The organism is cyanobacterium endosymbiont of Rhopalodia gibberula, from assembly GCF_003574135.1.
GTDB lineage: Bacteria > Cyanobacteriota > Cyanobacteriia > Cyanobacteriales > Microcystaceae > Rippkaea.
Window position 1 is genome coordinate 922,743 of the sequence record NZ_AP018341.1, and the last position, 922,746, is coordinate 1,845,488.

At 33.6% G+C, this 922,746-nt stretch carries 594 protein-coding genes, 13 tRNA genes, 3 rRNA genes, 1 other RNA gene and 20 pseudogenes (2 of these 631 running past the window's edge); 308 read left to right on the plus strand and 323 right to left on the minus strand.

Going from position 1 to position 922,746, the window contains the following annotated elements; all coding sequences use genetic code 11:
* The 3 genes from RGRSB_RS02970 to RGRSB_RS02980 all read left to right on the plus strand — a co-directional run.
* Nucleotides 1–347, plus strand: the end of a protein-coding gene (locus tag RGRSB_RS02970) for an APC family permease (RefSeq protein ID WP_119259776.1). Its footprint begins 1,897 nt before the window's first position; the window shows 347 of its 2,244 coding nt (coding positions 1,898–2,244); the start codon falls outside the window, past its left edge; it ends in the stop codon at nt 345–347.
* A gap of 866 nt (nt 348–1,213) precedes the next feature.
* Nucleotides 1,214–1,954: a cytochrome c biogenesis protein CcdA gene (locus RGRSB_RS02975; protein ID WP_119259777.1), complete on the plus strand. Its 741-nt coding sequence runs from the start codon at nt 1,214–1,216 to the stop codon at nt 1,952–1,954.
* A gap of 83 nt (nt 1,955–2,037) precedes the next feature.
* Complete coding sequence (locus RGRSB_RS02980; RefSeq protein WP_119259778.1) at nt 2,038–3,414, plus strand: cytochrome c biogenesis protein; 1,377 nt, start codon at nt 2,038–2,040, stop codon at nt 3,412–3,414.
* A 21-nt stretch (nt 3,415–3,435) separates the two neighbouring features.
* Here the strand turns inward: RGRSB_RS02980 and RGRSB_RS02985 are convergent, their stop codons facing one another.
* From RGRSB_RS02985 to RGRSB_RS03005, 5 genes are all read right to left on the minus strand, one after another.
* Nucleotides 3,436–3,762 (minus strand): DUF3082 domain-containing protein, encoded by a 327-nt coding sequence (locus RGRSB_RS02985; RefSeq protein WP_119259779.1) that lies wholly within the window; start codon nt 3,760–3,762, stop codon nt 3,436–3,438.
* 39 nt (nt 3,763–3,801) lie between these two features.
* The gene (locus RGRSB_RS02990) at nt 3,802–6,537 is read right to left on the minus strand and encodes a valine--tRNA ligase (protein ID WP_119260927.1); all 2,736 of its coding nucleotides are present in this window, start codon (nt 6,535–6,537) and stop codon (nt 3,802–3,804) included.
* Nucleotides 6,538–7,784: 1,247 nt separating this feature from the next.
* Nucleotides 7,785–8,696 (minus strand): alpha/beta hydrolase, encoded by a 912-nt coding sequence (locus RGRSB_RS02995; RefSeq protein ID WP_119259780.1) that lies wholly within the window; start codon nt 8,694–8,696, stop codon nt 7,785–7,787.
* 12 nt (nt 8,697–8,708) lie between these two features.
* Nucleotides 8,709–9,362 (minus strand): phosphoribosylglycinamide formyltransferase, encoded by a 654-nt coding sequence (gene purN / locus RGRSB_RS03000; protein WP_119259781.1) that lies wholly within the window; start codon nt 9,360–9,362, stop codon nt 8,709–8,711.
* 43 nt (nt 9,363–9,405) lie between these two features.
* Nucleotides 9,406–10,479 carry an aromatic ring-hydroxylating dioxygenase subunit alpha gene (locus tag RGRSB_RS03005; protein ID WP_119259782.1) on the minus strand — a complete coding sequence of 358 codons (1,074 nt, stop codon included), beginning with the start codon at nt 10,477–10,479 and terminating at the stop codon, nt 9,406–9,408.
* Between the two features lie 494 nt (nt 10,480–10,973).
* Between RGRSB_RS03005 and scpB the strand changes: the two genes are divergently transcribed.
* The 3 genes from scpB (at nt 10,974) to RGRSB_RS10445 (ending at nt 12,171) form a co-directional block, all read left to right on the plus strand.
* Nucleotides 10,974–11,447 carry an SMC-Scp complex subunit ScpB gene (gene scpB / locus RGRSB_RS03010; RefSeq protein WP_119259783.1) on the plus strand — a complete coding sequence of 158 codons (474 nt, stop codon included), beginning with the start codon at nt 10,974–10,976 and terminating at the stop codon, nt 11,445–11,447.
* Nucleotides 11,448–11,617: 170 nt separating this feature from the next.
* Nucleotides 11,618–11,992 (plus strand): c-type cytochrome, encoded by a 375-nt coding sequence (locus RGRSB_RS03015; RefSeq protein WP_119259784.1) that lies wholly within the window; start codon nt 11,618–11,620, stop codon nt 11,990–11,992.
* Between the two features lie 35 nt (nt 11,993–12,027).
* Complete coding sequence (locus RGRSB_RS10445) at nt 12,028–12,171, plus strand: hypothetical protein (RefSeq protein WP_232014560.1); 144 nt, start codon at nt 12,028–12,030, stop codon at nt 12,169–12,171.
* 1,043 nt (nt 12,172–13,214) lie between these two features.
* Here the strand turns inward: RGRSB_RS10445 and RGRSB_RS03025 are convergent.
* A complete protein-coding gene (locus RGRSB_RS03025; protein WP_119259785.1) occupies nt 13,215–14,648 on the minus strand; it encodes a glycosyltransferase family 2 protein in 1,434 nt (477 codons plus the stop codon).
* Nucleotides 14,649–14,922: 274 nt separating this feature from the next.
* Between RGRSB_RS03025 and RGRSB_RS03030 the strand changes: the two genes are divergently transcribed.
* The 4 genes from RGRSB_RS03030 to RGRSB_RS03045 all read left to right on the plus strand — a co-directional run bounded on the left by RGRSB_RS03030 (nt 14,923) and on the right by RGRSB_RS03045 (nt 18,505).
* Nucleotides 14,923–16,152 (plus strand): bifunctional sterol desaturase/short chain dehydrogenase, encoded by a 1,230-nt coding sequence (locus RGRSB_RS03030; protein WP_119259786.1) that lies wholly within the window; start codon nt 14,923–14,925, stop codon nt 16,150–16,152.
* 823 nt (nt 16,153–16,975) lie between these two features.
* Nucleotides 16,976–17,647, plus strand: coding sequence for an ABC transporter ATP-binding protein (locus RGRSB_RS03035; RefSeq protein WP_119259787.1), 672 nt, complete (start codon nt 16,976–16,978; stop codon nt 17,645–17,647).
* A 77-nt stretch (nt 17,648–17,724) separates the two neighbouring features.
* Nucleotides 17,725–18,270 (plus strand): YacP-like NYN domain-containing protein, encoded by a 546-nt coding sequence (locus tag RGRSB_RS03040; protein ID WP_119259788.1) that lies wholly within the window; start codon nt 17,725–17,727, stop codon nt 18,268–18,270.
* 162 nt (nt 18,271–18,432) lie between these two features.
* Nucleotides 18,433–18,505 (plus strand) — tRNA-Glu (locus RGRSB_RS03045).
* 145 nt (nt 18,506–18,650) lie between these two features.
* Here RGRSB_RS03045 and RGRSB_RS03050 read toward each other — a convergent pair.
* Nucleotides 18,651–19,934, minus strand: a complete 1,284-nt coding sequence (locus RGRSB_RS03050) for a serpin family protein (RefSeq protein ID WP_119259789.1) — start codon at nt 19,932–19,934, stop codon at nt 18,651–18,653.
* Between the two features lie 274 nt (nt 19,935–20,208).
* On the opposite strand from RGRSB_RS03050, the gene RGRSB_RS03055 reads away from it, so the two are divergent.
* The gene (locus RGRSB_RS03055; protein WP_172582112.1) at nt 20,209–20,853 is read left to right on the plus strand and encodes a MotA/TolQ/ExbB proton channel family protein; all 645 of its coding nucleotides are present in this window, start codon (nt 20,209–20,211) and stop codon (nt 20,851–20,853) included.
* Nucleotides 20,854–20,879: 26 nt separating this feature from the next.
* Nucleotides 20,880–21,530: an ExbD/TolR family protein gene (locus tag RGRSB_RS03060; protein WP_119259791.1), complete on the plus strand. Its 651-nt coding sequence runs from the start codon at nt 20,880–20,882 to the stop codon at nt 21,528–21,530.
* Nucleotides 21,531–21,600: 70 nt separating this feature from the next.
* Here RGRSB_RS03060 and RGRSB_RS03065 read toward each other — a convergent pair whose 3' ends face one another.
* Nucleotides 21,601–22,038 (minus strand): hypothetical protein, encoded by a 438-nt coding sequence (locus RGRSB_RS03065; RefSeq protein WP_232014561.1) that lies wholly within the window; start codon nt 22,036–22,038, stop codon nt 21,601–21,603.
* Nucleotides 22,039–22,219: 181 nt separating this feature from the next.
* Here RGRSB_RS03065 and RGRSB_RS03070 point away from each other — a divergent pair, with 181 nt between their 5' ends.
* Nucleotides 22,220–23,398 carry an extracellular solute-binding protein gene (locus RGRSB_RS03070; RefSeq protein ID WP_119259792.1) on the plus strand — a complete coding sequence of 393 codons (1,179 nt, stop codon included), beginning with the start codon at nt 22,220–22,222 and terminating at the stop codon, nt 23,396–23,398.
* A 16-nt stretch (nt 23,399–23,414) separates the two neighbouring features.
* Nucleotides 23,415–23,651 (plus strand): membrane protein insertion efficiency factor YidD, encoded by a 237-nt coding sequence (gene yidD, locus RGRSB_RS03075; RefSeq protein WP_119260929.1) that lies wholly within the window; start codon nt 23,415–23,417, stop codon nt 23,649–23,651.
* Nucleotides 23,652–23,748: 97 nt separating this feature from the next.
* On the opposite strand, the gene RGRSB_RS03080 is transcribed toward yidD, so the two are convergent.
* The 3 genes from RGRSB_RS03080 to RGRSB_RS03090 form a co-directional block, all read right to left on the minus strand.
* Nucleotides 23,749–24,195: a cupin domain-containing protein gene (locus RGRSB_RS03080; protein WP_232014562.1), complete on the minus strand. Its 447-nt coding sequence runs from the start codon at nt 24,193–24,195 to the stop codon at nt 23,749–23,751.
* A 2,308-nt stretch (nt 24,196–26,503) separates the two neighbouring features.
* Nucleotides 26,504–26,641, minus strand: coding sequence for a pentapeptide repeat-containing protein (locus tag RGRSB_RS11025; RefSeq protein WP_119260931.1), 138 nt, complete (start codon nt 26,639–26,641; stop codon nt 26,504–26,506).
* Between the two features lie 120 nt (nt 26,642–26,761).
* Nucleotides 26,762–28,675, minus strand: a complete 1,914-nt coding sequence (locus RGRSB_RS03090; protein WP_119259793.1) for an NAD(P)/FAD-dependent oxidoreductase — start codon at nt 28,673–28,675, stop codon at nt 26,762–26,764.
* 159 nt (nt 28,676–28,834) lie between these two features.
* On the opposite strand from RGRSB_RS03090, the gene RGRSB_RS03095 reads away from it, so the two are divergent.
* A complete protein-coding gene (locus RGRSB_RS03095; protein ID WP_119259794.1) occupies nt 28,835–29,068 on the plus strand; it encodes a hypothetical protein in 234 nt (77 codons plus the stop codon).
* Nucleotides 29,069–29,092: 24 nt separating this feature from the next.
* Nucleotides 29,093–30,622, plus strand: a complete 1,530-nt coding sequence (gene cobA, locus RGRSB_RS03100; protein ID WP_119259795.1) for a uroporphyrinogen-III C-methyltransferase — start codon at nt 29,093–29,095, stop codon at nt 30,620–30,622.
* Nucleotides 30,623–32,185: 1,563 nt separating this feature from the next.
* Here cobA and gcvP read toward each other — a convergent pair.
* Nucleotides 32,186–35,140 carry an aminomethyl-transferring glycine dehydrogenase gene (gene gcvP, locus RGRSB_RS03105; protein WP_119259796.1) on the minus strand — a complete coding sequence of 985 codons (2,955 nt, stop codon included), beginning with the start codon at nt 35,138–35,140 and terminating at the stop codon, nt 32,186–32,188.
* 1,082 nt (nt 35,141–36,222) lie between these two features.
* On the minus strand, nt 36,223–36,348 hold the full coding sequence (locus RGRSB_RS10695) for a hypothetical protein (protein ID WP_269460794.1): 126 nt from the start codon (nt 36,346–36,348) through the stop codon (nt 36,223–36,225).
* 380 nt (nt 36,349–36,728) lie between these two features.
* On the opposite strand from RGRSB_RS10695, the gene uvrB reads away from it, so the two are divergent.
* Nucleotides 36,729–38,738: an excinuclease ABC subunit UvrB gene (gene uvrB, locus RGRSB_RS03110; RefSeq protein ID WP_119259797.1), complete on the plus strand. Its 2,010-nt coding sequence runs from the start codon at nt 36,729–36,731 to the stop codon at nt 38,736–38,738.
* A 214-nt stretch (nt 38,739–38,952) separates the two neighbouring features.
* Here uvrB and RGRSB_RS03115 read toward each other — a convergent pair whose 3' ends face one another.
* The 3 genes from RGRSB_RS03115 to RGRSB_RS03125 form a co-directional block, all read right to left on the minus strand.
* On the minus strand, nt 38,953–40,125 hold the full coding sequence (locus RGRSB_RS03115) for a nucleotidyltransferase family protein (protein ID WP_119259798.1): 1,173 nt from the start codon (nt 40,123–40,125) through the stop codon (nt 38,953–38,955).
* 84 nt (nt 40,126–40,209) lie between these two features.
* On the minus strand, nt 40,210–40,992 hold the full coding sequence (locus RGRSB_RS03120) for a segregation/condensation protein A (protein ID WP_119259799.1): 783 nt from the start codon (nt 40,990–40,992) through the stop codon (nt 40,210–40,212).
* A 163-nt stretch (nt 40,993–41,155) separates the two neighbouring features.
* On the minus strand, nt 41,156–42,352 hold the full coding sequence (locus tag RGRSB_RS03125; protein ID WP_119259800.1) for an aminotransferase class V-fold PLP-dependent enzyme: 1,197 nt from the start codon (nt 42,350–42,352) through the stop codon (nt 41,156–41,158).
* Between the two features lie 244 nt (nt 42,353–42,596).
* Between RGRSB_RS03125 and RGRSB_RS03130 the strand changes: the two genes are divergently transcribed.
* Together RGRSB_RS03130 and RGRSB_RS03135 are read left to right on the plus strand one after the other, a co-directional pair.
* Nucleotides 42,597–44,084, plus strand: a complete 1,488-nt coding sequence (locus tag RGRSB_RS03130; protein WP_119259801.1) for a TM0106 family RecB-like putative nuclease — start codon at nt 42,597–42,599, stop codon at nt 44,082–44,084.
* 281 nt (nt 44,085–44,365) lie between these two features.
* Nucleotides 44,366–44,602: a hypothetical protein gene (locus tag RGRSB_RS03135; RefSeq protein ID WP_119259802.1), complete on the plus strand. Its 237-nt coding sequence runs from the start codon at nt 44,366–44,368 to the stop codon at nt 44,600–44,602.
* A 90-nt stretch (nt 44,603–44,692) separates the two neighbouring features.
* Here RGRSB_RS03135 and RGRSB_RS09995 read toward each other — a convergent pair whose 3' ends face one another.
* From RGRSB_RS09995 to RGRSB_RS03145, 3 genes are all read right to left on the minus strand, one after another.
* A complete protein-coding gene (locus RGRSB_RS09995; protein ID WP_172582022.1) occupies nt 44,693–44,857 on the minus strand; it encodes a hypothetical protein in 165 nt (54 codons plus the stop codon).
* An 844-nt stretch (nt 44,858–45,701) separates the two neighbouring features.
* The gene (locus RGRSB_RS03140) at nt 45,702–46,370 is read right to left on the minus strand and encodes an HAS-barrel domain-containing protein (protein ID WP_119259803.1); all 669 of its coding nucleotides are present in this window, start codon (nt 46,368–46,370) and stop codon (nt 45,702–45,704) included.
* A gap of 89 nt (nt 46,371–46,459) precedes the next feature.
* Entirely contained in the window at nt 46,460–46,654 is a 195-nt protein-coding gene (locus RGRSB_RS03145; RefSeq protein WP_232014600.1) for an NAD(P)H dehydrogenase subunit NdhS, read from the minus strand.
* Nucleotides 46,655–48,803: 2,149 nt separating this feature from the next.
* On the opposite strand from RGRSB_RS03145, the gene alaS reads away from it, so the two are divergent.
* The 11 genes from alaS to RGRSB_RS11030 all read left to right on the plus strand — a co-directional run bounded on the left by alaS (nt 48,804) and on the right by RGRSB_RS11030 (nt 60,874).
* Nucleotides 48,804–51,452, plus strand: coding sequence for an alanine--tRNA ligase (gene alaS, locus RGRSB_RS03150; RefSeq protein ID WP_172582023.1), 2,649 nt, complete (start codon nt 48,804–48,806; stop codon nt 51,450–51,452).
* A 562-nt stretch (nt 51,453–52,014) separates the two neighbouring features.
* Nucleotides 52,015–52,116 carry a cytochrome P450 gene (locus RGRSB_RS10450; protein WP_232014563.1) on the plus strand — a complete coding sequence of 34 codons (102 nt, stop codon included), beginning with the start codon at nt 52,015–52,017 and terminating at the stop codon, nt 52,114–52,116.
* Nucleotides 52,113–52,280 (plus strand): hypothetical protein, encoded by a 168-nt coding sequence (locus RGRSB_RS10000; protein ID WP_172582024.1) that lies wholly within the window; start codon nt 52,113–52,115, stop codon nt 52,278–52,280. The genes RGRSB_RS10450 and RGRSB_RS10000 overlap by 4 nt, the downstream gene beginning before the upstream one ends.
* A gap of 54 nt (nt 52,281–52,334) precedes the next feature.
* Nucleotides 52,335–52,589, plus strand: a complete 255-nt coding sequence (locus RGRSB_RS03155) for a cytochrome P450 (RefSeq protein ID WP_145961878.1) — start codon at nt 52,335–52,337, stop codon at nt 52,587–52,589.
* 139 nt (nt 52,590–52,728) lie between these two features.
* Nucleotides 52,729–55,743, plus strand: coding sequence for a UPF0182 family protein (locus RGRSB_RS03160; RefSeq protein WP_119259806.1), 3,015 nt, complete (start codon nt 52,729–52,731; stop codon nt 55,741–55,743).
* Nucleotides 55,740–56,501, plus strand: a complete 762-nt coding sequence (locus tag RGRSB_RS03165) for an SDR family NAD(P)-dependent oxidoreductase (protein WP_119259807.1) — start codon at nt 55,740–55,742, stop codon at nt 56,499–56,501. The genes RGRSB_RS03160 and RGRSB_RS03165 overlap by 4 nt, the downstream gene beginning before the upstream one ends.
* 1,012 nt (nt 56,502–57,513) lie before the next feature.
* Nucleotides 57,514–57,894, plus strand: a complete 381-nt coding sequence (locus RGRSB_RS03170; RefSeq protein ID WP_119259808.1) for a hypothetical protein — start codon at nt 57,514–57,516, stop codon at nt 57,892–57,894.
* A 340-nt stretch (nt 57,895–58,234) separates the two neighbouring features.
* Nucleotides 58,235–58,360: a hypothetical protein gene (locus RGRSB_RS03175; protein ID WP_420823001.1), complete on the plus strand. Its 126-nt coding sequence runs from the start codon at nt 58,235–58,237 to the stop codon at nt 58,358–58,360.
* A 985-nt stretch (nt 58,361–59,345) separates the two neighbouring features.
* Complete coding sequence (locus RGRSB_RS03180; RefSeq protein ID WP_119259809.1) at nt 59,346–60,056, plus strand: DUF1997 domain-containing protein; 711 nt, start codon at nt 59,346–59,348, stop codon at nt 60,054–60,056.
* A 463-nt stretch (nt 60,057–60,519) separates the two neighbouring features.
* Nucleotides 60,520–60,633 carry a P-loop domain-containing protein gene (locus RGRSB_RS03185; protein ID WP_119259810.1) on the plus strand — a complete coding sequence of 38 codons (114 nt, stop codon included), beginning with the start codon at nt 60,520–60,522 and terminating at the stop codon, nt 60,631–60,633.
* Between the two features lie 136 nt (nt 60,634–60,769).
* Entirely contained in the window at nt 60,770–60,874 is a 105-nt protein-coding gene (locus tag RGRSB_RS11030) for a P-loop domain-containing protein (RefSeq protein WP_119260933.1), read from the plus strand.
* A 2,243-nt stretch (nt 60,875–63,117) separates the two neighbouring features.
* Here the strand turns inward: RGRSB_RS11030 and RGRSB_RS03195 are convergent.
* The 5 genes from RGRSB_RS03195 to RGRSB_RS03205 all read right to left on the minus strand — a co-directional run bounded on the left by RGRSB_RS03195 (nt 63,118) and on the right by RGRSB_RS03205 (nt 68,837).
* Nucleotides 63,118–63,909 (minus strand): MlaE family lipid ABC transporter permease subunit, encoded by a 792-nt coding sequence (locus tag RGRSB_RS03195; protein ID WP_119259811.1) that lies wholly within the window; start codon nt 63,907–63,909, stop codon nt 63,118–63,120.
* Between the two features lie 2,157 nt (nt 63,910–66,066).
* A complete protein-coding gene (locus tag RGRSB_RS10005; RefSeq protein WP_172582025.1) occupies nt 66,067–66,216 on the minus strand; it encodes a hypothetical protein in 150 nt (49 codons plus the stop codon).
* Between the two features lie 157 nt (nt 66,217–66,373).
* Nucleotides 66,374–66,535 carry a DUF5989 family protein gene (locus tag RGRSB_RS10455; RefSeq protein WP_232014564.1) on the minus strand — a complete coding sequence of 54 codons (162 nt, stop codon included), beginning with the start codon at nt 66,533–66,535 and terminating at the stop codon, nt 66,374–66,376.
* Complete coding sequence (locus RGRSB_RS03200; protein WP_119259812.1) at nt 66,535–66,942, minus strand: SxtJ family membrane protein; 408 nt, start codon at nt 66,940–66,942, stop codon at nt 66,535–66,537. The genes RGRSB_RS10455 and RGRSB_RS03200 overlap by 1 nt, the downstream gene beginning before the upstream one ends.
* Before the next feature lie 44 nt (nt 66,943–66,986).
* Nucleotides 66,987–68,837 carry a carbamoyltransferase family protein gene (locus RGRSB_RS03205; RefSeq protein ID WP_119259813.1) on the minus strand — a complete coding sequence of 617 codons (1,851 nt, stop codon included), beginning with the start codon at nt 68,835–68,837 and terminating at the stop codon, nt 66,987–66,989.
* An 840-nt stretch (nt 68,838–69,677) separates the two neighbouring features.
* Here RGRSB_RS03205 and RGRSB_RS03210 point away from each other — a divergent pair.
* Nucleotides 69,678–69,830 carry a chlorophyll A-B binding protein gene (locus tag RGRSB_RS03210; protein ID WP_420823002.1) on the plus strand — a complete coding sequence of 51 codons (153 nt, stop codon included), beginning with the start codon at nt 69,678–69,680 and terminating at the stop codon, nt 69,828–69,830.
* 123 nt (nt 69,831–69,953) lie between these two features.
* Here the strand turns inward: RGRSB_RS03210 and rpoD are convergent, their stop codons facing one another.
* From rpoD to RGRSB_RS03235, 5 genes are all read right to left on the minus strand, one after another.
* The gene (gene rpoD, locus RGRSB_RS03215) at nt 69,954–71,093 is read right to left on the minus strand and encodes an RNA polymerase sigma factor RpoD (protein WP_119259815.1); all 1,140 of its coding nucleotides are present in this window, start codon (nt 71,091–71,093) and stop codon (nt 69,954–69,956) included.
* A 1,020-nt stretch (nt 71,094–72,113) separates the two neighbouring features.
* Complete coding sequence (locus tag RGRSB_RS03225) at nt 72,114–72,569, minus strand: divergent PAP2 family protein (protein ID WP_119259817.1); 456 nt, start codon at nt 72,567–72,569, stop codon at nt 72,114–72,116.
* A 20-nt stretch (nt 72,570–72,589) separates the two neighbouring features.
* Nucleotides 72,590–73,519, minus strand: coding sequence for a geranylgeranyl diphosphate synthase CrtE (gene crtE, locus RGRSB_RS03230; protein ID WP_119259818.1), 930 nt, complete (start codon nt 73,517–73,519; stop codon nt 72,590–72,592).
* Nucleotides 73,520–74,438: 919 nt separating this feature from the next.
* Nucleotides 74,439–74,588 (minus strand): hypothetical protein, encoded by a 150-nt coding sequence (locus tag RGRSB_RS10010; protein WP_172582026.1) that lies wholly within the window; start codon nt 74,586–74,588, stop codon nt 74,439–74,441.
* Nucleotides 74,589–74,864: 276 nt separating this feature from the next.
* Nucleotides 74,865–75,047, minus strand: coding sequence for a hypothetical protein (locus tag RGRSB_RS03235; RefSeq protein WP_119259819.1), 183 nt, complete (start codon nt 75,045–75,047; stop codon nt 74,865–74,867).
* 762 nt (nt 75,048–75,809) lie between these two features.
* Here RGRSB_RS03235 and RGRSB_RS03240 point away from each other — a divergent pair.
* Nucleotides 75,810–76,946, plus strand: a complete 1,137-nt coding sequence (locus RGRSB_RS03240) for a tetratricopeptide repeat protein (RefSeq protein WP_197715884.1) — start codon at nt 75,810–75,812, stop codon at nt 76,944–76,946.
* 541 nt (nt 76,947–77,487) lie between these two features.
* Here RGRSB_RS03240 and RGRSB_RS11255 read toward each other — a convergent pair.
* Nucleotides 77,488–77,838, minus strand: a complete 351-nt coding sequence (locus RGRSB_RS11255) for a hypothetical protein (protein ID WP_476723611.1) — start codon at nt 77,836–77,838, stop codon at nt 77,488–77,490.
* Between the two features lie 4,836 nt (nt 77,839–82,674).
* Here RGRSB_RS11255 and RGRSB_RS03250 point away from each other — a divergent pair.
* Entirely contained in the window at nt 82,675–83,601 is a 927-nt protein-coding gene (locus RGRSB_RS03250) for a UDP-glucuronic acid decarboxylase family protein (RefSeq protein WP_119259820.1), read from the plus strand.
* Between the two features lie 44 nt (nt 83,602–83,645).
* A complete protein-coding gene (locus tag RGRSB_RS03255) occupies nt 83,646–84,992 on the plus strand; it encodes a UDP-glucose dehydrogenase family protein (protein WP_119259821.1) in 1,347 nt (448 codons plus the stop codon).
* A gap of 92 nt (nt 84,993–85,084) precedes the next feature.
* Here the strand turns inward: RGRSB_RS03255 and RGRSB_RS03260 are convergent, their stop codons facing one another.
* Complete coding sequence (locus tag RGRSB_RS03260) at nt 85,085–85,765, minus strand: HAD-IA family hydrolase (protein WP_119259822.1); 681 nt, start codon at nt 85,763–85,765, stop codon at nt 85,085–85,087.
* A gap of 202 nt (nt 85,766–85,967) precedes the next feature.
* Here RGRSB_RS03260 and RGRSB_RS03265 point away from each other — a divergent pair, with 202 nt between their 5' ends.
* Nucleotides 85,968–87,350, plus strand: coding sequence for a M23 family metallopeptidase (locus tag RGRSB_RS03265; protein WP_119260934.1), 1,383 nt, complete (start codon nt 85,968–85,970; stop codon nt 87,348–87,350).
* A 1,884-nt stretch (nt 87,351–89,234) separates the two neighbouring features.
* Here the strand turns inward: RGRSB_RS03265 and RGRSB_RS03270 are convergent.
* The 4 genes from RGRSB_RS03270 to RGRSB_RS03285 form a co-directional block, all read right to left on the minus strand.
* Nucleotides 89,235–89,399 carry a YqaE/Pmp3 family membrane protein gene (locus RGRSB_RS03270; RefSeq protein ID WP_119259823.1) on the minus strand — a complete coding sequence of 55 codons (165 nt, stop codon included), beginning with the start codon at nt 89,397–89,399 and terminating at the stop codon, nt 89,235–89,237.
* Between the two features lie 217 nt (nt 89,400–89,616).
* Entirely contained in the window at nt 89,617–91,389 is a 1,773-nt protein-coding gene (locus RGRSB_RS03275; RefSeq protein WP_119259824.1) for a ribonuclease J, read from the minus strand.
* Between the two features lie 177 nt (nt 91,390–91,566).
* On the minus strand, nt 91,567–92,457 hold the full coding sequence (dapA, locus tag RGRSB_RS03280; protein WP_119259825.1) for a 4-hydroxy-tetrahydrodipicolinate synthase: 891 nt from the start codon (nt 92,455–92,457) through the stop codon (nt 91,567–91,569).
* 58 nt (nt 92,458–92,515) lie between these two features.
* Nucleotides 92,516–93,562 (minus strand): aspartate-semialdehyde dehydrogenase, encoded by a 1,047-nt coding sequence (locus tag RGRSB_RS03285; RefSeq protein ID WP_119259826.1) that lies wholly within the window; start codon nt 93,560–93,562, stop codon nt 92,516–92,518.
* A gap of 460 nt (nt 93,563–94,022) precedes the next feature.
* Here RGRSB_RS03285 and tig point away from each other — a divergent pair, with 460 nt between their 5' ends.
* From tig to RGRSB_RS11260, 5 genes are all read left to right on the plus strand, one after another.
* Nucleotides 94,023–95,417 (plus strand): trigger factor, encoded by a 1,395-nt coding sequence (gene tig / locus RGRSB_RS03290; protein WP_119259827.1) that lies wholly within the window; start codon nt 94,023–94,025, stop codon nt 95,415–95,417.
* A 259-nt stretch (nt 95,418–95,676) separates the two neighbouring features.
* Nucleotides 95,677–96,294 carry an ATP-dependent Clp endopeptidase proteolytic subunit ClpP gene (clpP, locus tag RGRSB_RS03295; protein WP_119260935.1) on the plus strand — a complete coding sequence of 206 codons (618 nt, stop codon included), beginning with the start codon at nt 95,677–95,679 and terminating at the stop codon, nt 96,292–96,294.
* A gap of 21 nt (nt 96,295–96,315) precedes the next feature.
* Entirely contained in the window at nt 96,316–97,659 is a 1,344-nt protein-coding gene (clpX, locus tag RGRSB_RS03300; protein WP_119259828.1) for an ATP-dependent protease ATP-binding subunit ClpX, read from the plus strand.
* Nucleotides 97,660–98,516: 857 nt separating this feature from the next.
* Nucleotides 98,517–99,089: a 5-formyltetrahydrofolate cyclo-ligase gene (locus RGRSB_RS03305; RefSeq protein WP_119259829.1), complete on the plus strand. Its 573-nt coding sequence runs from the start codon at nt 98,517–98,519 to the stop codon at nt 99,087–99,089.
* A 556-nt stretch (nt 99,090–99,645) separates the two neighbouring features.
* On the plus strand, nt 99,646–99,756 hold the full coding sequence (locus tag RGRSB_RS11260) for a hypothetical protein (protein WP_476723610.1): 111 nt from the start codon (nt 99,646–99,648) through the stop codon (nt 99,754–99,756).
* A gap of 1,363 nt (nt 99,757–101,119) precedes the next feature.
* Here RGRSB_RS11260 and holA read toward each other — a convergent pair.
* A complete protein-coding gene (gene holA / locus RGRSB_RS03320) occupies nt 101,120–102,103 on the minus strand; it encodes a DNA polymerase III subunit delta (protein ID WP_119259830.1) in 984 nt (327 codons plus the stop codon).
* A gap of 66 nt (nt 102,104–102,169) precedes the next feature.
* Between holA and RGRSB_RS03325 the strand changes: the two genes are divergently transcribed.
* Nucleotides 102,170–102,943 (plus strand): DUF1868 domain-containing protein, encoded by a 774-nt coding sequence (locus RGRSB_RS03325; RefSeq protein WP_119259831.1) that lies wholly within the window; start codon nt 102,170–102,172, stop codon nt 102,941–102,943.
* 2,256 nt (nt 102,944–105,199) lie between these two features.
* Here the strand turns inward: RGRSB_RS03325 and RGRSB_RS03330 are convergent.
* The 4 genes from RGRSB_RS03330 to ctpA all read right to left on the minus strand — a co-directional run bounded on the left by RGRSB_RS03330 (nt 105,200) and on the right by ctpA (nt 109,639).
* Entirely contained in the window at nt 105,200–105,517 is a 318-nt protein-coding gene (locus tag RGRSB_RS03330) for a hypothetical protein (RefSeq protein ID WP_119259832.1), read from the minus strand.
* A gap of 497 nt (nt 105,518–106,014) precedes the next feature.
* Nucleotides 106,015–107,307 carry a DNA cytosine methyltransferase gene (locus RGRSB_RS03335; RefSeq protein WP_119260936.1) on the minus strand — a complete coding sequence of 431 codons (1,293 nt, stop codon included), beginning with the start codon at nt 107,305–107,307 and terminating at the stop codon, nt 106,015–106,017.
* Between the two features lie 20 nt (nt 107,308–107,327).
* Nucleotides 107,328–108,116: an exodeoxyribonuclease III gene (gene xth, locus RGRSB_RS03340; protein WP_119259833.1), complete on the minus strand. Its 789-nt coding sequence runs from the start codon at nt 108,114–108,116 to the stop codon at nt 107,328–107,330.
* A gap of 281 nt (nt 108,117–108,397) precedes the next feature.
* Complete coding sequence (gene ctpA / locus RGRSB_RS03345; protein ID WP_119260937.1) at nt 108,398–109,639, minus strand: carboxyl-terminal processing protease CtpA; 1,242 nt, start codon at nt 109,637–109,639, stop codon at nt 108,398–108,400.
* Nucleotides 109,640–111,402: 1,763 nt separating this feature from the next.
* Here ctpA and RGRSB_RS03350 point away from each other — a divergent pair.
* From RGRSB_RS03350 to ispE, 8 genes are all read left to right on the plus strand, one after another.
* Nucleotides 111,403–113,127 (plus strand): ArnT family glycosyltransferase, encoded by a 1,725-nt coding sequence (locus tag RGRSB_RS03350; protein WP_232014565.1) that lies wholly within the window; start codon nt 111,403–111,405, stop codon nt 113,125–113,127.
* A 1,702-nt stretch (nt 113,128–114,829) separates the two neighbouring features.
* The gene (gene pds / locus RGRSB_RS03355; RefSeq protein WP_119259834.1) at nt 114,830–116,224 is read left to right on the plus strand and encodes a 15-cis-phytoene desaturase; all 1,395 of its coding nucleotides are present in this window, start codon (nt 114,830–114,832) and stop codon (nt 116,222–116,224) included.
* A gap of 178 nt (nt 116,225–116,402) precedes the next feature.
* Nucleotides 116,403–117,335: a 15-cis-phytoene synthase CrtB gene (gene crtB / locus RGRSB_RS03360; protein WP_119259835.1), complete on the plus strand. Its 933-nt coding sequence runs from the start codon at nt 116,403–116,405 to the stop codon at nt 117,333–117,335.
* A 1,313-nt stretch (nt 117,336–118,648) separates the two neighbouring features.
* A complete protein-coding gene (locus RGRSB_RS10460) occupies nt 118,649–118,846 on the plus strand; it encodes a hypothetical protein (protein ID WP_232014566.1) in 198 nt (65 codons plus the stop codon).
* A gap of 183 nt (nt 118,847–119,029) precedes the next feature.
* Complete coding sequence (locus tag RGRSB_RS10465; protein WP_232014567.1) at nt 119,030–119,266, plus strand: hypothetical protein; 237 nt, start codon at nt 119,030–119,032, stop codon at nt 119,264–119,266.
* On the plus strand, nt 119,238–119,564 hold the full coding sequence (locus tag RGRSB_RS10470; protein WP_232014568.1) for a peptidase M16 family protein: 327 nt from the start codon (nt 119,238–119,240) through the stop codon (nt 119,562–119,564). The genes RGRSB_RS10465 and RGRSB_RS10470 overlap by 29 nt, the downstream gene beginning before the upstream one ends.
* A gap of 113 nt (nt 119,565–119,677) precedes the next feature.
* Nucleotides 119,678–120,958 (plus strand): M16 family metallopeptidase, encoded by a 1,281-nt coding sequence (locus RGRSB_RS03370; RefSeq protein WP_119259836.1) that lies wholly within the window; start codon nt 119,678–119,680, stop codon nt 120,956–120,958.
* A 385-nt stretch (nt 120,959–121,343) separates the two neighbouring features.
* Nucleotides 121,344–122,285, plus strand: coding sequence for a 4-(cytidine 5'-diphospho)-2-C-methyl-D-erythritol kinase (gene ispE, locus RGRSB_RS03375; protein WP_119259837.1), 942 nt, complete (start codon nt 121,344–121,346; stop codon nt 122,283–122,285).
* Between the two features lie 538 nt (nt 122,286–122,823).
* On the opposite strand, the gene RGRSB_RS03380 is transcribed toward ispE, so the two are convergent.
* The 5 genes from RGRSB_RS03380 to RGRSB_RS10700 all read right to left on the minus strand — a co-directional run bounded on the left by RGRSB_RS03380 (nt 122,824) and on the right by RGRSB_RS10700 (nt 124,509).
* Nucleotides 122,824–123,039 carry a hypothetical protein gene (locus RGRSB_RS03380; RefSeq protein WP_119259838.1) on the minus strand — a complete coding sequence of 72 codons (216 nt, stop codon included), beginning with the start codon at nt 123,037–123,039 and terminating at the stop codon, nt 122,824–122,826.
* A 434-nt stretch (nt 123,040–123,473) separates the two neighbouring features.
* On the minus strand, nt 123,474–123,671 hold the full coding sequence (locus tag RGRSB_RS09860; RefSeq protein ID WP_145961880.1) for a glycosyltransferase family A protein: 198 nt from the start codon (nt 123,669–123,671) through the stop codon (nt 123,474–123,476).
* 173 nt (nt 123,672–123,844) lie between these two features.
* Nucleotides 123,845–124,093: a hypothetical protein gene (locus RGRSB_RS09865; RefSeq protein ID WP_145961881.1), complete on the minus strand. Its 249-nt coding sequence runs from the start codon at nt 124,091–124,093 to the stop codon at nt 123,845–123,847.
* A 157-nt stretch (nt 124,094–124,250) separates the two neighbouring features.
* Nucleotides 124,251–124,328 (minus strand): hypothetical protein, encoded by a 78-nt coding sequence (locus RGRSB_RS11035; protein WP_420823004.1) that lies wholly within the window; start codon nt 124,326–124,328, stop codon nt 124,251–124,253.
* A 13-nt stretch (nt 124,329–124,341) separates the two neighbouring features.
* Nucleotides 124,342–124,509, minus strand: a complete 168-nt coding sequence (locus RGRSB_RS10700) for a carotenoid biosynthesis protein (RefSeq protein WP_119259839.1) — start codon at nt 124,507–124,509, stop codon at nt 124,342–124,344.
* A gap of 433 nt (nt 124,510–124,942) precedes the next feature.
* On the opposite strand from RGRSB_RS10700, the gene RGRSB_RS03390 reads away from it, so the two are divergent.
* Entirely contained in the window at nt 124,943–126,196 is a 1,254-nt protein-coding gene (locus tag RGRSB_RS03390) for a GNAT family N-acetyltransferase (RefSeq protein WP_119259840.1), read from the plus strand.
* Nucleotides 126,197–126,297: 101 nt separating this feature from the next.
* On the plus strand, nt 126,298–126,747 hold the full coding sequence (gene ruvX, locus RGRSB_RS03395; protein WP_119259841.1) for a Holliday junction resolvase RuvX: 450 nt from the start codon (nt 126,298–126,300) through the stop codon (nt 126,745–126,747).
* Between the two features lie 1,899 nt (nt 126,748–128,646).
* Here the strand turns inward: ruvX (RGRSB_RS03395) and RGRSB_RS03400 are convergent.
* From RGRSB_RS03400 to RGRSB_RS03415, 4 genes are all read right to left on the minus strand, one after another.
* Nucleotides 128,647–129,966 carry an aminopeptidase P N-terminal domain-containing protein gene (locus RGRSB_RS03400; protein WP_119259842.1) on the minus strand — a complete coding sequence of 440 codons (1,320 nt, stop codon included), beginning with the start codon at nt 129,964–129,966 and terminating at the stop codon, nt 128,647–128,649.
* 1,055 nt (nt 129,967–131,021) lie between these two features.
* Nucleotides 131,022–131,114: a DUF2973 domain-containing protein gene (locus tag RGRSB_RS11040; protein ID WP_269460807.1), complete on the minus strand. Its 93-nt coding sequence runs from the start codon at nt 131,112–131,114 to the stop codon at nt 131,022–131,024.
* A gap of 318 nt (nt 131,115–131,432) precedes the next feature.
* A complete protein-coding gene (locus tag RGRSB_RS03410; protein WP_119259843.1) occupies nt 131,433–131,756 on the minus strand; it encodes a DUF2605 domain-containing protein in 324 nt (107 codons plus the stop codon).
* A gap of 220 nt (nt 131,757–131,976) precedes the next feature.
* Complete coding sequence (locus tag RGRSB_RS03415; RefSeq protein ID WP_119260939.1) at nt 131,977–133,164, minus strand: LptF/LptG family permease; 1,188 nt, start codon at nt 133,162–133,164, stop codon at nt 131,977–131,979.
* 172 nt (nt 133,165–133,336) lie between these two features.
* Between RGRSB_RS03415 and RGRSB_RS03420 the strand changes: the two genes are divergently transcribed.
* Nucleotides 133,337–134,122 carry an SDR family NAD(P)-dependent oxidoreductase gene (locus RGRSB_RS03420; protein WP_119259844.1) on the plus strand — a complete coding sequence of 262 codons (786 nt, stop codon included), beginning with the start codon at nt 133,337–133,339 and terminating at the stop codon, nt 134,120–134,122.
* A gap of 350 nt (nt 134,123–134,472) precedes the next feature.
* On the plus strand, nt 134,473–135,468 hold the full coding sequence (gene ilvC, locus RGRSB_RS03425) for a ketol-acid reductoisomerase (RefSeq protein WP_119259845.1): 996 nt from the start codon (nt 134,473–134,475) through the stop codon (nt 135,466–135,468).
* Nucleotides 135,469–137,757: 2,289 nt separating this feature from the next.
* On the opposite strand, the gene RGRSB_RS03430 is transcribed toward ilvC, so the two are convergent.
* Nucleotides 137,758–137,829 (minus strand) — tRNA-Thr (locus RGRSB_RS03430).
* Between the two features lie 2,130 nt (nt 137,830–139,959).
* Between RGRSB_RS03430 and bchD the strand changes: the two genes are divergently transcribed.
* The gene (gene bchD, locus RGRSB_RS03440; protein ID WP_119259846.1) at nt 139,960–141,972 is read left to right on the plus strand and encodes a magnesium chelatase ATPase subunit D; all 2,013 of its coding nucleotides are present in this window, start codon (nt 139,960–139,962) and stop codon (nt 141,970–141,972) included.
* Nucleotides 141,973–143,703: 1,731 nt separating this feature from the next.
* Here bchD and RGRSB_RS03445 read toward each other — a convergent pair.
* Together RGRSB_RS03445 and RGRSB_RS03450 are read right to left on the minus strand one after the other, a co-directional pair.
* Nucleotides 143,704–144,081 (minus strand): DUF423 domain-containing protein, encoded by a 378-nt coding sequence (locus RGRSB_RS03445; protein WP_119259847.1) that lies wholly within the window; start codon nt 144,079–144,081, stop codon nt 143,704–143,706.
* Nucleotides 144,082–146,131: 2,050 nt separating this feature from the next.
* Nucleotides 146,132–146,776, minus strand: coding sequence for a tetratricopeptide repeat protein (locus tag RGRSB_RS03450; RefSeq protein ID WP_232014569.1), 645 nt, complete (start codon nt 146,774–146,776; stop codon nt 146,132–146,134).
* A 314-nt stretch (nt 146,777–147,090) separates the two neighbouring features.
* Between RGRSB_RS03450 and RGRSB_RS03455 the strand changes: the two genes are divergently transcribed.
* Both RGRSB_RS03455 and hemL read left to right on the plus strand, forming a co-directional pair.
* Nucleotides 147,091–147,417 carry a septal ring lytic transglycosylase RlpA family protein gene (locus tag RGRSB_RS03455; RefSeq protein WP_119259848.1) on the plus strand — a complete coding sequence of 109 codons (327 nt, stop codon included), beginning with the start codon at nt 147,091–147,093 and terminating at the stop codon, nt 147,415–147,417.
* 213 nt (nt 147,418–147,630) lie between these two features.
* Nucleotides 147,631–148,932: a glutamate-1-semialdehyde 2,1-aminomutase gene (hemL, locus tag RGRSB_RS03460; protein ID WP_119259849.1), complete on the plus strand. Its 1,302-nt coding sequence runs from the start codon at nt 147,631–147,633 to the stop codon at nt 148,930–148,932.
* Between the two features lie 1,360 nt (nt 148,933–150,292).
* On the opposite strand, the gene RGRSB_RS09870 is transcribed toward hemL, so the two are convergent.
* From RGRSB_RS09870 to ssrS, 6 genes are all read right to left on the minus strand, one after another.
* Nucleotides 150,293–150,496, minus strand: a complete 204-nt coding sequence (locus RGRSB_RS09870) for a fatty acyl-AMP ligase (protein WP_145961882.1) — start codon at nt 150,494–150,496, stop codon at nt 150,293–150,295.
* 106 nt (nt 150,497–150,602) lie between these two features.
* On the minus strand, nt 150,603–150,818 hold the full coding sequence (locus RGRSB_RS10015; protein ID WP_119259850.1) for a hypothetical protein: 216 nt from the start codon (nt 150,816–150,818) through the stop codon (nt 150,603–150,605).
* Nucleotides 150,819–151,722: 904 nt separating this feature from the next.
* Nucleotides 151,723–151,845: a hypothetical protein gene (locus RGRSB_RS10705; RefSeq protein ID WP_269460795.1), complete on the minus strand. Its 123-nt coding sequence runs from the start codon at nt 151,843–151,845 to the stop codon at nt 151,723–151,725.
* Nucleotides 151,826–151,915, minus strand: coding sequence for a DUF1257 domain-containing protein (locus RGRSB_RS10865; RefSeq protein WP_338063343.1), 90 nt, complete (start codon nt 151,913–151,915; stop codon nt 151,826–151,828). The genes RGRSB_RS10705 and RGRSB_RS10865 overlap by 20 nt, the downstream gene beginning before the upstream one ends.
* Before the next feature lie 445 nt (nt 151,916–152,360).
* Nucleotides 152,361–153,476, minus strand: coding sequence for an ABC transporter permease (locus tag RGRSB_RS03475; RefSeq protein ID WP_119259851.1), 1,116 nt, complete (start codon nt 153,474–153,476; stop codon nt 152,361–152,363).
* A gap of 501 nt (nt 153,477–153,977) precedes the next feature.
* Nucleotides 153,978–154,161: non-coding RNA, 6S RNA (gene ssrS, locus RGRSB_RS03480), on the minus strand.
* 101 nt (nt 154,162–154,262) lie between these two features.
* Here ssrS and RGRSB_RS03485 point away from each other — a divergent pair.
* A complete protein-coding gene (locus RGRSB_RS03485) occupies nt 154,263–155,474 on the plus strand; it encodes a glycosyltransferase family 4 protein (RefSeq protein WP_338063339.1) in 1,212 nt (403 codons plus the stop codon).
* A 1,435-nt stretch (nt 155,475–156,909) separates the two neighbouring features.
* A complete protein-coding gene (locus tag RGRSB_RS03490) occupies nt 156,910–158,382 on the plus strand; it encodes a sodium:solute symporter (RefSeq protein WP_119259853.1) in 1,473 nt (490 codons plus the stop codon).
* A 75-nt stretch (nt 158,383–158,457) separates the two neighbouring features.
* Here the strand turns inward: RGRSB_RS03490 and ftsH3 are convergent, their stop codons facing one another.
* Nucleotides 158,458–160,308 carry an ATP-dependent zinc metalloprotease FtsH3 gene (gene ftsH3 / locus RGRSB_RS03495; RefSeq protein WP_119259854.1) on the minus strand — a complete coding sequence of 617 codons (1,851 nt, stop codon included), beginning with the start codon at nt 160,306–160,308 and terminating at the stop codon, nt 158,458–158,460.
* A 2,476-nt stretch (nt 160,309–162,784) separates the two neighbouring features.
* On the opposite strand from ftsH3, the gene RGRSB_RS03500 reads away from it, so the two are divergent.
* On the plus strand, nt 162,785–164,731 hold the full coding sequence (locus RGRSB_RS03500) for a S9 family peptidase (protein ID WP_119259855.1): 1,947 nt from the start codon (nt 162,785–162,787) through the stop codon (nt 164,729–164,731).
* Between the two features lie 400 nt (nt 164,732–165,131).
* Here RGRSB_RS03500 and RGRSB_RS03505 read toward each other — a convergent pair whose 3' ends face one another.
* The 4 genes from RGRSB_RS03505 to RGRSB_RS03520 form a co-directional block, all read right to left on the minus strand.
* Nucleotides 165,132–165,698 carry an anti-sigma factor family protein gene (locus RGRSB_RS03505; protein ID WP_232014570.1) on the minus strand — a complete coding sequence of 189 codons (567 nt, stop codon included), beginning with the start codon at nt 165,696–165,698 and terminating at the stop codon, nt 165,132–165,134.
* Between the two features lie 29 nt (nt 165,699–165,727).
* Entirely contained in the window at nt 165,728–166,381 is a 654-nt protein-coding gene (locus RGRSB_RS03510) for a sigma-70 family RNA polymerase sigma factor (protein WP_119259857.1), read from the minus strand.
* 1,924 nt (nt 166,382–168,305) lie between these two features.
* Nucleotides 168,306–168,755: a YlqD family protein gene (locus RGRSB_RS03515; protein ID WP_119259858.1), complete on the minus strand. Its 450-nt coding sequence runs from the start codon at nt 168,753–168,755 to the stop codon at nt 168,306–168,308.
* Nucleotides 168,756–168,791: 36 nt separating this feature from the next.
* A complete protein-coding gene (locus tag RGRSB_RS03520) occupies nt 168,792–170,720 on the minus strand; it encodes a long-chain fatty acid--CoA ligase (protein ID WP_119259859.1) in 1,929 nt (642 codons plus the stop codon).
* 602 nt (nt 170,721–171,322) lie between these two features.
* Between RGRSB_RS03520 and RGRSB_RS11045 the strand changes: the two genes are divergently transcribed.
* Entirely contained in the window at nt 171,323–171,421 is a 99-nt protein-coding gene (locus RGRSB_RS11045; RefSeq protein WP_420823005.1) for a hypothetical protein, read from the plus strand.
* Nucleotides 171,422–171,691: 270 nt separating this feature from the next.
* A complete protein-coding gene (locus tag RGRSB_RS03530) occupies nt 171,692–173,044 on the plus strand; it encodes an MFS transporter (protein WP_232014571.1) in 1,353 nt (450 codons plus the stop codon).
* Between the two features lie 882 nt (nt 173,045–173,926).
* Here RGRSB_RS03530 and rnhA read toward each other — a convergent pair.
* Both rnhA and RGRSB_RS03540 read right to left on the minus strand, forming a co-directional pair.
* Complete coding sequence (gene rnhA / locus RGRSB_RS03535; protein ID WP_119259860.1) at nt 173,927–174,409, minus strand: ribonuclease HI; 483 nt, start codon at nt 174,407–174,409, stop codon at nt 173,927–173,929.
* Nucleotides 174,410–174,493: 84 nt separating this feature from the next.
* Nucleotides 174,494–176,017 (minus strand): ammonium transporter, encoded by a 1,524-nt coding sequence (locus tag RGRSB_RS03540; RefSeq protein WP_119259861.1) that lies wholly within the window; start codon nt 176,015–176,017, stop codon nt 174,494–174,496.
* 311 nt (nt 176,018–176,328) lie between these two features.
* Here RGRSB_RS03540 and ribD point away from each other — a divergent pair, with 311 nt between their 5' ends.
* From ribD to RGRSB_RS03560, 4 genes are all read left to right on the plus strand, one after another.
* Complete coding sequence (ribD, locus tag RGRSB_RS03545; RefSeq protein ID WP_119259862.1) at nt 176,329–177,423, plus strand: bifunctional diaminohydroxyphosphoribosylaminopyrimidine deaminase/5-amino-6-(5-phosphoribosylamino)uracil reductase RibD; 1,095 nt, start codon at nt 176,329–176,331, stop codon at nt 177,421–177,423.
* A 1,429-nt stretch (nt 177,424–178,852) separates the two neighbouring features.
* A complete protein-coding gene (rpmG, locus tag RGRSB_RS03550; protein ID WP_119259863.1) occupies nt 178,853–179,047 on the plus strand; it encodes a 50S ribosomal protein L33 in 195 nt (64 codons plus the stop codon).
* A gap of 43 nt (nt 179,048–179,090) precedes the next feature.
* Complete coding sequence (gene rpsR / locus RGRSB_RS03555) at nt 179,091–179,306, plus strand: 30S ribosomal protein S18 (RefSeq protein WP_119259864.1); 216 nt, start codon at nt 179,091–179,093, stop codon at nt 179,304–179,306.
* Nucleotides 179,307–179,594: 288 nt separating this feature from the next.
* Complete coding sequence (locus RGRSB_RS03560; protein ID WP_119260943.1) at nt 179,595–181,610, plus strand: ribonuclease catalytic domain-containing protein; 2,016 nt, start codon at nt 179,595–179,597, stop codon at nt 181,608–181,610.
* A gap of 1,004 nt (nt 181,611–182,614) precedes the next feature.
* Here RGRSB_RS03560 and RGRSB_RS03565 read toward each other — a convergent pair.
* Nucleotides 182,615–182,827, minus strand: a complete 213-nt coding sequence (locus RGRSB_RS03565; RefSeq protein ID WP_119259865.1) for a hypothetical protein — start codon at nt 182,825–182,827, stop codon at nt 182,615–182,617.
* A gap of 37 nt (nt 182,828–182,864) precedes the next feature.
* On the opposite strand from RGRSB_RS03565, the gene RGRSB_RS03570 reads away from it, so the two are divergent.
* Nucleotides 182,865–183,521, plus strand: coding sequence for a DUF3386 domain-containing protein (locus RGRSB_RS03570; RefSeq protein ID WP_119259866.1), 657 nt, complete (start codon nt 182,865–182,867; stop codon nt 183,519–183,521).
* Between the two features lie 1,245 nt (nt 183,522–184,766).
* On the opposite strand, the gene RGRSB_RS03575 is transcribed toward RGRSB_RS03570, so the two are convergent.
* Complete coding sequence (locus RGRSB_RS03575; RefSeq protein WP_119259867.1) at nt 184,767–185,024, minus strand: UPF0367 protein family; 258 nt, start codon at nt 185,022–185,024, stop codon at nt 184,767–184,769.
* A 415-nt stretch (nt 185,025–185,439) separates the two neighbouring features.
* Here RGRSB_RS03575 and RGRSB_RS11050 point away from each other — a divergent pair.
* Nucleotides 185,440–185,548, plus strand: a pseudogene (locus RGRSB_RS11050) (photosystem II D2 protein (photosystem q(a) protein)); the annotation flags it as partial.
* A 1,115-nt stretch (nt 185,549–186,663) separates the two neighbouring features.
* Entirely contained in the window at nt 186,664–187,626 is a 963-nt protein-coding gene (hemC, locus tag RGRSB_RS03580) for a hydroxymethylbilane synthase (RefSeq protein WP_119259868.1), read from the plus strand.
* A gap of 61 nt (nt 187,627–187,687) precedes the next feature.
* Here the strand turns inward: hemC and hemF are convergent, their stop codons facing one another.
* Entirely contained in the window at nt 187,688–188,716 is a 1,029-nt protein-coding gene (gene hemF, locus RGRSB_RS03585; protein ID WP_119259869.1) for an oxygen-dependent coproporphyrinogen oxidase, read from the minus strand.
* A gap of 989 nt (nt 188,717–189,705) precedes the next feature.
* On the opposite strand from hemF, the gene zds reads away from it, so the two are divergent.
* The 6 genes from zds (at nt 189,706) to ilvB (ending at nt 196,146) form a co-directional block, all read left to right on the plus strand.
* Complete coding sequence (gene zds / locus RGRSB_RS03590) at nt 189,706–191,160, plus strand: 9,9'-di-cis-zeta-carotene desaturase (RefSeq protein ID WP_119259870.1); 1,455 nt, start codon at nt 189,706–189,708, stop codon at nt 191,158–191,160.
* 83 nt (nt 191,161–191,243) lie between these two features.
* Nucleotides 191,244–191,693 (plus strand): SRPBCC family protein, encoded by a 450-nt coding sequence (locus RGRSB_RS03595; RefSeq protein ID WP_119259871.1) that lies wholly within the window; start codon nt 191,244–191,246, stop codon nt 191,691–191,693.
* Between the two features lie 60 nt (nt 191,694–191,753).
* Nucleotides 191,754–192,785: a thiamine phosphate synthase gene (locus RGRSB_RS03600; protein WP_119259872.1), complete on the plus strand. Its 1,032-nt coding sequence runs from the start codon at nt 191,754–191,756 to the stop codon at nt 192,783–192,785.
* Between the two features lie 76 nt (nt 192,786–192,861).
* Nucleotides 192,862–193,089 (plus strand): sulfur carrier protein ThiS, encoded by a 228-nt coding sequence (thiS, locus tag RGRSB_RS03605; protein ID WP_119259873.1) that lies wholly within the window; start codon nt 192,862–192,864, stop codon nt 193,087–193,089.
* 23 nt (nt 193,090–193,112) lie between these two features.
* Nucleotides 193,113–193,775 carry a class I SAM-dependent methyltransferase gene (locus RGRSB_RS03610; protein ID WP_119259874.1) on the plus strand — a complete coding sequence of 221 codons (663 nt, stop codon included), beginning with the start codon at nt 193,113–193,115 and terminating at the stop codon, nt 193,773–193,775.
* 511 nt (nt 193,776–194,286) lie between these two features.
* Nucleotides 194,287–196,146: a biosynthetic-type acetolactate synthase large subunit gene (ilvB, locus tag RGRSB_RS03615; RefSeq protein ID WP_119259875.1), complete on the plus strand. Its 1,860-nt coding sequence runs from the start codon at nt 194,287–194,289 to the stop codon at nt 196,144–196,146.
* Nucleotides 196,147–196,342: 196 nt separating this feature from the next.
* Here the strand turns inward: ilvB and RGRSB_RS03620 are convergent, their stop codons facing one another.
* Complete coding sequence (locus RGRSB_RS03620) at nt 196,343–197,377, minus strand: hypothetical protein (protein ID WP_119259876.1); 1,035 nt, start codon at nt 197,375–197,377, stop codon at nt 196,343–196,345.
* Nucleotides 197,378–198,954: 1,577 nt separating this feature from the next.
* Between RGRSB_RS03620 and RGRSB_RS03625 the strand changes: the two genes are divergently transcribed.
* Nucleotides 198,955–199,677 (plus strand): WecB/TagA/CpsF family glycosyltransferase, encoded by a 723-nt coding sequence (locus RGRSB_RS03625; RefSeq protein ID WP_119259877.1) that lies wholly within the window; start codon nt 198,955–198,957, stop codon nt 199,675–199,677.
* 1,629 nt (nt 199,678–201,306) lie between these two features.
* On the opposite strand, the gene RGRSB_RS03635 is transcribed toward RGRSB_RS03625, so the two are convergent.
* Nucleotides 201,307–202,473 (minus strand): pyridoxal phosphate-dependent aminotransferase, encoded by a 1,167-nt coding sequence (locus RGRSB_RS03635; protein ID WP_119259879.1) that lies wholly within the window; start codon nt 202,471–202,473, stop codon nt 201,307–201,309.
* Between the two features lie 146 nt (nt 202,474–202,619).
* Here RGRSB_RS03635 and RGRSB_RS03640 point away from each other — a divergent pair, with 146 nt between their 5' ends.
* The 5 genes from RGRSB_RS03640 (at nt 202,620) to RGRSB_RS03660 (ending at nt 210,864) form a co-directional block, all read left to right on the plus strand.
* Nucleotides 202,620–203,369 carry a DUF561 domain-containing protein gene (locus tag RGRSB_RS03640; RefSeq protein ID WP_119260944.1) on the plus strand — a complete coding sequence of 250 codons (750 nt, stop codon included), beginning with the start codon at nt 202,620–202,622 and terminating at the stop codon, nt 203,367–203,369.
* A gap of 1,559 nt (nt 203,370–204,928) precedes the next feature.
* Entirely contained in the window at nt 204,929–205,156 is a 228-nt protein-coding gene (locus tag RGRSB_RS03645; RefSeq protein WP_119259880.1) for a hypothetical protein, read from the plus strand.
* A gap of 147 nt (nt 205,157–205,303) precedes the next feature.
* Nucleotides 205,304–207,046: a peptide ABC transporter substrate-binding protein gene (locus tag RGRSB_RS03650; protein ID WP_119259881.1), complete on the plus strand. Its 1,743-nt coding sequence runs from the start codon at nt 205,304–205,306 to the stop codon at nt 207,044–207,046.
* A 1,050-nt stretch (nt 207,047–208,096) separates the two neighbouring features.
* Nucleotides 208,097–209,065, plus strand: coding sequence for an ABC transporter permease (locus RGRSB_RS03655; RefSeq protein WP_119259882.1), 969 nt, complete (start codon nt 208,097–208,099; stop codon nt 209,063–209,065).
* 1,157 nt (nt 209,066–210,222) lie between these two features.
* Nucleotides 210,223–210,864, plus strand: a complete 642-nt coding sequence (locus RGRSB_RS03660) for a phosphoribosylanthranilate isomerase (RefSeq protein ID WP_119259883.1) — start codon at nt 210,223–210,225, stop codon at nt 210,862–210,864.
* 1,454 nt (nt 210,865–212,318) lie between these two features.
* On the opposite strand, the gene RGRSB_RS03665 is transcribed toward RGRSB_RS03660, so the two are convergent.
* Genes RGRSB_RS03665 through RGRSB_RS03675 form a run of 3 tightly spaced genes read right to left on the minus strand, consistent with a single transcriptional unit; the run spans nt 212,319 to nt 217,147 of the window.
* Nucleotides 212,319–213,917 (minus strand): CPBP family glutamic-type intramembrane protease, encoded by a 1,599-nt coding sequence (locus RGRSB_RS03665; RefSeq protein WP_119259884.1) that lies wholly within the window; start codon nt 213,915–213,917, stop codon nt 212,319–212,321.
* Between the two features lie 49 nt (nt 213,918–213,966).
* On the minus strand, nt 213,967–215,475 hold the full coding sequence (locus RGRSB_RS03670) for an ArnT family glycosyltransferase (protein ID WP_232014572.1): 1,509 nt from the start codon (nt 215,473–215,475) through the stop codon (nt 213,967–213,969).
* A gap of 55 nt (nt 215,476–215,530) precedes the next feature.
* Entirely contained in the window at nt 215,531–217,147 is a 1,617-nt protein-coding gene (locus RGRSB_RS03675; RefSeq protein WP_119259886.1) for a hypothetical protein, read from the minus strand.
* Nucleotides 217,148–217,229: 82 nt separating this feature from the next.
* Between RGRSB_RS03675 and RGRSB_RS03680 the strand changes: the two genes are divergently transcribed.
* The 5 genes from RGRSB_RS03680 (at nt 217,230) to bchB (ending at nt 224,540) form a co-directional block, all read left to right on the plus strand.
* The gene (locus RGRSB_RS03680; protein WP_119259887.1) at nt 217,230–218,576 is read left to right on the plus strand and encodes a histidine phosphatase family protein; all 1,347 of its coding nucleotides are present in this window, start codon (nt 217,230–217,232) and stop codon (nt 218,574–218,576) included.
* 575 nt (nt 218,577–219,151) lie between these two features.
* Complete coding sequence (gene leuD, locus RGRSB_RS03685) at nt 219,152–219,745, plus strand: 3-isopropylmalate dehydratase small subunit (RefSeq protein ID WP_119259888.1); 594 nt, start codon at nt 219,152–219,154, stop codon at nt 219,743–219,745.
* 269 nt (nt 219,746–220,014) lie between these two features.
* Entirely contained in the window at nt 220,015–220,104 is a 90-nt protein-coding gene (locus RGRSB_RS11055; RefSeq protein WP_420823006.1) for a hypothetical protein, read from the plus strand.
* Nucleotides 220,105–220,353: 249 nt separating this feature from the next.
* Nucleotides 220,354–221,289, plus strand: a complete 936-nt coding sequence (gene queG, locus RGRSB_RS03690; protein ID WP_119259889.1) for a tRNA epoxyqueuosine(34) reductase QueG — start codon at nt 220,354–220,356, stop codon at nt 221,287–221,289.
* Between the two features lie 1,724 nt (nt 221,290–223,013).
* A complete protein-coding gene (bchB, locus tag RGRSB_RS03695; RefSeq protein ID WP_119259890.1) occupies nt 223,014–224,540 on the plus strand; it encodes a ferredoxin:protochlorophyllide reductase (ATP-dependent) subunit B in 1,527 nt (508 codons plus the stop codon).
* Between the two features lie 1,304 nt (nt 224,541–225,844).
* On the opposite strand, the gene RGRSB_RS03700 is transcribed toward bchB, so the two are convergent.
* Nucleotides 225,845–227,323, minus strand: a complete 1,479-nt coding sequence (locus RGRSB_RS03700) for a BCD family MFS transporter (RefSeq protein ID WP_232014573.1) — start codon at nt 227,321–227,323, stop codon at nt 225,845–225,847.
* A gap of 2,159 nt (nt 227,324–229,482) precedes the next feature.
* Nucleotides 229,483–230,082 (minus strand): signal peptidase I, encoded by a 600-nt coding sequence (lepB, locus tag RGRSB_RS03705; protein ID WP_119259891.1) that lies wholly within the window; start codon nt 230,080–230,082, stop codon nt 229,483–229,485.
* A 153-nt stretch (nt 230,083–230,235) separates the two neighbouring features.
* Here lepB and RGRSB_RS03710 point away from each other — a divergent pair, with 153 nt between their 5' ends.
* Nucleotides 230,236–231,546: a dihydroorotase gene (locus tag RGRSB_RS03710; protein WP_119259892.1), complete on the plus strand. Its 1,311-nt coding sequence runs from the start codon at nt 230,236–230,238 to the stop codon at nt 231,544–231,546.
* Between the two features lie 91 nt (nt 231,547–231,637).
* On the opposite strand, the gene stpA is transcribed toward RGRSB_RS03710, so the two are convergent.
* The 4 genes from stpA to RGRSB_RS03730 form a co-directional block, all read right to left on the minus strand.
* Entirely contained in the window at nt 231,638–232,954 is a 1,317-nt protein-coding gene (stpA, locus tag RGRSB_RS03715; RefSeq protein WP_119259893.1) for a glucosylglycerol 3-phosphatase, read from the minus strand.
* Nucleotides 232,955–234,434: 1,480 nt separating this feature from the next.
* On the minus strand, nt 234,435–235,622 hold the full coding sequence (locus RGRSB_RS03720; protein ID WP_119260946.1) for a DUF445 domain-containing protein: 1,188 nt from the start codon (nt 235,620–235,622) through the stop codon (nt 234,435–234,437).
* A 154-nt stretch (nt 235,623–235,776) separates the two neighbouring features.
* On the minus strand, nt 235,777–238,842 hold the full coding sequence (ppc, locus tag RGRSB_RS03725) for a phosphoenolpyruvate carboxylase (protein WP_119259894.1): 3,066 nt from the start codon (nt 238,840–238,842) through the stop codon (nt 235,777–235,779).
* Nucleotides 238,843–239,085: 243 nt separating this feature from the next.
* Complete coding sequence (locus RGRSB_RS03730) at nt 239,086–239,289, minus strand: hypothetical protein (RefSeq protein ID WP_119259895.1); 204 nt, start codon at nt 239,287–239,289, stop codon at nt 239,086–239,088.
* Nucleotides 239,290–239,953: 664 nt separating this feature from the next.
* On the opposite strand from RGRSB_RS03730, the gene RGRSB_RS03735 reads away from it, so the two are divergent.
* The 16 genes and pseudogenes from RGRSB_RS03735 to RGRSB_RS03795 all read left to right on the plus strand — a co-directional run bounded on the left by RGRSB_RS03735 (nt 239,954) and on the right by RGRSB_RS03795 (nt 260,677).
* Complete coding sequence (locus RGRSB_RS03735; RefSeq protein WP_119259896.1) at nt 239,954–242,203, plus strand: DNA polymerase III subunit gamma/tau; 2,250 nt, start codon at nt 239,954–239,956, stop codon at nt 242,201–242,203.
* A 330-nt stretch (nt 242,204–242,533) separates the two neighbouring features.
* The gene (locus RGRSB_RS03740) at nt 242,534–242,896 is read left to right on the plus strand and encodes a salt stress protein, Slr1339 family (RefSeq protein ID WP_420823007.1); all 363 of its coding nucleotides are present in this window, start codon (nt 242,534–242,536) and stop codon (nt 242,894–242,896) included.
* 299 nt (nt 242,897–243,195) lie between these two features.
* Complete coding sequence (locus RGRSB_RS03745; RefSeq protein WP_119259898.1) at nt 243,196–243,774, plus strand: TerD family protein; 579 nt, start codon at nt 243,196–243,198, stop codon at nt 243,772–243,774.
* A 6-nt stretch (nt 243,775–243,780) separates the two neighbouring features.
* A pseudogene (locus RGRSB_RS03750) lies at nt 243,781–244,359 on the plus strand (TerD family protein).
* A gap of 1,059 nt (nt 244,360–245,418) precedes the next feature.
* Nucleotides 245,419–246,147, plus strand: coding sequence for a Bax inhibitor-1/YccA family protein (locus RGRSB_RS03755; RefSeq protein ID WP_119259899.1), 729 nt, complete (start codon nt 245,419–245,421; stop codon nt 246,145–246,147).
* An 89-nt stretch (nt 246,148–246,236) separates the two neighbouring features.
* Nucleotides 246,237–246,380, plus strand: a complete 144-nt coding sequence (locus RGRSB_RS10020) for a hypothetical protein (protein WP_172581994.1) — start codon at nt 246,237–246,239, stop codon at nt 246,378–246,380.
* A gap of 204 nt (nt 246,381–246,584) precedes the next feature.
* Nucleotides 246,585–246,869: a hypothetical protein gene (locus tag RGRSB_RS03760; protein ID WP_119259900.1), complete on the plus strand. Its 285-nt coding sequence runs from the start codon at nt 246,585–246,587 to the stop codon at nt 246,867–246,869.
* A gap of 129 nt (nt 246,870–246,998) precedes the next feature.
* Complete coding sequence (locus tag RGRSB_RS03765; protein WP_119259901.1) at nt 246,999–247,280, plus strand: DUF3288 family protein; 282 nt, start codon at nt 246,999–247,001, stop codon at nt 247,278–247,280.
* Nucleotides 247,281–249,721: 2,441 nt separating this feature from the next.
* Entirely contained in the window at nt 249,722–249,922 is a 201-nt protein-coding gene (locus RGRSB_RS10025) for a hypothetical protein (RefSeq protein WP_172582027.1), read from the plus strand.
* A gap of 728 nt (nt 249,923–250,650) precedes the next feature.
* Nucleotides 250,651–250,782: a hypothetical protein gene (locus RGRSB_RS10710; protein WP_269460798.1), complete on the plus strand. Its 132-nt coding sequence runs from the start codon at nt 250,651–250,653 to the stop codon at nt 250,780–250,782.
* 719 nt (nt 250,783–251,501) lie between these two features.
* A protein-coding gene (prfB, locus tag RGRSB_RS03770) for a peptide chain release factor 2 (RefSeq protein ID WP_119259902.1) occupies nt 251,502–252,615 on the plus strand; the annotation gives its coding sequence in 2 pieces (ribosomal slippage) (nt 251,502–251,573 and nt 251,575–252,615; 1,113 coding nt in all).
* Nucleotides 252,616–252,959: 344 nt separating this feature from the next.
* Nucleotides 252,960–254,234 carry a glycoside hydrolase family 10-like protein gene (locus RGRSB_RS03775; protein WP_119259903.1) on the plus strand — a complete coding sequence of 425 codons (1,275 nt, stop codon included), beginning with the start codon at nt 252,960–252,962 and terminating at the stop codon, nt 254,232–254,234.
* A gap of 151 nt (nt 254,235–254,385) precedes the next feature.
* Nucleotides 254,386–254,622 carry a 50S ribosomal protein L28 gene (gene rpmB, locus RGRSB_RS03780; RefSeq protein ID WP_119259904.1) on the plus strand — a complete coding sequence of 79 codons (237 nt, stop codon included), beginning with the start codon at nt 254,386–254,388 and terminating at the stop codon, nt 254,620–254,622.
* Between the two features lie 197 nt (nt 254,623–254,819).
* Entirely contained in the window at nt 254,820–255,881 is a 1,062-nt protein-coding gene (locus RGRSB_RS03785; protein ID WP_119259905.1) for a mannose-1-phosphate guanylyltransferase, read from the plus strand.
* 212 nt (nt 255,882–256,093) lie between these two features.
* Nucleotides 256,094–257,743: an ABC1 kinase family protein gene (locus tag RGRSB_RS03790; protein WP_119259906.1), complete on the plus strand. Its 1,650-nt coding sequence runs from the start codon at nt 256,094–256,096 to the stop codon at nt 257,741–257,743.
* A gap of 1,833 nt (nt 257,744–259,576) precedes the next feature.
* Complete coding sequence (locus tag RGRSB_RS03795; RefSeq protein WP_119259907.1) at nt 259,577–260,677, plus strand: metallophosphoesterase family protein; 1,101 nt, start codon at nt 259,577–259,579, stop codon at nt 260,675–260,677.
* 75 nt (nt 260,678–260,752) lie between these two features.
* Here RGRSB_RS03795 and RGRSB_RS10485 read toward each other — a convergent pair whose 3' ends face one another.
* On the minus strand, nt 260,753–261,076 hold the full coding sequence (locus RGRSB_RS10485) for a hypothetical protein (protein WP_232014574.1): 324 nt from the start codon (nt 261,074–261,076) through the stop codon (nt 260,753–260,755).
* 340 nt (nt 261,077–261,416) lie between these two features.
* Between RGRSB_RS10485 and RGRSB_RS03805 the strand changes: the two genes are divergently transcribed.
* A complete protein-coding gene (locus RGRSB_RS03805; RefSeq protein WP_119259908.1) occupies nt 261,417–261,926 on the plus strand; it encodes a J domain-containing protein in 510 nt (169 codons plus the stop codon).
* 522 nt (nt 261,927–262,448) lie between these two features.
* On the opposite strand, the gene RGRSB_RS03810 is transcribed toward RGRSB_RS03805, so the two are convergent.
* Entirely contained in the window at nt 262,449–262,832 is a 384-nt protein-coding gene (locus RGRSB_RS03810; protein WP_119259909.1) for an AbrB family transcriptional regulator, read from the minus strand.
* A 314-nt stretch (nt 262,833–263,146) separates the two neighbouring features.
* Here RGRSB_RS03810 and RGRSB_RS03815 point away from each other — a divergent pair, with 314 nt between their 5' ends.
* Together RGRSB_RS03815 and cbiB are read left to right on the plus strand one after the other, a co-directional pair.
* On the plus strand, nt 263,147–263,590 hold the full coding sequence (locus RGRSB_RS03815) for an Rrf2 family transcriptional regulator (protein WP_119259910.1): 444 nt from the start codon (nt 263,147–263,149) through the stop codon (nt 263,588–263,590).
* Between the two features lie 259 nt (nt 263,591–263,849).
* On the plus strand, nt 263,850–264,836 hold the full coding sequence (gene cbiB / locus RGRSB_RS03820) for an adenosylcobinamide-phosphate synthase CbiB (RefSeq protein WP_119259911.1): 987 nt from the start codon (nt 263,850–263,852) through the stop codon (nt 264,834–264,836).
* A 79-nt stretch (nt 264,837–264,915) separates the two neighbouring features.
* On the opposite strand, the gene cobD is transcribed toward cbiB, so the two are convergent.
* Together cobD and RGRSB_RS03830 are read right to left on the minus strand one after the other, a co-directional pair.
* Nucleotides 264,916–265,980: a threonine-phosphate decarboxylase CobD gene (cobD, locus tag RGRSB_RS03825; protein ID WP_119259912.1), complete on the minus strand. Its 1,065-nt coding sequence runs from the start codon at nt 265,978–265,980 to the stop codon at nt 264,916–264,918.
* Between the two features lie 16 nt (nt 265,981–265,996).
* Nucleotides 265,997–266,278 (minus strand): HU family DNA-binding protein, encoded by a 282-nt coding sequence (locus RGRSB_RS03830; protein WP_119259913.1) that lies wholly within the window; start codon nt 266,276–266,278, stop codon nt 265,997–265,999.
* A 67-nt stretch (nt 266,279–266,345) separates the two neighbouring features.
* Between RGRSB_RS03830 and RGRSB_RS03835 the strand changes: the two genes are divergently transcribed.
* On the plus strand, nt 266,346–266,561 hold the full coding sequence (locus tag RGRSB_RS03835; protein WP_119259914.1) for a hypothetical protein: 216 nt from the start codon (nt 266,346–266,348) through the stop codon (nt 266,559–266,561).
* Nucleotides 266,562–267,892: 1,331 nt separating this feature from the next.
* A complete protein-coding gene (cobO, locus tag RGRSB_RS03845; protein WP_119260947.1) occupies nt 267,893–268,510 on the plus strand; it encodes a cob(I)yrinic acid a,c-diamide adenosyltransferase in 618 nt (205 codons plus the stop codon).
* Here cobO and RGRSB_RS03850 read toward each other — a convergent pair whose 3' ends face one another.
* Nucleotides 268,511–268,996, minus strand: coding sequence for a hypothetical protein (locus RGRSB_RS03850; RefSeq protein ID WP_232014575.1), 486 nt, complete (start codon nt 268,994–268,996; stop codon nt 268,511–268,513).
* Nucleotides 268,997–269,100: 104 nt separating this feature from the next.
* On the opposite strand from RGRSB_RS03850, the gene RGRSB_RS10715 reads away from it, so the two are divergent.
* Nucleotides 269,101–269,223 (plus strand): hypothetical protein, encoded by a 123-nt coding sequence (locus RGRSB_RS10715; RefSeq protein WP_269460799.1) that lies wholly within the window; start codon nt 269,101–269,103, stop codon nt 269,221–269,223.
* 330 nt (nt 269,224–269,553) lie between these two features.
* Here RGRSB_RS10715 and RGRSB_RS03855 read toward each other — a convergent pair whose 3' ends face one another.
* Nucleotides 269,554–270,540, minus strand: a complete 987-nt coding sequence (locus RGRSB_RS03855) for an RNA polymerase sigma factor, RpoD/SigA family (protein ID WP_119259917.1) — start codon at nt 270,538–270,540, stop codon at nt 269,554–269,556.
* Nucleotides 270,541–271,046: 506 nt separating this feature from the next.
* On the opposite strand from RGRSB_RS03855, the pseudogene RGRSB_RS11060 reads away from it, so the two are divergent.
* Both RGRSB_RS11060 and RGRSB_RS10030 read left to right on the plus strand, forming a co-directional pair.
* Nucleotides 271,047–271,166: pseudogene (locus tag RGRSB_RS11060) on the plus strand (transposase); the annotation flags it as partial.
* A 309-nt stretch (nt 271,167–271,475) separates the two neighbouring features.
* Nucleotides 271,476–271,628 carry a hypothetical protein gene (locus RGRSB_RS10030; protein WP_172582028.1) on the plus strand — a complete coding sequence of 51 codons (153 nt, stop codon included), beginning with the start codon at nt 271,476–271,478 and terminating at the stop codon, nt 271,626–271,628.
* Here RGRSB_RS10030 and RGRSB_RS09875 read toward each other — a convergent pair.
* Nucleotides 271,585–271,797, minus strand: a complete 213-nt coding sequence (locus RGRSB_RS09875) for a hypothetical protein (protein ID WP_145961883.1) — start codon at nt 271,795–271,797, stop codon at nt 271,585–271,587. The two genes, RGRSB_RS10030 and RGRSB_RS09875, sit on opposite strands and share 44 nt — an antisense overlap.
* Before the next feature lie 347 nt (nt 271,798–272,144).
* Here RGRSB_RS09875 and RGRSB_RS03865 point away from each other — a divergent pair, with 347 nt between their 5' ends.
* The gene (locus tag RGRSB_RS03865; RefSeq protein WP_119259919.1) at nt 272,145–272,735 is read left to right on the plus strand and encodes a YdcF family protein; all 591 of its coding nucleotides are present in this window, start codon (nt 272,145–272,147) and stop codon (nt 272,733–272,735) included.
* A gap of 492 nt (nt 272,736–273,227) precedes the next feature.
* Nucleotides 273,228–274,673, plus strand: coding sequence for a glutamate--tRNA ligase (gene gltX, locus RGRSB_RS03870; RefSeq protein ID WP_119259920.1), 1,446 nt, complete (start codon nt 273,228–273,230; stop codon nt 274,671–274,673).
* 2,038 nt (nt 274,674–276,711) lie between these two features.
* Here the strand turns inward: gltX and RGRSB_RS03875 are convergent.
* The 6 genes from RGRSB_RS03875 to RGRSB_RS03900 all read right to left on the minus strand — a co-directional run bounded on the left by RGRSB_RS03875 (nt 276,712) and on the right by RGRSB_RS03900 (nt 282,370).
* On the minus strand, nt 276,712–277,806 hold the full coding sequence (locus RGRSB_RS03875; RefSeq protein WP_119259921.1) for a glycosyltransferase family 4 protein: 1,095 nt from the start codon (nt 277,804–277,806) through the stop codon (nt 276,712–276,714).
* A gap of 12 nt (nt 277,807–277,818) precedes the next feature.
* On the minus strand, nt 277,819–278,976 hold the full coding sequence (locus RGRSB_RS03880; RefSeq protein ID WP_119259922.1) for a glycosyltransferase family 4 protein: 1,158 nt from the start codon (nt 278,974–278,976) through the stop codon (nt 277,819–277,821).
* Nucleotides 278,976–280,145, minus strand: coding sequence for a glycosyltransferase family 1 protein (locus RGRSB_RS03885; protein WP_119259923.1), 1,170 nt, complete (start codon nt 280,143–280,145; stop codon nt 278,976–278,978). The genes RGRSB_RS03880 and RGRSB_RS03885 overlap by 1 nt, the downstream gene beginning before the upstream one ends.
* A 98-nt stretch (nt 280,146–280,243) precedes the next feature.
* On the minus strand, nt 280,244–280,819 hold the full coding sequence (locus RGRSB_RS03890) for a D-glycero-alpha-D-manno-heptose-1,7-bisphosphate 7-phosphatase (RefSeq protein ID WP_119259924.1): 576 nt from the start codon (nt 280,817–280,819) through the stop codon (nt 280,244–280,246).
* Nucleotides 280,820–280,827: 8 nt separating this feature from the next.
* Nucleotides 280,828–281,421 carry a D-sedoheptulose 7-phosphate isomerase gene (gene gmhA, locus RGRSB_RS03895; protein ID WP_119259925.1) on the minus strand — a complete coding sequence of 198 codons (594 nt, stop codon included), beginning with the start codon at nt 281,419–281,421 and terminating at the stop codon, nt 280,828–280,830.
* 22 nt (nt 281,422–281,443) lie between these two features.
* Nucleotides 281,444–282,370: an NAD-dependent epimerase/dehydratase family protein gene (locus RGRSB_RS03900; RefSeq protein ID WP_119259926.1), complete on the minus strand. Its 927-nt coding sequence runs from the start codon at nt 282,368–282,370 to the stop codon at nt 281,444–281,446.
* A 1,744-nt stretch (nt 282,371–284,114) separates the two neighbouring features.
* Here RGRSB_RS03900 and RGRSB_RS03905 point away from each other — a divergent pair.
* From RGRSB_RS03905 to RGRSB_RS03915, 3 genes are all read left to right on the plus strand, one after another.
* Nucleotides 284,115–285,149 carry an agmatine deiminase family protein gene (locus RGRSB_RS03905; protein WP_119259927.1) on the plus strand — a complete coding sequence of 345 codons (1,035 nt, stop codon included), beginning with the start codon at nt 284,115–284,117 and terminating at the stop codon, nt 285,147–285,149.
* A gap of 769 nt (nt 285,150–285,918) precedes the next feature.
* Nucleotides 285,919–286,806, plus strand: a complete 888-nt coding sequence (locus tag RGRSB_RS03910) for a carbon-nitrogen hydrolase (RefSeq protein WP_119259928.1) — start codon at nt 285,919–285,921, stop codon at nt 286,804–286,806.
* Nucleotides 286,807–287,518: 712 nt separating this feature from the next.
* Nucleotides 287,519–288,418, plus strand: a complete 900-nt coding sequence (locus RGRSB_RS03915; protein WP_119259929.1) for a S66 peptidase family protein — start codon at nt 287,519–287,521, stop codon at nt 288,416–288,418.
* Nucleotides 288,419–289,197: 779 nt separating this feature from the next.
* Here the strand turns inward: RGRSB_RS03915 and RGRSB_RS03920 are convergent.
* The 3 genes from RGRSB_RS03920 to smpB form a co-directional block, all read right to left on the minus strand.
* A complete protein-coding gene (locus tag RGRSB_RS03920; protein WP_119259930.1) occupies nt 289,198–290,199 on the minus strand; it encodes a glycosyltransferase family 2 protein in 1,002 nt (333 codons plus the stop codon).
* Nucleotides 290,200–290,521: 322 nt separating this feature from the next.
* A complete protein-coding gene (locus tag RGRSB_RS03925; protein WP_119259931.1) occupies nt 290,522–291,745 on the minus strand; it encodes an argininosuccinate synthase in 1,224 nt (407 codons plus the stop codon).
* Between the two features lie 2,885 nt (nt 291,746–294,630).
* Nucleotides 294,631–295,098 (minus strand): SsrA-binding protein SmpB, encoded by a 468-nt coding sequence (gene smpB, locus RGRSB_RS03930; RefSeq protein ID WP_119259932.1) that lies wholly within the window; start codon nt 295,096–295,098, stop codon nt 294,631–294,633.
* 1,130 nt (nt 295,099–296,228) lie between these two features.
* Here smpB and RGRSB_RS03935 point away from each other — a divergent pair.
* Nucleotides 296,229–297,425 (plus strand): DNA double-strand break repair nuclease NurA, encoded by a 1,197-nt coding sequence (locus RGRSB_RS03935; RefSeq protein ID WP_119259933.1) that lies wholly within the window; start codon nt 296,229–296,231, stop codon nt 297,423–297,425.
* A gap of 321 nt (nt 297,426–297,746) precedes the next feature.
* Here RGRSB_RS03935 and RGRSB_RS03940 read toward each other — a convergent pair whose 3' ends face one another.
* From RGRSB_RS03940 to RGRSB_RS03950, 3 genes are all read right to left on the minus strand, one after another.
* On the minus strand, nt 297,747–298,310 hold the full coding sequence (locus RGRSB_RS03940) for a TIGR04376 family protein (RefSeq protein WP_119259934.1): 564 nt from the start codon (nt 298,308–298,310) through the stop codon (nt 297,747–297,749).
* Nucleotides 298,311–299,338: 1,028 nt separating this feature from the next.
* Nucleotides 299,339–299,983 carry a M23 family metallopeptidase gene (locus RGRSB_RS03945; RefSeq protein WP_119259935.1) on the minus strand — a complete coding sequence of 215 codons (645 nt, stop codon included), beginning with the start codon at nt 299,981–299,983 and terminating at the stop codon, nt 299,339–299,341.
* 640 nt (nt 299,984–300,623) lie between these two features.
* Nucleotides 300,624–301,106, minus strand: a complete 483-nt coding sequence (locus RGRSB_RS03950; RefSeq protein WP_119259936.1) for a low molecular weight protein-tyrosine-phosphatase — start codon at nt 301,104–301,106, stop codon at nt 300,624–300,626.
* A gap of 146 nt (nt 301,107–301,252) precedes the next feature.
* Here RGRSB_RS03950 and RGRSB_RS03955 point away from each other — a divergent pair, with 146 nt between their 5' ends.
* Both RGRSB_RS03955 and RGRSB_RS03960 read left to right on the plus strand, forming a co-directional pair.
* Nucleotides 301,253–302,662 carry an SGNH/GDSL hydrolase family protein gene (locus RGRSB_RS03955; protein WP_119259937.1) on the plus strand — a complete coding sequence of 470 codons (1,410 nt, stop codon included), beginning with the start codon at nt 301,253–301,255 and terminating at the stop codon, nt 302,660–302,662.
* A 1,068-nt stretch (nt 302,663–303,730) separates the two neighbouring features.
* Nucleotides 303,731–304,042, plus strand: coding sequence for a DUF3067 family protein (locus tag RGRSB_RS03960; protein WP_119260948.1), 312 nt, complete (start codon nt 303,731–303,733; stop codon nt 304,040–304,042).
* 1,089 nt (nt 304,043–305,131) lie between these two features.
* Here the strand turns inward: RGRSB_RS03960 and tatC are convergent.
* Together tatC and RGRSB_RS03970 are read right to left on the minus strand one after the other, a co-directional pair.
* A complete protein-coding gene (gene tatC, locus RGRSB_RS03965; RefSeq protein ID WP_119259938.1) occupies nt 305,132–305,896 on the minus strand; it encodes a twin-arginine translocase subunit TatC in 765 nt (254 codons plus the stop codon).
* Nucleotides 305,897–306,393: 497 nt separating this feature from the next.
* Nucleotides 306,394–307,719, minus strand: a complete 1,326-nt coding sequence (locus RGRSB_RS03970; RefSeq protein WP_119259939.1) for a phthiocerol/phthiodiolone dimycocerosyl transferase family protein — start codon at nt 307,717–307,719, stop codon at nt 306,394–306,396.
* Nucleotides 307,720–307,820: 101 nt separating this feature from the next.
* Here RGRSB_RS03970 and ispD point away from each other — a divergent pair, with 101 nt between their 5' ends.
* Complete coding sequence (ispD, locus tag RGRSB_RS03975; RefSeq protein ID WP_119259940.1) at nt 307,821–308,510, plus strand: 2-C-methyl-D-erythritol 4-phosphate cytidylyltransferase; 690 nt, start codon at nt 307,821–307,823, stop codon at nt 308,508–308,510.
* Nucleotides 308,511–309,370: 860 nt separating this feature from the next.
* On the opposite strand, the gene RGRSB_RS03980 is transcribed toward ispD, so the two are convergent.
* Entirely contained in the window at nt 309,371–310,648 is a 1,278-nt protein-coding gene (locus RGRSB_RS03980) for a hypothetical protein (RefSeq protein WP_119259941.1), read from the minus strand.
* Between the two features lie 1,242 nt (nt 310,649–311,890).
* Complete coding sequence (locus tag RGRSB_RS03985; RefSeq protein ID WP_119259942.1) at nt 311,891–313,243, minus strand: helix-hairpin-helix domain-containing protein; 1,353 nt, start codon at nt 313,241–313,243, stop codon at nt 311,891–311,893.
* Nucleotides 313,244–313,300: 57 nt separating this feature from the next.
* Here RGRSB_RS03985 and RGRSB_RS10490 point away from each other — a divergent pair, with 57 nt between their 5' ends.
* Complete coding sequence (locus tag RGRSB_RS10490; RefSeq protein ID WP_232014576.1) at nt 313,301–313,468, plus strand: glycosyltransferase family 2 protein; 168 nt, start codon at nt 313,301–313,303, stop codon at nt 313,466–313,468.
* A 66-nt stretch (nt 313,469–313,534) separates the two neighbouring features.
* Nucleotides 313,535–313,669, plus strand: coding sequence for a glycosyltransferase family protein (locus RGRSB_RS10495; protein WP_232014603.1), 135 nt, complete (start codon nt 313,535–313,537; stop codon nt 313,667–313,669).
* Between the two features lie 1,581 nt (nt 313,670–315,250).
* On the opposite strand, the pseudogene RGRSB_RS11065 reads toward RGRSB_RS10495, so the two are convergent.
* The 5 genes and pseudogenes from RGRSB_RS11065 to RGRSB_RS04010 all read right to left on the minus strand — a co-directional run.
* Nucleotides 315,251–315,403, minus strand: a pseudogene (locus tag RGRSB_RS11065) (transposase); the annotation flags it as partial.
* Nucleotides 315,404–317,475: 2,072 nt separating this feature from the next.
* Nucleotides 317,476–317,814: a hypothetical protein gene (locus RGRSB_RS04005; protein WP_119259944.1), complete on the minus strand. Its 339-nt coding sequence runs from the start codon at nt 317,812–317,814 to the stop codon at nt 317,476–317,478.
* A 1,579-nt stretch (nt 317,815–319,393) separates the two neighbouring features.
* Nucleotides 319,394–319,558, minus strand: a complete 165-nt coding sequence (locus RGRSB_RS10035) for a hypothetical protein (protein WP_172582029.1) — start codon at nt 319,556–319,558, stop codon at nt 319,394–319,396.
* Between the two features lie 233 nt (nt 319,559–319,791).
* On the minus strand, nt 319,792–319,968 hold the full coding sequence (locus RGRSB_RS10040) for a hypothetical protein (RefSeq protein WP_172582030.1): 177 nt from the start codon (nt 319,966–319,968) through the stop codon (nt 319,792–319,794).
* A 314-nt stretch (nt 319,969–320,282) separates the two neighbouring features.
* On the minus strand, nt 320,283–321,587 hold the full coding sequence (locus RGRSB_RS04010; protein WP_119259945.1) for an ABC transporter substrate-binding protein: 1,305 nt from the start codon (nt 321,585–321,587) through the stop codon (nt 320,283–320,285).
* A gap of 1,993 nt (nt 321,588–323,580) precedes the next feature.
* Between RGRSB_RS04010 and RGRSB_RS04015 the strand changes: the two genes are divergently transcribed.
* Nucleotides 323,581–324,147, plus strand: coding sequence for a hypothetical protein (locus RGRSB_RS04015; protein ID WP_119259946.1), 567 nt, complete (start codon nt 323,581–323,583; stop codon nt 324,145–324,147).
* 674 nt (nt 324,148–324,821) lie between these two features.
* On the opposite strand, the gene RGRSB_RS04020 is transcribed toward RGRSB_RS04015, so the two are convergent.
* The 6 genes and pseudogenes from RGRSB_RS04020 to RGRSB_RS04045 form a co-directional block, all read right to left on the minus strand.
* Nucleotides 324,822–326,162: a GTP-binding protein gene (locus tag RGRSB_RS04020; protein ID WP_119259947.1), complete on the minus strand. Its 1,341-nt coding sequence runs from the start codon at nt 326,160–326,162 to the stop codon at nt 324,822–324,824.
* Nucleotides 326,163–327,724: 1,562 nt separating this feature from the next.
* On the minus strand, nt 327,725–328,618 hold the full coding sequence (locus RGRSB_RS04025) for a hypothetical protein (protein ID WP_119259948.1): 894 nt from the start codon (nt 328,616–328,618) through the stop codon (nt 327,725–327,727).
* 2,793 nt (nt 328,619–331,411) lie between these two features.
* Entirely contained in the window at nt 331,412–332,575 is a 1,164-nt protein-coding gene (gene lpxB, locus RGRSB_RS04030) for a lipid-A-disaccharide synthase (protein WP_119259949.1), read from the minus strand.
* 53 nt (nt 332,576–332,628) lie between these two features.
* Nucleotides 332,629–333,459, minus strand: a complete 831-nt coding sequence (gene lpxA, locus RGRSB_RS04035; RefSeq protein WP_119259950.1) for an acyl-ACP--UDP-N-acetylglucosamine O-acyltransferase — start codon at nt 333,457–333,459, stop codon at nt 332,629–332,631.
* 1,644 nt (nt 333,460–335,103) lie between these two features.
* Nucleotides 335,104–335,823, minus strand: a pseudogene (locus RGRSB_RS04040) (ABC transporter ATP-binding protein).
* A gap of 94 nt (nt 335,824–335,917) precedes the next feature.
* Nucleotides 335,918–336,145: an indolepyruvate ferredoxin oxidoreductase subunit alpha gene (locus tag RGRSB_RS04045; protein WP_119259951.1), complete on the minus strand. Its 228-nt coding sequence runs from the start codon at nt 336,143–336,145 to the stop codon at nt 335,918–335,920.
* A gap of 1,457 nt (nt 336,146–337,602) precedes the next feature.
* Here RGRSB_RS04045 and dapB point away from each other — a divergent pair.
* Nucleotides 337,603–338,430 carry a 4-hydroxy-tetrahydrodipicolinate reductase gene (gene dapB, locus RGRSB_RS04050; RefSeq protein WP_119259952.1) on the plus strand — a complete coding sequence of 276 codons (828 nt, stop codon included), beginning with the start codon at nt 337,603–337,605 and terminating at the stop codon, nt 338,428–338,430.
* Between the two features lie 174 nt (nt 338,431–338,604).
* Here the strand turns inward: dapB and RGRSB_RS04055 are convergent.
* Nucleotides 338,605–338,883 (minus strand): annotated as a pseudogene (locus RGRSB_RS04055) (DUF2288 domain-containing protein).
* 95 nt (nt 338,884–338,978) lie between these two features.
* On the opposite strand from RGRSB_RS04055, the gene queC reads away from it, so the two are divergent.
* On the plus strand, nt 338,979–339,662 hold the full coding sequence (queC, locus tag RGRSB_RS04060; RefSeq protein WP_172582031.1) for a 7-cyano-7-deazaguanine synthase QueC: 684 nt from the start codon (nt 338,979–338,981) through the stop codon (nt 339,660–339,662).
* A gap of 1,843 nt (nt 339,663–341,505) precedes the next feature.
* On the opposite strand, the gene RGRSB_RS04065 is transcribed toward queC, so the two are convergent.
* The 6 genes from RGRSB_RS04065 to RGRSB_RS04090 form a co-directional block, all read right to left on the minus strand.
* Nucleotides 341,506–341,943 carry a tetratricopeptide repeat protein gene (locus RGRSB_RS04065; protein ID WP_119259954.1) on the minus strand — a complete coding sequence of 146 codons (438 nt, stop codon included), beginning with the start codon at nt 341,941–341,943 and terminating at the stop codon, nt 341,506–341,508.
* 110 nt (nt 341,944–342,053) lie between these two features.
* Nucleotides 342,054–342,551 (minus strand): hypothetical protein, encoded by a 498-nt coding sequence (locus RGRSB_RS04070; protein ID WP_119259955.1) that lies wholly within the window; start codon nt 342,549–342,551, stop codon nt 342,054–342,056.
* Nucleotides 342,552–342,829: 278 nt separating this feature from the next.
* Nucleotides 342,830–343,729 (minus strand): lipoyl synthase, encoded by a 900-nt coding sequence (lipA, locus tag RGRSB_RS04075; RefSeq protein ID WP_119259956.1) that lies wholly within the window; start codon nt 343,727–343,729, stop codon nt 342,830–342,832.
* A 686-nt stretch (nt 343,730–344,415) separates the two neighbouring features.
* Nucleotides 344,416–345,618 (minus strand): hybrid sensor histidine kinase/response regulator, encoded by a 1,203-nt coding sequence (locus RGRSB_RS04080; protein WP_119259957.1) that lies wholly within the window; start codon nt 345,616–345,618, stop codon nt 344,416–344,418.
* A 6-nt stretch (nt 345,619–345,624) separates the two neighbouring features.
* Nucleotides 345,625–348,861: a PAS domain S-box protein gene (locus RGRSB_RS04085; protein WP_119259958.1), complete on the minus strand. Its 3,237-nt coding sequence runs from the start codon at nt 348,859–348,861 to the stop codon at nt 345,625–345,627.
* Nucleotides 348,862–349,153: 292 nt separating this feature from the next.
* Entirely contained in the window at nt 349,154–349,687 is a 534-nt protein-coding gene (locus tag RGRSB_RS04090; protein WP_119259959.1) for a GNAT family N-acetyltransferase, read from the minus strand.
* Nucleotides 349,688–351,784: 2,097 nt separating this feature from the next.
* On the opposite strand from RGRSB_RS04090, the gene RGRSB_RS04095 reads away from it, so the two are divergent.
* Nucleotides 351,785–352,912 carry a THUMP domain-containing class I SAM-dependent RNA methyltransferase gene (locus RGRSB_RS04095; RefSeq protein ID WP_119259960.1) on the plus strand — a complete coding sequence of 376 codons (1,128 nt, stop codon included), beginning with the start codon at nt 351,785–351,787 and terminating at the stop codon, nt 352,910–352,912.
* Between the two features lie 157 nt (nt 352,913–353,069).
* On the opposite strand, the gene RGRSB_RS04100 is transcribed toward RGRSB_RS04095, so the two are convergent.
* From RGRSB_RS04100 to RGRSB_RS10875, 4 genes and pseudogenes are all read right to left on the minus strand, one after another.
* Complete coding sequence (locus RGRSB_RS04100) at nt 353,070–354,137, minus strand: ribonucleotide-diphosphate reductase subunit beta (RefSeq protein WP_119259961.1); 1,068 nt, start codon at nt 354,135–354,137, stop codon at nt 353,070–353,072.
* A gap of 847 nt (nt 354,138–354,984) precedes the next feature.
* On the minus strand, nt 354,985–357,297 hold the full coding sequence (locus RGRSB_RS04105; RefSeq protein WP_119259962.1) for a ribonucleoside-diphosphate reductase subunit alpha: 2,313 nt from the start codon (nt 357,295–357,297) through the stop codon (nt 354,985–354,987).
* Nucleotides 357,298–357,658: 361 nt separating this feature from the next.
* Nucleotides 357,659–358,099 (minus strand): NAD-binding protein, encoded by a 441-nt coding sequence (locus RGRSB_RS10870; protein ID WP_338063340.1) that lies wholly within the window; start codon nt 358,097–358,099, stop codon nt 357,659–357,661.
* Nucleotides 358,079–358,524: pseudogene (locus RGRSB_RS10875) on the minus strand (NAD(P)-binding domain-containing protein); the annotation flags it as partial. The pseudogene RGRSB_RS10875 and the gene RGRSB_RS10870, both read right to left, overlap by 21 nt.
* An 823-nt stretch (nt 358,525–359,347) precedes the next feature.
* Here RGRSB_RS10875 and RGRSB_RS04115 point away from each other — a divergent pair.
* The 3 genes and pseudogenes from RGRSB_RS04115 to RGRSB_RS04125 all read left to right on the plus strand — a co-directional run bounded on the left by RGRSB_RS04115 (nt 359,348) and on the right by RGRSB_RS04125 (nt 364,816).
* A pseudogene (locus RGRSB_RS04115) lies at nt 359,348–359,830 on the plus strand (YbjN domain-containing protein).
* 2,798 nt (nt 359,831–362,628) lie between these two features.
* Nucleotides 362,629–363,579, plus strand: a complete 951-nt coding sequence (locus RGRSB_RS04120; protein ID WP_119259963.1) for a PRC-barrel domain-containing protein — start codon at nt 362,629–362,631, stop codon at nt 363,577–363,579.
* Nucleotides 363,580–363,745: 166 nt separating this feature from the next.
* Nucleotides 363,746–364,816 carry a Gfo/Idh/MocA family protein gene (locus tag RGRSB_RS04125; protein ID WP_119259964.1) on the plus strand — a complete coding sequence of 357 codons (1,071 nt, stop codon included), beginning with the start codon at nt 363,746–363,748 and terminating at the stop codon, nt 364,814–364,816.
* 102 nt (nt 364,817–364,918) lie between these two features.
* Here RGRSB_RS04125 and RGRSB_RS04130 read toward each other — a convergent pair whose 3' ends face one another.
* Nucleotides 364,919–365,335, minus strand: a complete 417-nt coding sequence (locus tag RGRSB_RS04130) for an MAPEG family protein (RefSeq protein WP_119259965.1) — start codon at nt 365,333–365,335, stop codon at nt 364,919–364,921.
* Between the two features lie 163 nt (nt 365,336–365,498).
* Here RGRSB_RS04130 and RGRSB_RS10045 point away from each other — a divergent pair, with 163 nt between their 5' ends.
* The 4 genes from RGRSB_RS10045 (at nt 365,499) to RGRSB_RS04145 (ending at nt 367,125) form a co-directional block, all read left to right on the plus strand.
* Nucleotides 365,499–365,636: a hypothetical protein gene (locus tag RGRSB_RS10045; RefSeq protein ID WP_172582032.1), complete on the plus strand. Its 138-nt coding sequence runs from the start codon at nt 365,499–365,501 to the stop codon at nt 365,634–365,636.
* A gap of 150 nt (nt 365,637–365,786) precedes the next feature.
* A complete protein-coding gene (locus tag RGRSB_RS04135) occupies nt 365,787–366,821 on the plus strand; it encodes a hemolysin family protein (protein ID WP_119260949.1) in 1,035 nt (344 codons plus the stop codon).
* 68 nt (nt 366,822–366,889) lie between these two features.
* Nucleotides 366,890–366,974, plus strand: a tRNA-Tyr gene (locus RGRSB_RS04140).
* Between the two features lie 79 nt (nt 366,975–367,053).
* A tRNA-Thr gene (locus RGRSB_RS04145) sits at nt 367,054–367,125 on the plus strand.
* 164 nt (nt 367,126–367,289) lie between these two features.
* Here the strand turns inward: RGRSB_RS04145 and RGRSB_RS04150 are convergent.
* Nucleotides 367,290–367,514 carry a DUF6737 family protein gene (locus RGRSB_RS04150; protein WP_119259966.1) on the minus strand — a complete coding sequence of 75 codons (225 nt, stop codon included), beginning with the start codon at nt 367,512–367,514 and terminating at the stop codon, nt 367,290–367,292.
* A 621-nt stretch (nt 367,515–368,135) separates the two neighbouring features.
* On the opposite strand from RGRSB_RS04150, the gene RGRSB_RS04155 reads away from it, so the two are divergent.
* Nucleotides 368,136–368,651: a methylmalonic aciduria and homocystinuria type D protein gene (locus RGRSB_RS04155; RefSeq protein ID WP_119259967.1), complete on the plus strand. Its 516-nt coding sequence runs from the start codon at nt 368,136–368,138 to the stop codon at nt 368,649–368,651.
* Between the two features lie 157 nt (nt 368,652–368,808).
* On the opposite strand, the gene hpnJ is transcribed toward RGRSB_RS04155, so the two are convergent.
* Entirely contained in the window at nt 368,809–370,248 is a 1,440-nt protein-coding gene (gene hpnJ, locus RGRSB_RS04160) for a hopanoid biosynthesis associated radical SAM protein HpnJ (protein WP_119259968.1), read from the minus strand.
* 1,636 nt (nt 370,249–371,884) lie between these two features.
* Here hpnJ and RGRSB_RS04165 point away from each other — a divergent pair.
* Nucleotides 371,885–372,580: an aldehyde oxygenase (deformylating) gene (locus RGRSB_RS04165; RefSeq protein ID WP_119259969.1), complete on the plus strand. Its 696-nt coding sequence runs from the start codon at nt 371,885–371,887 to the stop codon at nt 372,578–372,580.
* Nucleotides 372,581–373,722: 1,142 nt separating this feature from the next.
* On the opposite strand, the gene uvrA is transcribed toward RGRSB_RS04165, so the two are convergent.
* From uvrA to RGRSB_RS10050, 4 genes are all read right to left on the minus strand, one after another.
* A complete protein-coding gene (gene uvrA, locus RGRSB_RS04170) occupies nt 373,723–376,584 on the minus strand; it encodes an excinuclease ABC subunit UvrA (protein WP_119259970.1) in 2,862 nt (953 codons plus the stop codon).
* Nucleotides 376,585–377,833: 1,249 nt separating this feature from the next.
* Nucleotides 377,834–378,448 (minus strand): leucyl/phenylalanyl-tRNA--protein transferase, encoded by a 615-nt coding sequence (aat, locus tag RGRSB_RS04175; protein WP_119259971.1) that lies wholly within the window; start codon nt 378,446–378,448, stop codon nt 377,834–377,836.
* A 658-nt stretch (nt 378,449–379,106) separates the two neighbouring features.
* Nucleotides 379,107–379,409 (minus strand): 30S ribosomal protein S14, encoded by a 303-nt coding sequence (gene rpsN / locus RGRSB_RS04180; protein WP_119259972.1) that lies wholly within the window; start codon nt 379,407–379,409, stop codon nt 379,107–379,109.
* Nucleotides 379,410–379,763: 354 nt separating this feature from the next.
* Nucleotides 379,764–379,979 carry a hypothetical protein gene (locus tag RGRSB_RS10050; RefSeq protein ID WP_172581995.1) on the minus strand — a complete coding sequence of 72 codons (216 nt, stop codon included), beginning with the start codon at nt 379,977–379,979 and terminating at the stop codon, nt 379,764–379,766.
* Between RGRSB_RS10050 and RGRSB_RS04185 the strand changes: the two genes are divergently transcribed.
* On the plus strand, nt 379,949–381,439 hold the full coding sequence (locus RGRSB_RS04185) for an LCP family protein (protein WP_232014577.1): 1,491 nt from the start codon (nt 379,949–379,951) through the stop codon (nt 381,437–381,439). The genes RGRSB_RS10050 and RGRSB_RS04185 overlap by 31 nt on opposite strands.
* Before the next feature lie 640 nt (nt 381,440–382,079).
* A complete protein-coding gene (locus RGRSB_RS04195) occupies nt 382,080–383,276 on the plus strand; it encodes a 1-deoxy-D-xylulose-5-phosphate reductoisomerase (protein ID WP_119259974.1) in 1,197 nt (398 codons plus the stop codon).
* Between the two features lie 602 nt (nt 383,277–383,878).
* Here the strand turns inward: RGRSB_RS04195 and mutT are convergent.
* The 3 genes from mutT to RGRSB_RS04210 all read right to left on the minus strand — a co-directional run bounded on the left by mutT (nt 383,879) and on the right by RGRSB_RS04210 (nt 386,564).
* Nucleotides 383,879–384,313: an 8-oxo-dGTP diphosphatase MutT gene (gene mutT / locus RGRSB_RS10500; RefSeq protein ID WP_232014578.1), complete on the minus strand. Its 435-nt coding sequence runs from the start codon at nt 384,311–384,313 to the stop codon at nt 383,879–383,881.
* A gap of 802 nt (nt 384,314–385,115) precedes the next feature.
* Nucleotides 385,116–385,439 carry a DUF760 domain-containing protein gene (locus tag RGRSB_RS04205; protein WP_119259975.1) on the minus strand — a complete coding sequence of 108 codons (324 nt, stop codon included), beginning with the start codon at nt 385,437–385,439 and terminating at the stop codon, nt 385,116–385,118.
* A 168-nt stretch (nt 385,440–385,607) separates the two neighbouring features.
* On the minus strand, nt 385,608–386,564 hold the full coding sequence (locus tag RGRSB_RS04210; protein ID WP_119259976.1) for an RNA polymerase sigma factor, RpoD/SigA family: 957 nt from the start codon (nt 386,562–386,564) through the stop codon (nt 385,608–385,610).
* A gap of 563 nt (nt 386,565–387,127) precedes the next feature.
* On the opposite strand from RGRSB_RS04210, the gene trpD reads away from it, so the two are divergent.
* The 3 genes from trpD to asnS all read left to right on the plus strand — a co-directional run bounded on the left by trpD (nt 387,128) and on the right by asnS (nt 390,859).
* Entirely contained in the window at nt 387,128–388,171 is a 1,044-nt protein-coding gene (trpD, locus tag RGRSB_RS04215) for an anthranilate phosphoribosyltransferase (protein ID WP_119259977.1), read from the plus strand.
* A gap of 679 nt (nt 388,172–388,850) precedes the next feature.
* Nucleotides 388,851–389,333, plus strand: a complete 483-nt coding sequence (gene ispF, locus RGRSB_RS04220) for a 2-C-methyl-D-erythritol 2,4-cyclodiphosphate synthase (RefSeq protein WP_119260950.1) — start codon at nt 388,851–388,853, stop codon at nt 389,331–389,333.
* Between the two features lie 134 nt (nt 389,334–389,467).
* On the plus strand, nt 389,468–390,859 hold the full coding sequence (gene asnS, locus RGRSB_RS04225) for an asparagine--tRNA ligase (RefSeq protein ID WP_119259978.1): 1,392 nt from the start codon (nt 389,468–389,470) through the stop codon (nt 390,857–390,859).
* 35 nt (nt 390,860–390,894) lie between these two features.
* Here asnS and RGRSB_RS04230 read toward each other — a convergent pair whose 3' ends face one another.
* From RGRSB_RS04230 to glyS, 4 genes are all read right to left on the minus strand, one after another.
* A complete protein-coding gene (locus tag RGRSB_RS04230; RefSeq protein WP_119259979.1) occupies nt 390,895–391,110 on the minus strand; it encodes a hypothetical protein in 216 nt (71 codons plus the stop codon).
* A gap of 102 nt (nt 391,111–391,212) precedes the next feature.
* Complete coding sequence (msrB, locus tag RGRSB_RS04235) at nt 391,213–391,629, minus strand: peptide-methionine (R)-S-oxide reductase MsrB (protein WP_119259980.1); 417 nt, start codon at nt 391,627–391,629, stop codon at nt 391,213–391,215.
* A gap of 29 nt (nt 391,630–391,658) precedes the next feature.
* Nucleotides 391,659–392,450 carry a glutathione S-transferase gene (locus RGRSB_RS04240; protein WP_119259981.1) on the minus strand — a complete coding sequence of 264 codons (792 nt, stop codon included), beginning with the start codon at nt 392,448–392,450 and terminating at the stop codon, nt 391,659–391,661.
* Nucleotides 392,451–393,593: 1,143 nt separating this feature from the next.
* The gene (gene glyS / locus RGRSB_RS04245; protein ID WP_119260951.1) at nt 393,594–395,729 is read right to left on the minus strand and encodes a glycine--tRNA ligase subunit beta; all 2,136 of its coding nucleotides are present in this window, start codon (nt 395,727–395,729) and stop codon (nt 393,594–393,596) included.
* A gap of 1,389 nt (nt 395,730–397,118) precedes the next feature.
* Here glyS and RGRSB_RS04250 point away from each other — a divergent pair.
* The 11 genes from RGRSB_RS04250 (at nt 397,119) to RGRSB_RS04300 (ending at nt 408,751) form a co-directional block, all read left to right on the plus strand.
* Nucleotides 397,119–397,910 carry an HAD family hydrolase gene (locus RGRSB_RS04250; RefSeq protein WP_119259982.1) on the plus strand — a complete coding sequence of 264 codons (792 nt, stop codon included), beginning with the start codon at nt 397,119–397,121 and terminating at the stop codon, nt 397,908–397,910.
* 48 nt (nt 397,911–397,958) lie between these two features.
* Nucleotides 397,959–398,645 carry a RibD family protein gene (locus RGRSB_RS04255; RefSeq protein WP_119259983.1) on the plus strand — a complete coding sequence of 229 codons (687 nt, stop codon included), beginning with the start codon at nt 397,959–397,961 and terminating at the stop codon, nt 398,643–398,645.
* 60 nt (nt 398,646–398,705) lie between these two features.
* On the plus strand, nt 398,706–399,878 hold the full coding sequence (locus tag RGRSB_RS04260) for a GNAT family N-acetyltransferase (protein ID WP_119259984.1): 1,173 nt from the start codon (nt 398,706–398,708) through the stop codon (nt 399,876–399,878).
* A 380-nt stretch (nt 399,879–400,258) separates the two neighbouring features.
* Nucleotides 400,259–400,540 (plus strand): hypothetical protein, encoded by a 282-nt coding sequence (locus tag RGRSB_RS04265; RefSeq protein ID WP_119259985.1) that lies wholly within the window; start codon nt 400,259–400,261, stop codon nt 400,538–400,540.
* Nucleotides 400,541–400,759: 219 nt separating this feature from the next.
* A complete protein-coding gene (locus tag RGRSB_RS04270; RefSeq protein ID WP_119259986.1) occupies nt 400,760–402,856 on the plus strand; it encodes a hydantoinase/oxoprolinase family protein in 2,097 nt (698 codons plus the stop codon).
* Nucleotides 402,857–403,095: 239 nt separating this feature from the next.
* The gene (locus RGRSB_RS04275; RefSeq protein WP_119259987.1) at nt 403,096–404,643 is read left to right on the plus strand and encodes a hydantoinase B/oxoprolinase family protein; all 1,548 of its coding nucleotides are present in this window, start codon (nt 403,096–403,098) and stop codon (nt 404,641–404,643) included.
* Between the two features lie 92 nt (nt 404,644–404,735).
* Nucleotides 404,736–405,077 carry a histidine triad nucleotide-binding protein gene (locus RGRSB_RS04280; protein WP_119259988.1) on the plus strand — a complete coding sequence of 114 codons (342 nt, stop codon included), beginning with the start codon at nt 404,736–404,738 and terminating at the stop codon, nt 405,075–405,077.
* Between the two features lie 1,832 nt (nt 405,078–406,909).
* Nucleotides 406,910–407,266, plus strand: a complete 357-nt coding sequence (locus RGRSB_RS04285) for a HesB/IscA family protein (RefSeq protein ID WP_119259989.1) — start codon at nt 406,910–406,912, stop codon at nt 407,264–407,266.
* Between the two features lie 122 nt (nt 407,267–407,388).
* On the plus strand, nt 407,389–407,814 hold the full coding sequence (locus RGRSB_RS04290) for a tetratricopeptide repeat protein (protein ID WP_119259990.1): 426 nt from the start codon (nt 407,389–407,391) through the stop codon (nt 407,812–407,814).
* A 1-nt stretch (nt 407,815) separates the two neighbouring features.
* Complete coding sequence (locus RGRSB_RS04295; RefSeq protein WP_119259991.1) at nt 407,816–408,691, plus strand: M48 family metallopeptidase; 876 nt, start codon at nt 407,816–407,818, stop codon at nt 408,689–408,691.
* Nucleotides 408,670–408,751: transfer RNA gene (locus RGRSB_RS04300), tRNA-Leu, on the plus strand. Before RGRSB_RS04295 ends, RGRSB_RS04300 begins: the two co-directional genes overlap by 22 nt.
* Nucleotides 408,752–408,893: 142 nt before the next feature.
* Here RGRSB_RS04300 and RGRSB_RS04305 read toward each other — a convergent pair.
* From RGRSB_RS04305 to RGRSB_RS04320, 4 genes are all read right to left on the minus strand, one after another.
* Entirely contained in the window at nt 408,894–410,102 is a 1,209-nt protein-coding gene (locus RGRSB_RS04305) for a class I SAM-dependent methyltransferase (RefSeq protein WP_119259992.1), read from the minus strand.
* Nucleotides 410,103–411,477: 1,375 nt separating this feature from the next.
* Entirely contained in the window at nt 411,478–413,241 is a 1,764-nt protein-coding gene (locus RGRSB_RS04310; protein ID WP_145961884.1) for a hypothetical protein, read from the minus strand.
* 196 nt (nt 413,242–413,437) lie between these two features.
* Nucleotides 413,438–414,820 (minus strand): NAD(P)/FAD-dependent oxidoreductase, encoded by a 1,383-nt coding sequence (locus RGRSB_RS04315; RefSeq protein ID WP_119259994.1) that lies wholly within the window; start codon nt 414,818–414,820, stop codon nt 413,438–413,440.
* Nucleotides 414,821–415,079: 259 nt separating this feature from the next.
* The gene (locus RGRSB_RS04320) at nt 415,080–416,024 is read right to left on the minus strand and encodes a glycosyltransferase family 2 protein (protein ID WP_119259995.1); all 945 of its coding nucleotides are present in this window, start codon (nt 416,022–416,024) and stop codon (nt 415,080–415,082) included.
* A 325-nt stretch (nt 416,025–416,349) separates the two neighbouring features.
* Between RGRSB_RS04320 and RGRSB_RS04325 the strand changes: the two genes are divergently transcribed.
* Genes RGRSB_RS04325 through RGRSB_RS04340 form a run of 4 tightly spaced genes read left to right on the plus strand, consistent with a single transcriptional unit; the run spans nt 416,350 to nt 423,246 of the window.
* On the plus strand, nt 416,350–418,146 hold the full coding sequence (locus tag RGRSB_RS04325) for a hypothetical protein (RefSeq protein WP_119259996.1): 1,797 nt from the start codon (nt 416,350–416,352) through the stop codon (nt 418,144–418,146).
* A gap of 3 nt (nt 418,147–418,149) precedes the next feature.
* Nucleotides 418,150–420,354 (plus strand): 6-pyruvoyl-tetrahydropterin synthase-related protein, encoded by a 2,205-nt coding sequence (locus tag RGRSB_RS04330; RefSeq protein ID WP_232014580.1) that lies wholly within the window; start codon nt 418,150–418,152, stop codon nt 420,352–420,354.
* Between the two features lie 21 nt (nt 420,355–420,375).
* The gene (locus RGRSB_RS04335; RefSeq protein WP_119259998.1) at nt 420,376–421,107 is read left to right on the plus strand and encodes a class I SAM-dependent methyltransferase; all 732 of its coding nucleotides are present in this window, start codon (nt 420,376–420,378) and stop codon (nt 421,105–421,107) included.
* Nucleotides 421,108–421,119: 12 nt separating this feature from the next.
* Complete coding sequence (locus RGRSB_RS04340; RefSeq protein WP_172582033.1) at nt 421,120–423,246, plus strand: hypothetical protein; 2,127 nt, start codon at nt 421,120–421,122, stop codon at nt 423,244–423,246.
* A gap of 68 nt (nt 423,247–423,314) precedes the next feature.
* Here RGRSB_RS04340 and RGRSB_RS04345 read toward each other — a convergent pair whose 3' ends face one another.
* The 7 genes from RGRSB_RS04345 to RGRSB_RS11070 form a co-directional block, all read right to left on the minus strand.
* Nucleotides 423,315–424,883, minus strand: coding sequence for an ArnT family glycosyltransferase (locus RGRSB_RS04345; protein ID WP_119259999.1), 1,569 nt, complete (start codon nt 424,881–424,883; stop codon nt 423,315–423,317).
* 171 nt (nt 424,884–425,054) lie between these two features.
* Nucleotides 425,055–426,899 carry a hypothetical protein gene (locus tag RGRSB_RS04350; protein ID WP_119260000.1) on the minus strand — a complete coding sequence of 615 codons (1,845 nt, stop codon included), beginning with the start codon at nt 426,897–426,899 and terminating at the stop codon, nt 425,055–425,057.
* Between the two features lie 47 nt (nt 426,900–426,946).
* A complete protein-coding gene (locus RGRSB_RS04355; protein WP_119260953.1) occupies nt 426,947–428,107 on the minus strand; it encodes an FkbM family methyltransferase in 1,161 nt (386 codons plus the stop codon).
* A 2-nt stretch (nt 428,108–428,109) separates the two neighbouring features.
* On the minus strand, nt 428,110–431,115 hold the full coding sequence (locus RGRSB_RS04360) for a glycosyltransferase (protein WP_119260001.1): 3,006 nt from the start codon (nt 431,113–431,115) through the stop codon (nt 428,110–428,112).
* Between the two features lie 451 nt (nt 431,116–431,566).
* Nucleotides 431,567–435,139, minus strand: coding sequence for a glycosyltransferase (locus RGRSB_RS04365; RefSeq protein ID WP_119260002.1), 3,573 nt, complete (start codon nt 435,137–435,139; stop codon nt 431,567–431,569).
* 104 nt (nt 435,140–435,243) lie between these two features.
* Nucleotides 435,244–435,456 (minus strand): hypothetical protein, encoded by a 213-nt coding sequence (locus RGRSB_RS04370; RefSeq protein WP_119260003.1) that lies wholly within the window; start codon nt 435,454–435,456, stop codon nt 435,244–435,246.
* Nucleotides 435,457–435,599: 143 nt separating this feature from the next.
* Nucleotides 435,600–435,719 carry a hypothetical protein gene (locus RGRSB_RS11070; RefSeq protein ID WP_420823008.1) on the minus strand — a complete coding sequence of 40 codons (120 nt, stop codon included), beginning with the start codon at nt 435,717–435,719 and terminating at the stop codon, nt 435,600–435,602.
* Nucleotides 435,720–437,313: 1,594 nt separating this feature from the next.
* Here RGRSB_RS11070 and RGRSB_RS04380 point away from each other — a divergent pair.
* Nucleotides 437,314–437,577, plus strand: a complete 264-nt coding sequence (locus RGRSB_RS04380; RefSeq protein WP_119260005.1) for a DUF3146 family protein — start codon at nt 437,314–437,316, stop codon at nt 437,575–437,577.
* A gap of 608 nt (nt 437,578–438,185) precedes the next feature.
* On the opposite strand, the gene RGRSB_RS04385 is transcribed toward RGRSB_RS04380, so the two are convergent.
* Complete coding sequence (locus RGRSB_RS04385; RefSeq protein WP_119260006.1) at nt 438,186–439,190, minus strand: Gfo/Idh/MocA family protein; 1,005 nt, start codon at nt 439,188–439,190, stop codon at nt 438,186–438,188.
* 344 nt (nt 439,191–439,534) lie between these two features.
* Between RGRSB_RS04385 and RGRSB_RS04390 the strand changes: the two genes are divergently transcribed.
* The gene (locus tag RGRSB_RS04390) at nt 439,535–439,834 is read left to right on the plus strand and encodes a ferredoxin (protein ID WP_119260007.1); all 300 of its coding nucleotides are present in this window, start codon (nt 439,535–439,537) and stop codon (nt 439,832–439,834) included.
* A gap of 1,509 nt (nt 439,835–441,343) precedes the next feature.
* Here the strand turns inward: RGRSB_RS04390 and RGRSB_RS04400 are convergent.
* Nucleotides 441,344–442,843, minus strand: a complete 1,500-nt coding sequence (locus RGRSB_RS04400; protein WP_119260009.1) for a helicase C-terminal domain-containing protein — start codon at nt 442,841–442,843, stop codon at nt 441,344–441,346.
* 737 nt (nt 442,844–443,580) lie between these two features.
* Between RGRSB_RS04400 and RGRSB_RS04405 the strand changes: the two genes are divergently transcribed.
* The 3 genes from RGRSB_RS04405 to RGRSB_RS10725 all read left to right on the plus strand — a co-directional run bounded on the left by RGRSB_RS04405 (nt 443,581) and on the right by RGRSB_RS10725 (nt 446,752).
* Nucleotides 443,581–443,766, plus strand: a complete 186-nt coding sequence (locus RGRSB_RS04405) for a PCP reductase family protein (protein ID WP_119260010.1) — start codon at nt 443,581–443,583, stop codon at nt 443,764–443,766.
* A gap of 2,023 nt (nt 443,767–445,789) precedes the next feature.
* The gene (locus tag RGRSB_RS04410) at nt 445,790–446,515 is read left to right on the plus strand and encodes a 2-phosphosulfolactate phosphatase family protein (RefSeq protein ID WP_119260011.1); all 726 of its coding nucleotides are present in this window, start codon (nt 445,790–445,792) and stop codon (nt 446,513–446,515) included.
* A gap of 102 nt (nt 446,516–446,617) precedes the next feature.
* Entirely contained in the window at nt 446,618–446,752 is a 135-nt protein-coding gene (locus RGRSB_RS10725; protein ID WP_269460801.1) for a hypothetical protein, read from the plus strand.
* Nucleotides 446,753–447,899: 1,147 nt separating this feature from the next.
* On the opposite strand, the gene RGRSB_RS04415 is transcribed toward RGRSB_RS10725, so the two are convergent.
* Together RGRSB_RS04415 and RGRSB_RS04420 are read right to left on the minus strand one after the other, a co-directional pair.
* Nucleotides 447,900–449,129, minus strand: a complete 1,230-nt coding sequence (locus RGRSB_RS04415; protein ID WP_119260012.1) for an acetate kinase — start codon at nt 449,127–449,129, stop codon at nt 447,900–447,902.
* A gap of 958 nt (nt 449,130–450,087) precedes the next feature.
* Nucleotides 450,088–450,393 carry a hypothetical protein gene (locus RGRSB_RS04420; protein ID WP_119260013.1) on the minus strand — a complete coding sequence of 102 codons (306 nt, stop codon included), beginning with the start codon at nt 450,391–450,393 and terminating at the stop codon, nt 450,088–450,090.
* A gap of 339 nt (nt 450,394–450,732) precedes the next feature.
* Between RGRSB_RS04420 and RGRSB_RS04425 the strand changes: the two genes are divergently transcribed.
* Both RGRSB_RS04425 and RGRSB_RS04430 read left to right on the plus strand, forming a co-directional pair.
* Nucleotides 450,733–451,635: a hypothetical protein gene (locus RGRSB_RS04425; protein ID WP_119260014.1), complete on the plus strand. Its 903-nt coding sequence runs from the start codon at nt 450,733–450,735 to the stop codon at nt 451,633–451,635.
* Between the two features lie 62 nt (nt 451,636–451,697).
* On the plus strand, nt 451,698–452,780 hold the full coding sequence (locus RGRSB_RS04430; protein WP_119260015.1) for a helix-turn-helix domain-containing protein: 1,083 nt from the start codon (nt 451,698–451,700) through the stop codon (nt 452,778–452,780).
* A 54-nt stretch (nt 452,781–452,834) separates the two neighbouring features.
* Here the strand turns inward: RGRSB_RS04430 and RGRSB_RS04435 are convergent, their stop codons facing one another.
* The 3 genes from RGRSB_RS04435 to RGRSB_RS04445 form a co-directional block, all read right to left on the minus strand.
* The gene (locus RGRSB_RS04435; RefSeq protein ID WP_119260016.1) at nt 452,835–453,161 is read right to left on the minus strand and encodes an MgPME-cyclase complex family protein; all 327 of its coding nucleotides are present in this window, start codon (nt 453,159–453,161) and stop codon (nt 452,835–452,837) included.
* Between the two features lie 89 nt (nt 453,162–453,250).
* The gene (locus RGRSB_RS04440; RefSeq protein WP_119260017.1) at nt 453,251–453,973 is read right to left on the minus strand and encodes a pyridoxine 5'-phosphate synthase; all 723 of its coding nucleotides are present in this window, start codon (nt 453,971–453,973) and stop codon (nt 453,251–453,253) included.
* A 1,507-nt stretch (nt 453,974–455,480) separates the two neighbouring features.
* On the minus strand, nt 455,481–456,224 hold the full coding sequence (locus tag RGRSB_RS04445; RefSeq protein WP_119260018.1) for an ABC transporter ATP-binding protein: 744 nt from the start codon (nt 456,222–456,224) through the stop codon (nt 455,481–455,483).
* A gap of 455 nt (nt 456,225–456,679) precedes the next feature.
* Here RGRSB_RS04445 and ruvB point away from each other — a divergent pair, with 455 nt between their 5' ends.
* Nucleotides 456,680–457,762: a Holliday junction branch migration DNA helicase RuvB gene (gene ruvB, locus RGRSB_RS04450; RefSeq protein WP_119260019.1), complete on the plus strand. Its 1,083-nt coding sequence runs from the start codon at nt 456,680–456,682 to the stop codon at nt 457,760–457,762.
* A gap of 269 nt (nt 457,763–458,031) precedes the next feature.
* On the opposite strand, the gene RGRSB_RS04455 is transcribed toward ruvB, so the two are convergent.
* The 3 genes from RGRSB_RS04455 to RGRSB_RS04470 all read right to left on the minus strand — a co-directional run bounded on the left by RGRSB_RS04455 (nt 458,032) and on the right by RGRSB_RS04470 (nt 465,289).
* Nucleotides 458,032–458,844, minus strand: coding sequence for a squalene/phytoene synthase family protein (locus tag RGRSB_RS04455; RefSeq protein ID WP_119260020.1), 813 nt, complete (start codon nt 458,842–458,844; stop codon nt 458,032–458,034).
* A gap of 1,723 nt (nt 458,845–460,567) precedes the next feature.
* Nucleotides 460,568–461,440, minus strand: coding sequence for a glycine--tRNA ligase subunit alpha (glyQ, locus tag RGRSB_RS04460; RefSeq protein ID WP_119260021.1), 873 nt, complete (start codon nt 461,438–461,440; stop codon nt 460,568–460,570).
* A 2,718-nt stretch (nt 461,441–464,158) separates the two neighbouring features.
* Entirely contained in the window at nt 464,159–465,289 is a 1,131-nt protein-coding gene (locus RGRSB_RS04470; RefSeq protein WP_119260022.1) for a CO2 hydration protein, read from the minus strand.
* Between the two features lie 139 nt (nt 465,290–465,428).
* Between RGRSB_RS04470 and trmH the strand changes: the two genes are divergently transcribed.
* Nucleotides 465,429–466,100 (plus strand): tRNA (guanosine(18)-2'-O)-methyltransferase TrmH, encoded by a 672-nt coding sequence (gene trmH, locus RGRSB_RS04475; RefSeq protein WP_119260023.1) that lies wholly within the window; start codon nt 465,429–465,431, stop codon nt 466,098–466,100.
* Between the two features lie 495 nt (nt 466,101–466,595).
* Here the strand turns inward: trmH and RGRSB_RS04480 are convergent, their stop codons facing one another.
* From RGRSB_RS04480 to RGRSB_RS04505, 6 genes are all read right to left on the minus strand, one after another.
* Nucleotides 466,596–467,084, minus strand: a complete 489-nt coding sequence (locus RGRSB_RS04480; RefSeq protein ID WP_119260024.1) for an AIR synthase-related protein — start codon at nt 467,082–467,084, stop codon at nt 466,596–466,598.
* Nucleotides 467,085–467,090: 6 nt separating this feature from the next.
* Entirely contained in the window at nt 467,091–467,297 is a 207-nt protein-coding gene (locus tag RGRSB_RS04485) for an AIR synthase related protein (RefSeq protein ID WP_269460802.1), read from the minus strand.
* 18 nt (nt 467,298–467,315) lie between these two features.
* Complete coding sequence (locus tag RGRSB_RS04490) at nt 467,316–467,639, minus strand: hypothetical protein (protein WP_119260026.1); 324 nt, start codon at nt 467,637–467,639, stop codon at nt 467,316–467,318.
* 132 nt (nt 467,640–467,771) lie between these two features.
* Nucleotides 467,772–468,062, minus strand: coding sequence for an FAD-dependent oxidoreductase (locus RGRSB_RS11075; protein WP_119260954.1), 291 nt, complete (start codon nt 468,060–468,062; stop codon nt 467,772–467,774).
* Nucleotides 468,063–468,220: 158 nt separating this feature from the next.
* Entirely contained in the window at nt 468,221–468,661 is a 441-nt protein-coding gene (locus tag RGRSB_RS04500; protein ID WP_145961886.1) for an NAD(P)/FAD-dependent oxidoreductase, read from the minus strand.
* Between the two features lie 970 nt (nt 468,662–469,631).
* Nucleotides 469,632–470,090 carry a DUF2141 domain-containing protein gene (locus RGRSB_RS04505; protein WP_119260028.1) on the minus strand — a complete coding sequence of 153 codons (459 nt, stop codon included), beginning with the start codon at nt 470,088–470,090 and terminating at the stop codon, nt 469,632–469,634.
* A 1,664-nt stretch (nt 470,091–471,754) separates the two neighbouring features.
* On the opposite strand from RGRSB_RS04505, the gene RGRSB_RS10730 reads away from it, so the two are divergent.
* The 4 genes and pseudogenes from RGRSB_RS10730 to RGRSB_RS04520 all read left to right on the plus strand — a co-directional run bounded on the left by RGRSB_RS10730 (nt 471,755) and on the right by RGRSB_RS04520 (nt 475,517).
* On the plus strand, nt 471,755–471,886 hold the full coding sequence (locus tag RGRSB_RS10730) for a hypothetical protein (RefSeq protein WP_269460803.1): 132 nt from the start codon (nt 471,755–471,757) through the stop codon (nt 471,884–471,886).
* Between the two features lie 1,721 nt (nt 471,887–473,607).
* On the plus strand, nt 473,608–474,558 hold the full coding sequence (locus RGRSB_RS04510) for a TIGR04168 family protein (protein WP_119260029.1): 951 nt from the start codon (nt 473,608–473,610) through the stop codon (nt 474,556–474,558).
* A gap of 126 nt (nt 474,559–474,684) precedes the next feature.
* Nucleotides 474,685–474,769: transfer RNA gene (locus RGRSB_RS04515), tRNA-Ser, on the plus strand.
* A 123-nt stretch (nt 474,770–474,892) separates the two neighbouring features.
* Nucleotides 474,893–475,517, plus strand: a pseudogene (locus tag RGRSB_RS04520) (LON peptidase substrate-binding domain-containing protein).
* Nucleotides 475,518–475,532: 15 nt separating this feature from the next.
* On the opposite strand, the gene pheA reads toward RGRSB_RS04520, so the two are convergent.
* A complete protein-coding gene (gene pheA / locus RGRSB_RS04525) occupies nt 475,533–476,399 on the minus strand; it encodes a prephenate dehydratase (RefSeq protein ID WP_119260030.1) in 867 nt (288 codons plus the stop codon).
* 237 nt (nt 476,400–476,636) lie between these two features.
* Between pheA and RGRSB_RS10055 the strand changes: the two genes are divergently transcribed.
* On the plus strand, nt 476,637–476,777 hold the full coding sequence (locus RGRSB_RS10055) for a DUF1997 domain-containing protein (RefSeq protein WP_172582034.1): 141 nt from the start codon (nt 476,637–476,639) through the stop codon (nt 476,775–476,777).
* Nucleotides 476,778–478,021: 1,244 nt separating this feature from the next.
* On the opposite strand, the gene rne is transcribed toward RGRSB_RS10055, so the two are convergent.
* Nucleotides 478,022–480,004: a ribonuclease E gene (gene rne, locus RGRSB_RS04530; RefSeq protein WP_119260031.1), complete on the minus strand. Its 1,983-nt coding sequence runs from the start codon at nt 480,002–480,004 to the stop codon at nt 478,022–478,024.
* Nucleotides 480,005–482,307: 2,303 nt separating this feature from the next.
* On the opposite strand from rne, the pseudogene RGRSB_RS04535 reads away from it, so the two are divergent.
* Both RGRSB_RS04535 and RGRSB_RS04540 read left to right on the plus strand, forming a co-directional pair.
* Nucleotides 482,308–484,393 (plus strand): annotated as a pseudogene (locus RGRSB_RS04535) (M3 family metallopeptidase).
* 1,372 nt (nt 484,394–485,765) lie between these two features.
* Nucleotides 485,766–485,839 (plus strand) — tRNA-Asp (locus RGRSB_RS04540).
* A 1,834-nt stretch (nt 485,840–487,673) separates the two neighbouring features.
* On the opposite strand, the gene coaE is transcribed toward RGRSB_RS04540, so the two are convergent.
* Entirely contained in the window at nt 487,674–488,267 is a 594-nt protein-coding gene (coaE, locus tag RGRSB_RS04545; RefSeq protein WP_119260032.1) for a dephospho-CoA kinase, read from the minus strand.
* A 113-nt stretch (nt 488,268–488,380) separates the two neighbouring features.
* On the opposite strand from coaE, the gene RGRSB_RS04550 reads away from it, so the two are divergent.
* Nucleotides 488,381–488,788 carry a TFIIB-type zinc ribbon-containing protein gene (locus tag RGRSB_RS04550; protein WP_119260033.1) on the plus strand — a complete coding sequence of 136 codons (408 nt, stop codon included), beginning with the start codon at nt 488,381–488,383 and terminating at the stop codon, nt 488,786–488,788.
* Between the two features lie 105 nt (nt 488,789–488,893).
* Nucleotides 488,894–490,054: a cysteine desulfurase family protein gene (locus tag RGRSB_RS04555; protein WP_119260955.1), complete on the plus strand. Its 1,161-nt coding sequence runs from the start codon at nt 488,894–488,896 to the stop codon at nt 490,052–490,054.
* 2,071 nt (nt 490,055–492,125) lie between these two features.
* Here RGRSB_RS04555 and ctpB read toward each other — a convergent pair.
* The 3 genes from ctpB to RGRSB_RS04570 all read right to left on the minus strand — a co-directional run bounded on the left by ctpB (nt 492,126) and on the right by RGRSB_RS04570 (nt 494,717).
* Nucleotides 492,126–493,523, minus strand: a complete 1,398-nt coding sequence (ctpB, locus tag RGRSB_RS04560; protein ID WP_119260956.1) for a carboxyl-terminal processing protease CtpB — start codon at nt 493,521–493,523, stop codon at nt 492,126–492,128.
* A gap of 120 nt (nt 493,524–493,643) precedes the next feature.
* Entirely contained in the window at nt 493,644–494,174 is a 531-nt protein-coding gene (locus RGRSB_RS04565) for an NUDIX hydrolase (protein WP_119260034.1), read from the minus strand.
* A gap of 24 nt (nt 494,175–494,198) precedes the next feature.
* Nucleotides 494,199–494,717, minus strand: a complete 519-nt coding sequence (locus RGRSB_RS04570; RefSeq protein WP_172582035.1) for a DNA-binding protein — start codon at nt 494,715–494,717, stop codon at nt 494,199–494,201.
* A gap of 93 nt (nt 494,718–494,810) precedes the next feature.
* On the opposite strand from RGRSB_RS04570, the gene folD reads away from it, so the two are divergent.
* From folD to RGRSB_RS04585, 3 genes are all read left to right on the plus strand, one after another.
* Nucleotides 494,811–495,689, plus strand: a complete 879-nt coding sequence (gene folD / locus RGRSB_RS04575) for a bifunctional methylenetetrahydrofolate dehydrogenase/methenyltetrahydrofolate cyclohydrolase FolD (RefSeq protein ID WP_119260036.1) — start codon at nt 494,811–494,813, stop codon at nt 495,687–495,689.
* Complete coding sequence (locus RGRSB_RS04580) at nt 495,686–496,204, plus strand: hypothetical protein (protein WP_119260037.1); 519 nt, start codon at nt 495,686–495,688, stop codon at nt 496,202–496,204. Before folD ends, RGRSB_RS04580 begins: the two co-directional genes overlap by 4 nt.
* Before the next feature lie 254 nt (nt 496,205–496,458).
* Nucleotides 496,459–499,494, plus strand: coding sequence for a plasmid replication protein, CyRepA1 family (locus tag RGRSB_RS04585; RefSeq protein WP_119260038.1), 3,036 nt, complete (start codon nt 496,459–496,461; stop codon nt 499,492–499,494).
* A 349-nt stretch (nt 499,495–499,843) separates the two neighbouring features.
* Here RGRSB_RS04585 and gorA read toward each other — a convergent pair whose 3' ends face one another.
* Together gorA and RGRSB_RS04595 are read right to left on the minus strand one after the other, a co-directional pair.
* Nucleotides 499,844–501,196: a glutathione-disulfide reductase gene (gene gorA, locus RGRSB_RS04590; RefSeq protein ID WP_119260039.1), complete on the minus strand. Its 1,353-nt coding sequence runs from the start codon at nt 501,194–501,196 to the stop codon at nt 499,844–499,846.
* A 1,199-nt stretch (nt 501,197–502,395) separates the two neighbouring features.
* Entirely contained in the window at nt 502,396–503,010 is a 615-nt protein-coding gene (locus tag RGRSB_RS04595; RefSeq protein WP_119260040.1) for a hypothetical protein, read from the minus strand.
* 914 nt (nt 503,011–503,924) lie between these two features.
* On the opposite strand from RGRSB_RS04595, the gene RGRSB_RS04600 reads away from it, so the two are divergent.
* The 5 genes from RGRSB_RS04600 to RGRSB_RS04620 all read left to right on the plus strand — a co-directional run bounded on the left by RGRSB_RS04600 (nt 503,925) and on the right by RGRSB_RS04620 (nt 510,417).
* Nucleotides 503,925–504,800 (plus strand): 6-pyruvoyl trahydropterin synthase family protein, encoded by an 876-nt coding sequence (locus RGRSB_RS04600; protein WP_119260041.1) that lies wholly within the window; start codon nt 503,925–503,927, stop codon nt 504,798–504,800.
* Between the two features lie 212 nt (nt 504,801–505,012).
* Entirely contained in the window at nt 505,013–505,465 is a 453-nt protein-coding gene (locus RGRSB_RS04605; RefSeq protein ID WP_119260042.1) for a CAAD domain-containing protein, read from the plus strand.
* A 227-nt stretch (nt 505,466–505,692) separates the two neighbouring features.
* Entirely contained in the window at nt 505,693–506,292 is a 600-nt protein-coding gene (locus tag RGRSB_RS04610) for a peroxiredoxin (RefSeq protein WP_119260043.1), read from the plus strand.
* A gap of 2,023 nt (nt 506,293–508,315) precedes the next feature.
* Entirely contained in the window at nt 508,316–508,900 is a 585-nt protein-coding gene (locus tag RGRSB_RS04615; RefSeq protein WP_119260044.1) for a DUF3038 domain-containing protein, read from the plus strand.
* 56 nt (nt 508,901–508,956) lie between these two features.
* The gene (locus RGRSB_RS04620) at nt 508,957–510,417 is read left to right on the plus strand and encodes a DUF4335 domain-containing protein (RefSeq protein WP_119260045.1); all 1,461 of its coding nucleotides are present in this window, start codon (nt 508,957–508,959) and stop codon (nt 510,415–510,417) included.
* 1,803 nt (nt 510,418–512,220) lie between these two features.
* On the opposite strand, the gene RGRSB_RS04625 is transcribed toward RGRSB_RS04620, so the two are convergent.
* Together RGRSB_RS04625 and RGRSB_RS11080 are read right to left on the minus strand one after the other, a co-directional pair.
* Nucleotides 512,221–513,219, minus strand: a complete 999-nt coding sequence (locus RGRSB_RS04625) for a DnaJ C-terminal domain-containing protein (protein ID WP_119260046.1) — start codon at nt 513,217–513,219, stop codon at nt 512,221–512,223.
* Nucleotides 513,220–513,693: 474 nt separating this feature from the next.
* On the minus strand, nt 513,694–513,759 hold the full coding sequence (locus RGRSB_RS11080) for a hypothetical protein (protein WP_119260957.1): 66 nt from the start codon (nt 513,757–513,759) through the stop codon (nt 513,694–513,696).
* Between the two features lie 800 nt (nt 513,760–514,559).
* Here RGRSB_RS11080 and RGRSB_RS04635 point away from each other — a divergent pair.
* On the plus strand, nt 514,560–516,431 hold the full coding sequence (locus RGRSB_RS04635) for a phosphodiester glycosidase family protein (RefSeq protein WP_119260047.1): 1,872 nt from the start codon (nt 514,560–514,562) through the stop codon (nt 516,429–516,431).
* 2,963 nt (nt 516,432–519,394) lie between these two features.
* On the opposite strand, the gene RGRSB_RS04640 is transcribed toward RGRSB_RS04635, so the two are convergent.
* The gene (locus RGRSB_RS04640; protein ID WP_119260048.1) at nt 519,395–519,766 is read right to left on the minus strand and encodes a phasin family protein; all 372 of its coding nucleotides are present in this window, start codon (nt 519,764–519,766) and stop codon (nt 519,395–519,397) included.
* A 293-nt stretch (nt 519,767–520,059) separates the two neighbouring features.
* Here RGRSB_RS04640 and RGRSB_RS10510 point away from each other — a divergent pair.
* Nucleotides 520,060–520,430, plus strand: a pseudogene (locus RGRSB_RS10510) (geranylgeranyl reductase); the annotation flags it as partial.
* A 1,622-nt stretch (nt 520,431–522,052) separates the two neighbouring features.
* Here RGRSB_RS10510 and carA read toward each other — a convergent pair.
* Complete coding sequence (carA, locus tag RGRSB_RS04655; protein WP_119260958.1) at nt 522,053–523,195, minus strand: glutamine-hydrolyzing carbamoyl-phosphate synthase small subunit; 1,143 nt, start codon at nt 523,193–523,195, stop codon at nt 522,053–522,055.
* A gap of 201 nt (nt 523,196–523,396) precedes the next feature.
* Between carA and RGRSB_RS04660 the strand changes: the two genes are divergently transcribed.
* The 3 genes from RGRSB_RS04660 to RGRSB_RS04670 all read left to right on the plus strand — a co-directional run bounded on the left by RGRSB_RS04660 (nt 523,397) and on the right by RGRSB_RS04670 (nt 526,945).
* Complete coding sequence (locus RGRSB_RS04660; protein ID WP_119260049.1) at nt 523,397–524,305, plus strand: helix-turn-helix domain-containing protein; 909 nt, start codon at nt 523,397–523,399, stop codon at nt 524,303–524,305.
* Between the two features lie 908 nt (nt 524,306–525,213).
* Nucleotides 525,214–525,366, plus strand: coding sequence for a pentapeptide repeat-containing protein (locus tag RGRSB_RS11085; protein ID WP_119260959.1), 153 nt, complete (start codon nt 525,214–525,216; stop codon nt 525,364–525,366).
* 1,216 nt (nt 525,367–526,582) lie between these two features.
* Nucleotides 526,583–526,945: a DUF1823 family protein gene (locus tag RGRSB_RS04670; protein WP_119260050.1), complete on the plus strand. Its 363-nt coding sequence runs from the start codon at nt 526,583–526,585 to the stop codon at nt 526,943–526,945.
* 49 nt (nt 526,946–526,994) lie between these two features.
* Here the strand turns inward: RGRSB_RS04670 and RGRSB_RS04675 are convergent, their stop codons facing one another.
* From RGRSB_RS04675 to purE, 3 genes are all read right to left on the minus strand, one after another.
* Nucleotides 526,995–527,939 (minus strand): sirohydrochlorin chelatase, encoded by a 945-nt coding sequence (locus RGRSB_RS04675; protein ID WP_119260051.1) that lies wholly within the window; start codon nt 527,937–527,939, stop codon nt 526,995–526,997.
* Between the two features lie 1,821 nt (nt 527,940–529,760).
* Nucleotides 529,761–530,570 carry a tetratricopeptide repeat protein gene (locus RGRSB_RS04680; RefSeq protein WP_119260052.1) on the minus strand — a complete coding sequence of 270 codons (810 nt, stop codon included), beginning with the start codon at nt 530,568–530,570 and terminating at the stop codon, nt 529,761–529,763.
* Between the two features lie 32 nt (nt 530,571–530,602).
* A complete protein-coding gene (gene purE / locus RGRSB_RS04685) occupies nt 530,603–531,139 on the minus strand; it encodes a 5-(carboxyamino)imidazole ribonucleotide mutase (protein WP_119260053.1) in 537 nt (178 codons plus the stop codon).
* A 167-nt stretch (nt 531,140–531,306) separates the two neighbouring features.
* On the opposite strand from purE, the gene nagA reads away from it, so the two are divergent.
* Entirely contained in the window at nt 531,307–532,476 is a 1,170-nt protein-coding gene (gene nagA / locus RGRSB_RS04690) for an N-acetylglucosamine-6-phosphate deacetylase (protein ID WP_119260054.1), read from the plus strand.
* A gap of 73 nt (nt 532,477–532,549) precedes the next feature.
* On the opposite strand, the gene RGRSB_RS04695 is transcribed toward nagA, so the two are convergent.
* The gene (locus RGRSB_RS04695) at nt 532,550–533,242 is read right to left on the minus strand and encodes a PHP domain-containing protein (RefSeq protein ID WP_119260055.1); all 693 of its coding nucleotides are present in this window, start codon (nt 533,240–533,242) and stop codon (nt 532,550–532,552) included.
* 221 nt (nt 533,243–533,463) lie between these two features.
* Between RGRSB_RS04695 and RGRSB_RS11090 the strand changes: the two genes are divergently transcribed.
* From RGRSB_RS11090 to RGRSB_RS04710, 3 genes are all read left to right on the plus strand, one after another.
* Nucleotides 533,464–533,727, plus strand: coding sequence for a globin family protein (locus RGRSB_RS11090; protein WP_420823009.1), 264 nt, complete (start codon nt 533,464–533,466; stop codon nt 533,725–533,727).
* A gap of 223 nt (nt 533,728–533,950) precedes the next feature.
* Complete coding sequence (locus RGRSB_RS04705) at nt 533,951–534,133, plus strand: photosystem I reaction center subunit XII (RefSeq protein ID WP_119260057.1); 183 nt, start codon at nt 533,951–533,953, stop codon at nt 534,131–534,133.
* A 1,371-nt stretch (nt 534,134–535,504) separates the two neighbouring features.
* Entirely contained in the window at nt 535,505–537,289 is a 1,785-nt protein-coding gene (locus RGRSB_RS04710; RefSeq protein WP_119260058.1) for a glycosyltransferase family 39 protein, read from the plus strand.
* Nucleotides 537,290–539,502: 2,213 nt separating this feature from the next.
* Here RGRSB_RS04710 and lexA read toward each other — a convergent pair.
* From lexA to RGRSB_RS04730, 4 genes and pseudogenes are all read right to left on the minus strand, one after another.
* Nucleotides 539,503–540,108: a transcriptional repressor LexA gene (lexA, locus tag RGRSB_RS04720; RefSeq protein ID WP_119260059.1), complete on the minus strand. Its 606-nt coding sequence runs from the start codon at nt 540,106–540,108 to the stop codon at nt 539,503–539,505.
* Nucleotides 540,109–540,354: 246 nt separating this feature from the next.
* Nucleotides 540,355–540,555, minus strand: a pseudogene (locus tag RGRSB_RS10515) (GNAT family N-acetyltransferase); the annotation flags it as partial.
* A gap of 66 nt (nt 540,556–540,621) precedes the next feature.
* Nucleotides 540,622–540,807, minus strand: coding sequence for a hypothetical protein (locus RGRSB_RS10520; protein WP_232014584.1), 186 nt, complete (start codon nt 540,805–540,807; stop codon nt 540,622–540,624).
* 3 nt (nt 540,808–540,810) lie between these two features.
* Entirely contained in the window at nt 540,811–542,400 is a 1,590-nt protein-coding gene (locus RGRSB_RS04730; protein ID WP_119260060.1) for a YcjF family protein, read from the minus strand.
* A gap of 215 nt (nt 542,401–542,615) precedes the next feature.
* Here RGRSB_RS04730 and RGRSB_RS10060 point away from each other — a divergent pair, with 215 nt between their 5' ends.
* Nucleotides 542,616–542,783 (plus strand): hypothetical protein, encoded by a 168-nt coding sequence (locus RGRSB_RS10060; RefSeq protein WP_172582036.1) that lies wholly within the window; start codon nt 542,616–542,618, stop codon nt 542,781–542,783.
* A gap of 166 nt (nt 542,784–542,949) precedes the next feature.
* Here the strand turns inward: RGRSB_RS10060 and RGRSB_RS04735 are convergent, their stop codons facing one another.
* Entirely contained in the window at nt 542,950–543,453 is a 504-nt protein-coding gene (locus RGRSB_RS04735; protein ID WP_119260061.1) for a hypothetical protein, read from the minus strand.
* Nucleotides 543,454–545,679: 2,226 nt separating this feature from the next.
* Between RGRSB_RS04735 and accC the strand changes: the two genes are divergently transcribed.
* The 5 genes from accC to RGRSB_RS04760 all read left to right on the plus strand — a co-directional run bounded on the left by accC (nt 545,680) and on the right by RGRSB_RS04760 (nt 556,683).
* Nucleotides 545,680–547,044, plus strand: a complete 1,365-nt coding sequence (accC, locus tag RGRSB_RS04740) for an acetyl-CoA carboxylase biotin carboxylase subunit (RefSeq protein WP_119260062.1) — start codon at nt 545,680–545,682, stop codon at nt 547,042–547,044.
* Nucleotides 547,045–550,093: 3,049 nt separating this feature from the next.
* Entirely contained in the window at nt 550,094–551,674 is a 1,581-nt protein-coding gene (locus RGRSB_RS04745; protein ID WP_119260063.1) for a glucose-6-phosphate isomerase, read from the plus strand.
* 254 nt (nt 551,675–551,928) lie between these two features.
* Nucleotides 551,929–552,000 (plus strand) — tRNA-Gln (locus tag RGRSB_RS04750).
* Nucleotides 552,001–553,965: 1,965 nt separating this feature from the next.
* Entirely contained in the window at nt 553,966–555,348 is a 1,383-nt protein-coding gene (thiC, locus tag RGRSB_RS04755) for a phosphomethylpyrimidine synthase (RefSeq protein WP_119260064.1), read from the plus strand.
* Between the two features lie 1,050 nt (nt 555,349–556,398).
* Complete coding sequence (locus RGRSB_RS04760; protein ID WP_119260065.1) at nt 556,399–556,683, plus strand: hypothetical protein; 285 nt, start codon at nt 556,399–556,401, stop codon at nt 556,681–556,683.
* A 236-nt stretch (nt 556,684–556,919) separates the two neighbouring features.
* Here the strand turns inward: RGRSB_RS04760 and RGRSB_RS10065 are convergent, their stop codons facing one another.
* The 4 genes from RGRSB_RS10065 to RGRSB_RS04770 all read right to left on the minus strand — a co-directional run bounded on the left by RGRSB_RS10065 (nt 556,920) and on the right by RGRSB_RS04770 (nt 559,858).
* The gene (locus tag RGRSB_RS10065) at nt 556,920–557,090 is read right to left on the minus strand and encodes a hypothetical protein (protein ID WP_172582037.1); all 171 of its coding nucleotides are present in this window, start codon (nt 557,088–557,090) and stop codon (nt 556,920–556,922) included.
* Nucleotides 557,091–557,299: 209 nt separating this feature from the next.
* Nucleotides 557,300–557,431, minus strand: coding sequence for a hypothetical protein (locus tag RGRSB_RS10735; protein WP_269460804.1), 132 nt, complete (start codon nt 557,429–557,431; stop codon nt 557,300–557,302).
* Nucleotides 557,432–557,959: 528 nt separating this feature from the next.
* Nucleotides 557,960–558,553 carry a recombination mediator RecR gene (gene recR, locus RGRSB_RS04765; protein WP_119260066.1) on the minus strand — a complete coding sequence of 198 codons (594 nt, stop codon included), beginning with the start codon at nt 558,551–558,553 and terminating at the stop codon, nt 557,960–557,962.
* Between the two features lie 138 nt (nt 558,554–558,691).
* Nucleotides 558,692–559,858 (minus strand): DUF3747 domain-containing protein, encoded by a 1,167-nt coding sequence (locus RGRSB_RS04770; protein WP_119260067.1) that lies wholly within the window; start codon nt 559,856–559,858, stop codon nt 558,692–558,694.
* A 533-nt stretch (nt 559,859–560,391) separates the two neighbouring features.
* On the opposite strand from RGRSB_RS04770, the gene gltB reads away from it, so the two are divergent.
* The 3 genes from gltB to RGRSB_RS04785 all read left to right on the plus strand — a co-directional run bounded on the left by gltB (nt 560,392) and on the right by RGRSB_RS04785 (nt 567,829).
* Nucleotides 560,392–565,056 (plus strand): glutamate synthase large subunit, encoded by a 4,665-nt coding sequence (gene gltB, locus RGRSB_RS04775; protein WP_119260068.1) that lies wholly within the window; start codon nt 560,392–560,394, stop codon nt 565,054–565,056.
* A 323-nt stretch (nt 565,057–565,379) separates the two neighbouring features.
* Nucleotides 565,380–565,580, plus strand: coding sequence for a hypothetical protein (locus RGRSB_RS04780; protein ID WP_119260069.1), 201 nt, complete (start codon nt 565,380–565,382; stop codon nt 565,578–565,580).
* A 1,409-nt stretch (nt 565,581–566,989) separates the two neighbouring features.
* The gene (locus RGRSB_RS04785) at nt 566,990–567,829 is read left to right on the plus strand and encodes a hypothetical protein (protein ID WP_119260960.1); all 840 of its coding nucleotides are present in this window, start codon (nt 566,990–566,992) and stop codon (nt 567,827–567,829) included.
* Between the two features lie 129 nt (nt 567,830–567,958).
* On the opposite strand, the gene RGRSB_RS04790 is transcribed toward RGRSB_RS04785, so the two are convergent.
* The 4 genes from RGRSB_RS04790 to RGRSB_RS04805 all read right to left on the minus strand — a co-directional run bounded on the left by RGRSB_RS04790 (nt 567,959) and on the right by RGRSB_RS04805 (nt 574,010).
* On the minus strand, nt 567,959–568,804 hold the full coding sequence (locus tag RGRSB_RS04790; protein WP_119260070.1) for a LysM peptidoglycan-binding domain-containing M23 family metallopeptidase: 846 nt from the start codon (nt 568,802–568,804) through the stop codon (nt 567,959–567,961).
* A gap of 4 nt (nt 568,805–568,808) precedes the next feature.
* Entirely contained in the window at nt 568,809–570,107 is a 1,299-nt protein-coding gene (locus RGRSB_RS04795) for a homoserine dehydrogenase (protein WP_119260071.1), read from the minus strand.
* Between the two features lie 349 nt (nt 570,108–570,456).
* Nucleotides 570,457–572,493, minus strand: coding sequence for an FAD-dependent oxidoreductase (locus RGRSB_RS04800; protein WP_119260072.1), 2,037 nt, complete (start codon nt 572,491–572,493; stop codon nt 570,457–570,459).
* A 1,259-nt stretch (nt 572,494–573,752) separates the two neighbouring features.
* Entirely contained in the window at nt 573,753–574,010 is a 258-nt protein-coding gene (locus tag RGRSB_RS04805) for a hypothetical protein (RefSeq protein ID WP_119260073.1), read from the minus strand.
* Between the two features lie 799 nt (nt 574,011–574,809).
* Here RGRSB_RS04805 and RGRSB_RS10070 point away from each other — a divergent pair.
* Nucleotides 574,810–574,953, plus strand: a complete 144-nt coding sequence (locus RGRSB_RS10070; RefSeq protein WP_172582038.1) for a hypothetical protein — start codon at nt 574,810–574,812, stop codon at nt 574,951–574,953.
* Between the two features lie 1,385 nt (nt 574,954–576,338).
* On the opposite strand, the gene RGRSB_RS04810 is transcribed toward RGRSB_RS10070, so the two are convergent.
* Nucleotides 576,339–577,490, minus strand: a complete 1,152-nt coding sequence (locus RGRSB_RS04810; protein WP_172582039.1) for a glycosyltransferase — start codon at nt 577,488–577,490, stop codon at nt 576,339–576,341.
* 343 nt (nt 577,491–577,833) lie between these two features.
* Here RGRSB_RS04810 and ldpA point away from each other — a divergent pair, with 343 nt between their 5' ends.
* Together ldpA and RGRSB_RS04820 are read left to right on the plus strand one after the other, a co-directional pair.
* Complete coding sequence (gene ldpA / locus RGRSB_RS04815; RefSeq protein WP_119260074.1) at nt 577,834–578,916, plus strand: circadian clock protein LdpA; 1,083 nt, start codon at nt 577,834–577,836, stop codon at nt 578,914–578,916.
* 45 nt (nt 578,917–578,961) lie between these two features.
* The gene (locus RGRSB_RS04820; RefSeq protein ID WP_232014586.1) at nt 578,962–580,737 is read left to right on the plus strand and encodes a R3H domain-containing nucleic acid-binding protein; all 1,776 of its coding nucleotides are present in this window, start codon (nt 578,962–578,964) and stop codon (nt 580,735–580,737) included.
* Between the two features lie 1,535 nt (nt 580,738–582,272).
* Here RGRSB_RS04820 and petL read toward each other — a convergent pair.
* On the minus strand, nt 582,273–582,374 hold the full coding sequence (petL, locus tag RGRSB_RS04825; RefSeq protein ID WP_119260076.1) for a cytochrome b6-f complex subunit PetL: 102 nt from the start codon (nt 582,372–582,374) through the stop codon (nt 582,273–582,275).
* A gap of 1,013 nt (nt 582,375–583,387) precedes the next feature.
* Here petL and aroB point away from each other — a divergent pair.
* Complete coding sequence (gene aroB / locus RGRSB_RS04830; protein WP_119260962.1) at nt 583,388–584,476, plus strand: 3-dehydroquinate synthase; 1,089 nt, start codon at nt 583,388–583,390, stop codon at nt 584,474–584,476.
* Between the two features lie 1,214 nt (nt 584,477–585,690).
* On the opposite strand, the gene RGRSB_RS04835 is transcribed toward aroB, so the two are convergent.
* Nucleotides 585,691–586,029, minus strand: coding sequence for a hypothetical protein (locus RGRSB_RS04835; protein WP_119260077.1), 339 nt, complete (start codon nt 586,027–586,029; stop codon nt 585,691–585,693).
* 2,126 nt (nt 586,030–588,155) lie between these two features.
* Between RGRSB_RS04835 and RGRSB_RS04840 the strand changes: the two genes are divergently transcribed.
* Complete coding sequence (locus RGRSB_RS04840; protein ID WP_119260078.1) at nt 588,156–588,383, plus strand: hypothetical protein; 228 nt, start codon at nt 588,156–588,158, stop codon at nt 588,381–588,383.
* Nucleotides 588,384–588,462: 79 nt separating this feature from the next.
* Here the strand turns inward: RGRSB_RS04840 and rpe are convergent, their stop codons facing one another.
* The 8 genes from rpe to bioB all read right to left on the minus strand — a co-directional run bounded on the left by rpe (nt 588,463) and on the right by bioB (nt 598,034).
* Nucleotides 588,463–589,164 (minus strand): ribulose-phosphate 3-epimerase, encoded by a 702-nt coding sequence (gene rpe / locus RGRSB_RS04845; RefSeq protein ID WP_119260079.1) that lies wholly within the window; start codon nt 589,162–589,164, stop codon nt 588,463–588,465.
* A gap of 2,488 nt (nt 589,165–591,652) precedes the next feature.
* Entirely contained in the window at nt 591,653–593,143 is a 1,491-nt protein-coding gene (locus RGRSB_RS04850; RefSeq protein ID WP_119260080.1) for a glycosyl hydrolase family 57, read from the minus strand.
* Nucleotides 593,144–593,948: 805 nt separating this feature from the next.
* Nucleotides 593,949–594,566: a CPP1-like family protein gene (locus RGRSB_RS04855; protein WP_119260081.1), complete on the minus strand. Its 618-nt coding sequence runs from the start codon at nt 594,564–594,566 to the stop codon at nt 593,949–593,951.
* A 75-nt stretch (nt 594,567–594,641) separates the two neighbouring features.
* Nucleotides 594,642–594,926: a TatA/E family twin arginine-targeting protein translocase gene (locus tag RGRSB_RS04860; RefSeq protein WP_119260082.1), complete on the minus strand. Its 285-nt coding sequence runs from the start codon at nt 594,924–594,926 to the stop codon at nt 594,642–594,644.
* Nucleotides 594,927–595,145: 219 nt separating this feature from the next.
* Complete coding sequence (locus RGRSB_RS04865; RefSeq protein ID WP_119260083.1) at nt 595,146–595,406, minus strand: hypothetical protein; 261 nt, start codon at nt 595,404–595,406, stop codon at nt 595,146–595,148.
* A gap of 366 nt (nt 595,407–595,772) precedes the next feature.
* Nucleotides 595,773–596,249, minus strand: coding sequence for a signal peptidase II (gene lspA, locus RGRSB_RS04870; protein WP_119260084.1), 477 nt, complete (start codon nt 596,247–596,249; stop codon nt 595,773–595,775).
* A 58-nt stretch (nt 596,250–596,307) separates the two neighbouring features.
* The gene (locus tag RGRSB_RS04875; RefSeq protein ID WP_232014458.1) at nt 596,308–596,892 is read right to left on the minus strand and encodes a biotin transporter BioY; all 585 of its coding nucleotides are present in this window, start codon (nt 596,890–596,892) and stop codon (nt 596,308–596,310) included.
* Nucleotides 596,859–598,034 (minus strand): biotin synthase BioB, encoded by a 1,176-nt coding sequence (gene bioB, locus RGRSB_RS04880; RefSeq protein WP_172582115.1) that lies wholly within the window; start codon nt 598,032–598,034, stop codon nt 596,859–596,861. The genes RGRSB_RS04875 and bioB overlap by 34 nt, the downstream gene beginning before the upstream one ends.
* Before the next feature lie 199 nt (nt 598,035–598,233).
* Between bioB and RGRSB_RS04885 the strand changes: the two genes are divergently transcribed.
* Complete coding sequence (locus RGRSB_RS04885) at nt 598,234–598,578, plus strand: 4a-hydroxytetrahydrobiopterin dehydratase (protein ID WP_119260086.1); 345 nt, start codon at nt 598,234–598,236, stop codon at nt 598,576–598,578.
* A gap of 44 nt (nt 598,579–598,622) precedes the next feature.
* On the opposite strand, the pseudogene RGRSB_RS04890 reads toward RGRSB_RS04885, so the two are convergent.
* From RGRSB_RS04890 to RGRSB_RS04915, 6 genes and pseudogenes are all read right to left on the minus strand, one after another.
* Nucleotides 598,623–599,850: pseudogene (locus RGRSB_RS04890) on the minus strand (ABC transporter substrate-binding protein).
* A 171-nt stretch (nt 599,851–600,021) separates the two neighbouring features.
* Nucleotides 600,022–600,108: transfer RNA gene (locus tag RGRSB_RS04895), tRNA-Ser, on the minus strand.
* A 493-nt stretch (nt 600,109–600,601) separates the two neighbouring features.
* Nucleotides 600,602–601,000 carry a DUF309 domain-containing protein gene (locus RGRSB_RS04900; protein WP_119260087.1) on the minus strand — a complete coding sequence of 133 codons (399 nt, stop codon included), beginning with the start codon at nt 600,998–601,000 and terminating at the stop codon, nt 600,602–600,604.
* Between the two features lie 8 nt (nt 601,001–601,008).
* Nucleotides 601,009–601,377, minus strand: a complete 369-nt coding sequence (locus RGRSB_RS04905) for a ferredoxin-thioredoxin reductase catalytic domain-containing protein (protein ID WP_119260088.1) — start codon at nt 601,375–601,377, stop codon at nt 601,009–601,011.
* Between the two features lie 2,582 nt (nt 601,378–603,959).
* Nucleotides 603,960–604,916 (minus strand): PhoH family protein, encoded by a 957-nt coding sequence (locus tag RGRSB_RS04910; protein WP_119260089.1) that lies wholly within the window; start codon nt 604,914–604,916, stop codon nt 603,960–603,962.
* A 315-nt stretch (nt 604,917–605,231) separates the two neighbouring features.
* Entirely contained in the window at nt 605,232–606,416 is a 1,185-nt protein-coding gene (locus RGRSB_RS04915) for an NAD(P)H-quinone oxidoreductase subunit H (RefSeq protein ID WP_119260090.1), read from the minus strand.
* A 3,661-nt stretch (nt 606,417–610,077) separates the two neighbouring features.
* Between RGRSB_RS04915 and tilS the strand changes: the two genes are divergently transcribed.
* Entirely contained in the window at nt 610,078–611,079 is a 1,002-nt protein-coding gene (gene tilS, locus RGRSB_RS04920) for a tRNA lysidine(34) synthetase TilS (RefSeq protein WP_119260091.1), read from the plus strand.
* On the opposite strand, the gene RGRSB_RS04925 is transcribed toward tilS, so the two are convergent.
* Entirely contained in the window at nt 611,074–611,187 is a 114-nt protein-coding gene (locus RGRSB_RS04925) for a hypothetical protein (protein WP_119260092.1), read from the minus strand. The genes tilS and RGRSB_RS04925 overlap by 6 nt on opposite strands.
* A gap of 670 nt (nt 611,188–611,857) precedes the next feature.
* Between RGRSB_RS04925 and tsaD the strand changes: the two genes are divergently transcribed.
* Nucleotides 611,858–612,898, plus strand: a complete 1,041-nt coding sequence (gene tsaD, locus RGRSB_RS04930; protein ID WP_119260093.1) for a tRNA (adenosine(37)-N6)-threonylcarbamoyltransferase complex transferase subunit TsaD — start codon at nt 611,858–611,860, stop codon at nt 612,896–612,898.
* A gap of 2,577 nt (nt 612,899–615,475) precedes the next feature.
* Here the strand turns inward: tsaD and RGRSB_RS04935 are convergent.
* The gene (locus tag RGRSB_RS04935; RefSeq protein ID WP_119260094.1) at nt 615,476–615,733 is read right to left on the minus strand and encodes a glutaredoxin family protein; all 258 of its coding nucleotides are present in this window, start codon (nt 615,731–615,733) and stop codon (nt 615,476–615,478) included.
* A gap of 917 nt (nt 615,734–616,650) precedes the next feature.
* On the opposite strand from RGRSB_RS04935, the gene RGRSB_RS04940 reads away from it, so the two are divergent.
* Nucleotides 616,651–617,994 carry an adenylosuccinate synthase gene (locus RGRSB_RS04940; RefSeq protein ID WP_119260964.1) on the plus strand — a complete coding sequence of 448 codons (1,344 nt, stop codon included), beginning with the start codon at nt 616,651–616,653 and terminating at the stop codon, nt 617,992–617,994.
* Between the two features lie 35 nt (nt 617,995–618,029).
* Nucleotides 618,030–618,338 (plus strand): 50S ribosomal protein L25, encoded by a 309-nt coding sequence (gene rplY, locus RGRSB_RS04945; RefSeq protein WP_119260095.1) that lies wholly within the window; start codon nt 618,030–618,032, stop codon nt 618,336–618,338.
* Nucleotides 618,339–618,458: 120 nt separating this feature from the next.
* On the opposite strand, the gene ribH is transcribed toward rplY, so the two are convergent.
* Nucleotides 618,459–619,052 (minus strand): 6,7-dimethyl-8-ribityllumazine synthase, encoded by a 594-nt coding sequence (gene ribH / locus RGRSB_RS04950; RefSeq protein ID WP_119260096.1) that lies wholly within the window; start codon nt 619,050–619,052, stop codon nt 618,459–618,461.
* Between the two features lie 2,352 nt (nt 619,053–621,404).
* Here ribH and RGRSB_RS04955 point away from each other — a divergent pair.
* The 3 genes from RGRSB_RS04955 (at nt 621,405) to rsmG (ending at nt 624,522) form a co-directional block, all read left to right on the plus strand.
* Nucleotides 621,405–621,932, plus strand: coding sequence for a phosphoribosyltransferase (locus RGRSB_RS04955; RefSeq protein ID WP_119260097.1), 528 nt, complete (start codon nt 621,405–621,407; stop codon nt 621,930–621,932).
* Between the two features lie 117 nt (nt 621,933–622,049).
* Nucleotides 622,050–622,364: a metal-sensing transcriptional repressor gene (locus RGRSB_RS04960; protein WP_119260098.1), complete on the plus strand. Its 315-nt coding sequence runs from the start codon at nt 622,050–622,052 to the stop codon at nt 622,362–622,364.
* A gap of 1,426 nt (nt 622,365–623,790) precedes the next feature.
* Nucleotides 623,791–624,522 carry a 16S rRNA (guanine(527)-N(7))-methyltransferase RsmG gene (gene rsmG, locus RGRSB_RS04965; RefSeq protein ID WP_119260099.1) on the plus strand — a complete coding sequence of 244 codons (732 nt, stop codon included), beginning with the start codon at nt 623,791–623,793 and terminating at the stop codon, nt 624,520–624,522.
* Between the two features lie 2,037 nt (nt 624,523–626,559).
* On the opposite strand, the gene RGRSB_RS04970 is transcribed toward rsmG, so the two are convergent.
* Both RGRSB_RS04970 and RGRSB_RS04975 read right to left on the minus strand, forming a co-directional pair.
* Nucleotides 626,560–626,632, minus strand: a tRNA-Arg gene (locus RGRSB_RS04970).
* 58 nt (nt 626,633–626,690) lie between these two features.
* Complete coding sequence (locus RGRSB_RS04975; protein ID WP_119260100.1) at nt 626,691–627,602, minus strand: ABC transporter permease; 912 nt, start codon at nt 627,600–627,602, stop codon at nt 626,691–626,693.
* Between the two features lie 828 nt (nt 627,603–628,430).
* On the opposite strand from RGRSB_RS04975, the gene RGRSB_RS10075 reads away from it, so the two are divergent.
* Nucleotides 628,431–628,598 (plus strand): hypothetical protein, encoded by a 168-nt coding sequence (locus tag RGRSB_RS10075; protein ID WP_172582040.1) that lies wholly within the window; start codon nt 628,431–628,433, stop codon nt 628,596–628,598.
* A gap of 317 nt (nt 628,599–628,915) precedes the next feature.
* On the opposite strand, the gene RGRSB_RS04980 is transcribed toward RGRSB_RS10075, so the two are convergent.
* Entirely contained in the window at nt 628,916–629,155 is a 240-nt protein-coding gene (locus RGRSB_RS04980) for a NifU family protein (RefSeq protein WP_119260101.1), read from the minus strand.
* Between the two features lie 220 nt (nt 629,156–629,375).
* Nucleotides 629,376–630,008: a ribonuclease H-like domain-containing protein gene (locus RGRSB_RS04985; RefSeq protein WP_119260102.1), complete on the minus strand. Its 633-nt coding sequence runs from the start codon at nt 630,006–630,008 to the stop codon at nt 629,376–629,378.
* Nucleotides 630,009–631,052: 1,044 nt separating this feature from the next.
* Between RGRSB_RS04985 and RGRSB_RS04990 the strand changes: the two genes are divergently transcribed.
* Nucleotides 631,053–631,670 carry a 7-carboxy-7-deazaguanine synthase QueE gene (locus RGRSB_RS04990; protein ID WP_119260103.1) on the plus strand — a complete coding sequence of 206 codons (618 nt, stop codon included), beginning with the start codon at nt 631,053–631,055 and terminating at the stop codon, nt 631,668–631,670.
* A gap of 812 nt (nt 631,671–632,482) precedes the next feature.
* Here the strand turns inward: RGRSB_RS04990 and RGRSB_RS05000 are convergent.
* Together RGRSB_RS05000 and hemB are read right to left on the minus strand one after the other, a co-directional pair.
* Nucleotides 632,483–633,328, minus strand: a complete 846-nt coding sequence (locus RGRSB_RS05000) for a prohibitin family protein (protein WP_119260105.1) — start codon at nt 633,326–633,328, stop codon at nt 632,483–632,485.
* Nucleotides 633,329–633,448: 120 nt separating this feature from the next.
* A complete protein-coding gene (gene hemB / locus RGRSB_RS05005; protein WP_119260106.1) occupies nt 633,449–634,435 on the minus strand; it encodes a porphobilinogen synthase in 987 nt (328 codons plus the stop codon).
* A gap of 308 nt (nt 634,436–634,743) precedes the next feature.
* On the opposite strand from hemB, the gene RGRSB_RS05010 reads away from it, so the two are divergent.
* Both RGRSB_RS05010 and RGRSB_RS05015 read left to right on the plus strand, forming a co-directional pair.
* A complete protein-coding gene (locus tag RGRSB_RS05010; RefSeq protein WP_119260107.1) occupies nt 634,744–635,529 on the plus strand; it encodes a pseudouridine synthase in 786 nt (261 codons plus the stop codon).
* 5 nt (nt 635,530–635,534) lie between these two features.
* Nucleotides 635,535–636,335, plus strand: a complete 801-nt coding sequence (locus RGRSB_RS05015) for a helix-turn-helix domain-containing protein (protein WP_119260108.1) — start codon at nt 635,535–635,537, stop codon at nt 636,333–636,335.
* Nucleotides 636,336–637,758: 1,423 nt separating this feature from the next.
* Here RGRSB_RS05015 and RGRSB_RS05020 read toward each other — a convergent pair.
* Nucleotides 637,759–638,178, minus strand: a complete 420-nt coding sequence (locus RGRSB_RS05020) for a hypothetical protein (protein WP_119260109.1) — start codon at nt 638,176–638,178, stop codon at nt 637,759–637,761.
* Between the two features lie 343 nt (nt 638,179–638,521).
* Between RGRSB_RS05020 and RGRSB_RS05025 the strand changes: the two genes are divergently transcribed.
* The 3 genes from RGRSB_RS05025 to topA all read left to right on the plus strand — a co-directional run bounded on the left by RGRSB_RS05025 (nt 638,522) and on the right by topA (nt 643,455).
* On the plus strand, nt 638,522–638,836 hold the full coding sequence (locus tag RGRSB_RS05025) for a DUF1825 family protein (RefSeq protein WP_119260965.1): 315 nt from the start codon (nt 638,522–638,524) through the stop codon (nt 638,834–638,836).
* 122 nt (nt 638,837–638,958) lie between these two features.
* Complete coding sequence (gene lhgO, locus RGRSB_RS05030; protein ID WP_119260110.1) at nt 638,959–640,140, plus strand: L-2-hydroxyglutarate oxidase; 1,182 nt, start codon at nt 638,959–638,961, stop codon at nt 640,138–640,140.
* Between the two features lie 663 nt (nt 640,141–640,803).
* Nucleotides 640,804–643,455 (plus strand): type I DNA topoisomerase, encoded by a 2,652-nt coding sequence (gene topA, locus RGRSB_RS05035; protein WP_119260111.1) that lies wholly within the window; start codon nt 640,804–640,806, stop codon nt 643,453–643,455.
* Nucleotides 643,456–643,997: 542 nt separating this feature from the next.
* Here the strand turns inward: topA and sfsA are convergent.
* The 5 genes from sfsA to pipX form a co-directional block, all read right to left on the minus strand.
* Nucleotides 643,998–644,732 (minus strand): DNA/RNA nuclease SfsA, encoded by a 735-nt coding sequence (sfsA, locus tag RGRSB_RS05040; protein ID WP_119260112.1) that lies wholly within the window; start codon nt 644,730–644,732, stop codon nt 643,998–644,000.
* 592 nt (nt 644,733–645,324) lie between these two features.
* Nucleotides 645,325–646,143 carry a pyrroline-5-carboxylate reductase gene (proC, locus tag RGRSB_RS05045; RefSeq protein WP_119260113.1) on the minus strand — a complete coding sequence of 273 codons (819 nt, stop codon included), beginning with the start codon at nt 646,141–646,143 and terminating at the stop codon, nt 645,325–645,327.
* Nucleotides 646,144–646,237: 94 nt separating this feature from the next.
* Nucleotides 646,238–646,810 carry a cell division protein SepF gene (locus RGRSB_RS05050; RefSeq protein WP_119260114.1) on the minus strand — a complete coding sequence of 191 codons (573 nt, stop codon included), beginning with the start codon at nt 646,808–646,810 and terminating at the stop codon, nt 646,238–646,240.
* A gap of 544 nt (nt 646,811–647,354) precedes the next feature.
* Nucleotides 647,355–648,011, minus strand: coding sequence for a YggS family pyridoxal phosphate-dependent enzyme (locus RGRSB_RS05055; protein ID WP_119260115.1), 657 nt, complete (start codon nt 648,009–648,011; stop codon nt 647,355–647,357).
* Between the two features lie 50 nt (nt 648,012–648,061).
* Complete coding sequence (gene pipX / locus RGRSB_RS05060) at nt 648,062–648,331, minus strand: transcriptional coactivator PipX (RefSeq protein WP_119260116.1); 270 nt, start codon at nt 648,329–648,331, stop codon at nt 648,062–648,064.
* 530 nt (nt 648,332–648,861) lie between these two features.
* On the opposite strand from pipX, the gene RGRSB_RS05065 reads away from it, so the two are divergent.
* The 6 genes from RGRSB_RS05065 (at nt 648,862) to RGRSB_RS05090 (ending at nt 657,722) form a co-directional block, all read left to right on the plus strand.
* Nucleotides 648,862–649,776, plus strand: coding sequence for a substrate-binding domain-containing protein (locus RGRSB_RS05065; RefSeq protein WP_232014459.1), 915 nt, complete (start codon nt 648,862–648,864; stop codon nt 649,774–649,776).
* A gap of 1,275 nt (nt 649,777–651,051) precedes the next feature.
* Nucleotides 651,052–652,538 (plus strand): 16S ribosomal RNA (locus RGRSB_RS05070).
* Between the two features lie 159 nt (nt 652,539–652,697).
* A tRNA-Ile gene (locus tag RGRSB_RS05075) sits at nt 652,698–652,771 on the plus strand.
* A 209-nt stretch (nt 652,772–652,980) separates the two neighbouring features.
* A 23S ribosomal RNA gene (locus RGRSB_RS05080) occupies nt 652,981–655,853 on the plus strand.
* A gap of 64 nt (nt 655,854–655,917) precedes the next feature.
* Nucleotides 655,918–656,035, plus strand: a 5S ribosomal RNA gene (gene rrf / locus RGRSB_RS05085).
* Together the 16S, 23S and 5S rRNA genes with 1 tRNA gene alongside form the textbook arrangement of a ribosomal RNA operon.
* Nucleotides 656,036–656,486: 451 nt before the next feature.
* Complete coding sequence (locus tag RGRSB_RS05090; RefSeq protein WP_119260118.1) at nt 656,487–657,722, plus strand: LL-diaminopimelate aminotransferase; 1,236 nt, start codon at nt 656,487–656,489, stop codon at nt 657,720–657,722.
* A 98-nt stretch (nt 657,723–657,820) separates the two neighbouring features.
* Here RGRSB_RS05090 and gnd read toward each other — a convergent pair whose 3' ends face one another.
* Entirely contained in the window at nt 657,821–659,242 is a 1,422-nt protein-coding gene (gene gnd, locus RGRSB_RS05095) for a decarboxylating NADP(+)-dependent phosphogluconate dehydrogenase (RefSeq protein ID WP_119260119.1), read from the minus strand.
* Between the two features lie 1,399 nt (nt 659,243–660,641).
* Between gnd and cobU the strand changes: the two genes are divergently transcribed.
* Nucleotides 660,642–661,211 (plus strand): bifunctional adenosylcobinamide kinase/adenosylcobinamide-phosphate guanylyltransferase, encoded by a 570-nt coding sequence (gene cobU, locus RGRSB_RS05100; protein ID WP_119260120.1) that lies wholly within the window; start codon nt 660,642–660,644, stop codon nt 661,209–661,211.
* A gap of 88 nt (nt 661,212–661,299) precedes the next feature.
* Nucleotides 661,300–661,719: a hypothetical protein gene (locus RGRSB_RS05105; RefSeq protein WP_119260121.1), complete on the plus strand. Its 420-nt coding sequence runs from the start codon at nt 661,300–661,302 to the stop codon at nt 661,717–661,719.
* A gap of 33 nt (nt 661,720–661,752) precedes the next feature.
* On the opposite strand, the gene RGRSB_RS05110 is transcribed toward RGRSB_RS05105, so the two are convergent.
* The 5 genes and pseudogenes from RGRSB_RS05110 to RGRSB_RS05130 form a co-directional block, all read right to left on the minus strand.
* The gene (locus RGRSB_RS05110; RefSeq protein ID WP_119260122.1) at nt 661,753–662,235 is read right to left on the minus strand and encodes an SRPBCC family protein; all 483 of its coding nucleotides are present in this window, start codon (nt 662,233–662,235) and stop codon (nt 661,753–661,755) included.
* Nucleotides 662,236–662,760: 525 nt separating this feature from the next.
* The gene (locus tag RGRSB_RS05115) at nt 662,761–663,009 is read right to left on the minus strand and encodes a hypothetical protein (protein WP_172582041.1); all 249 of its coding nucleotides are present in this window, start codon (nt 663,007–663,009) and stop codon (nt 662,761–662,763) included.
* A 1,234-nt stretch (nt 663,010–664,243) separates the two neighbouring features.
* A pseudogene (locus RGRSB_RS05120) lies at nt 664,244–665,029 on the minus strand (energy-coupling factor ABC transporter ATP-binding protein).
* A 40-nt stretch (nt 665,030–665,069) separates the two neighbouring features.
* Entirely contained in the window at nt 665,070–665,852 is a 783-nt protein-coding gene (locus RGRSB_RS05125) for an ABC transporter permease (RefSeq protein WP_119260124.1), read from the minus strand.
* Between the two features lie 58 nt (nt 665,853–665,910).
* Nucleotides 665,911–666,645, minus strand: a complete 735-nt coding sequence (locus RGRSB_RS05130) for a hypothetical protein (RefSeq protein ID WP_119260125.1) — start codon at nt 666,643–666,645, stop codon at nt 665,911–665,913.
* A 502-nt stretch (nt 666,646–667,147) separates the two neighbouring features.
* Between RGRSB_RS05130 and ygfZ the strand changes: the two genes are divergently transcribed.
* The 4 genes from ygfZ to RGRSB_RS05145 all read left to right on the plus strand — a co-directional run bounded on the left by ygfZ (nt 667,148) and on the right by RGRSB_RS05145 (nt 672,329).
* Complete coding sequence (gene ygfZ, locus RGRSB_RS05135) at nt 667,148–668,197, plus strand: CAF17-like 4Fe-4S cluster assembly/insertion protein YgfZ (protein ID WP_119260126.1); 1,050 nt, start codon at nt 667,148–667,150, stop codon at nt 668,195–668,197.
* Between the two features lie 773 nt (nt 668,198–668,970).
* The gene (locus RGRSB_RS11095; RefSeq protein ID WP_119260127.1) at nt 668,971–669,093 is read left to right on the plus strand and encodes a transposase; all 123 of its coding nucleotides are present in this window, start codon (nt 668,971–668,973) and stop codon (nt 669,091–669,093) included.
* A 1,378-nt stretch (nt 669,094–670,471) separates the two neighbouring features.
* The gene (locus RGRSB_RS09880) at nt 670,472–670,651 is read left to right on the plus strand and encodes a hypothetical protein (protein ID WP_145961887.1); all 180 of its coding nucleotides are present in this window, start codon (nt 670,472–670,474) and stop codon (nt 670,649–670,651) included.
* Nucleotides 670,652–671,210: 559 nt separating this feature from the next.
* Nucleotides 671,211–672,329, plus strand: coding sequence for a Gfo/Idh/MocA family protein (locus RGRSB_RS05145; protein ID WP_119260966.1), 1,119 nt, complete (start codon nt 671,211–671,213; stop codon nt 672,327–672,329).
* A 2,172-nt stretch (nt 672,330–674,501) separates the two neighbouring features.
* Here the strand turns inward: RGRSB_RS05145 and RGRSB_RS05150 are convergent.
* Both RGRSB_RS05150 and gap read right to left on the minus strand, forming a co-directional pair.
* Nucleotides 674,502–676,850 carry a putative PEP-binding protein gene (locus tag RGRSB_RS05150; RefSeq protein WP_232014461.1) on the minus strand — a complete coding sequence of 783 codons (2,349 nt, stop codon included), beginning with the start codon at nt 676,848–676,850 and terminating at the stop codon, nt 674,502–674,504.
* A gap of 786 nt (nt 676,851–677,636) precedes the next feature.
* Nucleotides 677,637–678,674 carry a type I glyceraldehyde-3-phosphate dehydrogenase gene (gene gap / locus RGRSB_RS05155; protein WP_119260128.1) on the minus strand — a complete coding sequence of 346 codons (1,038 nt, stop codon included), beginning with the start codon at nt 678,672–678,674 and terminating at the stop codon, nt 677,637–677,639.
* 593 nt (nt 678,675–679,267) lie between these two features.
* On the opposite strand from gap, the gene RGRSB_RS05160 reads away from it, so the two are divergent.
* Nucleotides 679,268–681,676, plus strand: coding sequence for a phosphoketolase family protein (locus tag RGRSB_RS05160; RefSeq protein ID WP_119260129.1), 2,409 nt, complete (start codon nt 679,268–679,270; stop codon nt 681,674–681,676).
* Nucleotides 681,677–681,771: 95 nt separating this feature from the next.
* Entirely contained in the window at nt 681,772–682,125 is a 354-nt protein-coding gene (locus tag RGRSB_RS05165; RefSeq protein WP_232014463.1) for a phage holin family protein, read from the plus strand.
* A gap of 476 nt (nt 682,126–682,601) precedes the next feature.
* Here the strand turns inward: RGRSB_RS05165 and RGRSB_RS05170 are convergent, their stop codons facing one another.
* Both RGRSB_RS05170 and RGRSB_RS10080 read right to left on the minus strand, forming a co-directional pair.
* Nucleotides 682,602–683,678 (minus strand): calcium/sodium antiporter, encoded by a 1,077-nt coding sequence (locus RGRSB_RS05170; RefSeq protein WP_119260131.1) that lies wholly within the window; start codon nt 683,676–683,678, stop codon nt 682,602–682,604.
* A gap of 300 nt (nt 683,679–683,978) precedes the next feature.
* Nucleotides 683,979–684,137: a hypothetical protein gene (locus RGRSB_RS10080; RefSeq protein ID WP_172582042.1), complete on the minus strand. Its 159-nt coding sequence runs from the start codon at nt 684,135–684,137 to the stop codon at nt 683,979–683,981.
* 696 nt (nt 684,138–684,833) lie between these two features.
* Here RGRSB_RS10080 and RGRSB_RS05175 point away from each other — a divergent pair.
* Nucleotides 684,834–685,898 carry an LOG family protein gene (locus tag RGRSB_RS05175; protein ID WP_119260132.1) on the plus strand — a complete coding sequence of 355 codons (1,065 nt, stop codon included), beginning with the start codon at nt 684,834–684,836 and terminating at the stop codon, nt 685,896–685,898.
* Nucleotides 685,899–686,050: 152 nt separating this feature from the next.
* The gene (lgt, locus tag RGRSB_RS05180) at nt 686,051–686,881 is read left to right on the plus strand and encodes a prolipoprotein diacylglyceryl transferase (protein ID WP_119260133.1); all 831 of its coding nucleotides are present in this window, start codon (nt 686,051–686,053) and stop codon (nt 686,879–686,881) included.
* Nucleotides 686,882–688,129: 1,248 nt separating this feature from the next.
* Here lgt and RGRSB_RS05185 read toward each other — a convergent pair.
* Entirely contained in the window at nt 688,130–694,075 is a 5,946-nt protein-coding gene (locus RGRSB_RS05185; protein ID WP_119260134.1) for a translocation/assembly module TamB domain-containing protein, read from the minus strand.
* Between the two features lie 215 nt (nt 694,076–694,290).
* On the opposite strand from RGRSB_RS05185, the gene RGRSB_RS10085 reads away from it, so the two are divergent.
* Nucleotides 694,291–694,452, plus strand: coding sequence for a hypothetical protein (locus RGRSB_RS10085; protein ID WP_172582043.1), 162 nt, complete (start codon nt 694,291–694,293; stop codon nt 694,450–694,452).
* 202 nt (nt 694,453–694,654) lie between these two features.
* Entirely contained in the window at nt 694,655–694,843 is a 189-nt protein-coding gene (locus tag RGRSB_RS05190; protein ID WP_119260135.1) for a type 2 periplasmic-binding domain-containing protein, read from the plus strand.
* 1,321 nt (nt 694,844–696,164) lie between these two features.
* Here RGRSB_RS05190 and RGRSB_RS05195 read toward each other — a convergent pair.
* Nucleotides 696,165–696,791, minus strand: coding sequence for a cysteine dioxygenase family protein (locus tag RGRSB_RS05195; RefSeq protein WP_119260968.1), 627 nt, complete (start codon nt 696,789–696,791; stop codon nt 696,165–696,167).
* Nucleotides 696,792–697,664: 873 nt separating this feature from the next.
* Nucleotides 697,665–698,618 carry a DNA polymerase III subunit delta' gene (locus RGRSB_RS05200; RefSeq protein WP_119260969.1) on the minus strand — a complete coding sequence of 318 codons (954 nt, stop codon included), beginning with the start codon at nt 698,616–698,618 and terminating at the stop codon, nt 697,665–697,667.
* 62 nt (nt 698,619–698,680) lie between these two features.
* Here RGRSB_RS05200 and RGRSB_RS05205 point away from each other — a divergent pair, with 62 nt between their 5' ends.
* Entirely contained in the window at nt 698,681–699,028 is a 348-nt protein-coding gene (locus tag RGRSB_RS05205; RefSeq protein ID WP_119260136.1) for a hypothetical protein, read from the plus strand.
* Nucleotides 699,029–699,124: 96 nt separating this feature from the next.
* Here the strand turns inward: RGRSB_RS05205 and RGRSB_RS05210 are convergent, their stop codons facing one another.
* From RGRSB_RS05210 to RGRSB_RS05220, 3 genes are all read right to left on the minus strand, one after another.
* Nucleotides 699,125–701,551 carry a heavy metal translocating P-type ATPase gene (locus RGRSB_RS05210; protein WP_119260137.1) on the minus strand — a complete coding sequence of 809 codons (2,427 nt, stop codon included), beginning with the start codon at nt 701,549–701,551 and terminating at the stop codon, nt 699,125–699,127.
* 1,753 nt (nt 701,552–703,304) lie between these two features.
* Nucleotides 703,305–704,486 (minus strand): DNA polymerase III subunit beta, encoded by a 1,182-nt coding sequence (gene dnaN / locus RGRSB_RS05215; protein WP_119260138.1) that lies wholly within the window; start codon nt 704,484–704,486, stop codon nt 703,305–703,307.
* A gap of 403 nt (nt 704,487–704,889) precedes the next feature.
* On the minus strand, nt 704,890–705,324 hold the full coding sequence (locus RGRSB_RS05220; RefSeq protein ID WP_119260139.1) for a DUF2996 domain-containing protein: 435 nt from the start codon (nt 705,322–705,324) through the stop codon (nt 704,890–704,892).
* A 252-nt stretch (nt 705,325–705,576) separates the two neighbouring features.
* Here RGRSB_RS05220 and RGRSB_RS05225 point away from each other — a divergent pair, with 252 nt between their 5' ends.
* Entirely contained in the window at nt 705,577–707,508 is a 1,932-nt protein-coding gene (locus tag RGRSB_RS05225; RefSeq protein ID WP_119260140.1) for a chromosome segregation ATPase, read from the plus strand.
* A gap of 1,023 nt (nt 707,509–708,531) precedes the next feature.
* Here the strand turns inward: RGRSB_RS05225 and RGRSB_RS05230 are convergent.
* The 3 genes from RGRSB_RS05230 to RGRSB_RS05240 form a co-directional block, all read right to left on the minus strand.
* Complete coding sequence (locus RGRSB_RS05230) at nt 708,532–709,191, minus strand: HAD family hydrolase (RefSeq protein ID WP_119260141.1); 660 nt, start codon at nt 709,189–709,191, stop codon at nt 708,532–708,534.
* A 1,106-nt stretch (nt 709,192–710,297) separates the two neighbouring features.
* Entirely contained in the window at nt 710,298–711,926 is a 1,629-nt protein-coding gene (locus tag RGRSB_RS05235; RefSeq protein ID WP_119260142.1) for a glycoside hydrolase family 13 protein, read from the minus strand.
* 790 nt (nt 711,927–712,716) lie between these two features.
* Complete coding sequence (locus RGRSB_RS05240) at nt 712,717–713,256, minus strand: ComEA family DNA-binding protein (RefSeq protein WP_119260143.1); 540 nt, start codon at nt 713,254–713,256, stop codon at nt 712,717–712,719.
* A gap of 298 nt (nt 713,257–713,554) precedes the next feature.
* Here RGRSB_RS05240 and RGRSB_RS05245 point away from each other — a divergent pair, with 298 nt between their 5' ends.
* From RGRSB_RS05245 to RGRSB_RS05260, 4 genes and pseudogenes are all read left to right on the plus strand, one after another.
* Nucleotides 713,555–714,988 (plus strand): LCP family protein, encoded by a 1,434-nt coding sequence (locus RGRSB_RS05245; RefSeq protein WP_232014465.1) that lies wholly within the window; start codon nt 713,555–713,557, stop codon nt 714,986–714,988.
* A 117-nt stretch (nt 714,989–715,105) separates the two neighbouring features.
* Nucleotides 715,106–715,186: transfer RNA gene (locus tag RGRSB_RS05250), tRNA-Leu, on the plus strand.
* A gap of 195 nt (nt 715,187–715,381) precedes the next feature.
* Nucleotides 715,382–716,782 carry a serine/threonine protein kinase gene (locus tag RGRSB_RS05255; RefSeq protein ID WP_119260144.1) on the plus strand — a complete coding sequence of 467 codons (1,401 nt, stop codon included), beginning with the start codon at nt 715,382–715,384 and terminating at the stop codon, nt 716,780–716,782.
* 392 nt (nt 716,783–717,174) lie between these two features.
* Nucleotides 717,175–717,369, plus strand: a pseudogene (locus tag RGRSB_RS05260) (aspartate 1-decarboxylase); the annotation flags it as partial.
* Nucleotides 717,370–718,105: 736 nt separating this feature from the next.
* Here RGRSB_RS05260 and lipB read toward each other — a convergent pair.
* The gene (gene lipB / locus RGRSB_RS05265; protein WP_119260146.1) at nt 718,106–718,792 is read right to left on the minus strand and encodes a lipoyl(octanoyl) transferase LipB; all 687 of its coding nucleotides are present in this window, start codon (nt 718,790–718,792) and stop codon (nt 718,106–718,108) included.
* 542 nt (nt 718,793–719,334) lie between these two features.
* On the opposite strand from lipB, the gene hpf reads away from it, so the two are divergent.
* On the plus strand, nt 719,335–719,934 hold the full coding sequence (gene hpf, locus RGRSB_RS05270; RefSeq protein ID WP_119260971.1) for a ribosome hibernation-promoting factor, HPF/YfiA family: 600 nt from the start codon (nt 719,335–719,337) through the stop codon (nt 719,932–719,934).
* 986 nt (nt 719,935–720,920) lie between these two features.
* Here hpf and RGRSB_RS05275 read toward each other — a convergent pair.
* Nucleotides 720,921–724,004, minus strand: a complete 3,084-nt coding sequence (locus RGRSB_RS05275; RefSeq protein ID WP_119260972.1) for an alpha-mannosidase — start codon at nt 724,002–724,004, stop codon at nt 720,921–720,923.
* Nucleotides 724,005–724,563: 559 nt separating this feature from the next.
* On the opposite strand from RGRSB_RS05275, the gene gloB reads away from it, so the two are divergent.
* Nucleotides 724,564–725,343: a hydroxyacylglutathione hydrolase gene (gloB, locus tag RGRSB_RS05280; RefSeq protein ID WP_119260147.1), complete on the plus strand. Its 780-nt coding sequence runs from the start codon at nt 724,564–724,566 to the stop codon at nt 725,341–725,343.
* Between the two features lie 859 nt (nt 725,344–726,202).
* Here gloB and sir read toward each other — a convergent pair.
* The gene (gene sir, locus RGRSB_RS05285; RefSeq protein ID WP_119260148.1) at nt 726,203–728,116 is read right to left on the minus strand and encodes a sulfite reductase, ferredoxin dependent; all 1,914 of its coding nucleotides are present in this window, start codon (nt 728,114–728,116) and stop codon (nt 726,203–726,205) included.
* A gap of 374 nt (nt 728,117–728,490) precedes the next feature.
* Between sir and aroC the strand changes: the two genes are divergently transcribed.
* The 6 genes from aroC to RGRSB_RS05315 all read left to right on the plus strand — a co-directional run bounded on the left by aroC (nt 728,491) and on the right by RGRSB_RS05315 (nt 734,103).
* Nucleotides 728,491–729,579: a chorismate synthase gene (gene aroC / locus RGRSB_RS05290; protein WP_119260149.1), complete on the plus strand. Its 1,089-nt coding sequence runs from the start codon at nt 728,491–728,493 to the stop codon at nt 729,577–729,579.
* Between the two features lie 35 nt (nt 729,580–729,614).
* Entirely contained in the window at nt 729,615–730,349 is a 735-nt protein-coding gene (locus RGRSB_RS05295; RefSeq protein ID WP_119260150.1) for a nucleotidyltransferase family protein, read from the plus strand.
* Nucleotides 730,343–731,323, plus strand: coding sequence for a GHMP family kinase ATP-binding protein (locus tag RGRSB_RS05300; RefSeq protein ID WP_119260151.1), 981 nt, complete (start codon nt 730,343–730,345; stop codon nt 731,321–731,323). The genes RGRSB_RS05295 and RGRSB_RS05300 overlap by 7 nt, the downstream gene beginning before the upstream one ends.
* 55 nt (nt 731,324–731,378) lie before the next feature.
* A complete protein-coding gene (locus RGRSB_RS05305) occupies nt 731,379–731,636 on the plus strand; it encodes a hypothetical protein (RefSeq protein WP_119260152.1) in 258 nt (85 codons plus the stop codon).
* Between the two features lie 282 nt (nt 731,637–731,918).
* Nucleotides 731,919–732,698: a photosystem II electron transport protein, Sll1252 family gene (locus RGRSB_RS05310; protein ID WP_119260153.1), complete on the plus strand. Its 780-nt coding sequence runs from the start codon at nt 731,919–731,921 to the stop codon at nt 732,696–732,698.
* A gap of 520 nt (nt 732,699–733,218) precedes the next feature.
* The gene (locus RGRSB_RS05315) at nt 733,219–734,103 is read left to right on the plus strand and encodes a sigma-70 family RNA polymerase sigma factor (protein ID WP_119260154.1); all 885 of its coding nucleotides are present in this window, start codon (nt 733,219–733,221) and stop codon (nt 734,101–734,103) included.
* Nucleotides 734,104–734,397: 294 nt separating this feature from the next.
* Here RGRSB_RS05315 and RGRSB_RS05320 read toward each other — a convergent pair whose 3' ends face one another.
* The 4 genes and pseudogenes from RGRSB_RS05320 to RGRSB_RS05335 form a co-directional block, all read right to left on the minus strand.
* Entirely contained in the window at nt 734,398–736,956 is a 2,559-nt protein-coding gene (locus RGRSB_RS05320) for a DUF3769 domain-containing protein (protein ID WP_119260155.1), read from the minus strand.
* Nucleotides 736,957–737,086: 130 nt separating this feature from the next.
* Entirely contained in the window at nt 737,087–737,203 is a 117-nt protein-coding gene (locus RGRSB_RS05325) for a photosystem II reaction center protein I (protein WP_119260156.1), read from the minus strand.
* Nucleotides 737,204–738,381: 1,178 nt separating this feature from the next.
* Nucleotides 738,382–738,513 (minus strand): annotated as a pseudogene (locus RGRSB_RS05330) (ornithine cyclodeaminase family domain); the annotation flags it as partial.
* Between the two features lie 737 nt (nt 738,514–739,250).
* Nucleotides 739,251–739,607, minus strand: a pseudogene (locus RGRSB_RS05335) (bifunctional arginine dihydrolase/ornithine cyclodeaminase); the annotation flags it as partial.
* 1,144 nt (nt 739,608–740,751) lie between these two features.
* On the opposite strand from RGRSB_RS05335, the gene acnB reads away from it, so the two are divergent.
* Nucleotides 740,752–743,331, plus strand: a complete 2,580-nt coding sequence (gene acnB / locus RGRSB_RS05340; protein ID WP_119260158.1) for a bifunctional aconitate hydratase 2/2-methylisocitrate dehydratase — start codon at nt 740,752–740,754, stop codon at nt 743,329–743,331.
* 1,472 nt (nt 743,332–744,803) lie between these two features.
* Nucleotides 744,804–745,007 (plus strand): hypothetical protein, encoded by a 204-nt coding sequence (locus tag RGRSB_RS11100; protein WP_420822984.1) that lies wholly within the window; start codon nt 744,804–744,806, stop codon nt 745,005–745,007.
* A 206-nt stretch (nt 745,008–745,213) separates the two neighbouring features.
* Here RGRSB_RS11100 and RGRSB_RS05350 read toward each other — a convergent pair whose 3' ends face one another.
* The 5 genes from RGRSB_RS05350 to RGRSB_RS05365 form a co-directional block, all read right to left on the minus strand.
* Entirely contained in the window at nt 745,214–745,426 is a 213-nt protein-coding gene (locus RGRSB_RS05350; protein WP_338063314.1) for a TLTLP motif-containing protein, read from the minus strand.
* Between the two features lie 688 nt (nt 745,427–746,114).
* A complete protein-coding gene (locus RGRSB_RS10525; protein ID WP_232014468.1) occupies nt 746,115–746,237 on the minus strand; it encodes a DUF362 domain-containing protein in 123 nt (40 codons plus the stop codon).
* Complete coding sequence (locus RGRSB_RS10530; RefSeq protein ID WP_232014622.1) at nt 746,218–746,370, minus strand: hypothetical protein; 153 nt, start codon at nt 746,368–746,370, stop codon at nt 746,218–746,220. The genes RGRSB_RS10525 and RGRSB_RS10530 overlap by 20 nt, the downstream gene beginning before the upstream one ends.
* A gap of 738 nt (nt 746,371–747,108) precedes the next feature.
* Entirely contained in the window at nt 747,109–748,398 is a 1,290-nt protein-coding gene (locus RGRSB_RS05360; protein WP_232014469.1) for an O-antigen ligase family protein, read from the minus strand.
* 66 nt (nt 748,399–748,464) lie between these two features.
* Entirely contained in the window at nt 748,465–749,295 is an 831-nt protein-coding gene (locus RGRSB_RS05365) for a YaaW family protein (RefSeq protein ID WP_119260975.1), read from the minus strand.
* Nucleotides 749,296–751,575: 2,280 nt separating this feature from the next.
* On the opposite strand from RGRSB_RS05365, the gene argC reads away from it, so the two are divergent.
* Entirely contained in the window at nt 751,576–752,634 is a 1,059-nt protein-coding gene (gene argC, locus RGRSB_RS05370) for an N-acetyl-gamma-glutamyl-phosphate reductase (protein ID WP_119260159.1), read from the plus strand.
* Between the two features lie 806 nt (nt 752,635–753,440).
* Here the strand turns inward: argC and RGRSB_RS05375 are convergent.
* The gene (locus RGRSB_RS05375) at nt 753,441–754,508 is read right to left on the minus strand and encodes a J domain-containing protein (RefSeq protein WP_119260160.1); all 1,068 of its coding nucleotides are present in this window, start codon (nt 754,506–754,508) and stop codon (nt 753,441–753,443) included.
* Between the two features lie 468 nt (nt 754,509–754,976).
* Between RGRSB_RS05375 and crtH the strand changes: the two genes are divergently transcribed.
* Both crtH and RGRSB_RS05385 read left to right on the plus strand, forming a co-directional pair.
* Nucleotides 754,977–756,521 carry a carotenoid isomerase gene (crtH, locus tag RGRSB_RS05380; RefSeq protein WP_119260976.1) on the plus strand — a complete coding sequence of 515 codons (1,545 nt, stop codon included), beginning with the start codon at nt 754,977–754,979 and terminating at the stop codon, nt 756,519–756,521.
* Nucleotides 756,522–757,991: 1,470 nt separating this feature from the next.
* Nucleotides 757,992–759,680 (plus strand): ABC1 kinase family protein, encoded by a 1,689-nt coding sequence (locus RGRSB_RS05385; RefSeq protein WP_119260161.1) that lies wholly within the window; start codon nt 757,992–757,994, stop codon nt 759,678–759,680.
* 41 nt (nt 759,681–759,721) lie between these two features.
* Here RGRSB_RS05385 and RGRSB_RS05390 read toward each other — a convergent pair whose 3' ends face one another.
* From RGRSB_RS05390 to rpsB, 3 genes are all read right to left on the minus strand, one after another.
* Nucleotides 759,722–760,597, minus strand: coding sequence for a hypothetical protein (locus tag RGRSB_RS05390; RefSeq protein ID WP_119260162.1), 876 nt, complete (start codon nt 760,595–760,597; stop codon nt 759,722–759,724).
* A gap of 283 nt (nt 760,598–760,880) precedes the next feature.
* Complete coding sequence (gene tsf, locus RGRSB_RS05395) at nt 760,881–761,552, minus strand: translation elongation factor Ts (protein ID WP_119260163.1); 672 nt, start codon at nt 761,550–761,552, stop codon at nt 760,881–760,883.
* A 389-nt stretch (nt 761,553–761,941) separates the two neighbouring features.
* A complete protein-coding gene (gene rpsB / locus RGRSB_RS05400) occupies nt 761,942–762,793 on the minus strand; it encodes a 30S ribosomal protein S2 (RefSeq protein ID WP_119260164.1) in 852 nt (283 codons plus the stop codon).
* A 1,159-nt stretch (nt 762,794–763,952) separates the two neighbouring features.
* Here rpsB and map point away from each other — a divergent pair.
* From map to RGRSB_RS05415, 3 genes are all read left to right on the plus strand, one after another.
* Nucleotides 763,953–764,714: a type I methionyl aminopeptidase gene (map, locus tag RGRSB_RS05405; RefSeq protein ID WP_119260165.1), complete on the plus strand. Its 762-nt coding sequence runs from the start codon at nt 763,953–763,955 to the stop codon at nt 764,712–764,714.
* A gap of 340 nt (nt 764,715–765,054) precedes the next feature.
* Nucleotides 765,055–765,180 (plus strand): hypothetical protein, encoded by a 126-nt coding sequence (locus RGRSB_RS10740; protein ID WP_269460766.1) that lies wholly within the window; start codon nt 765,055–765,057, stop codon nt 765,178–765,180.
* Between the two features lie 212 nt (nt 765,181–765,392).
* A complete protein-coding gene (locus RGRSB_RS05415; protein WP_119260166.1) occupies nt 765,393–766,277 on the plus strand; it encodes a carbohydrate ABC transporter permease in 885 nt (294 codons plus the stop codon).
* A gap of 11 nt (nt 766,278–766,288) precedes the next feature.
* On the opposite strand, the gene rnc is transcribed toward RGRSB_RS05415, so the two are convergent.
* Nucleotides 766,289–766,984: a ribonuclease III gene (gene rnc / locus RGRSB_RS05420; RefSeq protein WP_119260167.1), complete on the minus strand. Its 696-nt coding sequence runs from the start codon at nt 766,982–766,984 to the stop codon at nt 766,289–766,291.
* 607 nt (nt 766,985–767,591) lie between these two features.
* Here rnc and RGRSB_RS05425 point away from each other — a divergent pair.
* The gene (locus tag RGRSB_RS05425; RefSeq protein ID WP_119260977.1) at nt 767,592–767,894 is read left to right on the plus strand and encodes a DUF6439 family protein; all 303 of its coding nucleotides are present in this window, start codon (nt 767,592–767,594) and stop codon (nt 767,892–767,894) included.
* A gap of 20 nt (nt 767,895–767,914) precedes the next feature.
* Here RGRSB_RS05425 and RGRSB_RS05430 read toward each other — a convergent pair whose 3' ends face one another.
* Both RGRSB_RS05430 and rlmD read right to left on the minus strand, forming a co-directional pair.
* On the minus strand, nt 767,915–768,349 hold the full coding sequence (locus tag RGRSB_RS05430; protein WP_119260168.1) for an ATP-binding protein: 435 nt from the start codon (nt 768,347–768,349) through the stop codon (nt 767,915–767,917).
* Between the two features lie 495 nt (nt 768,350–768,844).
* Entirely contained in the window at nt 768,845–770,209 is a 1,365-nt protein-coding gene (rlmD, locus tag RGRSB_RS05435) for a 23S rRNA (uracil(1939)-C(5))-methyltransferase RlmD (RefSeq protein WP_119260978.1), read from the minus strand.
* A gap of 161 nt (nt 770,210–770,370) precedes the next feature.
* Here rlmD and RGRSB_RS05440 point away from each other — a divergent pair.
* Nucleotides 770,371–771,735 (plus strand): annotated as a pseudogene (locus RGRSB_RS05440) (DEAD/DEAH box helicase); the annotation flags it as partial.
* 207 nt (nt 771,736–771,942) lie between these two features.
* On the opposite strand, the gene pdxH reads toward RGRSB_RS05440, so the two are convergent.
* Nucleotides 771,943–772,581 carry a pyridoxamine 5'-phosphate oxidase gene (pdxH, locus tag RGRSB_RS05445; protein WP_119260170.1) on the minus strand — a complete coding sequence of 213 codons (639 nt, stop codon included), beginning with the start codon at nt 772,579–772,581 and terminating at the stop codon, nt 771,943–771,945.
* A 109-nt stretch (nt 772,582–772,690) separates the two neighbouring features.
* Between pdxH and RGRSB_RS05450 the strand changes: the two genes are divergently transcribed.
* The gene (locus RGRSB_RS05450) at nt 772,691–773,473 is read left to right on the plus strand and encodes a sulfite exporter TauE/SafE family protein (protein ID WP_119260171.1); all 783 of its coding nucleotides are present in this window, start codon (nt 772,691–772,693) and stop codon (nt 773,471–773,473) included.
* A 90-nt stretch (nt 773,474–773,563) separates the two neighbouring features.
* Here RGRSB_RS05450 and glgB read toward each other — a convergent pair whose 3' ends face one another.
* From glgB to RGRSB_RS05465, 4 genes are all read right to left on the minus strand, one after another.
* Entirely contained in the window at nt 773,564–775,870 is a 2,307-nt protein-coding gene (glgB, locus tag RGRSB_RS05455; protein ID WP_119260172.1) for a 1,4-alpha-glucan branching enzyme, read from the minus strand.
* A 68-nt stretch (nt 775,871–775,938) separates the two neighbouring features.
* Nucleotides 775,939–776,091: a hypothetical protein gene (locus RGRSB_RS10090; protein ID WP_172582045.1), complete on the minus strand. Its 153-nt coding sequence runs from the start codon at nt 776,089–776,091 to the stop codon at nt 775,939–775,941.
* A gap of 167 nt (nt 776,092–776,258) precedes the next feature.
* A complete protein-coding gene (locus RGRSB_RS05460) occupies nt 776,259–776,945 on the minus strand; it encodes a tetratricopeptide repeat protein (RefSeq protein ID WP_119260173.1) in 687 nt (228 codons plus the stop codon).
* A gap of 2,417 nt (nt 776,946–779,362) precedes the next feature.
* The gene (locus RGRSB_RS05465) at nt 779,363–781,531 is read right to left on the minus strand and encodes a recombinase family protein (RefSeq protein WP_119260174.1); all 2,169 of its coding nucleotides are present in this window, start codon (nt 781,529–781,531) and stop codon (nt 779,363–779,365) included.
* A 74-nt stretch (nt 781,532–781,605) separates the two neighbouring features.
* Between RGRSB_RS05465 and RGRSB_RS05470 the strand changes: the two genes are divergently transcribed.
* Complete coding sequence (locus tag RGRSB_RS05470) at nt 781,606–782,964, plus strand: proton extrusion protein PcxA (RefSeq protein ID WP_119260175.1); 1,359 nt, start codon at nt 781,606–781,608, stop codon at nt 782,962–782,964.
* A gap of 393 nt (nt 782,965–783,357) precedes the next feature.
* On the opposite strand, the gene RGRSB_RS05475 is transcribed toward RGRSB_RS05470, so the two are convergent.
* Nucleotides 783,358–783,681, minus strand: a complete 324-nt coding sequence (locus tag RGRSB_RS05475; protein WP_119260176.1) for a DUF760 domain-containing protein — start codon at nt 783,679–783,681, stop codon at nt 783,358–783,360.
* A 181-nt stretch (nt 783,682–783,862) separates the two neighbouring features.
* Here RGRSB_RS05475 and petG point away from each other — a divergent pair, with 181 nt between their 5' ends.
* Nucleotides 783,863–783,979, plus strand: a complete 117-nt coding sequence (gene petG, locus RGRSB_RS05480; protein ID WP_119260177.1) for a cytochrome b6-f complex subunit V — start codon at nt 783,863–783,865, stop codon at nt 783,977–783,979.
* A gap of 115 nt (nt 783,980–784,094) precedes the next feature.
* Here the strand turns inward: petG and tsaE are convergent, their stop codons facing one another.
* The 3 genes and pseudogenes from tsaE to RGRSB_RS05495 all read right to left on the minus strand — a co-directional run bounded on the left by tsaE (nt 784,095) and on the right by RGRSB_RS05495 (nt 787,391).
* Nucleotides 784,095–784,568 carry a tRNA (adenosine(37)-N6)-threonylcarbamoyltransferase complex ATPase subunit type 1 TsaE gene (gene tsaE / locus RGRSB_RS05485; RefSeq protein WP_119260178.1) on the minus strand — a complete coding sequence of 158 codons (474 nt, stop codon included), beginning with the start codon at nt 784,566–784,568 and terminating at the stop codon, nt 784,095–784,097.
* 12 nt (nt 784,569–784,580) lie between these two features.
* The gene (locus RGRSB_RS05490; protein WP_119260179.1) at nt 784,581–785,957 is read right to left on the minus strand and encodes a gluconeogenesis factor YvcK family protein; all 1,377 of its coding nucleotides are present in this window, start codon (nt 785,955–785,957) and stop codon (nt 784,581–784,583) included.
* A gap of 301 nt (nt 785,958–786,258) precedes the next feature.
* Nucleotides 786,259–787,391, minus strand: a pseudogene (locus tag RGRSB_RS05495) (Coenzyme F420 hydrogenase/dehydrogenase, beta subunit C-terminal domain).
* Nucleotides 787,392–787,815: 424 nt separating this feature from the next.
* Between RGRSB_RS05495 and RGRSB_RS05500 the strand changes: the two are divergent.
* The 3 genes from RGRSB_RS05500 (at nt 787,816) to RGRSB_RS05510 (ending at nt 790,857) form a co-directional block, all read left to right on the plus strand.
* Nucleotides 787,816–788,688 carry an aldose epimerase family protein gene (locus RGRSB_RS05500; RefSeq protein ID WP_119260180.1) on the plus strand — a complete coding sequence of 291 codons (873 nt, stop codon included), beginning with the start codon at nt 787,816–787,818 and terminating at the stop codon, nt 788,686–788,688.
* 145 nt (nt 788,689–788,833) lie between these two features.
* Nucleotides 788,834–788,905, plus strand: a tRNA-Lys gene (locus RGRSB_RS05505).
* Between the two features lie 749 nt (nt 788,906–789,654).
* Complete coding sequence (locus RGRSB_RS05510) at nt 789,655–790,857, plus strand: amino acid ABC transporter permease (RefSeq protein WP_119260181.1); 1,203 nt, start codon at nt 789,655–789,657, stop codon at nt 790,855–790,857.
* A gap of 95 nt (nt 790,858–790,952) precedes the next feature.
* Here RGRSB_RS05510 and RGRSB_RS05515 read toward each other — a convergent pair whose 3' ends face one another.
* The 6 genes from RGRSB_RS05515 to tmk form a co-directional block, all read right to left on the minus strand.
* Nucleotides 790,953–791,423 (minus strand): hypothetical protein, encoded by a 471-nt coding sequence (locus tag RGRSB_RS05515; protein WP_119260182.1) that lies wholly within the window; start codon nt 791,421–791,423, stop codon nt 790,953–790,955.
* Between the two features lie 81 nt (nt 791,424–791,504).
* The gene (locus RGRSB_RS05520) at nt 791,505–792,554 is read right to left on the minus strand and encodes a glucokinase (protein ID WP_119260183.1); all 1,050 of its coding nucleotides are present in this window, start codon (nt 792,552–792,554) and stop codon (nt 791,505–791,507) included.
* Between the two features lie 148 nt (nt 792,555–792,702).
* Nucleotides 792,703–793,236 (minus strand): deoxycytidylate deaminase, encoded by a 534-nt coding sequence (locus tag RGRSB_RS05525; RefSeq protein WP_119260184.1) that lies wholly within the window; start codon nt 793,234–793,236, stop codon nt 792,703–792,705.
* Between the two features lie 81 nt (nt 793,237–793,317).
* Nucleotides 793,318–793,746 (minus strand): dUTP diphosphatase, encoded by a 429-nt coding sequence (gene dut / locus RGRSB_RS05530; RefSeq protein ID WP_119260185.1) that lies wholly within the window; start codon nt 793,744–793,746, stop codon nt 793,318–793,320.
* Nucleotides 793,747–794,233: 487 nt separating this feature from the next.
* Entirely contained in the window at nt 794,234–795,739 is a 1,506-nt protein-coding gene (locus RGRSB_RS05535) for a thymidylate synthase (protein ID WP_119260186.1), read from the minus strand.
* Nucleotides 795,740–797,088: 1,349 nt separating this feature from the next.
* The gene (gene tmk, locus RGRSB_RS05540; protein WP_119260979.1) at nt 797,089–797,721 is read right to left on the minus strand and encodes a dTMP kinase; all 633 of its coding nucleotides are present in this window, start codon (nt 797,719–797,721) and stop codon (nt 797,089–797,091) included.
* A 264-nt stretch (nt 797,722–797,985) separates the two neighbouring features.
* Between tmk and RGRSB_RS05545 the strand changes: the two genes are divergently transcribed.
* On the plus strand, nt 797,986–798,192 hold the full coding sequence (locus tag RGRSB_RS05545; RefSeq protein WP_119260187.1) for a hypothetical protein: 207 nt from the start codon (nt 797,986–797,988) through the stop codon (nt 798,190–798,192).
* A gap of 1,141 nt (nt 798,193–799,333) precedes the next feature.
* Nucleotides 799,334–801,952, plus strand: a complete 2,619-nt coding sequence (gene clpB, locus RGRSB_RS05550; protein WP_119260188.1) for an ATP-dependent chaperone ClpB — start codon at nt 799,334–799,336, stop codon at nt 801,950–801,952.
* A gap of 1,707 nt (nt 801,953–803,659) precedes the next feature.
* On the opposite strand, the gene fabG is transcribed toward clpB, so the two are convergent.
* The gene (gene fabG / locus RGRSB_RS05555) at nt 803,660–804,415 is read right to left on the minus strand and encodes a 3-oxoacyl-[acyl-carrier-protein] reductase (RefSeq protein WP_119260189.1); all 756 of its coding nucleotides are present in this window, start codon (nt 804,413–804,415) and stop codon (nt 803,660–803,662) included.
* A 1,371-nt stretch (nt 804,416–805,786) separates the two neighbouring features.
* Here fabG and purL point away from each other — a divergent pair.
* Both purL and purF read left to right on the plus strand, forming a co-directional pair.
* The gene (purL, locus tag RGRSB_RS05560; protein WP_119260190.1) at nt 805,787–808,093 is read left to right on the plus strand and encodes a phosphoribosylformylglycinamidine synthase subunit PurL; all 2,307 of its coding nucleotides are present in this window, start codon (nt 805,787–805,789) and stop codon (nt 808,091–808,093) included.
* A 404-nt stretch (nt 808,094–808,497) separates the two neighbouring features.
* Nucleotides 808,498–809,991, plus strand: a complete 1,494-nt coding sequence (gene purF, locus RGRSB_RS05565; RefSeq protein WP_119260191.1) for an amidophosphoribosyltransferase — start codon at nt 808,498–808,500, stop codon at nt 809,989–809,991.
* Between the two features lie 2,080 nt (nt 809,992–812,071).
* On the opposite strand, the gene sbcC is transcribed toward purF, so the two are convergent.
* The 4 genes from sbcC to folB form a co-directional block, all read right to left on the minus strand.
* Nucleotides 812,072–815,098, minus strand: a complete 3,027-nt coding sequence (gene sbcC / locus RGRSB_RS05570) for an exonuclease subunit SbcC (RefSeq protein ID WP_119260192.1) — start codon at nt 815,096–815,098, stop codon at nt 812,072–812,074.
* A 150-nt stretch (nt 815,099–815,248) separates the two neighbouring features.
* Entirely contained in the window at nt 815,249–815,413 is a 165-nt protein-coding gene (locus RGRSB_RS10095) for a hypothetical protein (RefSeq protein WP_172582046.1), read from the minus strand.
* Between the two features lie 383 nt (nt 815,414–815,796).
* The gene (locus tag RGRSB_RS05575) at nt 815,797–816,411 is read right to left on the minus strand and encodes a DUF3318 domain-containing protein (protein ID WP_119260193.1); all 615 of its coding nucleotides are present in this window, start codon (nt 816,409–816,411) and stop codon (nt 815,797–815,799) included.
* Between the two features lie 532 nt (nt 816,412–816,943).
* Nucleotides 816,944–817,309, minus strand: coding sequence for a dihydroneopterin aldolase (gene folB / locus RGRSB_RS05580; RefSeq protein ID WP_119260194.1), 366 nt, complete (start codon nt 817,307–817,309; stop codon nt 816,944–816,946).
* Between the two features lie 131 nt (nt 817,310–817,440).
* Here folB and RGRSB_RS05585 point away from each other — a divergent pair, with 131 nt between their 5' ends.
* Entirely contained in the window at nt 817,441–818,034 is a 594-nt protein-coding gene (locus RGRSB_RS05585) for a rhomboid family intramembrane serine protease (protein ID WP_119260195.1), read from the plus strand.
* A 67-nt stretch (nt 818,035–818,101) separates the two neighbouring features.
* Complete coding sequence (gene pgsA / locus RGRSB_RS05590) at nt 818,102–818,689, plus strand: CDP-diacylglycerol--glycerol-3-phosphate 3-phosphatidyltransferase (RefSeq protein WP_119260196.1); 588 nt, start codon at nt 818,102–818,104, stop codon at nt 818,687–818,689.
* Nucleotides 818,690–819,569: 880 nt separating this feature from the next.
* Here pgsA and rpsJ read toward each other — a convergent pair.
* The 6 genes from rpsJ to RGRSB_RS05620 form a co-directional block, all read right to left on the minus strand.
* Nucleotides 819,570–819,884: a 30S ribosomal protein S10 gene (rpsJ, locus tag RGRSB_RS05595; protein WP_044107444.1), complete on the minus strand. Its 315-nt coding sequence runs from the start codon at nt 819,882–819,884 to the stop codon at nt 819,570–819,572.
* Between the two features lie 105 nt (nt 819,885–819,989).
* Nucleotides 819,990–821,219 (minus strand): elongation factor Tu, encoded by a 1,230-nt coding sequence (tuf, locus tag RGRSB_RS05600; protein WP_119260197.1) that lies wholly within the window; start codon nt 821,217–821,219, stop codon nt 819,990–819,992.
* 124 nt (nt 821,220–821,343) lie between these two features.
* Complete coding sequence (gene fusA / locus RGRSB_RS05605; RefSeq protein WP_119260198.1) at nt 821,344–823,431, minus strand: elongation factor G; 2,088 nt, start codon at nt 823,429–823,431, stop codon at nt 821,344–821,346.
* 110 nt (nt 823,432–823,541) lie between these two features.
* On the minus strand, nt 823,542–824,012 hold the full coding sequence (rpsG, locus tag RGRSB_RS05610; RefSeq protein ID WP_119260199.1) for a 30S ribosomal protein S7: 471 nt from the start codon (nt 824,010–824,012) through the stop codon (nt 823,542–823,544).
* Between the two features lie 283 nt (nt 824,013–824,295).
* Nucleotides 824,296–824,670 (minus strand): 30S ribosomal protein S12, encoded by a 375-nt coding sequence (gene rpsL / locus RGRSB_RS05615; protein ID WP_119260200.1) that lies wholly within the window; start codon nt 824,668–824,670, stop codon nt 824,296–824,298.
* A gap of 121 nt (nt 824,671–824,791) precedes the next feature.
* A complete protein-coding gene (locus RGRSB_RS05620; protein WP_119260201.1) occupies nt 824,792–825,121 on the minus strand; it encodes a HesB/IscA family protein in 330 nt (109 codons plus the stop codon).
* A gap of 394 nt (nt 825,122–825,515) precedes the next feature.
* Between RGRSB_RS05620 and RGRSB_RS10745 the strand changes: the two genes are divergently transcribed.
* A complete protein-coding gene (locus RGRSB_RS10745; RefSeq protein ID WP_269460767.1) occupies nt 825,516–825,641 on the plus strand; it encodes a hypothetical protein in 126 nt (41 codons plus the stop codon).
* Nucleotides 825,642–826,030: 389 nt separating this feature from the next.
* On the opposite strand, the gene thiL is transcribed toward RGRSB_RS10745, so the two are convergent.
* Complete coding sequence (gene thiL / locus RGRSB_RS05625; protein ID WP_119260202.1) at nt 826,031–827,029, minus strand: thiamine-phosphate kinase; 999 nt, start codon at nt 827,027–827,029, stop codon at nt 826,031–826,033.
* Nucleotides 827,030–828,559: 1,530 nt separating this feature from the next.
* Here thiL and RGRSB_RS10535 point away from each other — a divergent pair.
* The 3 genes from RGRSB_RS10535 (at nt 828,560) to RGRSB_RS05640 (ending at nt 833,971) form a co-directional block, all read left to right on the plus strand.
* A complete protein-coding gene (locus tag RGRSB_RS10535; protein ID WP_232014604.1) occupies nt 828,560–828,748 on the plus strand; it encodes a DUF3120 domain-containing protein in 189 nt (62 codons plus the stop codon).
* A gap of 2,009 nt (nt 828,749–830,757) precedes the next feature.
* Complete coding sequence (locus RGRSB_RS05635; protein WP_119260203.1) at nt 830,758–831,801, plus strand: adenosine deaminase; 1,044 nt, start codon at nt 830,758–830,760, stop codon at nt 831,799–831,801.
* 1,552 nt (nt 831,802–833,353) lie between these two features.
* On the plus strand, nt 833,354–833,971 hold the full coding sequence (locus RGRSB_RS05640; protein ID WP_119260204.1) for a Maf family protein: 618 nt from the start codon (nt 833,354–833,356) through the stop codon (nt 833,969–833,971).
* Nucleotides 833,972–834,290: 319 nt separating this feature from the next.
* Here RGRSB_RS05640 and cysE read toward each other — a convergent pair whose 3' ends face one another.
* Nucleotides 834,291–835,055 carry a serine O-acetyltransferase gene (gene cysE, locus RGRSB_RS05645; RefSeq protein ID WP_119260205.1) on the minus strand — a complete coding sequence of 255 codons (765 nt, stop codon included), beginning with the start codon at nt 835,053–835,055 and terminating at the stop codon, nt 834,291–834,293.
* A 1,154-nt stretch (nt 835,056–836,209) separates the two neighbouring features.
* Nucleotides 836,210–836,362, minus strand: a complete 153-nt coding sequence (locus RGRSB_RS10100; protein ID WP_172582047.1) for a hypothetical protein — start codon at nt 836,360–836,362, stop codon at nt 836,210–836,212.
* 695 nt (nt 836,363–837,057) lie between these two features.
* Between RGRSB_RS10100 and RGRSB_RS10105 the strand changes: the two genes are divergently transcribed.
* Together RGRSB_RS10105 and RGRSB_RS05650 are read left to right on the plus strand one after the other, a co-directional pair.
* Nucleotides 837,058–837,204 carry a hypothetical protein gene (locus RGRSB_RS10105; RefSeq protein WP_172582048.1) on the plus strand — a complete coding sequence of 49 codons (147 nt, stop codon included), beginning with the start codon at nt 837,058–837,060 and terminating at the stop codon, nt 837,202–837,204.
* Between the two features lie 1,347 nt (nt 837,205–838,551).
* On the plus strand, nt 838,552–839,049 hold the full coding sequence (locus RGRSB_RS05650; RefSeq protein WP_119260206.1) for an HNH endonuclease: 498 nt from the start codon (nt 838,552–838,554) through the stop codon (nt 839,047–839,049).
* Here RGRSB_RS05650 and RGRSB_RS05655 read toward each other — a convergent pair whose 3' ends face one another.
* Nucleotides 839,050–839,262: a hypothetical protein gene (locus RGRSB_RS05655; RefSeq protein WP_119260207.1), complete on the minus strand. Its 213-nt coding sequence runs from the start codon at nt 839,260–839,262 to the stop codon at nt 839,050–839,052. It lies immediately after the preceding gene.
* Between the two features lie 288 nt (nt 839,263–839,550).
* Here RGRSB_RS05655 and glyA point away from each other — a divergent pair, with 288 nt between their 5' ends.
* Both glyA and RGRSB_RS05665 read left to right on the plus strand, forming a co-directional pair.
* Nucleotides 839,551–840,834, plus strand: a complete 1,284-nt coding sequence (gene glyA, locus RGRSB_RS05660) for a serine hydroxymethyltransferase (RefSeq protein ID WP_119260208.1) — start codon at nt 839,551–839,553, stop codon at nt 840,832–840,834.
* A 100-nt stretch (nt 840,835–840,934) separates the two neighbouring features.
* Nucleotides 840,935–842,014: a glycosyltransferase family 4 protein gene (locus RGRSB_RS05665; RefSeq protein ID WP_119260980.1), complete on the plus strand. Its 1,080-nt coding sequence runs from the start codon at nt 840,935–840,937 to the stop codon at nt 842,012–842,014.
* A gap of 1,149 nt (nt 842,015–843,163) precedes the next feature.
* Here RGRSB_RS05665 and RGRSB_RS05670 read toward each other — a convergent pair.
* Both RGRSB_RS05670 and RGRSB_RS05675 read right to left on the minus strand, forming a co-directional pair.
* Nucleotides 843,164–844,054, minus strand: coding sequence for a spermine/spermidine synthase domain-containing protein (locus RGRSB_RS05670; protein WP_119260209.1), 891 nt, complete (start codon nt 844,052–844,054; stop codon nt 843,164–843,166).
* A gap of 43 nt (nt 844,055–844,097) precedes the next feature.
* Nucleotides 844,098–845,279 carry an aldo/keto reductase gene (locus RGRSB_RS05675; protein ID WP_119260210.1) on the minus strand — a complete coding sequence of 394 codons (1,182 nt, stop codon included), beginning with the start codon at nt 845,277–845,279 and terminating at the stop codon, nt 844,098–844,100.
* An 883-nt stretch (nt 845,280–846,162) separates the two neighbouring features.
* Here RGRSB_RS05675 and RGRSB_RS05680 point away from each other — a divergent pair.
* Together RGRSB_RS05680 and RGRSB_RS05685 are read left to right on the plus strand one after the other, a co-directional pair.
* Entirely contained in the window at nt 846,163–847,392 is a 1,230-nt protein-coding gene (locus tag RGRSB_RS05680; RefSeq protein ID WP_119260211.1) for a bifunctional folylpolyglutamate synthase/dihydrofolate synthase, read from the plus strand.
* Between the two features lie 51 nt (nt 847,393–847,443).
* The gene (locus RGRSB_RS05685; RefSeq protein WP_119260212.1) at nt 847,444–849,216 is read left to right on the plus strand and encodes an ABC transporter substrate-binding protein; all 1,773 of its coding nucleotides are present in this window, start codon (nt 847,444–847,446) and stop codon (nt 849,214–849,216) included.
* 1,446 nt (nt 849,217–850,662) lie between these two features.
* Here the strand turns inward: RGRSB_RS05685 and ruvX (RGRSB_RS05690) are convergent.
* The 3 genes from ruvX (RGRSB_RS05690) to ntcA are packed head-to-tail and all read right to left on the minus strand — an operon-like array spanning nt 850,663 to nt 853,291.
* On the minus strand, nt 850,663–851,064 hold the full coding sequence (gene ruvX / locus RGRSB_RS05690) for a Holliday junction resolvase RuvX (protein WP_119260213.1): 402 nt from the start codon (nt 851,062–851,064) through the stop codon (nt 850,663–850,665).
* Nucleotides 851,065–851,118: 54 nt separating this feature from the next.
* A complete protein-coding gene (locus RGRSB_RS05695) occupies nt 851,119–852,588 on the minus strand; it encodes a DUF3084 domain-containing protein (protein WP_119260214.1) in 1,470 nt (489 codons plus the stop codon).
* Nucleotides 852,589–852,613: 25 nt separating this feature from the next.
* On the minus strand, nt 852,614–853,291 hold the full coding sequence (gene ntcA, locus RGRSB_RS05700) for a global nitrogen regulator NtcA (RefSeq protein WP_119260215.1): 678 nt from the start codon (nt 853,289–853,291) through the stop codon (nt 852,614–852,616).
* A 232-nt stretch (nt 853,292–853,523) separates the two neighbouring features.
* On the opposite strand from ntcA, the gene fabI reads away from it, so the two are divergent.
* On the plus strand, nt 853,524–854,300 hold the full coding sequence (gene fabI, locus RGRSB_RS05705; protein ID WP_119260216.1) for an enoyl-ACP reductase FabI: 777 nt from the start codon (nt 853,524–853,526) through the stop codon (nt 854,298–854,300).
* Nucleotides 854,301–855,926: 1,626 nt separating this feature from the next.
* Here the strand turns inward: fabI and RGRSB_RS05710 are convergent.
* The 4 genes from RGRSB_RS05710 to RGRSB_RS05720 all read right to left on the minus strand — a co-directional run bounded on the left by RGRSB_RS05710 (nt 855,927) and on the right by RGRSB_RS05720 (nt 864,753).
* Nucleotides 855,927–857,264 carry a folate/biopterin family MFS transporter gene (locus tag RGRSB_RS05710; protein WP_119260217.1) on the minus strand — a complete coding sequence of 446 codons (1,338 nt, stop codon included), beginning with the start codon at nt 857,262–857,264 and terminating at the stop codon, nt 855,927–855,929.
* Nucleotides 857,265–858,926: 1,662 nt separating this feature from the next.
* The gene (locus RGRSB_RS10110) at nt 858,927–859,088 is read right to left on the minus strand and encodes a hypothetical protein (protein WP_172582049.1); all 162 of its coding nucleotides are present in this window, start codon (nt 859,086–859,088) and stop codon (nt 858,927–858,929) included.
* A gap of 3,373 nt (nt 859,089–862,461) precedes the next feature.
* Nucleotides 862,462–863,277 carry an EamA family transporter gene (locus tag RGRSB_RS05715; protein WP_232014470.1) on the minus strand — a complete coding sequence of 272 codons (816 nt, stop codon included), beginning with the start codon at nt 863,275–863,277 and terminating at the stop codon, nt 862,462–862,464.
* Between the two features lie 561 nt (nt 863,278–863,838).
* The gene (locus tag RGRSB_RS05720) at nt 863,839–864,753 is read right to left on the minus strand and encodes a Sll0314/Alr1548 family TPR repeat-containing protein (protein WP_119260218.1); all 915 of its coding nucleotides are present in this window, start codon (nt 864,751–864,753) and stop codon (nt 863,839–863,841) included.
* Nucleotides 864,754–864,891: 138 nt separating this feature from the next.
* Here RGRSB_RS05720 and RGRSB_RS05725 point away from each other — a divergent pair, with 138 nt between their 5' ends.
* From RGRSB_RS05725 to RGRSB_RS10115, 7 genes are all read left to right on the plus strand, one after another.
* Nucleotides 864,892–865,551 carry an ABC transporter ATP-binding protein gene (locus RGRSB_RS05725; RefSeq protein ID WP_119260219.1) on the plus strand — a complete coding sequence of 220 codons (660 nt, stop codon included), beginning with the start codon at nt 864,892–864,894 and terminating at the stop codon, nt 865,549–865,551.
* On the plus strand, nt 865,548–865,931 hold the full coding sequence (locus RGRSB_RS05730; RefSeq protein WP_119260220.1) for a hypothetical protein: 384 nt from the start codon (nt 865,548–865,550) through the stop codon (nt 865,929–865,931). The genes RGRSB_RS05725 and RGRSB_RS05730 overlap by 4 nt, the downstream gene beginning before the upstream one ends.
* Before the next feature lie 2,433 nt (nt 865,932–868,364).
* Nucleotides 868,365–869,456, plus strand: a complete 1,092-nt coding sequence (locus RGRSB_RS05735; RefSeq protein ID WP_119260221.1) for a tetratricopeptide repeat protein — start codon at nt 868,365–868,367, stop codon at nt 869,454–869,456.
* Nucleotides 869,457–869,490: 34 nt separating this feature from the next.
* On the plus strand, nt 869,491–870,072 hold the full coding sequence (locus RGRSB_RS05740; RefSeq protein ID WP_119260222.1) for a thioredoxin family protein: 582 nt from the start codon (nt 869,491–869,493) through the stop codon (nt 870,070–870,072).
* A gap of 30 nt (nt 870,073–870,102) precedes the next feature.
* On the plus strand, nt 870,103–870,879 hold the full coding sequence (locus tag RGRSB_RS05745; protein WP_119260223.1) for an ABC transporter permease: 777 nt from the start codon (nt 870,103–870,105) through the stop codon (nt 870,877–870,879).
* Nucleotides 870,880–870,954: 75 nt separating this feature from the next.
* Nucleotides 870,955–872,163, plus strand: a complete 1,209-nt coding sequence (locus RGRSB_RS05750) for a glycosyltransferase (protein WP_119260224.1) — start codon at nt 870,955–870,957, stop codon at nt 872,161–872,163.
* A gap of 185 nt (nt 872,164–872,348) precedes the next feature.
* Entirely contained in the window at nt 872,349–872,516 is a 168-nt protein-coding gene (locus RGRSB_RS10115) for a hypothetical protein (protein WP_172582050.1), read from the plus strand.
* 1,752 nt (nt 872,517–874,268) lie between these two features.
* Here RGRSB_RS10115 and hisIE read toward each other — a convergent pair.
* Nucleotides 874,269–874,928, minus strand: coding sequence for a bifunctional phosphoribosyl-AMP cyclohydrolase/phosphoribosyl-ATP diphosphatase HisIE (gene hisIE / locus RGRSB_RS05760; RefSeq protein WP_119260225.1), 660 nt, complete (start codon nt 874,926–874,928; stop codon nt 874,269–874,271).
* Nucleotides 874,929–876,627: 1,699 nt separating this feature from the next.
* A complete protein-coding gene (locus tag RGRSB_RS05765; RefSeq protein ID WP_119260226.1) occupies nt 876,628–877,881 on the minus strand; it encodes an aspartate aminotransferase family protein in 1,254 nt (417 codons plus the stop codon).
* Nucleotides 877,882–878,218: 337 nt separating this feature from the next.
* Here RGRSB_RS05765 and tsaB point away from each other — a divergent pair, with 337 nt between their 5' ends.
* The gene (gene tsaB, locus RGRSB_RS05770; protein ID WP_119260227.1) at nt 878,219–878,860 is read left to right on the plus strand and encodes a tRNA (adenosine(37)-N6)-threonylcarbamoyltransferase complex dimerization subunit type 1 TsaB; all 642 of its coding nucleotides are present in this window, start codon (nt 878,219–878,221) and stop codon (nt 878,858–878,860) included.
* Nucleotides 878,861–878,871: 11 nt separating this feature from the next.
* The gene (locus RGRSB_RS05775) at nt 878,872–879,705 is read left to right on the plus strand and encodes a DNA adenine methylase (RefSeq protein WP_119260228.1); all 834 of its coding nucleotides are present in this window, start codon (nt 878,872–878,874) and stop codon (nt 879,703–879,705) included.
* Nucleotides 879,706–882,959: 3,254 nt separating this feature from the next.
* Here RGRSB_RS05775 and RGRSB_RS05780 read toward each other — a convergent pair.
* Nucleotides 882,960–883,676, minus strand: a complete 717-nt coding sequence (locus tag RGRSB_RS05780; RefSeq protein WP_119260229.1) for a hypothetical protein — start codon at nt 883,674–883,676, stop codon at nt 882,960–882,962.
* A gap of 291 nt (nt 883,677–883,967) precedes the next feature.
* Nucleotides 883,968–884,864, minus strand: coding sequence for a tRNA pseudouridine(55) synthase TruB (gene truB / locus RGRSB_RS05785; protein WP_119260230.1), 897 nt, complete (start codon nt 884,862–884,864; stop codon nt 883,968–883,970).
* Nucleotides 884,865–884,930: 66 nt separating this feature from the next.
* On the opposite strand from truB, the gene RGRSB_RS05790 reads away from it, so the two are divergent.
* A complete protein-coding gene (locus tag RGRSB_RS05790) occupies nt 884,931–885,536 on the plus strand; it encodes a chorismate lyase (protein ID WP_119260231.1) in 606 nt (201 codons plus the stop codon).
* A 333-nt stretch (nt 885,537–885,869) separates the two neighbouring features.
* Here RGRSB_RS05790 and RGRSB_RS05795 read toward each other — a convergent pair whose 3' ends face one another.
* Nucleotides 885,870–886,370, minus strand: coding sequence for a YceD family protein (locus RGRSB_RS05795; RefSeq protein WP_119260232.1), 501 nt, complete (start codon nt 886,368–886,370; stop codon nt 885,870–885,872).
* A 563-nt stretch (nt 886,371–886,933) separates the two neighbouring features.
* Nucleotides 886,934–888,097 carry a GuaB3 family IMP dehydrogenase-related protein gene (locus RGRSB_RS05800; protein WP_119260233.1) on the minus strand — a complete coding sequence of 388 codons (1,164 nt, stop codon included), beginning with the start codon at nt 888,095–888,097 and terminating at the stop codon, nt 886,934–886,936.
* Between the two features lie 989 nt (nt 888,098–889,086).
* Between RGRSB_RS05800 and carB the strand changes: the two genes are divergently transcribed.
* Nucleotides 889,087–892,332, plus strand: coding sequence for a carbamoyl-phosphate synthase large subunit (gene carB / locus RGRSB_RS05805; protein WP_119260234.1), 3,246 nt, complete (start codon nt 889,087–889,089; stop codon nt 892,330–892,332).
* Nucleotides 892,333–892,630: 298 nt separating this feature from the next.
* Here carB and RGRSB_RS05810 read toward each other — a convergent pair whose 3' ends face one another.
* Nucleotides 892,631–894,073, minus strand: coding sequence for a phosphoglucomutase/phosphomannomutase family protein (locus tag RGRSB_RS05810; RefSeq protein ID WP_119260235.1), 1,443 nt, complete (start codon nt 894,071–894,073; stop codon nt 892,631–892,633).
* A gap of 1,558 nt (nt 894,074–895,631) precedes the next feature.
* On the opposite strand from RGRSB_RS05810, the gene RGRSB_RS10120 reads away from it, so the two are divergent.
* A complete protein-coding gene (locus tag RGRSB_RS10120) occupies nt 895,632–895,862 on the plus strand; it encodes a hypothetical protein (protein ID WP_172582051.1) in 231 nt (76 codons plus the stop codon).
* Between the two features lie 249 nt (nt 895,863–896,111).
* On the opposite strand, the gene bioU is transcribed toward RGRSB_RS10120, so the two are convergent.
* The 4 genes from bioU to RGRSB_RS05830 all read right to left on the minus strand — a co-directional run bounded on the left by bioU (nt 896,112) and on the right by RGRSB_RS05830 (nt 899,535).
* A complete protein-coding gene (gene bioU / locus RGRSB_RS05820) occupies nt 896,112–897,104 on the minus strand; it encodes a (S)-8-amino-7-oxononanoate synthase BioU (protein ID WP_119260237.1) in 993 nt (330 codons plus the stop codon).
* A 340-nt stretch (nt 897,105–897,444) separates the two neighbouring features.
* Nucleotides 897,445–898,353, minus strand: coding sequence for a sensor histidine kinase (locus RGRSB_RS05825; protein ID WP_338063315.1), 909 nt, complete (start codon nt 898,351–898,353; stop codon nt 897,445–897,447).
* A 45-nt stretch (nt 898,354–898,398) separates the two neighbouring features.
* Nucleotides 898,399–898,659, minus strand: coding sequence for a hypothetical protein (locus RGRSB_RS10885; protein ID WP_338063316.1), 261 nt, complete (start codon nt 898,657–898,659; stop codon nt 898,399–898,401).
* A 123-nt stretch (nt 898,660–898,782) separates the two neighbouring features.
* Entirely contained in the window at nt 898,783–899,535 is a 753-nt protein-coding gene (locus RGRSB_RS05830; protein WP_119260238.1) for a response regulator transcription factor, read from the minus strand.
* Between the two features lie 110 nt (nt 899,536–899,645).
* Here RGRSB_RS05830 and RGRSB_RS05835 point away from each other — a divergent pair, with 110 nt between their 5' ends.
* Together RGRSB_RS05835 and RGRSB_RS05840 are read left to right on the plus strand one after the other, a co-directional pair.
* Entirely contained in the window at nt 899,646–900,392 is a 747-nt protein-coding gene (locus tag RGRSB_RS05835) for a creatininase family protein (RefSeq protein WP_119260239.1), read from the plus strand.
* A 423-nt stretch (nt 900,393–900,815) separates the two neighbouring features.
* A complete protein-coding gene (locus tag RGRSB_RS05840) occupies nt 900,816–901,706 on the plus strand; it encodes a S1 RNA-binding domain-containing protein (protein ID WP_172582117.1) in 891 nt (296 codons plus the stop codon).
* 451 nt (nt 901,707–902,157) lie between these two features.
* On the opposite strand, the gene pedR is transcribed toward RGRSB_RS05840, so the two are convergent.
* Nucleotides 902,158–902,460, minus strand: a complete 303-nt coding sequence (gene pedR, locus RGRSB_RS05845) for a photosynthetic electron transport-dependent transcriptional regulator PedR (protein WP_338063344.1) — start codon at nt 902,458–902,460, stop codon at nt 902,158–902,160.
* Nucleotides 902,461–902,605: 145 nt separating this feature from the next.
* Nucleotides 902,606–903,838 carry a lipid-A-disaccharide synthase-related protein gene (locus RGRSB_RS05850; protein ID WP_119260241.1) on the minus strand — a complete coding sequence of 411 codons (1,233 nt, stop codon included), beginning with the start codon at nt 903,836–903,838 and terminating at the stop codon, nt 902,606–902,608.
* A 160-nt stretch (nt 903,839–903,998) separates the two neighbouring features.
* Between RGRSB_RS05850 and RGRSB_RS11105 the strand changes: the two genes are divergently transcribed.
* The 4 genes from RGRSB_RS11105 to RGRSB_RS05865 all read left to right on the plus strand — a co-directional run bounded on the left by RGRSB_RS11105 (nt 903,999) and on the right by RGRSB_RS05865 (nt 909,382).
* Nucleotides 903,999–904,220 carry an endonuclease V gene (locus RGRSB_RS11105; protein ID WP_119260242.1) on the plus strand — a complete coding sequence of 74 codons (222 nt, stop codon included), beginning with the start codon at nt 903,999–904,001 and terminating at the stop codon, nt 904,218–904,220.
* 2,970 nt (nt 904,221–907,190) lie between these two features.
* Complete coding sequence (locus RGRSB_RS10125) at nt 907,191–907,337, plus strand: hypothetical protein (RefSeq protein ID WP_172582052.1); 147 nt, start codon at nt 907,191–907,193, stop codon at nt 907,335–907,337.
* A 167-nt stretch (nt 907,338–907,504) separates the two neighbouring features.
* Entirely contained in the window at nt 907,505–908,356 is an 852-nt protein-coding gene (btpA, locus tag RGRSB_RS05860) for a photosystem I biogenesis protein BtpA (RefSeq protein WP_119260243.1), read from the plus strand.
* Between the two features lie 48 nt (nt 908,357–908,404).
* Nucleotides 908,405–909,382: a vitamin K epoxide reductase family protein gene (locus RGRSB_RS05865; protein WP_119260244.1), complete on the plus strand. Its 978-nt coding sequence runs from the start codon at nt 908,405–908,407 to the stop codon at nt 909,380–909,382.
* A 68-nt stretch (nt 909,383–909,450) separates the two neighbouring features.
* Here the strand turns inward: RGRSB_RS05865 and RGRSB_RS05870 are convergent, their stop codons facing one another.
* The gene (locus RGRSB_RS05870; protein WP_119260245.1) at nt 909,451–910,710 is read right to left on the minus strand and encodes a class I SAM-dependent methyltransferase; all 1,260 of its coding nucleotides are present in this window, start codon (nt 910,708–910,710) and stop codon (nt 909,451–909,453) included.
* A 170-nt stretch (nt 910,711–910,880) separates the two neighbouring features.
* Between RGRSB_RS05870 and RGRSB_RS10890 the strand changes: the two genes are divergently transcribed.
* The 5 genes from RGRSB_RS10890 to RGRSB_RS10910 all read left to right on the plus strand — a co-directional run bounded on the left by RGRSB_RS10890 (nt 910,881) and on the right by RGRSB_RS10910 (nt 912,255).
* Entirely contained in the window at nt 910,881–911,030 is a 150-nt protein-coding gene (locus tag RGRSB_RS10890; protein WP_232014471.1) for a hypothetical protein, read from the plus strand.
* A 36-nt stretch (nt 911,031–911,066) separates the two neighbouring features.
* A complete protein-coding gene (locus RGRSB_RS10895; RefSeq protein ID WP_420822985.1) occupies nt 911,067–911,408 on the plus strand; it encodes a glutaminase in 342 nt (113 codons plus the stop codon).
* 20 nt (nt 911,409–911,428) lie between these two features.
* Nucleotides 911,429–911,677: a glutaminase gene (locus RGRSB_RS10900; protein ID WP_338063317.1), complete on the plus strand. Its 249-nt coding sequence runs from the start codon at nt 911,429–911,431 to the stop codon at nt 911,675–911,677.
* Between the two features lie 70 nt (nt 911,678–911,747).
* Nucleotides 911,748–912,122: a glutaminase gene (locus tag RGRSB_RS10905; protein WP_338063318.1), complete on the plus strand. Its 375-nt coding sequence runs from the start codon at nt 911,748–911,750 to the stop codon at nt 912,120–912,122.
* Nucleotides 912,085–912,255 carry a glutaminase gene (locus tag RGRSB_RS10910; protein WP_338063319.1) on the plus strand — a complete coding sequence of 57 codons (171 nt, stop codon included), beginning with the start codon at nt 912,085–912,087 and terminating at the stop codon, nt 912,253–912,255. The genes RGRSB_RS10905 and RGRSB_RS10910 overlap by 38 nt, the downstream gene beginning before the upstream one ends.
* A gap of 132 nt (nt 912,256–912,387) precedes the next feature.
* On the opposite strand, the pseudogene RGRSB_RS10565 reads toward RGRSB_RS10910, so the two are convergent.
* From RGRSB_RS10565 to RGRSB_RS10580, 4 genes and pseudogenes are all read right to left on the minus strand, one after another.
* Nucleotides 912,388–912,933, minus strand: a pseudogene (locus RGRSB_RS10565) (asparagine synthase-related protein).
* 69 nt (nt 912,934–913,002) lie between these two features.
* Nucleotides 913,003–913,194, minus strand: coding sequence for an asparagine synthase-related protein (locus RGRSB_RS10570; protein ID WP_232014472.1), 192 nt, complete (start codon nt 913,192–913,194; stop codon nt 913,003–913,005).
* The gene (locus RGRSB_RS10575) at nt 913,158–913,574 is read right to left on the minus strand and encodes a hypothetical protein (RefSeq protein WP_338063346.1); all 417 of its coding nucleotides are present in this window, start codon (nt 913,572–913,574) and stop codon (nt 913,158–913,160) included. Before RGRSB_RS10575 ends, RGRSB_RS10570 begins: the two co-directional genes overlap by 37 nt.
* Nucleotides 913,502–913,696 (minus strand): hypothetical protein, encoded by a 195-nt coding sequence (locus tag RGRSB_RS10580; protein WP_232014473.1) that lies wholly within the window; start codon nt 913,694–913,696, stop codon nt 913,502–913,504. Before RGRSB_RS10580 ends, RGRSB_RS10575 begins: the two co-directional genes overlap by 73 nt.
* A gap of 527 nt (nt 913,697–914,223) precedes the next feature.
* Between RGRSB_RS10580 and RGRSB_RS11110 the strand changes: the two genes are divergently transcribed.
* On the plus strand, nt 914,224–914,412 hold the full coding sequence (locus RGRSB_RS11110) for a pentapeptide repeat-containing protein (protein WP_119260246.1): 189 nt from the start codon (nt 914,224–914,226) through the stop codon (nt 914,410–914,412).
* A 246-nt stretch (nt 914,413–914,658) separates the two neighbouring features.
* On the opposite strand, the gene RGRSB_RS05890 is transcribed toward RGRSB_RS11110, so the two are convergent.
* Both RGRSB_RS05890 and ccsB read right to left on the minus strand, forming a co-directional pair.
* The gene (locus tag RGRSB_RS05890) at nt 914,659–916,134 is read right to left on the minus strand and encodes a leucyl aminopeptidase (RefSeq protein WP_119260247.1); all 1,476 of its coding nucleotides are present in this window, start codon (nt 916,132–916,134) and stop codon (nt 914,659–914,661) included.
* A 2,282-nt stretch (nt 916,135–918,416) separates the two neighbouring features.
* Nucleotides 918,417–919,442, minus strand: coding sequence for a c-type cytochrome biogenesis protein CcsB (gene ccsB, locus RGRSB_RS05895; RefSeq protein ID WP_119260983.1), 1,026 nt, complete (start codon nt 919,440–919,442; stop codon nt 918,417–918,419).
* A gap of 2,552 nt (nt 919,443–921,994) precedes the next feature.
* Between ccsB and RGRSB_RS05900 the strand changes: the two genes are divergently transcribed.
* Nucleotides 921,995–922,746, plus strand: the 5' portion of a protein-coding gene (locus tag RGRSB_RS05900) for a CTP synthase (RefSeq protein ID WP_119260248.1). The gene runs 898 nt beyond the window's last position; only the first 752 of its 1,650 coding nucleotides appear in the window; the start codon lies at nt 921,995–921,997; its stop codon lies off the right edge, out of view.

Genomic DNA, 922,746 nt, shown 5'->3' on the forward strand with positions numbered 1-922,746 from the left:
TATTGCGTTCTAATCCCAACTGGCAAGATGCGGAGATTTGTCTTAAGTTAGTAGTTACTGATGAAACTGGGGTTCAAGCAGCCCAAGCTAATTTAGATAATTTGGCTAAACACTTGAGAATTGGGGCTTTATCAGAGGTAATCTTGGCTGATGGCAGAACGTTTGCCACAATTCTTAAAAAATCCTCGATGGGAGCTGATTTAATCTTTTTAGGTATGGCTAGTCCTGGAGAAGTGTTTATGCAATCCTATGAAAAGTTACAAAATTGGACAGAAAACTTACCCACATCAATCTTTGTACTGGCTGCTCCAGGATTCGATTTTGAAGGTGTATTGGGAGAAAATTAAATAAAATATCCTAAAAACTTAAGTATATTGCTAAATATTTCCAGATCTTATCATATTAAGACTGCTCCTCTTTCTTATTCTCTAATTTTAACCTTAGATAGCTCCTACTTTGTCATAGAAACAACTATTTTTATAGACTTTTATTCTATCGGTCTTATCAAGAAAACATTTCTTTTTATTCAACCATGAAAAGAAATATTTGGCTATCAAATTTAAAAAGAGAACGTATAATATTTAAATATATAACTAGGGAATGACTATCTTATAAAAGTTTATATATCACTTTATTTTTTTATATAAATTAATAATAGAGTGTCTTTTTATTTAGCATAGGTATTACCGGTAAAGTCAGCTTCGATACAGCTATTTAAACTGAGATCATCTAAACGCTCTAGAAGATAGTAAACTGTTACCTGTCTGTCCATACAATATATCCATACAATATATCTTTTAAGATAAATAAATTATTTTTATTTTCTTGCTAGCTTATTTTTCCATAGAGTAAAATACAAACAGTATATTCTCTAAATTTAATTATTTATTACAATAGACTTAAGCCTAGTTAAAATCAATGAAGTTATTGTATGTCTTTAACTTTAATAGTTATCTCAGCTTACTTGTTATTATTAACTTTAATATTGGCATTGTTTGTAATAGTGAAAACATATTTTTACTATTACAAATATATTTAATATAAAAAATAATGACTTTAAGCTAAAGTAGAACCCCGGTATCGATTCTTATCAAAAAACATTAGCTCGTTATTAGCTTCTTTAAAATTCTTAAAAATCTAACTATTTTAGGCGCCTGATTGACCCATACTTTAAGCTACAATGCAAAATGAACCGCCCCACACTTTCTGAAATATGCTCTACAGATTGCAAACTCAACTCTATCAGCTTGAACAATTTGCCAATCAATTGGTTTCTTTGCAGTTGGACCATCTGAATTGGTTGAGTTTAACAGTTGTTTTTATCGCCGGATTATTAACTAGTTTAACCCCTTGCATGCTCTCGATGTTACCGGTTACCATTGGCTACATTGGGGGTTACGAAAACCAAGGTAGAAGACAAGCAGCTATCCAATCAACTTGGTTTTCTTTGGGTGTAGCTACTACCCTTGCAGGATTAGGAATTACAGCAGCTTCTTTGGGAAAAATATATGGACAAATTGGAGCTGGATTACCAATTTTTGTAAGTTTAATCGCAATTTTGATGGGGCTAAATTTATTAGAATTAATTTCCCTAAAATTACCTTATTTTGGTAATAGTGATTGGATTACGGACAATTTTCCACCAAGCATACGTTCCTATTCCCTTGGTTTAACTTTCGGATTAGTTGCGTCTCCTTGCAGTACTCCTGTCTTAGCGACTTTGTTGGCTTGGGTTGCATCAACTCAAGATTCATTATTAGGAGGAGTATTATTGCTATTTTATACAATTGGCTATGTTACCCCTTTAATTTTGGCAGGAATCTTTACTGCATCTCTGAAAAAATTATTAGAATTACGTCGTTGGTCAATTTGGATTAATCCTGTCAGTGGTATTTTATTAATTAGTTTCGGATTCTTGTCTCTTTTATCTCGTTTACCCTCTAAAAGAGGATAATTGATAATGGAGCAATTGTCAAAAAAATTAAGCCTATAATAGTTGTCTAAAAAAAGCGTTGATTTTTAAGGGAGGTTAAAAATATGACCGCTTCTAATTTACCTCAAAAAACTTATTTTTTCTCATTGTTTCAGCAAGGACGACAGCGGATTGTCAAGATGGTGGCTGATTTGCGGTTAGCTATTATTCTACTACTAGCAATCGCTTTATTTAGTGTTAGCGGAACGGTAATTGAACAAGGAGAAAGTCTATCTTTTTATCAAAAAAACTATCCTGAAAATCCTGCATTATTTGGGTTTCTTACTTGGAAGATTATCTTAACTTTAGGCTTAAATAATGTCTATAGTACTTGGTGGTTTTTATCTCTATTAGTTTTCTTTGGAACTAGTCTTACCGCTTGTACGTTTACCCGTCAATTCTCTGCCTTTAAAGCTGCCCGTAACTGGCATTTTTATCAGCAACCTCGTCAGTTTCAAAAGTTTGCTTTAAGTGGGGATGTCGAAAATATATCATTGACTAATGTCGTTAATGCATTAAGAAAACGAGGTTATAAAGTTTACCAAGATGAAAATTCTTTATATGCCCGTAAGGGAATTGTAGGCAGAATAGGACCAATTATTGTTCATGCTTCTATACTGATCATTTTAGGAGGAGCAATTTGGGGAATATTGGCAGGATTTTTAGCTCAAGAAATGGTTGCTAGTGGCTCAACTTTTGAAGTAAAGAATATTATTGAAGCAGGTCCTTTCTCAAAACAATTAATCCCAACTGATTGGGGAATTAGAGTCAATCGGTTTTGGATTGACTATACTCCTAATGGAGATATTAAACAGTTTTATTCTGATCTTTCGGTTGTTAACAATCAAGGAGAAGAATTAAATCGCAAAACTATTTTTGTTAATCAACCTTTGCGATATGACGGAGTTACTTTTTACCAAACCAGTTGGGGAATTGCTGGGGTAAAAGTTCAAGTTAATAAAGGTCCTATTTTTCAAATTCCTATAGTCCCCTTAAACACCCAGGGAAAAGGAAAAATATGGGGGACTTGGATTCCTACTAAACCTAATTTAAGTGAAGGGATATCCTTACTAGTTAAAGATTTACAAGGAACCATGATTATTTATGATAACAAAGGTGATCTTTACAGTGCGATTCGCCCAGGGATGGTGATTGATATTAATGGGGTTAGTCTAGAAGTTTGTGAATTAATCGGTAGTACAGGACTACAAATTAAAGCTGATCCTGGAATTCCTCTTGTTTATACTGGGTTTGGATTATTAATGCTTGGAGTAATCGCAAGTTATGTTTCCCATTCCCAAGTTTGGGTTTTACAACAGGAGAATCGCTGTTATATTGGCGGTAAAACTAATAGAGCGCACGTCAGTTTTGAAAGAGAACTAGTGAGAATTTTAGACGAATTAAAAAGTCCCACAATGGAACCTCAATTCTCAAAAGTTTGAGAGCAAAAATTAAGGTTTTTATCATTCTTCTTCTATAGAAGAAAGTCTTTTTAAAAAAAGTTGAATTGCTAAAAGAGTTAACCCAAAAGCCACAAAACTAAAAATAAAGGTTACTAAAGAAGCAATTCCCATCACTAAGGTTCGTACCAAAGAACCAATTCTCAAGACTAAAGAATTATCAGAGATAAGAGGTTTAGTCGCAAAGCTTTGAAAAATAGAGAGAGTGAGAGAATAAAAACCAAATGCCAAAGATCCTGAAATAGTTGAACCAATTAGACAACGTAAAGGTGTGACTTTTTTATTTTGAGGACGATCTCTTTCTGGAGTAGGCGTAGGTGAATTTGTCATGAACAGTAGGGTAAACGATAACTTTAATCAGTTATATTATTATTTCAGACGATGCAGACGTTCCTGTAGAATTTCCGCTTGTTTTTGGGCTTCAGATAAAGAATCTTTAGCACCCTGAACTACTTTTTTAGGGGCTTTATTAATAAAGCCTGGATTATTAAGACGCTTAGTAAGAGACTCAACCTCTGCTTTAATTTTACTTAAGTTTCTCTCCAGTTTTCCTTGAAGACTTGCAATATCGACAACACCTGATAAAGGAATTAACACTTGAACTGTCCCCACAACACCTGCAATGACCTGTCCAGTTCCTGATTCTAACTCTAACTGAGGTGTAATAGTCAATTGTTCCACTTTCCCTAAATCCTGAATATAAATTTGAGCTGACTTTAGAATTGTCCTTTCTGTTTCATTTTCACTCTGTAAAATCACAGCAACTTTGAAACCAGGTTTTATTTCAGCTTCGGCTCTTAAATTTCGCAGAGCACGAATAGTTCCTATAATAAGGCTGAATGACTCTTCTAATTCAGCATTAACAAGTTGGGTGTCAGAAGTAGGATAATTCTGTAAAGCCAGAAATTCATTGTTAGTTTGGCTTAAAGTCTGCCAAATTTCTTCAGTAATATGAGGCATAAAGGGATGGAGCAGCCTCAGAGTATTATCGAGAATATAGGCTAAGATCTGTTGGGCAACTAGGCGAGATTCAGTGTCAGCACCCTTCCAAAGACGAGTTTTAACTAACTCGATGTACCAGTCACAAAAGTCTCCCCAGATAAACTCATATAGCCCTTTAGCCGCTTCTCCCAACCCATAAGTTTCGATATGCTTCTTAGTTTGCTGAACTAGTCGATAGAAACGAGATAAAATCCAGCGATCGCATAATTCCAATTTTTCTACTTCTGAAAATCCTAAAATTTGAGGAGTTTTTCCCTCTAAATTCATCATGACAAATCGCGCTGCATTCCACAGTTTATTGGCAAAGTTTCGAGAAGCTTCGACGGATTCGGATTTATCAGTTTTACGATTGTATTGTAAGCTGATATCTTGACCTGCCCCTGCGACTTCCCTAATCAGAGTATATCGTAGGGCATCGGTTCCATAATTTTCAATTAAAACTAAAGGATCAATCCCATTGTTAAAAGATTTAGACATTTTCTTTCCGTTTTCATCTCTAACCAACCCATGTATATAGACATCCTGAAAGGGGATTTGATCGGTAAAATAACCTGCCATCATGGTCATACGAGCAACCCAAAAGAAGATAATGTCAAAACCTGTAACTAAAGTACTGGTCGGATAGTAGACTTTTAAATCTTCAGTATTTTCAGGCCAACCTAGTGTTGAAAAAGGCCATAAACCGGAAGAAAACCAGGTGTCGAGAACGTCAGGATCTTGTTCTAATTTAGTACTTTCTCCGTATTTTTCTTTAGCTTTTTCGATAGCTTCTATTTCATCATTAGCCACAACAAATGGAGTATGATCTGTGATTTCGTTGTTAGTTTCACTAACTACATACCAAGCAGGAATTTGATGCCCCCACCACAATTGACGGGAGATACACCAGTCTTTTAGTCTAATCAACCAATCTCGATACACTTTTGTCCAATGTTCGGGGACAAAGCGGGGAGAATTGTGTTCATCTAAAAAAGTTAATGCCTTTTGGGAAAGAGAGTCAATTTTGACAAACCATTGGGTTGACAATAAAGGTTCGATAGGAACTTTACCTCGATCACTGTAAGGAACTGCATGACGGTATTCTTCTACTCTAATCAGAAATCCTTCTTGTTCAAGTTTCTTAACGATATTTTTTCGTGCAACATAACGGTCCTGTCCCTTAAATATTCCGGCATTTTCATTCAATGTGCCGTCTTTATTCATTATATTAATAAAGGGCAAGTTATGATGGTTTCCCATTTTGAAATCATTGGGGTCATGCGCAGGAGTAACTTTAACACAACCTGTGCCAAATTTAGGGTCAACTAATTCATCAGCAAAAATAGGAATTTCTCGACCAACAATAGGTAAAGTCAAGGTCTTTCCAATCAACTCTTCATAACGTTTATCTTTAGGATTAACGGCTACTCCTGTATCTCCTAAAATGGTTTCTGGTCGAGTGGTTGCAACTTGCACATAACCACTGCCATCGGTTAAAGGATAACGAAAATACCATAGATTCCCATCCACTTCCTTATTTTCCACTTCTAAATCTGAGACGGCAGAAAGAGATGCAGGACACCAATTAACTAAATAATTTCCTCGATAAATTAACCCTGCTTCGTAAAGGCTAACAAAAGCTTTTCTGACTGCTTTAGAAAGTCTTTCATTGAGGGTAAACTGTTCCCTTGACCAGTCCGCAGAAAGTCCAACCCGTTTCAATTGGTTGATGATCTTTCCTCCCGACGCTTGCTTCCATTCCCAAGCGTGTTCGAGGAATTTTTCTCGACCGATATCATAGCGAGTTTTTCCTTCTGCTTTTAACTTACCATCAAGGATGGTATGAACTGCAATACTTGCATGATCAGTTCCGGGAAGACAGAGAACATTGTAACCGCACATCCGATGATAACGCACCAGAACATCCATTAAACAGTCTTCAAAGGCGTGACCCATGTGGAGACTTCCTGTGACATTAGGAGGGGGAATAACAATGGTGTAAGGTTTTCCTGGGTGATTGGGGTCTGCCTTAAAGACCTGGTGGGTTTCCCAAGCATTTTGCCATTTAGATTCGGTCGTTTTAGGGTCGTATTGGGGGGGTAAAGTGGATGGGTTTACGGTCATGAAGAATAGAAGGGTATGGGTATGATTATCCTCTCCATCAAATTGTGCCACAACAAGTTAAGTAATTCAATTTAACATTCTTTACTAAGACTCCATAATTTTTGTTTTGGAGATAACAGTGTTTTTTTTAGAAAAAAACATTATAGTTTCATTTAAAAAACACATTAAAGTCTAATTAATCTTGATGTCTAAAAAGTTATTTTTTGCTAAAATATAAATATTAATTATTTATGTTTATTCTTTGAGACCAAAATAATTTAATTAATTCACAAACTCTTCTTGAATTCTTAGAACATTATCAATAGGTACTAATTAACGTTGACGATGTTGCTTTTAATGTTTAAATGTTTATCTAATGAATATTCTTCTGAAAAATTTTGAAAATAGATCTAAATTTACTAAACGTTGATATTATTCAAAAATAGAAGCCAAGATATCCTAATTTATTAATTTATTTTTTTATAAAAATTAGCAAATTTATTAAACGACTTTCAAAAAAAAATATAGTAACTAGAAAGACAAAAAATAAGTTAATAAAAAAGATTCACGTTTAACTCTATGTCCAGACTGTAATATACAATACTGTCAAAGTAACAGTAAACTTTCCCATAAAAGAAAGATAATTGTGTTCTTAAATTGAAGTTTAGCAGAAAACTATTTTAGTTGCTATTTTTGAAACTTTTTAAAAAATAGACTAAATATTTCTGTTTAAATTTTAGTTAAAATCATAGAGCTAATGAATATAAACAAAAAAATAGAAAGTATTTTAGATAGTTTTACAAAACTAAAGCTTTAAACTTCTTCAGAAAAGAATAATTATTTAGATACTAGCCAACCTAAAAATTTAATTGACATAATTTAAAAAGTCAATGTCAAACATAATTCATGTCAAAAAAATTTTTTCATAACAATAAAAATAGCAAAAGTATCTCTGCTTCAATCTAAGAGTATAGAAATATAAAAATTATAGATTTAGTAAATTTATATTAAGATTTAATCAAATAAACTATTTTTATATTATATGGATTATTTAAGAGAGAGAAAAATTGCGTAATTCTCCTAAACTAAATTTATATATACAGTGAATAATAATTAATTTATCAACAATCAGTATTGTATTTTCTTGTGTTTTTTTTAGAAAAAAGTCTAAATAGAATTAGGAATAAATACTTTGTTTATTCAATAAAATAAATACACTCAATTCTATTTTTTATTAAAGCATAAATATATAATAGTTTTATTTTAGTTTAATCAAATCCGTGAATAACTAATTCATAATAATCTTGATGAATTGCTTCAAGACTATTTTGTAATTCTTGTGCATGAACCCAACAAACACATCCTGAATATAAACATTCTTTATTTTTATTTGCTAGAAAAACATAAAGGATATTAAGAGAATTTTTCCAAATACGAATACTTTTTCCATCTTGAAATAATAAATAAACCTGCGATCTTTCAAAATCACGGTTTTGAGTATATGTCATTCCCGGAACTGCTTGTAAACGTTCAATTAAAATGATTGCAAAGTCTTTTTTAGGAATTACTTGAATGGGTAAAAAATCCCAAAACTTCTGAATAACTTCCACAACCTGGGGAGAGGTTTTTAATTTAGCATGGGAAAGATTTGGTAGACAAGTAAACTCCCCAAATGCGACTTGAGTTGTCTCAATCCTGATAGTTCCATCACTTTTATCACCAAGATCTCCTGCAATTGATAAAGTAGGAATAGATTGAGCAATTTTTTCAGTAACAGCTTGACGACTTTTTAATAAATATTTAGCAATTTTAGTCTCTGAAGGTTTCAGAATACCAAATGATTGCACTCCATTAATAGGACAACCAATCAAAACAATTGAGTTAATTTTTGACCATAATTCGGGATGTTGATCTAGAAAGTCTAACCAAAGTAATCCCCCTAGCGAATAACCAATAATACGCCAAGGTATATCAGGATAGCTGTCCAAAACCTCCACTACTTTTTGTTCAATAAGTTCAAGAATATCTTCACTTTCAATCCATGTTTTTAACCATCCAAAATTGAGAGCAACAATCTGATTTTTTGCTGTTTTTAAAGTTTTTACAAGTTGTAGGATATCTTGATGTGTATCAGTCCATCCGTGTTGCACAAATAGGATACAATCTGGAGGGTCAATCATAATCTTGAATGATTAATAATATCGCTTTGCAGCTAAAGCAATCGCTTGAGGAAAAATAATATGTTCTTGAACTTGGATGCGAGCTTGTAGTGTCTCTGGGGTATCATTCGGTAAAATAGGAACAGCCGCTTGTAATAATATTAGTCCACTATCGACTTCTGAACTGGCAATGTGAGCCGTACATCCGGTAATCTTAACACCTGCAGCCAAGGCTTGTTCAACAGCGTGAATTCCTTTAAAACTTGGTAATAAGCTCGGATGAATGTTAATGACGTGGTTAGGATAAGCTTGTAATAGAACATGAGTAACAATACGCATCCAACCAGCCATAATGACCCATTCTACCTGATGCTGTTGTAAAGTCTCAACAATAGCTCGATCCAAGTCTCTCCGTTGCTTAAACTTGCGATGATTAAGTAATACTGCCCGAATCTTTAATTGTTGCGCTCTTTCTTTAACTTTTGCTTCGGGATTATTATAGACCAATACGGGGATCTCAGCATTTAGTTTTCCTTCCCGTATTGCTTGGACAATAGCTTCAAAATTTGTCCCACTTCCCGACGCCAAAACTCCCAATTTCAGGGGATATTCTAACTCAAGTTCTTTAAAAGATAATTGAGGAGAGATGAAATTAGGAGTAGACTGAGAAGAAGCAGAAAAATTCATGGATATTCTGGACGGCAACTAAGATTAAGTATACAGTTAAGTTCTAATCATTTTTGTATAATTGAAACTGTTTTTTAACCATTGTTTGGACTTTGATAATGGTAGGATTTACTTCATAGGTTTGTTGTCGTGAACCTTTTAAATATGCCTGCTGTTCTTGTTCAATCATGGTAATATCTTGTTTTACTAGTCCATCCAACATTTTTTGTGCTGATCCAAACAAACTATTTTTAATCCAGCGCCGAAACCAGATGGGGAGTTTATGAAGTCTCCAAAAAGCATTTAAGGAAGTAAAATGAATTAAATAGGCGCGAGTATAAGTCTTATTAATAGGACAGAATAAACAATAAATTTTAAAATCCTTCCCTAGGGTTGACATCCAATGGGGATAAACATAACTAACTTGTAAAAGTTCAGGGTGTAATCGGCGCAAACGAGGAAAAAACAGTTGGGAAATTGACCATATTTTGTCTATCTTATAGTAGCTTTCGGTTTCATATAGGGCGTCTACTCGTTTCTCATTAGATGAGAGTTTAGCTAATTTAGCTGAATTCCAAGCTTGATAGTCTTCATGCAAATGTCCATGATACATATCCATTAAATTTTCAATCAAAAATGAGAAATGGCCTCGACATTCAATGCTTGAAACAGTTGCGATATAGTTGAGGTGTCCCCATTCAGGAATTTTTAACGGTTGCTTATAGGCATCTTGTAATTTCTTGGAGTCTCCTAAAAACAGCCAAATAAACCCATCCGACTCCCAAACTGGGTAGAACACAATTTGACAGTTAGGTAACTTGTTTTCTTTACTTAAATAGGGTACGAATACACACTTCCCTTCACTATTAAACCGCCACCCGTGATAAGCACATTCTAAGTGACTTCCAACGATTTTACCACTACTTAGTTTTACTTGACGGTGAGGACAACTATTTTCAATGGCTTGGACTCTTCTTTGCTCATCTCGATAGAGTACAATAGACTGGTGCCAAACTGTAACCTCTAACGGTTCATCAGTTAACTCTAGACTCTGAGCCGCAACATACCAATGATTAAGGTTAATTCCACAGGTACGAATATCAACAGTTTTGGTGGTGTTGGTTGAAAACTCAGCCATTGCCTCATGTGGTTTTTAGGCAGTAACCCCGAACCAGTTTTAAATAACTTGCCTTTAACATAACACTAAAACAATATGATGTGAAGCATTAGAAGCATTCATTGATGGATAATCGTTATAGATAGAAGTTAAGGAAATCACTAAACTTACTCGGATATCAAGTGTTCTAAGGAACAGCAAAAAATAGCTTATGAGGATAAATTTCAAACAAGTCTAACAAAATTGGGACTTTCTGAGTGAAACTTTTTCTTTTGTTGTTTGTGACATTCACTTTGATACCACTGAGTATGATGGCTCTACCCATTATTCTTATCCAGAAGCCAGGCTTAATCACTTTCAAGATAAGTTGACTTTAGACACTTGATCATTTTTGCCCGGACTCTATCACAGCTAATCAAAAATAGAAGTAAATTTTAGCTCCTCCTATTGCTAACTATTAGGTACAGAGATAAGGTGGAATCAGAAGTCGCTCCAGAAAATAATTTAGAACGTTTATGAGATTAGCAACCAAAATTGAGGCCATTCTCTATTTGAAAGGTAAACCCTTGTCCTTAACAGAAATTGCTCAATGTGCTGATTGCGAGGTGGATGAGGTACAAGAAGCTATCATTGAATTGATGTCAGACTATGCGTATCGAGACAGCGCGTTGGAAGTACTAGAGATGTCCCAAGGTTATAGTCTACAGCTACGTCCAATATTTGACAGTTTGATAGATGACTTGATTCCGGCAGAATTAAAAAAGGGAACCCTTCGAACTCTAGCTGCAATCGCCCTCAAAAATCCTATTGTACAAACCGACTTGATTGAACTTAGGGGTAGCAGTGCCTATCAACACGTTCAAGAATTGGTTGGACTGGGATTTATTCGCAAGCGTCGTCATGAAAATGGACGATCATACTGGTTGGAAATTACTGACAAATTTCACCAGTATTTTGAGATCGACCAACTTTCTCTGCCTATCCCTTAACAATCATCATCTAGCATTTGCTATTAAAAATATCTGCCAATTTCAATAAAGTTAATAATAACCTACCAAATATTCTCCTTGATTTTTACAAAAACTTAATGAAGGTAGCTTTTGATACTTAAAACATTGCAGAATGTAAAGATGAGACTAGCCCGTTTTATCGAGTATCTGTGACTGACCAGTTTACCCAACCTAAAGATATCATTAGACGGTTAACTTCAACCTTAATAGCTATAGTTGTTATCACCCTTGTATTAATAGTAGGTTGGTGTTTGCATGAAACGTCTAAACCCTATGTTCAAGAAGTCTTATCTCTTAAAGGAGATATGAATAAGGGGCGGGCTATCTTCGAAATCAACTGTGCAGGATGTCATAGCTTACAAGCCGATGGAAGCGTAGGACCCAGTTTACATCACGTCCATAAACATAAATCTAAGATTAAGCTAATTAATCAAGTTATCAGTGTAAAAACGCAGCCTTTACCAAAATTCAAGTCCAGTCCTCAAGAAATGGCTGATTTACTTAGTTATTTAGAGTATCTTTAAGTTTAGACATTATGTTTTGGTATGACAGAGGGTTGATGAAAACAGAGATTATTTCCGTTAAGGTGACTGAACCTGGTTTGATTTATGGGGCAACAGTATTTACAACATTACGAGTCTATCAAAAGTCTTTTGACCATCTTTTAACCGAACGGTCCACTTATTTTCGTCGACTCGAATAAAGCTTAAAAACCTTTGGTTGGACGCTACCTAATTGACAATAATTATGTCAAGAAGCTGAAGTATTAATTTATTATTATCCTGTCTTAAGATTAACAATTTTCTCTGATGGTAAAAAATGGATTACGGGACGTTTGTTATCTGAAGATTTAGAACAATCTCAACAACAAGGGATAAAAGGGTGGGTCGCTAACACTAGCTTATATAAAAGATCTTTAGCTAATTAAAAAACTGGCAACTATTTAGGAACATTTTTAGTTTTACAAAAAGCTGATCAATTAGGTTTTAGAGAAACAATTTTAGCTGATCATCAAAGAAATTGGTTATAAACTAGTATAGGAAATATTTTGCGATATAAGCAGAGGGAATGGTATACACTCCCAATCGAAGAATCAATCTTACCAGGAATCAGACAATCACAGTTATTATCTTGGTTAAATCATCAACAAATTCCTATTAATTAAACCCAATAGGATTTAGATTTTATTGATAGTTTAGAGATCATTGCTTTGTAGAGATCATTACTTATGGTAACAATGTGGTTGGAATAATTCCTTTTGCTTTTATCGAAATAGAAGGACAAAGCATTAATTTCAACACATATTATTCAAATCTTAAACAATTACAATATTATTACCGGTCTAATTAAAGTAAAAAAAACACAATAGCTATTTTGGATTTTTAAATGTAACTTTCATAGTTTTTGTTCTTCTATTTCTGTTAGCTTAACTTTTGGGTAAGCTAGAATCTAGCTAGATACTATTTTTCAAATACTTTTCTATTCTAGACATATTCTGAATTACCTGTTTATAACTAACATCTTATACCAAAAATAAAAAACTTAAAAAACAACATAAAAAAATAAATTAGTTATGAATAAATCATCAATTTTTATAGCTATTACTTATCGCTTTCCTATTTTAGCTTGAAACAAGTCTATTCCTAATTATGTGTTCTATTCGAGTCTAATACTTATAGAAATAGGAACACAAACCACTCCATATTGTGTCCCTAATCAGTCTAAAATACTACCAAATAAATTTATTCAATTAACCAAACTTTCTTCAGGAGTTCCTTCATGAATTGTCTTAACCCATTTAAGACGTTTAGGAAAAATTGACATTCGAATAGTAACACTAGGAATAATAATAAACCAGTGCATCATATAAAAGGTTCCCTTCAAAGATAACCACGTCAACCGAAACACATCTACAATCCCCAAATTATTGTTTTTTTCACTGTGACGTAACCCATTAAATACCCCCCAAGAAGACAAAGATAAAATTAATATGGTTAACGGACTAAAAATTGGTAAATGATGACGTAGAATTACCATCAAAAAGTCAGGAAATACCGCCATTAAGATCAAATACTGCATGACGATAAACGATAGCATATCAACCTTTTTTGTCCAGCCAATATGCTCACTAAGAATAAACCTCCAATAATCTAAATATCGTTGATACCCTCCCTCTCCCCAACGGTTTCGTTGATGCCAAAGAGATGTTACTGTTGTTACTCCTTCCTCTTTCACGGCGGGAGCGGATAAAAAACCAATTTTCCAATTATCCAAATGTAACCGAATAGTTAAATCAAGATCATCTGTAATTGTTTGCTCATTCCATCCCCCGCAACGAGATAAAGCTAAACGCCTAACAAATTGTCCATTACCACGCAATTCTCCAATTCCCCCGATCGCAACCCGTTGCTGTTGAAAATAGCCATCGAGGGCCATTTCTATTCTCTGTCCTTTCGTCCAAAAATTCAGAGGTGCATTAGCAATATCCTTACGAACTTGAACTGCTCCTACCGTTTTGTCTTTAAATAAAGGAACTACACAACGTAATAAATCCTGAGAAACCTTAGCATCCGCATCAAAAACCGCGATAATATCCCCATGAGTTTGGGATAATGCCTGGTTTAATGCTCCTGATTTTCCTCCTTCTCCATTAGCCGGACGACGAATCACATTGAGTTGAGAATACTTTTGGGCTAATTGCGTTAAAATTAGGGGAGTCTTATCAGTGCTGCAATCATCAACTACCCACAAGTTATATTTATCAGTAGGATAATCCAAATTACACAAGGTCGTTATCAGTTGACCAATAACTGCTTCCTCATTTTTAGCTGCTACTAACAAAGAAACCGAAGGGACATGACCATTAGCAATAACTTCATCAGACAAAGGACCCGGCACATCCTCCGGTTTAGCGGTTATCAGACGTAACGCTTGGATGAAAAATAACCCTGTTAATCCTAAAACTACCCAAGTTCCCCAAGTCACTAAATGAAGAAAAATGGTGATACCCCAAACAGCCATAAGGACAAAAGCAGCTTTTTTACGCCGTCCTGATAATCCTTGGAAAAAATCGTTTCTAAATTTTTCTTCTTCGTCTTGGAGATCAGACCATTCCGATAATAATGAACTAAAGGGATCCAAGTTCTGAGCAGCTTCGTCTGACCAATAATTATTTTGCATAAGTCGATGTTTTGATTAATTCGTTTGCTTTGATGCTAACAACTCCCGTTATTCTCTTTGTTCGTTTGTTGTCTGCTTTACACTTTAAGGTTTTATTCTAGCGGAGAATGCAAATTTTGTTTGTTGGCGTTTTTTAAAGTCCATTTCGGTTAAACGTTAAGAATAAAAAGCTATAATGGGGGGGCTATACTAGCACGTTAGCTACTCTTAAAATAGAAGCGAATTATTCATTATTTTTTCCCTATCTTAACAAATAAATAAGTCTAATCATTTTATGCTGAGTGATATTATTACGATGACCTCTCTAATGTTAGGTTCAGTTATCTGGGTAGAAATTGTTCGGGACTTTTACCATGTGTTATCCCATCATTGGAGTCCTTTATATCGTCTTCATGCTTGGCATCACCGTGTATTTCGTCCTGATTTATCCCCCGTCAGTGAGGAAATTTACCGTAAAGCTCATTGGTATAATGATCTTCCAGAAGCATTAGTAATGTTGACTTTGAGCCTGATTACTGGGACAGTGTTTTTTTTTGGAAGTCTTCCCTACAGTTGGATGGCGTGGGGGGGGTCAGTTTATGCTTTAACCTTTCTAATAGGAGCGATTATGCGGGGAACAGGAGTTCCCTACGCCGATGAATTAACGGATATTACCCACCGTCAAGGGGAATTTGTTACTCTTCCTGGGGACTGGTTTGTCAATCGTCCATACCATTGGCGACACCATTTTGATAATCAAAAGGCTTATTACAGCGGAACATTAACCCTAGTAGATAAACTTATGGGAACCGCATTATCCCTAAAAAGAAAAACTGTTGCAGTCACTGGTGCATCAGGAACTTTAGGGCAATCACTCTTGAGACAACTTTATATTAATGGAGCCATACCGATTGCTTTTACCTCTAAACCTCAGTCCATTTCAATAGAAATTGAAGACAAAAAACTACCAATAAAAACATTAACTTGGCAAGTAGGTCAAGAATTAGAATTAACGAATGAGTTAGAGTCGGTTGACATTTTGATACTCAATCATGGTGTTAATGTACATCACGAAAGAACTCCGGAAGCTATTAATAAATCTTATGAAATAAATGTATTTTCTAGTTTGCGGTTAATGGAGTTATTTATTACTACCATTAAAACAAATAAAGATAGAGTTTGCAAGGAAGTTTGGGTTAACACCTCTGAAGCAGAAGTTATTCCCGCAGTTAGCCCCCTTTATGAATTGAGCAAACGAGCTTTAGGAGACCTAGTTACTTTACGTCGTTTGGATGCTCCTTGCGTGGTAAGGAAATTAGTTTTGGGACCATTTAAAAGTAAGCTTAATCCCATTGGCTTAATGTCTGGAGATTGGGTTGCTAAGCGTATTATAAAAGCAGCAAAAACTGATAATCGGAACATTATTGTCACCGTTAATCCTATCACATTTCTGGTTTTTCCTGTCAAAGAATTTTTTGTTTCTCTATATTTTAAATTATTCAGCAAAAAGGTAGATAGAATCTGAGAATATATTAGTTTTATAGAAAAAATAGCTATTAATCATCAAGGTATAAAATTACTGTTTGTCCTGCTAATTTAGGCACAACAATATTTTTTGTTTATTATTCAATACCTTGTATTATCTAATAATAGATTTATTCGATAAATTTGCTCATTTCAACTTTATTAAACTCAGTAATTTTTTTACTATAGAAAAACCTTAAACTCTTCAGAAATTACTCTTTAATCTAAAATTAAGCCACTACTACTGCGTATAAATAATAAGGAGTTAAGCTTGAACAAAAAAAACTATCTCTATATTTATCATTGCCAGTACATCCTATATTTCTAAAGAAATCTATTTTAGCATAGGTAATAAAATAATTACATTTGACTTATTTATTATAATCTTGTTCGATTACTGTATTCTCTTCAACTAGCACTAAGATAACGAGAATTTACCTTTATTTTTAGTTTAATAAAAGTCAAGTATAAATTATCAATACTCAAGATAATTGTAATTGTTTAGCGTTTATCTAGTTAAGAAAAAAGTTATTAATTTTTCATTATATTTTTGTCCGTAAAGTATAATTTTGCTAATGTTACAGTATTAAATTGTTAATATTAACGTTTTGAAAAAATTATTTGAGGATTATTTTAATTATTAATAATTTACTTATTATTAATAATATTGTAAAATCAGGCTGTGTTATGCTTTGGTAGTTTGGTAGCTTTTTACCATCATAAGTATGGTAGAGCTTAAAGTATTGAGATTAGAAAATTAGTTTTAACTAAAAAAAACTCTTTTAATTCTAACGTTAAACTTCAAAAGTAGGACTAAATTATTAATGACTAATTTTGCAATTCAAGTTAAAGATTTAAGCTTTGGTTGGGATAAAAACTCTCTTGTACTGCAATCATGTTCCCTAGAAGTTCCAGAAGGGGAATTTTGGATGTTATTGGGCACTAATGGTAGTGGAAAATCAACCCTCTTACGATTAATGACGCGACTGTTAACTCCCCAAACTGGAACTATCGCCATGAGTACCCCTGTTGGTTTTGTCTTCCAAAACCCCGATCTTCAGTTAGTTATGCCAACCGTTGGGGCTGATATCGCCTTTGGGTTAGTTCCTGAACGTCTATCCCCTATTGAAGTCCGTAAGCGTGTACAAAAGGCTTTATCAGCTGTTAACCTTCTAGAATTAGAGCGACGGCCTATTTATGCTCTTAGTGGAGGACAAAAACAACGCATCGCTATTGCTGGAGCTATTGCGCGTCATTGCAGAGTCCTTCTCCTTGATGAACCTACAGCTCTCCTTGATGTTAATACTCAATTAGAATTAGTGGTCCAAGTACAACAGTTGGTGAAAAGTCAAGGCATTACCGCTTTATGGGTAACACATCGCTTAGAGGAGTTAAATTATTGTGATGGTGCTTTTTTACTAGAAAACGGAAAAGTAATAGAAAAAGGAGATCCCAACCATCTAAAAGCTAGATTAGTTTCAGAAACTTACCCTTAGAATGAAAATTCTTTGTTAAAATCGGAGGACATTTGCATCAAAAATATCTTAAGCACATATGACAACTTTTAAAAAACATGGCTACTCCTCACAATCTTTTATTGTTAATCGATGGTTATAACATTATCGGGAATTGGACTTCTCTAAAAAAAACCCGTGATCGCCATGGTTTAGAACAGGCAAGACGAGAACTGGTAGAGTCCCTAGTCAATTATATAGCCCACAGTGGTTATCAAGCCCAAGTTGTTTTTGACTCCCAATATCGCAAAACCCCCAGTTCTTTAGAAAAATATTCCCCCAATTTGTCTATATACTTTACCGCTTGGGCGCAAACAGCTGATACATATATTGAAAAAGTCTGTGCGTCTTTTTTTCATCAAACCAGTCCCGCTCCGCCTCGATTAATTGTCGCTACATCAGATCGAGATCAACGTTTGACAGTAGTAGGATATGGCGCAGAATGGATGTCGGCTCAACATCTAGCTAATGAAATTAATCTATCCACCCATCAAGTTAGACGCAAACAACGACCTAGAAAACGTAGTCAAGGTCGTTTCTTGTTCAACTGTCTTGACGCTAAATCTCAAGCGCGCCTTGCTCGATGGCAACAAGGAACAAATTAACAATAATGACTTCCTTTATTAGGTTTCGGGAATTTATAGACAGGTTTTTGAAGAACATGCATATTGAAGAGGACCTGAGTCAGTAATTTCTAGAAAATTGATGAATAATACTATTGACATCAACAAAGATCATTGCTAAATTAATATACGTGTCAAAAACAAGCCCCCATCGTCTAGTGGCCTAGGACACCTCCCTTTCACGGAGGCGACAGGGATTCAAATTCCCTTGGGGGTATTTTTTTAAGCAAGGAGTAAAACTAAAGTTTTACTTCTTGCTCTGTGTTGAATAATAGGATCTAAACTCAAGGTTTTTGAAAAACCTCGTCTGGAGTGAAGTATTCCAGAGGTCCAGAGCTTTTTTGTCCTTATGGGGGTAGGTTTCAGTTAGGTTTTCTAACGACTCCTATAAAGATGATCGCATTAGTTTTATGGTCGCGAATTGTACATAAAAACGGACGATTAACGATCATAGTAAATTGCTCTTCTGGAAGAAATAGAGAAGTCATCCTCGCACGAATGGAACTAGTGACGGCTGACTGTGTTCCTTTCTCGTTAATCTCTACTAAAGTTTTGTGCTTCATACGATTCACATAAACTTGACGAGATGTTAGCTTAGAAAAGTTAGCTGATGACTGTTCGAATATTGTGGACATTCCTAAAGAGATTAAAGCTTTTTCCATGTCAATTTCATTGGATAAACTGAAACGGGGTAGTTTTAATTTTCCTTGTTGTTCGCGGAATTGTCCCATCCATTTTTTCCACTGACCTACTGTTAATTGTGAAACTAGGTCTTTTAGATTCTTATCTGGTCGAGGAAGGAAAATTTCCAAACTAAAGCGTTCTCCTGTGTAGGGTAAACTCACCGCTTGAAAGTCTGACGTTTCAAAATAGCGGTACTTTCCTTCACGAGACATCAATGGAAATTTTATAACCCGATCATTACTTAAGTAAAATGGCTGTTGTGTCGTGAGATGAGGATCAAATTCTATTTGCCAAACTCCTTTAAAATAAATTGCGTTGACTAAAAACAGTACATCTTCATTGCTAATTTGCTCAATAATTTGGGGAATTTTTCCCAGAGTTTTGTCTTTTACCCAACGATTAATAATCCCCACTGACTCAGAACTCTCAAAATTTAAATTAGTAATTTGAGCCTGATAGTATTCTTGATTAGCTTTAAGAAATTGATAACGAAAGGAAAATCCTTGTCTAGTCCAAAGCGAATTAGCAATTGTCAGTTGACCACGATAATCATTCGTATCTAATGATTTTTCTAGAGTCTTATTGGCATGATTAAAAGCATTAAGGTTCACTCCTTTAATACCTAGTACATCAGACATTTCTTGCCGAGTAGTTCCGCTTGCGCCATTATAGAGCATAGATAAAGCTAAAGCTAAACTAACAGGAGAAACAGCAATATTTTGTTCTGAATTTTGTCTGGCTAGGGTAGAAAAAAGCTTAAAACCAAATTTCATCTGAGCATTTACCAGTTTGTCCTTGCCCAAAGACTTGTTCGGAAAAAATATCTTTGGGGAAACTTCTTGTAGTGCTTGAGCGTCTGCTAATATGCTGAAGACCTGAATCTTAGACGAAGGAATAAACCAAATCAAGAGGCATAAACCTAGAAATCCGAAAGTTGTGATCAAAGTTTTTCGATTCGTCATCACTATCACTCCTATTTACCACACAGCAATGTCTGAGTAAACCTACTCCAGGGCTTCTTGACCTGTGCCTTTTAGGTAACTCTATACTTTATTAATGAGATTTTTAGACAAAGCATTCTTATTTCGAAGATATACTCGATTGCTAAACATAAACCCTTAGAATTGTAAACAAATAATTCTAACCGTTAAAGTCACACTTAAGTTGGGGACAAGGAACGGAGGTAAGCTAAAGACCGTGAACATCGCAGAAATTATTCAAAAGGGTGGGGTGGCTATGGGCCCGCTCCTCTTCTTGTCGGTACTAGTATTAAGTACTATTATTGAGCGCTCCTGGTTTTGGGTAAGATTTCTCCTTAAAGAAGGGCAAATACTTAATCGAATCATGGATACCGCTGCTAGAAACTGGGATTTGGTTCCCAAGATTGCTAGAGAATACCGCAATCACCCTATGGGCAACTATCTTTATAGTCCCCTGAGATTGACTAATCCTGATCCTGAAGTCTTCCATTTAGCTTTAGAATCAGCTGCCGACGATGAATTGGCTCTCATGCGTCGAGGGGATAAGGTACTAGAAGCCGTCATTGCGCTGTCTCCTCTTTTGGGGTTGTTGGGTACAGTATTAGGACTAATTGGTTCTTTAAGTTCAATTCAGATTAGTGATCTCGGAACAGCCTCAACGGCTGGAGTTACCCTAGGGATCGGGGAAGCCTTAATTTCAACAGCAGTTGGTTTAATTGTGGCCATTGTTAGTTTAGTTTTTTATCGCATTTTTCAAGCCTTATGGTTCAATCAAGTGAGAGTTTTCCGTAAAACGGGCAGTGAATTGGAGGTCATTTATCGTCAACACTGGTTAGAAATAGACGATGATCGTTATTCTATAAGTACCGATTCGGAGCCTTCCGAAACAGCTGACCACTAACTTCTTTGATCTTAGTAAAGGTACTTATGACACAGGCCACTGGACAAAAACTAAAAAGTCAGAAAAATAAATCTCATGTTCACTCGCGCCCCCTAAAATTGTGGCAAGATACTTCTCTCCACCAGGAGGTTCGTATTGAAATCTTGCCGATGATAGATGTAATTTTTTGCATTTTGACCTTTTTTATTTTGGGGGCTGTGGGATTATCTCGTCAGCAGGCTATAAGCCTGGATTTACCTAAGGCTAGCACTGGAACACCGCAAATGCGAGAAATGTTGGTGGTTGGTCTCGATGATTTCGGTCAGGTATACGTGGAAAAACAACTGGTGACGCGCAACCAACTTTTTGATGCAATTAAAAACTATCACCAGTTTAATCCTAATGGTCTGATGGTTCTCCACGCTTCGGGAAATACTAGTTACAACGAAGTCATCCAAGTCCTTGATATGCTCAAGCAAGTGGGTGGTGATCGTGTCGCCCTAGCAACTTTACCAGGGGAGTCAGATCCTTCCAATAATGCTTTGAATCTGACTCCTTTGCCATCAAAAAATCAATTACCCGAGAATATTCCTAATTCCTGGCCACCAAAAACTCCGACCGGTCTAGAACAAGGATTCGGAGATTCCCCTGACATTCCTCTTAACCCTTCCTCATCAGGAGGTCCTACATCTCCTTAAACTCAACTTGCTAATTAACTCAAGTAAATAGTGTCCATCAAATATCTTTTTTAAGGATGAACTCATAAGACTAATCTTGTGAGTGAGCAACTTTCATAAAAGATAACCCAGATCGGCGATAGGCGAGTAGTTGTTCTTCCAACGCAGCAATTCGGTTATATGCTGCCGTTAGTTGAGCTGTTAGTCGGCGAACTTGAAGATCTCTTGAGAGAATTATCTCCCCTTCAGGGGAGAATACGCTCTGGTTATCACGGTCATCTGAAAGAATATCCTTGTGTTTAATCCCTAACTTCAAGGGTTTGTTAGTGATTAAAGGTTCGGTATTAGGACTCGGGATAAGATGAGAAACACAATCAAAAGATTTTTGATTGATGTTAGCAGAAACTTCTGACGGTTTTACCAAGGTGGAGATCTGTTGACTAACTTGTTCCACCATTTGATGAAGTTGATTGAATTTGTAATTAAGTTCATTAATTTGTTGCTGTAGCCCATCCATAAGAGTTCTCATAACTAACATTTAGATTTACATGTATTATCCTAGAAGTGACCAAGAAAAATCTTTACATACTCCCTATTAATTTAACGATTCGTTAACTATTCTTAGTTTAATTTTAAGAGACAAAATCATCGTTTATTTGCCATAGCTTTTTATAAGTTATTCAACAGTAATCATTGATACAATGTAAATTATGCTTAGTCGTCGTTCTTTTTTAAGAAGTGCAGGTACCCTGACACTAACGCAATTATTATCGGGATGCGACAATCAATCTACTGCACTAAGAGTTTTGTTGTTACAAGGCTCGATTCCTCCCCAGTTGTTAAAAGCTTTTCGTCAACAATTTTCTAAAGATCAGTCTCTTTCTTTCAAACCGACAGCTCAATTAAAAGATCTCTGGAAACAATTGCAAAGTTGGCAAGTGAAAAATCGAGATCCTCAAGGTCTTAAAGATTGGTTAAGTAAACTCCCCTTAATCGATAACACTTCCCATAAGATGAGCGATTTAGTCACCTTAGGAGATACTTGGTTAGAAAAAGCTATTCAGGATAAGTTAATTCAACCCCTGAGTTTAACTGAGATAGCAAATTGGCAAAAGCTGGGTTCTCGTTGGCAAGCTCTTGTTAAACGAGATGAAGTTGGAAATCTAGATTTACAAGGACAAATTTGGGGTGCACCTTACCGTTGGGGAACTACATTAATTGCCTATCATAGTGATCAATTTGAAACGTTAGGATGGACTCCAACCAATTGGGGAGATTTGTGGCGAGAAGAATTGCGCCATCGCATCGCAGTAGTCGATCAACCAAGGGAAATTATTGGTTTAACTCTAAAAAAACTTGGCTATTCTTATAATAGCCCAAATTTGTCCCAGATTCCTAACTTATCTTCGCAACTCCAAGCCCTAAACCAACAGGTAAAATATTATAGTTCTCGGTACTATTTACAACCTTTGATTATTGGAGATGTTTGGCTGAGTGTAGGTTGGTCTAGTGATATTCTACCTTTAATAGCTAAAAACCGGAAAATTAAGGCGATCATCCCCAAATCAGGAACCTCTATTTGGACAGATATATGGGTACAACCGAGAGCTAAAGAAAATAATATTGATCTATCGACATTGACGAAACAATGGATTGATTTTTGTTGGCAAGAATCATCAGTTAATCAAATTTCTTTATTAACTGATGGCGCCTCACCAATGATTCATACAATCCCAACAATATCCGCAAAAATAAAAACAAATCCCCTCCTATTTATTGATAAAAATATAATGAATAATTGCGATTTTATTGAACCACTATCTGAGCTAAATAAACAAGAATATAAAAAATTTTGGAAGGAGATGAGAAAATCTGAAAAAGGTGAATAATCAGGTAAAAATTGAAATGAAAAATGTCTTACTTTTACTTATTCGAATATATAAACGTTCGATTTCTCCTTTATTTCCTCCAAGTTGTCGTTTTCAACCTACTTGTTCTCAATATGGCTTAGAGGCTGTTGAGAAATTTGGCGCTATCAAAGGAACTTGGTTGACAATGAAAAGAATTTTACGCTGTCATCCTTTGGACCCAGGAGGTTATGATCCTGTTCCTTCACTAGAAGAAAATTTAAATAGAAAGTGACATTAGTTTTTGATAAAAAAATCTGCCTAATTTTTGGAAAAGAAAAGACAGATTTAATGAACTCGACAATAGCTCTTGTTGGGTTAGAAAAATTTACTTACGCTTGATGACGAGAGTAATCATCTTGGAAACGAATAATATCATCTTCTCCTAAATATTCCCCATTCTGAACTTCAATAAGAATTAATTTAATCACTCCTGGGTTTTCTAGGCGGTGGACCGTACATTGAGGAACATAAGTGGATTGGTTAGCCACTAAAATTTTTTCCTTATCTCCACAGATGACTCTAGCAGTTCCTGAAACAATAATCCAGTGCTCACTACGATGGTGGTGCATTTGTAAACTGAGACGGTGTCCAGGACTAACTTCAATCCGTTTAATCTTATATCCTGGCCCTTCCTCTAGGGTAGTGAATGATCCCCAAGGCCGCATTTCAGTAGTACATATACCGCTATGAGAAACAGAAAAAGGGATAGATACAGAACTATTTTTATTGTTAGTAGTCTCTTTTTTATTGCTAGTAACTTCTTTTGTTTGAAGCATAATATTTATTCCTCAGATGGCAAAAAATTAAAAATTTGATAATTCTACGACATTCGTTGAATACCGTAGCACAAATCATTCAAAATAGCAGTGAGCTCGCTGTAAACAATCAAAATAAATCTAATAACAAAATTACGAAATAAATTTGTCTTAATTCTCTATTAATAAATTTATTAAAACATTATTAGGTAGTCAGCAATAACTTTAATAAGTCTTGTAAAATAGATAAAATAGACAGCAATATTATGTAGATTTTATTTTATAAAATTCTCTATATAATCAAAAGTAAAAATATTTTATATATGGTAGATATTCTTTGTTTTTTTATAAAAAAAACAAGAGCTATTGAATTTATCTAGATATTAATTCTTTAAAATTAACTAATTCACAAAAATCTAGCCTATTTTTTATTTTTATCTTGTTTTTATACAATGCAATTTACAAATCAAGTAAATATTAGAAATAACCTAATTTTAGTGATAAGCATAAAATCTAATTGTTGTTGATTGCTTGAGTATTTTTTGCTAAAAAAACTATAAATACTAGAGTGATAAACTAAAAATAAATATTAAGATTTTAATTGATAAAAATAAAAAATACTAAGCAAAATAATGTAAGTTTTTTAAACTTATTTTTGATAGATACATGATAATAACAAAATAGCTAATATCAAATCTGAGTTACTTTAATTAGATTAAGCTAAATAAAAATTTTATTTTTTCTTCTATTCTAATGCCTTTAATAAATAAGAAAAGTTTTCTGAGTAGAAACAAACTAAAATAATTTTATTCTGTAACTTCGTTTAATTAAATTTTTATTGAGACATCAAAAACAAATTTATCAAAATATTTTATCCAATAAAAGTAGTGACAATACTTTTAAAAAAAATTACTTATGAAGATGGCTAATATATAACAATATTAAATTGATTAATGAAGTTGTTAAAGTTAATTATTGTTAACTATCGACGAGATAGTTATTGTTATAGAACACAATTTATAGATTATTAATGTCTATCTATTATTAAATATTTTAATAAACTTAAAAAGTTGCTATAATACTTTTTTTATATTTTCCTGCCATAATTTTTACAAAAAAAATTAAAAGTTTCTATATTTATCTAATTTTTGAGCAATAGCTGTACTATATTGATAATTTTACCGTAGATCTTTCCTGAGTCTCTTTGTTTAAATACTTTGTAAAAATTATAAAAATAACGTTATCTATTACTATTAGAATTATATTTTTATGAGAAAATAGTCACCTGCTCGGTATTTCAATTTTCTATACAAATTCCAGTAAAACTACATTGAGCTAAATCTATATTGAGTATGTTAGCCTAAATAAAAGTAAAATTGTAAAACAGTTTTTAAAAATGCTCATTAGACATTAGCTTGTATAAAAATTTAGCTAACATAATTAGAAGAGTAAGAATTATCAAATTTGATCCGTGCCTCAAAAATCTCTTCCACAATAAGAAGCAAGAAAGGATAAACAAAATAAAAGTCAAATCAACTTCCGACAAAAACTCGTAAGAATTTTTGACATAATTATAGAAATAGAAAGGAACAAAAGTTAATATGATAATTTATATTTATTTTAAATAAAAAATAAAGTAGTAGTACTTTGGAGTTGAGAATTAATAAATGTTCTGAATCTATTAATTATTTTTTCAATTAACTTCAATTTATTATCAATATTTTTTATTATTTCTTAGATTTTTCTAGTTAAAATAAACAATTATTTTTATAATTCATAATCCAATATTTAGTCTAATTGTCTCATATTATTTTAGCTACAATAAATAGTTTTTTTACACTAGTTGGCCAATTTTAACAGTCTTGATATCCACCAATCTTATTTTTCAATAAAATTCGCTCTAAAGCACTCTTTTAGCTCGTATTTTTTCTGGCAAAATAATGATATTTTACACTTTTATTATTTTTTTATTTAACTATGATAGTATTTATCCTGGGTAAGTTATGTAAAAATTTTAAAACAAGAGACAAATAAATTTAAAAAATACAGTAAAGATAAAGAAATAGATACTGTAATTGTTTTTGACAATTAATCAGTGCACACAAAAAGTTTAGTTAAAGCTAATATAAAATAATATAATCAAGATTATAGCTATATTTTCTTAAAAATTAGAGTCCAATATTAAATCTAATAAAAGAGAAATGGTATCAGGTATTAAATAAAAACTAATATAATTCCTGTAAGGATGTTTTAATATAAATTAAGCTATAATTACTTCAATATGGAGATACGCAATAATTTCTAGAAAAAATTTGTTTATATATACCTACTAAATAGTAGAAACTTCAGTAAATTCTTTCTTATCTAAATTGGTTACTTTTAAAGTGACTTTACTCAAGTTGAATTGTTTTAAATTGGCTCCATTAAGGTTTGCTTCCTGTAATTTAACTCGGATATATTTTTTTATAAATGTAACTCATGAATAATAATTAACTTTCATTTAGTTAAAAAATAAGAGTTTTATCTAAACAAACTAGTCAAATTTAGGTAATTTGAGAGAAAGCCCTAAAACTTAGATGATTATAAATTATTGATGCTTGTTTCTTGACCATAAATTTTTTAAAGCATCTAAAGTAAAATCAAGATAAGATCTTAACCACCGTAAAAGATCTTGAGTACCTGCCATTTCCCAAATCCAATATAATAACATCGGATTTTTTCGAGCAGCTTTTAAGGCTAATTGGCTAAATATTATCCAAGTAGTTTTATCTTTTATAAAAGTATCTGCTACCTCTGTAGGAGAATCTGCGAGGAGTCCAAAAAAGGTATTTAATACCGCATTAATTCTTTGAGGAGGTAAGGTTTTTCCGGTGGGAACCATCATTCCTTTAGAAAATAACCATGTTACGGCAACATTACTTTGATAGGCACGAATTTCATTTAAATCTTTTGCTGTTAAACAATTATTTTTTAGTGCTACATCTAAAGAGCGAGTTAAACTACCCAAATTACGGACTAAAGAGCCGAAACCTGTAAAAATCAAAGGGGATTGTAAAGAAGCAGCATCCCCAATGGATAAAACTCGCTCAAAAGCTACTTGACGATCACGTTTACCCACAGAAAAGTGACCTGGAATATAACCAAACGTTGGTTTTTTCCAAACTAATTTCTCTAAATCACAGCGACGATACTCCGGTAGAATATTGAAAAAGTCTTCATACATTTCCAATAAAGATCCAGGGTTTTCAGAATTTACTTGATGATAATGAAACAAATAAATTGTCAACTCATCTCCTTTGCCTGGAAATAATTCCCAAATTAATTGTCGTCCACGGGAAATATCTCCATGAGAGTTTAACACATCTCCATATTTTGAGTTCCAAACTTTGGGAGATAATCCTTCAACAACTGCCCCAACTGTCGGACAAACACTATTAAAGGTTTGCTTGCCATTCATTTGCCAAGCAATAGGAGAAGCTGTTCCCATAGCATCAATTAATAATTTTCCCCTCACTTGTTGAGAAGTTCTATTATTTAAGTCAACTAACTGTATAGTTACTCCATCAGTGTCAATATCAGCACGAATAAATTCTGTTTTATCTAATATTTTACCTCCTAATTTAAGTATTTTTTTTCCACATAAATTTAAAAATTTAGTAGTATCAATGGCAATATTTAAAACTGTGGGAGTATGTAAAACCTTTGCTTTAAGATGAAGAGGATTATTGCCATCAAAAAATTTGTTAAATCCATCAACATATTCCCTAACAATAATACTTTCAAATTCTTCTGGAGTAAATAATCCCAAATCAATTAAAGTTTGAAATTCGGAACGGGAAATATTCCATTCTCGGTTCATCCGTCCAAAAGCTAATCGTTCTACTACTAACACTTGATAGCCTAATTGTGCCATGACCGCCGCATGAATCGCCCCTAAAGCACCACCAACATAAATAAGATCGTAAGCCATCATAGTTTCTTTGGAGGATTTTTGACAGTCAAATATGACCTGTTTGGGTTTTTGTAGGTTTCGTACCCCTTCACGCCAGCGTTTTTCCCACCAATACACCCTTTGTAAGTCTGTTTCCCCTTGGGGCATTTTTCGAAAAAAATGAACAGTTTGGGGATAATTATCTTCTAAGGACTCAAAGATTGAAGTTTTTGATAAATCGAGATCATAAATTTGGGAATATTGAGGGGGAAAAACCTGTTGAATGTCCTTGGTTAATTGATGGCAAATATTTCTCTCTGAAGGAAATGGCTTTTTTCCCCAACGAAACATTTTAAGATAAGTCGTTCGTTGAACTGACCAAAGAAAAATTGATAACTCTGTCTCGGAAATGGTAAGTCTAGTTAATATAGAATTAGAGATTACTTGCAACCGAATACCTTGGGGGGTAATCATCTTTTGTCCTACGTGGGGAGTCCATTTATCTTGTAACCAGTTAGAGACAATATCTATATGAGGTGTTGGAATTTCTAAGTAAAGGATTTCTTGCATCTCAAAATTGTTAGGGAAAAAATTAAGAAAAAATACAGAATTGACTTTTGTATAAAAAACTAAACTTATGTTCTGCTGTAGAATGACAGATACTTTTATAAAACTTTACAATTGTTTCGTATCATCATCTATATTATCTAATGCCGTAGTTGAGTTGTTATGCATTATCCCATCCCTACTAGTCTTGAAGAAATCTTTGCCCTCTGCAGTCAACCTGTTGATGAAGAAATGATTGTTGTGGCAATCGCTGGTGTTGTTAAACTTGCCCGTTCTCAGGGACAATCGTTAGATGAGTTAACCGCCGAAGTTTTACAAGATGACCCTATGCTCGATCTCGTTCAACGCCGTTGGCTGAGTAATCTTGTAGAGCAAGCATGGCAAGTGTTACCTTGAAATAAGTTGAAGGCATGAGAGTAGATGAGTGATCGTCCAGGGAAAGTTTATTTAGTAGGGGCGGGAATTGGTTCTGTTGCTTATTTAACCCTCAGAGGACAACAGTTACTAAATAACGCCCAAGTTCTAATTTATGACAGTTTGGTTGATTCTCAACTTCTCGATTTAGTCCCAGAAAATTGTCTTAAGCTAAATGTAGGGAAACGAGGAGGCTTCCCTAGTGCCAATCAAAATACCATTAATCAGCTTTTAGTGACTTATTGTCTTCAAGGAAAACAGATAATTAGGTTAAAAAGTGGCGATCCCTCAATTTTTGGTCGAGTTGACTCTGAAATTAAAGTCCTAACCCAAGCAAATTGTAATTATGAATTAGTCCCAGGGATTTCTTCGGCCTTGGCTGCCCCCTTCTTAGCTGGAATTCCTCTAACAGACAAAAAGTTAAGTTGCTGTTTCACGGTGTTGACAGGTCATAAACCGGATTTACTTAACTGGAAAGCCTTAGCCAAAATAGACACATTAGTCATTTTAATGGCAGGAAGAACATTACCTCAAATTGTCTCTCAGTTACAAAAAAATGGGCGATTATCTTCAGAACCTACTGCGATTATCCGTCACGGGGGCAGCCCTCGACAAGAGGTTTGGATCTCGACGTTAGGAGATATAGTAGATCAGGTATCAGAGGTATCTTTATCTCCTGCAGTGATTGTTATTGGCGAAGTAGTTGGTCTAAGAAATGTGGACTTTTCTTACAGTCCCCTTGCAGGACAAACGGTTTTAGTTACCCGTGCAGCAGGACAATCAAATCAGTTTAGTATGTTGTTACAACAACAGGGAGCAAGAGTAATTGAAATGCCGGCTTTAGAAATTATTCCCCCGTCGAGTTGGAAGGGTTTAGATCATGCTATTGAGAAACTGTCTAGCTTTGATTGGCTAATTTTTGCCTCAGCAAATGGAATTAAATTCTTTTTTCAAAGATTAGAAACTTTAGGTGAAGATGCTCGGGCATTAGCAGGGATTAAACTAGCAGTAGTGGGGAAGAAAACAGCTTATGTACTAAAAAAATATGGATTAAAACCTGATTTTATTCCCCCTGATTTTATAGCTGATTCATTAGTGGATAATTTTCCAGAATCTTTAGATAATAAGAATATTTTATTTCCTCGTGTTGAAACAGGAGGTCGAGATCTTTTAGTTAAAAAATTAAAACAGCAAGGAGCGCAAGTCTTAGAAATAGCTACTTATCAGTCAGGGTGTCCTAATAAGATTGATTCTAAAGCTTGGGAAGTTTTACAACAAGAGAAAGTTAATATCATTACCTTTACTAGTTCCAAAACTGTTCATAATTTTCATCATTTAATCTCCCAGCAGTTAGGGAGGATATCACAAAAAAAAATATCATCCATTCTAGCTAAAATTATTATCGCATCTATTGGACCTCAGACCTCTAAAACCTGTTATGAGCTTTTAGGAAAAACTGATATTGAAGCCAGAGAATATACCTTAGAAGGATTAACAAAAGCGCTAGTAGCAAAAATAGGAAATGGGCAATACTAAAAAATTAAATTAGGCTTAAATATTCCTATAAACGTTTTGGATATCTTCTATTTCTTAGGTAGAGATTATTAGCCTTAAAAAAAATATGATTAGCATTGTTGAACTTTCAAGAGATGTCATTAAGAACATGGTTCAAAACTTCTTTAACCTTTTTCGATAAACTGCTGGCTAAATCAACTGATATTGAGATACTTATTGACTTAGCAATTAAAATGATTGATAGAAATATTAATGTAAGATTTCAAGATAGAAGCTGTGATATGTTCCTTCAATTAGTTCGCTACAACTATTGATTTTAAAAATATCAACTTAGTCTTCCATGATTTTCTTTACTTCCTAGTAAAAATTTTATCTTTTGTGATTTATCTAGAGAAATTATGTCTTCAATTGTCTTATTTAAGTTATTTTTCTCACTAGTACTTCTCGGGAACGGTTAGCCGCTCAATTCAATAGTTGAATCGATAACTTGATAGAGAAACAGGTAAAAAGCTATAGATTTGATAAATCAGTCTCTATTAATTTTAATCAAGTTATTCTTATGAACTATTTGCTCTATAGTTAAGGGTAAAACAAAGCCTGCCTAAGCGCCATTTCAATTGGGCTGTTTAAACAAACTTAGTTTCTAAGCTATCAAATTTTACGCTGATTCTACGAGATTTAAAAATAGGATTATTATCCCTCAATATTTAAGTCAAAATACAACAAGGTTGACAGTTATATAAAATAGTAATAATGACCGCCAACAATTAAGACTATGATGATTGTTTAAAAACAACAGGACGCAAAGTTAACCTACCCTTTGCCCTAAATCCATATAAAGTTTTTCAGGTAAATAAGTATACGCAATAACTTGAGCACAAAAGTTGACAAAACAGTTCGAAACACTTTGATCTCTTGAATGTTCAATCTGTAAGATATTTTTATGTTAGTTATTAACCGTTTCAATTTAAAAACGCTTATGAAGCAAAAGTTTATTAGTCAGTTTCACTAACTTTCAGTTCATCTTCTATTGAGGATAAGTAACTAACTGAAGTTTTTTTAGATATAACTTTTTAAGGAGTTATTGAGTGATATATACTCGGTTCCCTGATAATTTGCTAATTATATCCTGCTTTAACTTAGGAACTAGATTATGGTCATCTACAACCGAGTGTAGTTTGTCTACTTAAATGTTATTCCACGGAACTTTAGTCATATCCAACTAATCCTTATAAAACTTGGTATATTCTCTGTGCGAGTTTGGAGAAGGATTTCTATTTTAGAAAAATCAGTAAAGCCAATTACTATCATCTCTCTTTTTCAAGTTATTAAAAAACATCATAGCAACATCATTGTCCAGGACATAAAATACAAAAGACGATTATAATTTACCAGATCAGGAAATACTTTTTTACAATTTAGTTATTCAAATTTTTGACAGAAGTAGTCCAAATGACAAAGTACTTCCGTGAGATCGAGACGAGATTTTATGTTCATAGCACCAGATTTCAATAAATGTTGTTTCTAGTATAGAGCTGCTACTTTCCTTTCTCTCTATAAATTATCCTCGAACCCACGTTGACTTTATTGATAAACTTCCATTCCTTCACAAGAACAAACTAAATTTCTGTCTCCATAAGCATTGTCAATACGTCCTACAATCGGCCAAAATTTATATTGTTTTGTCCAAGGTGCAGGATAAGCAGCTTGTTCACGGGAATAGGGACGGTTCCACTCACCACAAATTACCGTTTGTGCGGTATGGGGTGCATTTTTTAGAGGATTATTCTCGGGATCAATAGAGCTATTTTCGATAGCTTCTACCTCTTTATAAATAGTAATCATGGCCTCGCAAAAACGGTCCAATTCTTCCTTGTCTTCGCTTTCGGTTGGTTCGATCATCATCGTCCCAATAACCGGCCAAGACACCGTAGGCGCGTGAAAACCGAAGTCCATCAACCGTTTTGCAATATCATCCACTTCCACCCCAGCGCGTTTCTTCAGAGAACGTAAATCGATGATGCATTCGTGGGCAACACAACCGAATGTCCCTTTGAACAAAATAGGATAATAACCCTGGAGACGTTCGGCTATATAATTAGCGTTCAAAATAGCTACTTTTGTTGCCTCAGTCAATCCTTGAGTCCCCATCATAGCGATGTACATCCAAGAAATCACACAGATACTGGCGCTACCCCAAGGAGCCGCCGAAATTGCCCCAATAGATTGTTCTGCTTTATCATTGTTGTCATTTGGATTTGTGTATTTTTCTATGGCCACACTGGGTAAGAAAGGCACTAAATGAGATTTAACACCAATAGGTCCCATTCCCGGTCCACCGCCACCATGAGGAACACAGAAAGTTTTGTGTAAATTGAGATGACAAACATCAGCCCCAAAGTCTGCCGGACGACATAACCCAACTTGGGCGTTCATATTCGCCCCATCCATATAGACTTGACCCTTGTTACGGTGAATAATATCACAAATTTTAATAATTTCTGTTTCAAATACCCCATGGGTAGAAGGGTATGTTACCATCAGAGCACCTAAGTTTTTAGTGTATTTTTTCGCTTTTTCATCTAAGTCGACAGTGTCGATATTGCCATCCTTATCGCATTTTACGGCAACAACTTTCATGCCACACATTACTGCACTAGCGGGGTTTGTTCCATGAGCAGACTCAGGAATTAAACAAATATTGCGGTGTCCTTCTCCTCTATTTTGATGATACTTCCGGATAACTTGTAGCCCCGCATATTCTCCTTGTGAACCCGCATTTGGTTGCAAAGAAATACCTTCAAATCCTGTAATTTCCCCTAACCAATTTTTTAACTGTTCAAATAAAATTTGATAGCCTTCTGTTTGGGATAGCGGGGCAAAAGGATGAATTTTTGCAAATTCTGGCCAAGTGACGGGAAACATTTCGGCGGCTGCATTCAACTTCATGGTACATGACCCCAAGGGAATCATCGACGTATTCAATGCTAAATCCTTGGTCTCTAGTTGATGCAGATATCGCAGTAATTTACTCTCAGAATGGTAGTGATTGAATACAGGACTAGTTAAGTAGTCTGTGGTACGCCGACAGAAATCAGGCAGGTCAAACTTCACGGTTTCAGCAATTTCAGTGACTGTAAAAGAAAGTTTATCTTGGGCAGCAAAAATTTGCCATAAATCGATAATATCTTGTACAGTAGTGGTTTCATCCAAACTAATACCCACACATCCTTCATCTACTAAGCGTAGGTTAATTTTACGAGTTTGAGCTACTTTAATCACAGCCAGTGCACTGGCACTGCCTACTCCTATCCGAATAGTATCAAAGAAAGGTTCATCGTCAACACTGTAGTTGAGACGTTTTAGACCTGCGGACAAAATTACGGTTAGTTGATGGATGCGTTGAGCGATAGCTTTAATTCCTTTGGCACCATGATACACTCCATACATTGATGCAATCACTGCGAGTAAGACTTGGGCGGTACAAATATTACTAGTAGCTTTGTCTCGGCGAATATGTTGTTCTCTAGTTTGTAATGCTAATCGTAATGCGGGGTTTCCTTGAGTATCCTTTGACAGCCCGACGATACGCCCCGGAATTTGCCGTTTATGGGACTCTCGTGTGGCAAAATAAGCTGCATGAGGGCCACCATATCCTAAGGGGACACCAAAGCGTTGGCTGCTTCCTACGGCGATATCTGCCCCAATTTCGCCAGGGGGTGTTAATAACGCTAAACTCAAGAGATCAGCCGCGACGGTAACTAACCCTTTCATTTTATGAACTTTATCAATAAAACTACGATAATCGTATATGATTCCATGAGTTGCCGGATATTGAAGTAAAGCCCCAAAAATAGGAACTTCAAATTCAAAGAAGCGATGGTCGTCCACAATAATCTTGATTCCTAATGGATTTGCCCTAGTTTTAATGACCTCGATGGTTTGAGGATGACAGTGACTAGACACAAAAAAAGCATAAGCGTCTTTGTTTTTGCACAGTCCATAACTCATACTCATAGCTTCTGCTGCTGCGGTTCCTTCATCAAGTAAGGATGCGTTAGCAATTTCAAGTCCAGTGAGTTCCACTATCATGGTTTGGAAGTTAAACAATGCCTCAAGTCTTCCTTGAGCAATTTCAGCTTGATATGGAGTGTAAGCAGTATACCAACCTGGATTCTCTAAAATATTACGTTGAATAACAGGGGGGGTAATGCAATCATAATAACCCATCCCAATAAATGAGCGATAAATTTGATTTTTAGAGGCAATTGATTTTAATTGGACCAATGCAGCGTATTCGCTCTGGGAAGCGGGTAGTTTTAGCGGTTGACTCATGCGTATACTGTTGGGAACAGTAGCTTCAATCAGTTGTTCTAAGCTGGAAAAGCCTAACACCTTAAGCATTTCTTTGATTTCCTCTTTATTAGCTCCTATATGCCGCTTGACAAAGGAATCTGTTGTTTCAAGATTGTTTTCAATATTTTCTATGGTTTTACTAGGGGTTAATTGAGGGTTTGTCGTAATATCCAAGTTAGGCATATTTAGTTAAATCGGATTTGCTATTTTTTTAAAATGATCTTAGAAATTTATTGTAAGCTGTGGTTACAAAGGTTTGCAATGTGAGAGTATATTTTTTGTATGATGGATTTAAAGAAAAAATAAAAAGCAATATAAGTTAAATTTACATGTTGATTCCCAATTATAAATTTAAAAGCTTTATATACAAATTTTCTAAATAATTCCGAATTTTTATAGATAAAATTTTAAAATTTCTAGCTGGAAAACAACTTATTACCTTGAGAATCTCTCTTTTTAAGAAAAAATAACTATCAGAATAAAACTCATTATTAATGATAATTATAGTGTTATGCTTATTGCTTCTTATAAAGATTATTTAGATTGTAGATTTAACAAAATAATTTAATCTTAAATATTAAGAGACTCCCTAAAATCTTGATATGAGTTTTAAGTGACAGTATTGGGTTCATTCATAAGTTAAACTTTTAATAAATTACCGGGAATTGCGAGGACTATGATCATGGTTAATGCTAATTATTAAAAATTATTAATACTCACTTGAATATCAACCTTTACTAGTAACATCTTGACGGATAAATCTCAGGTTTTCTGCTTTTGTAAAAGATTATAATCGAGGTAATTTCGTTGAAACAGACTTTTATGCTCGAGATTTAGTAAAATACTCTCTTTGAGAGTGCTAATTCATGAGGTAGCCCTACTCTATTAACTTATGCTAATTTTTAAAAAATTTTGTTAGAAGACGCATTTGCTGCCAATATCATTCTTAATGGAGTGATTATTGATTAACAAATTTTACTGATGTTTTATATAAGTTCTGGTACTGAAAAAAATTATGTGTGTTTGTGACAAAAACCAACCCTATCAGCGGGTAAAATGCCAAGATCTCTTATATTATCCCTAAAGTTAAAACCATGAAGAATCCCCAGACACTATCAATGCGACTGAAAATTTTTGCCATAAATGAAGAATAATTAATCAAAAAATTTCATCAATAACTCAGAATTACCTACTTTATTAGATAGAAGCGACAGAACAATTTTCCATCACCGCATAGGTTTCATTGACTTGTAAATGACTTGTTATTATAGAAACAAATCACCGGTGACTACGGGACAATTACTTCCTACAGCACTGTAAGTTCTCACAATGTTTAAGCAACTCACTTCAATGGAACGGTTCCCAGGAAAATGACCTTCTTCTACAATCAATCGTAAGCCGTGAGAATAATAATTTGTCTTTTTCTTAACCGATAAGATACTAATATATTGCTCTTCTTAGGTTTTTTGTTTCTCAGTGCTAGTTTTTACTACTTTAGCCGATTATATGGTTTTTTTAGTTTTAGTTCCGCTGGTTTCTATTTTTTCAGTAGCCATAATTTTAATATCCTTGTTTCTAGTGCCACGAAGTAGCTAATTAAAGGTTAAGTTAAAATAACTATGCTCTAATTTTTAACAATTATCTCTATTGTTGCACGTTTCTATTGTCGCATTTTGTTATGTTAAAGTATTTAGAGTATAGCTCCTCTCCTCAAACTGCTATAAGAGTCTGTAATAGTGTTTATTGTTCTAGAGTATTGTTCTTTTAAACTATGAATGTTAGTACTTTCCATCTTAACGCCCCTTTTAAACCTCAAGGAGATCAACCTAAGGCAATTACCGAACTAGTTACTTCAATACAAGCTAAAAATCGATTTCAGACACTATTGGGAGCGACAGGAACTGGGAAAACTTTTTCTATCGCTGCTGTCCTTGAACAAATTGGCAAACCAACTCTAATCCTGGCTCATAATAAAACATTAGCAGCTCAATTGTGCAATGAATTACGGCAATTTTTTCCTAACAATGCTGTGGAATATTTCATTAGTTATTACGATTATTATCAACCGGAAGCTTATATTCCTGTCAGTGACACCTATATTGAAAAAAGTTCTTCTATGAACGATGAAATTGATATGTTGCGTCACTCCGCAACTCGTTCTTTATTTGAACGTAAAGATGTGATTGTGGTTGCTTCTATTAGTTGTATTTATGGCTTAGGAATACCTTCGGAATATCTCAAAGCGGCAGTTACTTTAGAAGTCAGTAAAGAAGTGGAGCAACGTCAATTATTACGGGATTTGGTTGGGATATATTATTCTCGTAATGATCTTGACTTACAACGAGGGAGATTTCGGGTCAAAGGGGATGTTTTAGAAATTGTTCCAGCTTATGAGGATAGGGTAATTCGGGTTGAATTTTTTGGGGATGAAATTGAGGCAATTCGATATCTTGATCCGGTGACAGGAGATATTTTACAAAGTCTAAAAAAAATTAATATTTATCCTGCTCGTCACTTTGTAACTCCTGATAAGAAAATTGAATCTGCCTGTCAACAGATTCAAGCAGAATTAGAAGAACAAGTTGAAGTCTTAGAAAAAGCAGGAAAATTACTAGAAGCACAAAGAATTAATCAACGAACTCGTTATGATCTAGATTTATTACAAGAGGTGGGATATTGTAATGGGGTCGAAAATTATTCCCGTTATTTAGCCGGAAGAAATGCCGGAGAACCTCCTGAATGTTTAATTGATTATTTTCCTAGAGATTGGTTACTGGTTATAGATGAATCGCATGTTACTGTTCCTCAATTGCGAGGGATGTATAATGGCGATCGCTCTCGTAAACAAGTGTTAATTGAGCATGGTTTTCGTCTTCCGAGTTCTGCGGACAATCGACCTTTAAAAGCAGAAGAATTTTGGGGAAAAGTAAATCAATGTATTTTTGTTTCAGCAACACCTGGAGATTGGGAAATTGAACAATCAGAAGATAGAATTTATCAGCAAATTATTCGACCAACAGGAGTATTAGATCCTGAAATTTTTGTCCGTCCTGCTGAAGGACAAGTTGACGATTTATTAGGAGAAATAAAAGATAGAATAAAGCGTCAAGAAAGAGTTTTAGTTACTACGTTAACTAAACGCATGGCTGAAGATTTGACAGAATATTTCAAAGACCGAGGGATTTTAGTCCAATATCTTCATTCAGAAATCAAGTCTATTGAACGAATTGAAATATTGCAAGCTTTACGAAAAGGAGAGTTTGATGTTTTAATTGGAGTAAATTTATTGCGGGAAGGATTGGATTTACCAGAGGTATCTTTAGTGGTTATTCTGGATGCAGATAAAGAAGGATTTTTACGAACTGAACGGTCTTTAATTCAAACTATTGGACGAGCAGCACGTCATGTGAATGGTCAGGCTATTTTGTATGCCGATAATTTGACTAAAAGTATGATAAAAGCCATTGAAGAAACTGAACGACGTAGGGCAATTCAAATGGCTTATAACAAAGTTAATGATATTGTTCCCCAACCTATTATCACAAGAAACAGTAACGCTATTTTAGAATTTTTAGATATTTCTCGACGTTTAAAATATCAAAAAATCGAAATCGGAGAAGTTTATCAAAAGTCTGACGAATTTCCTTTGGAAAATATCCCAGAATTAATTCAAGAATTAGAAATAAAAATGAAAGAGGCTGCTAAACAGTTAGAATTTGAAACAGCAGCTAAATGTCGAGATAAAATTAAATATTTACGAGATAAATTACTAGGTCATTAACAATGTATTAAGTCGATAGTTTAGGTAAAGTTTTCGAATTACAAGAAATAACAGTGATGTCACGAATAAAAAAAGATTTGCGGTTAATCAAAACTAATGAATTAATAAGTAAAATCGTCAATTTATTGTGTATAAATTTAACGGTTAGAATCCATATATTTTAAAATATGGAGAATTCAAAACTCCGCTATTTCTAAACTTGTGACAGTCTTGTTTATATCCAACCATCTTTATTGAGTAAATCGGCAATTGCCTGTTGGGGATTATGGCTTGTGTGAGAGACTTTTTGACGTGCATCGGTAATTAACCAATCGAGGGCTGCCGCTTGGACGTCGATAGAGGCTCCTGTTTTGTCTACACAATAACGACCAAATACCAATTTATCCATTAAACGCACTCCCGGACCAAGGCGAGAATATTCAAAAATAACGCTGTTGTCCACTGTTGCGCCGCTACAAACCCGACAATTGGGGCCAATCATACTCGGACCAATAATGGTTGCTCCATCTTCAATATGGGTCATTGCACCAATATAAACTGGTCCTTGAATATTCACTTTATCCCAGTTAACTAAGACGTTGAGTCCAGTATAAATCCCTGGCTTAACTTCCACCCCAGGAATAGCAACATTTTTAATCTCTCGTAGTAAAACACCACGAATGGCGTGCCAGTAATCAGGGACTTTGCCAATATCTACCCATTCAAAGTCCATATTAACCGCATAGAAGGGCGCACCTTTTGCCACTAATTGGGGAAACAATTCGCCCCCAATATCATACTTTTGATTGGGAGGAATATAATCGATAATTTCAGGTTCAAAGATATAAATTCCCGTGTTGATCTCAGTGCTAATTGCTTCCTCAATTGAGGGTTTTTCTTGAAAAGTTTGAATGCGTCCCTCTTCATCGCTAACTACCACACCGTAACTAGAAACCACTTCTTTAGAAACTGATTTAGTAACGATCGTGGCAATTCCTCCCTTTTCTTTATGTTGTTTAACTGTGGCTGTCAAATCTAAATCAATTAAGGTATCCCCACAAAGTACCACAAAGGTATCGTCAAAAAAAGGATTAAAATCTTGAATTCGCCTCAATCCTCCAGCTGAACCTAGTGCATCCCCAACTAAATCTCCATTATCTGCAATATGACCTTCGAAGGAATAGCCAATCTGTACACCAAACCGTTGTCCATCACGGAAATAACTTTCAATTTCTTCAGCTAAATGACTCACATTGACCATGATCTCAATAAAACCGTGTCGTCGCAGGAGTTCAAGAAGAAACTCCATTACTGGTTTTTGGAGAATGGGAATTAAGGGTTTAGGGATGGTATGGGTAATTGGACGAACACGAGTGCCTTTCCCGGCGGCCAAAATCATGGCTTTCATGAATGTTATTTCCTCAATCACTGTCACAAGTGTCTAGGATGACAATGCTAAGTTTACCATTTACCATTTCAAAAGCTTAGGAAGTTATGATCGAAGGACTTGTATTTTTAGGTCTTGATAAAATTCTTCTTGGGATAATTCAACCTTAGACTGGGAACATAACAGCAATAATGCCCAAAAAATTCCTACACGATCATGCTTAACTTCAGGAGCACTGGGGGACTTTATTTCATGCCAACAAGTTAATAATTCTTCTAATTTTATCCAATTTTGAGTTTGGACAAACTCTGATAATTGCTTTTGAAAAAACTGTTCTAATTGTTGGGCTAATTCAGTTAAATTCTCTTGATGAGCCAGTTGAGTCACAATTTCTGTAACTTCTTGACGAGAAACATTACGAGGTTGTTTACTTTGTCGAAGGGTATTAGGTTTGGGACAATCCAATTCCTCAGCGATTTCTTCAATATGGGTAATAAGTTCGGAGAGAGTGACACAGCGTTGACTAGGAGGAGAGGCAGCAGTACGACGACGGAGTTTTTGTTCTAAGTAGGGGGGTAAGGAACGATTAGAAAAATCTTGGGTAATTTCATTAAAATTTAACTCATCTTCTTCTTGATCTTGTGCTGATTCAAGTTTTTCGAGGGTGTCGGCCTTGAAGCGTACCAACATCGAGGCCCAAAGAAAAGCTTGTCCGGACATTGGTAAGTTATTCTGTTGATAGCCTAGATCCAAATCATGGTTCATGCCTGATTCATCTAAAAAGCGATCGATTACATCAATCACTTGGACATTCCAGGGATCAATATCTCCCTGTTGTGCTAAATCAATTAAGCTAGCGATTGTCTTACTGGCTAAGGATGTAGTCATAATGAAGTTGAAAAGTTTAGAGATTCCATTCACCTGTATTTGAGAGAACAGCCTAAGCTGCTCTTATTTTCATAATGTCTGAGGAATGACAAAATCGTCTTGGGTTTGATGCCTAATGAATGCCTGCAATAGGGGAAAGTTCCGCAATTATCTAAATTTGCACTTATCTAACAATAGAGTCAATGGCTTCTACTAACTGTTCTATTTCAGCCGGAAGGGTAAAGTAATGAATACAGGCTCGAATACAGTCGGGATAATAGAGGGTTCTTAGTAAAAAACCTTTTTCTTCCAATTCCTGAACTAACTGTTTATGAGCAAGGTTTCGGGTAACCTGAAAGGAAACTAACCCAGCTTCAGGTGCAGAGTTCTTCAAACATTTTATTCCCTCAATTTCAGATAATTCTTGCCATAAATAGGCACTTAATTGACAAATTTGTTCATAGCGTTTCTTGACTACTCCCCAATTTTTATGAACCACCAGGGCTGCTCGTAATCCTTCATATTGGGGATAGGCTGAGGAGGCTACTTCAAATTTCCTCCCATCATTTTTCCAAGCCATAGGTTGTCCATTCCCATTAACATCAATCCCTCGCCAACCAATAAACGTTGGATTTAAGTAATCGAAGCTTTCGGGTCTAATATAAAGTCCACCAACACCCACTGGACCGCAAAACCACTTATGGCCAGTAAAAGCATAAAAATCTACAGCCGAAGCAGCTAAATCTAGGGGTAGACAGCCAGCTGACTGGGCCGCATCGACTAAAACTTTGATGGGGCGATCACTCTGAGCAAAATGATGACAAACATTGACAATCTCATCCAAGGGTAGCACTTGTCCTGTATTCCAGAGTAAATGGCTGAGGATCACTAGTCGGGTTGTGGGGGTTAAATAGTTCCGAATTACGGTAGTGGGGTTTCCCTGATTAAGGGTTTGTAGGATAGGACAGATTGCAATTTCCACCCCAAAACGTCGAGCAATTTCTTTGACAATGGCAATGATTCCAGGATGCTCACAATCGGTTACTAAAATGCGATCACCTTTTTGCCAATTAATGCCCCAGAGAACAATATTACATCCTACGGTAACATTTTCAGTCAAGGAGATTGTTTGAGGAAATACACTAAATTCTTGAGCTAATTCTTGTTTTAGTAAAGCTTCCTTTTGTTGTAACCAACTATTAACTCGTAGGGAAAATGGTCCTTTCTGTTGCAAAAAATTGTGAGCATCAATAATGGCTTCTAAAGCTGAACGGGGTAAGGTTCCTTGTCCTCCAAAATTAAAATAAACCTTGTTGTTTAGGCTAGGAAATTCCTGTCGTTGCTGTTCTAAGAGGGAGGTAATCTCTTGGATGTTTATCATTGGCTACCCAACATTCACAGTGAGAAAAAATCTACAAGGCAAATAGGACATAGATGGTTAACGTTAAAATGTCTTTATTGCTCTTAGTTTATATTTCTAGGATACTAGAAAAGTTTTGAGTGATCTTCAAATCTAGTAGCTTTTTCTAAAAGCAGAAATATTACGCTCAAGCAAAGATAGCTACTTTTTCTCTGTTTTTATCTATCGCCTTTTTTAGCTTTATGTTTTATCGTCAAACTCAAGAATGCTGCTAACTGATATCCTCTTACTCGATTATAAACGCTGTCAACGGCGCGCCTTTCTTAATGTTTATGGTGATTACCTTGAAAAAGATACTGAACGGGACTTTTTACTAAAGTTACGTGAAGAAAATCAACTTCATATTACCTCAACTCTGGAAACATTTTATCCCCATTATCAAAAGCCTCAATATAAATCGAGGAATTTGACAGATCAGGCAAAAGCGACGGAAGCTTTGATGAAACAAGGCATTAGCTGTATTTATAATGGAACACTGTTTGAATCTCACGAATTTAGGGAACAGTATCATCCTCACTCGACTCTAACACTGTTCCCAGATCATTATGAGTTTAATTGTCTAGGAAAGCCCACATTATTAGTAAAACACCCTGGACAGTCAAAATTTGGGGATTGGTTCTATTCTCCTGTAAGTATTTATTTAGGTCGTCGTCCCAAACCTGAATATAAAATTGTTGCCACATTTTATGCCTATCTCCTAAGCAATCTTCAAGAAACCCCTCCCCCAGCGCCAACGTTGATTTTACGCCAACATAACCATTATGAAGTGGATCTGGTCCAATGGTTGCCAAGACTTCAGATAACGGCTACAGACTGTTTGGAAATGCTCACCCAATCTCAAGAGCCAGAAGTGTTTATTTCTCGTCAACGATGTAATTTGTGCCATTGGTATAAACATTGTTATGCAATTGCCCAATCTCAACAACATTTATCATTAGTTCCAGGGGTAACACCAAGTCGTTATCAGTCTTTGTTGAACATAGGGGTGGAGACAGTGAAATCTTTGGCCGATATTTGTCCTGTGAATATCAGAGAAGTCATGGATTCTGATTTGGCTAACCAACTTCAACAACAAGCCCAAGCGATAGTAGACAATCGGGCGATCCGAAAATCCCAGTTTCAAAGCGATATTCATGGATTAATTCCTACCCGGGAATTTGAGTTATATTTCGATATTGAAGCTGAACCAGAACGGAATTTAAATTATTTATTGGGGGTATTATTGGTAGAACACTCAACCCAAACAGAGACATTTTATCCCTTATTGGCAGAAAGTCCTGAATACGAGCAGCAAATTTGGCAACAGTTTCTTGATTTAGTTAGCCAATATCAAGATGCTCCTATTTTTCACTTTTCTGAGTATGAGGTAGAAACAATGAAACGGTTAGCTAAATTATACCAAACTCCTCAATGGCAACTCGAACGTTTGTTATCCCGTTTTGTTGATCTTCATCACCATGTTATTACCTCTGTAATTTTACCTGTGGAAAGTTATTCTCTAAAATCTTTGGCCAACTGGATTGGATTTCATTGGCGTGACCCTGGTATTAGTGGAGATCAATGTGTTTGTTGGTATGATCAATGGTTAAAGACAGAAGATCGCACCTTATTATCCTCTATTTTGCGTTATAACGAAGATGATTGTCGTGCGACTTTTTATCTCAAAAACTGGTTATTAGAATTTCTTGGTTAAAGATTTCGAAGAACCAATGTAAAAATACTCTAAACTTCTTTGATCTAGCTCAATAATTATTCATGAACAAGACTAATTTCTGATGAGCAATGCCTTTGTTTTTAAAGTTATGTAAATATTTTTTACAATTTCTCAGTTTGGTTATCTAGATTACCGGTTTTTTGAGGACGTCAATGTTATCCTCAAATTAAGGACAGGCGTTAAGATAATGAGGCCCATATGCCCATATGATTTCCCTTCTAACGCTTTTGCCGACCCCAGTGCTCAGAAGGTGATTTGTTATGATGCTCCCAGTTTTTCCTCTCTTATTTTTTGTAACCTCCATCGGGAGTATTTTGTGGTATCAACGTACAGATAATGATATTTTTGGAGTTTTAGCCGCTGCTAGTGCATTAACTTGTCTAATTTGGGGATTAATCATTGCCCATTGGTCAATTCATTTGGTGAGTTTGATTATGTTGCTAAGGTTTGGATCGCCTGTTTTTAATGCTATTCAAGTCAAAGTGAGCGACAAATAAGTTTAGGATCACCAGGGAAAAGTAAAAAGCTGTTGGAATTTAGACTTTTTATGTCTCATCAATCCAACAGCTTTGGTCTAAAAAAACAGATTAGTCTTCGCTACCTTCAGCGTCTTCAACACCGGGAGTAATTTCTTCGGTGGTCGGTTGAATGCTATCTTCAACCTTTCCATCTTCTTCAGAAGGACTAGAACAAGCTCCGATGATGATGGCTAAACTAAGAGCGAAAAATAACTGCATTGTTTTCGAAGGCATAGGTATTCTCCTAAAAGAATCTTCTAAAGCTCCTATTGTAGATATAAATACTTATTTTTTTCAATAACAGAGATTGACAGAATGTAATACACAGTCCTAATGACTCCCGTTGAAAGATGATGATTTTGACTATTGACTCAGCTTTTGACATCCGAAAAATTAAATGATCTAGTTAAGAAGATATCTACAGTGAATTTTATTAATGATATAAAAACTGTAGTATAGTGAGCAAAACCAGTCAAGAATAATACTTAGACTCATAAAACCAGTTCTCAAAGTTAAAAAGTATAAAATATGCTAAAAACTTCTCTAGAGTGTAGTTTTTTTTAAAATGGCGGTTTATCCTAAGTATATTTATTCATTCTTCTTTAGTTGCTACGAGAAAGGAATATCTTATGAAAATCATCCGGATAATGTTTTTACAAAGAGTCAGTAATTTTTACGTTCTGACTATAGATTTAAAGCCGGTTTGATGCTAGTGTGTCCGTTTCCTTTTTTATATTAAATTAACTTTATGACTTAAGGAGTTTGATTAGTGGCGATAGGATGAATTAAAAGTTTAGTCAGAAGGACAGCTAAACAAAAAATTTTGTTTAGTTTAGATTAAGATTCGTCGTTTAATTTTTGCTAAAGACGGTAAAACCCTAGGATTTGATTTTTTATTTGAAACTTGTACAAGTTTGTTACGTAAATGAGGGAGTTTATAACTCAAACAAGTATTAATCGTAAAGACAATTAATAATTAAGGCTCTTTCAGACTAGCTATGACAAAACCACAGTAAACAAAGTATGAAAGTATTGCTTTGTAAGCTTTCTACAACTCCCTACAATTTCTCTTCTCTAGTTAAAGAATAACTTGGCTCAGAATATATTGCAGACGATCATAGTCGTCTTTCAGTAAGATACTCAAATTTCGTCCGACTTTAACTAACCAATCCCGTTCAGCTTTTCGTAATAGATAAATCTCTCGTATTGTAGCAGCAATTAAGGCTTCAGGTGGAGCATCTTTGACTTGTAGTAGAATGCGTAAAAAGTCTATTTTGTCACTAAAGTGAAGAATTTCCGCTGGTTGACATAGATAGACCCCCTGATGAATTTGGGGCGGACGAGGGGGTAAATATTGATAAACTCTTCCAGAAGTTTTTCCATTACTATTGACTCCATGATCAGGAGTTTCAAAACCAACAATGGTGGTGCGAAACTCTGTTTTTAGCATCCCAAAAATTTGGGGTTGCTGCTCGCGTAAATCTGTCAAAGATAATCCTAATGCTCGCGCTCGATGCACTGAATCAACGGGTGAAGTAGTGGCATAAGTGACAATCCCCAAAATTTTATTTCCTGATTCTTCATCTAAGGATTTAACCCAACTGCCAAAAGCAGGCATCACCGGAAAGTTTAGTTCTTCAGGTTCGAGGCATTGAGCTAAAAATTGAGTGGTTGATGTCTCAATTACTTCAGCAATATGACCCGGTTGACGATTATCTGTTGTAAATCGGAGTAGGGGAAGACGCATAAGCTATTCATTATCTAAATTTTTAAGACAAAAGTGTGAGCCCCATTTAACTAATCTTAAAGGAGCTCACTACAAACATACAATTAATGCTATTTCTTCTTTTTAGCGGCTGTGGGATCCAATGCTTCTAATTCGGATAGTTGGAAAGTCACGAGTTTATCCCAGTTACCTCCTTCAAATAAAATAGCAGCTTTTCCATCGCTCACCCGCTGTACAAGTCCTTCAAAGCAGTAGTAAGTATCATAAGGATTAGTAACTCGCACGGTTGTACCAGGTAAAATTATCATGATTTTTGTCTCTTTAGTAACGTTTCTCGTATTAGCTTAACATCAAAGATATCTAGTTCATAGGATGAACAACAATTCATCGTAAAGCATCGTTTCTTATTATTTGTTTTGTTTGGTTATTGTTTAAGACTCATTATTAAAGTTATAAAAAAATATTAGTTAACTGAAAAATATTTATTATTGTATCAGCAAAACTCTTAAACTTTTGATTAGCTTAATTAGTGAAATTAATTTTCCTATGAACCATAGCTGTCGAGTTATGATCTTTTGATAAAAAATTTTTTGAGCTAGATTTAAACTCTATTTAAAAATCCCTGTTAATGAGTCAGTAGTTGTCCAGGTGATATACCAGATTTAGTTTGTCAATCAATAACTAGCTTATCAAAGCTGAGTAACCTTTGTGGGAAAGACAAATTGTTTCCACTGATAGATTGACTATCCTGAGCTTCTAAAATTTTAGTATTTAATACAGAATAATTATTTATTAGATAATTTTTAAAAAAACCAACTAACTTTAGTGAATGAAGTCATAAAAAAATAAAAACCTACTACATATAGTTTTGAATATTTATATGTTGTAGGATTTTTTTTTAAATTGATTAACTTTTTTAAAAATTAAGTAAAAAATAGAAAATAATTTAATTATCTTATAAGTATCTATAGCAACATCTATTTTATTTAGATACTGTAAAATACAGTAAATAAAATTCCACACATAAATCTTATCATGAGTTACGTCTTTTTATAACTATTTAGCAAAAAATACTCTAAACCTAGGCATAAAAAAATTATTTTCTCTTCTTCAACAGATTTAATTAAATGAAATTTAACTCAAGTTTCAATTTGCGCAAATTTTTAAAAATATTAATGTTTATTTTAAAAAAAAAGAACAGACTAAGTAGAAATAACATCTTAAATGTTTATTTGTTTATAACATTGTTAGTTATTTATGGATTAATATCTTTGATTATAAAATTTTAAAAAATTATTTTTAATTAGAGCCTTTTTATAATTTTAAAAACTAAATTCTGAGAAAATTATTAATTATGCTTTGACTGATACATCATTCAATATTTGATTATTGATTTAACAAAAATTATCTTCTAGATACTCTTATAAAGAAATTAATATAACTTAATTAATTCAACTATAAAAGCTATAATAATTAGTCTTATAATAAGAATTATTATATATTTATAATTCTTATTATAAAAAATATACTTTTTATTAGTAAAATACTGATTGCTTATATTTTTCCGAATACACTTAATTTTTAAATTAACTTAATTAAATACTTAGTATCAAGATTGATAATTATACTAGATTTAAGTTATTTTATAGTTTATTTTCTTGTTTCAGATAAAATAATCTGTATTTTTACACATTAATAAATAATAGCTGTATTTACTTTTTTTAAAAAAACAAGCACAAAAAAAAGTAATTAAATACTGTTTATTTAATGTTTAGTGATTTTTCTATTTTAGAAAAATCACTAAACATTAATAAATATATGTTGTTTTATAAAACAATATTATTAAATATTAATCAATAATAAAATAAAAATTACTTTAATTAACTGATAAAGCTAAAATATAACAAGCAAAATCGACAAATCAATCAATAAGGTGGATTTTTACTTATGGAATGTTAGATAATGGAATCTAATAGCTTAAACAGTTTAATCTTTTTCGACTCTATAAAAATTTTTTACTGACTTATAAAATTTAAGTCTCCTTATTTTAGAAATTTTATTTAAAAAATAGAGATTTTTTAAAATCAAGATAGGTAATCGATTAACAAAATACAAGTAAAATAAAAATTTTACCGAGGACTTCTAACTATAGAGTCGTCATAATATCGTAACAATACTTTATCTATCTTTTTAATTCTTTTTTGAAGTTTTAAAGTAAAAAAAGCAAAGATCTAGCTAATTTTCTCACTTTTTAGTTGAGATCTTTAGCTCTAAACTGCGCTATGGACTCTTCAATTAACGTACGTTTTATTATTATTTATGTAAATCACCAAGATCCTATCAAAATTTTTTCATCCACACAACAATGTGACATGATAGATAAATCATGCTACATTCCCCAAAATACCACAATAATGAAAATATGATCACGATAGACTTCTATTGGTAACTTCTATGGCTAGAATTTCTAAAACTCCTGAATCACTTACAGGTACTCAAATTCGAGAAAAATTTCTTAAATTCTACGAAGAAAAACAACATAAAATATTACCTAGCGCATCTTTAATCCCAGAAGATCCTACCGTACTTTTAACCATTGCAGGGATGTTACCTTTTAAACCTATCTTCTTGGGAAAACAAAAACCAAACTATCCTCGGGCTACCACTTCGCAAAAGTGTATTCGTACTAATGATATCGAAAATGTGGGACGTACTGCGAGACACCATACCTTTTTTGAGATGTTGGGCAATTTCAGTTTTGGGGATTATTTTAAAGAACAAGCGATTGCCTACGCTTGGGAATTATCAACTCAAGTATTTAAATTACCTCCAGAAAACCTTGTTGTGAGCGTTTTTGAGGACGATGACGAAGCGTTTGCAATTTGGCGCGACAAAATTGGTATTCCTCCTCGTCGCATTCAAAGAATGGGGGAAAAAGATAACTTTTGGAAAGTAGGACCCACGGGACCTTGTGGACCTTGTTCAGAGATGTATTATGACTTTTATCCTGAATTGGGGGACAATAATATTGATTTGGAAGATGACTCTCGTTTCATCGAGTTTTATAATTTGGTGTTCATGCAATATAACCGTGATGCAGAAGGGAATCTAACCCCGTTAGAAAATAAAAATATTGATACAGGAATGGGGTTAGAACGGATGGCTCAAATTCTGCAAAAAGTTCCTAATAATTATGAAACAGATCTGATTTTTGCTATTGTTGAAAATGCAGCAAAAATTGCGGGAATTAACTATAGAAAAACGGACGAAAAAACCAAAATATCTCTAAAAATAATTGGCGATCATGTACGGTCCGTAGTTCAGATGATAGCTGATGGAATTACTGCTTCAAATACAGATCGCGGTTATGTATTACGTCGATTGGTTCGTCGAGTTATCCGTCATGGTCGGTTAATTGGAATAAATGGGGAATTTATCACGAAGGTTGCTGAAACAGCAATGCAACTTTCTGAAAAAGAATATCCTAATGTTAGAGAACAAGAAACACTAATTAAAGAAGAATTGCAACGAGAAGAATCCCGTTTCTTAGAAACATTAGAACGCGGAGAAAAACTATTAGCAAAAATTATTGAGAACACCGATAAAAACAGTAAAATTTTAGGAGTGGATGCATTTATACTTTATGATACTTATGGGTTCCCTCTAGAATTAACCCAAGAAATTGCAGAAGAACAGGGGTTGACTGTTGATGTTGAAGGCTTTGAAGTAGCTATGAAAGAGCAGAGAGAACGGTCAAAAGCTGACCATGAGATCATTGATTTAACCGTGCAAGGTAGCTTGGATAAATTGATTGGATATATCAATCCTACAATTTTTTTAGGCTATACAGAACCTAAAACAACAGCTAAAGTAAAAGCAATTTTGGTAAAAGGAAAACTAGTTAACAATGCGACATCAGGAACCGATATTCAAATTATTTTAGATCAAACTCCTTTTTACGGAGAGTCGGGAGGACAAATCGGTGATTGCGGTTATTTAACTGGGGATAATTTACTGGTTTGTATCGAAGAAGTTAAGAAAAAATCGGATATTTTTATTCATTTTGGACGAGTTGAACGAGGAACTGTTGAAGTAGAAAATACTATTATCGCAACTATTAATAACGCCTGTCGTCATCGGGTTCAAGCACATCATACTGCTACCCATTTGTTGCAAGCGGCATTGAAGAAAGTAGTTGATGATTCTATTTCTCAGGCAGGATCATTAGTAAACTTCGAACGCTTGCGTTTTGATTTTAATTGTATCCGTGACATAAGACCGGAAGAATTACAAGAGATTGAGACTTTAATCAATAGTTGGATCTCCGAAGCACACGACACCCAGACATCAATTATGGAGTTAAAAAAAGCTAGGGAGAAAGGAGCAATTGCTATGTTTGGAGAGAAATATAGCACAGAAGTTCGGGTGATAGATATTCCAGGAGTTTCTATGGAATTGTGTGGGGGAACTCATGTTAAGAATACTGCTGAGATTGGGCTATTTAAAATCATTTCTGAAAGTGGTATTTCTTCGGGAGTAAGGCGTATTGAGGCGGTAGCAGGTCATGCAGTTTTAGAATATTTAAATGTGCGGGAAATGGTGGTCAAAGAACTTTGTGATCGCTTTAAAATTAAACCAGAAGAAATTAGCGGTCGTATTAAATCTTTGCAATCTGAATTGAGAACTACTCAGAAAACATTAGAAATAGTAAAACAGGAACTTGCTATTGCCAAATCTGACCAATTGTTGAGTGAAGCTGAGGCAGTTGGTTCCTTCAAAATTTTAGTTTCAGATATGGGATTTATTGAGGGAAAAGCTTTAAAAATTGCGGCGGAAAGACTACAACAAAAATTAGGAGAAGCTGCGGTTATTTTAGCTTCAGTTTCCAGTGATGGAAAGGTTAATTTAGTAGCTGCATTTAGTAAAAAAGTTAACAAAGAAAAGAAACTGATGGCAGGTAAGTTCATCGGTGAAATTGCTAAAATCTGTGGAGGAGGTGGCGGAGGTCATCCTAATTTAGCCCAAGCAGGGGGAAGAGATACTGAGAAGTTGGCTGAAGCTTTATTAACAGCCAAACAGCAGTTAGTAGAGAAGTTGCAATAATGGTTAAAAAGGGGTAAAGAGAAATTATTTTACTTTTTTTTACCTCAACCACCATTCTAAAATCAATGCTTTCCAAGATACAAGTCATCATCTTAGGTGGAGCAAAAATTTTAAGAGATAAACTACATAAATTGATTCCACAAACCAATACTATTTGAGTAGTTAAAGTATTGGCAATACTAGTGCTTATGAATCAGAGAGTAGATTTATATCAATTCAATAAATTAAGTAAGTACTGTCTTTCCGGTGTGAGTTTTCATTACTGTTTAAGTAGTTATTCTTATTTACTCATAACCATCTCACTATACAAATGACACTTTCATTGAAGAGTTAGCCTAAAGACTCCAAAGTCTTATGTGTCAATTAACCGACTTACTTGAGTTCCCTATGGTCTCAGCCATACCCTCTTTTCTTTCCCTACAAATAAAAAGATAGGGAAATCTGGAGTTTTTGGGCTAAATTTCTGTGATAACATAACCAAATTGATGAATAGATTTATGCAGAAATAAGCACTTGCCATTCTAACCGGAATCTCAACTGTACAGATAATTTTTCCTTGCTAATGGAAGCGTGGGAGAAAACAGGAGAAACCTTTAACGATAATGAATTACCTGATGAATTAGTAGTCCTATTAATTGCAGTTCATGAAACAAGACAGCAATGACTTGTAATTTATATTGGCTTCATCGTTCCTCCGACGTTAAAGAAAAACTTTCCAAGGAGTTAGCTAATCTTGGATATTCCCTTAATCCAATGGCAACCTTTTGTATTGCTTATTTAACATCGCCACCAGTGAAATTTGTACAATTTCACTGGTGGCGATGTTAACTTTTCCAAAAGTCGCACAAACAAAAATCTCGACCGGTTTTTGGCTATTCTATTGTGTCAAGGACCCTTGTTATGGGACGTATCTACTTGACCTTGCAACGGGAAGACCTTTATGCTAGTACTCGTGAGTTCAGACCAGAACGTTTTTTAGAATGGCAATATTTTCCTTATGAGTTCATTCCTTTTAGAGGTGAAGTTTATAGTTGTTTGGGAGAAGCTTTGGCTCAATTCGAAATAAAGTTAGTTCTGGGTACTATTGTCTCAGGTTATCAACTGAAGTTGTTGGGAAGAACAACCCGAAAATTATAACGCCGTGGCTTTACTTTAATCTCCAAGTCAGGGAGTTAAAATGATTAAGTCTAAAATCCTAGACAATTCACCTCAAAGAACGATCCAACCTAATAGGGTCTAACGTAAAACTCTTGATTTTCTATTATCTGCATCCTGAATGTTTAAACCCTCCACCGATAGTATCTTTAAAGTCCTAGGCAGTCTATTTGGACTGTGGTTAGCCTTTGAATTACTCTCCCATCTGGTAGTGGAGTCTCTTTGGTTTCATGAGTTAGGCTATCTGAATTCCTTTTTGAAGCGTTTACTGTGGCAATTTGGGCTATTTGGTGTGACAACAGGATTTTCTCTTGGGTTTTTACTAAATAACTTACACCAAGCACAGTATTATCAATGGCATTCTATCCCAGAACCCTTTTTTTCCCAGAAAGAACGACAAAGGGAAAATAGGAGCAATCACACTCAAAAAAACTATCAAACCTCATTTCCGGAATCCCGTTCCTTTGGCCTGTCTTGTTTATTAACCCTAGTGTTGTTCCTGGGAACACTGATAGGCTTGATGTTACTGTACTATAGTCAAGTTGTTTATGATATTTGGACCCCTGATTTAACTCTTCCCAATGTAACTCCCCCGCTTCCCTCTCCTTTTTATCTTAATTCCATACCAAAACTTTTGTCTAAAATTTCCCAACATCTTTGGAAGGTTGGAGTTGTTGGGGGATTGATTCTTTTGACTATATTGAAGAGAAAATCCTATCTAAAAGCCATGTCCATCATTTTTAGTATCATTTTTGGCTTGGTAATATCAGGAAATTGGACAAAAATTCTTCAGTATTTTAATTCAACCTCTTTTTCAGCTACAGATCCTCAATTTGGTAGAGATATCAGTTTCTATGTCTTTGAGTTACCGTTTTGGAAATTGTTTAATTTTTGGCTAGGTGGACTATTTCTCTACAGCTTTGTCTCCGTTAGTCTCATCTATCTCCTATCGGCTAACAGTCTTTCTCAAGGAGAATTTCCAGGTTTCTCGCGCCACCAACTACGTCATCTGTATCTATTAGGCGGTTTAACTATCTCGATTGTAGGATTGCGACATTGGTTAAACCGTTATGATATTCTATATTCTCCCCGTGGAGTGGTTTATGGGGCAAGTTACACTGATGTTCATGTGTCATTACCCGTGGATACTACCCTATGTATCTTAGTCACCGTGATCGCTGTTTGGTTACTCCTTAAAGCCATAACAGGATTCGGTTCCCCCCTCCCTATGCAACTTATTAAAAAGAAGAATAGACCTCGTTTCCCTTTTTCTACTCTTCCTTTTGTTTTATATTCAATAATTCTCATTTTTGGTTCATTTGCGACTGGAGTGGTTCAAAGTTTTGTGGTTCAACCGAATGAATTAGGCCGAGAACGCCCTTATATTGAACGAAGTATTGCCTTAACCCGCGCCGCGTTTAATTTAGATAAAATTAAAATCGAAACCCTTGATGCTACTGGAACTCTGACAAATGAAGATCTGCAAGATAATCGCCTAACTATCAAAAATATCCGTCTGTGGGATGCTCGTCCTCTACTGCAAACAAACCGTCAACTGCAACAGATTCGTCTTTATTATAAATTTCCTGATGCAGACATTGATCGTTACAGTATTCCTATAGAAAATGAATGTTTATCCCCTAATATAGCTAAACAACAGGTATTAATTGCAGCCAGGGAGCTCGATTATAATGAAGTTCCTGAACAGGCTAAAACTTGGGTTAACAAACATTTAATTTACACTCACGGCTATGGATTTACCCTGTCTCTAGTCAATCGAGTCGATCAAGGGGGATTACCATTCTACGTTGTCCAAAATATTGGGACAACCAGCAATGCAGGGGAATTACAAACTCCAAGTGCTAATATTTGTGACAGTATTCCCATTGATAACCCTCGTATCTACTTTGGGGAATTGACCGATACTTACATTATGACTAATACGGAGGTGCAAGAATTAGACTATCCCAGCGGTCAGGATAATGCTTACAATATCTATGATGGTCAAGGAGGTATCCCTATTAGTTCGGCGGTACGACGACTACTATTTGCGGAGTATCTCAAAGACTGGCAAATGCTGTTTACAAAAAATTTTACATCCCAGACTCGTTTGTTGTTTCATCGTGATATTAACCGTCGTATTCGTAAAATTGCCCCTTTTCTGCACTTTGATCACGATTCTTATTTAGTCAGTGCAAAGGTAGATGACTCTAACTCTAATAGGTTAGTCAGTTCGAGTACCCTCTATTGGATTATTGATGCCTATACCACCAGTGGTGGCTATCCTTATTCTGATCCAGGAAAACACAACTTTAACTATATTCGCAACTCCGTCAAGATCGTAATTGATGCCTATAATGGAGACGTGCAATTCTATGTAGTTGACCCCAGTGATCCCATCATTCAAACCTGGCAACAAATTTTTCCAAACTTATTTAAACCTCTAGAAGAAATGCCTATCACCCTCAAGGCGCATATCCGTTATCCCAAAGACTTGTTTAATACCCAATCAGAAAGACTGTTAACCTATCACATGACTGATGCTCAGGTATTTTACAATCGTGAAGATCAATGGCGTATTCCCCAGGAAATCTATGGGAGAGAACGACAACCCATTGAACCTTATTATCTCTTGATGCGTGTGACTGGAAAGTCTCAAGAATTTATTTTAATTAACTTTTTTACTCCTACAAGTCGTAATAACTTAATTTCAGGTTTATTTGCTCAGTCTGATGGACAAAATTATGGCAAATTGAATTTGATTCAATTACCCAAGCAACGAGTCATTTATGGACCTGAACAAATTGAGGCTTTAATTAATCAAGACCCAGTAATTTCTCAACAGATTTCCCTTTGGAATCGTCAGGGATCTCGTGTTATTCAAGGTAATCTTTTAGTCATTCCTTTCTTTCCTGAACAATCTCTTCTTTATGTAGAGCCCTTATATTTAGAAGCAGAACAAAATAGTCTTCCGACTTTGGTAAGGGTCATCGTGATTTATGAAAATAAAATTGTTATGGCCCAAAATTTAGATAAGGCACTTCAATCAATTTTTGAACCCTCACAATCTACTCCTGAGACAATTATTCGATCTCTTACAGAAGGAGAAGGACGAACATTACCAGAATTAAAATGAACAATTATCAGACTAAGACTAACGCTCTAATTTTTGGAGCATCAAGAGGAATTGGTTTAGGGTTTGTTAAAGCTCTCCTCGAAAAACAGGACGTCAATATTTATGCAACTTATCGTCGGAGAAATGTATCCACCGAATTACTTTCCTTGGAAACTACACATCCCCAGGCACTCCATTGCTTAGCAGTAGACGTAACAAAAGAAGACCAAATTGCCAACCTTTCGGATTATATACAGCAAACGGAATCTAAACTTCATCTAGTGATTAACTGTGTGGGAATTTTACATCAAGGAGCCTTACAACCTGAGAAAAGTGTCGGACAGATTCATTCAGAAAACTTGGTTTATTATTTCCGAGTCAATAGCATTGCTTCGGCTTTAATTGCTAAGCATTTTCTACCGTTATTTTGTCATTCAAATAAAAGTATCTTGGCTTTTATTGGTGCAAAAATAGGGAGTATTAGTGATAATAATTTAGGAGGTTGGTATGGCTATCGCGCTTCCAAAGCTGCTCTGAACATGTTGATGAGAACGATTGCCATAGAGTATGGTCGCAAATGCCCTCAAACAATTGTGGTTAGTTTACATCCTGGAACGACTGATACAGATTTATCAAAACCTTTTCAAAAAAACATTCCCCCTCATCAGTTATTCTCAATAGAGAGAACGGTCAATCAACTACTAAAAGTGATTAATAGTTTGACTGAAGACGACAGTGGATATTTTTTCTCCTGGGATGGCAATCGTGTGCCCTGGTAGCATCATTAAAGTTAAGACTTAACTTTAATGATGGGAACTCATTTACCATCGATTGATTTTTGATTGGCGTAATTGACATTGTTCTCGATTAAACTTAATCTATTCTTCGATTAAGACAGTACTCTCTTTAATTAAAAGTATACATATACTATCTGGTTTCGACTAAAACTAACAGACTTCCCATAAAAATTAATCCCGTCACCAAAAATTGCCATCTCATCACATAAGAAAGAAGAGTGATGCTTAATATCTAATGCCTAATACATAGATTATTCCTGCCAAGCCTAAAGCACAGGACTTAAGACTTAAGTCCTCACCCCGTTAATTAAGTATTCGATAGCACATAATCCTAACCAAAGATGAGATAAGTGCATTGATACCTAACTCCACAAAAAAATAGCACAGTCATTAAGAATAACTCGCACTAAACATCAAAGATAGCTCAAATACAGAGTATCTATCGGACGCTTTTGACTTTTACCCAAAAGAGGTAGAACCGATCATTATAGTTGTTCCTATTTCGATGAGGAAAGACCAAAAATTGATTGGCTTGTCCGCCTGACAGGAGCAAATCGAGAAGTCAGAAAATAGCTACTGGTAACAGATGTAAAACAACACAAACTTGATTGTAATTGCCTAAATAGTGTCGTTATAAACGTAAAAATAGTTGATATAGATTCAAAAAACTTATTGAAGATATAAAACTATGTAAATCTCAACTGTTAGTTTTTTAACTAACAATTGAGTTAGTTCACTTAACATATAAGTATGATCTTGTTTTATAAGAGAGTTTATTTTCCTTGAAAATCGATCCCTTTCAATGATTAAGTCTTCTCGACTTATTTATTTCGATGTTTTTCCGTCAACCTTCTGTTTACAGTTATGATGGTGGCAGGTGATTTGTTACACTAATCTGCAAACAAATCCTACCCGCAAAGCATTGTCTTAGACGTGAGTTCTAAATATTTTAGAGTCGTACTTATGTTGGCGATGAATAACTGAGGATACTCCCGTGAATAATAAGTTCCCCAAATTTGTCTGGCTTAATAACTTCGGATTTAGCTGCTCATTAACATTCTTGTTGTTGGGGCTGTTTTTGGGTTCGGTAGGGTTAGGATGGATCTTTAATAGTTTACTTATCCTTGTCGTTTTGATTTTTATTGCTCCAGCGATCATTATATGGAGAGTACGCTGGTGGCTTCAACGGGATTTAGTTGAAGATAAATGTCCAGTCTGTGGTTATGGGTTTACGGGATTTAATAAGATCGAAGGCCAATGTCCCAATTGTGGTGAACCTCTCAAGATAGAAGGAGGGCATTTTCATCGCGTTATACCACTAGATACAATTGATATCGATGCCGTAGAAGTCTCTGTCAATCAATTGGAAGACTGATTGAACAAATTCTATAGATGGCTGATTGTAATGTATGATAGTTATCGAGATCCAGTTTTTAGTGAGTGATTGCAAAGTAACTGTTACATAATTTAAATTTACGTCAGCTTTTAGCAAAGAGAATTTGCTGTGTGTTATAAACTAGCTTGTAATTTTTTAATTTAGACTTTTTTAAAAAACTAAAGCAAGATTAGTCCTTGAGACATAAGGAATGTGTCTCGGAGATAGTTTTCTCTCCTACAAGTAAGGCTCCTTGGCGGATGAAAGTGAAAACTTCACATCATGAAAGAAAACACTCGGGTAAAAAGCAGATAATCAATGTCTTGTAAAGTCAAAATCTATGCCACTTGTATCAGCTGTACTCAATACGTCAGGGTTTGTCTCCTTGATGTTTTGGCGACGTTCCCCTGGAATAGCTGTGGAGTTGGTCGGATCCTTCGTTTCCTTGTATAGAAGACTGTATTGATTGTAAGCGATGTAAAATAACCTGCCCTACTAAGTTCTGAAGTGTATGTATCTATTCATGGACAAAGACCACTCGTAATATAGGTATTGCCTACTTAGGATATCTGACTTTAAGTATGCGGTATGTTAACATTTTTTCAAAATCTAAGCAGCTTTTCTACATGGAGAGAGCAATTTACTCCTTTTTTCGCATTTTTTACAAAATTAATTGTAGTGGAGCAGTTGAAATGCAGGTTATACGCAAATTTTTGCTACTTTTCGTTGTGTAATACTTCTTTTAAACAAAGTATATGCTGATGACATCAAAATGGAATACGAATAGTCTTTACTCTCAAAACTGCCAGTATAAACAATTTTATTAAGTTAATCTACTATTTTGCAGGTGGATTTCCACCTGCTTTTTCTAATGTAAAACTGACCAAAGAAAGTTTAATAAGTAAAAAAACTTGAACACAAACAGAGAAGAGACAAAAACAAACTGTTTAATCTCATGATCTTTAGCTAAATTAACAAAATTTTTAGTTCTTTGATAAGAACTATCTGATACGGTCCTGTCAGTTCAAAACTGGGTCTAGCTCCAGTAACACTAGGTAATCTATTCTAATTAGTAACAGTCTTGGTCAAACTCTCTGATTTAAGAACATCGCCAACAACCAACTCAATTTCAAAATGAGAAGTCTTTTTAGCTGTTTCTAAAATATTGACTAGGATTTTAATCGAAATTTGATGACTAGTCAATTATTGGATAATATATCCCCTTATCTATCCTACCAATAATGCTTTCATCTGTCTCTCCTCACGTTGTTTATTTTACTGGACTGATTCGACTTATATTTACCAGTCTAGATACTTAAAACCTGATAAGGTTGCCTAGTATTTTTTTTTAAAATAAAGTACAACAATAATTGGTTGTTCCTTTTTTTTTCTGGAAAAAGAGAGCCTTTCAACAGATTAAGTTAACTTTAAATATTCTATAAAGGTTTGCTATGGAATGCCAATGGACTGAAAATAACTCGACTGATGTGTCTCAACTATCGGAACTCCTTGTAGAAAACCCGATTTGTTTCCAGACGCAGTTTGTTGGCTATATGGAAATGTACAGTGCTCAGCAAACGGTAACTGACTATCTTAATGCTCATCAGGGATGGTTTTGTCGTTGTGCTGAACCGATGAAAACTGAAACTATGGGAGAAAATGGTTATATCTTATCGGTAGGACGATTTGGTTCTTTTGGATACGAAGTGGAACCCAAAATAGCTGTAGTTTTATTATCATCTCAAGATGGGGTGTACCGAATGAATACTATTCCTCTTCCTGAAGAATCTAATTTAGGTTATGAGATAGATTACAAGGCTTCTATGCAATTAGAAGAAGTTTCTGCCAAACTAGCAGGAGAGGGAATAAGAAAAGCTTATAAAAAGCAAAGTTTATCTCAGTTACCAGACGTGATCACTGAAGTTCGATGGCAATCACAGATAGATGTTGCTATCCAATTTCCTAAATTTATTCACAAGTTACCTTCAAGAGTAATTCAGCAAACGGGTGATCTCCTTTTAAGTCAGATTATTCGCCAAATTTCTCCCCGTTTAACTTATAAAGTTCAAGAAGACTTTCATACTTATCGTCATCTTCCCATCCCCCCGAAAAGTAGTCGCTACTTAGAGAGGGTCATGGTTTCTAAAAAAGAAACTGTCTAAAATAAGGTTTAACAACTGAAAGGAAATCTGATACAAGCCTAGCTGTATTTTTGTCTAACTAATTAGGACGATAGTGAGACTAATTAATCGAGCTCGAATGAGCTTAGAATAGAAAAGTAGCGATTGCTAGATACTAGGCTGCCTGAAAATTCAGCTTTTAGGTAGATTATTTAAGAAAGAGAAGGATTATGAAATTATTAGAGGCGTGAAAAAAAAAGAAGAAAGCAATTCTATATTGAGCGTACCTTTAAATATAAGAACATTGATCCTCAAACCTTGTAAAATCACGTCAAAAAGGCAGAATATACCGACGACTGGTTATGATGGAAACTCAATGATAAATAATTAATAATTTTTGTATATAATTGAGCAATTCTAGTGCAACTGAGTGGAGTTAATCTCCGTTTTCTATAAAAGAATACAATTCCTTTTCAATTGCTAAAATTATGGCATCATTTGAGAGATGAGTGTCTCCCAGGGTACCATCTTAATTGTAGGTGGTAATTATCGTGGCAGACTAACCCTACTTAGAACAGTAGGATCAGGAGTTTATCACCCTATTATAGGGGATAGATGATAATTTATAGTCACGAATCCAGAAGTAATTGAAATTAGTCCTAAAATATAGACGAAGTATTGTGGGGGTAGATATTTATTTTTTTATTAATCGGTTGTCCTAACAAAGTTCTACCGAGAATTTTCCAACAACTAATATTAATGAAAGTAGCTCCCATATTGAAGCTTTTGAAGCGGGGGCTAGTGTGTTATTAATGGATGAATATACAGCCGCAACCAACTCTATAATCCGTGATCGCTGAATGCAACAATTAAAGTTTAAGATGTAGCGCAGGAAGCTTTTAGGATAGAAGTATTTTGAGGCTTATCGAACCTTGCCGTAAATTTTACATCAAATGATAGCTAATCTAATTAATCAGTGGTTAGGTATCCTAACAGAATTTTCTCAGAGAGATTTAGTTTTTTTCTGTCGTTATGAATTAGCTATAGCTTTAAATAGACTGTGATCTCTTAAAGTTAGAGACTGTTCATAAATAAAACTTTAAGACTTCAGAGTGGGCAAATACTCTAACTATCTTGAGTAATAAGTATATTATCAAATATTTATCCACTCTACACAATAATAAAAGAGTGCTCGCTTAAAGTTAAACTCTAACTAATAAGTTAGATATTTAGTGGAACAATTACTAGATTGGAATAGGCAAATTCTTGTTAAAATAATGGTAGACTTTCTCCAAATGACCTATTTTGATTGTTTCGGTGAAAATAATCCAAGTGAAAAGGACACTAATCATGGATTCTAGTAATAGAATTATAGAAATAAAACCATATAAAAATTTTCACATTAACTAAGCTCAAGATCTCAATATAAGTACTTCTGAGATAATTTACAGACCAATCACAACACACTGAACTTGCCAGGTTACCAGAAAAACTTGACTTTCAGTTAACAGAACAGTATAAACTTATAAAATACTGTTAATTCCACAAAGCTAAACTCTAATAGTTAAGATAGAAAACAGAAAAAATAATTTTCTTATAATTTAAGAAATAACTTCTTAATAGAAGAGCAGACAATAAGGTAGAAATATCACCGAGAAAATAACTATAATTATTTTTAATCCTTAAATTACATAGTAATTATTCCTTCTGAATATAATCGTTATTTTTTATAAAAATTAGGACTCAAAGTAAAATAACAAAGTTTTTTAAACTATAAACCAAGGAGTTAGATTACCTGATCTAATTATATTAGTAATACTAATATTTTCCAAACTGATTTTTTTGAAAAAACTAATAATTTAAATACTGCTAAGTCATAGGAGAGGTTTGAGACTTATCTTAAATATAACCATCTTGAATTGTGAATGAGTGAGAATTAATCTCTCAGCTAATCTAAATTGTTAATACACATATTAATAAACAATTAAATCCTGTCTTGTTTAAACAAATAAAAATAGAAGCAAAATATTTATTTTAAAGCAATTAACGGCTTCTTTTATTAAAGAAAGGCTAAATTAAAAACAATTAGATAGACTTTACAATATGTATGTTTATTTGATCAAATAATTTTGTTCCTATTGTCTTTGTAAAAATAACTATATAGGGTTGAGCCACAATATTGATTGTATTTTTAAAAGTGATTTGAGAAAGAGCGAAGCTTAAAACAGGTTACTTAACGAGTTTTCAATCTTGACAGAAAATGCTGCCAAACCTAAGAAAGTTTTTACTGAGCATAGTGGAGTTGAAATTTTTTACTACAATAGAGAACACTAATTCTTAAAATCTTTACATTTATTGTGCAGCTTTAGCCTAGTTTTTTAAAAAAAATACACAATTTTTACCAAAATTATTGTTAAAAATTAAGACCTTGTCTGACTTAATATTCACTATATAAAGTCTTATATTTTTTGCAATTATTATTGTAATTATTTAAGTTCTATATCTGTACTTTTTACTTTTACTTTAAGCTTATAAACTAAGAGGATTTTAAGATCATTTGTTTAGGTGATTGTAACTAGTTTTATGACTATATCATAACCTCTTAAAACTAAAAAAATAAACCTATAACATAACTTTATTTACCAATTCTTCTCATAATAAGAGAAGAATTGGTAAATTTTTTAGTTTGAAAATAATTATTTTCAAACTAAAATGTTAATGATTTTACATCATAGATCTGGTATGACTAAAATTTCTAAGCTGATAGGTGCAGTTTTTTTGAAAAAAGTTTTAAAAGGACTAGCTGTTTAGATTTTACTTCACAACCAACAGCAAATACCGTAGCATCAGCATAAGTTGGAAAGAGTCTTTTACTGATGCCATCATCGACCAATATTTTGGTTTGGGCTAATTTGATTAATTGAGATCTTTTTGGAGTTAATAGTTAATAGCTTGGCACGCAACGATATGGTGAAAGTGAAGGTTATTAATTTTCAAAAGCTATTAACCCATTAAATCTCCTTTTATCCTTTTTGGTGAGCCTCTGATTTTGAAGCAAGATAAATTAAATTCCTATTGTTAAATGTGTTGGATTGAAGTCTCACTAGAGAGAAGCTGTTCCTGTTCCTTGAAACATAAACCAAGAAAGAAAAAAGTTAACAACAAATACAGCTAATAAGGCTGTTACGACTGCTGTCGTCGTAGACTGTCCTACCCCTTTAGCTCCTCCCGTAGTAGTTAAACCCCAACTACAACCGATCACTGCAATTAAACCACCAAAAACAATTGATTTAATCATCGAAGTCAATAAGTCCCAAAGCTCAAGAAAATTGCGGGCAGATTTTAAAAAAACTACCGGGGAGATATCGTATAAACTATCAGCAATTAATAAACCCCCGACCATCCCAGTCATCAAGGAAAGAAGATTTAAAACTGGCAACATCATACAACAGGCTAAGACACGAGGAACCACTAGGTAATCGATAGGGTCGGTTTTTAGCATATAAAGAGCATCAATTTGCTCCGTTACGCGCATTGTTCCAATTTCGGCGGCGAAAGCTGACCCCACCCGTCCTGCCACCACCACAGCCGTGAGAACAGGGGCTAATTCCCTCGTTAACGCTAAGGATAAAACGCCGCCAACGGTACTAGCTGCGCCAAAATGAATGAATTCCCTAGCTACTTGAATTGTAAATACCATTCCTACAAATCCTGCCGTCACTAAAGCAATTGTTAGGGACTCAGGTCCAACCACACTCATTTGTTCAAGGGTGTTGCGTCGGTGGATTCTGCTTTTCAGCAGGTGAAAAAAGACTTGTCCTCCTAAGAGGATAGCCGCTAGCAACCGCTCAAACCATACAGCAAAACCGCGACGGGTACTTGTCTGGTTAGTCATTGATTTCCTATCTCGTGAATTATGTCTCTTTCATTATCAACCAATGATTCCCAATTCCCCTAGTTTTCATTTTTCTCAAACAAGGACTGTTTCACAAACAAGAGTAAATCGTGGTAAACAGCCACTAGATCTCATAAAGAACCTACTACATGCTTAGATTTTGGGAGAATTCTTATGCCACAACTTAAGTAATGCAATCGGTGGAATTGACGGCGCAAGGATCTTCTCCTTGTTGAATAAGATTCAGTTGAATGGTATCAACCGCAATCGAGCTCGCCAGACTATAAACACAGTTGGAAAGATTGATAATATCTTCAAAGGATATTTTTGCCGGTTCATAGGTATTTACTAAATTAATGACCTGTTGAATTCCTTCTTAGATAACTATCATAATTGAACCTGTTTTATTTTCGATTCGCAATATGATTTGTTCAATCTTTTTAAAAAATTTAGCCGAACAGTCAGATAATTGACAGTATAGTCACAGAAGATCGAGATTGTCTCAATAGATTTCAGCTTCAGCTATAGGCCGAATAATCGTAGTTACTTCCTGATAGGTTCCCTGTTCGTAAGCAACACGATCGTCATTGTGTAGTCTACAATAACCCCTTTTTTGTGCTATTGTCTCTTTCTTTGTAACTTGATTTTAGTGACCGAATTTTAATAATTAGTTTTAATACCTGTGGTGTCTCCTATCCTATCAAGGATTGTTTTGGGTAACCCATCAGGCTGAACATAAAATCACAATGTAGTCTAACAAAAGCAAAACTTCATTAGAACTGTTCTCTTCATTGTTTAATACTTACTCACCTTGGACATAAGAGGAAATATGATTCAGAGACATTTGTTAGAAGTGTTAACTCTTTTTAAGATTGAGTCATTTTATTTTTTCGAATCTTTCGATTAATGGCCAATTCTAAAATGATTTTTTCTTCTTCAATAACAATGGAAGGGATTTTAGGGAAGTTTGTTTTAAGTATAATGTGATCGCCTAAAAATTTTTCTAGATCAGCAATTTAAATCATCCTACTCTATAAATTAATAGCTTTTAGTAGTAAGGTATAGATATTATAAATAAGCGTAGTATGACTAAGAATCTGTTGCATTACTTCCTTAATAGTGGTTGCTGGTAGAATAAGTTTATCCTAAAATGATAAGTGTCAAAGTGAGTATAATTAGTCTGCTGGGGTTTGTGAAGACTGAGTATTAGGGTAAATCCTTGATATTTAAATAAAACTAATTAGGGATTGTTAAACATCTTGATTTTTCATCATCTTTGTTATTAGTTTGTTTGTGAAGAAGATTTTTAATCGTTTTCAAGAGTTAGTTTTTAATAAATAAGGTTAAATATTTATTGTCTCGAATAAATATAGTAATTGCTATCTAAATGGATAGACTGAATCAAAATTACTCATTAACGAAAAAATTTTTGAGAAATGTAGAGAAATAAATTTTTATTTAGATACTAGTTAAATAAGATTAAGATTAACTTCAATAGGTAAGTCTTTTTGGATTTGAGACCAATTATTAATTAACTCTTCAGCTTTTATTGGATCTAACTTGGTAAAAGCTTATAAAGTATAAAAAAAACAAGTTAAACTCGTTTTATATTTTCCGATCATAAATTTATTGATTACACATAATTACTTTAGTACATTTTAGTAAAGTTAGATAACCTAATGAGTTGTTTTTAATCGAATAAATAAACTTTAACTAATCTAATTTTAGTCTTAATTATTTTAGGAAGACAAAATGTAAAATTGAACGGTATTTTTTGAAGAGTTTTCCAAAACTGTGACTTTTTTAAACTCTTTTAAGTGAATGATTGTCCCATTTTCTTTTATATCTAGGTTGTCAACTAATTGGTACTCTCCCATTTTGATTGATGCTTATCAATTATTAACTATTCCTGACATAGAATCTAATTCATGGTCATGAGATAAATAATCAACTATGTTGGATAAACAACTACAGCTTTAATATTTGGATTCAGCGGTCAAATACCCAATCGAATATAAACATAAAACTCAAGAATTTAAAGTAGAACAAAATAATTGGAATCAAGTTCCACTCGAAGCTATTTAATTTGCTAACCGCTTAAGTTTCTATAAATAACTGTTGCGACTAACTAAAAATAAACTAGATAAGTATAATCTGTCAATATAAAGAGATTACAAACATAGCTAAACTTTGATTAATGTCGTTGTTACCGAACTTATCATTTAAAATTTCTACTGTACGAGTAGAAAACAAGAAATGGGCGACAGGTTTTAACTTCCCAGTTTTTCGAGTAAGACTAATCGTCATTCTACTTGTCTCTTTTATCCATTTCAGGAAAAATTTTAGCTGGAAATAAAACTTTATCAATGACATTTACGCTTTTTTACAATTTTTTTATGTTTTTGAGGTCATTAATATATAACAATTCTTTAATTTTCTTTCTCTCAAATTTTGTTCTATTTTTTTAAAATAAAGTATAAATAAAAGGAGCGATCACTGATCCTTGTGTTAATACAATTAAAGTACCTAATAACACTAATGTAATAACTAACGGGACTAACCAATATTTTTTACGCTCATTTAAGAATGCCCAGAGATCTTTTATCAAATCAAAAAAACCTTCCATTAATATGGTTTCTCCATGCTGATTGTGTCTTTAATATAACTTGAAATACGATATGTTTCCAAGCTAGGATTAAATTTTTTTTCCATTGAATCTCGATTAAACAATCGCATAATAAATGCCATAGGAGTAACAATAAAAAAGAAGATTATACCTAAAATAATTCTTGTATTAATCCAAGCAAGTACTTGTGCAACTCTCATCCAATTGTTATAAATTGGATCGAGATACTGGGGAATAAAAGTTGCTAACCCATACATTACTCCTGTGAAAATCCAGGGGGCTAATGGCAACTTATGTCCTAAAATTAAAGGCATAGCCAGCCCAAACAATCCAGAAACAATTGTTCCAGTTAATAGCCCAAAACGTCGTAATTCTTTTCTATTTAACTTAGGAATTTCATAAGACATATCTTTGTATGTAATTCAATAAATTATAAAAAATAATTCTTCTATTAATCTAGTTCAAATTCATATTGCCACTCATTATTTTTCTGCCATTGTAGTTGTTCTGATTTAGCTAGTAAATAATTTTCAATCACTAAATAATCCATCTCAGTACGCATAAAACAACGATAGGCATCTTCAGGAGTACAAACAATTGGTTCTCCTCTAACGTTGAAGGAAGTATTAACTAGTATTCCACATCCTGTTAATGCTTCAAACTCTTTAATTAATTGATAGTAACGAGGGTTAGTTTCAGGATGGACAGTTTGTATTCTTGCCGAATAATCGACGTGGGTAACAGCAGGAATTTGTGAATGAGGAATTTTTAATTTTTCTATGCCAAAAAGTTGCTTCTGTTTATCTATCATTGATAGATGTAAATCTTCTTTGACAGAAGCAACTAATAACATATAGGGACTTGGTTTATCTAAATCAAAATAATCAGAAACTCGTTCAGCCAAAACCGAAGGTGCAAAGGGGCGAAATGACTCTCTATATTTTATTTTTAAATTCATTATTGACTGCATTTTCTTGTTACGAGGATCACCAATAATTGAACGATTTCCTAAAGCACGAGGTCCAAATTCCATACGTCCTTGGAACCATCCAACCACATTTCCTTGAGCAATAATTTTAGCTACTTTAGACAATAATTTATCGTTATCCAGACGAATATATTGAGCGTGAATATCATTAAAATATCTGCCAATTTCTTCATCATGAAATTGAGGACCTAAATAAGTTCCTTGCATTCGATCTAACTCAATTTTAGAATCGCTTATATTCCTGGGATTTTCTAAATATTGATGCCAAATTGCTAAAGCTGATCCAATTGCCCCTCCTGCATCCCCTGCAGCGGGTTGAATCCAAATATTTTTAAATTTACCTTCCCGCAAAATACGCCCATTAGCGACGCAATTTAAAGCAACACCTCCGGCTAAACAAAGGTTATCTACTTCTAATTCTTTGTAAGCTGTATTAGTTAATTTTAAGATAATTTCTTCAGTCACTTTTTGGACTGAAGCTGCAATATCCATCTCTCTTTGAGAGAGCTTACTTTCAGGTTTACGACGAGGTGCACCAAAAAGTTGGTTAAACTTATTGTTAGTCATTGTTAACCCTGTTGCGTAATTGAAGTATTTCATGTTCAGACGGAATGTGCCATCTTCCTTAACATCAATTAAATTTTCTAAAATAATATCAACGTATTTGGGTTCACCGTAGGGAGCTAACCCCATTAGCTTGTATTCTCCAGAGTTAACTTTAAAACCAGTATAGTAAGTGAAAGCAGAATAAAGTAGTCCTAGAGAATGGGGAAAATTGATTTCCCATTGAGGTGTTAATGTATTATTTTTTCCTAGCCATAAAGATGTTGTTGCCCATTCTCCCACTGCATCTAGACACAATACCGCAGCGTCTCTAAAAGGACTGGGGAAAAAAGCAGAAGCTGCATGAGATTGATGATGTTCTGTAAACAATAATGGTGGAAGTTCAGAGGGTTGACAATTAGCAAGTTTAGCTAATTCTCTTTTGATGATGGTCTTAAGATAAAGTTTTTCTTGTAACCAAGCTGACATTGCAACGACAAAAGAACGGAATCCTTGAGGTGCGTACGCTAAATAAGTTTCCAATAGACGTTCAAAAGTAACGATTGGTTTCTCGTAAAAAACAATATAATCGAACTTTTGTAGAGAAGTTTTTGCTTCTGCGAGTATATAGAGAATAGCATTTTTAGGAAACTTTGCATCATGTTTTTTACGAGTGAAGCGTTCTTCTTGGACTGCGGCGATAATAGTTCCTTCTTGAACCAAAGCTGCTGCACTGTCATGATAGTAGGCTGAAATCCCTAAAATTCTCATTTTTCTGTAATCTTCCCCTCTGTTACACCATTGACGATAGAAATCTTAAGTACTTTACAGGTCAAGGTATAAGATATCATAATATGGAATTTCTCAGACTTATGAGCTACACATTAACTCTATTTTCCGTTTCAGCATTTCTTGTTCGGTCACACTAAAAACTCTGCTATTATCCAAGATTCTATCTGTTAATGAGTGAAAGTTAAATAATGCAGAATATAATTTTTGAATATCTGCAATCTTTTTCAGATATATTCAGTGGCCTCATTATAAAAATATATACTATCAATTAAATAATTATTTTCTATATGAAAGCTATTGTTCTTTATATTATTAACTATTTCAATCAATTTTTCAAACTCAAACATACATTTTTTTCTCTATATTTATTCAGATCCTGATTTGTCATTTTTATAACAAATCTCACTGCACTAAGATTAAAGGTTTCAACTTCTCATCATTATCTACCAAATATACCAACTTTATTTTCCAGTGATTATAAGCGACTTCACGTTCTTTTTACTCGATACACTCATCACATTGTAAATATTAGGATGGATTTTTTCCATATCATTCGGAACCTTAAGTAACCCACATATGAAATAACTTTGTTTTAAAATCTCATGTTTAGCTAACAAACAAACTTATCCCAGCATTAATAACAGCTAATTTTTGGCTAGGGTACTTTAAATTCCAATAGTTGACAGAAAGAATGATCTTCAATAAAATTGTCAGACTCTTCATTAATATTCCGTCTTAACCCAGACCTACAGTCTACTGAAGTTAAACACTATTGCTAAATCATTCAAAACTTGTTACTCTGACTTGCAGTAGTTGACGATGTACATTTTTTCTAAATTGCTACTCACCATGACTAATTCTAGTCAATATGAAAAAAGATTTGGTTTCACCGCCTACGCTGAAACTTTGAATGTCCGTCTAGCGATGATTGGTTTTATTGCTGTCTTGATCACTGAGTTAGTGACCGGATAGGGAGTTCTCCATTTCTGGGATCTGCTTTAAACCCGTAGTTTGGGTAATATAATCACCTTTGTTAATTTCGCTGTCTGACTGGGTTCTCCTCAGACAACCCAGTTTTTTAAGTGATTAACTGTACTAACGGACATATTCTTTGAGAATACTATTGCGATTGGGATGTCGCAATTTCCGTAGAGCCTTAGCTTCGATTTGACGAATTCGCTCACGAGTGACATTGAAAATTTGTCCAATTTCCTCTAGGGTTTTCATGCGTCCGTCATCTAAACCATAACGTAAGCGGAGAACATCCCGTTCTCGTGGACTTAAAGTATCCAGAACATTTTCTAAATCTTCCCGCAGTAGATTTTTAGAGACTTCATCTTCTGGATTTTCTCCATCAGCTTCAATAAAATCCCCCAGACGGGAGTCCTCTTCCTTACCAATAGGAGTTTCTAGTGAGATAGGTAATTGGGCTGATTTAGCAATAAAACGAAGCTTCTCGATGGTCATTTCCATACGTGTGGCAATCTCTTCTTCAGTGGGTTTACGGCGCATTTCTTGGGAAAGAATCTTAGTGGTTTTCTTTATTCTAGAAATGGTTTCGTAAAGATGAACTGGAAGGCGAATGGTGCGCGATTGATCGGCAATCGCTCTAGTAATAGCTTGACGAATCCACCAAGTAGCATAGGTCGAGAATTTATAACCCTTTTCGTGGTCAAATTTTTCGGCTGCCCGAATTAAGCCCAGAGATCCTTCTTGAATCAAATCCTGGAAAGATAGCCCCCGATTCATATATTTTTTAGCAATAGAAACTACCAGACGTAGGTTAGAATGAACCATTTTGTCCTTAGCTCTACGCCCTAAAAAGAGACGGCGTTGGAAAGCATGCCAATCAACATTGACGGCTTCTGCCCATTCCTTCTCAGTGGGGAAGCGTCCCATGTGTTCACTAAGTTGTTCTCGAATTCGTTCCAATTCAAGAAGATCAGCAATTTTACGAGCCAATTCAATTTCTTCTTCAGCACGCAAGAGTCGAATACGACCAATTTCTTGAAGATAAACCCGAATTGAATCCTCTGTGTAAGGCTTTTTCTTACTTTGATCGCGACGGCGAGAAGCACTCAGTTTTCGGGTTTTTTTCCCTTCTGGTTCAGTTAGTCCCTCATCGAGTACCACATCATCAGCCGATGCTTGTATGGCTTCATCATCATCGGGGATGAAGAATCCCACATCAATCTGAGGTTCAGTAAGGGTTAATAGCTCATTAGCCTGCGTCATGCCGTTTTCCTCTTGCTCCTTGAAGTGCACAACTAGAAGATAGGGTGTGATAGTAGAGTTTATGAATTCAACTTCCCTAAAGTAGACTTACCTGGGAGTGATTCGTAAGGTTTCTTGGGAAAAAGCAGTTAGAACTGGCCTGCTTGGGGTTGACTATCATAAGAACTATGAGTCTGAAGCTACCAGTTTGGAAAGTTCCCAAGAACAAAGTCGGGGGTCAAAAAAATTCAAGACCTCTCCGATTGTAGCCTCGATTACAAAAAATCGGGTAAGGTTTTTGTTTTAATTGCACAAGATCATTTAAGATTTCAGATAGTGTTAGGAACACTGGATAAGAAATAACTAGACATTTAGATTTAATCAAGTGAAGACATGGCTAATGAAAGTCATTAACAAACATATCTCGAGTGAATTGCGTTGATAACAACGCTTATCTTCAAATATACTTACCTAACTAGTCTTAGAAAGACTGGAGAATGGACCCAAGTCTTACTCGAGCTCAGGGAGGCTCTGGCTTAGGTATCCTTAGCAGTCTTAATTTTCAAAGCTAGGCAAGGCTCCTCAACACTTGTTAAATCTTCAGTCATCATTTTGAATTTCCCATCAAAGACCGAGGACATTCATCCCCGATAAACAAAAATGTTTATTGACAGAAAAAGAGTACGTTTGTCCTTGAAAAAGAAAAATTTTGTGCCCTTGCTATTCATACGTTAGCAAAGTTTCTTCTGTGCCGATCACTTAAGCATCAAGAAAATCGAACTAATGTGAAAGTTTGATGACCTAGACTTTTATATCAATCGCTGCACTTACTCCAAAGTTGCCTTAGTAATAATCCCGTTATAATCGTTGAACTCTGCATTTGACTATGACTTTCACCATACTTCCCTAAAGAGAAGTTAATAAACATAGTGGTCAAAAAAAGCCTTTAATGTTGGTAATACTGGTCTACCTTTTTCCGTTGCTTGTCCGACTTAGTGTAAAAAGTCTCAGTTAAGAGCGTTAGAGAGGTAGCGGCTAATATCAAAAAGCAGGTAAAGCCAACACTGAAATACCGACTCCCCAAGCCAAGCCGACAAAAACCTGAAAGGGTGTGTGGCCCAACAGTTCTTTCAACCGCTCTTGATTGAGATGGTGCCCATCTTGAAAAAATTCATCTAGGAGTTGATTGAGAATCTTTGCTTGGGCTCCTGCGGCTTGACGAACGCCGGCCGCATCATACATCACGATTACCGCAAATAAAGAAGCAATGGCAAATTCTGGACTATTCCAGCCGACAGTTAATCCTACGCCAGTAGCTAATGATCCTACTAGAGCAGAATGAGAGCTAGGCATTCCTCCAGTAGTGACGAGATAGCGTAGATCCACTTTACCGTTACGAAATAGCTCAATAATTGTTTTTAATCCTTGAGCCGAAAAACAAGCCAGCAAAGACGCCAAAAGAATTGGATTGTGGAAAATCGTCTCAAAATCGTGCATGGTTAATTTTTTAAGAGCATTTAATTTTTACGGGTGACGATAAAGTTGGCGATCGCCCTTAAGGGGTCAGCCTTAGCTCCGTAGGGTATTAACTCGGTAATCGCTCCACTTACTAAGTTTTGGGCCTGTCTTTTTGATTCCTCAAGGCCCCAAAGGCTTGGATAAGTAACTTTTTGGTCTCGCAGATCTTTCCCAGATGTTTTACCTAATTCTTCTTTGGTGGAGGTGACATCTAAAATATCATCAACAATTTGAAATGCTAAACCAATATTTTGAGCATATTGAGATAATCGTTGCACTTCTTCTTCTGAAGCCCCGGCTAAAATAGCCCCTGACACTACTGATGTTTCTAATAAAGCTCCGGTCTTATGAGTATGAATGAACTTTAAAGTATCAACGCTAATATTATCTTGCCCTTCTGATTCTAAATCCAATACTTGACCGCCGACTAATCCGGCCGCGCCTACTGTGCGACCTAAGCGAGCAAGAACAGTAATTAAATTGTGGGGAGCAACGTTACGCGTTTGGGTAGCTGCATATTCAAACGCATAGGCTAGTAAACCATCTCCAGCCAAAATTGCAATGTCTTCCCCATAAACCTTATGATTTGTTAATTTTCCTCGACGATAGTCGTCATTATCCATTGCCGGGAGATCATCATGAATTAAAGACATGGTGTGAATCATTTCTAAGGCACAGGCAGTAGGCAATGCTATTTCGTTGGTGCCACCCATCAACTCGCAAGTAGTTAAGCAAAGAATTGGGCGCAGTCGCTTTCCTCCGGCTAGTAGCGAGTAGCGCATTGCTTCATAAATTTTTTTGGGACAAGTAATGGAAAGAGAACTATCTAATGCTGCTTCAACGAGTTGTTGTTTTTCGTTAAGATAGGACGCAAGGTCGAAATGTAATACTTCTCGTTGCGCCACAAGGTTTTCGCCTGTTGTGACCATGTCTAAATGCCTTGAACCAAGCAACTTTTTTGATATTATCTTTATTCAGTTTACACTGAGATCTTCTTACTCGACTTTAAGCAGCCATTTTTAACTCTCCTAGTCACAATGTTCTCATAGTTTATCTTATGCTTGAAAGACGTGTGATAAACAGCATTTGTCTTTAGATGAAGTGAAAATTTGTTACTATATTTTTGATGGTGAAGCATGTAAAATATTCTCTGGCGTTTCTCAATATGAGGTTTTTGGGAATTCTGTACTCGGAACAGCTATAGTAAACTCTCTCTAAGAGGTTTTCCTTAACGTACAAAGCCTGCCCACAAGCATCTGTTTGCAGTTTGTTGACTGCAAACAGATACTTGTGGAGGAAAATTTGAAAGATATTTTTAATAGATAAAATCTAAAAACCATAAAAACCTGATAAAGCAGGAGTCCCACATGGAAATTACTTTTCGATCAAAGGGAGAATTTCTCGGTATTGAATGTTGCGTGTGTACTCAATAAATATTTTTGTGAGGGATATCCAAGGCAGTTAATTAACCACTGCGGTGATGGTAAGCTTATGTATTGGTTAAATGTTAGGCTATCGGCGGTCTGAAATTAACTTAATGGAAAGGACTCCAGAAAATGTAAAGATAATGATATAGTCGGTAATAGTCAATGCATATTACAATGTGTACTCGAAATAGAGCTTGCTAATGTTATGGAACTGACTGCTAATCTAACGCGTTCGTTTTAGAGTCTGTCGTTTGTTGAAGTTGTCATTAATAATCAAGCTCAATGTCTAACTTATATCAGTAAGTTGAAGACCGAGAAGTTATTTACTTAAAAATATTTAATATAATATCCAATTAGCTTAAATTTAGCAATAATTTTTGGGGGAAGGAGTTAAATACTACCAAATTTTATGTCAAACGAGTTACGCTAGAGATATCAAGGGCATTAGCATTAATGAGGAGGAAAAGCTTGGTACCATGATTAACATGCCAAAAGTTTGTTCTAAACTGAGCCAATTTCTTTCCTTAGTTAGAGCAACTAGCTCAGTCAATCCATTGATAACAGTTACCATTTAGGGGTTAGTCGAGTAGATAGATATGTTCAGTAATAATTCGTTTGGTGTTTGGGCTGTATTTTGATTTAAAGAGGATTTAGTAATGATGAATAGTTTAAGCAATCTTTAAGAGTGCTTGTGTTACTAGTCGTTAATGCTTCAAATACCAAATTGTCGGCCACGCCGCAAGGACTCCCATCAGTTTTTTTCCCAGTAAAAAGCTTTGGGGAGTGGGAGGGTTGGTTTAAGTTATCCAGTGTTGAGGTTAAATTCTCCTATAAACGGATTAATTGATTACTTGGGAACTCCTTCACTTGAAATAAAGACTGTCTTCTTAGGAAACAAAGCGATTTCTTCAGTCCCAATAATTTGGGGGATAGAGTTTTCTTGTTGATTGTTCAGCACGGTGACACTTTCTGTCTTTATCCTTTCAATTGGAGGGTTGTCTATTTCTAAGGAGGATAAGGACAATTGCATGATATAGAATGGAGTAGATATACCTTATAAACGATTATCAGACAAGATATAAAAGGAGCAGTTTAGCGAACATTAAGTAACAGTTGATAATTAGCCTAAAGGTTTTGCAAAAAATTTGTGTTAGTGTCTAATATTCTCCCAAAAAACTCCGGGGAAAGATTGGAAAACAATTTTTATTTATCTCTAACTTAAAGGTTTGTTTTACAAGCAGTTAAAACAATGATTAAACTGAGACTAATAATCGCCCTAGGAACATTCTACACTCTCTTACTTCTAAACTTTATTAGTTCATTAATATTTTTTTATAAAAAAATATGTCCCTTCTAGACCGATTATGATAGATTAATAGCTAATAACCTCCAAAACTCTTGTTATAAAAACATTCTATAACTCCGATAACTTTATCTTGAATAATAATTAATTTTTTGGAATACTCGAAACCTTGTCCAGTGCAACTTTCAAATTTTTTTATTACAATTTTGTCATAGCTAGTATAGAACAACTATAAGTGTTATATTGATTGACCGTAGCAATCCTAAATCATTCGTGAATAATTCGTGAAATTCATGGTTGCTTTTCCTTTGAGATTTTTCTTGCATCTAATTCGGTAATTGCTGTATCGATTTGTTTTAATCGTTAATCATCACTAGTTAATAGAATTTTATGTTACACTTTTCACAAAAAATTGGTAAGATTTTCCCTTTAATTACTGTACTAATAACAGTCAAGAACCCTAATATTTGGATCCATTCATTACCGGTATTGGCTCAAGTTCAACAACTTGAGCCCAACCCTTTAGCGACTCTTATTGAGGATCCTCTTCTTCCTTCAGTTCCCCGTCCTCTCACTCCATTTGAACAGCGTAAACTGAGAGAACAACTAAATACTTTAAATACTGAAGCTCAAACTCAATTACATGCGGGTAATCATAATGTAGCCTTCGAAATTTGGTATCGGGAATTGAGATTACGGAGAGTTTTAGGACGTTTAGAGGAGATTAAATCGTTAGGAAGAGTAGGAGAAATTGCTTGGAATCGGACAAGGACTGAGGATGTCCAAATTATTAACAAACGATTAGTTACTTTACAAGAAGTATCAGAAAAAGAAGATTCTTTAAGTCCCGCTTTATTAATGGCATTAGCGGATGCTTATAAAAAACTACATGCTCTAGATAATTCCTTAGCAATCTATCAAAAAGTCCTCAAGAATGCCCGTCAAAATAATAACTTTATTGCTGAAGAAACTGCTATCAAAGAGTTAGGTCAATTGTATTTAGCTAAATTTGACTATCCTAAAGCTGCTCCTATTTACGAAGATTTACTTAATCGCGCCAAAACTAGACAGAATATCTTAGAAGAAGGAGCATATTTGCAAATATTAGCTGAGATTTATGAACGATCTTTACAACCAGAAAATGCAGCTAAAATTAAACAGAAGTTAGTTGAAAACTATCTATCAAGTCAAGAATTAGAGTTAATTCCTTCTCTAAAAACTGCCATAGGGAAAGATTACGAAATTTTAGGAAAACCAGAAATTGCAAGTCAAAACTATCAAGAAGCTTACTCATTAGCTTGGTCATTCCAATTATTTGGAGCAGCAGCAGAAGCGTTAACACAATTAGGAAAACTTTATCAAAAATATGATCAAAATGACTATGCTTTACAAATTTATAAAAATTTAATTCAAATAGAACAATTATCTTATAACTATTATGGATTAATGAGAGTCTATGAGAGAATTGGTCAGATTTACATGGTTAGTCAACAATATGAATTAGCTTTGGAATTTTTTAAAAAAGGATTAATATTGGCCCAATCTCTTAACTATAAACAAAATGACTTTTTAGCTTATATACGAAAAGCTAATACAAGAATAGAGGGAGGAGAAATTAGAAAATAAGTTAGTTTTTGACCAAAAAGATAGCCCTAATATCTATTGGGAATAGAGATTTCTCGTCTTCAGACATTAAAAATTATTAACTACTTTTTTATCTCATAGATTTTCTAAAATTTTTTCTATATTTACAGAGTTAAACTAAGAAAAAGAAATTATTTTTTCAAATCTATTATAAGTTTTACTTAGAGATTTGCAATAGGTATGGCTATAGTGAGTTACCAATAAATCTTGTACTGAATTAAACTATTTTTTCTTTACTATAACGAGATTTAAGATGAATTAATCTATTTTTTAGAATATTAGGATAGGTGATTAAATAAGTATATTCTTGTAGTAAAAAGTTAACTTTTTCGGGGAAAGTAAGTTGTACTTCAAAACAAGGTGATTTTTTCATTTTATACCAAAGTTTTGAAGGCAGGTAAACTTCACCAATTTTATAACTTTCTGGTTTAACCTATATAGATTTAGTAAGATCAAAGCTTTTGAATTGTTGTAATAAAAGTGAATCAAAATATTTTTGTGAAGGCTGATAATCTATTTTTTTCTATTGTTTTCCTAAAAGTGAACCTCGATAATTTGCTATCTTTTCTAGGTCTAAAACTTGATATCCTTGTTTAGAAAGCTGATGTAATAAATTGGTTTTGCCAGTTCCTGTTAATCTACAAAGAACATTGTAATTAAACTTTAAGGGTAATACTTCTAACTTTTGTCTTACATGTTGACGATAGGTTTTATAGCCTCCTTCTAATACCTGAACTTGCCAACCAATTTGGCTTGAAATAACGGCTAAACTATTTGATCGTTGACCCCCTCGCCAACAATAAATTAAAGGAACATAATTTTTATCTTTTTTAAAAAAGCATTTTTTTAAATAATGACTAATATTTTTTTCGATTAGTGAAGCTCATATTTTTCTAGCTTTAAAAGTTGGAATATGTTATAAACATATTCCAACTTTTACCCTTTCTTGGTTATTAAGAACGGGTAAGTTAATGGCTCCAGGAATATGATCTTCCATGAACTAATTTTCAGAACGGACATCAATAATTTCACTGCAATTATTTATCTCGTTAATTTGATTAACAAAATGAGGCGCTCTTACCATAATATAGTTTGATTTACTATCAATCTATAGAAATTAAATCTGTTATAGATAGTTTTTAATAAAAATTTTCTGTTAAATATTTAAATACTAACACACTTAACTTACTTTAGTAAAACACCCCAAAAAACTAGCGATTAAAATAAAATTAGTACTCTTTATGACAAAGCCGCTATCAATTTTGTAAACTTTATCTTTTAATACTTAGATTATGGCATCATTAAGTCCTTTTTTTAGGTAAATTAAATGGGGGAACGATTGATAATAAATACGAATTACATTAGTTATCTCGACAACACTCATTTAATGTTCAATAACACTCATAAGAATTTTCAATATTGATGGTACTAATAGTATATTTTCTTTAACTTACTTTTAATAACTAAGGTTTTTTGTATTTCATTATAAGAGCAGAAGTTATGGAACTGAGTATCTATTTTTTAGTACCAAGACTATTGTTTGTTATCCGATAAGTTTATAAGCATTTATAACTCTAGGTTTAGCTACCAAATCATTTATTTAATAAAATAATAAAATTCTAGTTTCTGAAACGGTTAAGTAACTACCATAACTAAAGTTCAAGGTAGTCTAAGTATTAGAAACATTATTTTCACAAAGATCTATGATAGAATAGTAAGTTACTTATATAATTTCACTAAATTATAATAAAAGTTAAGAAAAAATATTTTCTTAGGAAAAACTTTTTTTTATTGATTTAATCCTTGATTTAATTAATAAAAAGTCTAGAGATTAAATAAATAATAATAACTTGAATAAAAAAATATTTTTTTATTCAAGTTATTATTATAATAAATAAACCTATAATTTTTTACTATATTCACTACTATTTTATCAGCAATTTTCTTGAAAAAATATACTATATTAACTATTAGTAATAAATTTTGCTATCAACTTTATAAATAATTCCTAAACTAAAAAATACTTGTGTAAATTTTAAAAACTAAAAGTAGTTATAAAATTCTTGATTAAAAAATATTTTTATGTTAGTCTAACAGTAGATTATAAAGATAGTTAAAAAATAAACTGTACTTTTCTAAAGCTATTAAAAACTCTACAATCGTTCTCAAAATTATACTTATTAACAAATTATTTTGACCTTTTTTTTTTAAAAATTATCTCTATAAAAGAGTATATATTCATTAATGGTTAGGAAATTTTCTTATTTAAAATAAGAAGCAATATTAGTATTTTTTATTACTAAGCTAAATAAAATAATATAAATTATCTATTTTTTGAATTTTAAGTGTAAGGGAAATGCCCGCTAGTGTGAGTCCAGTTATTATTGCTGTGATAATTATATTTATTCCTTATTTTAATACTTACAAACTGGGCTAGTGTAATCAGTATTTTTGAGAAGTCACTATATAGTTTTTAATAAAAAAATTTTAAAATAAAAATAGTATTTTGATTACTTTAGTTTTAAAGAAATAAATAATGGTAAATATTTTATAAACTCTACTTATATTTCTTCATCCAATTTAGCTATATATAGCTAAATTGGATGAAGAAATATAAAATTATAATAAATCATAAATTTTTTTTATTAGAAATTATCATTACTAATTGTTTAACTACAATCATCTTTTATGCAATCTCCGTATCTACTAATATTAGATAATCTGTTTCTCATCTATGTAGAGGTAATAAACATAACATAAAAATATACTAATAATTCTACTGCTCTTAGTGTCTATATGACTGCCTATAAAGCACAAATTAAAGAAACCTTTAACAAAAATATTAATTATCTCTATCGTCAGCGTATCTTGAATATTAAACTGAGTAAGAATTAGAAAATTATTATTTATGAATATCTTAAATCTGTTAACTTTGAGTAGGTTTATAGTAGTTTTAAAACCTCAAAAATAACGAATGCTAATTAGATGGTTTTCAGTAGAAGTATGTTTATCCAATATTTATGTTGTAGTAACAATTATTAATATTTTTTATCAAATGGGAGTAGATACTTGAAATAATGGATGAGATTATAATGATAATTGAGTTTAAATTTAAATAAATGAGTTATACAAATATCGTTAGGTTACTCAATACTATTTGATAGTACTATATTGGTTCAAGTGTATGAATTAAGAATAGAATAGTTCAATTACTGAGATAAAAAATTTTTTAATAAAAATGAATCTAAGATTGAATAGCTGTAATGACTACTTTATTAAAAGTATCCCCGACCGTGCAATCTCAGCTAATGTTATCGACAGATATTTTTACTAACTAAAAATCAATTATATTCATGGTGCTTGATCTATCTCCGTAGCTCTGCACACAGCTTTATTAGATAAAATTTCTAGTATAAAATTAGAAAATATAAACATAGTTGCCTGTCCCACAGCCTTAGAATTATGTATATCTCACACTCCGACTTTGGGATCAAAATCTACATGATATTAGATGTGTCTCTCCATGCAAAATTCTTGACAGTGTTGCTGGTAAATTCGGATTACTTTTTAGTATTTTTCTACTTTTTTCTTAACTAAGATCTTCTTAAGACTAGATTTATATGAGAATTTACGTCTGTTTATATAAACTAAAACTGTACCGATATAAGCAATATTTATAATACAATTATGGGCAACCTATAGAGCCGTTTATATTGAATTTTTTTAAGTAGTTAACAAATATTGAGTTAAATATTGTGAGTTTCAATGTTTTATTTCTGACTTGTTACCGACCTAATAAAGGTAAAATCAACAATTTTCTTTGAGAGTGAAACTTCTACTATTTTAAGGACGCGGAGTTTATTACCTTCTGGTAGGATAACATGACTTTTTTACACCTTAGTTTTTCAGATTTTAGTCTGTTGAATCAGGTTTTCAGTAAATTCTTTTTAAGAATTTCTTGAATATCAATGATACTTATTCTATTTATATAGAGTTGTTAAATTGACAAAAGTATTAGTAGATATGTTTGTTTGTAGCGTTATAATAATTATACTTTTTCAGTATAGAAGGAGTAACAACTCAATAGTTTTCTTCTAAGTCAAGGATGGTGTTTAGTATTTGTACAGCTATAACGAGATTATTAAAAATAAGGTTGTTAAGATAGTAGTAACTATAAAAAATTTAGGCGCTAAATTATTTGGTAATTCCCTTTATTTTAGGATTTTATAAGTTAAAACAAAAAAAATAAAAAATAGTATGATTGTGCCTCTTTTATAGTGCTTTTAATATTGTCAATTCTGTATATATAGAAAAACTCTGATCGCTTTACTTTCTTTATTTAAGTATTAATATTATCTTCGATAACAGCAATTATATTTACTTTTCTTTTTTTTAGATTTTCTAAAAAATATTAGAAATTATCATTTCTAGTTTTTACTAGACTATAAATTTACTAATTTTTTAGTAATCTAATCTGATAGGACTTGTTACACTTTTGGGGTAGTTTAAAATGAAAAGTAATCAAGTTTCAATATTTATTGAGTTAGTTATAGATTTTTTTCTAAAAAAATAGAGCTAAAAAAATAATTTTTTGTTATTTTAAAAGAAGAAAATATTTTCTTTTATAAAAGAACTGTAAATTTATTAGTTTTTATCTTTAAGTTAGATCCGTATAGGAAATTTTATATCATTACTGGTTGTATTAAAACTACTTGTAGGTATTACATAATTAAATATTTATAAATCAATAGTTATTTTGCTTTTTTATATAAAAAAGTGATCTTATATTTTGTTTAATTAAACTTGATTTCTTATCTTATAAAATTTTTAATAAATAAATTGAAGTATACAATACAGTTTTATGCAGATATCTCTAATAGAGACAGTTATTATTGAGATAACTTATACTGTTGTTGATAATCATCTAATGATGTAAAGATTAGCTTTACTGGGTTATGTTATTAGCTAATCTTTTTTACCAGGATTTGTCATTGTTTTTATTTTAGATATGAATATATTTGTTGGAACATTTATTTATTAGAGGTTTATTTAGTACTATTCTAGACTAATTTGATTAAAACATAATATTTTTTAGATAAAAAACACAATAGAGCTGAAATAGATATGCTAATAACTACTATTGTAGTTATTATTACTACAGTGACATAACATAAAAAATAACTCTTATTTACTTTTAACAGAGTAAACATATAAGTAGTGAAATTAACAGTGTAACTACTAAACTTAAGAGTTAAATTATTAGTATTGCTAATAATTTTTGCCAATTTAAAACTGTTAAAGCCATACTAGTTTGATATTTATTGACTATCTTAGTAGCAGCATATCAGTGAGTTTACATCATTTAAGGATGATAGTGAAGGTAGTAATTAGAGATAATTGCTAGTATCAACGGGATGTATCTAAATTGTTTTTATAATTTCCAGTTAAGACCTACCATTATTTTAGTTGTATCTAGATTGTTTATAATAGTTTTGTTGTTTATTATTCGATATAGCTTACTTACCTAGTTTATTTTAAAAGCTTCAAGTTCTCAGAATAAATTTATTATTTATTTATTATTTCTCTTGTATGAATTATAATAATTTTGTGTTTTAAATCTTTAGTTTTAGCTATTTTCTTAAATTAAGATAAGATGACGAAATGTCTGTCTTCAGTTAACATTAGGTTTACATTTTAAACAGTAAATTACATGAGAATTCTAGTAACAGGCGGTGCTGGTTTTATCGGCTCCCATTTAATTGATCGCTTAATGGAACAGGGACACGATGTCTTGTGCTTAGATAACTTCTATACAGGTCACAAACGCAATATTGAGAAGTGGTTTGATAATCCTTATTTTGAACTAATCCGTCATGACATTACTGAACCTATTCGTCTTGAAGTAGATCAAGTTTATCATCTTGCTTGTCCAGCCTCTCCGATTCACTATCAATTTAATCCTGTTAAAACGATTAAAACCAACGTTCTAGGAACCTTGTATATGTTGGGATTAGCTAAACGGGTTAAGGCAAGATTCTTGTTAGCGTCTACCTCGGAAGTTTATGGAGATCCTGATGTACATCCCCAACCTGAAGAATATAGAGGCAGTGTTAACTGTACAGGGTTGCGAGCTTGTTATGATGAGGGAAAACGGGTCGCTGAAACCCTGGCTTTTGAATATCATCGAGAACATAAAGTTGATATTCGGGTTGCGCGGATTTTCAACACTTATGGGCCACGAATGTTAAAAAATGACGGTCGTGTTGTTAGTAATTTTATCGTCCAAGCCCTAGACAAAAAACCTCTGACAGTTTATGGAGATGGCTCTCAAACCAGGAGTTTCTGCTATGTCTCCGACTTAGTTGAAGGTTTAATTGGACTTATGAATAATGATTATATTGGCCCAATCAATTTAGGCAATCCTGGAGAGTATTCTGTTCTAGAACTTGCCAAAATTATCCGAGAAATGATTAATCCTGATATGGAATTAGTCTATAAAGCTTTACCTCAAGACGATCCCCGGAAACGCCAACCTGATATTACTAAGGCCAGCACCTACCTAGGTTGGGAACCAATGATTTCTTTAAAAGAAGGTTTAGAGTTAACTATCAGAGATTTCCAGCAACGAGTTTCTTAAACAATTATTGACATTCAAATCATCAATTTAGAGGATAGAAAACCATGCGCGTTTGTGTCATTGGAACTGGTTATGTTGGTTTGGTAACAGGAGTTTGTTTAGCCTATATTGGTCATAACGTTATTTGTGTTGACAACAACGAAGAAAAAGTTAAGTTAATGAAATCGGGACAGTCACCCATTTATGAGCCTGGACTTTCGCAATTAATGCACGAATCGGCCGATGTCGGACGGTTAGAATTTACAGTAGATTTGTCTACAGGGGTGAACCACGGAGAAGTTCTTTTTATTGCAGTGGGAACCCCTGCTCTACCTACCGGAGAAAGTGATACCCGCTATGTAGAAGCGGTTGCACGTAGTATTGGCACTAATTTATATCAAGGGTACAAAGTAATCGTCAATAAATCTACTGTTCCCATTGGTTCAGGGGACTGGGTAAGAATGATTGTGATGGATGGCTTAAACGAACGCCCCCATAATGGTAATGTCGAGTTTGATGTGGTTAGTAACCCAGAGTTTTTACGAGAAGGGTCAGCCGTTTACGATACTTTCAATCCTGAGCGTATTGTTTTAGGGAGCAATAGCAATAAAGCCATTGCCATGATGCAAGAACTCTATAGTCCTTTAGTAGAGCGTAAATTTGCTAGTAATACCGCTCTAAATCCTGTTCCAGTGGTAGTAACTGACTTAAACTCTGCAGAAATGATCAAATATGCGGCAAACGCATTCTTAGCAACCAAAATCAGCTTTATTAATGAAGTTGCTAACATCTGTGATCGCGTCGGAGCCGATGTAACTCAAGTAGCTAAGGGGATTGGATTGGATTCCCGTATTGGTAATAAATTCTTGCAAGCGGGCATCGGTTGGGGGGGATCTTGTTTCCCAAAAGATATTCTAGCTTTAATTCATACTGCAACCGATTATGGTTATGAGACAAAGTTACTCAATGCTGCCGTAGCTGTTAATAAACATCAGCGATTGATTGTTATTGAAAAGCTACAACAGGAACTAAAGATTCTTAAAGGTAAAACCATTGGCTTGTTGGGGTTAACCTTTAAACCTAATACTGACGACATGCGAGACGCTCCATCTTTAGTAATTATTGAACAACTGAATCGTTTAGGGGCTAAAGTTAAAGCCTATGATCCGATTGTTTCACAATCAGGGTTGAGTTATGGACTATCAGGAGTTATCATTGAGACCAACCCCGAAATGTTAGCCGATAGCTGCGATGCGTTAGTGTTAATAACAGACTGGCAAGAGTTTCTTAAACTAGATTTTGAAAAAATGGCTAATTTGATGGTTAGTCCTGTAATAATTGATGGCCGTAATTTCTTAGATCGATCTAAGCTTGAATTTTTTGGCTTTCGCTATTTAGGAATTGGTCGATAATTTGTAAACAAAGCTCGCTACTAACTATTAATAGTCTAACGATAGATTTATCAATTGAGCAAGGTCTACCTGAAAAAAGATTATATATTTAGCTAGGGTAAACACCATTGTTTAGGTTCAAATTCTTCTAAGGAATTGAGGACTTGATCGGCCTGGTCGAATAATTGGCAATTACTCGTTTTCTCAGGAACTACTACCGTCGACATTCCTGCCGCAATTGCAGCTTTCATCCCTGCCAAAGAGTCTTCAAATACTAAACAATCACGGGGATCTGCCTCTAATCTTTGTGCCGTTAATAGGAAAATATCAGGGGCAGGTTTACATTGTTTTAAATCAGGATCATCTCCAAAAACAAAATGGTCAAAACAAGATACCCAAGAAGGATGAGACGACATTTTCAACTCAAAATGATACCGAATAGAACTCGAGGCAATGGCCTGGGGAATACCTTGTCTAGCAAAATGCTGAGTTAATTCCTTTGCACCAGGAAGGGGTTGGACATTAGCATAGAGTGGATAGAGTAGGGCATAACGTTCCTTTATGTATTCTTCGGGAGTTAGGGGAATATCGAGTAATTCTACAAACAATTGTGCTGACTCCTGAGTGCGGCGGCCAGCCATTTTTGCTTGAACCGAGTGATCAAAAATTTTGCCATAGCGTTGGGCAATAATTTGGTTTACCTTTTGGTAAAGAGTTTCTGTTCCCAGGAGTAGTCCGTCCAAATCGTAAATTAAATGAGTGATAGGTTTGAAAGAATGGGATGAGTAATTCATAATAAAATGCTTATCTTAGTCATTCAATGGCAATAATTTAAATTCCTAGTTTTTTATTCTCGAAAGAGTGTCGAAACTTCTAGATCATATCATTCTGGTTAAAGTTGTTAAGTTTTTCAAAAAGTCGAAATGAAAAGAAATATTTATTTGTAATCCGTTATCATGCCTTAATAAGTAGTGAATTATGAAAAATGTAACGGACATGAATCAATTCTCTTATCAAACGGCAACTATCGCCAAACACACCAAGACAAATAACCTTTTAAAGCAAAGTATTAGTCTAATCAGTGGACTTAGTGTAGCCGGTGGTCAGCTATTTCTAGCTCCAGTTAATGCCTCCACTAACACTTTAATTATCCCCGATACCATAACATCATCAGGTAAACCGGGGACGGTTGAGTCGTCTTTCCAAAAAATTCCGAAATCTTTTCCTCGTATAGTTCCTAGCCGTCCTGCCGCCAATAAACCTGTTTTAAGTCCTCCCTCTATTAAACCTGCCACTCCGAAAATAGCTCCCAAACCTTCGGTATCCAACCGCACTAGTGGAAATGCTGCTCCAAAAGTACAATTATCAGCCCCCGAAGTTTTGCCATCAACCTCTAAAAAGTCTTCTGCTGCTCCTGTAAGTCAACCGCTAGCATCTTTTCAGCCAAAAGAAATTAAAATCACTCCCTCAATAGCTGCCCAAGGTAAAAATAGTTATATAGATTTTACTAATTACGGCACAAATCTTAAACAATCAGTAGTTACTTCCAGTTCTGTTATTCTTACCGAACGGTCAACAGGATGCCAAATTGTTTCCCAAAACGGTCAACTGCTTAAAGGTAGTTGTGGTTCAGTTGCTAAGGCGGGTTTTACTTTGGAAAACTCCGCCTTAGCAAACCATCACGTTAATCTCGTCAGTTATCGAAGAAAAGCTCCCTCTAAGGTTATTAGTTATTCCCGTAATGCTTCTTCAGTGCAACCTGTCCATCTCAAATCTCTTTCGGTCAATCCTCAACAAGTGGTCAGTTTAAAACCCATCACTAGAAAAAGATCCTTAGAACCTACTCCTAAATACAATCGAGCTGCCAGTCTCTATAATCGTCTAAATTCTATCGCTCCTGAACAAAACCAAACAGACTTAATGTATCCTTTACCTCTGGTTGCCAGTATTACTTCGGCTTTTGGGTGGCGTACTCATCCTATTTCAGGAACTGGTCGTCAACATAGCGGGACAGATATCGGTGCCCCTATTGGGACCCCTGTTTTAGCTGCCTATGACGGGGAAGTTTCCCAGTCCGACTGGCTTGGAGGGTATGGTTTAACAGTGATTCTGCGCCATCTAGAGGGGACTCAAGAATCTCGTTATGCTCATTTATCCAAGGTTTATGTCCAACCTGGAGAATGGGTTGACCAGGGAGCTGTAATCGGACGAGTAGGAAGTACGGGTTATTCCACTGGTCCCCATTTACACTTTGAATGGCGACATTTAACTGACCAAGGTTGGGTCGCTGTTGATGCGGGATTACATTTAGAATATGCTTTAGAAAATTTGATGCGTTCGATGCAGATAGTTGAGGCTTTAAAAACTTCTAAAGGCTAAATTTAACTACTAAAATTAACTACTCAAACTCATTTTAATAAAAGTATTATCGAGCCCCCTGTAATATATTTATAGGGGGTTTATTTTTTGTCGTCACAGTTATGTATTAATAACTGAATACATAGTTATTCTTTTAGTTGCATAATACTTATTGATTTTATCTGTGTAAATTGTCTTATTTATTTAAATTTAGTACAAGCAATATTGTAAAAAATTATCGAATATTTTATCTATAAATTTTTAAAAAAAGTTAAAAATATTCAAGGAGTGATTAAGCCTTAGATTAGTTTAAAACTAATTTCGCTAAACTAGTGTTGGCTGTTATTACAACTTATATTACTTTTTTAAAGTTTACATTATTTAAGCATTTTTTTATACTCATAGTTAGATAATATCTAAAGCTAGCGATAATCATATCCTTACTTAATAGTAAATTTGCAATATTATTGAGTTGTTATAATTAACTATTTTGAACATTATGATTTTTAATTAAGTAAACTTAAATAAGTCTAAGAGAGGATAGTAGTTTAAAAAACGATCACTAAAGACAAGTTTACTGAAGAATTAAGCGGACATAATCAGAATAGCAGGGACTATCAAAATTGATTTGTTACTCGAAAATCATCTCTAAAATAAGCGCATAAACATGGTGTTTAAATTAAAAAGAATGAAAAATAGAAAAAATATCTTTGGTTAAATCATAAAAAAAATACAAAAAAATATTTTATAAATTGATTATTTAATAAAATAAATATAGTCAAAATATATAAACCTAGTAATAATTTTTATTATGCTGTATATTGACACAGCTAAAAGAAGAAAAATTTTGTAAAACCTAAAAATAAAAGGTATATAAGCCTGAAAAATAATAAAAAATAAGACAATAGACATAAGAATTGTTTTTGATAATAAATCAGTACATACAAGTAGTTTTGTTAAACTGAAACAATAAAAATAAAAAAAATGATATTTATATATCAAACTAACTTATAGTACGGAAGTAAACTCAATAAAAGTGTAATTGCATAAAATAAACTAATAAAAATGAGTAAAATAAGTAATTCTACGATACCTTGCTTATTCCTGTAATCACTTATCCGTATAATTAAAATTATATGATCAATTCTTGGAGTTTCAATTAATACCTATCCTATATTCCATTCTTAGATGATAAAATAATTAAAACTTTTATCTCCTAATTTTAGGATAGTTAGGATAGTTAATAACCTTGATTTTAAGATAATCTTGAGTTCAATTATGAATTTGATTAATAATAGTTTGTCGTCACAGAAGATAAACACTTTATCTCAATAATCTAACCTCACTAACTTCATTGCTATTTTTTAGAATTCAATGTAAAAAATATGGCTATATATTTTAATATAGCTTATATTTTAATAATGTCGATTTTTCTAAAATAGAGCTTATTAAATAACTTTAATTAGCTCTATTTAGCGTTCTAATTATACTTTTTTATTTTTTTAAAAAAAGGTAAAATTATTTATTATTTCTCTTTAACTAAAGAGAAATAAATTACATTTAAATTAAGTACACTTTACTTATTTTCGAGAGTATTGAAGTCTAACTAATCACAACTAAATACAAAAATTGTATCTAAAAGTTGTATTGTTTTTTATATCATAAAATTATTCTTAAATTTTAATGATAAATATTGAAACTCTTTACATTAAATATTTGAACTTTTTAAGCATTACCGAGACAAATTTAAGAACTCATTGACAGACTTTCTAATGCTAAAGAAGCACTCTAAAATATCCACCGACTTATCTTTGATTAATTATTCTCGACAAATTTTAGTTAAAATAACGGCAATAAAGAACCTATTTGTCAATTTTCTATTCTCTGTCCCCTTTACCGAAATCATTACTTTCTTGCAATTACCCAAACAGCATGAATAATTCCAAGAATATAGAACCCAAAAATCGTTAATAATAAATTAATCCAAAAATCTTTACCTAATCCAACTTGTAGAAAAACTCCAAGAGGAGGCAAAAAAATAGCACAAAGAATCCGAATTAAATCACCCACAAAACTAACCTCCAAGAGACAATCAGACTATAGACCATAGCAAAACGGATAAATGAACTGTTTTGACTAACCATTCATCACTGAACTTCTATCAATTCTAGGACATATTCTAATTGTATCCGAGTAAATCAGTAAAAAAAACCATAGAGGCATAAGAGATTATGCCTCTATGGTTTAATCTATTAAATTCAAAATTTCTACAATCAATAATAAACGTTTAAGACATTGCAGATGCAGTTGAACGACGACGACGATAGGTTTTCGTTACTGGACGTTCTCCAGGTTCGGGTTCTTCAGGAGTTTGAAGAAGGAACAGCACCATCGGCTGAGTTCGTAGTTCGCGCCTGACTAACCGTTGTAACATGGTTTCGATTTCCTCTTGGAGAAATTTCCAATTAACCTCAATCCCACTACGATTATTATCGTGGGAAAATTCATCCCAGCGTTCAGTTAAAATTCGTTCAATAGCACGAATGATCAACTGTTCTAATAACGATCGCTCTACTTTTGTCACCACACCCCGCAGATGCACTTCCGGTTTCGCCATCAGTTTGCCCTGCCAATTAATAGCAGTGGCTACTGTAACCACCCCTTCCTCAGCTAACTGTTGGCGATCATGCATAACATGATCATGCACCACGCCAGCCTGATCTACTAACTCAATTCCAGAGGGAACTTGACCAAGAACATCTATATTATCCGGAGAAACTTCAACAATATCTCCGTTCTTTACAATCACCATGTTTTCCGTAGGTACACCCATGCTGTGGGCAGTCTGAGCGTGTTTAAGCAACATTCGGTGTTCCCCGTGAACCGGAATAAAGAATTTTGGACGAGTCAAAGCCAGCATTAATTTATGCTCTTCTTGGCAACCATGACCTGATACATGAATTCCTTGATGACGACCATAAATGACCTCAGCCCCCTGCATCATTAAGCGATCAATGGTATTCACCACCGCAATGGTATTCCCTGGAATGGGGTTAGCAGAGAAGACAATCGTATCTCCTTTTTGAACTCTGATGTGGGGATGTTGTCCTTTAGAAATACGCGTTAACGCTGCTAAGGGTTCTCCTTGAGAGCCTGTGGTTAGGATTAATACTTTTTCATCAGATAAATTCCTCATTGCTTTGAGGGACACAAAAACGTCATCAGGACATTTAATGTAGCCTAATTCCCGCGCGTGGGCGATGACATTAAGCATCGAACGTCCTACAACCGCCACTTTTCGTTTGTGCTTTTGGGCTAGTTGCAAAATAATATTGACTCGATGTACCGAAGAAGCAAAAGTCGTAATCAACAACCGTCCAGGGGCTTGACTTATAATGCGATCAAGGTTGGGATAAACTGATCTTTCCGAAGGGGTTATCCCTAGAACTTCAGCGTTGGTAGAGTCACTTAGCAGACATAAAACACCTTTCTCTCCATGTTCAGCAAGTCTTTGTAGATCAAAGTGCTGGCCATCAACGGGAGTATAATCAACCTTAAAGTCTCCTGTATGAATAACCACTCCTAACGGTGTGTGAATGGCTATGGTGAAACTGTCGGTAATGGAATGGGTATTACGAATGAATTCTACCAAAAAAGAATCACTGATCCGTACCATATCTCTGGGTTCAGCTGTCTTTAGAGTTGTGCGATCGCTGACTCCGGCCTCTTCCAACTTATCACGCAATAGGGCAATCGCTAGTTTTGGTCCATAAATTACCGGAATATCAAATTGTTTTAGATGATAGGGAATGCCCCCAATATGGTCTTCATGACCATGGGTTGCAATCATTCCCCTAATCTTAGTGCGATTTTCTCGCAAATAGGTCATGTCGGGGAGAACAATATTCACCCCGTGCATTCCGTCAGTCGGAAAAGCAATTCCCGCATCTATCAGCAAGATCTCATCCCCATACTCAAAAATACAAGTATTCTTGCCGATCTCGTGTAATCCCCCTAAAGGAATAATTTTTAACGTTGGTTTTGTCAGTTTTTGACTCATTGGCCTCCTTTTCATTCAGCTACTTTGATTGTCAACGGGTTAGTTATCCAAAAATATAATCTTTCAGAAAAATTTATCTAGTCTTCTTCCTAGAATTAGCTTAAGTAAATTTTACAATTGCCGTTTATTTAACTTCAATTGATCTTAGCCTATTTATTCCATCATAAAGCCTAATTCTTAAACAAGAGATAGGTGTCGTAAAACTGATTCTAATTCTTGTTTTAAGTCAGGAGATAGTTCCACTAGAGGAGGTCTTAGTCCTCCTACTTCCCACCCTTTTAAATTGAGTGCGGCCTTGATTGGAATAGGGTTAGTTGTGCAAAATAGTGCTTTGAATAAGGGAAAAAGCTTTAAATTAATGTCTCTTGCAACCGTGGCTTTTCCTGTTTCAAATGCTTGAACCATTTCTTGTATCTGTTGCCCTACTAGATGACTAGCCACGCTGACCACTCCTATTCCACCAACGGTCAACAAAGGTAGGGTCATAAAGTCATCTCCTGCATAAATCGCAAAAGATTCAGGGGTTAAACGACGAATTTGACAAGCTTGCTCTAAGTTTCCAGCAGCTTCTTTAATGGCAACAATATTTTCAATTTCTGCTAATTTAGCGACTGTTTCCGGTAAAAGATTTTGTCCAGTACGCCCCGGCACGTTGTACAACATAATGGGTAAATTAGGGGACTTTTGAGCAATTTCTTTAAAGTGTTGATACAGTCCCTCTTGAGGGGGTTTATTGTAATAGGGAACCACTTGCAATGATCCGTCTAAACCTAATTTAGATGCCTTTTCTGTCGCTTCTACCCCTTCTCTTGTGGCGTTAGAACCTGTCCCCGCAATAATTTTTCCTCGATCACCAACGGCTTTTTTAACTACCTGAAACAACTTATATTCTTCAGACCAACTTAAGGTAGGAGATTCCCCCGTTGTGCCGCAAATTACTAAGCCGTCGCTACCATTTTCCACTAAATAGTTAGCTAGTTCCTCGGCTACTGTGTAATTTACTTGACCATTTTTATTGAAGGGAGTCACCATGGCGGTGATTACTCGTCCAAAACTGCGATCACTCATTCTTTCGTTTACTTTTTCAAAGTTAGTGGTTAATTTTTATTCTAAAAGCTTTTATTTATTAGCTGGGTGCAACCATTGAGGCAGAAGATTTCAGCCATTTTTTTTTGATTAATAACTCCGCAATCTGCACTGCATTTAGGGCGGCTCCTTTGCGAATTTGATCTCCACAGATCCATAATTCTAAGCCATTAGGGTGAGAAATATCCTGACGAATTCGCCCTACCAACACCTCGTCTCGGCCTGAAGCGTCCATGGGCATAGGGAAGTAATTTCTCGGCCAATCTTCAACTAGTTTAAGTCCTGGGGAATTTGCTATAATCGCCCTAGCATCGGTCACAGAAAATTGAGCAGAGAATTCTAAGTTAACAGCTTCTGAGTGAGCACGTAGTACGGGCACCCGTACGCAGGTGGCCGTCACTCTTAAATCGGGCTCGTTAAAGATCTTGCGGGTTTCATTGACCATTTTCATCTCTTCGGTACAATATCCTTCGCGGTTGAGAGGAGAATTGTGGGGAAATAGATTAAAAGCTAAGGGATAGGGAAATATTTCTGTTTGAGGAGGTTGACCGTTTAAAATAGCCTGAGACTGGACTTTCACTTCTTCCATCGCTCTGGCCCCTGCACCACTTGCTGATTGATATGTGGAGACAACAATCCTCCTAATAGGTTGAACTCGATGGAGAGGGTAAATCGCGATCCCCATCAGAATTGTTGTGCAGTTGGGATTGGCAATGATTCCTCGGTGGTACTTAGCCGTTTCAGGATTTATCTCGGGAACAATCAGAGGAATCTCTGGCTCCATACGAAAAGCGCTGGAATTATCTACCATTACCGCTCCCGATTCTACGATATTTTTTGCCCAGGTTTTAGAAGTTATTCCTCCCGCTGAGGCTAATACTAAATCAATATCCTTAAAAGAATTTTCTGTGACTGCTTCGACCAGCAGTGTTTCTCCTTTAAAAGTTAAGGAACTTCCCACAGAGCGTTCAGAAGCCAAGAGTTTAAGACTAGCGACAGGAAAGTCACGTTGTTCTAATAAGTCAAGCAACTCGGTGCCAACGGCCCCCGTTGCCCCCAGAATAGCTACCCTAACTGGTTTAGACAATGAATACTACCTCCTAGCAGATCGGTTAAAATCATAGACTGCCGTCGATTAATTTTCTGTTCTGAAGTTAAGAAAATTTTGACTTATTAAGACTTATAAGAGTTAGATTATTAACACTTGATAAGAACTTACACAGAGAAAAATATGTTTTAGTTTTGTTTATAATATCCCTATGTATTGAGACTATGCCAGCTTGATTTAGCGGAAAGGCTTATCTTGATTCGGTCTAAAGGTGTTGTAAATGATCTAGTTTATCCTATCATAATAGAATGATGCGACAATGCACTATTATCAATAGGGGCAGATCCCGGCAAACCCTGTCAACCGACAAAAAGCTAAGGGATTAATGATTGATCCTTAATGTTTTTAGGATATCACGAGCTGCGTGCCCTTGAATCATTAAGTTTAATTTAGACTTGTATCACTGTAGTTTAATGTAATTGTTTGAGATAAAACGTCGATGAAAGTAACTCAGGAAAGACTCCCTGACAGTCAGATTGGCTTAGAAATTAAAATTCCGGCTGAAACCTTAGAGAAAGCCTACGAAAAAAAGGTCAATACCTTGGCGCGTACTGCCAATATCCCTGGGTTTCGTAAAGGAAAAGTTCCCCGCAAAATCTTGCTTCAACGCCTAGGAACTAAATATGTTAAGGCTGCGACTCTCGAAGAATTGATTCAAGAAAGTGTAGAAAAAGCTATCAAGCAAGAAGAGCTAGAATCGTTGGGTAATTATCGGCTATGCTCTGATTTTGAAGAATTGCTTGGTAAATTTAGTCTAGGACAGCCTCTAACTTTCTCTGCCGTTGTAGATGTTCCCCCCAGCGTAGAACTGGGAGATTATAAAACCTTGAGTGTGAAAGCTGAAGAAACCATCTATGATCCTAAACAGGTGGAAATCTGGTTAGAAGAACGGCGAGAACAACAAGCTGCCCTAATTCCCGTCGAAGATCGTTCCGCCCAAATGGGAGATGTGGCCATTATCGATTATGTTGCATATTTTGTACCAGAAGATGGGCAAGAAGTTGCTGGTAAAGCAATTTCAGGGGTGCAAGGGACAGATTTTCGTGTGGATCTAGCCGAAGGACGTTTCATTGAAGGCATGGTAGAAGGAATAGTTGGAATGAAACCTGAAGAGACCAAAGAACTTAAGGTGACGTTTCCTGAAGACTATCCCAGAGAAGATTTAGCCGGACGACCATCGATTTTTAGCATTACTCTCAAAGAACTCAAAGAAAAAGAATTTCTTGAATTTAATGACGATTTAGCCGGAGAAATCAGCGAATTTGAGACAATAGCCGAGTTAAGGGAATCCCTAGAAAAACGTTTTATACAAGAAGCCGAAGAAGCAACTAAGAAAAGCATTCATGATAGCATTATTGCTCAGCTAATGACAATCTGCACAGTTGATATTCCCGAGACTCTGGTTCAAAACGAAGTAACTCAAGTTTTGACTCAAACAGCCATGCAGATGGAACAAATGGGTATGGAGATTGGCCGACTGTTTACTCAAGAAAATCTTCCAAAACTGCGGGAAAATGCTCGTCCAGAAGCAATAGAAAGGTTAAAGCAATCCTTAATTCTTAAGGAATTAGCTAAAGTTGAAGGCATCGAAATTAAACAAGCCATTTTTGACGAAAAAGTTAACAAGATTAAAGAACAACTTTCAGACCGGGAGGTAGATCTCGATAGATTAAACCAGATGGTCACAGACGAACTTTTAATAGAAGCGACTCTCGACTGGCTACAAGGGCAAGCTACCATAGAACTAGTTCCTGCAGGAACCTTAAAGAAAAAAGAAGCTGAACAATCTTCAGCCGATTCTGGGCAACCATTGACAGCTACGGCAGAAAGATAAACCTCTCTTCAGTTGTGTCAACATTATGCCTTGGTTAATCTGATTCACTTTTTTCACACTTGAGGCATAATGTTGACAGAGGGTATCAGTTCGCTGATCCGGTTCAGGTGGACTAAAAATAAAGAATGTACAACTAAGCCTATTAGGAAATGAGCCATTATTCAAAATCTTTCCCTTGACAGTTTAATTAAAGGCTATGAATAAATTGCGATTACTAGACTATTCCATCACCAACCAGCGTCCTTCAGAAATCTATTCCATGAGTCAAAATATCGTTCCCATGGTAATAGAACAATCTGGAGTAGGGGAAAGAGCCTTTGATATTTATTCGAGATTATTGCGAGAGCGTATCGTTTTTCTGGGAACCCCTGTTGACGATCAAGTCGCAGACTCAATTGTCGCACAACTACTTTTCCTCGACGCTGAAGACCCAGAAAAAGATATTCAGCTTTACATTAATTCCCCCGGAGGGTCTGTTTATGCTGGCCTAGCTATTTATGATACCATGCAGCAAATTCGTCCCGATATAGTCACCATTTGTTTTGGGTTGGCTGCTAGCATGGGAGCGTTTCTTCTATGTGGAGGAGCTCAAGGTAAGCGGATGTCTTTACCTAGTTCTCGCATGATGATTCACCAACCTTTAGGAGGAGCTCAAGGGCAAGCCGTGGAGATTGAAATTCAAGCCAAAGAAATTCTCTATATCAAACGGCGGTTGAATGAAATGCTGGCCTATCATACCGGTAAACCCATCGATGCCATTGCAGCTGATACAGAACGAGACTTCTTTCTGTCGGCGCAAGAGGCAAAAGAATACGGTTTAATCGACAAAGTGATTTCTCGGCAAGATCTGTCTGACTCCACCATTCCCGTTACCTAACTCAACTAACTCCAAGAGCTTATGTCTAAATACGACTCCCACCTAAAATGTTCATTTTGCGGCAAATCCCAGGAACAAGTGCGAAAATTGATCGCCGGTCCAGGAGTCTACATCTGCGATGAATGTGTTGAGCTATGCAACGAGATTTTAGATGAGGAATTGATGGATACTCCGGCAACGGCAGTGTCCGCAGGTTCCTCAAGAACTGAAGAGTCCCAACCTAAACGTCGTTCAAGTCGCGAACATCTTTCCCTAAATCAGATCCCCAAACCTAGAGAAATTAAAAACTATCTCGATGAGTACGTTATTGGACAAGATGAAGCTAAAAAAGTTCTCTCCGTAGCAGTTTATAACCACTACAAGCGTCTGAGTCTTAGCCCGTCTCCAGAGGGAGATGGTCCAGACGATTTTGTTGAACTGCAAAAATCGAATATTTTGTTAATGGGTCCAACAGGTTCGGGAAAAACCCTTCTAGCGCAAACCCTGGCCCAGATCCTACAAGTACCCTTTGCCGTTGCTGATGCGACCACTTTGACTGAGGCGGGTTATGTGGGGGAGGATGTAGAAAACATTCTACTACGGCTGTTACAGGTAGCTGACTTGGATGTCGAAGAAGCCCAACGGGGTATAATTTATATAGACGAAATTGATAAAATTGCTCGTAAGAGTGAAAATCCTTCTATCACCCGTGATGTTTCTGGGGAAGGCGTCCAACAAGCCTTACTTAAAATGTTGGAAGGAACAGTAGCCAATGTTCCTCCCCAGGGCGGAAGAAAACACCCTTACCAAGACTGCATTCAAATTGACACCAGTAACATTCTCTTTATTTGTGGTGGAGCTTTTGTCGGTTTAGATAAAGTGATTGAACAACGACGGGGTAAAAAATCCATAGGCTTTATTCGCCCTGGAGATGGTAGTCAAGCTAAAGACAGGCGGGCAGCTGACTTAATGCAACAAACAGAACCAGACGATTTAGTTAAATTTGGCATGATCCCTGAATTTGTGGGACGAATTCCGGTAATGGCTGCCTTAGATCCCCTAGATGAAGATGCTCTTATTGCCATTCTAACTCAACCCCGCAACGCCTTGGTAAAACAGTATCAAAAACTTTTGAAGATGGACAATGTTCAGTTAGAGTTTAATAAAGAAGCAGTGCGGGCGATCGCGAAAGAAGCCCATCGTCGCAAAACAGGAGCAAGAGCATTGCGGGGAATTGTTGAAGAATTGATGTTGGAGGTGATGTATGAATTGCCTTCCCGTAAGGATGTTAAGCGGTGTATGATTACTGAAGAAATGGTCGAAAACCGTTCAACGGCTGACCTGTTAGTCCATCCATCATCTTTACCGACTCCAGAGTCTGCTTAGAGTTAGTTAAGCGCCATCCACGATTTTAGTAAGCACAACGATTATGGATTGACTAAACTAATTAGAGGTCTCACTAAAGGCATGTAGAGGGCATTTAGGTGCTTAATTTTGCTAGTGACTTTTTTCTTCTAAGCTTTCCGAGATATGATGAGTCCCCCCTAATAAGGAAATAACAAAGACTGCTAGGACAGTTGGCGTTCATGGTGTTTGTTGATCGTTACTATGAGCGGGTGCGCCATGAAAGAAAGTCAACCGGGAACAACCCGAAAAAGTCAGTAATAGTTTACATTTATGTCAGGGTAGGTTTGACTCGATACTAACACAAAAGAGTATAAAAGTTATGTGACATCTATCATTGTCCACATTATGATTTACGAGGGTTCGAGAGGTCTAAACTATTCTGTAATCTCGTATGTCTAGATTATGACCTAGAGGAGTATACCCAAGATTTAAACATACTTCTGGCGTTTTGGGAATTGAGAAAAGTTATTTCATTGTACTTTTTACAAATTTTGCGGATACATTATTGAATTTTCTTGTTATTTAGTTTTTAAAGGTTTCTATTGCTGATTGATTATTTATGGCAATATTTTTTTATCGTCCGATTAATCAAGTAGAACAGAGTACTTTTTGGGAAAATTTTATCCTGGCAGATTATTAAACAACATTAGGAACAATTTATATATCTGTTATGCTCCAATTTGCAGACAGATCGGTTCCGACATTATTGATTTCAGGAGAAAAAGGTATTATTCTCTCAGCTGAGATGGGGTAAGTGGCAGCGCGGTTGACTCAAAATATTTAATATGTAAAAGTAAAAACTGCCCTCTGAGCAAAATGTAATCTTTGGGACTAAAATGATCTCTTCTGAGAAAAAAAAGTTACGACGTAAACTCTTAAAACAACGTCAATCTTTAAATAAAAAAATATGGCAGAAAAAAAGCAATTGTCTCTGTAAAAGGATAAAATCCTTATCTTTATTTCAGGAAGCCAAAACAATTCTAGCGTATTTTGCTTTTCGCCAGGAACCTATTCTTAATTCTCTCTTTACAATGGAACACTGTTGGGGGTTTCCTCGTTGTGTCGGTCAATCCTTAATTTGGCATTATTGGACTCCTGGAGATGCTCTAAATGAAGGAACTTATGGGATTTTAGAACCCGACTTAAATGCCCCAATTTTAAACTCTTTTGACGTTGATTTGATCTTGGTTCCTGCTGTGGCTTGTGATAGTCAAGGGTATCGCTTAGGGTATGGAGGAGGGTTTTATGATCGTTTATTGAATTCTCCTCAATGGCAACATATTCCTACCATAGGAATTATTTTTGATTTTGCCTATGTTAGTCGACTATCAGTTGAGCCTTGGGATCGTAAATTAAAGGCAATTTGCACCGAAACACAATACTTAAATTTATCAGAATCAGATAATTGAGTATATCTGCTTAGAAATAAATAACTTTATTTATCATTAAAATTTATTGATTTACTTAAAGATTATCTAACACTTTCGTTAGTATAAAGTCGCGTGATAATACTCAGTCGGTTGATATTAGGTCCGGTAAAAAGAATTTGTAGAAATAAAATTTATTAGACGAATAATAAAGCATGATGACCGTATTAGAAGGTGGTGTGACCATAATGGATGGACAGATTTACTTAGAGGAAGATACAATGACCATCAAACATCTCATCTCCTAGCAGTAATACCTAAACCGATCTCTGTTGATACACTTCTGGTTATCAAAATGACGAAAGGATTGTATTTTAAGGGAAAAGATTGACTAATTGAAGAAATTATTACTTAGAGTAATAACAGTCGTTTTTACTTATTTTCTCAAGAGTCCTATACTGATTGTTTCTACTTTAGCCTTCGATGCTGTCACATTGGCTGAATTAAAAGTTGAAGACATCTAATCTGTATAGAGAAAACTGGATTATCTGCATTATCCAATAATACTGAAATTTAGTTGTTTTAATCAAGAAAAAATATGATTCAATTTGTAACTTTTTTACCCGATGATGGAACCAAGCAATGGCGATATAAATTAGATAATTTTGTGGAAGAAAATCAACGATATTTAGCGGCGTTGGACTGGTGATTATTACAAGAGTAGGGTAATGATAAAGATGTGTTAGGAATTGACTTGTAACTCCAACCTTGTTTTGTTCGTTGTTCTCGTCAAGCAATTAAAGAACTTAATAAAAATTCAAGCGACAGATTAAAGAAATTCTAGGCGTTCTAAATGAATCTAATTCTGAAGAAGAAGTAGTCATAATTGTTATTACTAAAGAGTAAATTAAACTAATTAGTTTTAAAACTAAACCTTTTCTTCCAATTCTTCTAATTTCTTTTGAAGATACGTCTACTAGTTTAGATGAGTTAATTAAAAACTCAGAAGAGTTAATGGTTAAACAACTTAATTAATGTTGATTATAAAGATGCATGCTTTTTTTTATTCAGCTTTGTTTTACTTTAAAGTAAATCTCCACCAGTTACATAGTGATAAGAAAAAAGAAAGAATGCCAACCGAATAAAGAAATGGATAGTAAGTAAGTCGACTTTTAATTAACATAAAATAAAAAAGTAGTTTTTAAAAAAATTACTATATACTAGCCAGACTGAAGAATTCAGCCAATAAAATCAGAAGAGCAAGAACTATCAAAGTTAACTCACGACTTAAAAATTATCTCTATAAGAATACGAGCAAAAATTTAAAAAAAAAATAAAAGAAATATGAGAGAAGCTCGTTGATGGACATAAATTATTTATTCTTTTTATGGTGGTTTAGTTACTTTTTATACAGGCTACATTTATAACCAATATTTTTATTTTTGCCGTGTAGAGAAAATTACCTCCCTTTTTCGGGATGGTGTATTCAGTCTTTAACAAACTTTCCTAATAGTTGCGGTAAACTCTCATCTACATCCCGATATCCTAGCTAAATACAGAGCTTGATTAATTGAGAATGTAACTTTTTGATAGATTCCACAATTTCTCTTTTAAATATTGAGCTACTAAATAGGAGAGGAAGTGGTTAATTTACTTTAAATAGTTCACTATTCACGCTGTGAATGGTGAACTATTTAGCTATGATGATTTAGTTAAAAAACGTGATAAGTAAGCCTGTAATTACCTATTTGGTCTGCTATTCAAGTAATACTATAAGTCTAATTATATTAGATTAATTTAAGAATATTAAGTTTAGAAATTAGACTGAAAAAGGAGATTAATTTTTAAATGTTAACTTTTAAAAATAAACTTGGATGTTTAGAGACCCCTTATAAGGTATATCTTTAAGAAGATAACTATAAGCTGTTGTAGTGTAGGTTCATAACATCACCAAATTAATTTGGGTGTGTTTTGGCAGAAGAAAAAAGATAAATTAGCAAAAAATTATAGGTTATATAACGTCTAATACTTAATATTTTATTTATGAAAAGTATCTCAAATAAATCTATTATCTATCTAGAAAAAATCTGACATAATTCAATCGCTTTAGTTTGTAAACTGGCTAAAGCATAACCACCCTGTTTTAACGCAAATTCTAATTCTAATAAAACAGGTAAAGTTGCTAAGAGTTGTTGACCAGAAAAAGATTTTAATTCTCTTCGCAAAAAATAGAGGCGTTTGGGGTTAGCAATATCAGCAGCTTTGGCAATCACCTTATCATCTTTTTGACCAGATTCAATTTGAAGTTTAACCATTGCCCAAGTGCGGAATTGTCCCACTAAAGTTGCTACAAGTTTTAAAGCAGGTTCATTATGAGCAATCAAATCAGCAATTAATTGTAAAGATCGTTCTTTATTTCCCTGACGAATAGCTTGAGCAAGTTGTAAACTGCTTTGGCTACTAGCATTGACTAAAGTAGTAATAATATCTATATCTAAGGGCATGGTTTGATCTAGACTATAGAGACGTAACTTTTCTAGTTCATAACTTAATTTTCGTGTGTTATTCCCGATAAACTCTACTAATAACTCTGTTGCTTTAGGCGTTAGTTGAACGCCAATTTCCTGAGAAATACACTTAACTTGGTTAATTAATTCATCAGTTTTCCAGGGAGAAATAAGAGAAAATTCTTGAACTTCGGCATATTTTTTTAAAAGCTTAGTAGATTTTAGTCGAAAATCAGGTTTTTTGCTCGATGTTAACAACAGATGAGAATCTTCGGGAATAGCGGGTAAAATTTGTTGTAGTTGAGAAAAGACCTCTTCGGAACACTCTTGACAGATTGTAGTGTTTATAACCCAAACAAGTCTTTTTCCCATGCCAAAAACTGAAGTCATTGCTTGATTTAATGCTTTTTCCATGGCATTAGGCTGATCTCCATAGATTTTATCGTAATTAAATTGAAGCCAATTAGGATCGAGGAGGGTTTCTAGTTTTTTCTTAACAGTTTTGGTGATCGCAAAGTCATCTTCACCCCACAATAAATAAATTGGCATAGAAAATCTAAGATAAATTAGAGAAAATAATAATATCAGGTTGTTGAATTCTTAGAGGAAGAAAGCTTGGACGAAACTTATCAAACCTATGTTAATCGGGTGGCACGACTGACCATACCGGATATTTATCAAACCCAACTTCAGAATATCCAAAAATCACCTAAATTTCAGGGTGGAAAATTTGTTGCTTTTCCCGGTTATACAGTTCTTACTCCTCCTTATGCAGAAGATTCTCTTAATGAGGAATTTTATCATCATTTGGAAACCATACAACAGCAATTGTCGGAACAGATAGATTCAGATATGGTTGCTTGGGTTCCCCCAAATAGTTTTCATTTAACCTTGGCTGATTTAATTTGGGATAAAAGTTATCAAGAAGCGGTTCAAGATAGTCCTGACTTCGATCAAAAAATTAAAGTTTATATGGAGGAAAGTTTTAAAAACTACCAAAAATTTGAACTAGAAAAAAATGAAACTAAATGGCAATTATTAGGTTTACTGGTGTTTCCTCGTGCTCTAGTCGCAGGATTAGTACCTTGTGATGAGTTATCCTACAAAAAAATTGTTCAATTAAGGCGGTCAATTTATCAAAATATGGATTTAATAGCTTTAGGAATTGAACAACAGTATTACTTTACAGCTCATATTTCTTTGGGATATTTTACAGAAAATATATGTGAGCTCGATCGGGACTACTTAGCCTCTGTTTTAACTACCTTTGATGATAAATGGTTGGAAGCTGAACCAAAAGTTTTAACAATTAGCCAAGTTGAGTTACGTAAATTTGAAGATATGACTAGTTTTTTACCAAGGAATGATAATCCTAGAGTAGAACTTTAAATTTTTAATTTGGTTAAAAAATAGGGAGAATTAGATATAGTTTTTAACTATTGTAGAGATTGTTTGTTAATCAGAAAATTAAGTAAAATTTTGTCTTTTTTTAGGTTAGTTAAGTTTTAAACTATCTAATAGTTAGTCAAAATGGTTACCGTAATTTCCCACCCTATGGTCTTCAATTTTTATTGATAAACAGTCTCTTCAGATTTTCCTAAATTTATAATTTATCATCTATGAAATTATGGTATTAGCATACAAAATACCTGATACTGAAACTGTATCAACATTAATTTTAGGAGGAAACTGCACTCTTAGGCAATACAGTTCTTTAATAAGAAAGAGCATGGCAACTGGGAAAATGGCCTGTTATGCTCTGATTTCTGGTCTATAGATTTTTTGATAACGGCGTAGAAGTAAGCCATAAGTAAGAGTAGTTTTAATTAATTTTAAAACTACTCATTTACGAATATCAGAAATTTTTTTTTATAAAACACTATAAAAGGGTTGTAATTGCTCTTTTTTTACAAGTTAATAGTCCTTAAGGATTTAATATTATTATCGCTGTAATAGACCATAATATTATATTCCATTAATTTCTATATTCCCTCTGATTTAATTGATATATAGATTAATAAAAAGCTTTAGAATAGGTATTTTTAAGACTGTTTTACATTTTTTATACAAAATACTCAGGAATAGATAAGTCTTTATTTAATCCTTTAACCAAAACATTAACAATAGCTTTACTTTCGCCTAGGAGATATTCAACTCCTGTATCGGTACCAATGAGAAAGATTTTAAACCTAATAAGGAAAAACATTCTAAATCAATTACAGCGAAGTACCCAAAAATATTTAACAGTAAACTCTCTACAGAACTATTAAGAATTTGTAGTTAAAATTAACTTTTAATTAAGCTCAAAAAAAATTAGCTCATAATTTTATGGGATAAATCTCTTTTAAATAATGATAAAGAGCCAACATTTTTATTTAAGCTATTCTAACTTTTTTGCGCTTGAAGGGGTTATTTGAACAACGATTTGAAAAAAATGATATAAATCAACAAAAATAGGAAACACACCATCAGGCAAATGATAGATTTTTAGCGATTTATAGATAACAACTAAAATTAAATTCTTAGTGTAAAAAAACTACACTCTGCTTTGCTATCAATGATATGAATTTTAAAAATAACTATTATTTGCAATATTTAGCTAGTAATGCTTCTGTAGTTAAGTCTCTAATCCTACTTATAAAGCTATTATTTATATGACTACAAAACACTTGATAATTAGTATTTATTAACTCTACCAAATTTAGAATAGTAAAAATTACCGAGTCCTAACATAGTACTTTTTAAAAGGTTAACATTAATGGTTTGACACGATAAATTGATTATAAACTATTTTTTTTGTGGATTATATCATCTATATTGTGAGTATAATCTAGACCAAATATTTTTATTTTATCGCAATTTAGAGGTTTTTTTATATAAAAAGTATATTTTATGCCATCGAACTTCTGAGATAAAACTTATACTTTAAGAGAAAAAAACAAGGACCGGGTAATATATTATAATTTTCAATTTTTTGATAAGACTAATAGTTATTCTATTTTCCCCTTTTAAGAAAGTTAAGAACTATTTTTAATGTATCTTCTTTTGTGTCCTCTTGTTAGATTAGCCTTGAAGGAACAGCACTTTTTTATAAAAAATATATTTTTTTCAGAATTATTAAGTTTTTAAAATCGTTAATTTATATCTAATATTTTTAAAATTTTTTCTCTTAACTGTTTCCTACTCCTAATTATTAGCTTACTATCTTAGGTCTAGTAAAGCTACATATTTAGAATATCTTGGCTCTAAAATAATATAAGAACTATGAACAATATATCTATTTTTTGTAAAGCCAAAATTGTACTATTAAGTTCTCTGAACTCTTCTACAATTAGGAGGGTTATGTTCCATACAATTAACATAATAGATGAATTAATTTTTATTTTTTCTTATTTTTCTAATCTGAATTTAGTATTGGAAATACTAGGGCTTTATCTAGTAACTATTTTTATCTATTGCTAGTCTTTACTAATCTTATTAATTCAACCAGTGAGTAACCCTATAAATTTTTATTTATGGTCTAAATCTAACTAGATTTATGTTCTCAGACTTTAAGAATTTTTATTAAAGCTTTTTAATAAGCTTTTTTTTAGGTTCAATTAAAATGAACTAGACCATACGCTAATATTGGCGTATGGTCTAGTCTTAAGAAGACTTGTTATTAAATAAAGCTTTATACAAAGCAAACAAAATTGACCCTAAAATTCCGAGCATGATTACAGAGGTCACTAACCGTAAGATACTATTGAGTAAGGACAGAGCAACAATAATAGCTACAATAGTCAGTCCTACTTTTGTAGGGATAGCTAAGCTATCATACCATTGTTTGAAGCGAACTAGGATATTTTTAGGATTTTCATTAGCCTTAAAAGGCCGCACAGGAGATAGTTCAGATTCTTGGTTTATTTCCGCTTCTAAATCTTTGAGGCGTTGTTCCCAGTCTTGAGGATTTTGCTGACTCATAGGATGTGAGTGTTAACTGAAATTACTATCTAGATTCTGTGTCTATTATAAGGGCAATGCTAGTAAGGGCGATATTAGAACATTGGGATTGAATAAATATTAGTGTCCTTAATCTTTGTAATAGCCTTTCAAAGAATTTTTATTACAATAAAATCAAGAAATCATCTTATTATTTTGTAGTCTAGATACTCATTCAGCAATCTATATGTTTTAAACATAGCTGTCGTATTTATCCAACTTAATTCTAATTTTTTTAGAATTATAAAAATCTCAAAGCAGGAAGAGTTAAAACGTATATTTATTTATCAACAGTAAAATTAGCAAAAATTACACACAACAATCCTGTTAACCATCTTAGTTAAATCTAAAATAGTCAAGATGAAGTAATTGATTAGTCGGTATAAGTTTAATTCAATAATCTAACTAGAATATAATCTTTATCTAGATTATGCGTTATCTATGTTACTTTTTACATTTTTATTAAATTCTCTTAGAGACTATTTATTACTGTTTTTCCGAACTCTTTTTTTGATTAAACTAGAATTAACTCCATAATATTGAGCTGCTTGGGACATATTAAAGCTTAGCATTTCTTCTTTACTGAGTGGATATTGAGCTATAGGTTTAATTAATTTAACGTCAAGACATTTGATGATTTCCATTGCAATTGCTTTGGCTAATAAAGGAGGAACAGAATTACCAACCTGACGAAATCCATGCCATTTAGTAACATGAAATCTAAACCAATCAGGATAAGAATGAAGTCTTGCAGCTTCTCTCACAGTAATACATCTAGGGGTAATAGGATGGATAGGACGGGGGGAAGTGTACGCTCCCCTACTACTAGGAGTTCCTGCTCTTAAAGTATTACATATACTATCACGATCTAACCTCAGAAATCTACTAATAGGTTCTGTTTTTCCTGGGAGGGTTTTATCAAATCTTTCCTTAGATTTAAAAGTATGTTTTGTCCTCAAACTCGATGTCAAAAGATTTTGATCATAGCTTCTTTTATAAGAAAAATCATTGTCTAAATCTACTAAAGATCTTAATCTTTTCACGTAATTACTTTGTGCTCCGTATTCAACAATAGTCCAATCTTTCTTTTCAAGTTCGGGATAATTATTAACTTCAGGCAAGTCCTTGATTGCATCCCAAACGGTAGGACAATTAGGCAAACTATATCTATTTTTTACTACTGATTTATGGGGGAAATTATTACTAATAGCTTGAGGATAGTTAGGTAAAGTTAATTCCTTCTGACATCCCAATAGAAAAAGTCTTTCTCTATTTTGGGGAACTCCATAATTAGCAGCATTTAAAATTTGATAATTAGTCTCCATCTTATAATTATTTTGACTGAATTTATTAAAAATTTTTTGTAAAAGTTTTTGGTGTTTCCCAATAGCCATTCCTGGAACATTTTCAATAACAAAATACTTTGGTTTTAACTCCAAAATCAATCTAATAAAATCATAGACTAATACATTTCTTTCATCTTCTAAAAGGCGTTTACCTATCAAAGAAAATCCTTGACAGGGAGGTCCACCAAATATAACATCTATGGAACGATCACCAATTTTTGATAGTCGTTTAATTTCTGATCCAGTAATTTCTTGTATATCCCGACAAATGATTGTCCAAAATGGAAAGTTATACTCATGAGTAGCGCAATGAATGGGATCTATTTCGACTGATGCGAGAACATCAAACCCAGCTTGTTCAAAGCCTAATGTCATTCCTCCTGCACCGGCAAATAAATCAATAGCAATCGGTCTTTTGTAACTAATTTGCAAATTGCAATTACTCCTTAAAATTCAACAATAACTGGAGCATGATCGCTCGGTCTTATCAATTTCCTTGGTTCAACATCAATAGTACAACTAAGAGCTTTTTTATAAAGTTTTGGGGTAAGATAATGGTGATCAATCCGCCATCCCCGATTGTGCTGAAATCCGCCTGATCTATAGTCCCACCAGCTAAAATACCCCCCCTCTGATGTAAATTTTCGAAAGGCATCTTTTAACCCTAACGAAAGAATGTCCTGTAAAGCTTCCCGTTCTGACGGAGAAGACATAATATGATTCTCTTTAGACTCATAATTATAAATATCTTTATCTTCTAAGGCGATGTTAAAATCGCCACAAATACATAACTTGTGATTAGATTTATCTAAAATCTTAGTTATATATTGTTTTAGGACTTTCAACCACCTTAACTTATAATCGTATTTTTTACTTCCTACAGAAGTACCATTAGGAACATACACATTGACAATCCTTACCTCATCTAAAGTTCCTGCAATCACTCGTTTTTGCTCATCAAACTCTTCTAATGAAAAATCCTTAATAATAGGGTTAAATCCAGTGTTGACATCTTCTAGAGGTTGACGACTAAGAATAGCGACTCCATTGTAGGTTTTTTGTCCATAAACATAAATATGATAACCCAATTTTTCAAAAGTGCTTTTAGGAAAATCGTGATCAATCACCTTAGTTTCTTGTAAACAAAGAGCATCCACAGAATTACTGTTTAACCAGTCTATGACATGGGGTTGTCTAATACGAATTGAGTTAATATTCCAAGTAGCAATTTTCATATATTATGATAGTCTTTGTTAGTTGATAATGTTAGCTTTATTTTAAGCTACAGTGGTTCATACACAATCAAAAATTTACATTTGTGAAATTTTGATTGTGTATGAACAGGGGTCTAAGTTCTTTATTATATAAATCAACTAGCAATTGATAATAATAGAAAAAAAGTAATGAATGGACAGTTTTTATTGATTTAGACTATGTCCACTTCAAAAGTGCAATAATTTGCAAGGAAAAATCATGAGAAAAAAATATCTCCATAAATGCTCCAACAAACTTTAATTTAAGAAGCATGAGCCATCGCTATATTACTTGTTAAAAGCTTAATAGCAGCTTGGTATTGTAAATCTACATCAGTCCCAATTTCTCGATAATTAATAGGGTCTTGGGAAACGACTTCATCAGGAACAATTCCTAACTTATGAATATCTTTGTGGTTAGGAGTCTCATATTTAGCTACTGTTACTGCTAATCCTGCTCCATCAGGTAACTCGAATAATGACTGAATCAAACCTTTGCCAAAAGTCTTTTCGCCGACTAATATACCTCGACCATTATCTTGTAATGCCCCGGCTAAAATTTCACTAGCACTGGCGGTTCCTTTGTTTACTAGTACTGCCAAAGGAGCTTTTGTTAACGCAGAACCAAAGGCAGAAAAACTATCTCGGATTCCTTGACGGTTAACTGTGTGAACTATGGTACCATCATCTAGCCAAAGACGAGCGACTTCAATACCTACCTGTAACAATCCCCCTGGGTTATTTCGTAAATCCAAAATATAAGCTTTAGTTCCTTGTTGTTCTAAATTAGCCACTGCATCAGCAACATCTTGGGCTGCATTAGCACTAAATTGATTAAGGCGAATATAACCAATAGGAATGCTTTGGTTTTGACTATCAATATCAGCAAAAACTGGACTCAGAGAAATATTAGCTCGTATAATGTTGACTTTACGAATGACTTTTCCAGCTTGATAAGGTTCAATAGTCAGAGAAACTTGTGTTCCATTCGATCCACGCATTTTGGCAGCTGCTTCATCAAGAGTTAAAGTGGTAGTGTCTACTCCGTCAATTTTTAATATGCGATCACGTGCCTTAATACCAGCGGACTCAGCTGGTGATCCTGTTAAGGGGGCAACTACTTCCAAATTGCCCGTCTCGGGATTGATGTTAATCTGTAAACCTACTCCTGATAACTCTCCAGCCGTACTTACTTGTAAGTTGTGATATTGTCCTGGTCGTAGAAGTCGAGTAAAAGGTTCATCGAGGGTAGCTAACATTTCGTCAATGGTGTCGTAAGTCTCTTCACGATCATGAAGATGTCGTTGCAGAAACTGTTGACGTAGTGACCACCAATCTTGGTTATTAAATGAATTATCTATGTAGGCTTGATTAACCAATCGCCAAGATTGAAGTAAGAGTTTTTGATCTTGTGTAAACGCTGAAACAATTGGATTCCCAACGAAGCAATTGAGCAAAAGGGAACAGATAACTAAGATGGTAACCCAGAACGCACGTTTTCTCATGAGAAAGGTAGATAATTGATATTTTGTCTTTTTTTTAAAAAAAGGACTCATGGCGGAAGTTAAAAATGATAAGTCAAAAGTAAAATTTCTTTATCAGGTTAGGTTTGAGAAAAAAGTTTTATCAATCCCTATACTTCCAATGCTATGGTCTCACTGTGTCGAAAATTTTAGCAAAAATTTCACTAAAAACTTCCATGTTAGTTTTACTCATAAATCTAACCGATAGGTTTTGTAACAAAAATAAGAGTAGTTATTCAAGCGACCGGAGTAGTTTCTGCCATTATCTACAGAAGTACTGTTAAGAGTGACACACAATGGACAATCACCATATGAGTGGACCATCACGGGATGAAGGAAAGTCTTTGACTGAATCTCTCTTTTTGGCAAAATCTAACAGGAAATAATTAAATTGTTATTATGCTCTCCTTGCCTCTTTTAGGAAGCTAGATTGTTGTAAATTCACCCAAAAAAGTTAAAATTAATAAAGTATTATCGTTAATATTCAAGGCAACTCCTCAATAGCGAAAAAAATTAATTCAAATCGGTAACGAAGTTTATACAGCAACTTTAGCCTAATTTCCAGTTTTTTAAAAAATAAAGCTAGATTGTTTCTAATTTACCTCAGAAACTTATCCTAGTGACTTTTTTAAAAACTTATTAATAATGAAAAGCCATTCTCTGGATTAATTTTAGCAGAAAGGGATCGAAAGTTCGCTCAAACTATAGATGTAAAATAATATAATGAGGTCTCAATCAATTAAACTATCAATAAAGCGATTAGTTGAGTAACTGAATGAATACATGATTGTCCGGTTCTAATACTGCTATTATTATGGGCTATCCAATTGAAAGCCATCATATTTCTCTTTGGAAGGAAGAACAGTCCACGAGCAAGAGCAAAATTTTAGTTGAAATTAAAATCATTTCGTTTTTTCTCTTCTTCCAGTCAATAGATTCAATTTCAAGTTACATGCTTTTCGGCATTGCCTTTTGTATTTAAATAACGATTAAAGTCTTAGAAGAATAGAAGAGAACTTATGAAATATTCTTCTTTACTTCTAGATGTAAAAAGCCACAATTATCTATCGATAATGCTAAATTCAACTAAGCATAATTATAAAGATTAATTTATATATGTTTAGGAACAGAATAACTTGTTAATATAATAGTCTGATGGTAAAAAAAAAATAATATTTTTGCCCTATTCCTAATTATATATTTGTTGCAATGGTTATAGTTATTGTTATGAAATAACAGGCTAGATTATTAATAGTTGTTCTACAAGTTATGCATTATCGTAAAAATGACTACGCTTCTGTTCTAAACATTTAGATTGAAAAATCTAAAAATATCTTCACTTTTTTATTTTCAATCAAATTTATTTAGATAAACATAAATTTTAAAGTTTTAACAAGCTAAATTATTGACACTAAAAAAATTAATTTTACTCAAAGTATCACTTCTACTTTTGTTATACTTTTTATTTTATAAAAAAAATAATCTAATTAACTTTTTTTTCATTAGATCTATGAAAAATGATAATTTAAGAAATTAATAGCTTAAAGTCTAATCAAGTATAGTTGAGTCTATAAAAGCTGTTTTTTAAATAAAAAAATCCTTAAAGTTTGTTATTAACTATCTCTTATTCTCTTCTCTAAAACTTAGAGATTAAGCGAAAATAAAATTTCTCCACTTTTACTTTATTGAGAGTTTTAGGAAAAAATGTCATACTGAATAAGTATTAACTCCCCCAAGAAAAAATCTTGAATAAAACTACTTTTTACTCTATTAGTCAGAATATCTCTGTTGTTCGAAAAAAACTGAAGTCCTATTCTTGGCAAAGGTCTGTTATTTGGTTATTGTTAACAGGACTTATATTACGTTTAATAATTGCTTTATGGCTGTTTTCTGGTTATGATGAAGGTTATTATTATCTGTATACTCGCCATTTAGATTGGAGTTATTTTGATCATCCGCTATTAGTTGCTCTAACGACAAATTTTGGTGTTTGGATCACTGGTATCACTTCCATTTTTACCCTACGTTTGGGAACAGTAATTTTATATACAGGAAGTCTATGGTTACTATATTTAACTAGTGCTAGACTATTTGATCATAAAACAGCTAAATTAACTCTAGCAATCGTCTCAGTAGTTCCTATTTTTACTATAGGATTTGGGGTGATTACTCTTCCTGATAGTCCTTTAATCTTTTTTTGGACTGCAACTCTATATTGTGCAGCTGTTGAGTTTTTCCCCAATTCTGGTCGAAATTTCTATCCTACTTATCGCCTTGCTATTTTAGGAGTGCTTGTGGGATTAACTTGTTTGGGTAAATATCATGGATTTATCCTAGGATTAGGATTAATTGGATTTTGTTTAACCAGTCCTCCCCATCGCTGCATCTTCCTATCTCGTTGGACAGGATTAGGGATCATATTATGTATATTAACTTTATTTCCCCTTTGGTTTTGGAATTTAAACCACGACTGGATTTCATTTCGTTTTCAATTATCAAATCGCTTTGAAACTCCTCCAGGAGGACAGATATCATCGTCAAGATACAGTTTATTAAATGTATTTTCTGTTTTTATAACAGAACTTGGTTTACTGTTTCCTACTATTGGTATTCCTTTATGGTGGGTTATTTTTAAGTCAAGCTATTCTCAATTCATGAGATTATTTAATAAAAAATTACCTAAAGTTTTCAGAAAATCAAATCAGACATTTAGTGAGTACAATTTAGGTCAAAAACAATTATTTATTTTATGGGTTTCTCTTCCATTGATGCTAGGATTTACTCTGCTTGGAGGTAAACAGCAAATTATTGTTACTTGGCCAGTTCCAGGGTTTTGGAGTGCGACTTTATTATTGGGATTTTATAGTATTCAATGGAAACAGAAATCACCCAATTTAATTCGATGGTGGATTAGAGGAACAGGGATAATAACTACTATTATTCTACTTTTATTGCTACTTCATACAACAACGGGAACCTTTTATAAATCTAGTCAATATTCTCCTTTTAGTAATTTTTTTACTCCTCAAAATGATCCTACAAAAGAATTAATTGATATTAAACAATTGCGAAAAGTTTTTGTACAATCTCCAGAACTTATGAATGCTTTAGATGAAACAACTTTTATTTTTACTAATGCATATTACTTAGCTGGATTAATCGATTTAGCTTTGCGACCTTTAAAAGATATTCCTGTAACTTGTTTTAGTTATGATATGCGGGGATTTATTTTCTGGTATGATACTAATCAATGGGTCGGAAAAGATGGACTTTATATTACTTTAGAACAATTCCATAAGATGCCTCATTTAAAGAATGATTTTAGTCGTTACTTTGAAGAGTTTCAGGAAATTGGTACTGTTCCTATCCGTTTAGGAGGAGTAGTGGTTAATGTATTTCATGTTTATAAAGCAAAAACTTTCCTTAAACCCTATTCTCTAGAAGAATCTTTCTTGTTTTATAAAAACTAGTTGCTAGTGTTATTAGTAACATAATTAATAATTATTAAATCTTCTAAAAGAAGATCGGTTTAAAAACTTAGATAACCTTATATAATTTTAAAAAAATGAAGTTATTCTTGTTAATTTTATTTTAAAAAATATATATAATCAATTTTAATTATTACTTATATATTTTCCATTTTTTAAATAAGAAAGGGGAAATATATAAATTAGAGCTTAAAAACTTAATTAAAACAATAAAAAAATATCTTTGAAAAGGTTTATTTTTGCTCAGGATATAAAGGTGGTTACTTTTGATAAACCCAGACTAGAAATAACAATGTTTTCTCAAAACTATCTTTTTCTAAAAAATGAGATAATTAATTGTATTTTTTTAACTAGTTGAGAAAATTTAAACTCAATAATTTATAATAAAAAAATTATATTTATAAGTATTTTTTTAACAAAAAATTGAATTATTTACTACTATTAGTATAGTCTAGAATGTTCATAATATTTTAGTTATTATTAAATAATAATAAATTACAATAACAGTTTTAAAAACTATTTAATATGAGCTTAAATTGTCTTTAGATAATCTATAAAGAAGACTATCAAACTTAGAATATAAGTCGATAGTAGGAAATTATAAGAAGCAATAAATATTGCTAAAATGTGTATTCTCTAATTTTTTATAAAAAACTCAATTATTTAATTATCTAAAAAGAATCAGAATATATGAGTTAGTGTTTATCTTGATTGAATTGACTATTAACAAGTTAATTAATATTTTAATATTAATTAACTTATATTTATATAATAATATTTTTTAGTCTACAATTAATACTACAAGAAGCTAAAAATCATCTTTTATAAAATAAACATCGTTATTCTTCTTAGCTTTTATTCTATCAAATTTACTAAAAACTCTCTGATTAAATATATTCTGTTTATCAGCAATTACTAAAACTAAATATTAGATAGATGAATATTTTGATAATTTATATTCTCTAGTTTAGGAGTATTTAGAGTAAGTATAGAACAGTTTATAATTTGATATACATTTTATTCTCTATATATACGACTGTAAATTTATCTCTAAGTTAAAGATGTATTTAATCAGTAATTTTTAAAAAAATTTAGTATTAAAATAATGATAATATATTGCTCAAAAATTATTTTATATATTCTATAAAAAAGACTTCAATTAATTATTACTACCAATATAGTATAAGGTAAAAGTCAATGTTGAAATTATATCATATAAGTACTTAACTCTGGAGTTGTTTTGTTAATCTTTTTTTAATTGCTTATACTTATTTCTTTAAAAACTATTTTTTGATTTAGGAAAAAATTTTAGTTAGCATTATTTTATTTTTGAACAAATAAAATAATGCTATTGAAGATTGTTATTTTAGACAATTATTAATATTGTCGTATTTTGATTTAATTGTTGAAAACAATAACCGTTTTTTAAAAATATATCGAACTTACGTTTATTTCCGTGAAATATTTCGGTTTTTATTTTATTTGGTTTCATCGTATCAATTTTTTAAAAATCATAAATATTGACGTTTGGATATCCTAGTGTATCTACTAATTTTCATTCATAACTGATTCCCATTTATGGATTTTGACTGATGAGAATTTCAAAATTTTTTTAAAATGTAACGAAATGCAAAGTACAATAAAAATAATTATGAACACACCTATCAAGATGAGAAAATTATAAATGCGAGTTGCGATCGCCGGAGCAGGACTAGCTGGACTTTCTTGTGGAAAATACCTTGTAGATGCGGGACACACTCCTATTATCCTAGAACGTCGAGATGTATTAGGAGGCAAGGTGGCTGCTTGGAAAGATGATGATGGAGACTGGTATGAAACTGGACTACATATCTTTTTTGGAGCTTATCCCAATATGCTGCAACTATTCAAAGAATTGGGAATTGAAGAGCGCTTACAGTGGAAAGAACATTCGATGATCTTTAACCAACCAGAAAAGCCTGGAACCTATTCCCGCTTTGATTTTCCTAATATTCCTGCTCCGTTCAACGGTATCATCGCCATCCTCTGCAACGACGATATGCTAACTTGGGAGGAAAAAGTTAAATTTGGCTTAGGGTTAATTCCAGCGATCATTCACGGACAAAACTACGTTGAGAAAATGGATCGTTATTCCTGGTCTGAATGGATAAGAAGACAAAATATTCCTCCCAGAGTAGAAAAAGAAATCTTTATCGCTATGTCCAAAGCGTTAAACTTTATCAACCCCAATGAAATCTCAGCTACTGTTCTCCTAACAGCCCTCAACCGTTTTTTACAGGAAAAGAATGGCTCAAAAATGGCTTTTCTGGATGGTCCTCCCACTGAAAGGCTTTGCAAACCCATAATCGACTATATTACCGAACGGGGAGGAGAAGTTAGACTGAATACTCCTCTTAAAGAGATTATCCTCGATGAAGACAACACCGTCAAAGGATTTCTACTCAGGGGACTTAATGGAGAACCTGACGAAATGTTTAAAGCTCACTTATACTTGTCCGCAATCCCAGTTGACCTTCTCAAATTGCTCTTACCTAAACCGTGGAAGACATTGAATTTTGCTCGCCAATTAGAAGGTTTAGAAGGAGTTCCTGTAATTAACTTACACTTGTGGTTTGATCGCAAGTTGACTGATGTCGATCATTTATTATTTTCCCGCTCAGACTTACTCAGTGTCTATGCTGATATGAGTAACACTTGTAAAGAATATGTAAACCAAGATCGCTCTATGTTAGAGTTAGTGCTGGCTCCTGCTAAAGATTGGATCAGTCAGTCGGATGAGGACATTATTGCTGCGACTATGGAAGAATTGTGTAAACTGTTCCCCCAACACTTTACGGGAGAAAATCCTACGAAATTGCTAAAATTCCACGTAGTTAAGACTCCCCGTTCAGTTTATAAAGCTACCCCTGGACGACAAGCTTTTCGCCCCTCTCAAAAAACTCCAATTGCTAACTTCTATTTGGCAGGAGACTATACAATGCAGCAATATCTTGGAAGTATGGAAGGAGCAGTACTCTCAGGAAAGTTAGCAGCTCAAGCTATCATCCGAGACTATCCTACCAACATCGTTGTACCTTAATCTAAACAACTCAAGAAAACATTATTAGTTTAAATGAATTAAACTAAAGACTATTTTAGTAATTTAAACTAATGACGAAAAGCTCATTAAAATGCGACAATAAATGCTAAATGTCTAACGGTCAACCATTAGGTAAAGCCCCTTTTTTCTCTATAAACAATCATTCTGCTTGTGCTGAATGCTGCAACTGCCTGAACCATCCCAAATCAAAAAAAAACTCGTCTCCTTGACGGAATCTTACGAACTCTGTCGCCAAATTACGGCAAAATTTTCCAAAACATTTTATCTAGGAACGTTATTAATGCCTCCCGAAAAGCGTCAAGCAATTTGGGCAATCTATGTTTGGTGCCGTCGCACTGATGAATTAGTTGATGGACCCCAAGCTCAATTGACAACCGTAGAAACTCTGCAACTGTGGGAGAAACATTTGAAGATGATATTTTCAGGTCATCCTTTTGATAATGAGGATGTAGCCCTAGTTGATACTCTCCGACGCTTTCCTATCGAAATTGAACCATTTCAGGAAATGATTGCAGGACAACAAATGGATTTGTATCATAGTAGGTATGAAACTTTTGAAGAATTACAATTGTACTGTTACCGTGTAGCGGGAACGGTGGGGTTGATGTCCAGTTCGGTGTTAGGAGTCAATGGAGATAAGTATAGCGTTCCTTGGCAAGAGAATCAAAACCGTTATATTCCAAGAGACGAAGCAATCGCTCTCGGAATTGCCAACCAATTAACTAATATTTTACGGGATGTAGGAGAAGATGCCCAACGGGGACGGATTTATCTTCCTCTAGAAGATTTAGAAAAATTTAATTACTCTCAAGAAGATTTATTAGAAGGTGTTATTGACGAACGGTGGTGTAGCCTAATGCGTTTTGAAATTGAACGCGCCCGCCAATATTATCGGGATGCCGAACGAGGAATTCGTTTTCTATGTCGAGATTCTCGTTGGCCAGTGTGGGCAGCACTGATGCTCTATAAAAGTATCTTAACCGTAATAGAAGCTAATAAATATGATGTGTTTACCAAACGGGCCTTTGTTCGGATTCCTAGGAAAATACTTTATCTTCCGGTAGCTTGGTTACGAGCACAAGTTCTTTGAAAGAACGATTAAAAGTTAACTGCCAATACGTTTCATAGAAATTATTAATAGAAACTAACAACAAGACCAATCAACTCAATAAATAGCAGGGGATTTTCAAGTCAATTGTATTAGATTATGGTGTTGTCGGTTATTTCCTTAGACGTTATGAAACAACATAAAGAATAGAACAACTCCTCATGGACTAAGAAGATCTCCTTTAATTTAAGACCGAACAACTTGATATCTTAGAACAATTGCTAGAATAAGATGACGATGCGACTCTACAAGAACTAAGTATTCGTCTATGTAAAACAATAGATGTTACAGTTAGTATTCCTGTCAGATGCCGTTTGGTCCAAAAATCTAAGTTAACTTGAAGAAAAACACTTCAGGACTTGAAGGCTTACAGATGTAAAGTACTAACCTTAAGGCAAGAATATTAAACGACATCTGGGCAACTCAAAGTTTTAGACCTGATTTTCATTGACAGAACCGGAGTTTATATAGCCATTACTCGTTACTTTACTAAGATAAAAGAAAATGAGTTTATAGAAAATGTCCAGATAATCTAGAAAAAATATTACACTACTTGAAATATTGACTACATCAGTTTTTTAACTATTTTTATTTTTTAATACTTGGCAAAGAAACTTTTATCACTGATTAAATAGAAGTGTTGATATCATAATTGTGGCTGAGAGCTTGTATAGTCATGGGGAATTGACTGGCTCATAAAGCAATAAAACATTAAAGAACTGATAGAATTCATAGGCATGAGACTCTTGTTTTTATCTACTTACTCTCCTTATTTTAACCAAATTAAAAATTATTAGTTGAAATAAGGAGAATATTTGTAAGCTCAAGAATTCAGAAAATCTTGAGCCTTCAATCAGGTAATTAGTGTAATAACCAATGAAGGTATAATTGACTGGTTTATCTACTGTCTTTATTATGAGCTACCTAATTGAAAATCGCTGTAAAAAAATATCAGGGTTCTTATCCATAAACAGATTTAGATTGCACAATCAAGACCCTTAAGTTTACCTTATATTAACTGAAGATTAATATGAGATAAGCACTAGTGTATCTGATAGATCACTTCAAAACTACTCCTCATCCTGCAAATTTAATTTAGGACATGGACTAACTATTAGTTATTAGTATAAACTCACAATTCCCGTGGCTGTCGTTGATGTTTGAGTCAAAGCTAAAGTTACGGTTGAGCTTGATCACTAGTCAAGCATAGCTCACTTTTTGGAGCATATGGTTTTTAAAAAAGTAAGTAGGTTTTACCAGGAGTATTTGATCTGATTATTGAAAGTAATGGAGAAATGACTAATATAGCCACAAATTACGATTATGCTTATTTGTTCTTAACTATTGTTGCTTCCTATTTACCGGATATTCTATCCTATCTGGTAGAAATCATTGTTCTCGAACAAGTTATTTCCCAGGAATTTATTCGAGAACGAGAGATAATCTTTGAAGGAATCCGCTTTTGTCAATATAATCCTGACTGGTTAGGTTGACAGACTCTATATGAGAGTCTATGCCAACGCCATACCTATGGACGTTCTATTCTACGTCATGAAACTTAATTACAGCATTATTCTCCTCAACCAATGCGTTGTTATTATCGAATCTATTATCAATCTGATCGGATGATCATTGCAGTGGTAAGGAATGTGAAATAAAAAGTAGTTGTTTCTTTAGTGAAGAAGAATTTTAGCCAATTTAATATCCTCGATCACTGTTGTTCCAACCATACTGATGTCAAACCCCCTCTACCCGATATTCGACAGACACAAATGGCTCTTCCCAGACTAGAACAAGAAAGATTATTAATAGATTTGATAGGATCTGGTGTAGATTTTCTAAGAAAATGGATGCTGGTTGGACTTACTTTCCATAATTTTAGGCATGGGACAGTCTTCTCTCTTGGTTCATGAACTAGGCAAACACAAGCAGTTTCATAGGATCGAAAGTAACTTTTCCTTGCAACTAGAATCTGTTGGAGCATGGTTGAAGCCTCAGCATTTAGAAATACTAAAAGACTTAATCTTCGACTTGCTAGATACACTACAAGTCGAACCTGTCACTAGAGAAGAATTAGCTAAAGCACAACATTTATTGTCTCATGATTATATTTTTTCTACGAAAACCCCAAATCAATTAGCAGGGTTAGTACGACCACTATTATACTATCGCCTCAGTAGGATTGTTTTTGTTCCATCGCTGTATCATTAAAGCATTTTCAGTCTTAGAATTACAGCGTGTTGCCTATCAATATTTGTCAAGTGAACGGATATGCTATTACAGTAGTGCAACCATGTTAATTTTCCAAAAATTGTTAACACAATATGCAAAAAGTTCAAGTAACAAACAGCCAGCAATCACCTCATTATCTAAAATTAGACAATGGAATAACAATCATTTTAAAAGAAAACCCCACAGTAGATTTAATTTCAGGTCGAATTTTTCTAAAAAACGCTGGAGGCTTATGGGAACCAAGAGAAAAAACTGGACTGTTCCATCTTTTAACTACGGTAATTACCAAAGGAACTGATAACTTGTCTTCAGTAGAAATTGCTGAAGCGGTTGAATCTATTGGAGCCAGTTTAGGAGCTAATGCCACGGCTGACTATTTAGTGATAGGGGTAAAAACCGTTTCTTCAGATTTTCAGGAAATGTTGGCGTTAGTCGGAGAGATATTGCGAGTACCGACTTTTCCTGAAGCCGAAGTCGCTTTAGAAAAAAACCTAATCCGTCAAAGCATTCGGTCTCAACGAGAACAACTGTTGAGTATAGCTTTTAATCAGTTACGAGCATCTATTTATGGAGATCACCCTTATGGAACTCCTATTTTAGGACAAGAGGAAACCGTGATAAATTTGACTCGGGAAGATTTACAGCGTTATCATCAGAATTATTTTCGTCCCGATAATCTAATTATTAGTTTATCAGGTTTTTTAAATATCGATCAGGCTGTTTCTTGGGTAGAAAAAACCTTTGGTGATTGGTCAATTCCTTATGACCATAACATAAGTATACCTACTTTACCTAATCTTGAAGTTCGTCCCTGTGATAAATTTACCTTCCAAGAAACTCAACAATCCATTGTCATGTTAGGATATTTGACTGCAGAAGTCCACAGTCCTGACTATCCTGTTTTAAAATTATTAAGTACCTATCTAGGTAATGGGTTATCGAGTCGTTTATTTACAGAATTGCGTAAAAAACAAGGATTAGCTTATGATATTTCGGCAATTTATCCTACTCATTTAAAACCATCTCAATTTGTCATTTATATGGGAACTGCTGCTCACAAAACTACTATTGCTATTGAACGATTGCGACAAGAAACTGAACGTTTATCGTATCAGGAATTAACCCCACAAGAATTGCAGTATACCAAAAATAAGCTACTGGGACAATACGCATTAGGTAAACAAACTAATTCAAAAATAGCTAACTTATATGGCTGGTATGAAACTTTGGGACTAGGAATCGAATTTGATCGGGAGTTTCAAGATCAAATTAACCAAGTAACTTCGAAAATGATACAAACAGTTTCTAATAAATATTTACTGTCTCCCTATGTTTCTGTTGTAGGACCTAATACTGTAGGAGCCAATAATTAATTATTAATACAATTTTTCATAGTTGAACCGAATAACTTTCGGAAAACACTTTTAATTACCAGGATTAAACTATACAATATAGGAAGATTTTTCGATAATCCTCTCTATTCTATTTTAGAGATATAATTTTAACTGTTCTATTATAAACTTTTTTCAAAGTGACTACTTTTATCAGAATTATAATAAATGGATTTTGTGAAGGTAATTCAGGTCATGGATTCTAATATCTATATTGATTTATGAAGAAATTCTCTTTGTCTTTCAGGATTTGGAGAGTCCCGAATCATGCCCTATAAGATTGATATTAAGAGTCGTCACAAAAAAGGTGATGTGTGTGGGAAGATAGGGAAAGACATTGAAGTCTGATTTGTTAATTCACTCGATTATGCAATCCTATACTTTAATTGCTCCAGCCAAAATTAATCTGTATCTAGAAATCATTCGTGATCGTCCAGATGGTTATCATGAATTGGTAATGATTCTTCAAAGTATTGATTTAGCTGATCGTTTAGAAATTCGTTCTCATGGGACCCAAGACTTTCGTTTAACTTGTTCCCATCCTCAAGTTCCCACCAATGAGACTAATTTAGCTTATCGTGCGGCACAATTAATGAAACTTGAATTTAGTGAAGCTTTCGCTAACTATGGGGGAGTTGATATAACTATAAATAAGCGTATCCCTGTGGCTGCTGGATTAGCTGGAGGCTCAACTAATGCGGCAGCAGTATTAGTCGGGTTAAACTTAATCTGGAAATTGGGGTTAACTATACCTGAATTACAACGGTTGGGAGGAAAATTGGGATCGGATGTTCCTTTTTGTATTGCAGGAGGGACTGTGGTCGCTACTGGAAGAGGAGAAAAATTAGTTCCAATAGGAGATCTTGATAGCTTATGGGTGGTATTAGGAAAATACCAAAGCTTAGCGGTTTCTACTTCTTGGGCTTATCAAACTTATCGGCAACAATTTAGCCATAAATATGTCAGTGATCGCGCTGTAATCACCTCTCGAATATTTAAAGTTCATTCAGGTCCTTTAATTCAGGCTATTAGTCACAAAGATAACCAGAAAATTGGTCAGTTATTACATAATGATTTAGAGAAAGTAGTTTTACCTAAATATTCTCAGGTTATGAAGTTAAGAGAAACATTAAAAGAAACAGGAGGATTGGGGACGATGATGTCAGGATCAGGACCAACAGTATTTACTTTGTGTCAATCTCAACAAGAAGCTGAAAATATTAAAAATCAAGCTAGACAAGCTATTTTAAATCCTGATTTAGAATTATTAATAACAAGGTTATCAAGTACAGGAATTCAAGTTGTTTAAGTTAACCTAACAATCTTTACAAAAGCAGACTTATAATTAGTGTGTATAGACATTTTAATTTTTATTAAAAGTTAAATAAACGCTAATATAAATATCGTTACGGTAATTTTATAAGCCTTTACTTGATTCGATTTCCCTTCTATTATATTTTTTTCTAAAATAAAAGTTAGTTTACAAAATAAATATAATATTTTTTATCCAATTGGTTTAATTTTATTTACCTATTTATTTTTTATAAAAACAGAATTTTTTCTTTAGAGACTACTTTTTAATATATAAAAACCAGAACTTAAATTTAGTCTTAATATTTTTATTATATTTAATTTATTTAAAAAATATAACATATTCTTATTAGTTAAAATTAGAAATTATATCAAAAATTAACTATTTCAATACCTGAAGTTTATATTTATAATTTAACTAAATTTCTTTTAATTATATTTTTAATGTCTCTTCAATAATTTTTATCTTAAATATTTAACTATATGTTCTTTTCTTCTTAAGAAAACTTAACTTTACTGTAGATGTATTTATACATCTACAATATTTGATTTGAAAACAAATGAATTAATAATAATCCTAAATTGACAGTGATCGCTAGTTTTAAACAAAGAAAATTATATCCTAATATCCAACAAGTTCCCAAAACCATCAATTCCCCAAAAGAAAATTGTTGAGTTAACAATGATAAAGATGCGTCATCCAAAATCGTATTCTGGATGACGCGTCTTTGAGAGCAAGAGATCATCTCCATTCAGTTCGGGTTTTCTTAATGCCTTCATACATTCGTACTCAAATTAGGTAGCCCCATCGAGAAAACCTACCCTGAAATCCTATTGAGCCGCCCGATGTGCCAAAGTGACATCATCAAAAAAGAACCAGTTGCTCTAGAACATTCTTCCAATTGTTCTAGAGCAACTGCCGAGATAAAAAACACTGACTGTTGGACATCACTAATTTTGGGGATTATTTTCGAACTCCGGCTGAATCAAACTGATACAACAGGGTCATTAATAATATTGTTTTAACAACCATTCTTTCATATATTTAAGGATAAATTGAGGAAACCAAGAAACTAATATCGTATCTTTCTTTCTCCATCGCAAGGATAAAACTAGCTACTTAAACCCTGTTGGGGTTGAATACCAGCATCAATGCTTAATACCTATTGACTTTTAGGAGAACTATTCAAAAATTCTGTATGCAATGCTCAAGGGCGGACAACCTATTGAAAAGACAAGAGATTACCTGTTTAACCCTATCTCGAATGCCGTCTGAAGAATAAATATCGATTACCAAAAACCCCCGAATTTCGTAACTTTGCTGACTTAATCTTTGCAAACATGAATCAATGCGATGGACTTTGTTGAGAGTGGAAAGAGTCACGCCAATAGTCTCTAACTATTCAGGGGTGAAAAATTTAAGTTTGAGAGAAAGAAGACCAATCGTCCCCTTAATTAGACTAGATAGGAGAATAGAGGTGGTAATTTCCTAAAAAATTAGGATTTATAAAGAAATCACCCTTAAAACATTATTTTTAAGCAATATAAACAAACTAATTACTTAGACAGAACTTTAACAGGATTTACTGATGAGATACTAACCCTGTTTTCGAAGAAATTAGCTGAGCCGTTGATAACTACTATGCAATAAAGGGAAACAAAAAGAATTAAACCAAAGATAATAAAGGGATAAATATCCGTCCCCAAACTAATGAAAGTAGAATGACTCATATGAATTGCTAAGGGTAGATTCAGTCCAGTTTTAAGTAAAGTTGGGTGGTTAACTGTTTGTATGAAATTTGCCACAGTCATAAAGGTTGCTCCTGTCCCAAACCCAAAAAAGCATAATGGTTTAATTCATGGTAGGCTCTGATATAAAATTCCAAGAAGTTACATAGAATCGCCACTAGTACAATAGCACTTAAGGTTTGTATTTAGACTGGACAAGAAAAACTCTTTAATCTTACAACGGCAATAAGGTGACACTAAATCCAATATAAAACCAGGATAAAGGAATTGCAAATGAAACTAAACCTGCAATTTTATAAGCCCAATCAGTTTAAATAGCTATAAGAACCTAAAGTAAATCCTGTACTAGCCCCAAGCAATTCACTACTTAAAGAGATAGTTAAAGCTAGTAACATAGATCCGAAACAGTACCATCTTCCTAGATAACGGTAGTTATTTTTAATATAAGCATAAACGACTCCTTCCCAAGCCATTGAACAATTAAAAGAGGTTTGACCGATAGTCGGTAAGCTGGCAATGAAGTCAAAATGGGATCAAATCAGTAAAAGTTAGGCTAGCCCAAATGTCATTGAGAGGACATGACCTATCATTAGAGACTGTTCCACGCGAATTAGAGTGTTTATTGATATTTAAGTTGTCTATTCAAGCAACCTACCTTCTAGCTTACAAATTTTCATGAACAAGTGCTTATCTAGATTTAATTAGGATCAGTTTTTATCTCAAATCTCCAACCACAAAAACTAATCATATTTAAGTAGAGATCAAGTCTTGGCAACAAATAAACTGGCAAAACATCTATAGTTTTTTTAATTCCTCCCTTACCTCGATCTTTAGCGAAGGAAGGTGACAACTATGGAAAAATGGTTAAGATAGAGCCAGTAAGCGACATACTCTCCACCGCGATCCATGAATTCTTCTTTAGATGATGCCCCTAACCCCATAATTCGTTCTGTACAGTATCGGGATTTAGATCCTATAGAACATTTGATTGTTCAGATAGCTCAAGAACAGCCCGGGTTAAATCTTGTTGGGTTTATTCAACAATTACAACAAGCACGGCGTTGGTTTGGACTTCTCAAATTCTTGAGTTGGTTTCCTAACTTGTTCCAACACCATTTTTGTGTTTTCATTGCTGAACCAAAAACACTATTAAATCAAGGAACAGAACGGTTACAAGGGTTTATTCAAATTAGTCCCTTTAATAGGGGTCGTAGTACCTGGTGTGTAGAACAAGTGGTGATTAACAACCAAGATTCTCAACCCCAGTTGATGACTGATTCTAAAGGAGTGGGATCTCAACTATTGCGCCACTGTTTTGAAACTATTTGGGAAGCCAGAACTTGGGTTTTAGAGGTCAATATCAGCCAAAAAAGTACTCTTGCTCTCTACCGTCAGAATGGCTTTCAACCCTTGGCCCAATTAACATATTGGTCTTTGGCACCGAAACTACTGCAAGAACTTGCCCCAGGAGACTCTGATTTTCCTAACCTGTTACCTGTGAGTAATGCCGATGCTCATTTACTTTATCAGCTTGACTGCGTTTCCATGCCACCTCTGTTGCGTCAGGTTTTTGATCGCCACCTCCCTGATTTTAAGACTCCCTTTTTAGCGGGGTTAGTCTCTAAGTTTCAACAATGGTGCGACCACACTGATGTTGCCCAAGGATATGTGTTTGAACCTCAGCGTAAGGCGGCTGTTGGCTATTTTAAACTAATTCTATGTACCAATGGGTCTAGTCCTCATCAAGCTCAGTTAACGGTGCATCCAGCTTACACTTGGCTCTATCCCAAGTTGTTCACAAAAATGGCACAGATTGTGCAGAATTTCCCATCCCAAAGCTTAGAGTTGGTCTCGACAGATTATCAGCATGAACGCGAAGAATATCTGGAGAAATTGGGAGCGCAACGCAACCAACACACTCTGTTGATGTCACGTTCAGTATGGCATAAATTAAAAGAAGCTAAGCCTGAAGGATTACACTTATCAGAGATGTTACAAGGATTACAGGCAGTTCCTCGGACTCCTATTCCCAGTCGGATATCTTGGTTCAAAATATCTTTTAATTCCTCAGAAAAAAAACCTAATTCACGTAAGGAAAAACAATCTAGACATAAGCCACAAATCTTAGGAAAGTCTTCTGAGTTTAATGATGAGCCATAAAAGCAGTAGGATGAGGGAGCTCATGGCAATAGGTAAACGAGCTGATGGAGAAATATTTTAACTTCTACCTTCTGGCTTACTTGATATAACTAGATCTAATGATGAAACGAATTTCGGCCTTAGGCTTAGATGTTGGTAAAAAGCGAATCGGGGTAGCGGGATGTGATGGAACTGGATTAATTGCAACGGGGTTGACAACAATTTACCGTACTTCATTTTGGGAGGATATTCGACAGCTTCAACAATTGATTCACCAAAGGGAAGCACAAGTATTAATTGTAGGACTTCCTTATAATATGGATGGGAGCTTAGGATTTCAAGCTAAACAAGTCCAAAAATTTGCGTTGCGTATTTCTCGAACCTTACAATTACCAGTAGAGTATGTCGATGAACGATTAACCTCTATCGAAGCTATCGCACAACTCAAGGCGCAAAAACGTTTTTCTACTTGGGATAAAGGGGCAATTGATCGTCAAGCTGCTTGCATCATTTTACAACAGTGGTTGAATTATAGGTGTTCAAGAGTAGGTAACAATCTGAATTTAACTTGAGCAATATTCGGTTATGTCTTGATTTTAATTAGATAGACTTCGTGCGATGGATCATAATTTTATATTAAATATTTTTTTGTTTATAAAAATTTTTATAAACTTTTCTAGTGACATGATAAATCACAAGAATATAAATTATACTAACAAACTATTTATTAAAAGTTTACTCTTTTTTATCAACAAAATATTCAGAAAACTCCTGAATTCTATAAAAGTGTTTACCTATAAAAGGTTTGTATTTCTTCTCGCGGTAAATATTTTCAATAAATAGTTGTTTATACGGAGTATTGCGCAAATTAATTTGGTTTCAATAAAATCTTGAGTTACTGTTACCTTTAAATTGAGTATCTTATCGAAATAAGATTTTCTTATTCTATATATTTCGCAAACCGCTTAACATATTGTTGGAATTGATATATTTATATTAATTGTTGATTTTTGGGTAAATATCTTTACAGTCTTACTAAGTAAATTATGCAATATTATTAATTAATAATAACTTTTTAAAAGCTTTATTTATAAATTGTTTGAGTTTTTAAGGCTGACATAATTAGAATGATAAAAACTATCAAAGTTGACTCAGGACAAAAAAATCTCCTTGAGAATTAGAAAAAAGATAGAAATCTTTTATAAGGATGGAAAGTTAGAGAAATTACACATTGGGTGAAACTGTCAGAAAATACAATAAAAAAACAATGTCTAGATAAATTTTTCAAGAAAAAGAAGGATTTACAAGTTATTTATTTTATACATTGACAGATAAACTCAAATAAGGTCTGTCTGAAGGCATAAAATGATCGCTATAAATAAAGAGTAAAAAATCAATAAATATAGATAAAATTGTCAAAAATAAGAGATTATGTCAGAAATATTACGAACAAATCAACGGCTAAGTGTCATTTATATCTCTATACTTGTATGTTTTGTTTAATCCTAATACTCAGGCTGTAATCGTTTATCAAATATTTTTTAAAATTTATCTCATAACCAGAAATTAGAGCTTATCACGGGAATAACTGAAAATCTATAAGTATTAATCAAAATGGAGGAATACCAATAAATTAAAATCCTATAAAGACATAAATAGGATAACCGTTTATTTAAAAAAGTTTATAAAGTACAAAATTTGGGAAAAAAATAAAGAAAATATCTTTAATCTTGCTCGAATTTGTATTTTATTTTACCAATATAATTAAGACTGAAACAAAGTTAGTGAAATTCCAGTTGTTAAACTGTAAATAAAGTGTTAATATGTTCAACGTTACTATCAGATATTAAATTAATTAAGTAGAATCAATGAATTTACAGTCAAAAAATCTTAGGCGACTTTTACTCACCTTTTTGGTACTTCGTGAACTCTAATCAAGCAGAGCCTTAATGAAGGCTACAAAATTGATTAAAAGTTAGTATCAAATTCAGATAGCATCATATCCTGCAATTAATAACAATTTTACTTTAGAGCACTCAAACTAAAATCTAGTCTACTTATTTCTTAGAATACCTAGTCATTACCGAAGAATTTCGAATTATTCCAATATATAGCAACTACCTTGTCTGTTCTAAACAACATATGTTTATTTGACGTAATTTTTCAGTGCACAATCCCCACTATATGCAAATATACCAAATATAGTACACGTCATTTATTTATCTGCATCAAAGCTTCTAAAAGACTTTGCAGTGTTGTTTAAGTCAGTGAAAACTTCTGTATAAAGTAGTATTATGATGCTTTATATCAAAACTTCTCAACGATGTGGTCAGTGGCATAATTATATTCAAGCCATCTGTAATAATAATCAACATTTTTTCACTTGTTTTCGATCTCGCTATTGGTAGATGTTATGAATAATAACTTTACCGAATTAAATATTCTAGCGGCTTTAGAGTCCATAATTATACTTACAAACTAATCTCATCAATCATTTTAGGAACCCCAGCAGTTAAAACTTCATGACCTGTTTTTGTAACCAATACATCATCCTCAATTCTAATGCCAATACCGTGCCATCGTTCAGGAACTTCTGGTTGTCCCTCAGTAGGTTTAATATTAGGACTAATATAAAGTCCAGGTTCAACCGTCAATAGATGACCAGATTCTAACGGTTGCCAAGTTCCTTCCCCCTGTTTATAAATCCCCACATCATGAACATCTAACCCTAACCAGTGTCCAGTTTTATGCATATAAAAAGGTTTATATTTTTCTTCTTTGATAATTTCTTCTAAATCTCCTTTTAGTAACCCTAAATCAATCAACCCTTGGACTAAAACACAGACCGCCATGTCATGAAACTCATTATAAGGTTTTCCAGGTCTAACCGATTCTATGGCTTTCAATTGTGCCTCTAAAACCAACTCATAAATGGCTTTTTGTTCCCCTGTAAACTTGTTACTAACGGGAAAGGTTCTGGTAATGTCTCCATTGTAATAGCCATAGGAACAACCAGCATCAATCAAGAGCAACTCATTTTCTTGAATCTGACGACGATTTTCAATATAGTGGAGGATGCAGCTATTAGCTCCTGATGCTACGATAGAGGGGTAGGCTGGACCTGTACCTCCATGTAGACGGAAAGTATGTTCTATTTCTGCCTGGATTTCGTACTCATAATGCCCTACCTGAACAAATTCTCTGGCTCGGTTATGAGCAATGACTGAGATGTCTATCGCTGTGCGTAACATCTCTAACTCAGTAAGACTTTTTACCTGACGCATGGGGTGAAGGATAGGGTTGGGATCTTCAATAGCAATAGGCCCGGTTCCCCGCTTTGAATAAACTGCCATTAACCGTTGCCAATGGGACAAAATCATCTCATTAAAATTCTTATCCCGTCCGAGATGATAATAGATACGGTCAGCTTTTTCGATGTATTGGGGTAGCCTTTTATGTAATTCATTAATGGGATATGCCTCATCTGCACCATAGAATTCTTTAGCTTTTTCTACACCACAACGATAACCTGTCCAAGTTTCTTTTTCAGGATCCTTTGGTTGAACAAAAAGTACAAAATGGTGTTCTTCATGATGGGGAGCTAATACTGCTACGGCTTCAGGTTCATTAAATCCCGTAAGGTAAAAAAAATCACTGTCTTGACGAAAAACATGTTCTACATCATTGTGCATAACTACGGTCGGCGCACTGCGAAAAATTGCAGTTCCCGTGCCAATTTTTTTCATCAAGCGTTTTCGACGCTGACCATACTCTGTTAGTTTAATTTCCATAATTGTTCTAAATAATCTGTAATTGATCTTAATCTAAAGTTAACTCACAAAATTACTCAATAGTCACCTAAATTTGTCTCATGACATTGGTCAGTCTATGATCTTTATCAATAATTCTTAATTTTACCCAAGAATGTTGCCAATTTTAATCTCAACTGTGGGCAATTGAGACAATTTAATAATGTTTTCCTTGTAAAACTAGGACATGGAGACTGTTGAGCTTAATATTGACTGGTATAGGTGACATATTAATATTATGGTGAAAGCGATCACTGTTCCTCGTAGGATAAGCTAACAACTCTTCCGTCTCATGCCATTATTTGACTTTCATTTCCCCTATATATTCCTAACGTACGGTTAAGAAATTAAAACTTAGGTGCAAGTGACATTAACTTTTGTACTTAAAAATATTTTTCCCTCAACTATGATATGGTTACTCCTTCTAAACTCAAACCAATGAAGATAATAGCAGTTTTAGGATTGACAAGTTAGACGGCAACTTGTTGCAACTGTCCTGTTAGGGTTAAACCAGAATAATCTTATTGATTAAGATTAGGAATAGTTAAAGAGATTTGACGTTTTTCAAAATGATTGCTTAAGTATTAAGCTTTAATAAAATCGGGATTCGACGTGAATCCATATAAACGGATATATTTTAATTAATTGGTTCTATTGAGAGTTTGGTACAAACTGTGTGTAAATTACAAAATATAGTGTTTGGCGGATTACAATTCGGATGAAGACTTATTCTTTTTTTCCAAGAACAGAGATTATATCCAACCGGGCTTACAAGGCATAAAACTTTTTCGTCGTCATTGAGTATAGGAAGACTATATATGTTAAAAAAATCCTTACTCGTTAACTTGGACAATAGAATAAGTCTAGACCAAAAGCCTAATAATGTCTAATTTTCTCAGTGAGAAGTCGTTACTAACTTGAAATAATCCAATTTCAGTTTTATGGTAATTCTTGCCAATGTTTGAACCGTCTTTTTTAGCTTTTTTTTCTTTTTCTGGAGATCGACTCTGTAACAAATTGTACAAAGTATCACGTTGTTATCTTACATCTTCAACCGTCACCGAACGCATCACTAATAATGGTTCATTAGTGGTATTTTCTATCTCATCTAGTAACTCAGGATGAACAATTTTTTGAGCATTTTACCAATTACTTTTTCGATTTATTAAAGTATTTCTCTTCAGTGAATGATTATTTTGGTAATCAATACCAACCTTAATTAAACTTCGAATTTAATTACTCACAACAAGAAAAGCAATCACGGCAAACGTCAGAACGTAAAGTAGATATAACATTAAAATTATCCGAAAAGCAGTAGTCACGTAAGGTTTATACAGTAGTAGAGGGCATCAAAATTAATTAAGGTTTACTTGACTAGCTTACCAAGAATCGTGAGTGACAATTATCATTTAGTAGATTTCTGGAGCTTGGAATAAGACCAGGGGAACTTAAGTCTTATTGGCTTTGTGTGATTGCCACCGCATAGAGACTTGCCAACATTCGTCCACTAATTTGTGCCAAAGGACTAAGATAGCCGTATCAATTCCCGCTTTTTGATCGGTTGCTTTAAATAAAATTTGAGCCGTAATCACTTCTTGCTGGCTCTTATTAACCCGGGCAAGCAGATTGTTTTGTTCTTCAGGGGAAAGTAAAGTAATTCTTTCTGATTCTAATAAAGTTTGTGCGCGGAAAAACCAGTATTGAAAGTCTTCTAATAAAAGCTCAAGGGTTGTTGTCAGTAGCTCTGATTCGTTAGGTGAGGAGTCTAGCATTTTTTTTAAAACATTTCATATGTAATCTATCTTAGCGTTTTTCATAATTATTAACATTCAGATACAAATAATTAATAAGTTTCTTCAAGCTCTCAATACTCGAGAAAGTTGATCAGAGTAACGCAACGATACAAAAATCATGAAAATTAACCGGCAAATAATCTCTAACAGTATTTTGATATTTTGTTCGTTCTCTGCTGAAAGTAAAACTAAGGAAAATTTAAGATTTAGCAAAATGATACAGTAACCAGTATCCCATTCCTAAGCCAAGAAAATTAGGCAACCATGCAGCCATAAAGGGAGAAATAATACCTATTAATCCTAAACTACCGATAATAAATCCCAAGACATAATAAGTAAAAATAATCACCACACTGAAGCCAAAGCTGGTAGCTCTCCCCATTTGCTGAGGTCTTACCCCTAAAACCGAGCCTACTAAACCAAAAACGACACAAATAAAAGGAAAAGCAAGTTTTTGTTGGATTCGCACTTGAAAAGTTCGCAAGTTTTTCTCATCCCCAATCATCCTCAATAGCTTCATGTATTGTTGAGCTTGAATGACATTCATTTCATAGGGATCTCGACTTTGAAGAGCGAATTCAAAGGGAGCTTTAGCTAAAGCTAACTGACAATGTTTAAAAGGAGACATATCTCTGTAGGAAGCATCGGGAGCTAGTTTATAAATTGTTCCATCAAAAAAATCCCAAGTATTTTCTCTAGAATTCCAAGTAGCTGAATCGGACACAACTATTTTGTTGAGGTTAGTTCCTATCCATTCTAAAATGGTCAAGGTTTTCATGTGTTGACCGTCAAATTTTTCAGCATAAAATAAATATTTTAACCGTTTAACTGTTTCTCCATTTGGTAAATCGACTTCTTCATAGTCAGGATAAAAAATATCTTTATTTTGCCAAAAAGGATGTTCTTCTTTTAGATATTTAACTAATATAGATGTAGCTTGGTAATTAGCACCAGGGACGACTAATTCACTAAACACAAAGGTAATCCCTGTAACTAATAAACTAAAAACCAAAGCGGGGGCAATTATACGATATAAACTCACTCCACAAGCGCGTAATGCGATCAATTCACTATCGTTACTGAGACGGCCATATGTTAGTAATGTAGTTAACATAACTGAGATCGGTAGAGCATAGGCGGTGAATTCAGGTACTTTTAGAAGTAAAATCTCCAGGGCTTGTATTAGGGGAAGATCTGATTCCACCACTTTATTTGCTAAATCTGATAAATAACCAATCGCTACCCCCAACGACGAAACCAGTCCCACGCTAAAGATAAACGGGGGGATCAGTTCGCCTCCAATGTAGCGATCCATCAAGGATAGAGAGAACCGGCCTTGTTGCGATCTCCATAAGTCGGACAGAGATTGAAGAAATTTCGTCAACATCAGAGATTTAGTAGAAGCACCCTTCATTAAACATCGACGGATAATTGATTGGTTAGTTGCTGTGGTAGCTCAATAGAGGCAAGTTTTCCATCACTATCAATTTTCCCGGTGACTAATCTGATCATGCGTTACAATCCTTAAAGTAAAGCGACCCTTACTAGATTTGAGTGGGATGACCATGAAAACGGCTCTGATTACTGGTGCATCTTCTGGCATTGGAACAGCTTTTGCTCAAGAATTAGCGATGCGCCAGATAAATTTGATTTTAGTTGCCCGTTCCCAAAATAAACTATACCAACTTGCTGAAAAGTTACAACATCAAGCCTCTATAAAAGTAGAGGTGATTATACAAGATTTAACTGATCAACAAGCTGCTAAAAAAGTCTATGATACTATAGCAGAAAAAAGGTTAAGCGTTGATTTTTTGGTTAATAATGCAGGATTTGGAGATTATGGAGCGTTTATCCAACGGGAATTACCACGCCAAGTGGAAATGATTCAACTCAACATAGTTGCTTTGGTGGAGTTGACCCATTTATTTTTGTCGGAGATGCAACAACGAGGAACGGGAAATATTATTAACGTTGCATCTATTGCCGGATTTCAGCCCTTGCCTTATTTATCAGTTTATGCGGCAACAAAGGCCTTTGTTCTCAGTTTTTCTGAAGCGTTGTGGGCAGAGAACCAAGGAACAGATATTAATATCCTCGCGTTATGTCCTGGTCCGACAGATTCTGATTTTTTTAAAGTGGCGGATTTTCCAGACAATTTTATCAATAAAAATAACGGTAGTTTAACTTCAGCTAAAGAAGTTGTCAAAGATGCCCTTAAAGCCCTTGAAAACAGAAAATCAAATACTGTCCCGGGTGGCTTCATTAATCAATTTATTGTGAATTCTAGCCGTTTTCTTCCCAGGGAATTGTTAGTTAATTTCATAGAAAAGCAATTTCGAGGTTAGACAATAATTTTAATTGAGTAAAGCTCTACATTCTACAATTAGCTTTTGGTTAATTGAAGAATTAGGTTTAATTTATAGGAAATAGCAAAAAGTTAAATAATAAAGTAGCTATTTGTCTTCATAAGAAATCTAAAATCAGCTCTAATATTTTAGATTTTTTATGAAAAAATCAGGTATTAAAGAAGAAAAAATTTATAAAAATTAGACTAAAATCAACGTATTTTTTAACTCAGCAAGTCTAGTTTGCTTTTGCTCGTTAAGTTTAAAGAAATTATAATCTAAACTTCCTAATAGTTAAGTATGATAGTAAGTTCGGAAAAGATTAAAATTTGCAACAAGGAGACAACCCCATGGCTCGGATGTATTATGATACAGACACCAACTTAGATCTTTTATCTGGTAAAACCATTGCGATCATCGGTTATGGTTCCCAAGGTCATGCTCATACTCTCAACCTCAAAGATAGTGGCATAGACGTTATTGTGGGGTTGTATCCAGGTAGTAAATCTGCTCGAAAAGCCCAAGATAAAGGCTTAAGGGTTCTGAATGTTGCCGAAGCAGCTAAAGCAGCAGATTGGATTATGATTCTGTTGCCAGACGAAGTTCAGAAAACCGTCTATCTTAACGAAATAGAACCTAATTTAACCGAAGGAAAAGTATTATCTTTTGCCCATGGATTTAATATCCACTTTGGACAAGTAGTTCCCCCTCCTAATGTTGATGTGGTAATGGTTGCTCCTAAAGGACCAGGTCACCTAGTTCGACGTACCTATGAACAAGGAGAAGGGGTTCCCTGTTTGTTTGCTGTGTATCAAGATGCTACTGGACAAGCTCGTGATCATGCCATGGCTTACGCTAAAGGGATTGGTGGAACTCGTGCGGGAATTCTTGAAACTACCTTTCGGGAAGAAACTGAAACGGATCTTTTTGGAGAACAGGTTGTTCTTTGTGGTGGTTTAAGTGCCTTGATTAAGGGAGGGTTTGAAACTTTGGTAGCTGCAGGATATCAACCAGAATTAGCTTATTTTGAATGTCTCCACGAAGTTAAGTTAATTGTTGACCTTATTGTAGAAGGGGGATTAGCTAATATGCGCAATAGTATTTCTAATACCGCCGAATATGGAGATTTAACCCGTGGACCCCGCATTGTTACTGATCAAACCCGTGCTGAGATGAAGAAAATTCTCAGTGAAATTCAGTCAGGACAGTTTGCACGAGAATTTGTACTGGAAAATCAATCAGGTAAACCAGGTTTTACTGCTATGCGTCGTCAAGAAGCCGAACATTCAATTGAAGAAGTAGGAAAAAATTTAAGAGCCATGTTTAGTTGGTTAAAAGACAAATAAATTCCTAATGAAAGGCTACTAGTTTCCCGTAGCCTTTTCTCCTGCTGTATCCACGTATTTCACTCAAGCTGTCATTGGAATTTCTAGTTTTGGGGTAAGGGGTGAATCCCAATAGTATTTGATTAATTTTGATTCGGAGGTTTTTGCTGATAGTAAGTAAGTCTAAAATAGAAAAGTAGTTAAAAAAGAGTAATCTCTAGATGTAAGTTTGCCTAAAAGTTCAACTAACAGGATTAGAAAATCAAGAACTATCAAACTTGGACTGTAATTCAAAGATTTTTCTATTACGAGAGCACAAATATGCTATTTAAATACAAGAGAAAAATTAAAGAAATTACAGATTGGGTGAAACTTTTATAAAAATATTTCCTAGACAGATTCTACAAGAAGTAAAAAAAATAACTTTTATAGAAAAAGATCTAATATCTTTTAGATAACTTTTTTTTTAAAAAAAGTAACTTATAATAGTCAACAATCATCCAAAATATTTTAATATAGAGAGTAAATTTAAATTTACTCCGGGAAGAACAGGTAGAATCCAAAAAGAAAAGTATGAAGATGAAAAGAAACAAAAATAAAGACCAAGATTAACCATATCACTAGAAAAAATATAAAAAGTTAAAAAATACTATAAATACAGTAGTTTAGTTATAAAAAAAACTGAAATAATGGTAAGTAAAAATAATTATATCTACTGATTAGATCTATCTTTTAGACTAACTTATAGTGCAGTTTATAACTAAATATAATAAAATAGGATAGCATCACAATAAAAACTTATTAAATTACCATAAGTCTGTTTTAACATTAAAATGAATTAGCTAAGATGTTTAAGCAAAGTATTGTTCAAAATAGTTGCTCTAAAAAATACAAACTAAAACAATATGAAATATCTTTTATTTAGAGTAACTTACTTACTCAGCCCATCTTTTAGAAAAGATATTTGTCGTCTCTATCCTAATATATGGGTATATTTACAGTTTTAGTTAGGCTAGTTTTCGAGCTTGATAAACATAAAAAAGTGAGTTCAGTTAGAATGATGACTGATCATTATGTGGCAATTTTGGTAAATAAAATGGCGTCTCTCAGACTTAATTTATGGAATAAATTTTACAACTACTTTGTGCGTCAAGATTAAAAATTATGTGCCTCGTGTAATTTAAATTAAAAATTGTAATTAATTTCGAGATTTACCTAATATATTTCTAAGCAAAGAAATTACTAAGTCTTTTTTTAAAAATTTATGATTATACTATTTTTGATATAAAAATTTGAAGAAAAATTGTGATTCTTGACAATCTACTTGTCAAAAGCTGTTACCTATATAACAAATAACATTATAGTAGTTTTTTCTATTTAAATTAAAAAGTATACTAAACTCAATATTCTTACTTTAATCAATTAAATCCTAAATCTAAAAAGACTCACAGTCGCTCATTGTCAGATTGTAAATAGATTAGGAATAGGTTTTTTAAAAAAACTATTCCTAATATTAACTTCTATTAATTGTAGTTTAACTAGTAAAAAACTTTATTTCAAAAATGAATTAGCAATTGAAGGTTTGTCTTGAGAACAGAAAACTATTTATCTTAAGATTCGTAGGATCACTTTATTCTTTATCTGCTACTTCTCAGAGAATCGTACAATTGCTATATTCCTAGAATAATCTATCTATAAATTACTTTCTTAATTATATTTTTTGATAATTGAGTCTAGTCTGCAATTTCTTAAACTTTTTATCCTTTCGGATTCAAAGATAATGTCGATGTTCTTGTTACAGCGGAAATTTTTGGATTATGAATCGACTTTGATATTTCTTGCTTTTCTATTTATATTAGTTGAGCCTTTAGACAGTCTACTATCTGGTAAACGCTCTTTTTCCACTACTTTTCTATTTTTTTGTTCTAGATTTATTTAAGGCGTCTACTGACACTTAATAAAATACTTCTATATTCTTAACAAGGATTCCATAGGCTGACACCCAGTGGTACTTTCCGTAACCGTTGTGTAGTTAATATCGTTAATCATGATTAAGGGGAGCATAATCATAATTAACGATATTAACTACATAATAAGCACTCAACTTCTATCTCATTACCGAAAAAACTAACTTCCATTATACATAAAAAACATTGATCATCACCAAGAAGCTTGATCTTTCAAGAGATTTAAGAAAATACTGAAATATTAGCTTAAATTAAACGATTGTTGAAGCTAAAAACAGATATTGACAATTTATTAATAAAAAGGACTACATATATAGTGTTTATCGAACAAACTAGGGCGCAAAGCTGGTGACAGGATTTGAACCTGCGACCAGCTGATTACAAATCAGCTGCTCTACCACTGAGCTACACCAGCACTAACAATGAGCGGACCGATACTCCACCGGTTAAGTCAGAGCGAACTCTCGGGCTAAACCCCACCTCTGCTAGCATTGCCAGCAGAAGCCTTACAGTTTTATATCCGGTCCCACTATGCCCCTTACAGCAAGTTTCTGACGGACTAACCTAGGAGCGTAAACTCGGGTATGCTCTGCCCTATTTAATTTCTAATTCACTCTCACCTATTTAGTATCACATTTTTTGCTTTTTTACCAAAAATAGTTAGAGGTTTAAAAATTGCGGAATAGGGAGTATAACCCGTCTTGTCATCGCCTTTGATGCCATTGACCTGTGAATAGCTTAGCATATTAAGCACTAAAAGGAGAGGTTTTGGAACCAAGATTTTTCAATAACAAATTTTGTCCCTGTGAATAAACTCTTATAAGTTTATTTAAACCAGAGCACTTTCAATTGCCAAACAAGCTAACTTTACACGTTTTCTTATGTTACTATTATTGAATATATTAGAAATTAGGAGTCACCAATTGACAGATAAACTTAAATCTGATACATGTTAAAAACATAAGGTTGCTGTTCAAAACGAAGAGTAAAAAAACGATTAAATACAGACAATTTTGGAATAAAGATACATTTATTAAAATCATTGCCAATAAAGAAATTGTAAGGTATTATTTATACCTTTATTTTCGAGATATTTAATAATATACTTTATAATTAATGATTTAAGTTTATAATTTGATTTGATAACAATTTGGAGTAAACTTTTAGAAACTAAAACGATTACTAAATAAGATTATTAGTTTTTAATTTAAATTAATAATTATTCTATGTAGAATATTTAGTCAAAATATAAAAATATTTTTTTAGAAATTAAAAAAAATTATTAGGTGATTTAACCTTACAAAGTAAACACTAAAGCAATGATGTTTATTTAAAAAAATAACAGCTATTAAGTTTTAGATGATTATGACTTATTTGTTCAGTATTTTGCCAATTTTTACTAAATAAAAGTAAATTACAATTATGTTTAGCTTCTTAATTATTTAATAAATTTGGTTATTATTAAGTAATACTGAATCAGTAAAAATATAGTGATCACCTCATTTATTCCAGAGAAGATTTATATTTGACGTAGTTTGTGAATGTACAACTTCTAGTTTACTGAAAATAACTACTCATTATATTTTGCCCATCCTATCAATTTTAAGATCTTTTTTACAAAAAGTCTTTTAAAGTTTAGGTTTTACCCCAGCAGCGCGTAATTTAGCAGCTAAACGTTTAGATTTATACCTTTTAACTTCAGCCTTTTGATGTTTCTAAATAGCTAATTTTTACTCATGGAGTAACAAGTCTTCGTTTTCAGTCGACTATCGCAATCAATACCCTGTTTGTTATCTCTAGTTTCTGCCCAAAGTTCCAGATAAAATTGGAATTGAGGAATCTTAATAATGTCCAGCACTATTTGATAATTTTCAAGTAACCCTCAGTAGAGCTCAAAAATACTTTAATTAAGACACTTGGAGTATTTACTTTTAAAAAAACTATTTCCGGGAGAATAAGTAAATTTACTAAAATATTCACCCTTGTTTGTGTTTGAAAGAGATTTCTTAGTGATAATGAGGAGTTCTCCTTGACAATGGAGGGTATAGCTATGATAAATCTTAATTTTATAAACACGAATATGAGGAATATGAGGAATATAAGCCCAGTTGGAAGCCTTTACGACTGTTTACCATTGACTATGGCGTAAATACCATCATTCGTAGTTATAATAGCAATGTTAGTTCACAATTTTTAGGCTATCAGTTAAGGCTGCAGGAAGGGCAAGTTGATGAATATCATCCAGTAGATGATTTAGCGATATAAAACTGCCAGGCAATCTTTCCCATTTAATTTCATTTAATTTACTTGTAACCGATTTCATGTTGTTAAAACAATCCGTCTGTTTTTTATACTTGATTTGAGTATAATCTAATGTGGATAGGTTTAATTAAACATAAAATATAAACGAATAAATAAAAGGTCGGACTTTAGCAGTGCAATCGTTCAATTTTCTAAAAATCATTAGAGTTACTAAAAAAAATATTTTTTAATATAAAATGGAAAAATTAAGTAACTTAAATTAATAATTAGTTATTATTGACTCATGTCTGTCTCTACTCTATCTTTGCCCTCAACTAACTTTCCAATAACCGCCGTTATTGGACAAGAAGCTATCAAATTAGCCTTACTTTTGGCTTCTGTTGATCCAGGGTTAGGAGGAGTCATCATCGCTGGTTGTCGAGGAACGGCAAAATCAATTTTAGCTAGGGGGATTCATGCTTTACTACCTCCGATCGAAAGGATAAAAAATAACCCCTTTAACTGTGATCATAATAAACCCAGTGAATGGGATGATAACACCCAAGAACAATATCAAAATCTTGTTTTAGAAAATATTTCTACAGAAATTATACCCGCTCCTTTTATTCAAGTTCCTATTGGCGTTACTGAAGATAGACTGTTAGGCTCAGTAAATGTGGAAGAGTCTATAAAAAAAGGAGAAGCAGTCTTTCAACCTGGGTTATTAGCACAGGCACATCGTGGAGTTTTATATGTTGATGAAGTCAACCTACTTGACGAGCAAATTTCCAATCAGATACTAACTATCTTAACCGAAGGACGCAATCAGATTGAACGGGAAGGCATTAGTTTTCAACATTCTTGTCGACCTTTATTAATTGCTACTTATAACCCCGAAGAAGGACCATTAAAACGACATCTGTTAGACCGCATCGCGATTGCTATCTATGCTGATGGCGTCTTAACGTTAGATCAACGAGTACAAGCAGTAGAACGAGCTATTGAGCATGCTAATTCACCTCAAGCGTTTATCGGCCAACATAATGATGAAATAAACGATATTAAAACCGAGATCATTCTCGCACGAGAATGGTTAAAAGAGGTCGAAATTACTAACGATCAGATTGCTTATTTAGTTGAGGAAGCTATCCGAGGAGCTGTAGAAGGGCATCGCGCCGAACTCTTCGCCGTTCGAGTTGCTAAAGCAGCAGCAGCCCTAGAAGGACGGAATATTGTCACGCCAGAAGACCTAAAACGGGCAGTGGAATTAGTGATTGTCCCTCGTTCCACCATAACACAGCCTTTTCCTGAAGATCATAAACAACTTCCAGCACCACCACCTCAACAACCTCAAGATGAGTCTAACCAAGACCAAGAGAAACAAGAAGAAAACCAAGAAGAACCCCAACAAAAACCCCTAAATATTCCTGAAGAGTTCATTTTTGATATAGAAGGAATTATTCTTGATACTAATGTTCTTTATTTTGCTCAAAGAGCTCAACAGCAAGGAAATTCAGGGACTCGTGGCTTAATTTTTTCTGAAGACAGGGGGCGCTACATTAAACCCATGATCCTTAAAGGAAAAGTTAAACGCATTGCCATAGATGCAACTTTACGGGCGGCGGCTCCCTATCAAAAATCTCGTCGTTTGCGTCATCCTGGTCGTAGTGTCATCTTTGAACAAGGGGATATTAGGTCAAAATACATGGCAAGAAGAGCAGGGGCATTGATTATCTTTGTGGTAGATGCATCAGGATCGATGGCTTTAAACCGGATGCAGTCGGCTAAAGGTGCAGTGATGCGTCTGTTAACGGAAGCCTACGAAAATCGCGACCAAGTGGCGTTAGTTTCTTTTAGAGGAGAACAAGCAGACGTTTTATTACCTCCCACCCGTTCTGTTTCTTTGGCAAAACGACAGTTAGAAACTTTGCCCTGTGGAGGGGGTTCACCTTTGGCACACGGTTTATCTCAGGCAGTTCATGTAGGAATGAATGCTAAGATGTCTGGGGATATTGGACAAGTTGTCATTGTTGCGATTACTGACGGACGGGGTAACATTCCTTTAGCGAAATCTTTAGGAAAATCTTTACCTGAAGGGGAAAAGCCAGATATTCAGAGTGAACTATTAGAAATTGCCAAAAAAACTCGAGCTTTAGATATGAAGTTGTTGATTATCGATACAGAAAAAAAATTCGTTTCTACAGGTTTTGGAAAAGAGTTAGCACAAACTGCAGGGGGAACTTACTATAAATTACCCAGGGCAACAGAGCAGGCAATTGCACAGATGGCTAAAGAGGCGATTACGGATTTAAAATGAATATTATCAAGGTCCCAATTATTACCCAAATTATCCCAATATTATTAATTCCAGTCTAAGATATAAAATTTTACTAAACCAGTCATATAATAACATTGATATTAATATCTTAGAAGTCTTAATTTATAGATAATTAAATCTTTTAATTTGAAGTATTATGGTTAGTTATAGTCGAAATTTGATAACTTATCTGACTAAATTCTACAACAAATAATTGTAAAATTAAACCTATTTATTGACTAAAAAAATCAGTTTTATTTAAATTCAATCTAACCTTAAAATACAAGTAAAAAAAATATAAAATTTATAAGATTAATTAAGAATAGTACCTGAATTAGAGCTTTATTTTTTATATTAAGATCCATAAAGACTATTCAACTAATATTAATTTTAATAAAGTAGAGTGATAAAAAATAAAAGTTAAAAACTTAGATAAAAATTTTAAAAAACAGCATAAGCTGAACTAGAAAGTAAATTGACCAATTGATATATCTATAGTTTTACCAATATTCAGAAATGATACACCAGATTTATTCATAAAAAAATAAGAAACCAGATAAAATTTATAAAGACTACAAATAATACATAAAAAATCATAGAATTTTATTTGACATATTTACTTGATAAAATTTATCTAAATTATCAAAAAAATAATTTTATAGATATTTTATTTATATAAAATTATTTATACAAAAAAAGATTTATACTAGTGTTAGTAACTCGTATAAAAAAATAATAATCAATACTTCTTTAATTTTTTAAAAAAAGTAAACTAAAAATATTAGCTTTGTAATTAGGTCGACAAAGTATGACTGTTCTATCGAACAAGACATACAGATTCATCGAAAAGTCGCTGTAAAATATTGAATTTGATTCAATCGATCAATTTTAAGATAATTTAATCAACTATCGAAAATGCCTAGATACCTCAATTACTGCGAGTTTTTAAATAAATAATTTAGAAACAGCGAGGCTTTAGACTAATTTAAAGAAAAAAATGCGTCAATTGACAAATAATTTCCATATCTTAGTAAATCTACTTCATGCTTATTGACTGATACGATCAGACACTAATTATGAAGTCTGGTTAATTGCTAGACATAAAATTTTGTCTTAAGTTGTTATGATTATTTTTAAAGCCAGCAGACACATAGTGCTTTTATGGTATATTCTACGTTAGATTATACAACTTAATTTCATCTGATAGATAATCAAAAGAGAATATTATAATTACTCCAAAATCAGAAATAAAAATATTTAATACGATTAATAAAAATGATAAGGTTATCCTTCTGCAATGAGCAGGCGTATTTAATAAATATAATGATCTTGATTACTTAAAAAACAGTATTTTTAAGGTAAGAAAATTTTCTAAAATAAATTTTCTTAAACTGGTGATTACATATCTTATTGACACAGTTTTAATTCATCTTTATGCAGGGAATAATATGATGATTTATCAATCAATTTAAAAGATCGTAAAAAACACAGAAATAGCCATTACTTTTATTGCCAAAGCAAAAATTTTACGAGGACAGATACATTACCTACTTAAAGATTTTTCAAGAAAAGATTTATTAAAAACATAAGAGCTTTTTTCTGATTTAGAAAGGAAACCTAACTATCATAAGTACGCAATATATTCGAATTAATAAATAATGGCATTGTTTTAAGTATAATCAAAAAAATTTGCTTTTAGATTGATTTTTTAAAATGCAGTTTTTCTAAAATCTATTTCCAATAATAAGCATTAATAACTAAGCTTCCCCATCCAACAATAAATGCAAGTCCACCAATTGGAGTAATTACCCCTAACCATTTAATTCCAGTTAAACTAAGGGCATAAAGACTTCCTGAAAAAATGAGTATCCCTACAAGAAATCCATATCCAGCCCATAATAAACTAGAAGGAGAGTTTTCTTGGACAGTGAATAGTAAAACAACCAATAACAAAGCTAGGGAATGATACATTTGATATTTAATTCCTGTTTCAAAAATATCTAGGGCGTGATCACTTAGTCGATTTTTTAAACTATGACGAGCAAATGCTCCTCCAGCCACTCCTAATCCTGCTAAGACTGTTCCAGCCATCATAAATACTTTGACCATTTTCTTACTCTAAGCTCGCTTGTAACTAAGGTTTAGCATTAAATTATAATTCAGTACTTAATTGATTCTTAAGTTACTTTATTTTATTGTTATTTTTGTAATCTCTATTCAACAATTACAGCAGTTATCCCTAATGATAGCATTTCTAGAATGGAAAAGTATGGTGAAAGTTTATCCTTTTCTAATAACCCTATACCCAAAGTCAAGATCAGAGTATTAGAAACAACAATACTGATCATCAAAGCTGGGAAAAAGCGAATTCAATATATTCTTATTAATTCTGCTCTATAGCGGGTAAAATAAAAAAACTTAATCTATCAAAAACGAGAGCAGTCTAATAACTAATAATTAATCTGGTATAAGTACTAAATAAATTTCCAGTAAAAGTTGAGCAATAAGTTTTTGGCATAATTAGAAAAAATAACACTACAGTTGTATATTTACAAATATCAGATATCTCTCTCCCAAAAATCAGATAGACTAGGGTTTTTCAAGAACGTTGAATGCTAAAATTATTGATTACTCCGATAACTATAACAATCAGCAAAAAACTTATCAAACTCAAACCGAATCCCTATCTTAGTGACTAAACTTTATTCCCTATTGAGAAATATCTAACAGAATTTTAAATAATGGAGAAAATAATGCAACAAAGAGCTATGTAGCTTATAAAAGCTATCAAGAATTAAAATCTTTTGGATATAATCCAGAGGTGTTAGGAGACGAAGATTTTGAAATAAAGGTTTAATGCTGTGGCATCTGTCATAGTTATCTAGATATATTTAAATGATGACTGGGGACTGACTTAGTATTTCTTTACTTTCTGCTCATAAAGTAGTGGAAACTGTTGAAGCAATCGAAGACAAAGTGACTATTCCAAAAATCGGGCAGCTAGTAGGACTTGGTTGGTTTTCGCGTTCGTGTTTTATTTGTGTTGTGTTTGTCGAGAGCTCACAATGTTTCCCTTAACACTTTGGTTATTTCTTTGCCCTATAAGGTTAACCGAGAAACGGCTGAACCTTATAGAGCAAAATTAAAGTTTTCAACCGTATTATTTAATGCAGCGCTGAATTTAATGATCTCGTTCGAGGATTAAGTTATATGTTTATTGAATGTCTCTACATTTGAGAGTATCAGATAACAATATTTTGTAGTAATCCTGAAAAGGAAGAAGAAGTACATCACTCAGGAGTTAATCATTTTGTTAATTCCTGTGATTTAGAAGCAATTTTAGTTATTGTTAATTCCTTTGATTTCATCATCTCTACGGTGAATGTTAGGACAGATAAACTTAAACATACTATGTCTGAAAAAGTAAGCAGCAACTTCTTCCTAAAATAGGTATTTATTAAGGTCTTGCGCTATGAAGATTAAATCTCATTTAAATCATACTAAAGTATTTTACAAAATAACAATGTTATTCCTTGATTGAAAGTATTTAATGTAAAAAACATCGCTTTTATTTAAAAATAGGTAAAGCTTCGATCTTTAAAAGAAAATTATATAATTCTATATCAGAAATTTAAATTATTTTAGTTGTCAATAAATACTATAAATTATTGATTCTTCAGTTAATTTTAGTCGAAATATATGACCGCAAACTAGTTCTTAAGTTAAGACAATATTTAACCAGTAAATTTTTGACAAACTGAGTATGTATTACTTGATATATTTTTAAAATACACTTTTAAAAAACTTTAGATAATTATCTATTATTAATAGAACTTAAGATTAAATTCAGTTTTATTCACTAATAAAATATTACTTAGTAAATTTATTTTCATAGGAACGGTTAACGATTAACCTAAAAATACCTCTAAGATTGAATGTTTTAGAAATTGAAGTATTTAAACTGTTTCGTTAACCTTTTTGCTCCACTGACTACTAATACCTATCTACTTAGACAACCTTCTCTCGATTTAAAATTAAAAGATGGGCTGGGTTTGTCTTTTACACATTGAGAAAGAATGAGCCTTGAAATGGTAAAGAAGCTTTTCCTTGGTTAATATAAAGTGATGATCAAAGTAACAGTGTTTGTATATAAATTAAATTATTTTTTTACTTCTAGGGCTTTAATTTGTTCAATGGCTGCGTCAGAACCTTGATCATACCCTTGTTCTTCCCACAATTGAGCAGCTTTTTCAAAATCGACAATTGCTTTTTGACTCTGACCGAGATCAGATAAGGCTAGTCCACGGTTGAAATAGGCTTCTCCATAGTCAGGCTTAAGTTTAATTGCCTCAGTAAAATCATTTTGAGCTAGATCTGCTTGATCCAGGTTCAAATAAGCTAATCCCAGATTATTATAGGCAAAAGCATCATTAGGATTAAGTTTAAGAGCTTTCACATAATTGGTAATCGCTTGTTCATCTTTTCCTAAGTGTAAGTAGACGTTCCCTCGATTAACATAGGCTTCAACCAGTTTGGAATCGAGTTTGAGGGCTTGGCTAAAATCCCCTAATGCCAATTCGAATTTCCCTAAGTGGCTATATGCAAACCCCCGATTAAAATAAGCATCAACATTATTGGGATTTTTTTCAACAGCCTTAGTAAAGTCCCTCGCGGCTCCTAGAAAATCGCCCTTACGGCTTTTGGTAATCCCCTGTTGAACGAATTCAATCGGACCAGTTTTGACTAAATTGGCTTGATTTGTTATAGCAGAATTACGGTCACAGGCAATGTTTAAACCTAACAAAAATAGGAATATAAGGAACAGGTAAACACGAGACTGAATCCTTAATATCAGGAAGGATTTGAGTGATGGAAAACAAAAAACGGGAGAAGTTGGGAGATTCAAAATAGATTGCTCGAGTGAGTAATTTCAGAAAATTTAGCAATTAACTCCTAATCTATGAGAACCCAACTCTTGTTAGTCAAGATTTGTATAGTTAAGGCACACTTCAATAATGACTACTACTGGCAATCATCGTACGGCCTGTTGTCAACTAGACAAATGTGAGAAAACTGAGTATATTAACTTGGGTTATCCGTATGAGGAGTTATCTTCCAATGAAAAAACTGTTGGTATCTACTTTGATGATAGCGTTGACTGCAGCTCCTGGACAGGCTCAAACAGCAACTTATTATTCTTCTCACTATCATGGTAAAAAAACCGCATCAGGAGTAATATTTAACAATTATCAACCTTTAGCGGCTCATCCTTCTCTCCCCTTTGGGACAAAAGTAAAGGTGACAAACCGCAAAAATGGTAAGAGCATCATTGTTCGAGTTGTGGATCGCTGTCGTTGTAACATTGATTTGTCTCGAGGTGCTTTTCAACAAATTAGTTCTTTAAAATCAGGTAGAATTCCAGTAAGTATTAAAGTTTTACCTTAAAATCAAGCTCTAAATCTCCTTGTTTCCTATTTTAACTAAAATTTAGAACAAATACTTTATCTATTAAGAAAAAGAATTTTTTATAAACCTCATGAGTAGTCTTCGCATATTCGTAGGATAATTAAGTTTAGGCAATCAGTGTTAAGTGTTAAGATAACCCATACTTTAATTGTCAAACAAAGTCGCTCAATTACCAACAGAAAGGAGACAATAGTGGTTAGCACAGCATTATTCACAACCACGAAATCGGAAGAAATTTTCACCGTGGCCCAAAAATTAATGCCTGGTGGGGTCAGCTCCCCAGTACGAGCGTTTAAATCTGTTGGTGGACAGCCCATTGTTTTTGATCGCGTCAAGGGAGCCTATATTTGGGATGTAGATGACAACCAGTACATTGATTATGTAGGAACCTGGGGACCGGCTATCTGTGGTCATGCTCATCCTGAAGTCATTGCAGCCCTTCATGAAGCTCTAGAAAAAGGAACTAGTTTTGGTGCGCCTTCTTTTCAGGAAAATATTTTAGCAGAAATGGTTATTGAAGCCGTTCCTAGTATAGAGATGGTTAGATTCGTCAATTCAGGGACGGAAGCTTGTATGTCTATTTTGCGTCTTATACGGGCATTTACTCGACGCGACAAGATAATTAAATTTGAAGGATGCTATCATGGCCATGCTGATATGTTCTTAGTTAAAGCAGGATCAGGGGTTGCAACCTTAGGTTTACCCGACTCCCCAGGAGTCCCTATAACCACGACTAGAGATACTTTAACGGCTCCTTATAATGACTTAGAAGCGGTTAAAACTCTGTTTGCCGAAAATCCTGATGAAATCGCCGGAATTATTTTAGAGCCGGTTGTTGGTAATTCCGGTTTGGTCACTCCCGATGCGGGATTTTTAGAGGGTTTGCGAGAGTTGACTAAAGAATACGGAGCCTTACTAGTATTTGATGAAGTAATGACTGGATTTCGTTTGGCTTATGGGGGAGCTCAAGAAAAATTTGGTGTTACTCCTGATCTAACCACATTGGGTAAGATTATCGGTGGTGGTTTGCCTGTGGGAGCTTATGGAGGACGTAAAGATATTATGGCAATGGTAGCACCGGTAGGTTCTATGTACCAGGCAGGAACCTTATCCGGTAATCCTTTAGCTATGACTGCGGGAATCAAAACTCTTGAATTGCTACAAAAACCGGGAACATATGAATATTTAAGCAGAATTACCCAAAAGCTGAGTGATGGCTTAATTAAACTTGCTCAAGAAGCAGGGCATGCTGTTTATGGTGATTGTATCGGGGCTATGTTCGGACTATTTTTTATGGAAGGACCTGTCCGTAACTACGATGATGCCAAAAAGTCTGATCTACATAAATTTAGTCTTTTTCACCGGGGAATGCTCGAACATGGTGTTTATTTAGCTCCTTCTCAATTTGAGGCTGGTTTTACTTCCTTAGCTCATAGTAACGAGGATATTGATCAAACCTTAGAGACGGCCCGCAAAGTTTTCGCAACTTTATAAGTCAGAGAATTTTAATTAACAGTCAATGATTTAACAGAATGAGGGGTGCTTTCTCTTCAATCCCTTAGTGGTTTTTCAGTGGAATTGTATCCACTTTCATACTAAACCTAGTCTTTATATCTCCTGTTTGTCCCACCTTTTCCAAAAATTATGCCTTTCTCCAAATTTAAGTAGGTTTTTACAACTAAATTTAGTCCTATGTGTTAGGAAAAATGATAATTTCCCTTCTTTTGAGAATTAAAAAGAGAGATGATAAATTTAAGGTTTGAACGTAGAGTTTAAAGATTATGACTATATATTACTAAATTTTCCTTCAAAAACATTCGAATAACTTGATTACTTCACTCATACATCGAATCTCATCATTATAAGCTGAGATGATTAAACAAGGAAGCGAGAATATCAAAAATTCCCAGGTTTTCGTACTGTCAGTCGAGCGAATGACCTCCAAAAAAATAGGGACGGTAGGCTTAGTCTGCTTTAATTATCTGATATAGTGAATAGTGATCATCTTTACGCTTGTGTTAGGTCCGGCTTGATCATTTACTCCCTATACTTGTAGTCTATAAAACGGTTAGTCAACGCCCAGATCAAGAGCTAGAGAATAGGGTTGTAATGTGGTCTCTATACCTCCAGAATACGGAAGAGAGAGGTTTAAAGCCACTTACTGAATCGTAATTGAAGGAGAAGCAAAACTCTATCCCAAATTGTTGGTTTTAACTGACTTTATCTTATAGCTTTGATACAATTTTGGGGTAAACACTTTTGTTGCTAAATGATCATCAAGTACTTCAAATATATGACATTCAAAAATTGGGGTTGCTTGAAAGAAAGCTTCTCAACTCTTTTGGAGAAGCTCACTCAGCTTAACTACCGTTAGTAAATCAAGTTACATAGTAGTTAAAAGGGTTTTCAAATCTGACTTAGAGAAGTCTAATTTTAAAAAATTCAAGATTAAAGTCTGAAGATGGAAGATAAAATTTCAGTAACTACTGATATATCTGGGGTATCATGGCCAACAGATTCATTCTATTCACTAAAAATATCCATTTGTCTCACACATTAAATTCTTGATTAATGCTACTTCTAAAGTACATGGAGACTGTCCCCAAGAAAGTTAGCTTTGTAAGTATGATACTGAACCTTATTATTAGAAGTTTTAGAGATAGTCCTGTTTTTAATAAAAAAATTTCACAAATTTGTAATTGATGCTATGAGGAGACAGCTTAACAAATAGTTTCAACTAGCTGACATCAATTGAGTATATCTAAATAAATTTTCTGAAACTATTGAACAATGACTAATTTTAACTCACTTTCGATATTTCCAGAAAATGCTGCACCATAGTTAGGTGTAGAGCTTAATTGGTTGATTCTAGCATTAACTTAATATTTTGGGGATAATGATTTTGATCTCGGATAATAATTAAATCCTTAAGACAACCAATTATCAATGACTCATCATAACGCAAAAATCCTAAATCACCCGTTCGTGAAAATAAATTGTCTCCCGTACTTTGGATCGATTCCAGTAAACCTGAGCAATACTGGAACTCGATATCCAAATCTCTTCTATTTGATCAGCGAAACACTTGGTTCAGGTCTCGGCGTTAACAATGAGTTTTTCTATTCCGAATCAAAACAACCACAACTAACGATTTTCTAGAAATTTTATTTCTTATCAAGAGTTACCACAACATGATTATCAGCCAACTGACTCTCATCAAGGTTAAACATGATTGGTGGCTGTTTAAAAGTGTTTCGGAAACAAGCTAAGTTAGGGGTTAGACTCCGAGTGGCTTTGTGTAAAGAAAAATAGCTATTAACTAACGTAAGAGCTTGTGTGTAAAATTCAGTATTACGCAATCTTAACAAAAGAGTTACCATAGAGAGGCTGTAAAACTCCCAAAACTAACCCTGTTTTATGGTTAAATGGCAACTAAGTAATGGTATGGAGTTGGGATTTAATTCCAAACTACTCATAGTCAATGGCTAAATTATACATAATCATTGTTGTGCTTTATCATTACCCCTTTAGGTTTTTCTGTCGATCTAGAAGTCTACTAAGAAAGACCGGGCTATTTATTATCATTTACGGTGAGTTTTTGCCAGTCTTGAAGAGGACTGACATAGGTGTGATGGTCAGGACAAGCTTTGTTTGAGTATCAGTAGCGATTATTTCCAGTTTTGATAGGAACTAACCTGGACACAATAAACAGACCGGTATGATGACAGCCCCGCAAATAGACGTCCATAAATTCTGGTATGAAAAACTATAATAGCAAGACTTTTTTCTTGTTTCCCTTAGTTGATAACTAAGACTATTGATTTGTCTCTCACCGTCTCGAAGAAATATATAAATTTTCACTTAGATTAATGTAAGATTCTATCTCTTAATAAGTATTTTAAAGTAAAAAAATCTAGGATTTACTGAAAGTTTATACTTTCTTATTAAGTAAGTAAGTTTAAATAAATATAGAAATACAAATTGATTTGTATTTCTATATTTAAACAATTGAAGTAAAGTTTATTTCACTCTAATTGATATTGAATTAAAAATAGAAAAGATGTTACGCTCAATCTATTTTAAGTTCTTTAAATTTTGTGTAATCTCTCAATTCGACATAGACTTCTTTTTTCCGGAGTTGTCTCCCTTGCCATCTAACTCAGAACGATTCTGGTTAATAGAAAAATAAGCTATTCCAGAGTTAAATAACTAAGTAAATTTGACTGTTTTTATTCTTTGTGTATGAAGCTAACCAAAATCCTTTTTTAGCGAGTTTGTTGATGACTACGCATATAAACATAACTCTAAGTTACCCGCTTCAGGAAACCTTCTGCTAATAGGAGTGACTAATTTGTATTTACTGCCATTCCAGCCAAACCCTGTATCGTCAATTTTTATCTTGTTCAACCACTATTTCGGCGGTGTTGGTTTGAACTTGATATCCTCTAACGGTTTTGGTCTCTTCCTTCCAGTCAATTCAAACCGCCAATTAATTGGCGGTTTGAATATGAACCTACGCAGTTTTCTCACTAGATAGAACTCGTCTTAATTAAGTTTCGATTGTTACAGTCACCCCTTGACAAAAGGCTCTAATAATATTTGTAATATTCTCTTGAATACGACTGTCGGTACAGATAATAAATTCTAGGATTTCCATCAACATGACTTATGCTCAGCTAACTTTCAGGGCTAGGAAATTAGTTGTTACCCCAAAAACGCCCATTTTACTGACAAAGTCTATCTCAACAATCTAAATCAACTGCAAAATGTAAGTTATGTCTTAGCAAGAATTAACAATTAAAGTGAAAGTCACTCTTTTGCATGCAAAACCTCTCCAACTTTTTTTAAGAATCAAGAGCTTTGATTAAACAATAAGAAAACTATAATAAAAACATAGCAAGATCCTTCCAATTGAGAAAGTATTAATTTTTAAGGGAACGAGGATCTAAAGCATCACGTAGTCCATCACCAAGTAGGTTAAAAGATAAAACAGTAAGAACGATCAAAAGGGCAGGTGGCCAAATTAACCAAGGTTGTAGCATTAAAATCGAGGCATTAGTAGCGACTGAAAGTAAATTCCCCCAACTGGGATCGGGTTGTTGAATTCCTAAACCAATGAGACTCAACACAGATTCAGCCACAATGAATCCAGGGATGGCAAGAGTGGCTGAGATGATGATATAGGTGGCGGTTTGGGGTAACACATGACGAACAATGATTCGTCCAGGAGCTGCTCCCATCGCCCTTGCTGCCTGGATGAACTCCTGTTCTTTGAGAGAGAGAACTTGACCTCGAATCACCCTTGCTAGTCCAGACCAACTGATAAGAGAAGTAATGAGAATAATGAGTAAAAATCGTTGTGCACTGCTTAAACTGGGGGGAAGAACTGCCGCTAAGGCAACTAACAGGTAAATTCCTGGAATAGTCATTAATACTTCTACCAGACGCATTAATACCATATCTAACCAACCCCCAAAATATCCAGAAATACCTCCGACAAGTATACCAAGAGGAAAAGAAACTACAATTCCTACTAGTCCAATAAATAGACTAATTCTTCCGCCAAATAGCAATCGACTAAATTCATCTCGTCCCTGTTCATCAGTTCCAAGAAGGTTAAATTTAGCCTTTCCCACCGTCCCAAATAGATGACGATCAACAGGTATCCCAGGAAACAGTTCCATTTCTTCAAAAGCAGGGGGTAAAGGGAGGCGAAGTTGAAACAGTTGATAACGGTCACCTTTAATGAACAGACGAATGGGTGTAGGATTTTCAAAATCGACATTTAAAGTCCGTTCTCCTGTTTCCACGTCTATTGGACTTTGAGTTGTGGGGTAGATATGAGGTCCAATAAACTTCCCGTCTGGGGTTGTCCAGTAGATGGGGGTTGGAGGTAACAAAGACCCGTCAACCTGAGAAAGATAGGGATTATAGGGAGCAATAAAATCCGCTGAAATTACTGAAAGATAGAAAAATATTAATATAGTTGCTCCAAAACGAGCTAGATAATTATTTTTAAGTTTTTTAAACCAGTTCATGGGTACTATAGCTAATCATTTATATCTTGATTGTATAGTGGTTGACTCGATCTTTGATTACCGATAATCAAGTTTGGAGATAGGAAGATTAGAAAAATCTTTTACTTCTCACTTCCGAGAGACTCTGCAAATTGATACTCTCATTGCCACACTGTGTCTTAGGATTCTTCCTATGGCAAAGACGCTTATCCTGACAGGTCTAATAACAGTCAAGATAAGGGACTCTAGATAAACACTAAAAAAGAAAATTATTTTTAATTTTTACATTAAACTATTCATAGTTAAACTTATATTACTTTTAAGTAAATAATCGACAACATCATAACCGAATATAATTGACTTGAAAACGTCCCGCTAGTTATTGAGTTGATTGGTATTGTTGTTAGTTTCTATTCAGAATATCTATGGAACATGTCTTTATTATTTTGTGTAATCAAGATTTTTTAGTCTTTTTACTTTAAATTCACCTGAATGAAAACCGCTTTTAAATTTTAATCTAACTAAAAAACTGCCGCGCCGTTTTACCTCAGTTTATGACCTGGACGGACCAGGTGGGTGCTAACGCTTTTTATTTCCGTTTCCGAGTACGAGCCCGGTTTACTACCATAAAAAGCTGTCGGCTCCCTAAACTTACAAAGCATAGATCAAAAAACTTTATTGGCAGTCACCAACGCGGCAGTCATACCTCATCTTATCATAAAGGTTCTCTAGTTATTGCTATTAAGATGAATGCTGCTAGAATTATCCAGACATCTCTCATATCAGCGATCGCGGATGAAGATTATTATGATCTCATCTACTTTTCCCTATCCTCCCATTCAGGGGAAAACTCAGATGAGAACGTTTTCCTTACTTACATATCTAAATAAACGTCACGATCTTACCCTTGTGACGCAATTCCCCGAGCAGATAATAGAAGAGGATATAAATAGCTTAAGACAACAGATTGAAAATTGTATTATTTTTCCTTCTGTTAGCCGCGAAGCTAATTCGTCAGGCTTTCTTAACAAAGCTAAACAATTGGGGGTCTTTTTTCAACAGGGAACTCCTCCAAGGTTTTTATCCCACTATTCTCTCAAGATTCAAGAATGCTTAGACCAAGCTATAGATTCAGGAGAGTTTGATCTCCTAACTTGTGAAGGAAGTAGCAATGAAATCTATGTGCGTCCTCAGTGGCGGGAAAAATTACCAACGCTGATCAATATTCACCGTTCGGTATGGGGAACGTATAAACATCAAACAGAAACCCAAGCGACAGAATCTGGACTACGTAATCAGATTAATTTACCTTTATTACGTCGCTATGAAAAGCAGTATTGTGGTAAATTTTTGTCAGTTGTAACAACGTCGAAAACTGAGCAAAAATTACTAAAAGATTTAAAGCTGGAAACTCCTGTTACTTTCATTCCAAACGGGTTAGATTTAAGTAAGTTCCCCAAGCGAACAGTCAACCAGGGGGGTCAACGTATTGTTTTTATTGGGGCGATGGACAAACCTGGAAATATTGATGCAGCACGTTTCTTCAGTTTAGAAGTTTTCCCGAAACTGCGTAAACGTTATCCAGAAGCCACATTAGAATTAGTGGGAATTCGTCCTGCCCCAGAAGTGAAGGAACTCGGACAAATTCCAAGGATTACAGTAACAGGTCAGGTGCCTTCAGTAATTGAATATCTTCATTGGGCAACAGTTTGTGTTATCCCTATTCGCAACAGTACGGGGACCAAAATCAGAAGTCTTCAGACCTTAGCGACAGGCACTCCCCTAGTAGCGAGTGATTATGGTTTAGAAGGATTACCCATTGACGGCACTGGGGTTCCTCTGAGTGCAATGAGGGCTAATGGGGTAGATGAGTATGTCTATGCTATTGGCCGTCTGTTTGAACAACCAAAGTTGAGAGAAAAACTGTCTATCAATGGTCGAGCTTTGATCGAGAAAGAATACACTTGGGAACGAACAGGTGAACGTTATGAACAACTCCTAATTCATCTGACATCATAAACGATTATAATCACCTAATAAAAATTTTTGTTATCTATGCCTATCCTCGTTCAGGAGGAGAATTAGTTAGCCGATATTTAGAGATTATTCCAGATAATCTCATCTTATTAAAAGTCAATTCTATGTTCGCCGTTAATCCTATCGTTTATTAATCACAGCACTGGCTTAATCTTTTGACTGAACATCAGGTTGATGATTTTGTCCAAAAAATCTATGTATGGATAAATAGGTAAACTGTTCGGATACCATCTCTCAAAGATTTAACTATCATCTCATTATTTGTGATTGAACAAAAGTTAATTATATTGACAATCCCATAGGGGATAACATCTTGACACCGAGTTTTTTATTAGAGCAGTTCATTTATCCGTCTTATTACAAACTAACCTCTTTACCCCTAGTTATATAGTTATAATTCGTCGTAGGGCTAATGTTTATGAGTTGACCACCAGCATCTTTCAATACCTACAGTCTCCGGTTCAACGCTTTGGAGAAATATACTTAAATTTACACCCGGGCCATTTGCAAACAGCCAACCTCTTATTATGAACAGATCTGCAAAAATTCTCTAACTCAAATTCATTTGATTTATGAAATTATTTAAATTAATTACGATTAAACCTTTATTAACAAGCATTATTACTCTAGATATTGTACAGGAGATAATTGCTTAAAGCAATTATTAAAAGGTAGATAAATTACTGAGATTAAGCTACTTCCAAGTAATACGTAATCTGATTCTTATATCGTGGTCAGTGTTGATTGAATTTGTCGAAGGGTAGATACATTATGAGGCTATGAGTGAAACAGAATTGTTGAAAACAGTTTGGGACATCCGCAAATCGCGAGATCTCACTATTTTAAAAAAGTGTAAAGAATTAAGGGCAATTCAGTAGCTCTTATATCAAACTCAATTAAGATTAGCTGATACTATGCAGCGATTAGTGAAAAATCAAGCTCAACAAAAATTACTTTAAGAGACAATTAATAAACAAAAAACAGAAACAGGAGACATTGAAAACTAATTAAATTACAATAAAAATTAACTTTTATTGTTAAAAAATTTTTACCAGTTACAGAAAGAACTTCATGAGAATAAAGTAATTATGATGGGCGTCAAGAATAGTAAACTTTGGTAACTAAAAAACTATTTCTTAAGTTTTAAAAAATCTATAGGCTTAAAAATAGAAGAGTAATTCATAATTTTACTTGTTAAAATTTATAGTTTCTCCATTCCATTTTTTTATTTTTTGTGTAAACTTTTTCTTTTAATGCTTCATTAAAATAGTCGAAGCAAACAGCATTTACTTTTTTTACGAATGTCAAACACCTAAATCTGTAGTGTTATATATAAAAATATTGAACTTATTGGAAAACTACTATTGACATACTATACTATTGTTTTGCTTCAAGACGGTAGGAGTTTAGAGTCTCTATGAGTCTGATCGATTGGGTCATTATTCTAGTTTATGCAATGGTTGTACTCGGAATTGGGATTGCGGCAAGCCGCAAACAAAACAACACCGATGAATATTTCCGAGGATCACGGCAACTCCCTTGGTGGGCAGTTGGACTGTCAATTGTTGCTACATCTTTTTCAGCAGCCTCACTTCTTGGAGGTCCTGGAGAAGGATATAATCATGGTTTTTTATATCTTCAACTTCAGTTAGGTGATTTGATTGGTTATGGCCTAGTTATCTTCTTGTTTCTACCATTTTTTGTTCGGCTTAATTTAACCACTGCCTATGAATACCTTGAGAAACGTTTCGATGCAAAAACACGCTCTTTAGGTTCGTTGTGTTTTCTCCTATTTGTCATCGCTCGGTTAGGGGGGCTTTTATATGCTGCATCTCTAATGCTTTCAAGGGTTACTGGACTTTCACTGTATGCCTCAATATTACTCGTCGGCATTGTATCGGTGGTCTACACTACAGCCGGCGGGATTACGGCAGTCGTTTGGACTGACGTGCTTCAGTTTTTCATGATTTTTGTGGGTTTAATTGTCGGAATTTGGGTGATTGTATCAAGTGTATCTGGTGGATTTGAACAACTTTGGCGTGTCGCAGAAAAAGAAGGAAAACTCGCTGTAGTTAACCTGTCGTGGGAATTACAATCAATCCGATCCTTACCAACAGCTTTATGTGCCTATGGAGTATTGGCTTTTGCTGTGGCAGGAACAAATCAACAATCTGTTCAACGTTATGTTTCGTGTGCTGATTTGACCTCAGCACGTAAGGCAATTTTATTTGGATGGGTTTCCGGTTTTGTTGGCGTAGCTGCTACTCTTTTGCTCGGAGTTCTTTTATTTGCGTTTTATTCCCTAAATGCCGGACTACCCGATTATATCAAACCCGATGAAATTCTATCTTATTTCATTGTTCATCAAGTTCCACCAGGTGCTTCAGGATTTTTAGTCGCAGCCGTCTTTGCGGCAGCCATGTCATCAATTGATTCTGCACTTCATTCTCTAGCTACTTGCATGACGATTGACTTTTATCAGCGTTACTCCAAGTCAAAACCCAGTGAGTCTCAATCCTTGAAGGTAGCTCAAGGTTTGATCTTAATTTGGGGTATTCTCGGTATTCTTTTGGCGTTTTATGTTGCCTCAACAGGAGAATCTTTACTTTCGTTTTTAATAAAATATACTGCCATGTTTTTGGGTCCATTACTGGGGATTTTTTTGATGGGAGTTCTTTTTTCTCGCGCTAATGCAACAGGAGCATTTTACGGGACAATTGCTTCAGTTGCTCTTCTTGTAACTAGTTCAACCTTGAAATGGTTTAGCTTTCCAGGAATTTGGCAATCTGCGATTGCGGCTCCCCTTGCGGTTATATTTGGTTTGGTAATTTCTTTATTAGGTCAACGGCCTGAAAAAAACTCTCTTAAAGGGCTTACCCTTTGGACTTAATAAATAATTACCCCACTAATTTAATAAATTGGCGGGGTAAAAATATGAAATCGTTAAGATGTCAAACCATAGATGTTAAGCCAAAGCGGCCATTTTTATTTCATTTTTGGTTAAAATGTTCTGTAGTTCTTCGGCATCGACGGTTTCTTTCTCTACTAACATCTCAGCCAATTGGTCAAGAATATGACGGTTGTTTACTAGGACATCTTTAGCCCGTATATAAGCATTATCGACTAACTTACGAACTTCTTCATCAATTGCGGCAGCTGTTTCATCAGAAAAGTCCCGATCGGAAGCAATGTCACGACCCAAGAAAACATTACCATTCTGCCGACCCAAAGCCACAGGTCCAAGACGATCACTCATTCCAAAACGAGACACCATTTGACGGGCAACCCGCGCTACCTGTTGAAGGTCATTAGAAGCACCAGTAGTAACTTCTTCTTCTCCAAAGATGATCTCTTCTGCCACACGACCTCCTAAAGCCACAGCCATCTGGTTTTGGAGATATGAACGGGAATATAGGCCTGACTCCATACGATCTTCACTAGGAGTAAACCAGGTCAACCCGCCAGCGCGACCACGGGGAATAATACTAATTTTCTGCACGGGATCATAATCAGGCATTAACGCCCCTACCAAAGCATGACCGGCTTCATGGTAAGCCACAAGAGTTTTACGTTTTTCACTCATGACACGGTTTTTTTTCTCAGGACCAGCTAAGACACGATCAATAGCATCATTAACTTCATCCATAGAAATTTCTGTTAAATTCCGACGAGCAGCCAGGATAGCAGCTTCATTTAAAAGGTTAGACAGGTCAGCCCCTGTAAACCCAGGACTACGACGGGCAATTTTATCGAGATCAACGTCTTTAGATAAAGTCTTGCCACGGGCGTGTACCTTGAGAATTTCTTTACGACCTGCGTAGTCAGGACGGTCAACCACGACCTGACGGTCAAAACGACCTGGACGTAATAAAGCCGCATCGAGGACGTCGGGACGATTCGTAGCAGCAACTATGATTATCCCTGTATTTCCTTCAAAACCGTCCATTTCAGTGAGTAATTGGTTGAGAGTTTGTTCCCGTTCATCGTTACCACCACCTAAACCTGCACCTCGTTGACGACCAACGGCATCAATTTCATCTATGAAGACGATACAGGGGGCGTTGGCTTTAGCTTGTTCAAAAAGATCTCGAACACGAGAAGCCCCAACACCAACGAACATTTCTACAAATTCTGACCCAGAAATAGAAAAAAAAGGAACGCCAGCTTCTCCGGCTACTGCCCTAGCTAAAAGCGTCTTACCGGTTCCAGGAGGTCCGACCAGAAGAACTCCTTTAGGAATTTTTGCCCCGATGGCGGTGAAGCGATCAGCATTTTTCAAGAAGTCCACGACCTCAGCTAATTCTAATTTAGCCTGTTCAATACCAGCTACATCTCCAAAGGTAACTTGGGTTTGGGGTTCCATCAATACCCGCGCTTTAGACTTACCAAAATTCATTGCTTGAGAACCAGGTCCACTTTGGGCACGACGGAGTAATAGGAAAAGTCCTACCAACAATAAAATAGGAAGGAATAGACTACTGGCTACCCGAAACCATAGTCCTTCATCACTTTGAGGTTGAACTGCAATATCGACATTATTTCGGATCAAAATGTTAATTAAGTCAGGATCGTTTGGAAGGTTAACCAATAAAGGTGCGCCACCATTGGGGTTAGGAACTCTTGCTTCAGTGCGATCAGCACTTAAAGTAACCCTTGTAATTTTATTATTTTCAACTTTCTTGATGAATTCACTGTAGGTGAGAGGTTCTCGACTTTGAGGTTGTTGATCAAAAAATGCGGAAGCTAAGGCCAGTACCACAATTAACAATAGTGCGTATAGTCCAGCATTACGCCATTTTTTATTATTTTTCTTCACGCTGTAAGCCTCCTAAATGAGGGTAAGGGAATCGTTAATTTTTGAATGTACACCAAGATATTATCTGAATAATACTGGTGGCAATGTTAGAAGACGTTCCCGGAAGATAAACATTTGTTAATTTATGTTAATCCTTTTCTGGAACAATTTCCCAATAGATCCTGTTTTGAGTCTAACTAAAAATCGAGTTCAAGTCGCCAATCACTGCTGGTATCTATAGTTTTAACGTAGATTTTTTCAGTTTCTGTGAACGAATCTGTAGTCGCTTTTTGTTCTTTTAAAAAGATTAGGGGACATCTGAAAATATATCCCTGACGTTGCTCAAGGCTATTTCCTAAAGTCTTTAGAGGAGCCTAGCAATTTATGCTATACAAGGCAGTTCGTGAATTTGTAGCTTGTTTACGCCAATAGATGTAGATACGATTAATTTTTGTATCTCAAATAATGCAAAAGCTTTCCCTCAAAAGTTTTTTACCTAAATAAAAGAAATAATTTTAAGTTTTTTCGTTCATTTATGAACTGTATAGCTGTTGTTTATTGAAAAAATTTTAGCGAAATGTTTGTAAACTACATTAGAACGAATATAAATAGCATTAATTGTTAAGGCTATTTATTAGGTAACTGTTGTTTTTTTGAGCCTGATTAACTTGATAGTAAAATTATACAACTTTGGTATTCTTTGCTATCAAGAGAAACGATAATATGTTCTAGTAGTTTTGATAGCTTCTTGTTCTTACCAAGAAAAAATATTAAAATTATCTAGTAATTTCGAAGTAAATGTTATCTTAATGTGAGCTTTGTGAATTAGATATACCTGTAAGACTTATAATCTCACACAGTATCATATTTATCCAAAATAAATTTTTATTTAAAAGACACTAAAGTCTTTTCTTGTACTCACGGATAGATTAATTTCCGTATGAATTTCATAAAATTAACATTGCAGGTAAGATTAACACCATTAAATTATTCATTAGTCCCAATCAGATTAAAGAGTTTAATTTTGTTTAATTAGGGACGAAGTACAAACAAAGTAAATTAGAAAAGCACTTAGTTTTCTTAAATTAACTTAAGGTTTAAATAACACCAATATAGTACTAAGTATTTATATGATAATTATCAATATATCATTTAACATGGAAAGATTTACAAAACTGTTGATATAGTTGTCTGTTCAAGCTATACTATTATGTTCAGCAGTTATTTTAACTTTTTTAGTTAAAATAAAACTTCGTTATATTCTCTGTTTTTGTATATCTTTATAATAACTTTTTCATAAAAAATTACCTAATAAAGGAATAGATAGAATAAATAAAATACTTAAATACATAAATGGTATTAAATAACAATCAATTTTATCAAATTTTTGGTCAAAAAATTTTTTCTCTAATATTGTAAGATCAAGACAACATGAGTTAATGGTTTTTAAAATTTTCTAATCATAATTAAATCTAATATAGAGAAATGTTAAAAACATATAAGTTAAAATAATTTCAATATAAAAAATTAAATATAAAGTTAAATTTAATTAAGTATGAAGTGTCGTATTATTTAATAATTATTTTCTAATTATTAGATTATCACAATAGTAAAAGTAAGAAAAATATATACATAAACTAGATATCACTCCTATAAGGACTTACAATTAATTTTTAAAATTTAATAGAAAATTGAAATTTAAATAAGAATTTTTATTACCATATGTTAAAGTAACAAGTCTTTGTACAGAGATAGAAAACACTCTCCTCCTATTCCTAAAAATTATTCCACATTCCGACCCTTAACAAGATATGTAAGAAAATGTCATCATTAGGTATATGATTTAATCATTTTTTATGATTGAATATTTATAAATAAAATAAGCATCTTCATCTTTTTCCCAACCTATCTTTTTAATAAAACTTTTGCTATATTGTCTAATAATACTTTATTATTAAAAATAATTAATGTTTTATATATAAAATTTATTACTTAAATAGACTAGTTGATTTTAACATAATTTAATGTTTGTTTTCTGTTGAAAAGTTGTTTTTAGATATAAAAAATTAGGCTAAGTATATTTAATTGCAATTATTGATTAATCTAATTCTTATTCTTAAATTTTAATTTTAAAAACTATCAATTTTTTTATTTTTTATATTATGAAAAGGTTGTTTTTTCAAAAAAAATATAATTTTTATTGCTTTATTAAGGTAGCTAAACTTTTATAATTTGATGACAAAAGTGATTAAGTGTTAAAGGTGAAAACTATAAGAAATTTTCTAAGTTAACTTCAAGACTGAGGTAGAATCATGGAATCTTTTCAAAATCTAACCCGCCCATTACATAATTAATGACCAAGACTGGGTATCGTGTTGGTGCGATTTGACTAATTAACCAAATGATTTAGATATCTTAAGTATTCTGTAAAATTGCTGATAATCCAAATTACTCGAGATAATTTCCTTAATTCATCCTTAAAATTTAAGATAATCCCATGAAACCCTCAATATTAACACCTTTCGGCTCTTGGAAGTCTCCCATAAGTACGGATATGATTGTCTCTGGAAGTATCGGACTAGGGGAAGTAACCTTCGATAATGAAGATATTTATTGGTTAGAATCAAGAGCAACAGAAGGGGGACGCAATGTTCTCGTTAAACGTGGTGCTGATGGCCAAATCATAGATAAAACGCCTCAATCGTTTAATGTGCATACCCTTGTTCATGAATACGGGGGGGGAGCATTTTTGATTGTTGAAGAAACTATTTATTTCGTTAATTTCAAAGATCAACGCATCTATAAACAGTTACCCAATAATGACCCTGAACCTCTAACCCCGAAAAATCAATGCCGCTATGCTGATTTTATTCTAGATTTCTCCAATGATCGTTTAATTAGTGTATGTGAAGATCACGGCAACCTAGAAATAGAACCAGAAAATACTCTAGTTAGCATCGATATTAACACAGGCGAGATTAATACCCTAGTTTCTGGATATGATTTTTATTCGAGTCCTCGTCTGAGTCATGATGGAACTAATCTTGCTTGGATTAGTTGGAATCATCCTGATTTACCTTGGGACCAAACAGAATTATGGTTAGCCGGTTTGGATAAAAATGGTTCTTTAGGACAACCGATAAAGATTGCAGGAAGTTGTGATGAATCGATTTGTGAACCCCGATGGTCTTCCGACGGTCAATTGTATTTTTCCAGTGATCGCACGGGATGGTGGAATCTATACTGTTATACCCAAAAAGGTGAAGTTGTTTCCCTGTTTCCTCTGAATGGAGAATTTGCTTGTCCCCATTGGGTTTTTGGTCTATCTACTTATACATTTATCTCAGCAAGTACCTTAGTTTGTACCTTCTGCCAACAAGGACAGTGGAATTTAGCTACTTTGGATATTGAGAAAAAACAGTTAACGCTCTTAGAAATTCCCTATACCAATATTGCCTCAGTTCAAGCAAAAGACCATCAAGTTATTTTCACTGGAGGATGTCCAACTAAACCCACAGCAATCGTTCATTTAGACCTAAAAAATGGCAAAACAACTATTTTAAAACAATCTAATGATCTAGATATCGATGTCGGTTATCTATCTACCCCTGAAATGATTGTTTTTCCTACCGAAAATGGTTTAACTTCTTATGGTTGGTACTATCCCCCCAACAATAAAGATTACATTTTTCTTAATGAAGAATTACCTCCCCTACTAGTCAAAAGTCATGGTGGTCCTACAGCCTGTGCATCTTCTAGTTTTAATTTACGGACCCAATATTGGACGAGTCGGGGATTCGGTTATCTCGACGTTAATTATGGAGGAAGTACGGGGTTTGGGCGAGAATATCGTCAACGGTTAGATGGTAATTGGGGAATTGTAGATGTGGATGATTGTGTTAACGGGGCTAAATATTTAGTAAAACAAGGATTAGTTGATGGTGATCGTTTAGCTATTTCTGGGGGAAGTGCTGGAGGATATACTACCCTTGCTGCGTTGACTTTTCGGGATACTTTTAAAGCTGGAGCAAGTTACTATGGAATCGGTGATTTAGAAGCTCTGGCTAAAGACACTCATAAATTTGAGAGTCGTTATTTAGACCGATTAATTGGAAAATATCCTGAAGAAAAAAATATTTATCAAGAACGGTCGCCCATTCATTTTACCGAGAGTTTGAACTGTCCTGTTATTTTCTTTCAAGGATTAGAAGATAAGGTAGTCCCTCCCTCCCAAGCACAAATGATGGTAGATGCTATTAAGGAAAAAGGATTACCGGTTGCTTATGTTCCCTTTGAAGAAGAACAACATGGATTTCGTCGCGCAGAAAATATTAAACGGGCTTTAGATGGAGAATTTTATTTTTATTCTCGAATTTTTGGCTTTGAACCTGCAGAAAATTTAGAGCCAATCGAGATTATTAACCTAGTAGAAAACATAAGTTAAAATCCTTGACTATTTTAAAAGTTTTTGTTCACGGAATCTTAAAATTCAGAAGAGTCTAACCATTATATTTATTGTCAAGATTACATAATAGACGAATAAAGTCCTCCATGAGTAGAGGACTTTATTTTCTGAATCTAGATTGTACTACAATTGACTTTTTGATTTTTGGGACCAAATAAAACTACAAACAGTTAAACGCTCTAATCCTAGAAGTATAGGAGCATGGAAAATAACCTCAAAACAAAATAATGAACATCTCCGACTATCACTTCTTATCCATTCTCTCCCCGGAAATCCACTTGGATAGGCTTGAAGCTAAATTATAATTTTAGGAAAAGTTAGAAACTTAAGAGGTACACTAATCTTCTTATGATGATGAACTGTACCCTCTCCATAATTTTCATTGAGTAGAGGGAGGAATGTCGACTACGGGACGATTCAACGCAATAGTTAATGGCTCTGCTTCTACATCAGCAAAGTTACGAGACAGAGATTGTTTTTCTATGTAAAAATTATAAATAATTCCCATAACAACTGTTGCGATCACCACACCTCCCCATTGGATAAGTCGTTGGGTTTGGTTTTGACGATCAACTTTCTCGAAAACGCTTTCAGATAACCATTGAGATGAAACTGGACTTTGGGGAACCGGAATAGTGGTGATCTCCCGTTGTAGACGAGAAAGCTGGGCATACAATTGATTAAACTGAGGATCAGTATCAAGTAATTGCTGCACTTGACGACGTTCTTTTACTGTTACCTCCCCATCTAAATAGGCACTTAACAACTCAAAACGCTCAAACTGATCATTCATATCATCCGAATCGGTTGATTGCAAATGCTGTTGTTCAAAGTTAGACATCATGATATACCTCTCCAAGGAGCGAAACCAAATTAGTTGGCTGCGGAGACGGATGCTAATGATAGCATTGTCATGACACCCCTCACAGATTGCCAAAAGAGGCAATGGTGTAATAGTCTCGGCTCGTCTTTATTTTAATCTATATATTGCTGAAGAACTGATTGTAATTTTGTTCTCGCTCTAGCAATACGAGACTTAACCGTTCCGAGGGAGACCCCTGTCATTTGGGCAATTTCTTCGTAGGCCATGCCTTCGATTTCTCTTAGAACAATGGTTGTGCGAAATGCTTCTGGTAAATCAGCGATTGCTACTTTTAGCCGGTCATAGAACTCACGAGTTGCCAAGTTATCGTCAGGACTGGGGTAATCGGACACAATATCCCATTCAATCTCTCCGTCATCGACGCGTCGTGGAGCATCTAGGGAGATAGGATGACTAACCCGCTTACGTTTACGTAATTCGTCGTAAAACAAATTTGTGGCAATGCGACTTAACCAACCTCGAAATTTTACCGGTTCCTTCAGGCGTTTAATATTGCGATAAACCCTAATCCAAACTTCTTGGGCAAGATCTGCTCTGTCCTGCCAATCAGGAGCGAGGTGATAAAGAATTCTGTCTACATGAGACTGATAACGACTTAATAGCTCTGAAAATGCTATTCGGTCCGGTTTAAACCCTTCTTGACAGCTTAAAATCAGGTCGTAATTAGACAGTCGCTCTGGAGATAGATTAAGGGAAGTTCGTCTCCCTTGTGCTGTTGACCAGGATGCTGAAATTGCTTGACTCATTAGGTTACCCAATGCGTGACTACTCCTCACATTAATTTGCTGAGACGGACTATTTGATTGTAAGGTTCCCATTAACAATTATTTTTTAATCAAAAGCTAAGAATTTTGGTGAAGTAGTTATTTTTTGGGAAAAAAATATTTTTACAATTGTTTTTTAGTTATCAACAATTGTAAACTTAAGATAACGTTTGATTACTTAATCTAACTGTTCAAAGCTCAAAATTTAAAATTACTGGTGGTATACAGGGGAAGTAAATAATTAAGAGCATAGGCTGCAATATCTTCCACATCAAAACGATTAGGATGTTTAATCTAGAAATTCAGCCATACGACTCATTGCTAAATTCGAAATTGATTGCTCCATAACATTAACAGATTGTTTGTGATACATAACTGCTACTTCTCCCATTAATTAAGACTCCTATAAGTTATCTAAAGCCATATATTCTTCAGGAAAGAGTTCTGTAGCTGATTCACAGATAGGTTCGACTTTTATTTCCATTGTTAGAATAACATTATTATTTTTAATACAATGCGTGTTTAACAATATTTAAAATGCTCATGTACAAAAAAATAGTACTTTTATATTAGTTGTGACGACAACATAGTAAATAAAATTTAAAAGTATTTTTTTATAAAACTCTCAAGATTACAAGAGCTTGATTTTAATAAAGATTAAGCTCTTATAGTTGCTCTTTTAAAAGAAATATTTTTTTAAAAATTTACTATTAATTAGTTTACTATCCTAAGTATAGAAAAGCTAAAATAATAAATTTGTAATTTTTTTTTTGAAAATTAATCTGTTACTGAAGTTAAATTTATTAAAATAAATCTAGTCCTAGAAAATAAATTATAACAAGAAAAAAATAATCTAGATATCGTCTTTGTCTAGACAACTATATTGAGTTCAATATCTTCGTTTAAGTAAACGAAAAAGTAAGTGCTTAAAAAGTTTATTTACTTTTCTTTAGAAAAGTGAATATAGAGATAAATTATAAAAAATAGTGAGTTTGCTGTAGCAATAAGTTTTCTTTTATAGTAAAAAAATCTCAAAAAATATAATAAATTTTAAAAGAGGTAAAAATTTTAAAAATAAGAATATAACATAAAAATAAATAAATAACCCTTGTATGAACTAATAAACCACTTAAAAAATTAGCTCATAAATTAAAAATCAGACTAATATATAGACAAAAATGGGATCACTTGCAAAAGTTTAGATACTCTTATATGATTCTTATACTCAAACATAGAAATAAAAAGTCTCTTTAATAAAAAAATCTAGAACAGAATTAAAGTTAATTGCAAAAAAGTTTTAATTCCCGTTATAAAATAACCAATTACTATGACAAGTTAGATCTATAAATGCTTATGTGTCTATATAATAGATTTATTTAACTACTAACAAGAAAATCATTATAAGATTAAATTACAAAAGTAAATACAAAATAGCTAAATTTAGTTGATGGACATTTTTCTAGAGGTATAGAACTTTTTGAAAAAAGTTTAATTGATAGAAGATAATGGCGGATTGTATTATAGCAAAGATATAAAAAAAATTTCAAAAATTACTAGAAGATATTTATTAGTTCAATCCTAAATAATTAGGTTAATATAAAGATTGTAGATGTTAATAAATAAGCCTTAAGTTAATGAGTTTTTTAAAAAAGTTGATGAGATGAAATAACTAATTTAAAATTCAACTTATTTTAAATTAGTTAAATTTACTCTAACTTATTAGTTTAATATAAAAATTGGATCTAATATTATACGTACTCAATGAAAATAGTCTAGTGTTAGAATTTTGCTATTATTTTAGTTAACTCTATAGTAGAAAAACGAACAATCAGTAAGGGCTGAAGCACCCATTACTGATTTACTTTATTGATTTTTAGTTTAGCACTTTTGATACTTTTAAAAAGTTTTAAATATCACCACGAATTTCTTCAACAACTCCATCGCGAACCACAATTTCTACATTTAGCTTTTTAAGTAAGTTATCTCCTTTTTCCAAACGGAAAAAGCTTTCCATCTGCCCTTGAACCACTTCTTGATCTAACTCCAATAATTGAACCTGCTGCATTTGCTGTAAAAACTGATTTTTACTTTCTAACATCTCACTTTTTTTTTCATTAACCTGGAGTCGAATGTTATCAATCTGTTCGGTGACCGCAGGTCCCGGGGGAGAGATACTTTGTTTTTGAATTTCTGTGATCGCCCGTTGACCTTGTATTTCAATCTGCTGCATCTGGTCATCAAGTTGAGTGATTTGCGATTGAAGTTGCTGTTGTGCCTCTTGTTTCCAAGTTGTCGTAACTATGATTTTTAGAGTAATCGGTCGTTTTAGCAGTAAGCTGGTATTTGCCTCATCCATTGGTTTTCTATCCTTTCATAAATTATTGATGATTAATTAAGAAATTTTCCTATAATTAAACATCTCGTCAATCATACCTTGATACTGTTGTATAACAACTTGCCGTTTAATTTTAAATGTCTGGGTCATTAAGCCATTTTCCCGAGAAAATGGTTCTAAAATAAATTTAAAACTTTTTATTTTGTCATCAGTGCGGTATCCAGGACGTTTTTTCACTTCTCGATCTAACTCTTCCCGAAATAAAGTTTGTACGGGTTGACTATAAAGATCACTATAGGTAATTTCTTCAGGAGTTCCAGACACATCGGGAAGGTTTAGAGTAATTTGTTGGCTTTGTCCCCACTTGTCCAATGCTTCTAGATTAGGCACAATTAATGCCCCTAAAGCTTTTTGATCTTGACCTACCAACATAATTTGATCAATGTAGGAACTACGGGTACAAGCGTCTTCAATAGCCTGTGGTTCGATGTTTTCCCCATTACTCAGAACTATTGTATCTTTGGCCCGTCCAGTAATCACTAAATCACCCATATCAGTTAACCACCCTAAGTCCCCTGAATTAAACCAATTATCATCATTAATAGCTTTGGCGGTAGCTTCGGGATTTTTATAATAACCCTGCATCACTTGAGTTCCTCGAATTAACACAAGTCCTCTTTCTCCTTGAGGAACTGGTTGTCCGCTATCGGGATCAACAATACAAACTTCGGTTTCAGGAATACATTGTCCTGATGATCCACGTAAATTGTGACTGTGGGTGCGGACATTGGTAACAGGAGCGGTTTCAGTCAACCCATAACCCACTAAAACGGGAATGTTAATAATTTCGTAAAAGGTATCGATATGTCTGGCCAGAGAACCTCCTCCACTAACAACGGTTTTAAGGTGTCCTCCAACTTCTTGCCGAATTTTACTGTAGATTAGTTTGTCTGCTAACTTATGAAGTGGAGCTAGTAAAACCGTCTTAATTTTGGCCAAGAGACGTTCTGCACTAGAAGCTTTGAGATGGTCTAAACTGAGATTATTGGCAATACGTTTGGCGATAATGTACTGTTCTGAAACAGTCAGGAAAAACTGGATAATTTTTTGTTGGATAGAACTTTGTTTCCGAAATTGCTTTTGAATGCCTTCGTAAAGGAATTCCCAAAGACGAGGAACTCCAACCATGTATTGAGGTTTGAATCGTATAAGATCAGCCTTAAACGTACGGATATTAGTGTAAGTTAGAATACAACCCCGGGAGAGGAGAAAATATTCTGTACTGCGTTCGTAGGCATGCCATGATGGTAGAATAGTGATGACGCGGTCGCCTGGTCTAGGCTGGATAACTGCCTCCAAGTGAACCACTTGATGGAGTAAGTTTCTGTGGCACAACATGACCCCTTTCGGTCGTCCAGTAGTTCCGGAAGTATAGATTAAGGTGGCTAGTGTTTCTTTGGATTGATGAACAGGTTTTAGCTTGGAATGGTTTCCTAGTTCCATCAATTCTTGAAAGTTGAGGATTTTGATAATGTCGTCCGAATTTCTCTGTTCATCACTTAACAAAATAATTAGTTCGATAGGCAACCTATTAAGACCAGACCGGAGTTTAGCTAAGGTTTTTTGATTTTCGACGATGAGGGTGTTACTGTCGCTATCACTCAAAATGTAGAGTAATTCATCTTTTTCGGCTTGAGACGAGCGCACTACATTAGCCGCACCAGCCATCATTGACCCTTGATCTGCTATAAACCAACGGGGGCTATTATCAGCGAAAAGGGCAACTTGTGAGGAAGGTTTTATTCCTAAACTTTGTAATCCTGCGGCAAAGTCTTTAATGTTTTGGTACAACTCACTATAGGTTAAGCTTACTTTGGGTGTACTATGTGGGTCTTCAAGGGCAACGATATCCTTAAATTTTTCAGCTGTTATGGTCCAAATTTCGGGTAAAGTATTGATTAATGAATAGTCTGATTGGTTTGTCATAAAATTTAGCTAAAGGATATTTGTCAATAAAATATTAACCCTTTCAGGAGGATGTGTTAACAGCGCACAAGTTATCTAAACATAATTGATATGGATGTGTTACAGTCAAACAAAAATTTCGGTTGATCTAATATTAAAGAGTTAGTCCGGGTACTTTTATTTTGTTAGTAAATACTTAGTTATTGTAGGGTATTCATCTCTACTCAAGTTTTGGACGTAAAAAATCTAACTGAACATAAATTTTATAAACTCGTAAAAAATTGCCAGCTAGTCATATTTTCAGATATTTATTATTAACCATCAAATATAACAATTAAATTTAAAAAAAATAAGTGAATTAAATTCAAATATTGTTTCCTTAATTATAAGCAATCTAGTATGGGTTTTAACTAAAGTGTTACGATTTACTTGTAAAGATAACGTTAGAATAAAAACTATATTCTAAATAGTCGTTAGATCCGTCTTTAAACATTTTTGAAATACAGTTAAGTGAAAATATGGAAATTAATAAGAAGTAATGAGCAATCAACAGACAAATATCAGATATTTTCCTAATTCTGTCTATTTAAGAATAGAATTAGGAAAATATCTGTAAAGATATTATTGCGATTATATTAGAGGTTTGTGATGGTTTACATTTAGGGACTAATGAAAAATCTGCCATATTAACAGGTGCTCTATCAGAGATGACTAGAGTATAAATTTATTTTAAAGTGACGCTTAAAACCTTTTTTAATCTATCAAGATTAGGAGATTTAATAGCCATAGAAGGGATTAACATCACCCATGTGTTAGTAGACTTGGTGAATCAGAACTAAAGAGCTAATCCTATTGCCCCTCAAGTTTATCTATTCCTTAAAAAAATATCCCGTAAAAAGCAGTTTAGACATTAATGAAACGAGAACTAAAACCTGAATTTTTTAATTTTTAATTTCAATAAATTGTCAAATTAAGTAAAAAAAAATTTCCCTATGATGGAAAAAAAATTTAAGAAAAAAGTTCGTAATTTTTGGCAACTTTGGAACATGAACGTTGGCTTTTTTGGTGTTCAATATGGTTGGGCATTACAAATGGCTAATACTAGTGCAATTTATGAGTATTTAGGAGCTGATCCTGAACAAATCCCTACGTTGTGGTTGGCTGCCCCCTTAAGTGGTTTAATTGCTCAACCCATTATTGGCTATATGAGTGATCATACTTGGGGACCCCTAGGACGTAGACGGCCTTACTTTTTATTAGGAGCTGTTATTAGTTCTATTGCCCTTATTTTGATGCCTAATTCTTCTAGCCTATGGATGGCCGCTGGATTGCTTTGGATTTTGGATACTTCGATAAATATTAGCATGGAACCTTTTCGAGCTTTCATTACAGATTTACTTCCCCAAAAACAGCATACTCGAGGGTTTTCGATGCAAAGTTTTTTTATTGGAGCAGGGGCAGTTATGGCTTCATTATCTCCCTGGATATTGACTCATTTATTCCATGTGGGCGATAGAAGAGACTTAGGGGTTCCTTTTTCAGTGAAATTATCTTTTTATATTGGGGCAGTAGTCTTTTTAGGCACTGTAATTTGGACGGTAGTAACTACCTCAGAAACTCCTCCGAAGAACTTAGAAAAAATACGAAATGCTCAGAAAAGCAAAAGTATCTTAGATAAAAGCACAGAAATCCTTTGGCTAATTAAAGCCATGCCAACAACGATGAAACAATTGGCAGTAGTACAATTTTTTACCTGGTTAGGAATTTTTTGTGTATTTCTCTATTTTCCTCCGGCTGTTGCCCACCATATTTTTGGGGCAGTGCAGGAACATTCTCAATTGTATACAGATGGTATTGAATGGGCAGGAATTTGTATTGCGGTCTACAATGGAGTCTGTTTTATTTTTTCTTGGCTGTTACCAAAATTAACGGAAATAATTAACCATAAAATTGCTCATTCTTTATGTTTAATTTGCGGAGGAATAGGATTAATTTCTTTGGTGTTTGTTGATCACCCCTTATGGGTTTTATGGCCGATGGTCGGTTTTGGTATTGCTTGGTCAAGTATATTAGCTATTCCCTATTCTATTTTGTCTCGAACTTTAACTAGTCAGAATACAGGACTGTATATGGGTATCTTTAATGCTTTCATTGTCCTTCCACAAATTTTTGCAGCTTTAGGATTAGGTTGGATCATGAAAATATTCCTTGAAAGTAACTCTTTATTAGTAGTGGTTATAGGAGGTTTTTCTTTATTACTAGCTGCCGTGTTGGTGCATTTTGTTGATGAACCTGAAACCTTAGAACAGACATCTATACAACCGGAAATTTTGTCTCCTTCCTAAGATTTAGACTCTCAGATCGTTCACTTTGTTTACAATTAGCTATTGATGAAGAGGAAAAGTCAAAACGGTATGAGGGAAATTATATGTAAAGTTACATGGTTTAACCGCAGTTTCATATCTAAATATAATATTTCTATTTTTGTTCTTGTATGAAGAAAATCTTTAAGTAAGTAGTTAATTTTGATGTCCCCTGACTTTTCTGATTTTGTCAGCTGAATTATCAGATTATCTAATAGTAACTTTTTAAAAACTATTTTTAAACTTATTTAGACTCACTTACTTAAGGTAGTCGTTAACTATTTTATGCAAAGAACACTTATTAAATTTAATTTAATAAGTAAATTTCGCTAATTTTACTTCACTTGTTATTAATAACAAGTGAAGACTTAAAGTCATTTTTTATTAAGAATTATCCAAAAATTTTTGAGCAAAATAATATATTATTGGACTCCAAATATTTTTATTAAAAATAGTTTAAAATAGGGTTGCGGTTATCCCTGTTGCTTGGAGTTCACTTTAAAGCTAATTCGTAGTTATCTTTGATTAAATAACGATATCTATTTAACTAAATGAGGAAATATTTTTTTGTGATAAGAAAGAATCTGCTGATGTGTAAAGTTATTTGAAGGTGCGATATCCCGAGCCATGAAAATTGATTGCAACAGCGATAATTTTTCTCTAAAAATATTCCTTTTTTTCTTTAAAAAGTTTTGTAAATTAAGAAACGAAATGACAATATTGCTCAAGTCTTTTATGAAAGTAATTTTTATCAAAAAATACTATCGAAACGAGATTTTATATACATGATACTAGACCTTGATAAATATCATTTTTAGTTAAAGTAGTGCTGCTACTTCTTCGTCTCTCTATAACTTTTTTTTGTCAAACTAAAGTTTCATAAACTTCATCGGAGGGTAAATTAGGTTGTTGAGAAGCTCCAACTGCGAGGTAATCACAATATTCATTTTCTGGATGTCCTGCATGACCTTTAACCCAAACAAAATCAACCTCATGTTTTTCGCATAAGTCTAGTAATTGTTTCCAAAGATCAGGGTTTTTAGCATATTCTTTTTTGTTGCGCTTCCAACTGTTAGCCTGCCATTTTTTTGCCCATCCTTTAGTGATAGCATCAACTAAGTAGCGAGAGTCAGTATAAATAGTAACATTACATTTTGTGTTAAGAGTTTCTAGCCCAACAATTGCCGCCATCATTTCCATACGATTGTTAGTAGTTAAACGAAAACCTCCTGACAATTCTTTTCGGTATTCATTATAAATTAAAAGGGTTCCATAGCCCCCTGCACCAGGATTTCCTGAACAAGCTCCATCCGTATAAATTAAGACTTTTTTTAGAGAATTATTCATAACTTAACTATTTCTTCTATTGATTAACTTAAAAAAATCCGCAAAGGCGGACGTAGTTGATATTTTTCTTAGGAAAGATTTAGATTAAACTCTAGGACCTGTTTCGACATCAACATCACTAACAGCAATGCCTTGTTTACCAGCAAAACTGTCAGATTCCTTAACGAAACCATGATAAGCTTCCATGCCATGTTCACCTATGTCTAAGCCGTTTATTTCCTCTTCTTGAGTAACACGGATGCCCAAAGTGACCTCAAGAACTATCCAAACCATGCCACTAAAAATGACAGTAAAAACTCCAATGGAAACGATACCAACAATTTGATTAATTAATTGACCAATACCGCCGCCATAAAAAAGACCCACTTTTGTGTTAAAAAAACCAACCGCTAAAGTCCCCCAAATTCCGTTAACTAAATGGACAGAAATAGCCCCAACAGGATCATCAATTTTCACAACAGAGTCAAAGAAATCAACAGAGTAAACGACAATTACTCCGGCGATTGCTCCGATAACAACAGCTCCGAAATAGGACACCCCATCACAGCCGGCAGTAATTCCTACTAACCCTGAAAGAATCCCATTAATAATTATGGGAAGATCGGGTTTTTCATTCTTAAACCAAGCGACCAAAGTGGCCGCTACACCACCAGCAGCCGCAGCTAGGTTAGTGGTAACAGCAATATAAGGAACTATTTCATCGGCTGCTAATTGAGAACCTGCGTTAAAACCAAACCAGCCAATCCAAAGAATGAGACAGCCCAAGGTAGCAATACTCATATTGTGGCCAGGAATAGCTTGAGGACGATTCTGGATATACTTACCCATTCGAGGACCAAGAACAGCAGCCCCAACCAAAGCAGCCCAACCTCCGACGGAGTGAACCACTGTAGAACCGGCAAAGTCTTTGAAGTTACCTAACCAACCACCACCCCAAACCCAGTGACCAGTAATAGGATAAGAGACTGCTACTAACAATAGACTGAAAATCAAAAAGTAAATAAATTTAATCCGTTCAGCCACCGCTCCTGAAACGATAGTAGCGGCAGTCATGGCAAATGCTGCTTGGAACAAAAAAGCAACTGAAATAGGCAGTCCAGTCGGAAAGGGATCAAGTCCATAGGTCGCAGGATTATCACTACTTAAAAACCAACCACCACCTCCGATAACTGGATTATTGGGACTACCAAACATCAGAGAAAATCCGATTGCCCAATAGGCTAGGATTGCTAAGGCTAAGACAATCAGATTTTTTGAGAGAATGTTGACGGCATTTTTATGACGACAGAAACCTGTTTCGAGCATTCCAAAACCTGCATTCATGCAAATGACCAAAATGGCGGCAATTAACACCCAAATAGCATTGAGGGTTCCCTGAAGGGTTGCTATATTAGTGTTGATGTTTTCAATAGTAATTCCGGTAATTTCTGCATCTTGTGCGGCCGTTGCTCCATGCCAGACAATGACAATAATGGCAGTTAAGGGAATACAAGCTAGCCAATAGGGGGAAAAAAGATGAGCAGTAGATTTAAATGATTTCCAATAGGACACATCCCATAAACAAGAAAAAGTCTTAGAAATGGCTTTAATCGTTCTTGTTGATCGCATTTTAGTTAAAATTCAATGAGACATCTCATTGAGTCAAGTTGACTTTATCCATGTCGGACATGATAGCGAGATTGTTCAATAAAATCAGTAAATGTTTGTGTGTTATTATTGCTCGCCCTATTTTTGGACTTATTTTGTTGTCCAAACTCTAAATATCACCGACAAATCCCTATAATATAGCAGATTAGAGTTAGATTGACCTAAATTGACTTTTAAAGTGGTAATTCCTAAAAAGGGATTACCACTTTAAAAACTACATTTATGCTTGGCTAATCTCAAAGTTTTTATAATTTTTTGACCTCAGCGACATCATGAACCAATTAGACTTTGACCGAAAAATAATGCAGCGATGTTTGCAATTAGCCCAGCAAGGGTCAGGAAAAACTTCTCCTAATCCTTTAGTAGGATCAGTGATTGTCCAAAATTGGGAAATAGTCGGGGAAGGTTTTCATCCAAAAGCTGGAGCTTCTCACGCTGAGATTTTTGCTTTACGAAATGCTCAGGAAAAAGCAAAAGAAGCGACAGTTTATGTTAACCTCGAACCTTGCAATCATTATGGTCGGACTCCTCCGTGTACAGAGGCTTTGATTAAAGCAGGAGTTAAAAAAGTAGTTATCGGTATGGTTGACCCTAACCCTTTAGTTTCAGGAAAAGGGGTCGAAAAACTTAAACAAAGTGGAATTGAGGTGGTGATTGGAGTAGAAGAAGCCGCATGTCGTCAGTTGAATGAAGCCTTTATTTATCGTGTTTTACATCAAAAACCTTTGGGAATTTTAAAGTATGCTATGACCCTTGATGGTAAAATTGCTGCGACTACAGGTCATAGCACTTGGGTAACGGGGAAATCATCGCGTCAGTTAGTCCATCAAGTTAGAGCAGCTTGTGATGCGGTGGTAGTTGGTGGCAATACAGTTCGACAAGATAACCCTAATTTAACTACCCATCAGGTGGTAGGGTCTAATCCTTTACGGGTGGTAATGAGTCGTAGTCTCGATTTACCCCTTCAAGCAAATCTTTGGCAAACAGATATTGCCCCTACATTAGTCTTTACAGAAATAAATAGTAATCCCAAGTTTCGGGAAAAATTAGGTCATCAAGGGGTCGAAGTAATAGAATTAACTTCCTTGACTCCATTGGAGGTGATGAAAGTTCTTTATCAAAAGGGGTTATCCAGTGTTTTATGGGAATGTGGGGAGACATTAGCAGCACAAGCGATCGCTGATGGGGTGATTCGAAAAATTATGGCTTTTATTGCCCCTAAAATTATTGGCGGTTTAACAGCTCCTTCACCCATAGGAGACTTGGGATTAAAACAGATGACTGAAGCGTTAGAAATACAAAGAATTACTTTAAGTCAAATTGATCAAGATATTTTAGTTGAAGGATATTTATCAATTTTGAATTAATAATTGGGCATTATAGCTTTCTTAAACTGAGTATAGTCAGTTAGTAACTGATAACTTTTAAAACTTTTATTCCGGCTGTATTCTATGCTGTTGTCACAGCCAGTCTAAAAAACATGACGATTTAATTGAGTTTAAATTTGCCAAGTTTGTTAATAAAACTTATTTATCCAAGGACAATTAACTAAGACTAGGAAGATAGATTTATTTGTTAAGTCCGTGCTAGTCAATTCTCTACACAGTAGAAGATACTCATAATATCCCTGATGATAACTGTTGACAACGGAAATTATTGATAGATAATTATTCGTAAGTTATGCTCCTTGCATTGCCGCAAAATCTAGCTATATATTGTAAATATACCTAAAAATAGGGCTAAAATAGCATATATTTTTTCTACTAATGTAGTAATTTATAATCTAATCTAGATTAGTAGAAAACGTTTTTAAAAGAGTATTAATGATACAAGTTTAACAATTAAACATGTATGAATTATTGAAATTATCTTTTTTGGTCAACTTAATGAATAGCGGAATAAAGAAGTTAAATTTAAGTTCTATTTTTCTCATGGTGTTTAGAATTAAATTCTATATTTATATATCATAATTAATGAGTTTAAAAAATGAGCAGATTTACATTTCTAAAAAATCTAAAATAGAGTTTATAAACTAATTTAGTTAATGGTACTGTCTATTGTAATTTTAACTTTTATAAGATTTTTAAATTTTATAAAAGAAGATCATTATAGAAGCAACAATGATCTTCTTTTGTACTGCTAACTTTTTTTAAAAAAATACTAAGGATAGCAACTAGAAGTAATTTTAAATAAAGGAATGTCTGGTTAAGTTTAACAAGTTAATAATTGGGATTTAAAGTTTCTTTATATAAGTTTATCTTCTCGTTGAACAGACCGTATAGTGGAGATAGCATCAATTAAGAAGACTGTAGGAAAAGCTAATAAATGAACGGACAGCTATCTCACGGTGAAATGGTGTTTCTCTGAATTTGGCCATCAACAGTCTCACAAGACTTAGATGTTCTCGGTCATTAGACTTGTTCGAGAATTAACTCCCGATAATATAGAGCAGTCAAAAGTACTTCTTGGTCAACAAAAAATAAAAGGATTGTATAGATTTATTCAAAAACACTAGCTACTTTAGATCTTCTATCCAAACTTGTGCAGGTGTACCCGTTTCGAGAAAATTTCGGTAAAGCTCTCCGTAAAATTTACTGTGCTTTGACTGGTAATGGAAGAGTGGAAGTGAAGAAGAACATAACTAAAATATGGACCATATTTGTTACACTACGAGATAGGTGGTTAAAAATACTTAATTTAAAATCTTCTCTCTACCCTTGGCAAATTGAGAATTAATATGAGAGAATGTACATTTGTGTGTCAAATTAAATAAACACTTATTTGCTAGGATAGACTATGGCCGCTAAAAAAGGAGTACGCATCGTTATCACCTTGGAGTGTACTGAGTGTCGGACAAACACAGATAAACGCTCACCAGGGGTTTCTCGTTATACTACCAGCAAGAATCGTCGTAACACCGCAGAGAGAATAGAAATTAAGAAATTCTGTCCTTACTGTAATGCTCACACCATACATAAAGAAATTAAATAATCATCAGTTGCAGTAAAGTCTATAAACATTTAAACCAACAAATATGAGTTACTATCGCAAGCGTCTTTCTCCCATCCCTCCGAGTCAACCCATTGACTATAAAGACACAGAACTCCTAAGAAAGTTCATCACAGAACGGGGGAAAATTTTACCCCGACGGATTACAGGGTTGACATCCAAACAGCAACGGGACTTAACGAATGCCGTAAAAAGAGCTAGACTTATTGCTTTGTTACCTTTTGTAAATAAAGAAGCATAAGGTTGAAGCCGTAACTCAAAATCTCATTAATTAGGCAGGAAATAGAGTAAAACTTTGTCTTCGTTCTACAGAGTGAAGTCAGTCAACTTGAGGAGATAAACTTGAGTAGAAGTAAGCATAACAAAAAGACTCAAGAGATCTTCCTGTAGGTAAGAACTATCGGTAATTCCGTTAATGTTAACTTTAAGATTAAAAGTCATAATCTAAAACCGTCTAGCTAGACTGAATAGTAAAAGCACGGGACTCCTAAATTAAGGAGTAATGTTAATAATCAAGGCAGCAAAGCGGGTGGAAAAAGGAAAGCTCATTGAATTTAGGGTACAAGGGGAACGTCGTATTGCAGTCGTTGATCGCCCAGAAGGAAAAAAAGATTGGATAGTCATTGATGTTGAAGGTCAATCTCATAAAATTCGACCTCAACGGGTGGAATACGAGATAAATGGAAGTTCCTACACAATTAAAGATATACCCCAGTTTTTGCAAGAAGTTGAAACCTACCTTGACCCCTCTAGTTTAGAAGTGGCTTGGGAGTTACTAGTGGAAAATGGGCAGAGTGTAACTTCTTCTGAAATGGCGCAATTGCTGTTTTCTGAAACTTCTCCAGCTCACTGTTATGCAGCTCACAGTTTATTATGTGACGATAAAACTTACTTTAAGAAAAAAGGAGATAGTTACGAGCCGAGAACCAGTGGTCAAGTTGAAGAAATTAAACACCAACTAGAGGTTGAACGGCAACGTCAGCAAGAAAAAGAAGTGTTCTTTACTAACATAGAAAAAGCTCTAGCAGGACAGAAGATTGATTGGACAGAAAGCGATCGTAATCGTTTGGAATTATTGGAACGCTTAGTTTTACAGCCAGAACAAGCTAATCGTAATTCTCAAGAAATCTTGGATGAAATTGGACGATCTCCTACTCCGGAAGCGGCTTTTGAGTTGTTAGTAGAATTAGGATGGTGGAGTCGCAACGAAAATCTATTTTTGCGGCGTAGTTCTTATCCAATTCAATTTTCTAGAAAGGTACTTGATGTGGTGCAATTCTATTTAGAAAACCCTCCCCCTGATCGAGATAGTGATCGCCTTGATCTAACCCATCTTAAAGTGTATACCATCGATGATGAAAGTACTGAAGAAATTGACGATGGGTTGAGTGTGGAATTCTTAGGGGATGATCAAATCAAACTTTGGATTCATATCGCTGATCCAACTCGTCTAGTGACTCCAGGAGACGAATTAGATTTGGAAGCGCGAAGACGAAGTACCACTCTCTATTTACCTACGGGCATGATTTCCATGTTTCCGATAGAATTGGCAACTGGACCAATGAGTTTACGCCAGGGTAAAATCTGTCCTGCCTTGAGTTTTGGCGTAATTTTAGATGATAAAGGGGCGGTTCTTGATTATTCAATTCACGCTAGTTTAATTAAACCAACCTATCGCCTCACGTATCATGATGTAGATGAGATGTTTCACTTAGCCATCAAAGCTGAACCAGAGATACCTATCCTAGCTGACGCTTCTAAGCAGCGACACCGATGGCGGAAGTCTCAAGGATCAATTACTATCAAGATGCCAGAGGCAGTCATTAAAGTTAAATCCGAAGATGACATTGTAATCGAATTGATTGATAGTTCCAGAGCAAGACAATTAGTGGCAGAAATGATGATTTTGGCTGGGGAAGTAGCTGGACGTTATTGTCAAGAACACGGTTTACCAGTTCCGTTTAGGGGACAACCTCAACCAGAATTACCCCCAGAAGAAGAATTGCTCTTATTACCTCCAGGACCTGTGAGGGCTTGTGCTTTACGTCGTTGTATGCCTCGTAGTGAGATTGGAACTTTACCTAATAGACATGCAAGTCTAGGTTTAGATACTTATACTCAAGTAACCTCACCCATTCGCCGTTATACAGATTTGTTAACTCATTTTCAAATTAAGGCACATTTACGCGGCGATCCTTTTCCATTCCCTCTTGATGTTATGCAACAGATTATTTATAGTGTGACTTTATCAGCCCAAGAGGCGACGTTGGTAGAACGACAAACTAATCGTTATTGGGGATTAGAGTTTTTGCGGCGTAATGCTGATCAAATTTGGCAAGGAGTGGTCTTGCGTTGGTTGCGCGAAGATGAAAATTTAGGAATCTTGTTACTCGAAGAATTAGGATTGGAATTACCTCACCGTTTTGAAAGAGCTGTGTCTTTGGGAGATCGTTTGTTGGTTAAGGTTAGTCGTTCTGATCCTCATCGTGATGAGATTCGCTTTCGAGAGATGCCCGAACATGAAGTCCAATCAAGCATGATTTAAAATAGATGTAATAGATCAATTTTATCTAAGTCAAATTGTTAGTTTAGATATAAAATTATTAGAAATTAGTTATTTAACTATCTCTAATATTTTTGTTCATTTTCGTATAATTTCTTTATTTTTTAACTAAAATGTTTAAACTAGCTTCAGATGCAGAAGTTATTTCTTAGTTAGATTAACTAGAGTATCAAAGTTGTTCTACAGAAATAACTCAGAATACTAAGAATTACATCAGTTTATTATCAATATATTGATAAGGTTAAAAGACTCAAATAAAAGTACAAACTAAAGTTAATCATAATCCTAAACAATAAAAAAAAATCTGTTGTCTTTTTAAGAATTGCTGCCAGTTGATGGTAGAGATTCTTGGCTCTTGATTAAGCTGTTAGCTAACAAGTTTAAAGTTGCTAGATTAAAGATAGTCGTTAAATTGGAAATATCTTCTCGAAATAAATTGATCGATATAGAATAATAATCAAAAAATATTTTCTGTCTCTAATTTCTAGGATAGAAAAACAAAATTTTATAATGAGAAATCAACTTTTAGTAATAAGTCAGGTATTTTAAATAGGTTTAGGAATTAGTATTTATGTCAGTTTAATGAGAGTAAATCGAGTGATCACTAAAGGAATCATAGTTAAAACTTTAACCGTTACCGGATAGGGAATAAAAAGAATTATCATTACCTTAACTCATATTTGATTGAAAGTAGAAGTTTAGGCAAGTTAAAAAGAAAGTAGCTAAGCGAACTCAACGGGTAGTGGACTTGCTGAAATTGTGTAACGTATAATGACTCCAAATTATTCAGACTATGATTAAAACCTAATTATAAATTATCTTGATAACCAGTAAATATGGGGTATTTGGGGACAAAGTAATGTAACTGTTTCTAATTACAGGACAATTAGACAAAAAAGTGAAATTAGGAGCAACTTGTAATTGATAGGGTCAATTTTACGTCCACTAAATCAGCGATCGCGGTAGCTCAAAAAGAAGCCTTATTTCTACAGAAAACTCACAGCAACAAGTACAAGCCGTTTTACAAATCCTAAACTAGACTGCCATGGAATCGCTAGGATTAGAATTGACGGAACTAATGTTCCCCGTCCTAGATCGTTGCAAACTGAATTGCGCTCAGCAATAGCCTCTGATGCTAGTATGCCAATCATTGGGGTAAAACAGACCGTAATGGCTTCTGTTACTCTACAAATAGCCACTAACCATTAAACTAACTAACTGTTTAGGGAACATCAAATGACAAGTTACACGACAACGATTACCGAAGCCAGAGAATTATTTCGTGCTGCCTATGAAAATCGCTACACTTGGGATAGTAATTTTCCAGGGTACACAGCAGATGTGACTTATCAACGAAAAGATAAGATTTTTACTGGTCAAGTTCGAGTCAATCAGAATCTCAGTGCTGAGGTTTTAAATGTTGATGAGCTTGAAATCAAAAAAGAACTTCATCATCAACTGTGGGAAATTGCCATTCATCGTATTCGTCGAGCCTTTGAAGACACTCACGGACAAAATACCTTTACGTATGGGGGAACAGATGATACTGGTGCAGTAAAACTCCTTGTCGGTGGTAAATCCGAAGGAGATAGCTACAAAGTTCGCAACAATGAAGTGTGTTATGTTTATCGCCATATTCATGGCATAATCGTTACTATCAATACCTTTAGTAGCCATAACACAGGGGAAGGCTATTTGTCTCATCGTTATGATTCTGTTTACCACGATTCTGAAACTGGAGAACTTAAAGGTGGAACAAACAATTTCGAGGATAATTATGAAAAAGTAGGGAGGTATTATATTCTTGCCAGTCGCATTATCCAAACTAAAGAACAAGGACAGATAAAAACCGAAACATTTAATTTTTCTAATATTCAGTTATTATCAATTTAATAACTGGATTGGTATCTTTAACTTTAATATCGCGATAGACACACCTTATAGAAACCGACCTTAGCCATCAGTGCTAAGGTTAGGGTATTTATGAGAAATCCCGAAGATTGTAAGTGTTGATCTAAAAACGATCTAGCACTAGATAAATACATAAAGACTTGAATCTTTACAAATAAAATACAGGTAAATTTAAACAAATCTAAAACAGAAACACAGTTTAAAAAGAGTGATTGCCATCTTCTGTTTATTTTGCCACTTCTAATAAAATATTGTAATTAGTTTTAATTTAGATTAAATACTCTAATCTTTTTATTTTTTTATAAAACTGCTTCAATCTCTTTTTGGAGTAAGGTTTTCCTATTTTTTCCTATAAAATTCCGACATAACTGGCAGATACTACTCGACTATTTAATTGTTTTTTATGATTAGAAAATTCCCTTAAATATTTAATTACATTATTCGATATTCGATATTTGTTTTCCTTACTAACTTTTACTACATAAGTAGATCTAATAGAAGAGAGTTACATTAAATAAAAGCTTATAAAATAGCTAAAAAATGTTTATTATCAAATAATTTTTAGCTAACAAATTTAAATAGAAAATTTTTTTTATATTATGGTCACGTTTTATTCCAAACAATTTTAGTGTATAGATATTTAGTAGAAATAATTATCTGAACAGTTTTTAGTTATTTGTTCTTAACAAGAAAAAGTTTAAATTGCTATTTTAACCTACTTTAATATAAACAATCTTCTGTGAAAACCCCTTAACCAATATTGTCTATGTTAAGGTTGTCTAACTCAAGTCTTCAATTTCTGATCAACAGGGACCTTGTTTCCCCATAACATTAAAATTGGTCATAGTTCATGCATGTAACCAATAAATTAAACCTATAATCCTAATATTCCCGCATTCCCCAAAATTTACGAAAGATTATCTAAGACTCCCTATTCCCTCGTAGTTCCAAACAGTGATTTAGGTTTAACCAGATAATATGAGGGGTGAATTGCAACTCACCCTCTCATATTATTAGAAATCAGCAGTAATGGCGAAAACTGAACAGAAAATATTAAAAGTTTAAATGATTCCTTTTCAAGTTATGCTATTAGACTACCTATTTAAAATTAGGAAATAGAGAAAGACTAACATATCTTCTTGGGAGACTATAATCCGTTTCCTGTTGACCAATTGCCTAGTCGATAATACCATAACTCAAAAAGGTTGCTTACTTTTCCGGTTCAGCCTAGGAAAAAAACCCTGGGACTCTTCCAACTGATGCGGCGCCATCCTTCTGAGAAAGGATCACGGCACTGATTTGGTCGCTCATCACAGCGACTTTCTTATCCGTTTGTTTTTCGCAAGTTAATTCAATTAACTCAGGAGTTGGGGAGCGCATAGCGGAAATAATTTTCTCATATAGAGAGTCTGCATCTTCTGTCTCTTTGCGCTGGACGGAAATAGGGATAGACGTATATTTCAGGGTCAGGTCAATGCTAATCATGAATGCTCTTAACTACAGGGGTATCCTTTTGATTATCTGACAGAATTTATCTTTCTTTCCAGAACTAACAGCTAAGGGATAATCTTAATCTTTTATTAAAACTCTACATAGAAAACTATGGTGCCTTATCCTGGAGGGGTGCAACTCAAGAAAAGTAAAGATTTATCACAATTTTCTGAGTATTATGAGGTTAGGAGTCTTTACAGTTAAGTTAATTTTTTAACCTTGTCCTTAATAAGGATTTTGATATTTATACAATAAATAACTATTGCAGTTGGACGCGTCTCACAGAGAGAATAGTTTGAAACTTTCCGTCCAGTCAGCATTCATTCCTACAAACCCATTGCTTTCTCTGCTCCTATCACGGTATTTGTCAATTTGTTCTTAACTGTGTCTTTGAAAAGATCCGATTAGAATTGCTTTCTCCAACAAGCGTTGATTGTATTTCTTCATTCTATTTATTCCTGTAACTGGACTCTGGATGAGTTCTTTGAACATAGTTAGTCCAGGTTTTAACGTTCGACTTATGATTTTGTTTTTTAAGAAAATTGCGGGCAGCAGAAGACCTCTAGTTTAAGAAACTCTACACCAATTGTTAAATGAAGATCTATGAGCTTGAATGGCTCCTAAAAACCAACCCTGTCAAAACTTTATATTTCCTGAAGAAGTTCTACTTTGTAGTGATGCTCTCTAATGGTAAAACCTTAATAAAGATGGATAACTAAAGCCTTTTTAATTAAAATTAAGAACAGAAATAAAAATATTGTTAAATTTTGAAAGCTTAGAAAAAACTAATTTTATCGAAATTAACTTATAGTGTGGAATTAATTAGTCAAAAATTATGTATCTTTGAGAGGAATAATGACGTTTTATTTAGCGAATTTATTTTTTATTATTTATTTAGATTTTTCTCATTTATAAGTAAATCTATTTACTTTTATTTAGTCCTTATAGAGTTTTTAACTAGTATTTATAAGGCATTTATATTCTCATTTTATTTTTTTAAATTACTTAATTGAATATTAATCTCTTTTATTCTCTAAAATAGACCTGCTACTATTTTAGTTTATAGTGCGGATCCACTTAAAACAAATTGGCATTTTTTAAGAGATCTAGATTAACTTTTTTAAGTTTAACAAAAAATCTCTTAATTTTCAAGATTTTTGTCTGTTTTTAAAATTTTTTATAGGTATTAAATTTATTTATCTAACTATTTTAATCCTGTTTAATAGCTAATACAGCAATTATAGATAACTTTTTTTAAAAACTTTTCTGCAATAAAGAAGAACCTTACGATATATTAAATCCTTATAATTTTTCTCAAAAAAGTTGTTTTAATATTTAAGATTTCACCTTTTTTTAAAGAAAATACCGTAAGTTGACAGGCAGAATGAAAATATATAAATTATATGAATAACAAAATAATAAATATTTCGATAAGATTGGGACTAGATTTTATGTCTGAAGTATCACATATCAATAAATATTGTTTACAGTATAAAGCTCCTACTTCCTTTTCTTTTCCTTACTTTTCGTTACTTAATTACTTCTGTGTTAGTCAATGTCTTGTGTATAATTATCTGGATACAGCAAATAGGATAAACAATCGCTCCACACTTCGCCTGAATTAACAGAATCTATGTCCTTTTTTAGTCCAAATCGCCCCATTCGTATCGGTTCGCGTAAAAGTCAGTTGGCTTTAGTGCAAACCTATTGGGTACGAAAGAAACTGCAAGGTTACTATCCTGAACGCCAATTTGACGTGGAAACCATGAATACTCAAGGTGATAAAATTATCGATATTCCCCTCGCTAAAATCGGTGATAAAGGGCTATTTACCAAAGAATTAGAAGTAGCTATGGGGCAAAATCAACTTGATTTTGCCGTGCATTCCCTCAAAGACCTCTCTACTAATCTGCCAGATGGCTTAGTTTTAGGGAGTGTTACTGAAAGAATTGATCCGGCTGATGCGGTCGTTTTTCATAAAAAGCATCAGGAGAAACAATTAGAGAGTTTACCCGAAGGGGCAATTATTGGGACTTCTTCCTTACGTCGTTTAGCCCAACTGCGCTATCATTTTCCAAAATTAACCTTTAAAGACGTGCGAGGTAATGTTAATACTCGCCTTAGAAAACTTGATGAGGGGCAATACGATGCGATTATCTTAGCTGTAGCAGGTTTACAGCGTTTAGATATGGGTGAGCGCGTTCATCAAGTTATTAAGAAAGAAATTTGCCTTCATGCTGTAGGACAGGGAGCTTTAGGGATTGAATGTCGTGAAAAAGATGAAGAAATCCTAGAAATACTCAAAGTATTAGAACACGAACCAACCCGTGATCGCTGTTATGCTGAACGAGCATTTTTACGAGAACTCGAAGGCGGTTGTCAGGTTCCGATTGGAGTGAATACAACTATCGACGGAAATACCCTAACTTTAACGGGAATGGTGGCTAGTCTCGACGGTCAAACGATGATTAAAGACACTATTAGTGGGCAACGAGAGTTTGCAGAGCAAATAGGACTGGAGCTAGCTAAATGTTTACGAGATGCTGGCGCAGGTCAAGTCTTAGCAGGAATTTTTGCTCAAATTAAACGAGGATAAGGCTGAATAAGGACATAAAGTTCGCTCAAAGCTAAATTTCACTTGCAGCTGACTTTCAACATTAATACCAATTAACCCAATCTTGAGGTTTTAAGAAAGTGTCATATAATTCAGATTCAGGACTATTCGGTTCGGGAGAATAACAATATTCCCAACGTACTAACGGCGGCAAAGACATAAGAATTGATTCAGTGCGTCCGTTAGTTTGTAATCCAAAGATAGTCCCGCGATCATAGACTAAATTAAACTCTACATATCGTCCCCGTCGATATAATTGGAATTGTCTTTCCCTGTCTCCATATTCTGTACTGCGTCGCTTTTCTACGATAGGAACATAGGCAGGTAAAAAAGCCTGTCCACAGCTATTAACAAAAGCAAAAAGGTCTTCCCAAGTGCGGGGTTCTAAAGGAGGTAGTTGATTGCTGTGAAGAGATGCTGCTTTGTCAGCACAAGGACCGCGGTATAAAGAAGTTAATCCATCCTGATAATCGAAGAAAATACCCCCAATTCCGCGCATTTCTTGCCTATGCTTAAGATAGAAATATTCATCACACCAAGGTTTAAAAACCGGGTAATATTCTGGGTGATGTTTATCACAAGCTTCTTTAAGAGTGCGGTGAAAATGGACAGCATCTTCAGCGAAAGGATAATAAGGGGTTAAATCGATTCCCCCCCCGAACCACCACACAGGACCAGCTTCAAAATAACGATAATTAAGATGGACTGTCGGAATATAGGGGTTACAAGGATGGAGGACCATAGAGGTCCCTGTAGCATAAAAACTATGCCCTTCGGCCTCTGGTCGTTGTCTCAAAATAGATGGAGGTAACTGTTGTCCCCAGACTTCTGAGAAGTTTACCCCGCCCTGTTCTAACACATCACCATCACGAAGAACACGAGAACGCCCTCCTCCTCCTTCTTCTCGTTGCCAACCATCTTCACGGAATTTACTTTTACCATCAACTTCTTCAAGTTTGGCACAGATTTCATCTTGAAAATTTTTCATAAATTGACTAACCTTTTTCTGTGCATCTTCAGGGGGAAGGGAAGCTCTTTTTACAGTGGTTGAGTCTGTTGTCAAGGGAGTCATAGTATTTGTGGTTTAGTCTGTTGCACTTTAACTTTGATTGAGAAATGTCCTAACGAAAAATTAGGGAAATACAGCAGAAATTTATTCCTATCGTTTTACTTTTCTGTTGCAGCCTTAGCCCCTTAATAGAGACGATTCGAGTTACTATTGATCAATTTACGACTTGTTAGGGGCATTAAGCCAGTCATTGACAATCTATTTTAATAGTTAATTATGACTAGTTTCTGTTGAATACAACAATGATAAACGGTAGCTATAGTAGACTTATTTTCCAGAAGATATTTCAATTTTTTGACTTTAGACAACTTTTTATCTATCTAGAATTTACCATTTTGTTCAAAAACAATAAAATAAGTATCTTAATTTTAAGAAAAGATTTTTTTGAGAATACAACAGGGATTAGTTAATGTATATAGTAGCTGATTTTTAAAATCAAATATTATTCTAATAATAGAGAGTAAGATGACTGATTATACAAATTTTTTTAGCAAAAATATCAATATATTTAGACTAGTTTTAGTATACTTATTTTTTGCTTAAATTAAATAAAACAACTTATTATACTTATATTTGCGCAAAATAAAAATTTATTATAATTACTTATTATTGATTGATTACATTGCCTAACAAATCTGTGTTTAAGATTCTACAAATTTTTACTATCCTAAAGTTAAGCAAGCCTAAAAAATACTTAATATTTAAAAGTAGAGAGGTTAGGAAATTTTTATTGACAAGATTTATATTGGTTTTCAATTACCTCTTATAATATGAGTTAAGTTGAAAAAATAACTATAAAATAAGCATTTTATAGAATAAATTTAGCTAAATAGAAAAACAAAGAGTGGGATTAGCAAAAATATTAAACAAACATATATTTCCGCCTGTTAATCAGACTCAATAGACAAAAATTAAAGCACGGTTAATAGATTGAGCTGCAGCTCATCTATTACAATCTGTAAAGATAGAATAAATAAATTAAGGAAGATAGAATGCGGGCTGTAATCGTTGGTGCAGGGTTAGCCGGACTAACCACCGCTATTGATTTAGTTGATGCCGGTTACGAGGTTGAAATTTTCGAATCTCGCCCTTTTATCGGGGGAAAAGTAGGCAGTTGGACAGATGATGAAGGTAATCACATTGAAATGGGGTTACATGTCTTTTTTGGTTGCTATTACAATCTATTTACTCTAATGGAAAAAGTGGGAGCAAGCCAAAATTTACGCCTAAAACAACACGTCCATACCTTTATTAATGAAGGTGGACGGGTTGGAGAATTAGATTTTCGTTTCCTTACTGGTGCTCCGTTTAATGGGTTAAAAGCTTTTTTCACTACTTCCCAACTCTCTACGTTTGATAAAGCTTCTAACTCTTTAGCTTTAGGAATTAGCCCTATTGTATGGGGATTAATAGATTTCAATGGGGCAATAAAAACTATCAGGGAACTAGATGCCATTAGTTTTGCGGACTGGTTTCGTCAACATGGAGGAAATAATGGCAGTCTCAAGCGAATGTGGAACCCGATCGCCTACGCTTTAGGATTTATCGATACAGAAAATATTTCAGCCCGTTGTATGCTTACAATTTTCTTATTTTTTGCCACGAAAACTGAAGCATCTGTATTGCGAATGTTGGAGGGTTCCCCTTATAAATATCTTCATAAACCAATTATTAGTTACATTGAAACAAGAGGAGCAAAAATTTATACGCGACGGCGTGTTAGAAACATTTTATTCCAAGAAAATGATGATAAAACTCAGGTAACCGGACTAATTATTGCCAATGGGCAAACTGAGGAAACCATCACAGCAGACACTTATGTTTGTGCCTGTGATGTTCCTGGAATTCAACGACTAATTCCTCATAACTGGCGTAAATGGCTACTATTTGACAATATTTATAAGTTGGAAACAGTTCCTGTTGTGACGGTACAATTACGCTTTGATGGTTGGGTAACCGAATTAAACGACTTTAAAAAACGCGAACAATTACAAACCGCAATTGGACTCGATAACTTGTTATATACACCTGATGCAGATTTCTCTTGTTTTGCCGATCTAGCTTTAACAAGTCCTGGAGATTACTATAAAGATGGACAAGGGTCTTTATTGCAATTAGTCTTAACTCCTGGTGATCCATTTATTAAAGAGAAAAACAAAACTATCGCCTATTATGTTCTAAATCAAGTCTATAATCTGTTCCCTTCCTCAAGAAAACTGAAAATGACTTGGTATAGTGTTGTTAAACTAGCGCAATCTTTGTATCGGGAAGCCCCCGGAATGGATCCTTATCGTCCTACACAAGATACTCCTGTTTCTAATTTTTTTCTAGCCGGTAGTTATACTCAACAGGATTACATCGATAGCATGGAGGGGGCAACAATTTCAGGGAAGCAAGCTGCGAAAGTTATTTTAAAAAAAGCAGAAAACGTTAAAAACTGTCACTAACCTGTCACAATTCGTTAGTATATTGAGGACAGTGAGTATTGCTAACTTTCTTTATTAATCAATCGTTAATCTTAACTATAATGATGTCTAATTGGTTAGAACATAGCGTACAAGTTGAAGTGGATGCTCCGATTGACTTAGTTTGGAGTCTTTGGTCAGATCTTGAACAAATGCCTCGTTGGATGAAGTGGATAGACTCAGTTCAAGTATTAGAAAATGACCCCGAATTGTCCCGATGGAAATTAGTGAGTAGTAGCTTTGAATTTACTTGGTTATCCCGGATTCTAAAATTGGTTTCTCACCAAATCATACAATGGGAATCTGTCGAAGGATTACCTAATCGTGGGGCAGTTAGATTTTATGATCGTCATGGAAAAAGTATTGTTCGTTTAACAATAGCGTATAATATTCCTAGTTTATTAGGGCAACTGATCGACAGTTTATTTCTAGGAAGAATTGTCGAGTCAACTGTTAGAGCTGATTTAGAAAGATTTAAAGAATACACGATAAAACTTCAGAAAAGTTTAGGATAACTACACTCTAACCTATGTTAGAGGTTTAGTAGGTATAAGTTGTTAAATTATGGAGATTTAATGAATAAAGATATTAGGAAAAGCTTGTCTATTCCTCGTATTTTGGATACTAACCTTGATCGCGCCAGGGAAGGATTAAGAATTATCGAAGAATGGTGTCGCTTTGGATTAGAAAATAGTCGGTTAGCTGAAGAATGTAAGCAAATGCGCCAAGAAGTTGCGCGTTGGCATTCTCATGAAATACGTCTTGCGAGAGACACTTTAAACGATCCTGGGACAATTTTATCTCATCCTCAAGAAGAAACTCGCAGAAGTATTGAGCATCTCCTACAATCTAATTTATGCCGTGTTCAAGAAGCCTTAAGAGTCCTAGAAGAATATGGTAAGCTCTATCAAGTTGAGATGGGGATTACTTTTAAAAATCTTCGTTATCAAGTTTACATTTTAGAAAGCAATTTATTGACCTATAATCGTTATCAAAAACTTAAGAAATCTCCACTTTATTTAGTAACCTCTAGATCAGAAAATCTTTTGTCAGTTATTGAATCTGCTTTAAAAGAAGGGGTGACTTTAGTTCAATATAGAGATAAAAATACCGATGACATTTTTAGACTAAAAACTGCCCAAGATATCTGTAAATTGTGCCATGATTATAATGGCTTGTTTATTATGAATGATCGGGTTGATTTAGCATTAGCCGTTAATGCAGATGGAGTACATTTGGGACAACAAGATATCCCCATATCCTTAGCAAGACAGATTTTAGGACCAAACAGGATTGTCGGGCGTTCAACTACTAATCCTCAGGAAATGGCTCAAGCGATCACTCAAGGAGCAGATTATATTGGGGTAGGTCCAGTCTATGCAACTCCTACCAAACCGGGAAAAACTCCGGCAGGTTTAGACTATGTTAATTATGCCCAAAAACATTCCCCCATTCCTTGGTTTGCTATTGGAGGAATTAATCACGAAAACATTAATGAAGTAATTACAGCAGGAGCTAAACAAGTAGCTATTGTTCGTGCTATTATGATGGCAAATGACCCTGCTACTATTACTCAAGAACTACTTAGAAAACTAACTATCAACTGATTTTAAATATTCAAATGATTCCATCATATACTTTATTCTTTACTAAGTTATTTACAACAGTAACTAGGACTATTGTATGAGCACCTTATCCCAAATTATCCTACAAGTTAACGGAATATCAACAACTTGTCCCCCTAATACAATTTTACCAAAATTTTTAGAAAAAATGGGATTCAATCCCCGTTTGGTGGCAGTAGAATATAACGGAGAAATTCTACATAGACAATATTGGGATAACACCCAGTTAAGAACAGGTGATCGCTTAGAAATTGTTACCATTGTGGGAGGAGGAAGCGATAGTTAATCAACAATTGCTAATTAATAATTATGGCTAATAAAACTCTGGGAATTGAACCAAAATTGTATGAGTATTTACAATCGATTTCTGTCAGAGAACCCAGCATTCTAAAAGAGCTACGCCAAGAAACTGCTAACTATCCTATGGCTGAAATGCAAATTGCCCCTGAACAAGGTCAACTCATGGCCTTGCTAGTTCAGTTAATGGGAGCAAAAAAAACCCTAGAGTTGGGAGTATTTAGGGGATATAGTTCATTAGCGGTTGCTTTGGCTCTTCCTGATGAAGGTATAGTAGTAGCATGTGATATAAGCGAAGAATATACAGCTATCGCACGTCATTATTGGGACAAAGCTGGAGTTTCTCACAAGATAGATTTGCGGATAGCTCCGGCTCTAGAAACGTTAGATAAACTGATGGCTGAAGGACAAGGTAATACTTTTGACTTTGCTTTTATTGATGCTGACAAGAGTAATTATGATGATTATTACGAACGGGTCTTAAAACTAGTACGACCTGGAGGATTAATTGCTATTGATAATGTTTTATGGGGAGGGAAAATTGCCGATGAAAATATTCAAGATAACCGTACCCAAAAAATACGAGCTTTAAACCAAAAAATTTATCGAGATTCAAGAGTCAATATTAGTTTAATTCCCATTGCTGATGGATTAACCTTATTGTTAAAACAATAATTTACATTAAAATATTTTAATAAGGTAAAAATTAAACGAATGATAATCGAGACAACCACCAACGATACTCTCTGATGACAAGAACGCAATAATTGCGAGCCTTTAAAGGGATTAGTACGATGTAAGGAGAGGATAAATTCAGAAACGAACGGTTGAGATTTACTATCAGTATAGGGTGCAGGTTTTGACGTAAGTGGAGAAAAGTAGATATAAATCTCAGTTGTATTTAGCGATCTTTACAATAACCCAGCTTGCTAATGCAACAAAAAATTATAGGACAATATTTATTGATTGCCAAAAAAACCTAAAACAACTTACCTTAATCATTAGTTAAGAATCTCATGATTTATTGTTTGGGAGGATACTGGATATTCTTTGACTGACTAAGGATTTTTCCCTCGATGGCTTAGTTTGACTTTTCTAAGCTATTCAGTAGATATATTTTGTGTTGTATTCAAAACAAGGAAACTAAAATAGAAATTATAGACATAAGTTTAAGACGGTATACCCTGTGATTTCTTCAATTGAGAAAATAACTTCGACTTTACCTGGGACTCCTCAACGACGAACAGGAGCTTTTGTCCTAATAGATAGCTTAGTTCGTCAAGGTGTTAAACATATTTTTGGTTATCCGGGGGGAGCTATCCTGCCCATTTATGATGAACTGTATAGAGCTGAAACCAGAGGAGATTTACAACATTTCCTGGTGAGACATGAACAAGGAGCTGCTCATGCAGCTGATGGTTATGCTCGTGCAACTGGTAAAGTAGGGGTTTGTTTCGGGACGTCAGGTCCAGGAGCAACAAACCTAGTAACAGGTATTGCCACGGCACATATGGATTCAATTCCCATGATTGTTGTCACTGGACAAGTAGGGCGGGCAGCCATTGGCAGCGATGCCTTCCAAGAAATCGATATTTTTGGCATCACTCTGCCTCTGGTGAAACATTCTTATGTGGTTCGTCATGCTCAAGATATGGCTAGGATAGTTGCTGAAGCATTCCATATTGCCAGCACGGGACGGCCAGGACCTGTTCTAATCGATATTCCCAAGGATGTAGGTCTTGAAGAATGTGATTATATTCCCGTTGACCTAGGACAAGTCAAACTGCCAGGGTATCGCCCTACAGTCAAGGGTAATCCTCGTCAGATTAACGCGGCTTTACGCCTAATTGAAAGAGCTCAACGGCCTTTACTTTACGTAGGTGGGGGAGCAATCTCTGCCAATGCTCATGCCCAAGTTAAAGAACTAGCCGAACGGTTCCAAATTCCCGTTGCTACTACCTTAATGGGAATTGGAGCATTTGATGAACATCACCCCCTATCCGTGGCTATGTTGGGAATGCATGGAACCGCCTATGCTAACTTTGCCGTCAGTGAATGTGACCTTTTAGTTGCAGTGGGAGCGAGATTTGATGACAGAGTAACGGGAAAACTCGATGAATTTGCCTCCCATGCTAAGGTTATCCACATCGACATCGATCCAGCAGAGGTCGGTAAAAACCGTGCCCCGACTGTTCCCATTGTGGGGGATGTATGCTGTGTTCTAGAACAATTACTAAAAAGGGCTAAGGAATTGGGCTTACCCACTGATGTGGGGACGACTCAGTCCTGGTTGGCTAGAATTAACCGTTGGCGAGCAGAATATCCCTTGGTTATTCCTCACTATGAGGATAGTATCTCACCACAAGAAGTAATTGCCGAGGTAGCTTGTCAGGCTCCTAACGCCTATTATACCACCGATGTGGGGCAACACCAGATGTGGGCAGCTCAGTTCTTGAAAAATGGTCCTCGTCGCTGGATTTCTAGTGGAGGGTTAGGAACCATGGGCTATGGAATGCCTGCCGCTATGGGGGCGAAAGTAGCAGTTCCTGATGAAGAGGTTATTTGTATTACTGGGGATGCCAGTTTTCAAATGAATCTTCAAGAATTAGCTTCTCTGTCACAATACAAAATTAATGTCAAGACAATTATTATTAATAATGGTTGGCAGGGCATGGTGCGTCAGTGGCAACAAACTTTCTTTGAAGAGCGGTACTCCTCCTCAAATATGCAAGTCGGAATGCCTGATTTTGAACTCTTAGCCCAAGCATTTGGAGTCAAAGGGATGACTGTACAAAAACATTCTCAACTATCGGAGGCGATCATTCAAATGTTAGCCTATGACGGGCCAGTGTTGATGGATGTTCATGTGACTAAGAATGAGAACTGTTACCCTATGGTAGCTCCAGGCAAGAGTAACGCCCAAATGCTTGGATTACCAGAGCGCAAGGCCATTGTACAGTCAATCACGCCAATATACTGTACCAATTGTGGCGAGAAGAACCCGACAACCAATCATTTTTGTCCTGAGTGTGGAACAAAATTGTAAACTTGGTGAAGATTCAAATTTTTTCTCAAACCTTTGGTTGCCCTTTCCTCTTTCTTGGAAAGGGTTTTTGATTGATTACTGACAAAAAATTCACCAATTTTCATAAAAAAAAGGCTATTTTTTTTGTAAGGTTTTTCCCCTTGATTAACAAAGATGTGAGTTGATTTAATCAGCTTAATTGTTTTAAATTTTAAATTTAAGCCTCCCGTCGAAAAACCTTTCCTTTCCCAGTCGGATTATCGACATAGTGCCACTTTTGCTCGTCTAATTCAATCACAGGGGGATCAGAGTTTTGCTTGGCTTGGGAAATCCTTTTATAGAGAGTAGAATCACTAACGCCTAACTTCTCAGCCATTTGAGATCTAGTAAGTACCATAGACTTAGATGACTCTTGATTAGTTGTTATCATCGAGGGGGTGGTCTGTATTTCTGATTCGGTGGCTACCGTCTTTTTCTCGATCATTAGACTAGGTTTATCAGGTTTTTGGGGTTTAACAAAAAATTTTCTGTTTTCTTGAATAGGAGGCTGTTCTACAGATGGTTTAATGGGCTTACGATAACGAGGAATCCTCTCGGTTGGCAGTTCAAGATCTTCGACCCATCCCCAACAATTACGGGAAGGGATAAACTTAAAAATAGCTTGAATAAACCAGCGTTTGGGTAATTGTTCCTTGGGAATTTTAGGATTAAATTTGAAGGGACGAGGAGCGTCATTACGGCGCATCAATACAGGAAGATGAGAAGCTTTAAATTTTCCTTGAGGGTCCGTGGCATTAGAATTTCTATAGATCGAGATCACTGGTGTCCTCAATTGGGGAACAAATTGCCAAATCCCTCGAAACTTAAAAATTCCCGGGGCTTCCTCCCATTGATTTTCTTCTCCCCAGGCGGCAACTTGAAAGCGAATAATGGGGTCTTTTCTGGGAATGAGCAGACACTTAGGATAAATCCGCAAATAGATAGGGTTTTCAGGAGAATTGCTATGTTGTTTCAGCCAAGCTTTGTAGCGATAGCCAGGAAAGAATAAACTGTAATTCTTTCCTGCGATGGTGAGGGCAAATTTTCCCTCTTCCTCTTGATGAGGAATCCCATAAAGAGTGCCAATTGCCTGAAAAAGGAGAGGTTGGTCCTCAGTGTCAGAAACAGATTGAGAATCAGAATCAAGGATTAAAGGGGGTAGCTGCTCGACTTTTTGGTGAGTTTGATGAGAGAGTTCGTTGGCGGCAGGCATAAATAATAAACTTCATAATCGGCTGAATTTGTCCCATTATTATAGACCCGATAAACAAAGGATTCTAAGTATCGTTAAGGATGGGTCACATACTTTGGAGATCGGGATCAGATTAGAGTTGACACTCCTATGGCTTTAGTTTTATTGAAGCCGTAGTATTCTCATAATATAGCGGATTCTTAATGATATAGCCCAGTCTAACAAGGATAGCCGAGCGTATTCTTGTTAGACTGAATTCACCGAGTCAAGAGCTGTGTAAAACAGTTTATCAATTACATTGTCTAATTCAATTACATAGCTATATTTTTTGGGGTCTAGGTAATGTTTTAGGTAAAGTTTTAACAACAAAGCTTTAAAAATACTTATTAAGCACTGTTTTTGATGACTGTTTTCAATAAATCATTATCGTGTAGTTTTCTCGACTATTATACTTGTGACTATACTATACTGAATTTACTTATTTTAGATAGGGCAACATCATACTAGTTGACCTTAAATCCTTGTTTAGTAAATTTAACCGACTAATTAGTTTAGTACTTGTTTTACATTAGTAGTTTAATTTTATTTTCTTTTTTATTAAAGTAAGTATCTTTAAAGAAGTATCAAATAATAAATGATGTTATATGTTTATGTTTGATTAATTAGAGTCTGTTTTAGATATTTTTTAGGATAATTTTCTGGTTTTTTGATAAATATCTAAATCGACTAACTTAGCTGTACACTATTTATATTGAAGACTTATTCTATTAATTTTATGAGTTTTATTATAATTTTATCTATATAAGATTTACTACTAGGGTGTAAATTTGTAGAAAAAATAGATATAGTCGCCCCTTTCTATTATTTCAATTTGGCTTTAACTTAAGCACTTTTTTCAGTATTTTATAGATTTTTACAGAATTTATCTTGATTTTTATTTCTTTCTAAGAGCTATTTAAAAAATTTCTACTTTCTTTATTAGAGGTTTTTCCTCTTTTATTTCTTGGGAAATATTACAATTTATTTAATTTTCTATATTCTTGAATATAAATATAGTCTTTACAATTTTGTTATCTTTTCGGAGTAAATTTTTTGGGTACGAGGCAAATTTGATAATCCATATTTTTATGATTCTGTTAGCTAAATTTTTATAAAGGCTAACATATGGCGATCACTTTTTTCAAAGTATATTTATGTTCTACACATATTTAAGGTAATTTACCTAACTGGATAGAATAGTAGAGTTTTAACAGTGAAAGTCTAATTTTAATTAAAAATTATTTTAGGAAAAGTACCTAAAAAAGTAATTTTAAAGTGCTATAATCTAGCTTGGGGGATAGTTGTGTTTACGTTTTAATCTAGATATACCCCAGAATCAACTATATTGTCTATAGTTGATATTTAAAAGATATTTTTATTTGTCAATATAAAAGTAAGGGTATCTTAATAATTACCAGGTTATTTTGTCTCTTTCGTTGATATCGTACCTTTAGAAATTATCAGGTCTTACATAAAAAACTAATAAAAGCCGTTATTTTACGACTTGGTTTTAGATCTAAAGTTTCTGAGCCGTAGCAATTCTAAATACAATTCCATGTATGCTAACTAATCCTCCCTCATTTCCTATTCTCAATGTTTTCGTACATCTTCTTGATGATTATTCTTATTGGCTGCTTCAATGCCTCAATCATCATCAAGGAGTTCATGTTGTGACTCTGAACGCAGAGATGGCTATGTTAGCCGAGAAAGACTCCTCGGTGACAGAAGTCATTCGTGAAGCCGATTTAGTGATTCCTGATGGAGCGGGTATTGTACTGTATTTACGGCTGCGCCAACAAAGACAAAAACGATGTCCAGGGATTGAACTGGCACAATCGTTGCTTCAAGAATTGGGGTCCCAAGAGAATTCCCCTTTAATTGTTTTTTATGGGGGAAAACCTGGAGTTAGCCATGCAGCAGCAGACCAATGGCGTAAGAAATTTCCAGGCATTTCTATTCTTTCATCCCATGGCTATTTATCCTTAGAAGAAGAGGATTCATGGCGACAAACTCTATTAGACAAACAACCCCAATTAATTCTTGTAGGGTTGGGAGTTCCTCGTCAGGAATTTTGGATTAGGCAACATCGTTATTTATGTCCCCAAGGGATTTGGATTGGGGTTGGCGGAAGCTTTGATATTTGGTCTGGGACTAAAGATCGGGCTCCTCGGTGGTTACGAGACAACAATTTAGAGTGGCTCTATCGTTTATATCAAGAACCCTGGCGTTGGCAGCGAATGTTGGCCCTACCTAAATTTTTTTTACGATCACTTATCCATTAAATTAAGCTTACTGAGCGATTAATTTAAAGCACTTGAATCCCGAGATAATAGCGAGCAGTATAGTTGAATTGATCGTCTGTACAATTATTTCTTCGGGTTGAGACCTTAATTTATATACTGTTGCTGAAAAACTTAATACGGAAACTAAACTTAAAATATTGAATCTTTTTCAATACAATTGTTTTACAATAGTTATCTTATAACTATTATCAAGGAAATAGAGACTTTCGATCAACTGGTTGTTGAGAGAAGTTACAATGTTTTTGTACTAGACTTCAAAAATGGACAATAGAAGGAATAGTTAAGCAGTTTCTCGTGGTCACTAAAACAACTTCACGGGGGAAAGTTTTGACAATTTTTAAGTTGAATTTTATTGACGGTAGCTAAAGAACTTACTGCTAGACTAGTCCTGCAACAAGCTTTGGTTAAAGCCGTTTTTGGTAATAAAGAGCTAATTTATTCCTGTTGGATCGTCCCTAGAAAAGTGTTTATGGTATTTAAGTCCACAACAGAAATCGGAATTGCAAGAGTAGTCAAACATCCTTGTAAGAATTACTGCATTCCATATCTTTTTTTTAAAAACTATGTGGGAATAGTTACTTAATTAGGACTAGAAAATTCAAGTCAACTCCGTCAGCGATTGACCATACGCTGACAGAGTTAACCCATCACTTAATAATCTAAGGACTTGATCGTTTCCTAAAGCCGTTACCCTTAATTGAACCTAGGAGTAATCTTTGTAAAATTGCTGTAGAATCGGTGGTAAATAATCGTCAAAAACTGAGTGGATCGTCGTAAGACATAATTTATTTAAGTTGTTCTCCATCCTGTAAGTCTTTAATTTTTTGGATTATAGTTGTTTATTCTTGATAGATTCTTTTAGCCTTCAGGAGTATTTTATCTTCGGCAACAGTTAGTTTTACTCTGGTACTGCGATGAAAGGGCAAAGCTCCTAAAACAGCTTTGAGGAACTGAATTTACAGGATAATAGTCAGCTGTATTAGCCTACATCGTCGTGCTGCTTACCCAAAATTTTCTGTTTTAGCGATCACTAAAAATAATTTCAATTATTGAATTTGCATGGGTGAAGTTTAAATTATGGATTATGTGTCCTAAGATATTTTGAGCAATATAGAGATTTACTTTCTAATTTTATTAGAGATTGATACTATAGAACAGTTTACCTCTTAAGAAGTAATACAAATGTTTAGGTCACTTAATCTTTTGATTTTTTTTACACAAAACACTTTTAAATTTACTCAGTTTTTTATCTTTAAATCACTAATACTGAGTAATGAAAATGGTGAATTATATAATTACTAACACTCCTAAAAAACATTTTAATAATGCCTTTAGTCCTAGTCCTTCAATTATAATTAAATCTGCATCTCTACATCTCTACTATTGTCTAATACTCTAATCTAACAGCCAGACTTTTCGATCTTCTAATCCCATTGGCTAAAGTGGAAAACTCAACTAATTCTTGATTATGAAGACTGACGTAGGAGGTTAAGGTTTGACTTATTAGCGGTAAGTATTAAACATTATTAAAATAACCACATCTTGGCAATTATCCATTGCAACTAAATTTATTTTTTACAGCACATAACTAATTATCATTTTGACACCTTAAAGACTACTGACAAATTTGGCTAATCTATCGATTCCTTTTTCAATAGAAGTTAAATCGGTAGCATATGATAAACGAATACAATTATCTGCCCCAAATACTATTCCTGGTATAGCTGTAACTTTTTTAGAGTCTAAGAGTGCGTCACAAAAATCGAGAGAATTCATTCCGGTTTGACTAATATCTGCAAAAACATAAAAGGCACCCATGGGGGTCGGACAACTTAGGTGAGGAATTGTCATAATTCCGTCCAAAATAACTTGACGACGTTTAGTAAAGGCTTGTAGCATTTGCTTGACGGAATCTTGAGATTCTTCTAAAGCGGCAATGGCTCCATATTGAGCAAATGTACACACATTAGAGGTGCTATGACTTTGGATGGTATTAGTAGCTTCAATTAATTCTATAGGCGCAGCCAAATATCCTACACGCCACCCTGTCATTGAGTAGCTTTTAGCAAAGCCATTACTAACAATTGTACGATGAAAAATCTCAGAACTTACCGCTCCAATGCTGAGATGTTCTGCCCCGTCATAGAGAATCTTTTCATAAATTTCGTCGGAAACCACCCACAAATTATTTTCTATAATGACCTCAGCTAACGCCTTGATTTCTGTGGCAGAATAAACAGTTCCGGTTGGATTTGAGGGAGAATTGAGAACGAATAATTTCGTTTTAGGGGTAATCGCTTGACGCAGTTGATCTGGAGTGATTTTATAGCTTGTTTCTGTCGTTGTTTGCACAATCACCGGTGTTCCTGTTGCTAATTTAACCATTTCTGGATAACTTAACCAATAGGGAGCTGGGATAATTACTTCATCTCCAGGATCAATCAACGCTAACATCAAGTTAAATAAAGACTGTTTACCCCCATTAGTCACAATTATATTGTCTGGGGTATAGTTTAAATTATTATCGATACGTAACTTTTCAGCGATCGCTGCTCTTAGTCTGGATTCTCCTGCCGCCGGACCATACTTAGTTTTTCCTTGATTTAGGGCGAGTTTGGCCGCTTCTTTGATGTGTTGTGGGGTATCAAAGTCGGGTTCCCCAGTACTAAAGCTACAGACATCAATACCTTGTGCTTTCATTGCCTTAGCTTTGGCGGCAATTGCAAGGGTAATTGATTGAGAAACCTTCCCTACTCGTGTTGCCAGTTTAATCATTCGATTCGATATTCCCAAGCCAAACAAATAATAATTTTATCCATGATATCGTCTCCCTGGGGGTGTATCTCAGGTTTTAACGAATACTTTCTTAACGCTATAGGAAAATGGCACAATGAACTTATCAGAATTTATCTTAAATGTCTATGACTATGCATCCTAAATTACAGACAGCCTTGGCTCAACATAAAGCCCTCAAAGTGATTAGTGGGTTAACCAATTTCGACATAGAGAACGTTACGGCTATTGTTAAAGCTGCCCAAGCCGGGGGCGCAACTTTCGTTGATATTGCCGCAGATGGAGCTTTGGTACGCCATGTACGTCAATTAATTGATTTACCGATTTGTGTCTCAGCAATTAAACCAACATTGTTTATCGAAGCGGTTAAGGCAGGAGCAGATTTAATTGAAATCGGCAATTTTGATGCTTTTTATGCCCAAGGACGACGATTTGAAGCAGAGGAAGTTTTAGCCTTAACCAAAGAAACTCGCTCTCTTCTCCCCGAAATCACCCTTTCGGTGACGGTTCCTCATATTCTTCCTCTTGATGAACAAGCTCAATTAGCTGAGCGCTTAGTAGAAGTTGGAGCTGATATTATTCAAACCGAAGGGGGATCCAGCAGCAAACCTACCCATGCAGGAACTTTGGGGTTAATTGAAAAAGCTGCCCCTACTCTAGCTGCTGCTTGCAGCATTTCTGATGCGGTATCTGTTCCGGTGTTGTGTGCGTCAGGGTTATCTTCTGTGACTGTTCCTATGGCGATTGCGGCTGGCGCGTCCGGTGTAGGGGTAGGATCAGCTATTAATCAACTTAATAACGAAGTAGCGATGGTAGCTGCTGTTCGTTCCCTGGTAGAGGCATTAAACATCACCAGTCGAGCTGCAATCACCCATTAAATATTGAAATATTGCCTAGAATAGACTTATAGAGACGTTTAACTCAAGCGTCTCTATTTTGATTAACTGGTTAAAATCTATAAAAATAAAAATGAATATAAATAATTCTGCAACAACAAAAATAATAACTATTTAGGAATAGCTTTAATTTTAGCCTAATAGAGAATAGAAAAATATTACAGTAAAAAAAAATACTATCAACTAATTACTATAAACTTGATAAGTATTGTATATATCAAATTCATGGTTAAAGATAAATAAATATAAAATAATTATAAGTAACGAGAAACTTTATTCAATTAAATGTTGTTAGTAAGATGGTTTTAAAAAAAATTAAAAATATAGTAGCAGTTACTTTATAAATTTATTTCTTTAAAGAATACGAAGATAAATTCTTTTTTGTGAAAGTATCAAAATTTGATGTAATTCTAAACACTTAGAGATTATTAGCTAATCTAACACTCAGTAAATATTTACGTAAGACCCAACATTATTAGTAGGGTTTTCTAGGTTATATTATATCTTTTACTAATTTTTTTAAAAAGATGAAAACGATAAATTAACTCCCTTTAATATGCAAAAATTTTCTTATTATAGTTCTAAATAAAAATATAAAATTTTAACTTTTTTACCTCAATTTATTCATCAAATAAACAATAAATACTAAAGGGTTCTAGAGGCTTATGCTGTTATGATAATATTTCAAGAACGTCTTAAAGCGATATATCTAGAATTATTGCTATTTTAAAAATGTTATTCTCAACTGAGAATAGTCAATCTTATTAACCTAAACCATTAAATACAGCAATAACAAACTCAAGAATAAGTCAATAATCTTCTCTATTAGAAACTTTTGCTAGACTCTATTTCTATCCTATAGATAGGTTTATCTATAGGATAAATACTTCCTATATATTAATATATTAGTAATAGCCATAGTTTTGCGAATAGATTCTGCTAATTGTTTCTTTCTTAATAAGATCAGGCAACAAGTCAATTGTATATTGGAATATATTTATCTTTCTAATAAGATTTTAAACACAACTTAAGATAACTTTCTCGGAGGATTACATAACTGTAAAAAGTTACAAAAGTTTTATATATAAATATATTAGTACACATTTAGTTGATATCAGCAATATAGTTAAGATTTTGTAAAAAAAATTATGTAACTTTAACTTTTGTCTTTACTTTTTCTTAAAAAAATATTACCTTTTGTATTTTTTGCTTATTCTTTCATTTTTATTTAAAAATATTAACTATCTTGCTTAAAAATTTTGACCAAAATCAATAAAAACACAAAAATATTAAATTTTTTATAAACACTAATTATGATGTTAGCCTTTTTGATTATATCCTAAGGGTTAGTATTCTAATTTGTTTATAGTCAACTTTATGAGAGCGAATAAAAAAATTCTTATAATTATAAGAATTTTTTTATCTAGAAAACTAAAAATCAAAGTAAATTAACTAGGATAACAGTTAGCAATTTTGTCAAAATTGCTAACTGTTATCCTAGTTAATAATTGCAACTTAGATAGATTTGAGAAAAATTTTTAATGAATACTTCAATAATTCGACAACTTTGGTCTATAGTAGAAAAGAGCTCTGCCAAAATCTTAGTGAATTTAGATGACTCGGATTTAGTGAGTCAATTACTGAAAAAACTCGATGCACAATGTTCCTTGTCCTCGGAAGACTTACAGGTTATGAAAGTTTATTTTCGCTCGAAAACTGTTTTAATTCGAGATATTGCCCGCTCTCGTCTAGAAGACTTTTTTGATTAATTTGTAATCTAAGTACATATTTTTCTGACACAATCACTACAATTGACAACTTCTACTGTTCTCTATCCCCACGTTGTGTTGAAATCATAGAAATATCAAAATAGAACGTTTTAGTCCATCCCATTTGAGGAGTCATAACTTATAGTGATGAGGAAATCGTTAAGGAATTGTTTTTCGGTCATACCAGTCTTGCTATCTTTAGGAGTAACATTTATTTTGTTGGCTTGTAATCGTCAACAAGACAACCTCAGTTCTCAGATAACGTCCCAAAAACAAAGTGAAACCTTAAATTTATTATACTGGCAGGCTCCCACTATTTTAAATCCTCATCTTTCTACAGGATTTAAAGATTCTGAAGCTAGTCGTATTACATTAGAACCTTTAGCCAGTTATGATAGTCAAGGTAACTTGATACCTTTTTTAGCTGCTGAAATTCCCTCTATAGAAAATGGGGGAATTGCACCCGATGGCAAGTCAGTAACATGGAAACTGAAAGAAGGAATAAAATGGTCAGATGGAACACCGTTTATAGCTGATGATGTGGTGTTTACTTATCAATTTATTACTAATCCTAAAGTAGGTTCAACTAGTGCAAATAATTATGCTAGTGTTGAAGCAGTTGAAGCCATAAACAAAAATACAGTAAAAGTAATTTTTAAGCAATCCAATCCAGCTTGGAATCTTCCTTTTATTGGTGGGGGAGGAATGATTTTGCCTCGCCATCTTTATGAAAGATATAATGGTGACAATGCACGGCAAGCCCCCGAGAATCTGATTCCTATTGGTACAGGTCCTTATAAGGTTGTAGAATTTAAACCTGGGGATGTAGTGGTTTATGAACTGAATTCCCATTTCCGGGAAATTAATAAATTAGGGTTTAAAAGAATTAAATTAAAAGGAGGTGGAGATGCTACTTCTGCGGCACGAGCAGTATTACAAACAGGAGATGTAGACTATGCTTATAATCTACAAGTTGAAGTTAATATTCTAACCCAACTAGAAGCAGGTGGAACTGGAAAAATAAAATCTATTTTTGGAGGGACTAGTGAAAGAATTTTAATTAATTTAACTGATCCAAATAAGGCAACAATAGAGGGAGAAAAATCTAGTTTAAAATTTCCCCATCCTTTTTTTCAAAATAAGCAAGTAAGAGAAGCTTTTAGCTTAGCAATAGATCGAGATACCATTGCTAAACAGTTGTATGGAATAACTGGAAAAGCTACTTCAAACTTTTTAATTGCTCCTCCACAATACAATTCTTCTAGTACAAGTTATGAGTTTAACTTAGAGAAAGCATCAAAGTTATTAGACGAGGCAGGGTGGAAAGACTCTAATAACAATGGAATTCGAGATAAAAATGGAACAGAAATGAGAGTAGTCTTTCAAACCTCAGTCAATCCACTACGCCAAAAAACGCAAGAAATTGTTAAGCAAGGACTACGAAAAATTGGGGTAGGTGTTGAACTAAAAAACGTTGATGCAAGTATTTTCTTTTCCAGTGACCCGGCAAATAATGATACAGTAGAGCATTTTTATGCTGATTTAGAAATGTTCACGACAGGAAACAGGAATCCGGATCCCAGCACCTATATGAAAACCTATATGTGTGATACAATTCCCCAAAAATCAAATAATTGGTCTGGAGATAATTATTCCCGATATTGTAACCCAGAATATGATAGACTATGGCAACAAGCAGCCCAAGAATTAGATACTAAAAAACGACAAGAAATTTTTATTGCGATGAACGACATTTTGGTTAATGATTTTGTGGTAATTCCCTTAATTCATCGAGCTGATGTTGTTGGAATTAGTAATAACATTCATGGATTCAAATCAACTCCTTGGGACTTTAATACCTGGAATATTAAAGATTGGAAAAAATACTAAAGTTAACGTTAAAGTTGAGTATGAATAGATAATACAAAATACAGTTATAAAACCTTACTTATGACAAAAATAATAATAAAAAAACTCTATAATAACAATGTCTAAGGAAACTTGCTCAGCTCGTCATCTTTTTTTTAAACCCTTTAAAAACTAAAAAAAATGTATCCAAAAAGTGAAAATTCTGTATATTTGAAAGTGTCTTAGGGATAAATCCTAAACGATAGTGTGCTAGCTACAACGATAAATTATGACCATAATAAAGAAGTTGTCAAAAATATAATAAACTAGGAAAATCAAAGAAAAGAAAATAAAAATTAATTAATAAACCACTTAGAAAATAAACCTAGCAATTAAAAGTACTCGATTAGATAACAAGAGATAATTGTATTGACAAAGTTTGTGACTAAAGGGGATGAGATTACTTAAAAAAGTGCAGATGCTCTTGTCAGAATCTGAGACAAAAACATAGAAAGGGAGGGCTTATTTAAACAAGAAAAAGCCATATATTTATGTATATATATATTTTTTTGATAGACTTAGAGTAGAATTGAGGTCAATCAAAAGAAAAGTTTGAAGTCTCATTTGGAAAAGACCGACTGTCATGGTAAACTAGAGCTGTGAATGGTCATATATCTGTGGATTTATTAAACTATTAACAGTAGAAACCTTATGGAGTGAAATTGCAAGATTAAATACAAAATAGCTGAATTTAGTTGATGAACATCTGGATAAAATGGCAGACGATTTTATGGCATAAAGAGACAAATTACCTCAAAAATTACTGGAGATATTTGTCAGGTTACTCTCCAGAGTTAGAGCTAGTAGAGTGATTATGAACATTAGTAGATAACTATTTACAAGTATTAAAAAAAAACTCTAAAATAGAATAATTCTTGCTGAATTATCATTATAGTCGCAGTTAAATAAAAAAATCAAAAATTTAACTTATTATCATTGGTTAAACTTACTGTATTTTTTTAGCATGGTATATGCATCGGATTTAATCTAATAGTCGCATTGTGCAAAACTCAATTATTGGGTCATTATCAAATGATATCTTATTTAATTAGGCGTTTATCGACTGCCATTCCTACTCTACTTGTCATTAGTATTGTTATTTTTACCATTTTAGCTTTAGCCCCAGGTAATCCCTTGGGAGAATTTGCTTCAAACCCGGCTATTACGCCAGAGATAAGAGAAAATATTCGTAAAAATCTAGGGTTAGATCAACCAATTTATATTCGTTATATTAAATGGATTTTAGCTTTTATTCAAGGAGATTTAGGCTATTCTTTTACTAGTAGAAGTCCAGTTATTGATCTGATTTTGCAACGAACACCTACCACATTATGGGTAGCTGGAATTGCTTATCTCTTAAGTGTTTTGATTGCTTTTCCTTTAGGAATAGTTTCTGCATTGAAACGATATTCATGGCTAGACCAAATCGCAACCACCTTTGCTTTTTTAGGATTTTCTTTGCCAACTTTTCTAACAGGATTATTATTTATCGTTATATTTAGCGTTCAATTAAAGTGGTTTCCTTTTATTTATAACAGCACATTACAAATAACCAATTGGTCAAGTTTTGTTGAACAAATCAAACAATCTATCATGCCAGTTTGTGTATTAGCTTTATATCAGTCAGCAATTTTAATGAGGTTTTTCCGTTCAGCTATCTTAGATGAACTCCCTCAAGAATATATACGCACTGCCTATGCTAAGGGATTAGGAAGCTTTGCCATCTTGAACAATCATATTCTTCGGAATGCCATGATTCCCGTTATAACCTTGATAGCCTTAGATATTCCTACAATTTTTACTGGGGCATTAGTTACGGAACAGGTATTTCGTATTCCTGGAATTGGAGCTTTATTAATTGAATCGATTTATCGTAATGATACCCCAGTAGTTATGGCTGTTACCTTTATTTATGCAATTTTAATTTTTATTGGTAACTTTATTGCAGATTTTACCTATAGTTTTTTGGATCCGCGAGTTAAGCTAAATTTGAAAAAATAATTAGATTAGCTATTGACTTTTTTTCTTAATGATTGATGTTTTTTATGTAAATATTTTTATTAAGTCTCAGGAATATATAGTTGTTTCCGATCATTATTAGGCGCAGACTATAAGTTTAGTACAAAAATATTTTAAAAAAAAATGTAGTTTCTGAGGACAGGAGAAATTTTTTAAATTAGATGACAATTGTTATGTTTGCTTTAGATTTCTGGTCAAGTCCTAGCTTTATCCTGATTTTTGTTATTGTTCCTAGTTTATTTCTATTAGGAATTATTGCGTAGAGTAAGTTTGCCAGTATTTGATGTTATATTTTGTTTCCTGTTAATATCATTGAATCTATTTATTCAACAATTAGCAATTATTTAAACGGTATTTTCAGTATTCTGTCACTGTTATTCTTTCATGAAAGTGTCAATAACGTTGGTCAGTTTTCTTAGCCAGAATCTAAGATTATTGCCCTAACTTATACCTATGTTTTAATTCTAGAAATGAGCATTTTAAATCTTCATTTAAACTTCGTTAAAATAGCTAACACTCTGCGCACCAAAGATGTTCTCTTTATACCAAAGTTATTGTATGGCAGAATACACTAGGTTTATGGTTTATATTACTTTGCTACATAGCGACTCATATAAATTGTTAATCCGATATTAAATGTCCAATAGCTCACAGGTATGTTGTTGTTTGTATGAAGTAGAGTCAGAATAATAACCAGATCTTAAGTGAATACAAAGATAAATTAAGAGTGTATAGTCCCTGACTATACACTCTTAATTTATAGAATACCGACATTAGAAAAAAAACAGAATAATGCAAGCCTTTAAAATGCGACTAAAGCTAGTGATTATCAATATTTAAAGGATACTCTATTTTTTCTGATTTCCTCGTTGAGGAAAAAGTAAATTTAGCTTAACCTTATATTCTGGGCAGCAAAATATACCACAGCGATAGCAAAAAGATTAACAATAATCTTAACAAACCCTATTGATAAATTCTAACTGATGCTATCTGAGGCAATTGTCTGAGCAAATAAGATAAAGTCTGATAACATAGATCTTGTATAACTCCTGAGTTGATAAATAATTATTAATGATAAGGATCACGGAAATTCCTTCGGAAAAAAGTTTACTTTAGTTTAAATATTTAATAGTAGCAAAATGAGAATCAAGATATGTGGCATCACCCAACTATCCCAGGGAAAAGCGATTGCTCAATTAGGAGCTACTATGTTGGGCTTTATCTGTGTTCACCGATCTCCTCGTTATATTAGTCCGTTTCAAATTCAAGCCGTAATTAAGGAACTGCCAACAACAGTTGGCTGTATTGGGGTTTTCGCCAACAGCAGTCTATTAGAAATAGAACAAGTTATCAACCAAACAGAGTTAACTGGGATACAATTGCATGGGGATGAGTCGCCCCGGTTTTGTCGTCAAATTAAACAACGGTTTTCTCATCTTGAATTAATTAAAGCGTTTAGAATCAAAACTTCTCAGTCGTTACGAGCTATACCTGCTTATTTTGATGAAGTAGATACATTATTGTTAGATGCTCACCATCCTAATTTGTTAGGAGGAACTGGTCGTACTTTGAATTGGAGAATTTTAGAACGATTTAACCCACCGCTTCCTTGGTTATTAGCAGGGGGATTAACCCTTGATAATATAGAGCAATCTTTAACACAGTTACATCCAACAGGAATTGATCTTTCTAGTGGTGTTGAGCGATCACCTGGTGATAAAAATTTAACAAAAGTGGCTGAGTTATTTGCGTTACTTCAAGATATTAATATTTTAAAATAAAGTTCTATTGGACTTGTCATGTGAAGATAAAAAAATTGAGGAAAAGTTTCTATTGTCAATAATAGGTTTATTTGAAGCAGCTATTACTACATAGTATAGTCGGTATTGTGGCAGATTTTTTGTTAGCATAAAATTATGCTACGCTAAATATGATTATTTAATTTATCCCTATGGCATCAAATACTAAACTTAATTTAATGAATGAGACTCTAAATCTGAAAAGATTCACTATGATCTATTACTAGATTTCAAATAAGATAGGAATAGTTTAATTTTTTTTAAAAAAATTAAAAATATAAGAAGTGAGTGTAGAAATTGTGGAAATAGGTAAATCCTAAAAGTAGTAAAATAGCTATTTTAATTGAATAAAATTGACTAAGTTAATCATAGCTATTGATAAATTTTCTAATTTTATTGTGAATAAATTGATACCATAAGCTGAAGTAGTCCAAAATATATTTTATCCGATGAAACAATTTGATGCTTAATTAGATAATTCGAACAAGATTCTTATTTAAAAAGTTAAATATTTTTAATATGCTAGGATTTAAAAATCATGTCGAGCTCAAATTAAGAAAAAATTCAAGCACAGAACAAAAAGATAAATTTAACCAAGTGTATAAAAAAATCCCAGTCTTCTAAAAAGACTCTAATTAAAAGAGTAATTTAGAAAACTTAAGACTGGATATGAGTCTAATTAAAACTAACTAATTTATGTAGAAAAACTTATTGATTTTACCACAAAAAGAATTTGGAACAATTAGAGGTTAACTTTAAGAAATTATTGTATATTCTGACCAGAAAATAACCTAATAAACAGTATTAGGTATTAATGATAAGTTGAAGTTAATTAAAATAAAAGCTTATGGACTCAGTAATTTTGTTAATTTTTAACTTTGAATTTTTTAAATTTTACATTTTGCTAGTTAGTTCTATATAATTAGCTTAGTATAATCGGTATCGAGGATAATAATAGTGTTGTTAAATTTTATTGAATTCACGTTTATAAAATAAAATATGATGGATTATGACAAGGTAATTTGTTTTTTTAGCTTTATTCAGAGCTATCTACTTACCAAGTTAAAATGATTAGAACTAAGAGAATATCTAGTTTAGTCACTAACCTCTAAATCGCCAAAATTTTCAACAATATCCTTCTAGATTTAATCTAAAAAGTATTATTGAACCTTCGTACTGAAAATCCTCTAAATACAGAAATTTACCGTTTTTTTAGCTATTTTTTTTGTTTATAGTCTTCTTGAATTGTAGTTTCTTCAGTTGGTTTTAGGATAAACTTTTGCGGAAAGATAATTACTAGTAGAATTAGCTCTAAAATAGTGGGATCACGTAAAGTTTTGACAGCAAGCCTTTGGCAAAATCAGAGGAGTGTTTTCCTTCTGACTTTAGAAATACTATTGATTGTTTAATTCAATTTAAGAAAATAAGATTAGCTTTTACTTGCCACTACTACCTAATAAAAACAAATTCAATAATGTTCCGCTATTCCAAAGACTATGAACTAACATAGAAGATAAAAGATTACGCGATCTCGTATAAACTACTCCCAAGACCATACCTAAAATCCCTAAGGGAAGTACTTCTGATAAGTTTAAGTGAGCAAGGGCAAAAATCAAACTACTGATAGTAATAGCTGCCCAAACCGGAATATAACGGGTCAAAGACGGTAACAAAAATCCTCGAAACATAATCTCTTCATAAAAAGGAGCTAGAAGAGAAGCAGTGAAGTAGAATATGGCTAAAACTACTGTATCTTGGGCTTCCAATGCTAAAAATAATAAGGGATTACTACCACCCTGACCATCCCATATTTGTTGATTAATTAAAGAGACAATGATCACTAAAGGTAAAGCAACCAAATATCCCCCAACTCCCCACGCTAACCAATTACTTTTTATCTCAAACCGAAACCAATCTTTTGGTAGGGGAAAATAGGATTTAATTGACCAGTAGAGTACACAAATACCCACTAAGGTCAGAGATAAATAACTAGCTAATATGTAAAAAGCTTTTTGCCGTAAACTGAAGCTGGTAGGATTGAAGGGAAAGAAGTTCAATACAATAGGGAATATGATTTGTCCGAAAAAGAAAAATCCCACAATTAAGACTTGCCAAATTGTTTCAGTATCCCAAGGAGTTTGCCAAGATAACTTTTTATCAAAATATAAAATAGACCCATGTTTTTTGAGTAACAACTGAGCCAATAAAAAGATAAGTAAACTAAATCCAATGATTCCTAATAATACTGGAATAATGCTGATCCAAATTAATTTGATAATGGCTAGATTTGCTTTTTCTTGTTGTTTATTTTTTAATGAAATTAAGTCAGCTTGTCTATCTTGAAGTGTGTAAAGCCTTGTTAAGGCTTGATAACTAAACCACCCATGTAGATTATCTTGTATTTGCGATTCTGCATTAGATAATATTTTAGGATTCTCATTCCATAAGTTTGTTAAGATATCAGCGACCACTTCTATTTTAGAATCTAAATCATTCTCATTGTTAGTAGTCAACATTGATTGCCAACTTTCAATTGCTTTTGATATTTCTCCTTGTTTAATTTTTAAAATTCCTAACTCTAATTTTAGTCTATCTATTATTTGTTTTTGACTATTGATATTAGTTTTTAATTGCTCTTGTTTTGTTGAATATACTGAATTACTACTTGGAGTAATGGGAGAGTCCTTAACATCTACAGAAACTGAACTACCAATAGTTATTTCAAACTGATTTTCCAATCTATCCAAATTTTTTTGAGAAGTTTCAAGAGCAATTTTATATTTATCAGAAACAACTTTGTAGGGGTTTTTTCCAATCAATACCTTTTTAACTTCAGTAAAATTAAGATTCGCTTTAGTCTGATCAATATTTGAATATTTCCCCAAAAATTCTGAAGATTGCAAAATTAAATTGGTTTGATATAACTCAAGATTAACTTGTACCTGGGGTTGGTTAATACTATTAATCAACGAAAATAATACAGGAATCAAAGAGATAATCGTTAAAACTAATAAGGTTAATCGCTTTATTGACATAACTTTTACTTATTTCTAAAATCAGGACTTTAATGAAAATTCTTTCTTATTATTTATACGTTTTAATTAATGTGAAGTTTTGAGTATTTCCTAATATTTTATAGTTATTTAAGTTTAACTTTTCTAAAGTCAACGAATCTAAAAGGAAATAGAACGAGATAGCTGCTGATTTTTTTAAATCTTCTAGATTTTGAGCAATCACTTGACGATCACTATAAAAATCTAAACTAGTACGACTGTAAGCATAAGAGGTATAAACTACTGTGTTAGGGGGAGTATTTTCCTTAATTAGAGCAGCTACAGGTTTAACAGGAAACGATTCATTCAGTTCCCAAATCCACAAATCAGACATAATAAACGTGCATAAACTTAAATATAATCCAATAAAAAGAGTGAAGGTAAAGTCACAATTATTTTGTAGAAAGTTAACGGAAGATAAGGCAAATGTAATTACTATTAAAATTGATAATGTAAGAAGTTGAGAATCATTAGTTTTTATACTAAAGTAAACTCCTCCTCCCAGTGAAGCTACACTACCAATAAGCAGTAAAATTCCCAAAATCTTGGGATAAAACTGATGATTATTTTGTACAATTTCAGCTAGATAAATCCCCACAGCTAAGGAAAAGAAAGGATATACAGGCACAATATACCATGGCAGCTTAGTCCCCATGAGGGAAATAATTCCTACGAATAGAATAAAGCCAACTAAAACTAATTTAGCCCAACTTTGCTGATATTTTTTGACTGCTAAAGTCAATCCTCCTGGTAAAAATATAAGCCAAGGAAAACTATATTTTACTAATTCAATTACATAATACCATACTGAACCTTGATTTCCCTCAACTGCGGTAGATAATCTATCAAAGTTTTGTTGTAAAAAATGAACTTTAATAAATTTTTCTCCATATTCTATGATTTGAAGTGGATACCACAAAATTACTGGAAAAAATCCTAAGATAAGTCCACCCAAAAATACAGGATTTTTAAAAATTCTTAAAGATTTATTAAGAACACAAAATGTACCTAAAATTCCACCCAAAGCAATGACTATAATTCCTTTAGTAAAAGCGATTAGTCCCAGTCCAATTCCCACTCCAATTATCCAAAATTGCTGATAAAAAGACTTAAGTAAACAAAAAATAGAAAAAAGAAAAAAAGTATTAATTGGTCCATCTAACATTGCTAGCCGTCCATGACGTACCATAGGTAATAACGTCAAATATACTAATGTGCTGAAAATAGCTGGAAGACGACTAGGAAAAATCTCTCTTCCTATTAAATATAATAAAGGAACACCACAAGCTGTCAAAAAAGCACAAGGAAACCGAGTTGTAAATTCACTGATTCCTCCAATTAAATAGCTCATATTTATCAACCAAATAATCAGAGGAGGCTTAAGTAAAAAAGGTTCATTATGATAGGTCATATATAACCAGTTACCACTTTTATAAATATCTTTAGCAACGGTTCCATAATATCCTTCATCCCAATCACGTAATGGTAAATCACCTAAGCCGATTAAATATAAAATAAAAGCAGATAATAATAAAAACATAAACCAAGATGTATCTTGGTTTATGTTTTTAAAAAAATGTTTAAAATTAGGTGTTTTAGAGATCATTAGGTTTATCTTTTTTATTTATTGGGTTTAGATTTCTTTGTTTAATTGAATAAAGATAATACTTTTCATTATAAATAAAAGCATTTTTAAATTGAGCTAGAAAGACAATTTCAAGATCGCTCCTTATTGTTTTTAATTGTCGATTTAAAATTAAAATTATATCTTCTTTATTTTCACTATTACTAATTAACTGATTGATTGTTGTCAATATATCTTCGTCATCAATTATTTTTCTGCGTTCATTAAACAAAACATAACTTCCTAATCTTTGGCTTTCTGGATAGTAAATTTTTTTATTTAAATAACCACTAATAGGAGCAATAGTAAAGTCTTCACTACCGGCGATCATCATTGAGTCTAGATTATTTCTTTGAATAAAGTTAGCTGTAGCACGACTAGCAGAATAAGGAGTTAATAAATCTCGACTAAACGCAATAATACCAGCAATTAACTGAAAACATAGAATAATCATCACAAAACTTTCTTTCTTATAGGTTACAAATTTTAGCCAAATTGATAATATTTTATAGAGTTTTTGAGGGATACAACGAAATAAATTAACCAAGTATTTAGAGTTAGAATAATAATTTTTTATCCATAAGGAAGTAATTAAAATGATATATAAGTGTCCATAGTGTCTTTGAGAGCCTAAAAATTTTAGATATGTAAAAGTCAATAATTCTAGACTACTAACTAGATAGAAAAATAATGCAATTGGGGTTTTAATTAAAAGCGTCGATACGAACCCTAACAAACCTAAAGATAGAACTGCAAAAATAGCTAAATCTAGAGGTTTACTATCGCTAGGTATTAAAACTAAAACATAACTCCTCCATATTCTTGTTAATGACTGATTAAATCGAATCCAATCAAACTCAATAAACCATTGACTTGCTCCTCCTTGTAAGGTACTATCCAATGGAGGAAATAACATGATTCCAGCCAACACTATTCCTAAACTAAAAATTGTAAAAGCAATAACAATATTCTGGACTCCTGCTTTACCTTTACATTCGAAATGATTTTGAGTTAAATAGTCAAAAACTAATGTTAAGGCTAAAGACATAGAAATCATTAAGCAATAGGCGTTTGTATTAGCCATAAAAGCCAAAATTATAGCTAGAGGAATATAGTTTTTATGGCGAGTCTCAAAATAAGTGCAGAAGCAAAAAATAGCCATAATTCCCAAAGAATAATTACGGCTAATTAAAGTATATTCATAAAAAGGTAAATATCCTAGTGAAAATAATAATTTTTGTTGTTTAGTAAAAGGAGAATAAGAAACAAATAAAGTCAGATATCCGACAGCAATAAGCCAATGAAAAAGTTGCATTGCTATAGGATTAGGAGTTAATTGATTAAGTCCCCATAAACAGATATACCAAAGAATTGGATGTCCTTCATAGTTGATATTATAAAAAAATTTTTTCCAAGAAACACTATCCCTAGCAATTAACCATCCATTGACTTCATCACGCCACATAGCATGATTTAGAATACCAATTAAAGTAATGACAGCAAAGCTAATGACTAATAATAGGTTGAAGTTATTTTTTGTGATTAAATTTAAGTTAAACTGAGAAAACCATTTTTTTATAATTGTCATACTCAAATCATAAAATTTAATCTAATCAGTCCCAGGAACCTGTAATCTAGAAACTGGTAATCCATAGAGAGGACGGAAGATAGTGGCTACTCGCGTTATTATAGTGCGTCATGGGCAAAGCAACTATAATGTTAAAAAGCTTATACAAGGTCGCAATAACGAATCAGTATTGACCGAAAAAGGTCGTCGAGATGCTCAAAAAGTTGGGAATAGTCTCAGTCTACTTCCCATTGATGTAATGTATTGCAGTCCCTTGCAACGGGCAAAAGCTACAGCTGAGATTATTCATAGTCGTTTGCTTTCTCGGCCGAGTTTGTTTGCTATCAATCAACTGATGGAAATAGACCTTCCTCTTTGGGAAAAACGAAATAAACTTGAAGTAGCCAAAATATTCAAGACTGAATATCAGTTTTGGAAAGAACGTCCCCACGAATTTAAAATGGTTCTCCCTACATCTGAAGGAAAAAAAGAACACTTTCCAGTTCTTGCTTTATATCAACAAGCTAAAAAATTCTGGAAGGAAATGATCCCTCAGCATCAAGGTAAAAATCTGTTAATTGTCGCTCATAATGGTATCAATCGCTGTTTAATCATGAGTGCTGTTGGAATTTCTCCAGAGCGTTATCACTCAATTCAACAGTCTAATTGTTGCATTAATATCTTGAATTTTAGCGGTAATTGGGGTGAATCAGTGCAACTCGAATCCCTGAATCAAACCTCCCATCTAGGAATCCCCATTCCTTCTACTCGTTCTTACAAGAATCATTTACGATTTTTGCTAGTTCGTCATGGAGAAACCGAATGGAATCGAGAATCGAGATTTCAAGGAGTTAGAGATATTTCACTCAATGAAAACGGCAAAAAACAAGCACAAAAAACAGCGGATTTTCTAAAGGAAATTCCCTTGAATTTTGCAGTTAGTAGTCCTATGTTACGTCCGAAAGAAACTGCCAAAATAATTCTTCAATACCATAAAGATGTTAGGTTAGAATCTAAAACCCAACTTCAAGAAATCTGTCATGGACTATGGGAAGGGAAATTAGAATCGGAAATTGAAGTGGATTTTCCAGGGTTATTAGCTCAATGGAAAAACTCTCCAGAAACTGTACAAATGCCCGAGGGAGAGAATTTACAACAAGTGTGGGATAGAGCAATCATTTGTTGGAATCAAATGGTAGAGGATTACAGCAAGTCTCCTGAATCTAAAACTGGTATTATAGTTGCCCATGATGCTATTAATAAAGTAATTTTATGTTACTTGTTAGGATTAAAACCCAGAGATTTCTGGAACATAAAACAAGGAAATGGTGGTGTTAGTGTGATTGACTATCCTCAGGGAATTAAGGGAGCTCCTGTTTTACAAGCAATTAATTTAACTAGCCATTTAGGATCTGGGATTTTAGATCAGACAGTGGCTGGAGCATTGTAACTGACGATTTCTATTTACGTCCTCATTTTCTTAAGAAGTGAGGCTTAGACTGTTGGTAAGCCAAAGAGTGAAAGAGAAATTTATGAAACTAGAAAACTGCCAATTCTCAGAAAGAATTTTACGAGCGCTAACAAGAATTACAATCATTAGTTGTTTTTGATAAAAGTGGCAATATCCAAAATAACTTTTCTGAAAAAAGTTATTTTGGATATTGCCATGTAAGCTAAAAATACTCCAATTTAAGGGGCTAAAAAATCAGAAAATATTATGTAAAATCATAGGGTAATTTTTTTAGGTAAATAAAAATAACTTCTTTCTATCTATTGATTAATTTTGAAAATTAGACCCTGATAACTATAGGTATTTTTGATGAAAAATATTAATCACAAACTCTGACTTAGAATTAATCATTAGGAACATATAAAAGATTCTGACATTTATTCGGGATAAGCTAAATCTAAGGAGGTTATAATTACAGTGGAACAATTGTGAACTTAAATATATAGTAAAGTATTAAGTGAAACAATAGTAACAAGAGAACGGAATGTGAGTTGATACTATCAAGAGTCAATATAATGAGTCAAGTACAAATTATTTCTGGATCAGGGATTCCCGTTGTGGGAGATGATATCGATACTGATCGCATTATTCCAGCACGGTTTTTGCGTTGTGTCACTTTCGAAGGTTTAGGGGAGCAAATTTTTGCCGATGATCGTGCTCAACTTAGAGGAAAACACTTTTTTGATTTGCCTCAATATCAGGACGCTAAAATTCTTGTGGTAAATGCTAACTTTGGCTGTGGCTCATCAAGAGAACATGCCCCACAAGCGATCATTCGATGGGGAATTCAAGCCATTGTTGGAGAGAGTTTTGCTGAGATATTTTATGGCAATTGTATCACTAATGGAATTCCCTGTGTGACAGCTAAACCAGAAGATATCAAGCAGTTACAAACCTTGATTCAAACTCATCCGCAACAAGAAATTACCCTTGATTTAAACGAAATGAAACTTAGTGCAGGAACGTGGATAACTCTGATCGAGATGGGAGAAGATTCTCGGCAAATGCTTTTAGGAGGCACTTGGGACAGTTGTGGGCAACTTGTACAAAACATCGATAATGTTCATGAAACAGCTAGCCAATTACCTTATTTGGACTGGAATTATTAATTTATTTCTCGTGAATAAATATCAATAAATACTTTAAATTTTTCTAGTTTATTTAATTTAATAAACGCTCAGGAGTTTATCTGACGGTAATAATAGGATTAACGAGGTTTTGATCAGCAAAATATGCAACAAGCAGATATTATTTATGCTGCTCTGAATAGAAGTTAATTTAAACTCTATTGCCTAAGATTTAGAATAATCTTAGGCAATAGAGTTTAATCCATACACGACTGATCGATGCTAAATTGATAGCAGCTACCTGAACTAAGATAGATCTCAGCTATGCTGATCTAGGTTGCATCAATTTCGAAGACGTAATCATTGTCAATGCAAGTTTGCTCCATGCCAACTTCGAGTAAACTGATTTTTAGAAATAATGATTGAGGAAGTGCTAAGCTTAGTTGGGAGAAGCTGAAAAAGGCGGAACTCAGTCGTACCGATCTCGTAGAAGTAGATTTCAGCTAATGCTAACATGATTAATACTTCACCGAGAGAGAGAGGTTTGTACGGCGCAAATATTGATGATTGCAATGTTAACGACACTAATTTTTTCGAAGCAATCATGTCTAACGGTAGTGTTTGTCCAGATAAAAAAACAAAAATCAGTCATGAATACCGAAGAGTGGACTGAAACCATTAAACAAAAAATTCTAGAGCTAGGTTTCCATAAAGTAGGGATTGCTAATGTCGATAGCCAATTTAATGATACTGCGACCAATTACCTGAAACGCTGGTTAGCATTAGGGTATCATGCCGATATGGCTTGGATGGACAACCCGAAACGCCTCAACATTCGGGACTATATGCCTCAGGTAAAATCAATTATCTGTGTTGCCCTTAATTATTACACTTCCCATCAACGTCCCGACGGGAAAGAATACGGCAAAATCTCCCGTTACGGGTGGGGGCGAGATTATCATAATGTTATGCACAAAAAACTAAAAGCCTTCAGTCAGCAGCTAAAAGGGCAAGAAGGCTCTATTAAAATTCACTATTGTGCTGATACAGGAACAATACAAGATAAAGTCTGGGCGCAACGGGCTGGAATTGGCTGGATCGCCAAGAACAGCAATCTTATCACTCGTGAGTATGGAAGTTGGGTGTTTTTAGGGGAAGTGTTAACCAATTTAACCTTAATTCCTGACACCCCTTACACTCAACACTGTGGCACATGTACTCGTTGTCTGGAAGCTTGTCCGACAGGGGCTATCGTTCAACCTTTTGTAATAGATGCTAATCGCTGTATCGCCTATCATACCATTGAAAACAGACAAGCAACCTTACCAGAAGAGATCGCCTCTAACCTGAAGGGATGGGTCGCTGGATGTGATATCTGTCAAGATGTTTGTCCTTGGAATCAACGCTTTGCCCAAGAAACAAATATCGTCGATTTTGAACCATATACTCAAAATATTGCCCCAAAGTTGACAGAACTAGCCAATATTTCTCCCAAAGATTGGGATAATCATTTTAGAGCTTCAGCATTGCGAAGAATCAAATGGGAGAGATTGCGACGTAATGCTCGTGCTAGTCTAGGTAAATAAGAAATTAATTATACTCCTACTCCACACTCCACCATCCATAATGCTCAAAATCAGTAATAACAGTTATTTCTTTGTCGAGATCGCCAATAGTCTATCGGTAGAATTTAGCTACAAATCAGTTAACCGTAAAATAACGAGAGCAACTCAAAAATTTAAGTACTGAAAATCCTATCGAAAGGTTAGAGATTCTCTTTTTTTATTTTAAAAAATTTTTTAATTTAAACAGTAAAACACAATCAAACAATTAATATTAACTAATAACATTATTTATGGGTTTAAAAAAATTAAGATAACAACTATTTTCCAGAAAATATCACGTTCAAACATTAGATAAAATAAGGTAAAGTCAAACTTATTACCATGAATTAGAAATTTAATTATTCAAGAGTTTTAAGTATATATCAATTCAATTACATCAATTAACCACTTCTATGAATTAATTAATGTAATTGAACAATGTAATCGGAATGGACAGTAAGTGTTTGAACTATGTTAGAGTAAATTAATTGAGGTGCTCTAGATAAACGTTGTTATATTAAATTGATGATTCAAAATAAACTAGTGAAATGCCAGTTTAAGAAACTTAGAAGTTAAAAATTGACGAAATTCCTGAATTTATAAGCTTTTCTTTGAGTTGACTGTAATTTTTTGTTAAAATCTTACACCACTCCTTGAGTTGCTTATTTGTAAAAATAAGCAGTGATTTCTTCAGCTCAAAGCATAATTGTCTACATTTTTTACTGTAACTAATACAACAATGATACTAAGCTGAACAGCTAGTTTCAATAGTCCTGATATCAAGTGCCATTTCTTTTTAATAACTATTCTGTGTTCCTCTTTTAATTAAGATCTTCTGAAAACTCAGTGAAGTTTTATACATCTAAGAATAATTTATATATATAAATTATTTTTATTAAATTTTGACAACAACTAACTCTACTACTTATATAAGTATATTATTATTTTTTGTTACTTTTTTAGATTCTAAATATCAAGTAATAGCTAACCAGGAATTTAAATGTTATTTATCTAGATAAATAACACAAATTTATTCTACAGCGTTGCGGAGTATTTCATGATCCTATTAATCTAAGTTTGTTCTATTGATAATTATTATGTTTTCTGTTAAGAAAACCTATTTTTAATAAATGAAAATCTTTTTTGCTTTACACCTTATTGCTGACAATCTAAGTAGTACCAGCTCTACTTTTTAATCGAGAAGATGACATTAGTTAATTAGATTTCTTACAGCTGACCATGGTAACATACACTGGGATATGTTTGTGGAAATAACTTTTAAACGCAGAGCACGTGTCAACATAATGCGGCTTATTCATACCCAAATACTTACAAAGTTTATTAAAACTATTAAATATTAAAAAGTCGGACTTTTTCAAGAAAGTAATAATAGTAAAAAACAGGTTTAATCAAAAATATAAGAAAGGTGAGCATCAGACATAGTTCCGTTTATTCTAGCTGAACTTGTTAAGATCAGCAATATCTACCAATAATTTTAACAACATTAAGATTAATTAAAATTAAATAGTATAAAAGTTGATAAAATCCTCTTGAGACTTTAGTCAAAATAAAGTATATACTTTTATTTCCAGTATATAACGTTATTTAAGCAACTACTTCCTAAAGACAATGATTTTGAGACAATCAAGAAAAAGCTTATGGCAATACCATAATCAAATTTTATTCAATAGATACTGGAGAACTTTATGAAACTCGCTTACTGGATGTATGCTGGACCTGCACACATTGGGACTTTAAGAATTGCCAGTTCTTTCAGAAACGTTCATGCAATCATGCACGCCCCCCTAGGCGATGATTACTTTAACGTAATGCGTTCTATGTTAGAAAGGGAGAGGAACTTTACCCCTGTTACCGCTAGTATCGTAGATCGTAATGTCTTGGCACAAGGTTCTCAAGAAAAGGTAGTGAACAATATCCTTCGGAAAGATCGGGAAGAAAACCCAGATTTGATTATCCTAACGCCCACTTGTACCTCTAGTATCTTACAAGAAGATTTAGCGAATTTTGTAGATCGTGCTCAAATAGATATGAAAGGAGATGTGATGTTAGCTGATGTTAATCATTATCGTTATAATGAACTACAAGCAGCAGACAAAACCTTGCATCAAGTCATTAAGTTTTATCTAGAGAAAGATAAGAAACAAGGTGAGTTACCTCAAAGAAAAACTGAGAAACCTTCTGTTAACATTATAGGGATGTCTACCTTAGGTTTCCATAACAAACATGACTGTACTGAGCTAAAGCGATTAATGAAAGATTTAGGGATTGAAATTAATGAAGTAATTCCTGAAGGCGCATCAGTGCACGACCTAAAAAATTTACCAAAAGCGTGGTTCAATTTAGTTCCTTATCGAGAATTAGGATTGATAGTAGCTCAATATTTACAAGAAGAATTTGGAACTCCCTATGTAGATATCACTCCAATGGGAGTGCTAGAAACAGCCCGGTGTATCCGTAAAATTCAACAGGTAATTAATGAACAAGGTGCTAATGTTGACTTTGAAAAAAATATCAGAGAACAAACTCTTCATGTTTCCCAAGCTGCTTGGTTTTCTCGTTCTATTGATTGTCAGAATTTAACGGGGAAAAAAGCAGTAGTATTTGGGGACAATACTCATGCAGCAGCGATGACCAAAATCCTCACGCTGGAGATGGGGATTAATGTAGTTTTAGCAGGGACTTATTGTAAGTATGACGAAAAATGGTTCACCGAACAAGTCAGTAAATATTGTGATCAGGTTTTAATTAGTGATGATAATGCAGAAATTGGTGATGCTATCGCTCTTCTGGAACCTTCTGCCATTTTTGGAACACAAATGGAACGTCATATTGGAAAGCGTTTAGGTATTCCTTGTGGAGTAATTTCTTCGCCTATTCATATTCAAAATTTTCCCATTGGTTATAAACCTTTCTGCGGTTATGAAGGTACAAATCAGATCACAGATCTGATTTATAATTCCTTTACCTTGGGAATGGAAGCGCATCTCTTAGAAATCTTTGGTGGACATGATACTAAAGAAGTTATTACGAAAAGAATTTCTACTAATTCCAATTTAGATTGGAATAAAGAAGCACAAGCAGAATTAAATAAAATTCCTAGTTTTGTACGAAATAAAGTACAGTGTAATACTGAAAAGTTCGCCCGGGAACATAAGTTTTCTACAATTACTCTCGAGGTGATGTATGCTGCTAAAGAATCGGTAGAGGCTTGATTAGTGTAAGGTGGGTATTATCCACCTCATCTCTACATATCAAGTTAGATAAGATGTTACTTTTAACCAAAATATTCCTTGATACGGGACCATTATAATTGAAGTATTAGATTGACAATGATGCCCCTTAACGTTTTAGACATACGCTTCGCTTCTTTAAAAGCTCTTATTGGGTAAAAAGATAGTGTTTGGAGCAATTCCTGACAAAATGCTGTTTAAAATTTTGGAGAGAAATAGTTGAGAACTTCAGCCAATTAATTATCAGTAGCTGTCATGATTTTGCGTGAAATACTGGGTTTACACCACTCTTCCTATCCTAGTTTATTCTAATTTATATCTACCTAAAAGACCTTTAAAAGGTACCCTGAATGATGCTCAATGAACTGAGAAAGATTCGTGTTAGTAACATACAATGTTAAGACTATATGTATTAGATAATACCTCTGTGTATTATGTTTATAGTCAATATCAGTCTCTCATCAGCACTTTTTGAAAAAAAATAACATTAATTCTTAAATCATCAAAAAGTATTCTCAATACTTAAGGGAAAAATTAGGGTTAACAAGATTTTGGTGTTCATTATGTTTTTTTAGGTAAATTGATGGTGAGTTTCTGGTATTATACCCAAAGTACTCCATAACTTGTCACTCTACTTGTTACTCTAATTATTGATAATTGTTAAAGATTTATTTATTTGATAGCAAAACTATTTAATATAAATTAATAGTTTTACATTTGATCTAAAAAATTTTCTAAGATAGATTCTTATAAATACTTCCGCTTTATCTGTAAATATCTTCTAGAAATTATATATTTTTTAAATTAAGTATTGAACCTTCTATTATGATGTTTTTGTTTATATAAACAGTTAGTAGGGTAGTGTCTTAACGAGTACAGTATTTTTTCGAGTATATTAACTCTACGATGAACTTACTATCTCCCCTAAAACTTTCATCAAGAGATCTTAGAAAATCGAATAGTTTCGTAAATTGAATATTATCCATAAAACTTTGAATTACGTGTAAATCAACTTTTATCTTTAGGAATATTCGTTTAAAATAAACAAAAGTAATAAGTTTTGATCAACTGATATCTTAATTATTTTTGTATATTTTTTTTGTTATTGTATTGTAGTAAAACGTATTTTAATTTAGTTCGCTAAGTTTTCATATAAAAGAATTTCGTTTAAGATAGAAATAAGACAGAAATAGGATTAAAAATTCTTAATTCTATTTCTTGTCGCTGTCGTTTATTAGCATCGCTATACATCAATCAATAGCTTAAAACGACTATCAATTTCTAGATTACCCATCTAAGTTACTTTCCATGACCGCAGCAATAGCAGAATTCGTATCGTCTTTAAATTCTTTAATATTAATACGTTCTAATAAACAAATTGTTAAAATTATCCCTACTCCTTGCGCCATAAATACTAATCCGTAAGCCAAAAAAGAAGTAGAAAAAAACACCTTTCCTAGATTTAGAATCGCTCCTCCTAAAACGGTCGCAAAACCCCTCGCCATCGCCTGAGCTAACCCCCAAGCACCGATAAACGTTCCAGCAGTTTCTGCTGTGGTTAGATCTAACATTAAACCTGTTGCTCCTGCAATTAAAACTCCTGATGCTAGTCCAAAAAAGAGTAACCCAGACTTCAATAAACTTTGACTTTCTATCCCACCAGCTAAGATGATTAACCCAAAACAAAATATTGATAAAAAACAGCCTAATTTTGTGGTTTGTTGCTTTCCTAAACGGGGAACAACTAAAAACCCGATTGAACTGATACCAAATAGGGTTCCTATACCATAGAACGCATTTAATTGGGTAGTTTCAGAAATACACATTCCGAATACCTCGCCCCCATAGGGTTCAAGTACCGTATCCTGCATAAATAAACTGAGCGTAAGCGTCAATAAAAAACTAAAAAATAACCAAGTTTGACGATTAGCAGTCAAAATTCTTATTGCTCTTCCCAAGGTAATTTTACCTTCCCCTTCAACTGTCATTGATCGCAAACCAAACCGAGAATATCGCCTTTCTATTCCCCAAGTCGCTACAAAGCACAACCCTAATACCACTGCAGGCATAGTAATAAATACGAGGTTAACAGTTCTTCGTAGGGCAGGAATATCAACTATTTTAGCGGTTACTGTCGAATTGTAAGATACAATAGTATTTCCACAAATATCGGGGTTATTAAGCAATTTTGAGCTAATAATTGCCCCAACGATAATGCCCACCATCAACATTGACCAAACAATACTGATTAGTTGCGAACGGTTATCCTCATCAGAAATATCCACCAACATTGCTGCAAAGGGAGTACTACTAAAACTTAAAGCTAAGCCATAGAGAGCAAAAATAAATCCCAATAGAACTGCCCAAGTACAGGTCGTCATACTCCATCCCGTCTCTTTCAAGCTAAATCCTAACTGCCAAACTCCTTGTAAAGCAATGAAGGCTAGGGAAGTAAATAAAATTGCCCCGATCCAGACATAACTAGTGCGATGATAGCCCCAGATTTTTTTTGTATCGGACATTTGTCCAAACCAAACTTTAGCGGGACTGACAAACTGATACATGGCGATTGCCGTCGCTGCTATCCACGGCAATACTGTCAATTCATCGATCATGATTCGATTAAGAATTCCTAAAGTTAGCAAAGACATGATACCTAACCCCATTTGGAATAATCCTAAACGAAACATGGTGAACAGGTTCAGTTTTGGGAGGGGTTTGTGGGGACTTGGTTGAGGAATTATAAGACGATCGCTAGTAGCCATGCTGGTTATTTTTAACAGATGTAAAATGTGTTTATAAGTGAATCAACTTTTTTAAGTGTATCAAAATCTTTGTGAAAACGAAGTTTAATTATAAGGGAATTGAAAGAGATAAAAAGTAGTAATATTTGGCTGAATCTAACACTTTAAATATACAATCTAGTCTCGACTTTACTGAAGTATTTTATAATCAAAATATCTCTTAAAAAGAGATTAAAACAGCGTTATTGTTCTATTTTTTAAGTAAAAGTATTTATTGTATGTAAACTATTTAAAGTTAAGTTTTGGAAACTGTGATTATTTTTTATGACTCAGAAAATCTAATTTAGAATAATTTCTATTTACTAAAAAAAATATTTTTTTTAGTAAATAGAAATTATTACTTTTCAAGCTTAAAATTAAATTTTAAGTTAAATTATGGTTAAAACTAAATTAGTATTTTGATACTAATAAAGCAATCATAATAGTTTTAGTGCTTGCTCTAAGTCGTTGTCAAGAATTGTCTTAAATTCCTCTTTTACTTAATCAGTGTATTTTTGAGATAACTGGTGAAGTTTTATATATCTACTTTAATTTGGTTTTTCATTCCCTGCTTAAATCTTATTTTTTAAAATAAAAAACATTTGTTATCATTTAACCATTCTATGGTTTTAAAAAAACTAATATTTTTGAGTTATTTGGTTTACTATTTAAGTTTTTTTAGTAATTTGATTAATAATCAATTTGTTTTGTTACATAAAATATATCTGCTACTACTTTAGTCTATTACACTAATTTATTGAAAATATTTGTATATGGTTATTTTAGATAAAAACTAACCTATTTAATTTTGATAAAAACCTATTTTTCTAAGCTCTTAGCTATTTAACGACATCTTCAAATATTTCTATATATAATTATTACGCTTACTTTTCTATTTAAATTCTTAATCTAACTATTATGAAACATGTTCAATAATTTTCCTTTAAAATATTTCAGTATATATTTTTTTTGTAAAATAGATAAAATTTTTACGTTTTTTATATTAAAAATATTTAATTTAATAAAAATTAATCTTGAGATAGATTGCTTTCTTCGTCCAAGATAAATCTCTAGTAGTTATTTACCTAATAAGAAATTTTGATAAAATTTCTTATTAGGTAAATAACTATAAATATGAGTCACTATTCAATCTATTTTTTTGATAAACATAATTATTATTATCAGATTTAAAGTATGAATAGTGGGTAATGGTAAGTTTTTTTAAATTTAGAATTTTACTAATTAAATTAAGTTCAGCATTTGATTCAATAGGTATAAATAAAGTAAAGATATTAAGTTTAGTATAATTTTATTTAAATACGAAACTTTCAAAAGTATCGGCTATGCAATAATTACAACTTTTAATAAATATAAAAACTAAGTTTAATTGTTAGTTTTTATATTTTAATCTTTAATTTATCAGGTCCAGTAAAACCGTTTCTCTTTAGCTTGTTTCAATGTAAAATAAGTGTGAATCTAGGCTAGAAGTTTGGGACAGTTACAAGGTTTAGTTAAATAGTCTACTATATTTATATCAAAAGTATTTTTATACCAAAATCCACTAAAGACTTTTGATATTCCTAATTAGGGATTAAAAATAACCATAGTTGTAGCACATTTCTTCAAAAATATTTATTTGTAATAGCTTTAAGACTATTTTGAACTGCCGAAATCAAAGATAATTCAGGAGTAGGCAATGTATTCAAAATTACTTATTGCTCTTTTTGCTCCAGAAAATTGCACAATTTTTAGAAATTTATTTAGAAAGCACACATTAATTTTGTCGTATAGTGTGTTTAACGTCTTAAGAATTAACATTAATTGTTGTTATTTTCAACTTTCTTTTTTAGTAAAAATCTGACGTAGATTTTAGCTTTTAAAAGCTTGATATAAGCCCACCTAAATATTAACCTTCTTGCGACGTCATTTTATAAATTGCTCAGTTCTCATGTTTTTACCATGTTAAGAGTTTGATAATTGCAAGAAAGCCTACACAGATGGGCCAGTCTAAGGAGGAGTAAAAATAATACATCTATATTCCCAGTCTTAAGGAACAGGGAGAATCAGTTCAGAGATTTTAAATAGATTCGATTTATTTTTGTCTATTGTACCTATTGAATAAATATACTTTGATAAAATATTCATGGCTGAGTTGATGGATAAATGGGATGTTTATCCAATATGCCCAGTCTGTTAAACGGCCAAAAACGCACAAAGGCTTTACCAATAATTTTCTCTTTCGGGACATGTCCCCAGTAATGGGAATCGTAACTGTTATTACGATTGTCTCCTAAAACTAGATATTGCCTTTCAGGAACTGTAACCGGACCGTAATCGTAGTTAGGATCTTCGGAAATGTATTTTTCTTTGATAGCCTGACCATTAACATAGACCTTTCCTGTTTTTACCTCAATGGTTTCTCCAGGTAACCCTATTACTCGTTTAATAAACGCATCGCGGAAATCTTTCTCCTGAAGAGCTTTTGTTGGGTTAAATACTACCACATCCCCCCGCTTGGGTTCTTGAAAATGATAGCTAACTTTTTCTATAATAAGGCGGTCATTGACCTGTAGAGTCGGTTCCATGGAAGATGAAGGAATATAACGAGCTTCTGCCACAAATGCGCGAATGCCGAAGGCTAAAATAGCTGCTGTGGCTATAGTTTTAATCCCTTCAATCCAAGGGTTTTCTTGGGAAGGCTGATTTGGATTCTTAGTCTCTTGTTTCAAGCTTCGAGCCATAGGAGTTATTAATATAAAAACAAAGAATTACAAGGCATAGGGATAGTAAACTTCCAAAGTAACGGTTATTCGTTTTTTAGTTTGACGATATCCAAAGCAGTGACAAGATTGAATTATTTTCAGAATTTACTTAGGTCTACCAATACTCATACTATGATACAACTCCTCATTCGTCACGCTCGGATTCTCTTGCCTGATGGTCAGTTTCTTTTCGGCGACGTTTTACTTCAAGATGGAAAGATTCTCGAAGTAGCTTCAGAAATTATTACATCGGACCCCAGTGTCTTTATAGACGCAACGGGACTGACTTTGTTGCCCGGAGTGATTGATCCTCAAGTTCATTTCCGTGAACCTGGATTAGAACACAAAGAAGACCTCTTTACCGCTACTTGTGCTTGTGCTAAGGGAGGGGTCACATCTTTTCTAGAAATGCCTAATACTCGTCCATTAACCATTACTCAAGAAGCTTTAGATGATAAACTACACCTGGCTGCCCAGAAATGCCTGGTCAATTACGGTTTTTTTATCGGTGCTACCCCCGATAATTTACCTGATTTGTCAACAGCCAATCCTACCTGTGGTATTAAAATCTTTATGGGGTCAGCACATGGGACGTTATTAGTAAGTAGAGAAGCTGAATTGGAGCCCATTTTTGCCGAAGGAACCCGATTGATTGCAGTTCATGCTGAAGATCAAGATAGAATTATCCAACGTCGTCGAAAATTTTCTAAAATTACTCATCCGGCCATCCATTCCCGAATTCAAGATGAAAAAGCTGCCCTTAACGCGACAAAATTAGCCCTAAAATTATCAAATAAGTATCAACGACGATTGCATATTCTCCATCTTTCTACAGGAATTGAAGCGGAATTATTACGGGAGAATAAGCCTAATTGGGTAACAGCAGAAGTAACCCCCCAACATTTATTACTTAATACGGAAGCCTACGACAGAATAGGAACATTAGCTCAGATGAACCCACCCTTGCGGTCACCTGAAAATAATGCTATTCTTTGGCGGGCATTGTTAGATGGAACAATTGATTTTATCGCCACGGATCATGCTCCTCATACCTTAGAGGAAAAAGCTAAAGGTTATCCCGATTCTCCTTCAGGTATGCCAGGGGTAGAAACATCTTTACCCTTAATGTTAACTCAAACTAAATTAGGACACTGTAGTATTTCTCAAGTGTCTAATTGGATGTCTACTGCCGTTGCTAAGGCTTATAAAATTCCCAGTAAAGGATTAATTAAACCAGGGTATGATGCTGATTTAGTGCTAGTTGATTTAGAAAATTATGCCCCTGTTCAACGAGGAAATTTACAAACTAAATGTGGTTGGAGTCCTTTTGAAGGATGGGAATTGACTGGATGGCCAATAGTAACAATTGTTGGAGGACAAGTAGTGTATGAAAGGGGAAAACTAAACATTGACGTTCGGGGAAACTCTTTAACGTTTGAATAGTTAGTAGTTAACTAACTTTTCTCTTCATACTGAGAATAACTAAAAGTTATTAGCATTTATTTTTTTTTAGATCAGTTATTTTTCCCACTCCTCAATTATGAGAATTCTTCTTATACCTTGCTGTAGCTGCTTTTTTGAAGAATTCAATGTACTGTTTATATCCCTCAGGAAATACAACATTCAGGGTCAGTGGATCATTTTTATCTCGGTGATCTCCTGGACCTCTAATGACGCGTAATTCTTCTGGTAAATCCATATTTTTAGAGCTAATAAACTTTTCTAATTTTAGAGGGTTACGGTTTTTAACCTCCCCACTACTACTATCAATATAAACGGTAACATTTCCGGACTTAAATTCTTTACCAATCTCTTGAATAAGATATAAAAATCCACGATCACTCCCCCCTCGTTGAAAAGTTAATTGACTATTTATTTCCTTAGCTTTGCTAGTAACAGTATCCCCTATTCCTATGATAGTTGGCATCTGTATCGGATCAAAATTATCTTTAATTAATTTCAGTAATTTTTGATGATCTTTGGGAGATTGTCGAACGTTAAAACCTTCTCCTAATGGGTATTCTCCTGTTTTACTGTAAAAGTAATGATTGAGGATAACCAGTACTCCAACTTCTTTAATTGCTCCCCGCAACATAAATTGAAAATCTGTTGTTCCTGAGTCCTTCCCTTTAGCTAGTTGCATGATTTCTTTTCCTTGAACATCTTTCCCTAAGTTGGGGGCGTAATGAACAAAAAAGGAATTATCTAATCCTTGATGTTTAGCTTGTTCTTGCAAATTATCCATTAAAACTTTCATTGCCTGCTGTAATTTACAATAGCTATCTTCTTGATGCTGTAAGTATTCATGAAATATGTTTAGATTAACGGTGGGGGATACTTTATTATCTAAAACGGTTAATTGAATTCCTTGTTTTATTTTACTCTTTTCTAAACCACAATTATTTTGTCTAAAAAATTCGATTAAAGCTTTTTCAATCTTCTGGGGAACTTGTTGTAAAAAATTTAATTCTTCTTCACTAACCCCAGGATGAGAAATATTCCCATAACAATCTTGCCATTGGACTCCACCACCCGCTAAACCTGGTAGATAAAGACCTCTATTTTGGACTAAATTGATATTCTTTAAGGTACGTTCAACAATTGCATTTACCCCTCGTTTGCCAATATGTTCCCCATTGGTTAAGACAAAAAAATGTCCTTCAAATAATTTAGTAGCTTCTAAATAACTTTTATCAATTACCCTTGTTAAAGGATCTTTGACTAACTTCATACAAACACCGTCAAGGTCTTGAATGATTAAAATATGTTGCTGATTAGAGATTAAATTGATAAGCTCTTGATGATCAAGAGATAAAGAACGTTGATGTAAAGGAGTATGGGTAGCAGACATTGCAATTAATAATTGAAAGTACTAAAACTAAAAGTTAGGGCAAAACCCTAATTGGTAACTTAAGTAATACATAGTTTGAATTTAACATAGTCATTCTAGCCATGCAATTTCTATTAACTTTAGCTACTTTAGTGAAACAACACTAACCTCTAATTTTATTAGAGATTAATTGCCTTAATTTTTGAGATTTTTATCAGAGGTTGAAGGAAAGATATGCCATATTCCTCCTTACTTATAATAGAGGGCAATTTCTTTATCCTTTAACAGAAGAAATCTCTTATCAACTAACATTAACGAATATTTGGTTTAATTCTTATTGGAAAATACGTTTAGCTCCAATACAAAAAACATAAAAATACATAGTATTTATAACTCCACTAAGTGGATTTTAAGTTTTTAATGCTGCTTTTTGTCAAATGCTAATTTAGCAGAGAGTATAGAAGTGCCATACAAATCAATTCTCCGAGATATCATTATATCAACTACATTAGTCTCCGTATCAGAGGTTAGTAAATTTATAGTTAATTATAGTGTCTGTTTCTTTTTAATTACTCTGTTATAATTCTAACATACTATTATTAATTTCTTTTATAGATTTTCCATCTTAGAAAGAATAATTAAGTGAGTATCATGATCTAAAAAAAAGTATTTTTAGATCTGGGTATCGTCAGTTGCAACTAATGAATTAATATAAATAATATTTATTATCGTCAACTATATATTAGATATTAGACAATATTTAACTTAGTTTTGATTGTTTATGATTAGAAATTAATGAGAAAATAATTTCATACAATGTAGAAAAAGTTATCAAATATTAGATTTATTTAAAAAATTTAAGCTTCATTTATTTCTGGATAATATGACACATGATAATACTTAATTACGAGAAAATACTTAAAATACCAAAAATATTTTAGAAATTTTTAAGTTTAGTCGAAATGTTAATGTTCAAATTAGAGCAGAGAAAGTAACAACTATAGAGCAACTTAAATTTTTATATAAAATATAATGGTAATTGATGGGTGCAAATAAATAAAAAATAATTGCTAGATGCCAATCTGCTTAAAAATTCAGCTGATAGAATTAGAAAATTAAAAACTATTAAAGTTAACTAGTGATATTTTCTTTCTAAAACTAAGATAAAAGAATTGAAAGTTAAATAAATTGTAGATTAAGTAGAGCTATCAAAAAATCAATTTATAGATGGATAATTCGAAAAAAGTAAAGACTGTAGAATTTTTTGAGAAGTAGAAGAAAGAGAGCTTAACTAGAAGAAAATATTAAGTATACTAAAAAGCTCTTTATTGAGATTGTTAAAAACAAGTAAATATATTTATTTAACCTCTGATTTTATATAAAATAACAAATTCATTGTTACAAAATAAGTGTAGCAAAATATATCTGGTTTTCTTAAAAAAAGAAATATTAGTATATATCTTTTTCTAAACTAATCTAACTTATTTCTATTAAAGTTAAGTTAATTTAACTTTAATAGAAATAAAAGTGTTTGCAAAATTCCTACCATAAATCCTAAGACTCCTCCCAGAGTTACAATAGCTTGTAACTCATTTTTAACTATTCCTTTAACTGCTATTTCGAGATTTTCAGGAGTTGTAGCATTAACTCGATCAATAATTACCTGGTCAATAGATAAAATTGGAATTGTCTGAGCAACGATTTTTTCTAAATCTTCTTCAAAATATCGTTCCAAAAGGAAAGCTAATTCTTCGCTAATTTTTGTCAAAAAGCTAGTTAATGTGGTTGAATTTTGCAATCTATTAATAATCAACATTGCTAATTGATCCCAGTCAATTGTATTTCCAAAACCCTGAATAAATTGTGTACCCTTGTTTTGAACATAATTCTGTACAGTTTCCCTGGTAGTTTTACGTAATTGTCTTACGGTAGAAACTGGTAAATTTTCTAAACAAAGACTTTGTAACCATTGCCGTAAACGACTACGAAGTTCTAAAGATAGCATTAATTCCTTAAAACGGATATTAGCCATTTCTTGTTCTTCTAAACAAAAATTTCGCAATCGTGTCAGGCTATTTTTGATTCCAAATAAATTAGCGACTACCCAATAAGTTCCACTGGTTTTTTCCCGAAATCCTTCATCAATGACTTGAATATTGCGATCACTCAAAAAATCAATTAGAGTTTGCCTCAAAACATCGGGAGAGACAACTGTTTCTAATAACCAGTCAGCAAACTGTCGCGCTTGGGTATCTGTCAAACGAAACTCAAGTAAGACCTGGTCAAAAATTTGATTAATTTGATATTCTAAGAAATCTTGACGACGAGCAAATGCTTTTAGAAGTCGAGGCAAAGACTCACTAAATAAGTCCCGCAAAATATCGGCCAAGATTCTTGCCGTTTTTTGTTCTTTATCGTTTTTAATCTGTTTAATAGCTAAGGTTAATAACCAGAGAATAGCAGATTGCACCCGTTCAGTTTTGAGCAAGCGTCGTGCTAACTTTTGCAACTCTTCTGGGGTTAAAAGCGATCCCATAATTGTATCTGAGACTTTCTTAGCTAGACGTTCCTGGTTACGGGGAATTAGCCCTGGAGTGAAGGGAACGCGACGCTTACCAATATGAATAGCCCTATAAGGACGAAAAAGCATATTAATGGCTATATCATTTGTAAAATAGCCAATAATCATACCTGCAGCCGGAGGAATGAGAATCGTCCAGACTAACGATAAATCTAGGTTAGTGATGATCAAGGGTTATCTGTGTTTACTAGTAAATACTCCTTGTCCCATTATGGACAATCGTGACGGCTATTAAAGTATCGATTAACTGAATTTACTCTAATCATCCTGTATTCCTCATTCCTGCAGCGATTCCATTAATTGTCAACAACGCTCCCCGCAGTAATTCCTCCTTAGAATAGCGGAAATGAACCACCCCAGATTCGGCTTGATGAGTATATTGACGCAACCGCTTTAAGAGAGAAACTTGCAAAAATCCTAAGGGAACAATGGTTCCATTGCGTAACTGAACCGAACGTTGTAACCCGACATCACCATCGAGTAATTTTTGATGATTAGTAATAGAAAGAATAATATCACGAGTTAAGTAATATTCTTGGGATATTTGTTCAAAAACCCGATTAAATCGCTCTATATCTTCAGTCTTAGATAATTCTCTTACATAATGATGTGCAATTTGTAAATCCACCTTAGATAGGGTCATTTCAACTTTGGAAACTACCATTTTAAAAAACGGCCATTTGAGGTAAAAATACCGTAATAACTTCAAATTTTCTTCTTTTTCTCGATCTAAAAAGCTTTGCAAAGCGGTTCCTACCCCATACCAAGCTGGTAAAAGAAAACGACTTTGAGTCCAACTAAATACCCAAGGAATAGCACGTAAGCTACTCAAATCTTTTTTGCTACTTTTGCGTCGTGCGGGACGAGAACTAATTTGCAATTGGCTAATTTCAGGAATGGGAGTTACTGACAAGAAGAAATCTAAAAAATCGGGCTGTTCGTAAATCAGCGCCCGATAGGCTTTCCTAGAGGTTTTGGCTAACTCTTCCATAATCCCATTCCAAGGAATGATATCATCAAACCCACTTCCTAATAAACTCGATTGAATCACGGCTGTGGTAGCAGTTTCTAGGTTATACAGGGCTAATTCAGGGAGGGAATACTTAGAAGCTAACACTTCTCCTTGTTCCGTAATTTTAATTCGTCCGTTAATGGTAGAAGTGGGTTGGGCTAAAATTGCCGCATAGGCAGGACCGCCCCCTCGTCCCACCGATCCACCCCGTCCATGAAACAATCTTAAATCAATGCCATGGGGTTGAGCCACTTTTTGTAGGGCTTTTTGAGCCTTGTGGATTTCCCAGTTACTGCTGAGAAATCCTGAATCTTTGTTACTGTCGGAATACCCTACCATGATCTCTTGCAGGTTAGTCGGTTGTAATGCCGAAAGGTCTAAGGGGGCGGGATTGTTCGAGTTGTTAGAGGACTGAAGTTGGTCGTATCCACCCGCTAAAGCTGCGCGATACAAGGGTAATTGAAATAAATCCCCCATCACTTGTGGAGCGCGTTTTAAGTCGTCTACCGTTTCAAACAAAGGCACAATGCGAATAGTAGTGGTGCTAATAGCTGGATCATAAAGTCCTGCTTCTTTTGCTAACAACAGCACTTCTAGAACATCGCTGACATAGTTAGTCATACTGATGATGTAGGTTTGGCAGATTTCTAAGCCAAACTCCTGTTGCAGATAGCGCAACATCCGCATAGTTTCGACGGTTTCACTGTTCTCGGCTTTTTTAAACTGCATCCCTGTGGGAATTAAAGGCCTTCTGGTTCCTAGTTCTTGTATCAACCACCTAACTTTCTCTTCTTCGGGAAGCTCATTATATGGTTGGGGCAGAATATCTAAATATTCGGCAATTTCTTCTATTGCATCAGAATGACGGGAGGAGTCTTGACGAAAGTCTAACTGCGTTAGGGTGAAGCCAAACATTTCGGCTTGAAAAAGTAAATTATCGAGTTCTTGACAATTTAGTCCGGTTTCTTCTAGATTCCGTTTAATGAGTTCTAAATCTTGCCAAAACTCTGTTCCCGAATTATAGATATTTTGTGCCCTCAGACTAGAAAGTAATTGTCTTTGTTCTGGGTTTGCCAAACGATCGTTGCGGTCGCGGGTATTTTCTAACCGTTTTTGAATATAAGATAGTTTTAAGCGATAGGGTTCGTGCCGGTAGCGGATGGCCAATTGTTCATAAATCTCTGGCATGGCCGAGCGGTCAAGTTCCAGGGCATCAAGTAAGTCTTGGGAAACATTGCTCCAATGGAGAGAAACACTTAACAGTTCTGTCAAATTCTCAATAGAATGCAAATATTTCTCTAAGACCAAATTGCGCTGATAACAGGCCGTCTGCCAAGTTACTTCTGGGGTAACAAAGGGATTACCATCACGATCACCACCAACCCAAGAACCAAAGCGACAAAAGGTACTACTGGGGGGACGTAACCAGGGAAAAGACGACTTCAAGGCTTGTTGTAATCGTTTAGACAGTTGGGGCAAGGCATCAAATAAGACTTCATCGAAGTAGTGGAGGGCATAATCCACTTCATCGAGAACACTGGGTTTAAATTGGTGGAGTTCATCTGTGCGCCACCAGAGACGGATTTCTTCTGTGAGTTGTTCCCTAGCGGTTTGAGCTTCCCAAGAGTTATTTAGTCCCATCCCCCGAAACGATTCTTCAGCTTGATCCAACCGTCGTAGAATGCCTACAATGCGCTGTTGTTTACGTCGGATTGTGTGGCGAACAATTTCAGTGGGGTGGGCTGTAAAAATTAGGCGGATGTCAAGTTGATCAAACAGCCGTTGAATTTGTTGGGGCGGAACATTGAGTTGTTTTAATTGAGGGAATAACCAGTGAAAAGTTCCAGCCTGATCAGAGGCGATATCACCTTCAAAGCGCTTTTCTAATAAGTTTATCTGTTTCGATGGGCTATAGATTTCTTTTTCCTGTCCATTTGAAGATTTATTTTCATTTCCGGCACAGGTCGCGCGTCTTATTAACTGTTGCTCCCGTTGTTCATAGTGTTGCTCAACAATGTTAATTAGTTGGAAGTAAAGAGCAAATGCTCTAGCCGCCCGAATCGCTTCATTGAGTTCTAATCGTTCAATAAGCTCGGTTATCGAGGCTTCAGGGATACTTGTTACCTGTCCCTCAGGAGAACACATCGTCCGAAGTTGTTTCAGTAAATCCACCAATTCCTGACCACATTCAGCTTTTAACACTGCCTCCCATAGGTCTTCAACAAGTTTGAGACGGTGACGTAAAAATAAGTCGGAAGTCGAAAAAACGTTAATGTCTTCGACCATGAATTGAGATGATTCATGCTGCGAATTCATGGGAACCTCAGGGACGTTCTATAAACCTAGTTAAGGATGGAAATTTTTAGGAACCGAGAGCAGTATAGAGATCATTCTTTTCCTTTTAGAAGCCTTTGAGAAGTTAGATAGTTAAATTTACCTTATTTAGAGAGAGTAAGTGTTTGCTAATTTTTTTTTGACTAATGACCCCCATCATTCTATCGGTTCTTGTCTGGATTAGAAATTAATCTAAACTATAATTGGCAAAAATTTAATGATACTTTAAGAAAGTGGGTTAGTTGAACCACTATCAGGAAAGTTGAGGATGGGCAAGCGATCACCCCGAAATACTTCCTCGCTAGCTTCTCCTAACTCTCCTAATCCATGAGCAATTTGGTGGACAATGAGCAAACTACCCAAAAACGGAGCAGTTGCTAGACTTAGGCAGATAATAATAGGACGGAGGGGCTGATTAACTTGACTCACAGATCATTACTCCTGATGCTAAATTACTGATTCTATCATATACTTTTCTTTCTTTTTTGACAGCCTCATGGTTTACAATCAACTTTTTCAGTTTTATTTTTGTTGATGTTGCTCAAGAAAAATTAATTTTAAATCATTAAGATTATAGGGATAATTTAATTATTTAAAATAAACAAAAATATGATAGTAGAAAACACAGTTATTTATTAAAAACATTTGAAAAGAATGTCGATAATTAATTTTGTCTAGTAAATAAAATAGAGTTTTCTTTATCTAAACTTATTAGAATTGAGAGTAGCAATAGCTCTCTATAGGACTTTGATAAAAAAAATATTAAAATGGTTTTAGAATTCTAAAACTACAATTTTTATTTATTGACTATTATTAAGAGTGATGGCGCTGTATTTTTTCTCTGTTATGTCAAGTCAAACCTCTATCAAAAATAAGGAGTGGAATCATATGTTCGTACCCTAATACAAATTATTATAATTAGCAAAGCTAGTGTTAATTGCCACTATTATATTCTCTATGTAGATTAGTCTGTTTCAGATTTAAACAGGTGTTTCAACCATTGTATTCCAATTGTTACTGACTCCAACCAAGGCAATCATACCACTACAACCATCTATTCAAAAATTAACCATCAACTATTAATTAAACTTAGATGTCTTCTTATGAACCTCTACATCATAAATACCGTCCCCAAACATTTGCTGATTTAGTGGGACAAGAAGTGATCGCCACCACTTTAATAAATGCGATAGTCTTCCGAAGAATTGCTCCTGCTTACTTGTTTACGGGGCCTAGGGGAACAGGTAAAACCTCCTCGGCACGAATTTTAGCCAAATCGCTTAATTGTCAACAAGTCAAAAATCCTACTTCCACCCCTTGTGGCAATTGTGAAGTATGTCGGGCAATCACCAGAGGATCGGCCTTAGATGTCATTGAAATTGACGCAGCTAGTAACACAGGAGTCGATAATATTCGAGAAATTATTGAAAAAGCGCAATTTACACCTGTTCAGTGTCGATATAAAGTATATATTATTGATGAATGTCATATGCTTAGTGTAGCGGCATTTAATGCTCTCCTAAAAACCTTAGAGGAACCCCCGGATCGAGTAATTTTTGTCCTCGTCACTACCGACCCCCAAAGGGTTTTGCCGACAATTATTTCTCGCTGTCAAAGGTTTGATTACCGACATATTCCCGTAGAAGCCATAGTGGGTCATTTAAGCAAAATTGCTCACCAAGAAGCCATTGATATTACTGATGAGGCTCTAATATTAGTCGCCAAAATTGCCAATGGGGGGTTACGAGACGCTGAAAGTCTTATGGATCAATTAAGTTTATTATCGGAGACTATTACTTCAGATAAAGTCTGGGATCTAGTTGGGGCAGTTTCTGAACAAGATTTATTGAAACTATTTGAGGCGATCGCCTCAAATACTCCAGAATCAGTGATAGATAACTGTCGTCATCTAATGAATCGTGGAAAAGAACCTTTAATCATCCTGCAGCACTTAGCAGGGTTTTACCTCAACCTTTTGATTGCCAAGACAGCCCCCAATCGTCCTGATATAGCAGCGGTAACAACCGCGACTTGGCAAGCTTTATCTAAAGAAGCACAAAAGTGGAAAATTGAGACTATTCTGCAAGGACAACAACGTCTTAAAGAAAGTGAAGTTCAACTAAGAAATACTACTCAACCACGTTTATGGTTAGAAGTTACCCTTTTAAGTTTATTACCATCAGCTTGTAATTCCCAAACTGTTTTCAAGTCTGATAACGAAATAGAAGTTAAAAGAAAAGAGGTAATAGACAAGAAACAGGAGGTAACACTCACTATTTCTCCCTTATCTAACTGCATTTCTCAAACACCCCTATCCTCCCAACATTCCAATATCTCACAAGCGGACAGGACAAGAACAGATACAATAATTAACGCCAATGAAATCTGGTCGTTAGTTTTAAAAAAATTACAACCTTTTCCTCAAGATTTAGTCAGCTCGAATTGTCATCTTCTTAATTTAGATGAGTCGGCGGCCTATATTGAAGTTCGTAGTCAAGGATTGCTCAAATTGGTCCAAGGAAAAATTCCTAGTCTTGAAGCAGCTTTTATCGAGGTTTGCCAACGTCCTATTAAGGTGAATTTAAAAGTGGCTTCTTCTTTTAATAGAACTTCTAGAAATCCTCAAACTATACAACCGTCACCATCAAATTTTCCTCCGGTTAACAATAACCAAACCTCAAAACCTATTAACCTCGAACCAGTTACCAATTTTCATAATTCTAACTCTAATAATGAGAATCCAATATCTAGGAATTCTCAATCTAAAATAAAATTACAATCTCAACTAGAAACTCATTGTCCTGAAAAAAAATCTGATTTAACTGATATTTCTGGTAGTCTTGCTGTTGAAGAAATTGAAAAAGCTGCTAAAAGTTTAGCTAAAATATTTGATGGAGAGATTATTGATATATCTCATCAGTTTCAGAATGAATCTTCTAATCTTTTTGGAAAAGATTTAGAAGTCAGTAGACATGATTCATCCCCATTATTACAACCATTTTTAGAAAATCATAAAGCTCAAGATTCTTTTGTTGCTGAAACGATTGGTCAACAGCAATCAGAAATAGGAATAGAAAATTTATGCCTAAATCAATCAAGTTCAGATTTGTTACAAAAACCATTCTTAGAAGAATCAGAGATGTATAATAATCAGGTAATTGAGTCAGTTGATTTAGAAAAAAATGATAGAATTGATGCGATTACTCAGAAGGTTAAATCTAATTCATCTTATTTGTCTAAATCAGATGAAATCTTACTATATAAGACACAAATAACTAGAATGAAACCTTTTGTTCAAGGACGACCAGAAGTCATAGATAATGAAGAAGATCTCGAATTCTAATAAGAATATATTTTTAATACATATCTATTACAGGCTGAAATTGGGGCGTATAGATCAAACAAAAAAGTTAAATTATATTGAAACCTATTGTGCCTAACAAGTTATCAATAAATTATTGATTAATCTTGAAGTTTATTAATGTTAATTTTTTGTTAAAAAAGCAATATATCAAATTTAGTCATGGATAAATATTTATTTCAAAAATCATCACCTGATGAATTAATAAATAAATTTAAATACGATTATAAAAATAATATAAGTTATTTAAATCAATTAAAAAATAACAAAAAATGAGTAGAAAATCTTAAAACAAAGGATAGTTCTTCTGAAATAGCAAAAATAAAAACACAAAATAAACTTAAATTACAAGAGAATAAAATGCTATTAAAACAATTAAAAGATTTTTATCAAAATAAAGAACAATTTCAGAAAAATGATATACAAAAAAATCAAGAAAAAATTCGTTATACGGAACAACAAAAACAACATAAAAGGAAATTATTAACTTGGAAAGCTGAACAATGGTTAAAAGAGTTCGACGTTACTTCAGATGAAGGATTTTGGTTTGAAAAATTTTCTTCTTCCTATTCATCTAAATTAGAAGCGACACTCGATTATATTACTGCTTTAGATGATCCAGATGATCCATCCTCAAAGCTAGTTAAATGTGACAGTTCTTTTAGCTGGGCTTAAAATCTTACTTTACAAGACTCTTAAGATTCTAAAAAATTAATCATTAAGATAAATAAATTCTTGTAGTTACAGAACACAGTCATAAATAAAAATTTTTGAGATTATTAACTACTGATTTATCATGATCAGTCTAGAAAAAATAAAATTACTGATTTTTTAAATTTTAGGACTTAACCAAAATAATTTTATCTTTTAATTTAGGAGTACAGTGGTTCTAATTAAACAATTTTTTTTATCTACGGTATTTTGTTTTAAAAAATACCGGGGAATATTTTTAATATCAGCAGAGGTAATGATTAATGGCAATTTCATTAAGTAAAGGTCAACGAGTCTCCCTAGAAAAAGTTTCACCTGGACTAGAAGCTTTACTGGTCGGATTGGGATGGGATGTTAAAACAGTCGATACGGGGTCTGATTTTGATATTGATGTTTCCGTTTTTATGTTAGGGGAAAATGAAAAGCTTCCTTCTGACAGCCACTTTATTTTTTATAACAATCTAAAAAGTCCCGATTCCGCTCATTGCATTGAACATATGGGGGATAGCTTGACTGGTGAAGGAGAAGGAGACGACGAAGTTATCTTGGTTAACCTAACTAAGGTTCCAGGAGAAATTAAAAAGTTAGTTTTTGTCGTTACTATTCACCAAGCTTATCAACGAAAACAAAATTTTGGACAAGTGGAAAATGCCTTTGTTCGCTTAGTCGATGTTAAAACAAAAAAAGAAGTATTACGGTTCGATTTAACCGAAAATTACTCAATTGAAACCGCAATTACTGTAGCAGAAATTTATAACAAGGATGGGCAATGGCGCATGAGTGCTGTTGGCTCGGGATATCGGGGAGGATTACAAGTTATCCTCAATCGTTACCAAAACTAGAAACAAATGACTATTAATTTACAAAAGGGACAACAAATTTCCCTAAAAAAAGAATCCCCGGGTATAACAAAATTAATGTGTGGGTTAGGATGGGACATAGAAAAGACTTCCAGAGTATTACTGAGATTATTTAAACTCCAAGCCCATGTTTATCTTGATGCTTCTGTTTTATGTTTAAATCCAAATGATAAGTTAACCAGTAAATCAGATGTAATTTAATTTGGAAATTTGCATCATAACTCACGTGCCATTACTCATCTGGGAGATAATCTAACTGGTAGAGGAAACGGAGATGATGAGGAGATACTAGTTAATTTACCTCAGGTTCCTGACACGATTTCTAAGTTAGTTTTTGTGGTTAATATTTATGATTGTATTAAACGGAAACAAAACTTTGGAGAGGTAGAAAATACTTTTATACGATTAGTTAACCTAGAAAAAAATCAAGAGATCGCTCGTTATAGCCTTTCGGGAGGTGAGTATAAAGGAAAACCAGGCATGATTTTAGCAGAAGTTTATCGTTACAATAGTGAGTGGAAAATGGCTGCTGTTGGGGAAGGGATTAATAAAATATTCAAGAAGTAGTTAATCAATATTGCTAAATTACAGTACATTAGATAATAGACTCTTCAATAAACAAGTCAAGGACTTTAAGCAACTTAAGCCTCAAATAGCTCACTTCATTTTTTAATTTTTTTATGGTAGGTGTTTGAGCTGGTTATTATGATCGGCTGTTTTGACTAAAATAGCAAAGTCTTGCTTTGTAAGGTTTTGAATATTCTGAAAACTTAATTACATAAAAATTTAGCTTTTAAAGTCAAAAAATGCAGTCATTATTAAAGTTTTGGGAATTACTAACCACTAATCTACCAGACTTAGTCTAGAAGAGCAGGAATTATTGCTTCAAAGCTATATATAACAATTGCTCGCCGGATTAATGGTTATATCTAACCTAATCAACATCGGGATTTTTTAAGGCTAACTTGTATTCATGTTCATCCTCCTAAAGGAATATTCTTAATATAGGGAACAGAAAAAGAACTGAAAGCATAGATCTTGATAGGTATTAAATTATTCAATGGTACAAATCAATCTAAGATAGCCAATTTGTGATAAATCTTCATAGAGTTCTGAACACTTATTGCTAACATGATAAGTAACTTGAGGAACTAATCCGAATATGGTAACTCAACAAATTTATCACGCAAGGCCAGAGAGGAGTCCCGCGAATAAGTAATTAAAAGTTCCATGCCTTCCTTGTACATTATTCTACTTAGTTTCCATTAATACTTCTGTTCTTGAACAATATCAATAGCTTGAAAATGACTAATCTAGGTGACCTAGGTCACCAATTGTTCAATTCAGAAAAAATTCGGACTATCGGCATTACACGGAAATCTTAGAGACTTGTGTATCTTCCCCTTAGGACAATACACAAGTTTTGCAAAGAAAAATGGCAGGTTAATCTTTAGTCAATTACGACAAAATTTACTAAAGATATCTTCCTAACAAACTCAGATTTATCATGGATTCAGAAATTACATTCGATATTCCTGACTGGCTGCTCGGTCTCAATTTCAGCTATAAAAGCTATAAAACTTAAGTAAGTCCTTAAAATCAATTAGAGGTAGTAGAACAGATTCTATGAGTAACACCAGTGATTTTCGTAACGCCATCCGCGATGTTAGGGGTCAATCTCTTATTGGACCCAATGTCATTGCTAACGCCCTACCCTATCTTGGAGGTGGATTGGTGCTAACAGCTGTTGGCACTTATGGGGGATTAGGGGTAATTCAATCCTATTCCAATCTATTTTTTCCCTCCTTAATCGCAGCACTTATTGTCGAGTTTGTCCTGTTTTTTGTTGCTCGCAATGTAGCTGAACAAAGCAATAATGGCATAGCTTTACCTTTACTAGCCCTTTATAGTCTTCTTTCTGGGTACACCCTTAGTGGGGTAGTCTTTGTCGCCTTAGGAACCCAAGGAGTTGGGCTACAAGGTATTGCCGTTGCTGCTGGAGGTTGTGGCATTGCTTTTATGGCAGGTCGCAGTATTGGCTCAAATCTTTCTGAACAAGATGGCATGGCTTTAACCAAAACCATTAGTTTAGGGGTTATTGCCCTATTAGTGGTAATGATTGGTCAAGTATTTTTTGCCCTATTCGGAGCTTATACACCGACTTGGTTAGACATTGCTATCTCTGGTCTTGGTGTATTTTTGTTTGCTGGAGCTGCCGTGGTAGACTTTTATATTTTGCCCCGTACCTATCGTAATGATCAATATCTCTCGGCAGCCTTGTCGATGTACCTGACCTATATCAACCTGTTCATCTTCATCTTACGTCTTTTGATTGCTATGAATAGTCGCGACTAACCCATTGGAGTAGAGGGAAGCACACAAATAACTAGGACTTCCCTCTACTCCTAAAATGAAAGCAGCTCTTATTGTTTGGCAAGCGATCCATGGTAGATTTTCGATCCCAACCAACCAAAACTCCTAAACTCAGAGAACTGAAGTTTGACTTTAATGAATATGTAAAACACCTCAATGGCTGTATCGCCATAATTAGGATTTGTTCTGATTCTACTCATCGAATATCTGACTAGTCAGGGCTTATTTTAAGTTAGCCGGGTTTTACAGTAAATAACCGTGGCGGAAGAGAGAAAGTCATAAACTCTTCTCCTAGTCGTCAAGTCTGTGCCCTGATTAGTTTAAGGAATTTCTTCAAAACCTGTTCAGTTTTGGGATAGCTTGAGATAAGCTGAAACAAGAATAGTTACTTAAAACAGCACAATATTCAGTACATCATAATGAATGTTTTTTTTCCTCGTTTTCTAAAAAGAGCTTACCGTAAAGATCCGATTTCTAGCTTCATCCTAGTGGTAGGAGCGGTCGATGCAGTAATTGGGGGGGTATGGGAGAAGTCGACTTTACTGTCCTCTGGACTAGTGGTGGTTTTGCTCTCTGTAATTCTACGCTACTTGCAAACTCAAAAAGCCCAACCTTTAGTGACTGAAGAGCCTCCTAGACGATACCTTCCCCTGAGTCCGGTGCGATCACCCTTACCAAGATTGACTAATGATAAGCCTCGTTGAGAAAAACTATAATCACTAAAGCTTTGTGGTAAACATCTTTGTGACTGCTGAGAAATAATCTGAAAATTCTCTCCACGTTACAGGATGAGAATAAATAACTACTTAGATTTAGTTCTTAAATTATAATCAATGCCTCAAGATCAACAACATCCCCGGGAAAAAAAAGATCAAGAAGTGATCAATGTCCTTCTCCAAGAAGAAGCTAATCCTCACAATCTAGCAGAATTAGCTCGGTTGCGTATCCGCTACCATAATTTTCCAGGGGCTAGGCAGATCCAAAATGATCTAGATTTACTATTGCAACAATGGAAACTGACCGAGGAACAACTGTTCGAACAAACTCGTCTGTTCCACGAAACTCGTCAAGTTTATCAACGTATTACGGGCAAGAGTGCTCAGGATTGGAGTTGAAAGCGAAGGGGTGGGGTGAGTATCGCTAATTGTTAATCATCCACCATAGCTTAAATGAGGACGATAGTTTTGTGTTTAAATCTTACTTCTATAAGGTGTAAGGGTCAATTCTACATCTAAAGATAGGGAAATTTTTACTCCAAAATTCTCTATTCTCCATCGGAACAAAATAATGCAGGGAGCAAATTTTAAATCACAGAAGGAACAGGATTATTATCCACAATGTCTAATTCTACTCTTGGTAAGGGAATTTATAAAATTTTAGTATAAATAATTTTACTTACCACTCTTGGGAATTCATGTAGAATAAATTGCAATGTAACTCTTTTTAAATAACTGTCATAAAAATCTATTCGTTCAGCTAAGCCATGTACTTAATTTAGTAATTTTTTATCTTTTATCTTTGACTTTAGCCACCGCGAAAATCTGAGAATATTAAGTTTAACCTCTCGCACTGAGATATTATTCTGTTTTTGATTGAAGTAATGGTGTAAGGCTAGAGTCAAAATCTACACCTAACATACTATGCCTGAAATATCTTTAATAACCGTAGGGCTATGGAGCTCTAAAATTTCATACAGACTTACTCGTAAGCAATTTTGAGCCATTTTTGGAGTTAAAGTCTCTCCCTTCTAAAACCCTAAAGCTATGGATAGGGTAGCGGCGTTAACTTCAAAGACTCCTCACCAAAACAAATTACCCTCATCATAAGCATGAAAATAAACTAAATAATAATTAGGGTAATTAATATTATGATTAGCAATTTCTTATAATAAACTTTACTTAGATGATTTCTAATAGAATTAGAAAATCAATATAATACTGAGTTGTCCACTAAAGTACGTTTTTATATTATTTATAATAATTTTATTACTTTTCAATTCACAAACTATCTCAAAATTATTTTTTAATATAGCTGTTATGATTAATCCCTGCTAGATTTATCATTTTCATAAAAATTTTACGATTAATAAAATTACAATAAGTCACAGTTACAGTTAATTTTTTAACCTTGTCAGTTTTAACTATCCACACTCACTAATCCTAATGAGCCAATGATTATAGTTGCTGGGATAAAAAGTGAGATATTAAAACTTGAACTTAATAAGACTCGATAAAATCATAAAGGAAACAGCGAATGCCATCAAATTTGGTGAGGTTTGCTCTATTGTTTGAAGTTAGTTAATAGTAGCCTTGATTAAGTTAGCTAGGAACCATAACTAATTTTGGGCATAAGTTAAATAGGAGACACTAAAAGCACAGTGTTTCCTATTAATCCCCATAACCTAGTGAAGTCTAAATATCATAGGTATACAGCCAACAATAAATCAGTACTTCTGAGACTGCTGATTCTTCGTAATAAATATTCGTTTTTCTAACAAATAAGAAAATTTTTGTGTAGTTCTTTAAAACTATTCTAGTCTAGACTCTAATGTTGCAAGTATAATCTACGCAAAAAATATATGACACTTAATCTTTTAGTAAAAAAATTTAGTTTTTTTTACTAAAAATATTTAAATAGTAGTTAAGTGTAAAGTTCATATATAGAATCTCAAAGACAATACTAATTAGTTAGTAATTAGAAGATTTTTATCATTGGAAATAGGTTTATATTTACCAGATTTAATATTAAATATTTTTTGCAATAAAAAAGTTAATTATGATTAATAACTTTAATTCTTAAAGAGACACTTCTTCCTCAATGTGTCATTGACATTATCATTTATATCCTCTTTTTCCCTCTAAGAAATGACTCATTATTGTTACCAATTGGCAAAACATCCTGATGCCCTAATAGTTCTTAGATGAGATTATCGTCTGTGATGGAGATTTAGAAGGTATTACTATTAACCTTGTGGTTGCCGTTAAACAATGAATTGGTTATAGAGATTAACCAAACAACATCAAGTAGAAATTCACTAATAAACAATGTAAAAAGAACTGTCTCAAGAATATTTAATCTTTTCTATTCGTACTCTAATCCTGATAATTATACTTTAATCTTTAAATCAAAAAAAAATGAAAGACCTTTGGGCGTCTTACCTTGTTTCGACTCCAAAGGTCTTTTCATATCACTCTTACTCCTCACACACAACGCGAGTTTATCAAACTCAGCAATAATACTTGAGGAAAAATATGACAGTTTATTAATTGTCACAATTCAAGAACAGCTCAGAGATCTAAGTCTAGATGATTAATCCTCATTTTACAAGAAAAATTGGGTTAAAATAGAAGTTATCAAGGCATTTTTATTTTTTTCAGTTTAAAGATAGTTAATACGTGAAAAAGCACGTCATTACCCCTAGAATCATTTCAGTCGTAAATGAATAAAGAAAAATTCTGTATTAATTATGAAGGATATCTAACTATAATTTTAGGATATCGTGAGTTATGAGTTTAAGAATTCAGAAAAATTGAATACAGTTACCCACAACTTAACCATGAACTGGCAAAAAACGCTACACAAACTTCTTTATTGGTTAGTAGCAAGAGACTTAAGTTTAATAGTTGAATATTCTCAACTTTTTTTAGAAGGAACTTTAGTTATCTGTGTATTACTCAAAACTATTTCTCCCGCCGGTTATCATCTACTCATTTCATTATCAATATCTAGATTACGATCAGTTTTAATTATATCATAAATTAAGAGATTAAATCAATCTTCAAAAGAGTTGTTTATTCTTCTTTTATGATCTTTATTTTTTACTATTTCATCAGTTCTGAATATAATTAACTTACCATTTTTAACAGCTAAATCCTCTAATATTCTTCAATATTTTTTTGCTAGCAAAAGGTTTTAATTCTCCTTTAAAAGGAGCTTATACTATACTACCAACAGGTCGAGTACAAGTCTACGGAGCTTGTTATGATTATGCTAATGTTTTTTGTTTATATTATCTTCTTATTCATTCTTTTTGTAAGTTAAACTAGTCCAATTATCTCTATGATTAGAGATAGCAGTGTTATTAGGCTTTATAACCAATGTTATTAGAGTTTCTATAATGGCAATTATAGTGATATTTCCCGACAGAAAAACTTTGTAATACTGGCATAGAGATGCTAAAACATTATTTTTTTTATATCAGGATTAATATTTGGGATATTTTGTTGGTTATTCTATATACATACGAAAAACTTTACTTTTTACCCAGAATGAAGGGATTAATTTTGGATAGCTAATTTTAGTAAAAATTCTTAACTATGATTCACTTAAAAACATCCCTTATGTAGGAAAAGTCAAGGAAGATATTGAAGTATCTTATTGATTTAGCTTAATTCATCATGAAAATACTAATCGTAAGTATAAGATACAGAATTAAGTAAGTTGACTTTTATGAAGAAAGTTTCCTATATTATTGGAATAATTAGGGTGTCTGTTGCCTTTTTAATATGGAGTACTGGGGTTTTCATTTTTACTTTTCTAGTTTTTCCTGTTCAAGAAAATAAATCTGCGGAATTATCTTTAGAATTTTTCTCTTCGGTTCCCTTAGCTGAAGGATAGCTAGTAGCAGAAAATTTTCTAAAAAAATAAGGAAAGAGTTAACAATACAAGATAGTAACAATCAGAAAAATATAGAGATAAAAGCTAGTTATCGTCAATAATAATAGGGCAAACGTCAGTCGTCTGCTTTTAAAAAAAGCTTCTATTCCACCAGTCACTGTAGCAGTAAGGATGAAATGAGAAAAAACATAGGATTTTATGAAATATTCAAATATCACAAGAAAGCTTACTTAACCAGCTGTATTAATCGAACTGGAAAAAGTACTTTAAATTATGCACAATATACTCAAAATAATAACCATTAAGTATGGTTAGAACATACAACGAACTTTATTTTGGTTTGTTGGTTAAAAAAATTCATTTGAGACAGCTTCTTTGTGGACCTTAATTTCAAACTCTATAGCTTTCAATTTAAACTTTACTGCTTTAACAAAGACCTATAAAAACCTAGAAACAGTTTGGGTTAGATGGTATAGTCAGTGGAAACTCAAATTAGCTCTACTGAGCCTGAGATGATAAAAATCGGCTGAACTATAACATGACCCAATTTGACAATAAATTTTAACAACAAGCGACCTGTTGGAAATTTAAACAATTACTGAATGAGAGTTTGAAAATGTTGGTATCAGTGATCTTATGCTACCAGGTTCGGTAGAATATCGAAATTTAAAGACAAAAGAACTACAATAGAGAATATAAACCTAAGATTTTGTCGAGATATGGAAACAGCAGAATTAAAACGCGAAATTCAAGGGGTTAGCACGCGCCTGGGGAAAACTCAGGAATATCTTTGACTTACCTGCCCTACAAGCCAATATTCAAGACTTGGAAACCTTAGCTGCTCAACCTGAGTTTTGGGATAATCCTGAAATAGCCCAAATCACCTTACAAAGACTCAACGATTTCAAATCTAGTGTTGAGCAGTATCAAAAGTGGATAGATCAGTTAGAAGATACAAAAGTAATCGCTGAATTACTAGAGTTAGAAGAAGATACGAGTCTATCTAAAGAAGCAGAGAGAACCATTAGCAAACTTAACTGTGAACTTGATCGCTGGGAGTTACAACAGTTATTATCAGGTATTTATGATCCTAAAGGAGCTTTTTTGACTATCAATGCAGGGGCCGGTGGCACCGATGCTCAAGACTGGGCGCAAATGTTGTTGCGGATGTATACTCGTTGGGGAGAAAAACAAGGTTATAAAGTCCATCTGACTGAACTTTCTGAAGGAGATGAAGCCGGAATCAAGTCAGCGACTTTAGAGATAGAAGGACGCTATGCTTTTGGCTATCTCAAAGGAGAAAAAGGAACTCATCGATTGGTGAGAATTTCCCCTTTCAATGCTAATGGAAAGCGGCAAACCAGTTTTGCGGGAGTGGAAGTTATGCCAGCGTTAGAAGAACAAGATATTACTGTTGATATCCCAGAAAAAGATTTAGAAATTACCACCACTCGTTCTGGCGGGAAAGGAGGGCAAAACGTTAACAAGGTAGAAACGGCTGTTCGGGTAGTTCACCTACCCACTGGAATTGCAGTTCGTTGTACACAAGAACGTTCTCAACTCCAGAATAAAGAAAAAGCCCTCGCTCTGCTTAAAGCAAAATTATTGATTATTGCCCGAGAACAACGCGCTCAAGAAATTGCTGAAATTCGGGGAGATATCGTAGAAGCAGCTTGGGGCAATCAAATTCGCAATTATGTCTTTCATCCCTATCAAATGATTAAAGATGTGAGGACAAATGAAGAAACAACGGATATCAGTGGAGTTATGGATGGCAATCTCGATACTTTTATTGAAAGCTATCTGCGTCACGGGGGTCGTGACGAGGATTAATTGATGCTGATACTATCCTCCATCAGGGCAATATTTACCACTTTGGCTTGGTGGATAACCCCTGTATAGAATTTTCTTTGATAGCGATCTACTCTTGCTAAGAAACCATAATAACGGTTAAACCGTCAATAATCCTAACATAGCCAGCAGCGTAAGAAAGAGAAACATAAGTCATCCAATCACTATTCCTATTAAAGCAACAGCAGTGACTAGGTTTTTCAACAAACGTAAATAAAGATACTGAGACTAAAACTAATTAAGCAAAGAAGATACTAGGAAAGGTTTTCAAAAAATTCGCCCATGGGTTAGCCTAGCCAGTGTACAACAATTCCATCATTTACTCTATGGCAAAAAACTTATTTGAGCGTCAAGCTAACCAGTTAGTAAACTTTAGCCGTCTATGGGGTTATCAGGCTTGGTTAGTCTTTCTAGTCGTTTTTAGCTTTTGTGTTACCCTAATAATCTTTACAATTCAATCTCCAGTTCAGTCCCGTGACCACCCCTCAGAAATTCGGGGAGTGTGGCTAACGAATATTGATAGTGATGTGCTTTTTAGTCAAGAAAACCTGTCCGAAGCCATTACCACCCTCAGCCAATTCAATTTTAATACCATCTATCCCACCGTCTGGAATGGGGGTCATACCCTTTACCCATCTGAAGTTTCTCAACCTATTACTGGGACGAAACTAGACCCCGCAGAAGGGTTACAAGGACGGGATATTTTGCAAGAAATTGTTGATCAGGGACATAAAGCAAATATGGCAGTTATTCCTTGGTTTGAATTTGGTTTTATGGCCCCTGCGGACTCCCAACTTGCTAAAAATCATCCTCAATGGTTAACCCAACAAAAAAACGGTAATAGAATCTGGTTGGAAGGGAAAGTCCATGAACGGGTTTGGCTAAATCCTTTACATCCAGAAGTTCAAACCTTCATTACTAATTTAGTCACTGAAATTGTGAGTAAATATGAAGTAGATGGCATTCAATTTGATGATCATTTTGGTATCCCTTTTGATTTTGGTTATGATGATGTTACCGTCGCACTTTATCAAAAAGAACATCAAGGTAAATTACCTCCATCCCCACCAAAAAACCTAAAGGTAACTAATAACTGTACGATTAATAATCAAGTTTGGCAGGAATGGACAAGATGGCGAGCAGAAAAAATTACAAGTTATATGACCGAGCTATTTAAAGCTATTAAAGCCATCAATCCTAGTATTATTGTTTCTCTATCTCCTAACCCTCAACCATTCTCAGCTAACTGTTATTTACTCGATTGGAATCAATGGGAACGCCGAGGATTGATAGAAGAATTAGTCTTGCAAGTTTATCGTCCTAATCTCGGAGATTTTCAACGGGAATTAAGACGCCCCGAGGTTCAACAAGCTAAACAACATATTCCCTTTGGAATTGGAGTTCTTTCCGGTTTAAAAGATCGTCCAGTTCCCATAGAACGGATAATAAAGCAGGTAGAAACCGTTCGTCAAAAACAATTTTCTGGTATTTCCTTTTTCTTTTATGAAAGCTTATGGAATTTTGGCACAGAATCCCCCAAGGAGCGACAATCCAGTTATCAAAAATTGTTTCCAACTCAAGTAAGTAGGCCAGAAGCTTAAGGGGACAATTTAGGGTGTACTGTCTAAAGTCCCACTAAATGACCTATGACTCAACTCTTCGTCCTGACCTAAGATAGAGACATTTTCAGAAGATTTTTGGTAGGATCAAAGACTGCAAGAAAGTTAACACTAAAAGACAAGGAGATTTTCTATGGCTCGTAAATGTCAATTAACCGGAAAGCAAGCTAATAACGCTTTTGCTGTTTCCCATTCCCACCGTCGAACCAAAAAATTACAAGAAGCCAACTTACAATGGAAGCGAGTTTGGTGGAATGAGGGCAACCGTTGGGTTAGATTACGTTTGTCCACAAAAGCCATTAAAACTCTAGAAAAGAAAGGGTTACAAGCGATGGCTAAAGAAGCGGGGATTAACTTAAATAAACTTTAATTTCACACCCTATAGAGGAAAGTTTGGGGAAGATAGAGAAGATGGGAAGAAGTGAATTTAGTTAACAGCATGAGTAATAATGGATTATTTCGCATTCATTAAATTTAGTCTTTGCCCCTTATTCTTGATAAGACAGGGGAAACTCATCATGACTCAAACCTTAATTCCCGTCATCCTCGCTGGTGGTAAACCCAATCATGACTCAAGCTTTAATTCCTGTCATCCTCGCTGGTGGCAGAGGAGAGCGTTTTTGGCCTCTTAGTCGTCGTTATCGCCCCAAACAGTTCCTCTGTCTTGACAGTAGTGGACAGAGCTTATTACAATCAACTGTTGACCGTCTACTTCCCCTAGCCCAAAACTGGGATAATCTTTGGGTAATCACCTCGGCTGCCATTGCTGACGGAGTTCGAGAACAATTACCAGAGTTAGCTGAAAGAAACCTCTTGGTGGAAACTCAAGGAAGAGATACTGCCCCTGCCGTGGCCTGGGCTACTCTAAAAGTGGCTGAACGTTGTGGACTAGATGCAGTCATTGGCTTTTTTCCTGCTGATCATTTTATCGCTGATATTCAAGGGTTTGAAACAACTCTCAAAGCTTGTTCTCAGTTAGCTATGGCTAAAGATGCCATTGTCACTTTGGGCATAAAACCTAACTATCCCTCCACAGGTTATGGTTATATTGAACAAGGAGAAAAACAGGGCGGTTGTGAGGAGTTGCCAATCTATCGCGTCAGTCGCTTTACTGAAAAACCTGATCAAGAAACTGCTCAATCTTTTATTGCAACAGGAAAGTTTAGCTGGAATAGTGGGATGTTTATTTTTCGGGCAGAAGTCGTACTCAAAGAATTAGAAACCTATGCCCCTAAGATGATGCAATTATTGAAAGACAAAGGCGAAGCAGCTTATTCTGAATTAGAAAAGATAAGTATTGACTATGCTCTGATGGAAAAAACCCAGTTAGCTTACGTTTTACCAGCTCATTTTGTTTGGGATGATTTGGGAGACTGGAATTCTTTAGAAAGACTTACCAAAGGAAATAGGTCTAATGTAGATTTAGCTAATCACGTTCATTTAGATACCCAAGGGACGATCGTTTATTCGGGTGACAAAAACCACATTATTGCTACTATTGGATTAAAAGATCTGGTGATTGTGCACGACGGTAATGTTACCCTAGTGATCAATAAAGAACGCACTCAAGACATCAAAAAACTATTAGAGTTATTGCAAGCTGACGAACAATTAAAAAAGTATTTGTAAATACCGGTATTGGATAGAATAATCATGAATCATTCCATTCCCTAACAGAAACAAATTAGGGATTATGAATGCTGGTTCTTCCAGACTTTGAATACGATTAGTTTATAACTAACAACTTCTAAAATTTTTATTCTGAACCATACGCTATAACCCCAAAAACTCCCAATTCTTACTCATTGTGATGTTATCGTAGCTAATCGGGAAAAAATTTAATGTTTTCTTTAACTCAAACCAGTGCACGTCAACGGGAAATTATCGAAGTAGTCCTCAGTAATGGGTGGGACTATATGCGGGGGTTATTGACATTGGGAAAAGTTGATAACCCTCAGATTCCCCCACCTGAGGTTCTACGAAATATTCTAGTAGAATTAGGTCCATTTTATGTAAAATTAGGACAAATTCTTAGTACTCGTCCTGATATTCTTTCTCCCAGCTATATCAAAGTGTTAACTGCTTTACAGGCTAATGTTCCCCCTGTGTGTTGGGCTGAGATTGAGGAGCTGCTTTTACAAGAATTACAACAACCTCTAGAGAATGTATTTGAAACCATTAATCATGAGCCAATTGCAGCCGGTTCTATTGGTCAAATTCATCGGGGCACTTTAATCAAAGGAACCGAAGTAGCGATTAAAATTCAAAGACCAGGAATCGATAAAATTGTTGCCCAAGATATTGCTTTAATTCAGGGAATTGCTGAGCTAGTTTCTTTTACGGAGTTTGGACAAAATTATGACATTGTTAAATTAACAGACGAGTTTGCTCAAGCTATTAAGTCGGAACTAGATTTTACCCAAGAGGGACGCTACACTGAGCGCATTAGCCGGAATTTAGCAACAGGTAGCTGGTTTGATCCTAAAGATTTAGTCGTTCCCCAAGTTTATTGGGAAGTTAGCACAAAAAAGATCCTAGTCTTGGAATGGTTAAATGGTCAACCCATCCTTAATGCAGATCTCAGTATATCTCCTAGTCGGAAATCTGTTGAGAAGCGGAAACAAGAGATAACAACCCTACTATTTAGAGCTTTTTTTCAACAGCTTTATATTGATGGGTTTTTCCATGCTGACCCTCATCCAGGAAATATTTTTTACCTAGATGATGGCAGGGTTGCCATCATTGATTGTGGTATGGTGGGGCGACTTGATCCTCGAACTCAACAAATCTTAACAAAACTCTTATTAGCAATTTTTGACTTGGATGCCCAAAGTTGTACTCAGCTAACGATTGAGTTATCGGAGTCAGGACAACCTGTTAGTTTAGAAAAATTAAAAACAGATTATGAAAGAATCTTACGAAAGTATTATGATTTAAGCATTGCTCAATTGAACTTTAGTGAAGTGGTTTATGAAATTATACAAATTGCTCGACAAAATAAAATAAAAGTTCCTGGAAACTTGGGATTATATGCTAAGTGCCTAGCCAATCTAGAAGGGACAGCCAGACAATTTAATCCTTCAGTCAACTTGTTTGATGAAATAAAACCATTAATGACTGATTTATTTCGTCGTCAATTAGTAGGAGATACCCCATTACAAACTAATTTAAGAACTATTTTAGATTTAAAATCTATTTATTTGAAAACTCCTCGGCAAATCGAGATACTATTAAATCGCTTATCTTCAGAAACTTTACAATGGAATTTGCGCCTAAAAGAATTAGATCCTCTACGCCGTAGTGTTGATGCTTCTGCTAACCGTCTATCTTTTAGTATCGTTTTAGGTTCATTAATTGTAGGAGCAGCCATTATTTCTAATGGGTCTAAAACTCAACAATTATCTACGATTAGTGTAGCTTTATTTGCCGCAGCAAGTTTATTAGGAGTGTGGTTACTTATTAGTATTTTAAGATCAGGACGTTTAAAGTAAATGTTTTTTTATTTAGAAAACTTTTTATTAAATAGATAATAAGCTGTAGTACAAGTTAAGTAGTAATTAGTTACCATCTTTAATGTAAAAATATTTAATCATGTATACACGATTAAACACCGTGAAAAGAATTTTTCATAGGTAGGTACGGTTTACTATGATAAATTCAACTTTCTAAGCCAATGCTTGTAAAAATTTTAATAAATCTAATAATTTATTACCTAACTATTAAAATTTTTCTACCAATTTAAAAATTATATAGACAGTTAAGCAACTACAGAACTGTATATCAATTCCATTTTTATTTTTAGCCATGAGTTCATCTAAGTTTGAGTGCACTTTTAAAGATTTTTATAAAATTAGAATTGCAAAATGATGACAACAAATTTCTGTATCTTGATGCGCATTTACCAGTAATATTTAACAATACGTGGCGTATATACTGTTTTTCCTTGATTTATTTCAGCTTCTGAAAGTTAGAGACTAGTCTATATTTTTCTGTCTATATTTTTCTCTTTTTTTTATATCATAAAAATTTATAACTCTAGCCTCTGAGTAAATAGCCTTAAAAAAACAAAATCTAAATCATATTAATCTTTAAAACCCTTTCGGTAGTTGCATAAGTTTTTATTTAATTAAATCCTCTTTCTGTTATACTTCGTTCTGAAATACAAATTAGTAGAAAAAATAAGTATAATTTTTTTGTTTCCATTATTTCTGTTTTGCTTTAACTAAACTACTTGTATGCACTAAATTATTATCAATAATAATTACCGTATCTATTCCTTCATGTTTATAGTATTTTCCTCTCTATTTAAAATTTTTATAAAATTTTTTATAATTAAGTTAATTTTTTATTTAAAGTGATAAAAGTTTTTATTAAGTTCGTATACTTCTATTATATTTAGTTATTTTTTTACTTATTGGGTAATTAGATATTTTTTCTGCTTAAATAATTTTTAAATAATTTATTTAAAAATTGTATTTTGTTAAAAACAATAAATTGACCTAATATAAAATTTATTTATCTTTCTTTCCTCCTGTATTAAAGATGATATTTTTGCTTTTATTCTTTTTTTAAAAATTAGATATAAGTTAACTTTTAATTATTTTGGCTAGTTTTTTAGGCATGCCGGTGTCTAAAAATAGCTTTTTAGAAACTTTAAAAAACTATTTTAATTCATCTCTTTACTTATTTTTTCTTTCTTAATTGAATATTTCCTGTTTTCTAAAACAAATAACTACATATTGCTGTTGATTCTTAAAAAGAAAGACTAATTTTTAGAATTAAGTAACTATTTACCATTTATCACAATGTATTTGTACAAAATAAATCTGTATTTCTTCTGATAAAAAAACTTACTCTTTATAGTTAACACAATCTCTTTTTAAAGAAACAATCTTCGATTTATTAGTTTTTTTTATGCTTAAATTTTTTATTTTCCTTTTAAAGAGTTTTTAGATTGTAACAATCTCTTACTTTGCTGATTTTATAGGAGATTGATAATACAATAATTACTTTCTGATAATTCTTGAATAAGTTTTTTTAATAAACTTCGTGAAAATTAATGTAGTTAAAAGTTTGTTTTTTTCAAAATTTTCTCTCTCAGATTTAATAAATTAAGATTTTTTTGTCTTCTGTTCTTAACATTTAATACTTCTGCTTATAATGATTGATATAACAAATTACTGTTACTCACTAGCGAGAATACTTCCATTGCTTTTAGTATTTACTTTATGAATATCCTCTTATTGATTTTTTTTGAAAAAAAGAGAAAATATGATATTAAGTTAGTAATCAATAGTTATTGGCGTTTTATTTAGACTGGAATTATGAATTTAAATCGCCGTCAATTCTTGATTGCCAGTGGAAGTTTATGTGGGTTAAGAATTGCTACTTCAACGCATCCAGGATTGAGAAGTGAGAATACAAACTTTCAACTTCCATCTACCCCCATTCAAAAATCCAAAAATTCCCCTATTTCTTACCCTTTGGCCGTTGCCCCCCCAGGATTATTTGCTCCTGTACGAGGAAACACCAGAATTGTTGTTATTAGCGATCTTAATAGTCAATATGGGTCTACCATTTATGAATCAGAAGTTAAACAAGCAATCACTCTTATTCCAGGGTGGAAACCTAACTTAGTATTGTGCGGGGGGGATATGATTGCTGGACAAAAAAGATCCCTTACCACAAACCAAATTCAAGCCATGTGGTCAGCTTTTGATACTAATATCAGTGGCCCTTTACGTCATTTTAAGATTCCCTTTGGGTTTACCATGGGTAACCATGATGGATCAGGAGCAATTTATCAAGGAAGATATACTTTTGCATTTGAAAGAGAATTAGCTTCAAATTATTGGAATAAACCGACCCATAATCCAGGATTAAACTTTATTGATCGGGTTAATTTTCCTTTTTATTACAGTTTTATTCAAAATGATATTTTCTATCTAGTTTTGGATGCTTCCACCCATATTATCTCCTCTGAACAGTTAACCTGGATAAAAAAAAGTTTAGCAAGTTCCACAGCGCAAAAAGCAAGATTAAGACTGGTTATTGGTCATCTCCCTCTTTATCCTATAGCCGTAGGACGGAATAATGTAGGAAATTTTTTAAGTGAGGGGGAAACATTACAGTTAGTGTTAGAACGCTATAAAGTTCATACTTATATTAGTGGACATCATCACGCCTATTATCCAGGAAAAAAAGACCGATTAGAATTACTTCATATCGGTGTGTTGGGAGCAGGTCCCAGGAAGTTACTAAACAGTAATATTATTCCCAGCAAAACTTTAACAGTAGTTGATATTGATCTAAATTCTCAGACTACCGATTATACGACTTATGATATGAAGACTCTGGAAGTTATCGATATTAAAACGTTGCCTAAATTTATTGGGAAAGTGCGGCGAAAAGATCTTAATGGTTGACTCAAATTCTTGACAGGAGATAAACAATTGACGAAGAGGTCAATTTGATTGACTTTTCCTAAGTAAAATCCATCGTTATACTAATTTTACATTGAACTCATCATTATTAAAAGTCCATCGTTTCAATTCTTCTGACTCAAAACGAGGCAATAAATCAAAAGTCTCTCGTAACACATCATCAACGGCTTTATATGCAATCTGTACTCCACCGTCAAAGATAACCTCCCCTTGTTGGTTAACAATCACAGTTTTAAGGATTCTACCATAATAAGAGAACCCTGGTTCTTGAGAAGAAAAATCCTCTTTAGGAAGAATGGGATCGACATTGATTAGATGAGATATTAACAACCCTGTTATAAAATTGCTGCATTCGAGAAACAATAATGGCAAATTGCTCACAATCTTGATTGTCATCAAGACAAAAAATTAAAACTGTGGGCATTTACCGTTTCAAACTATCAGTTAAGCTTAATCTTGTTGGATCCAGAGAACTGTTCCCTGCATAGACAACAAAAATATTGCCGCCAAAAAATCATAATCGATATTTACCCAAGCTGTAGAGATTTCCCTGGTTCCTAAAATTACTTACTTCCATAGTTATGACAAGGATGAAACAGATTTTAATCTGATTGTTCCACCAGCAATTTCCTATTAGTCGTGATAAACGCCATGGTTATTAAAAACCTTCATTTTTATGTTTAGTTAAAATAAAGTCACAAAAAATATTCTAAGAAATCTTGTGACTCAGCAGCCAACTACAGCACAATCAACCTATCGAAAAATTTCCATACAGACAAAGTTTGCCAATAGCTACTATGCTATTTTAGGACTTTATCCGTCTGCTTCTGCCGTCGAAATTCGGAGGGCTTATCGGGAGTTGAGTAAACGTTACCATCCGGATACCACGGACTTACCCCCAGAAGTAGCTACAAAGCAATTCCAAAAGCTTAACGAAGCCTATGGAACTCTAAGTAATCCTGAAAAACGATCACTCTACGATCTGCAAATTGGTTATTCTCGTCAGAATGTGATTCAAACTCTCGATGAGAGTCCCAAACAAAAGGTTTTAGGAACTTCTCCATGGCGAAATTCAGCTTATTTTGATTCAAGTAATCGTCCTTTGTCAGCCGGAGAAATTTTCGTTCTGTTTATTTTAGGATTAACTTTTGTAGTATGTATAATCTTGGCGATCGCTATTAGTCTCTTTAGAGGAAATCAAATTTTTTCTTTTACTGCAGTCTTTCCTTAACAACCTACTTCTTAAATAAGGAATAATAAAGTGGCTTGACTACTGACAGACTGAATTAGTGGACTTATCGAATTTCTAGATGAGTGACTTCATTATGACATTACCTCCTCTTGAGACTCTTCTTTATAACCATCTTCTTCCTAAGATTAACAAATAGCTTGTCGAAATCTAGGCTAATCTTGAATAATTAACAGTTTGCTCTCCTAATCCTAAAGCAGAAACCGTAGATGAAGAGATTACACGAACTTTTAAATACTCTCTAAGTCGCTAAGGGCTTGAATCAGCTGTTTGTTCAAATTCTCTAGATATCTTCAATAGTGATCTTTTTTTTCAAAACGAGACGAAGTGACTCATTTACTAATAAAATAAGAGTAAGGGGCCTGCTGTCCTTCCAAGAACTGCAAGCCACGGTTTGATGTTGTTACCTTGATTGAAGTAGTAAGCGTTGTTTAGTTTAGCCTCTAAACGACGCTATTTTTTATTTGGCTAAGTCTAGAAAAACTGAATGGATTAACATTAATTTTATTCCTCATAATCATCAAGTTCACCAAGTTGTCTGAGATGGATATGCTTCCGCCCTAAGGTAATTTCGAATTCGTCCCCTGGTTGTAGACCCATTTTTTTTGTGTAAGCTGAACCAATCAAAAGATTACCATTGGATTGCACACTAATTCTATAACTAGCTGAACGTCCGCCTCTTCCCTGCCCTTCCGAAGAGCTATCTAATTCAATTCCTTCCGCGTCAATTAAGGCGTTAAGAAATTTCATCATGTTGACTCGTTCTATACCATTTTTAGTTTGGGTATAGTAGCCACAAGCTCTAGCTTTTTCTTCTTTACCGAGGTTACCTAGCGCTTTAACTTTTTCGACTAATGCTGTACCGGTCAGGGGTGTATCTTGACTCATTAACTTAAACAGTAACTAAATGAATAATATGGTTGACAGATTAGAGATCTAAGATGACACCGAGCAACTCAAAAAGTGCCACGATTGCTAACTATCTCCCCCTCTATTTTACACACAACAAGTAAACTTTATCTACCATCTGACCAGATCAATAATAATCTATTGCTCTCGATCTTTAAATAAGAATCATCTACAGAATTTACAAATATTTGAGTCTCAGGGTTTTTGTTGAGAATAACGTGTTATAAAATCAACAACACACCCTTTAACAGTGCCTTATAGTCTACTCAAAACTAAGGTAACAAACTAACCAAATGAAGTTAACAACTCGCGGTCATTATAGCGTTAAAGCTTTGCTGGATCTTAGCTTACAGCCTAACTATGGTCCAACTTCAGTAAAAGCGATAGCAAGACGACAAGATTTACCAGCTCCTTACTTAGAAAAATTACTAATTGAAATGCGTCATTCTGGGCTAGTTAAGTCAGTACGTGGTTCTCAAGGAGGCTATCAATTGGCCTGTCAACCTAATCAAATTTCCCTAGGACAAATTCTGGATGCAGTTGAAGAAAAAAACCAACCTTTGTCAGGTTATCAGCCCGATCTTACTCAGGGATCAGATTGGGTTGCATTTAGTTTATGGAAGCGGCTTCATGAGAAACTTAAAGAGGCACTTTACAAGATTACTCTTGCTGATCTTTATTATGATGCTCGCAGTTGGCAAGCTTCTCAAGGAGAAGCAACAAGTTTTGTGGTATAAGAGACTAATACTTAATATCTAAAAACCAATTAAGTCACTATAAAACTTGATGTTATTTTTGTCTGCTAAGCTTATGTGTCACTATTAAGTAGTATTTTTCTTGATTAAAATCAAATAATTTTAATCAAGAAAAAATATTGATAAATCAAGTTTTTTTATAAACGATTTAGTGAAAATAATTTAGATAAAAAATTTAATAAAACTATAAACTTTAATAACCTCACTAAAAAAATAATTTTAACTAAAAAATAATCAGATTATGAAGACAAATCTAGAAGCAATTATTTTAGGGATAGCTGCCATAATTGATTATGGAATAGGCGATCCTGAGGAGTGGTGGCATCCCGTACAAGGGATAGGATGTGCTATCTCAAGGTTAAGTAGAGTTGCAATCATCACTTGTCAAAGAAAATGGCAACGTCGCTGGTGCGGAATTATCCTAGGGTTAGGGATAATTCTTAGTAGTGGAACTACTAGTTGGATAATCGTTCACCTGGCTAAAAATATTCATTTTTTACTAGGAATTGTAGTCCAAAGCATTCTCCTAGCAAGTTGTTTTGCAACCAGAAGTTTATGGTTTGCAGCTGAAGCAGTTCTTTCTTCTTTAGTCAAAGGAAATATCGTAGTTACGCGTACTCAACTTAGTCAATATGTAGGAAGGGATACAGATAATCTCTCAGAAGAAGAAATCCTACGCGCTGTCCTAGAAACGGTCTCAGAAAATGCTGTCGATGGGGTAACAAGCCCGTTATTTTATGCAATCGTTGGGGCATTTTTTCCAGGAATTGGATTGGTCCCTTTTGCCTTAAGTTATAAAGCAGTTAGTACCCTTGATTCAATGATTGGTTATCAAAAAGATCCCTTTAAAGATCTAGGCTGGTTTAGTGCAAAGTTGGAGGATTATTTAACTTGGTTTCCCTGTCGTTTGACCGTATTAACCCTAGCCTTAATATCAGGAAAACCCCTAGCTGTATTATCAATTTGTCGTCGGGATGCTCCCAACGATCCCAGTCCCAATTCTGGTTGGAGTGAGTGTATTTACGCAGCTATTTTAGGAGTTCAATTAGGGGGGACCAATACTTACCAAAGCAAATTAGAACACAAGCCATTATTAGGAGATTCCCTAAATCCGATCACCCCAACAATTATCTATCAAGCTTTACAATTAACTCAGATTTGTTTTCTTTTGTGGTTGGGATTAGGGATAGTGAGCTTATTTTGTTTAACAAATTTAACACTTTCTTGACCTTACTACGAACCCCTATTCCTAAATCGTTAGTTCTCTGTTTCCTGAAGTTTACTCGGCTATTCCCGCTGTGTTGTATTCAACTTGATTGCACTTCAGCCAAAGCTTTTATTAATTGTTGGTTTTCAGCATCGGTTCTCACTGCTACCCGAAAATAGCTGTCACCTAATCCAGAGAAATTTAGACAATCACGGATCAAAATCCGATATTTTTTTAACAATTTCTGTTGTACCTGGGAACTAGGAACTTGAGTTTTCACTAACAAAAAATTAGCAGCACTGGGGAAGGCTTGCAATCCCTTGAGGTTTAATAATCCTCTCAATAAACCTTTTTTGCTAGCAACTAACCAAGACCAAGTTTGCTGTTGAAACTCATGATCATTGATTACTGCCTCTCCCACGGCTGCCGCTAAGTTATTAACAGACCAAGGATCTCGCCATAATTGCCATCGTTGAAGACGATGAGGATGGGCGATTGCGTATCCTAATCGAAGTCCAGGAATACTATAAAATTTGGTGAGTGATCGTACAATCACCAAATTTGGATAATCGCCCACCATCGGAATTAGGCTTTGTTGCTCATGAGGCGGTAAAAAGTCCATAAAGGCCTCATCAACCACCACTAAAGCAAATTTTTCAAGTAAGGGTAATAAAATATCCTTATGAAACAACTTCCCTGTGGGATTATGGGGATTGTTAATGATCACTCCGCTTGATTGGGGGTCAACAGGGTCTAAGTTCAGAGAACAAGTTTTGCTTTCCCAAGAGAAGGAACAAGACTTTACCTTAGCACCAAATCCTTGTAGAGCGCGCCAATAGTCCCAAAAACAGGGAACTATTAAGTAAGTGAGTTTTAGATTAGCTAACTCCCGACCTGCCCAGGTTAATAATTCGGCTGCCCCATTACCGGGAAAAATCCAATCAGGTGAAATGTTATGCAATTGTCCTAAGGCTGATCGCAATCGAAGATAATGGGGATCAGGATAATGGGCAACAGCGGTTACTCCCTGCTGAAGAGCGGTGATCGCACTGTTGGGAGGTCCTAAAGGATTAATACTAGCAGAAAAATCTATAATAGAGGTGACTGGGCAGCCTGCTTCATTCGCTGCCCAGGTTAAGTTTCCTCCATGAATAGGCCGTTTCATCCTAACGGAATAACACTTATAACTTGGGTGCAACTTTTTCCTTAAATAGTTTCCCAGCAGAAAATGCCGGAACCCTTGTCGCAGGAATTAACATTTTTTCGTTCGTTTTTGGGTTACGCCCTTCACGAGCTTTGCGATCACGCACCTCAAAGGAGCCAAAACCAACAAGAGTGACTTTATCGTCCCCGGAAACTGCTTCCATGATGGTATCAATGGTAGCCGAGATAACTGCCTCGGCCTGTTTTTTGGTGACATCGGCTCTATCTGCTACTGCGTCAATTAATTCGCCTTTATTCATTACGAGAATCTCCCTTTGTTCTTAATTTGATGGTTTTTAGGATAAATTTCTCCAGTGACATCTTGCCATGGGAAATTTTTCTAAGGAGCCAATTAGAGAAATGCTAGTTTGGGGAAATCCCCCAAATCCTCATAGGCTAGATGTTTCACTGCATTATTCTAAGCTTTATTTGTCTTCTTTGGGATCGCTTAAACCTTTAATTTCTGTAGATTTTGTTGGCTTTTCTGAAAATTTGTTCCCTAAACTTGCCCCTTGTGTATTGAAGTATCCGAGAGAAAACTAGCAGTAACGGAGTGAGAGTTTAAGTAATTAGATAGTAAACTAATATAAAAAATTTGAAAAATTAAAACTCAATAGATTTTACGCAAGTAGCTTTCAATAAATGTCAAAAAAGTAAATTATTTTATATCTTTATATTTAAGTAATTAAAGTTAAATCCATATTGCTTTAGTTTATATTAAATATAATATCTATTTTGAACAAGACCTTATTTGACGAAATAACTAAATCAGGTTTATCTTAAAACATACTTTCAGCAATTTTGTAAGTCTTATTTAATGCCCTTCCCTTCTATTCGATTTAGTTATAAACTATAAGTTAGTAGAAAACTATAGATATAATTTTTTTTCTTATTAGTTTAGTTAAAGTTAAACTAAACTAATCGTGCTTACCTAGTAACTATCAAGAGCAATTGCCGTATCTGTTCCTTTACCTTTGCAGTATTTTTTATATTTGTTTGCTTTTTTGATTTCTTCTTTGGAAAATAGAGTAATTTTTGAATAAAATTTTTAAGATATTAATACTAATTATATATTATAGGCTTGATACAATTAGAAGTGTTTATTTGTTACGAGAACTATTTAAAATATTTTATCTTCTATTCTTTACCAAGTTTTTTTATTCTACTTTTCAGAAAATTCTATAATTTTTATATTCCTTGAATAACCTATTTAGGAACTATTTTCCTAATTATATTCTCTGATAGATTGATACAATTTAGGATTTTTGTAGATTTTGACATAATACTTTTACTGTTATTTTTATTTTGGATAAAATTTTTAGCTCGTGAGTTAAATTCGATGATTTTAGTTATTCTAATTATTTTAGCTAAATCTTTAGGCAGTCTGCCATGTAGTAATTGATGAGCACTTTTTTTACTTTTTTTTAAAAGTATATTTATTTGTAACTGTTTATATTTTAATTTTGGCAATATAATTCCCGTAAAACTGTTTGAGAAGTTTTAAAAAATTGACAGAAGTTCATGAAAAATTGGGCTTTTGAATAATAACTAAGAGCTCGAACTGTGTAGTATTCACATAAAAACAAGTTATCATGAACGGTTATCATAGACGACAATAGAGAAGAGTCATGTCTGTAAAGAACAAACAGAGAGATGGAGGACTGACTGTTCTGAGATACGAAGGCTCAGAACAGACATCCTCTTAGAAAATATAATGGTGAAGAGTCGGTCGGTCCTAGAGAGTAACAGCAAAGTCGAACGACGAAAACCGTTATTTAGTCAAGAAGATTAGACAGGAATAATCTCCGGCGGTTGTAGTGTAAGTACAAGTGGTCAGAGTGTCAAAAGCTCAGATTTTAATTACAATGATTTCCATGGCTGATCAAACCTATCTTTCTCCAGAACAATATCAGAAAAAAATGCAGCGACGTAAGGAGGCACAAGCACAACGTCTGGCCAAGATGTCTGATGAAAAAGGACTTGTTATTGTTAATACTGGTAATGGAAAAGGCAAAACCACAGCCGCTTTAGGAATGGTTATAAGATCCCTTGGCCACGGGTTCCGAGTGGCTGTCGTCCAATTTATTAAAGGAGCTTGGGAACCTGCAGAAAAAGAGGTATTAAGTCAGTGGGGGGAACGACTGGAATTTTATGCTATGGGGGAAGGATTTACATGGGAAACCCAGGATCAAGAACGAGATATCGAAAATGTCCAAGTTGCCTGGGAAAAAGGGTTGTCTTTTATTTGTAACAAAAAGTATCGATTAGTGTTACTCGATGAAATTAATGTTGCCTTAAAATTGGGCTATCTCAATGTAGATACGGTTTTAGAAGGACTGTCCCAAAAACCGAACACCACTCATGTCATATTGACAGGACGAGGTGCACCACCCCCATTAATAGAAAGAGCGGACTTAGTGACGGAAATGACCTTGATTAAGCATCCTTTCAAAGAACAAGGGATTAAAGCTCAACCGGGAATTGAATTTTAGTCAATTTGAAGATAAACAAGCATCTAGAATACGTTGGTCGTTGTCACTGAGATTACTAAGACGATGATATCCCTCTAACGTGATTTCTGAAGCTCGTCTGCTGTTGGTGGCTACTGGAGAGACAACTTGTAAGCCGATGGCATAATTGTATTTTATGCCATCGTGAGGATCGACAATAGAAAGATTTATTTGACGACTATCAAAACTACCTGAAAAACAGTTAAATTCTGATCTCGGCATATAGAATGCTCCAATAACTTCCCCTTTTTGAACTTTAAAGACTAAATATTCTTGTCCCATAGTTTCTGGTTCTGGTGATCGCCCATACAGATAAACCCCGTTAGCTAAGCCACTAGTTCGCGTTAAGGAAACTTCTTCGGACGGACTCTCTTGACTATGAGATGAATTTTCTTCAGCTGCATATACAAAATGATCACTAATTGTCCCTGAGCTAATGAGCAGACTCAGAAGTACTATAGATAACAATCGGAGATGTGTGAGTGAAAATAAGAGTGTTGGAACAAAAGACATTTGATTTCCCTGAACATATGAACTGATATCAATTACAAGAAATGTACTCATTTAAGCTAATGTCAAAACCGGGAGGAAGTCCTCATTGGGGACGATCCTTTGTGCCATTAGATAATGCTGTTGAACTCGTTGTCTCCAAATATGCTCAACTGAACTATTTTTCCAAAAAAAAACAGAATTGATAGAAACACAACATCTGCTCGGTTCAACTTGTTTTTAAAGCAATTATTTAACTGTCCCACAAAACACTGCTGGGAGCTGACGTTAACTAGCTCAAAAAAGTTTCCCCACTACCATTTTCATTGTGCAGTAGTTTTCTAAAATAGGAGAACTTTTTTCTTAAGTTTTAATAAATGAATAAATGATCAACAAATGGACAAGATTTTGATTAACAACACAATTAATTGTTATCAAATAATTTTCTTTACGTAAAAAATGCGATCGTTGAGAAGACGATCGCTTTAATCTATTTAAGCTGATGTTTGTAGAATACCCAATGACTAGGAATTGATTTAACTAGCTGCCAAGTATTCCTTAACATTTGCTTTACTCCTACGTAAGTGGACTAAGGCTTGATGTTCTAACTGACGAACTCTTTCACGACTAATATTGAGCTTTTTACCAATTTTAGCTAGGGATAGTTCTTTCCCATCCTCTAACCCAAAGCGCAAAGTAAGGATCATATGTTGCTGTGGAGTTAATTCCTTCATTAAGTTTCTCAAGTCTTGGCGTAGTAACTCTTGGGTAATGTAGTTGTCAGGAGAAACACCTTGATCTTCTAGAAGTTCTAAAAGTTCTGTGTCTTGATTATCCCCGACTCTGACATCTAGAGAAATAGGTTGACGCGCTATACTTAAACACTCCCGAATTTGGGAAGCTTCTAGATTTAAAACTTCACCAATTTCGGTAGGGGTAGCATTGCGACCTAATTTTTGAGATAGTTCTCGTTGGATTTTCTTGATTTTGTTAAGTTTTTCGGTAATGTGAATAGGCAGACGAATAGTGCGAGCCTGTTGGGCGATTGCTCGAGTAATTGCTTGACGAATCCACCAGTAAGCGTAGGTAGAGAACTTATAGCCTTTGGTTGGATCGAATTTCTCAACTCCTCGCTCCAATCCTAAACTTCCTTCTTGGATAAGGTCGAGAAACTCCATGTTGCGCTTTTGATACTTCTTGGCAATGGCAACCACTAGACGCAAGTTAGCTTCAATCATTTTACGCTTTACCCGATTCCCCTGGTCAATAGTTTTCTTTAGGTCTACTTGGCTAAGGTTGACAGCTTTAGCCCATTCTTTAAGACTTGGTTCTTGTCCTAAGTTTTGAGTAAGTCGCTCTTTTATTTCCAACAGAGACATCATTCTTTGTACTTGTTTCCCATATATAATCTCCTGCTCATGGGTTAACAGAGGTACCCGCCCAATCTCATGCAGATAAGTCCGCACCATATCTGCTGAGTACATAGGCTGTTTCGTTTTTGAGTTGACATTAGCAGTGGGCATTGGTACGTTATGGCTCCTTGAAACCTGCTTCAAAGTCTTTCACTATACTTTAGTGTTTTCCCAGAAATTGAGTAGATGCACACAAATGCACTAGAAAAAACAATCAAAGCGTAGTCGATACGACTTTGATCTTACTCCATATTAGCTCATCTATTTAGATGATGGCAATTATCGAAAGGTTTATCCTTGATTTAGGGAGATAGAGTGATTTAAACCACTTCTAGTAAAGATTGTAGCTATTCCTTGAAAAGTAAACTTTAGGACTCTATTCACTATAGTTACGTGAAAATAAATATGACGAGAGATTGAAGTTTAGGGAATTTCATAACATAACAACAGCTACATCCTTGTAAAAGCTATTGTACAAAATCATTAATTAAAATGATTAACGACAAATAAACCTTAGATATTAATTTATATAACTTATGATAAATATATCAATCTTAATATGCTTAATAATTATTGCTCAAAAATTCTTTGAAAAGCTTTATTAACAATGATTTTAAATAATTACTTGTTATCAACAGAAGATGAAACAAAAGTTAGTGAAACCAATTGATAGAATTTTACTTCGTAAGCGTTCTTGGATTGAAACGATTAACGGCAAACACTTAAACATCTCTCAAAATTCAATTTGAGAGATGTTTAAGTGTTTGAGACTGTTCTGTTCAGTTTTTGTGCTCGACTGATTACTTATTACCTATTTACCTTAAAAATTTTCTCTCAATTGAGGTTTAAAAGTGAAGTTAGCCTTGCCCCTTGGTATATTTGAACGAAAATTGTAGTCTTAACTATTGGCGGTTACCATTTCGGAGTTGGATAATCGTCAGCCTTGTTGTGTTTTGACTTAGATATTGAGAATAACAAAAGTGTTTTTAAATCTCGCCTAACTTATGTACTCAATCAAATGATATGATTCAAAAAGGGTTTATCCCGTGGGGCTGTGGCTCAGTAGGATAGAGCAAGCGCCTCCTGAAGTATCGGGCATCATGGACGGAAACGCCATAGATGGATGTGGTCAAATTCAAGGAAGCCTAAGTCTTCTTAAGGATAAGGTAATCTTGAGCCAAGCTCTACGTCCCTGGTAGAGAAGGTGCAGAGACTGGTTGTAGCTCGCCAAAGGGAAACAAAGGCAGTAGGGCTAATAATGTCTACAACATAACGGCCACCACCTAAGGACATCAGGTCTAGGGTGAAGGAATAGTCCAGAGAGTGGGGAAACTCACACCAATCTGAAGCGCTAGGTCGCCGGTTCAAATCCGGCCAGTCCCGTTAATCTGTCAGCAAGTCTCTATGAAACGGTAACTAGAGAAAGCATAATATAATGTTAGCTTTGAGCCTCATCCATAACTGAGTACTTAAATCTATAAACTTCTTGGTTTAAGTCAGATAGAGGTCACAAACATCGATGGTTTATGGCTTATGATTGACTTTGCTGTGAGTTGTTGTGAAAGTCTAATGACTTTAAATAGCGTTTCTCACGAAGGAAAAGATTGAAGTAGACCCTAATTTATTTTCTGTTGTATAAAATTAAAAAAACTTTGTATTTCATTAGAATGCTTTACGACTATCCCAATTAGTTCGATAGTTCCATTATTGTGTTCATGTTATTAAAAACTAATCCCAAAAAACACCGTGTAAAAGTCCTTTCATCTCGTCGGAGGTGTAGATTGTTACCTCTAATTTCTCTGGTAGGTATTAGTCTGTGGGCCGGTTGTAAAGAATTACAGAGTTATATGGTACAACCTGAAGCAATTTTTGTTTTGGGAGGACATGAAGAACGCGAATACTTTGCCGCTCAATTGGCTACTCGACACCGCGATCTCCCCATTTGGGTGTCTTCTGGGAGTCCTCAAAGCCATGCTAAAAGGATTTTTAGAGAAGCCGGTATTTCGAGTGCTCGACTTTATCTCGACTATCAGGCACGGGACACTGTAACTAACTTTACAACCCTAGTGGATACCTTCAAAAAACAAGGTATTGATAGTGTTTATCTAGTTACTTCCGCTAATCACATGAACCGTGCTCGCGTTATTGGGGAGATTGTTTTTGGCACTCAGGGAATTATACTTAAACCTATGGCCGTTGAGTGTGATCGTCCTCCTGAACCATTCAAAAAAATCCTCAGAGATGTAGCTAGGTCACTGCTGTGGGTGGGAACAGGAAAAACAGGAGAAACTTTGATTGTTCCTTAAATTAAACTCTCAGTGAGATTTTTAAGGTAAGTTGCCAAATGTTTTGTGGTTGAAGCTTTGTTCTTTTAGGAAGACTTTGTGTGCTACCATTATGCTGCAATGATGCGAATGAGGTGTTTATGGAGTTTTTTTTTAGAAGATTAATTTTAAGACTTTGTACTCGACAATAGCTAATAAACTCCCCTTAAGACGTTTTCTTTGATGGAGAAGCTCTACCCAGTTAGACGGAATAAAAGGTAATTAAAGGTTTAATTGTGAGTTAGTTCGAGCCATTAAATATTCCGAGAACTATGCGTCCTGTTGTCGGGTAGTTAATGTGTGTCGAACTAGAATACTTATGGATTTGATTTGGCGGAAGTGTAACCTGGAAAAACTATGTCTAGCTAAAGAAAAAATAAGCAAAAGTCCCTGCTGTTCTAAAGACAGGAAATGTTAAAATGAAGAGCTGTGCGTTGAGTTTAAAGCAGCAAACACAGGCTTAGGAGAGATCTCGTGACACCCAGAGTTCGTATTGCACCAAGTCCCACTGGAAACCTACACATTGGAACTGCGAGGACAGCCATTTTTAATTGGTTATTTGCTCGTCATCACTGGGGGCAATTTATTTTACGCATTGAAGATACAGATCTTGAGCGATCACGACCAGAATATACGGAAAATATTAAATCAGGACTCACTTGGCTAGGGTTGAATTGGGATGAGGGTCCCTTTTTACAAACTCAACGTCTTGATCTCTATCGTCAAGGAATTCAAACCTTACTTGATAAGGGGTTTGCTTATCGTTGCTACTGTACTCCCGAAGAATTAGAAGAAATGCGGGAGAAACAAAAATCAAAAAATCAAGCCCCTCGCTATGATAACCGCCATCGTCATCTCACTGAAGCAGAATGTCAAAAATTCGAGTCTGAAGGCAGAAAACCAGTTATCCGTTTTATTATTGATGATAACCGTGAAATTGTCTGGAATGATTTAATCCGGAATAAAGTAATCTGGAAAGGAAGTGATCTCGGCGGGGATATGGCAATCGCTCGTGTTCCTCAACTCGAAGGAGAGTCCTTTGGACAACCTCTATATAATCTAGCGGTGGTGGTTGATGACCTAGACATGAAAATTACCCATGTCATTCGGGGAGAGGATCACATCGCCAATACTGCTAAACAGATTTTACTTTATGAAGCTTTAGAGGGAACAGTTCCAGACTTTGCTCACACCCCCCTTATTTTAAATCAGGAGGGACGAAAACTGTCTAAACGCGACGGAGCATCATCTATCGATGATTTCCGTAAAATGGGCTTTTTACCCGATGCTCTCGCTAATTATATAATGCTTTTGGGTTGGACTGCTCCTGACTCCACTAAGGAAATTTTCACCCTGAGTGAGGCAGCGAAAGAATTTAATTTAGAAAGGGTAAATAAAGCGGGGGCAAAATTTGATTGGGATAAACTAGATTGGATTAATAGTCAGTATCTCCATCAAGTTCCAGCCTCAGAGTTAGTCGAGCTAGCTTTCCCCTATTGGCAAGAAGCGGGTTACGAAGTTAATTTGAAAAGTGATCGTCTTTGGTTAGAAGAGTTAGCAGCCCTGATTAGACCTAGTTTAACTAGGTTAACTGATGTAGTAAAAGAGAGCCGTTCATTGTTTGGAAAAACACTTAGTTATAGTAAGGAAGCTCTAGAGCAATTGCAAAAAGAGGGAGTCAAAGACATCATACAAGCTGTGGTTGATAATTTAGTTAATTATCCTCAATTAACTGAGGACAATGCTAAAGAAATTATAAAGCAAGTTGCCAAAGATTTTAGTGTGAAAAAAGGGTTCATTATGCGCTCCCTCAGAGCCGGTTTAATGGGTGAATTGCAAGGGCCTGATTTGATTCAATCTTGGCTTTTATTGCACCAAAAAGGATGGGATATAATCCGTTTGCAAGACAGCTTAAGTTAAATATAGAAAAAGTGATGATAGAATTTTTTTAAAAAAGATAACTTTTTTTGTAAAGTTTGTAATTTTTGAGTTACTTTGAATATTATTCACTTTATAATGAACAGGACTAGAGAAAAAATAGACCAATTTATGTGTTTTTTTAGAGAATTGATGTTAATGCTAGAAAAACTACTAGTTAAATTCTTGGAAAGAATTCTTCAATAATTTTATCAAAAAAGCATAGAAATAAATTTTTGGTCATGATTTTTATTCGCCAAGTTTCTATGTGAACTATTTAGTACTTATGGGAAACTTTAAGAGTTTAAAAATAAACAAACAATTATATGTTTAAAAATTACTTGTCTTCTTAAAAAGAAATTATAAATTTTCTAGTACAAAGAAAATAAAAAATTTAGAAAATATTAAACGTTGTATTTACTACTAATTTACAAATAAATTAGTAATTAGTAATTATTGCTCTGATTATAGAAATCATAACATTATCAGCTACGTTTCCACAAGACTTAAAAAAATACTGTGTTTTTGGGGAGAAAAGTAAAAAATTAAAGGTTGTACTGAACCGGTTACATAAAAATTTAAAATATAAAGACAAGGTTTAATTACTAATAATAGACCAACTAAAAAATATGATTATAAATTATATAAAATTCAATATTTATACTTTATTTATATCTATGGCATCAAATATTTAAATTGTTTTAATGAAAGGTATTCTAAATTTAAAATAATTTACTATCATCCATTATCAGCCTTAAAATTAGATATAAACAGATTAATTCATTTAAATAATCAACTTAACAATAACAATAACTCGCGTTTATTATGGCTTAACCACCAAAAAACTTAATCTAAACAATGAATTAACTATTTAAAATTAATTTCGGACAGAGAAATATATCTATCTTGAGATAGATATATTGTTTTTAACAAAAAAACAAATAAATTTAGAGAATTGTTAGGCTAACTTTAAAAAACCAAAAAAGGATCAAAATTATTAAATATATTTAAAATAGTTACATTCTTAATGTAATGAGGAAATAGAAAACAGAAAAAGGGCTCAAAGATATGGCTCAATAATTACAGATAAAAAACTAAGATATCGAGATAGTTTTTTAAAAAAACCGCTTTTTTTTAAAAGTCATTGTATAGTGTTAGTAGATTTATATAAAGAGGTGAGTCCATAAATTATAAAAATAATAATATCTGAAGAGTTAGTAAAATAGCTATAGGCTTAAAAAATAAGTTTTTACCAAAGTTAAAGAGATTAGTATAGCCTTTAGAAAACTCTCTAAAAATCTCATAAAAAATAATACCACAGCAACATTATAAATAATAATAAATTGGTTAAGTATTATTAAATAAATTAATAATAAGTTAAATTATTGAAAATAAACCCTTAAGAGAGAAACTTAAAAACTTAAAATACTAGTCAAGAATAAAAAAAAATATAATGGTTAAATTAATAAAAAATATTTTTTTATTGAAAATGAATAAGATTAAAGCAAAGAATAAATAGTCAAATTAAATTATATGAATAAAGCGTCTTATGGACAAGTATTATGACATTAATACTTATAGTCCATTTTAAACTTTTTTTACTAACCTGGCAGTATAAAATATTATTTCAATTTCTAAAAAAATTAAGAATTAGCCAAAATTTTACTAAATATGAATGTCAAACAAATGGAGTGGACGCAATTTGTACATATTTATCAAGTTAGTATTATCCATACAGCTGATAGAGGACTAGATATATAATCTAATTTTGAACTTGGCGATTTAAGTTGAATATTCAATACTAAAAAAGTCAAGAACATTATTAGTTAAGTAAAAATAATTCTCTTATAGAACAATGTGCTTTCTTGTTTAAAGAAAAATTTACTAATTTTTTAGTATCTAAACTCACAGCACCATTAAAACAATATTTCAATAAATTTATTTTTTAAACAATTAAAATTATATAGTTCTGTATCAAAATATCATTTGATATAATCAAATACCCCAGATAGGGTATGATTGATAATCATCAATTTAGTTTTCAAAGAAATCTTTTCAAAACCTCTAAAGTAGAATGCCCAGTTTTTTGCCAACTGAATCGACTAGATTGTTGTAAACTCAAGGTTTTTAACTGTGATCGTAACCCATTATCATTGATAATTTGTTCCATTGCATCCGTCATTTCTGATACCTGATAAGGATTAATTAATAATCCCGCATCTCCTGCAAGTTCAGGTAGAGAAGATAAGTTAGAAGTAATAACAGGTGTTCCACATCCCATTGCTTCTAAAACCGGAAACCCAAATCCTTCCCATAAGGAAGGAAATACTAATGCTAATGCTTGATTTAATAGAATAGGTAATTGATCATAGGGAATGTAATCAAGAAATTTAATCTGATTTATTATTCCCAATTCTGTTGCTTGTTGTTGTAATTTTGGGGTATAACGTTTATCTGTTTGCCCCGCTAACCAAAGTTCATAATTTTGATGATTCTTAACTCCTGCAAATGCTTTAATTAAACGAGATAAATTTTTATGGAGATCATGACGACCTAAATACAGGAAATAGGGAAGACTAGTTTTAGAGCTTATTTTTTTTGTTAATTTTAACGGACGAAAATGATTTGAATTATAAGCAAGAAGAATAGGAGTTATTTTTTTAGCAGAAATTCCAAAGAAATCAATAATATCTGTCGCTGTTGCTTGAGAATTACAAAGAATATGTTTAGCTTCTTTTAAAACTTGTGGAATATAATTTTTAAAATAAGGTATTAGAGGGGAGTTCTTTTTAGGAAAACGCAATGGAATTAAATCATGCACCATGACGACGGAGCGACAATCAGTGTACAATGGAGCTTCAGGAACTGGTGAAAATAATAATGAACCTTCTAATTTTTTATAGATTTTTGGCAACTTAAACTGTGTCCATAATAATCTACGAAAATGACCGATAGTTCCTTGTTCTGGAGTTAAATTTTTAGGGACTAAATAGCAATTAAAGTTGTGATTATTTTGGGCTATTAATAATGTAGGATTGAGATTTTTTAAGTAAGGAAAAATACTGTCAGCATAAATAGTAATACCAGTCGGTTTAGACATCAACAGAGAAAGATTAATAAATAATTTTTTTGTCATTTCAATGAACCATTAGTTAATGAATTGATAAGCTTTAAAAGTTTCTTGTGCCGTTTTCTCCCAAGAAAATAATTTTGCTCTTTCTTTTCCTTTCTTAGTTAATTCTTCTCTTAACTGAGAATCACTAATCACCTTTAAAATGGCTTCAGCTAATTCTAGGAAGTCATTAGGATTAATCAATAATGCTGCATCTCCTGCAATTTCAGGAAGGGATGAAGTATTAGAGGTGATTACGGGAGAACCTAATGTCATTGCTTCTAGAACAGGTAAACCAAATCCTTCATAAAAAGAAGGATAAATAAAAGCCTCAGTTTGAGCATAGAAAAGAGCTAATAATTCATCAGATAAATAGTTTAAATAATAGATGCTTTGCTGGTATTTTGAATTTTCTATTGCTTCAAAAATAGATTGATACTTCCATCCCTTTTGACCAATTAAAATGAGGTTATGAGGAATTTTATTTTGTTCCTTTAAATAGTCAAACGCTTTAATTAAAGTAATCACATTTTTTCGAGGCTCAAGAGTACTAACAAACAAAAGATAAGGAATGGAAAAGTTATAATCTATAGAATTTTTTAGGAGCTCAATCTTATCAGGTCTAATCTTATAAGAAGAGTAACGACTTGCTTCGTAAGTTATCTGAATTCTCTCAGAATTAATATTAAAATATTCAATAAGATCCTGTTTATTACTTTCAGAGAAAGTAATAATCAAATCTGTCCATGCTAAACAGCGTTTAATTCGTTCTAAATATCCTTGAACAAGGGTAGTAGAATATTGAGGATATTTAAGAAAAGTTAGATCATGGATAGTCATTATCTTACGACTTTTGCGATAAGGATAAACATAATGATCCGTTCCATGAAGAATATTAGGTTTGTTTAGATATCCCTCAAAATGTGACAAGATAGGATTAGGATATTTTGCTAACACATCAGCAATAGTAACAGGAATAGGTAAGATAGAAACTTTAGGATAGTCAGTCAAAAAATGAGGTATGGAAAAATTCCTCAAAAGCCAATTTTTGACGGAAGGATGAAAGTAAATTTCCAGTTCAAAGTTTTCGGTTTCTTGTAATTTAGCTAATGATGCTATTATATTTAAGGTATAGACTCCAATTCCGCTAAGTTTTCCCCTAAGCGGTGTTCCATCAAGACAAACTTTAAACATTATTTCTGGTTGACTATTTTTTGCATAGCTTCAGCATAGCGATTCAAACAATGATAGTTTAGGTAACTATTTTGCATTACTTTAATTTTATTTTTTATATTGGAATACTTAATTATTTTAATAATAGAGATAAATACTTCTTCAGGAATTTCCCAATTGATAATTAATTCACCTAAATCATATTTAAGCAATTCGTAAGCCATCCAAGTTTTATCAGTTACCAAAGGTATTTTACCAGCAATGATGGACTCAGTAAAAATCCCTGATGTTCTTTCTCCATAAGCCTGGCAGTCATAGGGCAATAAGATAACATCACTCATATTTAACCAGTAATTATACTCTTTTCTTGTTAGTTTATCTTGAATTAATTTAAGTTTAATTCCTCCTTTAGTTACTTCTAAATTAGATTTTTCTGCTGCAATTAGACAAATTTTATCACTGTTATTAAAATTGCTATCAACTAATTTTTTGATAATACTCCATCCTTTTTCTTCTCTAGGAAAACCTGGCCACCAACATAAAATCCCAGGAAGCTTATCTTTTATATCGTAATTATCAACTTTAATTTCAGCATGGGGAATTGGCATTACTGTAACATGTTCTTGAAAATAGTTAGATAAAGACTGACCTAATAAATCACTATCTGTTAGTAACTTCAAGTTACCTGCTGGTAAACTTTTTTTGATTAAATAATTAAGAAACTTATAAACAGATCTAGTTTTGTCTTTATGAGTATTTCTACGATAAAGTAGCCAAACTGATAGATTTTTTGTAGGAACTAGCCATAAGGCAATCGTTAATGCAAACAATTGCAAATGAATAAACCTCTCGAGAAAAACAATAGATAATTCTGATTGATAAATAACGTTGTTTCGTAAATATTTAGCTGTTGTCGTCCCTAAATAAAAAACTCCAGTTAACCTTAAAATTTTTTGCCAGAAATTACCTTCTTTTTCAAGATCAAAATTGCTTAAACAGTCATCCCATTCTGCAAGTAAATCAACAACTTTTGACTTATAAGGAATAGCAGCTAAATGTTTCCAACCTAACTTAGAAACTGCTTTACTAACCGCTTGATGATAGGGAACAATATGTCCTTTACCTCCCATTAAATTAGGAATTAGTGAAACTAATATAGGTGTTGAAGACTTTTCCTGATTTTCAATCATTAATAAATCTTATCTCATTATAAAAAACTGTTTTATTAATACAATACAAAGTCAACTGTTCGTATTTTATTATTTTTTTGTCAACAAAACTGACAACCCTACTCTAAGTTTATTAGTTTAACTGTCTCAAACAATTTTTTAAAAACTTTAATTTCTATCGGATATTGCTCTAATTTTTTTATTGTTTCTAGTCCACGTCCTGTCAAAATTAAAATAGGTTTACAATTAGCCCTAATAGCAGCTTCTAAATCACTAGGTGCATCACCAATAAAGAAAGATTGAGACAGAACTATGTGATGTTTTTTAGATGCGTTAATCAACATTTCAGGAGAAGGTTTACGGCAAAAACACCTGTCATCAGGACGGTGGGGACAAATAAAAATATCAGCAAAGGATACCCCAAAATAGCCATACTGTTGCTGAATATAACAGTGAACCTTTTCAACATCTTGCAAGCTGTAATATCCCCTACCAACTCCGGCTTGGTTAGTGATTATAATCAGTAAATAACCTGCATCTTGCCATTGTTTTAAAGCTTCTCCCGCACCATCAGGAAGCTTGACTTGTTCAGGTTTACTTAAGTAGGGGACGTAGTCAACAATCACCCCATCTCTATCTAGAAATAGGGCTTTATTGAAATGTGTATGAGAAGTATTGGTTGGATAATCCACCATTTCAGATCTTAAACCGCAATTTGCCCTTCTAAGCCAGCATTAGCAAATAACTGCGCCTCCACTTGTTCACAAATTCGATGATAGGTCATTAGGTGAATTTCTTGAATATAGGGGGTGTGGTGTTGTTTTACAAAAAGGGGATAATCTGACATTTCCTTGAGTGTCCCGCCATTATTTCCCGCCATTCCGATAGTAACCAATCCCATATCTTTAGCCATCTCAAAAGCACGCACTACATTAGCAGATTTTCCAGACGTAGAAAGTCCCCAAAGAATATCCCCCGGTTTTCCAAAAGCTTCCACTTGGCGGGCGAAGACTGTTTCATACTCGTAGTCATTAGCCCAAGCGGTCAAAGTTGCCGGATTAGTTCCTAGGGCGATTGCGGGTAAACCTCTACGATGAAGTTGAAACCGCCCCACAAATTCAGCCGCAATATGTTGAGCATCGGCCGCGGAGCCACCATTACCACAAATAAGTAATTTATGTCCATCTTGAAACTGTCTAGCAATTAAACTGATTGTTTGTTCAACTGAACGACAGTATTTGGGGTTAAACGCTTCTTCTAGGCTTTTTAGCCTATGTTGAATCCAATAATAACTCACCGTTACTCCTCACTTAACTCACTTACCTAGCCGGAACAAGTTTTTCTTGTTCGAGCCAGAACCACTCTATAGTTTTAGCTAACCCTAATTCTAATGGAGTTAACTTGAAATTGGGTAAAGATTCCTTAAGTTTGTCAACAACTAAACACTTAGACCTAGCTCCTACATAGCGAGAAGTATCAAATTCAATCCGATTGAAGTCGTAGTCAACTTCTCTACAGATTAGCTTGGCAAAGTGTCGGATAGTGTATTCCTCCCCTGCACCAATGTTAATCAAGTCATTATCGATGGTAGCAGCTAGTTGGGTAGCAATCTTAGCAAAATCTTCAACAAAGACCAATTCCCGTAATTGGGTTCCATCTCCCCATAAGACCACAGGTTCGCCATAAAGTTTCCCACGAATTATCTTACGAATTAGATCGAAAATAAAGTGCATCTGTCGCCCATCGGTGTGATACCCTGGACCATAAAGGGTAGAAGGAACTAAACAGAGGTATTTTAGACCATATTGTTTATTTAAAGCTAATAAACCTGCGTAGAGCATTCGTTTAGTCATAGCATAGGTAAACAAACTGCTGATAGGTATCCCTGTGAGGTAATTTTCCTCAAATAAGGGTAAATTAGGGTCATAGGCGCAACTTGTCCCCATACAGATAAATTTAGCCTGGGGTTGGTATTTCTGCCACCATATGAGAATATGAGTATTCATTTGTTGGTTAATAATCCATTGTTCCCCTGGATGGTAAAGACAAAAATCCCCTGCCTGGGTCCAGGCGGCTAAATGGTAGATTTGATCATAGTTGTGATCGTTAAAATTGAGTAATGAGTTAGGTTGAGTGAGATCGCAGTTTTTCGAGTCGAGACAGACTATTTTGTGTCCTTGTGCTTGAAGTTGACAACAAAGATTAGTTCCGAGAAACCCTGTTGCACCAGTAATTAGGATGTTCATTATTGAAGACTCGTTTTATTAGTATTAGTCGATCACCCCTACGGGAGAGCAGCGTAGAGATAATATAGCGATGACATAGAGTTTTGTAAAGAGTACCAAAAGTTGAGAGACACAGAGTCTTTTATTTTCAATAAACGCCAAAACTTCAGAATAAAAAAATAACGAATGATGATATCATTTATCAATATAATCTTATATAAGATAAACGTATTTATCTTATATAAAGGTCTTGATTAAGCTTGAAAATACTTTGATATTTTTATCGTACTAAGTCGAATAATGTAGAAGCGCTAAGTTAAGAAACTTCGGAGTTGAAAACTAACAAAATGTATAAGTCGATAAGATATCCTTTTAATCAACTTAAATAGTATCATTAATACTTTCTAGTGTTTTTTTAGTTTCTTCCTGGTCAAAATATACAATAATTTATTGATTTTAGTACTAATAAAAGATTTTAGTACTAGTAAAATTTTAGATGCAAATAAAGGATAAAAAGTTCAATAAATTTAAGTCCTAGTGAATATATAAGATAGTATTTTTTAAGAAAAATTCTAGATAAATTATTCAAAATATCTAATGGTTATAGAACTCTGTAAGAAGTAAAAAAATAATTTTATATTATAAAATATAAAAACTAGTAGTTAGTTAAGTTTTTAAAAAAGAGAGAAAAGTAAAATTAACTCCCAGAAAAATCCATAAGTTTTCCTAAAAGAAGCTAGATATAAAGACTAAAAACAGTGAAGATAAGAATTAACCTATTTTTTAAAAAAATTAAAAAAAGTAGAAGTATTTTAGATAGAGATGTCAATACAAATGGATCTTAAAAGTACTGCAATAATAAAAGAGTAAATACGGTAATTATTAATTAATAACAACTCAGTACATACAAATAGTTTAGTTAAAGCCAAACTGAAACAATGGGATAAAAAATATATCTATATTTTCTGCTAACTTATAGTTTAATACTAAATTAAATAAGAGATAAATTACGTTAAATAGAAATTTATAAAATTATTTACAAATATTTATTAATTGTTCATATACAAATAAGTAATTATTTATTATCTTGACATTTATTTAAATGAATTAAATTATTAAAATTAGTAAAAAAGCTGTTAAAAAATTTAAAAACTTATTTTAGTTAATTTTGATTTTGTTAAAAATATGAAGCATTAAATTAATTAATTTCTTAACAAATAGACTAAAATCAAAACTGTAGATTTGGAAAATATGATAGCTGTCTTAAGTGACTATATATCGCTATATACTCGACTCTCCTAAAGAATACTCATACTAATCCTGAATTTTATTAATCATAAATAGTCTTTAGATTCAGGTTATAGCCAGTACCATATTGGCCAGAGTCCTGACATTTTTCTTGTAAAGCTTGAGCTCATTCTATTGTCTGTTTGTAGTAATCTGTTCTGTAAATATCTGTTTTTACTCTTTTATTTATGGATTAAACTCTTAAATAAGCTTTTGTACATTGAAACTGCTTATTGTTAAAATTAAAAAGAAAGCTACAATACTATTTTTACCTTACTAAGGTGAAGTTTAAATATGTTTAATCGAAGCTTACATAAATCTATATTCTCTCACTCTAGTTAATTTTAACGAACACCGGCTTTTTTAGCTTAAAAAAAGCCAGAGTCTCACTTCGGTCTAAAAGAAAAAGATAAAACCGAACAAAAATAATGCTTCTCTTATTTTAATTTAAAAAGAAAGTTCATAAAAAAGTAACAAGATGTATTTACTTCCTGCTGAATGGTATGAACAGGATGGGGTAGTCTTAACTTGGCCCCATCAAGATACGGACATGGCTCCCTTCCTAAAACAGGTATATCCAATTTATCTTAAAATTAGTCAAGCAATTACCCAACGTCAAAAGTTGGTTTTAATAGTTCATGATTCTATTCTTAAATCTAAAGTTGAAAATCAGTTGATTTCCTATAAGGTAGACTTAAAAAATGTAATATTTATTATTGCTCCAACTAATGATATTTGGATAAGAGATTATGGAATTATTACTCTAATTAACTCACAAAAAAAGCTAAAAATAAATAATTTTATTTTTAATGGATGGGGAAATAAGTACACAAGTTATCTTGATAATAGAATTAATAGTTACCTGATCGATCAAGTAATTAATCCTGAAGTGAAAACTGAATCTATCCCATTTGTTCTAGAAGGAGGAGCAATTGATTCAAACGGAAAAGGAACACTTTTAACCACTAAATCTTGTCTGTTTAATACTAATCGTAATCCTCAGTTTACTCAAAGACAAACAAAAAAAATACTGACAGAAAAATTAGGAGCTAAAAAAATTATTTGTCTAGAGCATGGATATTTAGAAGGAGATGATACAGACAGTCATGTTGATACTTTAGTTCGTTTTGCTCCTAAAAATACCATTGTTTATGTTACTTGCCATGATAAAAAAGATAGTCATTATAAAGATATCCAAGGGCTTGAAGCTGAATTAAAAGACTTGAAAACAGAGGAAGCAAAAAATTACAATTTAATTTCTCTTCCTTGGCCTGAACCTAAGTATAATGCTCAAGGAAATAGACTTCCTGCTACCTATGCAAATTATTTAATTATTAATGGTGCGGTGTTGGTTCCTATTTATCGGGATAGATCAGATGAGATAGCATTAATACAAATTCAAAAAGCTTATCCAAATTATCACATAATTGGGATTGATTGTTTGCCTTTAATTTATCAATTTGGTTCATTACATTGTATTAGTATGCAACTTCCCAAAGGATTGCTTAAATGATTAAACAATATATATTAATTAGTGACAGTGATAGTTGTCCTAGACTAACATTAAAAAACAATACTAAAAAAATATTGTTTTTTAATGTTATCGATATCTCAAAAAAAAATTATTACAAAATAAAGTCAAAAAATATCAAAGTTTTGGCAATTATTAATTACTAATCTATCAGACCTAATCTAGAAAAGCCAATTTTATCGATCAAGTTCGCTAAATTATGCTTTATTTTCGTTGATCACGTGTAATTAATTTAAGTTCTTATTGTTTGTAGAATAACATCTTCTGTATACACAGAATCTATTGATTAAATTGTATGGATACAGAGGAATAGATTTGTGATAACTTATGTCATCTTAAGTTGACTGAAAAGCTTTTAATTTTCTGCAGTGAATTATAATCAAATGTAGTTTTAACCCCTAATGCTACCCCACATAATTTTGCTTCCATCCAATCTAAGCCTTCAAAAATTTGGTATGCTTACTGTGAAAACTATAATAGAATTCTATTAAGAGTGGGATTATTAAACTAATTCCTATCACTTCTCTTTTGTGGATCTTTGAAAAAGAGTACAGCAATATAACCATCCAAGGCATAGTGCCAGCTCTCAATAAACACTGCTTCTAGCATAGAGCTGTTACTTCCATTTCTCTTCATAACTCCTCATTGAGCTCACGTTACAAAACAACGAAACCAAAACTTTAAATATAGGGTAGATAATGTTCACTAAGAGGTTAAGATCACGAGCAAAAAATTTTCGTTTAGTCAATTTATGATTAATTCTCTAAAAGTTGGCTTAGTTCAGCACAGTAACACAGAAGATTTAGATAGCAATCTCGAAAAGAGTAGTCAGGGAATTCTGAAAGCAGCTGCAAAAAATGCTCAATTAATTATTTTGCAAGAACTCCACAGAAGTCTTTATTTTTGCCAGACAGAAGATTTTTCTTCGTTCAATTTGGCAGAGACTATACCAGGTCATTCTACTCAAATTTTAGGGCAACTAGCACGAGAATTAGGGGTGGTAATAGTCGCTTCTTTGTTTGAAAAACGAGCAATCGGTTTGTATCATAATACGGCAGTTGTTTTGGATAAAGATGGTAAAATTGCAGGAAAATACCGGAAAATGCACATCCCCAATGATCCTGGTTTTTGTGAAAAATTCTATTTCACTCCTGGAGACTTAGGGTTTGAACCGATTAATACCTCTGTAGGGCTCTTGGGGGTAATGGTTTGCTGGGATCAATGGTTTCCCGAGGCAGCACGGTTAATGGCCATGAAAGGAGCACAAATACTAATCTATCCGACAGCGATAGGTTGGGACTCTAGAGATAGCCAAAACGAGCAAATTAAGCAAAAAGAGGCTTGGATCATTGCACAACGCGCTCATGCTATCTATAATGGTATTCCTGTGATTAGTTGTAACCGTGTGGGATATGAAGCTAATACCAATGGTAAAACTGAAGGAATTCTTTTTTGGGGAAATTCGTTTATTGCTGGGTCTCAAGGCGAGATTTTAGCACATGCAAGTGAAGATCAAGAAGAGGTAGTGACGGCTACGATTGATTTACAACACTCGGAAACTGTACGCTGCATTTGGCCATATTTACGCGATCGCCGCATCGATCATTATCAAGATTTACTTAAAATTTATAGAGATTAATCATTGTTGTTTTAGGTATAAGCCTTTTATTTTCTTCGTATTTATGTGTCTGGAGCGTGAAGTTTTAGGTTCTTATTTTTACTCGATTTTATTGAATTAGTCCCTTGACAAAAAGAAAAAATACTCAAGAATTAGGAAAGTAAGAGAATTAGAAAGGTTATCAGTTAACAACTAAGTTTTTGAGTATAAGTTATTATACAACTACTCAGATAACGTCCGTAGTTGTTGAGGCAATTTGGTTGTGCTTTGCATTAAAGAAACATAAAAGTTTCCACCAACCCAAAATTTATCAATATTTCTATTGCAACGAAAAGTAGTTACAGAAGACAGTGAGTAATGGTTCTGTTAACTTTATGGTTATTGATAAACATTTCGATGGCTTCTTCTTTTATTTTTATACTTTCTACTATAGGAGATTCTTTTAGAATGGTGTAATACTAAATATGTTCGCAAAAAAATAAAAAAATTGCATATAAAATTATTGAGAACTTTTATTAAATCAAACAAAACTTTTTATAAAAACTTTCGTAAAAATAAATTAATCTACACAATTATTTACAGTTAACTTAATTAACCATAAGTTAGGCAACTCTATTGATCTATTTTTCTTAAAACTCATCATTGCTTCAACTGGATCAAATTTACCTTTAAACTAAAATAACATCATCAAATAAATAGATAATTATCAATTATTAATTATCTGTTATCAGTTATGAAATTACCTTCTCTCTTAAAACCAGGAGACTTAGTGCAAGTTGTCGCTCCTAGTGGTCGGCTAAAAGAATTATCTGCATTTGAAAAAGGACTGGAAATCTGGCGATCACGGGGCTATCAAATTCAATTGGCAAGTCACTGGAACGCCTGCGAAGGATATTTAGCTGGAACCGATACCCAACGACGACAAGCATTATTAGAAGCTTGGGAAAACCCCCACTGTAAAGCCATTGTCTGCGCTAGGGGAGGCTATGGAAGTGCCAGATTGCTAGAAGACTGGCAATGGAACTCTGTTTCGGCTTCATCACCAAAATGGATAATTGGCTTTTCTGACATCACAGGATTGTTGTGGAGTTTAGCAAAAGAAGAGATTGCCAGTCTTCATGCCCCTGTTTTAACCACTTTGGGATCGGAACCTCATTGGTCAGTTCAACGGTTATTTAACTATCTCGAAAGAGGACTGTTACCTCCTCTCAAAGGTTTAGGATGGGAAGGTGGACAAGCCACAGGAACCCTACTTCCAGCAAACTTGTCCGTCGCTACTCACTTATTAGGAACTCCCTTACAACCATCTTTAGATGGGGTCATATTAGCCCTAGAAGACGTGAAAGAAGCCCCATACCGTGTAGATCGTTTTGTTACTCAATGGCGGCTAATGGGAGCATTTAAAGGGGTTAAAGGGATTGCTCTAGGGCGGTTTAGTCAATGTGACTTACCGCCATCGAGCTCAAGCTGGACAGTAGATCAAGTACTACGTGATCGCCTTAGCGATCTTAATATTCCCATTGTCTCGGATCTTCCTTTTGGCCATGATGGGGAAAATGCAGCCTTACCTGTAGGAACTCAAGTAAGTTTAGACGGAGATCTTGGAGTTCTTAGCTTTATCAACTCAGATTGATCTGAAGTATGGTGTCGGGATGACAGATTGAATGCTAATAATTATTTCTTAAAGAACAAATTCCTCTCTGTGTTTCCCGTGCCAATAAAAGAAAATAGTATTTAGATTCATGTAAGTTACAGTTAAAATTCTAATTGTTTACTAGCTTAACTATGAGGTAATAATCAAACTTATGATTGATTAATATATTGTCTTAATCAAGTGAACTATAATCCACTCTATTGAGGTAGTTAAATCTAATAAATTATTTATTTTTTACTTACCTAAAATTACTTTTAGGTAAGTATTTGCTCGAAATTATCCTCATATAAAAAGTTTTTATTGCTGGATATTAAGTGATTTATTTTGAACTATAAATTATAGCAATTGTCATAATTTATATGAATTCTGAGATAGATAACTTGATAAGTATTATAGATACTTTGAAACTTCACTGTCTTGTGGTTATTTCCCCGTATATGAGTGTAAGTTATATTCTTTTAATAGTTGTTAATTATGGAAAACACTAGGGTAATTTATGGCTGTTGCTCCCGTTGAAATTGATAGGGTTAAATAACAATTATATAGAATTAAATTACCAATATTGGCAATTTGGTGAAGTGATGATCGAGTTCTTCCTGTTAGTCAAGCGGAAAAATTACTCATATCTATGCCCGACACTTGCTAAGTATTCCTAGAAAATGCCGGATACATCTGACAGATAGAAACACCTGGAGGTCATTTTTAAAATTTGTTAAATCTCTCAAGTTTTACTAAAACTCATTCAGTGCAGGTTGGACTTATAGTGTGTTAACTTCTAACTTCGTGACTTCTTCATCATTAATAGTCAAACCATAACAATCTCGTACAAGATAGAGGGGACGTTCTTTAACTTCCTCGTAAACTCGACCCAAATATTCTCCAATTACCCCTAGGCTGATTAGTTGTATTCCGCCCAAAAATAAAACAGTTACCATCAAAGATGGATAGCCAGGGACATCAACTCCTGAAACCAATGTCCAGACAATTAAAAATAGTCCATAGAAAAAAGCAAACAAAGATAACAATACTCCAACGTAACTCCAAACTTTCAAAGGAACCATACTAAAAGATGTGATTCCATCAATAGCGAAATTCCAGAGTTTCCAGTAATTCCATTTAGTTTGTCCTTGGTAACGAGGAGGACGATCATAGAAAATCGCTGTTTCTTTATATCCTACCCAAGCAAATAATCCTTTCATAAAACGGGTTCGTTCAGGGATTTTTTTAACAGCTATGACTACTCGCCGATCCAAGAGTCGAAAATCCCCGGTATTTCTAGGAATAGGAACGCGACTCATTTTACTAATCACTCGGTAAAACATATCGGCTGTAAAGCGTTTAAGCCAACTTTCTCCTTGACGTGATCGCCGTTTAGCATAAACAACATCATACCCTTCGCGCCATTTGGCAATCAGTTCTCCAATTAACTCTGGGGGATCTTGTAAATCTCCATCGATTGGGATAACAGCTTGTCCTTGAGCATAATCGAGACCAGCGGTTAATGCGATTTCTTTTCCAAAATTACGGGATAGTCCAATCACCTTAATTTCCGGATAAAGTTGATGATAATCAATTAAATTCTTGAGGGTATTATCTCGACTTCCATCATCAACACAAATGATTTCATAGGTCAGATTTAATTGGTCTAAAACTGATAACAGTCGTTTAAAAAGCTGGTCAATATTCGGTGCTTCGTTATACAAAGGAACAACAACCGATATTTCCATTGAATCCATCATGGGGTCTATAGGATGACTCATCGTTAGAGAGTAGCTGTTTGTAGATACATTTAAAGTGATCACTCAGCCAAAACAATCGGCTCTTCTAGGATAGCTGTGATAAAACCACAATAAATAAAAGCTAAGAGTCTTACTTTACAAGTATTCCGCAATTCCAAAAACTTAATTTCTATAAACATTAAGTTCTTGGAATTGTAGAACACAGTCATAATAAAAGTTTTGAAAGTTATTAGCTATTAATCTATCATACTTAGTCTAAAATAACCAAAATGTTCAATATAAAAACTATGGTAATAGTTCTGATGTCATTGGACTCTACTAATAAAAATAAATTCTATGGAAATTATGACTTTCTAGGAGTAACTATATTTTTGGACCTTTGCGCCCAAACTCTGGTAGGAAGTCCCCAAATATAGATAAAACCCTCAGCCGCCTTATGATCAAAGTTATCATCTGTTCCATAGGTAGATAAATTTGGACTGTAAATAGAATTGTCAGAGTACCGACCTACAATGACGGCGTTTCCCTTGAATAATTTTATCCGAACTGTTCCCGTAACACGGTCTTGGGTTTGGTCAATTAAAGCATCGAGAGCTTCTTTTAAAGGACTGTACCATAACCCTTGGTAAATCAGTTTACTGTAGGTATCACCTACTCCCTGTTTATACTGAGTCACATCGGCAGTGAGGGTCAAACTTTCTAAGTCTCGGTGAGCATCAATTAACACTAATAATGCAGGAGCTTCATAGATTTCTCGCGATTTAATGCCTACAACACGATTCTCGACCATATCTAGACGACCGATTCCATGATTACCTACTATTTCATTTAATTGACTAATCAAAGTCACGGAATCGAGTATTTGACAATTGAGACTGACAGGAATTCCTTTTTCAAATCCAATCTCTATATATTCAGGCTCATCAGGAGTATCCACAATCGCTTTAGTCATTAAATAAATTTCTTCAGGAGGTTCGGTCATTGGATCTTCTAATGGACCTGCTTCAATACTACGTCCGAGGAGATTACGATCAATACTGAAAGGAGAAGATTTTTTAACGGGGAACTCAATGCCGAATTTTTCCCCATAGGCTATGGTTTCCTCACGACTCATGTTCCATTCCCGTGCTGGGGCGAGAACTTTTAGGTCAGGATTAAGGGCGAGGATACCTAAGTCAAAGCGTACCTGATCATTTCCTTTAGCGGTACAACCGTGGGCGACTGCATCCGCCCCATATTTTTCCGCTGCTTCTACTAAGAGCTTAGCAATTAAAGGACGAGCTAATGCGGTAGATAGAGGATAGCGATTTTCATAAAGAGCATTCGCTTGAATCGCCCGAAATCCGTAGTCTTTGACGAATGTTTCTTGAACGTTAGACACCAAAGATTCTAAAGCACCACATTCGAGGGCTTTGGCTCGAATTGGACCTAATTCGTCCCCTTGTCCCAAGTCAGCAGATAAGGTGATTATATTTTTTACCCCCCATTCTTGTTTGAGATAGGGAATACAAACAGAGGTATCAACTCCTCCAGAATAGGCAAGGATAACTTTATCAATACGACCCATAAAAATTTATCTCCAACAAACAACTATTGAGGTCATTTTACTGGAGTCGAGAGTTTTTAGTTATGAGTCCTTATTAAGAATACAGAACAATTAAGAAATTTAGAAGTTACGTATTAACAGATAAACTTAGATATAGTGCACCTGAGAATACAAAATAGTGGCTAAGAATAAATAGCAAAAATAGTTAAAGAAATCGCAGATTTAGTGAAGCTGTTAAAAAATACAATTGGGAAAACTGTTTTCAGATAGATTTTTCAAGGAATAGAAGAGTTGTAACAAAGATATAAAATACTCTTGAAGGGCTAGCCAAAAAATAAACAAACTTGTTGGTAGATAACAATGATATAAGATTTAAAATCTAAAATTTAAAAAAGAGAAAAAGAAGTTGATTTAAGTAGTTTTAAAAAACTTAGGAGCGTAAATAAAAGAGGACTATATATTTTAAAAAATAAAACTAAATATGAAAAGTCATCTATGTCCTAAACAGAAAAATAAAGCAAATTAAAAGATTTCAAACAAAGAACTAAGCAGAGCTAATAAAAAATGGTAAATATTAAAATATGAATACGGTAATTGTTCTTGGGAATTGCTTAGTATATATTAAGTAATTTAATCAAAGCAAAATTGAAAAATTAAAAAAGAAAGAGTGATTTATAGATTAAGATCTAACCTAGACTACAGAACTAAATATAATAAAAAGCATAAAATTATTGTAAAGATATTTAAGGATAATTTAAATTAAATTACAGTGTTTAAACAAAGTTTAAATATGATTAATCTAAATAAAAAATAATTAAAGGTATAAAAAATTAACCCTAGTTCTTCAGGTATAGCAAAAATATTATATTGACTTTTATTTAGACATATCTACAATCAATATTTTTTTGTTTTTGATTAGTTAGTTATAAATTTTCAGTAAAAAAAGTTGATATTGGAAGTTAACGTCTTTTTATTCTTATCTTTAAAAATTTGGTTAAGCTTGTAACTGAATTAATAAATAATTAGCTTTTTAAAATAAAAAAATAAAAGCTAAAATTCAAAATTTAATAACATAAAGATTCAAAAAAAATTAGAATTTTAGCTATTTAATTTAAAGTAAAAATTTGGTAAAATACTAATTCCTATTGGTTAGAAAGTTAAATATACTCAGGATAAATCGAGTATTGGGATTTATCCTAGTTTTTTGATGTTTATGCTCATAAACGTTGAATCTTTAGCCACTAGCCAATCAAATCAGTTTAATGATACGGCGCGGACTAATATAATTGAAAACATAGTGTTTATCGTACTTATTATAAGGTGTACTCAATGCCTGTTCAGAAGCCTTCTACTTCAAAGCGATAACTCCTGTACCCTATTGGGGTGAAAACTTCTATCGATATGAAGTGACTCACTCTATTCTAGAGTGAAAATGGAATTTATTAAAAATAAAATTTACGATCTCTTAAAATTACAAAAAAATATATATTATTTTTATAATTTTATTTAATTTTTATATAAAATAAATGAGATAAAAGTATTTTATTTTGTTCTTAAACAAGAGGAAATACTACCTTTAATTATAAAGCCATAGTTAAATTTGAAAAGATGATGGTGGTTTCATCCATGTACAACTTTAAAATATTTTATTTAATTTTTTTTAGTTCAAGCAACAGCGTAAACTAATCAAAGAAGTTAGAACTATAGAGAAATGAATAAAAATACAAAGTAGAAAGATATGACTATTTCTATTTAATGGATTTAAATTACCTTAGATAAAAATATCTTCTCTTGTTTGTTCACTTCATTTTCTTGGGTTATATTCTGAATATCACTATTTAAAAATTTTTTAATAACTTTTATATTAAATTTTTTAATTTTTTTAAAAAAATGACTATATTTTTATATATATAACGTTTAACTTAACGATAGCTTATCTTATAAGATATACTTGTCTTTACTTAAGATAAATCTATTATTTGTACCATAAACTCAATTAGATTTTAATATTTTACTTCTCTAAATATTTTTATATTTTCTGAACTTAGAAAAGAATAAAGAAAGGATAGATTACACTTAACTTAGATAGTAAATAATATCCTAATTTTAATAAAATTTAATGGTTTTTGGCTCTTAGCTAATTGACTAGTTTTTGCTTCTCTCTGGCTTATATGTAGCTTTTAAATTATTTTAAATTTAGTGAATTTTTTTTATTTAATTTTTCTAAAAGTTTGTATTTACTTATTAACACATTTAAGACTAATTCCTATAATGAGGATATGTTCTCAATATTTGTAGCTAAAAAAAGATGTTTTTATAAACAAGATTCTTTTTAATTTACTAGAAGCTTTATTTTTTAAAATAAAAGTGTCTAAACAATTCTTCATTGGCTTTGATCCCTGTTTTAAATTTTCTTAAAATTATTAAATCTATTTTTTTATAAATTATCTATAATCATTAGAGTAGACTATAGCAAATAATACATCAGGGAAATGGGAAAACCTACTAATAGTGAATGGTGATAAAAACTCATCTGTATAACAAAAAGAAGGTGTCTATTTTAGACTTATATATAATTAATTAGTAGCTGATAAGTTTTAAGACTCTTATTCCAAATGTATTTTTTGACTTGAAAAACTTTTATATAAACAAAGTTTTTGTGAGTATCAAAATTTTATAAAATAAATTTTTGGCTTTTGTTTATTACGATTTTGTTATAGCCAGTCTAGAATAACTAATGAAGCCTACCTTTAGACATTGAATTATGTCAATACACCAATTCCTTACGAGAAGAAAAAAAGATAAAAACTTCAAGAATAAACTTGAGGAAGATTCAAAACTGATTGTTAGCTAAATGTAAAATCAAAAATACTATACAAACATACTGAGGATTTTTTGATTAATACCTAATATTGTTTCATTGCCCGTGATATTTCTCTTTCATCCTGACGACGTTTGATGGTTTCCCGTTTGTCATGAAGTTTCTTACCTCGTCCTAACCCTAAACTAACTTTAACTAAACTTCCTTTGAGGTATATTTTCAGGGGAACTAAAGTTAAGCCTTTTTGTTCAATTTTTCCAATTAACTGATTAATTTCTTTACGGTGTAACAACAATTTCCGATTCCTACGAGGATCATGATTAAAATATTGACTACTAGCCTGATAAGGCGAAATATTAACGTTAAGCAACCACGCTTCCCCTTTCTGAATTAACGCATAGCCGTCACCCAGGTTAACTTTACCTGCTCGAATGGACTTAACCTCTGTTCCTACCAATGCAATACCCGCCTCGTAGGTTTCTAAAATTTCATAAAGAAAACGGGCTTTGCGATTATCGCTAATGATTTTGATTGGTTGTTTTTGATTACTCATAGGACTTCAAGTGTAACATGATTTTTCTTCAAGGTTACAGTTATGACTTTTCCAAACTAAGTATATTTAATTAACAGTTAATAACTACTATAACTTTTATTTTAACTGTATTAGATAACTCTATTTTTTTTACAAGGATAAAGTTTTTATGATTTGATAAACTTTGTAAAACAAGTCTAGAAGAGTCACAATTATTCTCTTATATAGGGTAGAATTGGTTCAGAACTAGATAATTATTATTCCTTGTGAAGATTATGACTTGTTAACTTTTTTCTAATTTGTATAACAAAGTTAAAGTAACTGATAGTTATTTAAACTCTAAAAGGACTAAGTGACTGTTGCTTGATTTGTTATTAAAGTTAAAATAATTTTTCGCACAACCATATACAAATGTATTTTATTGGCTCGTTTTACTCGGCTATCTTTCTAGAGTGCTTCATGGAATTTATTCAGATATTAAATAATTAAAACTTAATAGCTTTATGAGTAAATCTTGATCTAAATCTCTATTAAACTGTGTATTAGTTAATTAAATTTATTAATATTTAAAGTTAAGTATATTTCCTTACTCAGTACCTGATTAATTTGATTAAACCATTGGTGATAACCATCCTTAATTAGAGCAATAGTAAATCATTTTTTGGATAAAATTGAACAATATCTGGACTAATATAGTAAAGATACACAATAAATCTTTATATTTTTTAACTTAAATACTTTCATTATCTGAGTTAAACTCATTATATATAAACTTTACAAAAAAAACCTTATTTGCTTTAAAGATGTTGTCAGTTAAACCTGTAACTTATTGCAAGTTCTATGATGCGACTGAGGTCGTTTTTAAATTGTAATAAACTGTTTTAATAGGAATTCTAATGATACAGCCAAAAAACATAGTTTTTAGATTGTAATAAATTACAAAAAAAATAAAAGAAGTTGATTATGCTTTACTCTCTAAGAATAAACTCTTTGATTATAAGTTTAACAGAGTTTATTTATTTTTTTTAGCATTTATAAAACACTAATCGAACATGGAGAACTGAAACTAAATATAGATATTAATTTTGTTTTTAAAACAAGTCAAAAAATAATATTAATCAGTTTTTTAAATACTTATTTAAACCATTAAAATGCTTGATATTGCAAAAATTGCTAAAAAAATACCAGAAATTAGTCAACATTTTCGACAAGAAGTAGATGCTAGTTATGGACGGTTGAAAAAAGCACAAAAAATCTTACATAAGATACACGATAAAGAAACTGAATTAATTAAAAAATATGAGAAGTGGCGCGATTTCCTGACTTTTTCAGCAGCTATTCCTATCGAACCTCTAAATACCAGAATTAACCTGACATCACCTCCCTATAGTCATAGTGTTTTTGCTACTGATGGCTCTCAAATTTCTCCTTCTCACCATGAAATCGCGTATTGTTATTTAATAAATGTTGGACGTGTGATGCTTCATTATGGACAAAATTTACATCCTTTACTTGACAGTTTACCTGAAGTTTATTACCGTCCAGAAGATATTTATATTCCCAAACAATGGGGAATTCGAACAGAAGAATGGATAGGATATCGCCGTAGCGTTTTAGAAGCGGAAATTCTTGCCGACATGGCTTGTCGTTGGGTAAACCTCCCAGGTGCGCATCAAGAACCTAATTTAGCAATGGTGGACGGTTCGTTGATTTACTGGTTTTTGGAGGGATTACCTAAGGGAGCACGAGATCACATTCTCCCCCCAATCCTAACAGCTTGGGAACAGTTACAGAAATCACGAATTCCTATAGTAGGTTATTTAAGCGCATCTCGTAGTGTGGAAAGTATAAACTTTTTACGGTTATACACTTGTCCTTTCAATACCCCAAATTGTTTTACCAATTGTGGAGACTCAGAAGAAAAAAATTTACCTTGTCAAATAATAGAACCTTTGCGGGATATAAACCTTTGGGGACATTTTTTAGAACCTGGCCAACGAGGTCCTTTATGGCGTAGTTCTCAACGAATTCTAGAATTATATGAGGAAGCGCAACAGATTTATTTTTGTTATGTTAATCTGGGATCAGAAATTGCCCGAGTGGAATTTCCCGCTTGGGTTGTCGAAGATAAACCCTTATTAGAACAGGCTTTAGGTATTCTGTTAGGACAGGTCAGTAAAGGATATGGTTATCCTATCGCTTTATCTGAGTCCCATAATCAAGCTGTTATTAGAGGAGGCGATCGCGTCAGATTCTTTGCTCTACTTGAACAACAAATGATCCGTGCTGGGTTACAAAACGTTGGAACATCTTATAAAGAAGTTAGAAAACGAGAAAGTATTGCTTAATCGAGACTTTTTGACAGTTTTAGTTTTTACCTGGATGGAAAAGTTATTTTCTGGGTTTTCCATCTTTCCATTTGCTTCTTTGTAGGGAGAGGCGATTATCACTCTTCTAGACTAAGCATGATCTATCAGTAACCGACAACTTTCAACAATCCTATTATGAAATAATTCTATAACCACAAAAACTTCACTTTGATAAAAACTAGGTCTTTAAAGTCTTAAAAACCTTATCGAGCAATACTTTCAGTTTTTTTACTATGATTTCTTTCATAACTACACTAGAAAAGTCGTAATTACGCATCGTTGAAGAAAAACTGTCTAAGTCTAAAGATTTTCTTTCAATCTATCTAACTCATCATCAAGTTCCCACTTCTGAAATTCAGCTTCAAGGGGATCGGTCGCTTTATTATAGGAATAGTAATTAACCCCTTGATTCCAACCAATATTACTGTAATTTTCCTTGGTGTAAGCCGATTGAGCTTGTGTGACTTGAGTTTGAACTTCCTGTTTACGTTTTTGAATTTGACGAAGTAATTCTTTAGTTTTAATAATTTGTTGTTTTGCTCCTTGCATTTGTCCCCAAAGCTGATTTCCTTGGCGCAATAAAGCTGCCTCTCTTTGTTGGGCAGGTTTTGCTAAATCTAAACGTCCGACTGCTATAGCTTTAGCAATTCTTCGGTGCCACCGCTGAATATCTTGAGCCACATTCAAAATATCATTTTCTAAGCGTTTTTTTTGTTTTTCTAATTCAATAATTAATTTTAGCGTTTCTTTTTCCTGTTCTCGTAGCTGTTCTAGAAGAGCTTGTAACTCTAGATGAGGATTCTTTCTGAGGAATTCTTCAAGTTGTGTTTCGAGAAATTGACTAAAGTTTTCAAAAATATTCATGCAACTATTAACTAATTTAATAACTAATTAAAAATTTCTACTCTACTTCAAGATAGCGTGTTTATCCGTTAGGATAAATAACTATTTTCTGATTTTGTACTTATATCAACATACAACCACTTATTTCAATAGACTCTTCAAGGAAAAAACACTGACTAATCCCATTATTGAGTAAAAACAACAGAAGGATGATACGCCTTATTTGAGTGATCCAACTAACTCGTGTCTAGAATTTCCTATGAAAGTCAGTACTGATGAAATTGCCATCGGACATGATCACTTATAAAGTATTTCACTCAACACATTGGTGAGACACGAACCTGGGTCGGAGAAGTTGATGAGCGATTTTGGATAGGAATAGGAGTGACAGGAGACAGGGAAGTAGTTAGAGGTGATGCCACTTCTGATAAAAATTACTGTGACAGATGGATAGTTGATCATTTAGACTCAACTGGGGTTTAAGGGTTAGGTTTTGTATCAATAGCCTTCATGGACTGCTCTAGATACGCAATAAACTGAGTATCATCTAGGGATTAGAGACGATTTCAAGTCTTTTGTTTTTGGGAACTAGAAAGTAAGTAACTATAACTTATCCAACCACAATGCCACTAAAATAAAACATGTATAACTTACCTTAAAGAGGATTTTGTCCAAAAATTATAGGATAGAACGACCGCTTTTAATTAGACTCACGAGTTCTTTTTATCGCCTTATTGAATTTATTTTTGACTACTTACTCAAAAATAAATTAACAACACTATGTTTAAGAACCATCAATGAAATAGGAAAACTGTCAATAAAAGAGACAGGAATTGATGAGAGTTAATAACAATCTAGGATCTCAAAAGAAAAAGAAAATTTAAATCAAGTTCTGAAAAAATTCGTAAATTTTAAAAAAGGGCTAAAAATAAAAACAAAAAAGTTAAGGAGAGGACTTATTAATATTCTAATTTTTATTTAGAGCTACTGACTTATTTTTAAACGACAATCGCTCAATTTCATCCCAATACAATCATCCACTCAAAATTTTAGTCCTCAGCTCGCCATTCTCTGTTACCAATCCTAGGCGATGTACTATTAGGAACTTCTAACCGTGAAGGACGAGTGCGAGTATTTCTGCGAACATTAGTAACCCCATCAGGTTCAGGTAAAAAGGCAATGGGATCAACCGCTGTTCTTCCCTTAGGGTGAATTTCAAAATGTAAATGGGGCCCAGTACTATTGCCAGTACTTCCCATCTCAGCAATTTGTTGTCCTTGTTCAACTTGTTGTCCGCGACGAACTAAAAGCCGACGGTTATGTCCATAAAAACTGATGCTACCGTCAGGATGACGTAATTTTACCAAAATTCCATAGCCTTGAGAATTCCATCCGGCTGAAATCACTACCCCAGTGGCGGACGCAAAAACCGGGGTTCCCATTGGTCCTGCAATGTCAATTCCTTCGTGCATATTGCCGTAACGTATTCCAAAACCAGAAGTCATTCGCCCTTGAGTTGGCCAAATATAACCTGTAGATATTTGAGGGGTTTTCAGTTTATATCTGTTAGAGGTATTGGGAGAAAATTTTATCCTACCGTTTGAGTCCCCCGACGCCTCAACTATATTGTTACAAAACACGGATAGGAGCAAGCTAACACTCGTTAGGGCTAATCCCGGAGATAATCGTTTCATATGTTTTAAGAGAAATTAAAGTCTTATGAGTAAGAAGGTTTTGTTAAAAACTTGAAAATGTTGTGAAATTACTTTACTTGATATATGTCAGAACGTAAAGGCCGCAATAATGACTGATCTGTTTCATAAAACCTATGCAATTTTTTAGAAAAGTATTCGTGTTAAATTTCTGCTGCAACCTAGAAATTCAACTTCTTTTCGTCTTTGGCGAAGCGCACCCCAAAGGGCTAATTTTACCTCTGAACGGAGTGTCTGATTTTTTGTAAAAATATCTCTTTGCTTATATCTTAAGCGAAGAGAAGGAGAATAACTCGTCTGAATAAACCCAAAAGTTACAATTTTGGGATACTATTCCTCAGTTTTTGGAAAAAAGAAAGATTATCAAGCAAATCGTTGTGACTAATAATGCTCAAGAGTTATTTTAAATTAAAACCTATTACATTCATACAACCACCAATCAGAGGTATTAACCCTAACTTATAAACTATAATGGGCGAGTTGCCTACGAGTTTAAGTTAAGTCCTATCTATTCAATAAGATAGGAGTTGATAGTAGTTGTTTCATTGATCGTGATATTATCCCTATAATTTAGACAATTTTAGAATTGCTTCAACTTAGGAAAACTCGTTTGTGATGATCATTAAAAATAAAGATGATTTTGACGAATTTCTTCTAATAATCCCCCACAAGCATCTAATAATAAATCAATTACCTTATCAAATCCTGCCCGACCTCCATAATAAGGGTCTAGGATTTGTTTTTCATGATGTTGTGTCATAAACTCACATATCAAGCGCACTTTATTCTTATACACTCCTTGGGAATCAAGAACTAAAATATTTTGATAATTTTCCTGATCCATTGCTAAAATCAGGTCAAACTGTTTAAAGTCAAACCAATCAAATTGCCTAGCCCTGCCCCGAAACTCAATTCCCCGACTCAGTGCAGCAGATTTCATTCTACGATCTGGGGCTGCACCAATATGGTAACTTGATGTCCCCGCCGAATCGCAAATAATCTGTTCTTCTAAATTCGCTTCTTTGATTAGGTGGTTCATAATATTCTCCGCTGCCGGAGAGCGACAAATATTACCAAGACAGACAAACAACAATCTGTATACCATGAAATTTACCAAAATACCTTATAACGACGATTCTAACTGAATTTGAACCAGGATACTCTAGATTATATGCTGGATTCTAACCCTGATCCAATGCTAAGGTTCAATCACCAAATTTATACTCCTGCTTCTTAGAGGAAAATTTTCAAATGTTGAATTTACTTAAGAAAACTCGTTCTTATAGTTCCTATAACAACAATTTCTACAATAAAAAGCCCAATCGCTTCCCTAAAATTTCCTTATTTTGGCTGCTCCTTGCTTGCCCTGTTTTAATTATCCTTTCGGAGTTTTTAGCTCAAGCTTATTTAGGAGTAACAGGTAAAGATAACAATATAGATGGTAAGTCACCTTTAATAAAAGCCTATCAGCTTAACTTCCTGACCGCTAATAAACGACCAATAGAAGGATTGACTGACGGAGGAGATTTATTAGTTAAGCGCAGTCCTACCTTGGGGTATGAACTTATAAGTCCTCAAAAAGGTGAATTTTGGCAAATCAATGAACAAGGGGTACGGGATAGTGAGCCTCTACCCTTAGCAAAACCGAAGAATGAAATTCGGATTTTTATTTTAGGGGGGTCGACCGCTTTTGGACAGTTAAATACTAATAACCAGGCCACTATTAGCCATTACCTTGAAGCTCGTCTTAAACAACGAGTTGAACAACAAAAAAGTTCTCCAGCTCAATACCGTCCTGATGTTTTTCCTTTTTTTGCTCCCACTAGAAGACAATTAACAAAATTACCTCCCAAGATTCGTGAGGGTAACTATCGAGTTATTAATGCCGCAGTTCCAGGATATGCTTCAGGAAATCAATTAGCTAAATTAGCCCTGAGAATTCTACCTTATCAACCAGATTTAATTGTGGTCTTGGATGGTTATGAAGATTTGATGTTACAAAGTAGTCAGCCTCAAGCTGATATTCCCCATATTGACGAGTTTTTAGCCGATGCCAAAGTTTACTTTCGTTATTCTTTGGATTTTTCTTTTAATCAATGGCTAAGAAGTACAGCATTAGTGAAAACATTTAACTCTTTTACTCCTCAATCTTCTGTTTCTTTAGACCAAACCAGTTTAGCCCTCAATAATGAGGGTAAATCTCTCGAGTCCTATTTACCTAATGATATTGAAGAGTTGAAACGTCGGGTTGACCGTTATAGAGAAAATCATAAACAGTTAATTAAGTTATCTGCACGATGGGAAATTCCTGTTGTGTTAGCCATTCAACCAGAGATAACCTCTCGTAGTGTAGATCAACTTTCAGCTGAAGAAAAGGCTATCCGCAATCATTTGGGAAAGGATTATCTTGAGGACTTTCCTCAAGCTTATGGTGAATTAGTGAAGGCGAGTCAACACTTGGCTAAAGCATTTCCAAAAAATATAAAAGTCGTTAATTTTTACCAGAGTAATTCTTCTTTTCCCACTCCGATGTTCTCTGACACCATCCATCTAACTGAGCAATCTAATAAGGTAATGGCAGAAAAGCTTTATCATGCAATTACTGCTTGGGAAAAAATACAGATCATTCCCCAATATTTTTACCTTAAGACAAGTCAGTAACTCAGAAAAATTATAGATCATAGAATGAATTACCATAACTTGTTGCCCAAAGTTGAAGTTTATGGACTTATAAAAAAACACCTCAAACTCAGATCTTACATCAGGATAAATAAACTTGATAGAAAGAACAATTTTTAAAAAAGTTATTACCACAATCTAACCTTATTTCTTCTCTATACTAGTTAATTTTAAATTAGGTGTGGTTATATAGGACTATTTCCACATACCTGAAGAAAATATTCTTTAATTGAGGTAAAATGAATTACTATGGGGTTTTTATTAGAACAAAATAACGATGCTACTTTACAATAATTAATTACCCACTTGAAAGAAAAAAGAGATGTTGCAGTTAGTCTGTCTACCATGTGTCGTTTAATCTTAAAAGTTAATTTAATTTTAAAAAATACTTCATGTTTTGGAAGTCTACATAGATAGGGTTAAACTTTTAGACGGACATATTCCACATGCTATGTCATTATCCGCATAAATGAACAACCCTGTAAAAGAGACTTTTCCATTGAAGGTTTATAATGAGGCGATTTAAAAGACATTGATTATTCCTTACAAGAATGGATAAAATCCATAATTAGAATCTTTGATGCCATTTGCAATGACTAGTTATTGGAAAGCGAAAAATCATCTATTTTAAGTTAAATTTAAGTAAAATAAACCGAAAATGGACAAAAATTTACCAAATCAATATTTAAACAGGCTGACAGTACTCAACTTAAATAAACTTTAGTCAATTAATTACACCTTCACATCAAGAATATTAGTAAATGGACACAATTAGCATACTTGGACTGTATGTCTAGAGTAAAATCTGACTGTGGTTGGATTGTTTTATATAGATGGATAGATCGGTCGACTGATCTATCCCAGACTCTTGCACCCTGTTTATACTGATAAGTTATGAAATTATAGATAGTTACTACACAACGGAATGATTGATATTTTCCAGTTAAGAAAGTACTATGATGGATTGAAGAAATGCGATCTTTCATGATTAGAGTTATCAATCTAAGTTATGATGAAAAGGGGAGTTTAGTTTGTGGACTAGAAAAAATAATGACTGGACAAGAATTACATACACTGCTGTTCAGTAAATGGGGCAGGTCTTATGATATCCAGTTACGAAAAGTCAAAGGAAAGATTTTTTGTCAGGTGATGTGGAAATACCTCGAACAAGCTTCTTTTCCTATGTCTCAAACTGAGTATTTTAACCATTTAGACGTCGTTGCGAGTTATCTAACAGCTTGGGGAAGTACAGAGCAGATTATCACTTATTTAGAGCAAACTCATGATCGCCCTCGTCTGGGTAAAGTGATTGGTATTTCCCTAGATTTAGGAGAAAAAACTTCTGAATGGATTTTAGATTAATGTAATCAAAAAAATACTTAAATCAACTAACTTAACTTATTTTTCTATTGAACTATTTCTACTTTTTTACTCAGTTTAATGATGATTTATAATTATCTTTATAGTCGATGTCTTACTTGTCAAGTTTCTGGTGAAATCAAGTTTTCTTTACTGTTTTTTTTACCGAGATAACCTATCTGATTGTGATAAAAGTTTTTGGGCTTGTTTTGCGGTAACCTTCTTAGTAGGGTTAATAGGGCTGAAGAATACCACATCCCCTTTTAGATTGTCTCAGTGAAGATAGGTACACCCAATATATCAAGGTTTAAAAGTGCAAGAAAATTTATTTTTCTGAGAAAATTATTGCTATAACTCAACATATCTAATAAGTTTGAGCATAAGTTCTGCATTAATTTATCCTGCCGATTGATAATCAATTTTTGATGTCCATAAAATATTTTTATCTGTTTCAAAGCCAACAAGAGAGGTTTTAAAAAAAATCAATAACTCTGTTTTAGTAACGTACTTTTAAACAAAAACGGTAAAGGCTATTTTTGATGCTTCTACTAATCTTAAAAGAGTTCTTTATTTAACTGAATTATTTGGTTCTCTAAAAAAAACTTCTCTGTATTCAATAATAATGTTGTGTTTTCTAACCTTCTCTAGGGTTGACAACTAGACTATCACTATATGACTATATTTCCGCTATGTAATGTTATTTTGAGTAGATTAGTCAACGGTTAATTAATAAATTATTTCATCTTAAACTTGCTTAGTTTATCTAAAAACAGCGACTAGAACCTTTACTACTTTTTCTGTGTATTTTTAAATTGGTAATTCTAAAATCAATTCTCTTACTTAAATCATAAAGTTAGTTTATCGTATGCAGTTAGTATCAATATCTTTTGAGTTATTGTCAATATCAATCTTATGAAAAATAAATCAATTTTATCCTCACTAAAAATTAATGAGCAACTCTTTTTAAAAACGAGGATTAGAATCTGAAAAATTTATATATTTTCGAAAAGTTAATAGGCCTAAAGTTAAATACAGAATTTACTAAATTTTAGAGATTTTCATTACTCAAAATTCAATATTAACTATCGACTATCAATTTCCTGTTAATTTCAACATTCCAATTCCGCTAAAATATAGTACTAACACAGCAGTAGCTAATAAAGATTGGGTTAACGGATCGGTGGAAGGCGTTAAAACAGCTCCCAAAATAACAGAACCTAAAACAATTACACGCCATACTTTAAGCATTTGTTTCGAAGAAACAATTCCAAGAAAACCTAAAGCTAATTGAATAATAGGAATTTGGAAAGTAAGTCCAGTACTAAACATCAATAGTAAAATAAACTCAAAATAGCGATCAATTGACCAAGACTGTGCGACAATACCAGCTCCATAATTAATAAAAAACTGTAAGGCAGCAGGAATTAATACCCAATAAGCAAAGGCTAATCCAACTAAAAATAAAATACTTGATCCTAAGACGACAGGACCTAATAAGCGACGCTCTCGACGGGTTAACCCAGGTAAAACAAATTGAAGAATTTGGTAGAGAACAAAGGGACTTGATATTAAAAATCCACTATATCCAGCAACTTTAATCGATACAAAAAAGAATTCTCCTGGAGCTAATTGTAAAAATTCAACATCTTGAGCAGGAAACTGCAACCATTGCACTAAGGGTTTTACAAAAATAAAACAGCTAATCATTCCGATAACAACTGCAATTAACCCATAAAAAATACGTCGACGCAATTCCTCGATATGATCAAACAAGGACATTTCTACATCATTAGGAATTTCGTTGAGATAAGTCTGTTGATCGGTTAGAGACGGAATTTTAGTATCTGTTGTGTCCATAATATAGGATTTATAATTAAAATTACTGCTTTACTATTTTAGTTTGTCATGACTTATGTATCAATTCTTATTGATGTCAATATCTCTGAGTAAAACTTTATAAAAAACTTAAAATTCTATTTTATAAAAAGAAAAATATTATGGTTACTTATGAACAAGCCAACCTCAGTACCCCCTAATATAGAATCAAAAGTATGGAATTATGTCCCAAAATTACGCATGAATTGGATAGAATCCGCTTTAACTATTATCGATGTTTGCCATAGAAATCAATTCCTATGAATGAATTATACGATCACTCATTAACTAACCTTGAATTTTCTTGTAACGTACATGTGTATAACAGGATCGACGGCATTACTGCCAAAACGGCGATGGAGTTGTGTCAAACCGGAATGTCCTGAGGTCGTGGAAATTAATGGTAGTTTGGCTGCTTAGAAGACAACCTGCCATTTTATTGTAAACGAAATTTCTAGTTTATTCTAATCAAGTTAAGTTTAGTTATTTATACTATTACATACTTCAGTTAGAGAATAAATTACATCATCAGCTAGTAATTCTAAAGTTTCTTGACTAATAGAAGGTTGAGAAACAATAAAATTAAGAGTCATTTTCTCATTAAATGTTGCAACAGCAACTGTGAAAATTCTATTAAAAACAACATTAGACGGAACAAAACTAATTTCTTCTAAGATTAATTTACCCTCTATTTTAGGAATTTTAATTTCGCCGATATTGGTAACTGAAACTGTTGCAAAAGTTGTCTCAGAATTAACCAAGAAATTTTCTATAATTTTTCGAAGCACTAATAAAGGCTTAAACATATCTTTTCGATTTAAACCTTTATTAATTTGTCGAGTAACATCTCTTGCTAATTCCCAAAATGGCATCTCTGATTTTAGAGTATGAAAAGACATTAAAAACGAGATAAGCATTCCCATCTTTTCAGGGGAGACTTCTGGCTTAATTCTTCGCCGTAAATCTACATAAGAAGCACAGGAAATATTAACTTTTCTTAATTTATTTTTCCTTATCTTATTGGCAACTGCAATTAACATTGCTGAACATAGAGCTCCGTGAACTGTCGTCTTTTCTAGTTGACATAGTTTGATTAATTTTTTTGTATTTTCTGGAGATAAATATCGCTGAGTTATTCCACAACTACGCAACTCAATAGCTACATCTTTTTCCGATTTTAATGATTCTATCCGATGGACAAACATCTTAATTCTAAGCATCCCCAAAAAATAAATACTATTAACTATACTTATTTTATTGTTAATCCATTGAAGAAAAGAGTTATTTAAAGATAAGGTGGGAGATATTAGAGATGAACTAGAATTTAATTTTAAATTTTGTTCTGAAGCGATAATTTGACAATAATTAAATATCTCTGCTTGAAGTCTCACAGATGATAAACCATCTGATATAGCATGATGTATGGTCGTAATCAGGTATTTTGTATCAGGTTCTTGTTTATCTAAAACTAATAAACATCTCAACAGATACTTACTACTTTCCAAGGGAGTATTTAACTCTCTTAAAATAAGATCTTTTAAAGAAATATCTTGCTCAAAATAAAGAGTATCTAAAGGAATTTTGTATTTATTTTCAGAAATAAAATGTAGATTATCTAAAGTTCCTACTATTAGATAGTCTAGATAGGGATAATTAGATTGAACTAAATCCAAAGTCTTCCTTAGAATTACTTGATTAATATCACCCTTAATACGACTTATAATAACTATATTTAATGAGCCTCCATAGCGATTTAATATTTCCATCACTTGTTCGTTAGAAATCAACTTTTCCGGTCTAGACATAACAGTGAATCACTCATTAAATAAATAATGACTATTTTAAGTGATCAAAGTGTATCTAAAATAATGTACTATTCGTAAATATATTGTTCTCTTATGAAAGAATGCATTTATTAATTCCGGCAGCAGGATTAGGAAAACGGATGGGAAGTGATCGCAACAAACTTCTCCTTAGTCTCTTAGGAAAACCATTATTAACTTGGACACTTCTGGCGGCTGAAGCATCTGAGAAAATTCGCTGGATCGGTATTATTGGTAAATCCTATGACTTTCCTAGTTTTCAGGAAATTATTACCAATCTTTCTGTAACTAAACCAGTAGAATTAATCCAAGGAGGCGAGACTCGTCAACAATCAGTTTATAATGGACTACAGGCTTTATCCATAGAGGTACAAAGAATCTTGATCCATGATGGAGCAAGATGTTTAGCTACTCCAAAACTGTTTGATCGTTGTGCTGAGGAATTACTAACCTGTCAGGGATTAATTACAGCTATTCCTGTTAAAGACACAATTAAAGTTGTTGATCAGCATAAATTTATTCAAAATACCCCAAATAGATCTCAATTGTGGGCAGCTCAAACTCCTCAAGGATTTGATGTTAAACTTTTAAAAAAATGTCATGAAAAAGGAAGGAGTTCAGATTGGGAAGTTACCGATGATTCAGCTTTATTTGAAATGTGTAAGTTACCTGTAAAAATTGTGGAAGGGGAAGAAACAAACCTAAAAGTAACAACTCCAATTGACTTAGGAATTGCTGAATTTATTCTTAAAAAGAACTTGAGTATATCTTAACTGATTAATAATTCATAGCATTTATTATGCTCCGTTTTGGACTTATAAAGTATTTAAAACCAGTGTTAAGTCTCTTATAATCCTACTTTCCTAAAGTAAGTCCACACATAGCTACATATGATATGATGACATGAAATATAAAAATATACTTAATATATGTTTTTCGGAATGTATTTTAAAGAGGTTTACATAATAAAGTTATCCGTGCTAAAAATATATTTTAAAGTAATTAGAATCATATTTTTTTATACTAATAACATTTAAAAACTTTTTTATCATAGGGATCTTTATAGTATAAAAAAAATAATAAGTTGTACCTAATGTATTTTACTTAGTGTCTTGTTTGCAAACAGTTTCTAAAGTAGACAATAAGCAAGAGAAAACAGTTTAGCCCCAAAATTAATGCTCTTCTAGACTGGATCTAGGTTTAGTAAATTAACATCTAAGTAGATAAGTAAAAATAAATCTTAAATAAAGAAACAGTTAAAAAAGAGTGATCACTAGATACTAGTTTTTCTAAAAAACTAGGCTTATATAATTAGAGGAGTGAAGAATATCAAAGTTGCCTCGCGACCTAAAAACTCTCTTCAGAACTAGAACAAGAACAGAAATATTATGTTTAAATTCTAAGAAGATAAAAAGTAAAAAAGATTGCAAATTAAGTATAATAGTACTACTCTAATTTCATTAGAACAATAGTTAGTATTGTTCGATAGATTTTTAAATAAAGATAAGGATTATGAGATCCTTCGAAAAGTAAAACAAATAGTTAACAATTATCCGAGATTTGAAAAAAGTGAAAAATCAAATTAACTCACAATTACACTTGTAACCACGGTTTAGCCATCATCATCTTGCTCTTAATGTTCAACTTCTTGTTCCCAAAGATCCTTTTCAGTCGTATAGCTGATATCAGTTTTAGTGATTAATTTTTCTGCTGCAAATTCACAAGCATATTTTATTTTACGCTGTAGAGTTTTACTCGGTTGCAATAAATCTTCTGCTCTTTTTTGTCGAATCATATTACGAGACTCAATTTTATTATTACGCCACCGAATCCAGAAATAGCGAACCAAAGGAGTTCCTAGGAAGGCTATTGCATAGACTAATAATATCCAATAAATAGAGCTAGCAAAGAAAACTAATCCTGTCATTTGGTTGACAACTTTAGGATCTTTAATTAAATATCCTAAAACCAAAACTAGAATAAAATTTAATACTCCTAACCCAGTTGCTAACATAATTTGTCTGCTACTAGCTCGACTAAATAAATAAGATTTTTCTTTTAAATAGCTAGTAACTGAACGCTTTTTATGAAGTTGAGCTGTTACTTGTAACTCAGGGAAACAATAGATTATTTCTCCTTGGGAGGAAACTTTAGGATAACCGTTAAATCTTGTCAGAATAGGCAGCATATAATCTTCATTATCTTCGTCGTATTGAGTTATCTTATCTAGATAAGGAAGAACTTGTTGAGCAATAATTGCTCCTTGATTATTACGGATTACTGACCCAATTTCTTGCCAACGATATTTTTCTAAGTCATTATTAGGATTACCTTCACCGAAGAGAAATGAAAAAATAGCTTCTAGAAAACTAAGATTGCTTTCTTGCCGATTTCTTTCAGAACTTTGATACGATTTATCTAGATAAAGATCGTAATTATGATCAGGATAAAAAATCCAAAATAAATCGGAAAAACTTGGAAAAAAAATAAAATTGTCTCTATAACCTAGACCTCTACTTTCTTGATAGTCTCTATCTTTTCCACTATCAGATCTAATAACAACAACAATTATAGCAATAGTAATCATCACAAAAACGACAGAAGCAATCAGAATTACTCCAAAAGAAATACGAATTAAATAAAAAAGAGCATTCCAGATTTTTTTCCAGGTTTCCTTAAAGCGAAGTTTCCAGTATTTATTGCGGAGAATTGTCTTAAAATTTTGTGGGAAAAGATAGATGATTTCACCTGATTCAGCCACTTGTAAATGTCCTCCGCTATCGGAAGCTAAAGCTAGCAATCCCTGTTGAACCACATTCAGTTCAAGTCCTGCTTGGGTAGCGACGTCTCCAACAGTCACGCGATACCCTAATTGTTCTACGGATGTCATAATTTCAGGACTGAGGGTCATATTACATTGCCTTCTCTATAATCTTTTCTAATTTTTAGTATAAACAACTCACCTTAAACATTCTCTACTCGTCTATAACCTTGAAGAAATGTCAAGAAAACATAATTTACAAAATGTAAATAATTTATTTTTACTTAAAATTTTACGAACTAATTACCATATTAAATCTTGAATAAAACAACCATAAGCTTTATCTAAATTAAATATAACTCCAATAAAATTATAGTATTTATATATTTAACTTAGGTAAGTTTTATTTAGTTTTAAATAAACTAAAGATAACAATTCAGGAGTAGTAATATAAAATTATCATTTCAAAAAAAAATATTTTTATGTTTCTTTTTTTTAGAAATTAAACTAGAATTTATCCAGCTTTAGTTAACTCTCTCTAAAGTAACTACTTTAATCAACATAATTTAACTAAATTAGTTAAATTATGTTGATATTAAAATATTTTTTCAAAAATTTTCCAAACTTATATTTAATGTTTTTTTTCTTATAATTATATTCGATTTTTTATATTTTTGTACATTTAAAACTATTTAATCTATTTTTTTTAGGGGTCAAATAAATTACATTCTTTTATTAAGTAATTTGCTTAGCAATTGCTTTCATAGTTTTAATTTCTGATAGTTTAACTCAATTTGTAAATTCTTTAACTTTTCATTCTTTTATGTTTAAATTAAATTTTTCTAATCTTATTCTTATTCTGGGATAAATTTTTAGGTACAAGTTAACTTTGATAGTTTTTGTGTATCTAATCATGCTAGCTAAATTTTCAAGAAGTCTGATATTTAGCAATTACTATTTTTTAACAACTTTTTGATTTTACATTTATTAAAGCCCAACCACCTATCATTCTATCTCAGACAATCCATATGCCAGAAATATTCAACCAAAACAACTTTCACTACATGCCAAATATAAAGGAATTAGTGATTTTAGAACTTCAACTTGTGCAACGGACTACCTTATCATAATTGACTCTCAATGGAGAGAAAAAAACTTATTAAATTCTCCTAGTCTTCTTCCATAAAGTTATAGTCACGACGCATTTAATACACTAAACTAAAAAATAATAAAAGACTAGATTATTATTCTACAAAAACAAAGTCCACCTCCGTCAACTCAGTCAATAGGTTGTGTAGACAACTTTTATTTATATGTCCCAACTTTTCAGGATTTAAGTCTATGAAGTGTAATGCATAATGGTTTAGCATAACTGAAACTGCAAAATTTAATTTACTTAGCTACAGACATTAAAGGGCTAGTGTAAACAAAAAAGTCAGCACTCTCAAGAGAGGAGATTGCCCTAAATTCATTTTGTACCCAATAATTTTGACCGAAACGAACAAACTTTTGTTGACTTCCAATACCAATAATGGCAATAACGGGAATTTTAGCTTTTGTTTTATCCCTAGAATTTTCTTGAAGAATTCTTTTTAAATTCTGTTGATAATTTTGATTAACTGCTTGTTGAATAGTTAATTTAACTATTAGTATCTTTACGTTTTCTATAATTTCTCCATTTTCAATAATTAGTTGAACTTTATCATCTCGATGGTCAACTCTACCCCAAATAATCAGATGGTTATCTTCAACTAATAATTCTTTAATTTGTTCATAAGCTTCAGAAAAAACTACCCCTTCTGATTGTCCAGAAATATCCTCTAATGTTATAAATGCCATTTCTTTTCCAGTTTTAGTTACTATTTTTTTGACCTCATTAACCATTACAACAGCACTAACTTTAGATTTAGATCTTTGATTCTCTAATTCACTCAAATTAATAGGGGATAAAACTTTAGCTGCTTCTTTAACTGATTTCAAAGGATGCTCAGAAACATAAAAACCTAAATATTCTTTTTCTAACTTAAGTTTTTCAGGTAGAGGAAAATCAGCTATAGAGGGGGAACTTGGTTCCTGATCAAATTTAGACTGATTGTTGGCATTATTCTGGATACCATTGCTTACCATATCAAAGATATTTAATTGACCAGTTTCTTTCTCTTTAGCTCGTTTTTGTGCCCAAGAAATAATCAAGTCAAGATCATTTATTAATTGATTTCGGTTAGCTTTAACTTTGTCAAATGCTCCACAATAAATTAAAGTTTCTAAGGATCGTCTGTTGACTACTCGTAAGTCAACACGACAGCAAAAATCAGCCAGAGATTGAAAATTTTCTCCTTTCTCCCTAGCTTTTAATATGTTATCAATAGTTCCTTCTCCCAAATTCTTAACCGCAGATAACCCAAACAAAATCTTATCCCCAATGGGAGTAAAATCTTTTTGGGAACGGTTAATATCAGGAGGATCAACATGAATTCCCATCTTTTGAGAATTTTCTCGGTACTTTTCTACCTTATCTTGATTATCACTGCTAGCTGTCAATAAAGCCGTCATGTATTCAACAGGATAATTTGCTTTTAAGTAAGCAGTTTGATAGGTAATATAAGCATAAGCAGTGGAGTGAGATTTATTAAAGCAGTTAGACGCAACTGCGCCATTGGCTAATATAAAATTATGATCTTGAACAACTCCAATATCGTAGACTGGTTGTTTTCCTAAAGACTTACAACTAATAATTTTAGCCATGTTATGTTAACCAATAATACCTTAAAAAAATATCAGAACTTCTCTAAACAAATATGTTTGGCTATAGCCATCATTAATTATCGTACCTCCAATTTAGTCATTGACTGTTTGCTTTCACTTGAAGAGCAAATAGATATTAACGAACATTGCGCCATGTTGGCAGATAATGTTTCTGGGGGTGATTCGGTTCTTATGTTAAAACAGAGTATTCTTGATAATCAATAGAATTCTTGGGTTAAACTGATTAATTCTCCTATCAATGGGAGAATTTCAGCGGTAAACAACGCTGGGATTAAAGCTGTCACTGTCGATGCTTATCTCTTACTTAATAGCGATACTATTATTAAGCCAGGGATGATATTATCTCTCTTAGAAGCTTCCGATAACAATCCTGAAGCTGGATTAATTAGTACTCGGTTAGAATGACTAAACACAAGTCCCAAAATCGACTGTTTTCGTTTGTTATAATTTATTTATCAGTGAATTGATCAAAGCTGCAAGGACTGGACTAATTGCAAAATTTATAATTTTCTACAATGTGCCAATGAACCTCAATAAACTAGTTTTGCCTGTGTTCTATTCGTCGGCAAGTTATTAAACAAGTTAGTTTAATAGATAAATGCTATTCCATGTACTTTGATGATATCGATTACTGTCGCTGTGCTAGAGGTAAAAGTCGGAAAATCTTTCACTAGACTGAGGCGAGAGTCGTTCATTTACGAGAAGGAAGTAGTTCGGCTAAATCTGATATAGTAGCTCGCAAACAAACGCCTACACCCTTATTTTATGCTTCTCGTTCTTACTATTCTACTAAATTCTATGGAAGAACAAGACTGTGATTTTCTAATCTGTTCTGGTTAGTAGGATGTAGTGTCTTTTTAATAAGAGAACTAGTAAGTAATTCCTCTGGTGTTGTTTGTGAATATACAGCACAAGATATTTGTATAAATTGGCGTGATCCTTTGAAGCCTCTGATTCTACCTAAAAATAATCTTAGAAATTGTCTGGTTTTATTATTATTGGTGGTATGAAATGCACTACTAGTTCTATTCATGAATAATTAGCTATACAATCAGAGATCTTTATGACTAAACTTAAAAAGCCTAATTTTTTTAGTGATAAAAATCAATCTGTTCAGGGGCTAGACTGGTATTTATCTGACGTTAATAAAACCTTTGATAACAACATATCTAGTGAATCTAGCACCCATTACACTTAACTCTCCACCTATCCTCACACTATTGAACGGTTATAAAAATATGTTCCCTATGCTAGTCCCATATATGTGATGCGTTATCCCATTGATCAGTTAATCTCTCAACACATTCATGAATGCAGTCAACAAGTTGTTTAAGTTAATTTCAATGAAGTGATTTACCAACACCTAGAATTGATTACATGTGCTCTCTATACAAAGCAACTTATCCCCTATTTTTTAACTTTTGAAAGCGATAAAGTTCTCCTGGTATTTTTCGAAGCAATGTTACCTAATTATCAAAAATAGTTAGAGATAATTTATGTTTTTATTAGTTACTCAAAAAAACTAAAGTAGGATAAAAAAATAAATACTAGTAATATTTCTAGTCAACAACCGATCATTAAGAATAGGATAATTAAGAGTAAGTAACTAGACATGTTAGCAAAATCTCTTGGACTTCAGGAGCTAAGACGTTAGTTTATTACTAAAGGTTTTTGGACTTTGGTAATAAATCTATATATAATTAAGAAAAAAACAGAATTGACAAAAGAAAATATAGAAAACCTTCAAAAAATCTTTGACCAATATTTAGATATTTTAGGGTCTTTATTCAAGAAAAGATTATGTTGTTTTAATTTCAAAAACATCGCTGAACTTAGTTCAATTAATCAGGTCAAATCCGTGGCAAAGTAGTAGAGAAAATCATAATTAACAGGGAAATTTAGCAAAACCCACAAGCTAGCTTTTCTACTCAAAGTGTAGTGAATCGATAGGGAGGGTACAGGTCTAATAAAACTTGTCTTTTAAGATTATAAAGGTTGATTAGACTGTAAGCATATCTTTATGATCAACTTAATTTTCTGATTGAACTCCTTTACAATTCCTTGGGAGGCTCTATTGTCGAAATAAGCTATAATTTCGTCTATATATCTACTCATTGTCTTATGACTCCTTGGAAAATATTGATAATCAGTTTCTGTCTACTCTAGGAATTTTTCGAAACCCTCATCACTTGTTGTCTGAATCGAGGAGCTAGTGCTTTTTGCTCAAAAAATATCCTATAAATTTCATAATTTATTATTGATCTTAATGCAAATTTATTGAATTAGGCTTAATAATAACAAAAGATAAATTTTAGTTTTACTTTCTTAAAAAGACTTATTTTGAACAACAAATAGTTAATAAATATATAAGTATATTCACAACAGAAATAATTAACATGGAGATTGTAAGAAGGTGTATCATTAGAGTTTTTAGTAAAATTTAATCTTTTTAAAAATCATAGAATGTATGTGAAACAATTTCCTAATACTCTAATTTTATTAAAGTTAATAGTAAAACTTAAATATATCTTCTACAAGAAGACATTTATTTAGCTCCTAATAATAAATTATTAGGAGCTAAGTTCTCTACGTTTCTGCGAAAATAACCTATAGAAAATGAGAATAAAAATTTAATCAACACTTTTTTATAGAAGTTACTTCTTAAAGTTAAAGTCTCAGTTACTAATGAATTTATACAACGTGATTGCATTTTATTTTAGATCTTAATATTTAAGACTTATCAGGCTACAAACTTACTTTTTAGACTCAGTTTTAGTTATTAACATACTATCTTCTATATCTATTAATATAGAAGATAGAACTGCTATTTTATAGAAAGTTATTCAACTCAGTATAAATAAAATAATTAACTATTAACAAATATTACTTTTTAAAAAATCTATAATTTTACAAAAGTATTAACGGTATTATTGTAATTACAATAGGTTATTTTAAAACAATTTTTAACCACATTTTTATATTTAAATTGATGTGAAAACAATAAAAGCACAAACACAAAAATTTTTTCTCAAGTAATCAGATAATTAACTTCTTTTATTGATAATGTTTATGATGCAGGACCAGTAGTTCATACATATATATTGTGTATATTGCAGATAAAAAAATAAGTTTTTCCCTTAAATTTTGATTTAATTGTTTAAACCCTAACAATAAAACTCAACAGTTTATCAGTATTGGCATTGATGGTGTTTTTTATATAATTCTAGAATTTCTTTTGAAGCTAGATAAATTTTTTATTTAAAAGATGTTTTCTAAGAAGGTATGAAATATCAAGATAAAAGCTAAGCAGTTAAAATTTAGATTTTAAGCTAAATTTTAACTGCTAGTATTTTTTTATTTTATAGAAAGTCAATGATTAAGTTTAATATATTATTTTCTGTATCATTCTGATATCATCTTAATGAATTTTGAGTTTTAGCTTTATTTATACCAAAAGTGAACACTAAATAATTTTGTATTAACTAAATTAAAATAGAAAGTATACTAAAGTATTTAAAAAAAATTAACTCTCATTGAAAATGAAGCTCTACTAAATAAAATCTTAGAAACTAAACAAAAACCTAATAAATCAAATCTTAAATCAGTTTAGGATCTTTAAGAAAGTTATGTTGTTTACAGTCTGGTAAAACCTTATAAAACAACTCTGACTTTAGATCACTTGTCAAATAAAAAAAGAATACAAGCAAGCATAAATTGATCCTTAACGACTCCTAATAGTTATCAATTAGTAGAAGAAAATAATGATATAACATTATGACACAGGAATATTAGAATGTGATCTAAGAAGTTAAGTTTTATAGACTTTTTTTTAATGTAACTGGTGTAAATGTAGCTATGGTCCGTCACTTTAGCATAGCAACAAAAGTAAAACGAGATTTACTATAAATCTCCAAATAATTAAAAAAATACTACTCTAATCGGATTAATAGCTACTAGAATACCCCTCTTGTTGTTTACTTCTGAAAAGAAAACAAGTAAAGAAATTTTTAAAACTCATATTAAAGAAAGTTTTAATCCCATAATTACTTGCTGGGGCTTATGTTATTGTGAATAATTTGCTGGTCTACAAAGCTAAAGCTGTAATGACTTTAAAAGCCACTTCATCAAAAAAAATGGATTGAAACTTGCCACTTATGGAGAGGACGTAAAAGTCTTTAATATTAGTATTAAAAAGCAGTCCTCTGTCAATATCAATCTTCATCGAGTGCCGGAAAAGCTTCCTCAATTTTCCATAAATTTTCTTTATTTTCAATAACCCAACTACGAGTTTCTGGGGTCAACTGCTCCCAAACAACATCAATCGCAATATGGGGAGATGCATACTGGTATTTTTGTCCAAATTTCTTTAAATTATCAGCAACATTGTCAGAAATACCAAAGTAAGACCAGTCAACTTCGAGTTTCATCCCAGAGACACCACCCGTTGGATCAAAAATTAATTGCGCCGTTCTCACTAAATCGGCAAAATGTCTGGGCTCGAGTCCGGTGATTTCCTGAATTTTTTTTGCTTGGCTATTAGTTTGTTTCATAGGGTTGTATTCCTATACAGTTATATATCTATTTATACCTATTAAGGGTACAAAAATCAACCCCTCTTGCTCAATTATCTTTGATGTAGATGTTTTGGTATCAATTCAAAATAATTATAATTTAGTTGACATTAACGGTTTCCATGATCACATAGTGTAACGGAATTGATTAAGTTAAGTTGAGTAGTTAATAAAGATCTTCTTATCATAAACATTGTTATCTTCATTTATAATTTTATTTTTAATACTTACTGTTTGCGTTAGCTACACTGGAATCTTATATACGAGAAAATGTAGTTACTTATGTTAGATTTTTAAATCTAAAAAATAAGTAAATCCTCGGAAAAGTTCACAGAAATTAATACTTTATCTCTACTTATCCAAGTAGAAGCCGGTAAAACCGCAAGTCAAAAGATTAATACCTTATAAAACTGCTAATCTATAAACTTAAGTTTTGCAAAGAGATTTCTATAAAATCTTTAAGTAAGTCAATGGACTCCTTTCCCACTATAATAGCAATCTGAAGAAAAGAAAAGTTCTTAAATCTTAGAGACTATATTGATATTTTCTGTCAAATAAAACACCGACTAAACACAATAAAAAATTATGGACTTACTATTATAATTAGTCAAGAAACTAAGCAAGTTCAAAAATTTTGAATACTTAGTCAAAAACAGTATGTAAAGTCTATGTGTGTTCTAGAACAGAGGTTAATTCTAAGAAAAAAAAAGTAAGTATAGCAGTAGAACTAAAACCTAAAATGTTTTACTCTTCTTTATTCGATAGTATTCTGTTGCCTTTATCTCAAATATAAAATTTTAGTTAACGCCCTAAATCCTATACAATAAGCTAGGGGACAATTATATAAAGTAATTGATTGTTAATATTACCTATTAAGTTAATTTTTAAAAATTAATTTTAAAGTTATTTTTCTAGCCATACTATCTCTTCTTTCTCTAACCTATTATCCAGAAAATAAATTATATTTTTCGTATTAATACTGATTCTATATTGATTAAATATTTTATAAATAAAAATTTCTAGAATATCTTTAAAAAATTCTTTATTTTGATACTATTTAAATTTTATAAATTTTCTTATATTTCGAAAATATTTTCTTTTTTATTTAGATAATTTTACCTAGAAACTTATTAAGTAAAGTAGATTAATCTACTTTACTTAATAAGTTAACAATAACAAATTTATTGTATAATAATACACATGCAATTGCTAGAAAAATTAGAACTTAATCTGATATTAAAGATCAATATTATAAGTGTTTTATAGCAATCTAAAATTATGTTCTTAAATAAATAGTTATTTTTGATTTTTTAAAAAAAATTAGTACTAGATAAACTTAAACATATATTTAGTAATATTTCTGAATATGTCAATTCAACCTTATGTTCTTGACCAATACCTGATACAGGAGCTTTGATAGGAAAATAGTCCATATTTTGTCTGTATAAATTAATTTTTTCTAAAGCTTATTTTATATTTTGATAGCAATTCTATACTATAACTTCTGTTAATGTAGTTAACCCTATTTTTAGAGGGAGTTTAATATTAACTTGGTTGTTCAATTTAACACTACTTTTTTTTTTGGTAAATCAGCTTGGATAATTCCTGTCAATAGATGAATAAAAGTAGCTCTTAAAGTGTATAAATTGGATGCAGTAACTGCTTTTTTAAAAAAATATTCTAAGGCAGTAGAACCACTAATTACCACAATAGTTAAAGTCAATTTAGTGATACTATTTTAGTTCTGAACTGCTGCAAAATCAATTAAATAAATTTGTTTATATTCTCCTAAGATTGGCTTACTAGGTTTTATATCTAGATGTAAAACAGGGGATTTAGCCCATGAAGATAAATGAGTATTTTGAGAGTTTCAGTCGCAACAAATCGAATCCTTCTTTCTGAAAATATTTCTTCTTGGTCCAAAATTTATTGTCAAGATACCCCTGGAATAGAGTTTTATACCAAGGTAAACCCAAAAATGTCATGATCGTCTTCTGGAGCAATCTCAAAATAGTTTCGATAGCGAGGAATACAAGGATGATTTAGAGTTTGTAGAACTTGGGATTTTTTTTCAAAAAGTTTAAATTGCTCTCTCTGCATGTGGGGACTAAAAGCCAACATTTTTAATGTCACTTTTTAATAAAATTTTAGACGAAATAGAAAACTGACAAAATTCAGCTATTTTAACTCTAATAAATTGGGCTAACTTGTCGAAACATCTTTAATTAGCTATTCTAAATCATGAGCTAACCAAGTTTGATGTACAACAGCAGGTTGCCTCAACTGGATTTATAATTGGCAACGTTTTAAGAGAAAATCTCCAAATTCAAACATGATCTTTATCAAAACAAATTGATAATCAATTATTTTATTTACTGCTAAAACCTTCTCTTAAAAAGGAAAAAAAAGAAAATAACTATTTATCAATCCCTTTTGGAGAAACAGATTTACCTATTGTTCATTGTTGAAGCAACATTATTCCAAGTATCTGCCGCATCTTGAACCGCTTGCTCAACAGTTTTTTCTTTAAGCATGGCAGCCTGTAAATTCTCGTAAATGATCTGTTGTAGCTTATTAATATTTTTCATCGATGGAATCAAAACTTCAGCATCTTCAAGCTGCATTGCACTAACTTTACGGGCTTGAGTCATGAGATTTGTAGACTCAGACTGTTGTTTCAAGTCTTCTATGTACAGTTTGACACCCTCTACCGTCGAAGGAAAAACATTCGCTTGTTTGGCAAACCTCAGTTGATTTTCTGTATTCGTAACAAAAAGAGCAAATTTTACTCCATCGTCTGGTTTATTAGTATCACGGGGAATAATTAAATTCATTACTGCCACATTTTTTTTACCTGTTTTTCCTGTAATTTGGGAAGCAGCAGCCGAAACTTTGGCAATATTAGGAGCATTGTTTTCGAGACTAGTTAGAGATTCGGCCCCGGAGGAAAGTAAAGCTGTTTGTCCTGACTGATATAAATCAATCGCATGGCGATGTCCTTGGGTTAAAACTTCAGGAGGTAACAAGTCATTTTGATACAAATCAACCCAATAACTAAACGCTGCAACACCTTCAGGGGTATTAAAAGCAGCTCTTCTCTGCTTGTCCACTAGCTGAACTCCCATTTGTACTAAAGATTCCAAAACTTCCCCAGAATCTCCAGGGACAAAAGTAACAAACATAGCATATTTGCCCGTTTCGTTGTGGAATATTTTTGCAAATTCGGCCAACTCGGCAAAGGTTTTTGGAGGAATTGTAAGATTAGCTTGAGAGAGTAATTCTTGATTATAAAGAGTAATACGAGTAGTTAAGTACCAAGGAATGCCAAAACTAACATCGCCGAGCGTGCTTGCTTGCCAAATTTTCGGTAAATATTGTTGTTGAATCTCCGGAGGAACGTGAGATTTTAAATTTAACCAAGCGTTATGACTAGCTAGTTGAGAAGCAAAATTAGGGTTGAGGTTAACCACATCGGGGGCAGTTTTAGCAGACACTGTTGTTAGAATTTTGCTTTTCATAGCTTCCCAAGGTACATCTATCCAACGGACACTTATCTCTGGATTCTTTTTTTCAAAGGAATTGATAATCTCCGTGAAATAAGGAGTAAATTTAGGTTGAAGCTGCATTGTCCAAAATTCTAATTCTTGATTAGATGCTGTCGGAACTCCAGGGTTGCAACTAATGAGCCAGCTTACAACGAATCCCAACAAACACCAGAGAACAAATGGTCTAGGTTTTACAAATCTATGCATTATTTGCCAATGGAAAATAGAAGAAATATTTTTAAGTTTAAGACTAATGGAGTTCTATTTATAGAAGATTTACGATCTCTCTTAGAGAAACTGAAATCCTTGAAAAATTTAAGCTAAATCATATTAAATGCTCAGAAAGTTTGTCTAAAGTCTTTACCAACCAATTCTACAATGATTTAGGTGTAGTAGCTTCTAGAAGGATTTATGTTAGATCGTCTTAAGTCCTTATTGAAAATATTTTTAAGGCTTCTGTTTATAAATTACTCTTGAAAGGTTAAACTTGGTACAACTGTCTAAACACAAGTAAGCCTATTAAGTTTTCTAAACTTTGTAGTGCAGAAATTACTTCAAATATCTTTGAAAAGAGCACAATATCTAACTATGTTTTCTGAAAGCTTTTCAAAAAAAATTATATATTCTTACTTCTAAAATTTTTCTTTTACTTCTTAAAAAATTCCAGAACACTTATCTCTTTTAAAGAATTCATATGGAAATTGTTTTTACGATCATATTTCTTAAAAGCTTAACCAAAACTTTAATTTTTTTAAATCATCTTGTTTTTGTGTATTACGATAGTATTTATACTTCTTTTTGAAGAAAATTCTGAAGTTAATAGTAATTTTAATAGTTCTTATTTTTCTAAATGTGTTAACTAATTTTTTAGACTTGCTCACATCTATAGATCGCTTTTTTATAATTGCTTTGTTACTTTTTAATTTTTTAAGATTACTTACTTAGAATTTTAAAATTAAAAATTAAATCCATTAAAAAAGAAGTTTATAGATTAACTAACTTTGACATGCTTAAAATTAGAGGTTTATTAACCTAGTATTTTTCTTACTAATTTATAATACTTAATCCTGGATAGTCTCTCTTATTTATGTTTAAAATATTAGGTTTATAATAAACAGTTTTAACAATAATCACAATCTTATTTTTTTGTTTTCTTGTTTCTGATTTTTAATTTTTTTAAAAATTATTTATCATCAATAATTCTTTATTTATGTTATTTATTTACTGTTAGTTTTATGTTTTTTGAAGACACCTTCAAAGGAGTAAAAAAGATATATTATTTTCTATATAAACAGTATAACTAAAGACACTATTAATGATAATAATGTAAACATATATTCCTTTTTAAGAAATGCAAAAAATTAACTCTAATAAAGAGAATAAAAATTCTATAAATTTTGCATTTACTTATTATTTTAAATACTTAAATTAAACCTTAGTCAAATATATCGTCTGACTTTAACTTTAAATTAACTTTCTACTGCTAAGATATTTTCCACATCGTCAAATTTAACAAATTACTAATTTTAAAATATAGATAATCGGTAAAATATTATGATTTATAACAATAATTTACTCCCCCTTAATTAGCTGTATAAAGATTAAAAACTTAACGAAATAAAATAAAACACAAATTCAACACTCTATATTTATCTATATAATGAAATTACCTTGGTCAAAATAGATAAAATCTATTTCCAGTTAAAGAAAGTATTTAGTAAAAGTAAATAAAAATAATTCACTCTTTCTAAGAAAAGTTGTTCTTTAGAAGATATATCAGGAAGAATTCAACTACTAACGTACTCCGATTTAGATATCTCTACTAAGAGAGAGTAGTTGAACAACTTCTATGACTATGATTCAATTCTACTTATTGGAGAATTTCTGCAGTTTGAAAAGCTTTCACTAAAGGAGTGGTTAGAATTACGCAAAAACACACCTTAATAACTTTGAGACATTTAGTAACCCTAATAGTTGTTTCTTATTTTGTTGGGGTCAAGGAACGAGCTGTATAATTCAATATATTTTGTGTGTTCTCTGGTAATTCTATAGTCGTGTCATAAGAGTGATTTAAAAGTGTATACCAAGTAGGAAGGTAAAATTAATTGCCTATCATAAATTAACTTGATTTTCTTTAGTATCTATGTTTAAGATCCAAGGTGATTTATGAATTTCATCGGTAATTATGGTTTGAACTTCAATGATAACGTTACCTAAACGCCTACGGACTTTGACTACTATTGCTCTGATTCCCATGAGTTTATTGACTCCAAAAATTTCCTCTCTACCCGTCGTTGCTGGGGATGCAGATTGGAATCAATTCGATGTATGTATAACTGAAATTGCCCAATATGGGGTCGAACAAGATAAAGCTACATTAGCCTGTTCCGATGCACTGATTCCTAAAGAGTTATCTCAATGTGTAACTATGATTTACAGAGCTACTCCTATTGAGGGGAATGATGCCCTTAGTGCTTGTTATCAGGTGAGGCGACCTATTGATTTAGGTCACTGTGTGGCTGATATTTATAATGCAAGTTCTAATCTCTCTTCAACATTTACTGAAAACTGGTCAACTACTTTAAAAGAATCTTCTTTATTAACCCTTTTGACTTCCTGTCGAGCAAGTTTGCGTCCAGGGCACTATTCAGAATGTGTCATTGCAGTCAACCGAAATTTTCCTAAAATAACTCTCATTAAAGCATTAAATAAATGTCTTGTGGCTGAAGATTTTCCTCGTACTTTATTTCCTGTTGACGAGCCATAAAATAAGTCATCTATTAATAGTCTCCCGCGAAATCATGATCGTGATTTTGCGGGATATTTTAGAACAATCTTACAAGCAACAATAGAGAAAAAGAGAGAATTTTACTTATACCAAATATTTATACACCCAATATATTTATTTCAGCTGATAATTTTATAAATTGCAGTGAGATTCTTGATTATCATTGTAGATAGTTAATAAGTGACCTAGTCTTTTGATTATCTATCATATAAAGCTCAATAATATTGTAAAGAAAAATTATTGCAATTTAAATATAAGAAATAAAAACGATATCTTTTACTTGAAGATGTAACTGGACTTATCTTCTGAACTCAAGATGCTTCAGTAAAATTATTGAAACAATATGTATTGGTAAAATCATCGGTTGCAACTAGTTTAAAAGAACTAATTTCATAAACTCGAAAACGTAACGATATTTAAATTGAGGAAAGTCACTATTGACTAGAAAGTTTATTTTGACTGTTTTATCGGTAGTGAATTAATAGAATGAATAGTGAAAATCTTGTTAATTTCATCACAACAATATGTGCGATCAGAAAAAAGGGTTATTGATAAATAAATTAATTCATCATGTTTATAATGAGTATCTATTCAAAAATAAGTTTTCATATTATTACTTTTACTATGATGAAAAAATATTTAATTTTAAATTTCTACAATTTTTCTCGTAAACGATAGATAAGAGTATGAGTATCAACTTCATTAATAATATTTTGGATAATAGTACTTGGACCGACCGGACTCCAACTACAGCCTTTCTCTAAATATTCTTGAGCCGCTTTCCCAACAATGTAAGCATAATATCCAGCAATTCCTCCCTGCATCGTAGCGGCACTTCCATACGTCATTAATGCGGTTGGACTTTCAAAAAAACTAACTGCAGCTAATGTACTTTTTCCAATTCCTAAAATAAATAACGTGGTTAGTTCTCCTAATAATAATCCTCCTGAACTAATAAGAATTTTTTTCCAAAGTTTTCCTGCCTCATAACTGGTAATAGGCAATCCATACAATTTAGCTAAAGATCTAATTAAAGCCAAATCAGTTATCGCTCCTCCAATGATATCTAAAAAGACAATGGGATTAATTGCAACAGCTAGGGCTTTATATCTAGTAAAATTCCAAATAATAGTCTCTGCTTCTTTTTTACGAATTTCTAGAGTTTTTTTTGCAATATTCTCTTCTGCTTCTTTTGCTTGTATTAAGACATTTAAAGATAATAATGATCTCCCTTCTTGATTCAGAACAGTTAATATTTTTTGGCGTAACTCCTCTACTTGAGGAGATGGCGTTTCCCATTCTTCTGTCACTTTACCATCAGGATATTTAACCTTTACAAGAATAGGTTGGGGTTCAGCCGCCACCCTAACAATCTCTTCAGGGGAAAGAATAGGATTTTGGTTGTTTGTTTTTATTGCTTTTAATTGTTGATAAATTTCTTGACAATCTTGGCAAGGATAAAGATCGATTTTATTGAACACTAAAATTAAGGGCTTTTGACTACGTTGCAGTTCCTCTAGTGCTTCACATTCGGTACGAGTAATATCTCCAGCCACCACAAATAGAATTAAGTCAGCTTGATAGGCTACTTCTCTAGCCATATTTGCCCTAGTTTCTCCTTCAATCTCATCTAGTCCAGGAGTATCAATAAATTCTACGTGAACTTTACCGCCAGGTGGTGTCCAGCGAACAGATTTTGGCCACTGAGTCACCCCATGCAAGGGACCTGTATCGAGGAGTGTTTGTCCAATCAAAGCATTAATCACAGCAGACTTACCGCGACTGACTAAACCAAAAGTCGCAATTCTAATGATATTTTGTTCAAGTTTATCTAAAGCTCCTTTGAGGATTTGTAAATCTTTACGGACAGCAGCTTGGAGTTCAGGATTAGGAGGATAATTCCAATGACGACGAAAACTCCCATACCAAGACAAGGTATGTTTAAGGCTAGCATGGGCTTGTTGAAGATGAATTTCCTGTCGAGAAGAAAGCATATAATTTGTACTACCTACTAATGGCAAGAATTTAGTCAAGTCATAGCAAATATCAATAATTTAAAAAATCAATAACTATTGTATAGAGAAAAGTTAGATGTTTACCAATTATATTATATATGCAATTTTGGAATGGATAAAACAATGACTACATGTTATGGTAACCCAAAATTGTCCAACAATGACCAAATACCTTAGGAAGTAAGGAGACTTTATTTTAGTTTAAATGTTCTAAAATAAAGTCGGAGGTAATTTCAGAAGTTAATTCTTTTTGGGTTTGACTTTAATTATCAATTAACTCCTTATATATCATTTATTTTCACTTAATAAAAAAATACAATGAACTAAGTAAGTGAGTCAGAATTGTCTTCTATTTACTGAATACCGATTTATTAATTACACATCATTATCTGAGTATCCGATGGTGATGTTTACTAAAATTAACTATTTGATTAAATCAAAAAAATATTTTTTTGCTTAGACTGATTTAAATTTTAATTTTCTTATCAGGATAAATACATAAAATTAAGCAAAACATGGTTCAATTTTTTTTAAAATTTTAAAATTCATACTTTTTTAAAAATACAAAATGGTTTTCTTTTTTCTATTTCTATTCCTAAGTTTTTAATCAATTGATTATTATGACATCTTGTTCCTAGTAATAGGATAAGTTATTAAAAATATTGTAAAATAATCACTTGATGAATATTAAGATTTAGTGATTGAATACTAAGTATAAAAATTTGAATTAGATTTAACCGTTGATTTCTTGGTAAAAATTTTGATAGCTATTTTCTGTTTTAATAATTTCTTATTTTTGATTTTAGTGATTACCTTATTTTTTAAAACAAACTATATCTAAGTTAATTTCTAAAATGTGTAACTTTTAGTCAAATATTTTTTATACTTGCGATATTAAATATAGTTACCATATTTCACTAAAAAATATAGAAAATTAAACTTAATGGCTTTTTAGATTTACATAATTATGGATCGTTTATAACCTTTTTATCTAGCGGTTACTCGGAACCAGGTTGGTCTATTCTTAGTGCAACATCACCTCCGAATGATGAGAATGGCAGAACGGGATACGATAGTGTTGCTTACATAAAATTAACTAAAAACAATCTAGTTATCGGAAAGATTGACAATGTAATAATAGATTTCCAAACCTATTTGCTTCTTTAGCTACTCTTGATGGCAGTGATTTCTCAGTATCACGCTATAAAAATCTTCTTATAAGTTGGGTATAATTGGTGGTTCAAGAGAATCAGAATCTTGATCCGAGAAGTCTAGCATTCTGTCAAACAGGGAAGTTCGTCTGTCATTGCAGACGGTAGACTTTGTAACTAGAACTTCAAAATTAGAAAATTAGATTGCGATATTGCTTATCAGATTTTTAATTACTATTTTTTGCTCAAAAATCAAAAAAAGAGCCAACGACTTTCCGTGTTTCGTCTTGGCTCTCTTTTTGGTTCGCTCCTCACACTGGTAGAAGTATATATGACTCACAGGGATTTATCACTTTTCTTAATAAAGATTTTCGATTTCTACGTCACAACTTACAATTGAGATCTTGGAAAGTTTCCCAAGTGACTGTACCACAGCCATTTTAATAAATGTTGACTTATAGCAATTAATCCTAATCGAGCTTGAGATAATTGGAGATTATTTTGAGCTAAATCTCCAAAAATTCGGCAATTACGTTCAAAATATAAAACAGATTTGCTTAACTGAGTTCCAAGCTTATTCCAGGTTACTGAAGGATTATTACTTGACCGATCAACGGTGATAACTATTTGATTAATGAGAGCTAAGGCGGCTCGATGGGTAAGCCGTAATTGATCAGTATCCCTTAGCCAAGGAATAGGATCGGGGGCTTTCCAAGGTAGTGTTAAGTCGCCCAAAGCCTTTGATTGAAAAGTAATTAACCCCTCTGTCTCCCCCAGACGTAATAAAGAACAACACCGCGCATGAGTATATTCAATAAGAAATAGATTATTAGTTTTTCCTAAAATTTTAGATAAGTTAGGTTGAAAAAATATATTTTGCCCTAACAATTGTAACCAAAGGACGAGAGTGTGATCGCTTACCTCAAAATCTAACCACCCTGGGTGAATGAGTTTCATTGTCAAGGTTAATTGAGAAAATTCCTTATCATCAAGATTTGATTGATTCTTTAACAAAGAAAATACCTGTTGTGCAACCTCAATAGGAGATAGAGACAGCTGACTTGACAATTGTAGGGCTATCGCACAACGATAAGTAATCCGAGTAAGATGAGATAAACGAGAGACAGCTAAAGTTTTTTGATGTAAATTAAATGAGGACTCCTTAAAGAGTCGTGAACTGATTAATAAGCGTGATAATTGTTTTTGTAATTGTTGTTGAATAGATAAATCTTTCAAAATAATCTTAAAATTGGCATTATCGGTATTTAACAGACAAATTTTCATAGTAAATACTTAAACCTAATAAAATAGACTTATTGTAAATGTTCTTGGCTTTAGTTAACAAATTGAAAAGAAGTTGCCTACTTGAGACATCCTTTTCTGTGACTATTTGGTCACAGTTTTAATAAATAAGCACTTTATATTGGGAATTATATTGGTTAATAATTGTCGATTTATTGATCAGTCTTTAATGTTATTTAAGTTGTCTTTAGGAATTAAGCAGTAGAGTGTTTTGCTCTATGTTAACCTTTCAAATTGACTACAATATTTTTACGCATTCCTTATACATAACAATTTTAAATTGAGTAGCTTATAATAACAGCAATAGGTCAATAAGCAAATTATGTATTCATTAATTATTAAACTAATCGCCTGATTGATATCTCGATAATTCTGGAGTTCTTAAATTTACAAAAGCCTTTTATTTGTCTATTATTCAAAAGTAAAAGCGGATAAAAAAACTAAGTCTAAGAGTTTTAACTTTATTTGTATAAAGTACCAATACATAAAGTATTTTCTCTAGGTTAGGTTAAGTTTGGTTTTTAGACTAGGTAACACATAGTAGGAGTACTGACCATAACATATATTTTATAGATTTTTTTGTGTAAGCAAATACTTAATTTTTGTATATTAACATCATTGTTTCATTCTAGTAATTGTTCTATGACATTAAGTAATTATGTCTCAAGTAAAGAAGATTTTTCTAATGCATGAATAAATATTTCATTTTTTTATTGTTTAATAATTTCTAAAAAAACGATTAAAAATATCCTATTAATTATTAAATTAATTAATTTTCTAATATAGATATTAGTTTTTATAACTTTAATATAAATATATATTCTATTTTTTAGCAAAATAATTATTGTTAGTTGCAGTATAAGCATTTATCTAATAGGATTATTACTCTATATAAAACAAAAAAGTACATGTTAATAACATGATATACAAGTTGTTTTTGTTAAATTAATTCCTCTTATTGAATTGTACTTTTTTCAAAAAAAATTAAATTATGTAGTTTTTTATGAACTGGTTATTGTCAACTAAAATAGTAGTATGCTGATTAACACTAGTATTTTAATTTATTTAACATTTAATTAAAAAAATACAATATCTTGATACTTATCATCTCTATATTTATCTAAAATAGCAAAATAATATTACTTTTTTTTATTATATAATTATTTTTTTTAACCTATAAAATGTTCTACAATAAAAGGCTTTTATTGTCAATAATCTTATCGAGTACAAGTAGATATTCTAAACAACTAATTAATTTAATGTTTAAAATAACTTTTTATCTCTAAAATAATTAACCGTGTATTTTAGTGTTTTTTAAGGATATACAAATAAATAAAATATATATTATCATACTTCTAGATTCAAATAATTTAAGTTAAGTTCATATTACTTATACTTGTATTTTTTTTGAGAACTTATTACCATTTTTATAAAAATTACTAGATAATATTTATACATAAATATTATCTAGTAATTTAATTATATTTTATTGAATACAATTATCTTTCTGCTAAATTAGCTTTTAAGCTATAAATTAGCAGGTAAAATAAATATTACTTTTTTTTATTATTTTAAGTTTAGTTTTAACTAAATTACTTGTATACACTGAGTTATTATTAAAACAATTACCGTATCTATCCCTTTGTTTATGCCGTACTCTAAACTTTATTTACCTCTTAATTTAAAACATTTTAGAGCTTTTAGTTTTTGGGAACATATATCATTTTTTATCTTCACTTTTATTTCTATAATTTTCCAGTTTTTTTATATTTAAAAATATGGAAAGTTATAGAAATTTGTTTAACTACTTTCTCCTTTGATAAGAGCTATTATAAAAATATTAGATATTCTTATTTTTAAGTTGTTTTTTTAGAGAATCAACCTAACAATTGTTATTTTTACTGAGTTTATAGTATGACTGTTAATCAGTAAAGTGCTAAGTAAATAAATTTGAAAATTAAAACCTAATGAAATTTTTAATTTTATTAGGTTTTTTTTAAATCAAATTCAAACTATCATTAATGCCTTCTACTATCTCTTGAGTTTTTATTTGGCAGAAAATAATAGATAAGTTTTCTAACACTTGCTAATCAATTTTAATTTGATTTGCTATTGATTGTTCCAAAACAAATATTCTATTTTTTTCTTTTAATCAGTATTTTTACAAAAAAACTAATAACATTTACTACTTTGTAGTACACTCTAATTTAGTCAATTTTTTTTGTTATTAGACTATAATAAATAAAACTTTGTGTAGAGCTTTCTTTTAAATAAAACACTTTCTATACATCATTTAAAGTCTGATAATGGATAATGAGAAATACTTCGAGATTTAGAATTTTATTTATTAAACTTAATTCAATATTTGATTTTATCAGTATAAATTAAGTCAAAATATTTTGCTTAATATAATTTAGAATAAAAATATAACCTACTCTAATCAGCATTAGATATCTAATATTAGAGATCACTTTTAATTAGCCTATCTTTGACAATTAAACTTTGTTTTTATATCTATAAATTATCTATTAATCTCAATAGTAAAAAAATAAAATAAAAAGATAATTTTTATTTTAATAAATTAATTGAGAGCTGTTTTAGGTTTTGATGGTCATGGTAATTATCTCTATTTCTGATCCTATTTTGTTATTTTTTTTGTTTAATTCTTTAAAAGATCGCGCAAGAATAATCAAAAATTTTTTAGTTATAGAGTTAAGATTTTTTAAAAAATAGAAATTTTCTAGATCTTAGGTATTTAACTTGTAAAATCCTTAATTACTTTTGTTTATATCCTAAAATTTCCATTGCCACGCGATTGCAGACACCCACATCTCCTAACATGGTACGCATTTGGTCATAATCTGCTAAGGTTTTTTGACGACGTTCAGCATTAAGTAGTAACTCTAAAGACTCTTGGACAATACGGTTTACAGTTGCTTCTTCCTGCAATAATTCAGGAACAATTTCCTCCATCACCACTAAATTTGGAGGAGACATAAAAGGAATAGAAAACTTTAAAATATTACGAGCAATCCACATTGTTAAGGGATTGACTAAACATAATACTAATTGAGGAATTTTAAGTAAAGCTAATTCTAAATTAACAGTTCCTGATTTAGCAATAGCAAAATCTGCTGCCGCCATTACATTTAAAGCCTCTTGTCCCTCAAGCAAAGTAATCGAAAGTTGATAGGCGTTAACTGTTGCTTTAACAGTATCATGATATTCACTCAGCGAAATGGGAAGTAAAAAATGAAGATCAGGAATTTTTTCTTGGAGTTTTTGGGCTGCTTTGCACATCAGAGGAAGATGATATTTCAATTCTTGATAACGGGAAGCAGGAAATAAGGCGACTACCGTTTGATCAAAGTCAATATTTAACCTAAGACGGGCTTCTTCACGGCTAGGAGCTTTAGTGATGCGATCTAGTAAGGGATGACCAACCCACTTGACTTTAACACCTTTTTCTGCAAAAAATCGGGCTTCTTCCGGAAAAATTGCTAAGAGAAGATCAGTGATATGGGCGAACTGTTGAATAATTTTACTATTAGGAGCCCAGACCCAGGATTGAGGAGCAATGTAATAGATAATAGGAACTGCAGGGAAATGCTTGCGAGCATATTGGCCAAAGGCAGAATTAGGTCCCATGTAATCGATAAGAATAAGAATGTCGGGGGGATTTTCTCGCAAATATTGTTTAACTCGACGTTGCATTAACCAAGTGGGAATAATAAACGGAAGAGACTCAACAATACCAATAGATCCAATAGCGGCGGTATTCCCTAACAATTTTGCCCCTGCTTGTGCCATGAGGTCACCGCCCAAGGCTAGAATTTCCAAAGGGATTCCTTGACTTTTAGCCTGTTGATAAAGAGCTTCAACTAACATTGAGCCCTGTAAATCTCCAGATACTTCCCCTGTACTGATAAAAATTCGCATAAATTCCCTAAAAAGTGTAAATGAACCCCATAGTCAACTCATCGTGCCTGTCCTTAAGCTTTCGCTGGAATGGGTCCGCGTCGTTTTTCTCCTGTGGTGGAGTCCATCAAAAAATGGTGTAGGTACTTAACATATTCGTTGTCAGAGATCTTTGATAATTGCTCTAAAGCTTCTTTAAATGTAAAATTTGAACGATAAAGGAAACGAAAGGCTTCTTTTAGGTATCCCATATCTTGAGTAGTGAGTCCAGCTCTTTTGAGTCCGACTAAATTGAGTGATCGCACCCGTGATGGATTCCCCTCAATCATCATAAACGGAGGAGCATCTCGATCAATACGACTCATCCCGCCTAGCATGGCATTACGTCCGATACGAACAAATTGATGAACCCCTAATGCTCCACCAACAACTGCCCGCGATTCAATGTAAACATGACCGGCTAAAGCCACAGCATTGGCAATAATGACATTGTCTTCAATCACACAATTGTGTGCAACATGGACATAAGCCATCAATAGGTTATGATTACCAATTTGAGTCACCTCATCGGCGTGGGTTGCCCGATTAATAGTGACAAATTCTCTAATAATATTGTGGTCCCCGATTTTAGCACAACTTGCTGCCCCCTTATATTTTAAGTCTTGAGGGTCTGAACCAATAACAGCATTAGGAAAAATACGATTACCAACTCCAATTTCTATTGGTCCTTCGATAATAGCATGGGCCCCAACAATGGTTCGAGCATCAATTTTTACATTTTCTCCAATCACCGCATAAGGGCCGACTTCTACGGTGGGGTGGAGTTTTGCTTTCGGGTGAATAATGGCAGTAGGGTGAATTGGGGTACTCAAAGAGGTATCTCCCTTAGTTTGATAGGTCAGCATTAAATTTTTGTTCTAGCTTACAGGGTATTTAAGTGAAAGAGACACAAAGTCGCATTCGTTTTATTTTATGTAAATATAATTCCTGTGGCTAAAGGAGTCAAACTTTAGGGGATTTGACTAACTTTTGACAATAAAGCTCTGTGCTTAATTGCATCACATCATACAAAATACCATTCCTGTTCATTTTTTTCTTATAGTGGTTTTTAATTGGGTAGCCCATAATAACAGCAGTGGGTAAACTAGCCAATTACTTCTTCATAAATTACTAAGTAAACTGTTTCATTGATAGTTTGATTAATTAAGACCTCTATAATTTTGGTATTTTTAAATACAGAAATATACTTTTATTTGTGAATAACAGTTTTAATCAAGTTGAAATTAGGAGAATAAAAATATAAAAATACGAGTTTTACTTCTATAGATTCCATCACTTTTCTTACTTTTGCAGCTTTATTAGCCAGTAAATTATCTCTAACTACATAAACTATTAGTCAAATTCATGGGATCTGCACTTTTATTTTCTCATTGAAAATAACTAAAAAACTAGATATGGCGAATTACTCAATAAACATAATATTTTTTGTTAATTATCAGAACATTTATTATAAACTTGTTTTCATATAGTTGCTATATGTATGACGATCCATGGCTAGCTCATTTTCCAATTTTTTTTAAAAATCTAGGTTTGAACGTTTTAATTTTTATAGTTGTTTTGAACATTATAACCTAAAAAGTAAACCTGATTTGTATAAAATTACAAGGCATACAGTCTTCTTTATTTTTACCATATAAAATATATAATACTTATTTTTTATACAAGTAAATATTTAATTCATACAGAAAATTATTTTTGTTAAAGCTATAAAATAATAGTTTTATGCTTATTTTTACTTTTTAATATTAACGATCAACAAAAGTATAACTTAATTTAAAAAGTTCTGCTAATAGTGGAGTTTATCAATAATTAGTTTTTATAAACTTAGTAAGAATATCAATAGAGTATGGCTTTATTGTTTTCGTTTGTTCACTTTATTTATCTAAATAAAAGTCACTTTTATAAAAATAGAGATAGTAGTCAGGTTATTCTAGAGTAAATAAGGGAACTAATTAGGAAATTAGATATTAATTTTCTAAAAACCAATACTTGATATTTTTTTAATAAAAATCAAGACATAACTTTGTATTTTATTAGTTTTTCAATAAAAATATTTTATCGAGACAATCTTATTTAATGGGCTAATAAACTATATAATTAAAGTTTATTGTATTTATTCTAAATTAGATAAAGATAGTGATTCTTGAATTTACAAGCTCAAGTTTACAGTCTATTTAACTAAAAATAGATTGATCTAATAACACAAAATATGTTGATATTATCTTGACTTCTTTAACAAAAAAATTAGATAAATACTTCTCTTTGATTTAATAATTTTTTATATCCTTAATTTGTTTTATATTTATTTAAGTTACTAGGTTCTATTCAGCTTGTTATATATAATTGTTAATATTGATGTATTGAAAATCTTATTCAGGAATTATTTTATGTCCTAATAGTTTGCTTATTATTAAAATTATTGCTAAATGTAGGCTAAATTAAGTTTTTACGAACTTTTATCATCTTAAGTTCGGTAAAGTCGATTACTATCACTCTTGATAAACAACACCCAAATATAATCGACCAATTTTAGGATTATCAAGAAGGGATTCTCCTAATCCTTCAAGATGATCGCGTCCATTTTCTAAAAAAAGCTTCGATCAGCAATCAACAGAGCTTTTTGGGTGTTTTTTCTACTAAAACAATAGCTTTGCCTATTCGATTAATGGCTTTGATTTGCTTAAAAATATTATTAACTAAAATGGGTATAGGGCAACCGAAGGTTCATCTAAAAGGAAAAAATTAGGATCAAGCATTAAAGCCCGTCCCATCGCTAACATTTGGCAGTTCTCCACCTGATAGCTTTCCAACCCGTCGACGACGTTTTTCTAAACAAGGAAACATGGTATGAATGCAATTTTTATTCTCGTTTAAAGATCCTTTTTTAATAAATGCCCCTACTTCTAAGTTTTTGTCGATAGTTAAGGCAGAAAAAACATTATAAATTTGAGGAACATAGTACATCTCATGACGGACAATTTTATTTGATAGCACCCGAGCGATATTTTCTTCTTGAGAGATAATTTTGCCCTGATTGGGGGTTAATAGTCAAGAAATTGTTTTGGACAACGTGGACTTTCCTACCCCATTAGGATTAATTAAAGCTACTAATGCCCCTAGGGTAACATGAAAGTTAATCCCTTGTAGAATATATTGAAGTCTTCGACGTATCCTGTATAAACACTTTCTACTTCCAAGATATTTTTCATAGACTTTAAAATCATCAATAATTAGGGTAAAAAACTAACTAAAACTTTTTAATGTCTCTCTTCTGGTCCTTTGAAAACCTCTATCTTAGACCATTTAAAATGGTGTTTTCTGTAATTCAGGGCGTTCTTCTGGAAGAATTGCGCCTTCAACGGGACAAACTGTTATGCAAATTCCGCAGTCAATACAGGTTTGAAAGTCTATCCAATACCAATCAGTTCCATTAATATTTTTGCCCGGTCCTTCATGGATGCAGGCAACAGGGCAAACGTCTACACAGTCAGCAACCCCTTCACAGGTTTCAGTAATGATAGTATGTGGCAAAGTATTTCCTCCGAGTTTTAGTGTTTGAATATTATAATTTTTCTATTGTGACAGACTTTCTTCTCCTGTTTCAACGAAATTTTTTCATTGTTGCAGAGGTAAATAGACTAAATATGCTTTTGCTTTTTAAGTTGCTTATTCAATATCAATTTTTAAGTTGTTTTAAGGAGACGATCACTTATGTAACTTCAATGTCATCTTTAGCTCTTGATTACCCAAAGTATCTAATTGACTCACTACTGCATCACAGACTCGTTCATTGGTATCAGTAATCAGGAATTATAGTAAGATAAAATCAATTTTATGGTAAAGTCAACATAGTTGATCTTGCCCTTTAATAGAGTCGCTAAAATTGGGAGAAGTTAGGAGTCATTGTACCTATTCGGAATTAATTATCTAACTTAATTAGTTAGAATAAACTTTATAGTCATTAGGTTTTAGTTTTTATGTTAGACTACTGTGCATTATATCAGTGAAATTTAATCGTTATACCGGACTGACGATGTAGAATTAACTAGTGAAATCTCAAGTCAAAAAACTTCGGAGTTAAACCTTACCAATTCTCTAGATTTTTTTAGGAAAATTAAATAAATATTAATATATTCTTATATATCCTTTACTATTTTTAAAATAGTCCTTAGTTCAGGATAGGTACTGACTGCTCTAATCTAACGCCTAGTTTAGTTCTTTAAAGGCTTTCTGAGTGCAACAAATAGACTATTCATAAGAATTAACTCGTTTTAATAGTCCTGATATAAGATTTTATTTTCTATAAAAAACCTTCTAAATTTCTAATTTAATAGAAATCGATTAAATCAATATAATGTATTATACATTTATAATGGTTTGATGTCATTGTCTAGCTCTCTGTTCTCTTTGCAATCTATTTATTCTTAAGTAAGGAATACTTTTTATGTCTGTCTATGACATATTTTTTCCTTCGTTTAGTATTTTGAAGTTATATCGAATATATACTGGTTTAGTGAGATGAAATATATCTCCTACTAATTTAGCTTTTTACATTAATTTGTTCGTTATAATCTTGTATTTTTTAAAGGTATACTCATATTTCTACTTTTACTAAAAACCTCTTTCTTATGAAGTTTGCTGTTCCTAATCCAGATAACTTCTTTTGTTTGCTTTGTTTGTTTATAGTCTTTCAGTATTTTTTATTATTCACCTCGTAAAGTTATTTAGTGATTTGTTTTTTACATGAACTAATTTTTTCAAAAAAATCATTATTACTGTTAAATTTTACAAATTATGAAGAATGTTCGAGAAATAATTAACTCCAATTATTTGAAAAGAACAACTCAACCATCTAGCACATCTTCAATTTATTCATAAGATTAATACAAACTCTCTGTGATTATAGAAGACTTGACGACAGAAGTGTCAAATGGGTTAAGATACAAACAATATGTGATTTGTAGACTTATTTTTCAGGATAATCATTAATGACAATTGAATCTTTAATTCCAGTAGTAGTGAACGGAGCAGCAGGTAAAATGGGGCGTGAAGTCGTCAAGGCTGTCTTTCAAGCTGAAGATATGATGTTAGTCGGAGCAGTGGATCGTAACCCTGATTATCATGGGCAAGATGCCGGAGAAGTAGCTGGATGTGGGGCGTTAGAAGTACCGATTGTTAATGACCTACAAAGTATTTTAGTATTAGCCGCCCAAGAAAAGGTACAAGGGATTATGGTGGATTTTACTCACCCCGATGGGGTCTATGAGAATGTACGAAGTGCGATCGCCTATGGGGTGCGTCCAGTGGTAGGAACAACAGGATTAAGCGAAGAACAAATCAAAGAATTAGGAGAATTTGCCGAAAAAGCTAGTACAGGATGTTTGATTATCCCTAATTTTTCCATTGGTATGGTGTTATTGCAACAAGCGGCAATTAAAGCATCTCAATACTTCAATCATATAGAAATTGTTGAACTCCACCATAATCAAAAGGCAGATGCACCCAGTGGAACTGCTATTAAAACGGCTCAGATGTTGTCAGATTTTGACAAGATATATAATCCTCCTTCGGTGAAAGAAACAGAAACTATTCAAGGAGCAAGAGGTGGGTTGGGAAATAATAATATCAGAATTCATAGTGTGCGTTTACCTGGCTTAATCGCCCACCAAGAAATTCTTTTTGGGGCAGAAGGAGAACTTTATACTCTACGCCATGATACTAGTGATCGATCTTGTTATATGACGGGAGTTTTATTAGCTATTCGCAAAATAATTCAACTTAAATCTCTTGTTTATGGACTAGAGAAAATTCTGTAAAATAAAAAAAGTCGGTAATCTTGAATATATCAACTATAAGTTAAAAATCTACTATGCTTGTTAACAACGCCTGTTTTAGGTTTTTTGGCAAAAAGATTTGGTAAATATTAATAACACTAAATATAGTTAAAATAAAATTGTATATAATCCAACTTACTCTTATTCTACTTTATATTAAATTAATACAAAAGGTTGCAAAATTAATGTGTTAAATAAAATAGAATAATCAGCATTCCAAGTTGTTAATTGTTCGGAAGATGGTTTGTGAATTAAGGTTTTACTAATCCAATTTTACGCAGAGTTGACATCATCTTGAGAAATGGCCACTCCGACTTCTATTAAGTCTAAATATTTAGTTACAAAAATGATAGCGTCTCTTTGTGCATGAGGCGTTAAATATTGCCATTTAACATTAGAAAGATCTTCACTAAAGCGAGTTTTGAGATTTTTCATTGATTAATTTTCCACAAGAACTGCAAAGATAGATTATCCTTAACAGGAAGTATACAAAAAATGATGGATCAACCTCAAGGAGTATACAAAAAATTATGAATCAACCTCGGGCCGTTGTTTTGCTATCTGGAGGCTTAGATTCAGCTACCTCGGCCGCAATCGCTCTCTTCGAAGGTTACAATCTAATTGCCCTTTCTCTACGCTATGGACAACGTAACGAGAAGGAGTTAGCAGCAGCTAAAAAAATTGCTCAAGACTTAGGCATAACCGAACATTACATTATTGATGTTAATATTGCCCAATGGGGAGGATCATCCCTAACTGATAAGTCTTTGAGTATTCCTCAAAAGGGAATTAAATCTGATACTATTCCCTCTACCTACGTTCCAGGAAGAAATACTATTTTTATCGCTCTTGCCCTCTCTCTAGCAGAAACTAAAGGAGCTAAGGCAATTTTTATAGGGATTAATGCTGTAGACTATTCGGGGTATCCTGATTGTCGTTTGGACTATCTTGAGGCTTATCAAAGGTTAGCTAGTTTATCTTCAAAAGTAGGAATTGAAGGTAATGCCCCTCAATTAATTGCCCCTTTACTTGGGAATTCTAAAGTAGATATTGTACACCGCGCTATTGCTCTAGGGGTTACCATTGAGGATACTTGGTCTTGTTATCAAGGAGGAGAAAGACCCTGTGGTTTATGTGATTCTTGTCGTATACGTGATTTTGCCTTAATTGAGGCGGGATACCCTGAATTGGCTACTCCTGAGGGGAGGAGATAATTAACGAACTTCGAAAGTCAGAACAAGAAAAAGCTTTTTACCTTATTCTTATAAATTTGAGAGATAGGATAAGAAAAGTCAGTGGAATGTAGATCTAATGATGTAGATGTAATAAAGTTTTGTTTTTTTAACAGATTAGGATATCAACTTTACGATAAAACTTGAATTCGTCTTTTTAATCAATAGCTTCTTCAGTAGGTCTAAAATTTAAATAACTAAGCAGGGATAATAGATAAGCATAGATACAATTAATAATCAAGCATTTTCTTCTATTCCTTAGAGTACTTGTACTCTAAGGAATAGAAGAAGTGATCGTTGTTTTTTATAAATCCTTAGTTTAAAATTTACCATGATTAGGTTAAGAATAACTTCGTTATGAGAAATTGTTTTTCCATTCATAGAATGAGTATGTTTATCAACATATTTATATATAAAAGTTTATCTAAGTTACTATTTGAGATCTTCTTAAAGAGAAGAATAATTTTTTTTATAAATTAAAATATTGTTTATATGCTGTTTATTTAAACTTATTTAGAACTTAAAAATTATACTTATCAAGTAACATTTATTTTTTTAAATCCTAACTAATTAGAGCTTAATTTTTATCACTAAATTTTAAAAAAGTATCAATATAATTAAAACTATAAGTATTTTTTTGCCTTTGGATTTAAATTTAATTATTTCTAATACTTTTAAAGTTGTATAAGCCAACTTAAATACAAGAAAATCACAAAGTATAAATTTTTTTAGAAAATATAAACAATACGCATTCTAATTATAAGATAAGTCAGTTTTATTGAGATTTATTTACTAAAATTTTATTAGAACAAAATCATAAAATTGTTCTGTTTTACTCAGAGGATAAACTTGTACTAATAGATAGAATACAAGACAATTATGGCGCTCATAATCATAAAGATCTTGTTAAACTAACATAAAAATAGTCTTTGAAAAAATTAATACTATGTTTGATAAAATAGTTGGGAAATATAATGATACTCAATCTCTAGTAGAAACTTTATGATATAAAATTGAATATTTTATTTATGTTAATTTTACCTTAATTTATTTAAGATATCAATAAATACCCTATTTTGATAAAAAAGAAAGTTCAAAATAGAATTGTTAAAATATAAAAGCAGCATTACTTGGACTTTTGTTCATCCCACTTATCTTTAAGATCCTCATAATTGTAATAATTTATAAGCCTAGTTTTTTTGATAGAACTATTTATGATTTTTTCCTTTATATTCCTGAAAAGGGACTATATTCTACTTAATTTTGCTATGTTTAAAATTTAATAAAAGAAACTGTTTCTACATTAGGAGATAAACAAACGATAGGATAAATTTATAAAATTTGAGGGGAACGTTATGTGATCTTTGATGGACTAGCTTATGCTTGTAGAATGGCGACGGAAAAGTCATCAGATGAGCCCAAAAGTATTGGTTATTAGCCAAAACAGTTCAACTTAAGTAAAAATAAAGCTTTTTCCTTAAAATTACAATATTTTTTTGTTAAAATTTATCGAATATTAAATGAATTAAACTGAGCACAAGAATATGACTGATTTGGAGCTTAAAAGATTATTTTTAAAATAATTATTTTGTATTGGAACACGATAAAACTAACATCGATCCTCTTCTTAATAATTGAATTTTAACTACCTAAAGAATCTATTAAATTATTTCAGGTTGAAACCGACAAAAATTAGAATATGTAACATAGGGCTGTCTATCACGAATCTACAGTTAGGTTCGTAATAAATATCCTTCTTCAATGAAAAGAAGATTTTAGTATATCTTGATTTACTAATTTTACCGACTCCAGAAAGTAAATCATATTAATTGTTATTCTCATCTTCTATCGAGAGTTGTTCTGAATTACTTTTAGATAATACCGGAGAGGATGGATTTTTTTGTATTTCTAATTCTTGTTTCATAGTTTTTAAGATAGTCACTAGTTTTTCTTCTTCTGGGAATAATTGAACCAATTTTTCCATGGGAACAATAGCCCCTTCTAAGTCTTTGAGTTGTAATTTTGCTTCTATTAATCCTTGTAGGGCAGTAGAATTCTTGGGTTCGCGTTTTAATACCTGTTCATAGCCGTCTGCAATCGCCTGTAACTTTTCTTGTTGGGAACTGTTGGTGGAGGAGGTTGTTAATGGATGTAAAGATTGATCTATCGAACGCGACATGGGGAGTATCATAACTCCTAGTAAAGCTAAACCTGAGATAATAACAACAATTCTTTGAAATGGTTTTTGAGGATTATTAGACATAATATTAAGATTATAAAGCAGATATTATTAATTTGGCTAGTGAAATAAAGTCGATATAACACAGTATACAATGTCACACCAAGGTTAATTTCTATTTCAAAAAATACCATCTAAGTATATCCATGGAAAACTGCTAACCCTAATCCAAAACTACCCAAACAGATTATCATCAAAATAAATAGAACTTTCCATTGTGGATACCCTTTATCTTGTAGTTCTAACTTTCCTAGAGTAGCTGCACACAACAACAAAAGTAGCCTGATAAAATATTCTAGCCAACAAACCATCAAGACAACGGTAAAAGTCCACCAGAGCACCGAAACCATAGCGCGATTATCAGATTTAAACCCACTTCCAAATACGATAGTAATCAACGCAACCGGTGCTGCAACCAAACTGGCAGTAATTGTTAATACGAGAACCCCAGCCAAGATGTGCAACATTAAAAATACCGTGTCACTTTCGAGAAGCCATCCCCAAGTTTTTCCTTGTTGAATCAAGGAACGAGTTAAGGATGAGACAGACCGACCCACATTCCAGCCAAACAGACAATAGGTGCAAAAAACAACACTCAACGAAAGGAAAGAAGATTTAGTTGACCATGACATCGTCAGATACTAAGTGAAAACTACTAAATTTTACTAAAGTTACGTTTTTTTTTAAGCTTTTAAAGCTTTGGCTAGAGGATTTAAACAGTCTAATTGGCTTAGAGATAATTATTAGACAAAACATTGTGTTGTAGGTCAAGAAGCTCATTCTGTATCACGTAAAGTGGTCAGGGTTAGGAGGATTTCAAGACATGAGCTGAACTATATAATCAAAAAGGACATACTCCTGAAGTGAGTGAGGTATGTCAACAAGGTAACAAAATAATGTTAGTTTAAGTTTATCCTGCATGGTAAGAACTTCTAACTAAAGGGCCTGAATTAACGTGGCAGAATCCTAGAGAACGCCCAATTTTCCCTAATTTCTCAAATTCTTCAGGAGTCCAGTATTTATGCACAGGAAGATGGACTAAAGACGGACGCATGTACTGTCCTAGAGTAAGTTTATCACATCCCACTTTTCTTAAATCTTTGAGAGTTTCGATAATTTCTGTTTCTGTTTCCCCATGCCCCAACATCAATCCAGATTTGGTCGGAATGGATTTATCAAGTTCTTTTACCCACTTTAAAACCCCCAGAGATCGCTCGTATTTAGCCCCTCTTCTCACGATATTTTGCAGACGTCTGACGGTTTCAACATTGTGATTGTAACAGGCAGGCTTAGCAGCTACAATGGTAGCGACCCGTTGTTTTTGAGTAACTTCTCCTTCTCTTCCTCCCCAAAAGTCAGGGGTTAGCACTTCAATCTCAGTATGGGGGTTGTTCTGACGAATAGACTCCATAACCCTGACAAACCAATTGGCACCTCCATCAGCTAAGTCATCCCGCGTCACAGAAGTTAAAACAACATAAAGTAATCCTAATAACTTGACTGATTCTGCTACTCTCTGCGGTTCTAAGACATCTAATGCCATGGGAGAATGACCTTTATTCACTTGACAAAAACCACATGAACGGGTGCAGGTTGGACCCATTAACAGAAAAGTTGCTGTTTTCTGTGCGTAACATTCCCCTCGGTTTGGACAACGACCTTCTTCACAGATTGTATGAATATTTCGTCGTTTGATAATGCGCTGAACAGCAGAAATCTCACTGGCTTTACCAACAGAGCGTCTGAGCCAAGGAGGAAGGAACATCAAGTTTGTTTGGTAGCGATTATTAGTTGATGTACTTTTTTCCATAGTTAATCTGGTATAGAAAATTACACTTTTATAGTGATCTGAACTACAAGGAAAATATTTGACTTTTATAAAAAAGTCTACTTTCAAAATTAACTCTCTTAAGTTAATCATGTTTGGTTAACTAAGACAAAGGGTAATTTTCGTTTATGATACATTCCCCTTAACCAAAATAATATGTTCTTTCATCATGTCCGTGCGGTAAAAATAGTCATAAACTAATGTATTTTTGGCAAAATTTACTTGAAAGGGGGGAGAGACTTTTCTTTGACGGATGAAAACTATGCTTGAATCACTATTTGTTTGAATTGTAATTTGATTTTCGTGTTCAAGGAGTCAAACAAATTTCTTGGAACTGTTTAAGACTACCTTTATAAACTGCACAAAATCTCTCGGCTAGAAAATAAAAACTAGACCGAGTTGCTGTAAAAAAAGATGTTACTGAAGCAAAAACTGATGAAAGTACGAGTTTTGCTAAAAACAGTTTTGAAACTTACCATCCTTTCTACCCATTATTTATTTTTCCCAGGACGCATATTATTTAAATCAAATTAAAATATTTTGCTGTTGATATCTAAGAGGAATAATTTAACTAAATTAGAGACAATAAGATAAATAATAAGACTTAAGAATTAGACATATATCAATTTAGGTTTTCTTAGTTGGTTGTCCGCTTAAGAGTGAAAGATTTAACCAATTTGGTTAGTATCTTTTTTGCTGTCAAAAACTGGTAAGGTAAACCAAAACTTAGCCCCATCATTTGGATTAGTGATTACCCCAATTTCTCCCCCATGGGCTTCAATAATTTGACGACAAAGGTAGAGTCCTAACCCTAACCCTAGTGTTTTATTTGCCCCATCTCCTCGGTGATATCTTTCAAATAAGTTCTCTGCTTGTTCTGAATTCATTCCTACTCCGTCATCAGCCAAGGTACAAATCACCATTTTTTTATCTTGAGAAGATTGATCAAGATTTTTTTGAGTATAAAAAGCTGATTTTTGGGGAGTTAAAACTTCAGCATTTATGTTTAATTTTAAGCCAGGGGGATTATGTTTAAGGGCATTAGCTAACAAATTTTCAAATACCCGCCATAGGCGGTCACTATCTCCATTAACTACTGGTAATTTAGGGGGAATTAGAACATCTAATGTACCTTGATGTTCTTTTAGTATTGGTTGCCATTCTGCGGCTAATTTCTGACTTAATGAAAATAAATTTAAGGGGGTACAATTAAGGTAAACTCCTCCCATTTCAAATTGTTGAGTTTCTACTAAAGAATTAATTAAGTTAAGTTGGCGATCGCAACTAGCTACTATCTGTTCTAATACTTCATTAGACATTTCTATAGTTGGCTTATTTTCTTTTCTTCCTTTTTTTAGTAAATTTTTCAAAACCATAGCCATCCCCAACACGGGATTACGTAAGTCATGAGATACTGCATGAAGGTAAACCCGTAAGGTTTGTTCCGTTTTTTTTCGTTCTTTTATTTCTTGTTGGAGTTGTTTTTTTTGCCGTTGTATAGTTAATTGATTTTCGACTCTAGCAATAACTTCCTCTTCTTGAAATGGCTTACAAATATAGTCTACTCCTCCCACTTCAAAAGCTTTAACCTTATCTAAAATATCGTCAAGAGCACTAATAAAAATAACAGGAATTTCTTTGGTGTTTTGATTATCTTTTAGAGTTTGACAAACTTCATAACCATTAATTCCTGTCATATTAATATCTAATAGAATGACATCAGGGGGAACTTGAGATACGGTTTTTAAGGCCATCTTTCCATTAAGAGCCTTACGGACTTTATAGCCCTGTTCTGATAACATGGCTGAGAGCAAACGCAGGTTATCAAGAGTGTCATCAACGACAAGAAGATTGCCTTTTTCTAAGATCATAAGCTGCTAATCATCTAAATTATTATTAACTATTGCCTTATCAACTATTGCCTTATTGGTTAATTCAATAATCTGCTCAAAAAGAAAGTCATTAGCCCAGTTTTTTAGAGTAACAGCTAAAAGCTCACTTGCTGGAGTAATTTGAGTAATTAAATCTAGTATGGCATCATCACTGCATTCTATAGCAGCTTGATGAACTTGACTGATCCATTCAGGAGACATCACAGATAATAGTTGCAATAGATCATCGAAGGTATCTTCTTGGGCTTCAACATTTGTTTCCTCTGTTTGGTTATCTTCTCCTCTCATAGACTCATAAATATAGCAAATACCAAGGTGATGAGCAATTTTATCCCATAAAACCTCTTCTCGAAAAGGTTTTCGCATAAAGTCATCACATCCAGCTGATAAAACAACATTACGTTCCTCTTCAAAAGCACTCGCAGTTAAAGCGATGATTACGGTAGCCTGTCCTTTGGTGGTAGTTTTGATGTGTTGGGTAGCTTCGTAGCCATCGATAATAGGCATTCTCATGTCCATTAACACTAGATGGGGTTCCCAGCTTTCCCAAAGATCAATAGCTTCTTTTCCGTTGCTAGCCTGACGAACTTCAAACCCCATCGATGAGAGCAATTTAACTAATAGAATACGACTTTCTAGGCGATCATCTACCGCTAGAATACGGTATTTGGGTTGGCCAGGAGCTAATCCAATGACTTTGCGAATAGGTTTTTTCGTTTGGATAGCACTAGCTGATGCTATCTGTCCCTTAATGGTAAAAGTAAATAAACTGCCTTGGCCCAGCACGCTATTAACCTGAATATCACCCCCCATTAACTGCACAAACTTCTGACTAATGGGCAACCCTAATCCTGTTCCCTCTTGAGCATTGCGTCCGGTTTCTGTTTGTCCAAAAGCAGCGAATAGTTGGTCTATCTCTTCGGGGGCAATACCTAGTCCAGTATCTTCGACCTCAAAGGTAATCATGATTTTTTCTGATTCCTGATTCCCTTTCACCCGCAGGGTGACACCCCCTTCATCGGTGAATTTAATCGCATTGCCTAATAAATTTATTAAAACTTGCCGTAATTTCCCTTCATCGGTGGTTAGGTATTGAGGAACTTCTGGGGTATATTCAAAAATCAGTTGCAACCCCTTAGCTTCAGCTTTTAACTTTAGCATAGCTTCTATGTTAGAAAGCAAGCGATATAGGTCAAAACTATTCTGGTTTAAACTCGTGCGGCCTGCTTCAATTTTGGACATCTCTAGAATATCGTTGAGCAACGTTAATAAATGCTCGCCACTGCGTGAGATGATCGATAAATTCTGCTGCTGTTCCTGACTTAGAGTGAGATCACGTTGCATTACCTGAGTAAACCCTAAAATAGCATTGAGGGGAGTCCGTAATTCATGACTCATACTAGCCAAAAATTCACTTTTAGCACGATTGGCGGCATCTGCGGCTTCTTTAGCTTTTTTTAGGGCTATTTCTGCTTGTTTGCGTTGGGTTATATCTCGCACTATAGCGGTAAATACTTTGCGTCCCTTGAGTTTAATTTTAGAAATTGAGACTTCGGCTAAAAATTCGCTCCCATCTTGACGACAACCAAAAACAGGACGACGACCTCCCATTTGTCGAGCAATTTCAGAGGCGATACTGAAATCTTTAACATGTCGATGATGACTTTCACTAAACCTTTGGGGAATAAGCAGATCAAAGGGACATCCCAACACTTCTGATGCCTGGTAGCCAAAGGTTTTTTCGGCAGCGTGGTTAAACAAAGTAATACACTGATTTTCATCAATAGAAATAATCGCTTCATTCGCATTATCTAAAATGCCAGCAAATCTAGCTTTAGACTCAGTGCGTTCTTCTTCTGCTTGAGCTCTTGCTTGTGCAATAGCCAGGAATTCTCCCACTAGTTTTAAGACATTTACATCTTCTTGAGTCCAATGTTTAGTAATTTTTCCGTCAAACCCCAAATACCCTAACGTTTGACCAGTGGCCACCATAGGAACTACAACTAGGGTAGGGCTAAGACTATTTTTAAACATCTCCCTTTCGTCGATAGCCTGTCGAGGCAGATCTTCCGGTGAGTTAACTCGAATAGGATGGCCTTTTAGGAGTTGATCTGAGAACCAGGGAAAGTCTTGTAAAGGGATATTTTGAGATTGTTTTTTAGTAGAGGGAATGTTTTTGTTACACCATTCATGGGTCATATTCCAAAGGCATTGTTGAGGAGAATGACGTATGATATAGCCACGATCACCGTTGGTGAATTCTCCTAAAGCTGCTAGGGTAAATTCGACGGCAGTATTAAAATCTTGATCAATTAATTGTCGAGCAATACTGCTAAGTAAACTATCACGTTGAGCTTGCTTTTTTAAGGTTTCTTCTCGTCGTTGGCGATCAGTAATATCTCTACTAATCCCAATCGATCCCATTAAGTTACCATCAGGACAACAAAAGGGGGTTTTTAATGTATCGAGAAGACGACGACGTCCATCAGGATAAGTAATCCATTCTTCATTACGATGGGCTTGTTTTTTGTGAATCATAATACGATCCTGTTCCCGAAAAAATATAGCTTCTTCGGGACTGAAAAGATCAAAATCTGTTTTTCCAATAATATCTTTTCTGTCACGTCCGACAAAAGTTTCAAAGGCGTTATTACAGACCTTATAAACCCCTTGGGGATCCTTACAAAATATAAAGTCAGGAATACAATCAATTAGAGAGCTTAATAGAATTTGCTCTTGTTTACGATCGCTAATGTCATTGTGGGTTCCTACCATCCTAATCGGGTTTTCTTGTTGATCCCAAAGAGCTTGTCCCCGTGATAAAATCCACTTATAAGTTCCATCCTTACATTTGAGTCGAAATTCAACCGCATAATGGTTGGTTTTTTTCTCTAAATGAGCTTGTACTGCAGCCATTACTTGTTCTCTATCTTGAGGATGCAGCAACATTTTCCAGGTATCAAAATGGTTAGATAAATCTTCATTTTGATACCCTAACATTTCTTTCCAACGATGAGAAAAGAAAAGCTCATCAGTTTTGAGGTTCCAGTCCCAAATTCCTTCATTTGTCCCTTGCAATACTAATTGCCATCGTTGTTCACTTTCGCGCAATTCTTGTTGAATTCTTAAAGTAGCTATTTGGGCCGCTTTTAGGGTCGCAATTTCCCTTTGTAGTTTTTGGATAATTTGGATAGAGTTTAGTTTTTTGTTAGGAACTGGCATAGGTATAAAAAAGGTTAACTGCCTTATGTCGAACTCAGGCAACGAAATTATCTTGAATGGGATCAAGCCCATTAGTCCTCTAATTCTATATCAAAAGTTTTTCGAACTACCTCAAAACATTAAAAATTATTTTCTAACTATCTTAGTCGACTATTTTATAGCTCAGTTTTAAGATAGTCAGTTTGGAAAAACTTTCTAGTTAAGAATAGATTAAACGCCTTGTTAAAACCCAGTAGTACTAATTTGTTTAGATAACTTTATCTAGGTTAATCGAACCTAATAACCCTTAATTTTATTCTAAAAAATATTGTGGAGACTTTAATATTTTTTTCAGAAATAATCGTCGGGGAGTTTTAAATAAACAACTTTGCCAAGTCAACTCAGTTCTTTGGACTTTATAACCATCATTAATATAAAGCCGTTTGGCTGGGTAATTATCTTCTAAAACGTGTAAACTAAGAGAGCGATATCCCCATTCTAAAGCAACTTGCTCACATCTCTGGAGTAAATGTTTAGCTACTCCCTGTCTTCGATAGGAATGGCTAACGGCTAAATTACTAATGTACAAAGATTGAGAATGCAACCTAGAACCTAGAGTGATTTCTACTGTACCAATAACTGATTCTTGGGAATCATTGGATGTCTCACTAGATACCATGGCTACTAAACAACAATAATAAGGAGAATGTGAGCGAAAACGGGTGCGCAAATCTTCATGAATTTCTAACCTAAATAAGGGTTGTAGCCAGGAAATCCATTGTTTAGGGGTATGAAAACTTCCGATTAAAACCTCGGTTAGCCCCTTAATATCGCTCATTTGAGCCATTCGTATTATCACAGGAAGTCTTCCCAGGTCAATATGACTCGGCTTTTGGGAATGGCAGGAAATCCTGTTATAAAACTGACATAAATCCACAAAAACTCCAATTTTAAGAGAAATAAGTAGAATTTTAGTTTCTATACATCTATTCTGTTTGGAAACAGTTGTTTTTTTATCTTGAATTCTCTTAGTTTCATCAAACAGCTCACCGGTATCCTAACATTTTTCCTTTGATAAGGAAGTGTGGGAATATACAGAACATGGCATTCTTTGTTTCATGTCATATAACCTGTTTGAGAGAAATATCAAATAACTATTAGCTATTGACTTAAATAACCAGCTATAAATAAACGCTAAAAATATAATTCATTATTTAATGATAAGTATCTTCAAATATTTTTCTATAAGTTTGACAAATTTTATTTTAAACTATTTTTTTTAGGATATTCTTAATCTATAACTATAAGTTAGTAAAAAATATAGATTTAATATTTTTTTTATTGTTTTTTAAATCTAGTTTTAACTAAACCACTTATATATATTGAGTAATAAGCAAGAACAACTACTGTATCGATTTTCTTTTTTTACGACATTTCTAGTCTTTTGAGGATATTTACCCTTGGGATATAAATAATTACTGTGCTTACTTTTGTTATTTTTTATCTCTAGCTCTTTTTTAAAAAATCATATATTTCTCTGAAAATTAATTTTACTTTTCTATTTTTTTATTCTTGTATTTTTTAAAATTTAAACATGATTTTTTGCCTTTAATAGAAATTATTAGTTTATAGATTTATTAAAAATATATGAACTAAATTTTTATGTAAACGGGCATCCCGTACTCTATTTTCTTATTTATTTGTGTTTATCTACTTACTTTTTTTATCTTCAAAGTTACACAAACTAACTAGTGTTGAAATAAAGATAGCTGAATAAAACCGTACTATACTTGCTTAAATATTAGATAATATTACTACTAATCTATTAACTGGGGTAACATCCTCATATATTGCTCTAATAATGAGAGTAAAATTTAAGTAATGTGGCTACCAAATAATCTATTTATTAAGTTTATTTTTATAATTTTTTATTGAAAATAATAATATTTCTATTTAAATTAATTAAATACTTTAGAAAGTAAATAGATACAATATATATTAATAATAACTATTAATGTATATTGGTTTTTATAAAAAAATAAATAAAGCATATAGCTAATATTTACTCAAATAATATTTGATCTGAATCAGGATAGATACTTTAGTCTGCAATCAAATTTTTAAAAATTGATTGCAGACTAATAAAGATTAATTACTTTTTATCATTTTACTCGACAGTAATAAATAATTGTATGTAATTTATATCTCAGTATAATTATTTATTATTGTAGATTTTTTTTAAAAAAAATTAAACAAATGCTAAGAAATATATCTATAAAAAATTACTTATCTACCAAAGCCTTTTCAGTATCTTGTTTTGGCTTGGTGTCTCTGATAAGGTATATAGCAATCAAAGCTATCTTTATTTACAATTCCACGATCAATTTTGACAAATCAATACATAGTGAATAACGTTGTAGATAGTAACTTCAACAACTATTTACAATACCATGAGATTTTTCTATAAAATTAAGAGTATTATCGTCAATAATATTAAATTCTCAAGAAAATATTTTATAACCTTTTTTTCTTCAAGAAGTCCAGAAAAAAGCTATTCTAAGATTACTTATCCATATTATTTTATGAACCCCATTTAACTCGAAGACTAAAAACTTATCTAAACCAGAAAATCCTCTACAGTAGTTTTATAAATTTCATGATTGTATTTTCGTAGTTTTAGATAAGTCTATTTTATTTAAAATTCGTGTAATTTATATAGATCTTGTGGAGACTTATGAACTTTTAGGTATTTTATGATAAACTCCATTTTATTTATTAAATAACTATTAATTTTCTAGATTTAATAAGACAAGATTTTCATTAAATATGGATAGAGTCTCAAGACAAAAAACATATTTTTATTTTTCTATTTATCATCTCACTTGATTAATATCAAATGATAGAATATGAAAAATAACTCAACAATTTTATTAGCTAATATATGATGAGCACGACTTATTTTGCTACTGTTGCGAGAGGATTAGAAGAAATTGCAGCTAAAGAGTTAAAATCATTAGGAGCAACAGAAGTTAAACCTGATTTTGCAGGAGTTCATTTTCATGGAAATAAAGAATTATTTTATAGGGTAAATTTGTGGTCAAGGATTATTTTTCGAGTTTTAGTTCCTATCCAAAAAATTAAAAGTTGTAATGCAACTCAATTGTATAAAAATGTTCACAAGATAGATTGGTCTAAGTATTTACAAACCAACCAAACATTTCTTGTTAATTGTACTGGAAGTAATCTAAATTTAAACCATACCCATTTTACAGCGTTAAAAATAAAAAATGCCATTGTTGATCAACAAACAGAATGGTTTAACGCTCGTTCTAATATTGATGTTAAAAATCCTGATATTATTATCAATGCTCATATTAATAACAATTATTGTATTTTAAGTCTAGATAGTTCAGGCAGAAGTCTACATCGGCGAGGATATCGTTCAGCTATGGGGTTAGCACCTTTAAAAGAAACCCTAGCAGCTGCTTTATTAGATATAGCTAATTGGGATGGAAATAGTCCTTTTTTAGATCCCATGTGTGGTTCAGGAGTTTTACTTCTTGAAGCCGCATTAAAAGGGCTAAATATTGCCCCAGGCTTATATCGCAATAAATTTAGTTTTCAAAATTGGTTAGACTTTGATTCAACTATTTATTCTAAAATAGTTGATGAAGCAAAAAATAAACAATTGGTTCGGCTGAAAGCTCCTATTTTTGGAAGCGATCAAGATAGGAATGTCATCGAACAAGCGTCCATCAATATAACCGCTTGTGGTCTTGATAAAGACATTAAGTTAAATCAAGTTCAATTAGAAAAAATTGAAGCCCCAACCGATAAGGGCACTATTATTTGCAATCCTCCTTATGGGAAGCGTATTGGTAATTATAAACAATTGGTGACATTATATAAATTGTTAGGTGATGTGTTAAAGCAACGTTTTAAAGGTTGGGATGCTTATATTTTAACAGCAAACAAAGAATTAGGTAAACAAATAGGATTAAGAACTTCTCGCCGTATTTCTATTTACAATGGTTCTCTTCCCTGTACATTACTTAAATATGAATTATATTGATTTAATTTATAAATAGTCAAAATATTGAAATAGGGAAGTTAGTTTAAAACTCTAGTTATTGCAGTTTTCACAAAGGCTAGGATATTTTATTATTTCTTATTTCTTTGAAATCTAACAGGCTGTCCTGAACAACCTGGCAGTTGTTCAGGACAGCCTGTTAGATTTCATCCCATCCAGTTACCCCTGAAGACATAACGTAACTAGTAACTGTTGATTCAAAGAAATTTGCTTTAGTATACGCTTCCTTTTTAGTATCAGAAAACCGCTCTAAATGAGTGTAGGGACTTTTGTTATATTTATCCTCTGGATAAATAGGATCTAACCCAATTGAACGCAACCGAATATTGGCTAAATATTTTGTATATTGTTCGGTACTATACTCAGTAATTCCCAAGATGTTATTACCAATAATATGATTAGTCCAACGGCATTCATGTTCAACAGCTCGAGCAAACATATCATAAATTTGATCGACAGAATGAGTAAATACTTTTCTCGCTTCTGGAATTAATTTCTGATACAGACGAACATGACTTAATTCGTCTCGGTTAATCATTTTAAAAATATCAGCTGATCCTGGCATTAACATTCTTGACGCTAAATTGTAGAAGTAGATAAAGCCATTATAAAAATATAATCCCTCTAATAAAAAGTCTGCCATTAACGCCACAAAATAATTTTCAGAAGTTTGATTATCAATATATTGTTGATATAAGCCTGCAATGAACTCACAGCGTTCTTTTAAAACTTTATCGGTGCGCCAAAACTCATAGACATGATTACGCCTTTCTGGAGGAATAATCGTTTCAATGATGTATTGATAGCTTTGATTGTGCATTCCTTCTTGAGAGATTTGTTCCGCCATACAAAGGCTAACTTCTGGTGCTGTAACGCTACTTTTGAGGTGTGGAATATTGCAGGTTTGAATCGAATCTAAAAAGGTAAGATAAGCTAAAATTCCTTCATAAGCATACCGTTCATCATTAGTTAAATTAGTGTAATCTGTCACATCTTGAGTAATATCTAGCCGTTGAGGAATCCAAAAATTTTCTCTCATCTGTTGATATAAACTTACCGTCCACGGAAACCTAACATCATTAAGCTGCATTAAATTTGTCGTGTTACCAAACCAAATAGAACGGTTTTCTATAGCATCATCCCCATCCGGATTAAAAATAGGGTTAATGGGCATCTGTTTAGGTAATTTAGGATTAGTTACTACCATAATACAATTAAGTTTATATACAATTCCATGTACAACTAAGTTTTTATTATTCTAATTTTACATAAAAATTAGTCAATCTAATCCCTATAATCTAACCTTTATTTTGTTTTTATAGTTTGATTAATACCTGTTTTAATTTTAATTAAATTAAAACAGGTCTTTTAAATAAAAAATTAGCTCAGTCTAAAAAGTAAAATCTCTTGACAATATAGTGAAAAAATCCTATTTTATTAACAGAAACTTAATTTTTTTGATATTTCCATAAATATTTCCACAGCATTTTTTTAAAAAAAATTAAAAATATATTTTTAATACTATCAAATACTGTTTTTTAAATTATTCTTCTATTTTTTATATTTAAGATTTTTACTAGTTGCTCTGTATTCAATGTGTTCGATCAAATTTTTATAAAAATTAAGTTAAATAATTTTTTCTCCTGTAATATTTAAATATTTTTTATAAAATTTTAAGTTTTATTGATAACTTTTTTAGAAGAGACGTAAAACTATATAAGAAAAACCTTTAAGGGTAAATATGTATTAAAATACACTTTTTATTTTGAAAATTAAAATTTCAAAATAAATTTAAAAGAAGAGAGATTCAAAGAAAACCTATCATCAAAGTTTTCTCAATAGTTTTTCTTATTAGAGTTAACAATACAATCTTTAAACAGTTTACTGATTCATATTTAAAAATTTTTTTTATATTTATTCAATTAAATCGAGAAGATCAAAATTATGTTAGGGGTTTATAACCAAAGACGGTAGTCCTCATTATATAAACTAAAATTCACAATCTTCTCTTAAATACGTAGGAGAACGTAATCTTTTTTCTCGATTAAGATTAATCAATTCGCACAAGTGGAACAACCACTATCAGACTCTTTAAAATTATCTTTCTGGACAGTTCTAATATAATAAACTGCTTTACAACCTTCTTGCCAAGCTAATACTAAAGTATTAAAGATGTCCTTAGCATTAATAGAGCGTTCTGGTTCATGGGGAAAGTAAATACCTTGATTAAGATTAAACAGTAATTCCATAGAAACACCTGTATCGATCCACTGCTGTATTTGCCCTACAGCTCTCACTACTTTTTGTTGATCTAAGGTTTTATTTTCATGGTAAAACCAAAAAGATTCTTCAACAAACGGTGGGGCAATTGGAACGGTTCCTTTCGCCCATTTATCATAAAAGAAACGACTATAAACCGGAAGAATACTAGCCGTACATCCTTGAACTAAAGAAGATGAGGTATTAGGGGCGATTGCAGTAATATGTGAGTTACGAATTCCGTAGGTTTGAATGTCTTTTGATAACTGTTTCCAACGTTCTTTATGCGTAGCATTTTCTAAGAACCATTCTACTGGTTTTGCCCCAATTAATTTACCTTGATGCCATTCACTTCCCACAAAAGCTTGATATGGCTGTCTCTCTTTGGCTAACTCCATAGAAGCGTGAGTACACCAATAGCTAAATTCTTCGAATAACTGATTAATTTCCGTAAATTTCTCATAGGAGAGATGTTTTTTTGCCAACCAATCTGCTAACCCCATACAGCCAATTCCAATAGTACGATATTTATCGTTGTGGACTTTTGCATCATCAAAGGGACTATTCGTAATATCAATGGTATTGTCTAAAATCCTAACAGCAACACTACAAGTATACTTCAGCTCCTCAGTATCAAGATTGGCCAAATTTAGGGAGACAAGGTTACAAGAATGTGCCTCTTTTCCAGAGGAAACATTACTGAAAGATTCGGTGCATAAATTTACTCCAGGAATATATCCTTGATGCTTATTAGGGTTAGCACGATTAATGGTATCTTTAAAGGCCAAATAGGGCATTCCCGTTTCTACCTGTGATCGCATAATTGTCTTGAATAAGTCACGGGCTTGAATACGCTTATAAAGAGTTATTTCCTCTCCTAATTTTTGCTCAATTACTTGATAAGCTTCCTCAAATTTTTCTCCCCACAAGTCAGCTAATTCTATACCTAACTTGATCCTAACCTCATAGGGATCTACCAATGTCCATTCGCGTCTACTCATCACCCGACGCATAAATTCATCAGTCAAAATAAGCTGAGGAAAGACATCATAAGCTTTGCGTCTTTGATCTCCATTTTCCGTCTGCATTTCCAAAAATTCGGGAACGTCTAGATGCCAAATATCTACCCCAACGGTAACAGCTCCCGCCCGTCTACCCCCTTGGTTGACGGCGATTGCAGTATCGTTAAGTAATTTAATCCAGGGAATGATCCCCCCAGAAGCGTTGGCTTTTTTCATTACCCAACTTCCAGTAGCCCGAATTCGGCTTACATTGACACCAACCCCACCTCCATTCTTTGAAATTTTAGCAGTGTTAGTTATTTCTTCAAAAATACTCTCTAAATTATCATCAATAGATATAACAAAACAACTCGTCAACGATCCTCCAGGAGTTCTAAGATTAGCTAGGATCGGGGTAGCTAAAGAAATTGTACGGGTGGCGATTGCTTCATAAAAACGTTGCGCCCAAACCAGTCTATTTTCGGGACTTTCTACTGTCGCTAACAACAACGAACAAGTTAATAAAGCTTCTTGAGGAAGTTCATCGGGTAACAAATAACGTCCTGTCAAAAGTACCGCCCCGGCATAATCATAGTCCGTATCCCAATCAGGATTAATCCAACTGCCAGCTTCCTTTAATTCTTCCCTAGAATAAGTGAGTATTTTCGAATCATAAACTCTAGATTTAACCTTTGTACTAACGGTTTTATAGTAGTCACCGTATTGGTAGCCTCGACTGACGAGAGTATCTTTCCATAAGCTCCAAATATGAAGTCTTCCCGCTACATAACGCCAGCCCGGTTCGTCGGGACTACACATTTCTAAAGCGCAGTTGATCAAATTATCTTGAATTTCTCTGGTAGTAATTCCGTGGCGTAGGCGAGTTTTTAGTCCGGCTTCCAAGGCGATGGGATTGACGTTATGACCTTGACAAGCCCAATCTACCACCTCCCTAATTTTTCCAATATTCAGAGAAGTCCAAGATTTATCGCGGCGAATAACTTGAATTTTACTAGTTCCCAAATTAACGGGATTTCCTCGAGTTGAAGAGGATTGATGGTGGGTTATTTGAGAAGGATCGGAAGAGGTTAAGACAGTTGGCTGCATCGTTGGTTTGAACTATTTAAAAACGAACGTAAACTGAAGCAATAAAATTGACAGTTTTGTACTGTTTTCCGTACTTAATTTCATGTCAATAATTGAGGATATAGTTTTGTTTATACCACATATATGGTGTTAGCGCTAGTTCTTTTACCCTATATATGGATATATAGGGATAAATATTTAGAACTCTTAATCTAACAATACTAATCAATTGATCGGGTAAAACCTGTAGGGCAAAAATTGCTCATTTATCTCGCTATTTTTGTGCTTGTTCAATTCTAATTGAAACCTAGGAATTTAGATTTCAATTATTTAATAATTGCTCTCTTAAACAATATCAACTGTAAGCTAATGTTTGTATCGCCTAAATTTCTTGTTCTAACCCTCCTCCATTATCCATTTTAAAAACTAGATAAAAAAGCTGTTCTGCTAAGTCTACACTTGCTAAACTCTCTTCTGATTTCTCTATCGTCTTTTTAACTAATCGTAAATCTTTCAAAATATATTTGATAGCAAATTCTGGATTATAGTCACTCTTAATAATCTTTACTCCTAAGTTGCTTAATACCCAAGAACTTGTTGCCCCTGTACTACAAGTCTCTATGCTCAGAGCAAAATCAACTTCTTGCTCTTCTGCTATTTTGATCGCTTCACATAAAGCCGCCATATGTACAGTACAAAAAGTTCGATTACGCATTTTTACTCCCTGTACATTCCCTACCAAACCACAATGAATAACAGTTTTTCCCATAGCTTCAAAATAGCGTTTACATACTTTAAAATCGGTTATTTTACCTCCTACCATAATGGTAAAAGTACCCCGTTGTGCCCCAAGGTCTCCCCCACAATGGGTGCATCTGAAAAGCGAAAATTTTGGTGTTTCAATTGAGTGCCTAAATAACGAGCAGCATCAGTGTTAATGATACTAAAATCTACCACTAATACCCCAGGCTTACCATGGTTAATAATTTTTTTTTCTCCTAAAATCATCTCTTCCATACCGGGAACATCCCCAACACAAATAAAGATGGAATTAGCCGATTCTATTGCTTCCTCAATTGACGAGACCCTCGTTACCCCTGCTTCTTTTGCTATCCTAACATCGGGGCGATTAGGGATACGATTCCAACCCTTAACACTAAATCCTTTACGGGCTAAATTAGCGCTCATAGAGGAATCCATTAAACCTAATCCCAAAAAAGCAATTTGTTGTAATTTATAGTTAGTCATCGGTGATTAACCCAGTATGTATGTAGTCTATGGTCCCATTTTCTTGAACAATCTCCCTCGACTCTCTCCCTTCCCCATTCTACTGTTTGAAACAGAACCTCACGAAGAAAAATATCAGAGATTCATCCAGTAGTCCCCCATAATACCTAAAGAGCGATTAGATAGTATCATGATAAAACCTTAATTATGGAAAACATTCCCACAAAAAATCCTAGCAACAATTCTATGGTTTGTCGGACTATCAATTCCCCTTTCCATTACTGTATCCAAAAACCTCTGCCACGTCTGTCATTCTAACAATTACTTCTGATTAAATGTGATAGCGTAACTTTTGATTACATTGTACTTTGACAAAACAGATCTAAAAAAGGTTTTGAGTTAGTAGCACTATTAATATCTTAGGGGATTATTTTAGATTGAGGATTTATGATCGCTCGTTTAACTGAATTAAACTCATAAATTCGTTACAATCTCTATAATATTCAGACGCAATGACCTCAAACAAAATTACCTGCCGATTAGCAATATGTTGTATTCAGCAACTTTAGCTTCATAAACTAAATCTTTAGTGGCTGCAGCAACATAACCTCTGACGGTAAATAATTGTAACGCCACCTTGAAAACCTGCGATCACGTGTCTTCTTCTGATTAAGAGCTATATATAGATACTTATATAAGCTATTTTTTCGTACAAATTAATTTATTAACGGAAACTCTTATAAAAAGTTATCTTGATTAGTGATCTTAAATTAGATAATACAATTAAGATGATCTTAAAGCCATCTTTCAAAGCATCAGTATCAAAGTGATTAGAGTGAGGACGATGATAAACCTAACTTCCGAAAACACCACAAAAAGAAATCTTCCTGACGATTTTGTTAGTACCACTAGCACCCATCATGAAATGATTGAAACAGTAATTAGTAGCCTAGCAGAAAATGAGAGTGCGATGGTTTATCATGATGATCAAGGTTATCTTTAGAAGTTTCAATATGGAAGTATAGAAGTATATGTCCAGCTTACTGAGGAAACAGATGATGATTTACTAACAGTTTGGGCAGCAGTATTGCAACTTCCTGCTGAAGATGGACAGGGGTTGATGCGAAAATTATTAACTATGAATTGGGAAGAAACCTTAGAAACCAGATTTGGAATTATGAAGGATAAAATTGTTGTCTTAACCCAACGATCTGTGGCTGATTTATCCCCAGAAGAAGTTTCTCGTGCTATTACTTTATCGGCTACTATTGCTAATGACAATAATAAACTTTTACGAGAAAAATTTGGAGGACGTTCTATTGGTTAGAATCTGCTTAAATCACAAAACATAGTCAAGCAAACTAACATTGGTTATACTGGAATTGTTATGTAAAATTATTAATATTAACGGACTAAAAACTTAATTTTTAAAATGCTTTAGTTTTTGATAGGTTGCTTGTTATTAACATTATCGGCAAATCAGACTCTATTGAGAACCGGTCAGTTTTACTGTCCTAGATTCGGTAGATAACTATTGTTTTAGTGCTTGCTATTTTCATGGTGGGTAATATATAAAAGTCTTAAAAAGTGATAAAAATAATTAATATCCCCAGTCTGTACTACTTGAATGTATAAAACAAAATAATAGAAAGTCAATCACAGTCTATACCTAAAAAACTCGAGAATTAAAGACTTAGATTACTCATAAATAATTAATTTATTTACCAAAATGGGGTAGAGGTTGTCGTGAAAGTTAGTAACATTCTCCACTAATGAAAATCCTGACAATTTTAAATAAAGACAGAAATGATGTACTTTTTTATATAAAAAAACAACTTGCCAACTACTCACTTGACACTACTCAGTCTATTGAAAGAGTTAAGAGAGGAATGAAATCTGTTAATCAATACAGTATAATCATCTAAGGGTTATTTAAATATCAGTTATACTTATTGACAATTTATAAATTTTCTGAGCAAGTTATAATGCCTTGTGCTTATAGAAAAACTCGCTCTTCTAATAGTAAATAGACAACTAAAGTATAATCATAAGCTTAAAAAAAAGTGTATCAATTTATAAACTAAAAAGACTTCATATAGCTTAATAATTGCAATCTCTGCTTCTATAACCTAATTATAATTATTGTTATCTACATAAATACTAGACCCAGAAATCTTGAAAAGACTTAAATACATATTAATGTATGGATGAAAAAGATTATTTATATTTTTTATAAGTTCTCTCAATAATGAATTATAAAGTACCGTAAAACTTACTTATTATTTACAACTATTTCAAGTTCCAAGTACTGTTTAGCAACAGATGTAACTGTTAGCTGTAAACAAATTATTTTTACTATATTTAGTATGCTAAACTAATAATGGATGTTGTAAGAATTGAATGCAAACTTTTATTACTCAATAAAGGTTAAAAGTTCCTCTTAAATAAAGATAAGACTATCCTCAATGTACAAGGACATAAGTAAATAAAGACTGTCAACTATAATTTAAGAAAATAAATTCTCCTCAAATTATCAGTATAATAATACTGTAACCGATTTTAACAAAAGAAATTATGAGCCAACTTCTGAAAAATATTTTATTTATACTAAATAAAATCAAGTAAATATAAACTACGAAAAGCTTTATTTATTTTTAAATAAAAACTATATTGCTACTTAACCTAGCTATTTCTGTTGTAAAATAAGTTTTTTTAGCTGAATTGATTTATAAATAAAAAAACATATTCTCATAAGTAAAATTCATGACATTAATTATTTTAATTTTTTTAAAATCAATTTTTATTGTACTTTTTGTTTAGTAACAATAATATATAATTGATCAATTTCTTGCTTAATTATATATTAAAATATCTTCTGTGCTGTTAAAAAAATTAAAAAATAATTATACAACCATTTTATGAGTAAATATATTAAATATAACTTCTAAATCTTTCTTGAGATAAACATATTAACTAACTATAATTTAATTATAAAAGCTACACTAAATAAATTAAGTAATAAACAATAGTAAAATATTTTTATGGCTTGCCTGTCAATCTAATTAAATAAAAAAAATTTAAATATCGTAATTATAGACGTCAAAATCGAGGTAAATTTTATCTTGTGTTGATATCATTTTTTATTTGTTTTTTGATGTCTATCGTTAGTTTTTTTTGCTACAAAAACAATTAATATATTTTTAATAGTTAGAACATTATCTGAATATTAAATAAGCACTCTATTTATCATGATAAATTTAGATGGTCTCAATCTATTTTTTTTTAAAAATTAAAAACTTACTCTAAATTAATTATGATAAATATCCATAATATACAGAATAGATAGTTATTAACTATCTATATCTATTTCTGACTTTACAAATTTATATTGACAGTCATTTTTGATATAACCTTTTAAGAGATTAATTAATACCATATTAGTGTCAATAATAACACTAAATATTTAATTTTTTTCATAAAATTAAATTACTAAAAATACACAGTTTTTACTTTAACAAATTGATTAATTAATCAAAGTCTAATTCTAAATTAGACTTTTAAAAAAATATAAATAACCCTAGACAAATAATTATAAATAATAGCTTTTATATATAAACTTAAATCTATTGTTTTGCAACAAAAGCAGATTTTTTTAAAAAAATACAAAGAAATAAATTTATATAGATATTTACATTGACAAGCCCAAAGTTAAGCTAAGATTTCTTTTTAAAAGATAATGGACTATTAAGTTCTTAGAGTAAAATGGAACTGTTCAGAATGCTAAAAGCGGAAAACGGAAAGTGTATTTAAGCTTTTTATCAGACATTTTTCTTTATACATCTATTTTACTAAAAAGTTGGTTAAAATAATAGAGAGGATATTTAAGTTACAATTAATATCTTTAATGATTAATCCTTTTAGACAAGTCCGACTCTAAATAAGTTTAGAATTACGGTAATTTAGTCCAAAGTTTAGACTAGAGCTAATACTTTTACCTTAGTGTTACACCATAATTGTTAGACCATGAGCTATTATCTATAAATTGAGGGTTAACCGTCAAACCAAAGAAAACTTTATTGTATTCTGGCTATCCCCCGGAAGCCAAAATTCCAACTTATGGACACAATGACTAGCGATAAAATCCGATTACGTAACGAATTTATTAATACACAGGTCATCACTCGCAATACAGGTAAAAAGTTAGGTGTTGTCAAGGAAGTCTTAGTGGATATAGACCAACGAGAAGTAGTCGCCCTAGGATTACGAGACAATGTGCTTTCATTTTCGGGAATGCCCCGATATATGTATCTTTCTAGTAGTCATCAGATCGGGGATGTTGTCCTGGTCGAAGATGAGGACGTGATTAAAACTGTCGATATTGATGCTCACTCTCCTGTTGTCAATTGCGAAGTAATCACTGAAACAGGAGAACCGTTAGGGCGAGTTCGGGACTTCGAGTTTAATCTTGAAACCGGGAAAGTGTCCTCTATTATTATTGCTTCTCTAGGACTGCCGCAAATTCCTGACCGGTTGATTAGTACTTACGAACTCTCTATTGAACAAGTAATCAGTAGTGGTCCTAATCGTCTAATTGTTTTTGAAGGGGCAGAAGAGCAATTAGTTCAAGTAACAATAGGAGTATTAGAACGGTTAGGTATTGGCCGTCCTCCCTGGGAAAAAGAGGAAGAAGATATCTACTATCCTCCCACCACTCGACCTGAAAACCAACTTGGAACCGGAATTCCCGTGCGGGCTCATGCTCCTTTCCAAGAACGACAGTCAGTAACGGAAGAACGGTGGGATGAAGATACTTGGGAACAGCCCATTGCTACTTCTCCTCCACAAAGACAGACTGAATCTATCTGCTACGAAGAATTAGAAGAGGATAATTGGGGGGAAATCAAGGCAGAACGGACGGCTAGTTACGAACCACCTCGGCAAGAAAGAGAGCATGAATACGATGAAGTTCGGAGGGATGTTTGGGATGATGATGTTGAACTCGAACCTTATAACCCTCCTCGCGTCAACATTCCTCAAAAGCAGAAACAACCTAAATACCACGAAGAAGAGGCTTAAGAAGGGTCGAAAGTCAGTAGAGGATCGCCAAACTTATCTATCACTGTTGAAATTCTTTACATTTTAACAAACTGTGCTAGTATCTTTGGTGATCGACTGAAGAATTAAAATTTTTTGTTCTGAAATCTATTTTAAGTCAAAACTTGGTGTAGGAGTGTCCAGGAGAATGTCAGACGCACAATTGACCCGAAAAAGACCACGAGATCCCTTTGCTCCCATTCGCATCGGTGTAATTGGGGTAGGCAATATGGGTCAACACCATACTCGTATTTTTAGCTTGCTCAAAGATGTAGAATTTGTCGGTGTTTCCGATGTCAACGTTGAACGAGGTTTAGATACCGCTAGTAAATATCGAGTTCGTTTTTTTGAAAATTATCATGACTTACTGCCCCATGTTGATGCTGTCTGTATTGCCGTACCGACACGGTTGCATCACTCAGTAGGAATGGACTGTCTCAAAGCTGGGGTTCATCCCCTTATTGAAAAACCCATTGCGGCAAGTATTGCTGAAGCTGAATCATTAGTCAATGCGGCAGCTGAATCTAATAGAATTCTGCAAGTGGGACATATAGAACGATTTAACCCTGCCTTCCAAGAGTTAAGTAAAGTTCTCAAAACTGAGGAGTTACTAGCCCTAGAAGCCCATCGTATGAGTCCTTATTCTCAACGGGCTAACGATGTTTCTGTAGTCTTGGATTTGATGATCCACGACATTGACTTGTTACTTGAGCTGGTGGGTGATCGGGTGGTTAAACTGACCGCTAGTGGTAGCCGTGCAGCAGATTCAGGATATCTCGATTATGTTACCGCAACCTTAGGATTTGCTAATGGCATTGTCGCTACCTTGACTGCTAGCAAAGTGACCCACCGCAAAATTCGCCGTCTAGTAGCACATTGTGAAAACAGCTTAACAGAAGCGGATTTTCTGAACAATGAAATCCTAATCCATCGTCAAACCACTGCTAATTACACTAGTGATTACGGTCAGGTTCTTTATCGTCAAGATGGGCTTATCGAAAAAGTCTACACCAGCAATATCGAACCTCTCCATGCAGAGTTAGAACATTTTGTTCACTGTGTCAGAGGCGGTGATCAACCTTCTGTGGGGGGAGAACAGGCTCTCAAGGCTTTGCGCCTGGCAAGTTTAATTGAACAGATAGCCCTTGATGGTCAAATGTGGCAACAATCTGATCAAATATACCAAGAGTTAAATCATTTAGGAATTAGTGTTTCTTAAATTAGAATCAAGTCACTCAGTAGGGGTCAACAATTGTTAACTCCTACATCAGTCTCTTTGCTAAGACTTTTACGTTACCGTACCTCATAAGAAATACAGTTATTAAACTGTCGATTGAATTTTAAGAAAACTCAAAACAAATAAACAATAAGTGCACAGTTGTCCTGTAGCAAACATCAGTGATCTCCCCAGAGGCAAATTTACAATGTAAAAAAAAGAATACAATAAACGTGCTACCACAAACGTAATGGCCGCATAACTGGCTAAAGCTGAATCTACTCCCGTTATATAAGCCATTAATGCTGCACTGGTATAAATCATAAAAGTTTCGAAAGCATTCTGATGAGCCCAGGTAGCTCGTTGACCATAGGGAGGCAATTTCTCGAGCATAGCACGGGGAGTAAAGCGATTATATCCAATTTGGAAGCGGGCATATCCCAGCGCCAAAAAGGGAAGATAAATCAAGATTGACGTGACGAAAATCGAATACAAAACAATGGCACCAACTGACCAATTCATAAATTCCTCGGAGTTTTGTTTAATTAATATATCCTGTTGTATAACCGTTTCGAGAAGATCTTTGTCATAATTTCTTAGCCCACTCTAGTCAAATCTTCGCTAACCTATTAGGGGTGGAGTTACTTTTCCAACCCGTTCAATTTTAAGCCAGGAGCCAAGTTCAATGTCAGACCTTAATCGCGGCATTATGAAGTTCGACGGAGCTGATAAGCCCGTTCTCGTTGCCATTTCTAGCTTCTTAGTTCTTGGAGCAATTATAGGATTAATTGTTTGGGCGTTCAAAGTCGCCTATATTGCTTAAATTAACCTAAATTAATGACTGGGTCATCTATCATTTCAGTCACTATCCTTATCAACTATTTTGTCACCTATTGACTCTGACCTTTTTGCTATAGCTGAACCTGCTCCCTTGTTAGGGCAGGTTTCGCTGGATTTGGTAGCAGTTTTTCTTATGCTGCTCTTATCTGCGTTTTTTTCAGGTTCAGAAACTGCTATTACTGCTTTTGATAATTTTAAACTGAGGGGGTTAATTGAGCATCAAGGAGATCCTTCTGGAATTTACCGCTTAGTCCTTGAAAAACGACGGCGTTTTATTACGAGTCTGTTGATTGGGAATAATCTCGTTAACAATTTTTCGGCTATTCTCACCAGTAATTTGTTTGCTATTTGGTTAGGCAATGCAGGATTAGGGGTGGCAACAGCAGTTGTTACGATTTTTATCCTAATTTTTGGCGAAATAACCCCAAAGTCTTTGGCAATTATTAATAATCGCGCTTTTTTTCGCCTTGCTATCCGCCCTATTTTCTGGCTATCCCAATTTCTAAGCATGATTGGAATGGTTCAAGTTTTCGAGGCCATTACCCAAAAGACAATTTATTTATTTCAAGGTAAATCTGATAAAGTAGCGCAATATGGAGAATCTTTGACAGATTTACAGCTGATGATCGAGATTTTGGGGGGTAAAGGACACTTAGATTTGTATAGGCACCAATTACTCCACAAAACGTTAATGCTCGATCAGTTGATGGCTAAAGATGTTGTTAAGCCTCGCATTGATATGATCACGATTTCCCATGAAGCTAGTTTACAATCGTTACTTAATTTGTCTTTGGAAACGGGCTTTTCTCGCATTCCAGTACAAGGAGAGTCCAAAGATCAGATTGTGGGAATTGTGCATCTTAAACAGGCTCTCCAGACTCTACAATCGGTATCTAAAGAAACGCGTTCTCAAATCTGTGTCACCGACGCGATGGATTCTCCTGTCTATATTCCTGAGACTAAGCGGGTGACGAATTTACTTAAAGAAATGCTTCAGCAACGAATTCATATTGCTATTGTGGTAGATGAATATGGCGGAACCGTAGGTTTGGTCACCTTAGAAGACATTTTAGAAGAATTAGTTGGAGAAATTTATGATGAGAGTGACTTCCCTCATGGTCAGGGCATTCTGTTTCAGAATGATCGCCCACCAATTCACAGCCCTTAAATAAACTTTCTCAGAAAAAATTGCATATTGAAAACAGCTGTGCTATGATAGTTGACCGTGGTACAAGTGGGTCGATGCCCGAGTGGTTAATGGGGGCGGACTGTAAATCCGCTGGCTATGCCTACGCTGGTTCAAATCCAGCTCGGCCCACCACAATAACTTTTAGGGATCTTCATTCTATACAAATCCTATATAGAATAAGAAGTAGAAGTTTTTTAGTGACCTAGATATCGCCTTTGTAGCTCAGTGGTAGAGCACACCCTTGGTAAGGGTGAGGTCACGAGTTCAATCCTCGTCAAAGGCTCTTAAACTATTTCAAATCCAGTAATCTTTCCAAGAGAAGAGTTGTGTTTTTAGAAAATTTATGGTGATGTAAAAAAAATATTACTATTTTCGATAATTCTAAGGTTGGAGTAGATATTATTGCTTAATCTTGTTCTCTTGTTAAGATAAAACAATAATAAAAAATTATTGTTCTCGATTGAGACTTTGCTGTTTAAATAAATAAGGAATAAAAATCAGGAAATAAAACCACCACATCAGAATGAACAGCGAGGTCATAGCCGTCAGCCAAATTCTGTGAAATAGTAACCAACTTCCAATAATTACCCCTGTTCCTGTCAAAAGAACTGTCCAGGGTTGACACCACCAAGGCTTATATTTCCAAATATCGGTTGTAGGAGGGATTGACATAAACAAAATCTAGACAAAAGTTGCGTATAGATTCAATTCTACGTCATAATGTGTGCAATGGAATCCGACTCTAACGTTATTTTATATGACCGCTGTTCGACTACACCATTACCTTCAGTTATAACTTTTATATCTACATTTCAGTGTCATCACTTCACCAATTTTAAGAGTAACAGCAAAACAATAATATCTAAAGTAGTCATTAAATCTACTAGGCATAAACTTATAGGTCTTTTATAGACTGACAGAAAAAATGATAGTTGGTACTAAAGTGATAGTTACTAGCAGCAGAGAGAAAGATGAGCCCTAATACTGAGAAATTAACTGAAAATTAAGAGTGATGGTCTATCAATCTCTTTAAAAACAAGGACAGCGTTACTACCAGCCTTGAGATAGCCGACCAATGTATCCCCCAAGGAGACACTTTCATAAGTAAAAAGTAGTAATAATACCCATGTTGTATTAAAATCTCTTTTTAGACAAAAAATAATATCAAAATATCAAGTTATTTGGGATAAGATTGTATAGCAAAATTGGACAATCACTCAACTATGCTCAACCTAGACTATTTTAAAATAGTTGGCAATTCTTAGAAGTAGTTATTTTTGGTAGTTGGATTTAATGTTATCAAATCAACCTAGTATTAGCTATTATCAACAAGCAACTCAACTTTTTATTGAGATTTATATTCGACCGCCAACCAAGTTTATTATTGAAAACTATTCGAGATTGTTACCAACGTGTAAATTTTATCCTCAAACAATAGTCATTATTTTATTAGAAGCTGAAATGTATCTTGAAAAAACTAATCAACAAGTTCAGCAAGAAAAACAGCGATTAAAAAAAGAATTCTTAAACTTAGGAGAGGATATTCAATCAGTTGCTAAAAGTAAAAAATGGTTAATTGAAATTATAGATCCTCAAAATGGAAAGCCAATTAATTCTGCCTCAGGTGAAATTACTTTTGATATTGTATCCGTTGTTCATGAATTATTAGATTTAAGGATTGATGATACCAATAATGGCTGTAAACTTTTAAATCATCCACTCAAAAAAACAGCAATTTATCCTAATCTTTTATTATCTGATGTCGACAGTAAACAGATGAATTATCTCATTGAAGAAGCCTTGAGTTAATTCGGATAAAGTATGAATTTATTGTTCATTATTCATGATTTTTTTATTATCAATTAGAATAATAAGTCTTGTAGAACTAAAAGAAAGACGCGCTCACTGGAAGCACGCCCTTTGCTATTAATCGCACATTACTTTTAATTAAAAGCCCTAAGATTAATTAAGAAGCGTTAACTAAAGTTCGGTTATGACGTTCATTTAAATAAGCCATAAATTCCCGTCCTTCTCGTAAACGACGCACTAACATCTGGGGATCAACTAACATTTCTTTAACGATAGGAATAATTGCCCCAGGACGGAAATAAAAGCGACGATACATCTGTTCAACCGCATTTTCAATTTCTGCTGCTGATAGATTAGGATATTGCAACGTAGACATTTGAATGCCAGAAGTTGCTACTAAATTTCCATTGGTAAACCAACCATTATCTAAAGCTTGTTGATATAATTCCGTCCCGGGATAGGGCGAAGCGATAGACACTTGAATGGTGTGGGGACTCACCTCACAAGCAAAGCGAATAGTATCTTCAATGGTTTCCCTGCTTTCATTGGGTAAACCGATAATAAACGCCCCGTGAACCTTGATCCCAAGTTTATTGCAGTTAGCCATAAACTTACGAGCGACTTCAAGTTTAATACCTTTTTTGACTCCATCAAGTATTTTTTGATTCCCTGATTCAAAACCTACTAGAAGTAGTCTTAATCCATTGCTTCGCAGAGTTTTTAAAGTATCGTAATCTAAGTTTGCACGGGCATTACAACTCCAAGTTAGTTTTAGTTCTTTGAGATATTTACTAATAGCAATAACCCGTTGTTTATCAATGGTAAAAGTATCATCATCAAAGAAATATTCCCGAACATAATTTCCCCAAAGGGATTTTGCCAACGCCATTTCTTTTCCTACCGCTTCAGGACTTTTTGCACGATATTGATGTCCTCCGATAGTTTGGGGCCACAGACAAAATGTACATTTTGCGGGACAACCACGACCTGTGTACAAAGAAACGTAGGGATTAAGTAGATAACCAATAAAATAGTTGCGAATATCAAGATTATCTGCATAAACAGGGAAAACACTGGGCATCGAATCCCAATCGTGAATTAATTCCCGTTCTTCAGTATGTTTAATATTTCCTTGTTGATCACGGTAACTTAGTCCTTTAATCTGCTCGTAGGGCTTTCCTTCGGCCAATTCCTGACAAGAGTAATCAAATTCATTGCGACAAACAAAATCAAGAATTGGATTTTCTTCTAGAGTTTTGGTCGGTAAAACCGCCACATGTGCTCCTAATAAACCAATCTGAGTATCAGGATTTTGGGCTTTAATAGCCTGAGCGCATTTTACGTCATTAAAAAGAGTGGGGGTACTGGTATACATAATGACCAGTTCATAGTCTTTCGCAATTTTAAGAACATCCTCCACCGTTTGATAATGAGCAGGAGCATCTATCAGTTTACTCCCAGGAACTAATGCTGCTGGTTGTGCCAACCAAGTCGGATACCAAAAAGAGGTAATTTCACGTTTTGCCTGATATCTTGCTCCTGCACCTCCATCAAAACCATCAAAGGAAGGGGGACTCAGAAAGAGAGTCTTTTTCATTGTGTTTCCTCACACTACCACTGATTAATTATCAATATAATCTAATAATTCTAGTCAATATCAACGATAAAAGGTTCCTAAAACTGAAGACATATCTCTCCTAATGCACTGCAGTCAGTGGTTAGACATAAATAAACATCACCACTCTAGCATATGTTAAAGCTTTAAAAGTTACAGCTTTAAAAGCAACTACTATAAACGGATACCGAAGTGTATCAAAGGAGTTAGCAATAAAAACTCTGATTAACTAAAAACTAAATAAAAAAATCTTAACTTTATTTAACTAGGTTATAAATAAGTGTCAAATTTACGCTAGCTAATTAACTTTTTAAGACCTTTATTACTTTTGAGCTTTATTTAAGCTTTTAAGTTAGAGAATTTTCTGAAATTTTTAGGATGAGTTGACAGCTTACTTACCTAACTTAGGAATTTTTAATACAGTACTGCTTGTTTATATCTGATTACTTTAGTATAGACATACATAACAATGTATGTCTATACTAAAGTAATCAGAGTGACTTTTTTGAGAAGTAGTTTATTCAGTTTTCTTGGCTAAATAATACTTAAACTCAAATATTATTTCAGATTGTTATAAGCTTTTATTTCAAACTATTTTTTTCATTATATTTAGAGCTTAATTACATAAGTTGATTTATTGTCAATAATAATTACTTTATCTATTTTTTACTCATTATCTTTTTTTTATAAAAATTAAATGTTAACATGTTACAATTAACAATTGTATTGAATTTACATGTTTTTATTATATTTAATTAGTCTATTTTTTAAACTCTGTAAAATAACTTTTTTTCTTTCGACTTGCATAGAGACACAACTTACTAAACTCCATAAATAAAATGCTGCTTTATATAGGTAAATCAGCATTATACTTTCATTCTTGTTAAAAGAAACAGCAAATATATTCTTAACTTCTCTCCTTTATTTCTTGGTTTTTTAAAAAACCACTATAACACTATAAATTTCTCTCTAAAAAAGATTTGTTATTTTTTTAAATTCTCAAATAGTTACTGTCTATTATAAGTTTTTATCCTTGTTTGAGAGTTCTTCCAGATACTTTACATTTTTTATCTATTTTTTTTCTTCCACTTATCGGAGAATAGGATATAATGATCTTTAAAATACCTTACTTGAATAGTTCATGTAGAAATTCTTTGCTTATTGTATTTTCTGCTACATTCATGTAGTCTACAATATTTTAAACTTCTCAGTTTGTATCCCGACATAATATTTGTGTTTTTATTCTCGTTCTGGAGGTAATTTTAGGGTGCGAGTTAATTTTGATAGTTCTTGCTCTTTATAATTATGTTAGTTATTTTTTTATACAGACTAGTCTATAATTATCTCTCTATTTTTAACTACTTATTCTATTTTAGACTTATTTAAGTTCACTTACTTAGTAACATAAAATGATTTATTTTTTAACGTTTATTTAAAGATACCTTCTTTTTTAATGGAGAATGGCTAAGTTGAACTTAACCACCAAGAGTATTAAATTTTCATAAGGTATTATGGAGAATAGTCAAGTTAAACTTAATCACTAAGAGTCTTAATTTTCATAAGGACACCACTTTAACCCGTAAACTCAGTTGATAATTCACAGGAGATAAACTATCTTATGCAAGAGCTTGCCACACGCTCAGAGCTTGAGTTCAACAGCGAAACCTATAAGGACGCCTACAGCCGCATTAATGCCATCGTTATTGAAGGCGAAGAAGAAGCGTATCAAAATTATATAGATATAGCTCAAATGTTACCTGATCACAAAGATGAGTTAATCCGTCTTGCTAAGATGGAAAGTCGTCACAAGAAAGGTTTTCAATCCTGTGGGAAGAATTTGAGCGTTACTCCTAATATGGAGTATGCTCAAAAATTTTTTGCCCAACTTAATGGAAACTTCCAACAAGCCAAAGCCCAAGGAAAGATTGTTACTTGCTTGTTAATTCAATCTTTGATCATCGAAGCTTTTGCTATTGCTGCTTATAATATTTACATTCCTGTTGCTGACCCCTTTGCTCGAAAAATTACTGAAAGAGTGGTTAAAGATGAATATGCCCATCTAAGTTTTGGTGAGGCCTGGCTTCAAGAGAATTTTGAAACATCAAAAGCGGAATTAGAAGAAGCTAACAAAGGCAATTTACCTATCGTTTGGACAATGCTTAATCAAGTTGAAGACGATGCAGAAGTTTTAGGAATGGAAAAGGAAGCATTAGTTGAAGACTTCATGATTAGTTATGGAGAGGCATTAAGTAGTATCGGTTTTAGCACCCGTGACATTATACAAATGTCCTCCTATGGCTTAAAAGTAGCTTAGGAAACTTTGTGCCGTATCTTAAGAAGATTCCTAACCAAATTATCTTGTTTAAATTCTCGCCCTTCTAGGGCGAATTTCTTTAACCATCTTTAAGAGTAGGTAATTTCAGCCCATTTTCTGCTGAACGTATAGGTAGTTACCCGTGTTCTTTCAACATAACCAATAATCTCTGAATCGATCAGGGGTGAACAACATTCACTGTTGATCCTTTCCCTGTCAAAGTTACCACTAATCTCGTAACATATAATTAATTGTTTTTTTATCAACTAATAGATAACTTCATACTGAAGTATGCCAGACTTTTTCCACAGAAAACTCTAAAAATAGCTTAATTAAACAAAAATACAAACTTAGCCTATAAGGTCCCTAGAGCTTTAATAATGGCTTCAATGGCTTCGTATGGTCAGATTGGATAAAGTTTTCCTGTTACTTTTGGGGTCGCTTCTGTTGTACTATTTAACAACTTAACTCAGAGAGCCACGGCTCTCTTATCTTCCGGCATTTGCAACATCTAGACGACAAACTCTCTTAAATGTCACCATTTAAACAATTAAGGGCTTTGATGAATAAAGTCATGCCTCAGTGATTACCCGGTTTTTCTAGAGCTTTGGTAGTACTGCGTTTAAGTGGGTAATTATAATTTCCTTCAACACCTGCAACGGCTGCCTTTAGATTACTACTCTATTCCAAATACTTTTACTTGATTTAATCGAAATATAAATAGTCGAGTTATGACGTGCAGCAGCTGATTTTCTACCGTTTCTAATAATTGATTAGCAAATTACGCTTTTACTGAGGCTTGAATTAAAAGCTAAATGTCTTGATCTTTGTCTGTTTTCATTTTTACCTTCAAAATATCAAGTATGAGAGACTGTTTGTTAAGTGTCTTTTAAAGAGAATTAAAGTAAACTGAAACAAATACTTGATTAGAGCTTTTCTGGTCCATCTGTGATGAAATCTCAGTAAATATCTGTCATATAGTACCATTTACGCTAGCCTATTGAAGGCATCGTTTAAACAATGTTTAAATTTCTAACAGTTTGCTTGTTATTAACATAACAGCCAAACCGGACTATGTTATGGTTCTAAGGATATTTATTATTCTAAATTCAGTAGATACTTAATTATTTAATTTAAGACTTTCATCCCTGGTATTGTTTCAAAGTTTGTTTTAAGTATTTTCCTGTGTAAGAACTAGAATTACTAGCAACTTGTTCTGGAGTTCCTAGAGCAATTATTTCTCCTCCTTTATCCCCTCCTTCTGGACCCAGATCAATGACCCAATCTGCACAACGTATTACATCTAAGTTATGCTCAATTACTAAAATGGAATTTCCTTTATCTACTAAACGTTGCAGCACATTTAATAGATGATGAATATCATAGAATGATAATCCTGTCGTTGGTTCGTCTATCAAATAGAGAGTTTTTCCAGTTGCTCTTTTAGACAATTCTGAGGCTAATTTAATCCGTTGCGCTTCTCCTCCTGATAGGGTCGGTGCAGACTGCCCTAATTTAATATAACCTAACCCAACATCCACTAAGGTTTGTAGCCTTTTCATAGCTTTAGGAATATTTTGAAAAACGCCTAATGCTTCTTCAATTGTCATGTTTAAAACATCAGCGACAGAATAATCTTTATATTTAACTTGTAGGGTCTCTCGATTGTATCTTGAGCCTTTGCAAACCTCACATTTAACATAAACGTCAGGAAGAAAATTCATCTCAATAACATTAACTCCCTGACCGCCACACATTTCACACCTCCCTCCTTTTATATTAAAAGAGAATTGACCTTGTTTGTATCCTCTGGCTTTCGCTTCAATGGTTTGGGAAAAAAGCTCTCTAATACTATCAAAAATTCCTGTATAAGTAGCAGGATTGGATCGGGGTGTTCTGCCAATAGGAGATTGATCAATAACAATTACTTTATCTATGGCCTCTAGTCCTTTCACTCTACCTAATTTCTTAGGAAAAGGAACATGTCGAGTTAAATGATGTTGTAGGGCAGGATATAATAATCCATTAACTAATGTAGATTTTCCTGAGCCTGAAACTCCTGTAATACACACTAATTTACCTAAAGGAATTTCAATGTCAATATTTTTTAGATTATTTTTTTGACAACTAATTAGCTTTAAATATGCTCCATTTCCAGAACGACGTTGAGCCGGAGTTTTTATGACTTTTCTTCTAGATAGATAATCCGCTGTTAAGGATTTATCGGTTTGAATCAATGTTTTTAAGTCACCCTGACAGACAATATATCCACCATGAATTCCTGCAAGGGGTCCAATATCAACAATATGGTCAGCACTGCGAATTGTCTCTTCATCATGTTCGACAACAATCAAGGTATTCCCCAAGTCTCGCAACTTTTTGAGGGTATTTAATAAACGTCCATTATCCCGTTGGTGTAGGCCAATACTAGGTTCATCCAATACATATAACACTCCTGTCAATCCTGAGCCAATTTGAGTAGCTAAACGGATACGTTGTGCTTCTCCTCCTGATAAGGTCTTAGTTCCCCGATCTAAGGTTAAATAATCTAACCCCACATCAAGGAGGAATTGTAGACGATTTTTGATTTCTTTTAGGGCTAGTTGTCCAATTAACTGTTGTCTTTGAGTTAATTGCAATTGATTAATTTTTTCTAAACATTTGTCAATAGAAACACTGGTTAATTCATCAATCATATATTGACCTAATCGTACGGATAAAGATTCAGGTTTCAATCGCTTTCCTTGACAAACTTCACAAGTTCTATCAATCAAATATTTTTCTAGTTTTTGTTTAAAAATATCCGAGCTAGTTTCTTTATAATTTTGCTCTAAAATTGCTAAAATACCATTAAAAGTGCGATAGTAACCTCCATTGTTATCAGCGCGAGAATCATCTTTAAAATAGATAGGTTCTCTAGTTCCATAAAGTAAGATTTCTTGCTGCTCCTTAGTTAATTTATTCCAAGGAGTTTGAATATCAAAGCCGTATGTTTGACCAACACTATAGAAAAAAGAAAAATAGAAAGAATTATCTTTGTCTGACCAAGGAGCGATCGCGGCATACAAAGGAATAGAAGGGTCAGGAATCACTAAATCAGGGGAAAACTGACGCAAACTTCCTAATCCATGGCAGTTTCTACAAGCACCATAGGGAGAATTAAAAGAAAATAAACGGGGAGATAACTCCTCGACAACTGCCCCATGTTCTGGACAAGCAAAGTTTTCAGAAAACATAATTTCTGAAAACTTTGCTTCCCCCCAGCTCTTATTATCATCTGAATCTAAAATATCAATAATTGCTAGTCCGTTTGATTGATATAAACAGGTACGTAAAGAATCTGTTAGCCGTTCTTCAATTCCTTCTTTTTTTATTAGACGATCAATAACAATTTCAATGTTATGGTGGTTATTTTTCTTTAATTCAAAAGTATCAGAAAGTTCACGAACTTCCCCATCAATTCTGACTCGAACAAATCCTTGAGAAGCTAAACTAGATAATAACTTTTTATGAGTTCCTTTTTTTCCTCGTACCACAGGGGACAAAAGTTGAAATTTAGTGCGATCTTTGAGTTCCATGACACGATCACACATTTGATCAACGGTTTGTGGTGTAATGCTGCGATCACACACTGGACAATGGGGCTCTCCAGCTCTTCCAAACAATAACCGTAGATAATCATAAATTTCTGTGACCGTCCCCACTGTAGATCGAGGGTTATGAGACGTTGACTTTTGATCAATGGAAATAGCCGGACTTAACCCGTTAATTGCATCTACATCTGGCTTATCTAATTGCCCTAAAAACTGTCTCGCATAGGCGCTCAAAGACTCCACATAACGTCGTTGTCCCTCTGCAAAGATAGTATCAAAAGCCAAAGACGACTTACCTGAACCTGAAACCCCTGTAAAAACAATCAGGCGATCACGAGGGAGATCTAGATCAATGTTTTTTAGGTTATGCTGTCTTGCACCCCGAATACGGATAGTACTAAAATCGGACATTCTATCACTCCTTAACAATCCTTAATGATAATAGCGTTATCTTAGCCATTTGTTTTGAGTTTGTTAAAGAACATATGTTGAAACATTTTTAATCTTATGGAAACTGAAGTCGTAATCATATACGGACATATTATTTGCCGTGGGTAACTAATCTCGAAATTCTCTCTACAGAGTCTAATTTATCTCTTTGCAGAGTTCTAATTTTTAAAATTATCCCTCGTCTAATAAGATTATTTCCATAATGGTGAGAATCTACACGTTAAATCTAAAACACATATTTTTACCCCGTTATTATTATCAACTGCTAGAGTATGAATTTGAGGAATAATAGAAAGTTCTATGAGAAGTGCAATCATTAATATGAATATTGTTAACTCATAATCAATACTAGATACCAATAAGTGAGACAGGTTTTTGGTAATTCTATTTTAGAGTGAATATAGACTCATTTCAAGTTTTATTTTTAAAGTAAGTAGCTCTGAATACTCCTATAAGCGCAAACTATTTTATATTTCTATGATAATTATAGTGTTGTAACAACCTATCAGGACTAAATTTGTTAGATATGAGTAGATACATAATTTTCTAAGACATAATTTTATGTTCACAAAGAATGAAGTAACAGATAAAATTCTAAAAAGAATTCTTTTTTATTACAAAAAATAATAATACTCCGTCTTGATGCTGAGCTAAATACTGATATTTTAGAACAAAACAACACGACTTAGGCAATCAATATAACAATTTAGGGAGATAATTATTATATTGATTACTCTTAAAATCAAGTCAAAATTTCCCAATAATTCTTAGAAATTAGTTTTTATAAAATTGCTTTCTAAAAAAGCTCAGTATTCCTAATAAGGACTTAATTTACGATTGAAATCAACATATCGAGTGATAGACAATGTAATGTAAATATTTTTAATTTTTAAGGTAACTATGTAATTTTACCTAAAATTATCAATGGACATATTTATCATGATGTTTATATCTATTTGTGGTTAACGGGTAACCTAACAATTAATGTTAACTCTATTTTTTAGAAAAAACTTTGGATTCAACGGGTTAACTGGACGTGAATGAGTAAGGATATCATTTATAATTACTAAGTAAATGAGACTAGGTTTTTGCTCCATCATACTTTTGGAGAAACTACAAAACTGTATGCCCCTAAAGATATTAATCTAATATTTGTCACAAATATGTCACAAACTTTTTGACAGAAGAAATTAAAAATTATGAGTATTTTTCAAAGTGACTTAGAATTAAGTGTTTGCTCAACATCCCCAAAAACACAGTTTTTTGCTAAGGCTTTTTGCAACAAAATCTTATACTTTCTATCACTAACTTGATAAGCTCCAAACCTTTCGAGATGAGAATTTTGTAATTGAGCATCAAACAATACAAAATTTCTTTTTTTAAGAAATTCTACCAACTTAACCATTGCTACTTTAGAAGCATCAGGAATTTGATAAAACATCGATTCTCCAATAAACGCCCCCCGAATAGCAATCCCTAAAATTCCTCCAGCTAACTCATTTCCTTGCCAAGTTTCAAAACTATAAGCCCAACCCTGTTGATAGAGGTTGTGGTAAATCTTGATGAGTTCGGGCGAAATCCAAGTTGTTTCTCGCTTAGCACATCCTCGACAAACCCCTAAAAAATCCCGGTTAATCTCTACTGAAAACCGTTGTTGATTTAAAATGCGCTGTAAAGACTTAGGGTAGTGAAAACGTTTATCGAGAGGAATTAAAGCTCGTTGACGACTTGAATACCAACCCAGTACACCCATCTCATCGGCCATTACAAAATAACCTTGAGCATATCCTTGTATAATACGATCTGTATCTTCAGCAAACTCCATTGCAGCTTTTTGCTATTGACAAATTTTTATGGTCGCTGACCTATCTCTCCGATCACCCCGCCCTTAAACATTTTACTTCTTAGAAGTAAAATGTTTAAGGGCGTACTACAAACCAGGTTTGCTTAAGAGTTTATTTTCGAATCAATTAGCTATAACATAGCCCAACAAGCAATCGAGGTTCTTGTCTGCAAGCAACCAAGAGAAGAAAACGACTTAGGTTCTCTCGTTATTACTATTGTAACGAAAATGTCAGCTTTTAACTTTCGAGAAACATTTCTTAGCGAGTTTGCTGTAGCTAATCTAGTGAGTGATTCAATCCTTGAGAGTTTTGGAATTGATTACTGTTGTGTCCGACAAAAAAACTCTTAAAGAAAACAGTTTTTTATTGATATTTGTTCCACTTTACTGAATCATAACTCCTGGCTAAGAACAGTTTAGAGAAACTCAATGCAATGTTTAGTTTATGATTAAGGACACTAAAGATGTTAGACGGGACTGAAAGCCTTAATCAAGACTCTTGGAGTTTATTTTTGAGAGACGTTTAGCTAAAGAGGTTTTAAGAGATTGGGCTGCTTTGTCCTAAGTGTAGACGAACAGTGACCAGTCATTAGTGAATGATAATTGGTCACCTCAATTTCATTGACTATCCACTGAATCATTACCAACTAGACTTAACAACACCCGGTAATAACCCCTCATGTGCCCATTCTCGTAGGACATTACGAGATAGACCAAAATCTCTATAATAAGCCCTAGGACGACCTGTTACCATACAACGGTTCCGACGACGATTAGGCGCACTGTTGCGGGGGAGGCGTTGAAGTTTACGATGAAGATCCATCTTTTCTTCATAAGTCTCAGCAATGCGGAATTCTTCTTTGAGAGTTTCCCGCTTTTCGGCATACTTTTCTGCCAAGCGAGCGCGCTTTTTTTCCCGCTCAATCATCGATTTTTTAGCCATAAGTTTTTTCGTTCAGGATTTTTGATAAAGATAACGTCTTTTATCATATCGTATTATTGTGAGGACAGCGCATGTTTGTTCAGTAGAGTAAAAATCATTTTTTTTTTAATTGTTATTACACAATTAGTACAAACAGTGTGAATCCCCTAGTATATTAAGATTTGGAAATAGCGAAGTGGGGTATCTCGGCAACAATAAATATTAATTTTTTACCGATGTTACCTATAAACCAGAGACTTGAAGAAATTGGTTGAGGTAAAGTCAAACAATTAACCCTTACTGGTGTTCAAATAACGTCTCAATAATTTAGAAATTGTATTGATTGCTGAAGGTATTAGAAATTGAGAAGATTATCTATCTCTCATAAAGAGAAAGACATTCATTAAGGGTAAAAATACTGAAAATCATTAAAGAAGAAGGAACCTTTAACCAGAAACTAACATCCATGATAATGACGACAGATAATTGTTTTGCAAGTTTAATGTCATCAAAGGGCGGTTTATGGTGATGAGGTAAACATGACCGATAGTTTTGAAAGAATGTCCACAGTAACTGGTCTTCAACAAACACCAGTTCCCAGAAAATTCCCTAAATCTGGCAAGTATCTTTATAAGTCAAGAAATACCTCTCCAGCCAAGATTTCTGCTAAAAGTCTCCATTCAAAAAGACTTATCCCTTTTTATCGTGGATTGTTATGGGGGATCATATTTAGTTGTACAGCTGCACTATCCGCTACTGTTGGGGCGACCATTACCCTCTTCAGTCCTTTATCAGAAAAGTTAATTCCTTTTATCGAACAGATACAATTCCCTTGGGAACAAAAAAACCTTAACCCTGAGACTGACACTTCATCTGCCGTAACATCTCAACCCCAACAAAGAGAAGAAGGGATGGTCTTACAATATCGATTGTCTCGTCCTGTCAATATTTTAGTCTTGGGAATTGATCGAGTTCCTGATGCCCCACCGGGAAGTTTAGATGCTTTTGGAGGACGTAGTGACACAATTTTAATATTACGCTTCGATCCCAGCGATTATTCAGTAAAAATACTTTCTATTCCCAGGGACAGCAGAGTTAATATCCCAGGGGTAGGATACACCAAGGTTAATGATGCCAACATTTATAGGGGTCCAGCCTTGACTGCTAGGGTTTTGAGTAAAACGCTGAATAATGTTCCTATTGATCGTTATGTTCGAGTCACCACTGATGTTTTTACAAAATTAGTAAACTTGGTGGGTGGTGTGGAGGTCTTTGTTTCTCATCCCATGAAATATGAAGACAAGACCCAGAACTTGAAAATTGACCTTGAAGCAGGACAGCAAATTCTCAGTGGGGAACAAGCCGAACACTTTGCTCGTTTTCGCAAAGATAGTTATGGAGATATTGGAAGGGTGCAACGGCAACAAATCTTGCTAAAAGCCCTGCTACAACGGCTATATACTCCCACTATTTTGCCTCAAATTCCCAAAGCAATTAGTCTTCTTGAACAGAGCATTGACACTAACCTCACTTTGGAAGAAATGTTAACCTTAGCCAATTTTGGGCGGCAAGTAGAACGGAAAAACGTTCAAATGGTGATGTTACCTGGACGATTTAGTCAGGAAGATGAATTTGATTCTCGTAGTTATTGGGTTCTTTCCTCAGGGGGGATTGATCAAATTATGCAAGAATACTTTGATGTTACCTCTGAATGGAGACCTCTGCGCCATCGTTCTTCGAACCGGGTCAGAATTGCCTTACAAAATGCAGCCGATGATTCCGAGTTAGGAAAAAAGATGGTGGAATATTTGGCAGATCATGACTTTCGTAATGTCTATGTGATCAAAGACTCGCCTCGACTTCTAGGTGAAACAGAAATTGTCGTGCAGAAAGGAGATCTAAAAGCTGCCCAACAGTTGCAAACCCTTTTGGGGCTAGGTAGAGTAGAGGCATCTTCTACAGGAGATTTAGACTCCCAAATAACCTTACGAATCGGTCTTGATGCCAAGAATTTAGTGTTAGAGGATAGTTTGAATCAAACTAGCGAGTAGTTCAATTGAGAGTAGTCTATGAAACAAGTTGAGGATTTGCTGTGGACTAGTATCAGAGGGAGTCAGGCTGTTGTTACTGACTAGTTTATTGGTGCTATTAGATGCCTATCTATAACTTTAGGCAGAAACAAAATAAAACTATACGTTCTCCGAATTATAGGGTCAAGACTTCTTCGATAAAGATTTAGAAGAGGTGTGTTTGAGGCGGCTGATATACGGCAAGTTGATTTTTGAAGTAGTCAGATCTATACTTTACGAGTTTTAATTCAAGGAGTTATACTCAAAACGAATTTGCGAGGGATAAATCTGATGAATTTCCTGCTTACGTAAACTTGGACTTTGCTGATTTAACCGGTACCATTTTAGTTGATACGATTGTTACTTGTACCCGCTCTATTATGATGTAATCATTACGGAGTTAGTTTGACCAATTTGGTGATTAATAGCTATTCAGTTTCCTTAATGTATGATGAGATAGCTGATGGAGTTAACCCTGTTACTGAAGTAAGTGCACGAGATAGTTTAGACTGTCGTTAATATACAACCCTGGGTCAAATTCATCACTACTCAAAATATGAGGATTCTTCATGGTATTTTGGGTAGGGACTTCTCCCGACATTTTTGTTAATCCCTAAGCATCGTGAAGAAAATCTCCATCCTTGGTTCCACTGGCTCTATCGGTACGCAAACCCTGGATATTGTTAGCGAATACCCTGAACAATTTCAAGTTGTGGGGTTAGCTGCAAACAATAACGGCCAACTGTTAGCACAGCAAATTAGGAAATTCCGACCGGAAATTGTCGCTATTTGTAACGAAAGTCAATTAGAGATCCTCAAAGAAACTGTTGCTTCTCTCGATTATTCTCCTATTCTGCTTACTGGAGAAGTCGGAGTTATGGAAGTAGCCCGTTACGGAGACTCAGAAAGTGTCGTTACCGGAATCGTAGGCTGTGCAGGGTTGTTGCCCACAATAGCAGCTATTAAAGCAGGAAAAGATATCGCCTTAGCCAACAAAGAGACGTTAATTGCGGGAGGACCAGTAGTACTCCCTTTAGTAAAAAAACATGGGGTTAAATTACTTCCTGCTGACTCAGAACATTCTGCTATTTTCCAATGTTTACAAGGGGTTCCTCCCGAAAGATTGCGCCGCATTATTTTAACCGCTTCTGGGGGAGCTTTTCTAGACTGGTCGGTAGAACAATTACGCCTTGTCACTGTTGACGATGCCATAAAACATCCAAATTGGTCAATGGGACGTAAAATCACGGTAGACTCAGCAACCCTTATGAATAAAGGATTAGAAGTTATCGAAGCTCATTATTTGTTTGGGTTAGATTACAAAAACATCGACATCGTGATTCACCCACAAAGTATTATTCATTCCTTGGTTGAATTACAAGATACCTCAGTGTTAGCCCAGTTGGGATGGCCTAATATGTGTCTTCCCTTGTTGTATAGTTTATCCTGGCCTGAACGGATTTATACTGATTGGGAACGACTCGATTTAGTTAAAGCCGGTAGTTTAACCTTCTGGGAACCAGATCATCAAAAATATCCCTGCATGCAGTTAGCCTATGCCGCCGGAAGAGCAGGGGGAGTAATGCCAGCAGTATTGAATGCAGCTAACGAGCAAGCAGTAGCTTTCTTTTTAGAAAAGAAAATCACTTTCCTTGATATTCCCAAATTAATTGAGATTGTTTGTGGTCGCTTTACGAATCAGAATACTTTAACACCGACTTTAGAAGAGATTTTAGAAACTGATCGCTGGGCTAGACAAGCAGTAGTTCAAGCTTTCAAAGAAGTAGTAAAAGGCGATCGAATTATGTCTGTGAAATAAATTTAAATTTTAAAGTTATTCATAAAGTTTAATAGCATTAAGTTTTTCAATAGCGGTGAAAATTTCATGATAAACAATTCCATACTAATTTTATTGAAAGTCATCATTTATTATCAATTTTCTGGAGTTGGTTAAAGCATAATTTATCTTTTCAGCTTCCATTATTTTGTATACCAAGTTTATCTTTAAATTTTTGGGATACTCGTTCTACTGTTGACTTCGATGAAAATTTATTCACCCCTGACGGTGCTACCAATAATGCGTTTGAAATTGAGCTTTTAGACTGTCAGTTGCACTAGACTCTATGTAAAGAATGGACTTGGACTCTGAAGAGTTAGGCTAAACGAACAAATTGTTTACCAACCTGATTAATTCAGTCTGTAAAGGCAGGTTTTCCAAATAAGTAGTTAGTTTTTTACTAGTGACTATAGGCATAGCTGAACGCTATGAATATAACTGGTATAAGAACGTTGTATACGATGTTCCTACCGATCATCTGTAGTCAACTTAAAAGCGATTTTATATAATAGATGATCAAGTTAAGTTTATAGTTAAAACCTATAATTTTTTTAGTTAAAAATTTGAGACAAACATAATAGTCCTCATCCTCTGTTTTTTTTTGTTTTATGCTGATTGTGCAGCAATTCAATAATTTTATTATTAGCTTTCGGAAAAGAGAAATTATTAATTTCATCTAAAGTTATCCAACGAATTTCTTCACATCTGATGAGTTTAGGTTTTCCTGTTAAATAACGACATCGGTGAACAATTAAAGTAACTTTAAAATGAGTATAAGCATGATCCAATGTAATAAGATGTTCTCCGATTCCTATCTCAATATCAATTTCTTCTAAAATCTCACGTTTTATACAATCTTCAACAGTTTCATTGGGTTCAAGTTTTCCTCCTGGAAATTCCCAAAAACCACCAAGTGATCCTTTTTTGAGACGACGATCAATTAAAATTTGCCCACTCTCATTATAGATAACAGCAACGCCTATTTTTTGGTAAGGTAAAAGATCAGAATTTTGACGCATGGGAAGTTGATTTTTAATTCTTTGATGACAAGCTTGGCAATGTGCTCGCTAGGGACATAGCAAATATTTTGGATAATTTCGAGCATAAAGAACTGCCCCTAAGTCTATCAATCCTTGATTAAAATCCTTAGGATTTTTTATTCGAGTAAACTATCTGATATTTTTCACAGAGATCGTATCGATTTTACGGGAGAATCACACAAGGCAATTAATTTTTGATAATACTTGTTTAAAGTTCCTATCAAGGATAAAAACAGGTTGATCTGAAGGCTGAACTGAGAATTTCTCCGGTAGTAGTTCATCTAATCTCTGGTAATTTAAGAAACTCTTGGAGTTTTCAATAAAACTCCAAGAGTTTCTTTTTATGACAGCCCCATATACCCTATGAAGATTACTAGTATGTACATAAATAACACTCCAATACTTCCCAAACTTTTAGAACGGTTCGTAAATTGACTTAGCTTGAGGTCTCAATTCTGGAAAACGCTTCTAACTATTGTTTATAGTAAAGAATGCCCGTTTTCTCTCAAATATATTGAAGATAATTTCCTATTTCTATCCCTATACAAGACAGAGATTATGACCGTTTCTTCAATGTAAACCTCGATCCTCACATTGATCCCAAGACAATAGCGATTACCTTAGGCTAAAAGAAAGTTAACTCCTATTCACTAGTCACAGATTCTTAAAGTAAGAATAGCAAAAAATTGATTAAATTTTTTCCCTAGAACTTCTCCTATGACATATTTCGAAGGAATAGTTGAGTAAATTTAGCAACTTTATCGCTCGTAGTTTTGTTGTTTTACTTAATTGATTGTAGAGATTTTTCAAACCCCATCCGTTGTTCTACATTTCGTAAAAAATAACCACTCATCATAGCAGAAGCTAATAAACGTCCCAAATCTTCTCGACTTGTATTTACGGTAATATCAAAGTGTTCGGACGGGAGATTTCCTAACAAACCAACAATATTCTGTTCCATAAATCGAAATACTTCAGAAGAGTCTGGCTTTGACAATCTGGCAATAGTTTCTGGACTTAGAGATTGAATATATCTCCACAAACCCTCCCCATTTTCTCCCTCATTTTCAGAGAAACGTCGAGAATATTTAAAGTTATTAGTCACTGCTGATCTCCTATAGACTCTACCTAAATCAGGGGGTTATTAACCACAACTAATAAGATGGTATCAATAACCTTCGTATCTCACTTTAACAAGTTTAGTTGTTATATTGAGGTCAGTAAAACCGAACTGTTGTTCCGTATTCTCCAACCTCTTAACCTTAGAAATTATTTAGCTAGCCAAGTATTCTCTAATATTAGCCTTAAGTTTTCGGAGTTTTGCTAAGGCTTCTCGTTCAATTTGTCTAACCCGTTCACGACTGATATTGAGGATAGTGCCAATCTTAGCCAACGTCAGAGGCTTGCCATCAGCAAGTCCAAATCTTAAAGCTAATACCTCCTTTTGTTGTGGTGTTAGATCTTCCATTAGTTTGTCGAGATCTAACTGTAACGAGGAATAGGTTGCATAATCTTCAGGAGAAGGTCCGGTATCCTCTAATAAGTCTCCTAATTCAGTATCTTGGTTATCCCCTACCCGCAGATCCAAAGAGAGGGGTTGACGAGCGCGTTCCAGGTATTCCCGAACCTGTTTGGGGGTTAACTCTAGTTCTTCAGCTAGTTCTTGAATAGTCGCGGCACGGCCTTTTTCCTGGGCAAGTTGCCGTTGTGCTTTCTTAATTTTATTGAGTTTTTCGGTTATGTGAATCGGTAAACGAATAGTACGACTTTTTTCAGCGATTGCACGGGTAATAGCTTGACGAATCCACCAATAAGCATAGGTTGAAAAACGATACCCTTTAGTAGGATCAAATTTCTCTACCCCACGTTGCATCCCAATGGTTCCTTCTTGAATCAAATCAAGGAGATCTAAATTGCGCTTAAGGTATTTTTTAGCCACTGATACGACTAAGCGAAGATTAGCCTCAACCATTTTACGCTTAGCTGCTTCTCCAGTAGCAATAACTGAGCGAAGTTCCTTCTGAGTGATCCTAGCAGTTTTCGCCCACTGAGCCATGGTTGGTTCTTGTCCCAGTTCTTCAGTCAAAGATTCTTGTATGTTTTCTAGGTTAACCAATCGCTGTACTCGCTTAGCATAAAGGATTTCTTCCTCATGAGTTAGTAAAGGAACACGACCAATTTCTCTTAGGTAAGCACGAACAGGATCAGGAGAAGTTGTGGAAATTTTCATAATGTGTAGTCCGGTAGCAGTTTCAGGATAATTGTAAGGTTATATGAAATATTTTCTGATTTTATAAGAGTAACTGAGGAAATCTTATTAAAGTAGATTATGGGTTTCTGTTTGATTCATGGCTTTCGCCTATGGTATTTTGTATTTAGATTTAGAACTGACGACCATTCGGGGTTAATGTTTTGACAAGTTGAAAAGTTATGGGTTGAGAGTCAGTATTTACACTTTTTGTTCCTTAATAAGGTTACATTGCTTTATTAACTTTTGTGAGGTTTACACATTATCCAGTCAGTCTAGCCTTTTTCAAGAAAATATATTTATTGGGATAGATTACCTAAATTAGCAAAAAATAAATACAACCTATGAAACAAAATGTTAAGAACTATTAAAGTAGAGTTGTTCATGACTAAAAATATGGATAGATGGCTATAGTCAAGCGTCAATTTTTTGAGAATTTTGTCTTCTCCTATTTTTAACAGACGTAATGAATGGGTGGAATATATGGAAATGTAAAATATATTGTGGTAGTCTAGACCTCTACTAAATAAGCAAAGCTCAAAAAAGTGATTCAAGATTCTCCTAACCTCTGGACTGAACTTCTACAACAACTTCTTGAAAAAGAGTCTTTATCTCAATCTCAAGCTTCCGAATTGATGAAGGGATGGATATTAGAGGCCATTCCCCCTGTAGTTTCCGGGGCAATTTTAGCGGCAATTCAGGCTAAAGGAGTTTCTGGGAGCGAACTAGCAGGAATGGCGCAAGTATTACAGTCACAATCGTTACATCGAACTGAAAGAAGTAATGAAAAACCAGTAATTGATACCTGTGGGACTGGAGGAGATGGGGCTTCTACTTTTAATATTTCTACTGCAGTAGCGTTCGTAGTTGCAGCAGCCGGGGTTAAAGTAGCTAAACACGGCAACCGCTCAGCATCGAGTAAGGTAGGTTCTGCTGACGTTTTAGAATATTTGGGAGTTAAACTCCGTGCCCCTTCGGAAAAGGTAGAAGAGGCTTTAAACGAGGTGGGAATTACATTTCTATTTGCCCCAGGGTGGCATCCGGCAATGAAACATGTTGTCTCTTTTCGTAAAACTCTGAAAGTTCGTACTATTTTTAACTTATTAGGTCCATTGGTTAATCCATTACGTCCCACGGGACAAGTTATTGGAGTTTACTCCTCCGAGTTTATTGTACCAATGGCAGAGGCATTAAATCAATTAGGAGTACCTAAAGCGATTATTTTACATGGGCGGGAAAAACTCGATGAAGCAGGGTTACAAGACGCTACTGATTTAGCTTTATTACGATATAAAACTCTTGATTACAATTATGTAATTCCCTCAGAATTAGGATTGACTTCTGCTCCTTTATCAGCGTTGAAAGGGGGAGATGTAGAAAAGAATGCCACTATTTTAAAGAATGTTTTACAGGGTAAAGGAACTATTGCCCAAGAAGAAGTGGTTGCGTTGAATGCTTCTTTAGCCCTACAAGTAGGAGAAATTATCCCTTGGGAAGAGCATAATTTAGGAATTACAAAAGCTAAAGAGATCTTAAGAAGTGGAGCTGCTTGGGAAAAATTAGAAGCTTTAGTTAAGTTTTTAGGATAATTTTAGTTGATTTTTTTATAAAAAGTTATTTAAATAATAACCAAAAAATCAAAACAGTATTTTATGACTTATCAATATAATCTTTATGCTTTCTATACATATTTGATGAATATTAAATTTATTTAAAATATTTTATTTAAATTCTATAAAATAGATATTGCAAACGTGATTGCTGATCTTAGTAATAACAAATCTTTCCTCACAGAAGTATTGATTATTATAAATCTACTTCAACAAAAAATATTTAATAAAAGTGATTTAAAAGAAAGATTTTCAGTATTTTTTACATCAACAGAAGCAATAGCGATTGTCCGCAATTATTGTTTCTTATCGAGAAGAACATGAATAAAAGCTACTTTTTCCGCGCAGAAAACTAATCCAAACCTAACATTTTTAATATTGGTTTTAACACAAATTTTGTGTACTCCTAAAATAGTTTCTTCTACCCTAAACTTGGGATAAATTACATAAGTTAACCTAGCCAAATTTTGAGTGGACTAACAAAGGATTTATTGTCCTTGTCGATATAAAGCCATGACTAAAGCAAAAGATAAACACTAAAAAAAAGACATTGGGTAGATAAAATTGAAATAATAACTTTCAACAACTACATAGTTCTACTATTTATCAATAGTTAGTCTAAACTTGACTATGTAATGTCTACAAGATGACTACTAAAATGAATATTCGCATTGGTAATGGATATGATATCCACCGTTTGGTTCGAAGTCGTCCTCTAATTCTAGGGGGACTTGAGATTCCTCATCCTGTCGGTTTGTTGGGACACAGTGATGCCGATGTTTTAACACATGCTATTATGGACGCTATGTTAGGGGCATTGAGTTTAGGGGATATTGGTCATTATTTTCCTCCTTCTGATCCTCAATGGAAAAATATAAGTAGTATTGCATTACTTGAACAAGTCAACAAATTGGTGCAATCACAAGGATGGCAAATTGGTAATATTGACTCAGTTATTATTGCTGAACGTCCAAAAATCAAACCTTATATCTTAGACATGAGAGAAAAGTTAGCTGAAATTTTAGATATTGAATATGATCAAATCGGAATTAAAGCAACAACAAATGAAAAACTAGGACCAACTGGACGAGAAGAAGGTATCTCAGTTTATACAGTGGCTTTATTAGTAAAAGAGGAATAAGATTGAGACCGACTCTATCTACGTATAATCCGTCAAGTATCTTATTTTATTTCTCGGAGAGATTAACTTATTCTAAGTGCATACAGTGTTAGTATGAGAAAGGTTTGATCCTAAAAAGATCCTAAGACATCAATATGCCAACACAACGCATTAGAGACATTTTACGGAACGGTCAACCTAATAATACAGTTACGGTTCAAGGTTGGGTACGAACCAAACGAGAATTGAAAGAATTTGCCTTTGTGGAGGTCAATGATGGTTCCTCTATAACTAGTATTCAAGTGGTTATCGATGCTACCGTCGTTAACTATGAAAATGTCCTCAGATTCTTAAACACCGGTGCTTCTATTGAGGTAATAGGGACTTTGGTTCTCTCCCCAGGGAAAGGACAACGCGTTGAGGTTAAAGCATCATCTGTACGAGTTTATGGGGAGTCTGATCCTGAAACCTATCCACTCCAGAAAAAACGCCACTCTTTTGAGTTTTTGCGTACAATTGGACATTTACGAGCACGAACTAATACCATAGGCGCTGTTATGCGGGTTCGTAACGCCTGTTCAAGTGCGATTCATCGTTTTTTGCAAGAAAGAGGCTTTATGTGGGTTCATACCCCTATTATTACACCTAGTGACTGCGAAGGAGCGGGAGAGTTGTTTACTGTCACTAATTTAGATTTAAATAAAGTTCTCAAAAATACAGAAAAAAGTATAGATTACAGTCAAGATTTCTTTGGAAAGCAGGCATATCTCACTGTTAGTGGTCAATTGGAAGCAGAAGTAATGGCCATGTCCTTTAAAAATGTGTATACTTTTGGTCCAACATTCCGTGCAGAAAACTCTAATACTTCCCGCCACTTAGCTGAATTTTGGATGGTAGAACCTGAAATGGCTTTTTGTGATCTTAATGATAATCAAGACTTAGCTGAAGCATTCCTCAAATACATCTTTAAATCTGTTTTGGAAACTTGTCCAGAAGATATAGAATTCTTTAACAAACGCATTGATAGAACGGTTTTAGAAACAGCCAATAACATCATAGATAATGATTTTGAACGAATCACCTATACTGAAGCGATTAAACTTTTAGAAAAAGCAAAACACAAGTTTGAATATCCCGTTGAATGGGGAATTAATTTACAGTCAGAACATGAACAATATCTAGCTGAGAAATTAGTTAAAAAACCGTTGATTGTAACTAATTATCCCAAGAAAATCAAAGCCTTTTACATGCGGTTAAATGATGATGGTGAAACCGTAGCAGCTATGGATGTTTTAGTCCCAAAAATTGGCGAGATCATTGGAGGTTCACAACGGGAAGAAAGGTTAAATATGTTGCAAAAGAGAACCAGTGAATTAGGTATTTTAGAAGAAGAAATTTGGTGGTATTTAGATTTACATCGTTATGGTGCCGTGTATCATTCAGGGTTTGGTTTGGGATTTGAAAGATTGGTGCAATTTATGACAGGAATGGGTAATATTCGAGATGTTATTCCCTTTCCAAGAACTCCTTTAAGTGCCGAATTTTAGTTATCAATATATGATAAATATTCACTATTAACTATTTATTTATCAAAAACTTCTTGGATTATTTTCGGAAAACTAAGAATTTGATTCCATAATTGTTGAGGAGAAATTCCTAGAGTAATTTGTAAAGTCATAACAATTACGATAATCATAAAAGCGGTTGTGACACTAGTTTTTACAACTTTCGTTGTCCAGTTGAAAACTAACCAAGTAATAAATAATGAGGACACTAAGACAATTAAATTAATTGGCATTACCCTTAGATTTAAAAATATTAAAATAACTAACTATTAGTAAGGTTGGCTATGTTCACCGTCTTTTTAGAATAAACGTTTGCTCAAAAAAGACGGTGAAATCTAAATATCTTCTTTAGGAACAAACTTCAACGATACCCCATTGATACAGTAACGTTGTTCGGTTGGGGCTGGACCATCACCAAAAACATGGCCTAAATGACCGCCACAGCGACTACAATGGACTTCCGTACGGGTTATAAATAAAGACTGATCAACCGAAGTGGCGATTGCCCCTTTAATAGAATCATAAAAACTAGGCCAACCTGTACCACTATTGTATTTGGTATCTGAAGTAAATAAAGGATGTCCACAACCACCACAGACATAAATTCCTGCCCCATATTGTTTATTGAGAGGGCTAGTTCCGGCAATTTCAGTTCCATGTTTACGTAAAACATTGAATTGTTCTGGACTTAAGATTTCCTGCCATTCTTGGTCAGATTTGACGATTTCAAAATTCTCTTTTGAAGTTTTCATCAGTTTATAAGTTTAGTAATTTAGTGCAATTAATCAATCTTGATTTGTGTTGGGTTATTTTTACCTAAATTTGTTTTCCTTTGAGATTTACGATAATCCGTGTAGAAGCGATCTCTCCACAGGAAAAAAGCGTCATAATTGGTATTATCCGTTAACTCAGGAATTTCCTTCCCTTTTAATTGATTAGGAATATTGAGGTAATCTCCAGTAGGAAACTTCAAAATCATACTTAATCCAGCCACGGTGAGATCGGCGAGGGTGGGTTCTTCCGTAACTAAATAAGAACGATGCTGCAAAATTAAGCTTAAAGCTTCTAAATCCTGTTTAAGGGAAATCTGAGCAGATTTGACTGCCTCTGCACCTAACCCAATTCCTGTTCCTAAAACTGTGAGTAAATCCCCAGGAACTACCTCGATAAAAGTTTTGAGGAAGTCGGGAACCTCTTGAGGCAAAATAGAGGTACGAAAATTAGGATTTTTATTCAACGCTCCAATTAATGCAGTACGTCCTTTAATGCCAATGGATTCATCAGCCCATTCTTCAATCAACAAGCACTGTCCCCTCGCCACTGGATCAGTGGGAATGATGGGTTTTTCAGGATATTTACGGTCCAAATAAAAGGCAATCTCAGTTGAATCAGCAATAATAGTTTCTCCATCCTTTAAGACAGGGACTTGTCGCTGTCCGGACAGTTTAAACAGTTTAAGCTGTCCAACTCCTGGAGTTACTTCGATTTTACGGTAATCCAATCCTTTGTAGTCAAGAATCAGCCGTACCTTTTCGCAAAATTGAGACAACTCAAATTGGTATAACTCTAGCATGGAAGCTCTTTCATCCAAAGTTACAACGTCAATATTTAATGTAACGTTCTTTTACTAAATTTGCGATTAGAAGAGTCTTTTTGCCTTGAAATATAACCAGTATGTTATTTCAGACTACGTAAAAACTTATGTAAGATACCATCTTGGTTCTCGCTTATGATTAGATTATTCAGTAATTTTTTTTTAAAAGTCAAACTTTAATAAAATTTCTAGAAAACCAAAATTTGATTTTTCAATAGTTTCTGGGCATAATTTATTATTATGATCTACCGGTATAATTTTTCGTTTACGGACTAGATTTTCTGCTCTAGGCTAAAACTTACTATAGTACTTCATATAATAATTTTGAACTAATAATAATTCTACAAGTTGATTAAATTAAAATAGTTTTCCAATTTTAGAAAGCTAACTACTATAGTTGGTAACTATTTCTTTATACTTAAATAATTTTTCTATTTTCCAAGGTAGATAAATATAATAGCGATTGGTATTTAGTTTTTCAAGGTTTATCTCTAAAGGCAAATAGTTCTTTGAATGCTCCAATGACATACTTGTCAATAAAGTTTTCTTGTACCTGTTTCCTTAATTTATTTCTTTTTTGACTCCATTGACTATCAAGATGAGTTCAACCCAATAAAAAATATTTGGACACTAAAACATCTCTTGGAGCTCTTATTTTGTAAATAATAGTTATGTTTTTAATCTTTTCAACAAAAGACTGTTTTAAGTAAAAATTACGCTCTGGACATAAACAAAAATTAATGTTAACGTCTTACTTTAACTGTTAGTGGTCAGGGAGGTTATTTTGATGTGAAAAATACTTAATTTCTTTCTATAAAAATCTTTAAAAATTTTATGTAAAAACATAATATCACTTTTATGTAATGAATGAACAATAATAAATTAACTTTCTATAAAAAGTTAATTTATTATATGATTTATGAGTCCCAATTTTAATTAAAAGATTTTCCTTAATTTGTTATTTTTAGTCTATTTTAGAGGTACTTCTTTCTAGGACTTATTGCCAATAATAATTTTTTTTAATAAACTTGACTAAATTGACTATATAAATTAGCCTTTCAAAAAAAGTTATTTATCCATTACTTTGTTAAAAATATTCCAATCTTGGTTAAATCACTAAAATTATCCCTTAATAATAGATCCAAAATCTGATAAGATTCGTCCGTGATTCCTAAAAATACTTAATAAGTTCAAGCGATTTTGTCTGATTTTAGAATCTTTATCCATTACCAAAACACTATCGTCTCCATCAAAAAAGTTACTGACTATCGGAGTAATTTTAATTAAACCTTCTACCAACAACTGATAGTTCTGTTGAGATTTTGCATACAAAGTTTTAGGGAGTAAATTTACTAATTCTTGATAGAATAGCCTCTCTGAATTCTTTTGAAAAAGTTCAGGAATAACGACTTTTCTAGGATCAAGTTCAAGAAATTCTAAGTTTCCTTGAGAAGCAAGACGAGTCGAACGATTAACTGTTTCATAGATAGCATTTAATTTACCATTATTGCGAATTTTCTGTAAGAATCTAGCGCGATCACGAACATCTAATAAATTCTGTAAAGCGCGTTCTTGAAATTCAAGGTCGTCTTCTCCTAGTACTGCATTGACTAAATCATAATCAATCTTTAACTCATCTTGTAGAAGAGTTTGAAGACGTTGAATAAAAAAGTATTTTAATTTTGTTAAAGGAGATTTTTTATCACTATGAATTGCTACAAAATCTTGACTTCCTTGATCTAATAATTTCGTCAAATTAATCTCTAATTGCGCTTTCCAAATAATATTAATTACTCCATTTGCTGCCCGTCTTAAGGCAAAAGGATCAGATGATCCAGTAGGTATAAGACCTAATCCAAAAATGCCCACCAAAGTGTCCAGACGATCAGCAAGTCCTACCACTTGACCTGTCAAGGACTGTGGCATGATATCATCAGCCCCACGGGGCAAGTAATGATCAAAAATTCCTTGAGCCACTGTTTCTGACTTTCCGCTAACCAGAGCATATTTTTGCCCCATAATTCCTTGTAATTCAGGAAATTCATAGACCATCTGGGTGACAAGATCTGCTTTACACAGTATGGCTGTACTTTCAATCTCCTCGTATTTTTGTTGCGTTAACTCCAATTGTTGGGCAATTTGTTGGGATAATATCACAATGCGATCAACTTTATCCTTCATAGTCCCTAATTCTTCTTGAAAGATAACGGTTTTGAGTTGAGAAAGGAAACTATCGAAGGGTTTACTACAGTCTGCGTGGTAGAAAAATTGAGCATCTGCTAGACGGGCCCGAATCACCCGTTCATTTCCCGTGGCGATTATCTCGGATTTTGTGCGATCACCATTAGAAATGGTAATAAAGTTAGATAACAGTGACCCTTGAGAATTTTTGACTGCAAAATAACGTTGATGAGTCATCATCACGGTAGTGATAACTTCGGTGGGAAGTTCAAGAAATTCTTCATCAAATTTCCCAGTGATCGCCGTGGGATATTCCACTAGATTAGTCACTTCCGTTAACAAATCAGGGGGAATATCTGAGGTTCCTTTCAGGTTTTTGGCCATCTTGTTCACCTCTTTTTCGATGGTTTTACGACGGTAGTCCCGATCCACTTCAACAAATACAGTTTGTAAGGTTTCCCTATATTGATATGCGTGGGGGATGATAACAGGGGCGGGATGAAGAATACGATGTCCATAGGAAATACGATCACTAATTAAGGTGTTTTCTGCATTAACTAATTGCAAAGGAAGGACTTGATCATCACACAGGATCACTAACCAGCGAATAGGACGGGGAAAGCGTAAGTCTCCATTCCCCCACCGCATAAACCTTCTTCCTTCTAATTTTGTAATCCAGGTGGGGATTAATTCTTGCAAAATTTCCGATGTAGGTTGTCCTTTAATTTTTTTCTCAATAAACACAAAATCTCCCTTTTCTGTAGGGCGAATTTCTAGATCGGCGATGTCTACTTTCTGTTTACGAGAAAATCCTTCTGCTGATTTAGTAGGTTTTCCATCTTTAAATGCTGCTTGTACTGATGGACCTTTGATGATTTTAGTGCGATCATCTTGTTGATCAGGGAGTCCTGCAATTAAGACGGCTAAGCGACGGGGTGTCCCATAAAAAGTGATAGACTCCGGAGTAAGAAATTCTTCTTCTAGGCTAGAGGGGATGCGTTGTTCCCATTGGGCGATTGCACTATCAACAAAATCTACTGGCAATTCTTCTGTTCCAACTTCTAATAAAAAGAACATATTCACTAATGATGATAAATTTAAGACTAAAGGACTATGATGCCACGTGAAGGTAAAAGGTACAAAAGCTGATTTTACAAAGATTTCAGCAATGTTACTTAAACCAACTTTGTAAATATCGATAGCATATACTACTGTAAAAGTCATCCTATCTGATGATACCTTGTTAGTATTAGTTATCGCTTTTTATATTTATAATTAGTTTAATTTTACTTGAACCTTTAATTGGTTTCAATTTTGATAATAAGTTAGTTTAGAATCATAGTTTTTTTATTCTATACGGAGAGAGTATAGAGATGATTTTAAAAATTGGAACTGAGAATTTTAGGCATTTTTTAAATAAGTAGATGAGGTTAAATTAATTTAAAATATAAATTTTTTTGAAGAAAAATTATTATTAGATACCGGCTTATTTAAAAGGTAAGTTAACAGAATTAGAAAACAAATAAATATTAAATTTAACTCACAATTTAAAAACTTACTACAGAATAAGAACGGGAGTAGTAGTTTTATGTTTAAAGACAAGAGGATAGAAAGTTAAGAAAATTTTGGATTGGATAAAAATCTATAGCATTGTACAAAAAAATTAGGATTTGGGACAAGTTTCTAGTTACAAAATAAGTAGTTGAATGGTGGAGTGAGCACAATCAGTAGTTTTAAAGGTAAAGAGAAAGAGTTAGTTGTATTAGTCATTTTAGAAAAATAGTCTAAAAAACTAGATATGAACGATGGTACCCCTCACCTAACTCTCTAGATTTGAACAAAGTTAAGAATTTGTAGTCTTTTGTGGAAACTTGACTCAAAAAAATGTTATCTAAACTTTAAATAGTTAGAAAATCTATTTAAAATGGACTAATTATTAGATTGAAGGCAAATGTACAAACAGTAAATTTATTTGAAATATGTGTTTTAAACAGTTAAATTTTAAAAAAATAGATTGATATTAAATATTTTTTGTTAATAATTAAGATTATTAATTTTTTATTAAAATTTTATGGTTGGGAATAGTAAGTTTTATTAGATTTTAAATTTAATTAATAAAATTGAGTTGAGTATTTGGTGTCGTACTTATCAATTAAGTTGATATATTGAGTGCAGCGTGCTTTTCTAATAGTAGAATACTTGCTACAATATTTTTCATATAAAAATTTATTAGAACTAACATTATTAAGATCTTGTCCTACTTCAGCGGCTATATCCAGCAGTTATAGAAATTGCTCAATGTCTTTTTAGTTAAATTGAGAATAGTAAAAACATTCTCAATTTAGCTAATTCTCAAAATTTAAGTTACCTTCTAAGAAGATTAGGCTATAAAATTTTTCTATATTTCTCTGGCTAAAGTGTGTAATGATGAGGGGAGGGTTTTCCTTTAAAAGTTAAGAAATACTAATGGTTATCTCTACTGAGCCCCGAATCCTAGCTCTAGATTTCGATGGCGTTATTTGTAATGGTTTGTTGGAATATTTTCAAACGACTAAATCTACATATACTCAAGTTTGGACTGAGCATTCTTCAGATTTTCTTGATAATTTTGGTGATAGTTTTTATCGATTGCGCTCTGTGATTGAAACGGGATGGGAAATGCCTATTTTATTAAGAGCTTTGGTTCTGGGTTTTGATCAGAGTCAGATACAAGATGATTGGGCTAACCTTTGTCAAAAAATTCTCGAATCGGATAACTTAAACAAACAAACTCTTATAACTCAACTCGACGAGGTCAGAGATAATTGGATTCATTCTGATTTAGAAGGCTGGTTAAAAATGCATCGATTTTATCCTGGAGTGATCGAGAAAATTGGTAAAGTTATTAGATCTTCTACTCTCTTATATATTGTTACTACCAAAGAAGGACGGTTTGTTCAACAATTATTAGAAAAACAGGGAGTAGAATTGCCAAGAAAAAATATTTTAGGCAAAGAAGTAAAACAACCTAAAGATAAAATATTGAGACAATTAATTCAAGAAAATCCTCAATTTTATGATCAATTGTGGTTTGTTGAAGACTTATTAAAAACCTTGTATAAAGTTCGACAACAATCAGATTTAAAAGAGGTCAAGCTATTTTTAGCTAACTGGGGATTTAATACGTCTAAAAATCATGATTTAGCTGAAAGTAATCCAGATATTAATTTACTTTCCTTAGAACAGTTCAACGATGATTATTTATCTTGGCTTGGTTAGTTGTAATCATTTAACTCTATAATTGTGTTTTATGTTTTTTTGCGAAAAATGTCACAAAAACGACCCCAGACAACGGTTATTTTAGCCATGACAGCCGATGGTAAAATTGCGGATTTTCAACGCAATCCTTCACGATTTGGTTCTCAGGCGGATAAAGCCCATTTAGAAGAGCAACTTTCTTTAATGGATGGAGTTCTCTTCGGTGCAGAAACTTTAAGAGCTTATGGAACAACTTTATCAATTACAAACTCTCTCTTGTTAGAGAATCGAAGACAAAAATATAAACCGCTACAACCTGTACAGCTGGTGGTCTCTGGCTCGGGAAAAATAGATCCTAATATACGCTTTTTTTCTCAATCAATTCCTCGTTGGTTAATAACAACAATAGAAGGGGCTAATACCTGGAGTAAAAAATGTCATCAGGGGTTTGAAAAGTTAGTTATTTCTAATGTAGACCAAGGGAGAAAGATAGATTTGCAGGATATATTTGAACGGTTATATCAATTAGAACTAAGTAAATTAGCTATTTTAGGAGGAGGAAACCTAATTGCTTCTCTTTTAGAAGCTAATTTGATTGATAACTTATGGCTAACTATTTGTCCTCTTCTGTTTGGTGGGGTGACATCTCCTACCCCAGTTGAAGGAGTGGGTTTTCTGTCTCATCAAGCTAAACCCTTACAATTATTGACAGTTAAGCAAATTGAACAAGAAATTTTTCTTCATTATCGGCTGTAGCCTTAGAAAATATTTATTACTCTATAAGAGATAACTCTTCTCCTATTAACGCGATCGCTCATGGTTGAAAAAATTAAACCCCAATACTCCATCGCTTGGAGCGAAAAAATTGCCGAAATTCCTAAGCCTGTCTGGGATGAACTTGCTCAAACCTTAAAAACACCGTTTTTAGAATGGGAGTGGCTCAATAATATCGAAATATCTCGAAGTGCTATTCCAGGCGCTGGATGGCAACCAAGTCATCTCACAATATGGCGAGATAAGCAACTTATTGGGGCAGCACCTCTCTATATTAAAAGTCATAGTTACGGAGAATTTGTCTTTGATCATCAATGGGCAGATTTATCTCATCGCTTAGGTGTTCCTTATTATCCTAAATTGTTAGGAATGACTCCTTTTACTCCGGCAGTAGGATATCGTTTTTTAATTGCGCCAAAGGAAGATGAAGCAGAAATTACCCAATTAATGATAACTGCGATCGACCATTTTTGCGATCACAATCGACTGTCAGGGTGTCATTTTTTATTTGTTGATCCTGAATGGCGGCAATTGATGGAAAATAATGGGTTTAGTTCTTGGCTCCACCATAGTTATATTTGGTCTAATAAAGGATTTAAGAGTTTTGATGATTATCTAGCCGTTTTTAATGCTAATCAACGCCGTAATATTAAGAGAGAGCGGAAGGCAGTTATTAAAGCAGGTTTACAGATGAAAACCTTTATAGGAGAAGACATTCCTCATAATCTATTTCCTTTTATTTATAAATTTTATAGTAGTACTTGTGAAAAATTTTATTGGGGAAGTCAGTATCTGACCAGCAAGTTTTTTGAACAGCTTTATCCCCACTATCGTCATCGAATAGTTTTGGTGGCTGCTTACACTGAAGATAATAACAAATATCCTGTGGGAATGTCTTTTTGTCTACGAAAAGGAGAGAATTTATATGGGCGTTATTGGGGTTGTTTAGAAGAATATAACTGCCTTCATTTTGAAGCTTGTTACTATCAACCTATTCAATGGGCAATTCAAGAGGAAATCTCCACGTTCGATCCCGGGGCAGGAGGACTACATAAGCAACGTAGGGGCTTTGCGGCAACTCCCAATCACAGTTTACACCGCTTTTACGATCAAAAAATGAGTCAAATCCTTAGACTCTATATTAGAGAAGTCAATGATATGGAACAGGAAGAAATTAACACGATTAACCAAAACTTACCCTTTAGTAAACACTAAATTTAGTTTAAGGTTTAAAGCATGAATGGCTCTACTCAGATTGGGAGTATTACCAGAGAAGTAAAGTGTTAATAATATATTCTTGGTCGAGATAACTCTCTTAATTAGCCAACTTACAGTCTAAAACCATTTCACAGTAAAATTTAACCGTTTTTTATACTCAAATCTTTGGCTTAATGTCTTTCCCATTAATGATAGTTTATGAGTTAGAAAAGTTTTCTGGTCAAAAAGGTCAGTGATTTTTGATACATAATCTTTAAACCTGATCCTAGAAAAAAAACTCGCTATGATGAGAAATAGTAAGATTTATCAAAATCTTAGGTACTTAAATAACCATTTACTTCAGCTCAAAATTACGTAGATTTGCAGCATATACTATTATGATTGAATCATCTGTTACTACCCTTGACGAAATACAGTTGACCCGTGAAGAGAGAGTTATCGAAATTCAAAATCTCATAGAAACTCTCCGCATTGCTGATGAAATCTCTAATAGAGGGTACTTAATTACTAGCTCAGAATTAGCTGATTTAATGGATGTTAATGCTAGTGCTGTGACCAGTCGGGGCGATCATTGGTCTTGGCGTAATTGGGTTGTGTCACGAGTAAGAAGAGAGGGGAATCAAATTCTCTGGCAACTTGAACGAATTGACTTGGAGTAAGGACAGGTCTTACTCAACATTGAGGACTTAGAAGTAACCAAGTCATTATTAATTCCCTAACTATATTTGATTTGACTCCTATGTGATGATTGAAAAAATTAAATTTGCGTCTTAATTATTGAGCGACGGTTTAAACAACCGTTGCTTTCAATCATTTTATTAATAACCTTCTATTTATTAGAAAATAAATTAGTTGTCTTTATTAAAACGAATTAATTAATGTTTAAAATATTTGTTGACCGAGGTGGAACTTTTACCGATATAGTTGTGGTAACTGACAATCAAAAAATTATAGATAGCATCTCAACAGAAAATAAACGATTTTATATTTTTAAAATTTCCAACAAAAAGTGGATTATTTTATATAAAATTTTATCTGAAAATCCTATTAAGTATCAAGATGCAGTTATCCAAGGTATTCGAGATGTGATAGGAGTTAACACTCATGGGTTGCTGGATACAAAACAACTAGAAGTAATCAAAATGGGAACTACTGTGGCGACCAATGCTTTACTTGAAAGAAAAGGTGCTCACACAGTTTTACTGATTACCAAGGGATTTAAAGATGCTCTAAAAATTGGCTATCAGAATCGCCCCAATCTTTTTGCACTTAATATAATATTACCTTCAATTTTATATAAACATGTTATTGAAATTGATGAAAGATATGATGTTAATGGTCATGAATTAAAAAAGATTAACCATGAACAAGTATATCAAGATTTAAAACAAGTTTATGACCAAGGAATTAAAAGCTGTGCTATTGTTTTTATGCACAGTTTTCGGTTTCCTCATCATGAAAACCAAGTGAGTAAAATTGCTCAAGAAATTGGCTTTACTCAAGTTTCACTTTCCCATCAAGTTAGTCCTTTAATGAAACTGGTAGCGAGAGGAGATACTACGGTTGTTGATGCTTATTTATCACCTATTTTACGTCGATATGTAGACCAAGTTTTGAGTCAGTTACCTGATGTTAGGTTAATGTTTATGAAATCAGATGGAGGATTAGTCGATGCTGATCAATTTCATGGAAAAGATAGTATTTTATCAGGTCCTGCGGGAGGAATTGTTGGAGCAGTTAAAACTAGTTTAAGGGCAGGCTTCAAAGAGATAATTACTTTTGATATGGGGGGAACTTCTACTGATGTTGCTCACTTCAATGGGGAATACGAAAGACAAATTGATAATAAAATTGCCGGGACTAGAATTCGGGTTCCTATGTTAAATATTCACACAGTGGCTGCTGGTGGCAGCTCTATACTATTCTTTGATGAATTTAGCTTTCGTGTAGGACCGGAATCTGCTGGGGCAGATCCTGGTCCTGCTTGCTATCGTCGCGGTGGACCATTAACAGTAACAGATGCTAATGTTATGGTAGGTAAGATTCGCCCTAGTTATTTTCCTACTATTTTTGGAAGTCAAGAAAATTTGCCTTTAGATAAGGAAATTGTGAGTCAAAAGTTTACTCAATTGGCACAAAAATTTTGTCGCTTCACAGGTCATTTAACTAAACCTGAAAAAGTCGCTTATGGCTTTATCTTAATTGCTGTTCAAAATATGGCAAATGCAATTAAAAAAGTCTCTCTACAAAAAGGCTTTGATATTACAAAATATACTCTGACTAGTTTTGGCGGTGCAGGAGGACAGGTTTGCTGTTTAATTGCCGATACTTTAGGTATCAAAACAATTTTTCTTCATCCTTATGCAGGAGTTCTAAGTGCTTATGGAATGGGCTTAGCAGATCTTTGTGTGATTGAAGAAAAATCTGTTGAACAGTTATTAACTCAAGAATTAGTTTCCCAATTAAATACATTGAGTAATGAGTTAGAAATTAAAGGTAACAATAAACTTAATTCTAAAACTTTCCAAACAAAGAATGAAGTCAAGAAAAAAGTAAACTTGAAATATCAAGGTACAGACTCAACCTTATTAATTAATCTTTTAGATAAGTCAGAAACAATAGTTAAATTATTTGAGGAAGAGCATCAGTCGCGCTACGGTTTTATTCAATCGAATAAACCTTTAATTGTGGAATCTATTTCTGTCGAAGTGATTCAAAAAATGGAAACTCCAGAAGAGCCTTTAATAAATCGTATTCGTTCCCTTAATGAGTCTCCTAACTACCTAGAGATTGTTCAAATCTTTACCCACGATAGTTGGCATGATTCTCCGATTTATCGACGAGAAGACTTACAATCTCAAGATAATATTAAAGGACCTGCAATTATCGTTGAAAAAATTAGTACAATTATTGTTGAACCTAACTGGAAAGCGACATTAACTGAGTATAATCATCTTATTCTGAAACGATATTAATTTCCTAGATTTGGCTGAAAACGAGACTTAAGCATTTAAATATAAAGTCATATAATCTAATTTTTTAGTACATAAATACTAGTTTAAGACTTTTAGATATATTTCTGTTCTTATAGAAATATATCTAAAAACTATTTTTCATGGTTCATACTATCTATAGCTAACAGTCAGTATACAATAAAAACTCATTAAAGTTCAGTAAAAACAATTTACACTTAAATTCAAGAATAAACCAAATAATGTATCATAAATCTCAACCAAATCCTATTTATCTCGAAATTTTTAAAAATCTCTATCAGTTTATTGCTGAACAAATGGGAATAATCCTACGAAATACGGCATCTTCAGTAAATATAAAAGAACGTCTTGATTTTTCTTGTGCAATCTTTAATAAACAAGGGTTATTGGTAGCTAATGCGCCCCATATTCCTGTGCATTTAGGAAGTATGAGTGAAAGCGTCAAAAGTTTAATTAAAGATAAAGAAAATCAGTTTAAATTTGGCGATGTTTATATTTCTAATAACCCCTACAATGGAGGAACTCATTTACCTGACATAACCGTTATAACACCTGTTTTTGTAAATTCCAATACTCCTAAACCTATCTTTTATGTAGCGTCCCGTGGTCATCAAGCAGATATTGGGGGAATTACTCCAGGCTCAATGCCTCCCCATTCTAAATCTATCTTAGAAGAAGGGGTTTTATTTGATAATTGTCTTTTGGTAGACTCAGGAATTTTTAAAGAAGAAGATATTAGAAATATTTTACGTGATAATCTCTATCCTGCGCGAAATCCAGAACAAAATATTGTGGATTTTAAAGCCCAAATTGCAGCCAATAAAACAGGTGTAAAGGAACTACACCGCATGATTGAACAATATGGAATAGATACCGTACAGAATTATATGGAATTCGTTCAAGATAATGCCGAAGAATGTGTTAGAAAAGCTATCACGATTCTGAAAAATGGAGATTTTACTTATACCTTAGATCAAGGATCAAAAATAAAATTAAAAGTTACAATAGATAAAATTAATCGTTGCGCAACTCTTGATTTTACTGGAACTTCTCCCCAGACAAATGATAATTTTAATGCCCCAAAAGCAGTTACCCAAGCAGCTATTTTATATGTTTTTAGGACTTTAGTAAAAGATGATATTCCGCTCAACAGTGGATGTCTAAAACCACTTAATATAATCATTCCTGAAGGTTGTCTATTAAACCCCAATTATCCTGCTGGAGTTGTTGCTGGAAATGTGGAGACTTCTCAATCAATTGTTGATGCTTTATATGGTGCATTGAAAGTTCTAGCAGCTTCCCAAGGGACAATGAATAACTTCACCTTTGGTAATGATAAATATCAGTATTATGAAACAATATGTGGAGGATCTGGAGCGGGTTATAATTTTGATGGAACGGATGCTGTTCATACCCATATGACTAACTCTTGTTTAACTGATCCAGAAGTTTTAGAATGGCGATTTCCTGTCATATTAGAAGATTTTAGTATTCGCTCTAATAGTGGTGGTCAAGGATTATATAAAGGTGGTAATGGAGTAATTCGTCGTCTAAGGTTTTTAGAATCAATGACGGCTACTATTTTATCGAATCATCGTATTATTCCTCCCTTTGGTTTACTAGGAGGAGAACCAGGAATAGTGGGTAAAAACTATGTGATTAGAAAAGATGGGAAATTTGAAGAATTAGCTGGCACAGCTGTGACTGAAATGAACCCAGAAGACATTTTTGTTATTGAAACACCTGGAGGAGGTGGATATGGAAATTAAGAATTGATAACGTAGAACAACAAATTTTAGAGATTAAAATATTTTAAATAGATAGAATTGTGAGACACTGAGTTAATTTAGCTGGCTTTGTTATGAGCAAAACAATTTTTTCCAAAATCATTTGTAAAGAAATTCCTGCGGATATTGTCTATGAAGACGATATATCCTTAGCTTTCAAAGATATAAGTCCCCAAGCACCTGTTCATATTTTAGTTATTCCCAAAAAACCAATTGCTAACTTAGATGAAGGAACTGAAGAGGACAAAACTTTATTAGGACATTTATTATTAATAGTTCAAAAAATAGCTAGAAAAGTTGGATTAAATAATGGTTATCGAGTTGTCATTAATAATGGTAATGATGGTGGGCAAACAGTAAATCATCTACACTTACATATTCTAGGGAAACGTCAGATGACTTGGCCACCAGGTTAATTCTAAATTAAAGTAATTTAACAAGTAGGGTGGCATTGCCCACCCTACTTGTTAAATTGGAATGCATTCCAATTTATCGTTTTAGAACCGCTAGTCTGTAATTATTGTCAAATTGTTTTGAATTCAATTTAAATTAAAGCAGTTATGAAAATGGTTAACAGCAAGGAGATACCATTGCGTATCCGCGAATTAAAAGGAAAGATTTTTAGCACATATATAAGAAATACGCAAATTTCTGAATAAAGTAGTTTTAACCTTAGATTATTAAGGATATAATCGGTAATTTTTCAACTATTCTTCACAGATACTTAAAAATTACTTCAAAAGCAACACCATAAGCTAATCCAATAAACAAATCAACAAAACTCTAAAAATAGGACAGTTCAGGTAGGTAATATAAAAATAACAGTCAGTAATCATTTTTCTCAACAATTAATAATTATCAATTTAACTTTTTTTAAAATTCTTAATATGTAGTTGATTATCTTTGATAAAAACTAACAATAATTAACTGTGTATTTAGACTATGTCAAGCTCCTTTAAATATTAATTAAATTTTATGTGTTACCTAACATACAAAATATAAAAGTAAGTTATTATCATTAATAACAAGTCTTTTAAGAGAGTATTTTATTGTGTATTTTTTGATAAAAATTAAACTAAATTAAATATAATATCGACTTAATTTATACTAATAATTTTTAGGCTTTTAACGACATGGAAATAATTTAATTTTTCAAAAAAACATCTAATAGAAACTTGTATTCAAGGTAGTTTAACTACTAGAAAAGTATATTAAAATAATTAAGTGATTATTTTAATATACTTTGGACAGAAAAAGATATAAACTTTAATACTAAAAATAGTTACACAGAATCTAATTTTCCTATTAAGAATTTTACAGAGAAGTAAAATTCTTAATAGGAAAAGAATAAATACTATAATTTTAAAAATTATTAAATACATCTAATTTTACTCTATAAAATACATAGCTATAATAAATAGAAATTAATGTGTAAAAGAAAAAAATAAAAAATTTAAGTCAATAATTATGGATAAAGGGGTCAGATGATAAAATATTTGAGTATAAACAAAAAGAATTACTGTACTTTAAAAGCAAAAAAATATCACATAGTATCATTAATTATAAATAGATAACAAAAGTAAAAATTGTAATAATAAACAATCTAGTAAATATTAGAATAGTCATGAGTTCTTATAAAAAAATCTTTACTAAAAATAAATATTAGTTTAAATCTTAAAAGATTACATAAAAGTAATAACATATGTATTTCGTACAAGAAAATAAGTAAATATTCAACTAGATACCCCAAAAAAACTCATCAAACGAGAAGCTAAAAAACTTACTTGCTTTTATTCTTGAACAAAAGCAAGTAAGTTTTTTAGCTTCAAAAAAAATAGAACAAAGAGCTTAAGCTCTTTTATATCTAAATTTTTTAGAATTATTAAATATGTGATAAGCAAACTGGTTTCTGAAAAAAAAAGTACTATCAAACATTGATTATATCTTGTTTCTAGGGAACCAGATATGAGAGAGATTACTAAACCTCTTTTTCCAGCTAAGTCAAGGAGAAAACTTAGAACCTATCCGATGAATGACGGTAAAGACGAAATAAATGGCAGTAAATTTTCAGTATTAAACTTTTTCAGACGGTCCTTACAGTTAGTTTGATCAACCGTAACTTATAAGTAGCAATTAGTTGATTAATTCAAAAGTAATTGAAACTAGCATTAAACTTAGGACAATAACTCGTTATGATAGAGACTGGAAAGCTTGTAAAACTTATAGCTTTTAGGAGTCACCATCACCGATGACACAAGCCACTAAAACCCAATCCAAAGGAATTCAACTTACAGAAACTGCTCTAAAGCATGTTCTGATGTTGCGTGAACAACAAGGTATAGACCTTTGTTTGCGCGTCGGTGTCCGTCAAGGAGGATGTTCAGGAATGTCCTATATGATGGACTTCGAAGACGAAAGCAAAATTACTGAACATGATGAGGTGTTTGATTACGAAGGATTTAAAATTGTCTGTGATTGCAAAAGTATCCTATACCTATATGGACTCGTTCTCGACTACAGTAATGCCATGATTGGTGGCGGGTTTCAATTTACTAACCCCAATGCCAGTCAAACCTGTGGTTGCGGCACCTCTTTTGCAGTTTAAAAACATCGCCTTTTAGATGTTGTTTCTTTAACCAGGAAGAGATCGAGATAGACCACTAGTGTCTGTCTCGGCCATTCCTCACTATCTATAGTATCTATAAATTTATCCTGCTATAAATTTTAATGATGGACTCTCTTGAAACTGCTTTTGAACAAGGATTAGAACGTTATAAGCAAGGGGAATCTCCCGAAACGCTAATCCCTTTTTTTAAACACATTTGTGATCGCGCGCCGAAAAATAGTACCGCCTGGACCTGTTTAGCCTGGCTTTATCTTCTCGTTGATAGACCTCAAAACGCTCTCAAAGCGGCTAGCAAAAGTATTAAAATAGACAACAAGCCTCCCCAAGCAAGGATCAACTTAGCCCTCGCTATGCTAGACATTGGAGCTAAAGGAGTTCGTGGTCACATTGAGGCGGCTGAGCGAATGATGTCTCTTGATGACGGTGTTCGTCAAGATATTAGAGAAAATATTGAAGATGGCTTAGCCCGTAAACCCGACTGGAAAAATCTCCGGAGGGTCAAAAATTGGTTGTTTCCTATAGAATAATATGGATTTATCGAAAAATCTTTTAATTGGTCTAAAAGCTGACGATTTCCGTCACCCACTCGATTTACAAGCTACCACTGCTCTCAAACAACTTCCTGGACTCGACATGGTAGTACGCAATTTACTGGGGTCAGTGGCTGAACAGTTTTTTTACCTGAATAACATCTCTTCAAGTGTTCGTGTGAGTGATAGGCAACTTCCTAATCTCCACACTCTGTTGATAGAAGCTTCTCGTATCCTTGATTTAGAACCGCCTCAACTCTACATCCAACAAAATTCTATTCCCAACGCTTATACTTTTGCCGTGCAAGGAAAACAGCCTTTTATGGTAATCCACACTTCTTTGATTGAAATTTTGACCCTTGAAGAAATTCAAGGGGTAATGGCCCATGAATTAGGACATCTCAAGTGTGAGCATGGGGTTTATTTGACCTTGGTTAACATTATGGTATTAGCGGCAAGATTATTACCTAATTGGGGAATAGCTATTGCTCAATTTTTACAAAGTCAAATCTTAGAATGGTTGCGCTGTGCAGAATTTAGTTGTGATCGCGCCGCTTTGTTAGTAACTCAAAACCCTAAGGTGGTGATGTCGGTGTTAATGAAATTGGCTGGTGGTTCTCCAACTATTGCCCCTCAATTAAATCTAGATGCGTTTATTGAACAGGCAAGAAACTATGAAGGAATTAACGACACCTTTTTAGGAGAAATGATCAAAACAGCGCAAACTAAACAACTAACTCATCCCGTCCCTGTATTACGGGCCAAAGAGCTTGATCGTTGGGCGAGTTCCCATGAATATCAGCAGTTGTTAGAAACTAGAAAAACACAGTATAATCGGAAGTATGGTGCCAAGGGCGGATGGCGAAATTGGTAGACGCACCACACTCAAAATGTGGCGACTTCGGTCATGGGGGTTCGAGTCCCCCTCTGCCCACTCAAAAGATCAAGGAATTATAAAATTAAAATTTAAAGGACTTGGCTGTGCAGTTAGGTTAGGGAAAAGGTTAATCCCGATAGGGAGGTAAGGGGCAATAAGTTTTCACCCGTACCATAACCTACCGAGTTGTTCCTTGTAATTAAACTTCAGAGGGATCGACGGGAAAATAAAACTCCGTTCCTTTATCAATAAGGTGTTGATTATTGGCTAAAATCTCTTTTTTGAAGTTCCAAGCCAATACGTAGTAAATATCAGGAAGTTCTGTTAGTTCCTTTTCTATAAGGAGTGGTATATGCATTCCCGGCGAGTAGAGTCCTCGTCTTAGCTCGTTCTTTTCAACTAAATAATCAAGATATTGGGTTCCAATTCCAAAGTAATTTAACATAGTATTTCCCTTGACCGGTGCGCCAAATCCCCAGATTCTTTTACCGTTTTTTTTAGCTTTTTCAAGATAAGCTAAGTTATCCACTTTCATTTGTTCAATACGCTTAGCAAAATCTAAATAGGTAGACAATTCATTGCTTTTTTCATTCACTTCTGCTCTTCTCATTGTAAGAAGGCGATCAGTGGTTTTTCTAGTTCCTTCATGGGTGACAAATCCGATAATTGAACCGCCGTGAATAGGGGATAAATAAGCATCAAACATCGAGAGTCCATGACGGTTAAGTAATACTTCAATGGTATTGAGGTTATAGTAAAGTAAATGTTCGTGATAAATTTGATCAAAAGCTATATTATCAATAATACGTTTCATATAAAGAAACTGCACTATGAACACCCCATTTTCATGTAATGCTTCTCGAATTCCTTCGGTAACTGAATGGAGTTCCTCAAGATGGAAAAATACCCCAGCTGCGTTGATAGCGTGAAACTTACGATCAAGACGTTTAACCACTTCTAAATTAAAAAAATCGTTGAGGGTAGGAATTTCTGCATCATTAGCAATTTTAGCTGTAGTTTTTGATGATTCTACTCCTAGAACATCATAACCGAGAGTTTGAAAATGTTTTAATTGTGTCCCATCATTAGAACCAATATCTAAAACAGATTTGCCAGGAGTTTTTTGAAAAAAGCGATTATCAACTTCATCAGCAACTTTTTTAAAGTGTTCACTTAAGGACTTTGTTACGCCAGATAAATAAGTATGATTTCCAAACATGATTTCTTTTTTCACGGTGTAATCAAGTTGGACGGTTCCACAGTCATGACAATAGAGAACTCGTAAGGGGTAGAATGGTTCTGTTCCGATTTCTTCAAAATTTAAAAAATGATTACACCAAGGTTGATTTCCTAAGTCAATTGCTAATTCTAAATTACTAGAGTCACAGACACGACAGATAGTATTCAAGTTAGTTTTCTCTCCTAAGTTAATCTAGTAAATAATAATAGTTTATATTAAAGGTTGATAACTAGGCTAATCAACAACTAAATTATTACTTTTGTGGATTAATTTTATACATTTTTGCTAAGAATTCTCTATATAAAAAAATCATAAACAATCTACTCTTAACTAAACATTTCTATCTTCTTTCCAGTTTTGGATAATTAAAGAAAATACCGTCTCTAGTTAAAAATAAGAAAAACATATATCTACCTGACGCCAAGATTTTAACTCAATTGGCAGCCAATAAATAAATAGACTCCTAATATAGGTTGTCCGTTCCAATACCAATTCTTAAACTAATTAGAGTAATCGCAAAAAAGTACAATATCATGGGTTCCAATGAATATACCAGACTTTAGCATAGGCAAAATATCCATCATAAAAACGCTAATATCAGAGTTTATAAAGGAACAGTAACTAATATAGATAAAGAGAAAATATTCTGATTTTAATTAAAACAATAGAAAAATCACAAGTTTTAAGTCTTTACACTTCTCTGATTACAGACAGCATCAACTTCTGCATGGGGATTAAGTTTGATAAAAAAAATTTATGTCTCTAAATTAGATTATTAATGGCTCTAAGCATAAGAAGCATTTAATAGTGTTTTTAACTAGCACAGATTTTTTTGTAAAAAAAGTTTAAATATAAACAAATTTTCGAGATTTTTACAATAATTTTTAAGGTTCTTCTGAAAAATTTTATTTCACTTCAAACAGGGAAAATAAGTATAGCCCCAATGAAGTTCACTATCTCTAAATAGTAGATATTTTTTTTTAAAAATTTTTTTGTATATTAATTTTAGCATAGTATTTATTTTTTTAGAGAAGGTAAAAGCGTTATAGATTTTTGAATGTTTACGATATCAATTCGTTGTTGTATAACATATTCTTTCAACTAGTTAATTGAATATTGAAGTTGATTATTATCATGTTAAATATTAACGATAATTTCCTAAATGTAGGCATTATGTTTATTGATTATTTTTTCTGTTTCTAATAACTAGAGTATTTTTCTTAGAAAATTTATAAAGACTAAGTTCATATTAATTATTCTTTTCTTAAAAGTTATTTTGTTAGATAAACAATAAACAGTTAAATAAATAATTTTTAAAAGTTAATCTTGATTGGTATCATTATTTGATAATGTATTATTTACAGCATTGCAAGATAGTAAAATAACTTAAAGTCATAACTTAATCTAATTTAATTTAGAAAAAATTTTAACACCCAGTAAATTATTAGAATTATTGATAATTTACTGGTAAAACTTTTGAAAAGTTAGTGTTTATCATATTACATGATAAGTTTAATAAAACTAAAGTTTACCTCATTCTATTCTAATATCTTGGTGTTAATTTGTCTAGAGAGTCATAAAAATCCTCGAAAAATTTTTTTAATCCTTGAGGATCTTTACGACTTATATAAGGAACTTTAATTAAAGTAGTTTTTTCTGGATTAATATCTAGATAGTTTTCATATTGTTCCTGATTTACTCTTTGCATAGTTACTGTTTTGTCCGCCAATGATAAAACTATTTTATTATTTCGATCATAATGTTTGACTTGATATCCTTCGAGTTCAAGGTAAAAAGTAGTAAATGTCCAAATCCAAACTTCCGTCGTCAGACTATCAGATTTATCTAAATAAATTACAGTTACATTTTCATCTATTTTTTGAATAGCTTGTGCCATTTTGCGAGAAAATTTAATAGGTCTATGATAACTATTTATTTGTGCTTTTTTTACTTCATTATATCCTTTTAAATATCCTCCAGGTACTCTGATTCCATCATGAGTATATATATAATTTGGATCAGCTGTAATTTCTATAAAAGGAATTCTAGGAACCAACTGTATGGCAACTATTTGTAGAAATAAACTCAAAGTAATAAAACCAAAGACTAAAGATTGAAATTGATATTTATCTAGTTTAGATTTTATTTTTAATGTAGTTGAAGCGCAGAAAAAAGGTAAAAAAATAATCCCAGGTATTAAATATTTAGGACTAGTTAAACTTGGCAGAGAATAAAATAAAGGTAGAATACATAAAATTAGTAAAACTAGCTTCCAGTCTTTGTTTTTTATTTTTGTAAAAGTAAGATAAATTAAGCTTATTATTAAAATAATCCACACTACTAAATTAGTGACACTAAATAAGTTAGCTAACGATTGTCGAATTGTCCAAGTGTTAACTCCTTCATGATGACTGGTAGTAATGTAGATAATTTTTGTTAGGTTAAAGATATCAGTAACATAGAAAAATGCCAATAAACTAAAACTAGTTAAGATATAAGTTAAATAAACTTTCCATTTTTGTTCTAGTTTATGTTCCAACGAGTCATTAAACAACATTAAATACCATAACAATGGCAGAGAAAGTAAAAAATCGATTCGAAAAAACACTGCTAAAGTTGAGGTTATACCAATTACAAAATAGCGAAAATAATCCCATGTTTTTCTTGCTTTAATAGGACTTTTTGTCCAAAATAAAAGTAAGATAGTTATGGACATAGGAAACATAGCAAAAACAGTTGAATTATAGTACAAGCTACAGAATATAATTTCTGGAAAAATAATTAAAAAGCAAAAACATAAAATTAAATTTAGACGTCTTTCAGAGAAGACATAGACAGCTGTCAATAGGATAGAAATATTAGCTGCACCAATTATTTGAGGAATAAAAAAAAGTAATCTTGGATGGTTCAGCCAAGAATTAAGCCAAAGATTTAGTTGATAGGTTAAAGGCTGCCAGTAATAGCGATACACTAAGTCTTTACCTTTATAAGAAAAGTTTATAATTCCATCAAGTTGCTCAATATCATCCCCTTCCCAACCGATACGATCACCAAAAAATAAAAGAAATGATAAAATTATAATATAAAAAATAATAATTACTAAGAAAGGATAAGTTTTTGATAACCATTTATTACTTTTTAAAAAATCAATACTCAGAAATGATAGAGGAAATATTTTTTTCGAAAGTTGGAAACTTCGGATAAAAAATAAGCTCAGATAATACCAACTTCCAGCAATTAGAAAAAATCGTATTGTTCTTAGAATAGAAGGATGAATATAATTAATCTGTCCAATTATTCCTAACATTAAGCTTAGAGAAAGAGAACTAAGACTAACAAGAAAAAGCTTATTTTTTTTTAGGTTTAAAAAAATGTGGATATCTCTAAAAAGAGAATGACCTTGATACACTAGAATAGTGAAAATCAATAATATCATTCCAAGAATTAAACTTACTATAGGAATTGACATAATCTGTAAAAGAACTAATAAGAGTCATCAATACTTAATTATTTGGCTTAACAGACTGTATTTGTTCTCCGACAAAATATCCAATTTTTCGACCTTCACGAATTGCATAATTAGTTCCTCTATCTTCAGGATAAATTTGAGACATTGTACAAATATAGAAGTTCTTTAAGGGAGTTGTTGTCTCAGGAATCAATTGACTATAGTGATTCAAAACAATGGGTTGTGAGTATTGTGCTTTCCAAAAATGATAGTCAATAATCCAGTCACGATTAAATTCAGGAAACATTTTTATTAAATAAGGAATTGAGTAATTTAAAGCTTCTTCATCGTTAATTTTATAAAGGTCTTCTGTTTCTAGTAAATATTTAGATAAATAGATGATATGTCGTCCGCCATAGGTTTCTTGAGATTCAAAGTTAGTATGTTCAATTACTCCCACAAAAGGAAAATTAGGGTCATTAACATTAAGCCAATAGGTTTTAGATAAACTACGATTCAATTCTAAGACCAAACAGACATTGGCTAAATATTGAACTCGTCGAAGTCGGTCAACATATTCAGAACTAACATGAGGCGCAACCAAATCGGCAATAATCGGTAAAGCAGGAGTTGCAATCACTGCATCAGCATTAATGAGTCCCTGTGAGGTTTGAATAGCCACTACGTGTCCGTCTTCTACTATTAATCCTTTCACAGTTATATTAGTTTTTATTTCACCACCGCTGAGAGAAATTTCAGTTTCTAAACGTTCAGCTAAAGCGGCAAATCCTCCACGATAATAGGCCAACATTTCCCCACCATCTTTATTGCGACTTCCTCCTCGTAACTTAACTTTATTCCAAAACCAAACCGCAGAGATACTCTCCGCAAACACGCCAAATTTTCCTCTTAGTAAAGGTTCCCAAACTATCTGATAAACTTGTTTTCCACAAATTTTTAATAACCATTCCTGAGCATTAATTGATTCTAATTTTTTCCAATTTTTAATACGACGAACCCAGAGAACAAAAAATCCTAAACGAATCCGATTAAATAAGTGTAAAGGCTTAAATGTTAATAGATCTAATGGAGAACTTAGTTTAAAAAAATTGTTAGCGTAGTAAATTCCCGTGCGAGTAGGTCGATAAGTAACTTGATCTTCAACATTTAGTTCTTTGACTAATTCCATTATATATTTATCATTAGTAAACCAATGGTGGTAGAATTTCTCTAGTTTTTCTCCATTGACTTCAAAACTTCCTGCTAACCCGCCTACTTCTTCATCTTTTTCTAGAACAGTTACTCTATATCCTTGACGAGTTAATTGGTAAGCGGCTGTTAATCCAGTAAATCCTCCACCAATAATGGCAATATGAGAAGAAATTTTATTGTGATTGTTTGAGAAATGGTGATGGTCAACAGATGAGTTATCTAACATAAAAAAAATTATCAAAGGTCATGAATGAGTTATTTAGTTAGTTTTCATATAGTGTCTCTCAATTTTATGAGGTACACTTCAGTTGTACGTTTTTTTTCTGTTCTCTAAGATTAAAAATTAGTGTATCCTGCAAACGTGGGAACTGTTATATAGGACTTAACCGTGAAATACAAACATTGACATGGTCTGGAATGCTGTCAGAATGTTTATTCACCTTCTAAATGGTTAGTAAATTAAAGACGATTACTATTGGGAGTTTTTATGATTCGGTAATTTTTTTTTCAAAACCTAATCGTTCTCTAACTAAGTATAAAGGACGTTGTTTATTTTCTCGATAAATGCGACCAATATATTCACCAATCACTCCTAAGAAGACTAATTGAATTCCTCCAATAAATAACACAGAGATAAAGAGCAATGTCCACCCTGGAACCCAAATTGAGGTAAACAAACGAAGAACTAAAGCATAAACAATACCAATTAAAGAGAATCCAAAGGTAAAAATACCAGTCCAAATAGTCATTCTTAAGGGAACTAAGGAGAAAGAAAGAATACCATCAGTAGCAAAACGGATCATTTTCCACAAAGAATACTTACTCACACCTGCCAGTCGAGGGGATCTTTGGTAAGGAATAGCAACTTGTCGAAAACCAACCCAACTAACCATTCCCCTCAAAAAACGATCACGTTCGGGCATTATTTTCAAGGCTTCAACTACTTGGCGATCCATTAAACGAAAATCCCCAGTATCAAGGGGAATTTGAACATCGGATAGGCAATTTATCAGTCGATAGAAGACTTTTGCAGTCCAACGTTTAAAGATAGTTTCCCCTGTTCTTTCCGTTCGGACTCCATAGGCAACATGATACCCTTGACTCCACTGGTAGACCATTTCTTCAATTACTTCAGGAGGATCTTGTAAATCTGCATCAATTAAGACAATAGCATCTCCAGCTGCATGGTCTAAACCCGCAGTCACGGCCATTTGGTGTCCAAAATTGCGGGACAATAGAATAGCATGGACTCTTGGATCAGCTTGCTGCAATTTACGCAGCAAATGGGGAGTTTGATCATGACTACCATCATCAACATAAATTAATTCAAATTGAGGAGTGAGATGTTCAATAACACTTACTAAGCGATGATTAGTTTCGTTGATGACTTCTTCTTCATTGTAGCAGGGAATAATTACTGAAATAAACAAATCTAGTTCCTCCTTGAGGTGATAAGGCGTTTTGTTTTAAACAAAAAGCTTCAACTCCCAACAACCCTGATTTTCTAGTTTTAATGTTTTCATCAATATCAAGACAACCTTTTTAGTTAGCTAAACTTACTTAATTAAGTCCTTTTCTAAAATTTTCCCGGATAGGATCAGCAAACTGACTTGCCATTCTACTCTAAGTTGGCTTAATTGACGATCCATTCAGTCTTAATGTACAAAATAATTGAGGCAATGGGCAACACTAGTTCGTATTTTACGGTTGTTTTTGAGACCCTAGCTAAGTCATTACTTTCATCTTATTACTTTTATGAATTTTAAAGAAATAAACTTATATCCTTTACCCAACAGGTTAATTTTTATAGCGTTGATATTAGTATATTTTATATTAGGGATTTATCTAATTAATCAAACTTCTATTACATCTGACGAGCCTGCTTATATTGGAGCAGCTTATGCTTATACCCAAGGATTGGGTTTAAATCAAGAACATCCCCTTTTTTTTAAATTAGTTACCTCTCTAATTATAGATCTATTTTTTTCTGATTATCACATAGTAGTTCCTCCTATAAATATTGTTAGTGGCGAAGAAAACAGGGAAGTTCGTCTAGCTGCTTTTAATCTTGGTTATAGTTTTTTACTAGAACGTCCAGAAAATTTTAAAAAACTAATTTTTATTTTAAGATTTTGCCATCTGTTTATTAATAGCATATTCTTGGTTTGGATGTATTTTTTTACTTTTTGCTTTCCACAAATACCTACTAATATCTCTATTTGTTTAGGAATATTGTATGTATTTTCTCCCAGTTTTTATAGTCATAATTTTCTAATATCTTTTGATGTCCCTGTTAGTATTTATGCCTTATCATCTCTCTGGACAATGGTTATTATAATTCGTCAATTAGAAAAAATTAAAAAATCCGAATTAATCATTTGCTTTTTTAGCCTAAACCTTGTTTTTTTTCTTGCAATTAATGCTAAATTTAGTAACCTTATTTTAGTGCCAATAATCTTATCTGCTTACTCAATCATTTTAATCTATCTTTTAAAAAAAAGGCTCAAAGATTTAGCTATTAAGTTTGGTATTTTAGGGTTTATTAGTCTGTTAATACAGCCGATATTAATTGTTTGTATGTACCGCTATGCTTTTCGTAATTTACCTAATCAATCAATTATTGATAATATACAGCGTTATATACAGGGAATTCAAATGAATTTGAGTACAGTAGGGGGAATTCGTAAACCTTTTTTATACGAAGATTATACTCCTATAACTTCCTTAGAATATTTAAATAAAATATTTTGGTTTAAAGAAAATCCTGTTCTTTTTATTATCGTTATATTTATCATTGTTATCCTGATTATCCAAATGTCAATTGAGCGTGTAGATATTAAATATTTGACTAAAAAAATAATAGATTTAAGGAAAAATAAATGGCAGCTATATTCATTCTTTTTAGTGGTTTCTTATCCGTTAATATATTTATATATAATTTATAATAGTCGCTTTATTATTGGCTATCGATATTTTTATCCTTTGATTATTTTTATTTATTTTGGTATTGCCTATCTTACAGGTTTTCTTAAGAAAAAATGGCAAAAATTTTTCCTAATAGGTAGTTTTAGTCTGTATATTTATTTTGGATTATTAGGAATTCCTCAATCTTTGAGTTATGTTAATCCTCTGTGGACTCAAGAAAAATGGCGCTTAGCAGACGATTCAACTATTAATTGGGGACAAGAAACTAAGCATGCTGTTAAATATCTGCTAAACAATTATCTTTTGCCAGAGAAAAATATTGATACTATTGTCTATAAAACCTTTGGGGTTAACATCAACTTTGTCCAGTATTTATATTTATTAAGCCAAGAAGAAAAATATACAATTGACATTCAATCTTATTATAGTTATGATTATTTCAATCCAGAAACAATGGATATTGCTCAATTAGATGTAAAATATCTATTAATTGATAGTACGGTTAAACAACAAATTATTTCCCAAATTTTCCATAATCCTCTGGCGGCAAAAAACTGGAGATTTTTAGTTAATCACATCCCTATTTACTCACGAAACGACATAATTTTTATTTACCAACTCAGATAGCAAATGGCTCTTAGATTAAATTTACAAATATTGAGATTCACGTCGTTGCCTAAATTGTGGTTTACTCATTACCGTAAGGATTTATTAGTAATTTTTCTTTATGGCATGATAGCTATTGGTTTAATGGGACCGATGGCTTCAGATTCTATTATTTTTTCTACAGGAGAAACCCAAGCTCATTTAGCCTACCTGATTCAAGGAAGAATGGCTTTAGAAGAGGGACAATTCCCCTTGCGAATTGCCCCCTATGAAAATAAGGGTTTACGTTATGCTAGCTTTCAATTCTATAGCCAGATTCCATATACATTAGGGGGATTAATTTACAAATTTATTACCCCTAATAATCCTTATACAGCATATAAAATCATGCTATGGGGAGCCTTACTTATTGGAGGACTATTCATCTACCGTTTGAGTCGTTTGTTAACTTGTGATAGGATCGCTGCTATTTTAGCGGGACTATCTTATATGTCAGCCCCCTATTTCCTCAATACGGTTCACGCTCGTGGGGCATTTCCTGAAGCAATTGCTCAAGGAATTTTACCTATTGTTTTATATTACATCATTCGCACTTATAATAGTCCCAAAATTAATTATATTTTACTCAGTAGCATAGCTTGGTTTGCTCTAGCAACAACTCATATTATCACTTTTATTTATGGCTCTTTATTTTTTGGTATTTTAGGACTTTTACTTATTCTAAAACAACCAAAAACTCGTGCTTTGAGAAAACAGTTAACCAGAGTCACCATAAGTTATATTTCAGGCTGGCTTCTGGGGATGTATTTTTTAATGCCTGTTGTCCTGGAATCGAAATACGTTAGTATGCGATTTTATGTCGATCAAATTAGTCCTTATGTCACAAATTGGATGACTCCCCTAGCTAATTTACTTTCCCCTACGGCTCTCCCACCCACCCCTACAGGAGAAGGAATTACTTATGGGTTAACCCCTGCCGTCGGATGGGTTTTCCTTGCTGCTTGGGGAGTAGTTCTTTATTACTATTCTTCATCAAAAACTTTGCCCTCTAATTTGAGTGCCAATCACACCTATATTTTTGGGCTCCTTTATATTTTTCCCTTGGCTTTATTCATTACCTGGAGTCCCATCAATTTCTGGCATGTGTTACCAAGATCATTGTGGGTCACACAGTTTACTTTTCGTTTTCTGACCCATGTTATGTGGAGTGGGGCATTATTAATAGGGTATGCTTCTATCCTACTGTTTAAACGCCATTTAAATAGCCGTCATTTATTAATAGGGATTTTATTAATTGTCATAGCCAATCGTTCTTGGTTACCGATTCCTAAAGGACATATCACCGTCAATGAAGTACTTGGAGATCCTAAATTTGGTCATTCAGGGGCTGTCGATTATCTAAATCGTAGTTCGGTAGATACCTTATATGGCAATGCTCAATTGCCCTTATTAGCCAATACTTGGATTCCAGGTCATGGAAGTTGGGATCATATCAATAATAGACTTTTACCAGTGGTCTTAGAAAATGAACCTAGTTGGCGGATTTTACCCGTATGGAAAGAAACAGATAACCCTGTTCTTATTTTAGAAGGAAAAGTGGTCCAAGATACTGTACCTAACCCGACCACTTTATTGGTAACGGTATTAGAGCTACATTCTGACAAAAATAAAGAAATTATTGGGGAAATATCTTTGAATCAACCTAGAATAAGTGCGCGTATTCCTTTCACTTCAGAGAAGCTAAAGAATTTGGAATTTCATGAAGGACTATTCCGTCTCCAGTTCATTGTTAAAAGAAATATTGAGCAAGGTCAACGCCCTAAAATTGAACTAGATAATTTTGTCTTTGAAGGAATGTCTTTTGAAAATACTATCATTCCCCTTGATGTAACCAAAGATCAATGTATGTTACGAGGAATTAAAACCCTTTGTAAAGTATCTGTAGAAGAACAGGCGCGAGTGGTTCAACTTCCAGCGATGTACTATCCTAGAATGCAACGGGTAAAAATTGATGGAAGACTGGCTGAATACTTTCCCGTCAACTATTATGACTATAATCTAGTCGGCCTACGTCTGAAACCTGGCAACCATAATATTCAAGTTATCTTTGTTGGATTAGACTGGGCTAACTCAATTAGTTTTGTTGCTTGGCTTAGTGTTATTGCAATTGCGATAACTTTAAACACAAACAATATAAAGAAAATGTCTAATAAAACTATTAAGAAGTAATGAAGTAATTTTGGGAGTTATATGGGTGAATGTCTGCAAAATAATCGGTATCAGTATGTGGGATCAGAACTGGAAATTGCCCGTGAAGCAAAAAACTGGAAAGCTTACTTTTGTAATTTAATTGAGCAGTATCTAGGCAATGAAGTTTTGGAAGTGGGGGCTGGGATGGGAGGAACAACTAAAGTTCTTTGCAAGACCAATCATAAACACTGGATTTGTTTAGAACCAGATATTCAATTAGCATCTGCTATTCAAGATTTGATTTCTCGAGGAGAGTTGCCCAATTTTTGTTTAGTCAAAAATGGGACTTTAATTGATCTGAATCTTTCAGATCAGTTTGATTCTCTAATCTATATAGATGTTTTAGAGCATATTAAGGATGACAAGAACGAAGTTTATTTAGCGGCTAATCATCTCAAAAAAGGAGGATATTTAATTGTTCTTTGCCCAGCCCATCAATGGCTTTTTACTCCTTTCGATCTAGCCCTTGGCCATTACCGTCGCTATGATAAGCAAACTTTACTATCAATAATGCCTGATAATTTGGACTGTCAAAAACTAAATTACTTAGATTCTGTTGGAGTACTAGCTTCTTTAGGAAATCGCTTATTTTTAAAAAGTCCTAACCCAACCTTTAAACAAATTCAATTCTGGGATACTTTAATGGTTCCTTTGTCGAAAAAAATAGATCCTTTGATTAGCTATTCTTTAGGTAAATCAATTTTAGGGATTTGGAAAAAGATTAATAATTAAGGATTATTTTTGATGAAAATTTGGAAGTCGTATCACACAGTAACTGCATTTTTGCAATCTTATAAAACTAATTTATTAATTCTCTCTCTTTACGGCGTGATTGCTATTGGACTGATGGGACCGATGGCTTCATCAGAAGTTATTTTTCCCTATCCTGACCCTCAGTCTCATATCGGCTATGTTCACCAAGCGCGTCTCGCCTTAGAAGAAGGCCAATTTCCCCTGAGAGTTGCTCCTGTTGAAAATCATGGTTGGCGTTATCCAGGGTTTCAATTTTATAGTCAGGTTCCCTATCTTTTCGGTGCATTAGTCTATAAATTTATTACTCCATCAAACCCATATGATGCATATAAATTGGTTATCTGGACATCATTTTTAGTAGGAGCTTTTTATATCTATCGTCTCAGCCTCTGGTTAATTCACTCTCAAACCGGAGCAATTTTGGCAGGGATATCTTACATGTCGGCTCCCTATTTTCTTAATAATATTCATGCCAGGGGAGCCTTTACTGAAGCGATCGCCCAAGGAATTTTACCCGTTGTTCTTTATTACACTATTCAATGTTACGCAACAGGAAAAAGGCGCTATCTCCTTATGAGTAGTTTGAGTTGGTTTTTATTAGCCACTACCCATATTATTACATTTATTTATACCACCTTAGCGATAGGGATATTGAGTTTTATTGTTTTTCTAAAAACTCGTAAAATAGGGTTTCAATGGTCCCAACTACTCCCTCCTGTAATTGCCTATGGACTAGGGTGGTTATTAGCTTTCTATTTTCTTATTCCCGTGGTCTTGATGTCAGGTAACCTAGCTGTCGGTAAGCAAGTAGGAGGTTCCAATCCTTTTTACAGTCGTTGGTATACACCTCTTTCTACCCTAATTTCCCCTACCTCTTTACCCCCTGCGCCTTCGGAAACTGGGTTTGCGCCTACCTATGGACTACACCCTGCTGTAGGTTGGATTTTTTTGGCTGCTTGGGGAGTAGTGATTTACTATCATTACTCCTCCCGTCGAGTCCCTTATAAATTACAGTCAGCCCAACCCTATCTTATTGGGTCACTATGGGTCTTTTTAATCGCTTTGTTTGCCACTTGGAGTCCCGTCGACTTCTGGAAGTTCTTACCCCGTCAATTGTGGGTAACTCAATTTACCTTTCGTATTTTGACTCATGTTATGTGGTCTGGGGCATTATTAACAGGTTACGCAGTGGTGTTGATATTTCGCCAACGGTTAGACCGTCGTCATTTAGTCATAGGTATCTTAATTATTGTTATTGCCAGTCGTCCTTGGCTTCCTATTCCTCGCAGTACAGCAACAGTTGCAGATCTAATCAAAGAACCTCTATTTCGATATTCTGGCGCACTTGATTACTTATATCGTGCCCCCATGACTACATTGTACGGAGGAGCAGAATTACCTTTACTGCCCCTAGACTGGCTTCCTGGGTATGCTACTTGGGATGTTTTTATTAATCGTCCGTTATTACTGGGAGCAGAATTTCGTTACCCTTTATGGCAAAACAATGAGAAGCCAATTCTCCACCTTCAAGGAGAAGTTGACATAGATAATATCACGGGTACAGCCTCACTCGAGGTTCAATCTGATGGCCGACCGTTTGATACGATTCCCTTAACCTCCCGCGCATTAAACTGGGCAATTCCCGTTGATAGAGCTCCTATTTTTGGGGAGGATCTTGGGCTCAAATTTGTATTAAAAGGATCAACCAATGATGGTCAAATGTTGAAAATACAGGTCGACCGACTCTTTTTTGAAGGAATGTCTCCAGCCCGCATGGTCATCCCCGTTTTTGTCACCCAAAATAGTTGTTCCCAAAAAGGAATAAGTACCCTGTGTGAGATTACTCTTAAAGAAGATGCTCAGATTGTTCAACTTCCTATTTTATATTATCCTCAAATGCTAAAAGTTTGGGTCGATGATCAACTAATGCAGTATTTTCCAGTAAATCATAGAGATCATAATTTAGTTGGATTAAATTTAAAACCGGGAACCCATAAAATTCGTGTGATTTTTCATGGTCTAGTTTGGACTAATTGGATTAGTAGTTTAACTTGGTTAGGTTTTATTTTAGCGAGTGTAACTCTTTTTATCCAAAATAAACTTAAAATAAGATCCTAGTTTTTTTATGCCAGTCTTTGCATCACAACCTTAAAAAACGGTTTACATACACAACAGTTCATTGGTGATCAATCTTTGATCAACTTAACTAATCGATAATAGGGTTCACCATTCATTGCCTTAAACGTCTTAATATCTTGCCAACGATATTCATCTGTTTTTAAGACATTATCATCGCGATAATAATGTAGTAAGTAAAGACAATCATTATTCAGATGATACTCAATTTTTGGTAAATTTCCTTGATTATAGGGTTCAAAATCTATGACTTTCCATCGTTTCATATCCAATTTATCAGTCACAACGTCAATGTTAAGTTCTTGATACTCAGCTGCTGGCATTTGTGTATAAAACGGAACTAATATATAAGCATACTTGCTTTCGATATTATCACTAATAAGTATGCAGTCAGCGTTGCTGTTATCGGCTTCAAAAATAACATCCCGAAAGGTTGGCAACCAAGCATCTGACTTTAGCTTAGGGTAGTCAACAAAATAATGTTCAGTAAAAATGGTTAAACTAGCAAAAATAACCAATAAGCTTGTACATGCTACTATATGCCTAAACTTACCATTAAATTTATTGATCAATAAGAATATTCCATAGCCAGATATCATCGCAAAAAGAGGTGCACCGACACAGGTCCTAACTGCACTATATGGACTGACTAATGCGGCTGGAATAGGGTAAAGAAATAACCATAAGATAAGTATTGACTTATAGTTAACTTGATTTTTAATTAATCCTGCTGTACCTACAATTAAAGTCACTATTTCAAATAAATATAATTCCCCCATATTATCAATAGTATGTCTAGGAATAGGATCTCCTTTAAAGAATAAATAATCAGGACTAAAATAAGAAAAATAATGACTTGTAATTTGGGGTATATCTCCTAAGAGACCAACTTCATTAGCTCTGGCCATTCCTTGAGGTGAAAGTTGGTAAATAAACTGAGGAATAAATAAAATAGTAAAGAGTATTAGAGCAAGGATTGTTTGATTTTTATGTTTGATCAGGTATTGTCTATAAATGATTACTGAACCCATCATAAAAAGAGGAATAAATACTCTAGCGGAATAAAAAGTGTAAATACTGATTGCAAATAATAAACCCGATATAGGAATTAATTTAGGAATCTTAAGACTTTTTAAAAAAATTAGTAATGTAAGACAAAATAATAAAGGAAATAAGATAGCTCTAAAAGTAATCCTACTAAAGTGAATATGCCAAGGAGAAATAGCTAAAAGTAAGGACGAAAATAGGGCAACACGTTGAGAAAAAATTTCTTTGGTTAGATAATATAAAACTAAAACAGTCAAAGTTCCGATGACAGCTGATGTCATTCTAGCCCCAAATACATTAAGTCCAAAAATTTTGATAAAGGGGACCATAATATACATGTATAATCCTTCACGGTAGTCATTAGCTGACTTAAAATATGTGGGTAAAAATTCACCATATTGATCCCTTAAAGTGTGAATTATAGAATAAGCGTCATAAGCATTAGAAGCCTCATCTGGAAAAAATCCATTGGGAATAGTTCCCAAAAACATAACTCTAAGTAAGAACCCTAAAATAACAATTGTCAAAAGATAAAAAATATTGAGATTTTCTGTTTGAATACGTTTAATCATATTAAGGATTCAGCTCTAAAGTAGCTACTACAAACTTATATTTTAATGACCTAATTTATATTAAATACCGATCTAAACAATCTACTTATCTTCACGACTTCTCAATAAAAGCCTTTAACCATAAATAGCTGCTGTTAAATAGACAGAACTAAATGGTGCAATAAATAGCAGTTATCGAACGATTCTTCTACCTTTACATTTTTCTTCTATATACTCCGGCGACATATCAAATTCCGCTTTAATTGAATAATCAGAATGAAAGTGAAAATAAGAATTGTAAAGGAAAGAATGGGGAACTTTTGCTACTAGACAAATTTGCTCTCCATGTTCAAGACTTTTCAGTAGATTTTGATCAATAATGTCAGTCCTTTGAACCTGATCATGAAATGAAGAAAATTCAGGAATTGTAAAAAAGTATCGTGTTTTAGTTATAAAAATTATCATAAACCCGGCAGCAATCAAAGCTAAATTTTCAGGTTTAATCCACAAAGTTTTTTGAGAATAACCTTCCACAAAACGACAAATAAAATAACAATTTAATGAAACAAAAACAATCATCCAATACATATAATATCGAAGTTCATAAGACTGAGGCATAATCGATGTCAGTAAGGTCATAATAACCATTAACACAATAGCTACTTTTGAATCATTATTGTCATGTTTCCAACAAAGAAAGATAAATAATAGTATGTTGAAAACTACATATCCGCCAAAATATCCTCCCATTCCAAATCTTTCTTCATTCCAGGAAATAAAGTCCATTGCTAGAGTCCATTGCCAGGGTCTTCTTGAATCAAAAGCATTAATTTCTAGAACTGACTTTGCCCAACGAAAGGGAGGGGGAAGCTTTTTAATATTTTCGTGCATAAAATCTGGTACTGCTTCATTATGATTAAGAACCATTCCAGCAATCTCTACTTTGACGGGATAAAATGGATTTTGATACAAAACTATATTTTTAATCGGTGTAGCGAAAATTATTAGACTAGCAACAAAGCTAATTAATAATGGTTTCATTAACCTTATTATTTTAAATTTTCCTTGAGGAGTATTTTTCCAAAATTGAATCAGGATGTTAGCTAGAGTGAAACAAAGAGTTATAAAAGTAACAGGAATAAGTTGAAACTTTGTGTTGGCTGCTGTAGTAGCAGACACAAAGATTATCAACAGGTTTTTAACATTAAGATCAATTTTTCCTATATATAAAAGGTAAGTCGTTAAAATAAGAATTGAAACGGAGACATTTCCAGGTAAATCAATATAACTTCTTGCTGCGTGCATGTGAACCATGGGAACAGCTAAAAGGGCAATCGTTCCTAAATAGAAAGGAATTTGTAGATAAAAAATTAGATAACTAATGAGAACTATCAAGCTAACATAACACAATAAGTTAGTTGCCTCCGGTTTTTGGAAAATAAACCAAAAAAAACCTTGTAAAAAGTTAGCTAGTAAAGGAAATCCGAGAAAACGGTGTTCTGTATTGTATTCAAAAGTGTACTGTTCTGGAGGAATAATGTTCCAAATTCTAGCTGCAAAGGGGATATGATACATAAAAGCATCACCTCCATAATTAGCATCGAAGAAACTAATTAAAAAGATAGAGAATAGAATTAGGCTTGCAGCTACTGTCAGAAGGGTTTTAAGATCAAAATATTTAAAAAGTTTCAGGATTTCATCGATTGTCCGACTTATTTTATCTAATCTATCGTATTTATTAAATATTTTAGAATCCTTAAAATTTTCGAGAAAACTTAAACCAATAAAACCTAATCCCATTCCTCCTAAGCAAATCCTCATTATTTTGAGAACTGAAGCCTCAACATAATTAAAATAGCCCACAATTCCTAAAATTAAAACTAGGGAAATTAAACTACTTCCTCCTGCGAAACGCGGCTCATTTTTTAACTTCAATAGCCAGGGGATACTTCGTACAATAGGGAGTCCTAAATAAACTAATAGAGTCATGCTCAATAAAGCAATACCTAAGATGAGGCTTAATAATGGGACTAGCATGATTTTTAATTTTATAGTGATTCCGAAAAAATAACTGGACTAAATATTTAGATATAAAGGTTGGTCGGTTGGTTTTGGAAATTAGTAACTTTTCTGATTTTTGCTCCCTGTATTGATAGAGTTTTGTCTTTTGTTCCATTAAGAAACTCAAAATAAAAATCAACTTTTGAAGTTTCAGACAAATGAATCACCCAATCACGATAACTAGAAGCCAGTAAGTTACTATAGGCATGATAACGAAAAATAATTTTTTCCCCTACTTTCACACCACAAGTTAGGTCATTATCTTCACCTTGAGCCACAAAATCGATATCAATTAGATAACGTCCTTTATCTAGTATCAAAGGAGTTCTGAGATAAATTGAGCCATTAGTTTTGGTTTCAAAATCTGTTGTCTCCAAGGAAGCATATTCCTCAAAGTTAAAGGGAGGATTATAAACTACTTCAGACAGCCTATCTTGATGAATATAGAGGTTATTCCTAATTCCAACCCCTTTAGGATAGTCTTGTGAATTTTCAATAATCTGATAGGTGTTTAAATCAATGGAAATATAACCAGCTTCTCTCAAAAAATCGAGACAATTGGTATCTTCTGGTTGAGTTTCTAAAATTAAATGTGGTTTAGCTGATTTTATGGTTTTATTCATTCCTTTTACTGCATCAAATTCAGCTCCTTCAATGTCCATTTTTACCAGCTCAGGGATTAACCCGGTGTGTTCTACAAAATCATCTAAGGCAATAGTTGAAACGTGATAAGTAGCAGACTTATTTTGTTGATTTGTGTAAATACTATCGTTAAGATGACTACCTAAATAAATGGGAACAGTTCCATAGGATTTATGATAAACCGCAGTATGAAAAAGCTGTACATTACTACAGCCACTCAAGACGATATTACGTTGACATTTATCAACGATTCGGGGACTGGCTTCAAAGGAACAAACCACTCCCCTTGGTCCCACCATACGAGACATAACAGTGGTTAACCCCCCAAAGTTAGCTCCTACGTCAAACACTACATACCCAGGACGACAGAGATCCCGCAATGCAAGTTGGACAGGGGGTTCCCAGAAGTTTTCTTTGTACCAAGGAGCAACTCCATAGAGTCTAACCTCTTCTAATTTTTGATCGACTTCTAGTTGTCTATCAATCTCTGGGGCTAATGCCCGACTCAGACGAACCTTTAACCAGTCTTTAAATTGATTAATCATTAACTTTTTTCTACCTCAGTAAACCAAAGAAAAGCGTGTTGTTCATGACGATTATCATTGAAAATTTTATAGTTTGGTTGTAATCCAAAACTTTGCTCTAAATTCCAGGATTTTAGATGTTCTTGCTCAATTCTACGGGCAAGATTTCGAGTTTTTAACATACGTCCTAGGGGAGAAAAACGAGAAAGTTTAGGCATCCAATCTAACTCTCGATATGCATTAAGGAGAGTTTTTATTCCTGGTAAATATTTGAGAGCTTGGGATTCGGGAGCAATTTCTCTCAGATATAAACTTAGGTTGTAAGCATACTCTAAATCGGTGCTGGTATGATGGCAGTAGGACTTACGATAACATAAACATAGGTGAATTAATTGCTCTATTTCCTCAATCTTTCGACTAGCAAAAGCATAACGCACCCCCGCTAAGGTTCGATGTATATACCAGGCTCGCAAATCCTCAATTTCCGCTTGAGGGCTTTGGGTTGTTCGTTCGTCAGGATAGTTCCAAAAAACTCCTAAAGTTCGATCAACAACTTTACTTTTAATAAAGGGCAAAACTCTACTCTTAAACTCCGTATCTCCTGCCCCTTGAAATGTACCATCATAGTATCCAAAACGATCATGAATTGAACGACGATATAATGCTCCTACCCAAGATAAATAACAGGTTTCTAAATAGACTAGATCTTGCTTATATTTACTTCGATAATAGGGCATTATATCATCAATCCAACTACCCTGTTTATCAACATTTGTGACTAAACTGTGTCCAATTACCCAGTCAAGTTTAGGATCTTTATCTAATTCTTTTGCTAAGACTTCTAAACACTCAGGAAGAATGGTTTCATCTACTCCTAAAAAAGACAAATAAGGAGCTCTAGCTAGAGAAATTCCACGATTCCAAGCTGTTTGAATAGTTTCTCGTCCGTGCGATCTTACATAAAGAATTGGTAAATTAAGTTTGGGGGCTAACTGTTGAAAAATTATATATTCATCCCCTGGAGAACCACTATCAACCAGAATAATCTCTCCGTATCCTGATTGCATTAGACTCTGATGCTGTAAAGTTTTCAGAAATAAAGGAAGTTTTTCAGCCGCATTATAAAGAGAAACAATAACACTTACTCGATAACTAGATTTCTCTCGGCGATCATCGATAATTTCATAGTTCCAGTCAGGGTTATTGTGTTTATTGTCGTTAAAAGCTTGCTCAATTAGAGTGTGACACCGACTTTCTCGTTCGGCTAAATTGCCATACATTGCTTGTAAAACCTGTGCTTCACGAGTTAACCCTTTCTTTTCTAAGGTTTGTAAGACAAAGGGAAGATCTCTAAAATTATCGCCGTCTAATAAACGCATCCCTCGAACCTTATAGGTAGCAGCTACAAAGTCATTACCCCGTAATTCCTCGAGTCTAGCAATTTCTCTCCACAGACGCACCCGATCAATACGATAGCCATTTTCTAAGCGATCTCGCCAGTTTTGAACATCTGCTTCAAAAGTTGATCCTAACTTCCAACATTCTTTAACTTTATTACCCAAATCTTTCTGATTTAATTCAGACGCATTAAATGTATATTTATAACGTCTTATCAATTTGGAAGCCTTTAATACTTGGGCATTACTTGTTTCCTCTAATGGTTTTCTTAATTGTTCCTTAACTTTTCCAATAGCTTGTTTCAGTTGTTTATAAGCTGGTTTAATTTTGGACTTAACCTTAGATTTTGCTACTTTAATAATTGGTATTTTAGAAAAACTAAAGCCAAGTTGATTTAATTCCCAATAATCGATAAGTTGAGAATACCACTGATCTAATTCATCTCTGATTTGTACATCAGCTACAGAAGATTGATTATAAATATCTTCCAATACAGGATCGGTTATTTCTAAATTAGTACAAAGAATTGTGTCTACTAAGTTTTGACGATATTCCTCATAGTTTTCCAACACTTGAATAATTGCTGGGAGACTCGAATAAATATCATTAATATCAATGGTTATAAAAGGAATTTTGGGAAATTGTTCTTTTAAAAAACGACAAACTCCAGCTCCATTACCGACCACTGTTGGACAACCAGATAATAATGATTCTAGTGCAACTAAATTAAAAGTATCATATCTTGATGGCACAAAAGTAATAGATTTACTCGCAAACAATTCTATCAATTTTCTCTTACTAACTGGAGGACTTATATAGAGATCTTTGAGTCGGTTTCTCAACATCTTTTCAAGATAATCTTGAGAAGAAATTGTGTTGTTATAGTTATAACTATGGGGACCAATAATTTGAGCGCAAGTGTAGCTAGAACGGGGGAGCCACCATACTAAATCTATAAAAATATCAGGCCCTTTTCGTTTTTCTGTACGTCCAATAAAATTTAAGTTCGGGGCAGTTTCTGATGTTAAACATTGGGTAGGCTTGGGAATATCGAAAAAATAAAGGGGATTATAATAATACGATGGGAGCTCAGAAATTTCTCTCCATTCATCTAGATAACTTTTACTAATACCATAGCGAATATCTACGGACTTATACTGCATCACTTCTTGAATATCTAAAGGGATATTATCTTGTCCAAAGTCAAACCAATCTAACCGTAAGGTTTTAGATATTTTTCCATGCATTGATAGGGCAATACTTTTAAAATTGACTTGATAACGATTTAGGGCTGATCGCAAAAAGATTCCCCATTGTTCATAATCGGGAACGTCAATAATATCAAATTGTTGACCGGCTGCAGAAGCAGCAATATTGCTAGCCATAACAAAAGCCCGTTCAACCCATTTAGGAGGAGTTACTTCAAAGAAATTCTTAAAATCAGTAAGCAGAAACTTTTCTTGATACTCAAGAACATTAGCATTGAGTGGGCGATAAGTGTTTAAAGGTTCTTTTTCGAGAAGATAATAAAACTCAATCTGGGGATTTTTTTTAATGATACTTTTGTAAAAGGTTTGTCCACCCCCTACTTTACTAAATAAATCAAAATCTGCAATCAGAACTTTCATAATTAATATTTTAGTTAATAACGCTTCTCTGGTTTAAACATATTTGTTATGTTTGTAATAAATCCCTAAGTGCTTATCAAAATTAGGCTGGAGCCTTTAGGATAAACTTTAACTTTATAAAAATAAATATTGAATTTTGCTTAGGGACTGAGTTAGTAGATTAAAAACATTACATTCGTAAGATGTTAGGAACAAGATCCAGGTAAGTCAACTCATGACTGGTCAACAATATTAATGTTTAATCCAGTTTAGGGTTTAAATACCTAATCATTGTGATCAAATTTACATCCTCAAATAAGAACAAATTCAATAATTATTAGACTTTTCACTAGTCGACGCGTTAGTTTTAGGGTAGGTTCCCTCCAGGTGAGAAGGAAACCGGGGAAGATAACTAATCAAAGAAAAACAAAATTTGCAACCTTAGAATAGTCCTAAAAATAATTGATAATTGTTAAAGTTCAATTAATTCTTTATATAAAGAATATAAGCGACGGTAATCGTAATTTTTGGCCATTTTTTTAGCATTTATTCCAATTTCTTGCTGTTTTTGTTTATCATGAAGCAGCTCAGCTATTTGTAAAGGATAATCTGTTAAGCAGTCGCATATAATGGCTTCCTGTTGCGATTTCACAGGATAACCTCTAAAGGCAATAGTAGTTCCTAGAATAACTTTTCCGTGAGCCATCCCCTCCATAATTTTTAAGGAAGTTCCTGTTCCCGACATAATAGGTGCAATAATCAAAGACGCTTTTTGATAAAGGAGTGATAGTACTTGATCGTCAACCTTCCCTAAGGATAAAAAGTTATCTTGGTGCTCCAGTTTCCAACAACTACCAACTACGATAAAGTTACAATTAACACTGGGATATTCTTGAACAAAAGATTGAGCTATTTGACGAATTTTTTCAACTCCCTCTATATTAGGAGTATGTAGGCTTCCTACGAATAAACAAAACGATTGAGTAAGTAATTTTAAACATTTTTTATCTAATTTTTTTAAAATTTCACCCTGATGATCGATAAACTTATCTATATCTAGATCAACAGGATTAGGAATTACTTTAGCATCTAGTTTATATTTTTTTAAAAAGTCTTGATCATTTTGGGAAACACAAATTAAATGATCGGCTTGTTTGAGTCCTTCGATTTCTTCGGCTAAAGCAATTTTTCCTGGGAGAGTTGAGCTATCTAATTGTTGGGAAATAACGTCATGGGCTGTTATGATCAATTTGGTATGAAATTGACGACAAATATTAGCAACTGTTAAGGACCAAAAAGGATATTCTAATATAATTACATCAGCCCATTCTGCTATGGTTTCCATTTGGCTAGTAAAGTCACTATCGAAACGATACTGATAATAGATCCACGGTAACCAATGATTCCATTCATCAGTTATTTTTTGCTTTGTATTGTTAGCTAAGCTTAAATTTAAAGCTTTAAAACAAGTTTGATAAGCATCCACATAAATATCTTTAACTAAAGAATAATTTGTCTGAGATCCTTGATAATAAGTATAGCGGATATTATCTTTTCGAAAATCTTTTCCTTCTCCGGTTGTAAATAGCCAAACTTGATATGATTCTAACTTGAGATAGTCTATTAATAATCCTACTCGTTTACTAGCTCCACTTTTACGTTCTAAAATATCTCCCCAAGGATATAAAATAGCAATTCTTTTGCGACTTTCTTGAAGTGATAAAGCTTGCTTTATAAGTAATGAAGATAGTACCTCATCCATTAATCTATAATATTTGTTATTTAAACATTGATCGATTTCTTGTGTTTGATCAGAAGGTAAAAGATAACTTTGAGAATTTTTTACTTTTTCTTTTATTTTTTCTAAATCATAATCATGGTGAAATATCAATCCACTACACTTATTAAGTAATTGACATTCTAGTTGATATTCAGCTAAGTTAATATTTCGATGGTTATTTAATGCATACTGATAAGATAAAATATCAGAAACTTCACAAATAATTGGAGCTTTACTCAAAGAATATCTTTCAATAAGACTCCAACTAATAATGGAGCTAATAAAAATAAGATCAAATTGATTAGTTTCTAGTAAGAAATGAGTCTCTAAATTATATCTTTCGACTAAATCTCGTTCTAAACTTGTATTTTTATTATGAAAATCTTGAGTATATTTACGAGGATTAACACCTTGAGGAAGTAAATTAGGAGTTTTATAGTTAAGAATGTAGCTTTGAGTCAGAAAAAAATCTTTATTCAAATTAGTTATTGCTAGACTTAGTTTATTTCGAAAACTATCGAAACTTTCTTGTTTTCTATTCTGGAAACTTGGGAAAAATAGTCCATAAGTTTTATAGCCACAACGAGCTAAGTATTCAATTTGCTTAAGTATCAGTTTTTTCTTATTATTATTTTCAAATAAGCAATCACCTTCTATAAGCAAAAGAACTTTTAAAATTTTAGGATCAATAATTTTTTGAGGAGGCAACTTAACTTTTTCTGCTTGAGAGATAAGACTTAATTCTTTAGTTACAAAATCTTTTTTGCTTAACAGAAAATTTATCAGATTATCTGGTGAATTTTTCTTTTTCCATCCCCAAGAAAATTGCTTAGCTGCTGCTGTAAATTGGGTTAAATTTTTAAGTATTAAAACAATATTTTTGGGAATTTCATCTAAGGTTTTATAAATGCCTGCTCGTGATAAATCAACTTGTTTTGCTAACCAACTATTATTCGGAACAACAACCGGTTTTCCTGCTGCCAGTGCTTCAGTCAATACCCCTGAGCTTCGAACACGATAACTATCAGTATTATAGGGTAAAATTATGATATCTGCTTCTCCGAGAAGTTGGTAATAATCATCAGGAGACATTGCCTCTTTAATTAAAAAAACTTTCTTGTTAGGATATCTTTCCAATTGAAGTTTTGCCGTAAGAATATCGTCTGATTCTACCTTAATATTAAAGTTAGATTGTATAATAAATCTGAGCTTTCCTGGTTTAATATAATCTTTCCATAAAGCATTAACAATTTCTGGCAAATGATGATACCCTTTTTCTGGTCTTGCATCTCCCAAGTAAACAATATTAACAGGTATGGATGAACTTTTATTTTTGATAATACTTTTAAGTTTTTCCTGGCGAAATGGAATAGGAACTTGATGAAAAATAACGTTACCTAGTCCATTATATTGTTTAACAAGGTCTTCTGTATCTGCATAAAATTGTATTTTTTCTGGCCAAAGTTGGGAATCAAAAAAATTTTGTAGCAATTTTTTGATTCCCATTCCTTTAGCATGAATAACTAATGTATCTTCAATATCTCTACGTAGCAGAAGATGAAATTGAGGTAGATTTAAAAAATCACTTTTTATCAAAAGAAAATATAATTCTTCAACTTGTTCAATTCCGATGGTGTGAATAAAAACATGATCCTCTGAAGTAACGCTTAGATCTTTAAATAGTTTTGATAAACTTTCCTGAAAACTAGTAGGTTTATGAGTTAATAACCTTATTAACTTTCTATTGACTTTAGTACCAATTAGATTAACTATAAACTTGGATAATCCTAAAATAAGTTTACCTATTCCCCAAAGTGAATTAGATAAAGGAATAAATTGTAAAAGTCTAATATCTTTATTAACAGAATCCCAAAGTCTCGAGATACCTCCTTGAACTTTTTCTAAAAAAAGTCTTAGTTTAGGTTGAGTTAACTTCCAATAAGTTAAGTTAAATTTTAAAGTAGATTCAATTTTTCTATAAAGTATTTCTAACGGTTTATCGTTTAATTTTTCTAGAAATCTCTGTAAATATAATTTCCAATCTTGAAGATTTTGAATATTAACGGGGTTGTTAAACCAATCTACCTCAAAAACAGAAAATATATTGATACTAGGATGATATAGTTCTTTAGGAAAGCTATGATTAGCAACAATGATGGGTTGATAACCCTTTCTGGCAGCTGCTTCCGCAATAGATACACTATATTCATAATGATGTCCTTGAAGATTAGATAGGGAATGGTCGATAATAAAAAACTTGTTCATAAAAAACTCGATATAAAAATCCGTAACGACAAAATTACTCTATGTTATAAATGATTATAGAGATAGTGTCTTAAATTAGGAACTAGGAATTGATATGCATTACCTTAAACAACAGGTTGAACAAAGTCCGCAATAGTAGTATTGACTACGGTAATCTTTAATACTCTGACAATGGTATTCTCATCTAAAGACAATATCAACTTTTTGTTTTGCTCAATCCTGGTTACAGCGCTAAAAGTAATACCATCAAATAAATCAGTACCATCTTCAAAATCAGTAATAGTGTCAAACTGATCTGTGCATACAACAGTTTGCATGATAAAAATATTTCAATCATTGCCACCAGTTAGTTTGTCCTGTTCGTTATCACTAGCTTCTGCATTACTACAGATAAGAATATTAGCATCGTTATCACCTTCAAGGATATTTGTTCCAAAATCACCGACAAGGATGATTAGAACTACCGACGAAACAATCTATGATCTGCACTACCATTGATATCATTATTCCCATTGCCACCAACAAGAAAGTTTTTGCCACTCTCTCCAGAAATTGCATTAATATCATCACTCCCATAGATTTAATCAACACCAGTACCATCGATTAAGGGATCTTAACCTGTTAAACCTTAGATAGTGTTATCACCCACACCACTTCTAACAGTGTCATTCTCGCTGCCACTCGCTAGAAAGCCATTGCCAGTGCTTCCTAAGAGTTAAGTCCATACCACCACTGCCGCCGAGAATATTATCTCCCTTATTGCCGTTCAAGGAGTCCTGACCTTGTACACCTTGAAGTTCGTCATTTCCATTGTTTCTCCTGAAAGTATTATCTTCTCTATCACCTTTCACAAAATCATTTTCATCCCCACCTAATGAGAAAGTTATCTTCACTACCGCCCTTGAGAGTATCATCGCCGGCCGTATCGCACCAAGTAGTAATTCTTTACCCTCTAAGCCTTTGATTCGGCTCGTTCTTTTGACTGCTAGTTATGGTGTCATTTTCGGTAATTATAAGAAATTCAGCCATAATTTATCAAATAAAAATATTATGTATTTAAGTATGAAGTTTAGAATGTTTTAAGCATATTGGAATATTATAGTCTAAGTAAACAGCTATAAATAAATTTTTAAAAAACATTAAAAGAGCAAGTTATTGTATATCTCCATAGTCTGAGTAATCGGAGTTAAATTTCTGTTATTTTAATTAAAATTTTTCAAAGTAATTTGTTGAATAAATACTTTTTTAAACTGTTTTAGCTAAAGACTAAATTACATTCATCTATCTATGTTAAGTTAGGAAGACATATAAATATAATTCTTATTGTCTATTGTTTTAATTTGGATTTAATTAAACCATTTGTATGAACTGAATTTTTATCAAAAACAATGACCGTATCTATTTCTTTGTCTGAAGAAATATTTTTACAGTTATTTTTTCGTGAGGATAGATTGATAAATCATTATTTTTGCTCTTAAAATATCACTATTTTTGACTTTTTAGGGAGAGATATCATAGATTTTCTAAAAAATTTTTAAAATAATTTAGATAATTATTAGCTATTATTTTAGTTCTTTTATTATTCTTGTCATAGAGATAATTTTTAGGGACAGATAAACTTCAATTGTTAACGTTTAGTGCTTAGACGAAAGCAACCACTTTTGTATCCTATGTTTTTTAAGCTCACCTAATTATGCGATTTTGAGTTACCCTGATACAGAGTAATCGCTTTATCTATTTTAGATAAAAATTGTATTTGATATGTAGTATACTAGTACAAATTCTAAATATTTTGGGAAATTATTGTATTGAGGGAAGATTGCTCTGTTAACTTGATGTCGGATTTCAAAGTTAGGAGTTTTCTCTTGATGCTTTTAGTGACAGTTATCATAATTTTGATAATAACACCCATCTCTGGACTGAAAGATTTGACTTTTATTTTGGGAAAAGCTTCTGATTCAACTAGGATGATTAGTCGATATTCTGTTGTACAGACTGTATTTTTAAAAAACTTTCATCCAAAGAAAAGTTGGAATTAAAACTACTTATAAATGTAGTAGCGATCAATGAAGCGTCAACTGACTTCAAGGCAGTATAACTAAGTTTCTTTTTAAGAATCCCTGTATCTTTTAGCATGGGGAGTATATCAAAGCTAATTACAGGTTAATGCTATTGTGAATTCTCAACGTCGATCAAAAACCATTGCTTATGTCCGTATTACTCAGCAGTCTTGGCAACATGGACAAATTGAAGGGGAAGTTAGGGCTTCTCAGTATGAATGGCGATTTAAATGGTGTTTTCAGCGAAGTCATTTATGGGTTCACCCGACCTTAGGACGAGCTTTAATCTATGAAGCGTTGGGGCGTTTCTTAGAAAATTGTGACTATCAGCTAGAATTGGGAGGAGACTATCAATTTACAGTGCGGGCTGAACTTTAATCCTAATCACCAGCAAAAAAATTTGTCAGAAAAACTTTCAATTGATCTGAATTAAAGTCTAAAAAATACTATTATCTTTTAGACTAAAGGTGTTTATCTCTAAATAAAGAATAAAGAGTTTGCAATGGCTTTGGCAGGAGCTTACGGTATGGTAGCGATTTTAATTACGGAAGCAATACTTGTGAATACTCAAGCGAAGCAAGCAAAGATAACCGCCTAAAAACTTCAGTCCAAAAGACTTAAAATAGCACAAGTTACTTTTACCAAGTTTATTAACAACCTTAGCCAATACAAAATGTATAATTGTAAATTATACTTTGCTATTTGCAAACTGGTATTAATATACTATTAAACAAATGTTACCACTACAGCATCATCTAATATCTTGCGATAGCAATAGCGCTGCAATCGATTTTTTTGAATGCAGATACTCTTCTCTTTTGAGAACAACAAAACTTTCCGTTTTTTAAAATTGAATAATGGTGACAGTAATCCTTATCAAGATGATAGTTATGTGTTAATCATTAACAATTCTTGAGTGTTATAAATAGTATTTCATACATCAAAATAAAATGTAGGGTGGGGAATTGTCCACCCCATGCTTTTTCTTACTCAACATTCAATTTAGAGCCCAATTGAGAAGACTGGTAAGCAACATCAGCAACTTGCAGGGCATAAAGACTTGATTGCGGCTTAATATAAAGGGGAGTTTCTTCAAACAGATGATCTAAAATTTGTTCAGTATCTTGGGCAAATAAACCGTGACGACTGCCTAATTCAATGGTTCTGGTACCTTCTTCTGTAATTAATGTCCCTAAATTACCAACAAATTTTAAGGTTCCGCGACTTCCATATAATTCAAATATTCGCTCATTTTCCCAAAACACCTCTCCTTTGCTATATGCTAAATCAACTTTTAACCGATTATTAAACTCCAATTGAGCATCGCATAAACAAGCTGTAAAATATCCCTCTTCTAGAGCATCCCAATAGCGAATATGAGAGGATACACTATGTACTGCGCCAAATAAGTCAGTAAAGCGATGAATATGAGGTAAAGCAGCTATTAGGGGAAAGCCAAACATTTCTCGATGATAAGTCCAACGGCGTGGGGCTGGTTTTTGAGAGGTGGTTGTTGCATAACGACCATAAAAGACTTGACCTAATTGGGAAAGATATTGGCGGGTTTTTTGATGCATTTCCCCCAAAAGTTCAATATGTTCGATGTGTAGAAGTTTTTCTTGTTGAATGGCTAAGGATAGTAACTCAGATCCTTCAGCAAAATTGAGAGCTAAGGGATATTCTAAAATTACATGTTTTCCAGTTTTGAGCGCTCTGCGAGCGATCACGGCATGATCTCGGTTGATGGTACAAATAACTACTAAGTCAACCTCTTGACGGCTAATCAGTGATTCCCAAGACTCACAAGTAGAAATACCGTAGGTTCGACCAAAAGTAGTTACTCTATCGGGAGTATGTCCTGTGACACAACACAGTTGTGCTCGCTCGTCTTGGAGAAAGGTCTCTGCTCGTCTCTGGGCGGCATATCCTGTGCCAATAATACCAACCTTTAGGGGCTGCGAGAGGGAATATATCTTCCTTATTGAGTTCATCGTCTATTGATTAGTATGTTGTCTGTAAGTGCGAATCATCAATTGTAGTCATAACTACAATTAATAGTAATTGATCAAGGATTTTTAGAAGAAAGTTTTCCGACGCGAAATCAATCAAATCACCTTGAAGACAAGATAATAAAAAATTCTTATTTAGCTAGATTATGGTGGCTTTCTCTCCTAACAAAACATAAGAAAAACTTATTTTAAGTTTATTTGAAAATCTCATTACTAATCCTTTCCTAACTCTGGTTATTTTTCCCTTAGTATCAAAGATGAGACTTGCAATCAAGTCCTGCTCAGTAACAGTCAATAGTCGTTTTACTTGAAAAGAGGAATTACATATGGCAACCTACAAAGTTACGTTAAAAAACGAAGCAGAAGGAATTAACACCACTCTCGAAGTACCTGATGATGAGTACATCTTGGACGTAGCAGAAGAGCAAGGATTAGATCTTCCATTCTCGTGTCGTGCGGGTGCTTGCTCTACCTGTGCTGGTAAGATTATTTCTGGTACTATTGATCAGTCTGATCAGTCTTTCTTAGATGATGACCAAATTGAAGCAGGTTTTGTTCTCACCTGTGTTGCTTATCCGACTTCTGATTGTACTATCGAGACTCACCAAGAAGAATCTTTATACTAACTCTTTAACCGGAGTCCGATACCCATTAATTTTGACTATAATTGAGTACGGTTCAGCAGGGGTATGTTATACAATAATCCCTGCTTTATCATTTTTTTTCATTTACTGTCAATTTTATCGTGAATAGTTAATCAATTTATCAAAAGCTATCAAGTAACTGATCAAGACAAGGCGAAGGCTTTGGTAAAAGTTAGCTGCTGAGATTAGTCGTGGTTATTTCTTAATTATTCTTTATAATCAATTTTATCTTGCCAATTACGAGGCAGAACCTCAACATAAATCCAATATTTTGGTTGTTGATCTGTAAGTAGAAATTATGTTCAAGTTTTTAGAATTCAAAATAAAAGTATTATTACTCCAAATTTAAAATAATCAATTTTACAAAACATAGAGTTAATTATTACCTAAAATTAACTCTATGTAAGCCAAATTAAATATATGCTCCCATGTTTTCTCTGTTTTTTAAAAAAATATAAAAAACAGAGTATTTTATACTACTACATTGTTAAAAAACAGCAAAACTTGATGATAATTTTGAGCAAATAAAATATTCCAGCAATATTTTTTGAATTTTAATATTTGTTATTTCCTCTATAAGGTTTTATGTTGGCTAATATAATTTTGGTTATTTTATTTTTTAAACAAATGTTTATCTGAATAAATAAAGATATGGAGATTTTTAATAATTAATTCTTCAGTTAAACATACAAAATGCTTTGACCAAATTTATATTTCAAAAATAATCGCTGGTTTTACTCCAAAAATTTCTAATTATTCTTCTTGATTAGATTATTTTAATCATATTAAATCTGAGACAGATTTGCCTAAAGCTAAAGGAGTCAAGTGAGCATAATATAATTCTACTTTTAAACCAAACACTTAGAGGTAGTAGAAGCTGTTCAATAAATTCAACAATATCTAATCCATCAACAACATTAAGCCACATTTTAGTTCTTAATAAACTTAATCTATTGTTAGCATCTGATAAGAACTTAACTCCTCTTAATAAGACATTAATAAAACTCTCAAAAAATATAATTTTCGTCTCGATGCTATCCACTTTAATTTTCTATTTAAAAATTTTAAATTCTTGACTATAACCTTACTGCTATTTCTCTAAAACAGACTTTTATCTTGATAATAAATAACAATATTAAATTCTCTTCTTTCTTCTGCCTCTGTATGAGATAAAACTAACTTCTATCAAGCTAATTAAAAGCCAAACTGACACCCAGAAGAACTATCAGGAATACTTCTAATGTAATCTTCACTTAAATTATTATCTACACCCTGAAAAAATTTTAAAGTTTAATTTGAAAGTTTCTAAACTAATCCAAGATGAAGGAACAATTTATATTCAACCAATACCACTAATTTTATTAGTTTATGAAGAAGAATAATTTTCTCGCCTTATGTTAAACTATATAACTAGTTTTCAAAGGTTGGTAAAAAAATAAAAATAGCAATTAAATCGATTTAATTGACTTTAATAAAAATTAAAATAAATAATCAATCTTGGAACCAACTAACATCAAGATAATTAATTTTTGCATAGGGTTCTAAAGCTGTTAAGATTCGACTACCATAACTTCGATAATTGACTCGATTATCCAATAAAGCCACCACGCCTTGACTTTCCCGTAACGGCATCACCACCCGTTGAATTATCTTCATAGCTGTAGGTAAAAGATAGAAACGAAACCAATCTTTATGTTGTTTTTTATAATAGCCAACACGGGCAGCCACTAAAGGATTTTCTAAGGAAGGAATTGGTAAAGTCGCCATTACTAACAATTGAGGTATGGGTAATTCTTCATGATTATGATGCCAAAAATCCCAACCACTAATTAGAATTCCATTATTAGGAATTTTAGTCCTTTCTACTTGTACCCGCGATCCAAATTCAGCAGCTAAAGCTGTTCCAACTCGCGCTTTTAAGGGCATGTCATCAATTATGATGACAATCAGTTGTGAACGATGACAACATAAAGTAACAAGACGACGAACTTGGTCAAGCATTACTCCTTGAAATTCAGGTGTATTTGGCATTGGTAAGCGATCACGAATATACAATTTAATAAATTCATTTTGTCGATTAGGAGAAAATCTAAGACACAGAACATCATTTTTTAATCCAATGCTATCACGGTAAGTTGTTGCAGTTTTATCCCCATCGAGAAACCCACCCATCAAAACAACAGGCGATGTTTGCCAAATCGACTCTAACATGGAACCTACTTCCAAGGGACTACTATGAAGGGAAAAATCTTGAATTTCATCGTCTATAGAAGCCCAAAGTAACTGACTTTTTGCTGACATTTTTTTCCAGAATTTTTTAAAGGATGAGTCTCCTGTAAGTACTTCTCCTAAATGTTGCAAAGTCTTATATTCCTCTTGGGTTAATAGATAACATTGATAGGGATTATTGGAACGGCTTAGAATCTTTTTTGTAAGATAAAGACGAACCTCTTGAATTAAATTGCCATAGGCCGAATAGTTTTTTTGTAGTTGTTGCCAATGGTGAGGTTTAAGGGTGCTAGTAAAGTATTCCCTTGTCCAGTATTCTAACTCATCAGCATTATCGATTAAAGTAGGAATTTTAAGGGAAAAATAACTTTTTTTTTCTAGGCGAGCACTTAACCAAGTTTGGGGGGAGACCATTAATATCCCCTGAAAATTATCCCAAGTTAATTTTTCATCTTCTGTATGAATAACTTGATCAGTTTGTAACCATTCTTGTAGTTTAGGAATAATTCCGGTTAATAATTTTTCTTGAAGTGTAGAAGAGGCGACTAATAAAACAGGGCGATCACTCAGTAATGCTGGCATTAAATAACTACATCCATAACGGGATACTGTACTTCCAGTTTGAATAATTGTTGAACGTCCCAAGCGCAAACCCCTTGAGATTAATCTTGCCATGGCAAGGTGGTGATCCCATAAAGGCAGTCCTTGCTGGCGTAAAAATGCTCGCAGTGAGGAATGAACTTCTGCTTCAAGTAGGGTCATTGACAATCATTTTTTTTAATAAGGTGTATTTTAACATTTTTATTAACTATGTACAATTCATTTTGCGTCTAAAACTTAGACTTTTTATAGGTTTTACCTTTTATATTTTATTCCTAAGTTTTATAGCAATAAACCTAAATATTAATATTCAATCAGAAAAATTTTTATGTTTAATGTCTATTTTTAGATTTAGAATAAAAATTATTATTTTTCTGATACATTATCCAATATAAGAATTTTTAAAGTTATGAGTCACTAATTTATCAGACTTGGTCTAAAATAGTAGATATATAATTTATACTGATTTATTTGTCTAATTTTATTTTATAATATCTTTGTGGCGATTTTGTAGACTTCTATTTGACCCCATTTTATTGTTCCAGTTTAGCTTTAATTAAACTGTTGTCTTTGATATATTTTCTAGCTTATCCCTCCTTAAAACATAACTCAATTATTATCTTGACTTTTATTCTTTGTCATTTTTATCTCTTTTTTATTTCTCACTTTACGGATTTTTTTAAAAATTAGTACGACTTTTATATAAACTATTTTAAGCAGATAAACGCACCAACAGGAGCAAAAATTTAGCCAAAAATGATTGTATAGTACTTTTCATTCATTGGGATTTTATTCGGTTGATTAGTACTTCAAAAATTAAATTTATCTTAAGAAGACAATTTTTAGGAGAGTAATTGACTAGAATGCTTGTCTAAGCAAAGAAATTTTTGGAGACAAAAATGGAAGAAATTGACTTAGGCGATGTACTGCATTGGACTCCTGGAGCTAAGAAAAAATTAGAAAATATTCCTTTTTTTGTGCGAACTCAGGCCCGTCAGCGTATTGAGACGTTTGCTAGGAAAATTGGTTCTCATAATGTTACGGTTGAAATAGTCGAACAGGCTCGGTTAGAATTTGGACAATGATGTTTCTGGAAGAATTAAAATATTTCTTTTTTGCAAAGACTATTTGTCAGTTGAGTCTTGAAATAGTTATGGTGTATGTTTAAGCGACAGTAAGTAAGTGGTATTACTTAGAAGCAGTATCGAATACAAAAGTGCTTGAACAAGAGTTGTTGTTAGATACCGGTCAGCCTAGAAATTAAACTAATACAATTAGAAGAGCAGGAACTATCAGAGTTGACTCACGACCCGAAAATTTTCTCCGGGACGAAAGTTGGGAGTGAGAGTATTATATTCAAATACAAGAGAGTCGAAAGTTAGACAAACTGTAGGTTAAGTGAATTCATCAGCAAATTTAATCAGAAAAATAATTTCTAGATAAAATATTCAAGGAGTAGAATGATTATGTAACTCACTGAAAAGTGGAAGAAAAAGAATGAAGAAATTGGAATTAGGAAGATGTTAAAAATATTAAATATTTTTTAGATAAAGAATCAAATAACTTAATAATGATTAATTCTAAATATAAGGGTTTTTTAAAAAAAAATTTGAATTAACTTTCAAGAAAATCCGTAAAGTGAGAAATAAAAAAGAGATAAAAATGACAAAGAATAAAAGTCAAGATAATAATTGAGTTATGTTTTAAGGAGGGATAAGCTAGAAAATATATCAAAGACAATAGTTTAATCGAAGTCAAACTGGAACAATGAGAAGAAAAAGAATTATATTTATTTTTCTGGAAATTTATAATTTAAAACTTAATTTTAGAAAAAAATAATGATATCAAATAAAAGTCTATAAAATCGCCACAAGGATATTTTAAAATGAATAGAATTCGACCAATGCAGTCAAACAAAGTTTTTCTTAAATAGATTATTCTAATAAATTTAATTAAAGCAGTATAAATCTAACTCTAATTATTTAGACAGAGAGTACAATACAATTCGTCTTTTATATTTATTTATAGCTGTCTACTTACGCATTCAAAAATAATTATAGTGGTTATATCCCTTTAGTTATAAAAAACTATAGGTTTAAAAGTAAAATAAAAGTATTATTAAACTTAATATATAGAATTAATTAGGAACATATTTAGTTTAAAAAAATAAGAGGTCAAAAATAGATGAAATCTCTAAATCTATGAGCTATTGTTTTAATTAATTTCAATTTATTATTAGTATTTTATACTGATTTTTAAATTTTTTATTAATAAATATAGGTAATAATATTTTAGATATACACTTATTTGTCATATTGTTTCTGTAAAGCAAGTGAGGTTTTTATGCTAACTATCTATTCCTACTAATTACGATATCTAGCCTAATTTTTTCTTAGAGATACATGAATTACTCTTTTAATTTATGTATCTCTGATCAAACTAGTAAAGTTTTATAAACCTAATTTTATTTAACTTTTTTTCTTTGCTTAAATTTTCTTTATTTTTATCTTCTTGGTCTATTAAATAATAGATTTTTAATTAGATAATTAAGGTTCTATTATTTAAAAAATAGAGAACATATGATATTACTTTATTTTTTATGTCTCGAAAAAACATTCTTTTAAAGAGTTATTTTTATAAAACTTTAACTATTTTATCGTTTATTTTTTTGCTCTTTTTTTGTTTAAAATTTGATACTATCAGATAGTAAAATCTCATAAATTTATGAGATTTTTTTTAAAAAAATTGAAAATCTATTCTGCTTGATAAGCATGTTTTCTATAAAATTTATTTACTTTTGATTTTTTAAGAAAATAGAATTGGTTTTATTCAGAATAAAAAAATCATTTGTATCCTAAATTTATTGATATTTAATGACCTAAAATTATCACTGGTAATTTTTATTAAAAATCTTTGGGGTTAATAAGGAGGTTAGATTTAATTTATTTCAATAACGACGGTCATTAAATAGATTATTGGCGATTATCTTAAGCAATTCTTTCAGACTCTATAAATCACATTAAACTTATATATAATTTCTAATTTTTTAAGAGAGTATGTCAATATTGTGTCCATCTCTGTGCTTTAGAATTTAACTTCTGTAACATAATGAAGCTTTTTGTTTACCATACCCCTGAACTAACTCCCCTCAATAATTTACCTGAATGTACCGTCGTGATTGATGTTTTGCGGACAACAACTACGATAGCCACTGCCTTAAATGCCGGTGCGGAAGCAGTAGAAGTGTTTAGTGACATTGATGACTTGAAAGAAGCCAGCAATCGCTGGCTCCCAGAAAAAAGTCTTTGGGCCGGCGAAAGAGGAGGAGCTAAAATAGAGGGGTTTGATCTAGATAATTCTCCACTTGTTTGTACTCCTGAAATAATAGGGAATAAACGGCTATTTTTAACTACCACTAACGGCACTCGTGCCTTACAAATGGTGAAAAATTCGACCACTGTGATTACCTCTGCTATGGTTAACCGTCAAGCAACTGTGCACTATTTATTAGGTTCTCAACCAGAAACCATTGGTTTAGTTGGATCAGGATGGCAGGGAAGTTATTCTATTGAAGACACGATATGTGCAGGGGCAATCGCCAAAGCTTTACTGTCGGCCAATGCCATCACTGTAGGGAATGATGAAGTAATCGCCGCAGTCGCCCTTTATACTCAATGGCAAAAAAATCTACCTAAACTATTTCGTCAAGCAAGTCATGGTCAGCGATTGCTAAGCTCAAATCATGAGGAAGATTTAATATACTGTGCCAAAATCGATATTATAGAGGTATTACCAATTCAAAAAGAACCGGGCGTTTTAGTGAAATTATCCTAGTTATTTCTGTGAAATAGAAAAAATAATTAACTTCTAAAAAGTTAGTGATTTAGATAAGTCTGAATTAATGTAACTGAGTTTGAAGATACTCTAACATACAAGTTGGTAGGAAAAATTCATGTTCATCACGTTACTGTAGCTAGAGCGGATAATTTCTTCCATTGGATTGTTAATATGAACCATAGCATGGGTTACTATGGGAGAGTTCTCATTCAGGAAGAAAATTCTTTTGAATAGGTTCACTCTCATGATTAGTTGATAGGGAATATTGTTTAAAACTACTCTTGATTGCCACTATTAACGCCACGGAATATGAACACAATGATAATAGTTTACATGTGAAAATTATATATAAAAAGTCAACACTATATTATCAGTAGGACGATAATTATTATTGACAATACTTGACGTGTAACTGTTCACAGTATTTTATCTGCTGATAATTGCAGCTTTTTTTTATATTTCTTGAGATAAAGTTGATATTGTTTTTAATGATATTTACTCCAAAAAGAAACAATAACATCCTGGGTTTTATTATTTAAATTTTAATCATCATTAGTAAAATGATAATTAAAAAGTTATTTATTATGAGGTTTGAACGACTTACAAAAGATAAATTTATTTTTACTAAATACGGCAGTAAAAATACTTTAAAAACTCCAATACAATACAAAATCAGTAATTATTACTGCCATCAATAATTACTGATTTACAGAACCAAGCTTAGCAGTTAAAGATTTGAGATAAATTTCATTTCACTGGGTTTATACATGATAAAAATTTGGATAGATTTTAAACTGTTTCTGATTATACTCAATAGTTAATTGATAGTTTTTATGAAAATTAATAAAAGTCTTTTAATCAATTAAAACTAGTTTAAAATGATTAAAAAAATCTATAAATTACCAAGTAAAAAATAATAAATAGCTAAATTTAGCTATTTATTGGGTGATAATAAACAAATATAACTATATCAAATAAACAGAGGTATTTGTAAGGACAACAAAAGTCAACCTACTTTTATTGTTTAATAAAATAATTATATTTGTCCATTTAAACAAATATAATTATTTTTTCTAATCAAAACTAACCCGTTAGCATAAATACCATAAATAAATTATAAATCAACATATATTGGTTTTAGAATAAGTAAGTAGGCTTTAAAAATCATAAACTAGAAAAGTTTTAAAAAAAACAATAACTACCACAGTTAGTTTACGCTCAAAAATCACTTATAGCATAAGAACAAAAACAGAAACTTTATGTTTAAATGCAACAAACTTATCTTTTATAAGTAGAAACATAAATAAAATAATTCTATATAAATTCTACATTTTTAATCATCAATTGTTTAATCAAAAATATTTACCTTTATAAATAAAATTTATAAAGGTAAATATTTTTGATTAAATATTCTCCAACATTCCTGAGCAATTGCCCAATTTTCTTCGGTATGAATAATGAGAATTCTAACAGTTGAATCATCGGTTGCAACATCGGTATCTACTGGAAAATCATTGTTTTTTTTAGGGTCTAATTTTAGTCCTATAAATTCAAATACTTCACAAGTTTTTTCACGTACAATAGCTGAATTTTCTCCTACTCCTGCAGTAAAAACTAATGTATCTAATCCTCCTAAACTGCCTAACATTGCTCCTAAGTGCAATCGCAGACGATGAATATACATATCAAAAGCTAGTTGTGCGCGGGAATTCCCTTCATTAACTGCTTGAATAATAGATCGTAGATCAGCAGAAATACCTGAGACTCCTTGAAACCCTGATTCTTTATTCAACATCGTATTTAATTGATTGGCCGTAAAGTTATATTTACGTATTAAGTGAATTAAAATAGAAGGATCAATAGAACCGCTACGGGTCCCCATCATTAATCCTTCAAGGGGAGTAAATCCCATCGTCGTATCAATACTAATTCCGTTCTTGATAGCTGCTAAAGAACAACCATTTCCTAAATGACAGGTAATTAATTTCAAAGATGTTAGGGATTTATTTAAAATTTGAGATGCTTTTTCGGCACAATATTTATGACTGATTCCATGAAAACCATAACGACGAATACCCTTTTCTAACCATTCATAAGGAATGGGATAAGCTGCTGATTTTAGTGGTATGCGGCAATGAAAAGCAGTGTCAAATACTGCTACTTGTGGAACATTTCCTAATACCTTTTCAATAGCTTTTATGCCTTTAATATTCGACGAATTATGGGTTGGGGCTAGTGGAATTAAGCGAGCGATTGCCGTTTTTACCTCCGGAGTAATTAAAGTTGCTTCAGAATAATCTGTGCCCCCATGAACCACCCGATGACCAACAATATTAATTTCTGAAAAATTTTTAATTACTTTTGTTTTTCCTTCAATTAATGTATTAAGCATTTGGATGATTCCTTGACACGAAGAGTTATAGTTTAGAACATTATTTTTCTTAGTTTCATTAGTTTTAACTGTTAAAATACCTTGACCTTTAGTTACTGTCCAATCAATATTAGCCTTCCAAATTGGTTCTATAGAATGTTCAGGTAAATGATTATTAGTTAAGTTATATAAACAGCTTTTATGACTACTTGAACCTGCATTAATGATTAAAATTTTCATGGCTAGTTTATTTATTAAATAAAATACTATTATATTTTTATATAAAGTTTTTCTAGATTAAATCAAGTAGATAAGAAACCCAGAATATAATCTGTGGAAACAGTGTAAATCCCAAAATTATATTTCTCTCGTTTCATACTTTATTTAAAAAATATTAAGCAATACAACGTTAACGCGAGACAAGTACTTGGTGGTTAAAACAATAACAATTATCAGTTAACCAATCTAAACTAACTCTATTATTTAGATATTCTTAAATCTAACATAAAAGAATATCTAAATTATCAGTTTAAGGATAAACTTAATATAACAAAATATGATGCTAAATTTTTAAAAAAAATTCCCCTTCACCTTACCTCAAAAGGAAATAATTATTTGCTATAAATACAACATCATAGGTAGAAACGAAGCACACTATTAGGTAATTTAAGCCTTGTATTAAAACTAAAAATTTATCCTGATTCTTTTTCTCGTAACAAATTAAGCATCTGCTTTAAGTTTTCGATTTTCTAAAATTTGTCTTGTGTGTGTCGTTATCAATATAATTATATTGAACTTTACATTAGAATCTTAATTATTTTTTCTAAAAACTCAGATATTTTAATTATTGTTCAATAAAATTGAAAATTGTTTGTGTTATAATGCCCTTTAATTTACTTCCTAATTATTGAATAATTAATAATATTAAACTCCTGTAAAAATTAGATATATCAACATCATATTGCTTCCAAAAATTAATAAGGAATATAGATAAAATTAGATTTTTAAACAGGCTTAAAGCAGTTATATATAAAATTTATGTAATCGACGTTTTCTCCTCTCTGTTATTTTGGCTAACCAGTTAATTTATATACTATGTTATGTTTATAACATAGTATATAAATACTCTTATTTTTGTTGTAGTAAATTGTTTATATTTTATAAGTTATCGATTCACTTTTTATCTATTTGTTATTTATCACTGCTTACTATGTTTGAACTTAGCATGGGCTATTTTTAGCTTCAAAAAACCTCCTAATCCCGCCATTACTAAGAAAAAAAGAATAGTAACAGATTGCGGAACAGCCAAAGAGATAATTGAGTTTTGCACCTCTAAAACATTCTGAGCTCCTGATGGGACAGACTGTTTTAGAATCAACTTTGCGGGAGTAGTTTTTAAACTATTGTGAGTTTCAGTTTGATTAAAATCAGTATAACTATTAACACTGAATGTCAAAGGACTTCCTATGGTCAAAACAAGAGTAGCAGCGGAAGTTACTACCATAAATCTATTAATTACGGTCATTTGTGTAAAAATTTTAACAAGTATAGGGTATCTTGGCGGACATTATATACAATTGTTTAGATATACCCTATTTTCTTTGTAGTTTCTTTATACTTAATTCAATTAAGCATGTATTGATAGTTTTAATATCTAAAAATTGTTCCCTTAATATTGAATAACATTTGGACTTTGTATTTTTACGAAACTAAAATTTTTGTGTTGAATCTATAATTTTTATGTTGAATCTATTTTTAGAATTAAAATCTATTTAGTCATTCTTTACACTACAAACAGCCTAGCATCTATACTAAAAGACAGAAGTAGATTATCGGTTTGTGTATGTTTGTTTCAAAAAATTTAACCAGTTATGGACTAAAAGTGAGCATACTCACTGGCTTGAGTAGTTTGTTCTTACCTAGTTCAATTCTAGCTCAAACTAACATAGACAATTTAACGGTAGAACTTTGTCAAAAGTCTATTGAAATCAAAGTAGCAACTACTGAAGATATGAGAAGACAGGTAGAAATATCTTTTGACACCGCAGAACGATCGCCGATTTCTGAGACAGAGCACAAAATTAAGGGGATAGCGCGTTTACGGACTGGGAATAATTGGCGACCCCTTACTTATAGCTGTTTAGTTAATGGAAGTGAAGGACTGATAACTCAAGTTAACTATAAACTAGACGAAAACGAACTCAGCTCAAGTATCCGATTCTGTCAAGAAGAACTACGAGCAACTGTCAAACGAGATAACAACAGCAATAGTTCGGTGGAATTTAACAATAGTCCAGAAACCTATGAAACCTATCATGTGTCCAACACCGAAGAAGGAGTTAGGGGAACTTTCATAGTCAAAGAGACTCGAAATAGATTACAACACAATCACTTTGATTGTACATTCAACCTTCGGGAAGGACGGGTGACAAAAATTATTTATAATCCTGATAGTAGCAATCGCCCTACCGCCAATAAAGAACAAATAATTTGGCTGTGTCAAGATGCCGTCCGTCAACAAGTTTCTCAGAATCAAATTGATCTAGGGGGGATTTTGGGGATTAGCATTGGAACCGGACAGGGTATTGAATTTGGAGAATTGGTTAATACTTTTGATATCTCAGATAATCAAAAAAGGGTGGAAGGAAATGCCACCTTGTCAGAAGGACCGAAACAACGTCAGGTTAATTACAAATGCACTGTCAACACTCGTCAGGGAATCATCACTGACACTACAATCCAATAATCTTGGAGAAAACCGAACTCCGCAATTCTTATTCTTATTCCACTTTAATTTAAAAAAAGTCAATGAGTAACTATACTTCTAGCCAAATTCAACAACTCCGAGAATTAGGGGCTTATTTGTGCCAACGAAGATTGGATCGCTCCTTAACCCTAGAGCAAATAGCGACAAGTACTTTCATTCACTTATCTATCCTAAAAGCTCTTGAACAGGGACAGGTTGATGAATTGCCCGAACTCGTCTATGTGCGAGGTTTTGTGCGTCGTTATGGAGAAGTCTTGGACCTCGACGGACACAGCTTAGCTAATCAGCTCTTCCTTCAGCAAGTTGAGGAATCCTCTTCTGAGATTTCCCCTAAATTCATTACATCCCCACCAACCGAATTTTTAGGAAAAAATTTGTCATCCCTCTTAAGATGCACACAGACAACCGCAGAAATGCGAAAAAAAGCGTCTTCTCTCCTGAAAAATTTAATACCTGTGACCTATAAAGAGTTATCAATTCCTTTCAGTCCCCTGCCGTCTAGATTCAAAGTTTATGGATTTATTTTCCTCTTAGTAGGAGCTGTAACGGGGCTTTTTTATCTTTTCTCTGTCTCTCAATTTTCTGAATCTTCTTCCCAAAACAAGACTTCAGAAGTGGTAAAAACCCTTTCAAAAGAGACTAAAAACCTAGAAAACCGAAAATCTCAAACTGCTCCCAATATCCTTGAACCTGTTTTTCCTGAGTCCAATACTATCCCAGCTGCCCAAAATATAAGTCAAAAGCCAGTAGACGATAGAAAAGAAAAAAGCTCAGTCTTTACTGCGGTAAATACTGATATAAGGAATGATAATGTTCCTAGTGCGAGTAATAATATTTCCAAATTATCCCAAGAGCCAATTCTTTCAAACCTCAATTCAGATAGTCCTGTAGCTGTCTCTGTTGTCCTGGAAGAGGATTCTTGGATGAGGATTAAGATAGATGGTAGAATTGAATATGAAGGGATTTTAGAAAAAGGTACTCAGCAAACTTGGAATGCCAAAAAAACTTTGATTATTCGAGCTGGTAATGCGGGAGCAGTCAACCTTGTCGTTAATGACCAGCCTAGCCGAAAGTTAGGAAATGTTGGTGAAGTACAAGAAGTTACCCTAACTACTAATAGTTAAATATCAGTTTTGGGTAAGGATCAATCACCTTTGAACTCTACTTTATAATTTGTGTTAAACTCCCCCAAGGGAGGCTAAAGGATCAACAATATAAATCGATGGGGCTTCAAATTCACCTTTAATAACGTATTCTAAACGTAACTTTAGCCAGGTAATAAACTCAGAATTTAAGGAGATTATGGCAACAGATGGTTGAGGACATCTGGCCTTAACTTCTATGAATTCTAAGGACTCTATAAAAGCGGGTTGTTTAATCAACCAAAAATCAATTTCTTTATTTGTTTCTCTATAGTTCCGTGTTCTCTCCCGAAACACCTCATCGAGAGGCTCTTCCTCTACAAGGAAGCGTTGGCTGGCCAAAATGTAATAGTAGGTCGTCATTGGTTAGTGATTAATATCTAATTACTTAGAAATCAATTGTTGATCAAAAAAAATTCTTCTAGGCTAAGGATCATTGATAATTTAGCAATTTAGAATTCTCCTCTCATAGTTAGTTTCATTTCTCGGACTGCTCGTTCCATCCCCACTAACACAGCACGACTGATAATAGTATGACCGATATTTAATTCTTCTATACCGGGCAAACAAGTAACAGGGTAAACATTCCGATAGGTTAAACCATGACCAGCATTCACTCGTAATCCTAAGGTCAATGCTTGTTCGCATCCTCGGCTTAAAAGGTCTAACTCTTTTTGACGCACTACAGCGTCAGAAGCATCTGCATATTTACCTGTGTGTAGTTCAATAAATTGAGCTTGGGTGTTGGCCGATGCTTGAATTTGATTTTCCTGTGCATCGATGAATAAACTCACTGGAATATCTGCACTTTGCAAGCGGACAACAATTTCTTTCAAACGATGAAAATTCCCGACAATGTCTAACCCCCCTTCAGTAGTTACTTCTTCTCGCTTTTCTGGAACTAAAGTCACGTAATCTGGTTTAATGTCGAGGGCGATCGCAACCATTTCATCAGTAGCAGCCATTTCCAAATTTAAATGAGTGCGAACAGTTTTACGCAACAATCGCAGATCTATATCTTGAATATGACGACGATCTTCCCTGAGATGGGTAGTAATACCATTTGCCCCTCCTAATTCTGCTAAGACAGCAGCAGCAATGGGGTCAGGTTCCACCGTACGTCTTGCTTGGCGGATGGTAGCTACATGATCAATATTAACACCGAGAGTCAGCAATTAATTTAACCTCGTCTTTGAATTCATGTGTATTTTAACACTCATTATCTTAACTAAAGTTTTTATCATTATTAATGATATCGTCAATGCAATATCGACTTAATTTATTTTTAATTGATTATTTTAAACAAGCTTAGAAAAGTTTAAAATTTAATCCAAGAGAGAATAGATTAAGGTTATAGTTACCTTATTTTTTTTTATAAAAAAGTTAAAGTATGATGTATTGATCCATATTTTTTGTTCATACTACCTTGATTTTTCTTTACAAAAGGTTTGTTCTTAAAACAGATTATAATCCATAATTTGCAAGATTATTTGGCATAAATTACTTTTTAAATAAAACTTAATTTAATATTTTAGACAATCAATGTAAAGATTTTTTATATACTAATTGTTTGGAAGACTTCATTTTATTTTAAGTTAATTAACATTATAGATAAACTATTATTAACTTAATTTTTAGTACATAAAAAAATAAATAACTAATGTAGTTAATAACCAACTATAATATTGATTATATTTTTTTATAAAAATTTTTATCTTAAAATAAGATTCTATCAAAATTTAGATAATTAAAGGTTATTTAATTCTTTACAAATAAATTATTGCCTAGATAAAATTAATTCTTTTTAGTTTTGACAACTAAAATATTACTATTCATCTCTTACCCCTTCATTTTGTTTTAAAGCAGAATATAGAATATCTAGTTTATGTTTAATTTTTATAGTATTGCAATCAATTTATTTGCTTTAATTTTTATTAATTCATATTTAAACAAGCAATAATAAGTCAAACTAGATTCATTAAAGTCTCTACTATTTCTCTCAAAATATACTTATCAAAAATGTATACTTTAGTATATTAACAGCAAAAAGTACTGATAATAAATTAAATTAGTTTAGTTTAAGAGAAGAGTTGATATACTTAAAATTTTTATTAACTTTTAATTTTGGACTTTCTTTGCCTGATATTTAACTAATTGATTCTATGTTAACAATTTAGTGTTACTGAAATACACAATCTTAAGTAAAAATTTTACAGAAAATAAAATTTTCTTTACTAGAATCTTCATATGATAGACTTCTACTATATTTATCTTAACTAATGTCTTGTATAGTGTCATGCCAAATCGTAGATCTTATTTCTAAACTAGCTAGATTAGATTTATTATTGCTGTAGTATAACTAAAGTCAATTGAAAATCACTAAATCATCATAATAGATATTATTATAATAATATAGTTAAATGGATAAACTAAGTTCTTCTAGTCTAGCTATAAAAAATCTAATAAAAGAGATCTTATAAATTTTGTAACTAATTATTAACTAGTCTAGTGTACTTAATTTAATTAATGTAACAAGTATAGTAAAAAAATATTATTGATTATTGTTTTAATAAAATTGTTATTGTTTTACAATTGAACCGCTATATCTTATTAATTTTTCTAGAAATTATTCTTGGTTAATTATAGAATTTTATTTTCGGTAGAAATTTTTCTGAAATACTGCTAAAGTTTTTGATAAATTTGTCCATCCCGAAACCAAATCGTTCGTTGACAGTGACGGGCAACTTCTAACTCGTGAGTTACTATTACTATGGTAATACCAGTATCACTAAGTTCTTGAAAAAGACCTAGTATTTCTTGAGTCATTTGAGAATCGAGGGCTCCTGTAGGTTCATCGGCTAGAAGTAGCAAAGGATTATTGACAATAGCGCGAGCTATTGCCACCCTTTGTTGCTGTCCACCCGAGAGTTGATTAGGCTTATTATGAAGACGATTCCCTAATCCCACTTTTTCTAAGGCAGCAGTAGCGCGTTCGCGTCGCTTTTGAGTGGCAATTCCCGCATAAACCATCGGTAAGATGACATTTTCTAAGGCTGTCATCTGCGGTAATAGGTTAAATTGCTGAAAAACAAAACCAATTTTGCAATTACGAACGGCAGCCAATTGTGCCTCTTGGAGCCCCGACACATTCGTATTGTCAAGGTAATAATAACCTGAAGTGGGACGATCAAGACAACCAACGATATTCATTAAAGTCGACTTTCCCGAGCCTGATGCACCCATAATGGCACAAGATTCTCCTTTTTCTATAGTTAGACTAACGTTTTTGAGAGCATGGACAGTGGTATCGCCACTACTATAAATTTTAGAAATTTTTTCTAAGCGAATAATGATGGAGTGATATTCGTTAATCTTATTAAGATAATTTAAGTGATCTTGGGTAAATGGTAGACTGTCAGAGGACATTGTAAAGTAAACGTAAATCTAAGTTATATTTACCTTGTATTATGGCGCACATCAAAGAAATTAGATACTTCTTAATAGAATGGTTAGTAATTGCTGTTCTTAGATAATTGCCATTGAGTCAAAATTTCTTATCGCTCAAGTATGTTGGTTACAGTTAAATAACTACTTGTCTAATAGTATATCTTTCAGGGGTTTAGTTCATAGGTTTAATTTCTGTTATTAACACAGCATCTTCAATCTAAAAATAATTGAAACTTTTCTTCTGATTCAGATAGTGCCTAAATGAGGTCTTTAAATAGAAGGAATACGTCGCTGGATTACGTTAGCCTAGAATCTCCTGAATTTCCTACTTGACCAGACATCCAACCTTGAACTAGACAAAAAGTTTTCATCATTTTACTTTCAATAGCTATTAGGATGGTAAAAACAATTCATTAATAACCTAATCATTCTCAATGACAGTTCAACGCTCAGCTAATTCTCAATCATTTTCTAGACAGAAGAAATCCTCTCCATCTTCTGCAGTCGTACTGTCAGGAAGAGCCACATCTCCAGAAAAACAAAAGATAGATGAGACCTTTCGTCCTAGTTGCTTAGCTGATTATATTGGACAAAAAGGTCTTAAAAATATTTTGTCTATTGCTATAGAAGCCGCCAAAACTAGACAAGATTCTCTCGATCATTTACTTTTGTACGGGCCCCCTGGACTAGGTAAAACCACTATTTCCCTGATTATAGCCACGGAAATGGGGGTTAATTGTACAATTACAGCTGCTCCTGCTTTAGAGCGTCCTAGAGATATTACAGGACTTCTAGTTAATCTTAAACCCGGCGATATTCTCTTTGTTGATGAAATTCACCGTCTAAACCGATTGACCGAAGAACTACTTTACCCAGCAATGGAAGATTATCGTCTTGACATTACCCTTGGTAAAGGACAAGCTGCTAGAACTCGCACTATTTCCTTGCCCAAGTTTACCTTGATCGGAGCAACAACTAAGATCGGAGCGTTAACTTCTCCCTTACGTGATCGCTTTGGGCTCATTCAACGATTACAGTTTTACAAAATTGATGAATTAATGTCTATCGTATTACGAACTGCCAAAATTCTGAATACGGCAATTACTAAAGATGGGGCGGCAGAAATAGCTCATCGTTCACGAGGAACCCCTAGGATTGCTAATCGTTTATTACGGCGAGTGAGAGACTATATGCAAGTGAAAAAACTTGATTGTATTTGTCAAAAATTAGCAGCAGAAGCCTTGGATATTTATCAAGTCGACATTCAAGGACTCGATTGGACGGATCGCCTAATCTTAAAAACTATGATTAATCAATTTCAGGGGGGACCTATTGGGCTAGAAGCAATAGCGGCTGCTACAGGAGAAGATGCAAAAACTATTGAAGAAGTTTATGAACCTTATTTATTACAAATTGGTTATCTTCGTCGCACACCTAGGGGAAGAGTCATTACTAACCAAGCTTATCAACATTTAAAACAAATAACTGAGGAACAGTTATCTATTTTAAATAAATAGTTAATAAAGAGTTTAAAATTAATTTACTCTTCTAGAGTAGCTATAACTAAATCATAGTATATAAAGACTAAAAATTTTGCTCTACAAGGATTTTGAAGTCTAATAAACTTAGTTTTTATAAAAATTAAGTTTTCAAAGTTATTAGTGAATAACCTATAATAACTTTGTCTATAAGAGCCAATTAATTTTTATTTAATCACTAAAAAAAATAATCTCTCCGAAGAGAGACTTGATTCTAAACCTAATCGCTAATTTTTAACTTAATGACTTCAACCAGTTACTTGTTGGACTAAAGCAATAACATCACTACGGCTTAGTTTTTTTTTGCCTAAAGCCATCACCTCTAGAGTTCCATAAGCCAATGCCAAAGGAATTTTACAGAAATTCAAGGCCGGTCCTGGGGGCAAAGACTTAGTATAGTAATCAGCTAACGTAAGGTTACGACGAGCATATTGATGAACATCTTGTTCTAGCCATCCTTGGGGCAGGAAATTCACTCCACGTTTCAGATCTTCGCGATGATTACGGACAATATTAACCGCTTGTAACCCTCGACCAAATCCAATAGCATAGGTTCGGTTAGTTTGAGTCCCATCGTACCAGGCCCACAAGTCAGACAAAAGTAACCCTACTGCCCCAGCCACACTAAAAGTATATTGATCTAAGTTAGCTTCAGTATTGATTGTCCAGTTGTTTTCAGCCCAATATGCCATACGATCAGCCATTGCTGCTGTAGCATCCCAAACACGAGGAGCAATGGAGTTAGGAGCCAACAAAGCCCATTCTCCTACCCGTAAAGTTACATCTGGCAAAATGGCATTGTAGTGCATCAACCCGACTGAAAAATTTTCAATACTAGTGTTTTCTGTTCCTGACTGTAAATTGAGACTCATACGGCGTAAAAGTTTAGCTTTGGTGAAATTATCAAGTTGAGGATGATCTTCTACTTCATCAATAGCCCGCATACATAAATAAGCAGAGGAGACAGCCTCCTGTAACCCATCTGGAAGACGGCTAATGGGAATATAAAATGTTCTACTCGTTTCCTTGAGAATTTTTAGGGCATTATTTCGTAAAGTCATTTATTTAACTCCTCACACCAATTTAGGCAATAGCATAGACTTACTTATCTGAGAGATCTAACTAAACTATTATGAAGTTCCTAACTAAAGGAAAATTTACTATCTATCATGTTAGATATTAAGGACGATGTCCATTGTATTATGCTTAAGTAAAATTTGCTTTAACTAGATAGTTTCATCAGATTAAGTACATTCTGATTAAGTAAACGACGGTTCTCTATCCTCAATGAAATAAAAAGTCGACAGGCTGTAAAGATTCAGTCGTGACTCACGACACCAATAGGTCTCAACCAAGACAAGACTAACTATTGAGTGGTTCTCGGCATTAGAACTGTCTCTCTACCAAATCAAGATATGACCGAGATTTTTGTGAGGCTCTATCTCCTCGAGATTACAAAAATTAGTGAAGTTGAGTCGAGTTTCATCGTTGGTTGTTATTTAGGATCGCAATAATACGACCAGTGACTACCATAACTAAACTAGCATTTTGGCTATATTATTACCAAATTATTCCTCAAATTATTCTAGTTACAGCTACTATGATCAGTTTGACTACTTATCTAATTGGTACTGCTTCAAAATTTACCCCGCACGGATTATTTAACTGCAGAGGATAAGGAACATTGTCGGAACTTATTAGTCTTTGTTGCTTCGGTAGAATCAGTAGTTAGCATTAATCTCCGAAGGTTATCAGCTGTCAGCTTATAAGTTTACATAAAATCCTGCAATAGTTGGTTTTTATTTTATTTTTTGAGTATAGCTACATCAGAAGATATAAATTTATGTAGTTTTACTATTAAATAATAGTAATGTTGCCTTAACTCAGTAGAATCATAGATCTTATGGCGACTTTCATTTAGGTAGATAAGAATGAAGAAACAAAGAAAATATTAGTTTTTTTTTTTGAAAAAAATACTTCATAAATATTTAGGCTAAAATCACAAAAATTTATAGTAAAATCAATTTATCAACTTTAAAATAAGTAAAAGATTTTAAGTAAATTAAAGTTCTGTTTATGGTCTTCATAGACGTCGTTAAACAACAAAAAACAGAAACCTATTCCCTTATTAACGAAAAAGATTCTCTTTAATCAAGACAGAACTACTTAATATTTTTGAACAATCCTTAGAAAAAAATAATGGTACTACTTTTAATACAAGCAAGTATTTACTAACATAAAAAAGTGAAGAAACCACGTATAATAGAAGACATCTTAGACATTAGGATAATTGAATTTTCCGGGCTTATCTATGTTTAGGCAAATCTAATAGTTTTACTCTAGAAGAGTTTAGAACACAAAAAAGAATGGGTTTAAGATTTAAGAAAGTGAAATATATAAAACAGTTTAAAGTCTCTCTATTCTATTTTTTAACACATCAATCGGCTTTTCTAAAAGTATTTGATATAAGCCCAAACTTTTTGCTAGCTATATGCAAAGTTTTCCCTGTTAGTTTAACATAAAAATACCTGAATTTCTTATTATTTTTTTTATATAAAATAATTATAATTATAATTATTTTATATACTTTTTTATAAACTTATATCTTTGATAGTTTTCTATTTATATTTTTGGTCTTCTAAAGCACTAAAAATTTTTTAATATCCTCGGTGTTTAAATTTTCTATTTTCTCACTTATATTGAACTTCAGTCCTGTTAACTCATTTTAATATGTTTATATTGTAAATAATTTCTAATGTTAAAAACAGACAATTCTTACCTATCTTATTTAACCAAGGGAAATCCTAATTCCTCTCGTTGCTGTAAATATATTTTGGCAACTTCTCTGGCTAAATTGCGAATACGTCCAATATAACGAGTTCTTTCGGCTACTGCGATAACTCCCCGTGCATCCAACAAATTAAAGCTGTGGGAACATTTCAGGACATAATCTAAACTTGGCAACACTAATCCTCGTTTAAGGAGTTGTTTGGCTTCCTGTTCGTATAGTTCAAATAGTTTAAACAAAAATTCGGGATCAGAGGCTTCAAAATTATAGGTACACTGTTCTACCTCACTTTTTAAAAAAATATCACCATAATTCACCCAATCATTCCACTGAATTTTAGTAATGGCTTCTACGTTTTGAAGGTACATAGCTAACCGTTCCAACCCATAGGTAATCTCGATGGAAACGGGACGACAATCAATCCCTCCACATTGTTGAAAATATGTAAACTGTGTAATTTCCATGCCATCTAACCAAACTTCCCAACCTACACCCCAAGCTCCTAGAGTAGGAGACTCCCAATTATCTTCGACAAAACGAATATCATGATCTTCAGGATGAATTCCTAACTTTCTTAGAGAGTCAAGATAAGTTTCTTGAATATTATTAGGAGATGGTTTAATAAGTACCTGATATTGAAAATAGTGCTGAAAGCGATTAGGGTTTTTTCCATAGCGGCCATCTGTTGGACGACGACAGGGTTCCACATAGGCTACTGCCCAAGGTTCAGGACCAATTGCCCGCAAGAAAGTATGAGGACTCATAGTTCCTGCTCCTTTTTCTGTGTCGTAGGGTTGAGTGATCAAACACCCACAATTGCCCCAAAACTCATGTAATTTAGTAATAATTTCCTGAAAATTAATCGACACCTAATACCCTCACGTCCCAAAATGAATCTTAATAAATTGCTCAACGTCCATTCTGACACCCTGACCATTATATTTTCAAGAGTGATCTTAATTTATTTGAACTAGAATTTGCAACGGGTAATGTTTTTCATCTTTTTCTTGAAATTTTAGTTTACTAAACAATAAAAAAAATACTTCAGTAATCAGTCTCAATGTTCTTGAGACTAACATAGATACCTCTAAGTAGGTAAACTTAAACTTAAATAAGTACAAAATAGAAAAGTGGTTTATAAAAATACTCACTAGATATTAGTCTGCCTAAAAATTTAGCTAGTAGAATCATAATAGCAAAAACTATCTAACTTAACTTACGACTCAAAAATTATCTCCAAAATGAGAAATAATGAGAATAAAAACAGAAATATTATATTTACCTGCAACAGGACGGAAAATTTTAGAAATTGCAGATTGGCTGAAAATTTTAAAATATAATTAGGAAAACAATTTCTAGATAGATTCTACAAAGAAGAGAATAATTGTGGAATTTTTTAATCTACCGTTTGTCTGAGAGCTTGTCATTAAGATTTTTGTCTCTCTGTTGAAAATAATCTTGCTATTAAAAGGAAATAGACATATTAAGGAGTGAGCCGATCTCTCTGACGACGATTTCTACAACATACGCTCAAAGCGCAAATTATGTGACTGTTGCTCTAGGCTTAGGCTAATCACCTCTTGATGTTTTGCTTTAATATCTGCCGCAGAAGCGTTACCTTGTATTATTGTACGTGAATATTGGCTGGTTACTTGTATTTTTTCCTACAATTACTCTATTCAAGGACGATATCTTTAACGAACAGAATCAAGTTTGTTTACTTGTTCATTACTGAGGTTAAGTTGTTCCATTAATTTTTCTGGGCTCTTCTGGACTCATCTTCCTAGGTCATTACGTCTTTGGGTATGCTATTGATGTTGACACTTACAAATAAAATAATATTGTTGTGGAAAAGATTCTATAAAAACGATAACATCATGTAACGGAAGGGTAAACAAAGATATTATTAATACTCTGCGATTAAATTTCATATTTAAGATCTTCTGAGGTACTTTCAGTGAATTGATAGCTTTACAAATGATAAAGTTTCTTCTGGAAGTTTATACTGAGATATTAGATTTCAGTATTTCCTAACAACAATCAATTAGAATACAATAGTTTGTAATAGTTTAGACTTGATGTCTTTCCTAGGGGTTACTGCAAATTTTCTACCATAAAAGTTCCAAATTCGATTATATTTATCCTATTTTTTATTCGGTAAGATAGTTGTAACCAATAATAATCTTTATCAAGAGCTGCTAGCGACTACTGTGCTAGTAATAAGCCCAACTTAAAGTCAGACTTTCTAACCTTTAGATTGAGATTATTTAGTAATTTTGTAAATTAATTGACTTTCAATAAATGGTTTTTTGGGATAAGTAGAAAACGTTTAAAAAAAAAAGATTACTTTTAGATGTTTATAGAAAAATTTTTACATTATAATTTTACTTGTTTATAAAAACACTTACGGACTTGATTACGATCATAAAATAAATGAGATTTTACGGTTTCCATAGATAACTTTAAGATATTCACAATCTCTTTTTGGGAGACATTTTCTAAGTCATGTAATGATAAAACAACATAATGTTCTAAGCTAAGGGTTTGCAATCATTGTTAAGCTAAATATCAATAATGTATCCGCATTAAGTCAGAAGTATCTGATGACAGAGAAATGGTCATATTTAAGGCTGTGCTATTTTCAGTTAAAGAGAGACTTTAAGCTAACTTCCGTCTTTTATCAGTAGCCACGTTTTAGGCAATTCCGTGCAGCTAGGTAGAACAGTAATTAAGGTTGCGTAGTCGAAGTAATGTTTTCTAAACTCGGAGAAAGACTTTCTATACTAAGTCATCAGACATTTCACGTCCACACAATGTTGATAGCGCCAGTACAGTTGTCGGAATAAGATAGAATTGCCTTGCCGACACTGCAGTACTATGTCTTTTTCTTTTATATAAAGTTTGGTTGTCTGCCAAGATAATTGTGCTTGATTTCACCGGTCAATTCACTTGTTTAGACTGGGGAGTTATTTCAAAGTTCAATTAATGACGAAGAACAATGAATCTCTAGCCAGCTGTCTAAAAGCTGTCATTGAAATGTCATATCTATGTAGTTGTACATACAACTATCTAATTTATTTTGGAGAGAAAAAGATGAATCAATAAGGGATAAACTGATGGAAGGAGATTAGTCAAGAAGTTTTGAACAATACCTTATCTAAAAAGTCTCTCTTACTTTAATTTACTGCAAATTTGATTGCGGTTCTGTTGACTATCATAACTGTTCTTTGTTAGAAACTTTCTATAAACAAAAGATTAAGAAGAATTGACTTAATTAATTGTTTTTATCGCAAGTGTAAACTAATATTAAATCACACTGTAACGTACCGAGCCCAATTAATCTTAAATTGTCTTGGATTCTTTGTTGGACTCTATATTAGCTACTATTTTACTAAAATTTCTCAAAACAACAGTTTATTAAAAAGAATTTCTTATAAGATAGTGACTCCTTGACATATAAATTTCGAGATTAGTAAAAAACATATATTGATGGTGTGAGCAGTCAGTAATTTAGAAAATTGACCTGTAATTTGATCGAAAATCAAATTTTCTCTTTACCTTTATAAGAGAACTATTTAAGATCAAAATTATTGATTAGCCATTAGCAAGCGAGAGGCTAAAAATCTATCCATCCACATTTCTAAATAAGCGCGATTTACTTTTTTTTCCTCAAATTTGGTTGTATTTAAAGAATAAGGAGCTAATTCTTTAATGGCGGCTGTCATTACACAAAACATAGATTTTTGAAAAGTATGACAAATTTTCACTAATAAGTCATCTTCTTGACGAATACTGTTTTGGTAAAATTGATAAAGGTAGTTTGGTAAATAATGTTTTATATCCTGCATCAGTAAGGTAGGTGGAATTCCTGCACATCCTACAGAGAGAGGATCAGCGTATAAGGCACCATAAGTAAATAAATCCTGTTCTTGAGGAATTTGATAAGCTTGAGCGTTGTAAGAAATAGTTCCTAAGAAGGGAGTTCCTCTAAAGAAAATTGACTCTATATAAGGAACTGCTGTGTCAGGCAAGAAGGTTAATCCAACAGATTTAGGGATGATATCGTAGCCTTTATTAAAAATAATAACTCGATAAGCAATCGGTTTGTTAGCATTTTTAACTAGCCCATCTGAAATGTGTTTAACTACTTGTGAAATTGATTTAATTTCTTCTCTATCATAACGATCAGAAAGAGACAAAAATATATCAGCCATTACTCGCCAAAATTGTCCTAAACCACTATAGTAGGACATCATTCTTATTTGTTCAGGCAAAAATTCAGGAAAAATCTTATCTAAAGTTAACATTAAAAAATTATTTTTAAACTTAAATTTAATAATCTGTTTAACAGCCTCTTTAAACTCTGGGGTATCTAAGTATCTATCTAGTCCCCCTCCTCCATGCCACATCATGGACTTCATACAATATTCAGCATACTCAAAATTAATACGGTCATGACTCCAATGGTTCAATAATTTCTGGAAAGAAACCTCACCATTGAAATATTTAAAGAAAGGGAATATTATTAAGAATTGATTTTCAGCAATATAAATTAAATTACGGGAATAAGCATCTAATATCATTCCATAACTTTTTAAAATACCTACTACTTCAAGAACATTGTTAGACGAGTTTTTGAGAAGTGCTTCCCCTTGTTCTAAACGATAGATGTACTCAGCAAGAGGATGGCAAGAAGGTTTCAGTTGGATAGTAACCATAGTATATTTATTAAATTTTTGTTGAGCGTTTAATTTGATGGTCGCAGAAAAGTGATCGCCTTCTATCGTTCTACACGAAGGAATTTAGATGCCCCACCTTGTGTGTTAATTTATCAAAACTGATTGTGCGCATTGCTATATGATAGGAAGTGTGATTCCTAAACGTTACCATCGATTAAAACAAGTTTTAGACAGACGGCAACCGGATTTGACCGTCCTAACTGAGGATGTCCATAAACCTCATAATTTATCCGCCATTATACGCACTTGCGACGCTGTAGGAATCTTCGAAGTTCATAGTGTTAATGTCACAGCAGAATTACCTACTTTTTCTCAGGTATCTCAGGGCAGCGAAAAATGGGTTTTTCTGAATACTCATCCTGATATCAAAACAGCAATAAATTACCTTAAACACCGAAAATTTAAGGTCTATGCGGCTCACTTTAGTTCTGAATCCTTAGACTATCGTCAGATAGATTATACTCAACCTAGTGCCATTATTTTCGGGGCAGAAAAATGGGGAGTCACTGAAGAGGCGGCTCAGTTAGCCGATGAACATATTGTTATTCCCATGTTGGGAATGGTACAATCCCTCAATGTGTCTGTAGCTGCTGCAGTGATTTTATTTGAAGCGCAACGTCAACGGTTAGCAGCACAAACATATAATCATACTCGCCTAGATTCTAAGATATATAATCAAGTTTTATTTGAATGGGGTTATCCTGAAATAGCACGAGTTTACCGCCAACAAGGAAAATCTTATCCTACCTTGGGGGAGAATGGAGAAATAAAAGAAGGCTTTTATAAGTAGTTAAACATCAACTAACGATCCTATTTTAGGAACTATTAAGGAGGTAGGTAAACTGTCAAATCATACTGATAAAGTCAAAAAATTTTATCAAATAATAGTCTTAAACAAAACTAAAAACTAATATATAATTCAGTTGGCGTAAATTTGATACTAATTTTTCACCTAGTTGAATAATATTTAGATTTTTCTGTTTAGTTTTAACTCAGTCAACTTCTTTAGTTGTTCAGTTGTTAACAAGAAGTTTCTTCACTTCTAAACTATTTTGTTCTGAGCAGAATTCTATATAAATAATATGAACTGTCGCCAATTTGTCTCTTTTTGTTTTTTGCCATTCATTTTTAACTATTGTAAATAAGAATATAATTATCACTATTAATTTATAATAATGAAAGGTTGAGTTATATTTTTTTATAAAACTTTACCGATAATGCGTCTGTATTTAAATACTGACTGAATCAGTTTTAATAAGCATTTATCAGCTTTATTTGAAGGAATTTAGGCAGGCAGTCCCCCAGAAGTTTGAGGATAAAATAGTAGTGTAAATTTATTTTTTCGTTTAACTTTTTCCCGATTAAGAATATAATTGCTTGCCTGTAAATTCTGAGGGTATAAAGAGCTAGTAATTCCCTGTTTTGTTGTTTGTATTGATCCTTCTAAGATAACAATGTCTTCTAACTCTAGACTAGCCGATATTTTAGAAGCCTTAATCATCTCTACTAGGTGTCCTAGTAATCCAAACCCAGTTATATTCGTACATGCTGTCGCTTTAAATTCTAAAAAGATCTTTGCTGCTTGTTGATTTGATAGTAATATGGATTTGACAGCGTTATCGATCCATCTTCTTTTAGCTTGATAATTCATATCAGCTGCAAATAAAGTTCCCGTTCCAATTCCTTTAGTTAAAATCAGTTTATCTTCTGAATTTATCCCACTTTCCTTTAAAAAATTATTTGAAGAAATGAAACCATTACAGGATAATCCCAGTGCTAATTATAAGGATTCTATCGTATGACCACCAATTAAGGAAATCTGAGATTCATTTAAGATTCTAATAACTCCAGAAAGAAATTGATATAGGGTTTTTTCTAGTTTCTTTTCTAACCCATAAGGAAGAGTAACTATTGCTAAAACACTATGAGGAGTTGCGCCCATAGCAAAGATATCACTTAAACAAGTGATGAGCAGTAATTTGTCCAAATATAAAAAGATCGTTAATTATACTTGGAAAAAATCAACAGTTTGTACTAATAAATTTTGATTTTTTAAAATTATTATTGCTGCATCATCAGGATTATTTAGTCCAACTAAAATATTGTTATTTTGCTTGATTTCCAAGCGATTTAAAATTTTTTCTAAAATATAACTCCCTACTTTTAATCCACAGCCAGCACAATGCATCAAATTATTTGTTTTTAAATATAAACTATCAATGGTAGTGAGTCGTTTTTTATTCATTGAAGTAAATTTTTTAAATTGTTGCATAAATTGTCGATCAATATCATCTTTCCAATGCCATAAAATAGAAGATTTCCAGCCCAAATAACCCCAAGATACTATTGCTTTCTTATCTCCTGTTCCAATTAAATTTAAAAAATACTTTTTAAGTTGATAAGATAATAAAGGTTTTTCTAAAATAATTTTTTGTAAGTTTTTAAATAAAGGCTTTCTTTGTCAAACTGCAAAAACCCCCGCTTTAGGACAGGAAGTGTTTTGAATTGTAGCAATATCACCAGCTGCAAAAATATTAATATTGGAAATAGATTGTAAGTTATTATTAACTAATATAAATTCCCTATTATCAGTTTTTAATCCACAATCTGTTATCCAACTAGGTGCTGATGCTTGAGTTACCCAGAAAATAAAATCACAGTCAACAGCTAAACCTGTATCACAACAAACTTGATAACTATTAGAATTATTAGATGTTATTTTTATTACTTTTTTATTGAAAAATAGTTGTATTTATATTGTTTACAAGCTAAATTTTTAGCTTTTTTTAACCCAATAATTATGATTAATCAGTAAAGTTTTTTCTTGATTCAATAGATTAATTTTTATATTATATAAAGGCTGATTAAATTTTTTAAAAATTCTAATTAAACGACTATGTATATTTAAGGCTAATTCAACTCATCCTGAGCCTCAGCAACAATACCTATAGAATATTGTTGCTGAGGCTCATTAATAACTATTTTAATTAATGTATTCCAAACTGTTAAAAATCTGGAAATAGGTTTAACAATAATTGCATATTGAGAAGCACCAGAAATATTAACTGTTTCTGGAGTACTTCCAATATCAATAGATAGATAATTAAAGTATACTGGAGAATGATTAGCACAAATTACTTTGTTATTAATTAGATCTAAATTAATTGCTCTATCAAGATAAAGTTGAGCTTGAAAAAATCGAGCAAGACGACGCATATCAATATAAGTTTCATTAAAACTGTAAACACCAGCTACATGACCTGGTAACATTTTTGAATAAGGAGTGTGGGAGATATCTGTAATTAAAGTGAATCGTACTCCGGGAATTGGATTCGGTTTTGATTGCATCATTTTGTTTTATAGAAAACTTAATCTACAGAAAAAATTTTATTGGCTGTATTTATCCAAATAATCTCATTTTTTCCCTAAAAGACAATATCTAGTATTTATTAAATATCAAGTCAGTAAGTATAAATAATTATAAAATATAAACATAGTTTAAAAAGGTAAATTACTGGTTTCTAGCCTATATAAAAATTTAGATTATATAATTATAATAGGAGAAATTTTCAAAGTATAATCACAATATAAAAAAATTTTTAAAACTTAAATAAAAACAAAAATATTACACTTGAATCTGAGGAAATAAAAAGTAATAAAAATATTAAATTAAGCGATACTTTAAAAGTATTTTTTAGATAGAAAATTTAAATAAAAAAATAATTATAATTATCTCCAACAAGGAAAACAAAAAAACTTGTAATAATTAATAATTATCGAAATTTTCTTAAAAGGATATAAAATTCAAATTGACTTTTATTAAAAATAATTAAATTAAAAATATATAGATAAATTGTTTTTTGTCTATATATTGCAGTAAAATATACTTGTATAAAAGTCGAAATATAAAAATTAGTTTCTCATAGTTAAAAATACAAAAATACTAAATATAACAAAAATATATAAACTAAATCAAAGGTCTAATTGTAATTAGAGCAGTGATTAGACTAAAGAAGAATATTTTTTTATCAACTTATACTCCAGAAGTCAATTTAATAAAGGGAAAACAGTATATAATAGAAACTTATGAAATTGCTGTAAAGATATTTAAAAAAGCATATAATTTAAATGATATATTTAAACGAGATGATATAAGTAAAACTCTAATCATTTAAATATATATATATAAAATGATTTATTTTTTTGACGTTTATTTAAGTCTACTTAAATAAGTAGTTTTTTTATAAAAAGTTTTATAATAGTGAGTTATATTTTACATATAAATTATATAGTTCTTAAAAGAATTTTAGAAAGTCATTGTTTACAAAACATATTGTAATTTAATTTTAATATTGATGTTTTTACCAACTACCAGAATAGCTGACTCACCAAATTTAGGAGGACCGTTTTTAATTATTGGATTACTAGAAAATCCAAATTTTTCTGTAGGAATTCCCAGAAAATTACGATTGAGTTCACCATCTTCATTATGGTCTAAAAAAACTGCCACAGCATAGATTTTTGGAGGTAAATTATTGAATTTCACTCGCATAGGATTATCGGTGATTTTTATACATTCACTTTCAATTGCATCTTTCTTACTATCCGGAAAACCTCGACTACTTGAAAATAAACTGAAACAAAGCTGTCCGCGACGTTCTTCCAATCCAGCGATTTCAATTGTGAGATCACTCATTAAATTGGCATTCACAGAGCCGGAAATACCTAAAATTCCCACTAAAAATACTAAGCTAGCACTTATTTGAGATCTACACTTCATTATGGTTTCCTCTAAAAAAATATTTTTTATTTAATCTAAATACAATCGTTAATTATGACCTTCTAAGGAGTCGTCTAAGAGAGTAATTTTGTTGCAAAAGTTTATCTCGATTTTGGCATCAATAATCTCTTAGCTTAGAACCTCACTAAATATAACATTCTTGTCAAAATTATTAGTTTTTTATTAAATAAAAATAATTTCTCTATTACTAGAATTTTTAAAAATGGTAATTCACTTCTATTAACAGAGGTATATCATACACTATATAAATATTTTTACTGATCTAATAAAAATTGATTAAAAAGTTTTACTTAATCTTTTAATCAACTTAATAAAATAACATAATGCGTTTTTAGCAAAAGTAGTCAATTTTTAAATTAAACTAAATATATCAATATAACTAATATTTTATTCATTTTCTATACATATTTTTTGACTGTTTTTTTTAAAAAACAGTGAGAATGATAAGAAAAGTTATGATAAAATGTAGGCTTATAATAAGACATCTTATTTTATAAATTTGATTAACAGTATTTTTTTACATAGTCTGATCATATTTTTGTATGTTACAATCAACAGATATTTAACTTAAATTAATATAATTAATATAAGTTCTAAGAACTATTGGTTATATAGGATGTTAATGAAGATTGATTAAAAAAGATCTTTTATAAAATTTGATAACTGCCACGATTGAATTTTTTAAATAAACAGAATAATTTTTTCTTTTATAGAAAAAAATAAATGTAGTTAATTTGTTTAGTTCATGAATAATAATTTCTCTTCTGTATTAGCTGTAATAAAAAACAATAAGTAAAATTCATAATTATTACTTTATCAAACTTTGTTATTATCCTCAAAATTTGAATTTTATCACCTTTAAGAAGAAAAAACATCTTCAGCTATTAGTTAATATCTAATCAATTTCGGTATAGAATAGTTAAGCTAAGACTTTTTAAATAGCAGAAACTAATTACTAGTAGATAAAATCACAATTATTGTGGTGAACTAGTTGCCAACTAGCTTAACATTCTTCCTAAAATTAGAGATAATCAACATTCAACCTTATGTAGAGATATATAAAAGAAAACTCTCGGGAGTCTTGCCATGTTTCGACCCCAAGAGCTTTTGTCTTTCATTCTTACTCCTCACACATATTCGTCTTGACACAAGTTTCTTTTAAAAGTTCCTATAAAAATGACAGTTTTTGTATTGTTACTGTTGAATAAATAACATTCATAACCAAAACCGTTTTGTTCTGATCGCATTTAGCCATAATTAAACCTTGCCTTTTTACGTAAAACATAAATATTTATCAATCTGTTTATAATCGATAATCTATTCTGATGTCATAATTTAGATATGGCAATATAAATCTATGATTTGAAATTTCATAACAGTTATTATCCATGCACTACATCAACTAGTACTTCGATGATTATCATAATTACAGCTTTAAAAAGGAGAGTTGATAAAATAACGATTACATTGATTAATTAATGCTGATCGCAATCGTTCTGTCCTAACTTGGTCACGGAAGTGTAAACTTCTCTTTTATATAATTGCTCAAGCAAGCTTAATCAGTATTATCCGTAAATATCTTTATTTTATTAGTCATTGACACTATAGCTGGACTTGAACTAGAAGATTTTAAAATATTGCTGATGATAGTAATTTATTGTACTTTGCCCACAACTCCTAACCATCTTGATTCATATACCATCGTCAACGCTGTTGAACAATTACAACCTCTTAATACTAGTATTGAAATTTTACTTACTAACGTTGATGTGTAGATTGAAAATAGAAGAAGAGTAAAAAATTTTGGAGAATGCTTAATTTGTTCTATTTAAATAAAACTAATCTTCTTCTCTTGGTTGCTTTGCGAATAGTTTTTCAATAAGAAATTATCATTAAAAACTATTCCAACTCTTATTTTTAAATTTACTTAATGAGTTTATAAGATGATATTGTAAAACAATGTGCCTTAGTTTTTGTGTGACTTTGATGCAACTTAAAAGCTAAAAATTACTATTTTCATAAGTAAAGTTTACATTTCTGTTGGATCCAAAAAAATTTTATTTTTGTTTAACTAGTTCCTAAAAAACTGAGTATACTTTACTGAAATATCGATAAAAATAATTACTGTAATTTTTCTTTTAAACATTATTATTAATAATAAAAGTTCTACAAAGTAACTATAGTTGATTATATTAATAATTACACTATTACAACAGTGAAAAGACTTTAATATATAAAAAGATTTAAAGATTTAATATTCTGAACATAAACAAGTAATTAGTAACTAATTAACTTTTTTCTAATGGATAAAATTATCTTTTTTCTCTAAAAAAATAATGTCAAAGTCCTATGTCAACAAAATGACAATTTTGTTGACATAGGACTTTGACATTGCAAAATACTTCGGTAAGATCAGGACCGCATGTTAATATATGTAGCACCACACATTAAAAAATCTATTTATAGCTTAAAGCTGCTGCTTTTCCTTCTATCCCTAAATATTTGTCAAACTAGCGTTAATGTAGATTAATGTCCTTTCCAATTTGACAAACTAATCACCAATAATATAGTTTGGGCTATTAACACAATTCTTAAGTATCTGAAAATACGCATAAAAACGCATCCTAATTTTTTTAAACCCCGAGAAAAATACAATTTTGATAATTGTCTATAGGCAGAGGCTATGTCTAAAACTATTAAAATTTGTTGTAGAACTTAAATATCAACTATCTTGATAGTCTTGTTAGTTTTTTATTTGTATTAGCCACTGAGATTATTTATAATAATCAGTATCCTAGATTTTAGTATAAAGAATATATTTCCATATTAGACAGTAAAAACAAACGGAAAATTTAATAAAACCTAACTAAAATGTTTCTATACCTTCTCAAGGCGTTATCTCAGACTAAACAGCAAACACTCAGTTTACATCAATTACCTCAATTTTCTGTTTGTCTGAGATAAACTTATATTTATCCATTGGGAGGAGTATTTATTGAATCTTTATTGATATCTCCGCTTGTCTAGATTAATATAGACAAACTTTAAAACTGTATAGGAATCTTCTGTAGATCATTTTATTGATCATCTTAACAAAAACTCGTTATGCCTTCCTATTCTCAATAACTGGGATATGGTAAAAAAGTAGTTTAGTATCCATTGTGTTTGAGAGTAATTACAAAAATAATTTTTATAAAGAAAAAAAAGAGCAATCTAAATCCTTCGTTTTTTGTTTCTGCCGTTATAGTGTGCTAATTTTTAATAGTGAAAGGATATCAATGTGGGCAGACAGACAAAGATTAATTTCAGTGTTCCCATCACTTTAAATTAATAGTGTTTTTAGGTTATACTCTCTATACATGTTATGATAAGCGAGTAGGTCATAAAAACTAAGTTACAAAGCCTCTATAGTAGATTGCAGTTTTCGTTGAAGTTAAAAACTACAAATATTACCAAGTTGGATTGGGGAATTTAATTGAGTCCTTGTCAAATTAGCATGGCTAACTATTCTAAGCAAGAAGTCATCATTGCCGTGGTCGGTGATGTTCATGGTCAGTGGGAAGAGGATGATAATCTAGCCTTAGAAAATTTAGGAGTTGATCTTGTCCTCTTTGTTGGGGATTTTGGAAATGAGGCGGTTTCTATTGTTCGTTTAATTGCTGATCTTGAGCTTCCTAAAGCGGCTATTATGGGCAACCATGATGCTTGGTACACTGCTTCAGACTGGGGGCGCGAACAATGTCCTTATGATCGAACTAGAGAAGATTGGCTACAAGCACAACTCGATTTGTTAGGGACAACCCATGTAGGTTATACGAAGCTAGATTTTGTGGAATTAAACCTCTCAGTGGTGGGGAGTCGTCCCTACAGTTGGGGTGGATCTCAATGGAAAAACAAGACTTTTTTACGTGATCGTTACGGTGTCACTAGTTTTGCGGAGTCTACTGCTAGAATTGTCGCTGCAGCCAAACAAGCCACATACAATACTGTGATCCTTTTAGGACATAATGGACCAACAGGATTAGGAGAAGAACCTGAGGCAATCTGTGGACGCGATTGGAAACCCTTGGGGGGTGATCACGGTGACCCTGATCTGGCACAGGCTATCACTGAAGTTCGCGCTTTGGGTAAGCATATTCCCTTCGTGACCTTCGGACACATGCACCACCGATTACGGTATACAAATTCTCGACTAAGAATTCAAGTTGAACATAATTCAACAAAAACAATTTATTTGAATGCTGCCAGTGTTCCCCGCCACATAGAAAAAAATAAAGTTAAATTGCGCAATTTTTCATTAGTTTCTTTGAATCAGGGAGAAGTTAAAGAAATATCTTTGGTTTGGGTTGATCCTAATGGGATAATTGCCTCTCAAGATTGTTTGTATCGTTATCAAGATGCGATTGCCCCAGGTGCAGCCTTTCTAAAAAATACGCAACTTTCTTAACCAATCAACCAATCTTACCTATCTCTGGTATTCATGCGTAGAGCTTTTTACTGGGGATTCGTAAAGTCTTATTAATTATGTGTTAATTTAACAATTTTTGATAGAATGGAACTTGCTCATATTATTGGAGAGGTGGCAGAGTGGTCGAATGCGCCCGACTTGAAATCGGGTTTGGGTAAAACCAACGTGGGTTCGAATCCCACCCTCTCCGTTATAAGATTAATTGTTAAGAAGTTCTTGTCCCAACAAAAAGTTTTAAACTTGAGAAATCACTTTGAGCGATAGAAATTGACCAAAAGAGTAAATAATAGCTTATGGACGTTCTCTGTCTATTATGAAATCTCCATCTCTGTCCGTTAGAGAACTTTGCATGTTTTCTTTACTAGAAGTCCTTTTATTTTCAGGTTGTCCCTTCCTCTCCATATTTTTGAATTCCTCTATCGCATGATGGTAAATATGGCTTTAGAGTTTTGTATAGTTAATTCTCTCAACAGCAAAATTGCTAAAGTAGGTTGTTATTATGAAGTTATTTGATATCAACGTTTACCTTAATGATCGCATGAAAGTTCTTATCATTGGACAGCGAAGATTTAGACTGCTTAATACCGTTTGGGAAAAACCCTATCAAGTGGGAGTGGTAGAATGGGTCAATGGGTCGATGATAAACTTTCATCCAAAGATTTAAGGTCCCTAGCCTACGAAGTACACAACGGTTATTTAAAAAAATCGTACGCCTTTCAGTAAAATTGACAGATTAAAAGATTGAATTGTTTGAAGATTTGCCTGATATTCCTCTACAGTTATCCCACTGGGTCGCTAAAAATATTTACGGTGTAGCCACAGAACAACAAACCCCACTGAATATGTAAAATACTGCAACTCACTTAAAACTTGAATCAGAGATTCTAACCTATACCCGTAATTATTTAGCGGCTAGAACAGCTCTTAAGATGTACTAAACTAGTAAAAATACCTTAAAACTGAGCAATATCTATTTTTTTGAGCGTTAATACCTTATACCCCCCGAAAACCTTTAAAGTTTCTGTATAGGTGCTCAGTTCAGCTAGGGCTTCTTCAATAGCATTGAACTCTGAGTTGATCTCAAGATCGATAAAAAAGAGATATTCTCCCAGTGATCGTTTGGTAGGGCGCGATTCGATACGACTTAAATTAATTCCCCGTTTGGCAAATACCTCCAAAGGTCTAACCAGTGTGCCGGGGACATTATCAGAAACACTAAATCCTAAAGAAATCCGACTCCCTTCTATGGTAGTTGGCGTTAATTCCAATATCCAGAACCGAGTACAATTATCAGGATAATCATTAATATCATTGATCAAGATGGGAGAATTGTACAATTTAGCAGCACGGGGAGAGGCGATAGCCGCCGAGGTGGAATCGAGATTGATTTGATGTAGAGCTTCCGTGGTTGAATTTGTTGGAATTAAGGAGACAGAGGGTAAATTCTGCTCTAACCAATGTTGACATTGTGCTAAAGCTTGAGGATGGGAATAAACTGTTTTTAATCCTTTCAAGGATTTTCTTCTTGATAATAAAGCATGGGAGATGGGCAAGACTAACTCTTGTTGAATCTTGAGTTTGTCCAATTGCCAAAGGCTATCGAGAATAATGGCTACTGTGCCTTCTGTGGAGTTCTCCACCGGAACAACAGCCTGTTGAGTTTCCCCGTAGGCAACAGCGTATAAAGATTGAGCAATTGTCGGATAGGGACACATAAGAGATTTTTTTCCCTCTTTTTGCTCTAACCAACGCTGATAAGCCAAGGTAGCCGTTTCTGCATTAGTCCCCGTCGGACCTAGATGAGCAATGGAAATAACCATAGGTAATAAATTTGTAACCTGATTGATTATATCGAGATTTGGACCGCTATACTTAAGTAACTTAACTCAATCTAAAGTTCACGTGAGTATCAAGTTTTATTAGAAAAACTTTCATCAAAATTTTTCTAATAAAACTTGATTTTTTGTCAAATCAATTTCCTTAATTCTTTAAAAGAATAGACTAAAATTAAATAAAAAAATCTTTTAAATAAAAATTTTTAGGTAAATTAATTATCCATGGATGTTTATTTTAATGCTTTGGAGTCAGTCTTCAACAATGATGAATATACTTCAATTCCCTTGCATAATTATCTGCGACAACCTCAACGGTTAGTTGAGGCAATCACCAATCCAAAATTATATAGAACCCATTTATAAAGAACTCTTTAGGTTAAAGATATATCTCCTCCACTTTATGCAGCTTTATCATTTCCAACCCATAGTTGTTTTAAACGTTTGAGCTAAAATTCAATGCAAAGTATATTTAAGATCCAAAGAGTGCAAAATTTGGGGCATTGACGATATAAATGAATAATCGCTTTTCTTTGAAGCTTAGGGGGAAACCCATTCCAGAAAATCAGGAGGAAAAAATCTATCTGAAAAGCCAAGCTAATTTAGAAGTTATGGTAGTTTTACCTCCCTCATAATGATTGAGAAGTTAACCATTATAGGGAATGACTAGTAATAGACTCCTAAAAAGGATTCTACTAAGAATTAAATAATGCCCACTGAGTTAATTACTCAAAGATTACAGTGAGTTCACTAGTCGACATTCTTTATAGGGACTTACTTAAGAAAATTGACTTACTTCTTCTTTTAACTTTTTAGCATGTTTATATCAAGGCCTAAGCTTACTCCGTTAGAGCCTATTTATAAATAAACAAAGCATTGAACATTGGTGTAAAACGATTGAGCAAACAACTCATCGTAACCTACTAGTTAGAAGACTTTTATTTTTGGATTTACTTTATGAATACTTTTGTATAGTCATTAGTAGTAAATATTTAACAATTTCTTATTAGGCTTAAAAGAGCGATTACCTTTCCAGACAAGAGAGCCTATAGTTTATGAATCTCTTCAAACATTAAGAGCTTGTTCAAGACAACCTTTTGGGTTGCGTAACAATATAAATCTTTTTTAAAAACACTTGCCCCCAGACAACTATTGCTAGCACAAAAGTTTATTTTTTTTGCAATCATTATAGATTTTTTAGATTTAGAATACTAAATTAGTAGCCGATGACCTCCAAAACTCTTATTTTAAATGTATTCTATCATTTAGAAAAACTTAAATAAGTCAAGTTTTCTAAAGCTTGAAAATTTTATAAAACAGGATTTTCAGCTTTGGTTTATCGTGATTTCATCATAGCCAAGGTATAGTACTTGCTGTCTTTAACTATTATTTTCTTTTAAGACGTACTTGAAATAGGAAATACTATCATATGGCTAAATAGTGCTCTGTATCCCACTTCATCGGTTTCCGCAGCAACTAAACGTCCGTGAGGACAATAAATCCAGATTAATCTTTATACAACATGAGCTGACGTAATTTTTATCACACATAAAAAGGGATAATTTAACTTTTTCCCTTCTTATGTATCTATTTGGATTCAAGGATAATTCTTAAGCTTCTTTGGCGGAAGAACGACGACGACGACGACGAATCACAGGGCGTTCGGAGTCACTTTCGAGGAGTTTTGTTGATGCTGCTTTATCATCTGTCTTCTCGTCATTATTAGAAAACTCAGACACCTCAAGGGGAATGGATTGAGGTATAACAAATGATGTGTCTCCACAAGGAATCTCTGGTTCCTCTTTTACCTCTTGTATTTCTGGTTCCTCTCTTATTTCTTGTGTGTTCGACATATTTACTGAATGTTCAGGGAACTTAACAGATACTAATACAGATTTAGGGTCTTTAAACTCACGATTAAGACGCACTAGAGGAGAAACTCCCATTAAGGCATATAGATTTTGTTCCAAAGGGGTCATTTCCACAGATACCTTTTCCATCGGTATTTCTTCTCGGCGTAAATGCCTATGTCCTCGTTCTTTCCTAGGTTCAGCCTCTGTTTCTCCTAAATAGTCACTCTCTTTTACCACAATACTGGGAATCACTTTAGTCGTCGACTCATCCTTCAACTGAGGTTGAGATTGACGGCGACGACGACGACGAGTGGCATTGGAGGCATTACCCTGTTCTTGATAGCTCGGATGGTGAAGTAATTCTAATTGATTAGGGAACTGATGTATTTCATCTTCAAGACTAGATTCTCTAAGAACTTCAGGCTTTTCTACAGATTTTTCTACTGGTTTCACAACAAGGGAGGTGGAAACCACAGCAAACGTTTCTAACGGAATCAATTCGGATTGTCCTGGAAGGTGAACCATATGTCCTAAACCACCACAACTGGGACAGGGTTGACCAAATAATTCGTAAATGTTTTTACCTTGACGTTTCCGAGTCAATTCAACTAAACCTAATTCCGAAAGTTGTGCAATTTGGGGTCTAGCTTTATCAGATTTGAGGGCTTTGTTGAAATGTTCTAATAACTTAAGTTGATCGCGCCGTGAGTCCATATCGATAAAATCTACAATGATTACCCCTCCAATATTACGTAGACGCAATTGACGGGCAATTTCTGTAGCTGCTTCACTATTAGTCCACAGAACCGTTTCTCTAGCTGTTGCTGAACGTGTAAATGAACCAGAGTTAACATCAACAACTGTTAAAGCTTCAGTGGGTTCAATGATGACGTAACCACCAGAAGGTAAGTCAACCCTTGGTTTGAGCGCTTCTCGAATCGCGGCATTGACGCGAAAATAATCTAAAACTCCAAGATGTTCGCGGTGATGATCAATCAACACTCCTTCAGGAGAACGGCCACCACTCCAGTTCATTAAGTGCTGTTTGACTCGTTTTACCCCTGCTTGGGAATCTACAACAATGCGGTTTACCTCTGCACTATACATGTCTCGTAACACCCGTTGAATAAAATCGTCATCACGGTTGAGTAGAGAAGGAGGACGAGTTGAAGTAGCCTGAACTTGAATAGATTCCCATTGTCGCTGTAGAAACTCTAAGTCCTCCATAATTGCTTCTTCAGCTTTCCCCTCAGCTTCTGTCCGAACCAGTAACCCCATTCCTGCGGGCTTAATTAAAATAGCTAAAGCACGTAAGCGACTACGTTCATCATCATTTTTAATTCTTCTAGAAAGGTTAACCCCTCGACCATAAGGCATCAAGACTAAGTACCGGCCTGGCAATGTAATATTCCCTGTGAGTCGTGGACCTTTATTTCCCGTGGGTTCTTTCATCACCTGAACCAACACCTTTTGTTGAGGAGTCAACAACTCTGTAATGGCTCCCGCACTTCTTTTTAAGCGAAGAGGACCTAAATCTGTGACATGAATAAACCCATTGCGTTCTGCATCCCCAATATTGACAAATGCTGCGTCAATGCCTGGAATTACATTTTCGACTACTCCTAAATAAATATCGCTAACTTGTTGGTTGCCAGTGGCAACCACTAGCTCTTGAATTTGATCTTCCCAGAAAACAGCAGCAATGTGGTGTTGCTCTGCGATAACAATTTGCTTTGGCATGCAATTCCCTCAAACTTTTGTAGCCGACTAGAACACCTTATATAAGTCGAGTGCCTGTCGATATAGATTAGTCAAAAAACTGTCTAAATTTAGTCGCAATTGACTTTAAGCCAATGAAGAATCGAAGAAAATTATACTCACCCTTATTTTTCACCCGAACGTCGGCTATCTAATTAAGCTGACGTAAGTAATCTCGTCTGAGGAGGTTGCTCGTTTTCTGGATGTATCTCTACCAATCTTAAAACGAGAATTGTAATTCGATATTTAGCGGACCCCTCTTTGAACAAACTTGTCAGCACCAACATTTATTGCATGTGAGACGCTTCCTAGGTGAATTGAGTTGATGATAGAACCAACAAGAAACACTTTAACTGTTTCTAACAGTGAACTAACTAATGGTTACAGTCAACTAAACGGTTAAGTTCTATTTGTATTAAATTACTTCAGCTGGTTGAGTGATTTCGGTTTCGTTGGACATTAATCATTAAGGACAATCTACATGAATACTAGATTATTTTAACCTAATTAAAACCTAGTTGAAAACCTAAAGCCATATCATTAGCTCACTTTTAGTTTTTGGATAACGCTAATGTTACCCGATTGTTTCTATTTACATTTTCAGGTTGAGCAACTGGTGTTAATCATATTTCTTAGAATCCTATGCGTTTAGAAGTCAGATGTAACTCTATTTAATCACCCTAAGTAGACTCGTTTCCAGTTATAAGCATCATCTTAACATAGATATGTCCGTCATTTATTTTTCTTATGTAGACTTGAAAGCTAATGTTCAAAGCATATCGTATAAACCTTTCTGAACTATTACAAGAGAAACTTGTCCCAAATCCGGTTGTAAAAACTCACTTCAACTTGAAGAAAGGAAGAAGGCAGAAAGGGAAAGGAACAAAGATTTGAGAAGGTAAGAGAAAAAGGGGGATATGAAAACCAGATCATGATGTCATAGGTTGATACAAAGTAAGAGTGTAGACTGAGGGTGAAGAGGTTAAAGAGAAAATCTTCGCCGAACTTTGACTCAATAACAATAATATGCCGAAAAAATTTATTTTTTTCCTTTTCCCAACCAAAAGTTAAAACTATTCAGTAAGGGAAAAATTTCTTGCACCGAGTCTGTAGAATCTATTTATTGTTAAAAATTACGAATAAAGGACTCTTTATTTTAAATAAACAAACCGTGGATTCAACAGAAGTAAGTCATCGGTATCGTTACAATTAATGTAATAGTCCTAATTTTAGTTTGGGTAGTTGTGCTCTCAATTCCTCGACCCTTCTCTAACATTTCTAATATGAACAGAAATGTCTAAACTGATAAAAGAGCTCCAAGTAGGTTAAGGTTTGTCCATTCTGGCTCTCTAAAAGTTGAAAATAGATTTCTAATCTACCACTGGACGCCCCACTAGTTAAGAATAGGTTAGTGATATTAGATTTAGTAAAAAAACATTATTGATAGTAGTATTCACTGTATCGATTTTTTAGATAAAAGTCACATTTTCTGTGGTTAAGTTTGTTGATAATAGTCTTTTTTATACTTTTTTTTGATCAAGATTAAACTATCTATAAAAAAATATTGGCAGTTAAAACTACCAAGTCTAGGAAGTTGAATAGATATGAGTGTTTGGGAATTGCAAGTAGTTCAGCTTAGGCTAGAGTCGTTATAAACATAAATGGTTTAACATAGCTTTGTACTCTATCTAGAAGTTTTGACTCTTTAATTGGATGTATTAAGGTGAAATTTAAAAGATATTTACTTTTATGTATTTAAATTCTACTTAACTTGTCATGTGCGACCAAATACTTAAAGAGGAGAGAACTATAAGCAGATTTTAACTTTTTATTTTTTTGAGCAGACTAATAGTTAGTCTACTTTTCTTTGTTAAGAAAGTAAGAATCATATACATCTTTTGTCCCTAGCATAACTCCACTGTTTTAGTGACGATTAAAATATGTTTTTTTATTAACTAAACATTGCGTTATGTTTAAAAATTCTGATACGCTTATTCCTTGTGTATAGTCTTTCATGTTCTTTTTTTTATGAGCTTTAATTGAGGTAGCACTTCTTCCAATATGTTAAACTCTAATACATTGCTATTGTTAGTTCATTCCTAAAAAATGTAGAGAAAAATGTCATGATTCGGCAATATCTACGCATTTTTGTTAAAAATTTAAATACTCAAAGTTCTTGATATTCTGATATTTTTTAGATTTTTTCTACTAATTGTTCTTTGTTCTCGATTCCTAACTATCAGTTTACTATCCTAAATTGACTAGCATCGTATATAACCAAAACTATGACCAAAGTGACTATAAACAATAACTCTTTGCTTATTGGGGGAGGACTGCTCCCGTTTCATAAAATTCGGACTGATCAAATAGTTCTGTCCATAACTGAATTACTTGACAACTTAGATTCCCAATTAACTAACTTAGAAACTAATGTAATTCCTACTTGGAAAGGATTGGTAGAACCTTTAACAGAAATTGAAGAACGGTTGAAGTGGAGTTGGGGAATTGTCGAGCATTTAATATTCAGTTAAAAATAATCACGAATTGCGGAAGGCTTATGAACAATCTCAACCTTATGTTGTTCACTTTACCAACAAAATTAATCAAAGTAGGTTCTTGTATAAAGCGTTTAAAGCCCTGCAAAATAGTGAGAGATGGAATACCCTAGGATCTGCCCAGAAGCGTATTGTTGAGACAGCTATCCGTGAAGCAGAACTCGCTGGGGTAGGGTTAGACGAAGAAGACCGGGAACGATTTAATCAAATTCAATTAGAATTGGCAGAACTTTCTACTAAGTTTTATAATAATGTTTTTGATGCAACTAAAGCATTCAGACTGAAATTAAAAACAAGACAAGAAGTTGATGGCTTACCCACTAGCTTACTAAGTTTAGCTGCTCAGACGGCTCGATCTGAAGGTGAAGAAAATGCTACCCCAGAGGCAGGACCTTGGGTTATTACACTTGATTATCCTAGTTATGTCCCTTTTTAAAAAAAAAGTAGCCAACGAGACTTACGAGAAAAAGTTTATAAAGCGTTTTTAACTCGCGCTTCTCGAGGAAATTTAGATAACAATCCCTTAATAGAACGGATTTTAAAATTACGCAAAAAAAAAGCTCAGCTATTAGGTTACAACACTTATGCTGAAGTCAGTTTATCCCGTAAAATGGCTCCAGATGTAGAAACGGTTGAAAAACTTTTTGAAGAATTACGTAGAGTTAGTTATGAAGCGGCGGTTCAGGACTTACAAACTTTAAAAACTTTCGCTCAAACTGATGACTTAAAACACTGGAATATTAGTTTTTGGGCAGAAAAACAACGTGAAATGAAGTTTAATTTTACTTCTGAAGACTTGCGCCCTTATTTTTCTTTACCTTAAGTATTAGACGGCTTATTTGCTTTGGCGCGACGCCTATTCGGGGTTACCATAACTCCTGCTGATGGTCAAGCCTCTGTATGGCACAACGAGGTTCGTTATTTTCAGGTTAGCAATGAATCAGGAGAGACGATTGCCTATTTTTATCTCGACCTCTATAGTCGTCCACGAGAAAAACGGGAAGGGGCCTGGATGAATGATTGTATCAGCCGGGCAAAAATCAAAACAGACGGAAGATTTTATACTAGTTTACCTGTCGCTTATCTTATCTGTAATCAAACCCCCCCTGTGAGGGAAAAACCTAGTTTAATGACCTTTGATGAAGTCACTATTTTGTTCCATGAATTTGGTCATGGACTTCAACATATGTTAACTCAAGTAGATTATCCAGGGGCATCAGGAATTAATAATATTGAATAGGATGTAGTGGAATTACCTAGTCAATTTATGGAAAATTGGTGTTATGATCGCCACACTTTATTTAGCCTAGCTAAACATTATAAAACAGGAGAAACTTTACCTGAACATTACTACGAAGAATTAGTATCTGCACGTAATTATATGAGTGGTTTATCCATGTTAAGTCAGTTACAATTTAGTTTTTTAGACTTAGAATTACACTATCGTTATAATCCCAATGAAAAAGAAACTCCCTCTCAAATTCGCGATAAAATTTCTCAAAAAACAATGATTATGGACCCATTGCCAGAAGATTTATTTTTATGTACTTTTTGTCATATCTTTTCAAGAATCTATGCAGCTTGGTACTACAGTTATAAATGGGCAGAAGTATTAAGTGCAGACACTTTTGCTGCTTTTTAAGAAGTAGGTTTAGAAAATGATAAAGCCATTATGAAAGTAGATCAAAAATTTCGGGACACGGTATTAGCGTTGGGAGGAAGCATTCAGCAAATAAAAGTATTTAAAACTTTTCGAGGACGAGAACCTAAAACTGAATATTTACTAATATATCGTGGTTTACTACCGTATTTTTAATATTAAAAATTTTGTTTTGTTTATTAAAGTTATTTATCCTCAACCACTTAAGAATCAACAACTATTTACTCCAGAGTTAGGATAACTCCATTATTTAAAATAATTTCTGAAAGCTTGCTGTTCTTAAGCGTGAGTTTGACAGAAACTTATGGAGAGAAAAAAACAATAGATTTACACCAAAAATAGTATTTATTGAAATAAAGTGCCATGAATATAAAATGTAGTCTTGACCTTACTGAAGTATTTTGCGATCTAGACCGCTTTTTAAAAATTTGAACAGCATTGCTATTATGTTCCTTAATTAACAAATTGACAGCTTATTTTGGAGAAAAAAATGTAATTTTCGTAGGAACTTGCTCATGTTTTTTATTTCAAGTTAGAAAATTTTGATAATTACAAATAAATTTAACTTAAGATAGAATACCCTATTTTTGTTTTACCTTTGACTGTATTATTTATACTTAATCAAGCGAAAGTGTATTTAAAGTAGGAGCTTGCTTCCTAAAACTATTTAGTTTTTTAAAAGTTTATTTATAGTTAGTTTTATTTAAATAGGCTAAAGTGAATGAATTTAAAATGTCAGTTTATTTTGTGATAGATGTAGTTATTTCTACTTCTTAGAAGTAAACAATTAAGTAATTCAGTTATTTTGAAAACAAAAACAAGTAAGTAAGTTTCAATCAGTGCAGAACAGAAAAGTTTGTTTCAAGAACAATTGCTATATATTAGTCTAACTACAAAAATTAGCTAGCACAATCAGTGTAGTAAGAACTGTCAAAGTTTACTCACGATTTAAAAATTTTCTTCGGAATGAAAAGAAGAGTAGAAATATTGTTTTTTTGAAAAAATGAAAAGTAGAAAAAATTAGAAGTTTAGCAAATTCATTAGAAAATAGATGCAAAATTATTTTTTTAAGTTTGTTTAGACTTACTTAACTTATGTTGTCTGTGGAGAAGTCTGTAGTGGTTTAAATTAATTGGGTAACTATTAGTATTTTAGAACTAAGAGTTCGTCACAACGCTGTCTGCCTCCAACTACCTTCCCAGAAATTTCTCAGTGCAGAGTGGATATGGAAAAGTCAAAACTTTATCTTATGATCAAAATCGGGGATTTGGGGGTTTGGTTCCTGGATGTTGTGTCTCAACTCCACAGCTTTTATTCAAGGTATTTTTTGTAGAGCACACCTTGCTAGCAATAACTTAGCTATTAACTATCTATATATAAGTTATTCTCAAGTGGACGTCATTCCTACTATTCCTTCCCGAGTAAATTATTCTAATGTGGGGATATTTATTATGATATCCGAAAGAATTTTTTTAGGGGTTGACAAATATTAGTCGATTTAGTTATATTTATAGACGGTTTAGAAAATGGGACTGTAGTTCAACTGGTTAGAGCACCGCCCTGTCACGGCGGAAGTTGCGGGTTCGAGCCCCGTCAGTCCCGTATAAACAAAACTTACTTAAAAAAAACTGTCTGTTCGTGGACGTTTCTTTGTTGTCTCTAGGTATATAGTTGAAGTGTGAGTGCTTCCTGACAAATTGCGCAAATGTATAGCGTAGGCTTTCTTAGTTCAAAATTAAGATTTTACTGCTTCACCAGTCTTTCCTAGATAGAAAATGTTGTCATTTATTTGCCCTCGTTCAGATACTTTACTAGGTCAGCATTAAAGATTGTTCATTGACTATAATGTATATATATCATTTTTAACTACCAAAAAAACTGTTTCGGACTTCTTAAGATTATTGATTATCTGGCACAACTTAGAAACACTCGTTCCCACTGGCTAGAGCGGCGGATTTTGCACCTCAATTTTAGCTTGTTTCTGGGAGTTGATTGACTTGTTCTATGTAAGTTTTCTTAACTTCATCGTTAAGCTCTTACTCTGCTCCGATTTCAAAGTTAAAATATTTCGGATACTCTTCTACAATTTAATACATTTAGTTTATTTTATAGCGAGAGGTTGACCGGATGGGAGCTAACTTTGTTTAAGTCTTGATTATCTTTACTGAATAAAGTCGCACGACATCGTTTCCAAAATACTTTTCAATACTTTGACTTTTATGAATTAATTTTAACAAATGATTGTCCAATTTTTTATTGATATCTACAAAATTTTAGTAACAACTATTTATAAAATAAAATTTTTATTCTATCAAGAAAAATAATGGTTCCTTAAAAAGAAGCCTAACTATATTCATGTAGCATAATTTGGACAGAGACATCAAGTTAAAACTTCTGAGAATTTTAGTCAAAAATAATCCTATTTATCGAGGAAACTCATCTTCTTTTTTATCTATTATATTTATAATTATAGAAAAACTAATATTACCCAAAATTACTAATAAATCAACTTAAATTTATTTTCTTAAAAAGTTCTCCAATAATTATATTATCAATACCTAAAGCTTAACCTAATCAGGTTAATTATTAATTTAAATATTTTGAGTAAATAAACAGTTTGATAAGTTTTCCTTAGTCAGAAATAATTCACATTGTCATAAGTAAATTTTAAAATCTTTTAGATAAACAATTACAGCCTGAATATCGTGATTTAGCAAAACATACAAGAGTAGAGGTGTAAGTGATACTCAGCCATTGATTTGCTCATAAGAGCTACGACTACTTTTTTTTATTCTACCAGTTTTCTACTTTTTATTTTTAGTAAAATATTTATATTTTCAGATAGCTTATATTTAAGTTTATCTATCAATACATAATTTCTAGTACATAGGATAGTCAATTGGATTCTATCTCAGAAACCTAAAATCTTTTTCTAAAAAACGTAGGATTTTTATCTCCTCATAGCAACATAATTTCCTATGTTTATCAAATAAATTTACCCACTGATTCTGTCCGCTAACTAACTTTATTATCTGATGCTGTACTCAATAGTGTCACAAGGATAGAAGTTACTACTAACTTATCAATAAATTTTAGCTTCGCAGCTATTGACCATAACGACACCTACAAAAAAACTGACGCTACTTAGACTGCCTTAGTATCCAGTGATTTTGTTCGATCAAACAAAATACTCCTCCAGTTTTCAACTCTTTAATCATTCTTAGTTCAGAAGTGACTTTAGCTTTTATTTAGAACTTCTAAGGGTAAATCAACAGAAGCTAAATTTGATAGGAAAAACAACTAAATTTACAAAAATAAATATTATTAATATTCACCTCTATATATTTAATATTTCTTTAACAAGAAAGCATAATTTTCACTACTTTAAAAAAATAAATTGTCTGTACTTCTAAGAGGTAAAAATTATATAATATATCTATATTTTCAAAAAAAAGTCAACCTGTTGATACAATGCATCTGGAGTCAAAGAATTATCTAAAACAACATCAGCTAAAGTAATTTTTTTTTCTAAAGATATTTGACTTTTTATTCTTTTTATAGCCTGTTTTTTAGTCATTTTATTGTTCTTTATGAGTCTCTTAATTTGTTTATCGTAAGAACAGTAGACAACCCAAATTTCTGTTACCAAACTAGTTAATTCAGCTTCAAAAAGTAGAGGAATAGATAAAATAATTATTGAAGATTTTAATCGACTTATTTCTTTTTCAAATTTATTTCTAATAAAAGGATGGATTTTGCTTTCTAACCATTGTCTTTCTTCTGAATTATTGAAAATAATATCTCCTAATATCTGACGATTTAATTGTCCATCGGGTAACTTAATCAATTGTCCATAGCGAATAAAAATTTCTTGCAAGGTTGGGGAATTTGGTTGGACAGCTTCTCTAGCATAAATGTCAGCATCTAAAATAGGAATTTTATAAATCTTATTAATGTAATTAGAAACTGTAGTTTTTCCGGTGGCAATTCCTCCGGTTAATCCAATAATTCTTTGTGACTTCGTACTCATTTTTTATCCCTATATCTTTAGCAGGTTTAATGTTACAGTCAAGTCTATCTTGTATCTTTCTGGTATAAATCTCAGCTATCCTAGAGAAAAGGAGTATTGGTAAGAAAAAATTTATGAATTTATCAATCTGCCCTAAATGTGAGGGGAATTTAGAAAAAGTTATCTATGAAGAGACCGAAGTGGAGCGATGTTGCAAATGTCGGGGAATTTGGTTTGACTCTTTAGAAGCTGAACAGCTAAAAAATCTCAAAGGTTCTGAGACTATAGACCTAGGAAATTTTCAAGAGGAGAGTCCATCAAAATCATTACAAAAAAAAGTGAATTGTCCTCGATGTCAAGTCCCAATGCTCAAAATATTTGATTTTGACGAATATCCCCTTTGGTATGAAACTTGTTTAGAATGCCATGGTCTTTGGTTTGATGCAGGGGAGTTTCAACAATTTAAACAGAATTTTCAGCAAAAAGGATACCTAGCTCGAGCTATGAAAATCCTACGTTTAAAAAAAAATGCGTTACCATAGAGAATGGGGAAGCAATATCTTGCAGCACTGAAGTAGTAGCGTTTGCTGCTAGCCTTGAACAGGGCTCAACAGGCTGTTGGCAATTCCGAGCGGTTTAGATTAGTTATGTCCCAACGTCCCATTTACCTAGACTGTCATGCCACAACTCCCATGGATGAGCGAGTACTAGAGGCGATGATGCCTTATTTTACTCAATATTTCGGTAACTCTTCAAGTGCCTCTCATATTTATGGATGGGAAAGCGAAGCGGCTGTTAAGAAGGCTAGAAAGACCCTAGCGGACGCCATCAATTGTCGTCCCGAAGCAATTATTTTTACCAGTGGTGCAACAGAAGCTAACAATTTAGCAATCAAAGGAATTGCTGAAGCTTATTTCAATAAAGGACAACACATCATTACCGTTCAAACTGAGCATAGAGCAGTGTTGGATCCATGCCATTATTTGGAAACACTAGGGTTTGAAGTCACCTTTCTACCTGTTCAAAAGAACGGATTAATCGATTTAGATGAATTAGAAAAAGCCATTCGTCCTGAGACAATTTTACTGTCAGTCATGGCGGCTAATAATGAGATTGGGGTAATTCAACCTTTAGCAGAAATTGGACAAATTTGTCATGCTCATCAAGTTTTGTTCCATAGCGATGCAGCACAGGCAATCGGAAAAATTCCTTTAGATGTCCAAACGATGAACTTAGATGTTATGTCTTTAACTGCCCACAAAGTTTATGGACCCAAAGGCATTGGGGCATTATATGTCCGCAGTCGTAATCCTAGAGTGCGCTTGGCTGCCCAGTTGCACGGAGGTGGACAGGAAAAAGGAGTACGATCAGGAACCCTCTACACTCCCCAAATTGTAGGGTTTGCTAAAGCTGTGGAATTGGGATTAGAAGAGATAGAGTCTGAGGGAAAACGTCAAAGTCAATTGCGCAATCACCTTTGGCATCGATTAAGTCAACTAGACGGTGTTCATCTTAATGGTCATCCCACTCAACGGTTACCAGGTAACCTTAACATTAGCGTTGAAAAGGTTGATGGAGCTGCCTTATTACTAGGATTACAGTCAATAGTAGCAGTATCTTCAGGGTCTGCCTGTTCTTCGATGGGAACAACTCCTTCTCATGTTCTTCTAGCTTTAGGACACAAGGATTCCCTAGCTTATGCTTCCTTGCGCTTTGGACTAGGGCGATTTACCACCACGCAAGATATTAAGCAGGTGAGTAAATCAACAATGAATATCATTAAGTCTTTACGTCAAACCACTATTTGACCATAATGTTCGGTAACAAATAGATGCGGTGTACTAGCTTACCTAATTTACCTGATTAAATCAATGTTACACTAAACCTAATAATGCCTCTTCAAAAGAAACGGTTTTGGTTGATTTATCCTTGTTGAAGACCTATTAGTTAAAGTCTTTGTTAAAGTTACAGTACGGCATAAGTTTTCAGTAAAACCAATGATTAAGATGAGCTAGTGACTGAACAATTACTAAACTTACTGGAGAAAGAAATAGAAGATCTTAATCCCTTATCACAAAAAGAATTTAATTATAGTCCTTATCTCAGAACTTTTTTAAGATAAGCATGGCTGATTGCCGAAGCAATTAGTCTAATCACTTTTGCCAGTTTGATTATCAGCGCAGGATCCCTATACTTACGTAGGGAATTTCTACTGACTCGTTGAGCCTATTACTTCTAGTGTTAAACTCACTGACTCTAGTACCTTAGCATGGACAGAAGAAGTTCCTGATGAAAGATTATTTGGTTTAGACTATCCAACAAATCTGGTATTTTTAACTAGTCAAGAAATGACTCATAAAATTGCCGAAAATGTTTATAAAAAAAAATATCTTGAGTAATTGCTGCCATTTAGGAATATGTAAGAGAAAATTTTGTCGTTGAACGCGTTAATATCGGGACAAGAAAAAACAATAATGCTAATATTATTGCTGTTTTTTATAAGGTATAAAATTTTGAAAAAAGTTAAAATCCTATTATCTGTCACTGCTAAAGATTTTGTTAATTGTAGTAAAAAAAACTAAAAACTAATATTAAGATATGGTAAAGTTCAGTGATAAATAACTACCTGATTTATAAGAACAACTGAAAAAATTCAAGCCAAATAGAAAGAACTACAATAAACATATAGATTAATTAATCTACTTTCCAATAATAGTAAAATTTTAAGCTAAATTATTAGTTTAATATAAAAGATTCTTCCGGCTAAAAATAAACTTAAATATTTTGGGACAACTAAGAAAAACTTGCAGAATTAACTTGATATAACCTCTAATTAATTTTAGACAGTATCAACTCTTAGTCAGGACAAAAAAAGGATAGAACTGATGGATTAAATATAGGAACTTAAATTAAAAATTGCTATTTGCAAAAATTGTTAAATAACACTGCTCAATAAATTCTGACTAACAATTTCTTGTCTGTCTCCCCTAACCTGACAGCTTTTGAGTATTTAAATAAAGTTAAATTAGATTTAATTCAACAATTAGTAGAAACTAGTGACTAAATAGAGGCATTAGAAAATTAACTGCAGTCTTTAGCTATAGAAAAGCAAGTTTAGAAAAATAAGTCCAACACTATCCTGCTTTAATTAAAGAATATAGTGATACTGAATGTCAAATTAAGCTAACTGAAGAACTGCTGAATAAACTACTTTTTGAATGCAAAACTATTAAAGTTAAATTAGCAAAAATATTCCTTTAAAACTAACTTTTAAACCTCAAATTCCTGCCGATGCTGAAGAAGAATACATTAGTGATCCACCAGATCGGAAAAAAAGCTTCTCGCTGGTCTAGTTGGAGTACTTTTGTTAGGAATAGAAAGATCAATTCTACGGGAAAAACTCAACAATATTTTATTTTTTGCTAATGACGTTACTTATTTACTTCCAATCCCCTTACTAGCTGATATTCACAAAGATGGCTAATTAGCTAGACTGTTTAATTTCATAATTTGTGATAATATTTACTTTCTGAATAATTCAGATGTTAAATTGATAAAAGTAAGAATTGATCGTATTGTAATGGTAGTACAGACTAATAAAACATCGATATTTTCAGTGAAAAAACGATTAAAGAAATTAGGTCTTTGAGACTACCGTTATTAGGAACTGTTACCAATCAAGTTTATTAACTATTTAATGATTAGGACCTAGCTAACTTAGCTTACTAATATCCGCATCTCAAAACCACTTTATTTTTTTGTAGAAACGCTGCGTTTAATCTCTTGACAAAAAAGGGATGACGACAAGCTCTTGAACCTCTTGTCATACAAAAGGTTTATTAATATTCTACTTCTACGTCAATCTAGATGATCAACAATTCAATCATCCTCAACGCGTCGGTTTATTCTTTCTCCACGGGAATTTTTATCCTTTACTACTTCGTGTAAATTCTCCCAACGAATACTGACTGGTTTAGGGATTTTGGGTAAAGAAATAGGGGGAGCATTTTTTCTTAAAACGTTGATAGCTCCTTTATATTGGGGGTCAGCATGAGTTCCCATTAAAGATGGATCATTTCTAAGTTGTATATGTTGCTCCATGCTTAAGTCTAGATAAATATCGGGGTTAATCCCTTTTTGATTAATATCTTTCCCACTGGGGGGATAATATCGAGCAATGGTAACTGCTAACCCAGACCCATCTGATAAGGAGTGAACTGACTGTACAGTTCCTTTGCCATAAGTGGTAGTTCCTACTACTGTTGCTCGTCCATTTTCTTTCAACGCTCCTGCTAAAATTTCACTAGCACTGGCTGAACCCTCATCGACCAACACTACTAAAGGCAGATCTGTTAATGAGGTTCCATTAGCTGAAAAATGGCGATCACCACCACGACGATCAACTGTCATAACAATTTCCCCTTTTTTGAGCCAAAGACGAGCAATATCTATACTAGCGAGCAGTAATCCTCCTGGATTTCCTCGTAAATCTAAAATATAACCGGATACTTCTTTATTCCCTAAATCTTTTATGGCGTTTCTCATTTGCTCAGCGGCATGGGAACTAAACTCGTCAAGGCGAATATAACCGACGCGAAGTTGAGCTTCTTGTTTAAGGTTATAGCTTACAGAAGCAATTTCAATCTGTGATCGTGTTAAAGTGACTTGAAACACCCCTTTATTCTCGCGGGACAATTGTAGACTAACATCAGTACCTAATTCTCCTTGAACTGCATTTCTAGCTTGTTCAAGAGTCATTAGCGCTGTTGGCTTGCCATTGATGCGAATAATACGATCACCTCTTTTAATACCTGCTTTAGCAGCTGGTGAACTTTTAACTGCTTCTACCACGTACAATTGGCTAGTGCGCTTGTCAAATGTTAGCCTAATCCCCACACCGGATAATTCTCCAGAGGTCTGACTAGTAAGGGTAGCAAAATTATCAGGGGTCAAAAAACGAGTATAAGGATCACCTAACCATTTTAAGGCTTTTTGAATGGCTTTGTATGCTTGTTTATGATTAGCATAATCTCGGTTGAGCAATTCTTGACGCTTTTCCTTCCATTCAACTCGGTTGAATTCTTTGTCCACAAACTCATTGTTAACAATTTGCCACATTTCATCGATAACCACCTTAGGATTATCTTCTAAGATGGTTATCGATGATTTAGGAGAACTTAACGCAGGGGTAGCCAGAGACTGGAGAGTCACAGCTGCGATCATCCCTCCCCAGAGACAAATTTGATGCAACTGAACGGGCTTTATCGGACTATTCATGGGGATTTTTACAGAATAATGACAATATAAAATGGGTTCAAGCAAATTAACAAGATTTAGGTAATAGAATTAGCTGTCTTCAACCTCAATGGCTTTGATTAAACCACCACAATGGAAGAATTAAGCGTGAGTAGAGGTGATCATTATGTTTTCTTTTTGCTTTAAGTTGTACTCGAAAAAATCGAGTAGGATTGCCCGATGAACTTTTCCGATGGGATGAACCTGATCGGTTTTTGGAGAATAACATCGTCCTTGCTTAATCATATTCACCGGCACTAACCCGAAATCGACTCCTTCTTGCAAAACTAATTGTTCTATCGCAACAGTTAAAGGAGAAGAATAAAGATAACGAGTAATATTTGGTTCATTATAAACTCTAAACTTCATTGGGTTAGGGACTTTATAATTTATTTCTTCAACTAGTTCCCGTTTTAGTGCTTGTTCCGGGGTTTCTCCTGACTCTATATGTCCCCCAAATAAACCCCAATGGTCAGGATAGGCGATCGTAGATCGATTATCACGTAACTGGAGCAAAAAATTATCCTCTTGGTAAACAATCACCAAGGCTACCTGAAGAGGAAATTTAGTGTCTTTGTCCTCAATGTTAGTTGGAGATAATTGAGGATACGAGTATTTTTTATGCGACCGCATAGTTATTTTAAGTGCAATTTAATTTTATTTTGAGTTACTTTTATGAGGTAGTAGAAGTTCGTTAACATCCAAATCCGGTGTTGATGTAGATTCGGGCTGAGGAGAAGAGAGTGGTTGTGTTGGCTGATCGGAAGTTTGGGGTTGAGTCTCAAGTTGTTCTACCTCTAAAATATACAATTCGCCCAAATCCTGTCCACCAATAGAAATTGGCTGATACTCTACTTGTCCTTTAATGGTTATAGAATCTCCTGGTCTAGGAAGGGCGCCATTGGTCAGAACCCAAACTGTCCCTGTATCGTCTTGGAGTTTATAGGAACCATTATCCATAAAAGGCGCATGATCAACCACAGTTCCTTCAATATAATAAACTGCTTCTTGAGTTTGAGGGTTTTCTTTTGGTTGCTTATATTGGATGAGTTCATTGATAGGAGTTACTGGTATTTGAGCTATTCTGAAAAAATTCAGTCGATTACAACCGATAATTTCTCCTAGCAGTAAAAACAGAAATCCACCATGGCAAATTCTAATGTTTAAATCTTTCATGATGAGTGGGAGTAGCTTCACTTAACTGAGATATTTTAACTGAAAGGACACCTTAAAATTTTTACTAGTTCCAAATTCATTAATTATTTGTCAATGTCTTCTCCAACTTCTTCTGTATTAAATGGTAAAGCCTTAGCAAAAAAAATTCAGTGTGAACTCCAATGCTGGGTTCAAAAGCAACAATCCAGTATTGGACGTCCTCCAGGATTAGCCGTATTGATGGTAGGGGATGATCCGGCGAGTGCTGTTTATGTTCGTAATAAAGAGCGGGCTTGTGCTAAGGTAGGAATTGTTTCTTTTGGTCATCATTTCCCTGATAATATCCCCCAAGATGAATTAGAAACTGTTATTGAACAACTCAATCAAGATCCACGAGTGGATGGCATATTAGTCCAGTTACCTTTGCCCGTCCATTTAGACGCAGTCCAATTGTTATTAACCATTGATCCCGATAAAGATGCTGATGGTCTCCATCCGATGAATTTGGGGCGGTTAATGCGTGGTGAACCAGGGTTACGCAGTTGTACCCCCGCCGGGGTAATACGTCTGTTAGAAGAACATCAGATCGAAGTTGCAGGTAAACAGGCAGTGGTGGTAGGAAGAAGTATTTTAGTGGGCAAGCCGTTAGGGTTAATGTTACTTGAAAAAAATGCTACGGTGACTATGGCTCATTCTCGAACCCAAGATTTACGAAGTGTGACTCGTCAAGGGGATATTTTAATTGTTGCAGTAGGTAAACCAGAGTTCATTAATGCAGATATGGTTAAACCTGGGGCGGTAGTTATCGACGTAGGAATTAATCGTGTTGTTCGATTAGATGGAACTTCCCAACTGGTAGGGGATGTGGATTTTAACTCTGTGGCTGGTACAGCGCAATATATTACCCCAGTTCCTGGGGGAATAGGTCCAATGACTGTAGCGATGTTATTAAGTAACACGGTGCTAAGTTATCATCAACGAGAGATGCCATGAACGAATTTTTCCAAACCTATACTTGTGAGTTACCCCAAGGCAAAACCTGGCGGGTGTCCATTATCCCTGAGCGAGATAATGTAGACTTTGATTTAATGATTGAAGATCCTATAGGCAATATTATTGCCCAAGATAATAGTACTAATGCCGATGCTTATTGTACATTTACGAGTTTTATAAGTGGAACCTATTTATTTAGAGTAACATCTGTTAAAGGAAGTTGTAAGTTTGCCATTGATATTAACCCAGTAACGATTCTTTTTTCTCGTAATTATTACCATCATCTTGAAAATGGTATTGTTTGGAAAGTCGCGGTGATTCCAACGGCAAAAAACGTGAATTTTAATCTTTATATTGAAGATCCCAAGGGACAAGCAATTATTCAAGATAGTAGTCCCGATCCTTCTGCAACTTGTGTGTTTACTAGTACTATTAAGGGGAACTATTGTTTTCGGGTTGAATCCCTTAAAGGAATGAGTGACTTTGATTTTAAAATTGAGGGATTGATTGACTAATTTAATTAACTTAAGTGTATATAAAAGTTATGAGCAATACCAAATATTTAGCTATTTTAATTTAAATTAGTCAAATATTTGGTATTGATGATCAAACACTAAATTTTCTACTTTTGAATTTTCTACTTTTGTTAGAATAATCTTGATAGTTAGTTCATTAGTATCTTCCCTATATGGAGTCTTTCTTTTAAGATTAGAGATCCAAACGCTACATATAGAGTTTGCTTCAGTTAGTCTCGAATAAAGAAGGGATAATGAACCATAGACAGGAATGGCAAAATAGCGGTGTTGACGAACAATTAATTAACCTCAATGTAACAGCCTTGGAGGGAACTTCCCCTTTAGAGTATTTGTTTTATTCTGACGCACTTCCTAGACGTAATGATGGTCGGGTTAATAATTCTATTTTAAGACGTTACGAGCATACAGAACAAGGAGGCTGGTGGTGTTCTGGGGTAGATCTGTTGACAGGCAGCGAGGACTTATGGGGGTGTTTTAAACCCAATTCTCCCCGAGCAAGTTATGATGAACACAAGTTAATCAAATATGAACATCCCCCTAAAACATCGGCAGGGGTTTTTGCATTGCGGGTTCCACTGCATCTATGGCGACAATTAGCGCAACGCCACCACCAGGATCTTACTCCAGAAGACATTAATAATCAACTCCCAGATTTAGGTTTTTGGCAATGGGTGATAAATCATCCTTCGATCCCCCTTTGTATTACTGAAGGGGCTAAAAAAGCAGGCGCGTTATTAACAGCAGGATATGCTGCTATCGCTCTTCCGGGAATTAATAGTGGTTATCGAACTCCTAGAGATAAATTAGGTAACAGAATCGGAAAGTCTCGTCTCATTCCCCAACTTGAAAAACTAGCAATTTCAGGAAGAAAAATGTATATTGCTTTTGATCAAGATAGTCAGCCAAGTACTATTAAAGAAGTAAATTATGCTATTAGAAAATTAGGAAGTTTGTTCACTCAAGCCGGATGTCAAGTTAACGTTATTGTATGGCTACCGAAATGGGGAAAAGGAGTAGATGATTTTTTAGCTCATAAAGGACTTAAATTTTTTAATGAAGCTTACGAAAAAGCCTTATCTTTAGAAATTTGGAGAGCACAAGGTTTAAGTCAATTAACTTATCCTTCTGATGTTGAAGTTAGTACTCGGTATTTAGGAGATTTGCCCATTCCTACAACTGCTAAATTAATAGGAATTAAATCTCCAATAGGAACTGGAAAAACTAAGGCTCTTGAAAAGATTGTTGAGCAGGCGATAATTCGTCAACAAAAGATATTAGTAATTGGTCATCGAGTCAAGTTAGTTGAGCAACTTTGTCAACGATTTAAAATTCCTTATTTAACAGAAATATCAACAAATAATATTCAAGATATAAAAGGATGTGGACTTTGTATTGATTCTCTTCATCCTAATTCTTTGTCTAAGTTTAATCCTAATAATTGGACAAATAGCCTGATTATTATCGATGAAGTTGAACAGGTTTTATGGCATGGATTGAACTCAAATACTTGCCAGAAAAATAGGGTTTCTATTCTAAAAACTTTCAAGAAATTACTTGAACAAAATTTAGAATTTGAAGGAAGAATAATTATTGCTGACGCAGACTTAAGTGATATTTCTCTTGACTATCTAATTTCTTTAATGGGAATTAAATTAAAACCGTTTATTGTAATAAACAATTGGAAATCTAACGAGAAAGAAGCATGGGGAGTATATAATTATCCGGAAACCACCCCTCAAGAATGGCTCAAAGATCTAGTACAACATATCCAGCAGGGGGGTAAACCTTTTGTTTGTCTATCCGCTCAGAAATTAACTAGTAAGTGGGGAACACAAACCCTAGAATTGTACTTAAAAAAACGATTCCCAGAAGTGAGAATCCTAAGGATTGATTCTGAATCGTTAACCGATCCTAATCATAACGCTTACCAATCTATTAATCACCTTAATCAAATTCTATTGAATTACGATATCATTTTAGCTAGTCCTTCTATTGAGACAGGGGTCAGTATTGATATTAAAGATCATTTCACCTCCGTTTGGGGATTAGCTCAAGGGGTACAAACTGCTACCTCTATCTGTCAATCACTAGGACGAATTCGTGATAATATTCCTCGTTATCTTTGGTGTGCTTCCTATGGGTTTAATAAAGTGGGAAATGGTTCTACTTCAATTCCCAATTTGTTAACTTCTAGTAATCGTGTTACTCAGTTAAATATTAAGTTGTTACAACAATCTAACCTAGAAGCTTTAGATGATATAGATACAGAATTTCAAGCAGAATCTTTACTTTGTTGGGCAAAAATGGCAGCTCGCGTTAATGTTTCAATGATTCATTATCGCGAGTCAATATTAAAAAATATTACTGATCAAAATCATCCAGTTCTTTGTAAGAATAAACTAGTCAAAATTAAAGAGATAGAAAACCATAAAAAATATTCGTATAATAGTAATAATTCTCATCAATTAATGAAAGCAATTGAAAGTTTTAGAAAACAGAATTATCAAGAAGAATGTCTAATGATTGCCCAAGGTACAGAGATTACTGATCAACAATATCAAGCGTTAAATAAGAGGTTAGTTAAAACTGTAAATGAACGGCATAACATCAAAAAATATAATTTACAAAAACGCTATTGCATTGAAGTAACTCCTCAATTAGTTGCCCTAGATAATGAAGGATGGTACGATAAAATCCGTCTCCATTATTTCTTAACTTTAGGGCGTTCCTATTTAGCAGATAGAGACACTATTCTTGCCAAGAAAATCATAGAAAAAGGACAGGGTAGTCTTTTTGTACCCGATTTTAATAGTTCTCAATTAGGGGTGATTATTGGGACAATGGAGGTGTTGGGAATTCCAGTGTTACTAATGAACCATGAACGAAAGTTAAAACCTACAGATGAAGACTTGCAGGCTATGGCAAAAATTGCTATTAAAAACCGCGTTGAGATCAAAACTATTATGGGAATTGGTATTGCTAAAAATTCTAGTCCTATCACGATTATAAGGCGTTTATTGGATAAAATAGGTTATGGATTGACTTGTATTGGTTCTCGAAAAGTTGATAAAAAGCGAGTGCGGGTGTATCAAGTCGTTCTTCCTGATGATGCTAGGCAAGATGTGTTTAGACAATGGTGGATAAGAGATGAAAAATCCCCAGGCAGTTCTGAACCTTGGTTTGAAGAATATACGAATGGTAAGTCGGAAATGACTAAAATTCAGCAGGAGAAAAACAAAAATTATATTCAATTAAGTTTAGAATTTTAGCAATTTGCTTCAATCCTTGATATCAAAAACTGTATTTCGTAGAGTGGATTATTATGAAGATTAGATTTTAATGAAAAAATCGTAAGTTCCTATCTGCGTCGTAACCACCAGGATGGGGAGTCGATTTAAGTATATCGAAATAATTAAATACTAGTGATGAATTAATTGCACCGTTCCTATGGCAATACACCCGTAGGAATTCTATATACAGAGTATCTACGGGTATACTAGGCAAAAAATAAGGGAACACTGAGATGCAGCTTTGTATATTATGACAACTAGAGACTTTCAGGAGAAACCTAATGGGATTAGTGATCAAATCTTCCCTAAACTCTGTGATCAAAAAACTTTAACGCATGGTCACAAATTCTTCAGCAGAACTTGGATGAATACCAACTGTAGCATCAAAATCAGCTTTTTTAGCTCCCATTTTTACTGCAATCGCTATTCCTTGAATAATTTCGGCAGCATGATCTCCTACCATATGTGCGCCTAGAACTCGATCACTTTCTTTATGAACAACAAGTTTTATCAAAGTTTTTTCCTTTTTATCAGGCAATACATAATACATGGGACGAAACTCACTACTATATACTTTGATAGCATTTTTCCCATATTGTTCTTTAGCTTTTGCTTCAGTTAGTCCTACTGTGGCAGCTTCTGGAATACTAAACACGGCAGATGGGACATTTTCATAGCTCATCAAACACGATTTCCCCCCAAATTTGGTGTCAGCGAAGGCGCGTCCTTCACTAATGGCGACAGGAGTGAGATTAATACGATCTGTACAGTCTCCAATTGCATATATATTTGGTTCAGCGGTTTGACTATATTTGTCGACAATGATCACTCCATTTTGCACTTCAACCTCTGTATTTTCTAATCCTAAGTTCTCTAAGTTAGGAATACGTCCAGTAGCAGCCAACCCGATGGTATCAGCTAACACCATGTCATTATTGCTATCTCCTTCTAGAGAAATTGTTAAACCTTGGTTTGTCTTTTTGATTTTAGAGATGGAACAGTTCTTTAGGATGCGAACACCATGTTCTTCCATAGACTTTTGGATGGTGGATTGAAGATCTTCATCAAACCCTTTTAATATTTTATCGCGGCGAATAATCTGGATAACATCCGACCCTAGTCCATGCATAATACAGGCAAATTCCACCCCAATATAACCTCCTCCCCAAATAACGACGCGTTTGGGTTGTTCAGGTAGTTTAAACATAGCATCAGAGGTCACTAAATATTCTTTCCCTGGAATGTTTGGTTTAATGGGACGTCCTCCCACAGCAATTAAAACTTTATCGGCAGTAACTTTGGTATCTCCCACTTCTACGGTGTGGGGATCGAGTAGCCTACCATGGACACGATACAGTTGAACATTGGATTTATCCAACATTCTTTGGTAAATACCATTGAGACGACCAACTTCCCTATTGATAGCGGACATCATTTTAGTCCAGTCAAGGATACTTTTAACTGGACTCCATCCGTATCCTTGGGACTCTTCCAAGATGCTAGGGAAGTGAGAAGTATAAACCATTAACTTTTTAGGAATACATCCTCTGTTAACACAGGTTCCCCCTAAACGATTAAATTCTGCTAACCCGACTTTGGCTCCATATTCGGCAGCGCGTCTAGCAGTAGCAATTCCTCCTGAACCACCACCAATGACAAATAAATCAAAATCAAAACTCATAATTTTATTAAATCTCCTAAATTCTAGGTTTAAACTTTTACATTGTGCTTTTTAGCCCTGTTTTTTATCTTAAGACAGTTGGCTATTCAAACACACTGATCGCTTCTAATTACATATTAAACCTTGTTCATCAGTTTTTCCAATTCCTGGAAATATTGTTACTTTTTCGCCTAATTTAAATTCCGTAACAGATGATAGTAATTTTATCAAGATTTAGCTTACAATTTTTTTTAAAACCTCTAGTTTAGATGATAGATAATTTTGCTGATTAAAAATTTTTAAAAAAAACTTTAAAAAGACTTAATAAAAGTCAATTTTATTTATAAATAAATAGTTTTATTGAACTACTTTATAGGTTAATAATTGTATCCTTTGTGAAAATATATACCCTCTAAGTTTAATAAATTAAAATTAGAGTCATTGAAGTAATAATAACCTATTAAGATAGTAGCCCATTAACTATAAAAGAATAACGATTAGAAAAGAATATTTTGCTTCACCTATTTTAGCCATCAAATATAATTGACATATTGACTTAAATCCTAATATGCTAACTTAGCAGTTGTTAATGCTAACATCTATCTCTAGGATGTGATCATTATCAATTTATATATTAAAATTAACAATTTTATTTGCAATAAAAATCTAGAAATAACAACTACAATGTAATCTAAAAATTATAGATTAATCAGTTACAGAGACTAATAATATCTATACTGAAAGTTTTTTGAACTAACTTTAAAAAATATCATATTTTACTAGAAATATAAGCTTTAAAAACTACTATAACCTCATTAAGACTTAATTCTAATTCTTAACAAGAATAATATATTTTAGGGTTATTCCGTCATAATTTAGTCACTCCATAAATATCAGTTACCACATTTAAAGTTAATGGAACTCTTAAAACTAATTTTAAAAACACAATAGTTAAAGATAATTTACAAGGTAAAATAGGAACAATATCTGGTATTTCTAAATTATCTGACTATCTAATAGTTTAATAGTTATTCTCCTTTAACTATTAAACTATCAGTTCTAATATAAGCCGATCAGAAGTTCCTATATAAGAAACTAGAAAGGAAATTTATAGTAGCATTATTTTGAGTGAGTCGACTTATTAAAGATGTTAACTTACATAAGGTATAGTAGGGACAAATTTTAATGAAAAACAGCTTATAATTTATTAGTAACTTTACTTATTTCATAGCTGCTAATAAAGCAATAAGAGCATTATTTTCATAGGAATTAATTTCTTGATCTAACCAAGCAATTCTTACCGCAATGGGAAAGGCACTCGCCGCTACATCTGGGTCAAGTTTTTTTAATAATTCTGGTGACTGAGGAACTTTTAAAGCAGATTTAATACTAATCAGAATAGATTGATCTAATTTAAGGGGAGAAAGCTGAGTTTCTACCTCATGCCAGTCAATTTTATCATTGGGAATTCCTACTTGGATTAAATAAGCTAGTAATCTAGACAATTGTAATTGTTGTCCATCATCCATGTGGCTATAATTGCCATTGGCAGGGCTATCAATTTTAGAGTGTGATCGCCCAATGTGCGTTTCCGATGATCGCAGATTTTCAAGAATTTGTTGCCAGTCTTTAGCATCACATGAATCAGGTTTAGCTACTGTAAGACAAACATGAATTCGTTCAGCTTTAGGAGAAATTTTAGTCACCCTCGCCCGAACCCCAAGATAACCTAACCAACGAGCAATGGTGTCAACTAGAGTCGCCTGGGTAGCGTGAGAATTTGCTAACAAGCGGATTTGGGTTTGAACTAGAGGGCGAACAATTTGGGAGAGCATGATAACTAAGATGCTTTAATTTCTCTTCTTTCCGTAATATAGATCAATTGTCAAGTTTAATGTTGTCACAAAGATAGCGAAACCAATTTCGAAGAGAAGTGCAGATTATAGTTTTAGTGTAGGTGATTTGGGTGATAAAGGAATTTTTCAGAATAAGTAGGCAATTATTAGGAAATTAATCCTATTTAAGCTTTTTTAACTTCGGTATCCAATTTTTGCTCACGAAGTAGATTCGTGCTGACTTCTTTATACGGTTGATTGATGTAATTAATTCCCCAAATTTGTCAAGATCTCTTGGGATTTTAATATGTCTAAACAAAAAAACAAAGAATGTTCAGGTTGTTTACTCAATCTTTTCTCATTAAAAAGGCAATAGTTCTTAAAGTTAGTAAAATTAAAACTATAATTTTACTTATTCCTTTAGTCTTTCCTTCTAGAGGTTTTGCTTTTTTTGTCTATAAATTGCTTCAAACGATACAATCATCAAGCTTGATGACCCTACCAGTTATGTGTCAATCAACCAAGCTTTATTTTAAAAATACCATTTAAACGAAAGTTGAGGCAGATAAATGTCAATCTTCAAACCAATCAATCACGTTTTTTCTGAGGTTTATAATGAAAAGAATTTTAGATATGAACTAAATACACTCACAAAACACGGTAAAATTGCTATTGCTAACTAACAACTCCATCGCGTCAAATTGTTAATATTACTCAAGTAGACAGCATTTTCGGGGGTTTTCTTTTTGGAAAAACCAAATAAACTAACTGTTTATAAGATTAACAACTTACTTTTGGCTAAGTTAAAGACTCTGATATTACAAAAGTAGAGAGTTAAAATTTGTCTCTAATTGGTTTATGCTAAAAAGGATAAGTTTTGCTAGACTCTACAAAAATTGTTTTTTCCAACTTTTATGGAATGTATTATTAGCCGCCGCGCTCAATTCTCGGCGAGTCATCGGTATTGGCTACCTGAATTCGATGAAGGGGAAAATAAACGACTATTTGGGGCTTGTACCTGGTTTCCTGGTCACGGACACAACTATGTCCTCTATGTTTCCTTAATCGGAGAAATCGATCACTATGGCATGGTGGAAAACCTTTCTACCGTCAAGCGAGTTATCAAAAAAGAAGTCACCGGTCAACTCGATTATAGTTATCTCAATGACGTTTGGGAAGAATTCCAAGACACCTTACCCACCACCGAAAACCTAGCAAGGGTAATTTGGCAGAGGTTAGCGCCCCATTTACCTCTTGCTAACATCCAATTATTTGAATATCCCCAGTTGTGGGCGCAATACCAAGGAAATGCTATGAAAGCTAGTTTAACCATTCGGACTCATTTCAGTGCGGCACATCGTTTAGCTCTTCCCGAATTAAGCTTAGAAGAAAATACCAAAATTTATGGAAAATGTGCCCGTCCCCACGGACACGGACACAATTACCATCTCGAGGTTTCCGTTACTGGAGAGATTGATTCGCGTACAGGAATGTTAGTAGATTTAGTCGCCTTACAAGAGGTGGTCAATAACTACGTAGTTGAACCATTTGACCATAACTTTCTTAACAAAGATGTTCCTTACTTTGCTCAAATCGTTCCTACCGCTGAAAATATTGCCCTTCATATTGCTCAATTACTTCGAAAACCCATTGAAGAACTCGGTGTAGATCTTGATAAAGTTAAATTGATCGAGAGTCCCAATAACTCCTGTGAGATTTATTGTCGTAAGTCTCCTCAAATCCCTCAAGGGTTAACCCACCAAGAATCTGTCTTGGCAACAACTAATTAGAGAATTAAAATTAATATAAGCTGACCTCAAACTAATAAGAATTAATTTAAGATCAAAACTTGAAGATTACGGAAAGTTGACAGTTGTTTCAAAGAAATAACCTAGCCGTTGATGTGTCTGGTAATATGGGCAAACGCTAGGCGGTATACTAGATGGTATGACTGTGTTGTCGCCTGCAAAATCTCCAATCTTAGATTAAGGATAGATGTACGATGGAATCCCAAGCTCAAGAAAAAACGATCCCTCAAGGCTTAGATATTGACCCTCAAGGCTTAGATACCGACCCTCAAGGCTTAGACACCGAAGTTTCAGGGACACTGACAAAGCAACCGTCTATGACTGATCAGCCTTGGCAAGAGTGGCTAGAACCTGTAGTTGATCTTCTTTCTAATGCCTCTGATTACATTGGACAATGGTTCAACGCCTATAAACAATTGCTGACAACTCTCGGCATTGTCCTTTTTGCTATCATCAGCGTTAAGGTTATCGTGGCAGTTCTCGGAGCAATTAGTGATGTTCCTCTTTTAGCTCCAGTTTTACAACTCGTAGGGCTAACTCACACTGCTTGGTTTGCGTGGCGTTATCTTTGGAAGGCGTCTAACCGCCAAGAGTTAATGGCTGAATTTGATGCCCTAAGAAATCAAATTTTTGGCGAGAACGCCTAAATCAACTTTTTGGTCGAATAAAATCCCTCCGACTATTACAGTGCGGAGGATTTTCTATCTATGATATTATTAATTTTTTTGCATACAAACATAAAAGAACTCATTAGTATTTAACAATTATGCCATTGTTCAACGGAACATCGGTAGGGATTTTATGATATATTCAAAACCGAAGGTGAACGTGAAAGTTTTCCCAAGGCTAGAAGATTTTAGGAGACTTATGACTTATGACAACAGAAGGACGCCTGCAGGTCGGTCAACCTGCACCAGACTTCACCGCGACAGCCGTTATTGATCAGGAATTTCAAACTAAAAGACTATCTAGCTATCGTGGCAAATATGTTGTCTTATTATTCTATCCCTTAGACTTTACCTTCGTCTGTCCCACTGAAATCATAGCATTTAACGATCACTATGACGAATTTGCTAAACTTAACACAGAAGTTTTAGGGGTATCAGTCGATAGTGAATTCTCTCACCTAGCTTGGATTCAGACCGACCGGAAAGAAGGGGGAATTGGTGATATTAGTTATCCTCTGATTTCTGATATCAAGAAAGAGATTAGCACTGCTTATAATGTCTTAGATCCAGAAGCAGGAGTCGCTTTACGAGGACTATTCATCGTTGATAAAGAAGGAATTGTTCAACATTCCACTGTTAACAATCTTTCCTTTGGCCGTAGTGTTGAAGAAACCTTGCGAACTCTTAAAGCCATTAGGCATGTTCAAACCCACCCCGACGAGGTTTGTCCTGTGGATTGGAAGGAAGGAGGCAGAACTATGATTCCTGATCCTGTAAAAGCAAAAGTGTATTTTTCAGCTGTTTAGTTTCTCTTTACCTACACTCAAAAAAGTCCATGAGCCTCCACTAATTGAAAATTGGAAGCCGGGCTCTGCCTGCGGTAGGGAATGTCTTAATTTTAATTAGGGATAATGTTAACTTATACGGATTTGGATTGCTTACATAAACATTTTTAGGTTTTCTCAATTAAGGCATGACAAACTTACAGCTAAGTAAAATAAGACCCTCAGCTTTCTTTTATTATAATTTTGTTACATTTAGGCTAGAAAAGCAACAATTTTTTCTCAGTTTCTGCAAAGCCAAATTGTAGTTGGGAAAGGATTTAGTTTTAAAATTAAAAAATTCTGATTATTAAGTATTCAGATGTATACATGGGGCAAGTTCTAAGTATACTCTTTCCGGCAAAACTTATCTGAAATTAAAAGAAGAAAATATAATATAAACATTTATTTTCTTTTCTAAAGCCCAATATAAATGTTAACAAGTTACAAAAATTTTTTAGTTTAGGATGATTAAATAAAAAGTTTACTCCTAACCTGGTGTGGTAGTTATTCTCCAATTTTATGTCACGAATAAACCTAGCATAGGTCTATGCTTTAACATCTAAAATGGTTTCTTATAATTTTTCTTTACAGAACAATTGAAGTCTAGGGTATTCCCACTAGATTTTTATAAAATTTTTTACAAATTTTATAAATGTTATTTAATTCTTTTTTATTTAGAACGAGAACTTTATCGTTCTAAATCAGTAGGATTTTCTGATTTATAAGACAGTATAAAACTCTTTTTATGACAACGGGATGCGCTAATAATTCAGATTTTTCTTGATATATTTTAATAAATAAACTAATTAACTGCTGATTATTTATGTTTTTGTGAGTATCCATCGAGTTATTAATCTTTAAAGCAAAAAAATAGAAATACTTAATGATGTAATTTACACTTATAAAATAATTTAGAGAAATTAATTTTTATTCTTCACTTTTTGAGAAATTATTCGTTATGATTATTGTTTTTTACTAAGCTAAAATTTTCTAGTACCTGTAAATAATTTTAGTAATTATATTCTAATCAATCTTAGACTATTATTTGACCTATTAAATATAAAATGTTTACGAATATCTATGGCAATTTGAGAGTTAAACTTTTAAAAAAATCCTTTATTTGTCACTATAATTACCTCAATTTATTTAATTATTAATATTAGATGGGTGCAATGGGTAGAAAATTAAGTCAAAGAGTGTTGTTTTTAGAGAAGCTCAAACTATTTGGTAGTATAGCATGTACTTAAGTACACTTAAAAATTAAATTTAGTCTTAATTTCCACAAAAGAACATAAACACTTAATAGTGTTAGGTAAAGAAAAATATTTATTTCTAATAGAAATCTAATTAATTAGAAAAAATAATAACTATTGCCATATTATTATAAATAACTTGTTACTAACTTCTAATTATCACAACAGATGCTAAAAACTTACCTCTACTAATAAAATAATTACAAGAGATAAAGTAGTTAATTTACTAAAAGTTAAAGAAAGTTAATTATATAGCTAATTATTCCAACTATAGTACAAAAAACAAGAGGAAAATAATTGATTGTTAACTTAAGTTAACGAAATGTTTCAAGTGACTTCAAAGTAATAGAGGTGGGAGTAAAATTTCCAGAACCGTTTCTATGGACAAACCGACTGAACAGACACCCATAAAAACTCAAGTCAATCCGACAATGACAAAATTGAGAAAAGAGGAGTATATGAAGATTTGAATAATTCAAAAAATAATAGAAGAGATAGTCGCCGTACTAAAAGAAGCAGGTGACACTATTAAGAGCTTCTTAAGATTAACTTTTATCATTACATCAGCTGCAGATTTAAAACTCATTATCTTACTTCTAACTGCTGAATATCTAAGATTATTTTAGACTAATAATTAGCTCAATGACTAAATAAATTGAGAATTAGATGATCTCTTTATAAGCCAGTTTAAAATAGTTACGTAAACCAATGCTACAACTACTGATAACGTAATATTGAGGGGAACTCAATCAATGTCTTCTACTGTTGAAATGTCAATATCTGCAACTAGTTGGGCGGAATTTCCTTTAACTAATGTTCCTACTTCAGAAGAACTTAAACGAATCAACATCCATTTAGACTTAATATTGCTGGGGTTAGAAGCCTTAACTAATCTTCATGGTGATAGTCTGATTGAAGTAGCTACTGAACTAAGCTTACAAACGACCATAATTCAAAGTTGGCTCCCATGGGCACAAAGACAATCTTTAACGTCATGCGAGGGACAAAAATCCACCCCATTAAAAGTAGAAGAGGCACGATCTCTAATCGTTATTATTTGCTATTTATGCCAACAAAATCAAGAAATCATCCGTCGTGCTGTTATCCTCTTGGAACAAATTACAGCTCAAAATAAGGATCCGTTGGGACTTGCCCTACTTAGCAATTACTTCAACAAGTTTGATCGCCTCTATCACTCAAACGTATCTGAAAACAAACGTCTCGAATATCCCCAGTTATCAAAATTAGCTTTTAAACTCTTAGTAGATTTACTCTTTTACAGTACCATTAATGGCCATCACCGTCTTTGGTTAGCCATGTTAGATTATACCCGTTAGAACACCCTTTGAATTATCAACTGTCCTAATCCTCATCCTAAATTTAAAGCCTATCTATGAAATTATTTAGCAATACTCCTATCCGACGCTATACTCCTCCTACTTGTACTCTAGAATTATGGGACAAGCGCTCTTGTTTATCTCGTTGGCGAAAAGAAGCCTCCCCAAAAGAGTTAAACTTTGTACTAAATTTCGATGATCCTAAACTCTTAGAAGAACAACAAGTAACGCTTCAGGGAAATTTCCCTCAATTAGAAGTTTTATGTGACGTGGTTGCTTGCTATGCTCAAAATTTTCTCTATCAGACCGTTAATTATTTGACTGTTACTAATCAGTCTTCCTTTGAAGATACCATCTGTTCGGCTGAATCATCCTCTTCAACCCCTTCAATTGAGAAAATAGATGAGCTTAATTTACCTCCCTCATTGCGACCTAAAGGATTTTTAAGCCATCAGCTTAATTTAGGTTCTCTAGAAACTAAAGCCTCTCATTCTTTTGTTAGTTTAACCTCTTCCCAACTCTTCGATCTGCTCAACGCTCTAGAAGACTATCAAGAGGATCTGGCTATTTTATCTTCTCCAGGAAATTCTATTCAACCTCAGGGAATTTGGGTGTGGACTTGGACAGCAGTAGTTGCTTTATTAGCTATTGCTATTCCAATAGTGGGACCAAAATGGTTCGATAGACTAAACTCTAGTGGTGCGTCTCTCATTCAAAACCAAGAAAGTCCAGAACAAATGTTATCTTTTTTAGATGTGTTGCCTCCTGTGCCACCTCCACCTAGTGTCCAAATTCCTTCCCCATCAATGCCCCCAATGTTAGCCACAAAAGATCCTTTACCTCCTCCCGAAAAGATTAGCATAGCGGACCCACCTCCTCGTAATCCATCTGTTGACATAAAACCTCCTACCCCTCCAATTTCGTCATCTTCCTCTGTGTCACCTTTTGCTTCTCCACAACTCTCAACAGCTAATAACTACTATCAAACCCCTAACCAGCTTCCGGCTAAAGATAACCTAACTCTTCAAGGATCAAGAATCCCTACGATTATGCCTTCTTCTCCTTTAACGATGGCTGATCGTATTAGTGCTATTCCTAGTATTCCTACTCTACCTTCCCTACAAGCTGAGGCGTTAGTAGAGCGATCTCCTGAAGAACAAACCCCCGAACTCCCCATTATTAACCCTTTGTCCCAAAATTATATTTTCGCTGAACCAATTCCCCGGACAACTCTTCTTGATGCCATCCCTCAAGTAGCAGAAGCTCGTCAGTATTTTCAGCAACGCTGGGAACCACCTAGAAATCTTTCTCAAACCCTAGAGTATCGTTTAATAATTCAGTCTGATGGTTCCTTGAAACAGGCGGTTCCTTTGGGGAAAGCAGCTATTGTTTATTATCAGAAAGCATCTATTCCTGCTCCTGGGAGCGCTTTTGTTTCGTCTCTCGATATATTGGAGAATCAAACTATTCGCTTAGTGTTGAGTCCTGATGGTAGGGTTAAAACCTTTTTGGAGTAGTAGAAAACAACTTTTTGTGTTTCCGAGAAAAATTTAATTAACCAAATTTTCCAAAATTTTTATTAGAAGACTAGGTTAGAAGGCAAAAAAAAATGACAAGAAGAAGGTATAATCTAGTGTAGATATGCCTAATGATAGTTGTCTTAACTTTTTTTTTCTGACATAGAACGACCAATAATTCGTTTTTATTCACTTAATTTTTAAACAAAAACTTATTTAGTTAATCGATTAAATAATCAAAAATAAACTATCGTTTTCCGTCTAGTAATTATTTTCTTTAAAGCATCTCTAATTTATAAAATAAGTAATTGCAAATTTTATAGTATTTAAATACCATATCATTTATTTGATATTTTTGATATATGCAATGACTTAGGATTGAAAAAATCTACATCCTCTAAAAATTAATGCTTTAAATTGAAGTAAATTTTAGTTATTTTAGATACGTCTAAATCTCTAATACTTCTTGTTTAGCGTTGGATTAAATTAAATACAATAATAAAATCATAGAAAGGAAAGAGTGAAAACAATAATCACTCTATATTCTAAAGAAATTAGTCTAAAAAAGTAGTTTTTTAGACTACAAAATAAATATAGTGATTGTTTGTGACACTAACTCAGTATATAGTAAATGTTCTTATTCCAAAAAAACAAAGAGAAAAATAATTATACATATTTTCCCAACTTATACTCTTTAACTAAATAAAATAGAAAGAAAATAGCATCACATTTATCTTAAGAAGTTTACGAAGTAAACTTCTTAAGATAAATGTGATTTGGCTAAGACAGTTAAATAAAGTTGTTATTAAAGAACGAAGCAGTTGCTCTAAAAAATATCACTTCAACCCTAATTGTTTCAATATAGAGATACAAAATAATTTTTTTTAAAAAAAGTTATCTGCTTAATAATATTATTATTTATGGTTCCAATGCTTTGAAAAAGAATAAAATCAAGGTTTTTGCCATTAGCGTAGATAGGGAATTGCTGGAAGGCAATTAGAATTCGCGTCAAGAAGGTTTAAACATCTTGGTTGAAGCCTTTGGAAAAGATATGATCATTTTTAATAGAGTTAATACCATTAGTTTCATTAAAGATAATTAAAATAGCTAACTCAACTCATTGATGCTCTACTAGACTTAGATTAGACTAGGAGAATACTGAATAAATCTGGCTAAAATAAGTAAGTTGTGCTCTATAACCAGAAACGGGAATACTTCAAAAGTAGATATAAATATTTCTAGATAAGTCTTTCAGTGATTTTTTCAGAGATAAGTTTAGATATAAAGCTCATTAGGAACACTAATGATAATTATTTAAACATAAAACCTTTATTACACCTAAAAAATACTAGATTTCAGAAGAAAAAACTACATATAAACATAAATATTGAACTAGAAAAAATATATTTATGACAATAGTAAAAACTAATCAAAATTGTATTTTAATAAATTTTTATTGTAAACTACCCTTGATAATTAAAGTCGAGATTGTTATATCTATATCAATAATATTAGTTTATAAATTTCTTAATACTGTATTAATACTTATCCTGATGTGGTAGTAATCAATACTTCAGATAATTTTAAAATTTCGTTCAAAGATTTTTATCAAAGAGCGAATTTTGAACTCAAGGAAGGACCAGCTTAAAAGTAAAAGAAGAAATTAGTCAATAATATAAATTGATATACACAAAACTTCTGAAATTTATAAAGGATGGTTGACTCATTTCATTAACAGTTCAACAGATTTTTTCTGCTCAAAAGAGGATGGTAGCTTAATCATTGAGGTTTATTTTATCTCTGTTAGAGGCTTACTGTTTTTAAATGACTACGTGGGTCATATGTACGATTGGTACTAATTTTTTGATAAAGTTCCCGTTCTGTTTCTGTTACACTTTGAGGTGTGTCAATCACAATTTTGACTAGTTGGTCTCCTCGTCCATCTTTAGGATAAACCCAACCCTTACCCCGAAGACGCAAAGATTGACCCGAACGAATTCCTGGAGGAACCCTTACTGTTACTATTCCATCGGGGGTAGGAACTTCGATAGATGCACCTAAGATCGCTTCATCAGGAGTAATAGGAACTTCGCAGATTAGATGCTCTCCTTCAAATTGAAAAAACGGATGGGATATTAATTCAATTTTAAGGTACAAATCTCCTCGTTGTTGATTATAAGGATTAATGGAACCTTTACCTCTGACTCTTACCCGACTCCCTGTTTTTGCTCCGGCTGGAATACGAACATCAAGAACCTCATTGCCTAAATCGAGACGTTTTTGTACACCTTTAAAAGCTTCAGAAAAAGTTAAGTGCAGGGTTGCAATTCTATCAGCTGCAGGGGGCTGAGCTCCAAAACCACCTATATCAGAAAAGCCGCTAAAATCACTGTATTCAGTCTGTCTCCCAGTGGTAGTTCGATAGCTGTAACCTCCTGTTGGTCCACTAGTTGAGCCAAAACGACCTAATAATTCATTAATAAATTCATCAAAGTTACCATACTGGCTAAAATTAAAGCCGCTAACGTCAACACCACTCTGACCACTAGTCCAACCTCCCTGATTGGCCTGTTGCCAATATTGACCAAATTGATCATATTTCTGACGTTTTTCTTGATCTGATAGAACCTCGTAAGCTTCGCTAATTTCTTTAAATTTTTCTTCCGCTTGTTGATTTGCAGGATTTCTGTCAGGATGATATTTCACAGCCAACTTACGGAAAGCTTTTTTGATTTCTTCCGCGCTAGCGTTTTTATTAACTCCTAAGATGGCGTAATAATCTTTGTAGTCAGTTGAAGCCATTAACAGAAACCTCCTAGCTGGTAACAAAAAAATGATTTGAAATTCAACTCGAATAATCTTATCCTTCTAAATCTCGAATAATCTTATCCTTCTAAATATAGATTAACAAAGCCGTCAAGCATATTTTGTTCGGTTCTCCCTGATATAAGAGAGAGAATTTTCCCTACCACCATGTTTGAGCAAGTTTATTTTCTAGGACAGAAGGGCATCACAATCTGGTATACACTAAATATTTCAACAATAGCCTAGGTTTAAATTAAGCGATCACTGTTTTAATTACTTTCTAAACAAAGTTTAAGAAATATATTTGACCAAATCTATGCAGTACCATTAAATTATATCTCATGAGCAAGTTTTATCGCTTATTTGCGTTGTTTTACGACAAAGTTAATGGCATTATGAACAGCTTTAGCATTAATTTATAAGATTTCTTTCAATTACTGTCTAAACAGAAATAATTCTGATGTTAGGGTATCAGTCCGTCAATTGTCTAGATAGTGTTGATTTTCCGCTTTCTGGGAACCCAGTCAGCAAAATCAGCGTAGACTTAGTTTAATTCATCTACATCGTCTACTTTGTAAGTGACTATCATTTAAATACTTAAATAGAATTTATCTGACTTATTTTTTTTCTGGAGTTGACGGCAAGGGAGCAATAAAATGCAGAAATTTAGAGATAAAATTTTTAAACACTTGCCATCTTCAATCAAGATTTACTTTTTTGTAGTCACAAACTAAGTTTATCCAGCATTCTAACAATTTGTCTGCACTATAGATTTTGATAAAATCTATAAAATGGATAGTTTTTACAAACTGTATCTAATTTAGGATAGTCAAAAGATGCTGAACTTTAACAAAATACTATTTGGCAATGGTGTTAATCATAAAAAACTATTAGAAACTTAAATGATTACCAATTAATAGTCCCCCAAAAACAGTATTGTTGTATAATAGGCTTATATAAATTTTTACTACTTATTGTCGTAATAACTAATACATCTATCGAAAGGATACTTATATTAAGTATTTATAAAAATAAAACCAGGATGTATTATAACAATTTAATTTACTTAAAATTTTTGATAAAAATAAGTTTTAGTATAGAAAAACTATAATCTATTTCTAATAGCAATAGTTAAGATAATAAATTTTACTTAATGTTTTATTTTTAAATAGTTTCTAAAACTAATACCTAGTTTGTTATTAAAGTTTAATAATAGCTACTAAGAGTGAAACTTACTCCTATAGAATTTATAGAAAAAAAATTACTTAGGTATATTTTTCTATGTTAAATTGATATCTGAAACCTAAAATTAAATAAAACTGTGTGAGAACAAATCTGTGAAACGAGTACAGTGGAATCCTCTTAGCCTTTATGGGTTTTCTCTAGTAGTAACTTTGTTAATTTATTGGTTAATTTCTGGAAAATCCAATAAAACTACCCAATATACCCTTTTCCCTAAACCTTTACCTGTCGAGGCTTCCGATGAGTTTCAACAAGGGAGAGAAATTTCTCTTAATGGGAAACTATTTAACATTCCTTGGAGCCAGTGGAATCAGGGAAACGATCAACGGATAGGAATCAGTGACACTGGAGCGATGAATTTATTAGGGATAGAACTTTTGAGCACAAGCGAACCAAATTTACAACCTATTAGATGGTTCTCTGTCGATTCTCGCCAGTTTTTTCCTATTTCAGCGCGATTTATTGCTCCCTATCGATATTTAGATGTTACTGACTTAATGAAATCAACGCAAGGAACCTTGCAAGTGAGGGGTAATCTTCTAGAGATTACCTTACCACCAGTACGCATTGGTGATATACGTGAAGGAAACCACACTTGGGGTAAGCGTATTGTGGTGGACGTTGATCGTCCGACTGTTTGGCAGGTTAGTCAAGCCAAAGGAAAAGGAGTAGTGATGATTTCAGGGAGTACTAACGTCTCTCCTTCCGCTCAAACGCCAACTAGATCACCTTTAACTTCTGGCAATTGGAGTGATCCTGATGAAGACGATCTAGGTGGCAATATTTCTACACCCATCAGTTCTCAGTTTTTCTCTCTAGAAAACAGTGGAAAAATTACAAAAGTTCACATAAATTTACCTACAGCTCATAATTTAAATGTTTTCAGTATTTCTAACCCCCATCGTATCGTTATCGATGTCCGTCCTGATGCCAGGGTACCAAAGCAAATTGCTTGGACAAAGGATATTACTTGGCGACAACAGTTAGTTAAACTGCGAAGAGATATTTTTCCGGTTAATTGGTTAGAAATCAACGCAAGATCATCTCAAATTGCCCTAAGACCCATCACAACATATCCTAACCGACAAGAAGGGACAGCCCCCTTAGTGATCATGGCTAATGAGTGGAAAGCCTCAGCAGCTATCAATGGAGGTTTTTTCAACCGCAACAACAAGTTACCCCTAGGGGCGATTCGATCACAGACTCGTTGGTTATCCAGTCCTATTCTAGGTCGGGGAGTAATCGCCTGGAATGATCAAGGACAGATAAAAATGGGTCGTCTCAGTCTTCGAGAGACTTTAGTCACTAGTAAAGGACAACGCATTCCTGTCTTGTTTCTCAACAGTGGTTATGTTCAAGCAGGAATAGCTCGTTACACCCCCGAATGGGGACCTAAATATATCCCTATTTCGGATAACGAAACGGTTATTTTCATACAAAATGATAGAGTAACTGATCAAATAACGTCCAAAAAGGCAGGTCAAACTTCTTTTATCATCCCCCCCAACGGCTATTTGTTGACCATTCGTAAAAATGCTGTCTCTGCTGCTGCGTTGCAATTGGGAACAGAGGTTTGGATTGAAAATATCACAATTCCTGCCGATTTTAATGCCTATCCTAATATGCTTGGGGCAGGTCCATTGTTAATTAGTAGTAATCGTATCGTGGTTAACGGAACCTTGGAAAGTTTTAGTAAGGGATTTCAGCAACAAAAAGCCTCTCGTAGTGCTATTGGCGTAACAGATCAGGGAAAAATCATGTTAGTGGCTGTTCATAACCGTGTTGGAGGACGGGGAGCAAATTTGGGAGAAATGGCACAAATTATGCAACAGTTAGGGGCGGTCGATGCGTTAAACCTAGATGGAGGAAGTTCAACTTCTTTAAGTTTAGGAGGACAATTGATTGATCGTTTTCCTGTCACCGCGGCACGAGTTCATAATGGAATAGGGGTTTTTGTTAATCCATAGTTTACAGCCGTTGAAGAGTTATGGTACATGATAATTTTAGGGGTATAAGGCTTAAGTCTTAATGGATTTTAAAATCGGTGTATAAAAACATAGAATACAACCCCAAAAATTGCGCACATATCAGTATTATATTAATTTTTGATATTAAAAATTAATTCAAAATAAGTGTCATTTCAATTTGATCTAAAGTAATACAAGGAAATAGATTAGATTTTAATTGTAGTGCAAAATTCTAGCAAATAAAGAAAGGAACTTATCTAAATTTTAGATAAAAAGGTAGAGCCATCCCAAGAAAAGGACCGCAAAAATAGAAAGTAAAAATCTATTTTTTTTTCTTATTTTCTCCTCTTAAGATATTGATTTTATATAAAAAGTTTGGTAAAATTAAATTTGCTAAATATAAAAGTTTACTAAAATTTTTAATTTATATAAATAAAAAAAGATATGATAAATAATAGATTGAAATATTTTAAAATTTAGCTAAAAGTAAAATTTATAAAATATCAAGGCTCATTCTATTCGGGACTAACTTCAACGCTGTCAGCTAATTACCCTTAATAAATCTTCAAGCTAATTTAGTTTTTCTACTGCATAACTTTTCAAAACTGTCGAATAAATAATCCTCATATAAATAAATAGTTAAAAAACTTCTTTAAAGCTTTTTTGATTCTAGAGTAGGGGACAAAATAAGTTACATTGCAAGTACCTATTTGTTAGCGATTAAAAGTAATAAATTTTCTAAATAATCATTTCTATAGAGAATTTCACGACTTTAAGTATTTTTCATCGTAGTAAACTCCAGTAAACAAAGCAGAGACTATTTTGCCATCTTTAGTTCCAGAACTTCAGCTATAATTTTTATGTAAATCTAATTTAGAAGTTAAATATTTAAAATAAATAAAACAATCATTATATAGTTAAATAACTTTAAGCTGTTTAATAATCACTAAGTTTTTTGACAAATAAAATAGAAATATTAAATCTTGGTTTTTAGTTTAAATATTATAAATAGTTGAATGTAAATAAATAATTCTATATTAAAAGTTAACAAAAAATAAGTTAAACATTAATTATCATTGAAATAATTAGTATAGATTTGATACCAATCATTGGCTTACTTTAAGAAGATTTAAATTTTTTTATTTAGTATTTAGTTGGTTAATTCGCTTGTTTTTATCTCTTCTTAATAGGAGATATTTTTACCTATAAACCATTTCATTATTAGTGAGATTCAATGGTTTCTATTAGTGCAATAACTAGTACATATTTATTTTATTCTTTGCTATTCGTTATAAAAAATAGTAAATTTTCAAAAAAAATAATATTTTTGTTACTTTAAAAACTGTTTAAGATTAGTTCTATTTAATGCTTTATTAGTTCTATTTAATGCTTTATTTTTATCTATATTTTATGTTAGCTACAAGTGGTGAATAACCAAAATATAAAATATATCTAGATATTTTAAACATATTTATCCTAGAGTTAAACAGAGTATTTTATATTTCTATTAATCTAAATTAATTCTATTTATAGATTATTTTGTAAACTTTTAAACAAGCTAATTTTAAATAAATGATAATTTTCTTGAACTTTGACCATATTGCTGACAGTCTAATTATAAAAATAAGTAGTGATGATTATATTTACTGACTTTTGTTTAATTTTATCTTAAAAATGAGTAATTAATTAAGTTCTTTATTGGTAGAAGTTTATAGAGAGTTCTTGAGCAATATATCTTCGGTGTCCCAATAATTTGTCAATTGAATTTTATGTTTATTCAAGAACAAATTTATAGTTATTTATGTTATTTGACATTAACTTAAAAAATAAGAATCAACTGTGGTCGTTTTTAGTTAAATAAAGTTTAAATATCTAGTGCAATACAACAGAATTTTGGACGTTTACAACTAAGCCTTTAAAACTTGGTGTGCTCTACTGAAAAAATGGTGACAGACTTATATAGAAGTAAAATTGATGAAACTAATTCTTGATAATTTCTTCTGTGAGAGTTTCTAAAAAAATAACAATACTATTCAAATTTTTGGTAAATGTTGTTCTTGACATATAATTACTACTTTCCTGTTTTTCCATGACTTTCAGTTGAATTTACATTCTATTAAATTTAGTTCTGGACTATAGGTTCATAAACAAAGATGAATGTAATTTTTTTATTCCTATTATTTAAGTTTAGCTTTAAATAAACTACTTTTATGTCCTAAGTTTTTATCAAAAACGACTACTATATCTATTTCTTTATCTTTACAGAATCTTTAATTTTATTTGTCTTTTACTCTAAAAGATCTATATTTTTTTACTTTATTTAATAAAAAATAGAAAAATTATTACTCTTACTTTTACTTTTATTTTTTTAGGTTATAGATCTTAAAAAGATTACCGTTTATTTCTCAAATTGACTTTACTTGCATTTTTTTTTAAAAAACTTAGATAATTGTTTATTATTGATATTTTTTTTATTTTTTGCTGATAGATCTTCGATATCTTTTATATCTTCTTTCTTCTAAGTTTTTTTGCTTTCACTGTCTGAAGAAATCTATAATTGCCTTCTTTCTTGAATAATCCCCCTAAACAATTGTTTGCTAAAGTATATTTTTTGATAATTTCACCTAATTTTTAATTTCTGTAACTTTCTATGTTCTCACTTAGCTCTATCCGTCGTTAAAAAAAAAATTAAAAAGCTTTACTTAATTAAAACAAAGTTCTTCTAGACTCTAATTTTAAAAAACCACTAAGACAAAGAAGTAACGATGACATTAGTAAATTAGAGTCTTTACGACTGACTAAATTAACACACTTTGGGCTCTATTTGCGGCTATCACTTTTAAAGTTATGAGATACATCATAATGCTACTTATTTGCGTCTAACCGCTTATCTAAAATTATTAAAAGTAATTTTTTTCTTAAAGTCCTCCTCAATTAACCATAACCATCTCAATAGTCAATGGCTATTTGTGTTTCAAACGCCGTAATTCTTCTTGTAAAAAATCTACTTGATTTCGTAATTCATCTATATTGTTAGATTTTGAAGTTTGGGCGGTCTCTTCCTCTTCGGTGATAATTTCAATTAATCGAGGTTCCTTATCACAGGGAGATTGAGATGAACCTTCAGTTTTTTTCTGAGCCTGCTGTACCAACTCATCAACATACTTACGGGCTTCCTCGGCGGTTATTTCCCCTCGTGCTACCATTTTATTGGCTACTTTTTGGGCTTGTTCCTCCAACTCAGTTAGAGCTATGCGAGCTTTCTCATTTGCATAAGACGCTAGACCTATTCCAAGATAAAATGCTTTTTGAACTAAACTGTTAAAATCAGCCATAACTGAAAATTCTGTCCTTATAATTTAAACAACATTTTCATCTCTCAGTATAGTCATCTCTAGACTGAATAAATCTCAGCAAAGATAATTTGCTCTCAATTGAAGATTTTAAGGATAGACTCTTAAGTCGTCAGAATTCACTAAATGACTATCTACCTTTACAATTATTAACTTTTGTAATCAAACCTGTTAAGCTTTATTTCAACTTTAGATAGATTAGACTGAGCGTTCCTTTAAGACAAAAATCCATCATATGATGCCGTTCATAATGCTCGTAATTTGGGGTAAAAACCTTGGTTTTAAGGGTTGCTGTTGTTGGGTCAGGACGAACTGGATCTTCTGCACACAACTGAAACATTAGCAAAAACTGGAATAGAAACCTATTTATTTGAGTGAGCGTAAAGTTATACAACGCTAAACCCTGCAATAAAGCTGTTCCTTTATGTGTAATGGACGAACTTGCCCTATCGCCAGAAATCATTGACCCTCGAGTAAAAAAATGAACATGATCTACCCGTCTAATGTTGCCGTCGGTATCAATACTCAACTGGATAATGAATATCTTGGGATGTATCGTCGAGAAATTCTAGACAGATTCTTACGCCACTGCGCTGCATCATCAGAGGCGAATTTGATTAACGAGATAGTCTATCAACTCAATCTCTTTACCTAATAACTATAAATCTTTATATTTTTTACTATATCTACCACTCTAACAACAATATTCAAGAAAAAAAGATTGATTTATGCGGAAGTCTATAATTACTATGATCACCCTTCAAAAACGCATTCGTCTTTCCCAAGACAAAATAGCTTACTATGAATATCTCGCTTAGATATATGTCGGTAAAATGTATTCTCTGACTCCTATGTTTGTGGTTTCCCTAAATACGATTATTTAGAAGTGAATAATGTGGGTTAGCGTATTCTTACCTAAAATAAATGAAAATATATTTCAAACAATGAAACGAGAAGTATGGCATGACATGCCTCGCCCTTGGCATTTTATAACAGCTCTTCTACCGTTCAGATATATCCCACGATACTTTTGTAAAAATGTGTGCTTATCAAGATGTTCAGCGTATGACTTTTGATAATTGTCTATACAAAACTGTTGTTTTTGCTAATCATTTATTTAGGAAAAACGAAAATTATCGTTAAAACTATTAGTAGTTTGTTACGAGGTCATTCTTTAACTTTTTATCAACTATTCATTAATTATAATTAGACTTTCAGGGCGAGCAACGCTCACCCTATTTTTTTGTTGAAAAATACCTAAAAAAAGAAAAATATTACTCTCCCGAACTATCTATAACTTTATCACAATAAATAAAGACTAAAGGTCTTGCCTTTCAAAGTCTTCAAAATTTGGCAAAAATTATTTTTTATAAGTTATTCTTCTAAAGATCAGATGATTAAGTCAGAATAACAGTTTCGGAATTCAATAGCTAATAATTTATCATTCTCAATCTAGAAAAGTCAAAAATATCAACTTCTTTCAAAAGGTTTCAAAGCTCAACTAAATGAATAATCATCAAAACTGAGGACTAATATCTATAGACTAATTTAGTGGAGTGAATGTGTGAGGGAAAACTACCGCTACTAAGAGCTTATTATCCTATTTTATTGATATCGACGAAATTGCTGTTGGACTATCTCCTTCAACCCTGAACCTGTAGCCATACAAGTAGGAAGATTATCGAACTTATTCATTTATGGTTACAAACGTCTTAATTAGCCATGGAATAAGTTCAAAGATGAGTAAAAAGCGGAGAAATTATATCCTGATTAAAGTCATTAGATGTTTTCATAACAGCAAAAAACAACACCTGATTCAGTTGTATTTTCCTCTGTGTGATGAGGGTTTACCTGTGATAATTCTAGGAATAACTCCCGATTAATGGCTGAATGTCCATTTAAACGACCAGCAATTATTTGTCAACCTCCTATCTAGTGACAAATAATAGGAAAGGATTATAACTAAAAAATAATCATCAAAATGATCTGACTAAGTCTACACCAAATATAAAACAAGCAATCTCACAAGCCGTTGTAGAGACACCGAAAACTTAGGATAATTTATTTCTTAACCTACTCAAAAACATCAAGTCCCTTGCCCTCAACTGTCAGACAAATTTCACTACTACAAGAAATAGAGGATAACTAAATTTTATTTATCCTTTACGCCTTTCGCATTTCTGTAAGCGACGGTGAAAGTCAGGTAAACCAATAAAAATATTTAAAGTAAACAACTATTTACTCCTAATGGTCACCAGTCCTATATTCTTAGTTCTGGTTATCGCGCATTAACTTAATAAACTTCTCGAATAAATAATCCGCATCGTGGGGTCCAGGACTTGCTTCAGGATGGTATTGGACCGAAAAAAAAGGTAAAGTCTTATGGGATAAACCTGCTACAGTCCGATCATTCAGATTAAGATGAGTAACTTCTACATCAACATCTAAGGACTTTTCTGTCACTGCAAAACCATGATTTTGACTTGTAATTTCTACCTGTTGATTTAATCCACAAGGTTGATTTAATCCCCGATGACCAAACTTTAATTTAAAGGTTTCTGCTCCCAAAGATAATCCTAAAATTTGGTGTCCCATACAAATTCCGAAAGTAGGTTTTCCTGCTTTAATTAATGCTTTAGTAACTTCGATTCCTTCTTTAACTGCTGAGGGATCACCAGGTCCATTAGACAAGAAAATTCCGTCTGGATCATACTTTAAAATCTCTTCAGAGGACGTATTGGCTGGAACTACAATAACCCGACAACCATAACTAGCCAAACGACGGAGAATATTTCGTTTGATCCCAAAATCAATAGCTACTACCGTTAAAGTACTTCTTGAAACTTCTTTACCACTCAGACGAAACTCCCAAATGGGATCAGTTGGAATAGACCACTCATAAACCTCTTTGGTGGTTACTTCCCTGACTAAATTTAAACCAGCCATCCTGGGAGTTAATTGAGCCTGACGTAGTAATTCTGCCGGTTCGAGGATTTCTGTAGAGATTGCCCCATTCATCGTTCCTACTGAACGGATTTTGCGAGTTAAGGCACGGGTATCAATGCCATAAATTCCAATAATTTTATGGCGATTTAAATAATCAGGGAGGGATTCTGTAGATCGCCAGTTACTCGGACGATGGGTTATATTACGTGCAATAACCCCTTTAACCTGTGGACAAGAGGATTCCTCATCATCAGGGTTGGTCCCCGTATTTCCCAACTCAGGGTAAGTGAAGGTAACGATTTGACCGCAGTAACTCGGATCAGTTAAAACCTCTTGATAACCAGTCATTCCCGTATTAAAAACGACTTCTCCTAAAGTGGTTCCCCTTGCTCCAAATGACCACCCCTCAAAGGAAGTTCCGTCCACTAACATTAATAGGGCTGGTGTCATATTTGCTATTGCCATAATCATTAAATTTTTGATACTGAAAATAGGGAAAACCCAACGGTGAGCGATAAACTGGATTAGGCAATTTATATGAAAATGCCCGACTATCTAATTATCTGTTAAGACACACCTATCCCTAGGATACAACCGATTATTTTACCAGATGTGATTCGGCGTGTTAGGGTGAAGTCAAACTGCCAAAAAGGTAGCTAGAATCCTATGAGTCCCAAGAAACTGAACGACGACGATAAGCAAGAAATTCTTAAGCTTTATCGTCAAACACCAGAAACTACATCCACTTTAGCTGATCGTTATGGGGTCAGTAGCTCTACCATTAGCCGTTTTCTGAAAAGTTATCTATCAGAGTCAGAGTATGAAGAGTTAATTCAGCAAAAACGCTTAGCACGGACGGCTAAGTCTGAGTTACTATCTACACAGACTTACACTAAACCTGTATTGATGATATCAGAAAGTCAATCAGAGTCTCAAACCTCGAAGACTAAGGGTGAACTTGTGCTGGTGACCTCAAAGAATCAATTAGAGTTATCTTCAACGGAGACTAGTATTAAACAGCCCCCTATCTTAGCAAAGGATCAGTCATCAAGATATATTCAACATTCAGACGAAGAAGATGAGGAAGACGATCTTGAAATGGTCGATGTTATCGCCCTTGGAGAGATGATTGGGGAAGATTTATCGGATGGGATTGATGATGAAGACTTAGATGATGAAGACTTAGATGATGAAGATTGGGATGAAATAGAAGAAGAAAATTATGATCAATCTTTAGCTCAAGATGGGGACGTTCAAGTCTTACCCTTATCATCTGCTATTTTTCCTAAAACCTGTTATTTAGTGATTGATCGCTCAGCTGAATTAATTGCTCGTCCTCTCAAAGAATTTGCTCATTTAGGTCAAATTCCAGCTGAAGAAGTACAACAAAAAACTTTACCAGTATTTGATAATCATCAAGGAGCACGTCGCTTTTCCAATCGCTCCCAAAGGGTGATTAAAGTTCCTGATGGTCGTCTTCTGTACAAAAGTTGTCCTCACTTATACGCTAAAGGAATTACTCGTTTGTTGATGGACGGACAAATTTACTCTATAGGATCTAACTATGACAATTAAGCCAATATTAATATTTATAAATTCATTAATTATCTCTTTTTAGCAAAAAAAATACCATTCCTTGAGTGATTTTATCTACTACTTTCAAAAGTAGTGGTTATGTTAAACTGTAAAATCAACTCGTAAAACGCAAACTAAAGAAACCTAGAATTTGATAATTAGCAAAATTTATAAATCAAGAAATTTTCATTAAATTAATCTTAACTTACTGTCAATTTTCTATGATGTTCTTTTAATTATTACTTGGCAGAAATAGATAGTAAATTTTCGTATCTAATATCTAATACCCCACTTTACTAGATAAAATAAATAAGTTTTCTTTTAATTAAAATATTTTTTGAGAGGACTGGTGATGTTATTATACACCTGGTTTAATTCGGCTTGTTATTTCTTACTTAAATCTTTCGTTTAACTCTCTTTTATGTGACTCTAACAGAACTTTTTCTTTTTAACTAGTATTTTTAAGCTGTTTAGTTTCTTATTGCTGTTTCGGTATCTAAGTTTTTTTATTCGTAATCATCAACCTAAATCTTTTATAAATGTTACTATTTAGGACTTATTTGATAATTTTTATATTAAATATTTTAGGATATGTTCTTTTCTTTTTAAGTCAGCTTAACTCTCTTATAAATTTATTCATATATTTATGAACTCATTTCTAGATTAATTGAACCGGAACCAATTTAATAAAAAACAATTTGAGCTGAAAGTTTTTGAAGAAATTAATACTTAATAGTTTAAACTTAAATTGATATAATTTCACTTATGTAAAAACGAATTAAATTTGATTAAACAACAATGACCTAACTAAGGGTAATCTTACAGAGATTTTTACTTTCAAAACTAGTCTTATTCAAGTAAAACTTAGTGGAGTAATTTAATATTATGCTAGTCCTTGTAGATCCTCTATTGAGAGAGTTAATTTCCATCAATTTAATCTCAGCGGTGTTAATCTTGCTTGGGCGAGTTTAAGAAGCAGTCATCTGAGTTGTGCTGTTTTTAATAGGATGTTTTTTCTTGGCACCAATTTTGGACGTACTTTTTTGAAAAAAATTAATTAAAATGAGAGAAACTAAAAAATGGTTAGACTTAGTCAAGCGCAATTAGGAGTAGCAATCTTGAAAAATTCAACTTATTCGGGGCTAGGTTAAAAGATACAGACTTATATAGGGTCTAATAAAGTATAAATATAACTTTAACCTCATATAGGTTTACATAGTATTTTCTTAAAATTGATAAGATTCAGATCAGCACTCTTAAGATTTTAGCATTAGTCGATTTCAGACCTTAAAATAAATTGCCCAGATTAACGAATTTATAGCCTTTCTTAAGATTAACAAGGATAGAATTTTCGCTAAAAACGTCAACCTCATAAAACTAAATTCAACTGCGGTTTAAATAAATAAAATAACCAAGGTAGCAAAGGTAAAGGAAAGCAATCTCACTGCCCAGTTTTGGGTTTGTATACTTGACTAACTAGGGAAAATAGGTATCGATCCTACATAATAAATAAACTTTCCCAAGAAATTGCAAATAACTATTCCTTGTCAAAAACGGCGATAGGAAAAGCATTAAGAATATTAAGATTGCTGGAGTCTAGGTAATCACAATATAATTCCTTACCCTGAACCCCTGCTGTTGTGCTGTGTATCCCTAGACTGAGATATAAATTTTACTTCCATGCCTACTATGACAACTTAATTTATTGCCTAAAATAGAGTTATTAGTAACTGCACTTCTCTTTCCTCTCGCTCTAACACAATAATAATTCCATCAGTTGAAGCGACTATAGTCTTTAAAATCGTCTGTTTTGTTCGTATTTTTTGAAACCCTAACTTAGGAAATTAAAAGGACTGACATAAAAGTTGGAGCAAAGTAACAAGTTAGGATAATACCCGCTTTAATATTCTTAAGAATAGATAGTAAAAAATATTTAGGAAAAATTACACCAGGTCATAGGCAACACGGTAGATGTTCTAATGGTTCTAGAAACCACAAAAAAATAAGTTAGTTTCGACCTCCGATGTTTTGGCAAAATTGTATGGACAAGTAGATAAAGACGTCCGTCATAGAAATCGCAAAGACACCAACAGTTAACATTAAACCAATTTCCCAATTGGGAGGTGGTCATATGGAAAAATATAGGGAGATGAGAGGAAAGGAATCCTAACTAAAGGTAAGTTTTAGTTTTGTGAGATTTTCATGAGATAATATGATTTAGTCTGTTACCCAATAGAGCTTGTTAACAGCTTACTGTTGATGTCTGACATAAAGCCAATGACCACTCAGTTACCTCCTCTCAACACCGATACCATCTGGGCAATCCTTAACGAGGAAATCGATGACGCAACCGTCAACCAATTAGTTTGGTACTATCTGGGCTATCGTTATGATCAATCTCGTCAAACTTGGGATAGTACTCAAGTTGCTGAAGACTGGCGAGAAAATTATCCAGACCCCCCAAATTTTGTTGAAAACCGACCTCCTATTATTAGGCTAACTCGTTCTATTCCTAGAGAAAATAAACAATTACTTAAAGAAAAGTTAGGATTTAAAGGCTATAAAATTGGCGAGTTTGGACCAAAACAAGCCCGCCGTGCTACCATGGCAAACTGGTTATTAAGTTATTTGACGAGTTAAACTTATAGTGAACAGTTATTATAACAACTTCCTATATGTTTACTATTTTCTAGGGAACTTGCCAGATTTTTCCATGATACTGCATTACATCATCATAAAAATTTTGAGGGAGATGATCGTGATCATGGGAATGGTTTTGTGCAACGGGGGTGAGTCGGAATTTACACATCTCACAATTCATTTGAGTCTGTCCCAGTTGACTTTCAATTTCCCGTTCACGAATTATAAAAAATAATTCCGGAGTCAATCCAATTTCAGGAAAATTAAGTATCTCAATATCGGGATACTGTTCTTGTTGTTGAGCACAAATATAAAAAATTTTCTTAACTAATGCCCCTGTAAACAGAAAATGAGGAAGTACGATAATACGTTTAGGATGATAGAGTCTTGCTCGTTCAAACCCTTGTTCTAAACGAGGGTGAGTAATACCAATAAAACAAGTTTCAACTGTACGGTAGTAACTTCCTTCCCATAATAAGCGGGAAAATTTACACATATCACTATTAGCATCAGGATCACTCGAACCCCTACCAACAATAAGTAATACGGTGTCTTCGGGGGCAATGGTTTCTCTATCAAGTTTAGCTAAGCGTGATCGCCATACATCTAACAGCAGGGAAGTATTACCAAAATGTCGGCCATAGTGAAACCTTAAAAAGGGATAATGTTCTTTAGCTTGATCTAAGGCATGAGTTACATCAAATTTTGTATGACGGGCAGCGAACAATAAACAAGGGAGAACCGTCATTTCCCTGAATCCCTCATTTACACAGCGATCAATCCCTTGTTGAATCAATGGTTCTGTCAACTCCAAAAAGCAGGGAATGACAGGGCGTGAGGTATCTAATGTTTGATAAGTGTCTACAAAATTAAGAAACTCTTGTTTTCCATCGATATCTTTAGTTCCATGTCCGATAATCAGTAAAGGACGTCGGAAAGGCAAAGGAGGGAACTTTTCCAAAATTTCCGAAAATGTCAAAGATTGAGCAATCATCTATACCTCGCAGATGAATCCAAAGGGTTATAATAAAAACGGCAGGCATTCTGAACCCAGATATGAAGTTTTATCTCATTACGGTTGTGGGACAGTAACAGGCTTACAATGACTGAATTTTCTTCATTAGTTATGATGACCGTTCCTCATCATAACCGATTTTTCATGGTCCTATCAATGACTACCGATTTTTACTCCCCTTTACTTTACAAGTAATTAAGAGTCTAGTCATCTTAAATCATGAACGTGTCTTAAAAATTGGAGTTGTGGGAGAAGAATACTTGTGTCGTTAGTCACGATCAAAACTCTTAATAGAATTTTTTACTTTCTTTTGTTTAGTCAGAAATGTTTAATATCTTAGTTAAGTTTTGGACAAAATGTTATCAAAAGTTACACGTTGATAGATAAACTGCAATATAAGCTGTCTAAAAACATAAAGTTATCGCTAGAAATAAAGATCAGAAAATTAATGAGATAAGAGAAATTTTTAGAATCGAAGATAGCTATTAAAATTTATACCAATAAACCAATGATTAAGTGTCATTTAGTTTTCTTTACTTAGTATTTATTCGCTAAATCTTAATGTTTAAACTTTAATAATTTGTATAAAATTTTACCATTATATAAATTGTTAAATAACTCACCTCATGACAGCGTAAACTGTTCTTAGATAAAAGAAATTTATAAGCATATTGATTTATTTAATAAAGTCAAATGAAGTATTTACCTCATAGGTAAAACTTTAAGTATTGATAATACAAATTTATAAAAAAACTTACAATAATGCGAACTTAAGTGGATTTATTTGCTATTTTGGTCAGGGAATAAACATAAAAACATCAAAGAAATTAATATAACTACTTTATTCTACTCTAACTGATCTAAAACCTCAGGTTTGCTTGATTATAGACTTTATAAAAAAGAGGATAATTTCTCTGAAAAAACTATTTTTGACTAAAATTGTATTAGATTGTGGTCTTTGTACAACTTATGTAACAGGAGATAGTTAGTCTTCTTAGCAAGAAAAGTTTAAATTTGTGAGAGATATTGAAAATATCTCATCTGGTCATTGAATATTATGACAAGTGTCTAAAGCCATTAAGTACAATAAATAAACTTATAGTAAGAAAATCCCAAAATATAGGGTTAGTTAATAATTGGTTAAAATACAAAGAAAATTATTTTTTGAAGTTAATCTCGACTCTATATATAGAATATTTAAACGAAAATAAAATTTCTTATAAACTGAAAAAGATGCTTTGAATAATTATCTAAATAAACAAATAGAATCATTATTTATTCCAATTAAATTGTTTTTAACACTATAATTGAAGAAATAATATTTTTCAATTTAACCTATGAATTAATGTGATAAAATAAGTCCCAAGAAAGTACACTTATTTTTTTACTGATAACATCAATCGATGAACTGTTGTTTACGCAAATGATAATGTTCATGATTATTGAGTTAATAGCATCGGCGATGATACTCTATCTTGATTTTTAAGAATCGAATCGAGAAGATTTAATTAATATCAATAAGCACACTATACAAATTTATCAAACTTTTCGTATTGACCTTAATCAATCACGAAACACTTGAATTAATTATTTATGTAAATATTGATCAAGGCGTAGGTAGAAGCACACACCTCAAGATAAACTTAGTACAATCACAGTCTACAACTATCAAGTTTTACAGTCTAAATTTAAGCGTTAACAATGAGGAATTTTATGGTTGATTTCGCTCAATTAATGAGATGGTTTAAGCTAAAAATAGGATTATAAAAATGATGTCATAAAAATGACACCGATTTTACTTCACTTTAAATCTAAAAATTTATCTAAAGCTGTTATCATGCGCGGTGGCCAACGACGGACGTTTGTTACCCAATCTAAGTCTTGATAACGGCTATCCATTCCTACCGTTGCTACCCAATTACTCTCCGCTTCCCCTTGCTTCCCCAACTCCCATAAAATAGCTGTCAATGCTGCTCGCGTATCAGGAAACATAGGATACTTTCGTATAATATTTTTCATTTGGTTCAAGGCTTCTTCCGTGTTTCTCAATTGATACAATACCAAAGCAACATTAGCTTTAGCTAAGGTAAAGTCAGGATCAATGTTAACAGCTGTTTGGTAGTCTTTTAATGCTTGTTCCCAGTTGCCTAAAGCTCCTTGGGCGTTCCCTCGATTATTGTAAGCCATAGCATCATTGGGGGTTATTTCTAAGACTCGATTATAGTTTATAATCGCCTCTTGATATTTTCCTTGTCTTTCTAGAACCGTTCCTCGATTAAGATAAGAAGCAGACTCATTAGGAGCTAATTCAACAGCTTTATTAAAGTCTGAAATTGCTTTATCCAATTGATTCTGACTAACACGAGTACTTCCCCGATTGCTCCACACTGCTGGATTTTTAGGAAATCTTTCAATTAATTGAGTCCAATAGGTTTCTGCTTGGTTAAAATCTCCTTTTTGCGTTGCTTCAAAAGCTTTATTAGCGATTTTTTCCCCCCATTCTAATTGCTCTTGAGTAATTAAAATGGAAGTTTCTTGGGCTAAAATTATGGGAACAGTCCCAAACCACAGTAAGAAAATTCCTAATAAACTTAATATTGTACGAATCATTGGAGGTTTCTATTGATAGTGTTTCTTACTCATTATGACTTCTGTTCCATTTTTTTTAAATAATCTTCATAACCTAGTCGTTTGAGTTCTTCTTGTTTATCAATAACCACTTGTGTTAGATTTTGTCGATGTTCTTGGATTCGTTTCAGCAGTTTAGAATCATGGGACGCTAGAATCTGAATTGCAAGTAGCCCAGCATTCTCAGCGTTTCCAATAGCGACAGTGGCGACGGGAATGCCTCTAGGCATTTGCACAATGGAATAAAGAGAGTCTATCCCCTGTAAATGATGAGTCGCTATAGGAACGCCAATGACAGGGAGGGGAGTTAAAGAAGCTACCATTCCTGGTAAGTGGGCTGCTCCTCCTGCCCCTGCAATGATCACTTTGATTCCCTGTTTATGCGCGGTTTGGGCATAGTCTACCATGACTTTCGGTGTACGATGAGCAGACACGATTGTAACTTCACAAGAAACGGCAAAGTTTTGACAAACGATGATCGCACTTTTCATAGTGGGTAAATCAGAATCACTTCCCATAATTATGCCCACACGCGAAGAAGAGTTGGTCATGATGGTTGATCAGGTATACTCGATAGCGTTATTCTAACAATGAAAAGCTATCTATATATGAAAACTCGGTAATAACGGACTCATTAATCAAGCTGAGCTTTTTGGTGAACTTACGATTTTAGGCTATTTATAAAATCTAATCAAAAAAAATAGTTTACAATAAAAAAGTGCTAAAAAATATTAAAATTGTCAATGCTAGAATACCTGGTTATCAAGAAAGTCAACAAGTTTCTATTAATTCCCAAGGTATTATTGAAAATATATCCTCAATGAGTAAAAGCTTCAAATCTATTGAAAGTGAGACAATTTTGGATTTAAAAGAAGATAATTTATCATTAGGAGGCATAGACTTGCAAATCAATGGAGGGTTGGGATTATCCTTTCCTGAAATTGAAGAAGAGAACTTGCCTATATTACAAAACATTTGTGACTTTCTATGGCAAGAAGGAATTGATGGATTCTGCCCTACGATTGTAACAACATCAGTTAAAAATATCCAGAGATCTCTTTCAGTAATTGATAAATTTATAAGCAAACAGACTATTAAACCTGAAGAAACAGCAAAAGTATTAGGGATCCACTTAGAAGGACCCTTTTTAAATCCCCAAAAAAAAGGAGCACACCCTGAACAATATCTATTAACACCTAGTGTGGAAGCGGCAAAACTAATTTTGGGAGATTATGCTCATCGCGTTAAGATAATGACTTTAGCTTCTGAATTAGACTCAACCGATAAAGTAATTCCTTATTTAAAGGGTCAAGGAATTATTGTTAGTTTAGGACATTCTCAAGCTACAGACAAAGAAGCAAAAAAAGCTTTCGGATTGGGTGCATCAATGGTAACGCATGCTTACAATGCTATGCCGCCTTTACACCATCGTAACTCAGGATTATTAGGAGAAGCAATAATTAATAAAAATGTTTATTGTGGATTAATTGCCGATGGTCGACACGTCTGTCCAACTATGATAGAAATCTTACTGAAATCAAGTCATTATGACCAGGGAGTTTTTCTAGTTAGTGATGCTCTATCTCCTATTGGTTTAGGAGATGGAATTTATCCTTGGGATGAACGACAAATTGAAGTTAAACAAGGAACTGCAAGTTTAGCCAATGGAACATTGTCAGGAACAACTTTGCCCTTGTTCTCTGGATTAAAAAACTTAGTGAAATGGGAAGTATGTGAGGTAGAAACTGCCATTTCTCTAGGAACGGAATCTCCCAGAAAGGCCATTAATATGCCTGGAATTTCTATAGGACAGCCAGCTCATTTATTGCGCTGGCATTGGGATAAAATAAGTCGTATTTTAAATTGGGAAAGATTAAATAATGGATAGTCATTAATGATTAAAATTTAAAGTCAATAGTGAGAGTTTTTCCTTCTTGCTTGTTGGTTTGTACGTCTTAAAACTAAATCCGTCGAAGCAAACTTAAACCATGGGTATCAGTTCCACAGGTTTTAAATAATCCATAGATTTTACTTAAAGCTAATACTTGTTCCGTTTGTTTTGGACTAGTCGTCCAAGGTTTAGGATTACCATAGGCATAAAAAGCCTCCACTCCATCAATACCTAAATCAGCACAAAAATGAATAAGCTCATCTACAGAACGATTATAACGAACAGGATGAGCTAGAACAGCTAAACCACCAGCTTGATGGAAAGCATTTATAACCTGACGAGCTGAAGCCCAAAAATCTTCGGGATGAGTTCCTTGAAGATAAGGCTGCATCAAACTGTGTTGTGGATCAAAACCATAGCCTAAAATATGAATTTCAGTATCAAGTAAATTAGCAGTAATCTCAACCCCAGTCCAAAGATGAGGTAAAGGTTTGTGAGGATGGTATTGGCGAGTTTCATTAATCCAGTTTTGCGCCACTTGGTAACCATTGATAGAGTGGTGGTCAGTAATTGCCATCCCCCTGAGACCGAGCTCCACTGCTTGTTCAATTAAAACCTGGGGTTTTAATTGTCCATCGGAGTGAACAGTATGCATGTGGAAGTTGTAGTTATAAGGGCAACTTTTTTGGTGCAGAGCCTGCCAAACCTTTTTAAGAGCCTTAGTATCTTGGGCTGATGGCTGAGTTAACATGAATACAACCATAGTCGATGTCTCTACTGGAAGAATATTGCAAATTATTACATCTAGGATAACAATCCTTTGCTTAAAGAGTCAGAAACTACCTATGTAGTTTATCTAAACTGATAAGATTCTCGACTCAAGCCTATTTTCTAAATAAAATATTAAAACTGATTAAGCAGATATCATTATACTGAACACAATGCCCCAATGTAAGTCAGGTTGTTAGGCAACATATACTACTCATTAGTGTCAATGCTACTGCGATCATTAAAGAAGCTGTAGTTAAGTCATTGTTGCACTTCGATGTAACTAATCCCGGTGTCAATATACACAATATTCATCATTATACGGCTTGTTTCCGCACTCTTGATTACTATCTCCGCTACTCCACCTATACAATGTTAGCTGGCAATTTCTTTATCCTTGATGAACTGGTTCTCAACAGTTTAAAGAGAACTTGCAATTCTTTGAATATACTCATCACTAGCACCATTCAAGCCATTTAAATGAGAGAAATTATTACTAATTTAATTGGTATTGATACAGGTAAATAAATGGGTGTTCTTTTAACTACAGTTACTCTAGCCTAAATTAAAGTAAATTAGTATTTATCTTAAACTGTTTTAGTTATTTAAAAGCCTTATTTTAGAAAAATATTTGATTAATTATAGGATAATTTTACTTATGCGGATACTTAAAATAAGAGTCTACGTTCTTAGCCCCAATTAGATACGAACTCAACACGAATTACAGAATACCTACTTTACTAAGTTAGTTCCCCACTATAAGTTTAATTTTAGGAACAATAGTTCATCTATAATGAGGACAGGTAGTAGAATCGTCATAGTAAAACTACTCACTGATAAACAAAGGGCTGATAACAAGTCAACTGTGATGGTTAATAGTTATTAATTAAAAGCTATTTATTAATGTAACGTTAGCAAGTTGAGATTAAAGATTCGAATTGACTGATCCTCGTTTATTTGATTTAAACAAGTGAAAAATTTGGTTTATATGTAGGACAAGAGTAGTTCATTAATTAAGAACTCAACTTAGTTGACTATTATAAATAATTAATAAAAGCGATTAATAGTTGATTTGAGTTAGAAAATGGTGAATATGACGTAATATATAATTGAGCGTCAGAATTAAGTTAACTTTTATCGTAAAAAGTAGTACAATTAATTTATTGATATATCTTTATTTTACTTAAAAAAATCGTTGTTAAACCATTGATAGTTAGAGACATAAATCTCTATAGTACAGAGTATTTAGTCAATTTTATTTGATAGATTAAAACTAGGTTTTTAAAATTTTTAGAAAAATTTATAATAAAAAAAATGGTAGTTACTCTTCTAAGTAAGACTACTATGAAAATAGACTAAAAAATAAGTTTGCTATTCTCTGAGCAAATTTAAATTCTAGTAAATCTAGGTCTAAGTGTGATTAGTTTCTCCTAAGAGAAAAGTAAATAATAAAATTATAATAATTAAATATTGAAACTATATAATAGTATTGGAATTCTTATTGTTTAATAACAGACATAAGTAGTTATTTTAATAATAAAAAACAAAAAAGTTAAAATAAATTAACAATCAATTTAATTCAAAAAATTAATTAATGTAATCTTAGTCGTTTCTTTGCCGTCTAGCAGAAGAGAAATTTTTAAATAAAACAGAAATCAATATTACTACAAAAAAATTTAATATTAAAAATCAAATAATTAAATATTTTTTTAATCCTATAAAACCGAAAGTTTATATATATAAAAATATCAATTTTTGTGTGAAAAATACGAGAGAATAGATGAAGCAAGCTACAGTGTATAAAAAACAAAAATATCAGACAAGTATAGTATTTTAAAGTTTAAAAACAAGAGCTAATTATGTACAATTTTTTTTCTTTTTCATGCCAACCAACATGATTGCCTAGCAAGATTTTATAGAGCCGTAAATTTTAATACAATTAAAGAATGTATCGACGTATAATAATGAACAAAAACTGTTGTTAATAAAAAACGCATTACAGCATAATAAAAGTCTTGTTTACAATCGACAATAATAGCTTAAATAAAGAATTTTACTTAAGTTTTTTAAAACAACAAGTTTTTTATAAAGAGCATTTACTTTTGTTGTTTTTTTTAGAAAAAAATTATTGTTAACAACAATTTAGAAAAAAGTTATAGTTTCTATCCTGATCTCTCAATCCCTTACCACCCTCTCCAATTTTCCCAATAGATGACAAGATGAGTTATTTTATGGAGAGTTGGTTGTGAGGTAATCCGTGTTAAAAATGCAATCGTCTCAACGTTGGGTTGATCAGTTACCGAGATCAGCGAACTGGTTGTTATTGGGGTTATGGGTGGTTATTGGTTCCATTCTTAGGTTTACCAAATTAACTGCTAAGCCTCCTTGGACAGATGAATTTGCTACGATGGTGTTTAGTTTGGGAAATGATTTCACCTCAGTGCCCCTTAATCAAGTAATTTCCATTGATGCTTTGTTACAACCCCTAAAATTTAATCCTGATGCAAATATTGGAAATGTTGTTTCATTACTCTTACAAGAAGATAACCATCCTCCTCTGTATTTTGTATTGGTACATTTGTGGGTAAAATTATTTCCCTCACTGGGAGAATACACAGATGTTTGGGTGATGCGATCACTTTCTGCTTTATTGGGGATTTTATCGATTCCAGCAATTTATTTCTTAGGAAAAATTGCTTTTCGTTCTCAACGAGTTGGACAGATTAGTGCGGCCTTAATGTCCGTTTCTCCCTATGGCATTTTCCTCGCACAAGAAGCTCGTCACTATACGTTAGCAATTCTTTTTGTGATTTTTTCTTTGATTTGTTTTACATTTTCAATTAATAGTTTTTTTGAGAAAAAAATATTGCCTTTATGGTTAGTTTTTGTCTGGATAGTTATTAATGGGATTGGTTTATCAGTTCATTATTTTTTTGGAATAACTTTATTGGCGGAAGGAATGACGGTAATATTTTTGATTTATCGTCATTATCAGCAAAAAAAAGACGACCTGTCTTTTATGTCACGAAATTTAATCCGTATTATGTTGGTTTTCATTGGAGCCATTTCGGCTGGATTAACTTGGATAGCTATTATTATTCCTAAAGGATATGGTAATGGCATGATTACCTGGGTTCATCCAATTGAACATATTTTATATATGATTAGTCCTCCCTTCCAACTGTTAGCAGCTTGGGTTCCCATGATATCTTTGCTGCCCGTTGAATCTTCTTCCCTAGCCATTGTTATTTTATCAAGTTTAATCTTGTTACTCTTTTTTATTTGGTTTATTCCTTATATGAAAAAAGGAATCCAAGAAGGATTACAATACTCAGACTGTTACTTACCAATAAAGGGGTTAATAGGATTTATTTTTAGTGCAATCGCTCTTTTTTTAGTAATTACTTATGTTGTTGGATTGGACATTACCCGTGGTGCACGATACAGTTTTGTTTATTTTCCAGCTGTCATCGTTTTAGTTGCTGTGAGTCTTGCCATTTATTGGAATAAATCTAATCTTGATAATTCAATAGTTAAAGGGAAATACCAAATATTATTTGATCCTACTTATTTGTTAACGATTATCTATAGTAAACTTAATGGCAACGGAAAATTTGCTGTTTATGCTGTTTGGTTTATGGGATTTGTAGGAGCGATTACAGTATTGGTTAATTTAGGATATCAAAAGTATTATCTTCCTGACCGCTTAATTTCAGTCATTCAAAATACGGCTTCTAGTCCGGTTTTGATTGCTACAACTCATAGAAATCTAGTTCAAACAGGGGAAACTATGGGAATTGCTCTAGAATTACAACGACGTTCAGAACTGCAAGATACTTTATTTTTGTTGGTCCATCAAGAACAATTGGAATCTTCTGAAGCAACAGAAAATTTAAAACAAGTAGTCAGCAAAATTCCCTACCCTATTGAAGTTTGGACAGTAAATTTTCAGGCTCCTATTGACTTAAAACAATGTGTTGTTGATAAAAAAAAGTTTCCTCAAGTTAATGGTTATAGTTATCAACGATATACTTGTCAATGATTACTATTAAAAGTTATCCAAATTTATCTGGAAAATAAATATGATGATTGTTATCAATTCTAATCCATTCCTGGCGTCGAGATACTCGAAGTAATTGGGTGAATAGTCAAACGGATTTAGCTAAATTTTGATGGGTTAAACGAACCCTCAAGCGGACTTCTTGTCCCCTGGGTTCTCCCATTTCTTACATAAGTAAATACTAAAAGTTTTTGCAATCTCTCTTCAACTTTTTTTATTTCTACAATGGTTAATAATGCTTCTATTTATCTGACACATGGTACTATTCTCTCTGATATCTTTTGAGCTAGTCGAAGCGACATTTCAATTTTAATCAAAGAATATCATCTCATGTAAACTTCCGGTTAAGCCTTAGCTTGATAGAATTCCATATAAATTAATCATAATTAAAAAAAGGTAGACGATTGAGCCCAGCCCAATCAAACATATTCCTCTTTACTAGAGGTTTGACTCAATTGAACAATCTCCTTATATACTCGCTATATGTTTTCAAACACCCTTGCAATTTCCTCACCGTAAATAAACAAAACGTAGCCGATATCTTCTGTTTCCATGACTAGGGGATGGAAGTCGAAGAGATTAGGTAAGTAGGTAGTATAAGTTTGAAAGTCTTTCTACTCTAGAACAGCAATGATTCATTAATTAGTCTACCCTATTTAGGTAAACTTTTGATTATTAAAAAGTTAACAACCTTAACAGAAAATAATACAGAAAGTTTCTAATCTTAGCGATTGTTATTTCATAAGGAACTGGACTAATTGGGTTTGGTTCAAACTAAACTTGGTACATACCAGTTTATCCATTGCTGTTCCTACTTTTTTTATTTTTATGAAACTTTTATTCTCTGTTTGGAAGTCATAAATAGTCGGATATAGATGAATAATCTATATATAAAAATTTTAAGAAAGCAGGATAACTATTAACTTATATAAAGAAAAATGCGAGGTTTTCTAAACATAAGAAGCCTAAATTAATCTACACTAACTAATGTTTCCATTAGTTAGTGTAGATTAATACCAATTTTGAACCTCGTTAAATAAGCTTTATATTTTTTTATTCAATTTTTAGTTAATAAACTTTCTCGACTTTCTGATCTTTAACAAAAAATCTCTACACTTTTAAACAATTTTATTGTGAGCATGATTTGATAGCTTTCATCACTAATTTTAAATTTCGTCTAATTTTAGAGAATAAATAGATAGAAAAAATATATAAACATCACTTTTATTATCTTTAATTTTATTTTTTTTAGCGTTATCAATATAAATATTTTTTTATTTTTTAAATATTATTTTTTTTAAAATTTTTATTTTTTAACTTTATCAGATTGTTATTAGATTAACTTAACAGGTAGATATTTACTAAAAGACTTACTTTAACTATCGTGGTTAATTCAAACATTATTTCGGTAAAAATAGGTTTTTATTCGATACTATTTCCTTTTTATATATAGTTTTGTATTACAAATTAACAGGAAACATAAGTATAATATTTTTTGTTTTTTTAATGAAAACATAGAGCAATTTTAATTCTCTATGTTTTCATTAAAATTTTTGGTAATTTTTAGAAACTACTGTAGTATTCTCTCAGGAGTTTTACTCTTATATTTTTTAAACACCTTTGCTAGTTGTTGGCTATTATAAGTTCTTTTATCTTCTTATGAAAGCTGTTCAATATATTCTGTATCTTATTTATTCCAAGTTCCTTTTCTTTCCCTACTTAGAAATTTTTATATTTTTTCCTATTTTTTTATATAAAAAGTATAATATTTTTACTGAGGTACTCTTTTTATAAGTAATTTTTGAATTTTAAATTAAATTAAATTTATTTAATTTTCAAAATTCCATAATCCTGCTTTTTAAGCAAAAAAACATTTAGTAAGTTCTCTTGTGTATCACTCTTTATTGAACATTTATTTAAGATCGCCTACTTAGAGATATCAATGCAGTAAAGAATATAAATAAAGACCATATTTTATACTCTGAGATGGGGTAGATCCCCTACTTTCAAAATTAAGATTTGATAGTGGAGGACTTAAAAAGTCTACTATTGTTGGGTCTTGCCAGTAGAAAGCATCTATTTCAGTATCAGCAAATACTATGTAGTTCACAAAAAAATATTGAGAGTAATCAATCAAGGTAAGAAGTCGTCTACCCTCTATTCTTCAACTCACTTGTTTAGGTAGTTAGGACACATTATAAGTAAGCACGCCAAACTCCTATCAAAACACCCTGAATTTCCACCTCAGAAGTCTTAAGTTCCATCGGTTTGTACTGGGAATTAGATGATTTAAGTAATACTTTTTCACCATTTTGATAAAATCGTTTTAAAGTTGTTCCATGACCTTGAACAATAGCAGCTACAATTTCTCCATCTTTGGGATGTTCATCTCTAGATAAGGACCGCATGATGGCTAAATCGCCTTCAGTGATTAAATCTTCAATCATGCTGTCTCCTACAATCTGTAACCCATAGTAATTTTTTTGTTCAGTGATTTCAGATAAATCTAATTTAGTTTGATCATCCACACAAAGTTCAACTAGTGTGTCGGCTGTGATCGCCCCTAAAATACGAATCCCCTTAGGTTTAGGACGTAAAATTCGAATGGTACGGGCTTTGCCTTCTATCCAGTCGATATAACCTTTATTTCGTAGTCTTTCTAGACGACTCTGAACAGGAGCTGGTGATCGCAGGTGCATAGCATGCATCATCTGACGAATAGAAGGGGCATGCTGGGTTTTGTCAATATACTCAACTAACCAGTCAAATAGTTCTTGTTGGGCAGGGGTTAAAGATTCCATAAGTTTTAACGAGAACGGAAATAATTATAAATTCAAGGTAAGATTTTTACCTATTTTTTCGACGAACATAGGTACTATGATAAACCTATTTGATCCTTTGTTTAGTTTTCAGGATTTTCTCCTAATACCGACTATGGGCAAGTCAAAATTTTTAGCATCGGTCGCAATGTTCTAGTTGACAGGGAACCAAGTAAAAGACTGGAATCATGAAGTATTGGAATTTTTGATATATGCCGAAGAAATATGTCAACAATGAAAGTTTTTCAATAAAATGGGGGAAACAATAATATCACCTCGATTGACAGCTGAACCTGTCTTAACAAATCCTAATTTAAGGTAAATTGGCAAATCATAGTCAGTTGAATTAGCAGTAATTCTTTCTAAGACGTGACTTTTAGCATAATTAAACAATATTTCCCCAATTTTTTGCCCTCGATAGTCTTTTTTATAAAAAAAAGTAAAATATGGTTGCTTCGATTTATCTCAAGAATTCTGATTAATTCAGTGTTCATTTTATATAACCATATTTTTAGACCCGGAGGTCAGTCTTTTTCTTAAGGAACTACAGGCAATAAATTCAAGAAAATTATTATATCCTTGAGCTGTCATTTCAGTTAACTTCTCTTCAAAAAATATTTGTTTGATTAATAGATGAATATTTAAGAGATCGGTCTGAATAGCTAAGTCAATTGATGACATAAATCACCAGTCATCCTCATCCAGAGGAGCTTCTTGTTTTATAGATACTAGAGTAACTTCCTCCTCGTCTTCTTCCCAAGTTGCTGTTAACGGTTCTACTACCTTAGTAATAGCGTCAGTAACGAATCTTTTAACAAATTCATCCTTACGACTCAGTTCAAATTGACGTTGTACAACTTCAGTAATTCCTCCATCACCCCAGTCTTGATCGTGACGGAAATATTCAACAAAACTTTTTCCAGCAATACGGGTTAAATAAGCAGCTGTTACTCCCTGAATCGCTTTACCAACTAAATAAGTAGTTATATTTAATTGTAGGGCTTTACTTAACAAATCTAAAGCTCCTTTAACTATCCCTAAACTTATTAAAGTTTTTCCTAAAGATAGGGCTAGTTCCTTACCACGATCACTATTTAATTCGCAGCCATAGATTCGACCAATTTCAATTACCATTTGGGCATTAACTGCCGCCATTGCTAACATATCCACCACTGGTAAAGGAGTAACAGAAATAACCCCGGCACCAATCCATCGATAACGATCTATGATTTTATCTGCCTGTTGTCGTCTTTGACGATCAATCATTTTTCTGGCTTCTTCCCCCAGACGTTGAGACTGTAACAAAATATTATCAGCAATTAAATCTTCTCCTTCTGCCCTTAAAACCACAGCAAGACGCTTAATTAGGGGAATAATTTCTGGTTCTGGCTTAACAATTTCCTTGGTTTCTAATAAAAATGATTGGGGTTTAGCGGCTACTGCAATAATATCTAAAGGGGAAATTAATTCTTTAACTCTTTGTTGTAATTGCTTCATTAGTAACGTTAGTTCTTCTTTGGGATAAAGATCAATTTTATTCAAAATTAATAATGATCGTTTACCAATATTTACTAAAGTTTGTAGGGGATTATATTCCGATTGACGTAAATCGTTATCTACCACAAATAATAATAAATCTGCTTCTGTCGCTAATTTTCGTGCCAACTGTTCCCGTTCAGTTCCTTCTACTCCTACTTCCAAAATTCCTGGGGTATCTGTGATTAAGATGTCTCTCGGAACTCCTGGCAGTTTAAGGGAATAGGTCTCCCCCATTTTAGTAGTTCCGAGAGTAGCTTCTACATTGCCCACCATTTCCCCAATTAAGGCATTAACTAAAGAGGTTTTTCCCGCCGATCCTGTACCGAAAACCACAACCTGTAAATCGCCTTTAGTCAAATTAGTTTCAATTTGACGAGAACGACTCAGTAGAGCTTTTTTAGTGACTTTATCTTGGATTTGTTGCACTTGACGGCGTACTGCTTTAAGGGTTTCGTGTGCTGCTTCAGTTTTTTGTTCAGGAAGTTTAGGACGAGGCCGTTCTTGACGACGAGTAGAAAATAACTTACCAGAGACAGCTAAGTTGAAATAATAAATAAAAGCGTAGATTAACAAGCCTAAAAGACCGATAACCAGGAAAATTAATAAATTACCTAATAAAGGCGCTGTAAAAGAGACTTGAATATAAAGACGATAAATCGAATTGATTAACCATATAATCAATCCGAGAATTATACTCAAACCAATGATCAGGAATAACAGACGGGGCAGAGGCATGGAGAGAGGGGGAGAAAGTGGGAGAGGGGAAAAGAGAAAGGGTCTGCTTTGACATGGCGTGCCTCTTGCCTTACTGTTACTGGTGGCTGCATTGTCTGAGGGCTTCTATATAGAAAAACAGAGATAATTGACAACATTCGAGGCTCAGCTATAACATACAGACTAGATATGAAGATAAAAGTCGGTCCAATCCAAGCTAGAGAAACCCAAGAAGGATGATCTGTCGGCAAGAGAGGGAAAAGGTAAGCTCTCAAACCCGTTACGGCAGCAGGCGAAACAACAAAAGCGGTCATCCCGACTTAAATGTCCCTATCCGAGGGAATTTCAGATGGTTATTCTTTGCCAGTTTTGTCTTAGCTCAATACCAGGTAAAAGTAAATTAGTCATTAGCAATGAAAATTATGATGACAGTAATTTCAAGCGAAGACTTCTACAAAATACTAAAGCAGAAATTTTGCTACGATGACAAGTAAAGCAAGTGTAGACGTTGCAATAGCTTGGGGAGTTTAAATGGTTTTCCATTGATCAATAAAAAAATAATCAACATTATTATGCCAAATTAGGCGGCTTTTTCCGAGATTTTAAGGAAAGATTAGGTGTCATCTGTTGGAGTTGTTTTTGAATCATGTTTTCTATGTCTTCTCGTTGAATTTCAATCCCTTGTGTTTTATTATTTGGGTTATCCATAAGGATAATGCTATCGACTTGACGAACAGCAAACATTTGAAAGAAAAGGTGAGTTATAGGTACAGAAACAATATTAATAGGGAAATTAACACTACTGGAATCCACTGTGTTTTGAAAATCGCGGGCATCTTGACGGTTAACAAACCCATAGACTACTTGCTTTGTTATTTGGGGCTGTTTGCGGTTATTGAGAGTTGTAATGATCCAATGACGATCACTCGCATGTAAAACAAAATAGTCCGTCTGTTTGTGTTGACTAGCAAAGAATTTAAGCACTGGATTGACAGCTCGTTCCATAATCTCTATAGACACGCCATATTTAGGAGCGTCATTTGCGAGAATTTCTAGTTGTTTTTCTATATTCATAAAAATTACCTAGGTTTGAGTCAGAATTTACTCTTCAGTCTTTACTTTTTGTTTCTCTAGTATTTTCCGTGATTAAGAGAAAAAGATTAGGATAAAAAATATTTATTGTGGATTTTTTTCCGATAATTTTTAACCTGGCACCGTGTTGGCAATTATCTTGAAAAGAAGATTAACAAGATTGAAATTTACAATTAATTTTTAAACCAAGGTTATTTTTTAGATATCTCAGACATTGGTTAAGCTATAAATTACCTTCATGATTTTAGTTATCTTTAATTTTGATAGTAACGTATCTTGGTGTGTATCGATCACCTAAACAGGGTCAATTTTAATAGAGTAGAGAAATTCTGTAGTATTTTACAATAAAGTTTAAGTATTATGGATCAACAGATTTATAAAATTGTCCCTGTTTAGGGAATTGATTTCGTTTATAGATAGATCAAATAATAACGAAGATATTTCTGGGTTAACATTCTTCATCGAGAAAGAGACAAGAAGATCTAAATATAGTATGACCAAGATCCGAATAACAAAAAAATAAAAAATATTCTGAGTTTATATCTGAGGTTAAAGAATTAGGAAGTGTAATTAACGATTCTTCCTAAGGTGTTTTTTCTGTTAATAAATTTTCATGAATCTTTAAAAGAGAGTAATCTAAATAAAGGACATATTTACAATAAAGTCTACAACTAAGACTTTATTGTAAATATAATCACAGTAACAATAATATTTATTTATAGTTAAAAACTTAAATTATATAAACAAACTAGAAAAATAATAGAGGATAAACTTCAAGAACTAAAAATTTAAGTTAAAAATAAAATATTATTGGACAATAGATTACTCTATAAATAGACTAATAATCAAAATCAAAACTACCTAATAGATAGACACTAAAAGTCATAAAAGTAATCTCTGTAGTAAAAACACTAAAATATTTGAAACTCATATTTTATACTTGACAAACTAAATAAATATCTATAATACAAAATATATATATTATTTTTAATGAACTTATAATAGGATGAAAGCCAATAAAAATAAAAGCTAGAAGTCTTATTTAAAAAAGACAAACTGCTATAGTAAATTATTATCTTTTTATAGAAAAGATAATAATTTACAACACCATGGTAAAAACAGGAAGATTATTTCGATAATTAACAAAGAATATTTACAAGTTTACTTTCAAGAATTAGAGTCAAATTAAAAATTATAAATCTTAATAGATTAGCCTTGATCTTATAAGTATTCTGAAATAGTTAATTGAATATAAGAAATTTTGCTAAACTATTATGACATTCTCAACTAAATTAAGAAAAAACTAGTAAAATCAACTAATGACAATTAGTTGATTTTACTAGTTTTTTTAGAGCGACATGGCTATCATGTTCAATATTATACATTATTAAATAACTAATTAAGCAGGATATTTATTTCCTAGGATAATCAATTCAAAGGAGATATGGTCAAAGATTTGAATTAACCTAATAATTTTGTAATAAAGTCTTTCTAACCTTTTATCCTTTACAGATTTCAATTTATTTACTTGATTTAAAAGAATTTAACTATTACTTTTAATTAAAATACTAATTTATAAATTTTATGTTTGTTTCAGTTTTAGAGTCAGTCACGTTTATTTAAATTTACTTTTCAAGTAAAGAGAAACTAGCTAGGTTATGATGTATTTCTATTTCTAAAACATTGAAAAAACAACTGCTGTTACTCCTTATTAACAGCTGTTTCAAGAGTTCTTATCTCTAGATATGTTTTTGGCGATCTACGAATTGGTGAAGTGTCTAGTTTAGATATAGTTAGTCCATTAGGAATTAGTAATCAGACAACATTAATATTAGACTTCAACACAACAGAGCAGGGTACCAATCTAAAAAGATTTTATTTTTTAAGTAATTTAATCTTGATTATTCTTAATATCTTAAGTCGCCGTTCGAGCTTGATAAATGGCTATTTTGTAGTCTTAAACAATTGACTAAAATCTACTTACTGAGTCTTACGGTTCGATATAGGTTAAGACAAAGAGGATTATATTCTTATTTTAAGAGTTAACAACTTTCTTTATTAAACGTTAATGATAGCTAAAAAAGGTTGATTGATTAAGACACAAGATATGGTACACATTCGCTAGTTGTATAGTTGAGTGAATATTAACGTACAAAACCAGATATTCTACTAAGTATGACTATTTCATATTCATGCACTGGTTCAACGATGCAACTTTCTAAAATCCTAATTGCAAATCGCGGAGAGATCGCCTTACGAATTTTACACAGTTGTGAGGAACTAGGAATCGCCACGGTTGCTGTTCACTCCACTATAGACCGCCAGGCACTTCATGTTCAACTTGCAGATGAAAGTGTTTGCATCGGTCCTCCATCGAGTAATAAAAGCTATCTCAACATTCCTAACATTATTGCTGCTGCCCTTACGCGGAATGCCACTGCCATCCATCCAGGGTATGGTTTTTTAGCAGAAAATGCTAAGTTTGCTGAAATTTGCGCAGATCACAAAATTACGTTTATCGGTCCTAGTCCTGAAGCTATCCGATCAATGGGAGATAAATCTACCGCAAAAAAAACTATGCAGAAGGCAGGAGTTCCTACGATTCCCGGAAGTTGGGGGGTGATTGATACAGAACAAGAAGCTTTAGCCGTCGCCCGTGATGTTGGTTATCCCATCATCATAAAGGCTACTGCTGGAGGTGGGGGACGGGGAATGCGCTTGGTTCGGGAAGACAAAGAATTCTCTCGTGCTTTTCAAGGAGCTCAGGGAGAAGCTGAGGCTGCATTTGGTAATGGAGGAGTGTACATTGAAAAGTTTATTGAAAAACCCCGTCACATTGAATTTCAGATCCTGGCTGATAGTTATGGCAATGTGGTTCACTTGGGAGAAAGAGATTGTTCTATTCAGCGTCGTCATCAAAAACTACTTGAAGAAGCTCCTAGTCCTTTTCTCAACCCTCAATTACGAGCAAAAATGGGAAGAGCAGCTGTTAAAGCAGCTAAATGTATTAATTATATAGGGGCGGGAACAGTAGAATTTTTGGTGGATAAGCAGGGAAATTTTTACTTTATGGAAATGAATACCCGCATTCAGGTAGAACATCCTGTGACGGAGATGATTTCCGGGTTGGATTTAATTGCTGAACAAATTCGTATTGCCCAAGGGGAAAAACTTGGCTTTTCCCAAAATCAGGTCAAATTTCAAGGTCACGCAATCGAGTGTCGTATTAATGCTGAAGATCCAGACTATAATTTTCGTCCTCATCCCGGTAAAATTAGTGCATATCTCCCCCCCGGAGGTCCCGGAGTGCGGATGGATTCTCATGTCTATACAGATTATGAAATCTCTCCATATTATGACTCTTTAATTGGTAAATTGATTGTCTGGGCTCCTGATAGGGAAATGGCAATTAAACGGATGAAACGGGCTTTAAGAGAATGTGCAATTACAGGGATTCCTACCACTATTGATTTTCATCAACGAATTTTAGAAACTTCCGCTTTTTTGACTGGTGAAGTGTACACTAATTTTATTGAAGAACATTTGTTAAAAAAGTCAAATACGAAAAGTTAAGTTTACTGCTGAAATAGCTAATACAATTTTGATTATGCTTAATTTATTAGTGTCAATAAACATTGAACACTATTTTTTAGTATTTTCTAATAAATAAAAATTTACTATAAATAAAGATTTAAATGAGGATCAATAATCAAAAAAATTGAGAAAGTTATCCTTATCTTAAGGACATAATATTCTTTTTTTAAGACATATAAATCTAGTTAAATACTTAACTTTTATGTTTAAATAAAATCTACTTTTGACAAATTTCATGTTGTGATAGATAATAAAGAACATTGTCATGTAACACTATTGACTAGATTTATTGTAAGAACATTAAGTAATTTTGCTCCCGAATAAATGGCTATTTTAATGTATACTTTCAACGAAAAGATAATTATAGGGTATTTACTGGAAGAAATAGTGTTTTTTTTGCAATTAAGTAAAACACTAGGTATATTCAAATGACTGAAACAACGATAACTAGAAAATAAACTATATTTATTTATTGAAGTAGTTATTTTGAGAATCAAAGATAATTATTTATGGTGAGGGAGACAAGATAAGGATTAAATGAAATATTTAATCCTTATCTTGTCAAGACAACTTAGTTATTTTATCAGATTATGAGGATCACAAACACCAACTAAAAATATTTTAATTATTCCTGCTGCTATCATTAAAAACTTAACTGTTATTTCCAATGAAGGTAATCTATCAAAAGTTAAAGAAGTAAGTTTAAAAAACTGTACACAATGATAAGTTAAAATAAATTAATTTAGTGTAACGTGTATCAAAAGATTAATGATTGCACTGCATTATGTTTTAACAGCTTAACTCTGTTTATTTAGTTTTATTGCCCAAACTTGACCTATATTCTAAAATTAGTTCTGTTCTCAGAGAAGTTTATAGGGTTCTTTACCTTGAAAACTACTGCTACTAAAAGTCTTACAAATTAATGTCGAAAAAATACTACTCAAAAAATCAAATGACTCCGTTGGAGTTCGACAATTTGTTAAAACAATTAAAAGTAAATCAATAAAAAATATGATTAAATAATCAAAATTTAGTATTTAATGAAATCGTTTGTTCCAAATAATAGAAATATATGCTTTTTTTAAAAAAATAAGTAATTTTTAAAAAAGATAGCTTGATCTAAAAAAAAGAAAGAGATAAGAGGATAAGATTTGTTTAGTCTGAGTTCAGAGCTATTGAACTAAATAAAACAAGCTAGTATAGACTTATATATAATTATGAAAATTTCTTAGTGAAAAAACTTAATAATTATTTAATTATAGTGAATAACAGACATATCTTATGTAAGATAGATTAATAAAGAGTTACCACACCAAGTAAAGTTAAACAAGACTGATAAAAAACTTTACCTAAAAAATAAAAATATATATAGTTTTAGTAAAGACACATAAAACAACATAAAATACAATGAAATTTCAAGAGATAATTATAAGGCTTTGGAGAGATTTTATGATCAACAGAATATCAATTTTTTGAAAAAATAAGGTGATGAGTATGTAAGTGAACAATCTTAAAATTGTTACAATAGTTTAACTTATGATGGTTTTATCTTTCATAAGTAAATCAAATAAAAAAATAAAAGCTGAATCAATTTAGAAATCAACTTATGGTTTAACCAACTTTTATTGCCTCGTAAATAGATTTTTAAAATCTATTATTTCTCTTCTTTACTAACTCATTAATTTAATTCTAGAAAGCTAAACTTTTAATAATCTATCAAAAATAAAAAGTTAGAAACTATGAATCATTAATTTATTGACAATACTCTATCAATAAAATTGTTAAATCTTTTATGTAAAATCGTACGACTTGATATTATACTAAATTCGATGGATATGTTCTTTTAATAAATAAAAAGAAATTTAACCAATGACAATGAGTTAATTCTTCAATGATTTCTTTTATTCAGCTGATTTTTAATAATGCATATTAACTATTATTTTAAGGTTAATCTACCAACGTCTATCATCGTTTTGTTATATCTAATTCTAGAGAGTAATCCTGTGAAAATTATCTAGTAATTTCTGCAGGATTACTCTCTTTACTATAAGATTGATCTCTATTTTAGCCTATCAACAAGACCTTTACTTGAACGAAGTTTATATATTTAGCAATTTTTATTCATTCTTAAAATTTAACAAAATTTCTCTTGTTGACTATTTGATAAATCTGTAGACATATGGATATTTGTAGCCCTGATCTACTATAGCAATTAGGGTTTTCTAAATGGGACTCTAAATTCTCTTTCTAATTAGATTCAATTCCACTCTGGTTTTATAAAAAAAACTGTATTTATTTCGCATTATGAATATCTTTTACTTAATTTTAAAAAATATACTTTTTGAAAAATTATTTTTATAATTAATCCTAATATTTTTATTGTTAAACAGATTTAATATATTGTAGATTTCATCTAATAATTTATTTTTTATTCTGTTCGTATGCAGATATTAATCTTGATTGGTGAGTTATTTTTTTAAGTAGTCTTCCACTCAAATAAAGTTTTTTTTGTTACTTTAAATCTTTATTCTTGATATTTTTGATTTCTTCCTTACTACAAATATAATTTATTTTATAAATACTTTCAGCAGTGAATGCTGTCTTCTTAATCGAACATAGTTTTGACTTTTTGGATACTTTTTATAGTTAACCTGAACTACAATACCGAGCCAAATAATTTTCTAGACATTCTTCTAAGTATTTTTATCTGGGTATTCTTCTGGATATCTTCATTTATCTAGATTGTTTTTTTCTTATCATTAGTGGGTTTTCATAACTAGATTTAGTTTTATACCCTAAAGGATGAAACTGCAAAAATAAGGTACATGAAGGTAGGCTATGAAGATAGCCTTTGTTTTTATAGTCTCAAGTTTCAACCTATAATTAATCTTGAATTATTGTAAAGTTATTATTTTCATAAAAAAAAATAATGAAATCTTAACTCTTTATTCCTAAGATCTATATCTATGATCGTTGGAGAGATATTTAATCATCTCCAGAAACTTATCTTGATAGTGCAGTATTTCCTATGAATAAGCTACAACTCTGGCAACGTTATCAAAATTGGCTATATTATCACCAAAGATTAGGACTATACCTTGATATTAGCCGAATGCGCTTTGATGATACCTTCGTTGACAGTCTCAATCCTAAATTTGAGAAAGCCTTTCAGGATATGGAAGCTCTAGAAGCCGGAGCAATCGCCAACCCAGACGAAAGACGAATGGTAGGTCACTATTGGCTACGCGCTCCAGAATTAGCCCCTAATGACAACATTAGAAAAGAAATTACTGAACCTCTCGAAGCTATTGCAGACTTCGTAACTAAAGTTCATAATGCAATTATTAAACCTCCCACTGCCGATAAATTCACTGATGTTCTCTCTATTGGTATTGGTGGATCAGCCTTAGGACCCCAATTTGTAGCCGAAGCATTATCTTCCGACTTTCCCCCTATGGCTATTCACTTTATTGATAATAATGATCCAGCAGGTATTGATCGCATTTTAACCCGTTTAGGTGATCGCCTCAAAAGTACTCTAGTTTTGATAACCACTAAGTCTGGAGGAACTCCTGAAACCCGTAACGGGATGTTAGAAGTCAAAGCAGCTTACGAAACTAAAGGTTTAGATTTTGCCCCTCATGCGGTCGCTATTACCATGCCAGGAAGTAAAATGGACCAGATAGCACGGGACTGGTTAGCCCGTTTTCCTATGCAAGACTGGGTAGGTGGACGAACTTCTGAACTTTCTGCCGTAGGGTTGTTACCAGCCGCATTGCAGGGTATTGACATCCAAGAGATGTTGATTGGAGCTAAGGAAATGGATGAAACAACCAGAATTAAAGATCTTAAAACCAACCCCTCAGCATTGTTAGCCTTAGCTTGGTATTATTCTGGCAATGGAAAGGGAGAAAAAGATATGGTGATCCTTCCCTATAAAGACAGTTTGTTATTGTTTAGTCGCTATTTACAGCAGTTAGTCATGGAGTCTTTAGGAAAAGAAAAAGACCTTGATGGCAACAAAGTTTATCAGGGTATTGCGGTCTATGGAAATAAAGGGTCAACAGATCAACACGCTTATGTTCAGCAATTACGTGAAGGAGTTTCTAATTTCTTTGTCACCTTTATTGAAGTATTAGAGGATCGTCAGGGCTCGTCGATTGAGTTAGATCCTGGAATCACTTCTGGAGACTATCTATCCGGGTTCATCCAAGGAACTAGACAGGCATTGTATGAAAATAACCGTGATTCAGTAACCATTACGATTCCCCAAGTGAATCCTCGTACTGTTGGGGCTTTAATTGCGATGTATGAACGTACTGTTAGTTTTTATGGATCGCTAGTTAACGTTAACGCCTATCATCAACCTGGAGTAGAAGCAGGTAAGAAGATGGCTTCTTCTGTTTTGTCTTTACAAACTGAAGTTCAAAAGGCGATCGAGGATTCTGTTGGAACTTTAGATATAGCCACGTTAGCAACGAAAGCAGGATCTCCTGATGAAGTCGAAGCAGTCTACAAAATTGTACGTCATCTAGCCGCAAACGGACGAGGAGTTATTCTAGAAGGAAATATGGGGAACCCTTCAACTCTTAAAGTTTCTGTTGGTTAGCTGACCTACCGAGGAATACCACATCATAGCGGAGTTATGTGGATTAAAATGCTTATTCCGAAGTAGTAAGAAAAGGGAATATACGCTGTCAGTAGTATAAGTGGCGTATATTCCTTTTATCATTTTATTTGATGATAAATATCAAATAAGATTTAGTAAATTAACTGTACTATCCCTCGGTTAATCTATCTATTTAGGAAAAGAACTTGACAAATTCCTGCTAACCTCTGTTATAATTACAAAGGCATGACTATTGGGGTGTCGCCAAGCGGTAAGGCAGCGGGTTTTGGTCTCGCCATTCCTAGGTTCGAATCCTAGCACCCCAGTTAAGTAGACAAAGACTGCACTAGTATTCCATCTTGTTTAAATGACCTCTATAAGTTTGGAAAAAGACAGTTAATCTAAGACTGTTTTAGATCAAAAGACGAGGCTAATTTCTTGTTCACTAACTCCATCTCTTATTTGTGTCCATTTTTTACAATTGTTATTTGATTAGTATTTAACTATTTTTATCTTATATATTCCGTTATGTATTCTTCTCTTGTTTTAACAGCCTAACTCTTCTTTAGTTTTTTTCATATACGGCTTCTTTTACCTCAGATAAATTTCTGATAGTTAATTTATTTTTTTTATGAATAATCCTCCTGGTTATTGAACCTTAATGAGTGTGGGTTGCTTTTTGGTCTATTTTTTGGATAAATTGGACTGTTTTTATTTTATTAAAACTTTATTAAAACTATGAGCATGGGTAATAATAGTGAGCTATTTTAAATTTATAATCTCGTCCATTAACATCTATTAAACTGAATTGAGCATTAAACTTCATAAGCATAAAATGGTCCTGGATATTAATCCTAACATAATTTAATAACAAAACTTGATAGAATACTATCTATCTATAGAATGATTATTGGTTGTGATAAGCTCATCATTAACAATGAAACTTTACCTTCATATTTAGAATTTTCGTGTAAAAAAATTTTTACATAATAGGTTTGCTCGAATACTATCGATTATTTATTTTGGATAAATTTAGGCTAACAAGAAGCTAACTTTGTAATTAGTCGTTTGGAGAAAATCTGGAAACTAGAAGCCAATGAAGTGGAGAAAAATATCAGGTATTTCTAAACAAACCATCTGCTTGACTGTGATGGTTTGTTTTTTACCTTTATAATTTTTTGTAAGAAAATACAATTAGCTAAAGAATCGGAAATATTAGCTTGGAGTTGACTACATATTAAATGGTTATGTCAAATTTTTAGAAAAAGAACTGACTGAGAGAACTGGTAATACATATGAGAAAGTTAAAACTCTTATTTTTATACCTTTTATTGTAGTTTCTTATGGCTGACAAGCGAATCTAGTTTTTGATTATGGTAATCAGATGGCTCGAATACCATGAGAAGTGACTTGGGAACAACTTGCTAAAAGTTCCATAAATTTTACGGAGATAGAAAAAAGAGATGAGATTTTGAAAACAGTAAAAAATAAAGATTATGTCAATATATATAGAGAAAATTTTTACCCTAAAATAGGTAATTTTTGATTGAAAATATAATTGTTTAGAATAATATTGATGCTAATAGTCAATTATATAGATAAATAGCTACTTGTTTTCATTTTTTTAGGTAATTTTAAGTAGTTTACTTCAAAAAAATAACAGAAATAATAGTTGCCTATAAAATCGTTTATATGATGAGTTTTAAAAGAAATATTGTTTGAGGATTTAATTATATTTATCAATTTTATCTTTTATTTTTTCTTTTCACTATGTAGCTCTTTTCCAATCAATAGAAATAACTATAATGTTAGGATTAATACTTATCGGAAAATCGTGGGTCTAACAAACAGCCAATTAAGGTACAATGTGCTAAGCTATTTGCGGGTAAATAAACTTTAAGGTAATGAGGAGACTAGTTTAATGTCATAGCTCCGCAACCTTAACCCTTGAATCTTTGACCATCACTGGTAGAAAAGCCAAAAGTACAAAGCTAAACGGTTAAGATAAAATTATAAATCAAATAGAATAGAACATATCCGAATTCACGCTTGGGGAGTAGTCCATTAGAGTGCTTACTGTAAAAAGTGTAGCCGGACTAGATTATGAAACTGTAAGACCAAAGCTGGCAATGCCAGTATGGGCAGGATTCAGTCCGAGAGTCCACTCGTCCTTAGTCAGTGGAGTGTTAGAGCTAGGGGTGTTTTACTTAACCAGACTGAGAGAGACCCTTAGAATCTGGAATCTGTTAATGCCGGCGCAGAAAAGCTGTTTTTTGAGGTACAAATAAGATATGAGATCACAATGGGTTGCTAAGCGTCATAACCACAGCAATGTATCCCAGATGCATTATGCTCGTCAAGGTATGATTACTGAAGAAATGGATTATGTAGCTAAGCGAGAAAGTCTTCCCCCTAAGTTAATTCGAGAGGAAGTTGCACGGGGGCGAATGATTATTCCCGCCAACATTAATCATCCAAATCTCGAACCGATGTGTATTGGTATTGCTTCTAAATGCAAAGTCAATGCTAATCTTGGCGCATCTCCGAACTCATCTAATGTGGATGAGGAAGTAGTTAAACTCAACCTAGCAGTAAAATACGGTGCAGATACCGTAATGGACTTATCTACAGGGGGGGGGGACCTAGATACCATCCGTAAAGCCATTATTAAAGCATCTACTGTTCCTATCGGGACTGTCCCCATTTACCAGGCAGTGGAAAGCGTTCACGGGAACATTGAAAACCTTAGTCCCGATGATTTTCTGCATATCATCGAAAAGCATGCTCAACAGGGTGTGGACTACATGACGATTCACGCAGGATTATTGATTGAACATCTTCCTTTAGTTAGAAATCGTTTAACAGGAATTGTCTCTCGCGGTGGCGGTATTATTGCCAAGTGGATGCTACACCACCATAAGCAAAACCCCCTTTATACTCATTTTAACCAGATTATCGAAATTTTTAAAAAATACGATGTTTCTTTTAGTTTAGGGGATTCTTTACGTCCTGGCTGTACTCATGATGCTTCAGATGAGGCACAATTTGCTGAATTGAAAACTTTAGGGCAATTAACCCATCGTGCTTGGGAACACGATGTCCAAGTGATGGTAGAAGGTCCGGGCCATGTACCTATGGACCAAATTGAGTTGAATGTGAAAAAACAAATAGAAGAGTGTAGCGAAGCACCTTTCTATGTTTTAGGACCATTAGTAACCGATATTGCTCCAGGCTACGACCATATTACTTCAGCAATTGGGGCTGCCATGGCTGGTTGGTATGGTACAGCAATGTTATGTTATGTCACTCCTAAGGAACATTTAGGATTACCTGATGCAGAGGATGTTCGTAACGGGTTGATTGCTTATAAAATTGCTGCTCATGCAGCCGACATTGCTCGTCACCGTCCAGGGGCAAGAGATCGCGATGATGAACTGTCAAAAGCTCGTTATAATTTCGACTGGAATCGTCAGTTTGAATTGTCTTTAGATCCTGATCGCGCTAAAGAATACCATGACGAAACCTTGCCTGCAGATATCTATAAAACAGCGGAGTTTTGTTCAATGTGTGGACCAAAATTCTGTCCTATGCAAACGAAAGTTGATGCTGATGCGTTGACGGAACTAGAAAAATTTCTAGCTAAAGAACAGAAAAAACAACCTATTGCTCAATAAGATTGTTTGGGGTCAACTGATGCTGACCCCAAACAATCTTATTGGAATTTGGAATAATATTTGTTGATATTGTTGAGCTTTTTAAGCAAGAAATTTTACAGTATCCTGACTAAGCTAATGAAATAAAGGAATGGAGATTATATGGTGATCACTAACCTCGGCGACATTTCTCTTAAATGAGAATTTAACAGAGGTTTATAGAAAGGCTGAGGAGTAGCAGATATGTTGTGTAAGCAGCATTTAAGATACAAGATTATCTAAATAGCATTAGGAATTTAAATTATATTTCATTATACACAACCGCGGTAGATTATTGATTGTCAAGTTAACTTAAGACAATACAGATAACAATAAACTAATTTCTGAATTAAGGCAAGATTTAACTAATAAATTATTTTTAGATTGAGTATATCTTGCTTAAAAACTACTCTTAAAAACTCTGTTAGCAATGATTTAAATGAATTCCTCTATTATTAACAACAGAAGATAAAGTACAAGTTGGTTAAACTGAGCGATAAGATTTTATTCTATCTATTTGACACCATCTAAAGTGTCTCTAATCAGTAAATTTTCGTACTTATATAGATATTTACACAAAGATAAGTCTTCTGTTTTATCGGTTATTAGAGATATGAACACAGTCATGTAGAACGTATTCTTTAAATACAGAACTAAGATTAATTTTTAATTTCTTATAAGAAAGGTTTTCTATACAGATTTACATGATTTTCGTTACTACCTGACTTATCAAGACTTGGACTTTAGAGAAAATTTTATTAATTATTAAAGAATAATTACTGTTAGTAATAGCAACTTAATCTATCATAAAATCCATCATAAATTGGCTATTATGTATAATATTTTTTCTATAAAAAAGTACTTTTTTATAGAAAAAATATAAACAAATAAAAATATATTATGATTGATTTTTTAGTTAAAGTGAAATTAAAAATTGTATACGTCCAATTAATCTTTGATTGATAGGTTTTTTAAAAAGATCTAGGATTTTTGTAATTAATAAATAATTGTTTAACGAAAAAAGGTATTGTGATGAGTGTACGCTGGTGTTTATTATTAATGACGATGAGTGTGGTCATACCGACTTCGACAGTAGTAATCCAAGAAGTTCCTTTTATCTTAGATAAATTTCAACTAGAAGAACTGAAGTTAGAGTCTTCTTTGTCTTTGTCTCGAGATAATGATAATTTTTTATTAAAATTTAAATTTGAACAAAATTTAGTTTCAGAAGTGATCGCCTCAGAAGAAAAAACTAAGTTTAAACAGTTCTCTAAACCCAAATCAAAAGGAAAAAAGAATATTTATGTAATTTATTAAAATAATTATGTGATTTTTGTTGATGCTAGTTTACTGATCCAACTGCGATAACAATCAATTAAATTTGATTATAGATTTTTATTTCTTTTACTAGAATCAGCCTTTTAACTTTAATCATAGTTCTTGACATAGCTCTATTTACTTATTAACCAATTATCAACTACTAACATGAGACCCCCATTTTATCCTCCAAAACTAAATTCTAAATAAAGAGTCTTATTTAAAGAGACTAATTGCTATTCCCTAACACAAAAAAGTAATTGTCCATAACGTAAGGACATTAAACCCATTATCACCGTGATAGCTCCAGACACACCTGATGTGTGAGCTGTCGCTCCTTTAGTGAAACTTGGAAAAACATTAGGAAGAAAATACAGACTGGATGAACTTTGCTTCTCAGTCATCATTCAAGCAGGTACTCGTTACATAGGAGTGAATATAATCAATCTCTTGTGGTTGTGACTTACTACAGAGAATTTTTAATAGCCATCTGCGTCATTTTGTTATCGGTTGCTGACGCACTTAACATTACCGCAATCGCAAGTAAAACCAAAACCCAAGATTTTCCCATACACTGAAGCCTCTTGTTTATCAGTAACTTCAGCAGATTCTAAGACTAAAATTGCGTCTCTTTCCCTAAAACTAACTCTTCTCGACATAAATCAGGAGTGTAAGACACAGTTTTAGCTAATACTCCTATTTTCTCAAATCTGGTCAGAGTTAAGGGAGTAATCGGGGACTCTAACACTCCAACGGTACTCGTCTACACTTTTTTTATTTAATTAATTTAACCTTTTGAAAAATTGCCCACAGTCCCGTTAGATAGATAGCCATAGTGGATAAATATTCCTGTGGTTTGAAGCTGACTAGCAGCTATTATCGAGTTTTAGTGGGGTAAAGTTTCTAGTTAATAGGAGAAGTAGAAATATAGAAACGAAGAGATTAATCTAGACTAATTTGATAGTTTTGACCAGCGAACCTTTTCAAAATTCTCTGATAGCTGCGACCTCATCTCAGGATGATACCACAGTCTTGTGAAAGAAATCGTGGGCTACAGTAATTTGGGTCACATAAGTTAAGGGAATAGGTTGATCATTGATTAATCTAAGAAGACAGAAAAGAAATTCCGGAAGAGATTGATGATACTTAATTACCGATACTCTTTTAGTCCAACCTCGCTACATTTGTCCAAAATTTCCCAAATGGCAACGTAACCCGATTCCCGTTACGACTACATCCATGCATTTATCATTGATGGGAAAAAAACAATTATCAATTATTTCAATTCCTGTCGTCCTTCCAATGCCCTTGTTAAAGTCACTTCATCAGCATATTCCAAGTCTCCTCCCATCGGCAATCCAAAGGCAATGCGCGTAACTTTGGTAAAAGGTTTGAGGAGTTGACCAATATAGAGAGTGGTTGTTTCTCCTTCTACTGTAGGACTAAGAGCTATAATCACTTCTTTTATCCTATCTTGGCTAACTCGTTTAACGAGGGGTCGAATGTATAATTGTTCAGAGCCAATACCATCCATCGGAGACATAACACCTCCCAAAACATGATATTTCCCTTTATATTCTCTAGTTTTTTCTAAGGCAATCACATCACGAGAATCAGCTGTTACACAGATAACTTGAGGATCTCGGCGAGGATTGCGACAAATTTCGCAGACAGGGTCAGCAGAAAAATGAAAACAAACCTGACATAGTCCAACTTTCTCTTTTGCCTCAATTAAAGCATTGGCTAAGGTTCTGATTTCCTCTTCTGGGCGTTTGAGAATATACAAGGCAAGTCTTTGCGCAGTTTTGGGTCCAACCCCTGGTAAGTGTCGTAGTTGCTCAATCAAACGGGCAAGAGGCGGAGTATACATAGTCTAATCCCCTCTAAATGTTAACTCATGTTTCCTATTATATTGATGTCGATTGGGTTATATGATTAAGTAAAAATAAAGTTTATGTAAAAAAACTGAATGAGCTTTCCTGTCCCAAGGATGACTATATTCTTCCACTTAAGGAATGATAGTCGGTTTGAGTCCAGCATTTTCTAAAGTCCGATGTACTTCTTCAGCATTATCACGATCGCTAAATAGTCCTACTTGCCAGACAGACTTCCCGTTATGAGAAGTGGGAAACGCTTCAGGATAGAGTGATTGCACTTTAACCTTTTGATAATTAGTATTCGTAGCGACAATCACACGGTATCTTTCAAGGGGAGCACGTCGGACAATAGGTGTAGGACTAAACAAAGAACCAACCGTATTAGATAATCCCTTACGCCCCGAATTAGTGCTTGTTGAGGATTGAGGAGGCGGAACGATAGAATTACTGTTATTTTGAGGAGGGGGTGCTAAGGGGGGTAAGTCAGAAAACTTAGGTAAAGGTTCATTAGATAAAGGTTCAGTAATAGTAGACAATAAACGAGGTTGAGGGGGTGGAGGTAGGGTACTAGACGAAGAAAGAGTTGTAGGAGAAACAGATACTGAGGATAAAGGTTTCAACACAGCTGAGGTTTGACTGTCTGGTCGATTTTCTGCAGTAAAAGTCATCTCTCTCATCGGTCTACTATCTTGAGTGTTTTGTCTGGAACTAGAGGAGTTAGTGGCTATCAAAAGAGATTGTTCTTCTATAGCTGAACTATCTCCTGTAAGATACACATGACCCAATACTCTACCGTTATAGGTCCGTTTTGTGAATCTCCAACCAGTACCAAGCTCGAGTCGCATAAATCCACTGGCTATTCCGTTACTTCTTCCAATGATAATTTCGGATTGACTAGAATCATCACGATGGGTTCCGACGAGTCTTAGTTCTCCATCATGTTCTATGACACGTAAGAGATAGTCTAGACCATAATCTTGTCCATCAATGCGGATAGAATAGCCGTTGCTATCTGTACTACGTTCGCAACTTCCTGTAAAATCAAAGTCTAGGAGTAATGGATTAACTAAAACCGGATTAGCCCCACTTTCGCTCCAACATTTTCGCTGTCCAGGAATTTGACGTATGATTAACAAATCGTATTTATTATCGCCATAGGGTCTAGCAATAGCGATAAGGTCATCTTGATTGACTTCTTGTTGCTCGAAAGTTGAAGCATCACTAGGAATATGAGGCGCAAAACCAGTAAAACAAAAGAAGATGATAGTAGCTGTTTTGCCCAGAAGTGTGAGTTTCATAAAAATTCTAATGTTTACGTCTTAGAGAAGAATAAATAGATTTTATTTCCCTCAAGGATTTGATTTAAGTGGGAAAAGGTTAAGGTTGAAGGTTTCGAAGTTTATTTAAAATTTCTACTAGTCATTAGGCATATTTGGTGATTGATGTATTTTTGCTTTTCCACACGACGCACTGACAAGAACAAATGTTGCATCTCCTAAGAATTAGCTTTATCGTTGCGATTTTACTTTGATTTCAATAAACTATCAAAAATTTAAGTTGGTCTAGAATTTAGATAAGCTAAATTATCATTAACAGATTGTATTGTCATGGCTAAGATTCGATAGCATGGAGGTCAGGGATCTTTAAATGCCTCTACAACTAGAAGTGTGGGAAGATTATCTATTTTGTTCCGTTGTCACTAATTGTTGTTAACCACGTCCTAAACATGATGGTTTTGTGAGCTCTTCGCTAAACCGGCTTTAGCGACTGATTTTGCAGTTTAAAACACCATAATACCGTATTTTCAAATTATATGTATAAGCGTAGCCCTATGAAAAAGACCAACCACTTTCTTCAGTTAACTCATCAACCATTGTCTCCCTATTGTGGTCAAAAATGGCTGGTGGAGGAAAGAGATGCCTGTGGGGTTGGTTTTATTGCTGATGTAAAAGGAAAAGGAAGCCATAAACTTATTGAACAGACAATTGTTGCGCTAGGCTGTATAGAACATCGGGGGGGCTGTAGTGCGGATAATGACTCAGGAGACGGTTCGGGGATCATGACAGCCATTCCCCGTGAGGTATTAGTTCCTTGGTTTACCAGTCAAGGTATAACTATGCCACCTGTTGAACAATTAGGGGTCGGGATGGTCTTTCTACCCCAGAATGAAATTAAAAGGGAAGCGGATCGTGCTTATATTGAGACAGTAGTATCCGCAGCCAATTTAAAGGTATTGGGGTGGCGAGAAGTTCCCGTTAAACCTGAGGTTTTAGGTGTTCAGGCTAAACAAAATCAACCCCACATCGAACAAATAATGGTAGCTTCTCCAGCCGGGTTATCAGGAGATGCATTAGATCGAATACTATACATAGTGCGGTCAAGGATAGGTAAGCGACTGGCAGATGACTTCTATATTTGTTCTTTTAGTTGTCGTACTCTTGTTTATAAAGGAATGGTTCGTAGTACGATTTTAGACAAATTCTATGAAGATTTGAAAAACCCTAAGTATATTAGTCGATTCGCTCTATACCATCGTCGCTTTAGTACCAATACCATGCCAAAGTGGTCTTTGGCGCAGCCCATGCGTTTGTTGGGTCACAATGGAGAAATTAATACTCTCATTGGGAATATTAACTCTATGGCAGCCAGAGAAGTTCATTTAAAAATTCCAGGATGGACTTCTGAAGAGGTAGAGGCGTTAACTCCCATTGTCAATAATGACAACAGTGACTCCTACAACCTCGATAGTGCCTTAGAATTATTGGTTCGGACCGGTCGTAGTCCCCTTGAAGCGGCGATGATCCTAGTGCCTGAAGCTTATAAAAATCAACCTGATTTGAAAGATCATCCCGAAATAATTAGTTTTTATCAGTATTATAGTGGTTTTCAAGAACCTTGGGATGGTCCAGCTTTACTTACATTCAGTGATGGTAAAATGGTAGGAGCTTGTTTAGATCGTAACGGTTTACGTCCTGCTCGCTATTGCATTACCAAAGATGATTATTTGGTAGTTGGTTCCGAAGCAGGAGTCGTTGATTTACCAGAAGAAGACATTGTAGAAAAAGGAAGATTAGGACCTGGACAAACTATTGCTGTCGACTTAGAGTCTAAGGAAATTCTTAAAAATTGGGATATTAAGCAACGTATTTCCCAGCGGCATCCTTACTGGGAATGGTTGCAGACTTTTCGTCGAGAAGTCACTCCTCAACCATTCTCAAAAAATATTCTTCTCAATCAACCTGGTCAACTTTTACAACAACAAACCGCTTTTGGATATACGGCCGAAGATGTAGAAATGATCGTGATTCCCATGGCAACTCAAGGAAAAGAACCTATATTCTGTATGGGGGATGACATTCCATTGGCTGTTCTTTCAAATAAACCTCATCTACTCTATGACTATTTTAAACAAAGGTTTGCCCAAGTAACTAACCCTCCCATTGATCCGTTACGGGAAAGTTTGGTGATGTCTTTAGAAATGTTATTAGGAAAACGGGGAAACTTATTAGATCCCAAGGCAGAAGATGCAAAACTGTTAAAAATTGAAAGTCCTCTACTCAATGAAACGGAATTAGAGCAAATCAAATCTTCTGAATTTAAGGTAACGCAACTATCTACCTTGTTTGATCTGACGGCTGGTCCTGGAGGACTTAAAACTAGCTTAGATAGGTTGTGTTACGAAGCCATTCAAGCGGTTCAAGATGGTTCAAAAATTATTATTTTAAGTGATCGTGCTTCGGAAATGGGTAGTGTTGCGGAAACAACCAGTTATATTCCTCCCTTATTAGCTGTAGGAACTATCCACCATCACTTAATTAAACATGGATTACGTCTGCAAACTTCCTTGGTGACAGATACGGCACAATGTTGGAGTACCCATCATTTTGCTTGTTTAGTAGGTTATGGCGCGTCAGCAGTTTGCCCTTATTTGACCCTTGAAACTATCCGTCAATGGTGGAATGATACCAAAACTCAGAAATTAATGGGGAACGGAAAAATTGAACCTATTACTCTCGATGAAGCATTTGCAAATTATCGCCATGCAGTTGAATTAGGGTTATTGAAAATTCTCTCTAAAATGGGAATTTCCTTATTGGCTTCCTATCATGGAGCACAAACTTTCGAAGCGATCGGCCTAAGTCCTGAATTAATTCAAATAGCCTTTGACGGAACTACTAGCCGTGTTGGCGGGTTAAGTACTGTAGAATTAGCTGAAGAAATTATCGCTATTCATAGTCGCGCCTTCCCCAGTCTAACTGATAAAAAACTGAAAAACTTCGGCTTTATTAACTACCGTCCAGGGGGTGAATATCATATGAATTCCCCTAAAATAGCTAAATTTCTTCATAAAGCAGTAGCAGTTTACCAAGAAGGAATAAATAGCGGCAATAAAAAGGGGTATGATCATTATGCGATGTATAGTAAATATCTTGAAGAACGTCCTATTACTGCCTTGCGAGATCTATTAGAATTTAACAGTGATCGCCATTCTATTTCTGTTGAAGAAGTGGAAACAGTCGAAGCCATTGTTAAACGGTTTTGTATTGGGGGAATGTCCTTAGGGGCTTTATCACGCGAGGCACATGAAACTATAGCGATTGCTATGAACCGTTTAGGAGGAAAATCTAATTCCGGGGAAGGAGGAGAAGATCCTATCCGCTTTATTACTCTCACAGATGTAGATGCTAATGGAAACTCCCCTACATTTCCTCACCTAAATGGACTAAAGAATGGGGATACAGCAAGTTCTGCTATTAAACAGATTGCATCAGGAAGGTTTGGAGTAACTCCTGAATATTTGATGAACGGGAAGCAATTAGAAATTAAAATAGCTCAGGGAGCAAAACCAGGGGAAGGAGGACAGTTACCAGGGCAAAAAGTAAGTTCCTATATTGCTATGTTACGGCAGTCCAAATCTGGTGTTACTCTGATTTCTCCCCCTCCTCACCACGATATTTACTCCATTGAAGACTTAGCACAGTTAATCTTTGACTTACATCAGATTAACCCTATGGCTAAAGTTTCAGTAAAACTAGTAGCAGAAATTGGCATAGGAACCATTGCAGTAGGCGTTGCTAAAGCTAACGCTGATGTTATTCAAGTTTCAGGACATGATGGGGGGACGGGTGCATCACCTTTAAGTTCCATTAAACATGCGGGATGCCCTTGGGAATTAGGGATTACCGAAGTTCATAGGACGTTGTTAGAAAATCAATTGCGTGATCGCGTCATTTTACGTGCTGATGGTGGCTTAAAAACCGGATGGGATGTAATGATGGCAGCATTGATGGGGGCTGAACAATACGGTTTCGGTTCTATTGCTATTATCGCTGAGGGCTGTATTATGGCCCGCATTTGCCATACCAATAACTGTCCGGTGGGGGTTGCGACTCAACAAGAAAAGTTGCGTCAAAGGTTTAGTGGGGTTCCTGAAAATGTAACCAATTTATTCTACTTTATTGCCGAAGAAATACGGTCAATTCTAGCGACATTAGGCTATCGTTCCTTAGATGAAGTGATTGGACGTTCTGATCTTTTAATTTCTCGCAAAACACCAAAATTAACCAAAACCCAAGCGTTAAATCTCGATTGTTTAATTAAACTTCCTAATGTAAAAGAAGATCGCAGTTGGTTGAACCATGAAGCAGTTCACAGTAATGGAGAGGTGTTAGATGATCGCATTTTAGCTGATACGGAGATTGCCTCTTCAATTGATGAACACCGTTCCGTGACAAAAAATATTAGGATTGTCAATACTGACCGCACGGTTGGAGCGCGTATCTCTGGGGTAATCGCTAAAAAGTATGGAAATACTGGATTTAAAGGTAAATTAAACCTCAACTTCAAAGGAGCATCTGGTCAAAGTTTTGGGGCATTTAACCTTCCTGGCATGATTTTACACCTTGAAGGGGAAGCCAACGATTATGTTGGTAAAGGAATGCACGGAGGAGAAATTGTAATTGTTCCGCATAAGGAAAGTAGTTATAAGCCAGAAAATAGCGTTATTATTGGTAATACTTGCCTTTATGGGTCTACAGGTGGTTTTTTATATGCCAATGGCCGTGCAGGTGAACGATTTGGGGTGCGCAATTCCTTAGGGAAAGCAGTTATTGAAGGTGCTGGCGATCATTGCTGTGAGTATATGACGGGAGGTGTGATCGTAGTTTTAGGAACTATTGGCCGTAACGTAAGTGCAGGAATGACTGGAGGACTAGGTTACTTCTTGGATGAAGAAGGAAATTTCCCAGAAAAGGTGAACCTTGAAACCGTGGAAATTCAAAAGATTTGCACTGAAGCAGGAGAATTTCAGTTAAAAGGATTAATTCAATCTCATGTTGACCGTACGGGTAGCCAGAAAGGACAGATGATCCTCGATAATTGGGGGGATTATGTGGGTAAATTCTGGCAAGTATTTCCCTCCTCTGAAGCGAATAGTCCTGAGATAAACCCTAATCCCGTTAAAAATAAGGAGAAAACCTTAACTCCTGTTAAATAATTACTATCTCGTAATTTCCATAGCCCCTTTCCTGATGTGAGAGGGGTTATTTTAAAGTCTTTTGTCCGTTTTTGAAAATCAATGTAACATGTAAAAAACAATGTTGATCATCAACCCTGATTAAGAAACAAAGATCTATTGGAAATAAAAACAAATTGGCACTCATTTGTTCATTGAAATATGGTGCTTCGACCACATGCAACGATTTATTTTCATAAAAAGTATATTTCATACTTGTAAATATCAAATCTGAGTTGGAGTCGCTACGCGAAGCTGAACAAAATATTTATAGTCTTGTGCATTCTAGTTAAAGATCTGCAACAATGCCTAATGTATTATATAACCAGCTTAAAGTGACTAGTAGTGGAATCTATTCTGTTGACTCTACTGCATCAGGAGTCGATAGGGCTTTCATATCTATATCAGCAGTAGTGAAAGAACCCTTGGCTACTGCTGATATAGATATTTTGGTGGAAAAGGAAAAGTTGTTTATGACTCAAAGGCTCTTACAGAGGCAATTGTAAACAACAAAGATAAAATTGAGGGGATAGGTTGTTATGTAAATAACAGTTCCATCATGGAAGCTAGTATCATACTTGTTATGACTTATAATCCTGCGACTGGGTTAATTATCATTTCAGGAGTTCTTCTAAGTTCGGTTCCACAAGATCTTAGTAAAAAGATATATAAGTTATAAGTTAAACGACAGAAAGTTAGAAAAAATTTACTAAGAAAATTGACAATAAATAGGAGCAAGTGTGATTGCTTTTTTTTTAGCATATATTACACGTTGTTAACACACTGACATTAATATTTATTAATGAAATTTAGTGAAGGATAAGACAAACTCTTTAAACAGTAAACAAGAAATACTAGATCAAGACTAGTCCTAATTTACATTACATAATTCACCCCTTATATAATTATATACATGTATTCATAATAATTATTATGTAATGTAAATTGTTTTGGATTTCCAATATAATTTTTTCAAAAACTACGCTGTCAAAGATTATCTCCTCTTCATTTTACTCTTAACAAGGAAATTTCTTATTTAATTTGTAACTGATCGCTACAATGTTCGTTACATAAATTTTAATCAATGTCCTACAAATAAAATATTATCATCAGATAATGAACTCTCTTCTAATAGAACTAGATTGTAATGAGTATATCTTACATGATTAATAAAATCGAGAACATGCATAATTTTAGGAACATAAAATTAGCTTTAATATCTTGACTTTTCCCTTTTTTACCGAGATAAAATCATTTTACCTTGATAAAAAGTATCGTAACTTACGGCTCAAATAACTTTAACTTTTAATCAATCGCTAATCAGTTGAAAAACTGCATTGTTTTTGGATAATGTTCAAAGATAATAAAGATGATTTTTTAAAAAAACTATAGCATTAACTTTAATATATTATTGTCTTGTAACTTAGTGATAAGTTTCTTTAATTTAGCCAAAAACAATTGATAATGAGCAACAAGAGTAATAATAAAATCGACTATACACACTTTTAGTTTTATTGTCAAATCGAACCTAAGATAATTATTAAGACCTTTTAATGTGTAATCGCTAATTCTGTAGTATGGTAAGTGGCTAAATTTTTTTCAAAAAAAACAACTATCTAAAACTGAAACTTTTTATATGATTAGTACCCGTTTAGAAAATTTATTTATCACACATTGTACCCCCTAAAAGTATTGATAGCTAACGACTTTTAGAGAGATGTTTTTACTATTTCTAAAAATGTCGTGAGAATACTCCCATTAAACCGTCTGACGAGTTTTGAATACATTCTGACGACATTCAGATACAATACTGTTAATATAAAGTTCTTCAACATTTAGATCTTAAATATTGACAGGACTCGATGTCCTTAATGACATTAGTTTTGTCATGCACTTCGATTTATCACCAGAAATTATGACTGGAAAAGTATTTGACGGCAATCCAGCCGCCTTCCTCATTCTTGTCCTTCCCCTAGCGGCAGGGATCGTTTTTTTGTATAAAGCTTGGCTATGGATTTTAGTGGTCGTAAGTTTAACTATACTCTGGAAAGCTTGGAATAATTACCAATGGCAACAGTGGTGTTTTCAGATTAACCCAATTTTTAATGAGTTACTACAAGTAAACCAGGGATGCCTCACTCCAATGGATTTGTCCTTAAAAGCCAATCTCTCTGCTAAAAGTGCCAACCTATTTCTCTCCAAGAAAGCTCAGGAATATGGGGCTTATTGTAAAAAATTACCCGATAAAGGTATGGTTTATTACTTTATTACTACTAGTACTTTAGGTAGTATTTTTGACGACAGTGAACCTGAACTTTCAATTGAAGAGTCAGAAGATGTTGAACTTATAGCTAACAGCATTGACTCTAATATCATGTCAAAGACTTCCAAAACTAAGCAAGATGAACTTTCTGACACAGCAGTAAAGGTTTTTTCCCAACTAGCCGAACTCGAAGAAAAACGACAAAAATTAGGACAGCGCGCTACTGAAACATCTGCTAATCTTGAACCGGAAACAATTGCTCAGACGTTCTCAGAAAGTTCATTAAGCGAGGAGGAATTTACTAAAATACCTTCCGGATTATCTTTAATCCAAGTAGATTTGGCTAAGCGTTTGGACACAACCCCAAGTACTATTGGAAGACGAAAAAGCGATCCTAGCTTTCCGGAATGGAGTCGAAGTAAAGATCCTGAAGGAATCGCTTGGAAATATTTGCAAAAATTAAGACTCTTCGTTCCAGCAAATACTAAGTAATAGGTCTACGGGTATGGGGAATAGATAATGATCTAAAACGCATTCATGCAAAAGGCATAAAGTGATGAAAGACGGTTTCCCGTTTTCTGTTCTTTACCTCCACTGAAAACTTTTTGTTACGAACACGACTTAAAGTTCTGGTAAATGAATCACTGGATCTTGAGCAACCCAACCTACGGGAAACTTATAACGAATTTCAAAGTGTAAATGAGATTCTAATAAATCTGGCTGTCCTGTTTTTCCCACATGTCCTACTACATCTCCTCCTTGAACCGTCTGACCTATCTTTACCTGAAACCGATTTAAATGAGCATAACGGGTTTGTCTGCCATCGCCATGGTCTACTACAACTAAAAACCCGTAGGTTCCTTCCTGAGCAGCAAATATTACCTTTCCGGTATCAGCAGACAGGACTGAAGTTCCTACCTGAGCTAATAAATCTATTCCTCCATGAAAAAAAGACTGTCTTGTTGTTGGATTACGGTGCCATCCATAGGTTAACCCTACCTTAGCAACGGAGGATAAGGGGTATTTCTTAAGTCCCATATAGTCATTTTGCCTCGTCTTTTCTCTAATCTGCCAAGTTACCCCAGGAATGTACACCACAGTAGGAGTTTTGACACAACCATTAATTTCAAAAAGTACATCAGCACGAATACCATAAGCTGTAGCTAAATCACTCCAAGTCGCTCCATCAGGAACTTCTACTCGGATTCCATTAAACGGAGGAATCAGAACTTTCTGTCCAACCCGAACTGGCTTTCTCTTCAGATTTGGATTTAGTCTGACCAAAGTTTCGGGAATTAAATTATAATTTTGGGCAATACTAGATAGGCTTTCTCCTGAGACAACTTGATGATGTTGCAGACGAGATAAAACTGGAGTAGGACACAGTTGAGATGGTGATGTTTGGGCCAAATTAAAAAGAGGAGTAATTACAGAGACTAGGAAGGTTAACAGCAGTTGACTACTCACAGACCTACAAAACTCGTAAAATACTAGGGATACTTTTTATTGCCTCTAGGGTACGGACTTCATCTAGGGCAGTTCGGAAATTTCCTTCACAAACATAATGAGTAACAACCACAATTTCTGCTAGTTCCTCTTTAAACCCAATTTGTACCACAGACTCCAAACTCACTTGATAGTTCCCAAAACTTGTTCCAAGATGACCGATTACTCCTGGGACATCCCTAGTGAGGAAGCGAACATAAAAACGGGTTTCAATGGCTTCTATCGGGGTGATTTGACAATAATGCTGATGTATACAACTCAATAAAGGGTCAAGAGTTTGGGTACGATTATTGCTTTTGAGTATAGCTACAATATTCATGATATCTGAAACAACTGCGCTGGCTGTAGGACCGGCTCCTGCCCCTGGACCATAAAACATAACTTGTCCGAGAGGATCGCCTTCAACTAGAATGGCATTGTTCACTCGGTCGACATTGGCTAAGGGATGGGATTTAGGCACTAGGGTAGGATGGACCCGTAGTTGGAGGGTATGCGATTCTGTTCCCTCTAATCCTTTAGCGATTGCCAGAAGTTTAATCACAAACCCTAATTTATCTGCATAGGCAATATCGACTGTACTTACTTTGCGAATTCCTTCACAGTAGACACTCTCTCGTTGGACCCGTCCACCAAATCCTAGAGAGGCTAAGATGGCAATTTTATCAGCCGCATCCAACCCATCCACATCAGCGGTTGGATCGGCTTCGGCATAGCCCAACCGTTGCGCTTCGATTAAGACATCACTAAAATCAGCTCCAGCATTGGTCATTTGGGTTAGAATATAGTTAGTGGTTCCGTTAACAATGCCGATGATACTGGTGATGCGGTTTGCTCCTAAAGACTGTTTGAGAGGTTTAATAATAGGGATTCCACCACCAACAGATGCTTCTAGAAGAACATACACGCCCGCACGATTGGCCGCTTCGTAAATCTCGTCCCCGTGACGGGCGATAACCGCTTTATTAGCGGTAACAACGTGTTTTCCTTGGTCGATCGCTTGCAAAATCAGTGTTCGTGCTGGTTCTAGTCCGCCTAATAATTCCACCACAATGCTAATCTCAGGATCAGTAACAATGGCGTCTAGATCTGTGGTGATTACTCCTGGGGGAAATTTGATTGGACGGGTTTTTTCTAGAGATCGTACCCCTACCTGACTTACAACAATTTCTTCCAACAGAGGATTTCGCCCCGAGGAATCAAGCAATATCTGGGCGGTTCCTGCCCCTACTGTTCCTAAACCTAGCAAACCAATCTTAAAGGCCACCACCGTACTCCTAATCATCCTTATCTTTGATCTAGATTAACGGTTTTTTGCAGTAGTTTCTTAGGAATTTAGAATCTTAGGATATGAATAGGACATTTTAACTTTATAAATATTAGAATTATTAATAATAATTCTAATATTTATACTCTTATACAAAAGTAGAGAGCGACAAACCACTTACTTTCACTGCAAACAGTGATACGAGCCAAACCATCAAAACTGCGATCAAACTGCTAATTGACCAAACACTATAACATGCGTTATGGCAATCGTCTTCACAACAATCTCAACTGAGTTTCTCTCACTAATTGATCCTAGAATTTAAGTCAATTTCATTTCTGAATTAATTTTATTTCCAATTATCCCAATCGTTATTAAAAATAGAAGTATCCGGAAAGCTTGTAAAGTTACCATTTTGATCTAATTTTTTTCGTAATTTTCTTAATTTTTCTGAGCGAAAAATTGGCTCTTTAACCATTTGATACGGTAATATCTGTTGATCCAAAGCAAAAGCTGCAACAGTCCCAGCAGCAGCCCCTGAAGACCATTCAAACGAATGTACCCGATAGGCAGCAGCGGCAATATGACTCACGGCAATACTCTTCCCTGTCACCAACAAATTATCAAGTTTTTGGGGAATCATCGCCCTTAAAGGAACTTGAAACGGGTAAGCTTGCCCAGCACCTTGTCTTTCTCCTTCTCTTTCAGCGTTCTTTGGTTTTTCGGCAGGAAATTCGGTCATACAAGGGTGAAAATCAATAGCATAATGACCTATTCCTACCGAGTCAGGATAAATGGTAGATCGCTTCCGTCTTGTTATGTCACTGGGAGCAATTCTTCCACTCAAAATTCCGAAACCTTCCCATCGTCGAATAGCTGCATGAAGACGACGATAGGTGTCAGGAGAAAGAGTTTTTTTATAAAATTCATCTTGATAATTGCGGCGAGAAATATCAATTTCTGTTATGAGAAACCCATTTTTATAAGCGGAAGACTTCCGTCCAATAATTCGCCTTGCTTCGCGAATATAAGGATATTTAGATAGCCCATGTTTAGTTTCCATCGGAGAGTCAAAACCTGATAGAAAACGATGATTAGGATTAATTTTTTTGACTCCTTCTCCCAGTTGAGAATCTGTAGTTCCCCTCATTAACCAATAAAAATATCCTAAGGCGTTTTCTTCTCCTTTACGTAGGGACTCAGTTCTTAGTCCTCCCATCCATCCTCCAGATTTCAATTGTCCAGTCTCTTGCAATTGTTGACGGGTATATATTAGGTTATCTTGAGGATTTCCTGGACGATAATCATTACCCCAAGTCCAATTTTGCATAGAGATATCCCCGGGAGTGGGAACAGTAAAATTAATTCCCCCAAACTTTTTAGATTTCCCTTTTTTTCGATTCCAAATTCGTCGGTAAGTGTAAACTAAGTCGAAATCAGCTAATCGTTCTAATTCATAACTATAATAAGGAGCATATTGTGAATAGAAAATTGGCATTTTATGCGTTTGAGATTCCTTCATGGTTTCTATAGCAAAAGTATAAGTGAACCCTTGAGTACAGTAAGGATTGCCTGCAACGCTTGATGAAGAGGGTTCAAGATAGGAACGAGGATCAATTCCTAAACGGTGAGGAATGCCCGTTAAGCCGATGATTTCTCCTGTTTCTGTGGCTTCTATAATATACCAGTCTGCGGGCTCTTGTTTGTTATTTTTGTCGGGAGTAAAACGAATAATAGTTTTGTCAAAGCGAGGAGAATTTTCGTAACGGTAAGCGTCTTCAATGGTTTGTGATAAGGGATAAGTATTAAGAGGAGGTTGACCATCAGCCGATTGATGTTGAATAGCAATCACACTTAAAATTTGTTCTCCTGTTCCTCCTCGGGGGTTTTTACCAATATTTATATCTTTAATGACTGTTGAAGGAAACCATTTCAGAGTTCCATTGTGTTTATTAGCTGCATCTTTCAACATCCTCATTAAAATGAGATCTCCGTCTCTCGGTAAAAAACAGGATTCACTTACCCAACAGTCTCCAGGATTGAGCTTGCCATAATGCTGTTTGATGCGTTTTCTTAATTCTAGATAACCACGGGGGTAAATTAACTGTGATCGCTGGGTTTGTCGTTCGTCTAAAGCAGAAGTTCCCTGGGCCGAAATTTGCCCTCCCACCCAGTCAGTAATTTCGGTAAGACAGACAGTTTTTCCATCCAGTAAACCTTCATAAGCTGCAGCTGTTCCCGCAAGTCCTCCACCAACAATCAGCATTCCACATTCAACAGTTTTATCGGGAGTACGAGGAGGGTTAGCCAGGGTCAAAGGAACAGTAATTTGTCCTAGAATGATGCTGAGAGGCAATGTAGCTAAATAACGGGGGATTTCGTGCATTACTTGTATGTCCTTTATAAGAAATAGATGAATAAGACTAATAAACCAGGAAAGAATTTCTATAGAGTTAGGGATGAGTATACATTAATTCCTGTTTTCTATTGATATTAAAATTCTTTCTTTAGCTTGGTATAAAGATAACTAATCTACAACTACTTGATTTTCCCTCAAAAATTTATCGAATCTAAAATCATGGATTAAATCTTAATCGGAGTTACCTACTTTTACTTGAGTATTTTAAGTCTAAAAATCTTCTATCAGGTTTTGATAAATACAAGCAACAGAATGCTTTAAGTTGTTATAGTCAATTTAAATGTAGATAGATTCTTAAATTAGCCTTGTTTTACATAGCAGATTGCAAGGGAAATTGACTATAATTTTTGACTTTTTATATCTTCCGATTTTCATTAATATTAACTCCTCAAAATTGCCCAGCTATATTGGAAAGAGAAATTGTAACTACCCGTAACTGAAAATTATATTCAGTGATGAAATTAAAAAGGTTTTTTGTAAAAAAATGCAACTAATTCGCTCAATCGAGATCCATAGTTTAAAATCTAAGTAATTTCTCCCATAATCAACAAAAATAATTTCGGAAAGACGAGAGGCTAACATCTTCTTTTCCATAAAAGCTTATTCAAATAAGGTTTCTGTTACCAATAGAGGAACTCTATCATAAACAACACCGATAGATATCTTTATTTTTTATCGGTTTGCTAGTTAACTCTATTTTATAAGTCACTAACTTGACATCCTTTAAAGGTAATAACAACAGTAGCTTTTCTAGAAAATTCCTGTGGATGTCTCGAGTTATCTTCAAACTCGATCTCGATTAAATACCTTATCTCAAGTTTACTTTTATTTAGAAAAGTTAGACTACTGACTTAGCTCTATTATCTGTTGTTGTAAACAGAAACCAATTCTAACTCTCAGCTCTCTAAATCAACCTGGCTATCAACCTAACTGAAAACTAGCAGTGCAGTGACTTTGATTACCAGTAGGCAAGATACATTTCGTAATCCTAAACTGGATAGAAAAGTCATTACAGTTTGACAGAAACATAGTTTTAAAACTGACCAAGAAAAAGACATTAAATTTGCCGTTAAGTAATTCTCAGTAGAGAATTTATCTTGGCGCACATTAGGAGGCTACTGCGAAATATAAATTCTAAAATATTCTCTTGAGATTTTACTTCGACAGAAGCCCTTAGTCCAAGTAAAGGGACTTAGATATGGTAGTATCCGTAGGGGGTAAATTAGTCAATCTGAAATAATAAAACTAAGATAATATTCGTTAACTAGAGTTGTCACTAGTTGAGAAAATAATTGATGATTAATCCATAGCTGTTCAGTCTCTGCAGCGGCAGCAGTTATCATCCATATTGTTTCTGTGTACTCTTCAGAAGAAATGAGACCTGTATTTCGAGCAATATTAAGCTCAAGATATTCGTTAGCTGTTTCTGGTTGAATTTGGTAAATTATTGCTTGTAGCTGAACATGCGCTTTTAAACTCTTCATAATCGGTTTTAAGATGAATGTTATCGGTTAAAACCGATAAACTTGGGTGATGGATAGATTACCTTTTATGTTCTCTAAAATCCTAGCAGTTAACCTCACCTCATAGCATGAACCAATAAGTGGATTTTAAGGAGAGTCTAATAATAAATTACTCTGCTGCAAGGACTATCCATGGATCTTAGAGCAATAGTGGATCTTAGAGCAATAATTTCTCTAATTTCTCTGAAGGCTTACGGGGTCTTTCGGAAAAGATGACCGATTATCTTCAGTATATTTTCTGAACTCTATCATCTTAGTACAACACCAAAAAATAAGTTTAAAAAAACTAAGGTGACAGAATTTTTAGTGCACACCAAAAGTAAATCAATGAGTGGAAATTGCTGAGAGAAGCTACCAACTAATAATGATAGAACTAATGTTTAATATTTAAATGAATATTTCAAGAAGTTATGGAAAATTTGTGAAATAATCAAGAAGTCGCCAAGTATTGTTTGTATTGTACTCTACAGGTTTATAATTCTAGATTTTTAGGACAAAATCTTTGTATGCAGCGGGCAATACCTCAGTTAAAATTTGTCAAAAAAATATGGTTAGTAAAACAGACAATATTCTCTACTTTAAAGGGAGTAATCGAAATTTAGTGACTATAAAAGAGAGATAGTTTTCTCTAGTCTGCATCACCCATTTTCACAAATTAGTCAAACCTTTAGTCTTATTAGACTTCTAGATAATGAATGAACTGAAAACTCAAGTGATTTACGCAACTGCGCCATTTCCATCGGTAGAAACAGTTTTTTATGTGATTTCTTTCTACAGATACGTTGAGCATACCCACGCCGATTTGGTACCTTTGCTCACCAATACTTCCACTGGTTGGGGACAAATGTCAGAAATTTATGGTGATTGCGTGGTTTTTATTTCTTACATGATGTATTTAGTTTAGCCTGTCTGTATGCAGAAAGATTTACTACTAACGTTTGAAAACAAACTATTGGCATGATATTGATGAATCACGCCAATAGTTTGTTGTGGAGAAGGTGCCCGAAGCTCTATTCCCAAAAGCTCTACTAACGAATGGTTAAATTAGTCAATTAAGCAGATAACTATTTGAAACAAAATCAGGAAAACTTTTAAACTTAAATTATTGAACATCCAAAACTTCTTAGTTATTCTACAGCTAAATTTTAATATCTTAAGTCTTCCAAGCAGTAGAGTTTTCTATGATTGCATCCTTGCATCGTAATCCTACAACTTTTGTATTTGCCCAACGCGGAGATATTGGAAAGTTATCCCAACAAAGACTAACAGTATTCTGAGATCCTTCTTATTGTGGTGAAAAGTCTTAAAATTATTGCAGATCTTACTCTGCTGGTCATTCTAAATAACAAATTGGGAATATGAACAATTTATAATACTCAAAATAACAGCTATAGTAGCTGATACTTACCATCATAACAATTGAGATTATTTAATAGGCGATAGTCCTGAGAGGGTATCAACCCTTAAGTCTCCAAGATATCTTTGGATATAAGGTTAAGGTATTGGTAACTAGAAACAGTTTAAATTAGCTAAGTAACGATTTTCTTAAGAAAACAAACTTGAGTTTAGTAAAAATTAGTTTATATTTAGAGAATAAAATTTATAGTTTTATATATCTCCTCTTCAAGGAGAAAATTAAACAGTTAATAGATTAATTTTACTAAATATTAAGAATATACTTGTTAACTGTTTGACACCCATATTAATCCACTGTATTTGAGGGAATATATCACCGCCCATAATTTCCACAACTTCGTCTAATTATAGATATTTTTTATTAGCTATAAGTAAATTTTGCCTAATCTCAAAAGTATTTAATACACTATTTCTTAATCTAAACTCAAAATTTTTTCTGTAAAATATGCCATAACTACTATTAGTGATAGTCGCATTGCTAGAACTGACTATAGCAATAAATTTATTAAACGAAGTATAAAAGATACTGATCATAAAATAATTAATCATTATATTTATTTCTAATTAGCCAAAACAAATCTAGAAATAAATACGAAAAATACCTGAATATATCACCCTGAATACAGTTATTGTTAATGAAAGAAATGTAATTACGTGGCAAGATATAACTTACGATGGATGCTGTATAGGTTTTATTAAACAACATTTGACTAGAATTGTGGAAGTTATTTCAGTTATCAAACTACTGAGGAATAGGGTCATTAGCCATAGTATCGAGAATGAGCGCAAGCTTTCATAAACACCATTTAATTTTTTCTTTTTCTAAGTAAAAGATTACTGATTTGTAAATAAGTTATCTTTACTAACTTTTGACTAATGACGGATAACCATTTTTCCTTTACTGGTAAGCTCGAATTTTACTCCACGCCATACCACTGTTCTTTGAGTAAATGATAACGCCCAAAATGCTAAACCTAATATATCGCGAAATGGCAATAAGTAGAGATTTTTAATTCCCTCAATATCTCCCATTTTCCAGGAAGTTATTCCTGCGGTTATTAGACGAATGGTTATAGCTCCTATCAAATTATATAGCCCAATTATATCTCCTCGAATCAAGGCAAATAATAAGGCAAAGGGAATACTTCTAATAAGGATAGTAGCAATAAAAGGAAGAGGTTTGGCTAAATAAGTATTTTGATCCCAATATACTTGGTGAGTCCACCAATCACGCGAGTTTTCTAAGTCTACAACTACATCGATAATATAAGGTAACAAAACCACATTTTTACCAGAATTCCATATTCTTCGTCCTATTTCATAATCTTCCACTAGGTAATCTGCTAAACTTTCCAGTCCGCCTATTGTTTCTAGAGTAGATTGTCTAATAGCAATAGAAGGTCCCAAACAAGCATTAGAAGTTCCTGTTACTTCAGCAAAAATAACACTAGGTATAAAGTCAGCATTGATAGTTAGAAGTTCCATTTTCTCAAACCAGTGATCACCTCTGATGACCTTAAATAAAGTACAGACACATCCTACTTCAGGATTATCCAAAGGGGCCACAATCTTTTTAAGATAATCGGGTCGTAAACTAGTATCACTATCACTGATAATAATAATGTCATGAATAGCTTCTTTTATGGCTCCTAAGAGATTATTAACTTTTCCATTAGCTCCTACCTCAAGCGGACTAACTACTAGGGAAATTCGATTCGAACCAAATTCTTCTTGAATTTCTTTCAGAATAGGAAAAGCAGGATCTTTAGGATCTTGAACTGAATAGATAATTTGATAGTTTGGGTAATCCTGAATAGCAATGGTACGTAAATTGTGTTTTAAGTTTTTCTCTAGTCCTCGAACTGGCTTCAGAACGGTTAGAGGTGGGGTGAAATTATGGATAACACTCGATTTTGAGTTTTTTAAAAAGCGTTGAACTGTTAAAACTGTTAGGATTGAGAATATAGCTCCCCCTAAAATGGGAATTAAGCAGATAAATTGTAGGATTTTAGCTAAAATAAACACTTGTTTTTTCTTTCCTCACACTGTATGTCTAATGATGTTAAGCCGCCTATAATTTTTTTAGTTTAATAAGAATAAACTGAACTTTTTGCCTTAACTCTATAAGGTTACAAGATAATCTATGTTAATATATAGCATTGTTATAAGGAGTTTCTTGGGCAGTCTTAACAGCACTTCCCATTGGCTATAGTTTTTTGTCTTAAACGTCCTTGTCTGATGAGATAAGAATATTCTCTAGATAGACGTTTTTTGACTGAGTTTTTGTTATCCCTATCTCTAACAGGGATCTGAATACTACAGGAATTCTCTAACACACAAGGTGGACTAAGGACTAGATATACTAAGAGTGAGCGCATCCTATCCTTTACAATCTCTCAAAGCAGGAAACTGGTTTAAGCTAATTTGTGGGGCGAGTTTTCAAGACTTGCCAGCCATTCGTACTCTTGTCTTAGCTTATGCCTTGGCTGGGGCTGACTGTGTTGACGTGGCTGCTGATCCGGCTGTGATTGCCGCTGCCAGGGAGGCGTTAAACATAGCTAAAAAATTAGAAAATGATCAAAGATATCAGGTATTTTCCAGACAAAGAACACCTTGGCTGATGGTAAGTTTAAATGATGGAGAAGATCCTCACTTTCGGAAAGCTTACTTTGATGCTCAACATTGTCCCTCAGACTGTTTTCGTCCGTGTGAGACAATCTGTCCTCCTCGAGCTATTGTTGAAACTAAACAAGGAAGTTTTGGAGTTTTAGAAAGCCGTTGCTATGGATGTGGTCGTTGTATCCCTGTATGTCCTTATCAATTGGTTAAAACCCACTCTTATGTAGTCTCTCCAAAAGAAATGATTCCCCTTATTAGAGAAATGGGTATTGATGCCGTAGAAATTCATACTCAGGTGGGACGAGGAAACCAGTTTAAACAATTATGGCAAGCAATAGCTCCTTGGATTGGTCATCTCAAATTACTCGCCATCAGCTGTCCCGACGCGTGTGGTTTAATTGACTATCTCTATTATCTCTATGAGATGATTTCTCCCTTACCCATCCCCTTAATTTGGCAAACTGATGGTCGTCCTATGAGTGGGGATATTGGAAAGGGAACCACTCACGCAGCGATTAAGTTGGCTCAGAAAGTTCTCAAGGCTCAAATACCTGGATTTGTCCAATTAGCAGGAGGAACTAATCATCACACTGTTTCTAAATTAAGAGAAATAGGACTTTTAACCTCTTCGATGTCGTCTAAATTGGCTGTGTCTGGTATTGCTTATGGTAGTTATGCTCGCTCAGTATTATCTCCTATAGTAAGACAGTTAGAAAACCAATCAATAAACTTCAACCTCCAATTAGCTTTAGAAGACCAACCTAATTTACTTTTTAAAGCTTTAAAAATTGCAGAATCTCTGGTTTTATCCCTAAAAATTCCTGATTTATAGAAATAAATTTTTTGTTTTTAACCCGTTGACGACGCTCTCTAAATTATGTTAGACCCCAAAACAAATAATTTTTTAAATTCCTCTAAACGAATGCAGATTATTGATGATCTCAATAAGCTCCTAGAAATTCTACCCTCCACTATTCGAGCTAAAATCGAAGAACATCCTCAGCACGATAACTTAATTGAAGTCGTAATGGATTTAGGAAGGTTGCCTGAAGCACGTTTTCCTGATAGGGCATTATGTTTAGGAAACATCCCCGTTTCTGCTAAAGATTTGGATTATAGTATTGAGCGCGTTGGAGATTTCAGTGGCGATAACCGAGCCGGAATTGAGCGCACTCTACATCGTATCAGTGCTATTCGCAATCGCAGTGGAAAGATTATCGGTTTAACCTGTCGTATGGGACGGGCTGTTTTCGGAACCATTACCTTAATTCAGGATTTAGTAGAAACAGGAAAATCTTTACTGATGTTGGGTCGTCCTGGGGTAGGGAAAACCACCGCTTTACGGGAAATTGCTCGGGTATTAGCCGATGATTTACATAGAAGAGTCGTGATTATTGATACCTCTAATGAAATTGCCGGAGACGGAGATATTCCCCATCCTGCTATTGGTTGCGCCCGACGGATGCAAGTAGCTAGTCCTGAATTGCAGCATAGAGTGATGATTGAGGCAGTGGAAAACCATATGCCAGAAGTTATTGTTATTGATGAAATTGGAACCGAACTTGAAGCATTAGCTGCTCGCACTATTGCTGAAAGGGGAGTTCAATTGGTGGGAACTGCCCATGGTAACCGTATTGAAAATTTGATTAAAAATCCGACTCTTTCTGATTTAGTCGGTGGTATTCAGGCAGTAATACTGGGAGATGAAGAGGCCAGGCGACGAAGTTCGCAAAAAACTATATTAGAACGGAAAGCCCCTCCCACCTTTGAGATCGCTATTGAAATGTTGGAACGTCAGCGTTGGGTAATTCATGAAGACGTCTCTAAAACTGTCGATCTTCTCCTGCGTGGTGGTAAACCTAACCCCCCAACCAGAACAGTTGACAACTACGGACGGATCCAAATTACCCAGGAAAAACCTGAGGCATCCCCTAATAATATCTTAGGAGACCATTCTTTTTTAGAGGTACAAGAACGCCCTGTAGGATGGCGTGCATCTGGGCAAATGAGTCCAGTACAACCTTTTTTTAGTCAACAAAGGGGAGGGTTAGCTTCAGAATTTGATCGTCTGTTAGATGCTTCTTGGCATCAACCAGAGTCAACAAACCATAAGGTTCGTACTCCAGGTCCGAATGGAGAGGATTGGCCTGTATATATTTATCCTTACGGTATTGGACGATCACAGATTGAACAAGTGATCGATATTCTTAATCTTCCGATTGTATTAACTAAGGATTTACATGGTGCTGATGTGGTTATAGCCTTAAGATCACACGTTAAAAATCAATCTAAGCTGCGTCAAATTATTAAGGTTCGTCAAATTCCCATTCATGGGGTAAAGTCTAATACCATTCCCCAAATTACCAGAACTTTACAGCGAATTTTAGGTATGGATGAGTTAAAAATTCCTGAAACAGCTGATTTACGTTTATTTGCCCGTTGGGGTAATGATGATGAGTTAGAAGCTTTAGAAGAAGCTAGGTTAGCGGTAGAACAGATCGTACTGCCTAAAAGACAACCTGTGGAATTATTACCGCGATCGCCTAAAGTAAGAAAGATGCAACATGAATTAGTAGAACATTACCGTTTACAATCTGATAGTCTTGGAGAAGAACCTAACCGTAGATTGCGAATCTATCCTGCCTCAGTTTGACTAAAACATCCACTATGGTAAACGGTGTTTACTATAGTGGATGTTTTAACAAAAATAGTTATATTCAATTATTTATTATAATTTTTAGTGTTTTTTCACTCTAGGCACTAAGTAACTTATCTCGCATTGCGATTATAGCAAAAATAGTTATTAAGTCTATTTATCAAGTAATCAATCGTCAGGATATTGCAGCCGGGATGAAATTAGCGGACAACAATTGTATTTACTAAGTTACTAACTTCTCTAAGCTCTTATAAAGAAAGTAAACTCTTAAAATGTTATTTGGAAAATTGGTATAAGGTATGCTTAATGATTTGTTATCTATTAGTGATGGTATCGCTACATTAGGATAAGTAAACCGTTGGATTTCTTTAACGTCTTAAACCTGATAGCATTCCTTTTTCCAAAGAAAGAGGAGTTAGTTCTCATTGCTTATCGGAAGCAACCAGAAAGTTAGTTTTGAGATTAGATGTTATTGAATTACTTATTAAACTAAGTAAAACAGCTTTCTTAGTTATTTACTTGATAATGCTTTTAGTTCGACAAACATTCTTAGGAAAGATAACTGACGAAGTTTTTCAGTCTTTTTTGATGTTATTTTTAAGATCTTTTATGCCATGTTTTGTATATAGTTTACTCTAATACTCTATAAGAATTTAGCCAACATAGATTGAAGATTTAGACTGAGTATTGGGCTTTTATAATTTTAAATTTATTAAACAATAAAAAATACTTAAGAAATTTTTATTATTCAATATTAATCTAAAAAGAATTTAGTTACAGTGTCTAACACTCTTACTAAATTCTTTTTAGAAGAGAACTTATTATATTGTAATTAATTCATTGATCAATATCTTAATTATTAAAAGATATCTATAAACGATGGCTTAGTATAGTTTATTATTTTGGTTTTATTATTGGTGAAATATTTTAAATTCTACTTTTGATTAATGATACGCTAATCAAAAGTAGAATTTAAAATATTTACTCTAACGTAGGAAGTTGAATCGAACCAACCTCTAATAACTCTCCCACGTTAATTGCTATGTTATCCAGAAACTAGAAAAATAAATGACCATGGAAGAAAAAATAATATTCTGACTATTCGAATAGTGTCAGAAAACATGCCAATAGTATTTTAAAAAGCCTTTAAAATCAGAATTGCATCTTCTTTACATGACTTTAACATTGTCAGTGCCAGCTATGATGCTAGCCACGTCGATTATTTGGTAAAAATTTCCCTACAATCCTCTGGTTATGACGTTTTCACCTAATGTTTACTAACTTTGATCCGTTATACCCTTTAGGTTATAAAGGGGTTCTTTTTTTAAAGATTTAGACCAGTTTGTTGTGGCAACTATTTAGTTCCATGTTAATCAACACACGATATTTACTAGATTTTTTTAGTATTTATTTACTACACTAGCTGCTTTCAAAGTAGTGTACACCACAGTAAAGTATCCCTCAAAGAGCAAGACTTTAAATATAGTTTTTGGGTAACCAATGATTATAAATCACTGGTTACTAATGATCTTTTAGATGATTTTGGCAACCCGTAGACCGAAATATAATCCTAAGGCGATCACTGTGAATACAATGAGATATCCTACAAAAGCACCGACAGCAAAAGTAGACATTTTCTGCAACTCCTGATGATAATGATCATTAATTTATTGTACTCGAAAATGCTCCTCAATGAACATCATTATTTGATGACGATATTTCTTCTAAAAGAGTTTTTTAATCTGAACTAATACCTTTTAATTACGGGGAAATAAGATTAATACTTCGTAAATCATCCTCTTGAGGATTGGCTATATCTAATTTTACTTCTTTTCAATCTAAGTTACTAAAAATAGCATTTATTAAATCAAAATTTTAAAAATTAAAGTCAGTCAAATTAACTTTAATAATATTTACTATAGTTTCTTTATCAAGTCCAAATGAGATTATGAATTCAATTAAATTACCATAAATTATATATTTCAGGCTACATCTTTTTCCAAATTAAGTTCTATATATTCTATTTTTAATTCCAATTAATATAAATTATAGCTAATTTTTTAGATCTTGTCTAAGGACATATTTCCTAGTATAAATACGACTGTAAAAAATAGTAGTTTTATAAACCTACTATACCTACAATAGTTCATCTTCAAATTTTCCTGATTTTTTCTTTATTAAGATAAAAAGATTATCAATGACAGAACTATAGTTTTTTGATGAGTGAATTTTATTTTTTTAAAAAGTAAAACTTTTTTTATAAACTACTTTTTTAAAATTTAATACTTTATTCTGATAATACTTGGTATTGTTTGAAAATTTCAATTTAACTCAAAATTATATTTTTTATTGAAATTTTAAAATAAAAATCTCAAAGACTAATCACTTATTTTAAATAAAGACTAATCACTTATTTTAAATAATTAGGATAACCTTTTAAAAAAAAAATCAATATAAACATCTCTCTTTGTGTTATGTAATTCAAATAAATTTATAGAAAATACCATGATTTAAGTCATTATTTAGTTTCATGACTTATTAATTGACAGTCAGAATTTTTTGCTGTTGATCTATTCCAACTCATGACATTGTCATCTATAATTAATAAGTGTTGACGATACTTACAAAGGAAAATAGTTGATTCGTGATATCTTCAATTGTTGAAGTTAAACTGCCACATGTCTCATATCAAGTTGTAATCGCCTCCAACATTCTTAGTCAATTGGGAAGTTATCTTGAACCCCTCAACTTGGGTCAAAAAATTCTCCTAATTTCTAATCCAGAAATTTTTAACTATTATGGGGAGATAGTAGTCGATTCTCTCACTAAGTCGGGATTTAAAGTGTTTAACCATCTAATCCCTTCCGGAGAGCCCTATAAAAATCTAGATATGATTGCCCAAGTTTATGATACTGCCCTAAACAATCGTCTCGAACGGTCATCAACCATGATAGCCTTGGGAGGAGGGGTCATCGGTGATATAACAGGGTTTGCAGCAGCTACATGGCTTAGAGGAATAAATTTCGTTCAGGTCCCTACGTCTCTTTTGGGAATGGTAGATGCTTCTATTGGGGGTAAGACAGGAGTTAATCATTCTCAAGGAAAAAACCTTATTGGGGCATTTTATCAACCACGTTTAGTGTTTATTGATCCCTTCGTATTGAAAACTTTACCTGTAAGAGAATTCCGCGCAGGAATGGCGGAAGTGATTAAATACGGAATTATTTGGGACCAAGATTTATTTAGCCAATTAGAACAAGCCACAAACCTTGATAATTTAGACAGTTTAAGTCAGGAATTATTGTGTACTATTATAACTCGATCTTGTCAAGCAAAGGTAGATGTGGTGAGTCAAGACGAAAAAGAAGCAGAGTTACGAGCTATTTTAAATTATGGTCATACTATTGGTCATGCGATAGAAAGTTTAACTGGGTATGGAATAATTAATCATGGAGAAGCAGTAGGAATGGGAATGGTAGCTGCAGGTAAAATTGCTGTTAAGTTGCGATTATGGACTAAAGAAGAAGCTGAACGACAGGATAATTTAATTGCAAAAGTAGGATTACCAACTGCTTTTCCTAAAAAATTGGAAATTGACGAAGTTATTAATGTTTTACAGACTGATAAAAAGGTGAAAGCTAGTAAAGTTCGTTTTATTCTTCCGACAGAAATTGGAAAAGTTATTATTAGTGATAACGTTTCATCTGAAGTTATTAGAAGCTGTTTATTTATCTAGGTATTGATCTATTATTTACTGCTCTTATACTCAAAAAATTTAACTCTTGACTATTTTGTTTTAACAGTTACTTCTGGTAAATCATATAAATATTTTTGTTGAGTTTTTTTTTAATAAAATGCTCAGTTTATATGACTAATAATTTTGTAAAAAAATAGCCAGTTTTTAACTATCACTGGTTTTTTTCACTATAATTAATATTAGCAATAGCTTCATAAGTTTCTAGTAATAAAGTGGCTAAAAATTTTTTTTTACAAAAGATTGATACTAGACTACAGACTATATTTTGTCCCACTTTTATATTATCTTCTATCGTTTCAGTATAACGGCGAAGTTAAGTAATCTCTAGCCATCAAAATAAGCTGTAAAAAGTTCATTCTACATTAGCTAAAAATCACGACATTCCTTGGTAAAAAAGTTAAATTTACAATCTTTTCAGTCAGCTGTTAATAGATCTCTTGGCAATCAGTTCATAAATTATCTCAGAACTGTTGTGCCGAGGTTTTAGGGAATAAGAGGTTTTTTGATTTAAAAAACTTAGTTGTTTTGTCAAAAATAAACTAACAGGCTACAAGTTTCCTGATGAAAAAAAAACATTGGTTTATTATTCGAAATAATAGATTAATTGGTAAGAATTATAAAAATTTATAATTCTTATTATTACTAGTCTATTTTTGATGTAAATGAATTTAATATTATGAGATAATTAAATAAACAACAGAAAATAGCAGCATAACTTCACTTAAGAATGTCAATATAATGTAAAAATAAAGCAATTAAAGATACTTTTATGTTAAGTTAATCTAACGGATGGTAGACTATATAGTCTAATAATCTTTCTAAGATTTATCATATTGTTTGTATTATAATTATTCCTAATTTAACGACTAAAAATTGTTCAATTTATAGTACAAGAGCTTGAAAATAATTAGTCATCAAAACTTATCAATGTCTTAACTATAAAACAGTCCCAGAAAAAAAAGAATAATGAATTGATAAATTTTATTAAAAAGGGTTCAATGTTTTGGTAATTATTTTCATAGTAGTGTGGAATATTCGTAAACCAACTAAAATATTTCGGGAGAGTCCGACGTCTTAGTTTTTAAAGAAATAGAAAGATTGAGAAATTAAGCTGTCTCGTTGAGCAAAAAATTCCTAACGATGATTTGGAAAAAATTCCCCACTGCAATCATAGATTTTAGTGGGGAAATATGTTAGTCAATAGAGATACTCTCTATACTTAAAGGTACTAAATCTCCATGAATGGTTAATCCCAACAACATAAGTTCGTTTTCTGGAATCAGTTTGCCTGTGAGAACACAGCTTTCATCTTTTCTAGCAGAAGCTTCGATGGTAGCGCGAATATCTGTTTTAGAAAATTGAGGTCTATAATCTCCCGATTTCTGTTGTACATAATTCCAAAGAATATCTCTAATCAGTGCTTGATAACCCTGATTTCCTGCTAATTCCTTGAGTTTTTGTTTTAAGGTTCGTTCTAAGCGAATACTGGTAACTTCCATCTCGGTTGTCGAAGTCCGTGGAAGAGTTCGCATAATGTTGGTCTCCAAAAAGTGCGGATACATGTGTTACAAGTGTATATGACGATCCTATTGACAAACAAGTAGAAGTCATGAATTAAATGTCAAAATATATGCTTTTTGGAATAGATAAAGTGATCGCTATATATTATTTCCACTTAAAATTATTTAATAACTACTAAATATCCTTAAAAATAAAAAAACTAAATTTTGGTTTGAATGTTCGTAAATAAAATTACGGTTGGCTTTAAGAGATAATTCTTTTTAGATTTTATACCAGTCATCTATCAATTATTTAGCTATGATTAACTATAACTAAATAGAAGTTTACAAGGCATTAAAAAAGAGGATTAAGATTATCTTATATTTTAAGATAATAAATTTATTGATTCCACATGATTGTTTTATTACTTAGTGTAATATTAATAACCTAATAATTAATTTTTGATTAAACAACTAGATTATTGCCAACTTAATTTTTTTAAAATTCCTGAATAAACAACTATTTAACACCCCTCTATTATATCAGTTTATTCTCTTTATTTTTAGAGATTATTTTATGTTTTATATACTTTACATTTAGGTTTATCTGTCTTGGTATTTTTGCTTTTATTAGAATCTTTCTTGATCACAAGTTAAAACTAACCGAGTTCACTATAAAACTCCCTCGATAAAGAAAGGTGGCTTTGATACTATTTTTATTATGTAAAACTTATCAAATTTCTTACTCTTAGTTAATGTTTTTTTTAGTAATCTCCTTATTCTTCTTGGCACTTGCTTGTGTTTAGCAAATCCCTGTTGAATTCAAGTTAATTTTTTAATTGAAATTGAATTAAAATTATACGGATAAGTAAGGTATATTTATTATGGGTATCTATTGTCGATTTAATCTAAAGTTAGAGCTGTAATTTCCTAATGTTATTTTTATTGTTATTGTCATTTTTTAGAGGTGTATGAATCAACGAGTGTAGTCATTCCTTGTTAATCATTCCTTAAATTCCTAGTGATAATTGACATTTAACGTTTACCTTTGAGTGCAATGTACATTGAAACGTCTATCTTGATGATTGATAACAAAGTTATTTGGTTTTTCTTCCTAACCTAAACTGAAAAGATTTGAGTCAAGATCAGCCTAATTTAAGCAGTAATCAACATTGTATCGTCTATATCTCCACCAAATGGAGTAAAATTATATGATTTATCATCGTCTGTATTAACGTTCAGATCTTGTTAGTACTAAATATTCAAAGTTTTTTAGGCAAAGAACTATTAGTAGGGATGAAAGAAAAGTAGTTTTTTAAATTAGTAAATTAAGTCAGTAAAATATCACAAACATAGTTTTAAAAAACAGAATTTATACTGATAAATTTTCGAATCTAAACTTGTATGAATAAATATTTTTATTTTTAGTTATTTTTCGCTAATTTTTTTATAAAAGTTTATTTTTTATATTTATAATTCATACTTTTTTAAGTAATGTTGTTTGTCTATAGTTTAGGTTTTCTTATTTAAGTTCTATCATAATTTTAATTATTTATTAATTAAAATTTTTATTTTTTACCTTATTTATAATCTAATTATAGGTAATAATAAATTCTCTTGAATGCATAATTTTATTTTTTCAACTGATTTAAACATTTTATTTTTGATAAATGAATCAAGTTAAGTTTTGAGTTTAAAATAATTTGTTCTAAATAAAAAAACCGCTGCCGTACTAGATTATGTAGTACGGCAGCGGTTCTCATTTCATCGTTATCGTATAATTTATGACACAACTTAATATCTCTACAATAGAGGGAAATATCATTCTAATTAAACTAAAGTTTGATCGCATAGATATATATATGTAATGTGGCTTTTTAAGTTAAAGTACAGATAAATCTACAGCTTCGAACTAGATCGTTTAACCATTTGTCTGATTTTGAGCATCCTTCACAAAGCGTTAGTGATTACACTGGTCGAATAATTGAAGTCTATGATATGGAAGCTAGCTTGATGACTATGCATAGAAAAAGATAGTAAATTAAATCCTCTAAAATTAAATGATTGATGTTATCAGGATGTATCTTGATCCATTGTTAAGTTATAATGCTCGAACTACGTTAGTAGATAATAAGTAAATTTACTTAATCAAACGATAGATGACTATTCAAACCCTTACTCGTTCGTCTTTACCTAACTATCAGACCCCTATTAGTTCCTCAACTCAGCAGCGGTCACAAACAAAGATCGAGTCAAATTCAGTAAAACAACTGAGCAAATCCTATCAAGCAATACAGCAACTCAAATATTTGCATCTAGAAGCCGAAATTAACGTTCTTTTACAAGAGTTACAGACAATGAAGCAAAATAACCAAATAGAGAGCTAATTTTAATCAGAAAGGCGATCAATCTGATCGCCTTTTATCATCTTTTAGTCCATGCAAGCATGAACTAAAATTTTAGAGGTTAAATTGCTGCTAATTCTGGCTGAGGACGCTTGCTGTTTCTTATCTTTTCAATGGCTTCGTCATAGCTAGGAGCTTCGAATATTGCTGATCCGGCAACAATAGCGTTAGCACCTGCTTCTAATACTTGCCAAGTATTGTCTGGTTTCAAACCTCCATCAACTTCGATCCAAGGATCTAGTCCGCGCTCATCACACATCTGACGAAGTGTACTAATTTTGCCTACCATTTCGGGAATAAAACTTTGACCGCCAAATCCCGGATTAACACTCATAATCAGTACTAAGTCACACAGTTCCAGGACGTATTCGATTAAGTTTAAGGGAGTAGAAGGATTAAGAACCACACCAGCTTTTTTACCCAATTCTCGAATTTGTCCTAGAGTACGATGTAGATGAGGGGAAGCATTGTGTTCGGCATGAATAGAAATGATATCAGCACCAGCCTGGGCAAAATCAGCAACATATTTTTCAGGTTCAACAATCATTAAGTGAACATCTAAAGGCTTGTCAGTATAGGGACGAATCGCCTTGATGACCAGTGGTCCAATAGTGATATTAGGGACAAAACGACCGTCCATGACATCAACATGAATCCAATCAGCTCCTGCTTTGTCTACGGCTCGGACTTCTTCTCCTAGAAGACTAAAGTCAGCTGATAGAATGGAAGGGGAAATTACGATGGATTTAGTAGATTGGCTCATAAATTTGGAATGTTCTCCGATGGCTCGCTTGTGACATTTATATTAACAAAGTCCTTGAGATTTCTCTAATCATGAGCTGTTAGATGACTAAAATTATTCAATTTCATCGAAGGTTGATTTGAAGCTTGAAGTCAATTAAAAATATTACCAATTAGCCAACTGAGGATCATGCCTAAAAATAGAAGAGTGATCGTTAGATTATATTAGAGTTTGCTATAATTAGTTTTATAAATAAAAACTAAAAGTAATTTTTATTAAAAATTAAATTATCGTAACGATTAACTAAAAAAATAAGAATAACAAAAAATATGTCGGCTGCAAAAAACTAATTTAACTAAATAAAAATAGTTTTTTTCATAATTCCTATTTATATTAAAGTAATTTGCTAATATTTTTAATTTAAAAATTTAAAAGTTAAATAATCACACAAAATATTGACACAATTAATCTAGTTGAGATCTGAAAGTTAGATACATGCAAAGAAATAGGCATTTAAATTTAAAAAAATATTGATAATTAAATATTAATGATAATTTGTATTAAAAACATAAAATTTTCTATCAATATAGCACTAAGCATAAAAATTTACTGTTTAGTGCTATATTGATTGTTTTTATTTTCTCAAAAATAGCTAAATATACTTTTATAAACTATTTATTTCTAATAAATAAGTTTAGATTGTTTAAACATCATCCAGATTTTCGATAAATTTCTCTAAAAAATTTTATAGTTGGATATTTAGAGTATAACTCTATCTTAAAACATCACTTTAAAAAGTTTATTTTTTCCACTCAAATCTAAATCAATATATAGCACCAAATTGTTTAGCAAGAGTAGAGATAAACGATAACAGGTATAAATTATCTATGTTTGGCTCAAAAATCTCAATTTCTGTTAGCTAAGAAACTTATAAAAAATTTAATTTATACAAGATTTGTTAGAAAAATACAATCGGAGTTTTAGTGAGTTTATCTCAAATTAATTTAGCTTTTAATTATGAAGCTTACCTTATTTTGAATAACTAATGTAAAGATTATCTTTAGTTAGGGTTAGTTAAAACTTCTAATCACAAAGATAAAATAAATCATTTCTCCGGATCTTCTAGATCGAATAGAATTCATTAATAGCTAATAAATCTAAAAATTATTATTTTGAACGTATTTTTTTACTCAAAGACTTAATTTTTATAAAGATTAAGTCTTGTAAATTTTCTAAGTTTTGTAAAACAAAGTTTTTAGATTTTATCATAACTAGTTCAGAAAGGTTCTACTTCCTAAGTAGAACCTTTTTTATAAAAAACTATTATTTTTCTTACAAAATACCTCTAATTAATGAGATAAGTACCGTAAAAATAAAAACAATAATTATTCTTAACAGCAATTAATTACTAAAGTATTTTAATTTTTATTAAACGTGACTCATATAACTATATAAATATACAGAATAAATTTTAGTAAAATAGTTAGTTTATCTTGATATAAATTTTATTTACTGATTTAAATTCATTGTCATAGACAATAGATATTAGGTCACTTATCTTAATTTATTTATCATTATTTTAGTGATTGAAGTCAAACTAATTATACTTGATTTTTATTGACATTTTCGATTTCTTAAAAAGTGATAGTCACAACCTATATTGAGGAAGCTTAATTGTTATAAATAAAGGGTTTTAAAAAATAGAAATTAAACTAATTTATATATACATGACTACTTTTTTATTCTCTACATCTATAATTATTATGTTTACTTTTTAATAAAAAACTTAATTAAGTTTTTTATTAAAATTATTTAATTAACTTGAATTAAGTTTAATTGCAATAGCTTTATATTAAAACTATATAGATTGTCAATACCCTTTTAGCTGATCTATATAATTAGCTTTTTCAAATATTTAAATAAATAAAATCAATAACAATGATGATTGTGCTTAAATTTAATAAATTTTTTATGACTTAAATTATTTCTTTATAGCATTTTAACTTGTTTTAAAAAAACTCGATTATATAAAAATAATAGTTAATTTTTAGTGTCTGTTCATAAGATATAATTTTCTTCCTATAAAGTCTTAATTACCTTAATAATATAACTCTATTATATAAAAATCATAATAATAGAGATTAATGATAATAACTTTATTATTATGATTTTTTTACAAAAAAACTGTACAATTTTAATACCTGTTTTTACAAATAACAATCTTTTTGAACTAGTTTATCAAAAAAATTAGTGTAAAAACATGCAAAATAAATTATTTTTATACAGAAAGTTAATGAATCAAATCAGGTTATTATAAATAATAATATCTAAGAGTAAGCAACAAAAAGTTAAGATAATTTTTCTTTTTTTTAAATACTTATTTAACTAATAGTAATTTTTTGATATATAGTGCCTTTCTTCTTTCTAGTGTATTCAAAGCCTTAAAATACTCTAACGAACCAGTTGGTAAATTGAGACTTTTGAATTTATGGAGAAAATAAACTTTAAATTATTTAACCAATTTTTGTCCACGATTATAAAGTTCATGAGCATAATCAGTCCACGTCCCCTGTCCCCAATAGCGGAAACAACTAGTTTCCATTAATAAGGTGTAAAGTAACGCTTCCTGATATTTAGCAGTTTTAGTGACACAAGGATTTTGTTGGACTAAAAAATCGAACTTTCGGTGAAAATCAGCACTGAGTTGATTCATGGGTTCTAAAATGTTTTCATAGCCATTAACCCAACTTAAATTGTCAGTCCAAGAAGCCCCATTTATGTGAAACCGACAATCGGTGGCTTGTAACTCTTCAATAGCTTTAGCAACTGATTCCGGGGTAACATCATCTAGGTCAATCTTATTCCAAATTTTGTGTTGTCCTACCGCTTGACAAGTGGGATAGTCATTAGGGTTGACCCCTGCCATTTCAAGGAGTTCAATATATTCAGTTCCGTTAAAGCCGACCACATCCCCTTCTTTTTTAATTTGATTCCAAACAGGGTTGAATCCATTGGGAAACTCATTCATCATGACTCCACCATTTTCCCCGTCAGCAATTTGGAAAACACAACAAGGAATCTCAATACCTCCAATCCTATATCGTTTCCGTGATTTGGCTTCATAGTAGGGCTGCATCTGCGCAACGAGTTTAGTATCAGACCCTTGGGTTTTAATCAAGACGGTAATGCTAATGATTTCCCCGTAAGAATTACGCGCTACTAAACGGTTAGGAATGTATTTGTCATCCCCATTATGGTGTAAATTTTTCCCGTCTAACCGTTCTACTGAGTCTTCTTGCACCAGTAACCAACGATAACCACATTCTTTAAGGGCTTTGATATATTCAAAAAGAGTATCGGGGTTGTTAGGTAGGTGCATTTCCGGTGGAGAGAAGCCTTTTACCCGCTTGAGGGCATCATAACCAAAAATTGAGGCAAAATGGTGTTGCCACGCTTGCATCTGGAGTTTAAGGTCAGGAATAGGCGTTGAGGAAGCTACTGCATGACTCCACATGGTTCCTAACCATTCTACATAGGGCTGATATTGAGGGTCACAGGTGATGCACTTAAGATCATTAAGGATGTCATAGCTCTGCATTTGTTGAAATCCCCAGAGAAGATTGCCAGAATAGTCAAGCATGATTCTGGGGTTTTCACCATTGTCGACAATTCGAGGAATAAATTCGCCCATGCGACGATAACACCAAGCGAAGACTCCCGCATTGTGATTATCTCCTATGTCTTGGTTTTCAAACATATTTTGAAGATTACAAATTAACTCACCTTTTCTTCCTGCAGGGATTGTGGGTTGGTGCATATGAAGGGCACAAGCAAATCCTGCTTTAACGTTGTTTAGAGCGATGTTGGTAGTAGATAAAAAGATTGAGTCATCGTGTTGAACTACTGAGGCGATTTCTCGTTCCCAACCGCTAATTGGAGGTAATTCTGGTTTTAATCTTTTTATATTTTCTAAATTGGACGATTGTACTATGATGGTCATACTGTTTTCTTTGTACTTTTGAGATTAAATTCTTCATATTATGATGCTGACTACTCCTCATTTGAATCTTACTATATCAATTAAATAATGTAAGCTTACAGTTATCTGATTTATAAATTTTTTGTTCTTTAAAATACTTTTTATTGTGTTTTTTTTTGATTAGGTTTAATTTAAACCAAGAGGAATTCATAAAGACTTAACAACTATATTATCATTAACAACTCTGATATAGTATAAGTGGTTGTTTTATTCTCTTAGAACAATCAATATTATTGGGACTTACTTATTATTTTTTATGTCGCCACAACTCAAAATTATGATAATAAAATTAGATTCTTGGATTTATATATTGGCAAGTTTTCTTGTAATTTTTTACTATAAAAAATTTAATTAAATTGTTATATAAGTGAGTTGAATGAAAAATTTTAGAGGAAAGTATTATTTAACTTGTATTTTTTTCTACTAACTTACACAACTTTTATTCTTGCTGTATTCTTTTACTTTAATAATTTTATCTTCATGAAAATAGGGCTACTGTAATTTTGAAACTGTTGCAACGCAAGATTTTTATCTATTGTTTATTAGAATGTATTCACAGCTGGGCTAGAAGAGCTTTAGTCACTAAAGTTTATTAATTTTTATGACCTGAGTATCATAGTTTATGATAGCTTATTGTGATTATTTTTGTTTACTTAAAGTTTTATCTTTTTTATGACTTAAAGATAGTAATAATCACTTTTTTTAGGAAAAACCAATGACTCTAATGACTTTAGATAAATCTCTTAATTGGGTCATATTTGGTTTTTTAACGCATAAAACTGCTAATTAACCAAAATACAACAAATGTAACGACACCTGTTAGCTTATCTGAGTCTAAAGAAACATTAAAATTAGCACTACTGAGTAAACCAATAACAGCTGATCCTAATCCTACACCAATTAGTAGACCAACGATAGTTATCAAAAAAGCTCTTATAAACTGTTGCTCTTTACGGTTGAGAAAATAGATATTTGCAAAAACCCCTAACACCAAAATCAAAGGAATCTTATTGGAAGATATAACGATAACAAAGGTAGCCAAAATTGTGAATATCCCAGTTGTCCAGAGAATATCATTATAAGATGGTGTATCAACAAAACCTTGTAACCACGGAATAGAATCATCTAAGGATAGAGAAAGAGGAGTTGAAGGGATTTCTAGTGATTTTTCTGGAAAACGGATACGATCTGGCACTTTTATTTTTCCTTCTTGTCTCATTCTAAGACGATCCATGATAATGGCATCATAAGCCACTTCAATGTTTTCAACTACTTTATTATCTTCACGATATTTTTGACTTAGACGATTTTTAGCCTCTTGGATTTCTTCAAATGAGGCTGAATCATTAATTCCCAGGACCTCATAGGGACTTTGTTCACTCATCTAAAATTTCCTCTTAGAATATTTCTTTAAATTATTTAAGCTACTAAACAAATTAAACGACAATTTTTGTACTGTCTATTCTTGGTTCGTATTATTAATCGTCTCTCTTGTAGGATTATTTAAAGAAGACGGTTTGGCAGTTGTATTTTCCTCTAATTCAGCTTTCATCGTGACAGAATTTTCTAATTTTTTGGCTTCACGCTTAAACTCATCTTCAAACTCTTTAGAGGCTTCTTGGAAGCCTCTAATAGCTTTGCCTAAACTCCGTCCAATTTCTGGCAGTTTCTTAGGTCCAAAGATTAATAAGGAAATTACAAAAATCAATGCCATTTCTGGGAGTCCAATACCAAAAACGTTCATAAACATTCCTCTACATTAGTCAATGATTATTATTGATCTGTGGCGAGTACTAACACTTTTACTGTTATGCTAGGCTAGCTAGCCTAGCATAATATTAAATACCGACTTTTAAAAAACAATAAACGGGAAGAAGTTAAGATAAAAGACTTATATGTCCAAGAGACACGATTAAATATTAGTTAAGTTTTACTTTTCTTCTATTAACCTAATAATAGGTTATCAGTCAACTGTCAGCTTATTAAATTCATAGAGCTTTACACTAAAAATAACTGATAATTTATAGCTCGCAATCAAAACTAATCTTCCTAATTGACAGTAAATATTTAGATAATTAGGGAGAAATTGTGAGTTTGTAGGATGATTAGCAGAAATACTGAAGATAATCTCATTATAACGAGTTGTTTCCCAACTAGGGACTGCTTTTTTACACCCAAAATTAAGTAATATGAGCGAATCTATTAACCCAGTACGCTGTGCCATAAACGATAAATTCCGTCTCTAAAAACGTTGTCTGTTTCCTTTTAATTGAACAGATACCCTATACTCGCGCATCAGGGACCGCTGGTTCATTTAAACCCTTTAACCATTTCTACCCTCAAAGCAGTCAGTTATAGGCAAGTCTTCTCCAGTTGTTTAGTCAATTAACTCCAGTCTTCGTACGCCTTACGACACTGTTAACAAGTGGTCATTGTAGCATAGACTGGCTAGAAAATTGTTAACTGTGGCACAGATTTTACTAGTTTAAGTCCTTCTCTGTACTGTAGCAAAAAACCAAGTCTGTTTTTGTTGTGTACCACGCTACGCTTATTTTCTCTATAAACGTATTCTATAAATAATCTCTGAGATTTAAAAGTCTGACTGTTGAGGAGATGATGGCTCAGAAAAATTAGCAACTAATAAAAAAATAATCCCAAAATTGATAAACACATCAGCTAAATTAAAAACTGGAAACTGAATTAATCGAACATCAAGAAAATCAACCACATATCCAAACAAAAAACGATCCATTCCATTTCCTAATGCTCCTGCTAGGATAAATCCATAACCCAACTGTTCTGTCAATCTCATTTTATTCCCCCACCAAGCTAAACCCATTAAGCCTAAACTAACCCCCAACGAAAGCCAGCGCAGCCATTTCGCTCCCCCGGTAAAAAAACTAAAGGCAGCCCCTGTATTAATAACATAGGTAAGATGGAAGACTCCTGACCAGATATGGATAGTTTGTCCCAAATTCGTAAACCATTGAGTAACCCAATACTTAGTCATTTGATCAATTATTAAACCAGCTAGGCTAACCAGCCAAAAAAAACTGTTTTTTTTCATGTGCGTTCGCCATATTTAGGATGATCTTCGACCCTAATTTCTGCTCAAACAGAGTTCTTTAATAAAATAAGAGTTGACGTAAAATAAAGGCCGCTACAGCGACGGCACAGGTAATCGCTAGCTGACTGGGTAAAGGATTGGTAGAATAATTCATGATCAACTCAGGCAAACTCTTAGGAGAAACTGTTGTGGGATTCAAAAAAGATAAACCAATTAGATACACCAAGCCACACAAATGAATCATCAATAATCCACAGACAGCACTCCAGGCTAAACACTCCAATCTTCGCTTAGTCCGGAAAGCCATAAAACCACATAGCCAGGCTCCCGGGATAAACCCTAACAGATAACCAAAGCTAGGCTCTTGCCAGTAGTTTAAACTTCCACCTTGAGCAAAAACAGGTAATCCAAACAAACCCAGAAAAACATAAGCAATTTGTGATATAACTCCGGCATTTTTTCCTCCTACACACCCAGTCAACAACACGGCTCCTACTTGAAAGGTCACGCCCAGAGGTATGGATTCAACACCTTGTTGTTCCCAACTCCACGGTAAGCCCACCATAAAGGCTTGTACAAATGTACTGAAAATCGTTAACAACAGACCAATTATTGCCCAGAGAAATTCATTGGTAGCAGACACCTTAAATCGGGGGTAGTTTTGAGGTAACGACGAGTTTTGATTTCTTGCGATTGTGTTTGATATTCACCAGGAATCGGAGCTTCACCCCCTTGTAATCCTAACGATTCAACCATAGCAATATCTTGTTCTGGAAGTTGTCCGAGGGTCGTAAGATAATGTCCAATTAGCATAGCATTAATTCCAGCTTTTAACCCTAGACTTTGTAATTCGCCCATAGTTGTTTCTCGCCCTCCAGCATAACGCAGAATTTGTTGAGGCAGGATAAAGCGAAAGATAGAAATCGCTTTGAGCGCCTCAAAGGGCTTAAGTGGGGAACGTTCTCCTAGAGGAGTTCCTTTTCTGGGGTTAAACAAATTTATAGGGACAGATTCTACCTCTAATTCTCGCAAGGCAAAAGCGAGATCTATCCGATCTTCCCAAGTTTCTCCCATGCCTAAAATGCCCCCCGTGCAAGACTGAATGCCTGCTTCTTTAAGATTTTTCACGGTTTTGACGCGATCACGCCAACTGTGGCTACTAACAATTTTAGGATAAAAGTTCTCGGAGGCTTCTAGATTATGATTGTAGCGGGTAACTCCAGCTGCTCTCAAGGATCGGGCTTGCTCAAGGGTAATTTCTCCCAAAGCACAGCAAGGTTTAATATTTGTTTCGGTGGTAATTAGTTGGACAGTTTCTAAAATTTGCTCAAATTCTTTGGAGTTTGCTCCTTGGTATTTGGAACCTCGCCCTTGACTTACTAAACAAAATCTTTTTGCCCCTGCTGCTGCTGCAGATTTAGCTCGGTCAAGAATTTCTTCGGAAGACTTTAGCCCATAAATGGGAGAATCTTCTCCCTGATGGTGAGCAGACTGGGAACAAAAGCTACAATCTTCTGAACAGTTCCCTGATTTCACGTTGACAATGCTGCACAGATCCACTGTTGTCCCACAACAGGCATGCCTAATATAATCAGCCGCCTCGCATAATAACAGAATATTCTCTTGTCCTTCAATTTCTGTGAGGGTCAGGGCTTCTGATTTAGTAATGCAAGTGCCCTCAATAATTCTTTGGGCTAATTGATTAAGCCAGTCCTTTAAAGTTTGTTTTCCTTGATGAAGTAGGGAAATAGTTAGAGGAGAGGAGGATACGGATACTTGAACCACAGTTGGCTTTTCCTGATGCTGTTTTAGAACCATATGAATTGTATCATGAGGATCTCCTATATGTCTGAACTGACATAGTTTTAGCTAAATATATAGATAATTTTGGCTAAAGGTCTATGTAAAAATTAAACTTTTTTGCCCTTATAACAAGTTAATTTAGCTATAATGTTGACAATGTAAAGAACTGGAGTAAACTATTATGAGTAATCTTACAAAACAAGAACTTGAAGCTTGTAGTGCTGATACTCCTTCTGTTGTTCCAGAAGAAGTTAAACAGTTAAAAAAACAGATTTCTGATTGGCATGTCGTTGAAAAACAAGGACAGTTAAAACTAGAAAAATTGTATAAATTTCCAGATTTTCAACAAGCAATTTCCTTTACCAAGGCGATCGGAGATCTCGCTGAATTAGAAGGGCATCATCCAGCTTTATTGACAGAGTGGGGGAAAGTTACCGTGTCCTGGTGGACCCATGATATTGCTGGACTTCATAAGAATGACTATATTATGGCGGCTAAAACTGATGAAATAAGAGAAAAATTCTAGAATTTTCTGTTTTTTAAGAAAAAGTGACATAGCTGGTCAGCTTTTTAGTTTCCAGTTGTATCGGTGGGACTAACTTTATCAATTATCTCAGTATTTCCACTGCCTTGACTGTCCAGACGTCAGAAATTCAGACTACGTCCCCATTCTTGTCGATATCAACTTTACTATTAGCTCCTTGATAATTAATGTCTTTTCCACTACGAACTAACTCCATTGCTTCGTAGAGATCAGTAATTTCTATTCCAGGCGCATTAGCCACCTCCCGAATTTTACTTCGGATTCCTTGTCCTAATGTTGGCACCTGCTGCTTCTGCTGCCAACATTAGGACAATGGTAGCATCCAAACTATTGGGGATAAAGGCAGTAAGTTGATTACCTGTTGTGTTTTTCTATTTAATAGTGAAAGACCCCGCTGGAATGAATATTATATTAGCTGTTTTACCAACTTATTTCACAAAATCTTCTGAGTAAACTCCATCAGTCAATAGTAAAATTATCCCTTCAGTTAACCCTTGTCTGTAAGCCGCTTGTAATAAAACACTTCCTGTTTTGGAATAAAGAGCTGTTGCCACGGCGTCGAGTTGGCTGGCAAAAGATGCTGCTTCACTATCGAAGACAGTCGCTTTAGGAGCATAACGAATGAGCTTGTGTTTACCCGTCATTTTTCCTCCCTGCTTTTTAAACATAGAGACAAATTTTCGTTTAAACCCAACTCCATAGTCGTTATTAATTCACTACTGTTCCAATAGTGTTGAAGCCTTTTTTATTTGCTAAGGCTGCTAAAGCTCGAGCTCGATAGGTGACAGAAAAAGCTATTATAGCCCAGTATTCCTGGAAATTACTGTTTTTTACTTGTTCAGTAAAAACTGGACTAGTGCTACCGGAGTAGTCTAACATCACATTATTTTTAACTGTAAAAGTAAAAGCTGCACTTGATACACTACTAATAAATACCCCGACTACTCTCGTAACTTTATCAACTTTTGCTAATTTTGTCATAGCTAACACGCCGGCGATAGAATCAGTTCGAGTGTCTTTAGTAATGAAAATAACAGACTTGTCATTAACTCTACCACAAGCGTTAATTTCATCTATGGCTAATTTAACAGCTTCAGGTATATTCTGACTAATTTAAGATAAATCACAAGTTACTGGTAATAAAACCTCTGATTTGAGTCCATCAGAGAAAGAGGAGTAAATCCTTTGTTTGTGTCCTCTATCAGAACCAACCAATAAGTTACTGCTTAAAATAAGGGCTAGAGTTAAGGGCATAGAAGATTTCAAAAAAATTTTCTTAAAAAACAGCTCATCATCTAGTTTACTCTCATGTAAATTGTTTTTTTGAGTGTTTTATTTTAAAAAGCACATGAATCTTGAACAAGATTGTGAAAGCTAAGAATAAGTCGCTATGCTTTGAAGGTCAAAGTTACACAAGTTTAAGAACGGAGAGGGAGGGATTCGAACCCTCGATGGGTGTTACCCCATAACTCCTTAGCAGGGAGCCGCTTTCAACCACTCAGCCACCTCTCCAAAGCACGTCAGCTAATGGTAGCATATTTTGTGTAACCAAAACTATTTTTTGGCTCTTGATTTCTATTTGTCTTCAACTTAAGGATTTTTTAAGCTTATAGCAAGCTACACATTGATAAATTACGTCAAATATAAATTGTTCGGAATAAATAAAGCAATAGCTACTGTAATAGCTATTGAGCTAACATAAAATTGATCAATTATTTCTGGGTTTTTAAATAACTTATACCATTCTTTTTTAACTGAAGTTAACTGATATAATGAAACCTAATTACTGGTAATTTTAATAAATTGTTAAATATATTAGATAAGTAATTATAGCCGGGATGCTGAAATTAGAAGAAAACACTAAATATAGAATTTAATTAACAAATAGTAGCCTATTTCTTTTTGAAGGTCCTATTAAAGATAATTGATTATAAAAATATTCTCTATACTTTATCAGTTTTCTACTCTTAATTTTTTTGTAAGCACTTCATTACAATGATTTTTGCTAATGGTTTACCGTGAGGATATAGGGAAAACGTTGAGCGTCATTCTCTGAAATATTTTCGAATTGTTTAGCCACCACCGCAATTTCCCCAGCGTCAGTTTGTTGGAGATAGTTTAATAGTTTTTGACTTTCTTTTACTAAACTAGATACATCAATCTCTTGATAGTCAGGTTGATAATGACTGAGCCGTCTAACACCTTCCCCTAACAAAATTACTGCCCCACGCCAATTATGGTTTCCCAGATGATAACAACCAACAGCAATTTGTAGAATACCTTGATAAAATTGCCTATCTGGCTCTATAGCATCTATCCATAGAGCCTCTAAGGTATCATGACAACTATAGAATTCCCGATGGTTGAATTGCTCAACTCCTTGCCAAAATTGCTTTCTTGACATAGTTTTGTTTAAGAACCTATATTGTCGCGAACCTCTTTGATGTATTCAAGGCTAATCTGTTGTTGATCTCCTGCAAAGTCGTTATCTGGGGTGATAAACAGCATGCAATGACACTCCTTACGTTCACGCATGGGAACACATGGACAGTTCCAAAAAGTATTTTTTACTTCAGCCTCTTTATCTTCGTAATGACGACAAGGGCACAAAGGAGCACCTAATTCCTGTTTATGTCTTGCCAGTCCTTCAATAACTACTGCCGTTACCGATAATTCACTACAAAAGTAAGTATCAGTCTGTTTTGCATATTGTTCAGCAAAGTTTTTCATTGCCTCTAGAGTTTTATCACTGTATCTCGAGTCAGTATTGGCTGAAGTCATGGAGTTTGTACAAAAATTAATTGAGGTTCCTTGTTCAACTTAACACTTTTTCACAGTCATCAGATAATAAACATTTTTCTGACGTTTAAATGTTTTTAATCTCTCGAATTATCTCTATTCTAAATTATGACCTATTCTACCATAACGAAAGTAAAATTTTTGTTTTTTTGTCTAATTTCGGATATAAACCCAGTCGAGAGTCTAATCTTTTGGTTTATCTTAAGCATTTCTGGATGGAAATCCTCTATTCCTGTTTCCCAATCGGGGATTACCATCCAGGAAAACACTTTTGATAAAACATCATAATTTTATGTTAAACTCTCACTAGATTTATCCAATACTAATAAATATATAAATTACAGAAGTTCTAAGTTACAGCTCAATATTGTCTGTAATAATCCTATTTAAATCCTTAAATTGCTGCGGGCAGTATTGAAATTATTATTTAGATTTTTGCCAGAAAACTTTTTCAGAAAAGAGATGAGGGACTGTTAATATGTACTGTTCAAAAACTTTGACTATACAAAAGGGATATCTTTAGTTAAGTGATGTTTATTTCTAATAATTACAGGTGATTATCTTGAATCGATCAATTACTCATTATCACTTTTCTAAAAAAGAGAAAAATCACCTCATTTTAAGTATAAAAATGCAAAGCAATCGATTAACTATGAGAATTTAATAAAATCATAAAGATAGTTGTTATCCATAAAAAATTAAAGAGTAAATGCTATGTTTTAGTCTTAAGTTGATGATAATAAGTAAAAATTATAGTTATCAGCAAAGAAGAAAAGCCATAAGTACTCAACTAGAGTTAACTTATTTTAATACTACAAATAGTAGGTCTAATCTTGGTATTTATAAAAATTTATCTAAGCATCAACGTAGATTAAAATATTAGCAACTAATAAAAGAAATTATTAATCAAAAGACAATAATATTGGTTATATCAAATCTTAAGAAAGATAATTATAGCTACAAATATCTAATAATTAATAGAAAAAGTACAAAAATATATTAAATGTAAATGATTTTAAGTACTTAATGATTTAAATAAAAAGTGTAGATATAACTGAAAAGTACTATTTCTTTACTAAAAATTTTTCTAAAGATAAACTATTCCATATAGTTCTTTATATTAAAATAATTGCTGCTTAAATTTAAGCCAGTATAGTAAAAGGACATAGAGTGACGAGGAATAAAGTATGTCGGATATTTAAGCATGGCTCAAGCTTCAGTTAATAAGAAACAAGATTTATTTGAATTTATTTAAAATAATATCATTTGACTTTTTTAAAAAATATAAATATTTTCTATATTTTTATATATAATGTAAAAAAAAGGATATTCACTAGATTTATCAATACTTATTTATTAATTTTAAGCCATCAAATAAATTTAGGGATTAATTTAATGACTTCAGGTTTTATTGTGCTCTTTATTTAAAGATTTAAGAGTATATTAGACAGACTGTAAAATAGTATTACAATAATTATATTCATGTTTTAAAATAGGTAATCTTAACAAGAATAAAAAAGTAAATTTTTTATTATAAACGTTTAAATTTATATATAAGTAATCTATTTATTAGAATAAGTAACTATCAATAAATAAAACTATGTTTTTTTGTTTATAAAGCAGTAAAATACGAGAATTAAACTACTTTTATATTCTAAATTAATAGAATTTTATAAAAAAAATAATTGTAAATAATTAATCGAAGAAAATGAGTTGATTTTTTTTAGTTAGCTGTTATTCTTTTTATATAGTTATGCCTATAGAGGTATAACTATATCGACAATTTATGTAAATTTTTACTTTATTTTTTTAACAATACATTTTTAATTTATAAAAAATTTACCAATTAAATTTTACACTAGCTTAGGAATATATTTAATATATATATATTAATTTTGACTTTAAAATTAAAAATCTACTACAATTGTTTACTACTCAAAATAATTTAAATTTAAAATAAAAAACTATGAAAATTTAGTAACATCTAACTAAGTGTTTAAAACATTAATATGCTTTACCCATAGACTAATTAAAGATTTTTACCGGAATAAAATCAATAAAACTAGTTTCTGTAATTTTTTCTTTATAAATTTATAAAAAATAGCATAATGAAATTCTTGTCCAAAATATTAAGTTTAATAAGGTAAACTCTTTTTTCGGAGGTTTGATACACTGATACATGACAAACAATTACAATGGTCACAATTACGTTTCTTATCGAACAAAAATAGTATCTTTATTTCTACAATAAATGCTGTCAGTTTGAGAACAAAATGGCAATGCTATTTCAAGTTTTGATAGATATCAGATTAAATTTTATCTTCATAGCATTTTACTTTAATAAATACTGTTTTTTGTTTCAACCTTAATTTCTATTAAATTAAGATTAAAACAAGCTAGAGCTAAACTATTTCATTGATTTTTTTTGCTAAGATAAAAGAAAATTTTTGTATCAATTTTCTAAAAAAGCTATATATTCTTGTAAGGTTCAATAACTACCGATCTCCACGATGTTTGCTTCCGTAATCAAGGTGGTAAAAATGATATTAAATAATATGGCTTAACTAAACGTCAAACTTTTCATAAGCTTCTACAATTTTTTGAACTAATGGATGTCGAACCACATCTACCTGAAAAAATTGACAAAAAGCAATGCCTTCTACTGACTTCAAAATTTTTGTTGCTATTACTAATCCTGAGTCTTGATGACGAGGTAAATCGGTTTGAGTGATATCTCCAGTTACCACCATTTTTGAACCAAGACCTAAGCGTGTCAAAACCATCTTTAATTGAGCAGGAGTGGTGTTTTGAGCTTCATCAATAATTATAAAAGCATTACTCAAAGTTCGTCCTCGCATGTAAGCTAAAGGCGCAATTTCTATTTCTCCTCGTTCAATTAAAATAGGAATTCGTTGAGGCTCAATAAACTCATTTAAGGCATCATAAAGAGGACGTAAAAAAGGATTGACTTTTTGTTGTAAATCTCCTGGTAAAAACCCTAATTTTTCTCCTGCTTCTACTGCAGGACGGGTTAAAATTAAGCGTTCACATTGATTATTTAATAATGCTTGTACAGCTAAAACAGCTGCCAAAAAAGTCTTTCCAGTTCCAGCTGGTCCAATACAAAAGGTAATATCATGAGTTTGAACTGCTTTAATATATTGTCGTTGACGAAATGTTTTTGCACGAATAATTTCTCCCCGTCGAGTTTTAGCTAAAACTGATTGTTGTAAGTTCTTATATTCCTCAGTTTGTCCTGTATCTATTGCTTGAAAAGCTGTCATTAAATCAGGACAGGAAATTGTTTTTGCTTCCTGCCAATAGGGTTGAAGTGATAGCACCACTTGTATTGCCCGTTTTACAGGTTTTTCTTTCCCATAAATCTGTAACTCTCGACCCCTTAAAACTAAGTTAGCCCCAGTATGATGGGATAAAAATTTGAGGTTTTCATCCCTAATTCCCGCCAAAGCAATGGCACTTTCATGGCTTGGTAGTTGGACAGTTTGGGAGATTTCAGTCATAAAACACTAAAGATTATAGTTAGGATGTAAAGTACAACTTTTTTACTAATCTAAACATAGAGTCTAAGAGGCTGTTGATAAAGTAAATTTTAAGGGAATTATTGAGTATGTATTAAACTGTAAGCCTCAGACAAATATTTTGTGACGTTACAGTAAAGAGACAAAAAAGAGAAATTGCCCGAAAAACTATAATGTACTTAACAAAACCTACTTAATGTTTAGTTTAAGAATATTTTCTAAACTTTAGTAAATAAATTAAACAAAAAAAGAGAGGAGATTAACCTCCTCCAAAAATTAATTATCATTAGAAAACCATCAACGGTCTACCGACCCCATAATAATATCGATACTGCCTAAAATCGCCATAATATCAGCTACCTTCATTCCTTTTAGGAGATGGGGTAAAATTTGCAGGTTATTAAAGTCAGCTGCGCGAATTTTCCAACGCCAAGGAAAAACATCATTATTACCCACAATAAAGATGCCAACTTCCCCCTTACCACTTTCTAGACGGACATAATGTTCTCCTTCAGGAATTTTAAAGGTGGGGGCAACTTTTTTAGCGATATATTGATACTCAAAATCATTCCATTGGGATTTTTTCCCTTCCATCATTCGCTTTGCTTCTAGGTTTTCATAAGAACCTCCTGGTATACCTTTTAGCGCTTGACGGACAATTTTGACCGACTCACGCATTTCCCGGATACGGACTAAATAACGCGCAAAACAGTCCCCGGCAGTTTCCCATTGAATGTCCCAGTCAAAGTCATCATAGCATTCGTAATGGTCAACTTTGCGTAGATCCCATCTAACCCCAGATCCTCTTAACATAGGACCGGATAAACCCCAATTAATGGCTTCGTCGCGGGTAATAGTACCGATTCCTTCGACACGGCGACGGAAAATGGGGTTGTTAGTGATTAACTTTTCATATTCATCAATTTTAGGGTCAAAAAAATTACAGAAATCTTCACATTTGTCAATCCAACCATAGGGTAGGTCAACGGCAACCCCCCCAATACGGAAGTAATTGTTATTGATTAACCGCATTCCTGATGCTGCTTCCCAAAGATCGTAGATCATCTCCCGTTCCCGGAAAATATAGAAAAATGGAGTTTGGGCGCCAACATCTGCTAAAAATGGACCTAACCACAATAAATGGTTAGCGATACGGTTGAGTTCCAACATGATGACGCGAATATATTGGGCGCGCTTAGGGACTTCAATATTCGCTAGTTTTTCAGGGGCATTAACGGTAATTGCTTCATTGAACATCCCTGCGGCGTAGTCCCACCGACTAACGTAGGGAACATACATGATACTAGTACGGTTTTCAGCTATTTTTTCCATTCCTCGGTGGAGATAACCGATAACGGGTTCGCAGTCTACCACATCTTCTCCGTCTAGGGTTACGATCAGACGTAATACTCCGTGCATTGAGGGATGGTGGGGACCCATGTTGAGTACCATGGGTTCGGTTCTGGTTTCTATTTTTGACATAGGGCTGTTGTTTTTTTTCCTCCAATTGTATTATTATGACACCGCTATCGCGTATAAATCTGATGAATGGGTGTTCACTGATGTTCATACTAAAAGTTCAGGGTTGATTCTCTTTCATTTCTCACACCATGAATAGCTAAAGTTATGGGATTCTATCGTACACACAAAAAGTGAGTGCTAAAGGTAATTTTCCTAAGACAGATATTAAAGCCACTATTAACATAGTATTCACTTAATCTAGAAAACTTTTAACATTGAAATCTTTCAAAGTGTATTCTCTGGGTGAATTTATCATTCAAAGTAATTAACTATTGCAGACAGCCACTTTAAACAGTTTTATAAAACCAATTAAAGAGGTGATAGGTATCAACGTACGACTGAGAATGATGTAAATAATACCCCTTACTAAGAATAAAAACACATTAATCATAATAGCAATGGTAGGCAAAAGAGATTTAAATGAGAAGAATATCAAAATGATAACCAAAAACTTGACACTCAAGAGAGTCATTGGTTGCTTGTTTTACTCCAAACTAACTTCTGTATTGAGTAAAATTGTACTTGAATGACTGCGCCTGTTAAAGAATACTTGATTGAATATAAGTTACTATACTTTATAAGTTAAGTAGATATCACAATCAAGCGAGAAATATCTTTACCGTTAAACATATTTATTTTCATCAATTCTAGAATTTAGAGAAATGAATTGTTCTGTAGAAATTAAGATATAAAAATAACTAATAGTATCTATAATTATTGTGACTATTGAGATCATAAAACCATAGACTAACGATAATATTAATTAATAAATGGTTATCAAACATAACAGAGTTAATTGATTATTTATTATTGTTACTAATACTTAAAAAATAGCTTTTATAGTCAAACAATAATTAGCTACTAGGGTACTGCCGATCTAATAGTATTTTGTCTTTTTCCTTCACCATGATGTAGTTCAATCAAGTTTGGGACAAGGATTTGAATGGTGATCGTCTTTTAGTTTTTTGATACTGACTTCATAGTTTTTAACACTAAATTGCCATATTCTAAATCTACATGAGCTATACCAACTACTGTTGTTTTTAATTGGATAACTTATGGCAACAGAACTAAGTAAATTAGTTAACTAGGTCTTGATCGATTGCCTAAATAACTTGATTGATTGAGATTTCTAGAATTTTTAGATTGTTTAAGTTTATAGATATTTTTTAGTTTTTTTATCAACAGTTATTAATGAAATTTAAATTTAAAAAATAAACAGATAAATGTGACTTTTACTTCTATAGCCTCAATCAATTATCTAACTTATATAGCTTTATAAATAGATGAGTTATCCATAAATAAATAAACCTCTATTTAGATTTAAAATATCAGTATTTTAGTTTTCTCAGTGAGAAAAAATCTCCCTATTTGTTCATTATTTTAATGTAAAAAATAATAAGAACAAGATCAAAATTACTCTAATAAACATAATATTCTTCTACAATTATTGGGATATTTGAATTTATTTGATTCTAGTTATTCGGGTAACGTAATGAATCCTAACTAAATAAGCTTCGGTTTAGTAAATAGAAACTATAATTGTTGATTATTCCTGTCTTAAAATTTGAACCTTATCTATGTAAATTGATAAAATGTAAAGTGTTTTTGGGGTTGAGTTAAGTTCAATTTTTGAACTTAACGACGTGCAGAATAAGATCTTCATCTTATTCTAGCAATTATTCTACGATATTAAATTATTGAATTGATTGATTAATTTTATTGTTAATTTCTATAAATTTAATTGTAATATCTATTAATTCTAACTTAATTATTTAAATACAGCTAATATTTTTCTATTTTAATTTATCTGAATAAAAATTGATATGATGGGTAAGTTTAATAAAGGATAATACAGCCATATAATTAAGTAAAAAGTAAGTATTCCTTTTTAAGGAAACGTTTAATCGCTAACAAAAATTACACAAAGTGAAAAAAAATTTATTGTTACTGAGGTAAAATAATGTAGAATAAATAAGCAAACTTACTAGAAGTAGAAAGTAGTATTTCTATTCATACTAAACTAAAACTAAAAATAAAAATCTCAATAATAAAAGTAAAAAATTAACTTAAATTTAACATTCCTATAAATGTTATAAATACTGTTTATAACATTTAAAACCTAACTTTAGATAATAATTTAACTATTTTTATTTCTGGTCAGTTATTAACTGTAATTTCAATAGGGAGAGTAATATTTATTTCTATTTATTCCAAAGATAAGTTAAGAAAAGTTTGTTTAAATATCTATTCACAGACAAATATATTTTACATAGTAATTTAAATTATTTTGACTATAACTAACTATCTTAACAATTACTATTACTTAATAGTAATTGAAATTACACACAAGCTTAATTGTTAAAATATGGATATTATTAATAATAAACTTTTCTTTCTTCTATTCTAGAGAAATTGAAGTTTGCGTATATCTTATATATAACTAATTTTATATAAATACTTAAAATATTATATATTTTAAGTATTTAGTTTAAGTGATTAAATTTAAACAAATATCATTATATTTCATATCTTATTGCAGTGATTATTTCTAGTAAGAATTTATCTAACCGCTTTGATTAAATTATGTCTATATTTAAATATTTTTATAAAAATTTTGTAAGCTTTTATTTGATACTGTGTACTATTTATCTACTGCTAGATCTACTTGTAAATTATAAACAAATAAAAGATCTTAAAAATATAATTTATGTCGATTATTTTGTCATAAAAAATTGGTTGATTTTAGTTAAACTAAATTAGTTTATAATCTTAAATTATAAGAGTTTAAGATCTAAAATTTTTATTTAGTTATCTTCTATGAAGTTACTCAACAAGTTTTTAGACTAGCAAAAGTTAATGAGCTAAAAAAATATCTCAGTTAACTATCAATGACACAAAGTGTTTCTAAAGGCTATCTATCAAAAAATAGATATAGATAAGTTAGTATAAAAGCGAATATAAAATTTATAAATAATAGGGAGATTATACTAAAAACATTTATTATAAAAGTACATTATGAACGACTATGATATTTTCTTCTAAAATGACACGAAAACAAAATAATGTATCACGAGGAGTTTTGTTTAAATACACTTTTAATTAAAGCATTGACGTTTATTATCCAGAAAGCCAATTAAGGCTATGAGGAAATTATAGATAAAAACTGCTGAGATAGTGATATCATCATAGCCTAACTCAGAGAGTCAGGCTATGATTTTTTGTTATCGGATGACTTAAATTACTCTGTTTATTGGACTGTAATTCTAACTTTTATGAACTCACTAAATACTAAATATTCATATAATTTATTAACAATTAATTGTATAAATATTTACATCAAATATATTTTTTTATAAACTTTTATCTAAAATAGATTAAAGTATTTACAAGTTAAATAAGCAATTTTTTAGGCATATTTTTAATTAAAATTTTAGCTTTTTTAGCAAAGGTTTCATATAAAATATTATATATACTAAATAAAAAGTATTTGTTATTTGTACTCGATGATTACTAGAATTTGGACATATACTTAATGTATTTCTATTTTTTTATTGCCTAAAATTTTTCTTGATATCACTTTATTTATTTTACCTATTACTTTATTTTTTCCCAAAAGATTATGTGGACTCTTCTTCATTCCCGCTTACATATCACGTTACGACAACGCAATCTATTGCCTAAAAAAGAATGCATTTTAATTGCAGTTTCAGGGGGGCAAGATTCGTTATGTTTACTTAAACTTTTACTTGATCTCCAATCTAAATGGACTTGGAAGATTGCGATTGCTCATTGTGATCATGGGTGGAAACATGATACTGGAATAGCAGATTTTGTACAACAATTATCTGAAAAATGGAGAATTCCTTTTTATTTAAAAACTACCTCCCAACTGAAAGAAACTGAAGCAGCGGCTAGAAATTGGCGCTATCAAGCACTAACAGAAATCGCCCAAGAAAACAACTTTTCTATAATTGTTACGGGACACACCCAAAGTGATCGTGCTGAAACCTTACTTTATAATCTCGTTCGCGGTGCAGGAAATGATGGACTAAGTGCTTTAACCTGGCAACGTCCTCTGACAGATAATATTATTTTAGTTCGTCCTTTATTAACTATTAATCGTTCAGAAATTTGGGAGTTTTGTCAAAAGTGCGACCTTCCGATTTGGGAAGATTTAGCTAACGAAAATTTAAACTATGCTCGTAATCGTATTCGAAAAGAATTAATCCCTTATTTTAAAAAAAATTTTAATCCTCAAATTGAAACAACTTTAGCCAGAACTGCTGAGATAGTCAAGGAGGAGACTGAATATTTAGAAAGTTGTGCTGAGATAAACCTAGAAAAGGCACTTAATAGAGATGGAACTCAATTAAATCGTCTAGTTTTACAGTCAGTGCCTCTTGCATTGCAACGGCGAGTTATGCGTAGATTTTTTTTAAAGATAAGTCTCAAAAATCCAAACTTTGAGCAGATAGAAGCCTTGACAACTTTAATTAATGCTCCCAGACGATCACGCATTTCTTCTCTTCCTGGTAATCTGATAGCAGAAGTTCAAGACAATTGGATAATTTTTACAAAACAAGAAACGGTCCAAAACAGTTTTGCTCAAGATACTCTATAAAGTTTTAGTGTTAAGTTTTGTTTTCTCTAAAGTAGAAAATACAAGATCAGGATAGAAATGGTTGATTTCAATCGATAAACTGATAGTAACGGTAAATAATACTGTCATTAAAATAGGAGTATAGAAATAAACTTTGTAAAACTTTCATGAATAGTTATTCTAAATAGTAGGGAAAGTTCAATAAGTACAATGAATTGTTAGTTAACGAGGAGAAACGTAAATTTTACTATCTGTAGTAGTTAACTATCTATAGGTAAATTCATTAAAAGTAGCTTCAGTATTTTGTAAATCTCTAATATTAATTAAATAAACCCAGTTACCCTAACTTGTAAATCCGGTAACATAGGGGAAGAGAATACTGGAAATAGTAAGTAAAGTCTTCTGCATAATTCAAAGTAATCCGATGGGAATGGCTTTCGGGTCGACAGAGGGCTTGTACAAAACGTTCGGCGCGTTCTGCCTTGACATAGGGTAGCCGGCGGTGTTACCAAAATTCTCAGATTTTTATTGATAAGCAGCTAGCTCACCACAATGAGTCAGCCGATGTAAAATATTTGTGGAGGCGGAAGGTGTAGAATTAGACTATAAGGTTGATATTAAAATTAGACTCAGCAATTCTTTTCATAAAAGACATTTCCTTTTAAAAAAAAGACTAAGTTTTTGCACATGAAATGAGAGAATCGGCTGCGTATTGACAGTATCTAATTTCTGACTCGCTAGTCGAGTGAATAAGGTAAAAAAATAAAAAAAGTAATTCTTCGTTACAAATTAGCAAAAAATGGTAACAGTGTTGGCAATTGAAACAAGTTGTGACGAAACTGCCGTTGCAATTGTAAATGATCGTAATGTTTGGAGTAGTGTAGTAGCTTCACAAATTCCTCTACATCGCACCTATGGTGGTATTGTTCCTGAAGTGGCCTCCCGTGAACACTTAATAAAAATTAATCTCTGTATTGAACAAGCGTTAGTCCAATCTCAAATTAGTTGGCAGGAAATTGATGGTGTGGCCGCTACTGTCGCCCCAGGATTAGTGGGAGCGTTGATGGTAGGAATGACAACGGCTAAAACTCTCTCAATTGTACATCAAAAGCCTTTTATTGGCGTTCATCACCTCGAAGGACATATTTACGCAACTTATTTAAGTGACTCTACTTGGAAACCCCCATTTTTATGTTTGTTGGTATCAGGCGGTCATACTAGCTTAATTCGAGTTCAAGATTGTGGGGTCTATGAACAATTGGGTACAACCCGTGATGATGCGGCTGGAGAAGCATTTGATAAAGTCGCACGGTTGTTAAATTTAGGCTATCCAGGGGGACCGGCTATTGATCACCTCGCTAAAATTGGTAATCCTAAGGCGTTTCTTTTCCCAGAGGGGCGGATTTCTTTACCAGAAGGTGGCTATCATCCTTATGATTCTAGTTTTAGCGGTTTGAAAACAGCAGTATTACGGTTAGTTCAAAAATTAGACAAAAAGGATAATGAACCATTGCCTGTAGCTGATATAGCAGCTAGTTTTCAGGAAACTGTAGCACGCTCACTCACTAAAAAAACTATTGCCTGTGCTTTAGACTATGGTCTTAATTCTATTGCTGTTGGAGGAGGCGTTGCGGCTAATAGTGAACTAAGAAAACAGTTAAAAGCATCAGGAGTTAAACACAATCTAAAAATCCATTTTCCTCCTTTAAGATTATGTACTGATAATGCTGCAATGATTGGTTGCGCTGCAGCTGCTCATCTTTACCGAGGACATACTTCTTCTTTAACTTTGAATGTAACTTCTCAATTATCTATTACTGAAGTTATGCAACTTTATTGATTAATAATTAATAAAGTTGCATTGTATTTAAAACCTTTTTATTTACAAAAAAATAAGAAAACTTCTAAGTAAATATTACTAAATATAACTTGGTCTTCAGAATTAAATCAAAAAATTAATATAGAAAAATTTTATATATAATAGATGATAGTAATTTTTAATTAGATAGTCTGTAACGACAGAAGTAAATAAATTAACTAATTATGTTTTTATAGCTTAATTAATTAGTTTTATCGGTGGTTTAGTTGGTTTTTTTATGATTAAAAAATCATAGAATTTGCAGATATTTTTAAAACTAATAGTTTTTAATAGAGTTGACGTCAGTAAAATACAAAGGTAAAAATATGACCTGTAATTTTATCTGTTTAATTAATTATCTAACTTTTGTTACTTGATAAACCAATAAATCATCTATGAATGCACAAGCCCTTAGCTAGAGCTAAGGGTATTAATATTTATGTTTTATCAGTAAAAAAAGTTGTTTATTTGTCCATTGTTCAATGGTAAAAGTAACCAAAAAACTCAATGTAGTGGACACTTAGATCAACACTATATTTTTTTCTCGATTATCAGGATATTTTACATGAGCTAGTTTTTCTTTAATTGCTCGGCAAAGTTTAAGTTAGCCAAGTGTCGTCAAATATTTCTATCTCTAAGTCCAAAGCCTATTATGTGTAAGTTACCAATGCATAAAGTATTTTTTTTAGGTTAAGTTAAGTTTTGAACAAAACAATACATGTTTAAAATACTAACTGTAACATCTTATTTTTTCTTGTCAACGAGTACTTATTACTTATAGAATAGCATCATTTTCTAGCTACTTTTCAACAATATTAAATATTTAATTAAAAATTAAATAAAGTTTATGATTAGATACAAAAGAGTGATTATACACTTTTTATAGTTTAATAATTTCTAATAAAATAATTAACTTAACTATAATAAATTTAAAGTTGAGTTAATTGATATTATTGTTAGTTTATCTAAATTTAGAGAAAATATCTATAGAGTCCAATTTGATCTTTTTGTCTAGCTAGTACTTTTATACTAATTTATTTAAATAAAAACTGCTGTCAGTTAAATAAATAAAATATCAAGTTTAATACTATACTTATAAAGTATTGATTACAGAATTTTAAAAAACAATGAGTCAGTTATTAACTATTGACAACATAAACTCTAGATTAACATTAGCTTTACGATTTTTAAAAAATCTGTTATTAATTTTTAATACCTAATTAAACGTATAATGATGTTAATAATTATCGGCAATATTAACAACAAAAACAAAATCTTTATTTTTCTTTAAAAAAGTTACTCTCTTTTCTAAATCAAAATCAAGAGAAGATTTTTAGGGCAAATAATATAAATATTTACTCAAATTATAAAGTCAATACAACAATTTTAAATACTTTTTGATTTTTTATTTAATAAATTTATTAAACAAAAAAGCTGAATAAGAGAAAATTTATATATAAATTTGAATGATTTTTTTTAAGTAAGGATTAAGATAACTAAATTCAAAGTTCTTAAGAAGGGACTGATTAAACTAAGAATAGTTAAAGTTATTCCTAGCTCTACGGGAATTCTATCGTTAAAGTTGACTAAGTTTAGTTTATTTAGAACGGAAACCCAATATTGACGATAAATCTGCTCTTGACTACATTTGCGTAAGTTTCTGGGTAACCAAACAAGAGACGGCGATCTCTTATAATGGGGTAAACATCATTGAGAACAATCAACCTAAAAATAACCAACCTCATATTAGGATATACTAACTAGCTATAGATACTGAATGTAAGTTTTAGTTGAAAAGTATTAATTAGAGCTATAAAAATAGCTCTAATTGATAGAATAACTGAAGCATAGCCAACAATAGTCTCAGTAAGAATAAAAGAATATTATTGGTTATTTTTATATATAAAGGATTGAGGTAATAACAACTAAACTATTTATCTGTATTTTATCTCTTTCTAAAGAGAAATAATAATTGCCTTCATCACTATTCCTAAATAAGTTTTTTTTATAGAAATCAAAGAAATATTTTAATCTAAATAGATAGAACTTAACCACAAATAATTGAATAGAGATAAAAAAATGACCATAATTATCTTTACTTTTAAATATTTTTGTCGTTGATGTTAAAGAAAATGTCGTCATTCTTATGAATAACCAACCACAAATAGTTTTCTCTGATGCAACACTATCAAGACTTACAAAGTCTATGAAAACCAGCAATATAGTTACGACACGCAGTGCTTGAGAAGTAAAGCATAAATTATTGTGAGAAGTCCACTAACTTTCTTTCTACCTCAAATCCTAAAGTGTATAACTGAAGAATGTCATATTGAGCGATTGCTAGAAATGTCTTCTAATAACTAGTGGCTAATTTCTCTGAGGAGAGTATTGCCATAAAAACCCTCAATAACATAGGTTTAATCTGGCTTTTAACAAGTTAGGTAAAGATAGATAGTGCATTAACTACTTTAATTGAGTTCAATTTAGTGGATTGCTCGTCTAGAGATAACACATTTACAATAGTGAGTGATTAATAAAAAGTATTTTTTATACTTTTTTCTATGATGTATATTTTTGTAATAACTTTTCCAATCTAGCAACTGAAAGACGGGGGGAAGGACGGGGAATTATCTTTTCAGTTTCTCCCGATTTTTGATACAAAACAGGAACTTCATATTGGTAGGCTTCGAACCAATCTTCGCTAGTTGTAATATCTCTAATTTCTAAGTTGATATTTAAAGTTTTAATCTGTTCTAACTTTTTTTGTAGTCCTTCACATAAATGACAACCAGGCTTACTATAAAGAATTAATTGCATAATATCTATAAGATAGAATATATTATTCTGGATAACTTAATAAATCTCATTGAGAGTTAACTATTATTAGATTACCTTAAAACGAATTATTTATGCCAGCGTGTATAGAAGCTTCAAATGCATCGTTTTCGACCACATAAAAAAAGATGATCATGAGGACGAACGGAGACGGTTCAACTCAATAATTATAATTTGCAATTATGATTTGTACTAAAAAGCGATTGAAGCAGTATGTAGAAAATAAAAACACGGTAAATAGGGCAGAAAATCATCGACAATTACTAATAAGCAAAAAGACATGGTAAAATTAAGGAGAAATGAAAATTAAAGCTATTTAAAGCAAAATAGTAATAAAGTGTTAAAAACGGCTAAATTACCTGACTATCTAAATAAATGTAGATAGTCAGGTAATTTAGGATTAGTGGCCTGCTACAAAAACTCAACTTATTAAAGAAATGTTACTTACACTTAGAATAGTTAGGGAATGTGTAGATTTCTTCTTGAGAAACTATCCTCTTTTTCTTGTCAGGAAAATATTCTGATGTTTGTTCTTTGTAAAGTATCACTCTTAATTTTGTTTTTGTTCCTGAGACTTTGTTTTGTCTAAGAAAAAAAAATGAGGGTTTTATCGCTAAGAAATTCATTTAAAACAGCTGCATCTCCCAAAAGTAAACTCATGATTTTTTTCAAGCAGAATTTATGGAGTGAGAAGCCGGGGAGGAACGATATTATCAAAAAGTCTGAATCTTGATAATCTGCACTAAACACTATTTTTAGCAAAAATGGGTCATTTATTGGATTAGGTTAGCCAATAAACTGGTTAAAAACCAACTAGTTTAATAATCTAAACTTGACAGAAACTTTTCTGATAAGAGATAATGATGGTTTGTGTGAACTTTAGTTTTTTTTATAAACTCTTGGCTAACGTAATTGTCATCGGCGCACAGTGGGGCGACGAAGGAAAAGGAAAAATTACTGATTTGTTGAGCCGTTCAGCCGATGTGGTGGTACGTCCCCAGGGGGGAGTCAATGCCGGCCACACCATTGTTGTTCAGGGAAAAACTTTTAAACTCCATCTGATTCCATCAGGAATTCTCTACCCTAACACAGAGTGTATCATTGGTTCAGGGACAGTTATTGATCCTAAAGTCTTACTCGAAGAATTAGGGCAATTCCAGTCCCTAGAAGTGTCGACTGAAAACCTTTTCATCTCTCAAACTGCTCATGTCACAATGCCCTATCATCGTCTGTTTGATATGGCATCTGAAAAAAGACGGGGTAAACATAAACTAGGGACAACAGGACGAGGAATAGGACCGACCTATGCAGATAAGTCGGAACGAACGGGTATTAGAATCATTGATTTAATGAACCCTAATGGCTTGCAGGAAAAATTAGAATGGACGATTAATTATAAAAATGTCATTTTAGAAAAACTGTATAACCTATCCCCTCTTAATCCTGAGGCTGTAATTGAGGAATATTTAAACTATGCTGAACAACTACGTCCTTATGTAGTTGATAGTTCTCTCAAAATTGCTGAAGCTATCCAAAAACGTAAAAATATCTTGTTTGAGGGAGCTCAAGGAACTCTGCTAGACTTAGATCACGGCACTTATCCTTATGTAACTTCTTCTAACCCTATTGCGGGAGGAGCTTGTGTGGGAGCGGGAGTGGGACCTACTGTTATAGATCGGGTAATTGGAGTCGCCAAAGCTTATACAACTCGTGTGGGAGAAGGACCGTTTCCGACAGAATTACATGGGGAAGTAGGGGAATTATTAGGCAATCGCGGCGCAGAATTTGGAACTACTACTGGCCGTCGTCGCCGTTGTGGTTGGTTTGATGGGGTTATCGGCCGCTATGCAGTACGGATTAATGGTTTAGATTGTTTAGCTATTACTAAACTTGATGTCCTTGACGACTTGGAGGAAATTAAAGTCTGTATTGCCTACGAACTTGATGGGAAGACCTGTAATCATCTTCCTAGCAACGCTAGGGAATTCGCCCAGTGTCAGCCTATTTACGAAACTTTACCAGGGTGGCAACAGTCTACCACTAATTGTCGTGTTCTCGATGATCTTCCCCAAACTGCTTTGAGCTATCTTAAGTTCTTAGCGGAGTTAATGGAAACCCCCATTGCGATTATTTCTTTGGGAGCGAGTCGTGATCAAACGATTATCGTCGAGGATCCAATTCACGGACCGAAACGGGCGTTGCTTAATGTCAACGGAGAACCCGTTAACTCAACATTTGACTAACAATCAACGATTTTGTTTTAGGGAGTAATTATCTTATGTCTCTTAGTATTGAATGTCAAAAAAGACCCGAAGGCAGTAAACCTAATGCCCTACGTCGCGAAGGATTAATTCCTGGCAGTTTATATGGTCATGATGGGGCAAACTCTGTATCCTTAGTCATTAATGCGAAGGAAGCAGTTAACCTCTTAAAAAAGGTTTCCGTCAATGAGACCATCATCGAAGTTCAGATCACCGACATATCTTGGACAGGTAAAGCTTTGATTAGGGAAGTACAAGCTCATCCTTGGAAAAGAACTGTTTTACATTTGAGTTTTTTTCATATAGCTAATACTGAAGCAGCTTAATGGTTTGACATCTTCGTCCCCTTTAGTGAAAATAAACTAATCAATATCCCCGTTAATCTGTTGACATAACGGGGAGTTTTTCTATTTCTAAGACATAAGTTTATTAATCAACCTCGAAGATTATTCTAGTTGTTCTGAAATTTCTGAGAAGGACTCATTGACTATCGGGAGATTATGGGAAGAGACTGGTAATTGAGAAGGATTATTACCTTGGTACGTTGAGGATCGTACTTGCTGGTGAATTTTCCCCATTAAACTAGCCATTTCCAAGGCATTGAGAGCATAATTCCAGCCCAAATTGCTTTTAATTCCAGCTCTTTCCAGAGCTTGTTGCATAGTGTCGGTGGTTAAAACTCCAAAAATTACTGGAATGCCTGTTTGAAAGCCTACTGCTGCGATTCCTTTGGCAACTTCTGCGGCTACATAATCAAAGTGAGGAGTATGCCCTCGAATCACAGCCCCCAAACAAATGATGGCATTGTAACGATGAGAAAGAGCTAGTTGACGAGCCACCAAAGAGATTTCAAAACTCCCTGGGACCCAGATATAATCAACCTGAGTGCTGTCAGGCTCAACATTAATGCCGTGCCGTTTTAAACAATCTTGACAACCTGATAGAAGTTTTTCAGTCACTAGGTCATTAAAACGACCAATAACGACGGCAAAGCGTAAAGTAGATAGTTCTTGAGTAAAAGTTCCCTCGAATGTTGTCATAATATTTTAGTTGAGTAGGTCAGTATAAAGGTTATTTCTCATCAGTAGAGGTCAACAGCTGTTGACCTCTACGTCAGTTATTAGTTTATCCATGATTGACAGTTAATGTCCCTATCCGTAATTTCTGCTTTCGACAAGAATATTTGTATTTTTTTAGAAAAGAAGTTTAAAACCCCTACAATGATAACCGAGACAATCCAGATAACAGATCCAATATTTAAGGTACCGGTTTAGACTAATTTTAGTTTTTGAGAAAGACATAAGCTACTAAGATACCAAAAACTATGATAAAGGAAAAGAGGACTAAAGTTGATAAAGTAATTTAAAAGACAATAGATACAGTAAAGGTTTTTTTGAAGTTATCGTAAGTAGAGTTGGGTGATATATGGATAAGAAAGTCTAAGTTATCGAACTGTCCTATCTAAAACGATAGATTTCTAAATACTCATATTTTTAGGTGTTAAAATATATACAAAAAATCTGGTTAAATTAGCAATATTACTCTATCTATAAATAGATATAGAATAATTTATTAGTAATAGTTAATTAGATACAATTATCATTTTACTTAAAACTACTTTTTTTAAAAAAAAGTTAAAAAATATTAAATTTAATTTAATTAAGACTGAAAAAAATATAATTTGTTGAAATTTTACTGGGTCTCTAAATCCATAAATTTCTCTTTTAATTAATTTTAATTAATTATTAATACATTCTACTATTGCTTGATTTATTTCTTGGCTTAGATAGATAAGATCTTATCTAAATTAAATACTTAACCTATTTTTTTACTACCATAAATACACTTTTAATACCGATTAATTAATCTTAATAATTCTGATATAAAGCTTTATTTATTTCTGAATAACTTCTAAATTTTTCTAATTTAAATTAAATAAAATATTTTCTTTATCAACTAGTATTTAGGAATTTTTATTTTTTTTATTTAAATATTTTATTAATGAATATCAACTTGTTTTATAACATTAAATTCATCTTTTGAAATTTCATGTAATTTTACTTATATCCAATAGTATTTTTTATTTTTTTAATTAATCTTAAACTGTTTTAACATCTTAATTTCTCTTATATATGAGAATTATTATTAATCCTTAAATAAATATTTTTTTTAAAATTAATTAATTCTTTTGATGAATTTATTTACAAATAAATCATTTTTTTATATAAAAAATGATTTTAAAACATAAAATATTTTCTGCTCAATATTAATCTTTTATAATTAATTATCAATCGACTATTTTAATATTTTTTTGTAATTAAGCGATTATAAAAATAAGTTACTGTTAGATATATTTACAGTAAATAAAACTATTTATATCTGATTTTTAATCTAATAATAGGTAATGGTAAGTTTTTATAAATTTAAAATTTTATTTGTCAAATTAGATTGAGTCTTTTGTTCTATAGATATAAGTTTAGTAAAAATATTGAATTTAGAATAATTTAATTATAATACAAACGGTACGATAGTAAGTTTTGTATTATAATTACTCTTTTTAAAAATTCTATTATTAATAATTAATTCTTATCTTTATGGCTTTAATTTTGATACAATGGTTTTTATAAAAATTATATATTTTTATTTTTTTGCAAAATAAAAAATGTTATTATTTATTCAATATGAGACTAATAACAAATTTTTTTTACACTATTTTATTAAACTAGAAAACTATATTATTAATATCTCTTTTTAAGATAAAATATTTAAATTTAAAAAATATTCTAAACAACATTTTAATAAAAAAATATACTAAATAAAATCTAGCTTATTTCGACAAAAATAAGTTTCTTTCTAAAAGAAAGTAACTTATTAATAGAATATCAAAATCAGTTCGTTTGCTGTAGCAAAAAATCGCAATTATAGTAATATTATTTTCAATAAATCTAATGAATTAGAAGAAAAGAATACACCGTTTTTATCAAGACTTTTTGAAAAAAGTCTTGATAAACTATCATTGTAAATATTTTTATGATTAAAATTACCATTTGTTTTAATTATAAATAACTGAACAATAAATAGTTAAAAAAAGTTAAAAAAAAGTAATTTTTTTCTATTTACTAAAATCTTCTAGATGTTAAATAAAATCATCTAAGTCTGCTCGAGAATCATTTTAGTTAATTAAATTAACTTGTTATTTTGTCTATTTATTGATATTCGTATTGGAGCAAAGTTATAAAAATATTTTTTTAAATTTATAAATATTGAGATACTGACAAAAATTTTTTTGTTAAGTATTTTTTGCTAAAGACCCAGAGATGCCTCGTAATTAGTTTAGAAAACTACTATGTATAATAGTGTATATTGTCTGTTATCTTACTACATCTTAGCCTATGTCTGATTTATATATTTCTTGGACGGAATATCATAAATATATTGAAACTTTAATAGTTCAGATCTATCAATCTCAATGGGAATTTGACCAAATAGTTTGTTTAGCTAAGGGAGGTTTAAGAATTGGGGACATTCTCTGTCGTCTTTATAAAAAACCTTTAGCTATTCTTTATATTACCTCATACTTAGGCAGAAACAATCAAATACGAGAAAAAATTCAATTTTCTAATCACTTAGCTATGATAGGGCAATCACTAGGGCATCGGATATTATTAGTCGACGATTTAGTCGATTCTGGTATGAGTCTTCAAGAAGGAACTCAATGGTTATATAACTATGATTGTAATCAAAAGATAATCGAAATTCGCTCTGCTGTTCTCTGGTACAAAAGTTGTTCTGCTGTCAAACCTGATTACTATGTGGAATATTTAGAAAATAATCCTTGGATTCATCAACCTTTTGAATGTTATGAACAAACAACTCCCGAAAATATAGCTAACGGTTTCAATAATCATTATTTATACTAGAATGGTCAAGTATTCAGTTTAATGTATGTATTCTTTTTTTCAAAAATTAAAAGTTAAATCACTGGTTTAAAGAACAATTTACGAGACCACCACGAAAAAACCATAGAGTTATCAGTTATGCCAATGAATAATGAGAGTTGTTATCATGGAATGCGTTCTCGTGTTCATAGCAACGAATCTTTAAATAAAATTTATAACCATCTTTCTCGCATTGAAGGACATATCAGAGGGGTGAAAACGATGGTAACAGAAAATCGTCCCTGTCCAGAAATTTTGGTCCAATTAGCTGCAGTTAGAGGAGCAATTGATCGAGTATCTCGGTTGGTTTTAGATAAACATCTAAGCGAATGTGTGGCACGTGCAGCACAAGAAGGTAATATCAATGAAGAAATCGAAGAATTAAAGGCAGCTTTAGATAGATTCTTGTCTTAATCTTATATTTTAAGTTAGTTGATTATTTCTCAAAATCAAAAATCATGTAGTGAATTAGTCCAATTTAGCTGACTCGCTTACGTCCTTCTATCAAGACTTGTCAAGGCAATTTTCGAGTGAGTTGAAACAAATATAAACTGTTGAAGAAATTTCGCGCATTATTAACCGAAGTATTAGACTACAATACTTGTTTGGTCTACGAAGATTGGGGAATTATGGGCACAACTCCATATAAGAGATATTATTAACTTTAATTTTCTACAATAACTGATTCAAAATTACTGTAGAAGATTAACTTTTGCGGGTGGGAAAATTTCTTTTTTCATCTGAACGCCAAGGCATAAGTCTAATGTTTAAGAGCAATAGTTGGCTAAATTGTAAACTTAATCACAATTAATTCTACGTGATTTTCACTGAAGGAGTTGTAAAATTAATTCTAATTGAAATTTTTGATCTCTAAATTTTAATAAAAAACTTTGAAAGCTAATAATTTTATAGCACAAGAATAGTCAGATTGTTTAATAAGATTAGTGAGGATAGTGGCTATTTTGGGTAATAAAGTTAAGGCAAATATAGCTTCTTTTAAAGAAGTTTGTATCCGTATATTCATTGTTATAGAACACTATCAATGAACGGCTTTGATAACCATCTAAAAGTTAGGATTTTATTAAAAGATTCTGATATAATAACTGTTAGAACAGTTTTCTTTACGCAAAGAAAAACAATAGGCATAATAAATTAATATCCATGCAAGAGTGTATATTGAGTATAAACTTTATATTGTTTGTATTTTGTAAAGAGGCAAGAAATTTGTGGCTATGACAGAATATAGGATGAATGATCTCCATATCAAACAAGCCGATATAGATACCAGTATTGTCATGGACATAATACAGACAGATGTGAATAAAAAATAAGTAGTAGAGGTTTCCTTTATGAAAATTTTGATACTGTTATCTACTGTTATCACGATCGAAAGAAAACAGGATAGTCTATGACAATGTTCGTCACTTTATTAAATCTATTTTAGAAAGTAGTATTGGGAGAGGTAATTACCATGTCTGCTTTTCCTGAGTAAACTCAATCATAAAATATCGATTTTTAAAATAAATAGTCTTTTTAACCTGATTTGTTGCTAAAATGATCATGTATTAAAATACATCTTTTTTCTACCCCTTATTTTATGGGAAGAAATAATTACAATAAAAGTGCTTAAATTAAAGTTACTTTATTACATGATATTTTTTATACAGAAGTCTTAAATAGAAAACAGTTAGTGATCTGTTTTTTATTTAGTCTTCTACTCTTTGTTTGAGCAAGATCAGAAAAAATTTTTTTATTTACTTGAAAGAAAAAAGTATTAATATTGTTAGGATAGACAATAGCCATCAAATAACCTATTTTTAACACTAAAACTTAACGATTTATGCCCTCTGACTCATTACCTATATTCAACCAAATTTGGCGAGAAACTCTACATTGGGAACCCACTAAATCGCAACTTGAACAATGGGAAAAATTATATCAAGAAATTATATTAGTCAACCGTAAAATCAACTTAACTAGGATCACTAAACCAAAGGATTTTTGGGAAAAACACTTATGGGATTCTTTGGCAGGGATTGATGCAAAAATCATCGATATTAAATCTTGTTCAAAGGTAATTGATATTGGTACAGGGGCAGGATTTCCAGGTATTCCAGTAGCTACAATTTATCCTCATTTACAAGTTACCCTTCTTGATTCAAAAATAAAAAAAATCAAGTGTATTGACTTTATTTTAGATAAATTAAAGTTTAATAATTGTCAAACATTAATTGCAAGATCAGAAACTATTGGACAGATGAAAGAATATCGAGAAACTTATGATTTAGTTTTAATTCGTGCTGTTGGTACACCTTCTGTCTGTACTGAATATGCTTTGCCTCTCTTAAAAATTGGAGGAATAGCCGTATTATATAGAGGATATTGGCACGATGAAGATAAGTTAACTCTAAAATCTGCTTTAGAAAAATTAGGGGGTAAAATCATATCAATCAAAAACATTGAAACTCCATTAACTCAAAGTATTCGCAATTTTATTTATATTAAAAAAATATCTACAACTTCCCTTAAATTTCCTCGTCAAATAGGAATACCTACTCAAAATCCTTTATGAACTGTACCATACTACACTTAAGATACAAAACGTTGAAGGCAGAGCATCTTTTCTATTAGGTTTTTATAATTTAGATTATAAGTTAAATATTTAGAGAAATGTTTTGGAATTTTATTTAAACAAGACTTTTGAACTTAACTTAATTTTCTGAAGACTATCTACTTTGGGTTTTTGGCTATTTTTCTAATCAAGATTTTGTTCAAAATCATTATATTGAAATTACTATGCAACTTGACATCTGAAGGGACTCTACTATTTAGGAGAAAAAATTATCAAGAGAGATAGAAACATTTACTGTATAGTTAATGTAGAAACTGATACAATTTTTCAAGGAATGTTTTTCTTTTCAGTAGTAGTATATCAATAACTCTAAGTTCAAAACCATCTTTTGTTTTGTCCCATCAGAGCTTATTTTTTAGCCATTTTTCTATTTTAGAGTTATCTAAAACTCATCCATTTATTATTTTTTTATTTAAATTTTCTAAACGATTTTAAATGTATGATTGTTATATTTTTATCTGTTTCTAGACTTTTAACTAATTGGTATTCTCTTTTACTTGTTAAAACTTATTGATTTTTAGTTATTTTTTTATATAAATAGTCAAATATATAGGATACATAATTAAAGATTGAATGTTGAGATGTTATAATTCAGCGATTAAATAACAAATATGAAAGTATAAATTGCACTTAGTTATTAATTTTAGGACAAATCAGAATGATTACTTGTAATTTTAAAAAGCTCATCTATATTATGAATTTTTAACTCTAGTTTCTAGGCTTAGTATATTGCTAACTAATCTTACATTATAAGTTTAGTATAATTAAGATATAAATCAAAGGTGAAGTATTAAATTTTATAAGTAATTTATAAAATTTTAATACCTATTAATAAATTTAAAAATAAATAAAATTTAAGCTGACAGTATATAAATTTTAAATAAATGAAACAATCAAATTCAATCAACACTTATAAATTATGAGAATAAAATATTTATAATAATGATAACGTTGACTAAATAAATAACAAGGATTATAAAATATCTTTTCTTATCCATTTTGATTATTTTAATATAAGTATATAGAGAGTTGTTTTAAAAATGAGGACTGAGTAAAATAATAATGAGTGAAACTCAATTATAGTGGGACTATCTGAACTTATATTTAACCTATGTACTTAAACTATAAAGATTATCTAATATCTTTTCCCAAGTATTTTTTTTCAGAAAATAAATGTTTTTTTATTATTTCAGAAGCAGTAGTTATTAAAAAACTCTTTTTAAGATTCTTTTTTATTTAAAGACTTTAAATATTGAAATAAACGTGCTCTTGTCATAAATTCTACAATCGTTAACTAAAACTATTTTCTTAATCTAACTTTTTAAGTTTTTCAACTAACTAAGAAGAATTAGCCAGGAAACAATGTAACTCTTGCGGAGACTATATACTTATTATTCTGATAATTTCTGGTAAAGACTTTTTTAAAATTGATGAGATATTCCTTAAGATATCGATGTCTGAAATATTTGCAATTATTTATTATTTCAGTAAACAGATGTCTAATGACTTTTACAAAATTAATCAGCTACTTATACTGTTTTCTATGTGCTTCCGAGCAAATGCTTGAAAATCTGAGCTATTCCAGACTAACTCTAACAAGATTACGATACACAAAAGTTAAAAGTCTCACTTTACAAAGATTTTATAATCGCTAAAAATCAAATTTTTAGCGATTATAAAATACAGTTCTAATAAGATTTTTAGAAATTATTAAATACTAATTTATTATACTCAGTCTAGAAAAATAACAATTTGAATTTTATATACAATACTCTCTCTGTTTTGTAGCTCTATTATCTACATTTTTATTTTGCTGTGATTTATGAAGAATGGCAAAAAAAGAATAGTATCTGTCTCAAATGACATAAAACTTGTAAAAATAAGATCATTAGTCTCAAAATTATTAATTGTTTGGACAAACTTGATGATTCAGTGAAGAATTATTCAGATTTTCATAGAATGGACTTCTAGAATAAACGGGAGCGGAGGGACTTGAACCCCCGACACCCAGGACCGGAACCTGGTGCTCTATCCACTGAGCTACGCACCCGCAACAGGTTTTAGGATAACATTATCTGTCGTCAATTATGAAGATCATTAACAAAAACTTAACGACGGGTTTTAGGGTCGAAAGCATCCCGTAAACCATCTCCAACATAGTTAATACTTAAAACAGTCACAAAAATTGCTAACCCTGGGAAAAAAGCCATATGGGGTGACCAAGTCAAATAGTCTTTGGCTTGAAATAGCATTTGGCCCCAGGTTGGCATATCGGGAGGAAATCCCAATCCTAGAAAACTTAAAGTAGATTCGGTAACAATTCCATTTCCTACCGCCAGAGTCGCCGCCACGATGATAACACTGAAGATATTGGGTAGAATATGAACAGAAATCAATCGTAAAGGACTAGCCCCCAGGGCAGTTGCTGCACTCATAAATTCCATTTCCCGTAGTTTTAACACATTTGCTCTTACAAGTCGCGCTACGGACATCCAATTAAGTCCACCAATAACTATCACAACTAGGATAAATATGCCTAACTCAGGTCCGGCAATCATTTTGATTGTATCCCGAAATAAGTAAACTACCAGCAATAATAGAGGTAATTGGGGTAACGATAAAAACAAATCTGTTAAGCGCATCAATACACTGTCTACTACTCCCCCATACAACCCGGCGATCACCCCGATAGCTGTCCCTAAAAAAATCGCCACTACCATAGCCGTAATTCCCACAGTTAAAGAAATACGTCCTCCAAATAATACCCTTGCGAGTTGATCCTGCCCAAGATCATTAGTGCCAAAAGGATGTTGCCAACTTGGGGGAGTAGATGCTTGAGTAAAGTCAATGACATCGATGGGAACATGATAGAAAAATGGACCAGTAACGACACTAGTAATGATAAGACTTAATAAACTTAACCCCAACAAAGCTAGACGATTACGACAAAATCGCCGCCAGGTATTTTGCCACAAACTATTTGAGGGATAATCTTTCAGTGTTAGGGACTCAAAAGTCATTAGATTCCTTGCTTTTACCCGAAATAATTTTTAAAAACACCCATCATAAATTCAGTTGATTCTTATCTTAACCTAACCCTTTAACCTTCACCATTTTATGTTAAAGGACATAACCCAATTCATGAGGACTTTGTCTTACTAGCTATTATGCTAGGTCTCTACATATTCTTTCATCATTATTAACTGATGATAACCTCTATTCTGACAGTATTTTTTTTAAATAGTAAATTTAATCTTAAAAAGTGCAGATCATCAAATTTGAACGATTGTCTCTTCTAATGTTAGAAATGTGTCCTAATAAGTAAGAACCCTCTCTTCTCAAGGAACACCTGGAATTCAGGATATAAAGATGGCATATTGAATACTATAACTTGAAAATAAGGAGATTATCTAACTTAAGTCTTCCCCAGAAAGTTTAAAATAACTTCAAACTCAAGTTCTTTTTACTGCGGTTTGATAACTAGCTCTTCTTACAAGATTATCTGTTTTGTAGACGAAGTCTATTTTCTCCCCCTTGATTGTTCTTTAAACCTTTGACTTCTTTGCTACTAAAGCAAAAGGATTATGGCAATATGATTTGCCCCAATAAATACACCGTTTTAGAACGAGTATTGAGAAAATTTTTATATCAAACTCGATTATCCAAGTATTTTTGTTAGATAAAGTCAACTTCAGCTCTAAAGTTGGTGATAATACCTAAGCCAAAGCCTAAAGAAGAAATTTATCTCCAGGCTTTGGCTCAGCTTTAGGAGCTCCTTGATTGTCTTTACACCGCTAATATCAGTTATTTGCATAAACTGATGCCGTTAGGTAGGAAATCTAGATTCTTTGAAAGATTTAGCAGAAGACAATTTTTTGGTGGCTAAAGTGAATGGAACTAAATTCGGTAAGGCTAATGTATCTCGAACAAGTTTTCGAGATGCTAATTTGATGGATGCCGTCGATCTAAAGATAAAGCCATCTTTAATTATTCAAGGTTCAGCGAGGCAAATTTGAGTGGGTTTCTTTTGGAAAATGTTCAATTAGCGAAAGTCTATTCCTATTGCACTAAATTAGCCTCGACTAATCTAACTCAAATTAAAACAAATCCAACGAGAGCTAATTTATAACAAATCAATTCTAGTTGGTCTAATTTTGTGAGGTGACTGTTAGCGGCTTCGAATCTGGCAGAAATTTAGGAATGACTGAGAAAATGAAAATTAGTTTAGGGGAAAAGGGAGCTATTTTTGTTAGGAATTTATAAATGACTTTGAATGACAAAAAACCCCATTACCGCTTCTAAATTGAGCTGTAGGGGTTCTTTGGAGACTATCTCACATAACCTGCTCCACTTCGGCAATTTCAGGGATCATTTCCCTTAGACGTCGTTCAATTCCCATTCTCAGAGTCATAGTTGAACTCGGACAAGATCCGCAAGCACCCTGTAAGCGAAGTTTAACGATGGAACCGTCAATGTCTACGAGTTCCACATTACCACCATCAGCCATTAAGTAAGGGCGCATCTCATCCAATACTTGTTCGACATTATCTCTAGTAAGTGCCATTGCTTCCATAGTTAACCTCAATCTACTTCATTTCTAAAATTGTTGTTACTGTCATCCTAACGCGAAGCCTGGTATTTGATAAGTGTTGTTAGCGATGAATTCTCTCAGCTTTAAAAAGCCATCTCGACAAACGGATATAGTTTTTTAGGTAAGTGTCCTTTTGTTCAAAAAAATGGGCGTTAACAACACTTTATAATCCAATAGTTTAACGTTTCCTCTTATTAAGATTTCAATGTTCAAAGATGTCTCTATATTGTCCAAGATCTAAATTTACAAAAACGGGTATACAATCAAAACAATTCTGAGCTAATTCCCATCTTCCCTCTCGTTTTAACATAGTCATTAACTTTTGCTGAATGGATAGTAGATACAGGACATCATTGGCTGCATAATTCAACTGTGCCTCCGATAAACTAGAGATATTTCCCCAATCTGAACTTTGGGAACTTTTATCCAATTCAATGTCTTCTAATTCTTGTACTAAACTTTTTAATCCATGGGAACTCGTGTAAGTACGAGCTAATTTACTGGCGATTTTAGTACAGAAAATCGATTTAGTCTGAATTTTAAAATGGTACAGTAATTGCGCCACATCGAATCGTGCATAATGGAAAACCTTAAGAACTTTGTTAGATTCCATTAACTGTTTTAAATTAGGTGCTTCTGTTTGTCCTAGTCCAATGCGAATGGCTGTGACAAATCCATCAGAATCACATAATTGAATTAAACAGAGACGATCACGTTGGGGAATTAAGCCCATAGTTTCTGTATCTACCGCAATGGCTGGAGTAGTTAAATAGCGGCGTAAAGTATCATTAGACAAATCGCAATCGTCAACTTGAAAATTTGTTAAAGTTAACATAACAAAGCTAAGTTACTAATGGTTTGATAGATTCTAAAAAGAAACAGTTAAATTAACCTAGGGAAATATTAAAGTCCGGCAATGGTCAATAAGAGTGAATTAAAAATTAAGTCACTTAATCCAGAGTACACTATTTTAGTGTTGTAATACAAAAAGCTTTATAGAAAAATTTAGTTATATCAAACTGAGTCATGTAGAATTAATTGGTGAAATACCTAGTCAGGAAATCTTATAAGTTGAAAACTAACAAATTTTTCGAAAGCTTTTCTTTTAATTAACTTCAATCCAACGATATTATCTAATTTTAGATTTCATCTAACTCAAATAATCAAACCACAAACAAAAGTCAATAAAAGTTTAGTTATTCAATTCTAAAAACTTATTTTATTATTCATTATTACCATAAGTAGGATATCAAAGCAATTGGTGGGTATCTAACAAAATTTATTTAGAAAATACGAGGCAATCTTTATTTATTTTCTCAATACGTTACAAGCCTTTATAAATTGAGATTAAATGAAATGTAAAAAATCCATAAGTATCATGGTTATATCCAAAGATAATTATCTCTTATGGTGAAGCATTTAAACTAAAATCTGGTTTCCTTGTCTTCAAAATTTTTGATTATCTTTGATAACCTATCTCGGAGTTGACTTGTCAGTACATACATAGCTCCAAGAATGTTATAAAAACTGATAATTTTTAGTGTTCATTGATTAATTTAGGAATTTAGTTCGAGAAACTTAAGATATGGATAATTAATTCGCTTACCTGGAGAAAACTAGGATCAGTTAAGCTGAAAAGAAAATGTCTTTTGAGAATAAAGCTTGGGTAAATTTCTTAAAATTGAGGTAATTTTTAGGAAACTGATTACTGATTAAACTTCATGCCATTAAATACAAGTCTAACAGAAGGTTAGACAGACAATAGACTATAGATATTAATCAATATCTAAAATAGATTATTAATTGTTATTCGGTAGAAATAGTTATCTTTCGGAGAAACTGCTATTAATAGTATATAGATAGTTTGCTGTTATTTTTAATGAAAGTGATCGTACCGACCTCAATTACTTATCCTATTGTAGAGACCTTTCACTCGATTCAAGGAGAGGGCTCATGGATGGGGGTAAGTGCATTTTTTATTCGTTTGGCTGGATGTGATGTTCATTGTTATTGGTGCGATCAAAAAGAGTCCTGGCCAGTTAAACCACATCCCCGACGGACTATAGAAGAGTTAGCAAAGTTAGCAAAACAAACTAATCCTATGATTGTTGTTATTACAGGGGGAGAACCCTTGATCCATAATTTATATCCCTTAACGGACGAATTAAGGAAATTAGGGTTGCGAATTCATTTAGAAACATCAGGAACACATCCATTTAGTGGTAGTTTCGACTGGGTAACTTTTTCCCCAAAACCATTTAGTCCACCCAATGAAAGTACTTATAATCGAGTTAATGAATTAAAAGTGGTTATTGCATCAGAATTAGATTTACAATGGGGGCAGCAAGAGGCTAAAAAAGTTCCTGTGGATACGGTTAAGTATTTACAGCCAGAATGGGGTAGTCCCAAAAGTAAACAGTTGATTTATGATTTTGTTTTGCAACATCCCGATTGGCGAATTGGTGTACAAATGCACAAGTTTTTAAGTTTTAGGTAAATGTAAGTGAAATTATTCCATCTCAACCGGAAAAGTTACTTAAGCTTGAATTAACTCAAAATTATTGAGAGAGAGTTTTACTGGTGTTACTAAATTCAATTTTCAATATCATTAGTTGAATTTTAATGACTTTTTGAGGAGATATGGCAGCTGGACTTATGGCACTATGTATTATGGTTAGAATATTGATTAGTGCTACAGGATTTTGCGGGTTTATGTATTGCCCGCCTCACAACAAGGTAATATCTTTCTTCGCGTTGCATTTTTATGAGAAGTTGCTAAGAATTTTGGGTAAGAAACAATCAGCAGGCTATAAATACTACACTGCTCTTGACTGATATTTGATACTTCTCCCAACGATTTGTGGGACGTACAACTCTGGTCTTTCTACTCCACAACGAGAGGTTATTTTTTCATTGGTCTTTATCTTCAGATAGAAGATATTGTTATTTATCTACCTTCGTTCAGATACCTCTACAGTAAATACTACTGAACATCTATTAGCCGTAATTACATCTTTATTTAAATCACAAAAAAACCTTTTCACTTATTTTCTTTCCTCTCAGTATCATCAATTTTCTTACCTAATTCATAATGCAGGAATACCCGTTTCTATTAGCTAGCTTGATGAGGTACTCCCTTTAATTTCCTAGTTTGTTCCCGAAAATTGAGCCAGACTTGCTCTATTCTAGTTTTTATAACGTGTTAGTCAAGCTCTGAGCGTGCCTATGTTTTGACAGGTGGCTCCCGTCTACAGCGCGGGAATCCCCGCGCGTAAGCTAGACAATATGTTTCAAAGCTCAAAGTAAAGGTTATTGGGTTTGGACATCCCCTAAATTAAATAGAAACGGTACACTTCCTTGATTTTTACTTCCCATCACTAACACATTAGGCATTTTTGCTCCCCCTTCTTTCCAAGCTTCAATTGCCTCCTTTTGAAGAACCAATTGCCCACCTTGGGCTTTTAGAGTTTCTGCTAGCAAACGTTGGGCTTCTGCTTTCCCTTTAGCACGGTTAACATCGGCTTGGGCTTCTTGTTCAGCTTCTTGGGCAATATAAACTGCTCGTTGTGCCCGTTGTTCAGCGATTTGTTTTTCTTCAACAGCGCGAGCAAATTCAGGGGAGAAGTTTAAATCAATAACGCTTGTATCAAGGACAATAATGCCATACTTAGCCAAGCGTTCATTGAGGGCATCATCAAAGTCTTGTTTTAGCTCACTACGTTGAGTGATAGACTGTTCTACGGTGCGTTTGGCTGCTGCAATCTTAAAAGATTCTTGGGTTTGGGGAGCAATAATTTTTGCAACGATATTTTGTAATGTTCCTTGCGTCCGGCGAATTTGAGCTACTTGTACAGAATCAAGACGAAAGTTAATTGCAAAACTTGCAGTGAGATCCTGTAAATCTTTAGTAGCACTTTGAGCAGGAACTTCAAACTTTTGCACTGTTACATCATAAACATCTACAGTTGAAATTAAAGGCGGTTTAAAGTGTATCCCTTCTAACAATGCCCCATCTTGGGCTTTTCCTAAAACACTAAGTACCCCTGCCTGACCAGGGTTAATTACAATAAATGAATTAAAGCTAATAACAACCAATAAAGCGACAATGATGCCACCAATTAAAGGCTGTAAACTGGGGAGGGATTGACGAGTCACAAGTTTGTCTCCTTGATCTGAATTTAATGTTTAAGCTTGACAACGTGTTTTGTGGAATTTGGAGTTTCGAGTCAAAAGTTTGGATATAAAAACTCCTTCTTGTTACCTTGCTCTTCACTCTCAAACTTCTCTTAGCCACTGTACCGCATCTTTGGCATGGTAAGTCAGGATCAAATCGGCCCCTGCCCGTTTGAAACTAGTTAGAGTTTCTAGAATCACTTTTTTCTCGTCAATCCAACCATTAAGGGCTGCCGCCTTGACCATAGAATACTCCCCAGAAACATTGTAAGCTGCTACAGGAAGGTAAGTTAGTTCTTTAACACGCCAGATTACATCCATATAGGATAAAGCAGGTTTAACCATCAATATATCCGCTCCTTCTTCGATATCTAATTTCACTTCTTTGAGGGCTTCTCGAGCATTTCCTGGGTCCATCTGATAAGTACACCGATCTCCAAATTTAGGAGAAGATTCAGCCGCATCACGGAAAGGACCATAGTAAGCAGAAGCATATTTAGCAGCATAGGAAAGAACAAGAGTATCATTAAATCCTGCTTCATCTAACCCCTGTCGAACCGCTTGGACAAATCCATCCATCATCCCTGACGGAGCAATAATGTCAGCCCCTGCCCTTGCTTGGGAAACTGCCGTTTTCTTCAGTAACTCTAAAGTAGGATCATTAAGGACTCGTCCACTTAGATCCCCTACTTCTAGATAGCCACAGTGACCGTGATTGGTGTATTCACATAAACAAGTGTCGACAATGACTACTAAATTGGGAACTGCTTCTTTAATGGCAGTAGCTGCCTGCTGAATTATTCCATGATCATGCCAAGCTCCCGTCGCTGCAACATCCTTAGTTCTAGGAATACCAAAAAGAATAATAGACGGAATGCCTAGATCGTAAACCTCTTTGGCTTCGTCAACAATTTTATCTACCGAGAGTTGATAAACTCCTGGCATAGACTTAACTTCTGTGGCGATCTTATTCCCAGGAACAGCGAATAAAGGGTAAATTAAATCATTGGCTGTTAGAATTGTTTCTCGCACCATGCGGCGCAGTTGGATGGTTTGACGTAGACGACGAGGGCGATTAATCGGAAACATAAGTCAAAAATTGAGGATTAAATTAGGTTAATCTTGCTATTTCGATTACTTAAAAGTCAAAAGCTGACTAAAATAGTTTCTTTTGGTCAAAAGTAAAATATTAACAAGACTATTTCTACATTCATCTTCATTTTAATAAAAGTTTTCAACGAACTAAAAAATAATAAACTAGCTTAAGTGTTGCATAGCTGCTCAGAATTATTAGAGGGTAGAGTTTTTCATCTAGTTAAGCTAAAAAGTATGTTTATAGAAAGCTGTATTTCGAGTTTTTCAACTAAAGTTAAGTCCTATTAAGACAGGTAAACTCTATGAAAGAAAGAGTCCAAAAAATTTTATCTCAACGGGGAATTGCCTCCCGTCGAAAAGCTGAAAAATTTATTTTAGCCGGACGGGTAAAGCTTAATGGACATCGGGTTCAGTTAGGTGAAAAGGCCGATCTTAAATATGATCGGTTAGAAGTGGATAGCCAAATTATTCAACCAGCTCAACGGACTGATTTTCTCTATGTTTTACTCAATAAACCTCAAAGAATCGTTTCTACCTGTGACGACCCTCAACGTCGTCCTACAGTCCTTGATTTATTGCCTAAAAAACTCTGTCAAGGCACAGGAATCCATCCGGTAGGGCGACTAGACTTCAACTCAACTGGAGCTTTACTTTTAACCAATGATGGAGAATTAACCCTCAACTTAACCCATCCTCGGTATCATTTACCGAAAACTTATGACGTTGTCATTTCTGGAAATATTCCAGAAACACGCTTACAACAATGGCGTGAAGGTGTTATGCTTATGGGCAAAAAGACCTTACCAGCTCAGGTTAAGGTAATTCATCGTTACTCTCATGAGCAAACTCACTTACGAGTGGTTATTACTGAAGGAAGAAACCGTCAAGTCCGCCGTATCGTACAACAGATGGGGTGTGATGTAATCCGACTCCACCGCAGTGCAATCGGTTGTATTACCTTAGATTCAGAATCATTCCATGAATCTAGCTTACCCAGCGGGCACCATCGTTTGCTAACAACCTCAGAAATTGATTTTCTGAAATCTCGTTCCCATTTAATTACGGAAACATCTCAAAAGCTCAGTTGAGCATTATGTCTAGGAAAAAGCCCTCTGTTAATCCATCGTCAGACTCACTATCTAAGATAGAGCGATCTGAAATCCCTCCCAGAAAAGGGAGTCTAACTTTTTGGCGACGGTTAGTGGCTAAAATTCGCCTGAATCTATTGATAACGAAAAATCAGACGAGAAAACTCACAGAAATGGAGTATCGAGTAGATTCACCAGGAATTTCCTCTTTGAGGGAAATTAAATTACTTCTATCTAGGCTTCGATGGGATAAAACCTCATCTTATGATCTAGAACAAGTACAACATGACATCCTGGTCGAGATAGGAAATCAACTCCATCAAGCTCGTCAGGAACAGAATATCTCTCTTGAGGCAGTCGCCGCTGATACCTTTATTTCTCTAGGGTTGTTAAAGTCACTTGAAAAGGGTATTTTAAAGGATTTACCAGAACCGATTTATGTCAGAGGATTAATTAGAAAATTTGCCGATTATTTAGGTTTGAATGGTAGGGTTTTGGCTAGTCATTTTCCCACGAAAACGGCAGAAAAGTCTTTTCAATCTTCCTGTATTCAGATTTGCTTTCCAACTTTTGAGTTACGCCCTCTTCATCTCTATTTTATTTATATTGCCATTGTTATTTTGTCTGTTGAAGGAATTTCTAATCATCTTAAACACACAGCTTTAGAACTAGAGACTGGAGAAGTTTATCACTCATCTCCTAAGTCTTCTTCGTCAGTCACAGTATCTAGTGATCAAAATTCTTCTGTTAACCAGCATCAAAAAATTTTACAAAAAAAAGTCTGTTGTGATAGATACTCCCCTTAAAAATAATTGTTGATTATAAGTTGTAATTTATGGTCAAATTTCCCCAAAGAGCACTGACTGAGTATGACGAGTTCACATAGAAAATATCAATTTTATTGAACTCTTGTTTTGAAACCATTACAGTTAGTTTGGTTAAGCCACTGGTTTATCTTTATAATCAATTTAATTTTCTAATTAATCCTTTATATATCCTTTCAGGGAAGTCAATTATTAGAACAAACTACAATTTTGTTGAGCTGTCTATTTATTGATTAATAACTTTACAGTTTTTATCCGTTCTAGAAGTTTATTTAAAATTTTATTGCTTGTTATTAAATTATTAAATATGTCTTCTATCTTCTCTTTTATTTAAAATATTGTCTTAAGAATAAATCTAAAAAGTAACTCACTTTATCTTAGTTTTTCTACTAGTCTTTTTTAGACTAGTAGAAAAGTACTTACTTCTTCTATGGAAATTAATACATCTTAACCAAAGCTAGAAAAATATTCTGCTATCGTCTCTTTATTTATTTTTTCTAAATCAGACTATAGGTTTTTAACTTTATTAAATAAATTGGTAAAGTTTATAAATTGAGTATGTTTTAGTAACAGCTGTGAATAAACTAGTCAATTATGTATTGCTCAGTTACTAAATTAATTGTTTAATTGATATTTTTTTTCTTTATTTCTTCCAAATAAAGAAAAACAGTTTAAATTTTTAACAACTTATCATTTTTGCTTGAGATAAAAATAAAAACATTAAATGTATATAATTTCTTTTAATTAAGAAAAAAGTCTGGATGTTGACTAGGTTTAAAACTTTTAAATTATCAAAGTTATTTCATGTAAATAAACTAATAAAGTAACAAAGATAGATAAAAATTAATTTTTATAAAAAAACAATAATGGCTAAGGACTAAGTTTATATTTGTGCTAGTTAGATTATAAAAAAATAGAATTATCTTACATGATCTTAAAATCTAAATTAGTAATATTGATAATAAAAATTATTAAATTATACTCAGGATAAGATAGGTTATAAGTTTAGATATTTTTTGTCAAAAATAAGAAATATAAAAAGGTTAATTGACCACAAGCTGAACATAAAATTATGAATCTAATTCGACCAGATTAAAAGTTATTATCATATTTACGTAAGCTAATATCTTTATTAGTACCAAGTTTCTTTAAAATTCATTGTTATATGAGAGCATTTCCTGATTTTTTCAGTATTAATTGATAGTATATATATTATTAATCAATAGCAAACATATTTTATTGACATCTTTATAAGAAAGTACTGCTCATATTCAACTACTTATAAAAAATCAAGAAATACTGCTAAACAAATTTAAGTTAAATAAATTAAAGATATGAAAAAACTGATTCAGTATAGGTATCCATAAAATTTTTATTTAACAATTGACAAGTTTTCTTTTATAAATCAAACAATGCGATCAAGAAGTCGACGGCGTTTTTGTTCAAATTCATATTCTGAAACTAACCCCTCTTCTCGTAATTGATCTAATTCCCGTAATCCTTCAGCAATTACCTCGACTTGCACCGGTTTAGTAATGTTAGAATTAAAATCAACAGATCGGGGGTTATCTAAAGATGAACCGTTAAATTGAACCTTAAACAATTCTTGCCCTTGTACGATATACCATACTACGTCAATAGCACAAGCAATGCGGGGAATAGGACTATCCCACAATAGAAAGTATATGACTCCCCAGACAGGTTGCCCCAGATAAAATTTATGAAGTCCTGCAATCGGCCACGAAACAATCGTGGCGAGTAAAGCTAAGATAATTCCTACTTTACGGTTTTTTTGTTGATTTAACAGCTTTTTCCAAATTTCCATGGAATGTTTGATGAATTAATAACAATTGATCTAAATTTATTCAATCTACTGTTTTTGACTGTCGCTAATAGGGAAACAGTTCCTTCTTGAAGTCAGAAATATCTAAACAAAATTGATTACCAAGTTTACAATGTTTAGGAGTAAAGCTACAATTTCTATTAGACAGTTGTTATGGGAATACATATCCCACAGTTGTTAGTATCTCAATCAACGACTAAACTACTAAAGATAATACGGAAAACCGTAGTTTTCAGGAGGTTTAGAGTCATTTACAATGGGATATGAAGTCCTGTTGTCAGACGGGACTGCTGGTCGACGTCGTTTAAAATTACATGAAATAACAATGGGATTTTTTGATTCTGAAGTTGTTCAACAAGAAGCCAAGCAGTTATTTGAAGACTATCAATCTTTAATGAAGTTAGGAGGGGAATACGGAAAGTTTGATCGTGAGGGTAAGAAGATTTTTATTGATAAAATGGAAGCTCTTATGGAGCGATATAAAATCTTCATGAAGCGTTTTGAGCTATCGGAAGATTTTATGGCAAAAATAACTGTTGAACAACTTAAAACTCAACTGGGACAATTTGGCATCACTCCTCAGCAAATGTTTTATCAAATGAATTTAACTTTAGAGAGAATGAAATCCGAAATCGAATAATAAACAATAAAATAAGTTGATTCTAGGAACTGATAAATTGACATTTTTCTTGGTCTTTTTCTGTAATTATCAGAGAAGAAAATAGATGATAAGATAAGACTGTTTTTAATGTCAAGAAAATCATGTACAATTTTGCAATTATCGGTGGGGGTATTGTCGGACTTTCCACAGGGATGTTATTAGGTCGGAAATACCCTAATGCTTCGATTGTAGTTTTGGAGAAAGAGTCCAGTATTGCCTTTCATCAAACTGGACGAAATAGCGGCGTCATTCACTCAGGAATTTATTATAAACCTGGTAGTTTTAAAGCAGAATTTACTTCTGTTGGTAATCAATCTATGGTAGATTTTTGTCGCACCTATGATATTCCTCATGAAGTTTGTGGAAAAGTTATTGTTGCTACGAAAGAAACAGAACTTCCTTTGTTAGATAATCTTTATCAACAGGGTTTAAAAAAAAGATTAAAAGTCAGAAAGATTGGCTCTCAAGAAGTGAGGGAAATCGAGCCTTATGTTAATTGTTTAGCTGGAGTTTATGTTCCTACTTCAGGAATTGTTGATTATAAAAAAGTGAGTCAAAAGTATTCTGAATTAATTCAAGAGCAAGGAGGAGAAATTTATCTTAATACAGAAGTAAGAAAAATTGTTAAAACTTCCGACAGCCAAATTTTAGAAACCAATCAAGGAATAATTAAAACAAATTTCGTTATTAATTGTGCCGGATTGCATAGTGATCGCATAACTAAATTAGCAAAAGTTGATAGTCAAGCCAAAATTGTCCCATTTCGGGGTGAATATTACGAATTGACTCCTGAAAAACGCTATCTAGTTAAAAATCTTGTTTACCCTGTCCCTAATCCCGAATTTCCTTTTTTAGGTGTTCACTTCACTCGTATGATTGACGGCAGCGTTCATGCTGGGCCCAATGCGGTGTTAAGTTTAAAGCGAGAGGGATATAAAAAGATAGATTTCGACCTCAAAGATTTTGCTGAAGTTATGACCTATTCAGGATTTTGGAAGCTAGCAGCCAAACACGCTGATGAAGGTATAAAGGAAATTATCCGCTCTCTTAGCAAAGCTGCTTTTGTTCGCAGTTTACAACAACTTATCCCTGAAGTAACCATCTCTGATGTAATTGTCAGCAAATCGGGAGTCCGTGCCCAAGCTTTGAAACCTAATGGGAAATTAGTAGATGACTTTTTAATCATCCAAGATGAACAAGCTTTGCATGTTTGTAACGCACCTTCTCCGGCAGCAACTGCTTCTTTAGAAATTGGTAAAGCAATCGTCGCCCGAATTCCGTAAATAATTTCGATTAAAAATAATTTGGAGGATGAGTTAACCAATTCATTCTTGTTTTGCTATCAGTTCATGAAGTAATTTCTTCCGAAAGTGAAACTTAGTATAGTTAGACGACCTTTTCAGGTTTAAGCAAAAGAAGTAAATTCGAATTCAGTGTCTTACTTCTTCGCAAATGATGGCTCTTGTCCATATAATAATTGTATTCTAGTCAACAATTTGTCTTCGATTTTAATCAAACTTCTCACAGTCTGCAATATTCGTTTACAATTGACACTCCTATTGCCTATAAACAATTTAGGTATGATTGATTATATCCCTGTCCTAGAGGTATTTAGAAATAATATCCCTAACCATTGATTTTTTCGTACATCATAGATTGTGTTCAGTCAGATACATAGAAACTTACCTATGATTCTTTATAAATTGAGTTAATCTTTCAGAAAGTTATGCTAAATTACCTAACAAGATAGATGAAAAAATTTACTGAGACTCTTTATCATCGTAATTAATAGCCTTGTGTTGGATCCAAAAATGTTCAAAAAGCAAATCGATTCTTTATGCTATAAGCTGATTAACATAGGAAACCCAGACACTATGAGCTGATTAGAACTCTATTACAGACCTGATTTATTTGCTACACTTGCTCGATTAGACTGAACTATTATTATGCCAACGCTTGTTATCGTCGAATCTCCGACTAAAGCTCGTACCATTAGAAACTATCTACCCAAAGGGTATCGCGTCGAAGCATCTATGGGTCATGTACGAGATCTACCTGCCTCAGCTGAGGAAGTTCCCGCATCATATAAGGAGAAAAGTTGGTCAAACTTAGGAATTAATATTGAGAATGATTTTGAGCCACTTTATGTCGTTCCCAAAGGTAAGAAAAAAGTGGTTCAAGAACTCAAATTTGCTTTAAAAGAGGCGGATGAGTTAATTCTTGCTACTGACGAAGACCGTGAAGGGGAGAGTATTAGTTGGCATTTGCTGCAGCTACTCAAACCCAAAGTTCCTATCAAGCGTATGGTATTCCATGAAATTACCCGCGAAGCCATCCAACAAGCGTTGAAGAATTGTCGTGATATTGATAAAAATTTGGTTCATGCTCAGGAAACAAGACGAATTTTAGATCGTTTAGTGGGTTATACGGTTTCTCCGTTGCTTTGGAAAAAAATTGCTCGCGGCCTTTCCGCTGGACGAGTGCAATCAGTAGCAGTTCGTCTATTAGTACAACGAGAACGAGAACGTCAAGCTTTCCAATCGGGAGGATACTGGAATCTCAAAGCTTTATTAGAAACAGAAGATAAGAACTCCTTCAGTGCTAAATTAGTGACTCTGAAGAACAAGAAAATTGCTACAGCTAACGATTTTGACCCCAGTACTGGAAAAATCACTCAAGGACGGAATGTAGTTCTTCTTGATGAACATCAAGCCTATACTCTTAAAAATCGCTTAGACAGGAAACATTGGAATGTCAGCAATATAGAGGAAAAACCCACAACCCGCAAACCCGCTCCTCCTTTTACTACTTCTACTTTACAACAAGAATCTAACCGAAAATTAGGAATTTCAGCGCGGGATACGATGCGGATTGCCCAAAAACTTTATGAAGAAGGGTATATCACCTATATGAGGACAGATTCTGTCCATTTATCTGATCAGGCCATTACTGCTGCGAGAAACTGTGTTGAGCAAAAATATGGCAAAGAATACCTTAGCCCCAAACCTCGTCAATACACAACAAAAAGTAAGGGAGCCCAAGAAGCACACGAAGCCATTCGTCCAGCAGGAAATGAGTTTCGCACTCCCCAAGAAACAGGATTATCAGGTAATGAGTTTTCCCTCTATGACTTAATTTGGAAACGTACTGTAGCTTGTCAAATGGCTAATGCTAGTTTAACCAAAATTGTTATTAGTCTTGAGGTAGAAGATGCAGGCTTTCGTTCTTCAGGTAAAAGGATTGATTTCCCCGGTTTTTTCCGAGCTTATGTCGAAGGATCTGATGATCCTGAAGCAGCTTTAGAAAACCAAGAAATAATTCTTCCATCCCTACAAGTAGGAGATCATCCTACTTGTCAGCAATTAGACGTGTTAGATCATGAAACCCAACCTCCTACTCGATTTACCGAAGCATCTCTTGTGAAAATTCTTGAAACTGAGGGAGTTGGTCGTCCGAGTACCTACGCCAGTATTATCGGGACAATTATTGATCGTGGTTACGCTCAAATGCGCAGTAAAGCCTTAGTCCCAACGTTTACCGCTTTTGCAGTGGTGAGTCTATTAGAGCAACATTTCCATGATTTGGTAGATACAAAATTCACCTCAAAAATGGAACACACCCTCGACGAAATTGCCACTGGAGAAACTCAATGGGTTCCCTATCTTAAGGATTTTTATCTCGGGGAAAAGGGGTTAGACAATCTGGTTCAATTAGGTATTGAGAACATAGATCCTGCAATAGCCAAAGCCGTCAACCTAGACAAATTAGAGGTTACTGTTAAACTTGGAAAGTTTGGACCGTATATTGAGGTGATACAGGAAGAAGAAGTGATTACCGCTTCAATTCCCATGGATTTAACTCCTGCTGATCTTAATCCTGAACGGGTATCTACAATTCTTAAGCAAAAAATAGAAGGACCCAAAGAATTGGGGTTACACCCTGAAACAGGAGAATCTATCTATGCTCTTATCGGTAGTTATGGTCCCTACGTTCAATTGGGAGAAGTCAGTGAGGATAATAAGAAGCCCAAACGCACCTCTTTACCTAAAGACATGAAACCTGAAGATGTCACTCTAGAGAAAGCTGTGGGGTTGTTATCTCTCCCTCGTTTGTTAGGAAATCATCCTGACACGGGAGCTAAAATCAAAGCTGGTTTAGGGCGTTTTGGTCCTTATATAGTTCACGATCAGGGTAAAGAAGGTAAAGATTATCGTTCCCTAAAAGCGGAGGATGATGTCTTGACGATTAACCTAGAACGAGCTGTAGAATTATTAGCCCAACCAAAACGAACCAGAAGAGGAAGTCGAGGGGACAAGAAACCGTTACGAGAATTAGGGATTCATCCTGAAGACAAAGAAGTCATTAACCTTTATGAAGGTCCCTATGGCCTCTATGTTAAACATGGCAAGGTTAATGCTAGTCTTCCCGAAGGAGAAACAGTTGATACTTTAACTCTAGAAATAGCGTTGGAATTGTTAGCCACAAAAGCGACAACAAAGAAAAAGATAACCAGCAAATCAACACAAAGTAAAACAACAACCAAAAGCAAAACTACTCGTAAAAATGCAAAATCAACAGCCGATAGTAACAATAAGTGATGGCTTTCCTGAACTTAAGTTGTGATACAACCGAGAGTTGTAGATCAAATCTGACAAGAATGAAACGATACGGCATAAGCTTGTCTTCACTAGCTTATAATTGGGTTCTGAAGACAGACTTTGTTTTTATAAAATTAGGCTTTAGTTTGTATTTAATTTCAAAAGTTTTTTTCTAATTGTTGAGTTAAAAACTATTCTCTTGACATAACTCATTATAAACATTAAGGATTAATACAAGAAGTAGTAAGAATACGAGAAGTCAGGTAGCAAACCATGATGTATATTGCCCAAATTGCCTCAGAATGCACCCCGTTATCAAAGTGGATAGTTTAGGGTACATAATTTACAGACTGAGTAGGGAACGCGAAAGTAAAAGTAACTGCGTTGAATTAATTTTTCAGATGTACGATTATATGCTCTGCCATTACATTTGGAAGCTCCATGAAATCTATACGAAGAGAAGTGCCACATGTTCTCTAACTATTGTAAATTCATCAGTTTGCGGTTAATTGAGATAATTTATCTAGGAATTCGTTTTAACCTTAAGATAAGGAGGATGTCAAAAATTCTGCAAGTCCTAAATGGCGAATACCTTCAGGAGTAACTTCAAAACGATAAGGTAATATTTCTACTCCTTCATTAACTGCTTTCCTTAAAAGTTTCCCATAAGTAGCATCAAAATTATCTCCAGGGGCAAAAGAATAACAATCTTTTCGACTAATAAAATAGAGCATGATTGGTCTTACATCTGGCAAAAGTGATATTAATTCTTTTAAATGTTTTTGTCCGCGACTGGTGACAGTATCAGGAAAAAGAGCCATTGTTCCTTGACTAAGGGTTGTATTTTTTACCTCTATATAAATGGGAGATTTTTCCCCATCTTGTGTTAAAAGAAAATCAATACGACTTTTTTTATTACTCCCATAGGGGACCTCACAATGAACTTGGGTATACTGTCCCGCCAACTCTAGCAAATTTTGTTGTTCCAACGCGAGTTTGATGACCTTATTAGGAAGAGCTGTATTAATTCCAACCCAAACTCCTTCAACATTAACCATTTCCCAAGTGTAGGCTAATTTTCGCTTAGGATTATCACTTTTAGAAACATAAACACGACTTCCAATCCTACTCACTCCTATCATTGGACCTGTATTAGCACAATGAGCTGTAATAATTTTCCCTGTTTCAAGTTCAATATCAGCAATAAATCGCTTATAGCGTCTAATTAGAATCCCTGAAATTAGAGGAGGATAAGAATAAATAAAATCAGAACTCATTATTGTTAATAATTAAAATAATTAAGTAAATGGGCTTGAAAAAACTAAAATAAAAAAATAGTTAAAAAAAAGAATTAGTTTAGATGTCAAACTGATTAAAAATTCAGTTAATGGTATAAATAGCAAGGACTATCGAGGTTGGTTTGTAGTTCAAAAGAATAAAGAGTTGGAAATATTTATAATCATAGGTTAAATTATTTAGACAATACAATTAAAAAAACAATTTTTAGATAGATCATCTAGGGAAGAGAAGGACTATAGTACACTCCGAGAAATAGAAAATAGTTCCAGGAAGTTGAAAAACAAGAAAGCAACTATGTTATTGTGGAGATATTTGGACCAAGTAAAAGTTTTAGATGGAGGGGCATATGAAGCCGAAAATACTGCAAATATAAGGAGTATAGACGCGGTCATCGTTCTTTATAATGACAACTTTACACAAACTAGTTTGGTAAAAGTGTAAATAAACCACTAACAATAAAGAGGATTGCATCCATTTTTTATGTTAACTTAATTAACCCAGACTGATTTTAATAAAGGCTTACGAAATTAGAGAAACAAAATAATCTGCTTTTTTACCTTTCATTTAAAGCTACCTACTTAATTCACCTAACTGTTGGGACCGCTGATAAGCTGCTTGTACCGCTTCAATGATAGCTGAACGAAATCCAGCTTTTTCTAATTGAGCTACTCCAGCGATAGTGGTTCCTCCTGGACTAGTGACTTTATCCTTTAATTGGGCTGGATGTAACTCGGTGTTTTCTAGCAATTGTGCCGTTCCTAACACTGTCTGTAATGCTAGTTGAGTGGCGATTACTCTCGGTAACCCGGCAGATACTCCTCCATCAGCTAAAGCTTCAATCATCATAGCTACAAAAGCAGGACCTGATCCCGATAGTCCTGTAACCGCATCCATCAAAGATTCTGGTACTTGTACTACTTGTCCAACTGCTTCAAAAATAGTAGTTGCCAACGTCAAATGGTTTGGTTTAACCCTTTGTCCAGGGGAGATAACGGTCATCCCTGCCCCGACGGTGGCCGGCGCATTAGGCATTACCCGCAGCATTGGATATTTAGGGAAACTTGCTTCTAAGCGAATTAAGGGAACTCCAGCTAAAATAGAAATAACGAGAGGGTAGGGCTCAGGACATTTGACTACATTTAGTGAAGCCAAAACCTTATTTAACACCTGAGGTTTAATAGATAATAGTAACGCCTCTCCTGACTCAACTACTGTTTGGTTGTCTTCAGTAAGATTAACCCGATAGATTCGTCCAAGAAGTTCTCGCCTCTGTTGGTTGGGTTCGCTAACTAACACCTCATGAGGACAATAAAGTTTTTTGTTTAAAAGGCGGGATATAATAGCCTCTGCCATCACCCCGCCGCCGATGATACCTAATCTAATAGACACAAGTTTTAATTGAATTTAACTTAACGATCCAGCTCTCACCAAAACATTATAGTTACTACAATATCGACGTAGCAGAAACCTATACTTCCACTGATTATTGAACCAGACGATTAGCATCAGTTCCCCAACTAGGGGTAGGAGCCGAAGTACGCGCAGAAGTTGTGGGAACTTCAGGTACATCATGAACCATCCCAGAAAGAGTACTGACCTTAACACAGCTGGGTGTGAACAAGAAAATACTTTCACCTATTCTTTCTTGGTGTCCATCAATAGCATAAGTTCCACCTGCTACAAAATCTACAGCTCTTTGTGCTTCTTCGGGATCCATCACATTCAGATTGAGAACAACAGACTTACGCTCCCGTAGGGTTTGGATAACTTGGGGCATTTCATCAAACGAACGGGGTTCAACAACTACTACTTCAGCAATGCTATTAGTAATCCCTGGCATTCCGACGACATTACTCCTACTTGTTCCCATCTGTGAATCCGAGGTTAAATTCAAATCGCGATTACGCGAAGATGGTTGAGCATATTCTTTCCCCATGGAAGGGAGTTGCTGCTCTTCATCCATTTCTTTATAACTTTCTGAATCATAGGGATCGTATTCATCATATACAGGTTCATCAATACCTACAATTCTTTTTAGCTTCTCTGTCAAAGACATATTCAAAATTTCCGTGTTTTACAAAGGGTTAACCAAACAGGGGGATAAAGGTTAAATAACAGCATTGTACCCGTTGGCTTAAAATTGGATTTAGAGCGCTATTCAGTCATTTTTCGCGCTGTCTAGTTTGTTCTAAGGACGAGTGAACTTTTTTAGTTCAGTGACATCATCAAAGCCAGTTCCTTTGGGTTCGGATAGCTCTACTATTTAGTCGCTTTGGTTCAATAACATGTTCTTAGTCGTTTTAGTTCAATAATATGTTCCCTCATTTAGATTGTTAGAAAAATATTATTTGACCAGCTGTCTTATCATTTTAGGACATCTTTGACCAGCTGTCTTACATTTTAGGATATCTTTGACCAGCTGTCTTATATTTTAGGATATCAACAAACAAAAATCTCTGAAAGATTTCTGAAAGATTTCTAAAAAATTTAAAAAATAGAATGAATATATTAGATTTATGTGAGTTTTTTATGTAAAATACACATAAACATGTTTTTAATCAACTTATTAGAGTAATGAGGAAGTTAAACGCCAGAGATATTTAACCTCTTTTACCAAAAATAATTCTCCCTAGGCGAATCATGGTTGCTCCTGCTTGTATGGCTAGTAGATAGTCTTCAGACATCCCCATTGATAACTGATCAAGATCTAAGTTTGACTGTCTTTTAATTTTATGAGCTAAGTCTTTTACTTTTTTAAAAGTAGCTAAAATTTCTACTTCAGATAAACCTAAAGGCAAAATTGTCATCAAACCTTTTATTTTCAAGCTTTTACAATTTTCTAATTCTGATAAGCCTGCAAAAAGTTCTTCTTCTTTCCAGCCATATTTATTGGGATCGGATAAAATTTTGACTTGAAGACAGACTTTAGGAGATAAGAAAGACTCAGCGGCAAGTTGATTAAGACGTCGAACAATTTTAATGCTATCAGCCGAATGAATCCAGTCAAAATGTAAAATCGTTTTTTTAGCTTTATTTGATTGTAAATGCCCGATAAAATGCCAACAAATATCCTTTAAGTCATTGAGTTGTTCTTGTTTTGATATGGCTTCTTGAAGGTGACTTTCAGCAAAGTCTCGTATTCCTGATTCATAAGCTGTCCGTATTTGAGGAACAGACACCTGTTTAGTAACAGCTATCAAACGAACATGAGAAGGTAGTTGTTGACGAATTTGATGAAGACGTTGAGAGATAGTCATTGACCCACAAAAATATTGTAGTTTTGTTCTAGAGTTAAATATCTCGATAATCAAGGAAATGTTCGTTGATAAATCATCTGAAGTTCTTGATAATCTTGAAAAGCTCCTAGACGGCGCAGGTAGCGCACACGAGTCTCTACCAACAGCCTAGCACCAGAACGACTTACTGGCTCAAAAAATATATCAGTGGGCAAAATTTTTAATAGGAAGAATAATCGTTGAGCATACAAGGTTGTAAATAACTCTTGATTATTATCTAATAGACATACTCTATAAAGTAGTCCGAAGGTGGGATGGTTGAAATAAGTTTCGTTGCTCATTCAAGTTCCTAAGAAAGTTTCTCTTTTCAATAGAGGAATAACTAAAATCACTGGTGCATGTTAATTAGACCTTCTGTGTATACAATCTTGACGGATTGTTAAGTTGATTATTCTAACTATACAACCTGAATTAAGTGTTAAGAGTTCCAGATGCGGTCACGTTATATTGGACGATAGATTTCTATTTTTTAGTTTTTCTTTCTACTGTAGCTTAGACCATCTTCAAGAAAGTTCTTATAAAAAAGGGCTATAAATCTTTATTTATCAAAGTTGTTAACATTCCAAAACTTAATCTTTATGGAAATCAAGTTTTGGAGGTTATTAGCTGCTAATTTATTAGACCTAGTTTATGAAAGTCTAAATTTCTACAATAAAAGGATTTAAAGTTTCCTTAGTAATTAGTAATTTTCAATAAAGCCCTTTATGTTGAACTTTTCTCTGGATAGAACTTAATTACTTAAGTACAATTGGTCAGAAGTTGTTATTAAAGACAGATTATGTCACAAAAAAACAAGGTCTTCAGGATCATTATGTTTCTTCTAATTGCAGCCGGAATTTTAGGAGGGACGTATTGGTGGTTTATTCAAAAAATTAGCGAAACCCGCCGAATTATTTTTTTTGGAATGACCATATTTTCTAAAAATCAAGCAATTACATCCGATTATCCTTTGCCACCACCACCTCCTCCTACCGATTCAGGAACTTTCTTTTTCCCTACAAAAGTTCCTCCAGGAACTCGTATCAGAATTAGTAGCTCGATCAATATGGTATTACTTAATCAAGCTCTAAAAAATGGTTTTGAACGACAATTCCCAGAAACTCAGGTAATTGTAAACACACAAAAATCAGATGAAAGCATTGACTTATTATCAAAGGGCAATATTGATATAGCAGCAATATCTCGTCATCTCACTAGTGATGAGAAATCCACGGGATTAACCGCTATTCTTATGGCTAAAAATGTGATTGCCATCGTAATTGGGGCTCAAAATTCTTTTCATTATGGGTTAACACAAGCTCAGGTAGTTGATATTTTTCAGGGAAAAATCACTAATTGGTCAGCTTTAGGACGATCTCCAGGAACTATTCAAGTAATTAATCATCCTTCTACCAGTAGCACACGCCGGATTTTTGAACAACTAATCCTGAAAGGAAGGGATTTCGGTGATACTCCTGACATCACCACTACAACTCAAGAGGTCACTACTTCTATCTTACAAAATCTAGGCACCGATGGCATTAGTTATGCAACTTATCCTCAAGCTGCAAATCAACAGACAGTACGAATTGTTCCCATCGACGACCATACCCCTGAAGTCTTTAAATATCCTTATAGACAATCACTCTATTTTGTTTACCGAAAACCTTCTTCAGAAGCAGTTAAAATATTTTTAGGTTATGCAATTTCTCCTATGGGACAACAAATTATCAGTGATATTCAATAGGGTCACACATCGTGAGTATCATTATGATCACTTAAATAGCTTATGTATAATTCGCAACGTGATTTTTTTTAACAAGTAAAGAGAATGAAAAGTCTAGAAAAGCTTATATAAAAAAGTGATTACTTTTTTTGTCACTATTGCTTTAAAAATTAAATCTGTTCAAGTATATAACCGGATTTAAAATAGAAGCTTTAAGATTGCTAGGAAAATTTTTGTAGATAACAAACAAGATTATATACTGCTGAATACAGACTTTATTTCTACTTTTAGTTTAGACAACCACAAACCTATTTATAGCATGAATTTATTGATAAAAATTAGATCTGAGGTTAGAGTTTCTTGTAATTTTTTTTCTTCTAATCCCAAAACTAGCTCTCATTTTACGCGAGTTTAAAAGAAGGTTAAGATGAAAGGATAAGCCATAGTTCTGTTCCATAAATAGCACTCATTAAAGTCTGGTTTTATGGAGATAAAATCTTGTTCATATCTCACCGAACTATTTTGTGAATTAAACTAGTAAAAAATGCTGGTTTTTTTGAAAACCCGGCAGAAGCACTATTATTATAATTGCTCTTTTGTAGTTCACAGCACCAGACCTTGAGAAAATTTTATTCATTAGTAGGGTTTTCTCATTGCAAGAAAACATCTTCTAAATTTAGTCGATAATAGTCGTTTTGTGAAGCTTATGCCTTAAGTAATAAATATTTACTGCGCATTTTTTTTTGTCTTACGAAGAACAAATCACAGAAATTAGTTTGAACTATTTTCCTCCTCTAGGAGTTTGTAATTAAACTTGTTGAACTCATGCTCAGCAAATCCCACATATAATCTTGCACATTTAAGTATAGATGCAGTGTAGTGACCACTTTTTGCTCGCAGAGAAAATTAGAGATAAATACTCGCGCTACATACTATATAACAAACCCCCTTACTTAAACCAAGCCCTACCATCTTTATAGGGTTGACAATCCTTGTTTAAAGAGGCTCATGAAGAAAGGAAAAAAAATTTTTTAAGAAAGGGTTGACATTTTCTAATACTCTGGTGTAGATTGGTAAATGCGCGGTTGAGAGCAACACACTCTTTCCAGCGCTTCGGACCTTGAAAAATTCATAGTTTAGAAGCTAACAGCTATAAGTAAGCCTCTTGTTGTTAAAACAATTATACATCTTACCGCTTTGCCTGTCTACATAGACGAGCAAAATAGTAAGATAAAGAGTAAGAAAAGCCGAGAAATCAGCTCACGTTGATAAGTATCGGTAAGAGTCAGATTAAACACTATGGAGAGTTTGATCCTGGCTCAGGATGAACGCTGGCGGTATGCCTAACACATGCAAGTCGAACGGGCTCTTCGGAGCTAGTGGCGGACGGGTGAGTAACGCGTGAGAATCTACCTCTTGGTTGGGGACAACAGTTGGAAACGACTGCTAATACCCAATGTGCCGTAAGGTGAAAGATTTATTGCCAGGAGAAGAGCTCGCGTCTGATTAGCTAGTTGGTGAGGTAAGAGCTCACCAAGGCGTCGATCAGTAGCTGGTCTGAGAGGATGAGCAGCCACACTGGGACTGAGACACGGCCCAGACTCCTACGGGAGGCAGCAGTGGGGAATTTTCCGCAATGGGCGAAAGCCTGACGGAGCAATACCGCGTGAGGGAGGAAGGCTCTTGGGTTGTAAACCTCTTTTCTCAGGGAAGAAGATCTGACGGTACCTGAGGAATAAGCATCGGCTAACTCCGTGCCAGCAGCCGCGGTAATACGGAGGATGCAAGCGTTATCCGGAATTATTGGGCGTAAAGCGTCCGCAGGTGGTTACTCAAGTCTGCTGTTAAAGATCAGAGCTTAACTCTGGAAAGGCAGTGGAAACTGAGAAACTAGAGTCCGGTAGGGGTAGCGGGAATTCCCAGTGTAGCGGTGAAATGCGTAGATATTGGGAAGAACATCGGTGGCGAAAGCGCGCTACTGGGCCGGAACTGACACTCAGGGACGAAAGCTAGGGGAGCGAAAGGGATTAGATACCCCTGTAGTCCTAGCTGTAAACGATGGAAACTAGGTGTGGCTTGTATCGACCCGAGCCGTGCCGAAGCTAACGCGTTAAGTTTCCCGCCTGGGGAGTACGCACGCAAGTGTGAAACTCAAAGGAATTGACGGGGGCCCGCACAAGCGGTGGAGTATGTGGTTTAATTCGATGCAACGCGAAGAACCTTACCAGGGCTTGACATGTCGCGAACCTTGATGAAAGTCGAGGGTGCCTTCGGGAACGCGAACACAGGTGGTGCATGGCTGTCGTCAGCTCGTGTCGTGAGATGTTGGGTTAAGTCCCGCAACGAGCGCAACCCTCGTCCTTAGTTGCCATCATTAAGTTGGGAACTCTAGGGAGACCGCCGGTGACAAACCGGAGGAAGGTGAGGACGACGTCAAGTCAGCATGCCCCTTACGCTCTGGGCGACACACGTACTACAATGGTTGGGACAAAGGGCAGCGACCCCGCGAGGGAAAGCGAATCTCATCAAACCCAGCCTCAGTTCAGATTGCAGGCTGCAACTCGCCTGCATGAAGGAGGAATCGCTAGTAATCGCAGGTCAGCATACTGCGGTGAATTCGTTCCCGGGCCTTGTACACACCGCCCGTCACACCATGGAAGCTGGTCACGCCCGAAGTAGTTACCCTAACCTTTTGGAGGGGGACTCCTAAGGCAGGGCTGGTGACTGGGGTGAAGTCGTAACAAGGTAGCCGTACCGGAAGGTGTGGCTGGATCACCTCCTTATAGGGAGACCTCAGCTTAGGGAAAAGGTAAAAGGTGTAAGACGAAGGTCTGAAACCTAACAAAAACAGTATCTTTCCTTGAAGCTAATCCCAAGGTCGTGCAAGAGAAAACTGCTTAGATTACTGAATTAGCTTCTAAACTGGGATTGGTTCGGAATAAGGGCTATTAGCTCAGGTGGTTAGAGCGCACCCCTGATAAGGGTGAGGTCCCTGGTTCAAGTCCAGGATGGCCCACCTAACCAGTATAACGACACTCAGACATAAGTCCAGCACCGAGTCTTATCTAAGTAGAGTAAGACAGACTGCTGGGCAATCAGAGTCCAGTAAAGTACCTTGAAAACTGCATAAAAACGAGAAAGTAGTCATAAACTTTATGCCATCAAAAGCGTAAGGGAATACTGACTAAATAAAAAAGTCCAAGTAATGAGCAACCATGTTGAAATGGTCAAGCTACAAAGGGCTAACGGTGGATACCTAGGCACACAGAGGCGATGAAGGACGTAGTTACCGACGAAACGCTCCGGGGAGCTGGAAACAAGCATTGAGCCGGAGGTCTCCGAATGGGGCAACCTTAAATACGGCCACCTGAATATATAGGGTGGTGCGAGCCAACCGGGCCAACTGAAACATCTTAGTAACCCGAGGAAAAGAAAGCAAAAGCGATTCCCCTAGTAGCGGCGAGCGAAAAGGGAACAGCCTAAACCACCCGCTTCGGCAGGTGGGGTTGTGGGACAGCAACGTGGACTGTAGCAGTTAGACGAAGCAGCTGAACACTGCACCAAAGAAGGTAAAAGTCCTGTAGTCGAAAACTTAAACAGCCTAGCTGAATCCCGAGTAGCACGGGGCACGTGAAATCCCGTGTGAATCTGCGAAGACCACTTCGTAAGGCTAAATACTCCTGTGTGACCGATAGTGAAATAGTACCGCGAGGGAAAGGTGAAAAGAACCCCAGTAAGGGGAGTGAAATAGAACATGAAACCGTTAGCCTACAAGCAATGGGAGGACGATTTAACGTCTGACCGTGTGCCTGTTGAAGAATGAGCCGGCGACTTACAGGTTGTGGCAGGTTAAGGGAAAATACCTGAAGCCAAAGCGAAAGCGAGTCTGAACAGGGCGCTAGTCACAATTTGTAGACCCGAACCCGGGTGATCTAACCATGGCCAGGATGAAGCTTGGGTAATACCAAGTGGAGGTCCGAACCGACTGATGTTGAAAAATCAGCGGATGAGCTGTGGTTAGGGGTGAAATGCCAATCGAACCCGGAGCTAGCTGGTTCTCCCCGAAATGCGTTTAGGCGCAGCGGTTGTGTACCATAGCGGGGGGTAAAGCACTATTTCGCTGCGGGCTGCGAGAGCGGTACCAAGGTGAGATAAACTCAGAATACCCGTTATGCATCAACCAGTGAGACGGTGGGGGATAAGCTTCATCGTCGAAAGGGAAACAGCCCAGACCACCAGCTAAGGTCCCCAAATGGATACTAAGTGATAAAGGAGGTGGGAGTGCACAGACAACCAGGAGGTTTGCCTAGAAGCAGCAATCCTTGAAAGAGTGCGTAATAGCTCACTGGTCAAGCGCTCCTGCGCCGAAAATGAACGGGGCTAAGTATCCTACCGAAGCTGTGGACAGGAAACTGTGGTAGGGGAGCGTTCTATGTAGGGTGAAGCACTAGCGGCAAGCAGGTGTGGACAGCATAGAAGTGAGAATGTCGGCTTGAGTAGCGAAAATATATGTGAGAATCATATACCCCGAAACCCTAAGGGTTCCTCCGGAAGGCTCGTCCGCGGAGGGTTAGTCAGGACCTAAGGCGAGGCTGAAAAGCGTAGTCGATGGACAACGGGTTAACATTCCCGTACTGATTAGAGATTGTGGCGGGGGACGGAGAAGGCTAAGTCAGCCGGATAATGGTTACCGGTGTAAGTATACGAGGTTTTGAGGAACGGAGAAAACGTTCTGAGCTGAGTTGCGAGTCCGACTCTCTACGGAGAGGAAGTGACTGATGTCATGCTTCCCAGAAAAGCCCGGACCACGTTAATTTCTAATTACCTGTACCCGAAACCGACACAGGTAGGGAGGTTGAGAATACTAAGGGGCGCGAGATAACTCTCTCTAAGGAACTCGGCAAAATGACCCCGTAACTTTGGGAGAAGGGGTGCCACCGAGAGGTGGTCACAGTAAAGAGGCCCAGGCGACTGTTTACCAAAAACACAGGTCTCCGCTAAGTCGTAAGACGCAGTATGGGGGCTGACGCCTGCCCAGTGCCGGAAGGTTAAGGAAGTTGGTCAGGGTAACTGAAGCTAACGACTGAAGCCCCGGTGAACGGCGGCCGTAACTATAACGGTCCTAAGGTAGCGAAATTCCTTGTCGGGTAAGTTCCGACCCGCACGAAAGGCGTAACGATCTGGGCACTGTCTCGGAGAGAGGCTCGGCGAAATAGGATTGTCTGTGAAGATACGGACTACCTGCACTTGGACAGAAAGACCCTATGAAGCTTTACTGTAGCCTGGAATTGGGTTCGGGCTTTTCTTGCGCAGGATAGGTGGGAGGCTTTGAAATCTGGCTTGTGGGTCAGATGGAGCCAATGGTGAGATACCACTCTAGAAAGGCTAGAATTCTAACTTTAACCCGTTAACCGGGGAAAGAACAGTTTCAGGTGGGCAGTTTGACTGGGGCGGTCGCCTCCTAAAAGATAACGGAGGCGCGCAAAGGTTCCCTCAGGCTGGTTGGAAATCAGCCGTAGAGTGCAAAGGCATAAGGGAGCTTGACTGCGAGACCTACAAGTCAAGCAGAGACGAAAGTCGGCCTTAGTGATCCGACGGTACCGCGTGGAAGGGCCGTCGCTCAACGGATAAAAGTTACTCTAGGGATAACAGGCTGATCTCCCCCAAGAGTTCACATCGACGGGGAGGTTTGGCACCTCGATGTCGGCTCATCGCAACCTGGGGCGGAAGTACGTCCCAAGGGTTGGGCTGTTCGCCCATTAAAGCGGTACGTGAGCTGGGTTCAGAACGTCGTGAGACAGTTCGGTCCATATCCGGTGTAGGCGCAAGAGCATTGAGAGGAGCCTTCCTTAGTACGAGAGGACCGGGAAGGACACACCGCTGGTGTACCTGTTATCGTGCCAACGGTAAACGCAGGGTAGCCAAGTGTGGAGCGGATAACCGCTGAAAGCATCTAAGTGGGAAGCCCACCTCAAGATGAGTGCTCTCACAGGGTTAACCTGGTAAGATCACGGGAAGACTACCCGTTTATAGGTGCTAGGTGGACGTTCAGTAATGAACGAAGCCGAGGCATACTAACAGATCGAGGGCTTGACCTTCTACATTACTTAGACTTCTTTTTTCTCGTTTTTTGCAGTCTTGAGGATACTTTTCTCTTCACTTCCTGGTGTCTCTGGCGCCGTGGTCCCACTGCGATCCCATCCCGAACTCGCTTGTGAAACGCGGCAGCGGCCAAGATACTTGTGGGGTAGCCCACCGGGACAATAGCTCGATGCCAGGATTTGTTTTTGAACAAAGAATCTCTTTCCTAATCAGGGAAGAGATTCTTTGTTTTTTAACGATAACGATTTAGAATGAAATAATATTTTATTGAATGTATTGAATGTTCTGAATGAGAAACAGGACTTTTCTGCTGATTGTGATTAATGACATCTATTCACCTGAAAAATTATTTCTCAATAAAGTCAGCTCTCCTTACCACCCGCTGTTAAAGAACAGCTTTATATAATTATCAAATTCATCAGATTATACTAATAATAGTAAAATACACCAGAATTTAACAGATTTTGATTCTATCTTGTCATTAACAATAAGTAAATTTTTAGTAATTTAAACAATTTCTAAGTTTTAAAACCTCATCGATTACGTTAACAGAACACCAATTTTGAAATTATCTTCAAATTTATTGACACAGTGTAAGCTAAATAAAAAGCATTTGTAGAAAAATAAACATGACAACTATAAACGAAAATTACCTCAAACTCAAGGCAGGATACCTATTTCCCGAAATCGCAAAACGAGTCAAAACTTTCGCCGAAGTCAATCCTGATACTAATATCATTAAGCTGGGTATCGGGGATGTCACCGAACCTCTGCCCGAAGCTTGTCGCACTGCCATGATTAAAGCTGTGCAAGATATGGGTTATCGCGCAACTTTTCAAGGCTACGGACCAGAACAAGGTTATAGCTGGTTACGGGAAAAAATCGCGGCTAATGACTTCCGAGCAAGGAATTGTGATGTAGATGCCTCAGAAATATTTGTCTCAGATGGAGCTAAATGCGACACAGGGAACATTCTTGATATTTTTGGTAAGGATAATAAAATCGCCGTTACCGACCCTGTATACCCCGTTTATGTTGATACAAACGTCATGGCTGGTCATACGGGGGAAGCTAATGACAAAGGAGAATATGACGGCTTAGTTTATCTTTCCATCAATGCAGAGAATAATTTTATTGCAGACATTCCTAGTCAAAAAGTTGATTTGATCTATCTTTGTTTTCCTAACAACCCCACAGGGGCAACCGCTACCAAAGACTATCTCAAAACCTGGGTAGACTATGCTAAGTCCAAAGGATCTATTATTTTTTTTGATGCTGCTTATGAAGCTTTTATCACCGATGACAGTCTTCCCCATTCTATATATGAAATTGAAGGAGCCAAAGAATGTGCTATCGAATTTAGATCTTTTTCTAAAAATGCAGGATTCACAGGGACTCGTTGTGCTTTCACAGTAGTTCCCAAAACCCTTACCGCCAAAGTTTCTGATGGGTCATATATAGAATTGTGGAAACTGTGGAGCCGTCGCCAGTGTACCAAATTTAATGGGGTGTCCTACATCGTACAAAGAGGGGCAGAAGCAATCTATTCCGATACAGGGAAAGCACAAGTTAAGAAATTAGTCAGTTTTTACTTAGAAAATGCTCATATAATCTGTAATCAACTAAAAAAAGCAGGTTTTAAGGTATATGGCGGCGTAAATTCTCCCTATATTTGGCTAAAAACCCCCTATAATCTCTCAAGTTGGGATTTTTTCGATAAATTACTGCATACTGCTCATGTGGTGGGAACTCCAGGATCTGGGTTTGGTGCCGCAGGAGAAGGATATTTCAGAATTTCTGCTTTCAACAGTCGGGAGAATATAACAGAAGCTATGAAACGTATTACAACACAGTTTTCAGTGTAGTTTTAGGTAAGGTGGGCAATGCCCACTCGATGAGTTTAACTAAAAAAACTCTCCCGAAAGAGAGAGTTTGTATGCTTAATAAGCGAGGTAAAAATCTTCTATTGAGCTGCCCACTCAGTATGGATAAATTCGCCTCTGGGTTTATCAATACGTTCGTAAGTATGCGCCCCGAAATAATCCCTTTGTGCTTGGGTTAGATTCTGGGGTAAACTAACACGACGATAACTATCAAAATAGTCTAAAGACGCACTAAACGCAGGAACAGGAATACCCAACCTGTTAGCCAACATTAACACCTCGCGCCATGCCTCTTGACGATCTAGGATACTCTGCTTAAATTCAGGAGCTAATAACAAATTTGGCAAGGTGGGGTTATCAATAAATGCCTTTTTAATCTTATCAAGAAAACCAGCACGAATGATACAACCGCCTTTCCAAATACGAGCAGATTCAGGTAAACTTACCCCATAATTGTACTCGGCTGAGGCTTTAGCAATTAGGGCCATTCCTTGAGCATAAGAACACATCTTAGAACAGTACAAAGCATCTCGTACTTTGTTGACAAATGCTTTGGCATCTCCTTCGAATTTAGTTGTGGGTCCGGGTAGTTCCTTGGATGCAGCCACTCGTTCATCTTTATACGAAGACATAACCCGTGCGTTTACCGCAGCGTAGATTGTAGGAATAGGAACCCCTAACTCTAAGGAAGTCATTACTGTCCAGCGTCCGGTTCCTTTTTGTCCTGCGGAGTCGAGAATGAGATCTACTAGGTGTTTTCCGGTTTCTGGGTCTTTGTATTTGAAAATATCGGTGGTAATTTCAATTAGAAAAGAATTAAGTTCATCAGTAGTATTCCATTCTTTGAAGACTTTGTGCAATTCTTCATTACTCAACCCTAGTCCATTTCTCATGATGTCATAGGCTTCAGCGATTAATTGCATATCGCCATACTCGATCCCATTATGCACCATTTTTACATAGTGACCAGCTCCACCGCGTCCCACAAAGGTGACACACGGGCCATCATCTACTTGGGCAGCAATTTTGGTTAAAATGGGCTCAAGTTCTCTATAGGCAGCTTCTGTGCCCCCAGGCATCAAGCTAGGGCCTTTTAATGCACCTTCTTCTCCACCACTAACACCCATTCCTACAAAACCAAGTCCGGTGGCTTCTAATTCTTGGGTGCGTCTTTCGGTATCTTCATAGAGAGAGTTACCGCCATCAATGATCATATCTCCTTTTTCAAGGAGAGGTTTTAAATCTTGAATGACGTAATCAACAGGTTTTCCTGCTTGAACCATCACCAGGAGTTTACGGGGCCGTTCTAAGGTTTGGACTAATTCTTCTAAAGAGTAGGCCGCTTTTATATCTTTGCCGACGGCCCGGGTACTCATGAATCTGTCTGTTTTCTCGCGGCTACGGTTATAAACAGCAATGGGATAACCACGACTCTCCACATTAAGAGCTAGGTTTTCTCCCATTACAGCTAAACCGATTACAGCAAAGGTACGTTTCGTCATATAACTGCTACCAAATCTACTTGGTTCTTATCAAAAAGGGTTTTTGCTATTGCATAAGGCATTGGCCGATTAGACACTGGTAAAAGCTGAGGCTTTGTTATGGTCAACTTTTGCCTGATGCTTATTTAACTTTCGCCTTCCGCGTAGCGATGCACCCCGATTAATCTAACGTTTTTCAGTCTAACGTTGGATTTTTAGTTTCCCCAATTCTTTAAACAGTATTTTAACAAGGCAGTAATTGAAAGTCAGAAGTCAAAAGTTAGAAATCAGCAGTTAAACCTCTTTTTTCCTTTAACTATGCCCACAATTGGTATTTTATGATCATGGATGATTATGCGAGCACTTATAGATTATTTTTTTATTGATTGGTAATTTTGGTTACACTTTAATTTTTACTTTATGTTTGTAAATTTTTAAGTAGTCGGAAATGAGCAACACCATGTTAGGGTTTGATCAACTTTTAGCTGGAACAGAAATGAGAAAAATAAATGTACAAGAAACAGTTGTTGAGCAGCTTTAGGCAATTATTAAATGGATAAACTTATAAATTGTCAGATTATTCTGAAATCCGCTTACACTTAGAACTATCGCTCTACATCTAATCTGATGAAGAAACTGTAGGACAAAATCAATGCAATCAGCCATAACGACCGATATTCTATTTTTTAAAAGTGTTCTGCCATAAGTTTCGAATTTTACCTGAATTTAGTCCCACTACTTGCACTTAGACCTTAATTTTAAGCCTAAAACCTAGTGCTACTTTTTAAGTTATAAGAGATGTGATCACGCGGTCAAATTCAAATGATACATTGATAGAATTAGAGTTTTGACTTATAACTATTGCTTAAATGAAGAGTCACAGTAGTTTATGGTCTTGTCATACAAGTAGTCGACAGAAAAAAAAGTCAAGATATCGAATTTTCGTCAGAGATCCCCTAGAATTAGGTAACTACATTCCTCTTCCAAGAATCTAACAATTTGTCTTTGGACAAATTGTTCTTAATTAATTGTCAATTATCTTATGGCTAATATTTGCGATGGCAATTTAGATTTATCAATTCTCACTATGTGTTTTTATTATTTTTATAGAGAGATTTTACTTTTAAATAGTACTCTTAGGAGAGTATTTATGCTAGGTTAACTAACCTTAAAATATCTTCAAATATAATATAAACTGTTTGGTAGAATATCCGGTGCTTTTTGTTTATATTATTGAGGAAATAGCTAGTTTTTATCGCACTTTATCTCAAAGTAGAAAGACAATCGACCATAAGATATATACCATTTATGTGGGATTGATTAAGTCCTTAGATTTAAAAACTTAATCAATTGATTATTGTGAATAAGATAATGATTATTCTCTCTCCTTCAGGAAATTTGATAAGTAATTCTAATTGTTATGGTTAATTATTTAGAACCACTTCAAAACCAACAAATTATTTTAGTAACTGGACCTACCCGTTCAGGTAAAAGTGAGTGGGCTGAAACTCTGGCTAAAAAATCTAAGAAGCCTGTTATTTATGTCGCGACAGCCCTAGAAAACACCCAGGACCAAGAATGGCTAGAAAGGATTACTCGTCATCAAGAACGTCGTCCTCCCCATTGGGAAACCCTATGGGTTCCCCATAACTTATCAGTTATCTTAGAAACAGTCACACCGCCTCATTGTCTTTTGATTGATTCTATAGGAACTTGGGTGGCTAATTGTTTAGAACAAGATGGCTTGACCTGGATAGAGACTATGGCTCAGTTCTTGGACCGTTTAGAAACAACCCCTATCGATGTCATTTTAGTAGCTGAGGAAGCAGGATGGGGAATCGTTCCAGCTTTCCCCTTAGGACGAACATTCCGCGATCGCTTAGGAAATTTAACCCGACACCTAGGGGCAATCGCCAATTTAGTATATTTGGTGACCGGAGGACACGCCCTTAATCTAAGTTTACTTGGCGAACCTCTAACAAAAGAATAATTATAAATTTACAATTACAAAGAATGGTGAAGAACAATACAGATGTTAGTATGTAGGTACACTGCTGACCATAGACAGGTTTATAAATATGGCTTCGGAAGCACAGGTAAAACATTACCTTGCTCATTGGTTTCAACTGGGCAAGCAGGTTTTACTTCCTAAGCGTCAACAGAAATTGTGTCCTAGCCAGATCTTTGCGGGCAACACCTATTCTCGTGAATTCGAAAGTTACTGGCAATACATATCCGCCGCAGGTGCTGATTGTTATCTAGAGGGTGCAGGACAAACTATTCGACAATTATTGAGTCCTGAGTGGGAAGTAGTCAAATGTACAAGGTGTCAGATGCCTTGTCCTGTCGCTATTTCTAGAGATACTTCTTCTGCGTGTCTTTGTGTTGACTTGCCCAGTTGGCCAAATACTAAATTACCATCCCCAAGAGTTGCTATTGATAACCAAATCTACTTGGCTCGTATTCAACAGCGACTTGCAAGATCAAGCTACGATTAGTTAAGGATTAGCACATTTAATAAGCAAAGGGAATTAAGTTAATCTTTCAGCTGCACTGGCTAACTCTGAAGCGACACGAGCGGAATAGGGTTTGATAAGCCACCAAATCAACGGAGATAGCCATCCGCGCAAAGTTACCGAATAGGAAATATAAGACCCGCAAAGAGTAGACTCTACTTGATAAGTGATTTTCTGTTCAATTCCTGGAATAGCTAAGACTCGCATACTTAATAATTCCCCTGGTCTGACATTTTCTACAAATAGACGAATTGGAATGGGGGTGAGGCGTGTTACTACTTGATAAATCAACCCTGGTTTTGCGATTAGTCCCAAAGGGACATTTGTTTGTGAGAACAAGGGATGCCAAGAAACATCGGCTAAATTAATTAATTTCTGCCAAAGAACGTCTACAGGGGCGGTACTAACAACACGATATCTTTTGTAGAGAAAAAAAGCACATGAAAGCTTGCCCTTAAAGGTCATTAACATTAACTTAAAAGAGAAATTAAGCATCATAATCGCGTCTACTATGATAACTCTCTGGCAAATCTATTTGACTATAGCACCTAATTTTTACAACACTCCCAGTCAGTTAAAAGGACTAATATCCGTTTAAAATACCATAGCCTTGTGAGTTTTTTTCTCTGGGATAATCATCATTTTTTTTTAGAAGACATTCTCATATTGGTTTTAACCCGCATAGAATACAAGATTTTTAGTTGTAGCCAGGAGATAATAAGACGGAAAATACGGGTGAGATGTTAGAATCCTCAACCTATTTTAAAAAACACAAGAAGGAATAACGGATCACTTCGGACTAATTTGTTCGAAAAACAAGTAATTAGTCTATATTGCTTGCTGTGGACAGTTCTTAAAGTTTTATCTGAAACCTAGCCGCACTTAACTAAAATAATTAATGACGGTTTAAAGCTTTATTCCATGATAACTAAGTCTATAGAATTCTAAGCTCTTTAACCCTATATTCTGAGCAGATTCAATTTTAGATCAACGATGCCCACAGAAGTCATTCTAGGAGTTGAGTTATAGAGACAAATAACATATATTCTGGAAAGGTGTGACCAAAGCTTGTTGAGGAGAGCAATTATCGAAAATCTCTAACCAGAAAAAGTTTGTTGTTACCCTAGAGGATATTTCTTCTGCTTGGATCGGTTTAAGCCCAGAGAAGGCATTCAATTGTTCTTCATCTTTAAATAGGGTATTCTCTAAAATTGTACCATGAATAACACATAATAGAGCGCTGAAAGGCGGTAAATATCCATAGTGCATCAATTCGACACTAACGGGTGAAGTCTCCTTGAACTCTAGATCTTCAGAATAATCAAGATGGAGTATCCAAAGGCATCAGCAGGGGAAGACACAGCTACGGTTAGGAAGTTAGCTTCGTCGAAGTATGAATTGGCTAACTGGTGAGTGTATCAAAATAAAGACCGAGCACAAAATTAAGCACAAGAGAATAGGAATAAACCAGACCAACCAACATAAAATGATTATGCTTGAGCCAATCAGAGAGGATGTTTTGACATCATCTCTGTGGGCCGCGTTCGACTGCAATGATCATAGCGTTTAATTCTCTTGCTAAAATCGAAATCGATGACAAGATTTCTTGATATTTGTGTCTTTTAAGTTTAGTCATTTTACCCTATTTTTTTATATATTGACTTAGGATAAACTCAACCTAAACCTTTTGGCAGTTTGGGAAATTATAAGTGGATCCTACCTTAAGGCTATCTTTTTAGATTTTTATTTTATATTTACCTTGACAGCTTTTCATCTTATCTAAGCATCCTAACTTAAAAAGATTTCTGCTTTTAATCCTCTAAAAATAAGTAACTAAATGCGAAATTAAGCACTTATAAACAAAGAGTCTAATCCCTTACGCAAAAACTGTAAATGTATTTCTTAATCTTTAAGCCTTTACCAACAAAACAATATGAAAAGTTTAGAGTAATTCTTCTTATACTTTTAAGACTTTATTTAAATTTATTTAAAGTAAATGTAACTTTTTTACAAAAAACTATCTGTAAGAAATGATAGTCTAGTTCAGAGTTTTAAAAACATAAATATTGTTGACGCTGAGCGATAGTTTAGTCTGTCTTTAAGTGTGTGAATAATTAATAAAAAAATACTTTTATCTGGAATAAATAATAATATTTCTGGTTTTAAAATATTTATATTGACTAGAACCACAAGCCTTTAAATTAAGTTAAACTCTTATCTAATTGTAACAAGATTAGATTCATTGTAAATTTATCAAATCCTGTTGATAAATTTACAATTACTTCCGTATTACCAAATGATTCTTTCACACTTTAACTATAAAAAGACGATAGTGAAAAACTCATTACCTCGCCGTCGAAATCAACTAACAGCTAACTTTTGCTCAAAAACTTTTTCTGTCTCCTGTCGCCCGGTTAAAGCATTTTGTAGAGTAGGTAGAGGTTTAACAATATAAAATTACTTGATGAGATAACTATCGCATCTGTCCACTCTAAGACTATAAATTTTAACTTCGCCTTTTATGGCTCACTAAAGGGGCGTCTTCTAAATTACAGTAAGGGCGACTGTAACTAAGAAGAAGTTCTAAGTCCTGTTTCTCTAAAAAATTTTGATCGCTCATTATTCTGTCTGTCTCACCATCATAGACAATCTGACCTTGGTTAAGAATAATAGTACGCTCACATAATTACCAGGCTAAATCGAGATCATGGGTGGCAATTAATTGGGTTAGAGAAAAGGTCTGTAGTAAGCCAATTAAATAACGCCGGGAACGGAGATCAAGTTGGGACGAAAGTTCATCTAACACCAACACTTGGGGCTGCATAGCTAAAAATCCGGCAATTGCTACCCGTTCTTTTTTCCTCCTGATAAATTATCAGGGTTTCTTGAACTATAAATTTTAGGATCTATTTTTACCGCTTCCATAGCCTCTAAAACTCTTAATTGCAGTTTTTTTCCCTTGATACAACTATTTTTTGGTCCAAAAGCGATATCATCCCACACAGTCGGCATAAACAACTAATTATCTGGGTTTTGAAAAACTAAACCAATAAAATTTCTGACCTTGGTAAGATTTTTAGGATTAACTTCCCACTGCCCTACTTTTATATATCCCAACTGAGGCAGAAAAATTCCGTTGAGGTGAAATTGTAAGGTGGATTCTCCCGATCCATTTGCTCCAATCAAGGCAACCCTCTCCCCCCTGAACTGATAAGTTAATTCTATTGAGAGAGGAAGTCCCATCGGGATAACTGTGACTTAGATTCTTAATTGCAATAGAATTATCGCGCATTTTTACTAGTAGAAAAAATCTTGATTTTCAATAAAAAAAATTAACTAGAAGCACTGGTATAAAAACGAAGGGAAAATTGCCAGAAATAGTGAGAGATGAATAAGAAAGATAATGCTATTAGTGTTGCGCCTAAAATCCATAAAGCTTCGATTTTTCCTAAAAGTACTTCCGCCGGAACAGTGGTTAAAAAAGCAACAGGAATTATAAAGGTAAAGAAGAAACGATAGACTGTAGGATAAGCACTCATAGGATACCTACCTGCTTCTAATAATCCTCTAAGAACTTCAGTAACATTATAAATTTTGACAAACCATACACTAGTTGCTCCTAGTATAAACCAAATACTATACAGAATGATGATACCCAAAATTGTCGTTATACAACTGAGTACATAGTCTCCTAGATGTAAAGATAGTTTAGAACTAAAATAGAAAATTATAATTACTCCAAAAAACAAATCTGAAAATCCCCAAGGAGATAAAATTCTACAAGACAACCAAAATTGACTACTAATTGGTTTCAATAACACGAAATCTAGAGTTCCATTCTCTACTTGTTCAACAATTCTGTTTAGATTAGGAACTAAAAAGGTAGCAGAAACGCCTTGTAATAAGGTAAACATTCCTACTACTATCATTGCTTCGTCCCAGGTCCATCCACGAAAAGTATAACCTGTTCCATAGAATAGGAATAAGCTAAATAAACTCCCAATCAAATTAGCAAAACTGCTAATCATAGCAATTATAAAGTTTAATCGATATTCTAATTCTGCTGTGACTGCTGTTGTCCAAAATAATCGTAAAACTTGTAAATAGGTTTTCATTCTAGTTTATTATTTACTAATTAATTTCGAAATTTTTGTTAAAAAACATGGCATTAAACTATGGCATAAATTCAAATATAATGCCAATTTTACTATCTTTTTTTATCTCTGAATTTTGTTTTTCAATTTTAGTAGCTAATCGAATATTTTCAGTAATTGCATAACCAAAAGAAAGAGTTGTTATTCCTATTTCATTATCTTCACCAGGAGAAATAAAACTGTGAGACAATGAAATATCAGATGCACCAGTACGTGATAAAGGAAGGACCAATTTACCTCCAATGTTAACTCCACTTTTGGAATAGTTATTAGTGGAAATTGAACGATATCCTAGCATGGGAGCAACATTAATATAATTACCCAAAGGCAACAAATAATATTGTAAGTTAACCCCTCCTGCATCTCGTCTTCCAAAGGAAGTTTGATAGTCGCCACTAATTGTTAAGCCCGTTTTCCCAATAAAAATATCATCAACCCCAATATTAATTCCTCCATCATGTTCAGTAGAAGGAAATTCTGCGTATCCTATTCCTACACGTGTTCGAAAACTCGGATCAGTATAAATATCGTATAAGACATTAGGAATGTCATTTAACCATTTTTTTAAAACGGGGCTATCTTCAATAATTTCTGCTGGTAAATCAAATGTATTTTCAATCAAATCATCCTGAATAGGACTAACTTCTGATAAAAATTGACTATCAGCTGGAGTTCCAAATATAAAGATTAGTAAAATATTGGAAATGATGATACAAAACCAATGAAATCTTGGATGTAATTGTTGTTCGGGCATTATTTTTAAAAAAGAAACACCACCAGTCCAGCATTATACTATTTTTTGACGCCGGTGTGGAGAAAACTTTAATGTTAACAATGAAATCCATACTTAAAAATATAGAGAATCTACAAGAAATACAATTATCATTTAGCCTATTTTTATTAGAGTGATGGATAACCTGAGTGAACAATTATAAAAATTAAGTTGGAAGATAATTTATAAAAAAGTTAAAATCTTCTATTCTGGTTAATAACCATGTTTGACTTATATAAAAAAATATTCTACAATTAGTACCTAAGAAACTTCTATTAAAGTCTAGTTTTTAGATAATGATGATATCTCTCATCAGAGAAATAATTTTTTCTGGAACGCTCAAATAACAAATATTGATTCTAGTCGAATTAATGAAACAGGAGAAGTCAATTTGTAATGATTATATAAAAATTTTTGACGAATTAAAAGGCAAATATTTAGTAAGTCAACTAGTTATATTGAGTACAAAACTTTATTATCAACTATGAAGCAAAAAATACGTAAATTTCAAAACCAACTAGGAATAATTTCAACAGAAAATAAGACAAGAATCGATAGTTTTGGTAATGATGTTGAAGGCTTTAGAATAGCTTATGAAGGGGCGGTTATTTGTGATCGCAGTCATTGGGGACTCCTAGAACTTACAGGAGATGATCGCTTACGTTTTCTTCATAATCAAACTACCAATAATATTAATAAATTAAAGCCAGGACTAGCGTGTGACACTGTTTTTGTCAATTCTACTGGTAGGATTATTGATTTAGTCACAGCTTACGTCACAAACGACTCAATCTTAATTTTAGTTTCCCCAAACCGTCGTCACTTCTTGATGGAGTGGGTGGACCAATACATCTTTCCCATGGATAAGGTAAAAATTACAGATATTTCCGAGAAAAATATTGTTTTTACCTTAATTGGCTCCCAATGTACTACATTTCTAAAAGAAGGGGGAATTGATGGTTTAGCCAAACTTCCACCAGAAAGTCATTTTTTGACGACTATGGGAGAAGCTTCCATGAGAATAGCTGTAGGAAGTGGATTAGCTATCCCAGGTTATACTTTAATTATGCCAATCAATCAAGCTAAAATTGTTTGGGAGCAATTAATACAATTAGGAGTTATTCCTATCGGTGATCGCGTATGGGAACAGTTGCGAATACGACAAGGAAGACCGGTTTGTGATCAAGAATTAACAGAAGATTATAATCCCCTAGAAGCAGGATTATGGCGAGCTATTTCCTTTGACAAAGGCTGTTATATTGGACAAGAAACCATTGCTCGTCTAAATACCTATAGAGGAGTCAAACAAAGACTATGGGGAGTTAAGTTAAGTCAAGAAATTATTCCAGGAACTCCAATTATTTTGGATGGAAAAAAAGTAGGAATTTTTACCAGTTGTACTGAAATTAATCAAAGTTTTTTAGGTTTAGCTTATATTAGCACCAAAGCAGGAGGAGTGGGATTAAACATTCAAATAGGACAAGCAGTAGGAGAGGTAGTAAAAGTGCCATTTTTAACACATAGTTATTATTAACTACCTGTTGTTTAAGAGACTTTTTATAAACAAACTAAGTAGGACATATTAGGTGAACTCTTGATTGTTTATTAGCTTAACTAAAATTTTTATCATGCCGTAACCCACAATATACATAGCCCTTTGTGTATTAGCAAAGCGTAACGCACTCTACAGTTCACCTAAAATTTATAGCTTTTCTAAAAAAAATAGGGTATCGTGATTAAAGTCAAGTTTTTCTCGTATACTTATCTGTCAAATACTTATCCTGAAAAACGGAGAGAGATTATTTTGCTCAGTAGAGATGAAATAACTCCTCTTTGAAGAAAAAATGATACGATGGTCTTAGTTAAGTATAGAAAATTGAAAACCTATATATCTTTTATAAGAAAGAAATAAAGAGGTAGTAGCGTGATTTTATTAAAATTTAGTTTCAAAGGTATTAAAATAAATAGAATAAGTTCAGTATAGATTGTTAAATCTTCATAGAAGATTTAACAAAAAAATATTTTCTAATACTAAGATTTTAGTAAAAAATCTTTCACATCATGAAACAGATAAATGACTGACCATACCGCAGAAAAAGTCTAAAATAAAAAACGAAAGAAAGACTTAAAAGTAAACAAAATATAAGCATTGCTACCATAACTCCTAGTAAATATTTTTTATTCAATGAACAAGAGATCCTTAGTTCCTAAGAGAAATCTAAGATAAAAGAAATTTAAAAAATATTTTCTAGTATTAGAAAATATTTTTTAAATAAAAGAGAAGAATAATTACAAGATAATAAGTAGATGGATCATAAAATTATAGCTTATTTCAAAAATCGAACTCTCCAAACAGTAGTAGAAGGGACTAATAAGAAAATTAAATTGATCAAAGTACAAGTTTATGGCTCAATTGACTTTAATAATTAAAGAAAAAAGTAGTTAGAAGATGGATACCAGTTTGGTTGAAAATTCAGTCAATAAGATTAGAATAACAAGAACAAAAGCAAAAATATTACGTTTAAATCTAAGAGAATAAAAAGTCTAAACAATTAGAGATTGAGTAGATTTTTTCTAAAATAGAACTATAAAAATAATTTATGGGAAGATTATTTAAGGAAGAAAAAGATCGTCTTTTTGCTTAAAAAAGAAAAAAATAGAAAATATTTTAAATAATTATGATGGCAAAGATAAAAAACTTATCATCATTAACTGATGACCCAAAACTTTAAAAAAAAGAATAGTTAAGTTTCATATAAAAAAAATAAGAAAACTGAAAAATCTTGCTAAGAATATATAGCAATAAAAAAGTAATAAATATGGCAATTATCCTTAACAATTAAGATATTACCATTAAGCATAGTCTAATCTCAATTAGTTGATATTCAACTAATTAAACTTTGGATTTAAAATTTATAAAAATTCCAAATCTATTGGCTTTTATTTTAATTAACTCTAATTTATCATTAATACATTCTGATATCATTTGTGTCATTTTTTTTTAAAAAACTATTTTTTAAAAAAATAAAAGCTAAATTCTTTACGGATTTTCTTATCTTCCAATTATCTGTAATGTCTAATTTTTTTTCTATTAAAATAGACTTTTTAATATTTTTATTATACAGCCTAAAGTCTTTTTTAAAAAAGTAGTTCTTTTTTTAAGAAAGTTGCAAATTATTATTGCGATTTGTATTTTTTTAAGAAAACCAGTGAAATTTTATACACCTAGTTTAATTTAGCTTTTAGTTCCTTGCTAAAATCGTTATTTACCTTTAAGTAAAACACATTTACTATGATTTTAATTTAACCTTAGTTTTGTTACTTTTTGCTTTTTATTTCAGAATTTTCTTAACTGTCTAATTAGATTAACTTGTTCCATTACATTATATAGAAACTATTTGCTACTATTTTAGCTTGTTCAATTATATTAATCGATAATATTATTATATAGTTTACTTTCAATGTCGGTGACATGGGTTTCTGACAGAGGTTTATCTTGGTTAATCATCCGATACTCTAGAACAGGTTTTGACCGACAACTAAAAGATTAAGGAAGGAACAATGCTGATGGTGCGATTCGCTGTATGTATCCCTTTAAAGTCACAGTTGACAGATACACTCTCGTAAATATATCTCTATACCAAATAAGTTAACTTGCTTATTCTTTAAGTACAGGAGTTTCTGAGAAAACATATGCTGTTCCTGTCTTTCAACTAGTTTCTATGTGTCCCCATTCTCCAATGTTTTCAGATAAGGAAGCAGCCAGGATTTTCCCAGCCACTCCTAATCAGTTAATTATTGTGGTTAATTGCAATGGAGAATATTCTATCTCACTAGAAGAGCGAGTTTATGTAATAAAATTGCTCTATATAGTCAATTTTATTCTTTTATTCGTTTAGAATTTCCTGAATTTTTCTATCTCCTAGAAAAGAAATTAGAGTGGGGACACCTCCATGCTGCTAAACCAACTTTTGTAGAACTTCCTTAACAAAAAATTTTAGTTTCTTCCTCTCTTGCATAAAAAAACTGTAACTGTTACTTCTATCTCGATTTTTTTCTATAAAATTTTATAAACGTCAAAGCCTGGCTTCAAGCAATTCCTGAAAAGTTAAGTTATTTGTCATGACAATAGACTTAAAATACCAGAGAAACCATGAGAAATAATGAAAAAAATGAAGTAAGTAAGACTATAAAAAGGACTTCGTTATCAACGGAGTTCATAGACTATTTACCCGAGTTTATAAAAGAGATATCTTTGTCATTCTAATTGAAGTTAGTACAGATTGCTCATGGTGAAACTACTACTTCATCGGGAGACCTTCTGCTTGAGTATGGATAGTTATTCAGACACATTTAAGCATCGAGACATTTTTAAATATCTCAATGCTTAAAATCAGGAAAAATCATCATGAAGATTCCCAAGATGTAAGATAAGATACTTCATTATTTAATTCAAAGTTATGGTATGTTCATAAACTGGAGTAGTTGTTAATAAATAGATAGTAAACTACCATACAATGTTCTTAATTTCGATTAAAACAGGGCTTATGTCAACTATTCGTGTCGCTGTTATCGGAACTGGTTTTGGTCAAGCTGTTCATATTCCAGGGTTGAAACACCATTCTCGCACCAAGGTAATTGCTATTTACAATCGTGACTTAGGAAAATCCAAAGCCATAGCAGATTTTCACCAGATTCCCTATGCTTTTGATGATTTTGAAAAACTCTTATCTCTAAGTGAAATTGATGCCGTTAGTCTTTCTACACCTCCGTTTCTTCACTACGAAATGAGTAAACGAATTTTGGAAGCAGGTAAACATCTACTTTTAGAAAAGCCTATGGCTATGTCAGCGCAAGAAGCAAGAGAACTCTATTATCTAGCGCAACAAAAAGAACTAGTTGTCACAACAGATTTTGAATTTCGTTATGTTCCTGCATGGCAACTTCTATCGAAATATTTACAACAAAATTATGTGGGACAAATTCGCCTAATTAAAATTGATTGGTTAGTGGCGAGTCGCGCAAACCCAAAACTTGCTTGGAATTGGTATTCCTGTCGGGAGCAAGGAGGAGGAGTTTTAGGGGCGATTGGCTCCCATTCTTTTGATTATATTCATTGGTTATTTGGACCTATTAAACGATTAACAGCTCGAATGATTTGTGCAATTAAAGAACGCCCTGATCCTAAAGACAATAATAAGTTAAAGTCCGTTAATACTGATGATACTTGTTTATTGATGTTAGAATTGGGCAATGGAGTCCCCTGTCAAGTATCTCTCAGTTCGGTAACTTATAATGGACGCGGACACTGGATAGAAGTGTATGGCGATCATGGTACTTTAGTCTTAGGAAGTGATAATCTGAAGGATTATGTTCATGGCTTCCATTTACAAGCTGCTTTCACAGGTCAATCCCTCACAGAAGTTAAAATCCCTAAATGGTTAGCATTCCCTGAACTCTTTATCGATGGACGATTAGCCCCATTTATTCGAGTCGTTGATCGTTGGGTAGAAAGTATTGATCAAGGAAAGTCTTTAACTCCTTCTCTATATGAAGGAGTTTATTCTCAATTAATAATGGATTTAGCCTATGAAGCAAGTGATAAGAATTGCTGGGTGGATGTTCCAAATCTAGAACAATATATGGACCTTGTGAACCTAGAATGATCAATCAGTAGCTAATAACTTCCAAAACTATCATTTTTACTTTATTTTGTAAGTTCAAAAACTTTACTTTTATAAAAGTAAAATTTTTGACATCCTGGGAATCTTATAAGGCAAAACTTTCAGCTGTTATTTATTATTATTGTTTTTACAGCTAATCTGAAAGAGCCATGGTTGATTTGTTCTAGAATTAGAACAACAGATTATTACTATTTCAACAGTTAATGATTTATGTATCATACAAGTCAAAATAATTAATTAGAAAATAAACTTATAAAAAATAAAAAATAATAGCAGAGATAAACAGGATAAATACTAAATTTAAATAAACTTAAACAGAAGCATATCAACTACTACAAAAGTCAAAAGTAATAGCTTATTAATAATGTGGAAAATTTATGACTATATGGTAATTTATCAAATCCAAGTTTTTAGTGATAATCTTAGGAATTATTGGAACCATTAATAACTCCTTATCTATACACGATAATAAATCTTAAGTGAATATAGAGCGATCTTCTATTGTAAGGACGTGAGTTCGACTGAGAAGAGGTGTAGTTATAATTTTTGTGATCGCTTATCATAGGTCAGGATATCGAACCTTTAGGTAATTTTATATATTGCAGCTTTTTTTCCTTCTTGTAAAAAAGCATTTTCTCAAAAAGTCAGCCATCATCATTGTATAGAGCTTATGCCCTGGACAATAATTTTAATATGCTGTTTTTTACAGACTTGAAAAGTATAAATTTAAAAAATTAGTTTCATCCATTCTAATCTGAAGAGTACACAAATTTTTTGAAGGTTTATTTGAATACACCCAAAATTATATAAGATAGTATTACAAATTTAAAACGCATTAAATTATAAACTTTACTCTAGTAAATATTTACTTTTAAGTTACCTCTAGGCAACACCGATGACTGTAAACTATTTCCTAAGTTAATACAAGATTTGATTAGTAAATTCTTAGGAAGCTGAGTATATTCTTCTCAAAGAGTCTGGATATTTTTTTCAGAAACCTTCAAAAAACCATATTAACAAGAACTTCAAGTAATTCCCCGTAATCGAAAGAATATGAAATAAAAAAGAATATGAAATAAAAGTTAATGAAAATGATTAATAAAATTGTACTATACAGGCGTTCTTTGATTGCAATAGTCAAGTATCAACTTGACGATATATTTAAGATTTAACATTCGATAAATTAGAGTATTTAAAACTGTTAAATTAACATTTTTTCTAGGCTAATTGCTTATCTATATTTCCCCAAAAAATAGTTTTTTTTAAAAAAAACTATAACAACCTCGTATTATGCCATGTTTAAACAATAATTTAAGTTTCGATTGTTAGCAATTAATATCTTAGATAATCGTTAATTTTGTCCTGTATTAATTTAGATATTGACAATGATAATAGCGGTTTTAAACGCATCTAACTCACGTAGTAATAGACTAAAGACTGATTCTATAAAAATAGATTTTACATTTCTTGACTAAATTAACAGATCGCATAGACAACCTTTATTTGTATAATTTAACTCTTCCCAGAGTTTTAGTTTTACTTTAAATAGACCACTTGTATGCACCGAGTAGTTACCAAGAATAATTACAACATTTCTCCTTTTCTATTTTTAAGATTTTTCTACTTTATCTGTCTCTTTATATAACGGTTTACTACCTTTATAATCTCTTGTTTTGCAGAACATACAATAATCATCACCTTCATTTTTACTACTTTCTATTTTTGGCTTTTTAAAATAAAATCAACTTATTTTTATAGTAATCATTTTTATTTTGATTTATTGTTTAAAGACAAATAGTTATTGAACATGATAAGTTATTTGATCTCTTTCTAATATCTCTTTAAGAGATTTTATCTCTTTAAAGAATCCCGCTATCCTTTTCTTCTTTAAATAATTTATCTAGAAATTGTTCTTTAATTGTATTTTCTAATAGTTCCACCCAATCTATAATCTCTTTAACTTTCTTAGCCTCTTGCCTTTCTAATTATGTTATCCAGACTCTCGGACAGTCCACTGTCTAGCAATCACTTTTTTTATAGTACCTTTCTATTTAACACTTATCTAAGCTGACTCACCTGGTTTAGTATAATTGATATCTTAGAATTGCTATGCTCGAAACATGAAGCCTATGTCTGAATTATACGGCTTTCAAATTAGTTTTTTCTTTGTTGTCTAATGAATTCTAAAAGTAATTTTTTTTCAGCCCTAGCGATTGCTTGATAAGTTCGTTCTACCGCTTCAGTTTCCACAGAAATGTTGGTAATTCCCCACCGGACTAAATCCTCGATAAGATCAGGATATTGACTAGCTACTTGGCCACATAAACTGCACGAAATTCCTAACTGATGAGACTTGTCGATGAACTGTTTCAGAACTTTTTTTAAAACAGTGGGACAAGGTCGGGAAATATCACTGAAATCAGAGTTATCTCGTTCAACTCCGAACAGTAATGGAACCAAATCATTTGTTCCAATTGCGATTCCCTGAACCCCGGTATTAACGTATTCCTCCAATTCAAAAAGAACCGAGGGGACTTCTGCCATAATCCACAACTCAAAAGTTTTAGATTCCATTAACCCTACCTGTTCCACTCGATAACGACAAAAGCGAAATTCCGCTACACTGCGAACAAAAGGTAGAATTAAATGGAGATTATGGAATCCTTGTGCTTGAACTTGAGCTAATGCCATCAATTCCCAATCAAAAAGAGTTGAATTTAGTAAATAGCCAGCTGTTCCCCGACAGTCACCTCGAATTTTAGTATTGATTTCTTGGCATAATTGACCATTAAAAGACCGATAAAACACAGGACGGGGAGCAAAATGAGTCGTAAACTCGCAAAGACATTCGCAAATTTGTTGAACAATCTGTGTGGGTTCGGATTCATTAAGCCATTGTTCTAGGGACTTAGGAGAACATAAATTTAATAGCATCAATTCTGATCGCACCAATCCAATACCATCAATGGGTAAATCTATGGACTTGACCAAAGAACTTGGTTGACTAAGATTGACCATTAATTGGGTAGCAATAGGATAAGACAAATTTGAATATATCTCCTGAGAACTTAAGGAAAAAGCGGGGGAAATATCATTTTGGGATAGTGTATGACGATAAATTGTTCCATTTTTGCCATCTAGAATTACAGAATCACCAGTTTTAAGTAATTCTGTTGCCCTCAATACCCCAACCACCGCAGGGAGATTTAATTCTCTGGCTAAAATAGCCGCATGACTGGTTATTCCTCCCTGTTCAGTGATTATTCCTACCGCCTGTTTTAACAAAGGTAATTGAGAGGGGTGAATCTCTTTAGTGACAATGACACTGTTCTGAGAAGATAGGGGAAAGGGGGCAATTTCCCCAGTTATTATTTGGATTAATCCTTGGGTACGACCGGGGGCTGCCCCAATCCCTCTCAGGAGGGGTCGATTGTCCACAATTATTGGTTGTTTTCGAAAAGACAATGAATTAACTTGAGAACTTGAGACACTAGGGATGATATCAGTGATAGCTAAAGTTGGAAGTTGGGAATACTCAGATTCGAGCCATGTCCATTCTAAAGAGCTCCAAGATGGCTCATCTTGACTAAGCTTCTCGAGCAATGGATAGATTTGACTCAGGATGGATTCATCGAGACAGTATTGCTCTTGTTGAGAAGAATTCAACACATAAGCTCCTAGAGGGCTTTCAATATAGTTAACATCGTGGGACACGTTTTTATTTTTAAGTCGATAAGCACGAGTTTTGTTCCCTAATTCTCTATCAATGATTAGGCTGGTGGTGCGATCAAAGACAAAGCGATCAGGCAAGACTTCCCCTCGCCATAGACTTTGAGGTAAGCCCCAAGTAGCTTGTATTTCAAAAGTTTTGGGAGAAACGGTAACGATGCTTGAGACGATCACATTGGTTAACGGTTGAACCAAAACTCCTAGATTTAACTTTTCAATGGAAATGTCCATTCGTTGTCCATAAAATAAGCTTTGCGCGCTCAACAATTGACACCAAATTTGCTTAATGGCTAATTCTAAATCTAGAGGCAACTTTTCACAGACTTGAGGCACTATTAAGTTAGCAAACTCTTGTTTAATGCCCAAAGAAGTTCCTAGGGAACCCTGTACTATTAAGGAGGTGCTAGGCAACTGCTCAATGGCTTGTGAAATAATCTTTCTCCATTGGTCAGGAAAGTCGGTCTGGACAATAGCTTGACGACTCTGTTGTGCTGCTAACTGCAGGGTTTTAAAGTTATCTACATCAAAATGCAGAGAGGATGTGGGAAAATCTGCTAATAAAGAAGTGGAATTGTCTAACCTTTCCAAGAATTCTCCCCAAGTTTCTGAGCCAATAACAAATCCAGGAAAAACTGGATAGCCTTTTTTTTTGAGTTGGCTTAGCATCCAGGCTTTTTCCCCAACCCAAAGGCGATCAGCCGATTCAATCTGAGATAGCCAGTAGAGAGTTATCACTGTCGGGATAATGACTGAACCATGATCACTAGAGTACACATATCTTAATCTAAGTTTGTCACTTAACTCGTCTCAGGGAGATTTTCCATAGTCAAATCTCTTAACAGTCAAGAGCATTTATGCAACAACCAGTCCACTTCTTCAACTAGAAGAACCTATTATTGATTCTTTTTAGTCTTTAGACAGGCTTCAACTCATTAAAGTTGGCTCACTAAATTAATTCTAACATCATATTTTTGAGGGATTTTTTATAGTGAGAGCTAATCAATATTTATTGGGTTAATTAAAATCAATAATTGTTTGTAACAATTATTGGTGATACCTCTAAACGATTATCTCGGTTAACTCGTCAATATCAAAGACTAATCACTGATTCGATTTTTAACGAGTATTACTGATGATCATAATCATTCTTCTTTTCTCTGGTCTAGCTATGAGCCAATTTGTGACACCCAGTTTTTCAGGAAATGCTCTAGAGAGCTACTAAACTTCTTGGATAGTGAAGTTCTCCTATTTAAGAGTCTTCATTCTAACTAAACAGACAAATATCGGACTAAGAGGGAGGAATATTCCATATAGTAAAAAAAGCTAAACTAGATTGAAAGTATTCATGGTTCAATGATAACTAAAATTTGAGGGGTAGAGGTTACGATAGAGGAGCAGAGTATTAATACTAGTTAAAAAACTATGATGGCAAACTAGATGTTCTCTTTATAAACTAATCAATTAAAATCGCACCCTACAACTCCTACTTTAGAAGTCATAAAAAGGTATAGTGTAACCCATTATGGCTCTTCCATAGCTAGTCTAGAAGAGCCTAAAAGACTAAACAGCAGTCATTGTTTCTGACTCTTTAGCTGCCATCATTTTCATTAGATCTAATATTCGAGAAGAATAACCCCATTCATTGTCATACCAAGATACAATCTTAAAGAAATTGGAGTTAAGTTCAATTCCTGCTTTCGCATCAAAAATACTTGAATGATGATCACCATTAAAGTCCATGGATACTACATCCTCGTCAGTATAGTTCAAAATACCTTTTAAGGAACCTTCAGCAGCAGCTTTCATTGCTGCACAGATGTCTTTATAACTTGTAGATTGAGTGGTCTTAAAAGTTAGATCAACCACAGAAACGTCAGGGATGGGGACTCGTAACGCCATCCCTGTCAATTTTCCTTTTAACTCTGGAATAACTAAGGCAACAGCTTTAGCTGCACCAGTAGAAGTTGGAATAATATTTTGTCCTGCTCCTCGTCCTTCCCGAAAAGCTTTTTTCCCAGGACCATCTACGGTGGGCTGAGTGGCAGTCATAGCATGTACTGTAGTCATTAATCCTTCAGCTAAACCGAAATTATCGTTAATCACTTTAGCAATGGGAGCTAAACAATTGGTGGTACAACTGGCATTAGATACCACATGATCTTTAGTGAAGTCATATTCGCTATCATTGACTCCCATCACGATTGTCCGAACTTTTTCGGGATCTTTAGTGGGGGCAGAAATTACTACTCGTTTGGCTCCCGCTTTGAGGTGTTTACTGGCTGCATCATAAGTGGTGAACAATCCCGTAGATTCCAGTACATAGTCGATACTTTTTTCTCCCCAAGGCAATTGTTCTGGATCTTTGACAGAAAAACAAGGAATAAATTTATTGTTGACAACAATACCATCTTCTTTAGCTTCCACTGTCCCATTAAAGCGCCCATGAGTAGAGTCATATTTAAGTAGATAAGCAATATTAGACGGAGGAATTAAGTCATTAATGCCGAGAAATTCAAAGTCAGGGTTATGGACACCAGCCCGAAAGACTAATCTCCCAATTCGGCCAAAACCGTTAATACCAACTTTGACAGTTGCCATAAATTAAACTCCTAAAATTAAATGTACAATCTTTATCTTGAAAGCAGTCAAAAAAGACTATTTATTCTTACAGTACTGTATCTGCCGCAACTTAACATCTTAAGTGAAGACTAACTATCAATAGTTTATGAGTTTTTAGCTGATTTTTATAGATTTAATAAATTATTTCAGATTTTTAACTCTTTTATCATTCTGATTTAATCTCATAATTTTAAAAAACTCTAGTTAATTACATTGTTTGTTTTAAGTCGCTAAACTTTCTAAATCAGTAAACAGTCATAGCTCTTACAGACCAATAATTATAGATTAGTAGCTAACAACCTCCCAAACTCTCATTCTAATGAGATTCTGTAACTACAAAAACTTAATCTTTATAAGCACTAAGTTCTGATAGTTTTAGAAACTTTTAAAAACAATATTTTTAATTTCTCATCAGAATCTTGTTACAATAATTAAGCTACAGAAATTATAGTTGCCATTTCATTATAGTTATTTTGTTCTTTTGCAAAAGAATAAATTTTAAAAAATGACTATACTAAACAGTAACTTATTTAAAACGACTAACTCAAAATTCAATTTTGAAACGATAACCCATGACAGCTACACCGGAAAGACTAATCTTAGAACAAACCCCTCTTTCTAGCAGCGAGTTGCGAAAAATTCATGCTTATTGGCGAGCTTGTAACTATCTTGCTGTTGGGATGATTTACCTACAAGATAATCCTTTACTTAGAGAACCTTTAAAGGAAGAACATATTAAAAACCGCTTGTTAGGACATTGGGGATCAAGTCCTGGTTTGAGCTTTGTTTATATCCACCTGAATCGCCTGATTAAAAAATACGATTTAGACGTGATCTATATGGCAGGTCCTGGTCACGGCGCGCCCGGAATACTCGGTCCAGTTTATCTTGAAGGGACCTATTCTGAGACTTATCCTGATAAAAGCCAAGATGAGGAGGGAATGAAAAAGTTTTTCAAGCAGTTTTCCTTCCCTGGAGGAATCGGTAGCCATTGTACTCCAGAAATTCCTGGATCAATTCATGAAGGGGGAGAATTGGGCTATTGTCTTTCCCACGCTTACGGTGCAGCCTTAGATAATCCCAACCTTATCGTTGCTGCCGTGGTAGGAGATGGAGAAGCAGAAACTGGACCATTAGCCACTTCTTGGCATTCTAATAAATTCCTCAACCCCATCCGCGATGGTGCTGTGTTACCTATTCTGCACCTCAACGGCTATAAAATTGCCAATCCGACAATTTTAGCTCGTATTAGTCATGAAGAACTAGAATGTCTTTTCAAGGGGTATGGTTATAAACCTTACTTTGTCGAAGGGTCTGATCCTGAAGTAATGCACCAGAAAATGGCCGCTACTCTGGAAACAGCGATCAAAGAAATTAAACGAATTCAACAAGAAGCGTATAGTAGTGGGACAGCTATACGTCCCATGTGGCCAATGATTGTGTTACGTTCTCCAAAAGGATGGACTGGTCCTAAAGAAGTGGATGGCAAAAAGACAGAAAATTTTTGGCGATCACATCAAGTTCCCTTATCAGGAATTCACAATAATGCTGCTCACTTAAAAGTTCTTGAAGACTGGATGAAAAGTTACAAGCCCGAAGAACTTTTTGATAAAAATGGTACATTAATTCCCGAATTACAGGAACTTGCTCCCATCGGCTACCGCCGTATCAGTGCTAACCCTCACGCCAATGGCGGGTTACTCCGTAGAGATCTTAAAATGCCTGACTTCCGTAACTATAAGATTGAAATAACTAAGCCTGGAACAATAGAGGGGGAAAATACTTTCTTGTTTGGAAACTTTCTACGGGATATCATGGCTGAAAATATGATTAACTTCCGTGTTTTTGGTCCTGATGAGACTGCATCTAATCGTCTAAGCAATATTTACCAAGCAAGTAAAAAAGTCTGGATGGCTGATATTCTCCCTGAGGATGCCGACGGCACTGAAATTACCACTGATGGACGGGTCATGGAAATACTAAGCGAACATACCTTACAAGGATGGTTAGAAGGCTATTTATTAACAGGTCGTCACGGATTTTTTCACACCTATGAGGCATTTGCTCACGTGGTTGACTCAATGTTTAACCAACATGCTAAATGGCTTGATATCTGCAAAAATAAAGTCTCTTGGCGGGCATCGATTTCTTCCCTAAATATTATGTTGTCTTCCACTGTTTGGCGACAAGATCATAATGGGTTTAGTCACCAAGATCCAGGGTATGTTGATCTTGTTACTAACAAGAGTGCAGACGTAGTTCGTGTGTATTTTCCTCCCGACGCTAACTGTCTACTGTCTGTTGGAGATCATTGTTTTCGAAGTAAGAACTACGTTAACGTCATCGTTTCCGATAAACAAAAACACCTCCAATATCTAAGTATAGAGAAGGCTGTTGAACATTGTTCCAAGGGCATTGGTATTTGGGATTGGGCTAGTAACGATGATTGTGGCACAGAACTTGATATCCCTGATGTGGTTATGGCCTGTTGTGGTGACATTGCCACTAAAGAAACTCTAGCCGCTACTGCTATTTTACGAGAAGAATTTCCTAAGTTGAAAGTGCGGTTTATTAATGTAGTTGACTTGTTTAAATTACAACCGGAACGAGAACATCCTCATGGACTGTCAGATTGGGATTTTGACAATTTATTTACGAAAGATAAGCCTATTATTTTTAACTTTCACGGCTACCCTTGGTTAATTCATAAGTTAACCTATCGTCGCACCAATCATGCTAACCTTCATGTTCGTGGTTATAAAGAAAAGGGTAATATTAATACTCCCCTTGAATTAGCGATGAATAATCAAGTTGATCGCTTTAATTTAGTGATTGATGTCATTCACCGTGTTCCTAAATTAGGGTCGGCTGCTGCTTATGTTCAAGAACGTATGAAGAATGCTATCCTAGAACATAGGGCTTATGCCCACGAAAATGGTATCGACAAACCAGAAGTAATTGAATGGAAATGGCCTTACTAATATTGGATAACAATAAATAGGGATAATTTTTTAGCGTAACATAATCATTATGTACTCCTATAAGCTTAATCTGTTTTTTCTTAAAAAAAGGTTAAATGACTAACATGCAATTTTTGTTGACGTGGCTTATTACAGCAATCTCACTATTAGTTACGGCTTATGTTATTCCAGGGATTTTTATTAAATCTCTTGTTGCTGCTGCCTTTGCTGCTATTGTGATGGGAGTAGTTAATGCTATTGTTCGACCTATTCTGATTTTGTTTACACTTCCTTTAACTTTTTTAAGTTTAGGTTCATTCTTATTTGTAGTTAATGCTATTGCTTTTTCTTTGGTGAGTTATTTTACCCCAGGGTTTAGCATTAATACCTTTTGGGATGCCTTATTTGGTTCAATTATTTTATCTCTAGTTTCTGGATTTTTTGGTCAATTATTAGAGACTAAAGAATAATAGAGAGTAACTTTTGTGTTTATGCTCTTGTCATCATTTGACTTTAGATAACATCAGAGTTATTTTCTGAGAGCCACAAGGCAAAAAAACGTTATCATCGAATTTATTTGACTTTCCTAGTCAACTACTTAGTATTTTTTATTTTTAAAAAAAAATTATTTTCATTCAAAAACTCTGATTCATCTGTTGATGATTCTCTGTGATCTTTCCATTTCTTTTTTTAGTTAAAATTTCATAAGTGATATTACAGGGATTGCATTCATAAGTTTTAGAACTAATAGTTTTACGACCAATATCTAGGATAGAATTTAAAAACCTACTGTTGGGAGTATAGATAAATACAATTTTCACTAATCGCTCTTCAGATAAAGATAAATAATTTGGGAGTTTGGGTCAAGAATATCTTCAATTTAAGTCTTTATGACAGCTATTGACGAGGAACAACTTAAATATTCATTAGGGAAAACCTATTGTTTTTACCTTTGTTTCCATAAACTATTGACGGTGACTATAGTTAAAGTCAGTACAGTAATGGGAATAACAACAAAGAGCATAATATTACTGAATATCTGTAGGCTATCGTGTTCCGTCGAACGTAGAATTAAATAAGTTGTGTAGGCAATATAATAACTAACAAACAGTAACCCTTCCCAACGGTCGATCACATTTCCTGTAAGGAAAATAGGTAAACACGAAATGGTGATCGCAATCATCACTGGTAGATCAAATCCAATTGCAGCACTAGAAACAGGGATGCCTTGAGGAGAAACCATAGCCCCTATCCCTAATACAGCCAAAATATTAAATATGTTGCTTCCAATCACATTACCAACCGCAATATCTCGTTCTCCCTTCAAAGTAGCCATAACGGAGGTAGCTAATTCTGGTAATGACGTTCCCACTGCAACAATCGTCAAACCGATAACTAATTCACTAACCCCAATAGTGAGGGCAATGCTAGTAGAACTTTCCACCAACCAACGAGAGCCTAAAATTAATAGCCCCGTTCCCCCTAACATTAACCCCAAATTCTTCACCCATTGAAAAACTGAAACATCTCCTAAAACGGTGTATTTTTCATATTCTTTTTCTTCAGAAGGTTGTTTTGACCCTTGACAAATGAGAAAAATAGTATAAATAATTCCACCGATTACTAAAATTGCTCCATCTGAGCGGTTAATCAAGCCGTCAGATCCAAACAATAAAGTTAGGAATGAAATCCCAATCATGATGGGAACCTCAAGTTTAATTAACTGTTGCGCCACTATTAGAGGCATTGCTAAGGCAGATAAACCTAAAATAACTAAGACATTAAAAATATTACTACCAACCACATTCCCTAACGCAATATCGGCCTGTCCAGCAAAACTTGATTGAATAGCCACAGCCATTTCGGGTGAACTTGTCCCATAAGCAACAATAGTTAACCCAATGACCAACGGAGAAATCCCCAAACTAGCTGCTAGGAAAGACGCACCGTTGACTAATCCTTCTGCACCAACGACTAATAATACTAATCCAGCTAAGAGTTTACCTAGCACGAAAAAATCCATACGTTGCACTCTCTTGACGTAAGGGGAGTAAATGGTCTTGATTGATCCGTTGAAGTTCTTTAAGGGAGTTGAGATGATTGATTTGATTAGTTGACTGTCCAAGTTTATTAATCGATCATCAAAATATCAACCTTATTTTTGACAAATCAACAGTTTGGTAATGTATCTGACCATATCACATCCCTTGTGCACTGTGCACTGCGCACTATGGCGGGATTGATCAGACCAGCCATATTATGAGTATTTATGTGTTGTCTTGCTCTTTTAAAGAGTTTAGCAGTTAGTTTTGACTGTTACATATTAACGTTTTTCATCAGTCACAACCTCATGAATTTTCTGAGAAACTAAAACCCGAGTGAAATTAGGAACCTTTTCATGGCAATGGGGACAATACCAGTAGATTTGGTGATGATTGATATGCCGTAGAATCTGACTAGAACAAATAGGACAATTATTCATTTTCTTACTGAAAATATTGTTTTGTCAAACAATATTCATTTACTTTTAAAATAACACTTTTATAGTTTTAAAAAACAAAAGTACATAAAAGTCAAAAAATGAAAGTGGTTAGTAATAAAACTAAACTCATGATAGTTAACATAAAAATTACTATGTCACTTTTCCAAAGATATATTATTTCCTTCTAGAAGAATTAGTATTTTTTTGATACAAGTTTATACTGATTTTCGCATCAATAGTAAAAATATACAAACTTCCAACTCTTAGAGAGCCTTAGAGGACTATCTATTCAACCAAAAACTGCTATTAGTTTTTTTTTAGTTTTTAAATACTTAATAATCATGTCTATTCTAGACTATCTGTGACAACATTATAATCAATAAAAGTTGGAAGTTTTATTTTACGTATTTACTCAATCTAAAAAACTCAATTTTGGTAAAAACCAAGTTTATGTAATAAAAAAATACAATTATAATAAAAGTTATAAAAAAGACTGACTGTTAGTCTATTATGCTGAGTACAAAAAAAGTTACAATTATTAATTGATACAACTAAAAAAATCAGAGAAAAACAATACAAAACTTGAGATAATGAGAAAACTCTATGTTCTTAATTATATGTATTTTTAAACACATAGAGATTTATCTGAATAAATAAAACTTCGAATACAATGAAAGTAGTCTTCAATACAAAACTATGACTTTATCAAAAGATAATACAATCCCTTCTTTAGCTAAAGACATAGGGGAATTGATAACAAAATTGTCAGAACATCAACATGGCACCTTAGTCAACAGGGCATTATCTGTCTTGTTAAGAATTGCGGGAGAAGAGATGGACCGCCTCGACTGGAAAATTTTAACTGCTGCCCTAGAAGACTTAGAACAAGGGATTCAGACTTTTTATCCTTATCGTCACATACGTAAAGTTACCATCTTTGGCTCGTCTCGTCTGTCTTCCCAAAGTTCAGAGTATCGTTTAGCAGTTGAATTTGCCCGTCGTATAACTCAGTTTGGGTTTATGGTTCTCACAGGCGGAGGAGGAGGGATAATGCAAGCAGGAAATGAAGGAGCAGGACCAGAGCATTCTTTTGGACTTAATATTCAATTACCATTTGAACAAAGTGCCAACCCTTTTATTGCTAATGATTCCAAATTGATTAATTTTAAATATTTTTTTACCAGAAAACTCTTTTTTCTGAGAGAAAGTGATGCAGTAGCTCTATTTGCAGGAGGGTTTGGCACCCAGGATGAAGCTTTTGAAACCTTAACTCTTTCTCAAACAGGAAAATATGGACCTTGTCCTTTGGTATTAATTGATGAACCTGGAGGCGATTATTGGAAAACTTGGAATGAGCATAACCAGAAGAATTTGTTACAACGGGGATTAATTAGTACAGAAGATTTTAATCTCTATACTATTACAGACAATTTAGCCCATGCCTGTAACGTTATCCATAATTTCTATTGTGTGTATCATTCAAGTCGCTATGTGGGAGATTTATTTGTGATGCGTCTTAATTCAGAATTATCTGATGAACAAGTAGACCAGCTCAATGAGGATTATTCAGATATTCTTGTCAAAGAAACAATTTATAAAAGTGCTGCTTTACCTAGTGAAAAAGGAGATGAAACAGAAAGCTTACCCCGTTTAGTGTTTTATTTTGACCAGCGCAACCTTGGTCGCTTATATCAAATGATTAATCAGATCAACCAATATAGTCCTTGTTTATCGCTAGAACCTCACCCTCAATGGAAGTAGGCAATTGTGAGAACTATGAGAAAATAACAAGGGGAAAAATATTTAACTGCTGACTTGGTAGAGTTCAAAAGCTGTTGATCCGTGCAATTGTACTTGATTGACTTTGGTATTGACACTTTATTCCTCCGATGTCTCAACTACTAACTTAAATAATGAACAGTTTATTAGGGTTTCAGTTTCAATCTCCGGGTCCAATTGTCTTTGAAGTTGGTTTTTTTGCTATTCGTTGGTATGGCTTATTGATCTCCTCTTCGGTCTTAATTGGTGTTGCTTTATCCCAATGGCTAGCCACAAAACGTCAGGTTGATCCCAATTTAATAGCTGATCTAGTGATTTGGTTAGTCATTTGTGCTATTCCCTGCGCTCGACTTTATTATGTTATCTTCGAATGGCAACAATACGCTCAAAATCCAGAGGATATCATTGCTATTTGGAAAGGGGGAATTGCCATTCATGGAGCTATTATCGGAGGAACTTTAGCAGCTATTATTTTTGCTCATTTAAATAAAGTTTCTGTCTGGCAGTTAGCAGATTTAATTGTACCATCTTTAACCTTAGGGCAAGCCATTGGACGATGGGGAAATTTCTTTAATTCAGAAGCTTTTGGTTCTCCGACTAATTTACCCTGGAAACTATATATTCCTGTAAATCATCGTCCCTTAACCTATATTAATCAGGAATATTTTCATCCAACTTTTTTATATGAATCTATTTGGAATCTGTTAGTATTTTTTCTGTTACTAAGTCTATTTTTTGTTGGATTAAAACATAGGGATAAAATCAAAGTAGGTACATTATCTTTAGTCTATTTAATAGCCTACAGTTTCGGAAGATTTTGGATAGAAGAATTGAGAACAGATAGCCTAATGTTAGGCTCTTTAAAAATTGCTCAAGTAATTAGTTTAGTAATGATAGGGTTGGGGATTTCGGGTTTGATATGGCTCTATAAGGCGAAGCGAGCACTACCAGATGTTTATCATTAATAAACACATATTTTTTTTATTTAAACAGTTTGTTAAACAGAAAATAAGTTTTTGAAATCATAATTATAGTAATAGATATCAAACTCTCTACTGAATAGACTTGTCTCATGCTGCAATTTTGGAAAAAATTAAAATATGATTATAACCTAACTTGAAATATCTTTTAACCATTATGTTATAGGAAATTTTGATTAGATAGCTAATGATAACTGTAGTGGCTAGATTAGCTAATTAGTTGTTGAGTTAATTGATTGATCTTATTGTTAATTTCTATAATTTTACTGAAAATATCTATAGAGTATAGCTTTATTTTTTATGCAACTAACATTTTTTGTTTTTTCACTTTAATCTATCTAAATAAAAACTGCTGTTACTACCATGACTTTCAGTAAAATGACAACTTAATGATAAATCCGAAACTCTTTAAAATTTATTTGAATTAAATCGTGTTTTATTTATCTATTAATCTTAATTAATCAAGAAGGGATAGTAACAATATAATTATCTTAATAATTAGAGGATGTTTACTTTAGATTAAACAAAGAAAACGACGGTTTGAGTTGCTGTAAGCTACTGTTATTTAACAGAGAATTGATTTTAATCGTAGTTAACCGATCTTCTCACCAGGAATTAACTAACTCAACTATAACACTGAGGATATGACTATAGTAAAAGACATAAATCTAAATTTTTTTCCCTGTTTTAGATAAATGTAAAATGCCAATAACAAAATAGTTAAGTAAGTGAACTTAAATAAATGCAAAATAAAAAACAGCTAATAAAGAGTAATTACTATATGTAAGTGTTTCTAGAAAATTTAGCTAACAGAACCAGAAAAGAAAGAACTATATCGACAGCTATATAGATGGATGAGTTAATATTGTTTTTTTTTAAACTGATTTCTATTTATTGATATTATCAAGAATAAAATTGATCTATGATTGAGATTATAGTTTAGATTTTTATTGAATATATTTACTAAGTTTAGCTTGTTGTTTAATCAGTAAAAAAAGGAAAAGTTTTTCCTGTTTTTCGATATTTTTCTGACTCAATACGTAGATAAATATTTGTTTTTAGCTATTGGTTGTGCCTCTAATGGTTAAAAAAAATATTTATTGATAGTAAAACGTTGAATGGCTCAACATATTTTAGTCAATTAATAAATTAAGATAATAAATTAATTATTATCTTGATTATTTTTTAGTTGGTATTAGTTACATGATTTCTTCTCAATTCATTAATAGTTAACTAAAATTGTTTTTCGTAGCGCACTCTAAATTCATTAAGGACATAATCATAGGAGAATTTAATAAACCCTTTATCTTCCACTTCATAAATAGTTTCTAAGAATGGGACAACTCTAAAATCCGTACTTCTAATTGTTTCACTGATGGTACTCTCCATATCATAAATAAGGGTTTGAAATACCATTGATAATGCTAATTGGACAATGCCAAATTGAATTAACTGCTCAGTACTTTGTCTTTGTAAAGACTCAGCTAAAACAAATAGTTGTTTTCCTAATAAGCGGACAATTTGTCCTTGACTTTGCGGAGGACTGCTAGTTAAATTAATCACTGGATTACTTAGAAGTTGTTCATCTAAGTTTTCTTGACTTTGCTCAGCCAGAAGAGTTAAACAGTTTTCTAAAAGGGTCAATTCTTCCTCAGACCAGGTGGTTTCAATACGGATTGGTTGTAAAAAATTTTTAATCAAGCACGACTCGGATTTGTCTCTATCAAAACTGGGGATTAATTGAGTTAAAGATCCCTTAAGAGCCAAGTTTATATCAATCCTTTGTACTTTATTTAAACTATCATCAGGAATTTCAGTAGTATCAGCCGCACGGAAATCTTTTGAGGTTTCAGGAACTTCTGAAACAATTGTCCGCAGTTGTAGATCAAGATCGGGATTTAATAATCCTTTGTCTGGATAAAAAATAATTCGATTAAGGTTCCGACGTTCAAGAAAAAAGCGGGTTTCAAGAAAATTAATAAGTCCTCGATTAAGGGTAATATTTCCTTGAGGCTTCAGACTAGTTAAATTATTTAAAGAGCCATTAACTATTAAATCTCCCCCAAATTGAAACTGGAATAGAGGCAGAGTTTGTACTGATAAATTTTGAATAATTACTCTAAAATCCCGTAATTCAGGGATAAAAGGAATATTTTCTTGAGAGAAAAACACTTGACGACGAGTTTTTGATGGTTGAGTTAAGGCAACGTTAGGTAACCTTGTGGCAATTTCCGGTGTTTCTGGGATAAAGACTTGTCCATCAGCTAAACGAACCACACCGCTAACATAAGGTTTAAGGGCATTTCCAGTAACAAAAATGCTTCCTTCTATTCCTCCACTATATAATCCTTCTAAATCAATAGTTCCTTTTTCAATAGCAACAGTGAGGGGGTTCTCAACTTGAGGTTGGGACTCAAATAAGGGTAATACTCCGGCAATGATCAGGTTACTTTGGGCAAAGGTTCCTTGCAGTTGGGAAATTTTTATGGCTTGATCATCGAGGTTAATTTCTCCGCTAATAGTTAAAGGTTCAGGCAAAGCGGCACTTTGGAAAATAGCTTCACTTAGGAGTATTTTTCCTTGGGCGTTTAAATCATTAACTGTCATTCCATTAAAAAGATTAATGCGTCCTTGAACTTGGGCGTTAACTTGTCCCTCTCCGCCAATTAAGATTACTTGTTCTCCAGTCAAAACGCTTACTAACTCTAGTGCGTCTGTGCCTAGTTTTGCCTCAATGTTGAATACATCATTATTGGGGGTAATGGGAAAAGGAATATTAACTGCTAAGTACACAAAGGATGTATCGGTAGTAGCGAGTCGAAACCGACTATCTTGATAGCTAAATCGCCCTTGTAGGTTTTTTCCAAGTGATCGCCCTTGAAATGCTCCTGTTAAAAAGGCAAACTGTCCTTGTATTTCTGGTTGAGTAGGGGTTCCGCCTAGAGTTCCTGACACATTAACAAACCCATCAATATCGACGGGAAGTTTCACAAAATTACCTACGGTATCAACAGATAAGCGTTGCACTCTCCACTCAGAATCGATGTTTTGTGAAGAAAAATTTCCTTTTAAAGCTAATAATGTTTCTTTTAGTCGTATTTGAGCGTATTTAACTTCAATTATTCCATTTTTTGACTTAGCCTGGACTTTTACAGAGTTAATGGGAATAAATTGTTCATCTAATATCACCAATCCCAAGGGTGGCACAATGTCGGGGAATGGTTGTTGAGGATGCCATTCCCACTTATTTCCCATGAATTTTAGGTTAAAAGTGGGGTCCAATAAAGTTCCTCCTAGGGCAACATTGGCATCGAAGTGACCGCGAATATCCAATTCGGTAGGAATTCCTCCTGCTTTACGAAGAGCAGCTAATTGGCGTATTTTTTGATCGATAACCCCTAATAAGTTTACTTGTCCGGCAATGGTTGCTTGAGCATCTCCGACAGATTGTGGAGGGATGGCCTCGGCAGTAGTATAGTCTGGGGGTTGTAATTTAATTACGTCTAAGACCTGTTCAAGGTTGGTGACGTTTAAGGCCGTCAACAGATCTTCTACGCGACCATCATTAACCGTTAATTTTCCTTTTAAAGCTAATGATTGAAGATTAAGTGACCCTTGCACACTGTAATCACTCTTTCCTAATTTCAGGCTTGCATTGTGTAAAAAAGCCACATTATTTTTATAATGGACATTTGCGGTGAGTTGTCGCCCTTCAATAAATCCTAACTTTGGTTTGTGAATAGTGAGGGTTCCCCGTCCTTCAAGAGTAGAAGTATTGATCTCTAATTGGCTGCTAACCGAACCTGAAAGATAACTAGGGACGCCATATTGTTGACCTAGAGAAATTCTAGCCAATTTTAGAGGTAATACTTCAATTTTGGTAGTAAGGCGATCACCTTCTAGCATTCCTTGGACAAGGATAGGGGATTGTTCTCCGGCAGTTTGACGTAATTCAAAAGAGGCGGGAACATAAGGAGCAAAACATTTTTTTTGAGTGCAAGGGGTTAAGACTGCAGTAATTTTATCTTCTTTTCCTTCTAAATTTAGAGCTATTTTTTCTCTAAAAGTTGCCTTAATAGTTCCTGTTAAATTTTTTTCAAAAACCTGATCATTAAAGACAAAATTAGTAAATTTTAAATTCCCTAATAATTGGAGATTACCTGGGTATAAAGGAGAGGTTAAAAGGTTTTTCCCTAAAAATTTTCCAGTAAATTCTCCCTGACCTTCTACGTTAAGTTCTCCGAGAAGGAATTTTTTATCTAGGGGAATATTAGAAAATAATTGAGTTAAGGGTAATTGATCGAAATTAGAACTTGCATTAACCGATAGGTTAATATTGACAATATCAGGGTTGCTCCAAAGATTAGACAATTGCAAATTTCCTCGGGCATTTAAAATTTGTCCATCGGCTTGAACGGCAATATTATTAACTTGAACAGGAATAAGGCTCTTTCTTTCCAGTAAATCTTCTATACTGCCAGAAAATTTAATTTCTGCGTTAAAGTTAAAAATTTTAGTTAAGGATGCTTGGGGAATATTTTTCTCTAAAATCAGAGCAGGATTGAGATTAGATGCATTGATGTTTGTTGTCCACCGATTATTATGTAATCGAGTAATGGTATTTATGTTACCTTGGGCGGCAGAAAGCTGTAAATTAGCTATTAGTTCGAGACTACTTGCATCAGGTTTAGGAGAAAATAAAGGTGTTAATTGACTAGAAAATTTAATTTTTCCACCTATAACTTTTGCAGCAACAGGTAAGGTAGTAACAAGTTTATTAAGGTATAATTCACCAAAGCTAACTAACCCATTTACTTGACCATTTCTTAGCTTTCCTGTAAGTTTAACTAAACTATCCTCTACGATAAATTGTGCCTCAACATTAGCTTTTAAACTATTTAAAATCGAGTTTTTTTCTAAAGATAAAAGAATAGAATTTAGATTTCCTGTTAAGGTCAAATTACTCTTAATTAACTTAACATTAACGAATAAATTAGGAATGATTTTGTCAAGGGAAATTTGACAGGTACTTACCACTGTTTGTAAGATTCCATCGCTTAAATCTATAGTTGCATTAACAGGACTGCCATCAATGGTTAATTGGGAATTTCCCTTTGCTTGGAAATGGTTAATATTTAAAGTTAAATTTTCTAAGAGTTTGTTCAATGAACCTGATAGATTAAAGTGACTTTCTGTTACTTTTATAGGAACTACCAAATTAGAAATATAGGGATTAAGATAAATTTCTGATATACTAACAGTGGAGTTTATATTGTTATTAGTAAGACGACTACTCATGACGATTATACCACCATCAACATTGACAGTTAAATTTACCTGACCATTAATTTTAACTAAATAAAAATTGTCTATTTTGCCAGATAATTTTATATTACTCTTAGTAAGAGTAACTGACTGACGATAAACTTGATTAGGACAAGTAGTAACAGAACAAGTAATCATTAAAAATGGGCTGATAGAAAAGGTATCAGCTTTCAAAGCTATCTTCCACTTTTTATCTTTTAAACTCCCTAAACCATGAATGGTAACATGTCCTTTTGTCGACTTTAAAATTGTTTCTTGAAGTGAAATTTCTAGTCCTGATAATAAAATTTTTCCTTTCCCTGAAATCTGTTCTTTTGAATTATTAATTAGATTCGGAGAATGCCATTCTATTTGACCCAATGGGTTTCCTAAAGTTCCGATAATTGTACCTTTAGCGGTAATCTTTCCTAAACTAATATTTTGTTTATTTTTATAATAGGGAGTTACTAATTCTTCAGTGGGAACTTGAATATCAAAAGCAAAGAAAAAAGGGATTTTTTTCCAATCAATCTTTTTTTGTTTTTTTGTTTCTTTTAGAACTCCTGGCTCTATTTTTGCTCTAGCCATAATCTTTCCCCCAGCAGCAGGAATAATTCTGACTTTTTCGAGGATAAATTGATCTAAATCAGCTTTAAAATTGCTTGTAAATGTCTTAATAATAACCTGATCGATTAGCAAAAGTTTTGTGTTGCTAATTGTTCCAGTCAAAATAGGATCCCTAATTTTTCCATTAAGTTGAATTTTTCCGTTAATTTCCCCCTTTAGTTGAAGAGGTAACTTCAGAGGAACAATAGCAAGTAAATCTTTTAGAGAAACTGGATTAATATCAACATTAACATTATAACCTTGGTCCCAATTAATTTTCCCAGTAATTTTAGCAATCAATTTTCCTAGACTAATTTCTGTCTTTTGTAAGAGAACAGTTTTTCCTTGAAAATCTAAACCAAAGTTAACTTTAAGGGGAGTTTTTAAGGGTTTAATATTTGCTTCAAAAGTAGAGATATTAAATTCTCCTAATCCTGTAAATTTTTTTATTTCTTCTAAAGAAGGAATAGAAAAATTTAAATTACTATTTAATTGTCCACTTTTGAGGGTAATAGGTAAATTAGGAATCAAAGAAACTAACTCAGCTAATCCTAGTTTATAAACCTGTAATTGTGCTTGAGTTTTCCAACTCTTAATATTAGTTTCTCCTTCTATATCAATCTCACTGTTGAGAACATTAACCTCGAAAATATAACTAAGTTGTTGATTGTCATTGGACTGATAGTTATAATTTACTTGTCCGTTTGCTTCCAGAGATAGAGGTTCTTTAAATCCGTAGGGATGGACCTTAATATCTGTATCTTCAAGACGAATCCTAGCATCAACATTAATTGGAAGATTAAGTTCTCCTGTTTCTTTAATTATGGGTAATCTAATCCATTCTCCTGTTTTATTCTGTTCGATAAAAAGATTAGATTTTTTGAAAGTAATATCAATAATTAAAGGTCTACCAATAAAGATTGGCAGAGGATTAAAACTGATGGCAACTTTTTCAGATTCAGCATAATCAGTATCCGTCTTAGTTGTAAGAATATAAGAATGTCCAACATTAATACTATTAATAGAAAAGCTTTCTACTTCACCTACTTTAACATCTCTCTCAAGAAGTTTACTGAATTCCTTAGAAAGTAGAGGTGATAATTTTTTATAGACAAAATAATTAATTCCACTATAGGTTCTTATCCCCAACATTAACAACACTCCACCTATTACAAGGGTAGAAGGCCGCCTAGCAAAATTAGCTAATTTAGTTAAAAAATTATTTTTTTTAGACGGTTCTAGTGGTGAATTTGGAGGATTAGTTGTCATTTTTGCTTAAGCAGAATTCAGCAGGATTTACTGATCAAGTTAACATACCTGGCTAGTTACATTAGCATCTATTTCTCATAAGCGACGGAAAATTTTTAAGTGGATCTTTGCGACTTGCCTAAATCACACTCTTATTATTTAAGTAAATCAACTTCGGCTAAACATTTCTTCTATCTCTTTTGTCTATAAACCTAAGCTGTATTAGGGAAGAGACAATGGGGAGAAAATTAGCTTTAGTAAGCTTAATTTTAATGTTTGCTACAATCAGCCAATCTTCCAGTTTGGCTAGTGGGATTTTGAAAAAAATTAGACAAAATGGAGTGATTATCGCTGGAAATCGTAAAGACGCTATTTTTTTTTGTTACGTTAATGACTAGGGAAAATGGGTGGGATATTCTTTGGATATTCTCAAAGTAATTCGTAGAGATATTCAAAAAAAAAATAGGTAAACCCATTAAACTTAATTTGGTAGAAGTAACTGCTAAGAATTGCTTCTCTTTTATTAAAAAAAGAAAGATTGATATTGAATATTCTTCAACAAGAGTAACTTGAAAACGAACTCAAACAGTAGATTTTACGGTGAGTTATTTTGCCAGTGGTACCAAAATTTTAGTTAAAAAAGGGAGCGGACTAGAAACAATTGACCCCCTCGCTGTCCGTCAAGTAGGAGTAATTCCTAAAATTACCAATGCACGGGTGATTGAACAACAACAACCTGCTGCTAAAATATATAAAATTAATTATAAGATGAGTATAGCAAGTATTTAATGAGCTGGGTAAGTTACTCGATTTAGTTTATTACAACCTTTGAGGTCAAAGTGAATATATATAGTATTTAGTAATCACCCGTAAAAACGATTATAAATAGCCGAGTAAAACAAAAAAACTTAATTAATTAAGTGAGTCATTTCTGATTCATGACAGAAAAATTAATGTAATTTTACAGACAAATAAACTGTCCTGGTGTTTTTAGTAAAATTTTATTTTTTGTAAAAGATTTTTTGTTTATTATCCAACTTAGTTAATTTATAAAAAATATTTATTAAAAGTTTATATAAAGATAAAAATAAAAAGTTATATTTACTGAATTTTTTTATAAAAAATTACTTAATTTATAAAAAAAATAGATTACAGAATTGTTAACTCTTATTTGACTGTTTATAGTAAAAACGCTTCATATCTATTTATATATATTTTTGCTACTTTAAAAGTAAGTCCTGAACCAATAATAATATCAATATTTAAATTTCTATAAAATATAGATAATAAGGCTCAGATTTTACAATTTTTATAATTATTTTATTTTCTTTTAGAAAATTATTTTTAATAAGAGTTAAAAGTGTATTTTGTGGTTTTGTTAAGTCTTATTTTTAAAATTGATTTTTTTCTCTTTTATTTATTGCTAAGTTTGTTTTGATAACAGTAATTGAAATACTGTAATAATATGCTCAAAGAGTTTCTTAATTCATAGGAAGTTTTTAAAAAGAATTGTGATCACATTTTACTAATTTCTTTTTATTGCTATATCGAAGTTGACTTGTGACCAGAAAACTTCTTCCAGAAGCAAAACAACAATATTATGTTTAAATATAAAAGTACATAGATTTAAAAAATGTAAATTTGGTAAAAGTTTTAAAAAACACAATGAGAAAAATAATTTACCATTTATAGATGGAATATTCAAGAAATAGAAAGAGTATGATCTTATACGATAGGTGGAATAAATAAGGACTTAAAAATAAGAAAATATAAATTTTATTAAAAAGCTCTTAGAAAAAGATGAGAGATTATAACAATTTCTAAAATTATTCTAGATAATTATATACTTTATATAAGTAGTTCAGTTAAAGCTGAATTAAAGTGGTAATAATAAAAAGGATTATACTTATTTTTTATACCAACTTATATTCCATGATTAAAATACCATACTAGGGACGATGTTTAAAAATGAATACAATTTAGCTTAGGTAGCTAAACAAAGTCTTACTTTAAGAAGTCAATATAAACAATTTTAGTTAAAACGACATGAATTTAACTCTGATTAGATTAGTCAATAATTATTAATTTATCATAAATATTTTTTGGTTTATTAAAATTTATGTGCTTGATGGGTAATTGGATCAAAATTAAAACGATTGGAGATAGTTTCGCCATAAAGATTTAAAGTAAAAGTAGGTTCGTCTCCTATTGCTTCTACTTGATGAATTGCATTGCTAGTGAAACTAATAATGTCTCCTGGACGAAGTATTTTTTCCTCAACTTTTTGAAGTTTATTGGAAACTTCTGAAGTTGGCAATCGTTTCCAAAAACTATTTTTTTGCTGTCCTCTCAAAGTAGCTACTACCCCCCAAGTCCCATGATTATGGATGGAGGTGGTAGTTCCTGGCAACATAATTTCGGTTTGAAGCGTTAAAGAAAATCCAGGTTCATCATAGAGTAATGATAACGCAGTACCTGTTTTAGGGCAGGGGTCAGGAATGATAGTTTTCACCCAGTAAACATTAAGAATCAACTTTCTTACCACTCGACGGATGGACTTAAGTAAATTCTTTTCCTTTTGGTTTGTCATTTCTCCTTGATTGAGAATATCTTCAAGTTCTTCCAAAAACCGATACAATCGATAGGGGTTAGTTTTGGATAACAAATCCCACTCCCTAGGAGAATCGAACCCTAAACAATTACCATTTTCTGTGACTAACCAATCTTGTTTGGCCATTTGTTCCATTTATTTAAGTAACTTCTAGAGAATCATCTTCTCTTTCAACAAGTGTCAACTTATGAGTGCATTTAACTTTCTATCAAACCATTGAGATCTAATAAAACCCCATCTCTCGTTAATCACTTAGTAGCATTCAGTAGAACTCCTCCTTTAATTTAGTATAGAGTTGTTTTTGTCATCAATAGTATTTGCTGTGGTTGTTATCGCTTTTCTAACTCCTGCAAGCACTCGTTGATAACTGTTTGATTCAAAACATGATTTAGTAAAACAAACACCTTCTTCTAATTTAGCAGCTACTTGATAGTAATGATTAACCTATCATCAAGTTTGTAAAGTTACGAAAATTTCTGCTAATTGTGAAGACTACATGCTGGGCAAGAATTCCAAACCGTTCATAAGTGGTATTGGAATGTCATGGAATACCAAATCGCAAGGTAGATCTGAAGCTATTTTTTTACAATCTTCTTAATCATTTGCTGATCATTAGGTTGAAAGATAAAGAGATTGACGGAGAATGAGTTGTCGATTGTGACAGTTCTGAATCAAATCAACTTACCAATTCATCAAGTTTGCTGTCAGATTTTGATAACTCGAAGTTAATGGCTAAGTCATCTAGCAATTCAGTAAAGTTTTTATCAAAGGAATTATCGGTTAAGTTTCCTTAATTGTGATAGTGTTGATTATGTCTTTATTCTATAGTTTTTTTCCTTGGTTATAGTAAATTAGCTTCTTGCAGTTAGAGTATTTACCTTGAGTTACAACAATACTTATCTGTTGCTCAAGTTTTAGACGCCTGAAGTCTTACTTTTCTAAGTTTAGTTTGATAGAGTGACACGGACGGTAAATAAATAAGATTTTCTAGCAGTTTACTTAGGAATGTACAGAAAGGATTTCTAATAACAAACATTCCCAAACTAATTGAGATTGTACATAACTCAAAAGATAGAGACGAGATTTTTCTAAAATTTCTAATAATTTTCTATTTTTGAATCTTGTCCAATAATAATATTGCAGATATTTAACTAACCATAGTTGAGTTTGAATATCTAATTTTTCAACAATAATTTTTGACAATTCTAATACTTCTATTTGATTAGAAGGTATTTTTTTGATTCTTTGATATAAGTCTTTTGGGATATTCTGTAATTGCTTACTAGCGATAATTGCTTCTCCTGGACTTCCTTGAGCGAAAGATATTATCTCTAAATCTTGAACAATTTCTTTATTTCCTTGCTCGTTTAAAACCTTGATTAAATCTTCATAAGATAGACTATAAAAAGGAATTTTCTGACAACGAGATACTAAAGTTGGGATAAGCTCATCTGTACGAAGAGCTAACAGGATTAAAGTAGCTTTTCCTGGTTCTTCTAAAGTTTTTAATAATCCATTAGCAGCTGCTTCTGTCATAGTTTGAGCATCTTCAATAATGACTAGAGCTCGAGAGGCTTCTAAGGGGAGACGGTAAAGAAACCTGGTAACTTCTCTAATTTGCTCAATTCGAATTTGTGGAGGAACTTTGCGGGTTATTCCTAAATTTTTAGCTTCTTGAAGTGTAATTAATCGACCTTGATATTGATAAGTTGGTTCTACCCACAATAAATCGGGATGATTTCTTTCTCTGATGCGTTTTTGAACTAATAATTGTTGTTTAGGAGGAATATTGAGGCAGAGCAAAGCTTCGCTGAAACATTTAGCCCCTAAACTACGTCCAACACCAACGGGACCGGTAAACAGGTATGCTGGAGCAATCCGGTTTTTAGCGATTACTTGTTCTAACAATTCAACGGCTTGAGGCTGTCCAATTAGTTGCTGAAAAGGATTGATACTCATTAAGATGACAGGCAACAGTTTGAATTAATTTATCTTGAATTAGGAATTTTAGATTTATGGCTCGATATACTTCTTCTTATCTAGTTAATTTACCTTTGGACCAACTCCCTCAAGCAATCGACAGAGTTTTGCAATCGTGTGGACTCGAATTGGTTTACCATGCAACAGATTATATGATGGCACGAGAAATTCCAGGTCAGGTAGTTTTCTCCAAATTAGTGACGGTGGAAATTCTTATTGATAGCACTAAAGCAAAGAGTGATGAGGTTCCTATTACTTGGGTTATCAAAAATGATGAATTACCCTTACAAGTTACTAATCATTGTAAACAACGATTTGAACAGATTCAGGAAATAATTAGCCAACATCAACAATGGCATTTAGTTGCCTCTGCTACAAGTTAATTATTATCAAGTACATCAAAAGCGATTAAAAATTTGGATGGGAAACTTCATCTCTCTGGGAGGGACTAAAGCAATTTTTTTCCGTAATCCAAGTCACTAGTCGAATTTATTTGGAAATTGACGACGCAATAACAAGGAATTGGTGACTACAGTAATGGAACTACAAGCCATTAACCCTCCCGCTAAAGCCGGACTTACACTTAATCCCAGGGTTGGTAGTAGGATACCTGCGGCAATTGGAATAGCTAGGATATTATATCCTAAAGCCCAAAAGAGATTTTGACGGATTTTATTGAAGGTTGCTAAACTCAGGTCAATAGCTTGAACTACCGATAATAAATGTGTTCCCATCAAGACAATGTCTGCTGTATCCAAAGCTACTTCTGTAGCTCCTTGCAAGGACACACCCAGGTCTGCCTGGGCTAATGCTGGAGCATCGTTAATACCGTCTCCAACCATAGCAACTTTTTTGAGCCTGGGGTGAGAGGCTAAAAGAGAAGACATTTGAGCTTTGGTCTTCTGTTGTTGAAGAGAGTGGATGATGGTAGCTTTTTCAGCAGGTCGAACTTGGGCAAATACTTGATTAACACCTAGTTGTTGGGCGATGGACTCGGCAACAAACTGGCGATCACCAGTTAATATAATAACCTCTAGTCCCTTTTCTTGAAGACGGGTTATGGTTTCTTTGGCATCAGGACGCAAGGTATCTTCGAGGACGATAACTCCCTGTACTTCCTTGTCAAGTACTACGTAAACTAGGGTTTTATCTTCTTTGATTAAAGCTTGTCCCTCATTTAAGGTAATACCCTGTTCTTTCAACCAGTCTTTGTGACCTAATAAAACCGATTTCCCTCCGACTACTGCACTTACCCCTAGTCCTGCTTGGGTTTGGAAATGCTCAGCCTTCAGAAGAAGCAATTTCTGACGTTGAGCTTCTTCTAAGATAGCGGTCGCTAGAGGATGATTCGTGCCACTTTCAACCGTTGCAGCTAATTGCAACAGCCTTTGAGGGCTAATTTTGGTTAGGGAGATACAGTCGGTTACCCTCGGACATCCGAAAGTTAAAGTTCCTGTTTTATCAAACACAATAGTATCAAGTTGATGTACTTTTTCTAAGACATCTCCTCCTTTGATCAATAACCCCCGTTCAGCTCCGATACCTGTTCCCACTAGAATGGCAGTAGGAGTCGCTAACCCCAAAGCACAAGGACAAGCTACTACTAAAACAGCGATTGCTAACCTTACACTTAACAATATAGGGGAAGAGGAGAGAGGAAGAGGAGATGACAAGAGGGCAACTTTTGCCTTTTGAACTCCTATTAGGTGGCCATGACTGGTCATTTCCAAGACCTGAGGATAGATTTTTGTTCCAACCCCTAACCAAAATACTAAAGTCAGTAAAGCGATCACCATTACTCCATAGGCAAAATAGCCAGCAACTGTATCAGCAAATTTTTGAATGGGAGCTTTGCGAGTTTGGGCATCTTCAACAGAGGCAATAATCCGGGCTAAGGTGGTATCGTTTCCAACATGGGTTGTTTTAATGGTGATCACTCCTGACTGGTTAAGAGTTCCGGCAATCACTTTATCTTTAGCTTGTTTAGGAATCAGTACTGATTCCCCTGTGACTAAAGATTCATTTATAAGGGTTTTTCCTGTTACCACTTCTCCGTCAACAGGAATCTTTTCCCCTGGAAGAACCCGTATCCATTCTCCTGTCTGCACTTGTTCGACAGGAATTTCAATGCTAGAAGTATCTTCGGTAAAGGGGTCACCGATTAAACGAGCAACAGACGGTTGTAGAGCAATTAAAGCACCTAGGGCATCGGAGGCACGGTTTCTTGCTTGTCCTTCTAAGGTGCGTCCTAATAAAATAAACCCCAACAGCATGACAGGCTCATCAAAGAAACATTCCCACCCCAAATGGGGAAAAAACAAGGCAATTAAACTTGCAACATAGGCACTCACAGTTCCTAAGCCCACTAGGGTATTCATATTGGCCATCCCGTAACGTAATCCCCGCCAACCATCGATAATAATCTCCCGTCCAGGGATTAATAAAGCTAGAGTGGCCAGCCCCCCATGGAACCATACATTACCGATTACGGGAATCGTAAAATTTTCTAGATGTTGTAGGTGTCCTAGCCCTGAAAATCCTAATAAGATAACAGCAGTAGTCAGTTTCCATTGATATCGTCGTTTTTGTTGTTCCTTACGTTTAACTGTATTCGAATGGGTTAGACTTAGGAGCTGGTTTGACGACTTCCTTAAATTAGTGGGAAAGCCAAGGCTAGTCAATTTATCAGCTAAAGCTTGAGGTTGAACTTCCCCTAATTTATATTCAACAACGGCAACTTCGGTAATTAGGTTAACACAAGCAGATATCACCCCAGACTGTTGACTTAACTGCCTTTCTACTGCTTTGACGCATCCGGCACATTTCATTTCGTACACGTCTAAGACAACGGTTTCTGTCTTGAGTTGGGAAGGAGTTTCTTCAGTTTTGGAGGACAGTTGCACCATTTTACTTAATTTGTGAGTATTTAATTCTATTAGGATTGAGATTAATTACAAAGTTAGACTCAGATCTAAATTCTAGTCAGCCTTGGGAGGATGGTGCATCTTGGAGTAATTATTTTAACGTCATCTTCAACATTTGTCAGGCTGGTTATGCGACGTTGTCAACTACCTCGAGTTCAGCGATAGCAAATCGAGGTTTGCATCTAGACTCCAACTTAACTCTAAGAATTTTTTTAAGTCCTTAACTTCAGCTTCAAGGTCTAATAACGGCGGTTTTCCATGTAATGGAAAACAGGCAAAGCGTTTTCAAGTCAATTCATAGTTTTGCTAATCGTCTCTTTAGACATTAGGAAGCAATGATAAGCATATAACTATTCCCTCACGATGGAGAAAACCTCCCTTTAATTGGTGCAGAATAACTTAAATATTATGGAATAATTACTGGAACAAGATAACGATGATATTCTGCAAGAACTAAGCACTCGCTTACAAGAAAAAATAGGTGTTAGAGTTGGTATCACTACCATATGTCGTTTAATTCAAAAATTTAACTTAATCCCCAAAAAAGATACTCCACATGAATTACTCGGTACATTCGATTTCGTTGCCACTTTTCCTTATGGAGAATACGCAAGTGAAGGAGCTTTTATAAATGCAACGAGGTTAACCATCACCTAGAATAGTAATCGTCAACAATTAGAACTGTAATTTTTGTTTAAAGATAAAAAAAGCGAGACTATACTACCTTCTTACCTTAATCGTAATAAGTTTTTTATGTAAACTACGTATAAGCCGTTAATCGAGCAAAAAAGTTAATAAAATAGTTCCAAACACTGTGATTTATCAAATGTTAAATCTGAGAAATATTTTTAGATTGATCGTTAATTGTTTCAATTAAATAAAACTTACTAAGTTACACTGTATATATTAAATTTCACTAACCGTTACCTCGTAATCGACAAAAGACAAGGAGTTATTTGAAGTCCTTGTTGATAGAACTTTTCCAAGAATTTTTGAGCAATATATTCTTAGTATCTAAATCGTTTGTCAATTAAGTCTTGAATTAACTCAGGAACAGGCTCACATTTATCTGTTTTGCCTTAAACTAACTTAAAAATCAATAATTAATCGTAGTAATTTATGATTAAACGTAGTTTAAATCTGTAAGATTAGACCACAAATTTTTTATTTCATTCAATTAAACTTTTAAAAACTCGGTGTATACTCCACAATAAACTTAATGGAAGATTGCAATTGGAGTAGTTTTGATAAAACTAATTCCTATAATTTCTTCGTCACAAATCAGAAAAAAACAGCACAGCAATATCACTATCGAGAGTATAAGCTCCAAAAAACAATCATAGCTGACTAGATTTAAGAAGTGTTTTTCTGCAATGGGAAAAGATCTGCAATGGATTTTACAAATTATAGGTTCGATGTTTTGAGCTGCAAAGAGAAACCACAATGGTCATAACTTTACCTCTTTTCATTTGTGACCATTTTTTGTTTAAGCTCGCTATTTATTGTGGTCCAATAGTTGAGACTAATGTAGTTTATCGTCTATCATAGTCGTTTTGACTCATCATACAAATTCTGATCAATTTCATTCAACTAGACGGGAGTAACACTGAACCTGACCCCATATTTTCCTTTTGCTACAGCAGAGGGCTTAAGACCCTCGAAGTGAAGAGTTTCCAAAAAAGAAATTTATAAGTCAACTTTCATAATTAGATTTGGGTATTAGATAATGAACAGCTTATCGTACAATCTGTACAGGCATCACTAGATAGATCATTTTTATTCCCCCCAAAGGAGTCAAGATTACGGGTTGATTACCTGCATTTAATTGCATCTGAAATTCCTTAGTCGGTAACGCCTTGAGTCCATCCATAAGATATTTAACGTTAAAAGCAACATCGCCGCTTTCTCCGGTGATTTGAGCCGGTATAGATTCCTTGGCCTTGCCCAAGCCCTGTGCTTCTACCGATAAAGATATTTGCCCTTTTTCTTTATCAATTGTACATTTCACTAAATTGTTTCTTTGATCAGCCAAGACAGCTACCCGTTCAAGACTACTTATAAATTGCTTTCGATCTAGACTCACTGTCCGTGCAAATTGAAGGGGAATTAGTTGATCATAGGAGGGGTATGTGCCATCTAATTTACGACTGGTGAGTCGTTGTTCTCCCAATTCAAAGACTATTTGAGCATTATCCACATATAAGGCTACTGTATCTGTACCCTGATGATTAGCAAACATTCGCTCTAATTCCCGTAAAGCCCTGGCAGGAATAGTGACCGCAAATCTTGCAAAATCTCCTTCAGGCATTCCTTTTGCCTCTTCTTCTCTATCTGTTTCAGTTTGTAGAGGGGTTTTCACCACCGCTAAACGGTGTCCATCAGTAGCAGCGAATTCCAAACCATCAATGTTTCCAGCAACATGAACTCCTGTTAAAACTTGTTTAGTTTCATCACTGCTGGCAGCAAACAAAGATCCTTTTAACCCTTCGGTTAACATGGCGATAGGTAATTTGAGGGTGTCTCCTCCTTCTACTGTAGGAAGTTTAGGAAATTCTTCAGCACTCATAGCTTGTAGTTGAAACTGTCCTGATGCAGATTTCAGGATAATTAATTGGGTATCGTTCTCTAGATCATCTTTGTTAGTTATAAGGGTAATTTCTCCTTCTGGAAGTCGTGAAACAAGCTCATTGAGTAGTTTAGCTGGCAGGGTAATTTTTCCTCCTTGGGTAACATCAGCATTAAAGCTGGTTTCAATGCCTAAACTGAGATCGAAAGCGGTAAGGCTAACTCGTCCTTTGTCGGCATCCACCACCACTAATACATTGCCTAACACAGGGTGAGTAGGACGAGAGGGAACAGCACGACTGACTAAGGAAAGGTTACTGTTAAGTTCACCTTGACTGCAAACAAATTCCATTGGGGAACACCTTCAGAATAAAGATAATCTCTTTCGAGAGACTATTTGTCAAAAAAACATTTCAGGAAAAATTTTGTCGTTGTTTAAGGTAGTCAATGCTTCAGTGATATCTGACTCTGGTCAAGATATAGCAGTATTGAGGCATCTGATATTGCTAAAAGCTTTACCTTCTACATACACACGCGGTGATATAATTTTCGAATATTTGCTCACTTTAACTGTCTTTAGACTTAATTGATAAGCTAAACAATATAAAGCAGTTTATCTATAGATAAATTGCTCGGCTTATTGTCAACATAATTTCTACTCATTAATAAACAATACCAAAGGGCATGAACATTGTATGCCCTTGGATTTTGTTAAAACTTACCTCTAGCAAGTTACCTGTTAAACAGGACTGAAATTAATTACGAGTGAGCCACTTTTGACCGTTAAGGCGTTGTAAAGTATACAATACCATTAAATCTAAAGTGACTTTTCGTTCATCAATCATAAACGATTCGATGGTACTTGGAGGAAGTCCATCAGTACCATAAGAAAAAGCTTTAGAGCCGCTAATATCTTCTTCTAGAAAGTATAAGTTGAACTGACGTTGACCCTTATTCCAAGTTCCGATAACTTGCCAATATGGTTCGTTAGTACTAACGCCAGGGATAGCCAATTTTCTCTTAGAAAAAGACAATTTAACGTCATTTAGTCCCGTTTCCATCAATTTTTTGTGCAAGGTTGGGGTAAAATGCTGCTCCATGAATTCAGTAAAAGGTTTATCTTCAAGAGCAGGGGGTTTTTCCTTTTTTTTAGCTGTCGGTTTAGCGTTAGGAGTAGTTTCTTCTGCCATAATCGAATGATTGGGTAAAACGGTAATTACAAGACAACAAATACTCAAAAGTACAGTATCTATATCAAAAGATACGTCAGATCTTAATCTATAATGAATCGTCCCCTAAAGACTACTAAGTTTTGACAGAGACTCGGAATTTCTCAAGATTATTCGGTTATGATTTGCCACTTCAGAAGAATTTAGGGATAATGACCAACGAAACCTTTGTGGATGATGAGGAAACATCAAGGTATTATGGTCTTTTGAACTATGAATCAATACACTAAACCGCTGATCGCAATCAGAGAATTTTCAGATAAAAAGAAAGTTGTTTTGAACCTGAGTCAATTACCTTGGCAACTGTGGGTAATTATTCTTATTTTCGCGTCGGGAATGGTAGGATTTACTGCCACTTCTATGTTACTTAGACTGCCAAAATCCCCCCAATGTACTAGAATTTTTTGGCCGATTGCCTCAGCCTCAATGCGAATCTATTGCGCTCAACTTGAAGCAGCTCAAGGAACTGTAGATAGTTTACTCAAGGCAATTAATCTAGTAGAAGCCTTACCCTTAGATCATTCTCTGCGAAGTGAAATCAATAAAAGTGTAGAGGAATGGGCGATCGCTATTCTTGATATAGCTGAAGAAAAATTCCAAAGTGGAAAACTCCAAGAGGCTACCACTATCGCTCGTAAAGTTCCTAGTCACGTTCAAGTTTATAGCGTGGTTGAAGAAAGAATCGAAAAATGGAGATCACTGTGGCAAAAAGGAGAAGAAATTTTTGCCGAAGTTGAAGAGATGCTACGAAAATCAGAATGGAATCAAGCCTTCCGTTCAGCTGTTAAACTGCTGAGTCTACCAAACAAATATTGGGCAACAACCGAGTACGATGCGACTGTTAAACAAATTCAATTAGCCCAAGAAGAAAGCAAGAGACTTAGTAAAGCCTATCAGATTTTTCGTCAAGGAGGGGTCGATAATTGGCTGGCAGCGATTGCTGATGCCCAAAAAATTTCTAACGACAGTTACGTGCACCGAGAAGCCCAAAACTTAATTGAGAATGCTAAAAACAAGCTACTCAATCATATCGAAGGGTTATTCGAAGCTCGTCGTTGGCAACCCCTCCTCGATGTGGTTGAGCGCCTTCCCCAGAGCTTTTTATTAATAGAAGAAATGAATGACTGGAAAGATTTGGCTAATGCAGGTATGGAAGCAAAAATAGGTACGGTAGAAAGCCTGGAAATGGCCATTGCTTCAGCCCAAGTAATTGACGCGGATCGTCCTCTATACCAAAAAGCCCAAGATTTAATTAATCGTTGGCAACTCGAAATCGAAGATGTTACCCGTCTTAAAAAAGCTCAAAACTTAGCCAGAGGAGGAACTATTAACGACTTAAATGCCGCTATTACCTATGCCGAATTAATTCCTTCTGGCAACCCTCGCTACCAAGAAGTACGTCAAAAAATTCAAGCCTGGATTCTGGAAGTTCAACGAGTTGAGGATCAACCGATTTTAGATCAAGCTCAAGATATCGCCCGTGGAGGAACTGTTGTAGCTTTACAAAAAGCGATCACTAAAGCTAATCTGATCACCTTCAACCGTATTCTTTATGACGAAGCACAAAGAAATATTCATCAGTGGCGTGTGAGTATTCAACGGCAAGAGGATCAACCGATTTTAGATCAAGCTATCTTTTTAGGAAATTCCAAAAATTATAATGGCGCAATTCAGGCTGCTAGACGAATTGGCCGAGATCGGGTTCTCTTTCGAGAAGCCCAAAATAAAATCAATCAGTGGCAACAAGAAATTAAAGCTCAAAAAGATCTTCAAGAAGCCTATCTCATTGCCCAAGGAGGAACATCCCAAGCCTTGGGATCAGCCATTGAAGTCATCGGCAAAATTCCCGGCTCTACTGAGGTTAGCAATCGAAGCCGACAAGCTCTCAATCGGTGGAGTTATCAACTGTTGTCTATTGCCGAAGATAAGGCTCGCAAAGCTTTGTTTCAAGAGGCCATTAATCTTGCCCAGATTATTCCAGCTGAGAGTACTTCCTATCATGGGGCTCAAACTCAAATTAGAGTTTGGCAAAGAGCACTTAACCCTCCTACTTCTTCTACTCCTCATGCTGTGACAAAACCTCCTGTCCCTCTTAAGTCTGCCGTTCCACTAACAAATGATCTCGTTATCGAAACTAATCACTAAGAGTCTAAGCTTACTTGTTGCTCTAATTGGTTAATTATAAATAGCAGTAATTCTATGCTGAAAGCAGCATTTATTAAAAATGGTATTGTGGATTAAAAGTCTTGTCTTGATCTCACTGAATTGTCTTGTGACTTGAACCGTTTCCATCAAAGATATGAACAGCATTTTAAATCTGTTCCTCGGTTGACAGCATTTATTTTGAATAATTGCAAAAAAACATTTTCTAATTTAGTTCAGTTATCATTATTTTCTAGGATTCATACCCTAGATAATGACTTTAATATATTGTTTTTTTATTAGATGTCAGCAAAAACTCTGTCCAAAACGCTTAAAGCTTATTGTAGAACTTAAGCACCAACTGTCTTGAAAATGTTGTTGGTCTTCCTGGCTGCTGATTAGACCCTGAGACTGCTATAGTGATAAGGATAAGAAACACCAAGAAGAATAATATATTTTTTATTTTAGAGGGCAAATATTGACGAGTGATTAGTTTACGAAGTACTAAGCGGTCTTTACCTTCTCTCGAGGCATAATTCTAAACTGTACAACAAGCACTCAGTGTATGGTCAATCACCTCAAATTGTTGTCTATCTGAATATTACTTTATGTTGAGCATGTTAAACTAGATATCATTTTAATCCCCGCCAATATCTCTGTCAGGATAAATGAACCTGTACAAACCTTTGAGCTGTGCATAGCGTCTCCGTGTACTGTCCTATTTATAGGTGGTATAAATCCTTGAATTCTGAGACAGACTCAGGATAGAGATTATTGATTCAGGATTACTGTTTTGCCGAATAGGAAATCGGGTACTGACAACAGCAACTATTGCAGTTCTACCAAAAATAAAAGTTCGCCAAGTAATTTTGTTATTTATCGATAAAATGAGTTAATGTGTTGGGCTAAAAATATAATGAGCATGTTAAAAAAATTATTGTAGAGAGTTTCTAGACTTAGAAGTCAGAGAAAAAAAGAAATTAAAGATAGGAAAGAAGGAGACTGTCCTACAGAGAAGATGGTGATTTAGATATTATCTAACACTCCGATAGTTTTTAATCGCGGGTCACTAAAATCATGGATGATCAATTTAGCACCACATTCGGACAATACCTCATCCGAGTGAGTGGTAGAAATGCCCACGGTAAAAATTCCCGCACCTACGGAAGAATAAATACCAGTAGGGGAATCTTCAAAAACGAGGGCCTCATCGGGGGAAATATTCAAACATCGTAATGCTTCTTGGTAAGGATAAGGGTCTGGTTTGGCTTTGGGTAACTCTTCCCCTACGATAACCGTTTCCCAGAAGTCATGGAGTTTAAGAACTTTTAGCATAAAATCAGCATTAGAACGAGGGGCATTGGTAACAACTGCCGATTTAAGCTGGCAATCCCTCAGCCAATCGAGTAGAGTGAACAGTCCTGTAAGCGGTCGTAATTGATCTTGTGCTATTTCCCGAAAATAAGCTTCTTTATCATTACTTAATTGTTGAATTTCCTCCTCAGAGAGTTCTGATAGCCATTGACGCAAAAAATCCGGATTGTGTCGGCCATTAATATTTTGTTGGTAAAAAGATAAGTCAATGTTTAGCCCATATTTCTGTAGCCAAGATTGCCATATTGAGAAGTGAATTGTGTCAGTATGGGCAATTGTTCCATCCAAATCGAAGAGTATTGCTTTAAACATTGGTTAAGAAAAACGTTAGGATAGTGCTGCCATTATTGGAAATTATAGCATTGCACAAAAACGTTAGGACAGTTTCTAAATGAGAAAATTTTAGTATTTAAATAATTCGCTCGAGTAAAAAAAATATGCCTGTCTTATCGTTAGTTTTTGATCCACACAAAACCGAATTTTTTTCTACTTATTCCTACTATGATGATCAATCTAACAGAAAAACCATATTTCTTTTGGTCCTAACATCCGGGGTAAGAATTAACTTAGTTTTTTTGTTATAATAGCTGGCAAGGCTTGATATGGAATACATTCAACATCCAGCACTAAATACACTAAGATTTTAAATGGTTTGCATTTATCTAATAATGGTTTCTGATTAAAGAAATTACCTTTTCAGTATCGTCTGATTAATTTTATTAATATAGCGGGTTATTTGTGGAGTTTAGCAGACTATTCTCTTGTAGTAGCACGAAAAAACGCATTTAGACAGACATTGCGCAAGATGAGTCTAATATCTGTGTCATAATCCATAAGACAGATTAAAGTTATGCCAAATATCTAAGTTGAAATCGAGGCAAATCAGAGGGACTTATTCGGGATAAACTTGACAATATGATTGCAAAATGTGGAGAGATAATTAAATGAATTTAAGACTATAATGCCATGGAGAGTTGTGAGTTTCATTTATCCATCTAGTTTTGGAAACCCAAGAAAAATAAATAAATGGTTTACATCTTTTAATAAATAAGACTAAGGTAGAGTTCACAATAGAATTAGGACTAAAGAAGTTAAAATTCTTGCCCAAGAAAAAAAAGAACTGAGCATTTAATCTCTAAAAGAAGCCATGGTTTTAGCTGGGTAAGAAGGGTCATACCTAGTACAAAGTAGCTCCTAAGGCTTTATCAATTCTTTATAAAATTACCGATAGAGAAGTAGTAACTGCAAACGCAGACGACTATATTTTATGTTGAAATTTAGCTGAAAACCACTACTACACAGACCAAAGAGACTTCCACATTAAAGTCAAGTTAAAGTGCTTGGTGCATAATGGTTTTAGGTTTTCAGCCGTCGCTCTATTATCCCAGCTAAATTTAAATTAAACGCAAGTTATTGATTTAAATAGGAACGACAACAATTCCTTCAAAAGGATTTAACGTTAAAGTTTTCTTAACGATTTTATCTTTTGATTGAACATGAGTGGATAAGAGAATTTTCCATGATGAATTTCTTTGATGGGGTAATTTTGCCAGAGAAAATTGAGCGTGATCATTCGACATATTGAGCGCAATTAAAACAATTTGGTCCTCATAAAACCTCATGTATGCCAATACCGTAATATCATCTCCTAACATAGTTAATTGACCCAAACTTAATGGAGTGCAATGTTGCCGTAATTTGAGTAGTTTTTTGTAATGATTCAAGACGGAATTAGGGTCATCCGTTTGTACGGCAACATTGCGCATTTGATAATCTGGATTAAGTTTATACCAAGGTTGACCAGTGGTAAATCCCGCTTGAGATTGACTATTCCATGGCATCGGAGTGCGACAGCCATCACGACCTTTATAGTCTGGCCAACGAATTCGACCTCGTGGGTCTTGAACTTCTTCGATAGTTTCTGGAGGACAGTCTCGAAGTCCTAATTCTTCTCCATAGTAAATAAAAGGGATACCTCGTAGAGTTAACAACAAAGTAGCTAACAATTTAGCCATCGCATCGGAATTTTCTTCTGTGGCATAGCGACTGGTTGCTCGTTCAAAATCATGGTTACTTAAAACCAAAGTAGTTAGCAGATTTCCTAGAATTTGCTGAAACTCCACAATCATTTCTCGAAAATAGTGAGCATTCCCTCGGGGAAGGGTACTTAAAAAAAAGTTAAAAGGCAATTGGATTTCATCATCGTTTTCTCCATAAAATCGCCTGATTTCATGAAAATTTGGAACCCAAACTTCCCCGATTAATAAAGGGTCGTCTTGATGATTTATTTTGATATGATGACGTAGTTTTTTTAAGATTTTATGGTTGTCGGGATGATTGATAGTGTAAATAGGATCTTGATTGAATTGATAAATATTACGCAGGTAATCAGGAACTCTATCAAGGATAGGATTATCCAGCAATTGAGAATCTTCAACTAAGTAATTAATGGCGTCTAATCGTAGTCCTGCCACCCCCTTATTTAACCAAAAATCACAAATACTAAACATTTCTTCAACAACAGCTGGATTACGCCAGTTAAGATCAGGTTGTTCATGATAGTGAAAATGATAATAATATTGATTAGTTTTAGAGTCAAAAGTCCATGTTGATCTCTCAAATCCTTCCCAATTATTAGGAGGACTACCATCGGGTTTTCCGTCACGCCAGATATACCAATCTCGTTTTGAAGAGGTGCGAGAACAACGAGATTCAATAAAAAAAGGATGCTGATCTGAGGTATGGTTTAATATAATGTCGACGACAATTTTCAGATTACGTTTATTAGCTTCTGAAATTAAGTCCTCAAAGTCTGACATATTTCCATAACGGCTATCAATATCCTTATGACTACTCACATCGTAACCAAAATCAACGTGGGGAGATTCATAAAATGGAGTAACCCAAATGGCATTAATTCCCAACTCTTGTAAATAATCTAAACGCTCTACTAACCCCCTTAAATCTCCGATTCCGTCTCCATTAGAGTCTTGAAAACTACGAAGATAAACTTGATAAAATACAGCTTCATTCCACCAACTTGACATATTTTGCTTCCCTTTCCTAATACATAATAATTATATCTCAATAGTCTCCCTGCATATTTAGTTAAGAGTTATTAACTAATAAAAACTAATATTTTTTGACTAAAGTTTGAACTCAGTCTGAAACAAATACATTATTAGGTAGTCAATTTTTTTTATCTGAACAAGTTATTAATCTTCTTGCCACTGAAACCGAAAGAAACAGAACAAACTTTTTAAAATTGGAATATGTTATCAGGACACAGCTAGTCATGAATATAAACTTAGTTTATGTGTCTTTTAATAAATTATTTATCCTATTTACTATTTAAGTTAAGAGTAGTCTTTCTTTAAAAGTCTGAGCTTTATTGACATTTTTGTTGAGTTACTTAGTAGCGATAACAAAACATTTACTGTAAGCGTAAATCAAACCACTGTTTTACCAAGAATTCTACGACAGTTTTCCCAATAATTTCATAGAACACCTAATTGATATAAAAGGGGGTTTCTGTTTTCAGGGATAAAATTAACGACGATATAATCCATGATCACACTGGTATGACTTCCTCGCGATCTACAAATAAACATGGTCTCTCATAATTTAGTATTATAGTCCAACCAACGGATAAGAATCAAATTTAACCACAGACTTAACTTGAGAATTGGCCTGATTTTGGGTCTAGCCTCATGACGAATGGACTAAACAGGTTGCTACTTAGAGAGTTAGTAACTGCAAAAACATCAGGGCATTCGTGGAATTTCCATACTATCTCAAGAAAGGTATCAATGAGAATTGAACGTTTAAATTTCAGTATCAGAATTGTAAATAGTGCATCAATTCAGAGATGATTGATCCTGTTAGGGCTAATCGTCGTTGTAAATCAACGAAGTTCTTATAACAACCGTTTTCGCGACGATTGTTGACCAGGTTTTGGGCAAGAATAGCATCAATAACGGGGATATCTTGAAGTTGTTCCAAAGTAGCGCAGTTGACATTTACCCGTTGGAACATCAACAAATTTTTGGGATCACGGTAGGAGAAAACGAGAATGGGAGCTAGTGGTTTAAGACTGTTTATTGGAAGACTCAAAGCAGCAGCTAAGTCTTCGATACAGAGTAACTCTACCCCCATTGAGACTAACGCTACTAGGGTTCGCCCTTGGTGGATAGAAAGTCCAGGTAATCTCAACCAATCATCCACACTTGCTTGATTAACATCAATTGTCAGCCCTAATTCTGCCGCGATCTCAACTTCTTCAAGGGAACAGAACCGATAGTAAGGATCATTGAGAATACGCTTACGGATAGCTTGCCGATTAAGATTGAGCTTTTTTGACCACCTAGAGAGTACCATAAATTAATCTAAAAAAGTTTAGAAGATTGTGCTGTTTTTAATTCCATTGATGATACCAAATTCCAACAATAATTCCCCAGTTTTCCTTTGTGTTCCCACACTTTATAGTCAACTTTGTTTAAAAAGATGACTTTAAAATTAAAATGTAAATAGCCAATTTCTCTATCTTGTGGCATAATCTTGCGAATGGGATAACTACCTAAGTCCCAAGCAAGTTGTGGTGATCAACATGGTCAGGTAACATGCGCAAAATAAAACCTAACTACAACGGAAACATCGTTAAGGTGTGAGGAAAACTGTGTCAGTCAAAAAAACCTATCCGACAAGTCCTACCCCAGGTAAACAATTATCCTCAAAAAAGCCTAATGCCAAAAAGCAAAGGGGTAACTGGTTATTGATTGGATTAGGATTAACCGCAGTATCCCTGGTTTCTGCTATGGCTGGCGCTTTTCTCTCCATATCATTTTCCGCTACTCCTCTAAGGCAAAGTAGCCTGACTCCTGGACAAGAAAAAGTTTTTAGTCGAGACAGCACTATTGCTTATAAAAATCTACGCTTACCTGAATTAAGTCGTCCTGTTAATCTTTTGGTATTGGGTACTAAAGTTCTAAGTTCAGAAGTGAATGAAAAACCTAAAGAAGACTTAGGATATCATGCCTTAGTGAATTCTTTCAAAGGGCTTTCAGATACAATGGTCTTACTACGTTTTGATCCTAGTCAAGATAAACTCAGACTTTTATCAATCCCTAGGGATACTCAAGCCAATATTGGTCGAGGGATTCGGAAAATCAATGAAGCCAACTATTATGGAGGAGCAGCCTTAGCTGCCGAAGCCGTTAGTACCCTTTTAGGAGGGGTTCCCGTTGATCGTTATGTCAGGGTGAACATTCAAGGGGTAGAAAAGGTGATTGATGCCTTGGGAGGCGTTAATGTTTATGTCCCCAAAAATATGAAATATACTGATCACAGTCAACATCTTTACATTGATCTTAAACAAGGCAAACAACATCTAGATGGGGAAAGAGCGATTGCATTTTTACGCTTTCGCTATGACCGCTATGGAGATATAGGACGGGTACAACGACAACAAATGTTGATGCGAGCGGTGGTTGAACAAGCTCTTAGACCCCAGACAGTTCTAAAAATGCCTGAGATTCTTTCGGTGATTGGGACTTATATTGATACTAATTTAACTGTCGAAGAGTTAGTTGCTTTAGCCGGATTTGCTGCTCAGACTAGACGATCTAATGTGGAGATGTTAATGGTTCCTGGAGGCTTTAGTGGCGATGGCAAACAGAAGGTTAGCTATTGGATTCCTTACCCTCATAAAATCAGGGAAATGGTTGCAGATTACTTCGATCATGGTAATTACCAAGACTTTGAAAATAAAAATCCCACTCGTTTGAGAATTGCGATTCAAGATAGTGTTGAAGACCCAAAAGCTGTGAAAGCTATGGTTAACTATTTACGAGAGAGGGGTTATGGTCGAGTTTTTGTGAGTGATAACTGGGGAGAACCCTTGACAACAACTCGAATTGTCGCGCAGCAAGGAGATGATTTAGGAGCGGCTTCATTGAAAGCCACCTTACGGGTAGGAGAAGTATTAGTCGAAAGTACCGGAACTCTTTCCTCCGACATTACTATCATATTGGGACGAGATTGGCAACAACAGTATCCTAGTTTCGAAAGTCCTACTGCAGAGAACTTTTTACAGACTCAGCACAACAATTAGTTCTTGTCTTTTCAAAAAAAAGTATTAGGGTGATCACAATTTACTGTTGAAATCTCCCAGAGGCCGAAGTATTGACTTTATAAAAATAAAATACTATAATAGTAGGCTCGAACGTGAGCGGACGTGGCGGAATTGGTAGACGCGCTAGATTTAGGTTCTAGTGTCCTTGACGTAAGAGTTCGAGTCTCTTCGTCCGCATTCAGTCAGATGATAACAGACTAATTTTGTCTTAAAATATCATTGTTGTGGTATAAATTCTGTCAGGGCATAGTATAAATGAACATTGTGCAAGTTTCTCAGTCGGATGTGACACCTTCTCAATAGTTTGTCGATCCCCTGACGACAAGGTCTCATCCTGTTGTTAGAGTAATAACATTATTGCCTTTGTACTGAATGACCATGCTGTTGAGCAATCGTTATCAAATTTTAGAAACTTTGGGTCAAGGCGGCTTTGGAGAAACTTTTTTAGCTATTGACACTCAGATGCCCTCAACTAGAAAATGCGTTATCAAACAGCTTAAACCCACATTACAACAATCTCAATCAATTCCACAGTGGTTACAAGAGCGATTTAAACTTGAAGCGGCTGTATTAGAAAAATTGGGCGAGAATCATCCGCAAATTCCCTGTCTGTATGCCTATTTTTCTGAAAATAATCATTTTTACTTAGTACAAGAATGGATTGAAGGGGAAACCCTTTCTCAAGTTCACCAAAGACGGGGAAATTTTTCGGGAACGGAAGTCAGGGAACTTCTCAGCAAAATCTTGCCGATTCTCGATTACATTCATGCTCACCATATTATTCATCGGGATATCAAACCCGATAACATTATTCTCCGAGCTATAGATGGTCAACCGGTTTTGATTGATTTTGGTATTGTTAAAGACGCGGTAGCCACTATGATAAATAGCAATGGAAAAACTGCCTATTCTATCGCCTGGGGAACTCCTGGCTATATGCCATCTGAACAGGCAGCTGGTCGCCCAGTTTACTCAAGTGACCTCTATAGTCTAGGGTTAACTGCCGTCTTTCTACTTACTGGAAAAACTCCTCAATATCTAGAGATTGATTCCCACACAGGGGAAGTTCTCTGGGGTAAAGAAATTCCTGATCTTGATTCTGATCTGACTAGTATTATTAATCGCACTCTTTGCTTTCATCCGAAGGATCGCTTCCTCACAGCAAAAAAAATGTTGGCTTCTCTAAACATTTCACTGCCTACTGTTACTTCCGCGACCATAGCGGTTGTACCTAGCTCTTCCTGTTTAAAACCCCAGTTGGCTTCATCTGTAAGCTCCTTAGAATACGACAGAGAAATCCCTTGGGCTCTTCTAGTATTAGGCTCCTTTTTAATTGTCAGTACTATTTTTGGAGCCTTGACCTTAGGATTTATTTTAACGACTAAAGAACGATCCAGTCCTTCTTCATCTCCCTCAAATGTCCCAAAATCGATTGAATTACCGGTAAAAACTACTCCACCGTCTCAAATTCAACGTTCTCCTACGCCAGAACCAGAAGTTTCTCCTACGCCAGAACCAGAAGTTTCTTCTACACCAGAACCAGAAGTTTCTCCTACGCCAGAACCAGAAGTTTCTTCTACACCAGAACCAGAAGTTTCTCCTACTGATGAATTGCCGTCTATTCCAGAACCGACAAAAATTGTTCCTATCCCCATTGAATCTCCCTCACTAGGCACTTCTTCTCAGCCTAGTTCTTCCGTGACAGAACCTAAGTTCACTCCTACTGCACCCGACATTATTATCGATGTAGAGTCTGAAAAATCCCGGCATTGATATAAAAAAGTCATCAATTGGCCTTTATATCTTTTGAAGAGATTTAAGTGAAGTGCCCACCATGTTTTGATTTAAATCGCGAATATTTAGTGCGTATTTCAAAGACGTGAAAAAAGAAAGTTTTAGATCATTACGGTAATTATACTCGTACATCGTGCGAATAGGATGATATCAAAATTCTCTAACTTAGCTGAATTCTACATAATCACAAATTAATTTTACTTCATAGTACGTGTACCCTTAATTTTTTAACTCTACTAAATAATTGATAATAAACGCTTGAACTAAGTTTTTTACTTATTTCTACATATCTACTAACTTCCTCACATTCTGGCAAGCCAGGAACATAAGCTCCATAATGGAACTTATGTTATGAACAGTCTGTATGTGTTACTAGAGCAAATGTAAATCTTGTAGAGAGTATTACTATCGTTTCTGAGTTGCTTGATGAAGTTGATATTTTTCCTTTAAAAGAAGTAGATACCATCAGTTTTGGGGATGGAAATCTTTTTTCTACCTATGTCATCCTAGAAGAACCAAGAACAAAAGAAATTTGTCCTAATGGCGGATACTTCTTATTATCTTAGCCAAGAGACCCGTTAATTATCTATGCTTACAAACAGTGTAATAGCACAGATATTTCATACGGTGGCCATAAAGCAGAAGATTTTTTGATCTAAACCATAATTTTTTATTTTTATAAAAAAAAGTTGAATTTTATACTATTTCCTCTCTGAATTAATCTTTGTTAAGATAACCTGAAGCAATAGCCGCAAAAGTGACAATATTAAATTGAGTGAGCATCGGATCGATGCTCAAGTATTTTTTTCTAGTTCACAAAAGGCTCGTATCTTAAAAGTAATTCTCTTTGATTTTAATGAAGTTATCATTAATAATGAAAGGATTCATCAATAGTTAACTAACGGAATTTTATTAATCAATAATTTATGTCCTGATGATCCAAAATATCAACGGTTTTGTTTCGGTAGAGGTAACTATGATTGTCTTTAATGTGTTTTCTAACATGGAGGTTGCTTATTCTATACAGATTATTTAAAAACAATAATTTATCAGAGAAGTGAAGCCGATAGACGACGTGTAGAAAATTTAGAAAATCTCTCCATTTATCAAAATTTAGAAGACTTTTGGAAACAAATTCAAGATAGAGCCTTAACAATTAACATAGTTACTAGTTTTCTGTTTGATGCAAATGTTATCTTATTTAGTAATAAATTACATTTTGGAGTTGTAAATAGAAATAAATAGTAGTTAAGTAATTTTAACTAAACTCAATCAAACAACTAAGAAGTTGGATAGTTTTTTTCAAAAAAACCTATGTTTACTTACTATTTCAACCTGAAAAACATCAGCAAAAGCCAAAGCAACTTTTTGACGTACTTTTGATAATTTAATGTTAGGAATGAGTTGCTGTAAACTACCTAAAGGTTTATCTTTAATTCCACAAGGAATAATCTGTTTAAATCCTTTTAGATCAGGGTACACATTCAAGGAAAACCCGTGCATTGTAATCCAACGACTAACTTTAATCCCGATGGCTGCAACTTTATATCCTTCTACCCAAACTCCTGTTAAACCAGATATTCTTTCTCCTTTAAGTCCATATTCTTGAAGCACTTTAATAATTACTTCTTCGAGTTGTCGCAAATACCAATGTAAGTCTTGTTGGTAATGGCGTAAATTGAGAATGGGATAGCCTACTAATTGACCTGGACAATGATAGGTAACTTCCCCTCCCCTTTCAATACGATGGACTTCGTAAGAAGTAGTGGTAAGGTCAAATTTTAGGAATTCTAGACTAGATCCGGTTCCCAAAGTATAAACAGGGGGATGTTCAAGCAGTAGAAGGATATCCTCTAAAGTCGGGTCCTTTAGGCGTTCCTTAACTAGTGAGTGCTGAGTTTTCCAGGCTAACTCATAGGGGATAATTCCTTCCTGGTAGACAACACATCGTCGTTGTTGTCCTTGATGGTTGAAAGTAATTTGTCTCATCTCATGAAGATAATTTTAAGAAACATCAAGATGTGTAAAGGAAAATGAAAAGAAGATAAAAAGCAACGCTAGAAACAATACAAACGTGTTAGTCTGGATATGTCGGGTGGTTCCATTTAAGTGGGAGATTGGGGGTAAGACCTAGGTCTGTTGTTTTTTTCCGTTTGACCCTTTTCCCTAATTAGTAAATACAGTCAAAAGATAGGGAAGTATCCTAACATTTCTGACATTGAGCCTTAAGAGACCACTAAAGTAAAACAAGAGACGAAATACAAGTTAACAAACCTACATAAGTTATTTTCCTTCTGCACTCTATCATTAATCCGTCTTAATATAAAGATACAATGAAGAAGAGATAAACCACAATTAAGATTTCTAAAAAAAGGTCATAAAACTGATGAAAAAATACGAGATATCTGAGACTTTAGCTCGAATCAGTAGCATTGTTAAGATACTAATTTATCTTTTTTTAGAAGTAAGTAGCTAGTTTCTTTATTGCTGTTTGATGTAATTAAAGTTTAATGAATAATGGAGTATTAAATATGAAGCTTTTGATCCAGGGTAATAATATCGATATTACCGATTCTATTAATAACTACGTACAAGAAAAGCTCCAAAAAGCAGTCAGACATTTCCAAACAATGACAACGAAAGTTGATGTACATTTATCGGTAGCTCGCAATGCTCGGATCACTGATAAGCATAAAGCAGAAGTAACGGTTTATGCCAATGGCACTGTTATCAGAGCTCAAGAAGGCAGCGCAAACCTCTACGCTAGTATTGACTTAGTGTCTGATAAAATTGCTCGTCAACTTCGCAGATATAAAGAAAAACTCAATAACAAGAAGCCTCACAGTCTAGTCAAAGCGGCAGAAATTGTTGAGGAACGTCCAGTAGAAGGGGACTTAATTGGTGATCGCACCCCAGAATTACCACCTGAAGTCATCCGTATGAAATATTTCGCAATGCCACCGATGACTATTGATGAAGCCTTACATCGATTGGAATTGGTAGACCATGATTTCTATATGTTCCGCAATAAAGAAACTAATGAAATCAATGTTGTTTATATTCGCAATCATGGTGGATATGGTGTAATTCAACCTCGTGGAACTAATGAAAATGGCAACACTTCTCACTAAATTTATAGTCAGCCAACTAATTTGACTCAGTCCAATACTATAGGACGGATTGGACTCTATTCCTCTTGTCTTTTCGCCGCTTAATTACTCAGAAAAGTTAAAATAATTAACCTAAAATAGTGATACTTTGTCCATTTTGTGCCAGAGATGCTGAGGATTTAGGCTCGATTAGCCTAAATCTCGGATGAAGGCAAGGGTAATGTGTAAGCTAACATAGGTGCTAAAACAATTAAATTCTTCTGAGGTTAAGGGTTAAACTTTGTTAAAGTTGAAACGGCAAGCAATAGGCTGAATCCGATTGATCGAAATTTAGCAAGGAACGAGCCTATAGGAAATGTCTCAATAATCGAGGAAAAAATATTACGTTAATTGGATAGCTCGCTAAATCATTTTTTTTACCTTTTTTATTTTTGAATGATAGATAAATTCAAGAAACGTTTTTCACTGATGAAACAGAAGTACTGATACTATTGTAGCTAGAGGCTTGTATGGTCATTTATAATTTATCAACTCATAAAGCAACAAAAGTTAAAGAACTGATGGAATCTATAGGAACACAAGTTGCATTCTTATCTCCTTATTCTGCTGATTTTAATTCCATTCAAAACTCTTAGTTGAAAAGAAAAAAATATTTGAGAACTTAATGATTTTTAAGCTCTTAAAATCTCGACCAGGCTATTAATGAAGTGATTGATTTAATAACTTATGAAGACATAATTGGTTGATTAACTGACTGCTATTATTATGAGCTACCTAATTTAAAACCACTATCATGCTAATTTCTTGAAGTATTACTACATATTTCCTTAGGAGTCATAACGTCCATTAACTCCTACAATATCAACATCTGTAGTCAGAGTTGATGAAAATAGGATCAATCAAAATTGAAGTGAGGCAGGGGGTAGAAAGGTTTAAAAACTCTAGAAGAGAATGGGGGTATGAGAACCGAATTTAGTATCGTGTGAGAGCTCCCCATGGTTTAACTTCTAGATTTCTTGAAGCTCTACTTTTGCTTTAAGGCTAACTATTTTCCACGGAGCAATTTCAAAAAAATTGGGAATAGGTTCTTCTAAAAGATTTACTTGATTAATAAATATTAAATCTAGGTTAGTAGTCACAAAAATCAAGGTGGTTTTCCCCTCACATTCGTAACATCGTAAAACCCAAGCATTCGAGTGATCTTCTGCTGGTTTAAAAGCTGACAGAATTAGGTTATCTGAACCCAAATTTAAAAATTGATTGACTGGTGGTAATCTCGTCGGTTGATTCATTTTATTTTTTGGAGCAAAAACCACATTCATGGGAACGTTTAATTCATATCCTCGCTGTACAGTTTTTGCTTCTTGCCAACTTCCTTGATGTGGATATATGGCATAGGTAAAATGGTGCAAACCGCGATCACAATTAGAATCGGGCCAACGGGGACTTTTTAAAAGAGTAAGTCTTAGGCGATTACTTTGACTATCATAACCATATTTACAGTCATTTAAAATACTTACTCCATAATTTTGAGACTTATCTGTTAAATCCGCCCATCTTAATGCAGGGACTTCCCATTTAGCTTTTTCTTCCGGAGTTTTAGGACAGTTCGTTCGTTCAATGGCAGCAAAAGGAATTTCATAGGTTGTATAATCACTGTCTAAATTCAGCGAAAAAGAACTTTTCACCAATACATGGGTTTCTTGCCAGTTAACTTTTGTTTTAATTATGATAACTTTTGAATTAATTCGTAAACTATAATCTTGACAAAATTCTGAGTTTTCTAGTTGTCGAATCACTCTTATTGTCCATTGTATAGGACCCATTTCTAAATACTCAATGGTCTTCAATTCAGTTCCTGGCAAGAGATAATCATTATAATTGGGATCGATATTCCAAGCATCCCAATATTGTCCTTGATCTTGAAATCCTTGCAATTGATTACATTCTCCCCTAACAACTTCCCGCTGAACAATTTTATCAAAAATACTATTTATATTTCCTGTTTCAGGATTGATAGTAACTTTTAAGTATTGATTCTCAAGACTAAAATCATTATTATTAATTTTATCAGTATTTTCTGGAGTTTTGTCGGTAGGACATAACCAGAAAATGCGATATCCAATTGATGGAATATTTTCTGCAAAGAATAAAAGTTTATTATCGTTTGATAGTTGATAAGTTAATTTATTTCCTTCTAAATCATAAATTTTACAGTTATTTTCTTTTACTGTACATTCAATTACTTCTGATCTTTGCCAGTTAAGAGAGTTAAAAATTATCAGGGGAATAGCATTGGTTTGAGGTGATTTTGGCAATGAGATTCTAGAACTAATCTCTTGAAAAGAATCGTCTAATAAGGATTGACTAATTTTTAACGCTTTCTGCCAATCTTTATTAGCTTGAGTAAAAACTCCAGGAATAGAAGTTCCAGGCAAAATATCATGAAACTGATTAAACAAAACTTTTTTCCAGGCTTTTTCTAAAGAATTTTTGCTATCAATATTAATATTTTCCCTTTGAATAATTGTTGCAATAGAAAACCATAATTCAGCTTGATATAGCAAATTTTCACAGCGACGATTATAAAATTTTTGATCAGCATGAGTTGTATAGCAACCCCGATGTAAATCTAAATAAAGTTCATCATCCCAAACCGGAATAGAATCAGAAATTTTTACTAGTTTATCTAAATAATCAATAGCTTTAGTAAAACTGATTTTAGGAAAAAAAGGAGATTGTCTCCAGCGGTTTTGAACAGTTAACATATCACGAGTTGGACCTCCTCCATGATCTCCCACTCCAGGCAACCACAAAGCATCTTTTAAGCCTGTTTGTTGCTTCCATGAAATGGAATAATCAGTCATTCTTAGAGGATCAGTATCCATAACTCCAGCGACATTTGGAGGAGAAATCAGAGTTAATAATTGGGTTCCATCGGGAGATTGCCAATAAAAAAAACCATAAGGAAATTTTACATTAGTATTCCAGTGAAGTTTTCCAGTTGCAAAATATTTAATTCCACTCTGGTGGAAAATCTGTGGCAATTGCCAAGTAAAACCAAAACTATCAGGAAGCCAAGCAACCTCAGTTATTTTTCCAAATTTTTCTTTAAAAAAACGTTGTCCATACAATAGTTGTCTAACTATTGATTCTCCAGATGCTAAATTTACTTCTGGTTCAACCCACATTCCTCCTAAAATTTCCCATTTCCCTTGTTTATATACTTTTATAATTTCTTGAAAAAGCTGAGGGCGATGTTTTTCTATCCATTCATAAAGGGCAGGGGTTGTATGACCGAAAATAAGTTCTGGAAACTCTTTCTGTAGATTTATAACAGAAGAAAATGTCCTCTCTCCTACATCCCAAGTTTCATTGACTAGCCATAACCAAGCCATATCTAAATGAGCATGTCCTAATAAATTTAAAGAGTATTGTTTTATATTCTTTGCTAAAGGTTTAAGCATATTACGTAATTCTAATAAATGAAAATTAAATTCCTCTCTATTATCAACAATATCCCAGTTTATTTGATTAATTAATACTTTAAATAAGTCTATTTTTTGAGGTTCAAAATTAGATAAATAATTGTGTAATATAGTTAGCTCGTCAGCAACAAAACCAGGGTCTATCAAACCTATATTTGTTTCATAAATAAGTTTAGAACTCATTAGTCCACCAATATCATGACTAGGGCTAACTAAACGTAATAAAATCAAAAATTCCTCTTTTGGTTTAGCAGATAGACTTACTAAAATCCTAGCTGAAGAATCAAATAAGTCTCCTTCTTGTACTAATTCTTTATTTATAAAAATTTCTGCTTTTTCTGCCCACCAAGTTAAAGCTAATTTGACAGTTAATCCTGATAGAGGATAATTCCTAATTTGTTTAGGAATTATAAGCTTTTTAGCTAACCATTTAACCTGTTTTCCTGCCGGCCAAATAATATAACCTTTCTGATTAAGATTAACAGGTTTCCAAGTATCTATATTAATAGAATCAAAAGATATTTCATCAGAAATACTAAGCCAAGAAGATTGGATATCAATCTGTGTTAATTGGCGGAGTTTATCAAGTATTTCAGTAATCATCATAAATTTTTCTCGTAGACTTTTTACAAATTAAACTTGAAGACTATAAGATAGATAAATTTTAATGGATTTCTTTAATAAGATTACATTAATAGATCTTTGCTCATCCTACAAAATTTATACTATGTGTTGAGAACAATAAGAATTATTAAAATTAGTCAAGCAATAGTTAAAATTTTCTAAATTTTTTAGTAGAAACGAGATAAGAAACGGTTTGTAATATACAGGTATTTATAAATAAATACAATAGCTTAGGCTTATTTAAGCTAAAATCTAACAAGTACGGTTAGATAAAAAACAAGTAATATAATATCCATAACTTATTTAGTGAATAATAGCTTTACATCAAAGGATTGCATCGACCATTAAGATAATGAACAATAAGATATTGCCAATATGAAAAAGTCTTTCATAATAAAATTCATACGAATGCAAAGATTTCTCAATAGATCATTGTCCATATTTGTGAAACTAAATTTCTAACAATTTCCATCATGTTGGATGAATCTGTCTTGGACTAAAAAATATGACTCATGTTAGCTGAACTTGCCCATCATTTATGGATATTAAACGACTTTCTGCCCTACGTAACAACTATATTTTTGTGCTTCATAATCCTACTGATCACACTACAGCTGTAGTTGATCCAGCTGAGGCGACTCCTGTTTTGCGATGTTTGGATGAGCTAGAAGCTCAACTAGTAGCTATTTTTAATACCCATCATCATTATGACCATGTTGGGGCGAATAATATTCTAATTGAAAAGTTTCCTAACCTTTGTGTCTATGGAGGGGTAGAAGATAGGGGAAGAATTCCTCACCAACAGGTATTCTTGAAAGAAGGTGATCGCGTTGAATTTGCTAACCGAGTGGGAGAAGTTTTCTTCGTCCCTGGACATACTCGCGCTCATATTGCTTACTATTTTTTCCCAGAATCAGCTCAAGACACCGGAGAATTGTTCTGTGGCGATACTTTATTCTCGGGAGGATGCGGACGATTGTTTGAAGGTAATCCAGCACAAATGGTTAATTCATTAGATAAGTTACGGAATTTACCCGATAAAACTCGTGTGTGGTGCGCTCACGAATATACTTTAGAAAATCTTCAATTTGCAGTAACAGTTGATCCTGATAATGCACTCTTAAAAAAGAGATTTAATCAAGTTAAAAAACTCCGTCAACAACGACAAGCAACTGTTCCTTTTTTATTAGGAGAAGAAAAACAAACTAACCCCTTTTTGCGATGGGATAGTATTAGTTTGCAATCAATAGCAGGTGTGAGAAAACCGGAACAAGTTTTTAGTAAAATTCGAGCTATGAAAGATAATTTTTATAAATAGAATTATGCTTATTCAAGCAATAACTATCAAATAGTTTAATATTTGTTAAACTATTTGATAGTTATAAACTAATCGTAATTAATTCATTACATAAGTAATGTTGTCTATTTTTGCTATTTTAAATAGTTCCATACAGAGAGACTAATAAATTTTTGCGAATGAACAACCTAGCCTGATAAAATTTTTGTTACCAAACTACCAACATGGCTTGAGTAGCAATACATGATGTAATATCTGTAGATTTTGTGCTAGTCTTATAAGTCTACGGCGATAATTAAACCCTAATTCTTAAATATACCTTTCTAAACTTTACTAACGTTCGTCATAAACATGCAAGTCAGCAAGATATACTGGGCTTTGACTATTCGTTGCATAGGTCGTTGCATAGGTTTTTTTAAAAAAAATTGCGTTCATCATCGTTTACTAACGACATAGTGAATATTAAGTTTTAATAAAAATTAACTATGTCGTTTAATAAAATCTACAATGTTTGTAACAGCAATTGCTCTTACAACTGCCTAATTAAAATTCATATCTTCAACAATTATTTTGCTATTTAGTTGCAATATCTCTTTAACCTCTTCTCAGGTAACTTAATTACCAAATTTAGTTGTTTCTATGGTTTTGTCACACCCCTAGTAGGGGTGTGACAAAGAACTTGTTAGTTAGCATTATCTTGAGAAGTATATCTCATAGTTATTAAACTTAGACAGAAACTAACTTCGTGAATTTGTAAGCTAGATCGTTTATCTATAGCATTTTTGGGTGATTATGAAATATGGCAGAATCAATTTATAAATCAATCCCACCAGTACAATTGGAGTATAAGTTTTGTAATTTAATCTTCTATCTTTATTGACTACGATTTTTCTTGACTAAAATAAGTCTCTAATGCTTCATGAACAATCTGATTCATCGGTCGTTTGTCTGTTTCTGATACAGCTTTAAGTTGAACAAACATCTCATCAGAAATACTTACCCGATGTTGATTTTTGCGAATACGACGCGGTTTTATAGGCTTATAAGTTTTACTAAACTCTCTTAGAGACTCAAAGCCGACTCGACGACAAAATTGACCAAAACTTTCTTGTTCTATCTTCTCTTGCTTAAAATAGACAAATAGAGGCTCTAAAAATTTTTCTATGTCTTTGTCAAGTAGTTTCTGGAGGTAAGGTTCAGCTAAGTTAGTTTGATTAGGACTTCCCCCTAACCAAATTTGGTAGGTGTTTGGCGCACTTCCTACAAATCCCAGTTCAGCCATGTAGGGACGGGCGCAACCGTTGGGACATCCAGTCATCCGAATTACAATTTTCTCTGATGCCATGTCTAATTTAGATAAAACTGTTTTAATCCGCTCAATGATCCCAGGTAGGACGCGTTCTGATTCAGTAATAGCTAACCCGCAAGTTGGTAAAGCTGGACAGGCTATCGAATAACGGGTCAAATCATCAATTTCTTGAGGATTAGTAATTACACCACAATCTTGTAAAATCTTTTCAATCGCCTCTTGATGACTAGGCTCAATCTCATAGAGAATAACGTTGTGGTTAGCTGTTAACCGCATAGGTAAACTAAATTGTTCGGTGATACGGCGTAGAGCGGTTTTGAGTCGTAAGTTTCCTTCGTCTTTCACTCGACCATTTTCAATCGAAATTCCCAGGAACAACTGACCATCTCCCTGTTCATTCCAGCCTAAAAAGTCTTTATATTTCCATTTAGGAAGTGTTTTAAAAGGATATAGAGACTTACCAAAGTATTCTTCAACTTTAGCGCGGAATTTTTCTACTCCCCAGTCATTAATCAGATATTTCATGCGGGCGTGACGACGTTGAACTCGATCGCCGTAATCCCGTTGAGTGGCAACAATAGCCTTTAATACGTCATAAACATCTTCTTTAGCTACATAACCGATGGGGTCAGCTATCCTTGCAAAGGTTTCTTCCTTGTTATGGGTGCGTCCCATGCCACCCCCTACAAGGATGTTAAATCCTTGTAAGGTTCCCTTGTTGTCCGTCATCACTACTAAACTGACATCATGGGTATAGACATCGATGGAATTATCTCCTGGAACAGTGACACTACATTTAAATTTACGGGGCATATAATGTTCCCCATAAATAGGTTCCTCTTTGCCAGCAAAAATGGCTTTATTGGTATTGCATTGACGGGCAGCCACCACTTCGGGGGACTCTTCCACACTGAGAAATTTTTCTCCATCAAGCCAAATCTCATAATAGGCTTCAGTTTGGGGTCTGAGCAAATCAGCGATTTTATCAGCATATTCCCAGGTGTATTGGTACTCAGGGCGATTTTTAAACGGTGCAGGAGGAGCCATAACGTTGCGGTTTAGGTCTCCACAAGCTCCAAGGGTTGATCCCATGTTTTTTACAATTGCTGACACTGCTGCTTTGAGATTTTTCTTCAAAATACCATGAACTTGAAATCCCTGGCGTGTTGTCACCCGTAAGGTATGGTTTCCATATTCATCACTAAGGCGATCAAGAGTTAGATAAAGTTCAGGTGGGACAAACCCTCCAGGATTGCGAGTCCGCAACATCATTTGATAATCTTTTTCTTGTCCTTTAACTCTATTATCTCGGTTATCCTGTTGATAAGATCCATGAAATTTAAGAATTTGAACAGCATTTTCCGTAAAATGAGTTGTCTCTTCTAAAAGTTCTGTAGCTAGAGGTTCTCTTAGAAAGTTACTCTTCTCCTTAATTGCTTCTATCTTAGATATTTGCCTGGTGGGTGAAACTGAAGTATTGACCATTTCTATAAAATTAAACGAGGAACAAATTTGGATATTCTCGCCCTTAAGCTAAGTTAGACTTTGGTTTATATCCTCAGATCTTAACGTTATTAAACCATACTAATTCTTTAAAAAAGATGACAGTTTTATGTAAACAGTGCTTCGAATTACTTCTATAATTATTCTTTAATAAACCGGAATAATTTTTATTACATAAAAGTAACTAAATTTCTAAACAAAAAACATTTCTATATTCTTTATTATCTGTATGTTTGTTATATATTAACTTCTGTTTTTTGAGTTTTACATCATTTTACCTTGCCTATTGGCTATTGACTACTCTAGACTAGAAAATAGGACCGCAAAAATTAACAGATATTAATTAACAGGTATTTATGGGCAATATCTTCGGCCACTTATTCCGCATCACCACCTTTGGTGAGTCCCACGGTGGAGGGGTTGGAGTTGTTATTGATGGTTGTCCTCCACGCTTAGAAATATCCGAAGCCGACGTTCAGGTCGACTTAGATCGTCGTCGTCCTGGACAAAGTAAAATTACTACCCCTCGGAACGAAACCGATACCTGTGAGATCATATCAGGAGTTTTTGAAGGAAAAACCCTAGGAACCCCCATCACTATTCTAGTTCGAAACAGAGATGCGCGATCGCAAGATTATGATGAAATAGCTATGAAGTTTCGTCCCTCCCATGCGGATGCCACCTACGAAGCGAAGTATGGAATTCGTAACTGGCAAGGAGGAGGAAGAGCTTCAGCAAGAGAAACTATTGGGCGAGTAGCCGCAGGGGCAATCGCAAAAAAAATTCTCAAACAAGTAGCCAATGTGGAAATTGTCGGTTATGTTAAGCGGATAAAAAACTTCGAAGGAATTATTGATCCGTCAACAGTTACACTAGAAAAAGTAGAAAACAGTATTGTACGTTGTCCTGATGAAGAAACCGCAAAAAAAATGATTGATTTGATCGATCAAACTCGACGAGATAATAATTCTGTCGGTGGGGTAGTTGAGTGTGTGGCGCGTCAGGTTCCTAGAGGGCTCGGACAGCCTGTTTTTGATAAGTTAGAAGCAGATTTGGCAAAAGGAGTGATGTCTCTTCCAGCGAGTAAAGGGTTTGAAATTGGCTCAGGGTTTTCCGGGACCTTACTAACAGGAAGTGAACATAATGACGAATTCTACACCGATGTAAATGGAGAAATTCGCACTACTACTAACCGTTCTGGTGGAATTCAAGGGGGAATTAGTAACGGAGAAAATATTATTATTCGGGTTGCTTTTAAACCTACAGCAACTATTGGAAAAGAGCAACAAACAGTGAGTAAAATAGGACATAAAACCACATTGTCCGCGAGGGGAAGACATGATCCTTGTGTGTTACCTCGCGCTGTTCCAATGGTAGAATCAATGGTTGCTTTAGTTTTATGTGATCATCTCTTGCGTCAACAGGGACAATGTGGAGTTATTTAGTTAATGGTTAACAGTCGATAGTTGATAGTTGAAGCATGAGAAAGATCACATCAGTTATTCTAGCAGGGGGGTATGGAACGCGAGTTAAACACTTGCTTCCAAACGTTCCTAAACCAATGGCTTCCGTCGCTGATAAACCTTTTTTAGAGTGGATTTTAAGATATCTTAAATCTCAAGGAATTACCCAAAATATTCTCTCAACGGGTTATTTATCAGAAGTCATTGAGGAGTATTTTCAAAATCAGCCTGTCCCAGACATAGAGGTTTATTGTTGCAAGGAAAAGCAACCTTTAGGAACTGCAGGCGGTTTTCTTAATGGAGTTGAGCAGACTAATATTTCTTCTAATGCTTGGTTGGTAATGAATGGAGATTCTTTAATCGTTGCCCAATTCAACAAAATGATAAGTTATTTAGACAATTATGAAGTTGATGGAGTAATTTTAGGAGTATCTGTAGAAGACACTTCTCGTTATGGTTCCTTAGTGATTGATAAGTCGGGAAATCTTATAAGTTTTGCTGAAAAACGCCAAGGTGCAGGAATTATTAATTGCGGAGTTTATTTATTTCGTCATCAGGTTTTGGAGAAGTTTCCGTCAAGATTTCCCCTAAGTTTTGAATATGATGTTTTTCCGGCACTACTCAAGAAAAAAAATTCAATTAAAGTGCACCAAATTAAAGCTCCATTTTTAGATATTGGAACTCCTGAAACCTTACCCAAAGCAGAAGCTTTTATCCTAGAAAACTTTAGCCAACTACTTAACCCATGCTAATCTCACGCGCACCAGTTAGAATTAGTTTTTTTGGCGGCGGAACCGATTATCCTGAGTATTTTATACAACATGGAGGTGCAGTATTAGCAACTGCAATTGATAAGTACTCTTATGTTACGGCAACTCCGTTTCCTAGTCACTTGTTCGATTATTTAATTCGGGTATCTTACCGAAAAGTAGAATTGGTTAAAACCGTTGATGAATTAGAGCATGATGTTTATCAACAATGTTTAAAATTCTGTGGTTTAGAAAAGGATATTGAGTTGCACAATGTAGCTGACTTACCGGCGTTTACAGGGTTAGGTTCTTCTTCTGCTTTTACCGTATCTTTACTCCAAGCACTGCATAGTTTTAAAGGGGAATTTGTGAAGCCCTTAGATTTAGCTTATGAAGCTATTTATGTAGAACGCTATTTAGTTAAAGATCATGTAGGATGTCAAGATCAATTAATGGCAGCGATGGGGGGATTTAACTTAGTAGAGTTTAGGACTGAAGAAGATATAATTGTCACTAGAATCCCCCTATCTTCCCAAAGATTAGCGGAGTTTGAATCTCATATTTTTATTGTTTTTACTGGAATTAAACGGAAAGCATCCCAAGTGGTGGCTAAACAGTTAAAACGGGTCGCTGATAACACCGATATTCTTAAAAAAATGCGGAAAATGGTCGACCAAGGATGGGATATTTTAACCACTAATCAATCCTTATCAGCTTTCGGAGAATTATTACACCAAGCATGGATAGCCAAACGTAGTTTAGATACCATTATTTCTAACCCAGAAATTGATAATCTTTATAAATTAGGTCGAGAATCAGGGGCTTGGGGTGGTAAACTGCTAGGAGCAGGGGCAGGAGGGTTTATGTTGTTTTTTGCACCTCCAGAGTCGCATGAAAACCTAAAGCAAACTTTTACCCACCACGAGGTGCTTTCAGTCAAAATCAATGCCCCAGGTTCTCAAATCATTTTTTCATAATTTAGATTTGTTCTATATTTGTTAACTTTATTTTGGACTAGGTCTTACATTAATCGTGAACTATCCTATTGCTGTTGTTTCAGGTCGGATCAAAGCCGAAGAGACCTATACAGCTATCGAGAAAGCTAGTATTTCCTTTGATCAAATTGCTCTTCTGGGGAAAGTAGACAAAACTGTTAATGGATTTATTTCGTTGATACCAGTCGAAAAATCAAAAAATAAGCAATTTATGATGGCATATTGGTTAATTTACTTAGGTTTTTTGGGGAGGAGTTTGTTTGCTCTTATTACCGAAGTGGATGTCTTTGTATGAACAAGAAAACCAGCTAATTCTATTTTGGGAGGCGTTGCTGATGCAACAAAAGTAACGAGTAATGTTTTTTAGGGATTGAGTTGACGCTTATCCATTTTCAGTGGAGACGCTTCGCAGTATGGTAATTAATTGAATTAGACTAAGTATATTAAATTAGGGTAAGTATATTTTTTTGATTTAAAGATCTTTAATTACTCAGAAATAAGTACACCGAGATTCTAGAAAAATGTAACCCTAAAAATATCTAATGATATAGCTACTATAGTGAATAGTTAATGGTTCATGTTACCCAGAGAAAAATTATTAAAAGGAATTAAAAATCGAGAAGCGATTACTCGTATTCTTGAGCAAGCGGAAATAGCCTTAAAAACTTGGGAAATCGTAGTCAGTGACTTTCTTTGTCCTCCTGTTATAGCTGAAGTTCAAGAATTGTTTCAAAGATTGACTGAAGTTGAAATTGTGGTGTGGGGAGGTTATCCTCAAGCAGAACGGCAACGAGTCGGTATAGCTCGTTCGGAAATTTCTTTAGACATCTCGGAGATTCCACTAGCCGCTCTGTGTATTGCCGGAAACTTTTTATTTGATCCTGCTAACCATCAAGATTTCTTAGGGGCAATTTCAGGAGCAGGGATCGTCCGCGAACAGGTTGGGGATATTTTAGTGCCAGGAGAGCGGGGGGCGCAGGTAATAGTGGTACCTGAACAAGCTAAATTTCTTGAAACTTCGCTTGTTCAGGTACGTTCAGTTCCGGTGAAAACCAAATTAATAACATTGAGTGAATTAAAAATACATCCTCCCAAAACTAAGAAAATGACCACCGTAGAAGCGTCTATGCGCTTAGATGCAATCGCCTCAGCAGGTTTTGGAATGTCTCGTAGTAAAATGGCTAATTCAATTAATTCGGGAGATGTACGAGTTAATTGGAAAGACATTACTCAGGCAAGCCATATTGTTGAATCTGGGGATTTAATCACCGTTCGAGGTAAAGGACGTTTAGAAGTTGGGGAAGTTGCTATTACTAAAAAACAACGTTATCGGATTCAAATAACCAGATTTAAATAGGGTAAAATATAATTCAATCTATACTTTTTTATAGAGTAAATAAAAGGTTTTTAACTTCTATCTTTTTAGAAGCTATATGTTTTCTAGAAAATATTTAAAAGTTACTTTATTTCTGTTTTATTACCATAAGTGATTGCCCTCTCTTTCTCTTTATTTGACGGGGATGATGTCTTTACAAAAATCTAGGATATTCTCTTGGACTCCTGTACAAAACATAAAAAATTTGCTAGGTTATATATACATGATTAAGTTAACGCGAGAATTAAGTTAACGCAAGGCCGAGCATTTGCCCCAATGGCTTGATTTAAATCTTTGAATTAAATCGTCAATCTTCGAGATAAACATTACTCAAAAATAAGTTGGGAATGAAAAAACGATTTAAAGTAACTCAGAAAAATATATATTATCATCAAGTATTCAGTTAATAAAATAGAAATTACCTTAATCTCCAGAATTAAACCGACTACCTAGGTATCAGACTTGATATTTTCTGACGTATCCTAACTAAACTAACCATAAAATGGCTAAATCAATTGACAGCATCCGTATCTATTTGCAAGAAATTGGACGAACCCCTTTACTAAGTCCTGAAGAGGAATTTAACCTCGCTTCTCAGGTCAGAAAAATGGTGTATTTTTTAGGTAAAGAAAAATTAACTACGGAAGAACAAAAAACAGTCAAGCGAGGAGAACAAGCTAAGCAGAAAATGGTTAAGGCCAACTTACGTTTAGTGGTTTCCATCGCTAAAAAGTATCAAAACCGTGGATTATCTTTATTAGATTTAGTTCAAGAAGGAAGTATTGGTTTAATGCAAGGAGTTGAAAAATTTGATCCTGATCGGGGTTATAAGTTTTCTACCTATGCTTATTGGTGGATTCGTCAAGCCATTACGCGAGCGATTGCTCAGCAAGCGCGAACCATTCGTCTTCCCATTCATATCACCGATAGTCTCAATAAAATTAAAAAAACACTGCGGGAACTTTCCGTTGAATTAGGACGGAAACCTACCGAAGAAGAAATAGCCCAAAAGCTAGAAATTACTCTAGAGAAATTACGAACTATCAGTCAAGCTGCTTATAAAACAAACTCTCGCAGTTTAAACATTGTTCTAGACGAACATAATACAGAGTTAGAAGATATTCTACCCGATGAAACAAGATCACCAAATGATTTTGTAAATCAACAAGAACTTGAATCGAAAATTGATGAATTATTAAACAATTTACCTCCTAGTCAAAGAGAAATTATTGCTTTACGTTATGGTTTACAAAATGGAAAAAGAATGAGTTATAAAGAAATTGGACAACAATGCGGGTTAAGCCATGAAAGAGTAAGACAATTAAACAATCGAGCTATGAGGACCTTGAAACGGAAAGCTGTTCCCTTTCAAGAATTAACAGGATGAATAGCATTTTAGGGTAGTGGGCAATGCCTACCTGGAGATCTCATCTTAGATCGTGTAGATAGTGACTTACATATTGGTACCAATTCTGATCCCATCTCATTTAAGACCTGACAATCGGTAATGTTGAGTCCTTCTAAGGTTAGAATTTCATTGATTCAACTGAGTTGAGCATTTATAGCTATAAATTAAGTTAGAGTGTCGGGCCTAGCATAATTTGATTTAGACACAACACCTCTAGAAAAATCTCAGGACAAAACTTTTTGATCATTATAAACACACTGAAGTTGGAAAGTGTTAGCGAGGAACTCCTTGAATAACTGGACGAATTCCTGTTCCATCAAATGGACCTGGATCACCACTCCAATTAAAGTCGCTGATTCGTAAGCTGATAGAACCTACTTGAAGACGGCTATTGTAACGTAGGAGAATATTATAAGTACGGCGACTATATTCAAGGAATAAATCCGTGTTAATTTCGTCATCAGTATCGATATTTAAGGCGCTTTGAACACCAAAGCGTACAGGTCCATACAGCTGTTGGGTTAATGCCCAAGAGATGGTTTTGAGATCGGCAAAACGATCGAATAAAAATGGAGAAGGATCTCCGCGCAATGCCTGACTAAAGGAAAGATTAAACCCTGTATAATCGAAAAAGGGGCGAGAAAAATTGCCTAATTGTCCTGAGACTCCAATACTTCCTGAAATCGAAGGTTGAGAATCACCATTACCATAGAGACTGGCTACTCCTGTAACACTGGTGGAGAGCTGAACAAAAGGTAGGACAGGAGTAGAAGTGTAACGTAGCCCTTCTTTAGCAGTTGGGGGCAAGGCTTTTCCTACCCACAACATAAAGGGTCGGCTCACCGATGCGGCTCCTTGGGTACGAAAGAGAGTAACACGATTATTTTCTCGAATTGGAGCGAGCAACTCTGGTTGATCCGTGTCAGCATTGACATTTTGCAGAGATGCTTGATAACTCAGCAGCAGTAACCCTTTCTCATCGAGAGGAATTTGAGGAGATACGAATAGCAACCCCAAACTATCCCGGACAGTTTGGAAACCCAAGGAGCCATTAAAAAGACGTTCACGATAATTATATTCAAACCGCAAATCATTATTCATGTTGAACAAGGGGACTTTCTGTTCAAAATAGGTTTTCGTTCGGATATGTTCTTCAGTGCGGTTATTAAAATCCAGACTCGTTAGTGAGGTTCGAGAAAATAATTTAGTATTCTCACTAAAGTTAGCCTCAACTCTGTTGATAAGTCCAAATGTTGGGGGACTAATAGCATCAATGTCGTCTGTGTCCGCATCAAATAGATCAGTATTGGGATTGTCTGTAGTGATACTGTCGGGAAATAATCCTTTTTGGATGTAATATTGGGGCTTAAGTTCCCAACTGACCGTATCATTATCAACTAGATTAAAGCCCCGTTCCACATATAATCCTCCGCGATCGCGGTCATCATAGCCGAAAGAAATTACCCCAGGTTGGCGATCACGCCGATCTAAAATCAACCGATCTTGGGTGGGAAAGGAATTTGTTTGATCAAGCACCACTCGTGAGTTAGTCAATTTCACCTCATCTACCAAGGGTGCAAGATTGCGAAATGTTGCCGTTTCTGCTCGAATTTCTAACTCAGGAGGAGAGAAGGGATCATTAGTTAAACGAGCATTCGTGGCACTCCATCCATCTCCATCAAACTCCATTCGTTCGGACTGGAAACGGATGCGATTGATTTGTCCTCCTTTAGGCGGCACTTGGGCAGCCGGTAAATTAGGAACATCAGTTCCTAGTCCTAGGGCTTCCTTTCCAAAATCAAAGGAAGTTCCAAAACGAACCCCTTCAGTAGTAGTGATTCGTTGTAGAGGTTGATTGACCGCTAGGCGTTCATTTAACGTCTGGTTGGGAATAAGATCGTTAGTGGAATCGTTGGGTAATCTTGGCGAAAAGTCTTTTCCTGTTGTAGGTTGATAAATCTCTCCATTGGCGTTGAAAACTACCCCTTGGTCCTGCACAAAATAATACTCAAACTTTTCTCCGCGTAAGGTTTGTTCTCCTCGTTCAAGTACCACTTCTCCCTCGGCGACAACAAATTGATCGGGGAGGTTAACGAGCAGGCGCTTTGCTAATAGAACCCCATTAGCAAAGCGCATGACTACATTGCCTTCGGCGTAGACTACATTTTGTTTAGAATCATATTCTTGACGATCAGCAATCAATTCCACTACCCCTATGGCTTCTTCTTGTATTGAGACAGTATTTAGCTCCGGTGATGATTCAGGAATAATTTCTAATGTTTGTTGACTTATAGAGGTTTCTTGTCCTTTCGGTGTAGAAGAGGTTAGAATCCTGAATTCTCGTATTGATCCTCCTCGTTTACGAGTAATAAGACGATGGACTGTATTTGAGAGACTGTCATGACTTCGATTTAGCCCAAAGACCAAGTTAGGAACTGGATTAATCGCTGTTGATGTGATCTTTGTTGAAGAGAGTTGACCAACAGAAATCGGATTCCCTAATGCCCTAGCATTATTGTCTTCAGATGAAGAATTAGGGGGTAAATACTTAGTGGTAATCTCTTTGGGGTCAGACAGATAAAATTCAATAACTCCAGGGGGTTTTGTCGCTGGGTTTTTTTCAGACGACTCCAATGGTGGAGGTTCAGACGACTCCAATGGTGGAGGTTCGACCATTAAAATTGGGATCTGAGAAATAAGGGGGGGACGTTTCCCAAGGGGGAGGTGAGTGGACAATCCTTCAGTCAGAATCTCCAGGCAATTGCCTTGGGGGTCAAGAGCTATAGATTGAATTAGCGCGGGTGGATTAGGTGGCGGAACGAATGGGGGCATCTTTTCGATAAAAATCAAGCTTAAGGGGTCAATTGCTACCTGCAGCGTGACTCAGCAGAAGAACGCTCGGGACGAGCCGTACCTCGCCCCTGTCGTCTTAATCACCTAAGTTAACACAGTCAAATTATGCTTACTCGAAATCTTTCCGTCCAGGGTTACGAGTTGGGTCACTCGATAGAAAGCCGAAGACAAACAGAGAAATGAATAAAGCAACGACTATATAAACTGCAATTTTTAGGATTAGCATCTTAATTTGAATCTCCTAATTAAAATGGACTCCAGTTTCGAAATAAACGTTTCATCCTGCTAACTTTATAGCATTTTAGGATTGAGTTGGAGAGGGTCAGAGGCTAACAGACTGATGAAGTCATGCAGTGACACGGTGATAGAGTCGTCAAACCTAACTAAGATAGTTGACATCACAAGATCCCAACAACCTTTATTTAATCTAAAAATAATTCCTGATTGTACCAATTTTAGTTTTTAGTGAATTAGACCTTTTTTTATTGAACCATATCAACATTTTTTCAGCCTAACGCTGTTTTGGTTCGTGGTATAGATAATCCTCACAGTTTACTAAAATAGTATACAAGTTTAGTCGACTTTTTCTTGTACAAGAAACACTATAGTTGTCGTTATTTTTTTGGTGAAAAAATACACTTATAAGCCCAGAGCGCATCTAACTACAAGATTTTCTAATTCCATAGATGTCGTAATATTTATAGATAGTTTTATAAGTTACAAGGTTTAATATTTTTATTTAAATTAGTTTAATATTATTGTAATATATAAATTTTATATTAATATTTTGTAACCTTATTGACAAGAATCTTTTTAGACTGTATTGATTATTTCTGTACAAAAAATTATTTAAAAAATACATATTCTGATAATTCAGAAGTGCAAATTTATTTGATTAAATTTTTTAAAAAAAAAATTAATTTATAAGTAAGTGTTTAGAACAAGCTAAGTCAAGCTATTTTTTCAGAAACTTTAAATATAAATATTATAATAATATTTATTAAGCTTTAATTTTTGATTATGTAAAACTGCAATTTTTTTAAAAAAATAATAGTGCTGATATTAAAAACAATTAAAGTAGTTAAACTTCTATTTTTTATGTTAGATAACAACGTCTAATTATTTAATTTATTGTCTATTTATTTTTTATATAAATTATTAAATTTTATTCAACTTGTATTAGTCAATTTTTTGTTCATTTTGCCTACAATAGATAAAATAATTTTTTATGTATTAGACTAGCTAAAACTTGTTCAATAATAACCGACTTAACAGGTAACTAAATATTCTAATAAATAAAAAATAAGCTAAGTTTAAAATTATATTGTTTAGAATTAAACCTAATAATGGGTGATTATACTAATATTTGATGTTAAGTCAAATATAAATTGACTCTTTATCCTTAGTAACAATATCTACCGATTCTATGGAACCGCCATCACTTAATTCAGTCACTACGGCAGCAGGATTAATATCCACACAAACCTTTTTGAGTCCTACTGAAGTTATTTTACCAACTCCAATGGAAGGTAATACCAATGTCCTTGACTTACAAGGACTACCCATTCTATATCAACTCAACTCCTAAAGTGGTTTTCAGCTTATTTAATATAATGAACAGCTATCGTATTTTTCATGAAAATAAAAAATAGCTATTTTCAGCCAAAAATATTTTTTTTTCTACAAAAAAATAAAAAATACTGTATTACTTGAACTTACTGTCATTTAATCCTCCCTGGCGTTCACTCGAGACACCCGTTCTCATAAGAGTAAATTCTTATTTTGCGCTGCAGATTTCCCTGTCTTAGGTTTGACAGATGGTATAAATACCATCGATCTTTACCATAACTTAATCACCAACTTTGAAATCTCGTAGCAACTTAACAATTTAATATTTAGTAATATCTCTAGTTTCGACAGACTGAAGCACAATGGCAGCATTCACCCATCAATGTTCGAATCCAATCCATTTATAATTAATGAACAATTTGGTGGGATAGATTATACTAAATATAAAAGTCGTTAGAAGCGACTTCCTCTTGGGTCACAATTTTCGTGTTAACCTCAAAAACTTCTTGGAGATGGACGACTGCGCCGAGGTCGATCAACCTTCTTATAATTTCTTAAATAATCTCACGTCAGAAAGCTTGTCTCCCTGTCTAAAACGATTCTGACACTCTTAGGGTCAAACATTTAGCCGCCCCCGCTTTGAAAAATTCTGTTAAACAGGAGTCATCAGACAGTTTTTGCAGGTGTTCACATCTCTATGAAGGGCGATTTGAGTAATCATCAAAAGCAAGAGGAATAATAAAGCAAATGACCACCAGTGAGAGAACAAAAACAGGTGTCTAGATGGTAAAGTCTCTGGTCAATCAAGTGTAGAGGGAGAACTTCTGTATTAAACCATTCGGTGATATAAGGGTGTGAATCGAGTTCAGATTAAAAACTGTATCTTGTCCCTTCAAATTGAAAGTTGCTAGATCTTTGATAGTTTGATAGAGATTCTGCCACTGTTCCACCACACAATCACGGTTTGATTTGTGAATATTCCCTTCCATCCATAGATTAATAACATAATCTACGTCATAAAGATCCGAAGAGCACATGAGAAAACGAATCAAATCAATCATATATAAATACTTCTCAAAGGGTAATCAGTGAATAAAAGACCGCAATAATTTGATGTCTTTATTGACTAGTCTATAGTTGTGACCAGGATTGTGTTTTGACTCCTCAGAAAAAACTTTACTATATTCCTTAGTTATTTTAGAGAACAAGTTTTCTTCTACCTTATTGAGTTATTTTTCTCTAGTCTATCTCTAGTTATTTAGGGTATATAACTCATAGGTTTGTTACTTATTTAAGAGATAATTTAACTTCTTAAATAGATGTTAACAATAACATGCCTAATTTCTTGAATAAACTGTAGTAGTATTTTAAAATATCTTCTTCGAAATTGTTAGATTCTTATAATATTGCCGGTTTGTTTATTTATTCTTCTGTTATAACAGTTATCCATATCATTAACTAATTGATTTTTCTTCTTTCGATAGTTGTATTGTTATTTCTTTTATTTCTACTTTTATCATATTTATAGTTACAGTTCTGTATCTTAATACAAGAATCTTAACTTAAGATAAATCAAGTGTATATCCAAGTCAATTTTTTCAAATTTTCTATCCGATTAGTTCTCATCTACTAGACTGAAGTAGTATCAAAAGTATATGTAATAAATTTTTTAATAAAGTGCTATCTAAATAAATTACTTCTCTGAAAGATAATTAAAAATCAAGTAAGTTATTGATACTTTAGTATATTATATTTAATATACTAATTAATATTGTTTTTGTTTTCTATAAAAATTAGATTTTAGTGGTATTAATACCTATTAAATTTTATGTTAGTAAAAAATTATGTCAGGTGACCTGTGAACATTATAACTTTTTATATCGCTCATATATGAGTAGCTTATTTACGATTTAATAAATTTTATTAAAATAGGTGTTCAGGATCACTCATGGGTTTACAAAAAAAAATATAGTATGCCATTATATAAATAATATTTTATTGTGTTCAACTTTAAGTTTTTACTATAAAAAGGTATAATTAAACATCTTAAATTCATAAAATTGAAAGAAAGTATAGATTCAGTATTGCACAATTTTTAATAAAACTATCTATATAGTAACAGAATACATATTGATACCCTTAAAGATATCACCCTTAAGGGTATTGATCAAAATATAAAGAATTAAATTGCAGGAGAACAACTGAATGTTAGAAAGTTATCACAAACACAAGGAAGAACGCGCAAAACTCAAAATTCCTCCTTTACCCTTAACGGCAAAACAAACTTCGCAACTATGTAAACTTTTAAAAAATCCTCCCGCAGAACTCAGAGAAGAACTTTTAATGTTACTACGAGATAGAATTTCCCCTGGTGTAGATGAAGCGGCTTATGTTAAAGCAGGATTTTTAACAGGAGTAGCTAAGGGTGAGATAAACTGTCCTATAATCTCCCCTCAAGGAGCAGTGAACTTATTAGGAACCATGATGGGGGGCTATAATATACAATCATTGGTTGGACTGCTTAAATCTCCCGACAGCAACTTAGCATCAGCAGCAGTCACCGCATTAAGTGGAACCATCTTAGTCTTCGATGCGTTTAATGAAGTCTTAGAATTATCGAAAACTAACTACTACGCTAAACAGGTCATCGATGCTTGGTCTAATGCTTCCTGGTTTATCAAAAAACCTAAAGTCCCTGAAGTCATTATCGTCACTGTCTTTAAAGTTTGTGGAGAAACCAACACCGATGACCTTTCTCCAGCTCCCCATGCAACTACAAGATCGGACATTCCTTTACACGCTTTAACTATGCTAGAATCTCTTTTCCCAGAGGGAATAGAGACTATTGCTAGACTCAAAGATAAAGGCTATCCCATTGCTTACGTAGGGGATATTGTTGGAACCGGTTCCTCCCGCAAGTCTGCTATTAATTCTGTTTTATGGCACATTGGGAATGATATTCCCTTTGTTCCCAACAAACGTTCAGGAGGATACATTATTGGCGGAAAAATTTCCCCCATTTTCTTCAATACGGCTGAAGACTCTGGTGCATTTCCTATCGAATGCGATGTCAGCGAAATGGAAACTGGAGACCTTATCATTATCCATCCCTACAAAGGGGAAATTACTAACGAAGCAGAAAAAGTTATTGCAACCTTTATCCCTAAACCCGAAACCATCTTAGACGAAGTACGCGCAGGGGGACGCATCCCCTTACTTATTGGGCGCGCGTTAACCGACAAAACTCGTCATGCATTAGGACTTGAACCTAATACTATTTTTATGCGTCCTATCCCTTCTATCGAAGACGGGGGAATACCTGGATTTACTCTAGCACAAAAAATGGTTGGTAAAGCTTGCGGTTTACCCGGGGTTCGTCCAGGGGATGCTTGCGAACCCATGATGACGACTGTAGGTTCTCAAGATACCACAGGGCCCATGACTCGTGATGAATTAAAAGAGTTAGCCTGTCTAGGGTTCAATGCAGACTTAACTCTACAAAGTTTTTGTCACACTGCCGCGTATCCCAAACCTGTCGATGTCAAAATTCATAAAGAGTTGCCGGACTTCTTCTCAACCCGTGGGGGGGTTGCGTTGCATCCTGGGGATGGTATCATCCACTCTTGGTTAAACCGAATGTTATTACCCGATACCGTCGGGACTGGGGGTGACTCCCATACTCGCTTCCCCTTGGGTATATCTTTCCCAGCAGGTTCAGGGTTAGTTGCATTTGCAGCAGCATTAGGAGTGATGCCTTTGGATATGCCAGAATCCGTGTTGGTTAAATTTACTGGAGAATTACAACCTGGGGTAACTTTACGGGATATTGTTAATGCTATTCCTTGGGTAGCTATACAAGAAGGTAAATTAACCGTTGATAAAGAGAAAAAAATTAATGTTTTCAACGGTCGTATCATGGAGATAGAAGGTTTACCGGATTTAAAGGTTGAACAAGCATTTGAATTAACAGATGCTACGGCAGAAAGGTCTTGTGCAGGATCTACTATTAAGTTAGGAAAAGAGACTATTGCTGAATATTTACAGTCCAATGTTGCTCTAATTAAAAATATGGTTGTGCGAGGTTATCAAGACTCTAAAACTTTGGTGCGTCGTGCGGAAAAAATGGAACAATGGTTGAAAGAGCCTATATTGCTGGAAGCAGATGAAAATGCTGAATATGCAGATACTATTGAAGTTAATTTAAGTGAGATCAAAGAACCTATTGTTGCTGCACCAAATAACCCAGATAATGTTAAACTGGTGTCCGAATGTTCAGGGGAAAAAGTCAATGAAGTATTCATCGGTTCTTGTATGACGAATATTGGACATTATCGCGCTGCTGCTAGAATTTTAGAAGGACAAAAAATAGGAGAAGATAGCGGTTTGCACGTACGTTTATGGATTTGTCCCCCAACTCGAATGGATGAAAAACAGCTCCGGGAAGAAGGTGTTTATGATATTTTTGCAGCTGTTGGTGCGCGGATAGAAGTACCTGGATGTTCTCTCTGTATGGGAAATCAAGCACGTGTAGAAGATAATACAACGGTATTTTCTACTTCTACCCGCAACTTTAATAACCGTATGGGGAAAGGGGCTCAAGTTTACCTTGGTTCTGCAGAATTGGCTGCGGTGTGTGCCTTGTTAGGAAAAATCCCAACAGTTGAGGAATACATGTCCATTTTTACAGAAAAAATTAAGCCCTTTTCTAGTCAATTATATTGTTATTTAAATTTCAATAAAATTGAAGGTTTTCAAGATGAAGGACAGGTTATTTCGTTAGAATAAATGCCAAAAATTGAAGATATTTTAGGGATTAAAAAAGGAGCTTCAAGTTAGAACAATAGGGAGGGTAATGTCCGCAGTTTGACAAAAATGGGGGAGACACAGACAAGTAGTAAATCTATGCCAGGAGCAGCATTTATTAAGGTTAGGTGCTATGAATATAAAATCCAATCTTGATCTTGACCCAAGTATTTTGTTATCTAGATTATTTATATCAAAGATTTGAATGGCATTGTCATTATGCTCCTTAATTGACAGCATTAAAAAAAAAGATGATGTTCTCGTTTAAGATAAGGTGATGTTATGACTATTGTAATGACTTTTTATAGGTCAGAATATCGAAATTTTAAATGGCTTTAAATATTACAGATGCTTCCCCATCGTAAAAAGTATTTCCCAGTCTAGTCGACTATAATCGTCATTTTATTCAACCAGGTTAAAGTTTAATGTAAAATTTATGCCAACTAATATCTTTATTACTTTTGAGTTTGTTTGTCTGAATTTTTTTAGTATAAATTGATGGTTTATTTGATTTTTAAGTGATTTTTAATATAGCATTGTTTATTGACGTCTAACTATTAAGGTATTGCAGTTGAATTATTAAAATAAGCTATACCTAAAGACTATTTTTTAGCCTTTCACGATCTTGAAACTCGTAAATGTACTGAATTTACGGTCAGATAGTGTGCCTTTTACGTCTCTTAAACAACTAGATCAATATACTTAATTAAGTTTATGAGTATTTGTCCCAACGATCACCTATCGATGAAGATTGATAGTTTAGTGGTATAAGATTGCCCTTAAGACAGTAATTTTTGGACGATGAAGTATCAGTATAAATGAAATTAACTCAAAAAACTGTAATTATCACAGAAACTTAGTCATGAGTTAGATTAGACACAATTAAAGCTCTCACTTAGAAGTGGAATTGCCACGTTGTCATAGCTTATCGCAATTTTAAAAAAAATCTGCAAAGTAGCTCAGGAACTAGGAATCCCTCAAGACAACTACACCGTCTTGGCCTATTTAATCTAGAAAGCTTGGAGAGTGTTCGACAGTTTGCAGAAACTTTTTGGGACATTAGGAAATCTTTAGACGCTCTATTGTGCAATGCAGCCATTTATATGTCATTGCTCAAATAACTTTTGGGATTACCTGAAGGCTATGAGTTAACTATGATTACCAACTATTTGGGATATTTTCTTCTATATAACTTGATGTTAGACTATCTCAAATACTTACCATCTTCGAACCCCAGACTGGTTATGTTAGGAACCTTTACCCAAAATCCGGATGAACTAGGTGAAAAAATTCTACTATGACCAGATTTAGGAGAGCTTCAAGGGTTTATAGAAGGCTTTAAAAACCTCTATTTCATGATTGATAGAAAAGCTTTTGAACTAGAGAAAACTTATAAAGACAGTAAAATATATAATGCTATGAGTATACGAGAACTACATTGACGGTATTATGAGTTGACTGGCATTACTTCTAGTTCCCTTTATCCTGGATTTGTGGTTACTACCGCTCTTTTCCGTAACTATCATCGCCTGTTTCAGAAACAAATCCCTTTGTTCCAAACATGTATCACTAAGGGATTTGTTTCTGAAGAATTAGTAGGAGAACAAGTAGCCGAAGTCATCACTGCTCGTGAGTATAATCAATCGAGAGCTTATTAGAGTTTTGGAAATAGACAAAAGAAGGATAGCCAGTCTTTTGTCCAAAAGATTTCTCTCCAAGCTAGGGATAATAAAAATGCCGAGCGTTTGTGAGATTCTAGTGTAAAGTCAGTAGGACTTACTTAATTTTCGATAGGGATAGTCCTCGGTTAGCTATATTAGCTAGCCTCTAAGTCTCATTAGTCATCTAACGAGATTTCAATCGATCATGGTAATGGCTGAAAATTTTCTATAGAGGTCTCTGGTCTAACTCGACGATTTTGTGGAGAATAATAAGCAATGGCAAACATCGGTAAGGTAAGTGTTAACAAAGCGATCGTGGTTCCTATAATATAAGCCCACCTGTGAGCCGGAGGCTCTACAACCTTCCCTGACGGGGTACTATATTCCATAAAAATGGCTAATTGACCTGAACTCAATAAATTGTTATCAATGAGGTTTTAATGATAACCTCGTTACTCTCATTGTAATAATTTTTTCTTGACAAGTGTTTAGTGTTGTTAATTCTTAATTAAATTTCAGTGAAATCTATAAAAAAACGATACTAAAGGACGGACAGTCATCCTAAGCAATCGGAGACTAATAATTGATTTTATCTTTTATTATTTAATAAGTAATGAAACCTGTAATGTGTATGTAACTAGTTTGACAGTTAATTTTCTAATATGCGATAGTCCTAATTATTTTTTTTAATAGGCTTTAAGGGGCTTTTGAAGAAAATAAATGGAGAAATGTTTCAAAGTAGAAAAAGAACCATAGGTCAACTAACGTCAATGGTAATTGCCAATCAGCAACTTTTAACTGCCCTGTAGAAAGCATGGGAAGGTGAACGAGGTCAGATTTAAACAGAGGACAAGGTATGTTTGTGCAGTAACAGTAGGTAAAAATAAGGGGTAAACCCCAAAATATTAACCATAGTTTTAATCTAAAATAGACACATCTGCCGCCGATGTACCCAGAATCTCTAATAAACTAGGTTGGACATCAATCGGTCCATTGCCTTCATGTTTAATAGAACCCAATGGTTGAATTAGAGTTGATTGTCCGTGCCGTTTTTACTAGCTTTTCCCAAAAGTGTTTAATGTCTTTGCCTGCCTTCATGTGCCATCAAGCTTTTATTTTTCCTGGCACACATCCAAAGAAATTTTTGACTCCCAAGGTTAGGGTAAACTGCAGGTTGGCTCTAACTTTTAGAAGATTAATGAGCACATCAAGGCTTTCCTCCCACATCTTTGACCAACTCAACCATATAATGAACTACTTCAGGGTCGTTATATATATCCCTTAGTGAGGCTGCTGTTAAAAGGTTAGGTTTTAGTAGGATGTGCTTACCTGGTTCAACAAAGCTTGCTATGTCCCTCAAAGACTCTAATAATTTTTATGAGGACATTTATAAATTAGGCAGATCATTAAGATTTGGTATAAATTAGATTGACAGTAGATATTACATTGTTTTAAACATTGGGTACGATTCATTATCGAGGAAATACTCATTTATATTCGTTGAAGCAGCAATGTTGGGAAAAACAATTCAGAGCATGTTTAACCCAAACCAGAAGTGGAGCTTATGCTCTGGGCAATGATTTTGCTGTACGGTTTTTTACCGACTCGCAAAGGAGAAATCACACGAATTAGTTTCTCCCAACTCTACTCCAATAGGAGTCTTTCATCAGTCTCGCAGTGGAGTACGCTGAGTTTTTTAAAGTACAGTTGGACAGGGTTAAGTTCTGTAGTATATTATTTTTCATCTAAACTATATCTGATTATAAACAACTGCGGTTAATTGTTGGCTTTTAAGTTTACTTCAGGCAACAATTACGGTGGACTTATTCCCGGATTAAGATTAGATTTAATTGCAAAATTGTTTGGAGACCGAGAAATTCTTATTAATAGAACTTTTTTAAAAACCCTATCAACAAGAATTTTAAACAATCACTTTTTATCAACAGGATAAAAAGTAAAAGTTAGTAAAAATTGTTAATTATCGTTGTAGGTTAGCTTAAATTCTCGAGAATAACAACCGTGTTTTAAACCTCTTATAATCCACATAAATAATTATATTTTATAGTAGTTGAAGTCTAAATTAGGACATATTGAAAAGTTAACGTTTAACCTCTATCATACCGGCGATAGCTGATAACAAAAACCATCCCAACAGATTGACCCGAACATCAAAAAGAGTAACATCAAATAAATTGAATAAAATACAACTGCAAAAACTTATTAAATAAGTAAACAGTAGTAAATGTTCTCGACGTTTTTCTTGCTTATTAGACCATTGAACTAAATTTCTTACCCCTTGAAATATCACATTTCCCACAATGCCACAAAAAAGTAAAGTTCCAGGGATGCCAATTTCAGCAAACAACATTAAAAATAAGTTATGAGGATGTCCCATCCACACATTCATTTCAGTTTGGTAGACTGGTGTAAAATTCCTTAGTCCCCATCCTAACAAAGGCTGTTCTAATATCATCTCTCTAGCGACTCTCCATTGGGTAGTCCGTAAAGCAGTGACGTAGCGATCATCATATAATTCATCCGTCAATCTTGTCCAAAAATAAGCAGGAATCAGTTCACGCATAGTTCCCTGTCCCCAAGGAGCCCAGGCAGCCCAAACAACCATCCCAACGGCGATAACCGTTAGGTAAATGACCCAATACCGACGTAAATAAACAGCAAAGGCCATCACCCCTAACAAGGCTAATCCCCAGACACTGCGAGAATTGGTGAAAATTAGTCCCAGCCCATCCCCTACCACCGCAAGACTGAGAATAGTTAGTTTCCCAATCATCTCCCCTTTGTGTTTCTCTTGCCGGTGACGATAGATATCAATCCATAACCCTATGGCTAACAAAAAAGAAATTAGAAGGTAAATGGCCAGTGTATTAGCATACATTAAAAAAGAAGACATTCGGCCATCAGGGTTACCATAAGCCAGTAAATTAATCCCAATACTCCTAAAAAGAAGGGGGCTTTCCCAACCCCATCCTAGTTGCATAAAACCTAACCCACTCAGAAGAATAGACGTTAAAACCACCCACCAAGCAAACTGATACAATCGATATAAATTAGCAAAAAAAATGGGGAAAGCGGCCAATAAAAGAATTCCTGGCAAAAAATTAGGCAATCCTTGTAAGGCAAGAATAGGTTGAAAAGCAAAAAATGTTGTAATAACAAGCCAAAGACTGAATACCCCTAAGCTCCAGGTAAACCGCTCAGAAATAATTTGGTGAAACCGTTGCTGCCACAGGCTAAACAAGGCAATCACTAAACCTACACCCCCAATAGTGGCAGAAAAGGGGAATAAAAAGACCCCAAACTTGAGGAAATTCTCTACCCATTGAAGATCATTAGATCTTGACCGGGGACTCGACAACAAAGACTTCACAATATCAATTAAATAGTTGACAATATTTAGAATATAAACTATAAATATTGACTATTTTTTACTTATTTAAGTCGTTTCCCAACATTCGGTACGAGTAAGGCGAATCTGAGCTAAGGCAAAAATGACTGGGATAATGCGACCGTAATTAGTAGCAATCGCTCGCCATCCTAAATCAGCCAACAACCAACCCCATAACACCGGACCAACAAAAGCAAAAACTCCACGAAACGTCCCATAACGGGCGGCTGTCGTCACCATTCCTTGTCTAGCGGTGTTAAGCACAATTTGATTGGCTGCCACTGCCCCACCCCCAACTACAGCTTGTTTGGCAACTTGATAGCGAGAAAAATGGAGAATAAATTGTTGAGCAATATGTTTAAGTAGCCAGGGCTTAACGAAAGAGTTTATGGCGATCACGCCGCTGCTTTTTAACAAAAAACTAAGACGATTGTTTTGAAAGTCAGCATGGCAGGGTTCGCCCCGGTTAGAGTTAGCCAATGATAGCTCTATTTCTTTAATCAGGGTCTTTTGTTCGCAAAGAGGAAGTTTTTTCCAAGCCTTACTGACCAAATAAAGAAAAATGTCTGCTTCAATATCGGTGGTAGTCATCTGGTTAGAATAAGGAATTTTTAAATACTGGCAAACACGAATAAGAATTTGACGGTAGCTAACTTGATTACTCTTTTTTCGTAGGACCGTGATGCCATCAGCTCCCAGATAGCGAAATCGTTTCTCTACCGCATCTATCCAACTTCCCCAGTCTTGGCTTTCTACTTCAATAGGGTCAGGAGTTTGCCAATAATCGAGGGGATTAAATTTACGACAAAAAAGAATTTGGGTTAAATGACGTAGATCGTCTTCTGTCGCCAATTCTAGCACTATTCGCAGTTCATCCAATGTTGGGACCTCCATCAAGGGATTTTAAGATTTACCTGATCTTATCGATTTTTAGATTTACTGTGAGTTAGTATATATCACAAGTAGTAAGACAGACTGATATACCAAGCAACTTTCCAAAAGTTGCCTCAACCATCTAGGTCTTCTAGAGTTAAGTCTATAACCTATGACTGTAAACTGAATATTTGTATGTCATCAGGTACAGGTAAGAGAGAAGTTGACTTACAAACTTCACAGGGTGAGCAATAGGTAACTATATCGTGGAATTATGTATTTCTCTCTAGGGTAAATAAGCTGTTAATTGCTTTTCTCCTTTGCAGTCAAAACGTGCTTCATAATAAAGAATTTGTTCCCGTCTTCCACCTACTAATTGCAAGACTAATTACCTTCGGAAAGGTCCGACGCCGCAACCGAATAAAATTGGTTCTAATAAAACAGAATTAACAAAATTATATGAGTCATCTCTTCGTTCAAAACTTATATACTGAATGGTATAATTAACAGTTTGGGGTGGCATCCATATCCACTAATAAAAACTCTAAGGGACAATATTTAAATGTTCCCGGACCTTTATTTCTACCCCAGTAATATTTTGCTTAGAAATAACTCTCTCCACAATGGTTTGATGAAAATGGAACCTTTCTTCTTATACCACCGGATTTAATGTCGAGATGAACATCCCGAAATGCATCATGTCCTCTGTTTTAATGCTTATACGTCCATGAATATGAGTTAATTAACAAATCATCTTTGTAGGGAATTTGTGGTAATCGAGTTGTCATGGATAAGTTATAGTTACCACAACGCATCTAAGGACAATCTAAAAACGTATTTCTCTTTGTTCTTATAAAATTATCTCTTTCCAGTGAGTTAGTCTCAGTCCTTTCTAGATTATTCTATCTACATAGTCTTAATACTAATTGGTAGGTTAGTTGTTTAAGTAGTTTATCAATTAATCAGGATTTCTATCATCCCCTTTATTTCAAAATCTTATTCCTTAGATTTATAAATTATTTGTTTGATTTATTATCTTTATTAAATACATTTTTTATATGAAAAATGTATTTTTACAGAAAATACACTCTGTTTAAGTGTTAATTTTTGAGATATTATTAAAAATAAATGTCATTTTGAGACTTAAGTAAATGAAGATTTAGAGAGGACTAATATTTTCTAGACATCGTTTTTATCTAGATTATTTCCCTATTATTAGAAATTGATTTTTACAGGATATTTACTATTATATTTATTTCATTGTAAGTAAGTACATCCAGTATAAATCTAAAAAAGATAAATTATATTTAATTACTATATTAAGGTATACATAGTTAGATTTTTAATGCTTCAATTTTTTAAAAAATAATTATATTAAGCAGGATTTTTTTAGTAGCTATAGCTATAAAATATGTGTTTTTAAGTATATATACAGTAATCTTATAATTTTGTATTATATGCTATTTTCCTACTATCGTATTTGATTTTTTACTTTTATTTAGTCAAGTTACGTATATGTACTGAATCATACTCGAGAATTATTACTGTATTTCTTCCCTTATTATCTTATATTATTTTTAGGTTTATTTAAAAAAAATATAAGTTTTTACTACATCTTAATAAGACAGAATTTAAATTATTATTTAATTCTAGTTAAACTACTAAATTTGGTTGATTTACTTGTTTAAATCTTTGTATTTTTCATTAGTCTACTGTTTTTGAAGAAAAAATTATAGTATTTTTACTTTTTATTGCTTTGCATTTAAACATAAATATTATGATATTATTCTAATTTTAGAGAGTATTCTTGGATGGTTATAATTTAATTTTTATAGTTATTATTTCTTTAGTTATACTAATTTCTAGATAAAATTATATCTAGAAATTAGTTTATTAAAAGCTATATTTATATGTTTGAAATTATTTGAGTTTACCTACTTAACTAACCATTTATTTTACTTATTTTAAAATAATTAGAGCTTAAAATAGACTACTTTTAAAATAAATCTAAGTATACTTTTAGGGTAAAAAAATTAGTGCAGTAGTTAAAAACCACACTAATTTAAGAAAACTTAACAAATAATATAAAGAAAATAAATTAGAAATAGAGAAAATAGAATAGTTTTTTAAAAAAATTTATTAATTTAATTTTTATTGAAATGGTATATTATCACTTAAGACTAAGTTAAGAAGCTTCAACAATTTTTTCGATTCAAGAGGAAGATTTGAGACTACAATAGCCAAGGTGAGATAGAGACGGTGGCTTAACTCTAGGAAGTAATATTTATGGGTGAATCAGAGAAAATACCAGTCGGGATTATTGGAGCTTCAGGGTACGGTGGTATACAACTGGTGCGGATATTACTAGAACATCCAAATATAGATATTGTCTATCTTGGAGGAAGTAGAAGTGCAGGAAAACCCTATTGGGATCTCTACCCCCATTTAGTACATCGCTTTGATCTGACTATCGAACCTATCGATATAGATGTGGTAGCTTCCCGTTGTGAAGTAGTATTTTTGGGACTTCCAAATGGACTGGCTTGCGAACTAGTCCCCAAATTACTGGTAAAAGGCTGTAAAGTCCTCGATTTGTCCGCAGACTATCGTTTTCGTAATTTGGACACCTACACTGCCTGGTACAACAAGGACCGCACTGATCACGAAACCGCAATTCAATCTGTCTATGGGCTTCCTGAATTGTACCAAGAAGAAATTAAATCTACTTCTTTGGTTGGATGTCCTGGATGTTACCCTACAGCCAGTTTGATGGCTTTATCTCCCCTCCTCAAACAAGGCTTAATTCTTCCTGAAACCGCTATTATTGACGCTAAGTCAGGAACATCGGGGGGGGGACGTCAAGCTAAAACTCATCTCTTACTCGCAGAAGCACAGGGGTCATTCATGGCTTACGAAGTAGCTAAACATCGCCACACACCAGAGATTGAACAAATTTGTTCCGATTTAGCTGGGCATGAAGTTCGGGTTCAGTTTACTCCCCATTTACTCCCCATGGTCCGAGGTATTCTAGCAACGGTTTATGCATCTCTGCGAGATCCTGGGCTAGTTAGAGATGATATTCTAACCATTTATAGTGCATTTTACCGTTCTTTCCCCTTCGTAAAAATTCTACCTCACGGTATTTATCCTCAAACCAAATGGGCCTGGGGAACTAATCTTTGTTACATTGGAGTTGAAACAGATCCCCATACTGATCGTGTCATCGTTATGTCTGCTATTGATAACCTAGTCAAGGGTCAAGCAGGACAGGCGGTGCAATGTTTGAACCTAATGATGGGTTGGGATCAGACCTTAGGACTACCTCAATTGTGTTTTTATCCCTAATAAGAAACAGGCGATGGCAACAATTTTAGTTTTCTATTGACCTTGACAATGTCGATTCGTGCTCCAGATGAGGAATTTTTGAGGAATCGTTGATGGACTTGATTCTTTACAGGATTTAGGTTTTATTGTCTTAATGTTTTAATCCTATTTTTCAGTTTGCTAGTAATTATCGTTATCACACCTATGATTACTATACAGTTGATCTCCTTTTAGGCAGAAATGAAGCTTTTGAAAAATTGTATAAAAGAAGCCTATAAGCTTAACTTTGAAGTTATTTAAGATGTTTTTTATTCTTAGCATTGTATTTTTCTGAGCTATATAGTCAATTCATAGTGGAGCGTCCAATTAATATGAATGAGAGTAAATTTTGGCCTCTGCGTGGGAGCACTATACTCCAAACAATAGAGACACATTAAAATCATAGAGAGATTCCACAGTGTCTTAGCGTCGAGATGAAAATATGGTCAGGGCTTGAGATAAAGCTATAGAAACTGGAACACAATGAGTCTAACTAACGTCTGGAAATAGGCTAAAAAATCAAAGGACGAACCTCGAGTTTGGGACAGTTAGGATATGTATCCATAGACCGCGCTAGATAGTCGAAAACGCGGAAAAACCAGAAAAGGGTAAAAGAGTTTTTCTAGTAGTTAAAGAGCTATATATTCACAGTTGATCAATAGTTTGCAATTTTAACTGTGAAGACGTTTAAACAAAAGTAGATAAAAGGCAATTTCTTATTTAAAAAGGACCGGTAGAGCAGCAAGGGAGCCTGTGCTGTTACCTCAGGTAGCTTGTCGGGAGTTATATCAAGAATCAAATCGTGATTTGAACCATTGTTGAACTAAACCAAATTTTTGAGAATTTCTCTGCTGACGCAGTTGGTATTTTTCGTAAGCGCCATTAAGACGAGCTGTAACATAATGAGCTAGGGGATGTTGAGTTCGATCAGGATGCCAAAGACGAATTAAACCCTTATAAGTTTGCTCAACCTGCAACGAAGTGGGGAAAGGATGAAGGTCTAAAACTTTCCACCAAGGAGATGACTCATCAAAGAGTGCACGGTTAAGGGGAAGTGGGTGTTCACTCACAATAGGTTGCAACCGTCCCCAAGGTGTTCCATAAAACACTTGATAAATAGTTTTGAGGTTATTTAACCCTAGACGTTGGGTAGCTTGATGATGCCATTTCCGAAATCTGTCGATAGTTTCTTGGTTCCAAAAAGACTGATCCTTTTTGGCTAAAGATTCTAGGATCAACTTTAGAGTTCTTTGAGGTTCAGGCAAATTCCATAACCATAATAATTCTGGTACAACTTGAGTGGCGAGAGGAAAATTTTTCCACTCCCAATAATTAACACCAGGTTTTGCTAATCTTTGGCGGTAAAAAATATACCACCCTTTTTCCCATAGACATGCTAAAGGAGTCATAAGAGGGCTAGCTAAAGAATAAGCTTGTCCACGCAGAGAACTTTGGGGAGCATCTTCTAATAGACACGCTAAAGGAGTCATAAGAGGGCTAGCTAAAGAATAAGCTTGTCCACGCAGAGAACTTTGGGGAGCATCTTCTAATAGACACGCTAAAGGAGTCATAAGAGGGCTAGCTAAAGAATAAGCTTGTCCACGCAGAGAACTTTGGGGAGCATCTTCTAATAGACACGCTAAAGGAGTCATAAGAGGGCTAGCTAAAGGATAAGCTTGTCCACGCAGAGAACTTTGGGGAGCATCTTCCAATAAACAAGTTAGTCGTCTAAATTGGCCCTCAAGACCTTTGTTTGAAGACTTAGACGAAGATAATAGCCAACAAATACCACAGAAAATAATGGTAAAGAGCAACAAGTTCTGGAGTAAATCTCCGACAAACGTTAAAAAATTCATGATTCAGATAATCAATAATATTCAACGCTCGCAAAAAAAGACGAGCAGGAAATATTCTTAACTTTATATCATATTTGACCTTGAAAAATCACCCAAAATTTGGTCAACAAAGATTACGAAATATTAACTGTAAACCAAATTGTTATCTCCATTCTTGGCGATAATTACTAATGTCAATTTTTTTTAAAAATAATAGAAATACTAATATCTCTTATTGAGAAGACTACAGTCAAAGTCATATCGATATCTATCGTAATAGATCTAAAGCCAGTAGAAGCTAAAGTTATAAAGTTCGTTTTCGTAGATGTCTGATTTATTTTTTATCAAAGATCGGCAGGTTAAATTATTTAAGAAATTGAGGCTGGTCCCCTGTTATTTATTGACTTTTCTAGTTTATCTTCTAACAAGATAAACTAGAAAAGTCAATAAATTGTTATCGTAACTGAGGATATGGATGACGGAGAAACAATGATCGGACAAAACGAGCCTTCAACAAGGGTATCTACAAGCAGGGGGAAGACTCCGGACTATGATGTCATTGTGATTGGCTCAGGAATTGGAGGGTTAGTCACTGCCACTCAGTTAGCAGCCAGGGGAGCAAAAGTCCTAGTATTAGAACGGTATTTAATTCCTGGAGGAAGTGCGGGATATTTTGAACGGGAAGGATATCGTTTTGATGTGGGTGCGTCTATGATTTTTGGGTTTGGTAGCGAAGGAACGACCAACTTACTCACTCGTGCCCTAGAAGCCGTTGACGTTGGTTTGGAAACAATTGAAGATCTTGTACAGATTCATTATCATTTGCCTCAAGGATTAGACCTAAAAGTTCATCGAGACTATGAGAAATTTTTAGAAGAATTAATCACTAAATTTCCGCAAGAAAGAACAGGAATTCGCCGTTTTTACGATGAATGTTGGAAAGTATTTAATTGTCTTAATTCTATGGAGTTACTTTCCTTAGAAGAACCTCGTTACTTAACACGGGTCTTTTTCCAAAATCCTAGGGCCTGTTTGGAGTTGATTAAATATTTACCGCAAAATGTGGGAGAAATTGCCAGACGCTACATCAGTGATCTCCAACTATTAAAATTCATTGATATAGAATGTTACTGCTGGTCAGTGGTTCGGTCTGATCTCACCCCGATGATCAATGCGGGGATGGTATTTTCTGACCGTCATTATGGAGGAATTAATTATCCTAAAGGGGGAGTAGGACAAATTGCCCAGAAATTAGTGGAAGGACTTGAAAAAGTGAGGGGAAAAATTCAGTATAAGGCTAGAGTTACCAAAATTTTGCTAGAAAAGAAGAAAGCGGTGGGCGTAGAATTAGCCAGCGGTCAACAATATTTTGCTAAGCATATTGTTTCTAATGCCACTCGCTGGGATACTTTTGAAAAATTATTGCCCTCCAAAGTAATGCCGACTAGGGAAAAACGATGGAGGAATCGTTATCAAAAATCCCCCAGTTTTCTCAGTTTACATTTAGGAGTTAAAGCTGATTTGTTGCCTCCTCAAACCGAATGTCATCACATTTTGTTGGAAAATTGGGATAAGATGGAAGCTGAACAGGGAACGATTTTTGTTTCTATTCCTACGCTTCTTGATCCGAGTTTAGCTCCTCGTGATCGTCATATTATCCACATATTTACCCCAAGCTGGATTAAAGGATGGCAAGGACTTTCTGCTAGAGAATACCAAAAACAAAAAAAAAGAGCTACTAATGACTTAATTGAAAGGTTAGAGGCAATTTTTCCAGGTTTAAACCAAGCTTTAGACCATAAAGAAGTGGGAACTCCCCGTACTCATCGACGGTTTTTAGGACGAGATGACGGAACCTATGGACCCATTCCAAAGCGGAAATTAGCAGGGTTGTGGGGGATGCCTTTTAACCAAACTACAATTACTGGACTTTATTGTGTGGGAGACAGCACTTTTCCCGGACAAGGGTTAAATGCAGTTGCCTTCTCAGGGTTTGCTTGCAGCCATCTTATCTCCGTTGATCTAGGTTTATAACATTTTTCCTGGAAAACTATTCTATAACGTATTTAGTTATTTATTGTCATGATTGAAGTCTAAACACAATTGAATATAACCAAAAATTTCTTAGTGCCCTAGACATTCAATCAAAATAAGTGGAGCAAAAAACTATTTTAAGTCATCAGTGAATGGTTAATAGCCAACAGCGACCCATTAATAATAACTGTTTACTACAGATTGTTCATTCAATTCCTAGACACAAAGTACTATTAAAGTGCCATATTCTAGAAAATTAGATAATTTATAACAATACATTATTCATGCTATTCAAACTATTGTTGATTAAAAGGTGACACCATCAAGTACTGGTACCATTGTTACTAAGATATATAATTAGCAACTATTTTGAATTTATTAGCCGGACAGCTAGGTATATGTTTCAAGTTTCTCAGTAAATCCTGTCATGGTTGATATTTCAACCTGGAATCGACAGACCAATCCGAACCACTCAAAGTGAGGACAATTATTAGTTTATCTAAAACCATCAATGATATTTGATCATACAATTCTACTAAAATTTTGAAATAATCATTTCTAGAAAAGAAAAGACATTTAATAAAAAAATTAATGTGATTGCAATTTAACAAAAAAAATCTCTATTTGATTGGATAGGAATTGTTTATTATTTTAGTTATTTAAAATAATCTATCACCAGTAATTTATCTTTAAAAGATAATCCTACTAATTACTCTTTAGTAGAAACATCTATAGTTCTTAAGATAAAAATCTATACTTAAATTTTAGTGGATAATCACTCGTAGACAACTTTTAGAAAACAACAACGAATCAATAATGTTGATTAGTTGTTGTTAGAAATAACAACCTAAACTAAGTAAAAGAACAAATCTACACTTAAAACATAAAATTTTGATGTCAGAAAAATTAACGTTTTATCTTCACCTTAGCTAATCCTAAGATTTTAATTAAAGAAATGACAGGTAAATCACAAAAAACAAAGACAAATATCAATTTTTGAATTTAGAAGTTAGCTTTAATCAGCTACTATCGGGGAGTTAAACTACTCATTTTACTTTTTTGAAGTCTACAAAAGATGTTAATTTAATGAAAAAATATTCGACATATATAGTATTTTTGAGAACTTTAACTACTTCTGTATCCCTAAAAAAAATATAAAAAAGCTATATGAAAACCTCTCAAGCTATTGTCAACTTACGTGATTTTAGTCGATGTTTTCATCATAATGTAAGCCATTATTTTGATGGGCAAATTTTGACATACTCTCTTGAACCTTTTTAAGGATAAAAATTGGGGATTTGCACGGCGATTATGGCGATTATTAATATTAGCTTAGTTTTAGCTTTCTCCAAAAAAGAGTATTATTACTTAATAACATAATTAAAATAACTCATAAATTAATAGGTAATTTTGAATACGGTATAATTGTTGTAGGATTAAGTCATTACTTAATAACTATCTTCAATTTTTATGTTTACCCAGAGAGTATTGTCTAAATCGCCACGTTGGCAACGATCTAAACTTTCTCCTATGATGCGTCAATGGGAGATTTTTGGGGTTAGTTTTAAATTTTTTTTAGGGTTAAGATGGGATAAACTAATTCGGAATAATTCCTCTAAACGTAGACACAAACGTGCAAAATGGTTGGTGAAAAACTTGTTAGAATTAGGTCCAACATTTATTAAAATCGGCCAATCCCTTTCTACCCGTGTTGATCTTATTCCCTTTGAATATATTCAGGAATTGAGTCAATTACAAGATCGGGTTCCTCATTTTAATTCCAATGAGGCAATCAACACAATAGAAACTGAACTGGGCAAGTCAATTGATGAGTTATTTAAGGACTTTGATTCAATCCCCCTGGCCTCAGCAAGTTTAGGACAAGTTCATCGCGCTAAATTATATACAGGACAAGAAGTTGTTGTTAAAGTTCAACGGACTGGATTAGAAAAAATTTTTAATTTAGATTTTGAAATTCTACATCGTTTAATTCGTTTACTTAATCGCTATCTTTCTAATTTTAGACAATATCAGCTTGAAGAAATTTACAAAGAGTTTTTTGAGCTTTTATTTCAAGAAATAGATTATATCCGTGAAGGTAAAAATGCCGAGCGGTTTCAAAAAAACTTCAAACGCTACTCACAAATTAAAGTTCCTAAAGTTTATTGGAAATATACTACTAAAAAAATCTTAGTACTAGAATATCTTCCGGGAATTAAAGTAGATGATCGTACCACTTTAAAGAATAATGGAATTAATTTAGATAGTATTATTCAACTAGGAATTTGTTCTTATCTCAAACAATTATTAATTGATGGCTTTTTTCAATCCGATCCCCATCCTGGAAATATGGCTGTAAGTAAAAGAGGGGAGTTAATTTTTTATGATTTTGGTTCTATGGCAGAAGTTAAATTGATGGCCAAAGAACAAATGGTTCAAGCATTTTTTGCTGTCTTGAAAAGAGATACAGATAAAGTAGTTGAAACTTTAGTCTATATGGGGTTAATTGAACCTTTGAAAGATATGAGTTCTATCAAACGGATTGTTGGATTTATATTGGAAAATTTTCGAGATAAACCGGTAGATGTTAAAGCATTTGAAGTGATTAGCGATGAAGTATATTTAATGTTCAAAAAACAACCCTTCCGTTTGCCGCCTCAGATGACGTTTATTATTAAATCTTTAACTACCCTCGATGGTATTGCTCGTGTACTAGATCCTCAATATAACTTGTTAGCAGCAAGCAAACCTTTTGTTAAAAGTATTGCCTTAAGTAATGGACAAGGAATAATTATTAATGCCACAGCTCAACAAGCAAAAGACTTTATCAAAAAAACCTGGCAAAATCCGAATTCAACTAATCGATTAATGCAAAAACTAGTCCAAAGAGTTGATCAAGGAGAACTGCAATTTCAGATTAGTTCTCTAGAAAATAAAAGAAACCTTAAACTTATTAGTTTAGGAATTAAATGCCTGATTTATACTTGTTTAACAGGATTTACTTTGTTATCAACTTTTATATTAGTCATCACCACATATATTAAATTTGCTGTAATTGGTTTCGGATTATCAGGGTTATTTGGTTTATTTTTTTTGCGTTCCATGGTTGCTTTAATGAATCAGGAAAAAATCAACAATTCTATTGATAAAAAAAGTTAGCTCATCAACTTTTTTCTTTTGTCTTTTTTTATGTAGAATCACTATTCATGCCAACTCGAACGCCAGGCAGTTTCGGCTTCCACTTTTGCGTATTCCTGTTGTGCTTGACGATAACTTTGATGTATTTTTTTCAATTTTTCTAAAAAATTACGAATCTCTTTTCGTTTCAAACTTAAAGTCGCATTAGCAAAGACTATTTCTGATAATTGTAACTGAATAGCAGAAAATCTAGTAATTTCTGATTCAGATTCTTCTCCTTTTTCCTTTTTTTCTCGATTAGTCTCCACTAACAAATTAATGATGTTAGGTGTTCTCCCAGCAGACAGTTCTCCCTCTTCAGCTTTAAAAGTCATTTCTAATAACTGAGAAGGCAAATCAGTAGGAATAATTTGAGCTTGCTGCAAATAATTATTTGCTTCTTTAGAAAGATTTTCTAAAGTATCATTAATTCTCTGTTCTATCGTCTTACACCAGTTTACTAACTCTTCAGGATTTTCACTTGTCAAAACTTGAGATTCTGGATCCACTTCTGAATCATCTATCTTAGATGAATGTTCTTCCTTCGATGAAGGTTTTTCTAACTCAGATAACTGAAACACTACCTGCTCCTTAACAGTAGCCTGTAGAACAGAAGAAGGAAGTTCTGAATAAAATAAAAGTTGGTCTTGAATCCCTTGACATAATTGACGTAAATTATTTTGTAGTTTTTCCCTTTTACTAAAAGATAATTTTAAAAATTGTTCAGGATAAATTTGAGTACAAATATGATAGCAAGCTAAAATTAATTGTTGTTGAACCGATTGACTTAAAGACTCTAAGTAGTTACTATAAAGTCGATTTAATTCAAGTGCAATTTCCTTAGTTTTCTTTTCAAAGACTGTCAGATCTTGTCGAATTTGCTGGAGAGATTTGGACATAATTTAAGATCGGTTTAGATAACTTTATAACTAATAGTTTACCTCGTAGATTTACGATTAATGTAAGAAAGGCAAAAGAAATAGCAATATTGCTATTTCTTTTGCCTTTTACAAAAAGTCTATATAAGAATTGGAGCTTCAGGGTACGGAAGACTATTCTTTATTCTTCTTTTTTTACAGAGGATCTCTAAGGTATTCCAACTTCAGCTGACGGAGCCGATTTTATTTTTACAGAAGTTCTAATTTGAGGGGAAACTCCTTCGACTCCCCTTTCTACTATAATCTACAGCTCGGAACTTATTAGACCAGTTTGTTCCGCTACTTCTTTAGCAAAATCGGTTTCCACCTTTTCAATCCCTTCTCCAAGAACAAAGCGAGTAAAACGGCGGACTTGAATATTTTCCCCTAGTTGAGAAATAGTTTGTTTAATCAACTCTTCAATATCAATGCTTTGGTCGCGAATATAGGGTTGATTCATTAAAGATAATTCTTTGATCCGTTTGTCAATACGTCCTTGGACAATCTTTTCCTTGATGTTGTCAGGTTTATTAGCTAAGTCATCCCGCCCCATCTCGATTTCTTTTTCCTTAGCAATGACGGCTTCTGGAATATCCGCACCTTGAATATACTCTACATTAGGACAAGCGGCAATTTGCATAGCCACATTGCGAACAAGATTTTTAAATTCATCTCTGCGAGCAACAAAGTCAGTTTCGCAGTTAACTTCTACGAGAACCCCAATGCGGCCTCCCGTGTGAATATAACTTTCCACCAATCCTTCTGCCGTTTGTCGTCCAGATTTTTTCTCGGCTGAGGTGATCCCTTTTTGCCGTAGCCATTCTATGGCTTTAGTCATGTCGCCTCGGCTTTCTTGAAGTGCTTTCTTGCAATCCATCATGCCAGCACCCGTTTTTTCTCGAAGCTCTTTAACCTGTTTTGCTGAGATTTCCGCCATGTTAACTTTATGTTCCTAATGCTTTAACTATAATGACTTGAACCGCTAAGATCAAACTGTGGTTGCAGTCTTAGATTCTCAGCAATATCACTTCTGCTACATCCCTTCTATCGAATTAGTGTTCGATATTTGGATTTCCAGACTGATTAGGTTTTCCTGATCATCTTTTCAAAATTACACTGTTAGTTTGAGTGTTAGGCTTAACTTGTTGAGTAACCATCATTAGGTGTTTTTCGATCCATCCTAGAATCCTATCACAAGTTACACTCTACAATTTCTCTTGAAATATAAGGAAACCTGGTAGTAGTAATTTTGTTTAACCAGAATGGTGGGGGATATCTAGATACTACAGAGACATCCCGTCAACTTAGTCCTAAAATGAGGCGAATTTACTCCTCTTCATAACTTGTTTCAGCTTCATAACTTGTTTCGGCAATGATCTCTTGTGAGTCTACACTTTCTGTCTCATCCTCTTCTTTTTCATAATCATCATAGCCTTCATAATCATCTCCTTCGAGGTTTTCTTCAAACTCTTCGTAATCCTCTTGGGAGTCAAGTTCACCATGACGACCTTCATAAATAGCATCAGCTAATTTACCTAGAATCAGCTTAATCGAACGAATAGCATCGTCGTTAGCTGGAATAGGAATATCAGCAAAGTCAGGATCACAATTAGTATCTAGAAGAGAGATGATGGGAATTCCTAGTTTTTGGCACTCAGAAATGGCATTGTATTCCCGTCGTTGATCGACAATTACAACCACATCGGGGGGTTTACGCATGGTTTTAATCCCACCTAGGTACTTATCTAGTTTCCCTAGTTCTCGTCGCAACATCGATCCTTCTTTCTTGGGACGGCGAGCCAGGTTTCCACTAGTTTCCATAGACTCTAATTCTTTGAGGCGTTCAACCCTGGTTTTAATCGTTTCCCAGTTAGTGAGCATTCCTCCTAGCCAACGTTGGTTAACGTAATTTGCTCCACAACGAGAGGCTTCTTGAGCAATAATCCCAGCTGCTTGACGTTTGGTTCCCACGAAAAGAAATCGCTTCCCTTTACCTGAAGAGAGACGTACATACTCGTAAGCGTCTTCCATTAACTGGGCGGTTTGTACTAAATCTATTATATGAACCCCATTACGAGCTGTGTAAATATAAGGGTCCATTTTGGGGTTCCAGCGGCGGGTTTGATGACCGAAGTGGACTCCAGACTCTAGCAATTCTGCAAGGGAAACAACTGACATTTTTAACTTTCTCCTATTCGGGTTTATCCTCCATTCAGATGGATTTCTCACAAGAAACACCCGAAGTCCTGAATGTGCGATATGTTGAATGTACTCTGACTATATCACATTTGATATCTAAATTTTGAGTGTACTATTAAAAAATAGTAAGTCTTGTTTTAATAATGTTACAGAACAATAATGGTGGTGACCGCGCGATTCAGTGGAGAATTAAATTTCATCCATTCAATCATTCAATTAAGAAAGAAGCTCTAGTTAAGTATTAAAGAAACTAATTATTTTGTATTTTTATATTTTAATTTAGGCCATTATAGCTCAATTTATATTAATTTAGCCTGTATTGTTTAAGGCAACTCTTTTGAGTAATACTTTGTTTTATTTATCTTGGCTAAATTATATATATTCACCTTCGAACATCTCTTCGATAGTTTCATAAGTTTTATTATGATGTCATTCCCCTCCTATTAAATTCCGTACTGGACTATAAATTTAGTAAAATTATAGATACAATTATGTCTATTTATTGTTTTATTGGGATTTAACCAAATAGCTCTTTTGCATACACTAAATAACAATTAATCATAACCAAAAGCAGTATTTGCCATTCTTGGTTTCCTTGTTATTTAAAATAATTAACATTTTTTATTATGTCTTATAAGACAGTAATTGACTAATTATTATCTTTATTCTTTTGTTTATATTGATTGTTATTTTTCACAAAAAAAAAATAACAATCAATATAGTTAATATATAACTATGTTATATATTAACTATAATTACCCTAGTTATAAAACTGCTAAACTACGATCAATTAATAATGAATACGGAACTAGAATTAACAATTAGGAGAGAATAATAATTCTCACAATAAATCAAAAGCCTTTGGGTCTTCTGAAGTAATTTTCAACCCAAAATGAGTTAAACCTTTTCTAATCTGTCGATCCTAGAAAAGATATCATCTTTTTATCACTGTGAAAAACTATTTTAAATAATTCCCCACCCCACGCTTCTAATCACCTTTCTGGTAATAGATTTTCTGTTGTAGAGCAAGTAATAACAAATATGCCTCAAATCCTTTTTTTTATTTTTTAATTAATGTCCCTTGTTCAAAAAGATGTTACAATCAGAATCTATTAATGTCTAATTACTGATAGAACTGATGGGAGAAACAATCACTCTATTATCGAAACGAGAAATAGAAAAAATGCGACGAGCTGGACGTTTAGCAGCCCAGTTATTGGATCATCTAGCCCCAATGGTGAAGTCAGGCGTAAGTACCTTGTACTTGAATGACGAGGCTGAACGTTGGACTCGATCGCACAACGCCACCAGCGCGCCCCTAGGTTATCATGGCTTTCCTAAATCAATTTGTACTAGCATCAACGAGGTGATTTGTCATGGCATTCCTAATGCTAAACAAATTCTCAAAGAGGGAGACATCATCAACATTGATGTTACACCTATTCTTGATGGTTATCACGGTGATACCTCCCGTACTTTTTTTGTTGGAACCCCTTCCCTAAAAGCTCGACAATTAGTAGAAGTTACAGAAGAATGTTTAAGAAGAGGGATTGCTGCAGTGAAGCCTGGAGCTAAAATTGGTGATATTGGGGCTGCAATTCAAGAATACGCTGAATCCTACGGTTTCTCAGTAGTTAGAGATTTTGTTGGTCATGGAGTTAGCAATATTTTCCATACACCTCCCCAAATTCCCCATTTTGGAAAACAGGGAAAAGGAAAACGCATCCGTCCAGGGATGGTATTTACAATTGAACCCATGATTAATGAGGGAACCTGGGAAGCAGTGGTGTTAGACGATGGCTGGACAGCAATTACGAAAGACGGCAAACTTTCAGCCCAATTTGAACATACTCTGGCGGTAACAGAAACAGGGGTGGAAATTTTAACTTTACCTAATTGATGATTTTACTTAAGATTTTGTGCTTGATTTAAAATTAGCTAGTCAAGAAAAGGAAACATCGTAAAGGTCAACATTTAAATAGAATTTAAACCTTACGGTAACTGTTTGAAATTAATTTTATCTACGTTCTTTATTAAGTTTTTTTTTGTGCTAAAGTATGAGTTGTGCTGAACTATCGCAAATCATGAACTTAGACTCTGAAGAGTGCATAAACAAGACTTTAGTATTTCATTAATTATCGGTTTAATATAGTAAATGTGGTGGGAATATTTTTGTGTTAATACAAGATTCTAGTTTAAATTATTCAGACGGCATTTGTATACGATAGCTACCGTAAACTTTGGTTACGATAGTTGGATTTTGCCAACAACTTTCGACTCAATCTCCCAATCCTCATCTTCATAAATGTCGTACTGAATTTCAACTATCTGGATTACGGTTAGGGATTTTTTATCTTAAGTGGTAGTATGAGTCTCTGTTTAGAAATAGAAAATGAAAAATTTAGAAATAACGGTCACCTGTTCGAATTCATTGAGGACTAAGCTATCTAATTGTATTACCATTGCTTCTCATGGCAGGGAAATCTATACTTACGATCTCACAGGAAATAGATTGATATTACATAAGTCGATTCTCTAATTAATTACACAAGTTACCTGATAGGTAGGAGCATAATTAATGCTAACAAGCAAATTAAAAATTATGTCTAAAATAACTCCCTATTTATTCTTATTTCCAGCTATTTTAGTATTGGGAATGACTGTTATTTTTCCAGCATTGCAAGCTTTTACCTTAAGTTTTACCCAGTACGGTTATGATATCACTCAAGCACCAAAGTGGATTGGGTTAGAAAATTTTCAACGTTTGGCTAAGGATCCTGTATATTGGAAAACTCTCTACAACACTTTTTTGTACTTAATAGTCGTTGTTCCTATTTTAGTAACCATTCCTCTAGCGTTAGCCATATTAGTTAATAAAAAAATTCGAGGAATTAGTTTGTTTAGAGTCGCTTTTTATACTCCTGTTGTTATTTCTATGGTAGTAGCCGGTATTGCTTGGAAAGCCCTTTATCTTTCTAAGGGATTGCTTAATCAATTTCTCAAAGAATTTGGATTTTCTGAAGGGATTTCTTGGTTGACAAGTCCCCAAATTGCTATTTTTAGCGTTATGGCAGTTACTATCTGGAAAGGACTAGGTTATTACATGGTTATTTATCTAGCGGGACTACAATCAATTCCCAATGAATTATATGAAGCTGCTGCTATCGACGGGTCGGACGGTTTGCGTAAACACTGGGATATAACTATTCCTTTAATGCGTCCTTATTTATTATTAGTTGGGGTTATTTCTGCTATTGCGGCGACTAAAGTCTTTGAAGAAATTTATATTATGACCCAGGGAGGCCCCAGAAATAGTTCTAAAACTGTTGTTTATTATTTGTATGAAAAAGCTTTTCAAGACTTAGAGATTAATTATGCTTGTACTATGGGATTAACCCTGTTTTTAGTAATTCTTCTGCTTTCTATTATTAATTTAAAAATTTCTCAAAATCACACTTTATAAGAATTACTAATCTATCCTAATTCATCAAAAATTGACAATTTATTTAAAGCATCTTGGGCAGCGGCTTTAGTCGCTGCCTGTTTGCGGCGACCTTTTCCCGTTCCTAACAGTTGCTCATTAATCTGTACACCGAAAATAAACTCTTTTGCATGATCAGGTCCTAATTCCTCAATTAAAAAGTATTCAGGTACTTTTTTGTAGTTAGCTAATGCCCATTCTTGAAGACGATTCTTTACATCAATAATTTTACTAGAAACTTTTTTTGACTCAGGGACTATTAGAGTATCAATTGCATCTTTAAAGAGTGATCGCACAAACCCTTGTACCGCCTCTATTCCTGCATCAAGAAAATATGCACCTACTATAGCTTCAAAGGTATCACTCAATAAAGCAGGATTGTTCTGTCCCCCATCTTTGATCGCCCCTTGTCCAAGATACATAAATTCTCCTAAGTCTAAGATCTTTGCAAATTTAGCTAATTGAGGTTCATCAACTAATTTTGACCGCAAACGAGTCAGTTGTGCCTCGCTTAATTCAGGATGACATCGATAGAGTTCTTCACTTACGACAAATTGTAATACTGCATCACCCAAAAATTCTAAGCGTTCATTATGTTCTGTAACGTCACGATGTTCGTTAACGTAAGAACGGTGGGTTAACGCACAATCTAATAACGCTTGATTTTTAAACCGAAGAAATATAGTCATAATTAACTATCAACTATTAACTAATTAACCCAAGTTTTTAATAACCATCTTAAAATAACTATCACAGCACCAAAATGGACAAATTGCCAAAAATTTTAATAAATTAAGACTTTCTAGAAGAATTAATGCTTGATTTTCTTTTTTGGAAGACAGTCTACTTTTTAAGATAAGCGATAATTTTTTAACTCCTCTGTTTGTCTGGAATAAATGGAGAAAAAGTTTTCTCGAACAAAAATATCCTACAAAGTATTGTTGAATTTCTACTTGGCAAATTCTTTGGTAGCCTTCTTTGAGTTCTATGAGAGATAACTGTGTATTCTTGAGAGCCGCTTCAAACGCTTCAAACGCTTCAAACGCTTCAAACGCTTCAAAATACTGATACTCACCTTTTGGTTGTTTTTACTTGGCTTAAGTAAGGCATACTAGAGACAATTATTAGTTAAACTAAAGAGTAGAGCATAGTAGTCGCGTCGTCGGTATTGACTAATTAAAGTTAGGTACAATAGCTAAAACCTTTGTGTTTAACAGGTAACCTGGTTGAACTGTGTTTTTGCCGACCGGCTACGCAGTAATCCTACGCTTTCTAATTTTAAACCCTAGACTTCTTATGTCTCAAATCACTCAAGTTTCTAACTCTGGACAGAATCAAATCATTAGTTCTCTAGAACTTGCCCAGGCATTAGCTGAACAACTTGCTATTACACCTAATGATTGGCATCGCTTTAAAAATGACCGTAAAGCACAAGCTCAGCAACAAATAGCCTCTGCACTAGTTTTTTTACTTAGAGATCAACCACAAGAAGCTCTAGACCATTTGAAACAAGCAGTTGGTTGGTTAGACCGTTCTATTTCTGCTCTTCCTTGTCCAGGTCATGGGACTTCAACTAGAACTAAACCTGAAAACCTCTAACTATCTAAGTCAACAAGAGTTTAGTCGTTTTTCTTAATCACTTGCTTGCACAATTTAACGCGAGTTCCATCTTGATCCCAGTAAACTTGATCAAAAATTTCGTGGAGTAGACATAACCCTCGTCCATGTTCAGCTTCTTCGGGCGGTAGGTGTTGGGGTGTTAAATTGTGACAATTGCACCCACTGGTAAATCCTAATCCTTCGTCTGAAATTACCCATGAATAACCTTCTTCAGTCACCGAAAAATTTACTACAATTGACTTACTAGGATCTAACTTATTACCATGTTTAGCAGCATTAACTAAAGCTTCTTGCAAACCTAACCTAATTTCTGGTCTTAAATAGATAGGAATATTAGTTAATAATAAGTCAAGCACTGGACATAAATAAAGAGTAGATGTGAAGCTCATTGTTGTCCAGGGTTTTTTTGTAGGAGGCAGTGAAATAGAAATCACGCGTTTTACCTCAGTTGTTAATCTTTTAAGGATCTCATCTTTTTGAAATGCTTGTTTGTGTCATATTCAGTCCTCTGCTAATCAGGCCTTAGCCAGTTTTAGTCTTAGCAGATGTCACGTCAAGCTTTTATAAAAATCTAATTAATAGATCAAGATATAATTTATATGAGTCATGGTTAAGAATTAAAAAAAATCAATCAACCAAAATTTTAGGTAGAATCATTACTACAGTCAAATCTTAATGTTAATTAATTAAATATTCTTTGAGAAAGCCATTAAGAAATAAACCGCTCCTACTACTATAATAAACTCTTGGTTCATGGTTGTCTAAAATAAACTGATTTAATAAAGTCGCTAATAAATGATAAGTAATATGAAATTAAATTCTCCTATAATTGAAGACCATAGAAAAATAGACTAGAACTACGAACTACCATGGAAAAATAGATAGAAACACTTTCATAGACTAAAGTTCATACTATCATCATAGCATACTTAAGAATTGAGTCTTAACAAGGCTGCACATTCAGTATGGACGGTCTGTGGGAAAAAATCGCTCGGTTGTACCCAAATTAACTCGTAAGCCTTTCCCTTACATAATTTTTGGAGATCTCGTGCTAAGGTTGGTGGTTGACAACTAATGTAGACGATATAAGATGGTCGAACGTTTCTGAGAGTTTCGATAACTGATTGATCGCAGCCTTTACGAGGAGGATCAAGAATTACAATATCAGGTAAGAATGATAGTTGGGGCAATAAACTTTCGACAGTTCCCACCAGAAATGAAACATTGTTAATACCATTAAGCCGGGCATTTTTCCGCGCTTGGGTAACTGAATTGGAGTTAACTTCTATACCGATAATTTGTCGCACCTGTTGAGCTAAAGGTAAGGTAAAAGTCCCTATGCCACAGTAAGCATCGACTAACTGTTCGGTTCCTGTTAGATTAAGTTGTTCAATAATTTTGTTTATCAGGGTTTCGGCCGCTTCGGTGTTGACCTGGAAAAATGTATCAGGACCTAAGTGCAGTTCCAGTCCTACAAAGATTTCCCGTAAATAAGAACGACCAGCAATAGTTAGAGTTTCTTGTCCTGAAATGATATTACCCCGATTAGGGTTATGATTCAGGGAAACTCCGACTAAATCAGGATACCTTTTTAACCATGTTTGTGCCTGTGTATCAAAATTGCGCAGTTTTTTTTCGGTACTAATCAAGGTTAAAAATACTTCTCCGGTATGCCGTCCTATTCTTAGAGAAAGATGACGTAGTCTTCCCTGATGACGTTTTTCATCATAAATAGACCACCCTTGTTCTTGAATATCTTTTTTTACCTCAGCTAGGAAAGGGTTAAGGCGAGAGTCTTGGATAGGGCATTGGTTAATATTAATAATTTGATGACTATTTCTGCGAAAATAGCCTCCTTGAACGTTGCCTGCGGCTGAACGTCCTAGAGGATAGGTAACCTTATTACGATAGCCCAGCTCTATTTTTTGTGCCAAAATAGGGGCAACAGGAGGATCCTCAAATCCACCAATATGTTTTAGAGACTTGATAACGTGGTTCTGTTTAACAATACGTTGGTAAGTCTCATCGATGTGCTGCCATTGACAACCTCCACACTTATCAGCCACGATACAAGAGGGACGAAGACGATATGGGGAAGGAGAGAGAAGTTGCTGTAATTTTCCGTAGGCGTATTGCTGTTTGAGGTGAACCAATCGGACTGAGATGTAATCACCAGTTACCGTATCAGCAACAAAAATAGCACGTCCTTCAAAATGTCCAACTCCATCACCATTGTTACTAAGGTCAGTAATTTTTAGTTCAACGAGACTTCCTTGTTGGTAACCTTGGGTCATGGCAATGAAGTGTTTAACCTTCGCTAAAATTTGGAATAATTTCATTTTAACTTGTTCCATCTCACCCTTGGAAAAAGTATTCAACTATTCCTAACCATTTCATCTTGATGATCGCATTAGATACAATTAAATCTTAACTAACTCGCCTCCTCTTCTAAAAAATGTCTTGTCCCCCCAAACTCAAATATGATCGCGGAACTCTAATTCTTCATCCTCCCCCCAGGGGAAAAGCTTGGATCGAATTTGCAACTTGGGATGTTCGCATCGAAAAATTCCGTATTCAAGCCATTCACTATCACCTGTTAGTAGAGACCCTACAAGCTGACAAAGTTCACTTTATCGATGAAGCGAAAGCCTTTATTTCATTAGAATTAAACCCTAGTTTCCAACGAGATCCTTATCCCCATCAACTTGGAGCCCTTGCTGCTTGGAAACAATATAACCGTCGAGGGGTAGTTGTTCTTCCCACAGCAGCGGGAAAGACTTATTTAGCCCAATTGGCTCTAGAGTCTACTCCCAAAACCACTTTAATTTTAGTTCCTACCTTGGATTTAATGCACCAGTGGTACACCCAAATTATGGGGGCGTTTCCTAATGTCGAGGTGGGGTTATTAGGAGGGGGTTCGCGTGATCGCACTCCCATTTTAATCGCTACTTACAATAGTGCAGCTATTCACGCAGAAATATTGGGGAATCAATATGCTTTTCTAATTTTTGATGAATGTCATCATTTACCGACAGATTTTTTTCGAGTCATCGCTGAATACGCCATTGCCCCCTATCGGTTAGGGTTGACAGCAACGCTAGAAAAGGCTGATGGCAGTCATCGGGACTTAGAAGCTCTTATTGGTCCGGTAGTTTATCGCAAAGGAGTGAAAGATCTAGCGGAAGAAACTTTAGCACAACATCAGATTGTTCAAATTAAAGTTAAATTATCCAAGTTAGAAAAAGAAAGATATAAACAAGCGATCATTATTCGCAATGAATTTTTAAGAAAGTCTAATATTTCTTTGGGGAGTTTAAGTGGTTGGCAATTGTTTGTTAAAACAAGTTCTAGATCTTCTTCAGGAAGACGGGCAATGTTGGCTCATAGGAAAGCCAAAGAAATTGCAGCAGGAACTGATGGAAAGCTAAAAATACTAACGGATTTAATTTGCCAACATTCCGAAGAATCTATCCTGATTTTTACTAATGATAACGCCACTGTTTATCGAATTTCCCGAGAATTTTTAATACCCGCTATTACTCACCAAACTCCTGTGAAAGAACGTTACAATATTTTAACTCGGTTTCGAGAAGCAATTTACACAACTTTGGTCACTTCTCATGTTCTCAATGAAGGTGTAGATGTTCCTGAAGTTAAGATTGCAATTATTTTATCGGGGACAGGTTCTGCACGGGAGTATATTCAGAGATTAGGCCGAATTTTACGCAAAGGAACCAGAAAAAACGGATTAGCTATTTTATATGAGGTCGTAGCTGAAGATACTAATGAGGAAAGAATATCTCAACGGCGACGAGGAGAAAACTAATATATCTCTAAACTAATAAGCAAAGTTCTAAATAAAACTTAAAAATTAGAATTGTTCCCTGACGATAACCCTTAATGACATCACCTTTAATATATTTTGACTAAAGCGACAGAATATAAATTCTATATTGGACTATGATCTTTAAGTTTTTTCTAGTTAAGTTAGCTAATCTTAACAATCTTCTTCATAAGACGTAAAGCCTTAAGGAGCTAAACGGTAAATCTCCCAAGTTTTATTATCCTGCAAATTGTAGCAAAAGCGATCATGTAATCGATTAGGTCTACCCTGCCAAAACTCAAAATAATGAGGAACAATTCGATAGCCACCCCAAAATGAAGGAAGAGGAATTTCTCCTCGATCAAACTTACGCTGCATCTCATTAAATTTAATTTCTAAAAGTTGTCTAGAAGAGATAATAGAACTCTGAGAAGAAGACCAAGCACCTAGTTGACTGCCTCTTGGTCGAGTAACAAAGTATTTAAGGGATTCTGCCGTTGAAACTTTAGCTGCTTTTCCCTTGATTTTGACCTGACGTTCCAGAGGAAGCCAAAGAAATAAGAGAGCAACAGAGGAATTTCTTTTTATCTGTTTAGCTTTATTGCTTTCATAATTCGTAAAAAAAACAAACCCTTGAGGATCAAAGTATTTTAAAAGAACGGTTCTTAATGAAGGTTCGCCTTTAGCTGAAGCGGTTGCTAGACTCATAGCATTCGGTTCAGGCAGTTCAGCTTCAACAGCCTGTTTAAACCAGGTTTCAAATTGTTTAAACGGTTCAGTTTCAAGGTTTTCACGAGATAAACCATTGTGGGTGTACTCTTCTCTTAAGGCTCCAATGTCCATGAATTTTTGAAAATGTTAATAGCTAACAGTCCATTTTAAACTAATAACTCAGATAATAACTATTGATGCTTACAATCAATTGTAATTAGCTGAGTGTTAAAATCGCTAGATGCTAGATAATATATTAATTTTAATTGTTAGTGGTTTATTTTCGGGGTTGTTATCTGGACTATTAGGCATTGGGGGAGGAACTGTATTAGTTCCTTTATTAGTAACCCTTGGTTATATTCCTATACAGGCTGTTGCCACAAGTAGTTTAGCAATTGTTCTTACCTCTTTATCAGGAAGTCTTCAGAATTGGCGTATGGGTTATTTAGATTTACAGCGCGTTATCCTCTTAGGGTCTCCGGCCTTAATCACAGCTCAATTTGGAGTATATACTGCTAATCTACTTCCCGATTATATGTTGTTAACTACTTTAGGGATTTTACTAATTATTAATGTTTTCTTAGGAAACTTACGTCAACAGTTAGCTACCAGAACAACTCCTACTCCTACTAAAACCACCAAAATCCTTCCGATAATAGCTCGTTTAGGAACCGGAGGAACCGCAGGATTTCTAGCAGGTTTATTCGGTATTGGTGGGGGAGTCATTATGGTTCCGCTACAAATCTTATTTCTAAGAGAAACCATTAAAATTGCCATTCAGACAAGTTTAGGAGTGATTGTAATTACCACCATTTCTGCCACCATAGGCCACGCCCTACAAGGAAATGTTTTATTCCCTACTGGATTTATATTAGGAGCCGGAGGATTAGTCGGCTCGCGAATAAGCACTAGTATCCTACCGAAGTTACCAGATAGAGTCGCTCGATCTTGTTTCTATGGACTGTTAGTCGTTTTAGCAGCTTATACTTTTTGGCAAGCCTGGCAAAGTTATAGCAGAACGTAAAATTTGAAATGAACGACTTTCAAAAATTAGGAGAAATCAATAACTGTTGACCCCGAGATTAGTTCTTTATCTACTATTTATTATTCATCATCAACCTAATAAGTTCTTAGATTCTACTATCGTTTGAGTCTTGGTTCTATCTAACTTCAGAATTAAAACTCCTAAAGGCGGCAAACATAAATCAAGAGAACATGGAAAGCTATGGAATGACCATTGATCGGTCCATTTACCGCCTAAATTTCCCATATTACTGCCGCCGTATTTCTTAGCATCACTATTAAATAACTCAGTATAAAATCCCCCTTCAGGAACACCAATTCGGTAATGACTATGAGGTTGAGGGGTAAAATTACAAACGACAATCACAAACTCTGTAGGGTTTTTACTCCATCGGACAAAAGACACTACACTATGACGGTTATCGCTACAGTCAATCCACTGAAACCCTTCTTCTTCAAAATCACGGTCATAAAGGGCGGGTTCACTTTTATAAAGGGCATTCAGTTCAGTAAAAAACCGTTTAAGCTGTCGGTGGGGGACATATTCCAACAGATGCCATTCTAAATCTTCCCAAACATTCCACTCACTCCACTGTCCAAATTCCATGCTCATAAACATGGTCTTTTTTCCAGGATGGGTAAACATATAGCTAAACAACGCGCGTACGTTAGCATATTTTTGCCATTCATCTCCTGGCATTTTCCCCATCATATTGCTTTTGCCATGTACCACTTCATCGTGGGATAACGCCAGCATATAGTTTTCACTATGATGATACCACATACTAAAGGTGATATTATTTTGGTGAAATTGACGAAACCAAGGGTCTATCCCAAAATAGTCGAGTGTATCATGCATCCATCCCATATTCCACTTGAGGTTAAACCCTAGTCCCCCAACATAAGTAGGCCAAGAAACCATTGGCCAGGAGGTAGATTCTTCAGCGATAGATAATACTCCCGGAAAGTAGTTATAAAGAACACTGTTGACTTGTCGCAAGAAATCAGCCGCCTCTAAATTCTCCCGTCCCCCATATTCGTTGGCTATCCATTCCCCGTCCTTTCGCAGATAATCACGGTAAAGCATAGAGGCAACTGCATCTACTCTAATGCCATCAATATGATACTTATCGAACCAAAACAGAACATTAGCCACTAAAAAGTTACGAACTTCATTACGGCCATAGTTAAAGACGAGAGTCCCCCACTCTTTATGTTCTCCTTCACGAGAATCAGCATATTCATAGAGGTGAGTGCCATCAAAAAAGGCTAACCCATGACCATCTTTAGGAAAATGACCTGGAACCCAGTCTACAATGACCCCAATGCTATTCTCATGGCATTTATCTACGAAATACATGAAATCTTCGGGACGGCCATAACGCGAGGTTGGAGCATAGTATCCGGTTACTTGGTACCCCCAGGAACCATCAAACGGATGTTCAGCAATGGGTAATAATTCAATATGGGTATACCCTAATTCCTTAACATAGGCAATTAGCTTATCCGCGAACTCATAATAGCTAAGAAAACGCGCCCCTGTATTCCATTCTGAGACTTGGACAGGATCTAATTCTCCATTAAAGACAGAGGTTTTTTCTTCCGAAGAAGCGTGTAACCATGAACCTAAATGAACCTCATATACTGAAATTGGTTGACTGAGGGGATCTCGGTTGCGGCGTTTCTCCATCCAGTCAGCATCTTGCCATTGATAGCTTTCGAGATCGGCAACAATAGAGGCAGTTTTGGGACGAACTTCCTGAAAAAAGCCATAGGGATCAGATTTTTCATAAATATGACCTTCCCAGTTTTTAACTTCATATTTGTAGTGGGCTCCCACACCAATTTCGGGAATAAATAATTCCCAAACATTATTGAAGCGTTTACGCATCTGATGTTGACGTCCATCCCACTGGTTGAAATCTCCCAAAATAGAAACATTACGAGCATTGGGAGCCCACAGGGCAAAATAAACTCCTTTTACCCCATTAACCTCCGCCGAATGCGCCCCTAATTTTTCGTAAATGCGGTGGTGGTTTCCTTCAGCAAACAAATGTAAATCAAATTCAGTTAAGTTAGGAGAACAGAAACCATAAGGATCATATATAATCCGCTCGTTTTCTCCTTCTTTTATTCGCAATTGATAATTGTTTAACTGGGAAGTTTCAATAATACATTCAAAAAAGTTAGGGTGATGAACCGCTTCCATTTCGTATTCTTGGCGTTCGGTAGGACATACTATCCAAGCGGCTTGAGCGTTTGGTAAATAGGCGCGGACCACCCATCGAGGACAAGAGCTATCGCTATTGAGAGGATGGCAACCTAACACCTCAAAGGGATCATGGTGTAGGTTGTAGACAATTTGATTAACTTGATAAGGGGAAATAGTTGGGGTCATTCAGTTACCAATTTTAACAAACTCCAAAGGCAAAACTGCCCTAGTGAATCTTACTACTTACTTTACAATTAGTTGCTAAAAAGCCTACTAGCCCTAGTCATACCAATGCGGTTTGCCCTGATAGGGAAAGGTCTGTCGGACGGTTTTGTATAATTTTTCTTGAGCGAATTATCCCGGAATCGCATCCAGGCACCACTGACCCATCCGGACCGCTTAACCATCTCTACTTTCACAGTAGCTAGCTAGAGGTGGGGCTGTCTTCAGTCGTTTGGCTGATTAAACCTAGTTTTTGTACGTCTTCCAACACTGTTTAGTGAAATTCGTATATTTTATTTGAGTGATTAGTATAAGTATAACGGTAAGCAACCACTCTGAAGTAATCGGTCCCTTAAAAGTTGAGGAGTTCTGATAACCGCCGTTGAACTTTACTGATGTAGGGATCACCGATCAATAATTCTGATAAAGCGCGACGATAGTCTGCAGTCGCACAATTCCAATCTCCACAAAGATAATAGGTATATCCCCGTTCTCCATAAATTCTTCCTTTAAGGGGTTTTCCAATTACCAAGGAAAAATCAAAAGTTTCCAAGGCTAGATCGTGCCATTCCAATTCTCGTAAAGTAATTCCTTTATTAATCCATGCTCTTTGATTATAAGGATTTAAATCTAAGCATATTTGATAGTCTTCTAACGCCTTGACTAAGTTACCTAAATCAGCATTACAGTTACCTCGATTATTATAAGCTTTGTCGAGGTAAGGGTTAAGGATAATAGCTTGTTCAAAGTCTTCTATAGCCCTAAGAAAGTTCCCTTGTTTACAGTACATTAACCCTCGGTTATTGTAATCAATAGCACTGTTGGGATGACGATCAATCAATTGGTTAAGCAGAGTAATAGCTCCTCGATAGTCTTCTTGTTCAGCTTTTTCTCTGATATACGCCCGTAACCCTTGGTCTGAGATTTTCTGATGCTCTGTTGAACAACTTAGAACTAAAGAACGCCAATGATTCCCTTGAGTTTGTATTGATGGTTCAGATCTTCTTGAATTAGAGTTGTAAATTGTATTAATTTCCATGATTTACTCTCTTTATATATCTTAATATTCACCGTACCCGACAATTTTTCCGATAACTAATTGCATTGTGTCAATCTAATAACTGTCTTGAGTTAATAAATTAGCTTTTTTAGAAAATCTACAAACAATAAATATTAAATATTAAGCAAAAGCTTTCTTGTACAAAGCTATTAACTTTATAAAAACTTGCTTTAAAAAATTAAACTTTTTTAAAGCAAATCACAAGATACAGTCAGAATAATAATTCTGGAAGTTATTAGTCACCAATTTATCATATCTAGCCTGAAAGAGCCAATTTATTTTAAAGTGAAAGTCTTTATTAAGAACTATAATAGCTTGTTTTAAGGTTTTCTTAAGTTTTTTAAAAATTTTAGTTTATTCTGTATATTTACGGAGAATAGGAGATAAATAAAGAAAAAATTCTACACCATATAAGATGATGTTTGCTTTAGTCTTCATTCAATCATAGTATCATGACTAGCTTAGGAAGAAAAGTATTAGGATAAATATTGAATAATCGGATAATTTTCTACATATATTTTGAGTATATTTTACGTTCTTATTTAAGAAAAACTTAATTTTATCTCTAAAATAGAGATAAAATTAAGTTTTTTTATGTTTAGAAAAAAATATGTATTAAATAACTTTTGCATAAGTTTTATTTAATACATATTTTTATACGATGATTAGTTATTTTTCCTTGTCAAAATTTTCCGTAAAATTAGCATAAACTGGTCGGTTCAGATTATTTTGTTTATACAAATCAATTATTGTATCTTTTAAGAGATATAATGATTGATTTATTGAGAGTAAATTTAATAAAAAACAACTTTAATTATTAAAAATAATATCGATTACAATCAATATTTAACATATTTTTTTATTAATCAGAATTATTAAACAGTCACTATTCCCACTACACTAAAAAAGTGGGGTTGGCAAAATTATAATTCCATTGTCTATAAATCTTATAGATTTAGTTCAGACTATGTTACTGAGTATTTTTGTCTATTTTAGCTTAGGTTTTAATGCAAATGCGTATTAAGGCTGTTTTAACAGAAAAAATTAAGATAATTTTTTAAAAGTTAAGATAATTTTAAATTGTACTGAATCTATCTGTGAGAATCAATTCCTAATAATAGATAAATAATCTAGATAAAAACGATGTCTAGAAAATCTTGGTCCTCTCCAAATCTTCATTTACTTAAATCTCAAAATCACATCTATTTTTAATAAAATCTCAGAAATTAACACTTAAACAAAGTGTATTATCTTTATTAAATACATTTTTTATATAAAAAATGTATTTAATAAAGATAATAAATTAAAAAAATAATTTACAAATTTAAGGAATAAGATTTTGAAATAAAGGGGATGATAGAAATTCTGATTAATTGATAAACTACTTAAACAACTAACCTACCAATTAGTATTAAGACTATGTAGATAGAATAATCTGGAAAGGACTGAGACTAACTCACTGGATAGAAAAATAAAATTGTGTTGAAAAAATTGTGACTAAACAAAGAGGATGATTTTACTAAAAGACTCATCTACTCTTGTTAGAGTCCGAGACTAATATTTAGAAAGTAAGTGCTTTTTGAACAAGAAAGATTTACTTTTAAAGTTTTAAAAATCATAAAAAAGATATCCATAAGTCGAAGTATACGTATGATTATTTAAAAAAAATAGAGTTATATTAAGGATAATAAGAAGACAAGTTCAGAGGCCCATTTAACAATGATAAACTACTATGGTAAGCCAAAACTATGAATGCTCATATATATATGAATTTGTCAAATCACCAACTAAAAAAACTTTATATAGTTTAATTATAATAGTGAATACAAAATAAAAGTGAATATAAAATAGTTGAGTTTATCAATACTTGGTTTAAAAAAAGCTATACTAAAAAAGTAATGATAGGAATAAAATGGAATAATAATAGCAGATAATTTTGTAGAAAAAAATAGTAAGTTTTTTTAGGTAATTATTAGAAAATATTTTCCATATTATTCTCTATAATTAGATCCAGTATAGAGGTTAATAGATGCACCTTAAGTTAATGAGTATTTTAAAAAAATCTATAAAATGGAAAAATTCTTACTGAATCGTCATGATCTACTCAGTAAACTCAAAGAAATACAGAAGATTTAACTTAATATATTAAGTTAAATCTTCTGTATTTCTTCAGTAAAGTATGGCAATCGAGTTCAGTATCATGTCAAGTTTTACATTTGATAAAATTTTTTCTTTACTATATATATGGTTGATTGTATTGTCTGTTTGGTTATCTTCCGTCTGAAAAAGTACGGAACAATTTTAGTTAATTACGAAATCCTTAATTGCGACTAAATAGTTAAAGATTTTTCAACTTATAATAATGATGGTAGTCGGCATTGCTTCCTCTATTTCCTTCATCTCTTCTCCTCATTCCCTAACCACTCCTCGACAAACTCTAAAGAACTATTAACCAAAGTTAATAAAGGTCCAGTTTGTTCGGTTCCTTTTATGCTGAGATCGCTGTGACATAAAATAATTTTTTCTTCAGCGCGTCCCAACAAGTCCTTTAAAATCCTTCCTAGACGGGCTTTATCCGCTTTAAATTCATCTTCAGGAGTTAACATTTTTCTCGGGCATCCTCGTGCAAATAAAGGTGCACCAAACAACACTGATGCCCCTCCTTTCTCCCATAAGATTGAAGACGTGTCTAGCCAAAATTGCCAACGGTGGGAACTACGTAACGAACGGTATTGAAAAATCGTTGCCAATGTAACAAAACCAGGTGTTTTACCTAAATAACAAACGGGTTGAGGATTTGCTGTAATGGTTCCCCGACGCAACAATTGAATAAACTTAATTAGGGTTTCCCGCTGTGATGGAGGTGTGGCATTATGTTGACGCAAACGGCGATCAACTTCCCAAAAATGTTGGGCAGCTTCCATTAATTTCCGTAATGCTGCAATTTGCTCGTAAGGCATGTGACTCTTGATCTTCACAAAGCGTTTAATTGCTCGATCCAAGATAGTTACTGGAGTGGTCAATGGTTTCTCCTGTAACAGAGTTTTACTGTCGGTGATCCATTGACAAATTGCTCGATAAGCTTGGGTAGCACGATGTCCTAGACGATCCCAACGAGAAAAAGTTTCAATGGATAGTAATTTGGGGTATTCCGGATCGATATGGTAGCAATAATCTGCAATTAAGCCTGCTCTGACTGGATCGATTACCGGAACTAAAGTTTGAGTTTTATCTATGGTTTGTTGACTCAATACCGTTAACATTTGGGCGACATCATCAGTCAAAATTAGTCTTCCTACCCCTGGATATACCAACCCCAATAAGGATAATAAAGCACGGACTATCGAATAACTAATTAAAGGTCTTTGTTCATTTAGAGGTTGAATAGGAATTCCGGCGTTTGAAATAATTGAAATTAAAGTATAACGGGCAATTTCATCTAATCCCGGAGCGATAATAGCGATGTCTTCGGGAGTAGCTCGGTTAACTTTAATTGCTTCAATAATTAGTTGTGCAGTTTTACGGAATAATTCCGCACGGGAAATAGTTTGAATTGATGAAATATACCCAGGCAAATTAATGATTTCTGAGGGATCAGTGGCCAATTTAACTAGTAATTCCCCGCAGTCTGTAACTAGTCCTGAACGTGAAGGCAATACTTCTACCCGACAGCGAGAGGCTAATTTATATAGATATTGAGGATCAGCGTCGAGTCCTAAACGAACTTGTCCATCGTAATTGTACGTAAATACCCCAAATATTCCATTGTCAAGGAGAAAGTCGAATAAATTTTTAGTTATCGCCGGATAATCATCAACATCATCAGCAAAAACACCTTGGTAACGATTAATTAAATGTTGTTGATACCTGGGGTTAGGAAGAAGATATCGCCAATAAAGAGTATAGATTAATCCATAGGTAAGTAAACCTTTATCCAAACACCAATTATGCCATTTTAAAATCAACTTTCCTCTCAATTGCCAATCTAATTCTAAAGAAAGTTCCGGGTTATTTAAGGAATTATTATAGCGATCACCTTCGAGCAAACCCTGTTTTAAAATATAGGGGATATCTTCAATCGGAATACCACTAGCCCCTGTAAGATGTAATAAATCTAAGGTTTGACGGACAAAGCGGGACTCACTGGTTTCGGTTAGTCGAATCTTTGCTGGCTCTAAATGTGACCGCCATAGCTGGAGAGCTAATTCCTGTTCTGTTTCTGGACGCAATAGTAAGGGAAAATGAGCTTTCAAGGTTAATTCTTCAAATAGAAGTGGCCAAAAAAGGGTGACCTCCTTGGTAATAAATCCTAGAGGAGTTTTGCAGATAATGGGGTAACTGCCCTGAATAGATAGAGAAAGTCTGTCGGCAAGTTTTCGGCAATTGTCACTGTTTGCTGACAAAATTAGGAGTGAAGACGCTAAATTTTGAGGGACGAAATTAGGAACCGAAATTGTTTGAAGGGAATCATGTTTTTGGTTGAGCCAATGACAAAATTCCTTAGCAAGATGAGTTGTTTTCCCACTGCGGGTTATTCCTTCAATCCAAAGGGGTTGACTGTTCACGCAGACTCCTTGATCCGATTTGTTAACATAACATATACAATCTCCTTATTTTAAGACTGCAAGTTCCTATTCCCATGAAACTTAAATCCTTCATTCAAAATACCTCAGATTGGTTCTTAGCAATCCCTGAAAAATCATTAAGCAGCGCCTATAAATCTGCTTTGAAAATCAAAGAGATTGAAAATAAACATTTTGGAGGAAAAAAAGTATCTGTTGAAAATTCTAACTATGGAACAAGCATTCTTACTTATTTCGAAACAGAAGTTAATGGCTATTTACAAAAGATAAACACGGGATTAGCTTTTTTTAAAGCTAGCCGTTTTTTTTTAAAAATATCTGATTTACAAGATAAACAACCCCATTTAAGAGATCAACGAGATCACCAGGATCAAGAGACAAACACTTCTATTATTTTTGATAAGCTTGAGTTTATTGATGAAGTAACAAATCACTATCAAACTCCTAATCTTAATCCAGAAGTAGAGTCTGAGAATAAAAGACTAACTTCTGGAGAAAAAATAAACAAAAATCAGCTAAGTTCTACAAATAATGAAAACTTCAGTGAATTTAGAAATGCTTCCATTAGCCGGAAAAAAAATAATGACAATTCTAACTTAGCCTCTGCTTCAAAAAAGACTGGGGTACTTCCGAGATCTTTTATTAATACCCTCAACCGAATTAAACAGGAAATTGATCCTAAATCAGGAGAAACTGAAGAAGAGGTTTTAGTTAAGTACCGTAAATCTCGCTACCGAACTGCTTTATCAATTAAGTTTATTTTGTTGTTGATTATTGTTCCTTTACTTACCCATCAATTAACTAAAACTTTTTTTTTAACACCTATTGTTGAGAGATATTTTACAAGTCATGAACAAGTAATTTTTATTAATAGAGATTTAGAGGAAGAAGCATTAAGTGAATTACAACATTACGAAGAAACTTTAAGATTTAGGGGACTGATTGGATTAGGACCAGAATTTACCCCCGAAAAAATTAGGGAGGAAATTAAACATAAAGCCGAAGAAATAACCGATGAATATCGACATCATGGAATTGATTCTATTGCCAATATATTTGCAGATATTTTCTCTTTTGTCTCTTTTTTTGTAGTCATAGTAACTAGTAAAAAAGAAATAGAAGTGGTTAAATCTTTTCTTGATGAAATCCTTTATGGTTTAAGTGATCCAGCTAAAGCTTTTTTGATTATTCTCTTTACCGATATGTTTGTGGGGTTTCACTCTCCCCACGGATGGGAAGTAATTTTACAAGGAGTTTCTCGTCACTTTGGACTCCCAGAAAATCAAGAGTTTAATTTCCTATTTATTGCGACCTTTCCTGTAATATTAGATACGGTTTTGAAGTATTGGATCTTCCGTTATCTTAATCGTATATCACCTTCTGCGGTAGCGACTTATAAAAATATGAATGAATAGCAGCATTTCATGTTCTTATAGGATAGGTAGTTGTTTAAATGATGATTTAAACCAACTAAAAATAGAATATTTTCACTGGATAAATTAATAGGATATAGTGTTATTGCAATCGATGGTTAACTCGGTTAAAGTCGAGCTTAAAATATAATTAACAGGTAAAAATTCCCCAAAAAATAGGTTAAATTAACAGAACAATACTTTGAATTAGAGGAAAAACAATGACAATTGGTCAACTCGCCTTACTGATCGCCTTATTATTCCCTGGAATTTTATTGTCTGCCCTAGTGATGGGAAGTTTTGCAAAAGGAGGATAGGTCAGCTATCAGTCAGCAGTCATCTATTTAAAATACTTATGTCTGTTGACTGTTGACTGTCCACTGTTTACCTATTCGACTACAAAGAGTCTGTATTAGACAAGTTAGCTTCTAAGTTTTTTCGTTGTTCCATCTGTCCTAAAAAATAGCCTGTCATCATAGCGGAAGCTAAAAGATTAGCCAAACTTTCCCGATCTGTTGTTACTTGAATGTTAAAATCCTCAGAGGGAAGCATTCCCACTAGTCCTTGCACGTTTTGGGTGATGATCTGCCTGATTTCGGGGCTAGCAGATTGAGCTATACGAGCTAATGCCTCGGGGTGCTGTTGTCGTAGGTATTGGATGAGGGCGTTAGCGTCTTGTTCTCCTTGTTCAGAAGCAAAAAAATCAAAGTTGAATGCCATTAGAACTCCAAAAATGGGGGTCGCCTGTTTTTCAGGGTTACATGTTTTCTACTTTAACACTCTTAGTGATTCACGTCAGGGGGTCTAGAAGCTTAAATAATTGTCTATTTCTGGTTTTATGATTTGTCAATTGCCAGTACAATGGAGGACAGTCTATTAAGTCTGATTAAGGAGAAACACTGTGATTGAACCCTTACTGCTAGGTATTGTTTTAGGATTAATCCCCATCACCTTAGCCGGTTTATTTGTTGCGGCTTACTTACAATACAGACGCGGTAATAAATTTAGTCTTGATTAATTTAATTTAAATAATGTGTAAAAGCTCTTTAGAATAAGCTAAAGACAAAAGTGGGGGTCAACATCCGTTGACCCCCGTCGTCGATCATGGTGATACCTTATTTATTTCCTCAGTCTCATAATAATTGCCTTAAACTGCCCCAAAAACTAGCTTTTAAAGAGAGATTCCCTATCTCCTTGAGGATAGCTTGACGGCCTAGTTTAGGTAAGTTGATTAACTGAATCTTTAAATAATCTGATGGTTGATAGGGAAGTTGTTGCGCCCATTCAATTGCGGTAATTCCCTGAGGAACCTCTTGATATTCCCAATAAAGTTCGGGATATAACTTCTCGACCTCAAGAGGTTCTAGACGATATAAGTCTAAATGATACAATCGTAACCGTCCTCTGGTGTATTCGTTGATGAGGGTGAATGTAGGACTAACAATTGGTTCTGTTATGTTTAAACCCTTCCCAATTCCTTGTACTAGGGTAGTTTTTCCTACTCCTAAATTCCCTTCTAGTAGAATGACCGTTCGAGCTGGTAATAATTTTCCTAATTGCTCTCCTAGGCGCAGGGTTGCCTTTGTTGAGGGTAACTCAATAATCACTTTTAATTAAAATTACTTGCTACTATACCAACGTAACAAAACCTTAGCTAATCGCTGAGGGTCATGGCTAACTCTTCCGGTAATTTCGTCTTCGGTCATCACATTGCCTAAAATAATACGACATCCTAATTTAGCCACCTCTTCACGATCAGGAAAAACAGGATGACAGTTTTCTAGAGCATAACATTTTAACGCTTTCGGAGACGGAGGTCTACGTTGAATTAAAACCGCATCAAATAACCGTTGTTCACAAACGTAATCAATAGCTTTTAGGTGATCACTAACAGTATAGCCGTCAGTCTCCCCAGGTTGGGTCATAATATTACAGATATAGATCCGGGGAACCTTTGCTTCAATCAAAGCTTTTCTAATGTCCGGAACCAAAAGATTGGGGATTACACTTGTGTACAAACTCCCAGGCCCGATAATAATGTAATCTGCATCTTTAATAACATTTATAGCCGCTGGTAAGGCTAAAGGATGAGCAGGAATGCAGCCAATACGTTCAATTTTTCCCCTGGCTTCAGTAATATTAGATTCCCCTTCAATGAACCGTCCATCACTTAACTCTGCCCAGAGACGGACATCGTTAAGAGTAGCGGGTAAAACCTTACCTCGTATGGCTAAAACTTTAGAACTGGCTGCAATTGCCTGTTCCAAGTCTCCGGTAATGTCGGTTAAAGCCGTAAGAAACAAGTTACCAAAGCTATGCCCAGTGAGTCCATCCCCAGCCTGAAAACGATATTGAAACAATTCCGTTAAAAGTTTTTCTTCATCTGCCAAAGCAGCAACACAGTTGCGGATATCTCCTGGAGGAAGAACACCAATTTCCCGTCTAAGTCGTCCGGATGAGCCGCCATCGTCGGTTACGGTGACAATAGCAGTAATATTACTACTATATTGTTTAAGTCCTCTCAACAGAGTTGAAAGGCCAGTTCCTCCTCCAATAGTTACTATTTTCGGTCCTCGATTTCGACGACGGTGGGCTAGAAGACGATCAACAAGTTCTTTATTTCCTTCAGGATATAATGCTTCGGTAATTGATCCCACGGTACGACTTTGCCCCCATAACAGCAAAAATAGCCCTGAGAGAATTGCTAACGGACCAGAAATATAATTGGGAACATAAGTAGTCAGAAATTCTAGTAAGGCAGAGATTAACTCTAACAAGCGATACACTGGGGTTAACTTAAGAAAAACAGCTAACCCTAAGAAAGTTAAGATTAGACCAGTGGTACTGATAAGTAACCAGCGTTTGACCAAGAGGCCAGGAGATAACCATTTAAACCATCGATTTACCTGTTTAGGCGTATATTGACCAACAGCCGCCCATTTTCTTTGTTTTGACCGAAGTCTATGTATTACCTGTTTTAAATGGCTCTTGGGCATAGGATAATGACCAAATAAATCTTTTTTTCAGAATTGTTATTTTAGGCATTGTAACGGATGTCAATACTCAAAAGATATGCTTGTCAGTACAGATATGAGTGAACGGGTAAGGCTGGTGCAGACAAATTTTAGGTCGTTAACGATGGTTTACTAAGTTAAAATACTCACGTGTCTACTGAACTTTGAATAAAATCTAAGCAGTGGGATTAATAACTAAGTTCCTGAGTGACTAAATCAGATATTTTCAATTCTTTGGCAATATCAATTGCCAAAGAATTGGCTTAGCGAATTCGGGAACATGCTAAGGTAATTTGCGGGGATAGTTGCGTTTCATATAAAGATAATTACGGGTGAAATGGGAGTCTATAGAAAAGCGGGCATACTCTAATCCTTTGGGAGCAATTTTTTCTACAATTATCCTTATTAACTTTGCTGCCCACATGGACAGAGTAACTTCTTGATCATAGGCAAAAATACTTTTTTGTACTGTCTGTTTTCTATCCCCCTTAGCAATTAGGGCTTTAGTATCTAGTTAGTTTTTGAGTAACCCTAACATTTATTGTCCAGTTTCATTGCGAACGGTAATCCATTGCCAACCGAATCCCGCCCCCATATAGTCGACCACTAAATCGGCTAAAACATTAACATAATCAAAACAACTCATGCAGGAAGTAACAAAAACATCTTTCAGTTTATTGGTTTTTAAGCCCCAAAAATCTACTTTTTCAATTGACCCATCTTGGTGTTTAAAATAAATACAAAAGTACCGCATAAATTCATGATCAACAATGATTTTAGGAGATCTACTCGTGGTCTTAATGAACTTTCGTAATCCGTCACGGGTTACATTGCCAACACAAGTAGTCCCCAAAACATAAAGCTTTTCCAAAGACAATTTTCTTTGTACAGCTCGTAATGCTTGAATTTGACAACTAACTCCAATTACTAATAATAATTCTATTCCTGATTGTTGAATTTGTTCCAAAATGGAAAGATTTGGGGATAAGGTGAATTTATTCATCCTAGCGGCTAAAATTTCTTCTTTCGTCCTAGCAATCACAGGCATGAGTTGAAAATGGTCTTCTATGATATTCTGAACACAGACAACCCCCTCTACCCATCCTTGGGTTAACATTTCACTAGCAAACTAACAATACCCGTCCATTGTGCTCCCTCAATAGGCTGTTTTTTCCGCACTTCTGTCATACTTTGATAAACTCCAAAACACAGGTCATTTTCGTCATTTAAATTACGACTGCGACCATGAGCTATCTCTTCGAGTTTGCTGATTTGTCGATTAAGAAAGGCGCAAGCTTCTTTACCATGGTGGACGTAGTGAGTATCGCATAATCCACGCTCACTACAGAGTTCTTTGTCCGGACGGTTACTTCTTAGTTTGAGAGCTTTGGCTTTACTTTGGGGAGTAATGGACATATGGAGAGTGATGGACAAACATAGATTAGAAGTGTGAAGAAATCTCACAAATGATTGTTTAGTGTACGGTAAAAATAATTATCAACGGCGATAGTTTTTGAAGGAATGTAACGAGATTTGTGATGAGATTTGACATTTGACTGATTCTAAACATACTGTACAATCAAAGTTTTTACTCGAGAATCTTTCACCATAAGTTTTTTAACCATTTATCAAAACGTAATTTTTAAAACTTTGTAACAGGATGTTGTCCTCACTTCTCCTTTAATTAACTTAAATAAAGAGTGTAAACTCTAGAAGAGATAATATTATTATGATCTTGTTTACTATTTACCTATTCTTATCTTTGATTTATTTTCAGTTCATTATATAATAAAGCTCTTGACATAAGTCTAGTTCATAAAATAAGTCAACAAGAAAAGTTATGGCATTTTCAGTTACTTTCAAAAAAGAGCAATATTTAACCTATACTCTCTCAGACTCTGAAGCTATCTCTCAAATAACAGTTGTTCCTGAACGAGGAGGTATTATTCTCCTTTGGAAAATTCAAGGTCAAGATATTCTCTACTTAGATAAGGAACGGTTTTCCAAACCTGAAATGAGTATTCGTGGTGGAGTTCCTGTTCTCTTTCCTATCTGCGGAAATATTCATAATAATACCTATACTTATCTCAATAGAACTTACATTCTTAAACAACATGGGTTTGCTCGGGATTTACCCTGGAAAGTAACTCAACAAGGAACAGATGACTGTGCTAGTTTAACCGTAACCCTGAAAAGTAATGAACAAACCCGCCTAGTTTACCCTTTTGAGTTTCAATTAGATTTTACCTACGAACTTAAGGGTAACTCTTTAATTATTCGTCAAAAATATGCTAATAAATCTGAGAAAAAAATGCCTTTTTCTTTTGGTTTTCATCCTTATTATTATGTTCCTAATAAAAGCAAAGTTTTCTTCGATATCCCCTCTTCAGAATATCAAGATCAAACAACCAAAAAAACTTTTTCTTATGACGGAACCTTTGACTTTGACCAAAACGAAATCGATGTGGGGTTTCATTCTTTGAGTCGTTCTTTAGCTACTATGACTGATTATCACCGAAAGTTAAAATTAGTTCTCAGTTGGTCAGATATCTATTCTACCTTTGTCTTTTGGACTCTTAAAGGAAAGGATTATGTATGTCTTGAACCTTGGACAGCACCCCGTAATGCCTTGAATACAGGCAATAACCTAACGGAACTTGACCCTGGGGCAACCTGCGAGGCAATGTTTGAGATGAGTGTCAAATCAATTTAAGTATTTTTTAAAAGTTACAACTTCCTAGTGTATTCTAAATCTAACTTTATTAATCCCCTAGAGGTTTTTAGGCAAGTTCTTCAATGGGGCTTGCACTTCTTTAAAATCGATGTTATCATTTGCCACAGTGTGTAAAAAACACAGCGGGTCGCTAGCTCAGCGGTAGAGCACTCGGCTTTTAACCGATTGGTCTTGGGTTCGAATCCCAGGCGACCCATTGGTGATGCGATGAAAAAAAATATTTGTCAGCTGTGACAGGTGTTCATTTCAGAAACCAGTTAAATGTCAATATGATTAAGTTGACATAGTTGTGTTTATGTATCAACAGAGTCAAGACACTTGATACCATAGCTAAACTTATGATCTGTTTAGCTGAAGTCGGTCATAGTTGTGGTTATGCAGTTTGTCTATCTTCTTTAGCTGTTACTATTCAAACCTTAAATTTTAGTGCTTTATTAATTATAATTACTACTGCCCCTCACTGGTCACTAGAATCTTACATTACAAAAGATTTTATTTATGGAATAACAACTATATATCTGACTAGAAACAAATTAATAATTTCTAAGTTATTTAAAGTTTCAAATGTTTATATATTCAATCAAACCCATCATGTAAAACTAATACTTTAAGAGGAGGTAACAGAGAACAGATTTTAACTTTTTTATCTAATGTATTCCACCCTATATAGTTTTCTACATCTTCCTGCTATATCGGCCGAAATTAAGATAGCACTTTTTTTTCTTTAGATCAAACCGTACATCGACTTTCTGGAATATTTTTAGTGAAGAGACAGTATTTTTCTGTAATATCCGAACCTTTTTACTAAATTTTTAAGTCTTTAAAATAATTAATATACGACATCTTTTTGATCTTTTCCCTTATACTATTTTATGTTCCAGATTTATAACTATCAGTCTACCATACACAAGTTTGGTAAAACCAATTTATATCTAAAAATAACCTATGCCTAATTCTGTTTTACCTCCTGCACATCATACCAGTATTTTAATTTGGATAAAGAAGAATCTTTTTAGTACTTGGTATAACATCCTTCTCACTTTCATTAGTATTCTTTTTTTATACTGGACTAGTTCAAGTTTAATTCATTGGTCTTTCAACCAAGCACAATGGGAAGTTGTTGAAGCAAACTTGCGGTTATTTTTTGTAGGAAGATATCCCATTAATTTATTGTGGCGCACTTGGTTAAGTCTGGGAATAATTATTACTTTAGCTGGGTTTTCCTGGGGAATTATATACTGCAAAATTAAACTGTTTAATATAACTACTATTAGTTTACTTTCTCTGTTAGCAGTGTTTTTTTCTCTATTAGCTATTCCTGTAGGTACTCAATCTAGCTTATTACTTCTAGGACTACTAATTTTATCAATTATCAGTAGTTGGGAGGGACAAAAATTAGGACAAGAACTTCCCACTCTAAAAACTTGGTTAGGATTAATTTGGGTATCAACCTTTTTTGTTGTTCTCTGGGTAATTCAGGGAGGACTATTTTTTCAAACTGTTAGGCTGGATGACTTAAGTGGATTAATTCTAACTCTGTTAACCGCTATTGTAAGTATTACATTATCTTTTCCTTTTGGAGTTTTATTGGCCTTGGGACGACAAAGTGATTTACCTGTAATTCGATGGTTATCTATTGCTTATATCGAAATAATTCGCGGTTTACCCTTAATTGGTATTCTCTTCATGGCTCAGGTTATGTTACCTTTGGTTTTGCCTATAGAAGTACGTCTTGATCGGGTGATTCGAGCGATTGCAGGGTTAACGTTGTTTAGTTCGGCTTATTTAGCAGAAAATGTTCGAGGAGGATTACAATCAGTTCCCAAAGGACAAATAGAAGCAGCCAAAGCATTAGGATTTAATACAATCTTTATATCGATATTAATTGTCTTACCTCAAGCATTGAAAGCTGTTATTCCTACTATTGTTGGTCAATTTATTAGTTTATTTAAGGATACTTCTTTATTAGCTATTGTCGGATTAGTCGATTTATTAGGAATCTCTCAATCAATTCTAGCGAACCCTAAGTTTATTGGTCGTTATGCAGAAGTTTATTTATTTATTGCTGTAATTTATTGGGTATTCTGTTATTTGATGTCCTTAACAAGTCGTCGGTTGGAACAAAAACTAAGTACAAGTAAAACTTAGATTTAGTCATCCAAAATCAAAACTACGAATCTCCTGCTAAGCATCGTCAATTTGACGGGAGATTCGTAGTTTTGATTACTGCACTACCTCCCTAATTAAAGTATTTGACGTGCATGAGAATGCTGCTTCACATTATCTTCTTTCCGTACAATATTAACCTCATTAAGAACTCGCTTTCTTTCTAATGAATAGTTAAAATCATCTCTAGAAGTTCCTTCAGGAATATGAGCTCTTACTTCCGTTCGTGTCTTATAAGTTCGTACTGTTGCTACGACTCTTTCAGCAAAATTAAAACAAAATTTGGCGTTATCAGGAAAATCTGAGGGTTTATGTAATACTTCTTTTTCTATTTCTATAACTTCCCCTACCGATCTTGCACAAGCTAATTGATAGGAAGTAGGAATACCCTTCAAAATAGTTTCTAATGCGGCAGAAGGAATAGGTTCTATCACCTGAATTTCAAAAAATTCTCCATCTTCTTTCAAATAACATGTTGCTAGGCCAAAAACACAGTAATCATCTGTTGAAATATCAGGTGCGTTAGGAAGTAAGGTTACAATTGCCATAAACGCGAGGTAAAATTCTGTAATAAAGAGTAACTCAAACAATCCTATCAGTTATTAGCAGTGGTAACCGCGTCGATTAATTCATCTCGCCGCATATAAGGCAGCACCAATTAGGCCAACTTTAGAGTTTAGAACGATATACACCGGAATTTTTTGCATCAACGTTTTCATCCGTCCTTTGGAATGAAATGCTTTAAGAAAGTCTCCCTGTTGCATCAGGGGTAAAATTTTGGACGCAAAACCGCCAACAACGTATAATCCTCCGTAGGGTAATAATTTTAGTGCTAAGTTTCCTGCTTCTGCACCGTAGGCTTCAACGAATAATTGCATTGCTAGCTGACAAAGGTAATCGTCTTTTTTTATGGCTTTTTTAGAAATTTCAGCCGATAAATCAATATTTTTGTAGGGTTCCTCTCGCCAAGTCTGATAAATTTTAGCTAATACTTCTGATTCTTTATTGGGATAGCGATCACGTAAAAATTGATAAATAGTGACAATTCCCCTTCCAGAAACCACTCTTTCTACCGATACCCGCTCTAAATTATATTTTTCACTGATATAGTTAAGCAATTCAAATTCTAGGGCGGAACGAGGAGCAAAATCTGCGTGAGCTCCTTCTGAGGCAAAAACACGAGTATTTCCTACGCTTAAAGGCACTAAAAAGCATTCTCCTAAACCAGTTCCAGCTCCTAAAATGGCGATTGGAGCTTGGGGATTAGACTGAACATCTTGTAAAACGAACAAGTCGTCAGAAGTTAGTCCTAAAATACCATAGCCGATAGCAGCATAATCATTGATTAGGGTCACCTTGTTTAAGAATAGATCTTGTTGTAAGCGATCACCGTCTAAATACCAATTTAAATTGGTTAGTTCTGAAGTATTATTCACCACAGGTCCTGCTATCCCAAAACAAGCTTTTTCTAGCTTAAAAGATTGATTTAAGTTCTCGGTTGCCTCTTGGACGAATTCTTGTAACATCGGTACGAGATTAGAGTATTTTTGACTTGGATAGGTTTTTTCATATAAGGTTGTTTGCTCTGGTAGGTTGTTCGTATTATCAGGAAATTTTGACTCAACTATACGTAAACTGGTTTTGGTCCCACCAATATCTCCAGCTAATAAAATACTCACGACAAGACTTCTCTCCGTTTTAAATTAGAGGTAAAGGTTCAGAGCTAAGGGTTCAAGAGGAAGCGATATTACTTACAATCTCTTAGGACTTAGATCTAAAGTATATTGTAAAAATACAATTTGCGAGTAATCGCTTAAATTGCTATTTTTACTTAGAAATTGATATCGGATTTAATAGGAATAATGAGGCTCGTTGTGCCATTTTTTTAGAAAGTCTAATTTTAGTTAAAGTCACTAAACCATCTTTAACAAAAGAATCTCTAACCAAAAGTTTATCTCCACTATTAAATTCGGTTTCGTAGAAAACTTTTTTTATACCAGCAGAAATGATTAATTTCAAACAGGAAATACAGGGTTCCAAGGTAATATAAACAACAGAACCATCGGTGGTAATTCCATGTTTTGCTGCTTGGGCAATTGCGTTTGCTTCTGCATGAACCGCACGAGATGGCAAGCCGCTAGAGGCATTGCAGCTACTTAATTCGCTATAACAAAAACCTTGGACAGTACAGTGAACGGCTCCTGACGGAGAACCATTATACCCTGTGGCTAATACTTGTCGATCTTTGACAATAACTGCACCGACAGGAAATGCTAAACAGGTCGATCTCGTCGCTGCCAGTTTAGCGATCATTAAAAAGTATTCATCCCAGGTTGGTCGTTGTTCTTCTAATAGTTTCATTTGCTATTATGGAGTTATTCTTTATAATTAACTCTTTTATTTTATGAATGAGTTATTAATTTTAATTTCCTAGAAAATGACTTAAAAACCAGTTGAACCAAATCCTCTAGGACCCCTGGTTGTATCACTTAAATCATCTACTTCTTCAATTCTAACTCGAATTACTGGAGCAATAACCATTTGAGCGATTCTCATTCCCTGTGTAACTCGAAAAGATGTTTTTCCATGATTAATTAAGATAACCCCAATTTCTCCTCGATATCCCTCATCGATAGTTCCTGGCGTATTTAAAACGGTGATTTTATGCTTTAGTGCCAGTCCACTTCTGGGACGTATTTGTGCCTCAGTATTTGGAGGTAATTCAATAGAAATTCCTGTTTTAATTAATTGACTTTCTCCCGATTTAATTTCTACATTTTCTATAGAAATTAAATCAAGACCTGAATCATTGTTATGTTCGTATCTAGGAAGTACTGCTTGTTCTCTTAATTTTATAATTTTAAGTTTCATTTACTTATGTTTTCTTTTTGTTTTTGACAGATGTCTTTATCTCTTAGAATAATCTTTGTTGAAAAAAATCAAAGGTTACAATTCTAGTCTTACAGTAAAAGGGAAAATTTTTAAAAAACTTTTGAAAAGTGCATTATTTTTTTAGTGTGTATTTTTTCAAAATCTAATAATTTTATCAAAACTTTAATATAAGCTTTTAAAGCTAGACTATTTTCTAAGTTTTATTAAATTTAATTCAAATGTTTGATCACAAAATATTCCCGATTTTGTCTATATTTACCTAATAACTATTTTTTAAAGAGCGCACTAGTATTTTTTGTAAGTTACTAAAAAATAATTTTTATTGACTTTCTTTTGATAACTTTAATTTTTAAAATTTAAAATTATCTCATAAAGAATATAAACTACTTCTATTTAACTTGAGATCATTATATTTAATATCTGTTATTCTTTTTTATAAAAAAACAGTATAATACGTATTTATTGATTAAAAAATTAGTGGTATATCTTGTTGATAACAATTTAGTTTGTTAACTAAACATAATTCTGCTTTTTGTAATTCTGTCCCTAAATACATCGCATGTTCAATTTGAATGCTAGGGGAATTTAAGGCTATCTTCTGATACAGTTGACGAGCAAGTTTACCTGAATAGCAGTTGACAATTTCTCCTGACCCTGGAGTTAAATGTTCAACAACAATACGATTATCCTTGACCGAAATTAAAAAGCTACCACTGGGGTCATCAAAATTTCTTTTCTGGTTCCTCTTCGTATATTCGGTATCAATAATTTGTTGTGTATGTTCCCAGCAGTCATTATAAATATGCGCGCTTTGACTAATAATGATTAGAGGACCTAAAGTTAAATTATGATCTGACTTTTTGATAACTTTATCTTGAATAAATTGCTGCATAAATCTTAATCCCATTGCATTAGCTGGCCAAGCAGAAAACATATCATTGCTACGAAATGTAGCAGTTAAGGATAATTCATTATCAACAATTCTCACCCAAATATGATTGAGACAAGGAGGACTATCGCTATCTTCATAATCGCTTACATCCCACAATGACATGACGGCTCTTGATGAGTGAATATCTTCTACCAATTTATTAATTAGTTGTTCAATTTGATCTCGTCCAAACCATGATCTTAAGCGTTGTCCGTATGTATACTTTACTCCTTCTCTTTGGGGCGCGTCGTCTAAGATTTGTTCAATATAATCTTTGAGAAAACTTCTTTTAATAGGTAAATAATTAGGCTCAGGAAAATAAAACTCTGGTGGTTCATCGGTAACAATAGCTATTAGATCAATTAATTCTTGCCATTGTCCATACATTGTTTGTCTAATTGTTCCTATTGTTTTAATTCTATGTAATATTTTAACCCAGGTTTCCGCAATAGTTTTTCCTTCAATTCGATGACCATATCTAGGACCTGGTAAAACTGTTGGATAACTTTCTCTTTCAGGAAAAGTTAACGGTTCTCCCCAAGGTTCTATTTTCAATTGATTAAATTCTTGGATTATATTCATTGCTTTTTCAATTGATATTGCTTCTTGGTATTTTAAAGAACGACGTAAATTTTCTAAGATATCAGCAGGAATTTCAATGTCAACATATCCAGTAATCTTAGAATTAATCACCCATATATTTCTGCCTGTATCGCTAATTCCTTGTCTAAAACCTTGTCGTAAAAAATCCAATAAACATCGACATCCTCCAGCATTTTTATCTTCTTTTGTTGCCTGCAAAATTACTAAATACCGGACATGAGGATTAGCTAATAAATTACGAATTAAGGGACTAATTCCCCTAGTAGGACTATACAAATTACCAATAACTGCATAGTCTTCTGAGTTTAAACGTTTAGCTATTGACTGTCGAACTGTCCATCCAGTGATGATGGCAGTCCGTCCATAACCACAGATCAGTTGATTAGGTTGATAATGAGGAATGTATTCAACTTTACATTTTGATTGAGTGATTCTCATGAATTAATTATGAGTAATTAATTTAGTTTTAACGAACCTGTCATATAAAAAATTAAAACACGGAGACAAAGTTTGATTGCCAACAATCGCTTTATAAAAACTGTAATTATTATACAGCTAATATTCTAGTAAGCTTGATGTTGAAGTTAAATTATGTTAAGCTAAACGTTCTAATTTTACTTATACTTTTAGTATTAAATACTTAACTTAGTTTAATAAACGAGATTTTAAATTTAGAAAAACTTATTATTTATCACTCATTATTTAGATCTAAATAATGAGTGATAAATAGAGATAAAAATAACTTATATTTATGTTTTTTTGTTAGCAAAATACTTATTAAGTAATGAATTAATAACTATAAAAATATTTTCTATAAATAATCTATTTATCTTGAAATAGATACAATCAATGCGTAAATAAATTTAAAGAAAATTTTAACTGTTGTTTTTTAGACAAAAAACTAAAGTATTTAAAGCAATACTTATTTTAAGAAGATGAAGTAAATAAACAAAAAATATAGATCATACTAATAAATTTAAATAATTAATTATAGCTAAAAACAATAATTAATTAATAGAATTGTTTTTGTCAAAGAAATAAATAGTTATTCTGTTGCGTTATGATACTTAAATAAGGAAGTGAGCATAATATTTATAGAAATCAGAAAATAAGAATAAATTAATAGCAAAATAACTAGAAGTTTTTTGGAAAATAGATTTTTAATTTTAGTAAAAATCTAAATATAGATCTAGAAAAACTTTTTCTATAAATAAATTATCAATAAATTAATATCACAAGCTGAAGTAGTAGTAAATGCATTCCGTGTAATGAACCCAGTCAATTCTCAATTGGATAATTAAGGAAAAACAATTAAAATAGAAGCTAAAAAGCTTAAAAATACTAGTCAAAAAGAAAAAATGTAGTAAATAAAAACAAATACATTTTAATTTAAAAAACAAAAAAATAACAAAAATAAAAATATAAGTTAAAATAACTATATAAAAACTAGCTATTTATTTCAAAAATACACTAATCTAAATAGTAATCTAGAACAAATTTTGAAAAACCTTTAAACTGGGTATTAGGACTCTTAAAACTAGCTTTATGGTTAAAAAACTCATTTACTATAGCTAAAAATTATTGTAACTAAAAAACTGTGGGATAGTTAGGTGTTGAATTGAAGAAACCATTACCTAAAATAATGGTAGGTATTAATAATAAATTGAAGTTTTCTAAAAAGAGAGTTTATAGATTAAGAAAATTTAGTATTTTTAAACTTTAAAGTGTTTGGTTTTAGCATTTTATTAGTTGACTCTACATTATTCAGTTCAGTGTAATATCATAAGTTAAAAACTACTAAAAGTTTCTTTAAGATAAGTTAAAATTTTTCTATGTATTTCTTCTATGGATCCAGTTCCATCTAATTTGAACATTTTTCCTTCATAAGTTTTAAAAATATTTTCGTAGTTATGTCTGACTTTTCTGAGCTTTTTTTCTGTCTCATATATTTCTCTAAGAGAATAATTATTGAGTCTAGATAAAGCAATTTTTAAGGGAATATCAATATAAAAAACTACATCAGGATCAGGAAATCTTTGATTTAGTGTTGCCACAAAAATAAACTCATTTTGAGCATCGCAATTATAAGCCAAAGATGAAAAATAATAACGGGTTGCTATGACATGAGTATGGTCTTCATTAATTAATTTGTAAACTCCATTTATGTCATTAAATAAATGATAATGCCTATCGGCTGTAAATAAATAAGCCATTTGTTCATCAAAGCTTTCTTTCTGTTTAATTGCAATAATTTTACTTTGCATAGCTTCACGAATTAATTTACCAATTGGCCCATCAGTAGGTTCAGAGCTAATAACAGCTTGCTGCTGGTGAGTAAGAAAGTAGTTTTTTAATAATTCTGCCTGAGTTGACTTCCCTGCCTTGTCAATTCCTTCTAATACAATAAATAATGATTTCATAGTCATCTCATATTAAATCAGTATAGTAGTACGGACTGCTCCGATGACAGCGATGCCTTCATCTTGGATACTCCTTCTCAATGAGAGGCTTCTAAAATCCCCTATCGGGTAATTGTGTTGAGGATAGAAAAATTTCTACTTAATTCCACTTTTAAGGAGAAAAAGAGAACTACTACGACCCCAGATATGCAGGGTTTTGGGACTGACATCACCAATTTGTTTCCTATATAGTAAAAGCGTTCACATAAAAAAGAAACCACCAAGATGTTTACCAAAATAACTACTGTTAACGAAAACGTCATCGTTATTCGTAACTATATCATTCTCGCGGCTACTGTCATGATGATGAGTTCTGGCTTAGTTGATACTTTTGTATCTCCTTTTCGTGCTGCTCAACAAGATCGTCTCGATAATTACGGACGTTATGTGAGTGCCGGACTGGTTGCTCAAGCTCAAAAATTTAGCCATTAATTAATTTAAATAAATTTAATAATCCAAAAAAACAACGAAGAATTAATAGTCCCAAAAAGATTTTTATAAAAAAATAATAAATTTTTTAGGAGAACTAATTTATTGTTTGAAATTGATAGAACGATAATTAACTTAAAATTAATAGTTGCACCTGATTTAGGATATAGAATCAACTAGTTACTAGTTACATACTAAGTCTCACACTTCAAGACTAAAAACTTACAAAATTTATAAACCAATAAGCTTTACTCTTAATAAGTTTTAATTAATTGTTAATATCTTTTACCATCTATTGAACTGTTTTTTAAATAAAAATAGAAAATAATTACTTTACAGTTAGGTGCGATTAATAAAAAGTTGGCACAAACTAACTAACTTAAATAATCACGATACCTTATCTTGGGTTTTTCAAAAATGTTTCTAAATTCGCTTTTAACTTAGTAAGTATTTTATCTTATCGATGATACCTTATACACCTAGTCTAATTTAGACCTTACTGTTTGTGTAAATCTTTTTTATCTTTAAGTGAAATAAATAGCTCTTTTAGAAGAAGTACTATAAATCAATAGTCGATGACTCCAAAAAATTTTTTTATTAATGTATTCTTTAACTTTATAAATCTAATTTACATTCTTTTTAGGAAATTAGAGATTTTTCAAAGTAAGGATTTAAGTTTACTATTGAAAAATAGTTAATATAGAATAGTCCAAAATACTTACTATTATTCAATTTTATACCCTCTCTTGTTTAAGACCTAGTTATTTTGATGTTATTACTTTCTTAGTTTAGATTTTTAACATCTTTTTAGGTATTCTCTTTTTAGAATTTTAAATATTTCATTTTCCTTTGTTATGAAAATTATTTTTTATTAGAAAGAAAAAAGTTATTTATTTTATATTTAATCTGTGTCAAAAGACTATATAAAAATATTATTTAATTGTCTTATTTGTTTAGATGTTAATTTTTATTTGTTCTACTAATTGAAGACTTATTAATAAATATAAAGTCCACAATTGATATATTAATCTTTTAATGTTGCTCATATAAACCCAACCATAAATAGTAGGGTTAACCGTCTTAACCTAGAAATTTATCGCACTTACAATATTTGGTATGGCTTTACTATACTTGCTCCTAAACAATGCAACCGACTAATCCTAATCAATTTACCGAAAAGGCATGGGAGGCTATTGTTCGAACTCCCGATATTGCTAAACAACATAGTCATCAACAAATTGAAAGCGAACACTTGATGGCATCTCTTCTCGAACTAGAAGGGTTAGCTACCAGCGTCTTTAATAAAGCGGATATTAGTATTCAACGTCTGCAAGACCAGACCGAAAAATTTATCCGTCGTCAACCCAAAGTATCTAACCTTGGCAAATCTATTTATTTAGGACGGAGCCTAGATAGTCTTCTTGACAGGGCTGAACAATTTCGTAAAGACTTTGGAGATGATTATATTTCTGTTGAGCATTTGCTGTTAGCTTATGCTAAAGACGACCGTTTTGGTCAGGCTTTACTACAAGAATTTGGTATCAATGAAACTCGATTAAAAGAGATTATTCAACAAGTCAGAGGAAATCAAAAAGTGACTAGTCAAAACCCTGAAGAGACATATGAATCGTTAGAAAAATACGGTCGGGATTTAACCCAATTAGCGCGAGAAGGTAAACTTGATCCGGTTATTGGACGAGATGACGAAATCCGTCGAACTATTCAAATTCTTTCTCGTCGAACTAAAAATAACCCTGTCTTAATTGGGGAACCTGGAGTTGGTAAAACTGCTATTGTTGAAGGGTTAGCACAACGGATTATTAACCGTGATGTCCCTGAATCTTTGCGAGACCGAAAGTTAATTGCCTTGGACATGGGAGCATTAATCGCCGGGGCAAAATATCGCGGAGAATTTGAAGAACGTCTTAAAGCAGTTCTCAAAGAAGTTACAGATTCTCAAGGGAATATTATCATGTTCATTGACGAAATTCACACCGTCGTTGGAGCGGGAGCAACACAAGGAGCGATGGATGCAGGGAACCTCCTAAAACCCAGATTAGCACGAGGAGAATTGCGCTGTATTGGGGCAACAACCCTTGATGAATATCGTAAATATATCGAAAAAGATGCTGCTTTAGAACGGCGTTTCCAAGAGGTCATAGTTAATGAACCAAATGTAGTCGATACTATCTCTATTTTACGGGGACTTAAAGAACGTTATGAAGTTCATCACGGAGTAAAAATTGCCGATACCGCTTTAGTTGCTGCGGCCATGTTATCTAACCGTTATATTAGTGATCGTTTTTTGCCAGATAAGGCTATTGACCTAGTAGATGAGTCAGCCGCTAAATTAAAAATGGAAATCACTTCTAAACCTGAAGAATTAGATGAAGTGGATCGCAAAGTTATTCAGTTAGAAATGGAACGATTATCTTTACAAAAAGAAGTAGATATCGTCTCTATAGAAAGGTTAGAAAAACTTGAGAAAGAACTTGCAGATCTCAAAGAAGAACAATCTCAACTTAATGCTCAATGGCAATCAGAAAAAGAGGCTATTGATGAAATTAGTAAGATCAAAGAGACTATCGACCAAATCAACTTAGAAATTCAACAAGCAGAACGAGATTATGATCTTAATAAAGCAGCAGAATTACGATATGGAAAACTAACAGATTTACAACGACAGATTAAGGAACTTGAGATAAAAATTGCAGAACGTCAAACGACTGGAAAAACTTTATTACGAGAAGAAGTTTTAGAATCAGATATTGCTGAGATTATTTCTAAATGGACAGGAATCCCTATTAGCAAATTGGTGGAATCAGAGAAAGAGAAATTACTTTATTTAGAAGATGAAATCCATAAACGATTGATTGGACAAGAAGAGGCTGTAACAGCTGTCTCAGAAGCTATTCAACGTTCACGTGCTGGGCTTTCTGATCCTAACCGTCCTACTGCAAGTTTTATTTTTCTTGGACCTACAGGGGTTGGTAAAACGGAATTGGCCAAGACATTAGCCGAGAATCTTTTTGATACGGAAGAAGCTTTAGTCCGCATTGATATGTCTGAATATATGGAGAAACATACAGTATCCCGTTTAATGGGTGCGCCTCCGGGGTATGTTGGCTATGATGAAGGAGGACAATTAACTGAAGCTATTCGTCGTCGTCCTTACTCTGTAATTCTGTTTGATGAAATCGAGAAAGCCCATAATGATGTTTTTAATGTCATGTTACAAATTCTCGATGATGGGCGATTAACTGACGCTCAAGGTCATGTAGTAGATTTCAAGAATACTATTATCATCATGACCAGTAATATTGGGTCGCAATACATTTTAGATGTGGCTGGAGATGATTCTCTTTATGAGGAAATGCGTTCCCGTGTGATGGATGCAATGCGTCATAGTTTTCGTCCTGAATTTCTTAATCGTATCGATGAAATCATCATCTTCCACGGGTTACAGAAATGTCAATTACAAAAGATTGTTGACAGGCAGATTCAGTTATTAAGAACACGATTAGCTGAGCAAAAAATCAGCCTGAACTTATCGGAATTAGCTTTAAATTTTCTAGCAGAAATAGGCTATGATCCAGTGTATGGTGCAAGACCATTAAAACGAGCAATTCAAAAATATTTAGAAACTGCGATAGCTAAGTCAATTTTGCGGGGAGAATTTAAAGCAGGAGATACTATTTTTGTAGATCTAGAAAATGAACGACTGACGTTTAAATGTTTGTTTGATGACAAGCAAATAGTTTAAATTGTATTGTAGAGTGTGTAATATTCACCCTCTAAAATAAAAACTAGAAGCTAGAAGTTGAAATATTTATCTATTTTTATAGACTAATAATGATAGCTTCATTATTCCAGAATCCCAAAAACTTAATTCTTATAAGAATTAAGTTTTTGGGATTCTGTGAGCTTTATAGAGCAAAACTTTAAATTTTTATTTATTTAATTTCATTAAACCTCTTGTGTAAAAATACAGAATATACAAACAAGGTTAGATTATTAATCATAAGCTTATAAATAAAAAGCTGTAATTTTTTTATATAAACGGCGTTATATTAGTCTTTTTATTTTAATTAAATCAAGTTAAGATATTTACTTTGACTTGATTGATACTTATGATACTAAATGCTCAACTCAGTTTAATAAATTAGATTCTAAATTTGGAATAATTCACTATTAATCATGAGGAAATCGTTGATCAGATAGGGAATAGTTTAACTTTTCAAGAAATAGACCAAACAACAACTTATATTTGTTTTGCTTAAAGCTATAATAAACTTGACTAAAATGATAAATTAACTATTAGAAATTTACTTTGGACTAAGAAAATTATCTATATAAAAATTCATCTTTATAAAATATGATATGATCAGTACTATGATATAGCACTACGCAAAAATATTTTAGCAGTTTTTAAAAGTAGTTTCTGTACATTCTCTAATCATTCCAAATTATCGACTATTTAATTATTTTTTTTCTGATTAGCAAAGTTCTTTAATATCTTTATACAGTTTTATGAATCTTCACAATAGTTATCTTCTTAGATAAGAAAAGAATATTTTTTAGAAAAATAGAAGAATAATAAATAAATTAAGTAAACAATAAATAAAAATAATATTAAAATAGTTAAATCAATAATTATAAATATAAAAAACTAAAATATAGAAATATTTTTTAATAAATAAAATCGCTTTTTTTTTAAAAAAAAGAAGTTTTAATAAAAGAAATTTTAGAAGAGATTGTTTTCTCTTTACTATTACGCAATCCGTAATTATATTCTATTAATAATATTTTTTCAAAGTGATTATTCATAGCCTGAGCTTCGCATAGCAGTTTCCTCCCAATCTGACTCTAAATTTTATCTTCTGATTGGCTTTAATTCTACTATAGAATTGATAATTAGACTTTATCTTTATATTTTTGATTTTGACATGACAAGCTCGCTAGAATCAGTGATTTTGATAGAAATTCATATTTCCACGTTTAAACCCCATAGAATTTTTACTAATAAACCGTCACGTTTTAGATTAATGAAAAAATAATAAAGTCTCATCTTCTAATTTAACTCCTGTCCCCATATCTCAACCGGAAATAAACATTACTCTTCGTCTCAGAAGTTATCTAACTAAACCTATCGTAGGTAACATAATTAATAACTTCTCTATTACTATCAATGACATACCATATTATCTCTTAATAATCCCCTAAAATCTGACTTCAGATTACCATTAACATTTTATCAGAAATAACTCTATTTATATCTATCTTAAATAGATCTAAGAATCGCTCAAATTGATTCCCTTCATCATTGAAGAATTCTGGAACTTGTGCTGTTTCTCTTTTTTATTATCATCAATTAACTTAGCCGTCTTTCTATCATAGATTTGCTGTTTAATATAAGTTGACCAGTCACCGTATTACTGACAACTGGTCACTATTAATTATCAACCATTTCCTACGCCATTACCATCCCGCCATCAACATTAAATACCTGTCCAGTGATATAAGAAGCGGCTGGATCAGTGGCTAAAAAACGAACCATTCCGGCTACTTCTTGAGGCATTCCATAACGACCAAGGGGAATAAACTTAATGATTTCTTGAGACTTAACATCCTTAGTCATATCCGTTGTAATAAACCCTGGTGCAACTGCGTTAATTGTCACACCACGACCAGCTAATTCTTTGGCTACGGTTTTTGTTAATCCAATTACACCAGCTTTAGCTGCGCTATAATTTGCTTGACCTGGATTACCTATTTGCCCAGAAACCGAGGCAATATTAATAATCCGTCCACGCTTCTGTTTTAACATTAGTTTAGCGACCGCTTTCGTACAGAGAAACACGCCTGTTAAATTAAGATCGATCACTTCTTGCCACTGTTCAAGCTTCATCCGTATAAGAAGAGTATCGTGGGTAATTCCAGCATTATTTACTAAAACATCAATCCTTCCGAATTGATTTAAAGTAGTTTCAACTAGAGTATTAACCTCTTCAGTTTTGGAAACGTCTCCTTGAACTGCAATTGCCTTTCCTCCTTTATCAATAATACTTTGTACTACTTCTTTGGCGGCTGTGCTAGAACGAGCATAGTTAACCACCACTTTTAGTCCTGTAGATCCTAAAGACAGAGCAATCGCTCGACCAATTCCCCGTGATGCTCCTGTAACGATCGAAACTTGTTCTGTTAAATCTACTTGACTATCTGCCATGATTACTCTCTCCAATTGTATCTTGCTAAACACTATCTTACGGGTTCAGGGAACATTTATTCAAAAGTGATTAGAGTATTACAGATACTTTCTATCAAAAGTTATTCCTTTTCTTTCTACATTTAGCTTCTCGAATCTCAAGTCTTCTATATTCTTTTTGAAATCACAATATTGATCTCATTTTTATAATTTATATTGACGTGAACATAATTTATCCATACTATTTTTGTGGATTTTAAGCCTGGATCTAACTGTTTAAACATCTTAACTAATTGTTTTCTACAAACAAATTAAATAGGAACAAAACTTCCTCTTTTATTTTAGTATTTACTAAATATTAATTTGTGAAAGCAATAACTTTTTACCCACTATTGCAGTTGTTTATCTGCAAAAAATTCTAGCTTATGTAGTGATACTGAGTTATTAAATGTTTCAGTATAAAATATCATCATCTATTTCAACGCAGTCAGTTCTCCCTATAAAAACGACATTTTTATTTCAGTAGTCTTTATGTTAGATTTTTAAAATCCGCTAGACAATAAACTTTCTAGTAAACTTAGTAGTTTAACTGTAATACTCCTGACCTTGCTGCTATAATTTTTTAATTAATTCCAATTTATTATTATTGCTTTTCATGAAGTAGTAAATATTTTTTTTATTTTAAAATAGTCAAATAACTAATTTTGTCACCGTCTTTATTAAAACCTTTCTCTGCTAAATTATTAACACCTTTTATGGATAAATATAAATAAACAGCTTCTGCAAAAAAATCGCTAAAGCTATTTTATATTCAACTATTGAAGTTTTATCTTCTAACACTTTTTATTACTTTTTTAAAAATTTTAAAAACTTTTATTATGTAAATTTTTAATAAGTAGAAGTATGAAAAATAAAAAAATAGTATTTTTCTTTATTTTCAAGTAGTAAGTTTATAAAAAATGGCTTAAGTTATACTTCTAAAACATCAACGGCAAAGTAAACTTATACATTCTTAGTATATTCATGTATAAAAAAATCTACCAACATTTATTTAAAGTAGAAACTTATTTATATACAACCAAAATATTAGCAGCGTCAATATGTAGCATCAGCAATATAGGATTTTACCCTACTAAACTAATGGTGGGACTGAACTATAATGTAATTGTGGTAATTAATGATGTATCATATAGAATACATTATCAATAATATATTGTTGTGATTCTTGTTGATAAAATTCTTATTTTGTCTCAGATAGGGTAATGAGAATTTTGGACTAGAAAATTAAACAATAACAAACGAATGAGTTTAAACTAAATGACCAGTGATTGATCCTGCTGGCAAATTTTAAACAGTGATCGCTATTACCCCTGTTCTCCTAGGCAGTCCTCTATGATTAATCCCTTTGAACCAGAAGAAATCGCCGCAGAAGGTATCAAACCCCAAGAATATGAAGAAATTGTTCAAAGACTAGGGCGCCATCCTAACAAGGCGGAATTAGGAATGTTTGGGGTCATGTGGTCAGAACACTGTTGCTATAAAAATTCTCGCCCCTTGCTACAACAATTCCCGACAAAGGGTGATCGCATTCTCGTTGGTCCAGGAGAAAATGCAGGGATCGTAAATTTGGAGGATGGACTACAATTAGCCTTTAAAATTGAATCCCATAACCACCCCTCTGCGGTCGAGCCTTTTCAAGGAGCAGCCACAGGGGTTGGTGGTATTCTCAGAGACATCTTTACCATGGGAGCACGTCCTATAGCTTGTTTGAACTCTCTGCGCTTTGGTAATTTGGAAGACGCCAAAACACGAAGATTATTTGTTGGGGTAGTTGAAGGAATCTCTCATTATGGTAATGCGGTTGGAGTTCCTACTATCGGAGGTGAAATTTATTTTGATACTACTTATGCCGGCAATCCCCTAGTGAACACTATGGCCCTGGGGTTGATGGAAACTTCCGAAATTGTTAAATCCGGGGCGTCAGGTATTGGCAATCCAGTTTTATACATCGGTTCAACTACTGGAAGAGATGGCATGGGAGGAGCGAGTTTTGCTAGTGCGGAACTTACGAACCAATCTATGGCTGATCGCCCTGCAGTACAGGTGGGAGATCCTTTTTTAGAAAAATCTTTAATTGAAGCCTGTTTAGAAGCCTTTAAAACTGGTGCAGTTGTCGCCGCTCAAGATATGGGGGCAGCAGGAATCACCTGTTCCACTTCAGAGATGGCAGCTAATGGAGGAGTAGGAGTTGAATTAGACTTAGATAAGATTCCTGTACGAGAAACCGGAATGGTTCCCTATGAATACCTGTTGTCGGAGTCCCAAGAAAGAATGTTATTTGTTGCCCAAAAAGGTAGGGAACAAGAATTAATTGAGATTTTTCACCGTTGGGAACTTCAAGCAGTGGTTGCTGGAACCGTTATTGGTGAACCCATTGTTAGGATATTATTTGAAGGAGAAATTGCTGCCGAAATTCCAGCTACGGCCTTAGCCAACAATACTCCTATTTATCATCGAAAACTACCAGAAAATCCCCCTGAATATGCCCAGATAGCTTGGCAGTGGACGACTGAAAGTTTACCTGATTGCACAGTAAATGGGATTGAGATTAACGGTCAATTGAAATCCTGGAATGAAATTCTTTTAGAATTATTGGATACTCCTACTATTGCCTCAAAAAAATGGGTCTATCGTCAATATGATCACCAGGTTCAGAATAATACTTTAATCTTGCCTGGAGAGGCTGATGCGGCGATAATTCGTATTCGTCCTATTGAAGCAAACCCAAACACCTGTAAGATTGGGGTGGCGGCTACCACTGACTGTAATTCACGCTATGTTTATCTTGACCCCTACGAAGGGGCAAAAGCCGCTGTGGCTGAGGCTGCTAGAAATTTGAGTTGTGTGGGAGCCGAACCTTTAGCAGTTACGGATAATCTCAATTTTAGTAGTCCTGAAAACCCTACTGGATATTGGCAATTGGCTCTAGCATGTGAGGGTATTTCTGAAGCTTGTCGAGATTTAAATACTCCAGTGACTGGGGGAAATGTTTCCCTTTACAATGAAACGATTGATTCTGCCGGAAAACCTCAACCTGTTTATCCTACTCCAGTCATAGGAATGGTGGGATTAATTCCTGATATTACAAAAATATGCGGTCAAGGGTGGCAAAAAGTAGGGGATTTAATTTATATTTTGGGAATAGGCAATAAGCCTACCTTAGGAGGGTCAGAATACTTAGCTAGCTCGCATGGGATAGTAGCGGGGAAGCCACCTAAAGTAAACATTAATACTGAAATTTTAGTACAAAAAGTATGCCGTAATGCCATTCGTCAAGGTTGGGTAAAATCTGCTCATGATTGTTCAGAAGGCGGACTAGCTGTTGCCTTAGCCGAATGTTGCATTAGTGGTAGATTAGGGGCGGAGATTTTCCTACAAGTGGAAGATGAGAAACGACTTGATGAGTTGTTATTTGGAGAAGTAACTGGACAAATAATTATTTCTGTTAGTCCCATAAATCGAAATAAATTGGAAAGCTATTTGAATCAAGAGTTGAGCAAAAATTGGCAAAAAATAGGTAATACTTCTGCTAAGAGTTTAAACATCGCTGTTTATGACAACTTTTCTCTGATTAATTTAGATATCAAGCAGATGCTGAAAACCTGGTCAACAGCAATTGAAAGACGGTTGAAAGTTTAGACTTAAATAAAAGTATAAATGTCTGCAGCAGACGTTTATACTTTTATTTTTTAATGTTTAAATAAAACTTAATAAACTCATTAATTAAATGTCATAAAATTTTTGAAAAATATGCATAAGTACAGTTAGTAGCAGATTTTTGAATACCGTAATAATGGTTCTTATGAAGAAATGATCAGTTTTTTTAAACTAAACATCCAATATTAATTTTAAATTAAAAACAATTTAAATTAGTATCACTGGTCTATACAAATTAGAGGGCTGCGCTTTATAATCGTTTAACCTTAGATAAAAGTTTTGGTTAAACTAGATAAAAAACTGTTAAAGCATGTTCGTGTATTCTTAACTAGACCGATTTCAGCTAAAATTGCCAGACCGCCTCTTTCAGGAGCAAAATCCTATCCATGACTGCTAACGACCAGATTCTTAATTCTCATCAGCAACTGACTGCTACCATTGACCCTCTTTATCAGCCTTCTGGAAAACCAAAAGAAGCCTGTGGTGTTTTTGGACTTTATGCCCCCGAAAAAATCGTTGCAAAACTAACATATTTTGGACTTTATGCCCTACAACATCGAGGACAAGAATCAGCCGGAATTGCAACTTTAGATGAGGATGGTGTTCACATTCACAAGGACATGGGGTTAGTCTCCCAAGTTTTTAAAGAATCTATTTTAGATAAATTGATTGGAAAAATAGCAGTCGGACACACCCGCTATTCAACTACAGGATCTAGTAAAAAAGCTAACGCTCAACCTGCTGTTCTCAACACCCGTCTAGGTCATCTAGCTCTTGCACACAACGGCAACCTTGTCAATACTCTAGAGTTACGTCAGATACTAAAAAAACGAGGCTGCCACTTTGACACTAGCACCGATTCAGAGATGATTGCAGTAGCGATTGCCCAAGAAGTTGATGAGGGCAAAGACTGGTTAGAAGCAGCTATTAGTTCGCTTCAATTGTGTTCTGGCGCCTATAGCTTAGCTATTGGAACTCCAGCGGGATTAATGGGAGTAAGAGATCCTAACGGTATTCGTCCCTTAGTTATCGGTACTTTAGAAGGAAATCCTGTTCGTTATGTTCTTGCCTCAGAAACTTGTGCCTTAGACATTATTGGGGCAGACTATCTACGGGATGTAGAACCAGGAGAATTAGTTTGGATTACTGAAAATGGTTTATCATCTTTCCACTGGGTAACTCAACCGAAACGGAAATTGTGTATTTTTGAAATGATTTATTTTTCTCGTCCTGATAGCATAATGCACGGTGAAACTCTGTACAGTTATCGAGTGCGTTTAGGGCGACAATTGGCACGAGAATCTATTGTTGAAGCTGATTTAGTGATGGGAGTTCCTGATTCTGGTATTCCGGCAGCTATTGGGTTTTCCCAGGTATCAGGAATTCCTTACGGGGAAGGGTTAATAAAAAATCGTTATGTAGGAAGAACATTTATCCAACCTACTCAACAGATGCGAGAGTCGGGGATAAAAATGAAGTTGAATCCCCTTAAAGATGTACTGGCAAACAAACGAGTGATTATAGTAGATGATTCTATTGTACGAGGAACCACTAGTCGTAAAATTGTCAAAGCCTTACGTGATGCTGATGCTAAGGAAATACATATGAGGATTTCCTCTGCCCCTGTCACTCATCCATGTTTTTATGGCATTGATACTGACAACCAAACTCAGCTAGTGGCAGCCACCAAATCTGTTGCTGATATTGCAAGACAAATAGGAGTAGATTCTTTGGCTTATCTGAGTTGGGACGGAATGTTAGAAGTAACGGGAGAAGATCCTAATAGTTTCTGCTCTGCTTGTTTTACTGGAGATTATCCTGTTAGCATTCCCGAAATAATTAAGCGATCTAAGCTCCTTGTGGAAGAAGCAACAGTATGAGTCTTTTTACCTAAAAATAATTAGTAGACTTATCCTATTATTCTCAATAATTAAATAAAACCAAGAAGTTTTGAAACTTTACAGATAAAATTCCCTTTAAGTTTGCTATAAATAATCAGTGGAAACATTTTTATGTTTAAATTTAAGGAGATGGAAAGGCAGAGAAATTGCAGATTTGATAAATCTATAAAAAAATGTATTTTGGGAAAACAATTTTTGGATTGATTATAAAAGGAAAAGAAATAATTTGGAAAGAAAAAGATATTAAGATCTCTTAAAGAGGGAAAGCTTGGAAAAAGATAAAAAAACTAATAATCACTAACAATTATTTAATTTTTAAAAAAATTTTATACCGAGCTTGTTATCTGAAAATCAAAAATATAAAATAAAGACAAATTTTGAGTGTCAATAATGAGTTCGTAAAAAACATAATTATGGTATAAATTTAATTTAAAAATAGTCTGATTTATCGAAAAAACTGACCAAATATAAATTAGTATTTATATTTAGTCAGCTGCCCTTAGATTCTATTAAAACAATAAATTGACTATCGAAAATTTGCCTTAAGGAGAAAGAGGCGTATATATCAGGCTTAATGATCATCAATGAAATAATCAAACAAGAAATAGAAATAATACTTAAAAATTTTGATCAAGTATTACAGATATCAAAACCTTAGAAGTTAAAAGAGTTTGCTTTTGATTAAATTGCTATGATTAAAAGACAAAAAAATTATTATACTAAATTTGATTGCCATACTAGCCTGAAAAAATACAGAAAATTTAACTTATGATTATTGATAAAATTTTTCATTTCTTTTAAATTCATTAAATAGCTATATACCTATTTTTACTTCTGAATATCTTTCATATAGTTTTTTTGTAAAAAAGTTTGATTTTTAAGAAATATTTTCTATTCAGGAGACTCTATATTTTGATCTTAGACTTTGACAAGAGTATCTAAACTTTTTTTAGTAAAATTATTTTCTTTACCTGTCCAACTGACTACTGTCGGTTATGTCCATATTCACCTATCTGCTAGTCTGGATTTTAATTTATGAGCTAATTTTTCAGATAGTTTATTAGTTGATAATTTTCTTAGCCTCTTTGTTTCAAATTCTTATCCTTAAAATTTTTAATTAGTTATTTTTAAAATTTTCTTACTATAAGAATCAACCATGATTATAGTAAAAAATTTTTTTGAGAATCCATTGCCAAGATACTTTCAAAAGAAAATGCTATCTTTTTTATTTCAGTAAACTAGAACGTGGAACTTAATATTGTCTATACAATACTTCTATTTAGACTATTGCCCTCTTATTATAAGTTAATTTTCATAACTATACTTAGTATTATATAGTGTCAGTAGATTTACATAAAGTAATAACGGTGATATCTAAGAAATAAGAAAATTTTAAGAAAGAGCAAAATAGTTATAATTTTGGGAGAAAAATTTAGGAGAAAAAGACTTTGAAGGAGATTAAAGAAATTTGTCTAGATTTTATAAAAACCTATAAATATGAATAAATTAATGTTATAAACTTAAATAGCAGTATATATATTTTATGTCATCAAACAAGTCAATGCTTAATTAGATGATCAAAAAAAATTCAAATAAGAAGCTATAGAACTTAAAAATTAAGTTAAAATTAAATAAATCAAGAATTAAATAAGAGTATAAATATTTAATTTATTGAATTTAAAAACAAAAAAATGAAATAAATAAGTTAAATTAGACTTATAAAATATAACTAGTTCCTGAGAGATACACCAATTGTAAAAAAATTTAGACTGGGTATCAGAACTATTAAAATTAACTAATCGATGTAAAAAAAATTACTAATTACAGTTAAAAAGCTGTTTAAAATATATTAGATTAGACAAATATTATTTTTTTTAGAAAAGAATATTAGAAGATATAAACAATAAATTTAAGTTGATTAAAAGAAGAGTTTCTTGATTCAAAAATTTTGCCAATTTTTAACTCTGAAGTTTCTTAAATTGGTATTTAACCAGTTCATTCTATATAAGCAGTTCAGTAAAACCACATTTATTAAGAAAAGTTACTCTAAAATAGTTACTTAACTAACTAACTTTAATTTAGATCCCTGATTGTCTTTATATACTTCAATACGACATTGAAAAGCCTCTTTAAATCGTGGCATATGAGTAACACTTAAAATACAAGAAAACTCTGAAGCGATGGCATTAATTGCTGCAATTAATTGCTCACAACCTTGAGCATCCTGGGTTCCAAATCCTTCATCAATGATAAGCATTTGTAGAGAAGTTCCTGCCTGTTGTGCTAGTAATTTTGCCAAAGCTAAACGAATAGAAAAATTAATTCTAAATGCCTCCCCACCTGAATAAGTTTCATATGAACGAGTTCCTTGATAATCAGAAATTAAAATATCTAAAGTATCAATAACTTTTGTAGTTTTCTTTCGAGAACTGCCACTACGTCCTTTTCTTTGAGTAAAGAATTGAATATGGAGTTGATTATCTGTTAATCGAGCAAGAATTTGATTAGTTTCAGCTTCTAATTGAGGTAAAATATTTTCAATCATTAATGCCTGGATCCCGTTTTTCCCAAAAGCTTTAGCTAATTCTGTATAAACACGATATTTTCTATAGATATCTTTAAGTTGTTTTTTATCATCAGTAAATTGTTGTTTAACGCTTTCTAATTGAGAAATAGATTGTTCTAATCTTCCTCGGTTTGCTAATAACTCATCTAATTTTTGTCGTTGACTTTGAATACTTTTTTCTAAAAAAGCAATTACTTCTCTTTGATCTGCTGTGTGTTTTATCTTAAAAGATAAGACATCAATTTCTTGTTTAATTTTCTTTTGTTCAGTCAGGTTATCATTTAATCGTATTTCTACAATTTCTAACCGTTTTTGTAATTGGGGATATTGTTGTTTTGCTTGTTGCAATTCTTGAAATTTTAATTCCCAAAAATGGGACTCGCGAAGAGACTTTAGTAATTTCTGGTGATCCGAATTTTTATAGCCTAAATTTTGAATTAATTGTTCTATTTCCTTAATTTCTTGTTTAATCTTTGAGGTTTGATGCAAGTCTTTGATTTCTTGTTTAAGAGCAGATATTTTTTTAATAAGTTGAGGTTTTTGTTGTGAAATAATTGACTGACGGTGATTCGCTTCTTCTAGTTTAGCTTGTATAATTTCTGCTTTACGTAATTGTTCGACTTCTCCTCTAACTAGAGCATGGGTTTGCTCGTCATAATTGAGATGTTTTAATTCTTTATTTAGAGTATTAAGTTCAGATTGTAAATCTACAGCATAGCTATTTTGGGTCAATTTTTGTTCGATTTCTTGAATTTTTTTTCTAACTTGTTTGAGTTTAAAATTGACTGCTTCAATAGTTTCTAGTTGTGCTTCTAATTGTCCAAACTTTTTCTGTAATAAAGGATAAGCAGTTAAGTCTTTGTTTAATTTAGTATATTCTTCTCGTAGTGTTTTTAATTCTTTTTCTACAAGGGACATCTGTTCTTGTAACATCCAAATTTTATCTTTGATTTCCTGTTCCTGCAATTGAGTTTTACTAATGACATGATTAAGATGAGTTTCATTTAATGTCTGTTCACATAGAGGACAAGTCGAATTTGGGATGTTTAGTTTTTGCAATTTTTGCTTTAGTTCTTCAATTTTTTCTTTAAAAATTCGATGATTTTCTCTGAGCCTTTCTTGATACTCTCTTTGTTTTTGACCTTTTTCTTCCACTCGTTTTTTATAAACTTTTTTGTTATTAAGATTTTGTATATTAGTATCAATTTCTGATATATATTTTCGTATTTTGGGGATTTTATCCACTTGTTTTAAACACTCAGTTTCAGCAATATAAAGCTGTTCTAGCTGAGCCTTTAAATTAGCTTTAACTTGTTCAATTTCAGATTGTAAATTATAGTATCTTTGTTGAATTGGTGCAACTTTATGCTGTAACTTATCTAATTCATATAGATATCTACGACGATTGAATAGGTGTTGCAAAGTAGTTTTAACTTCATCAGAATTCTTCAGAATATGCTGCAGTTCTTTTTCCTGTTGTTCCAATATATCTAATTGAGTTTGAGCTTGATGAATTTGTAACTCAATTACATTATGTTCTTTATTAAGTTTTTGGGTTAATAATTGTTGTCTTTTAGTTTTATCTTGATGAACTTCAAACTTAAGAGATAAGCTTTTTTCTTTCTTTTGTAATTCTGATAACTGCTGGCAACCTTTAATAATATTATCTTCTTGGTTGGTAGTTATTATGATACGATGTAGATGTTGATTAATTTCATCCTTTTCCTTTTGCAATCTTTGTTCGTCTTTGACTAGTTTATTGTATTGTTGTTCTTGCCAATCTAGTTGGTTAGACCAAGTTTTTCTCTGCTGTTCTTCTCCTTGAAGTTGCCCGAGCTTAATTTTTTGTTGTTCTTGATTAAGTTTAAGTTTTTGTATCTGTTCTGCTAGAATTTCTTGTTGTTCTTGAATATCTTTTTTCTTTTCTAGTTTTTCTTTTATAGATACTAGACTAAATTCAATTTGTTGAGCTTGTCCTTGACATTGTTTAGATAAATCCTTCGCTCGATTAGATAATTCTTGATACTGTTCAAGCTTTAATAAGTCTGCTAATATCTGTTTCCGTTCTGTTGGGCGACGTAGCATAAATTCATCAGCTCTTCCTTGACGTAAATATGCTGAATTAATAAACGTTTCATAATCCAGTTTTAAGGAGGAAACTACTTTTTCTTGAGTAGCTCGTGTTCCTTTGCTAGTCAATGAACGAAATTCTCCTAAACTTTCTATTTGAAATTCTAGATGACTACTACGTCCTCGATGACGATTACGGATGATTCGATAAACTTCTTGATTACTAATAAATTGAAAATCAACTCGCACATAGTCACATCCTGTATAAATAACATCATCATCAACTAAGGCGCGACTTTTACCCCAAATCACCCAGGTAATTGCTTCGAGTAAAGATGATTTTCCTGCACCATTTGCACCACAGACACAGGCTGTATGTAACCCTCGAAAGTCTAGAGTTGCTTCTCGATAGCTAAGAAAGTTTTTCAGAGTGAGTTCGAGGGGAATCATTCAAATCCTTATCAATGGACAATTTCCTATAATCTCTAAAATTGTTGAGAGTATTTTTTAAATAAAAAGTTATCTATTCCTTTTGCTTAGTCTATCTAATAGCTACTAGACAATTCTAGCTTGTTCATCTAAAACCTCACCATTATTTATCTAATTGTTGACAATTTTATAAATCGATATCTGTTTATTATTGAGGTTTGAGACAGGAATCATTTCCCCCCTGATGTCTAGTAATTGTACTAGGATAAGATAAGCAATCGCTAAGAAAATAGAAACTGCTCCGGTGATAATAGCAACGATTTTTCCTGAGTTCATTAACAGTTCCTCAATAACGTGATTTTATTAATATAACTTATCAATCCTGATTAATGATCAATGTAAAATTACTTAATCTTTGGAAGAGGTTTCATGAATTTCATAAAAAAAACTTTTTATAATTAAATTTTTATAACTGAAGTTTTCAGTAAAAATATCTAGTTTGATATTTCTTGAAGGATTTTAGTGATTTTTTACCTAGTTGTCAAAAAACAATACCAATTTTTTAGGAATGATTCAGTCAAAGAGTCAGTTCAAGAAAATTGAGACAGCAATGTCTATACCTATAAGATAGAGTTTAGTTTATTATCAAATCTTAAACAAAATTATCTGCTCAATTGAGTAACCTTAATTTATATATTGAGCAATTGATCGTAAATAAATTATTCTCTTGTTTTTACAATATCAGGAACGCCAATCGGGGAGATATTTGCGCGCTTCTTAAGCTGTTGGCAACGAATTAACTCCGTGAAATTAAGACTGAAACGCCCTTCTAATTGGGAAGATGCTTCAAGCCCGTCAAGGAGATTTTTCGAGGCTTCTACTAAATTATAGCCCCGTCTAAAAGCAATTTTAATAGCTTCTTCATCAGCATCGAGTTCCCGTTGCACACTTAAGTTACTGCGCCAAATTTGGTAGGCGGCGATCGCGGTTAATCCTCCAGAAACTATCATTCCCAAAATGTCTCCTTGAGCCGTTTGAACTGTCAGTCCTACTAATCCAGCTACGGTGATTCCTTGATATAAATTAGGCTTAAGCCATTTAATTCCAATTAAACTGGTAGTTGCTCTTAAAAGTAGTAAATCTCGTTGTCTTTTTGGTAATTTCCACCATAAATTAAAGTTAATATATATAGGACGGCTATTTCTCCTCCAAGGAGGAGAAATAGGCGCATCAATTACCTTTGACTGCTGAGGCTTGCTAATAATTTTGGTTAACATTCGCCCAGAAGCTGGCATAAGATCCAATAATCGTCTAATCTCAGACTCAACACTCATACAAGAACTCTATCTAAAGAAAACTCTTTATTGAGTATAATCTCTTCGTCAATAAGCTGTTTTTTTTTTGAACTTTTCTAATAATGAGATATTACGAGAATATCAGAAATAAATAAGTCTCCAAATTGTTGATATTTTATACTTAAAAAACAACTAATTGAAATATTGTCACATAGCCGTTCCAACCTATTTAACTTTCCAGACTTTAACTTGATACGTCATTGTCTTTCTCTAGTATAAAAAGTTATTTAAAAGAAAAAAAATTTTAAATTACTATACAGGTCTTGTGTTTATTGCATCTGGTTGACAGTTCAGGAGATTATCCTCGTATTAACAAAAACTCAGTAGTTTATTATAAATTCATCGAATTTTCTTCTAAAAAGATATTGTAATCTTTGATATAACTAGATATTTCTGCTTAGGAAAATATGGCTGTTGTGCCATTAACTTTTCTCCTAAAGCCCAAGATTTTTTTGTAGATTTATGATTATCGATATTTATACTTGGCTTTTCTACTAACAAAAGTAAAATTTTAGGAATTTTCTTGTCTTTTTGTCATATCAATAGTAATTTTACCACTATAATCAGCAATAGGAGCTGCCAGTTTACTCAAACGAACTCTAACCTGTTGAACCTTGTTTAGGGTTAATATTTTTTGAGAGATTACCTCAGCCAGTTTTTCGATCAGAGCAAATTTTTGGGTAGCAATAAGACATTTCACCATAGCGATCACTTGACGATAATCCAATGTGTCTTCAATTTGATCGCTGTTTCCGGCAGAGGTTAGATCAAGTCCTATGATTAGATCAACTTCAAACCACTGACCTAATACCTGTTCTTCTGGCAGATATCCCGTGTAGCCGTAAGACCTAATTTTGGTGATTTCAATGAATTCCATAGTTTTTTTCAATTTAATCGTCAATACTTTTACAGTAAAATTTTGATTTTAGAAAAAATTATCGTTAATATACTTTAGCGTGGTCAGATCAAAGTTGATTTAAAGCGAAAACTTCCTCAAATACAAATCCCATGAATTACCGCAAAGATAATAGTATCTCCTATGAAATAAAAAACCGTGTCAGTATCTTGGGAAAATTTATTGGTGTTTTTTGGTTTTCAGAACTTTTAGATCTGTTAGTCTTTAAAGGAGGTTTAGACCGATTTGGCATTATTCCCCATGACTTGGTTGGATTAAGAGGAATTTTGTTTGCTCCATTTCTGCATGGCGGGTTAAATCATTTGATTGCCAATACTATTCCTTTTGTAGTTTTAAGCTGGTTTGTTATGTTACAAGAAACCAGTGATTTTTGGGTTGTTACTTTACTAACGATGATAGTAGGTGGTTTTGGGGTTTGGTTATTTGGAGTTCCTGGATCAGTTCATATTGGGGCTAGTATCCTTATTTTTGGTTATTTGGGATTTTTGCTATTACGAGGATATTTTCAACGGAACTTCGTCTCAATTTTTCTGTCCGTTATTGTAAGTTTTCTCTATGGTGGATCAGTGTTAGGAATGTTACCTTCTCGCCATGGAATCTCTTGGGAAGGCCATCTATTTGGGTTTCTCGGCGGAGTCTTAGCTGCTAAGCTAATTGCTAATGAAAAGCAAGGTAGCCTAAGTTAGGTCAGTAACTTTAATAATCTGTCTGCTAGGTTTTCGTAATTCAGTTGAAAATGCTTGCTAAATAAAGATGAATATTCCCACCTTAGTTACGTTATCGCGTTTATTAGGATTGCCATTTATGTTTTATTTCTTGCATAATCCTACCCCATCTCATCGCTGGATTAGCGTAGCAATTTTTTTAATATCAGCAGGGACAGACTGGTTAGATGGCCACTTAGCAAGAAGATTAAATCAAGTTACAGAATTAGGAAAGTTTCTTGATCCCTTAGTAGATAAATTATTAGTCCTTGCACCGTTATTAAGTCTAATTGAATTAGAAAAGGTTCCCTCTTGGGGTGTTTTTTTGATTATGGGACGGGAATTAGCAATTACTGGTTGGCGAGTCAATCCAATTTTTACTCAAACTAGAGAAGTTCAAGAAGCAAATCCGTGGGGGAAATTAAAAACTGTCAGCCAAATAATAGCCATTGCTCTATTAATCGCTCCTCTTAGTCCTCAGTGGAGTACTCTATGTTCAATAGTATTTTGGGTGGCTGTCATTGCAACACTAATTTCTGGGATGAGCTATTTGTTACCACAAATATTATCAAAGACTGAGTCATCCAAATCTTTAGAAGAGACAAATCCCAGAAATAAAGCAATAAATATCAATTAGAATTCTCTGAATTCAACTTGTAATGATCTGAATTCAACTGGCAATGACTTAGTAAGTCCACGGAAAACAATATTGCACTAATCTGCCAAAATTTCACTAACTAGTCGGAGTCCTTAACCGTTTCGATTAAATAATACTTACGATGTACAATTCTCCCAATCAGTTTCATTAACTTTTGTTTCATATTCGTTAATAGAGTCTTTAAATAGTTCTTGGGCAATGTATCTTGGATTTCCAAATAATTTATCAATTAAACTTTACCTTAACTCGAAAACAAGTTTACGGTCACCTTTATTATCTGGAGTTAACTTAAAAAGCAATAATTAGCTGTAGTATTTTAATGCTATTTAAATCTTTAGTGAAAGTGCTTTAGATGACAAAATACTTTGGTAGGACCGAGATGAAATTTTATCTTTAAAACACCAAATATCAATAAATAATGCTTCTCTTTCTTATCCGTAACTCTTCGTATAACCAGCGTTGTGTTGAAATACTTCTGCTTTGATCAGGTGTTATTGATAAGCTTACTAAAGTTTGTTTCTATTTATTTCATGTATTAATGATTAAATCTACTATGCTAGAGAGTAATGTGTAACTGATTTTTCTTGTTTTTTTTAAGAGGAACAATGCGCTTAAAAATAACAATGATTTTTTGAACATGTAAAAAACAGCCAAACACTACTTTTCTTCTTTTCTTCGTAAAAGTATCAATGATGAACTGTTGTCAAAAGAAAAAAAGAGAGATACTCGTGTGCTCTCTCTAAAAACTAAAATCGATGAATATCATTGGTAGCTATACAATAGCCCTAGATTTTATCGGTTTGCTAAGTACAGCTTTTTTTTTATTTTCTATCAAAAGAATAGGCTCAATCGTTGAGTACTATAGTTTAACTTCAATCTCAACCCCTGCCGGTAAATCCAATTTCATTAGAGCATCAATAGTTTTGGAAGAGGGCTGATAAATATCAATAATTCTTCGGTGAGTTCTGGTTTCAAAGTGTTCACGAGAATCTTTGTCTACGTGAGGTGATCTCAAAACACAATAAATTCGACGTTTAGTGGGTAAAGGAATGGGTCCTATTGCGGTGGCATCTGTTCGGTTAGCTGTATCAACAATCTTCTCACAGGAGGTGTCAAGTAAGCGACGATCAAAAGCTTTTAAGCGAATCCGAATTTTTTGTTGCAGTGTAGCCATAATTTTTAGTTGTCAAGGTTCAGTCGTAATTGATAGATTAAGCCGTTATTCCGTCAGCGACCAGTCAGGAATTGATAACTGGCCGCTAATCAAGGTTAAGTTGTCCTACTTAAGAATTTTCGAAACAACACCCGCACCAATAGTACGTCCACCTTCGCGAATTGCAAAACGCATTCCTTGCTCAATAGCAATAGCATTGATGAGTTCCACAGTCATTTTAATCCGGTCACCAGGCATTACCATTTCCACTGCACTACCATCATCGGCGGTGTAGTCTTGGATGGTCCCAGTTACATCGGTAGTACGGACATAAAATTGAGGGCGATAGTTCTTGAAGAAAGGCGTGTGACGACCTCCTTCTTCTTTTGTTAACACATAAACTTCACCTTCAAATAGGGTATGGGGAGTAATCGAACCAGGTTTAGCCAGAACCATTCCCCGTTCAATGTCTTCTTTTTGGATACCCCGCAGAAGCAGACCCACGTTATCTCCTGCCATTCCTTCATCAAGAGTCTTCTGAAACATTTCTACTCCAGTAACAGTAGTGTTACGGGTCTCTCGAATGCCAACAATCTCAACAGTTTCGCCTACTTTAACCTTACCCCGTTCAATCCGTCCGGTAGCAACGGTTCCCCGACCAGTAATGGAGAAGACATCTTCAACTGCCATCAAAAAGGGTTTATCGATTTCTCGTTCGGGTTCGGGTATATAAGCATCGACTTCTCCCATCAACTTCAGGATTTTATCTGTCCATTCATTCTCCCCGGCAGCAAGCTTAGGATTTTCCTTTAGAGCTTCTACGGCCATCAAAGCAGATCCAGTAACGATGGGAATCTCATCTCCAGGAAAATCATACTCACTAAGGAGTTCACGGACTTCAAGTTCTACCAATTCGAGAAGTTCTTCATCGTCAACTTGATCTTCTTTATTTAAGAAGACCACTAGGCTAGGAACCCCAACTTGTTTTGCTAACAAAATATGTTCACGAGTTTGGGGCATAGGTCCATCAGCTGCCGATACTACCAAGATGCCTCCATCCATTTGAGCAGCCCCGGTAATCATGTTCTTAACGTAATCAGCGTGTCCTGGGCAGTCTACGTGAGCATAGTGGCGGGTTGGCGTTTCATATTCAACGTGGGCGGTATTAATGGTGATACCCCGCGCTTTTTCTTCAGGTGCTGCATCAATATCCTCGTAGTTACGAGCTTTAGCACTACCTGCAGCAGCCAAAGTCATGGTAATAGCTGCTGTGAGGGTGGTTTTTCCATGATCAACGTGACCGACGGTGCCGATGTTAACGTGGGGTTTTGTCCGTTCAAATTTTGCGCGTGCCATGAGTCAATTGTTCCTTTTTTTGTCTTCTGTTTAAATCACAGTGATAAATTTCAGTGATTAGTAATCAGTTACCCGTAGTTCATTATTAACTATTAAGGGTTTACTATCCACTTTTCACCATTTACTATTCACTGTAGTAAGCGTTCCCTGTGTTTTTTGATATAATCGCTTCGGCGACACTGGACGGTACTTCGGCATAATGGCTAAATTCCATTGAGAAGATTCCCCGACCTTGGGTTTTTGACCGGATATCGGTCGCGTAACCAAACATTTCTGCCAGAGGAACATGAGCAGAAACTTTAGCAAGGCTGTCTTCAGATTCCATCCCTTCGATGCTGCCACGACGAGAGTTTAGATCTCCCATAATCTCTCCTAGAAAATCTTCAAGGACTTCTACCTCAACTTTCATCATTGGTTCTAGCACAACGGGGGATGCTTTAGTGACCGCATTGCGAATGGCCATTGAACCGGCAATTTTGAAGGCCATTTCTGAAGAATCAACATCATGGTAAGAACCATCAACCAGCGTTACCTTAAGGTCGATGACGGGATATCCTGCAATAATACCTGATCCACAAGCTTCTTTTATTCCTTGTTCTACAGGGGTGATGTACTCTTTAGGTATGGTTCCCCCGACAATTTTGGAAACAAATTCAAAACCGCTTCCCAATTCTCCTGGTTCAAGGTGAATGATGACATGTCCATATTGACCTTTTCCCCCACTCTGGCGAATATATTTCCCTTCCGCCTCACAGGATTTACGGATGGTTTCGCGATAGGCTACTTGGGGTTTACCCACTGTTGCCTCTACTTTATATTCCCGCAGCATTCGATCAACAAGAATCTCTAAGTGTAATTCTCCCATCCCAGCAATAACTGTTTGATTGGTTTCAGGATTGACACTCACTCGGAAGGTGGGATCTTCATCAGAGAGAGATTGAAGGGCTTTGGAAAGCTTGTCCATATCCTGTTTGGTTTTGGGTTCTACCGCAACCGAAATAACCGGTTCTGGGATAAATAAAGATTCAAGGATTATGGGCTTATTCTCATCACATAGGGTGTCCCCTGTGGTAGTATTTTTTAAGCCAATGGCGGCTCCTAAGTCTCCGGCTCTTAGTTCATCAACTTCAATGCGATCATTAGACTTTAAGACTATTAAGCGTGAAAGCCGTTCTTTACTATTTTTTGTTGAGTTATATACATAAGTCCCCTTAGCCAAAACCCCCGAATAAACACGCATAAAGGTCAGACGTCCATATGGATCAGCGGCAATTTTAAATGCCAATGCAGAGAAGGGTTCATCGTCTAAAGCTTTTCTCTCTTCCTCAGTTCCATCAGGCAATAGTCCTTTAATTGCTGGCACTTCTAGAGGAGAGGGTAAATAGTCGACTACAGCATCGAGAAGCAGTTGCACCCCTTTGTTTTTGAAAGCAGAACCACAAAGGATAGGAATAATAGAACGTTTAAGAATTCCTAAGCGTAGTCCATGTTTGATCTCAGCTTCAGTTAATTCTTCTCCTTCAAGATATCTTTCTAAAAGATCTTCATTATTTTCGGCTACCGCTTCAATGAGTTTACTTCGATATTCAAGGGCTTGCTCTAAAAATTCTTCAGGAATATCTGTATCCTCGATATTTCTACCTAAGTCATCTTGATATATTTTAGCCCGCATCCGAACCAAGTCTACAATTCCACGGAAATCGTTTTCACTCCCAATAGGAATTTGAATCGGTACTGAATTAGCTCTGAGGCGATCTTTAATTTGTTCGCAAACCCTAAAGAAGTTAGCTCCGGTGCGATCCATCTTGTTCACAAAAGCAAGACGAGGGACTTGGTAGCGCTCCGCTTGTCGCCATACTGTCTCTGACTGGGGCTGAACACCTCCCACAGAACAAAATACAGCTATTACACCATCTAAAACCCGCATAGAGCGTTCCACTTCAATGGTGAAATCCACATGACCTGGGGTATCAATGATATTAATTCGGTGGTCAAGCCAACTCGTACTAATGGCAGCAGCAGTGATGGTGATGCCTCGTTCCTGTTCTTGTGCCATCCAGTCCATGGTAGCAGTCCCTTCATGAACTTCGCCAAGCTTGTGGGCGATTCCCGTATAGAACAGAATCCGCTCGGTCGTGGTGGTTTTGCCTGCATCTATATGGGCTGCGATGCCTATATTTCGTACCTTCTCCAGTGGAATAGTACGTGCCACAGCTACCTCCTTGCTTTTGTCTAAACTAGTTTCATCGGTTATCTGTTCACACTATAGGAGAATGGGCGTTCTATTGGGCTTTAGCCACTGCTCCCTGGCAAAACTAGCCCTTAATAGCGATAGTGGGCAAAGGCTTTGTTTGCTTCAGCCATACGGTGGGTCTCATCCCGCTTTTTCATTGCCCCCCCGGTTTCGTTAGCTGCGTCCATAATTTCACTGGCCAATTTGCTGGACATGGTACGACCTCCTCTAACACGAGCATAGTGGACTAACCAACGTAACGCCAGGGTTGTTCCCCGTGAGGAACGAACTTCCATTGGAACCTGATAGGTAGCACCTCCGACCCGACGCGCTTTAACCTCTACTAAGGGAGTCAGATTTTTAATAGCTTTTTCAAAAACTTCTAAAGGGTCAGCTCCCGTCTTTTCACTGATCGACGTCATCGCATTATAGATAATGCCAGCCGCTACGGATTTTTTGCCGCTCTTCATTACTCGACGGACTGTCATACTGAGTAAACGGCTGTTATAAACGGGATCGGGGGGAACCGGTCGTCTTTTTATGTTTCCTCTACGAGACATATTCGGGTTTTCCTCTTAAATTTAAGATAGTGATCATAGTGTCCCCTTCTTCCCGTGAAGAGGATAGTATGCTTGGGAGATATTCGTTGTTTATGTCCCTACATTGTTTAACATTGCCTCTGAATCCGATTTCTCTCTAAGAAAATTACAATCGTTCGTTTATCGTTAAAAGGCAAGAATAAAGGCAAGAATTAGGTGAAACCACAGTAATCGCCTAACTAAAGAAAATCATACTTCTAGACTTAGTGATAATTAATAATTTAGATACACCCTATCTATAATTTTATCCTTTGGGTCGTTTAGTTCCATATTTAGAACGCCCTTGTTTGCGATCTTTGACCCCTTGCGCATCTAATGTTCCGCGAATGATATGATAGCGCACTCCAGGCAGGTCTTTGACTCTACCTCCACGAATAAGGACAACAGAGTGCTCTTGTAAATTATGACCAATCCCAGGGATGTAGGCAGTGACCTCAAAGCCGGAGGTAAGACGAACTCGTGCTACTTTTCTCAAGGCTGAGTTGGGCTTTTTGGGGGTAGTTGTATAAACCCTAGTACAAACCCCCCGACGTTGAGGACACTGTTTGAGTGCTGGCGATTTCGTCTTCTTTTTCAGTTTTGAACGTTCGCTGCGAATAAGTTGTTGAATAGTGGGCATGGGCAAGCTCAAATCAGGGTTACAACCAACCCTTAATCATTTATATAATCGTTGACAAATTACCATGATACCTATACCGGAGATAGTCTGTCAACTCCTGAAGGTGTGTTTTTTTTTCTGGTTAATGGTTAATAGTAAAGGATAGACCACAACTGCAGGTCGCCGCAACCCTGGGGTTAGAGAAGCGGAACCCTCCACCCATCAAGTCTTCAGCATAGTCTAAACGTAACCCTTCAAGATAGGGAAGACTGTCCTGATCAATCAGCATTGAAATTCCCTCTAGTTGGTAGAGATAATCGCTTTCTTGTCGGGTTTCAGACAATTCAAAAATATAGTATAGTCCCGAACATCCTCCCTTGTTCACCTTGAGTCGAAAGTAATTGTTGACTTTTTGACGGCTGCTCTGCATTCGTTGGACTTCTTTAACTGCGGCTGGTGTAATTTGAATCATACATAACTCCAAAGTATTAATCTTCAGTAATTTTGATACCAGTTCTGGCATCCTTAATTGGATGTTGAATAATTAGGCTAAAGTTGTGGAATTGAATGTTCATTTAAGACGTTATCCGCTTTTTAACAAATTACTCCTAGGTAATATTTTCGGAGGAAGAAACTCCTCATACCAAACCATTGTTTCTTCTTTTAGAATATAGACCTCTAGATTGGGATAAGAAAACAGACATTAAGAAATATAAGGATGTTCATAGCAGATATTATGGATCAAGGTTACCGCAGCAGAAAAGGGAATTAAAACCGTTGGCGTAATCTCGAATCGATTAACCGAAGAAGCAAGAGTACGATACAATCTCTCTTAAAATATCGCTACAGCCGCTCTGAGAGCGTGAATGACATCGGGGTTATTACAATTGCCTCAAGTACGAGGTGAAAAGATTCTCCCGTTGATAGTTGTCGCCTTTAATGTGATAGACCAAGGCTTTGTGGCAGACTCGGAGTTAGATGGAACCGTATGAGCTTGTGTGAACTGTCTCTATATGGAATTGCCCCCAATGTTATCGGTAAACTTGATGTTGGAGGAGCCATTGCTCGAAAAGAGGTTCTTTGTGTGGTACGTGATGGTAGGATGTAGTTAGTTATCCCTAATATAACCACCGTGGAACTGGTGTTTAGTGATGTGGGGAATGGTGTCGTCCACTATTTATGATTTCGGAACAAACCCCTTTAGCGTTCAAAAATAGATTTTTTCTACTCGAAAATAGATAATAGAAGATCCTAAGAAAAATTGCTCATTTATTAATCACTAATTAATTTTTTTTATGTTTCTTCTCAAATTTTTTTTGTACTGGTAGAGAATATCACTACTAGTCTTTTTCCTTAATTTAAACTAGAGAATTGGTAACAATCAAAAATGTTGAAATCCTTTAGTGAGAGTTAGTTTTTGGGGTGGATGTCGTTCTTGATTATCAACTAAAATCACGTTTAGTTCTTCTGTAATTGTTCCAATAATAGCAGCCCCATTTCCTAACCGTTTCACCAATTTCTCAGCCAATCCTAAGGGTAAACAGAGAATTAATTCGAAATCTTCTCCCCCATACAAAGTCCAATGCAAAGCCTCTTCTGGTGACATCCATTGTAATAAACTGGGAGGGGACTCAACTTGCGAGCGCTCTAATGTTGCTCCCACTTTACTCATACGACAGATTTGCAGAATTCCATCAGCTAACCCATCACTACTGTCTATTCCGGCTACCGATGCTGTTTCCACTATTTCCCAAAGCAGTGGAAGGACGTCTAAGCGGGGTTTGGGGCGTTGGTGAGCTTCGATTGAGGCGTTTCGTTCAGATTGTGATAGATTATCGCCTAATTTGGGATTAAGCAATAATTGTAATCCTTCATAAGATTTTCCATGAGTCCCTGTCACTAGAATAGCATCTCCAGGTTGAGCTGAGGAACGGTAAATAACACGGTGAGGCACGACAGTTCCAAAAGCAGTAATACTTATGGTAGTGACCGGAGAACGACAGATATCGCCACCAACAATAGGGGTTTTATACCGTTGCAAACAATCGGTTAATCCTTTATAAAGCTTTTCCACCCAAGTTATCCTCAATTCCCCTGGTAAGGATAATCCTACTGTAATGCCAATAGGAGTGGCTCCCATGGCGGCTAAATCCGATAAATTAGCTGCAGCAGCACGCCATCCTACAGTTTCAGGAGGAGTAGTGTGATCACTAAAATGAACCCCATCTACCAAAACGTCAGTAGTTATTACTAATTGCTCTTGAGAGTTGACCGATAAAACCGCTCCATCATCCCCAATAATATTTCCAGGACAAAAGGGCTGAAGTTTTTTTAATAACCCTTGTTCACCAACATCGTTGACAGATTGGTTGAATTTCATTTTTTTCCTCAAACGATTACAGTATAAATATTACAAATATTTATAGTTACATTAATAGCCTTCTATCAATGGTCATCTATCTGGTAAAAATTTAATGATTAATTATTATTAATTATTGTAATATCAAATAAGTAACACTATGTTAGTATATGGTTTTTTAAAAAAAGCGATCATCACAAATAGACGCTGAGGTCTTCTAAGAATAGAAGTAGCAATAATAACTTTGATATAACTAACATAATCTCCTTATTTTAAGAATATTGTTTAAGTTGGAACAGGGAAAGAATTTACTCAAGTTAAGTAAAGTTAAAATAATCTATCTAAAGATAAAATATAGATCTGGTGCGATTGAATTTTCAGCAATGGAATCGAAAGTGAATATTTTCCTATTTCTAAGTCGAGAAAAATCGTTATATATAGACTAGCTTGAGATAGTTTAAAAGTGATAGTAATATTCTTATTCCTCAGAGTTGAGAACGAGTTAAAAAAAATAAAAAAGGATAAATTAACCGGATAGTATTTTGGAGACAAAATATGGATTAGCGATAGCAATGATAGAAGCCGGTTATTAGCTTACACTCAAGATGAAGCGGTCAAGACTAAACGGTTTAGAAGTATAGATACCTCTTATTGAAAATCAGAAAAGTAAGGAAGTTGATTAACTAAAAATTAAGCAAAAGACTCCAAATTTTATTAAAATAGGTTAAAATTGCTATCCAATTAAATTGGAATGATATATTTATTAATTTCGACCTTTGTTTGAGCTTTTAAGATAAGAAGTTTCCAATTTTTTTAGTATAAATTTACCTGTTTTCTTAATAGTTATTAACATAGTGTTGTTTATTATATCTCCAACCACTTATCATGTATAAATTTACTAAAAAACCTTGTAGTCTATTAGGTGGTGTGTACTCATTTTCTGGACTAGTAAGCAGATTAAGAGGACTAGACTGTACCGTAGCTATAGTACTGTGTTTTAAGCAAAAGCTTATTAAATATTTCATAAATCATAGTGCGGAGTTCTTCGTTCATAGCTGCTAAAAATCACTTTTTTTTTGAAAAATAATTTAACCACTGGGTAAATTGATTCTCTGTAGAATATTCGTTACGACAAATTGTATACTCCCTGGAGGGATATGTACGAGAAAAAACTTTATGACAAGTTAAGTTAAGTTAAGTTAATTAAAAAGAATTCTCACAATTGATAGTTGTATTAGGTTAACAGAATATTGATTTCATCGCTTTTCGATATGCCTCCTGATTATCTTGGTGATTCACACCAACAGTTTCTAAGCCTAATTCCCAGAAGTTCACAAGTATTCTTAGGATGGACAATATTTTAGGCTGCTGGATTTTTGATGTCTTTTCCAGTTTTTATTCAAGCTCTCTTAATTCGTTCATATCCCCAACTTAGTTTATTAATGACGGACGATGGCTTTAGTTAGAAATTACCTGATGAAATACTAATGCACCCATAACTAGGGAGATTTAGTTTGGGGGCTTACTTGAAGTTGGCTATCTGATGGCTCTATTTATTGGGTTTGGTCACGCTGGGAATCCTTAGTTCATCCTCCTATTGAGTCAATTGGAGTTCCGGTAGTAATTTGGGGACTCTGTCATGGTTGGGGTAACATAAAAAACCTTTTTTATTTGAAGTCGTTGTTGGGAATGGGAATTGCGGATTTTTATTTTTGTATGACAGTATTAATTTCTGATTAGCGACAACTAACGCAAGTAAGACCTATTTTAGCTATACTAATTTTTCAAAAAACATTAGCTTAAGTCCAAACCCTCTGGGAGATGAGTCAGGTAGTGGTTTTTGTTAAAATTCTCTTAGCGGCGGTCGGCTTATGGATAATAAAAAAATTCTATTATCATTAGTGGGCTTTAGCAGGTGCAATATTAAATCCGATTTTAGCGGATAGTCTATTTTTGCTAGTAGCTTCTTTTGCTTAAGGGAATTCAGTCTGAAATAAATTTCCAATTTGTGCGATTAGCGTTATGCTATCATTCCTAAAAAATATGTGGAAAATCTAGCTCATACCCCTCATGTACTTTTATTTACCAAAAGGGATAAATGTTAACTAATTTTTAGTAGGGAAGAGCTATTGGGATACTAGACGAAGTAAAGATAATGATTGTATGGTAAATGATAACTATGTTTCTCACGATTGCACGATTTTGCCATCAACATAGACAGAAAAATTTATTCTCATTGATTTAGAAAGTAGTAACAAAATTATTGTTGATAAGCGTTGTATCAGTGTTCCTATTGCTACTAAAAATAGGAATCTATTGCTTTTAGTCGGATGAAAGTTAAATTTTTTTTCTTACCATACAATTGCGTTCTCGAAATAAATGAAAAAACCTAACAAAGGGACATCATACTCCTACATCGACGCCGTTTAATCTCGACGAAGGTAGTAGATATGAGAAGTTCTATAGCCTTAGCTAGGCAATTTGATTACAAACTACTGTCTTCTCTAATTAGAAATTTGTTATGTCAAGTAAGGAGTTAGGTTTATAAATACATTGGGGATGCAGTGATGGTCATTTGGTTCCATAGACACGAAAAAGTAAATTTATCTAATCTGATTCAGATTTCTCAGGCTGTTGTAAATCTTAACTATAAGATAAAAAGTCCAGTCAGAAATCCCCCATTACTTTCGGATTATCTATTGGTATAAGAATTAATATTGAATATCCTATAGTTAAGAATAAGGGGAGTGGAGACCGCCCTTATTACATGGTAACCAGAGACGGAGTTAACTTCCTTTTTCACTTGAGGTCAGCTACCAAAAATTAGGGTCATATATTGCCGTCAGCGGACAAACTGATAAACATTTTAAGGCTTTACCAAAATATCATAATTTGTAAAACGATCAATTAACAATAGCCAGAAACTCAACAAAACTAGGTTTTCTAAACTTTTCAAACTATTGTTCTGCTGGAGTTTGCCAAATCATTCAATAAATTGAATTACTAAGACTACTAGAATAGAACAGCAAAAGTATTTTATCTAGATATCAATTGTTGCTACACTAAACATAGTCAAAATAGAAATAAATTAACATAAAATTTAGATTTTTATAATAAATAAAGAAGATCTAATAAAAAAGTTAGTCTAAATTTTAGAAAATTCTATAGAAATGGTATTAGTTAATATTAAAAGCTAAAATAGTAATATAAATTATATGTGATAAAATTTGTTACTGCTTAATTTAGATGATTTAGAAAAGAATATTTAAGTAATAAGTTGAAGAATTTTAAAAATATAGTTTAAAAATATTAAGATTAGGCAAAAGCAAATATTTTTACTTAAAAATTAGGTCGATTTAAGTAAAGAACAAAAACTCAAATTAAAACAGGATTATAAAAAGTAACTAATTTTCTCAAAAATACACCTATTCTAATAAATATTTAGAACAATCTTTTAAAAAAAAATGATATTTATAATAAATTTAAGATATTTTTTTATATTTAACCTTCTCCATGATTAGTGTTATACTACAAATAATCTAGGTGATTCTTTTAGTTCAGTTTTATCATTAAAAATAATGTCTAATATCGAAAATTAATGTGGGATTATCTTTTATCTTTCTAGTTTTTTTTCATTGAAGGAACTAGGAACATTGTAATAAAACCGTCTGAAGAATTTGGCAAAAATTAATGTCATATAGCCTTAGACACACTAGAATAATCTTAACCCAATCTATCAGGAGATTTCTGTGGCTTTATACGCGGACTTACATCGTCATTTAGGAGGATCTGTAGTTCCTCGCATTCTCTGGCGATATTTTAAACGCCATGACTTAGAAATGGCACGGCGCTTTCCTGAATATCCAGGATTTGAAAAATTTTACACCCGTAAACGTAATACCCTCGATGAATATCTAGAGTTACACACTCTCGTAGAAAAGGTTCAAACCGAACAAACTCTTCCCTATTTTATTTATCGATTGATTCGAGGGGCTTATATTTTTGAAAATTTAGCTTACCTGGAGTTACGTTACACTCCTTATTTACGGACCCCGGACCATCTGAGCCAATCGGAACGTATTAACAGAATGGCAAATATTGTTGAAATTGTTGGAAAAGCGACTCAAGTTAAAGAATATCCGATTATTATTAGCCAGATTCTTTGTATGCACTCCCGTTTACCCTATGAAGTTAATAAAGCAATTATTGATTTGGCAGCTAATATGAAAGTTTATGTCTGCGCTGTTGATATAGCAGGAGGAGACTCTCATTATGAAGAAAGATTAGAAGAGTTTATTAGTTTATATCAGTATGCCCATTCTTTAGGGTTAAAAACTACTGGACACCTTTATGAAACCCCAGATGGTTGTTATCGAGAACTTCTCCCCTATCTAATGCGCATTGGTCACGGGATTCAAATACCGTTAAAGTATCCTGAATTATTACCAGAAATTGCTCAATCAAAACAATGTTTAGAAATCTGTCCAACTACTTATTTAAAGACAGGAACATTGGACGATTTAAAAGAATTAAAAGTTGTCTTTGATCGTTGTTTTAAAGCAGGAGTAGATATTGCAATTTGTACAGATAATGCAGGGTTACATAATGTCCGTCTCCCCTTTGAATACGAAAATCTATTGACTCAAGATGTTATTGATTTTCACCAATTACAAGCTTGTCAAGATTCAGCTTTCCGTCATGCGTTTGCTTGGCCCCATAAAGAACATCCTGCTTCTTTACTTACTGGATTACTCCAAGATAATCCGGAAAATAGAGATTTAGTATCGGTTTAACTTCCAATTAATTAGAGGGTTTTTTATACTCATGAGGTAAACTTTGATCTATTCTTTGTTCCGGCGTTCCCAAAAACTAAAAAACTTTATATCTCATAAGTATGGGAGTTGCTATAATTTGACAATTAAGTGCAAAAAATTAAGATTTTATCTCAATAGAATTAACCCAAACTTAGTTTAATTGACTTTTCTAGACTGGCTATAACGAAATCATAATAAACAAAATGTAAAATTCTTACTTTGCAGAGTTTTTAACTTTTATAAAAATTTATTTTTTGGAGTAATAGGATACATTCAAAGTAAGAGTTTTAGAAGTGATAGCTACTCATTGATAAGACTCAGTCTAGAAGAGTCAATTAATTTTAGATAATTGGATTACAAAGGTAATAGTTAAATTGAATTAAATTTACCTATTACAGTAATTTTAAATTTGTTTAAAACCATTTAAGGCATATCAATTTGGGACATAGTAATATAGATATTTTAGTAATGTTTGAACTAAATTTAAAAACTTGTGATGATTTAGTTGCACTAAACTTGTTCTGTAAAAATCAAAAATATTAAAGATAGAGTTTGATTGTCAATAATAAGCTTATTAAAAGCTATTTCTCTTTAGAAAGACAGTGTTTCAAAGTATTTTACGTATAAACTTAAGATTTGTACTTAATTTATACTGATAGCATCAGATGCTTAACTCAGTTTAATCAATGAAATTCTAAATTCATGAAAACTCACCATTACTCACTATTAGATATTAAATAAAATAGGAATAGTTTGATTTTTTTAAAAAATAAAATTAAAAAAATATAAGTTTTTTAAACCTAGTGTAAATCTAGATTAATTATTGTGAAAGTTAGTAGTCTAATCAGTTGTAAAACAAAAATAAAATTATCTTAAAACTATATTTACAGTAGGGATTATTATTAATTTGCTATCTCAGTAATTTGGTTAAAGTTAACGTAAGTAACGTTCATAAAAGAGTAGTTTCGGTGTTTGTAAGATTTTATTAAACGTATGAATAACCTCAGTGTAATTATTAGTTATTTTTCTGAAAATAAGATCACAACAAATTTAGTGACTTCTACAGATGTTATTTATCGATTCTTACAAAAAAAGAATCAAACCTTTTATCTAAACATAGAAATTAATTTCATTAATGCTGAATAAAAAAACTATAGGAAAACTATTGTATTATACAATACGAAATTAAACTTCCTAATATTTATTAGGCTCATAGTATTACTAATATTTCTATTATACGAGAAAATTTTTCTACTTTTAATTTCTCGATTTTTTAACAGTGCTTGAATGATGCAGTTAAAGAAAAATAAAAAGTCAGCCATTCTTTTTCTAAGGGGAACTTAATACTCAAGGTAACAATAGCTTATTTTGGAGTACAATCTTTTATACTGGTATGGTAAAATTCATGAATTATCTAAAATTAGATAAAACTTCTTCAAGAGGAAACTAATTGATATATTTTGTAAATTCTCTGCTAACTGATAACTTTAAGATTTACTAAAAAATTTCTATATCTTATTTACTATTAAAAATGGTTGTATCTTCATTCCTAACCACTCCCCATTTTGTCCTGGCTTCTGCGTCTCCAGCACGTCGAAAACTATTACAAACTGTTGGGATTGATCCGATTGTCCGTCATAGTCAGTTTGACGAATCTCAAATACAATGCAAAGATCCTATAAAATTAGTCCAAATCTTAGCTCACTTTAAAGTTAAAACCGTTGCCCCTTATTTTCAAGACTGCCTAATTTTAGGCTGTGACTCTCTATTAGTAGTACGGGGGGAAATCTACGGAAAACCTAAATCATCTGAAGAAGCGATCATCCGTTGGCAAAAAATACGGGGGAACCAAGGGACATTATATACTGGTCATACAATTTTTGATCAAAAACAACAAAAAACTTTGATTCGTTGCGGTATCACCCAAGTTTACTTTGCTAACTTAAATGATGTTTCTATTGAAGCTTACGTTAATAGTGGAGAACCGCTCAAGTGTGCTGGATGTTTTGCCTTAGATGGAAAAGGGGGTTTATTCATTGACAAAATCGAAGGATGCCACAGTAATGTCATTGGCTTAAGTCTTCCTTTGCTCAGACAGATGTTAGAAGAGTTGGGCTATCAATGTATACAGTTTTGGAGTAATCCGTAAAGTCACTAAAAATTAAATTGTCCATAAATATGGATAATAGTTTTGATAGGATATATGTAAACAATTCTTAATTAGGGAGGACAAAAAATTTATTATTATTACTACAGACGATGACAATTAAATGAATTGCTAGGCTTTAAGATAAAGAAAACTATTTTTACAAAAATTTTCATGAAAAGGAATTGAATTTATCACAACTCCGTTCGAGACTTATCAAATCTAAAAAGATTTGTTGACAAGACCTCTGTTCTTTTTGCCCTCAAATTTTTTGTCATATTTCTCTATTTTTATAGAGTTATTTTGATATTGAGGAAAACAATTATTGCCCCACATCGTTGAGAAACTCTTCAATCTCTTTGTTACTCAGACTGGAACTTTGACTAGGAACAGAAGAAGATGAGTCCACTGTAGCAGTTATCAAATCCCAATCTCTAGATTTATCTTTCTTAATATCTTGTTTCAATTCTTGAACTTCCCGTTCTAACGACTCAATGCGGTCTAGCAGCAATCGTACTACTTTAGCTTCTGAATCAGGAAGATTATTATGAGCTAAAGGATTAACTCGAACCCCTGATTGATGAATGATGCGCCCTGGAATTCCAACCACAGTACAATCGGAAGGAACATCCCGTAACACCACTGATCCTGCACCAATGCGGACATTATTACCAATTTCTAAATTACCGAGAATTTTAGCACCCGCCCCAACTACTACATTCTTACCAAGAGTGGGGTGACGTTTACCTGTTGCCTTACCGGTTCCCCCTAAAGTAACCCCCTGATAAATCAGGCTATTATCTCCAACAACAGCGGTTTCTCCAATCACTACCCCCATACCATGATCAATGAACACTCCTTCGGCAATTTTCGCTCCTGGATGAATTTCAATTCCGGTCAAAAAACGACCTAGATGGGAAATAAATCTAGGAATGAAGGGAAGACCAAGGCAATATAAGAAATGGGCAAAGCGATGACAAACTAGGGCTTGCAAACCTGGATAACAAACAAGAACCTCTAACCAATTACGGGCTGCAGGGTCACGCTCAAAGATGATGCGAAAGTCAACAACGAGAGAAGATAGCACCAACAGTCTCCTATTGTAACAATACAAGTCCTTATTTTATTTTATCATTATATCTAGAGGTTTTTATCATTAAGGAGTCAAGGTTATTTAAATAGGTGTATTAAACACACAACTTTTAGTAGTATGGATTGTCAGATTGACTTAAACTTGTCGGGAATGGTGTCTAAAGTTATTCTATTGTTGACCTTAACGGGTATATATCCTAAATACACTTGAAGTAGTCAAATAAAAGGGGTTATAAAAATGGGCTTCGATAAAGGGGTAACGAAGTCTATAAGAAATGGTAATGAATTTAGAAATAATTTCAAACTCTGCTAATCTTTTTTCCTCTCCACATGGAGAGTTTATTCTCACAAGGATATCTATAACTTCTTCCTTATTCATACTACTATAAAACTTTTTCGAAAGTTGTTACCCCTGATCTCTAAAATTGATAGGGAGGGTCATCGATTCTTAGTTTTTTCCCAGACCAAGAGGAACTTTTTCCAGCTTCAGCCGCCGCAAAATTTATCTTAAAAATTGGTGTCTTACAACATAAAGTCACGGATTTAGAAAAGTTAACCGACACTGAAGAATCATCTAAAGACCTTAAACTCTATAGTTTTTTCTTAAACCTACAAGTTCAATATCTGTCAAGGCAACATTTCTATGTTTATCCTCACGTTTATGAGCAATTTTTGTGAGATATTTTCAAAATTGGGAATAGGAAAAAATTTCTTCAACACATGAATCAAACATTACCTAAAAGTCTTCTACAAGAACTCAAACAGACTTTGCCATCGAGATATTTTTGTTCTGCGTTATCACAGTCAAAACCCCAAAATTTTTCTTGGTATTCGCCATACAAAAAAATAGCCAAGAACCTCTAGTTGTTATCTTTCGTTTTTTGTGGTAGGCAGCCGTCTCAACCGAACATCCTAGAAGTGATATTAACGCTCTAAATAAACTACTTCTATTAATCTTAAATTAAGTCAAATTTTGCTATCGACAGAATTCATTAATCTTTTTCGGAAAATTTTAACTAAATTGAGTGTGTTTAATCAAAAATACTTTCATATAACAGAGAAATTTAATACCTAACAGCTCACTACAGTTGTCCATTTTAAGGATATACTGCTTTAGCTTTAGCAAATACGTCGGTAAACTTCAGATTATTACAGCAGTTCTGCCATAGGGTCACTCTTTTGGGGCGTTCTCCAGCTGATTGCTTCCAATGTGCTGCCGCGAAACTTCCCTACGGAAGCGGAAGACCTAAAGAAAGATTTCCACATTAAACAAGTCATTGCTTGAAATCCAATTATCGGCAATATTTTTGGCAGAAACCTTTCAAAAGTCACTGTCTTAACTCTGATACTTCTTTTAGAAGAAGATAATATCGATTATATCCACTATTTAGTCTAAAATACAGCTGTTTTAATAACTCTCAGGAAGGAAATACTTAATTTCAGTTTTAGGAGCTATTCATACAAGTATTTTGTATATGAGTAATTTTTATAGTCTAGTTGCCCGTAGAATTCTAGTACAGGAGGTGATAGGAGGTGAAGTTGAACTAGTGCCACAGGGGATAAAAGTGACTAATTTGATATTTATTTCGACAACTCACGCTTCGGACTATCTAATGTAAATCTTTTTTGATCTCTGATTATCTCGAATTCTTTTCTAAAGATAATATTTGCCTTCGTTTAGGGACTCTATTACAACAAAGTATTAATACTTAAATAATGTCTTAGTGCTGGACAAATAAACCATTGCAACAGGCTCTTTACCTTCAATCATTCTACATTTAAACTACTTCCAACGGTGTTTTATCAACGCAAAAAAATTTTACTTAAACCTGAATACCTTACTGGACAATTGAGTACTTTGTTTAAAAGTGTATCAAATACTTATCCCAATAATTAAAATATATGAACATTAACGACGTTAGCAGATATGGTACCAACCACTGAAACAAAATGCGATAGTTTAATCCAGATCTATGAAAAGAGGCTAGGCTAGTTAGTTGTCCCTCGATGATACCTTTGATGTTAAGGATAGGCTATCGAGTTTGCCCTGCAGTACGGGTCATTACACTGAGTTATGTTTCTACAAATTAGCAAGTTTTATTCATGGTGCGGCTCTTTCGTTAGGTATGATAGGGCTTGAATGAAATATATTAGTCGATGAGCATATTTTCTTTGAGTGGGACAATGTCAAACATTATTGCCCGCTAACTTTCTATTACATAGTTTTTAGTGTACGACTTCTGGACTATCCCCGCCAGGGGAGGATTCTGTCAAACTATTGTGAGTTATCTTAATGATGGTGGGTAGTTTATTGACATCAAAATAATCCAGTTAATTTTCCCAAAAACTATTGATTATATAAAAAGTACGGCTTTAAGAAGCGATGTTACTTCCCCAGTTACCGAAGGAGCATCAGTTCTTTAAGAGTTAAAAAAGCTTGTATAGCTTGAGGTAGTTAACTATTGATGAAGTAAGGGAGTATGATTATAGGCATTTGAAAAAGCTAGATTGTAATAGGAGTTTGTATTACCTAAAATGCTCAGTAGAGAAACATAAAAATCTTTTCGACTTTATACTCTAAAAAACTACTTTTAATTGAAATTAAACAACAAAAATATGGTTTATTCAATGCTAATATATTTAGCTTTTATCAAAAGTAAGTTAATCCTAATTACTGTTGCAATAATCACTAAAATTATGTTTAGTTACTCTTTAATTCACCTGATTTCCCACCATTAGTTTAACCGTTGTGAGTTAGAGTCTTTGGAATTTTCCAGCTTGAGGTTTAAGTGAATCTCAACTTCCTCCTGATCAACTTGCTTCTAATTTTAATTTACTCACCAATAGCGAAAATAGGGAGGTGATTTTTTAAGACTGTAAAGAACAGTAGAGGTCTTGGATTTCTACTCTAAAGAGAGTAATAATGGTTTTACATCATAAAAAAAGCTATTTAAACCAAAATTTATATAAATACCAGCGCAAAATACTTATATTATGGGATTCAGTATAGATGATGTCAATTTATATTCTCGATTCTTTGATTCAGAAGTTTTGAAATTTCCTTTACTGGCAGATAGAAAAGGCGAAGTCAGTAAAACATATTAGTCGTTTTTGAAGAGATTTTCTTAAAGTCATTCTTATTTCATTTATCTTCAATGAATTTCACAGAAACAGTTTCTATGGGTACGTCGTGTCATTCATAATACTGAAGTTTTAGCCTGTATTGATGGTTTAGAAACCTAGAAATTTTAAGTTTATCCGCAGTAGGATTTTACAGTATTGGTTAGGTACAAAGTTAACTTTAGATAGGAAACTCGTAACTTTTTATCTGTGCCGTGACTCATCAGCTATCTAAATATTTTTACCGTCCAGTTTTTTATAAATTTTTATTTTTTTTATTCCTACAAAAATGAAAAGAGCAACTAGTTTACTGATGGACATCCTTCATGTTAGCATCTGGGGTAAATTAACCCGATATTCCTCGATAACCTATGGGCAAGGTTCTAGTGTTAAATGCCTCCTACGAACCGCTCAATATTACTAGTTGGCGAAGAGCAGTTGTCTTGTTACTCAAGGGGAAAGCTGAGCAATTAGAACATAGTGAACGGCTAATTTATAGTGACTTTCCTCTACCTTCAGTCATACGACTGCGTCAATATATTCGAATTCCCTACAAAGAAACTCCCTTAACTCGACGCAACATTCTTGAACGTGATCGTCACACCTGTCAATATTGTAACTATCGAGGGGAACAATTAACCCTGGATCATGTTATCCCCCGTTCACGAGGTGGAGGAGAAACTTGGGAAAATCTAGTTGCTGCTTGTGTTCGTTGTAATGTAAAAAAAGGAAACCGCACCCCAAGAGAAGCGAACATGACCCTGCACTGCACTCCTCGTCGTCCTTATAGCAGTTTACATTTTGAACTCGTTAAATATACTAGAGGAAATCTCAATCACGAATGGCGCAAGTATGTGATTGGAATTTAATCATTTTAAAATTTCTTCGACCTCGGCGATCTGAAAGCCCATCTGACATTGATAACGTTTCGGTTGATGACTTTCCAAGTTTTTATGAACAGAAGATCCACAACTAAGTCTTCCCTGTTTCCAGCGAGGTAATCCCTGATGATTCGCTAGTAAGCAGTCTTGACATACTGTTTGCGCTGATAAAACACTTTCCTGAGTCAGGATAACCAACATATAAAAACCCCCATCGCTCCCCAATTATATTGAATATATTGTAGTAGATTAAATAGTAAACTTTAACCTTAATTTCTTAGATCGCCACATAGCTTAACTATTTTTTTTAGAGTTTCTAGGCAACTCTAAATGATAGTGTTACCCGTTGGGATAGCTATCAATTCTCTATATTCATAATTTTTCTAGGTATTCTTAAATTTTTCTGACTTAGTTTGTCAGCAAATTTAAATTTACTATAATGGATGGTTCTGGGATATTATTTTCCAATGTAAAAAGGATTAAGCAACAGTGACTAATACTAACTTAGATTTTTTAGCCCAAAGTGATTCAATGATGGCTGAAATTATTCACTTAGAACTCCAACGTCAACGGGAACATCTGGAGTTAATTGCAAGTGAAAATTTTACTTCTCCAGCCGTTTTAGCAGTTCAAGGCTCCGTATTGACCAATAAATATGCAGAAGGACTACCAAAAAAACGGTATTATGGTGGCTGTGAGTTCGTGGATCGCGCGGAGCAGCTAGCCATTGATCGGGCTAAAAAATTATTTGGAGCCGCTCATGCTAATGTTCAACCCCATTCGGGAGCACAAGCTAATTTCGCTGTTTTTTTAGCTCTCCTTAACCCTGGCGATACTATTATGGGGATGGACTTATCTCACGGAGGACATTTAACCCATGGTTCCCCTGTTAACGTTTCTGGGAAATGGTTTGAGACATGCCACTATGGAGTTAACCCGGAGACAGAACAACTTGACTATGACCAAATTAGGGAGTTAGTCCTCAAAAAATGTCCAAAAATGATTATATGTGGCTATTCTGCTTACCCTCGAATTATTGATTTTGAGAAGTTTCGAGTGATCGCAGATGAAGTTGGAGCCTACTTAATGGCTGATATTGCCCACATTGCCGGATTAGTGGCCAGTGGACATCATCCTAACCCTATTCCCCATTGCGATGTCGTCACGACCACCACTCATAAAACCCTCAGAGGTCCCAGGGGAGGATTGATATTAACCCGTGATGTTGATCTAGGGAAAAGATTTGATAAGGCAGTCTTTCCAGGAATTCAAGGGGGTCCATTGGAACATGTAATTGCTGCTAAAGGAGTTTCCTTTGGAGAAGCTCTAAAACCTGAATTTAAAACCTATTCAGGACAAGTCATTGCTAATGCCAAAACCTTGGCTAATCAATTGATGACACGGGGGTTTAAATTAGTGTCTAACGGCACAGATAACCATTTAATATTAGTGGATTTACGCTCTGTAGGAATGACCGGTAAGGAAGCTGATCGTTTAGTTAGTGAGATTAACATTACTGCCAACAAAAACACTGTTCCTTTTGATCCTGAATCCCCTTTTGTCACCAGTGGATTACGATTGGGAACTCCTGCATTAACAACGCGGGGAATGAAGGAAAAAGAATTTAAGGAGATTGGTAACATTATCGCTGATTATCTTCTTTCTCAAGGAGATAAAAGGGTTAAACAAACCTGTTTAGATCGGGTTAAATCTCTGTGCGAGCACTTTCCATTATATCCCCATCTAACTATCCCCGTCTCCGTTTTAGCCTAACTTCCCTTCCGATTTCTAAGGTCGTTTACACCCCTAACGAAAATAGAGTAACGTAGGGTAAACTTTTTCAGATGTGACTCCCGGCGCGTTAGCTAAACTCATGCCCATCCCACCAGCAGAATTATTCCATATTGTTGCTTTCCTGATTGCTATGATTGTCGTTTGGTGGGTGACTCCCCTCATCAATCGTATCGGTTTAAAAACAGGTTATGTGGATAAACCCAATGAGCGAAAGATGCACGAACGTCCCATGGTGCGTTTAGGGGGAGTCTCTATCTTCACCGGAACTATTGCCGCGTTGCTCGTAGTTTGGGGGTTAGGGGGGTTTGGCTGGCTACCTCCCAATAAGGAATGGGAAATTTGGGGAGTCACCTTAGGAGGGGTATGCTTTTTCCTCATCGGATTAGCTGACGACTTATTTAATTTAAGTCCTCTGTCCCGTTTGATCATTCAAACAGTTGTCGCCAGTGCTGCTTGGGGGGTAGGAGTTCGTATCGACTTCTTCTCTATTCCCTTTGGCGGTTTAATTCAGATTAGCGATGGGTTAAGTCTTTTGCTGACGGTCATTTGGTTAGTGGGGATGGCCAATGCCATTAATTGGATTGACGGATTAGACGGTTTAGCAGCTGGAGGATGTGGAATTTCTGCAGTTGTGATGTTAGTGTTAACTCTATTTATGGACCAGCCGGCTGCTGCTTTAATTGCAGCAGCTTTAGCTGGAGGGGCGTTAGGATTCCTTCGTTACAATTTTAACCCAGCTCAAATTTTCATGGGGGATGGTGGAGCTTATTTTATGGGATTTACCCTTGCTGGAGTAGGAGTGATTGGGTTGGTAAAAATAGCCGCCGTGACGACGGTGGCAGTAACGGCAGTGTTATTGCCTTTTCTGGTATTGGCTGTCCCCATTGTGGATATGTCAGCGGTTATTATTTCACGTTTAAGTCAGGGAAAATCTCCTTTTAGTGCGGATAAACGTCATTTACATCATCGTTTGATTAACGCGGGAATTTCCCATCGTTTGACGGTGTTGTTTATCTATGCATTGACATTATGGGTGGGAAGTTTAGCCTTGGGATTTTCTAATATTCCTAGTGGTTGGGGCTTTGCAACGGGGTCAACCTTTTTGTTAGTTTATGTGGGCTGGCAGGCCTGGCGTAAGAGTCGTAAAGTACGAGAATAGATAAGAGAGTGGGAGAGTCAGGAAGTAAGAAAAACTGGTCTTTGGGAAAGGTACAAATAGCAACTTTAAGATACTACAAACTAAACTAAGAAAGCTGTCTGATTAAAATTGTGATGCAACTGGTTACTAAAAAGTAGGATGCTATATAGTCAATATATTAATTCAGATTATCTTCTAACCTCAATAAAAAAATTTTGATATCAAAGGGAAAACTATACTCATACAATTTCTACAAAAAAATGACTCATTCTCACATTCCGACTAATCAACTCATTATTAATGAATACATTGATAGATCAATAGGATAGTTATCCTAATATATTTTTTATCTAAAAAGAAACTAACAATTCAGAATAGTCTCTAAATTCCTACTAATACTAAGCATAAACAATGTGTTCAACAATAAATAACAATAAAAATCTTAACTATTCTCACATGTAACTAGTAATATATTTGTTCAATAAACTTAACATTATATCTATAATTGTTGACCATAATTTTTAATAGCTAATGTTTCTAACAAAAACAATGCTAATTATGGATTATATACTACATAATTTGAACAATTCAGCAAAAGTAAAATTTTACAAATACATCATTAAAATTAAAATAATAAATTAATGTAAATCTATTTTAATTAAAATTAATTTTGATGATTCAGGTGATAAGATTTAATTTGTGTCAACAATAAGGTTGAGGCTAAGAATATTAGCTTTTTTAGACTATCTGTAACAACGCAATAATAAATAAAAATTTAAAGTTATGCTTTGTAAGGTTTCCAATATTCTCAAAACTTGATTTGAAAAAAATTGAGTTTTTAGAGTTAAAAAATATTTAAAATAAGAATTTAGGTAGTTATTAGCTATTAATTTATCAGACTTAGTCTAAGATATTTTCGTATTATTCTTATTAATTAATAATTCATTAATTACTATAAATTAGTATAAAAAATACAATTCATTAATTACATATAACCCAATAGATATTAACCTCATTTGATTCTTAACTTTACTTTTGTATTTTTTACCAAAAAATGTATAATTCAAATTTTCAAGTACTTCTTCTTGTCGTAATCTAGACTAAAATATTAACAGAATTTTCTATATAAACTCAATGATCTTGAGTGACTTTAATAAAAGTATTATGAATCTAAGTTTTAGTTTCAATTGCATGACGAACATAGGTAGGTGTTTGGAAAATCCCTAATAAAGTTTTTCCATCTATAAAACGCAAACCCCCTGTTGTTTTTTCAGCCAATAGTTGGTCTACTATAGTAGGATTAGGTCTTATATTGACAGAATGTTCTGAACAGAGAGCAAATCCCAAAAAATAACCATTAGCAGGAATACAATTAGAAATAGAATTGACCCAGGGGAATACTGTTCGCAAGGTATTAATTAAACGGATATGTGTATCTAATTCTGCTGGAGCAACAGACCCAGCTTGGACCATCATAAATCCCCCAGGACTTAAAACCTGCCTTAATTTCTTAAAATAGTCTTGGGTAAATAAGGAACAAGATACTCTTTTATTGATAGGTTCTATTAAGTCAGAAATAATAATATCCCATTGTTTAGAAGTAGTTTCTAATATCGATAGGGGATCAGTGATAGTTAGCTCTACACGAGGATCATCAAAAGCATTTTGGTGCATTTCTACAAGGTTTTGACGACAGGCTTCTACCACTTCCCCATCAGGATTAATCATCCATACTTTTTCGACATTTTTCCATCGCAAAACTTCCCGTAATGTTGCTCCTTCACTTCCCCCCAAAATAAGTACGTTTTTCGGGGACCTATAAGATATCATAGCTGGGTGGACCAAAGCTTCGTGGTAAATGAACTCATCTATGCTACAAGACTGCCATCTACCATCTAGAATGAGGGCTTTGCCATAAGCCTCTGTTTCTACAATATACATCTCGTGGTAAGGAGTGATTGTATGAGCTAAAATTTGATTAATTCCATGAATATAAAGATCCCAAGGGGTAATATATTCATTCATCCATAAAGCTGGCTGATGCTCCTGAGCACTCGTCATGTTTATTAGCTAGTTAAAGCAAAGTAATAGTAATATAGACTGTTTACACCTGAGACAGACGTTGTACTAATTTTCCCCCTAACAATTGATGAGTTTCTACTAACAATTCAGGAATTTTATTTTGATGAGGACTATTAGCTAAACAAGGTTTTAAATTAAATTCCTTGACTCTTTCAGCATTCTGACCTGGAAACCAGTGTCCCCCATTTCCTAACAAATTATACCGCATAACTCCATAGTCGATCATATCATAGGCAAGGGCTAAATTTCTCAGCCATAAAATTACTGGTATATTAATATTCCCTGGAGTCTTGTCTTGGCTTGGTAAGCCAATATACCAGGTTTTATACCAAGTTTCTCCCAAGACGTTAATACATTCCCGCTCTAACTTTTGAAGAACTGGGGTTAGTATCTCGTGAGGATTATCTAAATAAGATAATGTCTTTAAATGTTCATCAAAATCATTTGGACAAGAGGCCCCCAAACTCAATGTATGGATTTGAGGAGAAGATAAACAGAATAAATCATTAAAGACAATAGGACTCAAAGGTTGACAGAGTTCTACTAACTTTTGTGGGGGATCATAGAGTTTACCACCTTTATCAGAAGGACTAATAATAAACACCCCCATATCACGTTCTCTCGCAGCTTTTATGGCTAGCCAATTATTTTGATTAATGTAATACCAGTGTAAATTAACATAATCAAAATAATCAGTACTAATCGTTTTCATAATAACATCTATAGAACCATGAGTTGAAAACCCAATAAATCTTATTTTTCCCTGTTTTTGCAACTTTTTAGCTTCTTCTACATAGCCTCCTGAGCGTATACAAGATTCGAGTATTTCTAAAGTATTAATTCCATGAATTCCTAATAAATCAACATACTCTAAGTTTAGTAGTGAGAGTCCTTGATTGAACTTGCTGCGAAATTCTGTCACTCCTCCTTCTGGAACAACTTTTGTTTGAATAATTAATTTTTCTCTAGGTAATTTAGGTAAAATTCTTCCTAATTGGACTTCAGACGTACCGTAAGCTCTCGCCGTTTCTATGTGATTGATTCCCACTTCTAAAGAACGACGAATAGTTTTTTCTAGGTTTTGCTGATTATCGTTAGGAATATCTTTCAAAGGAAGATCTTGCCATTTATATTGATAGCGCATTCCGCCACAAGAGAAAATAGGCATTTTCAACTCAGTACGCCCAAATCGTCTATACTTCATATTTTTTTTAAGTAGTGAATCTATGATTTATAGTAAATAATATTAGCTCTTCTAGACTGAGTATGCTAGGTTGGCGACAAACAGATTTAAAAACTCTCATATCAACTGGATTTACGTAATAATTTCAAAAGAATATTTTTAACTTTTTTTGTTATGCTGTTGTCACAGCGAGTCTAAAAAAGTCATAAAACTGCATTATTTTACACAGTCATAATCAATTTGTAAGTTAAAAATTAAAGAATTGTATTGTACGATTTACCTGCTAACCCCAATAATAAATCTGAGGCTTTTATCAAAATTCTAAATACTCAACTTGTTGCTCTTAAAAGTAATGACAAGTAAAAAGTAGATACAGAGTTTTTCTTAAAAAAGAATTTAATTTAAAAATTTTTCCCTATAGGTTCAATAAATTGATCGGGGGAGACCAGTTAAATTATTATTGTGTCTTAATATAGAAAACTTCTCTCAGAGGCTATATCTTGCTTTTTATGACAGACCATCTTCTGTTTTGTCGCTCAGTAAAGTCATGCTTTCCAATAGACTAAATTTTCCACAGGTTTGGCTAAAATATCGACAGTCCTCTCCCCAAAGTTAATGTTGAATATTTGTAATTTTGCTACTCCGAATATCTTTATTATGTCTGTAATTAATAGATTTTTGTAAAAAACTCCTCTGTTTGACTTATTATCTACCTCTCAATATTAATTGTACTCAACTTAAGTAACAAAACTAAGATTTACTTCGATTTTAATAAATAAAAAATGCTAAATTTAATTGCCTGGGAACTAGAGGTGGAGACATTATTCTGATAATATTTAAGGATATTCAAAAGTATTAATGTAATTATTGCCTACTCATAAATTATAATGGATGCTTAAATTCGGTGACTATTAATTCCTTACTACAATCTTTTAAACTTATGGGAGTGACTCTGGGGTTAGACCGAATTCAATCCCTATTGAGATCCTTGGATAATCCTCACCATTGTTTTCCTATTGTTCATGTTGGGGGAACTAATGGCAAAGGGTCTGTTTGTGCTTATCTTTCTTCTACATTAATTGAAGCTGGTTATCGGGTTGGACGTTATACTTCGCCTCATTTAGTTGACCCCACAGAAAGAATTTGTATCAATAATCGACCTATTTCTGAAACAGACTTTGAAAGAATTCTTATTAAAATTAAAAATCTTAGCTATTTCTATAAAAATAAACCAAGTCTATTTGAAGCAATTACTGCAGCAGCATGGGTTTATTTTGCTCAGAAAAAAGTAGAAATTGCTGTTATTGAAGTAGGATTAGGAGGGCGGTTAGATGCAACTAATATTTGTAACAATCCCTTAGTTACAGTTATTACATCTATTAGTCGAGAACATTGGCAAATACTAGGTCCAACGCTGGCTGATATTGCTTACGAGAAAGGAGGTATTTTGAAACCCAAATGTCCTGCCGTTATTGGACAACTTCCGTCAGAAGCAGAAACGGTCATTAGAGCTCGTATTAAAGCGTTAAATTGTCCTTCACTCTGGGTTAAACCTGCCATAGCTATTAAAGAAAATTGGGGGAAATATCAAGATATCAGCTATCCTTTACCCTTATTAGGAAAAGTTCAATTAATGAATTCTGCTTTAGCAATTGCAACCTTAAAAGTCTTACAGAAAAAGGGATGGAAAATTCCATTAGTTGCTATTCAAAAAGGAATAAAAAATACTCAGTGGTTGGGAAGGTTACATTGGACAAAATGGCGTGATGTCTCTATTTTAATTGATGGAGCACATAATGGAGCAGCAGCCACCGCTCTACGAGATTATGTAGATACATTAAATAAACCGATCACTTGGGTAATGGGAATTTTATCTACAAAAGATCATGATAAAATCTTCGAAGCTTTATTGCGACCACAGGATAATTTATATTTAGTTCCTGTTCCTGATCATCAAACTGCAAATCCAGAAGACTTAGCCTTGTTGGCAAATCAAATTTGTTCTCAGTTGAGCAATATTAAAATATTTTTTGATGTTTTTCAAGCGTTAGATAGAGCTGTTGATGATTCTGAACATACGATTATCCTTTGTGGTTCTCTTTATTTAATTGGTTACTTTTTAAGGCAACTTTAGCTATGAGTCCTGTTGATAAGTATAGAATGATAAGCCGGGGAAAATCATTAGATGAATAATTTTATTGGATTGCAGAACTTAGTTACTTTTATGTACAAACGAGGTCTAACTTTTATTCTCACTTTTTTATGTTTTTTACCTCTAACAAGTTGCATCACAACAGGCAATACTAATCAAGCAGTCTTCTCTTGGATCAGTGATCCTAAAACTTTTAATGCTGTGCTTAATAGTTCTTCTCCAAGCATTTTTCAATATACTTATGAAGGACTAATTTCAGAAAATCCTATCACTGGTATTAAAGAACCTGCTTTAGCAGAAGGTTGGGATATTTCCGATGATCAATTACGAATTATCTTTACCTTAAGAGAAGATTTAAAATGGTCAGATGGTGAACCATTAACGGCTGATGATGTAGTTTTTACTTATAATGACTTATATCTCAATAAAGAAATACCTAATAATTATCGAGATAGTTTTCGAATAGGACGGGAAGGAACATTCCCTAAGATTAAAAAACTTGATAACCGGCGTATTGAATTTCAAATCAATGAACCATTTGCACCTTTTTTAGATAATGCAAGTGTTCCAATTTTACCAGCTCATATTTTAAAAAAAACATTAACTCAAAGAGGAAGTGATGGTAACCTAGCTTTCCTCTCAACTTGGGGAACCGATACACTTCCTGAAAAAATTATTGTCAATGGACCTTATAAACTAAAAGATTATATAACAAGTCAACGAGTTATCTTTGAAAAAAATCCTTTTTATTGGAAAAAAGATAAACAAGGAAATCAACTTCCTAATATTGATCGAGTCGTTTTTGCAATTGTGGAGTCCACTGACACATCTTTGTTGCAATTTCGCTCAGGAAGTTTAGATTCTATTGGTATCACTCCCGAATATTTTCCATTATTAAAACGGGAAGAAAATCGAGGTAATTTCACCATTTACAATGGAGGTCCTGCTTACGGAACTACATTTATTTCATTTAATCTAAATAAAGGAAAACGAGAAGGTAAACCTTTAGTAAATCCCATAAAATCAGAGTGGTTTAACAACTTAAATTTTAGAAGAGCAGTTGCTTATGCTATTGATCGTCCCCGTATTATTAATAATATTTATCGTGGGTTAGGTGCATCTCAAAATACTCAAATATCTGTACAAGCTCCTTATTATGACAAGTCTATTAAGGGCTATGAGTTTAATCTTGATAAAGCCAGAGAATTACTTAAACAAGAAGGCTTTTTTTTAAATAAAAAAGGAGAACTTTTTGATAAAAAAGGTAATAGAGTTCAGTTTAGTTTAATTACCAATGCGGGAAATAAAATTAGAGAAGCAATAGGAGCGCAAATTAAAGAGGATTTAAGAAAACTGGGAATAAAAGTTGATTTTAGTCCTTTAGCGTTTAATGTATTGATTGATAAGTTAAGTAATTCCTTGGATTGGGAGGCTCATATCATTGGATTTACTGGTGGAAATGAACCTCACGCCCCTAATATTTGGTATACCGACGGCAACTTACATATGTTTAATCAAAAACCCCAAGTAGGGCAAAAACTCATTACTGGACGGGTTGTTACAGACTGGGAAAAAGAAATTGAACAATTATATTTGGCAGGGGCACAAACATTAGATCGAGAAAAACGCAAAGAAATTTATAGCAAGGCACAACAATTAGTCTCGCAATATGTTCCATTTATCTATTTAGTTAATCCTTATTCATTAGAGGCTGTTAGAAATCGCTTTAAAGGAATTGAATATTCCCCGTTGGGAGGAGCATTTTGGAATATTGAAAATATCTCAGTTCAAGAAATTAGTGAATGAGAAAGTTAAAAACCAAAGTTATAACACTCTATGTTTAAAAAAATAGTATCGATGTATTTTTGGTGAAAGTAATCTAAGGATGAAGACTCCTTTTAACTACTTTGTACAAACTAAATCAGACCTAGAGTTAATTAAGTTATATGAAACTTTTAGCAACGAAACCTAACATTAGGTTTTGTTGCTAAAAGTTAGGTTCTCATGTCCATAAAACAATACCCACTTGCCACAATTAAGAATATAAGAATAATCCCGACCTCTGTGCTCTGTAATACAAACATGCTGAAGTTGACTGTTTAGTCTACTGCCTTTAGATGATTGATTAATTGTGTTCAGCATCTCATACCGATGACTAGATGATATTTGTCGGATATAGAAACAACACAATCGACTTATGTACTAAACTTTACTGAACAATTCTTTGATAATGACTCTGATGCAATAGCAGAATCGACTGTCATTTCCTTAGACATAGCCAACACATACCATAAATTATGGTAGCGGTCTTTTATTTTCTTGTTGAAATACCTGAAGCTATTGCCTATGTGATTGTCCTCACGCCCTATGTTCTCTAGTCCACTATGTATGGACATATAATCTGTGCGGATGCTCGTTTCGCATTCAATGGCGAATTTCACAACTATGACTCGGCTGATATGTCTTAAATATTAAACTGCAATGATATACAATGAATTAGTAAGCTCAAAAGAACCAAACGGAAAAACTGCTCAGTCAAACTTCCTTATCAAATAAAAACTTGACATCGATTAATTAGTTGAGTTTTCCTGAAAATTCTTCCTTCTATAAGATTGGCAATATCTCGCGATTTAATCAGACAATTTCCTTTAGTAGATAGAGAAAATTTAGTTAATTGATAAGGACGGTAAACTAAATCTATACCAATCTAGATTTTAATTTTTAGTCCAGTTTTTTAATTAATTAAATTTGTTAGTCAATAGGTTTTTTCTTCATTCTTTTTGTTTCATACTCTTACCCTTAAGATTTTTAATCCTTTTTTTCTAGTTCATCATATTTTTAGAAATTATCTAACTTATAATTAGAGTTTATTTCTATAGTAATAGCGCTTTTTTAAGAGTTCGCCCCTAGGACACTTTTTCAAGTACATTGTATCTACTTAATTCCACATAATTTTAATTTTTTAGGTGTTTACTTTTTGTTTTAAGTGAACGAATATGTGGAGCTAACTGATATTTTCTATGCATCGTCTCTATTTAAAGTATTGGCCTCTTATTAAAAAGATTTTTTGACAACTATTTGACAACTAAATTTTAGGATAAAAATTAGAGAATAAATAAAAAAATAGTTAAGATTTTTCCTATTTTATTAGAGCGAGCAAGTATTTGATCGTATTTGACTACTAAAGATAGTTATTATATTTGTCTACCCTACAATATTAATTGTTTCAAAAATTTTTTAATAATTCAATTTTTACAAGTTACATTTCTTCAAATATCTTTCAATCAACACAATAGCCACAATATCGTCAATAGGACGGGAAGGAAACCTCATGCCGAGAGGAATTACCCGAGTAAGTCCTTGAAGTGGATACATTTCCCAATAGCGATCACGAGCTTCTAAACTACTATTACGTTCATCAACCATTTCAATAGAAACGGAAGAGGAAAGTTCACTTTCTAATTGTTTTTTCCACTGTTTAGATGTCGTTTGATTACCCATCACTAATAAGGTGATTGGGAACTGTTTACAAAGAGATTGTAAAGTAGCGACTACATCTTTAGAATTGACCACTTGATGATAAGGGAATTGTCCTTGATCATTCCTTACTGCAATACCACATTTATCTCGTCCGGGGTCAAATCCAATAATCATCTTAGGTTTCTTCAAATATTAACTATTAAATATTAACTATTAACCATCAACTATTCAAGTACCCAAAATAACTTCACCGTCTTTAGTCCCAATTAAGCGAATTTTAAGAGGTCCAATAGTATAGGTTTCTTCAGCCGCAATCGCTTTAATTTCATCCAGTCCTTCCTCCCTGGCACTGATTTCTTCAATGAAATTAACAATAGTTTTTAACCGTCCATCTTCAACCTGAATATTACCTACTACGCCAGCACGACGGGCACGAAATTGGGTTGCTGCTAATAAGATATCAATACGTTGTTGAATATTTTCTTCAGTAATATCAGAGGTGTCAATAGAAACCCTAGCAATCGTTTCTTCTTGATTAAAAATCTTTTGATTAACTACAATATCAGCAAAAACTCTCACCTCTTTCTCTCCTTCGACATAATTACCAGCCGAAATAATTCTTACTACAAAATTTTGATCTTCTTTGAGTTGTTGAGTTAATTGTTGTACTTGAGCTTTAGTGATTTTTACTACTCGTTCTGATGGTTTGACATCATTACTGCCAACCGCCTCAATAGCTGATTCATTAGCACGTCTAAGTAGTTCATCCACTACTTGAAGAACTGCGTTAGGAGAGACAATTCGAACGGCTCCTAATGCTAACACCTGTCCTCGAACAATAGCAATTTGGCGTCCTCGTAATTCTTGATATGTTTGATAGTATTGCTCTAAAACTTGCACTGCTCTTTTAAGAAATGTTAATTGAGATTCTAATTTATTTAGTTGGGATTCTCTATTTCTTAAAGCAAAATCTTTTTGATTGATTGTTTTGTCAAGTTTGGCAATTTTACTATCTCGTTGTTCTATTTCAGTTTGTAATTGATTTTGCCGGTTTTCTAGAGATTTAAAACGAGTTTCAAGTTCTTGTAAATGAGTTTGTCTTTGTTGAAGAATTCGATTTTGAACTGCAATTTTTTTCTGACCTTTTTTTAGTTCTTCATCTCTAGCACGAACCTGTTCATGAAGTTGAGTAATTTGTTTATCAAGCCTAGTTTTACTCTCTAAAAGTTCCTTGCGTTCCTTAAGAAGAGTTTGAATATCTTTTTTTAATTTTTTCGCTTGATCGGAAACAGATTTCAGTTTAGCTTTAGCATCTTTGAAATTCTCGTTGATGGACTGAAGACGTCGTTGGGCGATATTTTGTAATTCTTGAGCAGTTCTGAATTCTTGGGCTACGTCTTGTTTTTCTCGAGAAACCTTTTCTAAATCGGACTGAGCAGTTCGTAACTGTTCGAGAATTTCATCAAGACGAAACAGCCCTTCGCGCAATGACTTACTAAAAGTAAATAAAATACCTAGAGTAGATCCTGCAATCAGGGTTCCAGTTAATACTGTTACGACAATAGCTGTATCCTTCGGACGGAGATTCCATAAACGAAGTCGAGCTTTACCTACTTTAGTGCCTAAGCGATCGCCCAAGGCAGCGATTAAACCCCCGAGGATGAGAATCGCTGCAATTAAGATATAAGCACTGGTCATTGGTGATCAAGGATGATTGAATGGGTTAGGTAAATTGTTGACTGAGGGCGACAGGGTTATGAACAGTAATTTTTTTCTTATAAATAGAAATCATCTCTTCTTGACGTAAATCTCCTAAAAGACGAGTAACAGTAACACGGGTTGAACCAATAGCTTCAGCGATCGCCTGATGGGATAACTTTAAATCAATACGAATTCCCTCAGAAGTAGGAACCCCAAAATCCCTACATAAAATCAACAAAAAACTGACAAGACGTGAACCCATATCACGATGTGCCAAGGTTTCGATCATCATTTCTGTTTGTAAAATCCGTGAAGATAACCCTTGAAGCATCAAAATAGACAAATCAGGCTCTCTTTTGAGAGCTTGCTCCACTTGCTCGATCGGAGCAGACAATAATTCTACACGAGTAAAGGCGACTGCATGGTAAAAGCGATCTGAGCGTTGTCCCGTAATTAGGGACAAAACCCCAAAGACACTATTCTCACGCAACAAAGCTACAGTAATTTCTTCCCCAGCTTCATAAACACGGGAAAGTTTGACTGCTCCTTTCAATAAAAAGTAGACTCTTTCGGCCGGATCACCTGGAAAAAAAATTGTTTTACCTCGTTCAAAGGCTTCAACGAAAGGGGGATAGGCACCGCCACCAATACGGCGAAAAACGGCTGCCAGGGGTTTATCTTGAGACAAGGATACTTCCATCACACTTTGATATTAAGGGCGGTAAGTTATAGACTCTATTTAACAGACAGGTGATTGTTAACTTCAGTATAGACACAATACTTTAATCTATCTTCAGAGGTTTTTGCTACGTTTTGCTTCACAATGTTTCTATTGGGATGAAAAGTTCCCAGTTCTGTGAAGATTATACTTACCCATCTTAAACAGTGGAAGACTTCATTCGCTAAAAATTGCACAATTGTTGATAATAATTATGTTAGATCTCACTGGAAAAAACGCGCTAGTAACCGGAATTGCTAATAGTCGCTCTATTGCTTGGGGTATTGCCCAACAAATTCATAAAGCCGGGGCAAATCTTGGTGTTACCTTTTTACCGGATGAAAAGGGTCGTTTTGAAAGAAAAGTCCGGGATGTTGTAGAACCTCTAAATCCATCTATTTTTGTCGCCTGTGATGTTCAAAATGAATCTCAAGTGAAGGCAACTTTTCAAGTCGTGGCAAATACTTGGGATAAACTCGATATTCTTATCCATTGTCTGGCCTTTGCAGATAAAGAAGGATTAACAGGAGATTTTAGTGGGGTGTCCCGTGAAGCTTTTTCCAAATCTTTAGAAATTAGTACCTTTTCTTTGGCCAACATGACTAAATATGCTAAGCCCTTAATGATCGATGGGGGGAGTATCGTCACCCTCACCTATATAGGTGGGGTCAAAGTAATTCCTAATTATAATTTAATGGGAGTGGCTAAGGCAGGTTTAGAAATGAGTGTGCGTTATTTGGCGTCTGAATTGGGCTCTAATAACATTCGCATTAACGCTATTTCTGCAGGTCCTATTCGTACTTTAGCTTCATCAGCAGTAGGAGGTATTCTCGATATGATTCACCACGTGGAAAAAGTTGCTCCCCTTAAGCGAACCGTCACCCAATTAGAAGTAGGTAATGCAGCAGCTTTCTTATGTAGTGATCTCGCTAGTGGCATTACAGGACAGGTACTCTACGTAGATGCTGGTTATGAAATAATGGGGATGTGACTCATCCCCATTATTAATTTGGATAGAAGAATGGGGAAAGACAATTAGCAAATATCTAAGTTAGATTTAAATTGAATCTCTCAATACCAGGGACAGAATTTGATTAGAAGTTTGTCTTAACTGTACATACAAATTGTATGAATAGCTGAATAATTTTCAGTAGGATGACTTTAAAGCCGAAAAACTATTACCAAACAAAACTTCAGGAAAGTAAATCGGGAAAACTCCAATTTTTTGGGTAGTTTTCCATTTTTTTGTTTACCTCAACACGCCACAATATTTTTTTGTGCATCGGCGCAGCGTAATATACAAACATTCCTTTGATAATTTTTTTTATAAAAAGTTTATGAGAGTAATGAAGTCAAGCTTTCAGTTTCTTTTACCTGTGTCACATAGGTCTTTAATCAAATTAAAGATATATAGGTTACTTTCAAATTAATTAAATAGCCGTCTGTATAAATTTGACTCTAATTGATTAAATGTACAGATACGAAATAATTTACTTTTTTTAGTCTAATTCAGAGCTATCTACATCGGTACAATTTTAGGATGGCTTGTAGGGGATTATTGACTGTCGTATCGTGGGTAATATCAATATATAAACAACGGTAATTCTCTCCTACCTTGTTGGGATGTCAAAGTTGGTAATTTATAACAGCAATTCTTTAACATCTGACGTTGGACTGTATCGCCCTCTAAATTAATGATAAACTGCCCTAATTAACTTAGGTATAACGGTAAATTACCATGACAAATTCAATAAAGTGTAGATCTGTTTTTCAACTTCAAAAATATGAGGAATATGAAAAATAAATATATATAACATCACAATAATGATAGCATAATAACTATCTCTGAGGACTAAATTCATAAACTGTGATTTTACTCGATAGTCTTAGTTTAATGAAAATTTTTACTAAACTAGATCGGTTATTATCTAATTCGCAATAGAGCTCAACTTAAGAATAGGCAGTAGTTAATTCCTCAGGTTATAAAATTATATTTAGATAATCAAACCTGAAGGTTTCTAATATTCTAGTAGCTAAAGTCTGGAGTGTAGCTACTTCCGAAGGGCAGGGAGTTTACTCCCCGGTAAATTACGTCGATATTAGCAATACTTTCTATTTTTAGGTCAAGAATATCATTCAACTGTTTCTTTATTTATTGTATAATAAATACTTATTGATCAAGTTTTTTTATGATTTTTTAGAAAAAGCTTTCATTATAAACAAAACAATTATAAAAATAAATCCGTACATTAGGTAAAATAGACTAAAATAAATGACTCCATCTTGATCACAAGTACATTTAGTAGTTTAGGACCTTTACAAAAGAGAGTTACTGGCTATTAGAAGGAAATTTATCTTTTAAAATAATCAATATAATAGTTCTATTAATTAGGTTAAGATTTATACTCTTGCTCCTAATTCTTTAGAAACCTAGAATTTTTGGAGCTTATTTAAGTTGACAAATTATTCATAACTATCTAACTTTATTAGAAATTATTTTTAAGTAAATTTTACAAAAAAATGGTAATATTTAGAGAAAATTTAGCTTGTAGTAAAAAATCATAAATTGTAAGATTTTAAGCTCTCTATAAGAGGTTAAATATTATTGAATATTAATTTATAGTTCTTCTGTTTGAGGATCGGTAGCTGGTAACCAACCTAAAAAAGGGAGAGGTAAAAGGGTCGAAAGATTGGTAATAATAACTAATATCCAGAGGTTATCAAAGTTCGTTTGTGTTACCCTCAACCATTGGGTTAATAATGCCCCTAATTCATGAGATATTAACCCTGATAAGTTCAGAATAGACATGAGTAGAGCAAAAAGAGTAGCTTCAATACCTTTAGGACATAAACGAGCAGACAAAACAAGGATAGGCATAAAGGTAATTTCTCCCATGACTGTGAGGATTAAACTATCTCCTAAACTAAACCAGCGATCATTAATTCCTATCACTCGATTGGCATGAGTTACTAACAGTAACATCGTCATCCCCAAGCCGGAGGAAATAACAATACTAAAACCTAAAATACGCCGAAAAGAAACGGTTTTAAGAAATTTTTGATAGAGTCCAATTCCAACTAGAGCAGCTACACTGGTAACTAGACGAACTAGCCCTAAAAATTCGGGGCCAAATCCTAATTCATTGGTGGTAAAGAAAAAGAATGCTGAATCAGCATTAGGTGTTGCTTGCCAGATAAAAATAAAGACAACGGGGAATAAGATGGATTTTTGTTTAAAAGCTTTCCAGACTTTTTGTGAATGTTGCTTAATTGGAAACTTTTCGGAAGCTGTTTTATTAGCATAATTTTGATCAACCGATTTTTCAGTAATTAACCCGGCAACCATTGCAACAATTAAGGGAAAAACAGCCGTAATAACAAAAATTGTTTGATTACTCAGATGTTTTAACAACCAACCACTTAGATAAGCAGTAATTAATCCCCCTAATGTAGAAGTTCCCCAGGTTAAAGATTGTAAAGAACCTGCTTTTCCTAAAGATTCTTTTCTTGCCCTTTCTACTACTAAAGAATCTACAATAACATCACTAATGGCGACAGATAAGGAGATTAGTAGCAAACTGACAGTGGCAGACCAAGGATCATCAACAATAGTTCCTAGTATTATCCAGACGACGCTACCTAATAACCCCGATAGAATTAAATAGGGGCGACGACGATAACCAAAGATAGGTAAACTGTCAGATATGAACCCAAAAACAGGTTTAATTACCCAAGGCAAGGCAGCAATACCGGTTAATGCGCTCATTTGGGCGGGATTTAGTCCTAAATCCTCTTTGAGGAAGAAACTAGTTGCTAAACGGGCTAAACCCAAAATCCCTTGGACAAAATAAACGGTTAAAATTCCCCAGAGTTCAGGGGTAGATTTATTGCCTAACAAAAGTGTATCAACAAAAGTGTCTTTAATCTGACTGAGTCGGGGAAAGGCAACGGTCATAAAAATAAATAAAGTTTTATTAACTATAAATAGATGATAAACTACAATGCCATTTGTGTCTCTACGACTTAGCAAGTAATTTAAAACTATAGAAGTTAAAGATGAGGTAATCTGAAAAAAATAAAAATAGTGATTATTTATATCTCTATTTTATAAACATAAAATTGATTGCCAGTTTTCTACTTATTAAGACCATTTAAATCTTTTTTCTCTTTGTTTTAACTAGGTTAAGTAACAAAAATTTAATGAATATATTTATGTTAAGTTCAATCTTGATAAGTTTTCTTAAATGTGTTAGGAAACAAACCCATAGATCGTCTTTTAAAAAAATTAGAAGAGTAAACATTATTAAATTTTACTCACGACTCACAAATCTCATCTAGAATAAGAATAGAAATAAAAATATTTTCTTGAATACAAGATGATGGAAAGTTTAATAACTAGCAGATTGGGTAAAATTTTCAAAAAATAATTTCTATATGAGTTATTCAAAGAACAGAAAGGTTGTAAAATTATCTAAGAAGTGGAAGAAAAAAACTTGACATTAAAAGGGTGTTCAATTTTTTAAAGAGCTCTTTAAAAGATGAAAGATGAAAGAATTTATAATAATCAGCAATTATCTAAATTTTAAAAATAAAGATTGGGGAGTCAGATGTTCTCTAGGGAAAAACGGTAAGATTTTTTTAAACTTGCTAGAAATGATAATGAATCAAGGTGAGGATAAGAATTGATATATTTTCTGAAATCAAAGAACTTGAAAGAACAAAATACTTTTAGATAAATAAGTAAATAAGTCTAAAAAAGATGATAATTAATAATAATTAGGTATGTACGAGTAATTAGGTTAATACCAAACTGAAACAATGAGAATAAAAATGGTTATATCTATGTTTTCTATCGATTTATCGTTTACAACTAAATATTATAGAAGATAAATAGCATTAAATAAAAACTCATAAAATCGTCATAATTATATTTAAAAATGAATATAATTAAACAAGGTTTTTACAAAAAAATACATTTAAAAATCAATAAAAGTAATATTAATTTTACTTAAACTACCTAAATATAGGAATACAAGATAATTTAATTATCAAATATTTATTTATAGCTATTTATATAATAAAATCTAATAACAAGAAAAATATATGATTTTTAGTTATATTTTATTCTGTAGGATAGGTTGGATTAAGGGAATAGACTAAACAAAAATTTAAGAAGATTGAAACTCTAATTTAGAAAAGCAACAAAAGATTACAGAAAAAAATACTTAGTATAACAACTTACTAGCTGCAGGTTTACAGCTAGTCATTCTATAAATCATTATGAGGCGTCGTCTAATTAATCTAACGTCAAAGTTTATTTTTTCATATAAAGTCCCTTAATTATCGTTAATATTACATTTCCTACCTTAGCTAGAACTTAGGGTTCAATTTCCATTGAAAGTAGCAAGACTTGAGCAAGTGAGTGTGGCTATAAAAGTTTAAATTAAATTCTGTACTGTCGCGTAATAAAATCTCACTTTTGAACTTTTTTACAACCATTAATGTGTCTTTCTAAGACGTTTAAAACAATAATCAAATAGTTGAGCTACCTTACTAGTGATTCAAACGGTCAATTGGAATTGATGATGTTTTTACTCATTTTTAAGCAGCAATCTCTTTAGAGCGGACGATTGCTAACCAAAAGGGACACATCAGAGGTTATTATTCCCCAATAATTATTATTGACAGCTATGGCTGACCATACCCAGTTAATACAACTATTTTTTAATCCAATCAGCAAAGTTTTAAGTTCCTTAGCGGAGATACCACAGATGTTCATAATTCTAGCCAAAAACTAAAGTACTATTAGGTTTTCTTGACAAGAGATATTTAAATTACCATTAATTTCAGTATTAGGGAAGGAAATGGGACTGGCAGTTTGTAAAAAATTCCGAAATGTTATCGTAAATAAATTATTGCATCTATGCAATAATTTATTTACGATAACAAGAAAAGTTTACTTAAGCTCTCCATCCTAAATTGATTATCTTAGACATTGATTCTCCACAAGAAAATAGTTGAGAAGTCCTAGTAGAAATCAAAATCAATATCTAAAACGCATTCCAATGGTAGTCTTAGGTGTGTATGGTAATGAGGTAGACACTTTTTACCGTTACAAACTTTGTGTAAACTGTTATGTGACGAAATCTATAAATCGTAAAGATCTTTTTAAACTGGTTACAGTGATTGAATTTTTTTGTCAGAGTATAGATAGCAAATTTGCCATTTCGATAAAAATTTAAGGTTTTTTTACTAAAAGTGGGGGATTTTGTGAAAAAATCTTGAATTTGCCATAGTCTATTAAAGTTTCCCCTACTATAGTAGGTATCCAAAATTTTTTAAAAAAATAGAAAATTACCATTGAAGCTTAAAAATCTACCGGCAACGCGGCCTTTCTGAGTAAAAATCAGAGTTAGGTTCTTCTTTTAGTAAGAAAATCAGCTCTGTCATCTACTCATATTGTATTATAAAAATAATTAGTAGCTTTTCAATATTTTTTAGCTTAAACTATGAGTTTTTTATAAAAAAAAGTAACCTAATGATTGATTATATCAGAAAACTATATAGAGTTAGTTCAATTAGATTGTTAGTAATGGCAGTTCATATGATTATTTGTAAATAAAAACAATTATATTAATAGGATCATAAAATATCTAGATTAATTAGACTATATTCTTCGATTAGCTGTAACTAATAGTTGGGTATAAATAAAAATTAAAAAATACTATTAAATATATTTATTTTTTTCAAAAAATTATTCGAATTAGATATTTTTTTTAATAAATAAAAAAGAATTATAAAAGTTAAATAAGTTGGCAATATATTATGATATTAATATAAGTTAATAATGGCAGTAATAAAAACTATCGAATTATACTTAGGACTAAATAATTTAGAAATAGAGGATTTATAAATGAAGAGTTTTTCGTTAAAAATAAACATACAAAAAAGTTAATAAACTAAAAAATAAACAGAAAAATATAAATATTTTTTAAAAAAATTAAAACTAATTTTTAACTGTAAGCTAGCTAAAATATATGTTTGCATAAAAAAAATTAAAAAATAAATACAAGTTGTATATCAAAAAATGGAACTATTTTTTTGTTTATTTAAGGCTTAAAACACTGAAAATTAAAATTGTATATTATTCATCCTGGTCTAGAATATTAACATAAACTCATATTTATAGAGCAATTTAACTTTTCTAATATACCTAAAAAATAATAGTGAACTACTCAAAGAAATAGAATATTACTGCAGTTATTTTTTCTTAAAAAAGATAATATATTGATATATATGCCTGATACTGATTACTCAGTAAAAAATAATGCTAAGTTAACTTATAAAAATAATATAAATCCTGATGTCTCAACTTTAGCTTCTGTATTAGAACCTTTATCTATTGAGTAAGTAACTAAATAAATCTAGTTCTCATGATAAATAAGATTGACTTTAATATATGTTAATTTTATTTTAATTCTTTGAAGTTTTATTTATTTAAGGTACTTTTTTGGCAAAAATATTAAACATATAAATCTATAATAAGAAACTTTCCTTATTAAGGGATATAATAATTATTATGCGTTAAAAAAAAATTAGCTTGGACAGATTTCAAAATCTTAATGAAAAGGAAATTCTTCTAATAGAGCAATTAATTGCTGATAATTATTTTTGATTTTCGGGAAGCTATTAACCTTTATCGAACTTTAAAAAATATAAATTGTTTACGTATTTATCAGATATTTTAAATATTTTATGTATTAAACTCAACAAATACTATTTGACGAACTACCTAGAATTAGATAATTAACCTAGGAGAATTAAAATAATAACAAAAAATTCTAGAAATTGACAAGTCTTTATCAATAGTTCTTAGCAGTTGGACTAAGTCTCAAAATTAGATTCTCCATAAAGTTAACTGAATAGTTGTTAATACTAATCAAGTTTCTGAATAAAACTTTAAAATACTGCAAGTAAGAACTATTCATTGTTTACCTACATTAAGTCATCTTCCTAATCGGACAGTTCTATTAATTTCTATTTTAGTTAAGGCTTTGTATCACCTCATCAATAAGTCTAAATATTCTTTAGTTGAAAAGGTTAAACAATTGATCAATTCTTTTTGTAATCGGCTATTATATCTGGAACTGTAATAAAAATACCATCAATGATGACATCATTTATTTAGGAATAATAGTGGCATTAAAGTTCAGTTTTAAAGAGTTAATAAAGATCTCTGTTTATATTTTAGTTCATTATAAAAGAGTTAAATATAATCAATATGTCAAGAAAAGATTATTATTTTTTTATAAAAATACATCGGACTATGACTATTTCTATTTATCAATCGCGTCAAACATTACGATAAACTTTCAAAGTTTATAACTATACTTATTTGATAAAAGCTGAACTGCTATTCGTCAATTGTCTAAGCTTGATTTCGACCTAAAAGTATCAGCAACAATAAAGATATTTATATTCAGATTGAGGTAGAAGTTGTTGATAGTAACTATAATAAATATAGTACCTAATAGTAATCATTTTCTTATTCGAGACTGCGTAGATTTTTAACGAATAATGCAGAGAGACTGTATAAAGTCTAAGCCAAGTTTTGACGACTTTATGTGTTTAAATCATTTTGGGTAAAAAATCAATAGTTCTTCTAGACTTAGAATAATAAATGAATAGCTAATAATTTATAAAATTTTTATCCTGAATAGATTCAATACTTTTGAATTTTACTTATTATGATTGTATGATAGCTAGTTTGGACGAGCTGTATTAATGAGATAAATAAAAAACTATAAATGATAAAAATGTACGAATAAATTCCAATTTATTAGGTTTATAGTTAATCTCTTTAGACAGATTTTATTTTTAAAGTAAAAGGATTAAGCGTGTAGAAGATATAGTGCAATAACAAAGTATATCAGGAATACTACGAATACCTATACTTCCATCAGTTATAGAATATGTCTTTTAAAAAATTGTTCCCTTAGTAAAAGCAGTAAGTAATATCCGTAAAAACTGTAATTAACAAAAAAACATTGATTTTAGTCTAGTTTTCGCCGTAATTTTAATTTAGAGATTAGAATAACTTTATGTAGTACTCTTTCTTAAAGTTAGTGAAGTTAATGACCAAAATAGTAGCACTAGCTATGTACTAAGATCCCTAACCCAATTAGAGTAATACCAATTAATTTACGTTCTTTAATATCTTCTTGTAGTATGTATTTAGCTCCAAACATACTTATAAGATAAGTCAAAGCTGTTGCAGGGCGAACAAAACTAATATCCATCCAAGTTAACACAGTGATAAAACAAAAGAAAGCAATTCCTTGACAGGCAATACCACTAATAATCATAGGATTAGTAATGATTTTAATGACTAAATTAACCATAGATTGAAAAGTAAAATTCTCTATTTTACCTATTTTTTTCATTCCCAGTGCTAAGAGTAAATCTCCTGCAGAATCTGATAAAGAAATTCCTAAAACTATTAACCATGATTTAGAAATTACTGCATTTAATGGAAATAGAAATAAAGGAAAATTTTGGGGGGTTATATTTCTGTTGTGAGGAACCTGGGCAGTTTGACTACCACTCAACCCAACAAAAAATACACCAAAAGCAATCAATAAAGTACTTGACCATCGTATTATAGAAATTTTCTCGTCCAGAAGTAACCAAGCAAATACACCATTCAAAACATAACTTGATGCGTGAATAGGTAATACATAACTCAGATCTAGATTAGAAATTGCCGTCAAATACAGACACAATGAAATAATGAGAACAGTAATGCCTAAAATAATCCAAATATTAGTTAAAATGTAACTAATTAAATGAGGTATAATTAAGGGGTTGGAAAACTCAAAAATACCAAAATTCTTCATTCCAAAACTGAGTAATATATCTCCAGAAACCTGAGTAAATGCTAGACAAGTAAGTAAAATAAAAACTTTCACAGTTATCAATGAGTTTGGTAATTAGTTGTTAATTGATCTGTTAAACGAGATCATCAGTAATGATAATGATGGGTGATCGTGTAAATAAGTGCCAATAAATTTAAAATTCTTCTATTAAAATTCTTTTAATTTAATTGGAATCTAAATATCACCGCGTTTAACTGCATCGGGTATGTAAGAACAGTCATAGAAAAAACGACGAAGTGCCAACAACTTGACATTACTGGTGTTGTCGTAACTAGTCGGTTAAGCGTTTCAGATTTTCCTAATAACTCTGGTAACTAGAATCTCCTTGTGTCCCATATTTTGGGCAATTTTTGAGGTACTAATATTTACTGTGCGGTACAGAAAAGACACCTAGTGCAACTCCAGTGTTACTCGAGGTATCCCCTAGCGTCCAAGATACTGTTAGGATAACAGGCTCCTACTGAAGCGGTCATAAAAACCTCATCAGTAGGTTAGTACTGATAAAGATAGTCAAATTCACGATTGGCTGCTTCAGATAATGTTCCTTAGTAGCGGCAAGTAGCGTAGCGATAACCTAAAAGTTAGGATTTATCATCAATTTGGTTTAGTCGCTAGTTTATCCATTTCTAGTTGTACCTTATTGTGATCGTGGCGCAGAGAAGTTTGTACAGAAATCGGCAATTGTTCTACCTTAACCATTGCTTGTTCAAAATAGGTGAAAGCCTCTTGAAGATTTTCTGAATTTTGATTTTTGATACCTATATTAAGAAGGATTTGACCTTTAAGATACTGAACTTCAGGATTTCCAGTATTACTTTCTAATGCTCGATCAATAGATTCTAGAGCCTTATCATAGTCTTTTAAATCTCGATAGGCAGCAGATAGGGCTCGACTGACCATATAGTCAGGGGCTGCATATCGTTCAAAACGAGCGATCGCATCTTCGGGACTAGAAAAAGGTAAATTAACAGCTAGAATCAAGTCAAGATAGCCTTTAAGTAAATTTAATTCAGGATCATTCGGGGCTTGTTTTTCTGCCTCATCAAGATAACTAAATATCTGGGGGAGTTTATTGACTGCTCCAATAGCCCCTTTTGTTTTAAACGTATGAGCTCCTTCGAGGAAATGTCCCACAGCTAAATAAAGATTTCCTCGTAAGGGATCTTCCTCGATTAGTTGTTTAGCAGCTTTTAACGTCTGTTGGGCATAGGTATTCATGGACCCTAAGTCTCCATCAGAATAAGCTAACGATGCCCGCATAGCATGAGCTAAAGGTTCATTGGCTTCTGTCTCAACGGCTTCTTTGAGATAGATTTGAGCTTTAGAATAATTTCCTTCATGAAAGACAGCGATAAAAGCTGCTTCTGTTTGACCCCCGATGTTACGAGGATTATCCTTGCGGAAGGGGTCGCCAGCTAAAGAAGGACTTCCCCAAATACTCAAGACAACCGTACAGGCCACTGATATAGACAGAGACATCTGTTGAACTCTAATGAATCGCGCTATCATAGCCTCACTCCTAACAACACAAAATTATAGTTTTAGTGTATAGACACTGAGTATTAATATTGATGCTAGCAAAAATCTGTCAAAATAAAAGAATAATTTCCAATTGTCTTTAGTATAAGTTTATACTTTGCTGTTTGAATGCTTTATCTTAAAAATGTGGTTTATCATCCCCCAGCAACCATGACCCCTATCCTGAAAGAGGCTAACTTAGAACTTGCCCCCCAAGAATTAGGTTTGATTATTGGTCCAAGTGGTTCAGGAAAAACAACATTATTAGAAATAATAGCTGGGTTGGCTGAAAAAACTAAGGGGAAAATTTTCTGGAGAGATCAAGAACTGACATCTCTAGAATTACAACAATTAGGAGGGTTGGTCTTTCAGTTTCCCCAACGGCATTTTTGTGGTAGCACCATCCTAGAAGAATTACGTTTAGGACATCCAGAAATTCTTTCTTATCGCATCAAAACTGCCTTGCAAGAAGTAGGATTAGAACATATCCCCTTAAATCAGTCTCCTCATGCCCTCAGTGGCGGACAACAACGTAGGCTAGCCTTAGCCGTACAGCTAATTCGTCAACCCAATTTACTGCTCTTAGATGAACCCACAGCTGGGTTGGATTGGTCTATGCGCCATCAGTTGGCTAAGTTGTTAGCTAAACTGAAAGGACATTGGACTTTGTTAGTTGTAAGTCATGATCCAGGAGAGTTATTTACAATCGCTGATCGTTGTTGGAAGATTCACCAAGGACACCTAGTATCATTGGATACTGCTATGTTTAAGTCCCAAAAAAGTCAATGAAACATTCCGATACTATCCTAAATCAACAAGTTCAACGTTTATACCAACTTAATCTTTGTCGTCGCTGGTCATTTATTATTTTATGTTGGTTTACCCTGGGTTTTTTTTCTCTTTGGAAATTATGGGGAGAATTTGAATTATGGCATGAACATTTTACTTGGATTGCACTACGTTATGGATTGGCCTTTAATTTATTTCCTGTGTTTGGTTTATTTTTTTGTACTGCAATCACTGGAGTTGTTTTGACTTGGCATAGTAGCCATATTATTCGTGGTCTTTCTCCCAGGGAGAAAGTTCGTCTTAAAAATCAGCTCAAAAAAATCCGGCAACTCAAACCGAGTCATCCTTTACGAAAATGGGTTTGTGATGGCGTTAAATAACTTTAATCATGCTAATTTTTTTCATAAAAACCTCAAAACCTCCGAGGAAGTTAAGAAGAAGTACCAAAAGTATAGGAAAATAAACACTAAAAGTTATCAGTGAAAATTATCTTTGATTTATTACTATATACTGTTTAAGTCAGAGAATAGTCCTGATTTAAACTCATTCAATAAAATATAAAAATCCAGCTAAAACTAGGAACTTCTGTATTTCACAAATCTCGCAGTAGATAGTTATAAATAAACGTTAATACTGAAAACAGTTTTGTATTTCTGTATTTAAACAATCAAAATGTAATTTACATTAATTTAAATAAATTATTTAAATTAAAACCAAATCCAGTTGTTGAAACCCATCTATAATAATGGAAAGCGCCCTCACTGTAACAATAATTTTTATTTATAGTAAATTTATTGTCAATAATAGCTAATGTCTCGTTGAATAAAGAAAGACAATTGTACTGAGAATGTTGAGAATACAAGAGGTTTAAATTACTTAGAAAAGATTATAGACTCTTGTAAGATTTTAAGACTAAAATCTAAAAAACAAGAGCCTTTCAAACAAGAAATATTTATTAGAAATAAACCTTAACACCTAAAAAAGACTGAACAAAAGATATATAGAAACTTAAATAGATATATGGTGTTTTTATGAATCTAGAGTAAAATTGAAGTCAATAACATAAAAAGTTTGAATTCAAATTTTGGAAAGACCAACTGCTTTAGTAAGATAAAACTATAAATAATTATTATGTCTATGGACTTGTCAAATCACTAACGGAATAGCCTGTATGAAATTAAATTCCAAAGGTGAACATACAATGGCTGAACTGAATTTATAAACATTTAGCTAAAGATGTAAAACTGTCTAAAAAAAAGTCTTGTTAATACAACATAATCCAGGATAGCATGATAGAAAAAAATTACTGAATAAATTACTAGAGAAAATTTGCAAACTTACTCTCCAGAATTATAGTCAGAAAAAATTATGTACTTTAGTAAATAAGCCTTGAGTCTATAAGTATTTTGACATAATTGATGGAATATAAAATATTACTAAATACTTCTGATATACTCAGTCAAATCAAAAAAAAAATAAAATATTTAACTCGTCATCATCGATTAGTTTGTCTGTAATTTACTGGGATAGCATGACAATCGTATTTAGTGGAATCTAATATAAGTTATAAAAGTAAAATTATAACTTATATTTACTTCTTTGTAGTTATTTTATTTGAATTAATAGTTCAGAAAAAATTATTCAGAATAGTGTAAAAATTTAGCTAAATTAAAAAGACTTGAACTCTCAATATCTGCATAAATGATATTAACTACTCATGCTAGATATAAGGATGAATCATATTATATGTATTTTTATAATTTTATTATAGTTTTATACAGACAGGGATTTTTCTATAATTATGTATCAAAATTCAAATAGTTTTATCTAACTTTGTTTATTCTATTTAATTGATTTTTTATCTATTTTAACAAAAAAAAATAAAACAGTAGTTAAATTAGTCTAACTAAAATTTTTATTTTTATAAATAAATTTAGATTTCTAAGATAACTTATATATGAGTTATCTTAGAATGTTAATCTACAGATTTTAAAAAATTAATAAGTCTATTTTTAGCCAAAAAGCCCATCATACACCTTAATTATTCTTTTGATTAAGGTACATAATGAATATTATATCTCTTAACTTTGTCGTTAAAAACTATTACCATTTAAGTAAAACAACCTTTTTTTAAAGTTGAGATAATATTAGAATTGATAAGATCACTGTTAATATTATTATTTCTTTCCCACCCTAATCTTTTCACTTTTCTCTCTGTCTTTTATCAGTTCCTGGTATTTTTAATGCAAACCATAGTGCCCCCGCAGCCATGAGTCTTTCTTCCACCGGTCACTTGTACCAATTCTATCTCCAATTAATAGATAAAATATAAACCTTGTTGCGCTACGTATGGCAAACCAATCACCCTCTAACTATTTCTATGAGTGGGACGAGAAGCGTAAGGACATAAACAACCTTAGTCAAGGTAGTTGAGCCTGAGGATAGGGTTTTAGTAGGAGTCATAGAATATTTAGTCATTGCTTAGTAGATATGGCCAGTCGCCATGGGGGAGAGGTTCATAAATCTATGGTCTTGCAATTCTAGCTTTAGTAAATACAGAAACCTCGACTATTGGTTCAATGGGTTACAACTCCTGCGCTGAAAATGCTTTATCGCTTTTAGAAGCCTTGAAACAAGTATCAGGGTAACTTTTGAGGAAGGTCACTAATTGTACGAGATAGAGTAATCGCCTCAATCTAACCTAACTGTATGAATTGATAAACGTTTTGGTAAATACTGAATCATCAAGCAAGTAGGTTAGTATAGTTTACGATTAAAGATTTGTGGACAATTGTCATAAAAGTTACAACACTATGTTTCCCAAGACAACTTTACCCTGGATAATAAGTGTATTAGTGAGTGGCCCAATTTCTCCAGCCATCGCAAGTCCCTTGTCTCCCCAATTTATTGTCCAGCGATCATCCCAAAGTAATCAGCTAAAAGAACTCCTCCGTTTAGGTCGAGAATATGTGGATGCCAAAGATTATAACAATGCTATTGTGGTGTATGAAAAAGCTGCAATTCTCGATGGAAAAAATCCCAGAATTTTTTCAGGAATTGGCTTTCTATACGCAAAGAAAGGAAATTATAGACAAGCAGTTAAAGCTTATCAACAAGCTGTCACTCTTGATTCCAATAATGCAGAATTCTACTACGCCCTAGGATTTAGCCTAGCTAATATTAATGATAATGCCAACGCCGCCTCGGCTTATTATTATGCGATTCAACTCGCTCCTAAAGTAACCAAAAATTATATTGGTTTAGGAGTTGTGTTGTTGCGTCAAAATGACTATGAAGGGGCAGCACAGGCTTATAAACGAGTTATTGCTCTTAATCCCAATAATCCAGAAGCTTTCAACATTATGGGATCTTCTTTGATTCAACAAAAGCAAATTGATGAAGCGATTAAGTATCTTGATAATGCCGTGAAAAGATTTCCTAATAATAGTGATTTAAGGTTGTTATTTGCAACGGCTTTATTGGAAAAAGGAAAGGTTGAACAGGCATTTAAAGAGTTGAAACTTGCTGAAAAACTTGCTCCAGGAATAGTCAAAATTCAGTTAAAAATTGGTAGACTTTTAGAACAACAAGATAAGCTCGACTACGCTCTCAAAACCTATAAACGTATTACATACTTATATCCTAGTTTAACAGAAGCTCGTGCTGGAGTAGGAAGAATTCAGTTGGCAACAGAAGATTATTTAGGGGCTGTTATTACCTATCGAGAATTAATTGGTATGTTACCAGAAGCTCCTGAACCGTATTATTATCTTGGTTTAGCTTATAAAGAACGCAAAAGGAAAAGAGAAGCAAGAGAAGCCTTGAAACAAGCCCGCCAATTGTATGAAAAGCAAGATAATACTAAAGGGGTTGAGCAAGTTGATAAATTGCTAGAGGAACTGTAAACTAGCTTTAACCTAAAGCTAAGGAGTTAAAATTATGGCAAGAACCCCTTCAACGATGTTACCCCTCGGCACAAAAGCCCCTAATTTTCAATTACCTGACGTAGTATCAGGGAAACCTATTTCTTTAAATACTTTTGCTGAGAAAAAAGCCCTCCTAATCATGGTTATTTGTCAGCATTGTCCCTTTGTTAAGCACGTTCAAAATGAACTAGTTAAAATAGGCAAAGATTATGTTAAACAAGGGTTAGGAATTGTCGCTATTAGTGCAAATGATGTCTCTAATTATCCTGATGATTCTCCTGAAAATCTTAAAGCGATGGCTCAACAATTAAGGTTTAATTTTCCTTTTTGTTATGATGAAAGTCAAGAAACAACTAAAGCTTATACCGCAGCTTGTACACCTGATTTTTTCCTTTTTGATAGTGACTTTAAGTTAACTTATCGGGGACAATTAGACGATAGTCGTCCAGGGAATGATATCCCCGTCACGGGTAAAGATTTAAGAGCGGCAATAGAAGCTGTTTTAGAGAAAAAACCTGTTAACAGTGACCAAAAACCAAGTCTGGGTTGTAGCATCAAATGGAAACCTGGGAATGAACCCTCCTACTATAGTTAATTTCTTCAACAATATGGGAGTCAATTTATTGTGGATGATTTTATTACACTAGATACAACGGACTTGATCTGGTCATCTGGCATTATTATTATGGCTATGGTCTTGTCAAATTGGCAAAAACTAGAATTAGAAGGACAATTTATCTTAGCCGCGGGGAGAGCACTTCTACAGTTATTAGTAGTGAGCTCGGTTTTATTAGTCATATTTGAGTTGGATAATCCTGTCGCCGTTCTAGGAATTTTAGGGATTATGTTAACCATTGCTGCCAGGGCAGCTAATAATCGTATTACTCATCAAAAACAAAGGTTATTCCCCGTTGTTTTAGGAGCATTGCTAGTGAGTAGCTTATTAACTTTAAGTTATGCTCTAATTGTTATTATTCGACCCGATATTTGGTATTCCCCCCAGTATTTAATTCCTTTAACCGGTATGATTTTGGGGAATGCCATGAACAGTGCTTCTTTGACTGGGGAGAGATTAGGAAGTATGATTGCTCAAAATCGCTTAGAAGTGGAAACTCATCTGTGTTTGGGAGCAACACCAAAACAGGCTATAGCTTCTTATCGTAAAGAAGCTATTCGTATCGGATTGATTCCAACTTTAAATCAAATGATGGTAGTAGGAATCGTCAGTTTACCTGGAATGTTTACAGGACAAGTTTTGGCTGGAATTGATCCCTTAAATGCTGCTTCCTATCAAATTTTGATTCTATTTATGATTGTTTTTAGTAATTTATTGACGGCTATTTTAGTTACAGAAGGAGTTTATCGTAAATTCTTTAATTCCCAAGCTCAGTTGCTTCTTTGAACCCTGTTAAATTTTCCCCGAAACCAAAAGAGTTTATTCCAAAACTAAAATGTGAATGCCATACTTATTAAAATCATGGAGAATACATTAATAATAACTATTATTACCACAATATCATTAATAATATGGTTATACTTGTTGCTCTTTAGAGGAAAATTCTGGTTATCTGATCAAAGAATAGATCCAAAAGAAATATCGTTAACTACTTATCCGTCTGTTTGTGCAGTTATTCCTGCTAGAAATGAAGCGGATGTTTTACCCGTTAGTTTAAGATCATTACTCAATCAAGATTATTTAGGTGATTTCAAAGTCATTTTAGTTGATGATCAAAGTGATGATGGAACTGCAGAAATCGCCTATAAATTAGCCACAACTTTTCGTAAAACTGATCAACTAACTGTTATTTCTGGACAGCCATTATCCTCGGGGTGGTCAGGAAAGTTATGGGCAATGGAACAAGGAATTAAATACATCAAAGAGCAAAATCTACACCCAGATTATATTCTCTTCACCGATGCTGATATTGAACATCATCAGACCAATCTACGGGAGTTAGTAGGTAAATCTCAACAAGAAAATTTAGCCCTGACCTCCCTAATGGTTCAGTTGCGTTGTCAAAGTATTTGGGAACAGTTTTTGATCCCTGCTTTTATTTTCTTCTTTGAAAAACTGTACCCTTTTTTGTGGGTAAATGATCCTCATCATAAAATGGCAGCCGCTGCAGGAGGTTGTATTTTAATTCGCCAAGACATTTTAGAACAAGTAGGGGGCCTTGAAATTGTTCGTCAGGCTTTGATCGATGATTGTTCTCTAGCAGCAGCCGTCAAATCAAAGCTACAAGACATTTCAGACAATCCCCCTCAAGGAATTTGGTTAGGATTAAGTGAAAAGACTTGTAGTTTACGACCTTATGATTCCCTACAAACTATTTGGGATATGGTAGCTAGAACTGCTTATACTCAATTAAATCATTCTCTACTTTTCCTCATAGGGACTGTTGTGGGACTAACCTTAATTTATATTGTTCCTCCAGTTAGTTTAATTTGGGGTTTAACCGTTGGCAATAGGTTGATTACTGGCTTAGGAGGAATTACCTGGCTATTAATGAGTATTTCTTATTTACCAACTTTGCGGTTATATAAAACCTCGTTATTATGGTCAATTAGTTTACCTGCAATTTCCTTTTTCTATTTGTTAATGACCATAGACTCCGCATTGCGTCATTTGCGAGGAAAAGGAGGCCGTTGGAAAGGAAGAGTTTATTCAGTTGATCACTCATCTTAAAACTTGAGTTTAAATATATAGAGATAACTATGTTTTAACCATACTTTAGAGTCTTTAAAGTTAACTAAAGAATAATTTATTTCTAATGTTAAATCTCAAAGTTATTTTTCTATCGTGTCTACATCGAGGCTTTCTACTAAACTTTTGCTTTAAGTTTTTATGACATCGATATTTTTAACAGTCTTATGATTAAGACTATAGACCATCACCATTCTGAAGGTAAAAAAATTAATGCTTATCTGACTGAACTGATTCAACTTAATTTATTAGCTTTTGAAGAAAAGATAGTACTTATGATCAAGAAAATTTCTCAGCAAAAGATGTTTTCTATCAGTTCAGGTAAAGTTATTTGAAGAACGCTAAGATATACGAAATTAAGTTGTTGATGAGAGTCTTGAGTCGATGATCAAAGCTTGAGCCCGTTTAAATTGATGGTGTAGTAATGAGTTGAAATTACCTAATTAAGAATAACTCTCATAGTCTAAAACTACTTAAAATTATTCAAATTGGCTTTGAAACTTTTAGATTTTACGGACAGCTTATTATCTCTTTAGGAAAGAATAACCTTTGTGATAAAACTGATGTCTAATTAAGACTAGAAAAGGGAATTGCTAGAATCTATATGATGCGATTATATAAACGGGGTCATAAATTCTCTAAAATTACTCATAATAGTCAATGTACCCAATATTTAGAGTCTCTTGAAGGAAAATAATGGTTATTAGCAATTGTCCCTTCCTCTAAAAAAGATTATCTTGATATTTTTCAATAAAAGGCTTTTATAATTCTGGGTAATTGTTTTGTTGATTGAGTAATAAGAACATGGCACGCTGGACTCTGTTTTAATTACAAATTTGTCGATTTTTATATCTTAAAATTAAGTGATACGAATATTATTGATCACTTTACCTATAGTTTTCTAAACCAAGATAATTTAATCTTTCAAATGGTTGATGATTAAATCGTTAATAGTTAACATTTCTAGTTATACCGAACTTATGATGTGAAATTAACCAGTTAAATGCCAAGTTAAGAATTTAGGAGTTAAAAATTGACGAAGTTTCTAAATTCATAAGCTTTCCTTTCAATCAACTTCAATGTGTTATTAACGCCTCCTACTGTTCCTCAAGTAGTTGCTTAGGAAAAATAATCCGCAATTTTCCTAATCTAAGCCTAGTTGTTCCACAGCTTTTTAATATAAATTAAACTATTTTAATAGTCTTGGCATCTAAATATTATTTTTTCTTATAATTTTTCTAAAGTACTCCTTTAATTTGTTTTTTTAAGAATAACAATTGTGTTTTATATACCTAGTTAATTTGGCTTTTTTCTTCTTTAATCTCTATGTTTTTAGCAAAAAATACACTCTTTTAATTTAACCTTAATATAATTTTTATTTTGGATTAGTATTTTTAAGCTGTTTAGCTTTTAGTCTAAAAGTTTTTCTTTGACTATCTAAATTAAGCACCAACTTATTTTTTTATATGAAAACTATGTTACTACATCTCAGCTTTTGGCATTAGTTTATTCACAACATTCTTATAGAATTTACTAAGGTCTATACTAACTTATTCAATTTAAGTCAAAACATTCCTTTCAAACTTTTAGCTATTTTAATATTTCTTTAGATGTTTTTATTGATAAAATCCCTAAGTTTGCTTCTTTATCTAAATCTACTAACACTATACAATAACTTCCTTTATTTTTACCTTAAACTTTTCAGCATATGTTCTTTTTTTTACTCTTATTTAAGTTTATTATTAAATTAATTAGATCTCATTTAATAAGGATTAGTTCTGAAATAAATAGCTCTCCTTCTTTATTACTTTCGGGTCTATTTTTTCGATGAATTAAATTGTTCCTATTCTATTTAAAATATGATAGTGAGTAATGGTAAATTATTTTAAATATAAAGTTTTATTCATTAAAATAAGTTGAGTATTTTACTCTATAGATATCAATAAAATAAAAATATTGAGCTCAATATAATTTAATTCGAATACAAAACCAGCTGTATTATCAGCCATAGAACAATTGTAGCTAACAGTATACCTTCTGACAAGCTTTTGATTTACACTCACAATTTGTTCTTATGTTTTAGATTTTTACATGACAAGTTTATCAGAACTACATCGTCTTCTGTCTTGTAACTTCCGGTAAACTTCTTTAATATCAACTTGATGATAAGATAAAGCTACCAAAGTATGATAGAACAAATCAGCCACTTCAGAGGCAATGGCCTCTGGATCGTCATCTTTACAAGCCATTATTACTTCGGCTGATTCTTCTCCTATTTTTTTGAGAATTTTGTTGTCTTTTCCCTCTAACAAACTGCAGGTATACGATTCCTTAACAGGATGATCTCTACGGTTACAGATTACCTCAAACACCCCCGACAAGGTATCAGCTGGGGGGGCTACCTTTCGACTATTTACTTGGTGAAAACAACTTCTTTCCCCCGTGTGACAAGCAATATCTCCAAGCTGTTCCACCGTGATTAATAAAGCATCACTATCGCAGTCATAGCGAACTTCTTTAACTTTTTGAATATGTCCAGAGGTCATCCCTTTATGCCATAATTCCTGTCGAGAGCGACTCCAATACCATGTTTCTCCTGTTACTAAGGTTCTTTGTAAAGACTCTCGGTTCATCCAAGCCATCATTAAAACTGTTCCGTCTAAATAATCCTGGGTAATCACAGGGACTAATCCTTGTTCATTGTATCGAATGTTATTTACTGGAATGGTATTAGTTGAAGAAAACATCTTGTGTTAATTAATAACTGTATTCTTTTCAGGTGTGGACAATAGTTGAACTTTAAAGGCTGAAACCAATCGTTTTTGTAATTAATAGTTATTGTAAATATTTTACTTGGTCTTAAGACAAAAAATTTTGTATTTTATTAACTTTTAAGATTGTCTGCTCTATCTTAATTCCTCTAAGGGAGATAATTAAGTTGGATTCTGGTAATTACCATGATGAATTTGGGCAGTAATAACAGAATTAAGTATGGAATAGAGGAGTTAAAGTCCCATTTATTAAGTTAATACAATGACAATAATTTTAACCAGTTATAAAATCTAAGATTGCCATAAATTATCCAAAAATATTCTAAATTACTATATTTAAATAATTAAAAGAAATTAAAATTTTTATTTCTTAATAAGAGATAATTCCTTAGTCTATAGACAGTAAGTGATTAGCTAAAAAAAGAGAAAAACTATCCTTAATATATCCTATATCTTTTTAAAAGTCAAATTATGTAGTTTTGAAAAGCTTAATTTATAAGATTTTCAATCTTTTTTTATTAGTTTTACAATAAATAATTTAGAAAATACATAAAAAAATAAATTCAATTAAATGCTAATTTTTAATAAAAGATATAAGAAGATAATAGCTATTTTGAATAATTTATATTTTTTTAGGCAAGTAAAGTTTGTTAGATAACACAATACATAGTATAAATACTAGTCATAATACTTTTTTTGTGTAAGCAAGTACTCAGTTCTTGCAAAAGATTATTATTATTTCGTTCTAGCAATTTTTATAAAAAATTAGGTTTTTTTATCTCGATTAAAGAGACTTTTTATCAGCTACAAGAGAAGAGTTCTATACTTTTTATTATTTCCTAATGTCTAGGGAAACGATTAACAAAACTATGATTGACTTGAAAACGTTTTACCAATTGTTGAGTTGCTTGATTGATTCTATTGTTAGTTTCTATGATTTTAGTATAAATATCTATGTAGCACTGCTTTATTTTTTTGATAATTAGTATTTTTTTATTCCTTTACTTTGACCTATTCAAATAAAATCCGTTATTAATCAGAAAAAATAGTGTAAGTAGTAACTTGAATTTATTGTGGTTTAACCACGAAGAAAATTAATCATCAATAGTTAATGAACTATTAGAGATTTGCATCGGGCAGAGAAAGCAGTCTATTTCAAGATAGATCGTTATCAAATAATATTTAATCAATACGGAAATAAATTTACAGAAAAGTTAAGTTTAAAAAAATAACATAAGTTCTATAGAACTTAAGATAATAAACCGATAGTTTAGGAATTGAGGACAGGAAACAGTTAAGAGTAAAAATTTAAACGAATGTCAGATATTCATGATTTTAAAGTACTGAAAATTTGGCAAAGAGAGTAGATATCACTTAAAAATTAACTATATGATATGGTTCAACAATTTGGAACGAGTATTGCTCTAATTCAAGCTAGAATAGCAGAGGGATACGATATAGGAAAAAACACATCGGATATCTAATCATGGCGCAAGGTTAAGTTAGTAAAAAACGAGATTGATCTAAACTTTATCTCTCTTTAGGAGAGGATTTTAGCTTTGGCAACAACTTCAACTCTTATCATCAAAAGGCAGCGAGAGTTGAAGTTAAGTTCAATCCTCCGCTACACGCCTCTCCGAGATTTTCTATTCTCTTTTCCCCGTTCCCTCATCTATTAACTTATTTTTTCTAACACCCGTCCTAGGATTTCTGTCGCTTGTTCTACTTCTGTTTCAGAGACAATTAAAGGGGGAATAAACCGTAATACTTTGGGTCCTGCTGGGGCCAATAATAATCCATCTTCTATTGCTGCTTTAACGATATCTAAGGACGTTAATTTAATCTCTTGTTTCAATTCCATTCCGTTGATTAAGCCCCATCCTCGAACCTCTGTAAATAAAGTAGGATATTTCTGAATGATCGCTCGTAAGCTAGTTCTTAACTGTTCTCCTCTAGCTTGAACGTTCTGTAAAAGATTTTCTTTCTTAATGGTTTTTAATACTGTCAAGGCTACAGCAGTGACAAAGGGGTTTCCCCCAAAAGTGCTTGCATGAGTTCCTGGACTCAAGACATCGCAGAATCTTTTACACATCATTGCTCCAATGGGAATCCCTCCGGCTAGTCCTTTCGCGCTAGTGAAGATATCTGGTTCAACCCCCAAATATTCGTAACCCCATAATTTGCCGGAACGACCTATGCCAACTTGGACTTCATCAAATACTAAGAGGATATTATTTTCATCACAAATTTTCCGCAACCGCAGAAAATACTCTAAATCTCCTGGACGAACCCCTCCCTCTCCTTGAAGAGGTTCTAACATGACAGCAACTACTCGACTGTTTCTTTTATTTAGGTCAGTGATCGTGTCTTCCACCGTTTTGATATCGTTGTAGGAGACATAAACAAACCCAGGCATTAGGGGTTCAAAATCTTTTTGATATTTGGGTTGTCCGGTAGCACTAATAGTAGCTAGGGTGCGCCCGTGAAAACTGGCTTTGGCGGTTATAATTATAGGCTGTTCGAAGGAGTCTAGTACTGTATGGGCATATTTTCTTATTAGTTTAATGGCTGCTTCATTGGCTTCTGCACCAGAATTGCAGAAAAAAACGCTATCAGCACAGGAATGATCCACAAGCCACTTAGCTAAAGCTCCCTGTTCAGGAATATAGTAAAAATTCGAGACGTGGTGAAGTTTTTGAATTTGTCGGGTAACCGTTTCGATCAAAGCAGGATGAGCGTGGCCAAGAGTACAAGCGGCAATTCCTGCGACAAAGTCTAAATATTCCCGTCCTTCAGTATCCCAGAGGCGACATCCTTGCCCCCTTTCGATAGCAATGGGTAAACGCCCATAGGTGCGCATAACATAGGTATCAAACTCATTATAATTAAAATTCTGAGCGAGGGTGTCAAGAAGAACGGAGTGGCTCACAATCTGCTCCTATGTAAAGTTAAGTCAAGCTTCATGCATCATTATAAATCAAAGTCAGAAAGACGTCCGAGATTGATTTATATTTTCCCTGAATTTGATCTTTTTTTTTTAAAACTGGAAAAATAAAAAAGAGAATTTATTTAAAAATAAAATTTATTGATTTAAGTGATAGCTAGAAGTTGAGGGATGTCTTGATGAATCACTATATATCATAAGGTGTTATGATTAACTCGATTATGTAAATTGATCTGTATTAATAAATAATTTATTTGCATTGTGTCCAAGATCTTAGCATTTAATCTACTATATCCTTAGTCTTGATTATTATTAACATCAAATGTCTAACTTGACTTCTTCTCAGTATGGTCTTGCTTTACATACAACTAGCTTTCAGCTTGGATTAAGTATTAGTAATTTTTCAGGAGAAACCCGTTTTAAAACCTGGGATGTTGATCACGAACTATCTACCTACTTACATCAACATTTAGTTGAATTTATTAGCCACAAAGTCTGGGATAAATTGGCATTTATTGCTGTTGCAAAAGGGCCAGGTAGTTTTACCAGTACTCGTATTGGTGTGGTTACAGCACGGACATTGGCACAGCAGTTGAATATTCCTCTTTTTGGGATTTCAACTTTAGAAGCTTTTGCTTGGCAAAATAAAGACAACTATTCCGTTAACTCTTTAATTCCTGTTCAAATGTCAGCTTCAAGGGGACAATTGTACGTCGCTATTTATGAAGTCAAAAATCAGAATCAAAAATTTATTCTTACTTTACCTGACATGGTCATTTATCCGGATATATGGAAACAAAAAATACAGGATTTAAAAATTAATAAAAACCCTTTAGTAACCCCTAAAAAATTAGGGGTTACTGTAGCCAGTATTTTCGAATTAGCTTACTATGATTGGCAACAGGGAAAACGCCCTCATTGGTCAGATGTGATACCCTTTTATGGTATGTCAGTAGTTAATTGATATTAATTCATATGATGAGAACATTTCAAAAAAATAGTTTGGTTAAAAGTCCTTTACGCTTTCCCGGAGGGAAATCAAAGGCTATCAAACAAATTATTCAACATCTTCCTAATAATTTATCTAAATATACCGAATATCGGGAACCGTTTTCTGGTGGGGGCTCAATGTTTATTTATCTTAAACAAACTTACCCTAATCTTGATATTTGGATTAATGATTTAAACCACGAATTATACTTATTTTGGAAGATGGCTCAATCCGATCTAAAAGAACTAGTGATTGCTTTGCGTGAAATTAAATTCAATTGTACTGATGGACGAAAACTTTTTAAAAAATTAACTTCAGTTAACGTTGAAGAATTATCAGATTTTGAAAGAGCAGTTCGTTTTTTTATTTTAAATAGAATTACTTTTTCAGGAACTGTAGAATCTGGAGGATTTTCAAATCAATCTTTTTTGACTAGATTTACGGATTCTTCTATTGATCGCCTGGAAAATTTACAACCTATTTTAAAAGATGTTAGAATTACCAATTTAGATTACAGTGAAGTCGTTAATGCAGGAGAAGATCAAGTATTTATTTTTTTAGATCCTCCTTATTTGGCTACTACTCAGTCTAAATTATATGGGAAAGATGGTGATTTACATACTTCTTTCGATCATCAAAGATTTGCTGAAAGTTTAGTCAATTGTCAACATAAATGGTTAATAACTTATGACAACTCTGAAGAAATCAAAAACAACTTCAAAAATTTTAATATTATCGATTGGGAATTTCAGTATGGTATGAACAATTATAAACAAGTACAAGCTAAAAAAGGAAAAGAAATTTTTATTAAAAATTAATAAATCCAAGATAGCTTTTATTAATTTTTTCAAATTTTTACTTTATAGTTTTTTGTAACTAGTCTAGACAAACTATTAACTAATGCAGTCTATATCAATCTTATTGAGTAAAAATTAGGAATATAATAGTCAATTTTATGTTAAAAATAGATATTATATATTCTATTTTTGATGGGTGATTTACCATCTAAGTTTAGGCTTAAATTTGTGTTATTTTAACCACTTTAGTAAAATTAATTTCTTAATTTCGTCAATAAATTACTGTCATAGCTAACTGATTTGTTTGTTATAAAGAGAGATTTCCTAAAAATGTGAGTCACTCCTGAGGTTATAGTACTTTTTTATGTAAAATCCGAAAGACAATATAATCATGAAATTGGGAGAGGATAAGTGACTCAAGTTATTTCATAGATGAAAAGAAAATTAAAAACTTAAGTTTAAAATATTAATTTTTAAATAGAAAAGAGAAATATATATATTAAAAATAACAGGTATTTTTTTTAGAAAATTATCTTTATTGATTAATAAAAGATAATCAAAATTAAATTTTATAACTAAAATTAGAAGTATAAGTGGAGCCAATCAAGTCTTATAGATAAGACTTAAGAAAATATGAATTCTAGACAAATAGCTAAAGTATTAAAGAACGAATAAACTGTTTTATTTTTTTATAAAAATTTAAAAAATAAGATTTTACTATCAGCAGTAAACTTTTATAGAAAAAGCTATATAGACAGTACCATAACATATCTTGTGTTTTAATTAAATTGTGCTAAACTTAATATCTTTACTTGATTTATACTAAAAATATAAAATTCTAAGTTTGGTTTAATAAATAAAATTATAAACTTATAAGTACTCACAATTATCTAATGTTAGATCTTAAATGAGATAGTAATAGTTTTATTTTTTTAAAAAAATATTTAATAACAACTTAATATCTATAAAGATTATTTTATTAAATGATAATAATCAAATTTCATTAAAATTATGGTGATTAACTATTAGAGAGCTGTCTTACAAAATATTTATCTATCTATCTTATTATCTATCTATCTTAGAATTTTAAAGATTAATCTTCGTTAAATGAGATGTAATTAATGTGCAAGTAAATTTATAGAAGAGTTAAATCTATTTGATAAAGAATATATACTTTAATATTTAAGAGTGGAAAATAATTAGCCTTATTAGGCATTAAAACTGTTGATATTTTATATATTTTTTATTATTGAATAATAAAAAATATATAAAAAAAAATATTTAAAGATGTAGTAAATTTTATTAAAGTCTTGAGAAAGAAGTTTTTATTGACTTTAAATAAGTTAGTTTTTTTAAAAAAACTGTAAAGTATTGTTAATCAATTAGTTAATACAATAGTTTTTTAAAAAAAAGCAGATAGATTTTATATGATTTAGAAATCAGAAGTTAATTAAATAATTAAAAGCTACCTTAGATGAGAAGTTAAAGACATTAAAAAAACTAGCAAAACAGAAAAAATATGTCGTACTTAAATAAAAGTAATTACTTTTTAGTAAGAAAAGTAAAAAATAAATCGAGTATATAAAACATTACTAATATTAGTATATATCAATTAAAAGAATAATTCAGGGTAACTTTTTGAAAAAACTTAGATCCTATATTAGGATAATTTAAATTAGCTAATTGGTGTCAAAAAGTTTGTTTTTTATATCTAACCTAAAAAAGTACAGGGTTTTAATAAAAAACTGAAGTCGATTTTTAACTCTGAAGTTGTTTGACTTGATATTTTACTGGTTAATCCTATATTTTTAGTTAAATAAAAACAAGAAATTGAACTTTACTAAAAAAACTTAGTTATGATAAGTAACAAAGTATAGAGCTGAGATGAGCACTTCGTTACAGCAATAATATCAATAGATTGTTGTAAAATTTCCTTATTTAGATAAAAAACAAAACAAAAATATCTAAAAGTAAAAAGGACTATATTGATCTGTGCTTTAACTATTGTAAATAACTGCAAATAGTAAATAATGAGTGATCAATAATTACCTATTTATTTTAACTACCGATTATATTAATAATGTTATTGGTACTGAACAAAATAGTATAGTTGATAAAATTTTGCTAAGCTAAACATCTTCTCTATGTATAGAAGGAAAATAGTATTTCTCGACTTAATTTTAAAAAATAAAAATTTCTTAAAATTAATAATAAAAATTGTTAAGTAATCCTAGTCAAATTTAGCACCGATAAATTCAAAGTACTTTATCTTTTTTATCCAGACTTTGATCGAGATTATCTCCCAAACTTAACCTTAAATATTGTTAGTATAATTAAAACTTAACAAACTATTTATTGTTGTTATCAGTATAACAACAACAATCCTCCCATTCTTCACCGTAAAAAACTTTTATTTTTTAAAATTATCCTTAATAATAAAATTTTTAACACCTAACCCATATTGAGAAAACATTAGATTTATTGAGTTTGTCACGTCTCATTGAAATCTGTCTAGCATGGGAAGACAATTAAAGCAACATCATATTAATTTTTAAAGAATATTCCTCGGCTCGTCTTGATACTCTCACTCCAACAAAAACCAGACAGCTCCAAATTGAACGAAATAACGCAGTTATTAAACAAAAAAACTCCTTAAAGCCAACTCGTTTGGTCCTAAAAGTAAGATTATTCACCTCCATAATCAACTTTTTTGACTATGGATGCAATTACTAGTAGGGAGATTGATAGTTTTGCTGAAACAGAATATAAAAGTTAAATTTAAGGATAAAACTCCTATTATTGCAGATAAACTTCTCATATCTCTGCTGATATCATCAATTTAGATGACATTATCGACGTTACCGAAGATCTTGCTGAACTGCGGGAAGCGTTGTTCAATGCTTGAAGATCAACGCATCAAGTTTTGATTGATGCTCATAATCACGGTCCCGTTATGAGCATAGAATTATTACCCATCGTAATGCTTTTCAAAAAAATTACGAACGAAGAGAATCAAAGATCTATTTTGATAAAATGCTCAAATTCGAGAAGTTTATTTTATTTCTTTCGAATTAGGAAGTTAGTGTATACTCTCGAAAAGAAATTCAAGCGCAAATATTTTGTGTTTGCAAAGTTTATTTGAGTTTTTAAACCCATATAATTCAATACTAACTGATTTTACTTTTCTCTAAAATTTTCTGTCAAACTCACCTCATGTTAAAAAATAAATATGAAATACACAAATAATTTGAGCTCAATCTTGAAAACAATTTTTGTTAAAAGTGTCTAGAATTACTCCTATTATTCCCCGTTAAAGTTAAATTTGATTCTAGAATAATATCTAAATCTTGGTTAGGATCAATAGAGATAACTTGAGTTTCACCCCCTCCAATAATACCAGTTTCTGGTAAGCCCCACCCGGCCAGGGTTCCTATCGCAGCACCTGCTAAGACTTCTAAGGCATCAATACGGCGATCACCCGTCGTTCCAGCAATAATAGCAGCAGCAGCAGAACCTGCCAAAGTTCCCCCTAAAATCTCCTCTACACTTGCCCCTTCATTAATAGTTTCTATCCGAGTCACAACCCCAGAGCGGGCATAAAGAGGATACCGTTGATTATCAATGATAATTTCTCGTGTAACAAACTGCGCTCCTCCACTAGCCGGTTGTATAAAGCCCATGACTTTACTACCTACCGGAACCAAAAAATTACCGTAGCGATCTTTAATATTCGCCGCAGTTTCTAGGATTAAATCAAGACTTTCTTCGTTGGTAACAAGAATTTTCTTAACATCTTGGTGTCGGAGGGGAATTCGAGTCCCGAGAGGAATTACTACATCATTAGAAATGGGACCAGGATTATTGTTACTTTCTCTAGGAAATAGTTGAGCTGCTACCGGTTTTAAGAAATAGATGGTAGTTACTGCCTTTATTCCAATTAATAACGAGATTGCTGTAGCTATCCCAGATTTACTATAACTTAGGTTGGACATAATGTTAAATCTCCTTACGACTCCCCTTTAATAAAAGAGTAGTTTCTTATCTATACTTCAACCCTAGCTTCCCTAACTAGGGAATGTCAGTCCCAAATAATGAACAATTCCTTTTTTGCCTAAGTGGAAAAAAGTGGAATTTCTTTTATTAAAGCCAATATGTTTTCCACTCTATTTTCAACTCAAGTAAGTCATTATAATCTTCACCAAGAGTTAAAGATTTACTCAACAAATAGTAAATCAAACTTATCGACTAATTCAAATAGAAATTTTTTTATAAATTAAAAAATTTTATTCATTTAAAATGACAACTTTAGGACTCAAGACCTGATAATTATTAAATTTTACTAAATTTCCTATGCCTAATAACTTATCTTTTTGTTGATATACTCTAACAACTCCGGCAACAGATAATGGCAGTAAATCTTGAACAATTTTTTGTCCTTGAAGCCAACGTTTTCCGTCAGTTTCTGATAAAAGTATTTGATTTAAATGTTGTAGGGCAACATTTGAGGAAATTAAGCTAAAACTTCCCTGTTCAATCTCTGTTTTTAGTTGTCCTAAAGTAATACTTTCGGATAACTTCATACCACAACTTTCAGTACGAGTTAAACTGGCCAAAGTTCCCCCCAAATTAAGCATAGTTCCCAAATCGCGGGCGATTGCTCGAATATAAGTCCCCGGACCACAAGCAATATCAACTTCTAATTCGGGAAACTCCCCAGTATACCAACCAACTAAGTTTATTTGCTTAATATAAACTTTTTTTGCCGCAATATCTACCGTTTTTCCTTGTCTTGCTAAACTGTATAACCGTTTACCATCACGTTGAATAGCACTATAAATAGGGGGAGTCTGTTGAATAGTTCCAATGAACTGATTCAGTAGAGGTTCGACTTGTTCTAAAGTTAACATAGAAGCGGATTGAGACTTAACGACTTCCCCTTGGAGGTCATCAGTGGTCGTCTGCACTCCCAGGCGAATCAGGGCACGGTAAGTTTTATTTTCGGGAAGAAATTGTAACAAACGAGTGGCTTTCCCCACAGCAATAGGTAGAACTCCCGTTGCTAAAGGATCCAAGGTTCCACCGTGACCAACTTTTCTGAGTTTAAGAATCTTTCTAACTCTGGCTACACAGTCATGAGACGTAATTTCTGAGGGTTTATTTAAGGCGATAAATCCAAACATCCGCTCCTACAAAGGTTTAGTTTTGTTATTATAATCCTAGAAGTTACAAAATTTTTTTAAAAACCAGTGACAGCAATTTTGAAGTCTGATAACAACACAATATTAACTCATCAATGGCACGCTCTCGACATTATTTGGAAAGGTGGTGAAGAACAAGTCAAACGGGGACTCCCTCATCATCAATTGTCTCCTGCATGGCAGATTCTGTTGTTAGGGGATGGTTCTCCAACTCGGAATTTACAACTACTTACGACAGAAAACACAGAAATTGATCTTATTGACATGTCCTTGATTGATAAGAGTGGAGATGGCGCTCCGGTGCAGATCGAAAAAGTACTTGAACCTCGTCTTCGACGACAGGTTTGGCTACGAACAGCATCAGGACAAATATTAGCTTATGCTGCTTCTTGGTGGAATGCAAATCATATAGACAAATACTTACATAATCGCTCCTTACCCATTTGGGATAGCCTTTCGCGATCATATACGGAACTGTACCGTGATATTCAAGGGATTTATTATGGCAATTCCTCTGCTTTAGAAGAGGCGTTTGGAGAAAAAGGTCCTTTTTGGGGTAGACATTATTTATTTTGGCATAATCGTAAACCTTTAACTTTGATTTATGAGGTGTTTTCTCCCTATTTACGCAAGTATTTGGGACCGATCAGTTAAAACCGCTTCCAAGTTAGTAAATCTGTCTTGACCATTATTTTAATTTTTCAGTTCCCTTTTTTGCCATTGCTGGGCGCAAACAACCATAAATAACTCGAAAATAACATCTTTATAGCAATTGTAGAATCAAGAATAAACAATTTTGTTGAGAGAAGGTTTGAGAGATTGATTATAAGTTGCGCTAAATATAAATACGTAGTGCTACAAAATGAGTTAAAAATAGACTTAAGCAAGTTAGATATTGACAGTGTTGGATGGTTTCCGCTATCCACCCTTTTACTATTAAAAATAATAAATATTTGCAATGTATTAAAATTCACAAAAGCTTCACCATCATTGTGAAAGCTTTTGTTTTAAACATTCTAACGAAGCCCAACGATTATCAATGGGAGATGGATTTTGAGAACAATCAGAAATAGGTTGCTGACAATTCTTTCCACATAACTGTCTAAGAGGCATTGCCAATGATAATTGTTCATAAAGCCAGGTTTCAGAATTAAGATGTCCATCAGGAGAAAGGGACTCCGATAAATCCTCCCCAGAGAGAGAAGTTTCTTGGGGAATGTCAGGCAAACTTAAGTTTTTGTCGAGCCAGACAATTTCCGAGGTGTCGACGACAATACGATGATTGTATTGTTGCACGCAGCGATCGCAGATCAACGTAATAATTGTTTCCCCTTTTACTTTTATGTCTAGGAATGTTCCCCCATGACGAATGCTCAGGGTTCCACGAAAAGGCATCAAAGTATCCAAGCCAGGGATAAAATCATCAATGAGAATAGTCTGGGTTCTCTCGGTGCGTTGAAGTAAATGGGGAATATATAGGGATTGCATCGTATCACACCTCCTATCCGTAGCTATCATTCGCTAATCTCATTGTACCAAGCGTCATACTAAAGATGAAGTATAAAAAGTCCAAGTAACCTAAAATTTAGGTTACTGTAAGGTTCAACACACTTAAACAAAGATCACTTGAAAATCAGTCAATATACTTTTCCAATAAGATTGATTGTCTCATTCATCTAAAAAGTATGAAATAGGTACAAACATAAAAAGAACAGTTAGTTATTTTTGTGTCTTGAATAACTGGTGATTCTAGCCTCTCTAGACAATTCTGGCTTCTCTAAACTAAGTCTTATGAATCCGTAGCTAATAACTTCAACAACTGTTGCTCTGACTGTGTTCTATCACTACAAAAACTTGATCTTTATTAAAAATCAATTATCAAGAATCTTGTAAATCTTGCAAAGTAAGAATCTCAGATCTTTTCATCAAGACTTTGTCATAGCTAGTCTAGAAGAGCTATGGTTCCTAACCATTAATGATAGAACTTTTCGTACTCATAAGCTACTCATAACAAAAACTGTATGCTTCCCTAACATGGTAATTGGGATAAATTACTTACCCATGCCTAACTGTTGAGCTTTTTGGTATACTTTTCCTTCCGTTAATAAAGACGGCGCAATGACAACTTCAACCTGTTGCATATCTTTGATAGTTTTTGCTCCTAAAGTTCCCATACTGGTTTTAAGTGCACCTAATAAGTTGTGGGTTCCATCGTCTAACCGAGCAGGTCCGGTGAGAATTTCCTTAATTGTTCCAGTGGTTCCCACATCAATCCTAGTTCCCCTCGGTAATACTGGAGAGGGAGTCGCCATACCCCAATGATATCCTCGTCCAGGGGCTTCTATCGAACGAGCAATTGGGGATCCAATCATCACCGCATCGGCCCCACAGGCGACACATTTACAAATATCTCCTCCTGTCACAACACCCCCATCAGCAATTACAGGGATATAATGTCCAGTTTCTTGGTAATACTCATCGCGTGCTGCGGCACAGTCAGCTACAGCAGTTGCTTGAGGAACGCCTACCCCTAACACACCACGGGAGGTACAAGCAGCCCCAGGACCTATGCCTACTAAAACACTGGCTGCTCCGGCTTTCATCAGACTTAATGCGACTTCGTAGGTGACACAATTGCCCAGAACCACGGGCATAGGCATTTCGTGGCAAAATCGCTTTAAGTTAAGGGAACTGATGGATTCAGGGGAAAAGTGAGCAATAGAAACCACCGTCGCTTGAACAAACAATAAATCTGCTCCTGCTTCGGCTACAATTTGACCATATTGAGAAGCTCCCGCTGGAGTCAGACTTACTGCTGCAATGCCCCCGCGGTCTTTAATATCAGTGATACGCTCTTTAATCAGTTCTGGTTCGATAGGTTTAGCATATAGTTCTTGCATTAACCCCACAAATTCTGATTTCCCGACTGATGCAATGCGATCAAGAATGGGGTTAGGATCTTCATAGCGAGTTTGTATTCCTTCTAAGTTTAGAACTCCCATAGCTCCTAACTCGGATAGCAATACCGCCATTTTGACATCAACGACACCATCCATTGCACTAGCGATAATGGGTATGTTCCTTTCAATGCCGCCAACAGTCCAGTTAGTCTGTGCTAAACTCGGATCTAAAGTCCGGTTCCCAGGAGCAAGAGCGATTTCATCTATTCCGTAGGCTCGTCGGGCAACTTTACCTCGACCTATCACTATATCCACGAATTTGTATCCCGTTCCCTATAAGTATTAGTTTAGACTATCAAATTTTGAGGAGTTTAGGAGATCGGTTTTTCGGAATTGTTTAGATAATTCCCAGAAATATTCGGGCGAGGTAAAGTAGAAAATTAATGGCGTCAATGAAATTGAACAAAAATATTGAGCATTAACACTACCTGAATTTTTTTCTAATCAAGAAGTTTAACGTAAACATTATCAAAGTCAGGCAGAAAGACACAATGTAATGTTAAAATAACGAGAGATAATTGTACAATTTTTTTCTTTAGAAGCAAAAGTAACTATATTTTAGACTTAATATTAAAAATAATTTTTTAAATTCTGAAACAGCTAATTGTACGATGGAAGTCTCAATAAAATAATCTCCTGACTGTTTTTAGAAAGGTCTTGTTAATTTCTAAATAGAAATTTGGCTCTTATAGACTAAGGATAATTATTAGTAATTAACAGGTCAATAATGGTATTAGTAAGAACTATGTATCCTAGTTATTAATATAATAAGCGGATATAAAAATATCTTTAAACTTTCAAAATAACTAGTTTTAATAGGTTTCATAATGACGCCAATAGACATTTTTTTTGTTTTTTAAATCACCAAAACTCTCTGATTTCAGATTAATACTGCTCCAGCCAAGTGGATCAAACTATTATGCTTCATTTTTTTTGTTGATATCTAGAGACAAAAAATGATTATACAATTTCTTATGATAAACTTAGTTTAAAGGATTAATAGTAAATTGCGACGTATCGTATTAGAAGTTATAAACGAAACTGGACCTAATACATCCGTTACTAATTTTAGTTAATTAAATAGAAATAAAGATACAAAATCAAAAAAAACTTGATTTTTACCTATTGTTTATTGCCTTTCCAAAACCCCTTAAACCTGAATAAAGGATTAGGGTAAACACAAAATCCTACAGACAGTAGATACAATAACCTCGGTTTATTCTATCTACTCTACAAAAACGCTTATGCCACGCCGCAACGACTTAAAAAAAATCTTAATTTTAGGTGCAGGACCCATTGTTATTGGACAAGCTTGCGAATTCGACTATTCTGGTACTCAAGCTTGTAAAGCATTGCGAGAAGAAGGATATGAAATTGTATTAATCAACTCTAATCCTGCATCGATTATGACCGATCCTGAAATGGCTAATCGCACTTATATCGAACCCCTAACCCCCGATATGGTAGAAAAAGTCATTGCCAAAGAACGTCCTGATGCGTTATTGCCGACAATGGGAGGTCAAACTGCTCTTAATGTAACGGTGTCTTTAGCTAAAACTGGAGTTTTGGATAGATATCATGTGGAGTTAATCGGTGCGAAACTGCCAGCTATTGAAATGGCAGAAGATCGGGAGTTATTTAAAAAAGCGATGGCTAAAATTGGAGTTCCTGTTTGTCCTTCGGGTATTGCCAGTACCCTCAAGCAAGCACAGGTAATTGGTCAAGAAATTGGACCTTATCCTTTGATCATACGCCCCGCATTCACTCTAGGAGGAACGGGAGGAGGTATTGCTTATAACCAAGAAGAATTTGAAGAAATGGTGCAATTTGGGATTGATACATCTCCTGTTTCTCAAATTTTAATCGAAAAATCTTTGTTAGGATGGAAAGAATATGAATTGGAAGTGATGCGGGACTTAGCTGATAATGTGGTCGTTATCTGTTCAATCGAAAACTTTGACCCGATGGGAATCCACACAGGGGACTCTATAACAGTAGCACCTGCACAGACATTAACCGATAAAGAATATCAACGATTAAGAGATTATTCTCAAGCAATTATCCGCCAAATTGGCGTAGAAACAGGAGGGTCTAATATTCAATTTTCTGTCAACCCTGTCAATGGAGATGTGATCGTCATTGAAATGAATCCCCGTGTATCACGATCATCTGCATTAGCATCCAAAGCAACAGGGTTTCCCATTGCCAAAATTGCCGCTAAACTAGCAGTGGGATTCACTCTCAATGAAATAAACAACGACATAACCAAACAAACTCCCGCATCCTTTGAACCGAGCATTGACTATGTAGTGACAAAAATACCCCGTTTTACATTTGAAAAATTTCATGGTTCCCGGCCCATTCTAACTACCCAAATGAAATCTGTAGGGGAGGTAATGGCTATAGGACGAACTTTTCAAGAGTCTTTTCAAAAAGCCTTGCGAGCATTAGAAACAGGACGACATGGCTTCGGCTGTGACCGAAAAGAAACACTACCCACTCTATCTCAAGTCTGCGCTAATCTACGAACCCCCAACCCTGACCGTGTTTATAGTATACATCATGCATTGCAACTGGGAATGACCGTAGACGAAATTCACGAATTGACTGCCATTGACATCTGGTTTTTGGATAAGTTACAAGAACTTAGTGAAAGCGAAAAATTCCTCAAACAAACTCCCTTAACCGACATTACAACCCAAAAAATGCGGTTGATTAAACAACAAGGGTTTAGCGATCACCAAATTGCTTTTGCAACGAAAACTAATGAAGACGAAGTCAGAAGCTATCGCAAGAGGTTAGGCATCATTCCGGTATATAAGGTTATAGATACTTGCGCGACAGAATTTGAAGCCTTTACTCCCTATTTTTATTCCACTTATGAACCTTCAGAAACAGAAGTAACTCCTAGTGAGAAACAGAAAGTCATGATCTTAGGGGGAGGTCCTAACCGTATTGGACAAGGAATTGAATTTGACTATTGTTGCTGTCATGCATCCTTTTCCCTCAGCGATGCAGGGTTTGAAACCATTATGGTGAATTCTAACCCTGAAACCGTTTCCACCGATTACGATACAAGCGATAGATTGTATTTCGAACCCATAACTAAAGAAGATGTCTTAAACGTTATCGAAACTGAGAACCCTGTGGGGATCATTGTCCAATTTGGAGGTCAAACTCCCTTGAAATTGGCAGTTCCATTGCAAGCATACCTCGATAGTCCCGAGTGCCCTGTCCAAACCAAAATTTGGGGAACCTCTACAGACGCGATCGATACGGCAGAAGATAGGGAGCGCTTTGAAAAGATATTACATGATATTGATATTAAACAACCTCCTAACGGAATTTCTCGCAGTTATGAAGAATCATTAGTTATTTCTTCTCGTATTGGTTATCCTGTCGTTGTACGTCCTTCCTATGTGTTGGGAGGAAGAGCCATGGAAATTGTCTATTCCGATGAAGAATTAGAACACTACATGACATACGCTGTACAAGCGGAACCTAACCATCCTATTTTAATTGATAAGTTTCTTGAAAATGCTATCGAAGTTGATGTTGATGCTTTGTGTGATATGACTGGAAGTGTAGTTATTGGCGGCATCATGGAACATATTGAACAAGCGGGTGTGCACTCTGGGGACTCAGCTTGTTCTCTTCCTTTCATTACTCTTTCTGCAACAGTTATTGATACTATTAGAACTTGGACAACTAACTTAGCAAATAGATTAAAAGTGATTGGGTTAATGAACATTCAATATGCTATTCAGGGGGAAACTGTTTACATTTTAGAAGCAAATCTTCGTGCATCTCGCACCGTTCCCTATGTGTCTAAAGCAACAGGACGACCTTTGGCTAAAATTGCCTCTTTACTTATGTCAGGAAAAACTTTAGAAGAGTTAAAAATAACTAAGGAATTTGTTCCCCGTCATATTGCTGTTAAAGAAGTAGTTTTACCTTTCCAAAAATTTCCAGAAACTGACACTTTATTAGGTCCAGAAATGCGATCTACTGGGGAAGTAATGGGAATAGATGATGACTTTGGAAAAGCTTTTGCTAAAGCAGAAATTGCTGCTGGAGTTGACTTAGCTACGACCGGAACGGTCTTTATTTCCATGAGTAATCGAGATAAAGTTGCGACAATTTCAGTCGTTAAAGACCTAGTTCTTTTAGGATTTAAAATTGTCGCAACTTCAGGAACTAAAAAAATATTATCCGACAATGGAATTAAAGATGTAGAAGTTGTTTTTAAACTCAATGAAGGTCGTCCTAATGTAATAGATTGGATTAAAAATAAACAGATTCAATTTATTATTAATATTCCCAGTGGTGAAGAATCTCAAGTGGATGGTCGCTTAATTCGTCGCACTGCCTTGGATTATAAATTACCGGTTATTACAACAATAGCAGGGGCAAAAGCAACTGTTTCAGCTATTCGAGCTCTACAAACTCAACCTCTAGAAGTTAAGGCACTACAGGATTATTTTTTTTAAAATTATCAGGTGGGCAACACCCACCTAGCTTAATCTAATAAAAGGTAAGAATCTCCTGAATTGAAAGTTGTGATCTTTTATCATAAGACCAAGCGTAGCTTTAATAACATCAATAAGTTATTTGTCAACTAAATTACTTGAGATTTTGGAGATATATTTTCCATAATAGCGCATGAAAAGATAGTTTTGTATCCTCCAAATTTTGGTCAGGCTAACTGTCTAATTCTATTCTCGGGTTTATATGTAATTTTTCCGTAAAATGAGTAGTAAAGTACTCTTAATCGAAACTAACGTTAAGTCAAACTGAATTTGCCCAATCTTTTACCCAATTTAAAATTTTATGGACTTGTTTGGTGGTTATTGATTCACAATATAACCGTAATACTGGTTCAGTCCCACTAAAGCGAATCAATAACCAACTTCCATCAGCTAAGCGATGTTTATAACCATCTTTTGTAAAACAATTTAATACTTTTTGTCCAGCAATTTCAGTTAACGGTTCTTGTTGTAGTTTTTCTATGAGTTTTGCCCGAACGTTTATATTAGCCAAGGGTAAATCAAGACGATCATAAACATTATAAAAATTGGTTTTATCTTGTAAATAGGTGTAATATTGTCCTAAATCTTTTCCACTTTCTACCATAGCTTCCAAGATATATAAAGCTGACAATAAAGCATCCCGTTCAGGAATATGAGTTCCATAACCAATTCCCCCAGATTCTTCTCCCCCGATCAAGGTATTAGTAGTTAACATTCGATCCGCAATATATTTATAACCGATAGGGGTTTCATAAACTGAAAGACCATAAATTTTTGCTAGACGAGAAGTTAAATCTGAACCACTTATAGTTTTAATAATTTCCCCTGTCAAGCCCTTACGTTTTGCTAAATGATCAATCAAAATAGGAATTAAAACTTGAGAACTTAGAAAGTTTCCTTGTCCATCCACTGCAGCAATGCGATCACCATCTCCATCAAAAACTAAACCAACTTTTAATCTATTATTTGCCTGACAGGCTGGGGTTTTGATGGCATTAAATAGTTTCGATAAATAACGAGGTAAAGGTTCAGGCGCACCTCCTTCAAATAAGGTATCGCGATCACCGTTAATTTCTTCAATAGCACAGCTTAACAATCGTTTTAAGCCTGTTGCAGCAGCCCCGTGCATCACATCAGCAAACACCTTTAATTTACCCGATGAAATAGCCCCACAAATGGTTTCGATATCAACTTTTTGTTGTAACCCATAACAGTAACTTTCCCAAGGATCAAAGTAAGTCAAAGTTCCTGATTTAGAATTTAGAATAGGAGTATTAAGCAGTAAAGTCTCAATCTGCTGGGTTATTTCCTGAGAAACTGAGCCACCAAACGCTCCTTTTACCTTTAATCCTAAATATTTAGCGGGATTGTGACTTGCAGTTAAGATAATCGCACCTAGAGCATTTTGTTGCTTGGCTGCCCAACTAAAGGCGGGAGTAGGGGCATAAGATTGGGATAATAAAACATCAAATCCCGCTTCTTGTATAGCTTCAGCGGCAACTTGAGCAAATTCTTCGGCTAAAAATCGACGATCATATCCTACAATCACTTGGCGTGTTCTATCAGGGGTTCCATAATTATCAGCTAAGATTTTGGCTGCGAGCGGGGCTAACAAAGCGACTCGTTCAAAAGTAAACTCAGCAGCAATGACACCGCGCCAGCCATCGGTGCCAAATTTAATCGGATTGACAGAAAAGAGCATAGTAAAGAACCTTCAACAAATATTGACTCTTCTTCAGATTAGCCTCAAACTGTTCTCTTTGAGAACAGTTTGAGGAAGTATTATTTATTTAAATAAATAATATTTACTTTTAAAAAGTTGAGTTTTCCTAAATTAATTGTGAATAAGTTGGTAGAGAAAACATCAATTTAATAAAACTCTCAAGTCAATCAAAGTTAGCTTAGCTGACTTTGATTGTTTTTTTTACTATTTTTTTAGAAAAATAAAAGTAATTCTTGTCTTTTTTTAAAAAAATAAAGTCTAATAACTTGTTATTTTGGTTATAAAGCATTTGCTATTTTTCCTTTTATCTAACATGTTTTCTAAAAGTTATAGCACTTTTAGTGTTTTATATATTTTTATTTTTTTAAAAAAAGTCTAGGTATTCATTAATCTATATCATAAAATAAATTTACTTACTGCTATTTGGTTACTAGAAAACATTTATTTAACTTTGATAATATAATTCACAAGCCTATACTAACTTATTCTACTTCCTCTTTATTTTTTTATAATCACGCTATAGATTTTTTGATTTCTATATCTACTAAATTTACTAAGACTACCGCATAATTATTTTAATTTCTTAAAAAGAGAACCATTAAAATACTTTTTTTGTTTTGATAAACTATCAATATATAAATCAAATTTTCTATACTTAGAGTAATATTTACGATATTAATTTTTAAGATTTATAGCACTACTTTTAACACTAGTTCTTGCTGAAAATTTTATGGTATTGAGTATATTCAAATTAACAACGATTTATTTGAAATAATAGCTGGCAATTACTTAATTTAGTATAAAATATCAACATATTCTTTTATAAATTTTATTATTGATATTTTTAAATTACATTTGTTTACTTAAATAAGAATTAGCTCCTTTTAAGTTATTAATATTAATTAATTAAAAAATAATATTAAGTAATAGAGTATATAGTTTATTTATTAAATTGTCAATTTTAATTATTGTACCTCTTCTGATTTTTATTAGTGAAATAGTTTACATTTTTCTTCTAAAGAGATATCTAGTATAGAGATATACAATAAATAATTTAGTTTTGTACAAATTATTTTAAAACGGAGTGATTTTTTGTCTTGTAAATTTAAATTATTCTCAATTATTTCTCAATTATTTTAATACTATCAATCAAGGATTTTTCAATCTTGGTATGACTATACCAGTAGCTAATAAATTCAAAAATTCTTATCATAACTAGATTCTGAAGTAAGTGTAACGAGATTTAAAAACACTGCTCTTATTCTCAATATCTAAGTCAAAATATGACGAGGCTAACAATCATATAAAATACTCCTAATTAAAGATTTAAACAGTAGCCAACTAGTGGCGCAGATTTTTGCCGTTCTCCCTACCGTACAGAAAAATAATAGTGGATCCCTGAAAATATGGCTTTTATTGAATAACTTTTATTGAAATGTATATTTTTTGCTAAGTTATTAAGAACTTTAACATCTTACTACTATCTCTAAGTCCCGGAATTGGTATACATCTCCCGACTCTCACTTTGACCTAATCTTTGACGCCTTTTATAGAGTCCTCCAAACCACCACTGAATACGCCCAAGCTCTTCACCGCTATTACCCTTACGTTTCTTTACATATCTGGGTGCGCTCCTATTTCTTTCTTCAACTATCAAAAAACTAATACCTCTAAAATCAAGCAAAGGATATTCAATAGTAACCAAATGATTGCCTTTCCCATTCCCCTGGACAAAGGAAATCGAACCCGATGGGCAGAGAAGAATTGACTCCTAAATCCCCACCGTCAAATCTATTTTCTATTTATTTAAGCCCACTCACACCTACTTCTAAGAAAATAAATATAAATATTAATAGGAAGAAGTTCGCGCAAACCGAACGCGAACCATTACTATCTCCACACTTAACTGAGTTGAGCAGTATTGAATTGAATTTAGATAAAAATATCACATTATGTATCATATATCCTGTTTAAAAACCAGAATTTTGAACATCGCCTGTTATTTGATACAAGTGTTTTATCTCACAAACTTAGGCATTATTTCCGCGGCGGTAAATAGTCCATAAATTCCCCGACGATGTAACGCTATACCTGCCTTAAGATAACCAAAAGCAGGTCCGCAAACGTTAGCTGCCATACTGGTTTCGTCTCCCAGAGCAAAAGTATGGGTAGAGATCTTTCCGTCAAAAGTACGCCCGGTTACTTGAACATTAGTACTTAAGGGTTTTCTGGAATTGCGAGTATCAACTACACCCCCAACTGTTACCCGATCACGATCGCAGACCCCCGCTAGTTCTAGCATAATATCATCAGCGTGTTCCATATTTTCTAAGGTTAAAATACCATTGGTTTTGTCTAAAAAGGCTTCTACCTCAGCATCACTCATCCCCTCGGCTCTCTCTAGGTCAAACCCTGGCAAATGAGCAATATCTTCACGAATCGTAGCCCTATAGGCTTCCCAGTTAGCAATACCGACTCCAAAGGAGATTTGAACACGGTGAACCTCGGCGTAACTTTGGGCCGCTATGGTTGCGGCGGCGGTGAGTAAACCGGGAGTTGCCCCACATCCAGTTAAGTAAGTGATTCCGGCTTGAGCTAATTCGTGTTGTAATTTGAGTAATTGTTCTACTGCACTGGTACGCTTAAGGGCATCTACTAACACTCCTCGCCATCCTGACGCGATAAATTGCCTAGTCACATCCGCCATAAAGGTATTAGGAAGATTAGGTAAAGCTAAGAAGTAGCCATCAACCGTCTTAGTTTCAAGTAAGTCTTGAATGCTTTTGTTACTGAAGGTTCCATAGGGCTTACAATAGCCAATCGACCCCTTTTCATGATAGGTGGATATTACTTGATCAGGATTTAATCCTTTCTCACAATAACCATAACCTTTAAGATCGGCGGCCGCTACCCAAGTCATTTCTTGTTTAGGAGTAAGAATTCGGGCAGCCGCTTGTCCTAGTCCTCCAAATCCTAAGACTCCCACTTTGAGCGCGCTATTGATATTCATTATTTGTCTTTTTCACTATTCCATTCATTCTTTATTATTAATGCTGAATGAAGTTATTCGCGATTATCTTAAAAATCTCTCTCATAATTTATGAGCTCAGACCTTGCACATCTTTTGAAGATTGTCTAAGGAAGGAAGATAAGATGGAAAAGGCAATAGTGATAAAATTTGACGATTATCTCCCTGAATTTGACTATGCATAGTCTAGCTGTCTGGTTTTATTGCACTGATTACAAAATTTCAGTTCTAAGCTATCGTCCGTTTAAACTGAAAATAATCTAAATTACCCATTTATAACAATGAATAAATACTTTAGGCTCTCTCTATAGAATTGGGTCGTTCAAATTAGGAACATCACTTTTACCCAAGCTCCGTGGGGATCAGGATGATTTTTAGCAGTAATAGAGCCACCATGAGCATGAACAATCTCTTGGGCAATCGCTAGACCTAAACCACTTCCTTGACGAGGAGATTGGGGATAGATTCCAGCACGTACTCGTGAAGGATCGCCTCGATATAAACGATTAAAAATATAAGGCAAATCCGCCCCAGAAAAACCCGAACCGCAATCAATAATATCAACTTCGATAGCTTGATTAATTTCGCATAATTTCAAATTAACTTGAATAGTAGATCCAGAAGGACTATGTTTGAAACTATTGTCTAGCAGATTGAGAAATGCTTGGTATAAACGAGAGCGATCACCCAAAAACTGAATTTCCGAGCTACCATTAAAATCGAGAGTGACTTGTGTTTTTTGCGTTAAAGGATCTAAAGTTTGCCACGCTGACAAAATTAATTCATCTAAAGCTAGGCATTCATAAGCGAGATTTTGATGAAGATTATTTTCTATTTCACTCACAGCAAGCCGATCTTCAACTAAATGAATTAGGCGAGCGGTTTCCTTCAATACTTGTTCAACCCAACGACGTTCAGAATTTTGTAACGTTTCAGCCACTAAAAAAATAGAGGGTAAAGGAGTTCGTAGTTCATGGGTAAGATCCGAAAGGACGCGATCGCGCGATTGCGATAGTTCTGTTAATGATTGTTGATTTTTCAAGAACACTGCCACAGCTTGATTCTGGAGGGGATAACTTCTCCCTTTTAGGGTAATAGCTCCACCATTTACAAGCACTTGATTGACATAGGGTGTTTTATCAAACACCCACTTTTCTACTTGAGCAGTTTGAGTATTACGTGTTTTTTCAATTAGTTGATCGAGTTCACAGGAACGAACTAGCTCTAGCAAAAGACTCACTTATCCAGGTTGCTAACGATTAATATGGAACAATTGTTACGCTTGTCGATTACACCACAGCAATTGATTATCCCGATCAATATGTAAATAACCAATTGGGTCCAACTCCAGGATATATTGTTGTCGTTGTAATTCTATAGCTTGCTGTTGAGACGTTTCTTGAAGATAAAGAATTTCCCGCCGCACTAGGGATGTTGCAGATAAAAATTTAAATAAATCCTCTGTATCGGGCGAAGCAGTCAATATTTTCTGCAATTGGTATTTAAAACGGTAGTAACTACACTCCCAAATGACCATCCCTAATAAGAAACCAAAAATAAAAAAAATCAATAAACTGATAGCCTACTGTCAATTGTCTGTTGACTTTTAATAATCTGTTGACTATTGCTTGACTTCATGTTAGCCAATCACTTTATGTAATTAACCAAAGCGATAGCCAAACCATCTTGCCGTAATTAAATATTCTGGCTGACTCGGATCATGCTCTAGCTTTTCCCTTAACCAGCGGATATGAACATCAACAGTTTTAGTATCTCCTAAGAAATCAGGTCCCCATATCTGCTTGATCAATTGTTCGCGAGACCAAACCCGACGAGGATAGCTCATGAACAAATTTAATAGGCGATATTCCTTCGGAGAAAGGTTCACCTCCTCACCACGAACCTCTAACCGACATTCGTTGGGATATAGGGTAACATCGCGGAACTTACGGACAGGGACTGATAACACATTACTAAACCCTTGACGACGGATTAAGGCACGACAACGAGCTACTAATTCTCGTGTACTGAAGGGTTTGGTTAAATAATCATCTGCTCCAACTTCTAGACCTAAAACTCGATCAGTTTCACTGGCTTTAGCACTAAGAATTAAGATAGGGACAAAGTTCCTATTGTGTCTCAGGAGACGACAGATATCTAAACCGTTAATCCGAGGTAGCATTAAATCTAAAACCACCAAGTAAAACTCTGGTCTAGTGTCTGAAGAAACCTTATTTTGGAAAAAATTCAATGCGGTGCGTCCGTCGGGAGCGCTTACCACCTCATAACCTTCCCCTTCTAAGAAAATAAGAATCATATCTCGAATCACATCTTTGTCTTCGACTACCAAAATTCGATGATGCTTGATATTTTCTTTGGAAGACAAAGCTTGAGGTAAGTCTAGAGATAGTATGAAAAATACTTTTAACGTTGACTCTAGGTTAAGATATACAACAAAGTTAGCCGTTGAGTATAGTTTTTTCTCCTTTTATCTCATCGTCTTCTTAGACATTTAAATATTTTATGCTACTAAACTTAAGCACCTGGCCAGAAGTTGAAGATTATCTGAACACCTCTCAAGGACTGATTATTCCTATTGGTTCGACGGAACAACATGGACCGACAGGGTTAATAGGAACTGATTCGATTTGTGCAGAGGTTATCGCTAAAGGGGTTGGGGCGGAGATTCAAGCGATGGTAGCCCCCACCATTAATGTAGGTATGGCATTGCATCATACGGCTTTCCCTGGAACAATTAGTTTGCGTCCTACAACCTTAATTCAAGTAATTGAGGATTATTTAATCTGTTTAACTAAGGTAGGATTTGCCAGATTTTTCTTTATTAATGGGCATGGCGGTAATATTGCTTCTCTTAAAGGGGCTTTTTCCCAGTACTATAATTATTTAGCTAATCTTAATTTTCCCCAAGCGGATCAAGTCCGCTGTAAAGTGGAAAATTGGTTTATGTGTCGTTCTGTATACAAAAAGTCCCATGAATTGTACGGTGATCAAGAAGGATCTCATGCTACCCCCTCAGAAGTAGCCATTACTCAATATATCTATCCTGAGTCTATTAAAAATGTCCCTCTATCTGAAAAAGTGGCATCTGGTTATCCGATCTATGGGGCAGTGGATTTTCGCCACCATTATCCTGATGGCAGAATAGGCTCAAATCCTGCATTAGCGACTCCAGAACATGGTCGGCAATTATATGATTTAGCGGTTGAAGAACTTTGTGAATCTTATCTTAAGTTTTTGCAAGATAATTGATTTTTGCGACTTGATTCTTCCTAGAATTGTCTTATGGGTTATTTTAGCCTCTAAACTATGGCGATATCATACGTTAAAACTCGATGAACTCAAGCATATAATGTAGAATTGGCTATCATTGATGTTTATCTAGCTATGCCAATATAAAAGGTGTCTTTCCTGGCATTTTTATAGTTCATGAAACTTTTAGAGTTTATACTAATGTTTTCGAGGAGTAACTGAACAGATTGCTAAATAACGTTATGTGGCGATCACTCCAACTACTTACCCATGTCTCGTTCTTAAATTTGAAGCCGGCTACACCTAAGAAGATATTAAAATTAGTTAAGTTTATCGTCATCAGTGGGTTGTTGTCACCGCGATGATATGACTAACTGTTTATTGCTTTCCCTTGTTTATTTAATCACCATGACTCCAGAATCTATCCCCTCTAAATCATCCAAGATTGGCTTTTCTATGGATGACTTTGCTAAAGCTCTAGACCAGCACGATTATACCTTTGAGAAAGGACAAATTGTTAGCGGAATGGTGCTTCAACACACCTCCGACGGAGCTTATGTTGATATCGGAGGCAAGTCTACAGGATTTGTTCCCTTAAGAGAAGCTGCTTTAGACTCAACCTCTGATTTAGTTGAGGTTCTTCCTTTAAATGAAGAATGTAAGTTTTTGATTATCAGTGATCAAAATGCTGAAGGTCAAGTTAAACTTTCTGTCCGTCAACTACAATTACAACAAGCTTGGGATGATGTGGCAGAATTGGTTGAGACCGGACAAACAGTTCAAATGCTTGTGACTCGAACCAATAAAGGGGGAGTCATAGGTAAAGTTGAAGGGTTACGAGGGTTTATTCCGCGATCACATCTCCTCGAAAAAGAAGATTTAGAGTCTTTAGTAGGTCAGTCTTTAACTGCCAATTTTTTGGAAGTTAATCAGGAGAATAATAAATTAGTATTGTCCCAACGCCGTGCCATTATGGCAGTACAAATGAATAAAATTACGGTAGGAACATTAATCGCTGGAAAGGTAGCTAGAATTCAACCCTATGGAATATTCGTAGATTTAAATGGATTAACAGGATTATTACATATTACACAAATTAGCGGTTCACGGGTTGATTCTTTAAATACACTGTTTAAGTTTGGACAAGAAATTCAGGTGGTAGTTCTTAATATTGATGAATACAAAAGCCGTATTTCCTTGTCTACTAAAATCTTAGAAAATTATCCTGGGGAAATTTTAGATAACTTTGATGAGGTGATGAAAAAAGCTCCAGAAAGAGTCAAACAAGCCTTAGAAAAAATACAGCAAAAATAATAAGTTATTTGTAATAAGTTATTTGCAAATTGGTTTGGGGTTTAGCGATCATTTTTTAATAATCGATTAGGAAAAAATAAAGAGGTATTTAATCCCCGATCATAAATTACAATATCCTATTGTCTTCCTCGGTTTAATTCAAAGGGAATAAGGCGACACTAATATTAGGTTCATCCTAACTACTTCCTGGCTGATTTAATCCTAGTAAAGGTAGAAGACGACGATCTCGAAAATCATAAAGTCAGATCCTTCTTTTTCCTCGTCTGTCTGAAGCAAACACTAAATATTAGCCATCGTAGAAAAAATGAGAATATTCTTCTGCTGACCGTGTATTTAAACCTGATTTGAAGTTTTGTTTTGGGAAGATAGTAAAATTTCTTTGTTAACAGCGACTTAAACTAGAGATCAGGATGTTAACTATAATCTCTAACCACTTATCTATATAAAGGTGTTAGGAGGCCACTTCATCAATCTTAATAACATTTACTTGATGGGACATAGGTAAGGAACAGCAGTTAACATCGTCAAGACAGACTTTACCCCACTGCAACGCCCAGCGCAACAATTCCACTCTGTTTTCTGTCTTTGTTTTTGTTAAAGTATTACTGATATGATTGTCGACGGTTCGTTTACTAATTTTGAGCTTCTTTGCAATTTCGAGGTTGGTTAAACCAGTGGCTACGAGTTCGAGAATTTCCATCTCCCGACTCGACAGAGAGGCTACCGTCTGAAACTTCTCACTCACCATAAGTATATTTCCCGTAGTATATTTACTTAATTCGCTTATCTCATTGTCCTATTTTAGGAAGATGATTAGACATTAAAGTTCACAAAATTAAATGATTTTTGTCAATTGTGGAGCTCCAAAATCATTTCTGCACCTCACACATTACGACCACTTAAAAACAGTCTCTTAAACATTGAGCAATTCGTTTGGCAGCTCCGGATGTTCCAAGTCTTTTGCGTCCATTGTCAGCAATACGCTGTAGTTTTTGAGGATTTCTTAATAAAGAATTGATGACAGTTGGGACTTGTTGCGGATGGTCAACTAAAATGACTGATTCTCCTAGAAGATAGGTTTGTTGTTTAGCAAAATTTAAAGTAAATTGTGGTCCATTTCCAGGGATAGTAATTGCTGGTTTACCTAATCCAACAAATTGCTCTGTTGCTGTTCCGGCCATAGCGATTGCCAGATTAGCCATTTGTAAGCAATCTTTATAGGAATACTGAGTTAATATTAGGGTAGTCTGGCGTTGACTAAAAACTAATCTATGAGGATCATTTAAAGATAATTTACTAGTTGTTATGGGTTGAAAAATCCAACCTTTATAAATTAGAAATTGAATAAAACTATCAAGATTTAGAGAAGGAGAAATCGCACCTAAAAAAGTAAAAGTATTTTTATGTTTTTCTTTTATTATTTCTTGAATTGCTTCCAGAATAATTTTCCAGTTCTGTTGTGCTTCTGGACTTCTAGAACCAGGAAGTAGCACGATAGTTAATGAATCATATTTCAAGTTTAAATTAACTGTTGGATTCGACTCAAAACCATCCATCATCGGGTTTCCTAAATCAAAAACTCGTATTGGCCATTGTTCTAAAATTTTGGAGGTCAACCGATCTCTGGGAAAAACCCCCCGACATCGGGGATGACTCATTAACCAACATTCCCAAGGAAAATACATCGATCCAAACCAACGCGCTAACCAAGAAGTTTGAGGCAGCCAATCTTTTTCATCCCGTAAATAATATTCTGATTTAGCAGTTCCAACAAATCCATAATCTGCCCCACTCAACCAAGCAAAAAATAAGGGTATTAAATCACCAACTGCTAAGATTTTACCTCCATTTTTTCCCCATTGATGAATGTTTTTATACTGATAAAAAGTTAATTTAATTAGTCCTCCACTAATATCTCGTAGTAGGTGTTTTGGATTTTTATTAAACCCCCCTGATGGCATTTTTTGGACATACCCAATAATAGGAATATTACAATCTTTGTAAGCGTGCCCTTCTCCCACTAGGGGGAAAGCTACTATTTGAGGGGCGTTAGATAGAGCTCGTAATTGTTCAGCAATACAAGCCGCAATTACATCTTCTCCATGACCATTACTGACCATTAAAATTTTCATTATACTTTCGACTATTAGTTAATTTTTTTAAAATAATAAGTTACTAAATTATACAATTTTTTTAAAAAAACTGAAATAAAAATTAACATTAATTTTTCTGTTCCTAAATCCCTTGAAGAGGTAGAATAAATCCACCATAAATTTAGATAATAAATTATAGATTGAAGATTACTTAACAGATGGACATTATGTTGCCGGTGTTAATGTGAAAGTTTACAATAACTATAAGTTAACTCAAGTTGCAACATATATTTTAACTTTATTTAAAAATTTTCAATTGGTTGAAACTCAGATGACTTATTTTATAACTATATTTTCATACATTTTAGAGTTTCTATCTTTTGGAAAAATTTTCGTAAAATTAAAAGCTTTAAAATTTTAAAAAAATATCTTTAATGTTAAATTATGAAGTAATAAAGATATTTCTCATATTTGTTGTTTAGAAATTGCTTTTTATTTAGTCATATAAATTGATTTAATAACTATTGATACTACTTAATTTTTATTAAAAAATAAATATTAAATAATCACCACCAGAAGAATAGGTTGATCGTAGCAAACTAACATAGAGACTATCTATGTATCTATATAGTCATCAATTGGGCTTGTTAAGATCTATTGAGTATGTCATAAGTTACCTTACTAAACAATTTTTTTAAAAAAAGTTAATTATCAGAACATCATCACTACTTTTAGTATCTAAAAATTAGGAGATTTTTCTTAACTAGAAAAACAATGTTTAAATAAATTACTTATAAATATCTTTATATTTATAAGTAATTTTTAGGTAAGATTTAGATATTTTTAAATTAAAAGTATAAAAGCAAATCTTAAAGAAAATTCTCTGTTTTTTTATAGTCTCTATGAGGTTTATATAAATTGTTATTACATTTTAATAATTAATTTTAAAAACGTTAAAATCACTAATAAAGTAGACATTATTACCAATAACAAAAATATAAGGATACATCTAGACAATTACAATTGTACTTAAATAGTAATTGTTAGTATATATAGAATGTCTATACGAAAACTAAATATCATCACTACTGATAGTTGCGATACGAGTAATAGTTCAATAAGAAAAATAAATAGTTTATCTAAAAAAAGGGCATTTTAAATCCTTACACTTGTTACCTAATAACTTTTAAAGAAAATTATTCGCAAAATCAAAAAATAAATAATAGTAATTAATAATTTGTATTTCTGGAATAATTTAAATTAGTTTAACTGTATTTTTTCAAAAATTAACGGCTAAATATGATCTAAAAAATAGTAATATATCAAATATTTTTATGAGTTTAAAATAGAAAAAATTTGTAATAATTACACTAAAATATTAAAACTAAATTAGCCAATAAATCAATCAATAAACTATTAATTAGCTAACGGTTTACTTGTTCAATTTAAGTGGATTATTTTTTGATACAAAAAATAAGTACAAAATTTATTTTTATAAATAAATCTAAAAAACAGATAAATGTAAAATACATACAAATTAAAACCTAAAAGATAAACTATATTCAAGTATTTTATATCTTTTAAATTTCTATTTTTTTATCTTTATTGATTAGTATATATAACTTATCTAGAAAAATTGTTGGGTATTTTATCTAATTTAAATTTAAAATTATTAATTGTAGTAGAACTTTAAAGACTAAAAACTATATCAATTACATAAACTATTTTGTAACCTATGACGATAAGTTATATAACTCTTTCCTTTTAATACACTATTTTAAAAAAAAAAAATAGTGTATTTCTAAATAAAAATATAATTTAAGATAAGTGCTAAGATAATAAGCTGTATATTCCCCTAAACTCTCAAATATAATTAAATCTTTATAGAGATTATAATTAAACTTATAAACATATATTTTAGCTGTATTACTAATACTAATAGTAATTTTATAAAGTTGTCATTTAAAGATATTTTCTCTTAAAAAAAGACTATTTTTATTGATTTATAGTATTTAAATTAGAGTTTTTTTGTATTTTGTTTTAGTGATAAGTTATTTGTTTAAAATCAGTATAGGCTTAAGTTTTATAAAAAAAAACAATAAATAGGATGACTATCTTAGTCTGGAAAATTAAGCGAACTCCAAAAATTAGAAACAAACTTTTTTAAAAATTGCTATTTTTTTCTTTGACTAAGACTGATATTTTTGATAGCCTCTATATTTAATTAATTTTCGATATTGTACACAAGTTGTAGGATAAATACCTAAATATTAATACTTTAAGTAAATCTTATAAAATTTTTCACTATCTTACTTTTCAAGATTATTATTTCTTATTCTAAATACTTTATTTAAAATTTTTAGCATCACTTCATCTAGATTTGAAGTTGAAAAAAATTATAGTTAAAATTAAATATATAATCAAGATTATTGATTCATGTATGCAATTACATAATAACAATCAATATTATTTGATAATAATATTGATTGTTTCCTTGAAATAATTAATTTAACAGATATTTCTACTTTTTAAAAGTAAACATAAACACTATGTATAAACAGATAAAATTCTGGAATAAAGACTTTTTAAAAAAATTCTTATTATATATTTAATTAATTTTATAAATCTGCATTTTTAAATGAGTAAATTAAAGTCTATTATATAGAGTTTATATGTAAGCTCTATATAATAGACTTTAATCAAGGTAAAATCATCAACAAATCTCTGTTTTATTAGCAAGTTAATTAAGAGTTTTTCAGTAGAATTTCCTTTATTTTTATTTTTTTATGTAAAATTGAAAGATAGTTTTTACAACGTTTATAGTTTTTCTTAAATAGAGGATTAAAAGCAACCATTACACTATCAGTATAAATTTAATTATCTTTAGTTCTGCAGTTATTTTACGTGATTGATTAGTATGCGCAATTAGAGAATATCCTGGATCAGAAAGTAACTGATCCAATTGTATGAGGTAACTTAAATAACGAAATAAACAAAACATAAAAATTAAGCTTAAAATGATTAAAATTTAAAATCATAATCCATCCCTGACTACACTGAATAATGTTATAACCTAACAATAAACAAAACTTGATTGTACCAAAAAAATTAATTTCTATACTTTTCTTGGTTTTGTTATCTATTAACTAACCTATATCGAGAATATTTTAAACCTCAAACCCGTATTATCAACTTGATAAATAGTTGGGTATCTCATCTTGCCGATGACCTGGAATTTTTTCATGCTATAGTCAGCAATTTTAGATAGTTTTTACAGAAAACACTCGATCAAACAATGTCTTTTTCTGTGGTTTTTAACCTTCTCCAGTTTTCTGTAAACTATGCTATAAAACTTTCATGGATTTGAGCATAGTTACTTCAGCCTTTGAAAATGACCAATTTAATCGCATTAAACGTTAGGATCGCTAAAGTAGCACAGGGGGAAATTAAGTATTTTAAGCAAGTTAGCCAAAAATTTAATTTGAAAAAAAGATTAAGGACTAAGAGTATTGAGGAATTGGAGGTGTTTCGACAGTGAAATCGTTACATTTACACAGCATCTCAAATAACTAAGACAAAAGTTAAAAGGTTTATTCTCTCACCTCATCCTTCTCTTACCGGAGGTTCCCCAACTACGATACAATTTGTTATCGGATCTCAATTTCGCAACGGCACCAACCGTAGCCGACCATCAAGGTAGATTCAGTGGACTTGACTCAAATTTTCAACACAACATATCCGGTTATTGGTGTCGTTCACCTGTTACCCCTTCCCACTTCCGCCCGTTGGGGAGGTAGTTTAACTTCAGTAATCGAACGGGCTGAACAAGAAGCAACTGCTCTTGTCGCAGGGGGAGTAGATGGTATTATCATCGAAAATTTTTTCGATGCTCCTTTTACAAAAGATCAAGTTGATCCGGCTATTATCAGTGCCATGACCTTGATCGTTGATCGCATTAAAAATTTAGTAGTCGTTCCTGTCGGGATTAATCTCCTCCGTAACGACGCTATCGGGGCAATGGCAATCGCTTCCACCATTAATGCCCAATTTATTCGGGTTAATGTCCTCACGGGAATTATGGCAACCGATCAAGGATTAATTGAAGGTAATGCCCATAAATTACTTCGTTATCGACGAGAATTAGGGGCTGATGTCGCAATTTTAGCCGATGTCTTGGTTAAAAACGCCTGTTCTCTAGTAGGAATCCCAAACCTAACTACCGCCGTTGAAGATACCCTCGAAAGAGGACTGGCTGACGGAATAATTTTATCAGGATGGGCAACAGGACGTCCTCCTAGTCTCGAAGACTTAGAATTAGCCTCAGCCGCCGCCCAAGGAACCCCTGTCTTTATCGGCAGTGGAGCAAATTGGGACAATATCGGAAAATTAATGCAAGCTGCCGACGGCGTAATTGTAGCTAGTTCACTAAAACGTAACGGTAGGATTAGAGAATCAATCGATCCTATTCGGGTTGCTAGATTTGTAGAAGCTGCACAACAAGTCAACGTATCTAAAGAAAGGTCACAATCTCAGCCTTCTTTAAAATTGACTCTATAGAGTATTGTTAAAATCACTGATACAGACTGAATTTTAACAAATCTTACTATGAGTCGCCGACGTTCTACACCTTGGATCTATCGCTGGTCACGTCCCATTATTGGAGTGATCGCTGTTGCTGGGGCTATTTTGACTGCCTACTTAACCATTACTAAACTGATGGGAGGAGAGGTTTCCTGCGGGGTAGAAGCTGCTACAACTGGATCAACAGGTTGTAAAAGTGTCCTGGATAGTCCTTATGCTACAGTTTTTGGCTTACCTCTCAGTTTATTTGGATTTCTGGCGTATATAAGTATGGGAACCTTTTCTCTAGGACCTCTATTTGTCAAACCTGATAATAATAAACGTCTTAGAAAACAGCTTGAAGATTGGACTTGGTCACTTTTGTTGGCTGGGGGAACTTCAATGGCCATCTTTAGTGGCTATTTAATGTATATTCTAGCGACGGAACTGCAAACTCTGTGTTATTACTGCATTGGTTCAGCAATATTTTCTTTGTTTTTGATGGGATTGACTATTTTGGGGCGAGAATGGGAAGAAACTGGTCAAATTTTTTTTATTCCTATAATAGTAGCTATGATCACCCTTGTAGGAACTCTGGGGGTCTATGCTGGTGTCAATGAACCTACCGCCGATGGCAGTAGCCCCATTCCAGTGCCGAACACTCAACCTCAACCCCCCAATGGATGGAATATCACCACCACATCAGGGGAAGCAGAAATTGCTTTAGCCAAATATCTCACGGCGATCGGCGCGAAAGAATATGGGACGTTTTGGTGTCCTCACTGTTTTGAACAAAAGCAATTATTTGGCAAAGAAGCCTTTCAAGAAATTGATTACATAGAATGTTCTCCTAATGGGAAAAATCCTGACCCACAGGCTTGTGTTGCAGCTGGTATTAAGTCCTATCCTACCTGGGAGATCAAGGGACAAGTCCTCCGAGGAACCCAACTTCCTAAAAAGTTAGCCGAAGTTTCTGGATATGAAGGATCAATGAATTTCAAATATACGATGCCTGGCCGCTAATTTCTAAAGAATCAACTATTTGAAGTAGAGCTTAATGAATTGTATTAAGCCCTACTTTGATCTATGGACTACCCAATTCTAAGGACCGCGATTAAACCATGACCACAACCCCATCCTTGTTGCATTTCATATTCTAAAGTTCTAAGAGCATATCCTAATTGGGGTTCAATAATATTAGCTCGAGGATCACAATACCACATCCAACCGACGTCTGAGATAACCCGATCCATAGTCATTAAGGCAAATTGCAAGGGTTTGGGAAAACTATCCCATCCTTTAAGTTCAGAAAGAGAATAATTATGGGACAAACGATGCCGGGTAAACTTAATTAAAATGTTCCAAGAGTTGATCAGTTCATGTAACAGAGGAGTGATAAACTGATGATTGGGAAAAATAGTTGCATCTAATATCAATTCTTCCAGGTTGGTTCGCAAATAGTCTTCATGGAGAGAATTAATTAACCGACGACTCTGCTTAAGTTTAGGATTGAATGCCCGAGTATCGGTATGACGACCTACTAAGATGGAGCGATCTACTAGTTTTAATACTTCAAGGTTAATTCCTGTGTCAGCGGTTATTTCTTGGGTTAACTCTCTGATTTCTTCTCCGGTCCAAAAACGAATCGGGAACGATTCAATATCTATGGTTTGACGGACTGGTTCGGAATAAAGATAACTCATATTATACTCACGTACTTTCTCTTCTTCCGACTGAGCATCCCAAAAATCAGGCCATTCAATCGAATATCTTCCAATTAAGTCCATTACGACTAAACTACCATGTCTACCATGATGACAAATATCTTGTAATAAATTAACTAAATCTTTTCTGGCTAAGTGAGATAATGAGCCGTAGGATGAGAAATATAGATCAAAAGGAGCCTCAGTTGTTTTTAGCTCACCGAGTCCTTCACTTAAGTCAGCCTGTTTGAATCGGACGTGAGGATGATCGGCAAACAAAACCTGTCCCTTTTCTACCATTGCTTGGCTAATATCTAGCCCTAAAAAAAGGGATAGGTCATCATTAGGTAAAATTCGCTTATGTTGTAGACTTAAGTCTAGATTATGACGATCAATTTTGGTTAGAATATCATAGCCTTGACCGGCACCACAGCCTAAGTCAACAATTCTAATACCTTGATTATTCTTGCGTTGATTGTCTACTAAGTCACTCAAAAAAGGGCGCAGTACAATTCGAGTTAATTGATCTTCCCAATAGGTACGGACATTATCATATTTGCCAAATAGATTACCAACATACAGATCGTATTTTCCCTCTTGGACAGCTTGTGTATAGGTTTTTAATCCATTTAATTGCGCTGATTTCATCGATTTTTCCTAATAAACAGTGATTGTCCCCCTCAAGGGTAATACATAGCCTGAGAGTTCTTAATTCTCTAGTAGCTTACTCCTGTCTAACACCTTTGTCATTAATTTGTTTCTTTATAAAGAGAAGTAAACTGTGGTCAACATAATGATAATTCGGGGATTATTTATACATGCTAGACATTAGCAACCCAGAGACTTGGCCGATTTCAGCTACTGAAAAACTAGGGGTTAAGAGGTCAGGTTCGGCTTTTCTCAAAAGTTTATATGATCGCTATTTACTCGTAAAAGATAGACAAAATCCCAATCTATTCGGGAGTTAGCATAATACCAATCCCCAATAGATTGGAATTAGTATTATGACTACTAAGAGACGGATTTATGGTGCTGGCGATACAGAAGTCCTCTTTGTAATTCAATCGATTACTAAACCATTAGTTTATGGAATGGTCTTAGAAGATTGGGGATGGGAATATGTTCTGAATAAAATTGGGGTTGAACCCACAGGAGAACCTTTTAGTAAAATTATCAATTCTCAAGAAATTCAAGAGCGTAAATATAATCCGACGGTTAATGCGGGCGCAATCGTCACCACCAGTTTAGTAAAAGGAAATACGTTACTTGAACAACAGCAACGTTTATTTGAGGTGTTTCGACGGTATGTTGGACGAGAAGTAGAAGTTAATCAATTAATTTTTTAGGTAAAAAAACTCAAGATAATTTGAATCGAGCTATTGCTTATATGATGCTTGATTTTGGGCTTATTGAGAGCAATGTTGAAGAAGTTTTAGATTTTTATTTTCAACAATGTTCTGTGATGGTTAATTATCAAGATTTAGCCTTGATAGCTGCCACGTTAGCTAATGATGGGCTTAATCCTATTACAGGAGAACAAGCCCTTTATGGAAAGTACTCTAAGTATCTAATAAGTGTGATATTTACTAGTAGCTTGTATGATTTTTTGGGGTAATGGGCTTATAAAGTAAGTCTGCCAGCCAAAAGTAGATTATCAGGAGCTATTATTTGTCGTTCCTCATTAAATGGGCATTGCTGCCTTATCTCCTCCTCTTGGAGAAGATAATAAAAGTGTACGAGGGGTAAAAATTTTTGAGGAGCTTTCCCATCGCTTTCAGTTACATAGTTTTAACACTGCTAGCTCTGAAAGCCCAGATGCTTACAATTCTATTATTAAGGTAGAAAAAAATTCTAAGCGCTCTTACAATGCCATGGTCAATACAGGGGCGACTGCCATTACGAATTTAATTGAAGGAAGAAGTCCTGCCCATAAACTTAACCTTGTCTTAGGAATGTATCAACGTTATGTGGGTCGTCGGGTTTATATGGATACGTCAACACTAATTTCTGAACAAACTAGCGGTGATCGCAATTGGGCAATTTCATATTTACTCCGCTAATTCTGATTTTATCCAAGACTTACTGACGGTAATATTTACCTGTGGAATGTATAACTTTGCGGAACAATGGTCTTATAAAGTGGGGTCTTCAGCTAAAAGTGGGATTGGTGGTGGTATTTTAGCTGTAGTTTGAGGGGTAATGGGTATTGGGGTATTTTCTCCCTTTTAGATAAATGGGGGAATAGTATTCGTGGGATTAAAGTTTGCGAGGAATTATCCCGGCATCTTCGGTTACATATTTTTGAACTGATTAATTTCCCCATCCTTAAACAGGACGTTCGGCCCAACGGGCAACATTATTAACAATTCCTGATGGATTTTCAAAAGCATTCATAAACAATTGATGATAATAACATTCTTCAGCAGAACGTAAATTCATATCTAAGTGTTGTTCTTGATATTGTTTTAGTTTTTCCTCACTCATGACATCTTTTAACGTTTCCGTCAGTAGGTCGACGGTTCCACTTCCCTCATCAAACTGTTCTTTTTTCCGCCAGACAATTTCACCAGGTAGAATGTCTTCAAATGCTTTTTTTAAAATCCATTTTTAAACTGGTGGTTTTCCCCATAACTTAAAATGAGCAGGAATTATTTGTCCTAATTCAATCATTTTGAGGTCTAAAAATGGCACTCTTCCTTCAATGGAATGAGCCATGGTTAAACGATCAATACGCTGTAAGTTAATATTGTGTAAGTTCTTAACAGAACGTCTTAATTCTGTGTGCAAAATCTTATCATTGGGAATACTTTTATAAAAAGTATAACCTGCAAATAGTTCATCTGCTCCTTCTCCAGTTAGAATAACTTTCACATATTTAAACGCTAAACGTGAGGTAAAGTAACATGGGATAGCACTTCTTACTAAATCTTGATCAAAGGATTATAAGAAATAAATGATGTCTGGTAGTTTAGCAATCGCAGCAATAATACTACTATCTAATCCCCCTGATAAAAAGGCTCCTAAAGGAAGATCGTACATCAACCTTTGAACAACTGAAGCTGTTACAGTTTCTTGTATTTCTTTGATAAAATCATCTAGCTTGACGTTGATTTCAGGCGGAATATCCGGCAATGTGTAATAAGTAGAAAATACGGTTTCTGAGGAAAAAAAGAACCAGGGGGAAATTCTTCCACTTTCTCACAAATTTTAGTGATGGACTTAAGTTCAGAGGCAAACCAAAAATTATCATCTTTCTCACTATAATAAAGGGACTTAATTCCAATTGGATCACGGGCAGCGATGAATGTATTTTTATCAATGATGGCAAAGGTAAACATTCCATCAAGCTCTTTTACTGCAGTTATTTTCCTATCCTCATATAAGTACAAAATTGCTTCCGTGTCACTTTTAGTTAAAAACTGATATTTTTGCTGTAACTCTAGTAACAGTTGAGAATAATTATAAATTTCTTCATTCCCAATAATTGCTTTCGTTTGATCAATGCTGTAAATTGGTTGGTCTCCCCTTCAAGCTCAATAATACTAAGTCTTTGATGACCAAGAATTCCTGAACCATTAGGAACAATAAACATTCCCCTAGTATCAGTCCCTCGATAAATTAAAGCATCCATCATTATTTCAACACTTTCTTGTTCGCTTGTTCCCCAAATTCCAGCAATACCATTTTTTGTCTCTTGCTAATGATTTTAAGATGGTTCACCTTGTCTAAAAAAAATGGATAAATAACGATTATCTTTCCTCATGCTATTACTACTCTTTTAGAAGAAAATCGAAATTTTTTCAATATTTCTACGCATATAAATATTAAATAATGTTAGCTCAACTGCGTAAACTAGATAAGTTTCGTTCAACTTCTTGTAAATTTAATTATTAAAATTTTTCAAAAGAACTAAGTTATTAATTTATAATTAAATCATCTAATAATTATATTCTAATTTTAATTAAACTTAAATGTTGTTAAAAAAGATTTTCCCTTGTTGTTAATTTAAGGAGAAATAAAATCTATAAATTTGCAAGAATAAAAAAAGTTACGATTATCTGACAAATTTAGTATTTTTAAATAAAGTTGACTTAATAATACTGAATTGAGAAAGAATTAATCTTACCTATGCTGACTTGAATGGTGCTTTAAAAAAAAAATTTGAACAGGACTTATTTAGTTCAAGCTAACCTAAAAGATTTTGATGTATATCACTACAATCTAATAGGGAAAAACTTGGCACAAGTCAACCTCATTAGTGCGAATTTCACGAGTGTAAACTTAATAGAAGTTGATTTAAATAAGGTTGACCTAACGTATGTTAATTTACACAATGCTAACCTAACTTGAGCAAACTTAAAAGAAGTTTATTTAGTAGACTTAGGCGGTGCCAACCTATATGGTACTGTACTGGTCCGAGTTTAACTACAATGAACTTCACCCCTATAAATAAAATCAGCTAATTAGGTTAGTTAGTTAAGTTTGGATGATATTCAAACCTAACTAACTTTAAATTGGTAGCAAATCCTTGTAAAGCTCGTCTAGTTAGTTATGAAGTCCATGCAGCGAGACTTGATAGTTTGTTTTGCTGATTTTCTACTGATTTAAGACCCAGTTAACTAGAGTTTGCACTGGAACCCCAGTCGCCCCAGAATTATTGACTCCATTTTCTTTATCTAGCCAAACAGGTCCTGCTATATCAAGATGTGCCCAAGGGGTTTCCTTAATAAACTGTTTGAGAAACAAGGCTGCAGTGATTGCTCCACCAGCACGAGGTCCTGTATTTTTAATGTCTGCAATGGGAGATTTCAATCCCTCAAAATACTTCTCTTCTAGGGGCATTTCCCAGACTTTTTCCCCTGCCATGGCTCCAGCTTTCTTAATTTGAGCAGCTAAGGTTTCATCAGTGCTCCATAGCCCAGAAATATTGTCCCCCAATGCTACAACACAAGCCCCTGTCAAGGTTGCTAAATCAACAATCGCATCCACACCTAATTTTTCAGCAAATACCAAAGCATCTGCCAGAGTTAATCGTCCTTCTGCATCAGTATTATTCACTTCAATGGTTTTCCCATTAGAAGCAGTTAGGATATCTCCAGGGTGCATAGCGCGACCACTAATCATATTTTCAGTTACTGCACAGATAAAATGAACTTCCACATCAGGTTTTAATTGACCGATCACTTTGGCCGCTCCTAGAGTGGCTGCCCCGCCTCCCATGTCCATTTTCATGGTTTCAATACCACTTCCTGATCCTTTGAGGTTAAGTCCTCCAGAATCGAAGGTTAAGCTTTTACCGACAATAGCCAATTTTTTCTGAGGAGTCTCAGACGGTTTATAGGTTAAGTGAATGAATTTCGGAGGAAAATCAGAGGCTTGGGCAACTCCTAAAAAAGCGCCCATCCCTAAATTCTCACACTCTTCGCGCTCTAAAATTTCAATATCAAGTCCGTGGTCCTTGGCAATAGTTTGGGCAATTTCAGCAAAAGTAACAGGGGTGACACTGTTAGCGGGGGCAGCTACTAATTCCCGTGCTAGGATAACCCCGGAACAAATGGTCTGTGCTTGATTGATGGCTTCTTGGTGTTTTCCACAGCCTAAAATCTCTACTTTTTCGATTTTAAGTACATTTTTATCTGGTTCAGACTTAAAACGGTTATCTTGATGCAGGGGTAATATGACTCCTTGTGTAATCGCATTAACTGTACTCGCTGCATCGTCATTAACCACCGGGAGGTTAATACCTAGAGTTTTGACCTTAGCTTGTTCAGCAAGACGGGCAATGGTTGCAGCCCCCAATCTAACGGTATCTAAAGTCAAATCTTTTGTTTTTCCCAATCCTACTAAGATTATCTTTCGAACAGAACTACCACTACCAACACGAGTCACTGCATTATTACTAGATTTTCCTTCGAATTCTGTTTCTGTAATTAATTCTCGTAAAGTTCCGGTTAATTTCTCATCTAATTCCTGTAAGGTCTCTGTTAATTCCATAACATCTTCAAAAAGACCCAACGCTAAGGCATCTCCAGTCCAATTCAATAGTGGTGTTTCTATCCCACGAATATCCATACGCTCCTCTCTAAAAATAATTGTGTAGGTGTATATCGTTGTAACGTCCCGTTTGAAATTCTAACCCAATTTTTTGGGAAAATCCTCTACACAGGTTGAACCGATTGAATATGTCCCATTAGTAATTCATTAATAATTGTCATATTTATAGCGGTTAAATACTAACAAATTACAACAAATATGTGAGGACTGAATTTTATTTTAAATGCTCTTAAGTAAAATCACTATTAAATTTAAGCTCTAATTTTATTTAGGTTTAATCCCAATTACTAATTTACTCTTTAGTTATCATCATATCTAACTCAATTAGAGTTTACAAAATACTTATTAAATAAGTTAAAAGGATCTTATCCTTTTACTATATATCTCTTAAATATATCCAATTTTTTTGAAGCTTTACAGTAATATCAATGATTAAATTAAGTTCTGAAAACAAAAACCTAGACTATCATCAACTTCATTTTAGTCTTAATTCTCTTAGCAAAATAATATATTTTATAGTAATAATTTAATTTTGAAGGTTATTATTTTACCAATTTTTTAAAATAAAAAAACTGTCTAATTTCTATCTTAGAGCTCTATGTTCTTAACTAACTAATACTTCTTTTTTTAGGCTAAAACTTTTTATTTTATTCTATTAATAGAATAAGAGTTAATTTTTGGTTATGATATAAACCCTAATATTTTAAGGATAAATATTTATCCTTAAAATATTAGGGTTTAGCAATCAAACACAAGAACCAAATAATATCTATCCGTTGATTTCTTGGTAAGAGTTTCGATAACTATCTGCTGTTTTTATAAACTTCTCTATTTTATTAGTTTATTACTCTTGATTTTTAGCTATTACCCACTATTATAGTCTTTTTTTAGAAGTTTTGTATTTAAATTAACCTATTAAGATCCAACTCCTACAGCATCCCTCTTTATGAGTTCTCTAAACTAAATTTAAACAACGTATCTGTGTGTTAGGACTAAATAATAGCTTTTTTCAATTAAGTAGCTAAGAATAATAGTAGTAGGTAAACCAGTAATTATGTCTTTATCTGTTAATCAATCACTTTATTGAGACCTCTAAAGTTCTGAAATTCTTAAGTTAGCAAATGTTTTTCTATCTTCTGCCAACAGTTTTCAATGGGAAAACGAGTACTTAGTTCTTATAAAGAAATATCGTTATCTTGTTTTAGAAATTGTTCTACAAAATTTAAGTTTTTATGCCCTAATTAAAGATAGTTTTTCTATAACTCATCTGTTTAAACTCCAACTTTCTGATTATTTAACAGTTATTTATGTTTAATTTATTCATTACATCAGAAATTTAGCTTATTAAAAATGTCAGCTACAACCTCAGTAGGTGATATTCTTCGAATGTTTTCTTAGAGATTGGATCTTAGAAGTGCTAGTTTACGTACATCTGACTTGGAGTGTATATATTTTTATTTTTATTCAAAAAATAATATTTTTATTAGTTTAGCTGTTGAGCTTTTTTCCTTTATTTGAAATTACGTAACGTCCTTTTAATTGTAACCTCTCTTATGTTATATTTATGAATGGGTTTATTTTAATCTTTTTTCAACTTATTCATAATTTATTATGAAGTTTTACAGTATCTAATTAAGTTTTCGATTCAAGAAATTTTGAATATTGGCGGACTTAATTGTGACCTTATCGTAAAGAAAGCATCTATTATCTTATAATCTACATACGATTGATAAGTGTTGTCCGGACCAATGTAGTACAGTGAGAAAGAGTATTAGGATAACTAGAATTAAGTTTATTAATTTAGTCAAATTTGATTATTTTTTTTGAGATATTTATAAACATTTTTCAAAAAAATATAGTTGCAGAAAAAATTAGTTGTTCTTAGAGTTAGACTTCTCTAGGAACAGCTTACTTGACTAAACCTATTAAAGCCAAAAAGATTGACACTATTCTAGAACTTAATTTTTAAGTATCAGAAGTTATTTCTAAAAAGCTGACGTAAAGATAACTGAAAGTGAATAAAAGTAAGAAAAATTTTTAAAAAAGTGGCATAAAATAAGCCTCAAAACCAATACCTAAATCAATAGCAACTCTAGCACCAAATACTTAAGTAGCGAACAGAAATTTTATTTACGACTAAATAAATTATACTTACCGGTGGCCATCATCGCTCGGACCCAGCTTAAATATTTGTAAAGCCCTGGCATGTCAAATTACCTCATTCTTAAAAAGATTAAAATGGATAATTGAACCATACAAGTAAGATGATTAATTGCGCGAGAATTCACTCTTCCTGTTTATTAAAAGAACCAACCATAAGAATGTAAACCATTGCCTAATAAATTAACTCCTAAATAGCAAACCCAGACTACAATAAAACCACTAGCCGCTAAAATAGCGGGTTTGCGCCCTTGCCAACCGCGAGTAATGCGAGAATGAAGATAAGCAGCAAATACTAACCAAGTAATCAATGCCCAAGTTTCTTTAGGGTCCCAACTCCAATACGATCCCCAAACCTCATTGGCCCAAACTGCCCCCGCAATAATACCAATAGTAAGCAACGGAAAACCTAGTCCAATAATACGATAACTAATATTATCTAGGACATCAGCTAGACTTAGCCTTTGGAGGGATAGAAGATGTAGATCAGTCGCTGAAGCCCGAGAGTCGACGCGATCAAGAATTACTGTTTCTCCACTGCCATTTTGGTCAGCCATTGTCGGGACAGAAACTTTTTCATTGTTATCGATTTGGGAAAGTTGTAGACGGTTTAGCCTATGACGATAACTTCCCGTCCCGACTGAACTTCCCCGTAATTCTACATCTTGTCCACAGGTGACTATTAAAAAGGTAACCGCTAGCACTGAACCGACCATTAAGGTAGCATAACTGAGCATCATAACGCTAACGTGCATCATTAACCAGTTAGACTTAAGGGCTGGAACTAAAGGAGCTGAAGTCTGCATATCTGCTGGTAAAGACAACGCAGCAAAGGCAGTAATAGCCATCGTTACAGGGGTTGTCACCACCCCAACTAACCCACTATGACTCATTTTCTCAGCCATTAGATGAACAATTGTTATGCCCCAAGCAAGGAAAAATAAAGATTCATAGAGGTTGCTTAACGGAAAATAACCTCCTTCGAGCCAACGGGCTGCTAATAATGCAGCCATTGACAGATTTGCCATTGCTATCCCTGTTGTTCCCAAAGTAGGCAAAACAGAAACTTCTTGAAAAACTGCCCCTGTCCAATAAACGAGCATGGTGAAGAACAATATTAAAAATGAGGTATTGTCAAGAAAATTTTGTAGGGTAATTAAGTCCATATCTTTAAGATCTGCTTCATAGGAGTGCCCAATGGTGAAAATCAAGAAATCCACACTGTACGCCTGCGTAACTAGTGAGGAAGATGTTACTTTTCATTTTAAGCTGGATATATTTAGCTTAGTCCATCATATAAACATTTAGAGTGGAGTTTTCCACACTATTATAAGATGACAAGTTGCCTAATAAGCTGAGTTTAACTAAAGAAAACCTATGGAAAACTTCCAACAAGTACCATAGTATAACAACTTGATTCTATCTTTGAATAGACAATAATGTAATGGCTAACTCCTAAGCTCGAGTCCACGCATCATAGCTCACTCCGCCGCAAGAGATACCATCTATAAGCAAAGATTTTCGAAATAATAGTCATTGATTTTAGGTAACTAACGATAAGATGGGAAGAAGTATATAAATATAAACAATTATAGAATTTACTACTCAAGGTTGAATTAAATAAATGGGGGCGGATTGTCATGAGTTTAGTAAAAATTTTATATTCTTTTTATTAAAAAAAATAATAAAAATTTATTAGAGTCTTTATTAGACATTATAAATATTATTTAATAATGATCAATACATTATTTTATAATAAAAATATTAATTAAATTTAGATATTATATGAGATTAAGAGCTAATATAGATAAATTATCAGCTTCTATTATTAGACATTTTTATATAAAGTAATTAAATCGATAATGCAATACTTTTCAGTCTAATTTAATTTTTAAGAGCTTATAATTAGAATTTGTTTTTATAAGTAAAAATTTCATAAAAAATACAACAAATAATCTAAGTCATAGAAATTATTATTATTTTTCATTTATTTAATAAAAATTAAGCGATAAAAATAATTGAGCTTTATTAAAACCATTCCCCTCACTTTTTTATGTCTTACTATTTGTAGTTTAAGCTAATTATGAGTTTTTTTAGAAATTGAACTAAGTAATTGCTCAATATAAAACTTCACTGAGTGTGAGACTTTAACTGAACTTATAAATGACATTTTTTTAAAAAAAAATCGATTTACTAATAAGATTTTTATTGAAAAACTAGGAAAATTAACTCAAACAAACTAACTTTAAAAGCTCTAAGTTGATATTTACTTATAAACCGAATATCGGATTTTATGAAAGATTAGAAATATCATAGTCATGATTATTAGTTGGAGTCATCACCACTGTTCCCCAAGATATCCTCATTATTTTAGATGCTAAATACATACGGAAACATTAATCCCAACATCATTGTTGTACGGACAGTTTTTGATCAATGGGAAGTAGATATTAGTAATTTAAGTCGCTAACACTACCAGTTATAAGCGTGTTGCTCTTCCTGTAGTTTACCTGATAAAAGAGTTTTTGTTCTTCTCATAGGGTGATCGTCTTACAATAAGATCCTTTTACCAATACTGAAAGAAGCCGTTTAGTTACCTCGGCAAGACTATTTTTTTTACTAAACAGTATTTGGCAAAAAAGAATAAAAATTGCATTATATTTTTACGGTGAGTTTGAATGCTAATAAAGTATCTTTATTCCTATTTTTCATAATTTTCTAGAACAAGATAATTTGAACTTATAAGTTCAGAATCTTAAATTAAGAAATTAATAAAACTCGCAGTTAAATTATAAATACAATATTTTCATTTTAATAGAAATTACTTAAACTATTTAAATAACCAAAAATCTTGATAGCTGTTCAATAATAATTTCCTCGACTTTGGCAAAAAAAATAGTAATTTCTTTAATAGATTTAATTTAGTTAGATTTGTTTTTCAAATTTTAATTATTAATATTTAAATGTGATATAATAACTGGTAAAAATTTATTTCACTATGATAAAATTTTATATTTTTAGTTAAGTTAGCTTTATTTAAATAAGTACATTTTAGATTTAATTTTTAAAATTAGTTTTAGCTATAAAATCTTCTATCTTGAAAGACTTTTATGGATTTTTACTAATTGTTACCTTAGAGATTAGCTTCACTTCAATCAGCATTTTTCAGATTGATTATATTCAAATCCAATTGACGTAATTGAAGATTCTGAAAGCTTCTTTAACAAGCTTAATACCGTTGACTCAGTCTTATGAATTCTATAACTTCTTGACTTTGAAACATGATAGCTATTTTTGTATTAATTGTTAACCTGGTTTAGAGAACTCACTTAACTCTTCACCATCCTTAAATATATAACTCAAGATTTTTACTTGATTTTTATGAATTGGTTTATATTATTATTAATACTGATTAGTCTATTAACTTAATGAAATCGAAACTAACTACCATAGAGGATGTCAATTTATTTATAGTTAACTTAACTTTTTTCTTAAAGTTTTAAGTTTGATTATCTATACAGATGTTTAAAATAATCAATTTTTTGTGTTTCAAACAATAGGCTTGTTGTCTGAAATTTTAGAAAAATAAGAGATAAAACTCATAGATAATGTGTGAGTTTTATCACCTAAAAATGGAGACCATAGGTTCTCAACCCCAAACAACAGGTTAAAATAGCCGGTGAGATAGTGACGTTCGCCATAGTATATGTAAGTTTTTATGACCAAATTTGTCTTTGTTACTGGAGGAGTAGTCTCCAGTATTGGAAAAGGGATCGTAGCAGCTAGTTTAGGTCGTCTTCTCAAATCACGAGACTATTCCGTATCAATCCTAAAACTCGATCCCTATATTAACGTTGACCCGGGAACTATGAGTCCTTTTCAACATGGAGAAGTCTTTGTCACAGAAGATGGGGCAGAAACTGACTTAGACTTAGGACATTATGAACGCTTTACTGACACTTCCATGTCCCGTCTTAATAGTGTCACTACAGGGTCAATTTACCAAGCGGTGATCAACAAAGAAAGACGGGGAACTTATATGGGAGGAACAGTTCAAGTAATTCCTCATATTACCAACGAAATAAAAGAAAGAATTCATCGGGTGGCCAAAAACACAAATCCTGATATAGTAATCACTGAAATTGGGGGAACCGTTGGTGATATTGAATCTTTACCCTTTCTAGAGGCTATTCGCCAGTTTCGTAAGGATGTGGGACGCACTAACGTCGTTTATATGCATGTTACCCTAATTCCTTGGATTCCTGCCGCTAGGGAAATGAAAACCAAACCTACACAACATTCTGTTAAAGAATTACGGTCGATTGGCATTCAACCTGATGTACTTGTCTGTCGCTGTGATCGCCCTTTAAAAGAGGGAATGAAAGAAAAACTCTCAGAATTCTGTGATGTTCCTGTAGAATCTGTTATTACTGACCAAGATGCCAGCAGTATTTATGAAGTTCCCCTGAT

Bases quoted from the DNA above. Each gene is read 5' to 3' on its own strand.
- RGRSB_RS04325 (WP_119259996.1), top strand. From the start codon at position 416,350: ATGAATTTTAAAGAAATAAACTTATATCCTTTACCCAACAGGTTAATT.
- RGRSB_RS03540 (WP_119259861.1), bottom strand. From the start codon at position 176,017: ATGCGATCAACAAGAACGATTAAAGCCATTTCTAAGACTTTTTCTTGT.
- RGRSB_RS05795 (WP_119260232.1), bottom strand. From the start codon at position 886,370: ATGCAATCCCTATATATTCCCCATTTACTTCAACGCACCGAGAGAACC.
- queG (WP_119259889.1), top strand. From the start codon at position 220,354: ATGAATACCGAAGAGTGGACTGAAACCATTAAACAAAAAATTCTAGAG.
- RGRSB_RS05515 (WP_119260182.1), bottom strand. From the start codon at position 791,423: ATGGCAATTGTAACCTTACTTCCTAACGCACCTGATATTTCAACAGAT.
- pgsA (WP_119260196.1), top strand. From the start codon at position 818,102: ATGAATATTCCCACCTTAGTTACGTTATCGCGTTTATTAGGATTGCCA.
- RGRSB_RS03665 (WP_119259884.1), bottom strand. From the start codon at position 213,917: ATGTCAATAAAGCGATTAACCTTATTAGTTTTAACGATTATCTCTTTG.
- trmH (WP_119260023.1), top strand. From the start codon at position 465,429: ATGATAGGAAGTGTGATTCCTAAACGTTACCATCGATTAAAACAAGTT.
- crtH (WP_119260976.1), top strand. From the start codon at position 754,977: ATGATCGGACAAAACGAGCCTTCAACAAGGGTATCTACAAGCAGGGGG.
- RGRSB_RS04760 (WP_119260065.1), top strand. From the start codon at position 556,399: ATGAGTGTACGCTGGTGTTTATTATTAATGACGATGAGTGTGGTCATA.
- RGRSB_RS04780 (WP_119260069.1), top strand. From the start codon at position 565,380: ATGCCTAATGTATTATATAACCAGCTTAAAGTGACTAGTAGTGGAATC.
- RGRSB_RS03050 (WP_119259789.1), bottom strand. From the start codon at position 19,934: ATGACGAATCGAAAAACTTTGATCACAACTTTCGGATTTCTAGGTTTA.
- RGRSB_RS04505 (WP_119260028.1), bottom strand. From the start codon at position 470,090: ATGAAGTGTAGATCTCAAATAAGTGCTAGCTTAGTATTTTTAGTGGGA.
- RGRSB_RS05810 (WP_119260235.1), bottom strand. From the start codon at position 894,073: ATGCTCTTTTCTGTCAATCCGATTAAATTTGGCACCGATGGCTGGCGC.
- ygfZ (WP_119260126.1), top strand. From the start codon at position 667,148: ATGAAGCAAAAAATACGTAAATTTCAAAACCAACTAGGAATAATTTCA.
- ribD (WP_119259862.1), top strand. From the start codon at position 176,329: ATGAACCAATTAGACTTTGACCGAAAAATAATGCAGCGATGTTTGCAA.
- RGRSB_RS03415 (WP_119260939.1), bottom strand. From the start codon at position 133,164: ATGTTGACGAAATTTCTTCAATCTCTGTCCGACTTATGGAGATCGCAA.
- RGRSB_RS03675 (WP_119259886.1), bottom strand. From the start codon at position 217,147: ATGACAATTATAAAAAAATGGTTTTCTCAGTTTAACTTAAATTTAATC.
- hemF (WP_119259869.1), bottom strand. From the start codon at position 188,716: ATGACTCCCTTGACAACAGACTCAACCACTGTAAAAAGAGCTTCCCTT.
- RGRSB_RS05650 (WP_119260206.1), top strand. From the start codon at position 838,552: ATGGGCAAGGTTCTAGTGTTAAATGCCTCCTACGAACCGCTCAATATT.
- RGRSB_RS04410 (WP_119260011.1), top strand. From the start codon at position 445,790: ATGAAGCTTTTTGTTTACCATACCCCTGAACTAACTCCCCTCAATAAT.
- RGRSB_RS05850 (WP_119260241.1), bottom strand. From the start codon at position 903,838: ATGAAAATTTTAATGGTCAGTAATGGTCATGGAGAAGATGTAATTGCG.
- RGRSB_RS03095 (WP_119259794.1), top strand. From the start codon at position 28,835: ATGCATTATCCCATCCCTACTAGTCTTGAAGAAATCTTTGCCCTCTGC.
- RGRSB_RS03055 (WP_172582112.1), top strand. From the start codon at position 20,209: ATGGGCCCGCTCCTCTTCTTGTCGGTACTAGTATTAAGTACTATTATT.
- uvrB (WP_119259797.1), top strand. From the start codon at position 36,729: ATGAATGTTAGTACTTTCCATCTTAACGCCCCTTTTAAACCTCAAGGA.
- ntcA (WP_119260215.1), bottom strand. From the start codon at position 853,291: ATGGAAGTATCCTTGTCTCAAGATAAACCCCTGGCAGCCGTTTTTCGC.
- RGRSB_RS03620 (WP_119259876.1), bottom strand. From the start codon at position 197,377: ATGCCTGCCGCCAACGAACTCTCTCATCAAACTCACCAAAAAGTCGAG.
- RGRSB_RS05835 (WP_119260239.1), top strand. From the start codon at position 899,646: ATGCTACTAAACTTAAGCACCTGGCCAGAAGTTGAAGATTATCTGAAC.
- RGRSB_RS03935 (WP_119259933.1), top strand. From the start codon at position 296,229: ATGCTTGATATTGCAAAAATTGCTAAAAAAATACCAGAAATTAGTCAA.
- argC (WP_119260159.1), top strand. From the start codon at position 751,576: ATGGGTGAATCAGAGAAAATACCAGTCGGGATTATTGGAGCTTCAGGG.
- RGRSB_RS03165 (WP_119259807.1), top strand. From the start codon at position 55,740: ATGAACAATTATCAGACTAAGACTAACGCTCTAATTTTTGGAGCATCA.
- RGRSB_RS05240 (WP_119260143.1), bottom strand. From the start codon at position 713,256: ATGGTACTCTCTAGGTGGTCAAAAAAGCTCAATCTTAATCGGCAAGCT.
- RGRSB_RS05145 (WP_119260966.1), top strand. From the start codon at position 671,211: ATGTCAACTATTCGTGTCGCTGTTATCGGAACTGGTTTTGGTCAAGCT.
- RGRSB_RS04230 (WP_119259979.1), bottom strand. From the start codon at position 391,110: ATGCCAATTAATTTAATTGTCTTAGTGTCCTCATTATTTATTACTTGG.
- RGRSB_RS03905 (WP_119259927.1), top strand. From the start codon at position 284,115: ATGTATTTACTTCCTGCTGAATGGTATGAACAGGATGGGGTAGTCTTA.
- RGRSB_RS04975 (WP_119260100.1), bottom strand. From the start codon at position 627,602: ATGACTTTTGAGTCCCTAACACTGAAAGATTATCCCTCAAATAGTTTG.
- rpsR (WP_119259864.1), top strand. From the start codon at position 179,091: ATGAGTTACTATCGCAAGCGTCTTTCTCCCATCCCTCCGAGTCAACCC.
- rpoD (WP_119259815.1), bottom strand. From the start codon at position 71,093: ATGACGCAGGCTAATGAGCTATTAACCCTTACTGAACCTCAGATTGAT.
- ruvX (WP_119260213.1), bottom strand. From the start codon at position 851,064: ATGATTATTGGATTTGACCCCGGACGAGATAAATGTGGTATTGCAGTA.
- RGRSB_RS04580 (WP_119260037.1), top strand. From the start codon at position 495,686: ATGAACGAATTTTTCCAAACCTATACTTGTGAGTTACCCCAAGGCAAA.
- RGRSB_RS10020 (WP_172581994.1), top strand. From the start codon at position 246,237: ATGGTAGATTTTCGATCCCAACCAACCAAAACTCCTAAACTCAGAGAA.
- gorA (WP_119260039.1), bottom strand. From the start codon at position 501,196: ATGAGTTTTGATTTTGATTTATTTGTCATTGGTGGTGGTTCAGGAGGA.
- RGRSB_RS03885 (WP_119259923.1), bottom strand. From the start codon at position 280,145: ATGATTGAAAATCAGGAAAAGTCTTCAACACCTATATTAGTTTCACTA.
- lexA (WP_119260059.1), bottom strand. From the start codon at position 540,108: ATGGAATCTTTAACCCCTGCCCAACAAGAACTATTTGACTGGTTAGTT.
- RGRSB_RS03650 (WP_119259881.1), top strand. From the start codon at position 205,304: ATGAGGAAATCGTTAAGGAATTGTTTTTCGGTCATACCAGTCTTGCTA.
- RGRSB_RS04955 (WP_119260097.1), top strand. From the start codon at position 621,405: ATGTCTGATTTATATATTTCTTGGACGGAATATCATAAATATATTGAA.
- thiS (WP_119259873.1), top strand. From the start codon at position 192,862: ATGAGCACCTTATCCCAAATTATCCTACAAGTTAACGGAATATCAACA.
- RGRSB_RS03210 (WP_420823002.1), top strand. From the start codon at position 69,678: ATGTACATTTTTTCTAAATTGCTACTCACCATGACTAATTCTAGTCAA.
- rpmG (WP_119259863.1), top strand. From the start codon at position 178,853: ATGGCCGCTAAAAAAGGAGTACGCATCGTTATCACCTTGGAGTGTACT.
- RGRSB_RS04260 (WP_119259984.1), top strand. From the start codon at position 398,706: ATGGTTGAAAAAATTAAACCCCAATACTCCATCGCTTGGAGCGAAAAA.
- RGRSB_RS10460 (WP_232014566.1), top strand. From the start codon at position 118,649: ATGACTAATATAGCCACAAATTACGATTATGCTTATTTGTTCTTAACT.
- RGRSB_RS05640 (WP_119260204.1), top strand. From the start codon at position 833,354: ATGGTTGTATCTTCATTCCTAACCACTCCCCATTTTGTCCTGGCTTCT.
- RGRSB_RS03520 (WP_119259859.1), bottom strand. From the start codon at position 170,720: ATGACAAACCAATCAGACTATTCATTAATCAATACTTTACCCGAAATT.
- RGRSB_RS03250 (WP_119259820.1), top strand. From the start codon at position 82,675: ATGAGAATTCTAGTAACAGGCGGTGCTGGTTTTATCGGCTCCCATTTA.
- RGRSB_RS03595 (WP_119259871.1), top strand. From the start codon at position 191,244: ATGTCTAATTGGTTAGAACATAGCGTACAAGTTGAAGTGGATGCTCCG.
- RGRSB_RS04905 (WP_119260088.1), bottom strand. From the start codon at position 601,377: ATGACTTCAGCCAATACTGACTCGAGATACAGTGATAAAACTCTAGAG.
- RGRSB_RS04010 (WP_119259945.1), bottom strand. From the start codon at position 321,587: ATGCATAGATTTGTAAAACCTAGACCATTTGTTCTCTGGTGTTTGTTG.
- RGRSB_RS04595 (WP_119260040.1), bottom strand. From the start codon at position 503,010: ATGCTCTCCCAAATTGTTCGCCCTCTAGTTCAAACCCAAATCCGCTTG.
- RGRSB_RS10895 (WP_420822985.1), top strand. From the start codon at position 911,067: ATGACTACTAAGAGACGGATTTATGGTGCTGGCGATACAGAAGTCCTC.
- RGRSB_RS04340 (WP_172582033.1), top strand. From the start codon at position 421,120: ATGAAAATTTGGAAGTCGTATCACACAGTAACTGCATTTTTGCAATCT.
- lhgO (WP_119260110.1), top strand. From the start codon at position 638,959: ATGTACAATTTTGCAATTATCGGTGGGGGTATTGTCGGACTTTCCACA.
- fabI (WP_119260216.1), top strand. From the start codon at position 853,524: ATGTTAGATCTCACTGGAAAAAACGCGCTAGTAACCGGAATTGCTAAT.
- RGRSB_RS10470 (WP_232014568.1), top strand. From the start codon at position 119,238: ATGGGACAGTCTTCTCTCTTGGTTCATGAACTAGGCAAACACAAGCAG.
- leuD (WP_119259888.1), top strand. From the start codon at position 219,152: ATGAGTCAAGTACAAATTATTTCTGGATCAGGGATTCCCGTTGTGGGA.
- RGRSB_RS10525 (WP_232014468.1), bottom strand. From the start codon at position 746,237: ATGTGGGAGGAAAGCCTTGATGTGCTCATTAATCTTCTAAAAGTTAGA.
- RGRSB_RS04605 (WP_119260042.1), top strand. From the start codon at position 505,013: ATGGAATCCCAAGCTCAAGAAAAAACGATCCCTCAAGGCTTAGATATT.
- RGRSB_RS10905 (WP_338063318.1), top strand. From the start codon at position 911,748: ATGGGCATTGCTGCCTTATCTCCTCCTCTTGGAGAAGATAATAAAAGT.
- RGRSB_RS03830 (WP_119259913.1), bottom strand. From the start codon at position 266,278: ATGAATAAAGGCGAATTAATTGACGCAGTAGCAGATAGAGCCGATGTC.
- RGRSB_RS04805 (WP_119260073.1), bottom strand. From the start codon at position 574,010: ATGAAGAGTTTAAAAGCGCATGTTCAGCTACAAGCAATAATTTACCAA.
- tilS (WP_119260091.1), top strand. From the start codon at position 610,078: ATGTGGACTCTTCTTCATTCCCGCTTACATATCACGTTACGACAACGC.
- RGRSB_RS05780 (WP_119260229.1), bottom strand. From the start codon at position 883,676: ATGTCCAACCTAAGTTATAGTAAATCTGGGATAGCTACAGCAATCTCG.
- rpsJ (WP_044107444.1), bottom strand. From the start codon at position 819,884: ATGGCTACACTGCAACAAAAAATTCGGATTCGCTTAAAAGCTTTTGAT.
- RGRSB_RS10045 (WP_172582032.1), top strand. From the start codon at position 365,499: ATGTCAGACCTTAATCGCGGCATTATGAAGTTCGACGGAGCTGATAAG.
- sfsA (WP_119260112.1), bottom strand. From the start codon at position 644,732: ATGAGTTCTGATTTTATTTATTCTTATCCTCCTCTAATTTCAGGGATT.
- RGRSB_RS04365 (WP_119260002.1), bottom strand. From the start codon at position 435,139: ATGAACAAGTTTTTTATTATCGACCATTCCCTATCTAATCTTCAAGGA.
- tsaB (WP_119260227.1), top strand. From the start codon at position 878,219: ATGTCTAACTTGACTTCTTCTCAGTATGGTCTTGCTTTACATACAACT.
- sir (WP_119260148.1), bottom strand. From the start codon at position 728,116: ATGGTCAATACTTCAGTTTCACCCACCAGGCAAATATCTAAGATAGAA.
- RGRSB_RS04935 (WP_119260094.1), bottom strand. From the start codon at position 615,733: ATGCAATTAATTCTTTATAGTAAGCCTGGTTGTCATTTATGTGAAGGA.
- RGRSB_RS03080 (WP_232014562.1), bottom strand. From the start codon at position 24,195: ATGCTTCAAACAAAAGAAGTTACTAGCAATAAAAAAGAGACTACTAAC.
- RGRSB_RS03500 (WP_119259855.1), top strand. From the start codon at position 162,785: ATGAAACCCTCAATATTAACACCTTTCGGCTCTTGGAAGTCTCCCATA.
- RGRSB_RS05720 (WP_119260218.1), bottom strand. From the start codon at position 864,753: ATGATAGCGCGATTCATTAGAGTTCAACAGATGTCTCTGTCTATATCA.
- RGRSB_RS04130 (WP_119259965.1), bottom strand. From the start codon at position 365,335: ATGAATTGGTCAGTTGGTGCCATTGTTTTGTATTCGATTTTCGTCACG.
- RGRSB_RS03900 (WP_119259926.1), bottom strand. From the start codon at position 282,370: ATGAACATCCTAATTACTGGTGCAACAGGGTTTCTCGGAACTAATCTT.
- lipB (WP_119260146.1), bottom strand. From the start codon at position 718,792: ATGAGACAAATTACTTTCAACCATCAAGGACAACAACGACGATGTGTT.
- gloB (WP_119260147.1), top strand. From the start codon at position 724,564: ATGGATATTAAACGACTTTCTGCCCTACGTAACAACTATATTTTTGTG.
- RGRSB_RS03510 (WP_119259857.1), bottom strand. From the start codon at position 166,381: ATGAGTCAAGCAATTTCAGCATCCTGGTCAACAGCACAAGGGAGACGA.
- recR (WP_119260066.1), bottom strand. From the start codon at position 558,553: ATGTATACTCCGCCTCTTGCCCGTTTGATTGAGCAACTACGACACTTA.
- RGRSB_RS03180 (WP_119259809.1), top strand. From the start codon at position 59,346: ATGGAATGCCAATGGACTGAAAATAACTCGACTGATGTGTCTCAACTA.
- RGRSB_RS03920 (WP_119259930.1), bottom strand. From the start codon at position 290,199: ATGAGTCATCCTATAGACCCCATGATGGATTCAATGGAAATATCGGTT.
- RGRSB_RS04330 (WP_232014580.1), top strand. From the start codon at position 418,150: ATGGCTCTTAGATTAAATTTACAAATATTGAGATTCACGTCGTTGCCT.
- RGRSB_RS03175 (WP_420823001.1), top strand. From the start codon at position 58,235: ATGCCACTTGTATCAGCTGTACTCAATACGTCAGGGTTTGTCTCCTTG.
- RGRSB_RS04255 (WP_119259983.1), top strand. From the start codon at position 397,959: ATGTCACAAAAACGACCCCAGACAACGGTTATTTTAGCCATGACAGCC.
- rne (WP_119260031.1), bottom strand. From the start codon at position 480,004: ATGCCAAAGCAAATTGTTATCGCAGAGCAACACCACATTGCTGCTGTT.
- RGRSB_RS04105 (WP_119259962.1), bottom strand. From the start codon at position 357,297: ATGCAGCCAACTGTCTTAACCTCTTCCGATCCTTCTCAAATAACCCAC.
- RGRSB_RS04615 (WP_119260044.1), top strand. From the start codon at position 508,316: ATGTCTTCTACTGTTGAAATGTCAATATCTGCAACTAGTTGGGCGGAA.
- cobO (WP_119260947.1), top strand. From the start codon at position 267,893: ATGGCTGATCAAACCTATCTTTCTCCAGAACAATATCAGAAAAAAATG.
- RGRSB_RS04070 (WP_119259955.1), bottom strand. From the start codon at position 342,551: ATGTCATGGTCAACTAAATCTTCTTTCCTTTCGTTGAGTGTTGTTTTT.
- carA (WP_119260958.1), bottom strand. From the start codon at position 523,195: ATGGCAATAGCAAATATGACACCAGCCCTATTAATGTTAGTGGACGGA.
- RGRSB_RS05535 (WP_119260186.1), bottom strand. From the start codon at position 795,739: ATGAGAATCACTCAATCAAAATGTAAAGTTGAATACATTCCTCATTAT.
- RGRSB_RS05865 (WP_119260244.1), top strand. From the start codon at position 908,405: ATGAGTCGCCGACGTTCTACACCTTGGATCTATCGCTGGTCACGTCCC.
- RGRSB_RS04120 (WP_119259963.1), top strand. From the start codon at position 362,629: ATGACTAGCGATAAAATCCGATTACGTAACGAATTTATTAATACACAG.
- RGRSB_RS03625 (WP_119259877.1), top strand. From the start codon at position 198,955: ATGCTAACTAATCCTCCCTCATTTCCTATTCTCAATGTTTTCGTACAT.
- RGRSB_RS05775 (WP_119260228.1), top strand. From the start codon at position 878,872: ATGATGAGAACATTTCAAAAAAATAGTTTGGTTAAAAGTCCTTTACGC.
- RGRSB_RS04675 (WP_119260051.1), bottom strand. From the start codon at position 527,939: ATGATTGCTCAATCTTTGACATTTTCGGAAATTTTGGAAAAGTTCCCT.
- RGRSB_RS05490 (WP_119260179.1), bottom strand. From the start codon at position 785,957: ATGCCCAAGAGCCATTTAAAACAGGTAATACATAGACTTCGGTCAAAA.
- RGRSB_RS02975 (WP_119259777.1), top strand. From the start codon at position 1,214: ATGCTCTACAGATTGCAAACTCAACTCTATCAGCTTGAACAATTTGCC.
- purL (WP_119260190.1), top strand. From the start codon at position 805,787: ATGATTAATCCCTTTGAACCAGAAGAAATCGCCGCAGAAGGTATCAAA.
- RGRSB_RS03140 (WP_119259803.1), bottom strand. From the start codon at position 46,370: ATGCGTCTTCCCCTACTCCGATTTACAACAGATAATCGTCAACCGGGT.
- aat (WP_119259971.1), bottom strand. From the start codon at position 378,448: ATGGAGTTTGCTGAAGATACAGATCGTATTATACAAGGATATGCTCAA.
- xth (WP_119259833.1), bottom strand. From the start codon at position 108,116: ATGAAAATTGCTACTTGGAATATTAACTCAATTCGTATTAGACAACCC.
- ctpA (WP_119260937.1), bottom strand. From the start codon at position 109,639: ATGAGAAAACGTGCGTTCTGGGTTACCATCTTAGTTATCTGTTCCCTT.
- RGRSB_RS05025 (WP_119260965.1), top strand. From the start codon at position 638,522: ATGGGATTTTTTGATTCTGAAGTTGTTCAACAAGAAGCCAAGCAGTTA.
- RGRSB_RS05230 (WP_119260141.1), bottom strand. From the start codon at position 709,191: ATGTTTAAAGCAATACTCTTCGATTTGGATGGAACAATTGCCCATACT.
- gap (WP_119260128.1), bottom strand. From the start codon at position 678,674: ATGGCAACTGTCAAAGTTGGTATTAACGGTTTTGGCCGAATTGGGAGA.
- fabG (WP_119260189.1), bottom strand. From the start codon at position 804,415: ATGGCAGATAGTCAAGTAGATTTAACAGAACAAGTTTCGATCGTTACA.
- RGRSB_RS05375 (WP_119260160.1), bottom strand. From the start codon at position 754,508: ATGAATTTTTTAACGTTTGTCGGAGATTTACTCCAGAACTTGTTGCTC.
- RGRSB_RS04820 (WP_232014586.1), top strand. From the start codon at position 578,962: ATGTTAGACCCCAAAACAAATAATTTTTTAAATTCCTCTAAACGAATG.
- RGRSB_RS10730 (WP_269460803.1), top strand. From the start codon at position 471,755: ATGATAGTAATTTATTGTACTTTGCCCACAACTCCTAACCATCTTGAT.
- RGRSB_RS04730 (WP_119260060.1), bottom strand. From the start codon at position 542,400: ATGCCTCTGCCCCGTCTGTTATTCCTGATCATTGGTTTGAGTATAATT.
- RGRSB_RS04850 (WP_119260080.1), bottom strand. From the start codon at position 593,143: ATGACCATCATAGTACAATCGTCCAATTTAGAAAATATAAAAAGATTA.
- RGRSB_RS04625 (WP_119260046.1), bottom strand. From the start codon at position 513,219: ATGGCTTCAACTGACTACAAAGATTATTACGCCATCTTAGGAGTTAAT.
- RGRSB_RS05210 (WP_119260137.1), bottom strand. From the start codon at position 701,551: ATGGTGCAACTGTCCTCCAAAACTGAAGAAACTCCTTCCCAACTCAAG.
- RGRSB_RS03420 (WP_119259844.1), top strand. From the start codon at position 133,337: ATGACCATGAAAACGGCTCTGATTACTGGTGCATCTTCTGGCATTGGA.
- RGRSB_RS04980 (WP_119260101.1), bottom strand. From the start codon at position 629,155: ATGGAAGCAATGGCACTTACTAGAGATAATGTCGAACAAGTATTGGAT.
- RGRSB_RS03265 (WP_119260934.1), top strand. From the start codon at position 85,968: ATGAATCAATTCTCTTATCAAACGGCAACTATCGCCAAACACACCAAG.
- RGRSB_RS04315 (WP_119259994.1), bottom strand. From the start codon at position 414,820: ATGTTAGATAACTCATCTGTTGACCATCACCATTTCTCAAACAATCAC.
- RGRSB_RS05525 (WP_119260184.1), bottom strand. From the start codon at position 793,236: ATGAAACTATTAGAAGAACAACGACCAACCTGGGATGAATACTTTTTA.
- ispF (WP_119260950.1), top strand. From the start codon at position 388,851: ATGAATATTCGCATTGGTAATGGATATGATATCCACCGTTTGGTTCGA.
- RGRSB_RS05020 (WP_119260109.1), bottom strand. From the start codon at position 638,178: ATGGAAATTTGGAAAAAGCTGTTAAATCAACAAAAAAACCGTAAAGTA.
- dut (WP_119260185.1), bottom strand. From the start codon at position 793,746: ATGAAACTTAAAATTATAAAATTAAGAGAACAAGCAGTACTTCCTAGA.
- truB (WP_119260230.1), bottom strand. From the start codon at position 884,864: ATGTTTGGATTTATCGCCTTAAATAAACCCTCAGAAATTACGTCTCAT.
- RGRSB_RS04275 (WP_119259987.1), top strand. From the start codon at position 403,096: ATGTATCATAAATCTCAACCAAATCCTATTTATCTCGAAATTTTTAAA.
- lspA (WP_119260084.1), bottom strand. From the start codon at position 596,249: ATGAAAAAAAACAGTTTTTTTTGGCTGGTTAGCCTAGCTGGTTTAATA.
- RGRSB_RS03570 (WP_119259866.1), top strand. From the start codon at position 182,865: ATGACAAGTTACACGACAACGATTACCGAAGCCAGAGAATTATTTCGT.
- cobA (WP_119259795.1), top strand. From the start codon at position 29,093: ATGAGTGATCGTCCAGGGAAAGTTTATTTAGTAGGGGCGGGAATTGGT.
- RGRSB_RS03485 (WP_338063339.1), top strand. From the start codon at position 154,263: ATGATCTCATCTACTTTTCCCTATCCTCCCATTCAGGGGAAAACTCAG.
- rpsN (WP_119259972.1), bottom strand. From the start codon at position 379,409: ATGGCTAAAAAATCGATGATTGAGCGGGAAAAAAAGCGCGCTCGCTTG.
- thiC (WP_119260064.1), top strand. From the start codon at position 553,966: ATGAGATCACAATGGGTTGCTAAGCGTCATAACCACAGCAATGTATCC.
- RGRSB_RS03875 (WP_119259921.1), bottom strand. From the start codon at position 277,806: ATGACAAAAAAATTATTTATTAATCTTTCTCTGTTGATGTCTAAACCG.
- RGRSB_RS03275 (WP_119259824.1), bottom strand. From the start codon at position 91,389: ATGAGTCAAAAACTGACAAAACCAACGTTAAAAATTATTCCTTTAGGG.
- RGRSB_RS05065 (WP_232014459.1), top strand. From the start codon at position 648,862: ATGTTTCTTCTAATTGCAGCCGGAATTTTAGGAGGGACGTATTGGTGG.
- RGRSB_RS03475 (WP_119259851.1), bottom strand. From the start codon at position 153,476: ATGAACTGGTTTAAAAAACTTAAAAATAATTATCTAGCTCGTTTTGGA.
- RGRSB_RS05130 (WP_119260125.1), bottom strand. From the start codon at position 666,645: ATGCCCGAACAACAATTACATCCAAGATTTCATTGGTTTTGTATCATC.
- folB (WP_119260194.1), bottom strand. From the start codon at position 817,309: ATGGAATTCATTGAAATCACCAAAATTAGGTCTTACGGCTACACGGGA.
- ruvB (WP_119260019.1), top strand. From the start codon at position 456,680: ATGACAGTTCAACGCTCAGCTAATTCTCAATCATTTTCTAGACAGAAG.
- RGRSB_RS10065 (WP_172582037.1), bottom strand. From the start codon at position 557,090: ATGATGACTGAGAAGCAAAGTTCATCCAGTCTGTATTTTCTTCCTAAT.
- RGRSB_RS03255 (WP_119259821.1), top strand. From the start codon at position 83,646: ATGCGCGTTTGTGTCATTGGAACTGGTTATGTTGGTTTGGTAACAGGA.
- tmk (WP_119260979.1), bottom strand. From the start codon at position 797,721: ATGAAATCATTATTTATTGTATTAGAAGGAATTGACAAGGCAGGGAAG.
- RGRSB_RS03980 (WP_119259941.1), bottom strand. From the start codon at position 310,648: ATGACCCTCAGTCCTGAAATTATGACATCCGTAGAACAATTAGGGTAT.
- RGRSB_RS11095 (WP_119260127.1), top strand. From the start codon at position 668,971: ATGGATCATAAAATTATAGCTTATTTCAAAAATCGAACTCTCCAAACA.
- RGRSB_RS02980 (WP_119259778.1), top strand. From the start codon at position 2,038: ATGACCGCTTCTAATTTACCTCAAAAAACTTATTTTTTCTCATTGTTT.
- purF (WP_119260191.1), top strand. From the start codon at position 808,498: ATGACTGCTAACGACCAGATTCTTAATTCTCATCAGCAACTGACTGCT.
- RGRSB_RS05125 (WP_119260124.1), bottom strand. From the start codon at position 665,852: ATGAAAACCTATTTACAAGTTTTACGATTATTTTGGACAACAGCAGTC.
- tig (WP_119259827.1), top strand. From the start codon at position 94,023: ATGAAAGTAACTCAGGAAAGACTCCCTGACAGTCAGATTGGCTTAGAA.
- RGRSB_RS10025 (WP_172582027.1), top strand. From the start codon at position 249,722: ATGAACTGGCAAAAAACGCTACACAAACTTCTTTATTGGTTAGTAGCA.
- hemC (WP_119259868.1), top strand. From the start codon at position 186,664: ATGTCCTTTTTTAGTCCAAATCGCCCCATTCGTATCGGTTCGCGTAAA.
- RGRSB_RS04500 (WP_145961886.1), bottom strand. From the start codon at position 468,661: ATGATGCAATCAAAACCGAATCCAATTCCCGGAGTACGATTCACTTTA.
- RGRSB_RS05475 (WP_119260176.1), bottom strand. From the start codon at position 783,681: ATGGCATTCAACTTTGATTTTTTTGCTTCTGAACAAGGAGAACAAGAC.
- holA (WP_119259830.1), bottom strand. From the start codon at position 102,103: ATGCCAATTTATTTATTGTGGGGTGAAGATGACTTTGCGATCACCAAA.
- RGRSB_RS04800 (WP_119260072.1), bottom strand. From the start codon at position 572,493: ATGCACGAAATCCCCCGTTATTTAGCTACATTGCCTCTCAGCATCATT.
- RGRSB_RS04770 (WP_119260067.1), bottom strand. From the start codon at position 559,858: ATGAAACTCACACTTCTGGGCAAAACAGCTACTATCATCTTCTTTTGT.
- RGRSB_RS03855 (WP_119259917.1), bottom strand. From the start codon at position 270,540: ATGCCCACTGCTAATGTCAACTCAAAAACGAAACAGCCTATGTACTCA.
- RGRSB_RS03945 (WP_119259935.1), bottom strand. From the start codon at position 299,983: ATGAAACGATTATCTCCGGGATTAGCCCTAACGAGTGTTAGCTTGCTC.
- RGRSB_RS03790 (WP_119259906.1), top strand. From the start codon at position 256,094: ATGTTTTCTTTAACTCAAACCAGTGCACGTCAACGGGAAATTATCGAA.
- RGRSB_RS03955 (WP_119259937.1), top strand. From the start codon at position 301,253: ATGTTGAATTTACTTAAGAAAACTCGTTCTTATAGTTCCTATAACAAC.
- RGRSB_RS10445 (WP_232014560.1), top strand. From the start codon at position 12,028: ATGAAAACAGAGATTATTTCCGTTAAGGTGACTGAACCTGGTTTGATT.
- pheA (WP_119260030.1), bottom strand. From the start codon at position 476,399: ATGGTTATTTCCATTGCTCATCTAGGTCCGACGGGGACTAATGCAGAA.
- RGRSB_RS04455 (WP_119260020.1), bottom strand. From the start codon at position 458,844: ATGACTTTACGAAATAATGCCCTAAAAATTCTCAAGGAAACGAGTAGA.
- RGRSB_RS03205 (WP_119259813.1), bottom strand. From the start codon at position 68,837: ATGAGAATTTTAGGGATTTCAGCCTACTATCATGACAGTGCAGCAGCT.
- ruvX (WP_119259841.1), top strand. From the start codon at position 126,298: ATGAAACGAATTTCGGCCTTAGGCTTAGATGTTGGTAAAAAGCGAATC.
- RGRSB_RS04915 (WP_119260090.1), bottom strand. From the start codon at position 606,416: ATGTCAAAAATAGAAACCAGAACCGAACCCATGGTACTCAACATGGGT.
- RGRSB_RS04100 (WP_119259961.1), bottom strand. From the start codon at position 354,137: ATGGTAGTAACTAATCCTAAATTACCTAAACAGATGCCCATTAACCCT.
- RGRSB_RS03135 (WP_119259802.1), top strand. From the start codon at position 44,366: ATGATGCTCCCAGTTTTTCCTCTCTTATTTTTTGTAACCTCCATCGGG.
- RGRSB_RS04185 (WP_232014577.1), top strand. From the start codon at position 379,949: ATGTCCACAGTAACTGGTCTTCAACAAACACCAGTTCCCAGAAAATTC.
- RGRSB_RS04990 (WP_119260103.1), top strand. From the start codon at position 631,053: ATGAAAGTGATCGTACCGACCTCAATTACTTATCCTATTGTAGAGACC.
- accC (WP_119260062.1), top strand. From the start codon at position 545,680: ATGCAACTTTCTAAAATCCTAATTGCAAATCGCGGAGAGATCGCCTTA.
- RGRSB_RS05175 (WP_119260132.1), top strand. From the start codon at position 684,834: ATGACTTTATCAAAAGATAATACAATCCCTTCTTTAGCTAAAGACATA.
- RGRSB_RS02990 (WP_119260927.1), bottom strand. From the start codon at position 6,537: ATGACCGTAAACCCATCCACTTTACCCCCCCAATACGACCCTAAAACG.
- rpsL (WP_119260200.1), bottom strand. From the start codon at position 824,670: ATGCCCACTATTCAACAACTTATTCGCAGCGAACGTTCAAAACTGAAA.
- RGRSB_RS04415 (WP_119260012.1), bottom strand. From the start codon at position 449,129: ATGAAAATTTTAATCATTAATGCAGGTTCAAGTAGTCATAAAAGCTGT.
- RGRSB_RS04285 (WP_119259989.1), top strand. From the start codon at position 406,910: ATGACACAAGCCACTAAAACCCAATCCAAAGGAATTCAACTTACAGAA.
- bchD (WP_119259846.1), top strand. From the start codon at position 139,960: ATGTCTGTCTCTACTCTATCTTTGCCCTCAACTAACTTTCCAATAACC.
- RGRSB_RS05675 (WP_119260210.1), bottom strand. From the start codon at position 845,279: ATGAAGTATAGACGATTTGGGCGTACTGAGTTGAAAATGCCTATTTTC.
- RGRSB_RS03115 (WP_119259798.1), bottom strand. From the start codon at position 40,125: ATGAAAGCCATGATTTTGGCCGCCGGGAAAGGCACTCGTGTTCGTCCA.
- RGRSB_RS03030 (WP_119259786.1), top strand. From the start codon at position 14,923: ATGCTGAGTGATATTATTACGATGACCTCTCTAATGTTAGGTTCAGTT.
- hemB (WP_119260106.1), bottom strand. From the start codon at position 634,435: ATGTTTCCGATTAATCGCCCTCGTCGTCTACGTCAAACCATCCAACTG.
- glyS (WP_119260951.1), bottom strand. From the start codon at position 395,729: ATGTTCTTTTTATTAGAAGTTGGAACAGAAGAATTGCCAGTAGATTTT.
- yidD (WP_119260929.1), top strand. From the start codon at position 23,415: ATGAAAAATGTCTTACTTTTACTTATTCGAATATATAAACGTTCGATT.
- ispD (WP_119259940.1), top strand. From the start codon at position 307,821: ATGCATTTATTAATTCCGGCAGCAGGATTAGGAAAACGGATGGGAAGT.
- RGRSB_RS03125 (WP_119259800.1), bottom strand. From the start codon at position 42,352: ATGATAAACATCCAAGAGATTACCTCCCTCTTAGAACAGCAACGACAG.
- RGRSB_RS04435 (WP_119260016.1), bottom strand. From the start codon at position 453,161: ATGACGACCTACTATTACATTTTGGCCAGCCAACGCTTCCTTGTAGAG.
- RGRSB_RS05575 (WP_119260193.1), bottom strand. From the start codon at position 816,411: ATGAGTGTTGAGTCTGAGATTAGACGATTATTGGATCTTATGCCAGCT.
- RGRSB_RS04570 (WP_172582035.1), bottom strand. From the start codon at position 494,717: ATGAAAGATTTAAACATTAGAATTTGCCATGGTGGATTTCTGTTTTTA.
- RGRSB_RS04165 (WP_119259969.1), top strand. From the start codon at position 371,885: ATGCAAGAGCTTGCCACACGCTCAGAGCTTGAGTTCAACAGCGAAACC.
- tsaD (WP_119260093.1), top strand. From the start codon at position 611,858: ATGGTAACAGTGTTGGCAATTGAAACAAGTTGTGACGAAACTGCCGTT.
- gcvP (WP_119259796.1), bottom strand. From the start codon at position 35,140: ATGCCTAACTTGGATATTACGACAAACCCTCAATTAACCCCTAGTAAA.
- RGRSB_RS03660 (WP_119259883.1), top strand. From the start codon at position 210,223: ATGAGAATCAAGATATGTGGCATCACCCAACTATCCCAGGGAAAAGCG.
- RGRSB_RS03515 (WP_119259858.1), bottom strand. From the start codon at position 168,755: ATGGATGAGGCAAATACCAGCTTACTGCTAAAACGACCGATTACTCTA.
- acnB (WP_119260158.1), top strand. From the start codon at position 740,752: ATGTTAGAAAGTTATCACAAACACAAGGAAGAACGCGCAAAACTCAAA.
- uvrA (WP_119259970.1), bottom strand. From the start codon at position 376,584: ATGTCCGATTTTAGTACTATCCGTATTCGGGGTGCAAGACAGCATAAC.
- RGRSB_RS04015 (WP_119259946.1), top strand. From the start codon at position 323,581: ATGATAACGTTACCTAAACGCCTACGGACTTTGACTACTATTGCTCTG.
- lgt (WP_119260133.1), top strand. From the start codon at position 686,051: ATGAACAGTTTATTAGGGTTTCAGTTTCAATCTCCGGGTCCAATTGTC.
- purE (WP_119260053.1), bottom strand. From the start codon at position 531,139: ATGACCAACTCTTCTTCGCGTGTGGGCATAATTATGGGAAGTGATTCT.
- RGRSB_RS05235 (WP_119260142.1), bottom strand. From the start codon at position 711,926: ATGTCAAGTTGGTGGAATGAAGCTGTATTTTATCAAGTTTATCTTCGT.
- RGRSB_RS05725 (WP_119260219.1), top strand. From the start codon at position 864,892: ATGCTTTATCTTAAAAATGTGGTTTATCATCCCCCAGCAACCATGACC.
- RGRSB_RS04445 (WP_119260018.1), bottom strand. From the start codon at position 456,224: ATGTCCTCTGACAGTCTACCATTTACCCAAGATCACTTAAATTATCTT.
- rpsB (WP_119260164.1), bottom strand. From the start codon at position 762,793: ATGTCAGTTGTTTCCCTTGCAGAATTGCTAGAGTCTGGAGTCCACTTC.
- bioU (WP_119260237.1), bottom strand. From the start codon at position 897,104: ATGAATATCAATAGCGCGCTCAAAGTGGGAGTCTTAGGATTTGGAGGA.
- RGRSB_RS03600 (WP_119259872.1), top strand. From the start codon at position 191,754: ATGAATAAAGATATTAGGAAAAGCTTGTCTATTCCTCGTATTTTGGAT.
- RGRSB_RS04640 (WP_119260048.1), bottom strand. From the start codon at position 519,766: ATGGCTGATTTTAACAGTTTAGTTCAAAAAGCATTTTATCTTGGAATA.
- RGRSB_RS03090 (WP_119259793.1), bottom strand. From the start codon at position 28,675: ATGCAAGAAATCCTTTACTTAGAAATTCCAACACCTCATATAGATATT.
- RGRSB_RS02985 (WP_119259779.1), bottom strand. From the start codon at position 3,762: ATGACAAATTCACCTACGCCTACTCCAGAAAGAGATCGTCCTCAAAAT.
- RGRSB_RS04840 (WP_119260078.1), top strand. From the start codon at position 588,156: ATGACTATTCAAACCCTTACTCGTTCGTCTTTACCTAACTATCAGACC.
- rnc (WP_119260167.1), bottom strand. From the start codon at position 766,984: ATGACTATATTTCTTCGGTTTAAAAATCAAGCGTTATTAGATTGTGCG.
- RGRSB_RS04555 (WP_119260955.1), top strand. From the start codon at position 488,894: ATGTCCCAACGTCCCATTTACCTAGACTGTCATGCCACAACTCCCATG.
- ilvC (WP_119259845.1), top strand. From the start codon at position 134,473: ATGGCTCGGATGTATTATGATACAGACACCAACTTAGATCTTTTATCT.
- RGRSB_RS03915 (WP_119259929.1), top strand. From the start codon at position 287,519: ATGAAATTACCTTCTCTCTTAAAACCAGGAGACTTAGTGCAAGTTGTC.
- RGRSB_RS05255 (WP_119260144.1), top strand. From the start codon at position 715,382: ATGACCATGCTGTTGAGCAATCGTTATCAAATTTTAGAAACTTTGGGT.
- RGRSB_RS04025 (WP_119259948.1), bottom strand. From the start codon at position 328,618: ATGAAAATTTGTCTGTTAAATACCGATAATGCCAATTTTAAGATTATT.
- RGRSB_RS10125 (WP_172582052.1), top strand. From the start codon at position 907,191: ATGACCAATTTAATCGCATTAAACGTTAGGATCGCTAAAGTAGCACAG.
- bchB (WP_119259890.1), top strand. From the start codon at position 223,014: ATGAAACTCGCTTACTGGATGTATGCTGGACCTGCACACATTGGGACT.
- RGRSB_RS04865 (WP_119260083.1), bottom strand. From the start codon at position 595,406: ATGGCACAGCGTACTGGGTTAATAGATTCGCTCATATTACTTAATTTT.
- RGRSB_RS04510 (WP_119260029.1), top strand. From the start codon at position 473,608: ATGGCTAACTATTCTAAGCAAGAAGTCATCATTGCCGTGGTCGGTGAT.
- RGRSB_RS04005 (WP_119259944.1), bottom strand. From the start codon at position 317,814: ATGAAACAAACTAATAGCCAAGCAAAAAAAATTCAGGAAATCACCGGA.
- RGRSB_RS04345 (WP_119259999.1), bottom strand. From the start codon at position 424,883: ATGATTAAACGTATTCAAACAGAAAATCTCAATATTTTTTATCTTTTG.
- RGRSB_RS05670 (WP_119260209.1), bottom strand. From the start codon at position 844,054: ATGACGAGTGCTCAGGAGCATCAGCCAGCTTTATGGATGAATGAATAT.
- clpP (WP_119260935.1), top strand. From the start codon at position 95,677: ATGAGTCAAAATATCGTTCCCATGGTAATAGAACAATCTGGAGTAGGG.
- RGRSB_RS03185 (WP_119259810.1), top strand. From the start codon at position 60,520: ATGAGTGTCTCCCAGGGTACCATCTTAATTGTAGGTGGTAATTATCGT.
- RGRSB_RS10015 (WP_119259850.1), bottom strand. From the start codon at position 150,818: ATGGTAACTCTTTTGTTAAGATTGCGTAATACTGAATTTTACACACAA.
- RGRSB_RS03745 (WP_119259898.1), top strand. From the start codon at position 243,196: ATGGCAATTTCATTAAGTAAAGGTCAACGAGTCTCCCTAGAAAAAGTT.
- RGRSB_RS03655 (WP_119259882.1), top strand. From the start codon at position 208,097: ATGATATCTTATTTAATTAGGCGTTTATCGACTGCCATTCCTACTCTA.
- RGRSB_RS03025 (WP_119259785.1), bottom strand. From the start codon at position 14,648: ATGCAAAATAATTATTGGTCAGACGAAGCTGCTCAGAACTTGGATCCC.
- RGRSB_RS05050 (WP_119260114.1), bottom strand. From the start codon at position 646,810: ATGTCTTTGACAGAGAAGCTAAAAAGAATTGTAGGTATTGATGAACCT.
- RGRSB_RS03130 (WP_119259801.1), top strand. From the start codon at position 42,597: ATGCTGCTAACTGATATCCTCTTACTCGATTATAAACGCTGTCAACGG.
- ccsB (WP_119260983.1), bottom strand. From the start codon at position 919,442: ATGGACTTAATTACCCTACAAAATTTTCTTGACAATACCTCATTTTTA.
- RGRSB_RS04785 (WP_119260960.1), top strand. From the start codon at position 566,990: ATGACTGGAAAAGTATTTGACGGCAATCCAGCCGCCTTCCTCATTCTT.
- RGRSB_RS04985 (WP_119260102.1), bottom strand. From the start codon at position 630,008: ATGTTAACTTTAACAAATTTTCAAGTTGACGATTGCGATTTGTCTAAT.
- RGRSB_RS05170 (WP_119260131.1), bottom strand. From the start codon at position 683,678: ATGGATTTTTTCGTGCTAGGTAAACTCTTAGCTGGATTAGTATTATTA.
- pds (WP_119259834.1), top strand. From the start codon at position 114,830: ATGCGAGTTGCGATCGCCGGAGCAGGACTAGCTGGACTTTCTTGTGGA.
- folD (WP_119260036.1), top strand. From the start codon at position 494,811: ATGTCTTCTCCAACTTCTTCTGTATTAAATGGTAAAGCCTTAGCAAAA.
- RGRSB_RS05710 (WP_119260217.1), bottom strand. From the start codon at position 857,264: ATGACCGTTGCCTTTCCCCGACTCAGTCAGATTAAAGACACTTTTGTT.
- RGRSB_RS04680 (WP_119260052.1), bottom strand. From the start codon at position 530,570: ATGATTCGTACAATATTAAGTTTATTAGGAATTTTCTTACTGTGGTTT.
- RGRSB_RS04835 (WP_119260077.1), bottom strand. From the start codon at position 586,029: ATGCGAACTCTTCCACGGACTTCGACAACCGAGATGGAAGTTACCAGT.
- RGRSB_RS05390 (WP_119260162.1), bottom strand. From the start codon at position 760,597: ATGTCCAAATCTCTCCAGCAAATTCGACAAGATCTGACAGTCTTTGAA.
- RGRSB_RS05300 (WP_119260151.1), top strand. From the start codon at position 730,343: ATGCTAATCTCACGCGCACCAGTTAGAATTAGTTTTTTTGGCGGCGGA.
- RGRSB_RS03925 (WP_119259931.1), bottom strand. From the start codon at position 291,745: ATGGGTCGTATTGATAAAGTTATCCTTGCCTATTCTGGAGGAGTTGAT.
- ctpB (WP_119260956.1), bottom strand. From the start codon at position 493,523: ATGAATAGTCCGATAAAGCCCGTTCAGTTGCATCAAATTTGTCTCTGG.
- RGRSB_RS03065 (WP_232014561.1), bottom strand. From the start codon at position 22,038: ATGAGAACTCTTATGGATGGGCTACAGCAACAAATTAATGAACTTAAT.
- dapB (WP_119259952.1), top strand. From the start codon at position 337,603: ATGACAATTGAATCTTTAATTCCAGTAGTAGTGAACGGAGCAGCAGGT.
- RGRSB_RS04885 (WP_119260086.1), top strand. From the start codon at position 598,234: ATGAGTAATCTTACAAAACAAGAACTTGAAGCTTGTAGTGCTGATACT.
- RGRSB_RS10005 (WP_172582025.1), bottom strand. From the start codon at position 66,216: ATGACGATTAGTCTTACTCGAAAAACTGGGAAGTTAAAACCTGTCGCC.
- RGRSB_RS10870 (WP_338063340.1), bottom strand. From the start codon at position 358,099: ATGGTAGGAGGTAAAATAACCGATTTTAAAGTATGTAAACGCTATTTT.
- lipA (WP_119259956.1), bottom strand. From the start codon at position 343,729: ATGGAAAAAAGTACATCAACTAATAATCGCTACCAAACAAACTTGATG.
- RGRSB_RS03970 (WP_119259939.1), bottom strand. From the start codon at position 307,719: ATGTCTAGACCGGAAAAGTTGATTTCTAACGAACAAGTGATGGAAATA.
- RGRSB_RS05105 (WP_119260121.1), top strand. From the start codon at position 661,300: ATGGCTTCGGAAGCACAGGTAAAACATTACCTTGCTCATTGGTTTCAA.
- tatC (WP_119259938.1), bottom strand. From the start codon at position 305,896: ATGGACACAACAGATACTAAAATTCCGTCTCTAACCGATCAACAGACT.
- RGRSB_RS03370 (WP_119259836.1), top strand. From the start codon at position 119,678: ATGCAAAAAGTTCAAGTAACAAACAGCCAGCAATCACCTCATTATCTA.
- RGRSB_RS03195 (WP_119259811.1), bottom strand. From the start codon at position 63,909: ATGACTAACCAGACAAGTACCCGTCGCGGTTTTGCTGTATGGTTTGAG.
- RGRSB_RS05655 (WP_119260207.1), bottom strand. From the start codon at position 839,262: ATGTTGGTTATCCTGACTCAGGAAAGTGTTTTATCAGCGCAAACAGTA.
- RGRSB_RS04125 (WP_119259964.1), top strand. From the start codon at position 363,746: ATGTCAGACGCACAATTGACCCGAAAAAGACCACGAGATCCCTTTGCT.
- RGRSB_RS03670 (WP_232014572.1), bottom strand. From the start codon at position 215,475: ATGTTTTTATTATTATCTGCTTTTATTTTATATTTAATCGGCTTAGGT.
- RGRSB_RS03735 (WP_119259896.1), top strand. From the start codon at position 239,954: ATGTCTTCTTATGAACCTCTACATCATAAATACCGTCCCCAAACATTT.
- RGRSB_RS10095 (WP_172582046.1), bottom strand. From the start codon at position 815,413: ATGAACTCAGGAAAAATCGTTGCTATTATCACCGGAGCAGTTTCTATT.
- RGRSB_RS04090 (WP_119259959.1), bottom strand. From the start codon at position 349,687: ATGGCTCAAATGAGCGATATTAAGGGGCTAACCGAGGTTTTAATCGGA.
- RGRSB_RS03835 (WP_119259914.1), top strand. From the start codon at position 266,346: ATGGGAAATTTTTCTAAGGAGCCAATTAGAGAAATGCTAGTTTGGGGA.
- crtB (WP_119259835.1), top strand. From the start codon at position 116,403: ATGCTGCAACTGCCTGAACCATCCCAAATCAAAAAAAAACTCGTCTCC.
- RGRSB_RS03200 (WP_119259812.1), bottom strand. From the start codon at position 66,942: ATGTCTTATGAAATTCCTAAGTTAAATAGAAAAGAATTACGACGTTTT.
- cobD (WP_119259912.1), bottom strand. From the start codon at position 265,980: ATGAAACGGCCTATTCATGGAGGAAACTTAACCTGGGCAGCGAATGAA.
- RGRSB_RS04425 (WP_119260014.1), top strand. From the start codon at position 450,733: ATGTTTGTTTCAAAAAATTTAACCAGTTATGGACTAAAAGTGAGCATA.
- RGRSB_RS10055 (WP_172582034.1), top strand. From the start codon at position 476,637: ATGGATGTTTATTTTAATGCTTTGGAGTCAGTCTTCAACAATGATGAA.
- RGRSB_RS03235 (WP_119259819.1), bottom strand. From the start codon at position 75,047: ATGCAATTGTCCTTATCCTCCTTAGAAATAGACAACCCTCCAATTGAA.
- dapA (WP_119259825.1), bottom strand. From the start codon at position 92,457: ATGAGTGATCGCAGTTTTGGACGAGTAATCACCGCCATGGTGACTCCC.
- RGRSB_RS10580 (WP_232014473.1), bottom strand. From the start codon at position 913,696: ATGATGGATGCTTTAATTTATCGAGGGACTGATACTAGGGGAATGTTT.
- RGRSB_RS10885 (WP_338063316.1), bottom strand. From the start codon at position 898,659: ATGGTCATTTGGGAGTGTAGTTACTACCGTTTTAAATACCAATTGCAG.
- rpe (WP_119260079.1), bottom strand. From the start codon at position 589,164: ATGAGCCAATCTACTAAATCCATCGTAATTTCCCCTTCCATTCTATCA.
- RGRSB_RS10110 (WP_172582049.1), bottom strand. From the start codon at position 859,088: ATGAACATCTGTGGTATCTCCGCTAAGGAACTTAAAACTTTGCTGATT.
- RGRSB_RS10450 (WP_232014563.1), top strand. From the start codon at position 52,015: ATGGAAGCGTGGGAGAAAACAGGAGAAACCTTTAACGATAATGAATTA.
- rpsG (WP_119260199.1), bottom strand. From the start codon at position 824,012: ATGTCTCGTAGAGGAAACATAAAAAGACGACCGGTTCCCCCCGATCCC.
- RGRSB_RS10115 (WP_172582050.1), top strand. From the start codon at position 872,349: ATGATTAAGACTATAGACCATCACCATTCTGAAGGTAAAAAAATTAAT.
- RGRSB_RS10010 (WP_172582026.1), bottom strand. From the start codon at position 74,588: ATGGTAACTGTTATCAATGGATTGACTGAGCTAGTTGCTCTAACTAAG.
- gnd (WP_119260119.1), bottom strand. From the start codon at position 659,242: ATGACGAAACGTACCTTTGCTGTAATCGGTTTAGCTGTAATGGGAGAA.
- ribH (WP_119260096.1), bottom strand. From the start codon at position 619,052: ATGACAACATTCGAGGGAACTTTTACTCAAGAACTATCTACTTTACGC.
- RGRSB_RS05510 (WP_119260181.1), top strand. From the start codon at position 789,655: ATGCCTAATTCTGTTTTACCTCCTGCACATCATACCAGTATTTTAATT.
- RGRSB_RS03035 (WP_119259787.1), top strand. From the start codon at position 16,976: ATGACTAATTTTGCAATTCAAGTTAAAGATTTAAGCTTTGGTTGGGAT.
- RGRSB_RS04265 (WP_119259985.1), top strand. From the start codon at position 400,259: ATGATTGAATCATCTGTTACTACCCTTGACGAAATACAGTTGACCCGT.
- RGRSB_RS03040 (WP_119259788.1), top strand. From the start codon at position 17,725: ATGGCTACTCCTCACAATCTTTTATTGTTAATCGATGGTTATAACATT.
- RGRSB_RS03330 (WP_119259832.1), bottom strand. From the start codon at position 105,517: ATGAGTCAGCAAAATCCTCAAGACTGGGAACAACGCCTCAAAGATTTA.
- RGRSB_RS03785 (WP_119259905.1), top strand. From the start codon at position 254,820: ATGACTCAAGCTTTAATTCCTGTCATCCTCGCTGGTGGCAGAGGAGAG.
- RGRSB_RS04290 (WP_119259990.1), top strand. From the start codon at position 407,389: ATGATGGACTCTCTTGAAACTGCTTTTGAACAAGGATTAGAACGTTAT.
- RGRSB_RS05460 (WP_119260173.1), bottom strand. From the start codon at position 776,945: ATGGAAATTAATACAATTTACAACTCTAATTCAAGAAGATCTGAACCA.
- cbiB (WP_119259911.1), top strand. From the start codon at position 263,850: ATGAAGACAAATCTAGAAGCAATTATTTTAGGGATAGCTGCCATAATT.
- RGRSB_RS05320 (WP_119260155.1), bottom strand. From the start codon at position 736,956: ATGCCCCCATTCGTTCCGCCACCTAATCCACCCGCGCTAATTCAATCT.
- RGRSB_RS04065 (WP_119259954.1), bottom strand. From the start codon at position 341,943: ATGTCTAATAATCCTCAAAAACCATTTCAAAGAATTGTTGTTATTATC.
- RGRSB_RS04295 (WP_119259991.1), top strand. From the start codon at position 407,816: ATGGATTTATCGAAAAATCTTTTAATTGGTCTAAAAGCTGACGATTTC.
- RGRSB_RS10080 (WP_172582042.1), bottom strand. From the start codon at position 684,137: ATGAATAATTGTCCTATTTGTTCTAGTCAGATTCTACGGCATATCAAT.
- RGRSB_RS04610 (WP_119260043.1), top strand. From the start codon at position 505,693: ATGACAACAGAAGGACGCCTGCAGGTCGGTCAACCTGCACCAGACTTC.
- RGRSB_RS05870 (WP_119260245.1), bottom strand. From the start codon at position 910,710: ATGAAATCAGCGCAATTAAATGGATTAAAAACCTATACACAAGCTGTC.
- RGRSB_RS03455 (WP_119259848.1), top strand. From the start codon at position 147,091: ATGAAAAAACTGTTGGTATCTACTTTGATGATAGCGTTGACTGCAGCT.
- RGRSB_RS03070 (WP_119259792.1), top strand. From the start codon at position 22,220: ATGCTTAGTCGTCGTTCTTTTTTAAGAAGTGCAGGTACCCTGACACTA.
- clpB (WP_119260188.1), top strand. From the start codon at position 799,334: ATGCAACCGACTAATCCTAATCAATTTACCGAAAAGGCATGGGAGGCT.
- RGRSB_RS04550 (WP_119260033.1), top strand. From the start codon at position 488,381: ATGAATTTATCAATCTGCCCTAAATGTGAGGGGAATTTAGAAAAAGTT.
- RGRSB_RS03960 (WP_119260948.1), top strand. From the start codon at position 303,731: ATGACTGGACAAGAATTACATACACTGCTGTTCAGTAAATGGGGCAGG.
- RGRSB_RS04430 (WP_119260015.1), top strand. From the start codon at position 451,698: ATGAGTAACTATACTTCTAGCCAAATTCAACAACTCCGAGAATTAGGG.
- RGRSB_RS04400 (WP_119260009.1), bottom strand. From the start codon at position 442,843: ATGACCCTACTTGAAGCAGAAGTTCATTCCTCACTGCGAGCATTTTTA.
- RGRSB_RS04420 (WP_119260013.1), bottom strand. From the start codon at position 450,393: ATGGTAGTAACTTCCGCTGCTACTCTTGTTTTGACCATAGGAAGTCCT.
- RGRSB_RS05185 (WP_119260134.1), bottom strand. From the start codon at position 694,075: ATGACAACTAATCCTCCAAATTCACCACTAGAACCGTCTAAAAAAAAT.
- RGRSB_RS03950 (WP_119259936.1), bottom strand. From the start codon at position 301,106: ATGGTATACAGATTGTTGTTTGTCTGTCTTGGTAATATTTGTCGCTCT.
- RGRSB_RS10520 (WP_232014584.1), bottom strand. From the start codon at position 540,807: ATGTCATCAATTGACTTAGCTATTCAGACCGATCTCTTAAATATTCAT.
- RGRSB_RS05220 (WP_119260139.1), bottom strand. From the start codon at position 705,324: ATGGCAGAAGAAACTACTCCTAACGCTAAACCGACAGCTAAAAAAAAG.
- RGRSB_RS10060 (WP_172582036.1), top strand. From the start codon at position 542,616: ATGATCTGTCGGCAAGAGAGGGAAAAGGTAAGCTCTCAAACCCGTTAC.
- mutT (WP_232014578.1), bottom strand. From the start codon at position 384,313: ATGCGTCAAAATTCTGATCTTTTACCTTACCAAAAAATAGGCGTTGCT.
- RGRSB_RS03060 (WP_119259791.1), top strand. From the start codon at position 20,880: ATGACACAGGCCACTGGACAAAAACTAAAAAGTCAGAAAAATAAATCT.
- RGRSB_RS03645 (WP_119259880.1), top strand. From the start codon at position 204,929: ATGAATACTTCAATAATTCGACAACTTTGGTCTATAGTAGAAAAGAGC.
- RGRSB_RS03400 (WP_119259842.1), bottom strand. From the start codon at position 129,966: ATGGAAATTAAACTAACAGAGTATGGTCAGCGTCGAAAACGCTTGATG.
- RGRSB_RS03810 (WP_119259909.1), bottom strand. From the start codon at position 262,832: ATGAGTCAAGATACACCCCTGACCGGTACAGCATTAGTCGAAAAAGTT.
- map (WP_119260165.1), top strand. From the start codon at position 763,953: ATGGGAGAAACAATCACTCTATTATCGAAACGAGAAATAGAAAAAATG.
- topA (WP_119260111.1), top strand. From the start codon at position 640,804: ATGCCAACGCTTGTTATCGTCGAATCTCCGACTAAAGCTCGTACCATT.
- RGRSB_RS05090 (WP_119260118.1), top strand. From the start codon at position 656,487: ATGACAACTATAAACGAAAATTACCTCAAACTCAAGGCAGGATACCTA.
- RGRSB_RS05325 (WP_119260156.1), bottom strand. From the start codon at position 737,203: ATGCTAATCCTAAAAATTGCAGTTTATATAGTCGTTGCTTTATTCATT.
- RGRSB_RS04860 (WP_119260082.1), bottom strand. From the start codon at position 594,926: ATGAACGTTTTTGGTATTGGACTCCCAGAAATGGCATTGATTTTTGTA.
- RGRSB_RS05315 (WP_119260154.1), top strand. From the start codon at position 733,219: ATGGCTAAATCAATTGACAGCATCCGTATCTATTTGCAAGAAATTGGA.
- RGRSB_RS04155 (WP_119259967.1), top strand. From the start codon at position 368,136: ATGTTATCAAATCAACCTAGTATTAGCTATTATCAACAAGCAACTCAA.
- RGRSB_RS03640 (WP_119260944.1), top strand. From the start codon at position 202,620: ATGACTATGCATCCTAAATTACAGACAGCCTTGGCTCAACATAAAGCC.
- smpB (WP_119259932.1), bottom strand. From the start codon at position 295,098: ATGAGTAATCAAAAACAACCAATCAAAATCATTAGCGATAATCGCAAA.
- rlmD (WP_119260978.1), bottom strand. From the start codon at position 770,209: ATGACCCAAGGTTACCAACAAGGAAGTCTCGTTGAACTAAAAATTACT.
- RGRSB_RS03755 (WP_119259899.1), top strand. From the start codon at position 245,419: ATGAGTAACACCAGTGATTTTCGTAACGCCATCCGCGATGTTAGGGGT.
- RGRSB_RS10000 (WP_172582024.1), top strand. From the start codon at position 52,113: ATGACTTGTAATTTATATTGGCTTCATCGTTCCTCCGACGTTAAAGAA.
- RGRSB_RS05415 (WP_119260166.1), top strand. From the start codon at position 765,393: ATGCTAACAAGCAAATTAAAAATTATGTCTAAAATAACTCCCTATTTA.
- RGRSB_RS04900 (WP_119260087.1), bottom strand. From the start codon at position 601,000: ATGTCAAGAAAGCAATTTTGGCAAGGAGTTGAGCAATTCAACCATCGG.
- RGRSB_RS05685 (WP_119260212.1), top strand. From the start codon at position 847,444: ATGAATAATTTTATTGGATTGCAGAACTTAGTTACTTTTATGTACAAA.
- RGRSB_RS04660 (WP_119260049.1), top strand. From the start codon at position 523,397: ATGAGTCCCAAGAAACTGAACGACGACGATAAGCAAGAAATTCTTAAG.
- RGRSB_RS03795 (WP_119259907.1), top strand. From the start codon at position 259,577: ATGAATTTAAATCGCCGTCAATTCTTGATTGCCAGTGGAAGTTTATGT.
- RGRSB_RS10455 (WP_232014564.1), bottom strand. From the start codon at position 66,535: ATGGAAGGTTTTTTTGATTTGATAAAAGATCTCTGGGCATTCTTAAAT.
- RGRSB_RS05310 (WP_119260153.1), top strand. From the start codon at position 731,919: ATGTTACCCAGAGAAAAATTATTAAAAGGAATTAAAAATCGAGAAGCG.
- RGRSB_RS03610 (WP_119259874.1), top strand. From the start codon at position 193,113: ATGGCTAATAAAACTCTGGGAATTGAACCAAAATTGTATGAGTATTTA.
- purN (WP_119259781.1), bottom strand. From the start codon at position 9,362: ATGAATTTTTCTGCTTCTTCTCAGTCTACTCCTAATTTCATCTCTCCT.
- clpX (WP_119259828.1), top strand. From the start codon at position 96,316: ATGTCTAAATACGACTCCCACCTAAAATGTTCATTTTGCGGCAAATCC.
- RGRSB_RS05110 (WP_119260122.1), bottom strand. From the start codon at position 662,235: ATGATGCTTAATTTCTCTTTTAAGTTAATGTTAATGACCTTTAAGGGC.
- RGRSB_RS03575 (WP_119259867.1), bottom strand. From the start codon at position 185,024: ATGATTAGCATTGACCTGACCCTGAAATATACGTCTATCCCTATTTCC.
- RGRSB_RS04960 (WP_119260098.1), top strand. From the start codon at position 622,050: ATGCCAATGAATAATGAGAGTTGTTATCATGGAATGCGTTCTCGTGTT.
- RGRSB_RS10745 (WP_269460767.1), top strand. From the start codon at position 825,516: ATGACATCGGGGTTATTACAATTGCCTCAAGTACGAGGTGAAAAGATT.
- RGRSB_RS04390 (WP_119260007.1), top strand. From the start codon at position 439,535: ATGGCAACCTACAAAGTTACGTTAAAAAACGAAGCAGAAGGAATTAAC.
- RGRSB_RS04280 (WP_119259988.1), top strand. From the start codon at position 404,736: ATGAGCAAAACAATTTTTTCCAAAATCATTTGTAAAGAAATTCCTGCG.
- RGRSB_RS10700 (WP_119259839.1), bottom strand. From the start codon at position 124,509: ATGGCTTGGGAAGGAGTCGTTTATGCTTATATTAAAAATAACTACCGT.
- gltB (WP_119260068.1), top strand. From the start codon at position 560,392: ATGAAAAAGACCAACCACTTTCTTCAGTTAACTCATCAACCATTGTCT.
- RGRSB_RS03985 (WP_119259942.1), bottom strand. From the start codon at position 313,243: ATGGCTAAAATTATTAGTTGTAAGTCTTTAGGAAAACAACCAGTCTAC.
- RGRSB_RS05015 (WP_119260108.1), top strand. From the start codon at position 635,535: ATGTCTAGGAAAAAGCCCTCTGTTAATCCATCGTCAGACTCACTATCT.
- RGRSB_RS05385 (WP_119260161.1), top strand. From the start codon at position 757,992: ATGTTTACCCAGAGAGTATTGTCTAAATCGCCACGTTGGCAACGATCT.
- msrB (WP_119259980.1), bottom strand. From the start codon at position 391,629: ATGAAAACTTCAAAAGAGAATTTTGAAATCGTCAAATCTGACCAAGAA.
- RGRSB_RS04855 (WP_119260081.1), bottom strand. From the start codon at position 594,566: ATGAGTGAACAAAGTCCCTATGAGGTCCTGGGAATTAATGATTCAGCC.
- RGRSB_RS03305 (WP_119259829.1), top strand. From the start codon at position 98,517: ATGATCTCTTCTGAGAAAAAAAAGTTACGACGTAAACTCTTAAAACAA.
- rnhA (WP_119259860.1), bottom strand. From the start codon at position 174,409: ATGAATAATTCTCTAAAAAAAGTCTTAATTTATACGGATGGAGCTTGT.
- RGRSB_RS04020 (WP_119259947.1), bottom strand. From the start codon at position 326,162: ATGCTTTCTTCTCGACAGGAAATTCATCTTCAACAAGCCCATGCTAGC.
- RGRSB_RS03760 (WP_119259900.1), top strand. From the start codon at position 246,585: ATGAATGTTTTTTTTCCTCGTTTTCTAAAAAGAGCTTACCGTAAAGAT.
- RGRSB_RS05890 (WP_119260247.1), bottom strand. From the start codon at position 916,134: ATGGATATTCGTGGGATAGAAACACCACTATTGAATTGGACTGGAGAT.
- petL (WP_119260076.1), bottom strand. From the start codon at position 582,374: ATGTCTACTTTTGCTGTCGGTGCTTTTGTAGGATATCTCATTGTATTC.
- RGRSB_RS04585 (WP_119260038.1), top strand. From the start codon at position 496,459: ATGAACCATAGACAGGAATGGCAAAATAGCGGTGTTGACGAACAATTA.
- RGRSB_RS03005 (WP_119259782.1), bottom strand. From the start codon at position 10,479: ATGGCTGAGTTTTCAACCAACACCACCAAAACTGTTGATATTCGTACC.
- crtE (WP_119259818.1), bottom strand. From the start codon at position 73,519: ATGGTCACAACAGGCGAAAACCTTGTGGCGCAACGAGAAGTATTACAT.
- RGRSB_RS04470 (WP_119260022.1), bottom strand. From the start codon at position 465,289: ATGGTTACTATCCAACTGAAACCTTCTTGCCATCCTCTTGCTGAGTAC.
- RGRSB_RS04620 (WP_119260045.1), top strand. From the start codon at position 508,957: ATGAAATTATTTAGCAATACTCCTATCCGACGCTATACTCCTCCTACT.
- RGRSB_RS03390 (WP_119259840.1), top strand. From the start codon at position 124,943: ATGAATTCTTCTTTAGATGATGCCCCTAACCCCATAATTCGTTCTGTA.
- RGRSB_RS05450 (WP_119260171.1), top strand. From the start codon at position 772,691: ATGCTAGATAATATATTAATTTTAATTGTTAGTGGTTTATTTTCGGGG.
- lpxA (WP_119259950.1), bottom strand. From the start codon at position 333,459: ATGCTGACCTATCAAACTAAGGGAGATACCTCTTTGAGTACCCCAATT.
- RGRSB_RS03890 (WP_119259924.1), bottom strand. From the start codon at position 280,819: ATGGTGGATTATCCAACCAATACTTCTCATACACATTTCAATAAAGCC.
- RGRSB_RS10890 (WP_232014471.1), top strand. From the start codon at position 910,881: ATGCTAGACATTAGCAACCCAGAGACTTGGCCGATTTCAGCTACTGAA.
- dnaN (WP_119260138.1), bottom strand. From the start codon at position 704,486: ATGGAATTTGTTTGCAGTCAAGGTGAACTTAACAGTAACCTTTCCTTA.
- RGRSB_RS05695 (WP_119260214.1), bottom strand. From the start codon at position 852,588: ATGACCAGTGCTTATATCTTAATTGCAGCGATTCTCATCCTCGGGGGT.
- RGRSB_RS04405 (WP_119260010.1), top strand. From the start codon at position 443,581: ATGGAAGAAATTGACTTAGGCGATGTACTGCATTGGACTCCTGGAGCT.
- pipX (WP_119260116.1), bottom strand. From the start codon at position 648,331: ATGAGCAACGAAACTTATTTCAACCATCCCACCTTCGGACTACTTTAT.
- RGRSB_RS04210 (WP_119259976.1), bottom strand. From the start codon at position 386,564: ATGAAAATTTCCACAACTTCTCCTGATCCTGTTCGTGCTTACCTAAGA.
- rpmB (WP_119259904.1), top strand. From the start codon at position 254,386: ATGGCTCGTAAATGTCAATTAACCGGAAAGCAAGCTAATAACGCTTTT.
- thiL (WP_119260202.1), bottom strand. From the start codon at position 827,029: ATGAAATTCAACCAATCTGTCAACGATGTTGGTGAACAAGGGTTATTA.
- RGRSB_RS03910 (WP_119259928.1), top strand. From the start codon at position 285,919: ATGATTAATTCTCTAAAAGTTGGCTTAGTTCAGCACAGTAACACAGAA.
- RGRSB_RS04310 (WP_145961884.1), bottom strand. From the start codon at position 413,241: ATGTTAGGAATAATTGGACAGATTAATTATATTCATCCTTCTATTCTA.
- RGRSB_RS04270 (WP_119259986.1), top strand. From the start codon at position 400,760: ATGTTTAAAATATTTGTTGACCGAGGTGGAACTTTTACCGATATAGTT.
- RGRSB_RS03765 (WP_119259901.1), top strand. From the start codon at position 246,999: ATGCCTCAAGATCAACAACATCCCCGGGAAAAAAAAGATCAAGAAGTG.
- ppc (WP_119259894.1), bottom strand. From the start codon at position 238,842: ATGAATTCGCAGCATGAATCATCTCAATTCATGGTCGAAGACATTAAC.
- RGRSB_RS11260 (WP_476723610.1), top strand. From the start codon at position 99,646: ATGATTCAATTTGTAACTTTTTTACCCGATGATGGAACCAAGCAATGG.
- RGRSB_RS05165 (WP_232014463.1), top strand. From the start codon at position 681,772: ATGACTAACATGCAATTTTTGTTGACGTGGCTTATTACAGCAATCTCA.
- RGRSB_RS03720 (WP_119260946.1), bottom strand. From the start codon at position 235,622: ATGATTATTGGCTATTTTACAAATGATATAGCCATTAATATGCTTTTT.
- RGRSB_RS05195 (WP_119260968.1), bottom strand. From the start codon at position 696,791: ATGGCCAAACAAGATTGGTTAGTCACAGAAAATGGTAATTGTTTAGGG.
- RGRSB_RS05740 (WP_119260222.1), top strand. From the start codon at position 869,491: ATGGCAAGAACCCCTTCAACGATGTTACCCCTCGGCACAAAAGCCCCT.
- RGRSB_RS05055 (WP_119260115.1), bottom strand. From the start codon at position 648,011: ATGACTATCTCTCAACGTCTTCATCAAATTCGTCAACAACTACCTTCT.
- RGRSB_RS05750 (WP_119260224.1), top strand. From the start codon at position 870,955: ATGGAGAATACATTAATAATAACTATTATTACCACAATATCATTAATA.
- cobU (WP_119260120.1), top strand. From the start codon at position 660,642: ATGGTTAATTATTTAGAACCACTTCAAAACCAACAAATTATTTTAGTA.
- RGRSB_RS05225 (WP_119260140.1), top strand. From the start codon at position 705,577: ATGAATCAATACACTAAACCGCTGATCGCAATCAGAGAATTTTCAGAT.
- RGRSB_RS04240 (WP_119259981.1), bottom strand. From the start codon at position 392,450: ATGCTAGAGTTATACCAATTTGAGTTGTCTCAATTTTGCGAAAAGGTA.
- zds (WP_119259870.1), top strand. From the start codon at position 189,706: ATGCGGGCTGTAATCGTTGGTGCAGGGTTAGCCGGACTAACCACCGCT.
- RGRSB_RS10090 (WP_172582045.1), bottom strand. From the start codon at position 776,091: ATGGTTAAGCGGTCCGGATGGGTCAGTGGTGCCTGGATGCGATTCCGG.
- RGRSB_RS03710 (WP_119259892.1), top strand. From the start codon at position 230,236: ATGATACAACTCCTCATTCGTCACGCTCGGATTCTCTTGCCTGATGGT.
- hpnJ (WP_119259968.1), bottom strand. From the start codon at position 370,248: ATGAAAAAGACTCTCTTTCTGAGTCCCCCTTCCTTTGATGGTTTTGAT.
- RGRSB_RS03530 (WP_232014571.1), top strand. From the start codon at position 171,692: ATGATGGAAAAAAAATTTAAGAAAAAAGTTCGTAATTTTTGGCAACTT.
- RGRSB_RS03410 (WP_119259843.1), bottom strand. From the start codon at position 131,756: ATGCTAGACTCCTCACCTAACGAATCAGAGCTACTGACAACAACCCTT.
- RGRSB_RS04250 (WP_119259982.1), top strand. From the start codon at position 397,119: ATGGTTATCTCTACTGAGCCCCGAATCCTAGCTCTAGATTTCGATGGC.
- RGRSB_RS03225 (WP_119259817.1), bottom strand. From the start codon at position 72,569: ATGCACGATTTTGAGACGATTTTCCACAATCCAATTCTTTTGGCGTCT.
- tsf (WP_119260163.1), bottom strand. From the start codon at position 761,552: ATGGCGGAAATCTCAGCAAAACAGGTTAAAGAGCTTCGAGAAAAAACG.
- lepB (WP_119259891.1), bottom strand. From the start codon at position 230,082: ATGGCTCGAAGCTTGAAACAAGAGACTAAGAATCCAAATCAGCCTTCC.
- RGRSB_RS04085 (WP_119259958.1), bottom strand. From the start codon at position 348,861: ATGCCAGTTCCTAACAAAAAACTAAACTCTATCCAAATTATCCAAAAA.
- RGRSB_RS04910 (WP_119260089.1), bottom strand. From the start codon at position 604,916: ATGACTGAAATCTCCCAAACTGTCCAACTACCAAGCCATGAAAGTGCC.
- RGRSB_RS03880 (WP_119259922.1), bottom strand. From the start codon at position 278,976: ATGTTTAAAGTTTGTCTTGATGGAACACCGCTTAGGGGAAAACTTAGC.
- RGRSB_RS05010 (WP_119260107.1), top strand. From the start codon at position 634,744: ATGAAAGAAAGAGTCCAAAAAATTTTATCTCAACGGGGAATTGCCTCC.
- RGRSB_RS03490 (WP_119259853.1), top strand. From the start codon at position 156,910: ATGAGTCTGATCGATTGGGTCATTATTCTAGTTTATGCAATGGTTGTA.
- carB (WP_119260234.1), top strand. From the start codon at position 889,087: ATGCCACGCCGCAACGACTTAAAAAAAATCTTAATTTTAGGTGCAGGA.
- RGRSB_RS04385 (WP_119260006.1), bottom strand. From the start codon at position 439,190: ATGAACTCAATAAGGAAGATATATTCCCTCTCGCAGCCCCTAAAGGTT.
- RGRSB_RS03120 (WP_119259799.1), bottom strand. From the start codon at position 40,992: ATGACTACATCCTTAGCCAGTAAGACAATCGCTAGCTTAATTGATTTA.
- RGRSB_RS05735 (WP_119260221.1), top strand. From the start codon at position 868,365: ATGTTTCCCAAGACAACTTTACCCTGGATAATAAGTGTATTAGTGAGT.
- RGRSB_RS04565 (WP_119260034.1), bottom strand. From the start codon at position 494,174: ATGCGGTCGCATAAAAAATACTCGTATCCTCAATTATCTCCAACTAAC.
- RGRSB_RS03940 (WP_119259934.1), bottom strand. From the start codon at position 298,310: ATGAATATTTTTGAAAACTTTAGTCAATTTCTCGAAACACAACTTGAA.
- RGRSB_RS05500 (WP_119260180.1), top strand. From the start codon at position 787,816: ATGGCATTTTCAGTTACTTTCAAAAAAGAGCAATATTTAACCTATACT.
- RGRSB_RS05275 (WP_119260972.1), bottom strand. From the start codon at position 724,004: ATGATTACTGAAATACTTGATAAACTCCGCCAATTAACACAGATTGAT.
- RGRSB_RS04370 (WP_119260003.1), bottom strand. From the start codon at position 435,456: ATGCAAACTGTTGTATGCACAGATCAGTTTGACACTATTACTGATTTT.
- RGRSB_RS04135 (WP_119260949.1), top strand. From the start codon at position 365,787: ATGCTGCTCTTATCTGCGTTTTTTTCAGGTTCAGAAACTGCTATTACT.
- RGRSB_RS05470 (WP_119260175.1), top strand. From the start codon at position 781,606: ATGAAACTTAAATCCTTCATTCAAAATACCTCAGATTGGTTCTTAGCA.
- RGRSB_RS03445 (WP_119259847.1), bottom strand. From the start codon at position 144,081: ATGGTCAAAGTATTTATGATGGCTGGAACAGTCTTAGCAGGATTAGGA.
- RGRSB_RS04735 (WP_119260061.1), bottom strand. From the start codon at position 543,453: ATGAATATAGAAAAACAACTAGAAATTCTCGCAAATGACGCTCCTAAA.
- RGRSB_RS05585 (WP_119260195.1), top strand. From the start codon at position 817,441: ATGAATTACCGCAAAGATAATAGTATCTCCTATGAAATAAAAAACCGT.
- RGRSB_RS05295 (WP_119260150.1), top strand. From the start codon at position 729,615: ATGAGAAAGATCACATCAGTTATTCTAGCAGGGGGGTATGGAACGCGA.
- RGRSB_RS05620 (WP_119260201.1), bottom strand. From the start codon at position 825,121: ATGATTCAAATTACACCAGCCGCAGTTAAAGAAGTCCAACGAATGCAG.
- RGRSB_RS04080 (WP_119259957.1), bottom strand. From the start codon at position 345,618: ATGATCTTAGAAAAAGGCAATCTTCTTGTCGTTGATGACACTCTTGAT.
- RGRSB_RS05730 (WP_119260220.1), top strand. From the start codon at position 865,548: ATGAAACATTCCGATACTATCCTAAATCAACAAGTTCAACGTTTATAC.
- scpB (WP_119259783.1), top strand. From the start codon at position 10,974: ATGAGATTAGCAACCAAAATTGAGGCCATTCTCTATTTGAAAGGTAAA.
- RGRSB_RS03635 (WP_119259879.1), bottom strand. From the start codon at position 202,473: ATGATTAAACTGGCAACACGAGTAGGGAAGGTTTCTCAATCAATTACC.
- RGRSB_RS05205 (WP_119260136.1), top strand. From the start codon at position 698,681: ATGGCTCGATATACTTCTTCTTATCTAGTTAATTTACCTTTGGACCAA.
- RGRSB_RS05665 (WP_119260980.1), top strand. From the start codon at position 840,935: ATGCCCATCCCACCAGCAGAATTATTCCATATTGTTGCTTTCCTGATT.
- aroC (WP_119260149.1), top strand. From the start codon at position 728,491: ATGGGCAATATCTTCGGCCACTTATTCCGCATCACCACCTTTGGTGAG.
- RGRSB_RS05545 (WP_119260187.1), top strand. From the start codon at position 797,986: ATGTTTACCAAAATAACTACTGTTAACGAAAACGTCATCGTTATTCGT.
- glgB (WP_119260172.1), bottom strand. From the start codon at position 775,870: ATGACCCCAACTATTTCCCCTTATCAAGTTAATCAAATTGTCTACAAC.
- alaS (WP_172582023.1), top strand. From the start codon at position 48,804: ATGGCTAGAATTTCTAAAACTCCTGAATCACTTACAGGTACTCAAATT.
- rplY (WP_119260095.1), top strand. From the start codon at position 618,030: ATGTCTCTTAGTATTGAATGTCAAAAAAGACCCGAAGGCAGTAAACCT.
- stpA (WP_119259893.1), bottom strand. From the start codon at position 232,954: ATGTCTGCTACCCATACTCCTTTACATCAACGTTCTTTATCTCTTGAT.
- hisIE (WP_119260225.1), bottom strand. From the start codon at position 874,928: ATGTTTTCTTCAACTAATACCATTCCAGTAAATAACATTCGATACAAT.
- RGRSB_RS03380 (WP_119259838.1), bottom strand. From the start codon at position 123,039: ATGGAGATGATCTCTTGCTCTCAAAGACGCGTCATCCAGAATACGATT.
- rsmG (WP_119260099.1), top strand. From the start codon at position 623,791: ATGCCCTCTGACTCATTACCTATATTCAACCAAATTTGGCGAGAAACT.
- RGRSB_RS03865 (WP_119259919.1), top strand. From the start codon at position 272,145: ATGTTATTAAAAACTAATCCCAAAAAACACCGTGTAAAAGTCCTTTCA.
- coaE (WP_119260032.1), bottom strand. From the start codon at position 488,267: ATGAGTACGAAGTCACAAAGAATTATTGGATTAACCGGAGGAATTGCC.
- RGRSB_RS10715 (WP_269460799.1), top strand. From the start codon at position 269,101: ATGTCAAAACCGGGAGGAAGTCCTCATTGGGGACGATCCTTTGTGCCA.
- pdxH (WP_119260170.1), bottom strand. From the start codon at position 772,581: ATGGACATTGGAGCCTTAAGAGAAGAGTACACCCACAATGGTTTATCT.
- RGRSB_RS02995 (WP_119259780.1), bottom strand. From the start codon at position 8,696: ATGATTGACCCTCCAGATTGTATCCTATTTGTGCAACACGGATGGACT.
- queC (WP_172582031.1), top strand. From the start codon at position 338,979: ATGAATCAACCTCGGGCCGTTGTTTTGCTATCTGGAGGCTTAGATTCA.
- ispE (WP_119259837.1), top strand. From the start codon at position 121,344: ATGCAATCCTATACTTTAATTGCTCCAGCCAAAATTAATCTGTATCTA.
- RGRSB_RS04095 (WP_119259960.1), top strand. From the start codon at position 351,785: ATGAGCACGACTTATTTTGCTACTGTTGCGAGAGGATTAGAAGAAATT.
- RGRSB_RS04600 (WP_119260041.1), top strand. From the start codon at position 503,925: ATGGAATGTATTATTAGCCGCCGCGCTCAATTCTCGGCGAGTCATCGG.
- RGRSB_RS04745 (WP_119260063.1), top strand. From the start codon at position 550,094: ATGAATAAGCTACAACTCTGGCAACGTTATCAAAATTGGCTATATTAT.
- RGRSB_RS04335 (WP_119259998.1), top strand. From the start codon at position 420,376: ATGGGTGAATGTCTGCAAAATAATCGGTATCAGTATGTGGGATCAGAA.
- RGRSB_RS09995 (WP_172582022.1), bottom strand. From the start codon at position 44,857: ATGCCTTCGAAAACAATGCAGTTATTTTTCGCTCTTAGTTTAGCCATC.
- asnS (WP_119259978.1), top strand. From the start codon at position 389,468: ATGCCAACACAACGCATTAGAGACATTTTACGGAACGGTCAACCTAAT.
- RGRSB_RS04670 (WP_119260050.1), top strand. From the start codon at position 526,583: ATGACCACTCAGTTACCTCCTCTCAACACCGATACCATCTGGGCAATC.
- lpxB (WP_119259949.1), bottom strand. From the start codon at position 332,575: ATGCGAATTTTTATCAGTACAGGGGAAGTATCTGGAGATTTACAGGGC.
- RGRSB_RS03260 (WP_119259822.1), bottom strand. From the start codon at position 85,765: ATGAATTACTCATCCCATTCTTTCAAACCTATCACTCATTTAATTTAC.
- hpf (WP_119260971.1), top strand. From the start codon at position 719,335: ATGAAGCTTTTGATCCAGGGTAATAATATCGATATTACCGATTCTATT.
- RGRSB_RS10085 (WP_172582043.1), top strand. From the start codon at position 694,291: ATGGGGAGAAAATTAGCTTTAGTAAGCTTAATTTTAATGTTTGCTACA.
- tuf (WP_119260197.1), bottom strand. From the start codon at position 821,219: ATGGCACGCGCAAAATTTGAACGGACAAAACCCCACGTTAACATCGGC.
- RGRSB_RS04350 (WP_119260000.1), bottom strand. From the start codon at position 426,899: ATGCTAGTCCCATTATTAAGCCTCATCTTAGGTATTGCTTTATTGAGC.
- RGRSB_RS03815 (WP_119259910.1), top strand. From the start codon at position 263,147: ATGAAGTTAACAACTCGCGGTCATTATAGCGTTAAAGCTTTGCTGGAT.
- RGRSB_RS04150 (WP_119259966.1), bottom strand. From the start codon at position 367,514: ATGTCAATCCCTCCTACAACCGATATTTGGAAATATAAGCCTTGGTGG.
- RGRSB_RS04695 (WP_119260055.1), bottom strand. From the start codon at position 533,242: ATGGTTGTATTCATGTTAACTCAGCCATCAGCCCAAGATACTAAGGCT.
- RGRSB_RS03775 (WP_119259903.1), top strand. From the start codon at position 252,960: ATGGCAAAAAACTTATTTGAGCGTCAAGCTAACCAGTTAGTAAACTTT.
- RGRSB_RS05160 (WP_119260129.1), top strand. From the start codon at position 679,268: ATGACAGCTACACCGGAAAGACTAATCTTAGAACAAACCCCTCTTTCT.
- RGRSB_RS05425 (WP_119260977.1), top strand. From the start codon at position 767,592: ATGTCTCAAATCACTCAAGTTTCTAACTCTGGACAGAATCAAATCATT.
- sbcC (WP_119260192.1), bottom strand. From the start codon at position 815,098: ATGATTCCCCTCGAACTCACTCTGAAAAACTTTCTTAGCTATCGAGAA.
- RGRSB_RS04360 (WP_119260001.1), bottom strand. From the start codon at position 431,115: ATGAAAGTTCTGATTGCAGATTTTGATTTATTTAGTAAAGTAGGGGGT.
- RGRSB_RS04925 (WP_119260092.1), bottom strand. From the start codon at position 611,187: ATGACAGTATTATTTACCGTTACTATCAGTTTATCGATTGAAATCAAC.
- RGRSB_RS03160 (WP_119259806.1), top strand. From the start codon at position 52,729: ATGTTTAAACCCTCCACCGATAGTATCTTTAAAGTCCTAGGCAGTCTA.
- RGRSB_RS03700 (WP_232014573.1), bottom strand. From the start codon at position 227,323: ATGGCTACTAGCGATCGTCTTATAATTCCTCAACCAAGTCCCCACAAA.